Origin of the sequence: Microbulbifer sp. MLAF003 (assembly GCF_030012965.1) — a bacterium.
In the GTDB taxonomy this organism is placed as follows: Bacteria; Pseudomonadota; Gammaproteobacteria; order Pseudomonadales; family Cellvibrionaceae; genus Microbulbifer; species Microbulbifer variabilis.
In genome coordinates this window covers 553,529-1,370,000 of record NZ_CP120232.1, presented here as the reverse complement: position 1 = coordinate 1,370,000, position 816,472 = coordinate 553,529, and the positions used below count along the sequence as shown (strand labels likewise).

Below are 816,472 nucleotides of genomic sequence, written 5' to 3'. Positions count from 1 at the left end.
TCGAACCCTCGATGAGTGTTAACCCATACGCCCTTAGCAGGGGCGCGCCTTCAGCCACTCGGCCATCTCACCTTTTTAATTTGCTTCGAAACTTTTCTTCCGAAAAACCTCTTTTAGGAGGTTCTTTCTACTCAACAACCTAACTGGTTGCTCGCTGAAAGTGGGCGGCATAATACCAACGGCCCGACAAAAAGCAATGGGGAATCAATAACTTTTTGCACTTTTTTGTCTTATCGAACACCTTTTAGACAACACGGGCAAAAAAACGACTTTCCCGCCAAGCACTTCTTTTGAGGAGAAGATTCAAAAATAAAAAAAGGCCGGGTTACCGGCCTTTTTAGGGAAACTGTGCGTCTAGTCGTTACCACCCTCCTCAGAGGATTGCTTTTCACGCTGGATACGCTGGTAAATTTCTTCGCGGTGCACGGCGACTTCCTTTGGCGCATTGACACCAATACGCACCTGATTGCCCTTCACCCCCAGCACGGTAACCGTGACATTGTCGCCAACCATCAGCGTTTCGCCAATTCGGCGGGTTAAAATCAACATTACCTACTTCTCCTTGATCATCCTGTGATAAAGAGCGGCCGGTGTTTTCCTGACGCTGCTCTTATTTGGTCATCTTAACCGGATGGCGGTGCAAAAAGGTCAAAAACTACCCATCACACTATTCAGTATTGACCAGTCGAACAAAATCTCAACAGGTTGGATGTAATGCCAAGCAACTGAATCGAAATGGGTGGCTCTTGCCGCCTTAGCTCCGGTTATAGCGTTTATTTCATCTCTGTTTATCAGAGAGCTCAAATTCACTATGCAAGGCACGCACAGCAAGCTCGAGGTAGCGCTCATCGATAATCACCGATATCTTTATTTCAGATGTGGTGATCATCTGAATATTGATATTGTCTTCACCCAGAGCACTAAACATACGACTGGCCACGTTCGCATGGGAACGCATTCCCACGCCGACAATTGATACTTTGGCAATCTTGTCGTCTGTGATCACTTCGCGTGCGCCAAGTTCCGCCGAAACACGCTCCAGAACATCACGCGCTTTATGCAGATCATTTCGATGCACAGTAAAAGTAAAGTCTGTAGTTCCATCAACCGCGCTGATGTTTTGCACGATCACGTCCACTTCAATATTTTCGCGGCCAACTGGTGCAAGAATACGGCAGGCAACCCCAGGGGTATCCGGAACACCGCGAATAGTTAGCTTGGCTTCATCACGGTTGAATGCGATACCAGATACGACGGGTTGTTCCATCTCGTTGTTTTCCTCATCCAGACTAATCAGGGTTCCTTCACCCTCTTCAAAAGTTGAAAGTACGCGCAGCGGAACCTTGTATTTACCGGCAAACTCTACGGCGCGGATCTGCAGGACCTTTGAGCCAAGACTCGCCATCTCCAGCATTTCCTCAAACGTAATCCGATCCATACGACGCGCACTATCCACCACTCGTGGATCAGTGGTGTAGACCCCATCAACATCCGTATAAATCTGGCACTCAGTGGCATCAAGCGCTGCAGCGAGAGCCACGCCCGTGGTATCTGAACCACCGCGCCCCAAAGTAGTGATATTTCCATCATCATCTACCCCCTGGAAGCCGGCTACTACAATTACTTTGCCGTTATCCAGGTCAGCGCGCATGCGTTCAACATCAATACGCTGGATACGTGCTTTGGTATGGGCGTTGTCCGTGAGGATCTTGACCTGCCCCCCGGTATAGGAGCAGGCATCATAGCCACGTTTCTTCAGAGCCATGCTCAATAGCGCAATGGTGACCTGCTCACCGGTAGACACCAGCACATCCAGCTCGCGGGGATCGGGTTTTTCCTGGATCTGATATGCCAAATCAATCAGGCGGTTGGTCTCTCCACTCATGGCAGAAAGTACCACAACCAAGCCATGCCCTTTGGCGCGAAACGTGGCTACTTTATCAGCGACAGCCTCTATACGCTCTATCGAGCCTACAGAGGTTCCACCGTATTTCTGCACGAACAAACTCATAATCTTTGTGTTTCCTTAGCCCCTGGCCAAGTACGCGCACTGCTCTGACTTGTGCAGGCGCGCACTTAATCACCAAACTTCGGTGAAATCAACTTCACATACGACTTCTGGCGCCGTTTTTACCGAAATCAGCTGCTGAGGGAGCCCTCAACCCATGTGGGCACCTCCTGCAACATACCCGCCAGGGCGGCAACATCAGTTCCTCCCCCTGTGCCATATCCTTACGGCCACCGCCCTTACCACCAAGCTTGGCAGCGGCAAAGCGCATAAGATCCCCCGCTGACAGGCGATCTGTCAGGTCCTTGGTTACTGCCGCTACCAGAGCCACCTTATCCTCACCAGGTGCTGCAAGCAGGACAACACCACTACCAAGCTTGTTTTTCATCTGGTCAGCCAGGTCTCTCAGGGATTTAGGGTCTGCGCCATCAACAGACGCCGCCAATAACTTGAAGCCAGCAATTTCCACCGCTTGAGCAGAGAGATCACCTCCGGCACCACTGGCCAATTTGGTCTTAAGCTGACCAATTTCCTTCTCCAATTTGCGGTTGTTAAGCAATAGCTGCTCAACTTTATCGGCAAGGCTATCCGGGCGCGCCTTGAGAAGTGCTGCAATATGTTCAAGACGCTGCTGGGTTTGATCGAACAATGACAGCGCATGTGCGCCAGTCACGGCTTCAATACGGCGTTGACCGGAGGCGATACCGCTCTCACTCACAATGCGCAGAAGACCTATATCACCGGTGCGCTTGACATGAGTCCCGCCGCATAACTCAACAGAAAAAGCGCCAGTTTCAGTCTCTCCCATGGAAAGAACACGAACTGTATCGCCATATTTCTCACCGAACAGGGCCATTGCCCCCATTTCCTTGGCAGACTCAATATCGGTTTCGCAAGTATCAACCGGAGTATTGGCGCGAACCTGGGCATTCACCAGGGATTCAATGGCATGCAGCTGCTTATTGGTAACAGCCTCTGGATGAGAGAAATCGAAACGAAGGCGCTCGGAGTCCACCAGCGACCCCTTTTGCGTAACATGCTCGCCCAACACTTTGCGCAGAGCAGCGTGCAGCAGGTGGGTGGCGGAGTGATTCAGTGCGGTTGCCTGGCGCACTTCTGCAGACACCTTGGCAGAAATTTGATCACCAATAGTGATGACACCCTGCAACATTTTACCGGTGTGCAAGTGGTGGCCGCCCTGCTTGGTACAATCACGAACCTCAAAACGGCCAGCTGTTGAACTCAGATAGCCACTATCGCCAGCCTGGCCTCCAGACTCGGCATAAAACGGGGTGCGGTCGAGAATCACCGCACCTTCTTCACCTTCCTCCAGGCGATCGACTTGCTCGCTACCTTTGACGATAGCGATAACCCTGCCCCGCGCCTCAGTTGTTTCGTAACCGAGGAACTCTGTCACACCTTCCAGATCCAGAACCTCGGTATAGTCCTGTTTGAATTTACCTGCTGCGCGCGCACGTTCGCGCTGGGCTTCCATCGCAGCCTCATAACCTGCCATATCCAGTGACAAACCACGCTCTCGGGCAATATCCTGAGTCAGGTCGGTGGGGAAGCCATAAGTATCATGTAAAGTAAACACCAGCTCACCAGGAATCTCGCTATCTTCCAGGGAGGCCAGCGCACTCTCCAGCAGAGCCATCCCTTTGTCCAGGGTTTTGGCAAACTGCTCTTCCTCTTTACGTAGAGCCTGCTCAATAAGCTCTTGCTTCTCACGCAACTCAGGATAAGCATCACCCATTTGCTCAGTCAGGGCTTCCACTAACTTAAAAAAGAACACCTCTTTATGGCCGAGTTTGTGACCATGACGCACAGCACGACGGATAATGCGACGCAACACAAAACCCCGCCCCTCATTGGATGGCATCACCCCATCAGCAATCAGGAAGGAGCAAGAGCGAATATGGTCTGCAATGACACGCAGGGATTTTTCTTCGAGGTTCTTGCAGGAGACTATTTCACTAGCAGCTTTAAGCAGCGCCTGGAAAAGATCAATTTCATAATTTGAGTGCACGCTTTGCATAACCGCGGCAATACGTTCCAAACCCATGCCTGTATCTACGGAGGGCTTGGGCAGTGGGTGCAGTTCGCCATCAGCAGTGCGCTCGTACTGCATAAATACCAGGTTCCAAATCTCAATATAGCGGTCGAGATCGTCGTTATCGGAACCTGGGGGGCCACCGGGAACATCGGCACCGTGATCGTAGAAAATTTCTGAGCTGGGCCCACAAGGACCTGTATCGCCCATTTGCCAGAAGTTGTCCTCATCGAGGCGAGAAAAACGCTCTGCGCTAACGCCCACTTCTTTTAACCAGATATCAGCGGCCTCATCATCGCTGATATGAACAGTCACCCACAGGCGCTCTTCGGGCAGACCCAGTACTTTTGTGAGGAAATCCCAGGCAAAGCGGATGGCTTCACGCTTGAAATAATCGCCAAAACTGAAGTTGCCCAACATTTCAAAGAAGGTGTGATGGCGCGCGGTATAGCCCACATTCTCCAGGTCATTGTGCTTGCCTCCGGCACGCACACAGCGCTGGGAGCTAGCGGCCCGATTGTAAGGACGCTTTTCCTGACCGAGGAAGGTGTCCTTAAACTGCACCATGCCGGCATTGGTGAATAGCAGGGTCGGGTCATTGCCCGGAACCAGAGAGCTCGACGGCACCACAGTATGGCCCTGCTCGGCAAAGTAATTCAGAAAGGCGTCGCGAATCTGTGCGCTTTTCATCCGGCGTAATTCCACTTCGTTAGTTGAAAGTTATGTGAACGACACCGATGACGCGGTGCCACGTCTGTCCTGCTACTGCGCAAGCCCTTGTTCGGGCATCTTCTTTTGAGCCAGCAGGTGAACATGCAGGTGAAATACGGTCTGCCCCGCACTACGGCCATTGTTAACCACCAGCCGAAAGCCCTCGAGTCGCAAGCGCCGGCCCAGCTCGGCTGCCACCCACATCAGGTGGCCGAGTAGACCTTTGTCTTCGCTTTTGGCATCGGACAGATTAACTAGAGGTTTGCGCGGGATAATGAGGAGATGGGTCGGGGCTTGTGGCGCCCGATCCTCAATAACGACACAAAGGTCATCCTCGTAGATTTTCTCGGCCGGGATATCGCCCGAGATTATTTGACTGAAAACGCTGGGTTCACCCATTGGCTTATTTTTCCAGCTTTTCCTCAGCTGTCAGCTGACGCGCCTCAGATTCCAGCATCACCGGAATCCCGTCCCTAACCGGATAGGCCAAGCCACTGGCTCGACAAACCAGCTCCTGGGTATCTTCGCGGTACTCAAGCGGTGCCTTACTTACAGGACACACTAATAGGCTCAGCAACTTCTTATCCATGTTCCACCCCACTATTTCCCCCCGACACAACTTCCGGGGGGCAAAAATGACCGCGTATCATACAATGCTTCATGGGGTTTTTCACGGTATTCGCCTCTGCTTAAGCCAACAGATTTCCCCGTTTTAACCCATCTTTACCTATTTTTATCCAGAGATGACAGGGTTTGAGGCTGGCAAAATGGAGTTTAGGTGGCCCAGTAGTAAATCACGGGCTAGACGCCCCTCCTCCACCTCGTTGAACAGCTCGTGGTAAGCTGCCGGAAAACAGTGAAGCCTTTTATTGGTCGAACCCATTCGACCAAACCACTCCCGGCTCAGCTCTACATCCACCAAACGATCCGATTCCGGCAGCAGCATTAAGCAGGGTGTAAGCAGCCGCTCCAGGTTAGCTGACAGAAACGCCCTCTCCTGGAGAAAGCTTTCAAACCAACGCAGGGAAACCCCGTGGTGGGCAAGCTCATCATTGCGATAGGCTTCGACAATAGAAACATCCCGGCTCAACCACTTGTCATCAATTCGACTGGAAAGTACAAGCTTCGGAAATAATTTGGCCAGCATCATTACCAGCCACAGCTCCAGGCCAGCGGGCTCTTTAGCTCCGCGAAATCCAGGCGCAGACAGGATCACACTGTCCACGAAACCATACCGAATAGCGCTGCCGCAGGCCACCACCGCCCCCATACTATGACCCAACAGATGCACACTTGTATCGGGGTTACCACTTTTGACCAAACAAATAAATTCATGCAGGTCCTCGCAATAAAGGGAGAAATCATCAATATGCCCCCTTTTTCCATCCGATAACCCATGACCATAATGATCGGGGGCGTAGACGCTGAACCCGGCACGATTCAGATACTGGGCCAGCATGGTGTAGCGGCCGCTATGCTCACCCAAGCCGTGGGAAATAACTACTACCCCAAGCGCTTTCTCAACCCACCAACGGCGGTAGTGCAGGCTTACATTTCTGGTTACAAACTCCATTGCCCCTCCTTATTTTCCTTATTGTTGTAGCTTGGACCATTCGGCACCTGTCAGCTCTCCCGCTCCAGACTGCTGCGGTACTGTCCCAACATGGCCAAATGGTTAAGGCGTGCCCGCTTGAGTAACGCACCCTGTGCTTTGGCAATATTCTCAGAGCGCCCCGCCCAAGCTGCCAATGCTGGCTGCTGCAACGCCCGGCCGTAGGAAAAGCTCAGTTGCCAAGGTGCATTATTTATCTTGTTCAACGCGTTGAGATTTTCAGAAGCCTCTTCGTTCCCCTGGCCACCAGAGAGGAAGTTTATGCTCGGTACGGCTGCTGGCACTGACCGACGTAAACTTCGCAGGGTGGATTCCGCAACCTGCTGCGGCTCCGCTCGCGCCGATTGCGCCCCAGGTATGACCATGCTGGGCTTCAGTAACATCAATTCAAGAGTGACACCATGACGATACAGCGCGTGAAAAACAGTATGCCAAACTTGTTCATTAACTTCGGCACAACGCTCAATGCTGTGATCCCCATCCATGAGAACTTCCGGCTCCACAATTGGCACCACGCCCTCGGCCTGACACACAGCTGCGTAACGGGCCAACATTTCGGCATTGGCCCGTAGCCCGAGCTCGGTGGGATTGTGTGGACTAACTGGATAGACTTCACGCCACTTGGCAAATCGAGCTCCCTGCTTTTTGTACTCGCGCAGTCGTTCGGCAAGTCCATCCAGGCCATATGTAATCATATCCCCCGCAGCACCAGCCAATGGCCCTTTTCCCTTGTCGACCTTAATCCCGGGGACAACCTTTTGATTCGCAGCCACCTGTGCCAAAAGTTTGCCATTAGCACTGCATTGACCAAGCGTCTCCTCAAACAGAATTACCCCACTGATAAAATCTCCCAGGCCCTTTGCCTCTAGCAGGGCCGCACGGTAATCCCGTCGACTCTGCTCGGTGGACTCCACCCCAATCGTGTTGAAACGCTTGGCAATAGTGCCACTGCTCTCATCTGCAGCGAGAATTCCCCTGCGACCATCCACCAATGCATCAACTGTTGCCTGTAACTCCTCCCAAACCGCCATTTGGCCACCTCCCTGTGCCGAAAGCCCATCTTGAAAAATTATTGGCCTAACTAAAATGCCTTACACGCGGCAACTGCCCGTTGCCAGCCGGCCAACCGCGATTTCCTTTCTGAAGCAGCCATAGAGGGCATAAAATCTCGCTCAATCTCCCTCAAACATTCCGGCAACTTGTCAAAGTGCCACAGACCACTACCAATACCCGCCAGAAGAGCAGCGCCGATGGCTGTAGACTCGATTTGCTTTGGCCGCTCAACCCGCAACGCAGAAATATCTGCCTGAAACTGCATCAGGAAATTATTTGCGCATGCCCCACCATCCACTCGCATATGGCTAATGGATACCCCGAGAGCCCCCTCCATCAAGCGCGCCAACTCATCACTCTGATAGGCGATAGATTCAAGCGTAGCGCGCACTATTTCTGCCCGGCCAGCGCCGCGACTCAAGCCGCACACAGTGCCCCTCGCTGATGGGTCCCAATGAGGAGCACCGAGGCCACTGAACGCGGGCACCAGGTAAACTCCACGGGTATCAGGAATACTCTGCGCAATCACCTCTGTATCCACTGCCTGCTGAATCAAGCCCATCTCATCACGTAGCCATTGGATCGCAGACCCCGCGGTAAATACCGACCCCTCAACTGCATAAGCAGGGGCACCGCTGATATCACAGGCAATAGTGGCGAGCAGCCCCGGAGATGGCTTCGGTCGCTTCTCACCTGCAAAAGCCAGCATAAAACAGCCAGTACCATAAGTATTTTTGATCTCCCCGGGACGGAGACAGCCCTGACCAAACAACGCTGCCTGCTGATCGCCGGCCACACCACAAATAGGTGCGCTTGCCCCAATGAACGCCTCAGGATCGGTATCGGTAAAATGACCGGCAGAAGGCCGGATTTCCGGCAGGATAGACTCTGGACAACCAAAGAGAGCCAGCAATTCCGGATCCCAGCGCTTTTGTTCCAGGTTGTAAAGTAGGGTGCGACTGGCATTGGTGTGATCAGTCAAGTGTGCGCGGCCACCGCTCATTTTCCACACCAGCCAGCTATCTACTGTGCCGAAACACAGGTCTCCGCGATGAGCGCGCTCCAGCAGCTGTGGCTGTGCACGGAAAATCCACAGCAATTTGCTTGCGGAGAAATAGGCATCCAACAGCAATCCACTTCGTTCGCGCAGCCAATCAGATTTTTCTGCAGCAGCTAACTCCTGGCAGATTTCTGCGGAGCGACGGCACTGCCATACAATGGCGGGGTGCACCGGCTCGCCGGTATGCCGGTCCCACAGAACTGTAGTTTCACGCTGATTGGTAATACCCACTGCCTCAACATCGGACGCGCGGATGCCGGCGCGTTGCAGAGCTGCCGCGCAAACCCGCTGCGTCACCTGCCAAATCTCTTCGGCATTCTGCTCAACCCAACCGGGTTTAGGGTAGTAGTTGGGGATTTCAGAGTAACTGCGCCCAACCAGAGCACCGCTACTATTAAAGACAAAGGCCGTAGTGCCCGTAGTGCCCTGGTCAATGGATAGGATCATAGGGTGTCTCGCGCTTATTATTCTTGCTTTCATCATCACAGGTCGGACAGCAACAATACCACCGTGACCCAATCATGCATGAGAGTATAAGCCCGATTACTTCCCGTCTAGCGCCCAGCTGATAGCATCTGCGGGAAAACCGCGATACGCCAAATAGCGCTGGCGCCTTGCGCGCTCTTTCATTTGCTGGTCTCTGGGCAGCGCTATATTGATAGGAGCACGGTATTTGCGCTGGAGCTGCTCCTGGGCAAGCTCAAACCAATCAACCTCCAGCTGCTCAATCGCATGGGTCGCGAGCTCTCCTCGAATCCCCCGCTGCTGCAACTCCTGACGAATACGCATAGGCCCCTGCCCACGCTGAACACGAGCGCGGACAAATACTTCAGCAAAGCGCTGATCTGACTGATAATTAAGTGTTTGCAAGCGCTCGAATAGAGCATCGAAATCGGCACCGGGGAACTTGCCCGCAAGCTTTTGCTTCAATTCATGGCGCGAATGCTCACGACGGGCAAGTAACTCAAGCGCCGCACCGAACAGCACTTGAGCGGGATCAACGGAGAAATCCGTGTTTGAATAAGGCACTTACTCTTCCGGGAGTTCCACTACCTTTTCGGGGCTTGCCGGAACCAGGTCACCCAGCAGTTGCGCACGCAGCTGCCCTTCAATCTCATTGCGGATATCCGGGTTGTCACGTAAGAACTTTGTGGCGTTAGCCTTACCCTGGCCAATCTTCTCGCCCTTATAACTGTACCAGGCACCAGCCTTGTCAACCAAGCCCAGCTTCACTCCATAGTCGACGACCTCGCCAACCATATTGATGCCTTCGCCATACATGATCTGGAATTCAGTCTGCTTGAAGGGGGCGCCACCTTATTTTTGACAACTTTTACGCGAGTCTCATTACCCACTACCTCATCGCCGTCCTTTACGGAACCGATACGACGGATATCCAGACGCACGGAAGAATAGAACTTAAGCGCGTTACCACCAGTGGTGGTTTCCGGGGAACCAAACATCACACCGATCTTCATACGGATCTGGTTAATAAAAATTGCCAGAGTATTGGTGTTCTTGATATTACCGGTCAGCTTGCGCAAAGCCTGGGACATCAGGCGGGCCTGCAAGCCGACGTGGGAATCCCCCATCTCGCCCTCAATCTCTGCACGCGGGGTCAAGGCCGCCACAGAGTCCACTACCAGCACGTCCACGGCACCGGAGCGTACCAGCATATCGGCCACTTCGAGAGCCTGCTCACCGGTATCCGGCTGGGAAACGATCAGCTCGTCAACATTAACACCCAGCTTCTCTGCATAGATGGGGTCGAGCGCATGTTCAGCATCCACAAACGCGCAGGTGCCACCTTTGCGCTGCGCCTCAGCAATAACTTGCAGTGTCAGGGTAGTTTTACCTGAGGATTCAGGACCATAGATCTCAACAATACGGCCGCGGGGCAGACCACCAATACCCAGGGCCACATCCAGACCTAAGGAGCCAGTTGAGATCGCCGGGATACGCTCGCGCTCTTTATCTCCCATGCGCATCACTGTGCCTTTGCCAAACTGGCGTTCGATCTGCGAGAGCGCCGCCTTTAGCGCCTTGTCTTTATTGGAATCCATGACCATTCCCATATTGCTAAGCTGTGTTGATTGGTGGCAAGCTTAACGAAGGATTACTGTATAGGCAACCAGTAATTCCGGCACAACCGGTACCAGTCACCATCGCGCAAATTATGGGCTTTGGGCAGCTGCAAAGCTCGCCCTAACATTGCCAAGGTAACCCCCTGCAGCCCTAAACCGGATGCTCATCCAGGATAGCGAGCATACCTTTGATTGCCTCTCTCACAGTCTGCGCCTGTACTTCAGCCCTATCGCCTTGAAAATGAAAGCAACGGGCATCGATCTGCACGGGTTCCTGCCCATCGGCATGAGCCCAGGCAATCCAGACGGTACCTACAGGCTTCTCTTCAGTACCACCATCGGGACCGGCGATACCACTCACTGCAACAGATAGATTGGCATCCATCATTGCCAACACGCCACAGGCCATCTGGCGGGCAACCGGCTCGCTGACAGCACCAAACTGTTGTAAATCCTTGACATCTACACCTAGAACGCTGTGTTTGATGCGGTTGGCATAACTCACGACAGAGCCATCAAACCAACTTGATGCCCCGGCAATAGCGGTTATCGCTGCGGCAACAGCCCCCCAGTGCAAGACTCCGCAGCGGTAACTCGCCATGCACGTTTATCCAGCTCTTCGCCCAATTGCTGAGCTAACAGGGTAACGTCTCTATACTCAATCATTACACTTCCCATTAAATTGAATCGGGAGTAGCCCCCTGCCAGGCAGCAGCCTTGATACACATTGCTCCTAAACCATCGATACGATTGATGCTTTATTAGCTTCGAATTTTAGGGGGCCGGCTATCAAGAGTAGTTTTTCATATCGAGATTAAAAAAGACTGATCGCTTACAGCCTTGATCAACGCTGACTTCAGGGAAAACGAAATACAAAATGCCAGAGAGCCTTCCCCAAAGCGAGACCATCAAAACCACCTCCATATTTACCATGATCATGAGATCAGAGTTGTTCACTTATTGGATGATGGCTGGTTTTACTCCAGCCACTCAAAACCAAGTCTATTGAAATCCAATTGGCTCATGTCCACAAATAAGAGAAGGGAAACGAAATTCAGGTCGGTAGTATCATTTAGCCATGGCGGAATTTATTAACGAGCTGTTTTGAACAGCCAACGGTGAAAATTTTTCCGCCATTCTTGCATCTAGCTTCGCACTAAACCTGGGCTAAGTTACGACGAAGGTGGTACATGAACTGTTCGGCGCGATTAAGCCAGCTCAGGTTCCGCACATCGCTTCTGATGAACCCAATCTACAATTTCGCCCTCAGGGATATAACCACAAACAGTTTCCCTCAGTAGCTGGCGTACCCGCTCATAATCATCACGCTCTACCGCACTAAGTAGCTGGGCCAACACCGCCTTGAATGATTCCCAGGACAAGTGATCTTCTGTCGCGCACATGATCATTGGGTGATCGGTCGGGCTGACGTTATCACCAATCAAAAGTTCTTCATAAAGCTTTTCGCCAGGGCGCAAACCGGTAAACTCGATAGCAATATCACCGTGTGGGTCTTTCTCAGAGCGTACAGAGCAACCGCTGAGGTGGATCATCTTTTCTGCTAACTCGGCAATTTTCACTGGACTACCCATATCCAGTACAAACACATCTCCACCCTGCCCCATCGCACCAGCTTGAATAACCAACTGAGCAGCCTCAGGTATCGTCATAAAGTAGCGGGTAATATTTGGGTGCGTTACCGTTACCGGACCCCCACGCTTAATCTGATCACGAAAACGCGGGATCACCGACCCCGATGAACCCAGCACATTGCCGAATCGAACCATGGTGAAACGGGTTTTGTTAACCTGGTTTACAGCTTCACCATCATTGAACAGCGTAGGAGCGGGCTCTTGGCTCAGCGCCTGTAGCACCATTTCTGCAAGGCGTTTAGTGCTACCCATCACATTGGTTGGGCGCACCGCTTTGTCAGTAGAAATCAATACAAAGTGTTCAACTCCTGCTTTTACCGCCGCCTGGGCGGTATGCAGAGAGCCAAACACGTTGTTCATCACACCCTCGGCAATATTATGTTCAACCATCGGGACGTGCTTATATGCCGCCGCATGATACACCGTGGCCACATCCCAGGAGCGCATCAGATCCAATAGGCGCCCTGGGTTACGGATAGACCCAAGGACCGGCACCAATCGCACTGGCAACGATTCACGTCGGATCCGCTGCTCCAACTCTGTATGGATGCTGTAAAGGTTAAACTCACTGTGCTCAAACAACAGCAGTGTAGTTGGACCTGTAGCTACAATCTGACGACACAACTCCGAACCAATCGAGCCTCCAGCGCCAGTCACCATCACTACATGACCACGAATACATCTTTCAAAAAGAGCCTGCTGTGGCGGCACCGCATCGCGGCCAAGTAAATCAGCAACATCTACTTCCTGAATATCTTCGACTTTAACCCGACCGCTGGCCAAATCCATGAAGCCCGGTACGCTACGCACATGTAAAGGGAATCTTTCGAGTAACTCAAGTATCTCGCGTCGGCGTGCTCGAGAGGCAGACGGAATTGCAAGAAGAATTTCCTCAGCTCCGGTTTGCTCAATCATCCGCTGAATATTCTTGGGTTTGAAAACCCGTAAACCCGCAATCACCCGATTGGCAATGCCACGATCATCATCGATAAAAGCCACCGGCAGCATGACTCGATCTATACGTAATGCCGCTACCAATTGATTACCTGCCGCCCCAGCACCGTAGATAGCCACCTTCGGTAAGTGATCGACTCGATTGATAAAGGGCACCTGCTGGCTAGCCACATACCAGTCGCCCATAAAGTACTGTCGCATGACCAGCCTGAGGCCGCCAATCATCAATAGGCTTAGCCAGCAGTAGATAAACACAACCGAGCGAGGCACTCTTACCGGTGGCTCGCGGTTCAAGTAAACAGCTAAAGCAAGTACCAAAGCCGATAGCATTACCGCTTTGAAGATGCTAATCAGCGCATCCTTGCCGAAATAGCGCATCACCGCACGATACATCCCAAACCTAACAAAAATAGGTATCGCGATTAACGGTGCACTGATAAATAACCAAGCGTGTTCGGCAAAGGGGTTAACAGGCTTATCCAAACCCAAACGAATTGCAAAAGCCAGCCAAAGAGCTAGCCACACTAGCAGAACATCAGTTACCACTTGTAAGATGCGTTTATTGCGACGGGGCAGCCCCAGTAGCCAGTTGCGCAGCTTATCCATTATTCTTTGGACCCCATAATAGTAATCATTATGCTGTCAGCACCGTTCCCGGAGCCAAGACCTCCCCCTCGGCTATAACTACGCGATACCCAGCACTGCACCCCGCCTGCAACCAGGCTTTTGCACCCACCTGCACTCCGCCAGCTATATGTACGCCAACTCCTAAGTGGGCAAACTCCCCCAAGCAAGCATCATGATCCACAGTTGCGTGAGCATTGACGATTGCACCGCAGTCAATCCGTGCATCCACTCCAACCATGGCTAACGCCATTATCGTACTTCCCGCCCCCAGCACTGCACTAGCACTGACAGACGCAGAGGGATGGACGACCGTAGCCACTGGAAAGCCCTCTCGCTGTAGAGTTGCCAACCACTGCTCTCTTAATACATTATTACCAACTGCTGCAATGGCAGCATCCACTGTTCCAGCAACCTCAGCCAAAGTGAAGCTATTCGCTATTACAGGGCAATTGAAAGATTCTTTCAATTCCGGCCAACGGTCATCAGCAAAACAAACCCGCTGCCATTCTCCTGACAACATTGCGGCCTCAGCCACGGCTTTGCCATGGCCACCTGCCCCCAGAATTAGCAGTGTTTTTTTTAGGCTCATATCTCAATTACTTGTCACGCAAAGTGTCATTACTTTTTAAGGGTTTCATTTTAGGACGTACTTTTCGCTACCAGGAATAACCAATAAATTAACTACAGTAAGATCCATTACCTATTCTTGCCCGCCCGCTTTAAACTTCACCGCCAGTACCAGCAGGGGGAAATAAGCAATAAGCAAACCTAGCATACCATTCAATTCTCCCAGTCCAACCCACAATGCAATTGGCAGCAACCAAAGTAAATTAATACCCAGCACTGCCAGAGTTACAGGCAAGTGATTACCGAACTGACGTGAGGCGTACTGGTAAGCATGACTTCGATGTGCCTCATACACCTTTTCTCCACGCAGCAAGCGACGCATCAAGGTCCAAGTGGCATCCAATACGAAGACCCCGAGCAGGATTAACCAGCTCCATAATAACTGCGGTGCCACCCAGGCAGCCTGCAGAGACAATATCCCCAAAGTGATACCTAGAAAACCGCTGCCCGCATCGCCCATAAATATTCTTGCAGGAGGAAAGTTCCAAAACAAAAAGCCTACGACCGCAACAGCAAGAAGCAGCGGCGTGATCCATACCGGAGTCTGTAGTGAGCCGGTAAAACCCAAGACTGCATACAACAGAGCTCCGCCCAGGCATACACAAATGGCCTCTACACTGGCAACGCCATCAATGCCATCCATAAAATTGTAGAGATTCAACAGCCAAACTAGATAGACAGCCGCCAGCGCATGCCCAATCCACCCCAAGTCCAGGGGCATACCGAATAGACTCAGTGGCGGTAGCCCACCCAACCAGAACAATGCCCAAATGGCAGCCGTGAAGTGCCCCAATAATCTCCAGCGAGCGGGAATATGGCCATGGTCATCCAGAAAGCCAATTACGGCCACACCGGTACCTGCTCCCAGTAGCGCCCACATCACGTCCCAGGACAACATATTTGCCCAAGTCAAAACCGGCAAAGTTACCAGGAAGGCCACCACAATGGCCACCCCACCGCCGCGCGGCGTCGGCACAGAGTGCGAACTGCGTGCATTCGGGATATCCATCAGGCTCCGTGTTAGTGCGTAACGACGCAAGGCACCAGTCATAAAAAGTGAAACGCAAGCCACAGCAAACAGCAGCAAAATAGTCATTTGCATTGCTGCTCCAAAAAGTGCTTCGCCGTCTTATGCAACGCCTGGTCAACACTAACCGGGGGAGCCCAGTTTAATAGCTCTCGTGTTTTATCGATATTAACCTGCAAAGATCCGCACAGCCTCTGAGAGAGAGATCGCCTCCCTAAAACCGCCGCACTAGCCTCCAAAAGCCTGCCTGGAACAGGCAACAATCGTGCAGGCTTACCTAATGCTATGCCCATCCTACGCAACAACCCCGTAGTAGAAAGATCTTCACCATCGCTAACCAGGAAAGTCTGATTGGCAGCAGCAGGATGGCAAACACAAGTTACGATCAGATCGACTAGATTATCTAACGCGACCAGACTGCGCTGATTGTAAATAGCCCCGAAAGGCAAAGGTATGCCTTTATGCAACCAACGCATCATATTGAAAAAGTTAGCTTTCACACCCGGCCCATACACAAGTGTCGGGCGGATAATCACCACCTCCATCCCAGTTTCAACCGCCAGTGCACGCAACCCCTTCTCAGCTTCCAATTTGGAGATACCATACGAATCTTTAGGAGCCGCCTTCACATCGGCAAGGAAAGGCTCTCTCCCTGACGTACACTCACCATTAACTTTAATCGAGCTGATGAAGATGAAACGGCGTACACCCTGTTCGGCAGCCTGGCGAGCGAGGTTTAACGTGCCTTCAACATTGACTTTATAGAACTCCGCAAACGGGTCAGGTGACGTATCCTGCATAACATGGACACGAGCAGCCAAATGGATCACTACATCAGTATCTATTAATGAAGATTCCCAGCTAGTAGTGCCATCAAGAAAATCAAAATGTGAGTTAATCACTCCAACAGGTAATTCTGATATTGGAGTTCTAGAGCAGGCTACTATCCTGTATCCGTCAGCAGACATACGAGAAAGCAGCCCTCTTCCAACAAACCCACTACCACCAGTTAAAAGTACTTTTTTTGCAGTCAATTTTTTTGCCTCAGGGTAGCCTGGTGAAATAAGCTCTCCAGCCTTGAGAATAGCTTCTCCTTAGAAAAATTGTCTTGATAGTAACGTTTAGCTGCGTCCCCCATATCTTCCCTTTGTGATGCACTCATCTGTGCCATTTGGCTAACAACCGCTGTTAAGCCGCGACGGTCTCCCGAGTTGCAGACCAGTCCTGCATTAGCCTCCTCAATGATTCGACCCGCCTCCCCATCGATCATCCCCAAAATAGGCTTACCCGATGCCAAGTAAGCCTGCACCTTACCTGGAATGGTCTTCTCGAATACCTCATTGGTCTTCAATGAGACCAAGAGTGCATCAGCTATTGCAAATAATGGGGGCATAGCCTCGAGAGGGTGACGCCCAAGTAAATATACGTTATCCAGATCTCGTTCGTTGACTTGCTCCTCAAGCCACCTGCTCATCCTACCGTCCCCAACAATAACCCAGCGGATGTCTAGCTGGCTGCGCAACCCCTCAGCCACATCAAGAATCGCAGGAAAATCCTGGGCCTCTCCCAGGTTGCCTGCAAATAAAATTGTAAACGAACAGGGAGCATGCTCAATTAGCAACGACTTCTCTTCAGGAACACTAGAAAAACCATCCTCAGCCCAACTTGGGAAATACACCAACCTATTGGGAGGCATCATACGCGTGCAGTACTGCTGCACACTGGTGGAAAAAGCTTTTGATTGGAGAAGTAAATAATCAGCCTTGTTATATATCCAAGACACGACCTTTCCTACCGCCGAAAGCAGGCGCTCATTACTCAATACTCCAACTGCTTTCAATGTCTCTGGCCATAAATCAAGAACCCAGATAAATACTGGTACTTTCTTTAACTTTCCAATCACAAGAGCTGGGATGGCCGACATGATCGGTGAGACCGCATAAACAAAAATTACGTCAAATTTATTTCCGCGTAATTTCCAGCCACCCAATACCGCTCCACTTAAGAAAAACGATACATAATTTAAGAAAAGAGTAATACTTCTTTTTCCCCGAGGGACAATCGGCACCCGTACAATTTTTGCACCACGATATTCAACATAGTCATTTGGCGATTGACGGAAATCGTCAAATATATGTCCTTCCGGGTAGTTAGGCCTACCTGTCAAAACAGTAACTGAGTGCCCGCGCTGAACCAAGCCTTCAGCAAGGTCATTAATACGCATATTTTCAGGCCAAAAATATTGACTGACAATCAGAATGTTCAATTTTTGCTCAGGCATGCAAAAGCTCAGCTGTTCCGCTTCCAGACATTGCGCATCACATAATCTCGATAACTATGAATAATACGCACCACTTTTTCACCAACATTAGGCATACTGTAATCTGCTACCGTACGTAAACTGCGCTCTATACCCCTTGTTTGAGTCTCAAGTATCTGTAGGCCCTGCATAACTCTCTCGACTTCAAGCCCAACCATCATGACAGCAGCTTCTTCCATACCCTCAGGGCGCTCATGAGCTTCACGGATATTCAATGCTGGAAAGTTGAGAATCGAGGACTCTTCATTGATCGTTCCACTATCTGAAAGCACGGCTTTTGCTGTAAGCTGTAGCTTGTTGTAATCCTTGAAACCGAGCGGTTTGAGTAAGCGCACATTTTCATGAAATACAATTTTCATTGCGTCAACCCGCTTCTGAGTACGAGGATGGGTTGAAACAATCACTGGATAGCCATAATGCTCCGCAACAGAGTTAAGAACATTTACTAGCTTGAGAAAGTTATTATCGGAATCGACATTTTCTTCCCGGTGAGCACTTATCAAGAAAAACTTTCCAGCCTTTAGGTCTAAGCGGCCTAATATATCTGAAGCTTCAATGCCGTCTCGATAATGATTAAGTACCTCGAACATGGGGCTACCTGTTTTAATCACCATCTCAGGCGGTAGCCCCTCTCTTAAGAGATATTCTCGGGCAATTGTACTGTAAGTCAGATTAATATCGGCCGTATGGTCCACAATACGGCGATTGATTTCTTCAGGAACACGCATATCAAAGCAACGGTTGCCAGCTTCCATATGAAAAGTCGGTATCTTGCGTCGCTTAGCAGGAATTACTGCCATGCAACTATTGGTATCGCCCAATACCAGCAATGCCTCCGGCTGAACTTCAGCCAGCACACGATCCACGGCAACAATCACGTTTCCTATAGTTTCGGCACCGGTCTCTCCAGCTGCATTGAGAAAAAAATCAGGTTTTCGAATACCGAGATCCTGAAAAAAAACCTCGTTCAATTCGTAATCATAGTTTTGGCCAGTATGAATCAATAGATGCTCACAGTGCTGATCCAGCTTGGCCATAACACGCGAAAGGCGGATAATCTCTGGACGAGTACCTACTACAGTGACAACTTTCAACTTTTTCATGGAAATTCTCAACAAGAGGGTGTTTATGCCTCAACCCCGATGGAGCAGGCATAGGTATCGGGTTGCTCGCGATTAAAAATCTCATTAGCCCAGAGCATCACTATCATCTCTTCATCACCAACATTAGTAATGTCATGGGTCCAACCGGGCACTGTTTCGACTATCTCCGGCTGGTCACCCGAAGTGATCAGCTCATGAAATTCACTAGTGCTGATATTGCGAAAGCGGAAACAGGCCCGCCCCTTGACAACTAAAAATTTTTCCGTTTTGGTGTGATGGTAATGGCCACCCCGCGTAACCCCTGGGTGGGCGCTAAAAAAGAAAACTGCCCAGAATCTTTGGTCTTAAGCATTTCCACAAACACTCCACGTTGATCGCCATATTTCGGCACCTCATAAGCGAAACGCTCGGGCGGTAAATTACTCAAATACGTAGAATGAAGGGCGCGAACTAAGCCGGAACCGACACGTTCACTAACTAAAGTGGTGCGACTATCACGGAATGCGTATAATTGTTCAGCCAACTCACCGACCGTAACTTGGAATTGCGGATCAATAGTAACAAACGGGGTACCTACCTTTCTGCCTTCCATCACTGCGATAAAGTGAGCAATCACATCATCGACATAAACCAAGGTGATGGACGCCTGAGCGTCGTTGACCTGTATTGGTATGTCTCGTGCGATGTTATGGCAGAATGTCGCCACAGCCGAATTGTAATTTGGCCGGGCCCATTTGCCGAACACATTAGGCAAGCGGAAAATATGCACCTCGGAGCCATACCTGCAATTCAGGTCAAGCAACTCTTTCTCGGCATTGCGCTTGCTGTTCCCATAGAGATTATCCAGCTCAGCCTGGCTTGATGAGGTGTACAACACAGGGATATTCCGGCCACTAGTTTCGATAGTCTCACATAACTTACGAGTCAGGTCGGTATTTCCACTCTGAAACTCCTTAGGATCCTGTGGGCGATTGACTCCAGCCAGGTGAAACACAAAATCAGCTTGCTCTACAAGGCTCTCCAAGGCATCTAACGAATCATTTCGGGTAAAGCATAATATCTCAATATCTTGCCGCTCTTCCAAGTGCGAGATAAGATTCCGCGCAATGAAACCATTTGAACCGGTGATCAATACTTTCATCGATCACTCCTCCAGCGTAGCGTGCTCACCACGCTGGATAGCACTCATAAAGTCCAGCTTGAGGAGCAAACGTTGCATACTCTCGACATCCAGGCGTTTGGTATTGTGCGAGTTATAGTCTTCCATAAGCGAGATCTTTTCCTCCCCCTGCTCTACAAATTTGGCATAGTTAAGATCACGTAAGTCCGGCGGCACGCGATAGTAATCGCCCCTATCTTCGGCACAAGCCATTTCTTCACGACTAAGCAATGCCTCATAAAGTTTCTCGCCATGCCGAGTGCCGATTACCTGGATGGGGTGGTCAGGTTTGTCTAACATTTGCGTCAATGCCTTGGCAAGAACTTCCACTGTAGCGGCCGGTGCTTTCTGCACAAATAGGTCACCGTTACTGCCATACTCGAAGGCGTAAAGCACTAAGTCTACGGCGTCTGCCAACGTCATCATAAAGCGGGTCATGTTTGGGTCAGTTAACGTCAGAGGCTGCCCGGAACGAATCTGCTCGATAAACAGGGGAATTACCGAGCCACGGGAGGCCATAACATTTCCGTACCGGGTACCGCAAATTACTGTTCTACTCTCATCTACATTGCGTGACTTCGCCACCATGACCTTCTCCATCATAGCCTTAGAGATGCCCATGGCATTAATCGGATACACCGCTTTATCGGTACTCAAACAAACAACTCGTTTGATCCCATTCTGGATAGCAGCTTCTAGCACGTTTTCAGTGCCCAAAACGTTAGTCTTCACCGCTTCCATAGGGTGAAATTCACAAGAAGGCACTTGCTTTAACGCAGCAGCATGAAAAATGAAATCAACACCGCGTGTAGCATTTAACACACTTTGATAATCACGCACATCACCAATGTAAAATTTCAATTTGGGATTTGAGTAGCGCTTTCGAATAGCATCTTGCTTCTTCTCATCACGACTGAAGATACGGATTTCTTTGACGCCAGTATCAAGAAAGCGCTTAAGTACAGCATTACCGAAGGAGCCTGTCCCCCCCGTTATTAACAGAACTTTACCAACAAACATAAGTCGTTTCCTATTTACCAATATCAGAGCAAAAGCGACCGCGCCTAGGAGCCTGCTCAAGCATTACGTCGTGTATGTTAATATCCTCAACTGAAGAAAATCGATCTTTGATTTTCTTTGCAGGTACACCACCATAAATCTCATACGGCGGCACATCTTTCGTCACAACAGAGTTTGCGGCGATGATAGCCCCACGCCCAACTCTGACTCCACTCATTATCACACTGCCGTAGCCGACCCACACATCATCTTCAATAATCGTTTGCTTTGGCTTCGGACGACCTGAAAATATCATGGGCGTCCCAGGAATATCGAATCTATGATCTCCGCCTGTTATCGTTACATTTGGACCAAACATTGTATACCGGCCAATACTCACTTTCGGACATATTCTACAACCATCAGAAATAAAGCTATACTCGGCAGCCACAAAGTCTCTTGAGACTCGCCCCTTTCCAGCCATAAAAAAAGTCGAGTGCACATGCTTAAGCCCATAAAACTTACGTTTCAGCAACATAAGTGACGATCGGTAAAAAATGTATATAGCATCAATGTTTCTCAGGTATATACGTAACGACATAATTTAACCCCTCTAGATTTCAGCTCTCGCTTAAACTCCCGAGCAATCACCTTCCAACTATAGTGTTCACGCATCCGAGCAGCGGCAAGGAAACCAATAGCAGAACGCCGTTTAATATCTCGATATTTCATTAATGTCGCCTTCATTGATGCCACATTACCCAGCTCATAAGTCGAGCCAATATCCTCCCAGCGCTCTTGCGCTTTTTCCTGATCACTCAGGATAACCGGTAGACCACACGCGGAAGCATCAAGGGTGCTAGTAGTAATCGAGCGAGGCCATGCTGCAATATCAGCTGCACGATAAAATGCTGGCAGCTCAGACCAAGGCACAAATGGCTGAATAGTAGATTTTTTATACTTTTTTAACTTTTCTTTCTCAGGCCCATCACCCACGAAAACAGCAACAAAAGGGTATCCTTCAGAATTTAACTCTTCCACCGCCTGTGCCAGAACCTCAACTGATTTAGCCGTAGTCATTCTGCCCGTCCATATACACACAATTTCTTCATTCGAGATTCCCAGACTCTCTCTTACTTCAAATCGAGCCCTCAGCACAGAAGGGTCCACAGCAGGAAAAAATATATTCGTGTCTACGCCAAGGGATATGACTACTGTTTTACGTCTAGGCACACCATAGAAATCCACTACTGCATCAATACAATCTTCCGTTGAACCAATACATTTGGTGACAAAATAGCTGAAAAATTTTCCAATCAAGAAACGAGAAAAGAAATTATGAACCTTTACCATAGATAGACCTCCCTCCCTCAGAGCCTGAGGAAGAGCGGAATAAGCTTGACCAGTAGAAGTGAAAATCTCAAACCCCAAGAGCAATTTGGCCAGCACTACTTGACCCAGAACAGGGGACGCAATACCTCTGACTATGACAACATCTGGATCTATACTTTTTAACTTATTGAAGAGTCCCTTGATAAGAATTCGCTTCCCCAGATTCTTATAAGCACAAGTGTGTATAGTGCAATTCTCAGATTTTTCCTCTTCTAAATAATCGCCCTTTTCAGGCAGCGCCCCAAAGAATGCTGCCGAATTCTGATAATACGCCGGGAGACGGCAAGTTATTATGTGCACTTGATCCCCCTCAGCCCCAAGCTCCTTGGGCAAAACATTATCAATATAACCGAGACCTTCTGTATAAGTCTCAACAACGTAGGCAATTTTCATGAATCTCACACTCTTTAAGCAATAGTCGGCCCCTTATAGCTTCTATCACTACGTTCTAATTTCATATTGAATGCAGGTGAAAACAAAGATAAAACGAGCAAAACCACTAAGCCATTTGTAATTAGTGACACCTGTATTGGGCCATTCAGCATAGAAACGATATGAGGCAAAAATATCAAATAAGCATAATGACCATACTTATCCTCCAGCAACGACTGAGCAACTCCAAGAAGCAAGGCTGCAACTAATGTAGAGCCCAAAACCCCCAACCACCCGGCATTAATAAAGCCATCACCAAAAAAACCTGTATTTGCCCTTACAAATTTCCCCCAATATTCATTACCAACCATAACAAAGGGGTCAACATCATAGACAGGATCGACAAAATGTCTCAAAAAACTATTAGACCAATATACAAGCTGAGCATCAGAGAACATCTCAATTATAAATAGACTAATCACCCCATGCGCATAGACAACCCTATCTACAAGGAGGGCAGACACAGATTTATCTTCAGAGCCAAAATCATTCCAAAAAGCAACTAGAATCATTAGCAAAAACAGAGTGGAAACAAGGTGTACACCGACCCTTTTTTCCACAAGCCTGAAGTAACAAAGCCAACAACCATCAAAAACGGCACCAAAAGAGCCACTTTGAAGGCTGTTATTGAAAACACAACAAAAAAGCCAATCAGTGCAAGAACAATCAGATCAAGCCGGCGTCGCATCATGGATATCAACAAAAGAAGAGGCGAAAAAACCATAAACTGCCAATTCACAAAATATGAAACTACATTAGCCGATTCAGTATAAATCGCGCGCTGCATATAAATATTACTAATCGCACCAAATGAAAAAACATCCTTAAAAGTAAAAACTATAAGGCAAATATTCAAAATGTTAATCAAGAATAATACAAATAGGAATTGTGTCTTTCGAATATAGCCGAACCCACACCAATCAATTTTAAAACTCTTCAACCCAAAAAATACACCCATAATTGAGAACATCACAGATATAACAACCGCAAAGCATGAGACCTCCGAAAAAACATATCTAGGGTTGTAATATGGCATCAGAGAGAAAAAAGGGATAAAAAGGGTAAATAGTAAACAAGCGTTAAAGATCGCATATACACCCGACCTAATAAAGGCTGCCGGGATAGCCACCAAAACAACACAGAGAAGAGACACCACAAAAAGAGACACATTATGACTCTCATTTCTTAATGCGGCAAAAAGATTCCACTCATAAAAAAATGGATGCAAGACATAAAGCAATATAGAAAATAGAATAGAAGTCAGCAAAAAAACAAACTGTCTCATCCTTATGCCACCACTTGCTCGCGACGAACAAACGAATTAATACTGAAAACTGTTAGGATTATATTGAGCACATAAATAAGACACATAGAAACCCCATAAGCTCCAAGAGACTCCACATCCCCAAATCCAGTTAAAAAACACAAGACCAGCGCCAAATTAGGCACCAATAATCTAATCAGGTCCCAGAGAAGCTGAACATCTTGTCTATCTATAACATTGAGTGTCTGACTAAGAGGCGCAACTACAAACTGTCCCAAGAAAAAAGGAATAAGATATATGACATAATCTGTTACCTTTGACCACTGCGCGCCAAAAATATAGTCAACCCCCCACCAAAGAATGAGGGTAGCCGAGCAAACCAAAGGTAAACCGACGGCCAAGAGGTTTCGGCAAGATCGCAAATAAAACCCCAATAGCCGCTCAGGTTCAGACTCTTTAATCTTTGGGAGTTCAGAAAGGTAAACATTAGCGATCGCCATCCCTAAAAACGCCATAGGCGCACCCATAGCTCGATGTGCTAAAGAAAAAAACCTGCAGACGCAGCACCGTAAAGATAAACGAGAAGAAACGGAGTCAAATGTAAAGCACTAACATTCAAGACGCTTGCTGGCATAGAAAACAGTGGGAATCGTATATACCTGACAGCTACAACTTTCAATCTCGGATACGAAGGGAGCCGGGTATCTCTAATCACACCTGATAAAATCTTTATTGCACCCACTGCCTGGCTAAGCACATAGCCAGCCACAAGGGCAATCACACCAATACCCGCGAGTCCCAACCCTACCTGGGTCACGGCCTGAAATAAGCTCCGACTCACATTCGCCTTTGCTAAATCATTGAAAGATTTCCCCCTTACGGCCCAATAATTAGCAACTTGGAAAGCTCCAGCAAATATTACACCGATCGGCAAAAACCAAATTAATCCCTGATCCCCCCAAAATACAAACCCCGACGATGTTGTGAGCACGACAAAAACAAATACAAAAAAACCACTAACTAGAAGAACCCAAAGACATAAAAAGACTAGTGTTTGAGCTTGCTTTACATTTCGCACCTTTGGCAGGGCGAACTCATATCGTAAAGAACTTACTGCAAGCAAAATTGTAAGTGCTGATGTAAATACCGCCAAAAATCCAAATTCCTCTGGAGAGAAAATCCTTGTCAGGATCGGCGTCACCCCTAAAGTTATACCTTGGGCAATTGCGGCACTTCCCGCAAGAAGCATAACCGATGCTAGAAAGGAATTAACTTTCAGTTTGGCAAATAACACTTACCGCGGCTCCGTATGCTGTAGCAATAGCCGACAACTGCTGCTCTGACAAATAAGGATGCATTGGTAAACTCATCACTTCATTAGCGACTCGATCCCCTACAGGGAGAAAGCTTCTACTGTCTGCAACTGCGGGTTGCTTATTAAGCGGTATGGGGTAATGTACTGCGGTTGGGATGCCAGACCTGTGAAACTCAGCTAACAAATGCTCTCGCCCTTTAACACGAATGGTATATTGGGCATAGACACTAGTATTATGGGGCTCTACATAAGGAGTAAAGGTACACCCCACTTCATGTAACTTTCGGTTGTATAAGTCAGCGACCTGCTGACGCAAAACTATTTCTTCAGCAAAAATAGCTAGTTTAGGTAATAGTATCGCGGCTTGTAATGTATCCAGTCGGCTATTTACACCTACCCGAATGTGGTGATAGCGACGATCTTGTCCATGACGAGCAATTTGGCGAAGTACTTTTGCTAGCTCATCGTCATTTGTGAACAAGGCGCCACCATCACCGTAACACCCCAATGGCTTACTCGGGAAGAAGCTAGTGCATCCAACAGTCGTAAGATTACAAGAACGCTTACCTTTATAAGTAGCACCAAAGCTCTGTGCAGCATCTTCTATCACTGGTATACCATATTTAGCTGCAATGGCATTAATAGCATCCAAGTCGGCGCACTGACCATAAAGCGACACTGGGATAATCGCCTTCGTACGCGGAGTGATAGCAGCTTCCAGCAGGTGCGGGTCGAGGTTGTAAGTACGTGGATCAATATCCACGTATATCGGCTTCGCGCCCAGCAATACTACAGTTTCAGCAGTGGCAATATAAGAAAAACCAGGCGTGATAACCTCATCACCGGATTCAATGCCAAAAGCCATCAGAGCGATTTGTAGAGCGTCAGTACCGTTGGCGCAGGTAATGCAGTATTTAGCTCCAACAAAATCTGCCAGTTTTTCTTCCAGCTCTGAGACTTCCGGCCCTAGGATATATTTGCCATGAGTCAGGACACGCTGAATACCAGCATCGATTTTATCCTTGATGTGAACTTGCTGAGCTTTCAGGTCGATAAAGTCAATCATATATTACACACCCACTTTGCTGAGCATACTACCCTTCAACACATAGTGTGCATTCGTGTGTTGACAAACTACCTTCCCCTCGCCCATCACAGGTAATGCCAACTGCTCACCAAACTCACTCATCCAGCCGATCTGCCTCGCGGGAACGCCAACCATCAGCGCATAATCCGGCACATTCTTGTTCACCACTGCTCCCGCTCCGATAAAAGCGAACTCCCCGATAGTCACACCGCAAACGATTGTACAATTGGCCCCGAGAGTAGCCCCTTTTTTTACTAAAGTGTCCCTGTACTCATTTTTACGCTCAATCAAAGAGCGCGGGTTATAGACATTGGTGAAAACCATACTTGGCCCGCAGAATACTCCCTGCTCAAGGGTAACATTGTCGTATACTGATACGTTATTTTGCACCTTACAGTTATCGCCAATTACGACTTTGTTTCCGACAAAGACGTTCTGCCCTAATGACACCCCTTTACCTATACGTGCGCCACCACAAACGTGAACAAAATGCCACACACGAGAGCCGTCACCAATTTGCGCACCATCGTCAATGATGGCGCTTGAATGTTGGTAATGAGTCATATGAGGTCCTCTCTTTCAACTACTCTGACCACCAGCTAGCTGGCGCCTAAAACTTATCAAATGAGTTGCTGAAGGAATGGATGACCTTCCTGATTTTGAGGGCCAACAATGGCAGCAGAACGGATAGCATCTACGGTTTCAACGCAATGACGCGCATCTTCAATGCCATAGCCCCCCCAGAAAGGATCTCCCGGTAACTTGTAGTATGCAAGTCGGTAAAACCTTCAGAAAACTCCATCTCTTCTCCGCTTACAGTAATCGAGCGGTAGGTAGGCTTTTTGCCTTTAACCGAAGCAGGCAGGTCGTTAGCATCAATGGACAGAAACCAGCGAACACGAGCTTTTTCATATTCGAGATAACCCGCCGCTTTATGCTCACCAGTAAAATGCACGACACTTCTCTGCAAATTGCCAAAAATAAAATGCAACATATCGTAGAAGTGAACACCAATATTGGTCGCCACACCGAAGGATTTACGTGGATCGCCTTTCCAGCTCTCCATATACCATTTGCCCCGCGAGGTGATATAAGTAAGGTCCACATCATATTTATGCTCACTTGCCTCGCGGGCAACCTTATCCTTGAGATCAAGGATTGCCTGGTGGTGCCGCAGTTGAAGAATATTGTACACGCGTTTGCCGGTTTCTCGCTCGATCAGGGACAACTCATCAAGTATCACGGGAGTTGGAACCAACGGTTTCTCACAAATCACATCACAACCTAAACGCAAGCCAGCAGCGATATGAGCGTGATGCAAGTAGTTGGGCGAGCAGACGGAAACGTAATCTAATGCCGTCTCAGTGTTACGCTTCAAAGTCCAGGCATGCTCTGTAAATCGCTCGAATTCGGTGAAGAATTCACTTTGCGGAGAAATGCTGTCGATAATACCAACGGAATCATTGATATCATAAGCAGACACCAACTCGTTACCAGTGTCTTTGATTGCGCGCATATGGCGCGGAGCGATATAACCGGCCGCACCGATCAGGGCAAAACGTTTCAAAAGTGTAACTCCAGCAAATCAGGCTTTAATGATGTGGGCTTTAGGAACGCGGTATCTACCACGGCTATCAACGATCAAGCGCGCATGTTGACAAATCAGATCATAATCGAACTCATCATGGTCGGTCGCAAGAACAACAGCATCGAAACTAGCGAGCTTTTCAGCTGTCAGCGGCTCGCTGGACAGATTGAAATGGTGCTCACGCATTTTTGGAAAAACTGGCACATGAGGATCACTATAAGCCACCTGACCACCTTTAGCTTCCAGCAACTCCATAATTTCGACAGAAGGCGACTCGCGCATATCATCTACATTCTTTTTATAGGCGATACCGAGAACCAGCACCCTACTCCCTTTCAAAGCCTTGCCACTATCATTGAGGCCATCCACCAACTTATTGACGACATACTCGGGCATTGCCTGGTTGACCTCGCCAGATAGCTCGATAAATCGAGTATGCAAGCCATACTCTCGAGCTTTCCAAGTCAAGTAAAAAGGATCGATGGGGATACAATGCCCCCCAACCCCGGACCTGGATAGTAGGGAGTAAAGCCAAATGGCTTGGTAGCAGCTGCATCGACTACCTCGAAGATATCAATACCCATACGATCGGCAACCACCTTCATTTCGTTAACCAAGCCAATATTCACTGCGCGGTGAATATTTTCTAACAACTTGGTCATTTCCGCTGCCTTAGTCGAGCTGACAGAGACGACCTTATCGATTGCCTGCTCATACAATGCATTTCCGACCTCCAAGCAAGACTCAGTTTGACCACCAATCACCTTCGGAATCGTACGGGTTTCGAAATCAGGGTTACCTGGATCTTCCCTCTCAGGAGAATAAACTAAAAATATATTCTTACCGACATGCAGACCACTCTCCTCTATACGCGGCAACAGCTCTTCTTCAGTGGTGCCAGGATATGTAGTGCTCTCCAACGAAAGCACTTGAGCATTACGAAGATAGGGTTTAACCGCACTGACTGTACTGGTCACAAAACTCATGTCCGGCTCACGGTATTTATTGAGCGGAGTAGGTACACAGAGGATAAGAGCATCACATTCACTGACTCGCCGAAAATCGGTTGTAGCCTCAAAACCACTTTCCCGAGCGCTGGCAATTTTCTCACCAGGTATATGCTCAATGTAGCTCTGCCCAGTATTTAACTTAGAAACCTTATCCTCATCAATATCAATGCCGAGAACACAATAGCCAATATCGTTATAACGCAGCATCAAGGGAAGGCCAACATAGCCCAACCCAACTATACCTATGATGGCCTCTTTATTTTTGAGCTTAGCAATAATTTCTTGCTTAATCTCAGTCATCAGGTCTAACTCCGATTGAAAATTATTCTCTTTTGGGCTTGAGGTAACTAGGTGTGAGAGCAAACCTAATTCACATGCTAGATTTACTTCACTTATCCCATTAAATCGGACCACTCAAGGTCAAGCTACAACTAACTCAATGAGGTAGATGCTGTGCTCTACCCTACCAGCTCACACTTTCCCTAACCTTGCAAGCATTAATTAAATAGCCGGTCGATTTTCTCAACAAGTGGATTGTCAAGTTCTCAGCATTGGAGGCTCAGCTGAGCTTGAGAAATCATGGAATGCATCAGCTTCCTTACTGAACATCAAACGAACCAAAGCAATGAAGAGGCCAAGCATCCCTCCAAGAATAATACCCAGCGCCAAAATCAATGCCTTTCTAGGTTTAATGGGCGCATCTGGAACTTTTACAACACCATCCGGACGGGAAACAGCAAGCTCCTTCCCTGATATAGACTGGACTCCTTTGAGGAGGCTGAGCTGCTCTTCCACAAAGCGCAACGAAGGTATAAATGGATCATCCGAAGTACGACTTTCCAGTGCCTCGATCTCGGCATTGATCGCTTTAGTACCACGCATATACATTAAGTTACCACTCATAAAGGCCGACAGCTGTTCCGCCGCTTGCCCACTGAGTACTGGAGGGGAGCCCAACCCGACTTTACTCGCCACTGCTAAAGCCTCCCTAAGCTTAGAAAGGCGATCATTTTTGCGAATTTTTGCAAACTCCCTCAAGGTTTTGAGTTCTTGCTGGAGCTGCTGAATCCTCACTTCAGACTCTCGTTGAGTATGATTCAATACATTTGCCAAAGTTCGTCGAGTTACCTGATCTAAATACTGTCTAGCCCACTCTGCTGACTCAGCTGCATCATGGCTCTCTACAATAATCAAGTAAGCTGGCTGTCTTTTTGTAGGAGGTTTGACCCTCAATACTTCAGCAAATTTCTCGTATAGCCGATCCCGGGACCCTAAGCGTTGATCACTATCGAGGGATGGCATATACACTTCTTCGAAGAACTGTCGGCGGCTCTTTTCGGATTGAAGGTTACTTGTAAACTCAGAGAATATTTCGTTTACAGTAAAGGGCTTGAGTCCACTCTTGCTCCCTCGCGCTAAGTTAAAATCGGCAATATCGCTGAGTGTTGGCGGCAACAAACCAATACGCGCTTCGTAAACAGGCTTACTCAGGAATGCATAAAGTGCAGCTCCAAGGGTAACAACGAGAGTTACTAACGCTATCATCCACTTTTGAGCCCATAGGCCCTGCACCAAGGCAATCAAATCAATTTCGTCCCCCCCAGGTATGCCCCTGAGGTTATTAGCATTACTCACTTTCGATCCACCTTGTTTTGACTTATTTTCATTTACCACGAGAGCGAATGGACTCCCTAAGCGCTCGCGCAAAAACGGGGCATTTTGCCATCGCCCTCGTGCATTGCAACCCCCAAGACAAGTTGCTCTGGGGCAGGTCAACCGGTATCGAAGCTGGCCCGCTCCCTCATGCCCCCTTTATATTGTCAACTAACTTAGCTTCGACCAGAAAATTGCAAGGTTTTTCCTTTAGAGTACGGCTAACGTCAAACAAAGTGGCTTTACGTAGTTGTACGTGCACATCCAGATGCGACGCGACTACTACTTACTCGTAATTACCACAGGATAGATGTGGGTACATAGCCACACGTAACAGTGTTTGCACATTCTACTCGCACCCAACAAGCTAAGATTCGCTACCCACCCTACCAACCACGATTGGACAATCCCCAGAATCCAAATAATTAGCAGCATTTCGACGATGGAAATAGAAGGGGGTCGGAACATACAACACCCCAGCACCAAGCTAACCGACCATTATATACGAATTGAGAACCAAGTTACAGACCAAATCTCTTAATGAAGATTAATTCACTAGGGTGAATGGCTACCTTATTTTAGTACCGTGCCACCACTAATCACTCCCACCGCTCATCACCAGCTAAAGAAGTAACGACCGTCGGCTACATGCCTTTGAGTCAAAGCTATGGATTTTAACCAACCTCAAGCACCTTACCGCGAATCATGGGCCCATATTGTCTTGTTTGATACAGAAAGGGGAGCGCTTCGCTTGGCGAGCACATGAACCCAGCCCCCCCCAAATATGATTGTTGCGAGCCCCTCCCTCCAAGCCGGGATTTCAAGCAACTCTGCTCGAGTGGCCATCCAAGATACTCCCCGAAAGCTGAGAGTGGCCAAATAGTCCCCTCCTGTAAAAAACGCCAGCTACTACTTAAAAGAAAGTACAAGCCAGGAATTTCAATAACCAAGAGCATAGATGATGTAAACACCTAGCATGAAGACAAGACGCTCACTCCGTACCAGCCGAGGGAAACACACAATTGCCCATCTCCACCGGCGAAATAAGCTAGTCCACCGTTTAGCCCCAAAAAAAACGCATTATTCGAATAAAGAGCCTAAGGAATCAACACCCACTAAATTCCATAGGAAGAGCACCCAATTGATGGTGCCCATAGGGGAAGAAGTTTCACTTGAAGTGAAATTAAATATTAACTATGCCCCGCACCAACAAAGATTTAGCCTAGGCAAAAATACACAAACAGGACAGCTACCTATACCCCATCAACAAAATCCCACGGCCCTGCTTCAGATAACTGCGGTACAGGTCACCAACAGGCCCTACCAATACCTCAGCGCCGAGTCGCTTAAAGCCAAAGGATAAATAAAGGGGTTCCAAGTCAGTATACGGAAAGGTGTAAGTATTCTGGTTAAACCTTTCAGCCAGGAGCGCTAACAGGCTACGCGCCACTCCCCTCCCCTGATGCAACGGCGCCACCGAAACCCCAGCAAGCAGCCTGAAGGTGTCGTACCCCCTTAAGTAGCCACAAGCTACAATCTCCCCTTTTCATCCCGCACCACAGCACAGTCCTCATAACGCCTAGCTTTGCCTCGAAAGCCATGCATGCGATAAAATTTATTCGCCAGTGGTATCTCAATATCTGACAACCACTGAGCCCGATAGGAAGGCTGTGTTAACGTCACTATTCCGCCTGCATGATGTAGAAAAGAAATGCCCAGAAAAACCTGTGATACCTGCCTGCGCCCACAGAATGCGTGCTACTGTACCGCTCTGGTAAAGGTAGCTAATACCATAAAGGTGCTGATCATACAGCACCCTCTAGAGGGAAGCACCCATTTAATACCGGGCGTATGGCGCATCTTTGCCTCAGTAACAGTGAGATGATCATTGCTGAGAAGCTCTCAGGCTCAGAACTGGATACACTTCTCGACACACCTTCAGCACTCCTATACCCATCCCTAGGTTGGCTACCCGATAATATTGACTTGGATATCGATTCCTTTATAAGCGACAGTGACAGCAACCAACAACCGGTAATTACACAGCTGATAGTTATTGATGCTACCTGGAAAAAGTCTAAGAAGATTCTCCACTTAAACCCTCAACTTCAAACCCTTCCCAGAGTCAATCTCAGTGGTGGTTTAAAGTCCAATTACACAATTCGAAAAACCTCAATATCAAATGGTTTATCAACAATTGAAAGTATTGTCCAGGCAATGCAACTGCTTGAACAAAAAACTGATTTTCAAAGATTACTAAAGCCATTTGAGAGGATGATCGCCTTACAGAAACTTAGCTACCTGAACTAACCCTACTCGCCCCAACCCAAGTATTATTTCTACTACATGTGTTATTCCCCCTTAAAGGTATCAGCCGACCTGATTCCTTTAGCTAATTCCTCTACGGCCACAAAATCCCTTCATTAACAATTTGACTTACAAAAGACTCATTAAAAACTGGACCCCCATAACCAGCCAGTAAGAGCTAATCGAAAATATTCGTTTTCAACCCATACAGCCCTAAGAACGGGCAGGCAACATGGCCAAGCCATGACTTCTTGACGACATCTTCATAAAAAAACAATAGTTAACACCTTAAATCGAAAAAATATGTCGCAATGTCCAGACTGATACGTCTTTGCCTAATAGAAGCAGGCATAAGATGACTCCATAGGGATTAGACAGCTCTTTATGTCAAATAGATTGCCGTATTGAAGTCACATGAAGATTAACCAATCGGACGCTGCCAACGGTAACGCCTTTCTGGAGTTGTCAGAGGAAAGGCCCAAGCTATTAATTTTCATCAGAAAACGAATCCGCAACACACAGGAAACAGGTGAAAGACCAAAAGGCCCCAAATAAGCGCGCCTTGCGCGCAGACGCAGTGCGTAATGAGGATGCGTTACTGGAGACAGCCAAAAAGGTATTTCAAATTTCAGGTATGAATGCACCCGTCAGAGAGATTGCCGCTAAAGCCGGCGTGGGTATAGGTACCCTGTACCGCAGGTTCCCGCAGCGGTCAGATTTGGTGGCCAGCGTATTCCGTCGAGAAGTGGATGACTGCGCTGCGGAAGCCGCCACCCTTGCTGCTGAAAAGAGTCCGCTGCAAGCGCTAACCCTCTGGTTAAAGCGCTATGTTAATTTTCTCGCTGATAAAAAAGGATTGGCCGCAGCCCTCCATTCCGGTGATCCTGCATTCGAAGCACTGCCAGCCTATTTCCGTGAAAATTTCGAACCGGCCTTGGGTACACTACTCGCTGCAGTCATGAAATCCGGAGAAATTCAGGAAGAGGTTGATCCCTTTGATCTGTTACGCACGATCGGCAACCTGTCTGTCACAAGCAGTGAAGACGATATTCAACATACATATCGTATATTGGACTTACTGATTAAGGGATTGCAGTTTACTGGAGGTACTAAAGGGAAAGTAGGGTAATGCTTTTACATGTAAATTAATAATGGGGCTAGATGTAGCCCCACTTATCAATTAACTCATGGCGTTGTAGATATCCTCTTCTCCGTGGTTTCACGTCACTCCTGCCTCAATAGATACCAAATTTGCCACCCCTTGATAGACCAGCAAACACATAAAAAAAGATAAAGCATATCGAATCATCGAGCGATATCGGTCGCTATCAATTCTAGTCTGTAACCTAAAACCTACCACCAACCCTAAATAGGCAGCAATAGTTATTATGGATAACGGAATCAATTCAAATTCATTATAGGTTAGGTACAAAGAAAGAATCGCAAGTTGCATCAACTTACCGATAAAAAAGCAGATATTTGAGACAAAAATAATTTCCAGCTTGGATTTTGTCATTTCAAGCAGGTAGATCATAAGAATTGGCGCGATAGCATTTGTAGCGCCGCCTATTAATCCTGCCAACAGGCCCATTAGAACTGCAAAAAACTGTGGTCTTTTCGATAACGCAGATAAGTATTTTCTCAAGACTCCAGAGAACAGGTAAATTAATATGGACCCTGCGAGTAACAGCTTTAGAATATCAGGGTTAACCCATGTTAACAGCCATGCTCCTGACAAACTTCCCAACGAAACAAGAAGGATAACTAAACTATATTTAGACAAGTCAATCTGAAAACTCCTACATTTATATAAGCTTGATACTATCACCAACAGTGAAGGTACCATCGTTAAAATAACAGCAGCTTTCAGATCATAGACCAGTGCCAGAATGGGGGTCGAGAGCATTGGAAAGCCAAAGCCCAATGCTCCATGGAATAAGCCTGCAATCAATATTAAAAGCAAACCAACTAAAATTATCTCTATCGCCACTCGCTAAGCAACCCTCAAAGTAGCAGGCATATTGAAGCGTATGCGCTTAAGGTGCCTCTTCTTATCCTTTATCTTGGTCCTAGCATGAAGATAACGCCGATTATCTAACAATAATATTTGATTATCACCCAAATGAAATCTAAACATATTGTGTGGCAGCGAAATCTTCAGCTCAAGTTCACTTAATGCCTCCAGCTCATCCTTAGAACAAAGGCTTCGCTCGATAATATCATACCTATATCTAAACCCATGGCTTTCATCAATTAGGGTCGCCTCAATAAAGCTGGCTTTTTTATGGAATTCTTCTGGCACTCTTAATCTAAACCTCTTATTTGAAAGTATTTGAAAAGCTCTCTCGCTAAAGCTCTCAATAATCCTATCAGCACATACCAAAACACTTTCACCTCCTCCAAGAGTATCTGCTCTCACCACATGAAGGCCGAAGTACCCTGGCATTTCCTGCTCAAAGGCACCATCATTGTGCAGATTAAATTCCCGGTCGCCATGCGATATTGCAAGTGCCTCATCGCCTGTTTCTCCACCAATCCTAACGTCCCATACTGTGCGCCCCCTTCCATCATGTTCATGAATTAAGCCTATGGTACTGACTATATTCTTCATAATTTCGGCTGAATCATCTGGAAAGCCCAACCGTATTAGTACGATACCTTTTTTAAGTAGCGCTATTTTATAACTTTCATATTCATAGTCAGAGTTCGAGCCCAAATTAAAGCAGCAATAATCTGGAACCCTAAGTGGTATAGCATGAGATGATAAATGTAACGATGACATAGCTAGCTCCCTCTATGGTTTCACAATTTCCAACGTAAGGTATGTCTGCGATCACTGACAATCAATGAAGAGCAAGCTTTATGCCAGAAATGATCAGCGCATCACAAATTGTTGCATTTTGGCAATTGATTATTCCCTGAGTTATCTATCAGCTCCAACAACGTAGCTGTACAATATGGTCAAGAGTTCAAATACCTGATGTACCTGTAGCTTGCTCCAGATAAGTGATAGCGATACCCCCACTCCGTCTGTAGATAGTTTAATTTTAGCGCGTTTGATCCGAGAATCTTAGGAGCACGACATGAGCAAACCCTATAAGTTATATGGTATGGCTGCCTCCCTTTATACCGCCAAGGCCCGTAGCTATCTGCGTAAGCAAGGGATTGATTTTAAAGAGTACGGTGTCAATAGTGATCACTATGGCCAGCAACTACTTCCTGTGCTGGGCCGCTTTATTATGCCCGCCATAGAAACACCAAACGGCGAAGTAATTCAGGACAGCTCAGATATTATTGAGTACTTTGAACGGAAAGGTAGTACTCACAACTCCGCCTACCCGACCAGCACTGTTTTACAGCTAATCTCGTACTTATTCGAACTATTTGGCGGAGAAGGCTTACTGCGACCCGCGATGCATTATCGCTGGAATTTTGATACCCAGAACCTGCAGTATCTCAAGAACGAGTTTGTAGCGGGACTCGCTCCCCCCAATGCTGACGAGGAAACAGAAAATAGTTTGTTCGGCTTTGCCTGTAACCGTATGCGGAAAGCCTGCCAAGGCTTTGGAGTATCCGAGCAGAGTGCAGCTTTGATTGAGGCCTCCTACAAAGAGTTCCTTGATCTCTTCTCTCACCATCTAAAGAAATTTCCCTATCTACTGGGACATCAACCTACTTTAGGTGACTACGCACTAATGGGACCATTGTATGCCCACTTGTATCGGGACCCAGCACCCGGAATGTTGATGCGGCAACACGCCCCTATAGTTGCGCGCTGGGTGGAGCGTATGAATACAACTGAGGATTGTTGGGTAGAACATATGGAGTCAAATTCTCCCCTTGTTGACCCAGCATGTCTCCCACCGACCTTAAAGGCCTTAATGCGATATATTGCTATAGAGTACTTGCCTGAATTAAAAGCGCATATCCAGTTTTCCAATAATTGGTTGGATCAGCACACCACCTTAAAAGCTGGAACCAATGGTATGGATAACCCAACTGCTCGAACAATTGGGCAGGCTGAGTTTACTTGGCGAGGTATCCGCTTAAAAACACACGTACTACCTTACCGTTTTTATCTGCTACAACGCTTGCAAGAATGTTATCAGCGCGCCAATCAAAAAGAACAAGATGCTATTAAGTCACTTTTTACTGAAGTAGGTATCGATTCTCTACTGACACTCACTACAAACCGAAAGGTAGAGCGGCATCAATTTCTTGAGGTATGGGGAGAGTTACGCGCTATTAAAGCAACACCTGAAATCTCATAAGAAACTAATACGTTACTCAGGGATTGGGAGCAATCTAAATACGCCTTTGCTCCCATTGCACTTTAATAAACAATTACATCTCTTTAAGCCGATCGCTGATTAATTATTGCTGCCAAATAAATTTGCGTAGATACTACTGTAAATCCGGTGTTTCGTTCAGCTCCAAATAGCTTTAGTTCCATTTACTTTATCTAAAAAGAAACTGATACTCTTCCAGTAGCAATTCGTTATCACATTTAGAGTACTCGCAGCTTTGTGAATCCTAGAGGCCCATTTATAGGCTGTTTGATTCTTCAAGCGAGCGCATATAGAAATATAGGCGCCAAAATTAACCCATTATATTTCATTAAGTTCCTTTAACATCAAAGCTGCGTAAAATCGATAGACTTTTATCAATATTGTAAGCTGTAATTGAACAGGCTTCTACAGGCCAACAGCTTAAGAACTGCATTAGAACCCAAATTTCTAAGAGCCCCATCCCCTCAAGAAGAGAACGGTAGAGTAACGTAAGAGTAGATGAAAGGCACTGACCCAAGGTGCAACACCAGGGGCCGGCTAACCAAATTGATAGAACAAGTATCAAGATGGTTATATGGATAATACGCTAGAAACCCACTCGTCTTCAATAAAGTGGAGTACATTCAGCAGCTTGGAGCGACGCCCTAAGCTCTGGGAGTGTTGCATCCGTCTTTTCTTCTTTTACGCCTATCGTTCTCCTGCACCACCTCTTATTTCCTTCAAGTACTACTTTCTAAACTTTCTCACCAAAGAATGCCCCTCATGAATTGAGTATCATTAGGAAATGAATATGCTGACCTTAAAGCGCCGGACAAGCGAAAACCTACGGATTGGGACAAGTGTCACTGTTACAGTATTGGAGGTTAAGGGTAATCAAGTAAAGAAAGGAATACATGCCCCCAAGTCTTTGGCCGTACACCGCGAAGAAATTTTTATGCGGATTCAAAAGAAGCGAAAAGCCGGCAAAAAAAATTACTGAGAAGCGGATTCTCTCAACAGAAAGCGCCCGTAGTGAACCCATACTTCCTTGCAAGGCCATTTAGCCTAGCATTGAGGAGGTAATGACACTATTTAATAGTGCAAGCCCTAGAGGGGGCAAAAAAGCCAATTGTTAAGCATCTGGGAATCCACTCCGAAATAAAGATCGTCTCCATAAAGCCCTGAAAACCCAAAATGCTTGTTATCCTCAGAATTAAGAACTCAACCAGAATAAATTTTTCCGTTTTAAACGCCGTATATTTTTAGCTCAAAACTCACGATTCACGAATAAAACCCCGGGAGAATTGGATCTGTTGAGTACTCGTGTGTCGCGCAGCATAAAACCGTCGAAATGTAACTGACTGGCAGTAAACTTAGCATGCGGCACTTACTTTCGGTAAATTGATTTCCCATATTTATTATCTTTAAAATCACCGATTGTGGTTCCACACTCCAACAATATCCAAATCCAGCCGATTACAGGCCAAAATTGAATTAATCCCCACCAGCCTCTCTTGCCAATATCGTGATACCTTTTGGCCGTAACAGCCAATAGTGGCCAAAGAAGAACGACAAATAAGCTCAAAGCAGCATTTATGCTTACATCGACCAACAATGTCGGCATTAGAGAGATTGGTAAAAAAGCCAGCAAAAATTGCCTTCTTGCGATTCTACCATCAAAGCTAAAAAGCAAAGCTTTAATAGAAACTGATCTAGGGCTATCAAGAGTAACTAATTTTACCCTTTCAATGGGAGAACGACCTAAAACTTCCATTGATTCCTCTTTACTATTAACATCCGCACTAGCAGCTTTATTGAAGTCCAGCGGAAATATGTGATCTTTCTCCTATAAAACAGGGCAAGATCAGTGTCCGTTTGCATGCACTTGTTATACGGCACCGCCATCCAGTGATTGATAGAAGTGCATAAAAATCCCTGAAGGACAGGTCGCAAATTTGATGAGTTTGTATTTTGACGAAATTTCACCGTTTTCAAATAAGCGCTTTCCTTCTCCAACAACTACTGGGAATGTCCAAAGTCTAAGCTCATCTACCAGATTATGCTTGAGAAGTGACTGCACCAACTGCCAACTTCCGTGAACCTGTAGTAGTGGTCCTTCCATTTCTTTAATTTTGGCGACCTCTTCGGCCGCATCCGAGCCCCTTAGCTTGAATGAATTATTCCATGTAAGATCATCAGTCCTTGATGTCACGACGTATTTTTTTGCCTGATTAAGTTTTTCCGCAGCTGGATTACCTGGTTCAACATTTGCAAAATTTGAGGCAAACAAATTGTATGTATTGCGTCCTAATAGCAGATCATACGGTTCCGCCATTGCCTCCTTTACGACCTGTTCCATGACTTCATCCCAATAATCCTTGGCCCAGCCTCCATGACTGAAACCGCCTGAAAAGTCTTCCTCGGGTATACTCGGTGCCTGCATTACGCCGTCAAGCGTTTGAAATATCAGTATGGCTAGATTTCTCATTGATTGATTCTCACGAAGAGTCAAATCTTTTTGGTCGTTAGTCTTGCCCACAAAAAGTAGACACTCTAACTATACGTATTTTCGCTCATACTCTGCTGGACTTACATAGCCCAATGCAGAGTGCCTACGAACCCTATTGTAGAAAATCTCAATGTATTCAAACAACTCAGATTTTGCTTGCTCTTCACTTTCGAATGTTCCGGCATAGACCAGCTCGACTTTTAGCCTGATAAAGAATGATTCCATTGCCGCATTATCCCAACAGTTAGCCTGGCGACTCATACTCGGCTTGCACTTGCTTTCGGACAAGAGATCCTGTATTTCTGCGATCGATATTGCACACCCCTGTCAGAGTGAACTATTAGCCCAGGCTTTATTTGTCGTCTCTCTAGAGCCATTCTTAATGCTCGACGTGTCAATTCATCGGTCATCTGGGAGTCGATCGAAGCAACGCTTAAGTAGGTTGGCGGCGACATTGATATTCCCCTCGACGGGCTGACTATATCGAAAGCCTTTGCCGTTTTTCGCTTTAATATGCTCCTGTTGCATAAGCTTAGCGACATAGTTCCGTGAGCATGGCTCACCTAACTCATGAAGCTCGCAAGCGATTCTAGGCGCTCCATAACGACCTTTAAACTCAGCAAACGTCTCTCGGATTTTCTCGATTGTTCGTATCTTTCTAATCGTGCGAGGAGGTGGCAACCGTCCTCGCCATCGATAATAACCCGATTTTGAGACTTCTAAGCACCAACATATCAAGCTAACCGGGAATGACCCTACATGCTCTTGTATCAGTGCATGCTTTACTCTTGGTGGTTCGCAAAGTACGCAGCTGCCTTTTTTTGAAACTCAACCTCTTGACGAGCTTCATGCAGTTCCTTCTTGAGCTTGCGAACTTCAGCGCTTTCCTGCTTGGAATAGTTGACGCCGTCTAAACTATTGAACTACTTATCAGAAAGCCGATTAAATTGACGACGCCAGTTGTAGATCTGCTGTGCGCTGACGCCTAGCTCTCGTGCCACAGAAGCCGTTGTTGCTCCAGGCTTTTCCGCTCTCTTAACTGCTTCTCTGCGGAACTCCTCCGTCTACGCCTGAGTTCTTTTCTTACCCATGATACACCTCCGTTAGGCCTAAACCTAACTATACAGGGTGTCTACCAAACGTGGGCAAGTCTTTTTCTTAACGCCGCCAACACAGGCGAAGCACGTAGTGCTGAATCCAGCCCACGCAGTGGGCGTTGTGCTTGGCCTTGTTATAGCCATTTACGATTTTGATTTATGTTGGTTGATTATGTTGTTTTTGTCTCTATTGATTACGGTGCTTAGCAGGTTTCTATACGGTTTACTTACCGGATTAACCGCATAGGCAATAGATAAACTTAGAAGCTCAATACCTATCAGAATTAATGCCATATTTGAGTCCAATATACCTACAAAATAAGTGCACAGTATTGCCAATGCTATGAATATAGATATTTCATATCCTCGCTGCATTTTTACTAACGCACGATGCTTCTTAATATCTTCAGGGGATAATTCCATGATACACCTCTAGCTATAACGCTAAGTGAATGGGTAGACAAACCGCAGGTTTGGCTGTCCAGCCCACGCTTTTCGTGGGCGTTCATTGCACGCATTGTTAGGCAATTTTAATTAAGGCTGCTTTTTCTCTATTGTGAGCATTCTTAAGGCACCTGACGGAGAATACACTGTAAAAGAAACTCCACCTATGTCAGTAGTTGCTTCATTAATGTTAATATTTTTTTCTAGCCAAGATTTGGCTGTTTCTATATTAGAACCTCCGTAAGGAAGCGTACACATATAGCTCAAAAACTCTAACATTTCTGGACTAGCTTTATTGGGTTTCAACGCAATCTGCTGCATTAATGTTGCGTCGATTTTATATACATCAGAGCCTGAGTCGCTGAATATTTCAACATTGTATGAGTCTGTACCCTCTGTCATTGCTAGCTCCCATGAATAGAATGCAAATGCTTCAGGGATTGAGGAGCCACTTTTCTTGGGGCCTTTTTTAGAGAAGCCCAATGCCGTTAGGCTTTGATAGACATCAACAGGCATTAACTCTGGGATAGTCAGCCTTTCAGCTAAAGCCGAATTAGATAAAAATACTGCAATAAGCAACGAGAAAACTCTTATTTCCATTTTTTAATTCCTATCGTTATCTTAAAAATTTGTAGAACCATGTGATGTTTCAGTGACATGACTGCCTAACGCCGGTAGCAAAGGCGAGTGTTAGCGAGTCCAGCCCGCGTTTTTTGCGGGCGATTTTGCCTACCTTTGTTAAGTGCTTTTTTCATTGTTTTTAACTCTGCGGTAAACGACAATTGCCAACAATGTAAAACCAGCAATACCAAAACCCCAGAACCCATAACCTGCTATTGAAGCCCACCTACAACGGGGCACCTCATGGAAAACGCTGTGCTCACCAGAACAAGTAGTGAAAGATAAGCTAACCGATGACATAGCCCACATAAAGCAATACATACTAATTACATAAAAAATTATTGCGACAACTACTAGCACTGTACTATTAATTTTCTGCATAGCTATGGCTACTTGACAGTTTATTAAAGAGCCAGTGGCTCACTATCCATTTGGCCACTATTTCTGGGATGGAGCTTTCAAGCTCCGCAGAAAAACCTTTATTTGCGGTAGGTTATCGGCTTTCGCTCAAATAGTAACCAGAGATAGTGAGCCATCTGCTCAAGTCGCCTAGCTCGACCTCCCGCTCTTGAACACATTTTACCCGCAATTAAATCAATAAGTTAGGAGGGACTTTCTGTAGATGTAAGCCATGGCTCTATAATTCGGCCTTTCGCACCGGTGACACACCCACTCCACTACTGAAAACCACAGCCAGTATCACCCACTCGGTATCGCCATCACCGCAATCGAGCTATGCATAGCCAGGCGATTTGGAACCTCAACAATACAACTCGCTACTAAATCAGCTGCATGGTCGGCGACGTTTACCGGCTGGCCTGCATCAGTCTGCAGAGTTTTGCTTGTTACATAAACGCTAGACATTAGATCGCCGGCACCACCGGTCTGTACTTTGTTCTGCTCATCGATTACGGCAATGGTGTATTTAAGCACCGCAGCAGCCTGAGCTTCGATATTGGTGGGTTCTGTGGTCTGGGTTATCGTTGCGCGCACAATAGTGCCGGCGCTGTGGCCCTCGTCGATGGTCTAGGCATATTGCCTCCTATGGCTTATGCATTCTGTTATGGGTGATGACTCGGTGTAATGGATTGATCCCAGCGGCGTAGCTCTTAACGCCCACAGAAATTTTGTACACGGTGCGCCGGCCAGCGCACTCGACCCGCTCTACGGTTTCCCAGGTCAGCGGCTCCTCTTCATGCAACACCCCAAGCTCAACACCCTGACAGTGCTGCGCTTCATAGACACGGCCTGCACGGTCGGGTCGGTAACGGGGGTTTCGCGACTGCAAATAACCTGGGCGCCGTTGCTCATGGTAAGCAAGACACAGGGTATTTCTGGTTCTGCATCTACTGCTCCAACAATAGGGGCCAAGTGGGTATTGTTGCCGCCGGTTTCCCAGCATTCGATCAGGTCGGAGGAAGTAGATATCTAACTGATGATGAGTATCGGGCTATACGCTCAAAAGCCAATCCGAATATCAAGCTAGTGATGGATATGTGCTACCTGACAGCTCAACGCATTTCAGATGTTCTATCAATCCAGCACAGTGATATAGGCAAAGACGGTATTAAGTTTCAGCAGGAGAAGACGGGAAAAAGCTATTAGTAACGATGGAGCCCGAGCTTCAGCGAATAATTGCTGAGGCCAAGCAGCTTCATAAGGTCATGTGCCTTTATCTATTCCACCCCCATGGCAAGCGCACTCCATTTAGCTATCGAGGCATCCGCGACGCGTACGAGCGAGCCCGAGTTAAGTCTGAAGTTGAAGACACCACCATTCACGATATCAGAGCAAAATCGCTCACAGATGCCAGGCGAGCATGTATAGATGCACAAGTAATGGCGGGGCACGTTAGTCCAGCCATGACAGAGCGGTACATTCGTCTACGCGAAACTGATAATGTAGCCGACCCTAGTCTTAGACAGCTTTTAGACAATAGGCAATAAATTGGCAAAAAACACAGTAAAATCAAAGACATCCGAACATACCCCCATGATGCAGCAATACATGCGTATCAAAGCCCAGCACCCCCAGGAGCTGGTGTTCTACCGTATGGGGGACTTTTACGAGCTGTTCTTTGATGATGCCAAGAAGGCTGCAGAACTGTTAGATGTCACCCTTACAGCACGAGGCAAATCAGGCGGTGAGCCAATCCCCATGGCAGGCATTCCTTACCATGCCGCAGAAGGATATTTAGCGCGTTTGATCAAGGCTGGTGTATCTGTAGCGATTTGTGAGCAGATTGGCGATCCAGCCACCAGCAAGGGACCCGTTGAGCGGCAAGTAGTAAGGATTGTCACCCCTGGTACCGTCACTGATGAAGCTCTCCTCAATGACCGTCGCGATAACCTGTTGGCTGCCATCTCTCACTTAGGTGATGGTTTTGGCCTGGCACTATTAGACTTGGCCACTGGCCGCTTTGTGGTGCAAGAGACCGATACCCTTGAGGCTCTTGCTGAACAGGTTCAACGGCATAATCCCGCAGAACTTCTAGCTCCAGAAGATCTCACTTTGCCGGCGGAGATTGAGCGCCGCACCGGTTTGCGCCGCCGCGCCCCCTGGGAATTCGAATTGGAAACTGCCCTGCGCCTGCTGAATCAGCAATTTGGCACCATGAATCTGGAAGCCTTCGGCTGCAGCCATATGCACGGTGCGGTAGTCGCCGCTGGTTGCCTACTGCAATATGCGCGGGATACCCAGCGTACCGAACTTCCCCATATTCGCGGCCTGCTCACCGAAAGCGGCGATGAAACAGTTGCCTTGGACGGTGCCAGCCGCCGCAACCTGGAAATCGACCTAAACCTCAACGGCGGCGATGACAATACCCTGCTGTCAGTTTTTGATAGCTGCAAAACCGCAATGGGTAGCCGTTTACTACGCCGTTGGTTAAATAACCCTCTACGCCAGCTCACTACACTGCGCAACCGCCAGGATGCTATTGCGGCCCTGATTGCTGATTATGGTTTTGAACCACTGCGTGATGCCCTGAAACCTGTGGGGGATATGGAGCGTATCCTGGGTCGCTTGGCATTGCGCTCTGCACGCCCCCGCGACTTGGCACGCCTAGGCCAATCCCTGGCACAGTTCCCCGAAATTCAGGGGCAGTTAGAAGATTCAGGTGCCACGCTGCTTAGAGAGTTATGCAGCCAGGTCGGTGAATGGCCAGAGACCGTGGCGCTTCTGCAAAAAGCCATTATCGAAAACCCGCCTGTCGTAATACGCGATGGCGGGGTTATCGCCACCGGCTATGACGAAGATTTAGATGAGCTGCGGGCTATCAGCGAGAACGCCGGGGATTATCTGGTTCAGCTGGAGCAGCGAGAGAAAGAGCGTACAGGCATCCCAACCTTAAAAGTGGGTTACAACCGGGTGCATGGCTACTTTATCGAGATCAGCCGGGGCCAGAGTGACAAAGCGCCAGCCGAATATATCCGCCGCCAGACCCTGAAAAATGCCGAGCGCTTTATTACTCCGGAATTAAAGGAGTTCGAGGACAAGGCACTCTCCGCCAAGAGCCGCGCATTGGCTCGGGAGAAAGCACTTTATGAGGAGCTGATCAATCAGCTAAATGAGTCCCTGGCAGAGCTGCAAGCCGCTGCGGCCGGTATTTCTGAACTGGATGTATTGGCCTGTTTGGCCGAGCGAGCGGACGACTTGCGCCTCTGCCGCCCCGAACTGGGTACCGAGCCGGGTCTGTATATTACCGGCGGGCGCCACCCGGTAGTCGAGCAAGTTTTAGACGAACCCTTCGTAGCCAACGATATCGAGCTTCGCAACGACCGACGCATGCTGGTCATTACCGGTCCAAACATGGGTGGTAAATCTACCTATATGCGCCAAACTGCGCTGATTGCACTGCTGGCCCACTGCGGCAGCTATGTACCCGCAGACAGCGCCCAGATCGGTCTACTGGATCGTATCTTCACCCGTATCGGCAGCGCCGATGACCTGGCCGGTGGCCGCTCTACCTTTATGGTAGAGATGACCGAGACAGCTAATATCCTGCGTAATGCCAGCGAGCACAGCCTGGTGCTGATGGATGAGATTGGCCGCGGCACCAGTACTTACGATGGCCTCTCCCTGGCCTGGGCCTGTGCTCACTATCTGGCAGGGGAAGTACGCGCCTTTACCCTTTTTGCCACTCACTACTTCGAACTGACCGATCTACCCAGCCAATGTGCAGAAGCAGCCAATATCCATTTGGATGCCACTGAGCACGGTGAAGGTATCGTCTTCCTGCACCGCATTCAGGAAGGGCCCGCGTCTAAAAGTTATGGATTGCAGGTCGCCAAGCTGGCGGGTATTCCTGCAGATGTGCTTACCGAAGCCCGCGCCCGCCTGGCAGCATTGGAGGCCGGCGTCCAATCAGTAGATGTTCCGCCTCCTCTCCCCAAACCCGCGCCGGCCCCCAGGCAGGAACCGGAATCAGCGGTAGCTCCAGCGGCTACGGCACCCGGCTCTCCCCAGCAGGTTGACCTGTTCGGCAGCCCCAGCCACCCGGCGGTGGATGCCCTGGAAGAGCTGGACCCGGACGATATGACACCACGTCAGGCATTGGAAGCACTCTACTCTTTACGCAAGTTATTGAAGTGAAGACTTGGGCGACAGCTGTCGTCCAACGCAACTTGTTATAAACAGTGAACTAAATCGACTGAAAAGCCACTACAATTCGCGCCAGTAATTGATAAAATCCGCTGCACGAAGAATTCAGTGGCACTATCGAGGGACAAACATGACATTCGTAATTGGGGAAAACTGCATTAAGTGCAAATACACTGACTGTGTAGAGGTTTGCCCGGTAGACTGTTTTTACGAAGGCCCCAACTTCCTGGTTATTCACCCCGACGAGTGTATTGACTGCGCCCTGTGTGAACCGGAGTGTCCCGCCAATGCGATTTTCTCGGAGGATGAAGTTCCTGATGACCAGCAGGAGTATATTGAGCTGAACGCTGAGCTCGCTGAAGTCTGGCCCAATATCACTGAGAAAAAAGACCCATTACCAGATGCCGAGGAGTGGGATGGTAAGAAGGGTAAGCTCGAGCTTCTCGAGCGATAACAGCCTACAAAAAAGCCGTCACTGACGGCTTTTTTCATTTTTGAGCTTTAATAAAGCAGGATAGCTAAATGAGAATAATAATAACTGCGATTTCAATTATTTTTTTAAGCTTTTCTCCAGCCACTTTGGCTAATACTGGGAAGGAAAAACAGATTGCCCTGGCCTTTGGCGAGGGCCCCGTACCCGGGGTAACAGAGTCCCTATTACAGCAACTCGATGCACTCCAAATCAAAGCCACCTTTTTTCCCGTCGGCATGCAAATGGAACAGTTTCCCGAACAAACTCGCGCCATTATTAATGCCGGTCACCAGCTGGGAAATCACGGTTACTCCCACATCAACCTGGCTGAACTACCCCTAAGCAGTGCTAAGGAGGAAATCAAAAAAACCTGTAAATTACTCCAAAGCCATGGTTACCAGGAACGCCCAATGATTATGCCGCCATTTGGCAATATATCCGTTGAGCTCAGTGATTTACTGGAAGAACAGGAGTTCCAGCTGGCTGAATGGGATCTTGAGCCCCGCCTTCATGTCGACATGAGTGAACCTGAGTCAATTGCCGGCTATGTGGCAGAAAACGCTACCGATGGCAGTGTGGTGATGTTTCATCCCATGTATGAACACAGTGAGCAGATTATTGAGGCCCTCCCGCTGATCAGCACTCAACTCCACCAGCAAGGATTTCGTTTTGTTACTCTCGCCCAAATAGCAGAGAGCGAGAAAATCGAAAACTTGTAAGAGACAGCAGACGACATTATCAATAAGGCCAATGGGAGCCGGGTATTGAACTCTGCGGCCCACTCCCGTACTCACATTGGGAGCTATCGCCATGTTGCGCTGGGCCATACTCTTTCTGGTAATTGCCTTGATCGCCGCCTTCTTTGGCTTCAGTGGTATTGCCACCACGGCGACGGAAATCGCTAAAATTCTCTTCTTTATCTTTATTGTGCTGTTCGTACTGGCACTGATATTCGGTAAATCCAGGCCGCCCAAATAGTATTGCCTGACAAGTAGCTCAGGGACTCAGCCAGTCACCCCGGTATGTACCGGGGTTACTTTTGGTGTGGTGTGCGAGTCGGGACCAGACTTAGTACTTCTGCCAGGTGGTTAAAGCCCGAAACCAGTTCCATCACTCCCAATGCTTCAAGCAGCTCATCATCCCTGGCCCCTAGCTTTCGCGCTTCAGCGATCAAGTGCCGGCGATGATCATCGGGGGCACTGTTGGCATTGCGGGCCAGATCGAACAGAGCATGTTCTTTTTCTGAAAAATGCACGTTTTTGGGGTCGGTACGGATGCGCATAATCTCCGCAGCATCCACTCCCAGCATTTGCAAAGACGTACTGTGATGATAGATGCCATAGTCACAATGATTGTCCGCGGAAACAGCAAGCCCGATAGCTTCTTTCAGCTGGGCAGACAGGCAACCGTGCAGCATGACCGCCTTAAACTTGTCCCAATTGGCTTTAAGCAAACCCTCGTGGTGTGCATAAACGCGAAACAGGCTCGGTATGCCGCCCAGCTGATCCTGAATCTCTACAAAAACCCTGGCCTCCTCGTCACCATCCGGGCTCTCCACCAAAGGGATGCTGCTCATCGTTCACCTACCTGTTAACCTGGCTGTTATTAACTGGCTCCGGCCCCAGCGACACAATTGACTTCCTGGCGCCCTAAAAGACTGTATATAATCACAGCATGCGAAAGATTATCCATTGCGACTGTGATTGTTTTTACGCGTCGGTTGAAATGCGAGACGATCCCAACCTGCGTGGGCGACCACTGGCTGTAGGAGGTAGCAGTGACCGCCGTGGGGTTATTTCCACCTGCAACTACGAAGCGCGCAGCTATGGGGTGCGCTCCGCTATGCCTACCGCCCAGGCCAAGAAACTCTGCCCTGACTTGATTGTAGTACCCGGTAACATGGCTAAATACCGGGAGGTTAGCGGGCAGATCCGCGAGATATTCCTCGACTACTGCGATGATATTGAACCCTTATCCCTTGATGAGGCCTTCCTGGATGTCACGAATAGTGCTCGCTGCCAGGGCAGCGCCACTCTCATTGCTGAAGAAATCCGCCAGAGGGTAAAAGACAACCTGGGTATCACCATCTCCGCTGGGGTGGCGCCAAACAAGTTCCTGGCCAAGATTGCCAGTGACTGGCGTAAGCCCGACGGCCTCACAGTTATTACCCCCGACGAAGTAGATCAATTTGTTGTGCGCCTGCCGGTTGGCAAAATCCATGGTGTCGGCCGGGTAACCGCTGAAAAAATGCATCGCCAAGGCATTCATACCTGCGCGGATCTGAGACGTTATTCTCAAATCGAGTTAAGTAAACTTTTTGGTAAATTTGGCCGCCGCCTTTATGAACTGAGCCGTGGTATCGACGAGCGCCCGGTTAGTGGTGACGGTGCACGTAAGAGCGTCAGTGTAGAACGCACCTTCAGCGAAGACCTGTGTGAATTTGAGGAATGGCTGGAGCAATTAAGCGCACTTTATATGCGCCTATTGGAACGGGTGGAAAAGCTCGGCGATCGCTACGAAGTTAATGGCGCCACCGTAAAAGTAAAATACGCGGACTTTACCCAGAGTACCCATGAGCGCAGTAGCCGCGCGGGAAGAATCTCTGAGTTTCGGCAGCTGCTACAAGAGTGCTGGGAAAAACGGCCGAACCCTATTCGCCTCCTAGGTGTCGGGCTCAGGCTGACCGACTTACGCGCAGGCAAAGGTCCTGAGCAGCTGCCTCTGCCACTACCAGAATTACTACTTCGATAATTTTTCCACCAGACATAATATTTCTTTTTGCGCCACCTCCCCTTTAAAAAAGTCTTAAAGCGACAATCAACCGTTCGTCAAAAACTGGCGTTGGCCGTTACCCGATGTAAAACCGGGTAAGAAACGGACATCTATACTTCGCAAGCCCAAAGACTCTTAGCCAACCTCTAAAAAACCAGAGTCCACCGGTGCCTGAGAAAATATGTAAGACGCTTAAACATACTACAATTTCCATTATCAACGCCGTATAAACCCAGGCTCCAGAAGCCACCAGAGCTCGGATTATCCGCGTACGGAGGCGCGACAACTTGTCCCGCAAAGCATTTCAACACCTGACAGACGAAGCGCTCCTCGATCACTACAAGGAAACGCGTAAAACTGTCGTATTTCACCAACTTTATACGCGCCACAAAGACGCCTTGTATCGCTATTCAATACAAATGGCGCCAGCTTCTTCCGCAAAAATATTACAAGAGCTCTGGCAAAAAATATTGGAAAACCCGCCACAGTTACATGGCAGGCTTTTTCGCAACTGGTTATTTATTCAAATCAACAAAGCTCTGCGTGAACAACAAGCATTGAACGAGCACAAGTCTACTGCAGTCGATTACCGAAAAAGTGCCGTGCTCGTAGCTATCCAGAAACTTCCCTCCTTGCAGCGCAACATTTTGCTTCTCCATATGGAGTGCAAGCTTTCCCTCGCCACTGTCGCAGATATTGAGCAGATATCCCTGAAAAAGTGTCGGGAATACTATCATCGGGCAAAGGAGCAAATTGAAACGCTGGTGTACGGAGTACAACCAAAACCCTGGCAAGTGGAGGTTATAGAAGAGTGATCGAGGTAGAAGCATGAGCAATTGGGAGCACCAATATCGCGAAGAGGTGTCAGCTTTTACCTCCCCGCAGCAACTGGATACCCAGGTGTTACAGCAAGCAAAAAGGCTACAGCCGAAAAAAGATATCGGCCGAATACTGTCCAGAGCCTCACTCGGCTGCGCCACCATCGCTGCCATCTTAATGTTGGTGCATCCAGCACAGCACCTGGGAGCCCTGACCCCAAGGATGACCCCAGAAAACGAAAGTCCACAACCCGAATTGGAAATCGCCCGGTGGCAGCCTCCTCAAATAGAGCCTGAAACACAGGAAGACCCCTGGCAGGCATTGAGAAATCAGGTTACAGCGGGAAACTATATTGCTCTATGCCAAGAGTGGCGATCACAACAGAGGACCACAGCAGAACAACCCTTACCTCGTGAGCTGCGCAAATTCGCACAAAAGCACTGTCGCATCCTGCACTAGCGACAGTCAGTTTTGTGTATTACCGCAGCTCCTATTTGAAATCCGGGTATCGGTTTACCAATCGACTCTACAGATGGAAGTCGTAATTAAGGCAAACCTTTCAAGTGCAGTTTGGCTTTACTGAAATGACCTTGATTGACGAAAAACTCCCCACCGAAAAACCAGGCAAAAATCCAGTATTAAAAAATAGCCTAGCCGTGGCTGGTATCTACGGTGCCGGTGGCCCAAGTGCGGGAGACAACCGAGCACTCAGCGCCCTGATCAATGAAATGGGTGGAAGCATGTTTGGCCCAGGCGAGAAGCGCCGGGCTCGAAAGTATCTTGTCCAAGAGGCTAGGCAGAAAAAAGCCTGATGCTATTTGGCTATAGCCGCGGAGGTACCTCCGCAATTAAGCTTGCCAATATGCTCGGTCGTGTTGGGGTCACTCTAAATCACTTGGTGGTCTTTGATGCACACAGCATTTTTGATAGTAGGACTTTCCACCTTCTGTATGACAACGTCCTCCAGGCCCACAATTTTTTCAGAGAAATCCGAGAAGCGCTGGACGTTATGGCTGGTGGGGAAGAAATCCTTACTGGGGGAGCCCGTTGATATCAAATTTTATTCAAGTACAGCAGGTCAACTTTACCGGTGCCTACTATAAGAAAGGGATTCCCGTTTCCCACTTGAATATTGTGCGCCAATCCCTGGCATCTCTATAAATAATGACTGCTGTCAATAAAGTATTGGAAGGCAGGGTCCTAACAGAGCGGACACGCTCACCCAAAGCAGGGCTGGATCTATATCTACTTCGATTGAATGAACCGGTAATGTCGATGCAAAGTTGGGATCGCATTGCAACTGCCCGGAGTGATCGAAATGGCCGTTTTTCTTTTAATATCAGTGAAGCCGGCCCTTATGAGCTGCGCTGGAAACACGAAGCTGACGCGGTAGAACATGAGCTTCATATAGGTGATTTTGATACAAAAAAACAAATAGAAGTTATTTATTCCAACAAAGAAAGAAAGGTCTTCCCCTGGGCTAAAGACCTTTAATAAAGCTGAGCCCCTACCATTTGTTATTTGGTCAGCTGTAGAAACAAACACTCCGCCACGAATGCCGGCCTGACCTCTCCTTCGATATCCATAGTTGCCTGTAACCTGATCAAAAACTGGCCCTGCTTTTTCTCATTGATATCACAGATTTTTGCCCTTACAGCGACTCGGCTACCGACTTTAACTGGCCGAATAAATCGAACCTTTTCCAGTCCATAGTTTACTACCATATGCATTCCCTCAATCTGAATATCGAGCTTCTCTATAAAATGCGATAGCAGTGACAGAGTGAGGAATCCATGAGCGATAGTCCCCCCAAATGGTGTCTGCATTGCAGCTTCAGGGTCAACATGAATAAATTGCCGATCCAGAGTACATTCAGCAAAATTATTAACGCGCTGCTGATCTATCTCCAACCAGTGAGTGGGTTCAATTTCCAGTCCGATAAACTCACCAATTCTCTCTGGCGGAATTAGGGTAGGCATAGAAGGTTCCTTCTTCTGTGTTTTAGCGGGATTAACAAATCGGGGCAGCTGCAATGAGATTGCGGCTGCCCTCGATATTACTAGCACAAAGGAGCTAGTATGCCGATAAACCGCCATCCACCGCTAGTGCCTGGCCCGTAACATAAGTCATCTTCGGAGAGAGTAGCATCAACATAGCCGCTACCACTTCTTCAGGCTCGCCAAGACGCTTCATCGGACAACCCTCGGCGAGAAAAGCCTGTACCTCTTCCGGGCTGGCCCCAGGGGCCTCCACAGAGGTCACCATAGGCGTCAGGCAATAGAATGGGCAAATGGCATTGACCCGAATGGCATATTTGGCATTTTCCATCGCCGCAGTTTTGGTCAGCCCGATAACCCCATGCTTGGCGGCTGCATATGAGGCAATTTTGGGTGCGCCACCCAGTCCAGCCATAGAGGATACATTGAGCACTACACCGCCACGATCTTTCATTAACGGCAGCTGGTGCTTGAGTCCGAAAAATACGCCCTTCAGGTTTACATTGTACTGGTGGTCCATCATCGCTTCGTCAGTCTGCTTCAGAGACATCATCGGCGGAGCGATACCGGCATTATTTACCGCCATATCCAGGCCACCGAATTCGGACTCAGCCAGTTGCACGAGAGCAACACAATCCGCTTCAGAGGAAACATCACAGCGTTGAGCGCGCACCTGGATACCATCACTACCCAGGTCATCGGCAAGTTGCATCAGGCCCTCTTCATTGATATCTGCAAGCACCAGGCGCGCTCCACGAGATCCCAATTCTTTAGCCAGCAGCTTGCCAAAACCACTGGCGGCGCCAGTAATTAGGGCAACCTGGTTGCCGAAATCCAATATTGGATCTTGCATGTTAAATTCCCCCACAGGAAGTCATTCCGCCATCCACCACTACACATTCCCCCGTGGTGTAACTGGACGCATCAGAAACTAAGTAGAGCACAGTGCCCGCCATCTCCTCAGGCTCAGCGTGACGATGCATGGGGATATGGCCGATTGCAGTTTTATAAATATCCTCGTGAGTAAAAAGCGCCCCGGCAAACTTGGTTTTGGTCAGCCCAGGCAATAGGGCATTAACACGGATATTGAACTGGGCACATTCCTTGGCAAAGGCTTTGGTCATATTGACTACTGCCGCCTTGGTGATGGAGTAGATCCCCTGGCCCACGCCAGGCTGCAGGGCATTCACGGAGGCAGTATTCACAATCACACCACCACCTTGTTCGCGCATCAACTTGCCCGCCTCCACAGACATAAAGAAATAGCCGCGAATATTCACTTCAACCGTTTTTTCAAATGCCGCAAGATCGGTATCGAGGATATGACCAAAGTAGGGGTTGGTAGCCGCATTGTTGACCAGGATATCCAGCCGCCCGAAGCGCTCGCGAACATCGGAAAATACTTTCTGGATGTCTTCCATATTGCCTATATGGCAGGGCATCGCTTCTGCTTTACCACCGGCATCGACAATCGCATCAGCAACGGCTTGGCAGCCTTCGATTTTCCGGCTGGATACCAATACATAGGCGCCCTGCTCTGCCAGCAGTTTTGCAATTGCCTCACCAATGCCTCGGCTCGCACCGGTTACCAGAGCAATTTTTCCGGTGAGATCAAAAAGACTCTTTGCCATTTTTTATCCTTATCATTTTCCCAAAAGCGAAATAAATTGTATCGAGATGACCTTCTAACTAACTCGCCTCGCTGGCGATGCTCATTGCCGTTTGTGCCAGTGGCGCCACCAGCGCGCCAAGGCTCGCCGCATTGCGATTTGAGGCGTTTCCATCCTGTGCGCGCTTGGCTACTCCCTGGACTATCGCCGCCAGGCGGAAAAAACTAAACGCCAAATAAAAAGGCCAGTGATCAATGCCCTCAATCCCCATACGCTCACAATACTTAGCCACATAAGCCTGCTCCGAGGGAATACCCAGCGAAGCAATATCCATCCCCAACAACCCGGACATCTTGTCGCCCCCAGCAGGCATACGCATTTGCATGCACTGATAGGCAAGATCCGCAAACGGGTGGCCCAAAGTAGAAAGCTCCCAGTCCAGCAGCGCGATAACTTTGGGTTCTTTAGGATGGAAAATCATATTGTCGAGGCGGTAATCACCGTGTACCAGAGCTACCCGACCATCGTCTTCCGGTAGCGCACTGCCAAGCCATTCGATCAACTCTTCCATCGCCGCAATAGACTGTGTCTCGGAAGCCCGATATTGCCCCGTCCAACGCTCCAGCTGCCGCTGAAAATAATTTCCTGGGCGGCCGTAATCAGATAACCCCAAAGAGTCGATGTCGAGACTATGTAAAGCAGCGAGTACTCGATTCATTTCATCGTACATCGCACTGCGCGCAGGGGCGTCCACTTCGGGAATTGAAGCATTCCAGAAGATCCGCCCCTCACAGTATTCCATCAGGTAAAACATGGAACCGATCAAATCCCGGTCTTCACATAAATGAAAAACCTTAGGTACCGGTACATCAGTATCAGCCAAAGCAGACATAACACGGTATTCACGATTCACAGCATGAGCGGATTTCAATAGTTTTCCCGGGGGCTGCCGGCGCAATACATAGGTATTTGAAGGGGTTTCCAGCTTAAAGGTGGGATTGGATTGACCCCCAGAGAATTTACTCACTTTCAGTGGCCCGGAAAAACCTTCAACATTTGCGCTGAGGTATTCGCGCAACTTTTCCAGTGGCAAAGCTTCCACCGAACTACGGGATTCCTTTACTGTTTCAGACATGCTCCTCTCCCTGTGCAGTCTCTATGGCATAACGCGCAGCCAGGTTGCGTCCCAACTGCATCATATGCACTTGGTCCGGTCCATCGGCTAAACGGATAGTGCGCGCGTAAGCATAATGGTGGGCCAAGCTATAGTCCTGGCTCAACCCTGCCGCACCGTGAATCTGGATAGCGCGGTCAATCACCTTGCAGGCCATTTGCGGTGCAACAATTTTAATCATGGCGATCAGGTCTTTGGCCGCTTTATTGCCAAGCCGATCCATTTGCGCTGCAGCTTTTAAAGTTAGCAGACGCGCCTGCTCAATTTCACAGGCAGACTTGGCAATATCCTCCCGTACAGACCCCTGTTTGCTCATGGGGCGACCAAACACAATACGTTTTTCCGCGCGGCTTGCCATCATTTCCAGGGCGCGCTGGGCCTGGCCAATCAGGCGCATGCAATGGTGAATTCTGCCCGGCCCCAAACGTCCCTGAGCTATTTCAAAACCACGCCCTTCTCCGAGAATCAGGTTAGACGCGGGCACCCGCACATTATCAAAGATCACCTCCGCATGACCTTCCGGGGCATCATCGTAACCAAATACCCGCATGGGCCGAATTATTTTTACCCCAGGGGTATCTGTGGGAACCAGGATTTGAGATTGCTGGCGGTGCCGATCCGGATTAGCGGGATCGGTCTTGCCCATCACAATCATGACCTTACAGCGCTTATTCATCAGGCCACTAATATAAAATTTATGACCATTAATCACATATTCATCGCCATCGCGCACGATGGAAGTTTCAATGTTCGTGGCATCGGAAGAGGCTACCCTGGGTTCGGTCATGGCGAATGCCGAGCGAATATTGCCTTCCAGCAATGGCCTCAGCCAGGTTTCCCGTTGCGCTTCCGATCCGTACTGGGTCAGTACTTCCATATTCCCGGTATCCGGGGCGCTGCAATTAAAAACTTCTGAGGCAAATAAGACCTTCCCCATCTCTTCCGCCAAAGGCGCATATTCCAAGTTGGTAAGGCCGGCACCATAGCGGGAGTCGGGTAAGAATAAATTCCACAGCTCAGCCTCCCGGGCCTTTTCTTTTAAAACCTCCATAATAGGGGGCTCGCCCCAGGGATCATCCTGTAACTGCTGAATATAGGTACTCTCAGCAGGATATACATATTCCTGCATAAAGCTTTTGAGCCGCTCCAACAGGCCCTTTACCTTTTCTGAATATTCAAACTCCATGTCTTCTCACCTTTAATTGCGTTGTAGGTTTTAATTCAGCTGTAAGTCACGGAAGTGTGGCGCTCCTCTCTCTCCAAATGAGGCACGTGGTTAAAACTGTTCAAGCTAAGGCCCTGCCCTGCGCTAGAGAAAAAACGGGTAGTGCCGGTATTCTGTATCTGCATGTTGAGTTTGATCACCGTCTCGGGAGGACCTCCCAATACCTGCCGCACCATCATGGCAATAGCCCCACCGGAACTGACTACCAGGGTTTTACTGCCTTTGGGGGTATCGCTGATGAAATTCAAAACTTCACGAATGCGATTTTCGAATGCCTGCCAACTCTCTGCAGGAGTAATTTCCCCTGCGGACCAGGCGAGCATGCCCTGCATCAAAAAACGGTAAAAATCGGCACGGGGTGCGTTGGGGCCGGGGGTAGCTGAGGAATTTTTTCACTGTAAAGACGCGCCACCTCATGGAAATTAAATTCATCCAACTGGGAAACTACCGTCAAGTGGCTGTCTAAATCGATGCCAAGACCTTCGCAAATGCCCACGGTGGTCTGCCGGTGGCGGCGCAGGCTGCCACATAAAATCCGGTCAAATTTCTGGCCAGTCTTCCGCCAGTATTCTCCCAGCCAGCGGGATTGCTGCCAGCCAACATCGGAGAGATTGTCGTAATCATCGGCGCCGAAGGACGCCTGTCCATGGCGCACCACAATTGATTCGGCCACAGCGAGTTCCTCTTTTTATGGAGCTCCAACCCTAGCCCTCTCGTTTGAATCATCAAAGTTTATTATGCGAATATGTGATCATTCACAATGGTTATGAATGGGGCACTTATGCAGCTGCAAAAAATGGATATGAACCTGTTCCTGGTTCTGGAGGCCATTTATAGCGCGGGCAACCTCACCCGTGCGGCTGAACAGTTGCATATCACCCAACCTGCGGTGAGTAATGCTTTGGCACGACTGCGCCGTACCCTGGACGACCCACTATTTATTCGCGGCCCATCCGGCATGACTCCCACCCCCTTACGGAATCCATTATGCCCAGGGTGCAGCAGGCCCTTTCCCTGCTTGGTACCAGCCTGAATGAACACCGCCAGTTCAACCCCGCCCTGGCACGCAAAACATTGCGACTATCTATGAACGATATGGCAGAAACCCTGTTGCTACCGCCCCTCTTGGAACGCCTGGAAAAAGAGGCGGCGGGTGTAACAGTAGAGTCATTCCACGTGCCCAGGGATCAGCTGGCAAAAGAACTGGCCGCCAATACGTTGGATTTCGCCCTGGATATTCCTCTGGCAACAGCACCCCAGCTGCAGCAACAGCGCCTGCACCAAGACCGCTATCTCTGTATGTTGCGCAATGGGCACCCCTTGGCCGGGGAGTCAAGCCTGACACTGGATCAATATCTACAGCTGGAACATATCCATGTCTCCAGTAGGCGCACGGGTCCTGGGTTGGCAGATATAGCTCTGAACAAACTGGGGCGGCGACGCAATATCAAACTTCGAGTACAGCACTACCGAGTGGCGCCTTTGGTAGTGTTACGTACCGACTTGGCTCTAACAGTACCGGCGAGTCTGGCCAGTCAATATTCTGCCCGTCTATTCGAGCTGCCATTCCAAATACCCCTGATGGACTGGCACCTGTTGTGGCACAAAAATCTACACGAAGATCCCGCCAATCGCTGGCTGCGAGAGCAGCTTCTCGCGGTTTTGGCTGTGTAAATAAACAGATGAAAATCCCTTTAAAAACAGACATCTCCGCCAAATGAGAATGGGACGCAAATAGTTTAATAAAACGTCAGGAATTGATCACTGAATTCGACCGGAAAGGTCACTGTTTCACGTCAAAGGCTCTTGTTATCCTGCTGGGCAACGATATGCACTTTTTTGCATATATACATGAACCCCAAAGGTTACAAGAAGAGAATTTTGCCATGTCCCAAGCCTACCCTAATATGCTTGCCCCCCTGGACCTGGGCTTCACCACCCTAAAAAACCGGGTGCTGATGGGCTCCATGCACACCAACCTGGAAGAACACCCCGGTGGCTTTACCCGTTTGGCGGCATTCTACGCTGAGCGCGCCCGCGGTGGCGTTGGCCTGATTGTAACGGGGGGTATCGCGCCCAACGAAGAGAGTGGCGTATTTAAGGGTGCCTCTAAAATGAACACCCCGGAAGAGGCGCAACAGCACCGGGAAGTGACCGAGGCCGTTCACGCCGAAGGCGGCAAAATCTGTATGCAGATCCTGCATACAGGCCGCTACGCTTACAACGAAAACCTGATTGCTCCCTCCCCCATCCAGGCTCCGATCAACCCTTTCACTCCGCGCGAGCTGACCAGTGAGGAAATTGAAGGCCAGATCGACGATTACGTACGCTGCGCCACCCTGGCCCGCGAAGCCGGCTACGACGGCGTGGAGATCATGGGCTCCGAGGGTTACTTCATTAACCAGTTCATCGTAAAGCGCACCAACAAGCGTACCGATGAGTGGGGCGGCAGCTTCGAGAACCGTATCCGCCTGCCGATCGAAGTGGTTCGCCGTGTGCGCGAGGCTGTTGGCGAAGACTTTATTATTATCTACCGCCTGTCCATGCTGGACCTGGTGGAAGACGGCAGTGACTTCGACGAAGTAGTGGCCCTGGGCCAGGCTATCGAAAAAGCCGGCGCCACGATTATCAATACCGGTATCGGCTGGCACGAAGCGCGTGTTCCCACTATCGCCACCAATGTACCCCGCGCCGCATTTACCGATATTACTGCCAAGGTGAAACAGCACCTATCTATCCCGGTAGTTGCCAGTAACCGTATCAATGTACCGGAAGTGGCCGAAGAAGTTCTGGCCTCCGGACAGGCCGATATGATCTCCATGGCGCGCCCATTCCTGGCAGATTCCGATTTCGTCAACAAGGCCGCAGAGGGCCGCGCCGATGAAATCAACACCTGCATTGGCTGTAACCAGGCCTGCCTGGATCACACCTTCCAGCTGAAGCTCACCTCCTGCCTGGTCAACCCACGCGCTTGTCATGAGACTGAGCTGAACTACCTGCCTGCCGAAAACGTGAAAAAAGTTGCTGTTATCGGTGCCGGCCCCGCCGGTTTGGCTGCCTCCACTGTTGCCGCCGAGCGCGGACACCAGGTAACCCTGTTTGAAGGCAGCGACAAAGTCGGTGGCCAGTTTAATATCGCCAAGCAGATTCCCGGCAAGGCAGAATTCCAGGAGACCCTGCGCTACTTCAAACGCCGCTTGGAAGTGACTGGCGTTGAGGTCAAGCTCAACACTATCGCTACCGAAGAAGACCTGCAGTCTTTTGATGAAGTGATTATCGCCACCGGCATCGAACCACGCACTCCACCGATCCCAGGTATTGAGAGCGACAAGGTGCTGGGATATTTGGATGTACTGAAGCACAAAAAACCAGTCGGCGAAAAAGTGGCCATTATTGGCGCGGGTGGTATCGGTTTCGACGTGGCGGAATACCTGACTCACGACGGGCCCCACTCCACTGAAGAGGAAGTAGTTGCCAGCGATAAAGAAGAGTTCTTTAGTGAATGGGGTGTGGATATTGAGCTGGAACAGCGCTCTGGCCTGAAACCCCGCGAAGCAGTAAGCACCCCTCGCCGGGTCTACCTGCTCCAGCGCAAAACTACCAAAGTAGGTGCAGGTCTAGGTAAAACCACTGGCTGGATTCACCGTGGAAGCCTGCAACACCGCAAGGTAGAGATGATTGCCGGTGCTCTTTACGACAAAATTGACGATAAAGGACTGCATGTTCGCATAGGTGAAGAAGAGCGACTGCTGGAAGTGGATAACATTATTATCTGCGCCGGCCAGGAACCCGCTCGCAAACTCTATGAAGCGTTACAGGAGCGCGGTGTGAAGACCCACCTGATCGGTGGGGCCGACGAAGCCGCAGAACTCGATGCCAAACGCGCTATTGACCAGGGCTCACGCCTCGCAGCAGAGATCTAAAAAATTCCCCGGCAATATTCTTGTCGGGGAATTTCTCTATCAAATCAAAACGGGAAACTCCATCTGCTTATTATTGGATTTCCCGTTTTTTATGCCTCACAGATACCTTTCTATTTATATATCCGAAAAACGTTTTATTTAGGGTGCCTTTTACTATCCAGTGGCTTTGGCACTTTCACCTGAAGAGATTGTCGGCTCTTCCCGTTCCGGCCAGTGTGGGCGGGAGAGGTAGGCTGTTGTGCGATAAAGCACGAATACTACACCGCAAAGCGCGAGCAACATCCAATAAAGCGTCGGTCCACCCCACCACTCTAAAACCACCCCTCCAGCCAGTGGGGCCAAGGCCCAACCGAGAGCGTAAAAGGAAGAGGCCCCAAAATAGGTACCGCGTAAATGCTCAGGCGCCAACCGGTCTATCTGTACACTCATGGTTGGAAAGAGAATCGCTTCAGCCAAACTGAGGACAAAGGTCGCCCCCATCCAGCCCCAAAACCAGTGCACCGGATTGAGGGCAAACCACATTTGTGCCGCGGCTAATATCACCAGCCCGATCATAATTCGCCCATTAATATCCAGCTTGCGCATCAACTGCATAAGTGGAAACTGCAATAATACGATGGTCATTGCGTTCACAAAAATCATGCTGGATATCAGCTCAACCAATCGCGGAGCCTCTGCCCGTGTCAGATATTGCACCAGACTGGAATCCATATGGGCATAGATAAACATCGTGAGGATATTGGCAACAATCACAACCATAAACACCTGATCCCTGCGCAATATCGACAGGGTACTGCCTAAATCGACAGAGCCATCACCATTGCTCTTTGCGAGCTGTCCCGTCTCTGTTTTTGCAAATCCCCAAATAAACGCCAGTGCCAGGAGCAAATAACTGAGAGAAGTTAAGCCAAAGGTGGACTGCTGCGCACTGAGCCCCGCCCATACACCAACAATAGGCCCTAATGCGGCTCCCGCATTAATAAGGAAATAACGCAGCTGCAGGGCCAACTCACGACTTGCCTTGTTATCCATTAAGTCACCAATCAAGGCGCTTGCTGGCGGCTCCCAAACAGCACGACCGATTGAACAAAGGGTCATTGCCAGAATAAATCCCGGTAATGTCTGGGTTACTGCCAACAGGGCAAAAGAACATAAGTTAATTGCAGAACCCAGTAACAGAATATTTCTACGCCCATAACGGTCAGATAGTGCACCCACATAAAAGCCCAGCAAAGCCGCACCAACTGCTGAAGCACTGAGAATTAAACCTATTTCCGCTGCCCCCAACTCAAACTTATTAAAGAGAAGAATGGCCAGAAAAGGCCAAACCATAAAGTAAGTGCCACGGCTAAAAAAACTGCCTATTAATATTATCCAGACCAGAGGAGGAAAACTCCTGAGGTTCTGCCACCAATTCCAACGCATTACCTAATACTCCACATCAATTTCTTCCTTGTTCTCAAATAGCCCTTTCAGGCTCTTTGAACTCCGCGCCAAACAGCAAGACCTAAGCAAAAATCAGGGAAAACAGCCTTTCTCACAGGCCTAATGCCCATGTATCGCCTTTAAAGTCGACAGGGTAATCAACCGCGAGGGCCAATATCTTATTAGTCGGTTAATAATTTTCTGACAAAAAACCCGAAAGGATCGCCTTTCGGGTTTTAGGGATTGGCAAGCGTATAACCTGCAAAATCATTCAACCTGGATATTAACCCTCCTAAATAGCCTGAGGGTTAATTATGAGAACCTTCGGCACTTTGCGTGCCTTCCATTCTTCAGCGCGGTATCCCCAATACTATCCAAGTTAATTAGTTTTGAAAACCCAATTTTCTTTGTTCATAAAAAATTTATCTGGGAACAACTTATCATTCGATATTTCTCCCATTACCGGCAGGATCTGTACGTAAGTCTATACTCCAGCAGGAAAGTCCTCCCGTAGTTATCACAGAAATAAAAACTGTAATTTCTGCCAACTCGGAATCCAGAGAGAACAATAGCGACATGTCCCTATCCAGCATGCTGATGCAGGCGCGCCCCTTGGTAGAGCGGGCACTGCGTGAGGTCAGTCCACCCTATACGCTTTTTTTTCAATTAGTGATGCCAAGCATCGTGCTGAAGTACGACATTCTCATGCAAAAGATTTTCCAAGTGCTTGGCAGGAGCTCGCTCAAAATACCCGTAGGGCTGCACAACAGTCAAAAATGGAGCCCTGCTGGCTGCGAATAGATTGGGTGACCCGCAGGAGTACGATGACTCTGGCCGGTTTGCATGAACTTCTACAGGACACCAAGCGCTCCTACTTCCGCTACGGTCTCGCACTGGATGTCAATTGCAAAATTGCTTTCCTCGAACAGGAACTCAATGGAAACGCCATGCTCTATGGCGGCAACAAAATCGACCACGCATTCCTCAACGAAAAGAATTTCCTCTCCTACTATAAAAAACGTTTTCCTCAGCAGGGCGACCTGAATCTATCTGAAGAGCGCAGCGTCATGCTTCTCTCTACTGAAGGGCTGTTCTGCGAAAAAGATCAGGAACCTGTGTACTTATACGAAGCGGGATTAAATGCCGGGCGACGGATTATCGACAAACTGGGCGACGAGCAGGTAACAAAGCTTATTAGAAGCGGCAGTCATTACCTGGCCAACCAGGTAAAACCCAATGGGCTTTTCCATTATGGATGGCATGCCTGCTTCGACAGGGAGATCAACACCTACAATAACCTGCGCCACGCGAGCAGTACTTATGCAATGATCGAGGCTTGGGAGGTCACCAAAGAGCCATCCCTGATAGCAGCCATTCAACGTTCACTCAAATTACTCACCGATAAATTAATTAAACCAATAGCGCTCAGTGACGGGCAGGTGGGTGCATTCCTGGTTGAGCCGAATAACGAAATCAAGCTTGGTGGCAATGCAGTAAGCCTACTGTCCCTCGTAAAATACTCAGAGGTGGTACAAACCCAAGAATATGCTGAGCTCATGGAACAACTCGCGGTGGGTATTGCATTTATGCAAAACCCCGAAAATGGCCAATTTTGTCATGTTCTTGAATATCCCAGTCTCAAAATAAAGGACCAGCATCGGGTTATCTACTACGACGGGGAAGCCGCGTTTGGTTTAATGCGCCTATATGACTGGAGCAAGGACGAGCGCTGGCTGGCTGTAGTGGAAAAAGCATTTGACTACTTTATCGTATCCGGCCATTGGAGAGCCCATGATCACTGGCTGAGCTACTGTGTCAATGAACTTACCATTTATAGGCCAAAAGAGAAGTACTACCAGTTTGGCATCCGTAACTTTACCAACTACCTGGATTTTGTCGAAAACCGGATTACGACCTTTCCAACCCTTCTTGAGTTAATGATGGCCGCCGAAAAAATGATTGTGCGGCTGGGGCAACAGAGTGAATTCCAGTACTTACTGGACCAGGTTGACCTGGAGCACTTTTACCGAGCGTTACATAAACGAGCGGCTTACTTACTCAACGGTCATTTCTGGCCTGAATTTGCCATGTTCTTCAAGAACCCAGAAAAAATCCTGGGTAGCTTCTTCATCCGACATCACGCTTTCAGGATAAGAATTGATGATGTTGAACACTATTTATCTGGTTTCGTTGCATACCGCAAATTCCTTATCGCCCAAAATGCTTCTGAGCAGCCTATCAATCAACCGGCTGAAACGGTAGACAATGTCAATGAAGAAAAAACAGCACAATTAGAAATAGAGAACCTACCAGTACTCGCCTGGGGCGGAGATGTAAATCTAGGCCGACGCCAACACTATCGCACTGCACAATTGGGAGTCGATGAGGTTCTCGGGAAAATTCCCGCACTTAAGAACGCTGATATCAGTGCAGTAAATCTGGAGTGCGTTGTCTCCACCCAAGGAGAACAGGGAATCTCCAAGGGTGAGAGTTCTTCCTACTACTATCGCGCAAGGCCGGAAATGTTGTCAGTGCTTATTGCTGCTGGAGTTGATATCGTAACCACTGCTAATAATCACAGTGGAGATTATGGTCCCGAGGCTCTTTTGGAACAGGAACACTGGCTGGACATCACCGGCATAGGCCATACAGGTTCCGGCGAAAACCTGGATGAAGCTCTACAGCCGGTATTTAGGCCTGCCGGCGCCCTTAATGTGGCCCTATTTTCGATAGATGCGACTCAGCCCCGTTTTGCCGCTGGGCCAACCTCTGCCGGTTGCGCATACTTGCCATTATCCTTGCCCGAGCTCTGGAGAGAGACTTTAGGCCCCCGGATTTCAGCCGCTCGCACACAAGCCCAAGTAGTAATTGTGGCTGTACACTGGGGAGCAAATCGCGAAACCTATCCCAGTAAAGAACAAATTGATGTGGGCCATGCCATTATTGATGCCGGGGCAGACGCCATACTCGGAACCAGTGCTCATAATTTGCAGGGTATCGAGGTTTATCGCAACCGCCCTATTATCCACGACGCGGGAGACTTACTATTTGATGCCGTTCGTAACAGCCTCGCGGATAGCGGCATCTTTCGTCTGCAACTCAGTACACATGGAGTCGAGCAGATTACCTTTGTCCCGGTAGGAGTTGGCTTTGGTTTTAGTACGCAATTGTCGAGGGAAGAAGCGGTGAATCTTAGCCGACAGTTTTCCAACCAGTGCTTACCGCTTGGTACCAAACTGAGCTTATGCGAGGAAGGCACCGCAATCCTAAGACTCACGCCCCCCAGGCGCGATCATGTTAATCTTCCGAGCTTCCCAAAGACTCTCTACCAAATCACTGCGCTCCAGCAGCAACCATCTCTCAATCCGCGCTGGCAGGTAAAAGCTGTTCCCGTGGATGCACAAACCACTTCAATTAAAATAGGCCCGTTGGAATTGTTAGGAGTGCGTTTCTACCCAAGAGAGGTCAAATCCCGGCAGATACTGTGGGTGGAATCCTTCTGGAGAACAGACAATGAAATCCAGGAGGACTTTCGCCTGGATTGTCGTGCAGTTCCAGTGGTGAAAACCACAATGCCCTACTGGGGCAAATCCATGGACCATGATCCATGTGACTGGCAATTGCCTACAAGTCGCTGGAAGCCCGGTACTATCTACCGTGATCTATACGGCTTAAGGCCACCAGCCAGTAGAGACATCACTGATGTGGATCTTCAACTTCATATCGGTCTTGTTTCCAATAGCACTAAGATCAAACCAGTACCTATTGCTGGTATGATCACAAAAATAAATTTTTCCAGGAACGGGGAAAACCGCAAACGGAAAATCCCACAGTATCGATCAGAATTCCCATCCATAATCTACGATCACCCACCAGGACAGACTTGGAATGCGAAGCAAATTACTGCAATTGCCGGTGGTACATGGCTCGTGCCCCCACCCGAGGGATGGTTTGTACGTAGTGTTATTTCCGGTAGTGCGTTTATCGAAGATTCCCTGGATCCAATCTTATTTGTTGCCCATACCAATCTCGATCGTATGTATCACGAGCAAAGCTCAAAAACGTCCGCAAAATTTTGGGATTTCCATCAAAAGTTACCTAGTTTTGCTCACCGTATTGCAGGAGCCATAGTCGCACGACCAGTCGAAGGATTACCAAAGGAGCTCCCGATTCTGAAAGTGGATGACCCGATCAAAGCTATTATTGAGCTGGGTCTCGCAGCAAGAGATCGATTTGACGGAGAGGTAATTGCACTTACAGGCACCGCCGGAAAATCCACCACGTTAAAAATGATCGGGCAAATGCTGGGACCAAGGGACCAAGTATTGACCAGCCTGGGAAACTATAATTCCCGCGTAGGGGCACCTTCTATGCTGGCTAGCCTGAGTAAGGATCACGAGGCAGCGGTTATAGAGGTTGCACAAAGTGCACTGTGGATGAAACGGGGCCCTATCACTCATCGTATTAAACCCACCATATCACTGATCACTGAAATCGGTATTTCCCAAACGGATCGGAAAGTAAAAAATGTGGAGGACACTGCTAGGTGGAAGTCAAGGATATATGATGGTTTGGTGGGATCCGCAATCGCCATCGTCGGTGAACACCTTCAGTGTTTTGACTATGTACTAAACAAAGCCAAGAAACATGCACGAAGAGTAATTATTTTTGGCGAAAGCGCTAATGCCGAAATCCGGATAATAAATACTCGAGCGGACGAATTAGGTAGTTGGGTAAGATTACAATTACCAAGCAGGGAACTTGAATTGCGAGTGCCCATACCCAGCATTGGAATGTTACATAATGCCTTAGCCGCAATCAGTGTCGCTTATGCCCTTGGCAGAGATCTCGATGAAGCCGCTATGCGATTACAAGAGCTTCACCTTGATGAAAGTCATTTACAGCGATTAAGCTTGAATATACGGGGCCAGTCTATCACGTTAATTGATGACAGCTGGAACGCCACTGTAAGCTCTATGTTAAATGCCTTCTCTGTATTTTCGCAAAGTATGGTAAAACAAGGGGGTAGAAAGGTTGCCGTTCTGGGAAGAATCGTACACCTCGGTGAAAAATCCAAGGAAATACATGCCAGTCTGGCTAAGCCATTACTACAAAGTAAAGTAGATTGGGTTATTACCCACGGGGAAGACATGCTATATCTACGAGAATGTCTACCACCAGATATTTTGGGCCCTCACTTTTCCGACGCTCCTGCATTAGTGGATCATATTACAGGATTCTGTCAAAACTTTGACCTTATCCTGGTTAAGGGCTCAAGAAGAGACTCGGACTTCGGTAAAATTCCTGCCCTCTTACAAAAAACATCATTAAAAATATCAGATGAAGCCTCTATGGCGAAATAGGCACGAATTTATCCCTGATCCATCACCTGATCTTCAGAGAACATTACATCTCCTAGGGAAAGCATACTTGCACTACGCCGCTTTAATGTACTGGTTTCCAGTTTTACATTAAAGGCAATGCAAATTCTTAGTGAGTTATCTTCTACAGGGTTTACATAATGTAATAACCAATTAGGGAACAATACCATTCTCCCAGCTCTCGGCATTACCCTGACTCTACCGCCAAAATTGCTATTAGGTAACTCAGTAGTTATACATAGCATTCTCGGATCAACAAATTCTATAATGCCGCTACTTTTACTTTTCTCCTGAGATAACACAGAGCGCACATAATAAACACCCGACCATGTGCAAGATTCATGATTATGTATTTTTCGATAGCTATCTGCACGTGAAACATTTGCCCAGGCATGGGCGTACATATCCTGGGCAGCAGGGCTGTATTTCCCCCGAGTGACCTTCATTGTCATCTCCCGGGTAACTGAAACTATACGCTGCTTTACAATAGTTACTTCTTTGTATGGCCATTCGAGTAAGTCTTTTTTAGAGTCCCAACTTCCAATATTAGAACGTTTGGCAGCAGGAATAGATGATTCCTTACCGAGGATAATATCCGTTAACTGCTCATTAACCCTCTCCGAGTCAGGCCAATCTTTGACCAAAATTGGAGTTCCGAAAGCCGACTTGATCTTATACATGGCACTGCACCTCCAGTTTGGCTATGCCTGATAGTAATCTATTCTCCCCCATTCAATTCTCAAGACCCTCGAATGATTTCAACTTTCCAATTGATTGTTACCTTCGGTCTCTCCTCATGTGGCTGAAACCTTTCAGGCCATACATTAGACCAGACCCAAGTAAAGTCCCTGGTTAAAGTAATCTTACTAACTCTTCCACTTCCAAATCCATATCCAAATTTGCTATCTATTGCTAAGTTTGGATCTACCGGTAACCACCTACCATTGAAATAGACCTCTGCAGCATGGTGATTAGGTTGGGAAAATTCATTTCTACTGGCAAATAGAAATTCAGAGGTAACTCTAGCCGGATAACCCATTGACCTCGCCAAAGCCGTAAAAAGAGTAGCGTATTCTGTACAATCACCGGTCTTGTGAATCACTGCATAGTATGCACCTTTGGTTGACTGTACCCGATATTCAATTATATCTTGGGGCGCTTGAAATGCAGCCAATAAGCGTTCTTCATCACTTTTCGAACTGGACTGGATTTTCTGGGAAAGTAACTTAACTGGTGGGGACTCTGACTCTATATATTTCTGCGGCCTGATATAGCGCCCTTTCGGGTAGGCGATTGTACCTTTTGGCAAATCTTTATAATTGTATTCTTTTAGCTCCATTTCAAAAATAACTGATCTCGTTACTGATGATTGCGCAGGCACATCAAATTTAAATTCAACATATCTTGTATCGCCCCTTTTATGCCTTTTATATTTCAGCACTTCTGGGTGCTTGTAGCGAACAGAGAGCAGTCTCTGCTGAACACCATCCTCCACCGGAACAGAAATACGATGAATATATCCCGAAATATCGCGATCCAATTTATTATTTACAGTTACAGATGCTGTAAGCGCTATAACCTTGGATTCATCGGCATAAGCACAAAGTGTGTACTGTATACAGAAAACAAAAATAAACTGTATTGTTAACTTATTCATCAACATACCTGCTACCGCTCTCGCATTGCCTCCTTGGCACGACTTATTGGTTTCATCAGATAATCAAAAATCGTTTTTGATCCAGTCTTAATATCTACAGAAGCGATCATTCCTGGCACAATTGAGAACTTCTTACCCGCACCATTCTCCAGCGAATCAGAAGTTGTTAAAATAAAAACCTTATAATAAAATTCATTTGGTGCCACCTCATCCTGTATAGTATCGGGTGATATCATCGTAACCTCGCCAGACAAGCCACCATAAATCGCATAGTCATAAGCGGTAATTTTTACTTTGGCAAGCTGTCCAGGATGAATAAACGCTATATCCCTTGGAGATATTTTTGCTTCAATAAGTAACTGGTCATCCAGAGGTACTATTTCCATCAGTTTTCCATTAGGTGGAATAACTCCTCCAATGGTTGTAATTTCAATAGCTTTTACGATACCTCGAACTGGAGATCGATGAGTAAGCCTGACTAACGTATCTGAGCGCCCCTCCAGTACAGAAGCCAAAACTTCCACTTCAGCACTTACTTTCGCAAGTTCCTCCCGAGCTCTCACCATATATTGGGAGTTAAGCTCACGAATTTTCGTTTCCAACTCCGCTTTTTGCCTTCGCAATTTAAGAACATCGACACTACTAGCAGCACCTGAATCTACTAGGCTGCTGGTCATGGCCAGTTCCCTCCTAACCAGCTCCAAAGACTCTTTTGATCCTCGCACTGACTCCAGCAACCCCTGCTTCCGAATATCAAATAATTTTCTTTCCTTAGCTTGCAATTCTTCATGCTCCACCAACTCCTCAGGAAAGCGTAGAGGCGTCTGGTTCACTTCAGCACTTAATCTAGCCACCTTCGCCAAGGCAGCTCGATACCTTGCTGAACTTTCATCCATATTAGAGCGGACTTTTGTCGGGTCTAGCTGGGCCAAAACTTGTCCTTTCTCTACAATATCCCCTTCAGAAACTTTTAGCTGTGCCAGTATGCCACCATCTAGGGATTGAATAATTTGTGCTCGTGAAGTCGGCACAACCTTCCCGCTGCCAGAAGATACCTCATCTACACGCGCCAAGTATGACCATATAAATAAGGCAATGATCAACAAAAAGAACACCCAAACCACGGTCCCCGATCGAATCAAGGAGGATTCATCTACATCATCACCGTATTGTTGCTCATGAATCTGGTGATCAATATCCAGCAACGCAACTCGCCGCTTATCAATAGCCAAAATTATTCCTACTGCAGTTAACTATTACCTATATCATTCATTTCTTACATAATTAGGAAATTTTCTCTCCTTCAGTTGATGTCTTTCTTTGCGACCGGGTTAATACTTCCAATGCCTTCTCTTTTGGCTCGTCAAGGACGACATAACCATTATTAAGAACAATAATTCGCTGGGCAAAGGTCAGGATATTGGTTCTATGTGTCGCGACAACAACAGTCCTTTCAGCGGCCCAGTCTTGTAAATTCCGAATGAATTTTCTCTCTGTTGACTCATCAAGTGCAGCTGTAGGCTCATCTAGCAAGAGAACATTGGGATGTCGCAACAGCATCCTTGATAAAAGTAGTGATTGCTTCTGCCCCCGGATAAACCAAAACCACCTTCTTGTATTAAATAACCTACACCTTTGGGAAGTTTATTAACAAAGTTGCTCGCGCCGCTCATATTAAGCGCCCAGAGAATTTCCTCATCATTTGCATTGGGAGCTCCCAACGTAAGGTTTTCATGGATGGTCCCATGAAATAAAGTGGCTTCCTGCCTAAGAAGACCAATATCCCTACGGACATCCGCAGGATCAATATGCTTAATACTGACATTATCCAGTTGCAACTGTCCTCGTTGAGTTACAATTGCACCCGCCATTGCATGAAGAAATGTAGATTTCCCTGAACCATTTTTCCCAAGAATTGCAACTCGTTCTCCTGCATATATTTTTAAGTCGGGTATGATAAGAGCAGGGTCCTGCCGCTCTTCACCATATTGAAAAACTGCATTTTTGAAGTGAAAATCCCCAGTTATTGATGTTTTCTTCACTCTTTTTTCTAATTGAGGATTATCCACCGGCAATTGCATTAGATTGTCAATTCCTTGCATTGCAAATTTTGCCTGCTGCCAACGGCTCAAAACTTTTGTGATATTTGCCATGGGAGCCATCATTCTTGAACCCAGGATTGATGCTGCAACCAATGCTCCTGTAGTCATAGTGCCGCTCATAACCATCGGTGCACCAAACAGTACAATGACCGCAAATACTGATGATTGAACATTATGAGTCCAGGCAAGTAGCATCCCCACAAGAGACCTCAGCTTTAGGCTCGCATCTGCGGTTATCATGTTAAAGTGGTTCCACTGCCCCTGAAAATACTGCTCCGCCTGTAGTGATTTGATATCCTCTACCCCCTGAATCGTCTCTATCAATATGGCGTTACGTAGTGAGGATTCCTTTATCGACTCCTGTGAAAGCCTGGCTAATTTTGGCTGAAGTAATAGACCCGGAATAAGCAAAAGAAAAACAGCCAGTAGAGGTACCAAAGCTAAGGCCCCTGCAATCCACCACATTACAATTAAAAACAACAGAAAAAATGGTAAGTCAGCAATTGCCAAAATTGTAGTGGATGTGAATATTTCTCTCACTTTTTCTAATTCACGAATTTGTGAAATAAAAGTACCAGTAGATTTTGGACGGGCCTGCGCTTGAATTCTTACGGCATGCCCAAAAACCAAATCAGACATTCGGATGTCCGCACGCTTTCCAAGAAGATCTGTAATCTTCACTCTCATTGAACGCATTACAAAATCAAATATAATAGCAACCAAAACGCCACTAAATAGAACATAAAGAGTGGGAATAGATTCCGCTGGAATTACTCTGTCGTACACCTGTTTGGAAAAAATAATGCCCGATAAAGCCAGAGTGTTGGCGACCGTGGTAGCCAACATGATATGTCCATAGGGTTTTATATCCCTAAGTATTATTTTACGAAGCCAATGTTGATTATCTGTTTTAATATAATCATCTATCCTGGTATCTCTTGTTGTTTGCCTCGGCCTAAGGATTATCAGACTAACAATATCTTTGCTGATCTTCTCTAGAGGTAAAGTACTTTTAAGCCCCTGGTCACCACACAGCATAAATCCAACGTTCAAGTCACTGGAAATGGTTTCAATTACCGCTATCTGACCACCACGCAATTGAGCTACGAGTGGTAGGCGCCATGGGTTAATATCAGTATCTTTTAGGGTACAAAACTTTATCGTCAAACCAGCTTGACGTGCCATTCTTCTTAGTGTGTGGTCCACTGGAGAGTTCTGATCCCATTGTCCGGAAATTCGGATACTTTCGGGTGAACACTCCACTCGATAGTGGCGAGCCACATAGGTTACTGCTTCACACCATGGCTCAAAATCCATAGTGTCAGTCTTTATTCCTTCACTTTCATCGAGAGATCTTAAAACATTACTACTGTTTTCACTCAAGGAAGGACCTCCACACCCTGTATTTGCCGCCCATCAAGACTGAATGCACTACGTAATCCACCGCGACTATACAGACAATCAATCTTAAGGAGGTGAAGATCAAAAATAGTATTGTTCTTTTCTATGCGTGCCAGGTGTAATTCCTGCTCTGCATTGAGCAGGTCAAGTAAAGTACGGGTACCGAGTACTTCATATTGCTGTTTATACAAATCCCGAGTTTCAGCAATCGCACTTTCTCTGGAATTCAAAGCTTTGAGGCTTTGCATCAGCCCGGCAGCCTCTTCCTGGGATTCCTGATACTTTTGTATAGTCAATAACCGTATTGAATCTTTCGCTGCATCTGCCGATAAGAGTGCAAAACCAGCGCCTTCTTTGCCGGCCGAAATTTTACCTCCTTGATAAATCGGCATAGACACATTGAAGAAAACTGCACTTTCATTCGTGTCAAAAGCATTCGCATCAACGTAGTCCTGATCAAGGTACTGGTTAATGTTGGCGTCTAATGAGAAGGTTGGCCATGCATTTGCTTTAGATTCATCCAGGCGCGCCATTGCTTCAGCCCTGTAAGATTCAGCAATAAGCACCTCAGGTACCGCAGATAGGTCAAAAGAATCCAAGTCACAAGCCTGAGTCACATCATCTGGTACTGACATGGAGACACTAAACTTTTCATCTAACCCCGTTAAATTCTGCAGTGTACTTCTCCACCTACGTAAAAGAGCTTGAATTTGTTGCCTGGACGCTTGCGCTGCGTCAATTCGCGACTGGGCCTGGAGAACATCAGATCTGGAGCTAGCACCTTTTTCTTTTCGAATCTTTACAAGATTTGCGATAGCAGACACCCCATCAACCTGCTCATCAGAGCTCTGCAATAGAGCCTGATATCGTTGCACCTCTATAGTTGCTTTAGCAGTTTGTCTAGCTACTTCTTCTATCGATTTTAAAATTTGAGCTTGGGATCGTCGCACGCCCGCTCTAGCCTGTCTTACATTGCTGGAAACTTTCCCAAAGTCAAACAGCATTTGGGTGACGTTTAACTGAATTGCATGTCCGTCACCTTCTCGCTTGTACTCGGTATCTTCACCAGCAACTATCCCAGCACTCAATTGTGGGAAGTAAGCGGATCTCGCTGCTTTAACTCCCTGTCTTTGCTGGTAGAGATAGCCGATCGATTCTGCAATTGATGGATGCCAACCAACCGCACGGTGAACAGTATCAAATATACTGAGTTCACTTTGTGCTACCTCATCCTTATAAACTCGATAAGTAACATTTTCTGCTCTCTTATCTTGCCCTTCCCCGTGCCCGACAATTGTTTTTTCCGCTGATACGGAGTTGACAAATACTTCCTCTCCGACTACTTCGGATAGAAATAGAGAAGGGATAGAGAGTGCAAAAAATGACAGTTTTTTTAATACATCCATGTTTTCACACTTGTCATTGACAGTTTTGAGATCCCACAACCTGGAATTAAGAAGCCATATAAGCAAGACTTTTCCCAAGCCTCATAAAAGTTTAGCTCAAAAAAACCGGGCCTTTTAGCCCGGTTTTTTTGCTTAATTTGAACTTCTCACCTCACATATCACTAAATCCATTTTGCTGCCATATATCTCCCATCGGATCTTCAATGACTGCGTAATTTTCAGGACTGGTTAGAGAACCAATATCTGTTACAGTCGTCTGATGCTCTGATTGTCCAGATACATCATAAGAAAGATTGAGCTCTATCAGCTGAATATCCCGATCACCAGAATCTAGTAACTCATCCAGTAAGGACTCTTCTACTGAGTCAAACCGCAGATAGTCATTGGCAAACTCTGCCAACCCGTCTGCAGTCATTACCTGTTGATAGTGGTTATCAACACCACTATCAACAAAGTCCAGCTCAAGCTCAGCCAGTTGCATCATATCCAACCCGGCAGAACCTTCCTGCTCGCTTCCATCACTGACGGACTCCTCAACCTTTGAAGCAGAAGCATATCCAACGGTATCGAGATACTCCTCAAACACACTGGGGATCGCAATAGCTTCCAGGGAAATGATTTCATCAATGTCAAAATCTATTTCCAAATCCGGGAATCCCGGCGGTAGCTCACCACCCTCATAGTCGTAATCGGCATCCGCATCACAATCGGCATCCGCATCGGCATCCGCATCGGCATCGGCATCCGCATCGGCATCCGCATCCGCATCCGCATCGGCATCCGCATCCGCATCGGCATCGGCATCGGCATCGGCATCGGCATCGGCATCGGCATCGGCATCGGCATCGGCATCGGCATCGGCGTCAGCATCACAATCCGCATCGGCGTCGGCATCCGCATCGGCATCGGCATCGGCGTCGGCATCCGCATCGGCGTCGGCATCCGCATCGGCATCCGCATCGGCATCGGCGTCGGCATCTGCATCGGCATCCGCATCGGCATCCGCATCGGCATCCGCATCGGCATCGGCATCGGCATCGGCATCGGCATCGGCATCGGCATCGGCGTCAGCATCCGCATCCGCATCCGCATCCGCATCGGCATCCGCGTCGGCATCCGCGTCGGCATCCGCGTCGGCATCTGCGTCGGCATCGGCATCTGCGTCGGCATCGGCATCTGCGTCGGCATCGGCATCCGCGTCGGCATCGGCATCCGCGTCGGCATCGGCATCCGCGTCGGCATCTGCATCCGCGTCTGCATCGGCATCGGCATCCGCGTCGGCATCGGCATCGGCATCGGCATCGGCATCGGCATCGGCATCCGCATCGGCATCTGCATCGGCATCGGCATCGGCATCGGCATCGGCGTCAGCATCCGCATCGGCATCGGCATCCGCGTCGGCATCCGCGTCGGCATCCGCGTCGGCATCCGCATCTGCGTCGGCATCTGCATCTGCATCTGCATCGGCATCCGCATCTGCATCGGCATCGGCATCTGCGTCGGCATCCGCATCCGCATCGGCATCCGCGTCGGCATCGGCATCGGCATCGGCATCGGCATCGGCATCGGCATCGGCATCGGCATCGGCATCGGCATCGGCATCGGCATCGGCGTCAGCATCCGCATCCGCATCCGCATCCGCATCGGCATCCGCGTCGGCATCCGCGTCGGCATCTGCGTCGGCATCGGCATCTGCGTCGGCATCGGCATCTGCGTCGGCATCGGCATCCGCGTCGGCATCGGCATCCGCGTCGGCATCGGCATCCGCGTCGGCATCTGCATCCGCGTCTGCATCGGCATCGGCATCGGCATCCGCGTCGGCATCGGCATCGGCATCGGCATCGGCATCCGCATCGGCATCTGCATCGGCATCGGCATCGGCATCGGCATCGGCGTCAGCATCCGCATCGGCATCGGCATCCGCGTCGGCATCCGCGTCGGCATCCGCATCTGCGTCGGCATCTGCATCTGCATCTGCATCGGCATCCGCATCTGCATCGGCATCGGCATCTGCGTCGGCATCGGCGTCGGCATCCGCATCCGCGTCGGCATCGGCATCGGCATCGGCATCGGCATCGGCATCGGCATCGGCATCGGCATCGGCATCGGCATCGGCATCGGCATCGGCATCGGCATCGGCGTCAGCATCCGCATCTGCATCTGCATCTGCATCGGCATCCGCATCGGCATCCGCATCCGCATCCGCATCCGCATCCGCATCCGCATCCGCATCCGCATCAGCATCCGAATCTGCGTCCGCATCTGAATCCGGAGGCACAAAGCCGCCCCCACGGTTACTATCGTCATTTGATGCTACAGCGATGACAACAACACCGAGAGCAATCAAAGCAGGGACAAACCACGGAACGGCAGGGGGAGGAGGGGGAGGAGGCTCACCAGCTGGGCCGCCGGCTACGGTAAAAGCTGGTATCAACCCCCCGAAGCCGCAAGGAATAAGGGCTCTGAACCCCCAGTTACAGTCAACTCACTATGATCTCCATCACTGTCTTCATGATAGAAACCAAATAAAGTGAAGATTTGACCCGTCTTTAAAACTATTACTAGGTCATTTCCTTCCTGAGATAACGAGGCTATCTCGTCTGGATCTACCGGCAATTCAACCAAGCCTGTCGCGGTTAACTTCAAGCTATCCAGTGGCTTCTCAGCAATCAAGCCCGTAGACTTGTCAAAGATTTTTACGATCATGCTCTCACCAACTTCAAACGGTGCAACTTCCTAAATACACTGTTCATGGCCTGAGCTAAAAGACGGAAAATTCCCCACCTTGAGCCCATCCGTGACTAGATTCGTCAATGCATCTCCTTGCCAGGATCCCTCCGGAAAATAACTGTGCCAAATTTTTTCCACACACTCTTTTTGTATGGACGTAAATTAAAATGATTTCAAGGAAAGTCTGAAGAATAACGCCGACTAAATAAGTGCAACGTTAGAGAGAAATACAGTAGGAAAACTACTCATGACAACGGACCCAAGTATTAGAAAGCTCACAAATAAGAGGTCAACACCTGTCATTGATACACCCGCTGGACCGATTGTTGGCAAAGTAGACGAAGCTACAAGAACCTATAAATTTCTAGGTATACCCTATGCTCGTCCCCCAATTAACGACCTCCGCTGGAAAGCACCCGAACCAATGCCAAATTGGAGTGTGCCATTTGATGCAGCGCAATTTGGAACGCCAGCTGCACAAAATCCCTCAAACCTGATGCAGGTCCGGGGAAAAATGGAGAGATTCCTGATAGAGAAGAATGTCTTTATCTAAATATTTTCTCGCCACCTATAAACCAAGGAAGAAAGCTACCTGTAATGCTCTGGATTCATGGTGGAGCTTTCTATATGGGGTCAAGCTGCCAAGATATATATAATGGGTGCCATCTTGCCTCAAGCGGTAGAGCAATAATTGTGACATTCAATTATCGTCTTGGCGCTCTAGGCTTTCTACGTTTAAAGGACATTTCTGAAATCCCATCTACTGGCAACGAAGGTCTATTGGATCAAATAGCAGCGCTCAAATGGGTGAGAGATAACATTGCAGCCTTTGGCGGAGATCCTAACAATATCACTCTTTTTGGTGAATCTGCCGGCGCAATGAGCATCATCTCTCTATTAGAGGTAACTGAATATCATAATTTATACTCTCGAGCGATTGTACAAAGTGGCCACCCAAGGGCTGCTCATTCGATTTCCAGAGCCAATAACATGGCAGCAGCATTCATCGAGCATCTTAATAACATAAGCGGTGGAATACCAATACACAAATGCTCTACAAAGTTACTTCTTCAGGCACAAAGCGAAATTCTTAAAGATCCACGCATGACACAAAACTGGGGGCAACTTCCATTTAAGCCGGTGCTAGACGAAAGCTTATTAAGAAAAAGACGACCGTCTTTAGTAAATATTAAAACTAATACAGCCCATCCAATTCTTCTTGGCAGTAATCTAGAAGAGTGGAATCTATTTAGTGTTACAAACCCTGAAACTTTCACACTGAATTATCACTCAATCTGCAAAAAGTTAGAATGGCTGCTACCTGAGAGCACACTAAAACCTATTATTGATTACTATTACCAGCAGGCTTTATCTATTAAAAATAATCCCTGGCCAGAATGGAGTAAAACCTGGAATTTGATGTTGACCGATATGGTTTTTACCCTACCAGGGCTTAGGTATCTAACCCAACATAAAGGAAAAAGTTTCCATTATCATTTCGCCCAACCATTAGCGGCACAGCCCTTTTTGGGTGCGTGTCATGCTGCAGAACTAGCCTATCTATTTGGTACTCATGGTGAAGCGTCTTTACAGGAATTATATCGCGATGAGCCAGCCCCGCACACCTTAAGTAAAAGTATGCAAGAAGCCTGGCTGAACTTCGCTGAATGTGGCAACCCGGGAAACAACTGGCCAATATTTACAGGAAAGCAAAGCCAGCGTATCGGTAATCATCCACATTTCACGAATTTCAATACAGCAGAACTGCTATCATTATGGCAAAATATACCAGATGAAGTATTAAACCAGTATCTATAATCCCAAATAACATGCCCAGAATTTTACTTGCACGACATGGTGAGGCAGCTAAAGGAGATAATATCCTTGATCCACCCCTCACCAAGTTAGGATTTATACAAGCTGAAGAGTTAGCTCAAAAACTTGCTATTCAAGGAAGATTAAAAATCACGAGCAGCCCTAAGCTGCGAGCCAAGCAGACAGCAGAACCCCTAGCAAGAATATGGGGCGCTTCAATAGAAGTGGTCAACTTAGTTACTGAGATACCAACACCCGAAGGTATTCTATCAAGTCAACGCCTACCATGGATACGCTCTCTTCTGAATAAAGAATGGACTATAAATGATAAACAGCAAAAAGAGTGGCGCAATGGAATTCAGAGATATTTATTTAGCATTACTGAAGATACTATAGTTTTTTGTCATTTTATGGTAATAAATTCAATCGTTGCTTATATTCATAAAAGCCAAAAAATTCAACAGTTTCGACCAGAGTATACATCAATAACTGAACTAACTATTAAAAATAATCAGTTATATTTAGTAAGCTTGGGAAAAGAGAAAGACAGCCAAATTCTTTAGCATACGCTATTTAGGTCAGGATGCTAAACTCTTTGATAATAAGTTAAATTCTATTGAATCAAGTAGAACAGGATAGTTTTACAGTCTGTGCCTATGAACAATCACCATCAGCAACCAAGAACACAATAAATATTCAATTCAAATTATAAAAAATGATCTATCCATCTTATTAATTTTCTGCGACAAAAACCAAATAAAGTATAATAAGCAGTTGGCAGCTCACAGCAACTATAGAGGATAGTGTTTGATATTTGCACCGCCAGATCCCCTTCAGCGAAGGGAGCAAACTTATAAATGGAAATATAAATCTGTACCTTATTGGGAGTGTTGATACCCCCTAAAGACCTTCACTCATAGTTTCATTACATAGCTCAACATATTTATCAGCTTTACGCTGAACGAAATCATCATTACTTTCTCTAATAAGAGCACTGAGATCAAGAGGTTTATATTTAAACCCGACTGATCGTCCCAAACTTTCTATTAATTCATTACAGAGCACTGCAACACAAGAAAGCCTAACCCAGAGGATTGGAGTTCCTCTAAGACATAGCCCAGACATAACATTAACAAGGGGAGAAATTTTCTCAACAAAATTATATCCTTTTAGGGCATCTGTAAACTCTGAAAAAGACATACACCTCGCTACTGACTCGCCTTCATTAATGGTAAGCGCATTTCCTATACTTGATAAGGTATCAAAGAAAATATGCTCCTTTTGTACTTTCCAATTAGCATTTGGGTGATGACTAGTTATTTTTGAACCGGACAACATCAGAAATAGCGATTTTTTGAACTCAAGCAACTTAACAGAAGACTCATCTACAGCAAAATCAGCATAAGCAACTTTACTCTCTATCAGCTCTGACAAACAGAGCAGTCTTGCTAGCCTGTAAATGGTGCTTTTTCCATAATGGCCATTCAAATCAATTTTATAGGGTTTTTTCGGAATATTCGTAACTCTGGCTTTAAAATCACGGGCAGCCAGAAGAAGCTGGAACTTAAGGGGACCAATAGCTTGATACAACCTGGCCCTCGCCTCAAAATTGTATCTTATATCAGCTTCATTCTCCTTCAGGTATACTTCTACATCCTTTCTAATTAGGCCATCTTGCACACTCTTAAAATCACTTAAAGATCTATCTAGCTCATTTTTATATTTCTGAAGATCCTTTTCCAATCTATGAGCAACTAGTGACTTAGTCAACCATATAGCAGTGAGTGAAGAAACGCCTAAAGAAGAAATGAATGTGGGGATATCTAAATCCATGAACTAATACCTCCTTGCTTAGTCTTCACACTGATAATCAGCCAACTTTATCCGAAATCAGTCAAACAATCTAACCATAAATTTTCCATCTACTCCATACTAAATATAAGCAGCAATCGAATACTTGCAGAATCTTCCAAAGTGAAAGTCGTTATCCATCCTTATTGAATAAAATTCTGATATGGATTTCTATACATTCACACCTCTTCACTTCCCAACAGCGTTGGAAGATTTTACTTCAGCAAATCCATGATAAAAATCTTTTAAACCAGAAAATTTCCTAACTCATAAATTGCAAATTGAATATGTACGGTTCTGTTTGCTTCCAGTATGTCGGCCATACAACATCATCCCAAACTAAAGCCGATGTATAAGCGATTAGTCGACACTGGTAAATCTAAGAAGATCGCCCTAATTGCCTACATGAGAAAGCAGATTACGATCCTGAATACGATGGTGAAAATTAACACTTACTGGGATGCAAGTATGGCTTAAAAACTTGACGAGCAACCATAGTCGCTTGTTAAGTATTTGCCAACACCCCAGCCAACCAAAAAATGGTGCTGTACGTTAAAGCTGTAAAGCTGATTAAAAATATAACTTGTAAAATAGATAGTTTAGAATGTATACCAAAATCAATAAGTTCATAGAGTTTTTTGGGAAAGTACTTTTTTATACTTAGTATAACCATAATTACTGCCATACCTACATAAAGTAACACGACACCCCAAAACCGTTCTGGTTCAACATCAATACTGATTGTTTCTGAGAGACCAGCTCGTTTATAGACAGATACCTTGCCACTCACAACAGCAAACACGCAATAGGCTAACGTGAAAATAGCAAACAGCAGATGAATGAATCCAACTTTCCGTGGCATTGCTACCCCATACTCTAGGTACTTAACGCTTTAAACAGCGGAATAAAAACTGGAGGTTTTTGTGCCCGCCCGGATTAACTTGTTAATTTCCCAGTATCTAATTTGTAGGGACATCTCATATTTCTTTCGAGATAGAAGACTGGTAGTTACCCTCCATACAAACCCTTAGAGGGAGGGCAGATATTAAAAAGGTTGCAATCAGCTTCCTAGCTTCCTAGCTTGAATCTGGCTTGGAACCAAAGGCAATGAAGGGTCGAGTTCACCCTGCACACGTAGTGCCCATTCTCGTATGCGACTACGACGGAAAAGTCCGTCTCCTCCTGTAAGCCCAGCCTCATAACCAAAAGCAAGGAGCGCATAGACAGAGAGGTCTGCAACACTCACTTCACTACGATTACACATAAAAGGACCTCTCTCAAGCTCTTTACTCAAACGTGCACCGACATGACGTGCAGCAGCCATTATGCTGTTTCCTGGAGCATTTTCAGCTTCCCTGCGGACAAAAGGAGCCCACCGAAGGACTAGAGGCCATACAAAACGCCATGCGCCGATTGCGTTATCTGGTACCGTGCGATTCATGGCACAACCGAGGCGCCAAGCGTTGATCAGCTGCACAGGAAGTGCTAGCGATAAAGCCGGTCGCACAAACCTAAAATTTGCAGGAATCATGCAATGCTGGACCCAATCATCAAGTTCGTTAATGCACGGATCACCGTCTACAGGGTACAGGGGACGCTGAGGGAAGCGTTCATCTAGCCAATGAGCTATTTCTTGTGAATCATTTTTGCTTTCACCATCAATTGTCAAAACAGGCACGGTATGCCCCATCGGAAGTGTTTCCCTCATATTAAACGGAGATACATAGACAATTTCGTAAGCGATCTTTTTAAAAGCGAGAAAAGCTTGGACTTTAAGACCGTATGGACTGGTAGCGAAAGTGTAGAGCACGACTTTTGGGGTATTGAATTCCATGCTTTCCATAATTAGCTCCTTCTATACCAGTGGTTTAACAGCTCGTTTAAAAAAGAGTGAGCCAAGGTGTCAGTAGAATTAACGCCGGCCACAGTGGCCTGCGGACTTAGCACGTAATTCTACCAGCAATTTGAGTGAAAGGTGATCTTGCCCCGATAAAACGGACACACTACTTTTCATACTGCTATTCGCTCATATTCTATTGGTGATTGATAGCCTAAAGCTGAATGCAGCTGCTTACGGTTGTAAAAATCATTAATATATCGAGCCAGAGCATACTTTAAATGGCTCATTGTCTGGAAGCTAGTTTCTCTAATCAGTTCAGCTTTTAAGCTATGGAAGAACGACTCCATATGAGCATTATCCGTATATTTACCCGCTCTACTCAAGCTATGCTGGATTCCATATCTTCCCAACTCTTTTTGATACTCGGACCCTCTGTTCTCTACACCTCTGTCCGTGTGTAATATTAATCCTGGTTGTGATCCTCTTTTCCTTCCAGCATTCATCAGGGTTTTTCGGGTTAATTCTGTTGCTCTCTTCGTGTCTAAACTCCAACCGATTACTCGGCGAGAATACAAATCTATCACCACTGACAAGTACTGCCATTGACCCTTAACCTTAAGGTAAGTTATGTCAGCAACCCAAACTTGATTCTTGCTTTTAGGCACAGCTCCATCCGGTCTAAGATTCCCCCCAGAGGCTAGGAAACGCTTTACGCCTGGTGCCCTACGTGTCACTCTCGTAACTCTGGCTACGACTCCTAATTCCTGCATCAGCCGGGCTACGCGCTTACGGCTAACTTCATAGCCCTTAGTCAGCAGGGCTTTCCAAATTCTTGGACTACCATAGCGCCCTGCAGAGTCATCCGAAATCTTTTGAATCTCTGAACTTTTAGATCATCATCTTGGTGTTTTCGGTGCGATCGCGGCCTCTTCAGCCAATAATAATAGCCACTGCGCGATACTCCTAGCCACTAACAAGTTCTTTTGATACCTAATGCTGATCCGAACCTCTGGATAAATCGATATCTTGCTGATGTTCCTCTGCAAGAAACCGTTGCCACTTTTTTAGCAAATCAAGCTCCTACTTTAATTTACGATTCTCCGCCTCTAAACGCTTTACCCTAGAAAGTTCCTTTTCTGTTCTAGAGACTACATCAGTAAGCTTTCTTCGTTTATCTGCCACAATCTTCCCTTCCTGAAACTCTTTTCGCCATCGTGACAGCATGAAAGGGTGAATGTCGAGAGTTTCAGCCACTTCCTTAACTTGAATGCCCTCTATCAAGCTAAGCATTACCGCTTTCACTTTGAATTCGTTTGAATACTGCCAAGTCTTTCTAGGTTTGTTGTATTTTGGCATAAGACACCTCGTCTGTTTGACTTTGGTGTCCGTTAAAACGGGGCAAGATCATTGGAAGCCTCCCCCTTAAAGTAGACGCCACCTTATATTCATCTTATGCGGCCATTCTTTCATATTCATCTGGGCTTTTGAACCCAAGTGAACCATGTCTTCTTTTAAAGTTATAGTACCTATCAAGATACCAAGCTAAGTTAGCTCTTAGCTCCTTAACGGACTCGAAATTAAATCCTTTAAAACTCTCAGTTTTCAGTGTTTGAAAAAATGATTCTACATACACATTATCATTCATACATCCTGGACGGTTCATGCTCAGCTCAATACCCAGTTCCTTGAGTCGGTTTTGGTATGCATAAGCACCGTACTCAGACCCTCGGTCGCTGTGAAATATTAGATCTGATTCAATATTTCTGAGACGGACAGCTTTATTTAGCGCTGACAGTATTAGTTCAACAGTTCGAGTATCCGACAATTCCCAACCCAACACTTTCCGAGAGTAAAGATCAATAATCACAGCTAAATATTGCCATTGCCCATTGATCTTCAGATAGGTTACATCACCAGCCCATTGAGAGTCTGGTTTACTCGGCATACCATGCTCTCTTTGTAAATTTTCAACCTTAATGCAAGGATTTCCAAGCAAAGGGCGTCGACGATAGATCCTTCCAGCTTTCCCCACGATTCCAGCCTCTCTCATAAGGCATTCAACGCGTTTGTGATTTATTCGTTCACCATTAGCTTTCAGCTCTGCGCTAATTCTTGGACTTCCATAATTACCATCATGCTGCGCATAGATAGCTTCGATACACCCTAGAATTCGCCTATTTTCTATGTCTCGAGTGCTCTCATCACGGTTGAGCCACTTATAAAACCCTTGGGGTGAAACATTCAAGTATCTACATAAGTACCTGACACCAAAGTCTGATCGATTAAGAGCTATGAACGAGAATCTTTCGACTTTGGATCTTTCAGGTACATTTCCTACTTTTTTAGGAAATCATTCTCCTTTTGCAATTTCTCAACCTGCTTTTTTAGACGTCTTATCTCTTTATCATCAGTTTGAGACTGAGTTTTCGTTGTCTTGGTCATACTTATTCTACGACTGGGCTTCTCGACCAGCTTGCCTTCTCTACTTTCCTGTCGCCATCTATACACCATTACTGGATGCAAACCAATAATGTTGGCGATTGTAGTCGTATCTACTTTCAGTTGATTAGTGAGAGCTACCACTCTAACTTTGAACTCTGTTGAATATTCAACAACCCGCTCTTCACTCAGTATTTTCGGCATTTTTTCCTACCCTATTCAAAAGGTAGGCGTCTACTCAATGGGGGAAGATTTCGGGAAGGTCCAACCACACGAAGTGTGCTGAACATGGTGGCACTTGTTATGAGTTGACATAAAATATACTGCCCATGCCTGTTGATTTGACGATTTCATCGTCTTTGACTGCCTTTTCTATAGCACTCTTGAAGTCGTCTTCTGACTTCAAGTCAGACTTGATTTTATTAGACCGGACAAACTCTGATAATTGCCAAGCATCAAATCCGTTAAATTCTCCATTCATTCCAAAATCAAAGCCTATCTTAGTTCCATCGATATTCACTTCCATACCGATACCGTGCGGTCTTATCTTGTAGCCGTCCTTCTCATAGTTAGCTTTTCGAATAGCGGTAACACATCGAAGAATAAAATCGTGGCTGGATTGCGGACGTTGGCACTCGAAATTCGACTCAAGTACAGCCACAGCCTTTTCTTGAGCAACATTAAATTTCTCTATAATTCTCTTTAGCTCGAAATCCATTATCTAAGACTCATAACGCCCACAGCGGGGGCGGCCGAAGCGTAGCGTAGACCGTCCCGCAGAGGCCGACGCAAACTGCCTGTGATTGTTAGAAGTTGGGTACACTACCACCCCTCCAAATATGTACCCAGCTCTTGGCCGCGTTCTTTATCTCCTTTTGAAAGAAAAGAATCTTTGAACGCCGAAACTCGCATTCTACGGCGATGAAATAGTATGCATGCGCCAAAGAACAATAACCAAGCTAATACTTGAAATCCGAGCAGGAAGACTGATTTTTCAAGTAGTGACATTTTACTCATAGCAAAGAGCGAGAGCACACCAATCACCACAACCGGCCACGCGATGCTTAAAAACGCAGCTTTTGCCGCTAATAGAATTACCTTTTTCGAATACATTTTTAGCTCTACGTGTTTAAGACTTCTAACGACCACTTAACCGGCGCGACGAAAGGAGCGTCCGGCGACAGAAGGGAGCGAAGTTGAAGTGATTGTTAGGGCTTTTCAGCATGGGCAGACTCCGCTATAAACTCATGGCATCCTGTCTCATCCAAAAATATTCTGAAATGATGAAGCTCTTTATATGCTTTTACAGTTGCAGTATCGCTAGCTAGGAAGCTGGATAGTTTTTCTGAATTTTTTAGCTCGCTTAGCTTGAAATAAGAGCTTTCTATCATTTCTGCACTGCAATTAGGTAGCACAGTAAATTGATGCCACCGGACCTTGTTGAAGCAGATTGAAAAGCTCGGCTTCTCAGCGATATTTACCTTCAATAAGGCTCCCCCATTAAGCATGTGTAATTCACATCCCTCATACAGCCCTGTGTCAAATTCGGGTAGTTCAATCATTGTTTACCTTGAGCCCTAACGCCAAGCGAAGGGGAGAAATGCGCAACACTTTGTCCCGCTTGCACGCCTTGTTAAATTTAGGGTAGGCACTCTAGCCAAACCCGTTCATTTGGATGGTGCTCTGCAATCGTGGCTAGTGCTTCATCTAACGCGCTATCATCGCTAGGATCTATTGCATAGTTGAAGTTAGTCAGGTCGATATCGCTTGATCGTAGCGAATCTATCTCCTGCTCATTCAGCACGCCATCGCCCACCCATACTGGATACAGCGCCGATCTAATTATTTGCTCTAATTCTGTGTAGCCACTTCTTGTAACTGCGAATATAACCATGATGAAATTTAACGCCCCGCACAGGGGCAGACAAAAAAGCGTAGCGTTTTGGCTGTCCCAGCGACCAACGGGACCGATTGCTACGGCTTGTATGGTTGTTCTTGCCCGGTTCTGATGTTGAAAAACCTTTTCCCTAACGGGTAAATTGAGACCCACCTTCGGCGGCCACCGAAGGCCTTGTTTGCCGCAGTTCGTTGCTGCGCTGGTTCATAAAGACCGCTAACAAGTAGGAACGTGACAGACACTCATTAGGCATAACTCGAATAGTCATGTGGGCCTCGAGCCCGAATAGCAAGGCGGAGATAGCTTATCTTATGGAACCTCAAGAGATCAATGTCGGTATCGATACTAGCAGCAAACAGCTCGATATTTTTGTGAGACCAACTGGCCAATTCTTTAGTGTTACCAATGATAAAGATGGTATTAAGGACGCCATTAAACGACTGCAACCCCTTAAACCCAAAAGAGTACTTATCGAGTCCACCGGAAGGCTTGAACTGGAGTTTGTCTGTTCTGCCCACAAAGCGGGGGTGCCGATAGTTGTTTACAATCCTTCGCAGGTAAGAAACTTTGCAAAGTCAGCGGAGCTGACTCGCCAAAACTGACAAGCTGGATGCTGTCGACATTGCTCACTTTGGAGAGGCAATGAAGCCAAGGTTATCGTCGTTAAAACCTGAAAAATTAAAGAATATCAGTGACTTACTCGTTGTAAGAAGCCAGTGCTTGGAGATGAGTACAATGCAAAAGAACCGTCTCAAGCGAATGCCTAAATCTGTACACAAACCTATTCAAGCCATATTGAAAACCATCAAAAAAGAGTTAGAAGGAATCGATAAGCAGCTGGATAAACTCGTCAGCAGTATTGCCGAATGGCGACAAAAACGTGACCTATTGTTAAGCGCTAAAGGGGTAGGAAATGTATTGGCCTACACCCTGATGAGCGAATTACCTGAATTGGGGAAACTGAACCGAAAAGAGATTGCTGTACTTGTTGGTATCGCCCCTATGAACCGAGATAGTGGGAACTTTCAAGGTAAACGCTATATTCGTGGTGGACGGCATCGTGTGCGCACGGTCCTGTTTGTTTCCATAATGTCGGCGATCCAGTGCCACCCTAAATTAAAGCCAATGTATAAACGCTTAATCGACGCTGGCAAACCTAAAAAAGTGGCCCTCATTGCCTGTATGAGAAAGCAACTTACCATTCTGAATACGATGGTAAAAAATAACACATATTGGGATGAGAATATGGCTTAAAAGCTTGACGAAGAACCATAGTCACTTGTTAAGCATTTTTTACCCACTTTAGAAAGAGCTTTATCAGCTCGCTTAGTTTGTGAGGGCCGCCATAGCCAACAAACTTACCGCCTTCTAGTTTTGTAATAATCCAGTCGTTCCCACTCGCTTCGGCATCATCACCTACACCGTAGGAAAAACCTTCATATTTCTTTTCTTCTATATCTGTATCGGTGATGTCTACTTTTAGAAACCAGCCTGGATTATCAAGAGTACCGATTTCAATGCCATAGGTATGTTCCCAGTCCTCATTGCACTGAGAAAAATACCATTCTTCAAGTTCTTTGAGAGCTTCCATGTTTTTGATGCTTAACGCTCAAAGCAGCCGCGCATTTTTGCGTCGGCCGCCTTTGCTTGTTATAACTTTTCTACAGTACAATTTGAATTTCACCATTGCTTTTTTGCCAGCTAAGCTTTTCACACACGATGCTAAGCATAGCTCCGCCTTCAACCTCTATATGAGCTACCGGATTGAGCAACTCTTGGCTGTAAGATTGCCATCCGTCTTCCTTATATAGCCTTGCTACACTGGCAATATCTTCTTTTATGGTAACGTTTACTTCACCTACGAATATTGCATCTTCGTCATCTGCTGACTTTCTATAGTTTAGTCTTGAATAATCAGCGCAATATAGCGTAATAACACCATCGAATGCTGCTGGATAAAACTCCAATTTTACTACGCCGCTCAAACCATCAACTGATAAAGTTAAATCAGCATTATTTAATAGCTTATCGCAGACTTCTTGTAAGGTGCTCATTTCTATCCTGAATTATAACGCCGGCCTCAACTGCCGGAGGTCAGATTGCGGGCCCTTGTTATACGAACTCTGGATTAGAATCCGCATTAATGTAACCCCATACCCTATAGTATTTACCTTCAATAGAGTAAGGAATATTAAACTTATGGAGTACTTCAAGTATTCCACTACTTATATCAGCATCCTTGTCAGATACTAAACAACCTCTGAATTCATGTTCATATGGGTCGAAATCTATCCATTCTATCGCGACGGAATCATCAAAAAGTTCATCCCACCATACCTTGCTAAAACCAAGTATTTTATCTTCGTATATCAGCTTGTATCTCACTTCTGGAGATGCATCACCTTGGCCAGCGAACGATGAACACAACTCTCTCCACTTAGTCTTGTTCATTACAGAAACAAGCTGTCTTTGATGTATGACTCTAGAAGGGATTTCGTTCATTGAAAACTCGTATAACACCTTACTCAGCCGCCACCGGAATGGAGCCGCCTTTGTGATAGCGTAGCGTACAGCACAAAGGGAGCGTAGTGTAGGTGGTCGGATGCAGTAACTTGTTATGTGTTTTTCTCGTTACTATTTTCGTTATACAACTCAGACACTTTTACTGCTTTTGTATACGCTTCAAAATCATCGAAAAGCACATAGCTTATAACTTGCGCCCATTCAACTGCGCCAACATGACCAGCATCCCAACCTGACTCACTGCATCCAACTGGAATCTTACCAACAATAAATAGTTTTCCACCTTGATATTCAAAGCGTGGATTGTCCAAATCATGACTGCATTCCGAGTCGGCCAAACACATTGAAATACATTTACCAGAAAAGTCTGGAATATTTTCTTTGTCTATACTCATTAGTACTTCCCTACTTTACACATAACGTTGCCAGCAAGGTCAGCCGAAGCTTAGCGTAGGCCGTCCAGCCCAACCTCCGGCTGGGCGATCTTGCCTGGCTTGGTTATAGCTGGCGCGCTCTGAACCGCCTACATGCTCTCTGCCAGCCATCTTCGGCTGGCCACTGCCCGATAAATTTACTGGGAAAAATACCATACTTTACCCACCAATTAACTATCTGATTGGCACTCCACAATGGTGTAACTGACTTGTAATGCTAATTGACTTAAAACGAAGGCACTTGAACGAAACTGCGGTGACAGTTTGCAGGAAAACTCTCTGGGGAGAGTGTTCAGGTAGAGATTGGTACTTGCAGCAACTACAAACTATCTGAAAATTAACCGCCACAATAACGACTACAACAGGGGCGGCTAGAGCGCAGCGTAGGCCTTCCGCGAAGGGCCAAAGGCCCGTTGCAACCTGCTTGTGCTTGTATGGTTGTTCTTGCCCGGTTCTGATGTTGAAAATCCTTTTCCCTAACGGGTAAATTGAGACCCACCTTCGGCGGCCACCGAAGGCCTTGTTTGCCACAGTTCGTTGCTGCGCTGGTTCATAAAGACCGCTAACAAGTAGGAACGTGACAGACACTCATTAGGCATAACTCGAATAGTCATGTGGGCCTCGAGCCCGAATAGCAAGGCGGAGATAGCTTATCTTATGGAACCTCAAGAGATCAATGTCGGTATCGATACTAGCAGCAAACAGCTCGATATTTTTGTGAGACCAACTGGCCAATTCTTTAGTGTTACCAATGATAAAGATGGTATTAAGGACGCCATTAAACGACTGCAACCCCTTAAACCCAAAAGAGTACTTATCGAGTCCACCGGAAGGCTTGAACTGGAGTTTGTCTGTTCTGCCCACAAAGCGGGGGTGTCGATAGTTGTTTGCAATCCTTCGCAGGTAAGAAACTTTGCAAAGTCAGCGGGGCGACTCGCCAAAACTGACAAGCTGGATGCTGTCGACATTGCTCACTTTGGAGAGGCAATGAAGCCAAGGTTATCGTCGTTAAAACCTGAAAAATTAAGGAATATCAATGACTTACTCGTTGTAAGAAGCCAGTGCTTGGAGATGAGTACAATGCAAAAGAACCGTCTCAAGCGAATGCCTAAATCTGTACACAAACCTATTCAAGCCATATTGAAAACCATCAAAAAAGAGTTAGAAGGAATCGATAAGCAGCTGGATAAACTCGTCAGCAGTATTGCCGAATGGCGACAAAAACGTGACCTATTGTTAAGCGCTAAAGGGGTAGGAAATGTATTGGCCTACACCCTGATGAGCGAATTACCTGAATTGGGGAAACTGAACCGAAAAGAGATTGCTGCACTTGTTGGTATCGCCCCTATGAACCGAGATAGTGGGAACTTTCAAGGTAAACGCTATATTCGTGGTGGACGGCATCGTGTGCGCACGGTCCTGTTTGTTTCCATAATGTCGGCGATCCAGTGCCACCCTAAATTAAAGCCAATGTATAAACGCTTAATCGACGCTGGCAAACCTAAAAAAGTGGCCCTCATTGCCTGTATGAGAAAGCAACTTACCATTCTGAATACGATGGTAAAAAACAACACATATTGGGATGAGAATATGGCTTAAAAGCTTGACGAAGAACCATAGTCACTTGTTAAGTGTTGCGGAAAGCACTTGCTAGCTCCCCCAGTACTTTATAATCTTTGACACCCCACAATTTTTGCACTTCCAAGTTTCTTCGTACCTTCTTGGCCCCACATAAAATGACAGAGTAATTTTTGGCTTTATATTATTGCCAGCTGGATCTCTAATCTTTACAAGACTCATTTTCCCACCACACTGTTCACATGGTTTGCTGGTCTTTTTGTGAGAATATATTACGACACATAAAAAACAAACTAGAGCAACCAGTAAAAATGCCATCTCTTGTTCTGACATGACTAACACTTAACGCTCGCAATAACCGGCCGGAGCTGCACAGCAGCGGAGGTCTGAGTTAATTGCCTTGTTCTGTGCTACTTGCACATGGGTACTTAGTGTAAAATGCTTTTCGGACTAAATCAGCAACACCTGCGACACCACTTTCACGATACCTAGTAACAGTTTCAGGGTTATTGTTGATGTATTCGACAACCACACTAACCATCTCTTTATTTGAAATATCTTTCTCAGGAAGACAGGTCAGAGGATTGTCAGAGTTACCATCAAAAAAATCTACTCCTTCCACGATGCCTGAGATAAAGCCGAAACAAAATCCTACACCAATCAAATCTGCCTCATTTGGAACCCTAGACTTCAATAAATAAATCGAGCTGTAAGCCTTACATCCGTTGACTAAAGTATCGAAGTTACCAGCAGCAATTAAGCTATGAGACATTAAAATAAGTACCGAAGCTAAAAATACATTCTTAAATCTCATATCAGAACTCTCAACCGAACAGAACGTTGCCAGCAAGGGCAGCCGGAGCAAAGCGTAGGCTGTCCAGCCCAGCCTCCGGCTGGGCGATCTTGCCTGGCCTGGTTATAGCTGGCGCGCACAGAACAACCTACTTGCTCTTTGCCAGCCAACATTGGCTGGCCACTGCTCGATAAATTTACTGGGAAAAATACCATACTTTCCCCACCGGTTAACTAACTGACTGGCATTCCACAATGCTGCAGCTAGCTTGCAGAACTTGTTGGCTTTAAACGAAGGCACTTGAACGGAGCTGCGGTGCCAACTTGCAGGAAAACTCTCTGGAGAAATGTGCTCAGGAAGAGATTGGTGCTTACAGCAACTTCAAACTACCTACAAAATGACCGCCACAATAACGCCCGCAACAGGGGCGACCAATGCTGTGCACATTTTGTGTGAAACTGGGAGCGCAGCGACCTGCACAAAATTTGCACTGCGTTGGGCGTCCCGCGGAGGCCCCAAGGGCCGGAGCAACCTGCTTGCGCTTGTTAGTGGCAATCACTGTAAGATGTATCCGTAAATCGCTAACCCTAACACTGCGAGCACCACGACTAAAAACTTTAGCTGGCCATTGTGTACTTCTGCGTTTGTAATTGGTTGAAGCTTTACCGTAAATAGTGTGAATAGAGAGAGTATAACGCTCGCGGAAAAACAGATAAGAAGCGGTAGTACACTTACCATAAACACTGAAATAAACGCAGATAGGCCAGTTATTGCCCACAAAGCCTTTTTTGCTTTTTGCCACTGTGTTGGCTCAACGCTGTGGTAACAGCAGCTTGAACATCGTGCAGGACCAAGTGAATGCGCCCCAATCTTTGAAAAAGCATTGACTCCAAAATTTTTGCAATGTGGGCACTGAAATCTCATTCTTGCTTACCACTAACGCCTCAAACAGGGGCGCACTGAAAGTGCGTCCCGGCCGAAGGCCCTTGCTGCTTTGACTTGTTAAATGTTTTCGAAGTCGGATATATCACTGCGCCAAAAAACCTCACTTTGCTGTTTAGCTAAATACCCAAACTCACTATCATGGATGACTATACCTTCGAACATTATGTCGTCAGGCTTCCCATGTTTGTCGAGATCATCCATATAAAACCTAAATTTCATACCCAGAGCTAATTCTAATGTCAAACCTACTCTCTCGAGGTCATTGACGCTGCCACGACGCTCCAGAGAGTAACCGTTCTCTGTCATTCTTGCATTGAGGTCACAGTAGATCTCTTTTAAATCGCTCATGGTGGACCTGACATTTAACAGTGTATTCAAAAGCAGCTGCATTATATTATCTGCCAATATATCCCAAAATAAGAAATTACCAAAGCCAGGAAAGATATTTATAAATCAAGGAGTTGGCCGTCAATGACATAGTAATACCTCAAGTGGATATATTGCAGCTGCATCATATTTTGTTGCTTTTGATCACAGATGTAAATCATTCAAAATCAATAAGTTAACGCTCATATTACTGTGGTTATGTGGAGCTGCTTTTGATCTTAGGTATTGACAATCCCGAAAAACACCAAACACTGTATAAAAAAACAGCTTAAAGAAATTGTCATGGATGATATTTGCCCTAAGCTACCCCCTAAACCAGAACGTTTTATGGATATTTTACGTCAGCATATTCGCAAGCAGGGACTATCGTACCGAACAGAGCAAACTTACACGCACTGGATAAAGCGGTTTATTCACTTTAATCGATTGAAGCATCCTGCCGGTATGGGGCCGGCTGAAGTTGAGACTTTCCTTACCCATCTCGCTGTTCATGATCTCCGCGCATCCAATACTCAAAGAGTGGCATTGAATGCTATTGCTTATCTCTACAAGCAGTTCTTAGGTAAGGACATCCCAGACTTGGATTTTACGATTGCCAAGAGGCAACGGCGGCTGCCTGTTGTTTACAGTCGTGAAGAAGTGGCTACGGTTCTTAGTCATTTACAGGGGGTCTTCAGATTACAGATTGAGCTGATGTATGGCTCAGGGCTTCGTAGTGCCGAATTACTATCTCTCCGAATAAAAGATGTGGACTTTAGTAGCAATAATATTTTTGTCCGCGGTGGAAAAGGAAATAAGGATCGAACTACCCTTCTTCCACAGGGAATAATCCAAGATCTACAACGTCAAGTTAAATATGTATCTCTTCTTCATCAGCAGGATTTACTGACCGGCTACGGTTTAGTTTATCTGCCGGATGCACTCGATCGCAAATACCCCAGAGCCGCCAAACAACTTGCTTGGCAATACCTGTTTCCTGCTAACACTATCAGTAAATGTCCCCGTTCAGGCATATACCGAAGACACCATATACACTCATCCACATTGACGCGCTAAGTAAATAGTGCTGTGAGAAAGGCGGGAATCAACAAACCGGCACGCTGCCACGCATTCCGGCATAGCTTTGCCACACATTTACTCGAAGCTGGTTACGATTTACGCACTATCCAGGAATTATTGGGGCATTCTGACATTAACACTACTGAAATTTACACCCATGTAGTGAATCGTGGTAACAAAGGCGTATTAAGCCCCTCAGACCGCCTTCGTAGTATTAATAAAATTAAGGAGACTGGAGCTAACTATTTTAATGGGGCCTTGGGTTAAATTAGAGGCTCCTTAATTTCTTTACTGTATGTTAACGGCTAAGGCAATGGATACCGGCTCTTGCGGTATCCCTATAGCTAAAGATCAGGAGCGCTCGAACTACCCAGGTGTTACATCACCATTTTGTGCGCGATGGCGCAGGGCATGGTCGATAAGTGTAAGAGCCATCATGGCTTCCGCAATAGGTGTCGCACGTATTCCCACACAGGGATCGTGGCGGCCCTTGGTAACTACTTCAATAGGGTTGCCAGACCGGTCGACACTGCGCCCTGGAATACGCAGGCTAGAAGTTGGTTTTAGAGCGATATGGGCAATTATATCCTGACCACTGGAAATGCCCCCTAGCACGCCACCAGCATTATTCGATAGGAAGCCATCCTCTGGGGTGATTTCATCCCGGTGCTCGGTGCCTTTCTGCTCCACGCAGTCAAAGCCCGCTCCAATTTCCACGCCTTTTACCGCATTAATACTCATCAGGCCGTGGGCAAGGTCTGCATCCAGGCGGTCAAAAATAGGCTCACCCAAGCCAGCTGGTACACCGCTGGCGTGCACTGAGATGCGCGCACCAATGGAATTTCCCTCTTTGATCAGGTCTTGCATATAGGCTTCCATTTCAGGAACTCGCTCTGCATCCGGGCAGAAAAAGGGATTAAGTTCCACTTGCTCCCAATCCAGTTTTTGTACCTTAATCGGGCCCAGTTGAGAGAGGTAGCCTCGCACTTCAATGCCGTATTTTTGCTTCAGCCATTTTTTGGCGATGGCCCCGGCGGCAACCCGCATAGTAGTTTCCCTGGCGGAAGAACGGCCACCCCCACGGTAATCACGAATGCCGTATTTCTGCCAGTAGGTGAAATCGGCATGGGCCGGTCTTACCTGCTCGGCGATATTACTGTAGTCCTTGGAGCGCTGATCGGTATTTTCAATTAATAGGCCAATGGGCGTGCCGGTGGTTTTCCCCTCGAAAACACCGGAGAGTATTTTTACCTGGTCAGGCTCGCGGCGCTGGGTGGTATAACGGGAAGTACCGGGCTTGCGGCGATCCAGCTCTAACTGAATCTCCTCTTCGCTAATCTCCAGGCCCGGAGGGCAGCCATCAACAATACAGCCCAGGGCGGGCCCATGGCTTTCGCCAAAGGTGGTGACACAAAACAACTTGCCAAAGGTATTGCCCGACATAGACGACTTTTCCAGCTAGTAGGTGGTTAAACAGGAGTTGGCCTCAAGTGAAGCCGCACATTATAAAGGAACCCCGGGGCCCAGCACGCAGCCAAGAACAAAAAGCACAATTGCTCCGCGCATCTGCCTCCAATAACAAACCCGGCAATGTAGATTGCCGGGTTGGCAAAAGAAATTACTCTTTTTCGAAGTAAGGTTGGTAAGCGAGCAGTTCTTCGCGGCTGATGACAAAGACACCGTGGCCTCCATCCTCAAACTCAGGCCACATAAAGGGTACCTCGGGGAAAGCTTGTTCCAATGCCTCCCAGCTATTGCCCACTTCACAAACCAGCAAACCCTCTGGCTGCAGATGATTGGCAGCCTCTCGCAACAGGCGACGGGTAAAATCCAAACCGTCCTCTCCTGAACCCAGGGCGATTTCTGGCTCTGCGCGGAATTCTTCTGGCATTTCTGCCAGGTCACGAGCATCTACATAGGGCGGGTTACAGACAATCAGCTCGTAGCTGAACCCCTTCAGGCCGGCGAAAAGGTCCGACTGTACAGCGCGCACGCGCTCATTCAAGTTGTGGCGATTAATGTTAATTTGCGCAACTTCTATGGCACCCTCAGAGATATCGCTCAGGTCGACCCGCGCTTCAGGGAAAGCTTCTGCGCAGGCAATACCGATACAGCCACTTCCACAACAAAGATCCAAAATCGCCAAGGGCTCTACCTTGAGCCAGGGCTGGAAGTTGTGCCGTATCATCTCCCCAATAGGCGATCGAGGTACCAGCACCCGATCATCCACATAGAAAGTCATATCGCAGAAGTGCGCTTCATGGGTCAAATAGGCAGCTGGTACCCGCTCGGTAAAGCGTCGCTCCAGGATAGTGAGCACATCGCGACGCTCCTCCATCGTCAGGCGTGCCTGCAATATCTCCGGCTTACTATAAGGTGGCAGGTGCAGCGCGTGGGTGACAAGCAATACCGCCTCATCCCAGGCGTTATCGGTGCCATGACCATACCAAAGACCAACCTCATGGAATCTGCTGGTGCCCCAGCGAATGTAGTCCAAAACCGTGGTCAGCTCGTGCAGGCTGGATTCACGCCTTTCTATCATCGAATCTATCCTTAAGTACTGTGTATCTCATCAGGGCCTATTGTCACTCATTGGATGGCCTCTGTTGTGGCAATTCTATAGCTGTACCCAATGGACCTAGGCTATTTGTCCACCCAACTACTTTATCAGTCGTTTAAATAGAGTAACTAGGCCTCACTCCATCTGCCTTCCCGAACAAAAAATGGCCCCTGGCACTGGCTATCAAATTGCTGTCAACAGGCCTCTGGGTCCGCGCGGATCTTTACTCTCGGGTTACAAACGCTTAGGGTAGCGCACCCGCCCTTCGGGCTGAGATGTTGGAAAGAGCAGCATGAACGAACACTACGCGCGAATTATTGAAGCAATCGGCGAAGATCCGCAACGCCCAGGACTCAAGGACACCCCTGAGCGCGCCGCCAAGGCCATGGAATACCTGACCCGCGGCTACAGACAGACCGTCGAAGCCGTGGTCAACGATGCACTCTTCCCCTCCGACTGCAGTGAGATGGTGCTCGTTAAGGATATCGAACTCTATTCCCTGTGTGAGCACCACCTGTTGCCATTTATCGGCCGCGCCCACGTAGCCTATATTCCCAATGGCAAGGTTGTTGGCCTGTCCAAGGTAGCACGTATTGTCGACATGTTTGCGCGCCGCCTGCAGATCCAGGAGCAGCTTACTGTAGAGATCGCCGAGACCCTGCTAAACGTCACTGGTGCTGCCGGTGTCGGTGTTATCATCGAAGCCAAACACATGTGCATGATGATGCGCGGGGTGGAAAAACAGAACTCTGTGATGAAGACTTCGGCAATGCTCGGTACTTTCCGCAGTAACCAGGCTACGCGCAACGAGTTCCTCTCCCTGCTCCGCCAGTAACAGGGTCGACTCACCAGCACATCGCGGCTCAAAAAGAGCCGCCAATGTTCACGGAGTGAATTGCTATGCCCCACCTGATCATAGAGTATGCGAAGAATCTGGAAGACAGGATTTCCGTGGCTGCCCTGGTCAGCTCCGCACAAGAGGCGATGAACCGCTCCGGGCTATTTGCGTCGCACAACATCAAGACCCGTGCCAAGGCTTACGAGCAATTTATCGCCGGCGATAATGGCAGCAGCTTTATCCATGCCGAAATCCGGCTATTGGAAGGCCGCAGCTCCAGGGAGCGAGAAGCACTGAGCTCGGCAGTGTTCAATTGCCTGTGCCAATTCGCCGATGGCGTGCCTGCGGTCTCGGTAGAAGTGCGGGAAATGGACCCCAGCTGCTATTCAAAGCGCGTGCCCTTCTAGCTCATTAGTCGGCCTCGCCGCGCAAGAAAGGCCCAAACCACTCCGCAATGCCCTCGGCTCCGTCCTCCATATGCAAATGGTGACTGCCAGGCAGCTCCCGCACTTCAATATTTTCATAATCAGCCAGAATTGGGCGCAGCTTCTTAATCATATTTGTAATCCCCCCTCCGCCAGAACCAGGCGTACCGGCATACTGAGCCGTGAAAGAAAGGCCCGAATCTGCACTTCATTGAGCTTCGCGGTGGAAGCCGCCATCAGCTGGGGATCATTACTCCAGGTAAAACCACCGTCCAAGGGGCGAGTTCCACGCTCAGCCAAAACCCGTGCAGCCCATTCAGAAAGTGGGAAGAGGCCATTCATACGAGCTTCCACGGCTCCCTCAAAGGTCGGGTATACCTTTGCCTTGCGGTGCCTGTAACGAGCGCGCTGGGCGATGGCCCTGGCAAGGATATCCGGCGACTCCTCATCCTTTGTGGCCGGGGGCACCAAGCCATCAATCAATGCGAGGCGCTTTACCCTGTTGGGAAAAGCCCCGGCAGTAATCACGCTCGCAATGGCTCCTCGTGAGTGAGCGAGCAGGGAAAAGTTTCGCCAACCTAGAGCCTCCGAAGCACCGATAATATCCTCAGCCTCCTCCCAGATGTTGTAATTGGCATGAGGAGAACGATGGTAGCTGCGGCCATGCCCAGCCATGTCCATGGCAACCAGGTTAATTCCTTCAAGCAGGGGGGCAAGTCGATTAAAACTGGCACAGTTATCCAGCCAGCCATGCAAGGCCAAAACTGGTTCACCAGAGGGGTCACCCCACTGCCGTGCAGCAATAGTTTTACTCTCAAACTCGAGGGTGATTTCGCTGGCGACGCTTTGCTTCATAAGTGGTAATTCCACTGGGTAACTGGTTTTGATAAGGCAAGATGGTGCTACTGCTCTGTCATAACTGCAATGACACTTGGCACCAGCGAGCTAGTGATTTAGGTGCAAGCATGGGAGGAAGATTAAATGGCGCCTACTCTGCGTGTTGCAGCCAATCAAGCTCAGCACAGCCATTGGCCCAAACTTCAGCACTCACACAGGCAAGGCTTGAAGTACCCATGGGATGCTCATTACCGCTACCGCAAAGGCCATTGAGCAGACTGCCAACCAACGGCTGGTGGCTAACCAATAGAATGGGGAAGTTATCCTGCTCCTGCAAAAGGTCAAGCAACTGTTGGGGATTGCTATCCCCGATTAGTAGTGGCTCGGTAACAACGGGCAGGCCCAAATGAGCGGAGACAATATCAGCTGTTTGCTGGGTTCGAACAAAAGGACTGGCCCAAATAGCGTGCACAGCCGATAACTCTTTTGAGCGTTTTTTGCATACCTGCGCCACTTGCTTGCGCCCACGTTCCGTCAGGGAGCGAGCGGCATCATTGCCAAGCATCGGCTCGGCCTTGCCATGGCGCAGGATAAACAATTGCATTGACATAGCCTCAATTAGAGCTGAGCAGGTAGCTAGTTTTTCTCGCCGCGCTCGTCAGATTCGCCTTTCTTTTCAGCAAAAGAAGCCGGCGGCTCATCAGCACCCTCTTCTACCAGCTCAGGCTTTTTATCATCGGCAGGTTCATCACTACCGAGAATAATGGCATCCTCAGCCTCTTCCTCTTTTTTTGATTCCGCTTTCTTGACCGGTTCAGCTTTTTCCTCTGTAGCGACCACCTCCGCAGAGACTTCTTCAGCTCCTTCATAACCGGAGAGATCTTCTACATCGGATTCCGGCCACTCCGCAAAGGGGAAGGGCTTCTCGTCTGAGTTGTAAATCAAAAACTGTACAGCCTGGTAGATATACGAGGCGAGCTGATCGCCAAAACGACGCAAGTTATCGTTAGACTTACCGCCGATAATCGAAAACAGGAACTGCAGCACCACCACAGCCAACAGTACCCAGCCGGCAATCTGCAAACAGATGCCAAACAGCACCATATAGATCAGTCGCACCCATTGATTACCGGAGGTCAGGTTGCGCTTCAATTCATCATTTTTCATAAGAGGCTTCCATCAAGGCTTGGCCGAGTAGGCCACATCAAACGTTTGTGCGCCCGACATTAAATTACGAATTACCTCTGGGATCGGTCGCTCTTCAAATAATATGGCGTGAATCGCGGAAACCAAGGGCATGTAGACGCCCATTTCATCAGCTTTCTTTTTTATCAGCCGAACAGTGTTTACGCCCTCGGCCACCTGACCGATTTCTGCGACAGCACGATCCAGGGGTTTGCCCTTACCTACCAAATAACCCACGCGATAATTGCGGCTGAGATCGGAAGAGCAAGTCAAAATTAAGTCGCCAACACCGGCTAGACCGATAAATGTCATGGGATCTGCACCCATCGCCTCGGCAAAGCGCATCATTTCGGCAAGGGAGCGGGTTATTAAAAGGCTAATGGTGTTTTGCCCGCGGTCCAGTGCTGCGGCCATGCCGGTTACTATCGCGTAAATATTTTTCAGGGCACCGGCCAGCTCTACTCCGAACACATCATTACTGGAATAAACCCGAAAGGTTTCCGAATGCAGGGCTGATTGGATATCTTTGCACAGGGCCTCATCTTCACTGGCAACTACTGTAGCTGTGTAGTGGCCCGCGACAATTTCCTTTGCGAAATTAGGCCCGCTCAGCACACCTACACGCATGCCAGTCGTTTCCTCGCGCAGGATATCGCTCATTAATTGGAAGTGATCGTGCTCAATACCCTTGGTAGTGGAGATCAGCATGGTGCCCGGCTTCAGTAGCGGCGCTACGCGGCGTACCACCTCGCGGAAAGATTTACTGGGAATTGCTACAAACACAATGTCACAGCCTTGCACAGCTTCGTGCAAGTCGCTGCTAATACAAAGCTCCGGGTGTAAAGCTACACCAGGTAGGTACTTACTGTTCTCCCGAGTTTCCCGGCAAGTTTCCGCGCTCTCCGAATCCCGCATCCACTGGCGGGTGTCGTGACCGTTCCCCGCTACGATATTGGCAATTGCGGTCCCGAAACTGCCGCCGCCCAATACGGCTATGGAGAGGGGTTGGAAGTTTCCTTTTGCATAGTGATACCGATAAAGCTTCTCTCGTGGCCTGGGATTATAGAGGTATGACCCTCCAAGCCCAAAGGGTTCAATTTACGGGAATTTGTTCGTAAATTTGCAAAACAACACGGAAAAAACAGAAAACGGCCCTCTGCTTAACCACCCATCCAATAAACTGGTGGGCTGGTTACGCAGGGGCCGTACATCAAAAGCGCGCTGGCGCGTTGCAGATTTTAGCGCGCGGGATTTACAGGGCGAGCCCGTAAGCCATGGTTACTTAGCCGTGCATTTCCAGCAGAAGCGTATTCAGGCGGCGCACATAATCTGCCGGATCCGCCAACTGGTTACCTGCCGCCAGGTTAGCCTGGTCCATCAGGATATTGGTGAGATCCGCAAAGCGATCTTCATCCGCTTCCTGATCCAGACGCTGCACCAGCGGGTGGGACGGATTGATTTCAAAGATCGGCTTGGCATCTGGCAGGGCCTGGCCGGCTTGTTCCAGGATACGACGCATCTGCGGGCCCATATCCTGATCGCTCACTACCAGGCACGCCGGAGAATCCACCAGACGTGTAGTAGCGCGTACGGACTCAACGCGGCCTTCCAGAACGTCCTGTACCCGCTCAACCAGAGCACCGGACTCTTTCTCGACTTTTTCGCGTTCGGCCTTGTCTTCATCGCTCTCAGCTTCACCCAGATCCAGCGCACCTTTGGCGACATCTTGGAACTGCTTGCCGTCGAATTCGTTCATATGGCCCACGAACCACTCATCCACCTGGTCAGTGAGCAGCAGTACCTCGATACCCTTCTTGCGGAATACTTCCAGGTAGGGGCTGGATTTGGCTGTAGCGAAATTGTCGGCACACACATAGTAGATCGCCTTCTGGCCATCCTTCATGCGACCTACATATTCTTCCAGGGATTGATCCTGCTTCTCGGTATCGGTGTGGGTGCTGGCGAAGCGCAACAGCTTGGCGATTTTCTCTTTGTTGGAGAAATCTTCAGCTGGGCCTTCTTTCAGTACATTGCCGAACAGCTCCCAGAATTTCTGATACTCATCGCCATCTTTCTTCGCCAGCTTGTCCAGCATATCCAGTACACGCTTGGTTAGCGCGCTCTTGATCGCATCGGTATTGCGATCTTTCTGCAGGATTTCACGGGATACATTCAGCGGCAGGTCGTTGGAATCCAGAACACCTTTCACAAAGCGCAGGTACAGCGGCAGGAACTGCTCGGCATCGTCCATGATAAAGGTGCGCTGTACATACAGCTTGAGGCCACGAGCGGCATCGCGCTGGTACAGATCGAACGGTGCGCGTGCAGGAATGTAAAGCAGGCTGGTGTAATCCAGTTTGCCCTCTACGCGGTTGTGGCTCCAGGTTAAAGGGTCATCAAAGTCGTGAGAGATATGCTTGTAGAACTCCTTGTACTCCTCGGACTTCACTTCGGAGCGCGGGCGGGTCCACAGGGCCTGGGCAGCGTTTACCGCTTCAAACTCTGGCGCTTTCTCTTCTTTCGGCTCTTCACCTTCCTCCGCAGCCGGCATTTCCTCTTTCAGCATTTCCACCGGAATGGCGATGTGATCGGAGTACTTTTTAATGATGGAGCGCAGGCGCCAGTTATCGGCAAACTCCTTCGCTTCCTCTTTCAGGTGCAGAACCACTCGGGTGCCACGCTGGGGCCATTCAACGGTTTCCACGGAGTATTCCGCTTCACCGTGGCACTCCCAATGCACGCCCTGGTCAGCATTCAAACCGGCGCGACGGGTGAATACGTCGACTTTGTCAGCGACGATAAATGCTGAGTAGAAGCCCACACCGAACTGGCCGATCAGGTGCGCATCTTTTTTCTGGTCTCCGGTCAGCTGCTGCATAAATGCAGAGGTGCCAGAGCGGGCGATGGTGCCGAGGTTTTCGATTACTTCATCGCGGCTCATACCAATACCGTTATCGGTAATGGTGAGCGTGCCCTCTTCCTTGTCAAACTCAATGCGAATGCGCAGGTCTGCATCTTCGCCCAGTAAATCGGGCTTGGACAGCGATTCAAAACGCAACTTGTCAGCGGCGTCAGAAGCATTGGATACCAGCTCGCGCAGGAAAATCTCCTTGTTGGAGTAGAGCGAGTGGATCATCAGGTGCAGTAGCTGCTTGGCTTCCGTCTGGAATCCATGGCTCTCTTTTTGGGCCTCAACGGTCATCTAGTAAGTCTCCCCATACACGTCAATCGGAACAGGGAGCAGATATGAGGCCCTTCTGGCAGGTTTCAAGGGGAGGGATAAGAGGTCCTCCAGCGGAGATTAACGATCTCCGCTGGTTTTTACTGTGGCAGAGTTGCCTTTGCCGGTAATATCGATCACGAAATTGGCGGTGAGATCGGAGATTACACGAGACTCCGCATTCATCAGGATAGCGATACCAATCTTCAACTTCTCTGAATAGGCCACCGCAGCGCGGAAGCCGGCTACCCAACCCCCGTGATAAATAATACGGTCATCACCGATGGTATACAGACGCCAGCCCAGGCCGTAGCCGGCATGAGACAGGTAGTCCCGCCAGATACGGTGGCGCATATGGCGCTGAGTAGCGACCCGTTCGGTGGTCATATCCTCAATCATCTCTGGGGACAGCACTTTTGGGTAATATCCCATTTGGGCCTTCAGCCATTGGGCCATATCGGAGATGCTGGCGTTAACGCCAGCTGCCGGAGCGGCAAAGTAATACTCTTTCTCTACCTTAACCGGGCGCCAGCCACTGCCGGTTTGTACATGGGGCGCAGCGCGGTTATCAGAGGCCATAAAGCTCTCCCAGCCCACCGAGGCATTCTGCATTTTCAGCGGTACAAAGATGCGCTGTTTAAGCTGGCTGGCAAAAGACACACCCGTTGCTTCGAAAATCACATCTTCAATCAGGCTGAATAGCACATTCTGGTAGCCGTAACATTTTCCCGGGGTACAGCGCGGATCAATATTGGCAAATTTCGGCAATATCTTACTGAGCGGCTTGTTGTCCTCAAGATAATTGTCGTACGCATTGGGAGTCAGGCCGGAAGAGTGGCTGAGCAAATGCTCTACCTGTAATTGCCGCGATAGGGTTGACGTTTTGAAGCTCAGATCCGGCACATAGTTGACTACCTTGTCACTCCAATTGAAGCGTTTTTCGTGCTCCAAAATGGTGGCCATGCTCGCCGCAAAGGTTTTTGAGACAGAAGCCAGGCGGAACACAGTGTCGTTATCCACTTTGCCGGCCTTACCCCTGATCCGCACGCCATAGGTATCCATGGCGACCACGCGGTTTCCATCGACAATAACGTAAGCGCCCCCAGGAATTGACTTACCCGCCATCATCTGGCGAAAGTAGCGGTCAAATGCCTTGGCCCTGGCGTCAATATCCACTGCCCGCGCAGGCAGGGACAGCCCGCACAGAAGTAGTGCCGAGAGAAAAATACGCGCCTTCCCGGCACGTAGGTGGTAGACGATATTTGAAAGAATTGCAGGTCTCATACGCAAATCGAGCCGCCAAAGCAATCCGGTACTTGCAGATAAGACTAGCAGCCAGCGGGCAAAAACTCTATTTAGGCGCCACGCAGGACTGACTGCAGAATTCTAGTCGCTAATCTCAGACTCCGCGCGGACACCTATGCCAGTTCCATAAAGCAATACAATGGCACTTATATAAACGAAAAAACCGCCTCTCGGCGGTTTTTTCGTTGTGGGGATACCCCCACAGCGAGGGCCCTAAGCTTAAAGCTTTTCGGCGTTCTCGCTCAGGTAAGCCGCTACACCTTCCGGAGAAGCGTTCATACCCTTGTCACCTTCCTGCCAACCAGCGGGGCAAACTTCGCCGTGCTCCTGGTGGAACGCCAGAGCGTCAACCATGCGCAGCATCTCGTCAACATTACGGCCCAGCGGCAGGTCATTGACTACCTGGTGACGAACCATACCTTCCTCGTCAATCAGGAAAGAACCACGGAAAGCAACGCCAGCATCTGCTTCTACGTCGTACGCCTGGCAGATTTCGTGCTTAACATCAGCAACCAGGGTGTACTTAACCGGGCCAATACCACCGTCATTTACCGGGGTGTTACGCCATGCGTTATGAGAGAACTGGGAGTCGATGGAAACACCAATTACTTCAACGCCGCGCTTCTCGAACTCAGCAAAACGGTGGTCGAAAGCGATCAACTCAGAAGGACATACGAAGGTGAAGTCCAGCGGGTAGAAGAAAACTACTGCTTTCTTACCTTCAATTGCTTCTTTCAGGTTAAAAGTATCGACGATCTCGCCGTTACCCAATACCGCTGCAGCGGTGAAATCCGGAGCCGGCTTACCTACCAAAACTGCCATGAAAACCTCCTCAATCCAATGATGGGTTGTTGATAAAGAGTGAAGTGTTCAATTTATACGCAACAGCTATAAATCGAATAGGGATTAATAGTGGAGCGCTATGATACACACCCACCTATTACAGGCCCATAAATTTTTTAAATCAGCCTGATAGCAGAATGGCTATGCGTGAACTGAACCACAAAAGGGAAGGAATACCCATCAGCAGGAGTAAAAAAAGATCAAAGTGACTAAATTACACTCTTTCTGAAATCTTATTGACACTCATTCTCAATTGCAATAGGATTTACATAAGTCTAATATTGAACAGAAATCGACCAGAGCCCACAACGATGTATGTATGTATCTGTAAAGGTATAACCGACCGCCAAATCAAAGAGGCAGTCTATGATGGCTCCACTTCTGTTAAGGCGTTGAGGCGCCAACTGGGTGTCTCCTCTCAGTGTGGCCGCTGTGCAGAACAGACCAAAGAGATCATCGACGAGACCATGAGCGGAGGAATGATTAACTCTGCCAACAACGGATTGTTTTACTCCGCCAACTGATTTCTTCTTTCGACCTGCGATCGCCCCCTTGGCGATCGCCACTCCACTTCTTCTCTCTCAATCTGCGCTCAATAGTCCGACTCTTCCATATGACCGCATGGCGCGCCCCAACGGCGGTGCAGCTGAAATTCAAAAGCGGTGCCAAAGTTTTCCCTGCTACGCACGTAAATATCGGCTCGATGCAAAGCCAACAGTCTTTTGGTGATTGCAAGCCCAAGTCCTCCCAGCCCACGGCTGCTTTTCTTGCTATTAGCAGCCCGATAGTGTGCGTCGAAGATATTAGGCAGGTCATCAACGGGAATCCCCATGCCACTATCCTTCACACTCACTGAGACCTGGTCACCGTGTGGCCGCAGCTGCACGATAATCTCATCACCCGAGCCACAGTGACGCAGGGCATTTTCTACCAGGTTGGAGAAAACCCGTTCCAGCTTTTCAATATCACCATAGACGACGATACTTGAATCCTGTGGTATTACCGCTGCGTGCACACCCTGCTCGAGCGCTTTTATAGTAAATTTTTGCAGTACGTCCTGAATTAATTCAGCCAGTACAACCCGCTCTATCTTCATCGGCACATCAGCACTTTCCAGGCATGCCAATTCAAACAGTTGCTCCACTAGCCGATTCACTTTCTTACTACTGCGATAAGCCGTTTCCACATAATGCCGGCTGTCATCCGGGTTTAGCTCTTCGCGCCGGATCAGCCAGGTTTCCAGGTACCCTTGTAACGATGAGAGCGGTGTACGCAGGTCATGAGAAATATGGGTCAGTAATTCACGACGCATTTCATCGATGGTCTTTATACTCTGATACTGCTGCTTTAACGATGTAGACAATTCATTGAAAGCACTTCCAAGGCGTTGAACCAAGTCATTCTCTTCAGTATTCCAGGAGGTTGATGGCAAATCCCCTTGCAGACCGGCAGCGCGAAAATGCTGCATATCTCTAGTGAGCTTTCGCAGAGGACGGGTAAGCAGTGCAAACACCCATAGGGAGGCAATCAAGCTGAGTATCAGGCATCCTAAAAAAACCGCTGCCACCCAGCGCAGCAGATGATTTTGCCAAACTCCCTGAACCACATCGTCAAATAGCTCACTGCCAATAATGACATACATGTAACCTAGCAGTTGGCCATCCCGCTCTACTGGAGCTGCGGAAAATACTTTTAGGCGCTCACTATCACGAGGGTCTGGGCCGTAAATTGTTCGCTGAATACCCGTCGATCTATCTAGAAATACCCGAATAGGGTCAAGGTCAATAAATTGACGCTTTATCTTTGCCGGCTCGGCGGAATAAGCAAGGACTTCGCCTTCAGGGCTCAACAGGTAGAATTCAAAGTTTGGCCCCAATACCATGAGGTCGTGAAATAGGTGATAAAGACCTTCTTTATCTGGCTGACCATCGACAAAAAGTGCATTTTGCTCTGCCAGATGTCGAGCTAAATCCCGGTGTAGGTTTTGCGCTACTTCACTCTGGTAGGCTGCAACTACACAGCCCATAAGCAACAAGAAAAACACCCCCACAACTATGAAACTACAAAGCAGCAACAGGATCAGGCGGCGATAAAAAGCATCACGCAATAATGGCATCATTGAATTTGTAGCCCACTCCCCAGACTGTCAGTACATATTCCGGTTGTGAAGGATTTTGCTCTAACTTGTTGCGCAGGCGATTGATATGGGAATTCACGGTATGCTCATAACCACTGTGTTGATAGCCCCAAACTGCATCCAGAATTTGCGTTCGCCGAAACACTCGACCAGGGTGACTTGCGAGATAATAGAGAAGGTCAAATTCCCGCGCAGTTAATTCCAGTGGCTGTAAGTCCAGCTTTACGAGCCGCCTGCTACAGTCGATATGCAAGCGACCACAGGTGATCATTTGGTTGTTTCTGCTACTTACTTGGGCATTGAATTCAGAGCGACGCAATAAGGCTTTTACCCGTGCCTGCATCTCACGCATACCGAACGGTTTAGATAGGTAGTCATCGGCACCCATCTCTAACCCTAATACCCGATCCAGTTCAGAGTTACGTGCGGTGAGCATCAGAATTGGAAGGGCGCTACCGACATCACGCAGGCGACGGCAAATCTCCACCCCATCCAGGCCCGGCAACGTCAGGTCCAACAGCAACAAATTGAATTTCTGGTTTAAGGCTCTCATCAGCCCCTGCTCACCGTTATCACAGGCGGTTACCGAATAACCTAAGCTCTCCAGATGCATGCACAACAATTGGAGTATGTCGTGATCATCCTCGATTATCAGAATACGCTTGTTCATGCGTGCCCCACCATTTCTGGCCTTCTTCCCCTGGCAACTCCCCCAGAGGAGGAGTTGTACTCGGGTCTCAGGCTATTTGTCGCACCAGCAGCGTAATTGTTACTCTATTCGGGTAATACTCAGAAGCATGGCTGTTTGATCAAAGCGATGAGACTGATCCAAAGTCGATTCAGCATAACCATCTGCCCGACTGACAACCCCAGGGTGACGTGAAACAAAATTCACATCCTCCCGCTCTACGTTAAAACCCTCACCACCATCGGCGGGGCCTGGGATAGTACCCACCAGCTCGCTATTGAATTCAGTACCCGCATCATATATCGGAGCCAGGCGCTGTAAAGAATCACCCACCGCCAGGGATGACACATCAATTCGAGTAATACCGCTAAACGCATCATTGGTATTGACCAGCATGGTGGCAATCGTCAGCAGCACCTCTTCTTGTTCAGCAAATTCCAGGCTGAGGCTTTCACTGGCACCGGGACCAAGCGGTGCTTCCGCACTCATTGAAGCGAAACCGCCGGAATCCTCCAGTTCCATCCTGAATTCGCTATTGTCACCACCTTCAGCGAGCAACTCGAGACCAGCACTGGAGGGCTCACCAACGACCCAGCCATGCAAGGCACTATCGTGGGCCACTATTGCCACCGGCGACAGCGGCTGATTGTGGGTTAAATTGGTTACTGTTATCTCAAACCCCATAGTAACGGGGTCAGGGGCCGGTGCAGGATTATCTGTCGCGTTGGAGCGGCTGTTATTATCATTGCTACAGCCGGCCAGCAAGGCCGTGATGGCCAGAGGCAACAGTAAGGAGCCCAACTTGGTTTTATTCATAATGATTTCTCCCGTTGGCTTACTTACTGAACCGTTACAACAACCTTGGCTACTGGGTTAAGCCAGCGGTGAATGCGCGCATCCAGATCGCTGTTACCAGCATCCGGGTCGGTATCACCAACGTTGCCACGGTGAATATGAATCAGTTGGTTAACTTCTTCTGAGGTGACACCAGTACCTCCGACACCACCATTACCATCAGGGCTGGCTGGAATACCTGCAACAAAGGGTGCACCGCTGCCCTCAACAACTAACTCATTGTTAGCCTCGGTGCCGGCATCATAGGCATTGAGATATAGGGTATAGCTACCGGGTTCAGTAGGAATTTCCCAGGCATCGAGCCCAACAAAACCATCATTAGTTGGCAGCAACATGGCGGTGATAGACAAAAACCCATTACTGCCGGTGTCAAACGCCTCAATATCTACGCTGCTGCCAGGAGCCAGTAATCCCATTGTTTCCATATTGACTGCCCCCATTGCGCTGGCAGCGGCAGCAAGGCCGCTGATATCTCCGCCTTCGGCCATCATCTGCAGTTCTGGGCTCGCACCGGAGCCAACTTCAAACAGATGAAACTCATCAACATGGGCTGAAACCAGCAGCGGTGTGAAATAGATGCCGTGGGTAAGATTCGTAACGACTACTGAAGTGGTTTGTGCCTGAACTCCCGTCGCCATAGCGGCCAATGCCAAGGTGCCGAGAATGGATTTTATTTTCATAGCTATCCCCAAAATCTGAGCTTTTATAAGTAAAGGGCCAAACAGCCTCCTTTAAGCTAAGGGGGAAATATCCAATATTGATCACCGAATCATCACATTTTTATCACAGGTGCTCGGCACGCTTTGCATTTAGGCTCGACGCATAGATTATCTCCTGTGGGAGAGGAAAACTGCTTAGTATTGCCATTAATTCTATAGGTACTTAAAACCGGTTGATTTCACCCTCCATGATCAAAACGATAACAACCTGAAATTAGCGACTGGCGACAGCATTAGCGGTATGGGCTCTACGGCATAAGAGAAAAATTCTGGCACCTTCGCAGCAGGATACAAGCACAATCTCAGGCAGTTAGTGCTACTGGGTACCTATAGGGTGGCAATTACACTGATATAGCCCTGCAGTAAAAAGTTAATCAATCTATATATACGTATTTTACTTATTGCCCTACTCACCCCCACCGGTCAGTGATCTCATCCTAGTGAATAATGTCACTTCACGATAAGTTGGTAGGAACTTCTCTCAACTTTACACTCCTGCCTGTGAAAGCAGCCCTGACATTCGAATATTTGAATTCCATATTCTACTGCGCTCTATTACACCAAGCCCGCGCACTGGCCATGCCGCCTTAAGCCCTTCTTCTAGCATACGGATTAATTCGGGATCAATTAACATTAAGGCAAAAGTTAATACCAGGTCCGAGCGCCTCTACCTAGTTTGCCCCCTTATAAATTACGCTGCATATTTTACTATTTATCGAATTACACTTTCCTGAAAATCGCATTTCTTTTCTAATTGGCCTATCGCCTTAATCAACTTTTATTTATATCTGCAACTAAGTATCTCCCACATATGCAACCTAAACAGGAATCATTTTCGTTGCGATTTTCGGCTAAATTAATGTTTAAACCCTTGTTTTTCCTGCATTCTGCAACAAATATTTTTCCTTGACTTGCCGCAAATCGCAACGCAAACTCGGCCCGGATTGCAGTTGCCACCCTAAAATAATATGTGGGAAAACGGTCAGCCGCAGACTTTAGTGACTAAACCTATTTAGTAACTTTTTATTTCTACTTATCAGCGACTAACAATTAGGAATTCTCTGCTGGCCATATTGAGCTCGCAGGGCCACAGGAGCAAAAGCTATGAAGGGCGATCCCAAGGTTATCGAACATTTAAACAAAGTGCTCGGCAATGAGCTTGTGGCAATCAACCAGTACTTTCTGCATGCTCGCATGTACGACAACTGGGGGTTAAAAGAGCTTGGCAAGCAGGAATACCACGAATCCATCGATGAAATGAAACACGCCGATTGGCTGATCGAGCGTATTCTTTTCCTGGAGGGTATTCCGAATCTACAGCACCTGGGTAAATTACTAATCGGTGAAAACACCGAGGAAATGCTCAAGTGTGATTTAAAAATCGAATCCAAAGCCATTCCCGATTTACGTGAAGCTATCGCTTACTGCGAATCAGTACGCGATTATGGCAGCCGCGAGCTACTGGAAAAAATCCTTGAGTCTGAGGAAGAGCACGTAGATTGGTTGGAAACCCAACTGGAGTTGATCGACAAAGTTGGCATTCAAAACTACCTGCAAACTCAAATGGAAACTGCAGCCGGCCACTCAGGCAAGTAATTAAAGTCTTCTCACAGGCATAAAAAAACCGCAGTTTCCGCTGCGGTTTTTTTCTCACAATGCACTGTCGCTTTCGCCAGACAGAAACATTGGAACAAAAGCGAAAGTTAACCTTCGCCTTCGCCCTCCGCTGACGCCTCATCAATCAAGGTTTTCAGCTCGCCGTTCTCGTACATCTCCATAATGATGTCACAGCCACCAATCAACTCTCCTTTTACCCACAGCTGAGGGAAAGTCGGCCAGTTGGCATATTTCGGCAATTCGGCACGAATATCCGGGTTAGATAGGATATCCACATAAGCAAAGCGCTTACCGCAGGCCATCATCGCCTGGGAAGCACGCATGGAAAAGCCGCACTGGGGGGCGTTAGGGCTACCTTTCATGTAAAGCAGGATGGCGTTGTCAGCAATCTGCTGTTTGATGTTCTCCAGTGTATCCATAAGCTTGAGAAACCTCAGGTGGTAGAAGCAAAAAATGATCGTGTGTTCCGCATCGGCACCCAGCCATTGCGCACGGGCCGGTATTGTACCCCAGCGCAGGGAGGAATAAGTACCCACAGCCCAGATCGAAGCAAAAAAACGCCATGTCTTACCTGAAATATCGCCCGCTTGGCTATCTCAAATGGATAGCACACGCGACACAAAGCTTGTGGTAGTATTGTCAAATCCGTAATAGATGCGGAATGAACACACCAATACAAAATTTTCTGCGGCAAAGATTTTGAAGCCGATGACCTGGAATTAAGGAGAACCCGCAGTGAGCACCCCCACACTGATGGACAACTATGGCGAGAGAACCCTGACACTGGTCAGGGGGAAGGCAACTATGTGTGGGATAACGAGGGTCGACGATACCTGGACGCTATTTCCGGCATCGCCGTATGCGGCTTGGGACACTGCCATCCTAAGGTAACCGAGGCCATTCAGGACCAGGCCAATACCCTGTTGCACGTCTCCAACCTATATAACATTCCGGCACAGCAGCAGCTGGCCGATCGACTGGTATATATGTCGGGCATGGACAACGTATTCTTTTCCAACTCCGGGGCGGAGGCCAACGAGGCCGCAATCAAGTTAGCGCGTAAACTTGGCAACGAACGCGGACTATCAACACCGCGCATTATTGTGATGGAGGGGGCTTTCCACGGCCGTACCCTCGCGACCCTCACAGCAACAGGCAATGAAAAAGTCCAACAGGGTTTTGCCCCCCTGCCAGAGGGTTTTTTAAGGGTCCCGTTTAATAATATTGACGCAGTTACACACCTGGCCGAACAGTATGACGATATCGTCGCCGTGCTGGTGGAGCCGATTCAGGGCGAGGGCGGAATCCGTGTACCCGCTGCAGATTACCTGCCAAAACTACGCATGCTATGTGACCAACATGACTGGCTGCTAATGCTGGATGAAATACAGACTGGCAACGGCCGTAGCGGCAGGATGTTTGCCTACCAGCACGCGGGTATAGTCCCGGACGTACTGACCACAGCCAAAGGACTGGGAAACGGGGTACCTATCGGCGCTTGCCTGGCCCGAGGGAAAGCTGCAAGCCTGTTTACCGCCGGCAGTCACGGCTCCACCTTTGGCGGTAACCCTTTAGCTTGTCGCGCCAGCCTCGCAGTATTGGAAGCACTGGAAAGTGAGTGGTTACTTGAACGTGCCGAAAAGCTTGGCACACAGCTAATGCAGTCTCTGCAACTGCAACTACAAGACTGCCCTGCAGTGTTGGAAATTCGCGGTCTCGGCCTGATGATCGGTATAGAGCTGGAACATCCTTGCTCAGAACTGGTTGAGCAGGCCCGAGCATATGGAATCCTGATTAACGTGACAGCAGGCAATGTACTCCGACTATTACCACCTCTCACCCTCACCGACGCCGAGTGCCAGCAGTTGGCAGGTGATATCAGCACCTTGATTCAACAATTTGCGCTGCAAGCAGTCTGAAGCACCAATTAAGGAGAGCAGCTTATGGCAACCAGACATTTCCTCACCCTAATGGATCTGTCCTCAAAGGAACTAAAACAAATTATTGAGCGCGCAATCGAGCTAAAAACACTGCGCAGCCAGGGCATAACCACTGACCTTTTCCGGGGTAAGGTACTGGGAATGATTTTTGAAAAATCTTCCACCCGTACACGGGTCTCCTTCGAGGCCGGTATGGCGCAAATGGGCGGCAGCGCCCTATTCCTGTCACCGCGGGATACCCAACTTGGACGCGGAGAACCCATTGAGGACAGTGCGCGGGTGATTTCACGCATGGTAGATATGGTGATGATCCGCACATTTGGCCATAAGACTCTGGAGCTCTTTGCCGCCCATTCACGGGTACCAGTCATTAATGCCCTGTCTGACAGTTATCACCCCTGCCAGCTTCTCGCCGATATCCAGACTTTTGTCGAGCATCGAGGCAGCCCCTCGGGCAAGGTGGTAGCCTGGGTAGGCGATGGCAATAACATGTGCCACTCCTACATCAATGCCGCTCGCCTGTGCGACTTTGAGCTGCGGATCGCCTGCCCCCAAGGCTATGAACCGGATGCCGAAATAGTCGCCGCCGCTGGCGACCGGGTAAAAGTTGTGCACAACCCTGTAGAGGCGGTGCGTACAGCCGATTGGGTTAGCACTGATGTCTGGGCCTCGATGGGACAGGAAACGGAACAGCAGGTACGCACCAAGGCTTTTGACAACTTCCAGGTAAACCATGAACTGATGAGCTACGCCAAAAGCAACGCAGTTTTTATGCACTGCCTGCCTGCCCATCGCGGCGAGGAAGTAAGTGCCGAGCTGCTGGAAGATGAAAGCATCTCCGTTGTCTGGGACGAAGCAGAGAATCGCTTACATGCACAGAAAGCATTGATGGAGTTTCTTCAGGAGTACAGCGCCTGAGTATTTTTTGCGCCGGCCGGTTGCGCATCATTTCGCAATACCGGCCACCTTGAACAACCATCCACTGCCACCAATCGACCGGAAATGCCCAGCCACTTTATCTCGGTCCCTGTCACGTAACGCATAATTCATCTAGCTGCTCACACTTGTGACACTAAATTCATTATTTAGATAAATATTCACCAATGCATACCTAATAAACAAGCCCGCGCCAACATTAAATTCACGCCACAAAGTTGATCATCTTAGTACCAATTTGCTCAAATTACGGTCATATAAAAATGGTTATTGCCGTTGTTAATTTAGAACGCCTTCGCTATTAAAAAAAATTGTAAGAGCTTGTATTTAACCCACTCCCGAAGTGCCTAATCCCATGCAGCCCAGCTATGGCGGGCTCTGCCGCGGAAGTGGCTACTGACTCAACCAGCCTACCCACAATTTATCCACAAACAACTACAAAGTTATTCGCCTTGAACTGACCCGCCTACCGCATTATCTTGTAGCGCACTCGAGGCCGTACCCCTATATATTGGGGTAGAGGGCTAAGGGCATCCCCAATTCAAGGGGCAAATTCCGGCGCCTTGCCACACTTTTTGGCGGTGGGCGTCAGACGCTGCTTTTTTCAAAGCAGAATCAGAGGTAAGCGGGCGGAAAGGAATTATCCGCCGCAGGCAGCAGCCGGCAGACCTTAACTGTGCGCCGGTCATCAAGCCGCCTGTTTCCAGTATCCCCCACAGAGTGGGAGAAATTACTGAATGCGATGGACCCGCTCCGCACATGCCACGTAGTCCAGTGGCCGCTGTTCTAGTGAACACACGCGGACAGACAACAAAACAACCTTTCGGAGATTTACATGCACACAGAGACAGGGCGCTCTCAAACCGTGCCTGCGGAAAAGTCGGGCACCTCAAGCGACCAGGCTACTGGCGGCACCACTCTGGCCGCTACTGCACCGGGACAAATCCGCGTAATTAAGCGCAATGGTACCGTTGTCCCCTACGACGACAGTAAAATTTCCGTCGCCGTTACCAAGGCCTTTCTCGCTGTTGAAGGCGGCACCGCCGCTGCGTCCAGCCGTGTCCACGAACAAGTTGAAGAACTGGTTGGCCAGATCAGCTCTACCTTCAAACGCCGCATGCCTTCTGGCGGCACGATTCATATCGAGGAAATTCAGGACCAGGTAGAACTGGCCCTGATGCGCGCCGGCGAGCACAAGGTTGCGCGCGACTATGTACTTTACCGCGAAGAGCACGCCCGTCTGCGCGCTGAGAAAGTGAAAACCGCTCAGCAAACTGAGCAAGCTATCGATGCCCACCCCAGTATTCGTGTAAAACTCGACGATGGCAGCCTTGTCCCCCTGGATATGGAGCGCCTGCGCACTGTTGTCAGTGAAGCCTGTGAGGGCCTCAAGGATGTAAACGCCGACGCCATCCTCAGTGAAGCGCTGAAAAACCTGTACGACGGTGTTTCCGAAAACGATATCAATACCGCATTGGTGATTACTGCGCGTACCCTGGTTGAACAGGAGCCCAATTACACCTTTGCCACTGCCAGCCTGCTGCTGGACAAGCTGCGCTCAGAAGCCCTGCGCTTCCTTGGTGTTGCAGAGCGCGCCACCCAGCACGAGATGGAAAAGCTCTACGCCTCCACCCTGCCCACCTACGTGGAAAAGGGTATCGAACTGGACCTGCTGGACCCGGCGCTGGCCACCTTCGACTTGGAAAAACTCGGCGAAGCTTTAAAAGGCGAACGCGACCACCAGTTTACCTACCTGGGCCTGCAGACCCTGTACGACCGCTACTTCCTGCACAGCGATGACATTCGTTTTGAGTTGCCGCAGATCTTCTTTATGCGTGTCGCCATGGGCCTCAGCATTAATGAAGAAAATAAGAACGAGCGCGCGGTAGAGTTCTACAACCTGTTGAGCTCCTTCGACTACATGAGCTCCACCCCGACCCTGTTTAACGCCGGCACCCTGCGCCCGCAGCTGTCCTCCTGCTACCTGACAACGGTACCGGACGACCTGCACGGTATTTACGGTGCTATCCGCGATAACGCCATGCTGTCCAAGTGGGCCGGCGGTCTCGGCAATGACTGGACGCCAGTGCGCTCCCTGGGTTCCTATATCAAAGGCACCAACGGCAAGTCCCAGGGTGTTGTGCCCTTCCTGAAAGTGGCCAATGACACCGCAGTAGCAGTCAACCAGGGCGGCAAGCGCAAGGGCGCTGTGTGTGCTTACCTGGAAACCTGGCACCTGGATATCGAGGAATTCCTCGAGCTGCGCAAGAACACTGGTGACGACCGCCGCCGCACCCACGATATGAACACCGCCAACTGGGTCCCCGACCTGTTTATGAAGCGCGTGTTCGAAGACAAAGAATGGACCCTCTTCTCCCCGGCGGATTGCCCGGACCTGCACGACCTGTTCGGCACCGCATTCGAAGAGCGCTACAACCACTACGAACAACTGGCTGCCGAAGGCAAGCTGCGCCTGTTCAAGAAAATCCGCGCACTCGACCTGTGGCGCAAGATGCTGGGCATGCTGTTCGAAACCGGCCATCCCTGGATTACCTTTAAAGACAGCTGCAACCTGCGCAGCCCGCAACAGCACGCCGGTGTGGTACACAGCTCCAACCTGTGCACCGAGATCACTCTCAACACCAAGGCCGACGACGAAATCGCCGTGTGTAACCTGGGCTCCGTCAACCTGGCTCAACACATTGGTGAGAACGGTGAACTCGACCGCACCAAGCTGGCCAATACCGTAAAAACCGCGGTACGTATGCTCGATAACGTTATCGACATCAACTACTACGCGGTTGAAAGTGCACGACAGTCCAACATGCGTCACCGCCCGGTAGGCATGGGCCTGATGGGCTTCCAGGATGCGCTGTACAAAGCCGGCATCGCCTACGCCAGCGACGAAGCCGTCGCCTTCGCCGACAACACCATGGAAGCGATCAGTTTCGAAGCCATCTCCGCTTCCAGCGATCTGGCTGCCGAGCGCGGCAAGTACCAGACCTACGAAGGCTCCTTGTGGAGCAAGGGTGTTCTACCACTGGACTCTATCCAGATCCTGGCTGAGCAGCGCGGCCAGCAGTTTATCGAACAGGACACCAGTTCCACTCTGGACTGGGACGGCCTGCGCGAAAAAGTAAAATCTCAGGGTATGCGAAATTCCAACGTGATGGCGATCGCCCCTACCGCGACCATTGCCAATATCACCGGGGTTTCCCAGTCGATCGAACCGACTTATCAAAACCTGTATGTGAAATCGAATCTGTCCGGCGAATTCACCGTAGTGAACCCCTACCTGGTACACGATCTGAAAGATCGCGGCCTTTGGGATCAGGTCATGGTTAACGACCTGAAATACTACGAGGGTTCCGTACAGAAAATCGATCGCGTACCGGAAGACCTGAAAGCGAAATACCGCACCGCGTTTGAAGTGGAACCGCGTTGGATTGTGGACGCCGCCAGCCGTCGCCAAAAGTGGATCGACCAGGCCCAGTCCCTGAACCTTTATATTGCCGGTGCCGATGGCAAGAAGCTGGATCTGACCTATCGCATGGCGTGGTTCCGCGGCCTGAAAACCACTTACTACCTGCGCGCCCTGGCTGCCACGACCACAGAGAAATCCACCGTAAACAGCGGCACCTTAAATGCGGTAAGCGCACACGGAAGTAACGGCATGGCCGCTGCAGAGCCTGCTGAACAGGCGGCACCGGTTCCAGCTGCGGTACCTCAGGCCTGCTCCCTGGACGACCCGGATTGCGAAGCCTGTCAGTAAAATTATTGCCCCTTTTTTAAGGGGCTGCACTAACTCTCGGGGAGAGCGTCGTAACCGCACGTGCGGGCATGACCATGCGCAGCGACCCCGGCCCGCCCGGTACCAAAAAGCCGGAAGAAGTTACGGGCCGGGGATCGTCTGCGACCTGCAAGCAACAGGAATTTTCCCAAAGTGCAAAATACAAAATTGCTGTAATACACCGACTTTAAGCATCGGAACTCCTTTGCCCAAGCAGCCTTCCCAGGCTCTAAAACCCGGAAAAATACGGGTAAAAAGCAAAGCAGTAATTGATCTGGCACAGTAATTTTGTGCCCGGGCAGGTAGAAAATACCTACTCCAAAGAATTATTGCCGGAAAAAACCGGTACATCACCCCTGGCCCCTCCCTGCGAGTATCGCGCCAGGAAGATTGAAGAAAATTAATATCGAACTTTCGATACCGAGACCAATCAAAAGGGCCAACTATGCTGAGCTGGGACGACTTCGAAACAAAGCCCCAACAACCTGAGAAAGCAACCGAACCGCGACCGGCGCCGGAGACCCAGGCGAAAGCTGTGCAAGAACCCAGTGCTTCTTACACAGCGGAAGCAACAGCTCCCACAGCCACTCCGGCGTCGCCTGCGGCCCAAAGTGGCTCCACAGCTGTTGAAGCTGCACGGGCAACAGTTGCCAATATGGACCCAGCTCCCGGCCTGGAAGAACTGGAAATGGGCGCAGCCCGTATCCAGGTGGATGAAAAGCGTATTATCAATTGCCGCGCTGACCTCAACCAGTTAGTGCCCTTTAAATACGACTGGGCCTGGCAAAAGTACCTGGATGGCTGTGCCAATCACTGGATGCCCCAGGAAATCAACATGAACAAAGACGTGTCCATGTGGAAAGACCCTAACGGTCTCACCGAGGATGAGCGTCGCATCGTGGAGTATTCCCTCGGTTATTTTTCCACCGCAGACTCCCTGGTTGCCAACAATCTGGTGCTGGCGATCTACCGCCATATCACCAACCCGGAGTGCCGCCAGTACCTGCTGCGCCAGTCTTTTGAAGAAGCTATCCACACTCACGCCTACCAGTACTGTGTTGAGTCCCTGGGCATGGATGAAGGTGAAGTCTTCAATATGTACCGCGAAGTGCCTGCAGTTGCCAAGAAAGCAGCCTGGAGCCTTTCCCATACCCAGGCAATCGGTGATCCCAACTTCAAAACCGGCACTGTTGAATCCGACCAGGAGCTGCTGCGCAACCTGATCGCCTTCTACGCCGTCACCGAAGGCATCTTCTTCTACTGCGGTTTCAGCCAAATACTGTCTATGGGTCGCCGTAACAAAATGACGGGGGTTGCCGAACAGTTCCAGTACATTCTGCGTGATGAGTCTATGCATCTTAACTTCGGCATCGACGTGATCAACCAGATCAAGCTGGAAAACCCACACCTGTGGACTGCAGAATTCCAACAGGAAGTAACCCAAATGATTCTCGAAGGTATGGAACTCGAGGTCGCCTACGCCCGCGATACCATGCCCCGCGGTGTGCTCGGTATGAATGCGAACATGATGGAGGAATACCTCCAGTTTATCGCCAACCGCCGCCTCAGCCAGCTGGGCTTGAAAGAGCAGTTCCCAGGTGCCCAGAATCCATTCCCGTGGATGTCTGAAATCATGGACCTGCGCAAAGAGAAAAACTTCTTCGAAACCCGGGTTATTGAATATCAAACCGGTGGCGCACTACAGTGGTAAGCGCCTCCTGGTAAGCGAATTACTAAAAAAGGAGAAAGTAGTCGCTCACAGGAAGAGAAGTATTGAAAACGGGCTTGATGCCCGTTTTTTTTATCCTAATAATAGCCTGCTGAAGGTTCTCCCTAGTATTCACCCCACAAATACTTCTGCCTAAGTTTAACTATCAAGCCAGCGCCGAAAAGCAGAACTTCTTGTCTTGCTAGTTATGAGAGGTTCGTTCAAACCTGAGAGATGAACGGCGAGAGTGTCTTTACCGTAAGCCTCAAAGCGCTGCACATACTGGATATTGACAATATCGCTACGATTGATTCGAATAAATTTTTGAGGGTTCAGCTGGGACTCAAGATCAGTCACCGACTGTTGCACTAACGGGTGAATCATCCCTTTTTTATCGTGCGCAACAATAATTCCTTGCTCAGCCCTTAGGCAAATAATATCTTCTACCCATAAAACCTCTACACCTCTGCCCTTTCTCAATAGAAATCTATATCTAAATCCAGCGCCGCCAGCCGGCTCTTCCTTGGCATAATTTTTATCTGAAAAACTACTCTTTAACTGCTCGAAAGACAGCATAGCACCGGTAAAACGCTTGTAAGAATATGGCTTAAGTAAATATTCAATTCCCATATTTTGAAAAGCATTCATCCAATAGGAATCATGGGCGGTGGTATATATAACCGGGCAGGGTAAATCAATCTCACTCAACACGTGAAACACCGGCCCATCGAGCAGCTCTATATCTGAGAATATAAGATCTAACTCGATTTCCTCCAGGAAAAATCTCCGAACCTTTTCAACCTTATCCAACGGACCCAAGATTTTGGCTTGAGAGTTATACTTCAGTATATAGTTCTTTAGTTTCTCGGCCGTTAACGGCTCATCCTCAATCAATAGAATATTCATCGAATGATTACATTAGTTACAGGCTAGTGGAAGGCGCAACATGAATTCACCATCCTTTTGCATGACTTCTATTGACCTACCTAGGATCATCTCCGATCTTTTCCTCAGGTTTATTAGTCCTAACTTTCCCGAAGGAACCGTTGTAACTTTTGGCCTTATTTTATTTCTCACCTCAAGCCAGTGATCAGTCACTATTACTTTAACCCATAAAGGATTCTCCCTATCCCCCTGGTTATGTTTGATTACATTTTCCAGCGCCAACTGAAGAGAGCAAGGTAAAGTTACATGTTGATATAAAGTATTTCTTCTACATTCAACATCTAATTTGTACGCATGAGAAAACCTTTGCTCCACCAATGACATATAATCCATTGCAAAAGTAATTTCACGATCAAGACTTATCGTTTTGAAATCTTGACACTCTAAGACATAGCGATAGATATTTGTAAATTTATCTAGAAACTCATCAGCTATCTCAGGATTGGAACCTATAAGTGCCGACAGAACATTAAGATTATTAAATAAGAAATGAGGATCCAGCTTCTGCTGCATGGCTTCAAGCTGCTTCTCCAAAAGTAACTTTTGCACTCTCTCCAAATCTAGACGTTGCTCATTAACCCCTTTAATTAGCTTAAAGGAAATAACTGCACCACAATTTAAAACATGTAAAAAAATCAAACTCAACGCAAGTAAGGACACATGTCTTTTATCTATCTCCTGGATACCAAAGAACAGCTCCAAAGACAAAGTAAGAAATATTGCCAGGAAAAGGTAGATAAAGCCGCTAATTACAAAAACTGCAAGGAAGAATTGGATGGATATATTATCCTCTTTTTTACTTGGTATTAACGTGCCATATACTTTCAACGATAACCATTGAGAGAGAAAGCACTGCAATACAATCCAAATTGGTGCATCATAATGTATAACGATGGCATTTCCCGGAGTAGCTTTTATTGTAGCAGAGTACAAGACAACCAAAATTGAGAAACACGTCGTCAAAAAAATAATGGCTGCCTTGCTCATCTTTATACTTTACTTATTTATTTACTGCGGAAGACGCATAATAACCTGACCATTGACATCGAGAAACTCTAATTTTGCCTCACCATCTTTGGTAACCATTAGCTGAATACGTTTGTTTCCATCAATATCATTTAGCTGAAGCTTCGAATCACCATTTAGGGTACCGTAAAAAGCCCTTCTAGTCCCGCCAAGCTTTTCTTCTTTATACCGCTTTGTTAACCATGCTATTCGCTCTTTATCGCCAAGCCTTTTAGCCTCACTAAACTCCTTAGACAGATCAAAATCCATATCCTGATCAGGACGGTCCATTACTGTAAGGCCCGTGACCATATAATCAGAACTTTCAATGTGTTGCACCATTAGAGTTTGATCTTGATTATATCTATCAAAAGATAGATGTAACCCATGGTTAGTTATACCACCGTCCTGACTTCCTCGAAATATAAATCCCCCATTTTCAGTCCCCTCATCATTGTAAAAAATCATCCCAGGCCTAGAGGACTTTGATCGAAATACCTCTCGCCCATACCTTTCGACCCCTGGCGCCTTATCTGAGTTTGCTAGAACCATACGATTTAATCCGTTCTTTTCTACAATATTGATTCGCTCGACAAAAATCTCTTCAAACTCAACTGTATCCCTCTTAAGCCCCATTAAGCCGCCCAAAAAAAGTACGCTTAATGCTAGTAGTACATTAATTTTGCTTTGATGACTTGATACTTGTCTTTGATTTTCCATGTTAACTACCTTACCTAAATAAAACCTCAAAGTTAGGGGGTAGAAGGAAAGTGTTCTAGAAGAAAGCTGTGAACGGGGGAGAACCTAAATAAACAGGGGGAAAAGCCAAATAAGATGTGCTCAAGAGGCCTTTGTGAAACATCGAGAGGATTGTTTTTGAGATATGTACAGTCAGATAACAATAGCAATCACCATGTATAGATAGTGACTTTGGGAATACAGCATATAGTGAGTCCCTATTCTTACTACCTCCCTCAAACTAGATTTATGTTCCACTAAAGCCCTTATAGATCACCATTGACGCCTATCAATAGGTTAAACAGTTTGGACAAGATTCAAAATTGGCGCATAATAACTCATACTAGCTGCACTCAACCCCCAAGAAGACGCTGTCTGTCGTAGCCGCCCGTCTTAAATTTATGATTGTGAATTCTCTATGAACACCCCTGATTTGAACGATATTGCTACCTTGAGCTGTGAAGATCGCTATGAGTATTTCCTGAGCATAGCCGGAGAAGAGCGGGAGATCTGGATACTGATCGATAGCCAAAATTGCTTTCTTAAAATACACACCGATGAAGACGGTGGCTTTGAATATCTACCAGTATGGCCAAGCGCTGAATTTGCCCAAGCCTATGCTGAGAATGAAGCAGGCCTCACCCCTAAAAGTATTCCCTTACCACAGTTTTTAAAGAAGTGGCTTTCCGGCTTAAAAGGTGACGGCATTGAAATAGGTGTGTTTCCTGCGTCGGATAAAAGCGTATGGATTACTAACTCAGAGGAGCTAGAGGTCGATCTGCGGGAAGAACTGAACAACTTCTAAATGAGCCATTCATATTGAAGCTATCGTTTCAAGAATCTGACAAAGAAGCTTAATTCCATTGAATAAAAGTAAGATAACAGGCTAAACACCTGTTTTCTTGCTTAGGAAATAGACATTTACAGATTCGCCGCCTGATATTTATATATACGATTCACTTGAGACGCTGCAATGAAAATCAGGAATGAAATAAGTTTCGATACCACCAAAAGCCAAAAGGCGTAGAAAGATATAAAAATCGGCTTTGCTCACTCATAGCAGCGCAGTCGCCAGCGCAAAGAATTCGGCAAAGCAAATAGTATTCGGCTAGATAACTTTTACGTCATCCAAACCTCCCCACAAGTCGACATCCGAATTCAAAGTAAAATCCACAACTCCCCCTCTAGAGAGCAGATAGATATTAACTCCCTGATCCAGAGACCACCAATCATGTAGGGTAACCAACGCTTTATCGAGAAATTGATACTGAGTAATAATCTCTCTACCATAAACAGATATAGTTTTTTGTTAAGGCCATCAATAAATATAAATTTTCTACTAGCAATTAGAGTAAGCTTGGAATCATTAACTTTAGATAGCAAAGCGTTCATCACTACCCTCCCCCTTAAATTCAAGACCTCTAACTTTACTATGAACTTTTAATCCAAAAAGCAGTCTCCCCAAGTTAGCTGTGTATTTAAAAACTCCTAATATGTTCCCCTAATTGGGTAATGATTATCAGGATTTCGAATAAACTCGATACCCACCAATAGCGTTTGCAAGTCAGGCCTTGCAAAAGGTGCATTGGAAATATCGACTATTTGCAGCCTTCCTGATTCGTTGATGACAAAAACACCCGGTTCAGCAAAGGACCTGTCTGTTTCTTCTGGGGAGCGGGGTTTTTAAATATAGAGCCCAAGCTGCTGCATTTGGGGTATTGATAAACCGTAACCGATAGTAAATCCCGGCTGAATTGTTTCCATATGCAGAGAAGCTTTTTCCTCGGTATCGGCAGAGACAGCAACCACGTCAATACCCTCCGCATGATAGCGGGGTAGTAGCACACTCAATACACGCAAATACTTGGTACAAAGAGGGCAGTGCTTACCTCGGTAAGCGACTACCATCTGCCAATGAAAACTACCGTCGGGCTTCCCCAGCACCAACTCACCTCCGCCAAGTCGCTGTACCTTTATGGAAGGGAAATCTCTACCAGAAGCAAGCTTTATATTGCTCATTAGCACCCCACTTGAGAATATAAGTAGAGACCTAGTCAACCAATGAATCCCACCGTTAGTATAGGAGACTCGATGAAAAAGCCCCTTATTCGTTTTCTATCAACGCTACTAGCAACCGGACTGCTAAGTGGCTGCCCTGCTAACCACCAAAGTAACTCTTCTCCTGAAAATCATTCCCAACCACTCGAGTTTTTGCCTGCCCTGAAAGGGGACTACTTTAAGTTGGATTCAACGATTATTGGGCGCCCCTACCATATCTATACTCGCCTGCCTGAGGGCTACAATTCAAACGAGGATACAACTTACCCGGTAATTTATCTCCTCGATGGGGATTCCCTGTTCCCAATTTTGGCTACTAATCACCTGTTTATGCATTACGACGATTACGCCCCCGAGGCGATTATCGTAGGTATTGCATACGGATCATTTAAACCCGAGATCAATCATCGCAGTTTTGACTTTTCGCTACCCAGTGACAGTGACACACTTAAGTACGGCGGTGCAGCACAGTTTCTCAACTTTCTAGAGCAGGAGCTCTTGCCAGCAGTTGAAAGCCGCTACGCGGTAGACCCTCAGCAACGGGTTCTCTTCGGTCAAAGCCGCGGGGGGCATTTTGTACTGTACACGGCCTTTACTAAGCCCGACTTATTTCAAGGCTTGATAGCTAGTAACGCCACCTTTCTTCCACAGCAGGAGTTTTTCCATAGGGAACCTGTACAAGCGACAAGAGAGGATCTGACTCTGGTAGTAACCAGTGGCTCTAAAGACATGCCAAACCTACGCAATGATGCACTCTCCTGGCATAAGCACTGGAAAGAACGAGAGAACATTCCCTGGCGCATTGCATTTACAACGATTCCGGGCGGTACCCATGCGGCAAACAGTACTGACAGTTACCGTTTCGGCATCCATGAGATTTTTGCGGAAGAGATCGAAGTATCTCGTATGAAAGCAGAGAACAATTTACAAGTGGCAGAGGATCACTAGAGCTAAAAATTAATAGCAGTAAATATGTGATTCCCGCAAACTAAAAAGCCCGCTTAAAAGCGGGCTTTTTAAAACGATGAGCTAATTACTCTGTACAGGCAGCAATACGACCAGCCGTATTTTTACCGGCACCACAGTTCAGGCCACCGGGGATACCAGTGTAGTCTGGGGCCATAATACCGCCGTTACGCTGAGCATCATGGTCAGTATAGAGGCTCGCCAGGTTATAAGAGCGTGCAGTACCTTTGTGATCATTATCACAGGAGAAGATCGCGCTACCGTATGCGATACCCAGGAAGGTTTTGTATTCTTTCAGGTTTGAGTAGAGGTTGCGCTTCCCTGAGCCAGAACAGTTCATCTGAGACGCCAGGTTAATATAACCGTCGTCTTCACCGCCCAACAACAGGGAACTTGCAGTTGCAATGCCAGGGAAGCCCGCATAACCGCCAATGGTATAAACCGGTGCAGCCAAATTTGTACCTACATAGTTACGCACCGCATAAACATCATTTGTCTGCAGATAGCGCACCGCTGAGCACTCTCGACCTATAAACAGATCATTGACCACGCTTTCTATCCAACTACCGTTACACAGCCGATCGACAAATTCTGTGCCGGTAATAGCACCACCAGTAGTGAAAATTGCAGCAATACCACTAATCGCTTTATTAAAGTCAACCTCAACCGCATAACGGTCATCTAAACCAGCTACGTTATAGGTCTTGGTTTCGGTTTTACATCTCTTCCAGAACCATCTGCCAGTACAAACCTTTGAGCTTTCAGTAACAGTATTTGTGTCAAACTGGTTATAAGCGCGATTGTAGTAAGGAGATCCGGGTACAGCATTGCCGGTGAGGTACATCATTTGCGCCGCACCCTGGCTATGAGCAATCACCCAAAAGGTATCATCGGCTTCACACTGATTATCATGCTGGTATCCATCTCCCTTACCACTGCGAATATCAATGATCTGCCGGGCAATCTCACCTGCTGTACCATCATGCCAATAGGGCATTTCACCCTCATCGGTGGAGTTATATCCAACTACTCCGTAGTTGCCACCGTTCATGCGCAACTGCTGGATAAAATTACTACCATTGTATTTATCAAAGAAGGCCTCGCTCCAATAATCCAGGGCTGGCTGTTCCAGCTTACCTTGAGAATCAGTGCGCTGTTTAATATGCCCTTCGGTACCATGACCATGGACGAGAATATAGCAGTTGTCAGCTGCTGCAAAAGCTGACGCCATGAGCCCAGCAAGTGCAAGAGAGAGACTTACACCCAATCGTTTGTAGAATGTCATTGTTGTATCCTTATATTTTTTCCCAGCCCCACTTCACACTTCCAAAAAATTATTTTTATTGGCCGGAATACTATTTTTGGACTGGCAAACTTATCTGGAGAAGATATTGCGGTAATAGGACTTCAAGCGCCAAACGAGAACCCGGAGCGACATGCTTGCAGACCAGTTAGTCAGAAGGCAAGAATTCAGGCAGTTAACCAAATATATTTTAAAAAACTTATAAATCTTGACCAAAGCCCTGGTAAATCAAACAGACCGCACAGGAAGAACCCCACATCTGGATAGATTTTTTGTCCAAATTTTAACCAGGCCGAAAAATAGCAAATGTGAAAAAGGGGGCTTCCCCCCTTTTTTAGTCAACAAACCCTCTATAAAAAGCGCGCAGAAAATTAAAACTGCTGATCAAATTACAATCGAATTAGTTAACGCTTTTTGAGTGATAAATCATCGCCTGCCACGTATTCTGCTGACCACCACCATAGTTTTCAAAAGTTGGGTTCTTGATGTAACTCCAAGCTACCTTGCCACCACCCATATACATAGGCTCATCCAATCCACCCCAACCATGATTAGGCAACTGAATCGGCCCCTCAAGAACATTCAAGTCCGCATCAATTTCCATCACATAGTAGGCTTTGGGAACCAAGAGACGTAATGACTTTGGGCTATAAATTCGATCAAAGGGTAAGTTATCCGAGATACACTGGAACTTGGCATATCCGAATAAATAACGACCATTTTTTAAGTCAACTAGCTGAGGATCACTAACCTGGCAATCATTATCCTCTACCAGCCACTTAAAGCCTTGCCCACTAATGCTTCCACTACCATTGACCTTAGCAATACCAATGCGTGTCAGAGAGGAAGGATCCAGAGCATCTCCTGAATAAAGTCCTTGACGCTCAATTGAAGGAAACTGGGCTTTCTCTGGGTACCAATAATTGTAAGACATATAAGAGAGGAAGCAGTTATTTTCATCATAATCTGAACACTCCTCGTCAAATGGCCCCTCTTTGCTAGGGTCTACACCCACTTCATCTTGTAGAAACCGATCCATATCGGCATCAGCAATAAATTTTGGAGAGACAATTAATGACAAATTAGTATCTGCATCCAGGGGCACAACAGTATGCCCTCCACCATTGGAGACCATTGCCGCGGTTGAAGGTACAAAATGGTTAAAATAGCCTTCAGAGCTCGAACTTGAGGTTTCCATTTTAATCGCGATAGTTCCAAGCTGACCGTGAGTGCTGCCAATCCAGTCATTCCAGTCGCTAGTGCAAAGAGCCCCATATTTCTCATTATCGGGATTATAGAATGCCCGGATATTGACAACATGGCCATCGCCACAAGCCCAATACCAACCGCGATTATCCGAACCACTCATATTCAGCGACCAATCATTTCGATTGATAACCGTTAAGCCCGCAGAATAATGTGAGTCCCCTTCATTATCGAATACACGGGCTGAGGCCGAGAAAGCATAGCTAGACCTCCCCTGGCTATCTGTATCCACGTAAACCAATTCTTCTGTTCCCACATGAGATCCGCCATGCATTTTATTTACTACATAAGCATCGGGCGTTTCACTCAGAGCTTCGCTCTCCCACTCCAGCAGCCATATCTGATCATTATATTTGTAACCATTGTCACGAATATGTTGTAGAAGAGCATCGTGATCGGCAGAGGATAAATTATCTATGATATATTCCATTTCCTCCTGCATTTCAGCACCTTTAATGATAGTAAAGGAAGGTGATTCACCGAAATCAGTATCAGGGAACGTGCTTTTCAAACCGGGGAGAAAATCATCAAATTTTAATGTCGGGTGCTCAGTGAAGAAATCAATGAATTTTCCATGATTAGTGGCCACCATTAAGCCAATTTCATTACTAATTCGTGCTTCAATTTTGTCAATATTATCTTCCATTGTCATCCAACCGCTACCATACTGCTCCACAAGGTCCCCTTGAACCTCGTAGCGTTCATGCGCCTGGTAATCTGTATTACAAAGTACTGCCACTCGGGAGCAATCTTTGCTCGCGGCAATACCATGGGATTCATGGCATTGTTTTAAAATTGTCGCATTGCCTGTCTGGTCGAAGCTGGAGGTTTCGGGGTTATATTTTAGTTCATACACGGAACCATAGGTGGTATCGTCAGCGCTGGTCCCCTCAGATAAAGTTGTTGAGACAAACATTCGGGGGGTCTCGGTGTCCGTCGCACAGGTAGCTACATAGTTACGAATAGGGATATCAATGTCATTTTCATTCTGCTCACCATCTGTCCGAGCAATATAGTGAGCCATTTGATAGACTTCTTTGGCGTTATTCATTGCATCAGGCAAGGTCACATCCACAGCTGTCAAAGTGGCAAATCCAAGCTCAGTGACTTCTACATCACCGACCATCACTGAAGTACCGACATTATCTGATATTGGCGTATCACCTGCGCCTCCTTGCCCATTACCGGAACCCTGTCCACTACCACCATCTCCTGCAGGTTGGTCAGTATCAGAAGATGAGTCTCCCCCGCCGCCCCCACCACAGGCGGTCAGAAGTGTTACTAAGGTAACTGCAAGTAATTTCTTGTTAAATAATGTTCCCATGAGTTCTGCTCTTCCAGAAAGTCGCTACAAATATAGTTATTGGCTGGGCCTAGCCAGGTTGTCCCACCTAGAAACAACGGCCGACCTTAAAGGCTATGCAATCGATTTTCTGCGAAGTAGCTAAAGCAAAAAGTGTCTACTGGTTCAAAGTAAGCCCGGGGAATAAATATGCATAGGATAAAAACCTGGGAAAAGTATAGATAAAAGCTTTTATATAGATGAAATTAGCCAGAAAAATTCCCTAAAAAGACTTTCCTTAGCCCCCGGGCGACCCAAAGTCATCTAGAAAAATTATTTGATAAAAATCAGAATTTATTTCCCCAGAACGCCTAACACTCAACTTGTCACACTTTGGCAATTTAAATCAGTTTTTAGTGATTTTGGTCACTTATGACTAATTAATGACCTCGGCGGGATTTGCAAATATAATTACAACTTCAGCTAATTTTTAATATAAGCCCACCAACAACGACTTTTCAAAGTGAGAAATCAAAATGAACAGGATGCTACTGTTATTTACCTTTCTTCTATCCAATATCTGCGTAGCAGAACCAGAGATAAAGGGTTCTCCCCAAGAATTACGCGGAATCCTATATCCTGTAGACAATATTGTCACAATCCGTGGTAGCGCTGAAGAAACCGCTTATTCTGACCGTGCCATCATCAGCTTAGTCGTTACTACCGAAGAAGAACAATTATCAGATGCCATCACAGCAAATCACTCTCTTCGTACAAAGCTCCGACAGAGCCTCATTACAACAGGCATTGATCAAGATAAAATCAAGAACTCCAGATTTTCTTCCTCTCCACAATTTGGCTGGCTAGGCAAAAGGCCTAACAGCTACAAAGTAATGAATCGAGTAGCAATTACAATAGAGGGAGAAGATCAGCTACAAGCTGTCGCCCGGCTCGCAGATCAAAATAAAGAGGTAATGATTGTAAACACTGCATTTGAGCATTCAAAAGAGAGGCAGACCAACAAAGAGGTACAGTCTCAAGCCCTACAAAATATTTTACAACAGAAAACCGACTATGAGATGGTTTTGGGTGTAAAACTAATACCCGTCGGCATTCGGAAAAATAACACGTACTTTCGAGCCACCGGTGGTGCCATGGCTATTGAGGAAGTCGTAGTCACTGGCTCCAGAGTACAACAGGATGACCTTTACTCTTTCGAGCAGGAACCTTCCTTTGATGAGATTCTATATGAAGCAGATCTTGCAGTAGATTTTAGAATTCAGTCTGAGTCCAGAACCCAATAAATCAGCCTTTGAATAAGGGCTTGACTTCGGTATCTGAATGAAGCGCTGGATAGCTATCACCATCCCCTATCCAGCACCCCTAAACTCACCCTACAGATAGTGACAATATCTGGCTAATTTCATTCAAACTGCGATTGGATTGCATTTGCCAGGTTTCAATTGCTTCTTGCAATGCTGCCCAGTCCTTTTTTGAAGAGGGAGATTTATCCACTACTCCCTCCCTGACAAGCGCCCTTATGGTATCGCTAGCAAAAACCAGAGTATCTACCCCCATTCGGCGTAAGAATACTTGAGCAGTTTTACCTCCCAACCTATCTCCGCCCCTACGCAGATACTTTAGATTCTCTATATAATTAGCTGTATTCCAGCTGGAAAAATAGCTTCCCAGACTGCCGTGCTTATTAGACAGCTGCCAAAAAAATCTGCATTCCTTGGTATCGATCGTGTTTTCGTCCAATGCTTTATCATTCCCTCCTGGTGCATCAGGTCATCAAGTACCTCTTCCGGCAAGTACCGGCAAAAAGATAGGTCAAACCCATGAAAGATATTCTCAATACCTGGCCATTTTTTCTCCACCACCTTCCAGCTAAATCCCGCCTGAAAAACAGCCCTTGAGGCGGCAGATAGCCACTGACTATTGGGAATAGACTGGATCTGCTCCGCCGCCTTGGGTTTTGTCAATCTTGCTTCAAGGCCTGCCTCTCCTCCAAATCTATCAATTACCGGAGCCTCAATATCTAAAAAATTACGCATGTAAAAATACTCCGTAAAAATTCATACCGACTTATATCAGCCTAAAGCAAGGACGACTAGTAAAATGACAAGAGACTTTTAAATAGGGACTCACTCCCAGCCTGATTTCTGGTGAGTAAATTAGGACTCACCTGAGTAATGAAAACAGAGAAAAACTCTCCCCAAACTGATACTTTGTATACACCTACTTTCTTGAATATCTATTTTATAACAGCAGGAGTTCCATATGGTCCGACGTACACTCCCCGCCCTTATTTTTGCTATCTCAGTTGCTACAGCAGATGCTTCAGGGCCTGAATCACTACCAGAGGATGCTAGTTGGGTTAGCAGCCAATCTGAACAGATGAAATCCCAGGCTATTGAACTCGCTGATCACCTGTGGAGTTTGGCCGAGGTAGGTTATCAGGAAACCCTCAGCAGTGCGGCCATCCAAGCTCAGTTGAAAGCTGCGGGTTTCAGGATCGAAGAGGGTATCGCAGACATACCCACTGCTTTCGTCGCCACCTTTAAACAGGGACGAGGAGGACCAACCATTGGACTACTGGCAGAAATGGATGCGCTACCCGGAGTCTCCCAAAAAGCGGTGCCCTACCATAGCCCGATTGAGAAGCAGAACGCTGGGCACGCCTGTGGACATCACTTGTTTGGCGCTGGATCAACAACAGCAGCGGTTATGCTCAGTCGTTGGTTACAGGAAACTGACACGGACGGTGAGATTCGCCTGTATGGTACGCCAGCTGAGGAGGGAGGCTCTGGCAAGGTCTATATGGTAAGAGCTGGCGCTTTTGAAGATACCGACATAGTTCTACAGTGGCACCCGGGTGACCAAAATGAAGCTCACCCACAATCCAGCCTGGCAAACAAGTCTGCAAAATTTCGTTTCAAGGGTATTGCCAGCCATGCAGCCGCTGCACCTGAACATGGCCGCTCCGCTTTGGACGGCGTCGAGGCTATGAACTTCATGGTAAACATGTTGCGTGAACATGTACCAGACAGCACCCGCATTCATTATGTAATTACAAATGGTGGAATGGCACCCAATGTCGTTCCAGCCAATGCAGAGGTCTTTTACTATGTACGTGATCGCAGCGCTGCAGACCTAGAGCCAGTATGGTCACGTGTGGAAGAGATAGCGCGCTCTGCCGCCCAAGGCACAGGTACTGAAGTGGAGTGGGAGGTAATTCATGGTAACCATAGTCTTCTACCAAACCAAACGCTGAATCGCCTTATCGATTCCAGTATGCGGCAATTTGGCGGTATCCAGTACTCAACCGATGAATTGGAATTTGCCAAGAACCTGGAGGGACTTACTCACCGCCCCGGTCGTCAAATCGGTGACCAAGAAAACATTGTCGACTATAACCCTAGCGAGGCCCCCTTCCCCGGCTCCACCGATGTGGGGGACGTAAGTTGGAATGTGCCTACAGGCGGTTTTACCACCGCAACCTGGGTTCCGGGCACATCAGCCCATACCTGGCAGGCCGTAGCGGCAGGAGGGACAAGTATTGGTCACAAAGGGATGCTTTTAGCTGCAGAAACCCTGGCACTCACTGGAATTCAATTACTGAAGTACCCTGAACTGGTGGAACAGGCTAAGCAAGAGTTCAGCCAAAAGCGTGGAGAGAGCTTTGAGTACATCCCCCTTCTCGGCAATCGCAAGCCACCGCTTGACTACCGCAAATAAGTAAATTTCACTCTCTCTTGAATTAGAAAAGGGAAGCAAGCCTACCAAAAGCTTTGCCTCCCTTATTTCCAAGCTGCAACTTTCGCTACATCCTCAAAGTGGAGAAGTGCGCGTTTCTTAAAGTGAGACTCCAGTTACTCTACAGGTACAGCAACTGCCTCCTGCCCGATGAGATCCAGATAAAAGGCATACTGCAAAGCAGTTTCATGGTAACGGCGAAAGCGACCGGAAGAGCCGCCATGTCCGGCCTCCATATTTACATTGAACAGCAGCCGGTTTTTATCAGTTTTAAACTCACGTAACTTAGCCACCCACTTCATAGGCTCAAAATACTGTACCTGGGAGTCATGCAGGCCAGTAGTTACAAGCAGATTGGGATAGTCTTGTGCCTTCACCTGATCGTAGGGTGAATATGACAGCATATATTCATAGCTATCTTTATTATTCGGGTTTCCCCATTCATCATATTCGTTGACTGTCAGAGGAATAGACTCATCCAGCATAGTGGTCACAACATCGACAAATGGTACTGCCGCAGTCACTCCCCGATATAACTCCGGAGACATATTCACGACGGCCCCCATTAACAGACCACCGGCACTACCGCCTGAAGCGAATATCTTATCTGGAGCGCCATACTTCATCTTAGTAAGGCCTTTGGTTACATCGATAAAGTCCGTAAAAGTGTTCTTCTTATTGAACATCTTTCCATCTTCATACCAAGCCCGCCCCAATTTTTGGCCGCCGCGAATATGAGCAATCGCAAATACAAAGCCGCGATCAAGCAGTGAAATCACAGAAGAGCGGAACCAGGGGTCCACCGTACTACCATAGGAGCCATAAGCGTACTGCAGTAAAGGGTTAGAACCATCCTGCCGGAATTTATCTTTCCGATACACAAGAGATACCGGCACTTTTACCCCATCGCGGGCAGTAATCAGAATGCCTTCACTTTGATAGTGCTCTGGATCAAAGCCACCAGGAACTATATCTTGCTTAAGCAGCTCCAGATTACCGGTATCTAGCTCGGCCTCATAAACACTATTTGGTGTCGTCAAACTCGAATAAGATACCCGTACGCTATTAGAATCCAGGTTGGGGTTCGCGCTCAGGCCCAATCTATATACTGGATCATTAAAACCTACCTGAATATCTTTATTGTTCTCGAGATTGATAATCCTAAGACCCGTTTGACCAGCTTTTCGCTCTATCACAGCAAGGTGATGGTTAAATAAGGTGAAATCTTCCAATAAAACATCGTTGTTGTGTGGTATCACCTCCTGCCACTTAGACTTATCTGCAGCATCTGCCAGTGCAGCTTTCATCAAGCGGAAGTTTTCAGCTTGCCAATTGGTCAGGATATAAAATTCATCTCCCAGCTTTAGAGCTGAATATTCATGATCCTCTTCGCGGGGATGCAAAGGTGAAAAGTCAGTGAGCGGGGCGTTAGCATTCAGGATTGACTGGCCACTGCTGGTTGTGGAACTGTGGTGAATCCTCACCAGCTCCCCATCTCTTGATTTGGAAATCCAAGTATAAAATGCTTTGTCACGCTCTTCATAAACAACGACATCTTCACTTTGCGGCGTCCCTAACTTATGGCGCATTACCTGATAACCAAGCAAGGTCTGGCGGTCTTTATTAATGTAGAAAACTGTCTGGTTATCGTTAGCCCAAACAGCTACCGGGGAGGCATTCTCCAACTTATCAGGCAGCAATTCCCCAGTTTTCAGATCTTTGAAACGAATAGTGTAAACACGACGCCCTACATTATCCTCCGGATATGCCAACAACCTATTGCTGGGAGACACCCCTAGGCGCCCAACACTGAAATAACCTGAATCTTTCGCCAGTTGGTTGACATCCAGCATCACCTCCTCAGCAGCTTCCAGGCTACCTTTACGGCGTGCATGAATAGCATATTCTTTTTCCGGCAGGTAACGGGTGTAATACCAGTATCCATTGTGGTACACAGGTACAGTTGATTTATCCTTCTCCAGTCGCCCCGTCATTTCCTCAAAGAGTAGTTCCTGCAACTCTTTAGTGTGGCGCATAACAGTATCAGTATAAGTATTTTCCGCCTCAAGATGCGCGATGACTTCTGGAGCCTTGCGTTCATCATCGCGCATCCAATAGTAGTTATCTATACGCTCATGACCGTGCACAATCATCTTATGAGGCACTTTTTTAGCAACTGGAGCCGATGGCTGCTCAGAAGGTGTTATTGCATCTAAATTAGCGTTAGCTGTCTCATCACTGGACTTGCCACAAGCGGCAAGGCCCAGGGCGAGTACTAACGTCGCGGTGGTGGTTTTCATTGATTCTTATTCCTCTACAGTTCCATTTTCTTATTCAAAATACATGACCAGACGATCAAAAAAGCAACTGCCAGCCGCTCTATGCCAATATCAATCCACACATCCCCGCAATAATGAGTGAAGCGGTCACGCTCAGCACTGCACCCTCCCGCACCATATCCTGCATACGCACCTTTCCTGTGCCATAGGCAATGGCATTAGGCGCCGTGGCAACTGGCAGCATAAAAGCACAACTTGCGCTCATAGCGGCGGGAATCATCAACACCATGGGATCGAAACCTGCGGAGGTGGCCGCTACAGCGAGGATCGGCATTAGTAAAGTCGCCGTAGCTGTATTACTGGTAATCTCTGTCAGGAAAGTAACCCCAAGACACAAAATAACCAACATCAACCACAGCGGCATTGCAGTCAGGAATGAGAGCCCATTCCCAAGCATGTCGCTCAACCCTGAGGCAGTAAAGCCCTTGGCAAGGGCAATACCACCAGCAAAAAGCAGTAGCATTCCCCACGGGATTGTCTCAGCAGTCTGCCAATCCAGCAGACGCCCCCCTTTGCCATTCGGTACCATAAACATGGCTACCACTGCCGCGAGGGCGACCGTACTATCCCCGGCAGCCCCAATTCCCAGCCAATCACTCCAGCCACCAAATGGTGCGTTGCGCGTAACCCAAAAAAAGATTGCCACTCCAAAAACTATCAGTGTGCGCTTTTCTTCAGCCCGCCACTCTCCAATCACCGGCGGTTCAATTTTATTTTTCAGATGCACATTACGGGTTAGCCAAAGAGCCATTATTGGTAAAGTTACCAGGGCAACCGGCACTCCCACCTTCATCCAACCCAAGAAACTGAATTCCCTGCCAGTCACCTCTTCATAGATTCCCATAAAAATCACATTAGGGGGGTCCCAAGGGGCGTGCCCACCCCCGAGGCTGGCTGCGTAAGCGATACCAAGGATTAATGCGATAGTAAGACGTTCATTTTTTATGCGGGAGAGGATTGCCAAAGCAATGGGTAACATCATTAGGGTTGTGGCAGTGTTGGAAATCCACATGCTGAGGAACCCGGCAGCCAGCATAAAACCCAAAACCAAGCGCCGGCCACTGGAGACCCCAAAGAGACGCAGCATATAGAGGGCAAGGCGCTCATGGGCACCACTCTTTTCCAGGGCCTTCGATAAAATAAATGCGCCCATCAGCAGTAATATCACATGACTGCCCAAAGAGGCTGCTACCATTTTGTGGTCTGCAACTCCAAATAAGGGCAAAAGCACAAAAGGTACCAAAGACGTGGCGGGAATAGGCAGGGCCTCAGTAATCCACCAGATTACCGTCAGCAACGTAATTGCTGCGGTAACTGCAGGCAGATACTGCATCCCTACCATGGATAAAAAGAAGTAGAAAGCCACTGCCAACAATGGCCCCAAAACTATGAAGCGCTGCCGCGCAATCGACATACCTGCCCCCAAAATGCGTAAGGGTAAATTTGTTATTGGTTTATCTATCCTTTCGGGTAATCAGATTCGGTGTCCTCAGCCCTCCAGGTGGGCACACAAAATACAAGAAAGCAGACACTAAGCGCAGTAGTTTGAGATAAGAAAATCCAAAAGTATCCGCAGTACACAAAACCCTATCAGTCGCTGTTTAAATTTCACTCAATCGATAACAACAATGCCATCAAAAGAGCAAATATTCACTTACCAGGAAAGCCCGACAGGCCTACAAATTGGAAATGAGGCACTTTTAGTAAATCAGGCGCAAATGTACAATAGTGACAATTTATTATTTTGTTATTTTCTTTCCAAGCAAAAGCTAAAGACCTCCACATAAGCCAGGGACCTCAACGAACCCTATTATTTTGTAGGAGGCACTGATTAAAGGCTTGAGCATCTGCTTCTAGAGGTACCCTTTGAAATACACCACTCTTGTTACCCTTATTGCGCTGACCAGCACCGGCGTTTACGCTGAAGAAAAACCTTTCTACTTGAAAGCTTCACTCGGCCATACAGAGTTCGATTCAGAAAGCTCCTACGCACTTAGAGAGAACCTTAGTTCTACAGGTTATGCCTTTATTTTTGGCTACCGGGTAAATCGCTATATTGCTGTTGAGGGGGGTATGACTGATCTGGGAAGTATCCGCAGAGACTATGAATCTAATGTTCACGGCCTCGAATGGTACATTGACGATGATGATTTCATAGTGGAAAACTATGATTACAAAAGTAAACAGGAAGCTGAATATAACTCCTATAGCGTAGGATTAGCTCTCACAGCACCAATTCAGCAAAACCTAAATGCTGGTATTCGCCTTGGTGTTCACCAGTGGTGTGAAAACAATAGCGGCCAAAGTGAGACCTCCGGTACTCTCAACTGGTATAACGGTGATCGTGAGCTGCTGGAGGTAGAACCCTACTATAGGTCTTACAGCTGGGACAATGAAAAGGATAGCGGCAGCAACCCTTACTATGGTGTGGAAGTGAATTGGACCACTGGTGACTGGAGTATTAGCCTGGAGCACACTGTCTACGAGATTCAAGATGATAAAGCCAACTTCTCTGCAGTGGGCATAACCTATAGTTTCTGATCCCACGCCAAGAGACTGGGGCTTTGTTCGGCAGGTACTCACTTACTGTTTACACGGGGCCCCACACAAAACTTGCCTATAAAACATACACGCCCATAATTCCTCCCCTCCCTTTTCCTGTACATATCATGATTATCCGGCAAACTATCACCCTCAAAGTGAGTGCAAAACAGGCGGAAGGGATTCATGAGTTCGATACCCAATACAGTTGAAGTACTGGATAAATTGCGTTGGAACGCACACCTGTGTAAGCACAGCCACTTCCGGGCCTCTATGAAAGGCCGAAACCTGCACGTGCTCTGCGGTGTACCAATCGTAGTAGTTAACTTGTTCTTAGGCTCCCTGTTCTTTTCCCTGATCAATGCTGAACTGCCTGACTGGACCAAATGGACTGGCGCTGCACTGGCATTAATAGCGGCGCTGCTGGGGGAATTCAGACTTTTTTCAATTTCAAAAAGAACTACGAAGGTCATCGTCAAGTAGGCAATGAATACCTGGCGATTGCCAGGGAGTGTGAGCGCCTGATTGCACTCTACTTCGACCGCATCCTCGACCTCGAGCACCTTTCCAACAAGGTCTCCGAGCTAAACACCCGCTATAGTGAAATCAATCAAAGAGCCGAAGAGTTTATTGTATCGGACAAAGTCTACCGCCAGGCCATGCAGATCCAAAACCAGAAAGCCAGTCGCGAACCCTCCCTGGTGGAGAGAATGCGTAAGCTGCAGAGTAGATCTCACGTAGAAGCCAAAATAGGCTCACAGACATCAACAATAGAACACCCCTGAAACATTTTAGGGACCTGGCAAAGAACTTCAGCAGTAGTAACATGCAAAAAGAGCACAACGATCATTCACCTGGCAGACATAAGTTTTCTCTCTGCTACCTCGCCACTGACATCCGTACCCCCAGCAACGTGGGGGGCTCTTTCGCATTGCCGATGCTTTGGGCGTGGAGAAAATTTACCTGGCAGGAAAGAGCCTAGTACCGCCAAACTCCAAGATCCGCAAAGTTTCCCGTTCAACAGAACAGCAGATCCCCTATCAATACGAGAATGATGCCCTAAAAACTGCCCAACGATTGAAAACAGAGGGGTATCAAATTATCTGCCTGGAAATTACATCACATAGTGTTGAATTAAGTCATGCCCCAGTTACCGGGGGTGATAAGATCTGTTTGGTTCTAGGTTCGGAGAAAGATGGAATTGGTGAGGAATTATTGAAGATAGCCGATGCAACTGTACATATAGTTATGCAGGGTGTTAACTCCTCAATGAATGTGACATCAGCCTGCGCTATTGCAAGTTATGAAATTCTGCGCAAGATAACTTCTAAACATCAAGATTGAAATGGAGAAATCCAGAAAATTTAATTTAACAAAGAACCTGACATCAAAATCAGTAGAGTTGTAAATTTCTTAAGTTCTCTCTTAATCCGGCACTTTTAAAGTCATATTAATTTTATGTACATAATCCGGGTCACCACCAAAACGTTTATTACAATTCAAGCTGTTTATTACCTGAATATCTGCATTACTCAGATTAAAATCACTCAACAAAAAATTGGTCCTAATATTCTCTAAGGACTCCGATTTGGGCACTACAATACGGTGCTGTTGGATATTCCACTTCAAAATTACCTGTGCAGGCGTAGCTGAATACTTATCGGCGATTTCGGCTATCACCGGATCCACAATTGGCTTTTCAGCAAGAGGCACACCGCTCCAACTTCCCGATCCTAGAGGAGAGCAACAGCCAATAGCAATTTTGTGAAACTGGCAGTAATCGACCAAAGGCTGTTGAGTAAAGTATGGATGCAACTCTATTTGATTAATAACCGGTCGCACTTCAGCAAAGGTCGCAATCTGCTCGATATCCGATTTGCGAAAATTTGATAAGCCCAGCGCCCTTACCTTTTTCTGCTGGTATAATGCCTCCATAGCCTCCCAGGTTTCACGCGTATAAGCGGGAACAGGCCATTGAATCAAATACAAGTCCAGGTATTCCAGCTGCAATCGCTCTAGGCTCCGAGCAAAGGCATCATGGGTTTTTGTCCCACCCTGCTCCGTATCCCAAACTTTACTGGTAATAAAAAGTTCTTCCCTGGGTAGGCCAGACTCCTTTATTGCACGGCCCAATGCCCGCTCATTTCCGCAAATCGAAGCGGTATCAAACAACCGGTAGCCAATAGCGATAGCTTTTAAAATAACATCAGTGACGTACTCATCATCCTGCTGCCAGCTGCCCAGCGCGGACATTCCCATTCCAATCTGGGGAATTTCCACACCATTATTTAATTCGATAAAATACATGATCGATACCCTTAGCGAATACCGCGACCGAGTGTCACAGCAATCTCCTACGGCTTCTATTAAAAGTGCTCGGCGCTGATTGTAGATGGCACAGTGTTTTTTAGCGAGAAGGCTTACTGAGGGGAAATAGCAGATAAAGCTTCAGAACCGGAGTGCAATTGTCGGCTCTTTTTCTCACCGTTATGCTGGCCTCGCTATGTTAAAATTACTTGGGAGGCAGAGAACCGGCAAACTCGGCACCGCGATTTACCCAGTTATCCAAATCTTCCGCAACGGCATCCTCTTCAACATACACCATACCTTTAAGGGGCCTGCCGGTAAAATCCATTGGCCTGGTATAGCGCTCCGCCAATGCATCCTGGTAATTGTCCGGCCCAACACGAACCATTAGCTCTTCCCCAACTACACCACAAGCCATATTGCCATTTAACATAAATGCCAGGCCACCAAACATCTGTTTCTCACTCAGACCTTGATTTCCCTGCAGTAGGTTGCGCACTTTTTCTGCCAATGTTTCATTGTACGCCATGACAATCTCCTTAATTACTTTTGCTAAATGGGGAAAAATGCTTTGGGTACTGCCGTGATCCGCTCTGGTTAGAAACTGGCGGACAAAAGATAAATTGAGAGGGAATGATGAGTGCCCTTCCTCGCTGCAAGCACCCATAGCAAACAGAAAAGTATTCAATAATCGATACAGATAACTGCACCATAGCGAAAAAAGTTATTTCGAATAATCGTTTAAGTGTAGCAGGAAATATCAAGTCATCTTCTGGCATGGCGGATTAGGCGCCATGGACATTTAAAAACTGTGAAAGCCTAGGAGGGAAATCGTGGCGACAACGACAATGTCGCCACGACAAACATCGGGGCACCTTGGGATTTCCACCCATCCGAAAAGTACCACCGACAGAAGATCTGACTTAGTCGACAAACACCCGCGCGTTGCGGAACAAGCGCATCCAGCCGGAATCTTCTTTCCACTCATCTGGATGCCAGCTATTGCTGACAGCTCGGGCAACACGCTCAGGATGCGGCATCATAATAGTCACGCGGCCATCCTCAGAACTCAGGGAGGTAATACCATTTACCGAGCCGTTGGGGTTGGCCGGATAAGTTTGGGTGATTTCCCCTTTGTTATTCAGGTAGCGCATCGCGATAGTGCCGGAAGCTTCACACTTCTCCAGCGCCTGCTGGTCAGCAAACTCTACGCGACCCTCACCATGAGCAACGGCAACCGGCATGTAAGTACCCGCCATACCTTTAAACAACACGGAAGGTGAGTCTTCAATGCCTACCAGTGCGAAGCGCGCTTCATACTGCTCAGAGAGGTTGCGCACAAAGCGCGGCCAGTGATCTGCACCTGGAATCAGCTCTTTGATCACTGAGAACATCTGGCAACCGTTACACACCCCCAAGCCGAAGGTATCGTTGCGATTGAAGAAGCCCTCAAACTGATCGCGGGCACGACCGTTGAACAGGATGGTTTTAGCCCACCCCTCACCGGCACCCAGTACGTCGCCGTAAGAGAAGCCACCACAGCCCACCAAACCTTTGAATTCATCCAACGCTACACGGCCAGACAGGATGTCACTCATATGTACGTCGACAGCGTTAAAGCCAGCTCGGTGGAAAGAGTGCGCCATTTCCACTTGGCTATTCACGCCCTGCTCTCGCAGTACAGCAACTTTCGGGCGAATACCTTTAACGATATAAGGTGCGCTGATATCGTCGTTGATATCGAAAGTGAGGTTTACTGTCAGGCCCGGGTCTTCTTTGGCAATGGCAGCGAATTCCTGCTCGGCACACTCGGCGTTATCACGCAGGGACTGGATACGGTAGCTGGTTTCCGACCAGATCTGCTGCAATTCAGCACGGGAGCGCTTGAAGATTTCAACACCGTTATTAGTGATGCACAGGTGTTCGTTATTGTTCAGGTAACCGATCTTGTGGGTGGGTACACCCACAGCGGCAAAGCGCTGTACCAGCATATCCGCTTCACAGGCGGGAACCTGCAATACCGCACCCAGCTCTTCACTGAATAGCGCCGCAATCGGGTCTTCACCCAATTCGTAGATTTCCACATCCATACCCACGCGGCCGGCAAAGCCCATTTCCGCTAGGGTTGTAAACAAACCGCCGTCAGCGCGGTCGTGGTAGGCCATGATCAGGTCTTCATTCAGAGCCTGCTGTACCACCTCGAAGAAACCTTTCAGTTTCTTGGCATCGTCCAGGTCTGCAGGCTTGTCACCCAGCTCGTTGTAGACCTGCGCCAGACAGGAGCCGCCCAAGCGATTTTTGCCGGCACCCAGATCGATAAACAGTAACTCACTCTCACCTTTATCGGTGCGCAGCTGCGGTGTCACTGTCTTGCGGACATCAGTTACCGGAGTAAAGGCAGAAATTACCAGAGACAGCGGTGCAGTAACCGATTTCTGCTCGCCCTCTTCCTCCCAGGCAGTGCGCATAGACATGGAGTCTTTGCCCACCGGGATGGTAATGCCCAATTCAGGACACAACTCCATACCCACCGCTTCTACGGTTCGATAAAGTTTTTCCTCTTCACCCGGATGGCCCGCTGCACACATCCAGTTGGCGGAGAGTTTGATATCGGACAGTTGCTTCACTGGGGTACAGGCGATATTGGTAATTGCCTCACCCACTGCCAGGCGGCCCGAGGCCGGTGCATCCAGCAATGCCACCGGGGTGCGCTCACCCATAGACATGGCTTCGCCAGCGTAGCTGTCATAGGCAACGGTAGTTACCGCGCAATCGGCCACCGGCACCTGCCAGGGACCGACCATCTGATCGCGGGAAACCTGACCGGTTACAGTGCGGTCACCGATAGTGATCAGGAAGCTCTTGCTAGCCACTGTGGGCAGGCGCAGCACCCGCTCAGCCGCTTCATTCAGATCGATATCGGCAGTGGAAAACGCCTTGGTTTCCACCTGGCGAGTTTCTGCCTCGCGGTGCATGCGCGGCGGCTTGCCGAACAGTACCGACATCGGCAGATCCACCGGCTTGGAATCGAACTGCTTGTCATTTAAGAGCAGGTGTTTGTCTTCGGTGGCCTCACCAACAACGGCGTAAGGCGCGCGCTCGCGCTCACAGATTTGCTCAAAGCGCTCCAGGTCTTCCGGCATAACCGCCAGTACATAGCGCTCCTGGGATTCGTTACACCAGATTTCCAGCGGGCTCATACCCGGCTCATCGCAGGGCACATTGCGCAATTCAAAATTGCCGCCGGTACCGCCATCTTTCACCAGTTCGGGGAAAGCGTTGGACAAACCACCCGCCCCCACATCGTGGATAAAAGCAATGGGATTACTCTCACCCAGCTGCCAGCACTGGTCGATAACCTCCTGGCAGCGACGCTCGATTTCCGGGTTCTGGCGCTGTACCGAAGCGAAATCCAGATCTTCAGAGCTGGAGCCGCTGGCCATACTGGAAGCGGCACCTCCACCAAGTCCAATCAGCATGGCCGGGCCACCCAGCACTACCAGTTTGGCCCCAGGGGAAAATTCGGGCTTCTCCACATGCTCTTCGCGGATATTGCCATAGCCACCAGCCAGCATAATCGGCTTGTGATAGCCGCGGCGCTCGCCGTCAAAATTCTCTTCGAAAGTACGGAAGTAACCACAGATATTTGGGCGACCAAATTCGTTGTTAAATGCCGCACCGCCGATGGGACCCTCAATCATAATATCCAGGGCGGTCACGATACGCTCGGGTTTGCCGTAATTGGACTCCCAAGGCTGCTCCCAGCCGGGAATCTGTAGGTTGGAAACAGTAAAGCCGGTCAGACCGACTTTCGGCTTGGATCCGCGACCCACCGCACCCTCATCACGAATTTCACCACCGGCACCGGTACCGGCACCGGGGAAAGGTGCGATCGCTGTAGGGTGGTTATGGGTCTCCACCTTCATCAGCATATGGATAGCTTCATTACTGAAGCTATATTCCTTGCTTTCCGGATCGGGGTAGAAACGACCGGCTACATTGCCCGCCACAACTGCGGCATTATCGGCATAGGCAGACAATACATTGTCACCTCCTTTACGATAGGTATTCTTGATCATGCCAAACAGGGAATGCGGCATCTCTTCGCCGTCGATAGTCCAGGAGGCATTAAAGATCTTGTGGCGGCAATGCTCGGAATTCGCCTGGGCGAACATCATCAACTCTACATCAGTCGGATTACGCTCCAGTTCTTGGAAACTGGTGAGCAGATAATCAATTTCATCTTCGGCAAGAGCCAGGCCCAAGGTAACGTTGGCATCCTCAAGCGCCTCGCGGCCGCCCTCGAGGATATCCACTCCGCGCAATGGGCGCGGTTCTTCTTCGACGAACAGCTGCTCCGCTTGCTCAAAGCCGGAAAACACCACCTCAACCATGCGATCGTGCAGCTGTGAAGCCAGAGCCTGGCGTTCAGCGTCAGTTAATTCCACGCCAGTAAGGTAGTAGGCAATTCCCCGCTCCAGGCGATGGATTTTTGTCAGTCCAGTATTGTGGGCAATATCCGTGGCCTTGGAAGACCAGGGGGAAATAGTACCCGGACGAGGCGCCACCAGGATCAGCTCTCCTTTGGGCTCATGCTGTTCCTCAGTCGGACCATATTGGAGCAGCCGCTCAAGCAGCGCCATCTCCTTGTTATCCAGTGAGTCGCTATCTGCAAAGTGCACGAACTCAGCGTAGAGGTCGTCTATGGTCGGTTGCAGCGCGCGCAGTTGATTGAGCAGTTTTTTATGGCGGAATTTCGACAGTGCGGGAGCACCACGCAGAACTAGCATTGCGGGAGGTTGCCTCTTGTCTGAATGAGAAAAAATGTGCAAAAGAAGGATCGCACAAGGCCCCGAAAATTTGAGAGGCGCAATTGTACCTGAAGCATCGCCAGTCCAACACACCCGCCGACCACTTGCATATACATGAACTAATTAGCAATCAATATGTTCAAAAGGCGAGCAAACTTATTGCTTAAAACCTCCTAAACAAGAGGCGAAAGAAAACTCCTACAAAAGTCCGGCAGGGTTTTCAAGCGCATAGATCACAGTGTCCAAATGCCAAATTGGGCAGATTGACGCCGGATAATGTAAAATTGGCGGACTGTGCCAGCTTTGGCCATAAAAGCCCTGGCGAACCGAACTTCACCGGGCCTTAGGCATAACAGCAATAAAACTAACGGACGAGCTAGAGGGGACAGCCTATGATGATGAAAAGCCGCGTGCTGCGCTATGTCCGCCGCCTGTTAAAAGGGCTGGCCATGTCATGCTGCGCCTCCCTGTTAGTTGCCAGCAAAGCACCGAGTACTCTTGAGCGGATCAAGGCCTCTGGTGAGCTGGTTGTGCTGTCACAAAATGGCCCCACTACATATTACGAAGATGCATCCGGTAATCCCACTGGCTTTGAATATGGAATGCTGCGGGCCTTTGCCGAAGAGCTCGGCGTCAAGCTGGTAATTCGCGACGTTCACGATCTAGACGAAATGTTTGAGCGCCTGCGTGACCCGGAAGAGGGTGCACACTTCGCTGCCGCTGGCCTTACCGTCACTCCGGAGCGCCGTGAACAGGTACGCTTTACCCCCTCCTACTTCGAAATCCGCCAGCAGGTTATTTATCGTGTTGGTGAGCAGCGCCCACGAAAGACCAGCGACCTGGAGGGCAAGACTGTCGCCGTAATCGCCGGCAGTGCCCACGCGGAGGAACTGAAAAAACTCTCCCAGCGCTACCCACTGTTAGATTGGGAAGAAGTGTCTGATGTGGATGCAATGGAGCTGGTAGAGATGGTACAACAGGGCAAGTACAGCTACGCAGTAGTGGACTCCAATGCTTATGCGGTACACCGCGGCCTTTATCCAAACACCGCTGTTGCTTTCAATCTCACTCAGTTCCAACCGGTCTCCTGGGCTTTCCCTAAAAGCGACGATGACAGCCTCTACCAGAGTGCCCGCCTGTTTATGTTGCGCGCAAACACCAATGGCATGATTGCGCAGCTGCGCGAAGAGTTTTTTGGCCATGTCAGCGACCTGAATGTCGGTGGCGCCCAGGCATTTGCCAAGCGCAGCCGAGAGCGTTTACCAAAGTGGCGTGGAGCGATGCAGAAAGTGGCAGACCAGTATGATCTGGACTGGCACTTGTTGGCGGCGCTCAGTTACCAGGAGTCCTACTGGAACCCACGCGCGCGCTCCCGTACCGGAGTCCGTGGCCTGATGATGCTTACTCTGAATACCGCCAAAGACCTCGGTGTTAACCGGCTCAATCCCGAGGAGAGCATTGAGGGAGGTGCGCGCTATATAGTACAAATTCGCAATAAACTGCCTGAGCGCATTCGTGAGCCCGACAGAACCTGGATGGCACTAGCAGCCTATAACGTGGGCTACGGCCACCTTGAGGACGCCCGCGTCCTCACCGAACGTATGGGCGGCAACCCGGATCTGTGGCCCGATGTGCGCGACCATTTGCCTCTGCTGGCCAAGCGTCAGTATTACAAGACCACCAAACATGGCTACGCACGTGGCTGGGAGCCGGTAACCTATGTGCAGAATATCCGCCATTACCAGGCCCTGCTGAGTTGGAGCAGTCGTATTGAGGAGCAACGCCTGGCTGCAGCCAATGATGCAAATCGCGAAATTCTTGCTGACGGCAGCGCAATAGAAGCCGAAGCTAGCGCAGCTCCGGCACTCTAGCCCAGCCGTATTAAGTCCCGCCAACCTTCTGGCAAAAAAGATAAATCTCCCGGCTCATCAATATCTGCCAGCGCCTCCAGGCGCTGGCAATTCATTCCACACTCCCAAAGTCTATCCAGAGTCTGCCGGGCAACAACCTCAGTACTCCAGTGAATATCCTCAAACAGCCGCACCTGTATTTCCTTGAGCCCTAATAACGCATAGCCACCATCTTTTGCCGGATACATTACCGCATCAGACACCTGTAGCTCTTCTGCAGCAGCTCGCAAACGCTGCGCGGTAAGGGACGGACAGTCGGTACCAAGCAAAAGAAGCCCCTGCCCCAATGCTCGTGCGTTTCCCGTAGCATGCCAAAGGCGCTGACCAAGGCTGCCTTGGGACTGCCCATAAACAGTGACTCCCGCAGGCAATGGGAAACCCCGCCAAAAAGCGTGGGACGGATCAGGTGTCACATGCAGCTCCACGGGTCCCAGCTCAGCTCTCACACACTCTTCAAGGGTATGGCACAACAACTTCTCCGCAAGCGACGCGGCTCCCTGCTCCCCCAGTGCCGGAATAAGACGGGTCTTGGCATAACCAGCCAGTGGAGCCTTAGCCATCACCACAAGGCGCAGGAACTTCCTCGAAAGACGATTACTCATAGCGCCTAGCCAGGGTATCTGCAGGCACGCCGCGCCAATAAGCAAAACGCAAGCGCCACATCAGCAATACCGTGCGCAACACCCCAAATTTTTCCCAGCGTCGCCCAGAGGTTGAGACTCTTTGATGGAGACAATAGGGACGGCTTATTTTTAACAACTGCCGACTTAGCTCAACATCCTCCATCAATGGCTGCCTGGCATAACCGCCAATTTTTTCAAAAAGAGTACGCCGGACAAAAATCGCCTGGTCACCAGTGGCGATACCACTTAGACGTGAACGCCAATTAATCAGGTTGGAAATTAGGGGAAACCACAAACTCCGCCCTTCAATACGAATATTAAAGCGGCCCCACTCTGCTCCCTGAGCCACTGCCGATGCAACCGCACTCAATGCACCCTGGGGCAGGCGTGTATCCGCGTGTAAAAACAGCAGCCAGTTCCCACAGGCAATGGCTGCACCTGCATTCATTTGCGAGGCTCGGCCGCGCGGGAAGTAATTACCTGGAACCCCTCAGCAGTAGCAATTTCCACACTGCCATCAATGCTACCACCATCCACCAGGATAATTTCACAGCTGGTAAAAGCCTTAAGTTCTTTTAACTGCACAATTAAATCGGGCAGTTGCTCCCGCTCATTCAACAGCGGAACTACAACAGAACACTGCACTAACCCCGTCTCCAACGATGAAACACTTCGAGCCAACGCAACAACCCCTTGGGCGCATGGGCTCGTTTCCAGTTTCCCGCAACAAATTTATTGCCTTCAGTCATAGTCGGATAGATATGAATGGTAGATAGGATTTTATTCAGTCCAAAACCCTGCTTCATAGCGAACACAAACTCGGCTATAAGCTCCGCAGCATTCTCACCAACAATTGAAACACCCAGTATTTTATCTTTACCCGGTACTGTAAGCACTTTAATAAAACCCTGTGCCGCGCCATCCACGATAGCGCGATCCAGGTCATCCAGGTTGTAGCGAGTTACCTCATAGGCAATAGCACGCTGTTCGGCCTCATGCTCACTAAGCCCAACGCTGGCCACCTCTGGATCAATAAAGATTGCCCGAGGTACCAGTGAATAATCCACAGCAAATTTCTTGATATCGCCGAAAAGGCCATTCACTGCTGCATACCAGGCCTGGTGCGAAGCCATATGGGTAAACTGAAATGGGCCCGCGAGATCCCCAGCTGCAAGAATATGGGGGTAACGAGTGCGCAGGAAGGCATCCGTTGTCAATTTACCATCTTGCAGTAAGTCCAGTTTTTCCAATCCAAACCCTTTAGTCCTGGCACGCCTGCCAAGTGCCAGGATAACTTCATCAAATGTCACCTGTGTTTCACCCACGGCATTACGCAAGTTTAATACCCCCTCTCGGCGATCTTCACTTCCAGTAAAAGAGACCGCCTCATGCCCAGTGAGAAGACACACTCCTTCAGATTCCAATGCCAGGGAAACAGCTTGCGACACTTCGTGGTCCTCCTGGGGGAGCAAACGTTCATCTCGCTCTATCAAGGTAACTCTTGACCCTAAGCGGGTGAATGCCTGAGCCAACTCACAACCGATGGCACCACCTCCCAGTAATACCAATCTATGTGGTGCCTTATTCAACTGAGCAAACCTATCCCAGAGTGTTTCGCTAGTCAGATAATTAACCGTGTCGAGGCCGGGGAATGGTGGCACTGTAGGTTCAGCACCGGTGGCCAGAATAATGGCTCGTCCCCGTAGGGACTTTTCACCACCACTATGCAACGTGATATCGACTGTCCAGGGATCTACTAATCGCGCGTACCCTTTTATTACTTCCACACCGAGATCTGAGTAGCGCTCCACACTATCGTGAGGCTCAATCTGCTGGATAGATTCACGCACATGGCGCATCACCCCGGGAAAATCAATCTCCAGTTCCGGCAGGCGCACACCAAAATTACTCGCAGTGCGCGCAGAGTGTGCCACGCGAGCACACTTGATCAACGCCTTACTGGGCACACAGCCGGTATTCAGGCAGTCCCCACCCATATTTCCCGACTCGATCAAAGTCACCTTGGCTTTTACCGCCGCAGAAATATAGGCACTCACCAAGCCCGCAGCGCCTGCACCAATAACAATTATATTGCGATCAAACTTTTTGGGTTTTCTCATTGGAGTCACTCACTTGGCCTCACGGCGACGTTTAAGCCAGTTGAGGAAGTATTTTGCCAATAGCGGGAATATACCCAATAGGGCAAAAGACAATAACAATTGCGGAGAAGCGATATCCTTCAGATTGTCTATACGAGCGAGTTGCGTACCGGCATTAACGTAAACAATCGTAGCCGCCAGCATGCCTAATTGGCTCACCCAATAAAATGTCCAGACTCGAAGGTGGGTTAATCCCATCAGAATATTGATCAGAAAAAATGGGAAGATTGGTACGAGACGCAAAGCAAAAAGATAAAAGGCGCCCTCCCTCTCAATACCGTTATTTACAACCTGTAAGCGTACAGCAAACTTCTCTTGAACATAGTCACGAAATAAATAGCGGGCCATTAGAAACGCCAGGGTGGCTCCAATACTGGAAGCGAAGGATACAATGACAGTGCCCCACAACAAGCCAAAAATAGCACCCGCGGCAATAGTGAGAATCGCAGCACCGGGTAAGGATAAACCGGTTACCAAAATGTAAAAAACTAGAAACAGGAAGCTCACCAGAAATGGCGATGAGGCTTTCCATTGCTGAAACTGCTCACCGCCTTCCTGCAGCTTTTCCAGGCTCAACCAGTGGTGTAAATCAAATGCGTAAAAAGCAATCACCAATATCACGATAATCGCCAGCAGCAGTATTTTTTTCTCATGGCATTCCCGCCCTCCGGCTATTAAACCCTATCCCCTTACAGTGCCCCACCGCAACTGCTGCCCTGCCCCGCAGTACAGCCATAGCAATGATCAGCCACACAAACTGCCGAATCTTTAAGATCAGCTTCGAGTAAATCACGCAGATGCAATCGGCCTGGCACTGGTATATTCAACTGCTGGTTAAAGTCGCAGTCATATAAATTTCCCTGCCAGTCAACACTCACCAGACTGCGACACATCACGCCCTCAAGATTAGATGCAGAGTAGCTCTCCCGAAGCAGCGTCATATAGTCTTTAAACTGCCCTTTGGAAATCAGCATGGAACCGAAGCGTTTGATGGGCATATTGGCGAGAGCAAAGAGGTGATTAAATTCAATTCCAAAATGCGCGGCCAACTCTCGTCGATAGTCTGCCTCCAGGGCCCCCTGCTCCGGGGGTAAAAAAGCACCCTGGGGGTTATAGACCAGGTTAAGCTGAAGGCCAGTTTCCGACTTGCCATAGCCCAAGGCATTTAGCTTCTGCAATCCGGCAATACTTTTATCAAAAACCCCTTTGCCTCGCTGCTTATCTACATTTTCCATGGAGTAGCAGGGTAGAGAGGCAACCACTTCCACATGGTTCTGCGCGAGAAACTCTGCTGTATCCTGCTGTCCTGGCTCAAATAATATTGTGAGATTGCAGCGATCTATTACATGCACACCCAGCGCCCGTGCAGCTTTCACCAAAGACCGAAACCCGTTGTGGAGCTCTGGTGCACCCCCAGTGATATCCAGGGTTCGCACCCCCTGGCCTTGATAACGCCCAGTAGTAACTCCAGATTGTCGTCCGACATCATCTCGGTACGATTGGGACCTGCATTCACATGGCAGTGCACACAACTCTGGTTGCAGCGATAACCGATATTTATTTGCAGGGTTTCAATAGCCTCACGGCGAATCGCCGGGAAGTCCGATATTTCCAGTAACGGTAATGTTTCGTGCATTCCCCTCAGTGCTCCATTTCTTCAGGCACTGCTTCTGTCGGCGTAAGTAGCGGCTTTATTACAGCTTGTTTTTCCTCTGGCATCGCATCGACAGGTGTCACCAACCCGCTCGCCAATGCAGTATGGGCGGCGGATTCAGGTTGCTCAGTACCGAGCAAGCGGATTGCCTCTGCGGCAATCTTTTGAGCACGGGCGGCATTTTGCTGCAAATTGGCGATAGCCACGTCCGCTGTCACCGCCTCTTCCCGAGGGTGCCAACAGTCATAATCTGTTGCCATGGCGAGAGTTGCATAAGCCATCTGCGCTTCGCGGGCGAGTTTTGCCTCCGGCATATTGGTCATTCCGATCACCGAAGCATTCATACTGCGATACCAGTGCGACTCAGCTCGGGTAGAGAACTGGGGTCCTTCAATACAGATATAACTGCCACCTCGATGCAACCTGATCGGCTCTTCTCCCTGGGTATTGGCAAAAGCCCGCGCCAGGCTATCCGCCACAGCAGGGCATACCGGATCAGCCATGGAAACATGGGCTACAGCACCATCGCCAAAGAAAGTACTCTCCCGTTTGCGGGTCATATCGATAAACTGATCCGGGATCAGCATATCCAGTGGACGCACCTCTTCCTGGAGGGAGCCCACGGCAGAAAGGGAAAGAACATAGCGTACGCCCAACTGGCGCAATGCGTGGATATTGGCTTGATAGGGCACCTGGGAGGGAATCAGCCGATGACCGCGTCCATGGCGGGCAAGGAAAGCAACAGGAATACCATGAAGCTTGCCGCAGGCAATTGCATCCGAGGTGCCACCAAAGGGGGTCCCCATCTGGACTTCCTCCACCTCGGTTAACCCTTGCATCTCATAAAGACCGCTACCGCCGATAACACCGATTAAAGCCCTGGCCATGTCCACTCCTAAACAGTTGGTTTTTCCGCAGTATAGGAGTGCTCCTAGACCGTGTATATCACTGACATGTAAACAAAAATTAAGCGCGAGCAAAGCGGTCAACCTCAGCTTGGGAGGCCCTTCCCCATTGGGTCACATCAAAGGCAGAGGGCATGCAGAGAAACATTCCTTGTACATATGGTGATCAATGCACTATATTTACCCGGACATAAATATTTAACCCGGGTAAATATAGAGAAATACTTTGGCTACTGACTATATCGCTATCGACCAGCAACAGATTGTTGCGCGGGGGACATTGGAAGTAATTGTGCGCCGGGTGAAGAGTATGGGCACAACCCATGAGCCCATGGTCTTTGAAGCCGATAGCTGTAAACGGATAGAGGTGGATTGGCACGGAGATACCGAGGAAGTACTGGCAGCCTTATCGGTGGATGTACCGGCCCCGAAAACTAAACGTGGACGCCCCAAGTTAGGCGTTATTCCCAAGGAGGTTACCCTGCTTCCCCGTCACTGGGAATGGCTGGGTCAGCAGCCTGGCGGTGCTTCTGCCACTCTTCGTAAGCTGGTGGAGCAGGCACAAAAGCACGTTTCGCTTGAGGAGAGAATCACCGCAAAACAGCATCAACTCGATAGATTCATGCTGTTAGTTGCAGGAGATACTCCAGGCTTCGAAGAGGCCAGTCGTGCACTGTACAGAAACAGCAAGGTCGGCTTTGCAAAAGCCATCCAATATTGGCCTGAGGACCTCAAACAACTTTTATTGAGTAAATTTAATGAGGTCGCGGAGATGCACAGCGGCAATTTGTAAAGTGAACTTACTATGACTCATCAACACGACAATATTTTTGTTAACGGCGCCTTACTGCCGGTTTTCTTTAAGACTGCTGCGCCTATTATTCTGATAATGCTGGTAAACGGCTCGTTTACCCTATTAGATGCCTATTTCCTCGGGAAATATGTAGGAGCTGAAGCATTAGCCGCAGTAACCTTAACATTCCCAATGTTTATGTTACTGGTAGCACTTTCTTCATTAATCTCCAGCGGATATTCGAGTGTATTGGCCAGATTACTCGGCGCGGGAGAAAAAGATAAAGCGAGGCAGGCATTTTCCCAAGCTATTACACTGGCTCTGGTGGTTTGCACTGTGTTGATGTTGTTATTTGTGGCTTGGGGTAAACAATTAACACTATTAGTTGCCAATGGCTCAGCAGATCTAGCAGGGATGGGGTACACCTATTTAACGATATTAATCTTCCTTTCCCCAACTCTGTTTATCAGTTCTGTGAATTCCGATACTTTGCGATGCGAAGGGCAACTGTCGCTAATGGCGATGGTTTCCCTTGCGTCGGTAATGCTCAATATTATTTTCAATTATATTTTTATTGCGCACTTGGAGATGGGGGTGGCCGGCTCTGCTTATGGCACTGCCCTTGCACAGGCAATCGCCCTTTTGATAGTGGCGTGCTATCGCCATTATGGCCGCACGGTGATTGATACACAGATTATCCGGATCTCAAGCAGGCGTGATTTTTGGCCTGGATACCTATCTTTGGGCTTACCATCCAGCTTAAGTTACATCGGTGTATCACTCACATCTATTGCTGTAATTTTTAGTATCCAGGCCTGGGGGTTAGTAACTACGATGCGACAGTAGGAGCCTACGGGATCACTACCCGTATTATGACCTTTATCTTCCTGCCACTTCTCGGGCTGAGCCAGGCATTTCAGACTCTGATCGGCAATAATGTTGGCGCTAAAAGCTGGTCTCGGTCCGACAGCAGTATCAATATCGCTTTAACAGTAGCGTTCGGTTACTGCCTCGCTTTACAGCTTGGCGTGTTAATACTGAAAGACTCTTTGGGAGCCTTATTTGTCAGCGATAAACAGATTATTACAGAGGTTGCACGTATCCTGCCCATGATGACGCTGGTCTATTTTTTGGCCGGACCACTCATGATGATCAGCACATTTTTCCAGGCTATAGGCGATGCCAAACGTGCCGCCATTCTCGGAATTGCAAAAACTTACGTTTTCGTTTTGCCACTCATTTTGATTTTACCCCCACTCATGGGCGAAGTGGGAATATGGTATGCGGGTCCAGTCGCGGAACTCATGCTGCTTATATTAACGGCTTTTATCCTTTATCAGCGGGGACGCAATCACGGTCAAAAATATGGTTTATATGGTACTCAGCAAACATCCGGCTGATTATTTCCAATCCAAATAGAAAAACATTCCTGAAATATTTTTGAGATCAAATAAAAAAGGCCGCTTCGAAAGAAGCGGCCTTTTCACAGACAAGGTACTTACCCAGCTCTTACCAGCCAGTAACTTCCTTCAGAGCGTCGCCAATCTGAGCCAGGGAGCGCACGGTTTTAACACCCGCGTCTTCCAGAGCAGCGAACTTCTCGTCAGCGGTGCCTTTACCACCGGAGATAATCGCGCCCGCGTGACCCATGCGCTTGCCGGGAGGAGCCGTTACACCGGCGATATAGGAAACGACCGGCTTGGTAACATTTTCCTTGATGTAAGCCGCCGCTTCTTCTTCAGCAGTACCACCGATCTCACCGATCATAACAATCGCTTCGGTCTGCGGGTCATTCTGGAACATTTCCAGGATATCGATGAAGTTGGAGCCCGGGATGGGGTCGCCACCGATGCCCACACAGGTGGACTGACCGAAGCCGTAGTCGGTAGTTTGCTTAACCGCTTCATAGGTCAGAGTACCGGAACGGGAAACGATGCCCACTTTACCCGGCTTGTGGATATGACCCGGCATAATACCGATCTTGCACTCACCGGGAGTGATCACACCCGGGCAGTTCGGGCCAATCAGGCGCACACCCAGCTCGTCGCACTTCACTTTAGCGTCGAGCATATCCAGGGTCGGGATACCTTCGGTGATACAAACGATCAGTTTGATACCAGCGTTGGCCGCTTCCAGGATGGAATCCTTACAGAAAGGCGCAGGTACGTAGATTACGGAAGCTTCTGCACCGGTCTCTTCTACCGCTTCTTTCACGGTGTTGAATACCGGCAGGCCCAGGTGAGTCTGGCCGCCTTTACCCGGAGTTACACCACCAACCATCTTGGTGCCGTAAGCAATCGCTTGCTCGGAGTGGAAAGTACCCTGGGAGCCGGTGAAGCCCTGACAGATTACTTTGGTGTCTTTGTTAATCAGTACTGACATGATTATTTACCCTCCGCAGCTTTAACCACTTGCTGAGCCGCATCGGTCAGGCTCGTAGCCGCGATAATGTTCAGGCCACTGTCGCTCAGAACCTTGGCGCCCAGGTCTGCGTTGTTACCTTCCAGACGCACAACAACCGGTACTTTAACGCCTACTTCTTTTACTGCGCCCACAACGCCTTCGGCGATCATGTCACAGCGAACGATACCACCGAAGATGTTGATCAATACGGCTTTGACATTCTCGTCGGACAGGATGATCTTGAACGCTTCAACAACACGCTCTTTGGTGGCGCCGCCGCCAACGTCCAGGAAGTTAGCCGGCTTGCCGCCGTGCAGGTTGACGATGTCCATGGTACCCATGGCCAGACCAGCGCCGTTTACCATGCAGCCGATATTGCCATCCAGCGCTACGTAGTTCAGATCGAACTTGGCAGCGTGCGCTTCACGCGCGTCATCCTGAGAAGGATCGTGCATTTCGCGCAGGTCCGCGTGGCGGTACAACGCGTTGCTGTCGATAACCACTTTGGCATCCAGGCAGTGCAGGTTGCCTTCGGTGGTGATTACCAGCGGGTTGATTTCCAGCAGGGCCAGATCTTTTTCCTGGAACATTTTTGCCAGGCCGAGGAAGATCTTGGTGAACTGCTTAACCTGAGTCGGGTTCAGGCCCAGTTTGAAAGCCAGCTCGCGTGCCTGGTAAGGCTGAGCACCCACCAGCGGGTCGATAGTGGCTTTGAGGATTTTTTCCGGGGTCTCTTCCGCTACTTTCTCGATCTCAACGCCGCCTTCGGTGGAAGCCATGAAAACGATACGACGGGTAGAGCGGTCAACAACGGCGCCGAGGTACAGCTCTTGATCAATGTCGGTGCAGCTCTCAACCAGGATACGGGAAACCGGCTGGCCATTTTCGTCTGTTTGATAAGTTACCAGACGCTCGCCCAGCCACTTCCTGGCAAACTCTTCAATTTCTGCCTTGGAATCTACCAGCTTTACACCGCCAGCCTTACCGCGGCCACCAGCGTGCACCTGGGCCTTTACTACCCACTTATCACCGCCAATTTCGTCAGCCGCTGCTACTGCCGCTGCCGGGGTTTCCGCTGCAATGCCTTTGGAAACCGGCAATCCGTATGCCGCAAACAGTTGTTTGCCCTGATACTCATGCAAGTTCATAGTCAATACCAATTCACATATAAAATGTGTTTACTAATTGCAGATCTCTCTGCACCTGAAAGACAAAACTCAAAATTTCCGTCGTTGCAAATTTTGAACTTCGCAAATGAAACCGGGGCAGCTAATTAATGAATAATTAGTGCCCCGACATCGAAAAAACTTCTTACTTACGCTTCTTGCGATTTACGGTATGAATCGCATGGCCGTTTACGCCCAATGCCGCTTCCTTCACGGTCTCGGACAGAGTCGGGTGTGCGAATACGGTCATACCGATGTCTTCGGCGCTGGAGCCGAATTCCATCGCGATCGCCACTTGCTGAACCAGATCGGCAGCAGATGGGCCAACGATGTGGGCACCCAGTACACGGTCAGTTTCCGCATGCGCAATGATTTTCACAAAGCCCTGGGTATCGTTGGCGGCCATGGCACGACCGTTGATAGCAAACGGGAAGCTGCCTACGTTGTAGGGCTCGCCATCAGCCTTCACCTGCTCTTCGGTACGACCGACCGCAGCGATTTCCGGGTGAGTGTAAATAACATTGGGGATCACGTCGTAGTTCATCATTGGCTTCTGACCGGCGATGCGCTCAGCGACTACAACACCTTCTTCAGAAGCCTTGTGCGCCAGCATCGGACCGCGTACCACGTCACCGATCGCCCATACGCCCGGTGCAGAAGTCATGCACAGGTCGTTGACATAGATGAATCCACGCTCATCCATCTTCACGCCGGCATCTTCAGATAACAGGCCTTCGGTGTAAGGACGACGGCCAACGCAAACGATCAGCTTGTCGAAAGTTTCCTGGTGCTCTTTACCATCTTTATCCTGGTAAGTAACAACCACTTCCTCGCCCTTCACTTCGGAGCCGGTTACGCGGCAAGCGAGGCGGATATCCAGGCCCTGCTTTTTGAAGATCTTCTGGGATTCTTTGGCAACCTGTTGGTCCATGATCGCCAGGAACTTATCCATCGCTTCCAGAACAACCACTTCAGAGCCCAGGCGGTTCCATACTGAACCGAGCTCCAGACCGATAACGCCGGCACCGATAACGCCCAAACGCTTGGGCGTTTCAGAGAATTCCAGAGCGCCGGTGGAGTCGACAATAATTTTATTATCTACCGGAGCAGGCGGAATATTTACCGGTACAGAACCGGAAGCCAGAATGACATTTTCGGCTTCGTAGATAGTGCTGTTGCCTTCGTCGTCGGTAACTTCCACTTTCTTGTTCGCCAGCAATTTGCCGGTACCGAAAATGGAGGTCACTTTATTGGCCGTGAACAGGCCCGCTACGCCGCCAGTCAGCTTCTTAACGATCTCGCCCTTGCGCTCGATCATCTTGCTCACATCCATCTTGACCTTGCCGACTTCAATGCCGTGCACGTCGAGAGCGTCTTTGGCCTCGTGGTACTTCCAGGAGCTGTCCAGCAGTGCCTTGGAGGGAATACAACCTACGTTCAGGCAGGTACCGCCGTTTACGTATTTGCCTTCCTTGTTTTTCCACTTTTCAATACAAGCAGTGTTCAGGCCCAGCTGAGCGGCACGGATGGCAGCGACATAACCACCAGGACCAGAGCCGATTACGATTACGTCAAATTTTTCCGACATGATCAGTTCCAGATATTTCTAATGCAGTGTGATCGAGGGGCCCCATAGGCCCCAGAACTTATTTTTTAAACTTCGAGCAAGATACGCGCTGGATCTTCGATCATTTCCTTGATCGCTACCAGGAAGCCAACCGCTTCTTTACCATCGATCAGACGGTGGTCATAGGACAGCGCCAGGTACATCATCGGCAGGATTTCCACCTTGCCATCTACCGCCATTGGGCGCTCCTGGATCTTGTGCATACCCAGGATTGCAGTTTGCGGCGGGTTCAGGATCGGAGTAGACAGCAGGGAACCGAATACACCACCGTTGGTGATGGTGAAGGTGCCGCCGGTCATCTCTTCAATAGACAGCTTGCCATCGCGAGCGCGCACGCCCAGATCGCGGATATTGTTTTCCATATCCGCCAGGCCCATATTTTCGGCGTTACGCAGAATTGGCACAACCAGGCCTTTCGGCGAGGAAACCGCTACACCGATATCCTGGTAACCGTGGTAAACGATATCGTTGCCATCGATAGACGCGTTCACCGCCGGGTAGCGCTTCAGAGCCTCCACCGCAGCTTTTACGAAGAAGCCCATAAAGCCCAGGCGAGTACCGTTGTGGGTCTTCTCGAACAGGTCTTTGTAGTTCTTACGCAGGTCCATGACCGGCTTCATATTCACCTCGTTAAAGGTGGTGAGCATGGCGGTGGACTGGGATGCATCCAGCAGGCGCTCGGCAATACGCTTGCGCATGCGGGTCATGGGAACACGCTTCTCTACGCGCTCACCCGGGGTCACAGCCACTTCGGCAGCGGCGACGGGGGCAGCAGCTGCAGGTGCAGTACCCGCTTTCATGACATCTTCTTTGAGAACACGGCCACCTTTACCAGTGCCTTCCACACCAGCCAGATCAACGCCTTTTTCGGCCGCCATTTTCTTGGCGGACGGCATGGCGATTTTCTCACCGGCAGCGGGTGCTGCAGATTCAGCAGCAGGTGCTTCGGCCTTTGCTTCCGCCGGAGCGGCAGCGGCGCCGGCACCCGGCTCAAACTTGGCGATCACTTCATTGGAGAGAACCGTGTCGCCCTCGTCCTTAATGATCTCGGAGAGAGCGCCGTCTGCCGGCGCAACCACTTCCAGTACCACTTTGTCGGTCTCAATATCCACGATCAGTTCATCGCGGGACACGGCTTCACCGGGTTTTTTATGCCAGGTGGCGACAGTACCGTCCTGAACGGATTCCGGGAAAGTTGGCGCTTTAATCTCGATCGTCATTTTTCCTGTTTCCTGAGATTGTCTCTGCTTAAAATACTGCCGCCCGTTACTTGACGGTCAGCGCCTCGTTGATGAACTTATTCTGTTCTTCTAAATGGGTGGACATATAGCCCGCCGCAGGTGCCGCCGACGGGGCGCGGCCCACGTATTCCAGGTCCAGCTTCGGATGCGTTTCCGCCAGCAGGCGACGCAAGTGATGCTGACTGTGGTACCAGGCGCCCTGGTTCATGGGCTCTTCCTGACACCAGGCAACACTCTTAATGTTCTTAAATGCGGATACCGCATCCACGAACTCCTCGTCCGGGAAGGGGTACAGCTGCTCGATACGTACGAACGCCACATCTTCCTGTTCGCGCTCCATGCGCGCTTCCAGCAGGTGGTAGTACACCTTGCCGGAACACAGGATCAGACGTTTAACCTTTGCCGGGTCCCCCCTGGTCTTGAATCACATTTTGGAAACGACCTTCAGCCAGTTCTTCCAAGCTGGAAGTAGCGAGCTTGTGACGCAGAATCCATTTAGGGCTCATAATCACCAGCGGGCGGCGCATCGGGCGCACCGCCTGGCGACGCAGCAAGTGGAAGATTTGTGCCGGGGTAGTGGCGTTACACACCTGGATATTGTGCTCGGCACACAGCTGCATAAAGCGCTCGAGACGCGCGGAGGAGTGCTCCGGACCCTGGCCTTCATACCCGTGTGGCAACATCAATACCAGGCCGCACATACGACCCCATTTGTGCTCACCGGAAGTAATGAACTGGTCGATCACGACCTGGGCGCCGTTGGCGAAGTCACCGAACTGAGCCTCCCACACCACCAGGGATTTTGGCGTGGTAGTGGCATAGCCGTATTCGAATGCCAGTACCGCTTCCTCAGACAGCAGGGAATCGTACATGTAGAAAGGCGGCTGGTCCTCGAACATATGCTGCAAAGGCACATAGCTCTGGCCGTCTTTCTGGCTGTGAATTACCGCATGGCGGTGAGAGAAGGTTCCGCGGCCCACGTCCTCACCGGTAAAGCGGACCATAAAACCCTCTTCCAGAAGGGTGCCGTAGGCCAGGGTTTCCGCCATACCCCAATTAAGCGGCAGGGCGCCACCGGCCATCTTGCGGCGATCATCATAAATCTTGGAAACCTGACGCTGCATCACAATGCCATCGGGCACCGTGGTCATACGATTGGCGACGTCCTGAAGTTTCGGCATTGCGAAACCGGTGTCTGCAGGCACCTGCCAGTCGTGGCCCAGGTAGGGACTCCAGTCTACAAACATGGACGAGTCCGGCTGCTTAACCAGACCAGTGGCCACATCTTCACCCGCATCCAGCTTATCGCGGTAGTCGTTCGCCAGCTTGTCCGCTGCAACCTTGTCCAGGATGCCCTCTTCCACCAACTTCTCGGAGTAGAGAGTGCGAGTGGTTTTGTGCTTGCGGATGGTCTGGTACATCAGCGGCTGGGTGCCGGATGGGTCGTCGGTCTCGTTGTGACCGCGACGGCGATAGCAGACCAGATCGATGACAATGTCTTTCTTGAATTCGTAACGGTAATCGACAGCCAGCAGAGCCGCCAATACGACCATTTCCGGATCGTCGCCATTCACGTGCAGCACCGGTGCATCGATCATTTTGGCGGGATCGGTGGAGTACTCAGTGGAGCGGGCATCTTCGCGCTTGCTGGTGGTAAAGCCCACCTGGTTGTTCAGTACGATGTGCACAGTACCACCGGTGTAGTAACCGCGGGTCTGGGACATCTGCAGGGTTTCCTGCACAACACCCTGGCCGGCAAAAGCCGCGTCGCCATGGATATTGATCGGCATTACCTTCTCACCAGCAGCATCTTTGCGGCGGTCCTGACGGGCGCGCACAGAGCCAACCACTACAGGCGCACTGATTTCCAGATGCGATGGGTTAAAGGCAAGGGCCAGGTGAACTTCACCACCGGGGGTCATTACGTTGGAGGAGAAACCCTGGTGATATTTCACATCACCAGAGGTATCGAGGGTTTTCTTACCTTCGAACTCCTGGAACAGATCCGCAGGGTTCTTGCCGAGGATATTCACCAGGGTATTCAGGCGGCCGCGGTGGGCCATGCCGATCACAATTTCCTTCACCCCGTAAGTGCCGGAGCGGCGGATCAGCGCATCCATCATCGGGATCAGGCTCTCACCGCCCTCCACACCAAAGCGTTTGGTGCCTGGGTATTTGGAATCCAGGTGACGCTCCAGGCCTTCTGCGGCAGAGAGACGCTGTAGAATTTCAATTTGGATATCGGTGCCAAAGTTGGCCTTGGACTGGCTGCGCTCCAGGCGCTGCTGGAACCACTGCTGCTCTTCCAGATTGGAGAGATGCATGATCTCCGCACCCAGATTGCCACAATAAGTCCGCTCCAAGCCCTCTACGATTTCACGCAGGGTCGCCTCTTCTTTGCCAAGGAACAGGCTACCGGTATTGAAGGTCGTATCGAAATCACCTTCAGTCAGGCCGTGGTAGCTCAACTGCAGGTCGGGCACCTGTTCGCGGGCCATCAGGCCGAGCGGGTCCAGGGTAGCTTTCTTATGGCCGCGATGGCGGTAGGAATCGATCAGCTGCAGAACCTTGATCTGCTTGCGCTCGTGCTCAAGATTAATAGAGCCGGAACCGGAGCCTGGTGCCGCCACAGGGCGGGCGCGATGCTTGCTGAGCAGTTCGAAGTGCTGGCGCACTGCGGCGTGGGAAACGTCGCTGCTACCGCCAACGCGGGGGAGGCTGTCGAAGTAATTGCGCCACTCCTCCGGTACACCGTTGGGGTCGTGCAGATAGGTCTCGTAAAGCTCCTCCACGTAGGCGGCATTGCCCCCGGAGATATGGGAGCTACGCCACAGCTGCTCCATGGTACTTTCGTGCATTTTGATGCCTACCTCGATTGCAGTGGGCTCTTATTTGCCTAAGCCACTGCGCTTTCCTTTCACTCACAAAAGGGGAGGCGCATAAAGCCACCTCCCCTTTTCAATTAGTTGCCGGTTCTCACCGGCTTTATCATTAGATAAGCGCCTTACCTGGCACCGGACCCACTACAAGTGGCCCCTAACGGGTCGATTAATGACCCGGATTCCCCTATACCGCACGCGTCAGCAGCATATTGCGAATATGGCCAATGGCGCGCGTTGGGTTCAATCCCTTTGGACACACATTCACACAGTTCTGGATACCGTGGCAGCGGAATACGCTGAAAGGATCGTCCAGGTTTGACAAGCGCTCGTCAGTGGCCAGATCGCGACTGTCCGCCAGGAAGCGGTAAGCCTGCAGTAAGCCGGCCGGGCCTATAAACTTATCCGGATTCCACCAGAAAGACGGACAGGCAGTGGAACAGCAGGCACACAGGATACACTCGTACAGGCCATCGAGCTTTTCGCGATCTTCTGGAGATTGCAGGCGCTCAATCGCCGGAGCCGGAGTGTCATTTTGCAGGTACGGCTCGATCTTTTTGTACTGCTCGTAGAACTGCTCCATATCCACGACCAGGTCGCGGATTACCGGCAAGCCGGGCAGCGGACGCAGGACCAGCTTACCTTTAGGGGCAGCTTCAGACAGTGGCGTAGTGCACGCCAGGCCATTGCGGCCTGAAATATTCATACCGTCGGAGCCACACACACCCTCGCGACAGGAGCGGCGGAACGACAGGGTCGGATCCTCGGCCTTCAGCAGCTCCAGAACATCCAACACCATCAGGTCCTTGCCCTTGGTGTCCAGCTCATAGTCCTGCATATACGGCGCTTTATCGGCTTCCGGGTTGTAACGGTAAATGCTTACTTTCAACATACTCTATTCCGCTCCCGAATCAGTAGGTCCGAGCTTTCGGTTCAAAGGCTTCCATGGTGTTCGGTGCGAAGTTTACCGCACGCTTGCCGACACGTTTCTCAGCCGGGAAATACATGGAATGACACAGCCAGTTTTCATCGTCGCGCTCCTGGAAGTCTTCGCGGGCATGGGCACCGCGGCTCTCAGTGCGGGTCTCCGCGGCAATTGCAGTAGCCTCAGCAACTTCCAACAGGTTCTGCAGCTCCAGGGCTTCAACACGGGCAGTATTAAACGCGCGGCTTCTGTCGTCCAGGCGCACATTTTCAATACGCCCACGCAGATCAGCCAGCTTCTTCACACCTTCTGCCATGTAGTCGCCGCGACGGAATACGCCGAAGTGATTCTGCATCACACCCTGCAGCTCTTTGCGCAGGTCGGCAGCTTTCTCGCCGGTTTCGTTGGTTTCCAGACGGTTCAGACGAGCCATAGCGGCTTCGATATCGGACTCGGAAGCTTCGCGGTGCTCGATACCTTCGCGCAGGGCCTTCTCGATAAACAGGCCGGAAGCCCGTCCGAATACCACCAGGTCCAGCAGGGAGTTGCCACCCAGACGGTTAGCGCCGTGCACGGATACACAAGCAACCTCGCCACAGGCATAGAAGCCGTCAATGATCTGGTCGTTGCCGGCAGCGTCCTGGGTCAGGGCCTGACCGTGAACGTTGGTGGGAATACCGCCCATCATATAGTGACAGGTCGGCACTACCGGGATCGGCGCCTTAACCGGGTCGACATGTGCAAAGGTCTTAGATAGCTCACAGATACCGGGCAGACGGCTGTTGAGCAGCTCTTCACCCAGGTGATCAAGCTTCAGGAATACGTGATCGCCTTCCGGGCCACAACCGCGACCGTCGAGGATCTCCAGCACCATGGAGCGGGCTACAACGTCGCGGGACGCGAGGTCTTTCGCATTGGGGGCGTAGCGCTCCATAAAACGCTCGCCGTCTTTGTTGATCAGGTAACCACCCTCACCGCGACAGCCTTCGGTCACCAAAACACCGGCACCATAAATGCCAGTTGGGTGGAACTGCCACATCTCGATGTCCTGAACCGGCATACCGGCACGCAGGGCCATACCGACACCGTCACCGGTATTGATGTGTGCATTGGTGGTGGAAGCGAAGATACGACCGGCACCACCGGTAGCGAATACGGTCGCCTTGGACTTGATAAATACCACTTCGCCATCTTCGATGCACATGGCGATAACACCAACAACGGCACCATCCTGGTTTTTCACCAGGTCAATGGCAAACCATTCATTCAGAAATTCGGTTTTATGTTTTACGTTGTTCTGGTACAGAGTGTGCAGCAACGCGTGGCCGGTGCGGTCAGCAGCGGCACAGGTACGGGCAGCCTGACCACCACGGCCGAAGTCTTTGGACTGGCCACCAAAAGGACGCTGGTAAATACGGCCTTCTTCAGTACGGGAGAACGGCAGGCCCATGTGCTCCAGTTCGAACACGGCTTCCGGACCTACGGAACACATATATTCGATCGCTTCCTGGTCACCGATATAGTCGGAACCCTTAACGGTATCGTACATGTGCCAGCGCCAATCGTCATTGGGGTCGGAGCTGGCGATCGCACAGGTAATACCGCCCTGGGCGGACACTGTGTGAGAACGGGTTGGGAATACTTTGGTAATTACCGCAGTCTTGTAACCTGACTGGGCCATCTGCAGGGCAGCGCGCATACCAGCACCACCACCGCCAATTACAATCCCATCAAAAGAAATAGTACGCATATTCGCCATTGTTTATACACCCCAAAGAATTTCAATGCCCCACACCGTGTACAACACGGCAACCGCAGCCAGAACCACTTCTACGAACAAGCGCAGAACAGTGGCTTTACCGCCCATCATCCGATTGGTGATGTAATCGGTAACCACGGACCAGAGGCCAATCCAGGCGTGAATAATGGTGGAAAGCAGAGCAACCAAGCTGAATACGCGCATCCAGCGCTGGGCGAACAGCTCAGACCAGGCTTGGTAGCCAAAGTCTTTAGTGAAAAAGATAAAGCCCACTATAAAGAGGACATACGCGAGCAGTATCACTGCGGTAACTCGCTGGTAGAGCCAGTCGAAAGTGCCGCTACGGCCGAAGCTAGTTACTGTTCTTACCACAACCATACTCCCACTAAAAGAATAAGGATTACACTCACCACCAGCACCGTAATAGCACTGCGACGGCCGCCCTCAAGGCTCTCACCCATACCCATATCCATAAACAGGTGACGCACACCCGCCACCAGATGGTATATAAGAGCTGCCAGAGAGGCCCATAGGATGAGCTTGGCTGGAATACTATTAAATGCTGCCGCGACATCGGCGAAGCCTTGCTCTGATTCCAGACTGGCATCGAGCATGCAGAGCAGAAGCGCTACAACGGCGAAGAGCACAACGCCAGAAATTCGATGCAAAATGGAAACCAAAGCGGCAGCGGGAAGCTTTATAGTGGAAATGTCTAAATTGACAGGTCTGTTTTTGTTCACAGGAAAAACACCTTGTTGCCCTGAACGACCGGGCGCCCGTTAGCTTTTCAATGGAGGGACGAGCTGCTTGCTGATCACTTTGCACTCGACCTGTTGAAGCCTTGTACAAAGTAGCCGTACCATGGCGCAAGCCGCGCGGATTATAGGCATTCAATAGTCAAAACACAACGAACGCCTGGGAAACTGCCGGCTTTGGCGGTCTTCATGACCTGTCATTTGGCGCCGCGGGATTTCCGCAGATTTTCACGCCTCACTCCAGGCAAAAGCTCTACAGGCCCGCCCTGTCGCCAGATATCCTGTTGCCCGCAGACTGACCGTCCACTCCTTTTGGTTTGACAATTTGAGGCCCGGCACTTAAGTTTGGCCCGCTCAAAAGGCTGCCAGCACCCGAAAATCCTAGGAAAAGGCCGCCATAAGAACAGTTTTAGGAGTCCGCAATGTCCGATAAAAAAGCGCAACTCACAGTCGATGGTATCGACGGCGCGATAGAGATGCCCGTACGATCTGGCACCCTCGGCCCAGATGTTGTCGATGTCGGTAACCTGACCGGCAAAGGCTTATTCACCTATGACCCGGGCTTCGTATCCACTGCCTCGTGTGAATCCAAGATTACCTTTATCGATGGCGGCAAGGGCCAACTGCTGCACCGCGGCTACCCCATCGAACAACTGGCAGAAAAATCCGACTACCTGGAAACCTGCTATCTGTTAATGAACGGCGAACTGCCAGATGCCGAGCAGAAAAAGAAGTACGTAGACACCATCATGTCTCACACTATGGTACATGAGTCCCTGGTTAGCTTCTTTAAAGGCTTCCGTTACGACGCCCACCCAATGGCCATGATGTGTGGCGTAGTAGGCGCCCTCGCCTCCTTCTATCACGACTCCCTGGATATCAACAATCCACAGCACCGTGAGATTTCCGCACACCGCCTGATCGCAAAAATGCCAACCCTGGCTGCCATGTGCTACAAGCACTCCCAAGGCATGCCCTTCATGTACCCGGATAACAGCCGCAGCTACTCCGAAAACTTCCTGCACATGATGTTTGGCAACCCTTGCGAAACCAGCAAGATCGATCCGGTTGTCGCCAAGGCGATGGATATCATCTTCCTGCTGCACGCAGACCACGAGCAGAATGCCTCCACCTCTACAGTGCGCCTGGCCGGCTCCTCCGGCGCCAACCCGTTCGCATGCATCTCTTCCGGTATTGCCGCCCTGTGGGGACCTGCACACGGTGGAGCCAACGAAGCTGTACTGAACATGCTGCAGGAAATCGGTGATGAGAGCCGCATCGATGAGTTTGTTAAACGCGCCAAAGACAAGAACGACCCCTTCCGCCTGATGGGCTTTGGCCACCGCGTTTACAAGAATTTCGATCCGCGCTCCCGCGTAATGCAAGGCATCTGTGATGAAGTTCTGGGTGCTATGGGTGCAGAGAATGATCCGCTGCTGAAGATCGCCAAAAAGCTGGAGAAAATCGCCCTTGAGGACGATTACTTCGTGGAGAAAAAGCTCTACCCGAACGTAGACTTCTACTCTGGCATTATTATGAAAGCGATCGGTATTCCCACCGATATGTTCACCGTAATCTTTGCCACTGGCCGCACCGCAGGCTGGATCGCCCACTGGAATGAAATGATTTCCAACCCGTACAAGATTGGCCGCCCGCGCCAGCTCTACACTGGCTACACTCAGCGCGACTATGTCCCCCTGGAACAGCGCTAATTAGCTCCCCAAAAAAGCCCGGTATCACCGGGCTTTTTTATGCGTCTTGAACAAATAAATATTCAACACAATTTTAATAGCGCAATAGTGGTTTCACGCAAAAAATGTGACGCGCACCTCATTTTTTAAATTTTGCTCAAATCCCCTTCCCTATTTGGCAGTAAATAAGCTGTCATCCAATGTAAAATCCGCCGCTCCCCGGCCATAGCGAAATAACACTGCGTTCCCACTCGGCAGTTACTTTCCATCCGCGGAACTCCTTACTCGTACAAACACAAAACCACAATACTAATTAAGGGCACAGCATATGCTTAGCTTTATCTCCGGTATGTTCCGAAGTAGCAAGTCGGAAGAGTCTGCCGACCTGGAAGAAAAATACACCCGCAGTACCTATGCCGGCTCCAAGGGCGCCCGCACAATCTCTTATGACCCAACATTAATTAAAGCCCTGGAAGACGATCACCGTCACCTGATCGGAATTTTTCAGCGTATGTGGTCTGAGGGTTTTGAAAAACAGAACTACCGCCAGCTATCGCAACTATTAACCCAGTTTAAGTCTGGCTTTCAAGCGCACCTGATCAAGGAAAACGTGCGTTTCTATGTCTATCTGGAACAAGCACTGGCCGGCGATGCCCACACGCTGCAGGTAGTTAAAGACTTTCGTACTGACATGAACGAAATTGCCAATGCTGTGGTGCAATTCTGTAAGCGCTACAACCACGAGGCATTTACTCCAGAGATGGTTCGCGATTTTAAGATGGACTACCAAAAGATTGGCGAAGCACTTACTCGCCGTACTGCATTGGAAGAAAAAGAACTCTACGTTCTTTACCAACCCTCCTGACAAAAGCTTCTCCAATCAGTGGAATATACTGTTACTTCAGCTCTACAGGAATTGGGCGTAAGCCGCTGAGTAAGCAACAACTTATTGAATAAAAATCCACGGGAATTTCACTGCGGCCCACAAGGACGGGGCGCAATTTCCCAACCCTCAAAAAATAAAGCACCACTGCATCTCCACTTAATCAAAGACTCACTAGAAAATAGTTTCTTACAGGCTCCCACCACTAAAGCAATTTGTCAAAATTCATCGAACAAGCACCTGCTCTACTTATTTGCAATTTGGGCAAGCCCAAAAAAAGTGCGCAATTACAATAACTTAATAAAACTTTCCATCCAGACCTCCCTTAACTTCCTATTCTCTATCGTCATTCTTATTCAACACTAGACGTTTATTTAATTTTGTTTAAACATAGGGGAATTAGAATTTAAAAAAATTTCCGCGATGGGATATTGGTCTAAGAAGTTCTGATAGCTTTGTGGCTTAAAAACAAGAATGACAAAAAGGCCAGTAGTAAAAGCCGGAGTACTTGGGGGAAATATGACTGAACTAGAAAGTTCAGCTGCTCAACAATATACGCCAGATAGCACCCACACCAGTGATAGCAGCTATCCGATTTATGTGATTGTGGGTACCGGGCCCGTCGGGGTCCGCTGCGCACAAAAACTCCTGGAATTCTGTGACGAAGCTCAAATTGTTATTTATGGAGCAGAAATAGAATCACCTTATAACCGAGTAAAGCTCTCACAATATCTCTCTCGCCATGTGGATCGGGAGGAACTCGACAACCCAATCCTCGGAAAGACTGATCACAGGCTTGCCGAATATATCGATCGGAAAATTGTGGCGATTGATCGCGCAAACAAAACGGTCACCGATGCCGAGGGCAATATACAACCCTATACCAAGCTGATCCTTGCTACAGGCTCCAATCCGACCATTCCTCAAATCCCCGGAGCGAACCTACCCAGTGTTTATCCATTTCGCAGTCTGCGTAACACGAATGACCTGATTGCCCTACGTGAGCGCCACGCGGACATTTGCGTTATCGGCGCCGGTGCGCTCGGGCTTGAAGCCGCAACCGCACTAAAGACCCCCAAAAATTCCGTCACCCTACAATCACGCGGTAAATTACTCAGTGGCCTGCTTGGTGAAGAGGGAGAGGAGTTTCTGAAGTCCTCCTTGTCAGCACTCGGCGTTGAACTTAAAGTCGGCGATGCCCTTAAGGCGATTGAGCAGCACGAAGAAAACAACATTCTGCAGTTTTCTGATGGTGAGTACCTGAACGTAGATGCCATAGTTCTATGTACGGGTATCCAGCCTGAGGTCACACTCGCCCAACAAAGCGGTCTGGAAACCGAGCGGGGAATTGTTGTTAACGAGTGGATGCAAACCTCCGATCCCGACATTTACGCAATTGGAGAGTGTGCTGAGCATGACCGTAAGGTTTATCAGCTGGTGCGCCCCGGTTATGAACAAGCTGAGAGTTGCTGCTCACATATTCGCCGCAATCATGGCGGTGAGGTGCTAGAGCGCCCCTACTCCGGAAGTTACACCGATATCCAGCTTAAAATTGCCCATATTCCCTGTGCAATTATTGGGGATGTCGCCTCGGACAATCTCAAGCAAGGGGATGATGTACAGAGCTACATCTACCGCAACCGCTTCAAGGGAATTTACCGGCGCCTGTTTGTCAGGGATGGGCTTATCCTCGGCGCCGTCTATATTGGTAGCTGGGATGAGGCCAGTAGTCTGCGCCAAGCCGTGGCCCAGGAAGAAAAAATTAGTCAACGCGCCTTCAGTGACTTCGAAAGTGAGGGGCGTCTATTTGGCAAGAAAAAAACCAATAGCATCAAGGATTTTCCTGATGGCTATCTGGTGTGCCAATGTAATTCAGTCAGTAAAGGGGAACTTTGCAAAGCCATTTCTGATGGCAAGCGCACTCTCAACGAGTTACAGCAGGCCACCACCGCGGGTTCTGTATGCGGCAGTTGTCGCCCTCTGATGGCAGAGTTATTGGATGCTCCTGTTCCCAACCTGGTGATGCGCCATGCCAAAGGTATACTAATTACCTCGCTCATATCATTACTCCTCATAGCGCTGGCATTTTTGATGCCCTCCCCCCAGTCTCAGACACCGTACAATCGGGACAACTCTGGGACAAATTGTGGTATGACAATTTCTGGAAGCAGGTTACCGGTTACAGCATATTAGTGCTGTGTATATTTACTGCCGCTCTCAGTGTACGCAAGCGCTGGAAAAAAATAACTCTCGGGCATATGGACCATTGGCGTTACGCACACAGTTTGATTGGCGTTGTCGCCCTTGCAACACTTGCAGTGCATACAGGGTTTCGCCTTGGGAAAAATCTCAATCTGGTCCTGATGTTGGTGTTTTTGGGGGTAACTGCAACCGGCTCACTGGTCGGTGTCTTTATGGCTCGCAATCATCACTGGACGGATCTCAGGCTGCGCGAACACCGCAAGTGGTGGTCTCGCATTCACTACGCCCTGCTCTGGGCGCTGCCGGTACTCCTTGCTTATCATATTCTCGCTGTTTATTACTTCTAAATGAAATCTTATCAATTTAAATTCTGGCATTACGGCCTGTTGCTGACGCTCACTGTTGGTTCATTGGCTGCGTACAACCTAACCGTAGCCGATAAGTCATTATTCGTAACCGGTGAGCCTACCCATGGGCACCATCAAATAGAACTCGCATGTACTTCCTGTCACGCAGATGGTTTTGCTGGACAAGATGCAATCCAGAAGTCCTGCCTGAATTGCCATGCGGAAGAACTGGAGCTCGCCGACGACTCCCATCCGCGGAAGAAGTTTCTCGATCCCAGAAATGCTCAATTACTAGAGACTCTTGATGCGCGTCAGTGCATTAGTTGTCACACAGAACACAAGCAGGAAATTACTCGTGAAATGGGTGTAACCCTAGCCGGGGATTTTTGCTTCCACTGCCATAGCGATATTGCCGAGGAACGCAGTAGTCACCAGGGTATGGGCTTCGAAACCTGTGCCAGTGCCGGCTGCCATAATTATCATGACAATGGCACTCTCTATGAGGACTTCCTGATTGCCCATGTTGGGCAACCCGACCTTCTTGATGAGGCAAAACTGCCAGCACGCACCGCAATGGCTGCCTGGTTGCGGAAAAACCCGAACAAAGAACCGCTGCAATTGACTCATGCTGACCTGAAAGTTGAAAGTAGGAGTACAGAAATTGCAGCTGCTTGGGCGCAAAGCGCTCACGCTCAGGCAGACGTGAATTGCACCAGCTGCCACGCCGACGGGAAAATGCAATTTAACAGTGTGGAAATTCTTGAGCAGTGTGCCAGCTGTCACAGCGAGCAGAAAGAGTCTTTCACCCAAGGCAAACATGGCATGCGCCTCTCTTCCAAACTGCCCGAAAATTTTGCTGAACAGGTCGGCGCCATGTCTCCTCAACTGGCCAGGACTCCTATGCAGAGTAATGCATCAGGTGAGTTAAACTGTATCAGCTGTCACGGCCCTCACGAAGTAGACCTGCAATATGCTGCAGTAGAGGCATGCCTCAGTTGTCATAGTGATGAGCACAGCCTGGCCTATAAAGAGTCCCCCCATTTTAATGCGTGGGAGTCTAACCCCGAGCAGGGTGCCAACTGTGCAAGCTGCCATCTCCCACGGGAAGCCCATAGTGAACAAATCGTGGTGAATCACAACCAGAACCATAATCTCCGCCCCAACGAAAAAATGTTACCGGTTTGCCTAAATTGCCATGGGGCTGAGTTTTCCTTGGCAGCAATGGCAGACAAAAAATTGATCTCTCAGAATTTCAAGTATAAACCTGCGGATAAACACGAGACATTTGACTTGATTCGTGACCGTATTGCGAAGATTTCCAACAGCAAAAATAAGCAAACACAATCCCAATAGGAGGGGAACACTATGCGTATTGCCGCTTGTTTTATCGCCGGACTGGCACTGCTCACTGGCTGCGAAAAAAATCAGGGAGTTGCGCCCGAGCGAATGGCGGATGCCATCTTTGCCGTGATTGAGGCGGATCGAGCAAACTACACCAACAAGGTAGTTAACCGTTTGCAGAATGAAGAGAAAATTCTGGACGCTGACGAACACTGGCAGGATAAAAAATTACTGCCGCTACCCGCGCAAATGATGCGTATGGGAGCTGAGCGTGTTGCAGAAAAAGACTCTGGTTTTAACTATGCCCTGCTATCCCTTTGGCCTGTTAACAAACAGAATAAACCGCGCACTGATATGGAAAAAGAAGGGCTACAGTATGTAATCGATAACCCAGGTAAGAATTTTTACGGCCGTGAAAAACTGGGCGACACAGAATACTTTACTGCAGTCTATGCTGATGTCGGCGTATCCCCCGCTTGCGTCAGCTGCCACAATGACCATGTGGACAGTCCACGAGACAACTTTGAGCTCGGAGAAACTATGGGTGGTGTAGTTATCCGTATCCCGCTCTGACTTAAAAATAGCACAATCTTAAAGGGGCCTTCATTGGGCCCCTACGCCTTCCTATGCTCAACGCATCAGTACTTGGGCCCGTCAAGTCCTACTTTATTTCTGATTTTTCGCACAATCTCCAACCAATCAAATTTTTTAGGAAAACTAAGCACCTAACTCATAAGAGTTGGGCGAATTGAACGCTTTCGCGGACCGAGATCAGCAACTTAAATTTGAGCTGCTTACAATTAATTAGCGGCCGAAATCATTTCGACCGCTCCCTCTTTCAATTGACTGGCTCTACTCCCGCTGCAACCTCGCTGAAATCATTCAGACCAGTGGTCACCCGCTGTGGGCCTATTTCCGGGTAAGTCCAGTCTCCATTACGGACCGCTTATTGTTTCACTTCGCTCCGCGAAGCACACCTAGGCATTAATATATTAGTCACTCAAAGAGGGATATCAAAGAAGATACATATTGCACTTAAGAATTTGGACAAATAGGAAAAACTTATAAAAGCTTTTCAAGTGTTACTTTGCTTTAATGGGGTGATAAGCCCCTGCAACCCTTCAACTTTGATTTCCAAAGTCAACGCCATCAGTTGCCCCAGTCTACCCTCGGGAAATCCTTTTTGGGAGAACCAAAGCAAATACTCTTCAGGAAGATCAATAAGCGCTCGCCCCGTATATTTGCCAAAAGGCATCGGCGTCCGCGCTACCTCTATTAGGTACTGTTTTTCAAACATATCAAAATCCGACAAAACTTCACTTTTGTGCTATAGCAAGCTCTCGCCCTGGAAATTTGTTGCTGCTTTCTGCCCACCTTACACTGGCTCCGAAATTGTTCGGCCTAATCCGCCGTTCCTATACCTCAGGCAATTACTAACAGAGGTGCCTATGCGTATTAAAGCTATTAAATATCTCAGCCTGGCAGCTGTGCTCAGCGCTAGCCTGGGAGGCCAAGGCTGTGCCAATATGAGTGATACCGACCGCCGAATAGGCACCGGGGTTGGCATTGGGGCCGTTACCGGCGCCCTGATTAGCGGCGGACGTCCAGGCGGTACCGCTGCAGGGGCAGTTATTGGGGCTGGAGCCGGCTATCTCTACGACAGGGAGCGCAAACGTAGAGACTACTATCGTTATCGCGGTCGCTACTATCGCTACTAATTTACTGCTATCGATCCAGGACAGGAACAGACAGTCAGTAGATAATGGTCTACGGGTGGGTGCAACTTAAAGCCGCCCCCACCCTTAATGTTAAGAAAAGACGCTTCCCCAACCATTAAAGGAGTTGTCTAATCACATTGATTCAACCTGGACAGAAATTACCGGTGGGAAACATCCTTAGAGTAACCGGGTCTTATTTTTTCCACAGCGCTCACAACGATACTCAGTGACCAGCTTTCCCTGTTTAACATCAAACTTACGCTCGGTGATCACCTTCCATTTATGGAAACCCTCTCTACACAGGGTTTTCCCCTTGTGTTTCTGCCAGGCAGTTTTCTTTTTAAAAGGGATTACATCTCCCATATATTTTCACACATCATATTTTGAATTCTAACTATCATTTGGAATAATAAAAACTGAACTCCAGTTAAAAAACTAGCAAATGTATGCTTCCGGAGCGGAGCCTAGGCCACGCTAAAATAAGACGTACTATAACTATTCATCGTTAATCTTGGCAAGCATATACAAGCTTTTATCATATGACTAAGAATCAATTGACCGAACAGTCAACTTCTATTCTCTCTTTAAAGCTAAGAGCCCCATAAACATACAAAGCCTACTTAATCTTAATATTCTAAAGCTAGTTAAATCTCTTGAATGAGAGGCTTATGAGCGAAGCTGGCAGAGAGGTTAACCTTGACTCCACCTATCAACTGAAGCATCAATAGTAAAGACTCTAATTGGCAGTCAGAAGCTTTACGATTTAATGAATAGAGCCCACCGTAAAATCAACTGACATTTTGAATATTAATTTTTACCAAAATACCTGTTTTCAACTTCTTTCTTAAGTGTAAAATTTAAATACCGGTGCATTAATGTAATTCTCTCTATGCCTTGGTAATAGCCGAGAATTTTTACTGGAAAGACCTAATAAACTATAACGCCCTATATATGTAGATTCATCAACCTTATCAATATGGATTAAGATTTTAATTTTGGATAATTGTTTGAGGATAACGTTAATAAAAACTTGCTTAGTGGTGTTACGAATAAAATTAACTAGACTCCGGGTATTCGGTATGGGTCCCATACTACCCAGAAAAACTCTCAAAAAAATGAGTAGTCTAACTTAAGAACCGCAATATTGCCTCTAAAATCAATCGGCTTAACGGTAATCAATTGCATTCAAAATAGTCATTTTCCTACTTCACATCTCCCAACCACTTTCTCTAAATTTGTGATCTTGATCTTATTCGGAAATTGATTTTTATCAATCGACAATTCCAGTATTCACAAGGGAATTGTTTGCCTACGAGAATCCTTCTGGCTAGGAGGTTGGAGTTTCTACCCACGCACCCAATCATATTTTACAACTGCACTGCAATGGACAATCAATTACTCCAACTGCAGTGCAACTTGATTAAATACACATGAAATCACTAAAAACCAAGCACCTTGTGAAAACTTCAATTAGACGAAGAAAACACAAAACTCTTCACAGAATATTATTTAGTACTTAATCTACAGGACATACTCGAATTATATGGCCATCTGGATCTTCAACAAGAAAAGTACGGCCAAAGACCTCATTGTAAGGTTCTTTCGCAAACTTGATTTCGGTATTCTCTCGCCAATTCTCATAAAGAGAATCTACATCTTCACTAGAAGGCAACATAATACCAATCTCAGAGAAACGAGGGGTATCAGCATTTGGCTCTGCTCCCCCTGTCCAAAGGGCAAATAATGCTTCGCCATCCGCTGCAAATGCCACATAACGAGGACTGGAAAATATCGGATCTGAATTGAAAAGCATTTTGTAAAAGCCCGTTGAACGTTCAATATCAGACACGTAGATAAGTTGAAGATTAGGTTTGGGGGATACTTTAATCATATAACTTCACTTCCCTAAAGCAGGTTAAAAAATCCTGTACCAAATTAATTATACAAGGCCTAAAAATCAGCAGCAAGAATAGTTTTATCGCTGGATGCTGATATCTATAGAAAATAAATAAATAAATTTTAATAGCGTACAATCAAACAAAATCAATATATTTTAAACACTAAGGTCGCTGATTACATTGCACAGTCAAAAATTCGAGCATTGGAAAATTACAACTCTAAATATTAACAACAAACTCCGTACCGAAAATTCGTCCCTTATTTAAAATTGTAAATGTCGATTCCTGGCTATAAATTGGCATACTGGTATTAAGGCCTTCCGTTACTTCATTAAGAAGATTACGGCCATAAAGCGAAAACTTCCAGCCACCATCAGCTGGTTCTATCGAAAGGTTCACTTCGAGCATATCTGCCGCGCTCAGCACACCGCGATTGTTATCGTCATAGAATTGTCTGTCCCGGTGATTGAAAGCAACACTGCCACTGAAAATGCCAATAGAGCCAATATCTTGGGAATAGATTACCGAGGCACCATAACTCCAAGGAGCTAAACGCGGCAGGCTCAGCTTCTTATCAAAACTATTAATTTCCCCATCTTCATTAAGATCATAAAATATATGTGTATATTTATCATCCATATATCCAATATGACCAGTAAATGAAATTTTGTTCGATAGGTATACTTGACTTTCTAACTCAACACCCAATATCTGTGCATCCGCAGCATTAGTTATTGTTTGAAAAGTAACATTATCCTGTCCTATAAAGGAAATTTCCCTCTGAAGATCGTGAATCTCGTTATAGAAAGCCGATAAATTAACTCGTGTGGTATTTGAGAAATCTTTTTTGACACCAACCTCATAGGCATCCTGTTTTTCTGGATCGAATGGGCCAGGAATTGTGGTATCGTTATTACGGAAATTGTAGCCACCACTGCGAAATCCGCGAGTCCAAAAAGCGTAAACCTGAGTATCATCATCTGGTACCCATTGAAACCCAAATTTTGGAGTATAGGCTTTCCACTCTTCATTGTCATTGAACGTCACATTACAACTTTGTCTCATGAGGCTGCATCCACTAGGCACGAGATCTGCAAGGGCCGCTTCTTTTTCTTCGTGGGTAAAGCGAATACCTGCATTTAATAGCCAATTTTCAGATAAGTGCCAATCTGTTGAAGCAAAAAAGCCCAAAGTTTTATAGGTCTGATCCCCACCACCAGTTAAACGTAACGCTCCAGTATTCACCAACCGGTCTTCGATATAGTCAATATTCTGAGTAAAGTAATAGATACCCGCGGTCACGTCTACTAAGTTAAAAGTACCTGAGTAACGCAGCTCATTACTGAATTGCTCCTGGTCAGTCCATGTTTCAGCATGAGCACCTATAATTGGAGAAGAATCAATATCCGATAAGGTACCGGCTTCGTACTGACGCCAGGCAAAAACGTTGGTGAGAACACCATCTCCAAGTGCAATATTGATATTGCTCTCCGATACTGCGCTTTTCCAATCAACATCGGAATACCCGGGTTCATCAATTTGAATGTCGAATTCGCCCAGTGCCGCAATGTCCCTGTTTTGGTTGGCAGGACCATCTCCCTCCATTTGACCCAACTCCAACTTTAGGATCATTTGTAGTCCATCCAGAGGGTAAGCATTTAATGCATGACGAATAATTTTGGTCTCAGAGCGACCGTGCCGGTCACCGGTGTGTGTGTTTTCAAACCACCCAGAATCGTCGGAGTAATAGGCGGCAATCTTAGCATTTAAAAGATCGTTAATTACCGGTCCAGACAGCACTCCACTAGTGATCTTTTTTGTTCCACTTTCAAGAGCAAAACGCCCATTAGCTTGTAATTCATCACCTGGGACTGTTGTATTTAATAGAATTGCACCGCCAGTAACGTTTCTACCGAACAAAAGTCCCTGAGGGCCACGCAATATTTCTATGCTCTGTAGATCAAAATTGTCAAAAAGCACACCACCACTAATGCCCAGATACATACCATCGACAAAAACACCAACTGTTGGATCAATAGAAGGTATAGAGCTATTGATACCAAGTCCACGTATGGAGAAATTTGCATATCCAGGAAAAGTACCAATATCATCAAGGGATACATTCGGCACACTGTATCCCAAGTCACCCAAAGAAGTTACATGCCTATTTTCTAGTTGAACATTGTCAAATGCGGTGACAGCTGTAGGAACATCTTGAATACTAATCACCGTCGTTTTCTTCATTGCCGTAACTACTACTTCGTCCATGACTGAGTTCATGTTGGCTGTCGCGCTATTGGTTATGGTTAGGATTAAACTTGATATTCCAATTACTCGACAAATCAATAAATTGGTACTCGATTTTACTATCATATCTTTCATCCTGAAAAAGTTTTAATATTCCTTCATCATCCCAAATTTCATTACCACTTCACATACAAGCTGTTAAATTTGCTTTCTATTCTGCTAACTGGATTTTAACCATTGAGTGTGAACCCGAAGTCCCCGATTACACATTAAGAAATCAGCTAAATAGCCATCGTGAGGTACCCGATAATCCATCCAGGTAGTGGGAATAATGCCAATATAAACATTGGAAATGGAAGCATCCGATAGTACTCGGTGAATTAGTTCTTTCTCGCGGGATAAAAGCGTAACAACAAGAGAGCCAGATAATGCACTAAAATCTTCCTGCCGATTAAAAGGTGCAACAGTTATACAGGGAAATGGCAGTTCACGCTGGACCTTGGCATCGGTAGCACTCTCAACTAAGGTAACATGGGGTTTTAAGGGGTACCCATTAGTTGAAGTATGATCATATAGCCATGGATTTTCTTCAGCTTGCAATAGATTCATATATGCATCAACCTCCCGCCTTCTACCCAGGGTAAGGGGTTGCTGTTTCGCGCGAACTTCTAGTTCAAGCCTTAGCCGATGAGCAAAGCCATAGGGGTCATCCTCCACCAATACTGCACTGGCGCAGACGCAGGCCGCACCACCTCGTGATAAAACAGACTCAGCAACAACAGTGACAGCCTCTTCATGATCAACATCCCTACCTACAACCATTTTCGATCGTCCCGGACCTTGGACTAGAACTTTAGGATTGCTTCCATACCGCGTAGTAACCTCTGGGCCACCATAAACTATTGCCAGATCACTTAGCTCAATCAGGCTATCTACCCCCTGTGATCAGTCGGGATCAAAGCAACGTATTGTTCCAACCCCGCCAACTCAAGAGCGCAAATAAGTCTCTGTGCAGTGAAGGGTTCGCGGGATGAAGGTCTGACCATGGTTCGGTATCCCATAGCAATAGCCTGGGGCCAAAGGCCATGGACACCCGGACCGTTACCTGCCGCAATAATTGAAACAACATCCCCTCGACGTGACAACAAGCTACAACCGTTACTGGCGGCGGAGTCTCGGTAATCCCAAACAGCGCCGGCTGGGGTAGCGGCCTGCATAATCCCGAGCATATTATTAAGACTATGAGAAATGTGAGTCATAGACTCGGCCACCAGGGATTTCTGCAACCCCGTTACATTAGCAACCATCGAAATATAGGCGTCCGGTTCCAGGCCTGCTAAATTTGCTTCCTTATATATCTGGCCAGCCTTTGCTAATCGCTCATAGCGTTGCGAAAGTGTTAGTGATTCCCCTTTCCGCATCTGTACGATTTTATCTTGTATATAAACGGTAGGGACGATCGCACTTTCACCAACGATGCGATCAGATACATCCATTATCGGCTGCCGTCGCCTGGTATGATGAGAAGCACCTAGGCAACGTGCTTCCACCTGTAGTACCTGTTGCTCAAAAGGAGTTTTCCGGACATCACTAGTGAGCGCTGCCATCAATACACTCCTTCAATCACTGCTTTACCGGAGACCTGCGCAACGGGTTTTACATCACTGACAGAAGAACCGGGACAATTCCCTAAAGTGGGAAGTCGCACTGCCGTATCACGCTCAAAGATATTGGGGAAAAATGCAAAGCGACTCAGGTGATTCATCACCACCTGTCCTCGCCCATTGTACTCAACGGGTTTTCCACTTTCTGGGTCGACCACCTCCAAAATGACATAAGGTGCGTAGCTGTCAAAGATAGGAGATCCGTTATAGTCCTGATTAATCCGCGCTTTGGTCTCCGAAAGAATCATAGTGCTTCCATAACTCGCTGTTATAGGGACATCAGGGAATACCATCGTTTTCAAATAATCTAGTGTGTCTACATCCATATGAGTTCCTCCCCAAGTGATCATCTCAAGGGTACTGTTGAGAGTTTCAGCTAAGGAGCGGCGACGCGCTATCGCCTCTAACAAAGGCGGTGTTGCAATAAGATATTTAATAGCTTGTGTAGCAATGATGGGTTCCGCCTGGTCAATAAGATGATCGGAGTAGTCCCTGGCACCTTCCATATTTCCTGCCTGGATCAATTTTTTTACCCAACGGGGATCTAAATCTACAGTGAAGCACTGCCCACCAAAAGCTCTGGCACGACGACGGTTGATGGCTTCTACGATATGAGGGCCCGTCGGTATAATTGCCAGCGTATTTTTCGGAGTCTTATCTGTTGAGGTTTCAAATCCCTCCAAACGCCAACTAACCACCTGCTCAAGCCACGCCTCATAAGCAACAACCCGTTTGGCTGTCCCCGTTGTCCCGCCACTTTCAAATATCCCGGCAAGCCTATAATCGGCCAGTCCTTTAGGTTGCAGATCTTCAATCGCTATCTCACGAAGCAACTGGCTGATATCAGGAAATAAAGACAGATCGGCCAATGATCGGACATCCTTAACTGGATCAAAATCAAGTTGACTGCGCATTGATAACCAAAATGGAGAGCCGGTATCCGGCGAAAAATGCCAGTTCAAAATGTCAGCCAAATGACGTTGGAAGTCAGGTGATTCCATAGGAATGTTCCTCCGTTGAGTAGGTGACTAAGGCTGAAGTCGTATATGCTTCCACTCCGTTTGATCCCGTTCGAATCGCAACCTCTTGTGAAGCCGATTAGAACTCGACGACCAAAACTCGATTGCTTGAGGCTCGAGAACATACACTGAAAACCTCTCGGGACAAGGCAATGCGCCTACACGATCAAGCTCTTGCGCAGCAGCTAGCAGTTGATCATAGGAATCCAAAGGCTCACTTTGATGAGAAACCGTCGACATCGCGTGCAGAGGTATTGGGCGAGCGTCCCACTCTCTAACTGCCCGCTCTCGATCAAGCTGCTTAATTTTCCCACTTACGGAGAGCTGGCGACCAAGCTCGCGCCAGTAAAAATGTCCACAGGCAAAGGGGGTCTCTTCGGTATCTTTTATTTTACGGCTACAGCTGTGCGTGGCGAAGATGATACCAATGGTCGCAAAATCCAATATAGCCATGACTCGCGATGACAGAGCGCCTGAGAGGTTCGCTGTCGCCATTACCATCGCCCGAGGTTCACGAACCTTGTTATCGATAGCCTCCTGGAGCCATTGTCGTGCAAGAGACATGGGGTCACTAGGAGGGGTCTCGTATTCAGAAAAGCTTTGATCCACTTTCCCTGTCATGCTTTCAAAAGTACTGCTCATAATTCCTTCCTAGATAAAATATTGACCAGTAGCTACCTGAAACCCATAGCCACCAACTTTGAGGAAAGGGGAGTCATTTTTTATATTGGCAATAGCATTCATACGAGAAGGTCTCCCCATTTCCACCCCCTGTGTGATCTTTATTTCTGCACCGAACTTTACCAATCCATAACGCGAAAGATGCAGTGCCAATGGCCCCGCTGCAGAACCTGTGGCCGCATCTTCTGCAACACCATAGGCTGGAGAAAACATACGAAGTCGCCAGCTCTCTCCTATATCCGGGCTAAAACAGAGCGCTGCCATATTGTGGAAATCTGATAGTCTCCTCAGGTCTGGACTGATTTGGGCAAGCTCATCCTTATTATCCACCCCGACAAAGACGTGTCTGGGCCCCACATCATACATATCTACCGGCAATGTACTTCGCCTCACTCCAAGCGCCTCAAGTAATGCCTCTTGATAATCAAAGGATGAAATTACCGGGCAGGGCTGCTCCATCTGTATGTAAGCTGAGAAAGGATTTTCTTTAACGGGTTGCACTGCAAAGTTAAAAAGGCCTTTTTTGGTTTCGATCTTTAATTCCGTAAGATCAGTTGCTTTCGATAAAGCCAATGCGGTGCCCAACAGCGGGTGCCCCGCAAAATCCAGTTCATTGACAGGCGTAAAAATCCTGACATTGACATCGCCACCTTTGCTCGGGGTTCCAATAAACGTTGTTTCTGAAAGGTTAAGTTCAGCCGCAATTCTCTGCATACTATTGCTGTCCAGGTCATCGCAATCAAAGAAAACGGCTACGGGATTACCAGTAAATGGTTCTCTACCAAAGGCGTTTACAACAGTGTATCTATGCATTTTATTATTCCATTAATCGAATACTGAAAACTCTAACCAAATTAAGGAGCCTCTGAACAACTCCGTGATGCCTCTGGCTTGCAGAGTGGTTTAAAATTAAGGCGCGGCTTCGCAGGAATATCTAGACCTTTCAAGAAGTCGCAATGCGGGGTGTGAATCGCTCCGCAAGCCCCGAAGAGTGGGCCTTAAAGGTCACGGTTACTGCGTTGCAGTTCCTGCAAAGGGCTAATGCCATTCTTTGATGCTATGCCCTATGAATTTCTATCCAGCTGGTTTGCTTTCAAAGCACACATCAAAGGCTATTCGATGATCAGGCGGTCTGTTAATAATTTCCGCTGAGATATTAGGTGGCATATCAGAGAGATTAGGTTTATCTCCACACCAGATCATTAAAGCACCCCAGCGGGGAGTGTCCTCTGAGACAAGCCAAAGCTTCGTTATCATATTAGGCACAAGCTCCCATTCCTTGAGAACTTCATCGGTTAAACAGCCCTTAAGCTCATCGGGCGCGGGATCATTATCATCAAGATCCCACCAGGCTAGTTCAATACGCATTCAACCCTCATTGATAAAACGGCATCCCTCAGAATTCTGAAGCCATCCATTGTCAATACTGATTCAGGATGGAATTGCATCGAGCAAAAGTTGGGCCCTTGTAACCCGTGAACCTGGTTTGACCCCGGATCACGATAAATACGTACTTTACCCACTGGACTTTCGATATAATCCGTGTCAGATATCGCAGTAAATGTGTTGTAAAAGCCGACTGTCTCTGTTTTTCCAAAGATAGAAATCTGCTTCTGCAGCCCCTGATTAGGCTGTTCAAGTGGCTTTATCGGTAAACCTAGAAGCGAGCATAAAATCTGGTGACCAAAACAGATAGAAACAAAAGGTTGATTATTTTCCCAAGCTTCAGTCATCACACGTCGACTGGCAACAACCCGTGGATCGTTGTGATTACATGGATCACCAGGACCTGGCCCTACAATAATAAGTTCGGAATCTGTAACTGAATTAATTAAGGTGTGAGGCACGACCTTAACCTTTAAACCTGCAGCGCGCAGTTGGTACTCCATCATTGAAGTGAATGCATCTTCATTATCAAGAATCGTAACTGTAAGCCTCTCATCCTGCTCCAAAGTAGGATCGTTCATACCTGAAGTCCCACTCAACCAAAAACTGGATAGACGTTTATTTCTATTAAGTAGAGACTGGCCAATACACTCCTTCTTTGCCAGGGAATCCATTGCACTGACACCCATGGCAGCTTGAAGTGCAGCAGCTTTCGCCGCTGTTTCTTTAGTTTCCGAGTGAGGGTCAGAATCGCGTACCAAAGTAGCACCTACTCCTACTCTCATATCTCCACTCTTTAATATCTCAGCGGTACGGATAAGAATTGCCGAGTCTAGCAAAGTCCCACAATCATTATTTTCGATCATCGCTGCAAAACCACTGTAGTAGGAACGCCCACTGGTTTCATAGCGGGCTATCACCCTGGTAGCATTTTGAAGAGGACTGCCAGTTACCGTTGGTGCAAACATCGATCGCTTCAATATTTCAGAAAGTGGCAAATCCGTGGAACCTTCAATTCGGTAACCAACATGAGCTAATTGGGACATCTGAATAAGATAGGGACCCTTTGCAATGACTTCGGAAGAACATATATGAGTCATCATTTTCAGTTCTTCATCAAGAACCATTGATAACTCATCTTCCTCCTTGCCATTATTCAGAAATTCCAAAAGTCCATCCTGGGTCGGACCCAAGGAGGGAAATCGGTAGGTACCACTGATAGGCGTCATGGAAAGCGATTTCGAATTAAGTTTTATATGCATTTCCGGGGAGGCGCCTACTAAAGTAAGATCGCCCATTCTGATAAAAAATAGCCAGTAAGCTCCCTTTTCCTGCTTTACCAAGTTGCGGAAAATAGTCAATCCAACGTGATCCTTGTAATCAGCTAGCTCACCAGTAAAGGTACGCTTGATTACAAAATTTGCTCCTTCTCCCGTTCCAATTTCCTGTTCGATCACTGCCCTTACTATATTTTCATAACTTGCATCATCGGGTATAAAGTGAGCATCTCTGAGATTGACGGGGACATCCGGTAATTCAGACAGGCCTGTTTCGAGCGGTATTGTTCTATATTGATCAACGTCAAGTGCCCGAAAAGGCACTTGATCATCGATAACTGTAAAACCACGTTCTTCAATCTGACGATATGGGGTAACAACAAGTGTTCCCCAACGACATGTATTTTTCTGCTCTTCCTGAATGAGTTCCAGTTCAGCCAGATTTTCCAGTATGCGCTCGGTTCCCGTCAAAACCTCAAGTGTCGGTTGTTTATATCGCTCGGGTCGGTAAACCAATGCATAGGCATCATAATGACCATCAATAACATTTTGTAAAACATTCGATGCATTGGCGGCGCCATCAAAGGTCATTGGCATACCTCCTCTGTTGGCAATACTTTAGCGCAACATTCCGCCGCATAATTTAATGCTTGCAAATGGTCCTGCTTGGAAAAGTCAGCAATAGAATCCTGAACGAGAAAGACCTCTATATCTCTTGAATAAGCATCCACAGCACTAGCGAGAACCCCAATATGAGCGAAAACACCACAAATAATAATTTGATCACGGTGTGTATTATGAAAAATATCATCAAGGGAAGTGGCATGGAACGCACTATAACGCCACTTGGCCAGCACCGAGTCTTCTTCCCTAGGTGCAATTTCCTCAGTAATAGCGGTATGCTCAGGACTGTTGCTCATCCCCTTTCCCCAAATATCAAAAAGAAGCCCCCGCTGTTTCTCCGACATATCTCCGCATTGCGCCGTATAAACCACTGGTATGTTATGTTTTCTTGCGTACAAAACAAGCGCCTGACAATTTTCAATCAGTGCTCTACGTAGTGGGTTCGGAAACATCTTCAGAAAATATTGCTGCATGTCATGAACCAGCAAAATACTGCGACTATTTACTTTGCTCCAATTAACAATATTGTCTGCACTTAAATCCGACGCTTGAAGTGTGTAATTCTCGATTCTTGGAATACTCATGCCCCGCCCCACATTGCCGTAGCCTCTTAATTATATATTTTCAAGAAGAAAATAATTCTGGCTTAGCAGTAAAATAAGCTGCTCGCCCTTGAAACAATCTAAATCAAGCCGGTATGCCTGCCCTAACAATCTGAGGTACCGCAATACCCAATGCCTCGAACTGCTTGCAGGGGTTCATAAATTCACGTTGAATTTTTATTTTACCGTTCTCAAATTCAAAGCTATGGATAAAATGATTTTCATAGAAACCTTCTGGATACCCTTCGAAACAGATACGGCCTTTGCCATCACACTCTACCCAAAAGAAATCCGGGTTCTGGCCATCAAATATTTTAATGTTGAACCAAAGCCAGTCAGGAAAGCACTTGAGAGACCATACAGCATGCTCCGCTAAAAGTTTTTTGCTGCGTATCATAATGGGCTCACCAGTATCGGTGGTCCAAAGACCTCCGCAGCCATCTTCAGTAAACAGTTCATGGCGCTTTAATCGATCTTGTCCCTGGGTATTCATATACTTTTCAACAATACGACGATTGTGTTGTCTTTGCTCATCTTGAGTCATGTAGTCATCTCCTATGATGTAGAACAAATTTACGAAGGGAACACCGTTGATGCCCTATCAGTAAAAAGTAACGTTTTTTCCTACCAGTCGCTGGCAAGCTACTCCTTTATCGCTGCATAGCTTAATCATCTTGTCAGATTCAATAATTTGCTCTGAATTATCTTTATAATCCAGACCCATAAAATATTTGTACCAGGGTTCTAATCCCATGGCATAAAGAAAAACCTGCCGGGCGTTGAAGGTTTCAACCATATGATATGCCTGCTCAGCATTTGAGCCGTTTAAGCGGCGTGAATGACTGATATCTTTACTCACAGGCTCAGTGTTAAGCGCACCATAAATCCATGTATAAGGCGCCCCAACACATTCCATGCCAATAGCCAGAACATCAACATCCCCAACCAACTTATGAACATGGCGATACATTACTGGATCGCTATTATTGGCATCGGCGCCAAATAAGAATTTCTTACCCATAAGCTCAATATACCAAACGGTTTTTGAACGTATATTAAGATCGCCGTGCTCTCCCAAAAAAGGTATCGCCTTTATTTTTCCATCAGAAACTTCAACTTCCTCAATGTCGCCCACCTCTATCACTTTAAAGCCCAGCTGTTGGGCGATTAGTTTCATGGAGGGGTCAATTATTGTTCCACCATTATTAACGGGTAGAATCAGTTTATCCGCTTTATGACGTAACTGTAGTAAAGTTTCCAGATTGAAATGATCGTGATGATTATGGGTAATACAGATATAGTTAATTGTCTCAGGTAGCTCAGAGTAACTGATAACATCATCGGCATAATGTTCACCTCTAACAGGAATTACCGGATCTATTAAAATATTAATCGAACGGGTTTCCAGCATAAATGAGGCATGACCGAGAAAAGTTAATTTTACTCCACCATCAGATATTGGCTTATGACGTCTTGTCGGCGGTTGCGAGGTAAACAATTCATTGTAATGTAGTCCGCCACGCACTTCGGTTCTTGAAAATATAGCTTCAGCTACTTCCCGCACTATTCCTTCTGTACGTGATTTAATTATTAAGTCTACCTCTGGCGTGCAGAAATCGACCATCCATTGCATATGATTCTCATCGGCCAGACGGGGGTAGAGAAACAGAATGGTCTTTCCCCCACCTTGGAAAGCAAACCAAAGTAAACACTTTGTAGTGATTTTCGATAGTGTTTTGAATGATAGAGTAAAGGTTCTATTAAACGATAACCCGGATTGTGATTGATGTCCTGTACAATCTCAATGAACCCCCTTAGAGGCTCTGGAGTTTTTTTATACAGGTATTCAATCGATTTTCCGTCACTATGGGCACGGATTAATTTATCCAGTTCTTCAACCGCTTCAGAAAGTTCTAGTACATCGGTAAGTTGATTTTCCAGTTCAAGCAACAGTGATTTAATATCTTCCACCTGGTCAGCTCGGGCATTAAGAAATTCTCCACCCGTAAGAGCAGGCACTTGTGCTGCCATAATGTGAACTCTGGCATTTTCAACAAAAGAAGACATAATCCTTTTGTGCGTAATGGCCATGTAACGTGCGGCCTGAACCGGCGGAATTAAATAAGACCATGCAAACCAGTGATTAACTAAAGGTTCGAAATAGGCTTCTTCTTTCAGGTATATCAAGTCACTAGACATCCAACATCCCTATTTTGATCTAGTCAGATTTTTATTTGTTGGGGTTTTCACATTCCAGTAAAAAACATCCCCACTTCATGCCACTTGAAATTGCGCTCAGCACAATCCGATCACCTGGGTGGATATTTCCCTGCTTCCGCTTGATATCGAGAGAAATTAACTGCTCAGCGCTGCCCATATGGCCGATTTCCGCCACTAGATCTGCGTTGGTTTTATCCAATGGTATCCCTAGCCTTGATGCCAGACTCTCCATACTTTGCCGACCTTCTAATGTATGTAAGAGGGTAAATTCAGATTTTAAACTCCACCCCGCTTCAGCCATACAGGATTCAATCATTTGAAGAGTATTATCAGCACGTAGTTTCAGAAAACCTTCGAGATCACTACCGGAAAAACGATAGAGATCCATTACCCTTTCACGACCGAGTTGGTCCTCGCGACTGTCATGATTGGGCAGTAGTACCGGATTTAGACCTCCACCCCGCTCGATTCGCATCATATCCACGAAGCGGGTTTCAGAGATATCACGACCTCCCCTATAGTAAAAACTACACCCTTTCGTCGGCGAATCAGATTTGCTCACAATGGCAGCCACAGCGCCATCTGTGAGAATCGCATTCATTAATCCGAACCGGTCAAGGTGAGGCTCACTAACGCGTTGGGCATGCACAATCACACCCACTTGCCCCACTTCCAAACTGTCTATCAGGGCGCTAGCACTAATCCAGGCACTGATACTGGAGCCACAGCCTTCCACCAGGTTTAGGGTTTTAACTTGTAGGCCTCCCAACTCAGCACCAATCTGGCATGCGAAGTCGATACCAATGAAATCTGGTACATTGGATTGGCCACCAACTATAAAACCAATATCATCGACGCTATATCCTGACTCATCCAAAGCTTTGACGACAGCCTGAGCGCCGAACTCTCGGACACTGCCATTGTGCACCCAATATTTGTCATATCCGGCGTGTCGAATTGCCCTCAGATGCATTTCATTAGGATGGTCCAAATCCTCCAATCGATGAGGTTTAGCCAGGACATGGCCAAGTCCAATCATTCTCATTCCACGACCTCCACAGTAGTTTGTCCACAGATCGTTTGAATAGATTGAGTTTTGTCACGTTCTACATCAGTCGTTATCAAAACGCATTCCAGGGTATTACCTAACAGCCGAGCCACATCAACCTCAATATTGTCCCTGTCCTTCAAATTGATCGCGAGCTGAAGTGCCAGGAATGAGTTCCCACCCAGTTCAATAAAATTATCAGTTGGCCGAACGTCCGTTTCATTTAGGAGCTGCTCTACCTCGCGAATTAGCGCTTTTTGATCAGTACTCTTCCTGTTCATACATACTCCTCCTTAACGACATTCTGTCGGTTTTTCCTCTTTCGTTAATCGGCCATTGTTTATCATCAAACAATCTATATCGACTGGGCCTTAAGTAAGGCGGTAGCTTTGAGCAGGCCAGTCGTAGCTCCCGCGTTGAAAGTTCAACATCTCTGCATCCCCTAACACAGGCCAATAACAGATCTCCTTGATTGCTGGTATTCTCGACCCAAACCACAGCCTCATCTACTTTCTCATGGGACTGTAAATACTCCTCAATTTCGTATGGCTCTACACGAAAACCGTTAATTTTTTGGTAACCACTGGATCGGCCGATAAAAACAAATCTGCCCTGTTCGTCGAGCCTGCATATATCCCCAGATTGATATCCGTCGGTTAGAGGCTCTCCACCTTCATAGCCCGCAAATACTTGTGCACCACAAATTTTAAGCTCGCCGAATTCCAAATCCTGAACGTCAACTCCATTAAGCTCCAAATTTTCGGCTTCCAGATCATTAGAATTCAGCAATTCAAATTTAATGCCGGGAAAAGGCTTGCCGATAGGTATCGACTCCAGAGCCAGGTCACCTTTGGTGACAACATGAGTTGCGCAAAACACCGTTGTCTCCGAAGGTCCGTAGGCGTTAATTAGCCTCACCTTCGCTTTGTATAACTGGTTAAAGAAGGGTGAAAAAGTACTGGTTGACAGCTTCTCTCCTGCAAATAGGATTTCCGTTAAAGGGTAGTCCTCCCAATTTACAGATCCTGCTTCACTGGAGAACAGGTAGCGGAATTCAGAGGGCGTCACCGACAATACATTTATTCCCGCTTTAGCCATCAACCTTTGTGTAGATCTGGCGTCACGCTTTTTATTTTCATCCAGAACTACCAGACACCCGCAATGAACCAAGCATCCAAAGGTTTCCCATATCGCGTAGTCAAAAGAGAGATCGTGAGTCCACAACCATTTAGCATACAGGTCAATTTTCAATGCTTTTTGGGAATTTTCCAAAAAGGAGGAGAGCTGGCCACGCATAATAGGTACAATTTTGGGTTCACCTGTTGTACCAGAGGTTCTCACGCAATAGACTTCATCACCGGCGATATCACTTCTTACCAGACCCCGGTTTGATTCGGGTAACTTCCAGAAGGTCCCAATTCCTCTTAATGAAAGGCCACCATTAAGTGGTAATTCAGTATCTGTCAGGATACCCACACAATTTGCTCTTTTAGCTTCCTGAAGCTGTTCGGATTTATCGAAGCCCCGGGGTAATGACATAAAGGATACGCCCGTGATCAAACAGCCAAGCATCAACTCATATAGCGCTATGGATCGAGGTATATCCAAAGCCAGGCGCTCACCCGGTAAGATAGCCATCTCTGTTAATTGGGTAGCAATATTTTGTGCGGACTCACAGAGTTGGCGATATGATCTCACCTTATCGTTATGTATTACAGCAGGAGCCTCCGGGTTCTCCTCCAGGGCCTTATTTAATGCCTCAACTACAGGTTGTAGCCCAAAACCCAGCTGCATCACCGTTTCTCTATACGCTTCCATACTCTTTCTTCTGCTTAAACAGTTGTACTGTCACGGCTAGGCTCTACAGAACAGGACGACCTCTGACCTAAACAGTATTCCCAAGTACCCACTTAAATACGCGATATTCGTAGGACGGATTTTTAACTAAAGTTAATGAATAAACGGGTTAAAACATTCGCGTAAGCTCTTTAGGATCACGCTCAACTCTTGATAGACCAATGGCTTCTTCTGGTACAAATTTGGAAAATCCACCATGGCGGGCTCCCACATTAACGTCCCTCCAGATTCGTTCCAAAGGGCTGCCTTTATCCAGTCCCGAAGCTCCATATATCCAAAGCAGGTCTTGAACAATCGACAAACAACCACGCATGATCTGTGTCGCACGTCCACGAATAGCAACCCGATCTTCAGTCGTTAATGTTATTTCTGGCTCTCGCGCAGCATGGTCAATGGTGTCAGCATTAAATTCCGCTGCCCGCTGGTAGATATCAAAACTGCTCCAAAGTCGCCCTATTTCAGACCTGATAGCCCCCGAATCGCTCATTGATGTATAGGTACTACCAAGAACAGGGTGTTTTCCGGCAGCGGCTGCAACATACTCCAAACCTGCTTCTGTCGCGCCGAGCATAGAACCCACCAGGCAATTCATCAGTACACCAGTGAAAAGACCTCCGTAGGATGCATGTTCTTCCCTGCCAGCTAACGCATTTAACCTACGATTCTCACCGGAGAGAATATGAGAATAGTTCTCCACATTACTATTGGGGATCTCAATATCCCTAGCCCGCACTGTGAGACTTTGCGTACCTCGCAAGCCAGCTGAGTTCCAACTTGCAGCTACATCCAGCTGCTCTGCGGGAACAGCGACCACTTGAATATCTTGGGTATCCGCACCTTCAACGGTCGCCAGACAGAAAAAATAACTGGCATAGGTCGATCCTGATGCGTATCGCCATTCACCATTTAGAAGCCATTGATTCGATGTGGGATTTTTTTCAGCAACCCTGGTCGCCCAAGTACCATGGCCAGAATTTTATTCCGCTCCATGGAGTAGGGCTGTGCCTCTAGCGAATGAAAACAACCACGCATAGTCCACGCTGAATTGGATACACCGGCAATCCATGCTAGAGATGCATCGGTCTTCCCGAGAATTCGGCAAACACGAAGAACTTCACGTAATGACCCCGGGCCAGAATCTCTGTTTTCATCCAGGATTTTTACGATGTCAGAGGAACCAAGCACTTCTATCAAACCACTCGACAGCTCTTCCCGATCCCCCTCAGAAAAAGTACTAACTACTCTCTCAATTTCAATATCGTTGTCAGTACTTGACAGTGGTAAAGCATTCAATTTAATCGACATGCGCGGATCTCCAATCTCTAATTTTTCCTGTGCCTCTTTTATGGCAAAATCAACAAACTCAGGCGATGTCGCCATACGTTTAGGCATCACTGACGAATCAAATATTTTCCAAAAGAAGGGCAGACTCGCTGCCGGATCATTAATGGTGTAACCACATGAGGATCGACTGACAAGATCTTGTTTATTATATTCGGACCGGGTTTCCTGGCGGCGGGCGTAAGTCGTCGCCCACCCGGTTTTATGGGGGCCGGGTTCAATACAACCCACTTGAATTCCAAAATCCTGTAGTTCAAGACGCAAGGTATCGGCTATAGCTTCAATAGCATATTTACTAATTTGATACGCACCTAAAAGAGGCCAGCAGGCCACACCACTCATACTCGAAACCAGTAATATTCGTGACGCTTCGCCCTCACGCATCATTGGTATTAGTGGCCGAATTACATTAAGCGTACCCTCAACATTCGTTTTAAACTGCTCCCTGATTTGCTCGCTGGACAAGTCCTCCAGTGTTCCAAATTGTGCGAAACCGGCAGCAGTGACTACCCGCGTTGGTTTTCCAACTTCCTTAACCGCTTGATGTAATTTTTCGCTTAGTGTGAATGAATCTCTGACATCTGCAATACACGGCACAAAGAGATCTTTGTATTCCTCCAACATTGCTCCAGCAGCATTATCAGAGCGAGTAATACCAATAACCGGTTCACCACGATCCCTAATGATCGAATCTGTCCAGCAACGACCCAGCCCACTTGAACATCCACTTAGCACCCAAATATTCATGTATTTAAAACCTCCCCCTGTACTGAATCCTGCCTACTGCTTCGAGACAGATAGGCCGCAATTGATAAGCCCAGAGCAATCAATAGGAAGCACACCAACGTTGCTAATCCCGTGATACCCGGAGACTCCCGGAGATTGGTAGCAGTTATCTCGAGATCAATTCCTAATTTCAGCCGTACAATCCAGTCAAAAAGAATTGCCACTATAACTGCCCCCATAGCACTCAACGCCTGACGTATAGAGTTAAAAAATGCTGCGGCCCGCCCCAGAGCCTCAAAGCTAACCCTGCTAAGTGCCAAGTTGGCGAGCGGTGCAAAGGCCAGGCCGGTACCCGCCCCTCCGATCATCATGACCAGGAAAAGCGCTATAAAAGTGACTGTTCCTCCCGGCATAAGAACACCAATAAAACCCAGTAACCCATTGGCAAGAGCAAATAACATCAAACCACTTCTAACTATTCCTTCAGGTTTTATACGATCGGATAGATGGCCAGCGTAGGGGCCCACCACGGCGTTGGACAGGGCGATTGTCATCATTAGTACACTGATAGCCACTGGACCAAAGTTCATGCATACATCCAGGAGGAAAGCTAATGGTAAATAGAAGCTAGCGACCCCTAATCCCAGTAATCCCGAAATAAAACAGATCCTGAAAAAAGTACCGTCAAACCACAACTCAGGGGATAAAATGTAAGCACTTTTATTCTTCACTTCTTTGCGAATCAAAATAGCAATGACTGCAGCTCCGATTAATATCAAAGCTATACCTACTCCCCGTAATATCCCCGCGACACTGATATAGTGAATACCTATAATTACACCAGCCAAACAGAGCCCATAAACTGCACTGGCAAAGGTTTCCGATAGTCGGATACCACTACCGGGATCACTGGGCAAACACCGCAGGGCGATAACTAAAGCGGCCAGCACAAAAGGAATATTAATCCACATTACCCAACGCCAATCCGCAGTCGTTAATAGTAATTGTGTAATCACCGGACCGGTAGCAGTTGCAATTCCTGCAACTGCACCCCAAATCCCTAACGCTGTCCCCCGTCCCCCTTTAGCAAAGAGGATAGAAATGTAGGCCATGCTTTGAGATGTCAAAAAGCCAGCGCCAATTCCCATCAATGCCCGCCCAACAATAACCTCTACAAAGGTTTGTCCTGCCCCACTAATCGCAGCCCCCAAACCCAAAACCAGAAGTGCACCTATTAATACAATTTTTCTATCTGCCGAATCTCCGAGCCGCCCCCCAAAAGAAGAGATGCAGCATAAGTGATAAGATAAATATTATTGACCCAGGCAACCCTGGCTGGACTGACCGTGAATTCATCCATCAGAGTTGTGTACATCAATGGCACAGTGGTCATATCCATCATGACAATAAAAAAACCAAGGCATAGCCCAACAAAAGAAATGTGCTTATATTTCACTCTTCTTTTTCCTTGTTGGTGAATTTCTATACGGAAGCTTGAAGGGTTAAATGCCATGCGGGTAGTCTTGTCCTGCCATGACTATCCTTCTCAATCCTTAACCCTTTCTTTCTCTGGAAGTCTTCAATAGCGGCAGCATTCCCTTTGTATTCAACTCTGTCCACACACTTTATGCTCCAGCCACTGGCCTCAACACTAGCTGCAATCTCAGATAGTTCGTTAGCCAGGGGCTTGGGCATTCCTAGTCTCGAGGGTGCGAAAGTAATCAAATGAAAAACCGTTTCTTTTGTGGCCAGTCGGCGCATTTCCTCTAAATAGGCGATGCGCTTATCTGCAGGTATGGCATGATAAACTGCCGAATCCAAAATGAAGTTGAACCCCGACTGCAAACCCGTATTGCAAGCATCACGTACCTCAAACGATATGCCAGAATCAGGATATACTTCCCGGCATTTCTCAATCGCTGTAGAAGAAGTATCTATTGCTATCACTTGATAACCTCGATCAGCAGCTGCTTTTGCGTTTCGACCAAGACCACAGCCGATATCCAACAGGCGACCGGGATGAGCTCTATCAAGAATTTCGCAAACCGCGGGTTGCGGTACTCCGATTTCCCAGGGAACGCTCGTTATTTCTGCACTCCCGATTAATGATTTGCCTTCATACACACCATTGAAATCAGCATGATCATATTCGCTCATAAGATATCCTTAAATTCTATTTGGCCCGATATATTTTGAATAGAATATTTAATCTATATCGAAATATTCCTGTCTTGGCATTCATTTAACTTCAACCGAACCAACCTCGTATAGAACATCCAAACTTTAAGGCCAAATGGATATCAGCCCAACAGGTTAGCTCCAAATACCGGCTAGAGTTCAGTTTGAGATAAATGGAAATATTTTTTACTGGCGCTGGATAAAAACGTCATTAACCTGGGAAATGATATCAATTGTCTCATCCCAACCAATACAGCCGTCGGTGACTGAAACACCGTATTTCATCATATCCTTTGGTAAATGAATGGCTTGCTTACCTTCATTAAGGTTACTTTCCAACATTAATCCGACAACTGAGCTATTACTGTGTTTTAGTTGTTGAATAAGGTTATCGACAACCACCCTCTGCTGCCTGAAATCGTAATTGGAATTTGCATGGCTGCAGTCAATTACCAAATTACTGGGCAGCCTTGCTTCGGATAGAGTGCGAGCTACCTCTTCGACTGCTCGTTTCTCGTAGTTGGGATTCTCCCCACCTCTTAAAACAATATGAGTATTCAGGTTTCCCAGGCTGTTGATCACTGAAATTCTTCCATCTGAGTCGATTCCAAGAAAACTGTGTTTTCCAGACGCAGACTTCATGGCGTTCATGGCTACCTGAATATTTCCATCGGTATTATTCTTGAATCCAACCGGCATGGATAACCCACTAACCATTTCACGATGGGTCTGTGACTCAGTGGTTCTGGCACCGATGGCCGCCCAGCTTATTAAATCTCCCAGATACTGAGGTGTTACCGGGTCCAATACTTCCGTTGCTACGGGAATTTCAAGCTCCGCCAGGTTGATCAATAGTTTTCTGGCGGCGGTTAGACCAGCTTCCACATCAAAGGAGCTATCTAACTTAGGATCATTGATAAATCCTTTCCAGCCAACTGTCGTCCTTGGTTTTTCAAAATAGACCCGCATAACAATTAGTAGATTTTCACTGTAATTGTCACTCAGGGACTTGAGGCGACTCGCATATTCCTTGGCGGCATCGATATCATGAATTGAACAAGGCCCCACAATTACTAAAAATCGCGGGTCTTTCCCATGTAAAATCTCGGTTATTGATTGCCTGGAGCGCTGAATAAAATCAGCCACATCAACGCTAACAGGATAGGCGGACCAGAGTTTTCTCGGGCTTACGATGCGATTAGCTGAAACAAAATTCAGGTTATTGGTTTGACTTGGCACAAGAACATCGAGCATATCAACAATCCTTATTCAACAATAGAAACCAACTTTACAATCTATAAAATACCTTTAACCACTATGTGAAATTTAAAATACAAATGAATCCCTACCAGAATGAAAATCCCAGATCAACAAAAAAGGAATCCTGTCAGTACAAAAAATTAAATCTTACATAATGTACTCTTGATTTAAATCAATTCACAATTAGAGTGTTTTCTGCACGAGAGTCACAGACAAGCGACTAGTTCTTCTTTATAAGAAAACTATCAGTTTTCACAATAAGAATATGCATTACACTCTTCCATTTTATAAAAATAATTTTATATGACCGACACTTAAAGCCATATTGACATTATTACTATATACCAACTCAGGCTTGGTAAATTGCAACACTTTAATATTTCACAGCATCCTGCAATGAATCGATAATAACCTTATTACTTTATAAAGAAACTATGCTCTAGCTAACTCAGATGAAATTATCATTCAAAATATACAGTTTCATTACAAAACACCGTCATATACTTTTTTTCTGTGGAGAAATTTCACCCTTAACTATAAAAAGCAAGCACACATAACTCACTTAACGGTTATCATTTTGAGCAACCGCTTCACCTTTCTAGATATTCATAGAATTAAATCTTATAATGAAACATCGGTGCGAATTTCAAATTCCACCATGGCAAATACCTCCACCTGGCAAATAATTTCTTGATCTTTCGGCCATCCCCTTCACTGTGCACCCTCAGATGAACAACACGTATAGCATCCCCTCTACAGTTAAAATCTCAACTCTCGGCACTCATGCTTTATTTAATTGAATTTATTAACCGATCATCTGCAAGGTGATGGAAACTCTTTACACCTACAATTTTACGTCTTTGGACATCAGAATTTTTTCAAGCAAATATAGCAGTCAACTTAAAAACATAGATTACAGAGGTGAAAAAAAAATAAAAGCCGCCAATGCAAAAATAAAACTTTCACGGCCAAAATAGATGACCATGTCACATTTTTTCTCATATAATTTTAAATTTCAAATTTGGTATAACCAATCAACATCGCATTAAAGTATTAAATGCTTGTTATTTTTTACAAAAAATTAAACTTAAGTTTACAAAGCCCTTACAGGAATCATATTTCTAAAATTTTCACGCGGCCAATTTTTAGTTGGAGTTTTATTTTTCATAGATCATTAGAGGTTGCTTTAAGCTTTACCTACTTAAAACGATGGTGTCACTTATTTTTAATTTGACCAAAAAATATCGATAGCAATACTTTTAAAGCGCTCTTGAAGTAATTTATTCATCGAACATTACAACGCATATTGTTTTACCAACCAGAGATATGAATTGATAAAAATCAATTTTTATCCCGACCTACCAAACAACGTCGAGCTTTTATTTACCATCCGTGACAATTGGCTAGTGCAGAGATCTCTCATAAGAGTTTAAAAATAATAGAAAACTGTGATTGGTAAAAATAAATTTCATGAAGTGCAATGGCTCGTATAAGTAAAAATAGCTGCCAACTTATGCCTGACCTGGCAATAATTTTGGTCTTATGCCGAATTTTAATCGACCAACTTCACAGCGTGTAACAGTGATGCCTACAAAAAAAGACAGTATTTATTTCACTGAAAAGGAAGGGAGCTGGGAACCTTTAGTCGTCCGGGTGAGCTCATCGGGTAGTCGGGCTTTTCCAAACTTTACGCCGATCGCTGTTTTCATTTCCCTGAGAGCTGCCACAAATAGTTCATAGTCAGATAGATATAGCTCACTTAACAGCCGTCACACGGTCCTAGAGACTGTTGAAGCCCAGAGGACACAGAGCTGAACCACTACGTCATTGGGCGTGGAAGCTATACTTTGAAATCTATTCGACAAGCTTCAAGAGACTTGTAAATTTGAATAGGTGATGGCGGCATCAATTCAATAAAAGCTTTTATAAACCAGCAGGTTACAGCCTCTAAATAATTTCAGTCACTTATTCAAAGATTATAGTGCTAGGAGTGTATACTCTTTACTGTTCCCAGACGCCATTAGACAACCTCCCCTGCAGCATGACCTGAAGCCCAAGCCCATTGGAAGTTAAAACCTCCCAACCATCCGGTCACATCAAGCACTTCCCCAATAAAGAAGAGCCCCGCCTGGGTTTTACATTCCATTGTGCGCGAAGAAATCTGTTCAGTATTCACCCCACCCAAGGTAACTTCAGCAGTGCGATACCCCTCGGTGCCCGCGGGTACCAGCTTCCAGATTTGCAGCTTGCTACCCATATCGCGAAGTTCACCGTCCCCAAATTGCTTCAAGGGGCGGCTGGAGAGGTTTTCTCGTTGCAGGAAATACTGCACCAGCTTTTTACTCCAGATCTCGGCCAATACGCTATGTAAATGGCTTTCCGGATTCTGTTGGCGACGCTGCTGTAGCCAGTCAGGCAGACTATGGTTAGGGGCAAGATTAATTACAACTTCCTTGCCTTCACTCCAGTGACTGGAAGCCTGTAAAACTGCTGGGCCGCTCACCCCCGGTGAGTAAATAGCATTTGCTCTAGGAAACTGCCCTCGCCACAGGAAGCAGAGACTTCAAGAGCACTACCCGGCAGAGTGCTTTGCCGTTCCAGCTGGCGTTTGTGTTGGGTAAAAGGTACCAACGCTGGACGAGTGGGAACCAAGTCCAGGCCAAACTGCCTGGCAATCTCATAGCCAAACCCTGTAGCCCCCATAGTGGGAATCGAAAGACCACCTGTAGCCACAACTAAGGATTCACAGGTAACGGTGCCCAAACTGGTTTTCACCTGATAGCCCGCGGCTTGTGCCTTTATCGTGGATACAGAACAACGGGTGCGAATCTGTGCTTTGGCTGCACGACACTCAGCTAGCAGCAGGTCGACGATATCCTTGGACTTGTTATCGCAGAATAGCTGGCCGAGAGTTTTCTCGTGATAGGGAATCCCATATTTTTCAACCAGTGCAATAAATTCCCACTGGCTATAACGCGCCAAGGCGGATTTACAAAAGTGGGGATTACGACTGTAGAAATTTTCAGCGCTGGTATAGAGGTTGGTGAAATTACAGCGACCACCACCGGACATCAGAATTTTTTTACCGACCTTATTCGCATGGTCCAGTACCAGCACACTGCGACCACGCTGCCCAGCTGTGGCAGCACACATTAATCCCGCTGCCCCGGCACCGATAATCAATACATCGACGCACTCAGGCAACTGGCTATTGGATACTTCAGACATGGAAAGATAGCTTATGCAGCTCAATCGCCCTTGGCGATCAGGTCCGGGGCAGGGTTACACCACGCTGCCCCTGGTATTTACCACCTCGATCTGCATAAGACACATCACAGACCTCATCAGATTCGAAAAACAGCATCTGTGCCACGCCTTCGTTGGCATAGATCTTCGCCGGCAGATTAGTAGTATTTGAGAACTCAAGGGTCACGTGCCCTTCCCACTCGGGTTCCAACGGAGTGACATTGACGATAATCCCACAGCGCGCGTAAGTGGATTTACCCAAGCAAATAGTCAGCACCGAGCGGGGAATACGGAAATACTCCACCGTACGTGCCAGGGCAAAGGAATTCGGTGGAATAATACAGTACTCGCCCTCGACATCGACAAAGCTGTTCTCATCGAATGTCTTGGGATCCACGGTAGCAGAGTGCACATTGGTGAAGATCTTAAATTCACGGGCACAGCGCACATCATAACCATAACTAGAAGTGCCGTAGGAGATGAGTCTGTCGCCATCATTGCCATGGCGTACCTGGCCCGGCTCAAAAGGCTCAATCATGCCGTGCTGCTCAGCCATCCGGCGAATCCACTTATCGGACTTGATACTCACTCCGTCCCCCTAAAAAGAATAATCAGTACTCAACAAAAGAAGCGGAATCATAGCCGGTTTAGGCTGTGCAAAAAAGTGCCGATCAACCCCTCCCTCTCTTGTTGCCCTCAATCATTTACTGTATAAATTAACAGCAATACTGTACAAGCATACAGCTCTTTGCCAGCTTCAGGCCGGTAGGAGGGCCTGAATGGAGCGGCGGAATCCGTGAATAGCGCAGAAAACTTCCTTCAAAACAAGCAGTTAAAGCATCAGTCTGAGCGCCGAAATCTAGAGCAGATACTGGCGAGAACGGATATTTGGCAGGCAGCCAATGAGCAGCGGCGCCCTCTCAGCGGTATCCCCACTGGTTTCAGAAGCCTGGATGCCGTTCTCAGAGGCCACGGTTGGCCTCGCAATGCCACTACTGAACTTCTGCTCAATCAAACCGGTATTGGCGAAATGACCTTATTACTGCCAACTCTGGCCCAGCTGACTCAAGCAGGACAAATGGTAATACTGGTCAGTCCGCCTTTTATTCCCTACGCTCCAGCACTGGCTCAAAGTGGCATTCAACTGGGAAATTTATTGCTTATACACCCCCGGGGACATAAGGATACTCTCTGGGCGGTGGAGCAATCTCTACAATCCGGAAGCTGTGGTGCCTTATTGAGCTGGCAAGGGAATCATACTTTAGAGGATAAGGAACTGCGGCGTCTGCAACTGGCAGCTCGCAATGGGGAGTGCCTGCACTTTCATTTCCGCCCTATATCTGAATCCCAGAACCCCTCTCCCGCCAGCCTGCGCCTGCAGCTAGGCAGTGATGGGGAACAACTGGCTGTGAATTTATTAAAGCAACGGGGAGGCACTGGCGGCCAGTCTTTGCACTTGGCCCGAGGCGCCAATTTGATTCGCCGTGACAGGCCAATACATTGACCATCGCCCCGAGGTCCAGCTCATGCTTTGGCTTTGCATCCAATTTCCCAAGCTTCCTCTTGAAGCCCTCATCCGCGCCCAGGGTCGAGATACACAGCCAGGCGTTCTCGCCGTGGTCGAGAAGCAACTTGTTGTTCAGTGCAGTAAAACAGCCACTGATCTCGGTATTGAGCCAGGCCTCAGTATCGCTACCGCCTGCGCACTGAGCGCAGACCTTCAACTGTTAGAGCGGGATATACAGAGAGAGCAACTGCAACTCGAACGGCTGGCCCAGTGGGGCTACAGCTTTACCCCAGTCGTCTCCCCCAAGGCTGCCAACACTGTAGAAAACGGAAGCAGTGACCCAGCCTGCTTGAATCTTGAGCTCAGCGGATGCCTGAAAGCGAATGGTGGCCTCAGGGCCTTTCTGGATCAGTTACAGAATGAGCTGGGCCAAATGGGGATTAGCAGTGTTATGGGACTCGGACACAGCCCCAGTGCCGCACGGATGCTAAGCCAACTGAGAGAACATCGCCAGTGGCTGGCAGAAACTCGTGTAGCCCCCAGCCCACAACAGTGGAAACTATGGATTAGTTTTTCCCCGAGCAAGCTACTCGACTGCGACAATAAAACCATTACCAAACTATATGCCTGTGGTATTAAGCGAGTAAGCCAATTGCTTGCCATTCCCCTATCCGAAGTGGGCTCCCGTTTTGGTCGTCCTTTTGTAGATTATTTGGCACGTTTAAATGGTAGCCGTCAGGACCCCGTACCCAACTTTAACCCTCCCGCCCGGTTCGATAGCGAATTATTTTTTCCCGATCCACTGGATAACAGTGAACAGCTGCTCTTCCCCGCCGGCCGCCTGATTAGAGAGCTATGCCAGCAGCTACAACGCCGCCAGCTTTATACCCAGCAATTACACTGGCAGCTGGATTATGGGCAGGAAAAAACAAGGAACTCATCGTGGAAGTCTCACACCCACTGCTAGATCCACAGCGCTTAATAGCGCTTACCAAGCTGCAGTTTGAAAGAGTATCCCTGGAGTGCCCGGTACAAACACTGCGCTTGAGTAGCAAGCAACTACAGCCGTTAGTGGAAGAAGAGTTCGGAGAGGACTTCTTTGATGCAGGCAACCAAGGCGAGCGCAGCTCTCAACTTTTGGACAAACTCAAGGCCCGTCTTGGACACCAAGCGATCTCCGGTATTGCCCTGAAAGAGAGCTACCTTCCCGAGCAGGCCTGGCAGAGCGCCGATAGCTTGCTAATAAAAACCAGCTCAAAGAAAAAACTCACCAATTGACACCAATAAAAGCACCGCGCCCCTCCTGGTTGCTTCCCCGCCCTACCAAATTACTCAGCCGCAATCAAAAACTATTTCATCATAGTGAATTACAGCTGCTACAGGGCCCTGAGCGAATTGATGGCTACTGGTGGCAACATGGCCGCCATGGACGAGACTACTATATAGCTAAAGACCAGGACGGCAGTCTTTGTTGGATATTCCAGGATCTGACAACTGAAGAGTGGTTTTTACACGGCATATTCTCTTAATTATTGACAATTCATATCTAACAAATCTTCAGAAAAGAAACTTAACTTTTTAAAAAAGAAGCTGAACATTCTTCAAGTTTAAATATCAAAGAGCATCAGCATGAGGTACGCAGAACTCTTTTGCCAAAGCAACTTTTCTTTTTTGCAGGGTGCATCACATCCCTGGGAATTGATACAGGAGGCTTACAATCTAGGTTATTCAGCACTAGCAATAACTGATGAGTGTTCCCTCTCCGGTATAGTTCGCGCTTATAAGGAACTTAAAAACATCAATCTTTCCCAAGAGAATTCAAAAGACAGAAAAAAACGGGAAACGCCCTTCAAACTTATTTGTGGAAGTTATTTTCGCCTTCAAGATGGCGGAAAGGCCGTTCTACTTGCCCCAAACAAAAGTGCCTATAGTGAACTCTGCCAACTTATCTCCACTTCTCGATTAAGAGCAGAGAAAGGCCAGTATAAAACTTTTCAGGAAGACTTACTTAAAATCTGCAGCGAGACTATTGCAATCTGGTTGCCAGAACCTGAAAAAGTCAGCATACCCGAGCCTATCAAGCAACACTTTGATGGCCGGCTATATATTGCTTACAGCAACCTTTTAAATGCAGATAGTAATAAACTGGCACAGGATCTTGCCCAGCTATCAAAGCAAGAGAACATTCCCCTTGTCGCCACCAATGCCATTTTGATGCACTGTCGCAGCAGAAAGCCCTTACAGGATGTACTCAATGCCAATTTTCACAACTGCACCCTGAATGAACTTGGATACCAACTCCAACAGAATGCTGAGCGCTACTTACGCAGTCTTGAAGATATTGAAAGACTTTACCCTGAAGAGGCTATCTATAGAACTATAGCTATCGTAGAGCAGTGCAGCTTCTGTCTCAGTGAACTCCGCTACCAATACCCCTCTGAAGTTATCCCAAAAGATAAATCTCCAGCCTGCTATTTACGGGAACTGGTAAAGCTGGGCCGAAAATTTCGCTGGCCTAAAGGACCGGAAGAACGTATTGATATATTGATCGAAAAAGAGCTATCCATGATCGCCGAACTGGAGTATGAGCACTACTTCCTCACAATTTACGATATTGTCCAGTTCGCAAGAGATAAGAATATCCTCTATCAGGGGCGAGGATCTGCCGCTAATTCAGTTGTTTGCTACTGCCTTTTTATTACTGAAATTGACCCACATAAAATCGGCCTTTTGTTTGAACGTTTTATCTCTCGTGAGCGCAATGAGCCACCAGATATCGATGTAGACTTCGAGCACGAAAGACGCGAGGAAGTCATCCAGTATATTTACCAAAAATACGGTCGAGACAGGGCCGGTCTTGCCGCCAGTAAGATTACTTACCGTTTTAAAAGTGCCCTTAGGGATATTGGTAAAGCGCTTGGTATAGGTTCAGCCACCATAGAACAACTTATTGCGGAGCGTGCCTGGTGGGACTCACTCGATGAATTCCCAAAACAGATGCAAAAGGTCGGCATAGACCCAAACAGCACCACTGGTAAAAACCTACCTCTGCTATTGCAGCAGATATATGGATTCCCGAGACACCTTTCCCAACACGTAGGAGGCTTCGTTATTACCGAGCAGCCACTTTATCAGCTGGTTCCTATTGAAAATGCTGCAATGGAAGACCGCACCCTGGTGCAGTGGGATAAAGAGGATATTGAAGACTTAAAATTGATGAAGGTAGATGTGCTCGCGTTGGGTATGCTGACCGCCCTGCGCAAATCCCTGAGCTATATTTCACTCTATGGCCCCAAACTACGTTTGCAGGATATCCCGGCTGAAGATCCGCAAGTGTACGAAATGATATGCCGCGCAGATACCGTCGGGGTTTTTCAAATAGAATCCCGCGCGCAAATGAGTATGTTACCCAGGCTACAACCCTGCAGCTTCTATGAACTCACCATTGAAATCGCCATAGTTCGCCCAGGACCAATCCAGGGTGGCATGGTACACCCCTACCTGAAACGTAAGCAGGGTCTGGAAGCCGTCAGCTACCCCCATGAAAGCTTACGACCAGTATTAGAGCGTACCCTCGGCGTACCGATCTTCCAGGAACAGGTTATCCAGCTCTCCATGGTTGCTGCAGGCTTCAGCGGGGGTGAGGCAGATGAATTACGCCGTGCTATGGCCAGCTGGGGAAAAAATGGAGATCTCTATAAATTTAAAGACAAGTTGGTTAAAGGTATGCTGGAGAATGGCTATAGGGCTGACTTTGCCGAACAGCTGTTTAACCAAATGAAAGGCTTCGGATCTTATGGCTTCCCCGAGTCACATTCCGCCAGCTTTGCCCTCTTGGCTTATTTTTCTGCCTGGATTAAGTTTCATCACCCAGCTGCTTTTTATTGCGGCCTGCTCAATAGCCAGCCTATGGGGTTTTATGCACCGGCACAGCTTGTTTACGATGCGCAAAGGCATGGAGTAAAGGTGCTGCCTATTGATGTACTTTACAGCTACTGGGATCATCACCTGGAACCTCGAGAGCAATCGAAATTTTTTCATAATAAACCAGACATTATTCACCCATCCCTTCGTTTGGGGATGCGCTTGATTAAGGGCCTGAAGAAAACCGCGGCAAAAGCTATTATCAAGCTTAGGGGAAAGCAAAGGCTGCACTCAATAATTCAGCTTAAACAATGTTACGAACTGGATAATGAACAAATTACCTTTTTGGCAAAAGCCAATGCTTTCCAAAGTTTTGCACAAAATCGTTTTCAAGATAGCTGGCTATCCCTGGGAGATGTACAAGACACTCACCGGGACAATTACCAGACACACTATATAGTAAAAGATGCCACCGATAGCGACTATACCAGCACAGGGCTAAGTTTAAATGAACATCCGATTGCCCAACTACGTCGGAAGAAGCAATTTGAACACTGCATTCGCGCAAAAGACCTTACTCTTTGTAAAAACGAACAATATATCACTTTCGTTGGTATGGTTACCTGCCGACAACGACCTGGAAGTGCCACAGGTATCATTTTTTTAACCTTAGAGGACGAGACAGGGAGCGCCAATATAATTATCCACAAACAGCAACAGGTACGGTATAAAAGAGAGGTTACGCGCGGGAATATTTTAGTGGTAAGCGGGAAGTTACAATTGGTCAAAGACCCTGACAACTTAAACTACCAAACCATTCACCTGATTGGCTATAGGCTTACCTGTCTCAGCTATAAATCCAGCCAGAAAACAAGAAACTTTCACTAAATCCCACTCTTGTATACATGAGCATTCATATCTGTATGATTATGTTCTGGGCAAGCACTCAACACCTAACTGAATAATTCACCAAGATTATATGCTGCCGATAAAATAAGACTAACTAAAGTTAGATCTTAGTAATCCGACAAAATCAGTGGCGCTCCATTCCCCCAAAATCTTGGGCCGCGGACTTGCTCCTGTTGTCCCGCCTGCTGAACAAGGTATTTCCCTGCAAGATCTACAAACACAATTAAGCAAATAGCGCACAAGAATCGCACAGCAACGCTGACCGACTGATTTACTCTCAGAACTTTATGGCCTTCTAGATTAGCCCCTCCTAAGAGCAGCCCCATAAACAAAAAGAACAGCACCTGAGGTGCAGGCATCACAAAAACCCCACTGAAAAGGGAATAAAAAGATGCCGCACACAAGGCATAAAGTAAGGCGGCCTGAATATCTTTTTTTGTACTATCGCCATCACCCTTAAGCTGCTGATAAGAAGTCCAACACACCCAAAGTATGGCAGCCACCGCCGAAAGCGTAGCAATAGCCCCCCATTCATATAAAAACTGCAGAATGCTATTATGGGGATGCCCAAAAAAATAAACAAAGTCTGGAATGTGTAAGCGCCCACCCCATTACCGAAAAAGATATTCAAAGTTGAAAGTTTGCTTAACAACTCCCACCAAATAGCTAGGCGTCCGGAGGTACTGGTACGGAAAATATGACCCACATTACCCAGCCACTCCAAAATCAGGAAGTACGCCATATAAGCAAAAGCACATACAATCAAACCATATAGAATTTGACGGCGCCAAGGCTTAAGAAAAACAAACGACAGCAACCCAGTTACAATAATCGACAACAGCAACCCTCTGGCGCCGCTAGCGAAGGCCAACAGAAAATTAGCAAATAAGAATAAATACGCCAGACTATAAAACTTTGTTCTTGAAGCAAATATCAGCAGAAGCGGAATAATAAAAACCTGCACCTGATTAAAAAAACGGATATTACCAAAAGAAGAAAATATCATTCCCGCACGCAAAGACTCACTTACAAAAACTTCAAACCCCAAATCAAGTAGGCCTTTAAAGACTACCATTCCATGGACGAGCAAATAAATGCCCAAAAGCCTTTGAGTCAGACCTGCCTTGGCGATATAAATGCCAACAAAAAAACCGAGGGCAACATCAACCAGTGGAGACCCTCTAAAATAGAATGGTATTTATTATCAGAAAAGACCGCGGAGCCAAATATAAAAAAGCAGGAAGTCAGCCAGGGCAGAACCAATCCTCTAAGATTGAGAGTCTTGGAGACTCCAACCCTGTATTCTCTAAAAAAACCAATAGGGTCGCAATCCCTATCAATACTATCTGCACAAACCTCTTATAATTGTAATAACCCGAGCCGAGATCCAATATCAAAAGGTGGAGAGGATTAATGGTTAGAAAAAACCATAATGAACAAATGGCAATACAAAACCAACCATATTTACTCTCACGACAGAAATCAGTTCCATGCACGGTAGAAACTGAATCACGAGCAGGTAATATTTTATAAAGCTGTGCCATTATTATTTTTAATACTATCTGCTAGTGCAAGGCAGCCAACAGCAAAGAGTTCTTTATTAGCAGGATTTTCAAATAAAAATGGACCACTAAAGTGGTCCATTTTTCAATAAAGCAGTCAGTCTTTACTGTATATTAAGAAGCATTGCGACATTCTGCTGGAACGTATTTCTGGTTAGCTTCAGGAACACTACCACATGCCCAATTTACACTACCAGTGGCTTCAACGGTCGGTTTTAATTTAAAAGAAACGCTCTTAGCTGCAGCACCCATAGTTACAGTGATTTCTCCACTAGAACATGCCAATGAGGCTACATCACCTACTGCAGTAGTAAATGTATTTACCCCATTACAGGTAGAAGCATCCAAAGTACCTGTGCCCGCATTAGCTATATTCTCGGCAATTGTGGCTTTAGCGGCAGATGCCAAGCCAATACCTTCAGAAACACGTGCACGCACTGTGTAATCCTGGTAAGCCGGCAGTGCTACCGCCGCCAAAATACCAATGATCGCTACCACGATCATCAATTCAATCAGTGTAAAACCCTGTTGCTTTTTCATTGTAACCGTCTCCATACAGACTTTTAAATAATGGTGAATCCCGTGAGGAAGTCCCGGAACAAGATACAAGGACTGTGCCAAGTTTGGCAAGCTGTAAGGAAAATTAAGAGTTGTCAGTGAGTAACCCATCACTTCCCACTAGAAAGTGCGTAGTGCTATAGCATTACCGCTGACAGCAGATGCCCAGTTATGACAAAATTTGTCATCTTCTGTATGTGTATGTACTTATCAGGGCCTTGCATGATACTCATAGTGATGTTTGGCTCGCGCCCGGTAATTCGCTATATTTTACCTTCCTTCTTTTTATACGCCTGGGTTTACACAGGGCGGGCAATAAACTGGCCCATTCTCAATACTTGGCCCAAGGTAATTTTAGCGGCAGCGTAATCAATGACAACTTCCTCCCTTAGCGGCCTGGCCAAACGCCTGGTCGCAGATCAGGTTCTCGATGAATCGACGGCAACTTCTGCCATAAAAGCTGCGCGCAGGGAGAACCAGACCTTTGCCCAGCATGCCGTGGAGGCCAAGCTGGTCAAAAGCCGCGAGCTGGCCAATATCGCCTCCCAGGCCTTTGGTACCCCCTTGTTTGACCTGGGTGGCTATAACTTCGACCTGATCCCCAAGGATGTTGTCGATGAGAAATTAATCAGCAAGCACTTCGCACTACCACTATACAAACGCGGCAACCGCCTGTTTATCGCCGTGGCAGACCCCACCAACCTGGCCGGCCTGGATGAGATAAACTTCAATACCGGCCTAAGCACCGACGCGGTATTGGTTGAGGCGGATAAACTGGCCAAGGCCATTGAAAACTATCTGTCCGACAGCGGTGATATGGGTGCCGGCCTGGAGGGTATGGACGATGAAGAGCTGGATGCTCTGGATGTTGGTGGAGATGAGAAAAGCGAGGCCGATGATAATGACCCCGGCGGAGATGAGGCCCCTGTTGTGCGTTTTGTCAACAAGGTACTGCTCGACGCAATACGATCGGGTGCTTCAGATATCCATTTCGAACCCTATGAAAAATCCTACCGGGTCCGGTTCCGTACTGATGGCGTACTCCACGAGGTAGCCAAACCTCCTATCCAGCTCGCACCCCGCCTCTCAGCCCGCCTGAAAGTAATGTCCAAAATGGATATTTCCGAGCGGCGTATTCCACAGGATGGCCGTATCAAAATGAAGCTGTCCAAAACCAAGGCGATCGATTTCCGGGTTAACAGTTTGCCTACGCTTTGGGGAGAAAAAATCGTTCTGCGTATTCTGGACCCCTCTTCTGCCAAACTGGGAATTGATGCGCTCGGCTATGAAGATGAGCAAAAGCAAATCTATATGGACGCCCTGGCCCAACCTCAGGGAATGATCTTAGTAACCGGCCCCACAGGTTCAGGCAAGACCGTATCCCTTTATACTGGCCTTAACATCTTAAATACCGCAGAGCGCAATATATCCACAGCGGAAGATCCAGTGGAGATTAATCTGGAGGGCATCAATCAGGTCAATGTACACCCCAAGGTAGGGCTTAACTTTGCCGAGGCATTGCGATCTTTCCTAAGGCAAGATCCAGATATTGTTATGGTGGGGGAGATTCGGGACTTGGAAACCGCGGAAATTGCAATCAAGGCTGCGCAAACCGGTCACCTGGTGCTCTCCACGCTACATACCAACTCAGCTCCTGAAACCTTGACACGCCTCATGAACATGGGGGTTCCCACTTTTAACATCGCCACTTCTGTCAGTGTAATTATTGCACAGCGATTGGCACGACGTCTGTGTAATGAGTGCAAGAAACCGGTGACATTGCCATCAGAGGTCTTGGAGGCGGAAGGTTTCGCTACGGTTACAATTCCTAAAAGTGAGTGGGCGATTTTCCAGCCCGTTGGTTGCGAGCATTGCTCCAAGGGCTACAAAGGACGCGTTGGCGTGTATGAAGTGGTTCGCATCACCGATGGCATCTCCAGAATTATAATGGAGGGCGGCAATTCGATTCAGATTGCGGACCAGGCCCGCGAAGAGGGCTTTAATAATCTGAGGATATCGGCACTGCGCAAAGTTGTGATGGGTGTCACCAGCCTGGAAGAGGCAAACAGGGTGACCAAAGATTAGCCCTTTACGACTAGTGAAAACCTATTTGTCCTAAACAGCACAGCTCTGGAACCTGAATTTTATTTTGATCAAAATTAGTTCCAGTACCCGAGAATTAGCATCTATTTTCGAAAGAGACATTAGAGCGAGTTAATTAACATACACTACTTCAACTTTTCGGATCTTCGCCCAGTTGAAGCTCTACACTCACGAACAATAGAGTTAAGAAGTACAAGAAATTTCAGGTTTTTCTGAGATAAGAGATAAAAAGCAGGAAAAGCAAATATGGCCAACGCTACAGCAGTTGCATACATCTACAAAGGGGTGGATAGTAAAGGGGCCAAGGTTCAAGGGGAAATAAATGGCACCAGCCCCGCACTGGTAAAAGCCCAATTACGCAAACAAGGTATTATAGCGAACCGGGTACAAAAAAACCAAAGCCCCTGTTTGGCGCTGGCAAAAAGAAAGTAAAGCCTGCAGATATCGCTCTATTCACCCGGCAGATGGCCACTATGATGAAGGCCGGGGTTCCATTGGTGCAAAGCTTTGAAATCGTTGCCGATGGCCTGGATAACCAGGGGGTCAAGGAGCTTATTTTCAAACTCCGTGATGATGTGGCTTCGGGCACTGCATTTGCGGAGGCACTGCGCAAACACCCACTCTACTTTGATGATCTTTTTTGTAACCTGGTAGCCTCTGGTGAGCAATCCGGTGCACTGGAAACTATGCTGGATAGGATTGCTACTTACAAAGAGAAGACGGAATCGCTAAAAGCAAAGATCAAGAAGGCGATGACTTACCCCATCGCGGTAATGGTGGTAGCGATTGTAGTCACCTCAATTCTATTGATTAAAGTTGTCCCCCAATTTGCAGAGACTTTTTCCAGCTTTGGGGCAGATCTGCCCGCCTTTACCCAGCTGGTAGTAGGCATGTCCGAATGGATGCAAGCCAATTGGTTTTTTGCGCTGCTCGCTGTAGTAATCAGCATCGGCGGAACTATCGAAGCCAAAAAGCGCAACAGAAAAGTGGCTGAGTTCTTCGACCGCCTAATATTGAAACTGCCCATTCTGGGAACAATCACCTACAACTCCATTTCGGCACGTTTTGCGCGCACACTATCTACTACCTTTGCTGCCGGTGTCCCTCTTATTGATGCCTTAAAGTCTGTGGCTGGTGCTACGGGTAATAGCCTCTATGAGGAGGCAACGCTTAAGATCAGAGACTCTGTAGCTACTGGTATCCCCCTCAATGCGGCACTTCGCTCCTCTGGCCTATATCCGACCATGCTGGTACAAATGGCAGCCATTGGTGAGGAGTCCGGAGCTCTGGACGATATGCTGGGAAAGGCTGCCGACTATTACGAGGAGGCTGTCGACAATATGGTGGACAACCTTACAACTCTTATGGAACCAATGATCATGGCAGTTTTGGGTATTCTGGTTGGCGGCTTGATGATTGCCATGTATCTTCCTATCTTCCAGTTAGGTCAAGTAGTATAAGAAAGAATACGATGCTCGAAACGTTAGCTTCATACCCAGCGCTGCTCCTAAGCAGCGCTTTTATTTTGGGCCTACTTATAGGCAGTTTCCTCAATGTCGTTATTCTGCGCCTGCCAGTAATGATGGAGCGCGAATACAAGCGGGATTTTTACAGCTACTTTGACACAAAACCTGACAAAGCCGAGCAAGAGGAGCTGAATAAACCGTTCAATCTGGTGTTGCCCCACTCCCATTGCCCCAAGTGCAAAACCGAAATCAAACCCTGGCAGAATGTACCGGTAATCAGTTTCTTATTTCTACGTGGTAAATGCGGCTCCTGTGGCACAGCGATTTCCAGACGCTACCCCACGGTGGAACTGATCACAGGGATTCTCACCGCAGTAATTGTGTGGCAACTGGGCTTTACCTGGCAGGCACTGGCTGGCTGTGTGTTTACCTGGGTTTTGATCGCTCTCACCGGCATAGACTTTGATAAACAGCTACTGCCAGACAACCTTACCCTGCCGTTACTCTGGGGGGACTGTTCATCAACCTGTGGGGGGTATTTGCCCCCTGCAAGAAGCCGTGATCGGTGCAATTGCTGGCTACCTGTCACTGTGGCTTGTATTCCATATCTTTAAGCTGGTCACCGGCAAAGAGGGTATGGGAGCTGGGGATTTCAAGATACTCGCCGCTATCGGGGCATGGTTTGGCTGGCAGATATTACCATTGGTGGTAGTACTCTCTGCCGCAGTAGGCGCTATTGCAGGTATTGCTTGGAGCCTGGCCAAAGGGCGAGACCATAGACTACCAATCGCCTTTGGCCCCTATTTGGCTGGAGCGGGCTGGATTGCCATGTTATGGGGAGATCAGATCATCGGTTGGTATTTGAACTTTTCGGGGCTCGCAAACTGAAAACTCTTCTCAGTTAGCTCTAGCAGAGTAAGTGATTTAACATAAACCCGGCCCGGCATTGGCCGGGTTTCTTGTTTATAACCCCAGTTTTTTAGTTCAAGGAGGCAACATATTGTTCCGGGTAGGCTTAACTGGTGGTATTGGCAGTGGAAAATCTGCCGCCGCTGAGTGCTTTCGTGAGCTGGGCATCCATGTGGTAGATGCAGACTGGGCTGCCAGGGTGGTCGTACAGCCCGGCAAGCCGGCACTAGAGAAAATTGCCCAGCATTTCGGCGCTGGGATTTTACTTGAGAATGGCGAACTGAACCGAGCGCAGCTGCGCAGCCTGATTTTTGAGGATACTGAAGAGAGAGCCTGGCTGGAGGGCCTGCTACACCCTCTGATACGGGAGGAGATCCTCGGCTCCCTGGAACAAAGCCCAAGCCAGTATGCGATACTGGAATCGCCCCTTTTAATTGAATCCGGCCAGTACCAGCTGGTGGACAGGATTTGTGTGGTGGATCTGCCAGAGAACTTGCAGGTAGAACGGGCCACTGCAAGGGATAACAATCGCGAAGAGCAGATTCGCAAAATCATGGCGGCACAACTGGGCAGACAGGAACGACTGGATAAAGCCGATGATGTGCTGGACAATTCTGCCGGCCTGGCGGAGCTGCGCGGCCAAGTTGAATTACTGCATCAAAAGTACTTACAAATGGCGGCCACCACTAAACACAACTGAATTAGTAATACTCCAAGTTAATATGTCCAAAAGTAAAGAAACCCCAACCTTAAGCTGCCCCACCTGTAAAAAGCCTGTGGAGTGGAATGATAAGTTTCCATTTAAGCCTTTTTGCAGTGAACGCTGTAAGCTGATTGACTTGGGCGAATGGGCCAACGAAGAGCATAAGATTCCAGGTGAATCTATTTATGATGATGTTCTAAGTGACGACCTGGACCCGACCAAGCAGCGCCGCAACTAAGTTTCGGGCCTAACTGGCCCGAGCTGATTTGTTTGCTGACCTTTAAGAGACTGGCGCAGCGGTTTTAATCGCCTCAATAATCGCCTGGTTGGCATCGGGAAACTGAAAGTTATCCAACTCCTGAACGGCTACCCAGGCAGTCTCTTGCCCTTCCCGACCCATAGCCTCCCCGGTAAACGCCGTTACCTGCCAGGTATCCAGCAAGACTGTTTTTTCTGGATATTCGTGGCGAATTTCCACCAGAGGAGTCAGTTCAGTTATCTCGATTGCCACTTCCTCACGCAGCTCGCGGGAGAGCGCCTGCTGCACACTCTCCCCTTCCTCCACCTTGCCACCGGGGAACTCCCAACGCCCGCCCATATGCAAGTGATCCGGGCGGCGGGCAATCAGGATTTTGCCATCATCACGAGATACAACCCCAACAGCAACATGAATAACACTGGTCACTACAACTTCCTCAGGTACGGTACTCGGCGTTGATGGTGACATACTCATGGGAGAAGTCACAGGTCCAGACATGCTCACTACAGTTGCCACGGCCCAATTCTATTCGAATAGTAAATTCAGGCTTGGAAAATACCTGTTCACCCTGCTCTTCAAGATAATTTACTGAGCGCCCTCCGGCTTCCACCACCTGTACCTGATCCAGGTATATATTGACCTTGGTGGTATCCAGACTTCCCGGGATTGCATTACCAATCGCCATCACCAGGCGCCCCCAATTGGGATCTGAGGCATAGAGCGCGGTTTTTACCAGGGGGATTCGCCAACTTCAAAAGCAACACGCAATGCCTCTGCGCTACTCCCAGCACCCTCAACCTGTACAGTGACAAACTTGGTTGCACCTTCACCGTCTTTAACAACCGCCTTCGCCAGCTCTATGTGCAGCTGGGTAATGGCCCCCATCAGCGCGGAATAAGCCCGATCTTCGCTGTTTTCAATCTGGCTGCCAGTCGCTCCTGTAGCAATAAGCACACACGCATCATTAGTTGAGGTATCCCCATCCACACTGACCCTGTTAAAAGAAGCATTCACCGCTTCCTTAACCATCTTATCAAGCAGAGGTTGTGCAACATGCGCATCTGTAGCGACATAAGCCAACATAGTCGCCATATTTGGCTGGATCATGCCGGAGCCTTTGGCGATACCGACGACAGTAATCTCTTCGCCACCAATCTCCAGGGTTCGGCTCGCTGTTTTTGGGTGAGTGTCCGTGGTCATAATGGCCTTCGCAGCACCGTCCCATCCACTATCTGACAGCTGCTCGGCAGCACGGGGAATCGCATCCAGCAAACGCTGGAGCGGCAGATGTTCACCAATCACACCAGTACTGAATGGCAGCACTTGCTCAGCACGGATATTGATCGCCCTGGCCACGGCCTCACAGCAGGCCTGGGCATCACTAAGCCCTCGACTCCCGGTGGCCGCATTGGCATTGCCCGCATTGATCAGCAAAGCGCGCACGTTTCCTTTGGAAATATGTTCCTTCGCCACAACCACAGGCGCTGCGCAGAAAGAGTTCTGGGTAAAAGTGGCTGAAACCGAGGCCTCTTTAGAGATTTCGATCAAAAGCAAATCGTCACGCTGCCAGTCCTTTATTCGAGCTGGAACACTGGCGAGGCGGACCCCTTTAACTGGGGGGAGTAATGGGCTAGACATAACAGTAAGACTTTTGCGCCAACTGGGAGCAAGCGCTCTCGGAGGCCAGTAGTGATTAAAAGAGCGTCATTATTAAAGCGTAACGAAGATTGGGCAAGATAAATTCAGGACTTAATGCGGATTCAAAGTATCTAGCCGCAGAATATTTTGAAAAGAGATAAAAAAAGACCCCACTCATGGCGGGGTCTTTGCGGGCTAAATGCCTCTATCTACGCGCTAAAACTCGTCCAAGACGTTAGCTTTGCGGAGAGGAAGCCAGCTTGCCGTGGCACTGCTTGTATTTCTTACCGGAACCACAGGGGCAAGGATCGTTACGGCCTACTTTTGGCCCGCGACGCTCAGGTACAGACGCTGCCTGTGGCTGTGGTTCGCTCTCGGGCAAGGCGGAAGCCGCGGCATGCTGCAAGTCCAGTTGTTGCTTGCGCTGCTCTTCCAGGCGCTGCTGCTCCAATTCATCCATTTGCTCGCGGGTCATCGGCTCTACATGGGCGAGGATTCGCACCACTTCGTGCTTGAGGTTTTCCAGCATGCTCTGGAACAGGTGGAAGGACTCACGCTTGAATTCCTGCTTGGGGTTCTTGTTGGCATACGCACGCAGACCGATGCCAGCCCTCAGGTGGTCCATGCTGGAGAGGTGCTCTTTCCACAGCTGGTCCAGCACCTGTAACATAATCTGACGCTCGACTGTCGGCATCAAATTTTCATCACCAGAGGATTCACTGATACGCGTGACCTTGGTTGCATAGGCTTCCTGGGCTGAAGCAATCACTTTCTCGCGCAAGCTCTCCTCATGCAGAGTACGGTCTTCATCCAGCCACTGCTGTACCGGCAACTCGATACCCAGCTCTCCCGCCAGCTGTTTCTCCAGTGCAGGAATATCCCACTGCTCTTCAACACTCTGCGGGGGCACCGAGGCAGAAATGATTTCATTGACAACATCTTCACGAATCGCACCAATGGTGTCACTAATCTGGTCCGCCTCCAGCAACTCATTACGCTGACTGTAAATGACCTGGCGCTGGTCATTGGCCACATCATCGTATTCCAGCAACTGCTTGCGGATATCGAAGTTGCGACCTTCAACGCGACGCTGGGCCTTTTCGATAGCGTTGGAAACCATGCGATGCTCAATAGCCTCACCGCGCTCCATACCCAGCATCTGCATAAAGTTTTTCACCCGGTCAGAGGCGAAAATACGCATCAGATTATCTTCAAGAGACAGGTAGAAACGGGTTACACCCGGGTCACCTTGACGCCCGGCACGACCGCGCAACTGGTTATCGATACGACGGGATTCATGGCGCTCGGTACCGATAATATGTAAGCCACCGGCTTCGATTACCTGGTCATGACGCTTCTGCCAATTTTCTTTTACTGCAGCAATCTCATTCTCTGCCAGCTCACGGCCCTTCTCTTTAGCCTGTTCCGCAGCTTCGGCTTCCCAGTTCCCCCCAGGACAATATCAGTACCACGACCGGCCATATTTGTGGCAATCGTAACTGCACCAGGGCGGCCAGCCTGGGCAATAATCTGCGCTTCGCGCTCATGGTATTTTGCGTTCAGGACCTGGTGCTGGATACCGGCCTTTTGCAGCATGCGCGACATTTCTTCAGAGGTTTCGATAGACGCTGTACCGACAAGGATCGGCGCCTGCTTTTCACGGCAGAACTTCACATCCTCAATGATCGCATCCATCTTCTCTTCTTTGCTCAGGTAGACCAAATCGTTGAGGTCTTCCCGCTGGATATCTTTGTTGGTAGGGATTACTACCACATCCAGACCGTAAATCTGCTGGAATTCGAAGGCTTCGGTATCGGCAGTACCGGTCATACCGGAAAGCTTTGGATAAAAGCGGAATAAATTCTGGAAAGTTGTAGAGGCCAGAGTTTGGCTCTCACTTTGGATCTGAACGTTTTCCTTCGCTTCCAACGCCTGGTGTAAACCTTCAGACAAACGACGGCCTGGCATGGTACGGCCAGTATGCTCATCAATCAGCACCACCTGGCCATTCTGCACGATGTAATCCACATCTTTATTAAACAGTACATGCGCACGCAGAGCCGCGTGAACATGATGCAGCAAGCCCAGGTTACCGGGCGCATAGAGGGACTGATCTTCTTTCATCAGGCCACTGCGGGACAGTAACTCTTCGATCAGCAAATGGCCCTGTTCAGTCAACTCTACCTGGCGAGTCTTCTCGTCTACCGTGTAGTGACCTTCCCCCTCTTCCGCACGCTCAAGCTGAGGAACCAGCTTGTTCATGGCCATATAAAGATGGGAGGAATCCTCCGCGGCACCGGAGATAATCAGCGGCGTACGCGCCTCGTCGATGAGGATCGAGTCTACCTCGTCGACAATCGCAAAGTTTTGCGGGCGCTGGGTGCGATCCTCTTTACGCAACACCATATTGTCACGCAGGTAATCGAATCCGAATTCATTATTGGTGCCGTAAGTAATGTCAGCCTGATATGCAGCTTTCTTATCATCCGGGTGCTGCTGGGAGACAATGACACCCACGCTCATGCCCAGGAATTCGAAGACAGGGCGCATCCAGTTGGCATCCCGGGATGCCAGGTAGTCGTTTACCGTAACAATATGCACACCCTTGCCTTCCAGTGCATTCAGGTAAGCTGGCAGGGTCGCTACCAGTGTCTTACCTTCACCGGTACGCATCTCTGCGATACGGCCTTCATGGAGAGTCATACCACCAATCATCTGCACATCAAAATGACGCATACTCAAGGTGCGACGGCCGGCCTCACGCACCGCAGCGAAAGCCTCCGGTAACAGCTGGTCCAGTGTTTCCCCATCCGCTATGCGCTTTTTAAATTCATCTGTTTTGGCGCGAAGGGCCGTGTCATCAAGCTTCTGGAAATCCTCTTCCAATGCATTGATCTTTTCCACGATCCGTCGCATACGCTTCAGCTCGCGGTCATTTTTTGAACCAAAGACCGATTTAATCAGTTTGCCAATCATTATCTAGAAACCACTTATCTTATGTGCGCTGTCGGCGCCAATTCTGGGCAGATTGTTGCACCGACACTCCTTTATGCGTGGGGTGCAAGTAAACAGGAAGGCGCAACCGCTGGCAACTCTTATGCCAAGCTGCCGGCAATTACGCGTAAAGGAAGAATAGTTGTTATCTGCCTGTGCGGCGGATGTAGCTGGCCGGGTCGACCGTGCGATTATTCTTAAAGATTTCGAAGTGAACATGTGGGCCGGTAGAGCGACCGCTAGAGCCCATCTGGGCAATAACCTGCCCTTTTTTTACCACATCACCGAGGCCAACCTTAAGCTCGCTATTATGGCCATAGCGGGTTGAATAACCATTGCCGTGATTTATTTCTACCAACTGGCCATAGCCATGGCGCTCATCTGCCCAAGTCACCACACCAGCAGCGACGGAAACCACATCGGAGCCCATCTTGCCAGCAAAATCAACACCCTTATGCCAAGTACGGCGCCCAGTGAATGGGTCGGTACGATACCCATAACGGGAAGACATCCAACCCTTGGTGATCGGACGTCCGGCAATAAACTGCTCGTCCTCAAACTTCAGGTTGGCCATCAGGGACTCAAGGGTATTGAGCTGCATCTGGCGATCGTCAACCTGATGCGACAGATCACCAATAACATCGATAAATTCAGGGGGCTGATAGGGAAGTTCAGAAGCGCCAGCAATGCCCGGATCTTCAGGTCCACCTATAGCAGGCGCCGCGCTGAACTCGAACTCACCTTCATCGAGATTGGCGGCCGCAGTGAGTCGCTCACCGAGGGCATCCAGACGGGTAAGGCGGGCCTGCAGCTCAGCCAGCTTCACCGTTAAGGCCACCAGCTGTTCACGTGCCTCCTGATCAGCCTCCGCAATCTCTTCCTGCTGCTTGCGCAGAGCGCGTTCCCAAGCTTTAGCAGTGCGCGCATCAAACAGGTCTGTTTTAGCCACAGGCAGGTTTGCACCGAGAAAAAAGCACCTACCGGAAGGCCGAGCAGGCACAAGCTCAGTAGAGCTTTGCTCAGGCCACCGAAATTGAAACTGCGGGTTGCACCGCGCTCATTGACCAGGATTACTTTCATAGTAAGCGGAAGAAGTTCGACATATTCTAATTTTGATCACCACTGATATGAGACGTTATCTGTACGCTACACCTCATGCCAATCATCTGGCGACTTCAATTAACCCAAGGATACCAGAATTGCCAATAGCTTCTCTGTGAATCAGGCACGTAAAAAAGCCGGCAATGTCGTGCCGGCTTTTCGCGAGAGGATCATACTGCCAGTATTGGCTTTATGTAGGAGATAGGAGCCTCCTGCTCACCCTCAAAGGTCACCATTTCCCAGGCATCCTTCTGGGTCATCAGGTGGCGTAGGGACTTATTATTCAATGAGTGGCCAGATTTGAATGCCTTGAACTCACCAATCAGGCTGGTGCCCAGCAGGTACAGATCACCAATAGCATCGAGAATTTTGTGTTTCACAAATTCGTCTTCGTATCGTAACCCACCCTCATTCAGAATACGGTACTGGTCGATCACAATAGCATTATCCACTGATCCACCCTGAACCAATCCTTTGGAACGCAGGTATTCAATTTCGTGCATAAAACCAAAGGTGCGTGCCCGGCTCACTTCTTTAACAAAAGAAGTGCTGGAAAAATCTACAGAAGACGTCAGGTTACGCCCCTGGAATACCGGGTGATCAAAGTCGATCGTAAAGGACACTTTGAAGCCGTCAAATGGCAGGAAGCTGGCAACTTTGTCGCCTTCCTCAACTGTAATTGGCTTCTTGATACGCAGGAATTTCTTCGGCGCGGACTGCTCCTGAATACCTGCGGACTGAATCAGAAATACAAACGGGCCTGCACTACCATCCATAATCGGCACTTCCTGGGCAGACAGCTCAACAACCGCATTATCGATGCCGAGTCCAGCCATGGCCGAGAGAAGGTGCTCAACGGTAGCAATACGTACATCACCCTTTACCAGGGTAGTGGAAAGGAGGGTATCCCCAACATTCTCTGCACGGGCCTCTATTTCAACCACCGGGTCCAAGTCGGTTCTACGGAACACGATGCCGGTGTCTACGGGCGCTGGTTTAAGGGTTAGGACAACCTTTTTACCAGTGTGCAGACCTACGCCAGTGGCGCGAATAGCATTCTTAAGCGTGCGCTGTTTGATCATGAAACTATCTTTTCCCAGTCGGTGGTCTACGCCTAATGCGCAGCAAGCCGCCGATATTAGCATAATTGCGACGCCAATACCAATTATGAGGGGGTGGTCACTACAACATCCGCCACCTACCTTAAAGGATAGCCCAAGCAAAGATTGGAGCGCCACATCCTAGTCGCTAAGACAGCATTCTAAGATCTCAAACTCCATGAGCACTGTAAAAAATTGTTAATTATCTTATTTTTTTCGACCTGCCAGTCTAAAAGATTCCCAAGGAAGCCTTATTTAAAAAACTGCTTACACTAAAATCCGAGCAAACTCAGGGTGAGCCGCACCACAGAAGCGACACCCGATCCGGGAATCGGGCGGACATGAGCGGTGTACTGCCACTGTGGTGCCGACACTTAATCTGCCTGGCGGCGGAGGAAGGCTGGAATATCCAGGTACTCCATATCCGCATCAGCAGGATTCAGTGCAGGTGCTGGTCGCTTGGGACGCTCAACCTCTACACGGGGGCGAGGGTCAGTAGCTTCACGGGACACCAGACCAGCTGCGCCATGGCTCTCTCGCATATCGCGGGACTCACGAGGCTCACGCACCTCTCGCGCATCTGCGCGGCGAGCGTTGTCCACCACCTTAGCAGGGCGAACTGCCGGGGTACCCTCCCCCAAACCTGCTGCCACAACGGTTACTCGCATCTCATCTCCGAGCTTGTCATCCACCGCGGTGCCGATCACAACAGTAGCTTCGTCGGAAGCGATTTCCTGAACAATCTCACCAACCTCTGAGTACTCACCCAGAGTCAGCTCCTGACAGCCGGCTTCTTCGCTGCCGGTAATAATATTCACCAGGATACCGCGGGCACCGGACAGATTCACGTTATCCAGTAATGGGCTGCGCACAGCTTTTTCCGCTGCCTCTCGGGCACGGTTTTCACCGATAGCGGAACCGGAGCCCATCATCGCCATGCCCATCTCAGACATAACTGTGCGCACATCGGCAAAGTCCACGTTCATAATACCGGGGCGGATCATCAGATCAGCAATACCCTGTACCGCACCAAGTAAAACATTGTCAGCCTCTTTGTAGGCAGACTTCATAGTGATCTTGCTGCCCAATACTTCCAGCAAGCGATCATTAGGGATGGTAATCAGGGAGTCGACTTTATCGCGCAGTTCAAGAATACCTTCCTCGGCAACTACAGTGCGCTTACGCCCTTCAATTTTAAAGGGGCGGGTAACAACTGCGACGGTGAGAATACCTAATTCTTTTGCAATTTCAGCAACAATTGGGGCACCACCAGTACCAGTACCACCGCCCATACCTGCGGTGATAAATACCATATCTGCACCTGTCAGAACCTCAGCGATGCGATCGCGATCTTCCAGTGCTGACTGACGGCCAATATCGGGATTGGCTCCAGCACCCAAGCCGCGGGTAATGGTGTTGCCAAGCTGCAGGATTGTTTGCGCCTGAATATCTTTCAGTGCTTGGGCGTCAGTGTTTGCGCAGATAAAGTCCACACCCTCCACGTCGTTGGCCATCATATGCTTAACAGCATTGCCGCCACCGCCGCCGACCCCTATTACCTTGATGACAGGTTTATCCTGTACGCTATCAACTAGCTCGAACATCGCTGTTCCCCTTTCTTGCTCATGTCGAATTTTACAGCCACGCCTAAAAAAATCCCTTATGGGACGGCTAATTCTGGTTGCACGCTATTACAAATTACCGCGAAACCAGTGCTTTACTTTATCCCACCACGGATTATCGTTACGCGCAGGCTGCATTCTGCCCTCTGCAGCCTCTTCCTGCTGCATCGCATACATCAATAATCCAACTCCAGTGGAGTAAATTGGATTGCTCACAATATCAGTCAATCCAGAAATTCCCTGAGGTACTGCAAGCCTCACCGGCATATGAAAAATTTCCTCAGCCAGCTCAACTGCACCCTCCATTTTTGAAGAGCCTCCAGTCAAAACTACACCTGCTGCGCACAGGTCCTCAAAACCACTGCGACGTAATTCTGCTTGAACCAAAGTAAACAGTTCGTCGTAACGCGGTTCCACGACTTCAGCCAACGCCTGCCGAGACAAATCCCTGGGCGCTCTATCCCCAACGCTCGGCACCTTGATGGTCTCACCTTCCCGCGCAAGCTTTGCCAGGGCGCAGGCATATTTAATTTTCAGATCTTCTGCATGCGGTGTCGGAGTACGTAAGGCCATAGCAATATCATTGGTGACCTGATCTCCCGCAATGGGAATGACACCCGTATGGCGAATCGAGCCACCGGTAAAGACTGCAATATCAGTGGTGCCACCACCGATATCCACCATGCACACTCCCAGCTCTTTTTCATCTTCAGTCAGTACGGCATAACTGGAGGCCAATTGCTCCAAAATGACATCCTCAACCTCAAGGCCACAGCGACGGATACATTTCTCAATATTTTGAGCTGCATTAACAGCACCGCTGACAAGATGTACTTTCGCTTCCAGTCGCACGCCAGACATACCCAGCGGCTCCTTCACTCCTTCCTGGTTATCAATCAGGTACTCCTGAGGCAGTGTATGTAGAATTTTCTGGTCAGCAGGAATAGCCACTGCCCGAGCCGCATCAATTACCCTATCGAGATCCTGCTGGGTTACTTCCCGGTCTTTAATGGCAACAATACCGTGGGAATTGAGACTGCGAATATGGCTGCCGGCAATCCCGGCATAAACTGAGTGAATCTCGCAACCAGCCATTAACTCTGCTTCTTCTACTGCGCGTTGAATGGACTGCACCGTTGACTCAATATTGACTACTACACCCTTTTTCATTCCGGTGGAACGGTGGGAGCCTATACCGACAATATTGAGTTCACCATTCGCCGAGACCTCACCGACAATGGCGACTACTTTAGATGTGCCGATATCCAGTCCTACAATCATGCGCTGATCGGATACTTGTGTCATTTTTGTTCCAACCTCGCTCGGCTGCGTCCAGGGTCTGTTTATTCATTCCACCTGGATACAAGCTTCGCCTTTAAACTTTACTTTCAACAGCAGCTCTCGCTGCATCCCTGTTTACTTTTCTTCGTTCTTCCACTGAACCGCAACCGCGTTACCATAACGGGTATCCACCCCCGCTATCTTATGTAAATGCGGCGCGAGCAAGCCACGACTCAGGAAAAGGAAGCGGTTAACCCGCTCCAGTAACGCATCATGCCCGAGTTTTAATTCAATTCCCGACACTAACTCCAGGTGCCAGCCGCCAAGGTCATCAAATGACAAGCGTTTTACTTCCATATCCCGCGTAGTTAAAAGACCCGCGAGAGCCTGGTATTGAGACATAATTTGTCCAACCAGCTCTTCGTCCCCAGCAAGTTCAGGTAATGCACCGAGACGCATATGCGCTGGGCGCGGTAGTAAAGCTCCACTAGCTACCAGTAAGTGCGCTTTACCCCAAACTGCTAATGGCTGAGCCTCTGTCACCTCAACCACAACACCCTTAGGCCAATGACGGCTAATCGACACCGAAGTAATCCAGGGGTTGGCCATTATCGCAGAGCGCATCGCCCGAATATCTGCGGAAAAAAACCAGCCTGGAGATAGGGCAACAAAATTTCTTTTAATTGCTCCTCAGACACCGCATTAAAAGTGCCACGAACCTCAACCTGCTCCAGTGTATCCACTTCACTCAGCTGGATTGCTGGTAGGCGCTGCCACAACCACAATCCTCCACTGCCAAGCCCAATAACCAAGCCTGCCACCAGTAATAACAGCAACCAGGGGCGCCAGTTAATTCTGCCTGTGCTGCCGTCGCCCCCCATGGGGCTAGCTCCGCGAATTGGCTTATCTTTCTTTCGCGTTAGCTTTTTTTTGCAGACCTCACCGTACCTTAAGCCTCGGAAGTCTTCTCGCCCAGGCGCCACTGTGCCAACTTCTGGGACAAAGCTCCGACATTCCCGGCCCCCTGAGTCAAAACTATGTCTCCCGGCTCCAACAAATCCGCCAACACTGGTGGAACCTGATCGATGGTCTCAGCAAATATTGGATCAACTTGACCGCGATTGCGCAGGCTGCGTGCTAAGGTACGACCATCAGCACCTGGGATTGGCGATTCACCCGCGCTATATACATCCAACAAAATTAGTTTGTCCACCTCTGACAGAACCTGAACAAAGTCTTCGAAAAGATCCCGGGTCCGCGTATAGCGATGGGGCTGGTAGATCATTACCAGTCGCCGTTCAGGCCAACCATCACGCACAGTCTTGACCGTCGCAGCAACCTCTCGAGGGTGGTGGCCATAATCGTCCACCAGCATCACTTTTTCTGCGCTACCGTCGTCACTAACTGAGAAATTTCCGTAGATTTGGAAGCGACGCCCCACTCCCTGGAAACCATCCAGCCCTTTGCGGATAGCCTCATCACTGACACCCTCATCAGATGCAACGGCTATCGCTGCAGTAGCATTGAGTACGTTATGGATACCTGGTGTATTGACTGATACCCGCAACAAGTCACCACCAGGGCGCTGGACAGTAAAGTGGCTTCTTAAGGGTTCCTGGTTTACCTCGACGATACGGAAGTCATTGCCCTCAGAAAAACCGTACGTGAGCACTGGGCGCGAAAACTTCGGTATCACTTCCTGCACGTTTGCATCGTCACCACAGACCACGGCAAGACCATAAAATGGCAGGTTGTGAACAAAATCGATAAAGATCTGCTTCACTTTTTCGAAGTCGCCGCCGTAAGTTTCCATATGATCCGCATCAATATTGGTAATTACGGTTACCATAGGCTGCAGGTGAATAAAGGAAGCATCGCTTTCATCCGCCTCAGCAATCAGGTATCGGCTTTCACCCAACGCCGCGTTAGCTCCAGCTGCATTGACCAAACCACCAATAACGAAGGTGGGGTCTTTTTTATCTGCGGCAAAAATCGCAGCAATCAAACTGGTTGTCGTAGTTTTGCCGTGAGTCCCAGCAACAGCAATCCCATAGCGATAGCGCATTAGCTCACCAAGCATCTCTGCCCGACGCACCACCGGAATACGCTTGTTATGGGCAGCAATCAACTCAGGGTTATCCCCATGTACTGCTGACGAATTCACTACAACGTCTACGCCCTGAATATTTGCCTCACTGTGCCCTATCTGCACTTCGACACCGAGTTTACGCAGCCTCTCTGTCACCGGTGACTCACGCAAATCAGAACCGGAAACCTCATAGCCCTGGTTCTGCAATACTTCTGCGATGCCGCTCATTCCAGCACCACCAACCCCAATAAAGTGGATACGGCGGATGCGGCGCATCGCAGGAACAGCGTAACTTTTATCTGCGTTTGTACGCTCAGAAGACATTCTCTTAACCTTCGTCCACTTACTATTAATTATCTGGCCAAAGCCAGTTCTTCACTGCAGGCAGTCACTACCTGCTCAGTCGCATCCGTTTTAGCTGCGCGCCGTGCGGCCTCAGCCATCTCCAGTAGTTTCTTTGGGCTCGAAAGAAGTTCCTGTAACAACATGGAAAGCGCCTGTACATCCATTGCGTTCTGTTGAACCACAATAGCCCCCCCGCACTTTGCAACCACTCCCCATTACGTGTCTGGTGGTCATCAATAGCAAATGGGAAAGGAACCATAATTGCGCCTACTCCTGCGGCGGCAATTTCAGATACAGTTAAAGCACCTGCCCGGCAAATAATCAGATCCGCTGCGCTGTAAGCTTCAGCCATATCTGAAATAAAAGGTACAACCTCAGCTTCTATGCCTGCAGTGCGATACGCTTCCTGAGCCAAGTCCAAGTGGCGCTCGCCCGACTGATGTACTACTTGCGGCCGCAGAGAAATTGGTAATTGAGCTATCGCCCTGGGCACCAGCTCATTAATAGCCACTGCTCCCAGGCTGCCTCCCAGCACCAGCAAGCGCAAAGGTGACTCTGTACCTATACGCAACTGAGGCTCCGGTAAGGAGGCAATCTCACTGCGCACAGGGTTGCCGACCTGTACAGCACCGGGCAGGCCACTGGGAAAAGCTTCTAATACCCTGTTGGCAATTCGGGATAGTAAACGATTAGTAGTCCCCGCCACTGCGTTTTGCTCGTGGATAATCAGCGGAACCCCACAAACCCTTGAAGCCACACCACCAGGGCCTGTCGCGAACCCTCCAAAACCGAGTACCAAGTCTGGCTGTACTTTTTTAATCACTGCGCGCGCCTGAGAAACAGCGCGTATTATCTGTAATGGTGCCTTTAAGAGGGCCAGTTTACCTTTACCACGTACCCCCTCCACTCGAATAAAATGTAGCGGGATATCCGCCTCGGGAATCAAACGCGCTTCTATTCCGCGCTCGGTGCCTAACCATTCAACACTGGCACCCTGATCATGCAAGGCCTTAGCCACCGCCAATGCGGGAAAGACATGCCCTCCGGTACCACCTGCCATTACCAAAAATTTCTTGCCGGGAAAAATCTTTTCGCTCTGGGACATTACACTGCCTCCCCATGGGTCATGGTGCCGCCGGAACGTGCCAGGCCGAACATTGGTAGCTGCCTGAAAAGACCGAGGGCTGCATTACCACCATCTGATTGCGTGTGCAATTCACTGCGAATTCTCAATGCCAATCCAAGTAGCGCACAGCAAATTATTAAACTGCTACCACCGGAACTGACGAAAGGTAAGGTCAGTCCCTTGGTTGGTAATAAACCCGAGGCCACCCCCATATTTACAAAAGCCTGTCCAGCCAACTGCACAGCCATACCAAAGGCCAATAGTGCTGCGAAGAATTTCTGCTGAGTCAAAGCCGTACGTACAAGACACAGTAGCGAGTAGGTCAATGCCACAAAAAGACCAACTACCACCAGGCCGCCAACCATGCCCCATTCCTCGGCAAGGATGGCGAAAATAAAGTCGGTGTGCGCCTCGGGAAGATAAAATAGTTTCTGCACACTATTACCAAGACCCACACCAAACCACTCTCCCCGACCAAAAGCGATTAACGACTGGGTCAACTGGTAGCCACTGGCAAACTGGTCGCCCCAAGGGTCTAAAAATGTCAGTAGTCGCTGCAAGCGGTAGGGACTCGTGAGAGCCATCAAGGCAAGTCCACAGGCCGCTGCCGCTACCAGCAGGAATGTGTGTGGCAACCGAGCCCCACCCAAAAAAACCATTGCAAGCACTGTACCGGAAAGCACTACCACAGAACCAAAGTCCGGCTGTAATAACAGCAATAGTGCAACAGTGCCTAAAATAACCACCGGAACCATAAAACTGCTCCAGTGATGCAACTGCTTGTTACGGCGAGTCAAAAAGCTCGCAAAAAATACCAGCATGCAAAACTTGGCCACTTCGGCAGGCTGGATGGTAATCCCGGCAAGAACCAACCAGCGACGACTACCATTTACTTCACGCCCAATACCCGGCACCAATACGACAATCAGTAACAGGCAGGAAAACAGTAAAAGCGGCCATGACAAGCGCGACCAAATAGCCAACGGAATCTGGCTCACAACCAGTGCCACCACAGCACCTATCGCCAGGAATGCCAAATGCCTCTTAAGGAAATACCAGGGATCCGCATAAATATCACTCGCAAACGCGATAGAAGCAGAAGCGACCATCACCACTCCGATACTGACCAGTGCCAGTACACTGAGCGGCAATAGGGCATCGAGGAAATCTCGCCTATTTGAAGGTGCCGGGAGTTCGTTCATCCGGCCCCCCAGCTTCACAAAGTGCGAGAACCGAATTGCGGAAATCATCGCCTCGGGCTTCAAAATTACGATACATATCAAAACTGGCACAAGCCGGCGACAGCAATACGTAGTCACCATTATGCGCCAACCTTCGAGCCTGAGCGACGGCATCCACCATAGATTCAGCCCGACAAATTTCACACTCGTCTGCAAAACTTTGAGCGACCTTATCGCCATCGGCACCAATAGAAACCATTGCACGCAGTGTATTTACACTGCTGCTCAATGCAGAAAAGTCAGCGCCCTTGCCATCGCCACCAGCAATCAATACTATTTTACGGCTTTCCGTTGCCAGGCCATCCAGCGCCGCCTGGGTTGCGCCCACATTCGTACCTTTGGAGTCATTGACATAAATAACCCCATCCAGGTCGGCCACCCGCTCACATCTATGTGGTAACCCTCGGAAGGTCTTCAGCACTCCAAGCATTGCCTGCATAGGCAATTCAACAGCATTACCCAGTGCGAGCGCTGCGAGAGCATTGGCAACATTGTGCTTGCCCACCATGGCCATTGCTTCTATCGGCAGCAGTCGCTCAGTACCCTGAACCAGCCAACCCTGCCCATCGACAATACGCACACCAAACTGATTAAGATCAGGCTGGTCCAGGCCAAAAGTCCACTCACGTCTCTCTCGTGACAAGGGCCCCTGAGTGAGGGGGTCAGCGCGATTGACAACAAATTGTTCAGCACCGCGATAAACCCGCTGCTTGGCCCGGTGGTACTCCACCATACTGGGGTAGCGGTCCATATGGTCCGCACTCATATTCAAAATCGTGGCGACAGTTGCCGCTAGCGAATAGGTCGTCTCCAATTGGAAACTGGAAAGCTCCAAAACGAACAATTGCGGCAAAGGTTTCTGAAGTAAATCCAATACCGGTACGCCAATATTTCCCCCCACACGCACATCGACACCTGCCGCCTCAGCCATCTTGCCAAGTAAGGTGGTTACCGTGCTTTTGCCATTGGAGCCGGTAATTGCCACTAGCTTTGCGGTAGACTTTTCACGTATAAGCGCTTGGGCAAATAACTCAATATCCCCAATCACGGGAATACCCTCGGCCACAGCTTGTTGCAACACAGGCTCAGCCAGGGCAACGCCTGGGCTGGCAATAATTAAGCTGGCTGCAAGCAGTGTGTCTGGACGTAACGCTCCGGTTTCCACCGGCACTTGCGGATACTCTTTATAAAAAGCATCTAATCCCGACGGCTTTTCACGACTATCGACAACCACAGGTGTGTGACCGTGACGCAGCAGATAGCGCACCACCGATTTTCCGGTAGCGCCAAGACCAATTACCACTTTCTGTTGCGAAGAAGTCGCGATCAGGCTCATTTGTTTTTATCTAAGCTTGAGTGTTGCCAACCCGGCTAATACGAGGATCACAGTGATAATCCAAAACCGCACAATTACGCGTGGTTCCGGCCAACCTTTTAATTCAAAATGATGATGCAGCGGTGCCATGCGGAAAATACGCTTACCAGTCAGTTTGAATGACGCCACCTGCAGGATGACAGAAACTGTTTCCATTACAAAAACGCCACCCATAATGAACAGTACAATTTCATGCCGCGTAATTACCGCAATGATTCCCAGTGCCGCACCCAGTGCCAGCGCACCCACATCTCCCATAAATACCTGGGCGGGATAGGTGTTAAACCATAAAAAACCGAGCCCGGCGCCACACAGAGCTGCACAAAACACTGCCAACTCCCCAGCTCCGGCAATTGCGGGAATATGCAGATAATTGGCAAACTCAACGTGCCCAGATAAGTAAGCAATAATTCCCAGGGCTCCGCCTACCATTACCGTTGGCATAATGGCTAGACCATCCAGGCCATCGGTCAGGTTGACCGCGTTACTGGAGCCGACTACGACAAAGTAAGTCAGTAAAATAAAGCTCACTGGCCCCAGGTTAATGGCAACATCCTTGAAAAAAGGCACAAAAAATTGAGTTTCCGCCGGGCTTGTTGCACTCATATAGAGATAAATCGCTGCGCCCAAGCCAGCAATGGATTGCCAGAAATATTTCCACCGGGCAATTAAGCCGCGCGGGTTCTTATGTACAACTTTTTTATAGTCATCGACAAAACCGACAGCACCAAATACAAAGGTAACCAACAGGGTTACCCATACGTAGCGGTTACCCAAATCCGACCACAACAGTGCAGAGGAAAAAATAGAGGCAAGTATCAGTGTACCGCCCATAGTGGGTGTACCCGATTTACTTAAGTGGCTCTGAGGGCCATCGTCACGGATGGCTTGCCCAACCTGTAAATGATTGAGCCAGTTGATCATGCGCGGCCCAACAATCAGGGAAATTCCCAAGGCAGTAAGTGCTGCCAGAATTGCGCGCACAGTTAAATAATTGAACACCGCAAAGGTGCTCACATGTTGTTGTAATAATTCCGCCAGCCAAAGCAGCATTACATCTCCCCTCTGCTGTTGCCAAGCAGTGCCTGCGCTACCAGTTCCATTCGAGCGCTGCGAGAACCTTTCACCAGTACGGTAGTATTGTTGTCAAGCTCTTGAGTCACAGCCGCGATCAGCAGCTCTCTTTCCCGGTAATTGCGCAGAGACTCATGGCGCCCCTCGATAAAAGCCATACTGGCGGCAGTACCCAGCGGCCCAAAAGTAAATAGCGCATCAAGCCCCCGCTTGCGCGCTAGGGCACCGACACCACGGTGCATATCCTCGGCGTCAGGGCCCAATTCACCCATATCGCCCAATACCAAAATTTTCTTACCCGGCCGTTGCGCGAGCAGCTCTATAGCGGCCCCTACTGAACCCGGGTTTGCGTTGTAGCTATCATCAATCACCGTCGCTCCGGCGATGCCTGGCTGCTCCTGCAGACGCCCGGATACCCCGCTGATATTTGCCAGCCCCTGAACAATTTCCGCAGCCGGGATGCCTGCGGCAAAAGCGCAGCCGGCAGCAACAAGGGCATTGTGAACGTTATGCTCGCCCAGTAACTGCAACTTAACTGGGTGCGTAACACCCTCAATAACCAAGTCAAATGCGGCGCAGCCGGTTGCATCCAACTCAATATTCTCAGCGTACAGCGCACACTGATTGGAGAGACCTATCTCCAAAGTGCGCACACCTTCCGGCATGCGCTGCCGCCAGTAATCCGCATAGTTATCATCGGCATTGATAATTGCAGTACCACCAACTTCCAGACCTGAGTAAATCTGCCCTTTTGCCCTAGCAATGGCATCCACCGAACCAAAGCCTTCCACATGGGCAGGCATCACATTATTGACTGCGCTGACCAGAGGCTTGCCGATACCGCACAAATAACCGATGTCATCAGGCCCACTGGCCCCCATTTCCAGAATCAGTACATCGTGCTGATCAGAAAGGCCAAAGAGGGTCATTGGCAAGCCGAACTGATTGTTCAAATTCCCCTGGTCACACAGGGAGTGTGGCGCTGGGAAAAAATAGCCGAGAGCATTTCCTTGACAGTGGTTTTGCCACAAGAGCCAGTGATAGCAATTACCGGTCCCGTAAACTGTTCGCGGCACATCAGGCCAATCTGTCCAAGGGCTACAGTAGTATCCTCCACCCTCCACTGCGGCAAGCTGCAACCGGGGACTTCGCGATCAACCACTAACCCCAATACCTGGCCATCCAACTCGCCTACAAAATCATGCGCATCGAAGTTCTCACCCACTAATGCCACGAACAAAGCTTGGGGATTGAGTTTCCGGGTATCAGTAAACACCTGCGAAAACTCCACGGAACCGTTAACCAGCTCACCGCCAAAACGGGCCTGTAAATCCTGCAGGGACAAAGACCTGATCACTGGGTTTCTCCCTCCATACCCTCAGCCTGCGCAGACTTGCCAGCGCGCAAACGCAGTGCTGCCGCAGCATGTTCTCGATCGCAGAAATGAATTTTTTCACTACCGATAATCTGGTAATCCTCGTGACCTTTGCCTGCAATAAGGACGATATCCCCCGGTTGTGCCGCTGCGACAGCTTGGGCGATAGCTTTGGCACGATCGATTTCCACTTCAATATTATTGGCGGCGCCTTCAAGAATATCGTCGATAATTTTTTGTGGTTCTTCACTGCGGGGGTTATCGCTGGTCACAATTGCACGATCGGCCATCTCTGAGGCAATGCGCCCCATGGATGCACGCTTGCCGCTATCCCGGTCGCCACCACAGCCAAACACGCAGAGTAAATTGCCTCGGCAGTATGGGCGGGCAGCAGCCAAGGCAGCGCGCAGAGCATCCGGGGTGTGGGCATAATCCACTAACACTCCCACTTCATCCGCCCCCTTTACCTGTACTCGCTCCATACGGCCAGGCACCGCTTTTATAGTGGGAAAAACAGCGAGAATTTCCTCAAACGGCATGCCTGCAGATGCCGCCGCTGCAACTACCGCGAGTGCATTGTAAATATTGAAATCCCCGATCAGGGGCGCGTTTAATTCACCACGCCCCCAGGGTGAATCGAGTTCAACAGAAAAGCCCTTTTCATGACGGCAAAGATCGGTCACATGCAGGTCACCAGCTTGCAGTCCGTAAGTCAGCACACGCAGGCCGCGCAATTTACAGCGCTCTGCCAGCTGGGCACCAAAAGGGTCATCCAAGTTGATAATGCCGCGTTTCAGCTTCGGCAGCCCGAACAGTTTTTCCTTGGCAGCACCATATGCAGCCATATTGCCGTGGTAATCCAAGTGGTCGCGGGAAAGGTTGGTGAATATAGCCGTATCAAAAATCAGACCATGCACACGCCCCTGGGAAAGGGAGTGGGAGGAAACCTCCATTGCCGCAGCTCGTACTCCACGATCCCGAAAATTGGCAAAGTCTGCCTGCAGATACACAGGGTCTGGCGTTGTGAGCCCAGTTTCCTGTAACTCAATTTCCCCGTCATTCCAAATACCATTACCAATGGTGCCAATCACAGCGGCGTTGCCAAAATGATGGGCCAATAATTGAGAAGTCAGGTAGGCACAAGTAGTCTTACCATTAGTACCGGTCACCCCAACCAGATGCATTTCTCCACTGGGGTTTCCATGAAAACGCGAGGCAATCTCACCAACACGCTTGGCCAAACCCGGCACACTGACAATCTGAATGTCACCGCGGCTTTTACATTCCAGTGTATCGCCATCAGCTAGCACTGCTGCAGCGCCAGCCTCAATTGCAGAGTCAATATATTCCCGCCCATCAACGATAGAACCGCGCAGCGCCATAAATACATCGCCGGCTTTTACCTTGCGACTATCCAGGGCAACGCCACTAACGGCAATATCGGGGATACCCGCATAACCTGGCACTAATTCCTGTAGGGAAATAAATTGTTTTTCGCGCTGAGTCACGATTTTGAACCTCTCTCGCTTAACTGCGCGGCCAGCTGTCGTTCCGCTGGCTCCACTTGCTCTGGCGGTACCTGCAGCAGGCGCATAGCTCCAGCCATTACCGATCCGAATACCGGTGCCGCCACTTCACCACCGGAATACTTGTCATGGCTGAGATCATCAATAACTACAACCGCAGCCAGGCGGGGTTTGTCAGCAGGGATAAAGCCAGCAAATACCGAGCGGTAACGACTATCTTCATAACCTCTGCGGCCGACTTTGTGCACCGTGCCGGTCTTACCAGCAACACGATAACCGTCCACCTTGGCTCGACGCCCCGTACCACTAGCACCAATAACCGTCTCCAACATGGCGGTTACCTGCTGCGCCAGCGGCCCTTCAATCACCCGTTCGGGCTCAACATCGACTTTATCCCCAGATAACACTAGGGAGACTGGTCGCTTGAGCCCGGCATTGGCCAGCACGCTATAGGCCTGAGCCAACTGCACAGCATTTACTGTTAAACCGTAGCCGAAGGCAAAATTGGCCCGCTCGATTGGGTGCCAGCGACTACGGCTTGGCAGAATGCCCGGTGTCTCTCCAGGAAACCCACTGCCAACTGCCTCTCCCAGGCCCAGGCGGTAAAAGAGTTCCCGTAGCGAATTTGGTTCCAGATCCAAGGCAATTTTTGTGATACCAACCTGGCTCGACTTGGTGATAATGCGAGTGAGATCCAACTTGCCATAATTAACCGGGTCAACCAGGGTTTTGCCTGGCACACGTATATAGCCGGGGCTGGTATCAATCTGGGTGTGAGGTTTGTAGCGCCCGGTTTCCAGAGCAGCTAACACAGTCAAGGGTTTTACCGTGGAACCGGGCTCAAACTGGTCGATTAGGGCGCGATTACGCATGGCTGAGGCCTTCACGCCTTTGCGGTTGTTGGGGTTAAATGAGGGCTGGTTGGCCATCGCCAACACATCGCCACTATGGGTGTCGAGAATCACCATAAAACCCGAGGCAGCACCATTTTCAGCAACAGCTCGCTTTAACTCACGATAAGCCAGGTATTGCAGGCGCATATCGATGGACAGGCGCAAATCCTGGCCTGGCTGTGCTTCTCTCTGAATGGCCAGCTCCTGGACAGTGCGGCCTTTTAGATCCTTTACTACTTGCTGTGCACCAGGTTGGCCAGAAAGCCACTTATCGTAGGCCAGCTCCAGACCCTCCTGGCCACGATCATCAATATTGGTAAAACCCAAAAGTTGGGCAACCACCTCCCCAGCAGGGTAAAAGCGTCTGTATTCTTTCTTGCTATAAACCCCAGAAAGCCCGAGATCCAGTACCTTGCCGGCCTGTTCAGGGGTCAAGTGACGGCGCAAATACATAAACTCTTTATTGCGGTACTTTTCCAAGCGCGTGGCAAATTTAGATGGCTTTAACTCAAGGGCCCGGGCTAACTCATCAAGCTTTTTAATACCACTTTCTTTCAAAAGCTTGGGGTTTGCCCACAAACTATGCACCGGTGTGCTGACCGCTAGTAGTTCGCCGTTGCGGTCGACAATGGAGCCCCTATAAGCAGCGATTTCCTCCGTGCGAATAGTCCGCGCACGCCCTTGGTCCTGTAGAAACTGATAACCGCGTTCTGCAGCGGGCACAACCTGCAAGCGCGCCAGATGTAGCACCAAAGCCACTGCAAGCAGGCATAACAGAGCTGCCACCAGCACAAAACGCCAGCGGGCAATTCCCGGTTGAACTTGCTTTTTCTTGATTGCGCCCATATTTTTCCAGTTGGCGTTATTTTTTCACTTTGAAATCAAATTCCTTCAGGGCTCTCTTGAACAACCCGCCTAAAACCCTTTACGCTCAAAATTCTTATGCTTATTTTGGTGCCACTCTTAAAAGCACAAAGACATACAAACCACGGGGCCTAATCTATTAAGGCTTGTAGTTCTTAATATCAATCCACCGTTACCAGCACCTGATCAGATGGAGCTGGCACATGCATTTTTAATTCTTCGCGAGCTACCTTTTCCACGCGGCTGTAGGCAGACCAGGCTCCTCGCTCCAACAGCAAACGCTCCTGCTCATAGCGCAGTTCATCCTGAGCTTTTTGTGCTCTACCCAATTCAGCGGTCAGTTCTCTGCTGCGCTGGGTTGAATAAACTACAGACAGGGCTGAAGCCATCGCGGCTAACCACAAACACCCGAGCCCGATCAAAAGTTTGCCCCGCATTGCTATCAGTTCCCTGACAGCTTTTCCGCAACCCGCATTACCGCACTGCGCGAGCGCAGATTCTCATCCACCTCAACTTCATTGGCTTTCACTGCCTTACCCAGAGAGCGCAGAGACCTGGCGATCTGACTATCCATTACCGGCAGCCCCCGGGGCAGTTGCGGGCCACGCTCCTTCTCGCGAATAAAGCGCTTGACCATGCGATCCTCCAGCGAATGGAAGCTGATAATGACCAACCGCCCTCCCGGAGCCAGCAGCTGCAGGGATTTATCCAACGCGCTCTGCAAATCACCCAACTCGCCATTAACATGGATACGAATTGCCTGAAAAACCCGGGTGGCGGGATGCTTGCCTTTCTCCCAGGCGGGATTGGCCGCTTTGACTACTTCCGCTAAATCTAAAGTTCGCTCAAAGAGCTTTTCCACCCGGCGGCGCACGATAGCGGCAGCCATACGGCGAGCGAAACGCTCCTCCCCATACTCTTTGAAGACCCTGGCCATTTCAGCCTCATCTTCGGTATTCACCCATTGGGCTGCGCTGAGACCACGACTGGTATCCATGCGCATATCCAGTGGCCCATCCTGCATAAAACTAAAACCGCGTTCAGCTTGATCCAGCTGCGGGGATGAGACGCCCAAATCCAATAAAATGCCGTTGACCCGCCCCGACTGCTCAGCCGCCGCACTGTCCATATCGGCAAAAGAGCCGTGCCAGATCGAAAAACGTGAATCAGACTGAAAGCGCTGATGGGCGTATTCAATCGCCTGTGGATCCTTATCAACGGCCAGCAAACGTCCCTTGGGACCTAGCTGTTTCAAGATTGCGGCACTGTGGCCACCACGGCCAAAAGTCCCATCGATATAAAAGCCGTCTGGATCAGTAATCAGGGCGTCCACGGCCTCGCGCAGTAACACACTGCGATGCAATTCTTGAGACACCCCGTGTACTCCTTATAAAGAGAGGGATGCCATTTCCTCTGGCATTCCCTCCTCATCTTCACTGTCATCGAGCCAGGACATCCAGCGTTCCTCGCTCCAAAGTTCTAATTTTTTTCCCTGCCCTACCAGCATCAGCTTCTTTTCCAGCCCGGCGTATTCACGCAAGGTAGGTGGGATCAATACCCGGCCATTACCATCCACCTGCAATTCGCAGGCATAGCCAATTAAAAGACGCTGGGCGCGGCGCGCCACTTTATTAAAACTGGGTAGGGACTCTATCTTTGGTAAAATCTGCTGCCACTGGGGCGCAGGGTAAACCAGCAAGCAACGCTCCTCTGTATGCGCAGTAATCACCAAACAACCGGCGCAGTCATCCAGCAGCCGGTCGCGGACCCGCGCTGGTATCGCCAGACGCCCCTTGGCATCCATATTGATTGCATGGCTACCCAAATACACTTTGAGATTTTCACTCGCTATCAATTACGCCTATCGCAGCGAACTGCACCTTTGCAGGTTGCTAGCGGGAAAACCCAAACTTTATTCGCGCAATGTAAACACCCACTTACTGGCTGCGAATAAACCACAAAGTTCCACGATTTTCCACTTTTTCCCACCTTTGACACTATAAAACTGGGTATCGCAAAGTCAAGGAAATCGACCCCAAAGTCCCCATAAACCCCAGTAAACTCGCGGCTTACAGAATAGATTTGGCGAGTGGCGCCAATGTCATCTTCACATATCAACAAATTAGTGCGAGTACTCACTCACAAAATGATCGATTATTTTAAACTAACAATTCAAGTCGTGTGACACACGCCACATAGTCGCACTGCAGCCTCGCCACATGAATTAAGCGTCAAAAACAGGGTTCCGGATTTATAGAAAAGAGAAAACCCGGCACTTGCCGGGCTTCGGGAATGGATGAGCTGGCCTATAAGCCGGGTTCTGTCGAGGACAATCATTCATCTGGGATGCCTGTCACCAGACACCTCAAGCGACCTACCCGCCCTCAGTGCGGGTCACACCTATAGAGGGCCTATTTGGTCTTGCTCCGAACGGGGTTTACCATGCCGCGGACTGTTACCAGCCGCGCGGTGCGCTCTTACCGCACCCTTTCACCCTTACCTGTGCTTCCGAAGAAGCCATCGGCGGTCTACTCTCTGCTGCACTTTCCGTAGGCTCACACCCCCCAGGCGTTACCTGGCGTTCCACCCTATGGAGCCCGGACTTTCCTCCATCACACAAGGTGACAGCGATTGCCCGGCCAGCTCGCGGCGAAGAGTAATGAGGCGACAGCGGGATTGCAACAGGCAAAGCTTAATTACAAAGAAAAGCCCGCGCCTTATTTCTGCTGCAAGCTCCAATTGTAAAGCTCTTTCTTGTTAACGCCGGTAATTTCCCCAGCGATAGCCGCAGCCTTCTTGGGCGGCAACTCCGCAAGGAGTAGCGACATCACTCTCTGCGCCTCCGCATCCAGCTCATTGACTAGGCGACGCTCGGCTCCGCGTACCAGCAGGACAATTTCGCCACGCCGCTGATTAGCATCCGAGCGCACCCAGCTGACCAGCTCACCGAGCGGCATAAGGCGGAAAGTCTCGAATGCCTTGCTAAGCTCACGAGCAATTACTGCTTCACGCCCAGCACCAAACACTTTTGCCATTGCTTCAAGGGTATCCGCAACTCGATGTGGCGCCTCGTAAAAAACCAGCGTGCGGGTAGCACCAGCTAACTCTTGCAAAGCCCGCTCACGGGCTCCGGCCTTGGCCGGCAGAAACCCCTCAAAACTGAAGCGATCACTAGGCAAGCCTGCAGCACTCAAAGCAGCTACAAAGGCGCAGGGCCCAGGTATCGGCACTACACGGATTCCCCGCTCACGCGCCTCTCGCACCAAACGATAACCTGGATCTGAAATAAGAGGGGTACCCGCATCAGAAATCAGCGCCACCGTCTGCCCCTGCTCAAGCCGCTGCAAAATCTGGCCAGTGCGCTTGTCATCAGAGTGGTCGTGATACGCCATCAAGGGCGTTTCAATATCGAAATGGGAAAAGAGTCTCTGACTGTGACGTGTGTCTTCCGCCGCAACCAGGTCGGCACATTGTAGAACTTCAACAGCTCGCGGTACCATATCGGCCAAATTACCAATAGGCGTAGCGACAATATAAAGCATCGCCTGATCCGGCCCCATAGTTGTTCACTCCAAATATAAATATTGCGGGAGAAGAATATGTCCGCCTCTTCCCGGCGCACGTCTACTGTGATCACCAGCATGGCTGCGGCAGCACTGGCACTGGCTTTAACCGCCTGCCAAACTCCAGCCTCCCGACCGGGGGCTTACCAGCCCACTTTCCCGGCCAGCCACAAAGCCAGCCGCAGCGATGCCGTTCGCCTACTGCGTAGCGCCGAGACCTTGCCGGCTCCCGCGCGGGACCAGCAGCGCCTTCGGGCGGCCGCCATTCTATACGAGCTGGGAGAGAAAGAGTCAGCCAAAGAAGCTGTTGTGAAAATTATTCCCGAACAGCTGGATAACACCCTCTATGCCAGCTATGCACAGGTGTATGGCAGTTTACTTGCCGATAGCGATGACTTCTTCGAAGCCCTGGACTTAGCTACATCTCCACGCCTTGAGGGTGCTTGGACGCAATTGCCACAGTCGACTGCGCTACCCTTACGCAACTTGCGCGCAGACCTTTGGGGCCTCCTTGGTAATCTCGACAGCGCCATTAGTGAGCGACGTGAGATTTCTTACCTTGTGAAGTCTGATGATGCAATCGTTGAGAACAACAATGGCTTCTGGCAACTACTTACCCAGCTACCTTCCAGTGAATTAAAGAATCGCGCCAATAAAAGCAGCGACACCCAAATGCGCGGCTGGTATCAGCTGGCGCTACTGGGTCGAGATACTCAGACTGATATCAGCTCACAACTTACCGCCCTTAGCCGCTGGCGTGAGCGCTGGCCAGCGCATACCGCCAACACACATCCACCACAAGCATTACAGCTGCTCGAACGGCTAGCGGCTCAACGCGCCGATAGCATCGCCCTGCTACTGCCTTTATCCGGCTCACTTGGCAGTGCCGGTCGCGCGATCCGCGATGGCTTTATGGCAGCACACTACACAGCCCTGAACGCCGGAGGAGCCACTCCCAGGGTCATGGTATACGATACCGGCACAGAGCAGCCCTTCGAGGAAATCTACCAGAATGCCGTGGATGCAGGCGCTCAGTTCATTATTGGCCCCCTGAACAAGAGCAAAGTCTCCAACCTACTGGCGACAGAGAAGCTGCCAGTACCCACCTTGGCGCTAAACTATGGTGACCAGGGACGACTCACCAATGACCTAGTGCAGTTTGGCCTCGCTGTTGAGGACGAAGCCCGTCAGATCGCCCAACATGCCTACCGTCAGGGCCACCGCCAGGCAATGGTACTCACCACCAATAGCAGCTGGGGTCAACGGGGGGCCGAAGCATTCCGGGAGGAATGGCAAAATCTCGGCGGCTCAGTCAGTATTGGCAAGACATTCTCCAATAACAGCAAGTTTGCCAGCCTGGTTAGCGATGCTTTACTAATCCCAGCCAGCAAAGCGCGCAAAAAGGAACTGCAGGGCCGTTTGGCCGCGCCATTGGAGTTCACCCCACGGCGCCGCGATGATGTCGATATGGTGTTTGTAGCAGCCCTGCCCCAACAGGCCCGCCAACTCAATCCTATGCTGACCTACTACTACGCCGGCGACCTACCGGTTTATGCCACCTCCCATGTTTTTGGTGGTAGTGTCAATCCAAATCGTGACCGCGATATTAACGGCGTACGCTTTACCGCCCTGCCCTGGCTATTTGAGAATAACCAGACCAAGCAAGACATAGAGCAACAAGCCGCTCCGGCACCAGCATTTGCCCGTTTATACGCTCTGGGCGCCGATGCATTCCGCCTCTACCCACGCCTTCCCATGTTGCGCCAGTTTCCGCAACAGAAAGTACATGGTCTCACTGGGGCACTCAGTCTGAGTGCTGATGGCCGCATTGTGCGAGAACAGATGTGGGCACGAATCGAGAAGGGGGTGCCTGTGCCAATAACAACTGTAGAGCCGCTGTCGATACCTCAAGACAACGGCCAGCTGACAGGAAACAGTGAAGCTCTTTAAGCGTCCAGCCAGTACTGTCGGCGCACGCATGGAGGGTGCCGCAGCGCTTCACTTACAACGCGCGGGGCTCTCGGTGACTGAACGCAATTACCGCTGTCGTCACGGAGAGATAGACCTTATCGCCCGTGAAGGCGATACTGTCGTGTTTGTGGAGGTGCGCTTCCGCCGTAGCAGTCGCTTTGGCGGTGCCGGAGCCAGCGTGGATATTCGCAAGCAGCAAAAGCTGCTAGCCACCGCGCACAGCTATTTACAACAGCACAAACTGGACTGTCCCTGCCGCTTCGATGTCCTTGCCATAGACGGCGATGCGCAAAACATTCAGTGGATTAAGAACGCCTTCGAAGCCTAAGGCAAAACCGAGATTTACCTTGCCAAGTTACGGCGAACTGCGGTTCGCCTGAATTAAGGACACAATGGAACAGCGAGTCGTAACCCTTTTTCACCACAGTCTGGAAGCCACCATGAACGCCGGTGAGATACTGGCGCCCCTGATTGCGGAGGCCAGTGAGATGGTGGTGCACACACTGCTAGCAGAGAGCAAAATACTTCTTTGCGGCAATGGTGTCAGTGGCGCCCTGGCGCAGAGTTTCAGCTCGCAATTAACTGGCGGCTTCCAACGCGAGCGCCCCGGCCTGCCAGCAATGGCACTCAATAGTGACGGTGTCTCCATGGGCACCGTCGCACAAAATCATGGCAGTGCGGATACTTTCGCCCATCCAGTACGCGCTCTTGGCCAACCCGGCGACCTGCTGATAATAATTAGTAGCGATGGCGGGGACTCAACTTGGTACAAGCTATGCGCGCCGCCCGAGACCGCGACATGGGAATCCTGGCCCTCACCGGTGGAGATGGTGGCGATTGCGCTGCCCTCTTGGATAACCACGATATTGAACTGCGCGTGCCTTCCGATGTCGCAGCAGAGGTACACCAAGTACACCTTCTGACTATTTTTTGCCTGTGCGACTTGATCGACAGCAGCCTGTTCGGTGGCTATGAGGACTGAACCATGAAAACAAAACTATCTTCTGTTGGAAAATGCCTTCTGGCCGCGCTTGCCATAGCCTCTCTGCTTGGCGGCTGCAGTACAGTTATGGAGGCCACTCACGATGGCCCCATCCAGCAAGACCCAGGGAAACGCTCGCTGGGGACTTATATCGATGATGAGAGAATCGAAACCATTGTCACAGTGAATATCAACAAAGCCCACCCCGACCTGAAAGCAGCAAATGTTGACGTAACCTCCTTCAATGGGGTGGTTTTGCTCACAGGCCAGGTACCCAACCAGGAACTTCGCATGCTTGCCGGCCGCACTGCTGAGCAGGTTCAGAACGTACGACAGGTGTACAACGAGACACAGGTACGCGGCAAAGTCACCTTTCTCGCCTCCACCAGTGATGCCTGGCTGACAACTAAAGTGAAAACCAATTTGCTTGCAGATAAGGAAATTGATGGGGCTCGCATCAAAGTGGTAACAGAAAATGGGGTGGTTTACTTGATGGGGCTTCTGACCCCGGCGGAAGCAGAACGCGCTGCGGGCGTAACCCGTTCAATTGGTGGAGTACAGAAGGTCGTAAAAGCCGTGGAGTACATCAATTGATACAGTGATGTTGTACCCCATTTAACAATTTGATATCCGAATAAAAAACGGAGGCTAAGCCTCCGTTTTTTATTGGTGAAGCTTTAAGCCAAAGTTACAGGCGCTCAATAGCTATCGCCGTGGCCTCACCACCACCGATGCAAAGGCTAGCGATGCCCTTCTTAACATCGCGCTTCTCCATAGCGGCCAACAGGGTGGTCAAGATTCGAGCACCGCTGGCACCCAATGGATGGCCTAGGGCACAAGCGCCACCGTTCACATTAACCTTATTCCAGGGGAGTTCCAGCTCACGCATGGCTGCCATGGTTACCACGGCGAAAGCCTCATTAATCTCAAACAGGTCAACATCGGCAGCAGACCAGCCGGTGTTTTCCAGCAACTTATGCATGGCACCCACTGGGGCAATAGTGAACCACTCGGGCTCACGGGCAAACTGAGCTTGCCCTTTGATAACCGCTAATATTTTGAGTCCGCGCTTATCAGCCTCACTTTTTCGCATCAGTACCAATGCCGCAGCGCCATCGGAAATAGAACTGGAGTTGGCTGCAGTGACAGTGCCATCCTTGCGGAAAGCCGGTTTCAACTGCGGGATTTTGTCTGGACGAGCACTGCCTGGAGCCTCATCTACACTGACGACTACCTCTCCACGTCGGGAAGCAATGGTTACCGGGGTAACTTCACGGGCAAAATCACCATTTTCAATTGCTGCCTGGGCACGAGCCAGGGACTCCAGGGCAAACGCATCCTGCTCTTCACGAGAGAACCCATACTTATCCGCAGTACCCTCAGCAAAAGCACCCATCAATTTGCCGTCTTCAGCATTCTCAAGGCCATCGAGAAACATGGAGTCCTTAACCTCACCGTGCCCCAGGCGCATGCCGGAACGGGCTTTAGGCAAAAGGTAGGGGGCGTTGCTCATACTTTCCATACCACCGGCAACAATGACCTTGCCCTCCCCCAACAACAGCGCATCCCGGGCCATCATCACAGTCTTCATACCAGAACCACACACCTTATTGACGGTAGTACAGGGCGTGCTGTCTGGAATACCTGCTGCCAGCGAAGCTTGGCGCGCAGGCGCCTGTCCCACACCTGCTGGAAGCACACAACCCATCAGGACTTCATCGATATCTGCGGGGGCTACCCCTGCATCTTCCAGAGCCGCACGAATTGCCGCTGCGCCCAACTGTGGGGCACTCAAGGAGGATAAGCTACCCTGCATGGCACCCATCGGGGTCCTCGCCATTCCGACGATCACTACGGGGTCTGAAGTTACATCACTCATTCTGTCTGCTCCCAGTTCTACACCGCCCTCTCTGCTGTGGCGGCAATTGTGTTTTATAGTCGCCGCATTATAGCCGAAGCACTACCCTGCTCCGCCAGAGCCAGTTTCACTACTAGCGTCGCCCGGCAGATGGAGCGTGTTACTATCGGCGCCAATCATAAGAAAAAGTGGCGAGAGGACTTATGGAGTTATCAGGCATTATCGTGCTGGTGGTTATTGCTGCACTTTTGTTTTATGGAGTAGGGGTTTATAACAAACTGGTTTCCCTAAAAAATCGCAATGAGAACGCCTTTGCACAGATAGAGGTACAACTGAAACGGCGCCACGACCTGATCCCCAACCTGGTGGAAACTGCTCGAGGTTACCTGAAACACGAACGGGAAACCCTCGAAGCCGTAACTGTTGCGCGCAATACCGCCATCAGCGATCTCAAGGCAGCAGCCTCAAACCCGTCAAGTGCCACTGCCATCGGCAAACTTGGCCGTGCAGAGAGCGCCCTGAATGGAGCCCTGGGACGCTTTACTGCAGTAATGGAGGCATACCCGGACCTGAAAGCCAACCAGAACATGATGCAACTCAACGAGGAGCTGAGCAGTACTGAGAATAAAGTTGCCTTTGCACGGCAGGCATTTAACGACTCGGTCACAAATTACAACATATACAAACAAAGCTTTCCGCCAGTATTGCTGGCTGGTTTTTTCGGGCATCGCGCCAATGCCCAACTGCTGGAATTTGCCGACTCAGATGCCGCTCAGGTAGCTCCTCGTATCGAGTTTTAAGAGATGAATTTTTTGAGTACCAGGATCGCGCCAGACGAAACAGTCTCCTGCTTGTAGGGCTTTTCGCTCTAGCCGTAGTTTTGCTGATCTCCCTGACCACTTTAGTCGCTGCCGCAGCGATAGCGCTCTCTCGCGGCCAGCCTTTTTCATTCAGTACTATCGAGCAATTACTGGGCTGGCAAACTGTGATATCCATCGCCCTGACGATTGCTGCCATTGTCGCCCTCGGCAGCCTATATAAACTGTACCAACTCAACGCCGGCGGCAGCGCAGTGGCCGAATCCCTCGGCGGACGCAAGCTCAATATTGCTCCGCAGAATTCCAACGAACAACGCGCACTGAATGTTGTAGAGGAATTGGCAATCGCCTCAGGTACCCCTGTGCCGGATGTCTACCTGATTGAGGATGATGCGATCAATGCATTCGCCGCGGGCTCCAAACCCACCGATGCAGTGATCGGCCTCACTCGAGGCTGTGTTGAAAACCTTAATCGAGAGGAACTGCAAGGTGTAGTGGCACATGAGTTCAGCCATATCTTAAATGGCGATATGCGTTTGAATATCCGTATCGTAGGAATGCTGAACGGTATCCTGATTATTGGCCTGCTCGGCCATTGGCTGGTTCGCGGAATTTACCCTGGCAATCGAGAAAACCGAGGGCGTGCGGCTCTGTTTGGGCTCGGTGCAGCATTAATGGTTGTGGGCTATACAGGAACCTTCTTCGGCAACCTGATTAAGTCTGCAGTTAGTCGCCAACGGGAGTTCCTTGCAGATGCCTCTGCAGTACAATTTACCCGGAACAATATAGGTATCGCTAGCGCACTAAAAAAGATTGGCAGTTACGGCTCAAAATCGACTCTGACCAGCGGCAGGGCAGCGGAATACAGCCATATGTTTTTTGCCAATAGCATGAAGCGTTCGCTATTTAACCTCTTCGCCACACATCCGCCTCTGTCAGATCGTATCACCCGACTCGACCCCAGCTGGAATGGCCTTTACCCCGACAATACTAATAACGCCTCACAATCACAGCCCCCTGCATTTGTTGAGTCCGCGCAAGTATCCACTTTCGCAAAATCCGCACCCTTCCAGGCAGCGCTGGATGCTGTAGATAACAGCATTGCCAACCCGAGCGAACAACAGGTGCAATACGGACGCCAGCTGCTTCAATCTATTCCCTCTGGACTTCAGCAGGCAGCTCATGACCCCTTCGCCGCACGCGCGCTAATTTATCACCTGCTGTTACACAAGGAGGGGGCAGAGCGGCAAGTACAACGCGAACTACTCAATAAAATTGCCCATCCAGCAGTGGTGCGGGAAATGCGACAACTGGAGACACAGCTGGAAAGCCTGCCCAATAGTGCACGCTTGGCCCTGTTGGATCTTTGTGTTCCCGCCCTGAGAGCACTGGTCCCTCAGCAGTATCAAGTATTCAAGAGAAACCTGATCAAACTGCTGCACAGCGATGGGAAAATTGAGATTTGGGAGTGGGCCCTATATCGGGTACTGATGCACGCACTGGAGGGCTCTCCTGACCGACAGCGGCTTTCCAATAAAAAGGGAGCCAGCAAAGATGCCAACTGTTTCCTTCTCGCCGCTATCGCCCATTCGGGCAATAGTGAGTATCTACCTGCCAAAAGGGCTTATGAGCAAGGCCTCAAGGCTTTGGGTATAGAGGTCACACCACTGCCAAGTCACAAGGATATAAATTTACCGCGGCTCGACAAGGCCATCGCCATTGCAGGACAGATGAAAGCTCTGGATAAACCGGCATTGTTAAAGGCAATGGTACTAACCCTAAGCCATAACGGGGTGATCAAGGCAGAGGAAATCGAATTGCTCCGGGCCGTAGCAGATAGCTTGGACTGCCCAATGCCACCTCTGCTACCAGCGCAGCCATAAATCGGGTCGACTAACCAACAAGCCGGCATTGCCGGCTTGTTTCCACTTATTTATTAAACGTGATGCTGATAGACAGGGCCTATTCCTACGCTCCACAAAATTACCGAAGTAATTAAGACAGTAACCATCATGACAAGCGCCACAGTGAGCACCGCACAGGCATAAAGAAATGCCCGCTCTTTGTTCATCTTCATCAAAATTGGGATACCGGCAAATACCAGATAGATTGAGTACATCCCCGCAATGCCCACGGCGGCCATAGTAAGCCAAGGGTGGGGGAAAAGAACCACAATACTAGCGAGGAAAATTGGCGTAGTGATAAAGACCGCAAGCGCGGTGCCTTCATAATGGCGTGTAGGTTCATCACCCTCGACACCATAGGACCTCGCCATCCAGTTAATAAATTCCCCAAGGCAATAGACTCCGACCAGTAACGCAAAGTAGGTCACTATAGACAAAACTGCTGCACTCTCCGGAGTCAACTTGGCCAGATGCCCCCCCACCTCAAATCCCACCCGTGTGACACCAAAGTAGCCGGCAACTGTAGGGATCAGAGCCAGAAATGGAACATGGGTCACGAAAACCTGGAAAAAAGAATGTCTATCCGCTCGGATGGCTTTCCACTCTTTTTCAGGATTAGTAAGAATGCCGATTGTGTGACTGAGTAATCGCACGCTGAAACTCCCTTCAATACCCTGCATTGCAGTATCGGGGGACGGCGCGGAATTAACCAATGCGAATAAGAAATTAGGCGCCACTTTTAAATCAGGTTGATTTATATCAAGCGCGAACAGAGACGCGATTCCGGCCGCCCCGCTTTGCCTTGTAAAGGGCCTGGTCAGCGGCCTTAAGGACAGTATCAGGCCCTCTGAACTCCTTACCCCTCTGAGCGAGGCCAATACTAACGGTTACCTTAATCTGTTGATCTGAACGGCGTTCAGAACGCCACAATTTAGGACCGGAAATACGTCCTCCAGAGCGCAAGCGCATGGGATAGGCCGCTATTTTCTCCCGAATAAGCTCCAGCTGTCTTTCTGCGGCTGAAAGGTCACGACCAGAAATAATTAGCACAAACTCCTCCCCCCATAGCGAAATAATTCCCCTGACGAATTTCGAGCAATCTGGGTAGCAACCATTCGCAGTACCTGATCACCGACCTGATGACCAAAGCGATCATTCAATTTCTTAAAGTAATCGATATCAATCATGGCAATAGAATAATGCCGGCCGGGAGTGAGCATCCGATACCTGAAAGCCCTCCGAGACCGGACTCCGGTCAACTCATCGCGGAAAGCCAGCTCATAGCTGCTACCCAGCAGCGAAAAGATAAGTAGGAAACCAGCTACTGACATTAAAGGAACCAGAGGCATCCCACTCCAGACGCCATACAACGTAAGCAAGATGCAGCTGAATAACCCCACAGCCGTGGGCCCGGGGTAAAGAGCCAGCAGTGCCAATGCGCCAAGTGAGGCCACCATACAGGCCAAGAGTGGTAAAGGTGGGGAAAACCGGTCAAGAGCCAATAGCCAAGCAGGCAGATGCTGCAAAGAAAACATCTGAGCTAACGGCCCATAATATTTCTGCAACCAGAATAGGGCTATCCCCTGTGCACCCAGGATCAACAGCCAAGCGACCCCAAAATTACTCCATATGCTACGGTCGCGGCTGCAGCTAAATAACATCAAGTTGAGGGCGATCAACCCCAGATAGAGGGAAAAATCCTGCTTCAACAGTATTTCGAGACTGATCGTCCCATAGAAAAACATTAATAGTAATGCGGCCAGACCAACCCGGCTTGAGCGATAAAATAAACTGAGCAGCAGCGCTGTTACCAATAACAGAAAAGGCAGCTGGACATTGTTCAGGGACGCCAGATCGAGCCAGGGTAAATGTTGGGCAAGTGGCAAAATCAGGAGCAGTCCGGGCAACCAGCTAAAACGCAGCCACTGCAAATACGACGGCATGGTAAATTGGGAGCAAGAAATAACAGAGAATTATACGCACCTGATAACAGTAATTTCTTAGACTAGGCGCACAAAAGAGAAGACCGACGAAAACAAAAAGAAAAAATAAAAAAGGGGCAAAACTGCCCCTAGAAATTTTTTAAAGCCGAGCTTATTTCACAACGCGCAATGCGGGCTTCTTCACCGACTTTTTGCCCAAGCTGGTGGGCGGGGTAGGTTCGGGCGGTTCTGGGGTTTCTTCTGCCTCAAACACCATACCCTGGCCATTCTCACGGGCATAAATTCCAACTACCGCGCCAACCGGAACCTGGATATCAGTGGGAACCCCACCAAAACGCGCATTAAACCTGATCGCATAGTTATCCATGGTCAGCCTCGCAACAGCACTTTCAGAGATGTTTAGCACTATCTGCCCATCATCATTAACATGCTGTTGTGGCACCAGCACCCCGGAAAGGTGCGTATCGACAAGAATATAGGGAGTGCACCGGTTATCGGTAATCCACTCGTAAAATGCCCGCAAAATATATGGGCGATTGGAGGTCATGACCGGCTTACTCACCTAACTACCCTCAACGCATTTCCCGTTCGTACTCGGTAAGGCTCTGCTGGAACGCTTCACGGGCAAACAGGCGATCCATATAATCCAGCAGCGGCTTCACTTGCTTAGTCTTGGGCAAGCTGATTTCGAACTGCTCGAGACGCCAGAGCAGTGGAGCCATACAGCAATCCACCAGGGAAAATTCTTCATTGAAGAAGTACGGCAGCTCAGTAAACATCGGCGCAATGCCAACCAAGCTATCACGCAGCTCCTTACGGGCGGATGCAGCATCTTTGCCTCCTGCCAGAATTTTATCCACCAGCGGACACCAGTCGCGCTCAATACGATGCATAATCTGGCGACTTTGAGCGCGCGCAACCGGGTAAACGGGCAGCAGCGGCGGGTGTGGGAAACGCTCGTCAAGATACTCCATCATAACCTTGGTTTCGAAGAGCACCAGATCGCGATCAACCAGAGTCGGCAGCGAATTGTAGGGGTTGAGGTCAGCGAGCTCGGCGGGCTTATCATCCGAGTCCACATCTATGATTTCTACGGACACCCCTTTCTCTGCCAGTACGATACGCACCCGATGGCTATAGTGACTGCGACCATCAGAGAAGAAGGTCATAGAGGAGCGCTTGTTGGTAGGCACACCCATGTTCAAACTACCTCAAACTTGTTGGCCGACAAACACCGGCCTTTATTCAAAATATAAAAGGGCGGCAGAGTATCTCCACCACCCATCAAAAAGAAACCTGCGAATCTTAGTGGTGTATGTCTTTCCAGTACTCGCGGTTCAGCAGCCAAGCAAAGATAAAGAATATAAAAATAAACGCCAGCACATAGAAACCAATGCGCTTGCGATCTTCTGCCATTGGCTCTGCAATGTACTCCATAAAGTTGACCAGGTCATACATAGCCTGATCAAACTCTTCCGGATTCATGGAACCCTTCACACTACCAACCTTGAGGCTGCCACAGTCAGCGTCCATGATCGGGTTACCCAGCTCATCGCGCACGATCTTACCATGGTCGCGCTTAGGACCAGGGGCACATTCCGGCAAGCCCTGCAACTCCATCAATACATGCGGCATGGCGACACTGGGGAATACCAGATTATTCACACCGGTAGCACGACTGTCATCCTTGTAGAAACTGCGGAGATAAGTGTAGAGCCATTCCGGTGAGCGGGAGCGGGCAACCAGCGTCAGGTCCGGCGGCGTGGCGCCGAACCATACTTTGGAGTCATCCGGGCGCATGGAGATCTGCATCAGGTTACCGATCTTGTCGTTACCCAGGATCAGGTTCTCCATCATCAGCTCTTTGGGGATATCCAGATCTGTAGCAACACGCTCCCAGCGGGAATAGTTGGCACTGTGACACCCCATGCAATAGTTGACGAAGTACTTGGCTCCACGCTGCAAAGACGGCTTGTCCTGAAGGTCGATACTAATAGGGTCCAGCTCAACACTGGACTCAGCGCCTACCGCTTTGATTGGGATAAAGGTCAGCAGGCCAACAACCACAATACCGATAAACAGAATACCGAATGTTTTTGCTCCAGATGGGCTGGTTACACGCTCAGGCTCTGGGTATACCTCATCGCGGCTAGTAATCCAGGGCAGCAAGGCGAAGAAAGCTGCCAACAAAACAGTCACTACTCCCATAAAGGTATTTACCGAGAAGTTAGCCACTGCCATCCACAGGAACAGTACACCGAAGCCGATGCTTACAACCCAGGAACCCACTCCCTTGCGCTCCTTTGGATTCGTCCAGACCGGCATGGTCAGGAAGAACGCAAAATAGAACAGGGTCGCCACCTGAGACAGGAAGTTACGCTCTGGGGTCGGAGATTTAACCCCCAGGTAACCCAGGATAATAAATACCGCTGCGAACAAAAGGAGCAAACCTTTTGGCAGCCAACCTTTGTAACGGATGGAACGTACGGGGCTCTTATCGAGCCAAGGCAGTACAAACAGCACCGCAATAGCCGCACCCATAGCCACCAAACCAAGGAACTTGGCTGTAAGAGGACCAATATCCATAGTTACCGCACGCAAGATCGCGTAGAACGGCGTGAAGTACCAAACAGGTGCAATATGGGGAGGGGTCTTCAGTGGGTTTGCTTCTTCGAAGTTAGCGTACTCCAGGAAGAAACCGCCCATCTCAGGGAAGAAAAACACAACAGTAGCGAAGATAAACAGGAATACCGCAATACCCACCAGGTCATGTACAGAATAGTAAGGGTGGAAAGGTACGCCGTCTTTGGGGATACCGTTCTCGTCCTTATTTTTCTTAATCTCGATACCATCAGGGTTGTTAGAACCCACTTCATGCAACGCCAGGATATGCAGGACTACCAGCAACACAAGAACCAACGGCAATGCAATAACATGCAGGGAAAAGAAGCGAGTCAGGGTAATACCTGAAATCAGATAATCACCGCGAATCCACTCAACCAGGCTATCGCCAATACCGGGTATTGCACCGAACAGGGATACAATTACCTGGGCACCCCAGTAAGACATCTGACCCCAGGGCAATACATAGCCCATAAAGGCTTCAGCCATCAGCACCAGGTAGATACACATACCAAAGATCCACACCAGCTCGCGGGGCGGCTTATAAGAGCCATACATCAATCCGCGGAACATATGCAGATACACAACCACAAAGAAAGCAGATGCACCCGTCGAATGAAGGTATCGAATCAGCCAGCCCCATTCCACATCGCGCATGATGTATTCAACAGAGGCGAAGGCACCTTCAGCCGAAGGATTAAAACTCATCACCAACCATATACCGGTCAGAAGCTGGTTAACCAGTACGAGCAGTGAGAATACGCCGAAGAAGTACCAAAGATTAAAGTTTTTGGGCGCGTAGTACTTGCCCATATGCTTATCCCAGGCCTGGTAGATCGGCAGACGCTGATCTACCCAGTCACCGAAATCTGCTAGCCATTTCATGCAGCGCCCTCCTGGTCTACACCAATCACGATTACCTCATCGCTCTCATAGGAATAAGGCGGAACTTCCAGGTTGGTAGGTGCAGGAACACCGCTGTAAACACGGCCGGCCATATCGTATTTGGAACCATGGCAGGGGCAGAAAAAGCCGCCCATCCACTCATCACCACCCAAATCGGCGGCGCCCACTTCCGGGCGGTACATAGGTGCACAACCCAAGTGTGTACACAGGCCAACCAGAACCAACAACTTTGGTTTGATAGAACGATTTTCCGGATTTACATAATCTGGCTGGATAGATTCCTCAGAGTTGGGATCGCGCAACTGCGGCTCCACTTTCTCTAGATTTTGCAACACTTCATCGGTGCGGCGTACTACGTAGACCGGCTTGCCGCGCCACTCAACAGTAACCATCTGGCCCGGTTCAAGTTTGCTAATGTTGTATTTAACCGGAGCACCAGCAGCTTTTGCCTTGGCACTCGGATTCCAGGAAGCGACGAAGGGAACGGCAACCCCAACCGCTCCCGCACCACCAACAACTGAGGTGGCAGCGGTTAAGAAACGGCGCCGTCCTACATTTACACCGTCATCACTCATGACGTAGTTCTCCCATCACAGCGATCCCGGATACACCGGAGATGCGCTGGCCCAAACCCAAAAAGTCTTGAAAGAAGTCCCGCTCCGGCAGATTGCCCGCGCGAATAAACCCCACAAATCAAGCGGATACAAATCCGCGCAATGTTAAAGAAAATGCCATTTTGATACAAGGCAAAGACATAGGAACGTCGGGAATTACGCAGCGAAACAGCGAGAAATCGAGCAAAGCATCACAAGCACTGCTCAACACACCAAATGCCGGAGATAAAAAAGCCCGGCAGATGCCGGGCCCAAAAGAAAGCTTAACGCTTGGAGAATTGCGGCTTCTTACGCGCTTTGCGCAGACCGACTTTCTTACGCTCAACCTCACGAGCGTCGCGGGTAACATAACCTGCGGCGCGCAGCGGTTGACGCAGCGCTTCATCGTACTGCATCAGGGCGCGAGTCAGGCCGTGACGGATAGCACCCGCCTGACCAAAAGAACCGCCACCTTTTACAGTTACAGTAACATCGAATTTTTCAACCATATCGGCTCTTTCCAGCGGCTGACGCACGATCATGCGAGCCACCTGACGACCGAAGTATTCGTCCAGGGTACGACCGTTTACAGTGATCTTGCCCTCACCAGGCACGATAAATACACGAGCAGTAGAGGTCTTGCGGCGGCCGGTACCGTAGTATTGAGTAGTTGCCATCAGATTTATTCCCGTTTAGATCGCCAGTTCAGTCGGCTGTTGAGCCGTGTGAGGATGTTCACTACCGCTGTATACTTTCAGCTTCTTGAACATGGCGCGACCCAGAGGACCCTTCGGCAGCATGCCTTTTACGGCGCTCTGAATGGTGCGCTCGGGCGCTTTCTCGATCAGCTTCTCAAAACTGATGGACTTGAGACCACCGGGGTAGCCAGAGTGGCTGTGGTAGATCTTGTCCTTGGCCTTATTGCCGGTCACGCGAACCTTTTCTGCATTAATTACGATAATGTAATCGCCAGTGTCCACGTGGGGCGTATATTCAGGCTTGTGCTTGCCGCGCAGGCGGTGGGCGATCTCGGCAGAAATACGGCCGAGGGTCTTGTCCGCAGCGTCAACAATGTACCAGTCGCGTTTTACCGCTTCTGGCTTGGCACTGTATGTCTTCATGTTATAAACACCTGTAATATGACCCCCTGAATTAGGGGCCGTCCCACAAAAGAGCGCGGATAGTACAAAAGGAGTGCTCGCTTTTCAAGCGATATTTCGACGTGTCACGAGGCGTCATTAGTCGGGGCGATGCGCCCGCTCCAGGTACTCGCGGGACTGCATTTCCAGTAGGCGACTAACAGTGCGCTCAAACTCAAATCGCAGTTGTCGCCCACCATAAAGTTGATCGGCCGACACCTCCGCCGAGATCACCAATTTGACGCAACGGTCATAGAATTCATCAACCAGATTGATGAAACGTCGCGCCTGGGCATCCATCCTTTCATCAAATCTGGGCACCGCAGCGAGCAGCACAGTCTGAAACTCCCGCGCCAGTTCGATGTAGTCATTTTGCGAACGAGGCCCATCACAGAGGTCAGCAAAATCAAACCAGGCCACATCATCAGCTACTTTAAGTGCACGAATAGGCCTCCCCTCCACCTGTAAATCCACATCGCTTCGAACCTCACAGCCATCCACGCTCAACTGTGTAAAGCTGTGCGATAGATTTGCGATCGCAGCGTCATCCAAAGGTGCATGATAAAGCTCCAGTAATTCAAGGGTACGCAAGCGATAGTCGGTACCTCCATCAACATTAACCACTTTGGTATGACGTTGAAGGAGCGCAATCGCCGGCAAAAAGCGCGCCCTTTGCAAACCATCTTTATAGAGCCCCTCTGGCTCGATATTAGAGGTAGCCACAAGGGCCACCCCGCGACGAAATAAGGCCTCCAATAAACCTGCAAGGATCATGGCATCGGCAATATCGGACACAAAAAACTCATCAAAACACAGGACCTGGGCCCGGTTCGCGATCTTATCGGCCACCTTCTCCAGTGGGTTTTTCTCCCCAGCATACTGCTTTAAGCCCCCATGTACTTGGCGCATAAAACGGTGGAAGTGAGTCCGCTGCTTCCTGGGGAAAGGCAAGGACTCATAAAATGCATCCATCAAATAGGTCTTACCGCGTCCCACCCCACCCCAAAAGTAAAGCCCTCGCTCCGGACCGACATCCGCCCTGCGAAGGCGGGCAAACAGATTCCCAATAATGCCCCGCTCAGCCCTCTCGACCAGACGCCGATGCAAATCCTGCAACTCCTGCACCGCCGCTCGCTGCGAGGGGTCCTCAATAAAATCCGGGCGCTGCAGATCATTCTCATAACGCGCTATCGGGGAACAAAATGACGGGTTGGCAGGAGGCATAAAGGAAGATTCTTCAACAACTGTATTACTGGCGCGCACTCTATCAAATTCACTATAGCGCCGCCTAGATAGCAGAGAAGCCGCCATCAGCCCTAGGCCCACCCACTCAACCCAGTGCAATTCGCCAGGAGCCAGCGGCAATTCGGAACTGCAGGCTAACCTGCGTGTCGCAATTTACCAACAGTATTAATTGTCGGGTTAATAATCGCGTATACTGGGTCCGCTAACATGGGGTTGATAGTCACTTGAGGGGGACTACCCGAGGCGTGGGGCGGTGCCACTACCGCGCCAGCATCCATCACGGATCGCCAATGCCATATAAAAGCAAGTTGAGGAGGTAGTAAGTGCACTCTACATCGGTATTAATTCTAGTCGGCGTCCTGGGCATGACCTTGGGCGCCCTGCTGGCATTCCTCGCAGTCCGCGGACGCAGCAGCGTCGACCGCACTCAGGAACTCGAGCTACGCCTGCGGGAAGCCAATAATAAAATGGAGGACTTCCAGCTCCAGGTAAACGAGCACTTTGACCAGACATCCCAGCTCGTTCACAACTTAACCGAAAGCTACAAGGAAATTCACGAGTATTTATCCAACAGCGCTCTGCGCCTTTCCAGCCAGGATATCGGTCGACAAATGCTCGAAGCCGGGAGCGGCAAGCTGAAGGAGGATGACAAACAACTTCAGGATATGGAGCCCCCTAGAGACTGGGCTCCCAAGGAGCCCGGAGCCAAAGGTACCCTTGCGGAGGATTACGGCCTGGAAAAAGAGGCACACGCAGGAAGTTAGACTTAGCCATCAACTGTTACTTCGGCAAAGCTTTCAGTTGATACCCCAATTAAAAAGGCGGGATAACCCGCCTTTTTAATTGAAAACTTTACAAACTCTGATAGTAATCCATGAGAATTTGCGCCACCTCTGGGCGAGAGAACTCTGGGGGCGGAGCGATACCATTACCCAACATCTCACGCACCTTGGTACCAGATAATAGAATGAAGTCCTCCTTAGAGTGATCCGGTACATCACGCATCATCACGACCTTATTCAGCTTTTTTGAATAGGCCGTATGGTCAGCACGAAAGATTTCAATCTCCAATGCACCCTCGGGTACCCTTCCATCAAAAATAGTCTGGGCATCAAAAGCACCATAGTAGTCACCGACACCCGCGTGGTCGCGCCCGACGATCAAGTGGCTGCAGCCACAGTTTTGGCGGAAAACGGCATGCAGTACAGCTTCGCGAGGGCCCGCATACAACATATCGAAGCCATAGCCTGTAACCATTACTGTATTTGCCGGGAAGTAAACTTCCACCATCTTACGAATTGATGCATCCCGGACCGGCGCTGGAATGTCCCCTGGCTTTAGCTGGCCCAGCAACATATGAATCAGCACACCATCGGCCTCCACAGCCTCCAGCGCCATTTTGCATAATTCTTCATGGGCTCGGTGCATCGGGTTGCGTGTTTGAAAGGCAACCACCTTATTCCAGCCCCGCTCGGTAAATTCATTGCGAATTTCCACAGCCGTGCGGAAAGTATCCGGGAAATCATTCTGGAAATAGCTGAAATTGAGCACTTCGATTGGGCCGGAAATTAACTTCCTCCCAGCTGACTTAAAGGTCGCAACGCCAGGATGTTTTTCATCGAGCGTGCCAAATACCTGCTCAGCCATGCTATTCATTTGTTCATCAGTAATGGTCTCAATGGCTTCTACATCCATTACCGCCAGCACTGGGTTGCCCTCAACATTGGGGTCACGTAATGCAATCCGGGAAGCACCTTCTATAGCACCGCAGTCTTCTACCACATTCAAGACAGGAACCGGCCAAAAGAGACCATCAACAGTGCGCAAGGTCTCAGCCACACTCAGCGCATCGGCCAGATTCATATAGCCGTGCAGCGGATTAAAGTAACCAGCCCCCAACATCACTGCATTGGCCGCCGCGGCAGAGCTGACCACAATCGAGGGCAGCGACTCCGCTTCATGCATCAGTTGGTGATGCCTTTCACTGTCGTACACAAAGCGCGGCTGCAGCTCAATACTGCCATGGGGGCGAACTAGGGACATGCTGGTCTCCAAATACAAATATTGCCGGTTAGTCTTAAATTTTCGACGGGCCATTATACGCACTTGCAGGATGCGACCAATGCCAGCCCATCACAGGAGACGGGATTATAGACCCTGCCAGTCCACTCTAATAATTACCCTCCAAAATCTGGTTAACCTCCCCCATGGGAAGGCGCAAGGGGAAAACGCTATCCAAAAGCGACAAACACCAAAATTGAGCAGTGATGGCAAAGGACTTAAAGGGGCATTTAGGAGGGGGCTTCCATTCACAAAGCCAACTTGTAGTTTCCTATCAAGGAGGCACCACGTGAGTTGGGTCAACAAAATATAACAGCGGCCTTTTAGGCTGCTTCTAGATACACGAGAGCACGATCTGAAAGTAGCCTTAAGAAGCTCTGTATACGGCAATTAACTGGGCATAAAGCCTTTGCTTTGAAAGCAAAATTTTACATTACAAATTTGATTTTTGAGATAGGCACGGAAACATATAATAACCCACGAACAGATTGGGCCATAAACGATAGAACAGCAGATAAACCTACAGATAAGAGGCAACAGCCAATAAAAGAGCTGTTTCCTTAGGCCAGCTATGTATGGACCTTATATTGCCATCTCCACCCCAACACTTCGCATATCAACCTTAAAACCATGAGTAAAGGCCCATATCTACTAACATAAACAATCATAAATCTCCTTTGTCTCTCCTCGGCCAAAGACAGCAAAATGCCCCTCCCGGCGATTCCATTCCAAGACGTGTGTATAATCAGCGCAAAGAGGAGTCGAGAGTGTCCCAAAATCGCTTTTTACAAGACTGGGCTTTACCCATTCTGGTAGGCCTGGCCATGGCGGCCTTGCTGTTAGTTATATTCCCGCAATTGCGTGGCACTGCTCCAACCCCCAAAGGCGGAGATTGGCAGGGCCCCGTATCCTATGCCCATGCAGTCAATGTTGCAGGACCTGCTGTGGTTAACATTTACACCCGTATGGCCCTGCCCCAGCGACAGCACCCACTATTTAATGACCCCCTTTTTCGCCGTTTGTTCGACAATATGAACGTTCCCCAACGGGAAAGGATGCAATCAAACTTGGGATCAGGAGTTATCGTTAGCGACAACGGTTACATCCTTACCAATCACCACGTAGTGGATCAGGCAGACGCCATAGTCATTTTATTAGCCGACGGCCGCGAAGCCCAGGCCCGCATGGTCGGTAGCGATGCTGACTTTGACCTAGCAGTTTTGAAAATTGAACTCGACGGACTCACTTCTATCTCTGTTGGTGAGCCAGAGTCAGCCCAAGTGGGCGATGTCGTTCTGGCCATAGGCAACCCTTTCGGGGTCGGGCAGACGGTCACCCAGGGGATTATTAGTGCCAAAGGGCGTCACTTGGAGAACTCAGGAACCGGCAGCCATCTGCAAAACTTCCTGCAGACGGATGCCGCTGTCAATCCCGGCAACTCCGGTGGAGCACTGGTAGACTCCCGCGGTCGCCTGCTCGGGATTAACACCTCTATCCTCAATCAGTCCGGCTACTCCGGTGGCATTAGCTTTGCAATTCCCGCTAATATCGCCTTCAAAGTTATGCAGGATATTATCGCTTATGGTCGTGTGGTGCCGGGGTGGCTCGGTATCGAAGCCAGTGCCATCAGCCCACAGATGGCTCGCGAGTTCAAACTCTCTTCCTCAGGCGGAGTCATGATCACCGCAATTTACAACGAGAGCCCGGCTCATAGTGCAGGCCTCAAGCCAGGGGATGTGATTACCCATATTGATGGCCTGCCAATTGGCGATGGTAAGCAAGGTGAGGCAACTATGGCTACACTCCGCCCCGGAGATACCATCTCGATCACTTTTACCCGCGAAGGTGCCTCCCACACAGTGGAAGCAACAGTTTCTGTGAAACCAGAAACCACTACGACAACTGAGTAACCATTGGAAGGTGCAAATATGCGTGCAGCCATTCTGTTTATTTTTCTAGCCCTAGTTGCTGGGCAGACTCAGGCCGATGACCGCAAAGATTTACAGAAACTCCTAGACAACTTTATTGCTGGTGCCGCTAATAGTACAGAAGTCCATAAACGTTTTTGGGCCGAGGACCTGATCTACACAAGCTCATCGGGCAAACGCTTTGGTAAGAGCCAAATAATACAGGGGATGGAAAGCAGCTCAACTGAACCTGTAACAACAAGCTACGCTGCAGAGGATGTAGATATCCGCTTACTGGGTGACACTGCCGTCATTGCTTTTAAGCTGGTGGCCAATGATACCTCTAGCAAGGAAACCAGCCACTTCTTCAACACAGGCACTTTTGTGAAACGAAATGGCGAGTGGCAAGTGATCGCCTGGCAAGCCACTAAGATCCCGACTGAGAGCTAAATGCCATATGAGGCGGTCAAAAAGAAAACCGCCTCTTTCAATTCAGGTTAATTAACCACTTGCTTATCACGCCAATTCGCACGAACTTTTGCCATAAACTTGGATTCACTAGGAACACCTGCATTCGCAATTAACCCACGAGCAAATGCCTCCACCTCCGCCCTATTCCTCCCCACTCCGGCAAAAGAAGCACGAACCTTGATAAATTTATCCTTGCGCACAAACAGGTAAGTGTGTGTGTCAAAACGCTCCCCATCTGCTGCAAGGAAATGACCGGAAAGACGTGTTACCGGAGTCGCCTCTCCATGAACACTCCAGATCTCAGAAACCTCTTCACCGAGATCCAGGGATTGCCAACGCGCCTCCCTTTCAACTAGAGCCAATTCCCGCCGAATCCTTTCGACCTCTCGAATTTGCGCTGACTTTGGGTCTTCCCAATTCCAGTTAGGTATTGGATAAACGAAAACATCCACAGAGTCAAAGTGAAACTGACGGTGCACATAACGAGTTTGCGCACCATAAAGGGGATGATTAGCCAGAACTAAAGGATTGCTTACATACTCTCCTACTGACTCCGGTAAATTGAGAGTTTGGTGATAGTCACTGGCCTCTATCGTTTGGAAAAGTAACTCTGGGGCCATGACCTGATCTTGCTGCAAGCGAGATATCAACTCTGATGCAACTGCCTTTGCAAGATCCCGATCGGCCTTTCCGGCTGGGGTGAGTAGACTTATTCTTGATGTAAATGGAATTTCAAACTGATAGCGCCTTAATGGCAGGCCGTGCCAGGTGAGTGTTGCATCAATATGTATATCACGGCTCGTACTCAAGGGAGCCAGCATCATCGTTGCACCTGCGATTACGGCCCCACCGATATCCTCTGCTCCCTCCTCCAAATATCCAGCTGAAGTAATGAGCAGTTGGTACGGAACTTCATCTTCACCCAGCAGGACCAAATCAAAAATGCCCGAACTCTCGAGCTCCCTGTGCAACTCCTGATAATCAATCACATCGAACTGGCAGTGCTTAAGAAGAGATCCATTGGCAAACTCATCACAACGCCGCTCAAAGTCTGGCTCTGGTATTTTGGCAAACAAAGTGACAGGCGGCAGACTCTGTGGGTCCTGCATATAATCGGCAACTACGAAGTCATTGGTTGTCGCACAGGCGACAACCAGTAATGCGACAAAGCACAGAAGTGTTTTTTTCATCTTATGCCTTCCGACAAACTATTTGCACAAGAGGGCAAGCTGGCAACTTAACGCTTTACCCGATAGATGGCCGAGCGCGCATGGGCCTCAAGGCCTTCCCCACGAGCAAGAGTAGCGGCAACACGGCCGAGTTTATCGGCGCCCTCAGGAGAGCAATAAATAACAGAGCTGCGCTTTTGGAAATCATACACACCCAGTGGCGACGAAAAACGTGCAGTTCCACTGGTTGGCAGCACATGATTAGGACCCGCACAATAATCTCCCAAAGCTTCAGCAGTATAGCGCCCCAGGAAAATTGCACCGGCATTGCGAATTTGTGGGAGAAGGGACTCTGGATCTGCTACAGAAACCTCAAGATGTTCAGGAGCTATGCGATTGGAAATTTCCAATGCTTGCTTCACAGAGTCAACCAGTATCAAAGCCCCACGATCAGCGAGGGACTTAGCCGCAATTTCTGCTCTTGGCAGGTCGGTTAACTGGCGCTGCAGGGAGGCCTCCACTGCGTCCAGGAATGCCACATTCGGGCACAACAAAATCGACTGGGCCTGCTCATCATGCTCAGCCTGAGATAGAAGGTCCATAGCGATCCAATCGGGATCGGTAGCACCATCACAAATCACCAATATCTCCGAAGGGCCCGCAATCATATCAATGGCTACATGACCAAACACCGCGCGTTTAGCAGCGGCAACGAAAACATTGCCGGGACCCACTATCTTATCCACAGCAGGAATTGTCTCAGTGCCATAAGCAAGAGCAGCTACAGCCTGAGCCCCACCAATGGTATACACCCTGTCAACACCTGCGATTGCCGCAGCTGCCAGAACCAGATCGTTAAGTACCCCCTCAGGAGCGGGCACTACCATGATGACGGAATCGACGCCCGCAACCTTCGCCGGAATCGCATTCATTAATACGGACGACGGATAGCTGGCCTTACCACCGGGTACGTAGATACCAACCCTCTCCATCGGCATAATTTGTTGGCCAAGTACAGTCCCATCAGCCTCGGTATAACGCCAGGATTCCTGCCGCTGATGCTTGTGATATTCACGCACTCGCTGTGCGGCAGTCTCCAGAGCTTCACGCTCATCAGCACCAATACGCTCAAGTGCTGCAAATAAATCGGATGAGTCAAGTGCAAACTCTTCCGCCAAGGTTAACTCGCGACTGTCAAAACGATTGGTATATTCGATGACGGCAGCATCACCACAATTGCGTACTTGCTGGAGTATCTCCGCAACAGTCGCCTCAACGCTCTGACTAGCCACCGTCTCCCAGGATAGAAGCTGCTTCAACTCTGTATCAAAATTATCAGCGGTGGCATTCAGCCGGCGAATACTCTTTTTAGTCATGATTTCCTAGACTTTTTCACTTTATGCAACTGCCGCTGCCAGCTTCTCAATCAAGTCGCTGATAGGCTTGTACTTCATCTTCATGGCTGCCTTATTGACAATCAGACGGCTACTAATATGCGCAATAGTCTCACGAGCCTCCAGGCCATTGGCTTTCAAGGTATTTCCGCTATCGACAATATCTACAATCTCATCAGCCAGGTCCATTAGTGGAGCCAGCTCCATTGCACCATATAATTTGATGATATCTGCCTGACGCCCCTTGGCAGCGTAATGGCGCTTGGCGCTCTCCACAAACTTAGTTGCCACTTTAATCCGACCGCTAGGCAAAGTTGCACCCTTCACACCAGCAGCCATGAGGCGACAACGAGCAATTCCCAAATCCAGAGGCTCATAGATGCCATCTGAATGATGCTCGAGCAGGGTATCCTTACCAGCTACTCCCATATCCGCAGCGCCATGCTGCACATAGGTAGGCACATCGACACCTCGAAGAAGTAACAGGCGAATACCGTCACAGTTGGTTGGGAAAATCAATTTACGACTCTTGCCAAGGTCCTCCAGTGGCTCCAGCCCTGCAGCAGCGAGCAATGGTAGGGTTTCTTGCAAGATTCGCCCCTTGGTCAGAGCGATAGTGATTTGCATAGTCATGATAAGGCCGGATTATTTTCTGGCAGCCGCCTCAAGAAAAGAGGCGGCGAGTTTCCCTTTAACCGGGTACGCGGCGAATATTCGCCCCCAGCTGCTGTAATTTTTCCTCAATACATTCATAGCCACGGTCAATATGGTAGATACGATCCACAGTAGTAGTACCCTCAGCCACCATACCCGCAATTACCAGACTGGCCGAGGCACGCAAATCAGAGGCCATTACAGGAGCCCCTTTAAGCTTCTCCACACCAGTAACAAAAGCAGTATTACCTTCCAGGGTAATATTGGCTCCCATGCGGTTTAACTCATGCACCTGGATCAAGCGATTCTCAAAAATGGTCTCAACCACTGCTCCTTTACCTTCAGCCACAGCATTCATCGCAGTAAACTGAGATTGCATATCTGTGGGAAATGCCGGATAAGGTGCCGTGCGAAAGCTAACAGCCTTGGGGCGATTCCCCTTCATATCCAGCTCAATCCAGTCATCCCCACAACTCAAGTGCGCACCAGCTTCCTCAAACTTAAGTAATACGGCATCAAGAATATCAGCACGAGTGTGCAATAAACGTACTTTACCCCGTGCAGCTGCAGCAGCCGCCAGAAAGGTGCCTGTCTCAATGCGATCGGGCATGACAGTGAATGTACAGGGGCTAACTTTGGAACTCCGTGAATACGTAAAGTATCAGTGCCTACACCCTCAATTTGCGCGCCCATGGCAATCAGGAATTCTGCCAAATCGACAATCTCAGGTTCCCTCGCCGCATTGTGCAGAACGGTTGTACCTTCCGCCAACACCGCGGCCATTAGCAAGTTCTCAGTGCCGCCCACAGTCACTTTTTCCATGACGATATTGGCACCTTTGAGGCGGCCGTTGGAACGCGCACGGATAAAACCACCGTCAATTGCGATTTCGGCGCCCATAGCCTCCAGCCCCTTGAGATGGATATCTACGGGACGGCTACCGATAGCGCATCCCCGGGAAAAGACACGTTTGCCACCCCGTGGCGAGCTAATAATGGCCCCAACACGAGTATTGATGCCCGCATGGTTTTTACCAGTTCGTAGGGTGCTGTCAGGTCATTGACTGAACGGGGATCTATCTCTACACCTAGCTTTTCGTCAATTGTGACATCACAACCCATGCAGCGCAGTAGGGTGATCATAGTGGTGATGTCATTAAGGTGCGGCAGGTTGTGAATATGTACCGGGCCATCTGCCAACAGGGCAGCAGCCAAAATAGGCAGCGCAGAATTCTTCGCGCCGGAAATTCGCAATGTACCGGATACAGGGCTGCCGCCCTCTATTATTAACTTATCCATTCGGTCTCATATTTCGGGAGTCGCTGTTTTCACAGTGACAGGTTAACGACTGGCTTCTTCTGGAGTAAGTGTCTGCATCTGTACTGCATGAAGAGTACCATCGGCAATTTTTTCATTGAGCGCTGCATAAACAAGTTGCTGCTTTTTTAGGCGGCTCAAACCTTCAAAGGCACTACTGACCACAGTTACCAGCAGGTGACTGCCTTCAAAAGTGACATCGACATTACTCTCGGGAATATGACCCTCAATCAGGGCTTTGATTTCATCTGGTTGCATAGGCGGGATTTGCGTTGAGTTAAAAAACAGCACGCAAGTGTACTTGAATCGGGGAAAGCGCGCAGCTGCGCGCCCCAAGTTCGCTAACTAGCTCACCTTATCGACAACATCTTCACCAGCAGACCAGTTGGATATGACCTTGTCGATATCACCGTAGGTCTGCATGGACTGGGCAAACTGGCTGCGAAAAGTTTTGCCCAGATTGACGCCATTCAGAATGACATTAATCAACTTCCACTGTCCCGCACGATTACGTACCAGGGTATAGGATACTTTGGTGATGCCTTCTTCACTGCGCACTTCCTGTAAAACATTAACCCGATTTCCAGAGGGAAGGGTTCCAGGATTGACAACTTTCACGTCCAAATTACCAAAATTTGCCACACCACGTGCGAAGGTTGCCACCAGGTCACGACGGAATGTACTGGTGAAGCGGGAGCGTTGCGTCGCCGTGGCCTGCTTGGCATAACGCCCCATAACACCACGCGCAATAAAATCAAAATCCACCACTGGGTCCAGAACGCCCTCAACCGCACTGTAGTATCTCTGGGGGTCAGAATTAGCGTACTGAGAATTTGTCTTAATTACACCCAGCAACTTTTGGGAAACCCCCTCGATCATGTTATAGGGGTTTTGGTTGGCGTGTGCCACAGGAGCCACAGCAGAAACCACTACCGCGAAGAGTAAAAAACTAAGCCACCGGGAAAAATCGTACCGACCAGCCCAAAATGATGTATTCACAAATAATCTCCAATTAGCAAATCATTCCTTGGACGCACATGGCTTTAATAAGTGCCATGACGATGCCACTGCCCTTAAGTCCCATAGGAACCCCTGAGGCCTTGTCGATCGTCCTTTGAGTGACAGAGCTGACAGCAGCGGCGGCAGACTATACCATGGCCGCGCCCGGAGTTGTGGCGGTGTGCGAGCGTGTCATTTAATGCCCCTGAGCCAATTTCTGAACTCTTACAGAGCCAGCTATCCGCTAATAATATAGATTAGCACGACAACAGCCGTGACCTGGTCAAAGCCACCGGCGCCAGAGCCTGGCAAGTGAATTTAGGCGCCATAGGCGAAGAACTACTTTGACCAATACCCCCGACAAACAAAAGTGCTTAACCAGAGGTACTCAATGACCCAAGATTTAGTATTACAAGCAGGACGGCGTACCGTTCGCATGGAGGTGGAAGCCGTTGCTGAACTGGAAAAAAGAATCAACGGTGAGTTTCAACGCGCCTGTGAAATGATTTTACAATGCCGTGGACGCGCTATTGTTACCGGCATGGGGAAATCCGGGCATATCGGCCGTAAAATGGCGGCCACACTGGCCAGCACAGGCACCCCTAGCTTTTTCGTTCACCCAGGCGAGGCCAGCCATGGGGACCTGGGAATGATAACCCGCGACGATCTGGTAATTGCCATCTCCAATTCAGGCTCATCCGCAGAGGTGCTGACTCTGCTTCCATTGCTGAAGCGACTCAGTATTCCAATGATCAGTATGACGGGTAAAAGAGACTCCCCCTTGCCCAAGCGGCCGACGTCAACCTGGACATTGCTGTACAAACTGAAGCCTGTCCCCTGAATCTAGCCCCCACCTCCTCAACGACTGTCACATTGGTGATGGGCGATGCCTTGGCTGTAGCCTTATTAGAAGCCAGAGGCTTTACTGCAGAAGACTTTGCGTTCTCCCACCCAGGCGGTGCCCTGGGAAGACGCCTGCTATTAAAAGTAGAAGATGTAATGCATGCAGGTGATGAGTTGCCCCAGGTACATACTGATACTTTGTTATCCCAGGCCCTATTAGAGATGACCAGTAAAGGCTTCGGAATGACAACTATTGTCGACCCCAAAGGAGAACTTCTCGGAGTTTTCACTGATGGTGACCTACGCCGTGTTATTGACCAAAAAATAGAGTTGGACATAGCCACTATGGAACAGGTGATGAGCCGCCGACCTAAAACAGTCTCAGCTGATACCCTGGCTGCTGAAGCTTTGAGGATCATGGAAGACTACAAAATCACTGCACTGGTCGTAGAAGACGAAGCACACTTCCCAATCGGCGTATTACATATGCACGATATTCTCCGCGCCGGAGTAATCTGAGATAATCAAAAGTTACTGAGCGAAAAAATATCGCCCATCACAGCATGTAAGGAATACCCGGTGATTTCTGAAAAAGAATTGAATTCTGCACTTAAAAAGGTGCGCTGGTTGGTCTTGGATGTGGACGGAGTCCTAACCGATGGCAAACTATATTTTGACAATAGTGGTAATGAGCTCAAGACATTCAATACACTGGATGGACATGGAATTAAAATGCTGCAGAACTCTGGAGTGAGAGTAGCCATCATCACAGGCAGGCGCAGCAGCGTAGTCGAACGCCGCGCTCATGACCTAGGTATTAAAAAGCTGATCCAAGGCCGGGAAGACAAATTTGCAGCACTAAAAGAGCTACTCGCTGATGAGCCCTGTCGCCTTGAAGATATTGCGTATATCGGCGATGACTACCCGGACCTGCTGGTGATGACGCATATTGGTTGCCCTATCGCACCCCCCAATGCTGCTCCTCCTGTGAAAGACCGCGCCTTGTGGATAACCAGTTCCCGAGGTGGCGAGGGCGCTGTCCGTGAAGTCTGTGATCGCATCATGCTGTCCCAGGGTACTTTTGACGCAGCCTTAGCACCTTATATCGGAGAGCAGTGATGCGCACCTGGTTGCCACTTTTATTTGTGGTAGCGCTCATCAGCGCAGGACTCTGGTTTTCCGAAAGCCCTCCGGAGCAGTTGCTGGGAATCCGTCCAACGCCTCAACAACAGGGCCGTGCTGCCGATTTGATAATCCGCGATGCCAAAACTCGTCATTTTAATGAGGAAGGAAATCTAGCCTACCGAGTTGATGCAGAACAAATTACCTATTACCAGTTCAAGCGCCGAGACAGGGCCGAACTCACCGAGCCTCGAATGCTTTTCTTCCAGGAAGACCAGCCGAAGTGGCGCACTGAGTCCAGGCAGGGAGCAGCATATAACCGTGGTGAGCGTGTTGTTTTAAGTGGTGATGTAGAAATTGATGAACTCCCTTCTCCTGGTGGTATCAAACTGGAGACATCAAGCATCACTATTTTGCCAGATAAGGAATTCGCCGAAACAGACAAAATTGTTACTATTAGCTCGGGTCCTAACCAGACTAAAGGAAAGGGAATGCGCGCATACCTAAATGAAGACCGGGTGGAAATCCTATCCGATGTAAAGAGTAACTATGATCCCAAGTAAACTTTGCCACTACCTAGTCAAGAGTTCCGCGTTCACCATGCTTCTGATTGCGACGTCAATGGCAAACGCACTCCCCGAAGACCGCCAACAGCGCATTAATATTAGCTCGGATGCGATGAATGCGGGTTTAAGCAGCAACCTAGTGGTTTATAACAATAACGTAGTGATAACCCAAGGCTCTTTAAAGATAGAGGCGGACCGAGTAGAGGTTTATTTCACCCCGGAAAAGGAAATCAGTCGTGTTATTGCCTTAGGCAAACCTGCACGCTTCCAACAGAAAATACTGGAAGGCGAGAACCCGATAAAAGCACGGGCTCAGCGCATCGAATATGCAGTCGCCTCTGAAGAGCTACAACTTACCGGGAAGGCCTACGTAGATCGTGACGGCAACACCTTAACCGCAGAGAAAATTGACTACGACCTAACTACCGAACAAATGAGCGCCCAGGGTCAAGCTGGCAAACGGATAGAGATGATCTGGCAGCCAGAGAAAAAAGATGGAAGCCAGACTCCAAGCAACGACGGCAGCCAGTAAAGACATTACCCAGAGCCGTAAAAAGTAAAGATTTCATCTATCACCCTCTTCACCGGCGAGCGTTTGTGCTCGCAACATGGACAGATTTCGGTAAATACTATGCCAACGCTGAAGGCGTTACACCTAGCCAAGCAATACAAGAAAAGAAAAGTCGTTCAGGACGTATCCGTCAGTGTCTCTAGCGGACAGGTCGTCGGTCTCCTTGGGCCTAACGGTGCAGGTAAAACCACATGCTTCTACATGATTGCTGGCCTGGTCCAGGCTGATGCTGGTCAGGTATTGATCGATGATGAGGATATAACCCGGCTATCCATGCATGGCCGCGCCAGAAAGGGAATTGGCTACCTCCCCCAGGAAGCCTCCGTTTTTCGCCGCCTATCCGTTCGGGATAATATCCTAGCCATTCTAGAAACCCGCAAAGACTTAACCCGCGCCGAGCGCCAACAGCAAGCACAGGAGCTACTCCAGGAGTTCAATATCACACATATTGAAAACAGTCTGGGAATGGCCCTCTCTGGCGGGGAACGCCGTCGGGTAGAAATTGCCCGCGCCCTAGCAACAAACCCCAGCTTCGTACTGCTGGACGAACCTTTCGCTGGGGTGGACCCTATTTCCGTCAATGACATCAAGGAGATAATCCGCCATTTGCGAGATCGTGGAATCGGCGTCTTAATTACCGATCACAACGTGCGAGAGACGCTGGATATCTGCGAGACTGCCTATATCGTTAGTGAGGGTCATATTATTGCAGCGGGCACTCCAGATGAGGTGCTGGCCAACCAGCAGGTACGCGAAGTCTATTTGGGACATGAATTTACCATTTAGAGACAGATCGCTACATTTGTCACCAGACATCTTGAATATTGACAAAATTAATCGCCGAAAGAGCTACTTAACAATAAGGCAGCCAATCTAACCGGCATGCTTATTGCTTGTAATACTTTTTAGGCCGGGGTAGTCTGCGCCATCTGAGGTTATTTATACCTCCATGTGATCTCAGCCTGCAGCACCCCAATATGAAGCAGTCTCTTCAACTAAAGCTCGGTACCCAGCTGACCATGACACCTCAGTTGCAACAGGCAATACGCCTATTGCAGCTTTCGACTTTGGACTTACAACAGGAAGTCCAAGCCGCCTTGGATAGCAACCCGATGCTGGAGGCTGAAACTGACGAAATAGCTTCCAGCGCAGATATCTCAGAGCTACAAGCGGAGCCTATTAACGAACAGGCCACCTCCCCTACTGAGCATACCGTAGAGGAGCGGGATCTCATCGAGAGTGACTGGAGTCAAAGCATTCCTGAAGAGCTTCCCGTAGATTCACGTTGGGATGACGTCTACACCAGCCACAGCGGTAGCACCGAGAACGAAGACCCCAGTTTTGAGCGCAATACCTCTACGGACGGCCTGCAGGATCACCTGCGATGGCAGCTCAACCTGACCACCCTCTCCGAGCTGGACAAATCAATCGGAGAAAATCTGATAGACGGCATAGAACCTAATGGTTTGCTATGCACACCTCTTGATGAAATTGCAAACTCCCTTTCTGTTGGGGAGGATGAGGTGCTTGCTGTGCTCAGGGCTATCCAGCAATTTGAGCCTGCTGGGTGCGGAGCGCGTAATTTACAAGAGTGCCTATTACTGCAGTTACAGCAGCTCCCTGGTGAGACTCCATGGTTAAAACAGGCCCAGTGTATTATCCAGCGCCACCTTGACCTTCTCGGCAAGCGGGATTTCCGTCAGTTAAGTCGGCGCACACGTCTAAATGAAGCCCAACTGGGCGAGGTCATCCGGCTGATCCAAACCCTGAATCCTAATCCAGGTGAGAGATTCGCTGAGCAGGAAGCCACCTATGTGACCCCGGATATTATTGTTTCACGTAGGGAGCTAGGCTGGCAGGCAAACTTAAATCCGGAGATCACCCCCAGAATTCGCGTTAACAGTCACTATGCCTCCATGGTTAAGCGGGCAGACAACTCCAGAGATAACAACTTCCTGCGCGACCACTTACAGGAGGCACGTTGGTTTTTAAAAAGCCTACAGAGCCGCCACGAGACTCTGCTGAAGGTCGCCAATTGCATCGTGGAAAAACAGCAGGGATTCTTTGAAGAGGGACCTGAGGCCATGCGCCCTATGGTACTGGCGGATGTAGCTGAAGCCATTGGCATGCACGAATCTACTATTTCCAGGGTAACCACTCAAAAGTACATGCTCACTCCTCGCGGAACTTTTGAGTTGAAATACTTTTTCTCCAGTCATGTAAGTACTGATTCTGGCGAAGACGCCTCTTCCACTGCTATTCGTGCATTAATTCGCAAACTTATAAATGCGGAAACGCCTCGCAAGCCCCTTTCAGATAACAAAATCACCCAGGAACTGGATCAGCAAGGCATTAAGGTAGCGCGACGCACTGTAGCAAAATACCGGGAATCCATGGGAATTCCCTCTTCCAGTGAGCGAAAACGCCTGGTCTGATCCACAAATATGATTTTTAGACCAACCTAAGAACCTGGGTCACAAACTCGTTGGCACCACACTTCACCCCTCTGCAACCAAACTCCAAACTTTGAGTGTATCCTTCCATTCTGGGCCACTTCCTAGTAGGGTTGCGACCCGAAAGGGAGACGTGCCGGTATGTGATGCACCCGATTAGGAGAAATCCATGCAGATCAACATTAGTGGTCACCACGTCGATGTTACCTCACCAATGCGCAGCTACTGCGAAAGCAAGCTGGAGAAGCTCTCTCGGCATTACGACAATATTACTAACGCTCAGGTTATCCTATCCGTCGAAAAATTGATCCAAAAAGCAGAGGCCAGAGTACATATAAATGGTCACGACCTCTGTGCCGGCTCGGAAGACAAGGATATGTACGCGGCCATTGACGCTCTGACTGATAAGCTGGACCGCCAACTGAAGAAGCACAAAGAGAAGTTGCAGAACCACCGCTGAACTATGACACTGGAAGCTTTACTCTCTCCCCGCCTGAGCCTTTGCCATCTGGCGGGGAGTAGCAAAAAATTATTGCTCAATATTGCCCAGGCTATTGCCGAACAATACCCGCAACATGACTCCGATACCATCTTCAACCAATTGATTGCCCGAGAACGCTTGGGATCAACTGGAATTGGGGAGGGGGTTGCGATCCCCCACTGCCGTCTGCCTGGTTGTGAAGAACCAATTGGCGTTCTCTGTACCATTGAGCCTGCAATTGATTTTGACGCCATCGATCGCCAGCCTGTTGATTTGTTATTTGTTCTACTAGTCCCCGAGGATGCGGAACAGCAGCATTTAGAAACTCTGGCCGAGATAGCAGCGCTATTTTCCAATAGCGTAGTAAGAGATAAGTTACGCCAGGCCAAGACCAGCGACGAACTCTACGCACTTGCCATAGATAGCGCTGCAGCCGCGTGATCCAGGTAGTGAACCAGCCCATGGGTAAACTGAAGTTAAATGCTAATGTTGATGACAACCACTCTGTCACTATCAATCACAATGCAGTTATTTTAAAAATCAGTGATACACAGACCTTAGAAAGGGGACACCCATGCGCTTGGTTATTATCAGCGGCCGTTCTGGTTCCGGAAAAAGCTCTGCCCTTCAGTTATTAGAGGACGAAGGGTTTAACTGTATTGACAACCTACCAACCAGCCTGCTACCAGAACTGGTCAAAAGGGTTCACGAGCAACCGGCAGAAGGGGATACTCAGCTGGCTCTTGGCGTCGACGCCCGAAATCTTTGGCAGGATATCAAACAGGCCCCACGGGTAATTGAATCCCTGCGTGCAAACGGCGTAAAGTGCGATGTTATTTTCCTCGACGCCCGTGAACCAGTGTTAGTTCAGCGCTTCAGTGAAACCCGGCGGAAACACCCTCTCAGCAATGATTGCACCCACCTACTAGAAGCACTCAACCAGGAAAAGGAACTACTCACACCGATCTCTGCGATGGCGGACATGGTGATAGACACCAGCAATCTCAGTTTGCACGAGCTACGTGGACTCGTGAAAAACCGGGTAGTAGGTGAAAAGTCAGAGAGCATGGCAATCCTTTTCCAATCCTTTGGCTTTAAATACGGGGTTCCCGTAGATGCGGATCTGATATTTGACTTACGCTGCCTGCCAAACCCTTACTGGGAGACAAGCCTGAGACAGAAAACCGGCCTGGACCCCGAGGTTGCCGAATACCTACAAGGCCACCCTGAAACCGGTAAAATGCAGGCGGATATCACCAGCTTCCTGAATAACTGGTTGCCCTCCTACCAAAAAAGCAATCGCAGTTATACCTGCATCTCCATTGGATGCACTGGCGGTCGCCACCGCTCTGTATATATGGTGGAGCAGTTGGCCAAGATTTTTTCAAAACAGTTTAATAACGTTCAGATCCGGCATCGTGAGCAGAAGTAACATCCAATTAACTTAGACGCACTTATGCAAAAACAGCGCCTCACCATTATCAACAAGCTCGGTCTACACGCCCGCGCAGCCAGTAAGTTCGCCCAGACCTCTGCGCGATTCTCTGCAGATGTCAAAGTACACTGCCAGGGCAAATCAGTCGACGGAAAGAGTGTAATGGCGCTTATGCTGCTAGCCGCTGGTAAGGGAACGGAACTTGAATTGGAGATTGAAGGCCGTGACGAAGACGATGCAGTGAGCGCTATTAGTGATTTGGTATCAGAACGCTTTGGCGAAGCCGAGTAGTTTGCAAAAATAGCCCCCTCTAGATAGAGTCCCGCCATGGGCATAAAATCGCCACTTATCCCAAGCGACCTCAGCCCGCAATCACCGCTAAGTAGTAAGGATTAGTCGTGTCCAGCCCACCTCAAGCCGAAATTAAATTCCGCGCCCAAAATCAGCTCAGCGAGCTATTTGCCGCGCTCGATAGCGGCACTGGGCAGGAAGTCCGGCGCATGCTCAAAACCCTGACCCCCCAGAGCATTGCCCAGTTACTAGAAAGCTCCCCTCCCCGCATTCGCCAGGTACTTTGGAATTTAATTGAGCGAGATGTAGAAGGTGAGGTACTCCAAGAGCTGACAGATGAGGTGCGCAGCCAGATCCTCGACACCATGGATACCGAGGAGATGGTGGAGATTATGGAGGGGCTGGATGCGGATGATATCGCTGATATCCTCCAGCAACTTCCCGAGCGTGTTGTCTCGGAAGTTCTCTCCTCTATGAGCGAGACCGACCGACTGCGAGTGGAAAGTGTTCTTGCCTACGATGAGAACACCGCCGGCGGCCTGATGGATACCAATACCATCTCTGTGCGCCCTAACCTTAGCCTAGATGTGGTTCTTCGTTACCTGCGTCGCCACGAGCAACTGCCAGAATCCACAGACAGCTTATTCGTAGTAAATCGTAAGGGACAGTACATAGGGTTACTGCCACTATCAAAGCTACTGACTACAGATCCATCAGTAACAGTTCGCGAGGTTGTAAATACCGACGTAGAACCTATCCCTGCAGATATGCGCGACACCGAAGTTGCCCGACTATTTGAGAAGTACGACTGGATCACCGCGCCAGTGGTCGATGAGGATAACCGCCTGTTGGGCCGCATCACAATTGACGATATTGTGGATGTAATTCGCGAAGATGCCGATCACTCACTGATGAGTCTGGCCGGCCTTGATGAAGAAGAGGACACCTTTGCCCCGGTAAGGCGTACGGCTCGAAGGAGAGCTTTGTGGCTGGGCATAAACCTCCTAACTGCCCTGCTCGCATCCTGGGTTATCAGCTTATTCCAAAATACCTTGGAAAAAGTGGTGGCACTTGCAGTGTTAATGCCGATCGTTGCCAGTATGGGGGGCGTTGCTGGCAGCCAAACTCTCACAGTAGTCATCCGGGGCATGGCACTCGGACAGATTGGTAAAAGTAACCTGAACTGGCTACTCTCCCGCGAGCTGGGCTCAGCTGCCCTGAATGCCTTACTCTGGTCACTGGTTATGGGGGTTATTGCCGCACTCTGGTTTAGCGATATCACTATCGCCATTATCATTGTCGCAGCTATGGTAATTAACCTACTTACCGCCGCATCGGCGGGCGCAATATTACCTGTAGCCTTGCGAGCTATGCGTATTGACCCAGCGCTGGCAGGTGGCGTAGCCCTGACTACCATCACCGATGTTGTAGGGTTTATGTCTTTCCTCGGCCTTGCCACCTGGTATTTTGGCTGAGACGTGAAATATCCCAGTGGCACAATGCCTCTGGTTAGAGCAAAATCGGGAAAGCCCCGGTTAACGTGCGGAATTTGAGATGTACGAAAACGATGATTATGAGGATGACCTGCCAAAGAGTAAAACTCAGGTCAAACAGGAAATGCACCAATTACAGGAGTTGGGCAAACAACTGACTGAGCTATCTAAGGCCCAACTTGCTGAAGTACCACTGGATGAAGATCTGCGCGATGCCATAGATACCATGGCACGAATCAAATCTAACGAGGCCCGCCGCCGCCAGATGCAATTTATCGGCAAACTTATGCGCAGTAGCGATCATGAAGCTATTGAGGCAGTTTTGCTGAAATTCAAAGAGCGGGACCAACGTCACCTGCACTTCGATAAAATGGCAGAGGATTGGCGCAAGCGCCTGCTTGAAGGTGGGAACAGTGCCCAAGGTTCTTTTTTTGATCAGTATCCGCAAGTGGATCACCAACAGTTGCGTCAGTTGGTAAGGGACTCCCAAAGAGAGGTTAAAAACAATAAGCCCCCCACAAATCAGCGTAAATTGTTCCGCTACTTACGCGACTTTTTTATGCGGGATACCTGATACCCCAGAGTAGCTGCCCGGGGTGGTATTTCTCCCGCCCCGAGTCCCTCCCAGCTTACCAAGCCACCATCCAAGAAAGACCTTTAGCAACAATCGCTAATTATTGCTTGTTTACAGTCGCTGGCTCAAAATCTAAGGCAAGGGAGTTCAGGCAATAACGCAGTTGTGTCGGTGCCGGACCATCCTTAAATACATGCCCCAAGTGCTCCCCACATTTTGACAGCACTTCTGTACGGCGCAGGCCCCAACTAAAATCGTCTTTTAAGACTATATTTTGCGGATATGCCACATCCCAGAAACTGGGCCAGCCGGTACCTGACTTATATTTGTGCTTTGAGCTGAACACCGGCAGGCGGCAACCAGCTGTTACATAAGTCCCCTCTTCCTCGTTGTAGAGTAACTTACCAGTAAAGGCTCGCTCAGTATCCTTTTCCCACAGGACCTTGTAACGATCCTCAGGCAGAATCTGTTTCCACACCGATTTGGGAATCTGTTCCAGCCCCTTACCTTCGGAGATCCTCTCCTTGGCCTCTCCTACGGTCATCGTCTGGATACGCTGGTCATCGGCCTCGGAGCATGCCGATAATGCCACGGCTACCACCAACAGGGGGCCGAGTATTTGAGATTTCGTCATTTGCAAAACTCCATTCTCTAGCGCGTTGCCGTTATCCTAAGATTAGAGCGCCTTGAAGTGGATGCAGTTCAGAAAAATCGTAACAGCTAGCTTCCTGCACCAGTACTTATTGGCGGCGTAGATGCCCCCCTGAGCCCACCTCCTCCACAGCCTCAGCTTTATCTTTTAATGAGGCAGCCCCCTGGCGCTCGGCACCACCGCCATCAAACAGCCTTTCAAAACGCATTTGTGGATCTGCCCAGTCGCCACTGATACGATAGCTAACACTGGCCACTTTTTTCACCTGCTTTTTGAAAGCCTTACTAATTAGATATACCCCTGCAGCAGCCGGAAGTCCTCCTGCCAGTGCAGCGACCAGAGCAAGGTTATTACTTACCGGTAAAGTTGCCACTAGGGTAAGATCTAGGTCCTCGCGCAACAGATTCACCCTGCCAGCCATCTGCAGCTCACTGGTTGGCCCTTCCACTTGAATAGGCACCGCAATCAACAGTTGTCCATCCCCTTCAAAAACCACTTCCCCGCGAACCCGATCAAAGGCCATACCGCTCTTGTAAAGATCAGAGAAATCCAAGCGCAAACGACGCGCCCAGGTATCGAAATTAAAAAGAGATAACAGGCGCAACACCGTAGAGCCAGCCGTACCTGTAGAGCGAAGGAAACGCCCATCCCGGATATCAATCTTAAGCTCCCCAGAGAGCAAACTGCCTTTGACCAGGGCTGGAGATCCGTCCCAGCGCAAGGCGGTATCAAAGCTGGCGGACTTGCTCTCAATAAGAGGCTCATGTCCCATTGTACGCTGGATATCAGCGAGATCATCGGCCGCCAGGCGACCAATAAACTGGGAAGAACTCTTCCCCTCGGCATCGCGCATCCACATCAACTGCGCACCAAGAGTTTCCCCACCTTTGCCGCGCCCTTCAATACGGAAACCACGCACACTACCGCGAATATCACTGACAACCAAACGCTCTTTGGAGGGGCGTACATTAAAGGACCAGCGCCCCAGCTCCTCATCACCAAGCTGCAAGCTCTCAGTGCTAAAATCAATAGCCGGCAAGACCTGGAAATCGAAATCTGCCCATGGATCAGGGGCCTCCTCAGCAAAGGGTTCCAGAGAGAAGGGGTCCTGCTGAAGCTCACTCTTTTTCTCAAGGGCAGGCAAGCGTAAATGGGCCAATTGCAACTTCAGAGGTGTCTCTCCACCCAAAGTGCCTTTCAATTCGCCTGCAGCCATCTCACTATCGAAATCCAGCTTCCAATCAGCCCCCACACCATTGCCAGTAACATGAATATGCTCAATATCAACAGCCCCCAACTGCAAGCGGTCGGTACTGAGATCCAGACTCACTGGTAAAACTTCGGCGGAAGCTGCTATTTGATCATCGAGATTTATGGTGGTAACCGGTTTGCCAGAGTCGAATACACTCGCCGCCTGCTCCTCCAGAACCTCAACTCCAGGTTTTAGAACACCATCTCCGGCAGAGGGGGGCTTCACGATATACACCCAGTAACTTCTCCCAGCGGGGTAGGTCGATATTGGAAATATCACCGGTGATGGACAACCCACGCTCGGCGGGGAGCTTAGCTTCGGCATTCAGGGCGATAGAGGCACGATCAAGTTCCCCTTGTACCAGCCAGAACTGCCCCTGGAGATGTTCACCGTAGTTCAGGTGGAATAAACTGCCCTGGTCACCAATCGGCGCCCGCAGAACAAAATTGGTCTTTACTTCAGCGGGTTTACCTAAAGGTTCAGGTAAGTTGACATTGATACCCGCCAGGTTGGAGGTAAGCTCAAAAACTGCTGCATAGGGGGCTTCCTTTGCTTTGGCAGGTATAGTGATCAGGGCTTGGTAGTCCATATCGCCATCCAGCCATTTCAGCTCGGGTCGCTGGCTCCAGGTAAAAATTGACTCAATGTCGGCATTACCATCCACTACAACCTGTGTGTCCCTGGAAGCTCCCTTACCAAAGTGACGGATATGTGCGCTGACAGGTCTGCCCCAAAGTGTGCCGCTGACCCGTGTACCTGCAAGCCCTCTCTCGCTATCATAAATCACATCCCCAGACAGCTCCTGTGTCTGCAGACGAAGGTTCTTAAGCTCAAGCTCTCCATCACTTAACTGCAAATCTACATGCTGGCTGCTATTCAGGTCAGCTCCCCCAAGGCTTGAGTCAAATTGAGCTGGCCGGCAATATTTCCCGCCAAATGCCAATCATCAAACCCACTACCCAACTGCTGACGCAGAGGGGACTCCCTGAGAAGCCGGAGGCCATCAGCTGCAGGACCGGAAAGCTGGGCCTGCACATCCAAGCGCGATCCCTTCCCGGCAAGGGGGGCAACTGCAACGAAAATATCGCTGGCATCAATGTTCCAAAGTTTGGCCTTTACCGCACCAACAGAAACAGCTCCATCATTCAGTAACAAGCGCCCATCGACATTTTTAGCTGAAGGCCATTCCTCAGCATACTTCAAGCTAGCCTCGGTAAAATCTGCTGCTAACTGTATAGTTTGGCGATTGCGATGAGCCCCAAGAGCCTGCAGTGACTCCTCTTTTCCATCTGCTCGATAACTACTGCCTCGATAGATAAATGCAGCACTCTCCACTCGCCCGGAATTTTTTGCACCCAGTCCTTTATTGAGCCAGCCGCGTAGATCCTTACTAACAGTCGTTGGTACCAACTGTTCCTGGGTAGTAACGGCAGCATCATGTAAAGATAGAGCCAACACTAGATCTGTCGGTCGGCTCTGAGCTTTGACAGGCAGGGATAACATAAACTGGCCATTAACTTCCCCTAAAGCACCATCAAGCCGTAGAGGGCCAGACAATATGCTGATCTCGTTTGCATCCCTGTCCAGGTTCCAAGCCACAGTGCCACTGGCCTGGTCAAATGAAAAAGTATTTCGATATAAATTTGGGAAGTGTGCGGTAAAAGCTGAGCCATCTAGCTCTACCCTGCCATTTGCACCCTCAAGCTCAAGGTAACCAGTCAAATTGGTAATCGCAGGAGCCCCCGGAATGCCTTGGCTTGTACACCCTTCAGGTTGGCCTGCAAACTGACCGCCCCCTCCGGGCTGCGCAACAGCTGGACCCGGCGCAACTCACCTCCAGGCTCCAAGGCTCGCAACCAATCATCAGCAGCCCCTTCGAGCACATCCAGGTTTTTGAGAATATCGCTCCAGCCCGCCAGGTCGACAACATCAGCACTCAGAGATAGTCCCTGCTGATCACTACTGACCTGCAAATTGAGTGGCGGCATCTGCAGATCCTGCCAATCGATCTGGATGTCCTGTAAAGCCAGGCGCCAACGCTCACCGGGCAGCCAATGTCCAGATAGATCGCCGGAGAAAGCCCGCAGCGGCTTCATAACATGGTCATTTGCGATAGTGGCTTCTGCACTGTCATCTAGTACGCTGTCCAGCTTCTCGACTTGGGCGAGGTCTAATTGCCCCACCAGGCGATAGCCATTTTTGGCATCGCTGTGAAGCCACAAGCGACCATCTGCCCATTTGCGCCCATGCCAGTGAAAGCGATCCGGCAGTGGAGTCAGTTCATGCAGAAGGGTAACGATATCTTCATCCAGTAACAGCTCATTGAGCTGCATATAACCACGCAGGGAGAAGCGCTTTTTATCCCGAGGGTTACCGCGCCCCTCAAGAACTAATCGCAAGGTTTCAGAATGCGTATCCTCAATCTCTCCCTCACGGGAAATAAACGCACGGGCTACGAGGCGGTGAAAATCACCCTGGTTTTCAAGTAGTATCTGCGGCAGGTTAATCTCGGCCAGCTGGTCATCGGGGAGCCGAACCGTGATTGCAGCATCCTGAATTTGGATCTTGGGGCTGAGCTGGAACAATCGCGCAGGGTCCGCTGCCTTGGGGTCGGCAACCACCCTACCATCAGGCTTCAGGGAAATATCAGGAAAGCCATCCAGGCGCCACTCTCCCTGTGCATTCCGGCTGAGGCCGGCGGCGAAAGTGTGCATTTGAAGATCTTTCCACACCAATTCGCGATTCCAAAGGCTGGCGAGCAAGTCCAGCTGGAAAAGGCCGTGCCCCATTCGCAGCTCACCATTTTCCCCCAAGCGTAAACCATCTAGCTGCAGTGCTACCTCCAAGGCTTCCCAGCGCAGGGAAATCCGGTCCATTTGCACCGTTACCCCTAGCTGCTCTGACAGCCAGCTGCTGATCTGCGGTCTGTACTCTTCGACCTGAGGGGACAACAAGCGGCCGGTCTGAACCAGGATCGCCAGGGCAATAACCAGGCTAACCGATAGCAGCCAAAACTTGCGGGCGAGCCAGCGAATCACAACCATTACCACCCTCCCCTGAGCGCACGAAGACAATGAACACCGTTGCATTCATTGCCAGGTATCAGAGGAAAAACAACTGGTAACTCACACAAGAACAATGTCGTACTGCTCCTGGTTATAGATAGGCTCAACCTGAAACTGTATAGGACGGCGAATAAATTCCTCCAGGTCGGCAACATTAGCCGACTCCTCATCGAGTAAAAGGTCTATAACTACCTGACTTGCCAGCACCATAATTTTTTCGCTGTCGTAAGCGCGCGCCTCACGGATGATCTCACGAAAAATTTCAAAACAGACTGTTTCAGCACTTTTCAATGTGCCACGCCCCTCACATACTGGACAGGGCTCACAAAGTATCTGCCCGAGGGATTCACGCGTGCGTTTGCGCGTCATCTCAACCAAACCCAGCTCTGAGACACCGGTGATACTGGATTTGGCATGATCCCTCTCCAGTGCTTTTTCAAGTGTTCGCAATACCTGGCGTTGGTGCTCGGGGTCCTTCATATCGATAAAGTCGATAATGATGATGCCTCCTAGATTACGCAGTCTCAGCTGCCGGGCAATTGCGGTCGCCGCCTCCAGGTTGGTCTTGAAGATAGTTTCTTCCAGATTTCGATGGCCGACAAATGCGCCGGTATTCACATCAATAGTGCTCATCGCTTCCGTTTGCTCGACGATAAGATACCCACCTGACTTCAGAGTCACCTTATTTTGCAATGCGCGACGAATTTCCTCTTCCACACCATAGAGATCAAACAGTGGGCGCTCACCGGGATAGTGTTCCAGACGGCCAGCGATTTCCGGTGCATATTTGCCGGCAAACTCCGCGGCGCGACCATGTGCCTCGCGGGAGTCTATACGAATCTTCTCTGTATAGGGGCGCGCAAGATCACGCAATGCGCGCATAAACAGTGGTAAGTCTTCGTAGATTACCGAGGGGACAGGGCGCTCGTTGATTCGCTGATCCAGCTCGCCCCACAACTTATAAAGAAAGGGGATATCCCTGAGTAACTCCTCTTCACTCACTCCTTCAGCCACGGTGCGCAAAATAAACCCGCCATCTGCTGAAAGCCCGTCTTCGGCAAGACGAGATACAGCAGCTTCTACCAATTGGCGCAAACGCTCACGCTCACCCTCATCCTCAATACGATTGGAAATCCCAATATGGCGAGTCTGGGGCATATACACGAGATAGCGCGCAGATACTGACAAATGAGTGGTTAAGCGCGCACCTTTACTACTTATCGGGTCTTTGACTACTTGCACCACCAGGGACTGTCCCTCGCGTACCAAAGCGCGGATATCTGCCACTTCGGCATCCCGCGCTTCCATCCCCTCATCATCTAAAGGGGCTATATCTGAAGCGTGGATAAATCCAGCCCGCTCCAGCCCAATATCCACAAATGCCGCCTGCATTCCTGGCAGAACCCGAATCACCTTGCCCTTGTAGATATTGCCAACTATTCCTCTCCGCGCACTACGCTCGAGATAGACCTCCTGCAGTACGCCATTTTCCACCAGAGCAACGCGGGTCTCTGTAGGTGCAACATTGATTAAAAGCTCTTCACTCAAGACTGGTTCTCCTGCCAGTAAGGGATACCCGCATGCTCAAGCATGGGAACCAGTGCCTCCAGGGGCAACCCAACCACATTGCTATAACTACCGCTAATAGACTCAACCAGTGCGGCGCCCATTCCCTGGATACCATAGCCTCCGGCTTTATCTTCAGGCTCACCAGTACTCCAATAAGCTTCAATCTGCGCCTTCGACAAATGACGAAAGCGCACCCGTGTTTCCACCATGCGGCTAAACTGACGCTCCCAACTACGCAGACAGATCGCACTCAATACCGAGTGTTCAGTACCGGACAAAGACAACATCATGGATTCAAAGTCAGCGTAATCCTTCGGTTTCTCCAGCACCTTGTCCCCGGCGAGTACCACCGTATCAGAGCCCAGGGCCCATACACCTTCCACGCCCCCCAGGCCAGCAGTAGCCTTATCGTGGGCCAATCGCTGAATATATTCTTGGGGAGTCTCAGCCAACTGCTTTTGCTCGGGAACAGCAGGTGTTAACTGGGTAAAAGAGACGCCTATCTGCGTCAAAAGCTCGGCGCGACGCGGGGAACCCGAGGCGAGCAGGAGACGGTTTGATGTGGTGGTATTTGTCACTGTACTACATATTCCCTGTGGGCCAGCGGCTGATTATAGCTATATCGATCGAAAAATGATCAATTTTTTACATTGATTTACAATCTGACGGTTCAGTCAGCGAATGTGAAGGCGATTACAAAGGCCTCGCAAAGGAGGGGTAACGCAGGGCCACAATAATGCCGTAGTAAGTGCGGGCCACAGGAAGGTCAGTCCAGGCACTGTTTTTCCCTCCAACCCATGCACCCAGTTTCCTACTACCTGATTAATACCCACCAGGACAAAAACCCACAAGAGTTGTTGAGCCGGGTTGAAGACCCTTGTGCGCTGGTAGGTCAAAAGACTGAAATACGCCAATACAGCGAGGGCCAAAGCATGGGTACCAAGACTTGCTCCAGTTACCAGATCCTCCAGGATTCCCACCAGCCAAGCAAAACCCACACCGAGAGACTGGGGCATCCGCGAAACCCAAAATATGATAAGTAGGGCGGGAAATGCCGGGCGAAACCAGAGCCACTGTTGAGGCAAGGGCATTACTACCAGCAGCATTGACAGAAAAATGGTAGCGGCGATAAACCAGCGGCTACTCGCTTGCAAGGCCCTGCCCCCTGTCACTGATAACCGCAAGCACAAAACGACTGCGGTTCATGCGGCCGCGGGGCAACACTTCAGCCTCCGCAAAAGGCTTGCCCGGGTCACGAGTGACCGACATCACTTCTCCAACCGGATAACCTGCCGGAAAGCGACCACCAAGGCCTGAGCTCAGTAGCAGGTCTCCCTCGCGAATATCACTGGTATTGGCCAGGTGACGCAGCTTAAGCCGATACAGATCCCCAGTACCTTCGGCTACGGTACGCATGCTGTTGCGCAACACCTGTACCGGGATGGCGTGGCTGGAATCTGTGATCAACAGAATCCGGCTAAATGAATTTCCGGCTTCAATCACCTGCCCGAGCAAGCCGCCTGCATCCATCACCGGTGTGCCCACATCGACACCGTCATCCCTGCCTTTATCAATAAGCAGGACATGCTCCAAGGGGTCAGGGGACACGCCGATAATCTGGGCGACCAGCACACGGTCATCAACCATCTCAGCCGAGTTCATCAGCTCCTTGAGCTGGGTATTTTCCGCCTTTACGGCTGCTAATAACTGGCTGCGTTGCTCCAGCAATAATACCTGGCGCTTGAGGCGGTCATTTTCTTCGAGCAATTCATCACGGGAGCGAAACTGCTCACCGGCCCAATCAGTCACTCTCTCAGGGGTACCGGTAATCCAATAAAGAGGGGCGACGGCATCGAATAGCCGCTCACGGATAGTGTGGAACCAGTCGGTAGAGTAGCTGATTACAAACAGGGCGATTGACAAAACAGCCAAAGTAATCAGGCGGGTCTCTTGGGAGGGGCCGCGGGTAAATAGCGGTTTCAAGGGCAGCCCCCTTTATAAAGATCAATGCTTATTGTTCTCACAATATATATCGGATGTCACTGAAACGTGAAACTAACTGCCAAGACGGCCCCGCTATTCTCATCGGAACACTGCCTCGACCTTACTTGACTTAGTTTGACATCAGATACAAACGGCTGCGATCCAGCATATCCAGGGCCTTACCGCCACCACGGGCCACACAGGTCAGAGGATCATCTGCAACAATTACCGGCAAACCGGACTCCTCCATCAGCAATCGGTCCAAATCGCGAAGCAAAGCACCGCCACCGGTCAACACCATACCGCGCTCAGCAATGTCCGAAGCAAGCTCGGGGGGCGATTGCTCCAGAGCGCTCTTCACTGCTTGTACAATACCAGTCAATGGCTCCTGCAGGGCTTCGAGAATTTCATCTGAATTGAGGGTGAAACTGCGGGGCACCCCTTCCGCCAGATTACGACCACGCACATCGATCTCACGTACCTCACTGCCCGCATAGGCACAGCCAATCTCTTCTTTGATGCGCTCGGCAGTGGCATCACCAATAACGCTGCCGTAGTTACGACGCACATAGTTGACGATGGCCTCATCAAAACGATCACCGCCAATACGCACTGAATCAGAGTAAACCACGCCGTTCAAGGAGATAATGGCAATCTCAGTGGTACCACCACCGATATCTACCACCATGGAACCACTCGCCTCCTCCACATTCAGGCCGGCACCGATTGCTGCGGCCATAGGCTCTTCAATCAGGGACACCTCGCGGGCGCCAGCACCAAGCGCAGACTCGCGGATCGCACGGCGTTCCACTTCGGTAGACTGGCAGGGCACGCATACCAGCACACGCGGGCTTGGGCGCATCCAGCTGTTTTCATGCACTTTTTTAATAAAGTGCTGCAACATTTTTTCAGTTACCTGGAAGTCGGCGATAACACCATCCTTTAAGGGGCGGATAGCAGTGATATTACCGGGAGTTCGGCCGAGCATACGTTTGGCTTCTACACCGACGGCCTCAACGATTTTCTGGCCATTGTAATGACGAATAGCGACGACTGATGGCTCGTCGAGAACTACGCCGCGATCGCGAACGTAAATCAGCGTATTGGCGGTTCCCAGGTCAATGGAGAGATCACTGGAGAACATACCCCGCAAACGTTTAAACATGGAATTCGATTACCTTGTACTAATTGTCAGCCCCCAGGTCGGGCACTGCGGGCGCGGCTTATTTTATGGATATAAATCCTAATTAGTCCGCGCAAATAATTCTGAGTTCCGAGCCGCATTTCGAATCGGAATTTACGCAACACACCGGAGTCTCTCACCGCCCGGCAGGATTCGGCAAACTCTAACAATGGCGCCGGTTCAGAGCAAGGCTGAAGCTGGACTAATCGATTGCAATAATCCCGAGTTGCCAGGGCCGATGAGAATAACAGCATGTTGTGCTAAATTTGCCGGTTCTGCCCGGCATGCGTCTGGGTAAGCATTGATTCGCAACTCAAGCTGGAGGAGTTCCATCGCCATGGCCGTGGATACACAAACCGTAGAAAAGCTGGCCGAGCTAGCCCGCATCGCCATATCCAACGCAACCATAGAGGAAGTCAGCAGCCGCCTTGGTGACATTCTACAACTGGTAGACCAGCTGCAGGCCATCAACACCGATGGTGTAATCCCCATGGCACACCCCCTTGATGAGGTGCAAACCCTCCGTGCCGATGCGGTAACCGAAACCGACCAGCGAAATAGTTTCCTGTCTTTGGCCCCTCAGTCAGATGAGGGGCTCTATCTGGTACCCAAGGTGATTGACTGAGCAGGGACCCATCACTTCAAAGCCCACTCGAAAGCCAATCATCTGATCCCGCCAAAGCCTTAAGGGAATATCATGCATCAATTTACTATCGCCGAGATCATTCGCGGATTGCGGGGTAAAGAGTTCTCCAGTACTGAGCTTACCCAACATTTGCTCAAGCGTATCCAGCAGCTGGATAGCAACTACAACAGCTTTATCACTGTCACTGAAGAGCTCGCCCTCAACCAAGCTAAAGCGGCCGACGAGCGCCTCGCTGCCGGGGAAGCTCCTGCCTTGTGTGGCGTTCCTATCGCACACAAGGACATTGTCTGCACCAATGGCATTCGCACCAGCTGCGCGTCAAAAATGCTGGACAATTTTATTCCGCCTTACAATGCCACAATCGTGGAAAACCTGAATTCGGCTGGCACCGTTACCCTGGGCAAAACCAATATGGATGAGTTTGCCATGGGCTCCTCCAACGAAAGCAGCTACTATGGCGCGGTAAAAAATCCCTGGGACACTAATTACGTACCCGGCGGTTCGTCAGGCGGCTCAGCAGCCGCAGTGGCAGCCCTCCTCGTCCCGGGAGCCACCGCTACCGATACCGGCGGCTCTATTCGTCAGCCAGCAGCATTGACCAATACGACCGGCTTGAAACCCACTTATGGCCGTGTATCCCGCTGGGGCATCGTCGCCTATGCCTCAAGCCTGGATCAAGCCGGTCCTATCGCGCGCAATGCGGAAGACGTAGCCTATTTGCTATCCGCTATGGCCAGCCATGATTCAAAAGATTCCACCAGCCTGGATCGCCCCCAAGCGGACTATACCGCGAGACTGAATGATTCCGTCACCGGGCTCAAAGTTGGTGTACCCAGGGAGTACTTCGGCGAGGGGCTTGATGGTGATACCGCTGTCCGGGTGCAGGATGCTCTCAAAGAATTTGAAAAACTCGGGGCTGAATTGGTCGATATCAGCCTGCCGCACACTGAGTTGGCAATTCCCGCTTATTACGTCATCGCACCGGCGGAAGCCTCTGCTAACCTGTCCCGCTTCGATGGTGTGCGCTATGGGCATCGCTGTGAACAGCCCTCCGATCTGCGTGATCTGTACATGCGCTCCCGGGGCGAAGGCTTCGGCGAAGAGGTTCAACGCCGAATCCTGGTGGGCACCTATGCCTTGTCAGCCGGCTATTACGATGCCTACTACAACAAGGCCCAGCAGGTACGCCGCCTGATCAAGCAGGACTTCATGCAGGCCTTTGAAAAAGTGGATGTTATAATGGGACCCACCACCCCCTCCCCGCTTTCCAACTGGGTGCCAAGAGCGCCGACCCGGTTGCTATGTATCTGGAAGATATTTATACCATCGCCACTAACCTGGCAGGCCTCCCTGGAATGTCTATCCCCTGCGGGCTTGTAAATAATATGCCTGTAGGTCTGCAGATCACCGGAAATTACCTGGATGAGGCTCGCATGCTTAATATTGCGCACCAGTATCAGCAGGTAACAGACTGGCACAAAGCCAGCGCCGTATAAGGAGAAATATCGTGGAATGGGAAATCGTTATCGGGCTGGAAGTTCACGTCCAGCTCTCCACCGAATCAAAACTATTCTCCGGTGCGAGCACCCGTTTTGGCGCCGCCCCCAATACTCAAGCGTGTGCTGTAGATCTGGCCATGCCCGGTACCTTGCCAGTACCCAATGAACAAGCTTTTCGCTATGCGATAATGTTTGGCCTGGCAATGAATGCGGAAATTAGCAAACGATCCGTTTTCGAACGTAAGAATTATTTCTATCCAGATCTACCCAAAGGCTATCAAACTACCCAGCTGGAACAGCCCATCGTCGGAGCAGGGGAAGTGGAAATTCACCTGGAGGATGGAGGCAGCAAAAAAGTGCGCTTGCACCATGCTCATCTTGAAGAGGATGCAGGTAAATCCCTACACGAAGATTTCCATGGCATGTCTGGAATTGATCTCAACCGAGCCGGAACCCCGTTGATTGAAATTGTATCCGAGCCCGATATGCGAAGTGCTGCCGAAGCAGTTGCTTACCTCAGGAAAATTCATAGCATCGTGACCTATTTGGGAATTTCTGATGGAGATATGTCCCAGGGCTCCCTACGCTGTGATGCCAATGTATCCGTGCGATTAAAAGGTGAGGAAAAACTGGGCACCCGCACCGAGCTAAAGAATATCAACTCTTTCCGTTTCGTTGAGCGGGCCATCAAAGTGGAAGCAGAGCGCCAGATCGATATCCTTGAAGACGGCGGCAGTATCGAGCAGGAAACCCGTCTCTACGACGCCGACAAAAATGAGACCCGCTCTATGCGCAGCAAGGAAGTTGCCAATGACTATCGCTACTTTCCCTGCCCGGACCTTCTGCCGGTAGTACTCACCGAAGAATATATTGAACAGCTGCACAAGGAACTGCCGGAGCTGCCGGATACCAAAGCCGAGCGTTTCCAGTCCGAATTCAATCTATCTGCATATGATGCCGATCAACTGACCCAGGATCGCGACAGTGCGGAGTATTTCGAAACTGTATGTAAGTCCTGCGGCGAACCCAAGCTGGCCGCCAACTGGATAACCGGTGAGCTGGCTGCGCTGCTAAATCGCAAGGAAATCAGTATTGCCGAGTCCCCCGTTTCCGCTACACAGCTGGCAGGCCTAATTACCCGTATAAAAGACAACACTATTTCAAGCAAGATTGCCAAGCAGGTGTTTGAGGCAATCTGTGAAGGTGAAGGCAGCGCTGATGACATCATTGAAAAACGCGGCCTGAAGCAAGTATCTGATACTGGCGCCATCGAAAAAATGGTGGATGAAGTTATCGCCGCAAGCGACGCTCAAGTGGATAATTACCGTAGAGCTGACGAATCCAAGCGTCCCAAAATGATGGGCTACTTTGTTGGCCAGATCATGAAAGCCTCCAAGGGTCAGGCAAACCCACAAATGATCAACAAAATTCTCAAGGAAAAGCTGGACGCCCTGCTTTAATTATTAACCCTTGAATACTTGAGCTGGGTAACATCCCGGCAGTAAAGACAGCAGTAAGGAAAAGATTTTGAGCCAGAAAAAAGACAAGCAAAAAGTTCTCGGGGAAGTTTTTGATACGGAGCGTATTGCCGGCTTCCTGATTGGAGAAGCCCCCAAGGGAGTAAACCTCGACTACCACCTGCTTGAGCGTGCTTACCGCGGTATGAAAGCAGAGAGCTTTGCCTCCTTTGTTCAACTATTTCTTGCCGAAGGGAAAGACCTCAACAGCCCTGGTCCCGATGGTAAAACCCTATTGAGCCGAATTAAAGAGCACCGCCAGGGTAAAGAGTACGGTGAAATACTGAAAGCCGCCGGCGCTGAACAATAAAGACTATCGCCGCACCGGTAAGAGGTAAATTTATGACTTCAAACCCCATCCACGGTATCGACGCGCTAGTGCGCGGTGTGCACCTGATAACCCGGCGCGAACTGCGCCCTTTTATCCTGGTTCCATTACTGATCAATCTGGTGCTGTTTATCATTATCAGTGGCATCATGATTTCGCAACTGGGAGGACTCAGCGACTATATTGGCAGCCTGCTATCTCACACCCCTGTCGATACCGCGAATATGCCCTGGTGGGAAGCAATCATGGCCAAAGGTGCCGCCTGGTCCGCCAGCATTTTTCGCTGGCTTGCCTGGATTATTGCATTCCTGGTGTTGTTTCTTTTTTCTTGTTTACGGTTATCTGTTTGCTGTAATTACCAATATTATTGCCGCACCCTTCAATGGTATTCTGGCTGAAAAGGTAGAGGAGCTTCTCACCGGAAAGACACCGCCGGCAGAGCCGTTACTGCAAATGATTTGGCGCACCCTTGGCCGAGAACTGCGTAAGCTGGGCTACTTTATATTCTGGGGGCTAATTATTTTATTGGTGGCTACGGTCACCAGTTGGACAATTATTATCCCAGCAGTATTAACTGCTGTCTGGGGTGCCTGGTCCATGGCCATCCAATATGTGGACTACCCCCTCGACAATCACCAACGGCCATTTGATGAGCTTAAAAGTGTCTTGCGCCGTCGTAAACTAACCAGCCTCACATTTGGTGGCACAGTGATGTTGGCAAAGATGGTGCCGATCCTGAATATCTTTGTAATGCCAGCAGCTGTAGCCGGTGGCACTGCACTGTGGATTGAACGCCTGCGACAAGAGGGTGATCCCGGTACAGATAGCTTCCCTACCCAACAGCAAAGCAACTCTTCAAGTAAAAGCATTACTTAAACTTTAGCCTCAGGGGCTCGATACCGAGCCCTGAATCAAACCTCTGCAGCATCCCTATTTACCTTTCTGAGCACTTTTTTCTTTGAGCTAAGCGATACTAGGTTTTTTGCATCCGGGCAATATGTGCTGTCTAAACACGTCAATGAGGCAACCCATCCAATTCTTCCAGGACAGGGACCATAAATTTCCAGCTAGCAGTGTCTGAATTCGGTTTACTAACAACGCATCGTATAAGCCCACGGGACCCTTAATGCCTGCCACAAATAGGTAAGGAGTCCCTGCCGAATACTTTTCTACACAGATTTAGCTCTGAAAAGTAGTCATAGTAAATCTCGATATTTTCATTGAGGTTGGGAAAGCGCACCCAGAATGCTCCAATAACTTACTGGAAGAGCTTAATTTTAAACCGAGGCGCTCAGCTGAGAAGATCTCAAGGCGCTGATTCAGGTAAAAGGTCAATCGGCCATTTTTTTGCACACGTCGATGTAGCCATAGAAGTTTCCTCTTTTCCCTAAGGATAGAAACTCGACTCCCTCACTCCTCAACTGCTGTAAATTCTGCTTGAGGATGTGCTGTAAAAGCTGGACTCAATTTTATGGATGAGGGGAGAGAGTCCGCATTCGCACTATAACAATTTCATGTAAGGGAGAAATTTTCGAATGCTGACACGCCCCAGGGTCAACTGCACCCTGTGTGTTATTGGAGCAACAGTATCCAATTTAATTCAAAAACAAACTTAAATGATTGAAGAGGGCTGAAGACGCACAGCTATTATCCCAATGCTAATCCTACCCGCCGATGAGACAGTATCTTTGTAGACTCATGACAGCAGTAACTTTATTACTAGCGGGCATCAAGGCCTAACCATTGGGGATACTATCCATCATCTGCGGGACCAAGCGTATTGAGCCAAAAGTGCTCAGGTGATCATCATCACGATACAGGGGCTCCCCATCAACCTGAATCTGGCATCGAGATGGACATAATTCTGGCACCAAGCTTACGCGCTCTATCTGGAACTCCTTTCCCAGACTATTAAAGATTCTTGTAACTCTCTTATTACGCTCTTCTACATCTCTCTTGGTCGGAGCGCCCTGCAGTTGTGCGCCGATAAATTCGGCGCTGGCGATGGCACGCGGAACAGAAAAAGAAATTTCAGGGATTCCCTCTACAATTATTACCTCACGCCCACTCGCACGGATACGAGCAACAGTCTGATGGAGACCTTGGGCAACCAGCTCAAAATTATTCACAGAAGCTCCTCCAGAAGAGGGCTTTTCATATGCCGTCTTTGCCAACCCCATTACTGCCGGCGGGCCACTTTCACCGGCGGAACGACTCCCCTCCACTACCAGCGCCCACCGCGCCACTAAAACTACGGTCTTCACATCCTTTCGCTGTTCCAGCATCTCCATTATTTGGGCATTAAAAGTATCGCATCCATGCATAGCGCCCATCTCTAGACGAACAATACCAAGGAGTGGCGCACAGGCAGATTTTGCAGCCACAATACCGCGATAACCCTTTACTTTCAGCCAGTGCTCAAAACCAGGCAGAAACGCACCTGCATGGGAATCCCCCAGAGCAGGTAATCCACTGAGGCTCCACTGCTCGCCTCACCCAATTCACAGAGCCCTTCTTCAGGTAAACGCTCCATACAACGACGCTCTTTAGACGTTCGTTCTTTGGCATTTTGATAGGTGGCAAATAATGGCTCGGGAAGACGGGAAGGCACACCCTTTTTGACATTGATTACCAGGGAGACAGAAACGATCAGCATCGCCATTACACCGAAAGTGTTTGCCAGGCCACGTTTTGATACCCCTCGCGCGGAGGGCTGGCGAAAAGGTGCTTCCACAAACTTCCAGCTCACCCAGGCAAGCCCCCCGACACCAGGATTGCCTTTATGGCTATTTCAAATGGAAGCTCAGCCGAGCCATTTAAAAACCTAAACAAAACCAACACAGGCCAGTGCCAAAGGTATAGAGAGTAGGAAATCAAGCCTACCGAAACCAGAAGCCGCGACGATAGAAGAAAGCCGGCCACTGTTAGTCGCTGACTGCCGGCCCAGATCAGCGTGGCAGTGCCCACACAAGGCAATAAAGCGGCAACACCCGGGAAGGGAGTAGAGGTATCAAATAAAAACACGCTGGTGAGGATCATTAAGGTGCCGAGCGCCCCTGCCAGCTCCAGAAGCCAAGCCCGCTTCACATTCGGAAATGCTCCCAGTGCTACTAACGCTCCAATCCCCAACTCCCATATCCGAGTTGGAGTAAGGAAGTAATTAGCAAAAGGTTGTGCACTGGTGGCCCAGATTGAAAGGCCGAGAGAAAGCAGTGATATTCCCGCCACAACAAGCCACATCGGGCCGCGCCCTCGGGCAGCCAAGAGACATATTAAAAGAGGGAAACCCAGGTAAAATTGCTCTTCAACCGAGAGGGACCAGGTATGCAGGAGAGGCTGCCAATCTGCGCCAGCCCCAAAATAATCCTCTGTGCTCTGCCAAAACCATATATTCGAGACGAACAGGACTGTAGCGAGCACCGATTGAGCAAGCTCTTTCAGAGGCTCCGGCGGTAAAACAAACCACCCCACCGCAATCGTTGTTATTAAGACAGCAAAAAGGGCAGGTAGGATGCGACGGGCGCGCCGTTCGTAAAAATTTGCCAGGGAGAAGCTACCTGCCTCAACCTCCCTCACCAGGATACTGGTAATCAGGTAGCCAGATATCACAAAGAAAACATCGACACCGACGAATCCACCTGAAAACCCTTCTAGCCCTGCATGGGCAAAAACTACCGGCAGAACCGCTAAAGCGCGCAACCCGTCGATATCGCGTCGATAACCAATACTACTCAAAACCTTGGAACCACTAACTCTCAGTATCGATAGATATGCTTTGTATTGGGTTTTAACGCCTTAATGCCGGCGGTGGCGACGGTGACCTCCGCTACTGCGGCTACCTCTATCCTCACGGCTTCGCTGAATTTTCACTCGCGGGGGCTCTACCAATAGTTCCTCCGGCGGCACTTCACATTTCAACTTTTGGCCCAACAGTTGCTCAATCGGCTCAAGGCGCATGGCATCATCTTCACAGGCAAAGCTGATAGAGGTACCTGTTTTGCCCGCCCGGCCTGTACGACCAATTCGGTGCACGTAATCTTCCGGCTCCTCCGGTAGAGTGAAATTCACTACATGACTGATACCATCGATATGGATACCACGTCCGGCAACATCTGTTGCCACAAGGACTTTGGTCTTGCCCGACTTAAAGTCGTCAAGGGTGCGCACACGTTTGTTCTGTGCGACTTCCCCTGAGAGCAAACCAGCAGCAATACCGTGGGCAAGGAGATGTTCGTGCAGTCGTCGGCACTGGTCGCGGCGGTTGGCGAATACAATCAGACTATCGACTTCCTCGCGCTGTAGGATGTTGTAAAGCAGCGCATATTTTTCCTCACTAGCGGCCAGGTATACATGCTGCTCCACACTGTCTGTGGCAACCCGCTCAGGCTCGATTTCCACAATTACCGGATCATCGGTCCACTGCTCAACCAGTGCATCCACCTCGGGCGTGAAAGTGGCAGAAAAAAACATCGTCTGGCGATGAGTTTTGCGGGGAGTTTGGCGCACGATTCTACGCACCTGGGGGATAAATCCCATATCCAGCATGCGATCCGCCTCATCGATTACCAGGACTTCTACCTGGTCCAGATAACAATCGCGATTACCGACAAAGTCCAGCAGGCGCCCAGGCGTGGCAACCAGGATATCCACCAAACGCTCATTCAGGTTGCGCTGCTGTTTGTCGTAATCCATACCACCAACCAGGGTATGGATTTCCAGGCCCGTGTACTTACACAGGGCCTTGGCGTCATCAGCGATCTGCATCACCAATTCACGCGTAGGTGCAATAATCAGTGAACGGGCCTCACCGGCATAGCGCTCGCCTTCGAAGGGGTGGCGAAGTAAGTCTTCAATGACAGTAATCAGAAAGGCCGCCGTTTTACCAGTACCCGTCTGCGCCTTACCGACTAAATCGTGACCATTCAGAGTATGCGGCAGGGAGCGCCCCTGGATAGGGGAGCAATACTGGAAGCCCAGGTCGTGAATTCCCCGCATCAGTTCCGGGGGCAAACCCAGATCGTGAAAGCGTACCTTGCCCTCTTGTTCAGGAACCTGGAAGTCATCCAGTGACCAAGGTGTCACCGCAATCTCCACCTTGGGTTTGCGACTGCGCTGGCGCCCCTTGTGGGAAGCTTTACCGCCGCTCCGGCGCGACCTACCCTCGCCCTGACCAGACTTGTCCCGAGCAGAATGGCCTTTTGAGGCGCGATCCGCTGGATTCTGGTCATCTTTGCGGCGCTTGGAGCGCTCATCTCCCTGGCGTGGGCTCTTATCCTCTTTAGAGGAGGAACGACGGAACAACTTTCCTATCAAGTGAAATACTCGCTCAAATGTTCAAATAATCGGCGAGTATACCATCACTCTAGACGGATTCCCGCCTGCTAAAATGGCGGCACAGCCAATAATCAAGGCTGGCAAAGCGCCCGGCCCCGCTGCAGAGCAGCGCCAACAACATAATGAAATAGGTTGCGGAGAATTCAATACCGTTCTTCAGGACAGTGATACTGCCCGCCTCGGATAACCATTGATAATTACCATGCTCCTTCAACAGCTCAACCGCCCTTTCCTTACGGGTAATGGCCTCATCAATCAAATCCTCACGCCATTCCCAAGGAGCCACTAACGTCTTATCCGGCAGGGCCGACCAACCATTCTCCCAGTGCGCGGTGATCGCAGCCACTGCCATTACAAACATCAGTGGAATCGCCACCACGCGGGTAGCAAAGCCAAACAGAATGGCAATACCACCAAAGAATTCAATCAGCGCCGCTGCCCAAGCCATAAACATTGGCGCCGGCAGGCCCAGACCCCAGTCAGGATTGCCAAACCACGCAGCCACCTCATCAATACTGCCCATTTTGTTGAGCCCGGCCAAAATAAATATGGGTGCCAAGTAGATTCGTAACGCTAGAGGCCCAAGCCAGTCAATCTTGTGCACGAAATGCAAAAAGCAACCGTACCAGTTGCTCAGGGTATTCATCGCACCACTCATTATCATCACTCTCTTTGCTGTATTTGTTCACTTTAGTCGAGCGAATACGGCATCTCTTACAAGAGAGTCCCTGCCACAGCCAACTATGCTTGTTCCTTCAATGGCAATATGAGGACAGTTGGGTGAACACCTATGTACTTGTCCACGGTATGTTCCTCGGGGGCTGGTGCTGGGCCCGCGTAGTACAGCACCTGATAACCGCCGGGCACCGGGTTTTCACCCCCACGCAGACAGGTTTAGGCGAAAGACACCATTTGCTATCCCCATCCATAGGGATGGATACGTTTATCCAGGACCTGGTAAATGTGATTGAATTCGAGGAGCTGGAACAGGTTATCCTGGTAGGCCACAGCTTTGGCGGCATGGCCGCTACTGGTGCCGCAGATGCCATGCCGCAACGTATTCGCCGCCTGGTCTACCTGGATGGCGCTATTCCACTACCCGGCCACGCTTTTGCTGAACAGCTGCCAGAAAAAATACGCTCCCGGCGGTTAGCCGCGGCAAAAGAGACTCAAGGTACTCGCTGCTTTATGCCGATGGACCCGAGGTTGATGGGGATTAAGAAGTCACAGGAGCTAAACTGGCTGCGTAGGCATATGACACCACACCCAGTAAAAACCTACCTGGACCCAATCCAACTGAGCCAAGCCCCAGCACAAGGGCCGCCTTGTACATATATTCGTTGCACCAAGCCTTATTACCCCCCTGCCAACATCAGTGGCGAACAGGCACGCAAAATCCCCGGGTGGCATTACCTTGAAATTGCCAAGAGCCATGGCTGTATCATCAATGCGGCGCAAACAGTCGCCAAACTATTGCAGGAAATCCCCTCCTAACCGCTGGGCGAAGAACAGATTTCACCGTAGAATAAGCGACCTTTTTGGCGACGGGTTACCTGTGCTGTACTTCCCTTTCAGCCCCCCACCTAGCCTTTAAGGCCATTTGGCAAAGCCGGTCAATTCGATAAAAACTGTATTGCCACAGTCTTCTGGTGGAATTGGCTGGTATCTCACAGTTATCCACAGGCACTATTCCAAGAAATCTGGTTCACCCATTGTTTAAGCTTTATCGACGCGCCATCTCCACCGAATTATCCCACCTGACTACGCTGGGGGGACCACTAGTGGTCAGTAACCTGGCGGTAGTGAGTATGGGGGTTGTGGATACTATTGTTGCCGGCCGCGCTGGTGAGGTGAACCTGGCGGGCTTGGCGCTCGGCTCCAGCATCTGGGCAGTATGCGCTGTAACCCTGATCGGTCTTCTTGCCGCAGTATCCCCAGCAGTTGCCCACCTACGCGGCGGAAGAGATGAAGAAGGCTGTGCCAAGCAACTGCACCAAGCCCTGTGGATTGCCCTTATTGGCGGGATACTCGTACTTCTCGCGCTGCTTGCGGTCCCCATATGGAGCCAGTGGATTGATACGGAAGAACCAGTTCGCCAGGTTTTAGAGGGCTATATTCTGGCTCTCACCGCCGGCACGCTACCATTTGCCCTGGGCACCGCACTGCGCGGTTACTGCGAGGGTATGGGGCAGGTGCGCCCGGTCATGCGCATCTATTTAGCTGCCGCCCTGCTTAATATTCCGCTGGATATCCTCTTTGTGTTTGGTGCTGGCCCCATTCCCGCCATGGGCGGCGCTGGTTGTGGTTGGGCCACCGCTGCAGTCAGCTGTCTTATTGCCCTGGCACTGTTCTGGCATGCAGGTAATGATCCGGTTTATCACTCCTTAAAGCTCAGGTTAATACCTGATAAACCCCATTGGCCAACCCTGCGTCATTTGCTCGCGGTAGGCCTGCCTGTGTGCGTGGGCGCTGCTGGCGAGGTAACATTCTTCGCAAGCTTGACAGTTTTACTGGCCCCCTATGGTGCAGCCATCGTAGCTGCCCACCAGATCAGCATGAATGTCGGCTCGATTTTTTACCTGGTGGCACTGGCACTAGCGCAAGCACTTAGCATTCGAACAGCGCATCTTCTCGGCCAGGACCGCCCAAAGCGGGCGATGTTTACTGGCAAAGTGGGCATCGGTACCGGTGTAATCTATGCCTTGGGGACCGGTTTGCTGTTAATTACTCTGCGCAGCCTGTTTGTACAAGCCTACACAGATAATGCGGAAATTATCGCTGTAGCCACAAACCTGCTGTTGCTCTGCGCCGCTTTCCAGTTGGTGGATGTCGCCCAAGCTATGACTTGGGGAGCACTTCGGGGTTACAAAGACACCAGGGTTCCCATGTATGTCCAACTTTTCTCCTACTGGTTGGTTGGCCTCCCCAGCGCCTACTGGCTGGGAGAAAATTTCTGGGGTGTTTACGGCTACTGGACCGGTGTGTGTATTGGCCTCGGAACCGCTTCAGTTTTACTGATACTACGATTTAGGCATACCAGCCGTGTAGCGATAGCACGCGCTAGATAGCCCCTGTAGTTGGCGATGTATCACATTCTCAGGGAACGCTTTGACTATACTGGCGCTCCAAGTCCCCAAGCGTGCTGAACACCAGCCAATAATCAGCACAGCCCGCCATACGAAGTTGACCGGAGTACCGAATGATTTTGCGCCTCTCCCTGACCAGGCCGCACCGCCTGCTTAGCCTCGCCCTATTTTTTACCTCGACCCAGGCCACAGCCCTGAGTGAGGGTGATAAGGGACAGGAGCAGGCCGTGCCCAAAGCGGAAAACTTACAGCTGGATCAGCCAGTTATCTCAGAGCTAGGCCCACCGACAGGAGCCAGTGATGACGACAACAGTACAGAAACTGTACCGGCAACTACAGGGAATGAGAAAAGCGCGGAGCAGCAACCTCTGCCACAGGCAGAGAATCTGCAGCTGGATCAACCAATCGGCGAGCTCGAAGTTACCCCCACCACCAAGAAAGAGCCGGAAACCAACCCCTCTGCTCAGCCAGTATCCAAGGCAACCCCAAGCTCCCAGGGAAATATTTCCATAGAGGTAGAAAAGGCCAAACCCCTTCGCCTGCTCGGCGCCGAGGTACCTCCAGCCACCTCCACTCGCCTGGCTTGGTCACCCAGCCAGCATTTTGAGGGGGTTTACAGCCCTACTGCTGTACTCGTGGTCAATGGAGCAAAGCCCGGACCGGTACTCTGCCTTACCGCTGCGGTTCACGGAGATGAACTAAATGGTGTCGAAACAGTGCGCAGGGTTATGTATGACCTGGATGCTGAGCAGCTAAACGGTGCGGTTATTGGGGTACCTATTGTCAATTTACAGGGTTTCCACCGCAGCTCCCGCTATCTCACGGATCGCCGCGACCTCAACAGGCATTTTCCCGGTGATCCCAATGGCTCCTCCGCTTCTCGCATTGCAAATTCTTTTTTCACGAAGTGATCACCCACTGTAATGCAGTGGTTGATCTGCACACAGGTTCCTTTTACCGCACCAACCTGCCCCAGTTACGCGGCGACCTGACCAATCCAAAAATTGTAAAAATGACCAAGGGCTTTGGCTCTACCGTGGTACTGCACAGTGCCGGGGCCAAGGGCACACTGCGCCGAGCAGCCGTGGAGGCGGGCATCCCCACAGTGACCCTGGAAGCCGGCGCACCCATGGTCCTGGATGAACGCTCTGTCAGCCACAGTGTGAAAGGTATTCGCACCCTGCTTAACCAGCTGGGAATGGTAAGTAAGTTCCGCCTGTGGGGGGATCCTGAGCCCGTGTATTACAACTCCACCTGGCAGCGGTCCTCCAATGGCGGCATTATTTTCAGTGAAGTTCAGCTGGGTGAGTTCGTACGCAAAGGAGACCTGCTAGGTACAGTCACCAACCCCATTACCAATGTGCGTACCGAGATACGTTCAGAGCACGACGGAAGAGTACTTGGTATGGCTCTGGACCAGGTAGTGCAGCCCGGATTCGCCGCCTACCATATCGGCATCCAGGCCCCTCAGGAGCAGATCAGCCAGCCTCAGGAAGTTGTCGCGGAAGGGCCTGCCAAGGAAAACACCCACAACAAAGCCAGCAAAGCTTCAGCAGCTGCCCCCTCTACTGAAAACCCAGCGAAGTTGCGGGGCGAAGAGGACTAAGCGCCGCTGACATTATCGATAATAGTGATACTTTCCTGCGCTATAGGCTCCGGCTGCAGGGTAATATGATCAATACCAAAGCGCTTGATCAGGGTCTCCCGCAAGCGCTCCAACACCGCCGGCCAAGCCTGCAGATCATCCACCACAATATGCGCCGAAAGAGAGATGGTACTAGAGTCCAGCCGCCAGATATGCAAGTCGTGTACTGAACGCACTCCGGTAACCTGCACGAGGGTCTCCCCCACTATTGGCAGGCTCAGTTCACGCGGCACCCTTTCCATCAAAACATCTACAGCATCGCGCAGCAGGCGCACACATGAAATCAGAATCAGGAAGCAGATCAGCAGCGACAACAAAGGGTCAATCGGCACCCAGCCAGTGAAATAAATCACTGCCCCCGAAGCTAAAGCTGCTATTGAGCCCAGCATATCTCCCATCACATGTAGCAGTGCGCCGCGAATATTGAGCGTGCGCTCCCCCGTAACAATACCCAGGCCGCCAGGATATTGATCAATAGGCCTGCTGTAGCTATCAGCATCACGGTGCTACCGTGTACCGGCTGCGGGTTACGCAGGCGGTTGATGGCCATAAAGGAAATTCCCACGACAATCAGCAGCATAATCAGACCATTGGTCACTGCCGCCAGTACTTCTGCACGCCCCCAGCCAAAAGACAACTCACGGTCCGCAGGCTTCTTCGCCAGCACCGCGGCAATAGCTCCAAGCGCCAGGGCAAATGTATCTGTGAGCATGTGGGCGGCATCCCCGAGCAGAGCAAGGGAACCCGACAGCCATCCTCCGATGGCCTCAACAATTGAAAAGCTCAGTGTGAGAAGCAAGGCAATAACGAGTGGGCGCAATGCACCATTGCCGTTGCGGTGGTGGACGTGATCGTGCATAGACTCCCTCCCTATCAGTCCTCCAGACTATTTTTTAGTGCCGGGCCACAGCTACTTCCGACCCAACGTTATTCTCTCCCAGCCGGAATAATCCCTGCGACTTTCAACATCCCTATACCCCGCTGCAATAAAAATCTTCCGAACGGATTCCGCTTGCTGCCAACCATGCTCTACCAACAACCAGCCATCTTCATCCAGAAAATCCCCGGCTTGCTCTGCAATCAGCTCTATATCTGCCAGCCCCTCCCGTTTTGCCACCAGGGCCGAGCGCGGCTCAAAGCGTACATCCCCTTCTACTAAATGGGGGTCGGCGGCATCAATATATGGGGGATTGCTGACGATTAATGAAAAGTGCTGCGGTGGCAATTGTGCAAACCAATGACTCTCCAAAACCTGCACATTGCCGAAGCCAAGCCGTTTACGATTACTCTCAGCCAGTGCCAGCGCCGCTGCAGATTTCTCCGCAGCCACAATTTGCCAGCCAGGTTTTTCAGAAGCTAACGCCAGTGCAATAGCTCCAGTACCGGTACCCAGGTCGAGCGCTCGCAGTGTGCTCTGAGGGCAAAGTGCCAGGGCTGTTTCCACCAGCAGCTCGGTATCAGGGCGGGGAATCAAGGTAGAGGCATCGACTTTTAAAGTGAGCGACCAGAACTCCCGCTCACCGGTTAGATGTGCAACCGGCTCGCCGTTTTTACGCCGCACAAGCAATACGTCAAACTCATACTGCTCGGCAGTAGTGAGTTCATATTCTGGCCATGTATAGAGCCAGATGCGCTCACGGCCGAGAATATGTGCAAGCAGCACTTCGATATCGAGACGAGCCGACTCGCTATTAGTGAGTTCAACACTACGGGCGAGATTGCCCTTCACACTGCTCATAGGAAAACTCTACCCAGTAACGTCACACTGAACTTCAACTACTGCCCCATAGCTGCCAGCTGGTCCGCCTGGTGCTCAGTGCGTAGCGGGCCAATCACCTCCTCCAGAGCACCCTGCATCACCTCATCGAGTTTGTATAAGGTCAGGCCAATACGGTGGTCAGTCACCCGCCCCTGGGGATAATTGTAAGTACGGATGCGTTCGGAGCGATCTCCGCTGCCAACCAGACTCCTGCGCGCATCAGAAATTTCCTGTGCCGCAGCGGCCTCTTGTTCACTGGAAAGCTTGGCCTGTAAAAGCGCCATCGCCTTGGCTTTGTTTTTATGCTGAGAGCGTTCGTCCTGGCACTCAACCACAATTCCGGTGGGCAAATGGGTCAGGCGCACAGCGGAGTCAGTTTTGTTTACATGCTGGCCACCGGCACCCGAGGCGCGATAGGTATCCACACGCAGGTCGGCCTTGTTTATTTCAATAGCATCGCGCTCATCGGGCTCAGGCATCACCGCCACTGTGCAGGCGGAGGTGTGAATACGCCCCTGGGATTCCGTTTCCGGAACTCGCTGCACACGGTGAGCACCGGACTCAAATTTCAGTTTGGCATACACGTCTTCACCGGCCACTCTAGTGATAATCTCCTTGTAGCCTCCATGCTCGCCGGCATTCTCACTGACGATCTCAATACGCCAGCCCTGCTTCTCCGCGTAGCGCGAATACATGCGAAATAGATCACCAGAGAAAATTGCCGCCTCGTCGCCACCAGTGCCTGCACGAATTTCCAAAAAGACATTTTTGCGATCATTGGGGTCGCGGGGTAGCAGCAAAGTCTGCAACTCACGCTCCAGGGGTTCCACCTGGCCCTCGGCCTCGCGCAGCTCCTCCTGGGCCATTTCACGCATTTCCTGATCGCTCTCATCGAGCATCTCCTGCGCAGCTGCCATATCTTCTTTAAGCTGTTTATAGCGGCCATAACATTTGACCACTTCTTCCAGCTCGGAGTATTCCCGCGATAACTCGCGGAACTGATCCTGGTCGGAAATCACACTGGCATCACCTAGCAGCGCCGACACTTCCTCGTGACGTTCCTGCAAGTTTTCCAGTTTATTCAGTAGCGATTCTTTCATCTGTGTTTTTTCTCTGATTCGATATCGGCAAGGTCATCCAACCCAACCACTTCGCGGGCAATGCGCAGCCGCTCCAGGTCGCCTTCAGCTGTCGCTTTTTTGAGGCTGATCGTAGGCGCATGGATTAATTTATTCGTCAGTGAGCGGGCCAACTGCTCCATCAGGCGGCGAGGATCCTCACCCTTATCCAGTTGCAAGAGTACCCTTTCTAATTCAGTACCGCTGATTTGCTGTGCACGCTGTCGATAGCTGCGGATGGTATCCACTGCACCAAGCGCCCGACTCTCTTTAGAGAATTCTGCCGCGGCGACTTCAATAATTTCTCTCGCCGCCTCTGCCGCCCTCTCTCGAGAGCGCATGCCCTCATCAATCACTCCGCGCAAGTCATCTACGGTGTAGAGGTATACATCATCGAGTTCACCAACCTGGGGCTCTATATCCCGCGGTACCGCTATATCCACCATAAACATCGGGCTGTGACGACGCTTGCGCAAAGCCGACTCCACTGCTCCCTTACCCAAAATTGGCAGTTGGCTGGCAGTAGAGCTAATTACAATATCCGCGCGGGCAAGATGTTCGGGAATATCGGCAAGCAGAATCGCTTCAGCACCAAAATTCTCTGCCAGCAACTGCGCACGACTGAGGGTACGGTTGGCCACAATGAGTTGTTTGATGCCCTGATCCAGTAAATGACGCGCAACCAGCTCTACTGTCTCGCCCGCACCAATCAAAAGTGCGGTTTGCTTTTTCAGATCGGTAAAAATGCGTGAAGCGAGAGAAACGGCAGCATAGGCCACAGACACCGGGTTTTCGCCGATAGCCGTTTCGGTACGAACTTTCTTTGCCACAGTGAACACGCGCTGAAATACCCGGTGCAGCTCACTACCCACACTGCCAGACTCCCTCGCCACAGCATAAGCAGACTTGATCTGGCCAAGGATTTGCGGTTCGCCCAGAACTAGTGAGTCAAGGCCGCAGGCAACACTCATCATGTGGCGAACCGCCGCTTCCCCAGTGTGGGCATAGCTGCAGCCCCGCAGTTGTTCGAGCGGTATCTGGTGGTATTCTGCCAACCACCGCAACAGAGGCTCCGCCTCCAGGTTCCCGTAGATTTCGGTGCGGTTGCAAGTGGATAGAATCGCAAGCTCCCGGCAGTCGAGCGCTTTGCGCGCATCCCCCAGGGCACCGGGCATCACCTCGGGCGCAAAGGCGACCCGTTCGCGCACCTCTATCGGTGCACTATCGTGGTTGATCCCCAGGGTAAGAATTGGCATAGAGTTCCGTCGGCTATAAATCTAGGAGTACATCATCCGTATAGGGGGCGCATTTTCACGGGCCGCCGCTTTGCTTGCAAGGTCGGGAGACGGTTTAATTGCGCGCTGATTTGACTTAGCGGACCGGGACCCAGCGTCCAGAAGCGGATTCGCGACTAGAATTATATGGCGATAATCGTTTAAAACACGCCACTCGTATACAGCTTACGCGCCGCAGCAACGTATGGACACGATCTATGCTCCCACCCCGACAGCCCGATTCAAATCATAATGCCTCGGCCACCCTGCTTCTGACCATCTGCCTGCTGCTGGCAGCCTGTGCCCAGGTTCAGCCCCGAGAGGCAGCTACTGATGCCAAATCACCACCAGTGGCTCAGAACCTAAAAGAGGATGGCGCCGACGCCTCCCCAGAGAGCGAACCCCGCGCTTTTCCTATCGATACCTTCTACACACTTCTGGTGGCTGAAGTTGCCGGTATTCGTGAACAGTATGATGTAGCACTGGCCAACTACTACCACCAGGCAGAAGTTACCAAGGACGCCGGCGTCGCCGAACGAGCCACACGTATCGCCCGTTTCCTGAATGCCCGTCAGGCTGCCCTGCGCTCAGCACAGCTTTGGGTTGAGCTGGAACCAGACAATGCCGATGCCCAATTGGCGCTCACTGCTGAGCTAACTCTTGCAGGAGAACTCTCAGAGGCCATGGTCCACGCGGAGCAGGCTCTAAAATTGGGAGGCAAAGCACCGCTGCAATCCCTCGCCGCCACAGCCATTGGCCGTGAAAAGCTCGACGATCAGATACGCGCAGAATTTGCCAGGCTGGCGCGGGCGCACCCAAACAACGACGAAGTGGCACTGGCCCATGCAATGGTGCTACGCGCTACCGAGCAATACAACCAGGCACTAGTAGTAGTACGCCGTATCCAGGAGAGTCATCCAGACCAACTGGATGCTCCACTGTTACAGAGCCATCTGCTGGTGGACCTGGGCAAGCGGCGTGAAGCCATTGAGCTCTTGGAAAAACTGGTCAGCGTGCACCCCAATGAGACTCGCCTGCGCCTCCAATATGCGCGCCTGCTAATACGCGAAGACCTTGCACTGGCGCGCCAGCAATTCGCCGAGCTGGTCAAACAACGACCTGAAGACGGCAACCTAATCTTGTCACTGGCCCTGATTCAATACGAAACCAATCAGCTGGATTTGGCCAAACCACTGCTCGATAAACTTCTGGAGCTGGAACAACACGAATCAGCAGCACATTTTTATCTTGGCGGCCTGGCCGAAAAGCGAGGAGAGATTGCCACTGCCGTGAAACACTTCCGCCAAGTGGAGCCCGGCAACGATTATGTGGAAGCCATTACCAAAGGCACAAAGCTGCTCGCAACCAGTGGCAAGCATGATGAAAATGAAAAGTGGTTTACCAAACTTCGCCAACAACACCCTCGACAGGAAGAACATTTTTTCCTGATGGAGGTCGAATTGTTGCGAAAAAATGATGAACCACTAAAAGCCCTGGAGCGGGTTGAGCAGGGACTAAAAGTAATGAGTGGCAGTGGTCGTTTGATGTACACGCGTGCACTTCTCAACGACCAACTTGGCAATGCCACTGCCTTCGAGCATGACCTGCGCAACTTGCTGGAGCGCGACCCGGAAAATGCCACTGTACTCAATGCCCTGGGCTACAAACTGATTGATGATGATGCCCGCCTCCAGGAGGCTTTTGAGCTGATCAGTAAAGCGCTGAAACTGGAGCCCGAAGATCCAGCCATTATCGACAGCATGGGTTGGGTCCAGTACCGTCTCGGTAATTTTTCTGCTGCGGAAAAGTATTTACGTCAGGCTATGGACAAACTACCCGATCACGAGATTGCTGCGCACCTGGGAGAAGTGCTCTGGGTACAGGGCGATCGTGAAGGAGCTTTAAAAATCTGGAGGGATGGAATGAAGCTCAACCCCCAGAGCAAAATTATTCCGGCCGCAATGAAGCGTTTACAAATTAAAGAAACACTGGAACAGCATGCATCTGACAACTGAAACCACCGTTACACGAAAGTTCTATTTTTTACTGGTGGCCACCCTCGCTCTATTGGTGTCAGCCTGTGCAGGGCAAAAAGCCAAGGAACAACCGGCAGCCGATACCCCACAAGAAACTGCAACACCCACATCGGTGGCACAGCTTAAGCAGTGGACGATTAAGGGCAAGCTCGGGGTGCGCTCGCCGGCCGATAATGGCAGCGCCAACCTGACATGGCAGCAAAGCGGTGCGCAAAACTTTCGTATTCACCTGAGTGGCCCGCTTGGTGCCGGCACTACAGTCATTTCCGGCTCCGCAGGCGGCGTCAGCTTGGTGCGCGGTGATGAGGCCCCGGTTGTCGCGCGCAACGCAGCCCAACTCACTGAGCAAACCCTGGGTTGGCCACTGCCCGCCAGTGAAATGTTTTACTGGGTACGAGGTCTGCCTGCTCCCGGGCCCAGGGGTGCAGAAAGACACAATGATCAGGGACTGTTGCAAAGCCTGCAGCAATCTGGCTGGACCCTCAGCTTTAGCGACTATCGTCAAAATGGGCCTTTCACCCTGCCCACCCGCATCAAGGCACAAACCAACGCCGCTGCCGGACCCGTGAATGTAACCCTGGTTATCAAGGACTGGGGTTTTTAAATGCCGAAACCTCAGCATGCGGGTATCATGGGCCAAACAAAGCTAACCGACCCAACCACCACGCATGCTGAAGTTACCCGCCCCCGCAAAACTGAACCTGACCCTGCGTATTCTTGGCCGACGTGCCGACGGCTATCACGAGTTGCAAACCCTTTTCCAATTACTCGACTACGGTGACGAACTGGAGTTTTCTGCACGCGCTGATGATGTCATCAGCGTAGATGCCGGTGAACTGGATGTAGCCGAGCGGGACAACCTGGTTTACCGGGCTGCCCTGCTTCTTCGAAAGGAAGCCAAGCTTGCCGGTGAAAAATTGCCTGGTGCACATATTCGCCTGATTAAAAAACTACCGCACGGTGGGGGTATCGGCGGGGGCAGTAGTGACGCAGCCACTACTTTATTGGGCCTTAATCATCTTTGGCGCTGCAACCTGCCTATAGATACCCTGGCCGAGTTGGGCCGCCAACTCGGTGCCGACATTCCACTTTTTGTCCGCGGACATACTGCCTGGGCCGAAGGCGTTGGGGAAAAATTAACTCCTGTTATCACTGAAAAACGCCACTACTTGGTGGTGTCTCCTGGTTGCGAAGTGAGCACTGCAAAAATTTTTCACGATTCGCGTTTGACAAGAGATTCTGTCGCAATTACATTAGCGGCCCTTCGCGAGGGGCAGCTCACAGAAACGCCGCTCAGCAGTGAAAAACTGGAAGCTTTTTCCGGTAATGACTGCCAGGCACTGGTTGAGAGTCTCTACCCTGAAGTTCGCGATGCCAGAGAGTGGCTAGAGCAATTTGCACCAGCTCAACTCACAGGCACTGGAAGCTGTGTCTTCACCGCCTTCCAAACTGAGCAAGCAGCCAAATCGGCACTTGCCAGGCTACCGCGAAAATGGCAGGGTTTTATAGCAAATGGTATCCAGGTTTCACCTGTACACCAGAAGCTCGCGAAATTAACCTCAAGAGATTGAGGAAAAATACTGGGGCGTAGCCAAGCGGTAAGGCAGCGGGTTTTGATCCCGTCATGCGAAGGTTCGAATCCTTCCGCCCCAGCCATTTTCTTTTGTATGCTGTGGCGCAAGCAAAAACCGGTTCCGACATGTCTCAGTCGACACTGACCCAGCCGGCCCGGGCCATCCGCATAGGGCTGAGAGCAGCCTCCCCCAATTTTACAGAGATGTCACAGGCAAGCTTTTTGGCAAACACCTTTCGACAACCTGGAGGCTCCCCAAAGCTAAGAGCAATCACCTGGATGACCAGGGCAAGCCAGCAATCTACTCCAACTTTGCTTCGCTCCCCCTGCATTCCCGAGTATAAAAATGATGCTATCGCATCCCAACTTCTAGCGGAAAATGCGGGCATCTACACTTCAATTCACATCAAGACAGAATCAAAGGAACTCGCAGTGGCTGACTTAATGGTCTTTACCGGCAACGCAAACCCGGAACTGGCACAGAAAATTGTCGACCATATGGCGATCCCCCTGGGCGAAGCTGCGGTTAAGCGCTTCTCCGACGGTGAGATTGCAGTTGAAATTACCGATAACGTACGCGGTCGCGACGTTTTCGTTGTGCAGTCCACCTGCCAACCCACCAACCGCAACCTGATGGAGCTGATCCTTCTGGTAGATGCCCTGCGCCGCGCCTCTGCTGGCCGCGTTACAGCCGTAGTACCTTACTTCGGATATGCTCGCCAGGATCGCCGCGTAAGATCCCAGCGTGTACCTATTTCCGCAAAAGTAGTTGCCGATATGATGGTAAGCGTGGGCATCGACCGCGTACTGACTGTCGACCTGCACGCTGAACAGATCCAGGGCTTCTTCGATGTGCCCGTAGATAACGTATATGGCTCTTCTGTACTGCTCGACGATATCGAGCGCCAGAAGTACCAGAACCTGGTAGTAGTATCCCCGGATATCGGCGGTGTTGTGCGCGCTCGCGCAGTGGCCAAGAGCCTCGACTGTGAGCTGGCTATCATCGACAAACGTCGCCCGGCTGCTAACGTCGCAGAAGTGATGAACATCATCGGTGAAGTCAGCGGCCGCACCTGCCTGCTGGTAGATGACATGGTCGATACCGCCGGCACCCTGTGCAATGCCGCCAACGCCCTGAAAGAACATGGTGCAGAGAAGGTAGTTGCCTACTGTACCCACCCGGTATTGTCCGGTAACGCCATCAGTAACCTGAACAACTCCGTACTGGACGAGCTGGTAGTGACCGACTCCATTCCCCTTGGGGACAAGATGGAGAAGGCCCCGAAGATTCGCCAGCTGACCCTGTCCGCAATGCTGGCCGAATCCATGCGTCGCATCAGCAATGAAGAATCCCTCTCCGCGATGTTCCGTTAAGGCCGGAATGGGAGTGCATACCAAATAAATACAGAGTGTCCCGCTATGCGGGGCACTTTGCCTTTGGCTCTGATTCCCGTAGAATACGCGCCCGCCCGGCACCGCCGGGCGATTACTTTTGGGCCCAACAGCCCAATTTACACAAACGCCAGAGCGGTCCGGTCGCAGGTCTCTCTGGACAGACAACCCGAGGTTTAACCCATGTCTGATATCAAACTGAACGCCATTGCCCGCAGCGATGAAGGGAAAGGTGCGAGCCGCCGCCTGCGTCGCCTGGAAGGCCGTGTACCCGGCATCGTTTACGGTGGTGAAGCTGAGCCGCAATCCGTATCCCTGCTGCAAAAAGACCTGTTCAAGGCCCTGGAAAATGAAGCATTCTTCTCTTCCATGCTGACCGTGGACATCGATGGTAAAGAAGAGAAAGTGATCCTGCGCGATCTGCAGCGCCACCCCGCCAAGCAGCTGCTTCTGCACATCGATTTCCAGCGCGTTTCTGCCAGCACCAAAGTACACGTTAAAGTGCCTCTGCACTTCCTTAACGAAGACACCAGCAAAGGCGTTAAAGCCGGCGGTATCGTTTCCCATACCCTGACCGAGCTGGAAGTGAATGCTCCTGCTGGCAAGCTGCCTGAGTTCATTGAGGTGGACCTGGCAGACCTGGAGCTGGATGGCATCCTGCATATCTCCGACCTGAAACTGCCAGAAGGCGTTGAATCTGCAGACCTGAGCCACGGCGAAGACCACAACCTGGTTGTAGCGTCTATCCACAAGCCTCGCGGCGCCGTTGAAGCTGACGCTGAAGCCGAAGCTGGCGAAGGCGAAGAGTAATCGCCTTGGCTGCGGCACCGGATACCCCGATCCAGTTGATTGTCGGCCTGGGAAACCCCGGGCCGGAATACGATCGGACACGGCACAACGCCGGTGCTGATTTTGTTGTCGAGCTGGCCCGCCAACATGGCACCCAGCTCAGCCAGGACAGCAAATACCACGGCCTCACAGGCCGTGTGCGGATCGGCAGCCGGGAAATCCGGTTGCTGATCCCCACCACCTATATGAATCGCAGCGGCCAGTCTGTCGGCCCATTGGCGAACTTTTTCAAAATTCCCCCGGAAGCCATACTGGTGGCTCACGATGAGCTGGACCTCGCCCCCGGTATCGCGCGCCTGAAAGCCGGCGGCGGTCACGGCGGACACAATGGCCTGAGGGATATCATTGCCGCACTGGGCAACAACCGAAACTTTATGCGCTTGCGACTCGGCATCGGCCACCCTGGCAGTTCGAGCGAAGTGTCCCGGTTTGTACTCCAGCGAGCTCCCAGAGCGGAACAGGAAACACTGGCTGATGCCATCGATCGCTCGATCGACGTACTGCCCACCGCCGCCACTGGCGACTGGGGCTCAGCCATGAAAACGCTGCACACCGCCAAATAGATCCCCCCGGGTAGCTTGCCTTTTGCCCCGGAAATCTCGATAGTGTGCTGCGCCAAATTGCCGGTATTTTCCCGACTGGCCCGGATCATTCAGCGGCCGCGCTACCCAGCCTGCCCAGACTTCCGCCAGCGCAATCACTACCGGACTTCAAACGCAATTAGCAGAGTGCGCGCTTCGCGCCTCAGGCAAACGGAAAAATATCACCATGGGTTTTACTTGCGGTATAGTCGGCCTGCCTAACGTGGGCAAATCCACCTTATTTAACGCACTGACCAAGGCGGGCATCGATGCAGAGAACTTCCCTTTCTGTACCATCGAGCCCAATGCCGGCGTAGTGCCGGTACCAGACACCCGCCTCGACAAGCTGGCGGAAATCGTTAAGCCACAGAAAGTTATTCCGACCACGATGGAGTTCACGGACATCGCCGGGCTGGTTGCGGGCGCCTCCAAGGGCGAAGGCCTGGGCAATAAGTTTCTCGCCAATATCCGCGAGACCGATGCCATCGCCCACGTTGTACGCTGCTTTGAAGATGACAACGTAATCCACGTGGCCAATCAGGTGCACCCTGTTGCTGACATCGAGGTGATCAACACCGAACTGGCCCTCGCCGACCTGGATACCGTTGAAAAAGCTCTGCAGCGCTTTACCCGCGCGGCTAAAGGCCAGGACAAGCACGCTATCAAGATGAAAGCGCTGCTGGAGAAAATCCAGCCGCACCTGGATGAAGCCAAACCACTGCGCTCCTTCGGCCTTTCCGAGGATGAGCTGGCAGACCTGCGCGAGCTGAGCTTGCTCACCGTTAAGCCAACCATGTATATCGCCAACGTGCACGAAGACGGCTTCGAGAATAATCCACACCTGGATGCCGTTGCTGCCATCGCCGCCGAAGAGAATGCGGTACTGGTGCCAATCTGTAACAAGCTTGAAGCGGAAATTGCCGAGCTGGATGACGATGAGAGACAGGAATTCCTGGAAGAACTGGGTATGGAAGAACCCGGGCTGAACCGTGTTATCCGCGCCGGCTACCAACTGCTGGGCCTGCATACCTACTTCACCGCCGGTGTAAAAGAGGTGCGCGCCTGGACCATTCCGCTGGGAGCTACCGCGCCGAATGCGGCGGGCAAGATCCATACTGACTTCGAAAAGGGCTTTATCCGCGCGGAAGTGGTCAGCTATAGCGATTTTATCAACAACAATGGTGAGGCTGGCGCAAAGGAATCCGGCAAATGGAGACTGGAAGGCAAAGATTACATTGTTGCCGATGGTGACGTGATCCACTTCCGTTTTAACGTCTAATACCCTCTCCCTTTTTCGCCTCCCCCCAGAGGGGAGGCTTTTCCCATCAGCGTAGAAGCAATGGCGCAATCAAACTGGAAAGTGGGCCTGCCCCTGACCCTGGTCACCATATTTATGTGGGCGACGCTGCCCATCGCCCTCAAAGGGCTCCTCGGGCATATCAGCCCTGGTACCGCCACCTGGTATCGCTTTGCCGGTGCAGCTCTGCTCGCAGGGCTCTATTACGGCCAGGCGCGCGCACTAAACTTGCGACCACTATTTAGCCGCATACTCCTGCCATTCACACTGCTGGCTGTAATCGGCCTCCTGGTAAACTATCTCGCCTATGCCAGCGGGCTGAATTACATCACCCCTGGTGCCGCTCAGATGGTTATCCAATTGGCGCCCCTGCTTCTGCTTATCTCCAGCGTGCTCTGGCTGGGGGAAAGTTTTCCCTTCGCCAATGGGGTGGTGTAGCTCTGGTGGTGATCGGCCTGCTACTGTTTTTCAACCAGCGCCTGGAAGAACTCACCAGTGGTGCGGGTGGAGACTATCTGCTGGGGCTTGGTTATATCCTGATTGCCGCTGTCACCTGGGCTGTGTACGGTTTCTTCCAGAAGAAAATCTTGAGCAGGGCAACACCTCAGGACCTACTGGTAGTGATTTATATCGCAGGCACCCTGTGCTTCCTGCCAATGGCCGATCCAATGAAGGTTTCCCACCTCGGCTGGCTGGAGTGGGCCCTGCTCGCCTTCCTTACTGCAAACACCCTGATCGCATACGGCGCCTTCAGTAAAGCCCTGGCAAATTGGGAGGCATCCAGTGTCAGCGCTACCTTGTCATTAGTGCCAGTGATCACCCTGTTGCTCAGTACGCTGATCAGTAGTATCTGGCCGGACTATATTGCTGTTGAGCCTCTGAACTGGATCAGCTGGGCTGGCGCCGTTGCCGTAGTAGCGGGTTCGGCATTTGCCGCTATCAGTTCCGGGCGCCACCCCAGCAAGCCCCTGGGTTCAGATAAAAAAAATCGCTAACTAACTGAAAAGAATACAAAAAAGGTGTTGACACACCCAGCCCATCGATTAATAATGCGCGCCCTCGGTAAGGCCGAGGCAACAAAAGAAATGGCAAGGTAGCTCAGCCGGTTAGAGCGCAGCACTCATAATGCTGAGGTCGGGAGTTCGAGTCTCCCCCTTGCTACCATTTCAAACCACAGAGACTATTCTTTGTGGGTCTTGAAACTGGGGCGTAGCCAAGCGGTAAGGCAGCGGGTTTTGATCCCGTCATGCGAAGGTTCGAATCCTTCCGCCCCAGCCATCTTCCAAAATTTATTCTTCAGGCCCAGTCCAGGGCAGTAACCCAAAAACTAGCGTGCTGATTTCAGAGTACAGCTCCATTCGCCTCTATCTAGCTAGAACAGTAACTACTTAAGACCCTGTACAAGCACCGGGTCGGTATCCACTGAACCACCCTCACCCACCAGATCCTGACAGCCAGCCGATAACTGCCTGTTCTGTTCCCGGCGCAACCCCAGAGCCCGCAAACACTCAAAACCCGCCAGGCAGATCAGTAATGCCAACAGCACCAGCCAACCACCATAACCGCGCATAGCCTCTTCCTCAGACATACAGGTCCACCCAAGCTGTACCACACACAGGAAGGCCACAATCAGAAGCGTGGGCTTGCGCCCAATCAGGCCAACCACAAAGACACCCAGGGGGGCGCCCAGAGCCACCACCGGCGCCGCTGCCAGCCAATTGCCAAATACACCCGGCTGCCAGTCTCCGACCAAAGACTTCACCAGTACCCCGAGCACAGAGCAAAACGCCATAATCACTACCGAAGTAGGGATAGCCACCTTGAGGTCTACGCGACTCAACAGCACCAGAGCTGCATAGACCAACATATCCACACCCACACCAGTGACTGCCACAACACTGAAACCTGCAAAGGCCCCCAATAACAAGCCCACCCGAAAATCTGTTGGGCACTGAGGGTCGCCCGCATGCTCACAGTCGGTGATCTCGCTAAGTCGGTACAAGTGAAATATTCCGAAACTGCCCCAAAGCACGGCGAAAGACAGTTTTACCCACAGCTCGGGAATCAGTGGTGCAAACAGCAGAATTCCTGCGGGTGTTGTCAGGAGTGCCCCCAATAGGGCTCCGCGCAACATGGACCATGCCAATTGCTGCTGCCGGCAAAGAATGAAGAGGCTCGCACTGACCATACCAATGGATTGCACAGCAAAGCTGAAATCACGACCGTGGCTGGCCGGCATATCAAACAGCAGCACCAAGACAGGAAACCCCACGGTACCGCCACCCATCGGCGTAGAGCCAGCCGCATAACTGCCAATCGCCATGGCCAATGCCATAGACCAGTTTTCCAGGGCCAATGTCAGATTGTCCCCTTGGACAATCAGAAACAGCCACACCCCGTAGAAAACCGCCAACCAGGCAAACCAGTAGCGGAGGGAAAGCCGCGCTAGGTATTTCATCTTATTATTCGCGAGCTAAAACGTCAGAGGGCGCTAATAGTGGTACGACAAGGGGAAGGGATCAAGGCGGGATACAGAATGCTGATAACTACATCCCGAAAATCTGACGACTATAGGCCGCCCGACAACCACAGCTGCCGGGCGGAACAGGATCAGTTCAGACGCTTCCGGCGAATCAGGCTTTGAACCTGCATGGAGGACATCATAGAAGCGTAGATAGCCGGCAAAGCACCGCGCTTACGCAACTCAAGGAAGTCCTCATCAGACAGATTGTTCAGCTTCTCCTCATCAACCACGAAGAAACCAGTCAGATCGTAAGGCTTATCATCTTCGCTCACACGCAAAGTCAGTTTTTTCTGGGTCAACAGGTCTTTAGACACCAGGAACTCAATAAACGACTCGGTAACCGCTACACGCTGGGCAGTTTCAATCACTGCCTGGGCACGGTTTTTCAGGTAGTCAGTCTGCTCACCTTCACCATCAAACAACGGCTCACCTTCAGACTCACTCAGCATATTGGAATCTTCATCGATACAGAGAACCGCCTGATCGGCATTTTCCGGATTTTTCACCAGCACGAACGGGTAGGTGCGAACTTGCAAAGGAACATAGCTGCCATTCCAACCTTCAGAGCCGGAGAACAGGTTCTCCCCCGGACGCAGACCAGTTAAGGCAACCACTTTAAACTGCTCAGTATTCTGATCTTTCACAAACAGGATCGGGTAGCTCTGGGCCGCCTGAACAATCTCTTGAACTACCAAAGGCAGAATGTGGTTGCCGCTGACATGGTCAAAAGTAATGTCTTGGGTGAGTTTCAGGTTGGCATGTGCCTTTTTATCCAAAGCTTTAATCTGTGCCATAAGTACAACTCCTAGCTACTTTTATAGTTACTTAATTTTCAGAGATACCCTAACGTACCACTTTATCGGCGCACTAACGATGACAAACGCTTTCCCGCCGTCGCCGGAAACCAAAGCCAGCATTAAACAGGTAAGCGAGCCAACAGGCAAACAAAGCCTGTTGTAAATGCCTTAAAGCAAAAACTAATCGATTATAGAGACTGTTTTCAAGACAGCAGTGCCAATAGTGGCTTCAGACCCCCATAGAAACGGGAAATAGCCAATAATGGCACCTTCTGATAAAAGCCCCTGTTGCAGGCACCTTCAAAATCTATGACGCACAGTATCCACAACAGCAAGGGGCTCCCTTAAATACATGGGAGGAACCTGACCGTCGAACGGAATCGATAATCGCGAGCCAGCTCATATCAGGGAGGAATTAAAGCTTAACCCTAAGCTCGTTCAGCGCTCTCTCGAGCACTTCGTCCTTATCAGAGCGCACCGTATCCAGCGTACTCTCAACCAGGATATCCGGCTTAATACCATAGCCAACAAACTCCCTGCCATCGGGGAAGGTATCCCGCTTGGTACACACCCTGAAAGTACCACCTCCTGGGAGGTCCACGAACATAGGTTGCCCCGTGCTGCCATAAGTTGGCTCACCCACAGTAGTAAAATGTTCGAGAGAATCTGCATATACCAGGAAGTCCTCAGCTGCTGAAACGGTATTTCGGCCGATCAACACATAGGTTGGCACTATGTGGTTACTATCCAATTTGGGCTCAACTATATCCCCGGAGTCTTCACCAAACTCCCATATAGTGCCTTCTGCATAGGGGCGATACTTCTCTAATTGCTCGAACTGATTGGCAAATGATCCCCAAGCTTTATAAGCCGCAATATGTTTGGGAGTTTTCCAAACAGAACCCTGTAAAATACGATCAGCCAAGTAAGAGATTATCTCTCCGGCATAAGCAGAGTTACCTCCATTATTAAAGCGCAGATCAATAATCAACCCTTTGGACTTAACAATCTCATCGTGGTGAGATTTAAACTGATCAACAACCTCCTGTTTCTCAAAAGTATTTAAAGCTACATAGGCTATATCATCATCAAGCCACTTAAGCTCAAATGGCTCGCCATTCGACTGAGGTTGTGTAATAGAGATGTAATCAATCTTCCTCCCACGCGCATCCCGTTTAACCTGAACCTCTTTCACTTTGCCGTCTGGAGTCTCAATAGTGAATTCTGCCGTGGTATCCGGTTTACCATCCAAGGCATCCCGAACCGCAGTACTCCAGAGAATATGCTGGGTCGAGCTGGCAATATAAGGCATTACCTGCTCCTTTAAATAGGTTTGAAGATCCTGCCCATTTACCGAAACGACAACAGAGCCAAGTGGAATCACGGACTCCACCCCTTCTCGACCCCCGTAACTATTGCTTGATGGCCAGCTTCGGCCAAGCGAACAGCAGGCCAATCCAGGTACTTGGCTGACATACCTTTAGGGTAATAAATATTGGTATGGCCATCTTGCAGGAGTGCATTAAGCCGCTTTAGCTCACGATAATACTCATAAGTGTTTTCTGTAGCCAAAACCCGCGGAATAAATTCCTGATACCTTGCATCAAAGTCCAGTTCAGGAACCTGATCGAAGAAAGCGAAGTTATAGCTAACCTCTTTCCAGTAGAGAGATAAACCATACAGTTTTTCTGCATCGGATAAATTTTCTGTTACCTCATTAACGTTATCTGCGTATACAGAGCTGGTGGTGGTAACAGCAATTGAAAAGGCCAGAGCAATCTTTTTAAGCACAATAAAAACCCTAAATTTATTAGGGTTCCCATTTTATACATTTAGAAAAGTTGGTAAATGTAGACTAACTTAACAAGGCAACAATTTGTCGAAACCAGTGGTATGAAATGATCTTATTTGCCTCCTATTTATCCTTATCTGTTATTTATAACCTCTGGAAATCAGCGCTAGTACTTCTTTCACCACCATTTCGGGCTCATCATTTTGAGGATAGTGATAGCTCTTCTCAGTCAAAACAGCTTTACCCCGTGGAAACGCTTTGGCCCAATTTGAATGTAACTCCCCCACCTATCCCGGGCCTCATCAGTAAAGAAAAGAAGAGGAGGGTTATCATACTTTTTAATGGAGGCAATTACTGTGACGGGTATATCGGGGATTTGTGGATAATCAGGTAAAGGGCGTTTAGACCAAAAGTCCAGGTACTGATTCGACATGCCGTTCTTCATATCATCCAGTTTTACCTGAGCAATTTGCTCTTCGGCCAACTCCAAATTCAGCGATCGCATAATATCCACATCATGCTCGGAAGAAGGCTCTATCAGCATCAACGCTGCCATTCTTTCAGGATACCGTGCGGCAAAAGTTCGGGCTACATGAGCACCATAGGAGTGCGCAATATAAGTAACTTTCTCTTTAACCCCCAAAGCCGCCAATAAAGCCCTGGCCCCTTGAGCATAATCCTCAGAGCTAAAATGCTTCTTAATGGCCGTTGATTTTCCGTTGCCCACACGAGAATAACGTATTACTCGTGCATGCTTCGCCAAGTCATCATAGATGGAATCCCAATCCTGCATCCCGGCCGAACCCCCGGCTTCGAGAAACAAGGTGGCCTCACCAGAGCCTTTGATCTCATATTCAATATGATATTCACCAACAGAGATTGTCTCTGAATTTACAAATGTACTTAGCGGCAGAGTAAATATCATTATTAAGAGAGCTACACGCATATAGAATTCCTATTTATTAAAATTCCCGACCTAGAATTAGTAGGGAGCTGCTAAGTTGCAGCCACCCCCTGCCCCAAGCGCGCTTCATTGCCTGGTCCAGGTTGCTCCGGCACTAGTTGGGCCAAACCAAGAGAGACCAGAGCCATCAAAGATCCGGCAAAGAACACCATAGCAGGAGAGGTCAGCCAGAGCAGGCCGAATAGAACCGGAATAATAACCGCTGCAACGTGATTAATAGTGAAACTAACACCCGCAGATGCGGCGATATCACGCTCATCCACAATCTTTTGGAAGTAAGTTTTGATTGCAATGGCCATAGAGAAGAACAGATGATCAATAATATAGAGCGCCGCAGCTACTATCGCACTCTCCACTAAAGCATAACCGGCAAAAACCAGTATCAAACCGATATATTCCAAAGTAAGGATACGGCGCTCTCCAAACCTTACGATAAACTGACCGATTTTTGGCGCGATATATAAATTGAGCAGGTGGTTTACTGTATAGAGCGCAGCAATTTCGCCAACACTATAACCAAATTTTTCCACCATTAGAAAACCGGCAAAGACAATAAAGATTTGTCGTCGCGCGCCGCTCATCATCGTTAACGCATAATAAAGCCAGTAGCGCTTACGTAGCACTAATTGCTTGCGCTGACTATGGGGTTGAGGAAACTGCGGGAAAAGTACCCAGGCAGCCAAAGCAATAAGAACAGTGACGCCACCGCCGATCATATAAACCCACGAGTAGTCTAAACCGGCAAAGTCCATCAGACACCAAACCAGACCATAGGCTAGAAGCGCTGCAAATGAACCTGCAGCGGCCATACGCCCCATCCAGATTGCCGAAGTCTTCTTTGGAAACCACTGCAAAGCCAGAGAGGTTTGCAGGGTTTCATAGAAATGAAAGCCGATCGACATCAATAATGTCGTGAGTAATAAACCTGTGAGAGATGGAAAAAAACCGGTCAGCATCACGCCAATCCCGGTCGCTACAAGTGAGAGAAGTGCTAAGCGCTGCTCCCGGATAAGTAGCAATACAAATATCACTGTAAACGCCAGGAACCCGGGTATTTCCCTGACACTCTGTAACAGGCCAATATCAGCTCCGGTAAATGAAGCCTTGGCTATCACAAAGTTATTAAGGAGAGTATTCCAGACAGAAAAAGACAGTGGCATTGAGGCTGCAAGGACTAACAGCAGAATTTCCGGTCGACGGAGGCGTTGTAACATGGCGGGACTCCTACAATAAGGGCAGCAATATACGCTATACCACGTTGACGTGTAAATTGAGGGTAATATGACTGCCAGGTACCGAAAAACCGCCTGTTAATTCTACTCAGCTGTAAAGACAAGACTCCTCTCAATTGAGCCCCACAAACTCAACAAGAACTCGCCAAATGGAACTCTGGAACTTTAGTCTCTCTTCGTGAATATAATTGGGTGTACCGATTATATTCCTGACATCTAACTGGCTGTTTGAAACCGCTCTTCTGCGAAATATCGATTTTGTAAACCTTTATAAATGAGCACCAATTATCACCTATGCTTTGACCAGGACTCAGCTCACATATATTTCCATGCTAGGGTATAAACACATAAATTCTCCTTGACGGCTTAATCATTGGAACTGGCATATGAATATCTACCCAAAACTTCATACGCTGTCACTAAAAATCGCTATCTGCGCCATTTATTTCTTATCTACTCCATTAACTTCTGAGGCACAAGAAAATAAACTGCCAGACGGGCTCAAGTTAAACGAGTGGAAAGTACCCTGGCAGGGGCTGCCCAGAGACCCCCATGTGGATAACAAACAGCAAGTTTGGTTCTGTGGGCAGGCCGGCAACTATATCGGTCGATTTACCCCATCCGATGAGCAATTTAAAAAATTCGAGGTTCCTGAAGGAACACACCCTCATAATCTGATAGTGGATAAACAGGGTATGATCTGGTATGCAGGCAACCGCAATGCTCACATTGGGCGTATGAATGCAGAGACAGGTAAAATCACTCAATACGCAATGCCTAAAGGCGTAAATGATCCACATACACTGGTTTTCAACCATGATGGCAATATCTGGTTTACAGCCCAGCAGAGCAACCGCATAGGCATATTGGATGTCAATAGTGGAGAAGTGAAAATAGCCACACCTCAAACGGCCAACGCACGTCCTTACGGAATCAAGGTAGATTCACAAAATCGCCCCTGGGTTGCCCTATTTGGTACGAATAAATTAGCTTGGGTAGACCCTAAAACCATGGCGGTAAACGAAATCTCAATTCCCCGGCCGAACGCTCGGCCTCGTAGGCTGGAAATCGATACCTCCGACAATATCTGGTATGTAGACTATCCAGAAGGCTATCTTGGCAGATATACGCCCAGCACAAAAGAATTCAAGGAGTGGAAGCTCCCCACTGAAAACCCTCGCCCCTACGGAACCGCAATGGATAACAAAGGCCGGCTATGGGTAGCAGACACCGGCGATATTCCTAACATCATCTTTGCTTTTGATATAGAAACACAAAAATTTGTCAGCCAAACTACCGTACCCAGTGGAGGAAACATTCGATATATGTATTTCGACAACAAAGATGGAAGCTTTTGGTTTGGTGTCGATGCTGGGTTCTTGGATCAGGGAATACCAAAAAACTGAGCCAGTTCTAAGTTTAAAAAATATTAACCCCTTAACCAAGGGACCCTCTGTTGGTCAAAATAATTTTTTGAAAGTAGTTAAGCTCAAACTTTACTACCCTATCCAGTTATTTTATCTTCTTTCCAAATATAAAAATCACACAAGGAGATAAACATGCCAAACAATCCTATAGGAAACAAAATTTATCCAACTGGAGGAGCCTCGCCTTTAGTAGACGTTCTTATGAATAGAGGATCCGAAGGGGAAACCCAATATATATTCACTACACAAGTCAAGCTGGATTTAATCAGATCTTAATGATAGACAAATTTATTAAAGGAACCCCTGACAGGACACGCCGGGGTCTGTCTGCTAAAACTGGAGTTTATTTAACGCCTTCAACACAGTGCTTTAGCCCAAGCGATGCCCACACCCTTCTTTTTTCTCAGAAGATAGATATAAAAATAGTGCCACTCATATGTTTATTTTTATATTCAAGCAAGGCGTTGAACTTGAGGATTATGCCGTTAGCTCCAGCAGCCCATATCGAGAACTAATTTATAGGGGAGATGTTGATTTTCGTGCAAACGGAAATGCAAAAATGCTCTACGGTGGAAGAAATCGATTTATTGATGGGAACCCCTGGAATTGAATCTACCAAAAAAATCATAAGCTCCGAGAATATCTCTCGATACAGGGCCAGCTTTCCGAACCTTATCGAGGGATTACTTTTCAACGGCTTGCAACCTTTGATTTAAGAATTACTAATCATCATAAAAGGTTTCCGTGAATTAATTAAGGAGACACTAAAATTTTATTTAAATCTTAACTACACAAAAAGTAAACATCAAAAAGTAAACATGCAGGTGCCTACTCTGGTGGAGGTTGCCAATTGATCACAGCGGGATAGGCCTTATTCTCGCATAACCAAATCACTGCTCGAACCCCAGGCCTAAGTCCTGCTTGTGGATCAGTCACTTTTCCCCAGTCACTCGCCAGAAACTCTTTCCCTTGTAGGCGGAACTGCGCTAAAAGTGCTTTCCAGCTAGGCATTGTCAGCACTAATAATTCTTTAGTGTCGTAATCAGTGGAAATCCATACCTTAATACTGTTTCCTTCACGCACCAATTTTGTCACCTCTCCCTGCCAGGAAGTCAACTGATTTCTATCACAAGTGACATAACCTGGCACAGCGAGCCTCTGGGCAGTTACCTTAGACGTACTCACCAATATCAAGGCACATAGGATAAATAATCGGATGCTGCTCATAATTGTCAGTGTATCGGGGGGAATAATCCCCCCGAAAAATTATTATAGGCCCCGATAGGTACTGCTTTGCTCATCAGCGCGAGTGGCCTGCCCCTCTGTAAATTCGTACATGCAGCTATCGTCCGTGTAATCCATAAAATTTGTAATCGGATCAAGACCGGCTGCGTTCCGTCCCCTTGTACAGGAATCCCTGCCTACTGGGCACCCATAAGCCGGTGACCTTTCTGCAGGGGTATCAGAGACATAATCCCCATTTCCACCACAGCCGCCTTGGAAGGTATGATACAAACCTAACCAGTGGCCAACCTCGTGAGTAAGGGTATCGCCCTCATTGTAAGGCGCAGCATCGCCGCCAGGCACAGAACCGGTTAAAATAACTACCCCATCATCCAGTGGATCTGAGGAATAGCTGCTTGGGAAAGTTGCCCACCCAAGTAGGCCACCACCGATATCAGCCACATAGATATTCAGGTCTCCCGCATCACCAACACGCAATGAGCTTTTCATAGCGCGCTCTGCGGAGGAACCATAACCAACGTTATACCAAGAATTATTGGCCGTTACTGAAGTTGAAACCAGATTAAAAGTAAATGGTGTACTCGCATAAGCATCATTAAGCACCGCCATTTGCGAATTAATTACATTGCTGGGTAGCGAACCATTATTTGCGTTATCAGTAATAACATGAAAGTACACATCAATAGTTACAGAGCCAGCTGGACGTAGCGTATGACCTCCACTACTTATATTACGAGACTGTCCACGCAGCGCAGTGAAATGCTGCTCTTTCAAAGCAGCCTCCTGAACAGAGGGATGATTAGTGCCACAACGTTTAAATTTAGCATTGTCATTAGCACGCTCAATCGAAGAATCACTCTCAGCAAAACCGACAGCAGGTGATATTAGCAAACACAAAGATAATGCAGTTTTTATTGAAGTTGAAAGATTAGCTTTTCTCATAACCGGAACCTTAATTTTTTTATTAAATTGATAACCCCAGACAGCCCGATCACCTTCCACTCTCAAACCAACTCATGTCAATAGTACCAAATCTCAAAAGCGTGATAATGACATCAATTTCTTTTATAGGGCGGCAAGTTCGACATAAAAAAACCACCCCCATAAAGCGGGAAAAAACCCAACCAACAAAGGAAAATAAAAAATACACCAATGACAGGAAAAATAGTTTCAAGAGAAATTATTTTCAAAGCAAAAATAAGGGACCTATTAAAATCGGCAAGCTATACCCAAAACAAATACAAACCTTGGATACAACACAAAATATTTAAGCAACCATAGATATAAGAGCCACCGCAACTCCAACAAAAAGAGCAATTAAAAGATGGGGCCAAATTCCAAACAAACAAAAATCTCAGTAATTATCATCACCTGCCCCTTTGCCATATTTCTCGCCTCTACACCAATCAACCTTATTTTTATTAATATAAATGCTATTGGAATTGGCATATATTCGAAAACCCAGATATGCATTATCATTAGTGCGACTTTAATTTTAATCGTGAATCACAGCTTATTAATGACAACCACAAAGATAACCAGAGTAAAATTCAAGATGTACGTTACTCCGGAAGAATACTAAGAAAGTGGCCTCAGCCAGAAGGATACATCTGAACTAGCAATGCAGGAGCTAGAGAGAAGCCATAATACTCATCGTAATTTAACAGAAAATACTTACTCCTTTGCTGCCCTTGTATTACCATTCATATTGGCTTTTCCTTCCATAATTGCCACCACTTCTTGGATTCGCCATAGCCAGACCTGGTCACACTGACCTACCTTACAGGCAACAGCAATTTGCGTGGCTTATTTATAAGTTAGTCTTTTAGTGATGTATGGAATGGCAAGCTATTTAATTATTGCCTGGACCGCTTAATATATTATTGGACCTGAAAGGTTTAGCAGTTATTTAGGCCATCACTTACACAACCAACAATCCTAGGGCCGTTCAGCTTGTTGTGCTGGAGCGGTAGCGAGTTTTAGAAATTTTCTAATCGAGAGACGACATGAATAAAAATAGGCGCCCAAATAATCTTATTCAATTTTATTAAGTTTTTTTCAGCATCAAAACTACGTAAAATCAATAGAATTTGATCAGCAATATGGGCCATACTCGAACAAGCCTCTATGAGTTCATACCCCCAAATAACTAAAGATAACTAAAGATAACTAAAGATAACTAAAGATACCTAAGATCTTTTTAAATGACCCATTTTCTCTAAGGAGAACGTTAGCGTGAAGTAAGTACAGATAAAAGGCGCTGACCCAAGGTGCTACCAACACCAGGGGCCAGCTAACCAAATTGATAATCAGACTATCAAAGTGGCTATATGCATAGTACGCTAGAAACCTGCTCGTCTTCAATAAAGGCGAACACATTCAGTAGCTTGGAGCGATTTTCCAAGCTCTGGGAGCGTAGCGTCCGCCTTTTCTTATTTCACGCCTACCGTTCTCGTGCCCCACCCTTCCTTTCCTGCCAGCATTACTTTCCAAGCCCTCTCATCCCGGAAGGTCTACCCATGGTTAGAGTTTAAATAGGAAACGAATATGTTGATCTTGAAGCGCAGGACCGGCGAAAACCTAAGGATTGGGGCTAATGTCTCAATCACAGTATTGGAGATTAGAGGTAACCAAGTGAAGATAGGAATACAAGCTCCCAAATCATTACCTGTTCATCGCGAGGAAATTTACAAGCGTATCCAAAAAAACTAGAACTGACCAATAGAAACCGTTTAATAAAAGAGTCTGCCAATAGGAAATGCTCAACCCAGACCGAATAACACTAAGCTATTCTAAGTTGATTATAGTTTTTGCATACTCTCTCTAAATATTACTAGAGTTCAACCATCAGGGAGCAGGACTGGACTACACCTTCACCAAATGAAGCTGAACATTATCCAGTCTTTTGTCCAAAACTATGATCCTGGTACCTTTTAGGGGTGGAATCGAAACTGCTAAATTTGTTTAGCCTTCAGTGTGTTTTACAATACTACTCAGAATTCTTATAGTCCAGCTGCCTCTGGTTTATACCCTCTTTCCTAACTGTCACTAAAGATGCATATAGGTCGCATCTCACAATTGCCCCCTTTACGTTATAACTTTATTAAGCCTTAAACTCAAAAAAATGAGCACACATTAAATATATTTTTTCCAGAATCTGGATTGGCAACACTAACCCTAAAGTCATTAGTTTGTTTCAACTCCCCAATTTCCTTCATTACCATTGGGGAATTCAATACTTCAGCACATACTTGAAAATACTTCTCTCCATCCAGCTTTTTATTTTCAGATTGTGAATAATCAGCTTTCATCACCTCAGCAAGCTTTTCGGACGCTTTCCAACCAGCACATTAAATGGCGGAGGTAGAACGGACTCGCTGAGCTCGACGATGGCATAGTGGAGCTTGGCGGCCCTGTTGCGGTGTTTTTGCAACAGGGATGACGAGCGAGAGGGTGGTAAAACGTCCGGCTTGCATTAAGTGTGCTAGTGATTCTATTCGTTTATCCGTTTTATCAAAAAATCAGCGAAACTATCAGCATACAGCTCATCGGTTTGAGCTAAATGGTCAAATAAATATACTTTATATTCGCTGTTTTCATCTAAGCCACTAGCAATGTCAAAGTAATACATTTCATCATCGTTACCTCCGAAATAAAGGCGATTAACATGGCCGGGAACAAAGTCATCTCGTGTGACAGCGAAGTCTACAATATCAGGTTTACCCATTCCGTCCGCATCTATTGCGTATATCGTATCGCTACCTATCTCTCCGCCATCATAATGCTTCAGCCACCATAAGTACGAGGCTGGAAAAGATAAGCCTAGCTCTTTTTCTCCATTAGTGATTGATTCATCACTTGCAGCAGCCCTTCCATATGGTCCGAAGCTGGTATTACCTTGCTCAATTGCTTTTATTACTTCGTCGTATGCGGTCATGTATCTTCCTCTTTGAAATCTTTTGCACGTTCTTTCCAATATTCATCACGATATGAGTTAAATTCGTTATCTTGGACAGATCTGCTTCCATCATTATTTTTCCTAAAACTTGGGTTTTTAGGCAACGCTGATGGATGCTTATTATGCTCACGGGAGCGCTTTCGATTCTTCTCTTTTAAGGCTTCCAGCTTCTTAGGATCACCATTTCCTATTTTTTGTTGTACAGGGATATGCAAAGTAGAAGTTCGAGATCGGTGAAGTTCGGGGTCAATTTCTGCCAAGCTTCCCCTCGTCCCAGTCAACCCATTAACCTCTTGACCAGTAAGATGATGTAGTTGTATTGGCTCTAATTTTTGTCGTCCATTTTTTATTCTCTTGATAACTGGGGCCCTGCCAGCTTCCATTCTTTCTACATTCGTACCATAAACCCAATTGCCACTATCATCTTTCCACGAACTTTTTTGCTGTGGATCTATTAAGTCGTCTCGTTGATAAACTCTACGACCACCAACTTCTTTTGGAGTCCACTTTTTATTTGGATTAGGAATGTCGGAGGGCTCGGTAGTATCACGAGGTCCTGCCGACGCATTCTCTTGCCCACCAGATACTTCTTTACAATTCAAGCCAAGAGGATCGATCCATTGCACTGGATTAGGTACATATCGGTAGTTGTTTACCCCACCCAACAACCCAATCGGATCTTGTGTAGTGAACTGCCCAATCGCCGGATCATAATACCTAAACCGATTATAGTGTAGCCCAGTCTCTTCATCGAAGTACTGCCCCTGGAAGCGGATTGGCTGCTCTATCTGATTTTCATGGGCCAGGGCAATATTGCCATAGCTCTTGTAGGCAACACTCCATACCACTTCACCCTCCTGGTTCGTGAGGGTATCCGGGGTGCCGAGGTGGTCCAGGTGATAGTGGTAGACCTGTTCTTTATCTTGCTCGCTTTCCTTTAAAGCAACCGGTTTAAAGGTGCCCGGTTCGAAGTAATAGGTGCGGGTACTGAGATCCTGTTTGGTTTGGTTGTCCGTTTTGTTTTCCTGTAGGAGGACATCGCTATCCCAGAGGAATTCGGTTTGTTCGCTGTTCGTGACTTTGCCAATACGACGGCCCAGGGGGTCGTATTGGTAGTGGATCACCTGTTGGAACTGTTCTGTGCCCTTCTCTACCTTGAGCTTTTCTACACGTACCAGCTGCTGGCGGCTGTTGTAGTGGTAGCGAGTTTGCAGTTTTTGCCCTTTACCGCGCAGTTCGGCAATGCGATTGCCGTGGATATCGTAGCGGTAGTGGGTATCACCGCGGAAGGCTAAACGATTGCCTTTGACCTGGGTGGCACTGGCCTGCTGTTTGGCTTCGTCTTTTGAGTTGGCGGCCGCGAGAATATTGTGTGCGGGGTCGTGCACAAAATATTCAGAGTTGGGGCCGTCTACCTGGGTCAGACTATCGTAGGCGCAACAGGGACTGCGGCCATCAGAGTCGGGCGTGCCAACAACCCCCGGGGGACTGTAGCTGTATTGGGTGCGGACGCAATCTACGGAGATTACCTCATGGATACGACCCTGAGCATCGTATTCGCAGACAGCAATCTGAAACCTGATTAAAGATTAATTAAACGCCAATAATATACTCTGACCTCAATTATTAATCAGCAACCACCCACATAGCGGGTGCTATGGTGAAAGCCTCCAAAGGAGGCTAGTTACAATCCGGCCAGCTACATCTGCTGTTGACGGCGCACTCCAGCTTCTTGATTCTTGATGTACTCTCGAATCAGCTGCTCATCGAGCCTCACCCTACTAACGCAATATCCTCAAGCCCAAAAGTGTCTTCCTGTAAATTTCTCTGTACATGCTTGCACTTCTGAAATATCTGGATCGAAGATTTTCCCATCTAAGAACCCAACCGTATTGGAAACACTGAATTTCGGAGGAATCATTAACAACATATGAGTGTGCCCCCTCACTATGTACCCCTCGACCAAATCAATGCCCTTTTGACAGCATAAGTCTCGAAATATCGCTCCAATCTCCCGTCTCAATGTTCCAAATAATGCTTTCTTTGGATGCTTAAACACACATACTACGTGGTACCAGCAATAATGCTTCACAAGAGCTTCCCACTACCAATTTCGTATATGGCCTCCTTTATAGAACTTGCCAGTTCATGGAGGCCATATTTTTCATTCTGCGCGCCGTAACGGAAGAGCCCTGTCAAGTCTCATCGACAGAGGCGGTGGTTTACCTATGTATTAATTAATTCGTTCACAGTGTACGATGATGGTTGTAACTTGCCTGTCGGAAAGAATCCATCTAAATAAGCTTTAAGCATAGCCGCAACCCAAAGATTATCAGATGATACAACTATAGATTTAGCAATAAGCTCAAAATCATCACAAACGTATTCAGATATTTCATTAACCCCGACAGCCTTGCTTGTCAACTTAAAAGCAGCTTCTCTAATCTCATCGATTAAGTCCTTTGAATCTTGACTTAATGAAACTTGAGTAAATTTCTCCCCTATACTTTTATTTGCACTCACCCAATCACTATCAAATGGGTCATCATCTCTTTGATCAAGAGCAAAATCAATATTCAGATTTTTAAAGTTTCTTAACCCAATAACTTTTCCATCTTTTATCAACTGGAGTAAAGAGGTTAATTTATTACTCATAGCATTCCAATACCCTTCAAATATTCTTCCATTGTTTCCACAGCATTCTTAGGAGTAAGATCCTCTCCTAAATTGTACTTTCCATTTGGTGATTTAACATCCACTTTAATATCATCAAGATTTTCATATGCTTTTTTATATGCATCCATAAGTTCTTGATCAGTACCATCAAAGTCTCCTTGTCTCGGGCCGATTACTTCTCTTTCAGCATTATGTAATCTCCAATGATCACGTCCTGGATCATCACCTTTAAAATGCAATGTAGGTCGGTCCTTATCCGATCTCTTAACCTCGAACGGTCTTCCTTTGCTTTTTCTTACCGCAGGAACATGATGCCCAGACTCTCCGACATTGATCCTTTTTATGGTATCACAATCACCTTTTTCAGCCGTTAAGCCGAATGGATCTACAAATTGAACTGTATTTGTCACATAAAGGTAGCTATTAGGCCCACCCTGCAACCCAATCGGATCCTGCTGAGTAAACTCCCCAACCTGTGGATCATAATACCTAAACCGGTTGTAGTGCAGCCCGGTCTCTTCATCGAAGTACTGCCCCTGGAACCGGATTGGCTGCTCTATCTGATTTTCATGGGCCAGGGCAATATTGCCATAGCTCTTGTAGGCAACGCTCCAGACCACTTCACCTTCCTGACTGGTCAAGGTATCAGGCGTTCCCAGGTGATCCAGATGGTAGTGATAGACCTGCTCTTTATCTTGCTGACTTTCCTTTAAAGCAACCGGTTTAAAGGTGCCCGGTTCGAAGTAATAGGTGCGGGTACTGAGATCCTGTTTGGTTTGGTTGTCCGTTTTGCTTTCCTGCAGGAGAACATCGCTATCCCAGAGGAAGTCGGTTAGTTCGCTGTTCGTGACTTTGCCAATACGACGGCCCAGGGGGTCGTATTGGTAGTGGATCACCTGTTGGAACTGTTCTGTGCCCTTTTCTACCTTGAGCTTTTCTACACGTACCAGCTGCTGGCGGCTGTTGTAGTGGTAGCGGGTTTGCAGTTTTTGCCCTTTACCGCGTAGTTCGGCAATGCGGTTGCCGTGGATATCGTAGCGGTAGTGGGTATCACCGCGGAAGGCTAAACGGTTGCCTTTGACCTGGGTGGCACTGGCCTGCTGTTTGGCTTCGTCTTTTGAGTTGCCGGCCGCGAGAATATTGTGTGCGGGGTCGTGCACAAAATATTCAGGGTTGGGGCCGTCTACCTGGGTCAGGCGATCCAAGGCGTCGTAGTGGTAGCTGCGGGTTCCGCGCAGGCTGTCTTCGATCTTGGCGATCTGGCCGGCTTTGTTGTACTGGTAACTGCGCTCCAGAATTGAGCTTGTGTCCTGGGTGGGATCGGACACCGGGCTCTGGTTTGCATTGCCGGTTTTGCCCAGGCGCAGCTTGTGCAGGCGGCCTTGTGGATCGTAGTCTCTTTGGCTTTCCAGTCCGTTGCCGTGTTGGCGCTGGCTTTCCCTGCCCTGTTCGTCGTGACTGATACTGGTAATCAGCTGATCGGTATCGCGGCCTAAGGGGCGGCGGTGCAGGCTTTGGAATTGACCGGCGGGGTTAAAAGCAAAGTTAAGTACCTCGCCATCGGGTAGTGTGGTGGCGATACGGTTGCCGGCGGCATCGTACTGGTGGCTCAGTTTATCTTTGCCCTGCCAGTCGGTGGTAACGCGGCCATTGGCATCGTATTCCCAGCGCAGTTTGCGGTGGGTATTTTCTGCTTCGATAAGTTGTCCGCTGCGATTGTAGCGGAAGTTGGTAATTCCGTCCGGGGTGGTTTCTTCCAATAGGCGGCCGAAGGGGTCGCGCTCAAAGATGGTGTCGATGCCTTTGCCGCTGTCTGTGTCGGTTACGGCTCTGGAGCTTACCAGATGGCCGGCGCGGTTATAGGCGTAGCGGGTAACGCGGCCATCGAAGCCAACTTCTTCAATCAGGCGTTCATTGAGGTCGTATTTAAGTTGGTAGCGCTCGCCATTTTCATTGGCTAGGCCAATTAAGTTGCGTTCGCCATCATAGTGATATTCCAGGCGGCTGCCGTCCGGGTTGGTACGGGTCTTTACCTGGCTGAGGCCGTCGTAAGCGTAGCAGGTACTGCGGCCTTCAGAGTCAATGACTTCGGCAAGCAATCCTTGGGGGTTATAGCTGTATTGAGTCCGGGCACCGTCTGAGGTGGTCACCGCATGGATACGGTCCTGGGCATCGTATTCATAGCGGGTTATCTGGCCCGGAGCATGCTGCACTTCAGCCAGGCGACGAGCACCGTCGTAGCGGTAGTGCTGGGCGCGGCCCATGGGATCTTTGATCGCGGCAAGATTGCCTTCGGGGTTCCAAAGGTAGCGGGTGGTATTGCCGAGAGGGTCGGTAACGCTGCCGATTAAGCCAACAGGGTTATAGCCGTATTGGGTGCTGTTGCCGAGGGGGTCTTTGCTGGCAACGATCTGGCCATTTTCGTTGTATTCCCGTTGCCAGCTATTACCGGCGGGGTCGGTAACTTTTGCGGGCAGGCCTTCACCGTTGTATTCGATACGGTGGTTGTTGCCGGCGGCATCGGTCTTTTGTATCAGGCGACCCTGATTATCGTACTGGTAAATTTCTTCGCGCAGGCTGCCATCGTCGCTGGGCAGCTGTACCCGGGTGACCTGACCCAGGTCGTTGTAGCTATAGAGAGTCTCTGCACCTTCCGGGTCGCGGTGATAGATTGGTAGGGCACGGTCATTAAAGCGGTAGCGCTCTTTACCGCCGCGGGTGTCGGTAACGGTAACGCCCTTGCCATCATCATCCCAGGCAAACTGGTAATTGTAAGTATCCTGCCCATCGATAGGATCGCCCCACTGGCGCACACAGCGGGCGGAGGGGCCTTCGGCATCCCATTCAAAGTGGAAGCGGTAGCCGGTTTTTAGGGTGCGCTGCTTAATGACGTGCTGATGGTACTGGTACTGCTCACTGTGTCCGTCGGCGTCGATGGCTTTAATCAGGTCCCCTTCACCACTGTACTCATAATTTGCGAGTACTTTAATACGGCCGTCGCGGGTTTCTTTTTTCAGCTCACCAATACGCTGGCTGTTTGGCTGCCCTGGCGGCGGGCTGATATGCAGGGCTTCACCGATGCTGCTTTCGATACAGATCAGACGTTCGTCGACATAGTGGAACAGGTAATAATTGCCGTAGCCATCGCGGATTTCTGCAAGCTTGAGGGAGCCTTTATCTCCGGTGGCTTTAAAGTGTTTTTGTACACCTTTGGGGGCACCGTAAGGAGTCACTATCCAGTGATCGTCATTAATGCGGGTGAGGCTTAACTGCTCCACTACGTTGTGACTGCGGCCGCTGTCTCCTGGAGCAGGCAGACTGATCACCCTGCCTTCGGCATCGTGGAACTGCACTGCTTTACCCGGGCGCCACACCAGCTTTTCACCAGGGTGTGGGTCCAGCCGTGGCCCAGGCCGAAGTCTTTGGAATTACTGCTGCGGTAGGTGCGCGCCACGGTGAGTGGCAGTGGACCATCCAGTACGGCATCGACCAAAGTAAGGCGTTCTTCACCCGTTTTTAAGTTAATAGGTTCGCCGCCTTCGCAAGCCTTGCCATTACATTGGGAGCTATCTCCGTTATGGTTTTTCCCGGTTTGGCTATTGGTTTTATCCGCTTCGCTGGATTGGCTGGTCTTACTGCTATCGCTAGCCTGAGAATTATTGCTGTTATTACCTGAGCTATTTCCGCTTTGGTTACTGTTATTGGCACCAGAGCTGCTGGAGCTGCCACTGGAGCTCGAACTGCTCGAAGAGGGGCCACTCGAATTGGATGGGGCGGCTGCATCGGAAGAGCTCAGGTCGGAAAAGCTGGCTCCATTACCCTTGGCATTACCACCTCGCTTTTTGGAAAGCAGATTACGTTGCTTTTTCAGCTTGGCGAAGTCGAGCATCAAATCGCCAATACCGCGGAAAGCCTTCAGCAGACGGGCATTTTTAACCAGGGATGCCACAGCACCGGCACCACCTGTGACTGCAGCCAAGACGATAGTAAGAATAATCTCGAATGCACCACCACCGGCCATCTCGGTGATTTCGAGGCTGTGCTGGGCTTTTACATAATCCTGAGCAAAACGGAAAATCGTATCGCGTAGTGCCGGCTCGTCATAAATCACCTGGGCCACTTCGAGGGCCAGCTCCAGCTGCTGCTTGGTGATCTTGGATGGATCAAAGCCAAGCACATCAACGGCTTCCCGATGCACTGCAGAGAGGTACTCTTTGCCGGATTCCTCGAAGCTCTTATCGTACAAAAGGTAGTTTGCTGTTGCCGTGCTGAGTTCCCTGGCCTGGCGCATGGGATTAACTAGCGCAGCTACTTCCATCACGTCCTTGCCCCAAACCGCCAGGCCCCAAGCGGCATTGCCTAAGCCGGTAGCACCGCGATCAATATAGGCACCCACTTTCTCTAAGGTGGAACGCTGCTCGTGACGCTGTTGGATCAGCGCTGCCTCAGCTCGTTCTTGGGCAATAATCTGCTGCAGCCCCATGCGAATCTTGGCAATCAACTCTGACTGCTTATCAGCAAGCGCCGTGGCTGCAAACGGGGCTTCTTCAATAATCAGGCGATTTTGGATCAGGGCCAGGTAAATTTCCTGTTCTCGACTGGAAAGATGGCCGGGCGCTTCACTCAGTGGCCCTAAGAAGACAGTGCCCGCCTGGCTTGATTGAATACTGACACTCAGCGCATTACAGGAGATACCATTCATGCCAAAGAAGTGTTCGTGAATCTCCTGGATTACAGCATCATCAAACATGGACAACAGCTGGCTGGCATTGACCTTCAGGGGAATACCCATCTGGTATGCCCAACCAACTCTGACCATATAACGAACGCCTTGCCTGTTCTCGACACTTAGCTGCATGGATAATCCTTCAAACGCCGTAAGCCCGCTGTGCGCCAGCCTCTAGTTATCATTTCCTGACCCAATAAATCGTCTTGATTTATTTTTGGTCTCGGCATTGGGAATACCAACTCAAAGAGCCGGATTCACCTTTGACTTGCTCAATTTGCAATCAAAAACCCTGTTTTCCGCACGGTTGAATACCCCTAGAAAACATATTGAATTAGGGTAATCGCAATTTGTGAAATCTTAAATAGTGAAAATCACCGCCTTTCTGGCTTATGGAAATTCTACTCGCCAATAGTTCTAATTCACCGGCACTAGGATGAGGTGAGGCCAAAGCTACTGGCAGGAGATACCTGAAATTGCGACCTGTTGAAGCAGGTTACCGCAAATAGGCTGGTTGGGATAGATAAGTGTTATTACACGAATAAGACAAACCAAGGAGTCAGTTTGACACCCAGGGAAAAAAGAAATAATCAAATAAAATAGTTTAATTGTTTTATTTCGGAGTTAACAACCGTAGATAATTTACAGAAAGAGCTCTATTGGAAAATATAATTCAGCAGCAAAGCCCTGCCGCAGAATTACCCATACACAAGATAAGTAGCCCTGAAAATGCTGTGGTTTTTTAATAGGCAATAAACATATTTATTTGCCTAGAACAGCAAAAAATCAATAAATAAGGAAACAATATGGAACTGTAGTCTTATATTTTTGCGCAAATAACAACCAAAATATAAGAAAAGAATAAAAAAGCGCAGGAAAATTTTTTGAGGTCACAGCCATTAAATTACATCAACAACTGCTGCACCATCACCAGCCCTCTTGGGTTCATGGCAGGTGATGGCTTACACCGAATAATTGGTTACTCGATCTCTTTAATACGCATGGAGCTGGTGTGTCCACCTACATTCAAGCGTTCACCTTGGGTGATCAAGACTCTCTGCCCTTTCTGTAGGTCAATACGCGAACTGAGCACTTCAATAATGGACTCGGTAAGATGCCCCAGTGGAACTGCCGCCGGATCAAAGCTGATGGGCTCAACACCACGTAACAATACCAATTGGCGCGCAACATTCGGGTGTCGTGTCATTGCATAAATAGGTAGGCGAGTATTGGCCCGTGACATCATCCGTGGTGTACGCCCTGATTCTGTCAGGGCAGCCACGGCACAGAGGTTCTCCACTCGAGAGGCGACATCAATCGCAGCCTGGGCAATGACCGTGTCAATACGGTCGGAGGCACCATGCTCCTCAGGGGTGTATGGGACACTGCCAAGATACTGTTCAGCACCCACAATCACCTCACTCATGGATTCCACTGCCGCCACCGGGTAATCACCCGCAGCGGTCTCAGCAGAGAGCATCACAGCATCTGTACCATCCAACACTGCATTGGCAACATCCATCACTTCTGCGCGGGTGGGTGTCGGGCTGGTGATCATGGACTCCATCATTTGAGTCGCAGTAATCACGCCACGATTGAGCGCATTAGCGCGATTGATCAATTTCTTTTGTACACCCACCAGGGCCGGATCGCCAATCTCAACCCCGAGGTCACCTCGAGCGACCATGATGGCATCGGATGCAAGAATCAATGCATCCATCTTCGCATTGTCAGCAACTGCCTCAGCGCGCTCCACCTTGGCCACTATCGCTGCCTGGCTGCCAGCTGCCTGCATAGCCTTGCGAGCAGTTTCCAGATCTTCCGCACAGCGAGGGAAACTCACCGCGAGAAAATCTACCGCTAACTCAGCGGCCAGCTCAATATCCCGGTAATCTTTCTCTGTCAAAGCCGGTGCGGAAAGGCCACCCCCAAGAAGATTGATGCCTTTGTTGTTAGATAACTTGCCACCTTGCAATACCCGACAATAAAGCTTACTCGGTGTGGTACCAGTTACTTCAAGGCGGATCTTGCCATCGTCCAGAAGTAGGATATTGCCAGACTCACAATCACTAATCAGGCTAGGATAATCAACCCCAACACGGTGCTCATCACCACCTTCGGGGGGACAGTCGAGATCCAAAGTAAATTCGTCATTATTTTCCAGGTCAACGCTACCGTTGGCAAAGCGCGCTATGCGTATTTTGGGTCCCTGCAAATCCCCCAGCACAGCCACAGTTTTACCCTGTGCTGTTGCGGCTTCGCGCACCTCTTCCACCCTGCGGCGGTGGTCTTCGGCGGAGCCGTGGGAAAAATTCAGGCGCACAATATTTACCCCGGCACGAATCATCTCCTCGATTACGTGGGGTTTGTCTGTGCCGGGTCCCAGGGTGGCGACAATTTTTGTATGGCGAATCATATGGTCCCGTCAGCTATTCAGTTTGAAAAAGTTCTTTGGACTGGCCAACCTTATTCCCTGATGGTTTTTACCAGCCCTTAAAGTACAAGACGAATTTATAGGTTATCCCGCACCTATATTCCGGCACTAAGCCGGCGTTCCGCTCAATCGAATCAGGCCGACTCGGCCACAGGCAAGTCCAATTGCAGTGCCGCAGCCATGGCCAAACTGGTATCCAGCATACGATGGGAGAAGCCCCACTCGTTGTCATACCAGGCCATCACTTTCACCAAATTGCCATTTACACGAGTGTGATTGGCATCGAAGTGGCTGGAAGCACTGGTGTGATTAAAGTCTACCGATACCAGTGGCTGGTCACAGTAAGTCAAAACGCCATTACTGGCTTCCGCTGCCTGCTGCATAATACGATTGATCTCCTCGACCGTAGTGTCGCGACCGGCAATAAACTGGCAGTCCACCAGGGAAACATTGCTTACCGGAACCCTTACAGCCATACCGTCCAGGCGCCCTTTCAATTCAGGTAGCACCAGGCCAACAGCGGCGGCTGCACCGGTCTTGGTAGGAATCATATTGTCAGCTGCAGCCCTCGCCCGATAAATATCAGCGTGGACAGCATCCTGGGTGTTCTGGTCATTGGTATAGGCGTGTACCGTAGTCATTACGCCGCGCTCTATACCGAGCTCGCGGTGCAACGCCTGGGCCACTGGCGCCAGACAGTTAGTAGTGCAGGATGCATTGGAAACCACGCGGTGATCTGCGGTCAGGTTGGCGTCATTAACTCCGTAAACAACAGTGAGGTCAGCATCCTTTGACGGCGCAGAGATGAGCACCGCAGAGGCGCCTGCTTCGAGGTGTGCAGAAGCGGAGGCTTTATCGGTGAAGCGGCCAGTACACTCCAGCACCAAATCCACTCCGAGTTTTTTCCAGGGCAACTTGGCCGGATCTCGCTCCTGGCACACCTGCACTCGATCACCACCAACTACCAGTGCATCACCATCTACTTTCACATCCGTGCCAAAGCGGCCGTGGATGGTATCAAATCGGGTCAGGTGCGCATTGGATGCCACCGGGGCGAGGTCGTTAATCGCAACCAGTTGAATACGATCACTATAATCGGACTCGTAGATGGCTCGGGTGACGTTGCGGCCGATACGGCCGTAACCATTGATGGCAATTTTAATTTTCATCTGGCTTTACCCTGTTTATTAGCTTCTGGTTTTCCATGCTGCACCCATCAACGGATGCACCTTACCGAACGTTTGTGACAATTAACTCGGAAATGTAACAAGCCATCCATAACTTGCTGGACGATCACTCCTGCGAATAAAAAAATCATTTCTTCAGGAGCTAGCACCAGTCCAGGTCAGTGCTAGGTCAAGACTTCAATGTCGCAGCCTGCTTTGACAGGCGGGTAATCTCAGCCCAGTTCTTCTCGCGTATCAGGCTACTGGATGCCATCCAGGACCCCCCACACAAACCACATTATTCAGGGCCAGATAGTCCGCTGCATTATCCGGGCTAACTCCTCCGGTTGGGCAGAATCGGACTTCAGCCAGTGGCCCCGCGAGAGATTTCAACATGGGCACACCGCCGGCGGCCTGGGCCGGGAAAAATTTCTGGTACCTATAGCCGCGTTCAAAAAGGCGCATTACCTCGGATGCACTGGCTGCGCCAGGCAACAACGGCACATCGCTACCATCAGCCGCAGCCAGCAATTGCTCTGTAGCTCCGGGGCTAACCATAAAACCGGCTCCGGCATCAGTGGATCGACGCAGGTCATCGCTATTTAATACAGTGCCTGTACCCACATGTGCCTCTGGTAAATGCTTGGCAATTTGCTCCACAGCACCAAGCGCAGCCTCTGTGCGCAAAGTCACCTCAAGAACATTCAAACCACCTTCAAGCAGTGCCGTAGCCAAAGGTAGAGCATCTTCAACCTGTTCTATAACCAGCACTGGGACAACGCCAGCAGCCTGCAAAATGTCGGCGATATTCTTCTGCATCAATCAATTCCAATCGTTCGTTAAGGTGCCCAATAGACAGTGACTGGTTTCAGCCCCTGTTTGAGGATACTGCGCACCGGCATTTCCATCTCATCACTGCCTAGTAAAGCCTCACGATAAACTTTGAGTTTTTCTTCACCAGTAATTAGCAGTTTGATATTTTTAGCCTGTAAAATTGCACTCAAAGTCAATGTCATGCGCTCGGTATTTGTACCGGTAACCTCACTCTGCTTAGCGGTAATTGCACTGCATAATTTTTCAGAATCTGGACTCAAAGCATCCTCAAGACCTTGTGCATGGGGAAATAGTGAGGCGGTATGACCATCACTACCCATTCCCAGAATGCAAATATCGAAAGGGCGCGACAGCTCGGCATAAGCGCGCTCGCAATCAGCCTCACCCTGAGCAGCAGTGGCATGTAGATTCTTCATGCCCAACAAAGTGGCTTCCGCCGCATTATTTTGAATTAAACTGTTTTCAATAAATGCCTGGTTACTACCACTGTGGGATTTATCTACCCAGCGTTCATCTACCAGGGCGGCGGTTATCTTTGACCAGGGCAAAGGGCGCTTGGAAAGCTCCCGATAAACCGGTTCAGGAGTACTACCACCAGAAACCAGAAATGTGGCCTGCCCTCGATCTTTTATACCTTTTTGCAGCTCACTGGCGCAGTCGTGAACCAGTGCCTGCACCAGGCGTTCTCGATCTGAGTAAAATTTTTCTTCAGCCATGGAGATTTCCATTTTTAGAGGAGACATGCCCGCATTTAGCCAGTCATACCCCATAATCATTACTTGGCGTTAAACCAGTGACGGCCACTACGGGCCAGTAATTCACTAGATTCCTTCGGACCCCAGCTACCAGCGGTATAATCTTTTGGCTGGTTATTAGTCTCTCGCCAGTGTTCAATAATTGGATCGACCCAAGCCCAGGCTGCTGCCACTTCATCACGGTGAATAAACAGAGCCGAATTATTCGCCGCTGCATCCAGCATCAAACGTTTGTAGGCATCGCTGTGGAAGCTGTCGTAAGTATCCGAAAGAGTTAAATTCAGTTCCGCTGGCTGTAGTTCAGTAGTAAGGCTGTCCATTTTCTTGGCCATTAGCACCAACTTGATGCTCTCTTCGGGCTGCAGGCGAATAACCAGGCGATTGGGAATAACTTTGCCGGCGCTTTCGTCATAGACGTGGTGGGATACGTTTTTGTACTGCACCACAATTTCTGCACAACGTTTTTCCATACGCTTGCCAGTCCGCAAATAGAAAGGCACGCCAGCCCAACGCCAACTATCGATATGCGCCTGGATTGCGACAAATGTTTCCGTGGAACTGACACCGCCTTCCAGTTCATCCAGATATCCAGGCACTTGCTGTCCATCAATGTCACCAGCTATGTACTGTCCACGAACTACATTTTTGTCCACTTCCAATCCGGTAAGTGGGCGCAAGGCTTCCAGCACTTTAATTTTTTCCGCACGGATATTTTTCGCGGACATGGTATTAGGCGATTCCATTGCAATCAGGCACAACAACTGCAACAGGTGGTTTTGCACCATATCGCGTAAGGCTCCGGTTTCGTCATAAAAACCGGCGCGACCTTCGAGACCAACGGTTTCAGAAATACTGATCTGGATATGATCAATGCTCTTGGCATCCCACAAGTGCTCAAACAGTACATTGCTGAAACGCAGCGCCAGCAGGTTTTGTACAGTTTCCTTACCCAGGTAGTGGTCAATGCGGAAAATATTATTTTCCGGGAAGTAACTGGCAATCTTGCTATTAATTTCGTCAGAGGTCTGCGCGTTATAACCCAAGGGTTTCTCAACAACTACTCGGGAGTTTTTGCTAATCAATCCCTTGATAGAGAGGTTTTCACAGCAGGGACCAAATACCGCAGGAGGAATTGCCAGGTAAAAAATACGTACCCGCTCTGGATCTGTACCGAGAATATCTGCCAGATGCTCCCACTGCTCATTGGGAACAGCGATATCCAATGCTATTGGACGCAGCAGTTGGCTAAAGCCATCCCAACTGGAATCACTGTACTCACCTTCACGCAAGTACTGCTTTAGCGCTTGGTGAGCAGTCGTTAAATATTGATCGGCATCTTCCCGGCGGCGACATACGGGAAGAACACGGCAACCATTCACCAGGCTGTCCTCCCTGTATGCGCGGTACAGGGCTGGTATTAACTTGCGCAACGCAAGATCGCCACCGCCACCAAACAACACCATATCAAAAGGGTTAAGCATAAATTTCGCTCTAAGCTCGTATTTCTGCAGTGCCAATAAGCACCGCGTTAATTAGTAAAGAATACTGGCACCGCTCTCTGCACCACTGGCGATCGCGCGCATATTGGCAAAGAGTTCTCGACCCATGCCCCGTGCATTTTCAGACAGATCACACTGTGCAGCTTCACGTGCGGCAAATTCCGCTTCATCCACATGTACCTGCAGAACACCAGCCTCCGAATTCAGCTCGATAATATCGCCATCGCGTACCTTGGCGATGGGGCCACCTTCAACCGCTTCTGGTGACATATGAATAGCTGCAGGTACTTTCCCCGAAGCTCCTGACATGCGCCCATCGGTAACAAGTGCTACTTTAAAACCGCGGTCTTGCAACACCCCCAAGGTCGGAGTTAATTTGTGCAATTCCGGCATGCCATTAGCCTGAGGGCCCTGAAAGCGCACAACCGCAACAAAATCCCGTTCCAACTCACCTGCTTTGAACCTCTCCAACAGTTCATCCTGGTTATGCAGGACAATTGCGGGGGCTTTGACTTTGAGGTGCTGCGGCTTAATCGCCGATACCTTAATCACGCTGCGTCCCAGGTTACCCTCGAGCAACTGCAGGCCACCGTGGTGAGAGAAAGGATCACTAACCGGGCGAATAACGGAAGTATCGCCACTCTCTTCCGCAGTTGGACGCCATACCACACCATCACCCGCATCGTTAAAGAAGGGGTCATTGCAATAGGGTTTGAGTCCGGTGTCACCCAGTACTGTGTGTACATCGCCGTGCAGGAGCCCCGCGGAGAGCAGCTCACGAATCAGGAATTGCATACCACCAGCCGCAGCAAAGTGGTTGATATCAGCACTGCCATTCGGATACACATGACACAGCAAGGGCACCACTTCAGAGAGATCTGCCATATCCTGCCAGGTCAGCTGAATACCTGCGGCGCGGGCCATAGCTACTAGGTGTAAGGTATGATTGGTAGAGCCGCCTGTAGCCAGAAGGCCAACTACACCATTTACAAAAGCCTTTTCGGTAAGAATTTTAGCGATTGGTGTGTGCTGACTGGGCTCAGTAATTTGGGCTAGCTGCGCCACCGCGGCTTCATTCAGGGCATCACGCAGACCAGTCCCCGGATTAACAAAAGAACTGCCTGGTAACTGCAGCCCCATAATTTCCACTAGCATCTGATTGCTGTTGGCGGTGCCATAGAAAGTACAAGTACCAGCACTGTGATAAGAGGCGCTCTCCGCTTCCAGTAACTCTTCACGACCAACCTTGCCCTCAGCATAGAGCTGACGCACTCGAACTTTTTCTGCATTGGAAAGCCCCGTAGGCATTGGGCCTGCAGGAATAAAAATGGATGGCAAGTGACCGAAGGCCAGGGCACCTATCACCAGGCCGGGCACAATCTTGTCACAAATGCCGAGGAACATAGCGCCCTCAAATACATCATGGGACAGGGCTACGGCTGTGGACATGGCAATCACATCGCGGGAAAAAAGGCTCAGCTCCATACCCGGGCGCCCCTGGGTGACACCATCACACATGGCGGGCACCCCCTGCTACCTGGGCAGTGGCACCATGACGAGCCGCTGCTTCTTTGAGGCGTGCGGGATAGGTACCGTAGGGCTGGTGCGCTGAAAGCATGTCGTTATAGGCGGTTACAATCCCCAGATTAGGGCCTCGCCCTGAGGCGATAAGCTGCTTTTCCTTTTCTGGAGAGGCCGCAATTGCATGGGCCAAATTGCCACACGACAGGTGCGCAGCCGCCCGGCCCTCAATATGCGCTTTTTCAACCTGTGCCAAATATTGGGCACGGGTTTCCTCGCTCCGCCGGGTTATGCGATCGGTAACTGCCTGAACCTTGCTGTGAACCATGACTATTCCGTATTAATTTTGCTTTAACACCGACAAAGGCCCAATTAGCCCAGGTCGTACTCCGGCGATATTTCAACCACCGCTAAACATCCATCCTTGAATAGGCAGTCCAATTGAGGGAGTCCCATCCCAACTATTCGGTTGTAGTGCGGCTGCAGATCTATCACCCGGCAACAGCGCTAAAAGTAAAAAAATCTATTTGCGCCACTGCGATAAAGATTAAAAATTTATTTCATAAAAAAAATAGGTTTGAAACTAAGAGACCAGTTCCTAGCCTCTAAGAGCACCGTTTTACTGAAAACCATCCACTTTCCGACCAAAACTCCACAGCCTGCAATATTCAGCTTGGCCAGCTGGCATGTTAGTTGGGCTATGTGGCAGCCACCTCCTCCCCTGTTCCGGGGTAGAAGCTTTTAACGCCCAGCGAACCTCCAAAACCCACTTAAAGGCAGCCCAACCTTAATTTGCGCCAATTATGTAGTAAAACTACAAAAAAATTCAAGTACTCACACATAGAATTCAGGAGAAAGAGCTAAGTACATTAAAAATGGCGTCATACACCTCTAAAATACCAATCTTAAAGGGAGTAACGGCGAGTTAATCAAAGTCGCTACTATCGACACGGCAGTCAAACTGTAAGAAATTTACACAAACTAAAGGTATTCACAGAGTGAGCCAAAAAAGGCTCTGACACCTGAACGGTGAATGACGGTAAGGCACTGCTAGAATCTTTGCCTGGTGGAGGCAGAGGGCCAACTACTGCCAAACTAGTAACCAGGCAGTCTCAAGGGAGAGTTCCCGCAGGAAGGATCGGTATCAATGAAAGTCACTATCAATGACGTGGCGGAGCGAGCCGGCGTATCGATAAAGACCGTCTCACGGGTCATAAACAATGAACCCTCAGTTCGCTCAAGCACCAGAGCGCGGGTTCTCGAGGTGGTGGAAGCACTGAATTACCGCCCCAACCTGGCTGCACGCAACCTGGCCGGAACACACTCTTACTCAATCGGTTTTATCTACGATAATCCCAACGCTTACTACGTCATCGATATGCAAAATGGCATACTCGATGCGTGTCGGGCACAGGGCTACGAATTGCTGATACACCCCAGCAATGCCCAATCCAGTACCATTCATGAGGAGTTGCGCCGCCTGGTGGAGCAGAGCAGAGTCGCGGGACTGGTGCTAACCCCCCATTTTCAGAAAGCCAGGAGGTAATCAATACGCTCAAAGCTATGGATGTAGAGTTTGTACGTATTGTCTCATCTCACGGCCACAAAGTGGCGGAAAGTAATTGCATCCTGATCGATGACACCGCCGCCGCTTTTGCAATCACGCAACACCTGCTGGATTTTGGGCACAAACGCGTTGCTTACCTAAGCGGGGGTACTGAGCACTTTTCCACCCAGGGACGCCTGGAGGGCTACAAGAAGGCCCTCCAAAATGCTGGATTACCTTTCGATGAGCAGCTAGTTGAACAGGGGGAATACTCTTTTGATTCCGGCGTAAAAAGTGCCACTAAGCTGTTGCAGTCTGGCGAACCGCCGACAGCAATTTTTGCCGGCAATGATGAGATTGCCGCTGGCGCACTGTTTGCGGCACGCATGCTCAATATTGACGTTCCAGAACAGCTGTCTATTGCCGGTTTTGAGGATAGCCCTTTTTCACGCCAAACATGGCCAAAACTCACCACCGCTCACCAGCCTAACGAGGAAATCGCCCAGCGCGCAGCGGAACTGACCCTGGAGCGTATTCACTTCAAGAGCTGTGAGGAAAAGGGCATAAAAGAAAAGAATGGCGCAAAATCAACTAAGCAGAAAAGCAATACTGGCTGCTACTTCACCCCAAAGCTGGTCGTGCGTGAATCCACTGGAGCCGCTCCGCAAAAAAATGCCAGAAGATGACTCCTCCCAATTCAGCAAACACTGAGGTTACCTGGTAAAAACCTGGTAACCGCCAATCCAGGTTTTCTGTACCTGTATATCTTTATCAAGCAGGATCATGTCAGCTCTACTGCCAAGTGAGATTCTGCCCATATGCAGGCCCAGGAACTGCGCTGGGTAGAGGCTTGCCATGCGCAACCCCTCTTCAATCTTCAAATGACACCAGCGACAAATATTGCGTACTGCACCACTCATATCCAAGTGCGAGCCGGCCAGTTCCCCGGTACTGGAGGTCAGCTTATCTCTCTCCCGAGTCACCACCCGATCAAACAGTGGAAAACTAAGCGCATCACTGCCCACCAAAGGCATCGCATCAGTAACCAATATTAATTTGCCTCGGGGCTTGGCCTTTAAGGCAAGTTTCATTGCTTCGACACAAACGTGATGACCATCGGCGATCAAGCCACACCAGGCCTCATCCCTGATCAAGGCTGTGCCCACCATACCCGGTTCGCGTGAGTGCAGTGGCGACTTGGCGTTATATAGGTGGGTAAACCCTGACGCTCCGGCTTCCAGCGCAGCAAGCGCGGTTTTCCCATCCGAATTGGAGTGCCCCAAGCATACACAGACTCCCATAGATACCAGCCGATGGATATCCTCCACCGGTACGGTTTCCGGAGCCAGGGTAACAACTTTTATTCCCAGGTCGTCGCGTGCATATAGGGCCCATTCGGCATCACTCAGAGGGCGAATAAATGATTGCTCATGGGTGCCTTTTTTAGGCACACTCAGATGTGGCCCCTCAAAATGAATACCGATAACTCCAGGAATTTCCTGCCGAAGGGCCTCGCTGACTGCACTGGCAGCGAGCTGCATTACGTCGAGACGGTCAGTAATCAAGGTGGGGAGAAATGCACTGGTACCAAATTGCGCATGAGCTTTCCCTATTGTTCGCAGTGCCTCGACACCAGGCTCCTGATTAAACAGTACACCACCACCACCGTTAACCTGTATATCCACTAGACCCGGAGCTATCAAGCCGTGGACATACTGGGCGTGTGCTGGCGCAACACCTCCAAGAGAAACAATTCGCCCGTCATCACCGACAACCAGTGCCACGTCCTCAAGGATCTCCTCACCATCAAATAATCGCTCTGCTACCAGGGCAAAACCCACGCTCCCCTCCTCACTTAATCTCCCCACGGCGGGTTTACGGGCAAATTATTACACGGTATGGGTAACTTTCTTCAGCCCCGCGGGTTCATCTGGATTAATACCCCGGCTCACCGCTACATGGGCAACATCAATATAAAAGCGCTGCAATAGTGCCAATGGCGCTACTCGCGGGTGCACACCTTTACTCGGCACATGCAAATTAATCAGGGCACCGCCCCGCCGGATAATGTCATCGATTTGTTCGCTATGGCATCTGAAAGATTCATCTTCAATGGGGACATTCACCACGGTCAATTTATCTTCAACCAAAGTGACAGGGCCATGTAAAAACTCGGCACTGGAGAAAGACTCTGCATGAATGTTGCACACTTCCTTTAGCTTAAGCGCCAATTCACGCGTGATTCCATAGCCGGGCCCCCTGCCGAGTACTACCAGATTTTGCACCGCAGCCAAATCTTCAGGACGCAGCTGGATATCCGCGCGTACGGCAGCCTCCAGAGTATCCGGCAATTTCTCCAGAGCCTCTTTTAAAGCTTGATCTCCAGTCCAGAATGCCACCAACTGCAAAACAGCAGACAGAGTCGCCAGATAACTTTTGGTTGCCGCCACAGCCCTTTCCGGCCCTGCCTTTAAAGGGACCACCTGATCGACAATATCCCCAATCGGCGCCTCCTCATCATTCACCAATGCCACGGTAAAGGCGCCACACTCCTTTGCCATACGTGCCTGGGCAAGGATATCCGGGCTGCGACCCGATTGAGATATCACCAGCACAAGCGCGCCTTCCAACTTCAGCTTTCGCCCATAAACACTGGAAACAGAGGGTGCCGCAGCAAAGGTAGGCGTCCCCGTTTCAATTTCAATCAGATACTTAGCAAAAACGCCGGCATGATCGGAGGACCCGCGTCCCACAATCATGACAAAGCGCGGGGCTGCGCGCGCAGGCGTTCACCGAGGTACGCCATAATCCCTGCATTATTCTGTAGCTGCTCAGCAATTCTTGCCGGAGCCTCCCGAGCCTCGACTTCCATTAAGGTGGTAGCCATGCCGAACTCCACTCGCGATGATATTTTTGCGCGGCTTTGCGCCTTGCACAGGACAAAAAAACAGTGCTGCAACAACTAGTCTAAATGCTGGCCACACACAGGCCATACCTAATTAGCACTATGGTTTGCCATTAGCATATACCCCTGCCAGCAAGGTGCTGTATTCACTGTATGCACAATCTTTAAGGCGCCACATCACAGGCCAATAGTTCATCATCTATGCTTGGGATTGACCCATCGGCAGCGGCCGAACAATTTCCACAGGAAAGAGTCGATGGCAAAGCCAGCTGGTACGCCAACATTTGTTTTCTGGCGCAATGTCGCGCTAATTGTCACCCTTCTATTAATCAGTAGCTGCTCCAGTATTCAATTTGTCTACAACAACGTCGATTACTGGATACGCTGGAAGGCTAACGACTACGTTAATCTGGACAGGATACAGAAAGGCGAACTTCAAGCTGCATTACAAAGCTTCTTTCGGTGGCACCGGCAAACACAGCTACCCCGCTACGCCGATTTCCTCACCAATCTGGCAGACAGAGTTGATGAGGGCGGTTTGGAGAATCCTCAGTTGGAGCCTGTGGAGAAACAGGTTGAGCTGTTCCTAAATTCTGCCAGCGAAAATGCTTACAACTTACTATTGCCTATTGCCGCGCAGCTCAATGATGAGCAAGTTGATGAATTACAAGGCAATCTTCTGAAAGAAGATCAAAAAAAACTGAAGAAATGGCAGCAATCCCCAGAAAAAATCCGGCGTAAACGGGACAAGCAGATCCGCAAGGAAAGCGTCCGGTGGCTTGGCAGCCTGACAGAAGAACAAAAAAACCTGATTGCGGCTATGGTATCCAAGATGGAATACAACCCCATGCAACGCAGTGAGCAAAGGCTACTCTGGCAAGCAAAAGCCATGGAGTTATTGCGAACAAAGCCGACGGATTATCTGGACAAACTGCGTAGCCTACTCCTGAATCCAGAGCAGCTCTGGTCGCCACAATATCAACAGGCACAAGAGAAACGCAAACAGCAAGCACGTGAGTTGGCCAAGCAAATATTATTAAGTACCAGCCCAGCGCAAAGAAGTCACCTCAGCAATACATTGAGAGAATATGCACAAGACTTCCGCACCCTCGCCAGTCAATAGCACCCCCTAATTACAGCCCCAATTCCTAGAACCAAAGTAGATTCAAAAGAAACTATTCATTCTGTGCCTAAACAGGGCTGACGAATCTGCATATAGGCTGCTAAGCTCGCCAACTCCAGTGACCTGCCAGGGGAAATTACGTGCATATTGAATCCGCTAATAGCGCCCAACTTACGGAATGGGAAAAGGAATTAAGCGCCCACTACGAACGCATTTGCCAACATGAACTGAACTTGGATATTACCCGGGGCAAACCTTCAGCGGAACAACTGAACTTATCCGATAAGCTTGATGGGATTCTCTCTGCCGATTATCGTGCCGCCGATGGCACTGACACTCGTAATTATGGTGGCCTGATTGGCCTCACCTGTGCGCGTGAGCTGGGTGCTGACATGTTGCAGGTACCCACAGAGGAGGTTATCGCCTGTGGTAACAGTTCCCTCACTCTGATGTATCACGCAGTTATGACCGGCTACCTATTCGGCTTTGCCGGCACCACTCCCTGGAGGGAACTAAAAGAGCCCAAATTTCTATGCCCAGTACCTGGCTACGATCGTCACTTTACAATTTGTGAGCAACTTGGCATTGGCATGATTAATATCCCCATGGGGGAGGGAGGGCCCGATATGGATGCCGTGGAAAAACATGTCAAGGAAGATGGCGATATAATCGGCATCTGGTGCGTTCCCAAGTACTCCAACCCCACAGGCATTACTTACAGCCCAGAAACCGTCGAGCGCTTGGCACAATTGGGACATATCGCAAACCCTGGTTTTCGTATTTTCTGGGACAATGCCTATTCAGTGCACGATTTCGGTCACTATGTGGGCCTCCCCAGCATCCGTTCTGCAACTCTGGAAAATGACACCGTAGATTCTGTATTGCAGTTTGCTTCCACCTCCAAAGTGACCCACGCGGGATCTGGGGTCGCGTTTGTCAGTGCGAGTAGCGCCAACCTGGATTCTTTAAAACAGCAGATGCAGGCTATGACCATCGGCCCAGACAAGGTAAATCAGCTACGCCACTCCCGATTTTTTGCCGAGCACACGACCTTAAAAGACCATATGCATAAACATGCTGATATTCTCAAACCTAAGTTTGAGTGTGTGCTGGAACACCTGCAAAATGGACTCGGCGATACCGACCTTGGTCGATGGGAAAAGCCCGAGGGTGGTTACTTTGTTTCTTTCAATACCCGCCCGGGTTGTGCAAAAGCGGTGGTAAAACTGGCTGCCGATGCCGGAGTCAAACTTACACCAGCAGGCGCCACCTTCCCCTACGGAAAGGATCCTGAAGACAGCAATATCCGTATTGCACCAAGCTTCCCCCTCTGGACGAACTCGACACCGCCATGGCTGTATTTGTTCTCTGTGTAAAACTTGCGAGCATACGACAACAGTTGCAGAAACTGGCTTAACCCTTAAATACAGCTACGTAGAAAATACCAATAAAAAGGCGGCCAATAGGGCCGCCTTTTTATTGAGGAATTAAATCAGCTAGCCAAATATCGTTTAGCGAATTTCTCGTCAGCCAAATGAAGGTCCACCACCACAAGTCCATCAACAGAATCACAGAATTCCGGGTCAATATTGAAAGCGTGAAAACTGGTTCCGCCCGGTTTGGTCAAGGCAGCATATTTTTTAAAAAGAGGTGGCAAAACCACCCCCTCTTCACGTAGCACCTGCTTTAGCTGGCGCATGTCCAAAACAGAATCCCCGAAAGATCAGGCAGGGGTTCACCAGCCTGTAAGAAAGGCAATCGAGCATCACCGAGAGGATTCTCTGGGGAAAAATAATGGGAAAAATAGCGCACAATTGCGGACTTGGCACGCACCGAAAATGTTCCCGGCATTGATACCGGTCCGAAAAGATAACGCACTTTACTGCGCAACACCCACTGGCCGATCGCGGTCCAAAGTAAATCGAGGCCGCGCCCGCGCCAATATTGAGGTAGCAGAAAACTGCGTCCCAACTCTGCCGACCCAGGCAGGCATTGACTGGGTGGCAGAGGGTAATTGAACAGAGTGCTGCTATAAATTTCACTCTCGCCCAGAGACTCTGTACTTGCTATGCGATAGGCCCCTGCAATTACCTGATACTCATGGTCCCATAAAAGCAGATGATCGTAGTGAGCATCAAAGCAATCCCAATCCCGGCTTTGCCCCGTACCCTCACCCACGGAACGGAAAGCTACCTCACGCACCCTTGCCAACTCTCGCATCACTGGACAATCTGCCCTCTGCCGGTAAAGACGTACAGAAAACGCTCCCTGTTCGGCCAACACCTCACAGTTATCAATTACATGCGCCACCTCCGACTGAGATTCAGCCGGCGCAATCAATTCTGGACCAAGAGGTGCCGGCGAACTCTGCAGTTTGTAAACATGCTTTCGCCAAAGTGCCGCCTGGGCCCGAGGGGTCAGCGGCCAGCTGCGGAAATGCTCCGCCTCAAGCGGATGGCCAATCCGTATATCAATACCGCGTCTCTCCTGCTTAAACATCTCCCGGATCAACCAGAGTGTTGAAAGAGGTTTATTCAGCATGGACAGACCGTAAAACCACCAGGAATTTCTGCCGAGCACCTGTACAGGAAGAATTGGAGCATTGACTCTTTCTGCGAAGCGCACGAAGCCCGGATTCCACCGACCGTCACGCACCCCCTGCGGGCTAAAGCGCGATACTTCCCCGGCGGGAAAAATAATAATCGCCCCCCTTCTTCCAGGTATTCATAAATTCCCTGCACATCTGCACGGCGGGTGCGTCCACGGAAATTATCCACAGGCAGGAAATAGGGGCGTAACGGTTTTATATTCCACAGCAACTGACTTGCCACCGCACGGACATCCTTGCGCACCCGGGCCACCATATCAATCAGAGCGAGCCCATCGAGACTGCCCAGCGGGTGGTTGGCTACGATAACCAGCGGTCCATTGACCGGAATCCTTTCCAGCTCAGAGGGATTCAGTTCATAGCGAAAATCCAATTCACTAAAGAGCTGCCGAATAAAATCAAGCCCTCCCAGATGTGGATAGTTTCGACCAAACTCCACAATCCGCTCTTCACAACAGATTTTTTTCAGAGTTGCGGAGACAATTTTACGGGTTGGTTTTTGCGGCGCAGCGCTATACCAAGCATTTTTTTGTAGGAGTGCTTCCAATTGGATCATGCTGCCACCACCTCCGTCATTATGCTGGCAATTTTTGGTGCCCTGTACCAGTGCAACAACTCCAAGCTACCGTCGTGCTGTTCAATCACCGCGCTCATAGAGTCAACCCAGTCACCACAATTGGCATAAGTCACAATGCCCTCCCCGATCTTTTTTCCCGTAGCGCGGGGCGATGGATATGTCCACAAATCACACCATCCACGCCACGATTTACCGCTGATATCGCGGCAATATCTTCGAAGTCGCTCATCATTTGCCTAGCCGCACCCACCCGGTTTTTTATCTGGCTGGCCAGGGACCACCAAGGCTTATCGAAGCGGCTGCGCCAGTAATTTATCCAACGATTAAAACGCAGCATCAGGTAATAACTGCGATCCCCAATGTGATAGCTCACCGGGTGCATTTTTATATGGTGTTCAAATTGATCCCCATGAGTGACCCAGTAACGGCGACCATTACAGGCCGTATGTACCCAGTCACGCTCTATACGGATATTGCCGAGGCGCTTACCTGACCAGCTGCGCATGGGTGCATCGTGGTTTCCGGGGATATAAATCACTTCCGGAATCTCATTACTCAACTCAGAGAGCATCCCCAATAACATGCTGGATGCCTGACACCAGGTGCCTCGCCCTTGGGACAGGGCATGCATATCAAAAATATCACCCACCAGATAAACCGTTTCGGCTCGATTTTGCGCCAGGAAATCCGCCAAACGATGGGGCTCACTGTCTCTACTACCCAAATGGACATCGGATATCCACAGCGCGCGGTAGCGATTGCTCATAGAAAGGTTCCAGCATTTGACCAGTTATTAGCTGCGATCAATTGCCTCTACCAACAGAATGGGAGTGAACTTCAGCTCATTTCCACTCAGCCAGGATTGCAGGCGATAGTTCGCAAGCTGCGATCAAGCAATGGAAATAAGGTCGCTGATCGCCCTGGCAATCACTTTGCAGCGATTTGATGACAGTCACGAGGATTTTTATTGAAGCTTATATTGCAGTGAAACCCGCTAGACTGCGAGGGCTTTAGGCGCCCGAATCAGCCTGGCCCAAGGCCCGCTGACTCGGTAAAAGGAGGGAAGATTATTCGGTGTCCTGGGGATGACGAATGGGCGGCGCAAAGGGGAATTTTGCAACTTTATCGCCTTTAACCTCGACAATTTTACCAGTTCCCTCTTTCTCCACTTCATCGATACGCACAATACTGTGCATCGGGATATAGGAGCGAGTTACCGAAGCAAATTCTGTTTTCAGCTTTTCTTCACTGGGGTCTACAACCAGCTGGGCCTTCTCCCCAAATACAAACTCTTCGACTTCGATAAAGCCGTACATATCACTCTGATAAATAGCCCGGGCATAGAGTTCATACACCTGGCTCTGGTTGTGGAAAATCACTTTATATATCGGGTTGGCCATAAGTTTCTCAGGATGGGGAATACCCCGAAGCTCGAAATTGTTCAGAAAGCGGGCAAAGCCCGAAAAAGCGCGCAAGAATAGCACAGGTTCTCAAGGGCTAATATAGCCATCTATGCAGTGCCTGGTCCTGTCGCTATAATGCCCCACCCGTTTAATTGACCAGTTTTTAATCAGGCACAATATGTCCGATACACCGGCTAAAAAGCTATACATCAAAACCCACGGCTGCCAAATGAATGAGTACGATTCCGCCAGGATGCGCGATCTGCTCGGCGAGTCACACGCCATGGTACCCACCGACGACCCTGAAGAGGCGGATGTGCTACTGGTCAATACCTGTTCTATTCGCGAGAAAGCCCAGGAAAAACTATTCCACCAGCTGGGTCGCTGGAGACGCCTCAAGGAAAAAAACCCCGAGCTGGTTATCGGCGTCGGAGGCTGTGTGGCCAGCCAGGAAGGCGAGGCAATCGCCAAGCGTGCGCCCTATGTCGACCTGATTTTCGGTCCGCAAACCCTGCATCGCCTGCCAGAGATGATGGAAACCAAAGAGCAGAAAAATGGCGTGGTCGTCGTAGATATCAGTTTCCCTGAAATCGAGAAATTTGACCGACTGCCCCAACCAGAAGCTGACGGCGCTACCGCCTTCGTCTCTATTATGGAAGGTTGTTCCAAGTACTGCACCTTCTGTGTGGTTCCCTATACCCGCGGAGAGGAAGTGAGCCGTCCAGTTACCGATGTACTGGAAGAGATTGCGCACCTGGCGGACCAGGGAGTACGCGAAGTCAACCTGCTGGGCCAGAATGTAAATGCCTATCGCGCCACTGGTGAAGACGGTCACGAGGTAGATTTTGCCGAGCTAATTACTTATGTAGCGGCAATCGATGGTATCGACCGTATTCGCTACACAACATCACACCCGGTTGAGTTCTCCGATGCCCTGATCGATGTGTATGCGCAGGTACCAGAACTGGTTAGCCACCTCCACCTTCCGGTGCAAAGTGGCTCAGACCGTATCCTGATGGCCATGAAACGCGGCCACACAGCTTTAGAATACAAGTCCAAGATCCGCCGCCTGAAAAAGATACGCCCGGATATCTGCCTGTCTTCTGACTTTATTGTCGGCTTCCCTGGTGAAACCGACAGGGACTTCGAAGCCACCATGAACCTGATCCAGGAGGTAGGCTTCGATATTTCCTTTAGCTTCATCTACTCTCCGCGCCCGGGTACGCCGGCAGCAGACTTGCCGGACGACACTCCAGAAGACCTGAAGAAAGAGCGCCTGCAGCTGCTGCAAAACCGTATCAACCAGCAAGCCGCAGCCATCGCCCGGCGTATGGTGGGCAATACTGAGCGGGTTCTGGTCACTGGCGTCTCCAAGAAAGACCCGGGACAATTGCAAGGGCGCACGGAAAATAACCGTGTAGTCAATTTCCGTGCCGATAACTTGGCATTGATCGGTAAGTTTGCCGATGTCGTAATCGAGGAGGCCTTGCCTAACTCATTACGTGGCACACTGGTCACTTCAGAATTGGAAGAGGCTCTGTTCTAAGCCACTACAGACAGCCTTACCATCGGCAAGATGCTTTTTAAAAACACATCTTGCCGCCAAACTGCCCCTTATAACCCGGCTAAATTACAAGACGTAATTAAAATCAGGTAAAGTTAGAACCTATTGGTAGCACTCAAGACTTTCCCATACGGGGAAAATGGGTATACCCTAGCAATGAACCCTACAGATTAAGGTGCCGGAAACCAATTTGGAAACTCATACCCTAGCTCACAGCATTACTCTCGAACCCAACGACGCCCGCCGTCTCGCAAATCTCTGCGGCCAATTTGACCAACATCTACGCCAAATTGAACAACGACTGGATATTGAGATCCGCAATCGTGGCAACCAATTTGCCATCTATGGCGAACCTAAGCCTGCCAAGGCTGCAGGTGAACTGCTGAGCTTTCTCTACAAGGAAACCGACTCCCAAAACCACCTTACGCCCGATGAGATTCACTTGGCCCTGCAGCAGGCAGGCGTCGAGGAACTGCTCAATAAAGGCGATGAGGAAGGTTCCTCAGAAGTCGACCAAGTAGTCTTAATTCGCACTAAGAAGTGTTCCGTGCGCCCGCGCGGGCTGAATCAACGCAAGTATGTGCATGCCGTTCAGTCCAATGATATCAATTTCGGCATAGGCCCAGCTGGCACCGGCAAGACCTACCTGGCAGTGGCCTGCGCAGTTGAGGCCCTGCTCAAGGACCAGGTAGAGCGCATTCTGCTGGTGCGCCCGGCGGTGGAAGCCGGGGAAAAACTGGGTTTTCTGCCTGGCGATTTAAGCCAGAAGGTAGACCCTTACTTGCGTCCCCTGTACGACGCTCTCTACGAGATGCTCGGCTTTGAGACGGTTGGCAAGCTTATCGAACGCAATGTGATCGAAGTAGCACCACTGGCCTATATGCGGGGACGCACCCTGAATAATGCCTTTGTCATTCTTGACGAAAGCCAGAACACCACTCGCGAGCAGATGAAGATGTTCCTGACGCGAATTGGTTTCGGTTCCACCGCAGTAATCACAGGGGACCCCAGCCAGGTAGACCTGCCCCGCGGTCAGGCATCGGGCCTGCGCCACGCTGTTGAAGTGCTCGGCAAAGTCAACGGTATCAGCTTTACTCATTTCGGCGCCAAAGACGTGGTACGCCACCCACTGGTTCAGCGTATTGTGGAAGCTTACGATATCCATGAGGCTGATCGGGAAATGGACGTCTCCAACAAGGCTGGCGAGAATGCCGCCTGAGGTTTCGTCGTACCCATATGATTGATTTAACTCTCGATGTACAGCGGGTCAGCCGCTGTACAGGCCTGCCCTCCGATGAAGATATTCGCGCCTGGATAATCACAGCACTGACCGACCACCGTGAAAAAGCGGAACTCGCTGTGCGTATTGTCGACGAAGAGGAGAGCCAGCAGCTCAACAGCCAGTATCGAGGTAAGGATAAACCGACCAACGTCTTATCCTTTCATACCGACTTTCCAGCGGAGCTGAATCTCCCCTTGTTGGGAGACCTTGTGATCTGTGCACCAGTTGTACAAATGGAAGCGGACCAACAAGGCAAATCGATCTCGGCGCACTGGGCACATATGCTGGTCCATGGCACACTGCACCTTCTGGGCTATGACCATATAGAAGACGCCGAGGCCGAGGTTATGGAACAGCTGGAGACAAAACTATTGGCAGGGCTAGGCTATGCCGACCCCTATGCCCCTTTGGAAGAGGCGGGGTAACTACCCAGGCCCAGCCAAAGTTACCGATTAACTGTAATTAATTAGCAAGAGACGAGAGATACCCGGAGCATGGCCACTTCCATGACCACTGACGAGCCCCCAAGTAGTCACTCTTCAAACAAACCCCGATCGAGTGAAAAAAACTGGCTGGAAAAATTGTTCAGCGCATTTTCTGCTGAGCCAAAATCCCGCGATGAATTGCTGGATATTATTAAAGACGCAGCTGACAACCAGCTGGTCGATGCTGAAGCACTATCCATCATTGAGGGTGCCCTGGACGTTTCCAGCCAGCAGGTTCGGGAGATCATGATTCCCCGCTCGCAAATGGTGGTGGTGGGACTGGAGGACAAGCCTGAAACATTCTTGCCCAAAATTATTGAGTCAGGCCACTCCCGCTTCCCGGTTGTCGGTGAAAGCATTGACGATATCCGCGGAATTCTTCTGGCCAAGGACCTGCTGCCTTTACTCCTCAAAGGCGTCGGCGAATTCCAGCTCGAAGATATTATTCGCCCCGCCAATATTATTCCCGAAAGTAAACGCCTAAATATCCTGCTGCGCGAATTCCGCGAGAACCGGTACCATATGGCGGTCGTGATCGACGAATATGGCGGAGTCTCCGGCGTTGTCACGATTGAAGATATTCTTGAGGAAATTGTCGGTGAAATCGAAGATGAAACCGACGAAGAAGAAGCAGACAGCTTTATCCGTCGGGTTGGCGACAATGACTATATCGTTAAAGCGCTTACCCCTATTGAAGAGTTCAATGAATTTTTCGAATGCGAATTTAGCGATGAAGAATTCGATACGGTTGGCGGTTTGATTATGCAATCTTTCGGTCATTTACCTGGCCGCGATGAGGTCACCCGTTTAGGCGACTTTATGTTCCGGGTACTTTATGCAGACAGCCGACAGATCCACCTACTGCGCGTAGCGCATATGCGCAAACCACCAGAAGAGGACTGACCCAGGACGCGACTCCTCGCAGACCACCGCCGGGAGAGGGCCAAAGACTGCGCTCCCCGCTCTGTGTTGGGGGTAGAGAGATTCGATCCGCTGGCACTTGTGTCCGGCATCAGCTAAGCGAATTTATGCGAAGAATACTTTTTCCTATCACCAGCGCCGCTGCCGGCGGCTTAATGACACTGTCGTTCGCCCCGTTTAATTACTGGGTATGCGGACTGCTGTCCCTGACCCTGCTTGCATGGGTTTACCTGCAAGCATCAGGGGGAAAGGTAATAAAGGGGCGTCGCGCCCTGTGGCTGGCGTTCTGTTTTGGCCTGGGGCTGTTTGCCAGCGGGGGCTCCTGGGTTTACGTTTCTATTACAAACTTCGGTAACGCCGCCCCCCATTAGGAGCGGCCCTTACCGGTGGATTCGTTGCCCTGATGGCGGCATTGCTGGCCGCTCCCTTCTATTTCCTTGGCCGTTTTACCGATAACAAATTCAGCTTTGCCCTGGCCTTTGCCGCCCTCTGGTTTATCAGCGAGTGGTTCCGCAGCTGGATGTTCACCGGATTTCCCTGGTTATTCTCTGGTTATGCACATCTGGAAACCTGGTTGTCGGGCTGGGCCCCGGTACTGAGTGTTTACGGCGTCGGTTTAATACTCGCGTTCAGCGCAGCAGTACTCGCCCTGGCAGTCAGTGGTCGTTTGGTGCCTCTCAAACAACGCAGCCATATAGCATTGCTCGGTGCCGCGCTAATTACCTGGCCAATAGGTGCCACCCTGGCCAATGTAGAATGGACTCGCCCTGAAGGCGGAATTATCACAGTCGGCCTGGTGCAGGCGAATATTCCACAGGAAAAGAAGTGGTTGCCCGAGTTTCGCGGTGAAACCATCAGCCGCTATCAAGACGGCACCCGTGCCCTGAGTGACAAAGATGTGGATGTGATTATCTGGCCTGAAGCCGCACTGCCCATGCTCTATGGCCAAGCTCCAAATCTAATGCGGGCATTACAGCGCAATGCAGAAAAAACCGGAATCGACCTGATCAGTGGAATTCTCTTTGACAGACGCGACCCCGACCAGAGTGGCAATGTCATACACAACTCAGCTGCAGTATATGGCCGGAACCCCAGTGTCTACCATAAACGTCACTTGGTACCTTTTGGTGAGTATGTCCCCCTGGAAGATTTTATCCGGGGTACCATCGAGTTTTTTAATTTGCCCACTTCCTTCATTAGCTCAGGGCCTGATGAGCAAAGCCCACTGAATGCCGGAGGGGCCAGCTGGGCACCATTAATTTGCTATGAGATCGTTTACCCACGTCTGGTAGCCAGTAGCGCCCTTTCCGCTCAGGTGCTACTCACCATTAGCAACGACGCCTGGTTTGGTGATTCCATCGGCCCATTGCAGCATATGCAAATGGCACAGATGCGAGCCCTGGAAACTGGTCGCTATCTGGTACGCGGCACCAATACCGGAATGACGGCAATAGTGAACCCCCGCGGGCAGATCCTTGAGCAGTTGCCACAATTTGAGCAAGCCAATATGACCGGTGACATTCGTGCCATGCGCGGCTCCACCCCATTTATGCTGACCGGGATCTCTATCGTATTTGCCCTGGCTTTGCCAATGTTGGCCTTGGCAATCATTCTACGTCGTAAGAAGGTCGTTAAGACCGGTAGCCCTATCACCGGTGAGGCCACTGACCAGTAAACCGACCCCAAATTCACTCTCTCAATCCCACGCCCAGATATTCTTCCTGGGCCAGGACCAACCCTACGGCCGCCAGCAGCACCGGGCTGCTATGCTGCATTCAAATTACCGGTAAAAATTTGGCAGGGATGCCTTTGTATGCATTGTTTAATCAGTGGTGGCACAGGCCTGATAGGCAGACTTTTTTGCCAACGCTGGCTCGCCCGCGGCGACACAATCACAGTTCTTAGCCGCCAGCCAGATAAGGTGCGCACACTCTGCGGGGAGGCGGTCGAAGCAATTAGTGAACCCGAAGAGGTTAAACACGCAGTTGATGTGGTAGTAAATTTGGCGGGCGAACCAATCTCCCGCCGTTGGAGTGAGAGGCGCAGGACCGAAATTCGCAACTCCCGATTAAAAACCACAGAGAAGTTAGTGCGCTGGGCCCTAACTCAGAGGAAACGTCCAGATTACTTCCTTTCCGGGTCAGCAATTGGTTACTATGGGGACCGTGGTGGCGAACTTCTTAGGGAGGACAGTCCTCCCGGAGGAGGGTTTTCTGCTCAATTATGTCGCGACTGGGAGGAGGCAACACTTCCCCTGCAAAGAGCAGGAATCTGTGTCGGGATCATCCGCACTGCTATTGTACTCTCCACCCGTGGCGGAGCCCTGCCACAGATGTTACCAGCTTTCCGCCTTGGTCTTGGTGGGCCCATGGGTTCCGGGGAACACTGGATGAGCTGGATTCACGAGGAGGATGAGGTGGGGTTAATGCTACATGCGATTGACAAGCACCTGTGCACAACATTCAATGCCAGTGCTCCCGAAGCGGTAACCAATAACAGCTTTTCCAGATTGCTGGCCAAACAGCTGCATCGTCCATCCTTTATGCGTTCGCCTGCGTGGTTGCTTAAAACACTCTTCGGAGATATGGCAGAGGAGCTGCTACTGGCCAGTGAGCGGGTGGAGCCGCGCACCGCTCTGGACAACGGCTACAGTTTCCAGTTTCCCACTTTGGAACAGGCCCTTGCCGACCTTCTGAACGGCGGCAATGCAGCCAATAGAGCGCAGGCTTAGGGCACAGCTTCAGGCAGCCGCCATACTGCTCTCCAACGCCTCCGATAGGTAGCGACGACTGGATTCGCTAGTTACCAAATCCCCGTGGCACTCCATTGGTGCGGACCCTACCCACTGGGCGTGCCATCGATACCACTGGGATTCACCGGCTCTCTCGCGCAGCTCGATAAACTCCACCTCTGATGGGTTAAAGCGGTACTCGCGGACAATTTGCCCGGCGAAGGTTTCAAAATTCTTGCTGAGTTGAGCGCCACTCTCCGCGCCGGCACTAAGAAATAATAGAGTTCGCCCATCCTGTTCTACGCGCTTGAAGCCAACCCAAACCGCTCGATTCAAGCGGTTGTGTAATTGGATGGGAGTAAAAGAAACCGGGATGCCCTTCATCTTAAGGTTATCTCGTTTATTGTTATGTTTGTAATCCACAGTCGCCATTCCATGTTAAAAAATAATCAGTGGGTTAGTCCTGTGGCGCCAGTCATCCTAAATCCGGTGCAACTAGCATTCAAGAGTACTTTCTCTTGCTCGACGCCTGTTACCTCTTATCCTGTAGGCCTCTGAAATTCCTTTGATATAAAAGTTCCTCAACATTTCCTGGTTGGCGGCAATGGCCTAATGCTGTACCACGCCTGCCCCAGTAATTCCCGCCAGTAAGTCTGTGTTTGCAACAGGGCTGCCGCACTGGGAACCCAGCGTAGCAAACCCTCCTGTGCCCGCGGCAACAATTCTTCAGCGCTGCCAACAGGAAGCGGCTGTACTTCTAAGCCGGCTTTATTGAACACAGCTGCTGCACGGGGCATATGCCACCAGTGGGTGACCAGGACAATACGTTTCACACCCGCTGCACGCAATATCTCAGCGCTGTTTACTGCATTCTCTGCGGTAGTACGACTGCAATCATCACGCCAACTCACAGAGCGAGCCAATTTTCCCTCCAGTAGGGACTCCATCATTTGAGACTCAGCCGCTCGCTCATTTCGATAGACACGCCCTCCGGAAACCAAAATTGGCACCCCCTGGCGCCTGTTCAGCAGCCCACAGAACACGCTCCAGGCTAGCGGCCGACAGACGTTCACTGCCCGATTCCCCGTTTCTATAGCGCCCACCACCCAGGATTATGACTGCCTCAGGAGAAAAACCGGCAAGGTCCGGTGCAGCCCCCAGGCGCTTTCCCAGCCAATTCGAAAAAGCCGGAGTGGCACTCATCCAGAGCACAACAAATGAAACCAGTGCCAGCGGTAGGGAAACTTTCCCCAGCAGGGATCCTTCAGGCAGAAATCGTAGTAAAAACGCCAGTACTAACCCCAACATAGGTGCCAAAGGCGGCATTAGCAGGTTGGTCATAAACGTATGAAATTCAATCAATATTCAAGACCGCCCTCTATTTGTCGAAAGCAACCATAGCCACAGCGGTGGCACGGTGTGATCTGTGTATTCTCTGGTGGGAGAGCGCGGTAGCCACACCCCAAGCACTGCAGCTCCTCATCAGCACCCACATATTCGCCAGCCAGGGCCCAGGGTTTTCCCTCACGAATACAGCGCATCAGGTTGGGCCAGGCCGTTTCCGTCGGGTCTGCCGCATTCAGCAGCCAATCGCCACTGCGCTCTTCCAATGTACGCAACTCGCCGCCAAGGCCTTGGAGATAATCAGAAGCACGATGAAGGTCATCCTTTAACCAGGCACGCAGGAAGGCGACTTTATTCGCGGTTAGGTCTTCAACTGCCAGCTCACCCTCAACCAGATTCTCCAGATCCTCGCGAAACTCATCGGCTAGATCATCCTTCGGCGGCAACTTTGGTTCCTTCGTCACGGTATCCCTCCTATAATCTCGCGTTTACGCATCCTAATGGATGCCCTGGAGACAGCAATTGATCGCGATCAATCCTATGGATTGCAGATCATAAGCAGTCCCATCCAATATATGTAACGGTTTCCCCGCAAATTTTTGATCACAGAGTATAGGTCCCCAATCGATGGAAGAGCAGTACAACCCCTCCGCAGTCGAAGCTTCTGCCCAGGAATTCTGGGAGGCAGAGAAAAGCTTCGAGGTTAAGGAAGACACCGGCAGGGAAAAATTCTACTGCCTGTCCATGTTCCCCTACCCTAGCGGCAAGCTGCACATGGGCCATGTGCGAAATTACACCATCACTGACGTAATCACCCGCTACCAACGAATGCAGGGTAAGAACGTATTGCACCCTATGGGCTGGGATGCTTTTGGTCTGCCTGCAGAAAATGCAGCGATCCAGAATAAGACTGCACCGGCCAAATGGACCTATGCCAATATCGATTACATGAAGGGCCAGTTGAAAGCTCTTGGCTTTGGCTTTGACTGGTCCCGTGAACTAGCTACTTGTCAGCCTTCCTATTACCGCTGGGAACAATGGTTCTTCACCCGCCTGTATGAAAAAGGCCTGGTCTACAAGAAGAACTCCGCAGTGAACTGGTGCCCCCATGACCAGACGGTACTTGCCAATGAGCAAGTGGAAGATGGGGCCTGCTGGCGTTGTGGCACTACCGTAGAACGCCGCGAGCTAGCCCAGTGGTTTATCAAGATTACCGACTATGCGGAAGAACTGCTCGAGGATCTCGACAAATTGCCCGATTGGCCCGAGCAGGTGCGCACTATGCAGCGCAACTGGATCGGCAAGAGCCGAGGTGTGGAGCTGAGCTTCGCCCTGCCTGCAACTGTAGCCGGCATGGATCACTTCGACGTCTATACCACCCGCCCGGACACCTTAATGGGAGTTACTTATGTATCTCTCGCTGCCGAGCATCCTATCGCCCTGGAGATGGCGGAAAGTAATCCGAAACTGAGAGAGTTTATTGCTGAGTGCAAAAGACAATCCCTGTCCGAAGCCGACATGGCCACAATGGACAAGAAAGGAATGGATACCGGGCTGAAAGCGATTCACCCCATCACTGGTGAAGAAGTCTCCGTCTGGGTCGCCAACTATGTATTGATGGATTACGGTTCTGGAGCCGTAATGGCAGTTCCGGCACACGACCAGCGCGACTGGGAATTTGCCCATAAGTACCAACTACCAATGGTACAGGTAATTGAAGCTTCCGATAGCCAGCCTATTGACCTGGATAAAGAAGCCTATACAGAGAAAGGCAAGCTGGTGAACTCCGGTAGCTTTGATGGACTGGATTTCGAGAGTGCTTTTACCGCAATCTCCGAAGCACTCGTCGCTACCGGCAAAGGCCGGGTCACCACTAACTATCGTCTGCGCGATTGGGGCGTCTCCCGCCAACGCTACTGGGGTGCACCTATTCCCATGTTCAATTTAGCTGACGGAGGGGAAATTCCGGTTCCTGCGGACAAACTGCCGATTCTATTACCGGAAGATGTGGAGCTAGATGGTGTTCAATCACCCATTAAAGCTGACCCAGAGTGGCGCAAGGACGAGTTCAACGGCACTGCCGTAGAACGAGAAACCGATACCTTCGACACCTTCATGGAATCCAGCTGGTACTACGCGCGGTATACCTGCCCAGATTTTGAAGAGGGCATGTTGGATCCGGACCGCGCCAACTACTGGCTGCCTGTCGACCAGTATGTAGGCGGCATTGAGCACGCTATCCTGCACCTCCTCTACGCACGCTTCTTCCACAAGCTAATGCGCGATGAGGGGCTGGTAAACAGCGATGAACCTTTCAAGCAGTTGCTGTGTCAAGGTATGGTTTTAGCTGAGTCTTTTTATAAAGAGAAACACGGTCATAAAACCTGGATTAATCCAGCCGATGTGGATGTCGAGCGGGATGACAAGGGGAAACCCATCAAAGCCATTGAGCGTGCGACCGGCGAAGAGATTATTGCTGGTGGAGTAGTGAAAATGTCTAAGTCTAAGAACAATGGCATAGACCCGCACGCAGCAGTCGAGCAGTATGGCGCTGATACCGTACGTCTATTCACTATGTTCGCCGCTCCCCCTGAGCAGACCCTGGAATGGCATGACGCTGGAGTGGAGGGCGCCAGCCGCTTCCTGCGCAAGCTCTGGAAAACTGTTCACAGTCATGTCGCAGCGGGTTCAAGCGATGTAGAGATCGATCAACAATCTCTGAGTGACCAACAGCAGCAACTGCGCCGCAAGGCCCATGAAACCATCCAGAAAGTGGGTGATGACTACGGGCGCCGCCAAACTTTTAATACGGCTGTTGCCGCAGTTATGGAGCTGCTCAATGAAGTGGGTAAGTTAGCAGAACGGGATAATGAGCAGGGCCTCGCTGTAGAGCGGGAAGCACTACAAGCTGCCGTCTTACTGCTCGCACCAATTACCCCGCACATATGTCACCAATTGTGGCAAGTGCTGGGTAATTCCAGTGCATTGATTGATACGGCTTGGCCACAAGCGGATGAAAAGGCTCTTGTACGTTCAACCATTACACTGGTAGTCCAGGTCAATGGCAAAGTCCGTGCAAAACTGGATGCTCCGGCTGATGCGGATAAAGAGGGCTTGGAAAAAATGGCTCTGGAAAATGAAAACGTACAGAAGTTTATTGGTGATTCCACAGTACGCAAGGTCATTGTCGTACCAGGCAAACTGGTAAATATTGTTGCGAAATAGACTCGCAGCCCGAATGCCGGGAGCTATAAGCTCCCGGCTCACTCAGGCCTCACATACAGTTCAGGCCCGATTAAGCCAGGTAGTTTATGAAAAAAATCGCAAGACGAGTTATCTCCTTAATTGCCATTCTTGCCATTGCCAGTTGTGGCTGGCATTTACGCGGCACACCAAAGAACTTCCCTCCAGGCAGCACTATTTATATTTCCAGCGAAAACCCACGCAGTGATATTGCTGATGAACTCAGTCGCCTGCTCCACAACGGTGGTATTCCCGTTGCTGCAACTCCCATGGAAGCAGATTACGTAATGGTTATTAACAGGGAAATCGAACGCAAACTCACAGTTGCCGTAGACTCGGAGGGGCGCGCATCAGAATACGAACTGATCACCAGCGCTATCTATAGTGTTCGTACCGGTAGCGGTGAAGTCTTGCTAAACAAAGCCCAGGCAGATGTTTACCGTTCTCTTGAATGGGATGTATCTGAGATTGTGAGTAAGGGCGAAGAGGAACGCTTACTGCGTGCTGAAATGCGTCGCGAACTTATCAGCCGGATGATTGACCGACTGCGTCGAATTGATGTCAATGCCCCGCTGGAGGATAAAAGCTACTAAGTAGCTGTACAGTAATGCGTATCAACCCCCAGCAACTACCACAGAGTCTCAAAAAGGGGCTGGCCCCGGTTTATATTATTTCCGGAGATGAACCCCTGCTGGTCCAGGAGTGTTGTGACCAGGTTCGTAAGGCGGCGAAGAAGGTTGGCTTTGATGAGCGTGAGCTTCTCCATGCCGAGCACAACTTTGATTGGGGGCTTCTACTCGCCTCTGCTGGCAATATGTCGCTTTTTGCCGAGAAAAAGTTGATCGAAGTACGCGCACCTGGTGGAAAACCGGGGGACAAGGGCAGTAAGGTCCTTCAGGAATTCGCAGCCCTCGCCAGCCAGGACTTGGTTCTGCTTTTAATTCTACCCAAACTGGAAAGATCACAGCTCAACAGTAAGTGGGTAAAAGCACTGGAACAAGAAGGCGTACTAGTCCAGATCTGGCCAGTGCCTGCCCAGGAAATGCCACGTTGGATCAATCAGCGGCTTAGCGCTGCAGGACTGACTGCCGAACCCGAAGCAGTAAAAATTCTGGCAGAACGCGTGGAGGGCAACCTACTTGCCGCTAGCCAGGAGATAGAAAAGCTCAAGCTATTAAATAAGAGCGACACCACAATTACCGTCAGCTTACTGGAACATAGTGTTACCAGCTCCGCTCGCTATAGTGTATTTGACCTAATAGATAGAGCCTTGGCCAGTGAAGCCGATAAAGCAATAACAACTTTACAGGGATTACGCAGTGAAGGCATTGAACCACCGGTAGTGCTTTGGGCCCTGGCACGGGAAATTCGCTCATTGCTGGAAATTGGGGAAAAGCTCAATCAGGGCCAACCACTGGCTCGCCTGGTGCGTATTCAAAAACGTCAGCCACTAATTCAATCCGCTCTTTCCCGGCTGGCGCCTCGCCAGCTTGAAACTCTGCTTTTACGCGCTCGCGCTATCGATACCGCCATCAAGGGTGGCACTGGACACCAATCACCCTGGACGGGCCTACTGGAGCTCACTTTAAACCTGAGTGGCCAGCGCAGCGTCTAGCTCTCGGTTTACCCTCACCTAACTACCAATCTATTTAATAAACAACCCCTGCCCCTAAAGGGGAGGGGTTGTTTAGGCGAACTAAAATCAGGGTTAGTTCTGAGTAATCGTAGCCATGTTGCTATCACCAATCTGATGAACACTGGCCATATTGAACTCGCTAGTTTGAGTAACAAAAGTGGCGTTATTGTTACCAGACTGTCCCAAGTGGGCGCCATGCTCAAAGCCAGATTGAGACAGAACAATCATGTTGTCCCCGCCCATATCCTGGTGAACTTCTGCCAAGTTAAGCTCGCCAACCTGATCAATATCAACCATGTTAGCTACGCCTTCACTGTAGCCGAAGGTAGAGTTAGCGCTACCAGACTGATCAATAGTCACCTGGTTCAAATCACCGGTCTGAGAAAACTCACTCCAGTTCATGTCACCATTTTGAACCAGGGCAGCAGTATTGCTGTTGCCGTATTGATACATGTCACCAATATTATTAGTGTCGTTCTGAGCGATAGTGGTTACGTTGTCATCGCCATACTGAGCTGCAACACTGGAGTTACCGATTCCATCCTGGGCAATGGTCGTAACGTTGTTAATACCCGCTTGGGACATATCCAGGTAGTTGTAATCTCCAGTTTGCACCAGATTTGCAGTATTTTCAGCACCGCTCTGGTAAGCGAAGCCCACGTTACCCTCACCAACTTGACCGCCCAGGAAGCCATCCGCCGATGGATACCAGGTGCTGCCCCAAACACTGTTTGAGTCGCCAACCTGGGTGCTCACAAACAGGTTGCCATCACCTTCCTGCTGCAAGAAAGCAGTATTGTCATTACCATCCTGTAAAGCATCCATAGTGTTATCATGGGAATTAGAGTACTGGTCCAGGTGCATTACGTTTTCACTGCCCATCTGGGTAGCAAATGCTGTGTTTCTGGCACCATCCCATTGGTGAATAACACCCTGGTTACCCTCTCCCTGCTGGAAAGTGTAGGCTTGTGAACCATCCTGGTTATTCTGGCTGGTAGTCGCATAGTTGCGATTTCCAACTTGGGTCTGGTCAATAAAGTTACTATCAGCAAATGACTGCTCGGTAGAAGCGAGATTGTCATTACCTTCCTGCCATTGATAAGCGGCATTATTGGTAGACTCGACTACCTGATAAATGTCAGCGGCATTATCGTTGCCGGCTTGCAGTTGATCACCGTAGTTACCATCAGCCATGGCCTGTCCAGCACCTACAAGCATTGCAATCGCGGCAGCAAGTGAAAGCTTTTTCATTTATGTTTCTCCCTCGGACTAAATAAACAAATACAAACAAAAAGAAAGCAGCGAGCTAGTCATACTGGACTACCTCCACCGCATGGTTGTCACCGAACTGCGCGACAAATCCAAATAGCCCATCACCGTTTTGAATGATGTTGGCTGAATTTCCATAACCAACTTGATTTATAAGGGCAATATTATCTATACCGTTCTGTATAGCAGTTGCTTGGTTGTAAGCCCCAGACTGTGAAATAGCCGCATAGTTATAGTCACCACTTTGGTGAACTACTGATTCATTGGACGAACCATCCTGAACCAGGAATACCTGGTTGTACTGACCTGTCTGTACTACTTCAGCTACGTTGTAGTCTCCTAACTGCGTTACTTCAGCCAGCTGTCCATTAATTGAATCATCCCGCTGAAGAAGTAGATCAAGTGCACCTTGCCCAGATAACAGTTCATCGTGACTATCGAGATCTCCAGCCCAGGACAATGTAACGGGCATTAAAACTAGAATCAGATAGAAAACAGCCGCCCTAATAGCAGTCACTCAGATTTCCTCAGTCAAATTAAATAAACTATATAAAGCTCATCTACTAAGGAAACTATAGGAATAATAAGAACAGGAATAAATCAGAAGAAAGCGTATTTTTCTATACAAAAATAAGCAGAAACGTAAAACTTTTGTATGATTAAGGAAAGATAAAAGCTATGAAACAGATAAAAATCTATGAGAGCAACCAGGAGTCCCGTAAATTACACCAACTTACAGAAAAGTTCAACTCGCAAAAAAGCTGGCCACCTAACCACTTTTAATTCAGATAGATATTGCCAGCTTTTTGAATAAGTAAATTATTATTAATCAACAATAATTACATTGTTTTCATGAGATCAGAGAATTTTCACCGGACTTTCAGAGTATTCATCCAAGATCGATGCAGGAAACTCACTACTATCCTGCAAAGCCCATAAATTTCCAGTAACCCCATTAGCAATAAGGTGAATCACGGCAGACTCGATAGCCGAAAGTACACAAAGCTGAGCAGGATCATTGGTCGTCATCCCAGCCTCAACCTCTAATAAACGTTTATATTCTACAAATGTGTAAATATCTCCTTGCACCTGCCGGGACAAAATCTTTTTACTGGTAAGCACGCTACTTAGTACACGACCCGTTCTTACATCGACAGCACGCAAGTTTACTGTCACTTCATCAACACGGTACTGTGAAGAAAGGCCAATTCCAAAATACCTTGCCCCTGCTCCACCAGTTTTGATATTGGTGTCATAAGCGACAATCCCTCCTTCCAACATAATATTTGCTGACATCAAGGAGGGTAAATCAAAAGGAGGAACTGTATCTTCCTCTTTCAGTGCAGCACGAATTATCTTTCTCTCTGTCAGCAGGTTTTGCAGTCCTTCCCGCTCTAAAGTAACAAACCATCCTGATTCATTTAAGACCTGCACCAACATAGAAGCAGCGCCCTGAGTCACTGCAGTTGAAAACGAGCTTGATGGGGCCGGCCTGTACTGCCCTGTCTGGTCACTAAAACCATAAACTGCTACAACAATTTTCCCCCTGGGAGAGGGCAAATTGATCAAGTCGGCATAGGTGCTCATTCGATCTGTTAAAGTGGCCTTCTCATATCCTGGACCAAATAGAGCCTCACGGGTTTTCTGAAAAAAACTACAACCACTTATGAAAATAATAAATACTACAAGCAATATTCTAGGCAACATCACCACCACCCCTGAAATCCTCAAAAATGCCATCCAATGGCAGTATGGCTGTTAATTTCCCGGATCTAATCCTACTACGACAATCTCAGAAATTTCGCCGGTGACAGCATCTGTAATAGTTATTGTTAAAGTTCCATCCACATCAATTATATTTACAATAAAGTCATCGGTTACCAGAGTACCATCATTTCCATTACCTACATCGGTCAAGAGTTGAGACAACAATCTGGATTCCAAAGTATCAGTGAATCTATCTAGAGAGGAAGATTCTGAATAAGGTGACTTACCTGCTTTTGGATCTTTCTTACTATTCTGGGCACTCGCATTATTCAGTAGATAGTTACCATTTAATGGGTTGCCACCGAACGAGGGGTTAACCGGTGTGTAAATCAACTCAGTAGCGTACCCTGCAAAAGGAATCATTAATATAAGCGTAAAGAGAGTAACTAAAAATCTTTTCATTAAATTTCATCCCCTGCCAAATCCAAATTTTGAGAGAACAACTCTTGCAGCCTCTGCTGTCGAATATTGTTATTTATTTGAGTTGCTGCTTGAGCAACAATCTCTCCAAAACGCCTTCGCCCAGGGTAGATCACAGTTCTAAAAACCTGTTTATTTTCATAGGTAACCCATACCACGCTACCCCACCTTGCTGAAGGTCGCTCATGAACGGTTAGGTTATAATCGAATTCCGTGAGGTTACTGGTGATATAAATAGAAAGAGAACGGGCAAATTCGTGACCAATACCGCTCACAGTACTGTCGATAACCAGCCCGGTAAGAAGGGAGTCCTCACCCTCTATTGACTCGAGCTCTTGCGACTGGACAAGTGGGGAGATTGAGATAAGCAGAATTAGGAGAGAAACTCTCTTAAAGCAGTAAAAATAGATACTCATTTTATAAGTTCTGGCTAGCCCAACTACTTGCTTCTAAGCGATTTTTACAGCCAATCTTTCTGTATATCTTATAAAGATGACTCTTAACCGTGTGCTCACTAACACATAAAACTTCTGCAATATTTGCATTGGTATGACACTCACATATCAACTGCAATATTTGCGTCTCACGCTGAGTGAGATTCGACGCTTTTTCCCGCCACTTTTTTGGCTTCCGGTGCTGACGTAAAAAATTATGCAGTACATCCCTGGGAAACCAGTATTCACCAGAAAAAATCCTGCCCAATCTTTCCATGATCACTTTGGGCTCACATTCCGAAGGCATCAAGCCAAGAACCTTCTCCCAGTGAAGAACAAAATCCAAATCAGTTGTATCCGCTACATTAATCAGAACAATACTGGGTGGATTGGAAATTGTATGAATGTCACGCAGAATCAGGTCCAGATCGGATGATGAGAGATCTGCGCAGTCCAGGAGAAGATATTCAGTGATAATTTCTTCAAGCGAAGAAATTGACAAACGCTGGAATATAGAACACTTAGTCCTAAACTCATCCTCTATACGCCCTGCAAAGATAGAGGATTGAAGATTAATAGAAGCCGTTAAAAAAGCTACTTCCGGCCCTTCGGATTCATGACCCGGAGTCACAACTTCAAGGCGTGCATAATCCTTATGCAAATTCATCTGGGTTCCCCCAACATGCGGTCCTTTTAAGATCTTACTTAATATCTGATTTGCTCTTATTTTCTATTTATTCTATGGCCGTCTTTCGCTGTGAGCTAAATCTATTCGATCAACTCCCTGCCTGCAACAAGAAGTGATCTAGATATCAAAATTTCAATCTTAAGTGTGCCAACATAAACTTAGAATGTCATTTTTACATACAAAGGTATTACATTTACAGCTGTAAACCACCTCATAGAACATCCTTTGGTATAGACTCAGGAGCCCACAAAAAATTCAACGAATATCGAGAAATTTGTACTGGTCCACAAAATTAATAGATTAATTTTGATAAAAAACAAATTTTTCTGATCTGAAGAATGTGAACAGTCACATATAATCCACGAAGCATCTTAAAATATAAATTAAATCGTTTAGCACTATTCAATTGATATTAAATAAAAATCAAATGAGAAATAGAGCAAGCGGTATTACTTTGAATAAAAGTCACAAAAAATATAAGTCTAAAAACACAGCCACAATTTTTTCTGAATTATCCGCAAACAGGTTCCGTATAAATAGTAATCAGTTTGAAGTTGATTTAACCTTAAATACGGACTTCCCAGTGTTAATAAAGCACTTGAAGCTGGGATGAATGTACCGATTAGACCAAGAAATAGGCTATATTCAGCCCAAACTGCATGGAATAAATTCATGAGCACCAGTATCCAACCCTCCGCACATGCATCCACTCATACAATCAATAATCAGGTTCCCCCTCTTACGGGCCATAATTTATACGCGGGGGATCAAGCACTTAGAGAAGCAGTACATATCAATGGAGGACACTGGGCCGAGGAAGATTTACAGCGCTATGGAGAAGTATGTGGTCGCCCAGAAATGATTGAACGTGGTTACGCTGCCAATGAATTCAAGCCAATATTCGAAAGCCATGACCGTATCGGCAATCGTATAGATATAGTTCGTTACCATCCTTCATATCATCAATTAATGCAACTGGCACTCTCGGAAGGATTGCACTGTTCACCCTGGACGGATCCACGTCCGGGAGCGAACGTGGTAAGGGCAGCAAAGAACTATTTACAATGTCAGCTTGAAGCTGGTCATGGATGCCCAGTAACTATGACTTTTGCTTCTATACCGTCAATTCAACTCAACCCCATTGTTGCCGCTGAATGGGCCCCCAAAATATTAAGCAGAGGATATGACAACAGTAATCGCCCTTACTTTGAAAAGTCCTCTCTAACTATCGGGATGGGTATGACGGAAAAACAAGGCGGCTCTGATGTACGTGCTAATACCACGACCGCTATCCCTTTAGGGGATAACGTCTATGAGCTGCTCGGGCACAAGTGGTTTATGTCTGCTCCCATGTGCGACGGTTTTCTGATACTAGCCCAGGCACCCGGAGGGCTCTCCTGTTTTCTGGTACCCCGCTGGCGTCCAGATGGTAGTAAAAATCCCCTGGAAATCCAAAGGCTCAAAGTGAAAGCCGGTAATGTCTCCAATGCTTCTTCAGAAGTGGAGATGCGAGGTGCAATGGGTTGGTTGTTAGGAGAGGAAGGGCGAGGCGTAAACGCAATTATTAAGATGGTAGCCATCACTCGCTTCGATTGTATGGTCGGTTCTTCCGGAGGTCAGCGTCAAGCAGTTGTTCAGGCCATTTACCATGCCTCACAACGAAAAGCCTTTGGCCAAAAGTTGATTGACCACCCCCTAATGCGCAATGTGCTGGCGGACCTGCAATTAGAAGTTGAGGGATCCATTGCCTTAACTATGCGTATGGCAAGGGCTATGGATCAGGAGGACCAGGAGCACGAAAAAATGCTACTTCGTCTGGGAGCTGCGGTGGGAAAATACTGGATCTGCAAACGCAGTCCTCACCATGCCTATGAGGCTATGGAATGCCTGGGAGGAAATGGGGTCATCGAGAACTTTATTACTGCCCGCCTATACCGAGATGCTCCAATCAATGCTATCTGGGAAGGCTCTGGCAATATACAGGCTCTGGATGTCCTTCGGGCAATCACAAAAACACCCAGTGTAGTAAATCACTGGTTGGACGAAATGGCAGCCAGCACAGGTAAGAATAATTATTTTGATAAAGCACTAGATTCATTAAAGAAAGAATTGGCAGATTTAGATCAGTTTGAGTACCGAGCTCGCGCTATCGTAGATCAAATGGCAGTTACAATGCAGGCCCATCTACTTATTCAATCTGGTGATAAGGCAGTCAGTAGCGCTTTTATTCTATCAAGGTTGGAGGGCAAAAGCGGCCATAGCACTGGTAGCCTACCCAGGGGAGTCGATATAGAACAATTGCTCACACGCGGGAACCCACTTTCAGTATAAAAAATGAGCTATATATTAACTTAAACTGAAAACCCGGCATAACCGGGTTTTTTCTAATAAAAAATAAAGATCAGCTAAAAAAACTATAGCGAAAGCCCAGTTGGCCACGAACCCCATAATACTCAACTTGCTTTGGCCTATCTTTATCACCAATATAATAAGTTAAAGGTTCATTCGTAAGGTTTAAGGCCTCAGCAAAAATAACTAAATTGTCCCCAATCGTATAATTTGCACTAATAGTACTGGTCTTCATTTTTATTGCCACCATGCTCTTCAATATACTCTCCCTTATGGTTTTGAGCCAGGCGAATGGAGACAGTACCATCATCATAATAGATAGAGAGATTATGTAATAAATCAGCTTGACGGGAAATCGGCACCGCACCATCACGGCCCGGAATACGCATTTCTGAATCCAGCATAGTTAAATTTGTCGACAACCCGATATTTGAAAGAAATCCGGGAAGGAAATCCATTTTTCGCACCAAATTAAATTCCAATCCCCTCAGCCACGCATCTTCACCATTTTCCGGACTATAAATATAGACTCCTGACACCCCATTATATTCACCTTCTTTCACATCTTTAAAGATTGGATCTGTAATATCTTTATAAAATAAACCAGCAGATAAAATCCCCGAGTCATTAAAATAGTACTCATACATAAAGTCCAGATTCCAAGAGTAAGTAGGATCAAGATCTGGATTACCTCCTATAAACTCATTATCGTGCTCGGCATAGTACCCTCCCGGATTCAGATCACCAAAGTCCGGCCTGGCAAAGGTTCTGGTCAGCGCGAGCCTGATATTGCTATCCTCTGTGAGCGCATATTTTAGATGTGCCGATGGCAAAATGGATAAATACTCTTTATCACCATTAAACGGCACCAAATAGCCTTTATTAGCTTCATCGTTAACAAATACCTGGCTTTCCACCTTCGTTTGTGTCTGAGTGAGTCGTAATCCCATTACAAGAATGGCTCTATCTGAAAGCTCATAATTACCCATGCCATAAGCCGATAGGTGCCTCTCTGTTAGCTCAAAATTTCGCCCAAGAGCCCCTCCATTTTCAACTAGAGCTGATTCTTCGGGAATCAAAATGAATTTATCCCGGTTTTGGTTCCAAAAATTCTCCAATTGAGACATTGAAGCAACCTGAGAGAATTGGGAGTCATAGTTGATATCCAACTCTGATAGGAAATCATTTCTGCCAGGCTGATCAGACAAGGTAAAGTCAGAGAGAACTGGGGCAGGCCCATAGTTTTCCTCATCCCAAATGTAAAATGCATTGGAGAATTCAGACACCCGTTCCTTGTCCCGATATTTCATACCGAACTTTAACTCCAGCTCACTGGAAAACTGGGAAGAAAAGTCAAAAGTGGCTACCACTTTATCCTTTTCGTTGACATACACTTTATATAGTTCAACCCAAGATAGGCTGGACTGGGTTGGGTCCATTACAAAACCATCCGGGAGGTGAGTGGGTATATTTTCTGCTGGGTCAGTACCACCATCGATTTGGTTGTAAGCCAGCCCATCATCATCCAGACCAACATAACCTACTTCCGTTTGATCAAAACGCATTACAAAATAAGAGCGATCATCTTTATTGGGTGTATTCCCATAGCGGAATTCATTATCATAGCTGGCTAAATTCCAATTCAGCTGCTTATCACCACCAAAAAAGTGCTCTCCACCAACTTCAACACCTTGCATACGTGTTATCAAAGTATTGTGGATATGCTGAAGTTCCATTCTATCTTTATCGAACCGCAACCTGTGCTTGTAATGTGTCTCCTCATCTTCTAATGTCCCATACAAACCACGAGCAAAAATCTTACCTCCTTCTTCCAATCGGTATTCAGTAGCAAGGTTTAACCCCAGGGTATCTCTGGTTCCGGTATAATCCCGCAGTTCCAATCGATATATTCCCTCCCCTTTACGGCGAGGCTCGTAGTTATCTGTTGCCCAATCCCTGCTCCAACCAGTTACATTGGCCAAAAATCCCCATTTACCACCTTCACTTCTATCCCCATAAAGAATGCTCATGGATTTAATATCACCGTCGGCTTTATCCGCATAGCCACCAGATAGGGATATATCCAAAGTGCGTTCTTCAGGGGCTGTACGAGTCACAAAATTAACATTGCCGCCAATAGCGTCACCTTCCTGATCCGCGGTAACAGCCTTAGAGACCTCAATACGTTCAATCAGCTCCGATGGAAAGAAATCAAACGCCGTAGCCCTGCTGGTAGTTTCCTCTTCTGCAGATGGCAAACGATGACCATTAAGGCTAGAAGAACTCCATTGGGACGGGAGGCCACGCACAGCGACAAACCGTCCTTCCCCCTGGTCACGCTCGATAGATACGCCTGCGACTCTTTGAACTGCCTCTGCGGCGTTACGATCCGGTAACTTCCCTATACCATCTGCCGATACCACATTAACAATCCGGTTGGATTCCCTCTGTAACTCCAGGGAACGTAACTCTGTCTCAAACATTCGTCCAAGCACAACAATCTCTTCTATTTCGCTATCATCCTGGACACTCTGCTTACTACTTTCTTGTGCATGAGCGTAATTTACTTGTCCCACCAGCAGAGTAATCGTTGCAGGCAATAATTTGACATAAATCATTTTACTTCCCCTGTATCAATCAAAAAATGATTGGCAAATTTTTATCGACACAAATTAACTTGCTCGATCATCAACATAAATCTGGACTAGACCAGAATCCTAAATTGCCGCTATGACGTTTGTATAACAGGTGTGTGAATATTCCCTGCGAATATATAAATGAAAAATTTTTACCATCTGGAATGGTTATTGAACTTAAAAAAGACTGTCACAAAAACGCAATCATAAGCACCTAAAATCTGGTCTAGACCAAATAGCAGCTATCGATAAAATGGAAAAAACCAGTAAAAAACAGGAATCTGATTCCAGTGAAGATTTCAACAGTGAGATTTTCTTGCTACTCTTTTCCGGAGTTGCTGCATTCTTCACTTATTTTTGTATGTATGCTTTCCGCAAGCCCTTTGCAGCAGCATCTTACGCCAACATTTCCGGCTGGGATTTCACTCTAGACTTTAAAACCGCACTTATAATTTCCCAAGTACTGGGTTATGCGTTTTCAAAAATTATCGGGATTAAGGTTGTCTCAGAGTTGCGGCCATTGCAGCGGGGAAGAATACTGGTAATTCTAATTCTTTTCAGTCATCTGGCCTTGATAGCATTCGCATTGATCCCCGCTCCTTATAATGTTGTCATGCTTTTTTTAATGGTCTCCCACTTGGAATGGTGTGGGGACTAGTATTCAGCTATTTAGAGGGGCGTCGTCTTACTGAAGCACTAGGCGCCATTTTATGTGTTAGCTTAATCGTCTCTTCAGGAGCCGTAAAAGCAGTAGCCGCATATCTAATGCTGGAATGGAAAGTGCCGGAAATCTGGATGCCTGCAACCGTGGGCTTATTATTTCTACCTGCACTGATTCTATCTACATTTACACTCAGTAGAATTCCCCAACCCAACCAAGCAGACATCCGTGCACGAAAACAAAGAGTACCAATGACGAATGAAATGCGTTGGACTTTTGTCAATGAAACGAATCTGGGATTGTTGGCTTTAATCATCGCTTATGTATTCCTAACGGCATTTCGTGACTTCTCTGATAATTTCGCTGCAGAGCTTTGGCAAGCTTTGGGTCATGGTCAAGCACCCCAGATCTTCCTTACCAGCACTCTACCCGTGGCACTGATAGTTTTAGCATCCCTGGCGCTACTTATTTTTGTACGTAACAACTATCGCGCATTGCAGCTAAACCAGCTATTAGTCGCGGCTGGGGGAGCAATCTGCATAACTTCAACTCTCGCATTTGAGTTAGATATTGTATCCGGGGCTGCCTGGATGATTGGGATCAATATCGGGCTCTATATAGGCTATGTTCCATTTAACTGTTTATTATTTGAACGTCTGGTCGCCTGCACCAAGAGCCTAGGTAACGCAGGATTTGTGATTTATCTGGCAGATAGTGCGGGTTATATCGGCAGCATTAGTGTCATGCTCTATAAGACTTTCGCGCAACCAAACCTAAACTGGTTACAGTTTACTCAGCAACTTTCCTATGCTACTGGTATTGCATGTATTTTGTTAATGCTGCTCTCACTTCTTTTCTTTCGCCGCTTGCACCGTAATTCTTCTTCACGGTTGAGGCTTATTACTTCTCCAGTGTAAAAAAGGCTATAGAGCAGTTATGAAATTTGATATTGCCATTGTCGGTGCCGGGATATTAGGCAGTTTTGCTGCTTACCATGCACTAAAATCCGGAAAAAAAGTGCTGTTAATTGAAGCCAGCACTAAGCCTCACGGAGCCACGGTACGCAATTTTGGCCAAGTAGTACCATCTGGTATGAATCTAAAACTATGGCGAAATCTGGGGCGACGATCGCTGGAACTTTATGGCGAGTTGGCGACAATAATGCCGGACGCACTCTGGCAGCATGGCTCTCTCTACGTGGCTTCTTCTTTAGAAGAGGCCAATCTACTAGAGGAAATGCATGAGATTAATCGTGAGACTAACTACGTTTCCAGGCTTCTTACCTCGACGCAGTGTCACAAGCAAATTAATTTACTAAAGCAGAGTTACTGCCATGGTGGCCTCTACTATCCACAGGAAATGAGTGCCGAAAGCTCCCTGCTAATGAAGTATTTTTGGAAACTACTTGAAGACACGAAAAATTTACATTTTAAAAAGGCATCTCCGGTAATAGCCGTAGAGGAAGTCAAAAATGGGGTCCAGCTTCGCTGCTCAACAGGTGAGTCTTTTATTTCAGAACAGGTAATGATTTGTTGTGGCCATCAACTTAGTCATTTATTTCCGCACTTATTACAAACAGAACAACTACGGCTTAGTAAATTGCAGATGTTGCGCACCCAACAAATCAAGGGAATCACAATACCAGGGAACCTGCTTACAGGTCTGACAATACGCCGCTATGAAGCATTTAAAAGTTGCCCTAATTATAAAAATCTACCGAAGCCCCATATTGATCCAAGCTATGGAAAATTTGGTATCCACCTTCTGTTTCGACAATCTGCCGATGGCAGCATCATCATTGGCGATTCTCATGAGTACTTCACTGCCCAGGACTCAGGCACTTTGAACTATGAAATATGTCAGGAAATCAACTCACTGATGGTAGCTGAAGCCAAGCGTATTCTTAATCTACCCCATTTAAATGTTGCCAGGATTTGGAATGGCTATTACAGCCAGGAAAGTAGCCAAGGCGTATTCCTAAAATCCGCAACAGAAAATATTCATTTAATAACCGGTATTGGAGGAAAAGGTATGACAACCGGACCAGCATTAATGGAACGGGTAGTGAAGGGTATTTTGGACAAGATCCCTCTAGATGAGTGCTTAATCGATGAGAGCTAATGTTGTCGATAAAATTAAACAGTTATTTTTGCAGTACGGAAATTTAACACTTGGAGAAAAATGCACGCAGCTACAGCATGCTACCCAGTGTGCCACCTTGGCGGAACTCTCTGGTATCTCCGATGAAATGACTGTTGCAGCGTTTCTTCATGATATCGGCCATCTCCACGCTATAAAGGAAAAAATACCCGGGACGGATACTGAAGGCTACAGTGCACATGACTTAATAGGTGCAGATTTACTCGAAAGGTGGGGTTTTCCCAATACAGTCACGAAGCCTATCGCCCTACATGTTCAAGCTAAAATATTTTTAATGAGTACAGATAACATTTATGAGACACGGCTATCCGCAGCAAGCCACAAAACCCTAAAAAAACAAGGCAAAAGAATGACAGATAAAGAAAAAGATAATTTTCTTAATACCCCCTTCGCCGAGGATGCTCTGCGTCTGCGCAAGTGGGATGATTCAGGAAAAGTGCCTGGTTTAGCCGTAGCTCCTTTGGATCACTGGCTAAAGATCTGCTCAAAGGTACTTAGTCGATAGATATTTTACCGCTCAACTCCCTTATCAATTACCAAAAATGAGATAATCCATGGAACCACTGCAACTTAAAGCTGCTATCCTCGACTGGGCCGGAACCTTAGTAGATTTTGGCTCCCGCGCCCCTTTACAAGCGTTTATGCAAATTTTTGCTGAGGCTGGAGTTACGGTCAGTGAAGAGCAAACCCGTATTCCAATGGGTACTGAGAAGAAAGAACATATTCGCCAGATGCTACAACAAAATTCCATTCAAACTGCCTGGCAAGTGGTTCATGGGCGCCCATCCCAGGAATCTGATATAGACGGACTATATCGCCGTCTGGCTCCGATACAGATTCAGGAAATCGATAGGCACAGCCAAATAATACCCGGAGCCGAAAAACTATTTGTCCGCTTACGTGAGCGTAATATACGTATTGGTAGCACCACTGGTTATAGTCGCATAATGATAGAGGGCATGCTGGCAAAAGCTCAACAACAAGGCCTAGCACCCGACTGTGTTATTGCAGCAGATGAAGCTGTGGGCGCAAGACCAGGACCCGCAGCTGCATTAAAGAACGTCATTGAAATGGAAATCTCTTCTGTCAGCCAATGTGTCAAGATCGATGATACCGCCGCAGGCATTCATGAGGGGCGCAATGCCGGCATGTGGACAGTTGCAGTGGTACTTTCAGGCAATGCTTCGGGATTATCCCTAAGTAGTTGGCAAGCACTCTCTGAGGAAGAAAAAAGAAATCACAGTATTGGCGCTTTTCAAAAACTTGAGAATTGCGGCGCTCATTATTTGATAGACGATATCAATAAGCTTGAACCCGTACTGGTCGATATCAATCGCCGACTGGCTCTTGGACAACGCCCCTGATAGGCTATCAAACTTCAGGAATACCAGTTTGGTAGCCCAGGCTTAAGACCGAGTTTTAGATCAAACCCAAGAGAAATACTGTGTCCTCCAGTTACGTAGAAATTAAATCACATATCCAACTGTTGATCGGTAATGGTCGCCTGGCCGCCAATCACAAGCTGCCCGCTGAGCGTGAACTGGCGGAGCAGCTGCAAGTCACACGTATTACTTTACGAGATGGTTTAAACCGTCTTGAAGGTGAGGGAATGGTGTACCGACAAAATCGCAGGGGTTGGTTTGTTGCACCAGATCGATTTGTGATGAACCCGACACAAAAGGTAAATTTCAACTCCATGACCCGACAACAGGGTTTTAGAGCAACCACCAAAGTACTTGGGGTCCGTAAGCTGACCGTAAGACACGATATTTATTCCGCCTTTAACGCCACTAAAAGTACCAGGTACTTTGAAATCCGAAGAGTCCGCTACCTGGACCAAAGGCCAGTCATGGTAGAAGAGAGTTATCTCTCATCAGAGTGTTTTCCTGAATTATCTGACTTCGATTTATCCGGATCTATTACCGAAATATTGCAAGATAATTATAGGGTAAATATCATTCACGAGCGCTGTAATATTCAGGTTGCGAACCTGGAGTTGCAATATGCAGAGCCATTGGGTATACCCGCTGGTGCTCCAGGCCTGAGAATCTTAAGACTTCGCTATGATTCTGCTGAATATCTGATTGATTATAATATTGAATACTGGCTACCCCACGCCATAGAAATGGAAGTAGCCACTAGATAGTACTTATTTTTTACCGCACCTAAAAAATTCCTTGCTCTTTAATTTTAATGAGGGAGATTGGTTAGTTGTTAGCTTTTAAATAGCTGTCTTTTCTTTGCAGTATCGCTGTAAAAATCCCTTCATTGGGATTTAATAGCTATCGTCTATTCTATCACCACTGGTCTAGACCAGAAAATCATTGAAAATACGGAATATTCGATATGAAGACACTTATCTCCTGCCTGTTGTTAATTTCGTTTGTTTCCAGTAACCAATTCGTTTTTGCCCAGAATAATAAAAAGGTACTTCTAATTGGCGTTGATGGGCTGCAGTACGAAAAGCTCAAGGATATAGACACCCCCAATTATGATCGATTAATTCTACACAGGGCTTATACCGGTGGTATCAGTGGCTCTCAAAGTCAACAGGACACTAAAAGTGGCCCCGGCTGGTCCACTATCCTTACAGGAGTTTGGGTTGACAAGCACCAAGTCACGTCCAATGACTCAGGCCTGGCAAATGCAGAATTCCCCAGTTTGTTCAAACGGATAAAGGAGGCTGATAATAGCCTTTGGGTGGGCAGCATATCCCATTGGAGCCCTATAAATACCAACTTTTTTACTACCGACCTGGCACAGGCTAACCTGGTTTTAAGTGGCCTCTCCGATGCGGATGTCACCACACGCGGCGTGCAGGAAATATCCTCAGGTCATGTGGATTTCCTTTTCCTGCACCTGGATGACCCCGATGGTGTCGGCCACAGCTCCTGTTTTGGCAATCACTATAACGAAAGCATTCGCACAAGCGACACTCAGCTGGGCGCTCTGTTAGATGCCGTAGATACACGTATTGCAAAAGGTGAAGAATGGTTAGTGCTTGTAACTACAGACCACGGCCGTGATTCTCGCGGCTGCGGGCATGGGGCACAAACTGCCAGCGAGAAAACAATTTTTATTGGCAGTAATTTTCCGTTAAATGCTGAGCACAGCGAGTTTATTGGAGATATCCACAATGGAGATTTCAAGGGAATTTATGGCCATGCTGCCCAAACCTCCATTGCACCAACGGTGTTGCGTTTTATGGATATTGAGCTGCAAACGAATTGGAAGCTGGATGGTAACCCACTGATTGGCAGCCCTGGAATACGTAAAATGATGGCTGCTGACAATAAGACAATTAAATGGTATTCCACATATAGCGGACCCGTGGAGATTCACCAGAATGACCAGTTCATTGATGTCGTCGACGCTAGCTCACAAAGCTGGACCGACTATACAGAAGCACAGGGAGTCCTGGACTATGTATTCGTACATAACGATACCCCAGTTGCTTTGCGTAAATCGGCCCTGGAAATTACTGCTGGCCTGGACTGGAGCAGTGCACGTGCTTACTATTTTCGCGGTGACGATCAATATGTACGCTACAATAAAACCCTGGACAAAGCCTCTAGCGGTTATCCGCGCACAACCAATAACAGTACATGGCCTGGCTTGGGCGACTATGCCCACCTGATTGTTGCTGCATTTAAAGCCAACAGTGACAAAGGCTATTTCTTCTTAAATGACGGGCGTTACCTGCGCTATGACCTCAATGAAGATCGGGTCGATTCCGGCTATCCCAAATTGGTGGACAACAATACTTGGCCTGGTTTGGCTACCTACGCGACAAAAATTCGCGCTGTCCTGAAATGGCCTAATAGCAAAGTTTATTTCTTTCTCAAAGACGGGAATTATTTACGCTATGACCTGGAAGAAGACCAACTTGACAGCGGCTACCCCCAACCTATCAATGACAGCAATTGGCCAGGACTCGGTCCTTATGCTACGGAGATTACCGCAGCCCACCAATGGAACACATTTCGTGCATATTTTTTCCTCAAAAACCAGCGTTATATACGCTACTCCATCACATCTGATCAAGCATACAGTGGGTATCCGAGAACAACAGATAATGAAACCTGGCCAGGCCTGATGACCCCCTGATTCACTACCAGGGCAAACGGCTACCATCCCAAAAAAACAGATTACCACTATCGGCGGGCGCCAGTTGTTGTAGTACATCCACAATACGCCCGGCACTCAGTGCCGGGCTGTATAATTTTCCCGGCGCCAGATTACCCTGGAAGGGTTTGGAAAGTGCTGTATCCGTAGTGCCCGGATGAATGGCCACCACACAACTGTTTTCCAATCGGCGCCCCCATTCAATAGACAGGTTTTTTACCAACATATTGAGTGACGCCTTGCTGATACGATAGCTATACCAGCCCCCCAACTCATTATCGCCGATACTACCCACCTTGGCAGACAGGGATACCCATAGCAGCGGCCGCTTGCGTTGTAATTTTCTATCCAGCGCCTGGGCCAGGTGCATATGAGTGAGGAGATTGATACGCATAGACTGTATCAACCAATCATCCTCACATTGCGCTAGAGATTTTTCCGGGCCATGAAATTCATCGTGCAACAATCCACAACAGTTAATTACCCAGTCAGGCGGAGAGGAAAATTCAGAAAGGAAGGTCTCGACAGCCCTGATAGAGTGCTCGTCCGCGAGAGAGACTGTCAGGTGACGACGCTCGCCGGCGTGTCCAGGTACCCGATCTACTGTACCACGGCTCAAAGTCACCAAAGTAATATCGGGATAGCGCCGAACAATTTCGGCGCCGATCGCGCGAGCCAAACCGCCCGAGGCACCCGCCAGTAATACCACCCTTGGTTGATCAAACATACCGGCCTCCATGCCGGATAGCTCGTGTGGCTTTATTTTGCCTTTTTGCCGCCGGACTTTTTGTCTTTGTTTTCTGATTTCTCAGCGACTTCCTTGACTACACGCAGCATAGGTTCATCTGAGCGGAAAATCAGGCCGTGAATCTCCGTAGTATTCTGCCCCTGCAACAACTGCTGCAAGTACTGCACTATCTGCTCAGAAATCTCCTGGCCAGGTACCAGAACAGGGATGCCCGGCGGATAAGGTACTATCTCATCGGCGCTGGTGCGACCGATAAGATTCTGTGTAGCGTCCACCCCATTGTCCATCAACGGCAACTCTTCCGTATCGGCAAAGTAGGCATCCGCCGGCAGACAGGTGAAGCGGGTAAACTCAGGCAGGCGGCGCGGAGTACCGACATGAATACGCTTGTGAGTATTCCCCGCCAGCTGCTTCAGTGCATGAATCAAGCGCAACAATTTACTCTCAGTACTGCCCAGAGTTACCAGTACTGTGATGGTATTGTAGGTGGTCTTTTCCACTTGAATACCGTATTGATCAAACAGCTTGATCTGCATCTCATTGCCCGAATAGCCGCTGCGGGAAATATCGATGGTTACCTTGGTGGGGTCCAGGCCGATATTGTCACCTGCTAGAGGCTCAGCAATCAGGTCATCGCGGGTGAGGGCTCGGAATACTCCGGTTTCATTGACTGCACGGCGAAGGGTTTCCACCATCTGCAGACACTGCTTGAGACGCCCATATCCCTCCATCGCCATCTGCTTACGGGCAACATCGAGGCTGGCAATCATGGCGTATTGCGGGCTGGTAGACGCATGCATGTTCAGGTTTTCGCGGAAGCGGAATTCGTCGAAGTCCGGGTCCTGCACATGAATCATGCTGGCCTGGGAGAAAGCCGACAACATCTTATGGGTACTCTGGGTCACATAGTCGGCGCCACACTCAAGCGCGGTCGGGCGCAGCTCTGGGTGGAAGAAACCGTGGGCAAACCAGGCCTCATCGACCAGCACCTTGACACCGCGCTCATGGGCGTAATCGATAATAGGTTTCAAATCGTAGCGCAGACCATCGTAGGTACAGGAAGTGATAACCAATAAGCGCGCATCGCTATGTTCATCAAGCGCCGCCTCGATATCCGAGCGCTTCACCGGGCCATAAATGCCGAATTCAGGGTGCAGTACCGACTTCAGATAAACCGGCTCACAGCGATTCATCACTATCGCATGGTGAACCGATTTGTGGCAGGCCTGGTCGACAATAATCTTGCCGCCGCCACCGAGTATCTGCTGAATCACGACCTTGTTGGCAGTGGAGGTGCCATTGGTCAGGAAAAAGGTATGGCGCGAACCAAACGCCTGGGCGGCAAGATCCTGTGCTTCCTGAATTACCGAGTGCGGTTCCAGCAGGCTGTCGAGTATCTGTACGGAAACAGACAAATCCGTATTGAATACATGCTCGCCCATAAAGCGGTAAAAGTCCCCAACCCAGGGGCTGTTGCGCAGGCTGTCACCACCGGAGTGACCAGGAGTATGCCAAGCGTCACGTGCGGAGAATACATATTCCTTCAGGGTATCGGCAAAAGGCGTGGAGGCGCGGCGGGCAATAAACGCCTGTACCAGGCGGAACATATGGTTGAAATTGCCCTCTCGGCGATCAAACAGCTCGTCAAAGCGGCGACGCAGGTTGGCGAGGGATTCTGCCCCCGCCTCACCAATTGGCGAGGTAGCACCGGCAACATCACTGTGGGCCACCAGGAAGATATTGAGTTGAGAGCGCAGAGCATGGATGCGGTCGGCCAACTGGTCGGCCTCTTGCAGGCCTTTAGCATCATTGCCACCATCCACTATAACCGCTTGTAAGCGATCTTCATCGCGCCCCAGGCGCTCTACATCTGCGGGGGCTACCGCTTCAAAGTGCAGTCCGAAAGGATTTTCATGGCGAGCGGCGGTGCTGTTCAGGGCACTGATCCATTCCCCCGCCAATTTGCTGTCTGCACTCACCAGAGCGATATGACATTCCAGCTTCTGCGCGCTGTCATTCAGGTTGCCCAATTCAGGCATTTTCAATTCCAAGCCCATATTCTTATCCATCAGCATAGCCCGCAACTTGTTGCAGGCTGCCGCCTTAATTATTTAACTATTTGATTTTATTAACTTTTCTTAAGTCCTCCAGCTATGGCGGAGGATCTGGAATTTCGCGGCTAAAAAGCCAGGGGGCAAATATTAATGGAGCAGGCGCGGGATTTCCGCGACAGGGAAGCATTTGGCGAAATTCGCCAAATGCATGGTGACCGACCAGATCTATTGCCAAGGAAAAGTGGAAAGTTAGAACTTTGCGCTGCGCACACTGCCATCGAACTCCAGGCAGTCCCTGACTCTCTGCCGCTGTACCTCGGAAAGCTGATCCAGAGGGAAATACGCCATTTCAGAGTGCTCGTTTGACAGGGTGATATGCCTCCTGTCGTTAAAGCGGGCCCGAAAGATAAAAACGTGGGAGTTATAGACCTTGTGGTAATAAATACCACTCAGATAATCAATATCTACATCCCGCCCCAACTCCTCGCGACACTCCCGTCGCAGGGCTTCGTGGACTGTTTCACCTGGGTCCAGAGCCCCACCGGGCAGCCCCCAGCTACGATTGGCGTAGGTTGCCAGCAGCTGCAGGACTTCGCCCACTTCATTGGTAATCACCGCATGCGCACTGAGGCGGTAGCTGTCTTCGAACCCCATCGATCCCGTCCCTGGCCGTTAGAGGCTGTTAGAACCCCTGAGCCAGAGTGAAACCAAAGCCCAGGGTCTGTACAGACTCATCGTAGTCGATCAGGCTCTCACCATAGCCATTGAAATAACGGATATAACCATCCACCCGCTTTCCCAGTGGGAATCCCCAGGTCAGCTCAACAGCGCCACGATTATCTGAGCGCAAATTGTTGCGCACCATAATCGCGATAGAGTGGTCACCATCCCGGTAGCGCCCACCCAATTCAAAATGACCGAGGTAGTGCTCAATATCCGGATTGTCATCATCCTCTCGCGCCTCCGGAATCCTATACCAGGGCTTAAGACCTATAGAAAAGTTATCCCGCTCAAAGATAAAGTTGGCATAAATTCGATTCCAACTGCGTGAGTAGGGCTCACTGCGTCCATTTGATTGATGATTAAAGGCAATCTGATTGGCCACGTTATGCCAGCCGAACAGGCTCCAGTCGTTGAGCCAAGTCAGGATTAACTCTGGCTCATGATTGGTCTCTCGGAATGGCGCCGAATCATCCGAGTTATAAGCCTGCCAAAAGCTGCGATTGGTGTAAGCCACACTCATGAAAGAGGCACTACCGAGAAAGCCACGCCACACCGGTACCTGCACCGAGAGCTGGAACTGTACCTCGATATTATCCAGGTCGCGGTCCTCGTAATCGGTCACCCCCTGTCTCCGGGGAGGGATTGTAGGTGAAAGGCAAAATATAATTTGCCTTATGGGAGGCCAGGGTGAAAGGGTTACTGGCTGCATCTCGAATTGCCTGGGCCCGCCCTCCCAGCAGTACCTGATCGGTGGGAAGCTCCTCTGCATATTCCTCAACTACCGGATCTACCTCAAAGTAATCTTCCTCAATGCCCAACTGGGCACGCACTCTCTCGGCACAGAGTAGGCGTATTTCCCGTAGGGTGGTATCGGCAGAAGAGATAAGTAGCTGTTCTTGCAGGCACTGTTCATGCTCATGCTGCTGATCCAGCTCCTTAATCTCTACTTGGCGCTCCTCACCAATACTGGCCATGGCAGTATTCAATGGAAACTGGGCAACCACAAGCAGAGAGGCAAAAAATCTAACTCTATTGCGAGTGACGAATCTTAAAAAGGACAAAAGGCGCTCCCCCATTGGCACGCAGTAAAAGTGACGCAAGCTTACACTGGAGAACTGAAAAAATCCTGCCGCATTAGTTCCCGGATGCAAGTATAAAATCAGTATATTTTCCGATTTATTAATAACGGAAAGGAAATGTTAAGTCAGAAAATACCGGTAAAATAAGGAGTTGGGAGATGAATCAATATTAAGCACAGAAATAGGGCAAAAAGTTTACTCGGATACTTTATATGGATAGTCGCTATTCAAGCGACTGATAAAGCCATTCCATTCACCGCATGTTTCCGCAAACTCAGTCGGCGAAATTGCTCAACAAACCAGACTGGTCAGACATGGAGACCACTCGAGGTCTCTTAGGCGAACCTGCCATAGGCGACCCGTACTGGATGGCCAGTCGTAACCGACCAATAGACTGCGACTATCAACGTAGCAGTGCGCATCCCGCTCGGCTTCATCGCCCTGATAAATATAACCGCAAATATCTGGCCCCATATCCTGTGCACGCTGGCTGGCCAGATCTCCGGCCATAGTCCTAGCGCTGCGATGGCTGACCCTCGGTGACAGTAATTTCCCCCGCTGGGAAGGATCAACAATATCCGGAGAAACCACTTCCAAACCATCCTTGTGTTGTACAAGTGTCTTTAAGAGGGGCCCCATAAACACGCGCATCAGAGGAAATAACAGCCGAGACTCGCCCAGCAATTGGGCCTGCTGGGGGCCGTTAGGACCCTCCCAGGAAGCTTCAATCTCATCCCCTAAGCGAGGCGCATACCCCTGAGGACTGCTTAGACGATAATGAGCACTTACCTCATCCACCTCGTCGCGCCAGTGGACATGGCACTCACTTACCAGGCCGGCACAAAGTAGCGCTGAAACCTCTATTCCATAGCCCTGTTCACCTACCAGGCGTCGACTCACCAGGGTACGACGCCCCTCTGAATCGTGGCCCAATTGCCAGCTGTCCCGCACAGGCATTTCACGCCCATCACAGCTGTAGTGATATCGACCTTGCGCAAGAGTAGAGTTCAAACGCATTGCAGATTTCCTCCCTGCTTACTGCAAGCACCAGACTGATAGTTCAGTACCCAAAAAGTATTGCACATGGAAGATTGACCACGAAGATTTTAGCGCCTGCTTGTGAGGGTTTCATCCTCTATAAAATAATAGCCCAGCGACCAAATATAAATTGGGCGACGTAATAACAAATAGTGAAACACCCACCTATAGGCTCCATAAGACAGTAAAACTGTATTCACAAGTGAAAACCGCAATTAATTTTAAGGGTAAAATTCACAACTCATGAATATCTTCAGGTTAACTGTGCATTACTATCACCTCTTTCTAACCCCCTTAAAAAACGGATAAGTATTCTGCATATAATTACAAAGCCTGAATAAGTAACTCCCTCCCTTTTCACTTCTTGTCCAATTCCGATTAATACAGGCCATTACAAACTGATCTCAATCGAATATTTGTAATGTAAATGTATTATTATGCTTTCATCGTCCCGAAGAGAGCAGTCAAATAATATTTGGCATATCTAAATGCAACGCCAGAATTAATTGACGAAGTAGAAAGCAAAAAAAGTTAGCTTAACGCTCAGCAATGTTATTAGAAATAAGACAAATTGTTTTGATTATAAGTGAGTTACTTCTATGCCAACTTTCGCCTATCAATCCATTAACTCAAACGCGAGTACCAATCATGGGGTTAGTGCCTCCAACAGCCAGCATTTCACCCGTATGACTCACAACCATCAAGCCGCCAACCAGGATCGCTGGCACCTAATTATGCCAACGGCTGACGGTTTGGACCCTCATGTTCCAATTCACGGCCCAGCTCAGCTGGTCGCACAAGCACCACACGGCTATATGGCTAAAGGCCAGCACAACAATGCACAATTTCTCAGTATGATTGAAGGTAAAGCTCGTCAGACTCACCAGCACCTGTATCGCTCACTGGGTCAGACCTGTGATCTTTTAGTGTATGGAGAAATGGACGGAGCCAATAGCGAATGGAGTTCCATGCAGCAACATGCTGGGGGGTTGGTGGGGTCGAGTTCTACAGGAAAGGCCTGTAACAGCTTCAGTGTTCACGCAGCCAATACCACTCAACATCAGATTCTCGGCTCTGGCATGGGCTGGATTGCAATCAGGAGCGGGAATGTGAATGCCGTGTTCGTGCACGTACCTAACAGTATTGCCAAGAAGGAAAGCGAATCAGTCATTTTCTATCGCAATATTAATAACCTTCTAATTCAGCAGGGTTATGGCGCTATTGACCTTGTTATGGGCGACACTAACCAGGGAAATGACAGTTTCACCCCCTGCGCACTTAGTGTGGCAACAGGCACACTATTTCGCGATGCACATACAGAGGACGAAGTAAATCCTTTTGATTCCTACCAGCGCAGTTTTACTGGTACCAACAGCACGGCCAGTAAAAAATATGACGTTGCCGCATACAATACCAAGACCATTCGAGTAATCAAGGTGGACTATATCTCACAGAGCACCCCGGTTAGCGTCAACGGTTCCGACATGGCAGCCGCGGTAACCGATCATATGGGAATTTTTATTGACGTTGCCAAGTGATAGTCAGAATAGATACCACAACGGGGAAAGAAAACTAAAACCAGGCTTATGATCGAATCTACCCTGCATTAAAAGATAGATTCGATCAAAAAAACTCTATAAATTAAGCAACCGCAATCTGCTGGGCTTCAGGGGTAATCCACTTCATCAAATTGCCTGCTTGCTGATTGTCATACACCGCTTTGCCATGTAAGTCATTAACTACTTGTGCAGCTCGCCAGGCGGAAAGACTTAATTGCGGTTCCGCAATACCATGACTGGTACGGCCAGTGCCGAGGAAGTATAGGCGACGCTCACTATCATCCCCATTAAGCTTTGTTGCAAATGCATCATCAAGCAACAGGCGCCCTTCTGCATCCCTAGGAATGCGCTCCTGTAGAGGAGCTAAACAGGCTGGAAGAGCCTCTCGTAAACCTGTGCACAAAATAACGATATCCGCATTTATCCACTCATTACCATCTGCATCACCCAGTAAGTGATTCTGTAATTGTAACTGGTAATCACCGCGACAGGACATATTCACTAATTCGCGATTGGGCATCAATGTCACTCGTTCGGAATCCTTCTCCAGATGCACGAGACGATAAAACAACTGATATAGCTCTTTGAGCGTGTCTGGAGAAATCCCATCGGATGCCAGTTTCTGTTCGGCAACAACCTCTTCACGGCGATGAGGGCTCAGCTGGCGGAATACCTCAACATATTCTGGGGTAAACCAATCATTTGTAAACGGTGTTTCATCCAGGGGCAGATAATTGCTGCGACGGGATACCCAAGTTACCTGCTGCGGGCGCCCCCAGTGTTTGCCAAGAAGATTTATTACCACTTCAGCACCAGTCTGACCACCACCAATCACTGCAACACGCTTGCCACTTACATCGGGGTTGCGCAAAGCTATTTCCAACGCATGGAAACAATTTTCAGAAAGGAATGGTCGGCTACACTCCGGGATATTTGGCTTTTTACCAGCCGCAACGCACAGATTCTTAGCAAGTATCTGTTCACGACCATTGGGCCCATGTACGTCCAGCTCAAAATAATCACCATTATCCACCACACTCTGAACACGGCTACTCATTTGGATACAATCCAGACGACGTGCAGCCCAAGCCAGGTAATCGGCAAATTCCCGGCGCATCACGGTACGTTGTTCTGCATGGAGAAAATCATAAAAGCGCTTGTTTTCCACTAAATATGCCAAAAAACTATAGGGGTTTGTAGGGTCAACCGGTGTTACCAGATCTTTTAAATAGGAAGTCTGCATCATGGCGCCCGGTAACATCAAACCCGGGTGCCAGGAAAATTCCGCTTTAGCGTCGAAGAAACGATGGCTCAGGAATTTATCCTGCATTAAAGCGGCAACGGCCAGGTTAAAAGGACCGGCCCCGATACCGGCAAGATCTAGGAAATTACTCATGATTAGGCCTCTAAAGCGGAAGCGGTTTCTGGTTGTGATTTGGGTTGTTGGGACGCTTGCTCAGCGAGCCAAAGAGGGTTGTGCAGGTCACCACCGACGATGGGGACCGGGCGCTCAGCGCTGTCATCATAGCCCTGCCGCAAGCGCACACGATTAATACAAACACGCTCGATGTGAGGGCGGAATAAATTAAACAGCTGGAAACGTTTCGCCATGTGAGCACTGTGCTGTTGCGCAGATTCCTGATAACGGCGCAGCACCCGAGCCAAAATTGCGTAGAATTCCAGCTCTTCCAATCCGATCTCTATCATTAATTGAGCGGACAGGTATCGCAATACTGTTACGAAGTGACCAGTGAACAGATCGTGAATAATGTAATTGGGTGGTAACTGGTCGAGTGCTTGCACCGCTGCTTCCGGTAAATCTGCACGCTCAGGAAACTCCCCTTCGGCGAGACGCAGATCCCCTTGAAAATCCTTCAAGAGGACACGCACCACTTTATTATTACGCAACACCAACGTCAGGTTTTGCGAATGAGCCACCAAGCCTATGCCATAGCAACTCAGTAAATGATAAAGAGGCACTACCGTCGCCTCGAACAAATGCTCAAGCCATGCATGTGCAGAAAGACCGGAAGCTTTTATCAGAGCCACAGCTACAGATTTACCGCTGGCATCTCTCTGCAGCAAGGCAGCCATTAAAAGATGGCGCTCTCCCTCTGCACATAGTCCAGCTGGACTCTGCCGCCAGGTGGCCCCGAGCAACTCCTTGTAGCGATAAGGAGTTCCATCAATTAACTCATGATGAAAGTGCGGTACGTGCAACCCCGCCACTTCCTGTAAAACTCCTGTGCCACGAGATTGTAATTCGCCATCGCGTTCACAAAGCTGCTGCATCCATTCGGATAGCCCTGGACCGCAGCGCATAAATTTACCCGGAATTCCGCGGTAACAAGAAGTATTTAAAACCGTCAGTGGTAACTTTACATGCAGGGCTCGAGGGCGATCCAGATTCGACAGGGTACGCAGTGATACTTGTGGCAAGTACTGGTCACCAAATTCTCCAAGTAATACTAAATCGCCACGAAAAATCTGTTGTGCATAGTGTTGGCGAATATGATGTTGCCACTGCCAAGGGTGCACTGGTAGTGGCAAAAATGCTTGCCAATCGATACCCTGTTTGCGGCACACTTCAGACAGCTGCTTCAGTTGTATTTCATTAAGGCTCTCTGCCAATAAATCTGGCCAGTCCCAGGAATCATTATTTCCACTAACAACCAGCTCCCGCCGGACCGCAAGCCATAATAATCGAACACCCTGGGAAGCCTCTGTACCATAAGCATTAAACTCTTGTGCTCCCCAGCCGATACGCCCTTTATTCACCATCGCTTTAGGATGACCATCCAGCAGGCATTGCAACTGTTCATCAGGCAATTTTGCCAGAGCTTGGGCATTTAATTTTTCGCGTTTTTGTAATAGAGCAACATCGGCAACCAGAGTATTGGCAAGTTCTTGTAATAGATTACCCAGAGTACTGGACGAGGCCTCCAAATCCTGAGCAGCATCAATAAAAAATTGTGCCGCATCATCGGCGGGCTTCACTTCTGTATCCCGTATACGTTCAATGTCATATGGATCTATTAATAGCCAATCCCAGATGGTCAACTTGCCCTTGAAGCGATAAACAACCCCTGAGGAGAGGTGTACAGAATATCGACCATCTGTTTCTACTACAGCACTGAGCGCCTGCTCATAGCAAAGCTCAGCCAGTGACTTTACCAATAGAGCTGTATTTGCCAGCTTCCAGTGTTTGTCCCCGTTCATACTCCCCCCATGCTCCGAAAAAATCTTTCCGCTTACACATCACCAACGCGGCGCGTTTGTGCGGAAAATCAAACTCTTTAATTTTTTTCCAGCTAAAAGTTCCGTTGACATATTTAAGCAACGCACGGTTATCCGCCCGTGGTTCTCCAACCAAATTTTCAGTCCGTGTATCATCAAGGAACATAAAATGGGAAATACCATTAAACCAGGCATAGGCAAAACGCTTGCCTAAATAACGCAGGTCACCAACCAGCATATGTGCACCACGATCGAATGGCTGGCAATCGTAGTAGGGCGCAATACGATCTTCGAGGGCCCAATAAACTTCAAAATAGGCGAAGGGTTCATCGTCAAAACAAGCGATCAAAGGGTATTTATGAGGATCCTCAATAACAGTATCGATAAACTGCCGCTGCTTGTCTGCATCACCCTCCTCTTCCCAAAATTGGGCTACACGTCTCTGGTTCATCCAGCCGGTAAAACGCTCCAAATCTTTCTGAGGGTCTAAGTGGCGCAAGCTAAAATCCATTCCCAAGGAGTGGAAATAACGTCGATAGACTTCCCCTTTTGGTGGTACCGCACGGAGTGGATGGCGAACTCCCTGCTCATTCTTCACCCACTGCAGAGGAAATTTTCCAGCGTTATTTCCACAATACCAAAGCTCCGCACGCTGATAAAAACCACTGCGGGAAACCCGGCTTGCCACTGTATCTGTTTCAACGATATCTATGTTTTGTAATGCCGGGTTCAGTGCAAAGAGCCAATCAAACCATAGGTCTAATTCTACGAGCTGCGCATTATCGTATGTTAAAATAATTCGTGCGCAATCCCGCCCTGGAATGTATTCAATTTGGAAGTAATCTTTCCCATTAAATTGACAACAATATCCACCAGGAGCAATTTGCCAAGAGCGTCCATCAGGAAGCTGACCATGCTCCTCCAGGGACTGTTCAGGCACAGCTGTTAAACTGGTCATAAATCTATCCTTGCAGTTTTTTTACACATATTAATCAGGCTTCTTCAGCTGTAAGCTCTACTGCCGATATCAGGGGATTCGCCATCTTGTGATAGATAGAAAGCGGGTCTTCGGTCGTGGTCTCATTCATCCCGATAACCGCACATTGGAAATTGCCCTTGGCCCAGATCTCAGGTGAATTGAGCAGGTACTCCAGGCAACTACTATCTCTTCGCTGACCTTCATGTAGCAATAGAAGGCGTTGACGCAACTGACGCAATAATTCCCGCTCAGTGATTAAGCCCGCAGCGGAAAGGGCGCAAATCAAACCGAAACAACTATTGACGATGAGATAGTAAACAAACAGTCGATTCGCCATTTGCTCATCAATTACATTTTCACTACCCTGCGCCAAATTGGGCAGATAAGGTTTAAGAAGTTGCTCCCCCAAACGGCTATAACCACTGCCCTGGCAATCTCTGAAATAACCAGCAACAGGCAGGGGACCTTCAAACGACAGGATCAAGTTTTGCTGGTGGGCACCAAACAAAATTCCGAAATCGGCCTGGGCAATCAATAAAGGTTCTATTACTGCATCGAGGAAGGCGTTAAACCAGCGTTTAGTGGCTGCCTCAATAGAAATACTCTCCTCATCGGCAAGACACTGAACTAATTGCGCGGCTCTGCAAGGAGATCCGTCTGGGTGATCCTGTGTCAAAGTAGCCAACAAGCAAGTATTTTCTGCTGATTCACCAAGGAAAGGATTTTCCCGGAACATAACCAGGCTTTCTATAATTTGCTTACCATCAATGTCGGCAAGCATCAGGTAGGCTGGCTCTGCCAATACCTGAAATCTCGGATAGCGGTTGGCAAATTCCTGTCCTACCGGTGTACCCCTTACCTTCAGCACTTCAAGTCCGCGAACCATTTCTTTCGGCTGCAGGGTGCGCACGGAGTTGGTTAACCGCAAACTGAGAGAGAATTTAAGCATATATGGGCTATTGCCACTGTAAATTGCGCGCAGAGAGGAAGTTGCTCGCCAGGATTCACTACCCTCACCCAGCTCTACAATTTTTCCAGCCTCAAGTAATTCCACAACACTCTGGACTTCACACAATTTTCGCCACTGCCAAGGATGTGCGGGAAAAGCGACAAACCCTTCGGGCGCTACGGGGCCACCATCTACTCCACGCACCAAGTCGGCGAACTGTACTTCACTAATTTCAGCGCCACTGGCCCCCTGCAAAAATTGAGGATCAACCCCCAGCCATACCAGGGCAAAGCGATTATTAAATTCCGGTGCGTAGCACTCGGCATCTTTATCGGTAAATGGGTCTCGGCTTTTCGGGGTTGGATGTATGGAGTGGCCACATAAAAGCGCCTGTTCTGCCTCGGCAAAACTGAGGGGTAAGGAAAATAACTTTTCTGTATCGGCACTACGTGCAACCAGTGCCTGGGTCATATTTTTTACACTGGACGCAACTCGGCGAGTAAATTGCGTTCGGGATTCCACAGTGGCGCCAGGAAAAATGAGAAGTCCTGGGCGACCAACTCTGCAGCCTCGGCCATCTCAATCACCTTGCTGCTCCCATCATTCGCTCGCCATACCATGGGCAGAGCGAACTGGTGCCTACCACACTCACTGTGATAGGAAATGTTCAACCAAAGCTCGGCGCTAGATGCCGGCAGGGGAATACTTACTGCTGGAAGACCGATTCCATCCGGAAGTTGTTCACCCTCCTGCATGTGCCATGTGCCGCAACCCGTTTCTCTCAACAGCGCATTAAAGAAACAATTGGCTGACATTCGTTCAGCAAATGCATTGACCGGGCTGTATTGATCAGTCATAAATATCTCTTGAGTACCAACCATGCCAACAGTGCGGTCATACTGAACCGAACCGGGTTGGGGATCGTTCATAAATGGGGTTCTTAACTGAGAAAATACTAAATGCGAATGATTTGTATTTAGAAAATCATGCAGGTAAAATTTCCGTTATTCAAGCTTTTTCTTGAAAAAATGATTCGGATGAGAGTTTCTGCACAGAAGCGGGCGTCCGTTTAGCTGTTTTCATTTAATCCGCGGAGTACCCAATGCGGCGATCCCCTCACCAGAAAAAAATCCACTGGATAGTAGCCAGCCAGGGAGCAGCTCAGGTCGTGCTGCTTACCCAAATCCCACTGATCGTTGAGCGTTGCGGCTTAAGTTTGGCCAGTATCGGTGGCCTTGTGGCACTGGGTACTCTGTGCCTGATGGTGGCCGGGCCACTATGGGGGGAACTCGGGGATAGGATTGGTCGCAAGCCCGTATTGCTCGCGGGACTGACTGGCGCCCTATTCGCTCAGTGCCTCTTTGTGGCACTGCTAATTGCACTGGCACAGGGGCTTATCAGCGAAGGTAGCGCATTGTTTGCTCTGGCGATTAGCCGGATCATTTACGGGTTAAATGCCGCCGCTATTTACCCATGCTGCCAAGCCTGGGCCGTTGAATTGGGGGAACCAGAAAAACGTTTGTCGATACTCTCAGGTTTAAGTGCGGCAGCGAACCTGGGGCGAGGGCTTGGGCCGCTACTGGCCTTACCCGCGCTGCTGGCAGGCGACTTGTGGCCCATGGCTTGGCTTGTTCTGCTACCTCTCACAGCTCTGTATTTGACCCTGAGCCTACCCCCCACCACAAATAAATCCCAACCTAGTTCCGGTGAGAAAGCAGCCTTGCCGCCGGGATCGCTGGCTTTATTTGCCACAGCATTACTCGGCACAGTCAGCGTCGGCCAGCTTCAGGTAATAATGGGGCCCGCGCTTAAAGATTTATACGGCCTGAGCGCCTTGGGAGCCTCCTCTGCTACCGCTGTGTTGTTGGCTACTGTGGCAATCTGCGGTTTTCTGGTTCAAGTGGGGTTAGTGCGCAGGCTCAAAGCACCACAGTTGAGCTTTATGCTGGGGGTCACATCGCTGTGCACTGGTAGTATTTTTCTCTCCTCCACCCTGGGGAGCCTTCTCGCAGTTTTTGGGTTACTTGCCTTTGTTGTCGGTATTGCTTTCCTGGTGCCGGGTTACAGCGCACTATTAAGTCAATCCCGGCAACGTGGAGGCAGGCTCTTTGGACTTTTAGCTCTAATGCACACCGGTGGATATACCATTGGGTTCGCGCTGGGAGGCTGGCTATATGAGGAGCACCCCCAACAACCTCTTTTAGGGATGCTCCTCAGTGTGGGGCTGATTGCTATGTGCGCGTTATTCGCACTTTTTCGTGCTAAAAAAGGAAAAGAAAAGCAAGCGAGTTTGGGTGTCTAGCCCATGATTTATCTTCAATAACACAACCAGCGCAAAATCAGTTCGGGCCTTATTGCCGCAGAGGCCTGAAAAGGAGGTAGGGGTTGATAGTAATACCAGCCCCAAAATGCTACAGGTATCTTTGCCAGAACTCTGCCTGACCGAACTCCTCATCTAACGTATAAGGTTTAAACCCCACCTTACGGTAGGCATTCTTGGCCGCAAGGTTTTTCTCTAGAACTTCCATTGTTAGCTTGCAGCATCCTCTTTTTTTGCCTCTCTCACTACAAACTCCATCATAGCGGCACACACTCCGTAACCTCGAGCCTGCTCGCTGACGATAACATCGTGAATATTGATTAGGGGCTGGCAAGAAAAAGTGGAAAAACCAGTAAAGCAATTAATCAGGCCTAACGCTTTTTCATTGCTGTAGGCCAATACTGTAAAAGCTCCTGGAAACTCCGCCAGCTTGGGCAGCAGTTGATTGCGGCACTGTTCAGGCAGGGGTTCTCCTCCCCCAAAGGGGTGGCGGGAATACTCATCCATCAAAGCGAGAATATCTGCACCGTTGCGACTGTCTCTATAATCCGCCATCGCAACTCGCACGGATGCCTTTTCCTCAGATTTTACAAACTCCATTAATACTACTCTTTCAGCTCTCTGCGCAAAATTACACTTTACGCCATACCTTTAATATTCCCATAATAAAAACAGATTTTTAATAGTTTGGCGACTTGGTAAGTTTTCCACGGCTATTGACCAGCTCAAGTTCTGATGGCACTTGATAACACCTATAGCTTAAAAATGCGTTATCAAACTTCTTCTAGCAAGACTCCTCCTCAATCTCCTTAATACTGAAGCCCTCAGGAACAGGTTCCCGCTCGATCTCACCTCCATCAGTATGGCGGGATAAGGCGTTGCGTAGGCGGGCACGTCTAGCCTGTAACTGGCGCATTCTCAATCGGTGGCGATCCATAAATCCGGAACGCAGCGAGGAACCTCTCCGCCTGCCGGGTCCAGAACTTTTTTTCTTGCCATTATTTATTCTCCCTTTTTCGACCTGGATCTAGAACACTTAGACCAAGCTCAAGATATTGGTCATAATCTAGGTTAGACCAACACCCCTTGGCCCGCGCGAACAAAGCCGCTATCCTGCAACCATAATGTCCACCTGGTCACATTAGGATACAACTGCATTGCACCCGCTTAATCATCTACTGAAAAATAACCAGCAATGGTCCGAGGCTACCCGTGAGGAAAATCCGGACTTCTTTCTCAAGCTATCGAAACAACAAACCCCAGAATATTTATGGATAGGCTGTGCTGACAGCCGCGTACCCGCAAATGAAATTGTGGGTTTATTACCTGGGGAGTTGTTTGTACATCGTAATGTCGCCAACGTGGTGGTGCATACAGACCTCAACTGCCTGTCAGTGTTGCAGTACGCGGTAGAAATCTTAAAGGTGAAGCATATTATTGTGTGCGGTCACTATGGCTGCGGTGGAGTCCAAGCCGCACTGCACAATGAGCAACTCGGCCTGATCGACAATTGGCTGCGCCATATCCAGGATGTACGCGACAAGCATCACACCCTGATTGACCTTTTCCAGCAACAACAGCGCACAGACCTATTGTGTGAGCTCAATGTACTGGAGCAGGTAATCCATATCTGCCAGACCACCATAGTGAGAGATGCTTGGCGCGTAGGGCAGCAACTCTCCGTTAACGGGTGGGTTTATGGCCTGGAAGACGGCCTGGTACACGATCTCGGCGTCTCTATCAGCCACCCGGGGGAAATTGCCGACACCTACCAAAACGCCCTAGCCAAAATAGCCAAACGCAATAACGAATAGCAGCACTCCCTGCCGAACTCCCTTATATTTGCTCCTATAAAAAATTTCAGCCCCGGTGTCCTTCCATAGCCGGGGCCCAGGCTCGAGCAGGGAAGCGTTATGTCTGAATATCGCGTATGGGAATGCCAAAACTGTGGCTGGATCTATGATGAAGCTAAGGGCTGGCCCGAGGACAACATAGCGCCAGGCACACGCTGGGAGGAGATACCTGAAGACTGGTGCTGCCCGGAATGCGGTGCCAGCAAAAGCCAGTTTGCAATGCGCGAAGTCTCTACAGGTATCACCCGCCCTAGTAACATTTCACCATCAACATCTACAGCCACCTACCGTATCTGGGAGTGCATGGTATGTGGCTGGGTATACGATGAATCCAAGGGTTGTCCTGAAGAGGGAATCACCGCCGGTACCCGCTGGGAGGATATTCCTGAAGACTGGAGCTGCCCCCAATGCGGGGTCAGTAAAGAAGAATTTGACATGGTGTTGGTCTCCTCTGTATCAGTGGAGACCAGCTCAGCAAAACCAATCACGAATACGGGAGAGCCTCTGGTAATCCTCGGCACAGGGCTTGCCGGATATAATTTGGCGCGGGAATTTCGCAAGCTGGACAACCACACTCCCATGCTGATGATTACTGCAGATGATGGCGCCTTCTACTCCAAGCCCCTTCTATCTGCCTCCCTATCTCACGGCAAAACCGCCCAGCAACTGAGCCAAATAAGCGCTGAGGAGATGGCCAGAGAACTAGATGCGGAAATTCTTGTGCACACCCGGGTTTCCGAAATCAACCCAAAAGACAAAACACTTACTCTCCACCAGGAGACTGGCGAGCATATATCAGAAATACACTATGACCGGCTGGTATTAGCCACCGGTGCCTGCTGCCCTCCTATTCCCCACATCGAAGGTGACGCCCAATCACACTTGTTCCGTATCAATAACCTGGGAGATTATCATCGTTTCCGCACAGCCTTGGTGGGCCATAGGCGGGTGATTCTTATCGGTGCTGGGCTAATCGGATGCGAATTTGCTAACGACTTGGTGCAGGCTGGCTTTGCCGTAGAGGTAGTAGAACCACTTAACTGGCCTCTTGGGAGACTGCTGCCGGAACAAGCTGGACGTGACCTGCAGAGGGCATTGGAAAAGCACGGGGTACGCTTCCACTTTGGCTCATCTGTTCAAGCCCTCAAGCGTACTTCCGGGGGCTGGAAGCCCAACTCGTTAACGGCGAAACAATTCAGGGGGATATCGCCCTGGCGGCACTGGGCTTGAAGGCAAATATAAGATTGGCAGAAACCGCTGGACTCGCGGTCGAACGCGGTATTAGCGTCAGTCGACACCTTCAGACCAGTAATAAATATATCTTTGCACTCGGTGATTGTGCCGAGGTGGACGGCCACCAACTTTTTTTGTGGCACCTCTCATAGCCTGTGCCCGCGCCTTGGCAAAAACCTTGAGCGGCGAAGCGACTCCCGTGAACTACGGCGCCATTCCGGTTGCAGTAAAAACCACCTTGCACCCCACCACTGTGTGCCCTCCCCAACCCAATACTGAAGGCCGCTGGCAAGTTTTCGAAGACTCTGAAGGTGTGCGTGCCGAGTATCGTGATCCGTCAGGCAAGCTACGTGGTTTTGCTCTGACCGGCTCCTCAATCTCAGCGCGTGACCGCCTCTGTGAAGAATGCGTGCCAATCATGGACGGCCCTCCACACACAAACCATTAACCGAGCTTCTTTCGCTAGTATTGGAGGCAAAGCGCGCAATAAGTACGCTTTTGCCGTAAAATGGTCGGCTAGCACAGATTTTGTACAAGCAAGCTCCGTATGACGACAGAAAGAAGCCCCATCATCACCCCATCTACCCAACAAAGCCGCCTTTTGCGCGATACCTTGGGTCAATTCGCCACAGGTGTCACCGTCATCACTACCCAGGATATTAACGGCCAACCTGCTGGAATGACCGCAAACAGCTTTAATTCTGTCTCCCTGGATCCAGCGTTGGTACTCTGGAGCATTGACAAGCAATCTCTTGGCTATGAAGCATTTACCACTCGCGAACACTTTGCAGTGCATGTTTTACGTGCAGACCAGCAGCATGTCTCCAACCTGTTTGCTGGCCGCGGGGCCGACAAGTTCGGCCAGGTACACTGGTATGAAGGACCAAATGGCATTCCCCGTCTGGACGAGTGCGCAGCTTACTTCCACTGCCGCCGTGTGCAGTGTATCGAAGGTGGCGATCACACCATCCTTTTGGGCGAAGTTTTGGAGTTTTCCGCCCCCGGCGGCGAACCATTGGTTTTTCATCGCGGTCGCTATCGCGCCTTGGCTGGCGATTAATTATCTGTTTGCTTTTAGTTATCAAGGCACTTTCCGGAGGGCTACTTTGGCCTCTTTTCATACCTTGGCGCTATAAAAAATTTTTTTATACTTACAGGTCAATAGACTCGATAAACTTTGGTGGCGGCATAACCCCCTCGTAATAATTTAGTGGCAGGCTCTCAAAATTTACTGATTGGACTCAAAGGTAATGACTCCAGGCACTCTCTTCTGCTTTGCACACCGCGGTTACCAGCGGCGAGCCAGCGAGAATACCTTGCAGGCTATTGGCCACGCACTGGAAATGGCAGTCGGGGGTATTGAAATTGATATCTGGAATGTGGGTGGCCAACTTCTAGTAAAGCACGATCGGCGCCTGGGACGCCTAATCCCGGGCAGTGAGCTAATTACTGAGATGCGCCCAGAGGATTTGAGAGAAAGACCCCTCCCTTGTGGCAATACTATTCCATCACTTCAGGAAGTACTGGAACTGGTCGGCGGCAGCGCACAGTTAAATATTGAAATTAAAGGCCCCAATTGCGCTTCCTTACTGGCAAAGGAAATACGGCGTTTTGTCACTGAAAAAGGCACTACATTCGATCAATATATTATTTCCTCATTTGATCACAGACAGCTGTATGAATGCCTGCGCCTATTACCCGAAGTACGCCGTGGGGTGTTAATTAGTGGAGTACCCCTTGATTTAGCTGCCTGTACCGCGCCATTACAAGCATATTCGCTACACACCAACCTGGATTTTATTAGTGCAGATTTACTGGCTGATGCCGGACAGCGGGGACTCAAAAACTATGTCTTTACTGTTAATAACCCTAATGACCTGGCAATGCTGGCCGCACTAGGTGTAGACGGGGTTTTCACCGATGAACCGCAGATAGTACTGGATTTCAACACACGAGTTCTCGCCAGCAGCGCACTTTGCTAACAGAATATTTGGTATGCCGTTCATGTAATACCATACAAATAAACCCGGCAAAAGTGCCGGGTTTATTTCTTTCAATGGCCTCTTACGACGTATAGCTCTTAACAAAATAAAGTAGCCAAAGACTATTTACTTCCACTGTTTAGAACTCTGCACTAGCACGTAAATACCAGAAGCCGCCGTTGAAACCAAAAGGCGAGGTCAATGCCTGGTCTACGCCCAGAAACTGCAGGGTTCCATCCTGTTCGTCATCAGGCTGTACATCAAAGATATTCTCACCACCGATGGCAATTTTGTAATTCTCATAGAGCGTGAAGGTTGCCTCCAGGTCCACCAGTATCTCGCTGCCATAGCTATAGGTATCCGAAGCATCACCCGGCCCAAACAGCCCCCCTGTTGACTCCCAGCTGCTATAACGATTCAGACGTAAATAACCGCTGAATATATCTCCGGTATCAAAATCCAACGTTAGTGTGGTGCGATCACTGGGCACCTGGTTTTCCAGGTCAAAAACCCTGGAGGCATTGATGGTATTTTCTGCAACATTACTCACTTCCTGCTGGTTATGATTATGGCGTAAATCTACCACTAACAAATTGCCAGCCACCTCAAAATCACTGGTAACTGCCAAGTCGATACCCGAAATTTCAGAGTCATAAGCGTTGACAAAATAGTTCGCATTACTACCACTCAGAAGTGCCGCATTTTCAACTCCCGCACTCTGAAGGAGTTCAACTTCCGCATCACCAATCGCATTGTTGCGCAAGGCCAGCCGATCCTCGATATCGATGTTGTAGTAATCGACAGTAACGCTGGTGTTATCGAACGGTGAAAAAACCGCCCCCAAGGTAAAGCTGGTGGATTCCTCTGGACTTAACTCTGCAGCGCCCAATGCCATAGCAACCGGGTGACTCACCGGGTATGTTCCATTCGGAATCAGATTACCGCTGGAATCAGCAGTTGTCGTGACATTCAGGGTGTTTACCTGTCCGGGAGTAGGCGCGCGGAAACCAGTATTTACAGTACCCCTTAGGGCGAAACGCTCATTGATGTCATAGCGGGCTGAGATCTTCCAGTCAGAGGTAGACCCAAACTCATCATATTCTTCAAGGCGTAGTGCCGTACCTAGCGTCAGTGCATCAGTTACGTCCGCTTCAAGGTCAATATAGGCGGCAATACTCTCACTACTGTAACTGCCGACAGCCTCAGTGGGGAAACCCTGAAATCCATCCGAGCCGACGCCAAAATGGGCCGCAGTCGGGCCCACTTCAGTGGAAGCAGAATCACCTGCGCCAATTGAATAGGTTTCCTCTCTCCACTCAGCACCAAAGGCCACGTTAAGCGGCGAATCTAAAAAAGCCAAATCCACAGGTTTCACAAAATCCGCATTAAGGCTGGACTCTTCTTGGGTAAGAGTGCCCGGCTTGAAACTGGTGGGCGACAATAAACCGAGGCTAGGGTTTATAGAATCTTTCAGTACATATTCCACCTCATTCTCCGCAACCCGCGCGCGCAGGTCCCAGGTCAGTCCATTTTGCATTTCGCCTCGAGCACCTACCACGGCGGAAATATCATGAATTTCTGCACCGAACTGGGGGTTATAGCCGCCAGGGAACTGGGTGTAGATGGGGTTGCGCAACACATATCCACTGGGGCTGGAATTATCGGCTACCAAATAATCGGATGGGTTTAACCCCTGGCCGATAATGTAATCAATCAACGACTGTGGTGCCGGATCTGGCAAATAGTCGACACTTCCAGGGTCATTAGGATCACTGGGCATATCCACCTGTAAAGTACCGCGAGCGGTAAATTGATGTTCCGGGTCAAGTACTGGGCCACGATAGAAGAAGTCTGAAATAGTTTCGTTGGTTGAGTAACCAAAATTTCCGTACAGCTCGACATCATCATTAATATCCAGGCCGCTGTTTACAAAAAATTTCAATGTCTCCACATCTGGATCACCCCAGCGCTGGCCAAGCCCGTCGAGCGGCACCAGGTCCTCTCCAACCACAGATCCGACAAACTCGGCATCAGGACGAGCGACGCCGCGCCAGGTTTTATCGGCCTTGGAATATTCCACAGTGCCATTGACAAAGCCCTTATCCCAGAGATTAAAGCCTGCATTGGCCGCCAAGCTGTTACGAGCCCCATCTCCTTCAAAATACTCACCAGTTTGTGCAGAAAAGCCGAAACCTTCTGCATCATCCTTTAAGATAATATTCACTACTCCGGCAATAGCGTCAGAGCCATATTGGGCCGAGGCGCCATCACGCAGTACTTCTATCCTTTCTATGGCCATAGATGGCAGCGTAGAAAAATCCACAGCCTGAGCACCTTGGTTAACCGTTCCCAGCGGAGCAAGTTGTAAGTTTACAAGGGCTGAACGGTGTCTACGTGTACCGTTAACCAGCACCAGTGTCTGGTCCGGAGATAAGTTGCGCAGGGTCACCGGACGAATAAATGCTGTTCCATCCGCAATTGGGAAACGCTGGGTATTAAAGGAAGGGGCAATTTTTGCCAGAGACTCTGTCAGATCGAAACTGGCCTGATCAGCCAGTTTATCACCACCGACCACATCGACTGGGGACAGAGTTTCTGTGGGAGAGACACCCTCCTTGCGTGTACCGGTAGTAATCACCTCTTCCATCGCCCGGTCATCGACAGCCGGGGGCTGCTCGCTTTGCTCCTGGGCTAAGACGCCTGGAGCCGTAAGTGCGACAGCGATTGCCAGCGACAAAGGTCTTAGCAAATAGGTTTGCATGTTGCCCGTCCTCTCTTTTCATTATTAATTTGGACAGCACACCACTGGATAACCTTGAATAGTGATGAGCAGTATTATTCTTGCGCGCACTGAGACCTACAGAGCACTTTTTTGCTATGGGAATATATCAGCCTACCCTTATCTCTGAAAATTTTCGCGTCAGTGCTAAAAGTCTCTCAATTTTTGACATTTTCCCTCGCCTGATTAGACAACAGTTACTCTGGAAACCAAAACTCATGGCGTTTAAATTTATTTATGTTAATAGTTGACACACCTGACTAATGGTCATTGCTGCCAGGTGTGTCAAATTTTCAATTTTCCAGTAAATATTATTGATAGGATTCACATACCCAGAGAAGAAACACTCCCAGGCCACTCGCCATTATTGCGGGGTATGGGTTACATTCAATTCAAAACTGGACGTTTGACGACTATAGCCTCGAACCATGATGTAAGCTTCGCTATCACCATTTGGCACCTGTAAAGTACAGTTCTCATCAGAGCCATTTTCGTAGGGCCTGCAATCGTAATAACGCCAGGTGGGCGCAGCCCCAAAACGCACATATAAATCGGCATCATTTGTTCCCGTCATATCCGCAACAAAATTTGTGCCAGGCGTCACACTGAATGCCCCGTAGTGCTCCTCACCACCTCGCGACACGTTGCCCGAGAAGCTTTGGGTCTGCTCTTGGCCTGGATCGGGGTCAGGATCTGGATCGGGGTCAGGGCCAGGATCATTGCCAATGTACCCCTTGGCCAGTTCCGCCACATAGGCTGCCGCCAGTTTGCCAAATTTCACGGCATGATTGGCATCTCCACCACTATTAGCAAGAGTGTCATTTACAGTGTGGATATATGGGTTAGAACCATTAAAAGTCGCCTCAAAAGGGAAGGAAACCGCATACCCCTGATCGTGCCAGGAAGCGTGATCAGAACAAGCATAACCACAGTTAGTAGTGCCGACACTGAGGCCACCCTGATAGGTTTGCACCAGATCTTTAAGGAATGTGTTCTGGGCACCATTGGTGTAATCACCGATAATATAAATATCGCTATTCGAACCATAGTAATTGGTCATATCCAGCTGTAGCACACCAATCACGTTCTTATTCTGGTTCTTGTAATCTGTAGCTATATCATCGGAACCACGCAGCCCAACTTCTTCAGCCGCATACCCCATAAATGCCAGAGTTTTTGCCGGCTTATAGTCCGAAACTACTATTGCATTAATCACATCGGTCAAAGTTGCAATACCCGAGGCATCATCATCGGCACCCGGTGCTCGTGTACCCTCCCCGGTGCCAAACCCTACTGTTGAATCCAGGTGGGCCCCCAAAACCACTATCTCATCGGGATCTGTCTGTCCCTGAATAGTGAGAATAACTGAGGGCTGGGCCCAGCTGTGATTGTAAAGTTGCGCTGAAGCATCACTTCTTGAGCTGGTTAGATCCTGCCACTTATCCCGAATCCATTCGGCAGCATCCACCCCGGTTGTCGTTGTGTAATAGCGGTTGGTAAAGCTCGACAGGGTTTCAATAGTCGAGCGAATATTTGCCTCTGAGATTTTTCCTTGTAATGCACTGACCACATCCGCATTATCAATCGTATAACTGGCAACACTCTCTACCGTACTCACTAGCGGTGAAAGCTGCGCAGCCTGCGCCTCCTCCAGTGATTCATGTACCATAAAGCCACCACAGCGATTGTGGCTATTATGCATAATGGTAGAAATATCGGATAAATTACCCTCATCTACCTTTAATATCGTTATATCATTGTGCTCTCCTTGTGCAACCAGCGGCTGTTTTGACATTAATGCACTATTTTTTTTCAGGGTTTGATAGCCATCACTACCAATGGTTATCCACAACTCCTGCGCCAAGGCTATACCAGGCACTGCCAGGAACCCTATTAGCGATGTACGAATCATTTTTTTCATTATCTTCTCCACATTGATTTAGCCCCCTGCGCAAATCGGCAAAACCCAAGAAAACACAGACGGGCACCGTACACCCATGCAAAAATCTTGCACAAACAGCAATGCCGAAAACCAACAACATTCAAATAACATACAAATTATTGAATTTGGAGACGCAACCTGACTTAAAAGGAAATACTACAGGTCATCCAGATTTATTTTTATTATTCAAATTTTGAAAACGCGGAGGAGCCAAGTAAAACCAACTCGAATAGCTGGCAACTAAAACCGTAACACATACAAACAAATACTGAAATAATTTAGCAGTAATCACCAAAAAATAAATCATAAATTTTAAGAAAGATAAAAGACAAAAAAAATAAGAATATAAAAAATCCACTAATAGCAATTTGAACTAGGCATATCTCATAAAAAAATATCATGAAATCTTTGCTGTAAAAAAAGATACTCAATAAGCGAAAAGTAAAACTTCTTCGAATATAACGAGATTGGCAAATTAAATGGGGACTTATTGTGACCTACTACTTTGAGACGAGGCATTCAATAGAGAGAAGTAAATTTAACGACTATTGAAATTGCATAAGCAACTCTTCTGCTACATTCCATTACCTGACAGTGAAGATGCACTCAAAGCATATTGACACTTATTAATTCCAGGACAATCGGCAACACCAATACGGACAATGGACTAACTCCGTAACAACCAACTTGAATAAACCCCTGACGCTACATCTCCGCTTGAAACCTGGAAGAACGATATAGGCGAGCTACCGCTCTACCCCACTCTTCTACTGAGACCACCAAGCCCACCATCAAAATAATCTGCCAGAGGTTTTCTTCATATCTTCAGCCTACAGTCAGGTTCCAGTCAGTAAGCTCTATTAACAACCAGACAACAGGAAGCAACTGTGCAGTTAAGATATGGAATCCTTCTCGCCTCCCTCTCACTTCTGATTACGGGCTGCGCCACAATGAGTAAAGATGAGTGCCAAATGGCGGATTGGCAAGCAGTAGGCTTTGAGGACGGTGCAGCGGGCAAGGATTTAGGGTATATGGGCCGGCGTCGTGAAGCCTGCGCGAAACATGGTGTACAGCTTAATACCGGTGCCTATCGCAGTGGTCGCGATGAGGGGTTAGGGCTATTTTGCACAGAGCTGCGTGGCTTTGCCGAGGGGCGCTCTGGAGAAAACTACAATGGGGTATGCCCAGCTGACTTGGAAGGCTTGTTCCTGCGCGGTTACGAGGCCGGCCAGGATATATTCGTAGCGCACAACGCAGTAAAAGAGCTCGAAGCAACAATTCACGACCTGGAATTGGAGCGTGAGCACATCCTTGATGACATTACGGAGATGAGCGCTCTTATTGTGCTTGATGAAACCAGTCGGGATGAAAGGGTTATCTTGTTAGCAGATATTGCCCGACTAAAAATACGCCACACTGAGCTGGGGATTGAAATTAATGACCTGCTTTTTGCCTTAGGCCAGCGTCAAGCAGAGTACCAGGATGTTCTTGCAAGCTCACCTTACCACTAATAACTTGGTAATTTTCATTAGTGAAAGGCGTCTTATTTTAGGAAGCCTTTCTCTACTGCACTGTCGAGTTTCCCCTTTATTACTCCCCATAGCTCTTTACTACCCGCACCAATTCGGCTATTTAGGGAAAATACTTGGCTTTTACTTATTTCATATTCCTTCCACGTGTGCCCCTCATTATGGCAGTTTTGTAATAGTGGTGGCACCCTATCAATCGCCCGAGCAAACCGGGACTCTGCTGTTTCACCAGCCTCAAATTCTTGCCACAAATGCAGACACTCTGCCTTTAGGCCATCTGGCAACTTAGCCAATAAGCGTTCGATCCCCTGTTTCTCATTGGCTTTTTGCTTATCAGTCTCAGCAAAATAAATAATCTTATCGTCAGCATCTATTTCGCCCAGGTCATGGATCAGTAACATTTTGATAACTCGATCTATATCAACCTCCTCATTGGCATAGTCTTTTAACGCCAGCGCAGCTAGACAAACATGCCAGCTATGTTCAGCTGAATTTTCACGACGATTGATTCCGACCGGCCGAGTTTGACGCAAAACACTTTTCAATTTTTCCACCTCTATCAAGAAATCAAGAATCTGCTCAATCTCTCTCATAAAATTCCTTTGTTTATATTTCTTATTCAAATGGCTATTTAGCGAAAAAACAGGTATTAAATTCAATTCAAAATAATCAATTCTATAGCCATGCAGTATTAATTTTGCACACAATCAACGATGAATAAACTTTGACAAGTGAACTTATTCTTTGATCTTTCCTCGCATCGCCTTTACCTGAGAGCGTCGATTTTTGCTTTGCAGCCTTCTCTCTTTTGCTCCGCGACTGGGCTTGGTAGGAATACGCCGCTTTGGAACTTCAGCAGCCTGCTCAATTAGCTGTTGCAACCGAGAGAGGGCATCCTCTCGGTTTTTTTCCTGGGTACGGAAAGTCTGGGCCTTGATTACTACAATGCCATCAGAGGAGATCCGCCTATCTCTTATTTGCAGAAGCCGCTGTTTAATATTCTCTGGCAGCGAGGATTCATAGATATTAAAGCGCAAATGAATAGCACTGGATACCTTGTTAACATTTTGACCTCCCGCGCCCTGTGAACGCACAGCACTCAATTGAATTTCATCCTGAGGTATCTGGATTCGTCGCCGGGTGCCCAACATTTCACCTTTAAGTTCTATTCAAACACATCAGCAAGTGATAAGTCCTTGCATACCTGTGCATTTTAAGCTAACTCCTGGCGATAGAAAAAATACAAGTACAATACAAGTGTACCTATTTACCTCCTTAGGACTCTTCACGCAAATAAAGTGCAATGTGGAGAACGAGGTGAGTAATTTTAAAGTTAGGATGTATTTACCAAAAAAAATCATCCAGTACTATTGCGCCACTTTTGTAGAGTGTCTCTCAAGGCCACTTCATCCCTAAAGTGACCAAGCAGCCAGCCTCTTTGCCCGTGACTTATTTTATTGTCTGGGTCAAATCCGCTAGTATTGCCACGCTTCCTTGAGGTACAGGAACAAAAAAATAAAGACGCACACCGTTGTTTCCTCTGGATTCCTCCCGATGTTTCCTCTGGGTGTGCGATTACCGCGACTAGGAGAAAACCATGCCCAACGTCAAGCGCAGCCTCGCGGCCGCTATTGCACTTGCGACCATGACCAGCGCCTCTGCTTTTGCAGAGGAATCAGCTTTCAGCCAGGTTATTGCCTTTGGTGACAGTCTGACCGACGTAGGCAACTACGACGTATTTACCAATGGTGGTGATGCCAACGATATTGCCATCAACATCCTCTCTCAAAATCTGGGGCTGGGCCCTGTGACTGCTTCCTGCTCTGGAATGCAATCTCCTTTCTGCCTACCAGCTGTTGATCCAACATTGAGCCCTGCGGAACTTGAAGACTCAGTTTCAATGCAAGTTACCAGCGGTGCGCTTAATGCCGGTAGTGTTTGGGCTGTAGGTGGCCACAAAGCTGCTGATGTATTAATGAATGTGATTGGCACCGAGAACTATTTAGCTTTCCTTGAAGCCAATGGATTGCAAGATAGCCCAGCCCGACACAACGTCCTCAGTGCGCTGATGCCTCATGTCGGAGCTGATGGCCGTCCAGCCTACCCAGATTCTGAGCTTTTGGGCCTACTGCTTCTAAAGCAGGAAGAAGCTAAGCAACTGGCAATTAAAGCGAAAACTGCACAATTACAAGGTGATTTGGCCGCTGCAGTTGATCTTGGAAAGCAAGCGGAAGCAGCCAAAAATGAAGCCGGGCAGGCATTACAAGCGATTGTTGCCTCCACCGGTACCTCTGGAAACCCACACCCATTAGGCCGTGGTTACCTGGAAACCACCTCTGGAACAGCTGATGCCAATGCCCTCTACTGGGTCAATGGCGGCGGCAATGATCTGCTTAGTGGTTTTAGTAGTTTCGCTGCCGGTGAGATGAGCATTGAAGAAGCTACCGCTGAAATCGGTATAGCTTCCGCCATGCTGGCAACTGCAGCCGGAGCCCTGTCTGGTGCAGGCGCCAACTATATTCTGGTATCCAATGTACCCGATATCAGTAAGACACCTGCTGTTTATGCAAAGATTACCGCTGATTTAAATACTGCTGTAGAAGCAGGCCTCATGACTCAGGAACAGGCTGATGCAAAGCTGGAATCTTCTTTACAGCAAGCCAGCGCAGCCTCCGAAGCCTTTAACGCCAGCCTGCTAGCACAAGCCAAAGATATTGATGGCGTGCTGATGGTCGATCAGGCCGGCTTGCTCAAGGTGGCACTGGAAAACGCCGGCCAGCTGGGCCTTTCCGCTGAGTTCGACCAAAGCCAGTACTGTTACGACGGTAGCGGTGGTGAATGTATTGAGCACCCGGTTTACGGAATCAGCCAGGATACTGCTGACGCCTCCAAACTGATATTCAACGATACAGTACACCCGACGCAAGTTGGTCAGCAGGTACTCGCCGACTACTACACCGCTATCGTTAACGCGGCCCAGGTTGCCGGTCAGTTGCCTGATATCGGTGCCCAGGCGGCCCGCACCCACACCAACAGCCTGGATGAAAACCTGGCCGGTGTTCGTTATAGCCAAGCCCAAACTGGCGTGTTTGTGGGCAGCGTCTTCGGTGACATTGATTACGATAACGGTTTTGCCGCAGATATGAGCGGAGATAGCAATGCTAACCTGATCGGAATGACCTACGCCCTGCGCGACAATCTCGAACTAGGTTTGGCAGTGAGCCGCTCCGATATTGATGTGGACAACGCCCGCTCCGATATCGAGTCCACTTCCACTAACTACAGCCTGTTCGGCCGCTTCCACCACGATATCTTCTTCGTAGAAGGTAGCGCCACCCTGACGGACGTGGACTTCGACCAGGTGAACCGCGCCCTGGCTCTTGGCAATAGCTTCTCCTCAGAACTGGAAGGAGATACTTCCGGAGAAAACACCACCCTGAGTTTAACTGCAGGTGCCAATCTGTTCAGTTACTCCAGCTTCCAGTTCGGCCCCTTTGTTGGTTTAACTCGTGCAACTATGGAAGTGGATGGCTATACCGAAGACGCGATTGAGGGCTTCACCTATAGCGACTTGAATGGCAACGAGTTTGACCCGCTGGGTATGAACTATGGAGACCAGGAACGTCGTTACACCACCATGCGTTTTGGCGCCTTTGCCAATAAGAGCTGGAATACCGTTAACGCCTACGCCCAGCTCTGGTATGAAGATACTCGTGGTACCGACGAAGACACTCTGGAAGTTGGTGTTAAGTCCATGGCGGGCAATATGAATGCCATGCCCAGCTACTCTAGCGTAGATCAGGGCCTGTTCGACGACGGTATGGGCCTGATCGCCGGTATTCGCTGGCAAGCCGCTGAGTCTATTGCGCTGAGCGCGAATGTGACTTCTCGCCCAACGGCAGAGTCGGCTTCCGTCAACGTAACCTACCGCTTCTAGTCCTGCGATAGCCTTTATGTTTATGTGCCTCCCAACTGGGAGGCACATTCTTCTCTCCACGCCCTTCTTCGAAACAGCCAGACTCAACTCTCGCCAACTGCTGACTGCCAAGGCAAAATAAGCGTTCAACTCAATATAACTGTGCGCCCTGAATGTTCCAAATTAAAACGCCCAATCTGGTTTTACTCGAGCTAGGAAATGATGATGCAGAGCTGATGCTCAACCTGCTCAACGACTCCGACTTTTTACAGAATATTGGTGATCGAGGTGTGCGTAACCTTGAGCAGGCTCGCCAATATATCGAGAACGGCCCCGTGTCTATGTACCGACAGCATGGTTTTGGCCTTTATAAAGTGGAGCTCAAGGATGGAACTGCAATTGGCATCTGTGGCCTGATCAGGCGTAATGGTCTAGATGATGTGGATATCGGCTTCGCTTTCCTGCCGCAGTACCGGGGCAAAGGCTATGCCCTGGAGGCCTCACAGGCCATAATGCTCCACGGCCAAAAAGCCTTAGGCCTGTTGCGTATTGTCGCAATCACTCGACCAGATAATACGCCCTCAATAAAGCTTCTGGAAAAAATCGGACTCAAAACTGAAAAGAGGGTCACATTGCCCGGAGAGACAGAGGAACTACTGCTAATGGCCTGGGAGGCTGAGAATAACTGCTCTAAGGCATAGCAACAGATTGTTTCATATAAGAAAGTTATTGACTGTTATTGTCAGGCCCGCTTCCTTGAAGAGTTTCTCTCTTACAGAAAAGAGTGCCCCTCTCTATTACCTTACAATATCTAAGGTTTCTCGTTGACATACCCGAAAGCTGGGCTAGTCTCCTTTTACCAACCAGGAGAAGACAGCCATGATTATCGCGACAGATATGCCTGAAGTCAGCAGGTGTGCCGCCACTCAATGTGCCTACAATGCTGACGATGGCTGCCATGCCAGAGCTATCACTATTGGCCACGGGACAGATCCCGATTGCGATACATTCTTTACCAACTCGAAACATACTAGCAGCTCTCGCACTGCCGGCGTTGGCGCATGCAAAATGGAAGACTGTAAGTTCAATGACGATTTCGAATGCTCCGCTGAAAGTATTGAAGTTGGCCACACTGGCAACACAAACAACTGCCTGAGTTACACTCATTAAATTGATCATCGAAAGTCATTCGTAAAAAAAGCCCGACAATAATAGATTGCCGGGCTTTTTTGCATATATATGTTGGCTTCTAAGTTTATGTCTTAGCCAAATTCAATTCACCGCCTGCAAATCAGCCTTTGTTTTCTGAGTGCTATCACTATCTCGTGTCTCCCACACAATACCTTCCACATCTGCAAACTGCTTAAATAGATACTGGTAGTGGGCATCCAATACTTTACGTTTAATCTTCAAGGTGGGAGTTAAGAACTCATTTAGTGGAGTCCACTCCTCTTTGCAGATAAATATAGTCTTGATGCGTTCGTGATGAGGCAAGCGTTCATTTACTGTCTCCAATATTCTTTGGAGCTGTTCATTGACTTCGGTACGAGGCATTTTTTCTGCAGTTTCAGATAGTGTTGCCAACATTACCGGCTGATCCATTCCATGACCAAGCACACAAAGTTGCGCCAGAAGTGTCTCATTCCCAAAGTGCCCCTCTAGGCGACTGGGCTGAATAAATTTTCCTTTACTGGTTTTAAAAGTCTCAGAAATTCGGCCGGTAATATGTAACAGCCCATCCCCATCAATATAGCCCGAGTCTCCGGTATGGTAATAGCCGTCACGGATAACTTCCGCTGTTTTCTCAGGCTCCAGGTAGTAGCCTTTCATGAGGGAGCCACTCTTGAATAATATTTCTCCCTCATCAGAAATCTTCAACTCACAGCCATGGTATGTTTTGCCTACCGTACCCGGTACTGGCTCCTCCCCCGGCAACACAAAGCAACCATAGATAAAGTTTTCTGTCATGCCATAGCCATCGGCAATCTGCATTCCCATACGCTCATACCAGCGCAACAACTCAATGGAAATAGGCGAGGCTCCTGTTACCAGCATTCTCGCCTGGTCCAGACCAAGACCTGTACGCACCTTATTTTTTAGCCAGCTGCTCAATCCTGGTATGCGCAGTAAAACATTTTGTAATGCTGGTGGAATTTTTTCATCTATACCCTCTTTAAACTTGGTCCATAGTCTGGGGACTGAAAAGAACATCGTGGGTCGAGTACGCTGCAAATCCTCAAGGAACGTATCCAGGGATTCGGGAAAATGCACCGGGGTACCCGAGTAGAGGCAGTGAAATTCTACCAGGATACGCTCTGCAGCATGGGCCAGTGGTAAATAAGAGAGAACACGATCAGCCTCATTAAACCCGTAACCCCGAATCATATTTGGTACAACAAAAATTACTGAAGACCAGGTGTGCATAACCCCCTTCGGATTACCGGTGGTTCCAGAGGTATACATAATGGTAAAGAGATCGTCTTCATCGAATACCGGGCTTTCCTCGTAACGTTCACTGGCGTTTATAACCGCTTCGAGTTCCTGATCACAATGAATCTCACAACGCTGAATCGCTACACTCGGCAGAGAGTCTGCAACTTCCTGCAATGCAGCATTGTTATCCGTGGCACCACAGAAAAGTAGTTTTGACTCAGAGTGCTGCAAGACATAGGACATGGAAGACGCAGACTGCCCAGGGTATAGGGGTACGCTCACCATCCCCGCCAGCATGATACCTACATCCACGATAATCCAGTCTGCACAGTTTTTGGCATGGATCGCGATACGATCCCCAGGCTCAAATTGGCTAAGCAGGTAACCCGCAATCCTTCGGGCTTTGTCCATCACCTCATACCATGTGTATTCTCTCCATTGACGCCGCTGCATCTGGCGGAGAAATACTGTTTCTGGCTCTTCGGCCTCTCTCTTATAGAGGAGCTCCAGAGGCTGGAGGCCTTTCACCTTTTCGTATCGTTCTTCCGGGGTCATCGCTTTCCTCACTCATTATTGTGTTTATTGTGATCTGATGTGTTATTACTGCACCTAAGTACCATATCAGTGCAGTATGTTGCGCCCAGAGTATTTACCCTAGTTACCGTTTAGAACTAAATTACCACTATCGTCAGCCCTGGCTAAGACCAGAACTAAGGTATGGCAGTCGCAACACATAAGAAAGGCAGAATCTTCTTATCCTTATTATTCATCCAAAGTTACTGAAGATATGCGGTTAGTGCAATTCCTTGTGCCACCCTAAAAACAGTTATTTTTTATTAGATAAAATTAGACTGATCAGTCTGTGAGGTAGGTAGGAAAGTTCGCCAAATTGAAGTCTCAATAACTTTGTTGAAATAATCTGTGACTTGTCGACTTAGGCAACTGTACGATTAGCAACGGCAGCACTGAAGTTAAGGAAACCGAGCCACTAGTTAATAAGGCAATCAACATGTTTTTAAACATTAAACTTCAAATTTTAAAGCACCCCTAATTAGTGTAAATATTTGCAGCCTGCCGCCATACAAATGTTAAATTTTTTCCCAGGATAGAAACCTGTACAAATTGATAAACAATTTAAAACAGAGAGACAAACCTATACACAACTCTAAAAGACATTAATATCAAATTTCTTACTATTGTTACCCCAAATAAAACGCCCATTGATATAGCTTATAAAACCTTAGAAAACGAAGAGGCGAAAAAACAGAAGAAAGCATGTGAAGGAGTGAACTACAAACTCTAACAGTTTACAGATGCTGTCCGGAATTTTAAGTAAGAAAAGAAGAGAAACAGCTTTAGAGGTATTCAGTCAAAAGATTTACCAAGGGCAAATGAAAAATTTTCACTTGCCCCTGGTCTGCACTAGCCTACCTTCTCCCCGTGTGCCTGCTTATCCGCATGGTAAGAAGAGCGCACCAACGGGCCACAAGCTGCGTGCTTGAAACCGATTTGTTCTGCATAGCGGCGATATTCTTCAAACTCATCCGGGTGGACATAGCGCTGTACAGGCAAGTGCTCCTTGCTCGGCTGTAAATACTGGCCGATGGTGAGCATATCGATATCGTGCTCACGCATATCATCCATTACCTGGAAGATTTCTTCCTTTTCCTCACCCAGACCCACCATCAAACCAGACTTGGTTAGTACATCCGGGCGGCGTTTTTTATATTCCTGTAGCAACTTCAGGGACCATTTGTAATTAGCTCCAGGACGGGATTCCCGATATAAACGGGGCACAGTCTCCAGGTTGTGGTTAAATACGTCCGGTGCCTCCTTCTCTAGAATATCCAGCGCAACATCCATGCGGCCACGAAAATCCGGAGTCAGGATTTCCACCTGCAGATCTGGTGACAGCTGGCGAGATTCACGGATGCATTCCGCAAAATGCTCAGCACCGCCATCGCGCAAATCATCACGATCCACCGAGGTGATCACTACATAGCGCAGGCTCATGGCGGCAATGGCTTCAGCCAGATTTTTGGGTTCTTCCGGATCGAGGGGATTGGGTTTACCGTGGCCCACATCGCAGAATGGGCAGCGGCGCGTACAAATCTCCCCCATGATCATAAAGGTCGCTGTACCACCACTGAAGCACTCCCCAAGATTTGGGCAGCTTGCCTCTTCACACACTGTGGAGAGCTTTTGCGAGCGCAATATGTTCTTGATACGGTCCACCTCTTTGGAGGCTGGGACTTTTACACGAATCCAATCCGGCTTACGCAAAACGGTATCACTGGCAATTACCTTGACTGGGATACGCTCGACCTTATCACCGTCGCGTAATTTTTCCCCCTGCTGGAGGCGGCGGGTGCGCTTTACCGGCACCAGATCGGGTTTTTCAGCCATTACTTAATTCCTGCTGTTCCGCGCTCAGTTGCGCCAAAGTGTGTTCGTCTAGTGGCTGCCACTCTGCTGAAGGCAGCTCGAGCGTGCGCAACAATTCGCACACAAAAATTTCTGCCACTTGCTTCCAAGTAGGTGTCTCTTGCAGTAACTCGGCCATTTGCACCATTTCCATACCTGCGTATCCACAAGGATTAATCCGGTGGAAGGGGGCCAAGTCCATATCGATGTTGATGGCAATACCGTGGAAGCTGCAACCACGGCGTACTCGCAGCCCAATGGAAGCAATCTTGCTACCACTGCGGGGGCCGCCCTCAGTCAAATACACTCCGGGAGCATCAGCGCGGGGGCGGCAGCAATGCCAAAGGCCTTAAGCATCGCGACAGTGGCGCTCTCCAGTGCCGTCACAAGGTCACGCACGCCAATTTTGGCCCGACGCAAATCCAGAAGTGGATAAACTACCAATTGCCCAGGGCCGTGATAGGTAACCTGCCCACCACGATCCACCTGAACTACCGGGATATCCCCAGTATTCAGCAGGTGTTCGGCTTTGCCGGCCTGTCCTTGGGTGAATACAGGCTCGTGCTCCACACACCATATCTCATCAGAGCTATTTTCATCGCGGAGGTCAGTGTAGCGAGACATCGCGCGCCAGACGGTCTCGTAATCTCGCTTGGCGAGGTTGCGCACAACGGTCATCAAAGCACCATATGCACCGCTGGGTGCTCTTTCAACTCTTCAAACAGAGCTTTGAGCTGATCTTCACCGGTAGCGAGGATAAAGAATGTCATTGAGGTGAATTTACCGGTGCTACTGTCGCGCAGGGTAATTCGATCTTCATCCAGCCCGGGGGCATGGCGACGCATCACTTCCAGTACAAACTCGTGCGCTTGGTCATTGGCATCCCGCACCACTTTGACCATATAGTCTTCGCAGGGAAACTCAATTTTCGGGGGTTGCTGATTGGGGTCTTGGCTCATACCACTCTCCGAGGTCCGGCTGTCAGGTATTAAGAAAAAGCTTAGGCACAGCCGGGCGGCGATTATACAGCGAGCAGTGTGCAGTGGACAGGGAGTGGCAGGGGGAAGTAGGCAGAGAGTTCGGGGAGCTGGCCAGGGGTGGCTAACAGCCACCCCTATCTCATAAGCTTGGTGAAGTTAGTTAAAGAAGCTGATCACGAAGCGCTTGATGGAATCCCACATCCGCTTAAAGAAACCGGCGCGCTCCACATCCTCCGCCGCTACGGCTTTCACATCGGCAACTGTCTGGCCATCCAGAGTCACAACAACTTTGCCCACTGGTTGGCCTTTCTTAATCGGAGCCTCCAGCTCACCATCAACAATCAGATCAGCTTTAATACCCTCTTCACCACCGCGGGGGATAGTGACAAAGATATCCTTCTCCACTGCGATACCAACGTTGGGCTCCTTGCCACCCCACACTCGCTCGGTTTGCAGGACTTCACCCTGGCCGTACACCTTGTGGGTCTGGTAATAACGAAAACCGTAAGCTAACAGCTTCTGAGTCTCCGAAGCCCGCTTCTCGTCACTGTCAGTACCCACCACGATTGCAATCAAGCGCATACCACGCTTCATCGCAGAGGCCACCAGGCAGTAACCGGCCTCTTCAGTGTGACCGGTCTTGATGCCATCTACCGCAGAGTCACGCCACAACAGGCGATTGCGATTGGGCTGGTTGATACCGGAATAGCTGAAATACTTTTCAGAGTAGATATCGTAGTGCTCAGGGTGATTGGCGATCAGCGCGCGGGCCAGGATGCCCAGATCACGGGCAGTAGTCATATGCCCTTCAGCGGGCCAGCCAGTGGCATTAACAAAATTGGTATTTTCCATACCCAGAAGTTCTGCCTGCTGGTTCATTACCTCAGCAAACACTTCTTCACTACCAGAGACATGCTCCGCCAGGGCAATACTGGCGTCGTTTCCGGATTGAATAATAACTCCGCGCATCAGGTCCATAACTGGAACCTGGTCGCCAACCTTGACGAACATCTTCGAGCCGCCCTTCCGCCAGGCTTTCTCGGAGATACGCACTTTGTCATCTTCTTTGATACTGCCTTTGAGCATCTCTTCCGAGACAATGTAAGCCGTCATCATTTTGGTAAGACTAGCGGGGGGCACCTCTTTATCCGCTTCGTGCTCTACCAACACCTGGCCGGTATTGGCATCCACAAGTAGGTATGAGGTGGCCGCCAGCTGGGGCGGAGCCGGAATGAGTGATTGCGCCTGGGCCAGGCCCGCACAAAGCAACAGGAAAGAGCAGGCGATAATCCGTGTGATCATAGGTGAGAGTCTCGTTAATCCTCGTGTTCGTAGGCTGGCTGTTAACCCAATATTCATTTTAAAAGATTAATACACGACCATGGTCTGTCACCAAATGCCGTCAGCCAGGAATGTTGACAAAATACAAGAAAATTCGCGCCATTGCGCAGTATTTTGTAAACGGCTATTCAACTGACCGTCACCTATAGTAGCGGTCGCTGACTGCCAGAGCCTAGTGCAGGGCTCGTTGAAACATCAGACTTGGCTATTTATTCATATACCACCTGGGGATCACCCAACTGGTTCTTCTGCACGGTTTCCCGAGCGGTAGCCAGAGCCCTCTGCTGAGAAATTGGCCCAATACGCACCCGATAAAATGTCTTGCCACTACGCGTTACAGGACTGACAGAAACAGGATAGTCAATTGAAGCCGTCAGCTGTGCACGGATCTTCTCCGCCTGGCTGGCATTACGGTATGCACCAACCTGAAGAAAGGTATTTTCCGGTAACTGAATCGTCGTATCCTGCGGCAGGCTACGTGTAACGTCACCGGCCAGTATAGTTTCAGTCACAGGAGGCAGAGAGGCCGGGTCCAGCGCTTCTACCTCAACCCGTGCAATCCCTTTATCCACATACCCCAACTTCTGAGCGGCAGTATAACTTAGGTCGATAATACGCCCATGCACAAAGGGGCCACGATCATTTACGCGCACAATAATACTGCGGCCATTATCCAGGTTGGTTACCTTGGCATAACTGGGTAGTGGCAAAGTTTTGTGCGCCGCGGACATGGCGTACATGTTGTAGATTTCCCCATTGGCAGTACGGCGGCCATGGAACTTGGTGCCATACCAGGAGGCTTGGCCCCTCTCCTTATAACCTTTGACCGCACTGCGCACATGGTAAGTAACGCCCCTTACTTTGTAGGGAGATTTGTTTCCGGCTGGGCCAATGGGCTCGCGTACAGGAGTTGGCTCAGGTGTAGCCAGCATATCCACCGGGGCTGCTGGGCCGCTATCCTCAACGCTGTCGAAATCTGAATCGGCTTGCTTACCCGGCTGGGTTTGCGGCCCCCCACAGGCCATCAAGAATAAAGCGGCGAGGAGGGCCCCACGCCGCAAACTGCACTGAAACATAATCCCCCCGGCGCGCGGCAACCACTAGTTGCCGTCTCCAAGCCGCTATTATCTGAAACTACTTAATAAAATAGAAAGTTTTTGATTACAGGTGGCGCCATTGGTTCCACGATACTGGCAGTTTTTGCCGGTATGCGGCTATTAAGCTCTGCCTAGGATTTCCCTCCACGCGCTTTGACGATTTCCTGAGCCAACTCATTTACCGCCATAGCGTAGAGGCGGCTGCGGTTATAAGTGGTAATGGTGGAAAAATTATTGAGCCCCAACCAGTACTGCTTGCCCTGCCCTGTCTGCAGGGAGAAGACAATTGCCGGCATTTCCGGAGCAACCTGACTCGTCGCGTTGAAGCCTTTTTCTGCCAGCTCTCCCACAGTCCACTCTGGCAACAGGGTGTCATTGACGATTGTCATATCCGCATTGGGGCGCGGGCTCGCCAGCACGGTAACCGGCTCACCGGGTTTCCAGCCATGTTTGGCTAGATAGTTAGCCACACTACCAATAGCGTCAGTAGTGTTATTCCAGATATCCACCTTGCCGTCATTGCTGAAGTCCACGGCATAGGCACGGTAGCTCGAAGGCATAAATTGCCCGTACCCCATTGCACCAGCATAGGAGCCCCTAAGTGCAAGGGGGTCCATTTCCTGATCCCGGGTCAGAAGCAGGTAATTTTCCAGCTCTTTGGTAAAAAACTGTGAGCGGCGTGGGTAATTGAAAGCCAGTGTAGAAAGCGCATCCAGCACCCGGTAGCCTCCCATATTGCCACCGTAGCGGGTTTCGATACCGATGATGGCAACGATCATTTCAGCCGGCACACCGTATTTGTTCTCGGCTTCAGCCAGGGCTTCCTTGTTCTTATCCCAGAAATCAACACCACCGGCGATGCTCTGTGGGGTCAGAAATAGCTTGCGGTATTCATACCAGGGCTTGGCTTTTTCAGCCGGGCGCCTGATTGCCTTGAGTATCGAGTCTTTGCGCTTGGCCTCACGCATTAATTCCTGCAGCTCTTTGCGGTCAAATTGGTGCTCTTCCACCATGTACTCTACGAATTTCTGTGCATCCGCATTGTCACCATGACCGGGCTCCTGTGCGCAGGCGGCCAGGGCCAGCCCCATCCCAACCAATAGTCCCGAGGTCCACTTCAAAACGACCGCTCCTGTCTTCATCTCGCGTCTCTACACATCCAGTTATTAATGGTCAGCGCAAACTTTCAAAAATGCACTCTGCGCCGTTCTGTCCCTACAGCCATGAGGATACCGAATCCTGCCATCAAGGTAATCAGTGAGGTTCCCCCGTAGCTGATAATTGGCAAGGGTACCCCCACCACTGGCAGTAATCCTGTAACCATACCAATGTTTACAAACACATAGACAAAAAAAGTGAGCGTTATACTCCCCGCCAATAGGCGACCAAATAGGTGTTGCGCCATAAAGCTGATATAAATGCCACGCGCTATAACCAGGACGTAGAGTAATAGCAGCAACAATACACCGCGCATACCCCACTCCTCCGCCAGTACCGCAATAATAAAGTCGGTGTGGCTTTCCGGCAGGAAGTCCAACTGAGATTGAGTTCCCTGTAAATAACCTTTGCCATAGACGCCACCCGAACCAATAGCAGCTTTGGAATTAAAAATATTCCACCCTGCGCCAAAGCGGTCATCATGGGGGTTGAGCAGAGTTAGGATTCGCTGGCGCTGATAGTCACGGAGGCCCCACTGCCAGATCGGCCAAGCCGAAACCAGAACACCCAAGCCCGCAGCACCAATCATTTTCCAGCTCAAACCAGCGAGATAAAGTGCAAACAGGCCTGAGGCCGCAATCAAAATTGAAGTGCCCAAATCAGGCTGGCGCACAATCAGCGCAGCCGGCACTGCCACAATGGCCAAGGCTCCAAAAACAGTCATCAAAGATGGTGGTTGCGCACGCTGGTGCAAGAATGCAGCCACCATCATCGGCACCCCCAACTTCATAATTTCTGATGGCTGGAAGCGGAATCCGGCAATTTCCAGCCAGCGCTGCGCACCCTTCGCACCAGTGCCAAATAGCAGCACCCCGACTAGCAAGGCGCAGCCCCTAAATAAGCCCATGGCGACCAACGCCGGTAAAAATCCAAGGGTATCTGGGCAACAATAAACATGCCCACAAATGCCAGACACATAAAAATAGACTGGCGCCGCACATAGTTTATATCTCCACCGGAAGCACTAAAAAGCACTCCCAGGCCAACCGAAGCCAACACCAATAGCAGCACTAACAAGGGCACATCAATATGCAGGCGACGAGCCAGGCTTACCGGCTTCCTGAGGCTGCCATGTGCATCGGACAGCCGGTGGGAAAAATCACGGCTAGCCATTATCCGCCCCCTCAGAAAAACTTACATCTGCGGTCGTATTGACTGCTGATTCGGTTCGCGGCACCCACTCAGCAAATAATTCCCTAGCCACCGGCGCAGCCACCCCACCACCGGCTTCACCGTTCTCTACCAATACCGCAACAGCGATACGTGGCTTTTCCACCGGCGCAAAGGCCACAAACAGCGCGTGGTCGCGATGACGCTCCTGTAGCGCCTCAGAGTCATAGCGAGCTCCCTGGGCGATGCCCACCACCTGGGCAGTACCTGATTTACCAGCGACACGAAAATCCAGATCTTTGCCAGCTCGCTTACCTGTGCCATAGCTTCGATTAACTACAGCGTCCATCCCCTCAAATACCAGATCCCAATTATCCGGATGAGCTTCCAGGTTGTGCAGTATTTCCGGAGGCTGTTCGGCCCCATTAATAGTTTTCACTATCTGGGGACGATAGTGAGTACCGCGATTCGCTAAAGTAGCGGTCATAACTGCCAACTGTAGCGGAGTGGCCAGTACAAATCCCTGTCCCAGCACCGCGTTGAGACTATCCCCCGGGAACCAGGGCATGCCTCGCGCACCGCGCTTCCAGTCCCGAGAGGGAAAAGGCCGGAACGCTCCATCGGCAGGTCAATACCGGTTTTGGAGCCCAGGCCAAAGTGGGTTGCAATGTCGTGCATGCCGTCGATATCCCAGCGGTGTGCCATATCCCAGAAGTAAACGTCACAGCTCTGTGCCATCGCCTGGATCAGGTCCACCTTTTCACCATGCCCCCAGCGGACATGATCCCGATATATACGAGGATCATTCGGCAGTTTATAGAAACCCGGGTCCTTGATTTTGGTCTCGCGAGTGATAAGTCCCGCCTCAAGCCCTCCAAGTCCCATTAATGGCTTCAGGGTTGAGCCGGGCGGATATTGTCCTTGCACTGCGCGGTTAAAGAGCGGCACATCAAGTGAGTCGCTGAGGGCCCGATAATCGGCAAAGCTAATTCCGGTTACAAACAGATTTGGGTCGAAGGAGGGCTTGCTGACAAATGCCAAAACACCACCGGTGTTAACATCGATCGCCACTACAGCCCCACGGCGATCTCCCAGTGCATCGGAAGCCACCTGTTGCAGGTGCGCATCCAGGTGCAGGGTCAAGTCGGCGCCGGGCTTGGGATCCTGGCGTTCCAATACGCGCAATACCCTTCCCCGCGCATTGATCTCCACATTTTCATAACCCACCTCACCGAGCAGGGTTTTCTCGTAAGAGCGCTCCAGTCCCACTTTGCCGATACTATTGGTACCGCGATAGAGACGCACGTCTTCTTCAGTGAAGTTACTCAGGTCGCGATCGCTAATGCGACCTACATAGCCAACACTATGGGCAAACAAATCCCCCAGCGCGTAATAGCGCACCAATTCGGCCTGCACTGAAACGCCGGGCATACGAAACTGATTGACGCTTATCCGTGCGATTTCCTCTTCGCTCAAACGAAAGCGGAGAGGCACCGGCTCAAACGGCCGACGGCGCTTCATGCGCTTGCGGAATTTAGACACATCGCTATCTTCGAGGCGAATTAAATGACCGATTAATTCAAGGGTTGCGTCCAGATCCTGCACTCGTTCACGGACAATAGAAAGGTTGAAACTGGCCCTGTTGTCAGCCAGCAATATTCCATTGCGGTCGTAAACCAGCCCCCGTGTGGGAGCCACCGGGCGCACCTGAATACGGTTCTCATCGGACTGGGTGCGGTAATCGTCGTAATTAACAACTTGCAGGTTATAGAAACGAGCTACCAGAACAGCCAGTAAGGCGATCACACCGACAATAGCCACCAACATACGGTTGCGAAATAACCGCTGCTCCGTGTGTGGGTCCTTAAGGTGATGGTCGTGAGGCATTAGAATTTATTTGAATGAATTTGACTGGCGCGCGAAAAGTCTAATCGCCTACATTACCACAGGGAATGTACGGAGAGAGAACTTGAATTGGCAAATCTCTCCGCCATTCATCGCAAACACTTTACTTGTGGTAAGGGTGCCCCGCCAAAAGTGTCCAGGCCCTATAAACCTGCTCTGCCAAAACCACTCTAACCAGAGGGTGTGGCAATGTCAGTGGTGACAGGGACCAGCGCTGATGTGCATTTGCCAAGCACTCTTGGGAGAGGCCATCGGGACCACCGATCAGCAGGCTGACATTTTCTCCCAGCAGTTGCCAATCGCGCAGCTGACCAGAAAGCTGCTCGGTACTCCAGGGTTTGCCCTTCACATCCAGTGCCACTACATAATCGCGCGGACCGAGGGCTGCAAGCATTGCCTCCCCCTCTTTTTTCCGCGCCTTTTCGATCAACGCTGCAGAACTTTTCTGGCCGCGTTGCCCAAGAGGAATTTCCACCATTTCCAAGGATATTTCGCGGGGCAAACGCTTGGCGTATTCGGCATATCCCTCCTGAACCCAGCCGGGCATTTTCCCCCCGGCGGCGAAAATTCGGATTTTCACCCCACTTAGTCCTTGTGAGGGTCACTGCCATCGGCATCATCACGGGTATTCGGTGTCATCGACCAGAGCTTTTCCAGGTCGTAGAAATTACGCACATCAGCCAACATGACATGTACGACTAGATCGCCATAGTCCACCAAAACCCACTCGCCCTGCTCTTTGCCCTCAACACCAATCGGGCGCACACCTTCCAGCTTAAGTTCATCCACCACGTTCTCTGCCAGGGACTTCACCTGACGGCTGGAGGTACCTGTACAGATCACGAGGTTGTCCATTACATCGGAGAGTTCAGATACGTCCAGCGCAACAATGTCTTTGCCTTTCAGATCTTCCAGAGCCTTGAGCGCGATATCTTTAATATTTGTCATAACACCTTGATTCATTACTGGTCACCAATGGCAACCGCTTTTGTATAGAGTTGATGGTCTTCAATGTATTGCAATACGGTGGCCGGCAACAAAAATCGCGGCGACCGACCACTATTCAATAACTGGCGAATTTCAGTCGCCGAGATAGGCAACATGGTCTGCTCGCGCAATACCAAGCTTCCATATGCCTGCTCGCGCAAATCTTTTGCTGCCCCTTGATGGCTCTGTAGCAAGTCCATCAGTTCTGGGTTGCCCCCCGCATCACCGCTTTCTGGAAGATGCCAGCCGGGGCGGGTCACTACCACCAGGTGTGCAAGCTCCAATAGCCTCTGCCAGCGGTTCCACCTATGCAGGGTCAACAGGGAATCAGAGCCCATACAAAAACTGATGGATACGTCCGAACCCAGTTCTTTGCGCAACTCCTCCAGGGTATCCACCGTATAGGTATCACCGCCACGATTTAGCTCCCTCTCGTCCAGCTGCAGCTCATCACAGCCCTGCAGGGCCAAAGCCAACATGTCGCTGCGCTGGCGCGAGGAAACCCGGGACTTTGGCGATGGCGTGGCTGGTGGCTGGGAAGCAGGCGCATTTCATCGAAATCCAGGGCCTGGCGCAGTTCCAGCGCCATGCGCAGGTGGCCAAAGTGCACCGGATCAAAAGTGCCGCCGAACAGGGCTATCGTATGCCGCTTAGTCGCCAAAATTACCTCGTTACTGGCTCATGAATGAGGGCCGGAATTAACGGCGAATGTGCCCATCCCCAAACACAATCCACTTCTGAGAAGTGAGCCCCTCCAGCCCCACCGGGCCTCGGGCATGGATTTTATCAGTACTGATGCCGATTTCCGCCCCCAGTCCATATTCAAATCCATCGGCAAAGCGTGTTGATGCATTGATGATCACCGAGCTGGCATCCACTTCCGCCAGAAAGCGACGACTGCGCGTGTAATTTTCAGTAACAATCGCCTCAGTGTGTCCTGAGCCGTAGCGGGCGATATGGTCCATCGCAGCATCCATATCTGCCACCACCCGAATGGACAGTACCGGGGCCAGGTATTCTTCACTCCAATCACTTTCTTTGGCCTCTGCGCACTGGGGCAGTATCTCGCAGGTACGGGCACAGCCACGCAATTCCACACCTTTAAGCTCATAGGCTTCTGCCAAACGCGGCAGCATTCGCTCTGCAATCCCCTCCGCCACCAGTAGGGTTTCCATGGCGTTGCACACGCCATAGCGATGGGTTTTGGCATTCAGGGCAATCTCAAACGCCTTCTGTTCATCGGCCAAGTCATCGATATAAACGTGACAAACACCGTGCAGGTGTTTGATCACCGGTACTCTGGCCTCACGGCTGACCCGCTCAATCAGGCCAGTGCCACCTCGAGGAACGATCACATCCACATAATCTGGCATGGAGATCAGGGCACCAACTGCCTCGCGGTCACTGGTGCCCACCACTTGCACCGCCGTTTCCGGCAATCCCACTTCCCGGAGCCCCTGGGTAATACAGGCCGCGATCGCCTGATTCGAGTGCAATGCCTCACTGCCACCACGCAAAATAGTGGCGTTACCGGATTTCAGGCATAAACTCGCCGCATCAATCGTCACATTAGGGCGGGATTCATAAATAATCCCCACCACTCCCAGGGGTACACGCATCTTGCCCACCTGGATACCACTGGGGCGATAACATAAGTCCTCAACTTCTCCCACTGGGTCAGGCAGGTCCGCAACCTGCAACAACCCCTCAATCATTGCGTCGATGCGCTCATCATTGAGTTCCAGCCGATCGAGCAGCGCCGCATCCAGACCGCGTTCACGACCCGCCTGCATATCCTGAGCATTGGCCTCAGCCAGTTGAATCCGTTGAGCTTCCAATTCTGCGGCAATTGCCCGTAGAGCGCGGTTCTTACTATTGGTATCGGCTCTCGCCATTAGTCTTGAGGCAGAGCGAGCGGCGCGGCCCATCTGTTCGAGTTTGACGCGGGTGGATTGCTGATCAGTGGTATTGGTGGCGGTCACTTGGCGCTCCGTGCGAAATCCGGTCGGCCGCGCAGTATACCCCAGTGGCTATGGGTTGAAACGGCATAAATATAGGATGCCAACGGAAAACAGGTCGCATTCTTACTCCCTCGCCCAGCGGTCCAGGTTCTCGGCGATACTAGCGAGACGCATCAAGGGGTCCTCAACGGCCAACAACTCTACTCGCGCCTTATCCTCTAGGGGAAGCAACTGGGCGAGCTGCCAGGAGAGGGCATCTGCAGAGTCGACACTATCGAACTTGAGTGACAACATCTCAGCGCGATCCTTCAGCTCATCAAGCACCGATAGCAGGCCATCGCAGTCTGCGGGAATGGGTTTGGGCTCTTCGTTTGGCAACCATTCAACCTCCCCGAACAATAAACCGTTATCAGCGCGCTCGGTGCTGGCAATGCGGAAGCGACGCCGACCAACCACCTGTACATTCAATAATCCCCCTCTCCCTGGCTCCAGTCGACAATGTGTACATAGACACCGAGCGGCCATACGGAGGCGTGTCCTACCTCCCCTCCGGAGCGGATCAATACAACGCCGAAGCCGCTATCACTTTTCAGTGACTCGCTGACAAGATGTAGGTAACGCTGTTCAAAGATACGCAATGGCAGGGTGACCCCCGGATACAGGGCCATACTCAGGGGAAAAAGGGGAATCTTTTGCAATGCTGTTCTCACCAGTTAGCTCATTTTGTAAAGATACCACCCACAGTACTACTCCTAGATAAATAGGAAGGGCGTTTTAGCGCCAATCCGCAGAACTGCGACAGAGTTTCCGCTTTATCCAAGTAATTGCCGGTGGCATGCTCGCCCTACACCCATTAAGCTGCTGCGGTTTATCAACCGAATGGAGACTATTGATGCCCAAAGCAACAGCCCGCCATATTCTGGTAGAGAGCGAAGGCAAGTGCCTGGAACTGAAGCAGCAAATCGAGAATGGTGCAGATTTCGGCAAAATCGCCGAACAGCACTCCCAGTGCCCATCAGGCCGTTCCGGTGGGGACCTGGGCGAATTCAGCAAAGGCATGATGGTGCCCGAATTTGACAAGGTCGTATTCTCCGAGGAGCTCCACAAGGTGCACGGCCCGGTGAAAACCCAGTTCGGTTACCACCTGCTGGAAATTACCAGCCGCCAGGATTAATTGCTTGCGAATTAATCTACAAATAAAAAGCCGGGCAACAGCCCGGCTTTTTATTTGTAGAGAGGGAATTCCCTCAGGCCTTGGCTGCGCCCTCAGGAATGTCCACTTCTCCCTTGTCCACTGAAGAGCCAGCACCCAGCGGCTTAAATATCACCAGCAACAACGGCAGCAGAGTGAGTGATCCAAGCAATGCTGCAGACATCGCCAGTGCGGTCAGTAAGCCAAAGTAAATTGAAGGCACAAACTTGGACAGCGCAAGAATTGAGAAGCCGGCAATAATCGTAATTGCCGTATAGAACATCGCGCGGCCAATAGTCGCATGGCTGCGATGCATGGTCTCCAGGTAATTGCCGTCTTTGGCGAATTCCGCACGGAATCGGTACAGGTAGTGAATCGCATGATCCACACCGATACCCACAGTAATCGCGGCGATGGTGATAGTCATCATATCCAGTGGAATACCGGCGAGACCCATACCACCTAATACCACACAAGCAGCGAGCATATTAGGCACCAGCGCAATAATAGCGATCGACAGGGAGCGGAATAACACCAGGAACATCAGCAGGATGCCCACAAATACCGCACCCAGCGTCAGGATCTGGGACTTAAACAGGCTCTGCAGCATATTGTTATACAGCACCAGCAAGCCGGTCTGGTGGATATTTTCCGGCGCTATGCCCATTTCATTGTGGGCGTAGTTGTAGATACGCTCGATCAATTCGCTACGGCGCAAATTCGGATCGGTTTCCATCACCCGCAAAGTGATACGCGCCTGGTTGTTCTCAACAGAGAGATAGGGATTAACCAGCACGCTACTGATTTCAGGCGGCAGGCTGGTGTTGGCTACTGCCAACTCAAAGTCATTGAGCTGACCGCCTTTTAAATCGCGAGCCACCTTAAACAGGGTCGCCAGGGACTGGACCTTGCCAATTTCCGGCTGCTGCTCCAGGTAATCGTGTAACTGTTCCAATTTGGTGAGGCCGGCCACAGTAAACCAGTAACTCTGCTCCTGGGACTCCTCTTCTCCACCGAAAGGATCATCAGAGGCGAAGGGATCTTCTTCAACCGCGAACGGGTCCTCCTCCGCCTCCATGGCAAAAGGATCCTCCTCACCTTCGAAGGCCGGTTCCGCTTCCTCCGGCTTGTCGAGGATAATATCCAGGGTCACAGTGCCACCCAGGCGGCGGTCAATCACCAACATGCCCTGGTAGATTTCAGTGGAGTCATCAAAGTAATCGATAAAGCGGTTTTCCACTTTCAGCTGGGAAATACCCACCACACTGACCACAGCTGCCAACAGGGAAACGCCCAGTACGATGAATTTATGGCGCTCAGCAAAGCTGGAGAAACGCAGGGTAAACGCGTGCGAATTATCCTGGCTCACCTTGCCCTGGCGCTTGGGCAGGATCATCAGGAAGCTGGGGATAATCAGGAATGACAACACCAGGGCCAGAGTTACACCCATGGTCATCATCCAGCCGAAATCAATCACCGGACGGATACCGCTCACCACCAACGACACAAAAGCAACGATCGTGGTCAGGGCAGTGTACAGACAGGGCTTGGCCATAAAGCGCACCGTCTGCAGCACCAATTCCTCGCGCCCCCATTGCGGATTCTGCGCAATATATTCGCGATAGCGCACTGCCAGGTGGATGGTGATCGCCAGGGTAATAATCAGCAGTAGCGCAACAAAATTGGCGGAGATCACCGTCATGCGCCAGTCGAGCCAGCTGAGCAGTCCCAAAATCATCACTGCTGTAGTGACACAGGTAAGTAGTGGCAACAGTACCCAGCGCGGCTGGCGGAAAATCAGTAATAAGGTAAGGATAATAAAGGCGAGGATACCCACACCAAAAACCACCAGATCACTCTTGATAAAGGTAATCATGTCTGAGGTGATCATGGTTACACCACCGAGGAACAGTTCCGCCTCGCCTTTATAACTGGCGAGAATCCCACGCACCTCATCAACCCGTGCCCGCGCTTCCAGCTCCTGGGCCGTTCGGTGTTCCAGATAAACTGCGCTTACCTCTTCCAGACGCTTAGCCTCTTCCGGGCTCAAACCCTCGCTATTGCGCTTGCGGCGCAGGGCGTCGCGCTCGCGCACCAATTCGATACCACGGCTGTCCAGTTTCAGGTTGGCAAGCAGCGCGGTCGTCTGGCCATCTGGACTTAGAATAAGCTCGCGGTAAATAGGACTGGAGAGGAACTCCTGCCGAGCCAGGTCCCTGTCAGTATCCGGATTGGACAGGGTGCGAATCTCGTCAGTGATATCGGTTAAAGACAGCTTGGGGCTGTACAACAAGGGCACATCGAGAATGGTTTGTACACTGGAAACGCCATCTACCCCGGCCAGCTCATCGCGCAGCTTGGCGAGAGTCTGCAGAGACTCGTCGCTAAACAGATCACCATCGTTGTAGCGGTACGTCACTACCAGGAAGTCGCCACTGGCGTAGCGCTCGGCAATCTCACGGAAATAGTCCAGGGATTTGTCCGCTTCCAGAGTTAGGGAGTCAGCGGAGGCATCGATCTTAAAGCGGGGCAGGCCCATAGCTGCCACAAGGGTGAGTAAGCCAACAACCATTAACACAGCCACAGGCCGTTTGGTCACCAGGTATTCGTAGCAGGTCTTGAAAGCTGACAGCATAAATTTCCGCTTATATCCAATAAATCAGTGGGCCGCGATGCGGCGCATATTTTGATCGCCCTGGCGGTGAATACGCAAATATAAAATTTGCAATATCACGGCGCTATTGGAAATATTTTCAGGGAGTATCGATATGTCCCAGATCGCGCTCGGGAAACAGCAAGTCCCGAACGCGCCGTTTGAGTTCTTTTGCTCCGGGAAAGCCGCCATCACGCTTGCGCTCCCAGATCAAATTTTCACCAATACGGATTTCAAATACTCCTCCAGTTCCGGGTTGTAATGCAACCTGTTGGAGGTCATCGGCAAAGGTATACAGTAGTTCCTGGGCCATCCAGGTGGCTCGCAGCATCCAGTTGCACTGCACACAGTAATGAATCGTGATGCTCGGTTTCACGGTTCTAGCCTCCCTCCAGTCTACTCACCCCAATGCGGAAGCAGCTTTTGTTCTACCCCCAGCTGGTCTAGTAGTCGTGCCACCACAAAGTCGACAATATCCTCAACTGTGCTCGGCTTTTGATAAAAACCGGGGCTGGCGGGCAGAATCATCGCGCCCATACGAGTGAGTTTGAGCATATTTTCGAGATGAATCTCCGAGTAAGGTGCTTCGCGTGGAACCAATATCAGCTGGCGGCGCTCCTTCAGGGCTACATCAGCAGCTCGCTCAATCAGATTGTTGGAGGCTCCACAGGCCACTGCTGACAGAGTGCCGCCGCTGGCTGGACAAACCACCATACTTGCCGGCGCTCCTGTGCCTGAGGCCACAGGAGAGAACCAGTCCCGTTTACCGAACAGGGTCAGCTGCCCCTCCTTTGCCGCAAAGCGATCGGCAAGAAAGCCCTGCAGGATATCATCATCACCCTCGGGCAGCTGCAGGTCTGTTTCCGTATTGATTACCACCTGAGCCGCATCAGACAATAACAACCAGACACGCACGTTAGCGGCGAGCAGGCACTGTAACAAGCGCAGGCCGTACTGGGCTCCAGAGGCCCCGGTCATGGCCAGGGTAACGGTTTTATCAAAAGTAGGTTGCTGCAAGGTCAATCCCTCGGGTTTCTTGATGGGAAACCCAGGGGTTGCCCACCGGTATTCTTTTCTAGACTGGGCGATGGTATTTCTGTTCCAGAGCGCCGATCAGGCGCTGGTGGATACCACCAAAACCTCCGTTGCTCATCACTACAATATGGCTGCCCTCACCCGCAAGCTGGAGCGCAGATTCCACTCCCCCTCAATGGTGTCAAAAACTTTGGCTGGAACCGGGGAGTGGTGGGTGACTTCATCCAGAGACCAGTTCATTCCCTGTGGCTGATACCACAACACCATATCCGCACCGCTACAGGAGTTTGCCAGCTGGCCCTGGTGCACGCCCATTCGCATAGTATTGGAGCGCGGCTCAATCAGGGCGATGATCTTATCTTCCCCCACCTTGGCCCTGAGCCCATTTAAGGTGGATTCAATTGCTGTGGGGTGGTGGGCAAAATCATCGTAAACACGGATACCTGCCACTTCACCCAAGCACTCCATACGGCGCTTCACCCCCTCAAAACGCCCCAATGCGACGGCACTCAATTCCGGTACAACACCCACGTGTCGAGCTGCAGCCATGGCGGCGAGGCCATTGCGCACATTGTGCATACCAGTGAGTTCCCACTCCACTCGCGCCACCTCAGCCCCTTCAAGCTGCACAGAGAAGCTGCTGCCATCCGCCGCAATATCGTGAGCCAACCAGTCTCCCGTGCGAATGCCCGGCGGGCCTTCAACACCGAAACGCTGTACCTCAGTCCAACAGCCCTGCTCGAGAACCTGTTCAACATTTTCCTCAGCTGCAGCAACAATCAGACCATTGGCCGGTACGGTACGTACCAGGTGGTGAAACTGCCGTTGTATCGCCGCCAGATCATCAAAGATATCCGCGTGATCAAATTCCAGATTATTGATGATCACTGTGCGTGGGCGGTAATGCACAAACTTGGAGCGCTTGTCGAAAAAGGCAGTATCGTATTCATCCGCTTCCACAATAAAGAAGGGAGACTCCCCCATACGTGCCGACACACCGAAATTGCCAGGCACACCGCCGATCAGGAATCCAGGCTGCATATCTGCCGCTTCCAGAATCCAGGCCAGCATACTGGCAGTGGTGGTTTTGCCATGGGTACCGGATACTGCCAGCACCCAGCGTCCACCGAGGAAGTGGTCACATAACCACTGGGCGCCAGAGGTATAAGGCAAACCTTTTTCCAACACCGTCTCTACTGCGGGATTACCCCGGGACATGGCATTACCAATAATGACCAGATCCGGGGCTGGCTCCAATTGTGCCGGGTCATAACCCTCGGTGATCTGGATACCCGCCTGCTGCAACTGGGTGCTCATTGGTGGATAGACGTTCGCATCGCTGCCGGTGACCCGGTGTCCTTCGGCCACGGCCAACTGGGCCAGACTGCCCATAAATGTGCCGCAAATACCTAATATGTGGATATGCATGGCGGAAATGTGTACTCCTGCTGGTTGCGGCGCAAGCTTAACATGGCAAATCAAGCCAGTAATTGCCAAATCCCGCACTTGCAATGCAATTTACTCGCTATTCCATTAGACTCCGCCCCCGCACTGGTCGGCCTCATCCCCTGTACGGTGGTAGGAATTTTCCAACAATGGCCGACACCCGATACGAGCTCCCGGAATTCCCTACTAGTACCGCTAATTGAATAGTGAGTACTGGGAAGAATTACCGGATCGGGACACTTCCCTAGATTTCTACGAATACAGGATAACCATGTCGAAGAAGAACGCCTTTTACGCACAGTCCGGTGGTGTGACTGCCGTGATCAACGCATCCGCCTGCGGCGTAATAGAAGCTGCCCGTGAAAACCAGGACAAGATTGGCAAAGTCTACGCGGGGCTGAACGGCATCCTCGGCGCACTGCGCGAGGAACTGATCGACGTGAGCCAGGAAAGTGTGGAAGACATCGCCGCGTTGCGCCACACCCCATCCGGCGCCTTCGGCTCCTGTCGTTACAAGCTGAAAAGCCTGGAAGAAAACCGCGCGGAATACGAGCGCCTGATCGAAGTGTTCAAAGCCCACGATATCGGCTACTTCTTCTATAACGGCGGCGGAGATTCTGCGGATACCTGCCTGAAAGTATCCCAACTATCTGAAACCATGGGCTACCCAATCCAGGCCGTACACATTCCCAAAACTGTGGATAACGACCTGCCGCTGACCGACAATTGTCCCGGCTTTGGCTCAGTGGCCAAATATGTAGCGGTATCCACCAAGGAAGCCGCAATGGATGTCGCCTCCATGTGTGCCACCTCCACCAAAGTCTTTATCCTGGAGGTGATGGGCCGCCACGCGGGCTGGATTGCCGCAGCGGGTGCCCTGGCCCAGGAAGAAGAAGGCGATGCACCGCATATTATCCTGTTCCCGGAAGTGGCCTTCGATAAAGAAAAGTTTCTCGCCAAGGTACAGAAGACCGTGGATGAAAAAGGCTACTGCGTTATTGTCGCCTCAGAAGGCGCCCAGTACGCAGATGGCACCTTCCTCGCCGATGCCGGCACCACCGATGCTTTTGGCCACAAGCAATTGGGCGGTGTAGCCCCGACTCTTGCCAATATGATCAAGAGCGAACTGGGCCTGAAATATCACTGGGCACTGGCCGACTACCTGCAGCGCGCTGCCCGCCATATCGCCTCCGCCACCGATGTGGAGCAGGCCTACGCCGTTGGTCGCGCCGCTGTAGAAATGGCGGTAGCCGGCAAGAACGCGATTATGCCGGCAATTATCCGTGCAGAAGGTGAAGAGTACAGCTGGTCTATCGCGGAAGCGCCGCTGTCTGAAGTGGCCAACGTGGAAAAATTCATGCCTGAAGAATATATCAGCGAAGACGGCTTCGGTATCACTGAAGCGGGACGCAAGTACCTGCTGCCGCTGATCCAGGGTGAGGATTACCCCCTACAAAAACGGCATCCCCCAGTACACAAAACTGAAAAAGCAGCTGGTGGGAAAGAAGCTGGACACTGAGTTTAAAGCGTAATCTAAAAACTCTTTAGCCCTGGTTCAAAAAAGCCCCCGAATAAAACCGGGGGTTTTTTATTGGCGCAGCTGGAAAAATTACTTTTGTAATCCTGTATCTGACCAAACTGCAAATTCATTACCGCAGGGCTCGGCAAAGTGAAAGCGCCGACCTCCAGGAAAGGAAAAAATAGGTTTTATTACTTGGGCACCGCAGCTCTCGACTTTTTGTAAGGTATCCTCTAGGTCAGAACTATATAACACTACCAGCGCTGCACCGTTGACTGTTGAACTGTGCAGATTCGCCTGAAAAAAACCACCATCCAACCCTGCACCGGAAAAAGCAGAATAATCGGGGCCGTAATCCGTAAATTCCCAGCCAAAAGCTTCAGAAAAGAAAGCCTTGGTCTTTTCCAGATCCTTCGATGGGAGCTCTACATAATTAATCTTTTCGTGATTGTCCATATAACCTTCTCCCGGTATTCTAATTAAATGACATCCTAATCCGTGATGGGCTTATCTGGCGTGTCCACAACTCGGAAACTGCCATTGGCCACCGCCAGGGGTTGGTCATTATGCATAATAACTGCGCGATCCATCATCAGGTCAAAATCCAACATGGCGTAAAGAACAACTCCACTTCGTCCCTGGTAGATATCCGGCCGATAAACCAGTGCTGCCATGCGTACTCCCATTGGTGCATACGAATAACTGGCTTTGCCGACCAGTTTGCCCCCCGCAGTAACATAACAACTGGACTCGGTTTCATAGCTGACAATATGAGTGGATAAATCGGGAAAATCTCCCCTTCGGAGTAATGGGTACCAGTCCACTCCAGACTTAATCCCACAAGACTTTCAAATGTACGTGACATAGAAGGGACTCCCCCAGCAATCCAATTGGTATGAACAGACTCAAGTATGGCCGCTCTTTCGGGGCGCAGAAATCCAGGAGCTTAAAAATTTATTAAGAGTGATTAATTTTTTGAGGGGAGCGAAATAAAAAGGACCGCACCACCAGGGTGCGGCCATTCGCTTCTAGGGAAAAGCTATCAACTTCAAGAATCCTGGAGAAGCGACGACAGGGAGCTGATAACCCCATCGCCAGGACAACCAGAATATTTATTATTAATCAAAAATTGATATATATCAGCGTGGCCAGGAAATTTTGACTTCGCGAGAGGCGCTATCTTCAGCACCATCGCCATCACTCACTGTGAGGGTAATTTCGTAATTTCCAGTTTGAGAGTAACGGTGTAACGCCCAGCGTCCACTACGTTGTACGCCATCACCAAAATTCCACTGATATTGAAGTTTGTTATCGCCATTATATTGACTGCGATCTTCTACCCATACCCAGCGAAAAAAGCGATGTAATTTAAAATTCGCTTGCAGAGAGGCAACGTCATCTTTCACTTCAATAATTTTCTCAATAGTGGATATCGCACCACGATCATCTTTTACCTGCAAACGTACCAAGTAACTACCTGGGATATCGAAACTGTGGCTGGGGTTTTGCTCTGTGCTTCTCGCACCATCACCAAAGTCCCAAGACCAGCTCACCAGGTTCCCATCTTCATCGCTACTGTTGTCGATAAAGTGGAATATAAGACCCTCAGACGCCCAGCTAAATTCAGCCGTGGGGACCAGGTTGTCTGCACCCAGGTCCAGCTCAACGATTAAAGGGTCGTGATCCGATGCTCGGTAAGGCCCCGCGGAGTACAGATTTTCCTGCTGCTCTACGCTTTTATATTCGGTGTTGTAATCCAGCGCACGCGGCTCATCGGCATTGATATGCCAATCCACTGTGGCAGTTACCAGTGGAGCCAGGGAAGCGCTGGCAAGAGCATGATCCAGGTAACCGGACTGGCCGTCATACACATAGGAATAAGCTTCGCCTGCTCCGTACCATTCCAGCAGATCGGTATAACCTGCACCCTTAAGCGCGGTAATGGGGTTTTCCATGGCGTAGCTGTTGAGATCACCCAATACCAGCACGCGATCGATGCCAGTTCCTGCAGGGTCTCTATCGATCCAGCCAGCCAAGGTATCCGCAGCCAGAGTCCGTAGGGAGTTCCAGCAGCCCTGACCATCCCCCTGATCACTGTTCAGGCTGCCATCACTGGGGCAACTACCCTTGGATTTAAAGTGGTTCACAACCACGACGAGACTCTCACCGGAGGAAACCTCAGCAAATGCCTGTAACAGCGGCTGGCGATTACCATCGTCGAAGGGATAATCCTGCAGTGTGGCAGCACTGCCGATCGGCATAACACGATCGCTGCGGTAGATCATACCCACGGCAATTTCATCGTCGCCGAGCTGTGGGAGATCCGGATTTACAAACTGGTAGCTCTGCCCTGAGTCTGCGCTGTTCAATCCGTTGACCAAGTCCTGGATTGCACTGTCACTACCGTAGCCATCATTCTCAATTTCCATCAGGCCAATGACATCGGCATCCATACGCAGGATTGCAGAAATAATTTTATCTCTCTGGCGCTCGAACTCTTCCGGGGTGTCAGCACCCCGAGCTGTGGGGAAGCCGCTGCCGCTGCCATCGCCATTGAAGTAATTCAGCACATTAAAACTGGCAATACGCAAACTGCCATCACCAGGCAGAACAGGAGCTTCATCACGCAGGTTTACGGAAGAGAACTGCGGTACCTCAACCGGGTGTACTCGATAGGCACCAAACCCATAAGCCATCACGCCGGTAAGTTCTTCCAGAGTATCGCCACTGCGCAGTGTGTTGTATGCGCTCAAACCCGGTGCCGGATAAGGCATTTCCTCAGGATTTTGTACGGTGGAGCCATCATCCAGAATAATTTGATTGAGCTCGTTGGCCGCCGCCTGGGCAATTGCCGCTGAGCCGGGAACATTATTGTGGGTAGGGATGTAAAGTCTGCCGCTGGAAAGAACAATCTCACCATAACGGCCCAGGTTGTAGTGACCATTGACTGTCAGGTTTTGCGGGAATTTCACCAGCATACCCTCGAGCTGCTCCTGCTCTTGGGCTGAGTTAAATGGCATCTGCACATTGGCAGCCGTTACCTCGTAACCGCTACCACAAACGCTAACGCCGTCCACCTGATTCAGCTCGGTAAAATCGTAAAACTCATCAACAATACCGCCAACCCGCACCAGATCTCCAACCTGAACATCCACTCCGAAAGCATTATCGTGGATAAAAAGACCTTCAGAGGTCGAGTCCCGACCATCCTGATCACTATCCTCTTCCTGCAGGAAGAAGCCGGCAAGGCCGGTATTGGAATCTTGGAAATTGCCAACTACTACAGCTTCAATTTCGTGGCGTTCACCTTCCAGCGAACTTGCGAACCCCTCACCCTGTATCTGGCTGATTAGTGTCGCTGTATCACCACAGGCACCTAACTCGATTCCACCGCTGCCATCGCCACCGCCTGTATCACCCTCAATATGCCAACCCAGGTGGCCGAAGTTATTCTGGCCAACACTGGACCACTCCTGGGCGGGATTGAACGCACTATTGCCATCGGTACGACCACTGACCACATCCAGGTTGCGTATCAGAGTCTGATTCTGGGTACCGACACTGCTATTGCCCCACTGGCTACCGGGGTCAGTACCAATTTGACCGATTACATCGACGAAACCGTTAGGGCCAGCAAGTGCTACCGCATCGTCACCATTGAACAGGCCACCGCTATAAATCTGGTCGGCCACATCCAGCATGGCTGCATCAGAGCTGCCGTGAGCGAGAACAAACACTTCATCATCACCCAGGGTTCCAGAGAGTGTGATATTTACAGCGGCAGAATCGGAACCATTGAAAAAAAGCTGTATCGAGTAATTACCCAGATCTACAGCCGCTCCGGTACCGTTATAGATTTCCAGTGCCTTGTTATTGCCGCTGCCCTCGATATATTCCGAGATTATGAGGTCGTTGGCCTGGACCTCTTCAGCCATCAGTGGAAGACCCAGGGCTGCCAGAGCAGCCAAGCCAAATTCTTTCATCGCCATTTTTCCCAATTGCCGGATTCGCATTTAGCGGCGCAAAGAGTGGCGGGGAATTCCTAAATTTCGATGAAACAAATGTTAAGGTTAAGTTTCAGTGACTCGACTTGGCGACTCATCCTCAATTTGCACTCAACTTGAGTAGCAAGCTCTCTCCCTTTAACAAAAAGACAAGCTGATAGTTGCATTTGTCACCAGACAGTATATAGTCACTTATATAAGCACTTATATAAATATTAATTTATGGATTACAGTCAATTGGGAACTCGCCTCAGACACCTGCTTGAGCTACTGGATGGCGATGTCAGTAAGAGCTATAGCAGCTGCGGTATAGAAAATTACAAACCGCGGTATACCCCAGTAATGCGCACTCTAATGCAAAAAGGCGACGTTACCATCGGCGAGATAGTAGCCAGTGCTCAACTGTCCCAACCTGCCGTCAGTCAAACCGTTAAAGATATGGTGAAACAGGATCTGGTAGAAATAGTGAAAGGAGTAGATGCGAGAGAGCGCAAGGTTAGACTGACCCACAAAGGCGCATTACTTCTACCGCGCTTGAAAGCTCACTGGCAAGCCACTGTATCTGCAGAAAAGTCCTTAAATGCAGAGCTACCCATGCCATTGTCAGATTTGCTGGATACCGCCATCAACGCCCTGGAAAGAAGCCGTTTTCAAGATCGTATACAGAGGCAATTACCCGAGGAGATCAAGAAACAATGAAGCCAGTCATAGCGCTTTTCCTGCCCTTGCTATTCTCTGCCCATTCAGGCCAAGCTGAAGAAAAATGCCAGTTCAATACCAATTCAGTCATCAAAGCGGTATCTGCCGCTGTCGGAGATAAATACGTACTGGCAGATAAAGCTGATATCCTGTCGAAACAAATAGCTGAATTAGCAGACTCCGCCGAATTAGAGCAGTATTGCAACAATACCCAGATATTCTCCAAAAAAATCACTGATAAAATCCGCGAGTTATCCGGCGACAAGCACTTCTACTTGGAACATGTTGGAGACCAGGATGAGTCAAATAACTGGATAGAACAATGGCGAATAGAAGCCCCAAAAAATAATTATGGAGTGAAGAAAATCGAGATACTATCTGGCAATATCGCCTATATATCCCTTTCCTCTTTCCATACTTTTGAAAATGCCAAGTCCACCCTAGGGGCAGCTTTTACACTGATCCAACATAGTGATGGCCTAATTTTGGACCTGCGTAACAATGGCGGAGGCGATGAAAATACTGCAGGCGCTATTCTGGAATCCCTTATCGATACCACTAAGCCGCTCCCCTTTGTAATAGAAAGCAGGGAAAAGAAAATAAAACCAAGTCGTATCACCACTCTACCCTGGCCAGCCTATGGTACGGAGAGACCACTGGTGATCTTGATTAATGACCGCTCCTTCTCCGCCGCTGAAAGTGTTGCATTCTCGTTGCAGCAATTGGGCAGAGCCAAAATTATCGGCACTGCCAGCGCCGGTGGGGCGCACATGATGGATACACCCCAATCCCTACCCTTCGGATTTGAGATCGGCATTCCCAGTAGCCGCCCGGTTTCTACATTGACTGAAGGCCCGGTTAATTGGGAAGGGCACGGTGTAAATCCAGATATTGAGACCGGTGATCAAGATAGCTTACAGGTTGCTCTAAAAACGATAAAAAAACAAAATTAATCGTGAATCGTTTACAAGGACCTCGGTAATGGAGTTTAAGGATTAATGATGGCCACCTCCCTTCGACTAATAACCAAGGATAATTACGAGGCTGTTTGCGATCTAGATGTTGCCTTGGAGCAGCAGGAATATGTCGCATGCAATCTGTGGTCACTGGTAGAGGCACAGTTCAATACTGGGTATGAAACCCGCGCAATTTATTTTGGAGAAAATCCAGTTGGTTTTTTTATGTGGGTCAAGGAAAACCATGAAAAGATGTCTATATGGCGTTTTATGGTTGACCAGAAATACCAGCAAAAGGGAATAGGCAGGGCTGCCCTGAAGTTAGCCCTGCATGAGATCAGGCAGACCCCCAATATTAAGCAAATAAAGATTTGCTACAACCCCAAAAACCCAGTTGCTAAAGATTTCTACTCTAGCTTTGGCTTTGTAGAAGTTGGAATAGATGACGATAACGAGGACATGCTTGCCATAATCGACCTCTCCAATACAGAAGTCCAAGTTGAGCCCTGTACGTACCAGTAGCTTTAGAGCATGGAGTTATGATTACTTAGCGAAATGGACAAACAGGCTTAACTCCGCTCCAAACGGTTAAGCTCTGATCTTCCTTGTTGTCGGTAGGCGCTCCACTCCGGCTCTTAAAAGAGCCCTCCTCTATAGTCAATCGCATTAGCGCTGTGCCCTTGCGTTCCTGGATGTTGGGAGGGCGGACCTGCTCCCATCGGTCAGGCTCAATATCGTTCATTATGACTTTAAAAGCCTCATCGAACTCCCGGGAGTCATGCACACGTTCCCCACGGCAAAACAACACTGCCGAGCGATAGTTGGCACTGTGGTGAAAAGCAGATTTTGCCAGCACCCATTCATCGTATTGTGCAAATGAAATACAGATTGTTTCCCCCGCATCTACCAGCTTCTGCAAACGGCTTTTATTTGCCACATGGAAATACAGGAAGTCTCTCTTCCGCCATACAGTCAATGGAATAATGACCACCCCCCATTCTGTATAAATCCAACATGGCCGAGCTTTAGCTCATCTACCAGCTGATACACAACTTCCCTTTGATAGCTGGCTCTCTTTGCCGCCCGACGTATCTTGCTCTTTGCAGTGGCAGGCAACTCAGGGCCAAAATGATTGGTAGTGTCCATAGAAACCTCCTTACTAACCGCTGCTCATTTAATCTATGTCGCCAATCTAAGAAGTTACTGGTACTCTGAAAAGGTCCAGTTTTTGCTCTTTCATGGTGCCAGTTTTGAGCGTTCCAGACTTCACTGACCTAACCCTGGATCGGGCCCAACCACTACAGGCCCAGCTGTATCGAATGCTTGTACAGCGCATTTGCAGTGGTCGGTTGAGCACCGGCAGTAAATTGCCATCTTCCCGCAGAATGTCGGCGTCTCTGGGAGTGAGTCGCAATACCATTACGCAGGTATTGGAACAGTTAAAGGCCGAAGGCTTCCTCACCAGTAGATCTGGTCAAGGCGTGTTTGTCTGTGCATCACTGCCGCCACATGTGGAAGCCCCCAGCGAATGAGCTGGCAATCGGATACTGATCATCCGCCACAGCTGTCAACTTTCGGGGAATCGTTAAGAAATGCACCGCTTGTCAGGGAGAAGCTATTGCCCTTTACACCGGGATTACCGGATCTCGACAGCTTTCCTTTTCATCTATGGAATCGCCTCTATCGGCGGCATCAAGACAGAACAGCACTCATCGGCTATGGCCCCAGTCAGGGCTATCAGCCATTAAGACAGGCATTGGCAGAATACTTACGTAACTCCCGGGGAGTCCGCTGTAGCGCCGAGCAAATCATTATTACTAACGGTGCCCAGGAGTCCTTGAGTCTCTGTGCACAAGTCATACTAAATCCGGGGGATACCGTAACCATGGAAAACCCCGGCTACAGACGAGCACGCATCGCTTTTCAATCTGCCGGTGCAGACCTCCATTTGGCAGGACTAAAAAATGGCTCTCTGGATGTAGAGTCACTGACAAAGCACAATCACACCGCCAAGCTTCTCTATACCACCCCTACACACCAATATCCGATGGGTGGAGTAATGCCTGCCAGTGACCGCTTAAGGCTGCTGGACTGGGCAGCAAGCTCTGAAGCCTGGATATTGGAGGATGACTACGACAGCGAATTCTCATTTGTACACAAACCCGTGGCAGCGCTGCAAGGAATGGCGGAGGACACACCTGTACTTTATATGGGCAGCTTTAGCAAAACTCTTCAGCCCGGTATTCGTCTGGGCTATATGGTGGTTCCCAAATCAGTGATACAGGTATTTAACCACGCCAAAGAGATGCTATCTGGTCACTCACCCCTTCTTTCCCAAGCCATAGTTGCCGACTTTATTGAAGAGGGACATTTCGTACGACACCTGCGTAAAATGCGCATCAACTATCGGGAAAAATGGCTGCATTTTTGCGATTTGGCACGACATAAACTTGAACCCCAGGCGCAACTCATCGCAAGTAGTGCCGGAATGCACGTGGTACTCGCCACGCCCGGCAGGAATGACCTAGAACTGTCAAAGAAATTAGCCGAACACCGCATCGGTAGCACTCCACTTTCTTTTTTCTATCCCGACAAATCCTTGAACCATGGCCTGGTATTAGGGTTCGCCAATACCAGTAAACAGCAGCGAGAGGACTGTATAGATCTTCTGCAGAGTTTTTTGACAAACTCATCCAGCTAGTAAACTTTCAATATCACTATTATTGGCAACAGCATTTCTATGCTATGACCAATAGAAAATACTGTTAGTGCACCTCCTATGCACACTCACCCTGCATATGCCTGATCAACCCTAGCCTGAAGTTATCCACACTTTCCTATTGCCGATAAAGACAACAACTGGGATGAATACACGCTGAAATAGCGAACTTTTTTTGGCACAAGTATTGATCTATGGGAATCGAATTCAACTAGGCTAGGGTTTATGCACAATTCCAGCCAAACTTTAGATACTAGCCAAACAAAAACGGCAACCTCGTCAACTGCATGGCTAGCCATGATAAGCCTTTTTTAGGCGCCGCCTGTATCCAACTGGTCATTACGCGCTACCTTAATGGCGAGGTGGCACCGCAGGCCTTTGCAGCCGCATTAGAGCAGCTTATTCAAGCGGAAGAAGCCCCCACAGCCATTCAATCTTTAGCCATATTTTTTACGCCGCACATCACCAGCCTGACCTACTCACTGCATTTTGCCATTCTACTTGCCGGGGCACTCTTAATATTGCGGATATTAATGCCCCTAGGCGCCCTACTCATGTTTGTGAGCTTCATAGTATTATGGGGCTTTACTTATATGGGCGAAAATAGCTGGTTCTTTGAATTTTTATCACCGGCGTTGTATGCATTAGTCTTAGCGGTAAGCAGCTATGGCCTCACCCCAAATATTCAGAAACCATCCGATCACCCCTCATCTCATCCAACGCCCTATTACCAGCGTCTATTGGGCGGTATTCTGGCACCCGATATAAGCTTTTTGTCCTGGTGCCTCTGGGTGATTGTGGTATCTAGCGTGCTGTTTGCGATATTTTTGATGTCGCGCAATGGTGGCAATCACATACTTCTAGCCAGCCTATTATCCAGTATCACCATTGCCGTCCTAGCAATACTTTCGAAATTTTTAGACCGATATCGCGTAGTCGCACAGACACAACAATCCAATCTGCTGGTAGGGCGTTGGATTAACCTGTTCACCATCACCATTGGTGTTATGTTGATTTTCCAGGTTTATGAAGACAGCTTACTGAACTGGTTTACCGTAGAGGGCTATAGGGGACTGGTGAACTCCTATGTAGAATACGGAAACACCCCGTTATGGTTTCGCAACGCATTAGCCTGGGTTGCAGAGCATGCCAATATTTTTATGCCCATTCAAAGGGTTTTCGAAGTCTCTGCTGCAATCTGCATGGTCATATTAGTTTTTCGTTTCCCTATTGTTCTATTGACCACCGGGCTATTCGCCATTCTTTCCTTTACCGAATTCGGAGTAACCAATATTTGGCCCCCAGCACCTGGCAAGCCCCCGGCCTGGGTGTTTGAGCTACTACTCACAACGTTAGTGAGCTTAACCTGTGGCCTCTACTATCTTTTTGATGCTTTGAAATACAAATCCTGGCATTACTGGCTGCTTGGTTCAAAGGTGTTTGAATCCATATCTAACCTGGATAAACGCCTACTTTTTGTCTTATTTTTCATCTTGGAAATAATTTTATTTTCTGAAGGAGCCATCAGTAAAGAAAACGATATACTGGCATTACATTTTGCAGCACTCGCACTGATTCCTTTATTTTATATATTGATACTTATAGATATCTTTAGAAAAGATATCACAACGCTCTAACCATCAATTAGATTTAAACTTGGTTAAAATGATATCTGGCCAGGCTCAACTCCTCACTTTATCATTCACATAATTAATCCGTAGAAAAAAATTCGTTAAAAATACAACATGAGGATAAAGTACCCCATTTGATAAGCCGCTACTTTAGCTAGAACAAACTAATACTATAAAACTACTTTTAAAGACAGATATCTATTGATACCTGCCAAATAGCACATAAAGAATTTTTAAAAAAATTATCTGATAAGCGTAATTTCTGTGCCGCTTTCACTCTGATCAACCCAGGTCCAACGGGCACTGGGATTGACGTCAGGGAAATAAATATAGTAATCGCCGGAGAGTGGAACTGCCGAAAGCTTAACAGTACTGTTTACACCTATACAGCCGCTTGTATCGCTAACGATATAGAATAAATCTGATATCTCGCCACTCGTTTTTGGTAATTCATCATAAAATTCGGCAGTGTCTATCAGAGGCTCTTTTTCATCTACAACAAATAATATTTGATCTGCCAGATACTGTTTGACCTTAATTATGTCTTTATCTTCCAAGCAATTTTGATTGTTATTTCCGAATCCCTTGAAGTGTAAATTAAGATCATACCTATCAGCTTCCGTCTTTGTATCAACCACTTCGGGCAAGCCAATACCCTCATCATTGGTCTTCATATAAGTCCCAGAAGGACTGACGAGATAGACCCTATCAACACCCACACCTGCAGCCTTTGATTGACTGGCGCAAACCAACCCTGCAGCTAACAATATAAATTTAAAATTAGATCGAATATTCATTTTCCCAGCATCCTTTTTTACATTTAATCTAAAATTATATTGATTCCATCATCATACTTGATATTAATTCGATTATTTTTTAATTGAGTAGATCCAGAAAAATAACTTAAAACTGACGAACACCTCACAAAGATAACAGAACCATCAAGCTAGACCCGATATATCAGAAAATGGAAGATACACAGGTGTAACCACTTAAATTAAACATGACACGACGACATAAGCTTCGAATAAGAGCGATTTTTAAGCTAAGAAACACTATCGAAAATATTATAATCAGTCTGCATTCCAGGAAAATCAAACTAAAATTAGAAGAAGATATAGTAAGTTATGAGGCTAAGTTAAACACCTCGCAATTCTAAAAGATTTCGCATTCGCTTAGAAAGTAGCAGAATTTTATCAATGGTTGATCTCGCCCCAGCTTTACCCAAAAAGAAAAAATGGCCTCCCGGAAGGGACTCTGAGAGATAGTTTTCAGAAGTCTTAACTAAGCGCTTTAGTTCTTCCCAACGTGTTAGAGAAAGCTCCTTAAAACTCTTATCTCTTAGCACTTCCCTAATTAAAACTCGACTTCTAATAAATGCCCAGTCGGCTGTATTTAGCAGTACGTTTTCCGCATCACAAAGTGAATCTCCGTGGATAACTACAGGAAAAGGATAATCTTCATAACCAAAAGTATTAGCTGACTGGATACTTCCTTGAATATCATCAATAAAGCGGTTTTTCTTATACATTAAACCGGTGCCAATCAGGCCTACTGGTGTAGCCCCCAGCATACGCTCTCGATAGACTTCTTTCTTTAGAATAGGATGGCCATTATATTTACCTTGATCTTCCAAAGCTTGAAAAAACCAAGGATATAGACATTCTCGATTGGCTAAGCCCTCGGGTGTCATGGTGATATTTTCTGAATTAGCCTTTGGCATAAAGCCGGGAACTGCAGGATCTCCAGACATTGCGACAAACATCGCAATTGAAATCTTCTTTCCAATAACCTCCTTCCCAAGAGCTCCGGCAATCTTACATCCCATACTCCAGCCGCAAACGATCACCTCACGTTGTAAGTTATTCCTAGAAACCACCTCATCAATCACTTCAGCGACTTGCTTTCCCCAATCGGCAATCGTAAAGCTGGGATAGAAGCCATCAAAAACCTTATTGGCAATTGGGAAAGAGACAGCCAGGAAGGGATGGCCTGAGCGATGAACCCAGTAACTGATAAAATCCTCTTCCCTGGCCTCAGGACAGCCATAGAAGATACGTGCCAGATGAGAGTTACCCGGTATGAACACCATTAAAGGTTTGGATTTTTCCGCAGCAATATATCGGTAAAGAACAGGAAAGCCAGCTGCAGAGCCCAAGACTTCCCCTTCTTGCAATATCCCAGGCTGTATTTTTTTCATGCCTTTACCAAGACTGAAGCCCTACAGGCACGCTTCGATGCAGGGTTAAAGAAACCACTATAGAGAAAGTAATTAAATGCTGCACCAGCCTGATTAACCGGGCGCTTTGCCCCAGACTTCCTCCAGTCGCTGATCTCGCCCACAACGGAATCGATAGTACTTATAACGCAGTGGATTACGCTGGTAATAATCCTGATGGTAAGCTTCCGCAGGATAAAATGTAGCTGCGGGTTTTATCTGGGTCACTACTTTCTTACCCAGCTCGGCCTCTACTTTCTTCTTACTCTCTTCGGCCAGTTGTTTCTCTTCTTCATTGCCGTAGAAAATTTCAGCGCGATACTGGTCACCCCGATCACAGAACTGTCCACCAGCATCAAATGGGTCCACATTGTGCCAGAAGATATTGAGTAAATCCGAGTAACTCACTTTGTTAGCATCATACTTAACCTGAACCACCTCAGCATGACCGGTACCACCAGCGGAGACCTGATCATAAGTGGGATTTTTCACGTGACCACCGCTGTAACCTGAGGTGGTTTCCAGCACGCCATTCACTTTGTCATAGGGTGGTTCCATACACCAGAAACAACCACCGGCAAAAATAGCGGTACGGATATTTGGGGAATCCTGGGCATATCCGAGGGTGGCAGCCAGGAAGATAAACAGAGTAAAGACGCCGCGCATAACTAATTCCTGTGGACAATTCTATTGATAGGTAATCTTCTGTCGGCTTACAGGGTGAAACTCTTACAGTGTGACACTACCCTGGCAAGCACGCAGGAAAATATCGCGATATTCCACTGCGTTAAAAGACATGGGATTACTGGCTGCAGACGGATCTTCTGCAGCCAAACGTCCAATCTTATCGGCATCATCGCTACCAATACCAATTTCTTCCAAAGTATGAGGAATACCCAGCTGCTTACGCAGGCCAATAACCCAGTTAAGCACTGCATCAAAGCCGCTCTCAAACATATCTTTCCCGGTCAATTGCAATGAGAGTGCCAATTGTCCCATGGGAACCTCTATGGCTGGCCTGTTCGCTACAAGGACATAGGGCATCAATATGGCATTGAGTAAGCCGTGATGTTTATCGTAAAGGCCACCAAGTGGGTGGGCGAGTGCATGGATCGCACCCAAACCTCGCTGGAAGGCTGTGGCCCCCATACAGGAGGCAACCAGCATCTGCTGACGTGCTTTTAATTCAGTGCCTATCATATAGGCCCGTGGAAGGTAACTTTTAATCAGGCGCATACCCTGTAGGGCAATTCCCTCAGCCATAGGGTGATACATAGGTGAGTAATAAGATTCCAAGTTGTGAGAGAGGGCATCCATCCCAGTCGCCGCGGTAATTTCTGGTGGCAATCCCAAGGTAAGTTCGGCATCGAGAATCACAATATCCGGCAAGATATTAGGGTGGAAAATCAAGCGTTTAATTTGCGCAGCTTCATCGGTAATCACTGCTACACGCCCTACCTCCGAGCCTGTTCCAGCGGTGGTAGGTACTGCAATCACTGGCACCATACCATTAGGATCGACACGCTTGTAATTATCACCAATATCCTCGAATTCCCAAATGGACCGGCTCTGCCTGGCCATTAATGCGATTGCCTTGCCGGCATCAATCGCTGAGCCACCACCAAAGGCAATGACTCCATCGCAATTTTTACTCCTTAAAATTTCGACGCCTTGATCAATATTCTCACTATTAGGGTTGCCTTTTATCGCTGAGAAAACTTCTAGTTCTAGGCTATTTTCCCGACAGGGAGTATAGGCACGCTCAATCAGTGGCATAGTGGCAAGACCGGGATCTGTCACCACTAAGGGGCGCTGTATATTCAATTCAACGCAGGCCTTGGCAAGATCCGCTATTCGCCCGGGTCCAACCCAAATATTGGTAGGGAAATTCCAGTTTACCCGGTATTTATCCACACTTGCCTCTTTATTTATCCAGTCCAGCCAATGCCCTCAATGACTTTCTGAAAACAGCTAATCTGCAACCTGTAAACGGGGCTTTATTGAGTTAACCAGATTAAAAATCAATGTACGGTTTATCGAGTTACAATCTTCCCAGTACCCTATTCCAAAATGATCCTCACCATTTGCCATAGACCAAATCTCTCCACACATCCCTTCATCTTCATAGCTCAGAAAATAGCCGGAAAATTGTCCCAGTTGAATTGCGGTAAGGGCTGCCTCACCCTCGTCGTAGTCATTTAGGAAAGTTTCAGTTTGTTGCTGTGCAGTTATCCCTTGAGAAAACCCTATTTTCAGTTGCGCATTGCTACACCGTTTCCTTAGCTCCATGCCCATTTCTCCATCAACCGTCTGTATGTACCACTTTTCCGGGAGGTCTATTGAATAATTTTCTAGCTCGTATTCCGCGGCACTAATCAATAACGGAGAAAAAAATGACAATACTATGCAACAATGTATGTACTTCACCTCAACACCTCCACCCAAACATTCACTCTATGTAACTTATAACTCACTAACTATTCAACGGTGTGAACTTTCATTGTGATAGATTCAACCACTTCGATTACCGGTGAGAAATCCACCGAATTACAGTCACTTTGAAAGTGTGCAACCAGTAAATCGATTCCATCGCCCAAAAACCAGTTTGCCATACACTTTCCTTTCGATTTAAAAGTGACGAAATAACCGGAATAATTACCAATCTGCACTGAAGAAACCGGATGTTCCAATGGATGTTGTTCTAAAAATACGTCAGGATCGCCACCATCTTTTAATAATCCCTCTCTCAGAATGTAGGCCATCAAGTTACCGGTGCCTTTCTGTCGAAATTGAATTCCTATCTTGTTGTAAGGGTCTTCGTACCTTGACCACTCACCGGGAACATCTAAAGTAATATTTTTATAAAGATAAGGTTCCGCTTTTAGCACCAATGAATTGAGTAAAAGTAACCCTGCAACACAACTTTTAATCAACCTCACAGAAATTCCCTCTTTAACGGTTCCCTAGCCTTAAATTTTAAAATGGAAGGACTTGGGTCTAGTTAACTGCTCAAATCCAATCCGGGACAAAGTACACCCCCTTCCGGACCGCTTTACCCCAGTCCAGGCCAACTCTGGGTCCAGGTAATCACACCGATTAAGGAAAACTGTGCCTACCTGTAAATGATCCCCAATTGCCAGGGCGACCTCTTCATCCTGTGAAAAAATTGCTGCGGTGAGGCCAAACTGGCTGTTATTCATAAATTCTAGAGCCTCGCCATCATCATGCACTTTTTGCACCCCCAATACCGGTCCAAAAGACTCCTCACGCATCAGGCGCATTTTTTGGCGTACTCCAGTCAATAACTGTGGTGCCAAATACTGGGTACCGCGTTTATCCAGCGGGGAGTCACTGGTGCTCAGGTGCGTCTTGGCGCCCTCGGCCACAGCTTCGTCTATTTGTACACGTACTCGATCAGCGGCTTCTGCACGAACGAGGGGGCCTAATGTGGTGTCCGGATCATCCGGCCGGCCAAGCTGATATTTACCAACCAGAGCGACGGCACGCTCTACAAATTCGTCGAATAGTTTTTCTTGAACATAAACACGCTCAATGCCGCAGCAGGATTGACCTGAATTAAAAAATGCGCCATCTACAATTGCCTCCACCGCCAGCTGAAGATCCGCATCTTCCCGTACATAGGCAGGATCTTTACCTCCCAACTCCAAACCCACCTGAATAAAGCGGCCTGCTACGGTGCGCTCCAAGTTTGCCCCGGCTTCTACCGAACCCGTAAAAGCGATGTGCTGGATTTCCTCCGCGCATGCCAACCTTTGGGTGTAAGCGTGATTCAGGTGTAGAAACTGAAATACCCCGTAGGGTAGCCCTGCCTCTCTAAACGCCTCAACCATTCGCTCTGCACAGAGAGGAGTTTGCGCAGAGTGCTTCAAAATTACAGCATTGCCCGCCAATATTGACGGCACCACTGCATTTACAGCCGTCAGGTAAGGGTAATTCCAAGGGGCAATTACAAGGGAAATACCCAGCGGTTCGCGACGAATAAACCGGGAAAACCCCGGCTTGGCTGACAGTTGGATATCTGCGAGGGCCTCTTCCGCAATATCTGCCATGGCTGAAGCGCGCTCGGCAAAACCATCAATTTCCCCGGGGGCGAAACGTATTGGCCTTCCCATCATCCAACAAATTTCCTCAGCCAGACGATCTTTGCGCTCCGCAAAAAATTCCACTGCGCGGTGTACAATAGCGATACGCTCGATGAGAGGGGTTAGGCGCCAGGCCCGCTGGGCCGAAGCCGCTCGATCCAAAGCCACACGAATTTCAGCTTCGCCAGCCAGCGCTCTTTCCAGGTACACGCTGTTATCTACAGGGGAAATACATCGCAGGTGGTGCATATTGGAAATCCCTTTAATTAATTTTCACCGGTTTCCTACCAGTGAAGGAAAGACAACTGGGTTACGCTTTCAAAAAGACGGGCAACTGCCCAATTAAAGTACAGATGTGAATGGCTTAAATCAGATTATTTCGAAATACCTATCCAGCTCCCAGTCAGTCACATGACGGCGATATTCACGCTCTTCCCATTCGCGACTGGCCGCGAAGTGCTCAACAAATTCACTGCCAAACAACTCCTTAGCAGCTTCAGAGCTTTTGAAACGCTGGGCTGAATCCCACAGGGTAGCGGGCAACGTTTGCTGGATCTCGGGCGTCAGTGCATAGGCATTGCCCTCAATAGGATCGCTTGGCTGCCATTGCTGCATCACGCCATACAGCCCAGAGCCGAGCGCTGCAGCCAGAGCTAAATAGGGATTGGCATCGGCGGCACCAAGGCGATATTCCACTCGCTGCGATTTACCGTTGCCAGGAATAGCGCGCAGCGCTGTAGTCCGATTCTCAACTCCCCAATTAGCGCCGGTAGGTGCCCAAAAGCCGGGTACCAGGCGACGGTAACTATTTACAGTGGGCGCCAACATAGCCAGAAACTCAGGCATCAGGCGCTGTTGGCCAGCAATAAACTGGCGCATAATTTCGCTGCCCCCTGTGGGTTGGCTTCTATCAAAAAATGCCGATTTACCATTGTCCGCACTGCGCAATGAGAGGTGGATATGGCCACTTTGTCCGGGGTAATCACTGGACCAACGCGACATAAATGTCGCCATTAATCCCATGCGTTGAGCCAGGATTTTCATAAATGTTTTAAACAGGGCGGCCTTGTCCCCTGCAGCCTCTGCTTTATCCACTGCAATTGCGGCTTCAAGAACTCCTGGACCCGTTTCCGTATGCAGTCCTTCCAGCGGGAAATCCATGCGCTCCCCCATATCCAGGATTTCCCCGTACAGTTCGGAATGCACAGAGTTGCGCAATATTGAGTAGCCAAACCAGTCCGGGGTGAAAGGCTTCAGATCGCGAAAGCCCTTTTCGCGCACGGAATGCGGCGTTTCATCGAATAGGAAATATTCATACTCAAGGGCAGCAAAGGGCTCAAAGCCCGCTGCCCGGCAGCGCTCCACCACCCGGCGCAAAGCCGCGCGGGGGCATACTGCCTGGGCCCGCTGATCAAACTCAGCCAGAAACAGCAACATATTCTCTTCAAAGGGAATATCTCGGCAGCTATCTGGAAGTATCCGCACAGGAGCATCCGGATACCCTGTATGCCAACCGGTATAGCGGGCGTTGTCATAGAGCTGGTCTTTTACATCCCAGCCCAGCACCACATCACAAAAAGAGAAGCCCTTATCCAAGGAAGAGAAAAACTTTTCGCGGCTCATATATTTGCCGCGCATGACACCATCGATATCGAAAAGGCCCACTTTGACATGACTGAGGCCGCGCCCTTCGACAATCGCACGGGCCTCCTGAACGGTTTTAACCTCCCTGGCTTTTAGCATTTCCGTCCCTGCCCCGTTGTTGTTATCAATGACTTACAGGATAGACCCGCCAGCCAAATCCTGACGCCCGATATTTCCCCAGGGGCGTGACTTTCAGCTGTGCCGAACTGCATATATAATCCGCGCTCCAAATTTTTCGTTTTACCCAGTTCAGGACCAGCAATGAGCTTCGACAAGATCCCCGCAGGTAAGGACCTGCCCAGCGATATCAACGTTATCATCGAGATCCCTGCCAACTCCGACCCCATCAAATACGAGGTGGACAAGGACTCTGACGCCGTATTTGTGGATCGCTTCGTTGCCACTCCGATGTTCTACCCGGCTAACTACGGCTACGTGCCTCAAACCCTGTCCGAAGACGGCGACCCCCTCGACGTGCTGGTTGTCGCGCCTTACCCGGTAATGGTTGGCTCTGTTATCCGCTCCCGTGTAATCGGCGTTCTGAAAATGACCGACGAATCCGGTGTAGACGCCAAACTGCTGGCGGTACCTCACACCAAGCTGACCAAGCTGTATGATCACGTACAGGAAATTGGCGACCTGCCGGAATTGCTGCTCAAGCAAATCGAGCACTACTTCGAGAATTACAAAGCCCTCGAAGCCGGCAAGTGGGTAAAAGTAGAAGGCTGGGCCGACGCTGAAGAAGCCCGCAAAGAAGTGCTTTCCTCTCGTGAGCGTTACCTGAAGGAAGAAGGCTGAGAGCCACTTCCTTTAGCTAGGCTCTTGGGCACAAAAAAACCGGCTTTATGCCGGTTTTTTTGTGCGTGGAGACTCCCTCAGAGGGAATGATTTATGTTTAGTCCAGATCCCACTTGGGAATATTGACTGGGGCAGCCTCCGCCTCAGCGCGCTCACTCTTATCAAGCAAAAGCCCTTCCGCCGCACGCAGGCTGATATGGTCAGTGGAAACCTCGACCGCAGCCACTTGCTTGCGCTCATGATCTTTGACCAAATTTCCTCCATGGGCGCAAGCGTCCAATTGGGTATCGGGGAACTGTCGGATTCAGGTGTTCCCTCAGGCTGAACAGTCTGTGCCTGTATGGTTTTGGGCTTGGCGGTTGCTATCCCACTCTCATCCTTCAAGGTTACCTGGGCACCGATTTTGGCCAAAGTGGCTTGAAACTGCTCTGCCTGGGCTTGGCTGAGGCCTTTTCGCAAGATCAGTGGACGACCACTGAAAAGTTTCTCCACTGCCTGCGGGGTGCTCTTAAACAGGCGCGCCATATTGGATTTCACATCGTTCGCAGTAAATCCGTCGATCAGGTCACCGCGGAAAACCAAGCTATAGGTGGCTTGCGACATTACTTAATCCCTGTGTTATTCATCCGGGTCCAGAGTCTGGTCCATGGTAAAGGCAGGAGCTCCCTCAATTCGGCCACCAACTTGGCGCGCTGGCACACCAGCTACCGTGGTGTGATCGGGCACATCGTGTAATACCAGGCTGCCAGCAGCAATCTTGACATCATCTCCCACCCGCACAGGCCCTAATACCTTGGCACCGGCACCAATCATCACTCCGTGACCGATTTTTGGGTGGCGATCGCCGGAGCCCCGGCCACTGCCACCAAGGGTCACAGAGTGGAGGATGGATACATTGTCCCCCACTACACAAGTCTCCCCCACAACCAGACCAGTCGCATGATCAATCATAATGCCGCCGCCAAACTTCGCCGCCGGGTGAATATCCACAGAAAACTGCTCCGACACCCGGCTTTGGAAATACAAAGCCAGGGTGAAACGCCCGTGCTTCCAAAGCCAATGGGCAATTCGGTGGGATTGCAGCGCGTGGAAACCTTTGAAATAAAGAAACGGAGTCAGGTATTGATCGCAGGCCGGATCACGATCGTACCAAGCGCAAATATCAGCATGCATCCGACTGGAGATTGAGGGATCACTCTCCAGAGCGGAAGCAATAACTTCCTGCAGTGAAGTGGCAGTCAGCGCATCGTGATCCAACACAGCAGCCAACTGGTCGGCAATTGCATGCTCCAGCGATTTGTGGCGCAGGATAGTATTGTGGAAATAACTCGCCAGGATCGGTTCGCCACTGGCAGCGGCAGCGGCCTCCGCACGCATGGATTTCCAGACATCACGGGGCTCGATCGAGCTGTCGATAATGATTTCCTCGCCGGTCTTTTCCACTTTCCTGTTACTTCCCAATTGTATATGCCAAGGGCTGAAGCCCCGCGAAGCTTGGCAGGAATGGCAGGACCTTTCAAGCGCCGCCCACAGGGGAATCCGGGGGCATAACAAGGCGGCGCCCGCTTCGTTCTCAGAGCGGCATAATCTCCGGATAACAGTGATCCGGGATCCACACAAAGCGCGTATAGATTTCCTCAAGATGCTCACACACGGTATCACACAGGGCCAGGTCACCGCGGCGCAGCTGTTCCTGCAGGCGCTCAATCGTCAATAGATCCTGCAATTCCTTCGCACGCGGTGCATAACTCAGGTGCCAGCGCTCAGGGGCCACCCCCTGATCTGTGGCGAAGGGGCGAAACAAGCCATAGCTCTGCGCGGAGGCAATACGCTCATCCAGCCAGAGATGAAATGGGCCAAAAATGCCATTGTCCGCCACTTCCTGGGGGGTTAGCTGAACATCGTAGCCCTCCGGGAGGGCAGCCGCATCGATCATATCGAAGTCGGTGCCCCAGTGGTGGCGGGAAGCACCTGGCAATGCCGACCAACGCAATATGGCCATGACCAGCTCTCGCGGTGGCAATCCGGAAATTTCCAATGCCACTCCCTCGCTGTCGAGCACCGGCCTGAGTCCCTGTGCCTTGCCGTTCCAGATCGTGCGCTGGCGCTCAAAGCTACGAAAGCCTGAGGCGATCTGGGGATCAAAGCCTGCCTCGCGGGCATCACGTCTCAGGCGCTGGAAGGCCACCAGGGCCTCGGGGTGCAGCAACTGGCCCGAAGTTGGATCGAGGATGACATGCTCATCGGTGAGTCCAAAGAGCATACGTTGTAGCGGAACAGATAACATTTGACTCCTATAAGCGGGCGATTTTTGTAATGCGGTCTAAAGTGAACAAACCCAAGGTGCCTACTCTATCAAAGAGCAATACGGAATAAGCAGGTCAGCCCGGAATTGTAGGAAAAGCAATTGGCGCTGTCACAAAGGTACCGATGGTTAGGTTTACTGATCGACAATTAAATTATGTTAAGTTCAGCCCGCGATCGATGGAGAGATCGTATTAACTGAACGTTAAACCTTGTAGGGAAAACTGAATGCACCCGAGTCAATCAGAGTTACTGAAACTGAAAAACCTGGGCCTGGCCTCTGTAAATATCCTGCACTCTATCGGCATCCGCTCCCATGAAGACCTGCGCCGCATAGGCCCGGTGGAGGCATTTATCAGTATTCGCAATCGCGGCATCAATGCCTCCAGAGTCATGCTCTACGCTCTACAAGGCGCTTTATTGGACGTCCACTGGAACGACCTGGACCCAGACCTGAAGCAAAAGCTGGCCAGCGAGGCTGACCGACTGCTGGCCACTCAAAACTTAGACTAACGCGAACAGCCCAGATTTCTCCCAACGATTTAACGCCCGGATAGCCCCTGCGGGGATGGAAAGGGCGCTCGGCATGGTATTGCATATCGCCCGACTGTCACACAAAACGCCCCGCCCTATCTAAACTTACTCAAAGACGATTAGATGGAGAGAGCCGATGTTACGCATTGGGCTATTCCTGCTGACTAACTTGGCTGTCCTGGTTCTGGTCGGCATTATTTTCAACCTTTTTGGCATAGGAGGTATCCTCCAGGCCAATGGCGTTGACCTGAACCTCGGCGCCTTACTACTTCTCTGTGCACTATTTGGTTTTGGCGGCTCTTTCATCTCGCTACTGCTTTCCAAAACCATTGCACGGATGACCACCCGCACCCAGATTATTACCGAACCCCGCAGTGCCGATGAACAATGGCTGGTAGAGACAGTGCGGGAACTTTCACGCAAAGCCAACATTGGCATGCCAGACGTGGGGATATTCCCCATGCCCCAAGCTAACGCCTTTGCCACAGGCTGGAATCGCAACAACGCCCTGGTTTCTGTCAGTGCCGGACTGTTACAGCGTTTTAGCCGCGAGGAGGCGCGTGCAGTTATCGGACATGAGATTGGACACGTGGCCAATGGGGACATGGTAACCCTGGCTCTGATCCAAGGAGTCGTGAACACTTTTGTCATGTTCTTCGCGCGCCTGGTCGGTTTTTTTGTCGACCGGGTAATCCTGCGCAACGAGCAGGGACTGGGAATCGGCTACTACATCACCTCTATCGTCATGGATATCGTCTTTGGTTTCTTTGCCATGATTATCGTCGCCTGGTTCAGCCGCAGGAGGGAGTACAGGGCAGACCACGCAGGTGCAACACTGGCTAGCCCCAATTCCATGATCGCAGCTCTGCAGAGACTCAAGGTGGAATCCGAGCGGGGCCACGAAGAGCCACTGCCTGGCAATATGAAAGCCTTCGGAATCTTTGGCAACATGGGCGCACTGCTGGCCACACACCCACCTCTGGATGATCGCATCCAGGTTCTGCAGAATTTCCGTAAATGATTTTCACGCAACTGCACAAGCGCTGTTGTTTCGAATTATCCACAGGTGCAGATTTTATTCTGGTAAAAAAAGCCTGTGAATACATTGATCCTGCAGGTACAGGTTTGCATAAACGTCGCTGTCTTTTCGCCCCCGGCTCAGGCGAGGTAAACTTTCCAGCAAATTGACAAAGGAAAGACTGCTATCCATGACAGCGCTAAAAACTCTGCCAATTATTTTTTCCTTAATGCTCCTCTGCCTCACATCTCCCCTGTATGCACAAGTCCAGGACTTCGCTACCGATGATGAGCGCAACACCATGCAGGTGTTCAATTTTGCCAGCCCGTCGGTGGTTTACGTTACCAACGAAGCCCTGGTGCGCGATCGCAGGACCCTGCGACTGCATGCTGTACCCAAAGGTGCCGGTAGTGGTTTTATTTGGGACGAACTGGGGCACGTGGTTACCAATTTCCACGTAATTGAAGGTGCGCGCAAAGTTACCATTACACTACAAGACCGCAGTGAATGGCCTGCCCAGCTGGTGGGCTCAGCTCCAGAGAAAGACCTTGCCGTACTGAAAATTGAAGCGCCTAAAGAGCGATTAAAACCTCTTGTAGCCGGTACTTCCAGCAACCTCTCGGTGGGGCGCAAGGTACTCGCCATCGGCAATCCGTTCGGCTTGGACACCACGCTCACCACTGGGGTGGTGAGCGCTCTGGGGCGTGAAATTGAAGCTGCCAATAATCGCACCATCCGTAATGTAATCCAGACCGATGCTGCCATTAACCCCGGCAATTCCGGCGGCCCACTGCTGGATTCCCTCGGGCGCTTGATCGGCGTCAACACGGCCATTTACAGCCCCAGCGGTACCAGCGTGGGAATTGGGTTTGCCATTCCGGTGGATACAGTCAAGAAAATCGTCCCGGAACTGATTGCCCACGGCCGCCTGGTTCGCCCCATACTCGGCATTGAATCCGCACCGGATCAGTGGAGCAGTCGTTACGGTTTCGAAGGCGTAGCCGTATTGCGCATAGCCCCGGGGCTTCCCGCAGAGAAAGCGGGCTTACAAGGCATTTATCGCACACGCCAGGGAGGGTGGCAGCTGGGGGATGTGATTGTTGAAGTGGAGCAGCAACCCATCCGCAGCTACGACGATCTGCTCAACGCTCTGGAAAAACATCAGGTAGGTGACGAAATTACTTTGGGTATCATGCGCGACGGGACAATACGCTACACCTCGATTACACTCGCGGCGCCGCAATAGAGCAATAATAGATCCCAGAGCCGACTTTATGCAGAAATACTTCCTGTGCCGCTACGATGAATTGAGCGAGGGACAGTCGAAAGGCTTTTCCCTCGGCGATACCGCCGCCGGAACTGACAATGTCTTTGCCGTGATGAAAGAGGGGGAGGTTTATGCCTATAAGAACACCTGTCCACACCGCGGTATCAACCTCGACTGGCAGGAAGACCAGTTTCTCGACCCGGATGGGGCCCTGATCCAATGTGCCTCTCACGGGGCTCTGTTCCTGATTGAATCCGGTGAGTGTATCGCTGGCCCCTGTACCGGCGATGCACTGACACCTGTGCCTGTGGAATACGCCCAGGACGGCCTCTACGCCCTGCTGCCGGAGTAGGGTTTATCTTGCCGGGCCGTTCCTGCCCGGCCATTCATATCAACCCCCTCAGCGAAATGGCAGTTCCTGCGCGAGGACAATTTCACTGGCGCCTAGTTGCGCCTTGTAAGCGAGCACCTGCACACCGGCTGAAACCGCACTGTCGAGGGCGTCAGCATAGGCGGGGTCAATCTCACGCGCGGCCTCAACACTTTCGATACCACTGTGCTGAACACAATAAAAGAGTACTGCACGCACTCCGTCTTCAGCCAATTTCTGCAATTCCCGCAAATGTTTAGCGCCGCGGGCACTCACTGCATCGGGAAAGTAACCGCGCTCCCCATCTGCCAAGGTGACATTCTTAACCTCCACATAGCAGTCCCCCTGATCACCGGACAACAGAAAATCAATACGGCTATTCTCATCCCCGTAACGCACTTCCCGGCGCAGGGACTCGTAGCCTTGGAGTTCGCCAATTACCCCGGAGCGTATTGCCTCCTCCACTAGAGCATTAGAGCGCCCCGTATTTACACCGGCCAGGGCGCCATCGGGGGTGGTGGTGATCTCTAAAGTATGGCGGTACTTGCGTTTGGGATTACCCGAGTCCGAATACCAACAAGCGCCACCCTCAACCCAACAGTTCTTCATGGAGCCGGTATTAGGGCAGTGAATAGTGAAAACCTCCCCTTCTGAGGACTCCACATCTGCGAGAAAACGTTTGTAACGACGCAACAGGGTTGCCTTTTGCAACGAGGGGGTAAACTTCACGGGCTGGCACTCTTGTACATTTCAGCGCCACAAAATAGCAGACAACTATTTGTGGCGCGAATCGCGTAGATTTGATAGCTTCCTCGCTCTCGGTCGCCGGGGTATCGGCGGCGGAAACAAGGATTAGCCTGCCACCGCAAGCTTTTTGACAGGTGAAAAAAGCATCAAACAAAAAGATTCCGGTCTAGGCTAGATTGAATTTGGTGGTATCGCCCCCATTATCGGGGGCCCGTATAGAAAGAGAGGCAACGACTATGCCCAAAACTGCTGCGAGCACCGATTCTCTGCACGGCTTTGAGCCCTACAAGGAGACTAAGGGCGAAGAGTACATGAATGAGAAGCAGCAGGAGCATTTCCGCAACTTGCTGTTAGCCTGGAAGGCCGAACTGATGGCGGAAGTGGACCGCACCGTTTCCCACATGAAAGACGAGGCCGCAAACTTTCCCGATCCCGCCGATCGCGCCAGTCAGGAAGAGGAGTTCAGCCTTGAACTTCGCACCCGCGATCGCGAGCGCAAACTGATCAAGAAGATCGACGCCACCCTGGAGCTGATTGACCAGGATGACTACGGTTTCTGTGAAGCTTGCGGGGTTGATATTGGAATCCGCCGCCTTGAGGCTCGCCCCACCGCAACCCTGTGTGTGGACTGCAAGACTCTGGCTGAAATCAAAGAAAGACAGATTTCAGGCTGATCCATAACTAATAGAAATCCGGTGATCCCTAAGGGGCACCCGGCGCGAAGGGGCGGTCGACGGGACCGCCCCCTGTCATTTTGAAAAGTACTCACCCCTATATTGGTCGATTCGCTCCCTCCCCAAGCGGCCCCCTGCACTTTGGCTCTTTGGTGTGCGCACTTGGCAGCTACCTGGATGCCCAGTCCCATGGAGGCCACTGGTTGCTCCGAATGGAGGATCTCGACCCACCGCGCGAAGAGCCCGGCGCGGCCACCCGCATCCTGAATTCCCTGGAGACCCACGGCCTGCATTGGCACGGTGCCGTGGAATGGCAGAGCAAGCGGCACAGATTGTACGAAGAGACCCTGGCGCAACTGCGTGAACAAGGCCTCCTGTATCCCTGTTACTGCTCACGCAGCCAAATCCGCCAAAATAGCGGGCACGACAACCTTGGTTGCAGAGTCAAACACAGTGGCAGTGGTCCCTCTGCCCTACGCCTGCAATGTGCTGGTGACGAGGAGGTATTCGAGGATATCTGGCGCGGGGAACAACACCAACCGGTACGTGAAGACACGATCCTGAAGCGTCGCGATGGCCTGTACGCCTATCAGCTGGCAGTAGTGGTGGATGATATTGCCCAGGGGGTTACCCAAGTGGTGCGTGGCGCCGACCTTTTAGATACCACTGGCGTACAGATCCGTCTGTTCCACATACTCGGCACAACCCCTCCGGTCTTCGGGCACCTGCCTCTGGTAATGGGCCCAGGGGGAAAACAGAAACTCAGCAAGCAAAACCACGCGCCAGCTATCGATGACAATAAAGCGGCAGATAACCTGTGCGCCGCATTAATTTTTCTCGGTTTCCATGTGCCCGAAACACTGAGACAGGAGAAACCAGAACATATTCTGAAGTGGGCCACAGCCCGTTGGCAACGACACCAAATTGATAAGCGCGACCGGCAATTGCACTGAACTGCTGAGACATTTAACATTTTTGCGCCAGCCGCACCCACCTTTTGGGTAATATACGCATATCCCAATAGCGCCTTGCCCCTAAATCCAAGGTGATCCCGGCCACCATTAATGCCTTTTCCCAAACGGGTTTCCAAGACTGTCTATGAGCAATCGCACCCTGTTAATACTGCTCGTGCTAGTGGGCTATGTGTTTTCACCCACCATTTTTACCTGGATGATCAATCCCGTTGGCGCCTGGTATCGCCCTTTTATTCTCTGGTTCGTTTTGATCCTGTTGGCGATTTTTATCCAATGGAGACGCAAATCGAATGAGCTTTGAAATAGCCCATATCGCCCTGATTGGCGTCGTTTATATTGCCACTCTGTTCTTTGTGGCCTTCGCCACCTCAAAGGGCTGGCTGCCCGCACGCTGGGTACGCCACCCACTCGTTTATGTCCTCTCCCTGGGGGTTTCGCTGTCTGCCTGGACTTTCTACGGTATTGTCGACCTGGCCTGGCAGTATGGTTATGGCGTATTGGCCTACTACCTGGGCACCGGCGCTATGTTCTTATTTGCGCCAGTAGCGCTAGAGCCGCTAGCGCGGCTTGCCCAGCGCTACCAACTGTACTCCCCAGCGGATCTACTGGTTTTTCGCTACCACAGTCGCCAGGTAGGCATTCTCGCCACCCTGTTCATGTTACTGGCACTGTTACCACTGGTAGCTCTGCAGATACAGGCGGTATCTGAAACCCTGGCTCTTTTATCCCGGGATAGTGTTGCCGCGCTCGGTTTGCCAGACAGTGGGGTTTCCAGCAAGAACCTCATTGCTTTCTTCTACTGTGTGCTTTTGGCGGTGTTTACCAGCATGTACGGCGCGACCCGCGAACGGGGCGAGGGCCTGGCCAGTGCTATGGCGCTGGAATCCCTGGTTAAGCTGGTTGCTCTCACTGCGGTAGGTGGCTATGCCGTTTATGGTGTATTCGGCGGTTTCTCGGGGCTCGACCAGTGGCTACTTGAAAACAGCGATATGCAACAGCTGCTTTACACCCCCATTGAACAGGGCTCCTCCCACACCTTACTGTTGGTATTTATCGCCACCGCTGTGGCCATGCCGCACATCTTTTATCTCAGTATCGCTGAACGCCCCACAGGCCAGGCCTTGCGTACCGCCAGCTGGGGCTTCCCGCTGTTCCTGCTACTGATGGCGCTGCCAATCTTTCCGATTATGTGGGCGGGCTTCGCCCTGGATGTGGCAGAACCGGTGCAGTACTTCTCGCTGGCGGTGCCGAGAGCCAGTGGTTCAGCGCTGCTCACCACGCTGGCCTTTATCGGCGGTCTCTCCGCTGCCACCGGCGCGCTCATTATGATTACCCTGGCATTGTCCACCATGGTAATGAATCATTGGCTGCTGCCCGGTACACGCTGGCACTCAGAGGACAATATGTATCGCCAGCTGGTGTGGCTGCGCCGTGCGCTGATTGCCGCGCTGTTTATTGCCGGCTTTGCCTTCTACCTTCTGTTGAACAACCGCCTCTCCCTATCGGACCTGGCATTACTGGCGTTTATCGGGTCATTGCAATTCCTGCCGGGAATATTCGCGGTAATTCACTGGCCACGCGGCAACCGGCGCGGCTTTATCGGGGGACTGCTGGGCGGTATGCTGATTTGGGGCTGCGGCCTGATGTTGCCGTCTATTTTCGACTTAACCGGCATCACTCTGCCCGGTACATCGATTCAGATACCTCTAGGAATGTCGATCTGGACACAGATCACCACTCTATCCCTCAGCATCAACATTCTGCTATTTGTCGGGCTGTCACTCTTTACGCGCACCAGTAACCTGGAGCAATACGCTGCTGATCTTTGTAGTGATGACACTATTGCTCAAGCGTTACGATTAGGTCTCGATGTGGAATCCGCAGCAGATTTCCGTTTGCGTCTTGCGGAGAGTCTCGGTGCCGCCACCGCCAATAAAGAGGTCAAGCGCGCCCTCAACCAGCTCGACCTGCCGGATGATGAGCGTCGACCTTACGCCCTGCGCCAGCTGCGCAACAAGCTTGAGGCCAACCTCTCCGGGCTGCTTGGGCGGGTGCTGGCAGGGCAGATTATCGACCGCCACTTCCCATTCCAGAACAGCGATCAACCGGCTAACAAGGATATCCACTTAATAGAAACGCGCCTGGGGCGCTATAAACACCAGCTCACCGGGCTCGCAGGGGAGCTAAACAACCTGCGCCTCTACCATCGCCAGATGCTGGAAGAGCTGCCCATGGCTGCCTGCTCCCTGGGCCGGGACGGTGAGGTACTGCTTTGGAATTACGCCATGCAGGACCTGACCGGTATTGCAGCCGGCGAGGTAATCGGCTCCAAGCTGGAGTACCTCGCCGAGCCCTGGCGCGGGCTGCTGGCGGAATTTGCCGAATCCTCTGATGCCAGCCGTTTTAAGCAGCAGGTGAGTCTGGATGGCAACAGCCACTGGCTCAATTTACACAAGACGCGCCAGAAGCGCAGTCGCAACGATCGTGTACGCAACGAGCGCGGCGACGGCCAGATGTTATTGCTCGAAGACATTACCGAAACCCAGGTACTGGAACAGGAGCTGATTCACAGCGAGCGTCTGGCTTCGGTAGGGCGCCTCGCTGCCGGAGTCGCCCACGAGGTTGGCAACCCTGTGACCGGCATTGCCTGCCTGGCACAGAACCTCCAGTTTGACTGTGACAACCCAGAAGTACTGGACACCGCCGACCAGATACTTAGTCAAACCCAGCGTATCAGCCGGATAGTGCATTCATTGGTCAACTTCTCCCACAGTGGCAGTCAGGAGAGCGAGCATGCCCCAGTAGACCTCTATGCCTGTGTGCAGGAAGCAGTAAACCTTCTGTCCCTGCAGCGCGATAAAACTGAAGTGCGTTTCGACAATACCGTACCTGAGGACCTGATCGCTCCGGGAGATAACCAGCGCCTGATCCAGGTATTTATCAACCTGCTCAGTAACGCCCGCGATGCCAGCCCCGATGGCGGTCATATTCTGATCGAGGGCTACATCGACAACGGCAGCGCCTGTGTCTCTGTAACTGACAACGGGCCCGGTATCTCAGCCAAGCACCGAGACCGTATACTCGAGCCATTTTTCACTACAAAAGAACCCGGCGAGGGCACCGGCCTCGGCCTGGCGATGGTATACAGCATCGTTGAAGAGCATGGAGGCCAACTGGAGTTAGTGAGTCCCGCCAACCGGGAGACGGGACGTGGCGCCAAGTTTATTGTGCAGCTGCCACTGGCGGGTTGAGGCGTAGATTGCCAAATTGAATATTTTTTGATCAAAAAGCAACCAATTCTCAGTATTTGAGTTGCATAGAAACGGCGCGCAGGTAAAACTAGGCGCTTATTGAGCATTTTGTAACCAGGCGTAACACATGAGCCACATCCTGATCGTCGAAGATGAAGCCATTATTCGAACGGCGCTGCGCAAACTGCTGGAGCGGCATCGCTACAAGGTCAGTGAGGCGGGGTCAGTACGCGAGGCCCTGAGCAAATACCGCGTAAATGAAGTGGACTTGGTGATCTCCGATCTACGCCTGCCCGGTGCCCCAGGCACCGACCTGCTCAAGCATGCTGGCGAAGTTCCGGTGTTGATTATGACCAGCTACGCCAGCCTCAGATCTGCGGTGGATTCCATGCGTATGGGCGCGGCAGACTATATTGCTAAGCCCTTTGATCACGATGAGATGATTGCCACTGTGCGGCGAGTTATCGGCAAGGCTGAGCAGAGCCGCGCACAGGCACCCTCAGAGAAAGATAATACCGGCACGATTGCCGGGATGATCGGTAGCAGCCAGGTGATGCGAGAGCTTTACAGCCGTATCCACAAGGTCGCGCCAACAGACGCCACTGTGCTGGTACATGGTGAAACCGGTACCGGTAAGGAACTGGTGGCCCGCGCCATTCATGAGGAGAGCCGCCGGGCAGGCAAGCCGCTGATATCTGTTAACTGTGCAGCCATTCCCGAAACGTTGATCGAGTCAGAGCTATTTGGTTACGAAAAAGGCGCTTTTACCGGCGCCCAAAGTGCCCGTGAGGGGCTTGTTGCTGCCGCTGATGGAGGCACTCTGTTTCTCGATGAAATTGGCGAGCTTCCCCTGGAAGCCCAGGCTCGCCTTCTTCGGGTGATCCAGGAAGGGGAAGTACGCCCTATCGGCTCTATCGAGTCACGTAAGGTCAATGTGCGACTGGTAACAGCAACCCACCGCAACCTCCGTCAACTAGCGGCAGAGCGCAAGTTCCGTGAAGACCTTTACTACCGTATCAATGTCGTACAAATGACCCTGGCACCTCTGAGAGAGCGTGGACGAGACGTGCTTGCACTGGCAGAGCACCTACTGGAAAGGTTTTGCACCAAAATAGAGCGCTCCCTGCTCCGCTTATCTCCAGAGGCCATCCAGGCTGTTACGACCTACACATGGCCCGGTAACGTACGCGAGTTGGAAAACGCTATTCAGCGCGCTGTGATCCTCACCGATCGCGACAGTCGGGAGATTAACCACAAGACACTGGATATCGACCTGGACCTGGTGCCTGTGGAAGAGACTGGTGAGATTCCTCGCCCCAGAAGCCTGCACACAGACCCCCGTGAGGACTTGTCACTGGAAGATTACTTCGCCCGCTTCGTGATCGAGCATCAAGACACTATGAGTGAAACTGAGCTGGCCAAAAAGCTGGGGGTCAGCCGCAAATGCCTGTGGGAGCGCCGTCAAAAACTGGGCATCCCCCGCAAGAAAACCCGCCGTAGCGCAGTTGCAGAGGCCTGATGCCCTCTTTCGGGGCTTAGGCCCTCACCGCGGCCCCCAGGTACCCCCCTCTAAATACTCCCCCTCTACTGTGGGTATACCGCACGCTGTCCCTTTGTGCTCCTCAACTACCACATCGGTAACAAAAGAAGTGTTACCCAAGACGCCCTGCAAGTAACAATTGCCGCACTTTACGTAACGCAATGGACTTAAAAAAAGTTCCGTCAAATTTCGTAAAGATTGTAACTTATTGATTTATATCAATTTTTAAAAGTTGGCACACTAAGTGCTTTACCCTTAGTACAAAATTTGAAAACGGCCAACAATAAAAATAAATGACCGTTAAAAGCCCTATAACTACTCACAATAAGCGGGCGAAACACAATAAGAATAATGGGGAGGCCGACAATAAAAGCAATGAGTGGCCAAAACCGTAAGAACAACAATAAATAATAACAATAAACCTTAAGAAAGAATAAAAATAACAACAAGCGCGTTGCAAACTGACTGAATTGTACCTGGGAGAGGGTGTTTGCTTGATAGCAAATTGAGAGCGCAAGGAAGCCGCTGCCTTCATACTGGTAATAATAATTCCCAAATCTTTTCTCCAAACTTCCCGGCACCCGCAGATTGCGGGCGCATTCCTTTGCGTGTGTTAGAATCGCGCCCGCGAATCCAACTCACCGGCAATCGATGCCATTGGCACCCCTGGTTACGGACTTCGCCCCCTGGGCCCGCCCAGGTATATGAGGCCCCAGCAGTGCCGCAGAGAACGCCCTGGTCAAAAGGGGTAGAGACGCGCGGGTACCAAACCTGCTGCCACCGGAAGTGTGGCCTGAGCACCAGCGGGGCTTTTCCGGTCATTTACGAATGGCAGCAGTCAAAATAGACAGCCGTATGCTCAACAATCTGATTAGTAGTATTAAGCGCTGGCGCAAGCCGGCCAACAAAGGCCCCCGGGTCATCGCCCGCAATGACCACAATATCTCCCGCCGAGAGATCAGCCGCGCGGCCCTGACAGTTATGAAGCGTCTACAGGATGCTGGTTACCAAGCTTATATTGTCGGTGGCGGTGTTCGCGACCTGATGCTAGGCGGCCACCCTAAAGACTTCGATGTTGCTACCGATGCGACGCCAGAACAGGCCAAGGAATTATTCCGCGGCGCTCGTATTGTGGGAAGGCGTTTCCGTATCCTGCACGCTCGTATCGGCCGCGAGGTCATTGAGGTAACCACTTTCCGCGGACACCACAGTGATGGCGAAGAGCATGAAGCAAGGCAGTCCGAGCACGGTATGCTGCTGCGGGACAACGTCTACGGTGATCTCGAAAGTGACGCCATGCGCAGGGACTTCACCGTCAATGCGCTCTACTACACCACTAATGGTTTTGCCATCCACGATTACACTGGTGGGGTCGAGGATATTGAAAAGCGCTTGATCCGTATGATTGGCAAGCCCACCACCCGCTATAAAGAGGACCCTGTACGGATGCTGCGCGCGGTACGTTTCGCCGCTAAGCTGGACTTCGCGATCGAGAGCAAAACTGCAGCGCCTTTACAGGAGCTTGCGCCATTGCTGCGCAATATCGCTCCAGCCCGCCTGTTCGATGAGATACTCAAATTACTAATGAGTGGACAGGGCGAGCGTACTTTTGAGCATTTGCACCGCTACCATTTGTGGCAGCACCTGTTCCCGGACAATGCCCGCCAAATTGAGAAGAGCCCCGCTGCCCTGGAGCTGACCAGGCGAGCACTGCGCAACACAGACAAACGTATCCAGGCGGATATGCGCGTCACCCCCGCCTTCCTTTATGCCGCCCTGCTGTGGCCAGCAGTAAACGAAGAGCAACAAAAACTGGTGGAAAAAGGTATTCCACCGGCGCCAGCCCTCGCCCAGGCAGCCCAAAAGATTACCAGTAACCAGCTGGCCCATACCGCTATACCCAAACGCTTCTCTATCCCCATGCGTGAGATCTGGGACCTGCAGCACCGCCTGCCCCAACGTGGTGGCAGCCGCGCTCAGCGCCAAACGGAGCATCCCCGGTTCCGTGCAGCGTATGACTTCCTGCTGCTGCGCGAGGAAAGTGGCGAAATTGAGGCCGGCCTTGGTAAGTGGTGGACGGACTTCCAGCAAGCCGATGATGAGCTGCGTCAGCAAATGGTGCGCAAACTACAGCGCAGTGGCGGAGGTAATCGCCGCGGCCGTAACTCTCGCAGTGGGCGCCGGCGCAAACCCAGGGCAGCTGAGTGATGGAAAGAGTTTATATCGGGCTCGGCAGTAATCTGTCTGAGCCACAGAGGCAGCTGCGCAGTGCCCTCACAGCAATGGACAAAATCCCCAGCAGCTGCCTACTGCGCTGTTCCAGTTTTTATAGCAGCGCCCCCATAGGCCCAAGCGGGCAACCGGATTATGTCAATGCAGTGGCTGAGTTGAACACGTCACTCTCACCGATTGAGCTACTCGACCAGTTACAGTCTATTGAGGCCGCTCACGGTCGCGAGCGCTCAGTGCGCTGGGGAGCGCGCACCCTCGACCTGGATATATTGCTATTTGGAGAAAGGCAAATTGATGACGTGCGCTTGCAAGTACCACACCCACGTATGGCAGAGCGCAACTTCGTACTCCTGCCACTGGCTGAACTGGAGCCCCAGTTACAGCTGCCTAACGGCGATCCATTACAGCAATTGCTGCAGAACTGTCCGCAAAACCGCCTGAATAAAATCTGAGCAACCTCCGATAGCGCGATAAAAGTACTCGACTGAGCGCCCCGCTTAATAGTACTTTGGCGCCTGCAGCCCATCAGGGAAGACGCCCCAACAAGAGGAGTCGAACACGTGGTTATCGACAACAGCGAAACCAATCCGTGTGAATTCGGCCTGTCGGACAGGACTTTGCCGAAATTTATTGCCGTGGAAGGCAATATCGGCGTAGGTAAAACCACATTGGCCAAGAAGCTTGCCACTACCTTCAACTATGACACCCTACTGGAGCTGCCAGAGGAAAACCCCTTCCTCGAACGCTTCTACCGCGACCCCAATAACGCCGCGCTACCGACCCAACTGCATTTCCTTCTGCAGCGGTCCCAACAGATTCAGGCCCTGCGTCAAGACGACCTGTTCGAGCCGGTACGGGTGGCAGATTTTCTGATCGAAAAGGACCAGCTGTTCGCCCAGGTAACCCTGGATAAGGACGAGTTGGCGCTCTACCAGCAAGTTTTCCAACACTTAACCTTAGAGGCTCCCAAGCCAGACCTGGTAATTTACCTGCAGGCACCGCTGGAAGTACTACAGGCACGCATTCGCAACCGCGGTATTCCCGCAGAGCGCGCCATTAGCAATGAGTATCTGGCAACGCTCAACGACGCCTACACCCAGTTTTTCCACTTCTACGACAGCTCACCATTGCTGATCGTCAATAGTGAGGAAATCGATATTGTCGATAGCCCTAAGGATTACCGTCAGCTGGTCGAGTACATGCTTACAGTGACCAAAGGCCGACACTACTACAACCCGGGAAGTTAATCGTTATGTATGCACCTTCTGAATTAGAGAAGCTCGTCACCGTTCAGACCCTGCGCAAAATGAAGGCAAATGGTGAAAAGTTTATTACCGTGGCCCTTTACGACGCGCCTATGGCAGCCATGGCACAAAAAACCGGAGTAGAAACATTGTTGGTGGGCGATTCCCTGGGTATGACAGTACTCGGGTATGACAGCACGGTACCGGTAACCATGGAGCAAATGATTTACCATGTGGAAGCAGTAGCGCGCGGCAACAAGAAATCCCTGATCATGGGCGATATGCCGTTTATGACCTATGCCACTCCGGAACAGGCTTTGACCAATGCCACCCGCATCATGCAGGCAGGCGCCCATATGGTGAAAATTGAAGGCGGCGCCTGGTTGGTCGATACCGTTAAGATGCTCACTGACCGGGGCATCCCCGTCTGCTCCCACTTGGGACTCACTCCTCAATCGGTTCACAAACTCGGAGGCTACCGTGTTCAGGGCCGCGATGAAAAGCATGCAGAACAGATGCTTGAGGATGCCATCCTGCTAGACCAGGCGGGCGCTGACCTGTTGGTACTCGAGTGTGTCCCAACCGCCCTGGCAAAACGTATCACCGAAACAGTTTCAATGCCTACCATAGGCATCGGCGCCGGTCGTGACACGGATGCCCAGGTATTGGTTATCAACGATATTCTCGGTCTCACCGAACAACCGCCAAAATTTTCCAAGAACTTCCTGGTAGAGGCAGAGGACATCCCCGGGGCCCTGCGCAAGTACGCTGAAGACGTCAAGCTCGGCATCTTCCCTGGCGACTCCCACACTTTCAGTTAATATCATTTGCCCGGACATTAAACAGCCTCGGCACTCTCGCAGGCAGCTCCATCGGAGGCTGCCTGCCCAGCGGTAACATTATGAACTTCGATCAACTACTCCTTGAGTGGAATCCAGGCCAGGACAACATCGCTGTCCCCGAAGGCTGGAGCCAGGGGCGTGCCACCTTTGGCGGCCTGGTAGCAACAATGCTCCAGGAAAAAATGACAGCGGAAGTAGCTGAGGACAGCAGCCTGCGCTCTGCAACCTTCTCATTTGTCGCCCCAGTAGGCGCGGAAGCGGTACAACGCTCCGCAGAAGTTTTACGTGCCGGGCGCTCCGTCACTCAAGTGCAGGGTCATCTGTGCCAAGGCGGCACTGTCGTACTTGCGGGGCTGGCCAGCTATGGTCGAGGCAGGGATTCCTCAGTGAAGGTGGGCGTGGCAACAGCACCAGAATTTAGCAAGCCTGAACAATGCATGGCGCTCCCCTACATTGAAGGTGTAGTGCCGGAGTTTACGCAGAAATTTGATTACCGTATTGCCCTGGGTCAATTGCCTTTTAGTGGAACTCAAGAGAGGCAGTTGGGCGGTTGGGTACGCTTTAAGGATGGCAGTGAGAATACAGTATCCATTAGCCATCTCCTCGCCCTGATTGATGCCTGGCCCCCTGCCACTTTGCCAATGCTTAAAACACCAGCTCCAGCCAGCTCATTAACATGGACAGTGGAGTTTATGGAGCCCCTCCCCAATCACAAGGCATCTGACTGGTGGCAGTATCTTGCCGAAGTTGAACAGGCAGGGGATGGCTACGCTGTGATCCAAGCCCGCCTCTGGGATGTCAGCGGCAAACTTGTCGCCCTGTCCCGGCAAATGGTCACAATTTTTGGCTAAAAAAACGAATTAGCCATGCCCTATGGAAGAAGTGCCTTAGATCTTTCAATCCTTATCTGCCCCACGAGTTTGGCGCAATTCCATCTTTTCTTTTATTGATTTCATTATTTTTTTCCCAAAAAGTACATTTTGGCGCCGCCATTACATAAAAATAAAATAAAGAAAATATTTTTTACTCCAATTTGTAATCTACGCTTTCCATCATCCCCACCCGCGGAGGGACAAAGCCTCAACTCAAGAGCTTTACAAATCCCTCCACAATTAACTCGCGGTAACAAATGTGGAGAAATCAATAATGATAAAAAAATATTTATTTGTCTCGCCTTGCTCACCAGTTTTCCAGCCAGCGCAGCAGATTTTGAAGACGTTTGGGATGCTATTACCTCGTGCAACTGGTTCGAATTTATTGGCGATGTCGATGACACCGGCTCGAAAGACCTGGACGGCTACGAGTATGGTGACACCAGCTTTAAAGATGCCAACTCAGGCACCTTTAACATGATTGTGTACAATATGGACGGTTTTTTACAATGTATAGGTGGTAATAGTAAGTCAGATTTCAAACAAATTATTCGCACGTTCAATGACAATCCCAAAGATCTGTGGTTAATGCAGGAAGTTTGGAACAAAACCAAAGCCAACTATCTAGATGACGACGATAAGCTAAGCAACGACACCGTTCCCTATCGTTCAAAACACTGGAAAGGTAGTGGCACCTCTTTTGGCAACGGTCTACTGACTTTTTCTAAGTTCCCCTTTGATCGGGACAATCGTGATGATAACGATTATTCCTTCGCGACCTATGAGGAGGAAACCTTCAATAAGTGCTCAGGCAACGATTGTGATACCGAAAAAGGCTTCACCGTAGCCAAGGTCGAAGTGACTGAAAATTATCATGTGCATATTTACAACACCCATATGGATGCAGGCCATCAGGATGAAGACCTCAGCGCCAAGGCAAAGCAACTCGATCAAATCGCCGATATGATCGTTGCACACTCGAGTAATGCCACCGTTATTTTGGCCGGCGATTTCAATATGGCATTTGATGAAAATGATAATGACTGGCGCGGTGTCAATTATCAGACATGGAAGGCCTTCTTTGAGAAGACCGGAGGCAAGCACGCCTGCCAATACATGCTCTCCGGCAGCGATACCAGCCTGGAGGCCTGTGCCGATGAGCTTCAAAACGACACTGACCATGTAGTGGTTATCAACAATAATCCCAACTACACACTGGAAGTCACCAACTATTTTATCGGGTCCCCAGCTTATTCTGGATTAAGTGATCACGATCCAGTTTTTGTAGATTTTTCCTGGGCAAAAAACTAGCCAGATAAAGAGCTTCCTTCACAGGGGGTTGGAGGGAGCCTCAGAGCCACTTTTTCCAGTAAAAAAAGCGACTTGTCCGGCAAGTGCTATTGCCAGCAGAATACAAAATGCCAGGAACCCCTCTCGAGCTTGCGCCCATGGAATCCCACCGACATTAATTCCAAACAACCCGGTTAAAAAGCTTAAAGGCAGGAAAATTGCTGCAACCATCGACAAAACATACATACGACTGTTGAGTTGGTCGGAATTACGACTCAGCAGCTCCTCCTGGGCAATCGCCGCCCGCTCACGCACTGTATCTATATCATCGATGTGCCGCTGCAAGCGTTCGTTGATATCCGCCAGTAAGACATGGCTCCCTCCATCAAACCAGGGTACCGACTCCTGCTGCATACGAGTTAAAACCTCCCTCTGCAGACAGAGGTATCGTCGCAGGGCAATTGTCCGCTTGCGAAACTGGACTAAATTCGCACCCAGGCCCTTCACCGACCACTCGAGTAACTGATCCTCAAGCGCGTCAACCTTTTCTTCAAAGTCATCAACCCGGTCTCCCATGCGCAGCACAAGCAGATCAGCCAGGGACACTACCAGTGCTGCAGTACCACGCGGTCCACAACCACTGCGCAGACGGGAAATCAAATCCTCCTCTGCCAACAGGCGTCTTTTACCGGTGCTGATAATACGGTTCTCTTCCACCCAAATTCGAATAGAGACCCGGTTTTCCCTCCGGGACTTGTGCTTTGGGTCCACTCCACACATTGCAAGGAAAAGTCCATCATCGACAGCCAGGGTGCGCGGTCGAATCTCTTTAGCCAACAACGCCTCTACAACCACAGGCTGCAGCCCACTATTATCGCGTATCCAAGCTGAAACCTCTTCATCAGCGCTATCGAAGTGAAGCCACAGCAAGCCCTGGCGGGGATGCCAGGACTCCACTTCAGGCCAGGTCATTTCCCGACCTGAGCCATTCCTATCAAGCAGGGTTGCGTGAATATGCCCAGATTCCATGGACTTAAAATTCCATTCGCTAAACATCCGGTGGAGAAGTCACCCTCCACCGAGGGTTTTAAATAGCGTCAAGTTAGCCCCGTTTCACTGCAGCGATACAAAAGAGGTGGGGCTCGATAATTACTCATTCTGGCTCAGGTGCGCCAGCTCTGCTGCATGCTGTTCCCAGTTCTGCCCATCGAAAGGCTGCACTTTAAGTCCCCGCGGCCGCTCATCCAGACATCGAGCATTGAGACTGTAGCCATCAGGGTTTGAGCGTGGGATATAAAAAGACTTCACCCCACAGCGGCTACAAAAATAGTGCTTGGCAACACCTGTATTGAAGGTGTAGCAGCTGAGCACATCCTCTCCGCTCACCAGCTCAAAATTCTGCGCAGGCACTATCAAGTGCAAATAGCCTAGCTTTTCACACATAGAGCAATTACAAGCGTGAGCTACCAAGGGGTCATCATTGTTACGCTTATGCAGAGCAGTAAAACGCACGGCTCCACAGTGGCAGCCCCCTTGCAGTTTGGTAGTTATTTCATTCATCAGCAGATTTATCTCGGATAAACAACGGCCGCGCGCATAGCAGGAAAAAACAGAAACGGCTAAAAGGAGGTGGAACCAATTCGTGCGCGCCAGGCCCAGCAGCTTCGAAGAACCAGTACCGATCAAAAGCCCGCTTATTACCGCCAGCAAGGCACCACCACCCAGTAATAGAGCATGGTTTCGTGGAAGTCTGCCAGATCCAACTAGTTCCAATAGGGCCACCAATAACCAGAGCAGCAAACCCAGGGCTGAGTAGAGATCCACTACCGTCGAAGGCATCAAGATCCCACTCTCGCTGAAGCCAATTGCGCTGGCGAGGACCAGCACCATTACCACATAGGCTGGAGCCCGGTTATCCGAACCCCATGTTAGCTCTAGCCGAGCCCAAAGGAGGCCGATGCCAATTAGTAGAAAAGAAGTAAAGCCGGAAAGTCGTGAGAGTGCCCGATGTAGCTCGGTTATACCGGGGTCTATTCCGTAGCGGTAAGCACCGACCAAAGCTGCGAGGGCCATGCACAACAATGCAGCGACAATAATCAAAGCTGCAGATTGGAAACGCTCTCGTGTGAGGTACCAGTATTGATTGGCCATCAACAGGCAGGTGAGCCCCAGTATTAGGTCGAGAAGCCAGAAATTAAGCAAGGTTTTCCCCTTTTTCTTTGGATTCTAACCTAAAAATATCTTTACTAAATGCCATAAAGGCTCTGCCCCCCTTAAAAAATCCATAAAAAAACCCGGCTCAAGGCCGGGTTTTTTCAGGTCTTTTAAGGCTTACGCCTCTTCGGAACCCTGCTTCTCCTCTGCAGAAGCAGCCTGATCGGCTTTAGCTTCTTTGATAGAGAGCTTGATACGTCCACGCTGGTCCACGTCCAGTACCTTTACGAATACCTTCTGGCCTTCACTCAGGTAATCAGTTACAGCGTTAACACGCTCCTCAGCAATCTGGGAGATGTGTACCAGGCCGTCTTTACCCGGCAGGAAGTTAACGAATGCACCGAAGTCCACGATACGCACCACAGTGCCCTCGTAGATAGCGCCGATCTCAGCTTCCGCAGTGATTTCCTCGATGCGGGTTACCGCCGCTTCCAGGCTCTCACCGTCTTCACCGAAGACCTTGATAGTGCCGTCATCTTCGATATCGATGGAGGCGCCGGTCTCTTCAGTGATGGAGCGGATAGTCGCACCGCCCTTACCAATCACGTCGCGGATCTTGTCCGGATGAATCTTCAGGGTCGCGTAGCGCGGTGCGTTCTCATTCACGGTGGTACGGGAAGAGTCGATCACCTTGTTCATTTCCGCGAGGATGTGCAGACGCGCTTGCAGGGCCTGCTCCAGAGCGGTTTCCATAATCTCTTCGGTAATACCTTCGATCTTAATGTCCATCTGCAGCGCGGTCACACCAGAGGCGGTACCCGCTACTTTGAAGTCCATATCGCCGAGGTGGTCTTCGTCACCGAGGATATCGGTCAGAACCGCATAGCCTTCGTCTTCCTTCACTAGGCCCATAGCGATACCGGCTACCGGTGCCTTCAGCGGAACACCCGCATCCATCAGCGCCAGGCTGGAACCACAAACGGAAGCCATGGAACTGGAACCGTTGGATTCAGTGATTTCGGAAACCACACGCACGGTGTAGGGGAAGCTGTCCGGGCTCGGCAGAACTGCAGCGATACCGCGACGAGCGAGGCGGCCGTGACCGATTTCGCGACGACCGGTAGCACCGACACGACCCGCTTCACCTACAGAGTAGGGAGGGAAGTTGTAGTGCAGCATAAAGTAGTCTTTGCGCTCACCTTCCAGGGCGTCGATGATCTGTGCATCACCAGTGGAACCGAGGGTAGCCACTACCAGAGCCTGGGTCTCACCACGGGTGAACAGCGCAGAGCCGTGGGACTTGGGCAGAGCGCCAACTTCCACAGCGATCGAACGTACAGTCTTGCTGTCGCGACCGTCGATACGGGGCTCGCCACGCACTACAGCGCCGCGCACCAGCTTCTTCTCCAGCTTGCCGAAGTAGCTTTTTACCAGATCGGCGCTAATTTCTTCGGTAGCCAGGGCTTCAGCGGCTTCGCCGCGCAGTTCCGCCAGGCGGGTGCTGCGCTCTTGCTTGTTGGTGATGCGGTAGGCTTCGGCAACCTTCTCGCCAAACTGAGCGTCCAGGGCAGCTTTCAGCTCGGTGTTTTCCGCCGGAGCCTGCCAGTCCCATTGGGGCTTGCCCGCTTCCGCTTTCAGCTCTTCACAAACCTTGATAATGGCCTGCATTTCCTGGTGTGCGTAGAGTACGGCACCCAGCATGATGTCTTCCGGCAGCTCCTGGGCTTCGGACTCCACCATCAGTACGGCGTCTTTGGTACCGGCAACGACCATGTCCAGCTCGGAGGTCTTCAGAGCTTCGTAGCCCGGGTTCAGCAGGTAGCCGTCTTGCTGGGTGTAACCCACACGCGCAGCACCGATGGGGCCAGCGAAGGGAATACCGGAAACAGACAGCGCTGCGGAAGTGCCGATCATGGCAGCGATATCCGGATCCATGTCCTTCTCCGCGGAGAGAACAGTACACATCACCTGAACTTCATTCATAAAGCCGTTCGGGAACAGCGGGCGGATCGGGCGATCGATCAGACGGGAAGTCAGGGTTTCTTTTTCAGACGGGCGGCCTTCACGCTTGAAGAAACCACCGGGAATTTTGCCAGCCGCGTAGGCTTTTTCTTGATAGTGCACGGACAACGGGAAGAAGCCCTGATCTGGCTTGGCTTCTTTAGCGCCGACAACAGTACACAGGACGACAGTCTCTCCCATGCTAACCAGGGCAGCACCGGTAGCCTGGCGCGCAATACGGCCGGTCTCGATGGTGACTTGGTGTTGTCCGTATTGGAAAGTTTTGCTTACTGGATTCACTAGTTTTTCCTATTTCCTTACGGTTACTGGCCCATTCCAGTAACCCCTACATATTTGCCGGGGCCGGGGCTCCAAACCTCCTGCCCAGGGCGGTACGGGGATGTACCGCCACCGACCAGGGTGGCCGGTGCAAGCGCAGCACTTTCATTTGGGTTTATCCCTTAAGGCCATGCTGCGTGTCTGCCAAAAGTGACAACTAAGCCACTTTTTAGCAAGCATTAAAAAGAATGCCCGCCAAAGGCGGGCATTCCAGGGTCTTAGCGACGCAGGCCGAGCTTGGCGATCAGCTGTGCGTAACGGTTCAGATCCTTGCGCTTCAGGTAATCCAGCAGCTTGCGACGCTGGTTTACCATGCGGATCAGACCACGGCGAGAGTGGTGATCCTGCTTGTGCGCAGAGAAGTGACCCTGCAGTTTGTTGATATTGGCGGTCAGCAGGGCTACCTGGACTTCCGGGGAACCGGTATCGCCTTCGGATTGGCCGTGCTCTTTCAGGATGGCTGCTTTTTCAACTGCAGTCAGTGCCATAACGAATTACCTCGTCGTAATATGCTTTAAAAGATCCGGCTGGCCCGTGCATATTTACAGACCAGCTAATCGCTATTGTGGGCGCAACCGCCCGGCACTTTCACTCACACCGCTTAATTAGTTATCACCAATATAGCGGCTTGTGCTCAGGTGCCACTTACCAGACGCCGAGGCGCTACGCACCCGTCGTCAGTAATTTCTCCCACACCCAGAAAATCACCATTTTCCAGGAAGAGGCGCACCATATCACCTTCCGCACCGATACGATAGACCTGTAAATCCATTACTGGCTGCCCTTGTCGCACATAGTAACCAGAGTCATCTGGCAGTATGAGTTTGGCCAATGAGGAGGCAGGGGAGTCCACTGGTAACAGATGGTGGTCCAGCTCTTCCGCCCGCCCCTCACCACGCTCTTCGGTGAGTTCATCCAGGGTCACTGAATCCGCTTCGTCGTAGGGGCCGGCGGCGCTGCGATGCAACTCTTCCACATAGGCACCGACACCCAGGGCCTGGCCCAGGTCTTCGGCAATACTGCGAATGTAAGTGCCCTTGGAGCAGTGCACCTCAACTTCCGCACGGGGCTGGGCGCCCGCTGTAAAGCTCAGCAGTTCAAATTCAAAAATCTCCACTTCCCGCGCCTCGCGCTCCACTTCCAAACCCTGGCGAGCCAACTTATACAGCGGCTGCCCCTTGTGCTTGAGGGCCGAGTACATGGACGGCACCTGCTTGATGCGACCGCGGAAAGCCTCCATCGCTTTCAGCACGGCTTCTTCGGTCAAACCGGAAGCATCTTTGGTTTCCAGTACATCGCCATCAGCATCGCCACTGGCAGTGGTCATGCCGAAAACAAAAGTACTGCGATAACGCTTGTCCGCATCGAGCAGGTACTGGGAGAACTTGGTCGCCTCGCCGAAACAGATCGGCAATACACCGGTTGCCAGGGGGTCCAGCGCTCCAGTATGACCGGCGCGATTGGCGAAAAAGAGTCGTTTGGCTTTTTGCAGGGCGTCGTTGGCGGTAATCCCGGCGGGCTTGTTCAATAACAGCACGCCGTGAACCGGCCGGCCCCATTTTGGTCTGCGGCCCATGGATCAATCTTCGTTAGAGTCGCTATCGTCGTCTTGGTGCTTGCGATCTTCTTTAACCGCCTTGTCGATCAGGGCAGACAGCGCCTGGCCACGCACCGAGGTTTCGTCGTAGCGGAAGTGCAAACGGGGAATAGTGCGAATCTGGATCGCGCGCGCGAGCTGCGTACGCAGAAAGCCTGCGGCTTTGTTCAGCACTTCCACGGAAGTATTAATTTTGCTGCGATCGTCCTCACCCACAAAGGTGACAAATACTTTAGCAACGGTCAGATCGCGGCTGACTTCAACATCGTTGACGTTGACCATACCCAGGCGGGGGTCACGTATCTCGTGCTGAATCAACTGGGCCAGCTCGCGGCGCATGGCATCGGCAACGCGATCTGCGCGGTGGAATTCTCTTGCCATTGTTTACCTATTGAGAATGGCGGTTTAAAGACAGGAAAACCCGCACGGCCAAGCCGCGCGGGTTTCTCTTTCATCCGGTCCGGAACGCTTTACAGTTCGCGGGCTACCTTGACGATATCGTAAACTTCGATCTGGTCGCCAGGTTTCACATCGTTGTAGTCCTTCACCCCGATACCACACTCCATACCGTTGCGCACTTCTTGCACATCGTCCTTGAAACGACGCAGGGATTCCAACTCACCCTGATAGATTACAACGTTGTCACGCAGTACGCGGATCGGCTTGTTACGGTAGACGGTACCCTCGGTCACCATACAACCGGCAATCGCACCAAACTTCGGCGAGCGGAATACGTCGCGCACCTCGGCAATACCAACAATCTCTTCGCGAACTTCCGGGTCCAGCATGCCGGACAGGGCCTGCTTCACTTCATCGAGCAGGTTGTAGATTACGCTGTAGTAGCGAACCTCAACCCCTTCGGTTTCGGCAGTCTTGCGTGCGGCTGCATCGGCACGGGTATTGAAGCCCAATACAATAGCGCCGGAGGTCAGGGCCAGGTTGATATCATTTTCGGCAATACCACCTACACCGCTGGATACAACGTTTACGGAAACTTCTTCGTTGCCGATATCCGCCAGGGCACCCAGGATGGCTTCCAGGGAGCCGCGCACGTCAGCCTTGATAACAACCGGCAGAACCTTGCGCTCGCCGGCTTCCATATCTGCAAACATGTTTTCCAGCTTCGCAGCCTGCTGACGTTGCATACGCTCACTGCGCTCTTTTTCAGCGCGCTGCTCGGCAACTTCACGGGCCTTACGCTCATCCGCGACAACCATGAATTCATCACCGGCATTTGGAGTGGAGTCCAGACCCAGTAGCTCTACCGGGGTAGACGGGCCAGCTTCCTTAACCTGCTTGCCGTGTTCGTTAGTCATGGCGCGCACGCGGCCATAGCTCTGGCCGGCCAGAATAATATCGCCGCGCTTCAGCTCACCATTCTGTACTAACAGGGTGGCAACCACACCGCGACCTTTTTCCAGGCGGGATTCAATTACAACACCGGTGGCCGGCACATTTACCTTGGCCTTCAGCTCGAGCATTTCCGCCTGTAGGGAAACTGCCTCCAGCAAGTCATCAATACCCTGGCCAGTATGCGCGGATACGTTGATGAACTGGGTATCGCCGCCCCAGTCTTCCGGGATTACGTCTTTCGCAGCCAGCTCATTTTTCACACGATCGGGGTCGGCGGCTTCTTTATCGCACTTGTTCACGGCGACAACCAGCGGTACACCAGCAGCACGAGCGTGGTTTACAGCCTCTTCAGTCTGCGGCATTACACCATCATCGGCAGCGACCACCAGGATTACCACATCGGTAGCCTGAGCTCCACGAGCACGCATTGCAGTAAAGGCGGCATGTCCCGGGGTATCCAGGAAGGCGACCTCGCCCTGGCTGGTTTTCACTCGATAGGCACCAATATGCTGGGTAATACCGCCAGCCTCACCGGAAGCCACTTTGGTTTTGCGGATATAGTCGAGTAGAGAAGTTTTGCCGTGGTCAACGTGGCCCATAACAGTCACTACCGGCGCGCGGGTAACCTCTGTGCCCTCCTGAGCCTGGGCTTGCGCTACCAGGCTATCTTCCAGCTCAGTCTCGGAGCGGTATACCACCTTGTGCCCCATCTCTTCAGCGATCAACTGAGCAGTTTCACGGTCCAGGCTCTGGTTGATAGTGACCATCTCACCCATTTTCATCAGGCGCTTGATCAATTCACCGGCCTTCACATTCATCTGCTTGGCGAGTTCGCCAACAGTAATCGTTTCGCCCAACTGAACTTCGTACACCTGCTTCTCCGTAGGCCGTTTAAAGCCGTGAGTTGGCTTCATTTTCACGCTCGCACGGGACAGGGAGCGCGTACTGCGCTTACTGGCTTCGTCTTCTTCAAATACTTCCAAGGCCTGCTCGTACAGCGCTGTTTTGCTGGACTTCTTCGGCCCGGACTTGGAGCGACGCCCGCGGCGTTTACGCGGCTCATCCTCGGATCGATCGGCCTCAGCCGGAGCAGCAGCCTCGAGCTTGCGACGTAAAGAAGGCTTAACTTCTTCAGTTTTCTCAGCTGCTTTCGCGGGCTTCACCTTGGCGGCCTGTGCAGCTTTTTCCTTCTTCTCTTGGGCCGCACGTCGGTCGGCCTCTACCTTGGCTTTTTTCTCTTCGAGTTCGCGCTTCTCCTGCTCCGCCTGCTGCTTGCGACGTTCCATCGCGGCAATACGCATAGCCTCGATATCGTCTACATAGCTTGAACGGATTGGAGCTGCGGGCTCCGCTTTCTGCGCGGGCTTGCTCTCAGCTTTCTGGGTCACATCTGCCTCTTTTGCAGCCTTCTCTTCGGCTGCGGCCTTCGCTTCTGCCTCTGCGGCAGCCTTGGCTTCCGCTTCGGCTTTCAAGCGAGCTTCTTCTTCCTCAGCGGCGCGACGAGCGGCCTCTGCTGCTTCTGCTGCGGCCTTGGCTTCCGCCTCGGCAGCTGCTCTGGCTTCCGCCTCGGCTTGCAGTCGAGCCTCTTCGGCCTCTGCAGCTGAAACGCTTTCCACGGTTTCCGCGGTGTTTGCTCCCGCTTCAAGTTCAGCCTGCGGGCGCTTTACATAAGTACGCTTCTTGCGAACTTCCACGTTCACAGTCTTGCGGCCTGTGCCAGAGCCGGTTTTCAGTGTGGTCGTGGTCTTGCGCTTTAAGGTGATCTTGCGCGGGCTCGCGCCCTGCTCCCCGTGACTACTTTTCAGGAAACTGAGCAGGACCTGCTTCTCCTCATCTGACACCACCGCAGTCGCAGAGGTGTGAGGCAAACCCGCTTCTTTCATCTGCTTGAGCAGACGGTCTTCGGTGGCACCAACCGATTTGGCGAGTTCGCTAACTGTTACTTCGGCCATTCTCTCTCCTAAAAGTCACTTGGTCGGAGGGGGTTACTTATACGTATGTCTTGTGTCGTTATGTTTAAGCCTGTTCGCCGCTGTCATCAGCGAACCAGGGCTCACGCGCCTTCATAATCAGCGCTGCGGCACGTTCTTGGTCGAGACCTTCGATATCGAGTAGGTCATCAACCGCCTGCTCTGCCAGATCCTCCATGGTAGCGATACCACGACTGGCAAGCTGGAAGGCCAGGTGACGCTCCATACCTTCCATGTTGAGCAGATCTTCCTGCGGCTCCGAGGCATCCAGCTTCTCTTCAGAGGCCAGTGCCTGTGTCAGCAGGGAGTCTTTGGCCCGGGCACGCAGCTCTTCGGCGATATCTTCGTCGAAGCCCTCGATCGCGAGCATTTCCTCAATGGGGACATAGGCCACCTCCTCGAGAGAGGTGAAGCCTTCGTCAACCAATACAGCAGCCACATCTTCATCGATATCCAGGCGGTCAATAAACACCTGCATAATGGAGCTGGACTCTGCTTCCTGTTTATTTTGCCACTCGTCTGTGCTCATGACATTGATCTGCCACTGGGTAAGCTCAGAAGCGAGACGAACATTCTGTCCACTGCGACCAATAGCCATAGCGAGGTTTTCCTCGGCCACAGCCACATCCATGGACCCGGTATCTTCATCCACAACAATGGATTCAATTTCCGCAGGCGCCATAGCGTTGATTACGAACTGAGCGGGGTTCTCGTCCCACAGTACGATATCGACACGCTCACCAGACAGCTCGTTGGAAACCGCCTGCACACGCGCACCACGCATGCCCACACAAGCTCCAACTGGATCGATACGGCCATCATTGGTGTTCACGGCGATCTTGGCGCGCAGGCCGGGATCGCGGGCGGCACCTTTAATTTCAATAACCTGTTCAGAGATTTCCGGTACCTCGATACGGAACAGCTCAATAATCATTTCCGGGCAGGAACGGCTCAACATCAATTGAGGGCCGCGGGCTTCCGGTTGGATCTCCAGCAGGATTGCGCGCACACGATCACCTAGGCGGAAAATCTCGCGTCCAACCAGCTGATCACGAGGCAGGCGCGCTTCAGCGTTATTACCCAAGTCCACAGCAATAAAATCGCGGGTCACTTTTTTAACTGTACCGCTGACCATTTCGCCAACCCGATCGCGGTATTCGTCTACGACCTTGGCACGCTCGGCTTCACGCACCTTCTGCACGATTACCTGCTTGGCAGTCTGCGCGGCGATGCGGCCGAATTCAACATTCTCTACTTGCTCGCGGTAGATATCACCTGCTTTCAGCTCAGTATCTTTCTCGTGAGCTTCTTCCAGGGTGAACTGGGTGCCCAGTTCCGCCAGAGTTTCATCATCAACCACTTCCCAACTGCGGAAAGTTTCATAGTCGCCACTACGGCGATCAATGATAACCTCAATGGTTGAATCCTCGTCGTAGCGTTTCTTCGTGGCCGTTGCCAATGCCGCTTCGATGGCCTGGAAAATAATCTCCTGGTCAACGCCCTTCTCGTTGGATACCGCCTCGGCTACCAGCAAGATCTCTTTGTTCATGCAACTGTGCCTCAAAATCGCCTGAGCTCAGGCTCCTACAGGTTATTTGGTAAATTGGGGAATAATGCTTGCCTTCTCGATGCTGTCGATTGGCAACAGGTATTCATTTTCGCTGTCCACGCGCAAAACTACTTCATCGCCCTCTACGCCGGCCAGCAGGCCTCGCCATTTACGCTGCCCATCCAGCGGCATGCGCAGGCGAACTTCAATCTGGGCACCGGTAAAGCGCTCGTACTGCTCCAGTTTATAAAGAGGACGATCGAGCCCCGGGGAAGAGACCTCCAGTGTGTACTTACCACTGATTGGGTCTTCCACATCCAGTACTGCACTGGACTGACGACTCACTTTCTCGCAATCCTCAACCGAAATACCGTTTTCAGAATCGATATAGATGCGCAGCAGCGCGTTACGACCGTGAGTTTGATATTCAATACCCCACAGTTCGCATCCCAGCGATGCCACCACCGGCGCCAGAAGCTCTTCCAGCAATTCGCGTTTGCTCGCCATTTACGTCACCACATACAAAAAATGGGCCTGCGGCCCACTTCGAAAAATATCCGCAACTTTTCTTGCAGATACGAAAAAGCCCCTGACGGGGCTTTGACCGCACATTTACGCAGCCAGTATGCGTAAATGCAAAATTTGGTAGCGGGGGCAGGATTTGAACCTACGACCTTCGGGTTATGAGCCCGACGAGCTACCAGGCTGCTCCACCCCGCAACAACGAAAGCGCATCAAAGCCTTTAGATAAAGGCGAGATTGGTAGCGGGGGCAGGATTTGAACCTACGACCTTCGGGTTATGAGCCCGACGAGCTACCAGGCTGCTCCACCCCGCAACAACAAATGCGCAATCAAAAGTATTTGCTTAAAAGCAAATTTGGTAGCGGGGGCAGGATTTGAACCTACGACCTTCGGGTTATGAGCCCGACGAGCTACCAGGCTGCTCCACCCCGCAACAACTCCAAGAAACAAAGCCTGGTTGACCTTCGTTTCCCTGCGGCGGGACTAACCCAACCACTCAAGAGGCTGCGCATTCTATGTATACAGCCCTGGTGAGTCAAGCTGTAATTGGCATTTGTTTTCGCCTAACGCGTAAAACCCCCTACCTTTTCTGGCCCAAGCGCCTCCCGAAGATACTTTTATGCTCCGGGCTTTACTGGCCGCATAGAGATCACTGTAAAACTCCCCTGCGTAGAATCACCTAAAGGGCCACTTAGGGCCATTCGTTGCATATGACAGACAACCCTAAAGGAGGGCATAGTACGAACGACTATTGCGGCTTTGGGAACAAGTGCGAGTTGAACATCGAGCACTACTTCTTTATCCCTGCAATCTCCACTGTCGTCATTCCCACACCCAAAGCGAAAAGCGAAAAGCGACAGCTTCACAACAACTAGGTAAACACTCGGGCCAGCAGGTCGGTATCCAGGTACGCAGTGATCTCTACGATTTTCGCATCGCGCATCACCATCGCCCAACAGTAAACCTGCTTGTATTCTACGCCATTTAATGCATGGCCGGTGCTTTCAAAGCGCAAAAATACCTTCTCTCCCTCTGCTGCAAGGTCGACAAAAGTTGTCTTGAGACCATCCTCCAGGTGATCTAATAGCGGGCCGAAAGCATCATCAATTAAAGCCTGCTTGGAGTGAAAGATCCCCGAAGCGCATGTAGTGCCTATCACTGTCCACAACACGTCCTCAGCGATCAGGTCAAAAAGGGGGCCACTGTCACCCGCCTCCCACGGGCGGAACGCTTCGCGAACCAAGTGCTTGTTGGCTTCAGCGATGTTCATGCGCACAGCCCACTCTTTACCAAACGCTAGCCGGAATATAGCTCACTTCGGAAGCTGCAAATCAGACAAAGCCCGGGAAATGGAAATATCTGCCTTGAGCATACGGCTGGGCCGACCATATAGGAGTAATTGCCACTGACATTATTGTCTGGCGCACCTCTATGCCTTACCCCCATGCCAGTCGCTCTGTAATTGGTTGCCTTATCAGGCTTTTTGGCGATGAAAATACCGTTTTTTAACTAGCCGAAAGAGTACTAATCGCAAATGATACTTTTTGCTCCCCACAACCACCTGCAAATACATTCGTCTCAACCAACAGGTTGTCGATATCACTTTCGATTACAGTCAACGCGGTGGTGTTCAGATAACCAAGTGCCTCCCAAAGTACCTCCACCGCAAGCTCTGCAGATTAAACCGCATAGAAATAGGCTACCTGCCTGGCCGAGAATCGGCTTCCATGCCCTATTCCTTTCTCGCTCGCAACCTACTCCCGTAGGCACGTATTTCACTATTTCGCACAGGCCTTCGGTCAGTGGCGGGTAAGCTGGTGCACTATGGCTCGCCGCACCGGCGGAAAATGTTCGCTAACACGCAATACCGCCTTGCGCAGTAGTTTGGCCGGCAAGTGATCATTGGTGAACAGATCAACCACCCGATTTGTACCCGAGTAAATAGGCTGAGATTCAAGGCGATGTTGAATCTGGTAACGAGACAGCGCTCGAGCTAACTTCGCAGGCTGATACAAACGAGCCACAGTTTCTAATTGGCGACTCAGCGAGTCCGCGCCAGCAAGTCCCAGGTTAAAACCATGTGCTGTCACCGGATGCATCCCCACAGCTGCATCCCCGACCAAAGCAAAGCGCTCCGCATAGAATTGATGCGCATAAACCCCCACCAGCGGATACTTGTGGCGCTTACCACAAGGCTCCACTGAGCCAAGTATTGCAGTGCTCTCACGCTGCACATGAGCAGCAAACTCAGCATCACTTAGCTGCATAATTTCTTCGGCCCGGCTGGCCGAAATTGTCACAACTGCAGAGGAAGTCTTGGGCTCAGATAATGGCAGAAGCGCTAGCGTGGAACCGTAGCGAAAACATTCCCGTGCAATCCCCTGATGAACGCGCTCCGTCCGTACCCGGCCTACAACTGCCACACGGCCAAAATCCCGCATGTCAGCCCCAATCCCAGCCATGCGCCGTACCTCAGAGAAACGACTATCAGCCGCTATTAATAACGCAACAGCCAGATCGTCAGCCCCCTCAATATTCAAGACTCGGCAGTTATCTTCCAAGTGCATACCGGTAACGGCACTGTTGCAACGCAACTGAATATTCGCTTCCTCGCCAGCAACCTCATACAGCGTGCGGCGTATTGCTGAATTGGGTACAATAAACCCTAAGGGACCTCGCCCACGGCTATCAAAATTCAGGCTGGAAGTCGAGTTGCCATCTACCACCGTTGCTGCTTGTAAGACACCGACTTCATCATCCCGCAGGCGTTGCCAGACCCCGAGGCTCTCTAAAATTCTGACCGACTTATGGGTTAGGGCTATTTCTCGTCCATCATCATCAGGATTCCCCAAGGTCTCCTCGCCCTGGCGCTCCAAAAGCGTTACCCTAATGTCGCGCCGGGCCAACATCACAGCCAGGGCGAGTCCTGCGGGACCAGCCCCTACGATAGCAATATCTGTTTGCAACATTCCAACCCCCTAGAGCAAGCCCTTTTCCACAACAATTTTGATATCCGGCAACACTGAAAAGAAGTACCGATTTTACTTCTGGCGAAATGCCCAGCACCGGCCAAAGTGACGCAGACTGTAAAGTGGAAATACCGTTGAAATACTGATACAGATCAGGATCAAGGGGCTATTTAGGGGGTGATTGAAAAATCATTAGTGGTATCGGGCATCCCGCCCATCTTTATCATAGCTGTTTCTTCAGCTGAGCATTTCAATTATTGAAGGGAACTCTAGAATGGAACTAGAAATTAATATAGTCGACGCCTTCACCGAAACTCAATTTGGCGGCAATGCTGCAGCAGTCATAATTACAAAAAGCTGGCTTAGCGAAATGCAAATGCAAGCTATTGCGGCAGAAAATAACCTTTCTGAAACCGCATTCCTGCTCAAACAATCTGAAAGTGAATACCAGATTCGCTGGTTCTCCCCAATAACCGAAGTGGATTTCTGTGGTCATGCAACCCTGGCCTCCGCCTTTGTGGTCTTCTCAAAACACCCCCAACTGGATACCCTAAATTTTTCTGCGCAAGCAGTAGGGAAAATGCAAATTACCCAAAATAGGGAGGGCGAAATCTTTATGGACTTCCCCAACAGAAATCCGGAACGTGTAGAGCATACCCCAGAAGATTTGATCGATGGATTATCCAGCCCTCCCAAACAAGTTCTGCGTAACCAGCAAGCCTACTTTGCCATCTATGACAGCGAAGATACTATTTATCAACTGGAACAAGATGCAGAAAAATTAAAAAAGCTTGCACCTTATGATGTAGTAGTTACGGCTCGATCGAAGGAATTTGATTTTATTTCAAGATACTTCTGGCCATCCAATGGCGGGGCTGAAGATCCGGTAACTGGCTCTATTCACGCGGGGCTTGCTCCCTACTGGGCCGCTAAGCTGGATAAATCGCGACTCACAGCCTTCCAAGCCTCAAAAAGAGGGGGTGCTCAACTGCCAAATCAAGGGGGACAGGGTTATTGTCTCCGGCAAGGCGATTCAGTACCTAAAGGGAGTTATTCAAATTTAATATATTTATTTCACTTCTAAATATTTTGAAAATATAGGTATACCCTCAATAGGACTAAAAGATAATAAACCCAATCTATCTACTTATAGAAATAACGGTTCACAATCAACTGTTAAGGAGCAGCTATGAATAAATCAGGATCCTGCCTCTGCGGAGATATCCATTTCGAAGTCGACGGTGACTTTGAAAATTTTTTCTTTGCCACTGCAACCACTGTCGTAAGGACACGGGCTCTGCCCACGCAGCCAGCCTGTTTTCAACATCGGCTAAATTAAACTGGATCTCTGGGAAACAACAGGTAAAAGTATTCAAGCTGCCAGCCACACGCCATGTAAAAAGTTTCTGTAATAATTGTGGCTCGGCACTACCTTTTGAAGATAAAGAAGGTGGTTACCTGGCAGTGCCTGCTGGCAGCCTGGACTGTGAGGTTTCCATGGAACCCACCGCACATATTTTTATGGCCAGTAAAGCGGACTGGGACCAGAATCTGGACAAGGCGCTCAAGTTCGACGCCTTCCCCCAAATGGATAATATTGAGAATAATTAGTGACAGCTGTCTGACAGGAGCGGCGCTCGCTAGTCGCTAGCCAGCGTCGCTATACTGAATATCCAGGTGCTTACCCCGGATGCCCATCTACACGAGGCTGAAAAAGAACCGGGGTGTAATACAGTAAGAAGAGAGAATAGCCTACAATCCAAGCAATAATCGCTGCAAGAAAACCGCTGGGAGCTGGGGCCCAGAAGATACGAGCCAACGCGGACAATGCCAGTGCAGCAAATGCCAAGGGCATCAAGCGCGGTGCTTTCAACATACGCCCTGTGTGACCAAGGCTGACTCGACTGGTCATAGCCAGAATCAAACCGCCAATACCACCTACAGCAAATGCATGTAATGCGGGACTCTGCCAACCGGGCGCTAAACCGCTCCAGGAAAGCGCTGCAAGAAAGCACCCCAATACCACCAGCCAGTAACTCAAATGTAGTGACCAAACCATAGGCTCACTCCAAATCTTAGTCGGGTGCCAGCGCAGTACGCGCACCAGTTGTAACACACCAAGCACCAGTGCTAACAAGGCCCAAACCATACGGGGTAGATCAATCACTACACTCAACAGAAGCAGCACAGCAGCTATGTGGGTACCCCACTCGATAACCGGTAGCTTATCGCGCTGACTTAGCTGAAAGCGCCTTGCAGTAAAGAAGGGAATCACCCTGCCACCAATCACCAGAATAATTGCTGTAACCAGCAACAGAGCCACGAGAGCTACCCTGCTCTGCGCGCTGGGCAGCAACCAATGACAGGCTGAAAGCCCGGCAAAAGCCAACATAGCAGGCAATACAAACAGATTGCGCCATTGCCGGGTGCGTAATACCCGTGCACCGAGTAAAAAGGCTGCCAATAGGAAAAATGTCACTTCAGCACAAACCGGCATCCACAGTGGTACTGCCGCTATGAGATAGCCCAAGCGAGCTAATAGCCACAGCCCCGCCAGGCCCATTAACTGCCCCCCTTTAGGTGAGGGAATTCCGGTCCATGTCTGCATGGCTGTGCCGAGGAAGCCAACTATCACCGCCGCAGCAAATCCAAATAACATCTCATGGGAATGCCAGGCTACGCCGGCACGTAAAGCTGGAAGCTGCCAGCCAGAAAGCTGCATTTGCCAGATTAGCAGGGCAATCATGCTCCAGAGTGCCCCACCCCAGAAAAATGGGCGGAACGGCATCCGCCAGAAGGGCGCTATGGATTCCGCGCTAACGCGGTCAACGATGGGTATCACAATCTGTTCTCCTTACCTAAAGGGAGGCTATTTCTCCCGAGACAATTAACCCAGCGATCGCAAGGGCTATCCAACCTAAAGGGCTCTCTCGGAGTGATTCACCTTGCTGTTGGCCAGGAACCAAATTCCTGATTTCGCTTTTTCCCATAAAAGCTATGGGGAATAAGCCACCGCAAGACAAATTAACACCTGAGATTCCATTCCGAGGATTAAATGAGAGGATTATTTTTACCTAATTAACAGGATTAGTTAATAGGAAAATGCCGGGGATTTTCAGCCTATAACCACACAAAAAAATAGGTTTTTCATCAAACCGAATAGTCACAAAAAAAATGAAGTGAGTAAAACCACATAAAATACAGCATTAAATAAAACTTAGCGCCTCAAATAAGTTGAAGTTGCACTTTAACCTATTTGGGGTTCTCCCGAAGCTAAAAAAAGCAAGCCTCTTTCATTATTAGCGTTCAGCCAGAGAAAAACCTCAGTGAAGAAAGAGTCATCGAAGATATGCGGGACAAAGCCTGGTATCTGTCCAGCCTTGTGCCCACACAGACAGATCAGCCTGAGGCGACAGGCCCTCTTTTTGCAGGCTTGCCTTTTACGAACAAAATGCAGACAAGAAGTGCAGCCAAGGCAAGGTATGCATTGACACTGAAGGCCCGGTCAATACCTTCTGCAAGACTTGGAGCCAGGGCCACAATTGTTGTGTTCATCGCCAACCCGATAGCACCGCCAATAATTTGGAACATAAATATGAGCGCTGCAGCAAGGCTGGAACGGCTAGACCCTACAGCGGTGACTGCCGCCGTGGTAATTGTGGGGAAAAATAAGCCTAACCCCATTCCGAGGAAAATCATACCGGGCACCAGATGCAAATATCGACTTTGCTCGAGTAAGCCGGACAATAGAAACATTCCCAAGCCCAGAAAAATAGCGGCTGCAGACAGAATTACTTTGGCTCCCATAATCTCAAATAATCTGCCAGCGATATAGGAAACAATTCCGTAAGTCACCATCACCGGTAACAGGCCAACCCCGGACCAGACTGCGGAGAAACCAAGCTCTTTAATTAAAAACTGGGGAATATACAACAACATAGAAACAAAAATTACGGAAAGCAGTAGAGTAGTCATTCCCACTGTAAAAAATCGCCAGCTAGTCGCTACATCCGCTGGTATTAGCGGATCGCTCCTGGTGTTTGATTCAATCCAGGCAAAAGTTGTAAAGAGCAAAACTGAGACCACAAATAGGCCAATTATCAACGGGTTTCTAATACCAGCATCAGTAACAAAATCTAGTGCCAATAACAAAGTCAATAAACATAGCGATAGGGAAACTATACCCCCATAATCCACCCTGCCTTCAATACCCTCTGGCCGATCATCTTCTATTACCCGCCAACTGACAAGCATTGCAATCAGTGCAATCGGGAAGTTGATAAAGAAGATCCAACGCCAACTGAGAAAGTCAGTAAAGAACCCGCCAAGTAGAGGCCCAACTGAATTAGCAAACCCACATACGGTCATAATCAGGCCACCTGCCTGCCCCGCCCGATCCTCCGGCATCAATTGATAAGTCATACCCAGGATTGCCGGCCACATCAAAGCACCTCCCACCCCCATTAAGGCTCGGCTTCCCAGCAACATCCAGTCATCGACTGCCAGCCCACCCAAAACAGAGAAAAATATAAAAATGCTGGTACCGATAAAGAAGAGCCTGCGACGGCCAAACATATCCGCTAATCGTCCACCAGTGACAATTAGCACTCCAAAAACTAATGCATAGCCGTTTATCACCCACTGGACAGTAGAAATATCGGAATTGAAATGCTTCTCTATAGCGGGAATTGCCACAGAGAAGGCAGTAAAGTCATTGGCGATCAGGAAAATAGCAAAAGTTAGCGCCGTAAGGCTAATAATTTGTTGTCGGGATAACGGTGTTTTAGGGACAGACATCAGTTATTCATCTTACAGCGCACTTTTTGCATTGGATATTAACCCTTTTAGTCTGGACCAAAAAGAAAAGCACTGCTTAACATTACCTAAGCTTCTTCCCCCTCTGTTTCAGCAAATGTTTCTGTCATCTAATAGGTCAACTAAAATCCTACTATTAACAATGCACCCTAAAAATTAAACATATTAAAAACAATCGTTTTTCACCTACGATTATTGGAAGGGAACGCCAGTTCTCTTTAGTTAAGGAAGTAGTGGGCATGCTTAAACGTAAATTTGTATAAGAGGTATTTAATTCTTTACGTACTGATCCAAAACCATTCCTGGAATACATTACCAATAATGTGCACTGGATTATTAGAGGCGCCCACGATATGGCCAGGAAGTACACATCCAAGAGACAACAGAGCATTTAAAGAGATTGGCGAGGTACTTCAGGAGGAAAGGCGACGATGAAGGTAAAACGGACACTAATTGATGGACGTTACGCTGCAACTGAAATGAAGAACACCTGCACCACTTTAAATGGCAGGCGCTACAATAATACCTACTGCTGAATTGTAAAAGTTAAAAATAATCTTATTACCGAAGGTACTGTTTATGTTGACTCGGCACTATTATAGAAAATTTGAGTGAAAATTTATAACTGGCAGCATTTTTACTGCTGAACTTACTTCCCAGCGTATCCCAAATGAAGCCGATGACCCTTCCAAAAAGCCCGGCAATAAAACTATTGCCGGGCTCGCTGATTGAGTAAAGCCGCTATTTAAACTGCCTCTTATTGTTAGTTCTGGTAGTCAATCGTCATATCAAAGTTGCCTTCCACACACTTTGCATAGTCGCCTTCATTGAGCGCAGAATAGGCTGTTTGATAGTTCACTAATTGACAGGCGAAGCTCTCATTACTGGGGTTATCCGCTGACCATCCCCAATTTTTATCCCAGTAGATATTCAGGGATGCCGCACCACCAGTCTGGAACTGGCCCATATTGGCACATCCTAGCTCTTCATCCGCCGGAATATCCACTCCCAAGTACTCGGTAAAGCTCCGGTAATAATCCATACGGTATTGCGAGCGGTAGTCTTCACTGCCTTTACTACATTCGATAGCGCCATTAACGATATTAGTCGTAACTCCAAAACCTGGAGTTAGATTATTGGCCAGATCAATACTGTTTGGCTTCCAGGTGCCATCAACAACATGCAACATGCTCGGTTTGGGTGGCTGCGGGTATACGAAGAAGAATATGGCACTCGCCAAGTTCAGCCAGGTATCTGCTACCAGTTCTGGGTTCTCCAGCAAAGTGTAAATGTCGCCATACATTGCCTGAGAGAACGGGCCATAATTATAGTTCCAGCTCAGCTGTTTGGCGCCTCGGCCAAAGTAACTCTTGTACCCACCATCGGCATTGATTGCACAGGGCCATACCTCTGCAGCCCAGCTACTACCAGAATCACAGGCACCGTACCCTCCGGAAGTTTCCTCTGTCCAACCAATTTCTCGAATCCAGTACAAGCCCTGACGCCATTCCGGTTCATCCCAGGCAGCCGCATGCGCACCGGTTTCCTGGCCAAAATGAGCAAACATAACTGACAGTACCTTGCGGCAAATGGCATCTGAATCGCGGCCATCGGTATATTCCCCACAAAACGCTGGGAACTTAGCCACCGCTCGCAGAAAGTTGGTATAGGTATACTCATCGGCCCGAACAGGGAATAGGTAATCCCAGGTATCCTCGGAAATAATACTCTCTACGCGCAGCACATTTTCCGGATTGGTATTACGACCTGGTTGAACCGCTTCTACAATCGCGTTATTACGGGTTTCAACTGTATCTTTCACTTCTTGCAGGAGTGAATTATTGGCAAGGGTATTTTCTGCCGCTTCCAATTCATTCTGGCCCATCACATGGCCCGCTGCAGGTGCACAACCCGCCTGGCTGATGGTAACCTCATCAACATCACTAGCAGCAGAGGTGTCGGTTGCGGTCAACTGGAAAGTATAGGTTGTATCACTGTAAACCTCAGATAGCACAGCCTGGGTAGAACTACCTACATAGCTGGACAGTTTTACAGAGGGGCCACTGGTCTGGCTCCAGATATAGCTCATACTGCCGCCGCCAGTGGATTGAGAACCATCCAGAGTGATGGTTCCGCTACAACCAATGCTATTTTCAGAAGTAGAGATAATTGCTGTTACTGAACCATCGGAACCGTCATTCTCTTCGGGCCCACCAGTGTCATCCCCAGCCGCTAAATTCTGTATCGTTAGCTGCGCTTCTTCAGTGCTTTCTCCATCGCTGACAATCAGGCTAAAGACATAACTGATATCATAAGCCGCGGCCGGTAAAGTCACTGAAGTTACAGCGCCGGTGGCGGTAGAAATACTTGCCTCTGGCGAACTGGGGGAAAGCTGGGCCCAGCTATAGCTCAGTGTGTCGTCTCCTCCAGAAGCAGTTGCACTAAGCTGGACTGTGCCACCACCAATGATCTGGGACTGGGAGGATGAAACACTCAGGGGAATAGGAGTGGAGTCAGTGCCCTCACTATTATCGCTACCGGTATCACCACCATTGCCGTTGCTGCCAGTACAGCCATCAGTTTCTTTTAAAATCCAAGGGGAGTCCCAGGTGTTTTGCGCGATCAGAGCATCAGAGGGAAGCTGATCTCCATTTGCCCACCATTGGGCAACAAAAATATCACCGGCATAGCAAACCTCACTTCCCTTTCGGTAATTCTGTCCGGGCTGATAAGTCGCTATTGAGCTGGAGCCATCGCCGGAATCCGGGTTGCCACCATCTGTACCATCGTTATCCGAGGCATCGTCACTATTGGAATCATCACTTTCACCACCGGTATCATTATCATCGCTGTTACTGCCCGAGCTATTACAGGCTCCCGCCCCCTCCAGAATCCAGGGAGAATCCCAGGTATTTTGCGCTGTCAGGGCATCGGAGGGTTTCTGATCAGGTGTAGCCCACCACTGCGCTTTAAACAGGTCTCCGGCATAACAAACCTGGCTACCACCGCGATAATGCTCACCGGCAACATAGTCATCGGCTGGCTGAGAGGCCGCCGCACCCTGAGCGCCAATCATCAGTGCCGAAGCTATAGCTGTGCGAATAAAAAGAGGGGTCATAGAGTCTCCGGTTATCTTTTTTAGGGCTTTATTACAAACACCGCAGTACTCGATAGGGACACCCAGCAGAGATCATATGTTATTGCAGTAAAAAATCTTATAAGAGTTTTCGTGAATAATGTGTAACGGCAAATGGATTTGGATAGCTAAAAGTGTGAAACCGCCTTGTTCTTTCCTAGAGAGGCTAAATACAGTGAAGCAACACCTAAATTACCAGTATTAGATTTTTATACATCACTGAGAGTGAGGACACCCTACCCCATTTTACTCTTACCCGTTCTACTCTTATTAGTTCAGAAAATTGAACTCTTAATATTTTCACAAAAACTTAAAATTTTTCTGCGCTCTGCCGATAACACCCCACACAAGCACAGCTGATTCGATAAGGAAGGCAAGAATTGGTTCCCGATTCGCAATACAGCTTTACCTGAAGCAACCACCAGCAAAAAACAATGTTCTACTATAAGCACTTTAAATAAAACATAAACCCAGAGAGGGCAGATTCAGCAGAGTCACATCAATCATCAAAAGACATTAAAATGAAATTACATTTTTATTTGTTTTTTCTTCTAAAGAAAGAGAGCAGCAAAAGCTAACCTGGAAAAGTCAAAAATAAAAACTTACACATTTCTTCCTTATTTATAAATCGTAATCAAAATACTATAAGACATAACCCAAGCACCTTGTACTTTTTTCTATACAAGGAAATACACCACTTTACAGATGAAAACCCACTCTTCATATCCAAGCACTATCGGCCCACATTAACACCTGTCTAAGCCAAGCTTTCAATCTAATAAACTCATACTCACACAGGAGAAGGAGAGCCTAGCACGGCCCTCATCAAGTGAGCTTGTCCAATAAATAACTGCCCCCAACTATAATTCTGCAAATTGCTGTAGCCTGCCTTGCCGCTTTTCCTCAGAGAAATCACAACTGGTTAAACGAAACATCAGGGAATAATCAGATAAGCAACGAGTATCATGTATATCGCCTGGGAGGAATACACTACAATCACCTGGATGCATAGTATAAGAACCCCGACTTACAAGCTGCTCTTCGCCTTTTACAGTTCTCACCAGTCCATAAGTGGACATTTCAACCTCTCCATGCTGAAGTGCATAAAAAACCCAGCCATTGCCATGATTATGTGGATTACGATATAAACCTTGAGTCTCCACATGCGCCAATAATATAAAGCCACGTTCTGAGTCTCTATATAGCTCAGTCGTTGCCTCTCGATTTTGGTGTAACTTTGCAAGCCATCCCTCGGAATTTGAGGAGCTTGCCAACTTAGCCAGCACTGCTCGACAGTGAACCACGGTATCCGAGTTCAAACCCATCCAGTATTTACGTAATTCTGCAATATGGCGCTCCAAAGAATTACTTACCATAACTTATCTCCAGTAAAATTTAGGTTTAGCTGGTGAGATCTATCGGAAAATAGATTCCGGTAACGTAAATCTGCAATCGATATTTTGTATATTGCGTACTCTCACCAAACAGGGATAAGTTACAACTTCAAGCTCACTTTAGGTCAATAGGTAAATCACTTATAATTCAGCAAAAAGCCTTAACCCCAAAAAAACCAACAGGTACCCTATTAGCTGTTGAGAGGGCAAATATAAAGTAATGACTAATCCACAGATTCATAATTTACGACTGACCAGGATAGATATCGTCTGAGCAATAAAGGCTATGACAAGAAACAGTAAAGCCAGCAGGTACACTTGATTAAGGCCGGAAACTACCAGCCCTGAATCAAAAGAACTCAAATATGACAAGTGTGAGGTTTTTGCAAAAACCACACTCATCAACGACGCCCCTGTAAGTAGCCCTAGATTTCTCGATAGATTTAGGAGGCCTGAAATACTGCCTTTTACTTTTCTACTAGCACCGTTCATTGTAAAAGTATTGTTAGAAGACAAGTAGATCCCGTACCCTATGGCCATTGCTATTGAGCAGACTAAATAGCCAGCTACACCATAGACCTGTTGCAAATTAGCCATCCCCAGAGAACCCAGTACCAGGAAGAACAAACCAATAATCACTATGCTTCGCGATCTGAATCGGTCAACCAAACGTCCAGCAATATTTGAACAAACGGCAACGACGAAAGACCCCGTAGACATCACCAGGCCTGTCTGAGAGAAACTCAATCCTAATGCCAAAGTCAGATAAAATGGCCCAACAACCAGAGAACTCATTACCGAAGCAGCTACCAAAAGATTAGTAGCTAGGTTCGTATACAAAACATAACCGCCCAGCGCGGGCCCAGGATCGCTGCCTCTGCTCAGGTATAAACCCAGTACACCGATGGCAGACAATAAAAAAGTCAATATATTGATAATTCCATAATTATCATTCAGGGGCTTTATCGACAGGGTATAAAAAAGAATTGCTGAAAAGATACAGAATGCGGCAAGAATATTACGTGGATGACGAGCTTGTTCGAGAGCTATGTACCTGGCATCCTCGGGAAGATATTTCTGAGCCAGCCAGTATACGATTACACCCAGGGGCACTTTGACCAGAAAGATTGCTTGCCAGCTGGAAACTTCCAGTAGTAGTCCACCCAATACGGGCCCCGAGCCAGTGCCCACCGCCGAGATACTTCCCAGGAGACCCACTACCGTGCCCACCCGAGCTCTGGAATAGACGTCACTGGCAATTGCCATAGAAACAGCGGTAAACATTGCCGCTCCGATACCTTGCAATGCTCGGAAGAGAACCAATACCCAGATATTTGGCGATAGAGCACAGAGTAAAGTCGATACACTAAAAAGCAGCATGCCGTGAACAAAAATTTTCTTGCGCCCCACTTTGTCGCTGGCGCGTCCGGCAATTGCCAGAGCCGCAGTTAGAAAAATCATAAAAGCGACAATGATCCACTGCGTCCGCGCGTAGGTGGTTCCAAGGTCTGCAACTAACTCCGGAAGCGCAATATTAACACTGCTAACCGCCAATGCATTGAGCAGGGTTGCCAGGCATAAAGCGGTCAGGATTCCCCGACTGGAGAGGTTGCTGGTGGCACCTTTGCTGAATGGTTTCAGAAGTCTTTTAACTGCAAGCATAAAATCCCAAGTGTGGTTAGCCAGACACCGATAAAAAATTAGTGTGCTCAGAAAATACGGAGAATCATGAAAAAAATACTATTTGCTCACCTCGTTAACGGATATACCACTTTTTGCTCCGATATAACTGTGGATAAGCTAAGTGTATATAGCGAGTAACTGGTATACATTCCATCCTTCCCTGCACACTCCTTAGCCCCTGACTCCCTGAGTTATTTGTCTTTCTTTTTGATTTAAGACTTGCCAGGGACCACAGTGAAAACTAGGATACAACTTCAAGTCAGCTTGAGGTCAATAGAGATGGATGATCATCGGGAAATAGATATTCGGGAAGTCTCCAAACGTACGGGACTACCCTCCTCAACACTGCGATATTATGAGGAGAAAGGCCTAATTAAGTCTATCAGCAGGCGTGGTATCACCAGGGTGTTTCCCGGCAGCGTAGTGGAACAACTGTCATTGATATCCTTAGCGCGCTATGCCGGGTTTTCTCTCAATGAAATCGCCTCTTTGTTCACCTATGGCAGCAAACCCAATATCGACCGTGAACAATTACTTGATAAAGCTGATGAATTGGACAAAAACATTCGCCGGCTCAAGGCTATGCGCGATGGTTTGCGACATGTGGCTAATTGTCCAGAGGAGAACCAGCTGGAATGCCCCAATTTCCAGGGGCTGATCAAGAAGGCGATGAAACTGCAGCACAAGGAAGACCGTAAAGTAAAATCCACCAAACCTAGTAGACGAAATTAGCTACAGAGAATATCTAAAGGTATAGTGCTTGTACTCAAGAAACACTGAATTCCGTCATCATGCCTGAATCTTCATGTTCCAATACATGGCAGTGGACCATATAAGGCATATCTGGCATCGCTTCCCGTGGAAAACGTACATATATCTCTGCACTGCCGCCACCTGAGATAGGTACCGTATCCTTCCATCCACACATATATGCTGGCGGTAACGTCCCATTAAATTTAACGACTCGGAACTGACAGCCGTGAATATGTACTGGGTGCAGCATCAAATCACTGCCTTCTGAAATACGCCAGTGAAGATCTCTATTGATTGGCACCTTGAATCCTGGCTCGGTAAATGCAAAGGAGACCCCATTGACTGCATTGGCGGTGAGCTGTGCCTTTAACGGCATTGCCGGAGCCTGGGTAACTAATTGCAATACCTTGTCTACTACTGCTGGATCTGTCCGCCCTGTGGCGATCATCTGTGGCAAACCTGTAGCGTTAATCAGTTTATTGGCCTGAGCCTGCCGGTTCATTTGCATCACCAGACGCTGAGAGATAGGCGGCAATGTTTGTGGTATTTGAGGCAGCGGTACCAACTGTTCTGGTAAGGTGCCCCTTCCCTCTGCTCCTGTAGGTATCACTCGCAGAAATGCCACAGGGCCATCAAACGGGGGTAAACGCATTACCGGCTGCGGCACAGGCAGGGTGATCAAATCAAAAGGCTTACCATCGCGCGCATCGATCATCAGCTCATAACGTTCGCCCGCCGCAATAGGCAGAATATCCACCTGTACCGGTTCGTGTAGGAAGCCTCCATCACTGGCAATCACATACATTGGGCGTTTATCACTAGTACTCAAGCGATAATTGCGCCCATTTGATCCATCCAGAATACGAAAGCGCAGCCAACCCCGGGGAGTTTTCACCTCTGGATTAACGGCCCCGTTAGTCAAGAGGCAATCACCACAATAACCTGCAGCTACGGTTATCTCATTGAAGCGATGAAAGAAACTACCATCTTTGTTAAAGCGGCGATCCTGAATAATCACTGGAATATCATCAACGCCCCATTCTTTTGGCAGAGGCAAAGTATCACTATTTTCATCATCAATAATAATCAGGCCGGCCAATCCCTTAAGCACCAGCTCGGCTGTAGTAGGGTAGAGGTGAGGATGAAACCAGAGCGTAGCTGCCGGCTGGATAATCGGCAGCCTTGCATGCCAGGTCTGCCCAGGCACGATCGGCATATAGGGGCCGCCATCCTCATAGCCTGGGACAATCAGGCCATGCCAGTGGGCTGTCACATTCTGCGTCAACTGATTATTGACACTCACTGTAACTGTCTGCCCTTTGCGTAAGCGTATGGCTGGGCCGAGGAAAGGCCCGTTAAATCCATAGGTAGGTGTGGTTAAACCCTGAATAAAACTCTGTTGATCCGGTTTTACCACTAGATGTATATTCCCCGCTGAATCAGCTCTCAACTCCTTTGGGATAGGCAGTGCCAAACGTTTGCCCCCATTAGGAAGAGAAGACTCCTGAGCCCTTACTTCTGTACCAGTGAATAGCGATGCCGCCATAGCACCAGTACCAAGACAAAACTTCCGACGCGTTAGACGAGACATCCTCCCTCCTTTGGAACCAAGCACATAGATAGCTCTATCCACAAATAGTAGAAAAGCAGGTGCTGTTGGGTATTGAATTGCAGGATAAACTGCCAAGCGTCATTTCAGATTAGAACAAGTAAAAGTATGCCAATTTAAGCGCCCCAGTAAGAACGTATACAAATACAGACAAGAGCAAATCAGTCTTAGAACTTCCATGATTCTGATTGTGGAACAATGACACCTGTCAGACAGCCGGCATACTTAGTCTTGGCTTAGCGAAGCCGCTCGTTTACCCTACCCCCTTTTGTGCAGTTCCTGGCAAAAGCAGTAGCTGTGTAGTCCTCTAAGCCGGATAAATGTCTTCCCAATATGCCGTTTTTAGTTCTCTCCATCCTGATACAAGTCGCTTTTGTTATTCACGTACTGAAGACCGGGCGCAATACCACCTGGATATGGATCCTGGTCATGCTGCCTTTGGCGGGACTTATTGCCTATCTGATTTTAGAAATATTGCCAGAAATGAATAATTCCCGAAACGGACAAAAAGCTCGTAGAAAAGTCCAGAAACTGATGAATCCAAATCAAGATATCAATCAGGCAGCACAAAATCTGGCCAAATCCAGTAGCATAAAAAACTATATAAAAATGGCGGAGGAGTGCCTTGAGAAGGGGCTGAACCAGGAAGCCAAGGACTTATATCAAAAGAGCTTGCAAGGCCCCTTTAAGGATGACCCTCAGATTTTGTTCGGATTAGCTCGATGTCTATTTTTGCTCAAAGAATTTAACAACTGTAAGGAAACCCTGGATTTTTTGATAGACAAGAGTCCAGAGTTTAAAGATCAGGATGCCCATCTACTCTATGCTCGCACCCTGGATGCCTTACAGATGATTGCCGAGGCTGAACATGAATACGAGACACTGTACAGCTATTATAGTGGGCCCGCCGCAGGTCTTTACTATGCAATCTTTTTAAAAAGGCTTCAACAAGGAGATAAAGCTATGAATATACTGCAAAGAATCCTAAAAATGCAGATGAAACAAACAGTTTTTACCGCAGCATCCATAAGGATATTCTTAAGCAGGCTAAAGCAGAACTGTCAGGATAAGGCATAAAGCAGGAAATATTCTTACTCCTAAATACTTTGTTCTAAAGAAAGTAACTCTTTTCTAATACTGGAGCTTGGTAAGTGATCCCGGCTGTTGATGTAAACTATCTGGAGCAGCTACCCCGTAAAGAACAGACACGAAAATAAAAAAACAACCAAGCACAAACGAGGACTACTTTGCATTTTAGCTCTAATCAAGGAAAACCAACTACAATCGCAATTTATTGTGATTGATAACTATGTCACACTGGGTTCAGAGCTGCAGCCCGACCTAAGGACCTATCTATACCAAGTGCTAACATATAAAGTCCCAATTATCGGATCCGCCAAAAAACGATATAAAGGGACTCCAGGCAAAGCTGACACTCTACGAGGTAATAGCATCAAGCCATTATATATAAGTAGTTTTGGTGTTGGCCTTACAACCTAAAAACCTCATATCCTACAAGGTATGGCCAATACAGAATACCCTCACTTTTGAAACTGGTAGATAGAGAATGCAAGCACTATCCGGTTAGCTGGTCCAAGGAAAGGATGCCCTAAAAGTAGTGGCCAGCAGCCGAACATCGACTGCTGGCCATTGCACTCGTACAGCACAAACCCCATCCCCGGCAAACACTCTAGCAGATAACATCATTCCCCAGAGTTTGTTCAACCCTGCACAGGCAGGGAAACATCCACACTCCGACTAACGATTTCTCCATCGTCGGTTCATCCCCGTGGGCACAGGGAAAGTTCAAACTTTGAAGATTTAGTAATCAGCTAATTATTTACGTCGCCAGAAATAGGCGCGATAACTTACCACTAGAATTATGAAAGTGCATTACCCCTAAATAGGTAATTCAACACAAGGAGGGAAATTATTAAAGCCTTAGTCGAGTTTTATCAACTGCCTCCAGACCATTGAGAAGCTCACGCCTTAGGCTAAGCTATTGCTCCCACAGTAAACTGACCCCGCATAGCGGGGAACATATTGGCCTTCATCTGTATTTTAAAAATACTACCGGCTAAACCCCACCCATGTGGGGAACACACCTGGAGAAAATCAATCGGGATTGATTTTATCGGTAAAGCCCTGCCTGAGCTGGGAAATTGACAATACTTGTTTCATACTCGAGAAAGTGTCTAATATATACGCCCTCATCAAAAAAACTCAGCCTGCAAATACTCCACTCTTCTAAAAGTCAAATGCGGCGTATCAGCATCAAACCACAACCAAATGCCTTGGCCGGACCAATACCCGTACAAATCTTCTGTAAGAATAACTCTGGATCAGTCACCAGCAGTTCTCCACGATAATCTACTGAGCAGAAACCAGCACCGCGTCCTTTTTTCGGCAGAAGGTTCCAGCGATAGCCATTACTGTGAAGTTTTGGAGGGTAAATATCAAAACCCATGCGCGAGCCCCTATCAATCAGCCAGTGACGAGAAGCTACCACGGATACCTCCTGGAGCCGGGATTCTATTTGCCCACCTGCATAGAAACCTGGTTTTGCATCCAGTAGGCGCTGTTTCAACTCTCCCTTTCTTCCGCTTTGCAAAAGTGAATGAGTTTTACATTGATCACGTAACCAATGATATTGGGCATCCATCAAAATATCATGACGCTTACCTCGGCCAGCCACAGCCGACTTTCGTGAAATAGTAGGGTTGGCTCGCAGGCGAAACGCCAGCCGATCCCCGGCCTGTAACCGAGGTATAAAAGCTTTACTCTCTACACTAAACAGCGACCCATCTCTAATCGGCTTCTTCCGAGAAAGCAGGTAAAATACTGGCAGACTTCGCTCACTCAGGAGCTGCTCACAGGCTGATTCCTCACGAAACAGAAAACGCTCGCTACCATTGAATAACTCCCATAACATCTGATGGATACCGTAGCTGTTATTTTTCAACAGGGTCGCCAATTGCGCTTGTATGGCTAAACTGGAGGACACTTGAATTCTGGATAAGTACATAGCCACTTCCTTATGAACGCCAGTGATATTCCATACGCGGCTGGAACTGCCAGCGCTTGCGAGATAGAGGTTCGTCCAGGCGACTCAATTGCTGCACAGCTCCCAAGGAAAACTGTTCATCTTCCTGTGAAAAATCCTCTATATCACCCTCCCAGTAGTATTGGCTAGGCAAATCATCAGGTCGCCAGCGCTCCTGCCTTGCCCATGTAAGTTGATACTGCAAGACGTCAGTCAATGGGTACAGATCAAGTGCATGCCGAAAATTCTCAGCCTCTATTAAATGAGCAGCAGTGGGTACCGACAAAGGAAAAGCCTTACGCCCCAGATACAGATGAAACTTGGGGCGAGCCAGTGCCCCAGCCAGATCTTTCAGCGACCAATGCGCGCTCTCTGTTGCTTTAAGAGCGACCAATACTTGAGCATCGGCTAAGTATTCGCGTTGAGACAAGATAGTGCCCAGCCGGCTGCAGCCCACTACCAATTCGTCCCTACGTGTGCGATAACGGAATTTACCGGCACTGTCTGGAGCTTGTATTGTATGAAAGTCTCTTTGCAGAACTCCCGAGTTAACTATTTTTATTGCCTGACAATACCCTCTCGCCAACTCCAACTGCTGTGTTTCCTCTGATCTCTTAATACCCAATGCTGCACCAAGCAAACCTGCAATAGCTGACTTACTGGGATAACAAGCACTGTGCCTGATTCCACCAACTGCAACCTCTCCCCAGGATGCCATGGCGCCATAAAGGCAAAATACCAAGTGTTCCATAAAGCCACCTATTCGCTAACGAATGCCAGCAACTCTCGCAGGCTACCCTGCCCATTTACGGCATTGAGAATATAGCGGCTGTCAGCACACTGGCCATATACCTTGTCGAAATTATGCAGTTGTCCTTGCAGCGCATCAATCGCCTCCTGAGCGTAATCCTCGCTATAGCGATCCACGGGTTTTAAATAGGCTACGGAAAGTGATCGCGGCTGCTGATCGCCGACTTCAGCGAGCACATAAGAGGCATATGCACGGCTGGCATAACTGTTTTGTTTTCCGGCAGGAGCAATTTTGAGAATTGTTTCAGTCAAGGCTGCAAGTGTACGATCGGCAAGTGATTTATCTTCACCAAGGTTATCAATCAGCTGCTCTTTGTTGATACAAATATAAGAGTAGAAAAGTCCTGCGGCAAAACCGGCTTCTCCGAGGTGAGCTGCACCATTATCCTTACCATGATTATTGAGGTCGTCCACTGCGGTAAAATAATCATCCTCAATGACTACAGAATGTACTGATAGTGCATGAGCCACTTGACAAGCGGCTTCGATATTATAAGCAGGCTTGGAGGCGAGCATTCTACCAAACAGGGCGATATCTACCGCCATATTTTCTCTACGCAGTAAGTCCAGCTCAGATTTTTCCGGCTCACGACCTTCTGCTGCAAGTTTGTGTAACAGATCCTCAATACCCTTTTGCTCAGCCAAACTCAGGTGCACCAGCTGCTCAATTTCGAGATCCGCACTTGGATTATCTTTTTCCGACTTTTTTAGTTTGCCAAATTGTTCCGCTATCCTCTGAGCCCATAGTTTTGCTTTCTTCTCTGCTACTCCCAGCCTAAGTAACTTTTCAAAAACCAAAACACCTTGTCGCTTACTGCGCGTTCCAACTAAGCCATTTTCTGCCTCTCTCCCTAAGGCACGCTGGAATAAATCTGAAGTGCGCCAGTGACGTTTTAGACTCTGTGAGGATATGCGAAGTCGATCATACCCCCCATTTTGGCAGTTTTTGGTCTCCCTAAATCATCCCGGTTCAGATTAGCTGGTGGATAGGCAGTCAAAACATGTAATTGGATAAACCGACTCACTACTCTCTCCTTGTTTTGAGACGATTGTTCGCTCAAAAGCACTCACGCCAGCTTTGATACCGATAAGAACTCTAAAGGAAGTTCATAATTTGAAAATCAACTCGCTGACTATAAAATATTAAACTTGAGACTAACTAATAATCTAACAGCCTTGCGTAATAGTCCGTTGCCCAACGAACAGCCAATCGCTCCCTTACATTTCGCACCGGTGCCACTCGCCTTTCATGCTGCCAATGCAACAAATCATTAGCTAGACTGGCGATATCTGCTTTTCCACTAAGTAATCTTAGAGCCCTGACCAGACGTCGATAAAATTCAGGAGTGTCTCTACTCCGTTGCAGTTGGGAAAAGCGCATCTCACTCATCACCGGCCGTCCATTTCCTTCATCAACAGTAGCTAGAGAATGAGCAATTGTTTTCGCCACATCTCTAGGAGTATCACTGCTAACGTGAGCAGCCAAAGTCGCTACAAGTGCAGCATCCTCCAGACGAATATCTTCGTTGTTTTGCCAACGGTCGGGCATTGCCTTCAAAAAACGAATGAATGCTGAAGTAACCAAAGCGTCCATTGGTTCTACAGCACGCCGTAGCCGCGCACGGTCTGCGCGTCCCTCTAACGTATTGAGCCAGGTATGCCATGCACGCAGTTTCGAAACATCTTCACTTTTGAGAAATTGATAACTCGCCATCACGCTCTCTCCTTGCTCAAATTCAGCGTCACTATCCAGTAAATTCACTCTGGCCATACGACTTAACTTGGCTTGTAGACCCTCCCTAGCTCCAAAAACTCTTTTCTGATTTAAATCTTCTACAAAATTGTCAAGTATCCACCGATCAAAACTTTCTTCTGCAACAGTTTTAAGAGTCCTGTACCAGCTTGCTATCATATTTTGTGACACAGATTTTAGTTCTTGAGAGTGTGTGGAGAGGATGCTCAGCATTTTGTAAAATTCCGGCTCAGTAATTCTCCAGAAATTTCGATCAATAAATAAAAGATTGCCTTTAGCTTCTTTATATTGAGGAAACCACACAGATTTGATATAAAAGCGCAGTGCCTTTAACACATCTCTTGCCATCTTTATTAGCAAACTTACTTGCTCAACAAAATGCACTTGTTCGTGCTGCTTTACTAAAATTACAGGCATTTGGTATTCGGACCAATAGCGGGCCTTCATGTTGTCCATGTCATATCCAAAGCACCACAAACTCAGATGATTACCACCAGTCTGTTCATTAATTAATTCACCATACTCCTTATTAAAATAATGCACAGTTGCACTGGCACGATCACCTAGAGTATCGTCATGCCATAACAGGCCAAGCCAGCGTTGATAACCGATTGCATCCCGCTGCCCCTTTAAACTGATTGGTGGGCTCTTTTTCTTTGGATTAAATCGATAGGGTGTTAACGGATGAAGCCAAGCACCATCGTAATTGACACCATAGTTCTTGGATATAAAATGACTAAGTAAAGAAGAAGAGTGCTCGCCGCATAAGTCGCATGAGCCAATATGTAATGTCGCCAGATCCAGGCGAATCCTTCGAGGCATGGACCAGTACATTTGCAAAGGGTGTGTATCTTCGGGGTAAGTAGGCATCCCGTTGGTGTTGGAAAGTCGTGTAGGAGCCAGCCAAGGAAAAACACTGGTATCCTTATTACTCGGCCTAGTGGGTATTTCCTCCATTGGTAATACATTCAGCCAGAGCTTTTGCCAGAGACTACTTTCATCTGAAGACGACATTAGCAGCGTGGTTAAAGGGCCCCCGCCACGCAGGCTGGTTCTATGCCCCAGCCCACCTGAAGGGGCATTAATCTGCAAGGTTAAAAGAGCAGTGGCAACACAGCTAGGACACATACCTTGAACCTGGTTACACTTAATAAAGTGATCCAAATTTGCCTTACAGGTTTTATTACCGGGCGCTTCAATCAATAAGGAGACAACCGGCTTGGACTCACCAGTAACCAAACCCAGATCCTGCATAAAAGCTGGCTCGGTCCAAGCCATTAACTCAAACACATTTTCATAGTATGAAAAAACAGCTTTGAGTGACTCTGGTGAAGGGGATTCCTGATATAGCCTCCCCCAAGAATTCACATTTCTCGGTGCAAAAGTAGTCTGTAGCAGGCCAATCAGAAACTGATACAAAGCCCCGCGAAAATCTGCACGTACTGTCACAATATCAAGGATCGCATTATCCCGATCCGTAATCTGCCAAGGGGTGACTTTAACTCTTGCTCCATCCTGACGAATTACCGGTATCCATGAGTCACTAATAAGATTCACTTTGATCCTCCCTGATCAAATACTATCCAGTTTTATTGCAGCAATATTACCAATCCTTTTCATAAGGACCAGAAATTACATTCACCTTGATACTTGGAGGTCTCGCTATAAATATTTGATGGCCTATCGGCTCTCACTAATAGACATTCTAAATTTAATTGATTCTTCTCCCAATAAAATGATCTATCTCAATTAATAGGTATTTTTTTCGTTTATTGACCAGGGCTCTTCATTAATTTAGCAGTAGAGTAACTGTCCAGTTCATTAATATTGCCCTCCTATAGAGACCGAAGTCATTATGGTTATTGGATATTGAACTCACGCCCCTTAAAGTGATGCTATTATTTTCACTAGCTCATCGAGGATTTTGGCTGGTTGGATTTATAAGGCTTATATTAAAAGTTTTAAGCTTCTATCAACGGCCAATGTAAACACCCCTTAAATCTTAAAGAATCTCATTAATCATGGCTTCAACAAACAGGCTTAATAAAAATAAATAATTCTAAAACAGGACCAAGTGGCAACCTTAAGAGATTTTTGAAAACGCTCTTAACTTTTATAAACTACGATATACAGACGATCTATCTAAGACATGTGGTTAAGACATTGCCCCCCAGCAAGCAACACCACAAAATTAAGAAAAATAAAATTTATTCATATAATTGCATTATGCAACTATCAGGGAGTAGTGGCGCTCGAGCGCATTGAAAATAGCAGCTTTATTAAGCTCATGTTCTTATTAAGTGCCAAGCTAATTTGAGATACAACTAAAACCCAAGCTCTACAACTCCATACCAAATATTAAGTAATTACTCAAAGATAGGGGTCTCATCCTTTTCTCAATACAAGGTAATTTTAGATCCTCAAAGGGTTTAACTTGGGTCTTATAATAAGTCCACAATCAGTAACGGATATTACATTGAAACAGAGTCCGACTATAGGATAGCCGGTATTTCTACCGGCACTATCAATCTACGAACTAAAATACCTCGTAAATATAAACTTCTAAATCTACATCTTGGATCACGTCCATATCACCCTGAATATCGACTGTTAAATTATCGCACTTGCCTTCTGTAATTAAGGTATTATCGATAGTTAAGATTACCTCTTTACGCAAATCTGAAATAGGTACGTTGGTGTAGATATTCTTGTTGTCCCTATCAGCTCCTATTGCAATTTTGCTACCATCCTCAGCAATACAGCTAGCTGTCATCCTGATGTCATAAACAAAATCATAGATCTTGGGACGATCCATGGTATAACAATTTTCTCTGGCGTATGAAGAGCGACAAATGACGTCTGGTTTAATTTCTCCTAGACCTGATACGACTGCGGTAATATCAAAGGTAATTTCCTGTCCACTGTCACCGAAGATTTCAATATTTGCAATGCGCCGGGTATCTGAACTATGGGAAAAATCTGTAACACTATGCTTAACACCAGCAATTGCAACCACTTCCGCAAACAATGGGCTGGAGAGCAAAAAAGCCAACACCAATAACATAACTTTAAAACACTTCATTTTTTATCCTTAAAAAATTAACATACGCAGCGGCAGTATAAATACCCTTTTATTTACTAACAAGTAAATATCGAACTCAGTCAGCTCAATTACATTGACGCACTATAAATCAAAGGATTTCAGTTCAATTATCATTTATGGCGCTGGCAATTAAACGCTGAACTTCACCCCTACTTTACTCTTAATAGAATGTACCGCGGTGCCATTTAGAAATAATCAGACTGGGGAGCTAATTTTACTTAGCTAAACAGAAGAGTTCGGGTTGCTCTCACTCCGAAGAGCACATTAAAGTTTGATTCTATCTGCTGACTTGTAAGAAGCCCCAAGTGCGAACCCTGCAAGTCCCTGGCATAGCTACATAATGAATAACGGCCTCACTTCTTGCAGGGAAAATTTACCTATCTATCATTGGGTGCTAGATAGCCACATACTGTTCGCTAAAGCCTGCCGTCAAACTAAATTATTGACTTACGGATTCTTGAAGTGAAAGTACAGTAACTAGTTTCCCAGCTATATTTAGCTCCGCCAAGACAATTGTGGAACTATGAGCAAGTTTGCCAAACTGAACGGCATAGCAACAAATTCAGCGAATATCCCGCAAAACCCGTAGAGCAACATGCATTACATCCCGCTCCTCAATATGACGGACAACAGAAATTTCATCTTGGGAATGCAGGTAGGTGTTAGGCCTTTGCCCAATTTGAAAGAAGGTATTATTTCTTAACCTGGCTCGCACATGATCGGCGATCCCTTCTGCCTAAATCCCTTTTTGATAATTTCATCACTCTTCCACAGCGGCAGAAAAATTTCAGTCTATTCGAATCTCACCTGGTGTTTTTCAATGTGCTTTCTACCAAAAGAGGCACGTCTCCTACGAATAGCAAATTTATTCCTGCAACTTTTACTACTTCTGCTATAGGCAATCCCGGAGCCAGCGTTCATTGCTTTGCCTGGAATCGGCATCCACGCGGCCAATACTTTACTCCAGTAGATTTGAGCACAAGCACAACCCCTGGCCATCTGTTAGCCACTGGTCCTTGTCGCTTGGTTTGACCTGCTTGGTTTGGGCATTCAGAGCCATAGTGGTGTTACCAGTTTCTAAATTGAACCAGGTAGCACCAAATATAGCACCGGATGACAACGAACAAGAGCGGGGGCTGTACCCTCCAGATAGCAAAAAGCCCGGATTTACCGGGCTTTCTGGATGATTCCGAACTTCTTCGGATCTTGATGTGGTGCCCAGGGCGGGACTTGAACCCGCACGAGCATAGCTCACTACCCCCTCAAGATAGCGTGTCTACCAATTCCACCACCTGGGCTTAAAATTTACTGCTGTTCCTCATTTTCCTGATCAGCTTCAGACTCTGTGGAGTCACTGTCAGTGGGAGCCTGGGGAACATCACCAGATTCCAAATCTGCTTCGAGTTGCGGGATATCACTTTCGATTTCGGGCAACTCTGTAGCAGGGGCGCCCTGCTCTATTACAGCAGGTATTTGCGGCAGGTCTGCATCGACATTAGCATCGGCGTTCTGACGAGCCAAAAAGGCCAGCCCCAAACTGGTGACGAAGAATACCGTCGCAAAAATTGCTGTCAAGCGAGAAAAGAAATTTCCGCTACCCTGACTACCAAAAACTGTCTGTGATGCACCCGCACCAAAAGAGGCACCTGCTTCCGCGCCTTTACCTTGTTGCAGCAAAATCAAACCGATAATGCTCAACGCTGTCAGAACGTGTACGACTAATACCAATTTTTCCATTTTCTGGAAACTCTCTGCCGGGGTTGAACCAACCCGTTTTCAGTATTCCCTAACCCACCCGCTGTAATCTAGATTGCAGCGTGGCAAATTGCAGCGAACTCTTTCGCATCAAGCGAGGCTCCACCAACAAGGGCACCGTCAATATCAGCCTGCGCAAACAGCGCGCCGGCATTAGCGGATTTTACACTACCGCCATATAAAATCTGCACTTCAGCACCAATATTACCGAGCTGAGCACGGATAAACTGATGCACACTCTGTGCTTCCTCTGGAGTCGCAGTTTTTCCTGTGCCTATGGCCCAAATTGGCTCATAAGCAACAACAGCGTCTTTCCAGGCGTTTGTATCAATGAGATCACTTATCGCCGCAATTTGTGCAGTAACAACCTCTAGAGTACGCCCCTCTTCCCTCTCTTCAAGGGTTTCTCCCACACACAAAATGGGAATCAGACCAGCCCGCTGAGCAGCAACAAATTTCTTCGCTACCAGCTCATTGGTTTCTGCGTAGAGGCTACGGCGCTCAGAATGACCGACAATTACATATCGGGCATTCCAGTCGAGCAACATGCTTGCAGAAACTTCACCGGTAAAAGCCCCTACGGGCTCCTGGCTCATATTCTGCCCGCCGACCCAAATGCTGCCTTTATCCTTCGCTACCTGAGCAACCAAGGGGAGGTAAGGGAATGGCGGACATACAACAACGTCGGAAGTCACTCCCTCCAGATCGAGGTCTGCAAAAAAATGCTCGGCAAACTCTCGGCTGCCATTCATTTTCCAGTTAGCTGCTACCAGCGGTGTTCGCATGTGTGCTCCTTCAAGGGGCGCAAATCTTAGCGACATTGCCGCCAACATACAACCAAAAATATACGACTTTACCGTATACCCGGCTCAGTCCAGCTTACCAAGCTTTCTTCAATTCGGAATCAGCTATTCCCTATCCGCTCAACCACGGAGGAAATCTGTTTTGCCAATTGCTCAACCAGTGCACTGTCGCGTCCTTCTACCATTACCCGAATCAGTGGCTCAGTGCCTGATGGGCGCAAGAGTACACGTCCACTATCGGCAAGCTGGCCCTCTGCATCACTAACGGCTGCTCTCACGTCCCGGTGCTCAATTACACCATCTCTATGCCCCAGTCGCACATTAATCATGTGCTGGGGTAGCATTCTCATACGCGATTTGAGCTGATGCAAGGGCTCATTAAATTCACGCAAAGCACGAAGTACCTGAAGTGCAGCAACAATACCATCACCGGTGGTGGAGGCATCAGCACAGATAATATGGCCCGAAGATTCACCACCCAGCATCCAACCATTTGCAGACATTTTCTCCAGGACATAACGGTCCCCGACTTTTGCCCGCTCAAATGGGATATTGCGCTCTCGCAAGGCCAGCTCGAACCCATAGTTACTCATTAGGGTGCCGACCACCCCTTTACACCCACCAAGGAACTCTTGCTGGTGCAAGCCGATAATAAAAAGCAACTGGTCTCCATCGACGAGTTCACCGTTACAATCCACAAATAGTACTCGGTCACCATCGCCATCGAATGCAATTCCCAAATCCGCTCCCTGCTCCAGCACTGCCTTCTGGAGCTGCTGGGGTTGGGTCGAGCCGCACTCAAGGTTGATATTCATTCCATCAGGACTGACACCCAAGGCTGTGACCTCGGCTCCAAGCTCACGGAATACTTTCGGGGCAATATGGTATGTCGCTCCATTGGCGCAATCCAATACGATCTTGAGCCCATCGAGGGAGAAGTTCCAGGGAGTAGATGCCTTGCTGAACTCGATATAGCGAGCAGCAGCATCATCAATTCGGTGGGCCTTGCCGAGATCCTTTGCGGTCTCCATAGGCAGGCTCAGCGCCGCCTCAATTTCCATCTCTATCTGATCTGGTAACTTGCTACCCTCAGCACTAAAGAACTTAATACCGTTATCATGGTAAGGGTTGTGAGAGGCACTGATCACAATACCTGCGCGCGCATGGAAAGTCCGGGTTAAGTAGGCGATTGCAGGCGTTGGCATTGGCCCAAGCAATCCCACATCCACGCCGGCATTTATCAAGCCAGCCTCCAGTGCGGCCTCAAACATATAACCGGAAACCCGTGTATCCTTGCCAATCAAAATACAGGGTCTGCCCGGACGCTTCTCGCCAGCCATTTTTCCCAGCACCTTACCGGCAGCATATCCCAATCGCAGCATAAAATCCGGGGTAATCGCGCCTTCGCCCACTCGCCCACGGATACCATCAGTGCCAAAAAATTTTCTTTCCATAACTCTTCTCAGTAACGTCAAATACCGCTTTTTTATCTTGCGGAAAATACAGAAATTTCCCAGCGGCTCGGTTTAACTTCGTCAGTGGAACGGGTTAGCCTTCGCGGTCAACCATTTGTTGTAAGCGCAACACATCCACGGTCTCTGCGACGTCATGGACCCGCAGGATCTTAGCTCCTCGCTGCGCAGCCATCATGGCGAGAGCCAGACTTCCAGGCAGCCTTTCATCCACTTCACGTTTTAGCAGCCGCCCGATCATTGACTTGCGAGATAACCCGGCAAGGATAGGAATATTGGAGGGGGCCAGCTGAGATAAACCACGTAATAGTGCTAGGTTATGCGCATCAGTTTTTCCAAAGCCGAAACCCGGATCAATGATAAGCCGCTCGCGTACTATTCCCCGGCTTTCACATATCGCGATTCTCTGCTCCAGATAAGCGGCAACTTCCTCCACTACATTTCCATAGGAAGGCGCCGCCTGCATGCTACCTGGCTGTCCCTGCATATGCATCAGGCAAATTGGTAATCCAGTTTGCGCCGCAGCTTCTAAGGCCCCAGGCCGCTCCAAAGCACGAACATCATTAATTAAGCCTGCCCCAACTTCGGCAGCGGCCTGCATCACCGCAGGAGTACTGCTATCGACAGAAATTACAATTTCAAAGTTCGAGCTAATAGCCTCAACAACTGGAATAACCCGATCTAACTCCTCTTGTTCCGAAACCGGGCTTGCTCCTGGGCGGGTGGACTCACCACCCACATCCAGGATGGCAGCTCCTGCCATCAGCATCTGTTCAGCTCGACACAGAACCAGAGACAGGTCCAGGCTTCCGCCAGCATAGTAGCTGCCGCCGTCAGAGAAAGAGTCCGGTGTTGTATTCAGGACCCCCATAACAACAGGCTGGGATAAGTCCAGCGCATGTTTTCCACAAATAATTTTCATGTCAAAGATAAAAAAACGGAATGCCAGAGCGGAATAGGCATACGCCTTATCTCCGATCGGGCATTCCGTTAGTTATGTCCTTGTAATTCTGTTTGGAGCTCAATGCTCGTTCAGCGGGCCGCCCACGGTATTACTTTTATCGGCTTCGGTAGAAGCTTCATGAGTCTCAGTATCCGCTTCGCCGGTAGAACTGTTACCGCCAGAACCAAAATTATTGTCCTGCCAGTCCCGCGGCTGGCGTACCTTACGGCGAGCCATCAAATCATCAACTTGCTCTGCATCCAGGGTTTCATATTCCATCAACGCATCTTTCATCGCTTCAAGAATATCCCTGTTTTCCTCGAGCAGTTTACTCGCTCGTTCGTAGCAGCTATCAATAATACGGCGTACTTCCTCATCAATTTCATTGGAGGTCTTACCGGAAACAGGGTTGCCCTGCCCTGGCTGTCCACTGTCATCCTCACCGTAGTGCAGCGGACCCAGTTTCTCGGAAAGCCCCCACTTGGTCACCATATTGCGCGCCAAATCAGTGGCTCGCTCGATATCGTTGGAGGCCCCAGTCGTTACGCCATCGATACCCAAAGTCATTTCCTCAGCGATACGCCCACCAAACAGAGAGCACAACTGCGATTCAATCGCACGCTTGGAAAGGCTGTACTTATCTTCTTCCGGTAGGAACTGGGTGACTCCAAGCGCGCGGCCACGAGGAATAATGGTTACCTTATGTACAGGGTCATGCTCCGGCACCAGGCGGCCAATAATAGCGTGACCAGCTTCATGGTAAGCAGTATTCACTTTTTCCTTTTCATTCATAACCATGGACTTACGCTCGGCACCCATCATGATCTTGTCACGGGCACGTTCGAACTCTTCCATAGTCACAGTGCGCTTGTTTGCACGAGCAGCAAACAAGGCTGCCTCATTTACCAGGTTGGCCAAATCAGCACCGGAAAAGCCGGGAGTCCCACGAGCAATAGTCTGGGCATTGACCTTGTCATCCAGAGGCACCTTGCGCATGTGCACTTTAAGGATCTGCTCACGTCCACGGATATCAGGCAGACCCACAAATACTTGACGATCAAAACGGCCGGGGCGCAAAAGGGCATGGTCAAGCACATCAGGGCGGTTAGTTGCGGCAATAACAATCACCCCTTCACTACCCTCAAAACCATCCATCTCCACTAGCAACTGGTTCAGTGTCTGCTCGCGCTCATCGTGGCCACCGCCCACACCGGCACCACGGTGGCGACCAACAGCATCAATCTCATCGATAAAGATGATACAGGGGGCCTGCTTCTTGGCCTGTTCAAACATATCGCGTACGCGGGAAGCACCCACACCGACAAACATCTCTACAAAGTCGGAACCTGAAATAGAGAAAAATGGTACTTTGGCCTCACCGGCAATAGCCTTAGCCAGCAGAGTCTTACCAGTACCAGGAGGACCGCACATCAAGACCCCACGTGGAATGTTGCCGCCCAAGCGCTGGAACTTGGTCGGGTCACGCAGGAACTCAACTAACTCCTGCACTTCCTCTTTTGCTTCATCCACACCCGCAACGTCGGCAAAGGTGGTTTTGATTTGATCTTCGCCCAACAAACGCGCCTTGCTCTTGCCAAAGGCCATTGGGCCAGAGCGCCCACCGGCACCGCCCTGCATCTGGCGCATAAAGAACATAAATACAGCGATGATGATTAGAATCGGGAAACTGGCAACCAACAGCTGCTGCCAGATACTGGGGGACTCCGGCTCACGACCGACGAACTGCACATTGCTGCGCACTAGCTCATTAGTGAGTTCGTCATCAATGATTTGTGGCTGGATAGTCTTAAAGCGGTTGCCATCCGCCTTCTCCCCGGTGATCACCAGGCCATCTACAACCACACTTTTTATCTGGCCCGACTGCACATCCTGAACAAAGTCGGAATAGCTGAGAGCCTCATCCCGTGACTGCGGTTTAAAGTTCTGAAATACCATCAGCAGCACCGCCGCGATGATCAACCACAGTACAAGGTTCTTTGCCATATCATTCAAAGGGATAGCCCTCTCGCTTTCGCACTCAAAATCCGTTCATCCGGCAACGCCGGTCACATCGACACTGATTCAAACCAGTATAGGTGCGGGGGTCAACAGCCCTGCCCCCGATCTTGGTATCGCTTATACCATATCGGGCGCCCAGACCAGAAATACACCGCTCGCCTCAACCGCCCTTAAAACCACGCGCTACCAAGTAGACTTCGCGGGAGCGGGGCCTGGAAGCACCGGGCTTACGGGTCACAACACTGTTGTAGCTGCCGCGTAGATCGCGAATCAGCTCGTCAAAACCCTCGCCCTGGAACACCTTGGCAACGAAGGCCCCGCCGGGTTTCAGAACCTGGCGAGCCATATCCACAGCCAATTCCACCAAATACATGGAGGCGGGCTGATCCACGTCGCGTATCCCACTCATATTGGGGGCCATATCGGAAATCACAAGGTCTGCCAGATCATCACCTAAGTGTTGCAGCAGCTCATTGAGCACTGACTCCTCGGTAAAGTCGCCTTGTACAAAGTCCACGCCCGCCAGAGGGTCCATAGGCAATATGTCAGACGCCAAAACCCGGCCTTTGTGCCCCACCAGCTCCATTGCGACCTGGGACCAGCCACCCGGCGCCGCTCCCAGGTCGACAACCGTCATGCCCGGTTTGAACAAGCGGTCCTTATTGTGCAGCTCCTGCAGCTTGTAGCTGGCACGGGAGCGGTAGCCCTCTTTTTGGGACTGCTTGACGTACTGGTCATTAAAATGTTCACGCAACCAACGGTGGCTGCTCTTAGATCGGCCCATCAGGTACAATGCCTACAATCACTACAGCTTAATTATAAAAGCGGCCACAGACCGCGCATGTCCCAAACGTCTGCTGGTGACAATCGAGGTCTGTGGCTGCTTCCACATCGATATCCACAAAGTGGTAATGGAGTATTGTATGCCTTTAACCGCCGACCGCAAAAAAGCTCTTCGCTCTCTCGGTCACAACCTGAAACCCGTGGTGACTGTAGCCGGCAATGGGCTCAGCGATGGCGTGATGGAAGAACTGGAGCGTGCGCTTGAAGATCACGAGCTGATCAAGGTCAAATTAATGATTGCCGACCGTGAAGTTCGCCACCAGATCGTGGGCGACCTCTGTGCGAAATCCTCCTCGGAACTGGTGCAAGAGATTGGCAAGATTGCATTGATTTACCGTGCGGCGCAGAAGCCGGATGTTAAGAAATCCAACTTATTGCGTTAATTTTTTGGAGCGGCAAATGCCGCTCCAAAAATCACCTCGAAGCTATCAATACCCTGCTAAACCAGCGAAATTATTGCCTTTCCCTTCCAGGCTCCAGAACTCAACTAATATCCTACTCTGCCGGTGAAGGATCTGTATTATCAGGGATATTATCCCCATCAGTGTCAGGATTAATGGGGTTTGTACCCAGCTCAAATTCCAGGGCATTCGTCAGGCCATCACCATCGGGGTCTTCACCACGATCCTCTGGGCGACTGGCATCCAGGCCGTATTGGTTCTCCCAAAATGTAGGAAGGCCATCTCCATCAAAATCATGGCGATACTGCGGGTTGGTTGGGAAGCGATCTTCGCCATCCTCTACCCAGTCACCATCGCTATCACGCTCTTGCGGGTTAGTGCCCAGCTGGTATTCCTGCAGGTTGCTGAGACCATCGTAATCTTCATCAAAAATAGCATCAGTGGGATCATCGCTACGGAGGCCATGTTCCTGTTCCCATTCGTCCGCCATGCCATCGCCGTCTTCATCACGACTGTAGCGGGCATCGGTTGGCAATAAGTCCTGGCCATCTGCAACACCATCATGATCGCTGTCTGGATCACGCGGGTCGGTGCCGGCTTGGTACTCTTGTAAATTCGTCAGGCCATCACTGTCGGTATCTTCCGCTGCATCACCGGCATCGCCATCATTAAAGTGATGCTCCTGTTCCCACAATTCCGGCAGGCCATCGCCATCATGATCAAAACGATAAGCGGCATTTAGCGGTGCGATATCTTCGCCATCTTTAATACCGTCAAAGTCACTGTCACTAAGATCTATTCGGGTGCCTGCTTGGTATTCCTGCAAATTGGTGAGACCATCAAAATCATTATCCTGAGTTGCATCTTGAGCATCGTCATCATTCAAACCACGGCTGACTTCCCAGGAGGCGGGGATGCCGTCACCGTCATGATCCCAGTTCTTATTTGGGTCTAGCGGCCACCAGTCTTCACTATCACGGGCGCTGTCCCCATCAGTGTCAGGATTAATGGGGTTTGTACCCAGCTCAAATTCCAGGGCATTCGTCAGGCCATCACCATCGGGGTCTTCACCACGATCCTCTGGGCGACTGGCATCCAGGCCGTATTGGTTCTCCCAAAATGTAGGAAGGCCATCTCCATCAAAATCATGGCGATACTGCGGGTTGGTTGGGAAGCGATCTTCGCCATCCTCTACCCAGTCACCATCGCTATCACGCTCTTGCGGGTTAGTGCCCAGCTGGTATTCCTGCAGGTTGCTGAGACCATCGTAATCTTCATCAAAAATAGCATCAGTGGGATCATCGCTACGGAGGCCATGTTCCAGTTCCCATTCGTCCGCCATGCCATCGCCGTCGTCATCACGACTGTAGCGGGCATCGGTTGGCAATAAGTCCTGGCCATCTGCAACACCATCATGATCGCTGTCTGGATCACGCGGGTCGGTGCCGGCTTGGTACTCTTGTAAATTTGTCAGGCCGTCACTGTCGGTATCTTCCGCTGCATCACCGGCATCGCCATCATTAAAGTGATGCTCCTGTTCCCACAATTCCGGCAGGCCATCGCCATCATGATCAAAACGATAAGCGGCATTTAGCGGTGCGATATCTTCGCCATCTTTAATACCGTCAAAGTCACTGTCACTAAGATCTATTCGGGTGCCTGCTTGGTATTCCTGCAAATTGGTGAGACCATCAAAATCATTATCCTGAGTTGCATCTTGAGCATCGTCATCATTCAAACCACGGCTGACTTCCCAGGAGGCGGGGATGCCGTCACCGTCATGATCCCAGTTCTTATTTGGGTCTAGCGGCCACCAGTCTTCACTATCACGGGCGCTGTCCCCATCAGTGTCAGGATTAATGGGGTTTGTACCCAGCTCAAATTCCAGGGCATTCGTCAGGCCATCACCATCGGGGTCTTCACCACGATCCTCTGGGCGACTGGCATCCAGGCCGTATTGGTTCTCCCAAAATGTAGGAAGGCCATCTCCATCAAAATCATGGCGATACTGCGGGTTGGTTGGGAAGCGATCTTCGCCATCCTCTACCCAGTCACCATCGCTATCACGCTCTTGCGGGTTAGTGCCCAGCTGGTATTCCTGCAGGTTGCTGAGACCATCGTAATCTTCATCAAAAATAGCATCAGTGGGATCATCGCTACGGAGGCCATGTTCCTGTTCCCATTCGTCCGCCATGCCATCGCCGTCTTCATCACGACTGTAGCGGGCATCGGTTGGCAATAAGTCCTGGCCATCTGCAACACCATCATGATCGCTGTCTGGATCACGCGGGTCGGTGCCGGCTTGGTACTCTTGTAAATTCGTCAGGCCATCACTGTCGGTATCTTCCGCTGCATCACCGGCATCGCCATCATTAAAGTGATGCTCCTGTTCCCACAATTCCGGCAGGCCATCGCCGTCATGATCAAAACGATAAGCGGCATTTAGCGGTGCGATATCTTCGCCATCTTTAATACCGTCAAAGTCACTGTCACTAAGATCTATTCGGGTGCCTGCTTGGTATTCCTGCAAATTGGTGAGACCATCAAAATCATTATCCTGAGTTGCATCTTGAGCATCGTCATCATTCAAACCACGGCTGACTTCCCAGGAGGCGGGGATGCCGTCACCGTCATGATCCCAGTTCTTATTTGGGTCTAGCGGCCACCAGTCTTCACTATCACGGGCGCTGTCCCCATCAGTGTCAGGATTAATGGGGTTTGTACCCAGCTCAAATTCCAGGGCATTCGTCAGGCCATCACCATCGGGGTCTTCACCACGATCCTCTGGGCGACTGGCATCCAGGCCGTATTGGTTCTCCCAAAATGTAGGAAGGCCATCTCCATCAAAATCATGGCGATACTGCGGGTTGGTTGGGAAGCGATCTTCGCCATCCTCTACCCAGTCACCATCGCTATCACGCTCTTGCGGGTTAGTGCCCAGCTGGTATTCCTGCAGGTTGCTGAGACCATCGTAATCTTCATCAAAAATAGCATCAGTGGGATCATCGCTACGGAGGCCATGTTCCTGTTCCCATTCGTCCGCCATGCCATCGCCGTCTTCATCACGACTGTAGCGGGCATCGGTTGGCAATAAGTCCTGGCCATCTGCAACACCATCATGATCGCTGTCTGGAGCACGCGGGTCGGTGCCGGCTTGGTACTCTTGTAAATTCGTCAGGCCGTCACTGTCGGTATCTTCCGCTGCATCACCGGCATCGCCATCATTAAAGTGATGCTCCTGTTCCCATAATTCCGGCAGGCCATCGCCGTCATGATCAAAACGATAAGCGGCATTTAGCGGTGCGATATCTTCGCCATCTTTAATACCGTCAAAGTCACTGTCACTAAGATCTATTCGGGTGCCTGCTTGGTATTCCTGCAAATTGATGAGACCATCAAAATCATTATCCTGAGTTGCATCTTGAGCATCGTCATCATTCAAACCACGGCTGACTTCCCAGGAGGCGGGGATGCCGTCACCGTCATGATCCCAGTTCTTATTTGGGTCTAGTGGCCATAAATCCAAACCATCTGGCACACCATCGAAATCGGTGTCTTCTTTTCTTGGGTTGGTCCTAAGTTGGAACTCAGCCAAATTGGAGAGCGTATCCATATCCAAACTAGTAAGGGCATCATCTGCTGAGTAAATATTCAACCCATAAGCGCTCTCCCAGTAATCAGGCATGCCATCCATATCAGAGTCAAAACTATCGGCATAAGACCAACTACTTAAGACTGACGCAGTGAAAAGTAAAGAAAAGGAACAAGATACAGAGAATGGTACAAAACGATTCAGATCGCGACGGCGCATGGCTTCCAGCCCCCGATTATTTAAGCCTTATTTCACCTAGCAATTCCCAACAGGTGAACATCCAGATTGAAGTTTGGCGCCAATATATCTCAATCCAAAATATAAAAATACCATTTAGCTTGCACAAAATAAAATCAAATTAATAGATTTATACCAATTTGAAAGAAAAATCCTAGAATTTCAATAACTGCAGGGCAGAGAATAAGAGGCAAATTGTTAAGCGCCCCAAGAATTCAAACCAGTTGCTTTCTTATAAAAATAGCGAAAGAAAGAAAAACGGAAAAGAAAATATATTTTCAGAGGAGTAGAAAAGCACTATTGATTACTGGGTGCACAATATAGAAAAATGAGAAGGCTATACCTCGTTGCCTTCTTCATTTACAGCTATTGAATATTACTTTTTAACTTACAAGAAACTTGTAATTCCCATAGTTTTCCATCAGTAAGACGCTCCAGCAAGCATCTATCTCCATCAGAAACAAGCTGAAATTTAGTTGGCCGGCTATACTCACGACCAATACTTCTCATTTGCTTACGGCCAGGCTCAACAACCAGCAAGCTTTCATAAGTAAGCGCCTCAACTCCAACAGTTACCTGTATACCTCCCATAGCCTGAGAAACAACTCGCTGTAGTTCACTGTGCGCTTGTGGACTCATCTCATCAATCAGAGCGGGTTGAAGGCTTTCAGATACCCGCTGAACTCCACAACCTAAGCATACTAGAGCGATTAATAGTAACTTTGTTGTAATCAAGGCTTTCACTTTTACCTCACCATAATACGGTTACTGCGAGAAATCTCTTTTGGTACACTTACATTTGATTCAAGTAATCGATTGCTTGTACCAAATTCAGCGAACGCTTTCACCGCAACATCACCGCAGTCACCGCCCTCAATATAATTAAGCGCTGCAGCAAATCGCGCCTCATTCACATCCCCCAATAAATGATCAAAATCGTCGTCCACCTCACAACCTGGTAAATCTGCTTCAGTACCAAATGGGCCATTAGGAACAAATCCATCCGAATATTCACCAAATCCCTTGGCATTGGCACCAGAAAACTGGATTGTGAAATAAGTAGTGCCACAATTATCTAGGGGATAAAAGCCGTAAGGCTTACCACAGGTGGTCTCACCGATCTGGATTACTTCCACATCCACTCCCCGCAATCCATTAATAATGGCTTCACTGGCTGAACATGTATTACCACTAGTCAAAACAAATAATCGCGGGAGATTCAGGGTCGGGAGCGGATATCCTTTTAAGGAATCATCAGCAAGTCCCAAAGCAGAAGTATGAAATGGAGTTGGATCAAGAGGTGCCCCAGTAACCGGGTTTATTTCTGGGTGTTGATCATTGAACTGCATATGTTCAAATGATTGCCCAACACTATTATCGCCAGCAATCATAAAGGCTAATTCAGCCGCAATATCCAGGTAGCCTCCACCGTTGTAGCGAAGATCCAAAATCAGATCATCAATACCTTCAGATTCAAGCTCAGTAATCGCATCAATCAATTCTCCCTCTGCCTTGGCAATATGGTCATTAAACAGCATATAACCCACTTTACGATCAGAGTCAGTGGTTTCCACCTTCACATGCTGCACGGGATCTGACTCAACCTCGGCCGATACTAAAGTAACCGTCACAGGGTCAGAGGCACCCAAAGGTAGTATTTTAAACTCGTGAGACTCACCTGATTTAGCGGGCCACATGCCTTCATTCAATGTATCGACATCGCTACCATTAGCCAGGTCAACGCCGTCAACACTAATAACTTCAGCGCCGCGAGTAATGGCATCCGGCAGGCTGCTATCTTCCTGATCAAGGTAAGCAACTAGCGCTTTGCGTGGCGGTTCGCTCGATATCAATGCCCATTGCACACCATAGCCAATATATATCCCGGACTCGCTTTGAGATAGCCATTCATCCGTCGGCTCAGTGAAGTGAAAACGATCTTTTTCTCGGCCAGAGGGGTTAAAGCGAATGTTCGCAACTCCTCAAAATAAGTCAGAGAGCTATCAAATCGCGCAGGATCCTTATCTTCGATTTCGTCATACCAAAGATAGAGTTCATTACTCATTGAACGCAGCCAGTTATTTTCATCCTGGCGTGTGCCCAATACATCAGCATAAGCAGATCCGGTTATAGGATCAGTGCCACTTCGCGGTGAAACACAACGGTCGGTGAAAGTTGAGACTGGCAGAAAATTACCCTTTTCCCAGGAGCCACCAACAGGAGTAGGGTTCTCCACGCCAGTAGCCCCCCTTCCGAGTCACTACTCCCACTTCCACAAGCCGCAAGCCCAAAGGCTCCAAGGGCAATAGCTCCCACAAAGGCCAATTTATGCAAATGGATCCCCATCCCCAGACTCCCACTTATTATTTTTCGTGAAGATATGCAAAGGACTGGAGGTTATCATTAATCAGTAAGCCGAGCGATAGCCTAATTATTACTGAAAATAAATAGCTTTCCGTGAGAAAAGAGGCTTGGAGGTACTGTAGTCCCTGGACACCAGTCCCCCAAGCCGGAGGGATTTTTACGCTTTCCTAAAGCCGGCCAACAACGAATCAGGATTAGTCACTGACCCTGCCTAGCACGCCTTGAAGACTGTCTTTCGCATCCCCAAAAAGCATTCGTGCGTTTTCTTTATAAAAGAGTGGATTGGCAACCCCCGCATACCCGGATGCCATAGAGCGTTTTAGTACAACAACTCTGTGAGCTTTCCATACTTCTAGCACCGGCATACCGGCTATGGGAGAACCCGGCTTTTCTACCGCATCTGGGTTTACGGTGTCGTTAGCACCTATAACCAGTACCAGATCAGTACTGGGGAAATCCGGATTGATCTCATCCATTTCCAGCACTATGTCATAGGGCACATTGGCCTCAGCGAGAAGAACATTCATATGGCCAGGCAGGCGTCCCGCGACAGGGTGAATACCAAAGCGTACCATTTTACCCATGCCGCGCAGGCGATCGGTCAAGTCACTGACTGCTTGTTGCGCATGGGCAACAGCCATTCCGAACCCAGGCACGATGATAATACTATCAGCGGCCTTGAGTTCCTCGGCAAGCTCTTGCTGGTCAATCGCAATAACCTCACCATCAACCTCCTCATCGGAAACTTCACCACCATCTGAACCAAATCCACCGAGAATCACACTGATAAAGGAGCGGTTCATACCACGACACATAATATAGCTGAGTATCGCACCGGAAGAGCCAACCAGAGCCCCCACTACAATCAGCAGGTCATTGCCCAACATGAACCCGGTCGCAGCTGCGGCCCACCCTGAGTAGCTGTTCAGCATGGAAATAACCACTGGCATGTCGGCACCGCCAATCGCCGCCACAAGGTGAATGCCCAATAGCAACGCAATAGCAGTCATCAGGAGGAGATTTATAACCGTCCCCGCATGTACATCTGCAGGTACAAATAAAACCCCCAATACAATACAGGCCAGGATTGCAATTAAGTTCAACCAGTGACGAGCTGGCAGCATTAATGGCTTGCCGGAAACTAATCCCTGCAACTTACAGAAGGCAACCAAAGAACCAGTGAGAGTTATCGCACCGATAAAAACACCGAGATAAATTTCAGTGCTGTGTACAACATGGGCAGCACCGTGCAGAGTAATTCGAGGATCAAGGAAGCCCCCCAACCAATCAACACTGCAGCGAGGCCAACAAAGCTATGCAGCAATGCCACCATTTGCGGCATTTGAGTCATGGCGACACGCCTGGCCAGGGAGAGCCCTATCACAGCACCTACAACCATTGCGATAGCCACCATCCAATAAGCTCCGGTAGCCACGCCTGAGATTGTGGCAATTATGGCAACTGCCATGCCCACCATGCCATAAATATTTCCGCGACGAGCTGTCTCATGGCTTGACAAGCCTCCGAGACTTAAAATAAACATCACCGCAGAGAAGAGATAAGCCATTGCAATCATACCGTTCATTACACTCTCCCTCCCTTACCGGCGAAACATTTTCAGCATACGGTAGGTCACAAAGAATCCACCGAATATATTAATACTGGCAACCAGTACACCAATAAATGCGAGCAAAGTTACCAAACCAGAACCAGTAACTCCGAGCTGTACCAGCGCCCCGACAATTACGATTCCAGAAATTGCATTGGTCACACTCATCAGAGGCGTATGTAATGCATGAGTGACATTCCAGATTACTTGCCAACCGACAAAAACTGCCAATACAAAAACAGTAAAGTGGGAAACAAAATCAGGTGGAGCAACCCGCCCCAACCAAAGGAGTAAAACAGCGGCAACGGCCCAAAAAATAAAGATAGACAGAGGCGACCTTCGTTTTTCAGCCTTCTCCTCAGTAATCACCTTCACTTGTTCAGCAGCTTTACTGGCTGCTTTTGGCTGTGCAGAAATTTTAGGTGCAGGAGGTGGCCAGGTAATTTCTCCAGACTTAACCACTGTTGCACCACGGATAACTTCATCATCAAAATTTAGGTTTATGGTCCCGTCTTTCTCTGGAGTCAATTCTCCAATCAGGTGAGCAAGGTTGGTTGAATACAATCTGGAGGACTGAGCTGCGGCACGACTAGGCAAATTGGTATACCCAATAATAGTGACACCACTCCTCTCAATCTTTTCATGCGGCACTGTATAATCACAATTTCCACCCATTTCCGCTGCCAAATCCACTACCACCGATCCTTTCGACATGCTGTCAACCATATCGGCAAGCCATAGTTTCGGCGCTGGCTTACCAGGTATCAAAGCAGTGGTAATAACAATGTCCACATCCTTGGCCTGCTCCCGAAATAGAGCCATTTCAGCCTCGATAAACTCCTTGGACATTTCCTTGGCATATCCGCCAGAGCCAGAACCTTCCTCCTCTATTTCAACAGTCAGGAACTCCGCTCCCATAGACTCAACCTGCTCACGCACTTCTGCACGGGTATCGAAAGCACGCACTATCGCTCCCATACTTTTTGCTGTTCCAATAGCAGAGAGACCAGCAACTCCGGCTCCAATAACGAGTACTTTTGCAGGGGGATTTTTCCCGCAGCGGTAATCTGCCCGGTAAAGAAGCGTCCGAAGTTATGTGCGGCTTCGATGACCGCTCGATAACCGGCAATATTGGCCATGGAGCTAAGAGCATCCATCTTTTGTGCGCGGGAGATTCTTGGGACTGATTCAATGGCCAGGGCGTTAATATTTCGTTCAGAAAGTTTCTGCAGAAGCTCAGCATTTTGCGCTGGCTTCAGAAAGGCAATCAATGTAGCCCCCTCGGGAATAAGAGCCAGCTCAGCATCACTAGGTGCTTGTACCTTTAAAACTACTCCGGCACCTGCCAGACACTGTTGCATATCCTCGCGAATTTCTGCACCGGCTTCAGCATAAGCTTCATCAGTAAAGCTGGCCTTTTCGCCGGCCCTCTTCTCCACCGCTATAGAAAATCCCATATCGCGCAAACGCTTTACGCTATCAGGAGTTGCCGCAACACGAGTTTCCCCCTCTGCGGTCTCTCTAGGTATGGCTATTATCACCGCCGTGCCCCTCTTAGTTAGTATTATGAACTTACAGCTACATCTACCTCAAAAAGTATTGGACTGCCCAATTTATAAACAACTCGAGTGTAAACCTCGCAACAAGGGATGAAAAGAGGAATAGTCTGATAGCGGTAATTGGCGAAATTTATAAGACTATTAATTGGAATGGCCTTGTGAAAGAGATAACCACTAAACAATAAACCGTCTCAACTGAAACTGTATTTAATCAACGGCAACTCCCAGGCTCCCCTTGGGACAATCTACTTAGTTTTGTGTGGATAAAAAATAACCCATATGCACATCAAAATTTCCTTCCCTTATTCAGATCCTGGCTATGAAGCCCTAAGATGGCTTTTGCAATGACCGTCCTTAAGACAAATTAGACTTTAGCGACTATTTAAAATAGAAAAATTTACAATTCAAAACTATAAGAATTAGCCGATTTTTATCTGTATGCCATCTAATACTGGGACGGATATCCTTGTAAATATGCATGGAGGTTACAGAAAACCAATAATAAGAAAATTTTAGAATATAACTTTCAGCCATCGAAACTAATCACGGTTTTATGCAGGCTATTTCGAATAAAGCCCCCCACTTGTGCAAGAAATGCAATATACGCAGAATATCGCACCAGGAACTAGCAGTAACAGCCACTCTAACTTCATGGAAATAGAAGAAGATATTTTGTTTATCCCTCCTTGCACGCTTGGCATAACTATTGATTGACACTTGGATAAGTGTATAGAAATCATTTAACGAGTGCCGCAGTAATACAGTGACTAACGCAAGCCCCGCCATCATGCTGGTCGATGACCATTCCGAGCGTGCTCACCTTGTTTGTGAGCGATTACGCGCAGCCGGGTACACTGTTGTTGCCCAGATTAATAGTGCTGAGGGATTACTTTTCCAGGTAGAGAAATATCGCCCCGATGTAGTGCTGATCGATATTGAATCCCCAGACAGGGACATTCTTGAAAGCCTGGCAATTGTCAATCGTGAAGCGCCGACCCCCGTAGCCATGTTCTCCAGTAGTGGCAATGCCGAGTTCATCAGTCGTGCCGTCGAGTCCGGAGTGAGCGCCTATATGGCCGAGGGCATTACGGCAGAGAAGGTAACACCAGCCATAGAAATAGCCATGGCGCAATTTAGAAATTTCCAGCAACTGCGCCAATCCCTGGAACGAACCCAACAACAGCTAACAGAGAGAAAAGCCATAGAGCGGGCCAAGGGATTATTGATGGCCAAGAAAAAACTCAGCGAGGAAGACGCACATAAAACGCTGCGCAATCTTGCTATGAGCAGTAACTCCACCATGCGTGCAGTTGCCGAACAAATTATCCACTATTTCCAGAGCGAGCATTAACTTACCGATGTCACTATCTCTGCGCCCGGAAAAGACTTCAATAAAATTGTTATACCTGCGCCTGACCGACAGTGCGCCCTTAATTATCGCCAAGGAGAAGGGCTACTTTCATCAGCTTGGCCTGGATGTGCAGCTACACAGGGAAACCTCCTGGGCAACCCTGCGTGACAAGCTGATCGGACGTAAAGCAGACGCTGCTGCTATGCTAGCGCCGATGCCGCTGGCACTGAAGCAGGCTCTGCCAAACTGTCGGGAACAGCTCTTAAGCGGGCTTATCCTTAGCTGTAACGGCAATGCCATTACCTTATCGGAAGACCTTTTCCATCGCTTGCAAAACTATATCAGCGGCAGTTCACAAGCTGATATCGCCGCGGCACTCAAGCGGTACCTACTGAATAATGCAGGCTCCACCCCGGTGAGGCTCGCTACGGTATACCCTTTTTCCAGTCACAGTTTACAGTTGCGACACTGGCTGCGCTCAGCAAATATTGACCCAGACAGGGAAATACAGTTGGTAGTGCTGCCCCCGGAGCAGATGCTGCAGAACCTTCATAGTGGTGTTATCGATGGCTATTGTGTGGGTGAGCCCTGGAATACCCTCGCCGCTCACAAAGGAGCCGGTGCAATCATCACAGCCTGTAACAGCCTACTGCCAGCTATGCCGGAAAAAGTCCTGGCAGTTACTAAAAGCTGGCATGAAGCTCATCCCGCCACACACCTGGCTTTACGCGCTGCATTACTTCAAGCCTGCACTTGGCTTGCCGCACGGGGAAACCGTCGTATAGCTGCAGGTCTGCTATCACAGAAACAGTATCTTGACTTACCCGAAACACTAATTCAGCTCTCACTCAGTGATCAAATCCTGTTCCGCAGGGATGCAGCGATCATTGCCAATCCAGGCTGGCACCTCTTCGCCCACAAGGACAATGTTAGTGGCCGACCTTGCGCAGACAAGGCAAGTCAGCTGTTGGAGATGTGCAAGGGCTTTAGTGAAGTATCCCCCCAGGCAGAGAAGGCCTTTAGAGCCGACCTCTACCGGCAAACCGTGGACTTTCTCCTCTCAAAAAAATAGTGGCACATTAATTGAATGGAAATATTTCGATGATGCAATTGCCTTCCCTCTGGCGCATCAGCACGGTGAAGTGGTTATTCGCCGAAAATCACGGGCAACGAAGTCCATCGACTACAGTCTACCGGCTGTGGCTATGGGCTTTTTTTGTGCCTGCGGAATTAGCAAATAAAGGAAATGCGCATGTCCAGTGATACACTCAATCTATTCTCGTTCCGCGGGAAGATAAAAATCCTTCACCTTACCTGGGTGGCTTTTTTTATCACCTTCTTTGCCTGGTTTAACCATGCTCCCCTATTAATGGCAATTGCCAAGAGCTTATCGCTTAGTCCGGATCAAGTTAAAACCCTACTGATCCTAAATGTGGCTCTGACTATTCCTGCTCGCATCGTAATAGGAATGCTGACAGATAAATATGGCCCACGGCTCACCTACTCTCTCCTGCTGGCGATTGGTAGCGTGCCTTGTTTTATTTTTGCCCTGGCAGACAATTTTGTGCAGGCGGCAATAGGCCGCTTCCTGCTCGGGTTTATTGGTGCGGGGTTCGTGGTCGGCATTCGCATGGTATCGGAGTGGTTCCCAGCCCGCCAACTGGGAACTGCCGAAGGCATTTATGGGGGCTGGGGTAACTTTGGCTCCGCTGCCGCAGCTATGTCCCTACCAACCATTGCACTGTTTTTTGGAGGCGATGATGGTTGGCGCTACGCCATTGGCCTTACAGGAGTGATTGCGCTTGTATACAGCGTGATTTACTACTTCTCGGTTACCGACACCCCCAAGGGGTCTACCTATTTTAAACCAAAGAAAATTGGTGCAATGGAAGTTACCAGCACTGGGGATTTTGTCCTCTTGTTGGTGATGAAAGTACCTATGTATGCAGCTCTGGCACTGCTCACCTGGAAACTATCCAGCGGAGTCAACTTAATATCCAGCCTCACTGCAAGTCTGATTTATTGCGGACTGGTAGTACTTTATCTATTGGACGCGCGAAAAACCTACAGTATTAATCGGGAGGTACTCAGTAACCCTCCTGCACCTGTGCACCGTTATAAATTCAAGCAGGTCGCTGTTTTGAACCTACTCTACTTTGCAACATTCGGTTCTGAGCTGGCCGTGGTCTCCATGTTACCCCTTTTCTTCTCCGAGACTTTTACCCTGGATCCGGTAAAGGCTGGCTTATTGGCTTCCGCCTACGCTTTTATGAACCTGATGTCGCGCCCAGCGGGAGGACTGATCAGTGATCGCTGGGGACGTAAGCCCACTCTGCTGATACTGACTGCAGGCCTCGCTTTGGGTTACTTCGCCATGAGTTTGATCGATGCAGAATGGCCACTGTACCTGGCCGTTGCGGCTGCTATGGCCTGTTCCTTCTTCGTACAGGCTGGTGAAGGGGCCGTATTCGCTGTTGTTCCTCTAATCAAGCGTCGACTTACCGGGCAGATCGCCGGAATGACAGGGGCTTATGGCAATGTGGGAGCAGTGTTCTACCTTACAGTGCTAAGCATGGTGTCCTACCAGACTTTCTTCCTGGTCATCTGCGCCACGGCAGTACTCGGTTTTACTGCCCTGTTAATGCTGGAAGAACCAGAAGGGCAAATGGCGGAAGTACTTCCCGATGGCAGCGTATCCATGATCGATGTCGCATGACAGCGGTATAAAAATAACTGCGGGACTGAAAGGTGACAGTCCCGCTACCACAAACTGTGGGCAGGGCAATTACTATGGTGCCTTGCAGCTGTTTAGTGCCTCCTGTGCCGGTCTTCGGCAGCATAATGATGACGCCTGCGCGGTCAGGCTTCCGGAAGGAGCCGAGCTACAGCGCCACGGCAGCCTCGCAGCGCTCGCTGATGGAGTTGCCAATGCAGAGGCTGGCGGCGAGGCAGCTCGAGCCGCTATCAATGGTTTTTTTCTGACTACTACAGTACTCCGGAAACCTGGTCGACCAAACACGCCGTCGCACGTGTATTACATTCCCTCAACAGCTGGCTTTTCCGTCAGAGTGGCGGCAGCACTGAAATCCAGCGAGGATGGCTGACTACTTTCTCCGCCGTTATATTCAAAGGTACCAGCGCTCACCTGGTACATATTGGAGACTCTAGAATTTATCGTCTGAGAAATAGCAGACTGGAATACCTTAGCCGTGATCACAGCCATACCCTTGGCCCGGGGCGTACCTTTCTAAGTCGCGCATTGGGTATGGATGCGCATATTGACGTGGACTACCGCTGTGAAGCTTTACAAGCAGGTGATGTTTTCCTGCTCAGTAGTGATGGTATCCACGATTTCCTACAGGAAGATACTATTAAGGCGCTGCTGCAGAATTTCTGTGCCTACACTCCGCAACAGCTAATTGATACAGCCTTACAAGCAGGATCCACAGACAACTTAAGCGCAATAGTTTGCAGGGTAAACTCCGTTGGCCTACCCGAGTGTGATGAATTGGCAATGCGCAATCGAGAATTGCCATTTGCGCCGGACCTGCGCCCGGGACAGAAACTCGATAACTTTCAAATTCTACAGGAACTGCACGCCAGCAATCGCAGCCACCTGTATTTGGCACGAGACCAGGACACAGACAAGCTCCGAGTAATTAAAACCCCTCGGTCAATTTTTGTGATGATCCCCTATATATCGAGCGTTTTGTTGCCGAGGAATGGACCGGACGACGAATAACTCACCCTGGAATTATTAAAGTTTTCGCTCCCAACAAAGAGCGGCGTTGCCTTTACCATATTCTCGAATATATTGAAGGCCAGACTTTACGGCAGTGGATGCAATTAAACCCACAACCACAAATCCCCCAGGTACGGGATATCCTCGGGCAACTGGTCAGTGCTCTGCGAAGCCTGCAGCGCATGGAAATCGTTCACGGCGATCTCAAACCAGAAAATATTATGATGCGCAATGACGGGCGCCTCGTAATTATTGATCTGGGTGGTGCTGATGGTCCCGGACTCAGAGAACAATTACACTTATCCGGCGAATGTGCCCCCGGTAGCAAGAATTACACAGCACCGGAGTTCTTTTTTGGTGATAGCGCCAGTCACCGCTCAGATATATTTTCCCTCGGAGTAATCACCTATGAACTTCTCACCGGTAAATATCCCTATCCAGAGCGTCTCGGCAATTATCACTACCATCTGAAAAGTTACAGCCAGATGCAATTTACCAGGGCTTCCCGGTATCGGGACGATATTCCGCACTGGATAGATGGAGCTTTACACAAAGCCTGTGCGGCAGATCCAAAGAAACGCTACATCGCACTATCGGAATTTATCCAGGATTTGCAGGTTCCAAATCCAGAATTCAAGTTGCCAAATAAGCGCCCACTCCTGGAACGCAATCCTCTGCTGTGTTGGCAGTTACTGGCTCTATTATTACTGCTCTCACATCTGCTCTATTTCTTCTGGCTCTAGCTCACAGGATTTGAATAAGCACTTTCAATGCGCAAGAAAATTCCCGCATGCACTAATTTGTCGCAGACATCGTAGACAATCGAGCCAAAACGCCACCATTTCTATAAATAAAGTTGGCATGGAGATTGAATGTATTTAATTACCAACAAAATACTCCCCTATTTCGAGGCAACGGCGCCTGTACTCTTCGGCAGAAGAGGAGGCGCCCTTGCTGCTTTTCCTGGGCCTGCCCCTGCCGAACAAACAAATTGAGACGGCAGGAATGTAAATGAGAGTAAATACAGAGAAACAAAAGCTGATCGTGATTGGCAACGGTATGGTAGGACACCATTTCCTTGAACAGCTGGCCAATCATCAAAAATCCACAAGTTTTGAAATTTCCATTTTCTGTGCAGAACCAAGGCCAGCCTATGATCGGGTTCATCTGTCTGAATATTTTTCTGGTCTCAGTACAGAAGACCTGGCTATGGGTAAAACTGAGCAATACCAGCAATGGGGATTTGAGCTTCTGCTCAACGACCGGGTTGAGGAGATTGATAGAAAAAATAAAATGGTCACCGCTGCCAGCGGCATCACTCGTTCCTACGACCAGCTAATACTCGCCACCGGCTCCTATCCATTTGTGCCGCCAATTCCGGGCCATCAGCACGAGCGCTGTTTCGTCTACCGGACCATCGAAGACTTAGATGCAATCCGCTCTGCTGCCGTGAATGCCAAAACAGGTGTTGTAGTTGGCGGCGGCCTGCTCGGCCTTGAGGCTGCCAATGCATTAAAGACTCTGGGGCTCGAAGCTCATGTAGTGGAGTTTGCACCGGGGTTAATGGCCACCCAGCTCGATGACGGCGGTTCAACACTGTTACGCAATAAAATTGAAGACCTGGGGGTCCAGGTGCATACCAGTACAGCCACCGAACTCATTGAAGAAGTGGATGGTCGCCTATGTATGCAATTTAAAGGGGATAGGAAACTTATCACCGATATGATTGTATTCTCCGCCGGTATTCGCCCCCAAGACTCACTCGCAAAATCTTCGGGCCTACAAACCGGAGAGCGAGGCGGCATAGTTATTGACAGCAGTTGCCGAACCTCGGACCCGGATATTTTTGCTATCGGTGAATGCGCCCTGTACGAAAATCAAATATTTGGTCTAGTCGCGCCGGGATATAGTATGGCGCGTACAGCTGTTGCCCAGCTGGTTGGAGAAGAGGAAAATTTCACCGGCGCCGATATGAGTACCAAACTCAAGCTTCTCGGGGTTCAGGTAGGTTCTATTGGTGACGCCCATGGACGCAGTGACGGTGCTGCCGCTATCACTTTCGTCGATGAGCAGAGCGGCATCTATAAACGCATGATTACCGATAGCACCGGGAAACAATTACTCGGCGCCGTAATGGTTGGCGATACCAGTGAATATGATAGCCTGCTGCAATATCACCTGAATAATATCGAGTTGCCCGAACACCCGGAGCAACTAATTTTACCTGCAGCAGAAGGTGCAACTCCTACCCTGGGTGCAGCAGCCCTTCCAGCAACCGCTACAGTGTGTTCCTGTCATAATGTGAGTAAGGGCCAGATCGTCGATGTTATTGCCGGAGGTTGCCACTCCCTAGCTGAAGTCAAGGAAGTAACCAAGGCTTCCACTGGTTGTGGTGGCTGCACCGCCTTGCTGAAGGATATTGTTGACGACGAGCTGGCCGCACTGGGCATGGAAGTAAACAATCATCTCTGCGCTCACTTCCCCTTCTCACGCCAGGAGTTATTTCACATTATTCAGGTGGAGGAAATTAAAACCTTTGCCGGACTGCTGGAAAGACATGGCAACGGTCATGGCTGTGAGGTCTGTAAACCCACCGTAGCCTCCATACTCGCCTCTTTATGGAATGAGCATATTCTCGAGCAGTCCCATGTCGGACTGCAGGATACCAATGACACTTTTATGGCGAATATGCAGAAAAATGGCAGCTACTCAGTAGTGCCTCGTATTCCCGGTGGTGAAATTACGCCGGAAAAGTTGATTGTTATTGGTGAAGTCGCTAAACGCTATAACCTCTATACAAAAATTACCGGTGGTCAGCGTATCGATCTATTTGGTGCGAGGCTGGAGCAACTACCGGAAATCTGGAGCGAACTGATTGACGCAGGCTTTGAAACCGGCCATGCCTACGGAAAGTCTCTGCGTACAGTCAAATCCTGTGTCGGCAGTACCTGGTGTCGCTTCGGAGTGCAAGACAGTGTTTCCATGGCTCTGCTTGTGGAAAATCGCTATAAGGGCCTTCGCTCACCACACAAAATTAAAATGGCGGTATCGGGTTGCACCCGTGAATGTGCTGAAGCGCAGAGCAAAGATGTGGGAGTAATCGCCACCGAAAAAGGTTGGAACCTTTTTGTCTGTGGGAATGGAGGCATGCGCCCTCGCCATGCAGATTTATTTGCCACCGATCTGGATAGCAAAACCCTGATCCGTTATATCGACCGATTTTTAATGTTTTACGTACGTACTGCCGATAAATTACAGCGCACATCAGTATGGCTCGAAAATCTCGACGGCGGTCTCGATTACCTGCGTGAAGTCATTATTGATGACAAACTGGATATCTGTGTGGAGCTGGAGGCGCAGATGAAACGTGTAGTCAATACCTACCAGTGTGAATGGAAAACTGCGGTCAACGATCCCGAAAAGCTCAAACGTTTTCGCCAGTTTGTCAATAGTGACCAATCAGATGAAAAAATAATTTTTGTCAAAGAGCGTGGTCAGCCACGACCGGCAACTGTGGAAGAAATTGTGGAAACCGCAGAGTCCGCATGACACCAACCCGGCTGCTTAACCCACCGGCCCGCAAATGATGAAGGCTTCACTTTTTAACCTCTTAAAGTCTTGAAAGGAAATTATTATGAGCTTAGCCGCACTGCAACAAAGCAACACAAATTCAATTGCCATAACCCACCCCCAATGGTTACCAATCTGTCAGCGATCAGATCTGGTGAATAACTCAGGGGTGTGTGCCCTTTGGGGTGATACCTCTGTATATCCTACGGAGATGTTCAGTAGAGCCAATAAAATTATTGAACAGAGAAGTATCGCCCTATTTTTTTACCCGATCAGGAGCAACAGCTTTATGCCGTTGACAACTGGGACCCGATCGCACAAGCTGGCGTAATTGCAAGAGGAATTATTGCGGAAATGGAGGGGGAATTGACTGTTGCTTCCCCGCTTTATAAACACCACTTCCGCCTAAGCGATGGAGTCTGCATGGAAGATAGCAATATCAGGCTTGCCACCTACCCACTGGCACTTTATGAGGATAAGGTTTACATCGGCTGCAATAAGATACAGTAATGGCAGTAACGGAATTTTTGAGCGCGCGCCGCTCCTGCACTACCTGCCCCTATTGCGGCGTAGGCTGTGGAGTAACGGTCGACAAGGAAGAGCGCGCGGACACTACGGCTATAAAAGTCAGTGGCGATACCCAACATCCCGCTAATTTTGGCAAACTTTGTGTCAAAGGCGCCGCGCTTGGGGAAACCCTCGGTGAACGTGATAGGCTGCTACGTCCTCGCTTGCATGGAAAGGAGTGTGACTGGGATAGTGCCATGTCCTATGTGGCCGATAGCTTTGCGCAAAATATCCGTGAATATGGTCCAGACTCCGTAGCCTTTTATCTCTCCGGGCAGCTACTTACCGAAGATTACTATGTTGCCAATAAACTGATGAAGGGATTTATTGGCAGCGCTAATATCGATACCAATTCACGTCTGTGCATGTCCTCAGCAGTTGTCGGGTATAAACGTGCATTTGGAGCAGACGCCGTACCTTGCTGCTACGGTGACCTGGAACACACAGACCTTATTATATTAATTGGCTCCAATGCCGCCTGGACCCATCCAATCCTTTTCCAGCGCATGCAGGCAGGCAGTGCAAAACTGGTCGTCATAGACCCTCGTGCGAGTGCTACCAGTGAAATGGCCGACCTACACCTCGCTATTATTCCAGGCAGTGATGCATCCCTGTTTAACGGCTTGCTTAATTTCCTCGCACAGCACAATCAACTTGATCATCAATATATTCAGCAACACACTCAGGGCTTTGAGGATACCCTCGTCGCGGCTCAGCACTGGTCTCTTCAACAAACCGCGCTGGCCTGTGGAATATCTACAGAAAAATTACAGGCATTCTTTCAGCTGTTTGCCGAAACAGAAAAAACAATCAGCTTTTATTCCCAGGGTATCAACCAATCCAGCAGTGGTAGCGATAAAAACAACGCTATCATCAATTGTCACCTGGCTACAGGGCGCATTGGAAAAACGGGAACGGGCCCTTTCTCAATCACGGGACAACCCAATGCCATGGGGGGCGTGAAGTGGGTGGCCTTGCGAATATGCTCGCTGCCCATATGGAATTCGATATGGATGCCATTGATCGGGTAGGCCGTTTCTGGTGCGCTCCGCAGGTCGCACTGACTCCCGGCTTAAAAGCAGTAGATATGTTCCGCGCAGTGGAAAGTGGGCAGATTAAGGCCATCTGGATTATGGCCACCAATCCTGCAGTGAGCATGCCAGAGGCAGACCGAGTGGCAGAAGCGCTGCGCAAGTGTCCGCTGGTAGTTGTTTCCGATTGTATTGCCGATACAGATACCGCACGGTGTGCCGATGTACTGTTACCAGCTACTAGCTGGGGAGAGAAAAATGGCACGGTTACCAATGCAGAACGGCGTATCTCCCGGCAAAGGCCCTTCCAGGAACCAAGCGGAGAGGCTCGGCATGACTGGCAGGCCATTTGTGACTTGGCAGGTCGTCTGGGATTCGAGGATCAATTCAGCTATTCACATCCCGCAGATATTTTCCGCGAGCACGCTCAATTATCCGGCTTTGAAAATAACGGTAGCCGAGCCTTTGATATTTCCCTCTTTGGGAATATCCAACGCAGTGACTACGACAAGCTACAACCGGTGCAGTGGCCGGTCAATACTGCAAACCCCAACGGCAGTGCACGCTTGTTTGGAGATGGAAGATTTTTTACCGAAAGCGGACGCGCTAATTTTATTCCTATCACACCCCGCTCTCCCCAGCAGCAAATTAATAAGGCCTACCCATTGTGGCTCAATAGCGGACGCATGCGTGACCAGTGGCATACTATGACCCGCACCGGCCGCTCACGCAAGCTGCTCGACCACAGCGAAATTGCTGAGGTTCAGATCAATCCGAGAGATGCCAGGGAATACGGTGTTGACGAGGGAGCCCTGGTAGAGCTGCGCAGTGCGCAGGGCAGAATGTGCGGACGCGCAGCGCTAAATGCCGCACAAAAACATGGAGAGTTATTTGCGCCCATCCACTGGAGCCAAACTCTTGCGCAGGAGTCCAAAGTCAGCGCCCTTACCGAAGCAGTTGTTGATCCCCTATCAGGCCAACCCGAGTTCAAACAGGTACCAGTTCAACTACAGCCCCTCGAATGCCACAGTTATGCCACCCTGATCTGCCCTGATCCAGTAGCCAAAAGTCTATGGCAGTGGTTACAAACACATAACGACAGCAACCTCCTGCACTGGTACAGAGTGCCTTGTGATGGTGGTTATCGCTTTGAGCTAGCTCTGTGCCATCCCCTGGATGGCCGCAAGTTAGGTGCAATGCTATTGCAAGATATCCCCGATATTCACTGGCAACAGGTCGAGACGTTAAAGAGTCAGCGCTGGCTGGCCTATAACGATGAATTCCAACTACTGATTATTGCTAATAACGACTGGCACAACCTACCGGATCGACGGACTCTAGAGCGCTATTTGCAACTCGATATGCCCCAAATTCCAGCTCAACTGCTACACCCTATCCCAGCCGGTGTGCGTATGGTCTGCACCTGTATGCAGATTTCCCGGCCGCAGATCGAGCAAGCAATTGGAAATGGCATCCACTCCGTAGAAGCGCTAGGTCATGCACTCGGGTGTGGAACCCGCTGCGGTTCTTGTAAACCGGAAATATCTGCCCTGATCCGCACAGCGCGGGAAAGTGGTGTTTCCGGACAGGCAGTAGCCGCTACGATGGAGACCGAAGTGGTTAAGTCTGCCAAAAATAAGCACAAAGAACTTAAAGAAAACTACGCAGCTGGCGCCTAGGAAGTCCTTTTGAATTAACAGAAGGGTCCAATTCATCCCCGCAATATCCCCAAGACAATAACTATCTGTGGATGAAATTATTTCCTTTAGAGGCTGACCTGCCGATTTAGAGCAGAAAGGCCTCTATTATGGCGTTGCAAGGGCCCTCTCAAGTTAATATCAACTTTATTCCCTCTACAATTAAGGCCGATATATCTAGCGCGTCATAGCGGAGCTTTTCAATCAAGCACACGGGGTTTCCATGTTCAAAATCGACCATATTGATCACGTGGTTTTACGCGTAAAATCACTAAGCGCTATGCGCGATTTTTATGAAGGAATCCTCGGCTGCAAGATGGAGCGGGAAAATGAAGACCTCGGGCTTTACCAGATGCGAGCCGGCAACTGCCTGATTGACCTGGTTCCGGTAGACCACTCCATTGGTTTAGCGGGAGGCTCAGCCCCAGGAAAAGAGGGACGTAATATGCATCACTTCTGCTTGCGTGTTGATCCTTTTAACCCAAGGGAAATTCACAAATACATGAGTGAAAATAATGTCGAAGCCTCCCCAGTAGAGCAGCGCTACGGAGCCGAAGGCATGGGGCCATCAATCTATATTTCAGATCCCGAGCACAATGTTATAGAGCTTAAGGGCCCGCCAACCACTTAGGGAACCCCGAAACAGCTTGATAATTTTCCAGTCCCGAAGAACAGAAATGTAAAAAACCTGAGATGGCTGATTACTCAGCCAATGAAGATTTTTTAGCAGCTTTCACGGATGGAATAGCAGCATTAAAGAAAAGCCCCTGGAGTATCCCGACATTTTAATCACAAACCACCTATCAAGCTCATTAAAAGCAGTATAACTACATTTTTTTGAAAAAAGTCATTTAGGGATCGGCAATTATTCTAGCCAGCTATTGATATACCAAAATCCTGAGTTAGTATCGCAACACAAAATATGATTATCACAAAAAAACCACATACAATAGTGCACGCTGGCGAAGGGAAATATTGAGCCTCCTATTCAATAATTGATGGCACCCTGAGCATTAATAAGAGTGTTCACATCTATGGCTTAATATACTTGGGACGATTAGAGGATTATATCTTTATTACGCATCCCGAAAGGCCAAATTAAAGCCCACCATTTCAATATGGAATTCTTTCCTATAGAAAAAATGATTTAACTCACTTTGACCATTTATGAAAAAGCTGTTTTCAATCAACTTGCATGCAGCCCCAAAAAGGCTTTTACTGACGGATATCAATAATTATCAACAGGAAAGCTATATGTCTTTACTTTTAGCTATGTTCGGATTTTCTCTGGCCATGTCGATCACGCCGGGGCCAGTCAACATGGTAATTATTTCTTCCGGCGTCAATTATGGTTTTGGCCGGACAATGCCATTTGTTTCAGGAGCAACAATAGGATTTACCCTCTTATTGGCAGCCATTGGCTTCGGTTTTTATCAATTACTGGCTGTTTATCCCAAGTTTTTACAATATCTGGCCATACTGGGTTCGGCTTATGTGATATATATCGGTTATAAGATAGCAACGGCTTCTGATGCAACTATTGATATTGCAGAGCAGACTAAACCGAGATTCCATGAAGGATTTTTGTTGCAATGGCTTAACCCTAAAGCGTGGGTAGCCTGCATATCTGGAGTTGCACTATTCTCGAGTGCAGAAAGCCACTCCAGTTTAATGACCTTTGTACTAATCTACTTCCTCGTATGCTATACATCTTTGGCAATCTGGGCTCTGGCAGGAGATAGAGCTCGATTACTACTAGGTACCGAACACCGGGTAAAAGTATTTAACGGTATTATGGGGGGCTTCTGATCCTTTGTGCGCTCTATCTCTTGTATACACAGCTCCTAACTGGACAATCCGGGCTCACCAATTTATAGAGCTCTTCTATTTTTGCCTTTAACCCCACTAATTTAGTGCAGGGTTATTTAAAAAATTTTTGGCCGACCAAAACTATGCAAATCAAGAAATGCTTTCATTATATATCGCCATTGACACCCTTATATAATTTAGTTAGCACTTCTAGCAATTTTTCTTGCTTAATTTCTGCTAGAAGCCCGTCTCTGAACTCACTATTTAAGAATAGCATCCAAATTCAGTATTAAATGAAATGACTTTATTGCTTTGCAGATGACGTAACTAAATATAATGTTTAAGTTCAACAAACGATAGGACTGTGCAATTGGACGCCAAGTAGATAATTTTGGCCTCTATCAGCTCTACACTTGTGTATGTCTGATTGATTTTGTGCCAGTGAATCAACCACTTGGCCTAAAAAGTGCGGCTACTCTGGGTGCTGGAATATGCAATTTACCTTCTTGCAGATCCTTTTTATCCTGGTACCACTCAACAATTTTTGCAATAAAATAACATTCAATCCTCATCTGTAGAGAAAAACTATGATACCGAGGATATGGGTTTTTCAGTATATTTTAATAATCTTGAAGTCAACATTACTAAATTGAAGGCGTTGATTGGCAAAATTATTTAATCAATTATCTCCTATAGAAACTTTGAGATTCAGACATTTTTATCAAGTAAGCTTACAATTTTCTCACAATTCAGGCCCTGAGATTATGGAAAATGAAGTCATAGATTATACGGTAAATGGTGATTCCTTTACCGGTTACCTCGCGTGGGACAGCGGTATTAACGAAAAGCGCCCCGGAGTCATTCTGGTACATGAGTGGTGGGGACATAATGCCTTTGTGAGGGAACAGGCAGACCGGCTGGCCGAACTTGGATACTACGCTTTTGCAGTGGACATGTTCGGTACCGGCAAACAAACCGATGACCCTGCCGAGGCGCAGAAATTCCATGATGAGGCCCTCAAAAGCCCCGTGGTTCTGGAAGCGCGTTTTCGTACAGCACTTTCGCTATTACAACAACACGCCGGTGTTGATCCCAATCGCATTGCTGCACAGGGATATTGTTTTGGTGGCGGCGTGGTATTAGCCATGGCACGCCTCGGCCTCGAGTTGCGTGGTGCCGTCAGCTTTCACGGTGCTCTGACCAGCGATGTTGTCGCGAAAAAAGGCAAGATCCAGGCCGAAATACAGGTCTATACCGGCGGTGCCGATGCCATGATTCCGCCCCAACAGGTCGGTGCTTTTGTTGAAGAGATGCAAGAAGCGGGAGCCAAGCTCACACTGGTGAGTTATCCAGGTGTACTGCACGGATTTACCAATCCCGCCGCAACTGAGCGAGGCGAGAAGTTCGGCCTACCACTCGCATATAACCAGGAAGCGGCAATGGATTCCTGGCAGGGCGCCCTGGATTTCTACCAAAAAATCTTCAACTGACAATGTTTGTGCCCGGTAAATTTACTACCGGGCACAAATCGCCTTATAAATTTCAGAACTCTAATCTTCACTCAGATAGAGAGCACCTCTACCCTGCTCTGCCGCCTGGTCCCCTGGGTTGCGTAACGGGCAGTTATCCATAGAAAGACACCCACAGCCTATACAACCTTCCAACCGATCGCGCAGCTGGGTCAGCTGGCGAATACGCTGGTCGAGGTCCTCACGCCAGCCTGCCGAGAGCTTGGCCCAATCTTTAGCTGTCGGCGTGCGTCCATTCGGAAGGGTTGCCAACGCCTGACGGATTTCGGCCAGTGGGATACCGGTACTCTGTGCCACCTTGATAATGGCCACACGCCGCAATACATCGCGGGAGTAGCGCCGTTGGTTACCACTGGTGCGCCAACTGCTAATCAGCCCCTTACTCTCATAAAAGTGCAGAGCGCTTACCGCTACATCACAGCGCTCTGCCACCTCTCCAACAGTCAACTCACGCCGGATACTTTGCCCCGGTTGGATAGCAGCTTTGTCATTTTTCGCCTTAGTCACCTAAAGGCCTCCCAAAACCATTGACCTCAATATTACTTGAGGTTTTACACTGCGCCGCGATCCAATGCAAGTAAAGGAAGGAAAGTGATGAACTGGAATCGTAAACAACCGAATCCGACTCTCCAGACACAGTCAGCACCGGGCTTCTTTCAACTGATGGTGGCAGCACAGAGCCTGAGCATCAGCCTGGTCAGAGAAACCAAGCAGCAAGAAAGTCCATCGGCTGCCAATACCGGGATCGGATTGAATGCCTGCAAGGTCGGGGGCCAGTCATGAAAACTGTTGCTGCGATTGCAGTACCTGGTAATTTTACGGTTCCCACACCCCAGCGGCTGACGTTATTGTGCCTCGCAGCACTCACAATTATGTCCGGCGCTACTGTGGCGCCATCCCTGCCGGCCCTGGAAAACTATTTTTCCCAACACCCAGATAGTGCACTGCTGAGCCGGCTGGTTTTGAGTTTGCCCGCCCTGATGATCGCTATATTTGCACCTCTGGCCGGGATTATCTCAGACCGCTACGGAAGGCGCAGACTACTGCTATTGGCGGTAGGTCTGTATGGCTTTGCCGGGACTTCCGCTTTATTGCAAAACAGTCTGGAAGGAATTCTCGCCAGCCGCATTCTTCTGGGGGTGGCCGTAGCCGGCACAATGACCTCTGTCACTGCCTTGGTAGGAGATTATTTCACCCCCAGAGAGAGGCAGGTTTACATGGGGCAGCAAGGCGCTTTTATCAGCCTCGGGGGAGTTGTCTGTCTACTGGCCGGGGGATTACTGGCAGATCTGCATTGGCGTGGCCCTTTTGCCATTTACGGGGTTGCGCTGCTGTTGATTCCCGCGGTGCTGATCTATCTTCCTGAACCCAAACGCAGCTATACACTCAAAAAATCAAAAAGCATTGCAGAAAAAAATCTACTGGCTGGGATTCTCCGCCTTGCTCGGTGCTGCCATGCTGAACAGCCTGGCTTTTTTCCTGATCCCAACACAGCTGCCTTTCCTGCTGCAAGAGATCGGTGCCAGCTCTCCCAGTCAAGCCGGAGTAGCCATTGCTGCGGGTAATCTAATGGGCGCTCTCGCTTCGCTGACTCTGTTCCCACGTGCACACAAAATTTTTGGCAAATTTGGAATTTTCGCCTTCAGTTTTACCGTTATGGCCACCGGCATGGGGTTGATTTCCATAGCAGAATCTTTCTCTGGAATCATTATCGCCATGGCAATCTACGGTAGTGGTATGGGAACACTCATACCACATATTTTTTCTACAGGGTTGGAGTCAGCTACAGAAAATATGCGCGGGCGCATTTCGGGAGCGCTGACCGCCAGTGTATTTATTGGGCAATTTTTATCTCCTTTTCTCAGTCAGCCATGGGTTAATCACTTTGGTCTTGCAAGTGCCTTCTCTACAGTGGCTCTAGGGCTATTGTTACTGGCAGTTATAGCCCTGATAACCCACTGGCTTAAAACAAAAACATCCACTGAAATTAAATTGCGGTAGGATGTAGACCCGCCCGACAACGCAACGCCAAAGAAGTAACCGTAACTTTGGCAAGGAGAGAAAGTGAAACCTATTATTTCGATCCAGGGCCTCGGCAAAACCTATGCTGGAGGATTTACCGCCCTAAACAATGTCGACCTGGAAATTCAGCGTGGGGAAATCTTTGCCTTGCTTGGCCCCAATGGAGCTGGCAAAACCACCCTGATCAGCATTGTGTGTGGCATCGTCAACGCCAGTCAAGGCAGTATTCGCGTCAACGGGTTTGACATTCAGTCAGACTACCGCAAGGCCCGCAATGAGATCGGTTTGGTGCCGCAGGAAATTTCCACCGATGCCTTTGAAACCGTATGGGCTGCTGTGAAATTCAGTCGTGGCCTGTTCGGAAAATCCCCGAATCCCGCCTATCTGGAAAAGATTCTGCGGCAATTGTCTTTATGGGAAAAAAAGGACAATAAAATTATTACCCTGTCTGGTGGCATGAAGCGCCGCCTGATGATTGCTAAAGCGCTTTCCCATGAGCCGAATGTCTTATTCCTGGATGAACCCACCGCAGGTGTAGACGTAGAGTTGCGCCAGGATATGTGGGAGATGGTACGCGGACTAAAGGATTCAGGCGTCACCATTATCCTGACTACACACTATATCGAGGAGGCCGAGGAGATGGCCGATCGCGTCGGCGTCATCAATCATGGTGAACTGGTATTAGTCGAGGAGAAAAAAACCCTGATGCAGAAAATGGGTGAGAAGGAACTCAGCCTCAACCTGCCCGAGCCATTACAGAGAATTCCCGATGCCCTTGCCGACTTGCCTCTAAGCCTAAGCGGAGATGGCAGCCAACTGGTATACCGTTTCGATGTCAAAAGCGAAGACACTGGCATTGCGGAGTTTTTGCGCCGCCTCAATGCAGCCAGTATCGATTTTCGCGATCTACATACCAGAGAGAGTTCCCTGGAGGAAATCTTTGTCAACCTGGTGCACGGTGCGCGCAGGGAACGAGAGGAACAGCTAAGCAAGGAGACCCAGGAATGAACTGGTACGGAATCGCGGCGATTTACAAGTTTGAAATGGCGCGCACATGGCGTACTCTGATGCAGAGTATCGCCTCGCCGGTACTCTCCACCTCCCTCTATTTTATTGTGTTTGGCGCGGCCATCGGCTCGCGTATGGGGGACATTGACGGTGTTAGCTATGGAGCCTTTATTATCCCTGGCCTGATTATGCTGGCACTGTTAAGCGAGAGTATTTCCAATGCCTCTTTTGGTATTTTCTTTCCGAAGTTCTCAGGCACCATTTACGAAGTGCTATCCGCACCAGTATCGGCTTTCGAGGTTGTAGCCGGCTATGTGGGGGCTGCAGCATCCAAATCAATTATTCTCGGGCTCTTGATCCTGCTCACTGCACGCTTTTTTGTGGACTACGAAATTGTCCATCCCTTCTGGATGATCGTATTCCTGGTGCTGACTGCGGTCACTTTCAGCCTGTTTGGTTTTATCATCGGTATCTGGGCGGATGATTTCCAGAAACTGCAAATTATTCCGCTAATGATTATTACCCCCTGACTTTTCTGGGTGGAGCTTTTTACTCCATTAGTATGCTGCCGGAAATCTGGCAGAAAATTACCCTGTTTAACCCGGTGGTCTACCTGATCAGCAGTTTCCGCTGGGCGTTTTATGGGGTTGCCGATGTAAACCTGGGCCTCAGCGTGGGAATGATCCTTCTTTTTCTTCTCCTTTGCCTGACAACTATCTGGTGGATTTTCCGCACCGGCTACCGGATTAAAACCTGATCAGTGAGATTTTAGGGATGGGGGAAATTCACGAGGGTGGCTGTGCCTGTGACGCCGTGCATTTTCGCGCCGCTGGCGCTCCTCACCGAGTGAGCCTCTGTTCCTGTAGCTGGTGCCGAAAACGTACCGGCAGTCTAATCGGCGTGTCGGTGTATTTTGACAAGGCCAACGTAGAGTTCATCCGAGGCAAGTTGAAAAGTCACCAGTTAATATCCGATGCGAATCGCTGGATAGAGTGCCAGTTCTGCATCAGCTGTGGCAGTGCCGTTACCTGGACCCTGGAATTTCTGCCTAGGTATCGCGGTATTGCCGGAGGCGCCTTCGACGACCCGGCATTTATTCAGCCAGAACGCTACGTCTACTACCAAAATAAACCGGACTGGCTGGAAATAAATAGAGATATCAGCCGCTGCCCGATGATGGCGGGCCGCACCGACCAATATTAGAAATCAACGGTAACCGCGCATAAACAGTGCCACCGCCTTGCGCACCCGCTCGCGTCGCTCCTCCTCTGCCTGCACCTCACAGCAGCCGATCAATACACGCATATGCCGGCAACCCAGCAATATACCCATAAAGTCCTCAGCGGCCTCGGCCGGGTCCTCCACCCTCAACTTACCCATCTCGGTAGCACGGCGCAGCAACTGCTCAATATCCTTCAGAATTCGCTGAGGACCCGCATCGAAAAACAGCTGTGCCAGTTTTGATTCCTGCGCGGCCAGTGCGCACAAAAGCCGTAACAAGCGAATGCTATCTTCGCTGTCCACCATGCTCAGGAAGGCTTGGCCAATGCGCTCCAGTACTTCTGCCACCGAATCCCCCTCCTCCAGGTCGAAAATAGGCAGGGGCATCATCATCTCGCAGCGGGAAGTGATCGCAGCACTGAACAGCGTCTCTTTATCAGAGAAGTGGCTGTACACCGTCAGTTTCGATACACCCGCAGCAGAGGCCACCGCATCCACACTGGTTGCGGCAAAACCTTTGGTCAGAAACAGCTCCTTGGCTGCATCGAGAATTGCCTGGCGTTTGGCCAGATCCTTGGGACGCCCGCGCTGGGCAGCCGCCTGAGACTGTTCAGACATAGCACTCCATATACTGGACTCACCAGTTTAATAAATTTACTATACTCGCCAGTATAACATTACCGGCCGCCCGGCCATGACTCGTCCACTTCTGGACTTACCTTGTCGCCTCGCCGCCGAGGAAGGGAGCCCCTATGTACCGACCGCTACTCTTCACCGCGCTGTCATTCAGCCTGCTGTTGTCCGCCTGCGCGCCATCGGAGCCCACCGAACAGCAAGAAAAACCCCGCCCAGCAGTAATGGTCCAACCCCAGGTGGCCAGCGCACAGATGGATGTATATCCCGGCGAGGTACGCGCCCGCTTCGAACCCGCCTTAGCCTTCCGCATCAGTGGCAAATTGCAGCGGCGCCTGGTTAATGTGGGCGACCGCGTTGAGCAGGGGCAGGCATTGGCCGAACTGGATACCGAGGACCTGCTCCTGCAGCTGGATTCTGCGCGCGCACACCTCACCTCTGCCGAAGCCGACCAGCGCTTGGCGAGCAGCGAGTTAGAGCGCCACCGTAAACTATTGGAACGCCAGCTGGTCAGCCACTCACAGTTCGATGCGGTGGAAACCCGCTTCGAAGCCAGCGATGCGCGTCTGCAACAGGCCAGGGCGCAACTGGATGTAGCGCGCAACCAGGCCACTTACGCAGAACTGAAGGCGCCTGAGAGCGGAGTGATCGCCCGCCGTATGGCTGAAGCAGGCCAGGTTGTCGCCGCTGGCCAGGGGGTTTTCGAGCTGGCCGCCGACGGTGAACGCGAGGTGCGCATCGATTTGCCGGAGCAGGCAATTGGTCATTTCCGCGTCGGCCAGCCACTGACCGTGGAACTTTGGTCGCAACCAGGTAAATCCTTTCCCGCCCTGGTGCGTGAGCTATCCCCCGCCGCAGATCCAGTATCCCGCACCTTTGAAGCACGCGTGGCTTTTACCGATAAAACCACCGGCATTGAAATAGGCCAGAGCGCCAGGGTCTTCGTTCCCAAAGCAGCAGCTACCGATGTTTTACAGGTCCCCATGTCAGCAGTGAGCGCCGATGAAGGCAAAGCCTTCGTATGGGTACTGAACCGCGAGCAGCAAATCCTGCATAAAACCGAAATCACTGTGGGGCCCTATGGCCAGGAGTTTGTACCAGTTTTCTCCGGCCTGCGCGTCGATGATTGGGTCGTTGCCGCCGGCACTCACCTTCTACTGGAAGGACAACAGGTTCGCCCAGTGGATCGCATGAACCGCCCAATCGAACCAGACCGGGCCCTCGCGCGCCAGGACTGAGTGGCGGCCGCACTCAGAAAAGAATCTGACCGGGCGCGCAGTAAAAGGCGCTGCTACGAATTTGCCGAAATACGGCTTGCTCGATAGGGCCGTACTTCAACACAGAGAAATTGCCATGGGTTTTAACCTTTCCGAATGGGCACTGAAAAATCGCCCGCTGGTACTCTACGCCATGATCGTACTGGGGCTGCTTGGCGCGGCCTCTTACACGCAACTTGGGCAAAGTGAAGACCCGCCCTTCACCTTCAAGGTAATGGTGATCAATACCCTTTGGCCCGGCGCCAGTGCCGAAGAGGTATCCCGCCAAATTACCGAGCGGGTAGAGAAAAAACTACTGGAGACTGGCGACTACCAACGCATCTCCTCTTTCTCCCGCCCCGGCCAATCCCAGGTGCTGTTTGTCGCCCGCGACGATATGCATTCGCGGGATATTCCCGATCTCTGGTACCAGGTACGCAAAAAGGTCAGTGATATCCGCCACACCCTGCCACCGGATATCCAGGGCCCATTTTTTAACGACGAATTCGGCACCACTTTCGGCAATATCTACGCACTGACCGGCAGCGGCTTCGATTACGCCCTGATGAAAGACTATGCCGAGCGCCTGCAGTTGGCACTGCAGCGGGTCAAGAATGTGGGCAAGGTGGAATTACTGGGTCTGCAGGACGAAAAAATCTGGGTGGAAATTTCCAACACCAAGCTCGCCTCCCTGGGTATTCCCCTCACCGCAGTGCAAAGCGCACTGCAATCGCAAAACCAGGTCGCTGATGCCGGCTTTGTAGATACAGTGAGCGACCGTGTGCGTATTCGCGTGAGCGGCCAGTTTCACTCGGTCGATGAAATTCGCCGCTTCCCCATCACCGCCGGTGGGCGCACCCAGAGGCTGGGTGATATTGCCGAAGTACACCGCGGTTTCAGCGATCCTGCACAACCGCGCATGCGCTTTATGGGCGAAGACGCCATCGGCTTGGCCGTATCCATGAAAGAAGGCGGTGATATCCTCAAGCTGGGCAAACAGTTGGACACTACTTTTGCAGAGCTGCAGGAAGACCTGCCGATCGGCATGCAATTGCGTAAGGTGTCCGACCAGCCTGCGGCTGTAAAACGCGGTGTGGGTGAGTTCCTGCAGGTATTGGCAGAGGCGCTGGGCATCGTCCTATTAGTGAGCTTCTTCTCCCTCGGTACCCGCCCCGGCTTGATAGTAGCGCTATCGATACCATTGGTGCTGGCCATGACTTTCGCATTAATGAATTACTTCAATATTGGCCTGCACAAGATTTCCCTGGGCGCCCTGGTACTCGCCCTTGGCCTGATGGTGGACGATGCCATTATCGCCGTGGAAATGATGGCCATCAAAATGGAACAGGGGCTCAGCCGACTAAAAGCGGCCGGCTTCGCCTGGACCAGTACCGCCTTCCCCATGCTCACCGGTACCTTAATCACCGCCGCCGGTTTCCTACCCATCGCCACGGCCGAATCCGGCACTGGGGAATACACCCGCTCGATCTTCCAGGTAGTCACGCTTTCCCTGGTTGTTTCCTGGATTGCCGCAGTAGTATTCGTGCCTTACCTGGGACATTACCTGCTGCCCAATTTAGCTCGCCATGATCACAGCGGTGAGGTTCAGGACCCCTACCAGAAGCCCTTCTATCAGCGCTTCCGCCGCCTGATCACTTGGTGCCTGCGCCACCGCAAAACTGTCATAGTGGCAACCCTGGCGATCTTTATCGGTTCCCTGGCCTTGTTCCGCCTGGTGCCACAACAGTTCTTCCCCTCTTCCGGGCGCTTGGAACTGTTAGTAGATCTCAAGCTGGCCGAAGGTGCCTCACTGAAATCCACCGAGTTCCAGGCCAAGCGGCTGGAAACCCTGCTGGATAAAAATGACCTGGTGGAAAACTATGTGGTGTATGTGGGCACCGGTTCGCCGCGTTTCTACCTGCCACTGAACCAGCAACTTCCTGCAGCCAGCTTTGCCCAGTTTGTAGTGATGACCCGCAGTGTTGAGGAGCGCGAGCAGGTTCGCAGCTGGCTGATCGAAACCATGGCGGAGGAATTCCCCACCCTGCGCAGCCGGGTATCCCGCCTGGAAAATGGACCACCGGTTGGCTATCCGGTGCAGTTTCGTATTTCCGGTGAACATATTGGTGAAGTGCGCAGCCTGGCCCGCCAGGTTGCCGAGCGTGTGCGGGAAAATTCCAAGGTTACCAACGTACATCTGGACTGGGAGGAGCCCAGTAAAACCGTCAATCTGAATATCGATCAGGACCGCGCACGCACCATGGGTGTGAACAGCGCCTCGCTTTCCCGTGCCCTGCAAAGCTCACTCACCGGTATTACCGTTAGCCAATACCGCGAAGACAACGAACTGATTGACGTACGAGTGCGCGGCGATGAGCAAGAACGCTACGCTCTCAGCCAACTGGGCAATCTGGCGGTGCAAACCGACAGCGGCCGCAGTGTCCCCCTCAACCAGATTGCCACCCTGGAGTACGGCTTCGAGGAAGGGATTATCTGGCACCGCGATCGCCTGCCCACGGTCACAGTGCGCGCAGACATTTATGGTGAAGAACTGCCCGCTAATGTTGTAAATGAAGTATGGCCGCGCCTGCAGAATATTCGTGAGCAATTGCCACCGGGCTACCTGCTGGAAATTGGTGGCAGTGTGGAGGAATCCGAGCGCGGACAAAAATCAGTGAATGCCGGTATGCCGCTGTTTGTGTTGGTGGTATTTACCCTGCTGATGCTGCAGCTGCGCAGCATGTCCCTGTCTACGATGGTCTTCCTCACCGCGCCTTTGGGACTGATCGGGGTTACCTTGTTCCTGCTGCTGTTCGGCAAACCCTTCGGTTTTGTCGCCATGCTAGGCACCATTGCCCTGGCCGGTATGATTATGCGCAACTCCGTCATTCTGGTGGATCAGATACAGCAGGATATCAGCCAGGGCTTGAGTGCCTGGGAGGCAATTATTGAGTCCACTGTGCGGCGTTTCCGCCCAATCGTTTTAACCGCCCTGACTGCGGTATTAGCGATGATCCCACTGTCGCGCAGTGACTTCTTCGGCCCCATGGCTGTTGCCATTATGGGGGGATTGATCGTAGCTACCGCCTTGACCCTGATCTTCCTGCCAGCACTGTATGCCGCCTGGTTCCGGGTGCGAGAGGAGAAAACAGAGACTGAGGTAGAAATTCCAACGGAGTTAAATGGTGCTGAGCCGCAGGTATCCTGATAATCGCTGACACCCTAATAAAAAGACTCAAGTAAAAACCAAAAGAAAAAAGGCCCGGATATTTACATCCAGGCCTTTTTTCATTCAGCAGCTTTTAATCGCCACCATCAACATACGATTAAGACTTCTTGGATTTTGCAGCCAGAGAGTCATACACAATACCGGTCCAAATATCCGGGGTCATAAAACCCTGTCCATACTGATCATCGAAATCCTTGGTGGGCTTGGCAGCAATGACTTGATCGCGACTTTGACCACTATCGACCAATTTCTGAATGCGATCCCTCAGGGTCTCCAGCATATCCCGTTGCACTTTTAACTCCGCAGGATTACTCAGAGGACCATGTCCGGGAATGATTTTTGTGTTTTTACCAGAAAGCGCCAATGCGGTGTCCATAGCTTCAATCATGCCATTCACCGAACCACCAGAAGAAAGATCGATAAATGGATAAGTGCCATTGAAATAGATATCGCCCATATGAATCACATCGGCTTTGGCGAAATGCACAATAGAATCACCATCGGTATGGGCTGGGCCGACATGCTGTACCTTAACCTCATCACCATTCCAGTGAAAAGTGGTGGCATCGGTAAAGGTGATTACCGGTAGTGCTGCTGGCGGTGAGGGCTCAACCTTACGCTTAAAAGCCTCTATAAACTGTTCGGTACTCACACGTTTGCGCACATTCTCATGGGCAACGATCAGGGCACCACTTTTACCCAGGTTTTCATTGCCGCCGGTATGATCGCCGTGCCAATGGGTATTGATCACAAAGCGCAGCGGCTGATCTGCCAAACCCGCCACCGCTTTCTGTATTTTTGCAGTGAGTGGTGCATATTGGTCATCCACCATAAAGGTGCCGTCCTCTCCGACCAGTACTGCGATATTGCCACCAGCCCCCTGGAGCATATATACATTACCTGCCACCGGCTCACTGCTAATTTCGATCTTGGCAAAGCGGTCTTCGGCCAATAGCGGGGTGCTGATTAGAGACGCTAACAGCACCGCAATAGCTGCAATCTGCTTCATGAATATTTCTCTGTTTTTATTGTCATATTGCTACAGTGATATTACTCAATTCAGGACGCCTGCTCTAGCTGCTTAGGCTCGCCCTTTGCTTCCTGACCGGACACCATGGCCATTAATATATCAGGGCGGTCGGTAACAATACCATCCACGCCCAGGTCGATGTAGCGTTGTAGATCGGCCCGCCCGTTTGCTGTCCACACAGAAACATGCAGGTTGAGTTTGTGTGCCGCACGCATAGTACCCGCAGTTACCACATCCAATCCAAAGTGGAACATTGGCAACTGCATTGTCTGATAGTGAGGGGCCAGCAGGCCTTCCGCTCGAATCAATTGAGCAAAATACAATAGTGCCGCTTCCCAGGTCACTGCGCCTGTAGCAACATCCGGACTGAGACGCCTGAACGCACGAACAACTCCATGATGAAAGGAAGAAACAATCACCTGCCCATGCTTTTCCTTCGTCTGTAATACCTCGCTCAAAACCTCTGCGGCAGCGTATTTAGCGCTTTTTAACTCCAGAATCAGAGGAGTATCACCCACTTCCTCCAATGCCTCTTCAATAGTAATAATTGTCAGAGGATTCTCACGATAGGGATAGTTCTCTCCATCGGGGCTCCAATGATAAGCAATATTTAACTCGCGCAACTGGGCAAGGGTCATATCCTCAACAGAACCACTGCCATCTGAAGAGTCTTTCAACTCAGGATCATGTAATAAAACCAGATGGCCATCGGCGGTAAGCCAGAGGTCCACTTCGATACCATCGACACCCAGCTCCACCATTTTTTGTAAATACAACGAGGTATTACCGGGATACAGACCGTTGCTGCAATCATTACCATGGGAAATCACCATAGGGTTACGTGTATGTGTAAGCCGCAATGCCGATTTTTTCGCAGGTCTTGATCTGGCGTAAATCAACAGCACGATCAACAGACCAGCAAAGATCAACAACATAGACATGAATCAATACCATTTATACGCGACAAAGAAACAGTTGCTCTGGCATACCAAACACCGCTTGCAGACACAGTCAATACACAAAATCCTATAAAAGTCCTTATACCACGTAGAATTTCAACCATTGACAGCTGGCTCGGCCATTAGCTCTTCTCCAGCTCTCTCATTATTTTCCGTAGTATTCTCTCTCCCGCCACTGCCCTTATTAGCTCTCTCTTTCCAGTAGTGAAGCAATACATCCTGTAACCACAAAGGAAAAAAGATCACCAAATCATAAAAACGATTTAACAGTATGCCAGTATGCATTACTGAAGTGGCCAAAAGGCGCAGCCCACCACAAAGCAGACGTAAACTGAGCACCAGGCAGGTGCCTATTACAGTACGCGCAGAGGAGATAAATTGCTCCAATGGAATTGCAGTAAAAGCCAGAATTAAAGGAAGGATAAAACCAAGCCCCATCTGCGTCAGAGAAACAGGCCAATAAGTCCCCATTCCCGCCATCATCGGCAAAGCCTCACCTGCACTGGCAGCCAGCAGCTGGTCATACTGTAAAAGTAATTCACGCGTAAATGCCAAGCAGGCCTCTACCATAGAAAAAAGTAGCAACAGTGCCAAAGCAGCCCAGTTCAAACGACGCCGGATATTATCTGACAAGGTATTGATCGCCGGAAACATCCGTGTGACTTGCAAGCATTCCATCACCATGATTCCAAGGCTCACCTGTAAAAAGATAAGTACGTAGGCGACAATATCTGTAACAACAAAACTACCGAGAAAACTATTACCACCCAATATTTCTGCTACCGGGCGCGCGATTAACTGAAAATTAACAGAAATACCAGCCACCGCCACCATTAAAGCCATGGAAGCAATTAAAAATCGGCCCATGGAAGAGGCTGACAGAAAGCGCACACTACGATCACTTTCCTGCAATATTTCCTCATAGCGCTCCATATGTAAGTCCAGGGCTTTAGCACGCCGAATGACCGACTCTACATTTTTATTGATTCTCCCCAGTGTAATTAGCATTGCACGCCAACTGGGCATCATTCGTTTCAGTAACTGATGTCGCTCACGAGTAGATTCCCGATAAGACTCCAGAGCCTTGGATTCCGCCTTTCGCATGGAGTGATTAATCGTTTCCAGCACGTCTGCCACAACAGAATCATCCTGGGCGGGAATTTCTGATACGGAGCGAATAGCGCGAGCCCAGTTGGAGGGTTCAGGAGGCACTTCAGCACTGCGTACATAGTCTTCATCGATAGATGTCAGCTGCTCGCACAAACGACGGTGAAGTGTTGGATATTGCGCCAACTCTCTCTTCATTGCCCCTTCTATACGCTCAAATTCCCTTTCGATATGACGCTCTGCCGTCGCCCTGCCAGCTGCCAGCAAAACTTCTCGATTGCGCTCAAGGAGAGTCTGCTCTGCGGTGCCCAATGCACCAGCCGCAAGGCGCAGGGAACGATAACTAAAGCGCGCCAGAGCATATATAGCCCTATGTACCGGCCTCCTGGCAAGGAACATTGCGAAAAGGCCGAATAGGAGCCAAAGCCACAGCGGCAAACTATTGATTAATGGACTCACGATGTTAGCTCCCTAGCGACAATTCAATTGCCCATCCTATCAGCTAGCAGTCACACAATCGCCCAAAATGTCACAGTTTATATTGCTATAAGACGACATCACCCTATCAGAGATAAACCCAGACAAAATGGTACCAGGGTATCTATTTCAACAAGATAAACCGGCATCGAAATAGCATTTGCAGCATTAATGTATTGAATTACCCAATAGTGTTTATTCGCACGCCACACCTTCTCAAATTACAATGCCGACAAATTCTCGGGAAAGAGTCCTCCTCAAATATTCACTAACCAGGCAGTATTCCCAGATAAAAAATGACTCAGGAAATCCTCCAAATATTAAGCACCAATAAAGCGAAGCATTCAGAATAAAAAGAGGTAGGACTGAGAAGCTAAAGACGCAAATGACACAGCAAAAAATCACGACCAGGGAGAAGTGTTTTTGGGAAAATGACACTCAGGGATACATGAGAACAATTTTCACAGATAGTTCCACCAATAAAAAATAACTGCGACATTTTCTTAATGTGGTTTTTTTATAACTGAAAATAAGGCATCTATTTTTCCAAGCCGTCCCACCCCACGTCTACACTCCAAACTAAATTCTCACTGGGTGAGTCATTTTCCCTAAGTACAAAAAGGGAATATGCGTAAGCAGGGATGCCTTCAAAAGAGGCATCAAAAGCCAATCAGGAAACTTATGTAACAGGAGTTGATAGAGGATCTCAAACTCAAATTTGGGAAAGATCTATCTGTATCAAGGAGAGGTACGAGGTATATGCCGGTTCTTTTTTTCAGCAATTCCGGCCTTCAGGGCGATCTTTTATTTTCACTTTTTTCTCAGTCTATTCCGCTCCCATGGGAAAAGGCGAGCATAGGAAAACAGCGCCATTGCCTGCAGCACTATGAGGCAATAATTGTTGACTGTTGGCAAATAGGTATTGCCGCCACATCCAAAGAATTTCTTTCCGATCTGAAAAAAATCAGTCATCCAAAAGCTATCCTTATTAACTTTCCAGTGGACTTACCTTTACATATCTTGGAAAAACTGCGCCAAAGTGGTTTCTACCTCCTCTGTGACAGTAATACCAGCCAGGAAAATTTAATTCAGAGATTAAGTACTGCTATTCACAGCTGTGAAAGCAGGCAGCATGGCAGTACCCCAAATCCTCTCCCTCTAACACGCAGAGAACAGGAAATTCTAGGACAACTGACTACGGGTGAACCCAACAGTGTGATTGCCACCAAACTTCACTTAAGTGAACACACTGTAAAAAACCACATGTATAACATATTCCGAAAAATCGGCGTAAAGAATCGCCTGCAAGCCAGTAATTGGGCAAAACTCAATCTCCAGGAAGAGAAAATATGAGGCTAAGCCTGCTGATATTTTTTCTCTGTATGTCAATTGCCTATGCTCAGGATGACACAACCGTCCCTCCTGCAGACACCGACTCAGGCAAACTAGAGGATGAAATCAGCGGGTTTAATATTGATCGAACAATAACGCGAACCGGGCATGATTTTGCGCGTTATCTGAGTGAATACAGAAATCTGAACTATCCAGATTCAACTTACAACTTAACAGTTTACGAGCGCCCCTCCGCACGGTGGGGCAACCTGATTTGGGTAACCTATAACGACAAAATAGTTTTTCGGCGCTTTATCACCCCAAGCACCAACAATATACACCGGCTGGCCGATGAGGCAGCACAGTATATTCACCAAGCGGTACTACAAGATCGCGTAAGCAGTGCGTTCACAGATAATTTTGATTTGGGAAAGGATGAATTCTAATGCAAATCAGATATTTGATAGTTCCTGCTGCCCTGCCTGTGATTATGTTCCTGTCCAGCAGTGGCTATGCCACAGAATTAATTTACGAACCAGTAAACCCCAACTTTGGTGGCAACCCATTAAATGGCACCTACCTGCTACAAAATGCGCAAGCACAGGACAGCCATGATGACCCCGACAAGCCAGACAGTCTGTATGAGCAGCCCAGCGCTCTGGATCGTTTTACTGACTCCCTCGAAACACGGCTTTTAAACCAGTTGCTTACTGATGTGGGCGATGGCAATAGCGGTGAACTAATAACTGATGACTTTATCGTGCAGATCGTTGACAACGACGGTGTACTGACCGTGTTGATCACTGACCGGAGTACTGGAGATAAAAGCGAAATCGTTGTAAGCGGGCTCAACCCGACTAATTAGCATAGTACCCAACTCCGAAGGAAAACTGGCAATGCGTAATGCAATAAAAAAAGCCATAGTTTTGCCCGCCCTGGCGTTCATATTAACACTAAGCGGCTGCTCCGCATTTAAAAGTCTTGGTGATGCCATTTTTGGCCCAGGTCGTACTGAGGCCATGCTCACACCGCGTATGAACACCTACAGGGATTTACTTAACCTGCCAGAACCAAAGGGTAAAATTCTGGCAGCGGTATACAGTTTTCGGGACCAAACGGGACAATACAAGCCTGCCCCAAACAGCAGCTTCTCTACCGCTGTCACCCAGGGCGGTGCCGCCATGTTGATGGATGTGCTGAATGAATCAGGATGGTTTATTGCGCTTGAACGCGAGGGATTGCAAAACCTACTCACTGAAAGAAAAATTATTCGCGCTGGTCTCAGCAAGCCGGATGCCCCTGCAAACAACAGTGTCCCTCTACCTACCTTAATTGCCGCCAATGTCTTATTGGAAGGGGGAATTGTCGCCTACGACCAGAATATTCAAACTGGTGGCGCAGGGGCCCGCTACTTTGGTATCGGAGCTGATGAGCAATACCGTATTGATCAGGTCTCCGTGAATCTGCGTGCTATCGATATCCGCTCAGGCCGAATATTGCATTCGGTATTGACCTCGAAAACCGTTTACTCAAAAGCAATCAGTGCCGATGTATTTCGCTTTGTAAGATTCCGGCGCCTACTGGAAATGGAAGCCGGAGTGACATACAACGAACCCGCGCAACTTGCTATGCTTTCAGCAATGGAATCTGCGGTAATTCATCTGATCAGTGAGGGAATTATTCACAATTCATGGGCACTGGCGAACCCCGATGATATCAACAACCCCGTACTGCAATATTACCTGAATGACAGCACGGTGATTATGTGATGAATCCACTTGAGACAGGACGAGCTTAAAAGGCTGAAGCAACCATGCCAAGTATTAACAAGCACCACCTCCCCCTGAGCCTTACCGCTGCCCTCTTTCTCTTTTCAGGGGTTTGCAGCGCCACAGACCTGGATTCCAGCAATGAGCTGGCGATCTCCAGTGAACTGAGCGCCGCCAACCTTATTTCTGTTTCCAATCTCACCGTCATTAACCAGGAAGGCGGTGTAAACCATATCAACGTACGACAGTCAGGGCGAACCAACTACACATCTGCTCATCAGGATGGCAATCGAAATAATCTCTCTGTCACCCAGGCTGGCGAAGACAATGTTATTCTATCAAGACAGATAGGAGATCAAAACTTAAGTGGCCTGATCCAGGTAGGCTACGAGAACCTAATTGATATCGAGCAGTACGGCATGGGAAATTCTGCCGGGATTTCCCAATTCGGTACGCAAAACAGTGCCCATGTACAAGAAATTGGCATCTTGCATAAGGTCAATATCTACCAAAGTGGCCATGGATTACACACGTCTGTCACAGTAACAGGCACTGCGACGACCACCTATATCAGCCAATACGATTAAAACTGGTATTTGATCAATTCTCTACTGGCACTATTTTTTATTGGTTTTCTATCACCACCAAGGTCTGTCTCTCATTAAAAATTGCTTTCGGCGCATTTCACCTAAGTTAATAATGATTAATCCTGCACTGATTTCAACTCTGCTATCGAGATAGTACATTCAACTCAACAAACCCTGTATATCTGGCCAGTCGCATATTTTGCCGAAATAGAAAGTTCCATAAATTTACCATCTAACGATTCGAACTATTTTCCTAGTTTTTAGAGAGTTACCTCCTATAGCCGTCTCGCAGGATTAGGGCAAAACTCTAAACATATCCGATCACTTGTTGTTTACACCTCTCGGACATTACGTCATGCAGGCATTAGGTTGTTATATAGAGATCATCTTCTCTGGGCCAAACCGGCCCTTCTTTACCAAGGTCCCGAATGTTGTACCTGGGAGACACTTGAATTTTCAACCTGGCATTAGAGCAGTACCGCCATCTTAATGAAATTTATCTAGCGACAGGGAACGATCAGTCGCTGGTAGCAGTATTCAGTCACGGATCAATAGTGTTTTAAATTCCCCTGCGGGATAAAACCGTATTGCCGTAATTACCCTTACCTGAAAAGGTACGGAAGTAATTCAGCGTAAATTTCGCTGGTTTATATAGCGTCGGAAGAAAAGGAGTATCTCATGAAGACGTTAACCCCTATCGCAGCAGTGGTCGCCATTGCCATAAGCAGTGGCGCACTTGCAGCAAGTAACACCACAATCCAGAATCAGGGAGGCGTTGGCAATATCGCGACTTCCACTCAAGTCGGCCCAGGTGTTGACAATAACCTGGTAATTCAGACTCAAGCTGGCACTGTCAATACATCAACTGCTCTACAAACTCTTGGCAGTGACCTCAATACTATCAACCATCTCCAAACTGGCGCCCTGAACACTGCTACATCCACTCAATCTGGCGGACTCCTGAACACCGCTTCTATTACCCAGGTTGGTAGCGGTAACAGTGGTATAACCACACAAGCCGCCTCGTCATTTGCATCTACAGCACTTATTAACCAGGTCGGTGATTTTAACACTGGCGTGGTTACTCAAACTGCCAGTTCACTGGATCTTGCTTCAATTAATCAAGCTGGCGACTTTAATGTTGCGACTGTTACCCAGACACTCAGCAGCTTAAATACTGCCATTGCCAATCAAGTGGGTGATGTTAACATCGCCACACACATTCAAACAGGTGCACTCCACACATCAACATCCACACAAGTGGGCACCCTCAATGTTGCTACCGTTTTCCAGGCTGGCTTGGGCAGTGATTCTTTCACACTACAGACTGGTTTCGGCAACGTATCCCTTCATGCCCAAACTGGCTTTTTTAACGATGCATTCACCAATCAGCTAGGCACTATCAACATTTCCACCATCACCCAAGCCGGGTTTGGGCACGATGCAATTGTCAATCAGGTTGGCACCGCCAACTTGCATACCATCACTCAATTTGGACTTAACGAAACCGCTGTTGCCACTCAGGTCGGTACTGGTAACGTCGGCATAATAGTGCAGTAGGAATACCGACCAAACCTTTTGAAAATGGATGTCAAATCACTCGTACTAGGAAGTTAGAGGTTTTACCATGAAGAAGTTAGCCCCAATCGCCGCAGCAATTGCCCTCACCGCAACTGCCGGTGCTTTCGCAGCGAACAACACAGCTGTTCAAAGCCAGTTTGGAGTTGGAAACCTGGCCACTGCAACTCAGGTTGGCCCAGGGGTAGATAACAATACCATTACCCAGACCCAGGTTGGCCTGCTTAATCTATCCACTGCATTACAATCTGCGGGAAATAGTTTGAGCACCATCAATCATACCCAGGCTGGTGCCTTTAATGCGGCCACCTCCTTCCAAATTGGTTCCACACTAACTACTGCAAATATTACCCAAGTAGGTGCTGCAAACGTTGGTACAACCACACAGACGGCCCCTTCCATCGGCAGTGTGGCAAATATCAACCAAAATGGATTTGTAAACTTTGCCAGCACTTTGCAAACTATCAGCTTCTTTGATGTTGCCACCGTAACTCAAAACGGTCTGCTCAACCTGGCTCTGGTAGTACAACCACTGGGTGCCTTCAATACTGCTGCAGTTACTCAAACCGGTGTCCTGAACAGCGCATTCCATTCCCAGGTTGGTGCCTTTAACACCACTACCTCAAACCAGCTCGGCGCATTAAACAGCGCTACAGCTATCCAAACCGGTTTCTTCAATGATTCTGGCATCCTGCAAGCTGGTGCCCTGAATTTTGCTCTACATACTCAATTGGGCGCATTCAATGACGCACAGTCAAACCAAGTGGGCCTCTTGAATATTGCCACCAAAACTCAGATAGGTTTGGGCCATGATGCAGTAACAACTCAAGTGGGACTGCTCAATAGCCACTTCACCACTCAGATCGGATTTAACGAAACTGCATTCGCCACCCAGGTTGGCATTGGTAATGTCGGTGTAATTACACAGTAGTTCCTTAGAGAGAGAGAGCTTGTGGCGGTCATTAAATGACCGCCTTTTTTTAAACCCTGATTTCTCTTTGCTTTTATAACCTCGAGGTACGATTACTTTTTTCTCAACGAAATTTGCGAAGCTAAAAGCTCCTGGAAATAGTAGAGGAGGCTGAAAAACCTTAATATCTAATCCCATGGTGTCACAGATTTATTTACTGTATGGCATAAGTATCGTTAACTTATAAAAAAGCCCACTTTATTCCCAGGTTTTCAAGACTTCTGTCCTATAGCCGTAGAACCGCTCCTCATCAAAACTCTACTCAGCATCAAGATGCTGTTCATGAGGTATCGCAAGGTTGATTTCCTGAATGTCAAAAATTGAAGTTCTGTCTTCAAATATTGATTGCAAAACTGCCACCTGGAAATACCCAGAATTTTTTTACAGTGTGAAAGTACTTTGCAGTACCGGATGATGCTGTTTTATCAATTTTCCCGCATTAAAAAGCTTCTCAAGCTGATCAAGATATCTCTCTAGGAGTACCGATGAACAAGTACACACCCTTAGCGGCAAGTATTTTTCTTGCAATCGCCAGTACCGGAGCCGTCGCTGCAAACAACACTGCCGTACTTTTCCAGAATGGGGCAGGAAACTCAGCTACTGCCGATCAAAGTGATCCAACCGTTAACAATAACTTTATTTTCCAGACCCAAGTGGGAAATAACAATACAGTTTATGCAGAGCAAACAAACGGCAATGGCTTAGGGGTGATTACACAAACCCAAACCGGGGATAATAATAACGCCGAATCTTACCAGGAAGGTAATACACTGGGCACCACGGCCACCATTACCCAGATTCTGAATAATCACAATGCGGTAACCGATCAGGATTTCAATACTGGCGGTGCCGCGGTTATTATCCAGTCTGGAGATATGCAGACAGCCCAGATTGATCAAGTTTCTAACGCACTAACTGTTGGCGTAGCAACACAGAGTGGCTTTAATAATAATGCTTTTGTATTCCAAATCATGAACCTGGCTGACGTGGCTACTGTTGTGCAAGATGGCACCACAAACCAAGCCAATGTTTTCCAGGTAATGGGTACCGGAGATGCGGCTACTGTCGCCCAATTTGGAGTAACCAATATTGCCACAGTTGCTCAAACATCGGGCACCGGTAACGTGGTCACTGCTACCCAGATTGGCACAATTAACGTTGCCAATATCACACAAACTGGTGGCTTTGCGAATACTGCCACTCTCACACAAAATGGCACCAACAGTGGCACTCTATTACAGAGTAACAGTAGCTTAAGCTCTATTACTGCAATCCAATCTGGCACATCCAATGGTGTAGTACACAACCAGGTATTAGCAACAAACGCTACATCACTATCAACCCAGGTTGGCACCTTCAACCAGTTTAATATCACTCAACAGGGAGGTGACAACTACAGTGAGCTTTGGCAAGTTGGTGATAACCAAGTTGCTATACACAGTCAAACTGGTGACGATAACTGGGCACTAACCGAGCAATTTAGTAGCTTTAACTTTGCAACAGTCATTCAGCCTGGCAGCTCAAACGACTCCTTCATTTTGCAAGGTGTAGGAACAGGAAATGTCACAAATGTATCGCAGATTGGTAGCTTCAATAGCTCTATTGCAACTCAGGTCGGCAATGCAAATATGATCTCTGTTACCCAGCTAAGTGATGGTAATGTTTCCATAGAAAACCAAATTGGGGATGGCAATATGGCCGTTGTTGTTCAGTAGTTCAAACTTGGGAAGGCCGACCTGACAACAGGTTAGCTTTCCCAGCACTTCAATTCCGATCTCTGGAAACACTAGACACTTGAATCTTTACTACCCCTCCACGCCACAAAATTAGATTCTTTTATGTATTACGGTTTCATAGCTGCATCTTCCAAGTAATATTGAAATCCAGCATCTCTGGATATGTAGATGCACAACCAAAGGTAAATACCATACCAACAACTACCATCAACTGGTTTAAGTATAAGAAAAAAGCATCAGCTGGCACTATTAAAATCCAATACATCACCCAAGCAAACTAAACGACAATACGATAATTCGCATTTAATTAGGTGCCAAGAAAAATAGATTTAGAAATACACATCAATTGAAAAGACATATCTGCCAAGGCATTTTTTTTACGCTCACTTCAGCTAAAGTTTCCTGTAAGGAAATTTTGTAGGCCCTGGCGATGGCTTCACTTGGAAGAGGCCATCCTCGTGTAAATGGATATGAATGGACTCGAGTACACGGTAATACGCAGGAGTACACAGTGAGGAAGGTTACCGTTCTGCCCCTGGCAATTTTGTTGTCAGCCAGTGGTATCGTAAGCGCTTCAGATAACACCTCAACAATTGAACAGAGTGGCAATAACAATTCCGCCACGGCCGACCAGACGGACATAGGCGCTATCGACAACCATATTGAAGTTAATCAAAGTGGCAACCATCATAGCACTGAAGCCATACAGACCAATGAGGCTGACAGCACCATTTACCAAATTCAGGAAGGTACCCTGAATGACATGTACAGCCTGCAGATGGGTGGCATCGGAAACAATGTACTGATCTATCAATCAGGAATGGACAATCGAGCCAGTACTTACCAGATTTCGGCACAAAATAATGAGGCTATGATTCGCCAGAATGGAATGGGCAATGAGGCGGAAATCCACCAGCACCTTGGTAGTGATAATGTTTCAGTTATTGAGCAAATTGGCGATATTCATGGCGCTCTGATTGGCCAATATGCAAGCTTTAACTCCGAGGCTTATATACTGCAGGAAGGTTCCTATCACGAAGCCTTAATCAGCCAGGAAGGCAGTGGTCACTACGCCAATATTCATCAAGCGGGTATGTCCCACACTGCTGAAATTGAACAGGCTGATATGTATAACGAAGCTGATATAGTTCAAAATGGTGAAAGCAACCTGACTACGATCGTCCAGGTTTCCTGGTACAACAGCGCTTATGTTAATCAGGATGGATTTATGAACCATGCCACTATTATGCAGTCAGGTGGTGGCGGACTTGGTGGCGGACATATGGTGATAGTGAACCAGTCCGGTGGATTGAATAACGCAACGGTGATCCAGTCTGGGTTTTCTGAGTCAGCAAATATTACCCAGGTGGGCACAGGTAATACCGCCATAGTGCATCAGTAACCCAGATATTTCATGCTGAGGAGATTAATTAGCTCCTCGGCCATTCTTATTTTTAGAGTTAATTTCCGGGCAATAATTTAATTTCCCTTACCATTTAACTCCCAACTGATTTTTTGGGCAGCTACCCCCATACAGCCACATTTATTTTCCATTATCCCAGATTTACTAAACAATAGAATATCTGCAAACGTCATCGAAATTGGATATAAATAATCACAAGCAGGTCACATAGTAAAAGTTTTTTTAGCCGAAAACTAAATCATTCTTGCCATTCACTCAGTAAACCTTTATTTTTCGATAGCTATCTGTCGCACTTTGACTCCATTACGCCTCCCCTTATCTGCGCAGATTTTAGGTAGCCATATTGAATCACCTGACAGCGTCGCCAAAATCACTATTTTTCCTCTCTCTATTTCTACAAATAAAACTTTATTCCTAGAGAATTAGAACTTCTCTCCTATAGCCACATCTCACTGCAGCTACAAGACTGAAGAGGACGGAACGAACATTTGGACTCCTAAGCAGTATCAAGGATGCCAATTATCATGTATTTGTTTTCCCCTCACCTCGATTTTCCATCGATACGCTATTTCATGCGGCCACCTCCTATTGCTGGCCGTATTCCCGATTTACAGTTGCGCTGACTCTGCCGGGCTAGTGCTTTCGCTGTAAAAACCTCGGCACAGGATGACGTGCCATCCCTATCAGCACTTGAACGCTGACCCCAATCGTGATGCTCATTTTTATGTAGTAATGGAGACACTCATGAAATCTTTGACCCCTATCGCTGCCGCAATTACTCTCGCTATCAGCGGTACCGCTTTTGCGGCAGATAATGTTACCGAGCAACTGCAATATGGAAACGGTAACACGGTAAATTCTTTTCAGGTTGGCGCTGGAAGCCATGACAATTACGTAAAACAAGTACAATATGGTGATCACAATGCCGCTGTCGCTTCACAAGGCGAAGAGCATGACAGCGAAGCCATACAATACCAATATGGTGACGGTAACTTCTCCAACATAACCCAAATTTTTGGGCACGATAACCATGCCACTTCCAAGCAGGTAGGGGACCACAATACTTCAGTAACCCTGCAGGTTAACGAGCACCATAGTAAGTCTTACCATTACCAGGAAGGTAACGGTAACGACGCTAAAACGCTTCAAACTTTTGGTGGGTACAATGTTGCCAAAATTAAGCAGAGTGGCGACTATGGCAAGGCATCCATAACCCAGCTGGGTAGCTACAATGGCGAGGTAATTATCAAACAAAAAGGCGACCATGCTGACACCGATGTTATACAAACCGGCGAAGGGAACTACGTCCATATCTATCAGGGTCATGGTGGTATGAACGATGCCGACGTTCACCAGAGCGGTAATCACAACGATGCTCATGTTAAGCAAAAAGGCTGGATGAACGACGCACATATCAACCAGCCGGGTGATTATAACTACGCAAGCATCAAGCAGCGTGGCTATAAAAATGATGCCGAAATTGATCAACATGGCGACCATAATGATGCCAAAACTCGTCAAAAAGGCTGGAGGAATGACGCGGACGTCGATCAATACGCTGATAAAAGCTATGCAAATATAGAGCAGTACGGATATAAAAATGATGCCGATATTCGCCAAGCTTATGGGGAGCATAACGATGCCTCCATTGATCAGAAAGGCTTCTACAACGAGGCGGATATCTCCCAGGCCGGTTACTATAACTACGCCAATGCCAAGCAGATTGGATATGGCAACGACGTCTATCTAGGCCAGATCGGTAGTAAGCATAAGGCGTTAGCAGTCCAGGTCGGTGGATACAATGAAAGCTTGGTCGGCCAGTTTGGCCACTGTGAAACTGCACTGGTTCTTCAGGTAGGCCATGCAAACAAGAGCGTTGTTTTACAATAGAAAACTATCAGAAAGAAAAAGGGCGGCCTATGGCCGCCCTTTTTTGTGGTGAGGGACCTTATTACAGGTGCTCTACCGTATCAATCTCATACTCCACTGCGCCAGAGGGAGTATGCACCACAACCACGTCTCCCACTTCCTTGCCAATCAGGGCACGGGCAATCGGTGAATTTACTGAGATTTTGTGTTTCTTCACATCAGCTTCATCGTCACCAACAATCTTGTAGGTTACTTCCTGATCATTATCCAGGTGAATAATCGTTACTGTAGTACCGAAAATTACCTTGTCGCTGGGCTCAATCGACTTTACATCGATCACTTGTGCATGGGACAGCTTGGCTTCAATTTCCTGGATACGCCCTTCAACAAAGCCCTGCTTCTCCCTCGCCGCGTGGTACTCGGCATTTTCCTTCAAATCACCGTGTTCTCGCGCCTCGGCAATAGCCTGTACAACAGCGGGGCGTTCGACTTTTTTCAGATTATCCAATTCTGAACGCAGCGCATCTGCGCCTTCAACGGTCATTGGTACCCGGTTCAATGTGGGACCTCCATTATAGTTACTACGAAACCGGGCCCTGTGTTACCACAAGGCCCGGTCGGAACTTACGAATTGTTGTGAATGCTTAGGACAGCTTTACCACACGCTGGTGCAAATCCTGCAGGCGGCGAACCTGCAACGGCTGCTCCTGGCGCATGGCCATCGCCATGGCCTGAGCGGCCGCCAGGGTGGTGGTGTAACACACCTGATGGTTCTCGGCACTGCGACGGATATCCGCAGAGTCGCGAATCGCCTGGCGACCTTCGGTGGTGTTTACCACCAGTGCAATCTCGTCGTTTTTAATCATATCGACGATATGCGGGCGACCTTCACTCATCTTGTTGACGGTTGTAACGGGAATATCGTTTTCTTGCAAGACCTTGGCGGTGCCACGGCTGGCAATCACCTCGAAGCCCAGCTCCACCAGATCGCGGGCAACGCCCACTGCATCGGCCTTGTCGAAGTCACGCACAGAGATAAATACGCGGCCGGACTCCGGTAGGCGATCGCCAGCGGCAACCAGGCCCTTGTCGAAGGCTTCCGCGAAGGTGGCGCCTACGCCCATCACTTCGCCGGTAGACTTCATCTCTGGGCCAAGAATCGGGTCCACTTTGGGGAACTTATTGAAGGGGAATACAGACTCTTTGACGGAGTAGTAGTCCGGAACGATCTCTTCAGTAAAGCCCTGCTCTTTCAGGCTGATACCCGCCTGACAGCGCGCGGCCACTTTCGCCAGTGAAGTGCCGATGCACTTGGAAACGAAAGGCACAGTTCGGGAAGCGCGCGGGTTCACCTCGATCACGTAGATCTCGCCGTCCTGGTAGGCCAGCTGGGTGTTCATCAGGCCAACTACGCCCAGTTCGCGAGCCATGGCTTTCACTTCCTCGCGCATACGGTCCTGCACATCCGGCGGCAGGCTGTAAGGTGGCAGGGAGCAGGCGGAGTCACCGGAGTGAACGCCACACTGTTCGATGTGCTGCATGATGGCGCCGATTACAACATCCTGGCCATCGGATACCGCATCGATATCCACCTCAATGGCGGCGTTGAGGAAGTGGTCCAGCAGTACCGGCGCTTCGTCGGAAACCTGTACCGCTTCTTTCATGTAAGTGAGCAGCTCGTCTTCTTTGTAGACGATCTCCATGGCGCGGCCGCCCAGTACGTAAGACGGGCGCACAACCAGCGGGTAGCCCACGTCTTTCGCGGCCTGGATGGCTTCGGAGACAGAGCGCACGATAGCGTTCTTTGGCTGTTTGAGGCCGAGACGCATAATCATCTGCTGGAAACGCTCGCGGTCTTCGGCGCGATCGATCTGCTCTGGAGTGGTACCAATAATCGGCACACCTTCGTTGGCCAGGTAGCGCGCCAGGTTCAGCGGAGTCTGACCGCCGAACTGTACGATTACGCCTTCCGGCTTTTCTTTGGCAACGATTTCCAGCACGTCTTCCAGGGTTACCGGCTCGAAGTAGAGGCGGTCGGAAGTGTCGTAGTCAGTGGAAACGGTCTCCGGGTTACAGTTGACCATGATGGTCTCGTAACCGTCTTCGCGCATCGCCAGAGCGGCGTGTACACAGCAGTAGTCGAACTCGATACCCTGACCAATACGGTTGGGGCCACCGCCGAGTACCATAATTTTCTTCTTGTCGGACGGCTCTGCTTCGCACTCCTCATCGTAGGTGGAATACATATAAGCAGTGGAAGTACTGAACTCAGCTGCACAGGTGTCCACACGCTTGTAAGACGGGAATACGCCCAGCTTGTGGCGGAATTCGCGCACACTCTTTTGGCTCACCCCCAGTAAGTCGGCGAGGCGGCGATCGGAGAAACCCTTACGCTTGAGGAAACGCATATGCTCAGCAGTCAACGCTGAGGTAGGCAGTGACTTGAGCGGCTCTTCAATTTTGATCAGCTCTTCGATCTGCACCAGGAACCAGGGATCGATACCGGACAGATCGTAAACTTCGCCGACGCTCATGCCCATGCGGAAGGCGTCGCCCACATACCAGATACGCTCGGCACCGGGTACGGAAAGTTCGCTGCGCAGACGGCTCTCAGCGCCGTCTTTGCCCGGGTCAATCTTGCTTTCCAGACCGAAGCTGCCCACTTCCAGGCCGCGCAGGGCTTTCTGCATGGACTCCTGGAAAGTGCGACCGATCGCCATTACTTCACCCACAGACTTCATCTGGGTGGTCAGGCGCGCATCGGCCTCACCAAATTTCTCAAAAGTGAAGCGCGGAATCTTGGTGACAACGTAGTCGATGGACGGCTCGAAGGACGCCGGGGTAGCACCGCCGGTGATATCATTTTGCAGTTCATCCAGGGTGTAACCCACTGCCAGCTTGGCCGCGACCTTGGCGATCGGGAAGCCGGTGGCCTTGGAGGCCAGTGCGGAGGAGCGGGAAACGCGGGGGTTCATCTCGATCACCACCACGCGGCCAGTCTTCGGGCAGACGCCGAACTGTACGTTGGAGCCGCCGGTCTCAACACCGATCTCGCGCAGTACCGCGATGGAGGCATTGCGCATCAGCTGGTATTCCTTGTCGGTCAGCGTCTGCGCCGGGGCAACAGTGATGGAATCACCGGTATGTACACCCATCGGATCGAAGTTCTCGATGGAACATACGATGATGCAGTTGTCGTTCTTATCGCGAACCACTTCCATCTCGTACTCTTTCCAGCCGAGCAGGGATTCGTCGATCAGCAGTTCATTGGTGGGGGAGAGGTCGAGACCGCGCTTACAGATCTCTTCAAACTCCGGCCAGTTGTAGGCCACACCGCCACCGGAGCCCCCCATGGTGAAGGACGGACGGATAATCACCGGGAAGCCGAACTCTTCCGGTACCTTCTTCGCCTCTTCCATGGAGTGGACGATCTTGGCGCGCGGAGTTTCCAGGCCGATCGCCTTCATCGCCTTGTCGAACAGGTCGCGGTCTTCCGCTTTCTCGATAGCGTCTTTGTCCGCACCGATCAGCTCGACATTGAATTCCTTCAGGACACCGTGCTTGTCCAGGTCCAGTGCGCAGTTCAATGCTGTCTGGCCGCCCATAGTGGGCAGGATGGCGTCGGGGCGTTCCTGCTCGATAATCTTGGCTACGGTGCGCCATTCCACCGGCTCGATGTAGGTGGCATCGGCCATGGCCGGGTCGGTCATGATGGTGGCCGGGTTGGAGTTCACCAGGATCACCCGGTAACCCTCTTCGCGCAGCGCCTTACAGGCCTGGGCACCGGAGTAGTCAAATTCGCACGCCTGGCCGATCACGATGGGGCCTGCGCCGATAATCAGAATGCTTTGGATATCTGTGCGTTTTGGCATCTTTCTTCCGTTCTACTACCGGCTAAGGCCGGCTGCGCTAAATTTCATTCGTGTCTTGTAAGGAGACTCTAAACAACTCCGTGATGCCTCTGGCTTGCAGAGCGGTTCACAATCAAGGCGCGGCTTCGCAGGAATGTCTAGACCTTTCAAGAAGTCGCAACGCGGAGTGTGAATCGCTATGCAAGCCCCGAAGGGCGGGCCTTGAAGGCCACAGCTGCTGCGTTGCAGCTCTTGCAAAGGGCTACGGCCATTCGCGGCGAGCTGCGCCTAACATCTGCAGCCTTCAAGGACCCGCAGAGGTATTACGGTGTTATTCAGAGTCTCCTTATAACCGCCGCAAAAGCGGCGGTTGTTTGCCCTACCCTGGGCTGGCTACGCCCTTAGGCGCGCTCTTTCATCAAATCGATAAAGTGGTCGAACAACGGTGCCACATCGTGAGGGCCCGGGCTCGCTTCCGGGTGGCCCTGGAAGCTGAAGGCCGGCTTGTCCTTCAGGTGAATACCCTGCAAGGTGCCATCGAACAGGGACTTGTGGGTAACTTCCACATTGTCCGGCAGGCTGTCGGCGTCCACTTCGAAACCGTGGTTCTGTGCAGTGATCATCACCTTGGTGCTGTTCAGGTCCTGTACCGGATGGTTGCCGCCATGGTGACCGAACTTCATCTTGGCCGTTTTACCGCCCACCGCCAGGCCCAGCAGCTGGTGGCCCAGGCAGATACCGTAAGTGGGAATGCCCGCGTCGAGGATTTCGCGGATAGCGGTAATCGCGTATTCACAGGGCTCGGGGTCACCGGGGCCATTGGACAGGAATACACCGCTGGGATTCATCGCTAGCACTTCAGAGGCCGGGGTCTCCGCCGGTACTACGGTGATATCGCAGCCACGATCCACCAGCATGCGCAGGATATTGCGCTTCACACCAAAGTCGTAAGCCACCACTTTGAAGGGCTGTTCCGGCGCGGCCTTGTGGCCTTCGCCCAGCTCCCAGGTGCCTTCATTGAAGGGGTAGGCTTCCTTGGTGCTCACTACCTTGGCCAGGTCCATCCCTTTCAGACCTGCAAATTCCTCGGCCTTGGCCAGGGCTTCTTCGCGGTCGATATTGTCACCGGCAACGATGCAACCGCTCTGTGCACCCTTGTCGCGCAGCAGGCGGGTCAGGCGACGGGTGTCGATATCGGCGATACCAACGATATTGCGCTCGCGCAGGTAGTCTTCCAGGGACTGCTCGTTGCGGAAGCTGCTGGCCAGCAGCGGCAGGTCGCGGATTACCAGGCCGGCAGCCCAGATATCAGCGCACTCTTCGTCTTCCTGGTTGGTGCCAGTGTTGCCGATGTGTGGGTAGGTCAGAGTCACAATCTGGCGGGCGTAGGAGGGATCGGTGAGGATCTCCTGATAACCGGTCATGGATGTGTTGAACACGACCTCGCCAACAGAACTGCCGTGGGCACCGATTGCGCGTCCTTCGAAGACACTACCATCAGCGAGCACCAGCAGCGCGGGAGTTGTACTCTGCATAAAGTTGTGGGGCATGAAGGCCTCCGACGTAGGGACAGCTTTAGTCAAGTTGAACTCCAATCTTCAGAACTGCTTCCGGGCGGGGTTTGTGGGCTTTGGAGCACGCGGCTCCTGACTGGCACGCGCATAAAAAAGCGAGATGAAACATCGCAGCTTCATCTCGCTTTAAAAATCTTTTCACGCGCGGCTCTCACAAATTGGCCGATGCTTGCCACCGGCTTTTTAGTGGGCTCGCGCTGCGCGATCAAGCTTCGCGGCACCGGCCCAAATTCGGGCGCAGATTCTACGCGAATTTACCTCTGGACGCTAGTGCAAAAATACGCCAAGCCTGGCGGGGCGCTCTTCTTTACTCTGGTTTCTGCCCCAGGCGGAACAAGCTGTTTCCCATTTTCAGCTCAGCCTTTTCCAGCATGGTCTTGTTCATGCGCAGGGCTACTTCACCACCGCTATCGGCAAACTCAATCATACCGCCAGTTGCAGCAAAGCGCTGGGCATCACTGATAGTGAGAACCGGGAAGTACTCTACAGCCACCAGGGCCTTGAGTAAGCTGGCACGCTCCATGGCACCGAGTACTACGATCTGGCACTTGCGCGCCTGCAGCATCTCTTTCAGGTCAATCTTTTCCAGCTCCACCCGACGACCGTCGATACGCTGGTTCTTAAAACGCTCCGCCAGGGGTTCACCTAGAGAATCGCCTCCCATCAGGCATACCCTGAAAGGCGCGCGCTGATTGGCAAAAGCGTTGACCGGCCACTGCAGGTTGTAAGCGAAGTGCAGAATGTAATCCACCATCACCCTTCTCCCCAAAGGGGTATCGGAAAGGTTCACTGCCGCCTGCACTACTGGCGCAGCAAGTAAGATTAGAAGTAGAGAAAGACAGGAGAGGGTGCGACAGCTGGGAATTTTCACGATCGTTAAAGCCCTGGGGTTGCGCCATCCGGGGCCATACAATTATCGCCCCAAAACGGTTTTAATCGGCGGAGGCCCACGGTTTGGGACCTACACCGGGGCTCTGGTTGCGCGCCTGCAAAAAGCCCGGCCACCCCTGAAGGTTAGTCTACCGGGCCTGCCAGTGTCGGCGCCATTCCCGCTCCAGCGACAACTACACCACCTGCGGACTGCCTCCACTGCCATCGCCTGTTACCGCCGGGCGCCATTTGAGCGCCTTCTCAATAGACATAATCATGGCGCCAGCCACATCCTTACGCGTGGCACTCTCAATCCCTTCAAGACCAGGAGAGGAGTTCACTTCCAGCAACAACGGCCCCTTACTCGAGCGAATAATATCCACCCCAGCCACCTTGAGCCCCAATACTTTGGCAGCCTTAATCGCCAGGCGCTTCTCCTCCTGGGTGACTTTCACTACCGAAGCAGTCCCACCCTGATGAATATTGGCACGAAACTCCCCAGGTGCCGCCTCCCGCTGAATTGAAGCCACCACGCGACCATCAATGACAAATAAGCGCAGATCCTTACCTTGCGCTTCGCGGATAAACTCCTGCACCAATAAATTCGCCTTCAGGGACTTGAACGCGTTGATCACCGACTCCCCCGCTTTGCGGGTTTCTGCCAGCACCACGCCGCGCCCCTGAGTACCCTCCAGCAGCTTCACAACCAAAGGTGCGCCACCCACCATTTCAATCAGCTCATTGGTATCCACCGGGGAGTTGGCAAAACCGGAGGTAGGAATACTCAGACCGCTCTGCTGTAACAGCTGAAGGGAAAATAGCTTATCCCTAGACTGGCTGATCGCTGCAGAGCCATTCAGGGCAAACACATCCAGGCTTTCAAAATGACGCGTCAGGGCGCAACCATAGAAAGTCTGGCTTGGGCGGATACGCGGAATCACGGCATCCAGGTTATTGAGAATTCGCCCGTCCCGATAGTGCACCTCTGGCTCACTCGGGTCGAGCTTCATGTAGCACTGGCGGATATCGAGAAAGCTCATGCGATGCCCCCGCTCGGCACCGGCTTCCATAATGCGTCGGTTACTGTAGAGATCCGGATTGGATGCCAGTACACCGATACGCAGGCCAGTACCCGCAATATGGTGTTCATCCCGGTAGAATTCATCCAACTGGCTTTGGGGAATCTCACCCAGGCAAAAACTCTCTGAGGGGTCCACCAACATACGCCCCAGCATGGCCTCCCGACCAAGCAACATGCGATACCCCATACTGTCGCGATTAGTCAGGGTCAACTCGATATCCCAGACACTGCCCCCCACAGACATGGATGTGCGAATGACCGGGCGCTTCTCGCTTTCACCTGAGGAGCTCCGCACCAGGCGTTTATCCAGCAGGCGAGCCTCGCAACGCACAGAGGGGCGACGCTGGTGCTGCAATGGATGAGCCTCAAAACTTACCCAGGGTTCACCGTCGCGCTTAAAGGTATGGATGTTGTAAGCGTGCAGACAGGAAGTTTTCGCTCCAGAATCCACTCGCGCCTTAATCGCCGGAATGCCAAGTGCAGGAAATCCGCACCACTCCTCACTGCCGACAATCAGCTTCTTTTCCAATAGCAGTTCCTCAAAAAGGGATTACAGGGTGGCCAATTAGGGAGGGAAACCCAGCGGCCTTTTATAGCTTCGCCCACAAAAATGGCGGGCAAATGAAAATTACAAAATCATCTGGCGGCGCCCCTGCAGGCACCAAAAATATCTGTTCAGGGTGAGATTAGTTCAGCCCCAACACATCGCGCATATCATAGTGTCCAGGTGCGCGCACACTGCCATCACCAGCCAGCCACAAAGCAGCCCGAACCGCGCCACGGGCAAAAGAGAGTCGGCTGCTTGCGCGGTGACTGATCTCAACCCGCTCCCCTTCAGCCAGGAACATCACAGAGTGCTCCCCAACTACGTCGCCACCACGCACGGTGGCGAAGCCGATGGTATCGCGCCCACGGGCGCCAGTCTGGCCCTCGCGCCCATAGATCGCCACTTTTTCCAGGTCGCGGCCCAGGGTCTCGGCGACTACCTCTCCCATACTCAACGCAGTGCCCGAGGGCGCATCCACTTTGTGGCGGTGATGCGCTTCAACAATTTCTATGTCCGCATCTTCCCCCATTACCCGCGCAGCGGTCTCCAACAACTTGAAACACAGATTTACACCGGTGGAAAAGTTACTGGCCAGGCATAGAGGCACCTTCTCCGCATTGGCCAGCACCTGTTTTTTCTGCTCCGCATCAAAACCGGTAGTGCCAATGACAATGGGACGCCCATGGGCAGCACAATAGGCAGAGTTATCCACAGTTGCCTGCGGCGCAGTAAAGTCAATCAACACATCGAAGTCAGCCTTTTCCAGGCTATCCACAACGGCGATACCATTACGCCCGAGCCCTGCGACTTCGCCGGCATCAGCTCCCACCAGGCTGGAACCCGGGCGTACAATTGCGGCGCTTAATTCGGCATTATTCGCAAGCTGTAGCGCCTCTGCCAGCGCCCGCCCCATACGTCCGCCAAATCCTGTAACCGCTATCTTTACTGCCATTCCCACCGCTCCTGTGTGCACCCTTAAGGCCTGGGATTCTACCCTGCACCCTCAGTGGCGCATAGCGAAATAGACCCCCTTTAAATGAAGAAGAGTGCAGACAATAAAAGCTGCTACCAGGCAGCTAACACACCATGGAAATATCAATGGTAATCTTTATTCCCAAGAGAGAGTTTGCTGCCAAAACGCTCTTGACCACCGCTGCTAGTCTTTATGTGATGGGATAAATGGAGCGCCAATATGCGACTTATGATCCGATCTAACCACCTGCCGCATCTACTTGTGGTGGTTATTTCCCTGACCCTGGCTTTTGGCAGCATGCCGGGCTCAGCCCAGCAACAAGGTGCCAATGCGGATTTTTGGGAGAAATACGATGACATAACAGATTGGGTGACGCTGCGTCTGCAGCTCACCCCTGAACAGGAAAAAGTCGTCTTGCCCATCCTGCAGGAGAGTTTTGCGGAAAAAAAGGCAGTATTGGAAGCCTATAGCTTGTTGAGCGACAAAAAAATTGATTTAACCCCCAAACAACGTGGAGAGATCGGCGCACAAATGGCTGCCATCAGCGCTCAAACGCTGAAGGAATTAAAGGGAAAATTAAATCAGAAACAACTAAAGGAGGCGGGCAGAATTCAGCACGAATTCCTGCGTGAATTTGCTAACAGGTTACGGGTCCGGGCAGCCCAGGAGCGCTGACCCAGTAAAGATATTACTGGGTCATTCCAGTGCTCACTCAGCCAGCTCTAGCAACTGAGGGAGCCAAGTGGAAGATTAAAGCTTCATATCCCCAAAGAAGTTCTTCACACCTTCAAACCAACCGGTCTGACGAGGTGCATTTTTCTTTTCGCTCAGGGTATTGGCAAATTCCTGCAGCAATTCTTTCTGTTTGCCGGATAGGTTAACTGGAGTTTCCACTACAACCCGACACAGCAAATCACCGGTAGCGCCGCCGCGTACTGGAGTAACGCCTTTGCCACGCAGGCGGAACAGTTTGCCTGTCTGGCTCTCTGCCGGGATCTTCAGCTTCACCTTACCATCCAGGGTTGGTACCTCCAGCTCACCGCCCAATGCAGCGGCGGCAAAACTGATCGGCACTTCGCAGTAGAGGTTCTTGCCATCACGCTGGAACAGTTCGTGCTCTTTTACCACCACTTGTACATAGAGATCACCGGAGGGACCACCATCGGGGCCTGCTTCACCCTCTCCGGACAGGCGGATACGATCACCGGTATCCACACCGGGGGGAACCTTCACAGATAGGGTTTTGGTTTCTTCTACGCGGCCACGACCGTGGCAGCTGCCACAGGGATCGGAAATGATAGTGCCACGACCGCGACAATTGGGGCAGGTTTGCTGTACAGAGAAGAAACCCTGCTGCATCCGCACCTGGCCAGCACCACCACAGGTGCCACAGGTTTGCGGCGAAGAGCCAGGCTTGGCACCAGAGCCGTGGCAGGTATCACAGGAAGCCAGGGTCGGCACCCGAATCTTGACTGTGGTGCCGCGCACCGCGTCCTCGAGGTCCAGCTCAAGATCGTAGCGCAAGTCGGAACCCCGCGCCGGGCCACCGCGACGGCCACCGCCACCACCACCGAAAATATCGCCGAACACGTCGCCGAAGATATCGGAGAAGCCACCGAAACCGCCGGCACCACCACCACCCATCTGGCCCTCTACACCAGCGTGGCCAAATTGGTCATAGGCAGCGCGCTTCTCTGAGTCCGACAGGATCTCGTAAGCTTCATTAGCTTCCTTGAATTTGTTTTCCGATTCCTTGTCATCAGGATTGCGGTCCGGGTGGAACTTCATCGCCACCCGGCGGTAAGCTTTCTTCAGCTCTGCATCTGAAGCGCCGCGCTCGACGCCCAGGACTTCGTAATAATCGCGTTTCGACATAAAACTATGTTCTCTGGTCCGGCATCAAGAACGGCCAAACTCTTTCTACTTCTCTGTCCCTAACCAAGCTCCGCGTTGCGGAGCACTGCCAAAATAAGAAACATCACTTTTGGCAGCTATCTGAAACAACACAGGGCGCGGGGCCTATTAAGAAGGCGCCGCGCCCCTGAAGTTTTCCGGCAGCCACTGTATAAGCTGGTACCGGAAATGCAAGCGAACGCTTACTTACCTTCTTTTTTGTCGTCCTTTACTTCTTCGAACTCGGCGTCAACAGCATCGTCGCCAGCGGAAGATTGCTGCTGCTCACCCTGCTGAGCGTCTGCACCAGCGGCACCTTCAGCGCCCGCGGCCTGGGCCTGCTCGGCGTACATCTTCTGTGCAACCGGACCAGAAGCTTCGGTCAGCTTGGTGGTGGCAGCTTCCATAGCAGCCTTGTCATTGCCTTTCACCGCCTCTTCCGCTTCAGTGATAGCTGCTTCGATTGCAGACTTCTCTTCAGCGGTGGCTTTGTCACCGGCTTCTTCCAGGGTCTTCTTGGTAGCAGAGATCAGACCATCGAGGGTATTGCGGGTTTGCACCAGCTCCTCAAACTGCTTGTCCGCTTCGGCATTCGCCTCAGCGTCCTGAACCATCTTATCGATCTCGTCCTCGGAGAGACCGGAGGAAGCCTTGATCACGATGGACTGCTCTTTACCAGTCGCCTTGTCTTTCGCGTGTACGTGCAGGATACCGTTGGCATCGATATCGAAGGTCACTTCGATCTGGGGTACACCGCGGGGGGACGGCGGAATATCAGCCAGGTCAAAACGACCCAGGGATTTGTTCTGGGAAGCCTGCTTGCGCTCACCCTGTACCACGTGAATGGTTACCGCAGTCTGGTTGTCTTCCGCAGTGGAGAAAACCTGGGACTTCTTGGTGGGGATAGTGGTGTTTTTGTCGATCAGCGGAGTTGCAACGCCACCCATGGTTTCGATACCCAGGGTCAGTGGAGTTACGTCCAGCAGCAGTACGTCCTTTACGTCTCCAGACAGTACGGCGCCCTGGATGGCAGCACCCATAGCAACAGCTTCGTCAGGGTTAACGTCTTTACGCGGCTCTTTGCCGAAGAAATCGGTGACTTTCTGCTGTACCAGCGGCATGCGGGTCTGGCCACCAACCAGGATCACTTCGTCTACGCCTGAAGCGGACAGGTCCGCATCTTGCAGAGCGATTTTTACCGGCTCCAGGGAACGGGCTACCAGGTCTTCTACCAGGCTTTCCAGCTTGGCGCGAGTCAGCTTAACCACCAGGTGCTTGGGACCGGTGGCATCTGCAGTGATGTACGGCAGGTTCACTTCGGTCTGCTGGCTGGAGGACAGCTCAATCTTGGCTTTTTCCGCAGCTTCTTTCAGGCGTTGCATGGCCAGGGGGTCGCCTTTCAGGTCGATACCCTGGTCTTTCTTGAACTCTTCCGCGAGGTAGTCGATCAGGCGCAGGTCAAAGTCTTCACCGCCGAGGAAGGTGTCACCGTTGGTGGACAGTACTTCGAACTGCTTCTCACCGTCGACGTCTGCAATTTCGATAATGGAGATATCGAAGGTACCACCACCCAGGTCGTATACCGCTACAGTGCGATCGCCACCCTGCTTGTCCAAGCCATAGGCCAGGGCTGCCGCAGTCGGCTCGTTAATGATGCGCTTAACGTCCAGGCCCGCGATACGGCCGGCATCTTTGGTTGCCTGGCGCTGGGAGTCATTAAAGTAAGCAGGTACGGTAATTACCGCAGCTTCTACTTTCTCGCCGAGGAAATCTTCCGCGGTTTTTTTCATTTTCTTCAGGACTTCGGCAGAAATCTGCGGCGGAGCTTTTTTATCGCCTTTCACTTCTACCCAAGCGTCGCCATTGTCAGCTTCGGTGATGGTATAGGGGACCATCTTGATATCTTTCTGTACAACGTCGTCTTTAAACTTGCGGCCGATCAGACGCTTAACCGCAAACAGAGTATTCTGGGGATTGGTCACCGCCTGACGCTTGGCGGACTGGCCCACCAGAATTTCGTTGTCGTCAGTGAAGGCAACAATAGAAGGCGTAGTACGATCACCTTCGGCGTTCTCGATTACACGCGCCTTGTCACCATCCAGTACCGCTACACAGCTGTTAGTGGTACCCAGGTCGATGCCGATAATTTTTCCCATCTGTAAAATCCTCATTTGATGCGCGCCGCCAGCTCTGTTCTGTATGCAACGCGCGAATAATTCCTGATGTCAGCTATATTGGTGCCGGCCAGCGAAATTCAAGGCCGTTCCACTCATTTGCCGTTACGGGGCCTTACTAACCACAACCATGGCCGGGCGAACCAAACGACCGTTGAGGCGATAGCCTTTTTGAAACACCTCTAGAACCGTATTCGGCTCCACCTCCCCGTTGGGTACCTGGGTCATTGCCTGGTGCAACTCCGGGTCAAACGGCTCGCCAGCCGGATCAACTACTTCCACAGAATTTTTCGCCAGGGTATCGACGAAAGACTTGTGGGTAAGCTCAATACCTTCCACCAATGCCTTATTGGATTCATCAGCGTTATCGATGGTAGAAAGTGCCCGTTCCAGGTTGTCCACAACCGGTAACAAATCCTGCAACAATTTCTCTACAGCAAACTTGCGTGCACGATCGATATCCTGCTGGGCGCGGCGGCGGGCATTCTGCTCCTCCGCCTGGGCGCGCAGGGCGATATCCTTCTGCACAACCAGCTGTTCCTGCAGCTTGATAATTTCATCGTGCAGCGCATCGGCACTTTCGGCTTCTTCGTGCAAAGCCTCTTCAGCCTGCTGGCGCTCCGCTGTGGAGGGGTCTTCTATCTCCGCGGAAACCGCCTCGTCTGTAGCTGTTCTGTGCTCGTCCGCCAGCGCTTCCGGCTGCACTCCCTCTGTGATCTGATCTTCTTCGCTGCGCTCTCTGGCCACTGCTTTCTCCGTCGCGTCGACTCTGTCAGTAATGAGTTGGGGCCCGTCCCGCGGGCTCTGGTGGCTATATGGGGCCATCCCCGTACAGTTCAAGTGGTTTTTTGCGCTAGCGCACAGTGACAGGGGAATCTGCGCTTGACGCTATAGCTAACCCAAGGTGAATACTGTATAAATAACCACTAATTGGGCATTCATACCCATCCATATAAAAGGACACAGAAGCGATCTCTATATGTTGCTGCACTTGTCTATCAGCCAATTCACCCTGGTGGACCAACTGGAGTTGGAGTTCGGTCCCGGTACCAGCACCCTCACCGGCGAGACCGGCGCGGGCAAATCCATCACTCTGGACGCATTGGGGCTCGCCCTGGGTGGTCGCGGCAGTGCCGAACTGGTGCGCACTGGGGCCAATCGCGCCGATATTAGTGCCACTTTTGATATCTCCGAGCACCCAGCAGCGGGCCCATGGCTCAAATCCCAGGAGTTGGATGCAGGACAGGAAGTTATCCTGCGCCGCACTATCGGCGCAGATGGACGCTCGCGGGCCTATATCAATGGCCAACCGGTTACCCTGCTGCAATTGCGCGCCCTGGGTGAGCAGCTGATCGACATTCACAGCCAGCACGAACATCAATCTTTACTGAAAAAGGACACTCACCGTCGCCTGCTGGACGAGTTTGCCCAAGTCCAGGAGCTGGCTGCTGAAACCCGCAGCCGCTACAAGACCTGGCAAGACCAATACCGCCGCTACCGCACCCTGGCCAACAGTGTTGAAGAGGCCGAGGCACGGCGCCACCTATTGCAGTACCAGCTCAAAGAGCTTGAGCAACTGGACTTGAGTGAGGGAGAAGTGGAAGCCCTGGAGAGTGAGCAGCGCCAGTTGGCCAATGCCGGTGAAATCCTAAGCGGCAGCTACCAACTGGCCGCCCTTCTGTCCGGCGGCGAAGGCGATATCGCCGAGCAAATTCACCGCGCCCTGCAACTGCTATCGGCCATGCCCGAGCAGGCACCGGCACTGGTGGAAGTGGCGCAAATGCTCGACAGCGCTCGCATTCAGGTGGATGAGGCTGCCGGCACTCTATCTCGGCATATCGACCGCTTTGAAATGGACCCCGAACGCCTGTCAGAAGTGGAGGAACGCCTCAGCGCTATTTACCAGGCAGCGCGCAAACACCGTGTACAACCCAAAGAACTGCCATCCCTGCAGCAACAGCTGCAAGAAGAACTGGACGATATAGGCTCCGCAGACGCCCTGGAGCGACTCGCAGCGGAATGTGAAAAACTGGAGCAGCAATTCCGCAAAACTGCAGGCAAGTTGAGCAAACTGCGGGCAAAGGCTGCCACAGCGCTTGCCCACGCAGTGAATCAACAACTGGGCGATCTGGCCATGCCCCATGCAAAGGTCGAACTGGCCCTGCAAACCCTGGACAAGCCCTGCAGCCATGGGCTCGAGGAGGTGGAAATCCTGATCTCCACCAATCCCGGCCAGCCCCCTCGGGCACTGGGTAAAATTGCCTCCGGCGGTGAACTTTCGCGAGTCAGCCTCGCGATCCAAGTGGTAACAGCACAGACTTCACGCACCCCCACACTGGTCTTCGATGAAGTGGATGTGGGCATCGGCGGTGCCACAGGTGATGTTGTGGGGCGCCTGCTACGCCAGCTGGGTGAGACCCGCAATGGCCGCACAGGCCAGGTAATCTGCGTTACCCACCTGGCACAGGTGGCAGCCAGGGCCCATCGCCAGTACCTGGTGGAAAAACACAGTGACGGTGAGCGGGCCTTTGTGGCTCTGCGCGAACTGCTAAACGGCGAGCGCCGTGAGGAAATCGCACGAATGCTCGGCGGTGCTCCCAGCACCCAATCCCTGGCCCACGCAGAAGAGATGCTCTCCAGGACCCACTAATGCAAGGCTGAGCCAAGCAGGTTCTACTTACCTGTTTGGCTGCCACCCCAGAACAGCCTGACCGCACAGACAGACAGAGGCATCCAAAATCCGGCTGTTGAGCAATGAAATCCCGCAGATCAATAAATAACCGCCATACAATCGGGCAAAATAGCCTGCTTGCGGGTGAGATATGCCGTTTTAGGACAAATTGACCAAATATGACTGGGTATGGCGGCAGAAGTCACCATATACTCAGCCGCTTGTTTAACTTTGTTTGAGTAGTATCGGCCGAGTTTATGCAGAGAACGATTTTTAACACCCCCATTGTCACGCCCCTGCTGCGCCAGGTAGCCAAACTGCTCCTGAAATTGCACGGCTGGCGCGTTAATGGCGACCAGCAGTCACTTAAGCTGAAAAAGTACGTATTGATTGGGGCTCCCCACACCACCAACTGGGACGGCTACTACTTTATTCTCGCCGCGCTCAAACTGAAGATGACCCCGCAGTGGATGGGCAAGGACAAACTGTTCAAGTTTCCCCTCGGCGGACCTATGCGCTGGTTTGGCGGTATCGCCGTAGATCGCAGCAAAGCCAATAACCTGGTGGATGCCACTGTTCGCCAGTTCAAACTGCGCAAAGAACTGGTCATCGCTATCCCACCCGAAGGGACACGCGCCGTAGCCGAGCGCTGGAAGTCTGGCTTTTACCATATTGCGCGCAGCGCCAAGGTGCCACTGGTATTGGGCTTTATCAATTTCTCTAAGAAAGAAGTGGGTATTGGCCCGATTGCCCAATTAGGGGAAAACCTGGAAGCCGAATTGGCCAAGTTGAGGGAGTTTTATGCGGACAAGATCGGCAAATTCCCGGAACTCTACACGCCGCCCTGCCAGCCACAGCAATAAGCAGGCAAGGGAATGGGTGCGGCGAAGGCCGCACCTGAAATAATCTACTTTTCTTTCGCTTTCACATAAAGCACCAGACTGTGGCCTGTTAGCTCATAGCCGTGCTCTTCGGCGATCTGGCGCTGCAGCTCTTCGATTTCCTCATTGTGGAATTCGATTACCTTACCGGTATCGGTACACACCATATGATCGTGGTGATCACCGCGATCCAGCTCAAATACAGAGTGGCCGCCATCAAAATTGTGGCGCACAACCAGGCCAGCGCTCTCAAACTGGGTCAAAACCCGGTAAACAGTAGCCAGGCCGACATCCTCACCCGCTTCCAACAGTAGCTTGTAGACATCTTCTGCACTCAGATGCTGCTCACTGGTGCTCTCCAGCAACTGTAGAATCTTAACCCGCGGCAGAGTGACCTTGAGGCCCGCTTTGCGCAATTCCTGGTTTTCGTTCGACATGAATAAATTTTTCCCGACAGGATTTTATGGATTGTCTTTACTTGTAACAGCCCGCTGCAGAGATCTATACCCGTATAAGACCTCAGAGTTCCGTCTGTCAGCGAACCAACTCTTCGGGTATTATCCCATGCCCTACGGAGTTAGCGGAACCCCGATCACTTCGACAGGGGCAAATCGCGCAAGCGGGGGAACTTTCCTCCTCTCACGGAGCCTATTTCGGTTAACCGTATAAAATTTGTGCGAGAGGTGCCGTGTGAAAGAACATCATAATGGAGCAATGAATGCCGTCTAGCCTGAGATTTATCGCCATCGCCAGTCTATGCGCCTTATTAGGTGCCTGCACACTGGTTAAGTTTCCCGGCGTACACCGCATCGAAATTCAACAGGGTAATATCATCACCCAGGAAATGGTGGACCAACTCAAGCCGGGCATGACCCGCCGCCAAGTGCAGTTTGTTCTGGGCACACCGCTTCTGGAAGACACCTACAACCCCAACCGCTGGGACTACGTCAATCGCATACGCGATAAGAAGGGCCAGTATACCCAGAAGCGCTTTAGCGTTTATTTTGATGAGGACTCACTGGTTTCTACCAGCGGTGACTGGAAGCCGGCGGGCTGGCCCTGAGTTCAGGACCCCTCCGCATCCTTCTTTTTCTCAGCCAGACGCTTGGCCTTCTCGGCGCGCTGCTTGCGCGCCTCTTTCGGATCTGCAATGAGCGGCCGATATACCTCTACCCTGTCCCCTGGCTGCAATTCATAGCTTTCCGCAGGCGGTAGCCCCTTACTGCCGAGGGGCTGGGCAAATATCCCCATCTTGGCGCTGTCCGGATCTACCTCCGGATACTCATCTGGAATTCCCGAGCGAATCAAAGCTTCCCGCGCGGTAGTTCCCTGCTTTACCAATAAGCGCATCAGGCGTTGCTCGTGAGGCAGTGCATAAACCACCTCCACCGAAATCATCTTTTCTTCTGTCATTGGGGTTTCCCGTAAATCACTTCGGCACGCTCACACATTACTGCCACCATCTGGTTGGCCAGATCACTGAAAAGCTTGCCGGCAGCGGCGGCGATCAAACGGCTTTTCAGGGAAAATGCCAGGGTGAAAGTCACCTTGCAGGCATTTTCAGAAAGCGGGGAAAATTGCCACTGGCCGGTAAATGATTCAAAGGGACCATCCACCAGTGTCAGGGTCATGCTTTGGGGTCGATCCAGTTTATTGCGGGTAACAAAGCTCTGGCGTATACCCGCGCGCGACAATTCCAGCCGCGCCTCCAATGTCTGTTCATCGCTATGCAAAACTTCCGCCCCGCGACACCCCGGTAAAAACTGCGGGTAACTGGCCACATCATTGACCAGGTCAAACATTTGTTCTGCGCTGTACATCACCAACGCGCTGCGTTCAATTTCAGTCATTCCTGCTGCCTAAGCCAGTCCTTCGGGCACAATCGCCCAGGATCGTCGTCTGGCCGCTAATTTTGCCAGCCAGCGCTACTCAAGCAAGACAATTCCTGTAACAATCGCGTTTTTTGCCATCGGGACACCCCCAGTCTCGCTGGAATAACAAAAACGAAAGCTGTATCCGATAAAAAATAATAGCGAGAGTACTATGACCGCCGTGAGAGAGCATTTTGGGTCAAGGCTGGGCTTTATCCTGGCCGCTGCGGGTTCCGCAGTTGGAATTGGTAATTTGGTGGCATTTCCAGTGGCGGCCACCAAGAGCGGGGGTGCCTTCCTGCTGGTTTACGCTCTCTTCGTTTTCCTGATCTGCCTGCCGGTTATGATGGCCGAACTTGCTATAGGGCGCCGCTCCGACAAAGACCCTGTCGGCGCCTACCGCCAACTCTCCAATGGCTCAAACCTGTGGCGTATTCCCGGATGGCTGGCCCTCGCTACACCTTTTATGATCGCGGTTTTCTATTTAGTGGTTACCGTGTGGGTACTCGGTTACTTAATTGAAACCGTCACCGGCAACCTGGCCACACTGGCAACACCAGATTTCTTTATTCACTTTATTAACACCCCTCAGGTATTTATTTACCTGGTGGTACTGATGCTGATCATCAATGCCATTCTCGCTATGGGGGTTAAAGACGGTATTGAACGCGCGGCAAAAACCCTGATGCCGATGCTGTTCGTTATGCTGCTGGGCCTGGTAATTTTTGTATTGACCCTGGATAACGCCATCCTTGGAGTGAAGTACTACCTGGTACCGGATTTCAGCAAGATCGACGGCAACGTGGTGAGTAAAGCCATGGCCCAGGCTTTCTTCTCGCTGTCTCTGGGTATGGGCATCATGATTACCTACGGCTCTTATATGAAAAAGCGGGACTCCATTCCCGGCTCTTCCCGTGCGGTAGCCATTACTGACACCCTGGTTGCATTTACTGCAGGCCTGCTGATCCTGCCGAGCATCTTCCACTTTAACCCGCAGATTGATCCCTCTGAATTGAGCGAGTCTTCCGCAGGCATGATCTTCCTGTTCCTGCCGAAGATCTTCCTCGCCCTGCAGGACAGCATCGGCTATTTCGGCGCAAGTGCCGTAGCTGCGATCTTCTTCTTCCTGGTTCTGGTGGCAGCAATCACTTCCCTGGTTTCCATTATTGAAGTGCCCATTGCCACCCTGCGCGACGAGCGCAATATGGAGCGTCAAAAGGCCATTTACGTTGTCGCCGGAATACAGTTTGTACTGGCCATCGCTTGCGCCGTTTCCTTTGGCATGGTCAACTGGCTCACTGAATTTGTACAGTTGGCCGGCGTCAACAAGTCCTTCTTCGATTTAGTGGAGATCATTTTCTACGACACCATCCTGCCCCTGAACGGCCTGCTGGTATGTCTGTTCGTGATCTACAAGTGGAAGAAAGCCAACTTTGACAAGGAGCTTCAGGAAGGCGATGCGGCCTTCGCCGGCTCCTTCTCACAAAAATACATAAACTTCTCCCTGGGCACCTTTATCCCACTGATACTGCTGTTGATCTTTATCAACACCGTGGCCCTGAAGTTTTTTGGACACAGTTTTATCTAGTCATTAGAAGTTTTCATGGCCAAGAAAAAGAAAGCGCAAACATCCAATACCATCGCCCTCAACAAGAAGGCCCGGCACGACTACTTCATTGAAGAGAAGTTTGAGGCGGGCGTTGAGATGCAGGGCTGGGAAGTGAAAAGCTGTCGTGAGGGCAAGGCCCAGCTCACCGACAGCTATGTCATTTTCAAAAATGGCGAAGCCTGGCTGCTGGGTTCCAATATCCAGCCGCTGCCCAGTGCCTCCACCCACTATGTCACCGAGCCCGACCGCACCCGTCGCCTGCTGCTCACCAAACGCGAGCTATCCAAGCTGATTGCCGCCGTGGAGCAAAAGGGACACACCGTGGTGGCCACCGCCCTGTATTGGAAAGGTCATCTGGTCAAATGCGAAGTTTGCCTGGCCAAAGGTAAGGCTATGCATGACAAACGCGAAACCGAGAAAAAGCGCGATTGGAACCGCGAAAAGCAACGCCTGATGCGCGCGACGCACAAGTAGTGCACAGAGACAAATAAAAGAATAATTACGGGATTTATCATGAGTGCACCGCGAGGACAGTTCAGCTCGAATATTGGCTTTTTGATGGCCGCGGCGGGGTCCGCCGTGGGCCTCGGCAATATTTGGGGCTTCCCCACCAAAGCCGCCAGTAACGGCGGCGCCGCCTTTGTGGTGGCCTACCTGTTTTTGGCCTTTGCCCTCGCCTACCCGGCACTGATGGCCGAACTCACCATTGGCCGTTACGCACGGCGCAATATGGTACAGGCACTACGCGCTATCTCCACTGGTCCTGTGAGCCGCTTTTTCGGCAGCCTTACCGGCTTTGGCGGTATCCTGGTGGCCTCCCTGATTCTTAGCTTCTACGCCATTGTGGCCGGCTGGATGGTGGCACATCTGGCCGAGCCTTTTGCAGCCCTGTTTGGTGCCCAGGAAGCCGCACAGTGGCTCACCGAAAACAGTACCCAGCGCAATCTGATCTTTACCGCAATTTTCAGTGGCCTCACCATGTTGATTATTGCCAGCGGTGTTGAGAAAGGTATCGAGCGCTGGTCCACCCTGCTGATGCCCTCCCTGATCATCCTGTTGCTACTTTTGATCGCCTATGTACTCACCCAGCCCGGCGCCTTTACCGGCCTGGAGGTGTACCTGATGCCGGACTTCAGTCACTTCACCCCGAAGCTGCTGATTTCCGCCATGGGCCAGGCTTTCTTCTCTCTGTCTCTGGGTGTAGGCACCATGCTGATCTATGGCTCTTACCTGAGCCAGCAGGAGAGCCTGCCGCGCCTCGGTGCCCTGGTCACCCTGATTGATGTTGGTATCGCCTTCACCGCCGGCCTGCTGATCCTGCCCGCCATGTATGTAGCCCAGGAAGCCGGCACCCAGATCTTCGCCGCTGACGGCGCCCTGATTGCCGGGCCCAACCTGATCCTGCAGGTACTGCCAGCACTGTTCGATACCATGGGCGAAGCTGGTGTATTCGTAGCCATTGCCTTCTTTGCCCTGATGGTGATTGCCTCCCTCACCTCCTCCATCTCTATGCTGGAAGTGCCGGTGGCTTTCTCGATTGAGAACCTGGGGATTCCACGCCGTATCGCCACCCCAGCGGTAGGCCTGGTCATATTCGCCATCAGCAGCACCATTATTTACAACTTCGACACCCTGTTTGGACTGGCAGTCAGTATCAGTACTGAATACGGACAGCCCCTGCTTGGTATCGCCCTGTGTATCTTTGCAGGCTGGATCTGGCGCCGTGACCAGCTACTGGGTGAGCTGAAAAAAGGCCACGAGGATATTGAACACACCCTGTTCTGGAAGATCTGGCCCTGGTATGTGCGCATCGTATGCCCACTGTTGATCCTGGTAGCCTTCGCCCAGTCAATTATGTAATCACTCCTCATACCTGCCCCGGCCGCAGCCAGCCGGGGCTACCCTCCACTTTCCTAACACCGCACCAAAACAGCCCCAAACAGCCAGCAAAACATCTAGCACGTAAAAACTTATTGCTGAGGCCAAGTTTGAGGTATACTTAGATGACACACGAGAGTGTTTCTTATCGGGGATGACTTGGATTCGACGCCGGTTACGAAACCTTGGGTGCATGCCGAGATGGCAGCGAATCTCGTAAATCCAAAGCTGTATTTTATTAGTTGCCAACGACGACAACTACGGTGCCCAACTCGCTGCGTAAGCAGCTTGTGAAGCGCTAACTAAGGGTTCGTCCCTTAGCAGTCTTCAGCAAGGTTCCAGTATCGCGCTGTAGACTGTTATACAGAACTGGATCGCCGCAAGCCATACCCGTGGGTAAGCGGTTAAACAACTTTCGGGATCGCCCTATACGTCCTGACCGCCGGGCTGTAATGGGTTAAATCAATAGACGGAGCTAAGCATGTAGAGCCTCTGGCAGAGTGCTGACGGACGCGGGTTCGACTCCCGCCATCTCCACCAAATTGCTGTCTCAGACAGCCCACGAAAGCCCCGCAAACCTAGAGTTTCCGGGGTTTTTGCTTATCTGGACCATCCCAGTTAATCTAAGCTAACCCGTCCAAATTCCATGGAAGGTGAGCTATGCCGCTGTCTGACACCAAGGTCCGCGCCCTCAAGCCCCGCGAGAAGAAGTACATCGAGTCCGATGAGAAAGGGCTGGCAATCGAAGTGACCCCGACCGGGGCCAAGCGCTGGGTATTCCGTTTCCGCCTTCACGGCAAACGCCCGGAGACGGCACTAGGGTTCTCGCCAGATATGAGCCCAAAATATGCCCGCGAATTTCGCGATGAAGCCCGACAGCGTGTTGCCGAAGGTATCGACCCTCGCGATATAAAACATGCCCGTAAGAAATCCGCCTAGAAAACCAGCCGCAACATCCTCACACTATAGCGAGACTTAAAACCCTATCTGGGTTAATGCCCCATTTCCGAGATAAGCCCACCTGAAGTTTGCCATCTGCTAACTGCCATAGACGAATACCATGGCACCCCCGTAGTAAAAGCAGCCCTAAAACTATCTTCCCCTCCTATTATGACAAGAAGCCATCATTATCTTTCACGCCTAATGTGGGTACAAAAAGCTTCATCCCTGCGATTCCTTACCCAGTTTTTTTAGGGAGTATTATGACAAGTGATTAGTCAAACGCTTCGAAAGGTAATGCGGATATAATCCAGTATCGATTTATCTATCTACCAGAGGCAAATAGAGGAAAATGATTATGTGATTTTATAGTGTGCAATCAAGATAATTGACACCAAGGTACCGCTCATAAACTCAAATACTTAAGCTTTGTATGTGGCTATAGACAATAAATCCAGCCCTTTTTATGGACTCAAAAACTACTCCCATGCAAAGAGGTCCTTTCCTGACTTACCATTACGATAAAATTAACTAGTCGGCCCTAAAAAATTCCGTGAAGTCTTGTGACACTAAGGCGAGGTAGATATACCATTTGGTACTGACCTCCTTGACCAACTTGATCCGTCAGATCCACTACTATTACTCTCAAAAGAAATCCCCTGGATAGATTTTGATCGCACTTTTGGGCACTTTTATTCTGACAAAAAAGGACACCCGAGCATTCCCATTCACCTCCTCATCAGTCTACTTATACTCAAGCATTGGAACATTTGAGTGACGGGAATGCTGTACTTCAATGGTAACGAACCCCCTACTATCAGTCCTTCTGTAGTTTAATATCTTTCCAGAATAAAGCCCCCTGCCCCATAGAATGGCTGCATTTTCGCAGCCGCATTGGCGAGTTCATTGTTGAAAAAAATTTCAAGATGTCGGTGCAACTCCATGCCAATCTTATTGAAGATAAAACCGTAAATATCGATACTAAAGTACAAGAGAAATTTATTTATTACTTACCCATCGGATGGTAAGCTCGCGATCAAATTTATTAACCGCCTTAATAAACTCGCTAAACACAACGGTACTCAGCAGCACCTAGCCTATGCCAAGGAAGAAAAAGAAATGCGACTTAAACTGCGTTTCTTTCACCATGTCAAGAAGCGTTCCAACGCAAAAAGAATCAGCAAAATGGCTGCGTACCATAACGGGTATTTTTTGCAGGAATTGAAAAGAAAATTACCTAAAAGTCTTTTACATCTGTCAGGGTGATTTTGCGCTGCGTGAGTGTATCTTGAAACAATATAAAATGATAAATACAAAATCTACAGCTTACACGAACCGCAAGTGTATTGTGTTGACAAGGGTAAAGATCATAAGCCATATGAGTATGGCAGCAAAGCTGCTATTGTCTCTACCGCGAAAGACGGCATTATTCTAATTGCTATGAATCACCACGAAAAAATTCACGATAGCAAGACCTTAGATGAAGTGATTAGCAAGGCTTATGAAGTCAGAGAATCCAAGATTGAAGGGGCCATATGGGATCGGGTCTATCGCGGGAAAGAAGATGGTCGAGGGTGCGAAAATAATTTTCGCCCAAACCTGCGTTGAAAAGGGATGATCGCTACCAGCGAGAAAAGAATCGGAAAAAATGTCGGCGTCGAGCGGCAATTGAGCCGTTAATTGGACACCTGAAATCTGATTTTCTTCTGTCAAGAAACTTCCTTAAAGGCACCGTGGGTGATGCGATCAGCCTTTTCAAGGCCGCATGCACCTGGAATTAAAAAAATGGATAGTTAAGGCTCTGGAAGCTTTTTATTTCGACCTAAAAAAAGCGCTTTCATCAATATTTTTAGCCTCAAATCCACACTCATTAACAATATGGCTCTTTTACTTACGCCTTGAAAGCTGAGTTTGGTACGAATTATCCCGTAATCCCACGCTGCCCGGTACTGGGGGTGGGTGTTTGTTTTTTTCAGGATCAACTACTTAAATAGGGGGTTTACTATGCGCGTAAAACCGATTCCGCAGTATCTAGCAGCGACCGTCTTGGTTGCGTTACTGCAATCCGCGGCAGCCGATCCGGGGGAAAAGCTTCAGAGTCTCGTTCTCTGCAGTTGAGCGTGTCCCGCGAAGGTGCGTCTCAGTCGGAGCCCAACAGGCAAGCCTGGCCGGAGGTGGTCAGATATCGTGCAGATGAAGAGGTGCGTATTATCATCGAACTGCACGGGCCTTCGGCTGCGGAGCAGGCTGGCTTTCGTGCATCGGGCGCTATCGGCACACGGCGGGATATGCGCGCTTTCGTCGCCCGGCAGCAAGAGTTGGGCCTGCGCCAGCGGCAAATAGTCGCCAAACTTCAACAGCGCAAACTGATCACGAGCCACAACCACCGCTTTACTCGTGCAGTAAACGCCATCAGCGCAACCGCCAGGGTGGATCAGCTGCCCGCTATCGCCGCAATGCCGGAGGTACGCGCGGTAACGCGGGACCGGCAGGTACGCGCTTTTCAGGCCGGCAGTCTGCAACAAGTACGCGCGCCGGAAGTGTGGGCAATACGCGATGCGCAGGACAGAGCCGTGGAGGGACAAGGGACCAGCATCGCCATTATCGATACCGGTATCGATTACACACACGAAGACCTGGGCGGCTGTTTCGGCAACGGCTGCCGCGTGGTCGGCGGCTACGATTTCGTGAACGACGATAGCGATCCCATGGACGACGACTCTCACGGCACCATGGTAGCAGGGGTGGCCGCGGCGGTAGCGCCTGCTGCCAAGCTCTACGCCTACAAGGTACTGAACAACTATGGCTTTGGCAGCGAAAGCAACATCATCGCCGCCATTGAGGCCGCACTGGACCCGGACGGAAACCCGCAAACGGATGATGCGGTGGACGTGATCAATCTGAGCCTGGGCGGCGCGGGTGGCAACAACTCGGTTCTATCCGTCGCCGCCAATAATGCCATGCGCGCCGGTGTCGTGGTGGTCGCCGCCGCCGGCAACGACGGCCCCTTTCTCAACTCCATTGGCAGCCCCGGTTCCGCGGAGGAAATTGTCACCGTAGGTGCGGTAGATGGGGCGGGCAACCTGGCGGACTTCAGTTCCCGGGGCATGTTCGGTACCAGCCTGGACCTAAGCAGCAACAGCGTCAAGCCGGAGATGCTCGCGCCGGGCGTGGATATCACCAGTGCCAACCTGGGCGGCGGATTCCAAACTGGATCCGGTACTTCATTTGCCGCGCCCCATGTGGCAGGCGCCGCGGCGCTGCTGCGCCAGTTGCATCCGGAACTGACCAGCGCCGAAATCAAGGCGCTGCTGGTCAACCGCGCCTCGCAGGTGGACGGCAAACTGGCCGAGGTGGGCAACGGGCAGTTGGATGCCTTCGCGGCGGCGAGCGCTCGTTTTCTGGTCAGCCCGCCAACTCTCTATGCAGGGCACTTTGGACAGGGCGCTCACAGCCAGAGATCCCTGCAGGTGGCGATTAAAAACCTGAGCGCTCCTGCCGAATTCACAGTTGCTACCGGGGGTACTTTCCCCGCCGGCGCCGACTTGGATCTTTCCGCCGACCAGTTCGATTTGGAAGTGGGTGCAAGCAGAGCCGAGCTCGTCGACCTGAATGTCGATCACAGTCGAGTGCCCTACCTCGAACCACTTTACCTCGCCTACGATTCGGCGCTTGAATATTTGTCCGGCGAAGAGCGGGTGCGCCTGCCGGTGGCCTTCCATCGCGCGGAGATACTGGCCATGCGTGAATCCGAGGCGCCGGGGGGATTCTGGTCCTATTACGCATTGGTGTTCAATGAGAGCTGGTCTGCCAGGGGAGCCTCTTCGATTTCGAAAGTACTGAACCGGTCCTGCATATGGCGGTGCGTGACGAGCCGATCAATATTCTGTTCGGTACGGACGTCTTTGCTGATGGAGAGCGGTATAACGTCTGGCAAGCGTTTGAAAACCGGCACGGGTCCGATGGTGAACTAGTAGTGCCTGCAAGAGTTCGGGGGCTGGCATTCCCCCTGCAAACAGAAAGCGGCAAGACGCTCCAATTTGTGGAACAGTCACTTGAGGTGACCCACCCCGAAATTCATGGGTCGGCCTTGATCCAGAGGTACGGTGGGGATATGCCGACGACAACCCTGCGCAACCTGTCTGATAACTTTCATGTCAACTATATGGGTCTGGCGGAAGATGGGGACGCGCACCCGCAAGACCGCAAGCTGTATATGGTTAAGCACAGCCAACAGGGCATGTCTGAAGATCTGCACTTCGATCTCAGTAATTCCGGCAGTACGCAATTACTGATCGGTAATTCGTTCTGGAATCGGGAGGGCTATACCGTGGGTTACGGGCTCAATACGTACGATGCCGATATCAACATTTGGTCGAACCCAATCGAGTTGACCCACAAATCGTCCCTGCTTACCCTGCATGGGCAAGAGGAGGATATCGCCGCTTGGCCCACATTTTTGAGTTTGTATGTCCCCATAGGGGAAGATCAGACCACGGCGGCCCACAGTAACGAAATTTCCGTCGGCCGCACGGTCTACCGCAAGCTGCGACCTAGCGATAAGGACTTCACTACCCCCGAGGTAATACTGGAGCGGTCCAGCGGAATCATGCTTATGGGTCAGGGCCCCAGGTATTTTGCTGGGGGCCTGCGCAATGACGGCGGCAATCACCGCTTACTTCCCAGCCACATCGGCAGTATTTCTTCGAGCTGGATAATGGACAGCTGGGGCAACGGCTATAGACCGGAGTCGAAATACCGCGCCCTGTGCCTGCCCGGCGATAGTGAATTGAGCAGCAGCGACTTTATTCAAGAATACTTGTTCTTCGCCGACAGCGAATGCACCTTGGTGCAGGTGGATTTCGAGTACACCACGTCTCTCGGTGAAGAGGAATACACCTCCAGCGCCCGGGTGCAACTCAACAATCTGGACGGTGCCGCCGCGCCGCGTATCGCTATGCTGGAACTGCTGGATGACGGCGTGATTTCGCACTATGCGCGCCGCAACGCCAAGCTGTTTTTGTCCCTCGAAAGCCAGTTGCCGCTCAACTCTGTGACCACCGAGCTGGCGCTGGGCGGGGGTGACTGGTTGCCGCTGGAAACCGCACCGGTAGACGGTCGCTACGTTGCCCAGCTGCCCGAAGTGTCGGAATCCGCCGTCGCCGATCTGCGCATTGTCGCCACAGACAGTGCCGGCAACAGTATGCAGAACACGGTTCGCGGCGCCTTCGTGCTGGGCTTGAATGCGGCAACGGTAGTGGATACCGATAATGACGGCACGGTGGACAGCGAAGATGCCCAGCCCTTTAACCCCCGGTTCCAGCAGGCACCAAGTTCAGGTGTGAAGTTTAATTCAGGTACTGCGGGCGATCGCGAGGCGAGCCCCGGCGAGGAGGATGTGGTGGTGCAGGTATTAAGCCTGGAGACGGACGTGGAGTCGGAACTCAACACCCTGACCTTACAGGCATCCGGCAGCGGGGACGATGGATTGGATATCGCCCGGGCAAAACTCTACCTGGACAACAACAATAACGGAAACCTGGATGAGGGCGACACCATACTTGCCAGCAGTGGGTTTCAAGCAGATGACGGCGAACTGACTTTCCAACTCGACCTGCCGGGACCGCTGGCGCTGGAGCCCGGCGAGAGCCATTTCATCGTCACTTACGATTTTGTGCAGTGAAGGAGCGCAAACTGATGAACGGGAAAAACTTCATACTTAAATCTGCGGTCCCCGCTCTGCTGTTATTAGCTCTGAGTGCTTGTGGCGGCGGTAGCGGCAGTTCGGGTAGCCCCAGCAGCACAGACGGTTCTAGCAGCTCTAGCGGTTCCGGTGGTTCTGACGGTTCCGGCGGTTCTGACGGTTCCGGTGGTTCTGACGGTTCCGGCGGTTCCGGCGGTTCCGAATCTAAAACCTTCTCCAGCAGTATTACCGCCGTGAATATTAGCCGAAAGGACAGCGGTGATTTGCTGCCGGTATCTGGATTGCCTGCGGAAGGAGCAGAAATTACACTGAGCGAATGAATTACTTTTGGGTATAGGGAGCCTAAAAGCCCTTTTTGCTACCTACGAGTAAACGCCAACTGTAGCGTTCCACTTTGGATTCTGTCGCAAACTTTGCGACAGAATCCAACAATAGTCACCCTAAGAGCCGTCCTTGGGCTTTGCACAAAAATATCTTCAGTTGCTTAGAGTTTCGCAATCTTTTCCTCATAGGTGGGGCAACCCCCAACTATTAAACTCTCTTCCCCCTTTCCAGGTAACGGTCTTCCGCTGGTATTCCCCCTCCTCACAGGTAGTTAGTACCCCACAACCAAGGGGTTATTATTTCGTCAAACTCAAGTAGAAGTTTTATCAAAGAAGGGCTTACCCTAATGTTGACACCTATAAAGGTTTTATTCGCGTCAGAACGGGGGCTTGGATACCCTAACTATTGAGCCAGGCCAACTCTCAGGAACAACAGCCTGTTAGTATCCTATACAGCACACACCAGCACAAAAAAAGCCATCAGTTCCCGTAGTTCGCTCTATAGGAAAGGTTTATTGACGGGTTACCAAGTGCACGAAATATTTAATATAGATTTATCAAAAAGTTAAGAGATATTTTCAACCGCCATCTCCTCCAAATCGAAAAAGGCAATCCGGGACAGTTGACTTTTTTATTGCTTGTCCGTGATATATTCAGAAAAAAATTACCCTTCCTCGCTCAGCCATTGAAGAAGCACACACGGGCTTGGCCGCAGGCGGTATTCCCATTGGTAGTATATTAGCCCGTGATGGTGAAATTATTGGCAGAGGCCACAATCAGCGCATCCAACAGGATAGTGTTATCAAGCATGCTGAAATGGACGCGCTGGAAAAGACTGGAAGATTACGAGCGATCGAGTATCAAGAATGCACGCTTTATACGACTCTTTCGCCCAGCCCAATGTGCAGCGGAGCCATACGTCTATACGGTATTAGGGATGTTGTTATCGGTGAAAACAAAACCTTTCAGGGAGATGAGCTATTACTCAGATCTGAAGGCATAAGCCTAACCATCCTAAATAATTCTGACTGTATTAATCTTATGAATGAATTTATCCAGCAGCCCCCTGAGATCTGGCTTGAAGATATTGGCAGGTAAAAGCGGCTGGTCAAAAGTCGAAACTAAATTTCCTTCCGAATATTACAAAGAGTAATTCACGAGCACTGTAGATTATTACTTAATAGGCGAGAAAAATTAAATGAAGGTCTAGCCAGGCACCAAGTATACCAAACCCACAATTTCACTTTTCAACCAGTTCATTTTTCAAAATATTATCAATCACTGTTAATAACTGTGGAAATTTTCTAAATCCATCTGAAGCCAAAAAATGTCCCGAATCAGGAATCGATACAATTGTTGCCTGGAGCTGATCAGCCAACTCTTCTGTCAAATAAAATGGGACTATAGAGTCTTGCGGAGAACCAATCACAATTATCTTGCCCGCCGCCAATATCAATTTACTAAAATCCAAATCCGTTTGAGTAAAACCATCAAGCTGCGGCAGATTTGGAATATTAGAAATAAAGCCTGACACGAGTACAAGCCCAGCAATATACTTCTCTTTTTTGAGAGAATTAAGATAGTTCAGTGTTGCAATGCAGCCAAGACTATGTGCGACAACGATACTATTACTATCGATCTTACCCAACTGATCTGAAAGTGTCTCCTGCCACTCTTCGGGGTTCGGAACCGATGGATTTGGTAGCGACAAAACTTCAGTAGTGATACCACGATCTTGAAGCTCATTTCTAAGCCAAGGAAACCAGTGATCATCTGGTGAACTCATATACCCATGAACAACTGTAATATTTAAATCCCTAACAATCGGGCCTGAGTGCACATAAGTAGATACTGAGATTAATATTGTGACAATCGTGATCCGAGAGAACAAGAACACTGAAAGACTTTTATAACATTTAAATTTCATTGAATTTTACTCTGCCATTACGTTTAAGCTACACTGTAAACCTTAACAGCACTGTCAGAGTCAACCATCAGAAGAGAAAAAATGCGCATTGGTGAACTTTCAAAAATTACTGGTGTAAGTCAGAGAATGCTGAGATTTTACGAAACTGAAAAACTGATTACCCCTGCTCGGTCTAAAGCGGGGTATCGCGAATACTCAAAGGAAGATATAAAGCTGATAAAAAATATAAAAATATTAAATGAAAGCGGAATTAAATTAAAAACAATAAAAGAATTATTACCTTGTATAGAGAGCGAGCATTCAATCCCTCGATTTTATGGGTGCCCTGCCGTTAAAGCCTCACTACAAAGTGAGTTAGAAAAACTTGATGAAAAAATAGTCCAGCTAACACAGAGTAGGAATGCATTAGCGCAGTATGTTGGCGACCTTCTACCAGACAGGGATTAGCTTTTTTCTTTTATCATTTAGACCAGAGTCATGCCGTTCCCCACCATGAATATCGTGCCACATCGCATTTTCACTCCCACCAGAAAGCCCAGTCTTATCTGGATCTTCAAAATCTGATAACAGCTTTTTGGCACGTTATTTAGCCCTCTCCTTCCTCCGCTTTTCATATCCAAGGGAGCGTTTTTGATCTGTCACACAATACTCATCCAGTAGCAATAACCTCGAGAGCTATGAATAAAGTCTTTGCTACTGCAATATTCCCGTAATTTTTCACCGAAAGGCTTCATTTAGAACATCCCAATAACGGCGCAAAAAATGCTATCAAACAAAAGACATCAACATTTTCCCTGATAATGCCTTCGACTTTGTTGGCTGGTGCCCTTTTGAAGAGTAACTTAGGGCGGGTGGCAATTTTCTAGTAGGCCTGATGTTCGATTGCCGCATCAAAGAGGGCTCGTGGTGTTATCCGGCCACTCGCCTTTTCAAAAAAATCAAACTAATGAAGATTACGGAGCATCATCATGGAAGAGACTCTCACACTCTCTCCCGACAGCCTGCAGCGCCAACTCAAAAAGCAAACCGCGTCCCTCACACTCTCTCCTGACGACCTGCAGCGCCTGCTAGGCAAGCAAGCCACACAATTAGATAGTTCGACCTCTCTCTCTTTCGAATTCACGCCAATACCTCAAACAGACCCACTGCGACGTGACCCCGTCCTTAGCAACCTATTGCAATATGAAGCTCGCATGCTCGAGTGGCTCGGTGAATCTGAGGGCAATGCACGCCAATTCGCGCTCGACCCAATTTCGACCTTTCAGCGGGTATGCGACCCGAGCCCCGAGCTGGTCGAGGAGCTGCGCGGCCTGTTTGACCGAGAAGAGCCAAGCGACTTAATTGAAGAAGAAATTGAAGAGCAGCAAGGTCTTCAAGAAGTTGAATCCTCGCCAGACCCGGACCTTTCGCAAGGCTGGGACTTGATCAGTGCCTCGACCCAAGGAGCGGTCAACAATTGGATTAGCGAGCTCTTCGAAGGCGACTCCGGCCAATGGTCCTTCAGCGGAAGTGTCGGCAAGGGCCCCGCCAAGGTTCGCTACGAGTTCGCATTTGATTGTCCCGCCTTCATCGCTCCCGAAGACCAAAAGGCGACGCTCGACCTGCCCATCACAGGGTTCATCAAGTTCCCAGGTATCACAAGCAACATCGAAGATGCGCAGGGCCAAAGCCCCGGTCACGCCCGGCTCGTTCTTGACCTCGACAAAATGCAAGCCAGCGCCAGCATCAACCATTATGGGCAAGTCACCGTGACCATCAAGAAGCCCAACTGGGACATGATGGAACTTGACCTCAACGATATTCAACTTTCAAAGTCGATCAAGGGTCTCGACATTACCGACGCGATGAAAGGAGCAGTCGACCAACTCATCTCAAGTTTTGATTGGCCCATCAAGTACACGGTTGCTCAACACACCCCCCTGCCCGCCGGGAACCTGGATATCGGGGTGATGTATACAGCCTTTGATGGCGACTCCGACTCAAACCTGTTCGGACTTGGAATATGCCGTGGGAATCGCCAGCCAATAGACGCGCTTCTACCACAGACTATCCCTAGCAACTGTACATCGGCGCTCATCGTATCCAACGACATCATTTTGACTTCGGTGGCCGCGGCGATTGCTGAAGCAACGCCACTGACCTCATCGCAGCTGACGGTGACCGATACCTACCCCGAGAAAATGTACCTCAACACAGACGTCGAGGATGTGATTGAGGGTGCGCATATCAAAATCAAAGAAAATAACCTCCAAGCGGCGTTCAACAACGATGGCGATCTTGTTATCAGTGCCGACATCAGAGTCAAGCGTGGGGCCATGACCCTGTGGGTCTACCAAACCCTAAAGCTCTCTGCGACGATAAGCTTCAACGCCTACGACGATGTGCTCAACATTCAGGTGAAAACAAAAGCGAAGCTCCCTTTCTGGTGGGCATTCGTTCCGCTTGGCTGGGTCATTCAATTGATCATCTCAATTTTGAGTTCAAAGAAAGGGAGTGTCGACATCGCAATTCCCGGCTTCCAGGTCAAGAAGACGAATTCGCCCGCCTATCTCCAGGTTGGCGGTGACTGGGCCTATATGCCAATCAAGCTTCATTCCACCCCAATCGCGCCTCCAAATATTCAGATGATGCACATCAATCAGCAGCTGGATGAAAACGGCGGAAGGTTCCGGTTTGACTTCAGCAAATACGGCTCAGAAGTGACGAGCTTTATCGTTGCCGCCACCTACTGGTTCTTCAAGTACGAAGGAGGTACGGACCACCAGACTCAAACGCTGGGCCTGTCGCTCACCCAGGTCCACAACAAGAATGCCGTCCTCACCGTCACTCCAGACGCCACCTTGTTCGGCCAGAAGAAAGGTTTAAGCCCCTCAGACTCCCAATTGACATTGTCATGTATCGCAGTAGTCGACGGTCCTAAAGACGGTGTGATCCTACCGAGAACCATCACCGATATCCCCGATGAATCAACCAGCCCATACATCCCCCTCGATGAGCCAGAGGCTTATGCTGCCCTTGGAGGCTGGGCGTGCGAGTACCACAAGGACAACGACCCGAGCGAACCCCCAAAGTCACACCACGTTCGCACCATTGAGCTCGATGCAACCACCGCGGTTCCTAACAACTACGAAGTGGGTATCCAATCGACTGCACAGATGCATGATGACTCGGGCAACAATGCCATTGCATCGATTGATGGCAATCTCATTGAGCTGAGCAATAGCCCCCCTCTGATCGCAAAGTACGTGACAAACCTCCAAAACACGAGTGATGACGTGTATGTCGAGATGGGCCAACCCATAAGCGACGCAGCAGTGTTCCTCTCTGGCTATCGCGTCCACTACGACAGCAGTGACCACGACATCCGGCAAGTCGGCGGAGGTTCGGAAACCTATTCCACGTCAGGCTCGCAGGTCATACTGCACAATCCACACGCACTCATCGGCGACGGCGACTCGGGAAACAGCAAGCACACTCAAGAAAACAGCGAATCGCACGTGTCGTTCCTAATTATCGCAGTACCGGAGTAAATCGCGCGGTTGCTCAGGTGGCCATTACACGCCTGGGCAACCTATTCGTTACCAGAATCCCGCGACGGTGTGTACACGCTCCAGTCTTCTTTGGACGCCGCACCGTCAACGCCCCACGACAAACTGTAGTGGCGCGCAGTTTGTTAGTGAAAAGTAAGCGATGCACGAACTACTTACGATACTGAATACTGTGATTTATGTACCACTGACTTTGCAGCAGCGTTTGGACCCTTTGCCTTCAAAAAGCTTTATGGATACTCCATGATTTCTAGTGGGCAGGTACGGAAATAATATTTGAAATTTTTCTGTAGATTTATAGAGCGAAAGCCCCAAAAGTCGCCGAAGTCCTAGCGAAAAATAATGTGCCTGGAAAAGAACCCAAGCAAACGAACCTTTAATCAGAACTACCCTACTTTATCGACCAGCCACTTCATATTATTGAGATCGCGCGGTTTTTGATCAGTAAAATCAGGCACCTTGGTGTAAAGAACGCATAGAACAATACGCTATGCCCTATGCTTCAAGTACTCTTAACAAATTAAACAGAGTGTTGCCATGAATAAATCCAGGCATGAAACTTTTATGCAAGCAGCGATTGAGGAGGCACGTAAGGGTTTAGCTGCGGGAGGTGTCCCCATTGGTAGCGTAATCGTACTAAATGATGAAATTATCGGCAGGGGCCACAATCAGCGTATCCAACAGGATAGTGTGATCAAGCATGCTGAAATGGATGCATTGGAAAACACAGGGAGGTTGCGCGCTGCCGATTACCAAAAATGCACGCTTTATACGACTCTGTCACCCTGCTCAATGTGTAGTGGAGCCATTCGCCTATACGGCATTAAAAATATTATTATCGGTGAAAATAAAACTTTCCAGGGTGATGAATCATTACTCAAATCTGAAGGTGTAAGCTTGGTTGTTCTTAATAACCTTGAATGTATTGACCTTATGAATCAATTCATTCAGCAACACCCTGAAATTTGGTATGAAGATATTGGCGAGTAAGAAACCATTAACTGCAAAGTGTCTTTATAGTGGCCAGCCTATAAACCAAATTATTAGAAAAGATTGACATTTCATGGATTCTTTCGATGTTTACACTGTGGCTTTCAAGAATTCAATTGTGTTTGAGAAGCTCCACGGCCCCTCCTCAGCACCAATATGACACATTACTGGTCAGCCTGATAGTTGCTAAGCAGGCCCAATCGGTGAAGGCTGCAACAGCCACCAGATATGGGCCCTAGCCTGAAGATACCTGAGGTACAACAACTATCCTAGATGGAAGTTTCAGCAGTAAGAGCAGCCCTAAAACTACCCCCTCTCCTATTCTGCCCCCTGGAGAATTGGGAAAACTTGTGTGGACAGAAATCAGTTGGGGTGCCAAGCACATAGAACTGCCCAGCGACAAAATGAAAATGGGCCAGCCACACATTATCCCTCTTGCTGAACAGGCTATTGCCTTACTGCAAGAACTGGAGCCGCTAACAGGCCATGGCAAATATGTTTTCCCATCAGCTCTAGGCCAGAGCCGTCCACTGTCTGATAACGGTGTGAAGACTGCGCTTAGGTCACTGGACTATGACAATGAAACCATGACCGCCCCCGGATTCCGTGCAATGGCCCGTACTCCATTAGACCGCGACACTCGGCAGATTTAATTTAGAATTCGCGTTTTCATCAAGGAAAAAATTGAATGTGGCACGTGCATCTCAAATCAGAGAGGTAGAACACATTCTTCAATGGATTTACGAGGATAAAAGGATATGTCTATCAACGAACATGCAACCAAGGTACAGGTGAGTCGACTGGTTAACACCGCTCTGGCAGCGATTAAGAATAAAGATCCGAGACTTGATCAGACTCTGGTCCACACTTTGGATCAACTCAGCTTAATCAGCCGGAACCTGAATACCGCCAAACATAACGTACAGCACTTTGGTGGAATTATGGCGAGCGGTGCTCATGGACAAAACGCCTACCGAGCCAATCAATCCATGAACTCGAAGCTTAGGACCCTCTCATCACTTGAAGCCTTCCTCGCAGAAGAATGGAAAAAGCTTGGTAAAGCAGTTGACGCATATAGGAAACAGCTACCATGGGAAGGCAAGACCGAATTGGAACTCCTGGATATGCTTGCGGGAGAAATCGAGTCGTTCGATAAATTACTTAAGAAAAACGTCATTCAGGTTCCAAAGCACCAGTCCAATCCACATCAAACGATGACCCTTCAAAGAGAAATCACCCAATTAAAGGCAATACCCGCTCATACAGCGCCAAGTATGCTTGTCTTAATTACCATCGGCCTTCGGTTATTTGCAATGTACGTCGGTTCTAAAAAAGTGACTAGCAATAGATAGTCTCGATTTCCCTTTTAGCAGTTTGCTAGGCGCTGAACGTTTTTCATCCGACAGGATCAATGCCTGTCGGAGCCTTATAAATAAATGGGGTCAGATCAATATTGTGTTAGGAATACCCACATTTATGGTAAAGCCATACATAGGCGTTCCAGCAGCATTTCCGTCACCCGCCTGGCAAACTGTTTCTCGATAGATTGAACCAGACAGAATTTGTAGCCCCCCACCAGAAAGTTCCCGAGCACCGATACTCCCGATTGAAGTAACGCACATAAAAGGCGTGATGGGACACCCACAGAAGATAAAGCATCCTACGTCACACCATATTGCGCTGTTTATACACCAGCAACACGCGGATGACTGGGATCTAAAAGAAGTGGTGTCTCGTTGGTATCGATTATGCAAAGGCTCAGCTTTATCACAGCGTTTTTGTAGAGATGAAACCCAGATCACGCCGAACCCACCCAACTCACAGAAGTAGTAAAAATTTGGAAGGCACGACTTACCGATGCCAGTTGGTTCATGCGCTATCTGAACGAATCTATTGCGAGAGAGACCAACCGTGAGACTGGCCTTTTATATTTTTTTCAAATTAGAAGGAATTTCTATTTCCCCAAAGCCCACCTAGTAAGGGGCTAAAAGGCCAGGAACTGTTGCCTCTAGCACAAATTTATTGGCCGGTGGATTAAGGTAGTCGAAATGCCAGGTTGATCGAATATTGCTACTTAGAGGAGAAAATCATGGCTCTGTTTTATGGTGAAACACTACAAGAAAAATTGACATTGGATATTTTTTAAGTGGATATGTACCCTATACAGAGGAAGCCTCTCGTCTCTACAGGTTCTTCTTAGCCATGATTAAAAGCCTAGTCAGAACTACCCTGTAATGGGTGCTCAGAATACTGTCCAGAAAAGCGATACAAAACTTCAGGCGGACACCTTTATCAAAAGGGTTATAAGCAGTAGCGAGACAATTACAATGAAAACGCGCAAAACCAAACCCTTAAAAAATATTTCGCAAATTTAAAAAGCTGATTGCTTTGAAAACTGCAACTCTCATAAGACCCCAAAACTTCATTTAAATTCTGGGTTAGAGAAATGAAAGCTTCTCGACACCCTCCTTATAAAGTTGCATTTCTTCGCGGTAAGTACACCTAAAAATATAGGCGCCCAAATAATCTTATTGGAATTTATTCAGTTTTCTTCAGCGTCAAAGCTGCGTAGAATCGAAAGATATTTATCAAGATTCTGGGCAGTGATAAAACCGGCTTCTAAAAGCCAACCGCCCAAGATAAAACAAGAACATCAAGAATTTTCTAAAAGACCCATCCCCAAAGGAGAACGGTAGCGTGACGTAAGAGTAAGTAAAAGGCGCTGGCCCAAGGTGCGGCAACACCCGGGGCCAGCTAACCAAATTGATATCGACGTTATCAAAGTGGCTACATGAATGGTACGCTAGAAACCCGCTCGTCTTCAATAAAAGGTTGCACTTTCAGCAGCCTGAGGAGATTCCCTAAGCACAGGGAGTCTAGCGCCCGCCTTTTCTTCTTTTACGCCTACCGTTCTCGCGCCCCTCCTAATACCTGCAACCGATATTACTTTCCTGGCCTTTCCGTTGCGGGAGGTTTGCCAATGCTTTGCGTCTCATTAGGAAACCGATATGTTGATTTTAAACCGCCGTACAGGCGAGAACCTCAGGATTGGGGAAAACGTCTCAATCACAATATTAGAAGTTAAAGGTAATCAAGTGCGGGTAGGCATAATCGCCCCAAGGTCCTTACCGGTTCACCGAGAAGAAATTTATAGAAGAATCAAAAGACAACAGGGGCAAGACAACGGGGGATAAAAAAACAGATTCTCCTAGTAGAATGAGTCCTAACAATCCTGCTTAGGCCCTACTGCTCCAAGGACGATAACAACCGCAACCCTTGTATAATCGAACAATCTGTCCAGCATTTAGGGTTTCCCTATTCCAAAGGTCCTAAATGCTGGACAGAAAACTTTAACAGCGCCTAGGCAATGTTAATTAATGTAACAATTTAGCCGGCTGTACCACTTAATGCAGAAGATACAAAAACCGGCAAAATACGTTGTTCAATCAAGCCCAGGGTTTTTTCTTCATCGCCGCGGCCGGTGATAGCTATCACCAAATCCAGGTCTTCGATGGATATCACATACTGGCCACCACCGCCCCAGCCAAATTTCGCTAGGTATTTCTTGTCGCCAACCTTCAGAGGGGTTCGCCAGAAGAAATAACCGTAGGAGAAATTGGTGTAGTCAAACTCATCATCTGTAGGAACAGCTACCTTACCAGTGGCCTTGGTGATAAACGCTGCCGGAATCAGCTGGTGGCCATTCCATTTGCCTTTATTGAGTACCAATGTACCCCACTTAACCATACTGCGCGATGTCATCATGGCTCTTGACCCTGCCTGGGGCACCCCACTAACGGCTTCCTTCCAATGATAGCTATCGATCCCCATCTTCTCTAGCAGCTCTTTTTTAATAAAGTCGCTGGCGGAACCGGGAACCACGGCATCCAGAACCAACATTGCAATCATTGGGTCTGAGCCTTGATATAAATAAGTTTGCGAATCAAGAGTGATCGGCTTACTGTGACTTAGATAGATTTGGGCTAGCTTTTTCCCGGTTAACTGCTCAGGTTTTTCTAGTAAGGCATCGAGTTTTTCCTCTGCAATACGGATTCCTGACTGCATGCTCATGGCATGATTTAGTGTGACAAGGTCTGCGCCTTTAACAAGCTGCTTCCTATCCAATCCTTTCAGGAAGGAAGTGACAGGCTTGTCTAGGTCTTCCATGGTCAAATACCCTAACTGTATTGCCCGCCCAATTGCCAGGGCTGTATAGGCCTTGGTGGCAGATGCTTGTGGGTGAGGCAAGTTGACACGGCCAAGGGAATAGTAGGATTCAAATACCAGCTTGTTATTTTGGGCGATAAGCAGGCTATCGTAGGGGGTATGTTGATTATCGGCTATTTCCTGGGCCAGCTTTTGCAAGCTTTCCTTAATTGTATCTATCTCACCAACAGGAATACCGTCTTTTCTATCCGCTGGCGCCGTATCAATAAACGCCTTTTTGAGCTTTGGCGTGGATCTCTCCAGGTTTGGGAGGTCACTACGATAGTCGGCCATATTTATTTCTGGTGCCTTTAAGTCTCCCGCGCCTGCAGTAGCGCTTATGCCGTACATTAGGCCGATTGTGATTAGTTTCTTAAAAATCATCTTATATCCTCAATTTAACTTTGAAGTTTTTTTAATATGATTCGATATACCATTGGTTAGTGTTTCAGCTTATCGGCAAGCCAATAAATACTGCGCACTGATGACTTTGGGAATGCTGTAGTGTGATTCGCCGATTCGATAACCGCTGGCTCCAGAGTTAAATTAGCCAATTTTTGGTTCTTTAACTCACCAACAAACTTTTCTACTGCAGCGCCCAATTCCTTCTCTAATGCACCGTAAGCAATAAATACATTGGTTTGTTTGGGTAGTTCCATCAGTGGTTTGTTAGGCTCTGATTCAAGACGAGAATCCATATAAGTGTCTATCAATCTTGATGGGCTACCGATAATATAGTTTTGAAAAGTATCCGGTTGGCTCATTAAGACATAAACACCAAAGAGCCCCCCGAATGAGTAACCGAAATAAGTGCGGTTATCTGGATTCGCGCGGTAATTGCTTTCGATATACTGTATAACGTCATTTCTTATAAAGGCGAGATACTGATGGGCCTCTCCTTTATAGGTTTTTTTATCTTTATTATCTGAGGGTAGTGCTGGCTTAAAGTCCCGATATCGACTTGACCATTCATTTTCATCAGCTGGCATATCCTTCTGCCAACTAATACCCACCAAAATGGCATCTTCCAGTGCGTATTCAGTAGTAGCCGATAGTATTTCAACTGCCCATAAAGCGTCTGTATAGTAAATAACCGGATGCTTATTAGTATCACTCTCCTCGTATTTTTCAGGCAGCTTAATAAACAGCTCGTATTCTCTATTATTGCTGGAGTCCTGAATGGGTATTATTTGGATTGTGGATAACTCCAGGGCCTTATGCTCACCTGCTTCAAGGGCAGCGATAGGTAGCAACAGGAGAAAGGCGACTAGTAAACGCTTTTTCATATCAGTATTTATACCGTTACATGTGATCGGAGAAGCGCTCAATCTAAACAAGGAGCCAGTGAAACACCTGAAGTGCTCCTGATTTTTCGATGACTTTCTACTGCTGGCATAAAGTGCTTATTTATCAATAGGTTACAAGGCGCGCTTTAGATATGATCAGGGTTTATGCTAGTATCGATAGCAAAAATTCAGCTCAAATTTTGCTCAGGTAGATACATCAATGGCTTCACAATATTGGGTGGGTGACTTCTTTATTGATTTATCCAGAAACCAGATCACCCGACATGAGCAATCACAAACTATCCCCCCTGTCTTAACCCACTTGGCAAAGCATCAGCGAAAGGTAGTGAGCCAGGATGAGCTACTGTCTGAAGTTTGGCCCGATACAATAGTCACACCAAATACGCTGCAAAGAAGTATTGCGCAACTTAGAAAAGCCTTTGGGGAGGATCGCAAGCAGCAGTCTTATATTAGAACCCATGCCAAACAAGGTTATAGCCTGGAATGTGATATTGTTTGGCAAGATGGTGATTCTATTCCACAGGATAAGACAGTATCGGAAGAAAACGCCCTCTCTCCTGCTCCCCCTGCACCCCCTGAGCCTGTAATAGATATACAACCAAGTAATCCGGATTATCAAACCCAGTCAGTTAAACCAAATAGATTCCCAATATTTGCGCTTATTGGGATGGTATTTTTGATATTTGTTGGATTTAATTACTCTTCACCCAAGCAAAACGCTCAGCTTATATTTGATCGATTACAGGCAGTAACGGCTACGGATCACAAAGAGTTTGGCCCCTCATATTCACCTGATGGTGAATATATTATATTTAATCGTTATTTGGATAAGCTCTGTGTTAATAAAATCTGGGCCAGAAATATTCATACCCAGAAGGAGACGGAATTAACTCCAGAATGGGGTACTTATGGCCGCCATACACTATCACCAGATGGCAAGAAACTGGTATTTATTTCTGAAGAAGACTGCACCATACCGCTAACCCAGAATACCTGTTACAACCTGGTAAGCCTGGATTTTCAAAAGGCATTAGTCAGCTCACAGCAGCCAAATATATTAATGCGCTGTAAGAACTCGGCCATTAAAAATCCGGTATGGTTAAATAACAATGACCTCGCTATTTTACATAAAGAGTCTGATCGTTGGCGGCTAATCAAATATTCAGTGAGAGATAACAGCAGTCAGGTACTTTATGACCTGGAAGAGGGAAACCTAGCTCACTTTGATTATTCAATCGATGACGATTTAATAGCCGTCACCAGCTATCATCAAGATGGCCAGCTTTATATCGATATGCTGGATTCTAAGGGGGCGCTTTTAACCAGCCATCCGATTGACTATCCAGATGAGATACCTGAACACAGAGCCATTTCCCCTAACTTTTCACCGAGAGAGGATGAGCTAATCTTTAGTACAGGGCGAAGACTCTTCTCTCTCACCTATGATGGCAAGGTCAGTAGAATTCAGTTACCTCTGGACCAGTCTGCCAGCTCTCCAGACTTTCATCCAGGTGGACATAGAGCACTGGTTATTAAAGGGCAATACGATAGTGATATTGCCTTGATACCGCTAAACCTGCCTGGGGCTAGCACCACACCTTCAGAAGAAGATGTCAGCACAATTTACCCAAGCGCCACACGGTCGATTTCCGGGGAGGATGACGGTATTTTCCAACCCAATGGCAACTTGATTGCGTTTACCTCCAGGCGCTCTGGTGAAGACCAGGTGTGGGTGACTGATGGTAGTGATTTACGGCAGGTATCTCAGTTTCCAATCGATACCAATATCGACGGTATCCATTGGTCTGCCGATGGAGAAAGTATTCTGGTAAATGCCAATAACAAGCTCAATAAAATTTTCTTGGATGGCCGTGTAGAGGGCTTGCCCCTGAATGCGCCTGTTGATCAGCTCTTCCAGTGGGACAGTATCGATAATTCAGCGTTATTATCCTTGACGATTAAAGGGGTTACAAAATTTGCAGAAGTCGATTTAGATAGCCTTGAGCCCAGGTTTATCAATGAAAAACCAGTTAGCTGGGCCCAGAGGACTAAAGATGGCCGGCTGATCTATATGGACCATATGAACCGCTTTTGGCAGCCCGGCCCTGCTGAAGACCAACTAATTGAGAAGCTGGTTAATCAAGGTAGCGAAAAGAGATTTGTTATCAAAGAGAGTGTGATTTACTCAATCAATCGAGACGACCAGCTGTGGTCATACAATCTCGACACCGATAACTTTTCCATTTTAGGGAACATGCATAGGGATATCGATTACTTGACCGATGTTAATCAAGAGAACCTGATGATTACCTATGTTGTTGCCGCTAAAAAGGAAGTGGCTGAGCTTTTCTTACGGCAATAGCATTACGACAATACACTCTTTTTATTTCTAAAAAATAAGATGGTTTCCTAGAAACCATCTTACTATTCCATCACGATATGATGCGGACTTTAATATTGCTAAAGCTCAATTAAAGAACTACATAGCTACGTAAATAATTTCATAAGCTGATCAACTACCCACATATGGAGCTGGCTGTGATTAGATCGGCTATGCCATGCTGCAATGACTTCAAATTTTGGGGTCTGTGTATCCAGATTGAGAGGAATCACTTTCTTATTGGGCAACAATCTTGAGGGGTAAAAAGCAATTGTGTCAGTGGCAGCAATAATATCTGGTGCGGCTGAAAAGCAAGGTACTGACATTACGATATTGCGCTTTAGTCCTTGCATAGCAAACCATTCATCGTGAGACCCTCTCAAGTTCGGGCGAGAAGGTGAAATAATCAATTGTGGAAGCTCGGCTACGTCAGCCAAAGTCAATGACCTGCCCTTTAGAGGAGATTTTTTTCCTGCAATACAGACATGTTGCTCTTCAAATAACAGTTTGTAAGGCAGGTCATCCGGGATGAAATCAGGGAAAGTGAGCGCTAGATCGATCTCGCCGGCAACCATTAATTGATTTAGGTTATCTGTTTCAAAATCCCTAACGATAACTTTAAGCTCTGGGGCAGATTTACGGACAACCTCTAGTAGTTGGGGTAGTACCGATTGAATCGCATAGTCTGTGGCGCTAATGCTAAAAACCCCCTTATAGGTTGCCGGGTCAAAAGCTATTGGGGTCAGCAGTGACTCTACATCCTTTAAAATGCTGCTGATCCTGCCGCCCAGTTGTTCGGCAATAGGAGTGGGCACCATGCCGTTACCTTGCCTAATGAACAGACGGTCATCAAATACCTCCCTCAACTTACGCAGCTGTTCACTGATTGCTTGCTGAGTTAACCCTACCTTTTCCGCTACCCGCGATAGGTTTCTCTCTTGCAGTAGCGCTTCCAATATACGTAGCTGTTTCAGGTCTAACCGACTTATACCATTCATATTTGTAACCAGGACAAAGAGTAGTTGTTTCTAATTGTATCTTTGCCTATCTATTATTCCCACCATCGTAAGGCACAGCCACATCTGGCTGGGGCTATTTAATAGCCCAAGTAGTTACTCTTCTAATTATCTGGAGATAGATATGAGCCGACCCACTAAGCGCTTTGCTCCTCAGGAATCTTATAAATTATTTATTGGTGGTGAATGGGTTAATAGCAACTCGGGGCGTACGATGGACAGCCTCAATCCTGCTACAGGCGAATTACTGACTCGCATACCGTTGGCCGATTCAAGTGATGTCGATGCTGCTGTCATTGCGGCAGAAAAGGCGTTCCCCATCTGGAAACTTACTTCCGCTATTGAACGACAGGATGCACTGCTCAAAATTGCAGACATGCTTTCAGAAAAGAAAGCATTCTTCGCCCACCTTGAGGCATTGGAAACCGGCAAGCCAATTCGCGAAACTTCAAATATTGATATCCCACTGGCCATAGACCACTTTCGCTACTTTGCAGGGGTTATCCGCTCTCACAGCGACGAAGCGGTGATGATTGATGATCAAACCATGAGCTTGGTATTCAGCGAGCCAATGGGTGTAGTCGGTCAGGTAATCCCATGGAACTACCCTCTGCTGATGGCCGCCTGGAAGATTGCACCCGCTATCGCAACCGGTAACACCGTAGTGATTAAGCCATCCGAGATGACTTCATCCACCCTGCTGGAGCTGACCAAGATTTTCAAGGAAGTATTACCAGATGGTGTGGTGAACGTTGTCACCGGCGTAGGCCCAGAAGCGGGCCAGGCTTTACTGGATCACCCTAAAGTCGCGAAGCTGGCCTTCACCGGGTCTACTGGCATCGGCTATAACGTGGCCAAAGCTGCGGCTGATAAATTGGTACCAGCTACATTGGAGCTGGGTGGCAAGTCAGCCAATATCGTATTCCCCGACACAAACTGGGAAAAAGCCCTGGAGGGCGGAGCCCTGTCTATCCTGCTGAACCAGGGACAAGTCTGTGAATCTGGTGCCCGCCTTTTTGTCCACGAAACTATCTTCGACCGTTTTACCACTGAATTAAAAGCCAAGTTTGAATCTGTAAATGTCGGCGATCCGATGGACCCCAACACACAAATGGGTAGCCAGATCAGTGAAGCGCAAATGAACCGTATTCTTGGCTACATAGATATTGCCAAAGAAGAAGGTGCGAAGATCCTTACCGGCGGTAAGCGGCTGCAAAAACCCGGAATGGAACAGGGTTTTTATATTGAGCCGACAATTATTACCCATGCGGATAACGCTATGAAAGTGGCTCAGGAGGAAATCTTTGGCCCTGTGGTGGTAGTGATTCCTTTCTCCTCTGAGGAGGAAGTTATAGCGATGGCCAACCAATCCGATTATGGCTTGGCAGGTGCTGTTTGGACTCAGGATATAAACCGTGCACTGCGCGTTGCACGAGCCGTGGACACAGGCCGCATGTGGGTGAATACCTATCACGAACTCCCTGCCCATGCACCGTTCGGCGGTTACAAGAAATCCGGTATCGGGCGTGAAACCCATAAATCGATGATTGATGCCTACACGCAGAAGAAGAATATCTTTATCAGTCTTAATGAAAAGCCCTACGGTCTTTTTTAAACCTCACTGCAATAAGCTTTTAGCAGGAAAGTAGTTATGAAAAACGAAGCACTGTTCAGTGAAATCAACCTGGGCCCTTACACCCTGAAAAACCGCATTGTGCTGCCGCCGCTTACCCGATCGCGTAGTTCACAGCCCGGTAACATCGCTAATGACTTAATGGCCAACTACTACGCTCAGCGAGCTGGTGCGGGCTTTATGGTTACAGAGGGCACGCAAATTGAACCCCGCGGCCAGGGTTATGCCTGGACCCCCGGAATTTATTCACAGGACCAGGTCGAAGGCTGGAAAAAAGTGACCAAAGCCGTACACGATCAAGGCGGTATTATTTTTGCCCAGCTTTGGCATGTGGGGCGTGTATCCCACACATCACTACAACCGAGTGGAACGGCTCCTGTTGCGCCGTCTGCAATTCGTGCAGATGCGGTAAAGGTATTTATTGAGACAGGGCCAGGACAAGGTGCTTTGGCTGAACCCAGTGAGCCTCGTGCACTGACAACAGAAGAAGTTAAAGAACTGGTGCAGCTCTATGCCCAGGCAGCACGCAATGCTTTGGAAGCGGGCTTCGACGGTGTTGAGCTGCATTGTGCCAATGGTTATCTTGTAAACCAGTTTATTTCTGAGCATACCAATCAACGCGATGACGAGTATGGCGGTAGCCTGGAGAACCGACTGCGTTTCCTCAAAGAGATTGTTGCAGCGGTATCAGCAGAGGTAGGTAATGATCGTCTCGGCGTTCGATTTGCTCCGCTGTTTGAAAGTACCGATGAGGACCGTGTTTATCTTGGCCTGGTGGAGAGTGACCCACACACAACCTATATCGAAGCTATCAAACTATTGAACGAGGCGGGAATTGCTTACCTATCTTTAGCAGAAGCGGATTGGGATAATGCACCGGATTTACCTGAGAATTTCTACCAGGAAGTACGAGATATCTTTGGCGGGCGCATCATGTATGCCGGCAAGTATTCCCCAGAGAAGGCTTTGCGGGTGCTGCAGGCGGGTAATGGAGATATCTTTGGTTTTGGTCGCCCTTTTATTGCCAATCCGGACCTTCCCATACGTATTCGCAATGATTGGCCTCTTAATAAGGTTGACCCGGAAACCATGTATGGCGGTACCGATGAAGGCTATACCGATTACCCTTCTTACCAGCCATAATTTTTAACAGTTCCTTAACAGGACATAAAAAAAGCCCCAGTAATTGAAGGTTACTGGGGCTTTAAACTTACTCGTAAAACTTCTTGGATTCCTGAGGTAATTTTCAGTGTTTTTCCAGACACTAAAATAACTATTAATCCCTTTGGATACCTCGACTAAATTGTGATTTACTTCGAGATAATTATTAAAAACTAAAAGTCCACTCGGGCATCCAGTTCAAAGCCCAGGTTTCCAGGACTTTATCAAAGCCACTCAACACCATAATCCCAAGCAACAAAAGTATGGCACCAAGTGCTACTTTGCCACCAACAGCAAAAGCGCCAACTGATGGTGATAAGCGGCTATAAATTTTCCGTGATAGCCCGCCTGCCACCAGTAGCGCAGCACCGGTACCAAGCCCAAAAGAAAACATCACCATAAATGACTGGCCTAGTTGCTGGCCCATGGAAGCAAGCGCGATTGCTGCACCTAGCGTGGGACCTACGCAGGGCAACCAGATAATTCCTGTGAGAAAGCCGATACCAAACTGTCCGGCCCAGGCGCCATCACCAGTAATGCTCGCCCCTGCGGTAACTTTCGCCAAACGCAGGGTCACCCAGTCGGAAAGGGGTTTGATCAGTAGAATAAGGGCAACGGCCACAAGCAGGATTGCAGCAATATAGCGAAATAGCTCTGGGTCCAGCCCTAAAGAGACCAGCAGGAAACTGAGTACAGTTCCAGCCAGGGCAAATGACAAGCTGAGCCCTACGGCGAGCGCATAAGGCCCCCAGCGCCCAGCACTGCTGGAGGCGCCAACTACCATTGGCACCAGTGGCCAAACACAGGGGGAGAGAATACTAAGTGTGCCCGCAATCAAGGCCAGGGGGATGGCGCTGACTTCAAGCATTTTCGCCGCAGGCCTTAACTGAGTTAAAGATATTCTGGCGAATAACATCAGCGCGTGTTTCAGCAACACTGAACCATACCTGCTTGTCCCCACGATAGAGCAGCAGGGTTGACTGCCTGGGCGCACGGAAATGCTTTACCCACTCTTTTTGCTTGTCGAAATTCACATTAAGGATTGTGAGGCCACACTGGGGGTTATCTTTCTGGAACTGCGCAAGAATTATGCCCTGCTTCTTGCAGGTAGGGCACCAGTCTGCCCGCACATCAATCAATACGGGTTGCTTCGCAGCTTGCAGCTCTTTGAAGCGCTCTTCAGAGAAGGGCTCTCCGGCTGATGCGAAGGGCACGCTAAGAAGGAAGGAAGTTACAAGCAAAGAGCGTAGAAATAAGTGAAGAACTTTCATGCTAATCATATCCTCGGTATAAAAATGCACACCCCAGCGGAAAGGTAAAATTGGGTGCATTGCAACCTTAGTCGGCGTAGGCCGCAAATTATTACAGTCCATAATGAGGAATTTCTTAACAAATACTTACTGTAGAGCCGTCCACATTTACCATGGTTTGGATACAACACACTCCAAAAGCCAAGCCAGCTCAGGATTCAAAGGAAAGCCTGAACCCCGGATAAAAGAGAAATCCAGGGGGTAAGACGTGAAAATGTGCAGCTAATCCAATCGCTCAAGAAATGACTCAAAGCCCCAGATTCGTCTTAAAAGCTGATTATCTGCCCCTGGCTATAAAGTAGAAAAACGCAAAGATTTCGTCATGCTAAGCCAGGAATGCCAAGTACATTTCAAAGGCCTCAAAACCAGGCTAAGCAGATCCTCCTACTCTCTAGGAAAGCATGCACATTGGAACTCTGAGGATTCTGGCCAATTAATCGTTGGGAATGGGGAATCTGTAGGTCTCAAAAGTTAACCTAATTTATTGAAGGATGAACATAGAATACTAAATTAACGGATTTTTATTTCCGGCCAATCTTTTTATGTATCACCATTAATACCAGCGGAATCACCAGCCAACCCAAAGACCAGACCACAGGGCTGATGAATGCAAGTCCAATAGTAAGTACTGCGACGAAGGGTTCAGTCGTTGCGCTTTTGAAGACGTTATCTTTTTCATTGCTGGTAAGGGATGTGTTAGCGAAGCCCATCTTGCGGGCATACTGCCAGCCTGCGAGCCCAATAAATCCCGATAGCGCAAGGCATACACTCTGGCCAACGGTGGACGAGATGCTAACTAATTTAGGGTCATTGATCGCAAAATAGAGATAAAAACATACGACCACCTGCTGCAATAACACCAGCGAAGTATGGATATTATTGGACTGCTCAACGGGCCCAAGTAATTTATGCGTCAGATTCCACTGTACGAGCGTTAGTCCTACGGCAATAAATAGGCGGAAAATCTCTTGGGAATTCTCCACTAAAAGACTCAGAAGGCCAAATTCAAGCTTTATCCAAGCCATATCTTCTCCCGAAGGAAGATATAAAACGAAGTTGACAAATAAGAGCGCGTAAGCGACATCAATGAAATTTTCAAGTCGCCGCAGGCGGCAATGCCTTATTGCAATAGTTCCAGTATCTATATGGCGCATCATGGAGACCAGACTTTTTAGCCACAGTGAGTCTCGTTATAGCAGACACCGGATGCTGTATAGGTGCAAAAAATAGACTGAAAGCCAGTAATTTTTACGCCTCCCAGTAAAAAGAGACAGAGAAAAGGGCCGGCCTGTTATTTGCTCTTAGATAACTTTTCGCCTGAAGAAGATAGTTCGATTAATGATCTAACTGGTACTACTGCCATCATTATTACGCTAAAAGCTGATAGTCGGCCAATTTTGGTTGATAAGCAGACAGATCGAGCACAATTCAAACAAGGCAATACTATTAATCGATTGACTTCAAACAGAATCTACATAAGATCCTACGAAATTAACCCGGATAAAGATTTAACAACCATTTGCATAGCTATCCGGTCGCTGGGTTTGGTCAGTAGACCTCCTGACAAGATCCCCACTTTTCCAGTGGTTAAACGAATACAATTTTTACAGCCAGCAGAAAAAAGTATAATTATTTTTCTAGAAAAATTGATGATGCAAAAAAGTTTATTGAACTCAATGCCGGTAAAAATACCTTCAGCTGCAAACCTTACCGTATCCAGTATGAAAACCAGCCTAAGTAAAAATCTCAGAGCTGGCTTTTGAAAGAATTGGCACGGTATCCTGAAGCAGTCAGATTAGAGGCTGAAAACACTCAATCGTCAGAAAAAATAGCAAGAGGAGTGACAGTGCTCCTTATCCATTTGTCTTGGACAGCCCAACCTAAGCATTGCTTTGAATAATAAGTCAATAATACCCAGCAACCATATAAAAATGGGGTAATTATGGAAGGTGAATTACTTTCACTTCGAGCCGAACTCGCCCTGCTGGAGCGGGACAATCAACGCCGGCTGGAGACCTTCGAACGACGGCTCTCCGCCCTTGAGGCACAGCTCAGGCGGGACGATACAGAAACCAAAGAAGCCTTGGTAGAAAGTACTGCTGAGTTAGAAGACGAACTGGCCCTGCTTATGGGCACACCCTCCAAGCCCCGCCAAACCATTCAGCAAGCTCATTCATCAACCATACCTTCAGCAACGGCAACTCCTACCCCGAAATCTTCTGAATCCAAATCAACGCCTGAGAGAGCCGGTAAACCATCAGTAGCCACTCCATGGTTACAAGAAGGCCTGGCCAGTCTATTGGCACCAGCCCTGGAACCGCTCAATCGCGTGTGGGAGCCCCTTGCAAACTTTTATCGCCATTACCAGCGCCAGGGTAAAGCCCCGGTATTCTTTATGACCGCTGCCGGCATACTGGCACTGGTATTTGGCTTCGCATACTTGCTGCAGTTCTCTTTCAACAACTATTTGGGCCCGGCCGGTAAGGTGATCTTGGGCTTTCTGGTTGCGGCGGCAACCACTTTTGGCGGTGTGACTTTTAGCCGGCGTATGCCCCATATGGCGGACTACGGCTCTGGATTAATAGCGCTCGGAGTGATTCTTCTCTACCTGTGTGGGTACTTTGCCGGGCCTTACTATCAGTTGCTGCCTGTTCCTGTTGGAGTCGGCCTGTTGGTGGCGACAACAGGGCTCTCTTACTTACTGGCCCTATTATTTGAGACACGAGTGGTGTCTATGGTGACCCTGCTGGGCGGTGCCACCATGCCTTTGGTGGCGAATCATTTTGATCCTTCCGCACTTGTTTACCTCAGCTATTTATTGGCACTCGCCCTGGCGATGCTGCATTTATCCAGGCAGATACGCTGGCCACAGCTTGCGATCGTCACAATGGTACTGAGCGCAGGCATGCTGGAGTTTTCCGTCTCAAATCTGGATGAGGCTACATCTACCTGGGGGCCATTACTAATACTGCACGGCTTCTTTTATGGCTTTGCCCATTACGCTCTGCGAGGACTAAGTGCTGAATTGATAGAGTCCAAAGGGCTGGAGCGAAGACGCCTGATTATTATTGCCGCAAACCTGGTGCTGTTTATCCACATCAGCTGGTCGCTCGCACCCAACAGTAACGCACTGGGCATTGTGTGGCTGCTGAACCTTCTACCCTGGATGGCTCTGGCCATTTATTCACGCTGGCTGTTTGGCTACAACGCCATCAGTATTTCCGCCCGTGTTGTACAGAATATGGCTCTACTACACGGTGGATTACTGGCAGGCTTGGCAATCCTTGCGTTGTGCAGTCCCGCTTTATTGGGGATTGTCTGGTGTCTAGAGGGATTGTTGCTGATTTTTCTCGGTGCCCGTTTTGGTTTCATCAGTGTAAGAAGCGAGGGTTACATCGCCCTATCTGCAGCTGGCGTTACCATGCTGTGGCAAGCTCTGACCTGGGTAGCTGGCGGAGTTGTTCCCGCACCAATGTTGCTGTCATTAAGCGCAGATGCTGGTTGGGGTAACTGGTTGGCGCTCTGTGCGGCTGCCTTCGTATTAACCCGGCTGTTGCAGCACTGCGCAGATCGGATTACTCCTAGAGAGCACCATTTAACCTCTTTCGCAGATAACGCTTTTGTGGTGTTTTTATCCGCAAGCTTTCTGCTATCTGTTGGCATCCTCTGGCCCCAGGGTATGTGGCTGCTTGCCTTGCTACCGATGGGCTTTTTAATCTGGCACGGCAAGCGCACTGGTTCAGCATTTAGTGAATGGTTTGGACTCAGCCATTACTTACTGCTGTTTATCCCACTACTCGCGAGTGCATCGATTGTGGGTAACTTGCATTTCTACGATCAAATACCTTACGGAAAGATCGCTAGTGTAGAGGCCTTCCTTAGCTTGTGGATGATTGCAGCTCTGTATAAACACCTGGATATGCAATCCACTGGCTTCTCTCTGGCACTCAATTTGCGCAAGCTGTTTTACGCTCTGGTGCCAATATTTTTCCTACCAACAGTACTTTATAAGGCCAACGACTACTTCCCCATCGCCGTTTGGCTGTCTGGCGCTATCGCCCTGGCACTTTATACACACCTGAAACTGGAGGTATTAAAACAGGAACTGCGCATATTGATCGCAGGCGCAAGCTTTGTAGCAATAATCAGTTGTGCTCTGCAGGAGTTCGCCAACTGGCAAGGGTTTGCCTTGAGTGGGTTGCTGTTGGGGCTGGTATCAATGGCGGCACTGTTGTGGATCGGCCAGGGATTGCGGCGGAAGCCAGCCGGCCAGGATTGGCGGTTGGCCCTGCATCGGGCACTTAAGCCACTCTTTCCATTGGCCTTTTACTATCTCGCGGCAACGCTACTTATTATTAGCTACGCGCTAAGCCGTGACTTTGCACTGGCACTTTTACTATGCCAGCTGTACTTCGCCGGTCTGTATATTTTTAAACCCCAACTAGCGCCGCTGCGCAACCAGTTGACCCCCTTTATATGCTGAGTCTGCGCCTGTTTGAGTTTATTACCTTGTTGCAAGTTGCAGCGGTCATTGCCAATTCCGCTAAGGCGCCAATGTTGGGAGTGTATAACCTGGTGGCCCTGGGAATCGCTTCACTGTTGGTTTATCAACGCTTTTTCGCCAATAGAGCCGTATGGCCTGGCCGCAGGCTGTTTAACCTGTGGGTGCTGCACCTTACAGCCATCCCAGCTTATATTGCGCTGCTGGCGCAAGTGCTGGAAACCATGTGGCTGCCAGCCATATCATTTGCCTTGGTGGTGCATGCAACACTGCTACTGTTCCAGACTCTAAGACCTGATACCCAAAAGTTACTGAAGCTCTCACTCATGTTGTTCGGCATTGCCGCACTAAAAATTGTGCTGTGGGATATGCAGGACTTTTCCCTGATACAAAAGATTGTGGTCTGTATGCTGGTGGGACTGTGCATGCTGGGGGCTGCATTCCAGTATCAGAAATTTCTGACCCCCAGAAAATGAAAACACCAAAAATACTGATCAGCTTATCTCAAAAATGTAATGGGCCTTTTTAGGCCCATTACTATTTACAGTTGTTAAATTAGTTATGATTTGTGTGGGATTATACAAGAACTCCATATGCTCTATCTTTTGAAGCAATACTTACAAAGGTTTGGCACAGATCACCCTCTATATATTGCTGCTAAAGACGTCTTATCACATCAAAGAACGCCTTACCCAAACCGCCCATTTGCCGGCCAACTACACTGAATGCGTAACTCCATTTCGATAAAATGCGCAGGGAAGCAAGAAATGAAACGGCTTCAGTTGGCAATAACGCTTTTTGCCGCCTTACTCATTAGTAGCCAAGCTTTGGCAGAGTATAAAAAAGGAGACTTTATTGTTCGTGTTGGCGCCGCCGCAGTTGATCCCAATGACGATTCCGACAATCTGCGCCTAAATGGCACCATACTGCCTGATACACGGGTTGACGTGGATACCGGTTACTCCGTGAGCGTTACGGGCACTTGGTTATTCGCAGACCACTGGGGATTGGGGCTTTTGGCAGCATTACCATTTAAACATGATCTCGACGTGCGCGGCCTGCCCGACCCGGTGACTGGCGAACCTCTCGGACGGGTGCGCCTCGGGGACATTAAACATCTGCCTCCTACCCTCACCTTGCAATGGTACCCAGTATGCACAGAATCCTGGGTGCAGCCTTACATTGGTGTCGGAGTAAATTACACCCACTTTTTAAGTGAGCATATCAATCGTGCGGCTCAGAATTACTTTGAAGCTGTACTCGGTGCAGAATCACGAGCAAGACTCAAGCTGGATGATTCTTGGGGCCTGGCTGGGGAAGTTGGAATAGATATCGCCTTTGGCCAGGATAGCCGTTGGCTGTTTAATGCCGCTATTTGGTACCTGGATATTGATACCGATGCAAATATCCGCTTCTATACAGGTGCGGAAACTTACTCCCGTATCAATGTCGATGTGGACATAGATCCGTTTGTTTTCTCGGTCGGTATCGGTTACCACTTCTGATTTGGAGTGCCGGGAATCCGAAAGAGTGATTTTAACGGTTTCTTTTTTATGCCAGTCTGGGCATTAAAGAAATAAGTTATGGACTTTCCTTTCAGTCTGGCGGTAGCTCGCCTCTTCAGTAATCCACTCTCATTTTAATTGATCGAGCAAGCACTTCCCGTTGCGGCGTTCCGATAGACTCAACATTCATTCTATTTTCCCGAATCATAAGGCCCGTTTTAAGCAATTTTCATCCTGTCCCTGCTCGATAAACTGCTCCCCATCGATAGAGGTTGCCCATCCCCTGGGGCACTACTTTAGAACTCACAGATTGAGGAGCGATACCATGACCACTTCCGCCCTGAGCACAATTCAAGATACCAACTCCATGTTTCCTGCTATTACCGACTTGGCTGGCCGTATAGGCCTGGCTGCGATTTTCTTACTGGCAGGTGTTAATAAAATTCAAAACTACGAGGGCAGCGCCCAGTACCTGGCCTACGGCGGCCTGCCTGAATTCCTGCTGCCACTGGTGATACTGTTTGAAGTAGGTACCGCCCTTGCCTTGATCGCAGGCTTTCAAGTTCGCTTGGTTGCAGTAGCCCTAGCTGGATTTAGTGTGATTACCGCCGCCTTGTATCACAACAATCTGGCTGACCAGATGCAATTTATTATGTTCTTCAAAAACATCGCCATGGCCGGGGGCTTCCTGTTACTGGCTGCTAATGGTGCTGGACGATGGAGCCTGGACGCTCGCAGACAGGGAGCCAAGCAGTAATGCCTCATAAAACAGACGGCAGAAACCCCGAGAAAATCGGGGCCTGCACTCACTCTTACAGGCTTTTAAGAGGTACAAAATGGGACTTTTAATCAGCGGAAAATGGCAGGACCAATGGTATAACACCAGCGAGTCTGGTGGCGCCTTTGAGCGAGAGGCGGCCCAACTGCGCAACTGGATAACCATTGATGGTAGCGCAGGGCCCAGTGGAACTGGTGGCTTTAAAGCCGAGCCCGGCCGTTATCACCTCTATGTATCACTTGCTTGCCCTTGGGCCCACCGCACACTGATCTTTCGCAAGCTGAAAAAGCTGGAAGGGCATATCGGCGTATCGGTAGTAAGCCCTGATATGCTGAACTCTGGCTGGAGTTTTAATATTGAAGAAGGCAGTAGTGGCGACCCCCTATTCAGATTCGATTACCTGTATCAAATCTACACCCACAACAAAGCCAATTACAGTGGGCGCGTAACTGTGCCGGTGCTATGGGACAAACAGCAGAACTGTATTGTCAGCAATGAATCTTCAGAAATCATACGTATGTTTAACAGCGCGTTTAATCTGATTACTGGCGATCAAACAGACTTTTTCCCACGGCAAAAGCGCGATGAAATTGAGGTTATTAATCATGAGATCTACGAGAATATTAACAACGGAGTTTATCGCTGTGGCTTCGCTACCACCCAGGCCGCTTATGGGGAAGCCTACGACAAATTATTCAAATCAATGGACCATGTGGAAACACATCTGAGTCAACAGCGCTATCTTACCGGTGATCAAATCACTGAAGCAGACTGGCGTTTGTTTACCACACTTATACGCTTTGATGCAGTCTATCATGGGCATTTTAAGTGCAACCGTCAGCGCTTGGATGACTTCCCTAATATCCGTAACTATGTGCGCGAGCTGTATCAATGGCCCGGTGTAGCCGAAACTGTAGATTTTCACCATATCAAGCGCCATTACTACTTCAGCCATACTTCGATTAACCCCACCCAGGTTGTACCGGTGGGGCCCGCTATTGATTACAGTAGCCCCCACGACCGCAACAGGTTCCCCGTAAGATAAATCTTTAAGCCCGGCCCCACCTCAGGACTAACCCCAACCTCGGCCGCTCTGCGGCCACTTTTACTCAATCATGGGCAATGTCGTCGCCACCCATCTAAATTTTCGAACAAATCTTTCTATAATTCTGACTATCATTCGATTCTGGCGAACATTAGAGTAGCCCTTCGACAACTTATCCTGCCATAGGCATCAAGTTAAATGATCAACGGGAGAAGGCACCCATGCAGAAAACCACCCTGGAGCAATGGCGTATGTTTAAGGCTGTGGTGGATGCGGGAGGTTTCAACCAGGCCTCTTCAGTGGTGCATAAAAGCCAATCGAGTATTCACCATGCGGTAGGGAACCTGGAGACGGCACTGGGTGTAAAGCTTTTTGAAGTAACCGGGCGCAGAGTTGCATTGACTGAAGCTGGCCAGCTGATGTTGCGCCGTGGAAAGTACTTACTGGATGAAGTATCCCGTATAGAGGCAATTGCGGAGTCTCTTAGCAGTGGTGTGGAATCTGAGCTGCGTATCGCTGTAGATGGTGCCTTCCCCCAGCAAGTGGTATTTAAGGCTCTCGAAAAAGTATCCGGAATATTCCCACAAACCAATATTGATATTGTCGATACCATTTTATCTGGCACTAATGAGTTGTTACAGGAAGGTGCTGTAGACCTGGGTTTATCACCAATGACAATGACCGACAATCTCAATGAAGAAATCTGTACGATTGAATTTATCGCAGTGGCATATATCAACCATCCTCTGCATCAATTCAAACGAAAGTTAAACTATGATGATTTAAAATCTTACCGACAGATTATTGTGCGGGACTCAGCCACACAAACCAGCGTCGACTCGGGGTGGCTTGGCGCTGAACAGCGCTGGACAGTAAGTAGCTTGCGTGCATCTACAGAGCTGATTTGCCAGGGAATGGGGTATGCCTGGCTACCCATGCCAATTGCCGCCCCGCTATTGGAAAACGGAATGTTAAAACGTCTTTCACTGGAAAAAGGCGCATCCCGCACAGCCAGTTTTTATTTGAATTTTAGAGATCAAGACAGCCTGGGCCCCGCTGCGCGTGAATTTATAGGGGAATTACGGTTGCTGACACTAAATATGCCCACTTCGGAAAATTCACTTTAATAGAACAGCGAATCCTTATCTATCCAATATTTCTCTGGTGCAGACTTGAATAAAATAAATAAAACCATTATTCAAGTACTTGGATCTTGTTATGTACTATTTTAGACCGGCGCAGGAACGAGGAACTGCCAATTTTGGGTGGCTCCAAAGCAAGCATTCTTTCTCCTTCGGACACTACTACGATCGCATGCATATGGGGTTTTCTGTATTGAGGGTAATCAATGATGATACCGTCCGTCCCGGTGCAGGTTTTGATACTCACGGCCACAGGGATATGGAGATTATCTCCTATATCTTGGAAGGCGCTATTGAACATGTCGACAGTAAAGGGAATCGTTTTGTGGTCCCCGCCGGAGAAGTGCAAAGAATGAGTGCCGGAACAGGCATCACCCACTCAGAATATAATCACTCAACATCACAGAGATTAAAGTTCCTGCAAATTTGGATTCAACCCAACCGCCAGGGCATCAAGCCTGGGTATGAACAAAAATCAATTATTCAAACGAAGAAGCTGACTCCCCTGGTTACCCCAGATGGACGTGATGATTCACTAACCATGCAACAAGATGCCAGTTTGTATCGACTTCACTTGAAGAGCGGAGAAAGTGTGGTTCTGGATACCCGAATTCGCCCCGGATATTTACATGTAATTGAGGGGAGTGCCACTTTTAATAGCAATCATAAAATGATGGCAGGAGATGGCCTTGGATTGTTTAAAGAGTATATACAATTACAGGCCGGTATAGATGGTATAACGGCCTTGTGGTTTGATCTGCCACATCAATGAAAATTTAGTAAAATAAAGTCAACTCTTGAAATAAGGCAGTTCGAAGTAATCATCAGCGGCAATATATATTTTTTCAATCAGGCGCAGTAATCGCCCTACCTGCTCTCTGGCCGATTCCCTCCTAAAATAGATCGAGGCAATTGGGGATCAATTGATGGGTGCAGTTGGCGACACGGATAGTCGCGATAGCAGGCAAGCCGAACCGGGGAGACTTATCTCCCTGCTCTCTCCCGTGCCTCCCACTATTTTGACACTGATCCTGTTGTTCTACATGTCAGATATATCTGCCGGTCGCGAAATTATTTTTGGTGTGACCTGGGTATCTGACCTCGGTGTATCACTGCAATTTTTTATTGATGGTCTGAGCTTTCTTTTCGCCCTACTCATCAGTGGCATCGGCGTATTTATTACAATTTATGCCGCATCTTATTTACGCGGACATATGCAACTGCGCCGTTTTTATCTGTATCTCTACCTATTTATGATCGGAATGCTGGGTCTGGTGCTTGCCGGTGATCTGATGACTTTATTTGTATTTTGGGAAATCACCACTATCGCCAGTTACCTGCTGATTGGCTTTAATAACACCAGCGCCATTGCACGCCGCTCAGCGCTACAGGCCCTATTGGTAACCACCCTTGGAGGCCTGTGTTTACTGGCCGGTTTTATACTGCTTGGTTCACTCACAGGCAGTTTCGATATGGTGCAGGTACTCGCTTCCGGGGAGACAGTACGCGCAAGTTCACTATATGTGCCAATCCTGATGCTGATATTAATCGGATCTTTTGCCAAATCCGCACAACTGCCTTTCCATTTTTGGCTTCCCAATGCGATGGCAGCTCCGACCCCTGTCAGCGCCTACCTACACTCTGCAACTATGGTAAAAGCAGGCATTTATCTATTGGCGCGCCTGCATCCAGTTCTGGCACAGACAGAAACCTGGGAGTGGATTTTGACCTGTACCGGTGCGGCTACCGCAGCAGTGGCTGCATTGGCTGCTCTGCGCCAGACCGACCTGAAACTTGCCCTGGCCTACACCACCATGATCGCACTCGGTACCCTGACTATGTTCCTTGGTTCCGATGCCTCTGCTGCAGTTGCAGCCGCTATCACCTTTTTAATAGTGCACTCTTTTTATAAGGCTGCACTGTTCATGGTGGTAGGCATCATTGATAAGCAGACTGGCACCCGCAATATGATCAAACTTGGTGGGCTCGGACGTGTCATGCCTATCACTTTTTTTACCGCACTGGCCTCAGCACTTTCTATGGCAGGATTCCCACCATTTCTTGGCTTTATTGGTAAAGAATTAAAATATGAGGGAGCGCTGGCTGTGGCATCCGAACCAGCTCTCGTATCCACTGCCGCAGTATTCGCCAATGCCGTCACTGTTACCGTGGCTGGTATGGTTGCTTTAAAACCCTTTCTGGGAAAATACCCACACAACCTACCCAAAGTCCACGAGGCATCGCCTGGCTTATGGATAAGTCCACTAATTCTCAGCTTTCTGGGACTTACCTTTGGTCTTGCCCCGGATCTCGTCGGTGGGGGACTTGTTGAACCTGCGTTAACTGCTGTACTGGGTATTCCAGAGAGTATCGATTTACGCCTCTGGCACGGGATTAATATTCCTCTGTTAATGAGCATATTGACCTTTGGTCTTGGGGTCACTATGTATCTGGGCTTACGCCACCTGCGGGCTTGGCTGGCATGGGATTTCAAACATGCGCCTACCAGTGCCGATCTACTGTGGGACAAGTCCCTGGAGCTGTTGAGGTCCTTTGCGGCTTTCCAGACCCGGATATTGCAAAACGGGGTTATGCGGCGTTATTTGACGGTCATTTTTGTGACCGTTTCGATATTCCTTTCCTATGCCTTGTTACGATCGGGGCAATTCCCACTGGAATACAACTGGCCGCGTCTGAACCTGAAAGAATGGGCCGCCCTTCTACTTACCGTGGGTGGAGCTTTTATGGCGGGTACAGCACGCAAACCATTAATTGCAATATGCGCTCTCGGGGCCCTGGGTGTTGGAGTTGCATTAATCTATCTGTTCTTTGGTGCTCCGGATGTAGCTATTACCCAGCTCCTGGTTGAAACCCTATATTTGGTATTGGTTGCCGCAATACTGCCTCGCCTCCCAGTATTCAGCCCCGGTAGAAAAATCCGCTTTCGCCCTAGAGATGCCCTTTTGGGTGGCATGGTCGGCCTGTTGGTGACTTTGAGTATTCTTGCCGTATTACAAACACCCTTCGATAGTCCTACCAGTGACTTCTTTGAGCAGGCCGCAGTGCCCGAGGCCCATGGGCGTAATATTGTCAATGTCATCCTGGTGGACTTCCGCGCGCTGGATACCTTCGGAGAAATCATTGTGGTATTTACTGCTGCCGTAGCGGCAGTAACGCTGCTGGGCCATCAATTACGGCGGGGGCCACAATGAACTCTCTGATATTGCAAACAGCAACCCGAGTGCTTGTGGCGCTCATTCTGGTTTTCTCGGTATATATGCTCTTGCGCGGCCACAATTATCCTGGAGGGGGTTTTATTGCCGGGTTAATTGCCGCTTCGGCATTTGCACTCTTTGCCATAGCCTGGGGTATGGAAGCAGCCCAGCGAGCACTGCGGGTTCCTCCCGGAAACCTGGCAATGAGTGGCGTATTGATTTCGGCACTGTCCGGTATGCTCGCAGCTTTTAAAGGAGAAGCGCCTTTCTCGGGCCAATGGTTTCAACTTATCGGCGATAAAAACTCGGGCGGTATCTCCATCAGCAATGTACTAATTTTTGATATTGGCGTTTACCTGGCGGTACTCGGCGCTGTACTCACCCTGATTTTTGCCCTGGAAGAGGCTGGTTAATATGGAGGGTCCCCTCGCACTTGTGGTTGGCATATTGATTGCCACCGGAGTCTATCTGATGCTGGCCAGGGATCTGCTGCACTACCTGTTCGGATTAATACTCATCAGTAATGCCGCCAATCTGGCCATATTTATTACCGGTAGATTAACCCGCGCGGCTCCGGCCCTGGTTCCCAAAGGGCTGGAAGTACCGCCTATGCCTGTAGCTAACCCCCTGCCCCAGGCACTTATCCTGACTGCCATTGTAATCGGTTTTGGTCTGTTGGCCTTTGCCCTGGCACTAATCGCCCAGGCCTATAAAGTGCTGGGTACCCTTGATGTGGACTCCATGCGCATTGCGGAGCCGGTGAAGCCCAAGAGGAAAAAATCCCCTTGAGCTGGTTACTCGCCCTGCCCTTCCTGATTCCCATCTTCACCGCACTTGCCGCTTTTCCAGCGCGCGGGCGCCCTTTGCTCTGCGGCTCAATTTCTATTTGCGGCTGTGTGCTGATGCTGGGAATAGCAATCGCCATTATGATACTGGTGGAAACCGGCGGTCCGCGCGCGGCCCAAATGGGGGATTGGGCGGCTCCCTTTGGGATTACCCTGGTAGCTGATCGTCTGAGTGCAGTAATGTTGCTAATCAGTGCAATTGTAGGGCTCTGCGTTTCATTATTTTCACTCTCAGACATTGATGAAAAACGGGTAAAGCTGGGATTTCACAGCTTCTTCCAGCTTTTATTGGCAGGCGTTTGCGGAAGCTTTATTACCGGAGACCTGTTTAATTTGTATGTCTGGTTTGAGGTGATGCTAATCGCCTCATTTGCCTTGCTGGTTTTGGGGGAGATCGTATCCAGCTGGATGGCGGTATTAAATATGTCGCGCTGAATCTTGTGTCCACCCTGCTGATGCTCACATCCATTGGTATGATTTACGGGTTGACCGGCACCCTAAATATGGCACAGCTGCATATATCCCTGGCCACGGTCGACAATCCGGTGGCTGTATCTGCCCTGGCGGTATTGTTTATCAGTGCTTTTGGGATCAAAGCAGCTATCTTTCCATTATTTTTCTGGCTGCCAGCTTCTTATCATGCTCCCCCTGTGGCAGTAACCGCTGTATTTGCCGGGCTGCTTACGAAAGTTGGAGTCTACGCGCTGATAAGAACCTTTACCCTGATTTTCCCTACAGACCTGGGCTTTACCCACAATATCCTTTTGGGGGCAGCATTACTCACCATGCTAACCGGCGTACTGGGCGCTGCCGCCCAATATGAATTTCGCAAAATCCTTGCATTCCATATCATTAGCCAGATCGGTTTCCTGGTGCTTGGGCTGGCTCTCAACTCCCCCTTGGCACTGGCCGGATCAGTGTTTTACATGGTGCATAATATTGTTGCCAAAACTAACCTGTTCCTGATCAGCGGTACCGCCCAGCGCCTTACAGGCAGCTATGAATTGAGCGAAATCGGTGGTGTTTATCAAGCCAGCCCTCTGCTTTCTACCTTTTTCTTTATTGCCGCTTTCAGTCTTGCCGGCTTTCCTCCCCTGTCGGGTTTTTGGGCCAAACTATTGTTATTAAAAGCCAGCATGGACCAGGCGGCTTACCTTGTGGCAGCTGTTGCGCTAATTACCGGCGCTCTAACCCTATATTCCATGAGTAAGATCTGGGCAGAGGTTTTCTGGAAGGACCACCCCAAAAGCTACTGTAGCAATTTGTATGAGATACCACGTACTGAGAGGTTACAGCGCCTGCTACCTGTTGCCCTGTTAGCATTCATTACCTTAGGGCTGGGGCTGGTTCCAGAGCCTTTTATTGATTACTCCCTAGGGGCCGCAAATGAGCTTCTGGAACCCCGGGAATATCTGGATGCGGTTTTGGGCGAGGGTTCCGCCCAGTACACAGGAAACCACTGAGTATGCGCGTATTTTTACTCAATCTGTTATTGGCCATCAGCTGGTCCGCACTTACCGGTAATGCGACACTGACGAATTTCTGTTTTGGTTTTTTAATTGGTTACTTGGCACTGAGGGTATCCCCCAGTTTACCCGGGGGAAGTAAGTATTTTTATCGCCTGCCGCGCTTCGCCCACTTGTCCTTTTTTTCATTCAGGAGCTGATACTGTCCAGCCTGCGTGCTGCCTATGAGGTATTTTCACCCAAACTAAAGAGCCGCCCCATGGTCGTGCGTATCCCCCTGAAAATCACTGATCGCAACCAAATTTTTATTCTCACTAATTTAATCTCGCTAACTCCGGGAACCATGGTGCTGGAAATTACCAAAGACCACTCTGAACTTTTGGTTCACACCATGTTTGTGGATGATCCGGAAGCTTTTCGCGAGGAAATTCACCAGGGTTTCGAAAAGCGGGTACGGGAGGCCTTTTCCTGATGCCAATTACTATTGCCGACATACACTCCCCCATTATTGTAGGGGCGATTAACATCTCTTCACTGATGTTACTTTTGGCCCTGGCAATGTGCTTTTTGCGAATATTTTTTGGGCCTACGTTAGCCGATAGAGTTGTTGCCCTGGATGTATTAAATATTCTCGCCGTCGCATACTGTGCACTATTGGCAATTGCTTCAGGACAGCCTGTATACCTGGATGCGGCTATTGCACTGGCACTTGTGGCATTTCTGGTCAGTGTGGCCTTCGCGCGTTTTATCGAAAAAAGTGGCAAGAAAACCGTGATTCACGAAGGGGGCGGTGGTGGTAGTTTTCGATGAGGTTTTTATTGCAGCATTGATACTGGTAGGAAGTACTTTTGGGTTCAGTGCCGCCCTGGGATTACTGCGCATGCCGGATTTTTACACTCGCATGAGTACTTCCGGTAAGGCTGCTACCCTGTGCTGTGGTCTTTTACTGGCCGGAGTAGCCACCCTGTTCCATGATACCCAGGTTACGGCACGGGCGGTGGCTGCAATCCTGTTCCTGCTACTCACGGTGCCGGTGGGCGTGCATATGATCGCACGCGCAGCCTACCGGGTTGGTACCCCTATGTGGCGGGGAGCATCAGCCCGCCCCCGTTTCAAAAATCCGAAAAGGGACCTCCGTTAACCGAAAGTCCTTTCGAGGAGCCCCTAAATTAGTGGCCCTTAGAATACAGTTCAGCGATAACTGCATCACTACGCTGGGAAAGTCGATGGGAACAGTCATCAACAAGGATGACATGCCCCATCTTGCGTCCCTCTCTCAGGCTTTTGCCATAAAGCCATACGCCTTCATTTTTCTGCGAGGGTGATTTATTCACTCCGAGCATATTAATCATGGCAGTTGGGCTGGAGCATTGTGTATCCCCCAGCGGCATATCGAGAATGGCGCGCAGGTGGTTGGCAAATTGACTGGTCTCTGCTCCCACCAAGGTCCAGTGGCCACTGTTATGGACCCGCGGCGCTATTTCGTTAACGATCAATCCCTCAGTTGTCACGAAACATTCCAGGGTCAGCGCGCCTACATAGTCCCAGTCACGCATCAGTTTATCCAGGTAGGATTGGGCCTGACTCATTAGCTGGAAGTCATGAAACGGCGCCTTTGAAACCAGAAGAGTGCCCTGGCGATGAAGGTTTTCAGTCAGGGGATAGGTTTTTACTTCCCCGGATACAGAGCGCACTCCAACCAGGGAAACTTCACAGGAAAAATCCACCGCTGCTTCCACCACGCAAGCTTGGCTCTGAGCTTCTTCGATAGCATCTTCAAGTTGCGCCTGGTTTTTAACCCGCCATTGGTTTTTCCCATCGTAGCCATTTTCACAGCTTTTAATAAATACTGGATAGCCCAGGGTGCCAAGGGCGCGACGTAATTCATCAGCCCCCAGCGCCGGTACAAAGGACGCCACTGGAAGACCGCTCTCGGTCAGTGCTAACTTTTCCCGCAGGCGGTGCTGGGCTTTTTCAAAGATATGGGGATCGGGATAAACCGGGCAAAACTGCTGTAACTTTCGCAACAAGGCCACATCCACCTGCTCTCGCTCGGCAGTAATTACCTCTGGCCGGCCCAAGGCTTGATACAAAACCTCCCCGCTCTCATGCTCTTCAAGCTTGACCAGCTCTCCAAGCCCTTCGACACAGCTGGTGTTTTCCCCTTCCTCGGCGAGGAAGCTGAAAGTGATACCGAGGGGCTGGCCCTCCTGCGCCATCATCTGTGCCAGCTGCCCACAGCCAACTATAGCGATATGTCTGGTGCGCTCACTCACAGTGCCTTACTCCACAGACAGAGGAACTTGCTCACTTTGCTGCTCCCGCCAGGCAATCAGGCGCTGCTGCAGACCTGCATCGCTCAATGACAACATCTGTGCTGCCATCAGGCCCGCATTAAAAGCGCCGGAAGCGCCTACTGCCTGAGTGGCAACGGCAACACCCCGTGGCATCTGTACAATCGAAAGCAGGCTGTCCATACCAGTCATAAAACGGCTCTCAACAGGGACAGCAATCACCGGCAGCGGGCTCATGGCAGCAATCATGCCCGGTAAGTGCGCAGAGCCACCAGCACCAGCGATAATCACCTGGGTACCTTTTTTATGTGCCTCACTGGCAAATTCCACTAAACGCTGGGGGGTTCTGTGGGCAGAAACTACGGCGGTAGCGAAGGGGACCTCCAGCTCTGTAAGAGGCTTGGTCGCATTGGACATGGTGGCCCAATCCGAGCGCGACCCCATTACGATGGTGACTTTTTCAAAAGGCAGAGACTTCACTTGCAGTTAACTCCAGTGTTGGATGAAGGCCAGATAGACGGGGATCGCCACCAGCACGTTAAAAGGAAATGTGATTGCCAGAGACAAGGTGATCGAAACACTGGCATTAGCCTGGGGCAGAGCTACGGCCATCGCTGCAGGCACTGCGATATAGGAAGCACTGCTGCCCAACACCGCTAGCAGGAAGACGCCTCCGGCAGACAGACCGAGCAGGGAGCCGAGAACTCCCCCGCAACGCCACCCATCAAAGGCATGAAGATGCCGAAGCTGAGCAGGAATGCGCCCTGCCCCTTTACGTCTCGGAGACGCGCCGCGGCTACCCGCCCCATCTCCAATAAGAACAGGGCGAGAACGCCGTGAAATAATTGACCAAAGAAAGGCATGACAGATGCAGTACGCTCTCCAGCCCAGGCACCAATAACAATACCGCCAAGAAGCAAGAGAACGCCCTGGTTACAGGTCAGCTCGTGAAACAGCTTGCCGGTGCCAGCGTCTTTAGCAGACTGCCTCGCCAGCAGAATGCCCACCACAATTGCAGGAACTTCCAACAAAGCGACAAACAGAGGGAAGTAAGCCTCGTATTCAATACCGCGTGAATTGAGAAGTGCAACAGCCACAGCGTAAGTCGCGACACTGACGGAACCATAATGGGCAGCTGTGGCTGCGGCATCGAGGCGGGACCACTTGCCAATCCAGTGAAGGACCGGGAAAGCCAACAGAGGTAGCAAGGCACCAAAAGCCAGAACAGCCAGTGATTGTGGTACCAGGGTAGCGGCAGAATAGGTACTGAGTGCCGCACCACCCTTGAGGCCGATAGCCAGCAACAGGAAGATCACACAGCTTTGGTAGAGGCCAGTTGGCAAGCGCAGGTCACTGCGAACCAACTGTGCCAATGCACCCAGCAGGAAGAAACCTACAACAATATCGAGTTGCATTTTCAGTACTTCCGGCGCTGGGATCGTACTGGCTGTCGCTCCTGTCTGGCGATATCCACCCTGATTCGCCGGCGGCTTCGACTGGTAAACCAGTAACCGACGTTGGCAAGTAACACCAGGAGACCAACAGCCATGAGGGCTCCGGCTACGATACCGGCCAGTGTCAGGGTCCAGCCAACAAACATGACCAGTAATCCAACAGACGCGCCAAAATATAGTTGTGACTTATGCATCAAAGAGGCCCCCGCTGTTTATTAAGTGGGCGCATTATCGATAGGACTATTGATAGATAAAAATAGATAATTATTATGTTATCTATCAGCAATCCTCTATACAGGTGCCTTGTGTCATCCAGCAGAGCCCACGCCCGCATCGGAACCGCACGACAATTGGAAATCCTCCTCACCGTGTTCGAGCAACGCAGCATTAGTACCGCCGCCAAAACCCTGCACCTGACCCAGCCCAGTGTGTCTATGCAACTGGCCAAGCTCTCCTCCGCAGTGGGGCTACCCCTCTACTATTCTGTCGGCAAACAAATCCACTTCACCGAAGCAGGCCTGACATTGGTGGAAAGTGCCAGAGAGATACTAAAAAGCTATGAGTACCTGGAGCTGAAACTGGCGAAACTCCGGGGCCTGGAAAGCGGTAAACTCCAACTGGCCGTTGTCACCACAGCCAAGTACTTTATCCCCCACCTAATTGGGGAGTTTTATGAACAACACCCACAGCTGGATATTCGCTTTCGTGTAGGTAATCGCCAACAAATCATTGATTATACTGGGGAGGATGCTGATGATTTTTATGTATTCAGTCATCCCCCGCAAAATCCCGATTTGGAACTGGTGGAGTTTTTACCCAACCGCTTGTTGGCTATCGCCCCAGAAAAACACCCGCTTGCAAACAGGAAAAAGATCTCCCTGAAGGAGTTTGCCAGTTGTCCTTTCCTGCGTCGGGAAGAAGGTTCCGGTACACGTCATGCAATTGAGCGCTTCCTGAGAAAAAGGGGGTCGATCTCAATGTTCGTATGACAATTGAAAGTAATGAAGCCATAAAACATGCAGTGATGTCTGGTCTCGGCGTATCGATTCTCTCCGAGCATACACTTGCCTTTGGCGGGCGTGCCGGCCTTGCCATGCTGAATGTAGAAGAACTGCCCATTATCACTCATTGGTATCTCGCCCGGCGAAAATCCCGCCCCCTCTCTCCTGCTGCAATAGAGTTTCTGGATTATGCCCGTAACCTGGAAACTGTGCCGGAAGAAATTGGAAGCCCCAAAATACTTCAATCCAAGTAATTAACCTTCCCCAACTAAAACAGGGAGGTAGAGGAATAAATCAATCTTATATTTACTGGTGTCTACAGAAGAGATTGTTATTCGTACGATCCCTGCTTTTCTATTTCCTTTAAAAGTCATGCCTTAAAGTTCGTCAAATCCCCTGCGGCCGGCCCGAATCCTGCTACTTTTGGGATACCCGCCGGCAACCTCAAATAAATCCTGGCGGAAAAATCACAACGGCAGAAAAGAAAGAAATTTCCTGCGCAAGTACAGAATTTTTATAGAGGGACATAGTGATGAAACTTAAGGGACTAAGTTGCACCGCAATTACGTTTCTTTTGACCTTTGGTGCAAACTTTTCTCATGCCCAAGAGGACTGGCGTGACATAGAGTGGGGTGACTTTATAGTTAGGTTCGGGCTCAGCTATGTTACTCCCAATGATGCAGCTACATCACTGAAATATCGAGTTCTTCAACAGTGGGATCTTTACAATACAACCTGGGAAATGGACACCGCGCAAACCTGGCAGATCTCAGGAGTTTGGCGCCCCACAGATCGTTGGGGCTTTGAACTGATGCATATTAATAACGCTTCATATGACGTAACCCTGGATAACTTCACAGGCAATCCGGGCCGTGACCAAATCCAGTTAGGAGATTTCAAGGCCTCTAGCACACTCGCTTTCGCAAACTGGTATTTCTTGGACCCTTCCTATTTCACCCGTCCCTATGTAGGAGCTGGGATTAACTATACCAATTACCATACAGTATCAATCAGCCGCCAGTTTAATGAATATCTGATAGATTCAGGCATGGCCGTTGCACCTGGATCATTTAATATGGGGCACTCTTGGGACTGGGCGCTACAGGCCGGGGTGGACTTCAATTTGGATTTTCGCCAGTTTCAGTATCCACTAATAATTAATCTTGCAGCGCTTTATTACATGTCTGATACAGATCCCACAGTGGATTTCCCCACCGAACTGGGCAGTGATCGACTTTACGCCCACTTTGATTACGATCCATGGGTAATCAATATTGGCGTGGGAACCAAGTTTTAAAAACACCTCATTAATTGCAGCTATTAGATTCACCTGTTGAATTTTACCAGTGGATCACAGCAGTCAGCCTACATGAGTCAATAGCTGTCTGCTCCCCGTATATTATTTATCGGAGTCATTGTGGTCATCAAACATAAATTAAACCAGCTGCTCATTATCTTTAAACCTCGATACCTTATTTCATACCTCTTATTATTCTTACCTTTATTATCGATCCATCCTGCTGTAGCGGAGTGCACTCCGGGAAATACCGGTTCAGATGGCCCAGATCAAATTACCTGTGATGAAGATAACGATGCTGAAGACGCAGACGTTAATGCCTTGGGAGGCAATGACACCCTAAATCTAAATGGCGGCAACCTCAATAATGCCTATGGGGGATCCGGTGACGATGAAATCCATATTCTTGGGGCCATAGTGACCAACCTGGTTGATGGTGGCGATGGCGAAGATACTATTGTCTTGAACGAACGCAGTAGTGATGTTGGCACTTATCTTGGCGGTGGAGGTATTCACGGCGGTGCCGGCGATGATGATATTCAAATTCTGGACGGGTTGTCTTTCCATGTTTGGGGTGGCGATGGAAATGACAAAATCACCTTGGATGGTGGTTTTATTTTTAATTACCTGGATGCCGGCGAAGGGGACGACTATATCCACTGGGATGAGGGGCTCAGTAATGAAATTCGAGGTGGCAATGGCTCAGACACTCTGGTTATAGATTCCTACTCCTTCGAGGGCGACGCCATACTTAATGGTGGTGATGATCTCAGCGCTGAAGATGGTGATATTGATACTCTGATTTTCAAGCTGGATTATCGCGTAGATGGAACCCAGTTAGATAATTGGGAGAGGGTTGTTATCTGGGGTAGTTCTAAAATGATTTTTTCCGGCAGCCTCAACGTCGGCGGAGGCCAGGATAGCAATGGCAACCCTCTGGGATTGCACGTCAAGTGGGGAGGGCAAGCTTTTTTTGATACTGACGAATATACTGTGACTGGCAATGTTGCCAATGATGGAACTATCGATCTGGTTAATCAAAAATTCAATAAACTAACAGTAAAAAAAGATAGTAATGGTAACTATGGCCAATATATTGGCGGCAATGGCCGCCTATGGATGGATGTAATCCTTGAAGGTGATAATGCGGGAAGTGACCACCTGTTTATTGAAGGCGAAGCCAGCGGCACTACAGCAGTTACAGTTTTTAACCTTGATGGACAAGGAGCCCGCACCGAAGGTAACGGCATTAAACTAATTTCGGTATCAGAATCATCTACGGACAATGCTTTTGTGTTAAATGGTGATTATGTCACCAAGGATGACCAGCAAGCAGCTATTGGCGGAGCTTATGCTTATACCCTTCATCACAACGGAGTTTCAGGTAACAATGATGGTGACTGGTACCTGCGCTCTGTAGTAAATGACTCAAACAAATTTCCACAAGGTGGAATGACTCGCTGGCAACCCACTGCGGTATTATATGAATCCCTACCACAGATACTTCGCTCCCTGAACCTTCCCACCCCCTTACGCAGTCGTGTAGGAAACCGCTTTTGGGTGGGTAGCAGTTATAAAGATCTTCTTAATACTGATTACAGTAGTTCAGAAGAAACTGCTATCGATAGCAAAGGCCTGTGGATACGTAGTAGTGCACGTTATATTAGCGCCTCACCAAGCCAATCCACCACCTGGGCCAGCTGGGATCAAAATTATTTTCAATTGCAACTGGGAGCGGATTTACCCCTGAATGTTTCAGTCCTGGGCAGTTCGCCAGTTGCAAGTATGACCTTGCATTATGGCAATGCTAAAAATGATGTGGATTCATTCTTTGGCGATGGTGACATTGATGTCAGAAATTATGGTGTCAGCGCATACTTAACCTGGTACAGCTACCAGGGCTTATATCTGGATACGCAATTAAAACTGGACTGGTTTGACTTCGATTTTGATGCCTACGATCTACGTACTCTGCATAACAGTGGCGAAGCCTACGGTTATGCCATATCCATAGAGGGCGGATGGAGCTTCAAATTATACGATTACTATTCCATTACTCCTTTGGCCCAACTAATTTATACCTCTGAGGAAGCAGAGGATATCGAGGATACTTACGAAGTTCTCGTGAGTGATATCAATAACAATGGTCTTTTATTGCGCCTGGGTACCGCATTCGAGAAAAGAAAAAGCCAGCGCAAATCAAGCCGGAAAATGTATGGTTCGCTACCTTTGGAGCGCTTTAGCTTCTATATGACACCAAGCTTGATTTTTAATCTCGACCAGGAAACAGATTTGCTTGTTTCAGGAACCCGCCTATATCAGGAACCGGACAACTGGTTTGGTGAGCTTCGTATGGGCGCCAGTTATGAAGAGTGTGGAGATCATTGCTCAATATACTCAGAAATATTTTATTCAAGTAGCCTGGAAAATCTTGGGGATAGCTTTGTTGGTGGCCTGGAACTAGGTTTCCGCTATAAATGGTAGCAAGTACCAATTATAGCGGCTCATTATTAGCGCTTTTTATTGCAGCTTATCTAGCAATTGATATTCAGAAAATACCTTCTTTAACTTGCAATCATTGCCAGATTTCCTTTTCAGGTTTGTATTTTTTAAGCCAGATCCTTGGGCACCTGGTATTGTTAAAAACCGATCCCGCCAGTGACGGTGATCCGACACACGGACTGCCTTAGTTCCCTGCCTGATACTCATCGCCTTTAGCCAAATATCATCCGCATCAGGGCAAATTTTGAGGAATTTCTCACTATCAAACGCATCTTTATGCAAAGCATGAGGGTGATAAAGTACTCCTCCAACCCCGGTTGGGAATACCATATGGGAAGGTTTGGTATTGGAGAAGCCACACCAGCTTTCCCTCTTTAATCGCCATTTCTCATAGGGAAGTAGGTTTCCAGTCTTATCAAGGGTGATTTGATGGGCACGATGACAATGGATATATGAGGGTTCCCGTAAATAAGCCTGGTACAGCATATCAACCATGTCCGGTGGGTATAAGACATCGTCATCTACAGTAATTATTAAACTATCCGGGAACTGATTAAATGCGTAAAAGTATTTTTTATAAGAGCCAAGATCACCATCAACAAAAAAGATCTGAAGACCTCTCTGCTGCTGCTTCAGCAACATCTCCGGCACTTTTTCATCGGGAAAATTTTCTCTGGACAACCACAGAGCTATAGCGTCAGCCTTGAGGGATTGTTGGAATAAACTTTCCACACATAAATAAACATCATGGATACGTCGACCGAAGGATGTCAACGAAACAACGATTTTATCTGGCTTATTATTTCCTACCCCCTCTTCAACACTGGTTAGAGTTTGCTGGCTCAACAGATGACTGCGAACCAGAGACTCCAACTTTAAGTTGTTATTTAAATCGTGGCTTCTGAGCCTTTTTTTCAAAAAGTATTGAAGCATGTCATGTAACCGAAAAATATTTTTTTGACCATCAAGGTAACCAAAATATGTCACTCTTCTGGTTACCTCTTATAAAAAATAATATACATCAAGGTGTACATGAAAAATGCTCAACAGTATCAAATTTGGAACTATGGTCCATTAACATAGATAAAAGAACTGTTGATACGCACCTTAAATAGAATAACTCACTGATTCGCGGCCATATTTAGTCAACTTATTCACAATAGCCAGGATTTACCCTGTCCAGTTTGCGCAGAAGTCCCGGCCACGCCAGCAAGCCTCCCTGGCTACCTGTAACCATGTCTCCCTCACTAACGATCTTATCCACAATTTCCTGGGGAACTGGGGTCAAAGGAGGATTACCGGCGAGCGCAGCAATTTGTATTTCACAGGCACGCTGCAGGATAAACATGGCGAGGAAGGTATCTGCAATGGTGGAGGCGCAGGTTAACAGGCCATGATTACGTAGGATCATGTAGTTCGCCATACCCAGGTCAGAGACCAACCGCGCTTTCTCATCTTCACGCACGGCAATGCCTTCATAATCATGGTAGGCAATGCTCGATAGGGGAAAAAGGGATTGCTGGGAAATCGGCAACAGCCCTTCGGCATGTGCTGAAACTGCCACACCCGCAGTAGTATGGGTATGCATAACACAGTGAGCATCCTCTCGAGCCTCGTGAATGGCACTGTGGATAGTGAATCCCGCGGGGTTCACCATCGCACCGCTGTCGTCAACCTTTTCCCCACCCAAGTCGATTTTGACCAGACTGGAAGCGGTAATTTCCTCGAAAAATACTCCAAACGGGTTAATCAGAAAGTGAGATTCGGGGCCCGGAATACGCACGGAAAGATGAGTGAAAATCGTATCATCCCAGCCGTAATGAGCGATTAGCCGGTAGGCTGCAGCCAAGTCGACACGTAATTGCCACTCTTCCTCACTGACCTTTCCCTTTAGTGAAGGCATGATTTCCAGTTGCATGATGCTCTCCTGTTTTCTTATTCGAGCCTCGATTCTGGATGAGCCTTACCGCAAAGACTGTCAATTTGTTTACACTTGGCGAATGAATACTATTGCGGCCATTTTAGATGCCTGTCCTCTGCTCTCCGGATTGCCAATTGAGGCCATGGAGCAGCTTGCGCAAGGAGCACAAGTACGGCGCTTCGGCACTGGGGATATGATTTATCCACCTGCCTCTTTACTGGAACGCCTGTCAATTATTGCCGAGGGGCAGGTACGTATTTGCTCGAGTAATATTTCAGGGCGCGAAGCCACACTTGCCATACTGGATTCCGGAGCCTGGTTTGGCGATACGGTATTTTGCCCTGGTACTCCCCGAGTATTTGGCGCCAACGCTCACAGTGACTGCACTATTGTGGATATTCAAGGCGAACAATTACGCAACTTGATGCGCCGCCATCCAGAGGCTTATCCAATAGTATTGGAACAAGTAAGCCTCCGCTTGTGGGCAGTAATGTCGATTATCCAGGACGACGTCCTGCGGGGTACCGAAGCAAGAGTTGCACGGCGCCTGTTCTTTATGGCACAGATGCATCACGGTAAGGATATTAGTGGCGCAGTGAGCTTTCGACTCACCCGTGAACTACTTGCCAACACCATGGGCATGACCCGGCAGGGAGTTCATCGCGTACTAAAAAATATTGAGTCTAAAGGGCTGATCGAGTCCTCTTACGGTCACATCAAAGTACCAGACTTAAGCCGTCTTCATGCCTATATTGAAGAACTTGATTAAATCACAGCCCGAGCAAACATTGGTTGGCCAGGCTATGACTGACAGAGTTTCTACCCAGCCTCTCCAATTTCTTCAGCCTGTTTATCTCCTGCCCCTTCCATCTCCCGGGCTTTCTTGCGGCCATAAAGAGCCAGCAACATGCCCGATGGGAACATCAGGACGCCATAGACCGCAGAGGGCACCGACATTTCACTGGAGTGTAGAAGAGTCAAGGTTACCATCAGGCCAATAGTGCCATTTTTAATACCTAATTCAGTAGCTACCGCCAAGCCCTCACGGCTAGGCAAGCCACAAAGCCGGCTGGCCATTAAACCCAACAAAACACCCAGAATATTTAACAGGACTACTGAAGGCCCGGCCTGGGTCGCCAGCTCATCAATACGATCGCGCATGCCCCACACAAGCCCTACCACAAGAATCAGCAACACCAACGCGCCAAAGATGCTGACAATACCCTCTGCACGGCTGGCCAAGTGAGGATTCCAGGCTCGCACCAACATCCCGATAACTACCGGCAGCAATACGATGACTGATAACATCACGACAGTTTTCGCAAACGGCAGCACTATTTCCTGTTCAGCACCGAAGTAGGTTCGCAGTGCATAGTTGGTGAAAAATGGCAGGCTGAGGATAGTGATCAGGCTTGCAGACACAGTAAGAACAATAGACAGGGCTACATTGCCACGGGCGAGCAGGGTGAAAAGATTTGAGGTAGTGCCTCCCGGACATGCCGCGATAATAACGAGACCTACGGCAATCGCAGGGGGCAGGCTAAGAAGCCAGCACAATGCGAAAGCAACAATCGGCATCAGGAGAATCTGGGTGATAGTACCCACCACCAAACCAGCGGGTTTCACAGTTACCTGATGGAAATCCTTGGCCGTCAGGGTCATCCCTATTCCGACCATAATAATAAACAGCGCAATCGGCAGACCGATTGAGATCATGGGTCCTGATTCCACACTAGCCTCCTGAGATTGTTATTATTTTGGTAACCCGGTTAGTAGGTGGCCACTTGATAGAGCGACACGCATGAAACACCTATGTAAAACCACTATTTCGAGTTACCAGATTTTATTTCGTATTTTTATTGTTTCGCTGTGCGATATTGAACCCTAGCACAGTCCACCGAAGAGTGCCGCCTCTGGTACACTGCCCAGCATTGATTTCAGGGCAGTCACACTTTTTATGTCACAGATTTTCCCTAGTGCACCAGTGGATCACTGGTCCAATTTACTATGGGCTGTGGGGAGTCCGGGTATTACTGGCTCACTTGAATCAAGTTTTTTACCCACAACATTGCCATGGTTGCCGGAGAAAAGACGAAAAAGGCTACTGGAGTATTTCGCTCAGTCACAAGTCAACAAGAAACTTTCACCGCAACTCGAGGCATTCCTGCAGCACTATAGCGAGCGCAAACCCACATCCCGATTGGGTGTGTACTTTGAGAGGCTGTGGGCCTTTGTCTTTGAACATCACCCCGACTACCAACTGCTGCACCACAACTTACCTCTGCGTATCGCTGGTAAAACATTGGGTGAACTGGACTTTGTGGTACGGCACCTCCCCAGTGATACTTGCGAACACTGGGAGGTTGCAGTGAAATTTTACCTGCAGCTACCTGGCCATTTTTGGATTGGCCCTGGGCTCAGGGATCGTCTGGACATCAAGCTGAGGCGTATGGCGGAGCACCAGCTGCCATTAATCCGGTGCCCTGAGGTAGTGCACCTTCTGCAAGATCTAAATTTAAAAATTGAACAGCAGTGGGCCTTGATACCCGGACGTTTGTTTTACGCATTGGAGGGCCCTGCTAAAGCCAGAGGGAAGCTATCAAAACGACAAATGCAATTCTGGTGGGCCGACCCGGATAGCTTCAACCTCTACTTAAGCACTTTCCCTCAATATCAATCTTTACGCTGGTTTTATTTACCTAAACCTACCTGGCTGGCTCCATTGCAACCGGACCTCACTAGCGAAAGTCACTCTGATGAGCTTCCGAAGGCTTTGGACAAAGCCCCTGTTGACCGTCCTCTATGTGTTGCGGCAAAGGATAAAAGCGGGGAAGTCTGCCGCGGATTCATTGTTCCAAAACACTGGTATCCAGAGGCACTGGCAAGCCTGACTGGCCACTGAAAACAGAGGTGAGTGTGGTGTACTCAGCGAGCAGCCCAAACAGCCTCTATCCGAAATATCCCTCCTAAAGTTGTCTCCTTTCCTTCCCTGTAGCTCGCCTAAGGCAAACAATTTCCGATTACTTATTGACATAGATCAATTTATATTTACAATTTTCAGAAATTTCTGAAACTTAAGAATTCCATGAAACTTTCCAGTCAAGCCCAGGCGTTCGTACTGCATTTCGGCGAGATGGGCAGCCGGTGGGGCTTTAATCGTACTGTCGGTCAGATGTTTGCGTTGCTCACTATCCACCCATCGCCCCTCAATGCAGAGCAACTTGCCCAGGCTCTCAAAATCAGCCGTGGCAATGTGAGTATGGGGCTTAAGGAGTTACAGGCCTGGCGATTGATCGAACTGCACCACCAGCCGGGAGATCGCAAGGATTACTTCACCGCAGCCGGTTCAATCTGGGACCTGGCACGCACAGTCTTTGAAGAGCGCCGAAAACGGGAACTAGACCCAACCCTGAGCCTACTGCGCCAGCTGTTGCTCAATGAGCCCCAGGATGAGCAGGAAGCCCAGGCCCAGGAAAAGATCCAGGAGGTCTACAGCCTATTGGAGTTACTGGAGGAGTTTGCCAATACACTGAGCAAACTGGAGCATGATGACCTGCTTAAATTGATGAAGCTTGGCTCAGGCATCGTCAAGCTGCTGGAACTCAAAAGCAGACTTACAGGGGGAACGTCAAGCTCCGACTAAAAGTACGCCACGGCAATAAAAGAAATACATAGAAGTAGTCAGCCCGGGGATTGAGAAATCCAGCGGGCTACAGAAAAAGCGGTATAAGGATATACCGCCGCCGACCCAGCGTCGGTAACCGCTCAAAAAATTACTGGCAGGTCCATACTTCTGCATTGGTGTTTTTTCGGGCACCCCCGGGTTACTCAGGAAGAGTACCCGGTTATCTGGTTAAAAATAGTTCCGACCAGCAGAGGCACCCATGCTAGATACTCTGATCCTCTCCAGAATACAGTTTGCCGCCAACATCAGTTTTCATATTTTATTTCCCACTATCACTATCGCTCTCGCCTGGATTATCGTCTTTTTCAAGCTCCGCTATGACCAGACGAATAATCCTGTTTGGATGCGCGCATATCGATTTTGGGTGAAGATCTTTGCCCTGACATTTGCCCTTGGGGTTGTCAGCGGTATTACCATGTCATTCCAGTTTGGCACCAACTGGCCAGGCTTTATGGCTCAAGTCGGTAATATCGCAGGGCCATTACTGGGTTATGAAGTACTCACTGCTTTTTTCCTCGAGGCCACATTCCTCGGTATTATGCTGTTTGGCATAAACCGCGTTCCCAGCAAAGTTCACACCTTCTCGGCATTTGTTGTAGCCATAGGCACAACACTCTCCGCCTTCTGGATTATCGCTCTTAACTCCTGGATGCAGACCCCTTCTGGCTTTGAAATGCGCGACGGTGTCGCTTACCCAGAAAGCTGGCTCGCAATTATTTTCAATGCCTCTTTTCCCTACCGCCTGACACATATGCTGCTGGCTTCGGGATTAACGGCAGCCTTCTTTGTCGCTGGAATCTCTGCCTATCGCATTCTGAAAGGCGACCCCAAACGCGCCCCGCGCCTGGCATTGAAAACCGGTCTGGTGCTGGCGGCAGTTCTCATTCCTATCCAGATTTTTGTGGGGGATTTACATGGTCTCAATACCTTTGAGCACCAGCCGCAAAAAGTGGCAGCTATGGAAGGTGTATGGGAAACGGAGAGAGGTGCGCCCTTACTGCTATTCGCAATTCCTGATGGCGAGGAGAAAACCAATCACTTCGAGATTGCCATCCCCAAAATGGCCAGCCTGATCCTAACCCACGAGCTGGATGGCGAAGTACGAGGTATTAATGAATTCCCAGGAGACCACCCCCAGTAGCGCCGGTATTTTTCGCCTTTCGCATTATGGTGGGTGTAGGCCTGTTGATGCTCGCCGTGGCCTGGGGCGGCTGCTACCTGTTATGGCGGCGAAAAGAACTTCCTCGTTGGGCACTGAAAACCCTGGTGGGAATGACCTTTGCCGGCTGGGTAGCGACACTTGCCGGCTGGTATGTAACAGAGATCGGTCGCCAACCCTGGCTTGTTACAGGTGTATTAAAAACCGCTGACGCAGTCACCCAGCTACCTCCCTCTCATGTCGGCTTCTCGTTAACTCTTTACCTGATTGTCTACGTGATCCTTTTATACGCCTATATACACACCCTGAAAGTAATGGCCTTGAAGTCAGTCAAAGTGGAGGAGTTTGAGACACAAGAACCGCTCGCAGGAGGCAGCCTGACCAACCTGCCTCATTCAACCCAGAAGTCGACAAAGGGGGATTCACAATGAGTGAGGGGGCAACTTCCGCTGCCTATTGGCTGCCCGTAATTTTCATTGGCCTGATGGGGCTCGCAGTACTCGTGTACGCTATTCTCGACGGCTACGACCTGGGAGTCGGTATCCTACTTCCTATGGGCGAAGAGGATGAGCCTCAGCGAGACACTATGATCGCCTCAATTGGCCCCTTCTGGGATGCCAATGAAACCTGGCTGGTACTGGCTGTCGGCCTGCTGCTGATCGCCTTTCCAATCGCCCATAACCTGGTATTGATGCACCTTTATATTCCCGCGGCAATTATGTTGGTCGGGCTAATCATGCGAGGTGTGGCATTCGACTTCCGTGCCAAGGCCGCCGTAGGACACAAACTCGCCTGGGACCGAACTTTCAAAGCGGGCTCCCTCACCACCAGTCTCTCCCAGGGCTACATGCTGGGGCAGTATGTCATGGGTTTTACACCCGGCTGGCAGGCACAACTGTTCTCTGCCGTCAGTGCATTGGGTGTTACCGCCGCATACAGCTATATGGGCTCGGCCTGGCTGGTGTTAAAAACCGAAAATGAGCTACAGGCGCGCTCGGTGCGTTGGGCACGCAGGGCCGGTCGCGCAACCCTGCTCGGTGTTCTCTCGGTATCGGTAATCAACCCCTTGGTCAATCCAACCGTCTTTGATCGCTGGTTTACCTATCCGCTGGTAATGTTTGTGCTGCTGATCCCCACCCTTTGCTTCCTGGCCTTTATCTTTAATGATGTCCTGCTGGCAAGAATGCCGAAGAGTAATGACAGACATAGCGCTCTTCCCTTCACTATGGTGGTGATCATCTTCTTGATGTGCTTTATCGGCTTAGCTTTCAGTTTCTTTCCCGATATCGTGCCGGGACAGCTGAATATTTGGCAGGCGGCCAGCGCCACTGCATCACTCAAGTTCATTTTGGTTGGTGCGCTGATTGTTATACCAGTCATTCTTGCCTATACCGCTTTTTCTTACCGGGTATTTCGCGGCAAAGCAACCGAGCTTCACTATCACTGAAGAAATAGTTTCCACTTTCAAGGGGTAGCAACATCTATTCAAATAAAATTTGGTAGCGCGGAACTACCCCACAAATCAAACAAAATCCCCTTGCTCGCCGAAATTGGTACGATAATAATCATCAATTCCAGAAGACAATTTTTTACAAGGAAGTAAAGCGCATTTCTGGCGCTTTCAGATTGCGCTTGTCTAAGGGGGAGGTGAATTTGAACCAAATCGATCGACGGGCTATCAGCCGGCGCGACACTGCTAGTCCGCGCAAACCACAACGTAAGAACGGCCGCGAGAAATACGAGAAGCTTCTCGATGCGCTGGAAACCTTAATCGCTGAGCAGGATTCAACCGATATCAGCCTCGCAAACCTGAGCCAGGTAGCCGGGGTTCCTGCAGCATCTGTCTACCATTTCTTTCCCAGTGTGGATGCCAGCCTTACTGCCCTGGCAGAACGGCACTACAAGTCTTTCGGAGACGTAGTGCTGGGCCATTCAGACTTTTCACCTGCGGAAAGTTGGCAGGATATGCTCAATCAGCTGTGTGATCTGGTACGCAGCTACTATGAAGACAATATTTCTGCACTGAAGGTACACTACGGACCGCAATCCAGCTGGGCATTGCGTCAACTGCAAATGGAAAATAACTGGCGTTTGGCAGACACCTTGATAAAGAATCTGTCTCGCGAGTTTGAACTGCCTCCATCGCAGGATTGGCGCGACCGCTTTATGTGTGCGATCAATATCAATGACTCTTTCTGCTCCCAGGCTTACTCGCGTTTCGGAAGAATAACCGATGAGTCCGCGGCTGAAGGTAAGCGAGCGGCAGCCGCATACTTGAAGCTTTACCTGGGAGAACTGTTACAGAGGCGCCAACTGCGCTTCGCTCCGCTGGAGGCTTCGGCCTAAACAGCGTACAGGCCTCTTTTAGTAGAGGATTCTCAATCCACTCTTGCTTAAAAAATAAACCCGGCAACAAAATTGCCGGGTTTATTTTTGCCCATCACTTATTCGCCACATCCTATTCTTCAATTCCAACAAACTCAAAAACAAATAACCATCACAACCCAAAACCCCTAAATCATTAGCTTTCCAAAAACGAAGGCCTATTTGAAAAAGAAAAATATCATCAACTTCCCAGGTAAAATAAATCACGGAAACTTCTTTAAAAATCACTCGTTTATTACTACTTATTCTTGATTTTTCATCGATATCTGTCATCACAAATTGCCCATTTCCGCCCTAAAAGGGCAGTATTCAATCGACCCATTTGTGACCATCTGGACCCGAACTAGAATTCGTAGTGAAACTCTTACTGGATCAAGTGGAGGTTCTCATATGCCCATTGCCGCGCACGAGCTGGAATCGGACTTCCCAGAGTATGCAGAAACCATCAAGATACTTCTAAGGGATGACCTGCAATTCAAACTGGAGAACGACCTCTACCGAAAACTTGATAAACAAATTCGCGGTCTTCAAGACAGCGGGATAGGCACTGATGACGACCACTACTCCAGCCTAAAAAAACAGCGTGCTTATCTTAAGCAGCATCTCTATAACCGCATCACAGGAATGATTACCCATCATTAATTTGCGATGGCTATTGTCTGGACATTGCCGGCGCCATTCAGCACACTGAAATCACAAGCAATCAGAACAAGTTGATGGCGCCATGCAACTCTACCTGACTTATTCCTCTCCCTTTTCTCGAACTGCCCGTATTGTCGTTCATGAACATAAACTCCAGTCTGTTATCACTGAGCAATTTTCCCATCCATTTCAAAATGAACAGGAATTAATCTCCAGCAATCCCCTTGGCAAAGTGCCCTGCCTGAATCTGGACAATGGCAGTGCCATTATGGACAGCGAAGTTATTTGTGCCTACCTGGACAAACAACTTGGAGATGGCCACCTGAGTAAAGCCATGGAGAATGACTGGGATCTGCGCACACTTTACAGCACGACCTCAGGATTGATGGAAACCCTGGTGCAGCGACAAATGGAAAAACTGCGTAAGCACGAAGGATTGCACTCAGAATTCTGGTGGCAACGTTTTAACGACGCAATCACCAGGGCACTGGACTTCCTTGAGTCAAATGTATCAAAGCTCCCCAAACAGCTCAGCCTGATCCATATTAACCTTGGCTCAGCCCTGTCATATCTGGACTTCCGTCATGATGATTTCGATTGGCGCAATGGACGACCACAGTTAACTGCCCTATCGGAAAACCTTGAAGCTCGTGAAAGCTTTCGTGCCACTCACTTGCACGAATAACCTTAGTTTCCACCCTCAGGCCAGGTTTCAATTCCTGGTCTCATAAATTCTTCTCTAAACTGTCATATCCTATCGATAGCCTGAGCGCTTTTTGAGGCGCCGCCATGTCAAATAGATCGAAGAGCCCTTCGTGGATACTTCTACACGGCGCCGCTATTGTGGCGGTAACCTGTAGCCTTTTCAGTGGATTGCGTATTGCAACCCTGGATAAGCCTGCGCTTATTACTATTGCAGAGCTTCTCCCCCAAGGAGAGGTCCATACTGTTCACTTTGTCTCCGCAATTTTACTTTCCCTGGCCGCTGCAGGATATTTGATCTCACGCATCCCCTATTTTCGAAACCTGTCTGGAATATCGACGCCCAAGCCTATCAATTATCACAGACTAGTTACCTGGGGTGGTGTTTCCCTGCTTATAACTTCACTGTTGAGCGGTTGGATGCTGTTTAACGGCCTGGGCCCACTCCCCTGGCTTCGCTCGATTCACTTTTGTAGCGCCATCGGACTTGTCTTTTATATTTTTATGCACGGCGGTGTTTACCTTATGCAATTTGGCTTGCGTGCACTTCCATTTATCCTCAAACCATCACTGCCCAAAAGACAATACCTTCCTTTAGTTTCACTATCTCTAGGCACGTTCTCCCTTGGCTTTCTTTTAGTGGGAAGCTGGTATTTAATTCACGGATATTCCCATCACCCCCTGGCAGTCGCCGGGATTTCACCAAATACCATCATCAACATCGATGGCATGGCCTCAGAACCACAATGGCAACAGGCTCAAATACTCACCTTACGTACTGATGGTGGGGCCAATTTTTATAAAGGCCGCTCCGATGTGCAGTTAAAGGCCCTGCAAAATGGTCAGGAAATTTTTTTCATATCACCTGGCAAGATCCCAATGAGAGCCTCGCCCACCTGCCCTTGAAAAAAACTACAGAAGGTTGGGAAATCTTGCAATCAGGCTATAAGATATTTGATGAAAAACGTCATTACGAAGATAAATTCGCAATACTCCTTTCTGAAAACTGCTCTTTCGCCGCAGCTGGCACCGCCCATTTGGGACAATCCCCACTGGCTGATAAACCCGCAAACTGGCACGGCAAGGGCTACCATTACAGTACCTCCGAGCAGGTGCATGACCTCTGGCACTGGAAGGCAGTACGTACCAATAAGATGCACCTGGCTGATGACAACTTTATCGGCAAACCGGATAAAGTGCGTCCCGGTGCACGTCGCTATACCGCAGGTTACCAGCAGGATAGCAAAGAGTCCGGTGCTTATAGAATGAACTGGAAGTGGTATTCTCCCACTACAATCACCCCCAAGCGCCTACCTGCAAAAACAGATCAGCTGGCTCCCTATCAGTATTCTCTCCCCCACAGTCAAAGCCCGGATTGGACTATTTCCTGGTTCGATTACCAACCCTATTCTTCAAGTCACGACCAATTCCCATTGGGTACCTTGATGCCCTCGGTGCTGTATACCTCCAATCGCTTTGAGGGCGACCGTGCAGATGTCCGCGCTCGTGGTATCTGGCGCGATGGCCACTGGTCCCTGGAATTGGTGCGCAAACTGGATACCGGCTCTTCCCAAGATATTCCTATTGTGGACGGCATCTGCATGTGGGTCTCCGCCTTTGACCGTGCACAAATTGCCCATACTCGCCACAGCCGCGCCATTCAACTCAGCTTTGATAAAACCTTATGATACTTCGCCTACTTCTGGTCTTCGCTCTACCTTTCACACTGGTTGCGGCAGCAATAGTCCGTGCCCCACAAAATCCTGAGCCACCGGAACATTACTTGGTCAAGGTCAATATGCAGGGGGAGTTACTCGGCGCCTGGGAAGGTCCCTGGTCCTGCGTCTGTGACAAGCGTAGTGGTCTCTTATGGGAAGTAAAAACCGACAACGAGGACATCCACGATGGACGCTGGACCTACTCCTGGTTTATTGATAGCGAAGGCGTTGCCAATAATGGCGACTGCTACTTTGAGCTGGACCGCTGCGATACTGAAGACCTGATCCGGCACACTAATCGCGAGCGCCTGTGTCAAGCAGGCAACTGGCGCCTGCCCACTCTCAGTGAGATCAATACGATTATCAGCAAAGACAATAAACCGGGCAGCCCGACAATTGAGTCCGAGTACTTTCCAAAAACCATGCGAGGCGATTACTGGACCAGTGAAAATAAACAGAAACTGAGCGGTATTTACCGCTATTTAACAGTCGGCGGTACTGCTGTGAATTTTATTGGTGGGGACAGGGTCACAATTCCCTATCGTAATGCCGCATTCGTCCGCTTGGTAACCAGTCGTTCAACAGCCTGTCACAAAGCTCCTCAATAATGCCTGCGCGTTGCTGCCATGCAATCCACCCCCTCCAGGCCGCGACGCTCTCACAAAAATGGTCCCAATTTCCAAAGGATTTCTCTAATGAGACGATATTTTGGCAGTGCTCTTACAATCTCGGCGTTATTACTTACAATGGGTGCCAGTGCCGCAACTAAACATTACAGGCTCTCTTGGGATGGTGATGCTTCCAGCAGCGCAGTGATTGGCTTTTCACCTGACGGCAGTAGCAATAACCCCTACCTAAACTATGGCTACTCCACCGACGAAAGTAACTGGAATAGTGCCTATGTCAGCAACAGCGAAAGCTTCGATGGCGGTATCACCAGTCACTTCGTGCGCTTACAGGATTTAAATGCAGACTCTCCCGTATATTTTCGTATCTGTGATCAAGATGGCTGCGGGGATCGTTTTTGGTTCCGAACTGCACCTGCGCACAATTCCCCATTTGTAGTGGTTGCCGGCGGTGATACCCGAACTGGCCATACCACCCGCCGGCAGGGGAATGAGCTGCTCGCAAAAATTCGCCCCCTCGCCGTTATGCACGGTGGAGACTTTACCAACGCGAATAGTGCATCGGAAATGCGTGAGTTTCTGGACGACTGGGAGCTGACTTATTCCAGCGATAATATCGATGGTTACAGTTACAAACGCATCTACCCGTTAATTCCCACACACGGCAATCATGAGGACGATAATTATTCCACCATCTGCCAGGTCTTCGGAGTGGACTTTAATGGCGACGGTGACTGCTCTCCCAGCGACACCTATGGTGCTGTGCAGGTTTCTCCCCTATTGCGTGTATATACCCTCAACAGCCAGTTCCAGAGCAGTGGCTGGTCCTCCTATGCAACTGCCATGAATAACTGGCTTGAAAGTGACTTATCAGCATCAGGCAGTGCAGCCAGCTGGCGCTTTGCGCAATACCATAAGCCTTTATTTCCCCACTACACAGGCAAGTCTGACAACCCCACCCTGTTCAGCTGGTGGGCACAGCCTTTCTACGATTACGCCATGAACCTGGTAGTGGAGTCCGATACCCACCTCACCAAACTTACCGAGGCAGTCATCCCAAGTGGTAGTAACTTCTCCACAACCACTTCCGGCGGCACTGTCTATGTCGGGGAGGGCAGCTGGGGGGCTCCGGCCCGGTCTGCCAACGATGCCAAGTCCTGGACTATCGACATGGCCAGTATCCAGCAATTCAAAGTAATTCAGGTGAGTGCAGAGGAACTGGTGGTGCGTACTGCCAAATTTAACGATACCGCCAGCACCTTATCGCGAGAAGATCGCACCGCAGATCCACTGGTATTACCCAGTAACGTGAATTGGTGGAGTGCCAACCGTATCGGTGAGGCCATGACTTTAATACGCAACAGCGCGGACCGCAGCGTTATTTCTGAAGATGGCAGCGGCAGCAACAACTTTATATTGCCAGTGACTGACGATGTGTTTATTTCTTCACGCTACTCATCCAGTAATTTTGATGGGGATTCCGATGGGCTGCTTGCCGATGGCAGTGACTCCACTTTTGGTACCCTGTACTCGCTGATCAAGTTCGACCTCTCAGACCTCACCGCCTGTAGCTCGATCAATACCGCCACATTGGAGCTGAATGTCACCAATAGGTCCGGCAATACCTACGGTGTTTACCTGGCCGCAAATGATTGGCAAGAGGAGTCTGTAACCTGGAACTCCGTTGGCGGTTCCTCGGTGCGCGATGACCTGGCAGAGAGTTTTGTCCCGTTCTACACAGGTGTTGAGCGAATCGACCTGACTTCTTCAGGGCTTATAGAAAGCTGGATAAATAGTGGCAATACCGGCCTGGTTATCGCTCCCCGCTCAGGCAGCAACGGGGTCGACTTCACCTCCAAGGAAACCGGTACCTCGGCGAAGTTAACGGTTGAGGCCGACTGCACCACTATTGCCGGACCTCTACCCAAAGCTGTAAAAACCGATGATTTTACTTTGCTATGGCGTAACGAGATTAAAGTTCCGGTCAAACTTATCGAAGAGCCTGCCGAATTTAATCAGGGCCAGGGGATTGCCACTCACCTTCAAGCGGCCCTCCCTGATCATGGTGGGCGCACCTACCAAGCCGCCAAACATCAAACGCAGATCGGTACTGCTCAAGGCGAGGCTGGCTGAGGGATCATCACTGTGCCGACCGGGATAGCCATGTAACACCCCGTTCTGCACCACGACCAGGTATTTCTCGCTGGTGTCGGTCATATCAATATTCAGGCGGATCTCCGCATCCGCCGCTTTCTCTCCGTTTAGTCGCACGGCCATGGCATCGAATAACAGCTGCAAGGGCACCCTGGCGACTATTTCTTCAGCCGGCAATACCTCTTCTCGAAATTCAACACCATGACGCAATTCTTTCGCACCTGAGAGGTAAAAATTGCGCCAAATACCGGATTCTGCCTGGTAACCCAGCTGCTCCAGGCTGTCGGCTAGCAGGTAACGGGCCTGGTCGTTATCCGGCTCGGCAAAAACCAAATGCTTCAGTACCATGGCCACCCAGCGGTAGTTACCGCGAGCAAAGTCCCGCCGTGCCCGCGCCATAATGCTTTCCTCCCCCCATATATTCCACATAGCGATGAGCCGCCTCTTCCTGGGGAACCGGGTGCAGGTTAGCCGGATTGCCATCGAAATAACCTAAATAGCGATTGTATACAGCCTTGGCACCGACATTAACCGTGCCGTAATACCCTCGGTTAGCCCAGGCCTGTGAAAGGCTTTCAGGCAATTCCAGCCTCTCAGCAACTTCGATCATGTCATAGCCGTGATTGGCGAGGCGCAGCGTTTGGTCGTGGATATATTTGTACAGGTCCCGCTGCTTGGCGAGATAATCCATAGCCTCCCCTTTCCCCCAGGTAGGCCAGTGATGGCTACTGAATACTACTTCTGTCTCCCCACCAAACTTCTCCATCGCAAATTCAATGTAACGACTCCAGGCCAGGGCGTCTCTTGTTTTGGCACCACGCAGGGTATAGATATTGTGCAGTGTATGGTTGGCTATTTCACTCATACATAACGCTTTAAACTGGGGAAAGAAAAATACCATTTCAGTCGGCGCTTCCGCCCCCGGAGTATTAATAAACTCAATCTCCACGCCGTCAATTTTCATTTGTGCACCGGCTTCAGGGATTACAACCGTTGGTGTGGCAATGCCATGCTCACCATCGGATACCCGGTTGCCAAGCCCTGAAGAAACAAACCCATCAGGGCTTGAGGGCAAGAGGTCACCAAACTGGTATAAGGCGCGCCGTTGCATCACATTGCCAGAGCGCACATTCTCGCTGATCGCTTCCTCTGCAAATCCCTCTGGAGCAATAATATCAATCGAACCACTCTGCAGTTGCTCAGCCGTCAGGACCCCCGTCACCCCGGCAAAATGATCCGCGTGGCTATGGGTAAAAATCACCGCGCTGACCGGCCTCTCTCCCAGAGATTTATTGGCCAGGGCGAGCGCCGCAGACGCAGTTTCCGCAGATGTCAGGGGATCGATAACAATCCAGCCGTTATCCCCCTTTACCAGGGTCATATTCGCCAGGTCCAGGGAGCGCACCTGGTAGATACCATCCACCACCTTAAACAACCCATTGTTCAACGCGTTGAGCTGGGCCTGCCGCCATAAGCTGGGGTTTACCGTATGAGCAGAACTACCTTGCAGGAACTGCATCTGGGATAAACCATACACCTCACGTCCCTCAGTATTTTTAATCTGGGCGCCGGGAATAGTGGCAATAAATCCTCGTTTGGCCAGTTCAAAATCTGTCTTATCAGTAAATGGTAAGCGATCAGAAACTGTTTGGTTGTGGACGATAGTTGCCTTCGAGGCAGGCTTTATTTCAGCATTGAAGATATCAATACCGGCTTCGGGTTCACTGCCACAGGCAATGAGGAAAAGTGATAACAATAATATCAATGAACGCATAGAGGCTCCCCCAGGCTGGTTACGCATGACACTCCATTTCCATACTTAAGACAGGAGAGGGTAACCAGATACAAAATGGTCCCCCACTCTAATTCCCTGAAACCTCGGTGGAATTCTGCCAACGAAAGACAGAAAAAGTCACACCATTCAAAAGGAAAGCTATTTGTTGTTTTTGCCGCCGAAATTTAGTTGGCGCAAATTAAGCCAAATCCGCTGTAAGAACCTTGATATTCAAGCGACGAAATAAGTAGTAATTTATATTTCTTCAAGGCGGCAGAAAAAACCGTTACGACCAAGTCAACAAACAATAATTTCCAGCGCCCCTATAAATCAGCTTAAAAATGAAATACGCGAAATTTAACCCTGCTCTTGAGCAACCCTTCACGATTAACAAACAGGATTTAACCAGACGTTGAAAAGACAGGCATATACTGTGCGCTGGCACTTGAGATAGCAGAATAAAGGTAACCAAGTCGCCAATATAGTCTATATAACCCTTTTGACTCCGGCAGTGAAGGACTCACACCCGGTATAGAGCCGAGGTCTGCATTTCAAATGGTATGGAGATAATTTCAATGCTAATAAAAAGACCCCCACTCTGTGGCGCACTGATAATCGCCATGTCACTGCTGACGCTAAAATCCTTTGCCGCCAATGAGGAGGAAGTTGTGACTGATCCTGTAATTCGCCAAGGCCCTGTGGAGGGTCAGCCAAAGTCCAATCAGTTCTGGTGGCCCAACCAGCTGGATCTTAGACCCCTGCGCCAGCACTCACCCAGGTCCAACCCCATGGGGGATGACTTTAACTACGCAGAAGAATTTAAAACGCTGGATTTAAAAGCAGTCAAAAATGATATCGAGGCCCTGCTCAAAACCTCCCAGGACTGGTGGCCTGCAGACTTTGGCCACTACGGCCCATTTATGATTCGCATGGCCTGGCATAGTGCAGGCACTTATCGTATCGACGATGGCCGGGGTGGTGCCGGTGGTGGACAGCAGCGTTTCGATCCCCTTAACAGCTGGCCAGATAATGCCAATCTGGATAAAGCTCGCAGGTTGCTCTGGCCCATCAAACAAAAATACGGTCGCAAGCTGTCCTGGGCAGACCTGATGATTCTCACAGGCAATGTCTCACTGGAATCCATGGGATTTGAAACTTTCGGCTTTGCGGGTGGACGTATCGATGACTGGGAACCTGACCTGGTTTACTGGGGGCCGGAAACCGAGTGGCTCGCAGACGAGCGCTATACGGGTAACCGCCAGCTGGAAAAGCCGCTCGGTGCGGTACAAATGGGGCTGATTTATGTCAACCCTGAGGGGCCGAATGGCAAACCCGATCCGGTAGCTGCCGCCGTAGACATTCGCGAAACCTTTGGCCGTATGGCCATGAACGATGAAGAGACAGTGGCACTAATTGCCGGCGGTCACACCTTCGGTAAAGCTCATGGAGCCGTCAAGGCCGACTGCCTGGGACCAGAGCCTGCCGCAGCTCCCACAGAACAGCAGGGGCTCGGCTGGAAAAACAAGTGTGGTAAAGGCAATGCGGATGACACCATGACTTCTGGCCTGGAAGGTGCCTGGTCTGCAGCACCAATTACCTGGAGCCAACAATACCTGAATAACCTGTTCAACTTTAACTGGGTAAAAACCAAGAGCCCTGCAGGCGCGGTACAGTGGATACCTGATGATTCCGCTGCCGCCAATCTTGTGCCTGACGCCTTCGATAAAAACAAACGTCATGCGCCAATCATGTTTACTACTGATCTGGCACTGAAGTTTGATCCAAGTTACAAGGAAATTGCCCAACGCTTCCAGAAAAACCCTGAGGACTTTAAACGCGCCTTTGCTAAAGCCTGGTTCAAACTGACCCACCGGGATATGGGACCCAAAGCACGCTACCTGGGTATTGAAGTACCCGAGGAGGCCCTAATCTGGCAGGACCCCATTCCCAAAGTGGATTATCCCCTGGTCAATGACAGCGATATTGATAACCTTAAGTCGGCAATCCTCAACTCTGGCTTAACGATTCCTGAACTGGTGAGAACTGCATGGGGATCAGCTTCCACCTTCCGCGGCTCCGATATGCGTGGCGGAGCGAATGGAGCGCGCATTCGCCTGGAGCCACAAAAGCAGTGGCCGGTAAATGATCCCGCCGAATTGGCAAAGGTGCTGACGCAGTTGGAAAAAATTCAACAGGACTTTAATAGCAATCAATCCGGCGGCAAGAAAGTCTCGCTTGCCGACCTGATCGTGCTCGGCGGCTCCGCTGCCATTGAGAAAGCCGCTGCCGAGGGTGGAAACAATATCAAAGTACCCTTCAGGCCTGGCAGGGCTGATGCAAGCCAAGAGCAAACCGATGTGAAATCTGTTGCGGTACTAGAGCCCACCGCCGATGGATTCCGCAACTATTTCGCTAAAGATAACAGCAGAACGCCCACGGAAATGCTGGTGGATCGCGCTAGCCTACTCACCTTAAGCGTGCCCGAGATGACAGTCCTGGTAGGAGGAATGCGTGCGCTCAATGCCAATACCAGCGGATCTCCCAACGGGGTTTTCACCGATCGCCCCGGTGTACTCACTAATGATTTCTTTGTTAACTTACTGGACATGTCCACCGAGTGGAAGAAGTCTGAAAAGTCAGAAGGGCTTTATGAAGGCAAGGATCGTAAAACTGGCAAAGATAAGTGGACTGCCACCTCAGTGGATCTGATATTCGGTTCCAACTCAGAGCTACGAGCAGTGGCTGAAGTCTATGGTTCCAATGACTCCCAGGAAAAATTTACCCAGGATTTCGTCAAAGCCTGGACGAAGGTGATGAATCTGGACAGATTTGATGAAGTTAATCGATAGCTAAAATCTATTTTTTAATTAGTCCCTATTATCCATACCGGGCAGGTATGCCCGGTATGGATTTTGAATTAAGCCATAGAGTATTTCTATACATCCTGAGTGATCGGAAATTTTGCTCCTCTGTAAGTTGGCCCCTAAAAACAACTTCAAAGAAAAAATTAATCAGTAAAAAAGCCAGGGCTAGCCCTGGCTTTTTTACTGATTTACAAATCAATTATAGAAATTTAGCTTCTTTAGTCTGCCTTAACTATCATCGCGAAGGTGTTGATCAAAGAATTCCTTAATCATAGTGTACTGATGAATACGAGTTTGCTTGCCACGTAAACTATGCTTCTTACCTGGATAGGTCATAAGTTCAAACTGTTGGCCATTATCCTGCAACTGTTTAATCAGACGTGTAGTGTTGGTAAACAAAACATTGTCATCTGCCATCCCGTGATAAATCAGCAGAGGACCTTTCAGTCCATTCGAATAGGGAAATACAGAGGAAGCCTGGTAGGCCTCAGCATCTGTATTGGGATTACCCATGTAGCGCTCGGTATAGTGAGTATCATAAAGCATCCAATCGGTCACAGGAGCACCAGAAACGCCAGCTTTAAAATAATCTCCGGCCTTAAACATACTCATTAGTGCCATGTAGCCACCGTAACTGTGGCCATAGATACCAATATTATTGCTATCAACAAAAGGTAGTGTGCGCAGGAATTTAACACCTGTTACCTGGTCCTCTACCTCCGGGCCTCCCATATTTTTGAAAATGGGATTTTCAAACGCTGTACCCCGGTTTGCAGAACCACGGTTATCCAGAGAGAAAACGATGTAACCCTGTTGAGCCATAAATTGGTTGATGTGCTTGTCCCAACTATTGGTTACTACCTGAGCGTGGGGACCACCATAAACAAATACCATGACCGGGTAACGTTTACTCTCATCAAAATTGGCCGGCTTATATAGGCGGTAATTAAGCTTATGTCCCTGTGGAGCTTTGATAGTGCCAAACTCCGGAGTAATCCACTGCTCCATATAAGGAAATAAGGGATGCCCTTCAACAACAGCGTTCTCCTCCAGCCAGGTTATCAGCTCGCCACTTGAGCGGTGTAAACTTACCTGTGGAGGAGTAGTTATGCTGGTGAATTTATCGATGTAACCTGAACCATCCTCAGCAAACTCAATACCGTGCATACCACTGCGTGTGGATATTCTCTGAATACCCCCATCACCTTTTATTGGTACACTATAAAGGTGCCTTTCTATGTCAGAATCCTTACGGCCACTGAAATACACAACATCTTTCTTTTCATCCACAGCTTCCAGCTCATCAACTATCCAATCACCAACAGTTAATTGCTTCTGTAGTTTTCCATTTAAACTGTACAAATAGAGGTGCTTGAAACCATCTCGCTCAGATGACCAGATAAATTGGTCACTGTTTTCCAGGAAAAATAAATCATCGCTGAGGTTTACCCAGGTGTCACTGGATTCTTTTAACAGATTGCGGGTCTTGCCGTTATTGAGATCAAAAACACGAAGCTCAAGTTTCTGCTGATCCCGAGACTGCCATTGAAAAGTCAGTAAATTATCGCGAGCCCAATCTACTCGGGGAATATAAATATCCTGCTCTTCCCCCAGGTTTACCCAACGGGTTTTTCCAGACGCCACCTCCATCACACCCAGGCGAACCTTAACATTAGCTCGCCCTGCTGCGGGATAACGCTGGCTTATCATATCGATGCGATCTGCATATATCTCGCTGCGGATCACTTCATCTACAGGGGACTCATCAACCTGTAGGAAAGCAATATGGCGGTCGTCTGGAGACCACCAATAACCTGTCATACGATCCATTTCTTCCTGGGCAACAAACTCGGCCATGCCATTTTTGATAGGCCCATTTCCATCGCTGGTTAGCGCACGCTCTTTACCACTTTTCAGGTTGACGACAAAAATATCCTGATCACGAATAAAAGAGACATATCGCCCTTTCGGGGAAACACGAACATCGGTCTCAAAAGCTTCGGTTTCAGTCAAGCGCCGCGCGGATTTCTTATCCAAATTGTAATAATAAACATCTCCTGCCAGCGGAAATAACAAGGATTTCCCATCCTCAGACCAGCTGTATTCCATAATACCGCTGCCATAGATTCTTTGACGCTCACGTCGGGCTTTTTCCTCATCGGATAACACTTCATCGCCGCTGTGCAGGCTGTCAGATTTCACCAGGATACGGGACTGCCTATCGGCAATGTTGTACTCCCATAAATCGTAGCGGTTGTAATCTTCATCCCGTCCCTTCAGAAAAGTTACCCGACTACCATCGGGAGAGTACTCAAGGGCACGGGGCGCTGTGCCCCCAAGGGCCGGATCGGAGAATATTCGTTCAATAGTCAACGTATCCGCGGAACAGAGTCCCGCAAAGGTTGTGCAGCTAAGCAGGGCAAGCAGTTTTCTTTTCATAGAAGGGCTCTTTGTTTTAGTGTTTTATGCTAGGCGCAAATCTGCGGTGAGAAGGGCGTAAGACCGCTTTCTCTGCAAGCAACAAAGTCCTTGAATTCTACAATGTAATCTCCAGATAACGGAGGGGATCGAGCTCTCCTTCTGAATTTAACAGAGTGACAATCAAACCTTCTGTAATTGCCTTCCTTTACCGTCATTTACTCTGCACCAAGTATGTTTACAGTGCCTGAAGACAGTCTTGGAGCTGGCTTTTGCGAAACAAAAACAGTGAGAGATGTACCTTGTTTCTTCCATTAAAACAATTCTCACCTCCTTCCATAACAACTCGATCCCAAAGCGAGACTCTTCCCAATGACCACCGCGAACCCAATCACAATCGATTCACTTTCTTATCTAACTTTGAGGCAGACCCTGTAGTCGGGGCAGGCAAGATGATAGAGGGACCATCTAAGTGTGCGACGGTGAAAAGCGTAGGACCCTGCCAAAATGGGCAATTTAAACCCCAAAATAAGCAATCAAATAGCACAATAAGCCGTATATTGAACTCAAACCCCTGAATAAATTTTATTTTGAAAGAGTATTTTGGATTTCAGTGAACCATTGTGTGTGGCCGAATATTACTGGAAGCTTCTATCGAGATCTAAAATCGACCATACGCCCAGTATCATAGGTTGTCGGTGCCGATCTCCCCGTCTAAGTAACCTTTCCCTGATCCCCAGCTTGACACTACCAAAACAAAACACTCTCCCTTGCATTCCAAGACGATCGGTCATATATTGAACATTAGTTAATAGACGACCGGTCTAATTTTAATGGCTCGACCACGTAAAAGCGGAAACACCAAAGAAGCATTGTTAGAAACAGGCACCGCAATGCTGACCAGCCAGGGATATCACGGCACTGGTATCAAGCAGGTGCTGGATACAGTAGGCGTACCCAAAGGTTCGTTCTACAACTATTTCCCCAGTAAAGAGGCCTTCGTAGCCAGCATTATTCACCGCTACGGCCAACAGATTGATGCGGAACTAGCGCAGACGAAATTAAACATGGATCAGGCACCCGGCTTGATCCAGCTTTGGTGCTGCTTTCAAAACCGTGTTCAGAACAAAGTAAAAGTTGGCCAGTCTTGTGCCTGTCTGCTCGGAGCGATGTCGGCCGAGGTAGCCCAGGCCAGCCCTCTTTGCCGTGAAGCCATTGAGTCTGTAGAGCACAGGTGGCTGGCAAATCTTCAATCGATATTACATTTGGCCCAAGATCAAGGAGATCTACGCAGTGACGTCCCCGCCGATAACCTTGCGACACTGTGTTATAGCGTTTGGCAGGGCAGTATTCTGCAATACCAGGTATCCGGTGATCCCAATGATTTACTCAGACAACTACGGACTTTTTTAGCACCTTGGTGACGCAACAAGGAGCACAAACACTGGCCAGCATTAAAACTTACAGGCAGGACATTCATTTTGAAAAATAGCACTAGCGCCTTAAAAAACACCGATCGAGCTACACCTCTCGCTCGCCCACTGAGTATTCTGCCGGGAACCAGTGTGAAAAACCGCTTGTTTAAATCTGCTATGAGTGAGCAATTAGCGGATCCCAATCATGCCCCCACCAAGGAGCTGATTCACTTATATCGCACATGGTCAGAAGGGGGCACAGGTTTACTGGTCACCGGTAACGTCATGGTTGATCGTACCGCTCTGGGTGAACCGCGGAATGTGGTATTAGACGAGGAGTCAGACCTTTCTCTGTTCCGGAAATGGGCCGAAGCCGGGCGCCAAAACGGTACGCAAATCTGGATGCAATTAAATCATCCAGGCAAGCAAACACCCAACTTTTTAAGCACTGAACCCGTCGCACCCTCTGCAATTCCACTGGCTAACGGCTTAGAGAAGACCTTCAACTGCCCTAGAGAACTCACCGAAAATGAAATAGTTATTATCATTAAAAAATTCGCCTGGGCCGCCGCACAGGCAAAAGAATTTGGATTTACCGGAGTTCAGATACATGCTGCTCATGGTTATCTGATCAATCAGTTTCTATCCCCTCACCACAATCGGCGAAATGATCAGTGGGGAGGTACCTTAGAAAATCGCATACGGTTTTTACGCGAGGTATATAGCGCTATTCGCGAAGCGGTTGGTGAAGATTTTCCGGTAGGCGTAAAACTCAATTCAGCAGATTTTCAAAAGGGTGGATTCAGTGAAGAGGAATCCATGCAGGTTCTAAAAGCCCTGCAGGATGAAGGTATTAACTTAATTGAAATCTCCGGTGGCAACTATGAAAACCCAAGTATGGTTGGTGCCAATGTGAAGGAAAGTACTATCAAGCGAGAGGCCTATTTTATCGATTATGCAGAAAAGGCACGAGCACAGCTGCAAATTCCCGTCGTAGTCACCGGTGGCTTCCGTTCCGCAGCTGCCATGGAGGCCGCCCTTGTATCAAATGCCGTGGATATGATTGGCCTTGCCCGCCCATTAGCGGTTGACCCACGGCTATCGCACAAACTTTTATCGGATGGCAACCATAAGATAACATTGAAAAAGCTCACCACAGGTATTCCCAACCTGGATTTTATGGCTATGCTGGATGTCACTTGGTACGAACAACAGCTGGCCCTTATTGGCAAGGGAAAGCCAACGAAACCAAATATGAGTGCTTGGACCTCAGTATTAAAAACGCTGACTGCTGTCGGATTACTTTCTTTTCAGAGGCGACGAGCCTGATAAAACTTTATTGCGCCTGGGAGTACTATAGTTCCTCACCGTAAATCACAGCAGATAACTGAGACAATACAAGGACGTACCCCCGCCGGCCAAAACCAGGGTGAGTTCGTGAAAAACAAGTAGTTTTAAATGCCTGTAACAACATTTTGTTGTCAGATTATGGCTCTTCTACAGGTCTTTGTAACTGAGGACACCTTCCTAGCGCTTCAGAAAAATCAGCCTCTCCAGCTGCCGAAGAGACACTGTGCACCCTAAAATCAAACCCGAAAATTTACTCACTATCTCTCCTCTATAAATTGCCATAGAACTACAAAGCCGCTTTATTTTTGACGCTCTTATCCCATTTTCAAGCCATAGATCACAGTAAAAATAATCTGGGCAGGCCTCTACGCACATTTAAAAATACAGGTTTCAAGAGTAACTTATTCAGGTAACAAGAAAATAACCTGTAAAGGCCCTTAAGAAAAGAAACACCTTATTGAAGTAATTGGCCTTAACAATTGTTTACTCTGCTTAACCGACATTTGTTCGGGGCGACGGTCATACTTGAACCGAATTACTCACAGGATAACAACAATGAAGGTTCAACTAATTGCCTTTATGGCGACGACCCTGCTCATCAGCGGTTGTAACTCCACCCCAGAGGCTCCCACCACAGAATCTTTTGTTACTAATATTACTGAAGTAGGCCACAAGCGCTTTGTATATAAGGCGAGCCTGGGGACCAGGCCACATGGCCGTGGAGGCCAGAACTCTGGTGGCACAGGTATAGGAAGTGGAGCCAAGCCGCCGGGAGGCAAACACAGCTCAGGTAAATCTGGACGCAATAAGTCAACCTCAGGCGATATTAGGAAAATGGCTATGGAGCGGATGGAGCTTCTGCTAATCGAAAGCGGCTTCTGCCCTAACGGCTGGTTCCTGATTGAGCAGACATTCCACCAAAACCAGGCAGAAGTCCTCGGTGAATGTCGTGCAGCTGCACCTCAATAAAGGAAAATACCCAGGTAAATTCAATCAATAGCCAGTAACACTGCAACCGGGCCATTCTCCTATGCTCGGTTGCAGCATTGCCCTGCGTGTATTAACTGCCGATTTAAATTGCAGTTTTATGCCGCTTCAATAAGTAATCCGCGTGGAAACGCAGATGCTCTTCAATAAATGAGGCAATAAAGTAATAGCTGTGGTCGTACCCTGCATGATGCTCTAGCCGAAGCGGGTAATTACAAGCTCCTGCAGCCATTTGTAAAGCCTCAGGCCGCAGCTGCTGCTCAAGGAACTCATCATCATCGCCCTGGGATACAAGTATCGGCACATGAGTTGTAGCTCGCCCCAGCAGTACACTCGCGTCGTACTCCTCCCAACTAGTGGTATCTGCCCCCAAATAAGCTCCCAATGCCTTCTCACCCCAGGGACAGGCAATAGGATTACAAATAGGACTAAAAGCCGAAATTGAGGTATAACGCTCAGGGTTGCGCAAGCCTATTACCAAGGCTCCGTGCCCACCCATAGAATGACCACTGATTGCACGACGCTGACTCACCGGGAAGTGAGCTTCAATAAGTGCAGGAAGCTCATCCACAATATAATCGTACATTCGGTAGTGCAGCTTCCAGGGTTGTTGAGTGGCATTGACATAGAAGCCAGCCCCCTGCCCCAGATCATAGGACGGATCATCGGCCACATCCTTGCCGCGAGGGCTCGTATCAGGAATAACCAGTACGATACCCAGCTCTGCGGCCAGGCGCTGGGCCCCCGCTTTCTGGCTGAAGTTTGTATCGGTACAAGTGAGTCCAGATAGCCAATAGAGCACCGGATAGCGATATTCAGGGTCAATTTCCGCTTCCTGTGGCAAAAAAATAGAAAAGTGCATTGGGCAATTTAAAACATCGGAATCATGCTTATATTGCCGTTGTGAGCCATCGAAAGACCTGGTGCTGCTGACAAGTTCAATAGTCATGGTAACTCCGCTCAAGCTTCACCATAGTGAATAACACTGCGTATACTTTTACCTTCATGCATCAAATCAAATGCATGGTTTATTTTTTCCAGCGGCATGGTGTGGGTAATAAAATCATCCAACTTAAACTCACCAGCGAGATAACGCTCTACATAGTCCGGTAATTCCGAGCGCCCCTTTACCCCTCCAAAAGCCGTGCCTCGCCATACCCGCCCTGTTACCAGTTGGAAGGGGCGAGTACTAATTTCCTGTCCAGCTCCTGCCACACCGATAATTACCGACTCCCCCCAACCTTTATGGCAGCACTCAAGGGCAGAGCGCATTACGTCTACGTTGCCGATACACTCGAAGGAATAATCGACACCACCATCGGTGAGGTCGACGATCACCTCTTGAATCGGCTGCTCATAATTCCGGGGGTTAATGCATTCAGTGGCGCCGAGTTTTTTTGCCAGGGCAAACTTCTCCTCATTCACATCTATGCCAATAATGCGCTCTGCACCCGCCATTTTGGCACCAATCACGGCGGATAAACCAATCCCGCCAAGCCCAAAAATAGCAACGGTCGAACCCGGTTCTACTCTGGCAGTATTCATTACCGCGCCCATTCCGGTAGTGACACCGCAGCCAAGCAGGCAAACCTCCTTCAACGGCGCTTCCGGATTAATTTTTGCCAGCGAAATCTCTGGAAGGACTGTGTACTCCGAAAAAGTGGAAGTACCCATATAGTGATAAATGGGTTGTCCGTTGATAGAGAAACGCGTGGTGCCATCGGGCATCAGCCCCTTACCCTGGGTAGCCCTGATTTTCTGACACAGATTGGTTTTACCAGACAGGCAGAATTTACATTCGCCGCACTCCGGCGTGTACAAAGGAATCACATGGTCACCAACTTTCAAGCCAGTAACCCCCTCCCCTACTGACTCGACAATACCTGCACCCTCGTGGCCGAGAATCGCAGGAAATACTCCTTCAGGGTCTTCGCCAGACAGAGTAAAGGCATCGGTATGACAAACTCCAGTAGCCGTCAGCTTGATACGTACCTCTCCCTTCTGGGGAGGCATCACATCAACTTCCTCTATAGAAAGTGGCTCACCTGCCTTCCAGGCCACCGCAGCTTTACAGCGAATAGTCTCCGCACCCATAGTATTTTTCCTTGGTCATGCTCATTGAATTCAGCAAGGGGCCAGGATAGCCCGGCGCTGGAATAGAGGCAAAGAGGAACAGGGTCAAGGGCAAGCAGATAAAAGGGGGGGCTAGGTCCAGCTTCACGGATTGGTTAGTTTTCCACCAGCTCTAATACCTGGGCCTTAAGCTATTTCTCTTTGTCGTTTACGCCACTGTAGTGGTGAGCTGCCATGTAAGGTACGAAAGGCTTTGGAAAAAGCACTGGTGTCGGTATACCCCAAGCTCGCAGAGAGCAGCCCAATATCAATACTGGAAGCGCGCAGATGCCACCGGGCGGTCTCCATACGCGCCTCCTGGAGCAATTGTTTGAAAGAAGTACCCGCCTCACTCAAACGTCGCTGCAATGTACGCACGGGCGTATCCACCAACTGCGCGACCTGAGCCAGACTGTGCTGCTGGGCTCCCAGAGTTTGCAATATCAAAGTACGTATCTGAGAAGCAATATCCCCCTCATATCCCTTGATCAATCCTTGGGTAAACTCTTCAAAATAATTCACCAGGCTCTGGCTAGGGGCATTGAGGGGTCGCTGAAGTAATTCAGCATTAAATGTCAGGCAATCGCCCTGTTGGGCAAACAGGACTTCCGCCTGAAAATAGTCCCGGTATCGTTGCCTGGAAGAAATTGGGGCATGGCAAAACTGTACCTGTAGCGGGCGGATATCTTTACCGGCCAATTCCTGAAATAAGCGGCAGGCGGCACCCATAGCGAGTTCGCTGTACTGCTCCGCAGCGCCAAGCCCACCAGAATGGCTGACTCTCTGTGCCATCAACAGACCATCCCGCTCCGATATTCGCCAGTGATCCGCCTGGTTATGTAGCACCATGTAGCGGTGGCTCACTGTCAGGGCAGCATCCAGGCTCCCTTCATTGAGTAATAGCTTTCCCAGTACCCCAAGCATGCGCAAACCCTGCATCTCTGCCAAACGCAAACCAAAATCTTCACACTGCAGCTCTTCCACACAGAGATTCAGTAAGTCGACAAGGGTCGCGATAGAAATAAGGATATCCGGGCGGCGCACACAGTCTGAAGGTAGGCCAACGCTTCTCAGGAGGGCAGCGGGATTCCCACCCATTTGCGGCACCAGAGTATTGAAACCCGCAAGTGTGCCGCTGCGAATCTCATAAGTGGGCTTCATCGTTCCATCCCCACAGCTTCAACCTCTGCTTTATTGACCACTATCTTCCACAGTGTTTAGCCACGCCATCAATATGGCCCCGGATCGCGAGCACACAGGAAAAAAGAAATCGGGTAAATTAGAACTGGCATGATATCAGGCCAAATGCCTTCGGGTAACAGAGTTACTTATGGGGATAAATATCCTTACCGATAGAAAAACTACGCAGCTAAAAGAGATGTCAGCCGCTTTTCTTCACAAATTTCGTCAGAATCACGATACGCTGCCCCTCAACACGTCCCTCAATATGCTCGGGGTTATCGGTAAGGCTGATGCCGCGCACAGCAGTACCGCGCTTGGCCACAAGGCTGGAGCCCTTTACATCCAGGTCTTTGATAATGGTGACATTATCACCGGCCTGCAGTATTGCACCATTGCAGTCGCGATGCACGAGTAGCTCCCCCTCTTCCGGAAAAGTACCCGCTTGGGCCCAATTAACCAGGTCATCATCCAGGTAGAGCATTTCGAATAAATCTTGAGCCCAGGTCTCGACAGATAGACGCTTTAGCAGCCTCCAGGCCAATACTTGCACAGCAGGTTCCTGACTCCACATACTATCTGCGAGGCATTGCCAGTGGGCACTGTCTAAATGTGCTGGGTTATCCAGTTGCTCCCGGCAAGTCTGACACAAAAGCACCTGTGGGTTTGCCTGACCCACTGACTCAGCTACCTCATAGACCGCTAGGTTTTCCTGTGCCTTGCAGAGTTCACATTGACCGCCACTGCGCTGTTGCAACTGTTCCTGAGTGATCATGGTTGACCTCAAAAAAGTGCGCAGTATAAGCGCTAATTCGCCCATATGGGCAAACGACGTGGCTATCGAAAATTTGGAATAGCGAGGTGAAAAAAGTTAGCCTGGAGAAATGATAGGGGAAAGGCGCATAGCTCTAAGACCGGTATCAACAGGGACCCACGGCCCCTGTTGATAATACTTCGCTAGTAGCGAGCTCTAATGGTGTGCTGAGATCGCTGAGGCAAAATGGCCACCCTGCTTACTGGCAATGGCCGAAGTAATATCACCCAGGCTAAGAATACCCACCATACGCTTTTCACTGTTCAGTACTGGCATACGGCGAAGTAGCTGCTGCTCCATTTTGTGTACAGCTGAGAGGAGGTCATCTTCCTCCCAACACCACTCAATGCCTTCAGTCATCACGTCGCGGGCAGTTAGAGAGGACAAATTACCACCCTGCACTACACCTCGACATACAATATCGCGGTCAGTAACCATGCCGATCAGACGATCATTTTCTCCAATCGGGACGGCACCTATATCTTCATCACGCAGGATCTTCGCCACTTCCTGTAGCGGGGTGTCTGGAGTACACCAGGTAGCTCCCTGGTGCATTGCCTGTTTTACTTTCATCACGTACCTCCGCCAATTTCTTAAATATATTCACTGGGTGGCGGCATGGCCGCCACCCATTAGAAAATCAGTGCACTTCAATACGCTTTCGTTGTGGGGGATGCCCCTCATGCTTGGGCACCGTCAGGGTCAGAATACCATCCTTAAAGTTTGCGTCGATCTCACTCTCACGCACATCATCACCCAGGTTAAAACTGCGTAAAAACTTACCGTAGCGCCGCTCTTGACGAAGCACACGGCCATCTTTTTCTTCCTTCAGTTCGCGATGTACTTCTGCCTCAAGGGTCAGGACACCATTTTCAAGAGTCACATTGATATCGTTCTTACCAACACCTGGCAATTCAGCGCTTATTTCATACTTGTTTTTACGTTCACTCACGTCGATACGCGGAGAGAAGAAACCCTCCCGCTCATTGGTAATGCCACGGCTGGGTGAGAGCATCTGTTCAAACATATTGTCCAGATCCAGTAGGGACCCTCTCGGTATCAGACTCATAATCACAACCTCTTTGCTTCCACTATGTCGCAGGAGGCGCAAGCCCGCTCCTCGGACCCGGCTTGCGCCTCTCACATCTTGACTTCATTCTAGGTAATTCAGCGACACTCGGTAGGAATAAGTGCCCACAGTAGCCATCGCAAATAGCATTAAAAAATATTTTTTATTTACTTTTTATCTATATGGGAATTGCTGGATATCTTGCAGTTAAGGATATTAGTCAGTGGCATCGAATTTAACTACGATAATTACAGGTAAATTAAAGAGGATAAGCGCATGGCTCTAGCATGGGTCCTCGTGGCCAACCAGTCGCAAGCCAGGATTTTCGAAGCAAAAAAACGCGCCGGAAACCTCCACGAAATCGAAGCTCTCCTCCACCCTGAATCCCGCTTATCGGGCCGCGATCTCGAAAGTGACGCCCCTGGACGCACTTTTGACAGCCGTGGCAAGGGTCGCCACACCATGGGTAATTTTTCCGATCTACGCCATCGCAACGGTGAGAAATTTGCCAGAGAGATTGCTCATACCTTAGAGCGGGGGCGACAGGAGGGACGCTACGAAAAACTTTATATCGTAGCCGAGCCATATATGGTGGGTAGCCTACGGGATGCTCTCAAGACTCCAACCCGCGCTACCATTGCGGGTGAGACCGGTAAGAACCTGGTAGAAAGCCAACCAGAAGAAATTCGGGCCCAACTGCCCATCTGGTTGTAATTAAATTTTGTAGCAGAAAAATAAGGGGCTACTTGACTAGCCCCTTTATTGTTTTTCTGGAAAAATCAGGCTCTGCCGCTATCGGCAAGCAATTTACCAATCAGCATATCTTTTTCTCGCCACAGCTCATAGACCCATTGATTGAATTCAGCACGAAATACCTGATCATTTACGTAGTCCGCAAGAAAGAACCTTTCCGGAATACGAATCTGCTCAACACGAACAATCACCCTCTTTACTTTCCCACCAAGGAAATCAGCAAATGACGGGATACCATCCGGGTAAACTATGGTTACATTTAACAGGCGGTTTAGTTGCTTACCCATACTTTGCATTGCGAAAGCGATACCCCCGGACTTAGGCTTGAGCAGATGGGCAAAGGGAGATCCCTGCCTGTCGTGTTTGTCTTGCGTAAAACGTGTTCCCTCAAGGAAATTCATAATACTGGTGGGGGTTAATTTAAAGCGTTCACAGGCTTTTTTTGTCGCCTCCAAATCCTTACCGCGCATTTCCGGGTGCTTCTTCAGGAACTCCTTGTTATAGCGTTTCATAAAAGGAAAATCCAACGCCCACCAACAAACCCCCATCACCGGAACCTTGATCAACTCCTGTTTTATGAAAAATTTCAGGAAAGGAATTTTTCGATTGAAAATGGACTGCAACACAAAAATATCCACCCAGCTCTGGTGGTTTGACGTCACCAGATACCAACCATCCTTATCCAGCGACTCATCGCCCTGTACGTCCCACTGGGTTTTCTGGGTGAGCTTCATCCAGCCTTTATTCAGAGTGAGCCAGGCTTCAGCACAAGAAATAAAAATGATCGCAAAGAACTTGCGCAGCGCAGCAAAGGGCAAAATCAATCGCAGGACCACAAAAAATAATATGGGTATGAAGCACACAATGGTGCCAATGGCCAACAAAGTCGAGGCCAATATCAGCAAAACAATCGAGGGAAGAAAATTTAACATCTTGCGATTCTTTAATAATTGAATAACGAATGAAGTAATTTACCGCAGCTCCCTCAAAGAACCACATAGTTTCACTCTTGAGCTGACCGAGGCTAACCGGTCAATTCAAGCACTTGGTAGACCACTTCCTGTGAATAAATCCGTTTTACCGGACACACTTATAAGTTGCCAACCTCAATCATCATGGCTGTGTACATTTTTAGATTCAGACGGAATTGTTCCACAGTGATAAATTCATGCTCAGAATGGCCTGTATAAGCATTGCCCGGCATGGAGGGACCAAAACTGACTGCATTCGGCAGCAGTTTGGCATTGGTAGAACCACCTATGGCGACAGGCTTGGCATCTTCCATACCAGTAAAATGGCTGAAAACATCCAGCAATGGTTCAACATGAGGCGCATTGTCTACCCGGTAGGGATTACCCAGGGAAACCTGAGTATCGGCAAATATTATGCCGGTCCGTTCCTGCCAACTTGATAGTGCAGAATGAATTTCTTTTTCCAGCTGGGTAGCACTTTTACCCGTGGGGCGGCGCAGGTTCAGGTAACTGGTGAGCCCATTTTCAGTGACTTTCACCATGGTAACAGAAGCAGTCATTGGCCCCATAAATGAATCGTTATAGGCGATATCCCCAAATTTCTCTGCCTCAATACCAGTGCCTACCAGGTCATTCAGGTAACGTACAGTTGCTCCAGCAGCATTAGCCGGCCATTCGTGCACACTAAGAAGATCGGCCAGGAAGGCAATTGCATTGACTCCATGTTCCGGCTCAGAGCTATGGATGGCTTTTCCACGAGCAGTAACAACTAGCTTGTTTTCACTTTGCGATATTTCAAAAGTCGCTTGGGAGTGTTTGGCTGCTCTGGTGCGAACCGCCTCAACCAGTTCCGGAGTGACATTAGCCAGGGTGGCTCGGGCTTCGTCCGGCACTTGGCTGCGGAAATAACCACCGGAAAAATCCTCAACATAGGGCTTGGCAAAGTCCGCCGGCAAACTTCCAATAGTGCTAACCTGTATTTCACTCCACCCTTTTTCTGCGGTCACTACCGGGTAGCTAGCATCAATAGTGATGTTGTAAGCGGGAATTGGGTAAGTTTTCAGAAAGTGTCTCAAGGGCTCCCAATCAGACTCTTCAGCCAGGTAAATAAGAAGCTCTATCCTGCGCTTAATAGGCGAGCCCTGGTCCTTAATTGCCTTCATGGCATAGAGTGCAGTTGCGATAGGCCCCTTATCGTCTTCACTGCCTCGGGCAATCAGCTTGCCGGGTTCACTTTCACTATCGAGATAAAAAGGGCTCTTTTGCCACTTCTCAGGGTTTGCCGGCTGTACATCCCCATGAGTAACAATACCGACCTTTTCAGGTCCCTCACCCAAGGCCACTACCAGTACATGACCATAGTCCTGGTATTCAAGCCCTAGCTCCTTCGCTTTTAACTCCAGCACCTTTTTAAATCCTACAAAAGCGGGGTTATCAGCCAAGGGGGTTCCTCACTTGCAACAGTCTCGAAGCGCACCAGGCTCGCGAGGGTTTTTGTCATGGCCCCTTCGTATTTTTCGACTGCGTAGTCCGCGGTGTCCTGAGCCAGGGAAGAAACTTCAGCCTCTGCTCCAGCAGATAAAAAAGCTGGTAAAAGCAATAACAAGAGAACAGGCTTCAACCTCATAATTCCCCCAAGTGAGTAAAAGCGCCATTGTACATCTCCTCTTATTAGCATGACTCACCTTTTCACCCCAGTCCCAGTGGTATTTATCACCACACGACAACCACCCATCCCCGGCTTGGAAGTACTGACTGCTAAACTATTCAGTGACCATGGGCCCAAACGGGTAACCTAAGCCTGTCTCCCTTTGCTTGCATTCCCATTTAATGAGCCAGCCAGATCCCTGGCTTCAGGGAGGGGTAAGAAGCAGGCAAAGACTTCGGACTATCTATTTCCTAAAATCCTTACCCCACCCGGGAGTAGTGCATGGGAACCGCGATTGGCAAACATTTCCACCGCAAGCAATGGCTGAGTGTTCAACAGGCTGTCAATCACTTGAGCGCCCTCTCGGAGGAGCCCCTAACCAGCGCTCATTTAGCGGACCTTGCTGAGGAGAAGCTCCTTGACCTTTACTGGTATCGCCCTGGGCAAAAGTTAATGTTCCTGGATCAAATCGGCAGCCGCGAACTGGTGGAGCCCCTGCGCCTTTGTACGGATAATCAAAGTGATTGGCGGGCAATTGTCGGCGTATTACGCCACAACCCCGCTCTGCCAGCATATGAACAAGATACCCCCCTGCTTGAAGACGCCCAAGGTAATCGCCTTCGGATTACTTTCGATCATCATCAACTACCTGAACCCTATAGCAGCCGTTGGTATCCCAACCTGGCTGAACTGGTACTCAAACGCAGTGACCTGGAGCAGCTGGAACCCCGTCTGTTCTCACCTCAGGAGGCCAGTATCAACCTGGAGCGCGACTTGCTACTCGACGTTATTTGGCAACTGGAACAACTGGCCCTGGATGGCGAGGAGCACTCTACTAGCTGGCTGGCTGAGCAGCTCGCCAGACGCTCAACATCCCTGGACCGTAATGCCTGTGAAAGGGTTCTTCTAGCCGCAGAACGCGAGCGGACGCAAAGGCAGGCGCATTAGTAAAAATCACTCGAAATACCAATACCACCTGAAGTAACCACTTTTGACCTCCCTCGCAGAGTCTCATTCCAACCATTGGTCATAAGCGACAAAGGCTGTACCCTAGCGCCAGTCATAATAAAGCAATACCAGAGATCTCCGGAGGTAAGCCGTGCAGGCACGGAATAACCAGACTCGCTATGGCTGGGCTGCCATCGCTTTGCACTGGTTGATGGCACCAGCCATCATCGGTCTTTTTGCCTTGGGTTGGTGGATGAGGCAGCTGTCCTACTACGATCCTTGGTACCAGCAGGCGCCAAATATTCATAAGAGTATCGGTGTGTTGCTATTACTGCTGCTGGTGTTACGGCTCTTTTGGCGCCTGATCAATGTTACGCCACAAGCAGAACCCAATACGCCACGCTGGCAAACACTTGTGGCTAAGGGAGCACACCAACTCATTTACCTCCTCCTGTTTGCCATTATGTTTTCCGGCTACTTGATCTCCACCGCTGACGGGCGAGCCATTGAGGTTTTTGGCTGGTTCAGCCTGCCGGCCACTATTCAAAGCATTCCCAACCAGGAAGATATGGCCGGTAGTGTGCATGAAGTTCTGGCTTGGAGCCTGATTATTCTGGTAGCCATTCACGCCTTGGCAGCACTGAAGCATCACTTTATCGACCATGATTCCACCTTGCTGAAAATGCTAGGACTATCCAAAGATTCTGAGCAATCAGAAGAACAAGCCCCCATCACAACCACAAAAAAGGAAACAGTCTTATGAAGAAGCTCACTGCACTTTTATTCGCAGCCCTACTCGGCACCACAGCCCAAGCCGCCGAATATAAAATCGATACTAAAGGTGCCCATGCTTTTGTACAGTTCCGCATCAAACACCTAGGCTACAGCTGGTTGTATGGCCGCTTCGATGATTTCGACGGCTCTTTCTTTTACGACGATAAAGCGCCAGAGAAATCTTCGGTTAACGTCAATATTGATGTTACCAGCCTCAACAGTAACCATGCTGAGCGCGACAAGCACTTGCGCGGGACCGATTTCCTAAACACTGAAAAATTCCCCTCAGCCACCTTTAAAAGCACCAGCTTCGAACCTCTCGCAGATGGCAAGGCTTTGTTAAAAGGTGAACTTACCCTGCACGGCATTACCAAGCCAATTACGATCGACGTAACCAATATTGGCGGTGGTAAAGACCCCTGGGGCGGCTACCGTCAGGGCTTTAGTGGCACTACAGAGTTCGAACTGAAAGACTTTGGTATCGATTACAATCTGGGCCCTGCCTCCCAGAAAGTAGAGATGATTCTGGATATTGAAGGCATCCGTATCTAAGTCCAGACACAATCGCCCAAATACATACAAAGCCAGGGCTCCATAAGCCCTGGCTTTGTTATCACCAGTCTCACTTATCTTTTCAGCCCATCAATTTAAATATCCATCACGAGCTATTTACCAGTGCAAAAAATTAGCATTGTGACAACTGTAATCTAGTCCCAAGTAGCACCTAACCGGTCGATTCAAATTTGAAATTGCGTACTTATTAGGCAGGGTGGCAGGAATTGCCGCTAAGTTGGCATTCTTGATTCGCTGTGATTCTATTAGGTTAGTACCAGTTATAGCTTGGATTTTACTGTAGTAAGTTTGTACAAGTGCTGCTCAGATAAAGATGGCCTGTGGCTTCGAGAGCTTAGCTGGTAGCCCTGATAAGAGAAAGAAGTGCAAATTTTTATTCGATTTCAGCCTCCCCCAAGCTGCAAATAGCAGTAGAAATTCAAACCAGTCCACACTGAGCAAGCACAAATGATTACGGCGCTTTTGACGTCAGAACAACTTTTCAGCGAAAATAGCGGCAATTAGTATCAATCATTGCAATCGTTCCTTAGATCGGTATAAATGGAACGATTATACAGAGCAACTTCAACCTCATAGTGACCACTCACTTAGAGCAGGATTTTAGCACCGGATAAGCTGCCCATCACACTGCCAATATCCGTGGCGGTAGCGGCAATCAACTTGGTTTACTGCAGCTTTCTAGCTGGCGCTTAAAGAGATAAACCTCATTACCTCAGGTTTTCTCTTACTCACTTGAGTAAGTGCTTACCATGTTTTAAGCCTGCTGGAGCCAGATTCGCAAGAAGTTTGAGCATTCTTGCCAGGGTAAAAAGGACAAAAAAATGGCTTGCCTACAGCACCCAGATAGGGAACAACCAGTATATTTAATGGCCCACCACACTATTGGTCGCCGCCAGGGCGCAGTGGACACCCGTATCACCAGTGCTGAGATTTCCGGTATTCACTCGGCAATCCAATGGACCGGCACCCATTGGAATATTCGTGATCTCAGCCGCAACGGAACCTGGCTCAACGGCCAACAACTGGTTCCCGCCAAGAGCTATCCACTACAGACAGGTGACAAGATTTGTTTCGGCCGGGCTGACAACCCAGCCTGGATTATCGAGAATCTTGATGCGCCAGAGAATCTACTCATTGACCTGCAAACCGGGGAAGCACAACCTCTTGAGCAATACCACTTGCTCCCTGATGAGAGTGAACCATTGGCAAGCTTACACTTCAGTCCCGTAACTGCGCAGTGGCAATATGAGTTCACTGGCAATTCCGCTGAAGTCGGCAACAAGAAGCTAGTGAACCATGGCGACCGCATCGACTGCGGCCTTAACAGCTGGCAGTTATTTCTGGCAGATAATCAAGGCGCCACCAAGGAGCTATCCCTACAACAGCTGTCGATCACCGACTTCGGCCTGCGCTTCTCAGTCAGCTCTCACGAAGAGCATGTTCAGCTACAGCTGCAGCGAGAGGGAATGAAGCAATCCCTGCCTGCACGGATCCACAATTATCTGCTGTTATACCTTGCCCGAGCACGCTTCAGGGACATGCAAAACGGCCTAGATATGGATTCGCAGGGCTGGGTCTCGATCCAAGTAGCTACCCACGAGCTGGGTATTACTGTCAATCATCTGAACACCCAGATCTTCCGTGCACGCAAACAGATTTCCGAATCCCTGCCGGACGCAGTTGATACTTCAAACCTGGTTGAACGCCGCTCTTGGGAAATCCGTATTGGCTGCCACCAGTTTGAGATATATAAAGGTACCCAACTGGAAGCAAAGGCTGATTTACAGGAGGCATAACTTGATGCTTACGAGGATAGTTAGGACCAACTATCCTCTCCATCATTAATAATCAGGAACATCCTTGCAAAAGCACCCTTACTCCTGGCAAATCTATAATATCAATTTAACATCTCTAGCTTCCAGACTTTAGGCTGCTCAATACCGGAAAGCATAAAAGCTATCCAGTTTCTACTGTCGAACTCCAAGTCCATTACCAATGTACCCACACCAAATAGAGGCTAGCAAGCCTAATAGTTGATACTTTGTCTTAATCCATTAGAAGCCAACTTACAGCCTTTCAAACCAAAAGATATGGAATAACGTGAACCATTTCCTTCAGAAAGGGGGTAGATAGCTTCACGAAAATGTTCTATCAGGTAGAATGGCTCATCCATCCGAGAAGAACTAGATACAATGGACGTAGTTGCGCTGGAGAAAACTAACGAATACCAAGGCCGTTACAGGGTTGAGCGCACCCTAGGGGCTGGAGGTATGGGGGTTGTTTACCTCGCTGAAGATATCAAACTCGGACGCAAAGTCGCTATCAAGCAGTTGCGCTCAGATATGACAGGTAATTCAGCTGAAGCTCGTTTTCGTAGTGAGGCACAATTATTAGCCAAGCTTAATCACCCAAATATTGTACGTTTGTACGATGTTATTGAGGAAGAACATAAAATAGCTCTTGTCATGGAGCTGGTTGAAGGGGTCACTCTCAAGGAGTGGATGCGCGAACACACCCCCACACTGGCAGAAAAGCTTGAGTTACTAATGCAAGTATCTCTCGGGCTTGATAGGGCACATAGCCTCGGTATTATTCATCGAGATCTCAAACCAGAGAATATACTAGTCACTATTGATGGCGTTGCCAAAATAACTGATTTTGGCATCGCCAAAACTCTCGACTGCGACCAGCAACTGACCAGGGAAGATCATATTGCAGGCAGTGTGCAAGCTATGTCCCCTGAGCAGCTACAAGGAATTCCTCTGGATGCACGTAGCGATTTATTTAGCTTAGGTAGTATTGCTTATGAGTTACTCTGCGGTTGTAAACCTTTTGAACGAGGTAGTATGAGCGCATTGGCTTTCGCTCAGCAAATCACAACCAAACCCCATATACCACCTCAACAAGCTTGGCCTGGTATCCCGAAAACTCTTGGCGCACTTTTGGATAGACTTCTTGGAAAGCGTCCAGATCTGCGACCAGATTCTGCACAACAAGTCTATGAAGCCCTGGAAATAATTTGCAAATACGGCATTGATGCCAATACTAAACAATACTCTGAAACCGTCACTCAACTACTAATCAAACCACGTAAAAAGCATGGCCGTATTATTGCTGCCTTAATGGGATTAGGACTATTGACGATGTCTAGTCTTTGGGGGTGGTATTACTATTCGCAGCTGCCTCCTCAGTATATTGCCGTTTTGCCTGTGAATTTAAATGGTGATATCCATGGCAAGAAAGACTCTGATATGCTACTGAAGGCAATGGTTCGGCAAGCCTTAATGAGTTCCGCTACTCAGCTTAAATCTAGCGCCATAGTTAGTTTTACTCCGGAAGAAAACACTAATCAAGAACAACAACTAGAAGATTTACACAATCGAGGGGTGACAACCGCATTAGCAGCTCAGCTTAACTGTCTTCAACTACGCTGCAATATTGAAATACAAAGAATAAGTACGGCCGATGCAGAAATTCAAAAACAAATTAGCTTTGTTTTCCTAAGCGACAAGCATCAAGAGGCTCAATACACTATTGGTAATAGCACCCTAGAGCTATTCCCAGCAAGCTATAGGAAAAATTTAAACCGTGAAGTGAAAATGGAGTCCGATGACTACAAGCACTACCTATCAATTCTTTCTAAAGATACCTCCAATATAGCTATTACAAAACTTGATCTAGAAATAGTTGAAAACCTTATTGGAAAATATCCTCAAAACACCAATCTATATGCACTATATGCTAGGCTGGCTTCTCGCATGCATAGCATTAATAATGACAGCAAGTTCCTCACGACAGCTTTAGGTATTATTGCTAGTGCAGAGGGATCAGGGGCCGAAGAAACAGCCCTGCTTGAAGCGAAACTACTGATTAAAGCTTCTGGAACAGACAAGAAAGGTTTTGAGGCCACGCTTAAGAAGCTTCAGGCTAAAGGCCATCCATCTGCCCACTTACTAGTCCAGTTTGCACGTTTTCAATATACACAGGGCAATTACGATCAAGGACTAATTTATGCAAAAGAGGCTGCAGCTATGTCTCCGTCAGCCCGCAATCTCTATTTTGTTGCTATCAATCAGTTAGCAATAGGTGACTACGAATCCACAAGAAAAACAACAGTAAAATTAATTGAAAATTATCCCGGTTACTGGCCTGCTTACGCAATTCTTGGAGTGATAGAGTTGGAAACTGGTAATTTAACTCTCGCAGAAAAAGCGATCACTTCAATACCAGAAGATATGCGTTCATGGAGAACTCAATCCAACTTAGGAATTATTTTCTTTTTACAAAAAAAATACTCTGAAGCACTAAAAGTATATCTTAGAATATTAGAAATTTCCCCCAACAATATTCAAATGCATGGTCAAGTTGCTGAAACCTATCTGATGCTAAATGACCGAAAAAATGCAGAAAATAATTTTGATCAAGTGTTACAGCTAACTCTTAATAGCACTGAATTGAGGGCTAGGCGGTGGAGAGCTGAAGCGCTAGCAAACTTGGGGAAAACCTCAGATGCAATAGCTCTAATTAAAGAGCTACTACGTGAGTCTCCTGACGACACTTATGTCAAGTACTCAGCCGCTCAAGTGTATGCTCTTGCGGGAGAGTGGCAATCTGCGGGCTACCACTTAAATGAGCTATTAGCTCTAGGAATGAGTAAAGAGTGGTTCTCATTACATGCATTCAAAGAGCTATGCTCTCAATCTCAAGAATTCAAAGATTCTATTTGCCTGTACCACTAGGAGGATAAGGATCAACCCCAGCTTCAGGATCCCCGGAAACAAAATGCATGCCAGTCTCTGAGTCAACACACATCCATAAAAAGTTAAACCGATCAGGAATTTGCTCTCTATCCCTGATCTTGATAATCAGTGTTGTGTAATCCCCATCCGCTTCCTTGGCACGAGCACGGAACTGGTGACGGAAATCCGGGCTCAATGCAATAATGCCATCGAGTTTATGATTTTGCTTGTAACGAACAAATTCTAACTCTCGTCCAGGCACTTCCGTAAGATCCAGAGAAATCCTTAGGGTAACTACACCCCCCTTATGAATCTTAAAGAGCATATTCCCAAAGTGTTCTTCCGGGTTAGCTGCATTGTAAAGAGGCCAATACTGAGGCTCGCCATCCTTCTGCTCTCTGGGCCGTAAAACCAGATCCAGCTTTAACCCTTCTTTAGGTACCTCGCACTCCAGTACGGGTAAGTCGGCACAAGCGACCATTATTCATCCCTCTCGTAAGAATTTGTTATTTGGTGTCACCAAAAGACGTTTTATCTCATGTAAACTACGTCTGTGACCGCGCAATCATAACCGGTACCGGTTTAAAAAAAGCCGGCAGTACTGATACTACCGGCCCGGAATGATGGTCCCAACCATCGACGGTTACAACAACACTATCAAGAGCAAAATTTGGCATCCGTGCCCCGGGCAAGCTCATCCAAAAGTTCCGACTAAGACTCTGCACCTGTCGGTTCCAGCTCGACCGTTCAGCTTGCGCTGAATCCTTTTAATCCCACGCTTACGAAAACGTGAGAAAACCAAATCCATCCGAAGTTATGTTGCGGGGGCTGCCGATCCATGGCAGGGGAACTGCTTAACAATCTCCCGCCCCCTCAACTGGAACCTACTTTACGGATTTGAGAATTACAGGTCTATCACGCCCAATTACAGAAAATTACGCGCCAAATGTTTTATACGTCGGCATAGGCTGTTAGAGTCGCGATATAACAAAAAGCATCGCTTAGTGAGGATACGATGGAAGCGAATCTCGAAGATGTAAAAATTCTCTCTCCCCGCCGCAACAGTACTGAAGCCACAAATATTGAGGAGTTGGCGCGTGAACAATTACAGCATTTCTGCATCGATTCAGACTCAGAGCACGGCCAATTACTGGAGCAAACTGCAGCACTGCTATATCAGGCCCAGGGCAATCTGAACCAACTGTGGAGCCAGGTTACAGACACCCTGCAGCGCTTGGATCGCTCAGATAAAATTGCTTATTTCAATGCCAAGCGCTTTATGAGTTTCCAACTGGCAAAACTGCTGGATACTCTACAAAACCCACTGCGGGCTAGCTTTCAAAGTCTGCAGGGAGACGATTTCAATATCACCACACGTGGTGGTTATCCACTATTCGACAATATTCCAGCGATTTTTTCCGCAACCCCGGTGATCGCACGCACTGCCACCTACATCTATGCCTGTACCGAGTGGGTAGATGACGCCTTTCGCGGCCGCGAACCCAGCCACGACATTTACTCACGCCTGCTCAACCCGACTTCTATCTCCCTCGCCAATGCCATTGTGGACCTAGAGTGCGGTCCTGCAGCAAACGAATATATGGCCTGGAACTTTAACTCTGGCATGGCAGCCATTGATGCACTGCTTTCCAACCAGCTGCGCCGCGACGATATATTGATTGTCTCGCGTAATATCTACGGCGGCGTACACCAGCTGCTTCAAGATTTTTACGCTCGAAAAGACAAGCTAGCAATCCAGCTGGTTTGGTTTGATGGCACTAGCGGAGAGGATTTTAAAAAGCTTTTAAATGAGACCCAGCAGAATTATGCCGATAATCTTGCTAGGGGGGCGAAGATCCACACCTATATCGAATCACCCTGTAATCCACACGGTATCATGTTGGATGTACCGGGTATCTGTAAGATGGCACATCGGGAAAATATCCTCGTAAGCCTGGATGCCACCTTGGCCACTCCCTTTCTGTATCAACCATTACGCCGGGAGGACCGTGAGGAGCGCCCGGATTTTGTTGTGCACTCCTATACCAAGGATATTGGCGGCACCGGCGCTGCAACAGCTGGCGTGGTTATTGGGGAAAATCACCGCATGTTTATTCCCAAGGGGGACAGTGCCAAAGGGCTCAACTGGGACCAGTGCATGTTCTGGGATGTATATTATATTAAAGGCGCTTTCCTGGATGCGGATAAGGCATGGGAAGTGCACTGCGGCATGCGTACCCTGGAAATGCGTATGCTTACCAAATGTATCAATACATTGAGCCTTAGCCATTTCTTTGCCAGCCACAATAAAATCCGCGTGAATAGCCACGCGGTAGAGAGTCACCCGAATTCAAAAATGCGCGAGTCATTAATGCGCTATGAGTTCCCAACACCGTTGTTCAGTATTGATATGGAGGCGGCACAGATTCCCACCGCGGCCTTCAAGAGCTTCTTTGATGCATTGGAACCGGCCTTTGGGCAAATGGTGAGCCTGGGGCAAACCAATACCATGGTACTCTGCCCTGCACTTACCTCTCATTCGGAGCTCTCTCCTGAAGCGATGGAAGCAGCAGGCATATTCCCAACCACCATCCGTATTTCAGTGGGGGATGAAAATATGGCACAGCTCGCAGCCCACGTGATTAATTGCGCACGTCTACATCTGGACCCTGTGAGTCCAGGGTTCAGTGACGGCTTTATCTCTCCGGAGGAGGCCGATGCACTCTTTACTCACTTCTATATGCAATCCCACCAGAAGGTAGTGGAAGCACAACCGAAAATTGCCGATTACCTGTAAAGGAAATTGATTTAAGGGAATGAATGAAAGTGGCGCAGCCGGTAACTACCGTTGCGCCGCGCTTGTTGCACTACCCTATATCCCGTAGTATCACTACTTCTGTCCATAATTTAATCAAACAAAAATGCCGAAAATTTCCGCATGCCTTCTGGCCTGGGTACTTTGTTGCCTTTCTGCAATGGTGCTGGCCCAAGGATACGAGCAGCTTTACAGCGACTACCGCGGCAGCCTCTACCAGATTCGCCTGATCGAAAAATCCTCCAACTCCAAAGCCGGTCTCGGTTCCGGGTTCCAAATCTCAGCTGATGGGTTACTTGCCACCAATTACCATGTAGTCGCTCAGGCCGTCAGTGATCCTGAAAAATACACTCTGGAGTATCTATCCACTGACGGCACTAAAGGCACACTGGAGTTGCTGGATATAGATGTAGTGAACGATCTGGCCCTACTGCGCCAGGACAATCCAGGTAAGGAGTATCTTCAACTTGCCACCGACACCCCCAAGAAGGGTGAAACCATTGTTTCACTCGGCAACCCTTTGGATCTGGGTATGACACTGATTCCAGGCACCTACAATGGTATTGCCGGCGGCAGTTTTTATGATCGTATCCACTTCGCCGGTTCCATCAACCCAGGAATGAGTGGCGGCCCAGCAATCAATACCCGAGGCCAAGTGGTAGGTATTAATGTCGCCACTGCTGGAAATCAAGTGAGCTTCCTGGTACCAGTAGATAAGCTATCCACGCTAGTAGAGCACTACCATCAGCGCGACGAAGCCCTGGACTTAAAGGCTGTGACGTACCAGCAGCTTGTCGACAACCAGCAGCGAATTATCAACTCCATCCTGCAGGCCGACTGGAAACGCCGTTCGCTTGGTGAAGCAAAGGTAGTTGGGGAAATCGTGCCGGCCATTAAGTGCTGGGGCAATACGCAGGATGATGACGATAGCCCTATAAAGCGCATCGACAAGGGCTGCACTGGGCAAGATGTTATTTTCCTTTCTGACGAGTTCAATACCGGCAGAGTGGAGTATGAATTTTTCTGGCTGGAGGCCGACAACTTGCTGCCTGCACGCTTTTACGCAGAATATGAACAACAAATGAGCACGTTTTATCCTGGCAACAGCGCTGGCGAAGAAGACGTAACTAATTTCCACTGTCGCCAGGGCTTTACTTCGCAACCGCGTACTGGCAATGGCCCGGTATCAAAACCAGACCGCAGTAAAAAACCACTGATTGCGCGTACCAGTTATTGCGTAAGACGTTATAAAGATTTTCCCAATTTATATGACATCTTCTTTCTGAGCCTCAGTGTGGACCAGAAAAACCGTGCACTGGTGAGCCACTTTACCCTCTCTGGTTTTACCCAGGAGTCCGCCGACGCCTTTACCGAGAAGTTCACGAGCGAGATCCAATGGCACTGATTATTGAAGAACTCAACCGTGCCCATCGGGTACAAATGCGTTACTGCATGGATGGGGAAAAATTCACTCTGGGTCGCGCTTTCAGCAACGATGCTATCCTAGAAGATATTCACGCCGATGGCCGCCACGCTGAAATACGCCATGAAGAAGACGGCAGCTACGTTCTGCATGACCTTAATTCAGTTAATGGCAGCCAGCTATTAGGTAACCTGCAGGACAAGTCGGTCAAGCCTGGAGAAATCTCCTCACATCAGATTACCTCTGGGGATATAGTGCAATGTGGCAAATCCCGGCTGCGCCTGTTCTACTCTGATGATGCTGTGCCAGCAGCTACCCCACTGCACTCTCTGGAAAGTTTGTTTTCAGGCCTATCCCGCCCCTTGAACGCCATATTGCTAGTATTGGCTGTGGCCTGCTCCACGGTGCTACTCAGTTACCTCAACTATGCACGTAGCTATGAATGGACACTTGCCATCAATATATTGGCAAGTGCTACCATCGGCCTGGTGATTTATGCCGGTGCATGGGCTTTCATTGGCAGAGTGGTAAAACATGAAACCCACTTCTTTGCCCACCTGTCTATCGCCGCTATAGGCGCCCTAAGCTATACCGTTTGGGAGTGGTTCAGTGGGGTGTTGAACTACAACTTCGCTATCGGCGATATGATGGAGGCTCTCGACTTCCTCGTGCTCGCGATCATTCTGCCAGCCATGCTCTGGTGTGCCTGCTACCTGGCCACCAATCTTGGACGCGGCTGGCGTTGGGCTGTATCGATGGTATTACCCATCGGCTTTTTAGGGCTCAGCCTGGTTGAAAGCCTCAGCAAGCTCAATGATTTCAGTGAGGCACCGGAGATTTCCACCGAACTCAAGTACGATAATATGCTGCTACGTAGACCGGTGCCGATGCAGGATTTTATCGCCGGCTCAACAGCACTATTTGATATTGCCATCGAGAAAGAAGAGTCGGAACCGGGGAACATGGACAGCTCTACCGAGGAAGACACAAGCAGCAACGCGGAGGTTGGGCAATGAACAAGTCATTTTGGAGCCCTGGACTGGAGCAACTGGAACCTTATACTCCAGGCGAACAAGCCAATAGTAAAAACCTGGTCAAGCTCAATACTAATGAGAACCCTTACCCTGCCTCGCCGGGGGCGCTCTCACTATTAGCACAAGGCGATTTCGCTGATGCTCTGCGTCGATACCCGGATCCGGAATCCCTTGAGTTACGCGAAGCTATTGCGGAGCGCTACGATCTCAATAGCAATCAAATATTTGTAGGCAATGGCTCAGATGAAGTCCTTGCGCTGAGTTTCTACAGTTTTTTCCGTCGCAGCGACCCTCTGCTATTCCCCGATATCACCTACAGCTTTTATCCGGTGTACTGCCAGCTTTTTGATATAGAACCTAAAACCATCCCTCTACGCGAGGATTTCACCCTTGCTGTAGAGGACTATGCCGGTAATGCCGGGGGTATCATTATTCCCAACCCCAACGCACCAACTGGCCGCTACTTACCACTCGATCAAATCAAAGAGTTATTGCGCCTGCATTCAGAACGGGTAGTAATTATTGACGAAGCCTATATCGATTTTGGCGGAGAAAGTGCCACCCAGTTGATTGATCAATACCCTAATTTATTGGTGATCCACACCCTATCCAAGTCCTATGCCTTGGCCGGCCTGCGCCTCGGTTTTGCAATGGGACAGGAACATTTGATTGAGGGATTGCTTCGCGCCAAGAACTCCTTTAACTCTTATCCAATAGACTCCATTGCCCAACAGGTTGCAACCGCCGCAATACGCGATCGCGCCTGGCATGCAGATAACTGCGGCAAGGTCATCGCTACGCGCCAGCGTAGTGGGGCAGCCTTACAGGAGCTGGGCTTCCAGGTCGTGCCTTCCAAGGCAAATTTCATTCTGGCGAAGCCACCGGAGCCAGGGGCTGAAGCCCTATACCTGGCACTGCGTGAGCGGAATATCCTGGTGCGCTACTTCAACAAGCCCCGTATCAGTGATTACCTGAGAATTTCCATTGGCACAGATGATGAAATGGACCAGCTTATACGGAACTGCAAAGAGATACTTGCGTCACAGAGCTAGCAGGCAACCTGTCTATACTCGTCGGGTCCGCTTAACTGCGATCCGACTACAGTGACTTACCGGTAACATGGGAACTATGTACTTTCCATCAACGTCCCCCTCCATCAAACACCCCAGGTTGATTGCCCGCGCCCTGGCCATTACCTCAATCGTTCTCAGCAGCATCGCCCAGGCCAACCCCTGGGAAGAAACTGAAAAGCCCAGCGCTCAGGCGGCCTCCAGCATTGGCACCTACACCAATGGCTGCCTTGCGGGGGAGAAACCCTGCCCTTGCGCGGTGAGGGTTATCAACTGGTGCGCACAGGCCGCGAACGCCATTTTGCGCACCCGGATACTATCGCCTTCCTAAAAGACTTTTCGCAAAGTGTGGCACAGAATGATCTGGGCAGAATCCAGATTGGCGATATGTCCATGGCCCGCGGCGGCCCCTTTGGCAGCGGTGGGCATAGCAGCCACCAAACCGGCCTGGATGTGGATATCTGGTACTCCCAGGATCGGCGTGCTGCCAAGCGACCACTCACGCAGTGGGAGCGCGATAATATCTCCGCTATTCCTCTGGCAGATGCAAAAAAACATCGCCTTATTGACGAAAACTGGGATGAGCGAGTCCCCAAAATCCTGCGTATGGCAGCAGAAGACCAGAGGGTGGAACGTATCTTTGTACATCCCACAATCAAGCGCCAGTTGTGTGAAGTTGTGGGCAGGGATAACGAATGGCTGCGCAAAGTGCGCCCCTGGTGGGGACATAACTATCACTTCCATGTACGCTTGGCTTGCCCCGAGGGAAGCAGCGATTGCAAACCCCAGGCACCGGTGCGAACAGATCCCTGTGGCAACGACCTGGACTGGTGGTTTAGCGAGGAATTCTACGCAATACTAAACGGCACCAAGCCCCAACCGACAAAGCCCAAACCTAAGACGATGCCGCAGCAATGCCAGCAGGTACTATTGGCACCCCCTGCCGGCACCACGACGGAATAAATCTATGATCAACACTTTGCTTATCTGTGGCGGTGGCGGCAGCGAGCACGAAGTGTCCCTGCGTACCGCGGATTTTATTGAAGCGCAGCTGACACAAGCCGAAGATATTGCCCTGAAGCGGGTGGAAATGGATGCAAGTGGCTGCCTCACCGATAAACAGGGCCGGGTTTACCATATCTTTTACGACCGCAAGATTCGTGATGAAGAGGGCAATGCCTGGAACGTCGATTACGTTATTCCCTCCATCCACGGTTACCCCGGTGAGACAGGTGACCTGCAATCCCAGCTGGATATGTTTGGTATCCCCTACTTCGGGTCCGCACCTGAAGCCAGCAAAATTTGCTTTAACAAAATCAAAACCAAGATGTGGCTGAGTGCGCTGGGAATAGACAACACACCCTATCTTTTTTTGCACAGCATGGAAGCTGAGGAGCTGAATAAAGCTCACGCAGCGCTGGAGGAGTGGGAGGCGATATTTGTAAAGGCCTCCAACCAGGGTTCCTCAGTAGGTTGCTTCAAAATTACTCGCAAGGAAGAATTAGTAAGCGCAATTGAAGAAGCCTTTACTCTCTCCCCTATGTTTTGGTAGAAAAAGCCTTGAATGCGCGTGAACTGGAAGTGGCAGTCTATACCTTTGAGCAAGAGCTAATCGCCACTCGTCCCGGCGAAGTACGCGCTCCATCAGATACTTTTTACACTTATAAAGAAAAATATGCTGCTGGCAGCCGCGCTGAAACTTTTATTGAAGCGGAGGGACTGAGCGAAGAACAGCTGGAATGGATTCGAGAAGTTTCGATGCGTACTTTTAAAGCCTTAAAGCTAAAAGATTTGTCCCGTATCGACTTTTTCCTGACCGATAATAACGAGCTTTACCTCAATGAGGTAAACACTTTTCCAGGTATGACACCCAACTCCATGTTCCCAAAAATGATGGAGAACTATGGCCACGATTTTACCGAATACCTGACAGGCCTGATTCGTGCTGCAGTATCTGAATCGATACAGGATCGGTAGTTAGAAAATAGTTATTAACCGTTCGAAATCTGAAAAACCAAAAGGGGCAATAGGCCCCTTTTTATATCTGACATTTATTTTTACTTTTCCAATCTATCTGCCAATCAGAGGTGTAACCATCCCTGCTGCCTGCGCCGAGAGAACTGACCACGCAAGAATTCCATTTGGTCACCTCGAATACGCTCACTGTTAATTAGCGCCAGATATTCCGCCGCATTTGGGCAAAATGGCAATGCCAATAATTCCATATCAATGTCTTCCAACAAATGACTTCCTTTGTGCTGATTACAACGCCTGCAAGCTGTTACCACATTTTCCCAGGAATCCAAGCCTCCTTTGGATACAGGCATAACATGATCACGGGTCAGATCGATAGATTTAAAGGGCACGCCACAGTACAGGCAGGTGTGAGCATCACGAAAAAATAGCGCCCGGTTTGTCAGTGGAGGTCGGATGCGCGGGCGCGCCATTCTGGCACCACCACAGGCAATGATTGCCGCCAGATCCAATGTGGAACGCTTACCGCTACGATTGAAACCACCACGTACCCGCTGCACAATCCCCCGAGTGACCATGTGACCAAATCCCGCACATACAGGCAGGAAGCCTCCTGCCATGTAAGCCATTCCAGTGGCTGCCCTGCCAAATTCAGGCGTAAAATTCTTGCTTGCATGACCTCGCCTCCCCGCAGTCAAACGGAAAAACCCGACTCATACCGAAAGTCATCACAGCCAGCAGGCTAAATAATTTTAAAAATTGGCTGTTTGTATACAGGCAACCTTGATAGGCCGGATAGATAGGTTTGGGATGGGATTCAATCTGTAAGAGAGATTTCAGTGTTGAAAAAATAAAAACTATGACAGGAAAAGTGCAATAACCTGCTAATAATTTCACCGACAAGAAAACAGCACCCCAACAACTCGATGATGTCTGGGGCAAAATGGGCACTGCTGAAAGTAGATTACTGAATGCGCCACCCTCCGCCAGCCCGAGCAATTTTGGCCGGCCTATCATTATTAAAGCGGATAAATATTACAAATTCCAGACAGCTGAAGCCACCATCAAGAGTAAACTCACTCTCTTAAACCGTCCGAGGAGTGGAACAGAAAAACATTAATAGATTTTATTTAAATAAAAATGTGAGGAAGTTTGGGCACAATAATTAAAACACCGCCCAGGCAATCCGGCCCGGGCGGTGCGTCTCACAGGATGGTGCCCATATCCTTAGGGCGAGCGGCGCAATCCATTTATCCTTTGCCGCAGAGGTGCAGTCCCTTTTGCGTCCCTGCCAGTTAATTATGGACATCAAGCGAGAAAAAAGTAGGGGTAATCTGCTGAAATTTGTGTAAGACATATCTCACAAAGTGAAATATTTCCTTCACAAAGGAGGGGAGACCCTGTAGACACGCTGTGGTAAAACAAGGGTAATTAGGTGAGCGCGGCCACTATAAACACCTTTATTTCAAGTGCAATCCAATTAGGGAAAATAACGTTGAAATATACGCTAATTTTTTTGCTTATCTTTACCGCTGTAGTTTCAGGCGCCTTATCCGCAGTTGCTTCAGGAATAAGTGTTCCTTGGCGCCAACTTTTTGGTGGCATTAAAACTACCGAGCAGCAGGTTTTAAGTGGGCTCTCAAACGCTCAGGGATACAATCTTCAACTATTTGCCGACGATGTTCCCGGGGCACGCTGGCTGGTGATCACCCGCTCAGGCGACATCCTCGTCTCGCAGCCAAAAAAGGGACAGGTATCTCTGCTATCCCCAGACCGTAACGGCGACGGACAAGCGGATGCCCAGCGGGTATTAATCGATAACTTAAACCGGCCCCACGGTCTAGCTCTATATGAAAACTGGCTTTATATCGCAGAGAGCGATGCCGTTGGGCGGGTTCCACTCGATCATTCCGATGGGCGCCTTGCTGGAAGTTACCAAAGGATTATCGAAAACCTGGAGGACAGCGGTCACTGGACCAAAACCATTGAAATGGGTCCAGACGGCTGGCTTTATCTGAGCAGCGGTTCCAGCTGCAACGTCTGCATCGAGAAAGACCCACGGCGCGCCACGATAATGCGTATGCGGCCAGATGGCAGTGACTTTAAAATCCTTGCCACTGGACTTCGCAATAGCGTTGGATTCGACTGGTCCCCAAAAGATGGCGGTTTATATGCCACAGACAATGGCCGCGACTGGCTCGGCGACGACCTCCCACCCGATGAGCTCAACCTAATTCGGCCAGACAAGTTCTATGGCTGGCCCTATGCCTATGGAGACCGGATACCCGACCCAGATTTCATTGGTGATGAAAACCCGACAGTAAAAGAGATGATCGCATCCTCAGTTCCTCCGGTACACGAATTTGCCGCACATAATGCGCCATTGGGTATTCGCTTCCTGCGCAGCCCGGAACAACCGGAAGACTACCGGGGGCAGCTCTCGTAGCCCTGCACGGCTCTTGGAATCGCAGCGTCAAAGACGGTTACAAAGTGGTATCCCTACACTGGGATGAAAGTGGGGATATCACCCAGCGGGATTTCCTTTGGGGGTTTCTCAGTGACGATCGCAAAGAAGTTTCTGGTCGACCAGTGGCCATTGCTGAAGATAGCCAGGGCTCAATTTATATTACCGACGACTACGCCGGGGCGATTTACCACCTGTCTCCCGGTAGCATGCTAAAAGCCTCGGCCCCCTATCCTCTCAAGGTCACTAATAATACTCCCAGAAAACCACCTACAATAGACTCCGACGCCGCTCGCGAAGGCAAAGCCCTCTACCAGGATCATGACTGCGCTCATTGCCACCAACAACAAGTGCCCTTGAAAGAACTGAGCAAAAAATACACTTTGGAGACACTTGCCAGTTATTTCGATGCACCGACGCCTCCTATGCCTAGATACAACTTTACGGATCAGCAGAAAAAAGCACTGGCTCATTACCTGTTATCTCTCGAGGCCCTGAGATAGCTCATCTACTAGGAAGCGAGTGCACTCTAATTGACCCTTGTCGCGCCAGCGGCTAAGGTTGCCTCGGAATTAAGAGGCGATGCTATGGCGGCAAAGAAAAAATCAGCAACTTTTGAAGAAAGCCTGGAGGCCCTGGAAGAATTGGTGGAACGCCTTGAGGCCGGAGACCTGCCTCTTGAAGAGGCCCTGGCTGACTTCGAACGTGGAGTAAAGCTCACCCGTGAGTGCCAGAAAAAACTGGCCAGCGCCGAGCAGAAGATCAAACTGCTGATGGAAGAGAGCGGTAATATTCGCGAGCTACCATTCGATACCGATGATTCCGCGGATGATGCCTGAGTGAGTAGTAAAACCGCACCCGTAACACTGCGGGCCTTTCTCCATGATGCAGCCACAAGGGTTGAAGCACGAATCAAGGAAGTCCTCAAGCAACCTGCCCCCAATGCCGAAAAACTCTTTGAGGCTATGCGCTATGCCGCATTGGGCCCAGGCAAACGCCTGCGTCCGGCCCTGGTATATGCCAGTGCCAAAGTCTTTTATGGAGTAGATTTTGATCCAGCTAAATGTGATGCAACCGCGGCGGCCCTAGAGTGTATTCACGCCTACTCCCTGGTCCACGATGACCTACCAGCAATGGATGACGACGATCTGCGCCGGGGCCGCCCTACCTGTCATATCGCCTTTGACGAAGCCACAGCAATCCTTGCCGGCGATGCACTTCAAACCCAAGCATTTGAACTGCTACTGGCAGATAACACTGAGCCTGCACTCAAGTTACAACTTTTACAGGAGCTGACGACAGCGTCTGGCAGCCGGGGAATGGTTGCGGGCCAGGCTATCGACCTGGACTCTGTAAACAAAACCCTTACTCTGGAACAACTGGAGCCTATGCATCGCCTGAAAACTGGCATGCTGATCTGCGCCAGTGCACGAATGGGTGCTCTACTCGGTGGCGCCAACAGTGTCCAGCTACAAACTATTAGTCACTATGCGCAAGCTATTGGCCTGGCTTTCCAGGTACAGGACGATATCCTCGATATCACTGCAGATACTGAGGTTTTAGGTAAGCCCCAGGGTGCAGACGCGCTGCTGAACAAACCTACTTATGTCTCCCTTCTTGGCGTAGATGGCGCTCGGGAGAAGTTGCAGGGACTGCACAACCAGGCCCTTGATGCCCTGGTTACACTGCCTGGCGATACCTCATTACTGCGAGAGCTCGCTGATTATATCGTCCAGCGCAGCCACTAGAGTGGGGCGTCCGTCCCCCTTTGGGATGCAATATGCCTGTCACGGGCATACAATCCCCCTCACTATCATTATCTGTAGCCATTGATACGATTGATGCTCGAAGACATTCCACGCTCACGCCCTCATACGCCGCTGCTCGACTCTATCGACGAGCCAGCCCAACTGCGCGCGCTTGACGAACGCCAGTTGCCCGAACTCGCCAACCAGCTGCGCGAATACCTGTTGTACTGTGTCGGCCAAACCGGCGGACACTTCGGCGCCGGTCTCGGCGTGGTGGAACTGACTATCGCCCTCCACTATATCTATAACACTCCAGAAGACCGCCTGGTGTGGGATGTAGGCCACCAGACCTACCCGCACAAGATTCTCACAGGTCGCCGCGAACAGATGCTCACCATGCGCCAGCAGGGCGGCCTATCAGGCTTCCCCAAGCGCAGCGAGAGCCCCTACGACACTTTCGGAGTCGGTCACTCCAGTACCTCTATCGGCGCGGCCCTGGGTATGGCCCTGGGCTCCCCCGATGAGCGTAAAGTCGTAGCGGTTATCGGAGACGGCGCCATGACCGCAGGTATGGCCTTCGAGGCGCTCAATCACGCATCTCATACCGGTCGGGATATGTTGGTTGTTCTCAATGACAACAGTATGTCGATCTCGAAAAACGTCGGCGGACTGGCCACCTATTTTGCCAAGATCCTTGCCAGCAAGACCTACCTCAATATGCGCGAGGGCAGCCGCAAGATCCTGTCTGCGATACCCAAGGCCTGGCAGCTGGCACGACGTACAGAAGAGCACGTCAAGGGCATGATTACCCCTGGTACACTTTTCGAGGAACTGGGATTCAACTATGTCGGCCCACTGGATGGCCATAATATGCACGATCTGGTGCACACCCTGCGCAACCTGCGCAGCCAGCCCGGTCCCCAGCTACTGCATATAGCCACAACCAAGGGCAAGGGCTTCGGTCCGGCGGAGGCCGACCCTGTCGGATACCATGCACTGAACAAACTGGAACCGGAGAGTAAAGTTCAAGTTGCAGTGCCAGGTAAAAAGAAGCTGCCCAAATATCAGGATATCTTCGGCCAGTGGCTGTGTGACACTGCCGCCCAGGATGAGCGGCTTATAGCTATTACACCCGCCATGTGTGAGGGCTCCGGCATGGTGGAGTTTTCCAAACGTTTTCCACAGCGCTTCCAAGACGTAGCCATTGCCGAGCAGCACGCTGTTACTCTCGCCGCCGGCCTCGCCTGCGAGGGCCAAAAGCCGGTTGTGGCCATTTACTCTACTTTCCTGCAGCGCGGCTATGACCAAATGGTGCATGATGTTGCCATCCAAAACCTGGATGTCACCTTCGCCATCGACCGCGCCGGCCTTGTTGGTGAAGATGGCCCAACCCATGCAGGCAGCTTCGATCTGACCTTTATGCGCTGCCTGCCCTATCTCGCCATCGCAGCGCCCAGCGACGAAAACGAGTGCCGCCAGTTACTGTATACCGCCTACTGCCACAATGGCCCCGCCGCTGTGCGTTATCCGCGCGGTACCGGCATGGGCGCTACGATCGAAGAAGAGATGCGAGAGCTTCCCATCGGCAAGGGCCGTTTACTCCGCGAGGGCAGCGGCGTGGCGATATTGAATTTCGGTACCCTGCTAGCCCCCGCTATGGCAGCTGCGGAGCGCCTTGGCGCCACTCTCGCCGATATGCGCTGGGTCAAACCATTGGATGAGTCGCTCATTGACGAGCTGGCGGATAGCCACCAATTGCTGGTGACCATCGAAGAGAACACCATTGCCGGTGGAGCCGGCAGCGCAGTGCTTGAGTACCTTAATGCTACTGCCAGAACCATGCCTGTATTGCAGTTAGGCCTGCCAGACCAAATTATCGAGCACGGTAAGCATAAGGACCTGCTCGCCGGAATCGGTCTTGATGCTGCCGGAATTGAAGAGCAGATACATCGCCGGCTGCAGATACTTAACCAACACAACTTCAAGGGGCGCACGGCAGCGGCCAACTAATCGGGTTCGTTCCAGGACCTTCCCAGTCCAACGAACCAATAACTTCAATAGTGTGTCCAGCTTTATTCAGGTACTGCGGGCGCGACTGGGGCTTTTTACTGGCCCTTTTTCTATCAATTTCTGCTTGGATTCGGGGGAAAGATGTCGTTTTTTAAAAAGCCCTTGTCACTTCCATAGGCCTGCTTGCCAGTTTCAGTGCTACCGCCATGGACCAGAAAGCTTTCAGAAAGGCCTTTAAAGCCCTTCCCTCTGAGAATGCCTCGGAGCAGTTGATAGCTTTGCAAGACTTCCGCTACCGGTGGATTATGGAAAGCTATCCCAGCATGGCCACCTACGAAGGCTACCCCGGACAGAATGACCGCTGGGTGGACAACTCAAAGAGAGGCATCGAAGTTCGGCAGGAACAGACCCGTCGACTTTTAGGTGCTACTCGCAATCTAGATGCCAGCGAGTTGCCCGAAAAGCAACAACTGGACTACCAGTTGCTTTACCAGGATTTACTCGGTGAAGTAAAAGGCTTCCAGTTTCCCGATCACCTACAGCCTGTGACCCATATGAGCGGTATCCAGCGCAGCGTGCCAGCTGTGCTAATTAGTATGCCGCGCCGCTCGGTGGCCGATTACGAGGATATCCTGGCTCGATTGGAGAAGCTGCCAACCCTGGTTGAGCAAACCCAGGAATTGATGCGTGAGGGACTCAGGAGGGAAATTACTCCACCACAGATTACCCTGCGTGATTTACCGAGGCAGATCCGCGCCCTGATTCCAGCAACTCCGGAACAGAGCCCGCTGCTTAAGGTCTTCGCAGACATGCCAAAGGGCATTCCGGTTGCCAGGCAACAGAGCCTGCGCCAACGTGCTCTGGATATCTACAACAAGCAGTTAATGCCGGCCTGGCGGAAAATGGCTGAATTTATCGAGCGTGACTATATCCCCGGTGCGCAGAAAAATATCGCTCTTAGCAGCCGCAATGACGGCCTGCGCTGGTACGCCTATAAGGTTGAGCAAAACACCACTACAGAACTAAGCCCTGAGGAAATCCACCGCATAGGGTTGGCCGAAGTCAAGCGTATCCGTGCAGAGATGCAAGCTGTCATGCAAAAGACTGGCTTCCAGGGAGACTTCAAGGCCTTTACCGAATTCCTGCGCACTGATCCACGCTTTTACCACACCAGCCGTGAGGCCCTGTTAAGAGACTACCGGGATATTGCCAAGCGCATCGATGGCGAGCTGCCCGCGCTGTTTGGCACCCTGCCCAGATTGCCCTATGGAGTTAAACCCATTCCCAGCTACTCGGAGCAGTCACAAACCACGGCCTATTACCTGCCAGGCTCCAACGAGGCTGGCCGCGCAGGTATTTTCTTTGCCAACACCTACAACCTGCCCAGCCGGCCCAAGTGGGAAATGGAGGCGCTGACGGTACACGAGGCAATGCCTGGCCATCACTTACAGATTGCCCTGGCCCAGGAGCAAAGTGATATTCACCCACTGCGACGCATGGCTCTCTATACCGCTTTTGTGGAAGGCTGGGGCCTCTACTCCGAGAGCCTCGGATATGACCTGGGTTTGTACAAAGATCCCTATAGCGAGTTTGGTGCACTGACCTACGATATGTGGCGCGCCGTGCGCCTGGTTGTAGACACCGGCATGCATCAACTGGGCTGGAGCCGTGAGCAGGCAATTGGTTATTTTATGGAAAATAGTGCCAAGCCTCTGCACGATGTCACCGTGGAAATTGACCGCTACCTGGTTTGGCCAGGACAGGCACTGGCCTATAAATTAGGGCAGTTAAAAATTAAAGAGCTACGTGCAAAAGCAGAAGAAGAGCTAGACAATAATTTTGACATCCGCAGCTTCCACGACGCCCTTCTTGGCGCCGGCGCGCTGCCCTTAAATATTCTCGAGACACGAATGAACAGCTGGATTGAAAGTCAGGGCTCTGCATCGGCTCAGGCAACTCCCCCAGCAACATCGCAAGCATCGGCGGGCTAGAGAAACTAAAAGGGCAGGAATTCCCTGCCCTTTTTTATGACTGAAGTCTCCGCTAAAAGCCCTCTAATCACCACTCGGAAGATACTGACAAATATATTGAGCGTGGCTCCCCTGGAAAGTATCTGTCCCCAACAAAGCTGCTGTAGTCCGCTCGCTCTGCGTAGGCCTTATTGGTAAGGTTTAACGCCCTTATAGAAAGAGCCCAGCGATCAAATACCCACTCGGCCCGCAGGTTCAACAAATTGTGCCCGGAATATTCATGCTGATTTTGGGGATCTGTGAAGTAGCGCGCCTGATGTAACCATTCCAGCTCAGCGGTTATCTCTTGCCGGGGTTGCCATTGCAGGCGATAGCTACCGAAAGCCCTGGGGGCTGAATCCACAAGATTGCCATCCAGTAACACTCCCTGCAGCTCTCGCTCATCACGGTAGCGGTGCTCCGCATAACTGGAGGATGTCTCCAGTCGCCAGCTCTGGGAAAATGCATAGCCAAGCGCCATCTCCACACCGCGATGTGAGGTTTTCCCACTGGATTGGTTAAAGTACTCCGTATCCCGAAAAATTACATTGCGCTTGCGCATTCCATAAGCCACAAGTTCATAGGAAAGGTGCTCTTTAAGAATTCGCACCCCCAGTTCAATACTGCTGATTTGTTCAGAATCCAATTCGGCAACAGTTTGTTCTCGCTGTAAACGATAAAGTTCTGTTGCTTGGGGAACCCGATATCCTTGGGCCATATTGACAAAAAACTGCAAGCCAGGTTTGAGATCGTAAGTAGCTCCTAGTTTGGGCGACCAATTCTGGAAGCTGTCTTTGCGGTCTTCTGGCCGGCTAAACCTACAGCCACCAAAGCCACAAGGGAGACCATCCTCGGCCGTACGGCCAGACAGCATTTTATTATTGTAGTCATACTGTACCGATTCTAAACGTACGCCGCTGTAGAGCTTTAAAGTATCGGTAGCATTCCAGGTAGCCAAAGTAAAAGGGGCAACGCTGTAAGCATCTACTTGATAGTCATAGTGCTTACCTACGGGGATAGTCTCCCGTAAAAAACCCGATCCCTCTGTTGGCTCTTTCTGGAGTTCTCGTAAATAGCCTTGGGTAAATTCCATATCTAGCCCCATTACTATTTCCAGGTTGCCTGCCCTGGTAAAGAAATAGCTGCTTCGCAGGCCGATACTCTCCTGGCCATTTTCTTCCAACGCCTGCCCCGGTAAATAGTGCTGTAGAAAACGCATATCTGTTTTTCTAAGATAAGGGGCCAGTGATAGCTTTTTCCCCGAGCCCAAATCAATATCGAGAATAGAGTAAAGCCGTACCGCGGAGGCATCGCGGAATGCTTCTGGGTTCGGGTTTTCCCTGTCCCTCCGATCATCCCGATAGACATTGTATCCTTCGATATAACCCGCTGTTTCCTGATTTAAATTCGTGACTGCCAGACGAGAACGGATCTGTGTCTGCGCTGTAGAAACAGAGTGCAAAAGACTGAGCTTTTGCTGGTCATAACCAGAGTGGTCCCTATAGCCACCATCAGATGCCAGGGAAAGATCTGCTCGTACTCTGCCTTCGTTAGAAAGATCAGATTCAGCTGAAATACTGGTTCGATAGTAATCATGGGGGCCACCTTCAAAACCTAAAGTTCCAGAAAAGGCTTTTGTATTTTCTTCAATTTCCGGACTCAGAATATTCACGACACCATGCATAGCATTGGAACCATACAGAGTGCCGGCTGGTCCGCGAATAACTTCAACTCGCTGTGCCACTTCACTATGGGATTCAAACAACTCATTTATATTGCAGAATCCATTTGCCCGCAGAGGGATGCCATCCTCCATTGTCAGCACACTGCCACAGGCTCCAGCCCCTGACAGTACTGGCGAACGCAATGCGGGCAAATATTCCAGACCGTTGCCTCTTGCCACATTGGCCCCAGGGACTCGCGCTAAACTTTGCTGGATATGATTGTGCTTAATCAGCTTTAATTCCTGACCGGCAACCATAGAGAAGCTTTCAGGATACTCCTGAAGCTGTTTTTCAACACGACTAGCTGTAACGACGACAGATTCGATATTCGCTTGGTCGGACCAAGCCACCTGGCTGACCGACAATAGTATTAGCCCCAGACTCCTGATTTTTTTTAACATGCTTCCAGCTTGATTCTCCTTCGATTACAGTCAACCATACAGGACCTGGGCAGAGTTTTCCCATTCTCTCCCTTCCCACTATCAAATTCCCCTTTCCGCCTTAGCCTATCAAGCTCCCAGTCAAAACCTGTGCCAATGTAAAAACACGCAGTAGCGACACCCCACCGGCATATTAGTCGATCAATTTTCTCTAAACTCTTAAGTAAAGTGGCAGTTAGCTATTCTCCGACCTAACCTCCAAAAGGAGGATGAAATAGGAATTTTTTAAAAATTACGTTTTAAGAGGAAAAGCATGGCCTGGTTCTACCTATTGTTGGCTGGTCTTTGTGAGATTGGTTGGGTACTGGGGCTGAAAATATCCCAGGAGGTATCTACCCGCCTGCTGGGTGTTGTAATGGCTGTTGTGTTTATTGGCCTCAGCGGATTTTTACTGTGGTTGGCCCAGCGGGAAATCCCCATTGGAGTTTCCTATGCGGTTTGGACAAGTATCGGAGCGGCCGGTGCCTTTCTGATGGGAATCGTTTTCTTTGGTGAGACGGCCAGCCTCGGTCGATATCTCGGGGTACTGCTAATTATCGTCGGGGTTGTCACATTAAAACTGGCTCGCTAGCTTACATAACAGTTTTGAAGGGCAGCTAATGCTGCCCTTCTATCCCTGGTTGCATACCACTTATAAAAATTAGAGATTCAGGAGTTACTTTCCATCCTCCCCGTGATACTTGCGCTTACGCGCCTGGTTTTGCACAGATCGATACATCTGGGATAGCGCTCTCTCCCCCGCCCGTTTCTGCGCCAGAGTTTGACCGTTACGGCTTAGTTCCTGTTGCAGTTTTTGCCAATTGCGCAGGCGCCGCCCATCCAGCGAACCGCCCGTTATCGCCTCTTGTACCGCACAGCCTGGCTCTGACTGGTGCCGGCAGTCAGAGAAGCGACACTCCCTGGCCAAGGCCTCAATATCGGAGAAAGTCTCCGCCACGCCACCTTCAACATGCACCAACCCCAGCTCCCGCATTCCAGGGCTATCGAGTAACAGCGCCCCCCAACTCAGGGAGTGAAGAGAGCGTTTCCGTGTGGTGTGGCGCCCTTTGCTGTCAGCTTCACGAATGGTCCCAGTCTCAGCCAGAGATTCGCCAGACAGCGCATTTAGCAAAGTGGACTTACCCACTCCAGAAGAACCTAACAGCGCGATAGTTTCCCCAGGTAAGCACCACTGGCGCAGCTGTGCCACGCTCTCTCGATCCAGGCTATTTACCATTGCAACAGGTAATTCACCGAATGGGCGCAATGCCTGAAGAAAAGGGGCAGTATCTTCACACAGGTCGGCCTTAGTCAGTATCAGGTGGGGGCGGCAACCGGACTCCCGTGCCAGAGCCAAATAGCGCTCAATACGTGAGAGGTTAAAGTCCTCATTCAGGGACGAAACAATAAAAACACTATCGACATTGGCAGCGATCATCTGCACCTGATGCCCCCCAGGTGCCATGCGCTCAAACTGGCTGCTGCGGCTCAACAAACGCACAAAATATCCACTGCTCTTCTCTAACAACAGCCAATCCCCCACCGTCGGCAAATTAGCAACAAGACTCCCGGTTAGGGGAAGGGACACAGCCCCCTGCTCGCCGGCCAATTCCAGGCGACCGCGGTGTACAGCCATAACCCGCAGCGGCAAACACTGTTCGAGTTCTTCGAGCGTCACCTGCTGTTGGAAAAAGACTTCCAGCCGAGCTTTTGTAGCGGAGAAGCTTCCCGCTCAATTTTGATAGATGGGGATTTAGTGCCGAATCTGTTAACAGACCGGCGGGTAAAGTGAGATTTACTCAAGATTGAAACCCTCTGGGCGCAACAAAGCACCAAGCGACCGCAGATACGCGGCCAACAGAGCTTTCTCAGGGAAAGCCCGACGTCTAGGAATCTATCGCCGGGCGTGGGCAGCTGGAGGCTGCTACTGGACCCGACGGAGGGTTGCAACAATCATCAATCATCCTCCGCAGTTATTGAGTTCTGGACTCCGCCATAGTACCTGGCGGGTTATGGGCAAATTAGCACTACCCGGGGATAGGAGCAAGGATAATCCCGGGAAGCCTCTTAGTAATTGCCCCGCCACAAAAAGCAAAGCCGGCAAAAGCCGGCCTTCGAATCCGATTACAGCGAGTGCATCACCTTTCTCGACTCACCATAACCCGATCAGCTGAGTATAGATCCGGCTTTTTCTTTCGCCATCACGTTTACTCGAGAAGCATCTTCTCCTGCGGGTATTTCCACCAAGTGACGAATCTATAAAGGTTTTATGACACCCCCAACCACCTCCCCCAGACCTCCACCTCCTCGGGGTGGGAGGCCGTCAATGCGTGACTGCGATTCAATACCAACTGAGAGAACCGCAACAAGTACAACAAAAAATGGGAAGCGCTATGCCAACAACAAAATTTACAGGACCCGGCACAAGGGCCGGGCTGATTCTGGGGGCTGTCTTCTGCTCCATCCAAATACCGGTGTGGGCATCTGACACACCAGATCCCACAGAGGTCAATATTCCCGGCAACCTACAAAGCCAACTGGGCTGCGATGGCGACTGGCAACCAGGTTGTGTCGCCACCCTGCTCCGCTATGACAGCGAAGACGACAAATGGCAAGGCAACTTTTTGATACCCGGCGGCAACTGGGAGTACAAAGCCGCTCTCAACAATAGCTGGGATGAAAATTATGGCTGGGGCGGCCAGCGGGACGGCGGTAATATTTCCCTTAGCCTGGATGAGGCTCGCGAAGTTAAATTTATCTACGACCACGAGAGTCACTGGATCACCGACAACCACAATAGCGTGGTCGCCACTGTAGCCGGCAACTTCCAATCCCTGCTCGGGTGCCCGGGAGACTGGCAACCCAGTTGCCTGCGCAGCTGGATGCAGGATGCCGATGGAGATGGCACCTACACCTTTATCACCTCAGCGCTGCCTGCCGGTTCCTATGAATTCAAGGTAGCCCTGCACGAAGGCTGGGAGGAGAGCTACGGCAACAATGGAGCCAACGTCAGCTTTACCGTGGCCGCCGATTACGACGAAATCTATTTTGCTTTTGATTCGAATAGTAAAGAAGTCACCGTCAGCAGTGATGGCTTCGCCAAGGGTGACCTGAGCAGCGATAAAGCGCACTGGGTGGATACCAGCAGCTTTGCCTGGGATATCCAGGTGCAGGAAGGCACCAAGGTTAAATTGCACTACAGCAACAGCACCGAGCTAAAACTGGAGGACGGTGATATCCGTTCCGATGGCACCATCGATCTCACCCCTCTCGCCACCCTGCCCGACAGCGCCCAACAAAAATTCCCGCACCTGGCCAGTTTCAGTGCCTGGCAATTGCCGGGGCAGGCTTCCACTAGTGATCTGGTAACCCAGCAGCTCGCCCTCGCCGCTTACGATGCGGAGGGCACGTTACTGGATGCGACTGGTGTGCAGATGGCAGGCGCGCTCGATGATCGCTTCTACTACGACGGTGAACTCGGTGCCCGTGTCGGCGAGGAGAATATCCAGCTCGATCTTTGGGCTCCCACCGCACGGGCAGTAAAGCTGCACCTGTTTACAGACTCCAGCAGCGATAGCGCCGATCAGGTGGTATCCATGCTGCGCGATGAATCTACCGGGGTTTGGAGTGCCGATATCGATAAGCAGTGGGACCGCAGCTTTTACCTCTACGAGGTCGAGGTGTATTCCTACTTCAGCCGCCAGATTGAAACCAACCTGGTCACCGACCCCTACTCCCTGAGTCTCTCCATCAATAGCGGCAAAAGCCAGATCGTCAACCTGAATGACCGGGACCTGATGCCGCGCGGTTGGGACCGCCTGCGCAAGCCCAAGTTAACCCAGCCGGAAGATATCAGTGTCTACGAGCTGCACGTACGCGATTTCAGTATTGCGGATCAAACTGTCCCCGAAGCAGAGCGCGGCACCTTCAAGGCTTTCACCCGCAAGCACAGCGACGGCATGCGCCACCTCAATAAACTGGCCCGCGCCGGCCTCACCCATATCCACCTGCTGCCGGCCTTTGACTTTGCCACAGTAAATGAAGATCACACGCAGCAGCAGCAAACCCCGGACCTCTCAGACTACGCATCGGACAGCAGCGAGCAGCAGGCCCAGGTAGATGCGATTCGCGATACCGATGGCTTTAACTGGGGCTACGATCCATTGCACTACACGGTCCCCGAAGGCAGCTATAGCAGCGCTCCCGATGGACCTGCGCGCATTCGCGAATTCCGTCAAATGGTGCAAGGGTTATCTCACTCCGGCCTGCGACTGGTGATGGACGTGGTTTACAACCACACCAGCTCCTATGGCCAATACGACAACTCCGTACTCGATAAAATCGTCCCCGGCTATTACCACCGCCGCAATCTGGAGGGCGGTGTGGAAATGAGCAGCTGCTGCGCCAACACCGCCAGTGAGCACGCCATGATGGAAAAGCTGATGATCGATTCCCTGGTCACCTGGGCCCGGGCCTATAAGGTGGACAGCTTCCGTTTCGATCTGATGGGGCACCACAGCCTCGACAATATCCTCAAGGCGCAAGCGGCATTGCAATCACTGACCCCGGCAGCCGATGGTGTCGATGGCAGCGCTATCTACCTGTACGGCGAGGGCTGGAATTTTGGCGAGGTGGCTGACGATGCTCGCTTTGTACAGGCCCGCCAGGGCAATATGGCGGGCAGCGGTATAGGCACTTTTAACGATCGCCTGCGCGATTCCGTGCGTGGCGGCAACCCCTTCGGAGGCTTTGAGGAGCAGGGCTTTGGTACCGGTCTGTTCACCGACAGCAACGGCAAGTTTGAGGGAGAAGATGAGCGTGCCACACTGCTAACCCTGGCAGATAAAGTCCGCGTTTCCCTCGCCGGCAACCTGGCGGATTATCCTTTTGAAGATGCCAACGGCAATATCATTACCGGCAGCGAGCTGGTCTATAACGGCCAACCCACCGGCTATACCGCCGACCCGCAGGAATCCATTAATTATATTGCCGCCCACGACAACGAGACGCTGTTCGACGGAGTACAGATCAAAGCCAGCGACAGCGCCGACTTGGCTGAACGAGTGCGTATCCAGGCATTCAGTAATTCCCTGGTTCTGTTCGCCCAGGGAGTGCCGTTTATCCACGCAGGCCAGGATTTCCTGCGCTCAAAGTCGATGGATCGGGACAGTTACAACTCCGGTGACTGGTTTAATGCACTGGACTTCAGCCTCGCCACCGATAATTGGGGTGCGGGTTTGCCTATCGCGGATAAAAACGAAGATAACTGGTCCCTGATGCAACCTTTACTGGCAAACCCGGAATTGGCTCCCGAGCGCCGGCACCGCTTGTGGAGCTCCGCTCTATTCCGCGAGCAGCTGGCGATTCGCAACAGCTCTCCCCTGTTCCGCTTGTCTGATGCAGAGTCCGTAGAGGCACACCTCAATTTCCTCAACACCGGACCCGACCAGATTCCTGGGCTGATTGTGATGGAGTTATCCGATGCCAATGGCAACATCGATCGCCGCTTTGAACGTATTGTGGTGCTGTTTAATGGCGATGACGAATCATTGGAATTTAGCAGCGAAAACCTCATTGGTGAGTACCTGTTCAAGCACCCACGTCAGCGTCGCTCTGTAGACTCACGCCTGTACAAAGTGAAATTTGATAGGAGCAGCGGCACCTTTACTCTGCCCGGCCGAACTACCGCAGTATTTGTGCAGCCACGCCGCAGATATTAATTCTCCACAGATTAAAAAAGGCCGGATTTTCCGGTCTTTTTTTGGATTTTTTAGAAACTTTTTTCCGGCTCTCACCAAGTAATAAACCCATAATTGTCATATTCCGCAGATTGATTTAGCTTGTGCTTAAATAATAAATAGGTACACAAATCATGAAGCGTTTCCTTCTCTGCGGTATCGCAGTGACTCTTTTCTCTTCCTCAGTGCTGGCAGAAACCATTATCCACGCAGGCACACTCCTCGCTGTTCCCGGTAAAAAACCTTTAAAAGAGCAAAGCGTAATAATCGAGGATGGCAGGATTACTTCCATCAGCCCTGGTTATGTGAACAGAGATGATGCCGAAGTCATTGATCTTAGGGAAAGCTTCGTAATGCCGGGCTTAATGGATATGCACGTTCACCTGCAAAATGAGCTGGGACCCCAAAATGATTCCGAAACCCTTAAGATGTCCATGCCACTGACCCAAATGCGCTCGCAAATGTTTGGCATGCGTATTCTGAAATCTGGTTTCACCACTGTGCGCGATGCGGGTAATAGCGGTGAAGAAATGTATGCAATGCGCGATGCAATCAACAATGGCTGGGTAGATGGCCCACGTATTATTGCAGCCGGCGGAGTGGGTATTACCGGAGGGCATGCAGATATCAGTGGGGTCAGCCCCGAGTTAATGGCGTTGCATGACGACAAAACCAGAACTGTATGCGACGGCCCCTACGATTGCCGCCGTGCGACCCGTCATGCGATCAAATACGGCGCTGACTTTATCAAGATTACCTCTACCGGTGGTGTACTTACCGATCGCGCTACAGGTACCGGCCAGCAGATGGAAATGGATGAGCTAAAAGAGGTGGTCCTGGCAGCCCAGCGTATGGGGCGCAAGGTAGCCAGTCATGCGCACCAGGAAGAAGGCATTATTGCCGCATTGGAGGCTGGTGTAGACAGTATTGAGCACGGCACCTACGCGGGCCCCCGCGCCCATAGGCTATTTAAAGAAACCGGCGCCTACCTGGTTCCGACCCTTCTCGCCGGTGATACCGTGGTACAGCTGGCAAAAAATACCGATGTTTTATCTGAGGCTCAGAAGGAAAAAGCCATACGTGTTGGCACGGACATGCGCGGCAATTTCCGTAAAGCGGTCGATGCCGGAGTAAAAATTGCTTTCGGCACCGACTCAGGTGTATCCAAACACGGCATCAATGCCCGCGAGGCGGTCCTGATGAGTGAAGCCGGTATGGATAATATGGCCATCCTGCAATCCGCTACCGTTAACGCCGCCGACCTGATCGATATGAGCGATTCACTGGGCACCATTGAGTCCGGTAAGTATGCCGATATTATCGCCACCGATGGCTCGCCACTCGATAATATCGATGAACTTTTAGATGTGGATTTTGTGATGAAAGGGGGCAAGGTCTTTAAGAATTAAAAGCCTCTGAATAGTTTAAAACCGAGTTTGAAATATCCGAACTCAGCTTTAAATAATTTCTACAAAATAAAAAAGGCCGGATAACTCCGGCCTTTTTTATTGGGATACTTAAAGAGAAGTGAAAGTTAGTTTCCCTCTTTTCCTTCTTCATCCTCATTTTCAATCAAATGACCAAGCTTACCTTTCTTGGTGGACAAATACTTGGCATTGTGGGGATTGCGTCCGGATTGGTGCGGCAAGCGCTCAGTCACATTAATCCCCAAATCCTCCAACGCTTTTACTTTGCGCGGGTTATTGGTCATCAGACGAATAGCATGGATTCCCAGGTGCTCGATCATCGCTTTCAGAATAGAGTAATCCCGCATATCAGCACCAAAGCCCAACTGCTCGTTGGCTTCCACCGTATCCGCACCACAATCCTGTAGGTGGTAAGCGCGAATCTTGTTTAAAAGGCCGATGCCACGACCTTCCTGGCGAAGGTAAAAAATCGCTCCGCGCCCTTCCATCGCAATGCGATGCATCGCATGCTGTAACTGGGCACCGCAATCACAGCGCAGTGAGAAGAGCGCATCTCCGGTCAGGCACTCTGAATGAATGCGGGCTAACAAGGGTTCATTGGTGTCGAAATCCCCCATAGTGAGCACCACGTGCTCTTTACCGGTTTCCACTTCCTCGAAACCGTGCATCTCAAACATTCCCCAGGATGTGGGCAGCTTTGAGGACTCTACATATCGAATGGTCAACTTAATACCTCTTCAATTCAGTTCCGAGCACGCAATATCAGTACGCCACTCTGCTGTTCCATATCTACCCGCCCCAGAAAACTGTTTCCCAAAAGGACGACACGGGGAAAATCATCAGAGTGCACAGTGGCCGCGACATTGTGCAGTTTAATACCGCCGATAGTGACACTGCTGAGATTTATCAGGTATGCACTCGTCATCCCATTTGCAGTAGAAATGGGTATTTTTCTAGCTGAGCTGAGGTTCAAACCCAGGCGCCGCGCAGTAGGATAATTGATTGCGATACTGGTTGCTCCAGTATCCACCATCATCGGCACCCGCATTCCATTCACCCAAGCATCTGTACTGTAGTGACCTCGGCTATCAGCGGAGAGCCGCACCTCCGCCTTATCCGCTTTGGCATAGCTCGCCGCTATAGGGGCATCCAGGGTGAGTTTCTGTTCTCGACCAGCAACATTGATACGTGCGTGGCTGCTAGTTGTCTCCAGGAGAAGGACGCCTTCAGGGGATTTATCACCACTTTTCAAAATTCGCTGGCGACCATCGATTTCCAATAAGGCTCTATCGCCGAACAGGCCTCTCAATTGTACCTGCTGTGCTCCTACCTCGGCGGTAATCAGAAAGCCAAATAAGAACAGTATGTAGCTGCGCATCGCGTCTTCCTTATCCCGCTAGGCTCCCAGTATCCAGGCAGTCAGTTGCAACACCAGACCTGCGTAAACGGCAGCAAGTATATCGTCCAGCATAATCCCGATGCCACCTCGCACTTTCTTATCAGCCCAATTGATGGGTGGGGGCTTTGCAATATCAAATATGCGGAAAAGCACAAAGCCATACAGGGCCCACGCCCAACCTGCAGGGGCCAAAAACATGGTAAGCCAGTAACCCACCATTTCATCCCAGACTATCCCACCGTGATCATGGACACCCAGCTTGCGAGCAGCTGCACCGCATAAATAACAGCCCAGCAGGCCCGCCAGAAGAACAATCCCTAAATACCAGGCTGGCGACAACCCCTGCATTAACCACCAAAATGGAATCGCAACTAAAGTGCCGAAGGTGCCAGGCGCCTTTGGAGCGAGGCCGGAACCAAAACCAAAGGCCAGTAGCATGGTGGGGTCATGCAGGAGCTGGGGAAAAGTCGGGTTCTTTCCACTCATAGTGTTTGTATCCAAGGCCTCTAGTGGCGTTCTCTACTCATTAAAAGTGCCAGTTCAAAAGTGTTGGTAGCCCTTTGACGGCGCTTGCCAGGGCTCACCATTGTGCCAGCAACGCACTTCGGCAGCGCCAGCACTTAGAGTCCCAATAGCAGTCACTCCTAGCTCCAGCTTTTCCACTGATTCCACCTTTTCCGGGGGCACAGTAAAACAAAGCTGGTAATCATCGCCACCACCAGCAGATAAAGAAAGGGCATTCGCACCAGCAAGTGACTGCGCTATGGGAGAAACAGGCAGGCGCTCCAGATAAATATCAGCGCTGACGTGGCTGGACTCACAAATATGGGCCAGGTCTGCTATCAAGCCATCGGAAATATCTAAAGCGCTGCTGGCGAAGTCAGAAATCGCTGCCGCAGTGGCGAATTGCGGCTCGGGAAAATAAAAGGCGTGCTCAGCCTGATGTTGCACCTCAGCTGGCACCCGCTGATCACCGAGAATTACCGGCAGGGCAGCAGCTGCCGCCCCCAGAGGGCCACTAACATAAATAGAATCTCCACAACCGGCACCATCACGGCGCAATGGCCGGGCAGTCTGTCCAATCACCTGGATAGTAATCGACAGAGGACCGGCTGTAGTGTCTCCTCCCACCAGGGAAACGCCAAACTGCGCAGCGGTTTGCAGTAAACCACTGGAAAATTTGCGCAACCAGTTAGCGTCACTTTCAGGTAAGGTAAGCGCCAGAGTAAACCAGAGTGGCCGGGCATTCATGGCAGCCAGGTCACTGAGGTTAACCCGCAGCGCTCGGGCAGCTATCGCCGCCGGGTCGGCCTCGGCGGGAAAATGTCGACCCGCCACCAAAGTATCCATAGACGTAGCCAATTGGCCCTGGCTGGGAACCTGTAGCAAAGCGCAATCATCACCAATTCCCAGAACCACACCCTGCCCTTGCGGAGCACTGGCAAAAAAGTCACGAATAATTTCAAACTCGCCCGGAGCAGCTCCCATTTTCTGCTTCAGGCTTTCTTGTCCGCCGCCACTTCTGGCGCACGCAGATCCGCAGCTGTTTTATCCAGGATGCCGTTAATGAATTTGAAGGCATCGGTAGGACCAAATTTTTTCGCCAAAGCTACAGCTTCGTTAATGACAACTTTGTAGGGCACATCAATACGATTTTTTAATTCGTAGGTGGACATACGCAGAAGGGCTCTGGAAACTGGGTCGAGCTCATCCACTTTACGGTCCAGGTGCGGAGTGAAAGCACTCTCAACTTCGTCCAGATTCTTGGCAACACCGTGGAAAATATCGCGGAAATATTCCACGTCGGTCTTGCTCATATCGTTGTCAGCATGAAACTCAGCTTCAATCGTATTAAGGCTGGCGCCGGCAATCTGCCACTGGTAGAGCGCCTGCATGGCGTAGTGACGCGCCTTGCGGCGAGCGGATGCAGTTACGGTCATTGTTTTTTCCGGTAGATACTTCACAGAATGGGGGTGCCGGCAAAATAGGCCGGCACTTCGGCAATTTAAATTTTGCCGAGCAGGGAAACCATTTCCAGAGCCGTCTCGGCAGCCTCACAACCCTTGTTACCAGCCTTGGTGCCGGATCGCTCAATCGCCTGTTCGATAGAGTCCACGGTAAGCACACCAAAAGTTACCGGGATACCGGTATTCAGTGATACCTGGGCCAGGCCCTTGGTGCACTCGCCAGCCACATATTCAAAATGTGGGGTGCCGCCACGAATCACCGCTCCCAGGGCAATAATGGCATCGAACTTCTTAGTCTCAGCCAATTTTTGAGCGGCCAATGGGAATTCGAAAGCACCCGGCGCATAGTAGATAGTGATATCTTCATCCTTGATGCCCTTGCGACGCAGGGTATCCAGTGCACCATCTTTCAGGCTCTCAACGACAAAACTATTCCAGCGACTGACCAACAGCGCATACTTGCCAGTGCTGCCGACAAAATCCCCTTCGATCACTTGAATATTATTCATAATTTCCAGTCCATATTTCTTTCTATAACGCCGGTACTTGTCGACGTTACAGCTCTATTTACTCTTCGGCGTTCAGATACTCTTCCACTTCCAATTCAAATCCGGAAATGGCACTGAACTTAAACGGTGCACTCATCAGGCGCATCTTGCGTACCTTGAGGTCACGCAGTATCTGAGAACCTGTGCCCACCTGCTTGTAGACCAGGTCCTGGCTGGGGCGCTGCTGCTTGCCGCTGATCAGCCAGTCGATACTTTCCTCAATCTCTTCGGTGGTTTCGTTGTGGCAGATAAGCACCACAACGCCTTTACCTTCTTTCTCAATACGCTGCATTGCGCGGCGGAAAGTCCAGGGGACAAATTTTTCGTCGCCTCGGCGAATTGTGAGTACATCACGCAGTGTATTGCCCACATGCACCCGCACCAGAGTCGGCTCTTCCGGAGTGGGATCCCCTTTAATAAATGCGAAATGTCTCTCCCGTCGTGCTTTATCGAGATAGGTGCGCAATTTGAATTCACCGAATTCGGTACGCACTTTGCGCTCATTAACACACTCAACGGTCTTTTCATTCAAAGCGCGATAGGTAATCAGGTCGGCGATAGTACCGATCTTGAGATCGTGTTCTTTAGCAAACTTTTCCAGATCCGGGCGGCGCGACATAGTGCCGTCTTCATTCATGATCTCAACGATCACAGCGGCGGCCTCGAAGCCCGCCAGACGCGCCAGATCGCAGCCTGCCTCGGTATGGCCCGCGCGGCTCAATACGCCACCAGGCTGGGCCATAATCGGGAAAATATGGCCGGGTTGTACGATATCACTGGGCTTGGCATTCCTACCCACTGCGGCGCGTACGGTGCGCGCTCGATCTGCAGCAGAAATACCGGTAGTAACTCCCTCAGCAGCCTCAATAGATACGGTGAAGTTTGTACTGAACTGGGCACCGTTTTCCCGCGACATCAGCGGCAGGTCCAGTTGCTCACAGCGCTCCTTGGACATGGGCATACAAATCAGTCCGCGGGCATGGGTAGCCATAAAATTGATGTCTTCGGCGCGTACCTGCTCCGCCGCCATCACCAGGTCACCTTCATTCTCACGATCTTCATCATCCATCAGGATCACCATTTTGCCCTGGCGGATATCATCGATCAGTTCTTCAACCGTATTTAATTCCATTGTTAACTCTGGATAAATTTATCAATTGCTAATTGAGCGGCTATCCCTGCTATTCACTCCCACCCGCCCTCACTGGCGCGGTATGCCGGGATGAAACCGGCTAGCGCTTGTAAAACCCATGCTGGGCGAGAAACTCAAGAGTCATACCCTCATCGCTGGATTTGGCTGCTTTATCACCGAGTAACAAGCGCTCCAGATAGCGTGCAATAAGATCTACCTCGAGGTTGACCCGGGTACCTGCGCTGTAGCTTCCCATAATGGTTTCCTGCAGCGTATGCGGCACAATCGTCAGTTCAAACTCTGCACCATCCACCGCGTTGACTGTGAGGCTGGTGCCGTCAACAGTGATCGACCCTTTGTGCGCAATATAGCGGGCCAGATTTTCCGGCGCGCGCAAACGAAAGCGCTCGGCCCGGGCCTCGGATTTGCGCCACACAACCTCACCAATGCCATCCACATGGCCACTGACAATATGCCCACCAAGGCGGGTTTGCGGGGTGAGAGCTTTCTCCAGGTTAGCTCGGTCACCTTTTTTCCAGCTACTGACACTGGTGACGTCGAGTGTCTCTGCAGAGACATCCGCCCAGTAGCCATCGCCAGGCAGGTCCACTACTGTCAGGCATACGCCATTGGTTGCGATACTGTCCCCAAGCCCGACATCAGTAAGATCCAGCTTGCCACTCCTGACGCGCACACGCAGATCTCCCCCTTGGGGCTGCAGCTCGGCGATTTCACCCACAGCTTCAATAATTCCGGTAAACATCAGCGCTCAATATCGGTAGTTGCAGTGATACGCCAGTCGTGACCGACGGCGCGCATATCAGTGATCGTGATCGGCAGCACCGAGCCCATACGCTCAATTGGCAGCTCGAATAGCGGCCGCGCCGTGCTGCCGAGCAGCTTGGGAGCCAAATAGACTATCAGCTCATCTACATGGCCGCGATACAGGAACTCACCGGAGAGGGTCGCACCACTCTCCACCAGGATCTCATTACATTGGCGTCGCGCCAGCTCCTCGAGCAGAGCGAGCAGGTCCACCCTCCCCTCTTTGTCCTGTGGCAGAATGATGACTTCAGCACCTGCCCGTTCCAGGCGCTCGCGACGCTCCGGGTCCGCACGCTCGGTGGTGCACACCAGTGTGGGGGCATCGCCCTGTAAAATAAAGGCTTTTGCCGGGGTGCGCAGCTGGCTATCAACAATCACCCGCAGTGGCTGTACCTCAGCTGCCTGTTCAGCAGCGAGCAGCTCAAGGGCCATTTCATCGGCGCGCACATTTAGGTTTGGGTTGTCGAATCGCACTGTTTCTACACCGGTCACAATTGCGCAACTGCGTGCCCGTAAACGCTGTACATCGGCACGCGCCGCAGGTCCGGACACCCACTTGGACTCACCACTGGCCATCGCCGTACGTCCATCCAGGCTCATCGCAGATTTACTGCGCACTAGGGGAAGACCCAAAGTCATCCGCTTGATAAAACCCGGATTGAGCGCGCGGCACTGATCCTCTAAAAGAGGCCCCTCCACTTCTATATTGGCATCGCGTAGTTTTTGTAGCCCCTTGCCACCCACCCTGGGGTTAGGATCCTGCATTCCGTATATCACACGAGAGACACCAGCTTCGATCAAGGCCTCTGTACAAGGGCCAGTGCGACCAGTATGGCTACAGGGCTCCAAGGTCACATAGACCGTAGCACCCCGGGCTCGCTCTCCTGCATCGCGCAGGGCTTCAATTTCTGCATGGGGCTCACCAGCACGTTGATGCCAGCCCTCGCCGACAACAACACCCTTACTATCGGTGATCACACAACCCACACGGGGGTTGGGCATAGTGGTATACAGCCCACGCTCCGCCAGTTGAATAGCTCGGGCCATCAGGGATTGGGGTGTATTTACAGCCACTTGAATCATTTCCGTTGGGTTTCCTTACTGGTCAGGCGCTCAATCTCTTCACTGAAGTCACTGACATCCTCAAAGCGCCGATAGACCGAAGCAAATCGCACATAGGCCACCTGGTCCAATTCCCGCAGCTGCTCCATAACCAGTTCACCAATAGCGCGCGCCGGCAGTTCGCGCTCACCAGTCGCCTGCAAAGCATGCTTGATTTGAGATACTGCAGATTCTACCCGCTCAGTGCTGACCGGGCGCTTTTCCACCGCACGCTGAATACCCGCACGCAGCTTATCCTCGTTAAACGGTTCGCGTTGACCGTTTTGTTTGATTACCCGCGGCAGAAGTAATTCCGCTGTTTCAAAAGTGGTAAAACGCTCGTGACACTCAAGGCATTCGCGCCGGCGGCGCACTTGGTCGCCCTCGGCCACCAAGCGGGAATCGACTACTTTGGTTTCTTCTGCGCTGCAGAACGGACAGTGCATGTGGGATCGTCCCCAGGGGAGTGGAAAATGGGCCGCAGTTTACCACAGCCGTTGCACTGTGTGTCTGCGCGACGCACCGCACCGGTGCAGTCGGCCAGACAGGTTAAGAACGGGCATGTACTTCCATAAAAAAAGCGGCCAACAAGCCGCTTTTTTAACTGGAAGAGCTATCAGGCCTTCTTGTACACAGGAAATTGCGCACAGATTTCAAGAACCTTCTGCTTCACTTCGGTAATAGTGGACTCTGCATCACCCTTTTCCAAGGCATCGAGAATGTCACAAATCCAATGTGTCAGTTGCTGGGTTTCCTTCACACCGAAGCCACGGGTAGTAATCGCCGGGGTCCCAACACGCAGGCCGCTGGTGATAAATGGAGAGCGCGGGTCATTGGGGACTGCGTTCTTGTTCACCGTAATGTTTGCATTACCCAGGGCCTCATCAGCATCTTTACCAGTGTATTCTTTACCAATCAGGTCCACTAGCATCAAGTGGTCATCGGTACCACCGGAAACGATATTGATACCACGATCCAGGAAGGTCTCCGCCATTGCGCGAGCATTCTCTACCACCTTCTTCTGGTAAGCCTTGTATTCAGGGCTCATCGCTTCTTTAAAAGAAACCGCTTTAGCTGCAATAACGTGCATCAGCGGGCCACCCTGACCACCGGGGAATACGGCGGAGTTCAGCTTCTTCTCAATTTCTTCATTGGCGCGCGCCAGGATAATACCTCCGCGTGGACCGCGTAGGGTTTTGTGAGTCGTAGAGGTTACTACATCCGCATGGGGAATCGGCGAAGGGTACTCTCCAGCAGCAACCAGGCCAGCAACGTGTGCCATATCGACAAACAGGTAAGCACCAACCTTATCCGCAATCTCACGAAAACGCGCCCAATCCATTACACGGCTGTATGCAGAGAAGCCGGCAACAATCATCTTAGGCTTGTGCTCGAGAGCCAAACGCTCCACTTCCTCATAATCTACTTCGCCAGTTTCCGGGTTCAACCCGTATTGGACCGCGTTGTAAATCTTGCCTGAGAAGTTGACTCGAGCACCATGAGTCAGGTGACCACCATGGGCCAGACTCATTCCTAAAACGGTGTCTCCTGGCGCGCATAACGCCTGGTAAACCGCAGAGTTAGCTTGAGAGCCGGAGTGAGGCTGCACATTGGCATAATCGGCACCGAAAAGCTCTTTGGCGCGCTCAATCGCCAAAGTTTCCACCTTATCCACATACTCACAGCCACCGTAGTAACGCTTACCCGGATAACCCTCTGCGTATTTATTGGTCAGGCTGCTGCCCTGGGCTTCCATGACTTGCGGGCTAGTGTAGTTCTCGGAGGCGATCAGCTCGATATGATCTTCCTGGCGAGAGTCTTCTTCCCGAATGGCTTCCCAGATTTCGGGATCGTAAGAAGCGAGTGTGACTGATGAATCAAACATGGTGTTCCCTCGGTAATGCGGGCTGAGTAGAGTTTTGTGTAGCTCGGTACCACTTTGCTCAGGTCTTACAGCTTGGCTTCTGGCGCCAATCGGGCCACATGGACTACTCAAAGAATCCTGAGCATTTTAGAAAGGCGCGCATTGTACACCAAGGGCAAAGGGATTGCGCAAAAACGAAAACGCGGCCATTTGGCCGCGTTTTCTTTTAGCCATATCGGCTTAGAACCTCACAATCAGGGAGCCAGACCAATAATCCACATCCGCCTCAATAAAAGTGTACTCAGTTTCAAAGATGACTTTCTCTGACAGCTTGAAACCAGCTCCGATACCAGCAGAGGCACCGCTGTCGGAATACTCACCAAAGTAGTCTACATCCAGTTCCTCATGGAGATAACCCAGACGCCCTTTCATGTAAATATCACCTTGCGTGCGATAAGTAGCATATAGCGCCTGCGTGGCGAGGGAGTAGTTCTCATCTCCCCAGTAATAGTCATACTCACCCTCAACCAGAGAGTCAGTAAGCTCAACTTCAATTCCCCAGCCTGAGTTCGAGGTGTAACCAGCGCGGATACCGGCATTAAGGGGACTATCTCCACTGGCATCAGTATTCATCACACCGAAAACACCACCGACATATGCACCTTCTGCCTGTGTAGTCGCTGAACAAACCAAAGCCGCAGCTACAGCCAAAACCTTAAAATTAAAACGCATCATCTTCCCCCTACCTCTGAAGATATAAAAACGGGCGGATTATAGGGGGGCATGCAATGTATGCAAGCACTTACTTAAATGCGCCATAAAAAGCCAAGTGTGAAATAGAAAAATCACTAGAAGTACTTAAGACGCGGGCGCCAAATGTAAAATTAGGCCTCGCTACAATGTCACCTGTTGAAAAATTAAAAGCGATAACTAAAAGCCCCGGACAAAAATCCTACATCTTTTTCGAGGATGGTGTACTCCAGCTCAAAATTACTACTGGCACCAAGAAGAAATCCAATACCTGCCCCAGCAGTAATACCAAAATCGTCACTGTTATCACTGCCCACGGTGACATCCTCATATAGCAGCCCCAAACGCCCTTTGAAGTAGATATCACCAAGTGTTCGATAAGTTGCATAGCCAGCCAGACTATACATATCCACATCCACTTCTTCCCCAAGGACTTCTACCTCACCACTTATCAAGGAGCCAATATATTCAACTTCAACTCCCCAGCCCGATACCAGGGAGTAGCCAGTTCTCAATCCAACCCCCGTGGGATTATCAACCCCCTTGAAGTCAAAATTCATTGTCCCGACAGCAGCCCCCCAATAACCCCCTTCCGATAATGCCGCAGAAGACAATAGTGAAAGAATACCGGCGACTATAAATTTTGTAATTTTTTCCATGGATATTCCCAAATTTGCCAAACGCTTAACTAATTAATAGTGAAATAACCACTCTTATCCTGTCCACCATCCAAATATCTATAACTATATGTCACTTAGATCAATACAAGCGGCATGAAATAAATAGTCATACTCATGAAAAACATAAAATATCTATTCAAATTCTTATGAAGAACAATCAGTCGAAGATTAGCGCAAAAGAAAAGAGCGGATTTGAATTGAAAGTAGGCGTGGATTAGTAAACGGTCAAATTAATATCCATCAATATTATTCAAAATAATACCAATGACTGACTAACCAGTAGATTTAACCGACAAAAACAATGTTCCAAATTAATATTGCTTTCAATCATTACACATAAGTAGCGGGGGAAGCAGTAAAAGAATAGGTATATTGCATTATATTCCTCTCTTCATCCTACAAACTTTTCCTCACTTGATCCAAATCAACTCTCGCTTGCTCATCCCAGCAACAATATAGCCAGAAACTGATCGCGGAGGTCTGGGATGAATACCATCTATCGGCAACTGTGCTGTGACCACAAACATATGCAGCAAATGCTCAACGCTTTTGAGCAGTTATTGCTGGATCTATTTGGACGCAGCGACCGCGACCCCAACACATTGACGTTAATACTTGATGCGCTGGATTATTTTTCGGTCTACCCAGATAAATACCACCATCCAGTTGAGGACTTGATACTTGCCCGTCTCCTGACCAAACCAATACATGGGCGGGATGCCATCTATGAGGCACAAATGCAACACGAGCAAATTGCAGCTGCAACCAAACATATGTGCGCACTATTTTATGCTGTTGCGAATGATGCGATGGTAGAGCGAAGAGTATTACAGGGCGCCAGTAACAACTATTTACAACTTCAGCGCAGCCATATCAGCCTGGAGAATTCAGCGATTTTTCCCCAGATAGAACAATACCTAGACGCTGAAGATTGGAAGCAGATAAACAAACAAGTCGCGGAAATCAAAGACCCGCTTTTTGATGAGAATGCAAAAAAAATCTACGAATCTTTGCGTAACTACCTGGTACAACCAGAAACCGCAGAGAAAGCCCTCGCTTGAGGTGTAAAAAAATTACTACTAATGAATCAAAGGAGGAAGCATGAAAACTAAACGCCACGGCATTTCAATTGGCATGGAGCGTATTGATAATGATTTCTTTCTCTATATCAAGGCAATTGGCCAGTTGACCCATGAAGATTATGAGCATATTACGCCATTACTTGAGTACGCCCTCGAAGGCGTAAAAAGCCCACAAGTACAAATGCTAATTGACCTCAGGGATTTCGAGGGGTGGGGATTACATGCAATTTGGGACGAATTCCAACTGGCATTAAAACACGGCAATGAATTCTCCCGGATCGCCGTACTTGGGGATGAAGAGTGGCAGGAAATCGCCACCAAAGTAGGAGGATGGTTTATGAGTGGTGAAGTGCGCTACTTCGAGGAGCAGCACAAGGCCATGGATTGGCTGTCACAGGCAACAGAAGAAAAAGTTGAAAAAAGTGAGGCCAGGGAAGATTTAGCTTTCTCCACACACTCCTGATAAGTAGTGGATTAAGGGGGCGTTTTCGCCCCCTTTTTTTGTCACTAATTTTAACTATCCACCTCGTGCATGAAAAAGTGACCCAACCCTCTAGGAATAACTACTCTACATTTTCATTATCAAAGCCACAATGAGTTCCGGCCACTTCACTAAGCCCAAGTAAATCCACAATTTTTACAACTCTGCCATCCGCCTTAATCAGCCCTTCTTTCTGGAAGCGAGAAAAAATCCGGCTGACTGTTTCAGCGGTAAGACCGAGGTAATTGGCAATATCTGTCCGCGGCATGGAGAGGATGAATTCGCTGTGAGAATATCCACGACTGGCATAACGACTGGATATGTTGATCAGTAAAGCAGCTAGACGCGTATCCGCCGAGCGTTTACCCAACAGCATCAAAATATCATTTTCCTGACGTAACTCCTCGGAAAAAATACTGTAGATTTGTTGCTGTAATGCCGGAACTTGTTGCGCGAGTACTTCCAATTGCGCAAACGGTAAAAGACAAACACTACTATCCTCCAAAGCTTCAGCATAACTGGAGTGAAGACGCTTACTGTAGGCATCAAGACCAAGCAACTCTCCAGGAAGAGCAAAATGGGTGACTTGGGTATCCCCATCTGAGGCTATTACGACACTTTTAAAACTACCGGAACGGATTGCGTAAAGATTTTTAAATGGATCGCCTGACCGGAACAAAGCCTCACCAGCTTTGACGATTTTTTTCCTGCGGGTGACTTTTTCCAGTCGATCAATATCCGTCTGAGACAAGCCAGCAGGAAGGCATAGACGCCTGACTGAGCAGTTACTGCAACTTACCGCCACTGATGAATCTATCATGCCTAAGCGACCGGTTAACAATTTGCGGCAATTGTACCCACTCCTCCAACAAGCGTCTTTAGCTGAATTTCAAAAAACAAAAAGTGAAAAAAATTTCCTATCGGACATTCAGTCAAGCGTTCAATTTCCTTAAAAATAGCGTGTAAAAATTTAAGAATTATTTTTTACACAAAAGAATCACGGCTGACCACTAATATCTTTTCTGTATGCTTAGCCTTTCTGTCGTTTAATAAAAAACCCGCTACTAGAACTACCACTTTCAGTGAACTGATGACCAGCCAGACAGCATGGCATGCTATTCACAACCATCCCTTGCTGTTTTTCCCTGTTGGATCTATTTCGGTTTTGAGCTTACAAAACTCTTCTGCCCATGCAGAGGTGCGAATACGCACCGGTGCCTTCTTACTCTCTATGATCTCCAAAACCACCTGTGCAACTTGGTCAGCGCTCTGGTAACGCCTTGCAGTTTGTTCTGGAGTCCGCTTGTGGATACGGGAGAAGTACGGCTCGAATTCCCCCCATAGCCCCCTTCCGGCATTCCTTCATCCAGCTCCAACTGCGAGAGGATACTATTGGCAAATTCAGAGTGGATACCACCTGGCACTACAGCACTTATAAGATAGAACCGCCTTGGTACTGGGTACTACCCAAGGTAATTCACATCCATTATCCGTTGGGGTCTCCTCGTCACTGGCCATTTCAGTCGTTTTGACAGACCCAGCGCCAGTATTAGTGACCAGGTTATCAATCCGGCCCTGCTCCCTGACAACAGTCTCAACACAGCGCTGCACGCCCTCAATGCTCAGAACATCCAGTGCCAAGACCCTGAGATTCCCTCTATTTCCAGTCCTCTCTTTCAGGAAGCCTGCCTTGGTGAGGTTACTCATGGTTGTATAAACGATATATTCCTGCGCGGACAGTTGCAGAGCCAGATTGAAACCCAACCCGGTAGATGTCCCACTATTCAAAGTAACCTTTCCCATTTATCGATTCCTAGAATTTAATACAAATGTAAACCAACCAGTGTATTTTATGGTATACCAAAAAAGTAAACCGATTCGTTTACCTTGTAAATAAACAGAGACCACTGCTCCACTTTTCAGCTACCAGTGAGAAGCTGATACCATTAGCCGCAATTGAAACGGCATGCCTTATGGTCCATGTCCCAAATCCCTGCCCAGGTAAAGTTATTTCTATGAGCATCGCTGATCCAGATTTTATTAAAGCCCTGCCCAAGGCAGAGCTTCACCTGCACATTGAAGGCTCCCTGGAGCCAGAACTCATGTTTGAATTGAGCAAACGGAACAATATTGAAATCCCATTCAATAGTGTTGAGGAGATCAGGGCTGCCTATAAATTCCATAACCTGCAGTCCTTTCTGGATATTTATTACCGGGGTGCCTCAGTCCTGATTCATGAGCGTGACTTTTATGACCTGACAATGGCTTACCTCGAGCGCTGTCGGGAGGATAATGTTGTACACACAGAGATTTTTTTGATCCACAAACCCACACAGAAAGGGGGATCGATATCGGCGTGGTCATTCGTGGAATCCACAGTGCCCTCAAGGATGCGGAAAATGAATGGGGTATAAGCAGTCATCTGATTCTCTGCTTTCTTCGCCACCTAAGTGAGGAGGAAGCTATTGCAACCCTGGAAGCAGCCAAACCTTACCTCGATTTCATTAAGGGGGTTGGCTTGGACTCCTCAGAACTCGGCCACCCACCAGTTAAATTCCAGAATGTTTTTGCTATGGCCAAAGAACTGGGCCTGGAGCGTGTCGCCCATGCAGGGGAGGAAGGGCCGGCAGAATATATTAAAGAGGCTCTCGATATACTCGATGTTAGCCGTATAGACCATGGGGTTCGCTGTGTGGAGGATAAGGCTTTGATTGATCGCCTTAAAGAAGAAAAAATTCCACTAACTGTATGTCCCTTGTCCAACACTGCACTTTGCGTCTACGATGATATGAGCGAGCATCCGATCCTCAATCTGCTTGATCAAGGGCTCTGCGTTACTGTAAATGCCGATGATCCGGCCTACTTCGGCGGCTATGTCAACCGAAACTACCTGGCTCTAAGCGAAAGTCTGGGGATGACCAGGGAGCAGGCAAAACAACTGGCTCTAAATAGCTTTAAAGCCAGTTATATTTCCGAAACACAAAAACAGAAATGGGCGAAAGCAATTGCTTCAATTGAGACAGTTGCAGAGCTTTAATTAATTTTCTGTTCCAATTAAGGGATTCTTGAGGGGCAACCGAATATTCATTTGCCCCTCATATTAATCCTCATCGTAACCGCAATGGGTCCCAGCCAATTCACTGAGCCCAACCAAATCTAATATCTCCACCGCCCTACCACTCACTTTAATTAAATTCTCACGCTGAAAACGTGAAAAAAGTCGGCTAACTGTTTCTGCAGTCAATCCCAGGTAATTCGCTATATCAGTTCTTGGCATAGACAAAACGAATTCACTGTGGGAATAACCGCGACGGGAATAGCGACTGGAAATATTAATCAGTAGAGCCGCCAGGCGAGTATCGGCTGAGCGCTTGCCGAGTAACATCAGAATATCGTTTTCCTGACGTAGCTCCTCGGAAAAAATACTGTAGATTTGCTGCTGCAGGGCTGTCACCTGATGGGCCAATAACTCCAACTGGGTGAACGGTAACAGGCAGACACTACTGTCCTCAAGTGCCTCAGCGTAGCTCGGATGAATCCGACTGCTATAGGCATCAAGTCCCAGCAATTCTCCTGGCAAAGCAAAATGAGTCACCTGCGTATCACCATCAGCAGCAATCACAGCCGTTTTAAAACTACCGGAGCGAATCGCATAAAGGTTGGCAAAAGGGTCGCCAGAGCGATAGAGGGTCTCCCCTGCTTTTACTATTTTCTTTCGGCGAGTGACCTGCTCCAGTCGATCAATATCCGCTTGAGATAATCCCGCGGGCAGGCATAAACGTTTAACGGAGCAGTTACCGCAACTAACCGCTACTGAGGAGTCAATCATACTAAACCAGCCGGTAAACTAATTTGCGGCAATTGTACCCGCTGTAAAAGCGATCGTCTCCTGTAGTTACTTAAAGAACCCGGGAATATTGCGCATCGGTATGCTGATTATGTAAATAAATATCGAAAGCTGAAGCCACATTGCGTACAAACCACCGCCCTTGATCAGTAACAGTAATATTGTTTTTATCCTGGTAAATTAGACCATCCTCAAACATAGGCTGCAGGCGTTGGAGCTCTTCATAAAAATAATCATCAAAAGGAATCCCCACCCGACGCCCGGCTTCGTTTTTGTCCAGGCGCAGACGGCACATTAACTCTGTTATAGCCCACTGGCGCAAACGGTCTTCTTCACTCAAAAACCATCCTCTGCAAGACGCATTACCCCGCTCTCCTATAGCCTGGGCATACTCTTTCAAGCGATGCAGGTTTTGCCAGAAACCATCTCGGCTATAGCTAATCGCCGAGGCCCCAAGCCCCACCAAGGCGTCGGCAGGCATCAAGGTATAGCCCTGGAAGTTTCTTTGCAGCATCCCGCTATGGGAAGCCTTTGCCAGCTCATCTCCCGGGCGAGCAAAATGGTCCATACCCAAGAATTCATATCCAGCGCGTCCCAGGTGCTCTACTGCGGCCAATTGCATAGCCACTTTTTCTGCGGCTGATGGAATAAGGTCAGTATCGATCAGGCGCTGCGCTTTAAAACGATGGGGCAGGTGTGCATAGTGATAAAGTGCAATTCTGTCAGGCTGCAAATCCAATACTTTATCCAGGGTACTGAGCAGGCTGTAAAGATTTTGTTTTGGCAGGCCGTAAATCAAATCATAGGAAATAGACTCAAAACCCCGTTCGCGCGCCGCAACTGTCAATTCAGTAACCTGGTCAGCGCTGCATATACGGTTAATTGATCTCTGTACTTCGATATCAAAGTCCTGGACTCCCAGGCTCAAGCGGTTAAATCCGAGTTCCCGCAGGGTATCCAGCGTCTCCAGTTCCAGGGTACGTGGATCGGCCTCAATACTGTATTCCACCCCATCGCCAGGATGGAGGTTAAACACCTCACCCAGCCCTTCCATCAAACGCCGCATATCTCCATCACTGAGGAAGGTGGGAGTCCCGCCCCCCAGGTGCAACTGGGTTACCGGTACCTGCGCTACCTTGTCTCGATACCAGCGAGCTTCTCGTAGCAGGTTGTCAAGGTAGCTGGAGGCGAGGCCATATTGAGAGGTAATAACTTTATTGCAAGCGCAGAAATAGCAGAGTGAACGGCAAAAGGGGATATGAACATAAAGAGAGAGGCTGCGAATATCCTGCAAAGCTTCCCAAGGCCTAATATTGCCATCCAGTGGTTTGAACCGGTCTGCTGTAGGATAGGATGTATAACGGGGGCAGGGCCCGCTATAGCGGGACAGCAACTCTTCTGACAAGCCACCCATGTTACTTTTGGTTTCCTGCATCATATTCCTACAACCTCAATCAATCGTTTGCGACAGCCCCCCGCACAAACTAAAAGGCAGCCACCGAGTTCCTTTTAAGAAAACCGCAGCGACTGCCCCATCCCAAACTAGAGTGTCGCTACCTTAGAAGCGGTAGCCCAGACCCGCCATATAAACCAGCGGATCGATATCCACTTTAGCGGTGATATTACCCACACCCGGTACCTTGACGGTGGCATCGGTATCGATATCCATCCAGAACACGGAAACATTGAACAACCAACGCTGGTCAGCGCCAAAAGCGAAGTCGACGCCAGCTTCTGCAGCCAGGCCGAAAGAGTTATCCAGGGAGAGCTTGGCGTCCCCAGTGGCATTAAGCAGCTCTTCAAACTTCGCATCTGCAGTGCTACTAATTTCCTCATCGAAGAAAGCGGTGTAGTTCACACCGAGACCAACGTAGGGCTGGATTGTGGACTGAGTATCCATCGGGTACCACTGCACTAACAGAGTCGGCGGCAAGTGCTTGGTTTCACCCAGCTCAAAAGTGTCTCCGAGGCCTTCAGCTTGAATTTCATGAGTGAAAGGAGTTGCGGCTACCAGCTCCACACCCCAATGATCGCGGAACATATACACACCGGTCAGGCCCAATGCAGAGCCATTATCCACATCAACACCAGTATTCGGGACAGCATCCCCATTGGCAAAAAGTGTGCTGGAACTGGTGTCGGGCGCTACAGTGGCCATACCACCACGCAAAATAAAGCTACCCTCTTCGTAGGCCAGTACTGGGGCAGAGAGTACGGCGGTCAAGGCGGCTGCTGCATAAGCAGTTTTACGATTCATCAACTTCTCCATATAGCGATTTGGCATTTTTCCCGACTCAGGAAGGGCCCCCTCCAGGCACAATCACAAGTCGCAGGAAGGTTAACCCCTGGCTACAAAAACGGGCTTGATCCAAATCAAGCTGTCGAATTTAGTAGATTTAAAACCAGCAGTTCACCAGCTGCAGTCATGTAACCGGGCTTGAAATCAGGGCACGTCCCAAGGCGGGCGGAGGAAGATAGCGAGAGCGGCGCGGCTAAGGAATGGTGACAACTGAGCTATTTGATACCTCTTCTCCATTTTGCGAACCAGTACCAATTTTTAGCGTTAGGTGACAGGCATACCTCACCGGTGCGCCTGTCATTTTGATACAGTTCCCGGGTCTTGCTTGGGCACGGAAAACCTATATCAATTGAACACACAATTTACCAGGTCAGGGTTCCAGCGGGCCTGCGGAACATATTCTGAATACTGGAGAAGTCGAGCTGTTGATTTTCTTCACTCGCCCCGTGAAGCTGATACAGGTTTTTGGCCAGCGCTCCCATAGGCGTAGAAGAGGCGCTGGTGGAGGCCGCATCCATTGCGAGCCCCAGGTCTTTCAACATTAGCGCTACACTAAAGCCACCTGCATACCCCTTTGCTGAAGGTACATTTTCCATGGCGCCAGGATAAGGGTTGTAATTGGAGAGCGACCAATTATTGCCTGAACTCTCCTGCATAATCTCACTGAGGACCCTGGGGTCCAAACCTTTATCCACACCCAACTGTAAAGCCTCTGCAGTGCCGGTCATATGAATCGCCAACAGCAGATTGTTACAGATTTTGGCTACCTGCCCCGCACCAGCCCCACCCGCATGAAATATTTTCTTTCCCATAGCCTCTAGAACTGGCCGGGCCGAATTCACAACTACCTCATCGCCACCGCACATAAAGCACAGTGAGCCAGCTGCCGCTGCCGCAGTCCCACCGGAGACAGGTGCGTCAATCGCACGTAATCCTCGCTCATGCGCAGCGCTACTCACAGTAGAGGCATCTTCCGCGGATATCGTTGAGCAATCGATAACCAGGGTGCCAACCGGAAGTTGTTGCAAAAGGCCCTGATCACCGAGGTAGAGCCCTTTGACAGCCTCACCACTGGGTAACATCGAAATCACAACATCCGCACCTTCAGCGGCCTGAAGTGCTGTATCACAAGGAATACAGCCATCCTTATGGGCTTGAACCAATGCCGCGGAATTTAAATCGAAAGCAGCTACTCTGAAGCCTGCCTTTGCCAAATTGGCAGCCATAGGGCCACCCATATTACCCAGACCAAAAAAGGCTATTTTTTCCATAAAAGCCACTCCGTGTTTTGTTGTTTATATTCCGGGCATAAAGCGGCCAGGACGCTTGTAACAGGCTTTCTACAAATCTATCAACGGATGATCGCTATCCCAGGGACCCACAAAGCAATCTGCCACTTGCTGAGAATTCATTTCCCCTAGGGATGCCGGTTGCCATTTAGGTGCGCGATCCTTATCAATCAACAGGGCACGTACCCCCTCCTTAAAGTGTCCGCTAGCGCAAAGATTAACTGCCAGATTCAACTCCATACGGAAAACATCGGCAAGAGACAAATGGCGTGCCCTGCGCAACTGCTCCCACACTATCCAGGGTGTTAATGGCGAGCCTCCCGCCAGGGTAGCAGCAGCGCGCTGTAACCATTTATCCACTCCCTGATACGTAGTGACAGCCGCACAGACCTCCGGCAGAGTCGAGAAATCCGTGAGCTGTTGAATTTGATCATAATGCTCGCGCAACGCCGATTCCGGCCGCTGCAGAGGAGATAGTTCGAGCCCTTTAAGGCAATCACCCACCAGCTGATGATTCACGGTGCAATCCGCAACAAAATCCAGCACCGATAGGGACTGTAAAACCGACTCACGCTGGTCTTGGGCAATAATTCGGTCCGCCATCCCTGCAAACAGGGCGTCGGCACCATTAAACTGGGCACCGGACAGGCCGAGGAAAAGCCCTAGACGACCGGGCATACGATTAAGGAACCAGCTCCCCCACATCGGGAAACAGGCCAATGGTAATTTCCGGCATCGCCATTCGCGTAGTTTCAGTCACAATGCGATGGCTCGCACCAGCCATAATGCCGATACCGCCTCCCATCACAATACCCCCACCCCAGACCACTATCGGCTTGGCATAAGTGTGTATCTTGTAATCCAAACGATATTCACGGGAGAAAAAATCAGTGGTATAGCGATAATCCGGCACTTCACCATAAGATGTCGACTGCTGATATAGCGCCACTACATCACCACCGGCACAGAGGGCCTTATCGCCACGGCCCTCAATCCAAACCGCCGCTATATCATCGTCTTCAGCCCAGGCGTCCAACTGGGTGGACAGCAGATCAATCATCTGCAGATTCAAGGCATTCAGTGCCTTGGGCAGGTTTAGGGTCGCGACCGCCAATGCGCCGCGCCGGGAAAACAATACCGGGGAATCCTGATCCATTGTTATCCGTCTTATTGCTCTTGTACTAGTTAGCGTCGCAGTTAAGCACATATCAGATTCGACGTCAGCCACACGCGAGTACAGCGGTGACAGGCACTAAGGTGCAGTTGCACTTTTTACGCAAACTGATAAGTTGCGCGCAAAATCTGAGCGATTGCAACACCCAGTTACGGAACCCCAAATGGCTGAATACGTATACACCATGAACCGGGTGGGCAAAGTAGTGCCCCCCAAACGCGAAATTCTGAAGGACATCTCCCTGTCTTTCTTCCCCGGCGCCAAAATCGGCGTACTCGGCCTCAACGGCGCCGGTAAATCCACCTTATTGCGCATTATGGCGGGGGTCGACCAGGACTTTAACGGTGAAGCCCGCGCCATGCCGGGTATTAAAGTCGGCTACCTGCCCCAGGAACCGCAACTCGATGCCAGCAAGACCGTGCGCGGCAACGTAGAAGACGGTGTACGCGAAGCCATCGACGCCCTCGCCGGCCTGGAACAGGTCTACGCCGATTACGCCGAGCCCGATGCGGACTTCGATGCCCTGGCTAAGAAACAGCAACAGTTCGAAGATATTATCCAGGCCTGGGACGCCCACAACCTGGAGCACCGCCTGGAAGTCGCCGCAGACGCCTTGCGCCTGCCGCCCTGGGATGCAGACGTCAACAACCTGTCCGGCGGTGAGAAGCGCCGTGTGGCCCTGTGCCGACTGTTGCTGTCCCGCCCGGATATGCTGCTGCTCGACGAGCCCACCAACCACCTGGATGCGGAATCCGTGTTCTGGCTGGAGCGCTTTCTGCACGACTTCACCGGCACTGTGGTAGCCATCACCCACGATCGCTACTTCCTCGACAATGTTGCCGGCTGGATTCTGGAGCTGGACCGCGGCCACGGCATCCCCTGGGAAGGTAACTACACCACTTGGCTGGAACAGAAAGAAAAACGCCTGGAGCAGGAGCAGCGCGGCGAACAGGCGCGCGCCAAAGCCATGCAAAAGGAACTCGAGTGGGCCCGCCAAAATCCCAAGGGCCGCCAGTCCAAGAACAAGGCCCGTCTGTCCCGCCTGGAAGAAATGCAGTCTCAGGACTTCCAGGCCCGCAACGAGACCAACGAAATCTACATTCCGCCCGGTGAGCGTCTCGGCGATAATGTGATTGAGTTTAAAGAGGTGAGCAAAGGCTTCGGCGAGCGCCTGCTGATCGACAATCTGTCTTTCCGTGTGCCCAAGGGCGCGATTGTGGGTATCGTCGGCGGTAACGGTGCCGGTAAGTCCACCCTGTTCCGTATGATCAGCGGCACCGAGCAGCCGGACTCCGGCGAAATCAAAATCGGTGAAACCGTTAAGGTCGCTTACGTTGAACAGGGCCGTGAGAATCTGGACGACAGCAAGACCGTATGGGAAGCCATCTCAGACGGCCACGATATGCTCAAGATCAACAGCTATGAAGTGGGTTCACGCAACTATGTTGGCCGCTTTAACTTCAAGGGCAGCGACCAGCAAAAACGCGTAGGCGAACTCTCCGGTGGTGAGCGCGGACGCCTGCACCTGGCCTACACCCTAAAGCAGGGCGCCAACGTACTGCTGTTGGACGAACCCTCCAATGATCTGGATATCGAAACCCTACGCGCCCTGGAAGAAGCTCTGCTCAACTTCCCCGGCTGCGCCCTGGTAATCTCGCATGATCGCTGGTTCCTAGACCGCGTCGCCACCCATATCCTCGCCTATGAGGGTGAGAGTGAAGCGGTCTTCTTCGAAGGTAACTACACCGAGTACCACGAAGACTTTGTGCAGCGCAAAGGTGAGGATGCAACACCTCATCGGATGCATTATAAAAAGCTTAAGACTTGAGAATAAAAAAGCCCGCTTCTGCGGGCTTTCCGTCACTTATTGTAAAAAGCGTCTATAAATTACAACATTATCAACCTCAGCCAAGCTACCAATTTATATCCGCTAAAAAATGGTCCTGAGTAAGCAAACCCAAACTATCCTGACAAAGAGGAAATTCGCAACTCAAATACCACTTTTAGATATCTATATCTAGCAAACTTGGCGCCAATTTTTCAGCTCATTAACTATATGAAAAAATTCTATAACTCTTTACTAAAAAGTGAAGCCGCCCCAAAATTTCGAAAAAACTACAAACATCAAATAGGTTAACATCAAACTTACACATATTAAGGCATAACACCATAAAATGTGCTTACCTATCACTGAAAAGTTTTCTCATGAAAGGCCTCAAACATACCCACAAATTTATAAGCCGTATCCACACCAGCACTAAAACATTAAAATCCTTAGACTTTAAAAGAAAAACCCAAAAAAGATAGGATTATACAACACATTAGAATGGCGTCCTTGAGGGCAAAAAAAACGAGATAGGCACAAAGGGAATAGGAGTGAAATAGCACCTGAGAGATCAGCAAATCTACCAATAAACAGAAATTATCTTAGGGTAAACAAGCGCATTAAGGGCTCTTTAAATTTAGAAAAGTCCAAAAAATTCATCAGACAACCCTTCGAAAACTAGGAATAGTCTGCTATATATTTCCCTAGAGAGTTGATAGTAAACTAATATAGGCTTTTTAAAAACGGACTGAGGTACTTAAGCAAAACTAGGCAGCGCTCTAGCACTAATGCTGATGACACCCCTAATTAGCCACCTTGACAACTGAAACACTTATCGATATGAAAAGCCTCAGAATAAGTCAATGAAACGTCAATCCGTCTTAACATCTAATAGAATGTAGATTTAATTTGGCGGAACATCTACACGAGCTTCTGGTCCAGCATGGATATCGGTTTCGGCATTCATTTAATTCACTCCTAACAATAATAGTTAAACACTGCTCTCACCAGAGGCAAAATTTTGACCAACGAGAATAAGTCCTCGCATATTTGGTACGTTCGAACAATTTTACCTCTGGAAGTATCAAACCTTTACATTAGACCCTTTCAGTTGGTGGGTCAATACGCGCCTCAGGACCAGCTTGAATATCTGTTTCAGTATGCATATTAATTCTCCATTATATTGATTGGGCATTGCTATCCATCATTTATTCTCAACATGATAGATGGTTCAAGCTTAACTCGAATACAATAAAACATGCTATAAACCAGCCTCGATTATGGGTGAGCGATCACAATTAATGTATTTGCGTGCCTTCGTATACTACCTATAGTCATAGCCATAGTCTTAGGATCTAACGCTGCCAAGCTCTCATCCAAAATTACTAGTTCTGAACCTTGCAAAAGCGCACGGGCAATAAACAATCGGCTCATCTCCCCGTGGGATAATCGCCAACCCATTTCTCCTACGGTCTGCAGTATCCCCGCAGGCATTTTATTTAACAGGGGAGTCAGGCCCAACTCATCACAAACTGCATAGGCCTTTCGCAAACTCTCTTGCGTTGGTGGCCACTCATTCCCCATCAACAAATTAAATAGGAACGAGTCACCAAGTACATGATTTTCATGGAACTGAGGGGAGGAAGCTACGATTCGACGCCATTCATTCAAACCAAAACTGGCTCTATCGTACCCATTTAATAACATCAGTCCGTCACTTGGCTCATGGATACCTGTAATAATATTCGCTAAAGTAGATTTGCCTGACCCTGAAGCGCCTTGCAGTAATATACGATCCCCAGAATATATATTCAGTGTACATCCGGCCAGTATTGACCTGCCTTTTCCAGAATAGCTGAAACACAAATCCTTCATGGAAATGAAAGGTTGATTAGCTGTAAGCGTTTTCACACTATTTGCTTGCACGGTCCGAAACAAAGTGTGTGGTTGTGGTATTTCAAGGGCAAATAGCTTTCGTACGTTTTCCCAAGCTAAAAGGGCACTCAGAGCACTGGTGAAACCACTCATACATTTAAGCACTGCACGGTAGCCGAGTAGCACACCACCAAAGGCCACTGCTAGCTGAGCACTACTCACATCACCACTAATGAATACCGGTAACAATCCCACTACCCCAAATAAGAGCCACATGCGCGGTAAAAGAGCTACTAAGCGCACCATGGTACTATCTACGTCTGTAGAAGCTTGCAGGTAATTACTCAGCTCCCGATCTTCACCACGATGCCAATCCACCGGAGCTTGCTGGGCAAGGCGAGTGCGATGACCCAACATCTTTTCAATTAAGCGATCTGTCATTGATAGCCGCTGGACAACCCAGCTGCGACGACTTTGGTACTGGGCACTCCCCAGGACAATCGCCACAATGAAAAACAAAGGCAAAAGCAATAGATATATATGCCCTCCTGCACCTATCAACAATACAAAGACAGCCATAAGTAGCTCTGTAGCCCCTAACACCAAAAGGAAACTTCCCTGTAACGCGTTAGACTCAATATTTTCTGCATCATAAACACGCCCTAATACTTGGCCAGTGCCCATATGGCGCAAACGGTCTGGGTTGATACGCAGGGCGCTAGCAAGTAATCGTCGTTTTAGGAGTGCTCCGCTTTCTATCGATATAGAACCGCGTAGATGTAAGGTAAACAATGACAGAGGAACTTGAGAAGCCATCAACAATATCCAGGCAACAAGCCAGCCCGTATCGATATAGCCACCCAATACGGCACGTCCAATGACCCACCAGCTGGCCAAGAAAAAAACCATTTGTGTTGCGTGGCAGGCCAGCATGCCTAAAAATTGCCAGTGCTGGCTTCGCAAGCGTAACTGTTTCCAAACAGAGCGATGTGCAGGCTGGCGCAGTAACCAGCAACCTTCAATGCGCACCCCTGCCAGATTCTCTTTAAGTAGAGCCTCGGTCGCACGCGCGCGTCGTCGCTCCCCAATATTAATACCATCAAGTAAACGCGCTATACGCTCACGCTGGAAGGTCACTTGTCTATGACTGAACTGGGCCTCCACCTGACTAAGAGAATTTTGAACCACTTGCAACGTTGGGGTAAGTAAACGCAATTGACGGCGATTCCCCCCACATAAGGCGGCAAAATACTCATCCTCACCAAAATTTAAGCGAACCAATGCAGGTGAAGCCTGTAACAACATCTGGCTCAACTCGCTATAACTACAACTAACTTGCTCGACCTGTATATCTAGAGCTTCCGCACTCGCTTGTAGACGAGTGTTCGTGTCCAACTCATTATCTGTTGAAGAGTAATCCAGTATTTCCGGCTCCAATCCACAATGCCGGGCTAACGCCTGTAAGGCAGAATCTAGTTGAGAGGCAGGCCAACAACGGGAGCGGAGTTTGTCGCTTGAAATTTCAGAATTCATGGACCACCTCCGCGGACTGCCTTTCTTTTGGCTGTATCAGCTCCTCGTTCTTAATGGGCCTTTCTACCTCTGACAGGCTTCCTGCAGCCATGCGCAAGTAGCGCCAATCACTACTCTGCCAACACTCTTCCCATGCCTTTTGTTCAGAAACTACTAACCGCGCATAGTGGGAATCCCTACGGGATTTCAGCTTTTTAGGTGCGCCGTCCTCTATAATACGCCCATCCTTTACTACCAGCACACGGGGAAAATCCTGCGTCTCAGAAATATCGTGGGTAATGCAGATCAAAGTGGTATCTTTCCAAATTTGTCGCACACGCCTAAGAAGTCGCTGACGCTGTTCACGATCCAAACCTCGAAAAGGCTCATCCAAGATTACGCAACAGGGGTTTTCCTTTCCCAGGGCTCGCCCCAGGCGTACGCGTTGGCCTTCTCCACCGCTAACAAGTGCACCACTTTCGCCAAGGGTACTTTGTAATCCATCTGACAGCGAAGCCACTAGCTTGAGTAGATCCGACTGCTCAAGAATTGGATACAAGGATTTATTAGGGCTGTTGCCGTAATTCAGGTTATCAAGGAGGCTACTATTCCAAAGCTGGATAGCGGGGTCTACCCAAGTACAATGCATGCGAAATTGAGCCAGAAGCTGGCCTTGCAGTTTCAAGCCATTCAAGAGCAACTGTCCACTGGAAGGTTTATGCCACCCTAACAAAAGGCCAGCAAGACTGGACTTTCCCGCGCCGGACTCACCAACGATAGCGACATGTTCTCCTGGAACAATATTCAGGTTAATACTATCAAGAATGGTGCGACCGCTGACCTGGACACTGACATTTTCGAAGCAGAAATGTGCCGGTTGCGTCAGGCAAAAGCTCTCTTCTTTCTCATTGTCATCCGTTACTCCTTCCTCTGTTTTATCATTAACCGCCAGTAAAGGTTCTAAGGCGCGCAGTAAAGTATTTCGCTGTCTTGGATACTCCCGCATTAATACGGCAATATCTTCTCCCAGAGGTGGAAGGGCTAAAACCCAATAAATCAATAGCAATAGATCAGGGCTCGCTCCACGAACTTGGATGCAGTAAGCCACCAGGGTACAGACAAGTACACAATTTATAATCATCTGCACTGCCTGGCTGTTTAATTGCAAATGCAGAGAAAGATAACTGGACTTCACCCACTCGGTAAGTAAGCTCCCATGCTCTTTGCGCACTGACTCGGCAGCACCATGAGTTCGAATCGGAACAAGCCCTAAGAGCGCATCCATATAAAATCGAGCTAAGGCACCCGCATGTGTCTGGACACGCATGTGATGATCGTTAAGTAAAGGCTGGAACACCAGGGGAATCAATACCTGGACAGCGACCATCAGAATTACAAGCGGCGCAGCAGTCGGCGCAATCCATATAATTCCAGCAGCCGTAGCAAACAAAGAAACTACTTTAAAAAGAATGCCACCTCCCAGCACAGGGAGTTCTCGTAATGCACTAATACGGTGACTGCGCTCGGCAGTATCTGAAGTTGGGCGACTCTGAAAAAAGTGATCCGGGATACGCGGCAATGCTGTGAGAAAACGCATACGAAAACGGTTTTCCAAGTGCCTCCCAATCATCAGTTGAATCTTTGCTGCAGGATACTGAATGAGAACTACAGTCAACATAAAACCCAGCAATAGCACCACAGTACCCGTCCGCTGTATTTCAGTACCCAGCTCACTATGGATATCGATCAGCCCCCGAAAGAGCAACGCTTCGGCCATTAAGCCAAATACGGCTCCCATCATCGCCAGGATAACTATGAGTGGAGCGAGTAAGCCATCATCCCGCAACATTCCAAACAGCTCCTGCAATGGACGAACAGGAGGCTCCTCTAAAGCTCTGGATAAGTTCTCAGAGCTTGGTTTCACTTCAGCATCTTTACGTAAGCCTTTAACACTTACTATTACTGCACCGCTGAACTCCAATTGTTCTGGAAACTGTTCGAAAGGTGTATTTAAGTCAGTACCAGGTGGACAATGAGGACGGGCACACCAATAACTCTCTGGCACCAAATTAAAAGCATCAGCAGAGCTTTGGGAAAATTCATCCACCAGCTTTTGTAGTATCCCACTAACTTCGCTTCCTCTGCGTAATGCCCCAGAGGACACCAGGGCGGTCAACATACGGACAGATGCATCAAGAAACGCTAAAGGTAGCCAACTGTCTGACTTCAGTGCAAACTGACAAAACTTCGCACAGAGTGATTCGGAAATTTTTAAGCGAACTATTCTTGTGCGAAGGGGATTCATAAAGTCATCTCCTCCCGCCCAGGCGCGCCACCCCTGGGGGGAACACGCATAGTATGAATATGCAATTCTTCGAGGAAGCGATGAACATTGGGCCAACATCGGCCACTGGCTGGGTCCATTACCTGTATAACACTACCGTGATTACGCCAGGCAACAACAAAATGAGTATTCCCATTAGGTAAACGCACAACCACCAGCCCAGGTAAATAACCAGGAATATCCATTAGCAAGTGGTCTTTTGGTACGACCATTTGAGCCGCATCTAATCCTAATTCAACAGCAATTTTTTCCAGCGTATTTATAGAAGTACCATCCACATCGGTCTGGCAAGCATCGCGCAAGTGGCCATAGTGGACATTGACTCCAAACCCCTCCAACAGGCTTTTCAGAGATGCCGGACCACAGTCCATATTAGATGTCTGTACAATTTCAGGCACTAGCCAGCGGATTTTCTGCCTCACTGAGAAAACCTCGCATTGATTAGCTTACTATCTGGCTCCCCTGTCAACATATCTCCAACTCGCTGTAGTAGCAGTTGATAAGGAGTTTTTATCCCGGTAGCAACTTCTACTCTCGCGGGCAGGTCATGCATTAATGGTAGTTGTTGGGGCACTTCGCCTTGAAGAGATAGCTCGACCAAAATTCGATCTCCATGAACAGCACTGGCAACCCTCTCTACACGAGCATGAAGCTGCCCATAGCGCGCCCAGGAAAAACCATCTAGTTTAACCCGGGCACTTTGCCCTTCACGAATATGCCCTAAAGCCATGGCCGGAGGAAAAAAGGCTTGCACGCTAATCATGCCTTTTGCTTGCATTGTGGCAATCTGTTGGCCAGCAACCAGAACCTCTCCCTCACGAATATCCGCTAAAGAAGCGAGCTTACCCGAAATTGGAGCACGTAACTGTTGCTCATCCACAGCCAAGTTACTCCGCTGTATGCGGGTATCCACCTCTGCAAGCTTACTTTGAATATCCGCCCGACGCTGCTTTAACTCACTAAGAGCAAGTTGATATTCACTGGCAATTTCCTCAGACCGATCAACGGTCGCCTCAATTTGGGCTTCTGAAGCCAGAGTTGCCATAGCCATTTGCTGGTAAGTTCGCTTTGCTGCCAAATAATCCAATTCAGAGCTTTGCTGTTTTTTCAATAATCGCTCATAACGATCTGCCACATCAGCCTGTATCCTCTGATTACTTATCTGAAGTTGGTGCTGCTGGCGAATGAGTTTTAACTGCCCGTTGAGAGCTTTATTATCTTTTTCAAACTTTTTATCCAGAAGGGTTTGTTCCCGCCCGATCGCCTCCAGCTGTATTGCAAGGCTCTGGGAAATTTTATGATTCCCATCCAAATCAAGATCATACGCAGCAGTATCAAGCTGTACCAATATATCTCCCCTTTTGAGGATATCCCCCAGAGAAGCCTGGATAGACACTACTCTCCCTGTTCTTTGGGTGCTCACATGTACGGTATTTTGCTCCTGCTCAAGCCTGGCTTGATCACTAACGCTGTATGTAGTGATATCTTTTGTCAGAAACCAAACTATCCAAGCCACCATCAGCGATATACCAAGAGCTGTAGCCCATGCTAACGAGTAAAAAGTATCCGCAGAGATAGATCGAGTTGTATTAATGAAGGGGGTTGGCAATGCGATTCACCTAATTTGTACCAACTATGGCCAGTACTATTTATATTTCACCTTTATATGCGTACAGCCTTTGACTGTTTATCGCGGAACCAAATCTAAATGCCCTATAACAGATAGTCAAATTCGATAAATATTGAACTATCCAACTAACTTATCGCTGTCTTTCTTGCCTATATGATCAAAAATCCAACATTGCACAAAAATAAATTCACATTTATCAAATAGTAAAATTCTAAAAATTTCTTATAGAGACGACCTACTGAAGAACTGTTATTAAAGTTAGAAATTAAAAAACATAACTTACTTTTATATTTTTAATCTAAAGCAGCCTATTAAAACCTAACCTTACAGTCATTTTCCTAACTTGTATGCCGCTCCCCTACTCGAACAATTTCTCCCCAACCAATACATAAATGAAATCGATAGAACAGAAAAACACGTATATTTTTTACACCTCACTAAATTAATCGTCATGGAATCTTTAGAGCAAAAAAACCTATGCGTTAGTACACGGGCTATTCCATGGTGGCTGGTGCTGGTGGCGGGTTGCCCAAAGGCTGGTCGCAACTTGACACCGCACCTTCAGCTCTACCCCGACAGGTTTGGATGAAAAGCACCATCTAATCCACCCCGGTATTGGTATCGAAACTTTTATTGAATATATAGTCAGCGTCATTGAATGGGAGGAGCTTGACAATATCATCTTGGTTGGCCATAGCTTTGCCTGTATTACTGGTACAGCTGAGGCAGACAGAGTCAGGAAGCGCATAAAAAGCTAAGCTACCTAGATGCAGCAGTTGCCCATAATGGGCACTGCTTCTATGAACAGTGACCAGATCCGAACCGGGCTATGAGGCTGGCCCAAGCTAAGCTGGCAAGGGGTACTGAGTGTTTCCTAACCATACCTGCCCAGTCATTTAATATTATAAAACCCAAGGATATAGCCTGGGTTGAGCGCCACCTGACTCCCCATCCGGTAAAAATCTATCTTGACCCAATACATCTAAGTAAGCCGGAAAGATCTGGGCTGCGTATATGTTACTTGTACAAATCCTGTACACTCCTCTCGCGCACAAAGTCGAACATGGGCAAAAGCTGGCTGGCTGGCTGGCTGGCTGGCTGGCTGGCTGGCTGGCTGGCAAATGATAGAAATCACCACAGGCCATAGCGCCCCTATTACTAATCCTGACATTGTTAGCAGTCTTTTACTAAGCCTATAGCCATGCTTTATTAACACCTATATTCTCACCTGTTCGATACCCTCTTCTTTTTCCAAAGAACGCCAAAGCAGCATTCAAGGTCAACAGCTATAATGTAATCAGCTGAGATTTTCATATTGAGAATTATTGAGAAATGTATCTATCGGCTAGCCAGTCATGAAGTTATATCAGCCTTATATCAGCTTAAAGCATCTAATCAACATCACCCTTTCTGGTAGAAGCACATGCCCAGCTGCAAGATATTTATAGAGTCCTCAAAACTGGTTCCAGATTCTGTGCCAGCCATATTTAATGAAATTCTTATCGAGGGGCTTGAAGCCAAAGGAGAGCATGCAGTTACAGCGGTGGTTGAATCAAATTATGTAGAACCCGCTGGCTGTTATATCGAAATAATATGCAGTAAAAAGCCTGCACGCACACATGAAATATTGCAAAAACTTGCTATCCGGATTGATGAAACAGCAAGAAGGATTTTTCAAATCGAAGATCCTATTACAGTAAGAATTTTATTGTTTGATGAAGACTTAATGTCGGGAATCAACTAACATTTTGACCACAAAAATAACCATTAGAAAAAATTAATAATCAGCCAAAACTATAAATAGCAACATCAGAGGCCGCCTCCTCTTCAGCTGAAGACAGCCCCTACTAAAAATACTCCTCTTATTTTAAAAGCGCGCACTTGCTCCAAAACGTAAGTAACGAGGAGTTTGATAAACCTGATTGATACCCCAATTCGGATCAGCAATCCCTGGACTCAATTCGGCAAATTCATATACTTCAGTCTCAGCATCTGCATCCAGAAGGTTAAAAATTTCAGCTCTTAATTCTAGATCAGCTAAACCAATTCGAGTAGTATAAACCAATGATAAATCTATTTGTTTAACCCAACTAGTTCGTCCACTACTGCCACGCTCTGCTTTTATCAAATTACCATCGGAATCCGTGAGATAATAAGTATCCCCATAGGAAGGAGTTCCATTAGGATGCCCCGCACCAAAAGAGTTAATAGGTCGCCCTGATTGCCAAAGTAGATTGCCCCCTAAAAGTAGGCTTTCCATTATTTGATAATTACCATATATTTTAAACTTATGGGTACGATCATTAGGAAGAAAGCCATCGGCTCCATCCATTAACTCAGGGAAATCGAAGTCTTGAGTTATTCCCGCATCATCTTGTGCATTATCTGACTTTACATAACCCTCAGTATTCCCCTTACTTTCAGACCAGGTATAGCTCGCACTGATTCCCCAGACCCCATCAAATCCTCGCTTGGTCGAGACCTCCAACTCTTTATATTTTCGTTTTGCCTCAGGGTAAGCTAATAGCTCTGCAGGGAAAGTTGTCATTTCCAGCTCGCCAGTTCCGTACCTATCATAAGGTATAGTAATATCATTACCTGGATTAGCTAGTACATATCCATGAGCATCTCCAGTATGCTCATAACCCAGAGCATCAACAGCATGATCAATACTCACATCATCAATATGGGATTTCAAATCACGGTAAGTGGCCTTTAACCCAACAGTCCAATCACTGTTTAAAACCTTTTCATAACCAAAAATAATTTCATCCTGATACATCGGCTCTAGATCCCGATCCGATAGCTGCGCGCTATCAGGAACTTCGCCACTGGAAGTTATCTGAGTGGAGCCTATTTCTTCAGAGAGAGGGATACCATCGGTACCTACATTAGATGGAGCAACAGTGACGGGGTCATAATCCCCATCAAATATAAAGTAGCGCTGTATCCCTAATTCACCACCAGACAAACGCACATTGGTATTTGAGGCAATCGGCATAAAGTACCGCCCCCAATTACCAAACAAACGAGATTCACCATCGCCAAAGGGGTCCCAAGAAAAGCTTAGCCTGGGCGCCCACTGATCATCAATTTCAATAAATACATCTCCCTCACCGTTATAATTAGAAAAGGTCTCATTGCGAAGCCCTGCACTTATAGTAAGGGTGTCAGTGATATCCCAAGTATCCTCAATGTAAAATGCTTTAGACTCCACTTCAAAGTCACCTGACACTTCCCCCAGGCGATATCGAACAATGTGGACATCTGATCCATCCCCATGAATATCGGGAACGCCCCCCATTTGATAGTTCTGCACCTGGCGTAAAAGTATAATATCTATAGTAGACACCTCCATCTGCTCGCAACCCAGTACCCGAATAAGTTTCTGCAGAACTTGAGGAGTTATTTTCTTGATCATAACCAAATCGTAAGGTGTGATCCCCTAAGACCCATTCAAAATCTATACGATCAGCAACGCGCTCATCACCACCAGTTTGAGGCCTGGCACTAGCCTCACAGCCAGGAAATGTAGAAGAATTCCCCGGTATTGCTCCATCACTTGTATCAACAACATATGGGCATTCTGTATCGGTAGTGCTCGTAGTGGTTAGGGAATATTCATTCTCACCATGGAGAAGTGATACACTAAAGTTATCAGTTATTTGCCCGTCGTATCGAACAAGCCAGTTTTCTCCTCCTCGCTCATCCCATACTGTACCTTTATATCCTTGATCATCCTTATTGTAAGGGTCATAGTTTAATTGCCTGTTCTCTCTGGTGCGCTCATCTGAGAAATGTACGTAGGAAAATATATGATTATCAGTAATATTCCAGGTTAAATTTACTCCCCAGAAATCATCACCAATCTCTCTATCATTGAAAGTACCCGGATCAGCCCTTGTTGTAAATTCTTCAATCGTTTCCTGTTGCTCATATAAGGCATAGAAAAATAGTTTATCAGGAACTATCGGCCCACTGACATAATAGTCAGTCGTATATCTTGATTTTTCGTTTTCGGAATTTAAATCATAAAGAGTGCCATCAGTGGATATTGTATTAGGACTAGTTGAGCGAAGGTCCGCAGGCTCGTAATAAGCAACCACTCCATATTCAAATTCATTACCTCCCCTTTTAGTAACAGCATTCAGTACCCCACCAAGTGAACGACCAAATTCAGCGCTATATCCCCCAGTTTTTATTTGAAACTGATCATAAAATTCAAAGGGTACTGAAGAACCACCAAGTCCATTTCGGAAATTTGTAACATTGAGACCATCAATATAATATGCATTTTCACCTACAGAGGCGCCACCAAAAGAAATCAGATCCTTATCTTCCCCAAAGCCGGAATCCCCCAGAACTGTCCCAGGTGCCAACAAAGCTACCGATTCAATGTTACGAGCAACAGGCAGCATCTCTATATCAGCCAACCCAATATTAAGTGAGGATTCCGCTGTTCCCCTACGTATTTGCGGAGCTACCTCCCCAAAGACTACAACCTCTTCAAGATCACCCAGTGACAAAGGTATATCCAAGCTGGCCGAACTACCAATCGAGACTAAAACCTTCTCAATAACCGTAGGTTGGTAACCACGTTTTTGCACCGTAACTTTATAGGCCCCACTGGGAAGGTTAACTCTGAAATCCCCATTCACCCCAGTAGATATTGTTCTTTTAAATCCATTCTTCTCATTCTCGATAATAATGGTGGCGTCAGTTATCTCAACTCCATTATGTCCTAAAATTGAACCATCAATCGTTCCATTAACATTTCCTGCAGCTATGGCTTGACTGCCCAAAATCGACAGGCTAATAGATGCAGCTACTATTGTCTTCTTGAATAAGGTCATAAAGCCACCCTTTTTATTGTCAGTTTATTTATAATTTATCGGCGTTTATATCAGGCTCAAAATATCTACCCCGCTACCACAGCCTCCAATATCAAACCAAGTAGATGTTCCACTCCTTCTAAACAACCAGTTATAAACTCATCCGACCCGTAGAAATCCTAAAATGGGATCAAAAGCAAACGTCCACTTTGAAGAGACTGAGACACACACTATTCCTTCATATTTTGTAAAACAATCTCTTTAGCTCTGCATTTGTTAGAAATCAGAGAGAATCACGCCAAGAACGTGCTAACCACTCAATAACCAAATAAAATAGATAACTGAAAATGTAATTTGTCCCAGAAAATTAAAAAGATTCTGGAATTTATAAGCTTGATATGGAAACCCTAACAATCACCACAAATAAAAAATGATTATTTCTTATCAAATTCCAAAAAAATTCATTATTTGCATCAAAATCAATACATTACTGGCAAGGTTGCTTACACAATATCTTCTTATTAAAAACCCAAATTTGATTTTGCAATCAAAGGATATATATCTTGACCAAGACTGATGAAAATAAAAAATTCTGCGGTAGGGTTAAAGTGATGAAGAGGCAAGATAAGAGGACGAGAAACCCGCCCTCTTGAAATATATTATTTGCGCAAGAACTCCAACATCCACTTGGCAACGACATTCTCATGGATATCATTTTGTAAAGAAGCCTGCCCCTTCTGCACAACTTCTTCGCCGAAAGCTTCCCGGCGCAACTCCATCAAGCTATTGGAATAGGGCTTTGTAAACTCTGGGTGAGCCTGAAAGCTGAGCATATGGTCATCCACTTGCAACATAGCCATAGGGCAAAACTCGCTGGAAGCCAGCACACGGCCGCCCGGGGGAAGCGCTTCAACTTGATCCTGGTGGGTAACCAACAAACTAAAGTTATTCAGCGGCTCAGACATCCAGGAGGGAGTTTCCTGCATCTCATAGGTATGCACTCCCAATCCCCAACCTTTGTCAGACTTGCGGGTTCTTCCTCCCAGAGCCTGAGCAATCAGCTGGTGTCCAAAGCAAATGCCAATAGTGGGCTTCTTTACATCGTGTAACTTGCGCACAAATTGCATCAGCGGCGGAATCCACTCTTTATCATCATAAACACCGGTTTTACTACCAGTGATCAGATATGCATCTACTTCATCTATCTGCTCCGGGTATTGACCGTGCTGTACCTCGTAGGTAGCGAACTCCAACCCTGAATCCTGACTGCGCAATAGCTCGGCAAACATCTCCGGATACTCGCCGAATTCGCCCACCAGCTCCTTGCGCACATCGTCGGTCTTTAACACTCCAATTTTCATTATTTCACCGCTGAGTTGACTGCTGAGTGTTGGGATTATGGCATATTCAAGAATGACAGGTCTCTTAAGCTGACCTGTTAAAAGACTGTCACAAACTCACAGTTTTGGTGACCGAAATAGAAGTGCCGTTTCTTTAAAACACCCTCCCCAGTGTATATCTGACTGGTGATTACCGATCCACCCGTAGGGAACATTCCCCCTCAGGCATTCTTACCCAAAGGACTTTTGTGTATGATCGCGCCTTAGCACATTTTTCAGCCAATTATTCGGCTAACGGACGCTCCAGAGGCAATTAGGAGCAGCCGACACCAAAATGATTGAGGACAAACAATGACCACAACGACCTCCCCCAGCGATCAGCAGGATAGTTCGCCTGGGCGCAAGACGGCCTTTACTCGCTTCCTAGATGTAGTGGAGTGGCTTGGTAATCTGCTTCCCCACCCCATTACCCTGTTTGCACTTTTTGCCGTTGGGGTGGTAGTGCTCAGTGGCATAGCTTCCTACTTTGGCCTGTCTGTCGCCGATCCCCGCCCTGTGGGCGCAGCTGGCCGTGACCCAGATGGAGTCATTGAAGTCTTCAACTTGATGAGCGGTGACGGCCTTAGGATGATCGTCACCAGCCTGGTGAAAAACTTCACCGGCTTTGCCCCTCTTGGAACAGTATTGGTCGCTCTTCTCGGAGTAGGGATTGCTGAGCATTCAGGCCTGCTGAGTGCCGCAGTACGCGGCTTGGTATTGCAGGCTTCCAAGCGTACTGTCACAGTGATCGTGGTCTTCGCCGGTATTATCTCTAACACCGCCTCAGAACTCGGATATGTTGTGCTGATCCCTCTGGCAGCCATGATCTTCCACTCCCTGGGCCGTCATCCCCTGGCGGGTTTGGCTGCTGCTTTTGCCGGTGTCTCTGGTGGTTACAGCGCCAACCTATTACTGGGCACTGTGGACCCACTACTCTCAGGCATAACAGAATCAGCAGCCCATATGATTGACCCGACCTACAGCGTCGGTCCGGAAGTAAACTGGTTCTTTATGATCGTCAGTACTTTCCTGATTACCCTTGTCGGCAGCTGGGTCACAATGGCAATCGTAGAACCCAAGCTGGGTAAGTATGACCCAAATGAAGCTTCGGTAGATTTAAGCCAGGACAAGCTGGGCACTTTGACCGATGACGAGAAACGGGGACTTAAATACGCGGGTCTCGCTGTCTTAGCCGTTTCCGCTCTATTTGCTCTTTCTGTTGTACCTGAGTGGGGAGTTCTGCGTAACCCGGAGACCGGCTTGGTAGCCGGCTCCCCATTCCTGAAAGGTATTGTATCCCTGATCCTCGTCTTCTTCGCCATTCCTGGCTTTGTTTACGGCAAAGTGGTTGGCACCATGAAGAATGACCGCGATGTGATCGATGCCATGGCCAAGAGCATGAATAGCATGGGCATGTATATTGTGCTGGTGTTCTTCGCAGCACAATTTGTTGCCTTCTTTAAAGTCACCAATCTCGGTACTATCTTTGCTGTACTGGGCGCCGACGCTCTACAGAGCATTGGCCTGACCGGGCCACTGCTGTTCCTGTTCTTCATCATGATGTGCGGTTTTGTAAATCTGATGCTCGGTAGCGCATCTGCCCAATGGGCTGTAACCGCCCCGATCTTTGTACCCATGTTGATGCTGCTCGGTTATGCCCCCGAAGTTATTCAAGCGGCCTATCGTATCGGTGACTCTGTGACAAATGTGATTACGCCAATGATGAGCTACTTTGGCCTAATCATCACCTTCGCCGCCCGCTACAAAAAAGACCTAGGCATGGGCACCTTGATCGCCACTATGATCCCCTACTCTATTTTCTTCTTTATCGGTTGGACTGCCCTCTTCTACATTTGGGTTTTTGCCCTGGGCCTCCCTGTTGGTCCAGGAGCCGCAACCTATTACGGCGGCTAAACCATACACTCCAGAGCCCGCCCTATGCGGGCTCTTTTTTTACAACCCTTTGTCCTAATCCTAACTACAGCCACCAAAGAAAGTACGTATGTCCCAATTTCGGGCAGGCAAGGCTTCTTGCAGAGAACATATTTAACGAAAACCGATTTCTGACAAATTTTTCTGAAAAACTATTATTCCCAATCGCTTAGTCGCCATAAAACAAAAAATGCATTTATAAGAATTTAAGGAATATTTTTCTTAAATGACCAAGCATACGGGTATTTTTTTTCATTAGGCGACAAGGTTTAAATCCACATATCGATTAACAGTCTTCAAAAGACCTAAAAAAAACAAGTAATATAGATACTTGTAATAACGTTAAGCGGAGATCAATACGCGGATTATCGCCACCAGCGCCCTGCCCTGATCGAACTATCATTCACTATCCGCTCAGGATGAGCACCATGGTTGTGCCCTGCACTGACCTTATTTTTATAAGGCAGTGACTGTTATTGCCCATCCATCCATTGACATATCCGGACGTCAAAACAGAGCAGACTTCCGCCGACAAGATTGTCCTTATAACAGACACAGTAATAACCCTTAGAAGAAAACCATAAATAACGTGCCACAAGGCTCCGTTTTTTATTATCCCTGGGTTCTGCTAACAGTCGTTTCACTAACGCCAGATTGAATTATTTAACTCGGAACAAGTTCATAACGTCATTTATCCGAGTGGTATACAGGATTCTAAGAAATTGACTCAACAAATAAGAACTACGCTGTTAACGGGCTTTTATGAGTTGGTGAGCCAATTTAATGGCAGCCCTGAGGCCTTGCTAATAAATGCCCGAATAAATCCCCAGCAAGTTGAAAGCCTTGAGGGTTACCTACCCTTAAGATCCGTAAACGACCTGATGAACAGAGCTACGCATCAACTCAACTGTGCAGATTTTGGACTGCGCCTTGCTTACAGCCAGGGGGCGGCTGCATTGGGATCGCTGGGAGCAGCGGTACTGCAGTCCCTAACTTTGGGGAGTTCCTCAACGCAGCAATTAGGCAGCTCGGAGAGCCACCCTATAACCTGCGTGTGGAACTTCAGAAAAAAGGCAAACACACATATCTTTATTTTTATTGCATAGACGACCTCCAAACAGAGGAGCGGGGAGCCCCCGCTATTGCCCTGGAACAGTGCCGAGAATTTCTCCTCGGGGTCTCCATGGTCGCATTACAGAATCTTTGCGGAGAAAACTTCCAATTGGAAGCCGTGCATCTGCAAACAGAGCGCCCCCTGCATGACCAGTATGAAAATTTCTTCGGTGTCCCGATACACTTTGGGCGGGAAAAAGATGCACTTATCCTGAGCAGTAGCTCCCTATTACACCCCACTGAAAAGTGTAACCCGAGCCTACGTCCACTGCTAAAGACATATATTGAAGAGCTCCTACAACAGGGGGAAGCCAGTCTGATAGAGCAAGTGCAGCAGCTTATTTATTGCCTGATGCCGCTGAAGCGTTGCAGCCTGCAAGAAGTTGCTAACCAACTTGGCATGCACAAGCGCACCCTGCAAAGGAGGCTGCGTGACCGCAATCTCGTATTTGAAGATTTACTGGATCGCATTCGCCGTGAGCGTGCCGAATACTACTTGAGTACCAAACAGCCGCCCATGTCACAGATATCCAATATGTTGGGATACCGTGAGCAGAGCTCTTTCAACCGCGCCTGTTATCGTTGGTTTGGAACCACGCCGATGCGTGTGAGACGCCAAATGATAGCCAGCATCGCTGCCAGAGAAGTAGCAGAAACCGAGTAATTGGACCCTTCACCAAAAATGGCAGGGTGCTTATTGTGATAACATCACCCTGTCGGCCTCAGCGCATTAAGCTGTAAATATATTATCAGTAGGTGCTAATAATCAAAACCAGTTGGCTCAATCCTTACCCGCAAGGTTTAGGCCTATGCCTGCAGTTGCTTCATTACCACTCAATACCTTTACGTGCTGCGAGACCACTAGCAAAGGCATGCTTTTCCGCGCGCATTTCACTAACGGTATCCGCAATATCCCTCAAATATTGTTTAGCACCACGGCCGGTAATAATAACTGACTGTTCCTTGGGGCGATCCCGTATAGCTGCCAATACTTCAGCCTTATCCAGCCAGTGAAAATTTAATGCATAGGTCAATTCATCCAAAACAACCAAGTACACGCTTTCATCACGCATGGCCATCAACCCCTTCTCCCATAGCGCTTGTGCTGCGGCCTTATCTGCATCAAAGTTCTGGGTTTCCCAGGTAAAGTCCGTACCCATCTGGTACCACTGCAAAGGGCGGGAAGATCCCATCAATAAATTCTTCTCCCCGCACTCCCAAGTACCTTTTATAAACTGTATGACCACCGTAGAGAAAGCATAACCCAGAGCCCTTGTTACCAACCCCATAGCTGCTGTGGTTTTACCTTTACCATCACCAGTATATAAAATTACAGTTCCACGCTCATCCTGCGCTCTAGATACCGTCTCATCAACGATCTGCTTGCGATTCCGCATACGCTCCTTGTATTGTCTACTTTCATCCTGAAATTTAGAGCTCATAAAAAAACCAATAAATATTTAGGCACATAACTATGTAAACAAATTGATAGCAATATTTAAGTCAACTTAAGAAAACTCAAAATGACACCCCAAATCAAAGTGTCCTGCCATAGTACATGATGCCCACCTTCAAAAATTCCCAGGCGAGATTCATTTATTTGCTGGAATAAAGCCTTCTGGTTTTCAAAAGGAGCGATTCTGTCATAACGACCACCACAAATAAGTGTCCCAACCCTGAGCTCAGGCAAGCGTTCAAAGGTATCATGTCCCTTTCTTGCCTGGAGCTGTCGAGAACGGCATAAAGCCCCTTCCGGCTTATTTATAGAAATCTCACAAACTTGCTTGTAGTAATTCCGCAGAGGTGTGTAGAGCGCCGTTTCTATTTGTTCATTATTGAAACTCGGCATACGGCTATCTCCAGCCGAGATGAAAAAGTTAACTTTTTCCTCGACGTTCATTGCTTCGATATCATATTTATGGAGAGGAAATGAAGCTCCTCCCGGCCCCCAGAACTGGTGACTATCAAAACGAGTCTCTGCACAGCTTGTGGATAGAGAAGCGCAAACTCCTGCAATACCATTCCACCAAAAGATTCGCCAATAAACAGTGCATCCTGCCAACCTATATGCTCCATTAAACGCTTGAGATCCTGGGCATAGTCAAACATCGTAGGAGAGGCATCGGGAGAATTGGATTGCCCAATTCCTCGTGGATCAAAACTCAGTATTTCAAAATGTCGTGCCAATGGAGAATCAAATACAGTCGGATGTACTCTGAGATCACTGAGAGTACCGGGATGGAATACCAGGCGAGGACCATTCCCGCGAAGCTCAAAGTACAGGCTCACGCCATCCTGGCTAAATACCGACATACAGTTCCACCATCAATACCAGATAGCTGTAGTAAGAATAACTACAAAGGTATAGTTCAGCAGCAGAAAGTGAGTGACAAAGAGATTCACCTTAATCCCAATAAATAGGGAAATGGCACCTTTTCCGGGTGAAAAGGAAGAAAGGCCTGAAATAGCAGCTATAAACCACTTCACCTCATTTTTTATAAATTTACCTGCTCTCCACCATATACACACCAGAATCGGTAATGAAGCCGATGTGAGACTTTCCACTTTTACTGCGACGTGAAATGGCTGGCCACTATAAAGACAGACTGGATTCTGTTTCAAAAATATTAACGAGCCTCCTTTACCCAAATAAAGTGAAACATCCACTACTGGGTAACAAAGCAACAGCAAGTATGATAGCGCGACAGTCCGACCATAATGAACAGACCGGTCAAACACGCGGTTAAACATGAAGCTCTACCTGGTACCAGCGCCCTTGCTTACTTCCACATTTCTTTACATAAATTCCACATTCCTTGCGCATTCCTGAACTATGTTGGCTCTCATCGGTTAGTGAAAAAAGCCTCCTTCCCAAGATAAGGCTCCACACCAGTTATGAAATACTGATAGCAACAATCCACTCAGTCGAATCCAAAAAGGAGAGCACTGTGAATAAAATTCTGATTCCCATCGCTATGCTAGCCATCGCCTCTACAGCAACGGCACAACCTCGCAAACCGCCTCAGGAGGCCTTTGATGCATGTAATGAAATGTCGGAAGGGGATTCCTGCACCGTTGAAACTCCACGAGGTACATTGGAAGGCACTTGCCGTATCCCTCCCAAGGAAGAGCAACTGGTCTGCGTACCGGCAAAAATGGAGGGCCACAGACCGCGCAGGGACAAAGAAGCGGATTCCTAATAAATTTTCCGATCTGTCAGGGGCCGTGCAGTTTTAGGTTGTCGTATGAAAAAGTGGTTATTACTAACTCTTGTCTTTGTTGCCCCGACTGCTCTAGGTCATTTACCAGAAACATCAACTGAAGCCTGCCATAGCCTCACTCCCGGTGCCAGTTGTGCTGTCGGGCATAGTATTGGCCAGTGTTTTAACTTAACAGAGTCCCAGACACTCATCTGCCTACCGGAGAGATTGAATATTGCCCAGGCCCCCTCCAAAGACCGTATTGCAGGCAGACCTCCCACTCGCAAACACCTAGCAATACAGTCAGATGGGTTGCAAAGCACTGTTCCTGCAAATCGTACGCCTATCGCCTCCAGTGTGGTGACGGTGTCTGTGCAGGGCCCCTGGAGAGTGATTGAAGCCAATGGTATCTCAACACATAAAACAGGCGCTTTTCCCAACGCAGGTAATCCACACAGAATTGAAGCCCAGCGCTATAAATACAGAATTCCAGCCACCCCCAAAGTGGCAGCACAAGTCACACCCGTCACACTGCAGAATTTCGGCATCGGCATTAACGGTGTGCCTTTTGATCCAAGTGCAGCAGAATGGTATCTGGGTAATCGTGGCCCTTGGCGATATGAAGCGTTATCAGGTGCAGTCCTCTTAGGTGTGGATGATAACTTTGCGCATGTGCAGCCTAGCGGAGCCTACCACTACCACGGCCTGCCGACCGGACTTCTGGCACGCTTGCAAGTAACCTCTGAGCACCACTCACCGCTAATTGGTTGGGCTGCAGATGGCTTCCCAATTTATGCCTTGTACGGTTTTCAAGATGGCCAAAATAGTGAATCCGGTGTCGCAAAAATGCGGTCCAGTTATCAAGTGAAAGCTGGGCAGCGTCCTGCTGGCAGCAATCAGCCAGGCGGTTACTATGATGGTACTTTCATAGCTGACTACGAGTATGTGGAAGGCTCAGGCTCCCTTGATGAGTGCAACGGCCGTTTCGTGCGCTCCCCCAACTTTCCCGAGGGCACCTACGCCTACTTCCTCACTGAAGAATGGCCAATTATTCCGCGCTGCTACAAGGGTACGCCTTCAGAAGATTTTCGCCGGGGCCCACAGAGAACACCCCGCGACAGAGGAGCGGGAAGGAGATTCGGCTGACTCAACCAAACCTGCCAATTTATTTAAACAATACGTTTAAAGGCGATCGCTAACCGGGTAACAGTTGAATCAACAGCAGTTTCTCCTCAAACAACAAATTACAATGATTTGCTGAAAAAATTTAGCAGTTTCAGCTCATATCTATAACGGAAAGGGCTTCCGCCAGAGTTTTTACCGAGTGCATTTCCATCCCCTCGATATCATTTTTTAAGCGGTTTGCGGCGGGCACTATCGCCTTGCGGAAACCGTGCTTGGCCGCTTCACGCAAACGCTCCTGGCCTGAAGGCACAGGTCGAATCTCACCAGACAGGCCCACTTCACCGAACACCACCAAATCTCGGGGCAGAACGCGGTTACGGAAACTGGAAACCACAGCCAATAACAAAGTCAGATCAGCACTGGTTTCCATGACCTTAACCCCACCTACCACATTGATAAATACGTCCTGGTCGCCCACCAATACACCACCATGTCGGTGCAGCACCGCCAACAACATGTTCAAACGGTTTTGGTCGAGCCCCACTGCCACACGGCGCGGATTACCCAAACTGCTGTCATCCACTAACGCCTGCAACTCCACCAAAAGTGGGCGAGTACCCTCCCAAACAGAAGTTACCACCGAACCCGCGGCGATTTCCTCTGCGCGCTGCAAAAAAATAGCGGAGGGGTTGGAGACTTCTTTAAGACCCTGTTCGGTCATAGCGAACACCCCCAGCTCATTGACCGCACCAAATCGATTTTTGTGCGCGCGCAAAGTGCGGAAACGGGAGTCGTGAGTACCTTCAAGTAAAATGGAGCAATCGATAATATGCTCCAGTACTTTGGGGCCGGCGAGGCTGCCATCTTTCGTGACGTGGCCCACAAGAATCAGTGCCGTGCCGGTTTGCTTGGCGTAGCGGGTCAGGTAGGCTGCACTCTCCCGTACCTGAGCTACCGAGCCTGGTGCGGACTGTACATCGCTCATATGCATGACCTGGATGGAGTCCACCACCATCACTTGCGGATTCACCTCCCTGGCCGCCAGGCAGATGCGCTCTACATCAGTTTCGCTAAGTAGTTGCAGGGAGTCTGTAGGCAAGCTCAGGCGCTTGGCCCGCATAGCCACCTGCTGTAAGGACTCCTCCCCGGTGATATACAACGCTGGCATGGAGATAGCCAAATGACACAGAGTTTGTAGTAGTACCGTGGATTTACCGGCTCCGGGGTGTCCACCAATCAGCACCACCGAGCCCGGCACCAGACCCCCGCCCAGCACACGATCTAACTCAGAGGCGGAAGTGGGAATTCGCGGTAATTCGCTCAGGTCAATTTCCGAGAGCTTTTGCACCTTGCCAGCACCAGCAGTGCCGGCATAGCCGCTCTGCGCATCGGTAAAATTGGCTGCACGGCTGTCCTTATGTTCAGGCCCAAGCCGTACCTCTGAAAGGCTATTCCAAGTACCACAGGCACTGCACTGCCCTGCCCATTTGGTGTAGTCCGCACCACATTCATTACATACATAGGCAGTTTTGCGTTTTGCGGCCAAGGTTATCTCCCGAACAGTTGCCCGAATAATTTGGCGTACAGTTTACCCCTTATCAGGGAACAACGGGCAGCGCTGAGCAGACATAAATGACTCACCTGTATCGGTCCAACGCAATGGCACTTACTTCCTTAATCTACGCCGTCTACGCGATTGATCTAGATCAATTCCCTGGGTCTCCACCGAGATAATATCCGCCGCTGCCTGTACCCACTAATGGGGAGGCATTCAATCACACTGACCAATCACCAAACAGGAAGTAAGCATGTCGTCTATTTCTCTTCGCGGCGCAATTCTAGCGCTCGCCTTGGCCTCGACCTCCGCCCTGGCAGCAGACCACGAAGTTAAAATGTTGAACCAGGGCAAGGATGGCATGATGACTTTTGAACCAGCCTTCCTAAGCGTTGCCTTGGGCGACACAGTAACTTTTCTTCCCACTGATATGGCCCACAACACCCGCTCCGTATTTTCCCCAGCAGAGGGCGCTTCCTGGAACGGCACTATGGGGGAAAAAGTGACTGTAACCCTGAACAAAGAGGGTGTTTACCTATACCAGTGTGACCCACATCTACCACTGGGTATGGTTGGGGTAATTCAGGTCGGCGAAGCCGGCAACCTTGAGGAGGCCAAGAAACACGCCGAAGGGATGAATGATCGTATTGCTGTAAATAAGGAGCGACTGCAACAGTACCTCGGCTTGGTGAAATAAGGAGAGCCGCGGCGTGGACATCCTATTTGAAAAAGGCCACCACCTGGTTGCGCGTTTCTGCGATCTGGTCAATGAGCAGAATGGCAGCGACGGCGTTCAGGCCAACCAGTTTGTAATTCGCCGCGGTACCAAGGGAGCGCTCATTGATCCCGGCGGCGATCTAACCTATACACCCCTGACTATCGAGCTCAGCCGCCACCTTAACCTGAGCGATCTTGAATACATTCTGGCCTCACACCAGGATCCGGATATTATCGCCTCGTTGCCGCGCTGGATGCTGCATTCCCGCTGTAAGGTGGCAGTATCAAAACTTTGGTCGCGCTTCTTGCCACATTTAGTATCTGGCTTCGTAGCCTCTCGGGCGGGCAGTGAGAAATGGCAGGACCGCATAGTACCGCTCAATGATAAAGGCGAAGTACTGCCTTTTGCCGATAGTGAAATCTGGGCCCTGCCCGCTCACTTTCTGCATTCATGTGGCAATTTCAGCTTCTATGATCCGGTTAGCCGTATCCTGTTTTCCGGAGATATTGGTGCCTCCCTCGGTGGCGAAGAGGGAGAGGTGTTAGATTTCGACACACATATCCCATCAATGGAAGGTTTTCACCAGCGCTATATGGGAGGCAATTGGGCCTGCCGGCTTTGGGCCAAGATGGTGCGTGAATTAAACCCGTCTATGATCGTGCCTCAGCACGGCGGCTATTTCTCCTCGGACGAAACCAAAAACCGATTCCTAGGTTGGCTGGAGAAGCTGGAGTGCGGCCCAGATCTATTGCGCCATCAAGATTTCCGCCTGCCCCTCGGCAAGTCCTGAACCCAGAGATATTGACTGGTGGCGCCTACAACGCCACCAGTGTTTCACCTCATTAACCAACACCCCGGTCACTGTTGCGCCCCTAAGTGTCAGCTCATACACTGCGTCCCTGTACTTATTCAGGCCGAAGCCATGAACCCCGGATTTTTACGCTCACTGCTACTGATACTGCTCCTTGCCTTTGCCGGCTTGGCTTCGGCGGTACCTTGTATTGAGCGTGGTGAGGTAGCACCGGCCTTAATGAGCGCTGATTCCAACGAACAGAGTCACTGTTCCTCAGAGAAGCCTGACGACTGTAGCAATGAGCACGCCGGCAATTGCAGTATTGAGTGCGGCTGCTGTCCTGGGCTTGGCAATAACCTCGCTGCCCCTTCTGATAGCAAGCCCATTTTTATTACGCAGAGCTCATGTAATACAGCCTATTTCCGTTTCAACTCCCCTCCAGAGCCAGATACCGAGTTGCGACCTCCTATTCACTCCTGAATTGCAACAGGCATCACAGGGCTCTCCTGACCCAGACAATCCACCAGGAAATTTTTCACGCGCGAACAGATCTCCGCGTGCCCAGAGCCCCGTGCATTTTTCACATGACGCGTAATCAATTTTGAAAACAAGGAGACTCTCCATGTACCGAACTTTCCTGGCTGCTATAGCCTCTATCTTTATCCCCATGGCATTGAGCGCCTGTGCCGAGTCTATTGAATCACCGGCACAAAGCCCCAGCCTGACCACCTACAAGTCAGCCACTTGCGGTTGCTGCAAAGTCTGGGTTGATCACGCTCGGGAAACTGGCTTCGATGTGGTAGCGAAAGATGTCGATGACCTTAACAGCGTCAAAAAGCAGCATGGAATTGAACCCCGCTACCAGTCTTGCCACACCAGTGTGTCCAAGGAAGGCTATGTTTTCGAAGGGCATGTGCCAGCCAAAATGATTCACCAATTTTTGGAGAATCCACCGAAAAATGCCCTGGGGCTGGCAGTTCCCGGTATGCCCCTGGGAAGTCCTGGCATGGAGGTAGGCGATCGCTTTACCCCCTACCAGGTAATGCAAATAAACAAAGATGGCAGCAGCGTGGTTTATGCCGCGATTAACTCTGCCGGAGAACAGTTCTGAGGGCTGTCGATGACAAACCCCCCATGGTGTGGTGCGATCTCGCGCCGCACCTTTGTGACCGGCCTTACCGCCGGCGCAGCTCTATTAGGCTTATCTAGTCTTCCCCTCGCCGCCAGAACGAGGGTGCCTCCACCCACGATACTAAGTGGCGAGCATTTCTCCCTGAAAGTGGGCCAAAGACCGGTCAACTTCACCGGCCAACGACGCAACGCTATTTCAGTTAATGGTTCAGTTCCCGGCCCAGTTCTGCACTGGCGTGAAGGGCAAACTGTCACCCTGAATGTGTTCAATCAGTTACCCAAGGATACTTCGATTCACTGGCACGGTATCAGAGTGCCGAGCAATATGAATGGAGTGCCGGGGCTCAATTTTCCTGGAATTAGGCCTGGGGAAAACTTTCGCTATCGTTTCAAGGTAAAACAAAGCGGCACTTACTGGTACCACAGCCACTCCAGCTTCCAGAGGCAACAAGGACTCTATGGAGCCATCGTCATTGATCCAATTGACGAAGACCCGGTGGCCTATGACCGGGACTATGTGGTGTTGCTTTCCGATTGGAGCGACGATTCCCCCCAGCGGATTTACTCTAACCTGAAGAAAGATGGCCACTATTACAACCGCCACCGCCGCCGCACCACCACAGATCTTTGGCGAGATGTACGCGCAAAAGGTATAGAGCAAACCTGGCGCGAACGTCATCCATGGAACTTCGCTGGCATATCTGATCGGGACGTATCTGATATCACCAGCGATACCTACAGCTACCTGATCAATGGACAAACCCCGGAGGACAATTGGACTGCCCTATTTGCCCCCGGAGAAAAAGTACGGCTACGTTTTATCAACGCCTCAGCCATGACAATCTTCGACCTGCGCATTCCTGGCTTGGATATGACAGTGGTCAGTGCCGATGGCCAGAATATTCAGCCTCTGCGGGTAGATGAGTTCCGCCTTGGCACCGGGGAAACCTACGATGTGGTAGTTAGGCCTAAAGAGGACAGAGCCTACACTCTGTTTGCCCAAGCAATAGACCGCGGTGGTTTCGCTCGTGGCACTTTAACGCCAAATCAGAAATTCACTGCCGAAGTTCCCTCCATGGACCCAATCCCAATACTTGATGAGCGCGATCTGGGATTCACTCCTGCCAGTGGCGCTAAAGCCGCCGGCAGACAGCCTTCCGCTGAAGAACACAGTGGCAAACTGGCCCCCGCCGGCCTGGGAAGCAATAGCTCTATCATTCACCAACCAACAGAAAAAGGTCATGGCGTAGCCCTGCGCGCGCTCACTCCAAAAATGGAGTGTATGATCCCGGCGTGGGACTGCGTAAACATCAGCAGCGCTACAACCGCCGCGTACTTTGTTACGCGGATCTTCGCAGCCTCACTCCATCGTTAGGCCAACGCGAACCGCAGCGGGAACTGCAGTTACACCTCACCGGTAATCCAGCACGTTATCTATGGTCAGTTGATGGCGTTAAATATAGGAATGCCACACCGATACTATTAACCTATGGCGAGCGCCTTCGTATCACTCTGGTAAACGACACTCTGCTCACCCAGCCCATGCACCTGCATGGTTTATGGAGTGAGCTGGAAACCGGCGATGGAGAGTACCTGCCACGCAAGCACACGGTGATAGTGCAGCCCGGCGCCAAAATCAGTTTTCTGGTAAATGCCGATACCCGAGGGCGCTGGGCATTACACTGCCAAATGCTCTATCGCGCTCACGGCATTTTCCGTGAGGTCCGTGTGGTATGAACCACCACACAATAATAAAAGCCACAACAACAGCCCTCATTGCCCTATGCTCCGAGCCGAGTTTTCAAGCAGCTTTAGCCCAAAATCAGGAAGATCTGCACCACAGCATCCAGTCTCGCTCCAACGAAACTACCGTTGGAGAAGGTAATGGCATCGCTGGGGAAGAAGATAAACCTACAGCCAAGTTCAGTTTCGACCAGTTCGAGCGGCGCGGCCAAAATGGCGCAGCAATTGAAGGGGATTTCAGTTATGGAGGCGACATTAATAAGCTGGTGCTGGAAATCGATTTCGAGCGGGGAGGAGGTGAAACAGAAAAAAATGAGCGATGGCTGGTCTACAGCCGCGCTATTTCCAAAAACTGGAATTTCCTCTCCGGCATACGTCACGACCTCCAGAGAGAGAGTACCAGCCGTAACTGGCTGGCGGTTGGTTTAATCGGAGAAACACCTTACTCATTAGAAATGGATGCGGTGTTATTTCTTGGGAAAAGTGGCAGCACAGCTTTCCGTCTGGAAGCGGAATATGAGGCCAAACTCGCAGAGAAAGTCACTCTGATTCCACGCCTAGAACTGAATTTTTTCGGTCAAAATGACGAAATCGCCGGTAGTGGTACGGGATTATCTCAAGCAGAATTAGGTTTGCGCCTTCTCTATGAGATTCATCCCAAGTTTTCCCCTTATGTTGGGGTTCATCATGAGCGAGAAGTGGGCAATGCAGCGGACTTTGCCCGTGAAGAAGGAGAAAAAGTATATACTACCGTGTGGGTTATCGGTATTCGTGCTTGGTTTTAATCCCCACCCTACCAATAATTTCTTTCACAACAAACTACTGTTCGTCGAGAAAATTCAATAGACATTCTAAATAATTCATCATGGTAGTTTAAATACACGACATTTTCTTACTCATAGTGGATTAACAGACAGACCTCAGTAAAATCGAGAGTTTAGACAGGCAATATACTTATAATCATTATTAATTCCCTACAATTTACAAACCTAAAATCTGTAAATTATCAGCGTCATAAATATCTTTTGCGATGGATGAACGAAAATTCCATATCAGACAAAATGAGGTTAAAAAGGGCTAAAGGTGTCGCACTTCAATCCTACAGCTCAGTGCCATATTCCTTCATCACACCTTTGCAAAGATTTTTTTGCACTCACCACCGTAGATTTAACTAGATATCTGACCCTCATATGGAAGTCCTGCCAAGATATAAGACAACCTCTTTCACATAAAGCACCAATAACACCAGTAATTATTTTTTTATTACTAATAGGAATGCAGCCTGCCAAAGGACAGTCTCAAGGAGATTTACATCACTCTATCCAGTACCGCTCCACACTGAATGATACGAACATAAGAGAAGACAAGCCGATAGCCAAGCTCAGTCTTGACCAATTCGAATTACAAGGCAATAACGGAGCCACCATCGAAGGTGACTTCAGCTATGGCACAGATGAAAGTAAGATATCAATAGAGGTTGATTATGAACGCACCAATGGAGAAACTGATGAAAATGAATTATGGGGAGTTTATAGCCGCTCAGTTTCTGCCAACTGGAATGTGCTTACCGGAATACGCCATGATTTTCAGTTAGAGAACACCAGCCGTAACTGGTTTGCCATTGGAGTTATTGGCGAAACGCCCTACTCTTTCGAAATGGATGCTGTACTTTTCTTTGGTAGAAGTGGTAGCACAGCCCTTCGTATAGAAGGGGAGTATACGTTCAAAATTTCAGAAAAAGTGAGCTTAGTACCACGTGCTGAGCTAGATTTCTTTGGGCAAAATGATGCGAGTGTGGACGGCGGTTCTGGTCTATCCGAAATAGAAATCGGCGTGCGCTTACGTTATGAAATTCACCCCAAGTTTTCCCCCTATATTGGCATTCATCAATATCGAAATACCGGTAATACGGCTGACTTTGAACGCGAAGAAGGAGAAATGGTATACGATACTGTATGGGTTCTTGGATTTAGGGCTTGGCTATAAGGCCGAAGAGTACTATTCTCCGAATGCCTAGTATCTACACTAAACCAATAAGCCCTCTAAAATCTCATCCTCACGAATATCCCAGCATCAACTCAAACCGCCCCACACTAAGTTGCTAGTAAGAAGAACTTTTAAGGGTACCCAAAGGAAATCAATAGACCAGAATACAGACAGCCAATTGACGCTCTAATCTACCTTAAATATTTCTCTAACTCCGATGCTGTATCCTACCGCGGGAACTCTTCAGTGATTTTCGTCATTGTATTTTTTCTTTGACAGTTTAAGGCAAGGGAAATTACGCGTCTCTAACCTGCGCGCGATTTGCTTCCAAGCAACGAAAGTCATCAATTGCTGGAAACCCAAAAAACCTATAATACCGCTATCAAAATAATCCTTAAAAGCTAAGCCTTTTTGTTATTTACAATACCTTTAAACACTCTGCCCGATAGCTTCAACAACATCGATCGGCTCAATAGTCTAGGAAGTAAAACAAGCGTCCACTTTTGCTTACCCGAAAGCACATAACTTTTCTTTGCCAAGAATCCATTGATTCCAACCAGAGCAACGTGCTCAGCGGTTTCATATAAATTTTCATCAACGCTTACCTTATTATTTGCCACCTCAGCAAAATTTGTCTTGGTTCCACTGGGGCAGAGGCAGGTAACAGTGACTCCCGTTCCAAGCAGTTCATTATGTAGAGCTTCTGAGAAATTTAACACATAACTTTTAGATGCAGAATAAACCCCTGCATAGGGTACTGGCATTAAAGCTGCACTGGAAGCCACATTGATAATCCCCCCTGTATTTCTTGACTTCATTTCAGGAAGGTATAAATAGCATAACTCAGTTAAGGTATTAATATTAAGCTGAAGTAAACTTCTGTATGTCTTCAAGTCAAAGTCTTGGAAATTCCCCCATTTACCGAATCCTGCATTGTTGACTAAGATATCTATTGCCAATCCCCGCGATTGGGTTTCGATATATAGTTTCTGTGCGGCACCTTCCACGCTTAAATCAATTTCAATAATATCCACTTTAACTGAATATCTCCCTTCAATCTTCCTGGCTATCTCCGATAAAGCCCTATAGTTACGGGAAACTAAAATGAGGTTCGCGCCTTTCTTTGCACATTCATAAGCAAAGGCTTCGCCGATACCAGAGGAGGCGCCGGTTATCAATACAACTTTTTTATCCATCTGTATGTTCCCCTTGTAAGAAATTCAACTGAATTGCCATAATCACGGTTGCACAACCAATTCAACCTGTCCTTCTGCAATAAACTTCCTCCACCAGGGAAGAGTCGGAGCCGGCATACGCACATCAACCGGGGCACCAATAATGGGGGTCAGGATCGCCGCCCCATGGGGTTCTGCAGCAGCTAGCGCTCGCTCTAGAGGTTCAAACCAATCATGCAGGGCAAGGTCAAAAGTACTGTTATGGATGGGCACCATAGCGCGACCACGCAGATCCAGGTGAGCCTGCACACTCTCTTCCGGCATCATGTGAATTTCACTCCACAGATCGTTGTAGGCACCAGTTTCAATCAAGGTCAGATCAAACGGGCCCAAGCGTTCACCTATCTCCCGAAAACCACTGAAATAGCCGCTATCACCGCTAAAGAAAATTCGGGCATCGCGCCCGGCAATCACCCAGCTGGCCCACAGAGTCTTATCACGGTCAGTAAGGCCGCGTCCGGAAAAATGTTGAGCCGGAGTTGCAGTAAATTGCAAGCTGCCAACAGCATATGACTGCCACCAGTCAAGCTCGGTAATCTTGTCTGATGCAACCCCCAGTCCCGCAAATAATTGCCAACCCCCGTGGGAACAAGAAATCGTTCTACTCTCTCATCCAGGATACGCACGCTGGCTTTATCCAGATGATCGTAGTGATCGTGGCTTATTATTACGGCTTTTAGTGCTGGTAAGTCCTGCAGAGACAGAGGTAGCGGGTGAAAACGCTTCGGTCCCATCCACTGCACTGGTGAGGCTCGCTCACTGAATACCGGGTCAGTAAGCACGTATTCTCCATCGAGACGGATCAGTACTGATGAGTGTCCCAAACGATAGACTGTAGGCTGATTCTCGTTACTGGTAAGTACTTCCTTTGTAATCGGCTGCAGAGGAAGGGGCGCTTTCGGTAACGGCGCAGCCCTCTCTGCGCGAATGTAGGCACCGATAATCTCAACAACCTTACCCATCCCGGCTTTATAGTCGACTTCTGAGTTTTGAAACTTATTCGGCTGAGTAGCACAGCTGTTAAACAGACCAACGGACATACCTACCACTCCTAATAATAACCACCAGTGTTTTTTCATAGATACCACCAAGTAAACTATACAGTGCAGTTTATTGCCGGCAGATACAAAAGTAAACTAATTAGTGTAAAATTAATTGTGAAGTAAGATTCACCGCCAGGCGGATTTCCTAGTGCAATCAGAAGTACCGAGAGTCATATGAACGAAAAGAAGCCAACCAGAAGTGAGCTGAAGCGCCAGGCCATTATTGATGCCGCTAAACAAGCTTTTCAGGAACTCGGTGTTCAGGGTACCAGCATGGATGAATTGGCAGCCCGTGCTCAAGTATCCAAGCGCACTGTATACAATCACTTTGCCAGCAAGGAAGCGCTGGTTATGTTTTTGATTGGCGAACTCTGGCAGCAGGCAACCCAACCCCCTGGCTGCGAATACAATCCGAACAGCGACCTCCATACACAGTTGCGCGCCCTGCTCGAGCTGGAGATTAAAACCATCTGCAACCCCCAGTATATTGAATTGAACCGAATGGCTTTCGACTACTTTTTCCACCAACCGGAAGCCCTGCGCAAAGAGATGGAAAAGTTCAAAGCGAATGAAACCGGCGTACAGCGCTGGATAAAATCTGCTTTAGCCGATGGCCGTTTGAGGCAGCTGGATCTAGAGATCGCCAGCGGCCAGATACACAATTTGATAAAGGGAAGTTGCTTTTGGCCACAGCTGCTCCAGCTTTCTGGCCAACCGACCCCTACTGAGCAAGAAGCTCTGGCCGAGCGCACTACAGCTATGTTTTTGAGTCATTATCGAGCTTAAAAGGTATAGTGTTAAATATCAATGAAAGCACTTAGTTCCTCCTGGGTCCGCCTATAGAAATTATCTAACCCACTAATCGTAAAAATTTTAGTGGCTTAGTTTCTCGCTATTGAAGCAAGAGCAGGCGCTATGGCAGAAACCCGCTTCAATATAAATGTGGCACTGGAAGTTTCCCGAGATATAAATTGATTATGAGAATTATTTCGTTAAGAACAACGGGAAGATAAGATATTGATATCAATAGTTAAAATCAGCCTTTTCATGAAATAAATCTAGAAGCCCCTAAAATTCATAATGGGAAAAATGTATTAGCATTTCACCTAGATAAGGCCGCCTACTCCACCCACTACTAGATTAATAAACTTAGATACGGCCTATGTATTCGATATAAAGTTGCTACGAACAAAGGGAATAGACATATATGATCAGAGAGTACAAATTGAGTGACTTGGACATCATTTTAGATATTTGGTTAACAGCCTCGATCAATTCACACAGATTTATCTCTTCTGAGTTCTGGGAATCACAGCTGGAAGATATGCGCGATATCTATATCCCAAACTCAGAAACCTATGTCTTTGAGAGAGACAGAAAAGTAGCTGGGTTTTATTCCCTCAATGGTAGTTCATTGGCTGCAATCTTTGTTTATCCACACGTCCAGGGTCAAGGTATAGGAAAGCAACTTCTGTCTCATGCAAAGTCTCAACGGTCTCATCTGACACTCTCCGTCTATAAAGAAAATACACCCAGTTATCATTTTTATCTCTCTCAAGGTTTCCTACCAATAAAGGAACAGCTAGATAAATATACGGGACATATTGAATATCTAATGAGTAATAAAGCACAATAAGCCACCCTACTGTCTACCTTTTTTGAGCCTCACTTCGGATAGCTTCTATTTATTGCACCAATACGAAAAAAATGAAGCAATGACAAGGACGATGCTATGATTACACTTCCACAGTTAACAGAATTACTTGGCTGGGCATCAATAATCAATATTGCCTACCTTCTCCTGGCAACAATAGTTATTTCTTTTATGAATAAGTGGTTATCTTCTATTCATAGTAAGCTATTTAGATTAAAGGCTGGGGAGTTGAACTCCAAGTACTTTGACTTCCTGAGTATTTACAAAATCGTGACACTGGTATTTATCGTGGCGCCATATATCGCTCTGAAAATTATGGGTCAGTAATTATCCAAACAAACTGCCAAATTTCATTTAAACCTCAAGAACCAATAAAATGCCTACCACAGACCTAAAGTCAAAACTTGACGCGATATTCGACAAGCATGTACAGGCTGAACTTGCCGGCGATCTCGATGGAACCCTGTCCACTATGGCGCCCAATCCTCATATCGTAAATATACCAACCATGCTAGGTGGTCAGGGCCCTCAGAGCATCCGTACATTTTACTCCAAACATCTTATAGGGCAGTTTTTTCCACCCGATGTTACTTTCGAAACTATTTCTAGAACATACAGCGAAGAGCGACTCGTCGATGAGTTGATCATATCATTCACTCATACTATAAAGATGGACCACATGCTACCGGGAATTGAACCAACCGGAAGGCGAGTTGAAGTAATATTTATTGTTATTGTGGGCGTTGAAAATGACAAGGTAGCTTACGAGCATATTCTGTGGGACCAGGCAAGTGTTCTGGTCCAGCTTGGCCTATTAAACCCAGAAGGTCTTCCGGTTGTTGGCGCAGATGCCGTAGCAAAAATCAGAAATCCAGCCTTGCCGGATCCTTTTTTTGATGGCTCCTAAAAAATCAGTATTTGCGACCCATTCATTTCATGTTATAGATGTTGCTTATCTAAATTTTCCAGGTGTATTAGTTGAGCATTGAGCCTAGCCTATATTTTTATCTTAATATTCTTTTAGATATTATTTATTTTATATAGAGAGCTATTTTCAAATCATAAAATGCACCCCCCAATTTACTGGTAAATTCTGCGGTAGATTTTGTTCATTGATGAAGTAGAGTCATAAATAACACGACCTAAGGCTAAGAATCTCGCACCCTCTGGCTTAGAAAATTTTATTTCTTTACTTCTGAGAGGTCCTTTACAACTCTCACATGCTGCATCATACCGCCATCTTCATGATATAGCAGGTGGCAGTGTAAAGGGTATTTACCCGTAAAGTCTTTAAAACGGGTTCGAAATTTTACATATCCATGTGGAGGCACCTGGAAAGTATCGCACCAGAATGGCAGCTTCAGTGTATGGTGCATCGGGTCTTCACCTACCACTTCAATAACATAGTAAGGATTGACATGAATATGTATCGGGTGAGGAAACTCACTCTCATTGACCAGAGTCCACTCCTCTATCGCATCTAACTCAACATAGTGGTTTACCACATCACAACCACCAAATGGCGCATGATCAATACTTACATTTAGACCACGGAAATATTTATCCGGATCATCCAGCGTATTGGCCTGCAAGGTCAATCGCCGTGTATTAGTGATCTCATCATCTGTAATAGGCTTTAAAAGATCAACCTTAAAACTCTCAGGAAATGGAGGTGGAGCACACCTTGACGGAGGCTTGCTGGGAGCGTAAATAGCAGTACCAATCTCCTCACCCTGCTCAATCGCGATAACAAACAACGGGCTATTATTGTGGTACTTGTAGTGCGGCATCTGCTGAAATTCAATGGCGTTATTATATACATAGAAATGCGCACCGGGCGTTGCAGCCTCACTAATTTTGAGAAACAAGGAAGCGCGATTCGCGGGACCCAAACTTACGCCATCCTGCAGGCGGTAGTCTTCTGTGGGATTCCCATCAAAGCCGTAAATGTACATCTGCGCGAACCAAGGGCAGTCTATGTCTATTGACGTGCGAGTGGTTGCATTGAGGAGACGCAAGTTCAGTAACTCTCCCACCGTCGCATGTATCACTGGGCAATATTGACCATTCACAGTAATGCAGTATTCACTGTCGGGGAACTTGGCAACCTGATGTTGGTCCTCCACTCTTCCTTTTTCATCTACCGCAATATTTTGAAATACCAATACATATTCCTTAACACCCATCGCCTCCAGTTCATCATCAAAATCGTCACGTACAATTAAGGCACCAGCCATACCACTTCCGACTTGTATCGCGACAGAGCCGTGTTTATGAGGGTGATACCAGTAGAGGCCGGGCGGGTGATTTTTGGAATATCATATTCATAGGTGAAATTTTCACCCGGCGGAATTTTCATACAAACATTATCACCTGGAGACTCTGGGGAAACGTGAAGTCCGTGTGTATGCAGGTTATAAGTATTGAATTCATGAGGAAAATTGATCATTCCGGAATCACCCTCTTCCTCTTCAGGTGGCAGCTTGTTATTGGTTTGAATTGTCAGATGGCTACCGGGGCGTATTTCAATGGTCGGCCCAGTAAGGGTAAACCCAGCTTCCCGGGTGATTGAAGATGAAAATACACGTGTCCAGACAGGAGTTTCATTTTTTTGTAAAAACTGAAGACATTGTTCTCTTCGTACTGAACATCCAATTCAACACGTAGATTCCTATCTGCCTTACTCATCGAATATACCGGTGGGTTTACCAGCGGCTCTAAGAAAGAGATATTCTTTCGATTATTCACGGTATCGCCTCAAATCCTTTTAAAGGCATAGAAAATATTAATACACTAGCATCATCGATATAACCGCTCTCTTGGTTATAACTTCTGGAAAAAAGTTCTCTATTTCTCTATATAGTATCCCAGCCTGGGATCAACTTATCCAAGTATAGAGTTCAGTGTAGGCCACTGAGTGTCTGTCAAAGAATGACATCTATATAAACCTGGAATGAAACAGGCAAGAGAAGTAATCTACGCTTTAGCCGATCTAATTACGAGTGTAAAAAATCCCCATCAAGGAGCCTTTCTCCAAAACTTACAATTTATCTTAGGCATATCCCAATTACGACCTCTATCCGGTTCATACCGGCGCGCCATACGGCTCCAGTGAGAACAGTATCCAGAGTTAGGGATTAGCTTCATTCGATCCTCAGTCATCAGCAACAACAACTGATGATTTAAGTAACCAATAGGTGGTCATCTAAAGAAAAATAGCCTTGAACAAAAAATCTTTTAATCTGAATAGAGAAAGACCAAGCATACCGAAGTCTTGATTACCTTTGCGAACAAAACAACAGAATCTATTCACAATACTTATAAATTTTACTTTCAGAATCAAACTCCAAGGCTGATTATTTCAGTTAAAAGATAGGCATAAATGAATTGTTGAGATTTTATTCGGCTAAGAAACCTAGAAAAATTTCCCCTGGCTACTTAATTTGAGAATATCTGCTTACTACATTATTGGCTCTGCATCCTTGCGACCAGGTTCCATCTTTGAATTTTACGGCGCTGTAAAAGTAAACATTAATTTCATCAAATTACTATTCCTTTGATGTTTCTACAGCTTGATTATTTTGACATATCTGGTGCCTGAAACTGATCATAATGATCAAATTCGCAATAAACCAAAGGTCTTTAATGATAAAAATTCCACTGGATGCTAGAACCCACGGTTTTTCCCAGCTCCCGGGATAACTAAGCAGGAACGTTTGGGTAGTAACAAAAACAGCCCCACAAAGTAATACTCCAGGCCAGAAGAGTGCCCTAACATGAATACCTATAGCCAATATAACCAAGGCAAGCAGATCATAAACGCCAATAATATTGGATGCTTGCTGGACACTGAAAAAGTTATACAACCAGGACATCAATGGGGAACTATTCACCAGCCCTTCGATACCTTGGGCCTCTATAGCGGTGAATTTCATTCCTCCAATCCACAATAGAACCAAGCCAACTGGTAGAAAATTCAGCCATATATATTTCCTTGAAGGTGCAGATTTATAGCCGAGCCAGGTCAGTCCTATTACGATCAGGGAAAAATATTTTATGACTCCCTGCCCAGAACCTATAGCTGGAAAACCGCCAAGTGCGTCAATCCAGTGTGTGCTGCCAAAAAGGCTCAGCAGGGGCACTATGGATAGTGCGATGATCAAGAGCGCCAAAGGCAGGATAAATTTTTCTATAAAGATAGATAGCACAGAGAGTAGGGCAGCTATGGTGAAGATTATCGCAACAGCGGTGGCAATTCGTGAAAGTCCCGCGCCTCCTTCGAAACCATAAAATGCCATGATGGATCCCAGCCCCCCTGCTGACCGGAGAAAAGCGCGGCTGCGAGCAATGCGAAGGAAATAGCCAGGAGGGCAAATGGTAGTTTCCGCAAACAAATATTCATCATTCAATGACCTGGAAGTAATTAAACTTTCAAGGAGCCGCCTTACGGCAATCTCCCATTCCTTATGCCTTGCCAGCAGGAGCAGCCTGATGGCAGATGCTTTGAAGGAACTTACTTACAGTTGTCGTCACGACTTCGGGAATTATTACAACTCCAACGTCTTTCACTTTGACTTAGCAGCCAGGCTTAGTCACAACTGAGCCTACTCCAGAATCAGGGTGCCTCGGTACATCTGCATCTGACAGGTAAATGGATATTCCCCAGGGTTTGCTGCCGGCAATATAACCGGAGTATCCCTGTGCAGAGTAAGCTCAGCGCTGACTTCCAAGTCTGGAAATAACACCCACTCCGAGCAGGGACTCGGATCTTCGCGAAGAAAGTGCAAGGTTGCAGCTCGGCCCGCCGGAAGGCGAATATGATCTGGCTCATATACCCCATCTTTGACCAGTATTTGCAACTTATCTGCGGTGGGCATGGCTTTGTTGGCTTTGCGCTTTGGTCCTAGCCAAAACCACCAGACAATGCCAACAATGAGCAGCAATCCCACCAGATTAACGAGTATCGCTCCCATTAGCGCACCTCCGAAGGTTTGAAAAAGCGCAGGCGATTTGCATTACTAACAACAGTTAGCGAGGAAAATGCCATTGCAGCTCCCGCCACAATCGGGCTTAGTAGCATTCCAGTTATTGGGTATAAAACCCCCGCGGCGATAGGAATGCCCAGTGTGTTATAGATAAAGGCACCAAACAGGTTCTGCTTGATATTGCGGAGGGTCGCACGGGATAGCTCTACAGCGTTGGCAACGCCGTGTAACGATGAGCGCATCAGAGTGACATCTGCACTCTCAATTGCAACATCGGTACCTGCTCCAATAGCAAAACCCACATCTGCACGAGCCAGCGCCGGCGCATCATTGATTCCATCACCTACCATGCCCACACGTTCACCACCTTCTTGTAGCTCGGCGACAATGCGCTCTTTATCCTCCGGTAAAAGATCTGCATGAACTCTATCGATCTGCAGCTTTTTGGCGACTGCCTCTGCACTCCCTTTGTTATCACCAGTCAGCATCTCGATTCTTAGTCCCAGCTTGCTCAGGCGCTCTATGGCTGCTTGAGCATCATCACGAATAGGGTCAGCTACAGCAATTATGCCTTGCAGCTCTCCGTCCACTGCGGCGTACATTACTGTACGCCCGGCCTCAGCCAAGGTATCAGCTCGGCTCCGCCAGGAAGCCAGGGGTATATTTTCTTTGTGCATTAGTTTGCTGTTACCGAGCAGCACCTTCTTGCCAGAAATAATCCCTGTCACACCGTGGGCAGTTATTGCGTGGAAATCACTGGGAGACTGCAGCTGCAGTTCTTTTTCTTGGGCCGCGCTGACTATAGCTTCAGCCAGAGGGTGCTCAGAGCCCTGCTCCAGACTCGCGAGCAGTTGCAGTAATTCATCACTGTCACCATTGCATTCGATATCGGTAAGGCGTGGTGAGCCTTCCGTAAGGGTACCTGTTTTATCAACAACCAGGACGTCCAGATTACAGGACTGTTGCAAAGCTTTACCATTGCGTACCAGCACTCCATTTTCAGCGCCCTTCCCCACTCCCACCATTACGGATAGCGGAGTAGCGAGCCCCAAAGCACAGGGGCAGGCTATGATCAATACCGAAGTAAGCACCACCAGCATATGGGCAGCTTGGGGCTCTGGGCCGAAGTTAAACCAGATGAGAGCCGCAACAACAGCAATAATCATAACCACCGGTACAAAAATCGCAGAAATTCTATCGGCCAGGCGTGCGATGGGTACCCGCGACCCCTGGGCGTTTTTCACCATTTCAATAATCTGCGCAAGGCGTGTATCGGCTCCGACTTTTTCCGCAAGAAACAGCAGGCTACCGTTTTTATTGAGAGTACCTGCTGTCAGGCTATCCCCTTCGTCTTTTTTTACCGGGACCGGCTCACCGGTGAGCATAGACTCATCCACCAAGCTTTTGCCCTCGAGAACCCGGCCATCCACAGGAATTTTCTCCCCCGGACGCACACGCAGCTGGTCACCTTCCTGTACCTGCTCTATCGGGAGATCTACCTCTTTACCATCTCGCAAAACACGAGCCGATACATCTTGTAGTTCCAGCAACTTTTCCACCGCGGCACTGGTGCGCCCACGGGCCCGCACTTCCAGGGCCTGTCCCAGGCTGATCAGGCCAATAATCATGGCACTGGCCTCAAAGTACACATGGCGAGCAGATTCTGGCAACAGATGGGGAACCAGCACCACCATCATCGAGAAAAGCCAAGCTGTACCAGTACCCAATGCAACCAAGGTATCCATAGTGGCACCGTGGTGGCGCAGCGCCTTCCAGGCCCCACTAAAGAAATGACCGCCGCAGAAAACCAGCACTGCCAGGGTAATCAGTCCTGTTGCACCCCAAGCGAGCTGCTCATTGAGGGTGTTCACAGATACTTTATCGGTAATCAGACCCCAGGCCATCAGCGGTACGCCCACCCCCAAGGCGAAGGCTGAGCGCCACAACAGCTGGCGATAATGTTGCTGTTCGTGGGCTCTTTGCTCGGCGCGCTGATCACGCTCACTGCTCTTTGCTATCTCGGCGTCATAGCCCGCGGAACGCACCGCCTCAATACAAGTCTGAGGTTCTGCTTTGCCGTGAACGATAAGGGTTTTGTCAGCAAGATTTACCCTGGCATCCTCTACACCACCAGCTTGCCGTACCGCACCTTCGATCTTGTTTACACAGCCGGCGCAACTCACGCCGCTGAGGCGGAACACCATTTGTGCTGAATGCTGCTTCTTGGCCATATTGCTCTCCCTCAAAACCGTTTCTGGCGACAAAGTTACAACCTTCCCGCTAGGGTAAGGCAACAGTTTGCGCCAGCAATCCCTTCTTTTATAGGGTTCGGCCGCCAATCTTCAGCTTAGTGTTTTGCTCAAAGACTTGGAGCTACGCACAAGGCGAGTGCAAAGGCCGCGCAAGCCCTTCTCCGGGGTGTTATTATCGCGCCATGAAACACCCCCTGCTCCCTGAAAGACCCCTGAGTATCTCACCGACTCTGGCTGCAACCGTTGGCCTGGAGGAGGCTGTATTGCTCACAGCGCTCGGCGACTTGACGCCTTTCCTACCCTTGGAGCCTTATGGGGGGCGGGATTGGTACACAGCACAGGGAGAACAGCTATACCTGCTACTACCCTTTTGGCAAGCAGCGGATATCCAGCGTGTGGCTACCAGCCTGCGTAACCAGGGTGCACTGTTACTCGGTGCTGCCCCTTTTGGCAGTAGCGAAATCCTGAAATTTGCCCTGCCGGGAGAATACAAACACCCTATAGCGACACCGCCAACTCCCCAGGTCCAAATCCCACCGAGCCGCAGTGCCAATACTATTGCACCAGGCTGGCAGCCCGATGCAGAGACCATGGCGCGTATCAGCCAGCTGGGCATCCCCGAACACTTTGTGCGCGAGCAGTTACCGGAATTTGTAACCTACTGGCGTGAACGCGCCGAGCCGCGACACTCCTTTGGTTCACTATTCCTACGCCAGGTTAAAGGCAAGTGGGAGGCTTTTCGCGCCACCGCTCAACGCAAGCAAGCCCTGCCGGATAACTGGCAACCGAGCAACGACACCTTGCGAAAACTGGCCGACGAGGGTGTGCCCAGTACATTTGTCAGCCGCGGCCTGCAGCGTTTCCTCGATTACCACCGCTCCAGTGGCAAACAATCCATATCCTGGGATCTGGAATTCAATGACTGGATCATGGAAGACTGGGAAAAGCAGGAAACCCCATTTATTGAAAAGCGTAAACCCACCGCGATGACCCGTGACTGGCAACCCAGTGAACATACCTGGGAGCAGTTACAACGCCTGGCCATTAATCCGCGCTTTGCCGCAGAGCTACTGCCAGAATTTATCTATAAATGGACTGAGCGAGGTGGCCACAGCGCACGCTGGGGGAGCTGTTTATTGAATACGCTCGAGAGGAGTGGGCCTACTACTGCCAGGGTATTGAGAAAAACCCTGTGGCCAAACCTATTCCACGCAACTGGCAACCTGGGGGCGACTGTCTGAGTCACCTGGTGAATCAATGCGAGATCGACCGAGATTTTGCCCTGTCGCTAGTAGCGGAATTTATTATTTACTGGCGCGGCCAAAACGCCGCACGCAAAAGCTGGGACGCCGTTTTTGTGCGTCACGCACGCCACCAGTGGGCGGAGCGCAACAAATTGGCAATAGGAAACTCTTATGGCAACCCACAAGACTCCAATAGCAGCGCAAACCAGCGCACCCGCGACCGATCAATCGGCGACATACTCACAGACACAAACTGGTAGTGGACAGAGCCAGGAACAAGTCAACGAAAAGAAGCGTGCAATCAACGAAGTATTCGCACTGTTTAAGTTAAACTATCATAACCAGTTCAGTGCTGCCTTCCCGGACACAGAAACTCTACACCATGCCAAGCGCCTATGGCTGGAAGCTTTACTCTCATTTGCCCCCGAAGACATTATGCAAGGCGCAAAGCGTGCGATCCTCCAGAGCGAATACTTGCCCACAGTGCACAAAATGCTGCAGCTCTGTGCCGCCGGCGAAAATGGCCTACCGGAATCCCGCGCGGCTTACCGTGAAGCCTGCAATGCTCCCAGTCCAAAAACCAATCACAGGTGGAGCCACCCTGCAGTTTATCATGCCGGACGCGAGTCTAATTGGTTCTTCCTCGCCAATAATCCCGAATCCGTAGCCTACTCCGTATTTGCAGAGCACTATCGCAAGTTTTGTGCTCGAGTGTTAGAGGGAGAAAAGCTTCCGGCCCCGGAGCAGTTGAAGCTGGAGGAAAAGCCCGGCACCCCACTCTCCAAGGAAGAAAATGCACAAAAAATGGCGGAGCTACGCGCGGAACTGGGAATCTGACCTCAGACCAGGATATTTTTAGTAAGCCGGCAAATCCATGTCGGCGGCAACTTCTGGCTCCACATTCTCCTAAAAAGATAACAGAAGAAATTGTTTAGAATTTAACATTTAGATACACCAAAATCCCTCAATAATAATTAGAGGAAAGTATTCCTAAGATACTTAAGGATCATTAAAAAGGACCCATTAATGAAACTAAAAATCTTACTACCCATCCTTATCTCATCTTTCCTGCCACTCCAAACCTTTGCAGTCACGGACCATTCTCACAACCTCACCAGTATTTCTGATGAAGATGTTGCACATCAACGTGCAAACCTGGCAAAGAACACACAAGGAAGAGGTTTTGGACCCCAATCTCCCCGCGATATTGACCTCATTGAAGGTAGGAATACCATTTCTTTTAGTTTGGCCCCTGCCTACTCCAGCATGAATCTTTGTAATATCCACTTTCATAAAAATGCCGAACATAAAGGAGGGGAATTTACTATCTTTGCTGGGAATGGAAATGGCCTTGGATACGACACTGGCTTTAAATTTTCCGGAAGCCTATCAGCGGCTGAGCTAGCAGCTATCAATCAAGATATTTGCCCCAGTGAACATGGCGGATTGCGCCCAGGTGATACCATTGAAGTTCACTATGTTCATTCATCTGCCAAAACCATACCTGGCCCCTCCCTGGGCGCCTGCCTGAATGACTCAGTCAGGAACCCCCAGTTACGGGTTGAAGCTCAGGTTTACGTACTGGTGAATGACCACAATGCCCTTGATTTCAGAGAACTGACAAAGCTCGGAGAGCATAAAGGGTTTCATCAAGCAGTAAATATTCCAGCTAACACCGGACTGCCAATTCAATATCCAGGCTCAACAACTGGCCCTGGATATAATGAACAAGGTTCTCCTTTCCAAGTAACCTGGAGCGTCAGGCCTCGTGTTGCAAAGGTCAATATTAAATCAGTAGACAATTGGTGCCGTGAAAATGTATTCAATGAAGATCATGCCCACGGCGTAAGAAATCTTATTACAAATCCAGACCTTCTTTCTGGGGTTAATCCATAACCTTGTTCAAAGCACCGGAATATCTATAGTTCTAGCCTAGGGAGTGCTTACTTAAATAAGCACTCCTAAAATAAGCAACCAGAGTCTGGAAATGTGTTACGCCACACCCTAATTCAATACGCTCGCCCCCAACACCTTCCAACATATACAACTTATAAATTATTAAATCTCACCTTAAAAATCATCATCCCATAATATCGATTTGGAGAAGCATTCACCACGGCATACCGACAAACTGAATCAAAAATCATATGACAAACACTGTATCTATACACAGCAAAATGACACTGAAGTAATTTTACTTTCTTTACGAAAGAAATTTCATGCAAAGCCTTGACAAGTTAACCATATAGCCACCTAACTTTCTGTATGTTATTTTTATGGATACCGAGCCCCTATGTGATATCCATATGCAAAAAATATTAGCTTTATCGACCATATTGTTTTTTGGCTTTATTTTGTGGGTAATTTACCTAGCTAACACAGGCAGCAGCAGTATATTTTTTGAACTGGTGAGAGCTATCCCCTACGGGGATAAAATCAGGCACATAGTATTATTTGGCACACTTACATTAATCTTGACGCTGTCTTCAAGGCAAAAATTTTACTGTCTGGGCTCCATACATATTTACTATGGGGCGATAGCAGTATTTCTTTTTGCTTTAAGTGAAGAAGTCACACAGGCCTTCCTCCCCTCCAGAACCTTTGACTTCATTGATTTAGCAGCTGATCTTATCGGTATAGGTATAGCGAACATTACGGTTAATCTCTTACAAAGAAGAGAAAAGTACATTTGAATACGAATGGAAAAATTTACTTTTACCATCCTTTTAAAAAAATTTATTGATGAGCAGCCATCTGACAATTTCGGATGGCCGCTGGAAATAGAAGCGCAAGCAGAACAATAAAACTATCAGTTTGCTGTAGCGGAAGATAGATTCAATATATTTTCAATTTTCTGCCAGGAAACCAGCTTAAAGTTTTGCCTACCACTTGGCATACGGTTTCTTCCATCCTGAACCACTAATAACCCCATTGGGAATTCAGTACCAAGGTTTGCACCAGTTACGGCCAGGCCATCAGTCTCTGAGCTGGCATCTATACCTAACTCCCTGTTCATGTCCACACGGAAATTACCGATAAACTCAGTCCCAGAGCGATTGAATAATGCATAGCTGTTGTTCCCCTGGCTAGATGCCACCAGATATCCACTATCTTCATGCAGATACAAGGCCAGCCCCTCTACATCAGCCACTAGACTTTTAGTATTAACCTCCGCTACAAGTTTGGGCTTACCCATCCCGGCACTGTATCTGTGCAAATCCAGCTTCCATATTCCCCTGTCTTCTTCACCGTAGAAAAGCTGACCATTCTGGGCATCGACAACGCACCCTTCTACCTGACCCTCGACAGGTAAACGGGATACGTGTTTAAGTTGCCAATTTCTAGCATCTTGACCCAAGTGAATATCCAGCTGATGTAGCTCTCCCTCCTTATCAGATACCCAGACGCTAAGCCGGCTATCCATATAATAAAGGCACAAGCCATAGGGGTCCTTCATATTCAGTTTCTGTAATCCCAGATATTCAACTTTCCCTGATTTTTCTATGGCAAATAAGTCAATACCCGGCGTGGAGCGGTTGGAAGCTGCTGCAATTGCACTATAAGTAGGATGCTGTATTTCGCTGATATCTACATTATTCACTCGCCCTACGGCAAATTGCTGCACCAATTGCCCGGATAAACCATAGATATTTAAGCCATGTTTTTTATCAGTGCCCAGAATTAAGCTTTGCTCAGGGTGAAGCCGATTCACCCAAATAGCTGGATCATCTGCAGCGTCTCCAGCTGAAGAAACCGGCTGTGTTTGGGCACTGGCAGGAATACGCGGTATGAATTCATCCACCAGTTGCAGGTCAGGATGTTCAGGAGGATTGAGAGGTTCATACTCAAAGTACAGAAGGGAATCTACTTCCTCATCCAAAACCACAATATTTTTGCCTATAACGCCAACAGAAGCTGGATAATAATTACTATCAATATAGATAGTCTGATCAGGCCCTTCTTGTAAATTTTTTAATTCATAGCCTTGCAGGCGAGCATCCGCTGTTAACCATAAATAATTGCCAGAGTGATCAATCCAAAGGCCGCCAAAATCCTCCCCGAGTTGATCTGCTTGCATGAGTAATTTTCTTTCCTCATCCTTTTCAGCATCAGCATTCATACTGATAATACCGATTGGCGGCTGGGAGAAGAGCAGCTTCCCATTAAAGGGAGCGACTGCACATGCATTCACCTGCTCACCAAAATACAGGGGGCGAATTTCTACAAGCTCCCATGTAGAAGGTCCAGGGCTTACCAGGTATTCGTGCCCTAACCCATCATCTCCAATAGTAAATAGATGAGTACGATCATTATTCTGATAAAAACACAGGGCGCTTTGCGGCGAAATTTCATCACGGCCGCCAAGATACTGCAAAACTGGTTTGCGATCGATCCCTCCCTTTAACTTGTAAAGTTTCACCTCTGCAGATAGCTCATCATAGGCTGCCACAAGGAGGCTGCCTTGTGACAAACTTTGTATAGCCAAAGTTTCTACCCGGCCAGGAGCAGATACCAGGTGATCTCCATTGCTATCTAGTAATAAGACGCCTTTATTTTTACTGGCAATTAATAGTGCACTCTTTCCCGGAAACTGAACGGGTAACATCTGTTCAGCTCCAATGCCCTGGAGATCGAGTTTTTCTATCGGCTGCACCTTTTTGACACGTAAAACCTGATCCCAACGAGCATCACAACCTCCGAGAATACTACTCAGTAAAAGGCAAATCAGGAGGTAGTACTTATTTTTCATGGTAATCCACCAGCAGAAAATATAAACCCCGTTACTAAATAGGGGGTTGGCAATACCTATTAAAATTTTAGAAAGTGCTATAACTCAAACCCAGTGCATAGGTTGGACCATACTCCTCATACTGGCCATTAAAGCCTGAATTATGTGTGTAGTAAGGCTCATCAGTGAGGTTCACCCCGGTAAAGGTCAGTTGCAGTCCGTTATCGAAACGATAGCGTGCGGATAAGTCCAACTGTAGATGATCATCCTCATAGCGATCAGCAGTAGAATTCTCCAAATCCACCTCCAATAAACGCTCGCTTCGATAAGCAGCTGATAACCGCATGCTAAATGCATCGCGCTCATAACCCATCACAAAATTAGCCACCAGATCTGCTTGCGAAGGCAAAGAAATCTTATCGCTACGCTCCCTATCTGGCCCCAGACCCAAGCGTGCTTCAGAGTCTGTCACAGTAGCATTTGCGCGTAACAGGAACCCGTTTTCGAAACCCCTGGTCCAAGCCAGCTCCATACCATTGAGACGGGCGGAATCACCATTTACCGGTTGTAATACTTCAGCCTCGTCAACACTCAAATTCCCCACATACTGACTGTAATCCACAACACTGGAAACATCGGACAGGACAATGAAATTGTCGATACGCTTGTGGAATAACCCCAGGGAGAGCATACCCAAATGGTCTGCATAGTACTCGGCAGAGAAGTCCAGATTGCGCGACTGGTACGGATCTAGCGCAGGATTACCGGCCTCCACTTCCAGCTTGTCATCGTCATACTCTATCTTGGCCGGCGATGGGTTCAGGTGTCCGAAGGATGGGCGCGAAAGAGACTCACTATAAGCCGCACGCAAAACAATATTATCGTTGTAGTCATATTTATAATTTACACTGGGAAAGAAGTCATCATAATCGCGCTGATAGCGTATCCCAGCTGCATAAACCTCGTCGGCAATTTCCTGTGCACCGGGTACCGGCTCTTCAGACTCGACAACTTGCACACCCTCAGCGGTAAAGTCTGTGCGCTCGTAGCGAACCCCAAATACCAGCTGCGACTGGTCAAACTCAATCGTATTCATAACGTAGAACGCACTGATATCTTCCTGCATATTGTAATCGCGCGCGGAAGACAAAGCCGTTTCAGTTTCATCAACTTCAAAATCGTCAATATGACTGTTAATAAAGTAATTTAAACTGCCGCTACTAACCCCAGGGCCAAAGCTATCCAAGCCGTAGTCGATGTCATTGCGAACAAAATCTGCGAGGGTGTAGTCTCCCGCAAAATCCTTATACACGGTCGCATTCAAGTCTCCACTCTTCTCACGCTGTCGCTCGTGTATGCCAAACTGGATAACTGATGGATTACCGGCCCACTGAATTTCCCGGCTAATGTCGAAACGCAGGCTCAGCTCTTTATCCTCTGTAAAGTTATCTTCAATGACGAGCTCATCCAATTGATAACTGGACGGGTCTAAAACTCGCTGCGCATCTTCTGCGCCCACTGCCATACGCGGCGTTTTATCTGCCTCTACATAGCCAATGCGCACAGGCTCCAATGCAAAATCTGTATCTCGTCGGTGAGGTTCAGACTCCTCCGCATGGGAATATCCCAGTGCATAGGAGATATCCACCTGATCAAAATTATGCTCACCACCGAAAACAGAGGAGATGATTTCCTGCTCTTCCAGCCGGTCCTTCAAAGACTTTTCCAGTGCAGCTTCCTGCCACTGTGCGGAGTTCCTTGAAATCGTTTCCGGCTCATCCCGCCCGGCATCCAACTTCCAGGAGTTGCGCTGGCGAATTTCCTTGTCGGAAAATTCTGAATAGAGATTGTGGAAGTACATACGTGAGCGATCACTAAGATCCAGATCGAAGTTGGCAGCAACACCTGTTCGCTCGCGGGTAATGGAATAATCACGCTGTTCGATCTCTGTCGCACCAATGCCGGTAGTACCATCCTCAGCCGTAAATTCCTGCCAGGTACCATCAGTCTCAATATTTTCCGAACCGAAATTCCGCTCTTGATGGCTGAGGGCCAGGGCCACGCCAAATCGTCGATCGCCACTCAAATCAAAGACATTGGTTAAAGTGGCTGCGACTTTGGGACTATTTTCCTCCTGAAGTTCACTGTAACTGTTCTCAGCACTGAACTTATAGCGACGGCCATCATAATCGAGCGCATTAAGGCTTTTGATTTCAATAGCGCCGCCAATAGAGTCTGCACTCATGTCGGGAGTCAGGGTTTTAAAAACCTCCAGGCTGGCGAGTAGGTCTGAGGGAATGACATCCAGGGCGACCGCGCGACTATCTGTTTCCGGGGCCGGCAGGTTAATTCCATTTATTGTTGCCGCGTTCAAGTTAGGATCAATACCGCGCACACCCACAAAGCGTCCCTCCCCCTGATCACGGGCAATAAAAACCCCCGGCATCCTCTGTAAGGCTTCAGTAACATTGGCATCTGGAAGCTCACCGATTGCATCAGATGTCTGCACTGCAACCAGCTTATTCGCATCCCTCTGGCGATCCAGGTCACTGCGCGCGTTACTTGCCTGGGCAGTGACGACCACAGTCTCCATAACCTGTGAATCCTGGTTTTGTGCACTTGCATTTGCGCTCATAATTGCAGCGGCAAGTGCCGTAACTGATGTACCTAGCAGCCGTAAACTGATGATCTTATATTTCATAAAGCACCCACTCCCGTCATTGCCAGTGGCGTATTAGATTGGGCGCAGACTAGTAGGCGTTTATGACCCTTCAGTGACGTTTTTTTAAGCTGTCATCAAGCTTTCAGAAAAAATTGTAAATATCTGTGCCAATCAACCAAAGGGCCAAACAATCAGGCCTGAAAAATGAGTTATAGAGCAGTGACTCCGGTCATAGACTTTTAAGCAGAAATTCCCACTTAACCAATGAGATTCACCGAGCCAGCGATCCAGAACCAGTAACCCAAAATGGAGTGGAGTATGAGCGACCAACCCAGTAACCCAACACGGCGCAAACTGCTCAAAACCTTGGGTACTGTGACCGCCGCGGGTACAGCAAGCTCAGTATTACCCGGCTGTATTGCGGAACACAGCGCTGAAAGGGAAAGCCTTACTTTTTCTGAAATTCCTCATTCGCTGGATTTCCAACACCACCTGCCGGAACACTACAGCGCCGATATCCTTTTGCGCTGGGGAGATCCAATTCAGGAAACCGATACTCCATTTCACCCGGAGAAACTGGATGCCGCAGAACAGCGACAGCGATTCGGCTACAACAATGATTTCATTGCATTTATGCCTCTGGCTGACAATGTCGAACCTTCACGTGGGGATTTACAACTGCAAAGCGGCAATAGCAACCGCGGACTACTGTGTGTAAATCACGAATATACTCAACCCCACTTAATGTTCCCCGGCTATAACGACGAATACAGTGCCACTCGTGGGGTTAGTTCTGAGCATGTCGCGATAGAGCAGGCGGCCTGCGGTCACTCCGTGGTGGAAATTGAGCGCAATAGCAACGGGTGGCGTACCGTGCTGGACAGTCCCTATAACCGCCGAATAACCATGACTACCGCCATGGATATCAGTGGGCCAGCGGCAGGAAACAGGCGATTGAAAACCGCAGCCGACCCCAGCGGTACCCAAGTGCTGGGCACCATAGGGAATTGTGCCGGGGGCAAGACGCCTTGGGGTACTGTCCTTATTGCTGAGGAAGGGTTCGGTGGCGCTTTCCAGGGTAACCCACAAGAAGTCGAAGACCCCAGGGAGGCCCAGAACCACCATCGCTTTGGCATAAGCCCAAGAAACCGTAATTTGGGTGACTACGATCGCCGCTTTGACATTCAAGCGGAGCCCAACGAGCCAAACCGTTTTGGCTGGATGGTGGAATACGATCCCTATGATCCCCAATCTAAGCCGCGCAAGCTCACTACCCTCGGCCGCTTTGAGCACGAGGGCTTCACCCTGGTGTGTAAACCCGGTCAGGCGGTGGTGGCCTACGGAGGCGATGATGACGAACACCAGTTCGTCTATCGCTTTGTCTCCAGGGGTATTTATCAACCTGAGGATTACCAGGCCAACAGGGAACTTCTTACTGAAGGCACTCTCTATGCCGCCAGGTTCGATGAAAATGGTCACGGGCAGTGGTTAGCCCTGATTTATGGCCAGGGATCTCTCAACAGCGAAAATGGTTTTCACAATCAGGCAGATGTACTGATCGATGCACGGCGTGCGGCAGCCCTGTTAGGCGCAACCCCCATGGATCGCCCCGAAGATGTGGAAACCAACCCCCATAACGACTGCACTTATGTCATGCTGACGAAGAATAAGAAGCGCCAGAAAGATGAAATCGATGCTGCCAACCCTCGCGCTAAAAATGTTGCAGGCCATGTATTGGAAATAGTACCACCGGGTAAAAATGGTAATCGTGACCACACCAGTGATCGTTTTCAGTGGCAACAGTTTTTACTGGGGGAAACCCAAATGCAGAACGCCCAGAAGAGAGAGGTGCCTACGGCCAGCAGGCCAGCTACAACATTTCCGCCAATGGCTGGTTTGCCAACCCGGATAATGTCGCGTTTGATGGCCACGGCAATATGTGGATTGCCACTGATGGCTGTGAGCGCTTTGGATTCCATGATGGGCTCTGGGCCATGGCGACAGAAGGGCCCCTGCGCGCTGCACCAAAACACTTCTTCGGCTGCCCCAGAGGTGCAGAGGTTTGTGGACCGGAATTTACACCCGATGGCACAACCCTTTTCATAGCAGTGCAGCATCCCGCCGAAGCGCGTAACTCCACATATGAAAATCCCATACACCGCTGGCCGGACAATGACCCCAAATTGCCACCACGTCCATCCGTATTGGCAATCTACAGGGACGATGGTAAAGAGGTTGGCAGCTAACTTCACAATCAATTAAGACGGCGTCAGTATTGCTAAAATTAACTCTAAGTATATTTTTTTACCGGCTTGCCGCCTGTAGTCTCTCCTAAGAGCGCAGGCTTTGTGGTTGAGGTTAGCCATGCAAACTAAATTTATCGCTGCTTTACGCCACATTGGCGTCACTCTGGCAGTTGCTGCTGTATGCCTGCTACCCCAGATCAACGCACAAACCTCTGAGTCCACCATTAATCTGCGCGGCAGTGGAGCCCGTTTCCCCCACCCAGTCTACGTCGACTGGTTTCGACAGTTTACCCATCAGGATAACGATATATTCGTGCACTACGGATTAAGTGCCAGCACAGATGGTATCCGGGATTTCCTGGGAAATACGGTAGACTTTGCTGCCTCAGATATTGCCATCGAGATTGACAGGCTAGAGGGCTTAAAGGGAGGAGCCGTAGTACTACCTGTCACCGCTATTCAGCTTGTATTGATATTCAACCTGCCGGGCATTGAGGCGTTAAAACTTTCCAGGGATGCCTATGCAAATATCTTTTTAGGTAAGGTCCAAACCTGGGACCACCCCAGTATTGCTGCCAGTAACCCTGAAATACAGTTACCTAACACTGAAATAACGGTGGTAACTCATACTGAGAGTTCTGGCGCCTCTTATCTTTTCTCCGGGCATCTGAGTAATATCAATGATGAATTTCGCGAAAACATCGGAATAAGCCAAGCGCCTAACTGGCCCAGACAGCCCGGTTTCGAGCGGGCCGCAGGTAGCCAGGGAGTGGCGGCTAAGGTCAGAGCGACCCCAGGTTCCATAGGCTTTATAGACCACTGCTTTGCCGAAGTTACCAATCTCCCTGAAGCACTGCTGGAAAACCGTTCGGGGAATTACATTGAGGCCAATGTAGAGAGCGGCACTGCAGCATTGGAAGAGGTTGAATTTCCTGAAGGCAAGCTACCAGGCAGTAACGCCCCTAACCTGATTGCCTGGGTTTGGGATCCCGCTGCTGAGGGCGCCTATCCAATTACCAGTTTCTCTTGGCTATTGCTTTACGCGGAGCAGGACGATAGTAAAGCCAAAGCTCTACGCAAAATGCTGTCATTTATTCTACATGCCAACTCCCAGGCAAAGGCAGGTGAGTTGGGGCTGGTGCCCTTACCGGAACACGTTCGGGAGAAAGTGCTGAGCGCCATAGATTTTGTCCAATAAATCAAAGATGTATTTAGATTTATTTCCCTTGAAATCAACTTATATTAACTCAGTGGTGACACCAAGCTCCCTACCCTCCTGCTAAAATTGAATTTGAAGCCAAGTTTTACCCGGCTCGCCATCAGGAATCGATTAAGGTACTGGCGGCCCTTTAGTTGAGGTTTTCCATGCTATCGAGGTATGCCACTACTTTATGCCGCCTGGCTGCCACTCTTTCAGCCGCTATTTTTGGCGCAATTTTCTCTCTTTCCTCCCTGGCCCAAGTACCGGAAAACCCTATCAACTTACGTGGAAGTGGCGCAAGTTTCCCGTATCCCATTTACGTGGAATGGTTTCGTCAATTTACTCATCGAGAAAATAATATTTTTATTTTCTATGAAATGAGCAGCAGTGGCGATGGTATCAGGGACTTTCTTGGACACACAGTGGACTTCGCCGCATCCGATGCAGCGATTGATGTTGATGAATTAAGACGTTTAAAACAGGGCGCTGTGGTCTTGCCGGTAACCGCCGGAGAGGTGGTACTGGTATTCAACCTTCCAGGTATCGATAAGCTGAAACTTTCCCGGAAAACCTATACAGGGATTTTCCTGGGTAAAATAAGAAACTGGGATGATCCACTGATCGTTGCGGATAACCCCGATATCACATTGCCCCGAACACCGATTAGCGTGGTCACGCGCTCAGAAAGTTCTGGTACCTCTTATATTTTTTCCGGTCACTTAAGCAGTATCAGTGAGGAGTTTCGTGAGAAGGTTGGCCTGGATAGAGTTCCCAACTGGCCTAAGCTTCCCAGCTTCAAGCGCGCACCGGGGAATCAGGGCGTATCTGCCAGGGTAAGAAAAATCCCTGGTGCCATCGGCTATGTCGAGCATGGCTTTGCCGAGATCGTCAACCTGCCAATCGCAACACTGGAAAATCATGCGGGTAACTATATCGAAGCCAGCGCAGAAAGTGGTGCTGCAGCACTAAAAGAGGCCGAATTTCCCAACACCGAACTACCAGTAAGTGGCGCTCCCAATTTGATCACCTGGGTTTGGGACCCCAAAGCGAGGGACGCTTATCCAATCACCAGTTTTTCCTGGCTATTACTCTACTCGGACCAAGAAGATGATAAAGCCAAGGCCCTGAGGCAATTACTGGTATTTATGTTGAGCAGGAAATCCCAGTCGGAAGCGGGCAAACTTGGATTAGTGCCACTGCCAGAGAATGTACGATTAAAAGTTTTAAATGCTGTTACCTTTGTGCAGTAGAATCCGTTACAAATTTAAATAACGAAATTGAATTTAAGACGATTAATATAAACAGCATTAAACTAGAGCGCGTCAGGCACTGGCGCCCGCTGTGGAAAACTCCAATATCCTATTGCGCCCTGTTCTCTTCGCTTGGTAAAGGGCGCTATCTGCCTGCTGTAACAGTTCCAAAATATCTTTATGCCCTTGCAGACAAGCCACCCCAATACTCGCGGTAAAACTTACAGGTCCCTGAGCCGATTTAATAACAATTTTTGCAATATCTCTATGTACCCTCTGCGCAATACAAACTGTGCCCGCGACATCCGCACTCACCAACAGCGCAAATTCCTCACCACCAATCCGACCAAATACATCCACCTCACGCACATGCTGGGCTATTACTCGTGCTGTCGCACACAGCGCCTGGTCACCAATTAGGTGGCCGTGAATATCATTTATGGATTTAAAATGATCAATATCAAGCATCAACACACCCAGGGGAATCTGCTTGCGCTGGGCTAGTTTTATTAGTAAAGCAGCTTCCTCGAAGAAGCTGCGGCGATTGTATATTCCAGTGAGCGGATCTGTACGCGCCTCTATTTCCGCCCGCACTTTTGCTGCTTGTAACTCCCTTGTGCGCAGCTGTATCAGGTGCTCAAGATCTGTTTTGGAAACTTCCAATTGTTGCAAATATTTTTTTCTGCCTGGTCTTTTTGGGTGCGTAAACGCTGCACCATTAATCCAATCGCAGCCATAATGGCCATCATTTCCACAAATGAAGCTACTGGAGGCCAGTAATAGTTGACCGGATTATGCACCACAAAGCCTAAATCACGCATAGCCTGCACCAGTAAGCCAAGCACCAGGGTGGCCCAACCTATTGCAAATACCGCGGCAGCACTATTACCCTGCCGCCAGCGCACCAAGGCAATTGGCACCACAAGTGGATAACATAACAATGCTACTGTCATGGAAATCTGGGAGGCAGATTTCAACCCCAGCAATACACAAACTAACAGGAAAGCACTGTTAGCCATCATTACCTGTAATAAGTAATCCAGCCTGGGAGTATAGCGCCTGGTTTCCAGGAAAATCCGCGCAAAAATTAGGCCTGTTAAAATCGCGATAGCTCCGCTAATAGTGGTATATCCCCAGTGAAATCCACCACTTACCAGATATTGATGTGTATAACCAAGTACGGTGCCCCACACCAAAATTTTACTGGCGCAATACAGGGAATAAAGGTAGAGAATATTTTCTTTAACCGTAATTGCCCCAACAAACGCAAATAGGGCCATGAGGAAATGGCCTCCGAAAAGGAAGGCTATTAAACTAATCTCGCCCTTGCTATTTTGTTGCAGCTTTTGGGGGCTCCAAATTCGCATACTGGGAAAAACCACTCCCAGCTCACCGGAATCAAATTTTACCAATAATTCCTGTGTAGTCTTGGCTGGCACAATAATTTCAAAAACAAATCGATTGTGCTCTACCTGGCGAGTGTCAAATGGAGCATATATGGATAATTTGGCAAGCTTCCGATAAGGTCCGGCACTGGATAAAGCACGGGAATACACCTGTAATCCCAGCAACTGATGATCCACATACTCAATATGTAATTTGGCTGGCTGGTTTGTGCTATTGCGCAAAGCAAAATGCGACCAGAAAGCACCGGGTTGAATACCGGTTGAGCCCGCAGTTCTCAAGGGGGTAAATGCTCCACGTTCATAGGCAAGTAAAGCATCCGCAATATCACTGTGGCCACCTTTATCATGCCAAGTCTCGTGGAATCCTGTGAGCTTACTTCCATCCTCCAACTGTGATACTTCAATTGGCACATGGGCCCAGGCCAAGGCTGAGGGTAGAAACAGGCAGTTGATAAGTATCAGAGTTAGCGACAATCGGGCAGAACGAAGGTACCACTTTAAGTTTATGGGGCATCGGAGATACAATAACCGCTGTCTTATTATACTTTTCTTCATGCTCTTGGCACGTAGGCGATACAATTCCGCTTTTATAATGTCTTCGACCGGCTCAGTAAATCACAGCCTCTCACGCGGAGAGTCATCTCCAGTTCCGGCAGCAATCGGCTTCAGTATCTTTGGCCACTCCCTGCTGAGCTACTGTCACTTTTAACTCCTCCCATCACGAATACTGCGATGGAACGCCAGAGCTATACAACCTTCGAAACCGTAAAAGATGACGGAGTTCTGACCAATACCATTTAACATCCGCCAGAAAACACTCAAGGCCTAACGGTGATGAGACATCCAAAGTAATAGTTATATATATCTGGACTTAAAGAGAGTCTAGATTCCAACAAGTGACAGGGAAATTAAGCGGATCACCTAATGGCATGGCGTCTTATGTACCCCACGAATGGCCAAACTCAATCACGGCCCTAGAGATCATCAGACAAAGAAGAGAAGCCGATATAGAGAAGACCAAATCTGGCTAACAATAAAATTGAAGCTTATTTGAATTAATTGACCAAACTTATCTCCTACTCTCTCAAAAACTCCATTTTAGCCTGCAAACATACCATTCATGCCTCCACTGAACTCCCCGGTAAAAACACATTACATAACAAGTATGTATTGGTAGATGGTCATTAATTAATCTTTATCCAAGTGGCCTAAAAAAATCACTATGTTTAATAATATTGGTTGGACCGTGAATACAAAGATAAAAGAAATCCAAGTCAATACTTTTACAGGGTTTGATCGTGCAAATACCTGAACAGATTGAATACCTTCTCAGTCAGAGCTTCTCGCTATCGACTAATATCAAATCTAGAAAGATCCTTAAATATCTATATACGCTTCAGCTTGGTTTATTAGCTTTATCTAAACCAGTTGAGGCAGTGCCTTCAATGACAACACCAAACCACAGATGAACATAAGGGCAAACATATAGTAGTGAAAACACTGTGTGCTAATACGCAATATTCAACGTTTCACTGGGTAAACCCCTATGCCCCCCCAATACCTATAGCAATACCCTAGGTAAGTAACTCTTTGGTAATAACTCTAAAGCTAAGGTAGGTCAGTATTTTTGTTCCCTGTAACACCAGAGTGTTCAAAGCTTTGGTGGCAAGCAGATTTTCCTTATCAATACCATAATTCAAAAAAATGGATTTTTTACTGGCCCGATAGCCCCGATGATTCCGGATAAAAAGGCAGTAACAAGTCCCAGTATAAAAAAGTAAGGAAGGCGCATGGGAAACGAATACTTTGTCTTGCCCAAACGGTATTGAAAAACAGTAGACATTAGAAAGACTCCAACAAAAAATTGAAGCCACAGGGGGTGCATCTAAGAACAGATATAGGCCCCAATTTTGGCCCCCAGAATGCTACCGGGCATGATCCAGCAGGCCACCTTCCAGTTGATATAGGACCAAAAAAACAAAGCCCTGAAGGGAGCAGCATCACGCTGCTAATTGTGACAGTCGGTGCAACCAAGTGAGGACCCAGGAGAAAACCTACCATTGGTACTAGCAACATGGCCCCGCCACCGGCGGCCAGAGTACAGACATACCAGGATAGAGCGCCAAAAACCAGGAGAGTTGCAGCTATCATTAGTTGGCAGCCTCAACCACTCAAAGCACTCTCCTGAAAGTATCCATCCAAAACCACAGCCGACAAACCCAGCCAACAAATACAGTCCAGAGAGGCAATCAGTAAACCGGTGGTCGCCAAAGCACCCCTCAATGCTGCTATCAGGGGGTGCTCAGAAAGTGTATGCCGATTAAATAGAGAAGAATTGCTGGATGCCCACCAAAACACTTGTGGTGGCCACAGAGGCGAGAATTAGGCCCATCACCCGACTGACGATGCTGGCACCAGCATCACCAATAAAGCGATAAATCCAGTTAGCAGTCAGTAACAGTGCAATGACTACAGCGAGTACCGCCAGCATGGCCGATGCGGTGTTTAATTGGTGAAGTAAATCAAAGCGGTGATTATCAGTCAGCACTACTGCGGCAAGCATGGCCCCTGGCGAAGCAATGGACGGCACTGCCAGCGGAAATATGGCAGTCTCATGCCCTTCTTTGACGATTTCCTTTTCCCGCTCGGGCTTACCCTCACCAAAAATCATTGTGAGGGCAAATAGAAATAGCACTACACCACCTGCAACCTGGAATGCGGATAGAGGCACCCCAATGGCCTCCAGTAGAAACTGACCTGCGATCAGGAAGAACAGCAGAATACCAGCCGCCACCAGTACAGAAAGCCAGGCGATTTTACGTTTTTGCCACTCTGCATGGCGGGAAGTCACTGCAATGAATACCGGCAGGGTACCCACCGGGTCGATTACAGCAAAGAAAAAGACAAAACTACTGATCCAATCGTTCAATTGGTACTCCGGCGTGCCGTGCTACTATCCGCTTATTCCTTGCCGCGGGGAGACCGGCAAGCACCACAGCAATATTGCCCGGGCCATCCCCGATGCCATAGGGAATGGCCTCCGCGGTGGAAAAGCTTAACCTGAAACTCAGTAAAAAAGTCTAGTGCATGACCAATCACTCACCGACCGCCCGCCGCATCGCGAAGACCATCCTGAATGGTTTTGATGCGTATTTTGCAGACTACCAGAACATCACCCTGGGCGCCAAGGCGCGCTTTGAGACCGCCTCCTGGCAAGCCGCACACCAGGCCAATAAGGAGCGCATTGATCTATACAAGACCAAGGTCAATCAGGTGCTCAAGCTGGTACACTCCGTCACTAGCAAAGACACCAGCCAACTGGATCTATGGCGGGATGCACGCGCAACTTACGCACAACTAATCGCCAGCCATAGCAATTACGAAATCGCGGAAACATTCTTTAACTCAGTGTTTTGTAGCCAGTTTAAACACGCCAATATCCACGATAGCAATATTTTCGTTAAACCTTCCCGCCCCCGGAAGACAAGCCGCTGCGGGATTACAGTATCTATATCAGCTATAGCGGGCGCGCCGGCCTGGAAAACATGATTGAGGATATCCTCAAGGATTTCAGCTTTTCTGCACCCTGGGAAAATATGCAGCGGGATATTGAAAATATCTGTAGGGCGCTACGTGGACGCCCCCTTGCAGACCTGGAAAATGAAAAATTGCTGCGCGTGGATATGCTGGAGTCAGTTTTCTACCGCAATAAGGCCGCCTATCTGGTTGGGCGCATGATATTCCATGGTGAGGTAGTCCCCCTGATCCTCCCCTGTCTGAACAACGGTCGGGGCAGTATCTTTGTAGACACCTTGCTGCACAGCAATGACTCCGCCAGCATTATCTTCAGTTTCACACGCTCCTATTTTATGGTGGATGCACCGATTCCTTCCCGCTTCGTGCGCTTTCTCTCTACCATTATGCCTCTAAAGGAAAAATCGGAACTGTATAACTCCATAGGCTTCCACAAGCATGGCAAAACGGAGTTTTATCGCCATATTCTCGCCCATATGAAAGTGAGTAATGACAAATTTGTGATTGCTCCTGGCATCAAGGGCATGGTGATGAGTGTATTTACGCTACCCTCTTATCCGGTGGTATTCAAAGTCATCAAGGACCGTTTTGATCGCCCCAAAACTGTCACCGAGAAAATTGTGAAGGAGAAGTATAAGTTTGTTTCCCGCTCAGACAGGGTCGGGCGTATGGCTGACACCCAGGAGTACACCAATTTTATTTTCTACCGTAACCGCTTTAGTGATGAATTACTGGAAGAACTACAAAAACTCGCTCCCTCCAAGCTGCTGATCGATGACAAGTGGGTAATCATCAAGCATCTCTATGTAGAGCGGCGTATGGAGCCCCTTAACCTCTATCTGCAAAATGCCAATGAAGAGGAAACAAGAGAGGCTATGGAAGAATACGGCAATGCAATCAAGCAGCTGGCCGCTGCCAATATTTTTCCCGGCGATATGCTACTGAAGAACTTTGGAGTCACCCGTCATGGCCGTGTCGTCTTCTACGACTACGATGAGCTTTGCCCTCTGACAGAGTGCAATTTCCGCAAGATCCCCGAAGCACAGACCGCAGAGCAGGAGCTGGCGGATAAGCCCTGGTATACGGTAGATGAGGCAGATGTTTTCCCCGAGGAATTCCGCCTATTTTTCTCTGGCAACCCTGTTGCTCGCGCAGCCTTTGAGAAGCAACACAGCGATCTTTACGATTACCGCTATTGGAGACGACTACAGGACCGTATTCGCGCTGGACATGTGGAGAGCGCCTTCCCTTACCGGCGCAAGTGGCGCTTCCACCGTCGAGCACCGGCTATCGCAAGGAAAAAGTAAGTGCTCAATCTGTGACTATATTGGTAGGAGGTATTTCCTATTAGAACAGGTGATAAGTGCGCATATTTGCATGGGCCACAACCCCAGTGGCCCTGGCTTTATTATTTGCCAAGGGCTGCGGTTACCTCCCCAGCGAAATGACCATTGCCGGGAAAGAAAAAGCGCCACCGCCCCACGCTCGCATCACAGGCAAACCCCAAGTGGTCAGCTGTGCCACCCCAGCCAGGGGTTTCGCCCAATCGCTTTTGATGCGCTCTACACCTTTACAGGCGATGAACGCCAACCATTCCAAGAGAAAACCAGTATTCCGGCGCAATTTGATGTGGAAGCCTATGTATGGGGCAGTGAACGCTGTGCTCCTAGCGCCTTCTGCAAGCGCGGAGACTATTATTGGCTAATTGGTCGCGGGCCGGGAAATGAGTTCAATACCTGGGTGGTTACACCTCAATACCCGAGGATGATTATTCAATCTCCTTGTTACGAATGGCTTCGGATCGGACAGCGCTATCGCTTCTCTTTTAGCCGTGGGAAGCTGGTAGGATTCAGCCGAGACTAGGTGAGTGCTGATTACTGTGGGCGCTTTTTAAGGTAGCGATAAATAGCATCTTGAGAACGACACCCCTTACGATCACTATTGGCAATTCTGGTATTACTTTGCTTTGCATCCATAACCCGGGCCTTTTGATTGTCACTCCATTGCAGCTCCAGTATTTTCCGTACAGTCTCACGATGCTTACTATTGGCCAGGGGAAAAGTAACTTCCACTCGATGATCCAGGTTACGGGTCATCAAATCTGCCGAGGACAGCCACATAATCTCCTCACCACCGTTGTGGAATATATAGACACGCGCATGCTCCAAGAACTTATCCACCAAACTGATAACCTGGATATTGTTGGAGAGTCCCGCAGTTTCACATACTAACGAACACATACTCCGCACAATAATTCTAACCTGCACACCAGCAGCACTTGCACTATAAAGCCGCTCTATCATCTGACTATCCACCAAGTTATTGCATTTTATGAACAACTCGGCCTGATCACCTCTTTGTGCAGCTTCGATTTCCCGATCTATTGCCCCCAGCAGGGCTGCGCGGTTGGTCAGTGGGGAAACCGCGATATGCTGGAATACCGGGCGACGTCGAGTACGCTGGATAAATTCGAAGACATTGTAAACATCCAGGCCCAGATCCTGGTTATTAGTTAACAAACTAAAATCACAATAAATTCGCGCGGTACTCTCATTAAAATTACCTGTTCCCAGATGACTGTAGAATTTATCCTTGCCCTCTTCCCGCCGAACAATAGAGATTAATTTGCAATGAACTTTTAATCCGGGAACGCCATAAATTACCTCCACTCCCGCATCGGATAACTCCTTGGACCAATGGATATTGGCTAGCTCATCGAATCTCGCACGCAACTCAACTACTGCAATCACCTTTTTATTATTGCGCACTGCATTTATCAAAGCAGCAACCACCCGTGAGTTTTTTGCAACCCGATATAAATTGATACGAATTTCCCGCACCTGGGAATCTATAGCTGCAGAGGCCAGCAAATTGGTGATGACACGAAAATCATGATAAGGGTAATAATAAAGTCGGTCTGCACTGCGAATTTGTGCAAAAGCACCCCCATCACTCGGCAGCGTAGGCAGTGGCACCAACGGCTTGTAGGTATAACGCCCAGAGTCCGCTGGAAATTTCATCAGGTCTTTGGAATTGTGGTAGCGGCCACCTGGTGTATAAGTATCGTAACGCCCCATCTTTAATTTTTTTCACCAAATTAAGGAGCACTTCGGGCATTTCTGCATCATAGGCAAGGCGCACTGGATCAGCACGTTTACGTCTCTTGAGTGATTTTTCTATACGATCTACAAGATTCTGGGTGATTTGCTCGCCCAGCTCCAGCTCGGCATCGCGACTGATCTTGAACATGAATGCCTGCGCCGAGCGAATGGGCAACACTTGGCGAAACACCTCTACCAAACAGGCCCGTATAATATTGTCCAGAACGATATAAACCTTTTCCCGCTTACCTTCACGGGGTGGAATCACTACAAAACGGGATAGAGTATTAGTGGGAATTTCCATAGCGGCATAGCGCCGACTGCCATCTTTTAGGCGGAGGAAAATCGCAAAATAAATACTCGCCTCATTAAGTAGCGGCATAGTATCGCGGTCATCAATAAAGAAAGGCTCCAGCTCAGGCAACACTTCGCGATGAAAGTAATCCTCTACAAACTTACGCTGGCGCTCGCTGAGCTTATTCTCCCTAACCACATGGATGTTATGTTTATCGAGATCAGCCAGTACTTTGGCGTAAGCACGTGCATAGCGCCGCTGAAGACGTAACACTCGCTCATTAATTTGCCCCAATAGTTTGGCAAAATGCCTCTTCTGTTGTTCACCAACGGCAAAGGCCGCGAGGCGACGTACATCCGCTACACGAACCCGGAAGAATTCATCGAGGTTATTGGAGAAGATCCCCAGGAAGCGCACCCTCTCAATAACGGGTACTGTTTCATCTTCCACTTCCTGCAACACCCGCTCATTAAACGACAGCCAACTCAACTCTTTGGGGTATAGGGGCGTATCGTTAAACATCGACAATCTGCCAAACATCTCAGCCGCAAATGAATTTCCCCATCCCAGAGGGCTTGGAGTGAGCGTGTCCCAAGCAGTCAATTTAGAAGGCGCAGTAATAAGCGGAAACGAGGCACTACTGCAGAAAAGAGGATTTACACGCTTTTCGCCAATTTCAGGGGCGTATTCCCGCCAGATTGAAACAATCTAAGTGGGCACAGGGTTATACAGTTAATAGTAGAGCAGTTTGCCGTCTCAATTAACGCGGGTGCCAGGATGTCGATGCAATCACCAAGTGAACGCTACGCAGCGCTCGACCTGGGTTCTAACAGTTTCCACCTGTTATTGGCGGAATTTCGCGGTCAGCGCATGGTGCGCCTGCATACAGACCGTGCCATGGTGCGCCTGGCTGAGGGACTGGATGCCGAACGTAATCTGGATCCAGCGGTGTCGGAACGTGCATTGGCAGCTCTCAACCGTTTCCAACCCGTACTGGATAAACTACCGACCGATCATATTCGTGTGGTAGGCACCAACACCCTGCGCGCTGCAGCGGCCAACGCAGACGGTTTTCTCGAAGAGGCGGAATCCATCCTGGGGGTGCCAGTGGAAATCATCAGCGGCATTGAAGAGGCTCGCCTGATTTACTCAGGTGTAATGGCCGCCGCTGACGGTCCACCCCGGCTACGCTGCATAATCGACATCGGTGGCGGCTCCACCGAACTGGTGCGCGGTAGTGAGTCCCCAGAGCAATTGCAAAGCCTGTACATGGGTTGTGTTTCCTACAGCAAGCGCTACTTCGCCGATGGCATTATTAGCAGGCAGACCATCAATCATTTCAAGCACGCTCAGCGCGCTGCACGTGCGGAGCTTCAGGAGCTCCAGCACATGGCCGCCGAAGCTGAAGTAGTAGGCTGCTCAGGTACCATCAAGGCGGTATCTCGAGTACTGAACGGTGGCGAAGTAGAGGATATCAGACGCGAGGATATTGATCGCCTGGCGCAAGAGGTGGCCCAAGCCGAGCATATCGCCGATTTGAATTTGCCCTATCTCGATGAGGAGCGCCGCCCTGTATTCGCTGCGGGCCTGGCAATTTTGCACGCTATTTTTTGCGAGCTGGATATCCAGCGCATGGAGGTCTCACCTTATGCAATACGCGAAGGCATAGTGCACGACCTGGCTGGCCGCCTGCATGGAGGGGACAGGCGTGCGGATACAGTGGCCTGGGTAATGCAGCGCTGGCAGATAGATGCCAACCAGGCTCGCCGCGTAAGTGATACTGCCCTTAAGCTATTACAGCAACTGCGTCCCGGATATCCGCCGGAAGGGCGCCAGCGATTGCGCTGGGCCATACAACTCCATGAAGTTGGTTTGGCCCTGACGCACAGCAGCTTTCGCAAGCTCGGCGCTTTTATGATCAAACACGCTGATCTGGCCGGGTTTTCCAAGGGTGAACAGGAGCACTTGTCCTATCTCGTGCGCAACCAGCGCGGACGAATAAAGCACCCCAAAGAACACTACGGCTTCCACCCCAGCCCCGACCTGCTTCTGTGTCTGCGCCTGGGCTGTATCATTCACCGCGATCGCACCGAACGCACATTGCAAGGAATCAACCTGGCCGACCAGGGAGATGCCTACCGCTTGCAAATTGAACGTGAGTGGCTGGATAGCAGCCCGGCTATTGAGGAGCTGCTCTACCAGGAAGAACAGCATTGGCAATCACAGACACGCCCATTGCGCCTACTTGCGGTATAGACACCACTGTGAATAGTTATCGATACCGGTAACATGCCCGTTAATATCAATTTTTATCCTAAGCCCAGAATCTATGAAGCTCAGCGAAGTTACCCTCAGCCACCACTATGCAGATCTGGGCGACGCCTTCGGCACGCGAATAGATCCCACCCCCTTCGATCACCCCCAGTTGATCGACACCAATCCAAAAGTCATGCAGCTACTCGGTATCGATGCATCTGAGATAGAAAATGCCGCATGGGCGCAACTGGGCTGTGGCGCCAAACTATTTCATGGCAGCCGCCCCTTTGCCATGAAGTACACAGGTCATCAGTTTGGGGTCTACAACCCGGACCTGGGTGACGGCCGCGCATTGCTGCTGGGAGAAATCGAAAATGCCGGACGGTGTTGGGAGCTGCACCTTAAAGGTGCCGGCAAAACCCCCTACTCCCGTTTTGGCGATGGCCGCGCGGTATTGCGCTCCACTATTCGCGAGTACCTCGCCGGTGAGGCCTTAAGCGGCCTGGGTATTCGATCCACCCGTGCACTATGTATTGTTGGCAGCGACGAACCGGTAACACGTGAACAGATTGAAAATGGCGCCATGCTGATCCGAGTGGCCGAGAGCCACGTGCGCTTCGGCCACTTCGAATACCTGTTTTACACTAAACAACTACAAGCCCTGCAACAGCTCATCAGTGAAATCTGCCAGCGCTTTGTGCCAAATTCACAAGGGCTCGGTGTCCGCGAGCAGGCTGAGGCGATGCTGCGATTTACCACTATGCGCAGCGCCGAACTGGTAGCTGGTTGGCAGGCAGAGGGCTTTGCCCACGGAGTGCTCAATACCGACAATATGTCGATTATCGGCGATACCTTTGATTTCGGCCCCTATGCCTTCCTTGACGACTACGACCCCACGTTTATTTGTAATCACTCAGATCACACAGGCCGCTACGCCTTCGAACAGCAGCCGGGTGTCGTATTGTGGAATTTAAACGCGCTCGCCCACGCCCTGTCCGGATTTGTTGACGTGGAAACATTGCGTGATTGTTTGGAGCAGTTTCAGCCCCAGGTCACCCGCACCTATGCTGCACGTATGCGCGCCAAGCTTGGGCTCACCACAGAAGAGGATGGCGATCCAGCACTCTGTGCAGATCTACTAAAACTGTTACAACAGGGTGAGGCGGACTATGCCCGTTTCTTCCGCGCATTGGCACACTATCGCGGCGAACGCCCAGCAGCTGGGTTATGTGAATGTATCGCAGCAGTTCAACACGATGCGCTGGATCAATGGCTGGGGCATTACGATCGACGCCTGTCACGTGAGAATAGTAATTCCCGCACGCGCAACCGCGCCATGTTAGCAGTAAACCCCAAATATATTCTGCGTAACTATTTGGCACAGAAAGTCATCGAGGCAGCCGGACAAGGTGATTATTATCCCCTGCGTACTTTGCGCAATTTGCTGCAATCACCGTTCGAGGAACACCCGGAGCATGAGGCCTGGTCTGCCAGACCACCTGAATCCGGCAAGCGTATTCCCCTAAGCTGCTCCTCATAAAGCGGCAAAACTGGTACGAAAATCAGATAAAAAGCGGTTAAATGCGGCTAACTGCCGGATATATGCGGCTAATTTTTGCCCGATGGTGACTATCCTCCTGCCGCCAACGATGACTTCATGTAAGATCTGGGTCACCACTTAACAGAGGAACTCCTACAGATGATCAAAAACCTGCTCCTGGCCGCTTTCGGCCTGATGTTCGCCCTGCAGGCCAGTGCCGCAGATGTTGTAGGCAAGTGGCGCACTGTCGACGATGAAACCGGCCAGCCCAAGTCTATCGTGGAAATTTACGAAAAGGATGGAAAGTACTACGGGAAAATTGACCAGTTGCTGATGAAACCCAATGACACCGTCTGCGAGAACTGCCCCGGTGATCTGAAGGGTAAACCTCTCGTTGGCATGGATGTGATCACCGGCATGGCGAAGAAAGGTGATAAATACGAAGGCGGAGAGATTATGGACCCGGTCACAGGCAAGGTATACGACTGCAAGTTCTGGCTGGAGAACGACGACACCCTGAAGGTGCGCGGTTACCTTGGTTTCTTCTACCGCACCCAGACCTGGCACAGAGTTCAGTAATTAAATATTAAGAAGGCCCATCTCGCGGGCCTTCTTAATATTCCCACTCTATCTGTTCTGGCAAGGGAAGCCCTTCCCCTGCAAACTTTTCGTTTTTACAGGACCACCCTGCCACTCTCATCGGTTGAGGCTCGGGCCGAAACCACCTTGGCATCCTCGCTGGTGTCGATACGCACCTTTGCACTCATACCGGCCCGTAACTGCGGCGCATCCTTTAGAGGATAGAGACGCAAGCGCACCGGCACTCTCTGTACTACTTTCTTCCAATTGCCGCTGGCATTCTGCGGAGGCGTCAGGGCAAACTCGCTACCACTAGCCGGGCTCATACTGTCCACCTGGGCCTGCCATTCGAAATCAGGATAAGCGTCGAGCGTCACCTCTGCCTGCTGACCGGTACGTACCTTGGCTAGCTCAGTTTCCTTAAGATTGGCTTCCACCCAAAGACCGCTAGACCCAATCATATTGAGCAAGTTAAGTCCGGCAGTGGCCATCTCCCCAACCTGGGGCACGGTATTGGCGATGGTGCCATCTACTGGCGCAATAATACGCGTACGAGACAGTTGATAGTTGGCCTTATCCAACTGTGCCTGGGCCACTTTGAGATCCGCCTGATCTTCCAAAGCAGAACCAGGATCGCCTCCCAGCTCTGCCCGCAGGCTGGACAGTTTTTCTGCATTGATAGTGATCTGTGCCCGAGCCCGCTCCAATTGCTGACGCGCACTATCCAGCTCCGCTTCAGAAAAAGCCACTTTGCCTAGCTTTTCGTTGCGCTCCAGTTGGCGCCGGTAAAAATCTGCATCTTTGCGCGCCTGTTGTAAGGCGGCATCGGCCTCCGCATATTCGGCGCGGCGGGCCAGCAAGTCATTGCGCACCTGTGACAAACGGGCTTCTGCCTCGGTGACCGCCAACTCAAAGGCTGTGCGGTCGATCTGAATTAACAGCTGACCCTTGCTCACCACTTGGTTGGCACTCACCAGTACCTTGGTGACCACACCGCTGACTTCTGGTGCCAGGGAGACTTTATCCGCCTTCACATAGGCATTCTCTGTCTCGACGATATCGCCACTGCCAAACAGGCTCCAGCCAACCGCCAGCGCAGCAAGCACCAGGACCAGTATGAGCCCCAGTTTGCGCTGTGTGGTTCGATCCAGGTTTAGATTCAGCTTGTCAGTCAAATTCAATCTCTTCGCGTGTCAGGTTTTTGCGCAATCGCTCCAACAACGTTTGCAGCTGTATTACTTCCTCCGGGGAAAAACCATCCAGGGCTTGGGCGCGAGTCTCTTTTTCGAGCCCATCCAACAAAGCCATGGCCGGTTCCGCCTGCCCGGTCAGGTAAATACGAAAGCAGCGTCTGTCCTGCGGGTCAGGGCGCCGCTCTACCAGCCCTTCCCGCTGCAGGTTATCGAGTTGGCGCGCCAGGCTAATCGGCGCCATATCAAGGCACTCAGCCAATTCTGCCTGCTTCTGCCCCTGTTGCCGCACCAGATGCCACAGCACCTGCCAGCGGGAGCCGCTGAGACTATGACCCCTGGCTCGGCGGTCAAAGTTGCGCCGCAGTAAACGCGCCGCGCTGTGTAGCTCCAGGCTCACCCCAGTCGCAATATCCTCGCCCTGCGTATCTTTCCCTGACATGCCTAAGACTCCCTTTTTGAGGGCGCTCATTATAAGCCTGCTTATTATTTCATCAATGTATCAGTTATCAATACGGGATTAGCAATAAAAAAGGCGGTCAGAATGACCGCCTTTGCCAGCACAGGTGGACTTCAGCTTACTTTTCCAATACCTCAATCCGATCGACCTTCTGGAATCCCCGTGGCAGCTTATTACCACGGCGACCGCGCTCGCCGCGGTAATGATCCATCTCTGCGATCTTAATCTTGGTATGACGCTTTCCAGCGTGGACAACCAGCTGGCTCTTACCCTCCAGCACGGCAACACCCACCACAACTTCCTCACGGCTCGCTGCGCGGGCCGAGGTGATATTGATAATCTTATTACCCTTGCCCTTCGCCAACTCAGGCAATTCGGTGACAGGGAATACCAGCATACGTCCTTCCGAGGTTACTGCCGCCAGCAGGGCCTCCTGTGGATTTTCCAGTAAATGAGGTGGCAGCACCTGCGCTCCCTTGGGCAGGGTCAGCATGGCCTTGCCAGCCTTATTGCGCGACTGCAGATCCGAGAGCTTGGCAATAAAGCCATAGCCGGCATCGGAGGCCAGTAAAACCCGTTGTTCGTCCGGCCCCATGAGCAGCCCCTCAAAGGTGGCACCGGAGGGTGGATTGATTCGCCCGCTCAGCGGCTCGCCCTGCCCTCGCGCCGACGGTAGAGTATGAGAGGCAATGGAATAGCTGCGCCCTGTGCTATCAAGTAACAGCGCCGGCTGGTTGCTCTTGCCTCGTGCGGCGAAGCCGAGACTATCCCCAGCCTTGTAACTCAATGCCGCCGCATCAATTTCATGGCCCTTGGCCGCGCGAATCCAACCCTTTTCGGAAACCACAACAGTGATGGGATCGGAAGACAGTAACTCCGCTTCGCTAAACGCTTTGGACTCTTCACGGGCAACGATGGGGGAACGACGCTCATCACCAAATTCTTTGGCCGCCGCCAATAGCTCTTTCTTGATCAGCGTCTTCAGGCGACGTTCGCTATCCAGAGTTTTAGTTAGAGTATCACGCTCTTTCTCCAGCTCAGCCTGCTCACCACGAATTTTCATCTCTTCCAGACGCGCCAACTGGCGCAGCTTGGTGTCGAGAATGTAGTCTGCCTGGATATCCGTGAGCTCGAAACTCTCCATCAACTCCTGTTTGGGTTCATCGCTGGTGCGGATAATTTCGATCACCTCATCGAGATTGAGGAAGGCGATCAACTGCCCGGCAAGCAGGTGCAGGCGTTTCTCAACTTTGTCCAGGCGGAACTGTAGGCGGCGGCGGGTGGTAGTTGCCCGGAAAGTCAACCACTCTCGCAGGATCTTATCGAGGGACTTCACCTGGGGGCGGCCATCGATACCGATCATATTCATATTGACGCGGTAGTTGCGCTCAAGATCGGTGGTGGCGAACAGGTGGTTCATCACCGATTCCATATCCACCCGGTTGGATTTCGGCACAATTATCAGGCGCGTGGGATTTTCGTGATCCGACTCATCGCGAAGGTCATTCACCATAGGCAGCTTCTTCGCCTGCATCTGCTGGGCGATCTGCTCCAGCACCTTGGCACCACTCACCTGGTGGGGCAGCGCGGTAATCACGATATCACCGTCTTCCTTGCTCCATAGGGCGCGCATCTTGATAGAGCCGCGACCGGAAGTGTAAATCTTACGAATATCATCGCGCGGCGTAATTATCTCTGCTTCAGTGGGCATATCCGGGCCGAGAATATGCTCACACAGCTCTTCTACTGTGGACTTGGGGTTTTCCAGCAGCGCCACAGTCGCGTTGACCACTTCGCGCAAGTTGTGCGGCGGAATATCTGTAGCCATACCCACGGCAATACCGGTGGTGCCGTTCAATAGAATATTGGGCACCCGTGCCGGAAGAACACAGGGTTCATCCATGGTGCCGTCAAAGTTCGGCTGCCAATCGACTGTGCCCTGCCCCAATTCCGACAACAGTACTTCCGAATATTTACCCATGCGCGACTCGGTGTAACGCATGGCGGCAAAGGACTTGGGATCATCCGGCGAGCCCCAGTTGCCCTGACCGTCGATCAATGGATAGCGGTAACTGAACGGCTGTGCCATTAACACCATTGCCTCATACACGGCACTATCACCGTGGGGATGGTACTTACCGATCACATCGCCGACCGTACGCGCGGACTTCTTATACTTGGCGGTATTCTTCAGGCCCAGCTCGCTCATGGCATAGACGATACGCCGCTGCACCGGCTTTAGGCCGTCTCCGATATTCGGAAGGGCGCGATCCAGGATCACATACATGGAGTAATCCAGATACGCCTTCTCGGTGTACTCCTTTAACGGCAGGCGCTCTGTGGCCTCATAGACAGAGGTGTCGGTCATACAGCACTCGTTATTCGATTCGGAAGGAGCGGATTATGGCGGACTGGGGCGGGAGGTTCAAAGGGAAGCAATGAGTGTTAAAAAGATATATCGCGGAACTGGAGTAGGAGTAGGAGTAGGAGTAGGAGTAGGAGTAGGAGTAGGAGTAGGAACTAGCTTCCACTTCTCAGCTAACCTAGCAAAGCAGTACAAACCACTGAGTCAAATTCACACGACAGATGTATAAGCATTTTAGAATACTGGCAGGAAACTAAAACCACTAACTACAAAGTAGTTAGCAAGTAACCCCTGATATGCCTCAACTAAAATTAGAGACACTGAGTATCGGCTCACTTGAAAAAATAGCGCTGGATGTACCGCCGGGAGAAGTCATCTGCCTATCCGGCTCCTCCGGCTCCGGTAAAAGCCGCCTACTCAGAGCTGTGGCTGATATAGAGCCCCATAATGGCAAGATATCTCTTGATGACAAAGAACAGAATAAAATACCTGGCCACCAGTGGCGTCGCCAAGTCATGCTGGTACCGGCACAGAGTGCCTGGTGGTATGAGACTGTCGGTGAACACTTTAATAAACCGATGGACGAAGCCTTAAAGGTATTCGGGTTTCCCGCAGAGGCCACAGGGTGGCAGGTGAGCCGGCTCTCTTCGGGAGAAAAGCAACGCTTGGCGCTTATTCGCGCTCTCTCCTATGAACCAAGTGCGCTTTTACTGGATGAGCCCACTGCCAATCTCGATGTGGAAACCACGAATAAAGTAGAAAAGTGGCTGCTTGCTAAGATTCAAAAACATCAATACCCGGTAATCTGGGTGGCCCACAGTAAAGAACAGATACAGCGAGTGGGCAGCAGGCATTTTGAGATTCAGGGAAGCCATCTTGTGGAGCGGGAGATATCACAATGAGTGTGATCGACCTGACCTGGTGGCAGTTATCGCTGGCTGCGGCGCTGGTGGTTGCCCTGGCAATTTGCACCCATATCGCACGATTACAGCTCGGCAAGCCACTGATTGTCGCGGCAGTACGCACTGCGGTTCAATTGGCGCTTGTCGGAGTCATACTGGAAGCCCTGTTCGCTGTTGGCACCCTGTTATGGGTCAGCCTGCTGGGATTGGCAATGTTATTGTTTGCCGGGCAACAAGTCGTCTCACGGCAAAAATATCGCCTGCGTGGAGGCTGGAGTTTTGCCATTGGCACTTTATCCATGCTGGTTTCCGCATTTAGCGTCACAATACTGAGTCTAGTGGTGCTAATCGGTCCTCAGCCCTGGTACCAACCTCAATACTCTATTCCCCTCCTGGGAATGCTTCTTGGGAATACCATGACCGGCGTTGCCCTGGGCCTGGATCGACTAACAGAAAGTATGCGGCGCTCAAGCGATATTATTGAAAATCGCCTAATGCTGGGCGAAACCTGGCGGCAAGCCAGTATTGAATTTCGCAGAGACGCAATGCGCGCGGGATTAATGCCAACAATCAATTCGATGGCTGCAGCCGGCATTGTATTTCTGCCAGGTATGATGACTGGGCAGATACTAGCTGGTACATCCCCCACAGTCGCAGTGAAATATCAAATTTTGATTATGTTTACTATTGCTGCTGGTACAGGGTTTGGTACTTTTGTCTCTGTTGGTATGTGTGCGAAACATCTCTTTGATCAGAGAGAGAGGTTATGTATAGATAGATTAAAGGAGTTAAAATCACCTTGATTTAATCTAAGTTACTCAATAGCAGCGCAAGTGTTACAAGACAAATTAAAATACCTTTATTTAGAGTATTAATTGAGTCTGAATTATTATCAAAATATTAAAGCTCCTTTAAAGGTAACCTTCTGGAAAGGTAATTTTCTGGAAAGGTAACCTTCTGGGTATTACTGATTGCTGTGAGCTGAGAATCCCCGACAATATCCCAAGACATACATTCCAAGAATTAAATTTGCCCACGACTCCGATATTTCCATCTTTATTCATAATATCAAAGCCAGGAGTTGCTTCCCGAAATACAGTGGCACCACCATAGGTCAATTCAGCAAGGAGCTCAGACTCACCACTAATATTGTAAGAAATAGGAAAACCAAATTCGACACTTTCAATTTTATCCCAATAGGCTCCCCCAGCTGTAATACAAGCAGAGTCAGTACCCCAACCCCAAAAAACTGGAGCATTGAATAGATTACCTGCGACTGGTTCCTTGACAGTGCTAAATTCAATAGCCATATAGGTTTCGGGCCCAAATATGCATGATAGAAAGAAGCAGTTTCTCTTGAAATGCCTCTAATGCGCTTATGCGAAGACCAATCCGTTTCTCAAGGTCAGGATGTAAATAAGTCTGCTCGATGCCATTAACTCGATCGAGGTAACCAAAAACATCCGTCTTAATAGGAAAGGTATCGGTATACTTGTCTGAAAAATTAGTACCTGAGTCAACTAGCTGTAGTTTCCCATGGAATTCCAGCAACCCATCGGGAGTACACAAATGAAAAAAGACTGGAAAAGGCGTTAACGCTGGCAAACAGCCAGCGTTTTCAAATTAATCACGTAGCTTTTTATGGCCGACCTAAAAATAAAACTAGAGCGGCTATAATCAAACCAACTAACAAAATCCAAACCCCTCTCAACATCAAGGAGCGTGCATATTCTGCCTCTTTATAGCGCAGCGCATAGGGAATACCGGTGATTGGACCCAAGAAAATGGTAATGATACCCCAAACCCAATGCTTGTTACCCAATGCTGTAAGGGCTGCCATTAGTCCCCCAAACCAGCATAAGGTAACACCGATCACACACACCACAAGTGCAATGATTGACCACCACTGGTTAGCCAGGAAAATTTCTACAATTTGAGTTTCTGTCATGGTGACCTATTACTCCCTATTACTACTCGGTCATTAGAATACCTGCTCCCCGGTTGACAACTCTCTGATTATCCATCCAAGCCAGGGAAAGATACCCCCAGTAAGGCGGCACCTATGAATGGCATATAATAACCTTTAAGCGGAGCAAATAGTCTCCTTAAATAAAAGCAAGAAAGTTGGCAAGCACTTACTCTCCTGAAAACTCAGTCACAAGCTCTAGTCCCGTGATATTCCTGGTCTCATTGGCAAAAGCATAATATTCCGGCTTTTCATCGATAAAGATCTGATGAGTCATTTTTACTTCTTTAGGTAGATTTAAAATTCCCGCTGGTATTGAATACTGCTGGGTTTCTTTTAAACGGTAAAAAAGATGAGATCCACATTTGGAGCAAAAGCCACGCTCTGCCCAGTCTGAGGAGTCAAATACGGAGATATGCTCCTCTCCAGAGATCTCAACATTGGTTTGGCAGTCCACCGCCAACAAAGGACCACCACCCCACTTTTTACACATTCCGCAGTGGCAGACACCCAAATTTGATGATGGTAACGAGGCCTTAAGGGTAACAGAACCACACAGACAACTTCCTTGTACTTGATTAGTACCGCTCATATTACATCCCCTCTGTAATGAACAACTTTATTATCAGTGTCAGTATTTGCCAGCAAACACTGTCATCAAAAGAAAACTACACGCTTGGAGGGAATCACACAAGGGTTCCGATGAATACTTCTGGACTAAAGATCACACTAAGATCTCTATAAGTTCTCATTTATGAGACTTGGTTCTAACCAAAGTTAGTTATATCTTCCAGCGAGCTTCATAAATTATGAGTCACTTTTCCTATCTTAGACCTGAAGCCTCCCCCAGGAAATATTCAGTCACTTACATGGTGCAGGACCATCAATATTAAAAACATTTGAAGCAGCAATGAGAAGCCCCTCAGAACTATCTCGTGGAGAACGTGAATTAATAGCAGTATTTATTTCCTCCTTGAATGGATGTCGATACTGCTATCTATCCCATGCAGAAGTCGCACGCGAATATGGAGAGGCTGATGAACTTATAGAAGCTGCGCTTTCAGGTGTTATCACTCAGTTTCCCCAAAAGCTGCAAATAATTTTTAGTTTCGCTGCGAAAGTGGCTGAAAATGCTCATTCGATCTCGAAAGAAGATATTGCAGATGCTATTAGTGCTGGATGGAAGGAGCAAACAATATTAGATGTTGTCTTCGTCGTATCCTGCTTTTCTCTAGTTAATCGCTTAGTATCCGCCGCAGGTATAGAACCCTTATCACAGCAAGGTAATATAGAGGCAGGTAAATTTATTGCGCAACAAGGCTACTATCAAGATAACAAGTCAAAGTAATTTTACAAATCTTGATTAATTTGAAAACTCGACTCTGGGCTGGCCAAAATCTCTTCCATTGTAATCTGGTGCGCAGGGGATCAATTCCGCCGCTGGAATGCCTGCATCAATAAGATATCGCTCAACTTTTCGACTACGCTCTTGTGCCAGCTTCTCAAACTCTTCACGCAAGAAAATAGGGGGGTTATGGTAAAAATCAGCAAGGAGACGGCGGCTACCTCTTAGGCCTACGGTAGACTCAGGATACATTGCGCTCCAGTCTCTGGCATTAGCTATACCGCACACTCCGGGGCGGGCCTTCGGATGTTTATGCAGTACAGTTACCATTTGCTGTAATTGCCCCATAGCCAAACTACTTAATTCTGAGCTGCCAGGAGCAAACTCAATTGAATCAAAGTCTTTTGCCATAAATCGTCCCCACGCCAACTTAACCAGCAGGTAAATTCCATAGGGAGTTAGGTAGCTTAACAAAGCATCGAAGATGGCTTTTTGCAGTAATTCACTGAAGACAAAGGATAGAGAAAACTTAGGATCTCGAATATTACCGGTTACAGGCATTCCAAATTTCACATTTCCCTGGCCATCTTTCAGCAACCATAAAGCCACATTTAATGGGATAATTTTTGATTTAACGGGCAGCTGGTCATCCTTACGAACACGACGCACTTTGATTTTTTCTAGCTCAACATCAGCAAAAGCATTCAATTGATTTTCCCGCACATGAATGCTAACCACCGCGTCCATTTGTCCTTGTAATATCTTATAACCAAGTAACTTAGCCATATAGGGAGTGGCCGGAATAAGATTTACATTCTCCATATACCCCGTTAAATCAGCATCCCATATGTTCTCCCCTAAGTAATCGATAGTTCCCCCCAGTTGAATGTCACCAAAACCACCAGGCCTGCCATTCGCTACCAACACTGCCGGTGGGTGTTCGCCGAGATTGCTAAAATGGCTCAAATTTAGATTGATATCACGTACGGGCAGCCGAGCTCGAAACTCGTCCTGCCGATCAACCCAGGTGAAAGTGCCATGTCGAAGATGAACATCCCTTATATGGTAGGAAAGGGGGTCATTTTTTTCTCTCTCAACAGAAAGTCTGTTTACCCCTTTAAACCCTCTTAGCTCAGCTATTTCTTGCTTTATTGGGAATCTACCCCGCTCATCCCGCACTAAAATAAACCGCGGCTGTAGAAAATCAATAAATTCTACATTTAGTAATTTATAACGCCTATCGAAACTAAATCCTTCAATATGCAGTAATCTAAAGTCCCCCACTGTGCTATGTCGATGATACTCTGGCTCAACTGGATTCCTGTTAAAAAAGTGAAAATGAACCGCTTCCCCCAGGAAAATCGCCACTCCTGAGCACTGATCGCAAATTGTGAAAGCGTTATACTCTCCCCCTCCACTAGCAGTTCACCTTGGGGAGAAAAAAGATCAATTTTTTTCGCCTTTAGTAAATTGAACTCCAGGCCCTGTCCAGCTGTAAAACCTCCATCCAGTTCCAAATCCCCCAGCCTGAAACAATGATCTCCCTCATCGAAATAGCCGTTGGGTATACAACTGGCAATATTATTCAATTGCAACTGCTGTACATGTACTGATCCAGAGCTGAAGCGTAGTTGTCTCACCCGTAGACTTTCTGTTTTTAACAGCTGTTCCGGTAGTGCCTGCGAAAATCCTGCTGCATGCATCTGTATATTTGCCGAACTAATATCGAAGACTTTAAATATTCTTCCGGAAAGCGTATTTTTACTTACTACTTTGCCAAGTTTCAGCCGTTCTAACTGATAACAAGGCGCTATCTTTCGGTCTTTAAGTAATCCTGCCGGAAGACAACCACTTATGTTGCCAACTTGTATCAGTGATTTCCCCTCGAAGGAAATATTATCCAATTGCAAGTTAGGTACCCTAATCGGTTTAGTATTTCTACGCACTAAAGACAATCCACTTAGCTCCATTGAACCCTTAAGAGAAAATGGTCTACTGAGTGATATTTTTTGCACACCAGGCATCAGGAGCTGGTCGAGCCCATAGCAACGTCGCGTATCCCCCGGGCTAGCCTGTTTCAATAGATGAATATTTACCTTCCTGTCGGAGTCAGGTAAACAGACCCTGATATTTTCCAGGCGAAAATTCGTAACGGAAAAATCTCCATCACCATCCCAGGTCATGCGCTGCCAGCTCATCTGTTGCAAGCCAGCCTGCAAGTAATTATTCCCTTTTTGCCAAAAAGCAACTGGTGCAGTTTGCATAGGTCCAAAATCCAAAAGAGCTGTATTTTCATTTAATCCAATACGAACCGGTCCTCTATTGAAGCGCAATCGAGGAGTTTCAATGCAATCAGCCAGCTGAAACCTATTTGCCTCACTAGGTAATAGCCTGTGCAAACCACAGATAAGAATGTTATCAATTTCCAGATGGTACAGATCGAGTGTATTGTGCGAGAAGGCGATTTTATCGACGGACAGCTTTGAGAGCTGCCAAAGTGGTTCTCCTGTTCCTATAGAAGTAAATTCTGTCTCTCCAATAGATAAGCCGCTACTACCAACTGAGTATATTTCTTTACTGAACACACAATGTGGCAATCGTTCTGCGGAATTTAAATGGCTAGGCAAGCAGGCAAATAGCGACTCTATGGATAAGTCCTGCATTTCTACCATAGAGTCTTGTGTGTTATTGCCAGACCATAGAAACTCCAGCTCAGGTATGGATAGTTTCTGGATTTCCAGTAATGGAATATTGCCACTTCCCAAAAGCTGCAGTTGCTCAATATCGCTGTCATCCAGATTACCCGATACCCGATCATGCCCAGCCTCCAGTTTAAAGTGCCCTCCGAGTTGCACTGTTTGCAATTCCACACATCGCAGCTTTTGGGTCAAAGTACTCTCTAAATCTGGCAGGCAGGCATGCAACTGGCCGACTGAGCTTTCGGGTAAGGCAATATAAGTGCTAAACGTATCAGCAGGAACAATACGAATCCTGGCCAATGGCAAGTTAAGGTCGGCCAGGTTAAGCAGGGGTCTGTTCTGTACAGTAGCTGCAGTGGCGCGGCCAATAGAAAGCTCCGCAGTGGCAAAATCCAACCCCCCAGCCAGGCCAGCACAAGGGGGCGCTCTTGTTGCAGGTCGCGCACATCAAAGCAGGCTGGCATTTCCTGCGCTGCTGCTGACGAACGGTAAATCAATTTTGCCCATTCAGGGGGCAAACACCCATCCAATCGAAGGAGGGAGCTGCTCTGTAGCTTGAAATTAGGGGCACGAATACTGGCCAATGCCATACTCAGAGCCTCTCTCCCTGTTTTCGATTCCCTCAGGCGCCCCTTTTCCTTACCGTAATCCTCTTGCCCCACAGCGCCTTCCGTAGCTGAAAAGGCATTGGCCCATGGGTCCTCAACAGGTTCACGGCGAAAATACCCTTCACCGGTGCTGAATTTTTGCAGCAGAAGCCCCTTATTACCTCCTCTAGACTCTCCCAATAACAGCCGTTGCACTCCCAGCTTACCAAAGATGGCATAACCATCCTCACCACCTTGCCAGGCAAAATTCCCACGTCCATCCAGGCTATTCAGTTGCGCACAAAGTGGTTCCCAGCCCGTAGGCAACAATCCTCGCGACATGCAACCGGAAAGGGACTCGAGGGAAAAATTCTGAATCGAATAAGGTGTGTCGACACCCAAGGTATCAATTCCACGCCACTTTAATTTTTGCAATTGCAGCTGTTCTTCACCGAGTCCAGACAGCTTGAGCTGAGCAAGAGATAATGGTCCACTGGCAAAGCCCCAGGGAATTTCTAGTGGGGAAGAGCCGAAGCGTAAGGCAGCTTTTTCCTTAGCCCGCAAACCGACCAAACGTACGCAGTGATCCGGTTTTTTCCACATATCGCCGGGGACACAACCATTGGCAGTTCCCACCGCCAAGCTGTCCACAGCTAGGATGCGACTGGTGACATCAAATTCCAATGAACCCAATGCTGCTTGCTGAGCGGTTAAAGGCTGGCGATGGGGTTGAGCAACATCGAGATAGCGCAACTGCTGCGCAGCACTGGTTCCGGTTGTAATTTTAAGTCGATGGCTCCAGTCAAAAGTGGTTGGTTCAGGCACCTGCAAAGTGGTTGCGCGGATACAAAAATGATGATTGTTATCACGCAGGTGCTTAGGGCACCAATCAAATGCAGTAGCCCGGCCCCTGCGCCAATGTATCCGCTTTATTGAGCGGACAAAATCGAAGTCACGAATAGTGATGGTTCCAGCGCGCCAATCCTGCCAACGCTGATTACTCTGCCGGAGTAAGACGCCCTCCCCACTCGCATAACGCCAATGTGCCAATCCTTCACGGCCAAACCCAAATCGAAGATCACCTTCAACATTGAGGCGACGCGCAGCAGCGCAGTGGCCAACCAGGCGCTGTAAGCCGCGAATTGCATCAGCCCACTTCTGAGGCGGACAGCCAGAAAAAGCTCTGCTTGAAAGGATTCCGCTCCGGTACGCAAACTTGGCCAACGGAAATCTCCTTGCTTCAAGTGCAGATGCGCCAAAGTAGTATTGTAATGTGTCGAATTTTTTCCCTGGCCAACAATTCCTCTAATTGGATATCTGCAGCTGCGATATTGACCTTGAGGGGCACATCTCCCTTACGCCACAGCCCCAGCAAAAAATCCTCTATTTTTGCATCGCCAACATAGGCACAGGTCGCAGTTGGCCAGACAGGCCGGTGGCGATAACAGAGTTCACTATCGCGTATCCTGGCCCAGCCGATTCCCATTTTAAAATCACGATCCCTGCGCTTCACCTCTCCCAAGTCCCAGCCGCCCACTTCCCATTCCCGGTATTTTTCTCCGGGAACGGATTGCAAATCCATGTAGGCGCCACTTACCGAGGCGCGTGGTAAGTGGGCTCGCCCGCGCAGCAACTGCCACCAGCTGTAATCCAGTGTTACTTCACGTGCGGCAAACCCCCTTCCTTCACGATTGGAAGCACGCACCCCTACAGCCAGCACAGACAGATCTAGTAGGGACACCCGGAAATAGTCGGCATGAAAATCCAGGCCCCGCTCAGCCAACCAGGCATCTGTTTTATCTCGCACGAAGTCCGAGGCGAAGATAGAAAAGCCTTCCAGTAGCAATAAGCCACCAACCAACCACCAAAGCAGATGGCGAAAATTAGTGTATTGATGGACAGGCTCTGGTGGCATTGGGAAAATAGCGCCGCAAAAAATAAATTAAGCGCAAGCTGCAACGACAGCCAAGCCAATAAAGTAAAGACCAGCACCTGTGTATTTTTTTACCCTGGCGCTTCGATTCGCGATAATAGGAGCCGGTGTCGTGCTATAGGTCTCACTTCAACTCATGCTGTCTACTATTTATCCAGAAGTGAATTTGCACGGCGGAAGAATTTGGCAGGCGATCAGGTTATACATCGCTGCGACCATTCCATTAAGTGAGCAATGAGTGAAATGCAGGAGCACCCAAATTACCAGGATATCGTTCTGGTCGGCGGTGGCCACGCCCATGCCATAGTGCTGCAAATGTGGGCTATGAACCCACTACCAGGCGCGCGTCTAACACTGGTTTCCCCACAAGTACAAACCGCCTATTCAGGCATGCTACCTGGTATGGTAGCGGGCCACTATTCATTGGATGACACCCATATAGATTTGATCCGGCTATGCCGTGCGGCTGGGGCTCGCTTTGTGCAGGCCTGTGCGCACCATATTGATCCCGAAGAACGTAAAATTTCCTTGTTGGGGCGCCCGCCACTGGAGTATGACCTACTGTCACTGGATGTGGGCGCGACTCCCGCACGGGAGCTGCCGGGTTCGGAGTTAGCAATCCCAATCAAGCCCATTGGGCACTTCTATCCTTTTTGGCAGAAACTTTTACAACATGTGCATAAGACCCGGGCACCGCTAAAACTCGGCATTGTCGGCGGTGGTGCTGGTGGCTGTGAACTGGCCATGGCAATGGCCCACGCACTGGAGGAGCAAATTTATTCCGGGCGTGTGCAGGTACACCTGATTCACGCCACGGAAAGAATCCCCCAAGGCTATCCACTGCTTGCACGCAAGCTTGCAGAGCGCGAACTCGACCGTCTCGGAGTACAGCTGCATCACAACTGGCCTGTTCAGGAGATTACAGAACAAGGCGTACGCAATAAATGCGGCGACCTGCTGGAACTCGACCAGGTACTCCTCTCCACTAATGCTTGTGCACCGCCATGGCTGGCTGATTCACAGCTTGCCCTGGATGAAAAGGGCTTTGTGCTGGTGGATCGCAGGCTGCGTGCCCAGGGCCGACAGGAAATTTTCGCTTGTGGTGATGTGGCCAGCTTTTCAGCAGAGCCACTGCCCAAAGCCGGCGTCTACGCCGTTCGCCAGGGACCAATTCTATTCCATAACCTGCGCGCCACTCTCACTGGTCACCCGCTAAAGAGCTATCGCCCGCAAAAGAGCTTCCTGAGCTTGCTATCCTGTGGCGGCAAACGCGCCATCGCTGTACGCAATGGGATTGCCGTCTCAGGTGACCTGCTATGGCGCTGGAAAGACCATATTGATCGCACTTTTATGCAGCGCTTTAGCGACCTGCCCGTTGCTATGGAGGAAATGCCTGAGGCCCAACCCCGTGAAGTATTAACCCAACGCAACGGCATCTCATTGTCGGGTATGCGCTGCAACGGCTGTGGTGCCAAAGTCGGCGCAGAAGTTTTACGCCGCGCCTTACAGAAATTGCCCCCCAGCAGTCAGAACATCTTTTACGTGGCGTGGGCGATGATGCCGCAGTGATGGACCTGCCCCCAGGTCAGTTGCTGGTCCAAAGCTCAGACCAGTTGAGGTCTATGGTGGCGGACCCCTGGTTGTTTGGACGAATTGCCACACTGCATGCACTCTCAGACTTGTTCGCCATGCATGCGCGCCCCGTCAGTGCACAAGTGCTGGCAACCCTGCCTACCGCCGCAGCAGAAATTACCCAACGAGATTTACAACAACTATTGGCCGGGGCCATTTACGAACTCAACCGCCACAATTGCACCCTATCCGGTGGTCATACTGCCGAAGGCGCGGAGATGCAGTTAGGGCTCACGGTGAATGGCTTGGCGGAACGTGAGCAGTTACTGGAAAAAGTGGAGCTCGCGAGGGAGATTGCCTGGTGTTGAGCAAACCCCTCGGCATAGGCACAATTCTCGCAGCGGAGGGTATGGGTGAAGCTGAGGGGCGCTGGGTGCAGAAGGCCCTGGAGTGCATGCTGCTCAGCAATGCGAACGCAGCCGAAGTACTTGCCCAGCACAGCGCACGCGCCTTAACAGATGTTACAGGATTCGGCCTGCTCGGCCATCTGCTGGAAATGCTCGACGCCGATAAGCTTGGCGCCACACTAATCGCCGAACAACTTCCGCTGATTCCGGGTGCCGCTAAGTGTATCGAGCGCGGTTGGCTCTCCAGCCTGCAACCGCAGAACGCACGCGCCTACCTTTCTGTGGAAAACCCTCAGGAGTGGCAATCCCTTCCACACTGGGCACTACTCGCAGATCCACAGACCAGTGGTGGGCTGCTCTCCGCCTTACCACAGGAACACGCTGAGGCCTGTGTGCGTGACCTGCTACAAAGCGGCTGCAGCCAGGCTGCAATCATTGGCGTTATCACCCACACTGATGGAGTGAAGCCCAGTGTGCGCCTGCAACGAGAAGGAAACTGGCGCCAGCTGATAACTCGCGACAATGAGGCGGTGCAAAGCCAGGTTTAAGTTGCCTCCAATACCGATGAGAGAGATACTGGCGCCAGAACAAGCGCCGGCAACCAAGTATTCCGGCGAATAGGTCTTCACAGATTGGGGAGTCGGCTTTTTAGCAATCGACAGGAAGACCAATCACTATGAAGAAAATCGTGATTGTTGGCGGAGGCGCCAGCGGCCTCCATCTGGCCACACGACTCGGACACTACTTCAACTTTACCCGGGGGCTGCCACGACGGCGTAAAACTCCCGCCGTACAAGTAACTCTGGTCGATAAAAATCGTACCCATATCTGGAAACCCCTGCTCCACCAAGTCGCTGCCGGCGCACTTGACGCCAATATGGACGCGCTCAATTATCAGGTTCATGCCCGCGCTAACGGTTATGAATTCCAACTTGGTGCACTGGAGTCCCTCGACAGGAAAAGACAAGTGCTGACACTTGGCCCTGTCAAGGACGACGACGGTGACGAACTGGTGCCGTCACGGGAGCTGGAGTACGACTACCTGGTGCTGTGCATCGGCAGCCAGAGTAATGACTTCAGTACTCCGGGAGTCCGCGAACACTGTGTGTTCCTCGATAGCAGCGAGCAAGCACAGAAATTCCACCAACAGTTGCTCAATCATTTTTTGCGCTTGGAAACCCATGTCGAGGAAAAACTGCAAATTGCTATCGTCGGCGGCGGTGCTACCGGCGTGGAGCTGTCCGCAGAGCTGGTAGATGCCAGTAAGTTAATGGGAAATTACGGCCGCATTCGCTCCAATGCCATTGAGATAACGGTCATTGAAGCCGGCCCACACCTACTACCAGCACTACCCGCGCGGCTGGGCAATAACGCCGAACGGGAATTGGCAAAGATGGGAGTGCGTGTGCTCACTGGCTGCAACATCGCCAGCGCCAGCGCCACGGACCTGACAACCCACGACGGAGAGAAAATTCCTGCAACGATCCGCGTCTGGGCTGCCGGGGTAAAAGCCCCCGAGTTTCTCACCCACCTGGATGGCCTCGCCACTAATCGCCTCAACCAAATTGAAGTGACAACCACTCTGCAGACCCAAAGCGATCCAAAAATATTCGCCATGGGAGACTGTGCCAGCTGTATAGATGGAGATGAACAAAGAGTGCCACCCCGCGCCCAGGCTGCACAGCAGATGGCTACTCTGACTGCCGACAATCTGGTCGCCCTGATTGAAGACAAACCGTTAAAACATTTCTACTATCGCGATCGCGGCTCACTGGTCTCCCTGAGTAAGTACACTGCGATAGGTAACCTGATGGGCGCCCTGGTAAAAGGCAGCCTCACCGTAGAGGGGCGCATTGCCGGTTTTGCCTACCGCTCCCTCTACCGGATGCATTTGGCAGCGATTCACGGCTGGCCAAAGGCCATGCTGCTCTATCTGGTCGGCCAAGCCAATCGCGCGGTCAGCCCACGGCTAAAATTGCATTAGATCAAACACTCTGATTTGACTCACCACAGGGATTCGTAAATTATCAAGGCGCAGGGGTGCGCCTTAAGAAATTCAATATAGGCACTTGCCCCCATGCTGGTAGCGTAATTTTTTTGCGATCGACATAGTATCCAGCCGCATACCTATTCTGAGAATAAGAAAAAAACCGATAAATATGCAGTATCAAAGTATTGTGGTCCTGACTGGTGCCGGAGTTTCAGCGGAATCCGGGATTCGCACCTTCCGCGGAGCCGATGGCCTGTGGGAAAACCATCGTATTGAAGACGTTGCTACGCCGGAAGCCTTCGCTCGTAATCCCCGCCTGGTGCAGCGCTTTTACAATGAGCGGCGCCGTCAATTGCTATCGGGTGAAATCAACCCCAATAGCGCCCATCATGCACTTGCAAGACTAGAACAAGAGTTCTCAGGAGAGTTCCTGCTGGTCACACAGAATATTGATGATCTACATGAAAGAGCCGGTAACAGCAATTTGATTCACATGCACGGGGAGCTTCTGAAAGTGCGTTGCAGTACTAGCGGGCAGCTGTTTCCTATCGAGTCAGACCTGGATACAAGCGACCTTTGCCACTGTTGCGCCCTGAGGGGCACCTTGCGGCCCCACGTAGTCTGGTTTGGGGAGATGCCCCTTCAAATGCGTAGCATTTACGATGCCCTGAGTCGGTGCGACCTATTTATCAGCATAGGTACCTCTGGCAACGTTTATCCCGCAGCGGGCTTTGTGGAATGTGCCAACCAGGCAGGTGCCCACAGCGTGGGACTCAATTTGGAGCGCAGCAGTGTTGGCGATGCCTTTGCCGAGCACCGCTATGGGCCCGCCTCTGAGGTCGTGGATTATTTTGTGCGAGATCTATTGGGCTAAATATCCTTACGGTTCTTCCACAGCTGCTTCAGTTTTCGATTTACGCTCAGCTTTAGCACTACTATCGGCACCATAACGCTGTAACAAAGTTGTCACATCTCCGCGATTGCGTATCACGATATAAAGCCGATCGTACTCATCCAATTCCCTGATTGGCCGCCCCTTATCACCGCCCAACAGCTCCACCAGCTTTGGAGTTGTATTACTGTGACCCACAACCAGCACCCGCTTACCGGCCTGATCGAATTGCCGTGCAAATTCCTTCAGTTTACGGGGATTATACGTCTGAATCGGCAAACCCAACTCCGCAGCTAGTGGCTCTGCGGTCTCTTTGGTACGGGCATAGTCAGTACTGTACACCGCATCAATACCCACCTCGCCAAGTACGCGTGCCAGCTGCTTGGCGCGCTGCCGCCCAGCTTCCGTCAGGTGCGGGTTTATTCCACTTTCCAGGCCCCGCTGCTTCTCAGCATGGCGCACCAAATAGATAACCTGGCTATCAGTAATTGCAGTTTCACTCTCAGCCCAAGCCGCCATTCCAAACAGGGCCAGGAGTGCACAAGTAAAGCGAACCGTTAAACGGGACAACACGGATTAATACTCCCTATCAATAACTCAGTAAGACGTTATGCAGGCAATGATAGAGCAAGTAAATCGGAATGCGATAAAACGCAGGAGTATGCGCTCAATATGTAAAGAAAAGTAAATATATAGGGAAGGATATCCGGTGCCAATAAAACGGCACCGGACTAGCGATCAAAAAGAGATTAGATCTTCCACTCTTTTACAGTGTCCAATCCATACTCATCGATCCACTGGCTTAAAGCCTTCGGATTACGCTTTTTCTTTTCCACAGTGGCACCGGTATAAGGGTTGCGGTAGTGGCCGGTTTCCAGCTTGGGCTCCGCAGACTTACTGGCGGGCGCTGCACGACGACCGCGACGGGGAGAATCTCCCTCTTTCTTCAGGTGACGGGCAACACGGGACTTAAGAGTCTGAACAAAGTCCTGAGCATCCTCATCACCCAGCTGGCCAACCAGCCATTCAACAATTTGCTGACCGCGGGCGACGAAGAACTCTTCCTCTTCCATCTGGTATTCCGCAGCCAAATTAACCAGCGCCTTATCGAAAGCGATTACGCCATCTTTTTTACGTTCTGCCTGGGCCATTTGCTCCTGCAGCTCTTCGATTCTCGCCTGGTGTTCGGCGATTTGTTGTTCAAGTTGTTCGTATTCCTGAAACATTCAATAAACCTCAACGACGGTTATTAAAAAATACAGAGGAAACCCTGTGACGGCAATCGACACAGAGTCGAGTCCCGGGTATTCGAAATATAAAAATTTGTAAACAACAGCGTTAACCGATTGAGTGCGGTTAAGAACTGTAATATTCGACACATTACGAACGGGCCGAAACAAAAAAGTAGATACCGCTGCGCAGGTGGACTCCAACGCTAGATATAATCGGCAAATACATTATTTAAAACTAACCGAGTTCAGCCAAAATTGGTGATATGCCCGAATGGCTGGTTATATTTCTCGGCTGAGGTCGCGAATAATAAGCTTTCGCCAATAAATATCAACTGTTTACACACTGTCATTTGAATATAATATGGATCTTCGCCCGTATCGCTACTAAAAAGTAACAAAGGCGGGGATATCTCCCTCAATGAAGGGATATTCAACTGTTCCTGTATTGGCTATATTGTACCTGCAGTCGCCAATTGCAAATTACTATGCTGGTCATTGCAATAGAGTTCATTGCCAAAAACTATTGGATACTTATTGTCAGCTATGTCCAATCCCCACAATATCCATCATATGCCCACACTTGCGGCATTAATGACGCCCTTTCCCTACCACATTGATATCGATGCCACTGTCGAGGACGCTTTGGCTGTGATGGAGGAGCACAAGGTACGCCATTTACCAGTTACTCGAGCGGGTGAACTGGAAACTGTTATCTCCAGGGGAGATATAGAACGCGCTAATGCACCCGGCCATCGCCTGGAAGAGCAGCAGCTATACGTGCATGACCTCTGTGCACGGCGCCCCTTTATCGCCGATATCCACGACCCTCTCGATAAAATCCTGTTGGCCATGGCCGATACCGGGATCGGCTCGGTATTGGTAATGCGCGAGGGAGAACTGGTGGGTATTGTGACAGTGACCGATATATTGCGTTTTTGCAGTAACTACATGGCGGAGTTAGCCCAGCCGGTAGACGATTCCATCGCCTGATTTCGGTAAAAAAGCAATTTCACAAGGGCCAGACCCACAACAGCATGGGGATACTGACTAATACGACCAGTATCTCCAGAGGCAGCCCCATGCGCCAGTAGTCACCGAAATCAAATCCTCCCGGTCCAAGGATTAATGTATTGTTCTGGTGTCCGACCGGAGTCAGAAAAGCACAGGATGCGCCGATGGCCACTGCCATCAGGAAACTGTCCGGGTTTACTGCCAGCTGCTCCGCAGTGCTGAAGGCGATGGAGCACATCACCGCCGCAGTCGCGACATTGTTCATAAAATCCGACAGGGTCATGGTGACAATCAAGATCAGCGCTAATGCCACTACCGCACTGCCCTGGGCCAGATTATCCAGCAATACCTGCGCTAACAGGTCTGCGGCACCAGTGGTTTCTATCACGTCCGCTACTGCAATCAGGGTACCCAGCAATACGATTACCGAGCCATCCAGGGACTCATAAATATTTCGTAACGGTACAACCTTCAATGCCATAAACGCCAATACGCAGGCAGCAAATGAGATCGCAGCGGGAATTAAACCAAAAGCAGCTCCCCAACCGCCAGTGCCATAGCAATTAGTGCTATGGCTGACTTTTCCTTATTCGGCATACTGATATCCCGCTGTGCCAGGGGGACGCAGCCCTGCTCGCGGGCGAAATGATTCAAGTTGTCATCTGCCCCCATCATTAACAGGGCATCTCCGGCCAGTATCGGGGTAGAGCGCAACCTACGCACTGAGCGACGTCCCCGCCGGGAGAGAGCTAACAGGTGAATCTGGTAGCGCGCAGACAGATGTAAGAATTGGATAGAGCGCCCAACCAAAAGGGAGTTGGGCATCACCACGAGCTCACGCAGCTGCATTTCCTCACGGTGATTAGAATTTTTTTCCTTCTCTGCCGATTTCTCTTTACGCCCAGCTGTGGCTTGACTCATTTTATCTTTCAATTCTTCTTTATCTTTCTGCACACTCTCCGATTCCCCCACCATCTTGAGACCGAGGCTCGACAAGCTGGCCGCAAGGGATTCGGGTTCAGCCTCAATAACCAGAATGTCTCCGCTGTGCGCTCGGTGCCAAGGGGTAGCTGGCGAAACTCGGGCATCGTTATGAACAATCCCTACAACCTGAGCATCTTCAGCACCAAACAGTTTTCCAATCTCGCGAAGGCTCTTACCTGCAGCGGCACTCTTTTCGCCTACAACCGCCTCGGTAAGGTAGGTACCTGTGTCAAAACTGGAGGCTCCAGCCTGACTGCGCCCCGGTACTAAGCGCCAACCAATCAGACCGATGAACAGCAGTCCAACGACCGTCACTAGTAGGCCCACCGGAGTAAAATCAAACATACCGTAACTGCCAGCACCTGCACTGGCACGAAAGCCCGATACCACCAGGTTCGGTGGGGTGCCAATCAGGGTAGTCATACCGCCGAGAATAGTGGCGAAGGAGAGCGGCATCAGAATTTTGCCGGGAGCTATATTCTGTTTCTCAGCCATATCGGCAGCCACTGGCATCAGCAACGCCAAGGCACCAATGTTATTCATAAAACTCGACAGAAATGCGCCGAGACCGGTAAGCAATAAAATACCCAAGGTGATATTGCCGCTACGCGGTACCACTCGCTGTGCCAGAGCATCCATTGCCCCGGTGTTTTGCAGGCCTCGGCTGATGATTAACACGCAGGCTACAGTCACCACCGCAGGATGTCCAAATCCGTTAAAGGCATTCTCAGCAGGTATTAAGCCGGTAAACACACAGGCAAGCAGGGATGCCAGTGCCACCATATCGTGTCGCCAAGGGCCCCAAATAAACAGCGCAATGGTTACCGCGAGGATGGCTAAAATAAGCAACTGGTCGAGAGTCATAAATTAGGTATGTCCTGAACACAGCATTCGCGAGAATTTCGTCGCGATGACTTATTCAGGGTATACAAGGAACAGTATCGAGCGAGCAATTGAGTGTCAGAACACTGATAGAATCAGTGCCGCTATTTCCAAAGGCAACTCTGTCAGCTTCACCCTTAAATAGACGTGATAAGTAATCACACATCCCTATGCGATATTAATTATTGATTCATCGATGCGTTAATTCGCCAGGGAAAAAGTGACCGCACGCTCCTCCAGCGGGTAAAAGATTGTACCCACTTTGATACAGACCCGGCTGGTACTGCAGGAAAACCAACCCGTATACCCTGTTACCTGAAGACTCCTATGACTGCTCGCCATCTGCTGTAGAAGGCGTTGGGCCCAGGGCCTCAGCTCCTTACCATCATAACCAGAGCCACAAGCACAGACATGCAGGTTAACGAAGTTAGCCGGTAAGCCTTCCTTGACCAAAGTGCTCGCCAATTGGGTTGGCGTATAGGTTTTCCACTCACCTCCCTGCCATTGCGCCATACCATTTACGTATACTTTCTTTTGTTTGTTATTACCACTATTGCGTTGGGCCCCAATCATCTTTCCATCGGGTGCACCTGTGCCATGGGTAACTATGTAAAGAGTGTCAGCTGGGGTAAGTTTACTGAGACACTTATCCACCCATCGGTACATAGCCTTGCCAACTCCGGAAGTCACCTTATTGGCGAGGATCTGGTTTGCAGGAATATTCCAGGCACCGGCCAGATCTTTTGCAAATTCCTGCATTTCATCGCTGTTAACTGGAATGTAGATATATTTTTTTGCCATTTCTTACATTTTCCCTGGAGTTGCGCATACTTTTCCAAATTACACACTGAATTTCCACTCAGGCTGAGTGAAAATGCCACTGGCAATCAGGAGAAACATTCATCCCCGGTAATATTCAACGCTGACTCTGAACAGGAGCCAGGAAAATCAATAATAATTTTCCCTCCTGAAATTTACGCACATTAATGAACCACAAAAAAATCAGATAATCAATCCTAAATTCAGGTTAGAGGTTGTACCTACCCCGTAATTGTTTTTCATCCTTTAACTTAGCAGCAATCCAAAAACAATCAGTTGCAATCCCTATTTGAAGACAGGGGAAATTCACTCGCTATATTAGTTTTACACAGCACCAGCTAACGCTTTTATAATTATTTTTTACCATATTTTTTGGACCTCCTTATTTTGTGCACAACTTACCACCAAATTCACCTTTGACGACATATCTTGCTCCACACTTTCACGAGCTTCCAATTCTCTAATATGATGCTTTTTATTGATGACTTCCTGGGCAGGAAAACCTCAAAAGATAAGAATCAAAAATAAAATTAGGGGAACATAAAGAATATGACAAAAATAGAAGAGGCGGACGCTCAGATTAACTTTTGCACATGGTGTAAATATCAGGTTACTTCCAACTAACGGCCTACTACATAAGTTACATTTTCAGACAGATAAATATTATTACAGTTTATTGAAAATTTTTTCTAAATTACACTTCACGAATAAAAATTCACACAATCAATTTTCCAGTAAAGAGTTTTTCTCTCGGCAGAAATAGATTGATTGACAATAAGGCTTACCTCTCCATATTAGGGAAAAGTACAGCCTCTAATAAGTTGGTTAAAACTACTAAGCATTTATACCCTCAAATAAGCTGGTAACAGCAAAACCTGCTGCCTGTTCCACACTGGCCTGCCCCTGACCGATCAACCACCAAGCTGAGTAAACCTGGGCATCAATCATTGAACTTATCCACTCGATGGACAAATCCTTGCGAATGTCGCCATCTTTTTGCGCCTGTTCTATCAGACTCGTTAAATCATCCATCTGCTGACCATAATACGCCAGCACTTCTAAATCACCCTCTGCGATATTCCACAGAGATAGCAGGAAATGATAACTATCTGCCAGGGGCATCAGAGCCTCGAGCCCCTTGCGCACCTTTTCCCGAGCCGAGAGCTTGCAATCTGTATAGATGGGCCGCAGAACCTGGCTGGTTAACTTAAAACACTCTCTGGCTATCTCCAGGATCAACTCCTCACGGGTTTCAAAGTGCCGGTAGAGGGTTGCCCTTCCCACCCCGGCAACTTCGGCTACTTCTTTCAGGCTGGCTTTTGGGTTCTTCATCAGTAGCTCCTTGCCGGCTTCAATAAGGCGGGCTCGGGAGCGACTGACTCTGGAATCATTGGTATTCATAGCAACTCTTTTTTGAGACACAGTTGTCTCATTAATGTCTGACGGTTATGATACATAAATGTCTCATAAAAATTTTACACTGTGAGTGGCTCCATGAGTACTGATGATGAAGACTTGTTATCCGAATATCGACGCACGGCCAATTCCCAGCTTCCTAACGCCCACTGTTTGCCCTTCGGGGCATATACGTGCGAGACCATATTTCACAGGGAAATGGAGAGCATCTTTGAAGGGGGTTGGGTGTTTGTCGCTGCCGAAGCAAGCCTCTCTAAACAGGGAGATTACTGTGCCATTAATATTGGACGTATACCTGTAGCTGTGATTCGTGGGGCAGATGGACAGCTGCGGGCTCTGTCCAATACCTGCCGGCACAGAGGCACACCATTGCTGGATACCGGCTTGGGCAATGTTAATAAGCGCATAGTCTGCCCATATCATGCTTGGAGCTACAGCCTGGAAGGTTCTTTACTCGGAGTACCCTTCACTGGAAAACAGGAGGTGAACAAAGCCAGGCACTGTCTACCTATCTACCCGGTAGAAACCTGGAATGGCCTGGTATTTGTAGATGTCAGTGATCAGGCACCCCCTCTCAAAACAGCTTTCCAGCGTATCGAATTACCTGCCAATCCAACAGCTTGACGTTTTTGATGCATTCGAGCCTGGCAAAACCGAGTATTGGTCTGCCAACTGGAAAGTGGTGATGGAAAATGCCATGGAGAGTTACCA

Annotated in this window: 732 protein-coding genes, 8 tRNA genes, 2 other RNA genes and 52 pseudogenes (2 of these 794 cut by a window edge); 336 read left to right on the top strand and 458 right to left on the bottom strand. The window is 49.4% G+C overall.

All coding sequences use genetic code 11. The features are described from left to right. The 34 genes and pseudogenes from P3339_RS06655 to P3339_RS06490 all read right to left on the bottom strand — a co-directional run. Positions 1-72: transfer RNA gene (locus P3339_RS06655), tRNA-Ser, on the bottom strand; it reaches 18 nt to the left of the window's first position. 282 nt (positions 73-354) lie between these two features. Then, complete coding sequence (gene csrA / locus P3339_RS06650) at positions 355-549, bottom strand: carbon storage regulator CsrA (RefSeq protein ID WP_020411317.1); 195 nt, start codon at positions 547-549, stop codon at positions 355-357. A 229-nt stretch (positions 550-778) separates the two neighbouring features. Beyond that, positions 779-2,011, bottom strand: coding sequence for an aspartate kinase (locus P3339_RS06645; protein ID WP_282952804.1), 1,233 nt, complete (start codon positions 2,009-2,011; stop codon positions 779-781). Positions 2,012-2,139: 128 nt separating this feature from the next. Next, a pseudogene (gene alaS, locus P3339_RS06640) lies at positions 2,140-4,751 on the bottom strand (alanine--tRNA ligase). A gap of 72 nt (positions 4,752-4,823) precedes the next feature. Then, entirely contained in the window at positions 4,824-5,171 is a 348-nt protein-coding gene (locus tag P3339_RS06635) for a histidine triad nucleotide-binding protein (RefSeq protein ID WP_020411320.1), read from the bottom strand. Positions 5,172-5,175: 4 nt separating this feature from the next. Continuing rightward, positions 5,176-5,361: a Trm112 family protein gene (locus P3339_RS06630; protein ID WP_020411321.1), complete on the bottom strand. Its 186-nt coding sequence runs from the start codon at positions 5,359-5,361 to the stop codon at positions 5,176-5,178. A gap of 144 nt (positions 5,362-5,505) precedes the next feature. Next, entirely contained in the window at positions 5,506-6,345 is an 840-nt protein-coding gene (locus P3339_RS06625; RefSeq protein ID WP_282952803.1) for an alpha/beta hydrolase, read from the bottom strand. 50 nt (positions 6,346-6,395) lie between these two features. Beyond that, positions 6,396-7,415, bottom strand: coding sequence for a class I fructose-bisphosphate aldolase (locus P3339_RS06620; protein ID WP_282952802.1), 1,020 nt, complete (start codon positions 7,413-7,415; stop codon positions 6,396-6,398). 50 nt (positions 7,416-7,465) lie between these two features. Then, positions 7,466-8,944: a glycerol kinase GlpK gene (gene glpK / locus P3339_RS06615; protein ID WP_282952801.1), complete on the bottom strand. Its 1,479-nt coding sequence runs from the start codon at positions 8,942-8,944 to the stop codon at positions 7,466-7,468. A 96-nt stretch (positions 8,945-9,040) separates the two neighbouring features. Further along, positions 9,041-9,526 (bottom strand): regulatory protein RecX, encoded by a 486-nt coding sequence (locus P3339_RS06610; RefSeq protein WP_020411325.1) that lies wholly within the window; start codon positions 9,524-9,526, stop codon positions 9,041-9,043. Beyond that, a pseudogene (gene recA / locus P3339_RS06605) lies at positions 9,527-10,560 on the bottom strand (recombinase RecA). A gap of 172 nt (positions 10,561-10,732) precedes the next feature. Beyond that, a complete protein-coding gene (locus P3339_RS06600; protein ID WP_502867320.1) occupies positions 10,733-11,182 on the bottom strand; it encodes a CinA family protein in 450 nt (149 codons plus the stop codon). 607 nt (positions 11,183-11,789) lie between these two features. After that, complete coding sequence (locus P3339_RS06595; protein WP_282952800.1) at positions 11,790-13,793, bottom strand: polysaccharide biosynthesis protein; 2,004 nt, start codon at positions 13,791-13,793, stop codon at positions 11,790-11,792. 28 nt (positions 13,794-13,821) lie between these two features. Continuing rightward, positions 13,822-14,403 (bottom strand): acetyltransferase, encoded by a 582-nt coding sequence (locus P3339_RS06590; protein WP_282952799.1) that lies wholly within the window; start codon positions 14,401-14,403, stop codon positions 13,822-13,824. 111 nt (positions 14,404-14,514) lie between these two features. Then, entirely contained in the window at positions 14,515-15,543 is a 1,029-nt protein-coding gene (locus tag P3339_RS06585) for an MraY family glycosyltransferase (RefSeq protein ID WP_282952798.1), read from the bottom strand. After that, the gene (locus tag P3339_RS06580) at positions 15,534-16,502 is read right to left on the bottom strand and encodes a UDP-glucose 4-epimerase family protein (protein ID WP_282952797.1); all 969 of its coding nucleotides are present in this window, start codon (positions 16,500-16,502) and stop codon (positions 15,534-15,536) included. Before P3339_RS06580 ends, P3339_RS06585 begins: the two co-directional genes overlap by 10 nt. Next, positions 16,499-17,749 carry a glycosyltransferase family 4 protein gene (locus P3339_RS06575; RefSeq protein WP_282952796.1) on the bottom strand — a complete coding sequence of 417 codons (1,251 nt, stop codon included), beginning with the start codon at positions 17,747-17,749 and terminating at the stop codon, positions 16,499-16,501. The genes P3339_RS06580 and P3339_RS06575 overlap by 4 nt, the downstream gene beginning before the upstream one ends. An 8-nt stretch (positions 17,750-17,757) precedes the next feature. After that, positions 17,758-18,891: a non-hydrolyzing UDP-N-acetylglucosamine 2-epimerase gene (wecB, locus tag P3339_RS06570; RefSeq protein WP_282952795.1), complete on the bottom strand. Its 1,134-nt coding sequence runs from the start codon at positions 18,889-18,891 to the stop codon at positions 17,758-17,760. Positions 18,892-18,914: 23 nt separating this feature from the next. Next, positions 18,915-19,157, bottom strand: a pseudogene (locus tag P3339_RS23780) (polysaccharide biosynthesis C-terminal domain-containing protein); the annotation flags it as partial. Beyond that, on the bottom strand, positions 19,142-20,032 hold the full coding sequence (locus tag P3339_RS06560; protein ID WP_282952793.1) for an NAD-dependent epimerase/dehydratase family protein: 891 nt from the start codon (positions 20,030-20,032) through the stop codon (positions 19,142-19,144). The gene P3339_RS06560 and the pseudogene P3339_RS23780, both read right to left, overlap by 16 nt. Positions 20,033-20,035: 3 nt before the next feature. Then, positions 20,036-21,070, bottom strand: a complete 1,035-nt coding sequence (locus P3339_RS06555) for a polysaccharide biosynthesis protein (protein ID WP_282952792.1) — start codon at positions 21,068-21,070, stop codon at positions 20,036-20,038. Between the two features lie 85 nt (positions 21,071-21,155). Next, positions 21,156-21,335 (bottom strand): annotated as a pseudogene (locus tag P3339_RS23775) (DapH/DapD/GlmU-related protein); the annotation flags it as partial. 293 nt (positions 21,336-21,628) lie between these two features. Then, positions 21,629-22,834, bottom strand: coding sequence for a glycosyltransferase family 4 protein (locus P3339_RS06545; RefSeq protein WP_282952790.1), 1,206 nt, complete (start codon positions 22,832-22,834; stop codon positions 21,629-21,631). 14 nt (positions 22,835-22,848) lie between these two features. Beyond that, positions 22,849-23,385, bottom strand: coding sequence for a hypothetical protein (locus P3339_RS06540; protein WP_282952789.1), 537 nt, complete (start codon positions 23,383-23,385; stop codon positions 22,849-22,851). Further along, positions 23,385-24,158, bottom strand: a complete 774-nt coding sequence (locus tag P3339_RS06535) for a hypothetical protein (protein WP_282952788.1) — start codon at positions 24,156-24,158, stop codon at positions 23,385-23,387. The genes P3339_RS06540 and P3339_RS06535 overlap by 1 nt, the downstream gene beginning before the upstream one ends. Before the next feature lie 2 nt (positions 24,159-24,160). Then, complete coding sequence (locus P3339_RS06530; protein WP_282952787.1) at positions 24,161-24,652, bottom strand: lipopolysaccharide biosynthesis protein; 492 nt, start codon at positions 24,650-24,652, stop codon at positions 24,161-24,163. 23 nt (positions 24,653-24,675) lie between these two features. Next, positions 24,676-25,431: an oligosaccharide flippase family protein gene (locus tag P3339_RS06525; protein ID WP_282952786.1), complete on the bottom strand. Its 756-nt coding sequence runs from the start codon at positions 25,429-25,431 to the stop codon at positions 24,676-24,678. Further along, positions 25,406-26,518 (bottom strand): DegT/DnrJ/EryC1/StrS family aminotransferase, encoded by a 1,113-nt coding sequence (locus P3339_RS06520; protein ID WP_282952785.1) that lies wholly within the window; start codon positions 26,516-26,518, stop codon positions 25,406-25,408. Before P3339_RS06520 ends, P3339_RS06525 begins: the two co-directional genes overlap by 26 nt. Before the next feature lie 3 nt (positions 26,519-26,521). Beyond that, positions 26,522-27,103, bottom strand: coding sequence for a UDP-2-acetamido-3-amino-2,3-dideoxy-D-glucuronate N-acetyltransferase (gene wbpD, locus P3339_RS06515; RefSeq protein ID WP_282952784.1), 582 nt, complete (start codon positions 27,101-27,103; stop codon positions 26,522-26,524). A 56-nt stretch (positions 27,104-27,159) separates the two neighbouring features. Further along, a pseudogene (wbpB, locus tag P3339_RS06510) lies at positions 27,160-28,106 on the bottom strand (UDP-N-acetyl-2-amino-2-deoxy-D-glucuronate oxidase). An 18-nt stretch (positions 28,107-28,124) separates the two neighbouring features. Then, positions 28,125-29,437, bottom strand: a pseudogene (wbpA, locus tag P3339_RS06505) (UDP-N-acetyl-D-glucosamine 6-dehydrogenase). Positions 29,438-29,674: 237 nt separating this feature from the next. Further along, entirely contained in the window at positions 29,675-30,772 is a 1,098-nt protein-coding gene (locus P3339_RS06500; RefSeq protein WP_282952783.1) for an LPS O-antigen chain length determinant protein WzzB, read from the bottom strand. Between the two features lie 1,267 nt (positions 30,773-32,039). Then, entirely contained in the window at positions 32,040-32,285 is a 246-nt protein-coding gene (locus tag P3339_RS06495) for a GNAT family N-acetyltransferase (protein WP_353056918.1), read from the bottom strand. A gap of 35 nt (positions 32,286-32,320) precedes the next feature. Next, on the bottom strand, positions 32,321-32,473 hold the full coding sequence (locus P3339_RS06490; protein WP_282952781.1) for a hypothetical protein: 153 nt from the start codon (positions 32,471-32,473) through the stop codon (positions 32,321-32,323). Between the two features lie 28 nt (positions 32,474-32,501). Between P3339_RS06490 and P3339_RS06480 the strand changes: the two are divergent. Together P3339_RS06480 and P3339_RS06475 are read left to right on the top strand one after the other, a co-directional pair. After that, positions 32,502-33,100: pseudogene (locus P3339_RS06480) on the top strand (tRNA-uridine aminocarboxypropyltransferase). Between the two features lie 526 nt (positions 33,101-33,626). After that, positions 33,627-34,226 (top strand): TetR/AcrR family transcriptional regulator, encoded by a 600-nt coding sequence (locus P3339_RS06475; RefSeq protein WP_282952778.1) that lies wholly within the window; start codon positions 33,627-33,629, stop codon positions 34,224-34,226. A 90-nt stretch (positions 34,227-34,316) separates the two neighbouring features. On the opposite strand, the gene P3339_RS06470 is transcribed toward P3339_RS06475, so the two are convergent. Then, positions 34,317-35,087 (bottom strand): sulfite exporter TauE/SafE family protein, encoded by a 771-nt coding sequence (locus P3339_RS06470; protein ID WP_282952777.1) that lies wholly within the window; start codon positions 35,085-35,087, stop codon positions 34,317-34,319. Between the two features lie 3 nt (positions 35,088-35,090). Then, positions 35,091-35,879 carry a TauD/TfdA family dioxygenase gene (locus P3339_RS06465; protein ID WP_282952776.1) on the bottom strand — a complete coding sequence of 263 codons (789 nt, stop codon included), beginning with the start codon at positions 35,877-35,879 and terminating at the stop codon, positions 35,091-35,093. A 301-nt stretch (positions 35,880-36,180) separates the two neighbouring features. Here P3339_RS06465 and P3339_RS06460 point away from each other — a divergent pair, with 301 nt between their 5' ends. Both P3339_RS06460 and csrA (P3339_RS06455) read left to right on the top strand, forming a co-directional pair. After that, a complete protein-coding gene (locus P3339_RS06460; protein WP_282952775.1) occupies positions 36,181-37,368 on the top strand; it encodes a glutathione S-transferase in 1,188 nt (395 codons plus the stop codon). Positions 37,369-38,176: 808 nt separating this feature from the next. Then, positions 38,177-38,365, top strand: a complete 189-nt coding sequence (csrA, locus tag P3339_RS06455) for a carbon storage regulator CsrA (RefSeq protein ID WP_282952774.1) — start codon at positions 38,177-38,179, stop codon at positions 38,363-38,365. Between the two features lie 387 nt (positions 38,366-38,752). Here the strand turns inward: csrA (P3339_RS06455) and P3339_RS06450 are convergent, their stop codons facing one another. From P3339_RS06450 to P3339_RS06420, 9 genes and pseudogenes are all read right to left on the bottom strand, one after another. Continuing rightward, positions 38,753-39,139 (bottom strand): DUF805 domain-containing protein, encoded by a 387-nt coding sequence (locus P3339_RS06450; RefSeq protein WP_282952773.1) that lies wholly within the window; start codon positions 39,137-39,139, stop codon positions 38,753-38,755. A 114-nt stretch (positions 39,140-39,253) separates the two neighbouring features. Then, positions 39,254-39,904 carry a dihydrofolate reductase family protein gene (locus P3339_RS06445; RefSeq protein WP_020411354.1) on the bottom strand — a complete coding sequence of 217 codons (651 nt, stop codon included), beginning with the start codon at positions 39,902-39,904 and terminating at the stop codon, positions 39,254-39,256. A gap of 18 nt (positions 39,905-39,922) precedes the next feature. After that, positions 39,923-40,162: an IS3 family transposase gene (locus tag P3339_RS06440; protein WP_282952772.1), complete on the bottom strand. Its 240-nt coding sequence runs from the start codon at positions 40,160-40,162 to the stop codon at positions 39,923-39,925. A 111-nt stretch (positions 40,163-40,273) separates the two neighbouring features. Beyond that, on the bottom strand, positions 40,274-40,555 hold the full coding sequence (locus P3339_RS23375) for an IS3 family transposase (RefSeq protein ID WP_026304879.1): 282 nt from the start codon (positions 40,553-40,555) through the stop codon (positions 40,274-40,276). A gap of 242 nt (positions 40,556-40,797) precedes the next feature. Further along, positions 40,798-40,926: pseudogene (locus tag P3339_RS23370) on the bottom strand (transposase); the annotation flags it as partial. Between the two features lie 189 nt (positions 40,927-41,115). Next, on the bottom strand, positions 41,116-41,394 hold the full coding sequence (locus P3339_RS06435) for a hypothetical protein (protein ID WP_282952771.1): 279 nt from the start codon (positions 41,392-41,394) through the stop codon (positions 41,116-41,118). 111 nt (positions 41,395-41,505) lie between these two features. Next, positions 41,506-42,015 (bottom strand): hypothetical protein, encoded by a 510-nt coding sequence (locus tag P3339_RS06430; RefSeq protein ID WP_020411356.1) that lies wholly within the window; start codon positions 42,013-42,015, stop codon positions 41,506-41,508. Positions 42,016-42,735: 720 nt separating this feature from the next. After that, complete coding sequence (locus P3339_RS06425) at positions 42,736-43,029, bottom strand: hypothetical protein (RefSeq protein WP_020411357.1); 294 nt, start codon at positions 43,027-43,029, stop codon at positions 42,736-42,738. Between the two features lie 49 nt (positions 43,030-43,078). After that, entirely contained in the window at positions 43,079-43,324 is a 246-nt protein-coding gene (locus tag P3339_RS06420; protein WP_245556640.1) for a hypothetical protein, read from the bottom strand. 83 nt (positions 43,325-43,407) lie between these two features. Here P3339_RS06420 and P3339_RS06415 point away from each other — a divergent pair, with 83 nt between their 5' ends. The 6 genes from P3339_RS06415 (at position 43,408) to P3339_RS06390 (ending at position 48,088) form a co-directional block, all read left to right on the top strand. Next, a complete protein-coding gene (locus tag P3339_RS06415; protein ID WP_026304880.1) occupies positions 43,408-43,641 on the top strand; it encodes a site-specific integrase in 234 nt (77 codons plus the stop codon). Positions 43,642-43,646: 5 nt separating this feature from the next. After that, positions 43,647-43,982, top strand: a complete 336-nt coding sequence (locus P3339_RS06410) for a site-specific integrase (protein WP_026304881.1) — start codon at positions 43,647-43,649, stop codon at positions 43,980-43,982. Between the two features lie 46 nt (positions 43,983-44,028). Next, positions 44,029-46,629 carry a DNA mismatch repair protein MutS gene (mutS, locus tag P3339_RS06405; RefSeq protein ID WP_282952770.1) on the top strand — a complete coding sequence of 867 codons (2,601 nt, stop codon included), beginning with the start codon at positions 44,029-44,031 and terminating at the stop codon, positions 46,627-46,629. Positions 46,630-46,768: 139 nt separating this feature from the next. Then, positions 46,769-47,092 (top strand): ferredoxin FdxA, encoded by a 324-nt coding sequence (gene fdxA, locus P3339_RS06400; protein WP_020411359.1) that lies wholly within the window; start codon positions 46,769-46,771, stop codon positions 47,090-47,092. A 68-nt stretch (positions 47,093-47,160) separates the two neighbouring features. After that, a complete protein-coding gene (locus P3339_RS06395; RefSeq protein ID WP_282952769.1) occupies positions 47,161-47,829 on the top strand; it encodes a polysaccharide deacetylase family protein in 669 nt (222 codons plus the stop codon). A gap of 91 nt (positions 47,830-47,920) precedes the next feature. Next, positions 47,921-48,088 (top strand): DUF1328 domain-containing protein, encoded by a 168-nt coding sequence (locus P3339_RS06390; protein ID WP_020411361.1) that lies wholly within the window; start codon positions 47,921-47,923, stop codon positions 48,086-48,088. Between the two features lie 55 nt (positions 48,089-48,143). On the opposite strand, the gene P3339_RS06385 is transcribed toward P3339_RS06390, so the two are convergent. After that, complete coding sequence (locus tag P3339_RS06385; RefSeq protein WP_282952768.1) at positions 48,144-48,686, bottom strand: carboxymuconolactone decarboxylase family protein; 543 nt, start codon at positions 48,684-48,686, stop codon at positions 48,144-48,146. A 98-nt stretch (positions 48,687-48,784) separates the two neighbouring features. Here P3339_RS06385 and dinB point away from each other — a divergent pair, with 98 nt between their 5' ends. The 6 genes from dinB (at position 48,785) to P3339_RS06355 (ending at position 52,195) form a co-directional block, all read left to right on the top strand. Continuing rightward, positions 48,785-49,861, top strand: coding sequence for a DNA polymerase IV (gene dinB, locus P3339_RS06380; RefSeq protein WP_026304883.1), 1,077 nt, complete (start codon positions 48,785-48,787; stop codon positions 49,859-49,861). A 308-nt stretch (positions 49,862-50,169) separates the two neighbouring features. Further along, positions 50,170-50,697, top strand: a complete 528-nt coding sequence (locus P3339_RS06375) for an RNA polymerase sigma factor (protein ID WP_020411364.1) — start codon at positions 50,170-50,172, stop codon at positions 50,695-50,697. Positions 50,698-50,710: 13 nt separating this feature from the next. Further along, positions 50,711-51,160 carry a hypothetical protein gene (locus P3339_RS06370; protein WP_282952767.1) on the top strand — a complete coding sequence of 150 codons (450 nt, stop codon included), beginning with the start codon at positions 50,711-50,713 and terminating at the stop codon, positions 51,158-51,160. 104 nt (positions 51,161-51,264) lie between these two features. Beyond that, the gene (locus P3339_RS06365) at positions 51,265-51,513 is read left to right on the top strand and encodes a hypothetical protein (protein WP_282952766.1); all 249 of its coding nucleotides are present in this window, start codon (positions 51,265-51,267) and stop codon (positions 51,511-51,513) included. Continuing rightward, the gene (locus tag P3339_RS06360) at positions 51,513-51,752 is read left to right on the top strand and encodes a hypothetical protein (protein ID WP_282952765.1); all 240 of its coding nucleotides are present in this window, start codon (positions 51,513-51,515) and stop codon (positions 51,750-51,752) included. Before P3339_RS06365 ends, P3339_RS06360 begins: the two co-directional genes overlap by 1 nt. Before the next feature lie 113 nt (positions 51,753-51,865). Then, positions 51,866-52,195 (top strand): hypothetical protein, encoded by a 330-nt coding sequence (locus tag P3339_RS06355; protein WP_020411367.1) that lies wholly within the window; start codon positions 51,866-51,868, stop codon positions 52,193-52,195. 23 nt (positions 52,196-52,218) lie between these two features. Here P3339_RS06355 and P3339_RS06350 read toward each other — a convergent pair whose 3' ends face one another. The 7 genes from P3339_RS06350 to P3339_RS06320 form a co-directional block, all read right to left on the bottom strand. After that, positions 52,219-52,680 (bottom strand): MaoC family dehydratase, encoded by a 462-nt coding sequence (locus tag P3339_RS06350; RefSeq protein WP_020411368.1) that lies wholly within the window; start codon positions 52,678-52,680, stop codon positions 52,219-52,221. Between the two features lie 94 nt (positions 52,681-52,774). Next, complete coding sequence (locus P3339_RS06345; protein ID WP_282952764.1) at positions 52,775-53,551, bottom strand: SDR family NAD(P)-dependent oxidoreductase; 777 nt, start codon at positions 53,549-53,551, stop codon at positions 52,775-52,777. Between the two features lies 1 nt (position 53,552). After that, on the bottom strand, positions 53,553-54,329 hold the full coding sequence (locus P3339_RS06340) for an SDR family oxidoreductase (RefSeq protein ID WP_282952763.1): 777 nt from the start codon (positions 54,327-54,329) through the stop codon (positions 53,553-53,555). 58 nt (positions 54,330-54,387) lie between these two features. After that, positions 54,388-55,443 (bottom strand): phosphotransferase, encoded by a 1,056-nt coding sequence (locus P3339_RS06335; protein ID WP_282952762.1) that lies wholly within the window; start codon positions 55,441-55,443, stop codon positions 54,388-54,390. Further along, complete coding sequence (locus tag P3339_RS06330; RefSeq protein WP_282952761.1) at positions 55,436-56,668, bottom strand: acyl-CoA dehydrogenase family protein; 1,233 nt, start codon at positions 56,666-56,668, stop codon at positions 55,436-55,438. The genes P3339_RS06335 and P3339_RS06330 overlap by 8 nt, the downstream gene beginning before the upstream one ends. A 35-nt stretch (positions 56,669-56,703) precedes the next feature. After that, positions 56,704-57,030: a histidine phosphatase family protein gene (locus P3339_RS06325; protein ID WP_282952760.1), complete on the bottom strand. Its 327-nt coding sequence runs from the start codon at positions 57,028-57,030 to the stop codon at positions 56,704-56,706. A gap of 8 nt (positions 57,031-57,038) precedes the next feature. Next, entirely contained in the window at positions 57,039-57,380 is a 342-nt protein-coding gene (locus tag P3339_RS06320; protein ID WP_282952759.1) for a histidine phosphatase family protein, read from the bottom strand. 108 nt (positions 57,381-57,488) lie between these two features. Here P3339_RS06320 and P3339_RS06315 point away from each other — a divergent pair, with 108 nt between their 5' ends. The 3 genes from P3339_RS06315 to P3339_RS06305 all read left to right on the top strand — a co-directional run bounded on the left by P3339_RS06315 (position 57,489) and on the right by P3339_RS06305 (position 60,630). Continuing rightward, complete coding sequence (locus P3339_RS06315) at positions 57,489-57,740, top strand: helix-turn-helix domain-containing protein (RefSeq protein ID WP_282952758.1); 252 nt, start codon at positions 57,489-57,491, stop codon at positions 57,738-57,740. Next, positions 57,695-58,381: a LysR substrate-binding domain-containing protein gene (locus P3339_RS06310; RefSeq protein WP_282952757.1), complete on the top strand. Its 687-nt coding sequence runs from the start codon at positions 57,695-57,697 to the stop codon at positions 58,379-58,381. Before P3339_RS06315 ends, P3339_RS06310 begins: the two co-directional genes overlap by 46 nt. A gap of 212 nt (positions 58,382-58,593) precedes the next feature. After that, the gene (locus tag P3339_RS06305) at positions 58,594-60,630 is read left to right on the top strand and encodes an NADPH-dependent 2,4-dienoyl-CoA reductase (RefSeq protein WP_282952756.1); all 2,037 of its coding nucleotides are present in this window, start codon (positions 58,594-58,596) and stop codon (positions 60,628-60,630) included. A 153-nt stretch (positions 60,631-60,783) separates the two neighbouring features. Here P3339_RS06305 and P3339_RS06300 read toward each other — a convergent pair whose 3' ends face one another. Then, the gene (locus tag P3339_RS06300) at positions 60,784-62,055 is read right to left on the bottom strand and encodes an MDR family MFS transporter (RefSeq protein ID WP_282952755.1); all 1,272 of its coding nucleotides are present in this window, start codon (positions 62,053-62,055) and stop codon (positions 60,784-60,786) included. 576 nt (positions 62,056-62,631) lie between these two features. On the opposite strand from P3339_RS06300, the gene P3339_RS06295 reads away from it, so the two are divergent. Both P3339_RS06295 and P3339_RS06290 read left to right on the top strand, forming a co-directional pair. Next, positions 62,632-62,856: a hypothetical protein gene (locus P3339_RS06295; RefSeq protein ID WP_282952754.1), complete on the top strand. Its 225-nt coding sequence runs from the start codon at positions 62,632-62,634 to the stop codon at positions 62,854-62,856. A 23-nt stretch (positions 62,857-62,879) separates the two neighbouring features. Further along, positions 62,880-67,418, top strand: a complete 4,539-nt coding sequence (locus tag P3339_RS06290) for a CapA family protein (RefSeq protein WP_282952753.1) — start codon at positions 62,880-62,882, stop codon at positions 67,416-67,418. Between the two features lie 8 nt (positions 67,419-67,426). Here P3339_RS06290 and P3339_RS06285 read toward each other — a convergent pair whose 3' ends face one another. The 8 genes from P3339_RS06285 to P3339_RS06250 form a co-directional block, all read right to left on the bottom strand. Further along, positions 67,427-68,116: a TIGR02466 family protein gene (locus P3339_RS06285; RefSeq protein ID WP_282952752.1), complete on the bottom strand. Its 690-nt coding sequence runs from the start codon at positions 68,114-68,116 to the stop codon at positions 67,427-67,429. Positions 68,117-68,175: 59 nt separating this feature from the next. After that, positions 68,176-69,093: a transglutaminase-like domain-containing protein gene (locus tag P3339_RS06280; protein ID WP_282952751.1), complete on the bottom strand. Its 918-nt coding sequence runs from the start codon at positions 69,091-69,093 to the stop codon at positions 68,176-68,178. An 11-nt stretch (positions 69,094-69,104) separates the two neighbouring features. Beyond that, positions 69,105-70,325 carry a beta-barrel domain-containing protein gene (locus P3339_RS06275; RefSeq protein WP_282952750.1) on the bottom strand — a complete coding sequence of 407 codons (1,221 nt, stop codon included), beginning with the start codon at positions 70,323-70,325 and terminating at the stop codon, positions 69,105-69,107. Between the two features lie 52 nt (positions 70,326-70,377). Next, complete coding sequence (locus P3339_RS06270) at positions 70,378-70,647, bottom strand: hypothetical protein (RefSeq protein WP_282952749.1); 270 nt, start codon at positions 70,645-70,647, stop codon at positions 70,378-70,380. Beyond that, positions 70,620-72,578: an ABC transporter transmembrane domain-containing protein gene (locus P3339_RS06265; RefSeq protein WP_282952748.1), complete on the bottom strand. Its 1,959-nt coding sequence runs from the start codon at positions 72,576-72,578 to the stop codon at positions 70,620-70,622. Before P3339_RS06265 ends, P3339_RS06270 begins: the two co-directional genes overlap by 28 nt. Next, positions 72,575-74,002 (bottom strand): TolC family outer membrane protein, encoded by a 1,428-nt coding sequence (locus tag P3339_RS06260; protein ID WP_020411382.1) that lies wholly within the window; start codon positions 74,000-74,002, stop codon positions 72,575-72,577. The genes P3339_RS06265 and P3339_RS06260 overlap by 4 nt, the downstream gene beginning before the upstream one ends. 151 nt (positions 74,003-74,153) lie before the next feature. Next, positions 74,154-76,436 carry a hypothetical protein gene (locus P3339_RS06255; RefSeq protein WP_282952747.1) on the bottom strand — a complete coding sequence of 761 codons (2,283 nt, stop codon included), beginning with the start codon at positions 76,434-76,436 and terminating at the stop codon, positions 74,154-74,156. Next, complete coding sequence (locus P3339_RS06250) at positions 76,433-76,708, bottom strand: BapA/Bap/LapF family prefix-like domain-containing protein (protein WP_282952746.1); 276 nt, start codon at positions 76,706-76,708, stop codon at positions 76,433-76,435. Before P3339_RS06250 ends, P3339_RS06255 begins: the two co-directional genes overlap by 4 nt. Before the next feature lie 271 nt (positions 76,709-76,979). On the opposite strand from P3339_RS06250, the gene P3339_RS06245 reads away from it, so the two are divergent. Genes P3339_RS06245 through P3339_RS06235 form a run of 3 tightly spaced genes read left to right on the top strand, consistent with a single transcriptional unit; the run spans position 76,980 to position 79,110 of the window. After that, positions 76,980-77,285, top strand: a complete 306-nt coding sequence (locus P3339_RS06245; RefSeq protein WP_282952745.1) for a carboxylesterase family protein — start codon at positions 76,980-76,982, stop codon at positions 77,283-77,285. Continuing rightward, on the top strand, positions 77,192-78,550 hold the full coding sequence (locus tag P3339_RS06240; RefSeq protein ID WP_353056917.1) for a carboxylesterase family protein: 1,359 nt from the start codon (positions 77,192-77,194) through the stop codon (positions 78,548-78,550). The genes P3339_RS06245 and P3339_RS06240 overlap by 94 nt, the downstream gene beginning before the upstream one ends. Before the next feature lie 11 nt (positions 78,551-78,561). After that, complete coding sequence (locus P3339_RS06235; protein ID WP_282952744.1) at positions 78,562-79,110, top strand: histidine phosphatase family protein; 549 nt, start codon at positions 78,562-78,564, stop codon at positions 79,108-79,110. A gap of 337 nt (positions 79,111-79,447) precedes the next feature. Here P3339_RS06235 and P3339_RS06230 read toward each other — a convergent pair whose 3' ends face one another. The 10 genes and pseudogenes from P3339_RS06230 to P3339_RS06185 all read right to left on the bottom strand — a co-directional run bounded on the left by P3339_RS06230 (position 79,448) and on the right by P3339_RS06185 (position 86,571). Next, complete coding sequence (locus P3339_RS06230) at positions 79,448-80,380, bottom strand: hypothetical protein (RefSeq protein WP_282952743.1); 933 nt, start codon at positions 80,378-80,380, stop codon at positions 79,448-79,450. Positions 80,381-80,903: 523 nt separating this feature from the next. Continuing rightward, positions 80,904-81,260 (bottom strand): hypothetical protein, encoded by a 357-nt coding sequence (locus tag P3339_RS06225; protein ID WP_020411084.1) that lies wholly within the window; start codon positions 81,258-81,260, stop codon positions 80,904-80,906. A 198-nt stretch (positions 81,261-81,458) separates the two neighbouring features. Beyond that, complete coding sequence (locus P3339_RS06220; RefSeq protein WP_282952742.1) at positions 81,459-82,241, bottom strand: glutathione S-transferase family protein; 783 nt, start codon at positions 82,239-82,241, stop codon at positions 81,459-81,461. Between the two features lie 167 nt (positions 82,242-82,408). Further along, positions 82,409-83,594 (bottom strand): annotated as a pseudogene (locus P3339_RS06215) (IS3 family transposase). A gap of 94 nt (positions 83,595-83,688) precedes the next feature. Continuing rightward, positions 83,689-84,540, bottom strand: a pseudogene (locus P3339_RS06210) (IS3 family transposase); the annotation flags it as partial. 32 nt (positions 84,541-84,572) lie between these two features. Beyond that, positions 84,573-84,881 (bottom strand): transposase, encoded by a 309-nt coding sequence (locus tag P3339_RS06205; protein ID WP_282952741.1) that lies wholly within the window; start codon positions 84,879-84,881, stop codon positions 84,573-84,575. A 97-nt stretch (positions 84,882-84,978) separates the two neighbouring features. Beyond that, positions 84,979-85,395, bottom strand: coding sequence for a DUF6896 domain-containing protein (locus P3339_RS06200; RefSeq protein WP_282952740.1), 417 nt, complete (start codon positions 85,393-85,395; stop codon positions 84,979-84,981). Positions 85,396-85,499: 104 nt separating this feature from the next. Beyond that, the gene (locus P3339_RS06195) at positions 85,500-85,790 is read right to left on the bottom strand and encodes a hypothetical protein (RefSeq protein ID WP_282952739.1); all 291 of its coding nucleotides are present in this window, start codon (positions 85,788-85,790) and stop codon (positions 85,500-85,502) included. 95 nt (positions 85,791-85,885) lie between these two features. Further along, complete coding sequence (locus P3339_RS06190; RefSeq protein ID WP_282952738.1) at positions 85,886-86,239, bottom strand: hypothetical protein; 354 nt, start codon at positions 86,237-86,239, stop codon at positions 85,886-85,888. 77 nt (positions 86,240-86,316) lie between these two features. Further along, complete coding sequence (locus P3339_RS06185) at positions 86,317-86,571, bottom strand: hypothetical protein (protein ID WP_282952737.1); 255 nt, start codon at positions 86,569-86,571, stop codon at positions 86,317-86,319. Positions 86,572-86,885: 314 nt separating this feature from the next. Between P3339_RS06185 and P3339_RS06180 the strand changes: the two are divergent. Then, positions 86,886-87,828: pseudogene (locus P3339_RS06180) on the top strand (IS110 family RNA-guided transposase). A gap of 28 nt (positions 87,829-87,856) precedes the next feature. On the opposite strand, the gene P3339_RS06175 reads toward P3339_RS06180, so the two are convergent. The 4 genes from P3339_RS06175 to P3339_RS06160 all read right to left on the bottom strand — a co-directional run bounded on the left by P3339_RS06175 (position 87,857) and on the right by P3339_RS06160 (position 89,492). Further along, on the bottom strand, positions 87,857-88,165 hold the full coding sequence (locus P3339_RS06175) for an immunity 53 family protein (RefSeq protein WP_282952736.1): 309 nt from the start codon (positions 88,163-88,165) through the stop codon (positions 87,857-87,859). Positions 88,166-88,235: 70 nt separating this feature from the next. Then, positions 88,236-88,628, bottom strand: a complete 393-nt coding sequence (locus tag P3339_RS06170; protein WP_282952735.1) for a hypothetical protein — start codon at positions 88,626-88,628, stop codon at positions 88,236-88,238. A 58-nt stretch (positions 88,629-88,686) separates the two neighbouring features. After that, on the bottom strand, positions 88,687-89,076 hold the full coding sequence (locus tag P3339_RS06165; protein WP_282952734.1) for a DUF6678 family protein: 390 nt from the start codon (positions 89,074-89,076) through the stop codon (positions 88,687-88,689). Positions 89,077-89,189: 113 nt separating this feature from the next. Beyond that, positions 89,190-89,492, bottom strand: a complete 303-nt coding sequence (locus tag P3339_RS06160) for a hypothetical protein (protein ID WP_282952733.1) — start codon at positions 89,490-89,492, stop codon at positions 89,190-89,192. A gap of 696 nt (positions 89,493-90,188) precedes the next feature. Here P3339_RS06160 and P3339_RS06155 point away from each other — a divergent pair. After that, positions 90,189-91,130, top strand: coding sequence for an IS110 family RNA-guided transposase (locus P3339_RS06155; protein ID WP_282952732.1), 942 nt, complete (start codon positions 90,189-90,191; stop codon positions 91,128-91,130). 370 nt (positions 91,131-91,500) lie between these two features. Here the strand turns inward: P3339_RS06155 and P3339_RS06150 are convergent, their stop codons facing one another. The 3 genes from P3339_RS06150 to P3339_RS06140 all read right to left on the bottom strand — a co-directional run bounded on the left by P3339_RS06150 (position 91,501) and on the right by P3339_RS06140 (position 93,237). Continuing rightward, positions 91,501-91,923, bottom strand: coding sequence for a Rap1a/Tai family immunity protein (locus tag P3339_RS06150; protein ID WP_282952731.1), 423 nt, complete (start codon positions 91,921-91,923; stop codon positions 91,501-91,503). 349 nt (positions 91,924-92,272) lie between these two features. Continuing rightward, entirely contained in the window at positions 92,273-92,704 is a 432-nt protein-coding gene (locus P3339_RS06145; protein WP_282952730.1) for a hypothetical protein, read from the bottom strand. Positions 92,705-92,904: 200 nt separating this feature from the next. Then, positions 92,905-93,237, bottom strand: coding sequence for a hypothetical protein (locus P3339_RS06140; RefSeq protein ID WP_282952729.1), 333 nt, complete (start codon positions 93,235-93,237; stop codon positions 92,905-92,907). A 279-nt stretch (positions 93,238-93,516) separates the two neighbouring features. On the opposite strand from P3339_RS06140, the gene P3339_RS06135 reads away from it, so the two are divergent. Together P3339_RS06135 and P3339_RS06130 are read left to right on the top strand one after the other, a co-directional pair. Then, positions 93,517-94,290, top strand: a complete 774-nt coding sequence (locus tag P3339_RS06135) for an integron integrase (RefSeq protein WP_282952728.1) — start codon at positions 93,517-93,519, stop codon at positions 94,288-94,290. A gap of 12 nt (positions 94,291-94,302) precedes the next feature. Continuing rightward, the gene (locus P3339_RS06130; protein WP_282952727.1) at positions 94,303-94,560 is read left to right on the top strand and encodes a tyrosine-type recombinase/integrase; all 258 of its coding nucleotides are present in this window, start codon (positions 94,303-94,305) and stop codon (positions 94,558-94,560) included. 99 nt (positions 94,561-94,659) lie between these two features. Here the strand turns inward: P3339_RS06130 and aroC are convergent, their stop codons facing one another. Together aroC and prmB are read right to left on the bottom strand one after the other, a co-directional pair. Continuing rightward, positions 94,660-95,736 carry a chorismate synthase gene (gene aroC / locus P3339_RS06125; RefSeq protein ID WP_282952726.1) on the bottom strand — a complete coding sequence of 359 codons (1,077 nt, stop codon included), beginning with the start codon at positions 95,734-95,736 and terminating at the stop codon, positions 94,660-94,662. A 175-nt stretch (positions 95,737-95,911) separates the two neighbouring features. After that, on the bottom strand, positions 95,912-96,835 hold the full coding sequence (gene prmB, locus P3339_RS06120; protein ID WP_282952725.1) for a 50S ribosomal protein L3 N(5)-glutamine methyltransferase: 924 nt from the start codon (positions 96,833-96,835) through the stop codon (positions 95,912-95,914). 310 nt (positions 96,836-97,145) lie between these two features. Here prmB and folE point away from each other — a divergent pair, with 310 nt between their 5' ends. After that, the gene (folE, locus tag P3339_RS06115; RefSeq protein WP_282952724.1) at positions 97,146-97,688 is read left to right on the top strand and encodes a GTP cyclohydrolase I FolE; all 543 of its coding nucleotides are present in this window, start codon (positions 97,146-97,148) and stop codon (positions 97,686-97,688) included. A gap of 65 nt (positions 97,689-97,753) precedes the next feature. Beyond that, positions 97,754-98,098 carry a 5-carboxymethyl-2-hydroxymuconate Delta-isomerase gene (locus tag P3339_RS06110; RefSeq protein WP_020412733.1) on the top strand — a complete coding sequence of 115 codons (345 nt, stop codon included), beginning with the start codon at positions 97,754-97,756 and terminating at the stop codon, positions 98,096-98,098. 4 nt (positions 98,099-98,102) lie between these two features. Here the strand turns inward: P3339_RS06110 and P3339_RS06105 are convergent, their stop codons facing one another. The 8 genes from P3339_RS06105 to P3339_RS06070 form a co-directional block, all read right to left on the bottom strand. After that, positions 98,103-98,249: a hypothetical protein gene (locus P3339_RS06105; protein ID WP_282952723.1), complete on the bottom strand. Its 147-nt coding sequence runs from the start codon at positions 98,247-98,249 to the stop codon at positions 98,103-98,105. Continuing rightward, entirely contained in the window at positions 98,246-98,971 is a 726-nt protein-coding gene (locus P3339_RS06100) for an alpha/beta fold hydrolase (RefSeq protein WP_282952722.1), read from the bottom strand. Before P3339_RS06100 ends, P3339_RS06105 begins: the two co-directional genes overlap by 4 nt. 133 nt (positions 98,972-99,104) lie before the next feature. After that, positions 99,105-99,557 carry a phosphohistidine phosphatase SixA gene (gene sixA / locus P3339_RS06095; protein ID WP_020412731.1) on the bottom strand — a complete coding sequence of 151 codons (453 nt, stop codon included), beginning with the start codon at positions 99,555-99,557 and terminating at the stop codon, positions 99,105-99,107. Between the two features lie 32 nt (positions 99,558-99,589). Next, positions 99,590-100,120, bottom strand: a complete 531-nt coding sequence (locus tag P3339_RS06090; protein ID WP_282952721.1) for a DUF4389 domain-containing protein — start codon at positions 100,118-100,120, stop codon at positions 99,590-99,592. A gap of 12 nt (positions 100,121-100,132) precedes the next feature. Continuing rightward, positions 100,133-101,134 (bottom strand): NAD(P)H-dependent glycerol-3-phosphate dehydrogenase, encoded by a 1,002-nt coding sequence (locus tag P3339_RS06085; protein ID WP_282953558.1) that lies wholly within the window; start codon positions 101,132-101,134, stop codon positions 100,133-100,135. A 286-nt stretch (positions 101,135-101,420) separates the two neighbouring features. Continuing rightward, a complete protein-coding gene (gene htpG / locus P3339_RS06080; RefSeq protein ID WP_020412728.1) occupies positions 101,421-103,340 on the bottom strand; it encodes a molecular chaperone HtpG in 1,920 nt (639 codons plus the stop codon). Positions 103,341-103,439: 99 nt separating this feature from the next. Beyond that, the gene (locus tag P3339_RS06075) at positions 103,440-104,642 is read right to left on the bottom strand and encodes a serine hydrolase domain-containing protein (RefSeq protein WP_020412727.1); all 1,203 of its coding nucleotides are present in this window, start codon (positions 104,640-104,642) and stop codon (positions 103,440-103,442) included. A gap of 240 nt (positions 104,643-104,882) precedes the next feature. Beyond that, positions 104,883-105,485: a peroxiredoxin gene (locus P3339_RS06070; RefSeq protein ID WP_282952720.1), complete on the bottom strand. Its 603-nt coding sequence runs from the start codon at positions 105,483-105,485 to the stop codon at positions 104,883-104,885. A gap of 332 nt (positions 105,486-105,817) precedes the next feature. On the opposite strand from P3339_RS06070, the gene P3339_RS06065 reads away from it, so the two are divergent. Then, complete coding sequence (locus P3339_RS06065; RefSeq protein WP_020412725.1) at positions 105,818-106,030, top strand: bacterioferritin-associated ferredoxin; 213 nt, start codon at positions 105,818-105,820, stop codon at positions 106,028-106,030. A gap of 68 nt (positions 106,031-106,098) precedes the next feature. On the opposite strand, the gene P3339_RS06060 is transcribed toward P3339_RS06065, so the two are convergent. The 4 genes from P3339_RS06060 to P3339_RS06045 form a co-directional block, all read right to left on the bottom strand. Continuing rightward, positions 106,099-107,625 (bottom strand): sensor histidine kinase, encoded by a 1,527-nt coding sequence (locus tag P3339_RS06060; RefSeq protein ID WP_282952719.1) that lies wholly within the window; start codon positions 107,623-107,625, stop codon positions 106,099-106,101. Beyond that, positions 107,606-108,313: a response regulator transcription factor gene (locus tag P3339_RS06055; RefSeq protein ID WP_282952718.1), complete on the bottom strand. Its 708-nt coding sequence runs from the start codon at positions 108,311-108,313 to the stop codon at positions 107,606-107,608. The genes P3339_RS06060 and P3339_RS06055 overlap by 20 nt, the downstream gene beginning before the upstream one ends. A 99-nt stretch (positions 108,314-108,412) precedes the next feature. Continuing rightward, entirely contained in the window at positions 108,413-109,147 is a 735-nt protein-coding gene (locus P3339_RS06050; protein WP_282952717.1) for a spondin domain-containing protein, read from the bottom strand. 23 nt (positions 109,148-109,170) lie between these two features. Then, positions 109,171-109,866, bottom strand: a complete 696-nt coding sequence (locus P3339_RS06045; protein ID WP_020412721.1) for a spondin domain-containing protein — start codon at positions 109,864-109,866, stop codon at positions 109,171-109,173. Positions 109,867-111,009: 1,143 nt separating this feature from the next. Here P3339_RS06045 and bfr point away from each other — a divergent pair. Next, positions 111,010-111,501 carry a bacterioferritin gene (gene bfr / locus P3339_RS06040; protein ID WP_020412720.1) on the top strand — a complete coding sequence of 164 codons (492 nt, stop codon included), beginning with the start codon at positions 111,010-111,012 and terminating at the stop codon, positions 111,499-111,501. A 107-nt stretch (positions 111,502-111,608) separates the two neighbouring features. Here the strand turns inward: bfr and grxD are convergent, their stop codons facing one another. Beyond that, positions 111,609-111,941 carry a Grx4 family monothiol glutaredoxin gene (gene grxD / locus P3339_RS06035; RefSeq protein ID WP_026305012.1) on the bottom strand — a complete coding sequence of 111 codons (333 nt, stop codon included), beginning with the start codon at positions 111,939-111,941 and terminating at the stop codon, positions 111,609-111,611. 316 nt (positions 111,942-112,257) lie between these two features. On the opposite strand from grxD, the pseudogene P3339_RS06030 reads away from it, so the two are divergent. From P3339_RS06030 to P3339_RS06015, 4 genes and pseudogenes are all read left to right on the top strand, one after another. Beyond that, a pseudogene (locus P3339_RS06030) lies at positions 112,258-113,441 on the top strand (aspartate aminotransferase family protein). A gap of 24 nt (positions 113,442-113,465) precedes the next feature. Next, positions 113,466-114,380: an ornithine carbamoyltransferase gene (gene argF / locus P3339_RS06025; RefSeq protein WP_282952716.1), complete on the top strand. Its 915-nt coding sequence runs from the start codon at positions 113,466-113,468 to the stop codon at positions 114,378-114,380. An 853-nt stretch (positions 114,381-115,233) separates the two neighbouring features. Next, positions 115,234-118,170: a ribonucleoside-diphosphate reductase subunit alpha gene (locus P3339_RS06020; protein ID WP_020412716.1), complete on the top strand. Its 2,937-nt coding sequence runs from the start codon at positions 115,234-115,236 to the stop codon at positions 118,168-118,170. Positions 118,171-118,633: 463 nt separating this feature from the next. Further along, on the top strand, positions 118,634-119,899 hold the full coding sequence (locus P3339_RS06015) for a ribonucleotide-diphosphate reductase subunit beta (protein ID WP_020412714.1): 1,266 nt from the start codon (positions 118,634-118,636) through the stop codon (positions 119,897-119,899). A 156-nt stretch (positions 119,900-120,055) separates the two neighbouring features. Here the strand turns inward: P3339_RS06015 and P3339_RS06010 are convergent, their stop codons facing one another. The 3 genes from P3339_RS06010 to P3339_RS06000 are packed head-to-tail and all read right to left on the bottom strand — an operon-like array spanning position 120,056 to position 122,566. Next, positions 120,056-120,802 (bottom strand): LytR/AlgR family response regulator transcription factor, encoded by a 747-nt coding sequence (locus P3339_RS06010; RefSeq protein WP_282952715.1) that lies wholly within the window; start codon positions 120,800-120,802, stop codon positions 120,056-120,058. A gap of 12 nt (positions 120,803-120,814) precedes the next feature. After that, the gene (locus P3339_RS06005) at positions 120,815-121,828 is read right to left on the bottom strand and encodes a sensor histidine kinase (protein ID WP_282952714.1); all 1,014 of its coding nucleotides are present in this window, start codon (positions 121,826-121,828) and stop codon (positions 120,815-120,817) included. Positions 121,829-121,849: 21 nt separating this feature from the next. Next, a complete protein-coding gene (locus tag P3339_RS06000) occupies positions 121,850-122,566 on the bottom strand; it encodes a hypothetical protein (RefSeq protein ID WP_020412711.1) in 717 nt (238 codons plus the stop codon). A gap of 436 nt (positions 122,567-123,002) precedes the next feature. Here P3339_RS06000 and P3339_RS05995 point away from each other — a divergent pair, with 436 nt between their 5' ends. After that, positions 123,003-123,389 (top strand): DUF2750 domain-containing protein, encoded by a 387-nt coding sequence (locus P3339_RS05995; RefSeq protein WP_020412710.1) that lies wholly within the window; start codon positions 123,003-123,005, stop codon positions 123,387-123,389. An 878-nt stretch (positions 123,390-124,267) separates the two neighbouring features. On the opposite strand, the gene P3339_RS05990 is transcribed toward P3339_RS05995, so the two are convergent. Further along, entirely contained in the window at positions 124,268-124,603 is a 336-nt protein-coding gene (locus P3339_RS05990) for a redoxin domain-containing protein (RefSeq protein ID WP_282952713.1), read from the bottom strand. A gap of 72 nt (positions 124,604-124,675) precedes the next feature. On the opposite strand from P3339_RS05990, the gene P3339_RS05985 reads away from it, so the two are divergent. Continuing rightward, a complete protein-coding gene (locus P3339_RS05985) occupies positions 124,676-125,590 on the top strand; it encodes an alpha/beta hydrolase (RefSeq protein ID WP_282952712.1) in 915 nt (304 codons plus the stop codon). A gap of 85 nt (positions 125,591-125,675) precedes the next feature. Here P3339_RS05985 and P3339_RS05980 read toward each other — a convergent pair whose 3' ends face one another. Together P3339_RS05980 and P3339_RS05975 are read right to left on the bottom strand one after the other, a co-directional pair. Beyond that, complete coding sequence (locus P3339_RS05980) at positions 125,676-126,893, bottom strand: hypothetical protein (RefSeq protein ID WP_282952711.1); 1,218 nt, start codon at positions 126,891-126,893, stop codon at positions 125,676-125,678. A gap of 418 nt (positions 126,894-127,311) precedes the next feature. Beyond that, a complete protein-coding gene (locus P3339_RS05975; RefSeq protein WP_282952710.1) occupies positions 127,312-129,501 on the bottom strand; it encodes a hypothetical protein in 2,190 nt (729 codons plus the stop codon). Positions 129,502-129,995: 494 nt separating this feature from the next. On the opposite strand from P3339_RS05975, the gene P3339_RS05970 reads away from it, so the two are divergent. After that, a complete protein-coding gene (locus tag P3339_RS05970) occupies positions 129,996-130,763 on the top strand; it encodes an SIMPL domain-containing protein (protein ID WP_282952709.1) in 768 nt (255 codons plus the stop codon). An 85-nt stretch (positions 130,764-130,848) separates the two neighbouring features. On the opposite strand, the gene P3339_RS05965 is transcribed toward P3339_RS05970, so the two are convergent. Then, a complete protein-coding gene (locus tag P3339_RS05965) occupies positions 130,849-131,073 on the bottom strand; it encodes a hypothetical protein (protein ID WP_282952708.1) in 225 nt (74 codons plus the stop codon). 35 nt (positions 131,074-131,108) lie between these two features. Further along, positions 131,109-131,516 carry a DNA-3-methyladenine glycosylase I gene (locus P3339_RS05960; RefSeq protein ID WP_282952707.1) on the bottom strand — a complete coding sequence of 136 codons (408 nt, stop codon included), beginning with the start codon at positions 131,514-131,516 and terminating at the stop codon, positions 131,109-131,111. A gap of 226 nt (positions 131,517-131,742) precedes the next feature. Between P3339_RS05960 and P3339_RS05955 the strand changes: the two genes are divergently transcribed. After that, positions 131,743-133,200: an amidohydrolase gene (locus P3339_RS05955; protein ID WP_020412702.1), complete on the top strand. Its 1,458-nt coding sequence runs from the start codon at positions 131,743-131,745 to the stop codon at positions 133,198-133,200. 134 nt (positions 133,201-133,334) lie between these two features. On the opposite strand, the gene P3339_RS05950 is transcribed toward P3339_RS05955, so the two are convergent. After that, positions 133,335-135,518 carry a S9 family peptidase gene (locus P3339_RS05950; protein WP_282952706.1) on the bottom strand — a complete coding sequence of 728 codons (2,184 nt, stop codon included), beginning with the start codon at positions 135,516-135,518 and terminating at the stop codon, positions 133,335-133,337. Between the two features lie 79 nt (positions 135,519-135,597). Next, the gene (locus P3339_RS05945) at positions 135,598-136,971 is read right to left on the bottom strand and encodes an SLC13 family permease (RefSeq protein WP_282952705.1); all 1,374 of its coding nucleotides are present in this window, start codon (positions 136,969-136,971) and stop codon (positions 135,598-135,600) included. Positions 136,972-137,423: 452 nt separating this feature from the next. On the opposite strand from P3339_RS05945, the gene P3339_RS05940 reads away from it, so the two are divergent. The 3 genes and pseudogenes from P3339_RS05940 to P3339_RS05930 form a co-directional block, all read left to right on the top strand. Then, positions 137,424-138,098 carry an outer membrane beta-barrel protein gene (locus tag P3339_RS05940; protein ID WP_282952704.1) on the top strand — a complete coding sequence of 225 codons (675 nt, stop codon included), beginning with the start codon at positions 137,424-137,426 and terminating at the stop codon, positions 138,096-138,098. 386 nt (positions 138,099-138,484) lie between these two features. Then, positions 138,485-138,883, top strand: a complete 399-nt coding sequence (locus P3339_RS05935; RefSeq protein ID WP_282952703.1) for an SLATT domain-containing protein — start codon at positions 138,485-138,487, stop codon at positions 138,881-138,883. 142 nt (positions 138,884-139,025) lie between these two features. Beyond that, a pseudogene (locus P3339_RS05930) lies at positions 139,026-139,442 on the top strand (TrmH family RNA methyltransferase); the annotation flags it as partial. A gap of 81 nt (positions 139,443-139,523) precedes the next feature. Here P3339_RS05930 and P3339_RS05925 read toward each other — a convergent pair. The 3 genes from P3339_RS05925 to purL form a co-directional block, all read right to left on the bottom strand. Then, on the bottom strand, positions 139,524-140,405 hold the full coding sequence (locus P3339_RS05925) for an aldo/keto reductase (RefSeq protein ID WP_020412696.1): 882 nt from the start codon (positions 140,403-140,405) through the stop codon (positions 139,524-139,526). Between the two features lie 205 nt (positions 140,406-140,610). After that, positions 140,611-140,934, bottom strand: coding sequence for a TfoX/Sxy family protein (locus P3339_RS05920; RefSeq protein ID WP_020412695.1), 324 nt, complete (start codon positions 140,932-140,934; stop codon positions 140,611-140,613). Between the two features lie 394 nt (positions 140,935-141,328). Further along, entirely contained in the window at positions 141,329-145,195 is a 3,867-nt protein-coding gene (purL, locus tag P3339_RS05915; RefSeq protein ID WP_282952702.1) for a phosphoribosylformylglycinamidine synthase, read from the bottom strand. A 413-nt stretch (positions 145,196-145,608) separates the two neighbouring features. On the opposite strand from purL, the gene mltF reads away from it, so the two are divergent. Further along, positions 145,609-147,087 (top strand): membrane-bound lytic murein transglycosylase MltF, encoded by a 1,479-nt coding sequence (gene mltF, locus P3339_RS05910; protein WP_020412693.1) that lies wholly within the window; start codon positions 145,609-145,611, stop codon positions 147,085-147,087. On the opposite strand, the gene P3339_RS05905 is transcribed toward mltF, so the two are convergent. From P3339_RS05905 to mtnP, 8 genes are all read right to left on the bottom strand, one after another. Further along, positions 147,084-147,728, bottom strand: a complete 645-nt coding sequence (locus P3339_RS05905) for a TIGR04282 family arsenosugar biosynthesis glycosyltransferase (RefSeq protein ID WP_282952701.1) — start codon at positions 147,726-147,728, stop codon at positions 147,084-147,086. The genes mltF and P3339_RS05905 overlap by 4 nt on opposite strands. Next, a complete protein-coding gene (locus P3339_RS05900) occupies positions 147,721-148,197 on the bottom strand; it encodes a TIGR04283 family arsenosugar biosynthesis glycosyltransferase (protein ID WP_282952700.1) in 477 nt (158 codons plus the stop codon). Before P3339_RS05900 ends, P3339_RS05905 begins: the two co-directional genes overlap by 8 nt. Beyond that, on the bottom strand, positions 148,194-148,394 hold the full coding sequence (locus tag P3339_RS05895; RefSeq protein WP_282952699.1) for a glycosyltransferase: 201 nt from the start codon (positions 148,392-148,394) through the stop codon (positions 148,194-148,196). Before P3339_RS05895 ends, P3339_RS05900 begins: the two co-directional genes overlap by 4 nt. Next, positions 148,394-149,869 (bottom strand): dihydrolipoyl dehydrogenase family protein, encoded by a 1,476-nt coding sequence (locus P3339_RS05890; RefSeq protein ID WP_282952698.1) that lies wholly within the window; start codon positions 149,867-149,869, stop codon positions 148,394-148,396. The genes P3339_RS05895 and P3339_RS05890 overlap by 1 nt, the downstream gene beginning before the upstream one ends. A gap of 9 nt (positions 149,870-149,878) precedes the next feature. Next, entirely contained in the window at positions 149,879-150,529 is a 651-nt protein-coding gene (locus P3339_RS05885) for a TVP38/TMEM64 family protein (protein ID WP_282952697.1), read from the bottom strand. Positions 150,530-150,597: 68 nt separating this feature from the next. After that, on the bottom strand, positions 150,598-151,344 hold the full coding sequence (gene arsS, locus P3339_RS05880) for an arsenosugar biosynthesis radical SAM (seleno)protein ArsS (protein ID WP_353056893.1): 747 nt from the start codon (positions 151,342-151,344) through the stop codon (positions 150,598-150,600). Continuing rightward, entirely contained in the window at positions 151,281-151,544 is a 264-nt protein-coding gene (locus tag P3339_RS23365; protein ID WP_353056892.1) for a hypothetical protein, read from the bottom strand. The genes arsS and P3339_RS23365 overlap by 64 nt, the downstream gene beginning before the upstream one ends. Positions 151,545-151,549: 5 nt before the next feature. Beyond that, entirely contained in the window at positions 151,550-152,449 is a 900-nt protein-coding gene (gene mtnP / locus P3339_RS05875) for an S-methyl-5'-thioadenosine phosphorylase (RefSeq protein ID WP_282952696.1), read from the bottom strand. Positions 152,450-152,693: 244 nt separating this feature from the next. Between mtnP and P3339_RS05870 the strand changes: the two genes are divergently transcribed. The 3 genes from P3339_RS05870 to P3339_RS05860 are packed head-to-tail and all read left to right on the top strand — an operon-like array spanning position 152,694 to position 154,660. Next, positions 152,694-153,260 (top strand): DUF2239 family protein, encoded by a 567-nt coding sequence (locus tag P3339_RS05870; protein WP_282952695.1) that lies wholly within the window; start codon positions 152,694-152,696, stop codon positions 153,258-153,260. Positions 153,261-153,272: 12 nt separating this feature from the next. Continuing rightward, positions 153,273-154,106, top strand: a complete 834-nt coding sequence (locus P3339_RS05865) for an MATE family efflux transporter (protein ID WP_282952694.1) — start codon at positions 153,273-153,275, stop codon at positions 154,104-154,106. A 26-nt stretch (positions 154,107-154,132) separates the two neighbouring features. Next, on the top strand, positions 154,133-154,660 hold the full coding sequence (locus P3339_RS05860) for an MATE family efflux transporter (protein WP_282952693.1): 528 nt from the start codon (positions 154,133-154,135) through the stop codon (positions 154,658-154,660). A 109-nt stretch (positions 154,661-154,769) separates the two neighbouring features. On the opposite strand, the gene sucD is transcribed toward P3339_RS05860, so the two are convergent. The 9 genes and pseudogenes from sucD to sdhC all read right to left on the bottom strand — a co-directional run bounded on the left by sucD (position 154,770) and on the right by sdhC (position 166,000). Further along, complete coding sequence (gene sucD, locus P3339_RS05855) at positions 154,770-155,642, bottom strand: succinate--CoA ligase subunit alpha (protein WP_226645469.1); 873 nt, start codon at positions 155,640-155,642, stop codon at positions 154,770-154,772. Between the two features lie 2 nt (positions 155,643-155,644). Next, positions 155,645-156,811 (bottom strand): ADP-forming succinate--CoA ligase subunit beta, encoded by a 1,167-nt coding sequence (gene sucC / locus P3339_RS05850; RefSeq protein WP_282952692.1) that lies wholly within the window; start codon positions 156,809-156,811, stop codon positions 155,645-155,647. A 163-nt stretch (positions 156,812-156,974) separates the two neighbouring features. Next, positions 156,975-158,417 carry a dihydrolipoyl dehydrogenase gene (gene lpdA / locus P3339_RS05845; RefSeq protein WP_282952691.1) on the bottom strand — a complete coding sequence of 481 codons (1,443 nt, stop codon included), beginning with the start codon at positions 158,415-158,417 and terminating at the stop codon, positions 156,975-156,977. Between the two features lie 65 nt (positions 158,418-158,482). Next, positions 158,483-159,676 (bottom strand): 2-oxoglutarate dehydrogenase complex dihydrolipoyllysine-residue succinyltransferase, encoded by a 1,194-nt coding sequence (gene odhB / locus P3339_RS05840; protein ID WP_282952690.1) that lies wholly within the window; start codon positions 159,674-159,676, stop codon positions 158,483-158,485. Positions 159,677-159,722: 46 nt separating this feature from the next. Then, positions 159,723-162,555: pseudogene (locus P3339_RS05835) on the bottom strand (2-oxoglutarate dehydrogenase E1 component). 208 nt (positions 162,556-162,763) lie between these two features. Next, positions 162,764-163,468 carry a succinate dehydrogenase iron-sulfur subunit gene (locus P3339_RS05830; RefSeq protein WP_020412679.1) on the bottom strand — a complete coding sequence of 235 codons (705 nt, stop codon included), beginning with the start codon at positions 163,466-163,468 and terminating at the stop codon, positions 162,764-162,766. Between the two features lie 19 nt (positions 163,469-163,487). Then, on the bottom strand, positions 163,488-165,260 hold the full coding sequence (sdhA, locus tag P3339_RS05825; protein ID WP_282952689.1) for a succinate dehydrogenase flavoprotein subunit: 1,773 nt from the start codon (positions 165,258-165,260) through the stop codon (positions 163,488-163,490). A 3-nt stretch (positions 165,261-165,263) separates the two neighbouring features. Continuing rightward, positions 165,264-165,632 (bottom strand): succinate dehydrogenase, hydrophobic membrane anchor protein, encoded by a 369-nt coding sequence (gene sdhD, locus P3339_RS05820; protein WP_026305008.1) that lies wholly within the window; start codon positions 165,630-165,632, stop codon positions 165,264-165,266. Next, positions 165,626-166,000 carry a succinate dehydrogenase, cytochrome b556 subunit gene (gene sdhC, locus P3339_RS05815; protein WP_020412676.1) on the bottom strand — a complete coding sequence of 125 codons (375 nt, stop codon included), beginning with the start codon at positions 165,998-166,000 and terminating at the stop codon, positions 165,626-165,628. Before sdhC ends, sdhD begins: the two co-directional genes overlap by 7 nt. A gap of 437 nt (positions 166,001-166,437) precedes the next feature. Here sdhC and gltA point away from each other — a divergent pair, with 437 nt between their 5' ends. From gltA to P3339_RS05785, 6 genes are all read left to right on the top strand, one after another. After that, positions 166,438-167,727: a citrate synthase gene (gene gltA / locus P3339_RS05810; RefSeq protein WP_282952688.1), complete on the top strand. Its 1,290-nt coding sequence runs from the start codon at positions 166,438-166,440 to the stop codon at positions 167,725-167,727. Positions 167,728-168,034: 307 nt separating this feature from the next. Beyond that, entirely contained in the window at positions 168,035-168,571 is a 537-nt protein-coding gene (locus P3339_RS05805; protein ID WP_282952687.1) for a hemerythrin domain-containing protein, read from the top strand. Positions 168,572-169,108: 537 nt separating this feature from the next. Beyond that, a complete protein-coding gene (locus P3339_RS05800) occupies positions 169,109-170,782 on the top strand; it encodes an FAD-dependent oxidoreductase (protein WP_282952686.1) in 1,674 nt (557 codons plus the stop codon). After that, positions 170,782-171,138 carry a hypothetical protein gene (locus tag P3339_RS05795; protein WP_282952685.1) on the top strand — a complete coding sequence of 119 codons (357 nt, stop codon included), beginning with the start codon at positions 170,782-170,784 and terminating at the stop codon, positions 171,136-171,138. Before P3339_RS05800 ends, P3339_RS05795 begins: the two co-directional genes overlap by 1 nt. Further along, positions 171,139-172,491: a cytochrome c3 family protein gene (locus P3339_RS05790; RefSeq protein ID WP_282952684.1), complete on the top strand. Its 1,353-nt coding sequence runs from the start codon at positions 171,139-171,141 to the stop codon at positions 172,489-172,491. Positions 172,492-172,503: 12 nt separating this feature from the next. Further along, positions 172,504-173,052 carry a Tll0287-like domain-containing protein gene (locus P3339_RS05785; RefSeq protein WP_020412672.1) on the top strand — a complete coding sequence of 183 codons (549 nt, stop codon included), beginning with the start codon at positions 172,504-172,506 and terminating at the stop codon, positions 173,050-173,052. A 502-nt stretch (positions 173,053-173,554) separates the two neighbouring features. On the opposite strand, the gene P3339_RS05780 is transcribed toward P3339_RS05785, so the two are convergent. Beyond that, complete coding sequence (locus P3339_RS05780; protein ID WP_282952683.1) at positions 173,555-173,776, bottom strand: DUF3820 family protein; 222 nt, start codon at positions 173,774-173,776, stop codon at positions 173,555-173,557. Positions 173,777-173,927: 151 nt separating this feature from the next. Between P3339_RS05780 and P3339_RS05775 the strand changes: the two genes are divergently transcribed. After that, on the top strand, positions 173,928-174,197 hold the full coding sequence (locus P3339_RS05775) for a YMGG-like glycine zipper-containing protein (RefSeq protein WP_020412670.1): 270 nt from the start codon (positions 173,928-173,930) through the stop codon (positions 174,195-174,197). 177 nt (positions 174,198-174,374) lie between these two features. Here the strand turns inward: P3339_RS05775 and P3339_RS05770 are convergent, their stop codons facing one another. The 26 genes from P3339_RS05770 to dcd all read right to left on the bottom strand — a co-directional run bounded on the left by P3339_RS05770 (position 174,375) and on the right by dcd (position 200,060). Next, positions 174,375-174,560, bottom strand: a complete 186-nt coding sequence (locus P3339_RS05770; RefSeq protein ID WP_020412669.1) for a hypothetical protein — start codon at positions 174,558-174,560, stop codon at positions 174,375-174,377. Between the two features lie 1,153 nt (positions 174,561-175,713). Then, entirely contained in the window at positions 175,714-176,088 is a 375-nt protein-coding gene (locus P3339_RS05765; RefSeq protein WP_282952682.1) for a VOC family protein, read from the bottom strand. 226 nt (positions 176,089-176,314) lie between these two features. After that, positions 176,315-178,363: a TonB-dependent receptor gene (locus P3339_RS05760; protein WP_282952681.1), complete on the bottom strand. Its 2,049-nt coding sequence runs from the start codon at positions 178,361-178,363 to the stop codon at positions 176,315-176,317. 198 nt (positions 178,364-178,561) lie between these two features. Then, positions 178,562-179,245: an aldehyde dehydrogenase family protein gene (locus P3339_RS05755; protein WP_353056916.1), complete on the bottom strand. Its 684-nt coding sequence runs from the start codon at positions 179,243-179,245 to the stop codon at positions 178,562-178,564. 29 nt (positions 179,246-179,274) lie between these two features. Next, entirely contained in the window at positions 179,275-179,949 is a 675-nt protein-coding gene (locus tag P3339_RS05750; protein ID WP_282952680.1) for an aldehyde dehydrogenase family protein, read from the bottom strand. Further along, positions 179,949-181,007, bottom strand: coding sequence for a phenylacetate--CoA ligase family protein (locus P3339_RS05745; protein WP_282952679.1), 1,059 nt, complete (start codon positions 181,005-181,007; stop codon positions 179,949-179,951). Before P3339_RS05745 ends, P3339_RS05750 begins: the two co-directional genes overlap by 1 nt. 27 nt (positions 181,008-181,034) lie before the next feature. After that, entirely contained in the window at positions 181,035-181,667 is a 633-nt protein-coding gene (locus P3339_RS05740; protein ID WP_282952678.1) for a pyridoxal 5'-phosphate synthase, read from the bottom strand. 9 nt (positions 181,668-181,676) lie between these two features. Further along, positions 181,677-182,519 carry a PhzF family phenazine biosynthesis protein gene (locus P3339_RS05735; protein WP_282952677.1) on the bottom strand — a complete coding sequence of 281 codons (843 nt, stop codon included), beginning with the start codon at positions 182,517-182,519 and terminating at the stop codon, positions 181,677-181,679. Positions 182,520-182,780: 261 nt separating this feature from the next. After that, positions 182,781-183,074, bottom strand: coding sequence for a hypothetical protein (locus P3339_RS05730; protein ID WP_020412660.1), 294 nt, complete (start codon positions 183,072-183,074; stop codon positions 182,781-182,783). Further along, positions 183,059-184,960, bottom strand: coding sequence for an anthranilate synthase family protein (locus P3339_RS05725; RefSeq protein ID WP_282952676.1), 1,902 nt, complete (start codon positions 184,958-184,960; stop codon positions 183,059-183,061). The genes P3339_RS05730 and P3339_RS05725 overlap by 16 nt, the downstream gene beginning before the upstream one ends. After that, positions 184,957-185,577, bottom strand: coding sequence for an isochorismatase family protein (locus P3339_RS05720; protein ID WP_020412658.1), 621 nt, complete (start codon positions 185,575-185,577; stop codon positions 184,957-184,959). Before P3339_RS05720 ends, P3339_RS05725 begins: the two co-directional genes overlap by 4 nt. A gap of 103 nt (positions 185,578-185,680) precedes the next feature. Next, entirely contained in the window at positions 185,681-186,139 is a 459-nt protein-coding gene (locus tag P3339_RS05715; protein WP_020412657.1) for a PhzA/PhzB family protein, read from the bottom strand. A 57-nt stretch (positions 186,140-186,196) separates the two neighbouring features. Then, positions 186,197-187,228 carry an MBL fold metallo-hydrolase gene (locus P3339_RS05710; protein ID WP_282952675.1) on the bottom strand — a complete coding sequence of 344 codons (1,032 nt, stop codon included), beginning with the start codon at positions 187,226-187,228 and terminating at the stop codon, positions 186,197-186,199. Continuing rightward, positions 187,192-187,794 (bottom strand): hypothetical protein, encoded by a 603-nt coding sequence (locus tag P3339_RS05705; RefSeq protein ID WP_282952674.1) that lies wholly within the window; start codon positions 187,792-187,794, stop codon positions 187,192-187,194. Before P3339_RS05705 ends, P3339_RS05710 begins: the two co-directional genes overlap by 37 nt. Before the next feature lie 31 nt (positions 187,795-187,825). Next, the gene (locus tag P3339_RS05700; RefSeq protein ID WP_282952673.1) at positions 187,826-188,860 is read right to left on the bottom strand and encodes a 3-oxoacyl-[acyl-carrier-protein] synthase III C-terminal domain-containing protein; all 1,035 of its coding nucleotides are present in this window, start codon (positions 188,858-188,860) and stop codon (positions 187,826-187,828) included. After that, the gene (locus P3339_RS05695) at positions 188,857-189,144 is read right to left on the bottom strand and encodes a phosphopantetheine-binding protein (RefSeq protein WP_020412654.1); all 288 of its coding nucleotides are present in this window, start codon (positions 189,142-189,144) and stop codon (positions 188,857-188,859) included. The genes P3339_RS05700 and P3339_RS05695 overlap by 4 nt, the downstream gene beginning before the upstream one ends. Beyond that, positions 189,125-190,681 (bottom strand): AMP-binding protein, encoded by a 1,557-nt coding sequence (locus P3339_RS05690; RefSeq protein WP_282952672.1) that lies wholly within the window; start codon positions 190,679-190,681, stop codon positions 189,125-189,127. Before P3339_RS05690 ends, P3339_RS05695 begins: the two co-directional genes overlap by 20 nt. A 148-nt stretch (positions 190,682-190,829) precedes the next feature. Then, complete coding sequence (locus P3339_RS05685; protein WP_282952671.1) at positions 190,830-191,534, bottom strand: acyl-CoA dehydrogenase family protein; 705 nt, start codon at positions 191,532-191,534, stop codon at positions 190,830-190,832. Between the two features lie 92 nt (positions 191,535-191,626). Continuing rightward, a complete protein-coding gene (locus P3339_RS05680) occupies positions 191,627-192,808 on the bottom strand; it encodes an SDR family NAD(P)-dependent oxidoreductase (protein ID WP_282952670.1) in 1,182 nt (393 codons plus the stop codon). Further along, positions 192,805-194,022, bottom strand: a complete 1,218-nt coding sequence (locus tag P3339_RS05675; protein WP_282953556.1) for an MFS transporter — start codon at positions 194,020-194,022, stop codon at positions 192,805-192,807. The genes P3339_RS05680 and P3339_RS05675 overlap by 4 nt, the downstream gene beginning before the upstream one ends. After that, entirely contained in the window at positions 194,022-194,243 is a 222-nt protein-coding gene (locus P3339_RS05670) for a hypothetical protein (RefSeq protein ID WP_282952669.1), read from the bottom strand. Before P3339_RS05670 ends, P3339_RS05675 begins: the two co-directional genes overlap by 1 nt. Before the next feature lie 26 nt (positions 194,244-194,269). Beyond that, positions 194,270-194,944: a class I SAM-dependent methyltransferase gene (locus P3339_RS05665; protein ID WP_020412649.1), complete on the bottom strand. Its 675-nt coding sequence runs from the start codon at positions 194,942-194,944 to the stop codon at positions 194,270-194,272. 207 nt (positions 194,945-195,151) lie between these two features. After that, complete coding sequence (locus tag P3339_RS05660; RefSeq protein ID WP_282952668.1) at positions 195,152-196,219, bottom strand: 3-deoxy-7-phosphoheptulonate synthase; 1,068 nt, start codon at positions 196,217-196,219, stop codon at positions 195,152-195,154. A 2,026-nt stretch (positions 196,220-198,245) separates the two neighbouring features. Then, positions 198,246-198,728 (bottom strand): NAD(P)/FAD-dependent oxidoreductase, encoded by a 483-nt coding sequence (locus P3339_RS23770; RefSeq protein WP_502867319.1) that lies wholly within the window; start codon positions 198,726-198,728, stop codon positions 198,246-198,248. After that, entirely contained in the window at positions 198,725-199,453 is a 729-nt protein-coding gene (locus tag P3339_RS23765; protein ID WP_502867318.1) for a BaiN/RdsA family NAD(P)/FAD-dependent oxidoreductase, read from the bottom strand. The genes P3339_RS23770 and P3339_RS23765 overlap by 4 nt, the downstream gene beginning before the upstream one ends. A 37-nt stretch (positions 199,454-199,490) precedes the next feature. After that, on the bottom strand, positions 199,491-200,060 hold the full coding sequence (gene dcd, locus P3339_RS05650) for a dCTP deaminase (protein ID WP_020412646.1): 570 nt from the start codon (positions 200,058-200,060) through the stop codon (positions 199,491-199,493). 207 nt (positions 200,061-200,267) lie between these two features. On the opposite strand from dcd, the gene imuA reads away from it, so the two are divergent. The 5 genes from imuA to P3339_RS05625 all read left to right on the top strand — a co-directional run bounded on the left by imuA (position 200,268) and on the right by P3339_RS05625 (position 205,730). Continuing rightward, on the top strand, positions 200,268-200,975 hold the full coding sequence (gene imuA / locus P3339_RS05645) for a translesion DNA synthesis-associated protein ImuA (protein WP_282952667.1): 708 nt from the start codon (positions 200,268-200,270) through the stop codon (positions 200,973-200,975). A 22-nt stretch (positions 200,976-200,997) separates the two neighbouring features. After that, positions 200,998-201,945 (top strand): Y-family DNA polymerase, encoded by a 948-nt coding sequence (locus tag P3339_RS05640; RefSeq protein WP_282952666.1) that lies wholly within the window; start codon positions 200,998-201,000, stop codon positions 201,943-201,945. After that, positions 201,921-202,256: a hypothetical protein gene (locus P3339_RS05635; protein WP_282952665.1), complete on the top strand. Its 336-nt coding sequence runs from the start codon at positions 201,921-201,923 to the stop codon at positions 202,254-202,256. The genes P3339_RS05640 and P3339_RS05635 overlap by 25 nt, the downstream gene beginning before the upstream one ends. Beyond that, positions 202,253-202,507 (top strand): hypothetical protein, encoded by a 255-nt coding sequence (locus P3339_RS05630; RefSeq protein ID WP_282952664.1) that lies wholly within the window; start codon positions 202,253-202,255, stop codon positions 202,505-202,507. Before P3339_RS05635 ends, P3339_RS05630 begins: the two co-directional genes overlap by 4 nt. A gap of 100 nt (positions 202,508-202,607) precedes the next feature. After that, positions 202,608-205,730, top strand: a complete 3,123-nt coding sequence (locus P3339_RS05625) for an error-prone DNA polymerase (protein WP_282952663.1) — start codon at positions 202,608-202,610, stop codon at positions 205,728-205,730. A gap of 379 nt (positions 205,731-206,109) precedes the next feature. Here P3339_RS05625 and P3339_RS05620 read toward each other — a convergent pair whose 3' ends face one another. Further along, positions 206,110-206,799 (bottom strand): hypothetical protein, encoded by a 690-nt coding sequence (locus P3339_RS05620; RefSeq protein ID WP_282952662.1) that lies wholly within the window; start codon positions 206,797-206,799, stop codon positions 206,110-206,112. 30 nt (positions 206,800-206,829) lie between these two features. Here P3339_RS05620 and P3339_RS05615 point away from each other — a divergent pair, with 30 nt between their 5' ends. Then, positions 206,830-207,165, top strand: a complete 336-nt coding sequence (locus P3339_RS05615) for a hypothetical protein (RefSeq protein WP_282952661.1) — start codon at positions 206,830-206,832, stop codon at positions 207,163-207,165. Positions 207,166-207,427: 262 nt separating this feature from the next. On the opposite strand, the gene P3339_RS05610 is transcribed toward P3339_RS05615, so the two are convergent. Beyond that, complete coding sequence (locus P3339_RS05610; RefSeq protein WP_282952660.1) at positions 207,428-207,853, bottom strand: pilin; 426 nt, start codon at positions 207,851-207,853, stop codon at positions 207,428-207,430. A gap of 390 nt (positions 207,854-208,243) precedes the next feature. Here P3339_RS05610 and pilB point away from each other — a divergent pair, with 390 nt between their 5' ends. From pilB to yacG, 6 genes and pseudogenes are all read left to right on the top strand, one after another. Continuing rightward, positions 208,244-209,956, top strand: coding sequence for a type IV-A pilus assembly ATPase PilB (gene pilB, locus P3339_RS05605; RefSeq protein WP_020412639.1), 1,713 nt, complete (start codon positions 208,244-208,246; stop codon positions 209,954-209,956). Positions 209,957-210,220: 264 nt separating this feature from the next. Continuing rightward, a pseudogene (locus P3339_RS05600) lies at positions 210,221-211,434 on the top strand (type II secretion system F family protein). An 11-nt stretch (positions 211,435-211,445) separates the two neighbouring features. Then, positions 211,446-212,054, top strand: coding sequence for a prepilin peptidase (locus P3339_RS05595; protein ID WP_353056891.1), 609 nt, complete (start codon positions 211,446-211,448; stop codon positions 212,052-212,054). Continuing rightward, positions 211,999-212,328, top strand: a complete 330-nt coding sequence (locus tag P3339_RS23360; RefSeq protein ID WP_353056890.1) for a prepilin peptidase — start codon at positions 211,999-212,001, stop codon at positions 212,326-212,328. Before P3339_RS05595 ends, P3339_RS23360 begins: the two co-directional genes overlap by 56 nt. Before the next feature lie 112 nt (positions 212,329-212,440). Further along, positions 212,441-213,049: a dephospho-CoA kinase gene (gene coaE / locus P3339_RS05590; protein WP_282952659.1), complete on the top strand. Its 609-nt coding sequence runs from the start codon at positions 212,441-212,443 to the stop codon at positions 213,047-213,049. Between the two features lie 22 nt (positions 213,050-213,071). Continuing rightward, positions 213,072-213,290: a DNA gyrase inhibitor YacG gene (yacG, locus tag P3339_RS05585; RefSeq protein WP_282952658.1), complete on the top strand. Its 219-nt coding sequence runs from the start codon at positions 213,072-213,074 to the stop codon at positions 213,288-213,290. Between the two features lie 42 nt (positions 213,291-213,332). Here the strand turns inward: yacG and mutT are convergent, their stop codons facing one another. The 23 genes and pseudogenes from mutT to rsmI all read right to left on the bottom strand — a co-directional run bounded on the left by mutT (position 213,333) and on the right by rsmI (position 238,515). After that, on the bottom strand, positions 213,333-213,737 hold the full coding sequence (gene mutT / locus P3339_RS05580) for an 8-oxo-dGTP diphosphatase MutT (protein ID WP_020412634.1): 405 nt from the start codon (positions 213,735-213,737) through the stop codon (positions 213,333-213,335). 10 nt (positions 213,738-213,747) lie between these two features. After that, positions 213,748-214,949: pseudogene (argJ, locus tag P3339_RS05575) on the bottom strand (bifunctional glutamate N-acetyltransferase/amino-acid acetyltransferase ArgJ). A 235-nt stretch (positions 214,950-215,184) separates the two neighbouring features. Then, positions 215,185-217,925, bottom strand: a pseudogene (secA, locus tag P3339_RS05570) (preprotein translocase subunit SecA). Between the two features lie 163 nt (positions 217,926-218,088). Next, a pseudogene (locus tag P3339_RS05565) lies at positions 218,089-219,023 on the bottom strand (M23 family metallopeptidase). Between the two features lie 191 nt (positions 219,024-219,214). Further along, positions 219,215-220,126 (bottom strand): UDP-3-O-acyl-N-acetylglucosamine deacetylase, encoded by a 912-nt coding sequence (lpxC, locus tag P3339_RS05560; RefSeq protein WP_020412630.1) that lies wholly within the window; start codon positions 220,124-220,126, stop codon positions 219,215-219,217. Between the two features lie 392 nt (positions 220,127-220,518). Beyond that, positions 220,519-221,748 (bottom strand): cell division protein FtsZ, encoded by a 1,230-nt coding sequence (gene ftsZ / locus P3339_RS05555; protein ID WP_020412629.1) that lies wholly within the window; start codon positions 221,746-221,748, stop codon positions 220,519-220,521. Positions 221,749-221,835: 87 nt separating this feature from the next. Beyond that, complete coding sequence (ftsA, locus tag P3339_RS05550; protein WP_020412628.1) at positions 221,836-223,071, bottom strand: cell division protein FtsA; 1,236 nt, start codon at positions 223,069-223,071, stop codon at positions 221,836-221,838. A gap of 111 nt (positions 223,072-223,182) precedes the next feature. Continuing rightward, entirely contained in the window at positions 223,183-223,671 is a 489-nt protein-coding gene (locus P3339_RS05545; protein WP_282952657.1) for a cell division protein FtsQ/DivIB, read from the bottom strand. Continuing rightward, positions 223,656-223,928, bottom strand: a complete 273-nt coding sequence (locus P3339_RS05540) for a hypothetical protein (RefSeq protein WP_282952656.1) — start codon at positions 223,926-223,928, stop codon at positions 223,656-223,658. Before P3339_RS05540 ends, P3339_RS05545 begins: the two co-directional genes overlap by 16 nt. 68 nt (positions 223,929-223,996) lie before the next feature. Continuing rightward, a complete protein-coding gene (gene murC / locus P3339_RS05535) occupies positions 223,997-225,460 on the bottom strand; it encodes a UDP-N-acetylmuramate--L-alanine ligase (protein WP_020412626.1) in 1,464 nt (487 codons plus the stop codon). Positions 225,461-225,527: 67 nt separating this feature from the next. Continuing rightward, the gene (murG, locus tag P3339_RS05530) at positions 225,528-226,586 is read right to left on the bottom strand and encodes an undecaprenyldiphospho-muramoylpentapeptide beta-N-acetylglucosaminyltransferase (protein WP_282952655.1); all 1,059 of its coding nucleotides are present in this window, start codon (positions 226,584-226,586) and stop codon (positions 225,528-225,530) included. After that, a complete protein-coding gene (gene ftsW, locus P3339_RS05525) occupies positions 226,586-227,809 on the bottom strand; it encodes a putative lipid II flippase FtsW (RefSeq protein WP_282952654.1) in 1,224 nt (407 codons plus the stop codon). Before ftsW ends, murG begins: the two co-directional genes overlap by 1 nt. Then, positions 227,781-229,184, bottom strand: a complete 1,404-nt coding sequence (gene murD, locus P3339_RS05520; protein ID WP_282952653.1) for a UDP-N-acetylmuramoyl-L-alanine--D-glutamate ligase — start codon at positions 229,182-229,184, stop codon at positions 227,781-227,783. The genes ftsW and murD overlap by 29 nt, the downstream gene beginning before the upstream one ends. A 6-nt stretch (positions 229,185-229,190) precedes the next feature. After that, on the bottom strand, positions 229,191-230,276 hold the full coding sequence (gene mraY, locus P3339_RS05515; protein WP_020412622.1) for a phospho-N-acetylmuramoyl-pentapeptide-transferase: 1,086 nt from the start codon (positions 230,274-230,276) through the stop codon (positions 229,191-229,193). Then, the gene (locus tag P3339_RS23355; RefSeq protein WP_353056889.1) at positions 230,276-231,250 is read right to left on the bottom strand and encodes a UDP-N-acetylmuramoyl-tripeptide--D-alanyl-D-alanine ligase; all 975 of its coding nucleotides are present in this window, start codon (positions 231,248-231,250) and stop codon (positions 230,276-230,278) included. The genes mraY and P3339_RS23355 overlap by 1 nt, the downstream gene beginning before the upstream one ends. Further along, positions 231,247-231,654, bottom strand: a complete 408-nt coding sequence (locus P3339_RS23350) for a UDP-N-acetylmuramoyl-tripeptide--D-alanyl-D-alanine ligase (protein WP_353056888.1) — start codon at positions 231,652-231,654, stop codon at positions 231,247-231,249. Before P3339_RS23350 ends, P3339_RS23355 begins: the two co-directional genes overlap by 4 nt. Continuing rightward, positions 231,651-233,180, bottom strand: coding sequence for a UDP-N-acetylmuramoyl-L-alanyl-D-glutamate--2,6-diaminopimelate ligase (locus tag P3339_RS05500; protein WP_020412620.1), 1,530 nt, complete (start codon positions 233,178-233,180; stop codon positions 231,651-231,653). Before P3339_RS05500 ends, P3339_RS23350 begins: the two co-directional genes overlap by 4 nt. Next, positions 233,177-234,937 (bottom strand): peptidoglycan D,D-transpeptidase FtsI family protein, encoded by a 1,761-nt coding sequence (locus tag P3339_RS05495; protein WP_282952652.1) that lies wholly within the window; start codon positions 234,935-234,937, stop codon positions 233,177-233,179. The genes P3339_RS05500 and P3339_RS05495 overlap by 4 nt, the downstream gene beginning before the upstream one ends. Positions 234,938-235,116: 179 nt before the next feature. Beyond that, entirely contained in the window at positions 235,117-235,392 is a 276-nt protein-coding gene (gene ftsL / locus P3339_RS05490) for a cell division protein FtsL (protein WP_020412618.1), read from the bottom strand. A 5-nt stretch (positions 235,393-235,397) separates the two neighbouring features. Further along, positions 235,398-236,330, bottom strand: a complete 933-nt coding sequence (rsmH, locus tag P3339_RS05485; RefSeq protein ID WP_282952651.1) for a 16S rRNA (cytosine(1402)-N(4))-methyltransferase RsmH — start codon at positions 236,328-236,330, stop codon at positions 235,398-235,400. A 12-nt stretch (positions 236,331-236,342) separates the two neighbouring features. Then, a complete protein-coding gene (gene mraZ, locus P3339_RS05480; protein WP_282953554.1) occupies positions 236,343-236,786 on the bottom strand; it encodes a division/cell wall cluster transcriptional repressor MraZ in 444 nt (147 codons plus the stop codon). A gap of 462 nt (positions 236,787-237,248) precedes the next feature. Then, an RNA gene (rnpB, locus tag P3339_RS05475) (RNase P RNA component class A) lies at positions 237,249-237,602 on the bottom strand. A gap of 70 nt (positions 237,603-237,672) precedes the next feature. Then, a complete protein-coding gene (gene rsmI / locus P3339_RS05470) occupies positions 237,673-238,515 on the bottom strand; it encodes a 16S rRNA (cytidine(1402)-2'-O)-methyltransferase (protein ID WP_020412615.1) in 843 nt (280 codons plus the stop codon). A 39-nt stretch (positions 238,516-238,554) separates the two neighbouring features. Between rsmI and P3339_RS05465 the strand changes: the two genes are divergently transcribed. The 4 genes from P3339_RS05465 (at position 238,555) to P3339_RS05450 (ending at position 242,065) form a co-directional block, all read left to right on the top strand. Next, entirely contained in the window at positions 238,555-240,468 is a 1,914-nt protein-coding gene (locus tag P3339_RS05465) for a penicillin-binding protein activator (RefSeq protein WP_282952650.1), read from the top strand. Then, the gene (locus tag P3339_RS05460; protein ID WP_020412613.1) at positions 240,455-240,817 is read left to right on the top strand and encodes a YraN family protein; all 363 of its coding nucleotides are present in this window, start codon (positions 240,455-240,457) and stop codon (positions 240,815-240,817) included. Before P3339_RS05465 ends, P3339_RS05460 begins: the two co-directional genes overlap by 14 nt. Positions 240,818-240,881: 64 nt before the next feature. Next, complete coding sequence (locus tag P3339_RS05455) at positions 240,882-241,412, top strand: D-sedoheptulose-7-phosphate isomerase (protein ID WP_353056887.1); 531 nt, start codon at positions 240,882-240,884, stop codon at positions 241,410-241,412. A 62-nt stretch (positions 241,413-241,474) separates the two neighbouring features. Continuing rightward, a complete protein-coding gene (locus P3339_RS05450; protein ID WP_282952649.1) occupies positions 241,475-242,065 on the top strand; it encodes a BON domain-containing protein in 591 nt (196 codons plus the stop codon). Between the two features lie 94 nt (positions 242,066-242,159). On the opposite strand, the gene P3339_RS05445 is transcribed toward P3339_RS05450, so the two are convergent. Then, positions 242,160-243,350, bottom strand: coding sequence for a thiolase family protein (locus P3339_RS05445; protein WP_026305002.1), 1,191 nt, complete (start codon positions 243,348-243,350; stop codon positions 242,160-242,162). Positions 243,351-243,532: 182 nt separating this feature from the next. Here P3339_RS05445 and P3339_RS05440 point away from each other — a divergent pair, with 182 nt between their 5' ends. Further along, complete coding sequence (locus tag P3339_RS05440) at positions 243,533-244,129, top strand: LemA family protein (protein ID WP_282952648.1); 597 nt, start codon at positions 243,533-243,535, stop codon at positions 244,127-244,129. Between the two features lie 80 nt (positions 244,130-244,209). After that, a complete protein-coding gene (locus tag P3339_RS05435; protein WP_282952647.1) occupies positions 244,210-246,030 on the top strand; it encodes a M48 family metallopeptidase in 1,821 nt (606 codons plus the stop codon). A 53-nt stretch (positions 246,031-246,083) separates the two neighbouring features. Here P3339_RS05435 and P3339_RS05430 read toward each other — a convergent pair whose 3' ends face one another. The 10 genes from P3339_RS05430 to zapE all read right to left on the bottom strand — a co-directional run bounded on the left by P3339_RS05430 (position 246,084) and on the right by zapE (position 254,478). Next, a complete protein-coding gene (locus P3339_RS05430; RefSeq protein ID WP_020412607.1) occupies positions 246,084-246,704 on the bottom strand; it encodes a Yip1 family protein in 621 nt (206 codons plus the stop codon). Positions 246,705-246,810: 106 nt separating this feature from the next. After that, positions 246,811-247,101, bottom strand: a complete 291-nt coding sequence (locus P3339_RS23345; protein ID WP_353056886.1) for a GGDEF domain-containing protein — start codon at positions 247,099-247,101, stop codon at positions 246,811-246,813. Beyond that, complete coding sequence (locus tag P3339_RS23340) at positions 247,095-247,994, bottom strand: GGDEF domain-containing protein (protein WP_353056885.1); 900 nt, start codon at positions 247,992-247,994, stop codon at positions 247,095-247,097. The genes P3339_RS23345 and P3339_RS23340 overlap by 7 nt, the downstream gene beginning before the upstream one ends. 151 nt (positions 247,995-248,145) lie before the next feature. Further along, a complete protein-coding gene (locus P3339_RS05420) occupies positions 248,146-248,541 on the bottom strand; it encodes a ClpXP protease specificity-enhancing factor (protein WP_020412605.1) in 396 nt (131 codons plus the stop codon). Between the two features lie 25 nt (positions 248,542-248,566). Further along, positions 248,567-249,193 carry a glutathione S-transferase N-terminal domain-containing protein gene (locus tag P3339_RS05415; protein WP_020412604.1) on the bottom strand — a complete coding sequence of 209 codons (627 nt, stop codon included), beginning with the start codon at positions 249,191-249,193 and terminating at the stop codon, positions 248,567-248,569. A gap of 106 nt (positions 249,194-249,299) precedes the next feature. After that, positions 249,300-251,501, bottom strand: a complete 2,202-nt coding sequence (locus P3339_RS05410; protein ID WP_020412603.1) for a ubiquinol-cytochrome c reductase — start codon at positions 251,499-251,501, stop codon at positions 249,300-249,302. Next, a complete protein-coding gene (gene petA / locus P3339_RS05405) occupies positions 251,498-252,097 on the bottom strand; it encodes a ubiquinol-cytochrome c reductase iron-sulfur subunit (protein ID WP_282952646.1) in 600 nt (199 codons plus the stop codon). The genes P3339_RS05410 and petA overlap by 4 nt, the downstream gene beginning before the upstream one ends. Before the next feature lie 302 nt (positions 252,098-252,399). Then, positions 252,400-252,792: a 30S ribosomal protein S9 gene (gene rpsI / locus P3339_RS05400; RefSeq protein ID WP_020412600.1), complete on the bottom strand. Its 393-nt coding sequence runs from the start codon at positions 252,790-252,792 to the stop codon at positions 252,400-252,402. 15 nt (positions 252,793-252,807) lie between these two features. Beyond that, positions 252,808-253,236 carry a 50S ribosomal protein L13 gene (gene rplM / locus P3339_RS05395; RefSeq protein ID WP_020412599.1) on the bottom strand — a complete coding sequence of 143 codons (429 nt, stop codon included), beginning with the start codon at positions 253,234-253,236 and terminating at the stop codon, positions 252,808-252,810. A gap of 117 nt (positions 253,237-253,353) precedes the next feature. After that, positions 253,354-254,478, bottom strand: a complete 1,125-nt coding sequence (gene zapE / locus P3339_RS05390; RefSeq protein WP_026305001.1) for a cell division protein ZapE — start codon at positions 254,476-254,478, stop codon at positions 253,354-253,356. Between the two features lie 344 nt (positions 254,479-254,822). On the opposite strand from zapE, the gene P3339_RS05385 reads away from it, so the two are divergent. Then, positions 254,823-255,263 carry a Z-ring associated ZapG family protein gene (locus P3339_RS05385; RefSeq protein WP_026305000.1) on the top strand — a complete coding sequence of 147 codons (441 nt, stop codon included), beginning with the start codon at positions 254,823-254,825 and terminating at the stop codon, positions 255,261-255,263. Positions 255,264-255,351: 88 nt separating this feature from the next. On the opposite strand, the gene sat is transcribed toward P3339_RS05385, so the two are convergent. Further along, on the bottom strand, positions 255,352-256,542 hold the full coding sequence (sat, locus tag P3339_RS05380; protein WP_020412596.1) for a sulfate adenylyltransferase: 1,191 nt from the start codon (positions 256,540-256,542) through the stop codon (positions 255,352-255,354). Positions 256,543-257,327: 785 nt separating this feature from the next. Between sat and P3339_RS05375 the strand changes: the two genes are divergently transcribed. Together P3339_RS05375 and P3339_RS05370 are read left to right on the top strand one after the other, a co-directional pair. Continuing rightward, a complete protein-coding gene (locus P3339_RS05375; RefSeq protein WP_020412595.1) occupies positions 257,328-258,470 on the top strand; it encodes a S1C family serine protease in 1,143 nt (380 codons plus the stop codon). A gap of 18 nt (positions 258,471-258,488) precedes the next feature. Then, complete coding sequence (locus P3339_RS05370; protein ID WP_282952645.1) at positions 258,489-258,917, top strand: nuclear transport factor 2 family protein; 429 nt, start codon at positions 258,489-258,491, stop codon at positions 258,915-258,917. A 47-nt stretch (positions 258,918-258,964) separates the two neighbouring features. Here P3339_RS05370 and P3339_RS05365 read toward each other — a convergent pair whose 3' ends face one another. The 6 genes and pseudogenes from P3339_RS05365 to P3339_RS05335 form a co-directional block, all read right to left on the bottom strand. Then, positions 258,965-260,128, bottom strand: a complete 1,164-nt coding sequence (locus P3339_RS05365) for a hypothetical protein (RefSeq protein ID WP_020412593.1) — start codon at positions 260,126-260,128, stop codon at positions 258,965-258,967. A gap of 47 nt (positions 260,129-260,175) precedes the next feature. Further along, positions 260,176-261,483 (bottom strand): histidinol dehydrogenase, encoded by a 1,308-nt coding sequence (hisD, locus tag P3339_RS05360; protein WP_020412592.1) that lies wholly within the window; start codon positions 261,481-261,483, stop codon positions 260,176-260,178. 21 nt (positions 261,484-261,504) lie between these two features. Beyond that, complete coding sequence (gene hisG, locus P3339_RS05355; RefSeq protein WP_282952644.1) at positions 261,505-262,134, bottom strand: ATP phosphoribosyltransferase; 630 nt, start codon at positions 262,132-262,134, stop codon at positions 261,505-261,507. A 58-nt stretch (positions 262,135-262,192) separates the two neighbouring features. Continuing rightward, positions 262,193-263,453 (bottom strand): annotated as a pseudogene (gene murA / locus P3339_RS05345) (UDP-N-acetylglucosamine 1-carboxyvinyltransferase). Positions 263,454-263,495: 42 nt separating this feature from the next. Beyond that, entirely contained in the window at positions 263,496-263,729 is a 234-nt protein-coding gene (locus P3339_RS05340; protein ID WP_020412589.1) for a BolA family protein, read from the bottom strand. Positions 263,730-263,816: 87 nt separating this feature from the next. After that, positions 263,817-264,470, bottom strand: a complete 654-nt coding sequence (locus P3339_RS05335) for an MlaC/ttg2D family ABC transporter substrate-binding protein (protein ID WP_020412588.1) — start codon at positions 264,468-264,470, stop codon at positions 263,817-263,819. 391 nt (positions 264,471-264,861) lie between these two features. Here P3339_RS05335 and P3339_RS05330 point away from each other — a divergent pair. From P3339_RS05330 to yjgA, 12 genes and pseudogenes are all read left to right on the top strand, one after another. After that, a pseudogene (locus tag P3339_RS05330) lies at positions 264,862-265,832 on the top strand (KpsF/GutQ family sugar-phosphate isomerase). Between the two features lie 60 nt (positions 265,833-265,892). Then, complete coding sequence (locus P3339_RS05325; protein WP_020412586.1) at positions 265,893-266,432, top strand: KdsC family phosphatase; 540 nt, start codon at positions 265,893-265,895, stop codon at positions 266,430-266,432. Beyond that, entirely contained in the window at positions 266,432-266,998 is a 567-nt protein-coding gene (gene lptC, locus P3339_RS05320) for an LPS export ABC transporter periplasmic protein LptC (RefSeq protein WP_020412585.1), read from the top strand. Before P3339_RS05325 ends, lptC begins: the two co-directional genes overlap by 1 nt. 58 nt (positions 266,999-267,056) lie before the next feature. After that, positions 267,057-267,533 (top strand): lipopolysaccharide transport periplasmic protein LptA, encoded by a 477-nt coding sequence (lptA, locus tag P3339_RS05315; RefSeq protein ID WP_245556673.1) that lies wholly within the window; start codon positions 267,057-267,059, stop codon positions 267,531-267,533. Positions 267,534-267,632: 99 nt separating this feature from the next. Then, a complete protein-coding gene (gene lptB, locus P3339_RS05310; protein ID WP_026304998.1) occupies positions 267,633-268,358 on the top strand; it encodes an LPS export ABC transporter ATP-binding protein in 726 nt (241 codons plus the stop codon). 191 nt (positions 268,359-268,549) lie between these two features. Then, positions 268,550-270,007: an RNA polymerase factor sigma-54 gene (locus P3339_RS05305; protein WP_282952643.1), complete on the top strand. Its 1,458-nt coding sequence runs from the start codon at positions 268,550-268,552 to the stop codon at positions 270,005-270,007. 187 nt (positions 270,008-270,194) lie between these two features. Beyond that, positions 270,195-270,485 (top strand): ribosome hibernation-promoting factor, HPF/YfiA family, encoded by a 291-nt coding sequence (gene hpf / locus P3339_RS05300; protein ID WP_020412581.1) that lies wholly within the window; start codon positions 270,195-270,197, stop codon positions 270,483-270,485. A 3-nt stretch (positions 270,486-270,488) separates the two neighbouring features. Continuing rightward, positions 270,489-270,947, top strand: a complete 459-nt coding sequence (gene ptsN, locus P3339_RS05295) for a PTS IIA-like nitrogen regulatory protein PtsN (RefSeq protein ID WP_282952642.1) — start codon at positions 270,489-270,491, stop codon at positions 270,945-270,947. Between the two features lie 133 nt (positions 270,948-271,080). Then, positions 271,081-271,938 (top strand): RNase adapter RapZ, encoded by an 858-nt coding sequence (rapZ, locus tag P3339_RS05290; RefSeq protein WP_020412579.1) that lies wholly within the window; start codon positions 271,081-271,083, stop codon positions 271,936-271,938. A gap of 24 nt (positions 271,939-271,962) precedes the next feature. After that, positions 271,963-272,232 carry an HPr family phosphocarrier protein gene (locus tag P3339_RS05285; protein ID WP_020412578.1) on the top strand — a complete coding sequence of 90 codons (270 nt, stop codon included), beginning with the start codon at positions 271,963-271,965 and terminating at the stop codon, positions 272,230-272,232. Positions 272,233-272,339: 107 nt separating this feature from the next. Then, on the top strand, positions 272,340-273,707 hold the full coding sequence (gene mgtE, locus P3339_RS05280; protein WP_020412577.1) for a magnesium transporter: 1,368 nt from the start codon (positions 272,340-272,342) through the stop codon (positions 273,705-273,707). 79 nt (positions 273,708-273,786) lie between these two features. Beyond that, positions 273,787-274,299, top strand: coding sequence for a ribosome biogenesis factor YjgA (yjgA, locus tag P3339_RS05275; RefSeq protein ID WP_282952641.1), 513 nt, complete (start codon positions 273,787-273,789; stop codon positions 274,297-274,299). 100 nt (positions 274,300-274,399) lie between these two features. On the opposite strand, the gene msrB is transcribed toward yjgA, so the two are convergent. The 9 genes and pseudogenes from msrB to P3339_RS05225 all read right to left on the bottom strand — a co-directional run bounded on the left by msrB (position 274,400) and on the right by P3339_RS05225 (position 283,985). After that, positions 274,400-274,933, bottom strand: coding sequence for a peptide-methionine (R)-S-oxide reductase MsrB (gene msrB, locus P3339_RS05270; RefSeq protein WP_282952640.1), 534 nt, complete (start codon positions 274,931-274,933; stop codon positions 274,400-274,402). A gap of 106 nt (positions 274,934-275,039) precedes the next feature. Beyond that, positions 275,040-276,428 carry a YhdP family protein gene (locus P3339_RS05265; protein WP_282952639.1) on the bottom strand — a complete coding sequence of 463 codons (1,389 nt, stop codon included), beginning with the start codon at positions 276,426-276,428 and terminating at the stop codon, positions 275,040-275,042. Beyond that, positions 276,382-277,059 (bottom strand): YhdP family protein, encoded by a 678-nt coding sequence (locus P3339_RS05260; protein WP_282952638.1) that lies wholly within the window; start codon positions 277,057-277,059, stop codon positions 276,382-276,384. Before P3339_RS05260 ends, P3339_RS05265 begins: the two co-directional genes overlap by 47 nt. 20 nt (positions 277,060-277,079) lie before the next feature. Continuing rightward, positions 277,080-279,247: pseudogene (locus tag P3339_RS23760) on the bottom strand (YhdP family phospholipid transporter). Between the two features lie 81 nt (positions 279,248-279,328). Beyond that, the gene (gene rng / locus P3339_RS05245) at positions 279,329-280,816 is read right to left on the bottom strand and encodes a ribonuclease G (RefSeq protein ID WP_020412573.1); all 1,488 of its coding nucleotides are present in this window, start codon (positions 280,814-280,816) and stop codon (positions 279,329-279,331) included. Continuing rightward, complete coding sequence (locus P3339_RS05240; RefSeq protein WP_282952635.1) at positions 280,813-281,415, bottom strand: Maf family protein; 603 nt, start codon at positions 281,413-281,415, stop codon at positions 280,813-280,815. The genes rng and P3339_RS05240 overlap by 4 nt, the downstream gene beginning before the upstream one ends. Before the next feature lie 96 nt (positions 281,416-281,511). Next, a complete protein-coding gene (gene mreD / locus P3339_RS05235) occupies positions 281,512-281,991 on the bottom strand; it encodes a rod shape-determining protein MreD (protein ID WP_020412571.1) in 480 nt (159 codons plus the stop codon). Next, entirely contained in the window at positions 281,978-282,820 is an 843-nt protein-coding gene (mreC, locus tag P3339_RS05230; RefSeq protein WP_020412570.1) for a rod shape-determining protein MreC, read from the bottom strand. Before mreC ends, mreD begins: the two co-directional genes overlap by 14 nt. Before the next feature lie 130 nt (positions 282,821-282,950). After that, positions 282,951-283,985, bottom strand: coding sequence for a rod shape-determining protein (locus P3339_RS05225; RefSeq protein ID WP_020412569.1), 1,035 nt, complete (start codon positions 283,983-283,985; stop codon positions 282,951-282,953). Positions 283,986-284,340: 355 nt separating this feature from the next. Here P3339_RS05225 and gatC point away from each other — a divergent pair, with 355 nt between their 5' ends. The 6 genes and pseudogenes from gatC to cysZ all read left to right on the top strand — a co-directional run bounded on the left by gatC (position 284,341) and on the right by cysZ (position 288,869). After that, positions 284,341-284,628 carry an Asp-tRNA(Asn)/Glu-tRNA(Gln) amidotransferase subunit GatC gene (gatC, locus tag P3339_RS05220; RefSeq protein WP_020412568.1) on the top strand — a complete coding sequence of 96 codons (288 nt, stop codon included), beginning with the start codon at positions 284,341-284,343 and terminating at the stop codon, positions 284,626-284,628. A gap of 72 nt (positions 284,629-284,700) precedes the next feature. Next, a pseudogene (gatA, locus tag P3339_RS05215) lies at positions 284,701-286,145 on the top strand (Asp-tRNA(Asn)/Glu-tRNA(Gln) amidotransferase subunit GatA). 11 nt (positions 286,146-286,156) lie between these two features. Beyond that, positions 286,157-287,608: an Asp-tRNA(Asn)/Glu-tRNA(Gln) amidotransferase subunit GatB gene (gatB, locus tag P3339_RS05210; RefSeq protein ID WP_282952634.1), complete on the top strand. Its 1,452-nt coding sequence runs from the start codon at positions 286,157-286,159 to the stop codon at positions 287,606-287,608. A gap of 67 nt (positions 287,609-287,675) precedes the next feature. Next, complete coding sequence (locus P3339_RS05205) at positions 287,676-287,975, top strand: PA4642 family protein (RefSeq protein WP_282952633.1); 300 nt, start codon at positions 287,676-287,678, stop codon at positions 287,973-287,975. Positions 287,976-288,007: 32 nt separating this feature from the next. After that, the gene (locus P3339_RS05200; RefSeq protein ID WP_282952632.1) at positions 288,008-288,391 is read left to right on the top strand and encodes an EI24 domain-containing protein; all 384 of its coding nucleotides are present in this window, start codon (positions 288,008-288,010) and stop codon (positions 288,389-288,391) included. Next, positions 288,282-288,869: a sulfate transporter CysZ gene (cysZ, locus tag P3339_RS05195; protein WP_282952631.1), complete on the top strand. Its 588-nt coding sequence runs from the start codon at positions 288,282-288,284 to the stop codon at positions 288,867-288,869. Before P3339_RS05200 ends, cysZ begins: the two co-directional genes overlap by 110 nt. An 860-nt stretch (positions 288,870-289,729) precedes the next feature. Here the strand turns inward: cysZ and P3339_RS05190 are convergent. From P3339_RS05190 to P3339_RS05170, 5 genes are all read right to left on the bottom strand, one after another. Beyond that, complete coding sequence (locus P3339_RS05190; RefSeq protein ID WP_282953552.1) at positions 289,730-290,404, bottom strand: SGNH hydrolase domain-containing protein; 675 nt, start codon at positions 290,402-290,404, stop codon at positions 289,730-289,732. Further along, positions 290,401-290,742 (bottom strand): hypothetical protein, encoded by a 342-nt coding sequence (locus tag P3339_RS05185; protein ID WP_282952630.1) that lies wholly within the window; start codon positions 290,740-290,742, stop codon positions 290,401-290,403. The genes P3339_RS05190 and P3339_RS05185 overlap by 4 nt, the downstream gene beginning before the upstream one ends. Further along, entirely contained in the window at positions 290,739-291,728 is a 990-nt protein-coding gene (locus P3339_RS05180) for an acyltransferase family protein (RefSeq protein WP_282952629.1), read from the bottom strand. Before P3339_RS05180 ends, P3339_RS05185 begins: the two co-directional genes overlap by 4 nt. 60 nt (positions 291,729-291,788) lie before the next feature. Then, a complete protein-coding gene (rhlB, locus tag P3339_RS05175) occupies positions 291,789-293,294 on the bottom strand; it encodes an ATP-dependent RNA helicase RhlB (protein ID WP_020412562.1) in 1,506 nt (501 codons plus the stop codon). Positions 293,295-293,355: 61 nt separating this feature from the next. Then, a complete protein-coding gene (locus P3339_RS05170; protein WP_020412561.1) occupies positions 293,356-293,985 on the bottom strand; it encodes an HvfX family Cu-binding RiPP maturation protein in 630 nt (209 codons plus the stop codon). A gap of 122 nt (positions 293,986-294,107) precedes the next feature. Between P3339_RS05170 and P3339_RS05165 the strand changes: the two genes are divergently transcribed. The 3 genes and pseudogenes from P3339_RS05165 (at position 294,108) to P3339_RS23335 (ending at position 298,019) form a co-directional block, all read left to right on the top strand. Continuing rightward, positions 294,108-294,821 (top strand): alpha/beta fold hydrolase, encoded by a 714-nt coding sequence (locus P3339_RS05165; protein WP_282952628.1) that lies wholly within the window; start codon positions 294,108-294,110, stop codon positions 294,819-294,821. 155 nt (positions 294,822-294,976) lie between these two features. Continuing rightward, entirely contained in the window at positions 294,977-296,395 is a 1,419-nt protein-coding gene (locus P3339_RS05160; RefSeq protein ID WP_282952627.1) for an MATE family efflux transporter, read from the top strand. Positions 296,396-296,526: 131 nt separating this feature from the next. After that, positions 296,527-298,019, top strand: a pseudogene (locus tag P3339_RS23335) (succinylglutamate desuccinylase/aspartoacylase family protein). Here the strand turns inward: P3339_RS23335 and P3339_RS05145 are convergent. The 4 genes and pseudogenes from P3339_RS05145 to hemA form a co-directional block, all read right to left on the bottom strand. Next, a pseudogene (locus P3339_RS05145) lies at positions 298,016-298,917 on the bottom strand (cation diffusion facilitator family transporter). The pseudogenes P3339_RS23335 and P3339_RS05145 sit on opposite strands and share 4 nt — an antisense overlap. Positions 298,918-298,968: 51 nt before the next feature. After that, positions 298,969-299,796 (bottom strand): peptide chain release factor N(5)-glutamine methyltransferase, encoded by an 828-nt coding sequence (gene prmC, locus P3339_RS05140; RefSeq protein ID WP_282952624.1) that lies wholly within the window; start codon positions 299,794-299,796, stop codon positions 298,969-298,971. A gap of 38 nt (positions 299,797-299,834) precedes the next feature. Beyond that, entirely contained in the window at positions 299,835-300,917 is a 1,083-nt protein-coding gene (gene prfA / locus P3339_RS05135; RefSeq protein ID WP_282952623.1) for a peptide chain release factor 1, read from the bottom strand. Next, positions 300,914-302,191, bottom strand: coding sequence for a glutamyl-tRNA reductase (gene hemA, locus P3339_RS05130; protein ID WP_020412554.1), 1,278 nt, complete (start codon positions 302,189-302,191; stop codon positions 300,914-300,916). The genes prfA and hemA overlap by 4 nt, the downstream gene beginning before the upstream one ends. A 236-nt stretch (positions 302,192-302,427) precedes the next feature. Here hemA and P3339_RS05125 point away from each other — a divergent pair, with 236 nt between their 5' ends. The 12 genes from P3339_RS05125 to P3339_RS05070 all read left to right on the top strand — a co-directional run bounded on the left by P3339_RS05125 (position 302,428) and on the right by P3339_RS05070 (position 311,215). Further along, entirely contained in the window at positions 302,428-304,224 is a 1,797-nt protein-coding gene (locus tag P3339_RS05125; RefSeq protein ID WP_282952622.1) for a tetratricopeptide repeat protein, read from the top strand. Continuing rightward, the gene (gene lolB / locus P3339_RS05120) at positions 304,208-304,849 is read left to right on the top strand and encodes a lipoprotein insertase outer membrane protein LolB (protein WP_282952621.1); all 642 of its coding nucleotides are present in this window, start codon (positions 304,208-304,210) and stop codon (positions 304,847-304,849) included. Before P3339_RS05125 ends, lolB begins: the two co-directional genes overlap by 17 nt. A 64-nt stretch (positions 304,850-304,913) precedes the next feature. Beyond that, positions 304,914-305,816 (top strand): 4-(cytidine 5'-diphospho)-2-C-methyl-D-erythritol kinase, encoded by a 903-nt coding sequence (gene ispE / locus P3339_RS05115; protein ID WP_282952620.1) that lies wholly within the window; start codon positions 304,914-304,916, stop codon positions 305,814-305,816. 10 nt (positions 305,817-305,826) lie between these two features. Next, positions 305,827-305,901, top strand: a tRNA-Gln gene (locus tag P3339_RS05110). Positions 305,902-306,262: 361 nt separating this feature from the next. Beyond that, positions 306,263-307,192 (top strand): ribose-phosphate pyrophosphokinase, encoded by a 930-nt coding sequence (locus tag P3339_RS05105; protein ID WP_040628500.1) that lies wholly within the window; start codon positions 306,263-306,265, stop codon positions 307,190-307,192. 201 nt (positions 307,193-307,393) lie between these two features. Further along, positions 307,394-308,020, top strand: a complete 627-nt coding sequence (locus P3339_RS05100) for a 50S ribosomal protein L25/general stress protein Ctc (protein ID WP_020412549.1) — start codon at positions 307,394-307,396, stop codon at positions 308,018-308,020. 5 nt (positions 308,021-308,025) lie between these two features. Then, the gene (gene pth / locus P3339_RS05095; RefSeq protein WP_282952619.1) at positions 308,026-308,622 is read left to right on the top strand and encodes an aminoacyl-tRNA hydrolase; all 597 of its coding nucleotides are present in this window, start codon (positions 308,026-308,028) and stop codon (positions 308,620-308,622) included. A 205-nt stretch (positions 308,623-308,827) separates the two neighbouring features. Continuing rightward, positions 308,828-309,919, top strand: a complete 1,092-nt coding sequence (gene ychF, locus P3339_RS05090) for a redox-regulated ATPase YchF (protein ID WP_020412547.1) — start codon at positions 308,828-308,830, stop codon at positions 309,917-309,919. A 60-nt stretch (positions 309,920-309,979) separates the two neighbouring features. Further along, entirely contained in the window at positions 309,980-310,375 is a 396-nt protein-coding gene (locus P3339_RS05085; protein WP_282952618.1) for an EamA family transporter, read from the top strand. A 5-nt stretch (positions 310,376-310,380) separates the two neighbouring features. Next, a complete protein-coding gene (locus tag P3339_RS05080) occupies positions 310,381-310,932 on the top strand; it encodes a DMT family transporter (RefSeq protein WP_282952617.1) in 552 nt (183 codons plus the stop codon). 92 nt (positions 310,933-311,024) lie between these two features. Beyond that, positions 311,025-311,101 (top strand) — tRNA-Met (locus P3339_RS05075). Positions 311,102-311,140: 39 nt separating this feature from the next. Then, positions 311,141-311,215, top strand: a tRNA-Gln gene (locus P3339_RS05070). 106 nt (positions 311,216-311,321) lie between these two features. On the opposite strand, the gene P3339_RS05065 is transcribed toward P3339_RS05070, so the two are convergent. From P3339_RS05065 to P3339_RS05040, 6 genes are all read right to left on the bottom strand, one after another. Further along, positions 311,322-312,395: a sulfite exporter TauE/SafE family protein gene (locus P3339_RS05065; RefSeq protein WP_282952616.1), complete on the bottom strand. Its 1,074-nt coding sequence runs from the start codon at positions 312,393-312,395 to the stop codon at positions 311,322-311,324. Positions 312,396-312,547: 152 nt separating this feature from the next. Continuing rightward, on the bottom strand, positions 312,548-313,255 hold the full coding sequence (locus P3339_RS05060) for a SapC family protein (protein WP_020412544.1): 708 nt from the start codon (positions 313,253-313,255) through the stop codon (positions 312,548-312,550). 418 nt (positions 313,256-313,673) lie between these two features. Then, entirely contained in the window at positions 313,674-314,642 is a 969-nt protein-coding gene (locus P3339_RS05055; protein ID WP_282952615.1) for a S41 family peptidase, read from the bottom strand. Beyond that, positions 314,639-315,049, bottom strand: a complete 411-nt coding sequence (locus P3339_RS05050) for a hypothetical protein (RefSeq protein ID WP_282952614.1) — start codon at positions 315,047-315,049, stop codon at positions 314,639-314,641. Before P3339_RS05050 ends, P3339_RS05055 begins: the two co-directional genes overlap by 4 nt. A 230-nt stretch (positions 315,050-315,279) precedes the next feature. Beyond that, entirely contained in the window at positions 315,280-315,996 is a 717-nt protein-coding gene (locus P3339_RS05045; RefSeq protein WP_282952613.1) for an alpha/beta fold hydrolase, read from the bottom strand. 50 nt (positions 315,997-316,046) lie between these two features. Continuing rightward, positions 316,047-317,228 (bottom strand): MFS transporter, encoded by a 1,182-nt coding sequence (locus P3339_RS05040; protein WP_020412541.1) that lies wholly within the window; start codon positions 317,226-317,228, stop codon positions 316,047-316,049. 404 nt (positions 317,229-317,632) lie between these two features. Between P3339_RS05040 and P3339_RS05035 the strand changes: the two genes are divergently transcribed. After that, complete coding sequence (locus P3339_RS05035; RefSeq protein ID WP_282952612.1) at positions 317,633-318,652, top strand: Vgb family protein; 1,020 nt, start codon at positions 317,633-317,635, stop codon at positions 318,650-318,652. 849 nt (positions 318,653-319,501) lie between these two features. Here the strand turns inward: P3339_RS05035 and P3339_RS05030 are convergent. After that, on the bottom strand, positions 319,502-319,900 hold the full coding sequence (locus P3339_RS05030; protein ID WP_282952611.1) for a hypothetical protein: 399 nt from the start codon (positions 319,898-319,900) through the stop codon (positions 319,502-319,504). A gap of 42 nt (positions 319,901-319,942) precedes the next feature. After that, the gene (locus tag P3339_RS05025) at positions 319,943-320,692 is read right to left on the bottom strand and encodes a zinc metalloprotease (protein ID WP_282952610.1); all 750 of its coding nucleotides are present in this window, start codon (positions 320,690-320,692) and stop codon (positions 319,943-319,945) included. 28 nt (positions 320,693-320,720) lie between these two features. Here P3339_RS05025 and P3339_RS05020 point away from each other — a divergent pair, with 28 nt between their 5' ends. The 3 genes from P3339_RS05020 (at position 320,721) to csrA (P3339_RS05010) (ending at position 322,630) form a co-directional block, all read left to right on the top strand. Continuing rightward, a complete protein-coding gene (locus tag P3339_RS05020) occupies positions 320,721-320,891 on the top strand; it encodes a hypothetical protein (RefSeq protein WP_282952609.1) in 171 nt (56 codons plus the stop codon). A gap of 76 nt (positions 320,892-320,967) precedes the next feature. Beyond that, on the top strand, positions 320,968-321,189 hold the full coding sequence (locus P3339_RS05015) for a hypothetical protein (RefSeq protein ID WP_282952608.1): 222 nt from the start codon (positions 320,968-320,970) through the stop codon (positions 321,187-321,189). 1,276 nt (positions 321,190-322,465) lie between these two features. Beyond that, positions 322,466-322,630, top strand: a complete 165-nt coding sequence (gene csrA, locus P3339_RS05010; RefSeq protein ID WP_020412536.1) for a carbon storage regulator CsrA — start codon at positions 322,466-322,468, stop codon at positions 322,628-322,630. 404 nt (positions 322,631-323,034) lie between these two features. Here csrA (P3339_RS05010) and P3339_RS05005 read toward each other — a convergent pair whose 3' ends face one another. The 3 genes from P3339_RS05005 to P3339_RS04995 form a co-directional block, all read right to left on the bottom strand. Then, on the bottom strand, positions 323,035-323,229 hold the full coding sequence (locus P3339_RS05005; protein WP_282952607.1) for a hypothetical protein: 195 nt from the start codon (positions 323,227-323,229) through the stop codon (positions 323,035-323,037). Between the two features lie 182 nt (positions 323,230-323,411). Then, on the bottom strand, positions 323,412-323,855 hold the full coding sequence (locus P3339_RS05000; RefSeq protein WP_282952606.1) for an SMI1/KNR4 family protein: 444 nt from the start codon (positions 323,853-323,855) through the stop codon (positions 323,412-323,414). Beyond that, positions 323,852-325,264 (bottom strand): RHS repeat-associated core domain-containing protein, encoded by a 1,413-nt coding sequence (locus P3339_RS04995; protein WP_282952605.1) that lies wholly within the window; start codon positions 325,262-325,264, stop codon positions 323,852-323,854. The genes P3339_RS05000 and P3339_RS04995 overlap by 4 nt, the downstream gene beginning before the upstream one ends. Here P3339_RS04995 and P3339_RS04990 point away from each other — a divergent pair. Continuing rightward, positions 325,259-325,462, top strand: coding sequence for a hypothetical protein (locus P3339_RS04990; protein ID WP_282952604.1), 204 nt, complete (start codon positions 325,259-325,261; stop codon positions 325,460-325,462). The genes P3339_RS04995 and P3339_RS04990 overlap by 6 nt on opposite strands. Before the next feature lie 209 nt (positions 325,463-325,671). Here P3339_RS04990 and tnpA read toward each other — a convergent pair whose 3' ends face one another. The 10 genes and pseudogenes from tnpA to edd form a co-directional block, all read right to left on the bottom strand. Then, complete coding sequence (gene tnpA / locus P3339_RS23330; RefSeq protein ID WP_353056884.1) at positions 325,672-325,968, bottom strand: IS200/IS605 family transposase; 297 nt, start codon at positions 325,966-325,968, stop codon at positions 325,672-325,674. Positions 325,969-326,102: 134 nt separating this feature from the next. Continuing rightward, the gene (locus P3339_RS04985; protein ID WP_282952603.1) at positions 326,103-326,531 is read right to left on the bottom strand and encodes an immunity protein PIM1 family protein; all 429 of its coding nucleotides are present in this window, start codon (positions 326,529-326,531) and stop codon (positions 326,103-326,105) included. Beyond that, positions 326,528-329,926 carry an RHS repeat domain-containing protein gene (locus P3339_RS04980; protein ID WP_282952602.1) on the bottom strand — a complete coding sequence of 1,133 codons (3,399 nt, stop codon included), beginning with the start codon at positions 329,924-329,926 and terminating at the stop codon, positions 326,528-326,530. Before P3339_RS04980 ends, P3339_RS04985 begins: the two co-directional genes overlap by 4 nt. Then, the gene (locus P3339_RS04975) at positions 329,875-331,371 is read right to left on the bottom strand and encodes a DUF6531 domain-containing protein (protein ID WP_282952601.1); all 1,497 of its coding nucleotides are present in this window, start codon (positions 331,369-331,371) and stop codon (positions 329,875-329,877) included. Before P3339_RS04975 ends, P3339_RS04980 begins: the two co-directional genes overlap by 52 nt. A gap of 886 nt (positions 331,372-332,257) precedes the next feature. Next, positions 332,258-333,694, bottom strand: coding sequence for a pyruvate kinase (gene pyk / locus P3339_RS04970; RefSeq protein WP_282952600.1), 1,437 nt, complete (start codon positions 333,692-333,694; stop codon positions 332,258-332,260). A gap of 152 nt (positions 333,695-333,846) precedes the next feature. Next, a complete protein-coding gene (gene gap, locus P3339_RS04965) occupies positions 333,847-334,881 on the bottom strand; it encodes a type I glyceraldehyde-3-phosphate dehydrogenase (protein ID WP_020412532.1) in 1,035 nt (344 codons plus the stop codon). A 252-nt stretch (positions 334,882-335,133) separates the two neighbouring features. After that, complete coding sequence (gene eda, locus P3339_RS04960) at positions 335,134-335,697, bottom strand: bifunctional 4-hydroxy-2-oxoglutarate aldolase/2-dehydro-3-deoxy-phosphogluconate aldolase (RefSeq protein ID WP_353056883.1); 564 nt, start codon at positions 335,695-335,697, stop codon at positions 335,134-335,136. A gap of 20 nt (positions 335,698-335,717) precedes the next feature. After that, positions 335,718-336,428: a 6-phosphogluconolactonase gene (gene pgl / locus P3339_RS04955; protein ID WP_282952599.1), complete on the bottom strand. Its 711-nt coding sequence runs from the start codon at positions 336,426-336,428 to the stop codon at positions 335,718-335,720. Between the two features lie 59 nt (positions 336,429-336,487). Next, complete coding sequence (gene zwf / locus P3339_RS04950) at positions 336,488-337,948, bottom strand: glucose-6-phosphate dehydrogenase (RefSeq protein WP_282952598.1); 1,461 nt, start codon at positions 337,946-337,948, stop codon at positions 336,488-336,490. 51 nt (positions 337,949-337,999) lie between these two features. Then, positions 338,000-339,815: pseudogene (gene edd / locus P3339_RS04945) on the bottom strand (phosphogluconate dehydratase). Positions 339,816-340,634: 819 nt separating this feature from the next. Between edd and P3339_RS23755 the strand changes: the two are divergent. Next, a pseudogene (locus P3339_RS23755) lies at positions 340,635-341,719 on the top strand (LacI family DNA-binding transcriptional regulator). A gap of 27 nt (positions 341,720-341,746) precedes the next feature. Here the strand turns inward: P3339_RS23755 and nagA are convergent. The 3 genes from nagA to P3339_RS04920 are packed head-to-tail and all read right to left on the bottom strand — an operon-like array spanning position 341,747 to position 343,920. After that, positions 341,747-342,874 (bottom strand): N-acetylglucosamine-6-phosphate deacetylase, encoded by a 1,128-nt coding sequence (gene nagA / locus P3339_RS04930; RefSeq protein WP_282952595.1) that lies wholly within the window; start codon positions 342,872-342,874, stop codon positions 341,747-341,749. A 48-nt stretch (positions 342,875-342,922) separates the two neighbouring features. Next, on the bottom strand, positions 342,923-343,792 hold the full coding sequence (gene nagB-II, locus P3339_RS04925; RefSeq protein WP_282952594.1) for a glucosamine-6-phosphate deaminase NagB-II: 870 nt from the start codon (positions 343,790-343,792) through the stop codon (positions 342,923-342,925). Then, on the bottom strand, positions 343,789-343,920 hold the full coding sequence (locus P3339_RS04920; RefSeq protein WP_282952593.1) for a hypothetical protein: 132 nt from the start codon (positions 343,918-343,920) through the stop codon (positions 343,789-343,791). Before P3339_RS04920 ends, nagB-II begins: the two co-directional genes overlap by 4 nt. A gap of 274 nt (positions 343,921-344,194) precedes the next feature. Between P3339_RS04920 and P3339_RS04915 the strand changes: the two genes are divergently transcribed. Beyond that, a complete protein-coding gene (locus P3339_RS04915; RefSeq protein WP_020412524.1) occupies positions 344,195-345,061 on the top strand; it encodes a DUF6279 family lipoprotein in 867 nt (288 codons plus the stop codon). Positions 345,062-345,201: 140 nt separating this feature from the next. Next, positions 345,202-346,478 (top strand): annotated as a pseudogene (locus tag P3339_RS04910) (aspartate aminotransferase type Ic). Between the two features lie 75 nt (positions 346,479-346,553). Here P3339_RS04910 and P3339_RS04905 read toward each other — a convergent pair. The 6 genes and pseudogenes from P3339_RS04905 to P3339_RS04880 all read right to left on the bottom strand — a co-directional run bounded on the left by P3339_RS04905 (position 346,554) and on the right by P3339_RS04880 (position 349,646). Beyond that, positions 346,554-346,766 carry a hypothetical protein gene (locus tag P3339_RS04905; protein WP_282952592.1) on the bottom strand — a complete coding sequence of 71 codons (213 nt, stop codon included), beginning with the start codon at positions 346,764-346,766 and terminating at the stop codon, positions 346,554-346,556. After that, the gene (locus tag P3339_RS23750) at positions 346,748-347,281 is read right to left on the bottom strand and encodes a GNAT family N-acetyltransferase (RefSeq protein ID WP_502867329.1); all 534 of its coding nucleotides are present in this window, start codon (positions 347,279-347,281) and stop codon (positions 346,748-346,750) included. Before P3339_RS23750 ends, P3339_RS04905 begins: the two co-directional genes overlap by 19 nt. 201 nt (positions 347,282-347,482) lie before the next feature. After that, positions 347,483-348,225 (bottom strand): annotated as a pseudogene (locus tag P3339_RS23745) (lysophospholipid acyltransferase family protein); the annotation flags it as partial. Continuing rightward, on the bottom strand, positions 348,222-348,359 hold the full coding sequence (locus P3339_RS04890) for a hypothetical protein (protein WP_282952590.1): 138 nt from the start codon (positions 348,357-348,359) through the stop codon (positions 348,222-348,224). The pseudogene P3339_RS23745 and the gene P3339_RS04890, both read right to left, overlap by 4 nt. After that, the gene (locus P3339_RS04885; RefSeq protein ID WP_282952589.1) at positions 348,356-349,012 is read right to left on the bottom strand and encodes a UDP-2,3-diacylglucosamine diphosphatase; all 657 of its coding nucleotides are present in this window, start codon (positions 349,010-349,012) and stop codon (positions 348,356-348,358) included. The genes P3339_RS04890 and P3339_RS04885 overlap by 4 nt, the downstream gene beginning before the upstream one ends. 301 nt (positions 349,013-349,313) lie before the next feature. Next, the gene (locus tag P3339_RS04880) at positions 349,314-349,646 is read right to left on the bottom strand and encodes a DUF1820 family protein (RefSeq protein ID WP_211214910.1); all 333 of its coding nucleotides are present in this window, start codon (positions 349,644-349,646) and stop codon (positions 349,314-349,316) included. 181 nt (positions 349,647-349,827) lie between these two features. On the opposite strand from P3339_RS04880, the gene miaB reads away from it, so the two are divergent. From miaB to P3339_RS04845, 7 genes are all read left to right on the top strand, one after another. Next, entirely contained in the window at positions 349,828-351,195 is a 1,368-nt protein-coding gene (miaB, locus tag P3339_RS04875; protein WP_020412518.1) for a tRNA (N6-isopentenyl adenosine(37)-C2)-methylthiotransferase MiaB, read from the top strand. A 208-nt stretch (positions 351,196-351,403) separates the two neighbouring features. Then, positions 351,404-352,432 carry a PhoH family protein gene (locus P3339_RS04870; RefSeq protein WP_026304992.1) on the top strand — a complete coding sequence of 343 codons (1,029 nt, stop codon included), beginning with the start codon at positions 351,404-351,406 and terminating at the stop codon, positions 352,430-352,432. Positions 352,433-352,449: 17 nt separating this feature from the next. Then, a complete protein-coding gene (ybeY, locus tag P3339_RS04865; protein WP_282952588.1) occupies positions 352,450-352,920 on the top strand; it encodes an rRNA maturation RNase YbeY in 471 nt (156 codons plus the stop codon). Positions 352,921-352,989: 69 nt separating this feature from the next. Then, positions 352,990-353,883, top strand: a complete 894-nt coding sequence (locus tag P3339_RS04860; RefSeq protein ID WP_020412515.1) for a CorC family transporter — start codon at positions 352,990-352,992, stop codon at positions 353,881-353,883. A 125-nt stretch (positions 353,884-354,008) separates the two neighbouring features. Beyond that, positions 354,009-354,272, top strand: a complete 264-nt coding sequence (locus tag P3339_RS04855) for a hypothetical protein (protein ID WP_282952587.1) — start codon at positions 354,009-354,011, stop codon at positions 354,270-354,272. A gap of 32 nt (positions 354,273-354,304) precedes the next feature. Further along, positions 354,305-355,576: an apolipoprotein N-acyltransferase gene (gene lnt / locus P3339_RS04850; RefSeq protein WP_282952586.1), complete on the top strand. Its 1,272-nt coding sequence runs from the start codon at positions 354,305-354,307 to the stop codon at positions 355,574-355,576. A gap of 138 nt (positions 355,577-355,714) precedes the next feature. Next, positions 355,715-356,632, top strand: a complete 918-nt coding sequence (locus P3339_RS04845; protein ID WP_020412513.1) for a TIGR01777 family oxidoreductase — start codon at positions 355,715-355,717, stop codon at positions 356,630-356,632. Positions 356,633-356,641: 9 nt separating this feature from the next. Here P3339_RS04845 and P3339_RS04840 read toward each other — a convergent pair whose 3' ends face one another. From P3339_RS04840 to P3339_RS04825, 4 genes are all read right to left on the bottom strand, one after another. Next, entirely contained in the window at positions 356,642-357,064 is a 423-nt protein-coding gene (locus tag P3339_RS04840; protein WP_425411205.1) for a hypothetical protein, read from the bottom strand. A 149-nt stretch (positions 357,065-357,213) separates the two neighbouring features. Beyond that, positions 357,214-357,642 carry a YdcF family protein gene (locus P3339_RS04835; protein WP_282952585.1) on the bottom strand — a complete coding sequence of 143 codons (429 nt, stop codon included), beginning with the start codon at positions 357,640-357,642 and terminating at the stop codon, positions 357,214-357,216. Beyond that, a complete protein-coding gene (locus tag P3339_RS04830; RefSeq protein WP_282952584.1) occupies positions 357,602-357,994 on the bottom strand; it encodes an ElyC/SanA/YdcF family protein in 393 nt (130 codons plus the stop codon). The genes P3339_RS04835 and P3339_RS04830 overlap by 41 nt, the downstream gene beginning before the upstream one ends. After that, complete coding sequence (locus P3339_RS04825) at positions 357,991-358,440, bottom strand: zinc ribbon-containing protein (protein ID WP_020412510.1); 450 nt, start codon at positions 358,438-358,440, stop codon at positions 357,991-357,993. The genes P3339_RS04830 and P3339_RS04825 overlap by 4 nt, the downstream gene beginning before the upstream one ends. A gap of 163 nt (positions 358,441-358,603) precedes the next feature. Between P3339_RS04825 and leuS the strand changes: the two genes are divergently transcribed. The 3 genes from leuS to holA all read left to right on the top strand — a co-directional run bounded on the left by leuS (position 358,604) and on the right by holA (position 362,834). After that, positions 358,604-361,201, top strand: a complete 2,598-nt coding sequence (leuS, locus tag P3339_RS04820; protein WP_282952583.1) for a leucine--tRNA ligase — start codon at positions 358,604-358,606, stop codon at positions 361,199-361,201. A gap of 86 nt (positions 361,202-361,287) precedes the next feature. After that, positions 361,288-361,812 (top strand): LPS-assembly lipoprotein LptE, encoded by a 525-nt coding sequence (locus tag P3339_RS04815; RefSeq protein WP_282952582.1) that lies wholly within the window; start codon positions 361,288-361,290, stop codon positions 361,810-361,812. Positions 361,813-361,826: 14 nt separating this feature from the next. Continuing rightward, positions 361,827-362,834 carry a DNA polymerase III subunit delta gene (gene holA, locus P3339_RS04810; protein ID WP_282952581.1) on the top strand — a complete coding sequence of 336 codons (1,008 nt, stop codon included), beginning with the start codon at positions 361,827-361,829 and terminating at the stop codon, positions 362,832-362,834. Positions 362,835-362,927: 93 nt separating this feature from the next. Here the strand turns inward: holA and P3339_RS04805 are convergent, their stop codons facing one another. From P3339_RS04805 to P3339_RS04780, 6 genes are all read right to left on the bottom strand, one after another. Further along, the gene (locus P3339_RS04805; protein ID WP_282952580.1) at positions 362,928-364,106 is read right to left on the bottom strand and encodes a hypothetical protein; all 1,179 of its coding nucleotides are present in this window, start codon (positions 364,104-364,106) and stop codon (positions 362,928-362,930) included. A 55-nt stretch (positions 364,107-364,161) separates the two neighbouring features. After that, a complete protein-coding gene (locus tag P3339_RS04800; RefSeq protein ID WP_282952579.1) occupies positions 364,162-364,641 on the bottom strand; it encodes a hypothetical protein in 480 nt (159 codons plus the stop codon). Between the two features lie 341 nt (positions 364,642-364,982). Beyond that, positions 364,983-365,831 (bottom strand): CsgG/HfaB family protein, encoded by an 849-nt coding sequence (locus tag P3339_RS04795; protein WP_282952578.1) that lies wholly within the window; start codon positions 365,829-365,831, stop codon positions 364,983-364,985. Positions 365,832-365,882: 51 nt separating this feature from the next. Then, complete coding sequence (locus tag P3339_RS04790) at positions 365,883-366,293, bottom strand: curli assembly protein CsgF (protein WP_020412503.1); 411 nt, start codon at positions 366,291-366,293, stop codon at positions 365,883-365,885. Continuing rightward, entirely contained in the window at positions 366,293-366,727 is a 435-nt protein-coding gene (locus P3339_RS04785; RefSeq protein ID WP_282952577.1) for a CsgE family curli-type amyloid fiber assembly protein, read from the bottom strand. Before P3339_RS04785 ends, P3339_RS04790 begins: the two co-directional genes overlap by 1 nt. 1 nt (position 366,728) lies before the next feature. After that, positions 366,729-367,412: a helix-turn-helix transcriptional regulator gene (locus tag P3339_RS04780; protein ID WP_020412501.1), complete on the bottom strand. Its 684-nt coding sequence runs from the start codon at positions 367,410-367,412 to the stop codon at positions 366,729-366,731. Positions 367,413-368,105: 693 nt separating this feature from the next. On the opposite strand from P3339_RS04780, the gene P3339_RS04775 reads away from it, so the two are divergent. Continuing rightward, a complete protein-coding gene (locus P3339_RS04775; protein ID WP_282952576.1) occupies positions 368,106-369,764 on the top strand; it encodes an acyl-CoA dehydrogenase family protein in 1,659 nt (552 codons plus the stop codon). Positions 369,765-369,997: 233 nt separating this feature from the next. Here P3339_RS04775 and P3339_RS04770 read toward each other — a convergent pair whose 3' ends face one another. Next, positions 369,998-372,400: a TonB-dependent receptor gene (locus P3339_RS04770; RefSeq protein WP_282952575.1), complete on the bottom strand. Its 2,403-nt coding sequence runs from the start codon at positions 372,398-372,400 to the stop codon at positions 369,998-370,000. A gap of 271 nt (positions 372,401-372,671) precedes the next feature. Between P3339_RS04770 and P3339_RS04760 the strand changes: the two are divergent. The 6 genes and pseudogenes from P3339_RS04760 to P3339_RS04735 all read left to right on the top strand — a co-directional run bounded on the left by P3339_RS04760 (position 372,672) and on the right by P3339_RS04735 (position 379,346). Beyond that, positions 372,672-373,996, top strand: a pseudogene (locus P3339_RS04760) (DUF5690 family protein). A 19-nt stretch (positions 373,997-374,015) separates the two neighbouring features. Beyond that, on the top strand, positions 374,016-375,200 hold the full coding sequence (locus P3339_RS04755; protein WP_282952572.1) for a TIGR03364 family FAD-dependent oxidoreductase: 1,185 nt from the start codon (positions 374,016-374,018) through the stop codon (positions 375,198-375,200). Further along, entirely contained in the window at positions 375,190-375,744 is a 555-nt protein-coding gene (locus P3339_RS04750) for an HD domain-containing protein (protein WP_282952571.1), read from the top strand. The genes P3339_RS04755 and P3339_RS04750 overlap by 11 nt, the downstream gene beginning before the upstream one ends. Before the next feature lie 49 nt (positions 375,745-375,793). Next, positions 375,794-376,603, top strand: a complete 810-nt coding sequence (phnX, locus tag P3339_RS04745) for a phosphonoacetaldehyde hydrolase (protein WP_282952570.1) — start codon at positions 375,794-375,796, stop codon at positions 376,601-376,603. Between the two features lie 80 nt (positions 376,604-376,683). Continuing rightward, positions 376,684-377,385: a UTRA domain-containing protein gene (locus P3339_RS04740; protein ID WP_282952569.1), complete on the top strand. Its 702-nt coding sequence runs from the start codon at positions 376,684-376,686 to the stop codon at positions 377,383-377,385. A gap of 200 nt (positions 377,386-377,585) precedes the next feature. Beyond that, positions 377,586-379,346 (top strand): hemopexin repeat-containing protein, encoded by a 1,761-nt coding sequence (locus tag P3339_RS04735; protein WP_282952568.1) that lies wholly within the window; start codon positions 377,586-377,588, stop codon positions 379,344-379,346. A gap of 4 nt (positions 379,347-379,350) precedes the next feature. Here P3339_RS04735 and P3339_RS04730 read toward each other — a convergent pair whose 3' ends face one another. The 6 genes from P3339_RS04730 to P3339_RS04705 form a co-directional block, all read right to left on the bottom strand. After that, complete coding sequence (locus P3339_RS04730; protein ID WP_282952567.1) at positions 379,351-380,091, bottom strand: SDR family NAD(P)-dependent oxidoreductase; 741 nt, start codon at positions 380,089-380,091, stop codon at positions 379,351-379,353. Positions 380,092-380,123: 32 nt separating this feature from the next. Further along, on the bottom strand, positions 380,124-382,181 hold the full coding sequence (locus P3339_RS04725; RefSeq protein ID WP_282952566.1) for an aminotransferase class I/II-fold pyridoxal phosphate-dependent enzyme: 2,058 nt from the start codon (positions 382,179-382,181) through the stop codon (positions 380,124-380,126). 234 nt (positions 382,182-382,415) lie between these two features. Beyond that, on the bottom strand, positions 382,416-382,820 hold the full coding sequence (locus P3339_RS04720; RefSeq protein ID WP_282952565.1) for an NUDIX hydrolase: 405 nt from the start codon (positions 382,818-382,820) through the stop codon (positions 382,416-382,418). 28 nt (positions 382,821-382,848) lie between these two features. Further along, positions 382,849-383,511 (bottom strand): phospholipase A, encoded by a 663-nt coding sequence (locus P3339_RS04715; protein ID WP_502867317.1) that lies wholly within the window; start codon positions 383,509-383,511, stop codon positions 382,849-382,851. Then, entirely contained in the window at positions 383,480-383,950 is a 471-nt protein-coding gene (locus P3339_RS04710; RefSeq protein ID WP_282952563.1) for a hypothetical protein, read from the bottom strand. The genes P3339_RS04715 and P3339_RS04710 overlap by 32 nt, the downstream gene beginning before the upstream one ends. Positions 383,951-384,259: 309 nt before the next feature. Then, on the bottom strand, positions 384,260-384,985 hold the full coding sequence (locus P3339_RS04705) for a hypothetical protein (RefSeq protein ID WP_020412488.1): 726 nt from the start codon (positions 384,983-384,985) through the stop codon (positions 384,260-384,262). A 620-nt stretch (positions 384,986-385,605) separates the two neighbouring features. Here P3339_RS04705 and P3339_RS04700 point away from each other — a divergent pair. After that, on the top strand, positions 385,606-386,544 hold the full coding sequence (locus tag P3339_RS04700) for a hypothetical protein (RefSeq protein ID WP_020412487.1): 939 nt from the start codon (positions 385,606-385,608) through the stop codon (positions 386,542-386,544). Between the two features lie 103 nt (positions 386,545-386,647). Here P3339_RS04700 and P3339_RS04695 read toward each other — a convergent pair whose 3' ends face one another. The 5 genes from P3339_RS04695 to P3339_RS04675 are packed head-to-tail and all read right to left on the bottom strand — an operon-like array spanning position 386,648 to position 392,659. Next, positions 386,648-387,961, bottom strand: coding sequence for a lysine N(6)-hydroxylase/L-ornithine N(5)-oxygenase family protein (locus tag P3339_RS04695; protein WP_282952562.1), 1,314 nt, complete (start codon positions 387,959-387,961; stop codon positions 386,648-386,650). A gap of 2 nt (positions 387,962-387,963) precedes the next feature. Continuing rightward, on the bottom strand, positions 387,964-389,784 hold the full coding sequence (locus P3339_RS04690) for an IucA/IucC family protein (RefSeq protein WP_282952561.1): 1,821 nt from the start codon (positions 389,782-389,784) through the stop codon (positions 387,964-387,966). Then, a complete protein-coding gene (locus P3339_RS04685) occupies positions 389,723-390,760 on the bottom strand; it encodes a GNAT family N-acetyltransferase (RefSeq protein ID WP_282952560.1) in 1,038 nt (345 codons plus the stop codon). Before P3339_RS04685 ends, P3339_RS04690 begins: the two co-directional genes overlap by 62 nt. 34 nt (positions 390,761-390,794) lie before the next feature. Continuing rightward, a complete protein-coding gene (locus tag P3339_RS04680; protein ID WP_282952559.1) occupies positions 390,795-392,201 on the bottom strand; it encodes an IucA/IucC family protein in 1,407 nt (468 codons plus the stop codon). Positions 392,202-392,206: 5 nt separating this feature from the next. After that, positions 392,207-392,659: a hypothetical protein gene (locus P3339_RS04675; protein WP_282952558.1), complete on the bottom strand. Its 453-nt coding sequence runs from the start codon at positions 392,657-392,659 to the stop codon at positions 392,207-392,209. A gap of 173 nt (positions 392,660-392,832) precedes the next feature. On the opposite strand from P3339_RS04675, the gene P3339_RS04670 reads away from it, so the two are divergent. Then, positions 392,833-394,032: an MFS transporter gene (locus tag P3339_RS04670; RefSeq protein WP_282952557.1), complete on the top strand. Its 1,200-nt coding sequence runs from the start codon at positions 392,833-392,835 to the stop codon at positions 394,030-394,032. Positions 394,033-394,260: 228 nt separating this feature from the next. On the opposite strand, the gene P3339_RS04665 is transcribed toward P3339_RS04670, so the two are convergent. Together P3339_RS04665 and P3339_RS04660 are read right to left on the bottom strand one after the other, a co-directional pair. Continuing rightward, entirely contained in the window at positions 394,261-394,650 is a 390-nt protein-coding gene (locus P3339_RS04665; RefSeq protein WP_282952556.1) for a GNAT family N-acetyltransferase, read from the bottom strand. A 184-nt stretch (positions 394,651-394,834) separates the two neighbouring features. Continuing rightward, positions 394,835-394,987 (bottom strand): hypothetical protein, encoded by a 153-nt coding sequence (locus P3339_RS04660; RefSeq protein ID WP_282952555.1) that lies wholly within the window; start codon positions 394,985-394,987, stop codon positions 394,835-394,837. Positions 394,988-395,207: 220 nt separating this feature from the next. On the opposite strand from P3339_RS04660, the gene can reads away from it, so the two are divergent. The 6 genes from can (at position 395,208) to P3339_RS04620 (ending at position 399,118) form a co-directional block, all read left to right on the top strand. Next, positions 395,208-395,864 (top strand): carbonate dehydratase, encoded by a 657-nt coding sequence (gene can, locus P3339_RS04655; protein WP_020412479.1) that lies wholly within the window; start codon positions 395,208-395,210, stop codon positions 395,862-395,864. A 99-nt stretch (positions 395,865-395,963) separates the two neighbouring features. Then, a complete protein-coding gene (locus P3339_RS04640; protein ID WP_353056882.1) occupies positions 395,964-397,133 on the top strand; it encodes a rubredoxin in 1,170 nt (389 codons plus the stop codon). Then, positions 397,034-397,288 carry an FAD-dependent oxidoreductase gene (locus tag P3339_RS23325; RefSeq protein WP_353056915.1) on the top strand — a complete coding sequence of 85 codons (255 nt, stop codon included), beginning with the start codon at positions 397,034-397,036 and terminating at the stop codon, positions 397,286-397,288. The genes P3339_RS04640 and P3339_RS23325 overlap by 100 nt, the downstream gene beginning before the upstream one ends. After that, a complete protein-coding gene (locus P3339_RS04630) occupies positions 397,273-397,584 on the top strand; it encodes a hypothetical protein (RefSeq protein ID WP_282952554.1) in 312 nt (103 codons plus the stop codon). Before P3339_RS23325 ends, P3339_RS04630 begins: the two co-directional genes overlap by 16 nt. A 99-nt stretch (positions 397,585-397,683) precedes the next feature. Further along, positions 397,684-398,196 carry a flavin reductase family protein gene (locus tag P3339_RS04625; protein ID WP_020412477.1) on the top strand — a complete coding sequence of 171 codons (513 nt, stop codon included), beginning with the start codon at positions 397,684-397,686 and terminating at the stop codon, positions 398,194-398,196. A 190-nt stretch (positions 398,197-398,386) separates the two neighbouring features. Further along, entirely contained in the window at positions 398,387-399,118 is a 732-nt protein-coding gene (locus tag P3339_RS04620) for a glycerophosphodiester phosphodiesterase (RefSeq protein WP_020412476.1), read from the top strand. A gap of 139 nt (positions 399,119-399,257) precedes the next feature. On the opposite strand, the gene P3339_RS04615 is transcribed toward P3339_RS04620, so the two are convergent. Further along, positions 399,258-401,879 carry a TonB-dependent receptor plug domain-containing protein gene (locus P3339_RS04615; RefSeq protein ID WP_282952553.1) on the bottom strand — a complete coding sequence of 874 codons (2,622 nt, stop codon included), beginning with the start codon at positions 401,877-401,879 and terminating at the stop codon, positions 399,258-399,260. A 382-nt stretch (positions 401,880-402,261) separates the two neighbouring features. Then, complete coding sequence (locus P3339_RS04610; protein WP_282952552.1) at positions 402,262-403,818, bottom strand: M28 family peptidase; 1,557 nt, start codon at positions 403,816-403,818, stop codon at positions 402,262-402,264. 908 nt (positions 403,819-404,726) lie between these two features. On the opposite strand from P3339_RS04610, the gene P3339_RS04605 reads away from it, so the two are divergent. After that, positions 404,727-405,350 carry a DUF2799 domain-containing protein gene (locus P3339_RS04605; protein ID WP_020412473.1) on the top strand — a complete coding sequence of 208 codons (624 nt, stop codon included), beginning with the start codon at positions 404,727-404,729 and terminating at the stop codon, positions 405,348-405,350. A gap of 32 nt (positions 405,351-405,382) precedes the next feature. On the opposite strand, the gene P3339_RS04600 is transcribed toward P3339_RS04605, so the two are convergent. After that, on the bottom strand, positions 405,383-405,991 hold the full coding sequence (locus P3339_RS04600) for an HD domain-containing protein (protein WP_282952551.1): 609 nt from the start codon (positions 405,989-405,991) through the stop codon (positions 405,383-405,385). 114 nt (positions 405,992-406,105) lie between these two features. Next, positions 406,106-406,519 carry an alternative ribosome rescue aminoacyl-tRNA hydrolase ArfB gene (gene arfB / locus P3339_RS04595; RefSeq protein WP_020412471.1) on the bottom strand — a complete coding sequence of 138 codons (414 nt, stop codon included), beginning with the start codon at positions 406,517-406,519 and terminating at the stop codon, positions 406,106-406,108. 446 nt (positions 406,520-406,965) lie between these two features. Between arfB and P3339_RS04590 the strand changes: the two genes are divergently transcribed. The 3 genes from P3339_RS04590 to P3339_RS04580 all read left to right on the top strand — a co-directional run bounded on the left by P3339_RS04590 (position 406,966) and on the right by P3339_RS04580 (position 410,454). Beyond that, positions 406,966-409,305, top strand: coding sequence for an autotransporter outer membrane beta-barrel domain-containing protein (locus P3339_RS04590; protein ID WP_282952550.1), 2,340 nt, complete (start codon positions 406,966-406,968; stop codon positions 409,303-409,305). Between the two features lie 152 nt (positions 409,306-409,457). Further along, entirely contained in the window at positions 409,458-409,985 is a 528-nt protein-coding gene (locus P3339_RS04585) for a GNAT family N-acetyltransferase (protein ID WP_020412469.1), read from the top strand. A 178-nt stretch (positions 409,986-410,163) separates the two neighbouring features. Then, positions 410,164-410,454, top strand: coding sequence for a DUF1540 domain-containing protein (locus tag P3339_RS04580; RefSeq protein ID WP_020412468.1), 291 nt, complete (start codon positions 410,164-410,166; stop codon positions 410,452-410,454). 102 nt (positions 410,455-410,556) lie between these two features. Here P3339_RS04580 and P3339_RS04575 read toward each other — a convergent pair whose 3' ends face one another. From P3339_RS04575 to P3339_RS04505, 15 genes and pseudogenes are all read right to left on the bottom strand, one after another. Then, positions 410,557-412,272: an AMP-binding protein gene (locus P3339_RS04575; RefSeq protein WP_020412467.1), complete on the bottom strand. Its 1,716-nt coding sequence runs from the start codon at positions 412,270-412,272 to the stop codon at positions 410,557-410,559. A gap of 867 nt (positions 412,273-413,139) precedes the next feature. After that, positions 413,140-414,123 (bottom strand): lipoyl synthase, encoded by a 984-nt coding sequence (gene lipA, locus P3339_RS04570; protein ID WP_020412466.1) that lies wholly within the window; start codon positions 414,121-414,123, stop codon positions 413,140-413,142. Next, positions 414,116-414,819, bottom strand: a pseudogene (lipB, locus tag P3339_RS04565) (lipoyl(octanoyl) transferase LipB). Before lipB ends, lipA begins: the two are co-directional and overlap by 8 nt. After that, positions 414,819-415,100, bottom strand: coding sequence for an HP0495 family protein (locus P3339_RS04560; protein WP_282952549.1), 282 nt, complete (start codon positions 415,098-415,100; stop codon positions 414,819-414,821). Before P3339_RS04560 ends, lipB begins: the two are co-directional and overlap by 1 nt. A 177-nt stretch (positions 415,101-415,277) precedes the next feature. Then, on the bottom strand, positions 415,278-416,423 hold the full coding sequence (locus P3339_RS04555) for a D-alanyl-D-alanine carboxypeptidase family protein (RefSeq protein ID WP_020412463.1): 1,146 nt from the start codon (positions 416,421-416,423) through the stop codon (positions 415,278-415,280). A 248-nt stretch (positions 416,424-416,671) separates the two neighbouring features. Further along, positions 416,672-417,538: a septal ring lytic transglycosylase RlpA family protein gene (locus P3339_RS04550; RefSeq protein ID WP_020412462.1), complete on the bottom strand. Its 867-nt coding sequence runs from the start codon at positions 417,536-417,538 to the stop codon at positions 416,672-416,674. A gap of 152 nt (positions 417,539-417,690) precedes the next feature. Next, a complete protein-coding gene (gene mltB / locus P3339_RS04545; RefSeq protein WP_502867316.1) occupies positions 417,691-418,701 on the bottom strand; it encodes a lytic murein transglycosylase B in 1,011 nt (336 codons plus the stop codon). A gap of 44 nt (positions 418,702-418,745) precedes the next feature. Next, a pseudogene (gene rodA, locus P3339_RS04540) lies at positions 418,746-419,890 on the bottom strand (rod shape-determining protein RodA). Further along, positions 419,883-421,774 (bottom strand): annotated as a pseudogene (gene mrdA, locus P3339_RS04535) (penicillin-binding protein 2). The pseudogenes rodA and mrdA overlap by 8 nt, the downstream one beginning before the upstream one ends. A gap of 121 nt (positions 421,775-421,895) precedes the next feature. After that, positions 421,896-422,372 carry a 23S rRNA (pseudouridine(1915)-N(3))-methyltransferase RlmH gene (rlmH, locus tag P3339_RS04530; RefSeq protein WP_282952547.1) on the bottom strand — a complete coding sequence of 159 codons (477 nt, stop codon included), beginning with the start codon at positions 422,370-422,372 and terminating at the stop codon, positions 421,896-421,898. Positions 422,373-422,377: 5 nt separating this feature from the next. Beyond that, positions 422,378-422,755: a ribosome silencing factor gene (gene rsfS, locus P3339_RS04525; RefSeq protein ID WP_020412457.1), complete on the bottom strand. Its 378-nt coding sequence runs from the start codon at positions 422,753-422,755 to the stop codon at positions 422,378-422,380. Further along, positions 422,755-423,368: pseudogene (gene nadD, locus P3339_RS04520) on the bottom strand (nicotinate (nicotinamide) nucleotide adenylyltransferase). Before nadD ends, rsfS begins: the two are co-directional and overlap by 1 nt. 109 nt (positions 423,369-423,477) lie before the next feature. Next, positions 423,478-424,761, bottom strand: coding sequence for a glutamate-5-semialdehyde dehydrogenase (locus P3339_RS04515; protein WP_282952546.1), 1,284 nt, complete (start codon positions 424,759-424,761; stop codon positions 423,478-423,480). A gap of 102 nt (positions 424,762-424,863) precedes the next feature. Then, positions 424,864-425,208, bottom strand: a complete 345-nt coding sequence (locus P3339_RS04510) for an LON peptidase substrate-binding domain-containing protein (RefSeq protein WP_282952545.1) — start codon at positions 425,206-425,208, stop codon at positions 424,864-424,866. Next, entirely contained in the window at positions 425,205-425,450 is a 246-nt protein-coding gene (locus tag P3339_RS04505) for an LON peptidase substrate-binding domain-containing protein (RefSeq protein WP_282952544.1), read from the bottom strand. The genes P3339_RS04510 and P3339_RS04505 overlap by 4 nt, the downstream gene beginning before the upstream one ends. A 182-nt stretch (positions 425,451-425,632) precedes the next feature. Here P3339_RS04505 and P3339_RS04500 point away from each other — a divergent pair, with 182 nt between their 5' ends. After that, the gene (locus P3339_RS04500; protein ID WP_020412453.1) at positions 425,633-425,914 is read left to right on the top strand and encodes a peptidylprolyl isomerase; all 282 of its coding nucleotides are present in this window, start codon (positions 425,633-425,635) and stop codon (positions 425,912-425,914) included. Positions 425,915-425,987: 73 nt separating this feature from the next. Here the strand turns inward: P3339_RS04500 and P3339_RS04495 are convergent, their stop codons facing one another. The 4 genes and pseudogenes from P3339_RS04495 to mpl form a co-directional block, all read right to left on the bottom strand. Then, a complete protein-coding gene (locus P3339_RS04495) occupies positions 425,988-428,567 on the bottom strand; it encodes an efflux RND transporter permease subunit (protein WP_020412452.1) in 2,580 nt (859 codons plus the stop codon). Positions 428,568-428,685: 118 nt separating this feature from the next. Continuing rightward, on the bottom strand, positions 428,686-428,961 hold the full coding sequence (locus tag P3339_RS04490) for an Rdx family protein (RefSeq protein ID WP_026304984.1): 276 nt from the start codon (positions 428,959-428,961) through the stop codon (positions 428,686-428,688). 20 nt (positions 428,962-428,981) lie between these two features. Next, positions 428,982-429,563, bottom strand: coding sequence for a flavin prenyltransferase UbiX (locus tag P3339_RS04485; RefSeq protein WP_051089485.1), 582 nt, complete (start codon positions 429,561-429,563; stop codon positions 428,982-428,984). 97 nt (positions 429,564-429,660) lie between these two features. Then, positions 429,661-431,048, bottom strand: a pseudogene (gene mpl, locus P3339_RS04480) (UDP-N-acetylmuramate:L-alanyl-gamma-D-glutamyl-meso-diaminopimelate ligase). A gap of 289 nt (positions 431,049-431,337) precedes the next feature. On the opposite strand from mpl, the pseudogene P3339_RS04475 reads away from it, so the two are divergent. Beyond that, positions 431,338-432,598 (top strand): annotated as a pseudogene (locus P3339_RS04475) (6-phosphofructokinase). Positions 432,599-432,675: 77 nt separating this feature from the next. Here the strand turns inward: P3339_RS04475 and P3339_RS04470 are convergent. From P3339_RS04470 to P3339_RS04460, 3 genes are all read right to left on the bottom strand, one after another. Then, complete coding sequence (locus tag P3339_RS04470; RefSeq protein WP_282952543.1) at positions 432,676-433,041, bottom strand: VOC family protein; 366 nt, start codon at positions 433,039-433,041, stop codon at positions 432,676-432,678. A gap of 35 nt (positions 433,042-433,076) precedes the next feature. After that, on the bottom strand, positions 433,077-433,409 hold the full coding sequence (locus P3339_RS04465) for a hypothetical protein (protein ID WP_282952542.1): 333 nt from the start codon (positions 433,407-433,409) through the stop codon (positions 433,077-433,079). A 315-nt stretch (positions 433,410-433,724) separates the two neighbouring features. Next, a complete protein-coding gene (locus P3339_RS04460) occupies positions 433,725-436,568 on the bottom strand; it encodes an ExeM/NucH family extracellular endonuclease (RefSeq protein WP_282952541.1) in 2,844 nt (947 codons plus the stop codon). Between the two features lie 258 nt (positions 436,569-436,826). Between P3339_RS04460 and P3339_RS04455 the strand changes: the two genes are divergently transcribed. From P3339_RS04455 to P3339_RS04445, 3 genes are read left to right on the top strand one after another with little or no spacing between them, the layout of a single operon-like run. After that, the gene (locus P3339_RS04455) at positions 436,827-437,288 is read left to right on the top strand and encodes a MarR family winged helix-turn-helix transcriptional regulator (protein ID WP_211214909.1); all 462 of its coding nucleotides are present in this window, start codon (positions 436,827-436,829) and stop codon (positions 437,286-437,288) included. Beyond that, positions 437,285-438,241 carry a S41 family peptidase gene (locus P3339_RS04450; RefSeq protein ID WP_020412443.1) on the top strand — a complete coding sequence of 319 codons (957 nt, stop codon included), beginning with the start codon at positions 437,285-437,287 and terminating at the stop codon, positions 438,239-438,241. Before P3339_RS04455 ends, P3339_RS04450 begins: the two co-directional genes overlap by 4 nt. Before the next feature lie 45 nt (positions 438,242-438,286). Continuing rightward, positions 438,287-438,766, top strand: a complete 480-nt coding sequence (locus P3339_RS04445; protein ID WP_282952540.1) for a GNAT family N-acetyltransferase — start codon at positions 438,287-438,289, stop codon at positions 438,764-438,766. A 25-nt stretch (positions 438,767-438,791) separates the two neighbouring features. Here the strand turns inward: P3339_RS04445 and P3339_RS04440 are convergent, their stop codons facing one another. Together P3339_RS04440 and P3339_RS04435 are read right to left on the bottom strand one after the other, a co-directional pair. Next, entirely contained in the window at positions 438,792-439,220 is a 429-nt protein-coding gene (locus P3339_RS04440) for a pyridoxamine 5'-phosphate oxidase family protein (RefSeq protein ID WP_282952539.1), read from the bottom strand. Continuing rightward, on the bottom strand, positions 439,217-439,390 hold the full coding sequence (locus tag P3339_RS04435; protein WP_282952538.1) for a hypothetical protein: 174 nt from the start codon (positions 439,388-439,390) through the stop codon (positions 439,217-439,219). Before P3339_RS04435 ends, P3339_RS04440 begins: the two co-directional genes overlap by 4 nt. A 104-nt stretch (positions 439,391-439,494) precedes the next feature. On the opposite strand from P3339_RS04435, the gene P3339_RS04430 reads away from it, so the two are divergent. The 3 genes from P3339_RS04430 to P3339_RS04420 all read left to right on the top strand — a co-directional run bounded on the left by P3339_RS04430 (position 439,495) and on the right by P3339_RS04420 (position 442,600). Continuing rightward, positions 439,495-439,776 (top strand): GntR family transcriptional regulator, encoded by a 282-nt coding sequence (locus P3339_RS04430; RefSeq protein ID WP_282952537.1) that lies wholly within the window; start codon positions 439,495-439,497, stop codon positions 439,774-439,776. After that, positions 439,773-440,945 carry a MocR-like pyridoxine biosynthesis transcription factor PdxR gene (pdxR, locus tag P3339_RS04425; RefSeq protein WP_282952536.1) on the top strand — a complete coding sequence of 391 codons (1,173 nt, stop codon included), beginning with the start codon at positions 439,773-439,775 and terminating at the stop codon, positions 440,943-440,945. The genes P3339_RS04430 and pdxR overlap by 4 nt, the downstream gene beginning before the upstream one ends. 380 nt (positions 440,946-441,325) lie before the next feature. After that, on the top strand, positions 441,326-442,600 hold the full coding sequence (locus P3339_RS04420; RefSeq protein ID WP_282952535.1) for a hypothetical protein: 1,275 nt from the start codon (positions 441,326-441,328) through the stop codon (positions 442,598-442,600). A gap of 236 nt (positions 442,601-442,836) precedes the next feature. On the opposite strand, the gene P3339_RS04415 is transcribed toward P3339_RS04420, so the two are convergent. From P3339_RS04415 to P3339_RS04380, 8 genes are all read right to left on the bottom strand, one after another. Next, positions 442,837-443,391 carry a hypothetical protein gene (locus P3339_RS04415; protein ID WP_020412438.1) on the bottom strand — a complete coding sequence of 185 codons (555 nt, stop codon included), beginning with the start codon at positions 443,389-443,391 and terminating at the stop codon, positions 442,837-442,839. 341 nt (positions 443,392-443,732) lie between these two features. Beyond that, positions 443,733-444,794 carry an alpha/beta fold hydrolase gene (locus P3339_RS04410; protein ID WP_282952534.1) on the bottom strand — a complete coding sequence of 354 codons (1,062 nt, stop codon included), beginning with the start codon at positions 444,792-444,794 and terminating at the stop codon, positions 443,733-443,735. 93 nt (positions 444,795-444,887) lie between these two features. After that, the gene (msrA, locus tag P3339_RS04405; protein WP_020412436.1) at positions 444,888-445,478 is read right to left on the bottom strand and encodes a peptide-methionine (S)-S-oxide reductase MsrA; all 591 of its coding nucleotides are present in this window, start codon (positions 445,476-445,478) and stop codon (positions 444,888-444,890) included. A gap of 63 nt (positions 445,479-445,541) precedes the next feature. After that, positions 445,542-446,726 (bottom strand): iron-containing alcohol dehydrogenase, encoded by a 1,185-nt coding sequence (locus tag P3339_RS04400; protein WP_020412435.1) that lies wholly within the window; start codon positions 446,724-446,726, stop codon positions 445,542-445,544. Positions 446,727-446,783: 57 nt separating this feature from the next. Further along, a complete protein-coding gene (locus P3339_RS04395; protein WP_020412434.1) occupies positions 446,784-447,239 on the bottom strand; it encodes a hypothetical protein in 456 nt (151 codons plus the stop codon). Between the two features lie 50 nt (positions 447,240-447,289). Continuing rightward, positions 447,290-447,751 carry a hypothetical protein gene (locus P3339_RS04390; RefSeq protein WP_282952533.1) on the bottom strand — a complete coding sequence of 154 codons (462 nt, stop codon included), beginning with the start codon at positions 447,749-447,751 and terminating at the stop codon, positions 447,290-447,292. Positions 447,752-447,781: 30 nt separating this feature from the next. Then, entirely contained in the window at positions 447,782-449,164 is a 1,383-nt protein-coding gene (locus tag P3339_RS04385; protein WP_282952532.1) for an aldehyde dehydrogenase family protein, read from the bottom strand. 120 nt (positions 449,165-449,284) lie between these two features. Further along, complete coding sequence (locus P3339_RS04380) at positions 449,285-450,658, bottom strand: glutamine synthetase family protein (RefSeq protein WP_020412431.1); 1,374 nt, start codon at positions 450,656-450,658, stop codon at positions 449,285-449,287. 162 nt (positions 450,659-450,820) lie between these two features. Between P3339_RS04380 and ppa the strand changes: the two genes are divergently transcribed. Further along, on the top strand, positions 450,821-451,357 hold the full coding sequence (gene ppa, locus P3339_RS04375) for an inorganic diphosphatase (RefSeq protein WP_020412430.1): 537 nt from the start codon (positions 450,821-450,823) through the stop codon (positions 451,355-451,357). 97 nt (positions 451,358-451,454) lie between these two features. Here ppa and P3339_RS04370 read toward each other — a convergent pair whose 3' ends face one another. From P3339_RS04370 to P3339_RS04360, 3 genes are all read right to left on the bottom strand, one after another. Beyond that, entirely contained in the window at positions 451,455-451,610 is a 156-nt protein-coding gene (locus P3339_RS04370; RefSeq protein ID WP_282952531.1) for a hypothetical protein, read from the bottom strand. A 365-nt stretch (positions 451,611-451,975) separates the two neighbouring features. Then, entirely contained in the window at positions 451,976-452,800 is an 825-nt protein-coding gene (gene cysE, locus P3339_RS04365) for a serine O-acetyltransferase (protein WP_020412428.1), read from the bottom strand. 130 nt (positions 452,801-452,930) lie between these two features. Beyond that, positions 452,931-453,644: a M15 family metallopeptidase gene (locus P3339_RS04360; RefSeq protein WP_282952530.1), complete on the bottom strand. Its 714-nt coding sequence runs from the start codon at positions 453,642-453,644 to the stop codon at positions 452,931-452,933. Positions 453,645-453,889: 245 nt separating this feature from the next. Between P3339_RS04360 and P3339_RS04355 the strand changes: the two genes are divergently transcribed. The 4 genes from P3339_RS04355 (at position 453,890) to P3339_RS04340 (ending at position 456,832) form a co-directional block, all read left to right on the top strand. After that, positions 453,890-454,174: a TfoX/Sxy family protein gene (locus P3339_RS04355; protein WP_020412426.1), complete on the top strand. Its 285-nt coding sequence runs from the start codon at positions 453,890-453,892 to the stop codon at positions 454,172-454,174. Positions 454,175-454,331: 157 nt separating this feature from the next. Next, the gene (gene htpX / locus P3339_RS04350; RefSeq protein ID WP_020412425.1) at positions 454,332-455,216 is read left to right on the top strand and encodes a protease HtpX; all 885 of its coding nucleotides are present in this window, start codon (positions 454,332-454,334) and stop codon (positions 455,214-455,216) included. Positions 455,217-455,403: 187 nt separating this feature from the next. Beyond that, complete coding sequence (locus P3339_RS04345; protein ID WP_020412424.1) at positions 455,404-456,459, top strand: S1C family serine protease; 1,056 nt, start codon at positions 455,404-455,406, stop codon at positions 456,457-456,459. Positions 456,460-456,487: 28 nt separating this feature from the next. Beyond that, positions 456,488-456,832, top strand: coding sequence for a Rieske (2Fe-2S) protein (locus P3339_RS04340; RefSeq protein ID WP_020412423.1), 345 nt, complete (start codon positions 456,488-456,490; stop codon positions 456,830-456,832). Positions 456,833-456,880: 48 nt separating this feature from the next. On the opposite strand, the gene sfsA is transcribed toward P3339_RS04340, so the two are convergent. Continuing rightward, on the bottom strand, positions 456,881-457,579 hold the full coding sequence (gene sfsA / locus P3339_RS04335) for a DNA/RNA nuclease SfsA (protein WP_020412422.1): 699 nt from the start codon (positions 457,577-457,579) through the stop codon (positions 456,881-456,883). Between the two features lie 254 nt (positions 457,580-457,833). On the opposite strand from sfsA, the gene dksA reads away from it, so the two are divergent. The 10 genes from dksA to P3339_RS04285 all read left to right on the top strand — a co-directional run bounded on the left by dksA (position 457,834) and on the right by P3339_RS04285 (position 469,205). Then, the gene (dksA, locus tag P3339_RS04330; RefSeq protein ID WP_020412421.1) at positions 457,834-458,271 is read left to right on the top strand and encodes an RNA polymerase-binding protein DksA; all 438 of its coding nucleotides are present in this window, start codon (positions 457,834-457,836) and stop codon (positions 458,269-458,271) included. A gap of 80 nt (positions 458,272-458,351) precedes the next feature. Further along, positions 458,352-459,224: a tRNA glutamyl-Q(34) synthetase GluQRS gene (gene gluQRS / locus P3339_RS04325; protein WP_282952529.1), complete on the top strand. Its 873-nt coding sequence runs from the start codon at positions 458,352-458,354 to the stop codon at positions 459,222-459,224. Positions 459,225-459,369: 145 nt separating this feature from the next. After that, a complete protein-coding gene (locus P3339_RS04320) occupies positions 459,370-459,546 on the top strand; it encodes a hypothetical protein (protein ID WP_169337099.1) in 177 nt (58 codons plus the stop codon). Then, positions 459,536-462,496, top strand: a complete 2,961-nt coding sequence (locus P3339_RS04315; RefSeq protein WP_020412418.1) for an ATP-binding protein — start codon at positions 459,536-459,538, stop codon at positions 462,494-462,496. The genes P3339_RS04320 and P3339_RS04315 overlap by 11 nt, the downstream gene beginning before the upstream one ends. Positions 462,497-462,623: 127 nt before the next feature. After that, positions 462,624-464,015 carry a sigma-54-dependent transcriptional regulator gene (locus P3339_RS04310; RefSeq protein WP_020412417.1) on the top strand — a complete coding sequence of 464 codons (1,392 nt, stop codon included), beginning with the start codon at positions 462,624-462,626 and terminating at the stop codon, positions 464,013-464,015. A gap of 849 nt (positions 464,016-464,864) precedes the next feature. Next, positions 464,865-466,244, top strand: a complete 1,380-nt coding sequence (gene pcnB / locus P3339_RS04305; RefSeq protein WP_282952528.1) for a polynucleotide adenylyltransferase PcnB — start codon at positions 464,865-464,867, stop codon at positions 466,242-466,244. Further along, positions 466,244-466,720, top strand: coding sequence for a 2-amino-4-hydroxy-6-hydroxymethyldihydropteridine diphosphokinase (gene folK, locus P3339_RS04300; protein ID WP_282953549.1), 477 nt, complete (start codon positions 466,244-466,246; stop codon positions 466,718-466,720). The genes pcnB and folK overlap by 1 nt, the downstream gene beginning before the upstream one ends. Before the next feature lie 108 nt (positions 466,721-466,828). After that, on the top strand, positions 466,829-467,515 hold the full coding sequence (locus tag P3339_RS04295) for a deoxynucleoside kinase (RefSeq protein ID WP_020412413.1): 687 nt from the start codon (positions 466,829-466,831) through the stop codon (positions 467,513-467,515). Positions 467,516-467,520: 5 nt separating this feature from the next. Beyond that, positions 467,521-468,333: a 3-methyl-2-oxobutanoate hydroxymethyltransferase gene (gene panB, locus P3339_RS04290; RefSeq protein ID WP_020412412.1), complete on the top strand. Its 813-nt coding sequence runs from the start codon at positions 467,521-467,523 to the stop codon at positions 468,331-468,333. Positions 468,334-468,413: 80 nt separating this feature from the next. Continuing rightward, the gene (locus P3339_RS04285) at positions 468,414-469,205 is read left to right on the top strand and encodes an acyl-CoA thioesterase (RefSeq protein WP_282952527.1); all 792 of its coding nucleotides are present in this window, start codon (positions 468,414-468,416) and stop codon (positions 469,203-469,205) included. 104 nt (positions 469,206-469,309) lie between these two features. Here the strand turns inward: P3339_RS04285 and P3339_RS04280 are convergent, their stop codons facing one another. Further along, positions 469,310-469,537 (bottom strand): hypothetical protein, encoded by a 228-nt coding sequence (locus P3339_RS04280; protein ID WP_282952526.1) that lies wholly within the window; start codon positions 469,535-469,537, stop codon positions 469,310-469,312. On the opposite strand from P3339_RS04280, the gene P3339_RS04275 reads away from it, so the two are divergent. After that, a complete protein-coding gene (locus P3339_RS04275) occupies positions 469,530-470,537 on the top strand; it encodes an endonuclease/exonuclease/phosphatase family protein (protein ID WP_282952525.1) in 1,008 nt (335 codons plus the stop codon). The genes P3339_RS04280 and P3339_RS04275 overlap by 8 nt on opposite strands. An 18-nt stretch (positions 470,538-470,555) precedes the next feature. Here the strand turns inward: P3339_RS04275 and P3339_RS04270 are convergent, their stop codons facing one another. From P3339_RS04270 to ubiM, 15 genes are all read right to left on the bottom strand, one after another. Next, positions 470,556-471,545, bottom strand: a complete 990-nt coding sequence (locus P3339_RS04270; protein WP_282952524.1) for a zinc transporter ZntB — start codon at positions 471,543-471,545, stop codon at positions 470,556-470,558. Between the two features lie 120 nt (positions 471,546-471,665). Further along, a complete protein-coding gene (locus P3339_RS04265; protein ID WP_282952523.1) occupies positions 471,666-472,718 on the bottom strand; it encodes a GFA family protein in 1,053 nt (350 codons plus the stop codon). Positions 472,719-472,847: 129 nt separating this feature from the next. Next, positions 472,848-474,971, bottom strand: coding sequence for a polyribonucleotide nucleotidyltransferase (gene pnp / locus P3339_RS04260; RefSeq protein WP_020412407.1), 2,124 nt, complete (start codon positions 474,969-474,971; stop codon positions 472,848-472,850). Positions 474,972-475,228: 257 nt separating this feature from the next. Further along, positions 475,229-475,498 (bottom strand): 30S ribosomal protein S15, encoded by a 270-nt coding sequence (gene rpsO, locus P3339_RS04255; RefSeq protein WP_020412406.1) that lies wholly within the window; start codon positions 475,496-475,498, stop codon positions 475,229-475,231. A 146-nt stretch (positions 475,499-475,644) separates the two neighbouring features. After that, the gene (gene truB / locus P3339_RS04250; protein WP_020412405.1) at positions 475,645-476,586 is read right to left on the bottom strand and encodes a tRNA pseudouridine(55) synthase TruB; all 942 of its coding nucleotides are present in this window, start codon (positions 476,584-476,586) and stop codon (positions 475,645-475,647) included. Positions 476,587-476,589: 3 nt separating this feature from the next. Next, the gene (rbfA, locus tag P3339_RS04245; protein WP_020412404.1) at positions 476,590-476,988 is read right to left on the bottom strand and encodes a 30S ribosome-binding factor RbfA; all 399 of its coding nucleotides are present in this window, start codon (positions 476,986-476,988) and stop codon (positions 476,590-476,592) included. An 89-nt stretch (positions 476,989-477,077) separates the two neighbouring features. After that, positions 477,078-479,912: a translation initiation factor IF-2 gene (gene infB, locus P3339_RS04240; RefSeq protein WP_282952522.1), complete on the bottom strand. Its 2,835-nt coding sequence runs from the start codon at positions 479,910-479,912 to the stop codon at positions 477,078-477,080. Positions 479,913-479,976: 64 nt separating this feature from the next. Continuing rightward, positions 479,977-481,479, bottom strand: coding sequence for a transcription termination factor NusA (nusA, locus tag P3339_RS04235; protein ID WP_020412402.1), 1,503 nt, complete (start codon positions 481,477-481,479; stop codon positions 479,977-479,979). A 42-nt stretch (positions 481,480-481,521) separates the two neighbouring features. Continuing rightward, entirely contained in the window at positions 481,522-481,986 is a 465-nt protein-coding gene (gene rimP, locus P3339_RS04230) for a ribosome maturation factor RimP (protein WP_020412401.1), read from the bottom strand. A gap of 136 nt (positions 481,987-482,122) precedes the next feature. Continuing rightward, positions 482,123-482,199, bottom strand: a tRNA-Met gene (locus P3339_RS04225). Between the two features lie 40 nt (positions 482,200-482,239). Next, positions 482,240-482,316, bottom strand: a tRNA-Met gene (locus P3339_RS04220). A 42-nt stretch (positions 482,317-482,358) separates the two neighbouring features. Further along, a tRNA-Met gene (locus P3339_RS04215) sits at positions 482,359-482,435 on the bottom strand. A 438-nt stretch (positions 482,436-482,873) separates the two neighbouring features. Further along, a complete protein-coding gene (locus P3339_RS04210) occupies positions 482,874-483,272 on the bottom strand; it encodes a nuclear transport factor 2 family protein (RefSeq protein WP_282953548.1) in 399 nt (132 codons plus the stop codon). Between the two features lie 235 nt (positions 483,273-483,507). Continuing rightward, positions 483,508-483,666, bottom strand: coding sequence for a hypothetical protein (locus tag P3339_RS04205; protein ID WP_282952521.1), 159 nt, complete (start codon positions 483,664-483,666; stop codon positions 483,508-483,510). Between the two features lie 135 nt (positions 483,667-483,801). Next, positions 483,802-484,971, bottom strand: a complete 1,170-nt coding sequence (ubiM, locus tag P3339_RS04200) for a 5-demethoxyubiquinol-8 5-hydroxylase UbiM (RefSeq protein WP_282952520.1) — start codon at positions 484,969-484,971, stop codon at positions 483,802-483,804. 274 nt (positions 484,972-485,245) lie between these two features. Here ubiM and P3339_RS04195 point away from each other — a divergent pair, with 274 nt between their 5' ends. Beyond that, positions 485,246-486,055, top strand: coding sequence for a PhzF family phenazine biosynthesis protein (locus P3339_RS04195; protein WP_282952519.1), 810 nt, complete (start codon positions 485,246-485,248; stop codon positions 486,053-486,055). A gap of 230 nt (positions 486,056-486,285) precedes the next feature. Continuing rightward, positions 486,286-486,438, top strand: a pseudogene (locus tag P3339_RS04190) (GFA family protein); the annotation flags it as partial. 214 nt (positions 486,439-486,652) lie between these two features. Here the strand turns inward: P3339_RS04190 and P3339_RS04185 are convergent. From P3339_RS04185 to P3339_RS04165, 5 genes are all read right to left on the bottom strand, one after another. Beyond that, complete coding sequence (locus P3339_RS04185) at positions 486,653-487,813, bottom strand: NnrS family protein (protein WP_282952518.1); 1,161 nt, start codon at positions 487,811-487,813, stop codon at positions 486,653-486,655. 557 nt (positions 487,814-488,370) lie between these two features. Continuing rightward, positions 488,371-489,768, bottom strand: coding sequence for an MFS transporter (locus tag P3339_RS04180; RefSeq protein ID WP_282952517.1), 1,398 nt, complete (start codon positions 489,766-489,768; stop codon positions 488,371-488,373). Positions 489,769-490,549: 781 nt separating this feature from the next. Next, positions 490,550-492,904 (bottom strand): chitinase, encoded by a 2,355-nt coding sequence (locus tag P3339_RS04175; protein WP_282952516.1) that lies wholly within the window; start codon positions 492,902-492,904, stop codon positions 490,550-490,552. Between the two features lie 878 nt (positions 492,905-493,782). Beyond that, positions 493,783-494,298 (bottom strand): cupin domain-containing protein, encoded by a 516-nt coding sequence (locus P3339_RS04170; protein ID WP_282952515.1) that lies wholly within the window; start codon positions 494,296-494,298, stop codon positions 493,783-493,785. A 255-nt stretch (positions 494,299-494,553) separates the two neighbouring features. Then, entirely contained in the window at positions 494,554-495,978 is a 1,425-nt protein-coding gene (locus P3339_RS04165; protein WP_282952514.1) for an MFS transporter, read from the bottom strand. 255 nt (positions 495,979-496,233) lie between these two features. On the opposite strand from P3339_RS04165, the gene P3339_RS04160 reads away from it, so the two are divergent. Then, positions 496,234-496,731 (top strand): helix-turn-helix domain-containing protein, encoded by a 498-nt coding sequence (locus tag P3339_RS04160; RefSeq protein WP_245556666.1) that lies wholly within the window; start codon positions 496,234-496,236, stop codon positions 496,729-496,731. Positions 496,732-496,765: 34 nt separating this feature from the next. On the opposite strand, the gene cueO is transcribed toward P3339_RS04160, so the two are convergent. Then, the gene (cueO, locus tag P3339_RS04155; RefSeq protein ID WP_282952513.1) at positions 496,766-498,343 is read right to left on the bottom strand and encodes a multicopper oxidase CueO; all 1,578 of its coding nucleotides are present in this window, start codon (positions 498,341-498,343) and stop codon (positions 496,766-496,768) included. Between the two features lie 351 nt (positions 498,344-498,694). Between cueO and P3339_RS04150 the strand changes: the two genes are divergently transcribed. Next, positions 498,695-499,438 (top strand): PLDc N-terminal domain-containing protein, encoded by a 744-nt coding sequence (locus P3339_RS04150; RefSeq protein ID WP_282952512.1) that lies wholly within the window; start codon positions 498,695-498,697, stop codon positions 499,436-499,438. Between the two features lie 1,177 nt (positions 499,439-500,615). Here the strand turns inward: P3339_RS04150 and cas6e are convergent. From cas6e to rlmE, 12 genes and pseudogenes are all read right to left on the bottom strand, one after another. Next, the gene (gene cas6e / locus P3339_RS04145; RefSeq protein ID WP_282952511.1) at positions 500,616-501,386 is read right to left on the bottom strand and encodes a type I-E CRISPR-associated protein Cas6/Cse3/CasE; all 771 of its coding nucleotides are present in this window, start codon (positions 501,384-501,386) and stop codon (positions 500,616-500,618) included. 10 nt (positions 501,387-501,396) lie between these two features. Continuing rightward, positions 501,397-502,155, bottom strand: coding sequence for a type I-E CRISPR-associated protein Cas5/CasD (cas5e, locus tag P3339_RS04140; RefSeq protein WP_282952510.1), 759 nt, complete (start codon positions 502,153-502,155; stop codon positions 501,397-501,399). Positions 502,156-502,163: 8 nt separating this feature from the next. Further along, positions 502,164-503,239, bottom strand: a pseudogene (gene cas7e, locus P3339_RS04135) (type I-E CRISPR-associated protein Cas7/Cse4/CasC). Between the two features lie 134 nt (positions 503,240-503,373). Beyond that, positions 503,374-505,524 (bottom strand): type I-E CRISPR-associated protein Cse1/CasA, encoded by a 2,151-nt coding sequence (gene casA, locus P3339_RS04130; protein WP_282952509.1) that lies wholly within the window; start codon positions 505,522-505,524, stop codon positions 503,374-503,376. Between the two features lie 979 nt (positions 505,525-506,503). Next, complete coding sequence (locus P3339_RS04125; RefSeq protein ID WP_282952508.1) at positions 506,504-507,049, bottom strand: hypothetical protein; 546 nt, start codon at positions 507,047-507,049, stop codon at positions 506,504-506,506. A gap of 1,233 nt (positions 507,050-508,282) precedes the next feature. Then, positions 508,283-508,368 (bottom strand) — tRNA-Leu (locus tag P3339_RS04120). A 7-nt stretch (positions 508,369-508,375) separates the two neighbouring features. Beyond that, positions 508,376-508,807 carry a preprotein translocase subunit SecG gene (gene secG / locus P3339_RS04115; RefSeq protein ID WP_020412380.1) on the bottom strand — a complete coding sequence of 144 codons (432 nt, stop codon included), beginning with the start codon at positions 508,805-508,807 and terminating at the stop codon, positions 508,376-508,378. Positions 508,808-508,875: 68 nt separating this feature from the next. Beyond that, a complete protein-coding gene (gene tpiA, locus P3339_RS04110) occupies positions 508,876-509,610 on the bottom strand; it encodes a triose-phosphate isomerase (protein WP_282952507.1) in 735 nt (244 codons plus the stop codon). A 119-nt stretch (positions 509,611-509,729) separates the two neighbouring features. Continuing rightward, complete coding sequence (gene glmM / locus P3339_RS04105; RefSeq protein ID WP_282952506.1) at positions 509,730-511,082, bottom strand: phosphoglucosamine mutase; 1,353 nt, start codon at positions 511,080-511,082, stop codon at positions 509,730-509,732. Positions 511,083-511,176: 94 nt separating this feature from the next. Continuing rightward, positions 511,177-512,022 carry a dihydropteroate synthase gene (gene folP, locus P3339_RS04100; protein WP_020412377.1) on the bottom strand — a complete coding sequence of 282 codons (846 nt, stop codon included), beginning with the start codon at positions 512,020-512,022 and terminating at the stop codon, positions 511,177-511,179. A 99-nt stretch (positions 512,023-512,121) separates the two neighbouring features. Then, on the bottom strand, positions 512,122-514,047 hold the full coding sequence (gene ftsH / locus P3339_RS04095) for an ATP-dependent zinc metalloprotease FtsH (RefSeq protein WP_020412376.1): 1,926 nt from the start codon (positions 514,045-514,047) through the stop codon (positions 512,122-512,124). A 175-nt stretch (positions 514,048-514,222) separates the two neighbouring features. After that, positions 514,223-514,846, bottom strand: coding sequence for a 23S rRNA (uridine(2552)-2'-O)-methyltransferase RlmE (rlmE, locus tag P3339_RS04090; RefSeq protein WP_020412375.1), 624 nt, complete (start codon positions 514,844-514,846; stop codon positions 514,223-514,225). 139 nt (positions 514,847-514,985) lie between these two features. Here rlmE and yhbY point away from each other — a divergent pair, with 139 nt between their 5' ends. After that, entirely contained in the window at positions 514,986-515,288 is a 303-nt protein-coding gene (gene yhbY, locus P3339_RS04085; RefSeq protein ID WP_020412374.1) for a ribosome assembly RNA-binding protein YhbY, read from the top strand. A 112-nt stretch (positions 515,289-515,400) separates the two neighbouring features. Here yhbY and P3339_RS04080 read toward each other — a convergent pair whose 3' ends face one another. The 7 genes and pseudogenes from P3339_RS04080 to P3339_RS04050 all read right to left on the bottom strand — a co-directional run bounded on the left by P3339_RS04080 (position 515,401) and on the right by P3339_RS04050 (position 524,649). Then, positions 515,401-519,117 (bottom strand): hypothetical protein, encoded by a 3,717-nt coding sequence (locus tag P3339_RS04080; protein ID WP_282952505.1) that lies wholly within the window; start codon positions 519,115-519,117, stop codon positions 515,401-515,403. 384 nt (positions 519,118-519,501) lie between these two features. Continuing rightward, entirely contained in the window at positions 519,502-519,879 is a 378-nt protein-coding gene (locus tag P3339_RS04075) for a hypothetical protein (protein ID WP_020414677.1), read from the bottom strand. A gap of 2 nt (positions 519,880-519,881) precedes the next feature. Continuing rightward, on the bottom strand, positions 519,882-521,000 hold the full coding sequence (locus tag P3339_RS04070; protein WP_282952504.1) for a S41 family peptidase: 1,119 nt from the start codon (positions 520,998-521,000) through the stop codon (positions 519,882-519,884). Beyond that, a complete protein-coding gene (locus P3339_RS04065; RefSeq protein WP_282952503.1) occupies positions 520,985-521,371 on the bottom strand; it encodes a hypothetical protein in 387 nt (128 codons plus the stop codon). Before P3339_RS04065 ends, P3339_RS04070 begins: the two co-directional genes overlap by 16 nt. Before the next feature lie 322 nt (positions 521,372-521,693). Then, positions 521,694-523,084 (bottom strand): annotated as a pseudogene (gene pntB / locus P3339_RS04060) (Re/Si-specific NAD(P)(+) transhydrogenase subunit beta). Between the two features lie 15 nt (positions 523,085-523,099). Continuing rightward, positions 523,100-524,134 (bottom strand): Re/Si-specific NAD(P)(+) transhydrogenase subunit alpha, encoded by a 1,035-nt coding sequence (locus P3339_RS04055; protein WP_282953547.1) that lies wholly within the window; start codon positions 524,132-524,134, stop codon positions 523,100-523,102. Further along, positions 524,074-524,649, bottom strand: a complete 576-nt coding sequence (locus tag P3339_RS04050; RefSeq protein ID WP_282952502.1) for a hypothetical protein — start codon at positions 524,647-524,649, stop codon at positions 524,074-524,076. The genes P3339_RS04055 and P3339_RS04050 overlap by 61 nt, the downstream gene beginning before the upstream one ends. 781 nt (positions 524,650-525,430) lie before the next feature. On the opposite strand from P3339_RS04050, the gene P3339_RS04045 reads away from it, so the two are divergent. The 13 genes from P3339_RS04045 (at position 525,431) to P3339_RS03985 (ending at position 539,924) form a co-directional block, all read left to right on the top strand. Beyond that, positions 525,431-526,018, top strand: coding sequence for an ANTAR domain-containing response regulator (locus P3339_RS04045; protein WP_026305250.1), 588 nt, complete (start codon positions 525,431-525,433; stop codon positions 526,016-526,018). A 7-nt stretch (positions 526,019-526,025) separates the two neighbouring features. Beyond that, on the top strand, positions 526,026-527,090 hold the full coding sequence (locus P3339_RS04040; protein WP_020414671.1) for a CmpA/NrtA family ABC transporter substrate-binding protein: 1,065 nt from the start codon (positions 526,026-526,028) through the stop codon (positions 527,088-527,090). 180 nt (positions 527,091-527,270) lie between these two features. Beyond that, positions 527,271-528,734, top strand: coding sequence for a NarK family nitrate/nitrite MFS transporter (locus tag P3339_RS04035; RefSeq protein ID WP_282952501.1), 1,464 nt, complete (start codon positions 527,271-527,273; stop codon positions 528,732-528,734). Then, positions 528,724-529,122, top strand: a complete 399-nt coding sequence (locus P3339_RS04030) for a hypothetical protein (protein WP_282952500.1) — start codon at positions 528,724-528,726, stop codon at positions 529,120-529,122. The genes P3339_RS04035 and P3339_RS04030 overlap by 11 nt, the downstream gene beginning before the upstream one ends. Next, complete coding sequence (locus P3339_RS04025) at positions 529,104-529,760, top strand: PP2C family protein-serine/threonine phosphatase (RefSeq protein WP_502867328.1); 657 nt, start codon at positions 529,104-529,106, stop codon at positions 529,758-529,760. Before P3339_RS04030 ends, P3339_RS04025 begins: the two co-directional genes overlap by 19 nt. After that, the gene (locus P3339_RS04020; protein WP_353056914.1) at positions 529,718-530,503 is read left to right on the top strand and encodes a serine/threonine protein kinase; all 786 of its coding nucleotides are present in this window, start codon (positions 529,718-529,720) and stop codon (positions 530,501-530,503) included. The genes P3339_RS04025 and P3339_RS04020 overlap by 43 nt, the downstream gene beginning before the upstream one ends. Before the next feature lie 268 nt (positions 530,504-530,771). Next, complete coding sequence (gene nirB, locus P3339_RS04015; protein WP_282952499.1) at positions 530,772-533,309, top strand: nitrite reductase large subunit NirB; 2,538 nt, start codon at positions 530,772-530,774, stop codon at positions 533,307-533,309. 279 nt (positions 533,310-533,588) lie between these two features. After that, positions 533,589-533,840 (top strand): nitrite reductase small subunit NirD, encoded by a 252-nt coding sequence (gene nirD / locus P3339_RS23310; RefSeq protein WP_353056913.1) that lies wholly within the window; start codon positions 533,589-533,591, stop codon positions 533,838-533,840. Continuing rightward, the gene (locus P3339_RS04005; RefSeq protein WP_282952498.1) at positions 533,840-534,928 is read left to right on the top strand and encodes a molybdopterin-dependent oxidoreductase; all 1,089 of its coding nucleotides are present in this window, start codon (positions 533,840-533,842) and stop codon (positions 534,926-534,928) included. The genes nirD and P3339_RS04005 overlap by 1 nt, the downstream gene beginning before the upstream one ends. Next, entirely contained in the window at positions 534,862-536,607 is a 1,746-nt protein-coding gene (locus P3339_RS04000) for a nitrate reductase (protein WP_282952497.1), read from the top strand. Before P3339_RS04005 ends, P3339_RS04000 begins: the two co-directional genes overlap by 67 nt. A gap of 241 nt (positions 536,608-536,848) precedes the next feature. Then, positions 536,849-537,256 carry a VOC family protein gene (locus P3339_RS03995; protein WP_020414664.1) on the top strand — a complete coding sequence of 136 codons (408 nt, stop codon included), beginning with the start codon at positions 536,849-536,851 and terminating at the stop codon, positions 537,254-537,256. Between the two features lie 536 nt (positions 537,257-537,792). Then, positions 537,793-538,434 (top strand): LysE family translocator, encoded by a 642-nt coding sequence (locus P3339_RS03990; protein WP_282952496.1) that lies wholly within the window; start codon positions 537,793-537,795, stop codon positions 538,432-538,434. A 764-nt stretch (positions 538,435-539,198) separates the two neighbouring features. Further along, complete coding sequence (locus P3339_RS03985) at positions 539,199-539,924, top strand: dienelactone hydrolase family protein (RefSeq protein ID WP_020414661.1); 726 nt, start codon at positions 539,199-539,201, stop codon at positions 539,922-539,924. A gap of 60 nt (positions 539,925-539,984) precedes the next feature. Here the strand turns inward: P3339_RS03985 and soxR are convergent, their stop codons facing one another. Continuing rightward, positions 539,985-540,470 (bottom strand): redox-sensitive transcriptional activator SoxR, encoded by a 486-nt coding sequence (soxR, locus tag P3339_RS03980; RefSeq protein ID WP_020414660.1) that lies wholly within the window; start codon positions 540,468-540,470, stop codon positions 539,985-539,987. A gap of 87 nt (positions 540,471-540,557) precedes the next feature. Between soxR and P3339_RS03975 the strand changes: the two genes are divergently transcribed. From P3339_RS03975 to P3339_RS03950, 6 genes and pseudogenes are all read left to right on the top strand, one after another. Then, complete coding sequence (locus P3339_RS03975) at positions 540,558-540,746, top strand: hypothetical protein (RefSeq protein ID WP_282952495.1); 189 nt, start codon at positions 540,558-540,560, stop codon at positions 540,744-540,746. Then, positions 540,743-541,528: an MFS transporter gene (locus tag P3339_RS03970; protein ID WP_282952494.1), complete on the top strand. Its 786-nt coding sequence runs from the start codon at positions 540,743-540,745 to the stop codon at positions 541,526-541,528. Before P3339_RS03975 ends, P3339_RS03970 begins: the two co-directional genes overlap by 4 nt. Further along, the gene (locus P3339_RS03965; protein ID WP_282952493.1) at positions 541,419-541,964 is read left to right on the top strand and encodes an MFS transporter; all 546 of its coding nucleotides are present in this window, start codon (positions 541,419-541,421) and stop codon (positions 541,962-541,964) included. Before P3339_RS03970 ends, P3339_RS03965 begins: the two co-directional genes overlap by 110 nt. A 63-nt stretch (positions 541,965-542,027) precedes the next feature. Then, positions 542,028-542,993, top strand: coding sequence for an ABC transporter ATP-binding protein (locus P3339_RS03960; RefSeq protein ID WP_282952492.1), 966 nt, complete (start codon positions 542,028-542,030; stop codon positions 542,991-542,993). After that, positions 542,990-543,750: pseudogene (locus P3339_RS03955) on the top strand (ABC transporter permease). The gene P3339_RS03960 and the pseudogene P3339_RS03955 overlap by 4 nt, the downstream one beginning before the upstream one ends. Before the next feature lie 17 nt (positions 543,751-543,767). Further along, entirely contained in the window at positions 543,768-544,196 is a 429-nt protein-coding gene (locus tag P3339_RS03950) for a GFA family protein (protein WP_282952491.1), read from the top strand. 3 nt (positions 544,197-544,199) lie between these two features. On the opposite strand, the gene P3339_RS03945 is transcribed toward P3339_RS03950, so the two are convergent. Further along, complete coding sequence (locus P3339_RS03945) at positions 544,200-544,832, bottom strand: TetR/AcrR family transcriptional regulator (RefSeq protein ID WP_020414654.1); 633 nt, start codon at positions 544,830-544,832, stop codon at positions 544,200-544,202. Positions 544,833-544,966: 134 nt separating this feature from the next. Here P3339_RS03945 and P3339_RS03940 point away from each other — a divergent pair, with 134 nt between their 5' ends. Together P3339_RS03940 and P3339_RS03935 are read left to right on the top strand one after the other, a co-directional pair. Then, positions 544,967-546,085, top strand: coding sequence for an efflux RND transporter periplasmic adaptor subunit (locus tag P3339_RS03940; RefSeq protein WP_282952490.1), 1,119 nt, complete (start codon positions 544,967-544,969; stop codon positions 546,083-546,085). A gap of 115 nt (positions 546,086-546,200) precedes the next feature. Next, the gene (locus tag P3339_RS03935; RefSeq protein WP_020414652.1) at positions 546,201-549,311 is read left to right on the top strand and encodes an efflux RND transporter permease subunit; all 3,111 of its coding nucleotides are present in this window, start codon (positions 546,201-546,203) and stop codon (positions 549,309-549,311) included. Between the two features lie 118 nt (positions 549,312-549,429). On the opposite strand, the gene P3339_RS03930 is transcribed toward P3339_RS03935, so the two are convergent. From P3339_RS03930 to P3339_RS03920, 3 genes are all read right to left on the bottom strand, one after another. Next, positions 549,430-550,341, bottom strand: coding sequence for an MBL fold metallo-hydrolase (locus P3339_RS03930; RefSeq protein ID WP_020414651.1), 912 nt, complete (start codon positions 550,339-550,341; stop codon positions 549,430-549,432). 50 nt (positions 550,342-550,391) lie between these two features. Continuing rightward, positions 550,392-551,303 carry a glycerophosphodiester phosphodiesterase family protein gene (locus P3339_RS03925; RefSeq protein WP_282952489.1) on the bottom strand — a complete coding sequence of 304 codons (912 nt, stop codon included), beginning with the start codon at positions 551,301-551,303 and terminating at the stop codon, positions 550,392-550,394. Positions 551,304-551,417: 114 nt separating this feature from the next. Continuing rightward, on the bottom strand, positions 551,418-552,887 hold the full coding sequence (locus P3339_RS03920; protein ID WP_282952488.1) for a hypothetical protein: 1,470 nt from the start codon (positions 552,885-552,887) through the stop codon (positions 551,418-551,420). 777 nt (positions 552,888-553,664) lie between these two features. Here P3339_RS03920 and P3339_RS03915 point away from each other — a divergent pair. The 10 genes from P3339_RS03915 (at position 553,665) to P3339_RS03870 (ending at position 564,190) form a co-directional block, all read left to right on the top strand. Further along, positions 553,665-554,258: a helix-turn-helix transcriptional regulator gene (locus P3339_RS03915; RefSeq protein WP_020414648.1), complete on the top strand. Its 594-nt coding sequence runs from the start codon at positions 553,665-553,667 to the stop codon at positions 554,256-554,258. Further along, the gene (locus P3339_RS03910) at positions 554,255-554,683 is read left to right on the top strand and encodes a CsgE family curli-type amyloid fiber assembly protein (RefSeq protein WP_020414647.1); all 429 of its coding nucleotides are present in this window, start codon (positions 554,255-554,257) and stop codon (positions 554,681-554,683) included. Before P3339_RS03915 ends, P3339_RS03910 begins: the two co-directional genes overlap by 4 nt. Next, positions 554,683-555,102, top strand: a complete 420-nt coding sequence (locus P3339_RS03905) for a curli assembly protein CsgF (protein WP_020414646.1) — start codon at positions 554,683-554,685, stop codon at positions 555,100-555,102. The genes P3339_RS03910 and P3339_RS03905 overlap by 1 nt, the downstream gene beginning before the upstream one ends. Positions 555,103-555,133: 31 nt before the next feature. Further along, the gene (locus P3339_RS03900; RefSeq protein WP_020414645.1) at positions 555,134-556,006 is read left to right on the top strand and encodes a CsgG/HfaB family protein; all 873 of its coding nucleotides are present in this window, start codon (positions 555,134-555,136) and stop codon (positions 556,004-556,006) included. 44 nt (positions 556,007-556,050) lie between these two features. Then, positions 556,051-556,593, top strand: a complete 543-nt coding sequence (locus tag P3339_RS03895) for a hypothetical protein (RefSeq protein ID WP_020414644.1) — start codon at positions 556,051-556,053, stop codon at positions 556,591-556,593. 678 nt (positions 556,594-557,271) lie between these two features. Further along, positions 557,272-558,153 (top strand): hypothetical protein, encoded by an 882-nt coding sequence (locus P3339_RS03890; RefSeq protein WP_026305243.1) that lies wholly within the window; start codon positions 557,272-557,274, stop codon positions 558,151-558,153. Between the two features lie 67 nt (positions 558,154-558,220). After that, the gene (locus P3339_RS03885) at positions 558,221-559,102 is read left to right on the top strand and encodes a hypothetical protein (protein ID WP_026305242.1); all 882 of its coding nucleotides are present in this window, start codon (positions 558,221-558,223) and stop codon (positions 559,100-559,102) included. A gap of 524 nt (positions 559,103-559,626) precedes the next feature. Next, a complete protein-coding gene (locus P3339_RS03880; protein ID WP_282952487.1) occupies positions 559,627-560,856 on the top strand; it encodes a hypothetical protein in 1,230 nt (409 codons plus the stop codon). Between the two features lie 532 nt (positions 560,857-561,388). Continuing rightward, entirely contained in the window at positions 561,389-562,279 is an 891-nt protein-coding gene (locus tag P3339_RS03875) for a hypothetical protein (protein WP_282952486.1), read from the top strand. Between the two features lie 765 nt (positions 562,280-563,044). Beyond that, a complete protein-coding gene (locus tag P3339_RS03870) occupies positions 563,045-564,190 on the top strand; it encodes a hypothetical protein (RefSeq protein ID WP_282952485.1) in 1,146 nt (381 codons plus the stop codon). Between the two features lie 61 nt (positions 564,191-564,251). Here the strand turns inward: P3339_RS03870 and greA are convergent, their stop codons facing one another. Together greA and carB are read right to left on the bottom strand one after the other, a co-directional pair. Further along, complete coding sequence (gene greA / locus P3339_RS03865; protein ID WP_026305241.1) at positions 564,252-564,728, bottom strand: transcription elongation factor GreA; 477 nt, start codon at positions 564,726-564,728, stop codon at positions 564,252-564,254. Between the two features lie 85 nt (positions 564,729-564,813). Then, positions 564,814-568,041 carry a carbamoyl-phosphate synthase large subunit gene (gene carB / locus P3339_RS03860; protein WP_282952484.1) on the bottom strand — a complete coding sequence of 1,076 codons (3,228 nt, stop codon included), beginning with the start codon at positions 568,039-568,041 and terminating at the stop codon, positions 564,814-564,816. 168 nt (positions 568,042-568,209) lie between these two features. Between carB and P3339_RS03855 the strand changes: the two genes are divergently transcribed. After that, a complete protein-coding gene (locus P3339_RS03855; RefSeq protein ID WP_282952483.1) occupies positions 568,210-568,425 on the top strand; it encodes a hypothetical protein in 216 nt (71 codons plus the stop codon). On the opposite strand, the gene carA is transcribed toward P3339_RS03855, so the two are convergent. The 5 genes and pseudogenes from carA to dapB form a co-directional block, all read right to left on the bottom strand. Next, positions 568,422-569,570 (bottom strand): glutamine-hydrolyzing carbamoyl-phosphate synthase small subunit, encoded by a 1,149-nt coding sequence (carA, locus tag P3339_RS03850; RefSeq protein WP_020414636.1) that lies wholly within the window; start codon positions 569,568-569,570, stop codon positions 568,422-568,424. The two genes, P3339_RS03855 and carA, sit on opposite strands and share 4 nt — an antisense overlap. 331 nt (positions 569,571-569,901) lie before the next feature. Beyond that, positions 569,902-570,465, bottom strand: a complete 564-nt coding sequence (locus P3339_RS03845) for a YfiR family protein (protein WP_245556715.1) — start codon at positions 570,463-570,465, stop codon at positions 569,902-569,904. 193 nt (positions 570,466-570,658) lie between these two features. After that, positions 570,659-571,588, bottom strand: a complete 930-nt coding sequence (rimK, locus tag P3339_RS03840) for a 30S ribosomal protein S6--L-glutamate ligase (protein WP_245556720.1) — start codon at positions 571,586-571,588, stop codon at positions 570,659-570,661. Positions 571,589-571,672: 84 nt separating this feature from the next. Beyond that, a pseudogene (locus tag P3339_RS03835) lies at positions 571,673-572,074 on the bottom strand (ATP-dependent zinc protease family protein); the annotation flags it as partial. A gap of 157 nt (positions 572,075-572,231) precedes the next feature. Continuing rightward, entirely contained in the window at positions 572,232-573,044 is an 813-nt protein-coding gene (dapB, locus tag P3339_RS03830; protein WP_282952482.1) for a 4-hydroxy-tetrahydrodipicolinate reductase, read from the bottom strand. Between the two features lie 240 nt (positions 573,045-573,284). Between dapB and P3339_RS03825 the strand changes: the two genes are divergently transcribed. Then, positions 573,285-573,740, top strand: a complete 456-nt coding sequence (locus P3339_RS03825) for a hypothetical protein (protein ID WP_020414632.1) — start codon at positions 573,285-573,287, stop codon at positions 573,738-573,740. Positions 573,741-573,815: 75 nt separating this feature from the next. Here P3339_RS03825 and dnaJ read toward each other — a convergent pair whose 3' ends face one another. From dnaJ to grpE, 3 genes are all read right to left on the bottom strand, one after another. Then, positions 573,816-574,940 (bottom strand): molecular chaperone DnaJ, encoded by a 1,125-nt coding sequence (gene dnaJ, locus P3339_RS03820; RefSeq protein WP_020414631.1) that lies wholly within the window; start codon positions 574,938-574,940, stop codon positions 573,816-573,818. Positions 574,941-575,161: 221 nt separating this feature from the next. Continuing rightward, entirely contained in the window at positions 575,162-577,114 is a 1,953-nt protein-coding gene (gene dnaK / locus P3339_RS03815) for a molecular chaperone DnaK (protein WP_282952481.1), read from the bottom strand. A 123-nt stretch (positions 577,115-577,237) separates the two neighbouring features. After that, on the bottom strand, positions 577,238-577,879 hold the full coding sequence (grpE, locus tag P3339_RS03810) for a nucleotide exchange factor GrpE (protein ID WP_282952480.1): 642 nt from the start codon (positions 577,877-577,879) through the stop codon (positions 577,238-577,240). A gap of 232 nt (positions 577,880-578,111) precedes the next feature. On the opposite strand from grpE, the gene recN reads away from it, so the two are divergent. Both recN and P3339_RS03800 read left to right on the top strand, forming a co-directional pair. After that, positions 578,112-579,782 (top strand): DNA repair protein RecN, encoded by a 1,671-nt coding sequence (recN, locus tag P3339_RS03805; protein WP_282952479.1) that lies wholly within the window; start codon positions 578,112-578,114, stop codon positions 579,780-579,782. Positions 579,783-580,060: 278 nt separating this feature from the next. Further along, positions 580,061-580,666: a 1-acyl-sn-glycerol-3-phosphate acyltransferase gene (locus tag P3339_RS03800; RefSeq protein ID WP_020414627.1), complete on the top strand. Its 606-nt coding sequence runs from the start codon at positions 580,061-580,063 to the stop codon at positions 580,664-580,666. 44 nt (positions 580,667-580,710) lie between these two features. Here the strand turns inward: P3339_RS03800 and fur are convergent, their stop codons facing one another. Beyond that, positions 580,711-581,121: a ferric iron uptake transcriptional regulator gene (gene fur, locus P3339_RS03795; RefSeq protein WP_020414626.1), complete on the bottom strand. Its 411-nt coding sequence runs from the start codon at positions 581,119-581,121 to the stop codon at positions 580,711-580,713. A gap of 281 nt (positions 581,122-581,402) precedes the next feature. Here fur and P3339_RS03790 point away from each other — a divergent pair, with 281 nt between their 5' ends. Continuing rightward, positions 581,403-581,747 carry an outer membrane protein assembly factor BamE gene (locus P3339_RS03790; protein ID WP_020414625.1) on the top strand — a complete coding sequence of 115 codons (345 nt, stop codon included), beginning with the start codon at positions 581,403-581,405 and terminating at the stop codon, positions 581,745-581,747. A 2-nt stretch (positions 581,748-581,749) separates the two neighbouring features. Here P3339_RS03790 and P3339_RS03785 read toward each other — a convergent pair whose 3' ends face one another. Together P3339_RS03785 and P3339_RS03780 are read right to left on the bottom strand one after the other, a co-directional pair. After that, the gene (locus P3339_RS03785) at positions 581,750-582,097 is read right to left on the bottom strand and encodes an RnfH family protein (protein ID WP_020414624.1); all 348 of its coding nucleotides are present in this window, start codon (positions 582,095-582,097) and stop codon (positions 581,750-581,752) included. Beyond that, positions 582,094-582,534, bottom strand: coding sequence for a type II toxin-antitoxin system RatA family toxin (locus tag P3339_RS03780; RefSeq protein WP_020414623.1), 441 nt, complete (start codon positions 582,532-582,534; stop codon positions 582,094-582,096). The genes P3339_RS03785 and P3339_RS03780 overlap by 4 nt, the downstream gene beginning before the upstream one ends. Positions 582,535-582,727: 193 nt before the next feature. Here P3339_RS03780 and P3339_RS03775 point away from each other — a divergent pair, with 193 nt between their 5' ends. From P3339_RS03775 to P3339_RS03730, 11 genes are all read left to right on the top strand, one after another. Beyond that, positions 582,728-584,143, top strand: coding sequence for a sodium-dependent transporter (locus P3339_RS03775; protein ID WP_282952478.1), 1,416 nt, complete (start codon positions 582,728-582,730; stop codon positions 584,141-584,143). A 15-nt stretch (positions 584,144-584,158) separates the two neighbouring features. Next, positions 584,159-584,638 (top strand): SsrA-binding protein SmpB, encoded by a 480-nt coding sequence (smpB, locus tag P3339_RS03770; protein ID WP_020414621.1) that lies wholly within the window; start codon positions 584,159-584,161, stop codon positions 584,636-584,638. A 39-nt stretch (positions 584,639-584,677) separates the two neighbouring features. After that, positions 584,678-586,024, top strand: coding sequence for a sodium-dependent transporter (locus P3339_RS03765; RefSeq protein ID WP_282952477.1), 1,347 nt, complete (start codon positions 584,678-584,680; stop codon positions 586,022-586,024). Positions 586,025-586,192: 168 nt separating this feature from the next. Beyond that, positions 586,193-586,582, top strand: a transfer-messenger RNA (tmRNA) gene (gene ssrA / locus P3339_RS03760). Positions 586,583-586,702: 120 nt separating this feature from the next. Further along, positions 586,703-586,981 carry an Arm DNA-binding domain-containing protein gene (locus P3339_RS03755; RefSeq protein ID WP_282952476.1) on the top strand — a complete coding sequence of 93 codons (279 nt, stop codon included), beginning with the start codon at positions 586,703-586,705 and terminating at the stop codon, positions 586,979-586,981. Between the two features lie 585 nt (positions 586,982-587,566). After that, the gene (locus P3339_RS23740) at positions 587,567-587,755 is read left to right on the top strand and encodes a transposase (protein ID WP_502867327.1); all 189 of its coding nucleotides are present in this window, start codon (positions 587,567-587,569) and stop codon (positions 587,753-587,755) included. Positions 587,756-588,322: 567 nt separating this feature from the next. Next, on the top strand, positions 588,323-588,589 hold the full coding sequence (locus P3339_RS23735) for a hypothetical protein (RefSeq protein WP_502867315.1): 267 nt from the start codon (positions 588,323-588,325) through the stop codon (positions 588,587-588,589). 593 nt (positions 588,590-589,182) lie between these two features. Continuing rightward, complete coding sequence (locus P3339_RS03745; RefSeq protein ID WP_282952474.1) at positions 589,183-590,955, top strand: S8 family peptidase; 1,773 nt, start codon at positions 589,183-589,185, stop codon at positions 590,953-590,955. Beyond that, complete coding sequence (locus tag P3339_RS03740; RefSeq protein WP_282952473.1) at positions 590,838-592,664, top strand: hypothetical protein; 1,827 nt, start codon at positions 590,838-590,840, stop codon at positions 592,662-592,664. The genes P3339_RS03745 and P3339_RS03740 overlap by 118 nt, the downstream gene beginning before the upstream one ends. 14 nt (positions 592,665-592,678) lie before the next feature. Next, positions 592,679-593,005, top strand: a complete 327-nt coding sequence (locus P3339_RS03735) for a hypothetical protein (RefSeq protein WP_282952472.1) — start codon at positions 592,679-592,681, stop codon at positions 593,003-593,005. A gap of 654 nt (positions 593,006-593,659) precedes the next feature. After that, complete coding sequence (locus P3339_RS03730; RefSeq protein WP_353056912.1) at positions 593,660-594,106, top strand: nucleoside deaminase; 447 nt, start codon at positions 593,660-593,662, stop codon at positions 594,104-594,106. 142 nt (positions 594,107-594,248) lie between these two features. On the opposite strand, the gene P3339_RS03725 is transcribed toward P3339_RS03730, so the two are convergent. Then, complete coding sequence (locus P3339_RS03725; protein WP_282952471.1) at positions 594,249-594,935, bottom strand: RBBP9/YdeN family alpha/beta hydrolase; 687 nt, start codon at positions 594,933-594,935, stop codon at positions 594,249-594,251. Positions 594,936-595,016: 81 nt separating this feature from the next. On the opposite strand from P3339_RS03725, the gene P3339_RS03720 reads away from it, so the two are divergent. From P3339_RS03720 to csrA (P3339_RS03695), 6 genes are all read left to right on the top strand, one after another. Continuing rightward, complete coding sequence (locus P3339_RS03720) at positions 595,017-595,382, top strand: MerR family transcriptional regulator (protein ID WP_282952470.1); 366 nt, start codon at positions 595,017-595,019, stop codon at positions 595,380-595,382. Positions 595,383-595,903: 521 nt separating this feature from the next. Further along, entirely contained in the window at positions 595,904-598,465 is a 2,562-nt protein-coding gene (locus P3339_RS03715; RefSeq protein WP_282952469.1) for a hypothetical protein, read from the top strand. A gap of 555 nt (positions 598,466-599,020) precedes the next feature. Next, positions 599,021-599,473 (top strand): nucleoside deaminase, encoded by a 453-nt coding sequence (locus P3339_RS03710; protein WP_282952468.1) that lies wholly within the window; start codon positions 599,021-599,023, stop codon positions 599,471-599,473. A gap of 350 nt (positions 599,474-599,823) precedes the next feature. Further along, positions 599,824-600,126, top strand: a complete 303-nt coding sequence (locus P3339_RS03705) for a tyrosine-type recombinase/integrase (RefSeq protein WP_282952467.1) — start codon at positions 599,824-599,826, stop codon at positions 600,124-600,126. Positions 600,127-600,231: 105 nt separating this feature from the next. Continuing rightward, positions 600,232-600,825, top strand: a complete 594-nt coding sequence (locus P3339_RS03700) for a hypothetical protein (RefSeq protein WP_282952466.1) — start codon at positions 600,232-600,234, stop codon at positions 600,823-600,825. Positions 600,826-602,481: 1,656 nt separating this feature from the next. Then, a complete protein-coding gene (csrA, locus tag P3339_RS03695) occupies positions 602,482-602,667 on the top strand; it encodes a carbon storage regulator CsrA (RefSeq protein WP_282952465.1) in 186 nt (61 codons plus the stop codon). A 193-nt stretch (positions 602,668-602,860) separates the two neighbouring features. Here the strand turns inward: csrA (P3339_RS03695) and P3339_RS03690 are convergent, their stop codons facing one another. After that, the gene (locus tag P3339_RS03690; RefSeq protein WP_282952464.1) at positions 602,861-604,063 is read right to left on the bottom strand and encodes a serine hydrolase domain-containing protein; all 1,203 of its coding nucleotides are present in this window, start codon (positions 604,061-604,063) and stop codon (positions 602,861-602,863) included. Positions 604,064-604,119: 56 nt separating this feature from the next. Then, entirely contained in the window at positions 604,120-604,965 is an 846-nt protein-coding gene (locus tag P3339_RS03685; RefSeq protein WP_282952463.1) for an alpha/beta hydrolase, read from the bottom strand. Between the two features lie 220 nt (positions 604,966-605,185). Here P3339_RS03685 and P3339_RS03680 point away from each other — a divergent pair, with 220 nt between their 5' ends. Further along, positions 605,186-607,348 carry a winged helix-turn-helix domain-containing protein gene (locus P3339_RS03680; RefSeq protein ID WP_282952462.1) on the top strand — a complete coding sequence of 721 codons (2,163 nt, stop codon included), beginning with the start codon at positions 605,186-605,188 and terminating at the stop codon, positions 607,346-607,348. 125 nt (positions 607,349-607,473) lie between these two features. Here the strand turns inward: P3339_RS03680 and P3339_RS03675 are convergent, their stop codons facing one another. Next, positions 607,474-608,364 carry a LysR family transcriptional regulator gene (locus P3339_RS03675; RefSeq protein ID WP_282952461.1) on the bottom strand — a complete coding sequence of 297 codons (891 nt, stop codon included), beginning with the start codon at positions 608,362-608,364 and terminating at the stop codon, positions 607,474-607,476. A gap of 142 nt (positions 608,365-608,506) precedes the next feature. On the opposite strand from P3339_RS03675, the gene P3339_RS03670 reads away from it, so the two are divergent. After that, positions 608,507-609,997: an aldehyde dehydrogenase family protein gene (locus P3339_RS03670; RefSeq protein WP_282952460.1), complete on the top strand. Its 1,491-nt coding sequence runs from the start codon at positions 608,507-608,509 to the stop codon at positions 609,995-609,997. Between the two features lie 36 nt (positions 609,998-610,033). Continuing rightward, the gene (locus tag P3339_RS03665) at positions 610,034-611,158 is read left to right on the top strand and encodes an alkene reductase (RefSeq protein WP_020414591.1); all 1,125 of its coding nucleotides are present in this window, start codon (positions 610,034-610,036) and stop codon (positions 611,156-611,158) included. Between the two features lie 184 nt (positions 611,159-611,342). On the opposite strand, the gene P3339_RS03660 is transcribed toward P3339_RS03665, so the two are convergent. From P3339_RS03660 to P3339_RS03650, 3 genes are all read right to left on the bottom strand, one after another. Further along, a complete protein-coding gene (locus tag P3339_RS03660; RefSeq protein ID WP_020414590.1) occupies positions 611,343-612,044 on the bottom strand; it encodes a cytochrome c biogenesis CcdA family protein in 702 nt (233 codons plus the stop codon). Further along, a complete protein-coding gene (locus P3339_RS03655) occupies positions 612,037-612,447 on the bottom strand; it encodes a thioredoxin family protein (protein WP_040629156.1) in 411 nt (136 codons plus the stop codon). Before P3339_RS03655 ends, P3339_RS03660 begins: the two co-directional genes overlap by 8 nt. Before the next feature lie 560 nt (positions 612,448-613,007). After that, positions 613,008-613,643, bottom strand: coding sequence for a hypothetical protein (locus P3339_RS03650; protein ID WP_282952459.1), 636 nt, complete (start codon positions 613,641-613,643; stop codon positions 613,008-613,010). Between the two features lie 138 nt (positions 613,644-613,781). Between P3339_RS03650 and P3339_RS23730 the strand changes: the two genes are divergently transcribed. From P3339_RS23730 to mnhG, 16 genes and pseudogenes are all read left to right on the top strand, one after another. After that, positions 613,782-614,249, top strand: coding sequence for a hypothetical protein (locus tag P3339_RS23730; protein WP_020414587.1), 468 nt, complete (start codon positions 613,782-613,784; stop codon positions 614,247-614,249). 179 nt (positions 614,250-614,428) lie between these two features. Further along, positions 614,429-616,969, top strand: a complete 2,541-nt coding sequence (locus tag P3339_RS03640; RefSeq protein WP_282952458.1) for a DUF2339 domain-containing protein — start codon at positions 614,429-614,431, stop codon at positions 616,967-616,969. Then, positions 616,963-617,463, top strand: coding sequence for a hypothetical protein (locus P3339_RS03635; RefSeq protein ID WP_282952457.1), 501 nt, complete (start codon positions 616,963-616,965; stop codon positions 617,461-617,463). The genes P3339_RS03640 and P3339_RS03635 overlap by 7 nt, the downstream gene beginning before the upstream one ends. Positions 617,464-617,754: 291 nt before the next feature. Then, complete coding sequence (locus P3339_RS03630; protein WP_282952456.1) at positions 617,755-618,492, top strand: OmpW/AlkL family protein; 738 nt, start codon at positions 617,755-617,757, stop codon at positions 618,490-618,492. 325 nt (positions 618,493-618,817) lie between these two features. Continuing rightward, positions 618,818-619,249: a DoxX family protein gene (locus P3339_RS03625; RefSeq protein WP_282952455.1), complete on the top strand. Its 432-nt coding sequence runs from the start codon at positions 618,818-618,820 to the stop codon at positions 619,247-619,249. A gap of 79 nt (positions 619,250-619,328) precedes the next feature. Then, positions 619,329-620,315, top strand: coding sequence for a glutathione S-transferase family protein (locus P3339_RS03620; protein WP_282952454.1), 987 nt, complete (start codon positions 619,329-619,331; stop codon positions 620,313-620,315). A 221-nt stretch (positions 620,316-620,536) separates the two neighbouring features. Then, entirely contained in the window at positions 620,537-621,442 is a 906-nt protein-coding gene (locus P3339_RS03615) for a LysR family transcriptional regulator (protein ID WP_282952453.1), read from the top strand. A gap of 91 nt (positions 621,443-621,533) precedes the next feature. Further along, complete coding sequence (locus P3339_RS03610; protein WP_282952452.1) at positions 621,534-622,229, top strand: pirin family protein; 696 nt, start codon at positions 621,534-621,536, stop codon at positions 622,227-622,229. Between the two features lie 154 nt (positions 622,230-622,383). After that, entirely contained in the window at positions 622,384-624,669 is a 2,286-nt protein-coding gene (mbhE, locus tag P3339_RS03605; RefSeq protein ID WP_282952451.1) for a hydrogen gas-evolving membrane-bound hydrogenase subunit E, read from the top strand. After that, entirely contained in the window at positions 624,666-625,085 is a 420-nt protein-coding gene (locus P3339_RS03600; protein WP_020414579.1) for a Na+/H+ antiporter subunit B, read from the top strand. Before mbhE ends, P3339_RS03600 begins: the two co-directional genes overlap by 4 nt. A 1-nt stretch (position 625,086) precedes the next feature. Further along, positions 625,087-625,461, top strand: a complete 375-nt coding sequence (locus tag P3339_RS03595) for a Na+/H+ antiporter subunit C (protein ID WP_020414578.1) — start codon at positions 625,087-625,089, stop codon at positions 625,459-625,461. Beyond that, on the top strand, positions 625,458-625,952 hold the full coding sequence (locus tag P3339_RS03590; RefSeq protein ID WP_282952450.1) for a proton-conducting transporter membrane subunit: 495 nt from the start codon (positions 625,458-625,460) through the stop codon (positions 625,950-625,952). Before P3339_RS03595 ends, P3339_RS03590 begins: the two co-directional genes overlap by 4 nt. Further along, entirely contained in the window at positions 625,886-626,980 is a 1,095-nt protein-coding gene (locus tag P3339_RS03585; protein ID WP_353056911.1) for a proton-conducting transporter transmembrane domain-containing protein, read from the top strand. The genes P3339_RS03590 and P3339_RS03585 overlap by 67 nt, the downstream gene beginning before the upstream one ends. A 175-nt stretch (positions 626,981-627,155) precedes the next feature. Next, positions 627,156-627,455 (top strand): annotated as a pseudogene (locus P3339_RS03580) (Na+/H+ antiporter subunit E); the annotation flags it as partial. Further along, on the top strand, positions 627,455-627,793 hold the full coding sequence (locus P3339_RS03575; RefSeq protein ID WP_020414575.1) for a cation:proton antiporter: 339 nt from the start codon (positions 627,455-627,457) through the stop codon (positions 627,791-627,793). The pseudogene P3339_RS03580 and the gene P3339_RS03575, both read left to right, overlap by 1 nt. Further along, positions 627,777-628,124: a monovalent cation/H(+) antiporter subunit G gene (gene mnhG, locus P3339_RS03570; RefSeq protein ID WP_282952449.1), complete on the top strand. Its 348-nt coding sequence runs from the start codon at positions 627,777-627,779 to the stop codon at positions 628,122-628,124. The genes P3339_RS03575 and mnhG overlap by 17 nt, the downstream gene beginning before the upstream one ends. Before the next feature lie 28 nt (positions 628,125-628,152). Here mnhG and P3339_RS03565 read toward each other — a convergent pair whose 3' ends face one another. The 4 genes and pseudogenes from P3339_RS03565 to P3339_RS03550 all read right to left on the bottom strand — a co-directional run bounded on the left by P3339_RS03565 (position 628,153) and on the right by P3339_RS03550 (position 630,925). Continuing rightward, complete coding sequence (locus tag P3339_RS03565) at positions 628,153-629,259, bottom strand: 5-(carboxyamino)imidazole ribonucleotide synthase (protein WP_282952448.1); 1,107 nt, start codon at positions 629,257-629,259, stop codon at positions 628,153-628,155. Between the two features lie 6 nt (positions 629,260-629,265). Further along, positions 629,266-629,757, bottom strand: a complete 492-nt coding sequence (gene purE / locus P3339_RS03560; RefSeq protein WP_020414572.1) for a 5-(carboxyamino)imidazole ribonucleotide mutase — start codon at positions 629,755-629,757, stop codon at positions 629,266-629,268. A 6-nt stretch (positions 629,758-629,763) separates the two neighbouring features. Continuing rightward, positions 629,764-630,692 (bottom strand): annotated as a pseudogene (locus P3339_RS03555) (sodium-dependent bicarbonate transport family permease). Between the two features lie 2 nt (positions 630,693-630,694). Continuing rightward, positions 630,695-630,925, bottom strand: coding sequence for a hypothetical protein (locus tag P3339_RS03550; protein WP_020414570.1), 231 nt, complete (start codon positions 630,923-630,925; stop codon positions 630,695-630,697). Between the two features lie 75 nt (positions 630,926-631,000). Here P3339_RS03550 and P3339_RS03545 point away from each other — a divergent pair. The 3 genes and pseudogenes from P3339_RS03545 (at position 631,001) to P3339_RS03530 (ending at position 635,513) form a co-directional block, all read left to right on the top strand. After that, positions 631,001-631,986: pseudogene (locus P3339_RS03545) on the top strand (LysR family transcriptional regulator). Positions 631,987-632,264: 278 nt separating this feature from the next. After that, a complete protein-coding gene (locus P3339_RS03535) occupies positions 632,265-633,029 on the top strand; it encodes an OmpW/AlkL family protein (RefSeq protein WP_020414568.1) in 765 nt (254 codons plus the stop codon). Between the two features lie 120 nt (positions 633,030-633,149). Further along, complete coding sequence (locus tag P3339_RS03530; RefSeq protein ID WP_282952445.1) at positions 633,150-635,513, top strand: autotransporter family protein; 2,364 nt, start codon at positions 633,150-633,152, stop codon at positions 635,511-635,513. Positions 635,514-635,549: 36 nt separating this feature from the next. On the opposite strand, the gene P3339_RS03525 is transcribed toward P3339_RS03530, so the two are convergent. Together P3339_RS03525 and P3339_RS03520 are read right to left on the bottom strand one after the other, a co-directional pair. Next, positions 635,550-636,518, bottom strand: a complete 969-nt coding sequence (locus P3339_RS03525; RefSeq protein ID WP_282952444.1) for a glycosyltransferase family 2 protein — start codon at positions 636,516-636,518, stop codon at positions 635,550-635,552. A 163-nt stretch (positions 636,519-636,681) separates the two neighbouring features. Further along, positions 636,682-637,449, bottom strand: coding sequence for a class II aldolase/adducin family protein (locus P3339_RS03520; protein ID WP_020414566.1), 768 nt, complete (start codon positions 637,447-637,449; stop codon positions 636,682-636,684). On the opposite strand from P3339_RS03520, the gene P3339_RS03515 reads away from it, so the two are divergent. Next, the gene (locus P3339_RS03515; protein WP_211214950.1) at positions 637,433-638,221 is read left to right on the top strand and encodes a Crp/Fnr family transcriptional regulator; all 789 of its coding nucleotides are present in this window, start codon (positions 637,433-637,435) and stop codon (positions 638,219-638,221) included. The two genes, P3339_RS03520 and P3339_RS03515, sit on opposite strands and share 17 nt — an antisense overlap. A 50-nt stretch (positions 638,222-638,271) precedes the next feature. Here the strand turns inward: P3339_RS03515 and P3339_RS03510 are convergent, their stop codons facing one another. Continuing rightward, positions 638,272-639,183, bottom strand: a complete 912-nt coding sequence (locus tag P3339_RS03510; protein WP_026305232.1) for a bile acid:sodium symporter family protein — start codon at positions 639,181-639,183, stop codon at positions 638,272-638,274. A gap of 226 nt (positions 639,184-639,409) precedes the next feature. On the opposite strand from P3339_RS03510, the gene P3339_RS03505 reads away from it, so the two are divergent. The 5 genes and pseudogenes from P3339_RS03505 (at position 639,410) to P3339_RS03485 (ending at position 644,642) form a co-directional block, all read left to right on the top strand. Then, the gene (locus P3339_RS03505; protein WP_020414563.1) at positions 639,410-640,354 is read left to right on the top strand and encodes a DUF1853 family protein; all 945 of its coding nucleotides are present in this window, start codon (positions 639,410-639,412) and stop codon (positions 640,352-640,354) included. A 183-nt stretch (positions 640,355-640,537) separates the two neighbouring features. Beyond that, positions 640,538-641,095: a GbsR/MarR family transcriptional regulator gene (locus P3339_RS03500; protein ID WP_020414562.1), complete on the top strand. Its 558-nt coding sequence runs from the start codon at positions 640,538-640,540 to the stop codon at positions 641,093-641,095. 241 nt (positions 641,096-641,336) lie between these two features. Next, positions 641,337-642,727 (top strand): annotated as a pseudogene (locus tag P3339_RS03495) (cytochrome ubiquinol oxidase subunit I). Next, on the top strand, positions 642,724-643,743 hold the full coding sequence (locus P3339_RS03490) for a cytochrome d ubiquinol oxidase subunit II (protein WP_020414560.1): 1,020 nt from the start codon (positions 642,724-642,726) through the stop codon (positions 643,741-643,743). The pseudogene P3339_RS03495 and the gene P3339_RS03490 overlap by 4 nt, the downstream one beginning before the upstream one ends. 206 nt (positions 643,744-643,949) lie before the next feature. Continuing rightward, positions 643,950-644,642 (top strand): TetR/AcrR family transcriptional regulator, encoded by a 693-nt coding sequence (locus tag P3339_RS03485; RefSeq protein ID WP_157533611.1) that lies wholly within the window; start codon positions 643,950-643,952, stop codon positions 644,640-644,642. A gap of 81 nt (positions 644,643-644,723) precedes the next feature. Here the strand turns inward: P3339_RS03485 and P3339_RS03480 are convergent, their stop codons facing one another. Beyond that, positions 644,724-644,954: a hypothetical protein gene (locus P3339_RS03480; RefSeq protein ID WP_020414558.1), complete on the bottom strand. Its 231-nt coding sequence runs from the start codon at positions 644,952-644,954 to the stop codon at positions 644,724-644,726. 117 nt (positions 644,955-645,071) lie between these two features. On the opposite strand from P3339_RS03480, the gene P3339_RS03475 reads away from it, so the two are divergent. The 6 genes from P3339_RS03475 (at position 645,072) to P3339_RS03450 (ending at position 650,502) form a co-directional block, all read left to right on the top strand. Continuing rightward, a complete protein-coding gene (locus P3339_RS03475) occupies positions 645,072-645,323 on the top strand; it encodes an HP1242/YdcH family protein (RefSeq protein ID WP_020414557.1) in 252 nt (83 codons plus the stop codon). An 82-nt stretch (positions 645,324-645,405) separates the two neighbouring features. Further along, positions 645,406-646,008, top strand: coding sequence for a glutathione S-transferase family protein (locus P3339_RS03470; protein ID WP_020414556.1), 603 nt, complete (start codon positions 645,406-645,408; stop codon positions 646,006-646,008). Between the two features lie 104 nt (positions 646,009-646,112). Continuing rightward, entirely contained in the window at positions 646,113-646,931 is an 819-nt protein-coding gene (locus P3339_RS03465) for a hypothetical protein (RefSeq protein WP_282952443.1), read from the top strand. Continuing rightward, positions 646,928-647,713: an ethylbenzene dehydrogenase-related protein gene (locus P3339_RS03460; protein ID WP_282952442.1), complete on the top strand. Its 786-nt coding sequence runs from the start codon at positions 646,928-646,930 to the stop codon at positions 647,711-647,713. Before P3339_RS03465 ends, P3339_RS03460 begins: the two co-directional genes overlap by 4 nt. After that, positions 647,710-648,351 (top strand): Lcl C-terminal domain-containing protein, encoded by a 642-nt coding sequence (locus P3339_RS03455; RefSeq protein WP_282952441.1) that lies wholly within the window; start codon positions 647,710-647,712, stop codon positions 648,349-648,351. The genes P3339_RS03460 and P3339_RS03455 overlap by 4 nt, the downstream gene beginning before the upstream one ends. An 87-nt stretch (positions 648,352-648,438) precedes the next feature. Next, positions 648,439-650,502: a DNRLRE domain-containing protein gene (locus tag P3339_RS03450; RefSeq protein WP_282952440.1), complete on the top strand. Its 2,064-nt coding sequence runs from the start codon at positions 648,439-648,441 to the stop codon at positions 650,500-650,502. Here the strand turns inward: P3339_RS03450 and P3339_RS03445 are convergent. After that, positions 650,389-651,904, bottom strand: a pseudogene (locus P3339_RS03445) (alkyl/aryl-sulfatase); the annotation flags it as partial. The gene P3339_RS03450 and the pseudogene P3339_RS03445 sit on opposite strands and share 114 nt — an antisense overlap. 968 nt (positions 651,905-652,872) lie before the next feature. Here P3339_RS03445 and katG point away from each other — a divergent pair. After that, a complete protein-coding gene (gene katG, locus P3339_RS03440; RefSeq protein WP_020414551.1) occupies positions 652,873-655,146 on the top strand; it encodes a catalase/peroxidase HPI in 2,274 nt (757 codons plus the stop codon). A 243-nt stretch (positions 655,147-655,389) separates the two neighbouring features. Here katG and P3339_RS03435 read toward each other — a convergent pair whose 3' ends face one another. Continuing rightward, positions 655,390-657,600, bottom strand: a complete 2,211-nt coding sequence (locus P3339_RS03435) for a S9 family peptidase (protein WP_282952439.1) — start codon at positions 657,598-657,600, stop codon at positions 655,390-655,392. An 812-nt stretch (positions 657,601-658,412) separates the two neighbouring features. Between P3339_RS03435 and P3339_RS03430 the strand changes: the two genes are divergently transcribed. The 3 genes from P3339_RS03430 to P3339_RS03420 all read left to right on the top strand — a co-directional run bounded on the left by P3339_RS03430 (position 658,413) and on the right by P3339_RS03420 (position 661,313). Further along, positions 658,413-659,003, top strand: a complete 591-nt coding sequence (locus P3339_RS03430; protein ID WP_282952438.1) for a TetR/AcrR family transcriptional regulator — start codon at positions 658,413-658,415, stop codon at positions 659,001-659,003. Positions 659,004-659,060: 57 nt separating this feature from the next. Further along, positions 659,061-660,323 (top strand): NADH:flavin oxidoreductase/NADH oxidase family protein, encoded by a 1,263-nt coding sequence (locus P3339_RS03425; RefSeq protein ID WP_282952437.1) that lies wholly within the window; start codon positions 659,061-659,063, stop codon positions 660,321-660,323. A 576-nt stretch (positions 660,324-660,899) separates the two neighbouring features. Further along, positions 660,900-661,313 (top strand): hypothetical protein, encoded by a 414-nt coding sequence (locus P3339_RS03420; RefSeq protein ID WP_020414547.1) that lies wholly within the window; start codon positions 660,900-660,902, stop codon positions 661,311-661,313. Positions 661,314-661,416: 103 nt separating this feature from the next. Here the strand turns inward: P3339_RS03420 and fghA are convergent, their stop codons facing one another. The 6 genes from fghA to P3339_RS03390 form a co-directional block, all read right to left on the bottom strand. Beyond that, positions 661,417-662,280: an S-formylglutathione hydrolase gene (gene fghA / locus P3339_RS03415; RefSeq protein ID WP_020414546.1), complete on the bottom strand. Its 864-nt coding sequence runs from the start codon at positions 662,278-662,280 to the stop codon at positions 661,417-661,419. A gap of 11 nt (positions 662,281-662,291) precedes the next feature. Beyond that, a complete protein-coding gene (locus P3339_RS03410) occupies positions 662,292-663,425 on the bottom strand; it encodes an S-(hydroxymethyl)glutathione dehydrogenase/class III alcohol dehydrogenase (RefSeq protein ID WP_282952436.1) in 1,134 nt (377 codons plus the stop codon). 165 nt (positions 663,426-663,590) lie between these two features. Beyond that, a complete protein-coding gene (locus P3339_RS03405; RefSeq protein WP_020414544.1) occupies positions 663,591-664,604 on the bottom strand; it encodes an AraC family transcriptional regulator in 1,014 nt (337 codons plus the stop codon). A gap of 220 nt (positions 664,605-664,824) precedes the next feature. Beyond that, entirely contained in the window at positions 664,825-665,397 is a 573-nt protein-coding gene (locus tag P3339_RS03400; RefSeq protein WP_020414543.1) for a PhnA domain-containing protein, read from the bottom strand. A gap of 195 nt (positions 665,398-665,592) precedes the next feature. Next, entirely contained in the window at positions 665,593-666,009 is a 417-nt protein-coding gene (locus P3339_RS03395; RefSeq protein WP_020414542.1) for a CBS domain-containing protein, read from the bottom strand. 67 nt (positions 666,010-666,076) lie between these two features. Continuing rightward, complete coding sequence (locus P3339_RS03390) at positions 666,077-666,505, bottom strand: Hsp20/alpha crystallin family protein (RefSeq protein ID WP_020414541.1); 429 nt, start codon at positions 666,503-666,505, stop codon at positions 666,077-666,079. Positions 666,506-666,781: 276 nt separating this feature from the next. On the opposite strand from P3339_RS03390, the gene P3339_RS03385 reads away from it, so the two are divergent. Continuing rightward, complete coding sequence (locus tag P3339_RS03385) at positions 666,782-667,219, top strand: host attachment protein (protein WP_020414540.1); 438 nt, start codon at positions 666,782-666,784, stop codon at positions 667,217-667,219. Between the two features lie 65 nt (positions 667,220-667,284). Here the strand turns inward: P3339_RS03385 and yihG are convergent, their stop codons facing one another. The 3 genes from yihG to P3339_RS03370 all read right to left on the bottom strand — a co-directional run bounded on the left by yihG (position 667,285) and on the right by P3339_RS03370 (position 669,856). Continuing rightward, positions 667,285-668,190 (bottom strand): 1-acylglycerol-3-phosphate O-acyltransferase, YihG family, encoded by a 906-nt coding sequence (gene yihG / locus P3339_RS03380; RefSeq protein WP_282952435.1) that lies wholly within the window; start codon positions 668,188-668,190, stop codon positions 667,285-667,287. 158 nt (positions 668,191-668,348) lie between these two features. After that, entirely contained in the window at positions 668,349-669,671 is a 1,323-nt protein-coding gene (locus tag P3339_RS03375) for a dipeptidase (protein ID WP_282952434.1), read from the bottom strand. Then, complete coding sequence (locus P3339_RS03370) at positions 669,647-669,856, bottom strand: hypothetical protein (RefSeq protein WP_282952433.1); 210 nt, start codon at positions 669,854-669,856, stop codon at positions 669,647-669,649. The genes P3339_RS03375 and P3339_RS03370 overlap by 25 nt, the downstream gene beginning before the upstream one ends. 303 nt (positions 669,857-670,159) lie before the next feature. On the opposite strand from P3339_RS03370, the gene P3339_RS03365 reads away from it, so the two are divergent. From P3339_RS03365 to P3339_RS03345, 5 genes are all read left to right on the top strand, one after another. Further along, positions 670,160-670,825, top strand: a complete 666-nt coding sequence (locus P3339_RS03365) for a hypothetical protein (protein WP_020414537.1) — start codon at positions 670,160-670,162, stop codon at positions 670,823-670,825. A 151-nt stretch (positions 670,826-670,976) separates the two neighbouring features. Continuing rightward, positions 670,977-671,588: a cytochrome b gene (locus P3339_RS03360; protein ID WP_282952432.1), complete on the top strand. Its 612-nt coding sequence runs from the start codon at positions 670,977-670,979 to the stop codon at positions 671,586-671,588. Continuing rightward, positions 671,585-672,151, top strand: a complete 567-nt coding sequence (locus P3339_RS03355; protein ID WP_020414535.1) for a YceI family protein — start codon at positions 671,585-671,587, stop codon at positions 672,149-672,151. Before P3339_RS03360 ends, P3339_RS03355 begins: the two co-directional genes overlap by 4 nt. A gap of 842 nt (positions 672,152-672,993) precedes the next feature. Continuing rightward, on the top strand, positions 672,994-673,968 hold the full coding sequence (locus tag P3339_RS03350) for an FHA domain-containing protein (RefSeq protein WP_282952431.1): 975 nt from the start codon (positions 672,994-672,996) through the stop codon (positions 673,966-673,968). Between the two features lie 396 nt (positions 673,969-674,364). Then, on the top strand, positions 674,365-676,911 hold the full coding sequence (locus tag P3339_RS03345) for a serine/threonine-protein kinase (protein WP_282952430.1): 2,547 nt from the start codon (positions 674,365-674,367) through the stop codon (positions 676,909-676,911). On the opposite strand, the gene P3339_RS03340 is transcribed toward P3339_RS03345, so the two are convergent. Beyond that, complete coding sequence (locus P3339_RS03340; protein WP_282952429.1) at positions 676,892-677,392, bottom strand: hypothetical protein; 501 nt, start codon at positions 677,390-677,392, stop codon at positions 676,892-676,894. The genes P3339_RS03345 and P3339_RS03340 overlap by 20 nt on opposite strands. A gap of 534 nt (positions 677,393-677,926) precedes the next feature. Here P3339_RS03340 and P3339_RS03335 point away from each other — a divergent pair. The 7 genes from P3339_RS03335 to P3339_RS03305 all read left to right on the top strand — a co-directional run bounded on the left by P3339_RS03335 (position 677,927) and on the right by P3339_RS03305 (position 685,230). Next, entirely contained in the window at positions 677,927-679,708 is a 1,782-nt protein-coding gene (locus P3339_RS03335) for a trans-sulfuration enzyme family protein (RefSeq protein ID WP_020414532.1), read from the top strand. A gap of 124 nt (positions 679,709-679,832) precedes the next feature. Then, positions 679,833-681,131: a S1C family serine protease gene (locus P3339_RS03330; protein ID WP_282952428.1), complete on the top strand. Its 1,299-nt coding sequence runs from the start codon at positions 679,833-679,835 to the stop codon at positions 681,129-681,131. Continuing rightward, positions 681,122-682,165, top strand: coding sequence for an FHA domain-containing protein (locus P3339_RS03325; RefSeq protein ID WP_282952427.1), 1,044 nt, complete (start codon positions 681,122-681,124; stop codon positions 682,163-682,165). Before P3339_RS03330 ends, P3339_RS03325 begins: the two co-directional genes overlap by 10 nt. Then, on the top strand, positions 682,162-683,235 hold the full coding sequence (gene hisC / locus P3339_RS03320; RefSeq protein ID WP_020414529.1) for a histidinol-phosphate transaminase: 1,074 nt from the start codon (positions 682,162-682,164) through the stop codon (positions 683,233-683,235). Before P3339_RS03325 ends, hisC begins: the two co-directional genes overlap by 4 nt. Positions 683,236-683,505: 270 nt before the next feature. After that, a complete protein-coding gene (locus P3339_RS03315; protein WP_282952426.1) occupies positions 683,506-684,216 on the top strand; it encodes a penicillin-insensitive murein endopeptidase in 711 nt (236 codons plus the stop codon). 4 nt (positions 684,217-684,220) lie between these two features. Then, entirely contained in the window at positions 684,221-684,805 is a 585-nt protein-coding gene (locus P3339_RS03310; protein WP_282952425.1) for a D-alanine--D-alanine ligase, read from the top strand. A gap of 8 nt (positions 684,806-684,813) precedes the next feature. Continuing rightward, positions 684,814-685,230, top strand: coding sequence for a D-alanine--D-alanine ligase (locus P3339_RS03305; protein WP_282952424.1), 417 nt, complete (start codon positions 684,814-684,816; stop codon positions 685,228-685,230). A 104-nt stretch (positions 685,231-685,334) separates the two neighbouring features. Here the strand turns inward: P3339_RS03305 and P3339_RS03300 are convergent. Continuing rightward, positions 685,335-685,903 (bottom strand): annotated as a pseudogene (locus tag P3339_RS03300) (HNH endonuclease). An 819-nt stretch (positions 685,904-686,722) separates the two neighbouring features. Here P3339_RS03300 and P3339_RS03295 point away from each other — a divergent pair. From P3339_RS03295 to P3339_RS03270, 6 genes are all read left to right on the top strand, one after another. Further along, entirely contained in the window at positions 686,723-687,673 is a 951-nt protein-coding gene (locus P3339_RS03295) for a PQQ-dependent sugar dehydrogenase (RefSeq protein ID WP_282952423.1), read from the top strand. A 44-nt stretch (positions 687,674-687,717) separates the two neighbouring features. Continuing rightward, the gene (locus tag P3339_RS03290) at positions 687,718-688,194 is read left to right on the top strand and encodes a c-type cytochrome (protein WP_282952422.1); all 477 of its coding nucleotides are present in this window, start codon (positions 687,718-687,720) and stop codon (positions 688,192-688,194) included. 84 nt (positions 688,195-688,278) lie between these two features. After that, positions 688,279-688,530 carry an exodeoxyribonuclease VII small subunit gene (locus P3339_RS03285; protein ID WP_282952421.1) on the top strand — a complete coding sequence of 84 codons (252 nt, stop codon included), beginning with the start codon at positions 688,279-688,281 and terminating at the stop codon, positions 688,528-688,530. Next, on the top strand, positions 688,531-689,439 hold the full coding sequence (locus tag P3339_RS03280) for a polyprenyl synthetase family protein (protein WP_020414523.1): 909 nt from the start codon (positions 688,531-688,533) through the stop codon (positions 689,437-689,439). Between the two features lie 93 nt (positions 689,440-689,532). Further along, positions 689,533-691,449 (top strand): 1-deoxy-D-xylulose-5-phosphate synthase, encoded by a 1,917-nt coding sequence (gene dxs, locus P3339_RS03275; protein WP_282952420.1) that lies wholly within the window; start codon positions 689,533-689,535, stop codon positions 691,447-691,449. A 206-nt stretch (positions 691,450-691,655) separates the two neighbouring features. Further along, a complete protein-coding gene (locus tag P3339_RS03270) occupies positions 691,656-693,440 on the top strand; it encodes a DUF885 domain-containing protein (RefSeq protein WP_282952419.1) in 1,785 nt (594 codons plus the stop codon). Between the two features lie 67 nt (positions 693,441-693,507). Here P3339_RS03270 and P3339_RS03265 read toward each other — a convergent pair whose 3' ends face one another. Further along, positions 693,508-695,583 (bottom strand): TonB-dependent receptor, encoded by a 2,076-nt coding sequence (locus P3339_RS03265; RefSeq protein ID WP_282952418.1) that lies wholly within the window; start codon positions 695,581-695,583, stop codon positions 693,508-693,510. Between the two features lie 292 nt (positions 695,584-695,875). Between P3339_RS03265 and P3339_RS03260 the strand changes: the two genes are divergently transcribed. Further along, positions 695,876-696,193, top strand: coding sequence for a DMT family transporter (locus P3339_RS03260; RefSeq protein WP_020414519.1), 318 nt, complete (start codon positions 695,876-695,878; stop codon positions 696,191-696,193). Between the two features lie 84 nt (positions 696,194-696,277). On the opposite strand, the gene rsgA is transcribed toward P3339_RS03260, so the two are convergent. Beyond that, positions 696,278-697,237, bottom strand: coding sequence for a ribosome small subunit-dependent GTPase A (rsgA, locus tag P3339_RS03255; protein WP_282952417.1), 960 nt, complete (start codon positions 697,235-697,237; stop codon positions 696,278-696,280). On the opposite strand from rsgA, the gene P3339_RS03250 reads away from it, so the two are divergent. The 3 genes from P3339_RS03250 to P3339_RS03240 all read left to right on the top strand — a co-directional run bounded on the left by P3339_RS03250 (position 697,226) and on the right by P3339_RS03240 (position 702,748). Continuing rightward, the gene (locus P3339_RS03250; protein WP_282952416.1) at positions 697,226-697,393 is read left to right on the top strand and encodes a hypothetical protein; all 168 of its coding nucleotides are present in this window, start codon (positions 697,226-697,228) and stop codon (positions 697,391-697,393) included. The two genes, rsgA and P3339_RS03250, sit on opposite strands and share 12 nt — an antisense overlap. 601 nt (positions 697,394-697,994) lie before the next feature. Continuing rightward, the gene (gene pulA / locus P3339_RS03245; RefSeq protein WP_282952415.1) at positions 697,995-701,321 is read left to right on the top strand and encodes a pullulanase-type alpha-1,6-glucosidase; all 3,327 of its coding nucleotides are present in this window, start codon (positions 697,995-697,997) and stop codon (positions 701,319-701,321) included. Positions 701,322-701,473: 152 nt separating this feature from the next. Next, positions 701,474-702,748, top strand: coding sequence for a metal-dependent hydrolase family protein (locus P3339_RS03240; protein ID WP_020414516.1), 1,275 nt, complete (start codon positions 701,474-701,476; stop codon positions 702,746-702,748). Positions 702,749-702,873: 125 nt separating this feature from the next. On the opposite strand, the gene ribA is transcribed toward P3339_RS03240, so the two are convergent. From ribA to P3339_RS03175, 13 genes are all read right to left on the bottom strand, one after another. Beyond that, positions 702,874-703,491, bottom strand: coding sequence for a GTP cyclohydrolase II (gene ribA / locus P3339_RS03235; RefSeq protein WP_026305223.1), 618 nt, complete (start codon positions 703,489-703,491; stop codon positions 702,874-702,876). 17 nt (positions 703,492-703,508) lie between these two features. After that, a complete protein-coding gene (locus tag P3339_RS03230; protein ID WP_020414514.1) occupies positions 703,509-704,144 on the bottom strand; it encodes a retropepsin-like aspartic protease family protein in 636 nt (211 codons plus the stop codon). An 18-nt stretch (positions 704,145-704,162) separates the two neighbouring features. Next, positions 704,163-704,651, bottom strand: a complete 489-nt coding sequence (locus tag P3339_RS03225; RefSeq protein ID WP_282952414.1) for a phosphatidylglycerophosphatase A family protein — start codon at positions 704,649-704,651, stop codon at positions 704,163-704,165. A 54-nt stretch (positions 704,652-704,705) separates the two neighbouring features. Then, positions 704,706-705,653: a thiamine-phosphate kinase gene (gene thiL / locus P3339_RS03220; protein WP_020414512.1), complete on the bottom strand. Its 948-nt coding sequence runs from the start codon at positions 705,651-705,653 to the stop codon at positions 704,706-704,708. Positions 705,654-705,661: 8 nt separating this feature from the next. After that, positions 705,662-706,105, bottom strand: a complete 444-nt coding sequence (gene nusB, locus P3339_RS03215; RefSeq protein WP_282952413.1) for a transcription antitermination factor NusB — start codon at positions 706,103-706,105, stop codon at positions 705,662-705,664. Positions 706,106-706,170: 65 nt separating this feature from the next. Then, the gene (ribH, locus tag P3339_RS03210) at positions 706,171-706,641 is read right to left on the bottom strand and encodes a 6,7-dimethyl-8-ribityllumazine synthase (RefSeq protein WP_020414510.1); all 471 of its coding nucleotides are present in this window, start codon (positions 706,639-706,641) and stop codon (positions 706,171-706,173) included. Between the two features lie 58 nt (positions 706,642-706,699). Continuing rightward, positions 706,700-707,812 (bottom strand): bifunctional 3,4-dihydroxy-2-butanone-4-phosphate synthase/GTP cyclohydrolase II, encoded by a 1,113-nt coding sequence (gene ribBA / locus P3339_RS03205; protein WP_020414509.1) that lies wholly within the window; start codon positions 707,810-707,812, stop codon positions 706,700-706,702. A gap of 100 nt (positions 707,813-707,912) precedes the next feature. Further along, positions 707,913-708,575 (bottom strand): riboflavin synthase, encoded by a 663-nt coding sequence (locus P3339_RS03200; RefSeq protein WP_020414508.1) that lies wholly within the window; start codon positions 708,573-708,575, stop codon positions 707,913-707,915. Further along, positions 708,575-709,720 carry a bifunctional diaminohydroxyphosphoribosylaminopyrimidine deaminase/5-amino-6-(5-phosphoribosylamino)uracil reductase RibD gene (gene ribD, locus P3339_RS03195; protein ID WP_020414507.1) on the bottom strand — a complete coding sequence of 382 codons (1,146 nt, stop codon included), beginning with the start codon at positions 709,718-709,720 and terminating at the stop codon, positions 708,575-708,577. The genes P3339_RS03200 and ribD overlap by 1 nt, the downstream gene beginning before the upstream one ends. Then, positions 709,717-710,184, bottom strand: a complete 468-nt coding sequence (nrdR, locus tag P3339_RS03190; protein WP_020414506.1) for a transcriptional regulator NrdR — start codon at positions 710,182-710,184, stop codon at positions 709,717-709,719. Before nrdR ends, ribD begins: the two co-directional genes overlap by 4 nt. A 170-nt stretch (positions 710,185-710,354) precedes the next feature. Continuing rightward, positions 710,355-711,623, bottom strand: coding sequence for a serine hydroxymethyltransferase (gene glyA, locus P3339_RS03185; RefSeq protein ID WP_020414505.1), 1,269 nt, complete (start codon positions 711,621-711,623; stop codon positions 710,355-710,357). A 219-nt stretch (positions 711,624-711,842) separates the two neighbouring features. Then, positions 711,843-712,337: an outer membrane beta-barrel protein gene (locus tag P3339_RS03180; protein ID WP_083922772.1), complete on the bottom strand. Its 495-nt coding sequence runs from the start codon at positions 712,335-712,337 to the stop codon at positions 711,843-711,845. A 182-nt stretch (positions 712,338-712,519) separates the two neighbouring features. Beyond that, positions 712,520-713,011: an outer membrane beta-barrel protein gene (locus tag P3339_RS03175; protein ID WP_020414503.1), complete on the bottom strand. Its 492-nt coding sequence runs from the start codon at positions 713,009-713,011 to the stop codon at positions 712,520-712,522. 506 nt (positions 713,012-713,517) lie between these two features. On the opposite strand from P3339_RS03175, the gene P3339_RS03170 reads away from it, so the two are divergent. Together P3339_RS03170 and P3339_RS03165 are read left to right on the top strand one after the other, a co-directional pair. After that, positions 713,518-714,093 (top strand): hemerythrin domain-containing protein, encoded by a 576-nt coding sequence (locus P3339_RS03170; RefSeq protein WP_020414502.1) that lies wholly within the window; start codon positions 713,518-713,520, stop codon positions 714,091-714,093. 40 nt (positions 714,094-714,133) lie between these two features. Beyond that, positions 714,134-714,577 (top strand): SpoIIAA family protein, encoded by a 444-nt coding sequence (locus tag P3339_RS03165; protein ID WP_282952412.1) that lies wholly within the window; start codon positions 714,134-714,136, stop codon positions 714,575-714,577. A gap of 100 nt (positions 714,578-714,677) precedes the next feature. On the opposite strand, the gene fnr (P3339_RS03160) is transcribed toward P3339_RS03165, so the two are convergent. Both fnr (P3339_RS03160) and P3339_RS03155 read right to left on the bottom strand, forming a co-directional pair. Then, on the bottom strand, positions 714,678-715,415 hold the full coding sequence (fnr, locus tag P3339_RS03160; RefSeq protein WP_282952411.1) for a fumarate/nitrate reduction transcriptional regulator Fnr: 738 nt from the start codon (positions 715,413-715,415) through the stop codon (positions 714,678-714,680). Between the two features lie 581 nt (positions 715,416-715,996). Then, on the bottom strand, positions 715,997-716,398 hold the full coding sequence (locus P3339_RS03155; protein WP_282952410.1) for an SDR family NAD(P)-dependent oxidoreductase: 402 nt from the start codon (positions 716,396-716,398) through the stop codon (positions 715,997-715,999). Between the two features lie 170 nt (positions 716,399-716,568). Between P3339_RS03155 and P3339_RS23300 the strand changes: the two are divergent. Next, positions 716,569-717,632: pseudogene (locus tag P3339_RS23300) on the top strand (adenosine deaminase). Positions 717,633-717,695: 63 nt separating this feature from the next. Here P3339_RS23300 and fnr (P3339_RS03140) read toward each other — a convergent pair. The 5 genes and pseudogenes from fnr (P3339_RS03140) to P3339_RS03120 form a co-directional block, all read right to left on the bottom strand. Then, positions 717,696-718,424, bottom strand: a complete 729-nt coding sequence (fnr, locus tag P3339_RS03140) for a fumarate/nitrate reduction transcriptional regulator Fnr (RefSeq protein WP_282952407.1) — start codon at positions 718,422-718,424, stop codon at positions 717,696-717,698. Positions 718,425-718,494: 70 nt separating this feature from the next. After that, on the bottom strand, positions 718,495-719,880 hold the full coding sequence (hemN, locus tag P3339_RS03135) for an oxygen-independent coproporphyrinogen III oxidase (protein ID WP_282952406.1): 1,386 nt from the start codon (positions 719,878-719,880) through the stop codon (positions 718,495-718,497). A gap of 120 nt (positions 719,881-720,000) precedes the next feature. Beyond that, positions 720,001-720,699, bottom strand: coding sequence for an OmpW/AlkL family protein (locus P3339_RS03130; RefSeq protein WP_040629129.1), 699 nt, complete (start codon positions 720,697-720,699; stop codon positions 720,001-720,003). 404 nt (positions 720,700-721,103) lie between these two features. Continuing rightward, positions 721,104-722,012, bottom strand: coding sequence for a 3-hydroxyisobutyrate dehydrogenase (gene mmsB, locus P3339_RS03125; protein ID WP_282952405.1), 909 nt, complete (start codon positions 722,010-722,012; stop codon positions 721,104-721,106). Positions 722,013-722,081: 69 nt separating this feature from the next. Next, a pseudogene (locus P3339_RS03120) lies at positions 722,082-723,090 on the bottom strand (enoyl-CoA hydratase/isomerase family protein). Positions 723,091-723,367: 277 nt separating this feature from the next. Between P3339_RS03120 and ettA the strand changes: the two are divergent. Continuing rightward, on the top strand, positions 723,368-725,032 hold the full coding sequence (ettA, locus tag P3339_RS03115) for an energy-dependent translational throttle protein EttA (RefSeq protein WP_020414493.1): 1,665 nt from the start codon (positions 723,368-723,370) through the stop codon (positions 725,030-725,032). 1,275 nt (positions 725,033-726,307) lie between these two features. Here ettA and P3339_RS03110 read toward each other — a convergent pair. From P3339_RS03110 to P3339_RS03095, 4 genes are read right to left on the bottom strand one after another with little or no spacing between them, the layout of a single operon-like run. Then, positions 726,308-728,437: an ATP-binding cassette domain-containing protein gene (locus P3339_RS03110; protein WP_282952404.1), complete on the bottom strand. Its 2,130-nt coding sequence runs from the start codon at positions 728,435-728,437 to the stop codon at positions 726,308-726,310. Next, positions 728,427-730,721 carry an ATP-binding cassette domain-containing protein gene (locus P3339_RS03105; RefSeq protein ID WP_282952403.1) on the bottom strand — a complete coding sequence of 765 codons (2,295 nt, stop codon included), beginning with the start codon at positions 730,719-730,721 and terminating at the stop codon, positions 728,427-728,429. The genes P3339_RS03110 and P3339_RS03105 overlap by 11 nt, the downstream gene beginning before the upstream one ends. Beyond that, positions 730,718-731,182 carry a cysteine peptidase family C39 domain-containing protein gene (locus P3339_RS03100; protein WP_282952402.1) on the bottom strand — a complete coding sequence of 155 codons (465 nt, stop codon included), beginning with the start codon at positions 731,180-731,182 and terminating at the stop codon, positions 730,718-730,720. The genes P3339_RS03105 and P3339_RS03100 overlap by 4 nt, the downstream gene beginning before the upstream one ends. Continuing rightward, a complete protein-coding gene (locus tag P3339_RS03095; RefSeq protein ID WP_282952401.1) occupies positions 731,179-732,279 on the bottom strand; it encodes an HlyD family secretion protein in 1,101 nt (366 codons plus the stop codon). The genes P3339_RS03100 and P3339_RS03095 overlap by 4 nt, the downstream gene beginning before the upstream one ends. A gap of 1,534 nt (positions 732,280-733,813) precedes the next feature. Here P3339_RS03095 and P3339_RS03090 point away from each other — a divergent pair. Continuing rightward, positions 733,814-734,134 carry a hypothetical protein gene (locus tag P3339_RS03090; protein WP_020414487.1) on the top strand — a complete coding sequence of 107 codons (321 nt, stop codon included), beginning with the start codon at positions 733,814-733,816 and terminating at the stop codon, positions 734,132-734,134. Between the two features lie 123 nt (positions 734,135-734,257). Here P3339_RS03090 and P3339_RS03085 read toward each other — a convergent pair whose 3' ends face one another. The 3 genes from P3339_RS03085 to P3339_RS03075 all read right to left on the bottom strand — a co-directional run bounded on the left by P3339_RS03085 (position 734,258) and on the right by P3339_RS03075 (position 738,583). Further along, entirely contained in the window at positions 734,258-735,607 is a 1,350-nt protein-coding gene (locus tag P3339_RS03085; protein WP_282952400.1) for a TonB-dependent receptor domain-containing protein, read from the bottom strand. A gap of 7 nt (positions 735,608-735,614) precedes the next feature. Beyond that, positions 735,615-737,243: a TonB-dependent receptor gene (locus P3339_RS03080; protein WP_282952399.1), complete on the bottom strand. Its 1,629-nt coding sequence runs from the start codon at positions 737,241-737,243 to the stop codon at positions 735,615-735,617. Positions 737,244-737,881: 638 nt separating this feature from the next. Further along, positions 737,882-738,583, bottom strand: a complete 702-nt coding sequence (locus tag P3339_RS03075; protein ID WP_282952398.1) for a glutamine amidotransferase-related protein — start codon at positions 738,581-738,583, stop codon at positions 737,882-737,884. 330 nt (positions 738,584-738,913) lie between these two features. On the opposite strand from P3339_RS03075, the gene P3339_RS03070 reads away from it, so the two are divergent. From P3339_RS03070 to P3339_RS23290, 3 genes and pseudogenes are all read left to right on the top strand, one after another. Further along, positions 738,914-740,515: an AbgT family transporter gene (locus tag P3339_RS03070; protein WP_020414484.1), complete on the top strand. Its 1,602-nt coding sequence runs from the start codon at positions 738,914-738,916 to the stop codon at positions 740,513-740,515. A gap of 788 nt (positions 740,516-741,303) precedes the next feature. Then, positions 741,304-741,824, top strand: a pseudogene (locus P3339_RS23295) (AraC family transcriptional regulator ligand-binding domain-containing protein); the annotation flags it as partial. A gap of 174 nt (positions 741,825-741,998) precedes the next feature. Further along, a complete protein-coding gene (locus P3339_RS23290; RefSeq protein ID WP_353056910.1) occupies positions 741,999-742,310 on the top strand; it encodes a helix-turn-helix transcriptional regulator in 312 nt (103 codons plus the stop codon). A 163-nt stretch (positions 742,311-742,473) separates the two neighbouring features. On the opposite strand, the gene cobO is transcribed toward P3339_RS23290, so the two are convergent. Genes cobO through P3339_RS03045 form a run of 4 tightly spaced genes read right to left on the bottom strand, consistent with a single transcriptional unit; the run spans position 742,474 to position 744,397 of the window. Further along, the gene (gene cobO / locus P3339_RS03060; protein ID WP_026305216.1) at positions 742,474-743,088 is read right to left on the bottom strand and encodes a cob(I)yrinic acid a,c-diamide adenosyltransferase; all 615 of its coding nucleotides are present in this window, start codon (positions 743,086-743,088) and stop codon (positions 742,474-742,476) included. 56 nt (positions 743,089-743,144) lie between these two features. Next, entirely contained in the window at positions 743,145-743,546 is a 402-nt protein-coding gene (locus tag P3339_RS03055) for an alpha/beta fold hydrolase (RefSeq protein ID WP_282952397.1), read from the bottom strand. Next, positions 743,543-743,959, bottom strand: a complete 417-nt coding sequence (locus P3339_RS03050; RefSeq protein ID WP_282952396.1) for an alpha/beta fold hydrolase — start codon at positions 743,957-743,959, stop codon at positions 743,543-743,545. Before P3339_RS03050 ends, P3339_RS03055 begins: the two co-directional genes overlap by 4 nt. Before the next feature lie 12 nt (positions 743,960-743,971). After that, positions 743,972-744,397, bottom strand: coding sequence for a hypothetical protein (locus P3339_RS03045; protein ID WP_282952395.1), 426 nt, complete (start codon positions 744,395-744,397; stop codon positions 743,972-743,974). A 197-nt stretch (positions 744,398-744,594) separates the two neighbouring features. Between P3339_RS03045 and P3339_RS03040 the strand changes: the two genes are divergently transcribed. Together P3339_RS03040 and P3339_RS03035 are read left to right on the top strand one after the other, a co-directional pair. Further along, the gene (locus P3339_RS03040) at positions 744,595-744,846 is read left to right on the top strand and encodes a hypothetical protein (protein ID WP_282952394.1); all 252 of its coding nucleotides are present in this window, start codon (positions 744,595-744,597) and stop codon (positions 744,844-744,846) included. 45 nt (positions 744,847-744,891) lie between these two features. Next, positions 744,892-745,992, top strand: coding sequence for a YHYH protein (locus P3339_RS03035; protein WP_282952393.1), 1,101 nt, complete (start codon positions 744,892-744,894; stop codon positions 745,990-745,992). A 130-nt stretch (positions 745,993-746,122) separates the two neighbouring features. Here P3339_RS03035 and radA read toward each other — a convergent pair whose 3' ends face one another. After that, a complete protein-coding gene (gene radA / locus P3339_RS03030; RefSeq protein ID WP_282952392.1) occupies positions 746,123-747,517 on the bottom strand; it encodes a DNA repair protein RadA in 1,395 nt (464 codons plus the stop codon). A gap of 262 nt (positions 747,518-747,779) precedes the next feature. On the opposite strand from radA, the gene P3339_RS03025 reads away from it, so the two are divergent. The 8 genes from P3339_RS03025 (at position 747,780) to P3339_RS02990 (ending at position 753,897) form a co-directional block, all read left to right on the top strand. After that, positions 747,780-748,223, top strand: coding sequence for a pseudoazurin (locus tag P3339_RS03025; protein WP_020414476.1), 444 nt, complete (start codon positions 747,780-747,782; stop codon positions 748,221-748,223). Between the two features lie 13 nt (positions 748,224-748,236). Then, positions 748,237-749,034, top strand: a complete 798-nt coding sequence (locus P3339_RS03020; RefSeq protein ID WP_020414475.1) for an oxygen-binding di-iron domain-containing protein — start codon at positions 748,237-748,239, stop codon at positions 749,032-749,034. A 132-nt stretch (positions 749,035-749,166) separates the two neighbouring features. Beyond that, a complete protein-coding gene (locus P3339_RS03015; RefSeq protein WP_282952391.1) occupies positions 749,167-749,517 on the top strand; it encodes a hypothetical protein in 351 nt (116 codons plus the stop codon). 142 nt (positions 749,518-749,659) lie between these two features. After that, positions 749,660-750,148 (top strand): DUF411 domain-containing protein, encoded by a 489-nt coding sequence (locus P3339_RS03010; RefSeq protein WP_020414472.1) that lies wholly within the window; start codon positions 749,660-749,662, stop codon positions 750,146-750,148. Between the two features lie 9 nt (positions 750,149-750,157). Beyond that, positions 750,158-751,543, top strand: a complete 1,386-nt coding sequence (locus tag P3339_RS03005; protein WP_282952390.1) for a copper resistance system multicopper oxidase — start codon at positions 750,158-750,160, stop codon at positions 751,541-751,543. Further along, positions 751,462-751,905, top strand: a complete 444-nt coding sequence (locus P3339_RS03000; RefSeq protein WP_282952389.1) for a multicopper oxidase domain-containing protein — start codon at positions 751,462-751,464, stop codon at positions 751,903-751,905. Before P3339_RS03005 ends, P3339_RS03000 begins: the two co-directional genes overlap by 82 nt. Continuing rightward, positions 751,902-752,696 carry a copper resistance protein B gene (locus P3339_RS02995; protein ID WP_020414470.1) on the top strand — a complete coding sequence of 265 codons (795 nt, stop codon included), beginning with the start codon at positions 751,902-751,904 and terminating at the stop codon, positions 752,694-752,696. The genes P3339_RS03000 and P3339_RS02995 overlap by 4 nt, the downstream gene beginning before the upstream one ends. Positions 752,697-752,994: 298 nt before the next feature. Continuing rightward, the gene (locus P3339_RS02990; RefSeq protein ID WP_245556714.1) at positions 752,995-753,897 is read left to right on the top strand and encodes a copper resistance protein B; all 903 of its coding nucleotides are present in this window, start codon (positions 752,995-752,997) and stop codon (positions 753,895-753,897) included. A gap of 401 nt (positions 753,898-754,298) precedes the next feature. Here P3339_RS02990 and P3339_RS02985 read toward each other — a convergent pair whose 3' ends face one another. After that, positions 754,299-755,093, bottom strand: coding sequence for an SDR family NAD(P)-dependent oxidoreductase (locus P3339_RS02985; protein WP_282952388.1), 795 nt, complete (start codon positions 755,091-755,093; stop codon positions 754,299-754,301). 42 nt (positions 755,094-755,135) lie between these two features. After that, positions 755,136-756,094 (bottom strand): annotated as a pseudogene (locus tag P3339_RS02980) (MBL fold metallo-hydrolase). Between the two features lie 255 nt (positions 756,095-756,349). On the opposite strand from P3339_RS02980, the gene P3339_RS02975 reads away from it, so the two are divergent. The 4 genes from P3339_RS02975 (at position 756,350) to P3339_RS02960 (ending at position 758,736) form a co-directional block, all read left to right on the top strand. Then, positions 756,350-756,961, top strand: a complete 612-nt coding sequence (locus P3339_RS02975; RefSeq protein WP_020414466.1) for a TetR/AcrR family transcriptional regulator — start codon at positions 756,350-756,352, stop codon at positions 756,959-756,961. A gap of 439 nt (positions 756,962-757,400) precedes the next feature. Then, on the top strand, positions 757,401-757,811 hold the full coding sequence (locus P3339_RS02970) for a GNAT family N-acetyltransferase (RefSeq protein ID WP_282952387.1): 411 nt from the start codon (positions 757,401-757,403) through the stop codon (positions 757,809-757,811). Between the two features lie 96 nt (positions 757,812-757,907). Next, positions 757,908-758,156 carry a DUF6868 family protein gene (locus P3339_RS02965; RefSeq protein ID WP_020414464.1) on the top strand — a complete coding sequence of 83 codons (249 nt, stop codon included), beginning with the start codon at positions 757,908-757,910 and terminating at the stop codon, positions 758,154-758,156. A gap of 49 nt (positions 758,157-758,205) precedes the next feature. Beyond that, entirely contained in the window at positions 758,206-758,736 is a 531-nt protein-coding gene (locus P3339_RS02960) for an ester cyclase (RefSeq protein WP_282952386.1), read from the top strand. A 274-nt stretch (positions 758,737-759,010) separates the two neighbouring features. Here P3339_RS02960 and P3339_RS02955 read toward each other — a convergent pair whose 3' ends face one another. From P3339_RS02955 to P3339_RS02935, 5 genes are all read right to left on the bottom strand, one after another. Continuing rightward, the gene (locus P3339_RS02955; protein WP_282952385.1) at positions 759,011-760,066 is read right to left on the bottom strand and encodes a multicopper oxidase family protein; all 1,056 of its coding nucleotides are present in this window, start codon (positions 760,064-760,066) and stop codon (positions 759,011-759,013) included. Then, positions 760,051-760,278, bottom strand: coding sequence for a cupredoxin domain-containing protein (locus tag P3339_RS02950; protein WP_282952384.1), 228 nt, complete (start codon positions 760,276-760,278; stop codon positions 760,051-760,053). The genes P3339_RS02955 and P3339_RS02950 overlap by 16 nt, the downstream gene beginning before the upstream one ends. A 1,099-nt stretch (positions 760,279-761,377) precedes the next feature. After that, positions 761,378-762,127, bottom strand: coding sequence for a DUF417 family protein (locus P3339_RS02945; protein ID WP_282952383.1), 750 nt, complete (start codon positions 762,125-762,127; stop codon positions 761,378-761,380). A gap of 306 nt (positions 762,128-762,433) precedes the next feature. After that, a complete protein-coding gene (locus P3339_RS02940) occupies positions 762,434-762,802 on the bottom strand; it encodes a cupredoxin domain-containing protein (RefSeq protein WP_020414460.1) in 369 nt (122 codons plus the stop codon). Beyond that, a complete protein-coding gene (locus P3339_RS02935) occupies positions 762,802-765,045 on the bottom strand; it encodes a heavy metal translocating P-type ATPase (RefSeq protein ID WP_020414459.1) in 2,244 nt (747 codons plus the stop codon). The genes P3339_RS02940 and P3339_RS02935 overlap by 1 nt, the downstream gene beginning before the upstream one ends. 203 nt (positions 765,046-765,248) lie before the next feature. Between P3339_RS02935 and P3339_RS02930 the strand changes: the two genes are divergently transcribed. From P3339_RS02930 to P3339_RS02910, 5 genes are all read left to right on the top strand, one after another. Next, complete coding sequence (locus tag P3339_RS02930) at positions 765,249-766,307, top strand: DnaT-like ssDNA-binding domain-containing protein (protein WP_282952382.1); 1,059 nt, start codon at positions 765,249-765,251, stop codon at positions 766,305-766,307. Then, positions 766,259-766,570 carry a DnaT-like ssDNA-binding domain-containing protein gene (locus P3339_RS02925; RefSeq protein WP_353056877.1) on the top strand — a complete coding sequence of 104 codons (312 nt, stop codon included), beginning with the start codon at positions 766,259-766,261 and terminating at the stop codon, positions 766,568-766,570. Before P3339_RS02930 ends, P3339_RS02925 begins: the two co-directional genes overlap by 49 nt. Continuing rightward, positions 766,482-767,147 (top strand): replication protein P, encoded by a 666-nt coding sequence (locus tag P3339_RS02920; protein WP_020414457.1) that lies wholly within the window; start codon positions 766,482-766,484, stop codon positions 767,145-767,147. Before P3339_RS02925 ends, P3339_RS02920 begins: the two co-directional genes overlap by 89 nt. A 189-nt stretch (positions 767,148-767,336) precedes the next feature. Continuing rightward, positions 767,337-768,206: a delta-class carbonic anhydrase gene (locus P3339_RS02915; RefSeq protein WP_282952380.1), complete on the top strand. Its 870-nt coding sequence runs from the start codon at positions 767,337-767,339 to the stop codon at positions 768,204-768,206. Positions 768,207-768,586: 380 nt separating this feature from the next. Next, a complete protein-coding gene (locus tag P3339_RS02910; protein ID WP_282952379.1) occupies positions 768,587-769,003 on the top strand; it encodes a VanZ family protein in 417 nt (138 codons plus the stop codon). Between the two features lie 116 nt (positions 769,004-769,119). Here the strand turns inward: P3339_RS02910 and P3339_RS02905 are convergent, their stop codons facing one another. Beyond that, positions 769,120-771,060: a phytase gene (locus tag P3339_RS02905; protein WP_282952378.1), complete on the bottom strand. Its 1,941-nt coding sequence runs from the start codon at positions 771,058-771,060 to the stop codon at positions 769,120-769,122. Between the two features lie 67 nt (positions 771,061-771,127). Continuing rightward, positions 771,128-773,740 carry a TonB-dependent receptor gene (locus tag P3339_RS02900; protein WP_282952377.1) on the bottom strand — a complete coding sequence of 871 codons (2,613 nt, stop codon included), beginning with the start codon at positions 773,738-773,740 and terminating at the stop codon, positions 771,128-771,130. A gap of 267 nt (positions 773,741-774,007) precedes the next feature. Here P3339_RS02900 and P3339_RS02895 point away from each other — a divergent pair. From P3339_RS02895 to pstS (P3339_RS02880), 4 genes and pseudogenes are all read left to right on the top strand, one after another. Then, positions 774,008-775,474 (top strand): annotated as a pseudogene (locus P3339_RS02895) (PhoX family protein); the annotation flags it as partial. A gap of 20 nt (positions 775,475-775,494) precedes the next feature. Beyond that, a complete protein-coding gene (locus P3339_RS02890; RefSeq protein WP_282952376.1) occupies positions 775,495-775,947 on the top strand; it encodes an alkaline phosphatase PhoX in 453 nt (150 codons plus the stop codon). Positions 775,948-776,065: 118 nt separating this feature from the next. Next, positions 776,066-777,145: a phosphate ABC transporter substrate-binding protein PstS gene (gene pstS / locus P3339_RS02885; RefSeq protein WP_282952375.1), complete on the top strand. Its 1,080-nt coding sequence runs from the start codon at positions 776,066-776,068 to the stop codon at positions 777,143-777,145. A 167-nt stretch (positions 777,146-777,312) separates the two neighbouring features. Continuing rightward, complete coding sequence (gene pstS, locus P3339_RS02880; RefSeq protein WP_020414449.1) at positions 777,313-778,398, top strand: phosphate ABC transporter substrate-binding protein PstS; 1,086 nt, start codon at positions 777,313-777,315, stop codon at positions 778,396-778,398. Between the two features lie 72 nt (positions 778,399-778,470). Here pstS (P3339_RS02880) and P3339_RS02875 read toward each other — a convergent pair whose 3' ends face one another. From P3339_RS02875 to P3339_RS02865, 3 genes are all read right to left on the bottom strand, one after another. Further along, positions 778,471-779,070: a GGDEF domain-containing protein gene (locus P3339_RS02875; protein WP_282952374.1), complete on the bottom strand. Its 600-nt coding sequence runs from the start codon at positions 779,068-779,070 to the stop codon at positions 778,471-778,473. Beyond that, the gene (locus P3339_RS02870; RefSeq protein ID WP_282952373.1) at positions 779,028-780,215 is read right to left on the bottom strand and encodes a 7TMR-DISM family protein; all 1,188 of its coding nucleotides are present in this window, start codon (positions 780,213-780,215) and stop codon (positions 779,028-779,030) included. The genes P3339_RS02875 and P3339_RS02870 overlap by 43 nt, the downstream gene beginning before the upstream one ends. A gap of 1,909 nt (positions 780,216-782,124) precedes the next feature. Beyond that, positions 782,125-782,733, bottom strand: a complete 609-nt coding sequence (locus tag P3339_RS02865) for a MarC family protein (protein WP_020414444.1) — start codon at positions 782,731-782,733, stop codon at positions 782,125-782,127. 158 nt (positions 782,734-782,891) lie between these two features. Between P3339_RS02865 and P3339_RS23285 the strand changes: the two genes are divergently transcribed. The 3 genes from P3339_RS23285 to P3339_RS02855 all read left to right on the top strand — a co-directional run bounded on the left by P3339_RS23285 (position 782,892) and on the right by P3339_RS02855 (position 785,201). Then, positions 782,892-783,353, top strand: a complete 462-nt coding sequence (locus tag P3339_RS23285; protein ID WP_353056876.1) for an isocitrate dehydrogenase kinase/phosphatase AceK regulatory subunit — start codon at positions 782,892-782,894, stop codon at positions 783,351-783,353. Then, entirely contained in the window at positions 783,350-784,645 is a 1,296-nt protein-coding gene (aceK, locus tag P3339_RS02860) for a bifunctional isocitrate dehydrogenase kinase/phosphatase (protein ID WP_353056875.1), read from the top strand. Before P3339_RS23285 ends, aceK begins: the two co-directional genes overlap by 4 nt. Positions 784,646-784,715: 70 nt before the next feature. Continuing rightward, positions 784,716-785,201 (top strand): hypothetical protein, encoded by a 486-nt coding sequence (locus P3339_RS02855; RefSeq protein ID WP_282952372.1) that lies wholly within the window; start codon positions 784,716-784,718, stop codon positions 785,199-785,201. 11 nt (positions 785,202-785,212) lie between these two features. Here P3339_RS02855 and ppk1 read toward each other — a convergent pair whose 3' ends face one another. Next, a complete protein-coding gene (gene ppk1, locus P3339_RS02850; RefSeq protein WP_282952371.1) occupies positions 785,213-786,415 on the bottom strand; it encodes a polyphosphate kinase 1 in 1,203 nt (400 codons plus the stop codon). 67 nt (positions 786,416-786,482) lie between these two features. Next, a pseudogene (locus tag P3339_RS02845) lies at positions 786,483-787,256 on the bottom strand (polyphosphate kinase); the annotation flags it as partial. 261 nt (positions 787,257-787,517) lie between these two features. Between P3339_RS02845 and P3339_RS02840 the strand changes: the two are divergent. Beyond that, complete coding sequence (locus tag P3339_RS02840; RefSeq protein WP_282952370.1) at positions 787,518-788,990, top strand: Ppx/GppA phosphatase family protein; 1,473 nt, start codon at positions 787,518-787,520, stop codon at positions 788,988-788,990. A gap of 73 nt (positions 788,991-789,063) precedes the next feature. After that, positions 789,064-790,530 (top strand): protein adenylyltransferase SelO, encoded by a 1,467-nt coding sequence (locus P3339_RS02835; RefSeq protein ID WP_282952369.1) that lies wholly within the window; start codon positions 789,064-789,066, stop codon positions 790,528-790,530. On the opposite strand, the gene P3339_RS02830 is transcribed toward P3339_RS02835, so the two are convergent. Then, positions 790,525-790,668 (bottom strand): hypothetical protein, encoded by a 144-nt coding sequence (locus P3339_RS02830; protein ID WP_282952368.1) that lies wholly within the window; start codon positions 790,666-790,668, stop codon positions 790,525-790,527. The genes P3339_RS02835 and P3339_RS02830 overlap by 6 nt on opposite strands. A 21-nt stretch (positions 790,669-790,689) precedes the next feature. On the opposite strand from P3339_RS02830, the gene P3339_RS02825 reads away from it, so the two are divergent. Beyond that, positions 790,690-791,109, top strand: a complete 420-nt coding sequence (locus tag P3339_RS02825) for a DUF2147 domain-containing protein (RefSeq protein WP_020414438.1) — start codon at positions 790,690-790,692, stop codon at positions 791,107-791,109. Between the two features lie 95 nt (positions 791,110-791,204). Here the strand turns inward: P3339_RS02825 and P3339_RS02820 are convergent, their stop codons facing one another. The 3 genes from P3339_RS02820 to parC all read right to left on the bottom strand — a co-directional run bounded on the left by P3339_RS02820 (position 791,205) and on the right by parC (position 795,127). Next, a complete protein-coding gene (locus P3339_RS02820; protein ID WP_282952367.1) occupies positions 791,205-792,284 on the bottom strand; it encodes an HlyD family secretion protein in 1,080 nt (359 codons plus the stop codon). Further along, positions 792,277-792,741, bottom strand: coding sequence for a MarR family winged helix-turn-helix transcriptional regulator (locus tag P3339_RS02815; protein ID WP_157533593.1), 465 nt, complete (start codon positions 792,739-792,741; stop codon positions 792,277-792,279). The genes P3339_RS02820 and P3339_RS02815 overlap by 8 nt, the downstream gene beginning before the upstream one ends. Positions 792,742-792,877: 136 nt before the next feature. Continuing rightward, complete coding sequence (gene parC / locus P3339_RS02810; RefSeq protein ID WP_020414435.1) at positions 792,878-795,127, bottom strand: DNA topoisomerase IV subunit A; 2,250 nt, start codon at positions 795,125-795,127, stop codon at positions 792,878-792,880. Positions 795,128-795,420: 293 nt separating this feature from the next. Here parC and P3339_RS02805 point away from each other — a divergent pair, with 293 nt between their 5' ends. Continuing rightward, positions 795,421-796,026, top strand: a complete 606-nt coding sequence (locus tag P3339_RS02805) for an ABC transporter ATP-binding protein (protein ID WP_020414434.1) — start codon at positions 795,421-795,423, stop codon at positions 796,024-796,026. Further along, the gene (locus tag P3339_RS02800) at positions 796,023-796,829 is read left to right on the top strand and encodes an ABC transporter permease (protein WP_020414433.1); all 807 of its coding nucleotides are present in this window, start codon (positions 796,023-796,025) and stop codon (positions 796,827-796,829) included. The genes P3339_RS02805 and P3339_RS02800 overlap by 4 nt, the downstream gene beginning before the upstream one ends. 108 nt (positions 796,830-796,937) lie before the next feature. On the opposite strand, the gene P3339_RS02795 is transcribed toward P3339_RS02800, so the two are convergent. The 3 genes from P3339_RS02795 to P3339_RS02785 all read right to left on the bottom strand — a co-directional run bounded on the left by P3339_RS02795 (position 796,938) and on the right by P3339_RS02785 (position 798,584). After that, the gene (locus P3339_RS02795) at positions 796,938-797,336 is read right to left on the bottom strand and encodes a hypothetical protein (RefSeq protein ID WP_282952366.1); all 399 of its coding nucleotides are present in this window, start codon (positions 797,334-797,336) and stop codon (positions 796,938-796,940) included. A 329-nt stretch (positions 797,337-797,665) separates the two neighbouring features. Continuing rightward, entirely contained in the window at positions 797,666-797,974 is a 309-nt protein-coding gene (locus P3339_RS02790; protein WP_282952365.1) for a hypothetical protein, read from the bottom strand. A gap of 187 nt (positions 797,975-798,161) precedes the next feature. Next, a complete protein-coding gene (locus P3339_RS02785) occupies positions 798,162-798,584 on the bottom strand; it encodes a GFA family protein (protein WP_282952364.1) in 423 nt (140 codons plus the stop codon). Positions 798,585-798,845: 261 nt separating this feature from the next. Here P3339_RS02785 and P3339_RS02780 point away from each other — a divergent pair, with 261 nt between their 5' ends. Further along, positions 798,846-799,340 carry a carboxymuconolactone decarboxylase family protein gene (locus P3339_RS02780; protein ID WP_353056909.1) on the top strand — a complete coding sequence of 165 codons (495 nt, stop codon included), beginning with the start codon at positions 798,846-798,848 and terminating at the stop codon, positions 799,338-799,340. A gap of 15 nt (positions 799,341-799,355) precedes the next feature. Here the strand turns inward: P3339_RS02780 and P3339_RS02775 are convergent, their stop codons facing one another. From P3339_RS02775 to P3339_RS02760, 4 genes are all read right to left on the bottom strand, one after another. Beyond that, the gene (locus P3339_RS02775; RefSeq protein WP_502867314.1) at positions 799,356-800,621 is read right to left on the bottom strand and encodes a DUF748 domain-containing protein; all 1,266 of its coding nucleotides are present in this window, start codon (positions 800,619-800,621) and stop codon (positions 799,356-799,358) included. Then, positions 800,558-802,102 (bottom strand): hypothetical protein, encoded by a 1,545-nt coding sequence (locus P3339_RS02770; protein WP_282952362.1) that lies wholly within the window; start codon positions 802,100-802,102, stop codon positions 800,558-800,560. Before P3339_RS02770 ends, P3339_RS02775 begins: the two co-directional genes overlap by 64 nt. A 134-nt stretch (positions 802,103-802,236) precedes the next feature. Continuing rightward, positions 802,237-803,847: a hypothetical protein gene (locus P3339_RS02765; protein ID WP_282952361.1), complete on the bottom strand. Its 1,611-nt coding sequence runs from the start codon at positions 803,845-803,847 to the stop codon at positions 802,237-802,239. A gap of 16 nt (positions 803,848-803,863) precedes the next feature. Next, positions 803,864-804,538, bottom strand: coding sequence for an AsmA family protein (locus P3339_RS02760; RefSeq protein WP_282952360.1), 675 nt, complete (start codon positions 804,536-804,538; stop codon positions 803,864-803,866). A gap of 252 nt (positions 804,539-804,790) precedes the next feature. Here P3339_RS02760 and P3339_RS02755 point away from each other — a divergent pair, with 252 nt between their 5' ends. From P3339_RS02755 to cobB, 5 genes are all read left to right on the top strand, one after another. Beyond that, entirely contained in the window at positions 804,791-806,125 is a 1,335-nt protein-coding gene (locus P3339_RS02755) for an FAD-dependent oxidoreductase (RefSeq protein WP_282952359.1), read from the top strand. Further along, entirely contained in the window at positions 806,125-806,496 is a 372-nt protein-coding gene (locus P3339_RS02750; protein ID WP_282953541.1) for an AIR synthase related protein, read from the top strand. Before P3339_RS02755 ends, P3339_RS02750 begins: the two co-directional genes overlap by 1 nt. After that, positions 806,490-807,083 (top strand): AIR synthase-related protein, encoded by a 594-nt coding sequence (locus tag P3339_RS02745; RefSeq protein ID WP_282952358.1) that lies wholly within the window; start codon positions 806,490-806,492, stop codon positions 807,081-807,083. Before P3339_RS02750 ends, P3339_RS02745 begins: the two co-directional genes overlap by 7 nt. A 128-nt stretch (positions 807,084-807,211) precedes the next feature. After that, the gene (locus P3339_RS02740) at positions 807,212-808,519 is read left to right on the top strand and encodes an NAD(P)/FAD-dependent oxidoreductase (RefSeq protein WP_282952357.1); all 1,308 of its coding nucleotides are present in this window, start codon (positions 807,212-807,214) and stop codon (positions 808,517-808,519) included. A 118-nt stretch (positions 808,520-808,637) separates the two neighbouring features. Further along, entirely contained in the window at positions 808,638-809,399 is a 762-nt protein-coding gene (gene cobB / locus P3339_RS02735) for a Sir2 family NAD+-dependent deacetylase (protein ID WP_353056908.1), read from the top strand. Positions 809,400-809,405: 6 nt separating this feature from the next. Here cobB and P3339_RS02730 read toward each other — a convergent pair whose 3' ends face one another. Beyond that, on the bottom strand, positions 809,406-809,990 hold the full coding sequence (locus tag P3339_RS02730) for a SixA phosphatase family protein (RefSeq protein WP_282952356.1): 585 nt from the start codon (positions 809,988-809,990) through the stop codon (positions 809,406-809,408). Between the two features lie 176 nt (positions 809,991-810,166). After that, the gene (locus P3339_RS02725; protein WP_020414422.1) at positions 810,167-810,643 is read right to left on the bottom strand and encodes a DNA binding protein; all 477 of its coding nucleotides are present in this window, start codon (positions 810,641-810,643) and stop codon (positions 810,167-810,169) included. A gap of 549 nt (positions 810,644-811,192) precedes the next feature. Between P3339_RS02725 and P3339_RS02720 the strand changes: the two genes are divergently transcribed. Then, positions 811,193-811,639: a CBS domain-containing protein gene (locus P3339_RS02720; RefSeq protein WP_245556713.1), complete on the top strand. Its 447-nt coding sequence runs from the start codon at positions 811,193-811,195 to the stop codon at positions 811,637-811,639. Positions 811,640-811,658: 19 nt separating this feature from the next. On the opposite strand, the gene P3339_RS02715 is transcribed toward P3339_RS02720, so the two are convergent. The 4 genes from P3339_RS02715 to P3339_RS02700 form a co-directional block, all read right to left on the bottom strand. Beyond that, the gene (locus tag P3339_RS02715) at positions 811,659-812,141 is read right to left on the bottom strand and encodes an SLC13 family permease (protein ID WP_282952355.1); all 483 of its coding nucleotides are present in this window, start codon (positions 812,139-812,141) and stop codon (positions 811,659-811,661) included. Positions 812,142-812,182: 41 nt separating this feature from the next. Continuing rightward, positions 812,183-813,508: an SLC13 family permease gene (locus P3339_RS02710; RefSeq protein WP_282952354.1), complete on the bottom strand. Its 1,326-nt coding sequence runs from the start codon at positions 813,506-813,508 to the stop codon at positions 812,183-812,185. A gap of 219 nt (positions 813,509-813,727) precedes the next feature. Beyond that, a complete protein-coding gene (locus tag P3339_RS02705; protein WP_020414419.1) occupies positions 813,728-814,327 on the bottom strand; it encodes a hypothetical protein in 600 nt (199 codons plus the stop codon). Between the two features lie 852 nt (positions 814,328-815,179). Continuing rightward, entirely contained in the window at positions 815,180-815,767 is a 588-nt protein-coding gene (locus P3339_RS02700) for a TetR/AcrR family transcriptional regulator (protein WP_282952353.1), read from the bottom strand. 72 nt (positions 815,768-815,839) lie between these two features. Here P3339_RS02700 and P3339_RS02695 point away from each other — a divergent pair, with 72 nt between their 5' ends. Continuing rightward, a complete protein-coding gene (locus P3339_RS02695; RefSeq protein WP_282952352.1) occupies positions 815,840-816,385 on the top strand; it encodes an aromatic ring-hydroxylating oxygenase subunit alpha in 546 nt (181 codons plus the stop codon). Then, on the top strand, positions 816,312-816,472 hold the start of the coding sequence (locus tag P3339_RS02690; protein ID WP_282952351.1) for an SRPBCC family protein. 496 nt of this gene lie beyond the right edge of the window; 161 of the gene's 657 nt are visible here — the first part of the coding sequence; the start codon lies at positions 816,312-816,314; its stop codon lies off the right edge, out of view. The genes P3339_RS02695 and P3339_RS02690 overlap by 74 nt, the downstream gene beginning before the upstream one ends.

Excerpts from the sequence above, each read along its gene's own strand:
- csrA (WP_020411317.1), bottom strand. The coding sequence starts at position 549 with ATGTTGATTTTAACCCGCCGAATTGGCGAAACGCTGATGGTTGGCGAC.
- P3339_RS06645 (WP_282952804.1), bottom strand. The coding sequence starts at position 2,011 with ATGAGTTTGTTCGTGCAGAAATACGGTGGAACCTCTGTAGGCTCGATA.
- P3339_RS06635 (WP_020411320.1), bottom strand. The coding sequence starts at position 5,171 with ATGGGTGAACCCAGCGTTTTCAGTCAAATAATCTCGGGCGATATCCCG.
- P3339_RS06630 (WP_020411321.1), bottom strand. The coding sequence starts at position 5,361 with ATGGATAAGAAGTTGCTGAGCCTATTAGTGTGTCCTGTAAGTAAGGCA.
- P3339_RS06625 (WP_282952803.1), bottom strand. The coding sequence starts at position 6,345 with ATGGAGTTTGTAACCAGAAATGTAAGCCTGCACTACCGCCGTTGGTGG.
- P3339_RS06620 (WP_282952802.1), bottom strand. The coding sequence starts at position 7,415 with ATGGCGGTTTGGGAGGAGTTACAGGCAACAGTTGATGCATTGGTGGAT.
- glpK (WP_282952801.1), bottom strand. The coding sequence starts at position 8,944 with ATGATCCTATCCATTGACCAGGGCACTACGGGCACTACGGCCTTTGTC.
- P3339_RS06600 (WP_502867320.1), bottom strand. The coding sequence starts at position 11,182 with ATGGCGAGTTACCGCTGCGGAGTCTTGCACTGGGGGGCTGTTGCCGCA.
- P3339_RS06595 (WP_282952800.1), bottom strand. The coding sequence starts at position 13,793 with ATGGATAAGCTGCGCAACTGGCTACTGGGGCTGCCCCGTCGCAATAAA.
- P3339_RS06590 (WP_282952799.1), bottom strand. The coding sequence starts at position 14,403 with ATGAGCCTAAAAAAAACACTGCTAATTCTGGGGGCAGGTGGCCATGGC.
- P3339_RS06585 (WP_282952798.1), bottom strand. The coding sequence starts at position 15,543 with ATGCAAATGACTATTTTGCTGCTGTTTGCTGTGGCTTGCGTTTCACTT.
- P3339_RS06575 (WP_282952796.1), bottom strand. The coding sequence starts at position 17,749 with ATGCCTGAGCAAAAATTGAACATTCTGATTGTCAGTCAATATTTTTGG.
- wecB (WP_282952795.1), bottom strand. The coding sequence starts at position 18,891 with ATGAAAAAGTTGAAAGTTGTCACTGTAGTAGGTACTCGTCCAGAGATT.
- P3339_RS06560 (WP_282952793.1), bottom strand. The coding sequence starts at position 20,032 with ATGAAAGTATTGATCACCGGTTCAAATGGTTTCATTGCGCGGAATCTT.
- P3339_RS06555 (WP_282952792.1), bottom strand. The coding sequence starts at position 21,070 with ATGTTTGTTGGTAAAGTTCTGTTAATAACGGGGGGGACAGGCTCCTTC.
- P3339_RS06545 (WP_282952790.1), bottom strand. The coding sequence starts at position 22,834 with ATGAAAATTGCCTACGTTGTTGAGACTTATACAGAAGGTCTCGGTTAT.
- P3339_RS06540 (WP_282952789.1), bottom strand. The coding sequence starts at position 23,385 with ATGATTCTAGTTGCTTTTTGGAATGATTTTGGCTCTGAAGATAAATCT.
- P3339_RS06535 (WP_282952788.1), bottom strand. The coding sequence starts at position 24,158 with ATGAGACAGTTTGTTTTTTTGCTGACTTCTATTCTATTTTCTATATTG.
- P3339_RS06530 (WP_282952787.1), bottom strand. The coding sequence starts at position 24,652 with ATGGCGTTTTTAGGGATGGCGATCGCTAATGTTTACCTTTCTGAACTC.
- P3339_RS06520 (WP_282952785.1), bottom strand. The coding sequence starts at position 26,518 with ATGATTGACTTTATCGACCTGAAAGCTCAGCAAGTTCACATCAAGGAT.
- wbpD (WP_282952784.1), bottom strand. The coding sequence starts at position 27,103 with ATGACTCATTACCAACATTCAAGCGCCATCATTGACGATGGTGCGCAA.
- P3339_RS06465 (WP_282952776.1), bottom strand. The coding sequence starts at position 35,879 with ATGTCATCGTTACATTTATCATCTCATGCTATACCACTTAGGGTTCCA.
- P3339_RS06460 (WP_282952775.1), top strand. The coding sequence starts at position 36,181 with ATGAGCAAACCCTATAAGTTATATGGTATGGCTGCCTCCCTTTATACC.
- csrA (WP_282952774.1), top strand. The coding sequence starts at position 38,177 with ATGCTGACCTTAAAGCGCCGGACAAGCGAAAACCTACGGATTGGGACA.
- P3339_RS06450 (WP_282952773.1), bottom strand. The coding sequence starts at position 39,139 with ATGGAAGTTTTAGGTCGTTCTCCCATTGAAAGGGTAAAATTAGTTACT.
- P3339_RS06435 (WP_282952771.1), bottom strand. The coding sequence starts at position 41,394 with ATGGAATTATCCCCTGAAGATATTAAGAAGCATCGTGCGTTAGTAAAA.
- P3339_RS06430 (WP_020411356.1), bottom strand. The coding sequence starts at position 42,015 with ATGGAAATAAGAGTTTTCTCGTTGCTTATTGCAGTATTTTTATCTAAT.
- P3339_RS06410 (WP_026304881.1), top strand. The coding sequence starts at position 43,647 with ATGGAGCCCGAGCTTCAGCGAATAATTGCTGAGGCCAAGCAGCTTCAT.
- mutS (WP_282952770.1), top strand. The coding sequence starts at position 44,029 with ATGATGCAGCAATACATGCGTATCAAAGCCCAGCACCCCCAGGAGCTG.
- fdxA (WP_020411359.1), top strand. The coding sequence starts at position 46,769 with ATGACATTCGTAATTGGGGAAAACTGCATTAAGTGCAAATACACTGAC.
- P3339_RS06395 (WP_282952769.1), top strand. The coding sequence starts at position 47,161 with ATGAGAATAATAATAACTGCGATTTCAATTATTTTTTTAAGCTTTTCT.
- P3339_RS06390 (WP_020411361.1), top strand. The coding sequence starts at position 47,921 with ATGTTGCGCTGGGCCATACTCTTTCTGGTAATTGCCTTGATCGCCGCC.
- P3339_RS06385 (WP_282952768.1), bottom strand. The coding sequence starts at position 48,686 with ATGAGCAGCATCCCTTTGGTGGAGAGCCCGGATGGTGACGAGGAGGCC.
- dinB (WP_026304883.1), top strand. The coding sequence starts at position 48,785 with ATGCGAAAGATTATCCATTGCGACTGTGATTGTTTTTACGCGTCGGTT.
- P3339_RS06370 (WP_282952767.1), top strand. The coding sequence starts at position 50,711 with ATGAGCAATTGGGAGCACCAATATCGCGAAGAGGTGTCAGCTTTTACC.
- P3339_RS06360 (WP_282952765.1), top strand. The coding sequence starts at position 51,513 with ATGCTATTTGGCTATAGCCGCGGAGGTACCTCCGCAATTAAGCTTGCC.
- P3339_RS06355 (WP_020411367.1), top strand. The coding sequence starts at position 51,866 with ATGACTGCTGTCAATAAAGTATTGGAAGGCAGGGTCCTAACAGAGCGG.
- P3339_RS06350 (WP_020411368.1), bottom strand. The coding sequence starts at position 52,680 with ATGCCTACCCTAATTCCGCCAGAGAGAATTGGTGAGTTTATCGGACTG.
- P3339_RS06345 (WP_282952764.1), bottom strand. The coding sequence starts at position 53,551 with ATGCAAGATCCAATATTGGATTTCGGCAACCAGGTTGCCCTAATTACT.
- P3339_RS06340 (WP_282952763.1), bottom strand. The coding sequence starts at position 54,329 with ATGGCAAAGAGTCTTTTTGATCTCACCGGAAAAATTGCTCTGGTAACC.
- P3339_RS06335 (WP_282952762.1), bottom strand. The coding sequence starts at position 55,443 with ATGTCTGAAACAGTAAAGGAATCCCGTAGTTCGGTGGAAGCTTTGCCA.
- P3339_RS06330 (WP_282952761.1), bottom strand. The coding sequence starts at position 56,668 with ATGGAGTTTGAATATTCAGAAAAGGTAAAGGGCCTGTTGGAGCGGCTC.
- P3339_RS06325 (WP_282952760.1), bottom strand. The coding sequence starts at position 57,030 with ATGCTCGCCTGGTCCGCAGGGGAAATTACTCCTGCAGAGAGTTGGCAG.
- P3339_RS06315 (WP_282952758.1), top strand. The coding sequence starts at position 57,489 with ATGCAGCTGCAAAAAATGGATATGAACCTGTTCCTGGTTCTGGAGGCC.
- P3339_RS06310 (WP_282952757.1), top strand. The coding sequence starts at position 57,695 with ATGCCCAGGGTGCAGCAGGCCCTTTCCCTGCTTGGTACCAGCCTGAAT.
- P3339_RS06305 (WP_282952756.1), top strand. The coding sequence starts at position 58,594 with ATGTCCCAAGCCTACCCTAATATGCTTGCCCCCCTGGACCTGGGCTTC.
- P3339_RS06300 (WP_282952755.1), bottom strand. The coding sequence starts at position 62,055 with ATGCGTTGGAATTGGTGGCAGAACCTCAGGAGTTTTCCTCCTCTGGTC.
- P3339_RS06295 (WP_282952754.1), top strand. The coding sequence starts at position 62,632 with ATGTCCCTATCCAGCATGCTGATGCAGGCGCGCCCCTTGGTAGAGCGG.
- P3339_RS06290 (WP_282952753.1), top strand. The coding sequence starts at position 62,880 with ATGACTCTGGCCGGTTTGCATGAACTTCTACAGGACACCAAGCGCTCC.
- P3339_RS06285 (WP_282952752.1), bottom strand. The coding sequence starts at position 68,116 with ATGTATAAGATCAAGTCGGCTTTCGGAACTCCAATTTTGGTCAAAGAT.
- P3339_RS06280 (WP_282952751.1), bottom strand. The coding sequence starts at position 69,093 with ATGAATAAGTTAACAATACAGTTTATTTTTGTTTTCTGTATACAGTAC.
- P3339_RS06260 (WP_020411382.1), bottom strand. The coding sequence starts at position 74,002 with ATGGATGTATTAAAAAAACTGTCATTTTTTGCACTCTCTATCCCTTCT.
- P3339_RS06250 (WP_282952746.1), bottom strand. The coding sequence starts at position 76,708 with ATGATCGTAAAAATCTTTGACAAGTCTACGGGCTTGATTGCTGAGAAG.
- P3339_RS06245 (WP_282952745.1), top strand. The coding sequence starts at position 76,980 with ATGACAACGGACCCAAGTATTAGAAAGCTCACAAATAAGAGGTCAACA.
- P3339_RS06235 (WP_282952744.1), top strand. The coding sequence starts at position 78,562 with ATGCCCAGAATTTTACTTGCACGACATGGTGAGGCAGCTAAAGGAGAT.
- P3339_RS06230 (WP_282952743.1), bottom strand. The coding sequence starts at position 80,380 with ATGGATTTAGATATCCCCACATTCATTTCTTCTTTAGGCGTTTCTTCA.
- P3339_RS06225 (WP_020411084.1), bottom strand. The coding sequence starts at position 81,260 with ATGCCACGGAAAGTTGGATTCATTCATCTGCTGTTTGCTATTTTCACG.
- P3339_RS06220 (WP_282952742.1), bottom strand. The coding sequence starts at position 82,241 with ATGGAAAGCATGGAATTCAATACCCCAAAAGTCGTGCTCTACACTTTC.
- P3339_RS06205 (WP_282952741.1), bottom strand. The coding sequence starts at position 84,881 with ATGCCGAAAATACTGAGTGAAGAGCGGGTTGTTGAATATTCAACAGAG.
- P3339_RS06200 (WP_282952740.1), bottom strand. The coding sequence starts at position 85,395 with ATGGATTTCGAGCTAAAGAGAATTATAGAGAAATTTAATGTTGCTCAA.
- P3339_RS06195 (WP_282952739.1), bottom strand. The coding sequence starts at position 85,790 with ATGTATTCGAAAAAGGTAATTCTATTAGCGGCAAAAGCTGCGTTTTTA.
- P3339_RS06190 (WP_282952738.1), bottom strand. The coding sequence starts at position 86,239 with ATGATTGAACTACCCGAATTTGACACAGGGCTGTATGAGGGATGTGAA.
- P3339_RS06185 (WP_282952737.1), bottom strand. The coding sequence starts at position 86,571 with ATGGTTATATTCGCAGTTACAAGAAGTGGCTACACAGAATTAGAGCAA.
- P3339_RS06175 (WP_282952736.1), bottom strand. The coding sequence starts at position 88,165 with ATGGAAGCTCTCAAAGAACTTGAAGAATGGTATTTTTCTCAGTGCAAT.
- P3339_RS06170 (WP_282952735.1), bottom strand. The coding sequence starts at position 88,628 with ATGAGCACCTTACAAGAAGTCTGCGATAAGCTATTAAATAATGCTGAT.
- P3339_RS06165 (WP_282952734.1), bottom strand. The coding sequence starts at position 89,076 with ATGAACGAAATCCCTTCTAGAGTCATACATCAAAGACAGCTTGTTTCT.
- P3339_RS06160 (WP_282952733.1), bottom strand. The coding sequence starts at position 89,492 with ATGAGTATAGACAAAGAAAATATTCCAGACTTTTCTGGTAAATGTATT.
- P3339_RS06155 (WP_282952732.1), top strand. The coding sequence starts at position 90,189 with ATGGAACCTCAAGAGATCAATGTCGGTATCGATACTAGCAGCAAACAG.
- P3339_RS06150 (WP_282952731.1), bottom strand. The coding sequence starts at position 91,923 with ATGAGATTTAAGAATGTATTTTTAGCTTCGGTACTTATTTTAATGTCT.
- P3339_RS06140 (WP_282952729.1), bottom strand. The coding sequence starts at position 93,237 with ATGCAGCTGCTTTTGAATACACTGTTAAATGTCAGGTCCACCATGAGC.
- P3339_RS06135 (WP_282952728.1), top strand. The coding sequence starts at position 93,517 with ATGGATGATATTTGCCCTAAGCTACCCCCTAAACCAGAACGTTTTATG.
- aroC (WP_282952726.1), bottom strand. The coding sequence starts at position 95,736 with ATGTCGGGCAATACCTTTGGCAAGTTGTTTTGTGTCACCACCTTTGGC.
- prmB (WP_282952725.1), bottom strand. The coding sequence starts at position 96,835 with ATGATAGAAAGGCGTGAATCCAGCCTGCACGAGCTGACCACGGTTTTG.
- folE (WP_282952724.1), top strand. The coding sequence starts at position 97,146 with ATGAACGAACACTACGCGCGAATTATTGAAGCAATCGGCGAAGATCCG.
- P3339_RS06110 (WP_020412733.1), top strand. The coding sequence starts at position 97,754 with ATGCCCCACCTGATCATAGAGTATGCGAAGAATCTGGAAGACAGGATT.
- P3339_RS06105 (WP_282952723.1), bottom strand. The coding sequence starts at position 98,249 with ATGATTAAGAAGCTGCGCCCAATTCTGGCTGATTATGAAAATATTGAA.
- P3339_RS06100 (WP_282952722.1), bottom strand. The coding sequence starts at position 98,971 with ATGAAGCAAAGCGTCGCCAGCGAAATCACCCTCGAGTTTGAGAGTAAA.
- sixA (WP_020412731.1), bottom strand. The coding sequence starts at position 99,557 with ATGCAATTGTTTATCCTGCGCCATGGCAAGGCCGAGCCGATGCTTGGC.
- P3339_RS06090 (WP_282952721.1), bottom strand. The coding sequence starts at position 100,120 with ATGAAAAATGATGAATTGAAGCGCAACCTGACCTCCGGTAATCAATGG.
- htpG (WP_020412728.1), bottom strand. The coding sequence starts at position 103,340 with ATGACCGTTGAGGCCCAAAAAGAGAGCCATGGATTCCAGACGGAAGCC.
- P3339_RS06075 (WP_020412727.1), bottom strand. The coding sequence starts at position 104,642 with ATGAGACCTGCAATTCTTTCAAATATCGTCTACCACCTACGTGCCGGG.
- P3339_RS06070 (WP_282952720.1), bottom strand. The coding sequence starts at position 105,485 with ATGGCAGTTTTGGTAGGTAAGCCGGCTCCGGATTTCACCGCTGCAGCG.
- P3339_RS06065 (WP_020412725.1), top strand. The coding sequence starts at position 105,818 with ATGTATGTATGTATCTGTAAAGGTATAACCGACCGCCAAATCAAAGAG.
- P3339_RS06060 (WP_282952719.1), bottom strand. The coding sequence starts at position 107,625 with ATGATGCCATTATTGCGTGATGCTTTTTATCGCCGCCTGATCCTGTTG.
- P3339_RS06055 (WP_282952718.1), bottom strand. The coding sequence starts at position 108,313 with ATGAACAAGCGTATTCTGATAATCGAGGATGATCACGACATACTCCAA.
- P3339_RS06050 (WP_282952717.1), bottom strand. The coding sequence starts at position 109,147 with ATGAATAAAACCAAGTTGGGCTCCTTACTGTTGCCTCTGGCCATCACG.
- P3339_RS06045 (WP_020412721.1), bottom strand. The coding sequence starts at position 109,866 with ATGAAAATAAAATCCATTCTCGGCACCTTGGCATTGGCCGCTATGGCG.
- bfr (WP_020412720.1), top strand. The coding sequence starts at position 111,010 with ATGAAGGGCGATCCCAAGGTTATCGAACATTTAAACAAAGTGCTCGGC.
- grxD (WP_026305012.1), bottom strand. The coding sequence starts at position 111,941 with ATGGATACACTGGAGAACATCAAACAGCAGATTGCTGACAACGCCATC.
- argF (WP_282952716.1), top strand. The coding sequence starts at position 113,466 with ATGGCAACCAGACATTTCCTCACCCTAATGGATCTGTCCTCAAAGGAA.
- P3339_RS06020 (WP_020412716.1), top strand. The coding sequence starts at position 115,234 with ATGCACACAGAGACAGGGCGCTCTCAAACCGTGCCTGCGGAAAAGTCG.
- P3339_RS06015 (WP_020412714.1), top strand. The coding sequence starts at position 118,634 with ATGCTGAGCTGGGACGACTTCGAAACAAAGCCCCAACAACCTGAGAAA.
- P3339_RS06010 (WP_282952715.1), bottom strand. The coding sequence starts at position 120,802 with ATGAATATTCTATTGATTGAGGATGAGCCGTTAACGGCCGAGAAACTA.
- P3339_RS06005 (WP_282952714.1), bottom strand. The coding sequence starts at position 121,828 with ATGAGCAAGGCAGCCATTATTTTTTTGACGACGTGTTTCTCAATTTTG.
- P3339_RS06000 (WP_020412711.1), bottom strand. The coding sequence starts at position 122,566 with ATGGAAAATCAAAGACAAGTATCAAGTCATCAAAGCAAAATTAATGTA.
- P3339_RS05995 (WP_020412710.1), top strand. The coding sequence starts at position 123,003 with ATGAACACCCCTGATTTGAACGATATTGCTACCTTGAGCTGTGAAGAT.
- P3339_RS05990 (WP_282952713.1), bottom strand. The coding sequence starts at position 124,603 with ATGAGCAATATAAAGCTTGCTTCTGGTAGAGATTTCCCTTCCATAAAG.
- P3339_RS05985 (WP_282952712.1), top strand. The coding sequence starts at position 124,676 with ATGAAAAAGCCCCTTATTCGTTTTCTATCAACGCTACTAGCAACCGGA.
- P3339_RS05980 (WP_282952711.1), bottom strand. The coding sequence starts at position 126,893 with ATGACATTCTACAAACGATTGGGTGTAAGTCTCTCTCTTGCACTTGCT.
- P3339_RS05975 (WP_282952710.1), bottom strand. The coding sequence starts at position 129,501 with ATGGGAACATTATTTAACAAGAAATTACTTGCAGTTACCTTAGTAACA.
- P3339_RS05970 (WP_282952709.1), top strand. The coding sequence starts at position 129,996 with ATGAACAGGATGCTACTGTTATTTACCTTTCTTCTATCCAATATCTGC.
- P3339_RS05960 (WP_282952707.1), bottom strand. The coding sequence starts at position 131,516 with ATGCGTAATTTTTTAGATATTGAGGCTCCGGTAATTGATAGATTTGGA.
- P3339_RS05955 (WP_020412702.1), top strand. The coding sequence starts at position 131,743 with ATGGTCCGACGTACACTCCCCGCCCTTATTTTTGCTATCTCAGTTGCT.
- P3339_RS05950 (WP_282952706.1), bottom strand. The coding sequence starts at position 135,518 with ATGAAAACCACCACCGCGACGTTAGTACTCGCCCTGGGCCTTGCCGCT.
- P3339_RS05945 (WP_282952705.1), bottom strand. The coding sequence starts at position 136,971 with ATGTCGATTGCGCGGCAGCGCTTCATAGTTTTGGGGCCATTGTTGGCA.
- P3339_RS05935 (WP_282952703.1), top strand. The coding sequence starts at position 138,485 with ATGGACTGGCGCTGCACTGGCATTAATAGCGGCGCTGCTGGGGGAATT.
- P3339_RS05925 (WP_020412696.1), bottom strand. The coding sequence starts at position 140,405 with ATGTATTTTATCGAATTAAATAATGGTGTGGAAATTCCCCAGATTGGA.
- P3339_RS05920 (WP_020412695.1), bottom strand. The coding sequence starts at position 140,934 with ATGGCGTACAATGAAACATTGGCAGAAAAAGTGCGCAACCTACTGCAG.
- purL (WP_282952702.1), bottom strand. The coding sequence starts at position 145,195 with ATGCTAGTTCTGCGTGGTGCTCCCGCACTGTCGAAATTCCGCCATAAA.
- mltF (WP_020412693.1), top strand. The coding sequence starts at position 145,609 with ATGATGATGAAAAGCCGCGTGCTGCGCTATGTCCGCCGCCTGTTAAAA.
- P3339_RS05905 (WP_282952701.1), bottom strand. The coding sequence starts at position 147,728 with ATGAGTAATCGTCTTTCGAGGAAGTTCCTGCGCCTTGTGGTGATGGCT.
- P3339_RS05900 (WP_282952700.1), bottom strand. The coding sequence starts at position 148,197 with ATGAATGCAGGTGCAGCCATTGCCTGTGGGAACTGGCTGCTGTTTTTA.
- P3339_RS05890 (WP_282952698.1), bottom strand. The coding sequence starts at position 149,869 with ATGAGAAAACCCAAAAAGTTTGATCGCAATATAATTGTTATTGGTGCA.
- P3339_RS23365 (WP_353056892.1), bottom strand. The coding sequence starts at position 151,544 with ATGCACGAAACATTACCGTTACTGGAAATATCGGACTTCCCGGCGATT.
- mtnP (WP_282952696.1), bottom strand. The coding sequence starts at position 152,449 with ATGGCCAGGGCTTTAATCGGTGTTATCGGCGGTAGCGGTCTTTATGAG.
- P3339_RS05865 (WP_282952694.1), top strand. The coding sequence starts at position 153,273 with ATGACTCATCAACACGACAATATTTTTGTTAACGGCGCCTTACTGCCG.
- P3339_RS05860 (WP_282952693.1), top strand. The coding sequence starts at position 154,133 with ATGACCTTTATCTTCCTGCCACTTCTCGGGCTGAGCCAGGCATTTCAG.
- sucD (WP_226645469.1), bottom strand. The coding sequence starts at position 155,642 with ATGTCAGTACTGATTAACAAAGACACCAAAGTAATCTGTCAGGGCTTC.
- sucC (WP_282952692.1), bottom strand. The coding sequence starts at position 156,811 with ATGAACTTGCATGAGTATCAGGGCAAACAACTGTTTGCGGCATACGGA.
- lpdA (WP_282952691.1), bottom strand. The coding sequence starts at position 158,417 with ATGTCGGAAAAATTTGACGTAATCGTAATCGGCTCTGGTCCTGGTGGT.
- odhB (WP_282952690.1), bottom strand. The coding sequence starts at position 159,676 with ATGACGATCGAGATTAAAGCGCCAACTTTCCCGGAATCCGTTCAGGAC.
- P3339_RS05830 (WP_020412679.1), bottom strand. The coding sequence starts at position 163,468 with ATGTTGAAAGTAAGCATTTACCGTTACAACCCGGAAGCCGATAAAGCG.
- sdhA (WP_282952689.1), bottom strand. The coding sequence starts at position 165,260 with ATGGCGAATATGCGTACTATTTCTTTTGATGGGATTGTAATTGGCGGT.
- gltA (WP_282952688.1), top strand. The coding sequence starts at position 166,438 with ATGTCCGATAAAAAAGCGCAACTCACAGTCGATGGTATCGACGGCGCG.
- P3339_RS05805 (WP_282952687.1), top strand. The coding sequence starts at position 168,035 with ATGCTTAGCTTTATCTCCGGTATGTTCCGAAGTAGCAAGTCGGAAGAG.
- P3339_RS05800 (WP_282952686.1), top strand. The coding sequence starts at position 169,109 with ATGACTGAACTAGAAAGTTCAGCTGCTCAACAATATACGCCAGATAGC.
- P3339_RS05790 (WP_282952684.1), top strand. The coding sequence starts at position 171,139 with ATGAAATCTTATCAATTTAAATTCTGGCATTACGGCCTGTTGCTGACG.
- P3339_RS05785 (WP_020412672.1), top strand. The coding sequence starts at position 172,504 with ATGCGTATTGCCGCTTGTTTTATCGCCGGACTGGCACTGCTCACTGGC.
- P3339_RS05780 (WP_282952683.1), bottom strand. The coding sequence starts at position 173,776 with ATGTTTGAAAAACAGTACCTAATAGAGGTAGCGCGGACGCCGATGCCT.
- P3339_RS05775 (WP_020412670.1), top strand. The coding sequence starts at position 173,928 with ATGCGTATTAAAGCTATTAAATATCTCAGCCTGGCAGCTGTGCTCAGC.
- P3339_RS05770 (WP_020412669.1), bottom strand. The coding sequence starts at position 174,560 with ATGGGAGATGTAATCCCTTTTAAAAAGAAAACTGCCTGGCAGAAACAC.
- P3339_RS05765 (WP_282952682.1), bottom strand. The coding sequence starts at position 176,088 with ATGATTAAAGTATCCCCCAAACCTAATCTTCAACTTATCTACGTGTCT.
- P3339_RS05760 (WP_282952681.1), bottom strand. The coding sequence starts at position 178,363 with ATGGACGAAGTAGTAGTTACGGCAATGAAGAAAACGACGGTGATTAGT.
- P3339_RS05750 (WP_282952680.1), bottom strand. The coding sequence starts at position 179,949 with ATGGCAGCGCTCACTAGTGATGTCCGGAAAACTCCTTTTGAGCAACAG.
- P3339_RS05745 (WP_282952679.1), bottom strand. The coding sequence starts at position 181,007 with ATGGAATCACCTGACTTCCAACGTCATTTGGCTGACATTTTGAACTGG.
- P3339_RS05740 (WP_282952678.1), bottom strand. The coding sequence starts at position 181,667 with ATGAGCAGTACTTTTGAAAGCATGACAGGGAAAGTGGATCAAAGCTTT.
- P3339_RS05735 (WP_282952677.1), bottom strand. The coding sequence starts at position 182,519 with ATGCATAGATACACTGTTGTAAACGCCTTTGGTAGAGAACCATTTACT.
- P3339_RS05730 (WP_020412660.1), bottom strand. The coding sequence starts at position 183,074 with ATGCGTATTGAACTAGCCTGGTGGGATCTTGATGATAATGATCCCGCG.
- P3339_RS05725 (WP_282952676.1), bottom strand. The coding sequence starts at position 184,960 with ATGACCTTTGATGGCGCCGCCAATGCATCGAATGTTTTACAAAATGTT.
- P3339_RS05720 (WP_020412658.1), bottom strand. The coding sequence starts at position 185,577 with ATGAGTATTCCAAGAATCGAGAATTACACACTTCAAGCGTCGGATTTA.
- P3339_RS05715 (WP_020412657.1), bottom strand. The coding sequence starts at position 186,139 with ATGACTCAAGATGAGCAAAGACAACACAATCGTCGTATTGTTGAAAAG.
- P3339_RS05710 (WP_282952675.1), bottom strand. The coding sequence starts at position 187,228 with ATGCAATGGATGGTCGATTTCTGCACGCCAGAGGTAGACTTAATAATT.
- P3339_RS05705 (WP_282952674.1), bottom strand. The coding sequence starts at position 187,794 with ATGTCTAGTGACTTGATATACCTGAAAGAAGAAGCCTATTTCGAACCT.
- P3339_RS05700 (WP_282952673.1), bottom strand. The coding sequence starts at position 188,860 with ATGAGAATGATTGGACTTGGCCATGTCCTGGCTAAACCTCATCGATTG.
- P3339_RS05695 (WP_020412654.1), bottom strand. The coding sequence starts at position 189,144 with ATGAACAGGAAGAGTACTGATCAAAAAGCGCTAATTCGCGAGGTAGAG.
- P3339_RS05690 (WP_282952672.1), bottom strand. The coding sequence starts at position 190,681 with ATGGAAGCGTATAGAGAAACGGTGATGCAGCTGGGTTTTGGGCTACAA.
- P3339_RS05680 (WP_282952670.1), bottom strand. The coding sequence starts at position 192,808 with ATGAATATTTGGGTGCTAAGTGGATGTTCAAGTGGGCTGGGTCGTTGC.
- P3339_RS05665 (WP_020412649.1), bottom strand. The coding sequence starts at position 194,944 with ATGAGCGAATATGATCATGCTGATTTCAATGGTGTGTATGAAGGCAAA.
- P3339_RS05660 (WP_282952668.1), bottom strand. The coding sequence starts at position 196,219 with ATGCTCGATGTTCTTGTGCCAAGTCAAACCAATAACCTGAATTTTGTT.
- P3339_RS23765 (WP_502867318.1), bottom strand. The coding sequence starts at position 199,453 with ATGTCTGAAGTATCCAATAGCCAGTTGCCTGAGTGCGTCGATGTATTG.
- P3339_RS05640 (WP_282952666.1), top strand. The coding sequence starts at position 200,998 with ATGCTTTGGCTTTGCATCCAATTTCCCAAGCTTCCTCTTGAAGCCCTC.
- P3339_RS05625 (WP_282952663.1), top strand. The coding sequence starts at position 202,608 with ATGAGGTACGCAGAACTCTTTTGCCAAAGCAACTTTTCTTTTTTGCAG.
- P3339_RS05615 (WP_282952661.1), top strand. The coding sequence starts at position 206,830 with ATGGACGAGCAAATAAATGCCCAAAAGCCTTTGAGTCAGACCTGCCTT.
- P3339_RS05610 (WP_282952660.1), bottom strand. The coding sequence starts at position 207,853 with ATGAAAAAGCAACAGGGTTTTACACTGATTGAATTGATGATCGTGGTA.
- pilB (WP_020412639.1), top strand. The coding sequence starts at position 208,244 with ATGACAACTTCCTCCCTTAGCGGCCTGGCCAAACGCCTGGTCGCAGAT.
- P3339_RS05595 (WP_353056891.1), top strand. The coding sequence starts at position 211,446 with ATGCTCGAAACGTTAGCTTCATACCCAGCGCTGCTCCTAAGCAGCGCT.
- yacG (WP_282952658.1), top strand. The coding sequence starts at position 213,072 with ATGTCCAAAAGTAAAGAAACCCCAACCTTAAGCTGCCCCACCTGTAAA.
- lpxC (WP_020412630.1), bottom strand. The coding sequence starts at position 220,126 with ATGATCAAACAGCGCACGCTTAAGAATGCTATTCGCGCCACTGGCGTA.
- ftsZ (WP_020412629.1), bottom strand. The coding sequence starts at position 221,748 with ATGTTCGAGCTAGTTGATAGCGTACAGGATAAACCTGTCATCAAGGTA.
- ftsA (WP_020412628.1), bottom strand. The coding sequence starts at position 223,071 with ATGACACAAGTATCCGATCAGCGCATGATTGTAGGACTGGATATCGGC.
- P3339_RS05545 (WP_282952657.1), bottom strand. The coding sequence starts at position 223,671 with ATGCGCTCTGCGATAATGGCCAACCCCTGGATTACTTCGGTGTCGATT.
- P3339_RS05540 (WP_282952656.1), bottom strand. The coding sequence starts at position 223,928 with ATGGGGGGCGACGGCAGCACAGGCAGAATTAACTGGCGCCCCTGGTTG.
- murC (WP_020412626.1), bottom strand. The coding sequence starts at position 225,460 with ATGTCTTCTGAGCGTACAAACGCAGATAAAAGTTACGCTGTTCCTGCG.
- murG (WP_282952655.1), bottom strand. The coding sequence starts at position 226,586 with ATGTCCCAGAGCGAAAAGATTTTTCCCGGCAAGAAATTTTTGGTAATG.
- ftsW (WP_282952654.1), bottom strand. The coding sequence starts at position 227,809 with ATGAACGAACTCCCGGCACCTTCAAATAGGCGAGATTTCCTCGATGCC.
- murD (WP_282952653.1), bottom strand. The coding sequence starts at position 229,184 with ATGAGCCTGATCGCGACTTCTTCGCAACAGAAAGTGGTAATTGGTCTT.
- mraY (WP_020412622.1), bottom strand. The coding sequence starts at position 230,276 with ATGCTGCTTTGGCTGGCGGAATTATTACAACAACATGTGAGCACCTTT.
- P3339_RS05495 (WP_282952652.1), bottom strand. The coding sequence starts at position 234,937 with ATGGGCGCAATCAAGAAAAAGCAAGTTCAACCGGGAATTGCCCGCTGG.
- ftsL (WP_020412618.1), bottom strand. The coding sequence starts at position 235,392 with ATGCGGGGCAAACTTTTGATCGGGCTCGGGTGTTTGTGGTTAGCCGCG.
- rsmI (WP_020412615.1), bottom strand. The coding sequence starts at position 238,515 with ATGGGGCCGGATCAGGCGATGCTTTATATTGTCGCTACGCCTATTGGT.
- P3339_RS05465 (WP_282952650.1), top strand. The coding sequence starts at position 238,555 with ATGTCCGCCTCTTCCCGGCGCACGTCTACTGTGATCACCAGCATGGCT.
- P3339_RS05455 (WP_353056887.1), top strand. The coding sequence starts at position 240,882 with ATGGAACAGCGAGTCGTAACCCTTTTTCACCACAGTCTGGAAGCCACC.
- P3339_RS05450 (WP_282952649.1), top strand. The coding sequence starts at position 241,475 with ATGAAAACAAAACTATCTTCTGTTGGAAAATGCCTTCTGGCCGCGCTT.
- P3339_RS05445 (WP_026305002.1), bottom strand. The coding sequence starts at position 243,350 with ATGAGTGATGTAACTTCAGACCCCGTAGTGATCGTCGGAATGGCGAGG.
- P3339_RS05440 (WP_282952648.1), top strand. The coding sequence starts at position 243,533 with ATGGAGTTATCAGGCATTATCGTGCTGGTGGTTATTGCTGCACTTTTG.
- P3339_RS23340 (WP_353056885.1), bottom strand. The coding sequence starts at position 247,994 with ATGCCGTCGTATTTGCAGTGGCTGCGTTTTAGCTGGTTGCCCGGACTG.
- P3339_RS05420 (WP_020412605.1), bottom strand. The coding sequence starts at position 248,541 with ATGACCTCCAATCGCCCATATATTTTGCGGGCATTTTACGAGTGGATT.
- P3339_RS05415 (WP_020412604.1), bottom strand. The coding sequence starts at position 249,193 with ATGGGTGTGCCTACCAACAAGCGCTCCTCTATGACCTTCTTCTCTGAT.
- P3339_RS05410 (WP_020412603.1), bottom strand. The coding sequence starts at position 251,501 with ATGAAATGGCTAGCAGATTTCGGTGACTGGGTAGATCAGCGTCTGCCG.
- petA (WP_282952646.1), bottom strand. The coding sequence starts at position 252,097 with ATGAGTGATGACGGTGTAAATGTAGGACGGCGCCGTTTCTTAACCGCT.
- rpsI (WP_020412600.1), bottom strand. The coding sequence starts at position 252,792 with ATGGCAACTACTCAATACTACGGTACCGGCCGCCGCAAGACCTCTACT.
- rplM (WP_020412599.1), bottom strand. The coding sequence starts at position 253,236 with ATGAAGACATACAGTGCCAAGCCAGAAGCGGTAAAACGCGACTGGTAC.
- zapE (WP_026305001.1), bottom strand. The coding sequence starts at position 254,478 with ATGCCTCCTGCCAACCCGTCATTTTGTTCCCCGATAGCGCGTTATGAG.
- sat (WP_020412596.1), bottom strand. The coding sequence starts at position 256,542 with ATGTCCCTAGTTCGCCCCCATGGCAGTATTGAGCTGCAGCCGCGCTTT.
- P3339_RS05370 (WP_282952645.1), top strand. The coding sequence starts at position 258,489 with ATGCGTGCAGCCATTCTGTTTATTTTTCTAGCCCTAGTTGCTGGGCAG.
- P3339_RS05365 (WP_020412593.1), bottom strand. The coding sequence starts at position 260,128 with ATGAAAAAAACACTTCTGTGCTTTGTCGCATTACTGGTTGTCGCCTGT.
- hisD (WP_020412592.1), bottom strand. The coding sequence starts at position 261,483 with ATGACTAAAAAGAGTATTCGCCGGCTGAATGCCACCGCTGATAATTTT.
- hisG (WP_282952644.1), bottom strand. The coding sequence starts at position 262,134 with ATGACTATGCAAATCACTATCGCTCTGACCAAGGGGCGAATCTTGCAA.
- P3339_RS05340 (WP_020412589.1), bottom strand. The coding sequence starts at position 263,729 with ATGCAACCAGATGAAATCAAAGCCCTGATTGAGGGTCATATTCCCGAG.
- lptC (WP_020412585.1), top strand. The coding sequence starts at position 266,432 with ATGCGCACCTGGTTGCCACTTTTATTTGTGGTAGCGCTCATCAGCGCA.
- lptA (WP_245556673.1), top strand. The coding sequence starts at position 267,057 with ATGGCAAACGCACTCCCCGAAGACCGCCAACAGCGCATTAATATTAGC.
- lptB (WP_026304998.1), top strand. The coding sequence starts at position 267,633 with ATGCCAACGCTGAAGGCGTTACACCTAGCCAAGCAATACAAGAAAAGA.
- P3339_RS05305 (WP_282952643.1), top strand. The coding sequence starts at position 268,550 with ATGAAGCAGTCTCTTCAACTAAAGCTCGGTACCCAGCTGACCATGACA.
- hpf (WP_020412581.1), top strand. The coding sequence starts at position 270,195 with ATGCAGATCAACATTAGTGGTCACCACGTCGATGTTACCTCACCAATG.
- ptsN (WP_282952642.1), top strand. The coding sequence starts at position 270,489 with ATGACACTGGAAGCTTTACTCTCTCCCCGCCTGAGCCTTTGCCATCTG.
- rapZ (WP_020412579.1), top strand. The coding sequence starts at position 271,081 with ATGCGCTTGGTTATTATCAGCGGCCGTTCTGGTTCCGGAAAAAGCTCT.
- P3339_RS05285 (WP_020412578.1), top strand. The coding sequence starts at position 271,963 with ATGCAAAAACAGCGCCTCACCATTATCAACAAGCTCGGTCTACACGCC.
- yjgA (WP_282952641.1), top strand. The coding sequence starts at position 273,787 with ATGTACGAAAACGATGATTATGAGGATGACCTGCCAAAGAGTAAAACT.
- msrB (WP_282952640.1), bottom strand. The coding sequence starts at position 274,933 with ATGACGAAATCTCAAATACTCGGCCCCCTGTTGGTGGTAGCCGTGGCA.
- P3339_RS05225 (WP_020412569.1), bottom strand. The coding sequence starts at position 283,985 with ATGTTTAAACGTTTGCGGGGTATGTTCTCCAGTGATCTCTCCATTGAC.
- gatC (WP_020412568.1), top strand. The coding sequence starts at position 284,341 with ATGGCCGTGGATACACAAACCGTAGAAAAGCTGGCCGAGCTAGCCCGC.
- P3339_RS05200 (WP_282952632.1), top strand. The coding sequence starts at position 288,008 with ATGACTTCAAACCCCATCCACGGTATCGACGCGCTAGTGCGCGGTGTG.
- P3339_RS05170 (WP_020412561.1), bottom strand. The coding sequence starts at position 293,985 with ATGAGTGGTGCGATGAATACCCTGAGCAACTGGTACGGTTGCTTTTTG.
- prmC (WP_282952624.1), bottom strand. The coding sequence starts at position 299,796 with ATGAGCAGTGTGAAGGGCAATCTCGCCCGTAGTGTTGAACTCACTAAT.
- prfA (WP_282952623.1), bottom strand. The coding sequence starts at position 300,917 with ATGAAAGAATCGCTACTGAATAAACTGGAAAACTTGCAGGAACGTCAC.
- hemA (WP_020412554.1), bottom strand. The coding sequence starts at position 302,191 with ATGCCAATTCTTACCCTGGGGATCAACCACGATAGTGCACCGATAGAG.
- P3339_RS05125 (WP_282952622.1), top strand. The coding sequence starts at position 302,428 with ATGCTCCCACCCCGACAGCCCGATTCAAATCATAATGCCTCGGCCACC.
- lolB (WP_282952621.1), top strand. The coding sequence starts at position 304,208 with ATGCATCTGACAACTGAAACCACCGTTACACGAAAGTTCTATTTTTTA.
- ispE (WP_282952620.1), top strand. The coding sequence starts at position 304,914 with ATGCTGAAGTTACCCGCCCCCGCAAAACTGAACCTGACCCTGCGTATT.
- P3339_RS05105 (WP_040628500.1), top strand. The coding sequence starts at position 306,263 with ATGGTCTTTACCGGCAACGCAAACCCGGAACTGGCACAGAAAATTGTC.
- P3339_RS05100 (WP_020412549.1), top strand. The coding sequence starts at position 307,394 with ATGTCTGATATCAAACTGAACGCCATTGCCCGCAGCGATGAAGGGAAA.
- ychF (WP_020412547.1), top strand. The coding sequence starts at position 308,828 with ATGGGTTTTACTTGCGGTATAGTCGGCCTGCCTAACGTGGGCAAATCC.
- P3339_RS05085 (WP_282952618.1), top strand. The coding sequence starts at position 309,980 with ATGGCGCAATCAAACTGGAAAGTGGGCCTGCCCCTGACCCTGGTCACC.
- P3339_RS05065 (WP_282952616.1), bottom strand. The coding sequence starts at position 312,395 with ATGAAATACCTAGCGCGGCTTTCCCTCCGCTACTGGTTTGCCTGGTTG.
- P3339_RS05060 (WP_020412544.1), bottom strand. The coding sequence starts at position 313,255 with ATGGCACAGATTAAAGCTTTGGATAAAAAGGCACATGCCAACCTGAAA.
- P3339_RS05045 (WP_282952613.1), bottom strand. The coding sequence starts at position 315,996 with ATGCGTGTAGCTCTCTTAATAATGATATTTACTCTGCCGCTAAGTACA.
- P3339_RS05040 (WP_020412541.1), bottom strand. The coding sequence starts at position 317,228 with ATGTTACAACGCCTCCGTCGACCGGAAATTCTGCTGTTAGTCCTTGCA.
- P3339_RS05035 (WP_282952612.1), top strand. The coding sequence starts at position 317,633 with ATGAATATCTACCCAAAACTTCATACGCTGTCACTAAAAATCGCTATC.
- P3339_RS05030 (WP_282952611.1), bottom strand. The coding sequence starts at position 319,900 with ATGAGCAGCATCCGATTATTTATCCTATGTGCCTTGATATTGGTGAGT.
- P3339_RS05015 (WP_282952608.1), top strand. The coding sequence starts at position 320,968 with ATGACATCAATTTCTTTTATAGGGCGGCAAGTTCGACATAAAAAAACC.
- csrA (WP_020412536.1), top strand. The coding sequence starts at position 322,466 with ATGTTGATCTTGAAGCGCAGGACCGGCGAAAACCTAAGGATTGGGGCT.
- P3339_RS05005 (WP_282952607.1), bottom strand. The coding sequence starts at position 323,229 with ATGAAAGCTGATTATTCACAATCTGAAAATAAAAAGCTGGATGGAGAG.
- P3339_RS05000 (WP_282952606.1), bottom strand. The coding sequence starts at position 323,855 with ATGACCGCATACGACGAAGTAATAAAAGCAATTGAGCAAGGTAATACC.
- P3339_RS04985 (WP_282952603.1), bottom strand. The coding sequence starts at position 326,531 with ATGAGTAATAAATTAACCTCTTTACTCCAGTTGATAAAAGATGGAAAA.
- P3339_RS04975 (WP_282952601.1), bottom strand. The coding sequence starts at position 331,371 with ATGGTCAGAGTTGGTTGGGCATACCAGATGGGTATTCCCCTGAAGGTC.
- pyk (WP_282952600.1), bottom strand. The coding sequence starts at position 333,694 with ATGATTCGCCATACAAAAATTGTCGCCACCCTGGGACCCGGCACAGAC.
- gap (WP_020412532.1), bottom strand. The coding sequence starts at position 334,881 with ATGAAAATTAAAATTGCCATCAATGGTTACGGCCGTATCGGCCGCAAC.
- eda (WP_353056883.1), bottom strand. The coding sequence starts at position 335,697 with ATGCAGAAGAATATCGCCGACATTTTGCAGGCTGCTGGCGTTGTCCCA.
- pgl (WP_282952599.1), bottom strand. The coding sequence starts at position 336,428 with ATGGCTGAAGAAAAATTTTACTCAGATCGAGAACGCCTGGTGCAGGCA.
- zwf (WP_282952598.1), bottom strand. The coding sequence starts at position 337,948 with ATGCTTAACCCTTTTGATATGGTGTTGTTTGGTGGCGGTGGCGATCTT.
- nagB-II (WP_282952594.1), bottom strand. The coding sequence starts at position 343,792 with ATGATTGTGGGACGCGGGTCCTCCGATCATGCCGGCGTTTTTGCTAAG.
- P3339_RS04920 (WP_282952593.1), bottom strand. The coding sequence starts at position 343,920 with ATGGCTACCACCTTAATGGAAGTCGAGGCTCGGGAGGCTCCGGCAAGA.
- P3339_RS04915 (WP_020412524.1), top strand. The coding sequence starts at position 344,195 with ATGGCAAAGCCAGCTGGTACGCCAACATTTGTTTTCTGGCGCAATGTC.
- P3339_RS23750 (WP_502867329.1), bottom strand. The coding sequence starts at position 347,281 with ATGCGAGAGTTGGCAAGGGTGCGTGAGGTAGCTTTCCGTTCCGTGGGT.
- P3339_RS04885 (WP_282952589.1), bottom strand. The coding sequence starts at position 349,012 with ATGAGCAATCGCTACCGCGCGCTGTGGATATCCGATGTCCATTTGGGT.
- P3339_RS04880 (WP_211214910.1), bottom strand. The coding sequence starts at position 349,646 with ATGGCCAACCCGATATATAAAGTGATTTTCCACAACCAGAGCCAGGTG.
- miaB (WP_020412518.1), top strand. The coding sequence starts at position 349,828 with ATGTCCGATACACCGGCTAAAAAGCTATACATCAAAACCCACGGCTGC.
- ybeY (WP_282952588.1), top strand. The coding sequence starts at position 352,450 with ATGATTGATTTAACTCTCGATGTACAGCGGGTCAGCCGCTGTACAGGC.
- P3339_RS04860 (WP_020412515.1), top strand. The coding sequence starts at position 352,990 with ATGGCCACTTCCATGACCACTGACGAGCCCCCAAGTAGTCACTCTTCA.
- P3339_RS04855 (WP_282952587.1), top strand. The coding sequence starts at position 354,009 with ATGCGAAGAATACTTTTTCCTATCACCAGCGCCGCTGCCGGCGGCTTA.
- lnt (WP_282952586.1), top strand. The coding sequence starts at position 354,305 with ATGGCGGCATTGCTGGCCGCTCCCTTCTATTTCCTTGGCCGTTTTACC.
- P3339_RS04845 (WP_020412513.1), top strand. The coding sequence starts at position 355,715 with ATGCATTGTTTAATCAGTGGTGGCACAGGCCTGATAGGCAGACTTTTT.
- P3339_RS04840 (WP_425411205.1), bottom strand. The coding sequence starts at position 357,064 with ATGGCGACTGTGGATTACAAACATAACAATAAACGAGATAACCTTAAG.
- leuS (WP_282952583.1), top strand. The coding sequence starts at position 358,604 with ATGGAAGAGCAGTACAACCCCTCCGCAGTCGAAGCTTCTGCCCAGGAA.
- P3339_RS04815 (WP_282952582.1), top strand. The coding sequence starts at position 361,288 with ATGAAAAAAATCGCAAGACGAGTTATCTCCTTAATTGCCATTCTTGCC.
- holA (WP_282952581.1), top strand. The coding sequence starts at position 361,827 with ATGCGTATCAACCCCCAGCAACTACCACAGAGTCTCAAAAAGGGGCTG.
- P3339_RS04805 (WP_282952580.1), bottom strand. The coding sequence starts at position 364,106 with ATGAAAAAGCTTTCACTTGCTGCCGCGATTGCAATGCTTGTAGGTGCT.
- P3339_RS04795 (WP_282952578.1), bottom strand. The coding sequence starts at position 365,831 with ATGTTGCCTAGAATATTGCTTGTAGTATTTATTATTTTCATAAGTGGT.
- P3339_RS04790 (WP_020412503.1), bottom strand. The coding sequence starts at position 366,293 with ATGAAAAGATTTTTAGTTACTCTCTTTACGCTTATATTAATGATTCCT.
- P3339_RS04785 (WP_282952577.1), bottom strand. The coding sequence starts at position 366,727 with ATGAGTATCTATTTTTACTGCTTTAAGAGAGTTTCTCTCCTAATTCTG.
- P3339_RS04780 (WP_020412501.1), bottom strand. The coding sequence starts at position 367,412 with ATGAATTTGCATAAGGATTATGCACGCCTTGAAGTTGTGACTCCGGGT.
- P3339_RS04775 (WP_282952576.1), top strand. The coding sequence starts at position 368,106 with ATGAGCACCAGTATCCAACCCTCCGCACATGCATCCACTCATACAATC.
- P3339_RS04770 (WP_282952575.1), bottom strand. The coding sequence starts at position 372,400 with ATGATTTATGTCAAATTATTGCCTGCAACGATTACTCTGCTGGTGGGA.
- P3339_RS04755 (WP_282952572.1), top strand. The coding sequence starts at position 374,016 with ATGAAATTTGATATTGCCATTGTCGGTGCCGGGATATTAGGCAGTTTT.
- P3339_RS04750 (WP_282952571.1), top strand. The coding sequence starts at position 375,190 with ATGAGAGCTAATGTTGTCGATAAAATTAAACAGTTATTTTTGCAGTAC.
- phnX (WP_282952570.1), top strand. The coding sequence starts at position 375,794 with ATGGAACCACTGCAACTTAAAGCTGCTATCCTCGACTGGGCCGGAACC.
- P3339_RS04735 (WP_282952568.1), top strand. The coding sequence starts at position 377,586 with ATGAAGACACTTATCTCCTGCCTGTTGTTAATTTCGTTTGTTTCCAGT.
- P3339_RS04730 (WP_282952567.1), bottom strand. The coding sequence starts at position 380,091 with ATGTTTGATCAACCAAGGGTGGTATTACTGGCGGGTGCCTCGGGCGGT.
- P3339_RS04725 (WP_282952566.1), bottom strand. The coding sequence starts at position 382,181 with ATGGATAAGAATATGGGCTTGGAATTGAAAATGCCTGAATTGGGCAAC.
- P3339_RS04720 (WP_282952565.1), bottom strand. The coding sequence starts at position 382,820 with ATGGGGTTCGAAGACAGCTACCGCCTCAGTGCGCATGCGGTGATTACC.
- P3339_RS04705 (WP_020412488.1), bottom strand. The coding sequence starts at position 384,985 with ATGCGTTTGAACTCTACTCTTGCGCAAGGTCGATATCACTACAGCTGT.
- P3339_RS04700 (WP_020412487.1), top strand. The coding sequence starts at position 385,606 with ATGCCAACTTTCGCCTATCAATCCATTAACTCAAACGCGAGTACCAAT.
- P3339_RS04695 (WP_282952562.1), bottom strand. The coding sequence starts at position 387,961 with ATGAGTAATTTCCTAGATCTTGCCGGTATCGGGGCCGGTCCTTTTAAC.
- P3339_RS04690 (WP_282952561.1), bottom strand. The coding sequence starts at position 389,784 with ATGAACGGGGACAAACACTGGAAGCTGGCAAATACAGCTCTATTGGTA.
- P3339_RS04685 (WP_282952560.1), bottom strand. The coding sequence starts at position 390,760 with ATGACCAGTTTAACAGCTGTGCCTGAACAGTCCCTGGAGGAGCATGGT.
- P3339_RS04680 (WP_282952559.1), bottom strand. The coding sequence starts at position 392,201 with ATGACCCAGGCACTGGTTGCACGTAGTGCCGATACAGAAAAGTTATTT.
- P3339_RS04675 (WP_282952558.1), bottom strand. The coding sequence starts at position 392,659 with ATGAACGATCCCCAACCCGGTTCGGTTCAGTATGACCGCACTGTTGGC.
- P3339_RS04670 (WP_282952557.1), top strand. The coding sequence starts at position 392,833 with ATGCGGCGATCCCCTCACCAGAAAAAAATCCACTGGATAGTAGCCAGC.
- P3339_RS04665 (WP_282952556.1), bottom strand. The coding sequence starts at position 394,650 with ATGGAGTTTGTAAAATCTGAGGAAAAGGCATCCGTGCGAGTTGCGATG.
- P3339_RS04660 (WP_282952555.1), bottom strand. The coding sequence starts at position 394,987 with ATGGATCGCCACCGATTGAGAATGCGCCAGTTACAGGCTAGACGTGCC.
- P3339_RS04640 (WP_353056882.1), top strand. The coding sequence starts at position 395,964 with ATGTCTGAATATCGCGTATGGGAATGCCAAAACTGTGGCTGGATCTAT.
- P3339_RS04625 (WP_020412477.1), top strand. The coding sequence starts at position 397,684 with ATGACGACAGAAAGAAGCCCCATCATCACCCCATCTACCCAACAAAGC.
- P3339_RS04620 (WP_020412476.1), top strand. The coding sequence starts at position 398,387 with ATGACTCCAGGCACTCTCTTCTGCTTTGCACACCGCGGTTACCAGCGG.
- P3339_RS04615 (WP_282952553.1), bottom strand. The coding sequence starts at position 401,879 with ATGCAAACCTATTTGCTAAGACCTTTGTCGCTGGCAATCGCTGTCGCA.
- P3339_RS04610 (WP_282952552.1), bottom strand. The coding sequence starts at position 403,818 with ATGAAAAAAATGATTCGTACATCGCTAATAGGGTTCCTGGCAGTGCCT.
- arfB (WP_020412471.1), bottom strand. The coding sequence starts at position 406,519 with ATGTTGGGCACCCGGCGACGAATCCAGATACCTCAGGATGAAATTCAA.
- P3339_RS04590 (WP_282952550.1), top strand. The coding sequence starts at position 406,966 with ATGCCCAACGTCAAGCGCAGCCTCGCGGCCGCTATTGCACTTGCGACC.
- P3339_RS04585 (WP_020412469.1), top strand. The coding sequence starts at position 409,458 with ATGTTCCAAATTAAAACGCCCAATCTGGTTTTACTCGAGCTAGGAAAT.
- P3339_RS04580 (WP_020412468.1), top strand. The coding sequence starts at position 410,164 with ATGATTATCGCGACAGATATGCCTGAAGTCAGCAGGTGTGCCGCCACT.
- P3339_RS04575 (WP_020412467.1), bottom strand. The coding sequence starts at position 412,272 with ATGACCCCGGAAGAACGATACGAAAAGGTGAAAGGCCTCCAGCCTCTG.
- lipA (WP_020412466.1), bottom strand. The coding sequence starts at position 414,123 with ATGGCTGAAAAACCCGATCTGGTGCCGGTAAAGCGCACCCGCCGCCTC.
- P3339_RS04560 (WP_282952549.1), bottom strand. The coding sequence starts at position 415,100 with ATGAGCCAAGACCCCAATCAGCAACCCCCGAAAATTGAGTTTCCCTGC.
- P3339_RS04555 (WP_020412463.1), bottom strand. The coding sequence starts at position 416,423 with ATGATCACACGGATTATCGCCTGCTCTTTCCTGTTGCTTTGTGCGGGC.
- P3339_RS04550 (WP_020412462.1), bottom strand. The coding sequence starts at position 417,538 with ATGTTTCAGTGCAGTTTGCGGCGTGGGGCCCTCCTCGCCGCTTTATTC.
- mltB (WP_502867316.1), bottom strand. The coding sequence starts at position 418,701 with ATGAAGACAGGAGCGGTCGTTTTGAAGTGGACCTCGGGACTATTGGTT.
- rsfS (WP_020412457.1), bottom strand. The coding sequence starts at position 422,755 with ATGAATCAAGGTGTTATGACAAATATTAAAGATATCGCGCTCAAGGCT.
- P3339_RS04500 (WP_020412453.1), top strand. The coding sequence starts at position 425,633 with ATGCCCAAAGCAACAGCCCGCCATATTCTGGTAGAGAGCGAAGGCAAG.
- P3339_RS04495 (WP_020412452.1), bottom strand. The coding sequence starts at position 428,567 with ATGCTGTCAGCTTTCAAGACCTGCTACGAATACCTGGTGACCAAACGG.
- P3339_RS04485 (WP_051089485.1), bottom strand. The coding sequence starts at position 429,563 with ATGACCGGGGCCTCTGGAGCCCAGTACGGCCTGCGCTTGTTACAGTGC.
- P3339_RS04470 (WP_282952543.1), bottom strand. The coding sequence starts at position 433,041 with ATGGACAATCACGAAAAGATTAATTATGTAGAGCTCCCATCGAAGGAT.
- P3339_RS04460 (WP_282952541.1), bottom strand. The coding sequence starts at position 436,568 with ATGAAAGAATTTGGCTTGGCTGCTCTGGCAGCCCTGGGTCTTCCACTG.
- P3339_RS04450 (WP_020412443.1), top strand. The coding sequence starts at position 437,285 with ATGAAGCCAGTCATAGCGCTTTTCCTGCCCTTGCTATTCTCTGCCCAT.
- P3339_RS04445 (WP_282952540.1), top strand. The coding sequence starts at position 438,287 with ATGATGGCCACCTCCCTTCGACTAATAACCAAGGATAATTACGAGGCT.
- P3339_RS04435 (WP_282952538.1), bottom strand. The coding sequence starts at position 439,390 with ATGGACACTACCAATCATTTTGGCCCTGAGTTGCCTGCCACTGCAAAG.
- pdxR (WP_282952536.1), top strand. The coding sequence starts at position 439,773 with ATGAGCTGGCAATCGGATACTGATCATCCGCCACAGCTGTCAACTTTC.
- P3339_RS04415 (WP_020412438.1), bottom strand. The coding sequence starts at position 443,391 with ATGAATATTCGATCTAATTTTAAATTTATATTGTTAGCTGCAGGGTTG.
- P3339_RS04410 (WP_282952534.1), bottom strand. The coding sequence starts at position 444,794 with ATGAAAAAAATACAGCCTGGGATATTGCAAGAAGGGGAAGTCTTGGGC.
- msrA (WP_020412436.1), bottom strand. The coding sequence starts at position 445,478 with ATGCGCGGCGTCTTTACTCTGTTTATCTTCCTGGCTGCCACCCTCGGA.
- P3339_RS04385 (WP_282952532.1), bottom strand. The coding sequence starts at position 449,164 with ATGCACCACCTGCGATGTATTTCCCCTGTAGATAACAGCGTGTACCTG.
- P3339_RS04380 (WP_020412431.1), bottom strand. The coding sequence starts at position 450,658 with ATGCTAAAAGCCAGGGAGGTTAAAACCGTTCAGGAGGCCCGTGCGATT.
- ppa (WP_020412430.1), top strand. The coding sequence starts at position 450,821 with ATGAGCTTCGACAAGATCCCCGCAGGTAAGGACCTGCCCAGCGATATC.
- P3339_RS04360 (WP_282952530.1), bottom strand. The coding sequence starts at position 453,644 with ATGTTATCTGTTCCGCTACAACGTATGCTCTTTGGACTCACCGATGAG.
- P3339_RS04355 (WP_020412426.1), top strand. The coding sequence starts at position 453,890 with ATGCACCCGAGTCAATCAGAGTTACTGAAACTGAAAAACCTGGGCCTG.
- htpX (WP_020412425.1), top strand. The coding sequence starts at position 454,332 with ATGTTACGCATTGGGCTATTCCTGCTGACTAACTTGGCTGTCCTGGTT.
- P3339_RS04345 (WP_020412424.1), top strand. The coding sequence starts at position 455,404 with ATGACAGCGCTAAAAACTCTGCCAATTATTTTTTCCTTAATGCTCCTC.
- P3339_RS04340 (WP_020412423.1), top strand. The coding sequence starts at position 456,488 with ATGCAGAAATACTTCCTGTGCCGCTACGATGAATTGAGCGAGGGACAG.
- dksA (WP_020412421.1), top strand. The coding sequence starts at position 457,834 with ATGCCCAAAACTGCTGCGAGCACCGATTCTCTGCACGGCTTTGAGCCC.
- P3339_RS04320 (WP_169337099.1), top strand. The coding sequence starts at position 459,370 with ATGAGCAATCGCACCCTGTTAATACTGCTCGTGCTAGTGGGCTATGTG.
- P3339_RS04315 (WP_020412418.1), top strand. The coding sequence starts at position 459,536 with ATGAGCTTTGAAATAGCCCATATCGCCCTGATTGGCGTCGTTTATATT.
- P3339_RS04310 (WP_020412417.1), top strand. The coding sequence starts at position 462,624 with ATGAGCCACATCCTGATCGTCGAAGATGAAGCCATTATTCGAACGGCG.
- pcnB (WP_282952528.1), top strand. The coding sequence starts at position 464,865 with ATGGCAGCAGTCAAAATAGACAGCCGTATGCTCAACAATCTGATTAGT.
- folK (WP_282953549.1), top strand. The coding sequence starts at position 466,244 with ATGGAAAGAGTTTATATCGGGCTCGGCAGTAATCTGTCTGAGCCACAG.
- panB (WP_020412412.1), top strand. The coding sequence starts at position 467,521 with ATGTATGCACCTTCTGAATTAGAGAAGCTCGTCACCGTTCAGACCCTG.
- P3339_RS04285 (WP_282952527.1), top strand. The coding sequence starts at position 468,414 with ATGAACTTCGATCAACTACTCCTTGAGTGGAATCCAGGCCAGGACAAC.
- P3339_RS04270 (WP_282952524.1), bottom strand. The coding sequence starts at position 471,545 with ATGGAATCTGGGCATATTCACGCAACCCTGCTTGATAGGAATGGCTCA.
- rpsO (WP_020412406.1), bottom strand. The coding sequence starts at position 475,498 with ATGGCACTGACTGCAGTTGAAAAAGCAGCCATCCTGAAAGAGCACGGC.
- truB (WP_020412405.1), bottom strand. The coding sequence starts at position 476,586 with ATGGGCCGCAGACCAAAATGGGGCCGGCCGGTTCACGGCGTGCTGTTA.
- rbfA (WP_020412404.1), bottom strand. The coding sequence starts at position 476,988 with ATGGCAAGAGAATTCCACCGCGCAGATCGCGTTGCCGATGCCATGCGC.
- infB (WP_282952522.1), bottom strand. The coding sequence starts at position 479,912 with ATGGCCGAAGTAACAGTTAGCGAACTCGCCAAATCGGTTGGTGCCACC.
- nusA (WP_020412402.1), bottom strand. The coding sequence starts at position 481,479 with ATGAACAAAGAGATCTTGCTGGTAGCCGAGGCGGTATCCAACGAGAAG.
- rimP (WP_020412401.1), bottom strand. The coding sequence starts at position 481,986 with ATGGCGAGCAAACGCGAATTGCTGGAAGAGCTTCTGGCGCCGGTGGTG.
- P3339_RS04210 (WP_282953548.1), bottom strand. The coding sequence starts at position 483,272 with ATGAACATCGCTGAAGCCAACAAGCACTTGGTTCGCGAAGCGTTCCGC.
- ubiM (WP_282952520.1), bottom strand. The coding sequence starts at position 484,971 with ATGTTGCAAACAGATATTGCTATCGTAGGGGCTGGTCCCGCAGGACTC.
- P3339_RS04195 (WP_282952519.1), top strand. The coding sequence starts at position 485,246 with ATGGAACTAGAAATTAATATAGTCGACGCCTTCACCGAAACTCAATTT.
- P3339_RS04180 (WP_282952517.1), bottom strand. The coding sequence starts at position 489,768 with ATGTCTGTCCCTAAAACACCGTTATCCCGACAACAAATTATTAGCCTT.
- P3339_RS04175 (WP_282952516.1), bottom strand. The coding sequence starts at position 492,904 with ATGACCCCTCTTTTTATTCGCACAGCTATAGCTTCGGCACTGATGATT.
- P3339_RS04170 (WP_282952515.1), bottom strand. The coding sequence starts at position 494,298 with ATGGTAAGTAATTCTTTGGAGCGCCATATTGCAGAATTACGTAAATAC.
- P3339_RS04165 (WP_282952514.1), bottom strand. The coding sequence starts at position 495,978 with ATGCTTGCAGTTAAAAGACTTCTGAAACCATTCAGCAAAGGTGCCACC.
- cueO (WP_282952513.1), bottom strand. The coding sequence starts at position 498,343 with ATGTCTCGTCTAACGCGTCGGAAGTTTTGTCTTGGTACTGGTGCTATG.
- P3339_RS04150 (WP_282952512.1), top strand. The coding sequence starts at position 498,695 with ATGCCGTTTTTAGTTCTCTCCATCCTGATACAAGTCGCTTTTGTTATT.
- cas6e (WP_282952511.1), bottom strand. The coding sequence starts at position 501,386 with ATGTACTTATCCAGAATTCAAGTGTCCTCCAGTTTAGCCATACAAGCG.
- cas5e (WP_282952510.1), bottom strand. The coding sequence starts at position 502,155 with ATGGAACACTTGGTATTTTGCCTTTATGGCGCCATGGCATCCTGGGGA.
- P3339_RS04125 (WP_282952508.1), bottom strand. The coding sequence starts at position 507,049 with ATGAAGTGTTTTAAAGTTATGTTATTGGTGTTGGCTTTTTTGCTCTCC.
- secG (WP_020412380.1), bottom strand. The coding sequence starts at position 508,807 with ATGGAAAAATTGGTATTAGTCGTACACGTTCTGACAGCGTTGAGCATT.
- tpiA (WP_282952507.1), bottom strand. The coding sequence starts at position 509,610 with ATGCGAACACCGCTGGTAGCAGCTAACTGGAAAATGAATGGCAGCCGA.
- glmM (WP_282952506.1), bottom strand. The coding sequence starts at position 511,082 with ATGGAAAGAAAATTTTTTGGCACTGATGGTATCCGTGGGCGAGTGGGC.
- folP (WP_020412377.1), bottom strand. The coding sequence starts at position 512,022 with ATGAAAATTATTTGTGGAAAACATGCGCTGGACTTATCCCAGCCTGTT.
- ftsH (WP_020412376.1), bottom strand. The coding sequence starts at position 514,047 with ATGGCAAAGAACCTTGTACTGTGGTTGATCATCGCGGCGGTGCTGCTG.
- rlmE (WP_020412375.1), bottom strand. The coding sequence starts at position 514,846 with ATGGGCCGATCTAAGAGCAGCCACCGTTGGTTGCGTGAACATTTTAAT.
- yhbY (WP_020412374.1), top strand. The coding sequence starts at position 514,986 with ATGCCTTTAACCGCCGACCGCAAAAAAGCTCTTCGCTCTCTCGGTCAC.
- P3339_RS04080 (WP_282952505.1), bottom strand. The coding sequence starts at position 519,117 with ATGCGCCGTCGCGATCTGAATCGTTTTGTACCATTCTCTGTATCTTGT.
- P3339_RS04040 (WP_020414671.1), top strand. The coding sequence starts at position 526,026 with ATGTCACTATCTCTGCGCCCGGAAAAGACTTCAATAAAATTGTTATAC.
- P3339_RS04035 (WP_282952501.1), top strand. The coding sequence starts at position 527,271 with ATGTCCAGTGATACACTCAATCTATTCTCGTTCCGCGGGAAGATAAAA.
- P3339_RS04030 (WP_282952500.1), top strand. The coding sequence starts at position 528,724 with ATGTCGCATGACAGCGGTATAAAAATAACTGCGGGACTGAAAGGTGAC.
- nirB (WP_282952499.1), top strand. The coding sequence starts at position 530,772 with ATGAGAGTAAATACAGAGAAACAAAAGCTGATCGTGATTGGCAACGGT.
- P3339_RS04005 (WP_282952498.1), top strand. The coding sequence starts at position 533,840 with ATGGCAGTAACGGAATTTTTGAGCGCGCGCCGCTCCTGCACTACCTGC.
- P3339_RS03995 (WP_020414664.1), top strand. The coding sequence starts at position 536,849 with ATGTTCAAAATCGACCATATTGATCACGTGGTTTTACGCGTAAAATCA.
- P3339_RS03990 (WP_282952496.1), top strand. The coding sequence starts at position 537,793 with ATGAAAAAGCTGTTTTCAATCAACTTGCATGCAGCCCCAAAAAGGCTT.
- P3339_RS03985 (WP_020414661.1), top strand. The coding sequence starts at position 539,199 with ATGGAAAATGAAGTCATAGATTATACGGTAAATGGTGATTCCTTTACC.
- P3339_RS03975 (WP_282952495.1), top strand. The coding sequence starts at position 540,558 with ATGAACTGGAATCGTAAACAACCGAATCCGACTCTCCAGACACAGTCA.
- P3339_RS03970 (WP_282952494.1), top strand. The coding sequence starts at position 540,743 with ATGAAAACTGTTGCTGCGATTGCAGTACCTGGTAATTTTACGGTTCCC.
- P3339_RS03965 (WP_282952493.1), top strand. The coding sequence starts at position 541,419 with ATGCTGAACAGCCTGGCTTTTTTCCTGATCCCAACACAGCTGCCTTTC.
- P3339_RS03950 (WP_282952491.1), top strand. The coding sequence starts at position 543,768 with ATGGGGGAAATTCACGAGGGTGGCTGTGCCTGTGACGCCGTGCATTTT.
- P3339_RS03945 (WP_020414654.1), bottom strand. The coding sequence starts at position 544,832 with ATGTCTGAACAGTCTCAGGCGGCTGCCCAGCGCGGGCGTCCCAAGGAT.
- P3339_RS03940 (WP_282952490.1), top strand. The coding sequence starts at position 544,967 with ATGTACCGACCGCTACTCTTCACCGCGCTGTCATTCAGCCTGCTGTTG.
- P3339_RS03935 (WP_020414652.1), top strand. The coding sequence starts at position 546,201 with ATGGGTTTTAACCTTTCCGAATGGGCACTGAAAAATCGCCCGCTGGTA.
- P3339_RS03930 (WP_020414651.1), bottom strand. The coding sequence starts at position 550,341 with ATGAAGCAGATTGCAGCTATTGCGGTGCTGTTAGCGTCTCTAATCAGC.
- P3339_RS03925 (WP_282952489.1), bottom strand. The coding sequence starts at position 551,303 with ATGTCTATGTTGTTGATCTTTGCTGGTCTGTTGATCGTGCTGTTGATT.
- P3339_RS03915 (WP_020414648.1), top strand. The coding sequence starts at position 553,665 with ATGCCGGTTCTTTTTTTCAGCAATTCCGGCCTTCAGGGCGATCTTTTA.
- P3339_RS03910 (WP_020414647.1), top strand. The coding sequence starts at position 554,255 with ATGAGGCTAAGCCTGCTGATATTTTTTCTCTGTATGTCAATTGCCTAT.
- P3339_RS03905 (WP_020414646.1), top strand. The coding sequence starts at position 554,683 with ATGCAAATCAGATATTTGATAGTTCCTGCTGCCCTGCCTGTGATTATG.
- P3339_RS03900 (WP_020414645.1), top strand. The coding sequence starts at position 555,134 with ATGCGTAATGCAATAAAAAAAGCCATAGTTTTGCCCGCCCTGGCGTTC.
- P3339_RS03895 (WP_020414644.1), top strand. The coding sequence starts at position 556,051 with ATGCCAAGTATTAACAAGCACCACCTCCCCCTGAGCCTTACCGCTGCC.
- P3339_RS03890 (WP_026305243.1), top strand. The coding sequence starts at position 557,272 with ATGAAGACGTTAACCCCTATCGCAGCAGTGGTCGCCATTGCCATAAGC.
- P3339_RS03885 (WP_026305242.1), top strand. The coding sequence starts at position 558,221 with ATGAAGAAGTTAGCCCCAATCGCCGCAGCAATTGCCCTCACCGCAACT.
- P3339_RS03880 (WP_282952487.1), top strand. The coding sequence starts at position 559,627 with ATGAACAAGTACACACCCTTAGCGGCAAGTATTTTTCTTGCAATCGCC.
- P3339_RS03870 (WP_282952485.1), top strand. The coding sequence starts at position 563,045 with ATGAAATCTTTGACCCCTATCGCTGCCGCAATTACTCTCGCTATCAGC.
- carB (WP_282952484.1), bottom strand. The coding sequence starts at position 568,041 with ATGCCAAAACGCACAGATATCCAAAGCATTCTGATTATCGGCGCAGGC.
- carA (WP_020414636.1), bottom strand. The coding sequence starts at position 569,570 with ATGCCCCACAACTTTATGCAGAGTACAACTCCCGCGCTGCTGGTGCTC.
- dapB (WP_282952482.1), bottom strand. The coding sequence starts at position 573,044 with ATGGCAGTAAAGATAGCGGTTACAGGATTTGGCGGACGTATGGGGCGG.
- P3339_RS03825 (WP_020414632.1), top strand. The coding sequence starts at position 573,285 with ATGCGACTTATGATCCGATCTAACCACCTGCCGCATCTACTTGTGGTG.
- dnaJ (WP_020414631.1), bottom strand. The coding sequence starts at position 574,940 with ATGTCGAAACGCGATTATTACGAAGTCCTGGGCGTCGAGCGCGGCGCT.
- dnaK (WP_282952481.1), bottom strand. The coding sequence starts at position 577,114 with ATGGGAAAAATTATCGGCATCGACCTGGGTACCACTAACAGCTGTGTA.
- recN (WP_282952479.1), top strand. The coding sequence starts at position 578,112 with ATGTTGCTGCACTTGTCTATCAGCCAATTCACCCTGGTGGACCAACTG.
- P3339_RS03800 (WP_020414627.1), top strand. The coding sequence starts at position 580,061 with ATGCAGAGAACGATTTTTAACACCCCCATTGTCACGCCCCTGCTGCGC.
- fur (WP_020414626.1), bottom strand. The coding sequence starts at position 581,121 with ATGTCGAACGAAAACCAGGAATTGCGCAAAGCGGGCCTCAAGGTCACT.
- P3339_RS03790 (WP_020414625.1), top strand. The coding sequence starts at position 581,403 with ATGCCGTCTAGCCTGAGATTTATCGCCATCGCCAGTCTATGCGCCTTA.
- P3339_RS03785 (WP_020414624.1), bottom strand. The coding sequence starts at position 582,097 with ATGACAGAAGAAAAGATGATTTCGGTGGAGGTGGTTTATGCACTGCCT.
- P3339_RS03780 (WP_020414623.1), bottom strand. The coding sequence starts at position 582,534 with ATGACTGAAATTGAACGCAGCGCGTTGGTGATGTACAGCGCAGAACAA.
- P3339_RS03775 (WP_282952478.1), top strand. The coding sequence starts at position 582,728 with ATGACCGCCGTGAGAGAGCATTTTGGGTCAAGGCTGGGCTTTATCCTG.
- smpB (WP_020414621.1), top strand. The coding sequence starts at position 584,159 with ATGGCCAAGAAAAAGAAAGCGCAAACATCCAATACCATCGCCCTCAAC.
- P3339_RS03765 (WP_282952477.1), top strand. The coding sequence starts at position 584,678 with ATGAGTGCACCGCGAGGACAGTTCAGCTCGAATATTGGCTTTTTGATG.
- P3339_RS03755 (WP_282952476.1), top strand. The coding sequence starts at position 586,703 with ATGCCGCTGTCTGACACCAAGGTCCGCGCCCTCAAGCCCCGCGAGAAG.
- P3339_RS03740 (WP_282952473.1), top strand. The coding sequence starts at position 590,838 with ATGGCGGTGCGTGACGAGCCGATCAATATTCTGTTCGGTACGGACGTC.
- P3339_RS03735 (WP_282952472.1), top strand. The coding sequence starts at position 592,679 with ATGAACGGGAAAAACTTCATACTTAAATCTGCGGTCCCCGCTCTGCTG.
- P3339_RS03725 (WP_282952471.1), bottom strand. The coding sequence starts at position 594,935 with ATGAAATTTAAATGTTATAAAAGTCTTTCAGTGTTCTTGTTCTCTCGG.
- P3339_RS03720 (WP_282952470.1), top strand. The coding sequence starts at position 595,017 with ATGCGCATTGGTGAACTTTCAAAAATTACTGGTGTAAGTCAGAGAATG.
- P3339_RS03715 (WP_282952469.1), top strand. The coding sequence starts at position 595,904 with ATGGAAGAGACTCTCACACTCTCTCCCGACAGCCTGCAGCGCCAACTC.
- P3339_RS03710 (WP_282952468.1), top strand. The coding sequence starts at position 599,021 with ATGAATAAATCCAGGCATGAAACTTTTATGCAAGCAGCGATTGAGGAG.
- P3339_RS03700 (WP_282952466.1), top strand. The coding sequence starts at position 600,232 with ATGTCTATCAACGAACATGCAACCAAGGTACAGGTGAGTCGACTGGTT.
- csrA (WP_282952465.1), top strand. The coding sequence starts at position 602,482 with ATGTTGATTTTAAACCGCCGTACAGGCGAGAACCTCAGGATTGGGGAA.
- P3339_RS03690 (WP_282952464.1), bottom strand. The coding sequence starts at position 604,063 with ATGATTTTTAAGAAACTAATCACAATCGGCCTAATGTACGGCATAAGC.
- P3339_RS03685 (WP_282952463.1), bottom strand. The coding sequence starts at position 604,965 with ATGAAAAAGCGTTTACTAGTCGCCTTTCTCCTGTTGCTACCTATCGCT.
- P3339_RS03680 (WP_282952462.1), top strand. The coding sequence starts at position 605,186 with ATGGCTTCACAATATTGGGTGGGTGACTTCTTTATTGATTTATCCAGA.
- P3339_RS03675 (WP_282952461.1), bottom strand. The coding sequence starts at position 608,364 with ATGAATGGTATAAGTCGGTTAGACCTGAAACAGCTACGTATATTGGAA.
- P3339_RS03670 (WP_282952460.1), top strand. The coding sequence starts at position 608,507 with ATGAGCCGACCCACTAAGCGCTTTGCTCCTCAGGAATCTTATAAATTA.
- P3339_RS03665 (WP_020414591.1), top strand. The coding sequence starts at position 610,034 with ATGAAAAACGAAGCACTGTTCAGTGAAATCAACCTGGGCCCTTACACC.
- P3339_RS03660 (WP_020414590.1), bottom strand. The coding sequence starts at position 612,044 with ATGCTTGAAGTCAGCGCCATCCCCCTGGCCTTGATTGCGGGCACACTT.
- P3339_RS03655 (WP_040629156.1), bottom strand. The coding sequence starts at position 612,447 with ATGAAAGTTCTTCACTTATTTCTACGCTCTTTGCTTGTAACTTCCTTC.
- P3339_RS03650 (WP_282952459.1), bottom strand. The coding sequence starts at position 613,643 with ATGATGCGCCATATAGATACTGGAACTATTGCAATAAGGCATTGCCGC.
- P3339_RS03640 (WP_282952458.1), top strand. The coding sequence starts at position 614,429 with ATGGAAGGTGAATTACTTTCACTTCGAGCCGAACTCGCCCTGCTGGAG.
- P3339_RS03635 (WP_282952457.1), top strand. The coding sequence starts at position 616,963 with ATGCTGAGTCTGCGCCTGTTTGAGTTTATTACCTTGTTGCAAGTTGCA.
- P3339_RS03630 (WP_282952456.1), top strand. The coding sequence starts at position 617,755 with ATGAAACGGCTTCAGTTGGCAATAACGCTTTTTGCCGCCTTACTCATT.
- P3339_RS03625 (WP_282952455.1), top strand. The coding sequence starts at position 618,818 with ATGACCACTTCCGCCCTGAGCACAATTCAAGATACCAACTCCATGTTT.
- P3339_RS03620 (WP_282952454.1), top strand. The coding sequence starts at position 619,329 with ATGGGACTTTTAATCAGCGGAAAATGGCAGGACCAATGGTATAACACC.
- P3339_RS03615 (WP_282952453.1), top strand. The coding sequence starts at position 620,537 with ATGCAGAAAACCACCCTGGAGCAATGGCGTATGTTTAAGGCTGTGGTG.
- P3339_RS03610 (WP_282952452.1), top strand. The coding sequence starts at position 621,534 with ATGTACTATTTTAGACCGGCGCAGGAACGAGGAACTGCCAATTTTGGG.
- mbhE (WP_282952451.1), top strand. The coding sequence starts at position 622,384 with ATGGGTGCAGTTGGCGACACGGATAGTCGCGATAGCAGGCAAGCCGAA.
- P3339_RS03600 (WP_020414579.1), top strand. The coding sequence starts at position 624,666 with ATGAACTCTCTGATATTGCAAACAGCAACCCGAGTGCTTGTGGCGCTC.
- P3339_RS03595 (WP_020414578.1), top strand. The coding sequence starts at position 625,087 with ATGGAGGGTCCCCTCGCACTTGTGGTTGGCATATTGATTGCCACCGGA.
- P3339_RS03575 (WP_020414575.1), top strand. The coding sequence starts at position 627,455 with ATGCCAATTACTATTGCCGACATACACTCCCCCATTATTGTAGGGGCG.
- P3339_RS03550 (WP_020414570.1), bottom strand. The coding sequence starts at position 630,925 with ATGCATAAGTCACAACTATATTTTGGCGCGTCTGTTGGATTACTGGTC.
- P3339_RS03535 (WP_020414568.1), top strand. The coding sequence starts at position 632,265 with ATGAAACTTAAGGGACTAAGTTGCACCGCAATTACGTTTCTTTTGACC.
- P3339_RS03515 (WP_211214950.1), top strand. The coding sequence starts at position 637,433 with ATGATTTCCAGTTGCATGATGCTCTCCTGTTTTCTTATTCGAGCCTCG.
- P3339_RS03520 (WP_020414566.1), bottom strand. The coding sequence starts at position 637,449 with ATGCAACTGGAAATCATGCCTTCACTAAAGGGAAAGGTCAGTGAGGAA.
- P3339_RS03505 (WP_020414563.1), top strand. The coding sequence starts at position 639,410 with ATGTCACAGATTTTCCCTAGTGCACCAGTGGATCACTGGTCCAATTTA.
- P3339_RS03500 (WP_020414562.1), top strand. The coding sequence starts at position 640,538 with ATGAAACTTTCCAGTCAAGCCCAGGCGTTCGTACTGCATTTCGGCGAG.
- P3339_RS03490 (WP_020414560.1), top strand. The coding sequence starts at position 642,724 with ATGAGTGAGGGGGCAACTTCCGCTGCCTATTGGCTGCCCGTAATTTTC.
- P3339_RS03480 (WP_020414558.1), bottom strand. The coding sequence starts at position 644,954 with ATGACAGATATCGATGAAAAATCAAGAATAAGTAGTAATAAACGAGTG.
- P3339_RS03475 (WP_020414557.1), top strand. The coding sequence starts at position 645,072 with ATGCCCATTGCCGCGCACGAGCTGGAATCGGACTTCCCAGAGTATGCA.
- P3339_RS03470 (WP_020414556.1), top strand. The coding sequence starts at position 645,406 with ATGCAACTCTACCTGACTTATTCCTCTCCCTTTTCTCGAACTGCCCGT.
- P3339_RS03465 (WP_282952443.1), top strand. The coding sequence starts at position 646,113 with ATGTCAAATAGATCGAAGAGCCCTTCGTGGATACTTCTACACGGCGCC.
- P3339_RS03455 (WP_282952441.1), top strand. The coding sequence starts at position 647,710 with ATGATACTTCGCCTACTTCTGGTCTTCGCTCTACCTTTCACACTGGTT.
- P3339_RS03450 (WP_282952440.1), top strand. The coding sequence starts at position 648,439 with ATGAGACGATATTTTGGCAGTGCTCTTACAATCTCGGCGTTATTACTT.
- katG (WP_020414551.1), top strand. The coding sequence starts at position 652,873 with ATGCTAATAAAAAGACCCCCACTCTGTGGCGCACTGATAATCGCCATG.
- P3339_RS03435 (WP_282952439.1), bottom strand. The coding sequence starts at position 657,600 with ATGAAAAGAAAACTGCTTGCCCTGCTTAGCTGCACAACCTTTGCGGGA.
- P3339_RS03430 (WP_282952438.1), top strand. The coding sequence starts at position 658,413 with ATGGCTCGACCACGTAAAAGCGGAAACACCAAAGAAGCATTGTTAGAA.
- P3339_RS03420 (WP_020414547.1), top strand. The coding sequence starts at position 660,900 with ATGAAGGTTCAACTAATTGCCTTTATGGCGACGACCCTGCTCATCAGC.
- fghA (WP_020414546.1), bottom strand. The coding sequence starts at position 662,280 with ATGACTATTGAACTTGTCAGCAGCACCAGGTCTTTCGATGGCTCACAA.
- P3339_RS03410 (WP_282952436.1), bottom strand. The coding sequence starts at position 663,425 with ATGGGTGCGGAGACTATTCGCTGTAAAGCTGCGGTGGCCTGGAAGGCA.
- P3339_RS03405 (WP_020414544.1), bottom strand. The coding sequence starts at position 664,604 with ATGAAGCCCACTTATGAGATTCGCAGCGGCACACTTGCGGGTTTCAAT.
- P3339_RS03400 (WP_020414543.1), bottom strand. The coding sequence starts at position 665,397 with ATGATCACTCAGGAACAGTTGCAACAGCGCAGTGGCGGTCAATGTGAA.
- P3339_RS03395 (WP_020414542.1), bottom strand. The coding sequence starts at position 666,009 with ATGAAAGTAAAACAGGCAATGCACCAGGGAGCTACCTGGTGTACTCCA.
- P3339_RS03390 (WP_020414541.1), bottom strand. The coding sequence starts at position 666,505 with ATGAGTCTGATACCGAGAGGGTCCCTACTGGATCTGGACAATATGTTT.
- P3339_RS03385 (WP_020414540.1), top strand. The coding sequence starts at position 666,782 with ATGGCTCTAGCATGGGTCCTCGTGGCCAACCAGTCGCAAGCCAGGATT.
- yihG (WP_282952435.1), bottom strand. The coding sequence starts at position 668,190 with ATGTTAAATTTTCTTCCCTCGATTGTTTTGCTGATATTGGCCTCGACT.
- P3339_RS03370 (WP_282952433.1), bottom strand. The coding sequence starts at position 669,856 with ATGAGGTTGAAGCCTGTTCTCTTGTTATTGCTTTTACCAGCTTTTTTA.
- P3339_RS03365 (WP_020414537.1), top strand. The coding sequence starts at position 670,160 with ATGGGAACCGCGATTGGCAAACATTTCCACCGCAAGCAATGGCTGAGT.
- P3339_RS03355 (WP_020414535.1), top strand. The coding sequence starts at position 671,585 with ATGAAGAAGCTCACTGCACTTTTATTCGCAGCCCTACTCGGCACCACA.
- P3339_RS03350 (WP_282952431.1), top strand. The coding sequence starts at position 672,994 with ATGGCTTGCCTACAGCACCCAGATAGGGAACAACCAGTATATTTAATG.
- P3339_RS03345 (WP_282952430.1), top strand. The coding sequence starts at position 674,365 with ATGGACGTAGTTGCGCTGGAGAAAACTAACGAATACCAAGGCCGTTAC.
- P3339_RS03340 (WP_282952429.1), bottom strand. The coding sequence starts at position 677,392 with ATGGTCGCTTGTGCCGACTTACCCGTACTGGAGTGCGAGGTACCTAAA.
- P3339_RS03335 (WP_020414532.1), top strand. The coding sequence starts at position 677,927 with ATGGAAGCGAATCTCGAAGATGTAAAAATTCTCTCTCCCCGCCGCAAC.
- P3339_RS03330 (WP_282952428.1), top strand. The coding sequence starts at position 679,833 with ATGCCGAAAATTTCCGCATGCCTTCTGGCCTGGGTACTTTGTTGCCTT.
- P3339_RS03325 (WP_282952427.1), top strand. The coding sequence starts at position 681,122 with ATGGCACTGATTATTGAAGAACTCAACCGTGCCCATCGGGTACAAATG.
- hisC (WP_020414529.1), top strand. The coding sequence starts at position 682,162 with ATGAACAAGTCATTTTGGAGCCCTGGACTGGAGCAACTGGAACCTTAT.
- P3339_RS03310 (WP_282952425.1), top strand. The coding sequence starts at position 684,221 with ATGATCAACACTTTGCTTATCTGTGGCGGTGGCGGCAGCGAGCACGAA.
- P3339_RS03285 (WP_282952421.1), top strand. The coding sequence starts at position 688,279 with ATGGCGGCAAAGAAAAAATCAGCAACTTTTGAAGAAAGCCTGGAGGCC.
- dxs (WP_282952420.1), top strand. The coding sequence starts at position 689,533 with ATGCTCGAAGACATTCCACGCTCACGCCCTCATACGCCGCTGCTCGAC.
- P3339_RS03270 (WP_282952419.1), top strand. The coding sequence starts at position 691,656 with ATGGACCAGAAAGCTTTCAGAAAGGCCTTTAAAGCCCTTCCCTCTGAG.
- P3339_RS03265 (WP_282952418.1), bottom strand. The coding sequence starts at position 695,583 with ATGTTAAAAAAAATCAGGAGTCTGGGGCTAATACTATTGTCGGTCAGC.
- P3339_RS03260 (WP_020414519.1), top strand. The coding sequence starts at position 695,876 with ATGGCCTGGTTCTACCTATTGTTGGCTGGTCTTTGTGAGATTGGTTGG.
- rsgA (WP_282952417.1), bottom strand. The coding sequence starts at position 697,237 with ATGGCTGTACACCGCGGTCGCCTGGAATTGGCCGGCGAGCAGGGGGCT.
- pulA (WP_282952415.1), top strand. The coding sequence starts at position 697,995 with ATGCCAACAACAAAATTTACAGGACCCGGCACAAGGGCCGGGCTGATT.
- P3339_RS03240 (WP_020414516.1), top strand. The coding sequence starts at position 701,474 with ATGAAGCGTTTCCTTCTCTGCGGTATCGCAGTGACTCTTTTCTCTTCC.
- P3339_RS03230 (WP_020414514.1), bottom strand. The coding sequence starts at position 704,144 with ATGCGCAGCTACATACTGTTCTTATTTGGCTTTCTGATTACCGCCGAG.
- P3339_RS03225 (WP_282952414.1), bottom strand. The coding sequence starts at position 704,651 with ATGAGTGGAAAGAACCCGACTTTTCCCCAGCTCCTGCATGACCCCACC.
- thiL (WP_020414512.1), bottom strand. The coding sequence starts at position 705,653 with ATGGGAGCTGCTCCGGGCGAGTTTGAAATTATTCGTGACTTTTTTGCC.
- nusB (WP_282952413.1), bottom strand. The coding sequence starts at position 706,105 with ATGACCGTAACTGCATCCGCTCGCCGCAAGGCGCGTCACTACGCCATG.
- ribH (WP_020414510.1), bottom strand. The coding sequence starts at position 706,641 with ATGAATAATATTCAAGTGATCGAAGGGGATTTTGTCGGCAGCACTGGC.
- ribBA (WP_020414509.1), bottom strand. The coding sequence starts at position 707,812 with ATGGAATTAAATACGGTTGAAGAACTGATCGATGATATCCGCCAGGGC.
- P3339_RS03200 (WP_020414508.1), bottom strand. The coding sequence starts at position 708,575 with ATGTTTACCGGAATTATTGAAGCTGTGGGTGAAATCGCCGAGCTGCAG.
- ribD (WP_020414507.1), bottom strand. The coding sequence starts at position 709,720 with ATGATTCAAGTGGCTGTAAATACACCCCAATCCCTGATGGCCCGAGCT.
- nrdR (WP_020414506.1), bottom strand. The coding sequence starts at position 710,184 with ATGCACTGTCCGTTCTGCAGCGCAGAAGAAACCAAAGTAGTCGATTCC.
- glyA (WP_020414505.1), bottom strand. The coding sequence starts at position 711,623 with ATGTTTGATTCATCAGTCACACTCGCTTCTTACGATCCCGAAATCTGG.
- P3339_RS03180 (WP_083922772.1), bottom strand. The coding sequence starts at position 712,337 with ATGATGCGTTTTAATTTTAAGGTTTTGGCTGTAGCTGCGGCTTTGGTT.
- P3339_RS03175 (WP_020414503.1), bottom strand. The coding sequence starts at position 713,011 with ATGGAAAAAATTACAAAATTTATAGTCGCCGGTATTCTTTCACTATTG.
- P3339_RS03170 (WP_020414502.1), top strand. The coding sequence starts at position 713,518 with ATGAATACCATCTATCGGCAACTGTGCTGTGACCACAAACATATGCAG.
- P3339_RS03165 (WP_282952412.1), top strand. The coding sequence starts at position 714,134 with ATGAAAACTAAACGCCACGGCATTTCAATTGGCATGGAGCGTATTGAT.
- fnr (WP_282952411.1), bottom strand. The coding sequence starts at position 715,415 with ATGATAGATTCATCAGTGGCGGTAAGTTGCAGTAACTGCTCAGTCAGG.
- P3339_RS03155 (WP_282952410.1), bottom strand. The coding sequence starts at position 716,398 with ATGGGAAAGGTTACTTTGAATAGTGGGACATCTACCGGGTTGGGTTTC.
- fnr (WP_282952407.1), bottom strand. The coding sequence starts at position 718,424 with ATGATTGACTCCTCAGTAGCGGTTAGTTGCGGTAACTGCTCCGTTAAA.
- hemN (WP_282952406.1), bottom strand. The coding sequence starts at position 719,880 with ATGATGCAGGAAACCAAAAGTAACATGGGTGGCTTGTCAGAAGAGTTG.
- P3339_RS03130 (WP_040629129.1), bottom strand. The coding sequence starts at position 720,699 with ATGAATCGTAAAACTGCTTATGCAGCAGCCGCCTTGACCGCCGTACTC.
- mmsB (WP_282952405.1), bottom strand. The coding sequence starts at position 722,012 with ATGGAAAAAATAGCCTTTTTTGGTCTGGGTAATATGGGTGGCCCTATG.
- ettA (WP_020414493.1), top strand. The coding sequence starts at position 723,368 with ATGGCTGAATACGTATACACCATGAACCGGGTGGGCAAAGTAGTGCCC.
- P3339_RS03110 (WP_282952404.1), bottom strand. The coding sequence starts at position 728,437 with ATGAATTCTGAAATTTCAAGCGACAAACTCCGCTCCCGTTGTTGGCCT.
- P3339_RS03105 (WP_282952403.1), bottom strand. The coding sequence starts at position 730,721 with ATGAATCCCCTTCGCACAAGAATAGTTCGCTTAAAAATTTCCGAATCA.
- P3339_RS03095 (WP_282952401.1), bottom strand. The coding sequence starts at position 732,279 with ATGGTGGCTTGGATAGTTTGGTTTCTGACAAAAGATATCACTACATAC.
- P3339_RS03090 (WP_020414487.1), top strand. The coding sequence starts at position 733,814 with ATGCCCAGCTGCAAGATATTTATAGAGTCCTCAAAACTGGTTCCAGAT.
- P3339_RS03080 (WP_282952399.1), bottom strand. The coding sequence starts at position 737,243 with ATGACCTTATTCAAGAAGACAATAGTAGCTGCATCTATTAGCCTGTCG.
- P3339_RS03075 (WP_282952398.1), bottom strand. The coding sequence starts at position 738,583 with ATGAAAATTGGAGTGTTAAAGACCGACGATGTGCGCAAGGAGCTGGTG.
- P3339_RS03070 (WP_020414484.1), top strand. The coding sequence starts at position 738,914 with ATGACCACAACGACCTCCCCCAGCGATCAGCAGGATAGTTCGCCTGGG.
- P3339_RS23290 (WP_353056910.1), top strand. The coding sequence starts at position 741,999 with ATGCCGCTGAAGCGTTGCAGCCTGCAAGAAGTTGCTAACCAACTTGGC.
- cobO (WP_026305216.1), bottom strand. The coding sequence starts at position 743,088 with ATGAGCTCTAAATTTCAGGATGAAAGTAGACAATACAAGGAGCGTATG.
- P3339_RS03055 (WP_282952397.1), bottom strand. The coding sequence starts at position 743,546 with ATGAACGTCGAGGAAAAAGTTAACTTTTTCATCTCGGCTGGAGATAGC.
- P3339_RS03050 (WP_282952396.1), bottom strand. The coding sequence starts at position 743,959 with ATGTCGGTATTTAGCCAGGATGGCGTGAGCCTGTACTTTGAGCTTCGC.
- P3339_RS03045 (WP_282952395.1), bottom strand. The coding sequence starts at position 744,397 with ATGTTTAACCGCGTGTTTGACCGGTCTGTTCATTATGGTCGGACTGTC.
- P3339_RS03035 (WP_282952393.1), top strand. The coding sequence starts at position 744,892 with ATGAAAAAGTGGTTATTACTAACTCTTGTCTTTGTTGCCCCGACTGCT.
- P3339_RS03025 (WP_020414476.1), top strand. The coding sequence starts at position 747,780 with ATGTCGTCTATTTCTCTTCGCGGCGCAATTCTAGCGCTCGCCTTGGCC.
- P3339_RS03015 (WP_282952391.1), top strand. The coding sequence starts at position 749,167 with ATGAACCCCGGATTTTTACGCTCACTGCTACTGATACTGCTCCTTGCC.
- P3339_RS03010 (WP_020414472.1), top strand. The coding sequence starts at position 749,660 with ATGTACCGAACTTTCCTGGCTGCTATAGCCTCTATCTTTATCCCCATG.
- P3339_RS03005 (WP_282952390.1), top strand. The coding sequence starts at position 750,158 with ATGACAAACCCCCCATGGTGTGGTGCGATCTCGCGCCGCACCTTTGTG.
- P3339_RS02995 (WP_020414470.1), top strand. The coding sequence starts at position 751,902 with ATGAACCACCACACAATAATAAAAGCCACAACAACAGCCCTCATTGCC.
- P3339_RS02985 (WP_282952388.1), bottom strand. The coding sequence starts at position 755,093 with ATGGATAAAAAAGTTGTATTGATAACCGGCGCCTCCTCTGGTATCGGC.
- P3339_RS02975 (WP_020414466.1), top strand. The coding sequence starts at position 756,350 with ATGAACGAAAAGAAGCCAACCAGAAGTGAGCTGAAGCGCCAGGCCATT.
- P3339_RS02965 (WP_020414464.1), top strand. The coding sequence starts at position 757,908 with ATGATTACACTTCCACAGTTAACAGAATTACTTGGCTGGGCATCAATA.
- P3339_RS02960 (WP_282952386.1), top strand. The coding sequence starts at position 758,206 with ATGCCTACCACAGACCTAAAGTCAAAACTTGACGCGATATTCGACAAG.
- P3339_RS02955 (WP_282952385.1), bottom strand. The coding sequence starts at position 760,066 with ATGGCTGGTGCCTTAATTGTACGTGACGATTTTGATGATGAACTGGAG.
- P3339_RS02950 (WP_282952384.1), bottom strand. The coding sequence starts at position 760,278 with ATGATCAATTTTCCTCATGAATTCAATACTTATAACCTGCATACACAC.
- P3339_RS02945 (WP_282952383.1), bottom strand. The coding sequence starts at position 762,127 with ATGGCATTTTATGGTTTCGAAGGAGGCGCGGGACTTTCACGAATTGCC.
- P3339_RS02940 (WP_020414460.1), bottom strand. The coding sequence starts at position 762,802 with ATGGGAGCGATACTCGTTAATCTGGTGGGATTGCTGCTCATTGTTGGC.
- P3339_RS02935 (WP_020414459.1), bottom strand. The coding sequence starts at position 765,045 with ATGGCCAAGAAGCAGCATTCAGCACAAATGGTGTTCCGCCTCAGCGGC.
- P3339_RS02930 (WP_282952382.1), top strand. The coding sequence starts at position 765,249 with ATGAAACACCCCCTGCTCCCTGAAAGACCCCTGAGTATCTCACCGACT.
- P3339_RS02920 (WP_020414457.1), top strand. The coding sequence starts at position 766,482 with ATGGCAACCCACAAGACTCCAATAGCAGCGCAAACCAGCGCACCCGCG.
- P3339_RS02915 (WP_282952380.1), top strand. The coding sequence starts at position 767,337 with ATGAAACTAAAAATCTTACTACCCATCCTTATCTCATCTTTCCTGCCA.
- P3339_RS02910 (WP_282952379.1), top strand. The coding sequence starts at position 768,587 with ATGGATACCGAGCCCCTATGTGATATCCATATGCAAAAAATATTAGCT.
- P3339_RS02905 (WP_282952378.1), bottom strand. The coding sequence starts at position 771,060 with ATGAAAAATAAGTACTACCTCCTGATTTGCCTTTTACTGAGTAGTATT.
- P3339_RS02900 (WP_282952377.1), bottom strand. The coding sequence starts at position 773,740 with ATGAAATATAAGATCATCAGTTTACGGCTGCTAGGTACATCAGTTACG.
- pstS (WP_282952375.1), top strand. The coding sequence starts at position 776,066 with ATGCAAACTAAATTTATCGCTGCTTTACGCCACATTGGCGTCACTCTG.
- pstS (WP_020414449.1), top strand. The coding sequence starts at position 777,313 with ATGCTATCGAGGTATGCCACTACTTTATGCCGCCTGGCTGCCACTCTT.
- P3339_RS23285 (WP_353056876.1), top strand. The coding sequence starts at position 782,892 with ATGACCAATCACTCACCGACCGCCCGCCGCATCGCGAAGACCATCCTG.
- aceK (WP_353056875.1), top strand. The coding sequence starts at position 783,350 with ATGATTGAGGATATCCTCAAGGATTTCAGCTTTTCTGCACCCTGGGAA.
- P3339_RS02855 (WP_282952372.1), top strand. The coding sequence starts at position 784,716 with ATGGGCCACAACCCCAGTGGCCCTGGCTTTATTATTTGCCAAGGGCTG.
- ppk1 (WP_282952371.1), bottom strand. The coding sequence starts at position 786,415 with ATGGGGCGTTACGATACTTATACACCAGGTGGCCGCTACCACAATTCC.
- P3339_RS02840 (WP_282952370.1), top strand. The coding sequence starts at position 787,518 with ATGCAATCACCAAGTGAACGCTACGCAGCGCTCGACCTGGGTTCTAAC.
- P3339_RS02835 (WP_282952369.1), top strand. The coding sequence starts at position 789,064 with ATGAAGCTCAGCGAAGTTACCCTCAGCCACCACTATGCAGATCTGGGC.
- P3339_RS02825 (WP_020414438.1), top strand. The coding sequence starts at position 790,690 with ATGATCAAAAACCTGCTCCTGGCCGCTTTCGGCCTGATGTTCGCCCTG.
- P3339_RS02815 (WP_157533593.1), bottom strand. The coding sequence starts at position 792,741 with ATGTCAGGGAAAGATACGCAGGGCGAGGATATTGCGACTGGGGTGAGC.
- parC (WP_020414435.1), bottom strand. The coding sequence starts at position 795,127 with ATGACCGACACCTCTGTCTATGAGGCCACAGAGCGCCTGCCGTTAAAG.
- P3339_RS02805 (WP_020414434.1), top strand. The coding sequence starts at position 795,421 with ATGCCTCAACTAAAATTAGAGACACTGAGTATCGGCTCACTTGAAAAA.
- P3339_RS02800 (WP_020414433.1), top strand. The coding sequence starts at position 796,023 with ATGAGTGTGATCGACCTGACCTGGTGGCAGTTATCGCTGGCTGCGGCG.
- P3339_RS02795 (WP_282952366.1), bottom strand. The coding sequence starts at position 797,336 with ATGGCTATTGAATTTAGCACTGTCAAGGAACCAGTCGCAGGTAATCTA.
- P3339_RS02790 (WP_282952365.1), bottom strand. The coding sequence starts at position 797,974 with ATGACAGAAACTCAAATTGTAGAAATTTTCCTGGCTAACCAGTGGTGG.
- P3339_RS02785 (WP_282952364.1), bottom strand. The coding sequence starts at position 798,584 with ATGAGCGGTACTAATCAAGTACAAGGAAGTTGTCTGTGTGGTTCTGTT.
- P3339_RS02760 (WP_282952360.1), bottom strand. The coding sequence starts at position 804,538 with ATGCCACCAGAGCCTGTCCATCAATACACTAATTTTCGCCATCTGCTT.
- P3339_RS02755 (WP_282952359.1), top strand. The coding sequence starts at position 804,791 with ATGAGTGAAATGCAGGAGCACCCAAATTACCAGGATATCGTTCTGGTC.
- P3339_RS02750 (WP_282953541.1), top strand. The coding sequence starts at position 806,125 with ATGGACCTGCCCCCAGGTCAGTTGCTGGTCCAAAGCTCAGACCAGTTG.
- P3339_RS02740 (WP_282952357.1), top strand. The coding sequence starts at position 807,212 with ATGAAGAAAATCGTGATTGTTGGCGGAGGCGCCAGCGGCCTCCATCTG.
- P3339_RS02725 (WP_020414422.1), bottom strand. The coding sequence starts at position 810,643 with ATGTTTCAGGAATACGAACAACTTGAACAACAAATCGCCGAACACCAG.
- P3339_RS02720 (WP_245556713.1), top strand. The coding sequence starts at position 811,193 with ATGTCCAATCCCCACAATATCCATCATATGCCCACACTTGCGGCATTA.
- P3339_RS02715 (WP_282952355.1), bottom strand. The coding sequence starts at position 812,141 with ATGGCATTGAAGGTTGTACCGTTACGAAATATTTATGAGTCCCTGGAT.
- P3339_RS02710 (WP_282952354.1), bottom strand. The coding sequence starts at position 813,508 with ATGACTCTCGACCAGTTGCTTATTTTAGCCATCCTCGCGGTAACCATT.
- P3339_RS02705 (WP_020414419.1), bottom strand. The coding sequence starts at position 814,327 with ATGGCAAAAAAATATATCTACATTCCAGTTAACAGCGATGAAATGCAG.
- P3339_RS02695 (WP_282952352.1), top strand. The coding sequence starts at position 815,840 with ATGAGTACTGATGATGAAGACTTGTTATCCGAATATCGACGCACGGCC.